The organism is Campylobacter geochelonis, assembly GCF_013201685.1.
In the GTDB taxonomy this organism is placed as follows: domain Bacteria; phylum Campylobacterota; class Campylobacteria; order Campylobacterales; family Campylobacteraceae; genus Campylobacter_B; species Campylobacter_B geochelonis.
The window spans coordinates 403,699-1,326,444 of sequence record NZ_CP053844.1 but is presented as its reverse complement, the minus strand read 5'-3'; the positions used below and the strand labels follow the sequence as shown (position 1 = coordinate 1,326,444).

Genomic DNA, 922,746 nt, shown 5'->3' with positions numbered 1-922,746 from the left:
AAATAACACTATAATAAATTCAAACTACAACAGAAATGATAAAACACTAGATAATGGCTTTGAAGTGCTAAAAAGATTTGATACAAACAATGATGGTATTATAAATGCACTTGATATGGATTATGATAAATTGCTACTTTGGCAAGATGTAGATAAAAATGGTATAAGTACAAAAGATGAGTTATACACCCTTTCAAACAAAGCAATAAAATCAATAGACTTAAACTATAAAAATGTAAATATAGACTCTAACTCAAATACCATAAAGCAACTATCTAAAGTTAGCTTTTATGATGGTACTACAACAGATATAGCTGATGTTTGGTTTAGGGTTGAACCTAGTAAAACTATAAGTAATGCAAACGTCGAACTACCACAAAGGTTAAGAGAGTTTGTGGATATAGAAGGTAGTGGAAACTTAGAAGATTTTTTATATGTAGTAGCTAAAAACAAAGAGCTAGAAGATAGTTTAAGAAACTATGTAGAAACAACAGATGAAAAACAAAGAAAAGAAAAAGTAAATTCCCTTATATTTAAATGGGCTGGAGTAGAATTTAACTATATAAAATTTGAATAATTAAATTTATAACCAAAAGGATATCGCTTGCAAGATAAATCAATGCGTAAATTGATAAAACAAAACTTTTTATCAAAAAAGGATAAAAATGAAATTTATATATAAACTTTTACTATTTTTGTTTATATTATCTTTTCTGTATTATAACACATATCTATCAGAGCAAGATAGGCTGTCTATCAAAAACAAGTATAACCCATTTTTACACGACGCTATTGTTTTTAAAAATTGTTTGGATAAAAAATTTTCTAGCGACCTTAGAATTATTGATAAATACACAATGCCACCAAAATTTTATTTCATAGAAGAAAACCCAACTGTATATGAAATAATAAAAGCTTTACAATATATCATGGATGACAAATATAGCCCAAAGATAGATATCAGTATAAAAGAGTATAAAAATACACAAAACGTAACTATACAACGAAAATTTATAACCACAACCATAGAGTTATTTGATGTTTTAAACGATTTTTACACGGTAGTTGCAAGCACAAAAGATATTATAAAATTTAAAGACGATAAAGGGCATATAGTACCTATTTATGCCGAACTACCTTTAAATCAAGCTTTTATTATAATAGATACCGAAAGAAATATAAAAATATACGGTATTGATAGTTTTTTATATAATAAAAAAAATATTTATATTAAAGAGATTAATCTTAAAGATAAATATTATAACATGGAAAGCTATGTTATAAAAAATGCCGATAAAAAACTTAGCTTTAAGTCTACCGATTTTGATGATTTTAACAGAAGTATTAATGCGTATATAAAAAAGATGGGTATCGGAGAAAAACATATCTTAAAATTTTTGAAGGAGTATAAGTATGAATGTAGATAAAAATATATGGTATTTGATATAAGGATAAATTTTTGAAAAAAGCATCTAAAATTTTAATATTTAGCGCGTTAAGTATTGCTTTAATACCACTGCCCGCACATCAGAATTTGGCAAATACAAAAGAGATAAAGATGGCTAATCTAACTGAAAATAAGATATTAAATACTTCTCTTAAAAACTTTTTCAAATCTTTGCATGGATATTATAATTTCTCATATGAAAAACTAGAAAATGAACGAAAAAATTGCAAAAAGAATGTAAAAGATAAAGTTGAATTAAATATGTGTCAAGCTTACTATAATCAAATTTATAATATGTGTCGAACAGAGGGTAAAGAATGGTTTGAAAGAAACTATAAAAATAGCTATGATGATAATAATTGCGAATTTTGGACCATAAATGATAAATTTGATTTTGAATATTTAAAACAATTAAATTATAAAATTTGCAAAAATAGTAAATTTGCGAATAAATACAACGAAGATATAACTTTGCTAGAGCAAAATCAAGATTTTAAAGAGCAAAAACTTGCCTACCCATGGCAATGGGAGAGGGTTGTAGATAAAAATGGAATATTTATACATAAATTATATTTTGATGGACTGTATGATAAAAAAGTTTTTTTTGGGAAAAATGCTTTTTTGATGAAAAGTATAGAATACAACTTGTATGGCGATTATATGCTTGTTATACTTTTTGATGAATTTGTAAATTTGTATAATTTTATTGATGATAAATATGAATTTTGTCGATATTATCATAATTTAGAATTTAGTAAAGAAGCACTAAATCAAAAAGAAAAAATTACTATTTGGATTGTTCCGATTGACAAGCGCGGAAATTTGATTAAAACATCAAATAAAACATGGTATCAAATTTCAGATAAAGAAGATAGAGAATTTTATTTTGACAAATATATAAATCATTTAAATAAAAATAAGGAATAATTTATGAGTGAAAAATATCTACATTTAGTTGGCGATTATGCTTTAGAGGTTTTAAGTTGGTATCTTTGGGGAGAGAAAAAGAGGCCTAATAATATAGTTGATGAAAAATATGGAAATAGAAACAAAAATAAAAAAGGAATTACTATTAATGTTTCTGTTAGTGAATTTATGAGTAGGTATTTTCAAATAAACACCACTGATGAGTTTAAGCAACATGTTGCAAATATCCCTATGTTTAAGATATTTTTTGAGAATAAAGGTAGTAGCGGAAGAGAATTAAATTTTGATGAATATAAATATAAAATAGATGGAAACAATCAGATAAAACTTAAACACAGTGAATTTGTAAAAGTATTTTACGGTGAAAATAATACCTATGCAAGTAATCCTCAAGTATCATTCTCTATATATAAACAGAATCCTAGTACAGTCGAGGATTTTGCGCAAGCAGCCTTTGTATTTGGTTTATCTAATTTTACCTTTAATACAAATTATGAATTAGCTGGAAGTGATGGTATCCAATATGTTTTTGATATAAACACTGATGGAAGTATAAAGCCAAGTCATATTGAAAACTTAAAATTTACACTCAATACAGACAACTTTGACTTTGAAAGCGATAGTTTGTTGGCAGGAATGCTTAATCCTACACTTAAAAAAATAACAGATCCAAATAATATAGGTAAAGCTGTAGAGATTAAATTTATCAATGATTTTTATCCGACAAACACAGATATAAATCTTAATTTAACAGTAGATGAATTTAAAAATCTTCAAGAGTTAAAAGTAGAATATTCAGAATATGAAATGCTAAAATTTATTTCCGACTATGCAGATAGATATTTATATTATTTTAAAAAAATAGTATATAGTAATATTATAGATTACTCGGCAGAGGACAAGTATCTTGTGTATGGAAATGAAGAAAATAACAATAATATAAGAAATACTATAACAAAAAATGAAGTTGACTTAAGCAAAACAATAACTTTTGATAATTTGGTCGGGTTAACAAGTTCTATTGTTAATTCTATAATCTTGTCATATAATCCAGTTAAGTTAATATCACTAATAGCTATTCGGCAAATAGTTGATAATAAATTAAAAGAGCATGGCTTTACTGTAAATTCCAACATAAATCCCCATAAAGACAAGCTATCAAACGGCATTATCTATCTCTTAGGTGATGGAAGCGATAGTGCTACTGGTACAAACAAAAATGATATCCTAATAGGTGGACATGGAAGTGATACACTTAGTGGTAAAGGTGGAGATGATTATATCTATGTAGGAAAAAGAGATAAAAATAATAAAGATGATGGAACAGATATATTATCAAATTCTGCTTATGGTGGAAGTGGAGATGATTATATATTTGGCAGTAGCGGAAACGATGCTTTAAGTGGTGGATTAGGAGATGATACGATATATGGTAACAGTGGAGATGACACTCTTTATGCGGATATACAGTTAGCTTTTAGCCCTGACTTAAATGATGACTCTGATGCAACAGAAATAGCAGAACTTATAAAGGAATTTGACACTGTAAAAAATACAAACTATTTATATGGTGGTTCTGGAAGTGATACTTTGGTTGGTTCTAGGGGTAAGGATTATCTATATGCAGCTGGAAAAGACTCAAGCGATAGTGCAAAAGATACTAATACCCTTATAGGCAAAAGTGGAGATGACTTTTTATATGGTAGTGATGGTATAAATTATTTGCTTGGAGGAGCTGGAAGCGATACTATAGAGGGTGGTTTAAATACCAACTACATATATACCCATGCTAGTAGCTATACAAATCCAATAGATGAAGATAAACAAAGCGATGCAAATACGGTAACCGCAGGCGATAGTACAAACTATATATATGGAGGTAAAGGAAAAGACACCATAACAGTTGGTAATGGCAATAATACCATAAATGCAGGAGATGGAGATGATGCCATAACAGCTGGTAATGGAGATAACTATATAGCTACAGGTAAAGGAAAAGACACCATAACAACAGGAAATGGCAATAATACCATCTACGCTGGTTTAGGAAAAGATAGCATAACTACAGGAAGTGGAGATGATAAACTTTATGCAGGAGATGATAAAGACGCTGATGAGTTAAGTGGCGGAAGTGGAGATGATGAATACCATGTCAGTGCTAATGATATAATAAATGATAGTGATGGTAAAGGTAGGGTATGGTTTAAACACGACAGTCCTATAACTGGTGGAATAGAAACAAAGCCAGGAAGTAAAGTATATACAGATAATAGAGGATATACATATCAACTAAATGGAAGTGAACTAAAAGTAACATATAATCTTGATAAAGATAGTATAACTATAAAAAACTACAACCAAGAACAAAACTCACTAGGTATAACTCTAACCAACAAAGTAGGCTTAAAGATAAAAGATGTCACTGAAAATGAAGGAAGTAAAAAAGCAACTATAACACTAGAGTTAATAGGAGAGATTGTAGGTGATGGTAAACTAGAGGTCTTTATGAGAAGTAGTGATATGATGCGTAGTAGAAGTGCTAGATCTAGTTTAGGTGCAATTACTTTTAAAAAAGGCGATACTACTAAGACATATAGCTATGATATCAAAGACTATGATGATTTTATAGTAAATAATGAAAAAAGAAGATTTATAACTAACTTAGTTCCACATATCATAGATACTCCATCTGTAAAAAACAGTGTTTCATATGATTCATCTAGCAGTAAGTATGGAGAGTTAAACATAGTAGATGATGATAAGCCAGTGTATATAAATGTAAGAGGAAATAGTACTAGTGAAGCAGCTGAAATAATAAGAGGAATGGTTGGAGTAAATAGGGGACTAAAAGTAAGCGCAAACAATCAAAAAGAGTATGTAAGTCTAAACATAGGTAGTAATAAATTTAAATTTATAGGTGGTTACACACAAGATATATTTACCGCCTCAAAATGGACTGATGATGAGATAGAAGAAGAAGATAGCAAATTTTATGTAAGCCCATACCATATAAGTTCAAATGCTACAGTATACTATAAAGGTAAGGGTGCTAGATTTGCAATATTTGATGATGATAAGGATAAAGATTACCCAGATCCAGAAGATGAAACCTCTCCTTTAGTCATAGACTTAAACAAAGATGGTATAAAAACTACAAACCTAAAGAACTCTGTGTTCTTTGATCTTGATAATAATGATTTTAAAGAAAAAACAGCTTGGTTAGATAAAAATGATGCTTTTTTAGCGATAGATAAAAACAATAATGGCATAATAGATAATGCAAATGAGCTGTTTGGAAATAACACTATAATAAATTCAAACTACAACAGAAATGATAAAACACTAGATAATGGCTTTGAAGTGCTAAAAAGATTTGATACAAACAATGATGGTATTATAAATGCACTTGATATGGATTATGATAAATTGCTACTTTGGCAAGATGTAGATAAAAATGGTATAAGTACAAAAGATGAGTTATACACCCTTTCAAACAAAGCAATAAAATCAATAGACTTAAACTATAAAAATGTAAATATAGACTCTAACTCAAATACCATAAAGCAACTATCTAAAGTTAGCTTTTATGATGGTACTACAACAGATATAGCTGATGTTTGGTTTAGGGTTGAACCTAGTAAAACTATAAGTAATGCAAACGTAGAATTACCACAAAGGTTAAGAGAGTTTGTGGATATAGAAGGTGGTGGAAACTTAGAAGATTTTTTATATGTAGTAGCTAAAAACAAAGAGCTAGAAGATAGTTTAAGAAACTATGTAGAAACAACAGATGAAAAACAAAGAAAAGAAAAAGTAAATTCCCTTATATTTAAATGGGCTGGAGTAGAAGATATAGACTCTAGTAGTAGAGGAGGTATTGTTGATGCAAGAGAGTTGGCGGTGTATGAAAAGCTGATTGGTAGGCAGTTTTTACAGCTTGGAACAGATCCAAATCCAAGAGAAAATGCTTCAGCGATAATACACTCTAAATATCAAAGATTTGCAAATTATGTGTATGCATCCTTAGAGCTTGATATAGTATATAAAGGTATGATAAATACTGAATATATGAAGCTTGATAATGATACTGGAGCTTTTCACTATGATTTTAGTGGAGTAAATAAAAAATTCCAAGAATTATATGCAAATAATAAACGCGAAAGTATATCTCATATATCAACTCTTTTAAATATGATAGCAGCAAATAAACCAAATTTTAAAAAAGAGTTAGATAGCAACTATCTTATATCTTTAAAAGATAATCAAGAGCTTATGGCGCTAGCTTTTAACAGATATCAAAAAGCGCAAAATAGCGGAAGTACGCTTTATGGCACTAGTGATAGTGATTTTTTACAAAGTGCAAATGGTGATGATATCCTTGCTGGTGGTTATGGTGATGATATATATAAATTTGATACTAGCTTTGGTAAAGATAGTATATTTGATGACTTTGGAAATGATACTATAGTATTTGCAGAGGGTATAGATCCAAAGGATATAAAACTAAAAAGAAATTTAGCAAATTTAACCATAACTCACTTAGGAAAAGATTGTATTACTATAGAGAATTTCTTTGATATAGCTGGTAAAAATGGAAATGGCTCTATAGAAGGTATTAAATTTGATAAAGAAATATGGGATTTTAATAAAATATTACAAATGGCTCCATTAGAAGCTACAAGTGGTAATGATAGTCTATATCTTACAAATTTAGATGATAAATTTAATGCTATTGATGGCGATGATACTATATATGGTGGAGATGGTAATGACATTATAGATGGTGGAAGCGGAGATGATGGATTATATGCAGATGAAGGAGATGATATCCTTGTTGGTGGAGTTGGTGATGATACTCTTAGTGGAGGAGCTGGAAATGATACATATATCTTTGGTAAAAACTTTGGTAACGACACTATTATAAACAACAACACAGATAATGGCATAGATAAGATAAAATTTATAGATGGTATAAATTTAAAAGATGTTATTTTTAAACAAGTAGATAGCGATTTGTTTATAAATTTAAAAGATAAAAACAATAAAAATTCTATAAAAATTTTAGATTTTTTAGCTCCTTTAGGCAACGGAAATTTGTATAACACTATAAATATGATTGAATTTAGCGATGGTAAGCTTTTAAGTTTAAATGATATAGTAAAACAAAGTATTAAAAATACAGATGAGAGTGCAAATACTATAAGTGTTTTAAGTGATGATAGTTACGTTGTAGATGCTAAAGGTGGAGATGATGTTATAGTTACAAAAGGCGGAAATGATACTTTAATAGGTGGAGCTGGCAATGACACTTTACAAGGTGGGCTTGGAAATGATACTTATATATTTGGCAAAGAGTTTGGTAAAGATGTTATCATAAACAACAACCCAAATGCTTTATCTATAGATACTATTAAATTTATAGATGGTATAAGCAAGGATGACATACTCTTTAGCATTAAAGATAATGATTTGGTTATAACTTTAAAAAACAATCAAGAAAATTTCATCACTATAAAAGAATTTTATAAACAAGAGTATGGTGTATATAATAATACAATTACTAGTATAGAATTTGATGATTTAGCTACTATGCATTTAGATGATATAAATAAAGCAATTATAGATAATAAATCTAGCGATATAGTAAAAACAATATCTTCATATGGATATGACATAGATAAAAGTGATAGTAAAGTAGGTGTTAGTATAGATTTATCAAATGGCGATGATAGTATAGTAGCAAGTAGCTTTAATGATACTATACACTCAAACAGTGGAAATGATATTATAAATGGTGGAAGTGGAGATGACTACATAAATGCAGGAGCTGGCAATGATATCATAACTGGTGGTAAGGGTAATGATAGCTTGCAAGGTGGAAAAGGAAATGATACTTATGTGTTTGGAAAAGAATTTGGTAAAGACGTTGTTATAAACTATAAAGATAGCATAAATGAGATAGATATTATTAAATTTATAGATGGCATTAGAAAAGAGGATTTGATATTTAAACAAACTAATTTGGATTTAACTATAGCTATTAAAGATACAAACGATTCTATCCTTATCCAAAATTTTTATAAAACATATACAGATAAAGCAGATTTTATTATAAATAAAATAGAATTTGATGATAAGTCGTTTTTAAATCTAAAAGATATCAATGAGCTGGCGTTTGAATTTATAGATAATGATAGCAATCTTGTATCGGTAACTACAAATGATAACTACTTAATCAATATATCTAAACTAAATAATGGCAAAGAGATATCTACGCTTGGTGGTAATGATATTATAACGGGTAGTAGTGGAGATGATATTATAAATGCAGGAGCTGGCAATGATATCATAACCGGTGGTAAAGGAAATGATACTTTACAAAGCGCAAAAGGAAATGATACCTATGTATTTGGAAAAGAATTTGGTAAAGATATTATAGTCTCTATTCGTGGTGGTGGAAATGGCGATAAAGATAAGATAAAGTTTATAGATGGTATTAGAAAAGAGGATTTATTATTTACCCAAGACAAATTAGACTTGATTATATCTTTAAAAAATAGCAACGACTCTATAGTTGTAGAAAATTTCTATAGCATATATCGTGATGAGAGTAGAAATAAAATATCTTTAATAGAATTTGATGATTTAACTACACTATCTTTAAAACGCATTAATGAACTTGCTTTGCTTGGCAGTTCTGTTGATAAGCTTGTAAATACAAATGATGATTATACTATAGATAAAACATCATCAACACTAAGCTTAAACATAGCTACTCTTAAAGGCAATGATACTATAAAAAGCGGAAGTGGCGATGATAGTATAAATGCAGGAGATGGTAACGATACTATCATGGGTGGAGTTGGAAATGATACTATAAATGGTGGAGCTGGAAATGATGTTTATGTGTTTGGTTGGGGCTTTGGACAAGATACGATTATAAATCATAAAACAAATACAAACGAAATAGATACTATAAAATTTGTTGATGGTATTAGAAAAAATGATTTGATATTTAGGCAAGATGGTTTAAATTTGATAATTTCATTAAAACATAGTAATGATTTTATTATCATTGAAAATTTCTATAAATTATATGAAGGCACATCAAAACATATAGTAGATAAAATAGAATTTGATGATAATAGCTCTTTAAATATTAAAGATATCAATGAATTAGCACTTAAATTTATTGATAACAGTTCTGATAATGTCTTAGTAACTACAAATGATAACTATGAAGTAAATTTAAATAAAGTTGAAAAAGGAAAAATCATAACCACACTAGGTGGTAACGATAATATAATTAGTAGTGATAAAAATGATACTATAAATTCAGGAAGTGGTGATGATAAGATATCTGCTAATGATGGAAATGATAAAATCTATGCCTTAAGTGGAGCTGATTATATCGATGGTGGAATGGGAGATGACTACATAGATGCCGGAAGTGGAGATGATGTACTTATAGGTGGAGCTGGTAATGATATATTACTTGGTGGAAATGGAAGTGATAGGTATGTATTTGATAAAGACTTTGGAAATGATATAGTCATTAATAAAAAAGATGATTATAGCTTTGATATTATTGAATTTATAGATAATACTACTAAAGATGATTTGATATTTAAACAAATAAATTTAGACTTAAAAATATATCATAAATCCAGCAATAGCTCTATAACTGTAAAAGAGTTTTATACTATTGATAATAATAAAGCTTTAAATACAATAGATCAAATCCTCTTTAAAGATGGATCTTATATAAATTTAAAAGAGATAAATCAGTTAGCTTTAAATCATGCAGATGATGATAGTATCAGACTAGATGTAGTTACAAATGATAATTACACTCTTAGTGCAGGAGCTAAAGATGATAGTATAACTATGCTTGGTGGAGACGATTATATAAATTCAAACGAGGGAAATGATGGGATATTTGCTGGAGCAGGAAAAGACTATATAGACTCTGGAAGTGGTGATGATTATATAGACTCTGGAAGTGGAGATGATATACTTGTAGGTGGAGCTGGTAATGATAGATTAATAGGTTCAAGTGGTGATGATATATATAGATTTTTTAAAGGCTTTGGCAAGGATACTATAATCAATCAAAAAAGCACTTTAGAAGAGATTGATACTATAGAATTTGCAGATGGAATTAAAAAAGATGATGTCATCTTTAAACAAAAAGATGATAACTTGGTTATATCTTTAAAAGATAGTGGTGATAGTATAGAGGTAATTAACTTTTTTAAAGATGTAAGTTTTACTGTAGATAGGGTTAAATTTAGTGATGGCTCGCTACTAAGTCTTAAAGATATGATATATTTAAGCTTGATTAATACAACACAAGGCGATGATAAGATATCTGTTTTACAAGATGATGATTATACTATATATGCCAAAGGTGGCAATGATACAGTTATAACTAAAGGTGGAGATGATTATATAGATGCTGGAATGGGAGATGACTATATAGATACAGGTGCTGGTGATGATATACTTATAGGTGGAAGTGGCAATGATATCTTAATAGGTGGAAGTGGTAATGATAGATATGTTTTTAATAGTGGCTTTGGAAAAGATATTATAGATAATGCTGGCTTTGGATACGATAAGATAGAATTAGATAACATAAAAGCACAAGATCTATCTTTTATCTATTATGAAAATAAAGATGAGCTAATTATAACTTTAAAAAATAGCGACGATAGTATAAGTGTTAAGAACTTTGTCAAAGAACCTATAGAGGAGATTGTTTTTAGCAATAATGAAAAACTATATAAACAAGATATTATAAATAAAGCAACTATTATAGGTAGCGATGATGAAATAGTTATGCTTAAAGATGGCATATTTAATGCAAAAACAGGAGATGATATTTATAATATAGCAAAACTAGGTATAAATGTAGTTATAGATGATAAATTTAGCATCTTTGGTATAGATAGATATAGCGGAAACAATACATTAAAATTTGGCATGGATATAGATAAAAATGACCTATCCTACAAGATAGATAAAAAAGATCTAAATATTAGCCTAAAAGATAACCCTAGTACAAATATAACTATAAAAAACTTCTTTGATAATCACTCTTTGATTGAAACTCTTAAATTTAGTGATAACTCATCTTTAAATTTAAAAGAGGTTGTATTTGATAAGTTTAAACCAGTTATTACTAGCTCTGTATTTAATCTTAATGAAGATAGTACCTTAGACTCTATCTTAAAGGTAGATAACCCACTAAATACAAATCTAACTTATGAATTAGTATCAAGTGCTTCAAACTCAACGTTTGATTTAAAAGATGATGCTAGCTTTAAACTTATTCCAAATTTAAACTTTAATGGCAAAGATAGTATAACTTTAAAAGTAACAAATGAGTATGGTATGAGTAGTACTAAAAAGATAGTATTTGATATAGCACCTATAAATGATGCTCCTATGTTTGAGTCTAAACATACTATATATGAGTTAAATGATATTAGAGATTTAAACTTTGTATTAAAAGCAGATGATATAGATAGTGATAATTTAACATTTAGTATTAAAAAAGATAGTTTAAATGGTAATTTAACTATTGGCGATAATGGAGCATTTAGTTATAAACCTAATAAGCTATTTATAGGAAAAGATAGTGCTATTATCATAGTTAGCGATACATACAATGCTATTGATGAAATCTTAGTAGAGTTTGATATAAAGGTAAGCAGCCCAGTTATAAAAACAGATATTTTAAATATAAGTGAAGATAAAAATTTAGTAGCAAATATAGATATTATAAATAAAACAAGCTCAAACCTAACCTATGAGATACTAAACTCTCCACTAAATTTAAAGGCAAATTTAGATAAAGATAATAATCTATCTTTAATACCAAATCTAAACTATAATGGAAGTGATAGTATAACCTTAAAAGTAACAAATGAGTATGGATTAAGTGATATAAAAACTATAAGCTTAGAGGTAGCACCAGTAAATGATGCTCCAGAGTTTAAAGAGTTAATAACTGCATATGAACTTAAAAACACAAGCACCATATCAAGTAGTTTCGATGCATTTGATGTTGATGGTAATAAACTTAGTTATAAGATTATTAAAGATAGTAAACATGGAGTAATAAGCTTAGATGATAGTGGAGTATTCTCCTATACAAAAGATACAAATTTTATAGGTAAAGATAGTGCTATAGTAGAAGTAAGTGATGGTAAACTAACAGCTACTAAAGAGCTTATATTTAACTCCTTAGGATACCAAGTAGATAGTAACTTAGATATAACCATACTACCAAATCAGACTATAGATACTACGCTTAAACTAAGTAACTCTTATAAAGAGGATATTAGCTTTATAAAAGATAGTGAGAATCTTATTATAAAAGATAGCGTTACAAACTCAAGTATTACATTAAAAGAGTATTTTACATCTAAACATTTGATAAAAGAGATATCTTTTAAAGATAAAACTACTGTAAATATCTCTAATGAAAATCTATCTTTAGTAGCTAAACAGTGGTGGCAAATAAATCCACAAGCTAGATTAAACACTAGTGGAGTTATAGTATCAAATACAAATAACTCAATTCTATATGGAAGTGGCAAAAACGATACAATCATATCAACTAGCACCAACTCAACCATACGCTCATATGAAGGGGATGACTTTATCTATGCTAAAGATAACAATACTATCTACTCATACTCCGGTAACGATACAATCATATCTTATAACAATGACATAGTATATGCAGGAAATGATGATGACACCTTAATATCTAAAGCAAACAACTCAACTCTACAAGGAGAAAATGGTAATGATACATATATCATAACTAAAGAAGCAACCAACACAACTATAAAAGATAAAGAGCTAATAAATTTAATAGAAGGTGGAGATGATACCTTAATACTTAAAGGAGTTAAAAAAGAAGAGATTAGCTTTAAACTAGATGGAGTATTTATGCAAGACTTAGTTATAAGATATGGAAGCGATAACAACACTACTTTAACAATCAAAAACCAAACAAACAAATATTCTCAAATAGAGACAATCAAACTAGATGATAACTCATTTATCTCAAATGAACAAATAGATAAGATAATACAACAAGTAAATGCTTATACGAGCGATAATGGTATATCAAACATAACTCACGATGAAGCAAGAAACAATCAAGCCATTATGCAAATATATGCTAGTGGATGGGGAAGTTAAGAGTTAAGAGATATAAAAGAAACAAGTAAGTAAAGAAAAGATAAAAAAGAAAGAAGTGAATCTATAAAAAAGGTAAAGAATTAAAGAGATAAACAATAAACAAAAAAAGTATAAGAGATGGCAAGAGTATATGCTAACCATCTCTTTTATTTAAACATTATCTAACTCTTTGGTTTAGATATTATATAAATTTAGAATATAGACTAATCTTTAAATATAAAAAACATCTTTAGTTTTTACTATAAAAACAAAGAATAAAGTTATTAAAGATAAATCAGAGAAAGATAAAAGAAAGAAACGAATCTATAAAAGAGATAAAGAAAAATAAAATAAGATAAAATCAAAATTAAAATTAGACACTGGATTTTAAATCTAGTGTCTTTTGCTAAAAGTATTGAATTTACAAGCTATATATAAAAACCATCGAAGAAAAAGAAATTACAACTTATTTAAGCCAAAGAAAAATACTTAAAATATAATGGATTCTAAATATCAAAGATTTTCAAATCATATATACGACTAATAAAAATTCTCTTTAAATTCATATTAAAACATCATTAAAATAACATAAATTTAAAGAGCATTTAACTTCCATTGATGTAGAATTACAAGGTAAATTTCTATATAAAAACAGGTATAAAACATAACTTTATAAAATAAGGACTAAATTTGAACCAAACATCTAAAAATTTTATCATAACCATAGCTGTTATATTTATAACTATACTTGCATATCTTTATAAAACCAACCAACTACCAAATTTAACCAACCAAACCTCTCACTTCACAATCACTTCAGACACAAACGTTTCTGCTATACCAGGACTTAGTAAGTATGTAACTCAAGAAGAGGTTGATGAGTTTGGGTTTAGCTATTCTGATATCCATTGTGATAAGGAGACAAATTCCACTCTTATACCACTAAGAAATGCACTACAAGAAAAAGACACTTATAAAGTTATAAACTTTTTAAAAGAGCATAATCTAAGTGCGGATATTAAAATGGTAGATGGAAAGACTCCTATAATGTATAGCTCTTTTTATAATGATTTAAATACAACAATGGAATTATATAAAATAGGAGCAAACCTACATATTAAAGATAGATATAAACTAAATGCTCTAGCATATGCTATAAGCATAAACTCTGCGAACACAGTTAAATTTCTACTTGATAATAATGTAGCTATGCAAGAAACCCCAGTGGTTCAAATGTATGGTGCAGGAGTAGCTAGTTTCTATAGACAGATAGATAAGATTATTATAAATAACTATGATATGCAGATAGGTTATGAAACAGGAATAACTCTGTTTAAGTGCGGAGAAGGTAGATATGGTGATGGTTTAAATCCTTTTTTATACATAGTTTATTCAAATTTATATGACACAGCAAAAGTTGTTTTAGAAAGTGGATATAAGCCAACTGAATGCAGTTGGGGTTCTAATAAATACGCAGTTGATTGCTATAAAAAGATAACAGAATATGACAACTACGAACCTATGCTAGAACTTATGCTTAAATACAACGTCCCTGGACAACCTACAAAAGAGCAGCTAAAAGAGGCGTATGATGAGTGTTATGAAGATAGAGCTTGGTTTTTAAACGGAGATTATGATGATTATATATACAATGCAACAAGACTTAATAAAATTATGGAAAAAGAAGGAATGAAAATAAAACAACCAATCTCTAAAATAGAGTATGATAGTAATAAAGCAAGAACCTTAAGGTATTATAATAAACACTGTACTGATAAAAACGGAACTTTTAAAGATACAAAAGCATATATAGACTATGCAAACGAAAGCGCAAAGGAATATGCAGTATCTAGATTTTTACGAATAAACAAGAATAACCCATCTAAGGTGATTTACCTTGATAAAAACTCAAGTAAGTCTAACTCAAATTTAACAGATAAAAATAAAAATAAAAACTAAAAATAAATAAATTCAAAAAGGAGTACCATATGTCAAACTTTAGCCGTTTAGACTATATAAAAGATAAAGTTCAAAAATACAGTGCAAACATAGCTGGTATAGTTAACAACTACAACGACCCTGTTGGACTTGCAAAAGAATTAACTGATTTGTTTAAAAACGCAATAGAAGATACTATCGATAAAAATGTCAAAGATGCTAGTGAAGCAGATAAGCAGTTTGCTAATATGCAGAAAAAAAGAGTTGGAATTTATATAGATGGTAAATTTACTATCATAGACCTAACTGTTTCTCAAATTCTTTTTAATAGCTTTCTTGTAGATACAAGTGGTTCTAGTATAGATGATGGAAATGATAAACTATATTTACACATAGAAAAATCAGAAATATTATATGCTATAAAAAGAACTGTAGGAAATGCTATAGATATACTAATATCAAGAACTTGGGTAGGAGCTATAGTGGCTGCTATAGTTGATATACCAAATTTAATAACTTCTAACCACACCATAACAGTTGAATATAGAGATAAAAACTCTAATGATATAAAAGAAAGAAAATACATCCTTTATAATGCTACAGACTTTGATACATCACTAAGTAGTGAATGGGGAAATATAAGCTTGGATATGAATACTCTTGATAGAGTTATCTTTACAAGAAATGATACTCCAGTAGAGTTTATATATCACAAAAGATATAAAAACAAAAAAGATGGTCAGTTAAACACCTTTGAATTTAGACAAGGAAGAGATGAGAAAAAGATAGTCTCTGTTTTAAAACGAATTGGTTATCCAATAAATAATAACAAGATAGCCCATATGACTTTCTCTAAAAATGAAGAGCCTAAACAACTCATAGCCAACTACTATGCTAACTATGGAGCAGGAGCTAGTAGTGTTAGAAGTGATTTAAATTTACCTAATGATACAAAAGAAAACAGAGAACTAAAACAAGCTGCCGCTTATGCCTTAGAAAACCTAAAAGGATATGCTCTAGCAGGAGATATCTCCAAAAAAGAGTATATAAACATCGAAAACTACTCTGATAACCATCTTAACGATAGAGCTAACTTCTTAAAGCTAAGAGTTCAAGAACTAACTGGTTCTGCTGGAATTTATAGAAATACACACTATTATGATACAAAAGAGAATATATCTGCTGGAGATAAAAACACTATATATAATGAAAAGGTTGATAAAGTAGTGTTTATAACTGGAGATTATACGGACTCTAGGAGTTTATTTGGTAAAAAAAGATTCTATGGATATAGTGATGATAATACCATAATTAGCTCTGATGATATAGGTGTTTACATCGAATCCGGTCTTGGTTGTGATACTATAACTACAGGAAGTGGTAATGATATCATCTATACAAATGCAAAAATAGATGATGGAAATGATAAAGAAGATTCTAACACTACTAATACTGTAAACTCAGGTAAAGGTAATGATAAAATATATGGCTCTAAAGGAGTTGATAACATAACTGTAGATGATGGAGTAAATGTTATATATTCTAAAGATAGTGATGATAGTGTAAATACAACCAAAGGTAAAAACACTATCTACTTAGGAGCTGGAAGCGATAGTGTAAATACAAATGGTGGAGAAAACACTATCTATACAGGATTAGATAACACAAGCCAAGAAGATAAAGATAGTAAAGATGATATAAATACTATAAATTTAACCAACGGAAATAACACAGTATATGGCTCTAAAGCACAAGATATAGTAACTTCAAATGAAGCTAAAAGCGATATCTTTACTAAAGATGGAGATGATAAAGTAAGTATCAGTGGTGCAGAGTTAAACAATGTATTTACAGGAAGTGGAAATGATACTATAACTATAAATGGTGGCAAAGGACATATAGTTTATACCCATAAAGATAGTATAGATGGCTTAGACTTAGATACTAAAGACAGTACTAACACAGTAGAGATAAATTTAGGTAAGAATACCATCTATGGTGGTAAAGGCAAGGAAAGCTTAACTATAAAAGATGGAGATAATACAGCCTATCTATATAATTATTTAAAATCAGCATAAATTCAACATCTAAATTCCCTTTAAATTTATATTAAAAAATTATTAAAATAACATAAATTTAAAGAGCATTTAACTTCCATTGATGTAGAATTACAAGGCAAATTTCTATATAAATTTAACATAGATATATTTAGTATAATTAAATTTAAAACAACAATACATCAAATTTAAGTTTTTAAAATAGATAAAAATAAATATTAAAAATTATATAAATTTACTAAAAGGAAAAAATTGAAAAAGGTATTTAAATTCTTAAGTATATTAATAATACTTTTAGTAGCTAAGCTACTATATAATGAGTATAAACTAAATCAAACCTCTCACTTCACAATCACTTCAGATACAAACGTTTCTGCTATACCAGGACTTAGTAAGTATGTAACTCAAGAAGAGGTTGATAGCTTTTCTTTTAGGTATTGGGATATAGATAACAACTATACTAAATTCTTAAAACCAGAAGTAGTTCCTCTTAGAGAATTTCTTAAAGCAAAAAATACAACCAAAGTCTTAAACTATCTAAAAGAGCATAATCTAAGTGTAGATGTAAAGATAGAAGATGGAACAACTCCACTTATGTATTCTAGCTTTTATGATGATATAAATACAACCAAAGAGCTTATAAAACTAGGTGCAAACATCCATCAAAAGGATAAATACAAACTTAGCTCACTAGCTTATGCTATAGAACACAACTCTACTAAGACAGTAAAATTATTACTTGATAATGGAGTTAAATTTGATGAAATTTCAAACATACCTATGCAACATTATTTAAGAGCCCCATCTTATAGTATTGGACTTGATAAGATTATTATAGACAACGATAAGATGATACTATCTTTTAGAGACAAACACGGAGTAAAGGAAACTATAGGTATAGATGGTCTATCTCCTTTAGGATATGTAATATCTAGAAATTTTATAGAAATTTTTGAAATAATATTTAAAAGTGGATACCGATATACAGAAGATGATAATCTTAAAGATTGTAAAGGTGACTTTGATAGTTGTAGTTATTATGCAGTATTAACTAACATCCCCAACTACGAACCTATGCTAGAACTTATGCTTAAATACAATGTCCCTGGACAACCTACAAAAGAGCAACTAAAAGAGGCGTATGAGAAATGCTATGAAGATAGAGCTTGGTTTTTAGAGAGAGATTATGATACCTATGTACATAACGTAGAAAAAATAAACAGGATAATGAAAAATAATGGAGAAAAACCAGAAGGACCCATATCCAGAATAGAATATGAAGCTGGTTTAACAAGAACACTAAATCGCTACAACAAGCATTGCTCTGATGAAAATGGAACTTTTAAAGATACAAAAGCATATATAAACTATGCAAATGATTATAGCAAAAACTATGCAGTAGATTCTTTCATTAATAGAAACAAGAATAACCCATCTAAGGTGATTTACCTTGATAAACACTCAAGTAAGTCTAACTCAAATTTAACAGATAAAAATAAAAATAAAAACTAAAAACTAAATAAATTTAAAAAGGAGTACCATATGCCAAACTTTAGTCGTTCTAACTATATAAAAGATAAAGTTCAAAAATACAGTGCAAACATAGCTGGTATAGTTAACAACTACAACGACCCTGTTGGACTTGCAAAAGAATTAACTGATTTGTTTAAAAACGCAATAGAAGATACTATCGATAAAAATGTCAAAGATGCTAGTGAAGCAGATAAGCAGTTTGCTAATATGCAGAAAAAAGGGGATGACTTTATCTATGCTAAAGATAACAACACTATCTACTCATACTCCGGTAACGATACAATCATATCTTATAACAATGACATAGTATATGCAGGAAATGATGATGACACCTTAATATCTAAAGCAAACAACTCAACCCTACAAGGAGAAAATGGTAATGATACATATATCATAACTAAAGAAGCAACCAACACAACTATCAAAGATAAAGAGCTAATAAATTTAATAGAAGGTGGAGATGATACCTTAATACTTCAAGGAGTTAAAAAAGAAGAGATTAGCTTTAAACTAGATGGAGTATTTATGCAAGACTTAGTTATAAGATATGGAAGCGATAACAACACTACTTTAACAATCAAAAACCAAACAAACAAATATTCTCAAATAGAGACAATCAAACTAGATGATAACTCATTTATCTCAAATGAACAAATAGATAAGATAATACAACAAGTAAATGCTTATACGAGCGATAATGGTATATCAAACATAACTAACGATGAAGCAAGAAACAATCAAGCCATTATGCAAATATATGCTAGTGGATGGGGAAGTTAAGAGATAAGAGATATAAAAGAAACAAGTAAGTAAAGAAAAGATAAAAAAGAAAGAAGTGAATCTATAAAAGAGATAAAGAAAAATAAAATAAGATAAAATCAAAATTAAAATTAGACACTGGATTTTAAATCTAGTGTCTTTTGCTAAAAGTATTAAGTGAAGAAAAACTTATCAACAAATAAAGTAAACTTTTATAAAAATGCATTTAGTTTTTAACATAGCTAAATGCATCAAGATATAAATATATAATTAGTTTTAAATTCAATCATCACTTTATAATTCTGTTCTATTAAATTTAACTATGGCAAATAAAATTATTGAATTTCTCTAAGAGCAATAAATTTAGTTGCCAACTGTATCACACATCTATGACACTACTTGAATCAAATTTGGTCATAACATTAATATAAAAACTTTAAATTTAGTAGTATCTATGTAGCAGTTATATTCAAAACAAGTTATAAATTTAGTATCAAATCATTTTAATCTTATATAAATTTTACCTTTACTTCCGTTTTTATTTTTATTTAACCACTATTTAACTATAATTTTGTCTTAATTTAAAATTACATCATAAAGGTAAATATTTGTCATCTTCAGCCTTAGTTTGTCTTGAAATTTGCGCATCTTTTTTTAAGGTTAGTATAGATTCATTTGAGATTAAAAACAGATTTGCTATAAGCGAAGCTGAGCCTAGTATCGAAGAGCTAACTAGGATTGCTAAGCAAAGTGGCTTTAAAGCCAAGCTTAAAAAGCTAAATTTAGCCAACCTTTATCGCTATACTCCACCATTTATCGCTCAAGATAGAGATGGAGTTTATTTTACTATCTTAAAGTTAGAGCACGAGAGTAAAAGAGCTATTATTTATAAGGGCGGAAGTGATACTTTAAATATCAGCTATGATGAGTTAGCCATCTTAAGCAATTCTAAGATTATAATCCTTTCAAACGCGATTCTTTCTAAAAACATTAAATTTGGCTTTGGCTGGTTTTATAAACGAATGCTTAGTTATAAAACTATGGTTTATCAAATCCTTCTAGCCAGTTTTATAATCCAGCTTTTTGGGCTTGTAACTCCGTTGTTTACTCAAGTGGTTCTTGATAAAGTACTGGTTCATCATAGTATTAGCACGCTTAATGTGATAGCGTTCGCCTTTTTAGCTGTTATTTTATTTGAAATGCTACTTAGTCTTAGCAGAAACTATATATTTGCTCATACTACAACAAAGATTGATGCAAGGTTGGGTGATGAGCTTTTTTCACACTTGGTATTATTGCCTATGATTTACTTTGAAAACAGAAAAGTTGGAAATATAGTAGCTAGAGTAAGAGAGCTTGATAGTATAAGGGAATTTATAGCTAACAAATCAGTCACAGTACTTCTTGATATGCTTTTTAGCATTGTATTTGTAGCGATGATGTTACTTTATAGTATTAAACTTACTTTAATAGCACTAGCATTCGTAACTTCGATAGCTTTAATTTACTTTTTTATAACACCAACTCTTAGAAAAAGGCTTGAAGAGAAATTTCAAATGGGAGCAGCATCTAACTCATACTTAGTTGAAAGTATTACTGGTATGCAAACAATCAAATCTTTAGCCATAGAAGGTAGTATGAAAAAGCACTGGGAGGACTATCTTGGCAAGTATGTAAAATCAAGCTTTAACTTATCCAATCTAAGTAATATCGCAAGCGGCTTTGCAGGAGCACTGCAAAAGTTTATGACACTATGTATCCTTTACTTTGGAGTTGGACTTGTGATAGAAGGGCGACTTAGCGTTGGACAGTTGATTGCTTTTCAGATGTTTGCAGGTCAGTTTAGCGCTCCTGTTATGAGACTAGTAGGATTATGGAACGAACTTCAACAAGCGCTTCTAAGTGTAGATAGGCTAGGCGATATTCTTAATAACCCAACCGAGCAAACCACAGATAAGCCAATAGCGTTAAATAACATAAAAGGCGATATTAAATTTGATAATGTTAGCTTTAGATACTCGCCAAACTCAAATTTGGTATTAAAAAATTTAAACTTTGAGATAAAGGCTAATAAAAGTGTAGGCATAGTAGGAAGAAGCGGAAGCGGAAAAAGTACTATAACAAAACTAATTGAGCGGCTTTATATACAAAGTGAGGGCTCGATTTATATAGATGATCTTGACATTAGGCATTTAAACCCATATATACTTAGGGGTCATATAGGAGTTGTCTTGCAAGAGAACTATCTTTTTAGTGGAAGTATTAAAGAAAATATCTGTTATGCAAAACCAAGTGCATCTATGAATGAGATTTTAAGTGTTAGCAAGGCTAGTGGAGCTCATGAGTTTATACAAGCTCTACCGCAAGGTTACGATACGCTTGTGGGCGAAAGAGGCTCAAGCCTAAGTGGAGGACAAAGACAAAGAGTAGCTATAGCAAGAGCTCTTTTAAATACTCCTAAAATTTTAATATTTGATGAAGCGACTTCGGCGCTTGATTATGAAAGCGAAAGCATAATAAATAAAAATCTATCCCAAATCAAACAGAATAAAACATTTATCATTATAGCTCACAGGTTAAGCACTGTTAAAAACTGCGATGAGATAATAGTGCTTGATAAAGGCGAGATAGTAGAGCGCGGAACACACAACGAACTTATGATAAAAAATGGATATTATAAGCACCTATATAGCCAACAAGGGCTCTAAATGATTACTAGTTTTTTTGTAAATCAAATAGTTAAATTTGTTAAAATGTTTTGTTTGGATTTAGAAAAAGTGATTAAATTTAGTTTTCTAAAACCAAATAAAACAGATAAATGTAAATTAACAAATTTAATCAAGTTAGATAAATACACTCAACAATATACTTTAAATTTAAAAGAATTTACTAGCTTTGTTTTAGATATTTTAAATAATATTATTAACTATATATTAGTAAATTCATTCAAAGCTCACTTTAACTTCATATCAAATAAAAGAGCTTATTTATGTTAAAAATATTTAAAAAGATTGATGATGACTCACACGAATTTAAACCTCTTTTAGTAGAGATAGAATCCTCTCCTGCTAATCCTCTAGCAAATTTTATACTCTATACCGTTGTAGCTATTATAGTAGTATCTATACTGTGGCTTGTGTTTGCTAAGATTGATATTGTAGTTAGTGCAAGTGGCAAGGTTGTTCCTGATGGAGAGATAAAAATTTTAAAACCGATAGAAAGTGGAATCATATCAAATATCTTAGTAAAAGAAGGTGATAAAGTAAAAGCAAATCAAGCTTTAATCCTAATAGATCCAAGCGTATCGAAGGTAAATTTAACCACAAAGCAAGATGAGCTGAAAGCGTTAAACTACTCTATAGCCAGACTTAAAGCACTAAGCGATATAGATCGTGCTACTTTTAACGATATTGCTAAGAATAAAACAACCCATACTCTAAACGTAAAATTAGATAATATTAACAATAAAACGGATAAACAAGATAGTATATCTGCCTTAAGTCAAGATGAATTAAATTTGTATTTAAATCAAAAAGATAGCTACATACAAGGCATTAATCAACTAAATTTAAGGATAGAACAACTAGATAGCAATATCTTAGCAACAAAAGCCGATATAAAAAGACTAAACACGCTTAAAAAAAGCAGTGCTAAAAGGCTTAAAAGATTAGATAGCGTAAAAGATATAATAGCCTTAAAAGAGTATGATGAGCTAAAAAATGCCATAGCGGAGTATTCATCGCAACTATCGGTAGCTTACTCGAAACTAGATGAGCTAAATAGTAAAAAAGATGAAACAAGTAAAGAGCTAAGTAACTTTATATCTACTTCAAAGTCTAAGTGGCTAGATGAGCTGCTTATAAAACAAAAAGAGGCAAATACGCTCCAAGCAGATATAAACGCGATAGAGTTTCAAACCAAACAACAAGTCATAAGCTCTCCGGTAGATGGATACGTAGGCAAACTGTTGATTCACACTCAAGGCTCAGCCATAAACGCTCAAGAAGAGCTTATCTCTATAATCCCATCAAGTCAAAAACTAATCATAAAAGCAACGGTATTAAACAAAGATATAGGCTTTTTAAAACCAAACCAAGATGTGGCTATCAAAGTCGATACATTTAACTTCCAAAAGTATGGCAAACTAGAAGGTAAGTTAATCCATATATCAAATGACTCTATAAAAGATGAAAAGTTAGGTGAGGTATATGAGATAAAAGTTGGCTTAGTAACAAACTTTTTAATAGTAGATGGAGAAAAGAAAGAGCTAGAACCTGGAATGAGCGTAATCAGTGAGATAAAAGTAGGTAAAAGAAGAGTCATAGAACTATTTATTTATCCTATTATCAGATACCTTGATGAGGGATTAAGCGTTAGATAGAAAGAAGCAGCCCTACTTTTTAAAATATGCTTAGACTTAAGAGCATAAAAGGGAGTGCCACAGAAACCATAGACTATGAAGCAGTAGATAAGCTAATAACTATAAAAGCAGGAGATAAAGAGTACAAACTAGCAGTAAAGATAGCAAAGGATGGTAAGAGTGTATTAATAAATAGTTTTAATGATATAAATTTTAGTAAATATTTTAATAATATTTTAAAAACTGCTTGGGTAAAATTATGATGTTTTTATTGCATACTATAAATACTAAATTTAGGAATATAAATGAGTGATAATCAAGATATGAAACAAGAGAAAAGCGATGAAAATAGACATTCGTGTAAGCTATTTTTGTATGATAAGTGCATAAAATTTTATAAGATGGTTTTATGTTAGAATTTTTTTTGATGTTTATTCCAATTGTTGTGTTTTTTGCTGTTGCTAAAAAAACAGTAAAAAAATACACTAAAAATATTTCATTTGAAAGCAGCAAATTGATATATGTTTTAAAAAGAACATTTGTAGGGCTTGGAGAAGCACCTCGTGTTAGCATAGGATTTTACAGCTTTTTTGTATGTTTGATATCGCGTTGATATTTACTGTGTTTTTTAGGTTTATAGGGACACCAGATATTTTAGCTGAAGCAGATGTCGTAGCTGGTAGGTTGGTTTATTATAAAGAATATATAAAATTTAAACAACACAATTACTGTGATTTGACTTTAGAGATGGGTGACGGGAGTGGAGCTTAAATCTAGCGTTTGCAACATAGATATGTTTGAAGCATCAATAAGAAAAAAGCATGTTGTGATTCACAGCACGCCAGACTTGATAGCAATAGGAAAAATCTATATATATCAGATGGAAACAGACGACAAGAAAATGATAGTTAAATTTGATGACAAAGAGAAGTCGTCACATAAAAAATGGTTGTTTATAAGTGTTATGTTGTTTGTTTTTTCATTTGTTCTAATTTATATTTTAAATACAGATGAAGTCATGGCAAAACAGAAAAGAAAAAAAGATAAAGAAGAAAAACTTAAACAAAAAAGGAATTCATTGTGGCAAAAGTAGACAATTTAGATGGGCTGTTAAAAGAGCTTTGCAAACCAATTGAGAGCTTGGACGTTATAAAAAATTTACAAAATAATGAATTTAAAAAAGCAGCTGCAGGGGCTTTAGCCCTAGCAGCTGGAGTTAAAGAAATGTTAGAAGAAAATACAGACTTGGTTAAAAGACTTGGAGCTATGGCTCTTTTAGCAAATTTGATGGTAGATGTCTTTAAAGCTTATAATGAAATAGCAAAAGAAAAACGCTTAAGCTCTTCTACATATTTAAATTTAGCAATGATATTTAAATATTGAGATTGTAATGAAAGATATCATCTTTAAAATTATAATAAGCTTTATTTTTTTATATACTATACCGTTGATATATAATTATATCATGCAGAATAAGACCTTAGATTATGCTAAGGAAATTTTAATTGATTATGAGATTGCTTTTTTAAAGGCTAATGTGAAAAATAGGGCTTTATCTTTAGGAAAAAGTGAAGACGAAGCTGAAGCGATGGTTAAGAAGCTTAATACTATTTTTGAGCAAGAAAAAAGGAAATTCTATAATTATTGCAAAAATAATATATCAAATTCTCATTGTAGTACCAATATAAACTATAGCTTTAATTACATATTTAATCCTAGCAGAATTAGTATTACATATAAATTTGATAAAGAAACAAAAAAAATATATGATGATTTATATATAGTTGATTACATTGATGATAAATTTACAATTAATTGTAGAGATAAATCCACTCTTGAAATGGAACATTATATTGATAGTTTTAACTATAAAAAAGGACGCATTTGGATAAATGCATTTAATGAATGCTTGTATAAAAATATTCGCATAAACAAAAGTGATATTCTAGAAGCAAAAAGAGAATATAAAATTTATAATACAAAAGAATTTGATAATATAATTTTTTATTACAATAATAATATAAAATATTATAAAAAATAAAATAAAAAAGGATAAAAAATGGCAAAAGAAATAATACTTACTGTAGAAGAATTGATGAACCCTAAAATTATGACAAACTTATTTTTATATGGTGAAAAAACAAAACCAAACAACGACAGAGTAATAAGCGAAGAATTTATAGACAGAAAAGGTAATGGTGAAAAATATGGTGTAATAGTAAAAATTTTACCCAATGAAATAAGTAAATTTATGAATACATATGGTAGATTTGCAAATGCAAGCCAGACTGCTGTTGTGAAAGAATTTTTTGATAATTCAAGTTTGAAACCTGGCATATACGCAAGAAACGATATTGTAATTAGTAATGACAAAGGAGAATATAATCACTCTTATAAAGATATGTTTTTTAAAGGTAGTGATAAAGAAGAGTGGGCTAGAAGGCTCTATATATTAAATTCTCAATCTTTTACGGTTAATTCTTTTGCTAAATTTATAGTTAATAAAGATGGAACAAAGCATATAGAAAATTTAACCATGATTCCCTATTATGATAACTTTGATTTTGATTCAGGAAGTCTTGTAGGAAATATTGGAAATAATCTTTATTTGAAAGATGACATTGATCCCTATAAAATAGGTAAAACAGTATCAATACAATATCCATCTTCTAGTGAATTGCAAAATATACACACTAATTCTAAAATTTATACTTTTGCAGATTATGAAAACGATAAAAGAAGATATAATGAAGAGCATAGCTATATTAGCCCTGCAGACATGTTAACGCCAATTTTAAATATATCAGACGAACTTTGGAACTCTGGTGTTACAAAATTTATTGATAATGAAGGAAAAGTTATAATATATGGAACAAATAGTTCGGATGTTATAAATAGAATTAGTTCATCGGCTAGACATTTATATGAATATTATCTAAAAAATAAAGATAAAGGTGTTGTAATTATAGCTGGTAAGGATGGAGATAAAATACTAGGTAGCGTTTTTGGTAATGATATTTTATACTCATCTGGCTCTATCAGCAAAGAAGATAATTATGCTGATGAACTTAGAGGATTTAGTGGCTTTGATACCTATTACGTAGGAGATAAAGACATTATAGAAGATAGTGATGGTATAGGTATGATAAATTTTAATGGTATCACACTAAAAGGAGCTAAACTAGAAAAAGGAAGCACAAACAGATATAAAGATAAAGAAGGAAATACCTATATAAGAAAAGAAGATGGTTTTAAGTATGAAGGTAAAGATGGAAAAACACTAACTGTAAATTCTAAATTCGAAGAAAACACTCAATCTGGAGTTATAACATATACGACTCTAGGAGTTGTCTTAAATGACAATGACATAGTAGTAAATGTATCTAATCCAACACAACAAGAAGTTAAAGGATATATAGAATTTATCATATCACTAGATGAAGTTAGTTCAAAAGATTTAACCTTTAGACTTAAGAGCATAAAAGGGAGTGCCACAGAAACCATAGACTATGAAGCAGTAGATAAGCTAATAACTATAAAAGCAGGAGATAAAGAGTACAAACTAGCAGTAAAGATAGCAAAGGATGGTAAGAGTGTATTAATAAATAGTTTTAATGATATAAATTTTAGTAAATATTTTAATAATATTTTAAAAACTGCTTGGGTAAAATTATGATGTTTTTATTGCATACTATAAATACTAAATTTAGGAATATAAATGAGTGATAATCAAGATATGAAACAAGAGAAAAGCGATGAAAATAGACATTCGTGTAAGCTATTTTTGTATGATAAGTGCATAAAATTTTATAAGATGGTTTTATGTTAGAATTTTTTTTGATGTTTATTCCAATTGTTGTGTTTTTTGCTGTTGCTAAAAAAACAGTAAAAAAATACACTAAAAATATTTCATTTGAAAGCAGCAAATTGATATATGTTTTAAAAAGAACATTTGTAGGGCTTGGAGAAGCACCTCGTGTTAGCATAGGATTTTACAGCTTTTTTGTATGTTTGATATCGCGTTGATATTTACTGTGTTTTTTAGGTTTATAGGGACACCAGATATTTTAGCTGAAGCAGATGTCGTAGCTGGTAGGTTGGTTTATTATAAAGAATATATAAAATTTAAACAACACAATTACTGTGATTTGACTTTAGAGATGGGTGACGGGAGTGGAGCTTAAATCTAGCGTTTGCAACATAGATATGTTTGAAGCATCAATAAGAAAAAAGCATGTTGTGATTCACAGCACGCCAGACTTGATAGCAATAGGAAAAATCTATATATATCAGATGGAAACAGACGACAAGAAAATGATAGTTAAATTTGATGACAAAGAGAAGTCGTCACATAAAAAATGGTTGTTTATAAGTGTTATGTTGTTTGTTTTTTCATTTGTTCTAATTTATATTTTAAATACAGATGAAGTCATGGCAAAACAGAAAAGAAAAAAAGATAAAGAAGAAAAACTTAAACAAAAAAGGAATTCATTGTGGCAAAAGTAGACAATTTAGATGGGCTGTTAAAAGAGCTTTGCAAACCAATTGAGAGCTTGGACGTTATAGAAAATTTTAAAAATATATATGGAGAAGATAATGTCAAATGGCTGCCAAAATATAGTCTTATTATAGAAGCTTTCAATTCTGCAGCTGAAAATTGGGATTTTTGCAAGACTGTTGATGAGAATCTATCAAAATTAATAGGTAATATTACGCAAATATTAGCAATTGAAGTTGCAACTAGCAAGCTGAAATTTAAATCAAATATTACTATCTCAATTGTTGAAAATATTTTAGATGATATCGGTATCAACCTTGGTAATACTACTCAAAAACTTTATGATTTAACTCAAGATATTGAGCATTATTTTACTCGTCGTTCAAATATATCAATACAGTTTGTAAAAGATTATGATAATTTAAGCGATATCGAAAACAATGAAGCAAAAGCAATAAATTTAGTAAATAATTTTTATACACGAAAGGTTTATTATGTTAGATAGAGTGCTTAATTTTTTAAAACAAGAATTGAATATATTTTTATATATTTTTTTAATCTTTTTAATCTTTTTAATTTTCTCATATTTTATATCAAGTAGAATGTTTGTAACAATGTTAACAATTGTGTTTGTTTCTATGTGTTTCTATTTATTAATATTTATATATAAACTAGTTAAAGTTATTTTCAATATAAAAGACGAGAGGCCTTATTATGAAAAAGAGAATGACACAGAAGAGACAAAGTTTTACAGAAAAATTTCAGGCTGGATTGCAGATTTAATATAAAGGATAAATAATGGAGAATATTTTAGAAAAAGCTAGTGCAAAAATAGGAGAAACAGTCATTAATAGCGTTGCTGTTGGTTCTGCTATTGGTGTATTTGTAGCTGGAAAGGGGTCTCCTCAAGCAATAGCCGGAGCATTTGCAATTTATGGGATGATTAAATATTCGGGAGAATCTGCTGGAAAACAAACAGGCAAGGAATTGGACGAGTATTTAAAAAAAGAATTCGGATTTGACACTGATAAATTTGTAAATGATAATTTAGATAAACTAAAAAAAGCTATAAGTGATATTAACCCTGTAGATATGGATTATTGGAGTGATGTATTTAATAATACAATGAAGCATTTTAAAGATACTAAAATTCAATTTTTTTCCATATCCAACCCAATAGCTAATGAAGAAGATGGAAAAATAGTATTTACTATATCTTTAAAACAAGCGCTTCAAGAAGATGTTAAACTGCATATAAAAACAATGAACCAAACAGCAAAGGGTGATTTGGATTTTGAAACAGTTGATGAAATAGTGACTATATTTGCTGGTGCAACAGAATTTGAACACACTATAAAAGTAGCTAAAGATGGAATTTATGAAGGAGAAGAACAATTTAATTTATATATAGCAAATATTGACTATAATGGAGACGATAAAGTTCTATTAAATTACACGCCTGGTCTTGGCACCATCATAGACTTCGAATCAGACAAATGCCCAACTCCAACTAAACCAAACTTTAATCTTAGCTTTTCTTTACCATCAACACCAACTTATCATGGTGGAGGAGGTGGTGGAAGTTGGGGTGGCTTTGGAGGAGGTGGTGGATGGGGTTATACTCCAGCTATATACATACCTTCAACACCAACTATACCAACTAAACCAGCTTTAGCAAATATACCATATGTAGAATGCCCTAGCGAACCAGACTTAAACTCTGCAATGACAGTAAAGTTTAACAACCTTTCTACACCAACTACAAGAATGAGCTTATCCAACACTTCAACTCTAGCCTCATATCCAAAAACTACTACCGCTAACAATAATACAAATCCTACCTCTACTCAAGCAAACACTACTATAACGAATGAAGCTACTAAGATATACTTTGATATGAATGGTGATGGATTTAAAGAGAGAATGGTTGATTGGTTTGATAGTAATGAAGGAGTCTTGGTAAATGATATAAATAAAAATGGCATTATAGACAGTGGCAAAGAGATACTAGGTAATCACTACACTAGTATGAATGGATCTAAATCAATCGATAGTTTTACTCTGCTTAAAGAGTTTGATACAAACAACAATGGAGTTATAGATATAGATGATAACTCAAATTTAGCCATATGGATAGATAAAAATAAAAATGCTCTAACAGATAAAGATGAACTCTTTTATATAAAAGACTCTAACTCACCACTATCATCTATATCTATAACTCCACTTGATACACTATTAAGTGGGTATGATAGAAATCATGACTTTAAGATTGACATTAATGACTCTATCTATAACCACATCTATTATAAAGAAAACATTGATAATACTATAACTTTATATATCTATGGTGATGATAGTGCTAAAGAGTTCTTAGGAAGTAATAATACAACCAATCAAACAGTACTAACTAATAAAGGTATAAAACAAGTTAAAGAGATTATCTTTTATCAAACAAACTTAGATTTAAATAACTTCATTCAAGGAGATAATAAAAACAACCATATCATAGGGAATAACTACTCTAATACATTACAAGGTAATGGTGGCAGAGATATGCTTGATGGGTTTGATGGAGATGATATACTAGATGGCGGAAGTGGAAGTGATAAGCTAATAGCTGGATATGGAAACGACACTTTAATAGGTGGAAGAGACAATGACTACTTAGATGGTGGAGGATGGGATGATAGATATATCTTTTCTAAAGGAGATGGAGTAGATGTTATAGTTGATAGTGGCGGAATAAAAGATACCATAGTATTTAGTGATAAAAGCATAACTAAAGATAGCCTTATAATAAACTCTAATGGCATAGACTTAAACATATCAGTTAAATCAAACACAAAAGGCTACCTAAGCAATCAAATAATAATTAAAAACTTCTATAACATAGACAACAGAATAGAGCTGATTAAATTTAGTGATAACTCTACTTTAACAGTAAATGATATGATATCACTAATACCAACTAACAAAGCCGATACTATATACACAACAGAACTATCTCAAACAATAGATGCAAAAGATGGCAATGATATCATATATGCAAATAGTGGAAATGACACTATAGATGGTGGAAGTGGAGATGATACTATACATGCTAGAGGTGGAAACAATACCATCATAGGAAATAAAGGCAATGATACTTTAAACTCAGGAAGTGGAAATGACACTTATATATACACTATAGGAGATGATAAAGATAGTATAAGCGATAGTGGCGGAGTTGATGCTTTGGTTTTAAATGATATCTTAGAAAGCAAAGCTAAATTTAGTAAAGTTGGTAATAACTTAATTATAAGCTTTGATAAAGATAACCAAATAACCATAAATAACTACTTTATAGAAAATAACTCCATAGAAAGTATTAAATTTAAAGACAAAACACTATCTTTAAATAATGTCATAGATATATTTATAACAGATAAAGATGATACTTTAATTGGTACAAATGAAAATGATATCATAGATGCTAAAGGCGGAGATGACACTTTAAACGGTAGAGATGGTGATGACTCACTTTATGGTGGGGCTGGAAATGATACTTATATCTTTAGTAAAAATTGGGGTAAAGATATAATCGTAGAAAACGGTGGAATTGATACAATTAAATTTATAGATGATATAAAGCAAGATGATTTGCTTATAAAAAGAGAAGACTCAAATTTAGTAATTTCTAGTAAAGACGGCTTAAATTTAATTAGCGTTAAAAACTTGTTTGAATCAAACTATATTTATGAAAATAAAACTATAGATTTTATAGAATTTAATGATGGTAAAAAACTAAATCAAAAAGATATAATAGATTTGATTAACGCTATAACGGATAAAGATGATATTGTATATAATTATGAGCCTATAGATAACGATATTAATACTTTAGGCGGTAATGATACGATATATGGTAATATCAAAAACGATACATTAAATGGTGGAGTCGGCGATGACATCATCTATGGCGATATGGGCGATGATAATTTAGATGGATATGATGGAAATGATACTTTAAATGGTGGAAGTGGTAACGACAGGCTTAATGGAGGATATGGTAATGATATATATGTATTTGAAAAAGGCTTTGGAAGTGATGAGATTGATGACTATGATGGTAAAAATATCATTAAATTTGGCAATGGTATAACTAGGAAAGATGTGGTATTTAAAAGATGGGAAAACAATTTAAATATAACTATCAAAAATTCAGATGATAAAATAGAATTCTTAAATATTTTTAATAGATATGATAAAAAAATAGTACTTGAGCGTATAGAGTTCTTTGATGGCGATAATATTGAATTTAAAGATATTAAACAAATAGTAAGTTTGCCAACACAAGGTGATGATATTATATATGCAGATGGCAAGATAGATGGGCTTGGTGGAGATGATGAACTGCATGGAGGCGAGAATGATGATGTGCTAGATGGCGGAACTGGCAATGATAAGTTGTATGGCATGTATGAGAATGATACATATATATTTGGTAGAGGATATGGAAAAGATTTTATAGATGATGCATATTTAACCAGAGAATTAAAATCAAGACAACAAGCCTCGCCCCCAACTGGTATAGACACTATACAGTTTTTAAAAGGTATTAGAAAAGATGACTTGCTTTTTGAAAAAAGAGGAGATGATTTACTTATAGGTATCAAAAACGCAGATAAGTCTATAGACGAATTAGATGATGTTTTAACAATACATAAATGGTATTATGACGATAATAGAATAGAGAAATTTATACTTAGCGATAAAACAGAAATTTCTCAAAGCTTTTTACTTGAGTCAACAAATTATGATGATAATCTATCTTTAACAGAAGAAGATGATATTATTCATGGTCTTGATGGAAATGATATATTGTATGGCAAAGGTGGCAATGACGTTATATATGGAGATAATGGAGATGATACACTAAATGGAGATAATGGCAAAGATATTTTAGACGGTGGGGCTGGAAATGATACTCTTTATGGCGGAGAAAGTGATGATATATATCTTTTTGGAAGAGGAGATGGAAAAGATAGCATATATGAAAATACTTGGGGGTACGCTAGTAATGTGCTAGAGTTTAAAACTGGAATAACGCCTAAAGATCTAGTTATAATGTATGTTAAAGAAGGGTATAATGATAATAATTTAATAGTAGGATTAAAAGAAGGCGATAAGCTTATAAACGAACTATCTGATACTATTACTTTGGGATATTGGAAATATAATCCTGATGGAGTCATAAAGACTTTTAAATTTAGCGATGGGACTATATGGGGTGTAGATGAAATCAAAAAACATATAGTTAAAGACACTTTGTATACTCCACCACTTGTGCTTGATCTAAACTCAAATTCTACTACTTCGAATTTTCTTGAAAGTTCAATTGCTTACTTTGACTATGATGGAGATGGAGTTAGACAAAAAACTGCTTGGATAGAGAGCGGAGATGCTCTTTTGGCGGTTGATATCAACCAAGATGGCGTTATAAATGACGCAAGTGAACTTTTTGGTACTTATTATAAACTAAAAGATGAATCTTTTGCTAAAGATGGATATGATGCGCTAAAAGAATTTGATAGCGATAATAATGGTATTATAAATGAGTTTGATAAGGACTTTAACAAACTTTTAGCATGGAGTGATGCAAATACAGATGCCTTAACAGATACGACTGAACTTAAAACTCTTAAAGAGCTTAATATTTCAAGTATTCATCTTCCAGCCAAAGAAAATACACACACTATAGAAAATGGCAACATCATATCAAATGAGTCTGTTTTTTCTCACAATGACTTATCAAAAAGCATTAAAGATATATGGTTTAAATTTAGTGATTTATTAGCCAAATCAGAAGTTCCAAATGAGATTTTATACGATAATGAATTTAAAGAGATAAGTGTTGATTCTACACTTTATGTTGATAAAACTAAGATTTTATCACAAGCAGGTATTAAAGAGCTTATCATAAGAAGTGGCTATACTGGACTTAGTACTAGTGGTGTAAGCGCAAAAGCAAGTGGAAATGATGGACTTTTTACCTTAGAAAACAGATGGTTTAAATCGGATAATCTTGATACTATTTATGATAGTTCAAGTACACAAAGCTTAGCACAAGGTAGTGGTGTGGTTAGGGATTTAAATGATGTTATGAGTGATGATAAAGATTTGCAAGAAAATGTTCAAAACTATCAAGATGAAGCTATAGATAAAGAATTTGATGAGTTAAGTATAGATATGGATAATATACTTAATGATTGGGTTTTAAATGATAAATTTAACTCAACCAACTCCTTTGCTCCACCTATTGTACTTGATTTAAATGCAAACGGTATAACTTCGACATCATTAGATAACTCGGATGTGTATTTTAACTATAATAATAGCAACAGAAGAGATAAAACAGCTTGGATAGAACAAGACGATGCTCTACTTGGAGTAGATATTAATAAAGATGGCATTATAAACAGTGCCTATGAATTGTTTGGAACCTACTCAAAACTAGCAAATGCTACCTTTGCTAAAGATGGATATGAGGCTTTAAATGAGTTTGATACCAACAAAGATGGTGTTGTAGATAGCAAAGATAATAAATTTGACTCTTTACTTGTTTGGCAAGATGCTAATCAAGACGGTAAGAGTCAAAATAGTGAAGTTAAAACTCTAAAAGAGCTTGGAATTTCATCGCTATCTTTAAATATAACAACTCTAAATTTAAATGAAAATGGAAACAAAATATCGGCTCAAAGCTCTTTTACTACCAATGATGGAAAAACCGGTATTGTTCGTGATGTATGGTTTGAAGTAAGTGATAAACACTCCATAGCAGTTAGCGACTTAAGCGATGAAGATGAGAAAAAAATAGCCATAGTAGAGGCATTTCGTGGCTCAAGACTTACAGAACATCAAAGAGCAAATCCATATATATTGCTTTCGGTTTTGCAAGAGTATGATAATATTAAATTTGATACTATGAGCAAAATTTTAGCAAATAGATTGTTTGGAGAAAACTCAAAAAGTTGCCAACTGATGTATCAAGCACTAAATTTAAAATTAGCTCGCATAGTAAATGGCGAAGCCAGCGGAAATGAAGTTGCGCTTAGTATAAATTTACTATCAACTGCGCTAAAAAGAGATTATAACTATGCTATATTTAAGTTAAATCAAAACTATTTAACCAACAGGACTATTCAAGCTTTGCTTGCAAAAACAGGAGTTAAATTTAGCCTTGCTGATTCTATAATAACAGGAATTATAGGTAAACATAACTTTACACAAAACAGTAGCGATACTCTTGATTTCTCATCTGAAAATTCCGGTATAACTGTAGATAGCAGAGGTGGGAATGATGTTGTTATAGGCTCAAATTTTCATGATAAGATAAATTCTGGCAATGACAATGATATATTAATAGGCGGAAATGGTATAGATATATTAAGAGGCGGTGGCGGAAATGATCTTTTAATAGGTGGTAAAAATAGCACTATATACGAATACTATCTTGGAGATGGTGATGATGTTATTTACGATGAAGGTGGGGCAAAAAAAGATATCATTAGATTTGCTTTTTTAAAGTACGAAAACTTAAGTGTGGAAAAGCTTGGTGATGATATGAAAATTCATATAACAAGCTCATTTAACAGCGTAGATATAGTTGGAAGTATATTGATTAAAAACGGCTATACAACAGGTAAAATAGAAGAGTATTATTTCGATGGCAAGGTTTTGAGCTTTGATGAGCTTTTAAAAATAGTTAAAGCCTCTACAAGTTATAAATTTAATAAAGGTGATGGTGTTGTAAACATAGAAGATAGCGGTGGAAATGACATCCTTGTCTTTGGCGATGGGGTAAATTTTAAAAATATTATCATAACAAAATCAGAAAATAACTTGCTTATAGCTTTAAAAATCGATGGTAGAAGCTATGACGAGTTAACAGATAAACTAACTATAAAAAATTTCTTTAACCAAGATGGCAGGATAGAGAGTTTTATATTTAATAATGGAGTGATACTAAATCATAATGAAATATTGAAATTACTTAATGATATAAAAGATGATAAATTTATCATAGGCGATAGTTTTAATAATACTTTAAATGGTACAGATAATGCAAATGTATTAAATGGAAAAGGAGGCAATGATATATTAAATGGATATAAAGGAGATGATAGTTATATCTTTGAGTTAAACAGCGGTAACGATACTATAAGTGATAGTGGTGGAGTAGATAAAATAGTATTTGGCGAAGGCATCACAAGAGACAGCATCCAAAGCAAGCTTTTAGGAGATGATTTAGTCATAGCATTTAAAGAAGATGGGGTTGAGTTTGATAGTTTGAAGGATAAACTAGTTGTTAAAAACTGGGATAAACTTGATAATAAAATAGAAAAGATAATGTATAGTGATGCTAGAGAATTTGATATAGCAACTCTGCTTAACAGAGAAGTTAAATTTAATAAAGATAGTATGGAAATTATCTTAAAAGATAGTCTAAATTTCTCTTCAAAACTTATAGCAAAAGATTTAGATAATGATAAATTAAACTACAGTATAGTATCAAATGCAAAGCACGGAGAGTTTGTCTTAAGTAGCGATGGCATGTATAGCTATAAGGCAAATGATAAATTTGTAGGAGAAGACAGTATTTTAGTAAAAGTAAGTGATGGTATGGGAAGTGACGATTTTGCAACTATTAAATTTAACATAAAAGCACGTAAACCAGAGATTAAATTTAGTCAAACTACTGTAAAAGAGGATGAAATTTTACAAGGTAGTGTTGATATACTAAATGGTTATGATGGTTTGAAATTTGAGATTTTAACACAAGCTAAAAATGGTTTATTTAGCATAGAAAAAAATGGAGATTATGAGTATAAACCAGAGTTAAACTTTAATGGAGATGATAGCGTCGAGATAAGAGTAACTAACAGCCATAGTTTAAGTCAAAGTTTTAAAATAAATTTAAGTATAGAAGCAGTAAATGACACGCCAAAATTTGGTGATGATAACACAAGTTATGAGCTTAAAAACACAAATCAAATAAATTTAAGTTTAAATGCGACAGACATAGATAATGATAATCTTATATTTATACTCAAAACAGATGTTAAAAATGGCAAGATAAGTATAGATGAGAGTGGAAATTTAACCTATATATCAAATCCAAATTTTATAGGTTACGACAGTGCAGTTATAAGCGTAAGTGATGGAAAGGCAAGTGTTGATAAAGAGTTTAAATTTGATGTTAAAGGATATGAATTTAGCGAAGGAAGCTTAGTAATTGATAATGATGAAAATGTCAATTCACAAATAAAGATAAATGATGTAGAACTAGACCAAGCTAATTTTATAAAAAATAATGATAATCTACTCATATCTACGCCAAAAGGAATTGTTACTATAAATGGATATTTTACAGGTAACAAAGTTGTAAATTCTCTTAAATTTAATTCATCTACTATAGATATCTCAAACATACAAACTCCGATTAAACAGTGGTGGCAAATAAAGCCAACAGCAACACTCAAAGAGGCTGGGATTATACTAGCTACTGGTGAAAAAGAAAATTTAAACGGTTCAGATAAAGATGATACTATCGTGACAAACTCAAACGATACAGTTTATGCCAACTCCGGTAACGATACAATCATATCTTATAACAATGACATAGTATATGCAGGAAATGATGATGACACCTTAATATCTAAAGCAAACAACTCAACCCTACAAGGAGAAAATGGTAATGATACATATATCATAACTAAAGAAGCAACCAACACAACTATCAAAGATAAAGAGCTAATAAATTTAATAGAAGGTGGAGATGATACCTTAATACTTCAAGGAGTTAAAAAAGAAGAGATTAGCTTTAAACTAGATGGAGTATTTATGCAAGACTTAGTTATAAGATATGGAAGCGATAACAACACTACTTTAACAATCAAAAACCAAACAAACAAATATTCTCAAATAGAGACAATCAAACTAGATGATAACTCATTTATCTCAAATGAACAAATAGATAAGATAATACAACAAGTAAATGCTTATACGAGCGATAATGGTATATCAAACATAACTCACGATGAAGCAAGAAACAATCAAGCCATTATGCAAATATATGCTAGTGGATGGGGAAGTTAAGAGATAAGAGATATAAAAGAAACAAGTAAGTAAAGAAAAGATAAAAAAGAAAGAAGTGAATCTATAAAAGAGATAAAGAAAAATAAAATAAGATAAAATCAAAATTAAAATTAGACACTGGATTTTAAATCTAGTGTCTTTTGCTAAAAGTATTAAGTGAAGAAAAACTTATCAACAAATAAAGTAAACTTTTATAAAAATGCATTTAGTTTTTAACATAGCTAAATGCATCAAGATATAAATATATAATTAGTTTTAAATTCAATCATCACTTTATAATTCTGTTCTATTAAATTTAACTATGGCAAATAAAATTATTGAATTTCTCTAAGAGCAATAAATTTAGTTGCCAACTGTATCACACATCTATGACACTACTTGAATCAAATTTGGTCATAACATTAATATAAAAACTTTAAATTTAGTAGTATCTATGTAGCAGTTATATTCAAAACAAGTTATAAATTTAGTATCAAATCATTTTAATCTTATATAAATTTTACCTTTACTTCCGTTTTTATTTTTATTTAACCACTATTTAACTATAATTTTGTCTTAATTTAAAATTACATCATAAAGGTAAATATTTGTCATCTTCAGCCTTAGTTTGTCTTGAAATTTGCGCATCTTTTTTTAAGGTTAGTATAGATTCATTTGAGATTAAAAACAGATTTGCTATAAGCGAAGCTGAGCCTAGTATCGAAGAGCTAACTAGGATTGCTAAGCAAAGTGGCTTTAAAGCCAAGCTTAAAAAGCTAAATTTAGCCAACCTTTATCGCTATACTCCACCATTTATCGCTCAAGATAGAGATGGAGTTTATTTTACTATCTTAAAGTTAGAGCACGAGAGTAAAAGAGCTATTATTTATAAGGGCGGAAGTGATACTTTAAATATCAGCTATGATGAGTTAGCCATCTTAAGCAATTCTAAGATTATAATCCTTTCAAACGCGATTCTTTCTAAAAACATTAAATTTGGCTTTGGCTGGTTTTATAAACGAATGCTTAGTTATAAAACTATGGTTTATCAAATCCTTCTAGCCAGTTTTATAATCCAGCTTTTTGGGCTTGTAACTCCGTTGTTTACTCAAGTGGTTCTTGATAAAGTACTGGTTCATCATAGTATTAGCACGCTTAATGTGATAGCGTTCGCCTTTTTAGCTGTTATTTTATTTGAAATGCTACTTAGTCTTAGCAGAAACTATATATTTGCTCATACTACAACAAAGATTGATGCAAGGTTGGGTGATGAGCTTTTTTCACACTTGGTATTATTGCCTATGATTTACTTTGAAAACAGAAAAGTTGGAAATATAGTAGCTAGAGTAAGAGAGCTTGATAGTATAAGGGAATTTATAGCTAACAAATCAGTCACAGTACTTCTTGATATGCTTTTTAGCATTGTATTTGTAGCGATGATGTTACTTTATAGTATTAAACTTACTTTAATAGCACTAGCATTCGTAACTTCGATAGCTTTAATTTACTTTTTTATAACACCAACTCTTAGAAAAAGGCTTGAAGAGAAATTTCAAATGGGAGCAGCATCTAACTCATACTTAGTTGAAAGTATTACTGGTATGCAAACAATCAAATCTTTAGCCATAGAAGGTAGTATGAAAAAGCACTGGGAGGACTATCTTGGCAAGTATGTAAAATCAAGCTTTAACTTATCCAATCTAAGTAATATCGCAAGCGGCTTTGCAGGAGCACTGCAAAAGTTTATGACACTATGTATCCTTTACTTTGGAGTTGGACTTGTGATAGAAGGGCGACTTAGCGTTGGACAGTTGATTGCTTTTCAGATGTTTGCAGGTCAGTTTAGCGCTCCTGTTATGAGACTAGTAGGATTATGGAACGAACTTCAACAAGCGCTTCTAAGTGTAGATAGGCTAGGCGATATTCTTAATAACCCAACCGAGCAAACCACAGATAAGCCAATAGCGTTAAATAACATAAAAGGCGATATTAAATTTGATAATGTTAGCTTTAGATACTCGCCAAACTCAAATTTGGTATTAAAAAATTTAAACTTTGAGATAAAGGCTAATAAAAGTGTAGGCATAGTAGGAAGAAGCGGAAGCGGAAAAAGTACTATAACAAAACTAATTGAGCGGCTTTATATACAAAGTGAGGGCTCGATTTATATAGATGATCTTGACATTAGGCATTTAAACCCATATATACTTAGGGGTCATATAGGAGTTGTCTTGCAAGAGAACTATCTTTTTAGTGGAAGTATTAAAGAAAATATCTGTTATGCAAAACCAAGTGCATCTATGAATGAGATTTTAAGTGTTAGCAAGGCTAGTGGAGCTCATGAGTTTATACAAGCTCTACCGCAAGGTTACGATACGCTTGTGGGCGAAAGAGGCTCAAGCCTAAGTGGAGGACAAAGACAAAGAGTAGCTATAGCAAGAGCTCTTTTAAATACTCCTAAAATTTTAATATTTGATGAAGCGACTTCGGCGCTTGATTATGAAAGCGAAAGCATAATAAATAAAAATCTATCCCAAATCAAACAGAATAAAACATTTATCATTATAGCTCACAGGTTAAGCACTGTTAAAAACTGCGATGAGATAATAGTGCTTGATAAAGGCGAGATAGTAGAGCGCGGAACACACAACGAACTTATGATAAAAAATGGATATTATAAGCACCTATATAGCCAACAAGGGCTCTAAATGATTACTAGTTTTTTTGTAAATCAAATAGTTAAATTTGTTAAAATGTTTTGTTTGGATTTAGAAAAAGTGATTAAATTTAGTTTTCTAAAACCAAATAAAACAGATAAATGTAAATTAACAAATTTAATCAAGTTAGATAAATACACTCAACAATATACTTTAAATTTAAAAGAATTTACTAGCTTTGTTTTAGATATTTTAAATAATATTATTAACTATATATTAGTAAATTCATTCAAAGCTCACTTTAACTTCATATCAAATAAAAGAGCTTATTTATGTTAAAAATATTTAAAAAGATTGATGATGACTCACACGAATTTAAACCTCTTTTAGTAGAGATAGAATCCTCTCCTGCTAATCCTCTAGCAAATTTTATACTCTATACCGTTGTAGCTATTATAGTAGTATCTATACTGTGGCTTGTGTTTGCTAAGATTGATATTGTAGTTAGTGCAAGTGGCAAGGTTGTTCCTGATGGAGAGATAAAAATTTTAAAACCGATAGAAAGTGGAATCATATCAAATATCTTAGTAAAAGAAGGTGATAAAGTAAAAGCAAATCAAGCTTTAATCCTAATAGATCCAAGCGTATCGAAGGTAAATTTAACCACAAAGCAAGATGAGCTGAAAGCGTTAAACTACTCTATAGCCAGACTTAAAGCACTAAGCGATATAGATCGTGCTACTTTTAACGATATTGCTAAGAATAAAACAACCCATACTCTAAACGTAAAATTAGATAATATTAACAATAAAACGGATAAACAAGATAGTATATCTGCCTTAAGTCAAGATGAATTAAATTTGTATTTAAATCAAAAAGATAGCTACATACAAGGCATTAATCAACTAAATTTAAGGATAGAACAACTAGATAGCAATATCTTAGCAACAAAAGCCGATATAAAAAGACTAAACACGCTTAAAAAAAGCAGTGCTAAAAGGCTTAAAAGATTAGATAGCGTAAAAGATATAATAGCCTTAAAAGAGTATGATGAGCTAAAAAATGCCATAGCGGAGTATTCATCGCAACTATCGGTAGCTTACTCGAAACTAGATGAGCTAAATAGTAAAAAAGATGAAACAAGTAAAGAGCTAAGTAACTTTATATCTACTTCAAAGTCTAAGTGGCTAGATGAGCTGCTTATAAAACAAAAAGAGGCAAATACGCTCCAAGCAGATATAAACGCGATAGAGTTTCAAACCAAACAACAAGTCATAAGCTCTCCGGTAGATGGATACGTAGGCAAACTGTTGATTCACACTCAAGGCTCAGCCATAAACGCTCAAGAAGAGCTTATCTCTATAATCCCATCAAGTCAAAAACTAATCATAAAAGCAACGGTATTAAACAAAGATATAGGCTTTTTAAAACCAAACCAAGATGTGGCTATCAAAGTCGATACATTTAACTTCCAAAAGTATGGCAAACTAGAAGGTAAGTTAATCCATATATCAAATGACTCTATAAAAGATGAAAAGTTAGGTGAGGTATATGAGATAAAAGTTGGCTTAGTAACAAACTTTTTAATAGTAGATGGAGAAAAGAAAGAGCTAGAACCTGGAATGAGCGTAATCAGTGAGATAAAAGTAGGTAAAAGAAGAGTCATAGAACTATTTATTTATCCTATTATCAGATACCTTGATGAGGGATTAAGCGTTAGATAGAAAGAAGCAGCTCTACTTTTTAAAATATGCTTATTTTTATTAAAGGTAATATTTTGTAAAAAAATATATAAAATAGAGTAAATTTGCAAAATTAATATAGTGATTTTACAAATTTCTCTAATTTGCTTAGCAAATTTATTGCACGTTTATTTAACTAGGTTCCTGCTTTTTATAAATTCGCTATTTAGTTCAAATTTAACTCCATCATTACTTTCTAAATAGTAAAATTTACCTATAGTAGATATGGCTTTTATATTATGAATAGTAATAAATTTATCACCATTTTTTGTTATATAAGTGATATTGCTATCGTTGTTAAAAGAAATATTTTTATCTAAAAAATTATCTTTTGATTTAATTTCGTTTGGTAGGGCATTAAACGCGTTTTTGTCAATTACTAATGTTTGATATTTCAATCCACCTAAATTTAGTGTCTTATATAGCCAATCAGAATAAAATAGTATAATTCCAAAAGCTAAAATTGCAAACATTATGATAAGAAAGGCAGATATAAATTTTTTATTCGTCTCTTCGGATATCAGCAAAGCCCAAGTAAATGAAAGTGGGAAAAAGATAAAAAGTGCCTTACTAAAAATAGAAGTGCAAAATTAGATTGGATTACAAGTGATGGTATAAACAATGCTAATGTAAAAATAGAAAATAAAGAAGCAGCTACTTTTTCGCTGTTTATAGACAATGATATGAGCCATATATAGACAAGTAAAGAAAAAATCAAGATGAGAATAGGTGCAAGTTCATAAAATATTTTGATAAAAGAATTTAAATATGGCAAGATAAAAAGAACGGTAAAAATGCTTAATAAAAAGGCTAAAATATAAACAAATAAAGAGTTGGTATAAAACCACTTTTTATCAGCAAAATTTCCAGAAATTTTATCTGTATTATACAGATACCAAAATCCATATAGAACTACTAAAGATATAGCCAATAGTAGCAAAAAAGCTGAATTATACACTATGATAGATAATAACTCTTGGTACTGCAGAAATGGGATGTATTTATATTTTAAACCAAAGTGTATAAAAAATACAATAAGCCCAAATCCAAAAAATAACACTGTTGATATAAATTGATTATTTCTAATAAAACTTAATATGCTACATAAAGCCTCGATTTTTGCGAGCTTTGCTTTTTGATATATAATCTTATCAAAAAACTTATTTTTATACACTTTATAGTTTCTTGTTTCATCTAATTTGGCGTTATTATTAGATTTATTTTTTGCGTTTGTTTTTTCTAGTTTATACTTTTTTTCAAGATTAGAAATGATGCTTTGTTTTTTAGAATTTAATTCATCTTTTGATGTTTCTTGGATATAGTTTATCTCTTTTCTTACTTCTTCAAAATCGTTCAAAATTTCGTGTTTTAAGATTTTGATTTGTCTATAGATGTATTCGTCTATATTTTTTATATCATTTAATATATTGCGATTTAGCTTGTATTCTAAGGATTTATATAAGTTAATCTTGTCTAACAATAGCGATATAAGGATATTTGAATTTGAGTTATCAAAAGCGCATTTGTTGAAGTACTCACAAATAAATTCTATAAACTCATCACACTCTTTTATCTCTTTATCTTTTTTATAGAGAATTTCATCGAAGCTATCCATAGTCTATCCTTTTTATAGTAATTTTTATTATAGTTAGTTGCTGGTTAAACGACCTTGAATTTACTAAACTCCTACTATGGTAAGATATAAACCAAGATGCCATCTCTCAAAACAATGAACTTATAAGACTATCAGATAAAGTTAAATCAATAAATTTAAACTACACAGATACAACCAGCACACAAACATCAACCGCTACACTAAATGATACAAACAACACTACAGTAACTACACAAGATTTATACTTTAATGTAGATTTAAAAGACTCACAAGAGATTATAGATAACAACTCTATACCACCTTATATAAAAACACTTCCAAATGTAACTGCTATTTATATATAAAATTTTTATATACTTTACATATATTAATTATTTATATTAACATTAGAATTATCTAAATTCTATTTAGATACAATTTTAATATTTAAATTTTATTATCTAAATTTATAAAAAGGATAAAATTTGCAAGACAAATCAGCCGAAGAACTAAAAAAAGCTTTTTAAAGAACAAGATAGACTAAAAGCTAAAAAGATGTTTGGCAAACAAGAGATAAATTTAGATAAAAAACAAGAGATAAATTCAACTACTCAAAACAAGCAAAAGTCAAATTCAGAGTAAGGTAGGTTAAATTCTAACCACCAAACCACACGAACCAAATCTAACAATTTAAGCCAAAGAGACTATGATAAAGAGCCTTTGATTATAAAGGATAATAATTTAAATATTTTTTGTTACATTTCTCTTTTATGTATTTTTATAGCTTTTATTGTTTGGTATTTTTTTGGATATTTTCAAAATATAAAAAATACAACTATTATAGCACTGTTTGCAGGTGGTTTGTATTTGTTAGAATGGAGTGCAACAAGAAACAATCGCTATATAACTTTTAAAAACGATAGTATAAGTTATAATAGTAGAAATATGCTTGTTGATATAAAAATAAATGATATAAATAGTATAAATCAAACTTTTAGTATAAAGTATAAAAGATATGGCGGAATGTTATATAATAAAATAGCTATTTGTTTTATTATTTTTTTCTTTTTTTGCATGATACTAAATGGTATAATTTTTTATACAGTATCGCAGACCATTTTACTTCTCTTTATGCTGTTTATTGTGTTTTTTACCCCTAAATTTATACTTTATATTTATAACAAAGGGAGTATTTTTAATTATAAATTGTTTGACGCTATAGTTATAAAAAGTGGTTATAAATTTATAAATATTTTACCAAATAGTCCTAAAGAAAGACTTGAAATTAAAAAGTATTTTTTACAAAAAAATAAAATTAATATAGATAAAACAAATAAGATATTTTTCATAATATAGGAGTTTGAGATGAGTAGAGAAATAGAAGCAAAAAGAGAGTTAGATAGAGCCGAAATGCGTTTGTTGATTTCTAAAAATGAAATTTTAAAACCAGTCGATGATTTAAGTAAATTTGGTTCTTATGCTTCTCAATTATTAGCACAGACAGAGAATGAAAGAATGGTAGGCGGTATATTTGGCATTATTTCTGGCAATTTTATAAATTTAACTAAAAGTGAAGATATAGTTAGAACCATAATAAATTTGGGAATAGATGTGGTTACTGGTATAATTTTTAAATCAACACCAATAGGTATGGTTCTTGGATATATTGTTGGAGAAACAGTAAAAGATTTTGCAAATAATGTTTATGATTGGGCAACAAATAAAACTTTAGACATCCCAGAAGTCACATCAAATGGTTTTATAAAAGTTACTATGCCAGATGGTGAAGTATATGCTAGACCACTTACTCTTGATGCTAGAGGATTAATTATTGGTGGAAATGGTGATGATGTATTATTTGGTGGCAATGGTAATGATACACTTCAAGGAAATAGCGGAAGCGATATTTTACTTGGCGGTTTTGGAAATGATACTTATAATGCAAATATACGATACAATAGTCATCTACACAAAAAATAATCAAATTTCTATAACCATAGATGGAAACAGTGAGTTTAAAGAGCTAAAAAGTTATCTTTTATATAAAACAGATATAAATTTAATAAAACTAAAAAATGCATAATTTTAAACGATAAAACTAAAATTTATAGCCAAATTTAAGAAACATTGTCGATATCATCAAGGCTTTGGAAATCTTCTTTTATGATGATTTTATCGATATTTTCAAAGCTAAATATATTTATCTCATCTGTGTGCTTGTAGCTAAATTTAAGCCCATGTGATTTTAGTATATTATCAACTATATAAAGCCCAAGTCCAAAGCTTTGCTTAGCGTTTTTGCCTTTAGAAAACGGCTCTATGTAAAACTCAAGTTGTTGGTCAAGTTTTGAGCCTAGAGTGTGGAATTCTATGCTGTTTTGGTTGGCTAAAATTTTGATTTTTCTATCCAAAGAGTATTTCATGCCATTATCTATCATATTTTTTATCGCGATTGAAAATAGTTTGAAATCAACTTGAAGCATGATATCTTCTTCAAACATAATCTCAACTCGATTTTTATCTATCATTGCTAGTTTTATCGCTTCATCGATTAGCTCTTGTAGCGAAAACTCGCCCATCTCGTTAAGTCCGATTCCAGCGGTTGCTCGCTCGACTGCTGCAAATTCATTTATCAAGTCTTCAAGTTTTTCAAAAACAGATATAAGCCTGTCTTGATACTTACCTTTTTCTATCATTTCTACAGTTATTCTGCCTTTTGTTATGGGAGTTTTAAGCTCGTGCATGATGTTTCGTAAAAAAAGTTGCCTTGATTCGTTAAGCTTTTTTATCTGCATAACAGAGTTGTAAAATGCATCTGCAACTTCGCTAATCTCGTCATTTCCGGTGCTTACGTTTGAGATATCAAGATCACCATTAGCAAATTTGTTAATCTGCCTTTTAAGCCTTCTAAGTGGCTTGATTTTACGTATTATGAAGATATAAGTTATCAAAACTGTTAAAAAAACAAGAGAAAATATAACTTTTATGATGTCATATCTGTAGGGCTGATAGTCCGAGTCTTGTAAAAGCATCGTTGTATCGGCGTGTCTTATCCTTAAAAAATGCTTTTTTTTGTGTAAAAGTATAGCCGATGAGCCGATATCGGCGGTGATTTCTTGTATGATGGTTGCGCTGTTTAAGATATAGTTTTTTCTCGTTTTATCTACAACTTCTGGCATTTTAAAATTCTTCATCTGCGACTCATAGTCATCATCGGTTATAAGCCCAGTCATATGTAAAAGTGTAGCGCGAGAGACTATGGAATACTTAGCGTTTAGCTCTCTTGTGTAGTTTTGTTTATCATAATCCATCAGCCATAAAAAAGCGAGCGAAATGCTAATAATAGCTAAAATAAATATAAAAGTTATGGTATAAAATATAGATGAACGCTTCATTGTGTTAGTTTATAACCAACTCCTCTGATGGCGTGTATGTATTTTGGCTCTTTTGAGTTTTCGCCAAGTTTTGTTCGGATTCTTCCTATGATGACATCTATGCTTTTGTTTGTTGAGTCTTCGCTTATCGCATCGCAGTTATATATAAGCTCTTCTCTTGTGATAGCGCCACCTTCTTTTTTAATCAAGTAACTTAGTATATCATACTCTGCGACTGTTAAATTTAGCGGTTGATCATTAAGTGTGATGATGTGTTCAAATTCATTTAAAACTAAATCTTTTTTTAAGTTTTTGCTATCTGCAACGCTAACTTTGCCTTCACTTCTTCTTATAAGGCTTTTTATCCTAACTAGAAGCTCTTGTGGGTTGTAAGGTTTTGGTAAGTAGTCATCAGCCCCAAAGTCAAAAGCGTTGACTTTATCGGTTAAATCGTGCCTTGCGCTTGATATGATTATAGGTATAGCGCTAGTTTTTCTTATCTCTTTGCACACTTCTAGTCCATCAAGCCCAGGAAGTGTAAGATCAAGTATAACTATATCAAAATTTTCTAATTTTAACTTTGAAAGTCCTATATATGGGTCATCTGCAATGATAATACTCATATCAAACTGCTCTAAATACTCTGTTAAAATCTCTGCTAACTCTACATCATCTTCAATCATCAAAATTTTTATCATAAGATTTTCCTTAAATTTAGGGCGATTATATCAAATTTGAAATATATTATCAAGAAAAAGGCTACTTTTTGTAGCCTTTAAATTTATTTATTATTTATCACTAAACCTTGCGGTACGCCATTTCTAATAACCCAGATAAGAGTTTTCTTATCTTTATTTTTAGCTATCGCTGTGTTAAATTCATCTATATTTTTAACCTCTTTATCGCCAACTTGTATGATAACATCTCCTCTTGAAAAACCAGCTTTAAATCCATCAGAGTCCTTATCAACGCTAACAACCAAAACGCCGTTTATATCTTGGCTTATGTTATATTTATACCTGATATCTTCGCTTAAGTTATTTACCTTTAAGCCTTTTACGCTCTCTTTTGAGCCAGTTGTTGAAGCTTGAGATGTTTTACCGCTATCCATATCGGCAAGTTTTACAGAGGTTTTCTCTACTTTTCCGCCTCTTTCATACTCGATATTGATGTTTTTGTTTGGTGTTAGTGAGCCTATGAGGTTTTTAAGGTCATTTGCTGATTTTATATCTTTATCGTTTGCTTTTATGACTAAATCACCTCTTTTTAGACCGGCTTTATCTGCTGGCATATCTTTTTCTATGCTGATTATCAAAGCTCCATTTGAGTTTTTATAAACATCTTTTTGCTCTTTTGTCAAATCGCTTATCATAACGCCTATATATCCGCGCTGTATCTTGCCATCGCTAATAAGCTGCTTTGCGATATCTTTTACCATATTTGATGGAATTGCAAAGCCTACGCCGTTGTTTCCGCCACCTCTACTTAGTATGGCTGAGTTTATGCCTATTAAAGCGCCTCTGCTATCAACAAGCGCGCCACCTGAGTTTCCAGGGTTAATCGAAGCATCTGTTTGAATGAAATTTTCATATTGGTTTAAGCCGATGTTGCTTTTATTAAGCGCTGAAATGATACCTTGCGTTATCGTACTTCCCACACCAAAAGGATTTCCTATGGCAAAAACCATATCTCCTTCAAGTAGTTTGCTTGAATCAGCAAATTTAATAGCTTCTAAATTTTTAGCATCAATTTTTATGATAGCAATGTCTGTTTTTGGATCTGTTCCTACGACTTTTGCTTTATATTCTTTATCATCATCGCTTAAATTTACTAAAATCTCATCAGCATCTTCTACAACATGGTTGTTTGTCACTATATATCCATCGTTTGATATGATAACGCCAGAGCCTAAAGAGCTAAATTGTCTAGTTTTTTCTTGTGGAATTCCAAAGTTAAAGCCAAAAAATTGTCTAAAAAATGGATCATCAAGCAACCCATCCATAGAGCCGTGAGGGCTAGATGAGACTACTTTTTTGGTTGATATATTAACTACTGATTTTTTAGCGCTACTAACTGAGTCGTGGTAAGAGATGACTACATCGGTGTCAAATTCTGGGTTTATTCTTTTAAAATCATTATCTGCATTTTTAAACTCGATATTTGCAGCCAAAAGAGCCGATGCAGCAAAAATAGATATAAAAACAATTTTCTTCATTCTTTATCCTTATGATTAATTTTTCTGAATTATAAATGTCTGATTTTAACATTTCTTTAATATAAAATTTTGAATAAGTAAATAAAAATTTGCTAAAGATTGATTGACATAGACTAAACTTTTTGATATAATAAGACTCAAATCTATATAGTTAAATAACTAAATATAAATTATATAACAATCATAAGGAAAGTGTAGATGAGTGATAGTTTATACGAAACTCTAGGCGTTAGCAAAGATGCTAGTGCTGAAGAGATAAAAAAAGCCTATAGAAGGCTTGCTAGAAAGTATCATCCTGATATAAACAAAGACCCAGAAGCTGAGAATAAATTTAAAGAGATAAATGGGGCTTATGAAATCTTAAGCGATGAAAATAAGCGTAAACAGTATGATATGCACGGCGATAATATGTTTGGCGGTCAAAATTTCCAAGATTTCGCTAGAAATGCAGAAGATATGGGCGACTTAAACGAAATCTTAAAAAATATTTTTGGTGGTGGTTTCGCTTCTGGAAATTTTAGATCAAATGGTGGCTTCTCATCTGGATTTAACGGCTTTAATGGCGGCGGTTTTGCTGAAGATTTGGATATAAATGCAAGGCTAAATATCGACTTTGACTTTGCCATAACTGGTGGCGAAAAACAGATAAATTTAAATGGACAAAGTATCAAAATTCGCATTCCTGCTGGCATAAAAGATGGCGAAAAACTTAGAATCAGAGGCAAAGGTAAAAAGTCTCAAAGAAGCAATGAAACTGGAGATATCATACTTATCGTATCTGTTGAAAACAGTTCTGAGTATAAAATAGATGGCGATGACTTGTATAAAAACATCGATATACCTTTAAAAACAGCTCTTTTTGGTGGCAAGATTGATGTTAAGACATATAAAAAAGATGTTAGCATTAAAATCTCTGAAAATACTAAAAATGGACAAAAAATTCGACTAAAAGGATATGGTATACAAAACAGAAGTAGCAAAATTTATGGAGATTTGTATCTTACTGTTAATGTTATACTTCCAAATATCAATGAACTTGATAGCCAAGCACGAAAAGTTCTTGAAGAAAATTTATAAAATATAAGGATAAAAAATGCATAGCTATGATGAGCCAGTATATCTTATAAGCGTAGTGGCTAAAGTTTTAGACATTCACCCTCAAACTCTTAGACAGTATGAAAAAGAGGGTCTTATAGAGCCAGATAGAACCGAGGGTAAGATGAGACTTTACTCAGAGCGCGATGTCGATAGGATAAAGATGATTTTGCGGCTTACTAGGGACTTGGGTGTAAATTTAGCTGGCGTTGATGTTGTATTTCAGTTAAAAGAGCAAATCGAAGAGTATGAAAAAGTAGTCGATGAGCTAAGAAGCGATATAGAGCGTCTAAGTCAAGGTACAAAGGTTACAAAAGGCTCGCTTGTAAAAAGAAAAAGCAGGTTTGATCTTATATTTTACGATGACAAAAAAGATAAAAAATAAATTTAATAAAACAATATAGTGTGGCAAAACTAGCAAGGTAGACAGTGGTTGGTTTTATCCGTTTAAGTAAAGCAAATTTGAGTAGGAAGGGAAGTTTTGGAAACTCAGTTCATAGTTATGGGTGTGTTGTTCGTCGCAAGCGTGCTATTTAGTAAGATTTCTGATAAATACGGCGTTCCTGCTTTGTTGTTTTTCTTAGCTATTGGCATGTTTGCTGGTACTGATGGAATTTTAAAGATAGAATTTAGTAATGCCAAACTAGCTGGGGATTTTGGAACTATAGCTTTGATTTTTATCCTTTTTGCTGGTGGGCTTGATACATCTTTTAAAGCTATTCAACCTATTTATAAAGCAGGGCTTGTTCTTGCGACTCTTGGAGTTGTGATAACGGCTCTTGTGCTTAGTAGCTTTGTTTATTTTGTTTTAGACTTTACATTTTTAGAAAGCTTTTTGCTTGCTTGTATTATTAGCTCAACTGACGCTGCGGCTGTGTTTGCCATACTTCGCTCAAAAGGCATTAGGCTTAAAAACAGCATAGGCGAACTGCTTGAGTTTGAAAGTGGAAGTAATGATCCTATGGCGATATTTTTAACTCTAACGGTTATTGGTATCATAACAGCTCCACAAGCTCCAAATGCCTTTATTTTGATTAAGGATTTGATTTTACAGTTTGTTTTAGGTGGTGCTTTGGGATATGGATTTGGCTTGATAATGCCTGGTTTTTTAAACAGGATAAAACTTAGCTCATGGGGACTTTATCCGGTTTTGATGATAGCTTTGGTTATATTTTTATTTGGTTTTACATCTAAAATAGGTGGAAATGGCTATATCGCAGTCTATATAGCTGGAATTTTTGCAAACAAAAAAGAGTTTATACATAAAAGAAATTTAATAGGTTTTTTTGATGGTGTTGCATGGTTAATGCAAGTTTTTATCTTCTTAACGCTAGGGCTTTTGGTTTTTCCAAGTGAGCTACCAAGTGTAGCGTTGATAAGCTGTGTGATAGCGCTATTTTTGATGTTTGTAGCAAGACCGCTGAGCGTTTTTATAGGACTTGCTTTATCTAAATTTAATATAAAAGAGAAGATTTTTATATCGTGGGTTGGCTTTAGAGGGGTTGTTCCAGTCATACTTGCAACTTATCCTATGGCGGCTGGATTAGAAAATGCTCATATAATGTTTAATGTGATATTTTTTATGGTTTTAGTATCTGTTTTGCTTCAAGGCTCGACTCTTGGCTTTGCTGCTTCGTTTTTTGGCATAAAAGATGAAGAGTATGATCCAAACATGCACCTTCCAAACAAACCGATTTATTATAGCGGATTAAGACAATTTACCATCCCTAGCGGTTCAAAAGCTATAGGTCATAGCCTAGCAGAACTTGATATGGATGATGACTTTTTGATACTTTTGGTTAAAAGGGACAATGAAAGCATTAAGGTTAGCGGCTCATATACTTTTCACGCTGATGATTTGTTGCTTATTTATTGCACTGATGAAGGCAAATACGAGGGGATTATAGCTGAGTTTAAAGCAAAAGTTAAGTAAATTTACTTAACTTTATTTAAATTTTAATGTTGATTAGCACAATTCGTTCGCGTTTTTTGTAAGATTAAATTTAAAACTCTCGCGCGTTAGTTTTAGATAGTTTTTAAATTTCATGGTTATATGAATTTTTATTCCGTTGTTTTGCTCTAAACAGTTTTTCAAATTTGTTAATTAAAATACTTTTATTTTAGTGATTTAAATTTATGGCGTTGTTGAAATAAATTTAAAAGATTTTATTTAAATTTATAGAGTCATTTCGCTTTTAACTTTGTTTTTAGTATCATTATAAATAGCTTAATCATAAATTTATGCACTCAAAAACTATGATTAAAATCTGAAATAATTTTTATAAAAGTCAAATTTAGCTTTATAAATTTGATTTGCCAAAGCTGATTTTATGGGGACTCTAGTATCAACAGATGTTTGTGAATTTATAAGTTAAATTTGACTTTTATAAGAAGTATTTTGCAAGTTTTTATGGAATTTATAAAAATGGATTTTATTAAATTTAACATCTTGTATTTTAAATTTATATAATTTAATTTTTCAACTAAATTTTGCGTATATAAACTAAATAGTAGTAGTATTTTATCAAAAAACTTTTTTAAAATTATCGCAAAGTTTATGTTTTTACTTAAAAATAGCGTTAAATTTAAAAGCAGTATTAAGAGTGTGTTAAAGTAAAAATTTAAATCAGATTAAGCAAAATTTAGCCACTAAATTTATAACTTTAAAGCCAAATTAGCGACTAAATTTTTACGTAAATTTAAGAAATCATAAAATAAATTTAACCAAATTAAGTCAAAATTTATTTATAAAGCTCAGTTGAAAGATATCTTTCGCCTGTATCGCAAAGAACCGTAACTATGACTTTATCTTTGTTTTCAGGTCTATTTGCTAGCTCATTTGCAGCAAATACATTTGCCCCGCTTGAAATTCCAACCAAAAGTCCCTCTTTTTGAGCTAAATTTTTAGCTGTTTTTAGGGCATCTTCGTTATTTACAGTGATAAACTCATCTATAACCGCGCGGTTTAAATTCTTTGGTATAAAATTTGCTCCTATACCTTGAATTTTGTGCGAACCAGCAAATCCTTCAGTTACCAGTGGAGATGCCGATGGCTCAACTGCTACTATTTTTACATTTGGGTTGTGAGCTTTAAGAACTTCGCCTATACCGCTAACAGTTCCACCAGTTCCAAAACCAGCTACAAATATATCAACCTTGCCATCTGTATCACGTAAAATTTCTTGTGCGGTTGTTTTTTTGTGAATTTCTGGGTTTGCTGGGTTTTCAAACTGTCGCGGGATAAACGAATTTGGAGTCTCTTTTGCTATCTTTTCTGCCTCATTAACAGCGCCTTGCATACCAAGAGCAGGTTCTGTTAAAACTATCTTTGCGCCAAGTGCGTCAAGTAGTTTTTGTCTTTCTATACTCATCGAGCTAGGCATGGTAAGTATAAGTTTAAGCCCAAAGTGAGCGCACACCATAGCTAGTCCAACGCCTGTGTTACCGCTTGTTGGCTCTACTATAACACTGTTTTTATCTATGAGTTTTCTATCCATAGCATCAGTTATCATAGCGTAAGCTATACGATCTTTTACTGAGTGAGCTGGGTTTAAAAATTCAGCTTTTGCTAGAATCGTAGCGTTGTGTGATAGCTTGTTTATCTTAACAAGCGGAGTGTTTCCTATAAGTTGTGTTACGTTTTGTGCTATTTTCATTGTATTTCCTTTATATAACAAAATTTAAAAATTTTCTATTATCTTCTTCTTGTTTGTAAAAATCTTCCAAACTAAGAGATAAAACTTCTTTTATTTCTCTATCAAATTTGTCAAAAGCCTTTTTTATAGGCTCATTTTTTACGATTAAATTTGTTATTTTTACATCTTTTTCTAAAGCCACAAAAATATCATAAAATTTAATCTCGCTTGGCTTTTTAGCTAAAAAATATCCGCCACTTTTACCTTTTAACGCTCCAATTATCCCTTCTTCTCTAAGTGGGTCTAGAATTTGTTGCATATAGTTTTTAGAGATACCAGTTTTTTCTGATATCTCTTTTATGGTTATCGGTGAAACTTCACTAGCTTTTGCTATTTCTAGTATAGCAAGTATTCCATTTACCCCTTTTGTTGTTAATATTGCCATTATCCTAACGCCTTTTCTAAATCTTTTATTAAATCATTACTATCTTCAAGCCCAACGCTTAATCTTATAAGACCAGCCGGAACGCCACTCGCGTTTAGCTCTGTTTCGCTAAGCTGTGAATGTGTGGTTGAAGCTGGATGAGTTATGATCGATTTACTATCGCCGATGTTTACGACTACTTTAAAAATTTCAGTTGAATTTAAAATCTTTTTAGCATACTCAAAATCTCCAACATCAAAACTTAAAAGCCCGCTTGCTTCGCCGTTTAAGAAGTATTTTTGAGCTTTTTCGTATGTGCTTGCGCTTTTTAAACCAGGATAGTTTACGCTTTTTACTTTTGGATGTTTTTCTAACCATTGAGCAATTTTAAGTGCATTTTCTGAGTGTTTTTTTACTCTTAAAGTTAGTGTTTCAAGTCCTTGGATTAACACCCATGCGTTAAATGGCGATAAGGTTGCGCCGATATCGCGAAGTAGGGCGATACGAATTCTAAGTGTGAAAATCGGAAGTGGAACATCTGTGTAAACAAGACCATGATAGCTCTCATCTGGTTCGTTAAAGTGTGCATATCTTGAGTTACCTTTGATATAATCATTTAGTCCTTTACGCGCAACTATTATACCGCCGATTGCCGAACCTTGTCCGTTTATATACTTGCTTGCACTATGAACTACAACATCAACACCTCTAGCTATAGGGTTAAATAGCACTGGAGTAGCGACTGTGTTATCGGCTATTGTGATGATTTTATACTTTTGTGCTATTGAAACGATTTTATCTAGATTTGGAATTGCGATTTGTGGGTTTGAGAGCGTTTCAAAAAATATCGCTCTTGTTTTATCATCTATTAACGCTTCTAAGTCATCAGCATTATCAGAGTCAAAAACTCTAGCTTCTATGCCAAATCTTTTGATAGTATGCGTTAAAAGTGTGGTTGAACCGCCATAGACTTTTTTTGCTACTATGATATTTTCACCAGCTTGAGCAAGATTTGCTACAGAGTAAAATATAGCTGCTTGACCGCTAGCAACTGCTAAAGCCGCCTCTCCGCCTTCAAGCGCTGCTAAACGAGCTTCTAAAACATCGGTTGTTGGGTTTGTTAGACGACTATAAATTTGTCCTAATGCACGAAGAGCAAATCTATCTGCTGCTACTTCACCTGTGCCAAAATCATAAGCCGTCGTTTGATAAATCGGAACACTCATCGTTCCAAAACCATCTTTTGAGTTATAGCCCTCGTGAAGTGCTAGTGTATCTTTTTGCATAAAGTCTCCTCTTTTTAAATTTTATGAAATTGTATCACGAAATAAATAAAATGTCAAGGGTTTTGATATATTTTAATATATTTTTTAAAATGCCTAAATATAGGCATTTCTCACTGCATACGTTTCAAAAATATTTATAAATATACTTATTATATATATTTAAATAATAGAAATTCAACAAATTTGGTATAATTAAGCAAAAAGGTAAAATTTTGAATATTTCCATAGAAGAAAAAGCAAAAAGAGTTAAATATATAAGAGCGTTAGAGCGGTTTGCAAAATCGGCTATAAATTTATTAAAAAGAGATGATTTTGATAAAGAGATGTTTAAAAAACGAGTTAGTAAAAATCTTGAAATTTTAAAAAGAGCAGAACCGGTTTATCTTGATCAGCCGTATACAAAGGGTTTGGAGGAATTTGTAAATTCTATAACAAACCTAAAAGAGCAAGATGAGCTTATAAAAGAGGCAAATTTACTTGATAAACTTAGAAATAACAAAAGCTATAAGAAAGATAAGCATAAGAAAATTGGCTTTGCGGATGAGTATTGAAATTTACGTTTTTATCTAAATTTGGTTAAATTTAAGCCGTATTTAAAGCTTTTAGTTATAGAATTATTTTTTTAACGGTGTCTCATTAGCTCAGCTGGTAGAGCATATCACTCTTAATGATGTGGCCGTAGGTTCGAATCCTACATGGGACACCATTTGCACTAAAATTAATAACAAAAAACCACTTAAAAATCACAATTTCTTAATATCATTGAAGTTCGCTAGAATCGTAGCTATATCATTATTTTACTTATATTTATTTAAGCAAATTTGTTAATAAGCGATATGTGGTGTATTTGTGAATTTAGCAAATTTGCTTGTTAAATTTCTGCATATTTTTAATGAATTTTGATACCAAGCCATTATGATTAATACTAGGCACACATATTTTTTATTAAAAAAATGAAAGAAGTATAAAATATGACCTACAAACAAATATATGGTTAGATTATAAAATAAAAAATAGTGCAACTCAAACCTTGCGATTATCTATTAAAAGTATGCTAAATATAAATTAAAGATAAAAACAAAACAAACTAAAACGTCCAAAACTAAAATATAAAAAGTATGCAACCTATCCAAAGCGCCATTTAAATATGCCAAAGTAGCGCTAGCAAGTGATTTTATAAAGTCAAATTTAGTAAAAGCCAACCATAATTTTAAGTGAAACTATGTTTTCAATTTTTATTTTTATATAGATTCCTACGCGACTTAGATGCGAGAGAAAAGCGTAAAGTTGTATCTTGTGGTGTAAATTTGCAAATTTAGTATCATTTAACTTGTTTTTTATATACTGTGGTTTTATGCCAGATACATTAAGCGCGGTTTCAAGCTAAGTTTATGAAGCTAGATAGTGTTTGCACAACCTTTTTTTATAATAAATTTTTATAAATTCGAGAAGTAATCATAGCTTTGTTAGTTGATACAACCGTTTAAGAAGTGCGATTTATAGAAAAATACTAAATAATTTAAAAATTCAAAAATATTTAAGCGACTTTATTATATACTCACATTTCGATTTTATTTTGTAGATTTTACATCGCATTATAATTTTGGCCCCTTCGTCTAGCGGTTAGGACGCCGGCCTCTCACGTCGGCAACACGAGTTCGAGTCTCGTAGGGGTCACCAAACTTCATCTTTTAGATTTTAAATCAAAATTTTATCACTTTTCCTTATAACTCTTAAATATCCATAAAATGGACTGAACATAAACTTTTTTATTATTTTTGACTAAATTTGCTTAAACGATGTCTTGCATTGAAAAATAGATAAAATTTGCTATTTTTGTAATATTTTTATAAATTTATTTAGGTCGCAAAAAAACATTTCTAAATTTTCCAACTTTTAAAATTTGTTAAATTTAAAAGCAAGTAGATACGTTATTAAGCTTTTTTAACTATCATTTTAAAATCATAAATTTAAGGAAAAAGCATGAGAGTTGTTATTTTTGATATGGATGGAACGCTTATAAATAGCGCTAAGGCGATAGAAATAACGATAAATACAACTAGAAAAAAGCTTGGTTTAACGCCTGATTTAAGTAGTGAATTTATTGTTAAAACGATAAACGATCCGTCGAAAAATTACGCTGTTGAGTTCTATGGACTCACTAATGTGGCACCTGAGTTGAAAATGGAATTTGAAAAGGAATTTATCAAAAACTACGCTCTTTATGCAAGACTTTATGATGGAGTTAAAGAACTTTTAGAAAAACTTCATCAAAATGGCTATTTTATCGCACTTGCTAGTAACGCGCCAACAGTATCTTTAAAAGCTATTTTGGAGAAAAATAAGGTTTTAGAGCTGTTTGATAGCGTTGTAGGAGCAGATAAAAACACGCCTCAAAAACCAGATCCAACGATGCTTTTTAACGTTTTAAAAGAAGCTAGCAAAATAAGACCAGTTAAATACGCTTGTTTTGTTGGCGATAGCATAAAAGATGAAAAGGCAGCAACTAATGCAAATATACCGTATTTGCAAGTTACGTGGGGGTTTGCCGAAGCATCAACTAGTTTTTTAAGCGCATCAAGCACCAAGGAAGCTTATGAGCTTATAACAAACCTTTTTTATGATAATTAAATATTTCTTTTGATATAATCATCAGACTTTATTGCGATATTACTAACAAGGTGCTAAATTTGGATATTTTTGAAGGAACTCCAAGGGAGAAATTTTTTGACATTATATTTAATGCAAATAGAAATTTAGTTGAAAATGAGATAGAAAATTTGCTTATAAAAATCATAGCTTTAAGCGAGCTTTGCGAAGAAAATGGTATAAGTCAAGCTCAAGTTCAAAACTATATATTACAAAACCCAGACAGGATAGAAGATGGGCTAAATGACGCCTTTATCCATCATGTGGGCAATATACTTTCAAACAACGAATAGGGGTTTTATGGACTATTTAGAACAGATAGATAAGATTATGTTAAATTTCATATCCGAACTTGGATATGAACCTATAAATTTAATGTTTTCTAAGATAAATTCAGGTAAAAAACTTCGCTCAAAACTTCTACTAAAGATAACAGATATAAACGAAAAAAGCCTTAAGCTTTGCGCTATTATCGAGCTTATTCACGCTGCTAGCTTGCTTCATGATGATGTCATAGATGAAAGCGATGTAAGGCGTGGAAAACCATCTATAAATGCTACTTTTGGCTCTAAAAACGCCATTATGTTAGGCGATATTCTTTATTCAAAAGGCTATTTTGAACTTTCTAAATTTGAACCCTTTATCGCTTGTAAACTTTCCGATGCGGTATCTAAACTAAGCATTGGCGAGCTTATGGATGTTAGCATGGGCGAAGCTTTTAACGAAGATAAAAACGCTTATATGCAAATGATTTATAACAAAACCGCAGTTTTAATCGAAGCTACAGCTCAGTGTGCTGCGTTTTTACAAGGAGAAGATGAGCTTAAATTCGGTGAGTATGGTAGAAATTTAGGTCTTGCTTTTCAGATAGTTGATGATATTTTAGATGTTACGCAAGATTCAAAAACTCTTGGCAAACCAGCGCTAAATGACTATAAAGAGGGCAAAACAACGCTTCCTTATATCTACCTTTATGAAATTTTAGATGAAAAAGAAAAAGCTATTTTAAAAAACTATTTTAAAAAAGATTTAAGCGATGAGCAAATTTTTTGGATAAAAGATAAATTTAGCGAGCATAAAATCATAGAAAAGTGCGCAAAAGATGTCAAAAATCTAGCAAATAGCGCCATAGAAGCTATAAAAGAGTATGAGAATTTAGGCTTGGTTGAAGTTATACGAAGCATGACAGATAGGGAATTTTAGTGAATTATCTAAATATAAGTTTTACTCATAAAAACACAGATATAGGCATTAGAGAGAAGCTATCTTTTAGCGATGATGATAAAAAAAGAGAAATTCTAAGGCTGATTTGCTCAAACCAAAATGTCTCAGAATGCATGGTGCTAAGCACTTGTAACAGAGTTGAGGTTTTGGCTTTTGTAAATGATTTAGAAAAATCAACAAGCTATATCTTAAAAGCCATTTCAATTTTAAGTGGCGTTGCGCTAAATGAGCTTGAAGAAAGAGCTGATATCTACTATGGAAGTGGGGCTATACACCACCTTTTTGCTGTGGCAAGCTCGCTTGATAGCTTGGTTGTTGGAGAGACTCAGATAGTTGGTCAGATAAAAGATGCGTTTAAATTTGCTCTATCTAATGAAAATTGCGATATAAATATAAAAAGAGCGGTTGAATACGCCTTTAAATGCGCCGCTGAAGTAAGAAATAAAACTGAAATTTCTAAAAACCCAGTATCGGTTTCAAGCGTGGCAGTATCAACTGCAAAAGATATCTTTAAAAGTTTAGATGGCATTACAGCCGTAGTTGTGGGCGCTGGTGATATGAGCGAGCTTGCTTGCAAACACCTTATAACAAATGGCGCAAAAATCATCATAGTAAACAGAAGTAAGCAACGAGCTCAAGATCTTGCAAACTCGCTAAATGGCGATGTTAAAATTGAGCCGTTTGAGAAGCTAAAAAGTTGTATAAATAGCCATCAGCTTATATTTTCGGCGACCTCTTCACAAGATGTTATCATAAAAAACAGTATGCTTGAAAATACACCTTTTGATAGGTACTTTTTTGATATCGCAGTGCCAAGAGATATCGATATAAGCGAAAATGAAAGCATAAAGCTTTATAGTGTGGATGATCTTCAAGAGATAGTTAAGATAAATTTAGCACTTCGCGAAGAGCAAGCGCAAATCGCTTATGGCATCGTTGGAAAAAGCACAAATGATTTTTTTAAATGGCTTAAAACTCTAGCAACAACGCCTATAGTAAAGGCTTTAAGAGGCAAGGCAAAAGAAGTTGCTGAGATAGAGATACAAAAAGCTATAAAAAAAGGTTATTTGAAAAAATCAGATAAAGATGAGGCAAGAAAGCTTATACATCAAGTTTTTAAGGCATTTTTACACACACCAACGATAAATTTAAAAAGCATTGGTGATGACGAAGATGGTGAGTGTATGTTACGCTCAGTTCAACAAATTTTTGATATAAAAGATAAATTTGAAGAGTATAGCTTAGGCATTGAAGAGATGGAGAAAATAGATGAGATTTAGTAAACTTTTTGTACCGACAACAAAAGAAGCACCAAAAGATGCAACGCTTCCAAGCCATGCGTTTTTGCTTCGTGGAGGTTTTGTAGAACAGCTTGGTAGTGGGCTTTATAGCTTTATGCCACTTGGAAAAATGGTCTATGATAAAATTTATAAAGTTATAAAAGAGGAGATGGATAAAAGCGGAGCTCAAGAGGTTCTTTTTAGCTTTGTAACTCCTGCTGAACTATGGAAAGAAAGCGGCAGATACGATGTTTTTGGGAAAGAGCTTTTAAGGATAAAAGATAGAAAAGACAATGAGTTTGTCCTAAGTCCAACCAACGAAGAAAGCGTTGTAAATATGGTAAAAAACCGCATTACAAGCTACAAACAACTCCCACTTCATCTTTATCAGATAAATACAAAATTTCGCGATGAAGCAAGACCTAGATTTGGGCTTTTAAGGGTACGCGAGTTTGTTATGAAAGATGGATATAGCTTTCATGCAAATGAGGAAGATTTGAAACGCGAATTTAATGTTATGCATGATACCTATAGTAAAATTTTTACTCGTTTAGGGCTAAATTTTCGTGCAGTAGAAGCTGATAGTGGTGCGATTGGTGGTAGTGGAAGCAAGGAATTTATGGTACTAGCTGATAATGGCGAAGATGATATATTAGTTTGTGATAGTTGTAAATACGCTGCTAATGTTGAAGCTGCCAAAAGAGCGCCTAGAACTACAAATGCAACCCCGCCAGAGGCAAATATGATGAGTAAATTTGCAACTCCTGGAGCAGATACAATAGAAAAAGTGGCAAACTTTTTTAAAGTTGATAAATTTTATACCATAAAAGCAGTTATTAAAAAAGCTATTTATGAAAAAGATAGCAAAGTTGTTGTATTTTTCGTGCGAGGAGATGATGAGCTTCAAGAGACTAAAGCGCAAAATGCGTGTGGCGCGCTTGAGCTAGTTGATGCTGATGAGAGCGATATCTTAAAAGCTGGTTTGGTTGCAGGATACTGTGGGCCTGCAAATTTGCCAAGTCAAACACTGTTTTTTATAGATAATGAACTAAAAGGTGCTAAACAGATGATTTGTGGTGCAAACGAAGCTGGATACCACACGATAGGATTTAATGTAACTAGCTTTAAAGATGAGAGATTTAAAGATCTTATAGCAGTTCAAGAAGGCGATAGATGCCCTTACTGCGATGGAATTTTGCATAAGACAAAGGGTATTGAAGTTGGGCATATTTTCCAGCTTGGGCAGAAGTATTCAAAGGCAATGAATGCGACATTTTTAGATATAAATGGTAAATCACAACCATTTTATATGGGTTGTTATGGTATAGGTGTAAGTCGCTTGGTAGCGGTTGTTATAGAAAGTAGCCACGATGAAAAAGGGTGTGTGTGGACAAGACAAACTGCACCTTTTGAACTTGAAATAATTATATCAAATTTAAAAGATGAGGCGCAGGTTGAATTTGCTACCACGCTTTATGAAAAGTGTCAAAATTTAGGCATAAAAACTCTTCTTGATGATAGAAACGAGCGCTTTGGCGTAAAGATGAGCGAGTTTGAACTACTTGGTTTTCCATACGCCGTGCTAGTTGGCAAAAGCCTAAATGATGGTGAAGTTGAGCTTATAACAAGAGATGGTTTGATAAAAGAAAAAGTAAGCATAAAAGATATAGAAGAAAAGATAAAAGAAAAGCTACTATGAGAAATTTCACTCTTCCATATATATTTTTTGAAGCTATTTTTATCTATCTTTTTATAAGTAAATTTGGCTTTTTAAATTTTATTTTAGAGGTCATACTTAGTGGAATTTTAGGAGTTTTTATCATATTTAAGTTAGGGTTTTCAAATTTTACAAACCAAATCAAAATCCTAACTCCTAGTAGTTTGTTTGGAAATCTTGGGAGCGTTTTTGGAGCATTGTTATTAGTTTTACCTGGTATTTTTTCAGATGTAGCTGGAATTTTGGTTTTGGTTGTATCTTTTTTTATAAACAAAAAACTTAAAACTAAGGAAAATGAGTATAATAATACGCAAGATTATACGCAAAATTTTACACAAAAACCCAGATACGACAACGATGATATCATAGATGTAGAAATCATAGAAGAGGAAAAAGATAATGGAAAAATTAACCATAGCAACTAGAGGAAGCGCTTTAGCGATGTGGCAAAGTGAATTTATACAAAGCGAGATAGAAAAAAAACACGGCATAAAAGTTGAACTTTTAAGCATGAAGACAAAAGGAGACATTATCCTTGATACTCCACTTGCAAAAATAGGTGGTAAAGGTCTTTTTACAAAAGAGCTTGAAGAGAGTATGTTAAGAGGCGAGTCTGATATCGCCGTACATAGCTTAAAAGATGTTCCTATGCAGTTTCCAAATGGTCTTAAACTTGCAGTTATAAGCGAGCGTGAAGATGTACGAGATGCTATGATAAGTGAGAAATTTGCTAAATTTAGCGAACTTCCACAAGGCGCAAGAGTTGGAACGACTAGTCTAAGAAGAAGAATGCAGCTACTTGCTTTAAGACCTGATTTGACTATCGTTTCGCTTCGTGGAAACATAAACACGCGCCTTAGAAAGCTAAAAGAAGGAGAGTTTGACGCTATTATCTTAGCGGTTGCTGGGATTAAGAGAATCGGGCTTGATAAAGAGGTTAAATTTATCGCTCCTTTTGAAACAGACTTGATGATACCGGCGATGGGACAGGGAGCTTTGGGAATCGAAGCTGTTGATAAAGGCGAAATTTTAGAAAAAATTGATTTTTTGAACAATCAAAAAGCTGTTATCGAAACAACGATAGAAAGAGAATTTGTTAAAGTTTTAGAAGGTGGTTGCCAAGTTCCAATCGGAATAAATGCTAAATTTGATGGCGAAAATGCAGTTGTAAACGCTATCGTTGGTTTGCCTGATGGAAGTGAGTTTATAAAAGAGAGCAGGGTTGTTAAAAAAGCTGATTATAAAACTGCTGGAGCTAAGCTAGCTGATGAGTTTATCAAAAAAGGTGCAAAAGAGCTTTTAAAAAGGGCTGAAGATATGGCAAATGCTTTACAAGGCGAAAATATACACTAAGGAAAATTTATGCAAACACCAGTTTATGAGGAGTTTAGGAAGTCATGGACAGCTTATGTTAAAAGCTTTATATTTTTTATAATTCTTGTGATTTTAACTGTGTATTTGGTGCAAAATAGCCAAAATATATCTAAATTTACTCTATCGCTAAGCGAAAAAACTGGCTTTATGTGGATTAATGAGTGGTGTAAATTTGCCTTAGTTGTCATTTTACTTTTGCTTTTTCTTAAGCTGATTTTAAACGTTTTATACATAAGAAGCTTTAAACTTTATACAGATAAGAGTGGCGTTTGGCTATATAGTGGGATTTTTCCGTGGTCAAAGGGAAGTAGTGGTATAAAGTGGCAAGATATAGAAGATGCGAGTTACTATACTGGATTTGTAAGCTGGTTGTGTCGCTCGTGGACAGTACAAGTAACACACCGTTTTACAAAATCAAGTAGTATTTATCAAAACAATATGGCAAAAGGTCAAAGAGCTGTTGAACATATAAACGAGCTTCATAAGCACTTTTTTGTAGGAAATTCAGACGAGATTAATTACAACTAGAGTTTAAATTTAGACTAAGGAAAAATATGCGAGAGTGGATAGAGAAATTTAAAGCTGCTGGGCTTTTAAGGGTAATTGATGAGCCAGTTGATATAGATCTTGAGATTGCCCATATAAGCTATATCGAGGTTAAAAAACCTGATTCTAAGGCGCTTTTGTTCACTAAGCCTGTGAGTAAAGATGGCAGGCACTATCCGCCGATTTTGACAAATACTTTTGGAAGTTTTGAAGCGTTAAAATTAGTTCTTGGAAAAGATGCGAACGAAATCGCAGATGAGATTCAAAATTTACTAAAGCCAAAAAAACCAACAACTTTTAAAGAGAAATTTGACTTTTTAAGATATCTTGTTAGCCTTAGAAACGTCTTTACAAAGCGTTTAAAAGAGCAAGGCGAGTGCCAAAAAAATCAAAAATTTGGCGAACAAATCGATTTGTATGACTTGCCAAATTTAAAAACTTGGGAAAAAGATGGTGGAGCATTTATCACGATGGGGCAAGTCTATACCAAATCCCTTAGCGGGGAAACCCAAAATTTAGGTATGTATAGACTTCAAATTTACTCTAAAAACGAGCTTGGAATGCACTGGCAAATCCACAAAGATGGCGCGAACTTTTATAATGAGTATAAAAAAGCTGGACTTAAAATGCCAGTATCTGTTGCAATCGGTGGCGACCCGCTTTATATCTGGTGTGGACAAGCGCCACTTCCGCATGGAATTTTTGAACTTTTGCTTTATGGATTTATCCGCAAAAGCCCAGCGAAGTTAGTAAAATCTCTAACAAATGATATCTATATCCCACATGATGCAGACTTTGTCATCGAGGGTTTTGTCGATACAAATGAGCTAAGAGATGAGGGACCATTTGGCGATCATACTGGTTTTTATACGCCGATTTTGCCATTTCCTGTGATGAAAGTAAGTGCTATAACCCATAAAGATGACCCAGTTTATCATGCTACTGTGGTTGGAAAGCCACCTTTGGAGGATAAATTTATGGGTTATGGGACTGAGCGGATTTTCTTGCCGCTTTTTAAGACTACGGCTCCTGATTTGCTTGATTATAAAATGCCTGAAAATGGCGTTTTTCACAACCTGATTTTAGCTAAAATCAACGCATGGTATCCAGCTCATGCTAAACAGATGATGCACGCATTTTGGGGTGTTGGACAGATGAGTTTTGTAAAACATGCTATTTTTATTGGAGCAAATGCGCCTGATTTGGGAGATTTTGAAGCTTTAACGCGTTATGTGCTAAACCGCATAAGCGCTAAGAGTCTGTTTTTTAGCGAGGGAGTGTGTGATCAACTAGATCATGCTAGCCCAAATGCTTGTTTTGGCGGGAAGCTAGGAGTTGATGCTAGTGAGGATTTAAGCGTTGAAGATGTGGTTGATGTGCTTAGTGATGATGAACTACTTGCTAAATTTAAAAGCGTAGATAACGATATAATCGACCTTAAGCAGTATTTTACTGATACTAAAAATCCAATTGTGTTTATAAATTATGATAAAAAAAGCCTCGTAAAAGATAGTTTTAAAAAATTACTTGAGTTTAGAAACCACTTTAAAATTCTCATCTTTTTTGACACGACAAATGCCATTAGCAACATTTATATGAGCGTTTGGAGAGTTACAAACAACATCGATGCTTTGCGTGATATTTTTATAGATAAAGAGCAAATTTGTGTTGATGCGACTGTGAAATTTGAGTGGGAGGGCTACACTCGTGGATGGCCAGATGAGACAAACTGCACAAAAGAAGTTATAAAAAGCTTGATTGATAGGCAGTTAATCGATGATGATAATGAGTTTTTTAGAAAATTTGAGATAATGGGATAACCCAAAAAATACTGCATTTATCTAAAAAAGAGTAAGAAAAGATGTTTTAACTCTTTTTTAGATTTTATTTTGAAGATGTAAAATTTTTAAACGAAGCTGCTAAAAAAGCTACTAAATTTAGCGATTTTATCTAGCTAAAAATCCGCCATCTATGACTAAATTTGTTCCAGTTACCCATTTAGACTCATCGCTTGCTAAATAAAGCGCACCATAAGCGACATCTTTTGGCTCGCCAACTCCACCAAGTGGATGGTTTGATGCAAAAATACTTTTAAACGACTCATCTCCAATCTTATCTTTCATACTAGCGACAAGTTCTGTCATAACCGTGCCTGGAGAGATGGAATTTACTCTGATGTTGTATTTAGCATAGTTTATCGCATCTTGTTTACTCATCGCGATAATAGCTGCTTTTGAAGCACAATACGCTCCAAAATTTTCGCTCCCAACGACTCCTAAAACTGAGCCTATGTTTATAATAGAGCCAGAGCGCTCTTTTATCATCAACAAAATAGCTTGTTTGCTCATCAAAAATGAGCCATTTACGTTTATATCAAAAACACGTTTCCATTCGCTAAATTCAAGCTCGTGGGTGTGTAAATTCTCTCCTGTAATCCCAGCATTATTTACTAAAATGTCTAATTTAGCAAATTTATCTAACACAAATTTATATAGCTTTTCCACGCTTTTTTCATCGCTAACATCAGTGCTAAAAAACACGGCATTTTCGCCAAGTTGATTCATCAAAGCTTTGTTTTCATGTCTTGAAACAACCACAACCTTAGCGCCTTTTGAAACAAAAAGTTTGCAAATCTCAGCGCCGATACCGCTACTTCCGCCAGTTATAATTGCGATTTTATCCTTTAGTCTCATAATCTAACTTTTAAAGTGTGGCTTTTCAAAGTATCGACATGCTCGCCTTTTGCAAGCTTTACAAGCTCATCGGCACTTATCACGTAGTAGTCATGAAGGCTTCTGTTAGTATAGCTTTCTATCTCTTTTGAGTGCTTGTCAAACATCTCAAACGCTTCTTTGTCATTAACTAGTAAAAAATCACTTCCCGAATCAAACGCATCAAAGAGAATTTCACTTGCTAAAGCTACGCCACACTCTTTATCAACGTTATAAATTTTGCTTCCGCAATTTTGATTTTTAAGCTCAAAATTTACAAGCTTTGCGTAGATATTTTTTACAAAAATTTCAGCCTCTTCGTCATCATAAACAGCTATATAGAATTTGCTAAAGTCGGCTGGATAGCTGTTTTTGTTAAAATTTTCTAGCAGGTCTGTAAAATACTGAAATTTCTCTTTTGGTTTGATTTTTATACCAAGCAAACCTTTTAGCTCTTTTACGCACTCATCGGTGTTAAAAGGATCATTTAAAAATTTTGGTTTTATATAATACGCAAGCCACTCTTTTACAATCGATAAAATTTCATCTTGTCTGGTTGGAAATTTTTCTATGAGATACTTTGCGAAAACAAAGCCGCTATTTCCTATAAAATCTTCTTTGAAGTTAATAACCTTGCTTGAGTAAAAAAGCGGTTCAAGACTTAGATAATACCCCATTTCACTTTGAAATTTATCAAACGGTTTAAAAGCTTTGATAAAGTCATCTTTGTTTATGATAAAGTCTTTTACAACTCTTTTTTCTATGATAGGAGATATGGTTAAGACCTTGCCAAATTTAGCTACTATCTCGTTAAAATCGTTATCTAGGCTAATTATACAATCATTTACTTTTAGGAATTTAACATCGCCAAACTCAAAATACGGATCGTTTTTTTGGATATCTAAAAAAAGCTCTTTTATGTTTTTGAAGTTGTAATCTTTATAAAAATATGGCTTGTTGTAACTCGCGATGTCTATTTTAACATCGTATCTAAACAGATAAATTTCTAACATCAAATCCCTTTTTTGTGAATTTATCTTGAGATTATAGCAAAAATATCTTATAAAGAGTTTTGAAGCCAACTTCATATAAAATACTTAAGAAAATATCAAATTTCATCTCAAGGAAAGTAAATTTATGGAAAAACAAGAACTTTTTAAACCTCTTTATGCACTAAACCACACTCCGATAAACGCTCATTTTAGCAAAAACTCGACCGATTTTGTCGTAAGAGAAAACCCTTTGTATGAATTTAGTGGCGATGGGGAGCATCTGATTTTGCATATACAAAAAAAGGATTTAACAACTCCAGAAGCACTTAAAATTTTAAGTGAAATTTCAGGATGTAGGATTCGAGAATTTGGCTATGCTGGGCTAAAAGATAAAGAGGGCATGACAGTTCAATACATCTCACTTCCTCGTAAATTTGAGTCAAATTTAGCAAATTTTAGCCACGAAAAGCTCAAAATTTTAGACTCAACTTATCATAACAACAAAATTCGCATCGGACATCTTAAAGGAAATAATTTTTTTATAAGGCTTAAAAAAGTTATGCCAAGTGATGCTTTAAAGTTAGAAAATGCTATCAAGAAAATCGATGAAATCGGCTTTGCAAACTATTTTGGATATCAAAGGTTTGGTAAATTTGGCGATAACGCAAAAAGTGGTTTAGAGATTTTAAAAGGCGAAAAAAAGCTTAAAAATCCAAAAATGCGAGATTTCTTAATCTCAGCTTATCAAAGCGAACTTTTCAACAGATGGCTTAGCAAGCGAGTCGAGATAAGTAAATTCTCAAATGAATTTGAGGGGTTGGAGATAGCGCAAATTTATGGTTTTAGCAAAGATGAAGTAAAGAATTTAAAATCCCAAAAAAGCTTTTTTAAACTACTTGATGGCGATGTTTTGGGGCATTATCCGTTTGGTAAATTTTTCTTATGCGAGGATTTAAAAAGCGAGTGCGAGAGATTTGAAAAAAGGGATATAACTAGTTGTGGGCTTATAGTTGGAAAAAGAGCGTATCAAAGTGCTGGTTTAGCTCGTAAATTTGAAGATGAAATTTATCAAAACAGCTATGAATTTGAGAATTTAATGGAGGGAAGCAGGAGATTTGCTTGGTGCTATCTTAAAGATGTTAGCTTTAAATACACTCCAGAAACAGCGCAGTTTAGCTTCTCTTTTTCGCTTGATAAAGGCTCGTATGCTACAGTGGTTTTAGAAGAAATTTTACATCGCGATATTTTCGAGCAAGAGTAGAGCTAGTTTAAACGCTATTTGGTTTATAAATTTGCAAAGCAGATATAGCGTTTTAGAATATAACTTAAAATTAACTAAATTTAAGTTATATGTAATGTATAAATTTAGCACTTAAATTTATTTTGATAAAATTTTAATTTTAAAATAGAAGTATTTCAAAGGTTTGGTTTTTAAAATCCATTTTAAAACAGCTAAGTAAAAGCTAAATTTAGCTATAGTTCCAGCTGGCATAGCAAACGATCGCTTTGGCGCTGGAGCCACAGAGGAAAGTCCGAGCTGCTCTAAGACATGGTTCCATCTAACAGATGGCTAGGGAAACCTAAGGGATAGTGCAACAGAAAGTAAACTGCCGCGAAATCGGCGATGGTGAAACGGTGGGGTAAGAGCCCACCAGCGTTTGTGGCAACACAGATGGCTTTGTAAACCCAACCTGCAGCAAGAAGGGACGGTTTTGTCTTAGTAATACAACCCTTCGCTTGAGCTAAGTTGCAAAATTTAGCCTAGATAAATGATCGTTTTTAACAGAACTCGGCTTATCGCTATGCCTTTTATTTTAACCCCCTTTAACCCTTGAGCAAATCCGCTCAAGGGCTTCTTTAACGAGGTTTTGTTTAACTTTTAAGAGTTTAAAATTTGGTTAAGTATGATAACTACAATCGCAATCGGCGCAACAAATCGAAGCATAAAATACCACAACTCAAACATCGTTTTACTTTTCATATAAGGCATAAAAAAGCCCTCGATTCGCTCTTTTGGCAAGGCAAATCCAACAAAAATAGCACTTAAAATCGCACCGATTGGAAGCATGACATTTGATGAGACAAAGTCTAAAATATCAAAAAAGCTCTTTTTGCCAAAAGTTAAAACATTAGCAAATTCTCCACTCAAAGAGAGTATGCAAAGCACGCCAAGTATGAAAATAACGACTCCAAGATAGCTTAAAGCCTTTTTTCTTGAAATTTTATACTCATTTGTAAGGTAAAAAGTAAATGGCTCTATCATAGAAACCGCTGAAGTAATACCAGCAAAAAACAGCGATAAAAAGAAGAAAAATGCCAAGATATTTCCCGCTACTCCAAGCTTTGCAAAAAGAGATATAAGAGAGAAAAACACGAGTCCTACGCCTTGCTCTTTTGGGTCTGAGCCAAACTCAAAGACAAATGTAAAGACTATAAGTCCCATCATAAGCCCAATTAGGATATTTATAAGAACGATATAAAATGAGCTTGAAACTGGATTTGTATCATCGTTTAGCGAAGCAGAGTAGGTTAAAATACACCCAACCCCAAGGCAAAGCGTGAAAAAAGATAGTCCAAGAGCCGATAAAAGCGAGTTTAAATCAAGCTTTGAAAAATCCACATAAAAAAGAAATTTAAACGCCTGGCTAAACCCATCAAAGAAAAATGAGTAAAAAAGCATAGCCAAAAGCATGATAAAAAGTGCTGGCATCATGTAGATATTTAGCTTTTCGATGCCGCTTTTAACGCCTTTTGAAACGACAAAAAGGGTTAAGAAAAAAGCACAAAAAAAGTAAAAAATGCTTCCATAAATATCACTTGAAACAGCTTGTCCAAAAAGCTCTTTTGCCTCATTTATCCCAACTGGAAGAGTAGAAAATGATACAAAAATATATCTTATAACCCAGCCTAAAATCACAAGATAAAAGGATAGAACTAAAATTCCACCAATCATAGAAAAACCAGCAAATTTCCATAAATTTTTATGTTTTATTGCTAAATTTTTATACGCATTTACAGGATCTTTTTGACTAAGTTTACCCATAGCAATCTCAGCTAAAAATATAGCAAAACCTATGCTAACTGTGATAACAAGATATAAAAGCACAAAGGCAAAACCACCATTTGCACCAACAAGAGTTGGAAATTTCCACGCATTTCCAAGCCCAACAGCTCCTCCGGCAACTGAAAGTATGAAGCCGATTTTAGAAAAATTTTCTCTCATATTTTATCCATAAATTTAATGTATTAACGTCGCACAAGCGATAGAACTTCCCAAACTGCATGCCCTTTGTCTGGCTAATCTCGCTTTTTCTATTTTGTTTTCATCAAGATAGACTTTACTTATAACATCGCAGGCTATATCAATGCCTTTATTGCAAGCTTTTTCGTAAAAAAGCACCGTATCATGCTTGTCTAAAGCACCAAAAATGCCAAAGGCTAGATTAAAACACGAACTACCAAAGCCGTTATCGCAGTTTAAAACAGCAAGCTCTTTAATGCTTAACTCATCTGTCAAAACTATCTTTTTTTCATATAAAAAGATATAGTAATAACTCCCACAAAGCACAATAGCGAGTATTATAACAAAAACCCATCTCATCACTCTACTCCGATTTTTATATCTTCTAGCTCTCTGCAACCAATGCCTTCTTTTAGACAAGATTTTTGCCAAAATTCATAAGCTTTTTCTATATTTTTCTCATTTCCACCCCAAGCGTTTTTATACATGCTTCCAGCCTTATAACAGCCCCAGGAGTGTCCCATTTCGCAGCTTTTTATAAAATACTTAGTTGCCTCTTTACCATAAGGTGGTTCATAATCAAACGCATAGACCATACCAGCATTATAACACCCTCTAGCAAAGCCCATTTCGCATGATTTTTTAAGGTAGATTATAGACTCATCAAGTCTATTTTTCTCAGATAAAAATTGACCTAAATTTGAGCATGAAATTTTGTTTTTACCAAATTCACACCCCTTTTTATAGCTATCTTCTATCTCGTAGTCAAATTTGCCATCTTTGTTTTGTTTATTAAGCTCATATGCGAGTTTTGAACAAGCTTTGTAGTTGCTACTAGCGCAATCTTTTCTTAAATTTGTTATTTTACTTTCATCTTGCATTTTTTTAGGGCAACTTGATAAATTTCCGTAATTACAGGCTTTGGTGGTAAAATTTTTTGATTTTTCTTTATCTAAATACTTAAAATGCTTTGCCAATCTAGCACAAGCTATGCCATTTTTTTCATCACATAAAACACTATTTGTCTTTAAAAACTCCTCAAGTTCGCTTGTGGGGTTAGTTGTTAAGTTAAAAACAAGCGCGTGAAGATTTTTCATCTTATCACATCCAAGTTTTGCGTATTTGCATGATTTTTCGTAGTTTATAAGAGCTTTTGCTTTATCGTTTCTGCTCTCATAAATTTCACCCAACGCCACGCAACTAGCATAATAAAATTTATTGCAAGACCTAGATAGATACTCTATGGCCAAATCCTCATTTTTAGATATCTTGCCTAAACCATTTTTATAAATTTGACCCAAACTATCACATGTTTTTATACCAGAACTTTCGCAACTTTTTTGATATAAAAGCACTGCTGTTACATTATCTTCAAGATATTTTTGAGCTATATTTCCAGCTTTAAAACAGTTGTCTAAAATAGGGTTATATGCACAGATTTTTTCATAATACTTAAAAGCTAAGCCATATTTTTTTTGATAGACATAGAAATTTCCAAGCTCTTCACAATAAACCATATCAGAGCTTTCGCATTTACTTTTTATCTTTGATAGTGCGTCAAAATTTGTATCTTTTGTAAAGTCGATTTTAGGCTTTTTTTCTGCTTGAATTTCATAACCTTTAAAGCTTAAAAACCCATAAATAACTAAGCATATCAAAGCTGTAAAAAGTAAAATTTTATCAAATTTCACTTTCTTACCTGACCTTGACCGATGATTTTATACTTATAAGTTGTTAGCTCGCTTAGTCCCATAGGGCCTCTTGCGTGAAGTTTGTTAGTGCTTATGCCAACTTCAGCTCCAAAACCAAACTCATAACCATCGCTAAATCTAGTTGAAGCATTTGCATACAAACAAGCACTATCAACTTCGTTTAAAAAACGCTCGATGTTAGTAAAATTTTCACTTATTATAGCTTCGCTATGGCTTGAGCTAAAACGCTCAATGTGATCTAGTGCTTCATCTAAGTTATGCACGATTTTAACATTTATCTTCATATCAAGATACTCGGTATCATAGCTCTCATCGTTTGCTTTTTTGATACTTAAATTTGGTATTTGCTTAGATAAAAAAGCAACCGTTTTTTCGCACCCATAAATTTCAACGCCCAAATTTTCAAACTCGTTAGCTAAATTTAACAAAAACTCGTTAGCGATGTTTTTATGGATTAAAAGCGTTTCTACGGCATTACAAGCGCTTGGTTTTTGGCATTTGGCGTTTATACAAATTTTAAGCGCGTTAGCTAAATTCGCACTTTCATCTATGTATATATGGCACATTCCTTTATCATGTTTTATAACTGGTATGCTAGAGTTTTGACTTATAAATTTTACCAACTCGCTTCCGCCACGAGGCACGATAACGTCGATAAATTTATCCATTTTTATCAAATTTATTAAATCCTCGCGCTTAAAATCATCTAAAAAAGTTATGACATTTTTATCTATGCCGTTTTTAACTAACGCTTTATGAAGTGCACTAACTATGGCTAAATTTGAGTGTTTTGCCTCTTTTCCGCCTTTTAAAATGCACACATTTGAACTTTTAAAACACAAGCTTGCAACTTCAGCGGTTACATTTGGACGACTCTCGTAAATCACGCAAACCACGCCTATAGGAATTGCTACTTTTTGAAATTTAAGCCCAGCATAATTTACCCAGCCATCAAGCACGACGCCAACTGGATCTTTTAGCCTAGCAGTATCTAACAGGCTTGCTAAAATCGCGTCTATTTTTTTATCATCTAGTGTAAGACGCTCGATTAAAGCGGAGTTTAAATTTGCACTTTTTGCAGCCATAACATCAAGTTTGTTTGCTTCTAAAATCTCAAATTTTGCATTTTTTACCTCTTCAAGCATATCTAAAAGCACTTTTTCTTTTAAATTTGGGGTTAAATTTAGAAGGGTTTTTTGCGATGATTTAGCCAATTCTAGCCTTTTAACCATTTTTTATCCTTGTTTATCTTTGTTTAGTAAAATCATAATATAATTTTAGTTAAAAAATGATTTATAAAAGGATAAGTATGGAGAATGTTTATGATTTAGCCGTTATTGGCGGAGGACCATGTGGAATTTCATCAGTAGTTGAAGCCAAAATAAGCGGTTTGCAAAAAGTTTTGCTTTTAGAAAAAGGCGATAACCACTCACAAACAATTAGAACTTTTTACAAAGACAACAAGCGTGTAGATAAAGAATACAAGGGCATGGATAGCGAAACTAAAGGTAAAGTTCACTTTGAAACAGGCACTAAAGAGGATGTTTTAAACTACTTCGATGGGCTTTTGGATAATGAGGGAGTGGACGCTGTTTTTAAAACCGAAGTTGAAAAGGTTGTAAAAGGCGATGATGGAATTTTTACAGTTATTACTCCAAACGCTCAGTATAAGGCTAAAAATGTCATTATAGCAATCGGTAGAATGGGAAAACCAAACAAACCAGAGTATAAAATTCCGCCTTCAATCACTCAAAGAGTAAATTTTAACCTTGACAAGTGTGGTGTAAATGAGAAAATTCTAGTCGTAGGTGGCGGAAACTCAGCTATAGAATATGCTATAACTCTTTCAACTAGCAACATTGTAACGCTTTCATATAGAAGAATGAATTTTACAAGATTAAATGAAATAAACGAAAGAGATATCTATAAAGCCGCAAAATACGGCGATGTTATACTTCGTCTTAATACAAACATCGAAAGCTTAGAAAATGAAAATGGAAAAGTTCTAGCTCACTATAAAGATGGCAGAGATTTTGTTTACGATAGAGTTGTGTATGCTATAGGTGGAACTACTCCGGTTGATTTTTTGAAAAACTGTGGTGTTGGTATAGATGAAAATGGCGTTCCAAAGATAGATGAGCATTGTCAAAGTCAGATTCCAGGGCTTTATATCGGTGGGGATTTGATAACAAAAAGCGGTGGTTCGATTGTAGTTGCGCTAAATCACTCAAATGCTATTATCAACCACATAATCAGCACAAAATAGATGGTTATATCGCAGTTTAAAGATGGTTACAGATATAACAGCGATACGATAATGCTCTATGATTTCGCCCTTAGTTTAAAGCTTAGTGGCGAAATTTTAGAAGTTGGTTCAGGAAGTGGAGTGCTTGGGCTTTTGCTAAAAAGAGATTTGAAAAATACTTTGATTACGATGATAGATATACAAGATGAAAATATCGCGTTGTCTATACAAAATTCGCGTGAGAATTCGCTAAGTTGTGATATAATCCAAGCCGATTTTTCTAAATTTAAAAGTGATAAAAGATTTGACCATATCATCTCAAATCCACCATTTTACCATGATGGTGTTAGACAAAGTCAAAACAAGCACTTGCAAATAAGCAGGTATGCTTCAAATTTAAGTCTTGAGAATTTGATAAGCAATTCAAGCTCGCATCTTAAATCCCATGGCTCGCTTGTTTTTTGCTATGATGCAAAACAGCTTATGTATATAGCTCATCTTTTAAAACAGAGTAAATTTGCGCTAACAAAGCTTAAATTTGTATATCCAAAAAAGGGCAAAAGCGCAAAACTAGCGCTAATTGAAGCTAAAAAAAGCTCTCGCTCGCTTTGTGAAGTGCTAGAAAATATATACTTAAGCGATGAAAACGGATATGCAAAAGAGGCGCATGAGATTTTTAAGAAAGCGAATTTAACAAGTAAAGATGTGTGAGATAAAAGATGGATTTAGTTACTGTTTTGATGCAAAAAAGTGTGAAGTTTGCAAAGGAAATTGTTGCATTGGAGATAGTGGATATATCTGGATAGATGAGGCTGAAAGTGCGCGTTTAGCAGCGTTTTTAGGGCTTAGTGTTGAAGAGTTTAAAGCTAAATTTACAGATAAATTTGGCATTAGATATAGCATAAAAGAGCGTGAGTTTGAGGGCGGTTATGCTTGTGTGTTTTTTGATGAGATAAAAAGATGTTGTAGCGTCTATGAATTTCGCCCTAAACAGTGCAAAACTTTTCCGTTTTGGGACTATTTTAAGAAAAATTATAATGAGTTGGAGAAAGAATGTATAGGTGTAAAACCTCTATAAAGTTAGTTTTTATTTTACTGTTTTGTTTAAATTTATCAGCTTCTAATACGGATAATAATCAAAGCAATGAGAGTTTTATGATACTTAAAGGGCTTAATTTTGAAGATGAAGACCCGACAAACTCATCAAAAATTTTTGAATATTTATATGATAGTACAAAAAATCCAGAGTATCTAAAAGAGGCGATTAAAATCGCTTTTGCCTATAAAAGTAAGAATTTAGGCGATATAGTAGAAAAGGGAAAAGTTGTTTTAAAAGATGATGATGACTACCTTAGAATGCGTGTTGCATACTTGATGGAAAACTCAAAGCCAGATGAAGCTTTATTGATTATGAAAAAAATGGTAAAAGCTAATCCAAGTGCAAAAAACTACTCCATCTTAGGCGTGGTTCAAGATATTTTAAACTCAAACAAAGAAGCATTAGTCAGTTTTAAAAAAGCATATTCTATAGAGCAAAATGATGAAAATTTGCTAAGAATGGTTGATTTGCTCTTAAACAAATTTGGAAACGTCAAAGAGGCAACAACCGAGCTTGAAACTTACAAAAGACTAAAAGGATGTAGTGTTTTAGTATGCAATGTGTTAAGTGATATTTATAAAAGAAATCATAACTATCCTATGCTTATTAAAACCTATGAAGATATTTATAAAAGCACGAAAGATACGCAATATCTCGATGAGATAATAAAATTTTATCTTATCAACAAAGACTTTAATAAAACTAAAAATTTACTTGAAAAATATGACTATAACAACAAGCTTTTGCTTGAAATTTATGGGTTTAATAAAGAATTTGACAAAGCTATAAAAAAAGCAGATGAGCTTTATAAAAAAAGTGGCGATATGGAGTTTTTGGCTATAGAAGCGATGTTTTTATATGAGAAAAATGGAGCAAATTTAGATAAAAAAATACTTAAAGATATACTAAATAAATTTGAAAAATCAATGCCAAATTTAGATATAGCCATGCTTGAAAACTACTATGGGTATTTGTTGATTGACCATGAAATCGATGTGAAAAAAGGTATAAATTTAGTTAAAAAAGCGCTTTTAAAAGAGCCAAATTCGCCTTATTTTCTTGATTCGCTTGCGTGGGGGCATTTTAAACTAAATGAGTGCAAAAAAGCTGATGAAGTGATGAAAAGTATAGATAAAAGCGAAAAAGAATTTTTTAAAAGCGAAGAGGCAAAAGAGCATATAAAAGCTATCAAAAAGTGTTTAAAAGGAGTTGAAAAATGATACTTGATAAAATCATAGAAAAGACTAAAGAGGACTTAGAAAAAAAGAAAAAACTTATCCCATTTGACACACTAGGAAGAAGTCTATCTTCAAACCCATATATGCCACGAGATGTTTTTAGCGTGCTTAAAACATCTGAAAACGACCCTTATAAAATCATCGCTGAGGTTAAAAAAGCAAGTCCGAGCAAAGGTGTTATAAGAGAGGATTTTGATCCTGTTAGCATAGCTGTTAGTTATGAAAAAGGTGGGGCAAATGCCTTTTCTGTACTTAGTGAACCACACTTTTTTCAAGGAAGTTTGGAGTATATCTCGCTCATTCGTCGTTATACAAAAAGCCCGATTTTGCGAAAAGATTTCATAGTAGATAAGTATCAAATTTTAGAAGCTGCGGTTTATGGGGCGGATTTTGTTCTTTTAATCGCAAAAGCATTAAGCCAAAAAGAGCTTAAAGAGCTGCTTGAGTATGCAAGATATTTTGGGCTTGAGGCTTTGGTTGAAACTCACGATAAAGAAGATGTTAAAAAGGCGATTTTTGCAGGAGCAAATATCATCGGTATAAATCATCGTGATTTGCAAACCTTTGATATGCACATGGATTTATGCGAAAAACTTATCCCAATCATACCAAATGGCAAAATCATAGTCGCAGAAAGTGGACTTTACGAGCATGAACAGCTTGTAAATTTAAACAAATTCGGAGTTGATGCGTTTTTGATAGGTGAGAGTTTTATGCGTCAAGATGACGTTGAAATGGCAGTGAAAAAGATAAAAGGAGCATAATATGGAGTATCTTTGTGCGCCGTGGAGAAGTGAGTATTTTAGCAGTAAAAAATGCGAGTGCCCATTTTGCGATGCGATAAACTCGCCAGAATTTGATGAGAAAAATGGCGTATTATTTCGCGCAAAACATTGCTTTGGTATCATGAATCTCTACCCATACAGCCCTGGGGCTTTTATGGTGATTCCTTATAAACATACCGATAAAATCGAAGAGTTAAGCCAAGAAGCGTGGCTTGAGATGAGCCATTTTGTAAGATGTGGAGTTGAGATTTTAAAAAAAAGAGTTCATGCAAGAGGCGTAAATATCGGCATGAATTTAGGAAGCGCAGCTGGAGCTGGGATAGCGCAACATGTGCATTATCATTTAGTTCCAAGGTGGGAGGGCGATACAAATTTTATAACAACCATATCTGCTACTAGAGTTATAGGTGTGCCATTTCATGAGCTTTATACAAATATAAAAAAAGGCTTTGATGAGTTAAATTTAGAGTTTTAACATATTTTAAAACAGTTCTAAAAGCTTAACTCTTTGTATAAAATTTCAAACTTTAAATTTATTTAGCTTTAAAAACTTTTAAAATTTAAACATAATTTAGCATAAATTTACATCCACTTTCCCATAAATTCAGACTCAAATTTAGCAAATTCCGCTCTTTTAAATTAAAGATTATTAAAATGTATTAAATAAACTTTGTGATATAATTTTGCGGTTAAAAATATAAATTTAAGGAAATAAAATGGCTTTTGTAAGCGTAGAACAGGCGATTGATGATATCAAAAATGGCAAAATGATAGTTATGGTCGATGATGAAAACAGAGAAAATGAGGGGGATTTGGTTTTTGCTGGAGCATTTTGTGATATGGAAAAGGTAAATTTCGCTATCACTCACGCAAAAGGCGTGCTTTGCACTCCAGTAAGCAAAGAAATCGCAAAAAAGCTAGGCTTTGTGCCGATGGTTAGCAACAACACTTCAAGCCACGAAACCGCATTTACGATTACAGTTGATGCAAAAGATGCAACAACAGGCGTAAGCGCATATGAGCGAGATATGACGATAAAACTTATCGCTTCAAGTAGCGCAAAACCAAGTGATTTTGTTGCGCCTGGACATATTTTCCCACTTATTGCAAAAGATGGTGGCGTACTAGAGCGTATCGGACATACCGAAGGAAGCATTGATTTGTGCGTTATGGCTGGATTAGCGCCTGTGGCTGCGATTTGCGAGATAGTAAAAGAAGATGGCACGATGGCAAGAAGAGATGATTTGGATAAATTTTGTAAGAAATTTAACCTTAATATGATTTCAATCGCACAACTTGTCGAATACCGCCTTAAAAACGAGACTTTGGTTAAATTTAGCCCACCACAAGATAGCCAAATAGCTGGGATTAACGCAGAGCTTTATGATGTAACAGATCATAAAAATAACTTGCACAAAGTCTTTGTTTTTGGCGATATAAAAGAAAATACAAACGTTAAATTTCATAAAATTTCATCCGATGTAGAGTTTTTGACATCTTTAAAATACGCCCAATTTATGAAAAGCTTAGAAATCTTAGAAAAAGAAGGTGGCGTGCTTGTCTTTTTAAGTAACAGCGAAACTTGCGATAGTGAAGTAAAAGAGTATGGCATAGGAGCGCAAATTCTTTTAAATTTAGGTATTAAAAAGATAACTTTACTAAGCTCAAGCGAACACAAAGAGTTTATCGGACTTAGTGGTTTTGGGCTTGATATAGCAGGTTATTTAAGCTAATATGATACTTCATATCGATCTTGACTGTTTTTTTGTCGCAGCAGCGCGTATAAAAGATAGCTCATTAATCGGTAAAAAAGTCGTTGTTGTCGGTGGAAACAGTGGCACGATTTTTGGTGAAAAAGATAGACTTGGCACTGTGATTTTAAGTGCGAGTTATGAGGCTAGAAAATTTGGCGTAAAGTCTGCGATGTCCTTAAACAGGGCAAAGGCTTTATGCCAAGACTTAACTATAGCTAAATCCGATATGGCATTTTATAAAGAGCTTTCAAGCCGCCTTTTTAAATTTCTTTACACTTTTACTCCTGATATTGAAAAATTTAGCATAGATGAGTTTTTTGTCGATTTAAGCGGAATTGAGGCTAAAAACGATCCGCTAAAATTTGCCAAAGAGCTTCAAGAGCAAATTTTAAAAAATTTAAAATTGCCGTGCAGTATCGGCATAAGCGAGGCTAAATTTATAGCCAAACTTACAACGGATTTGGTTAAGCCTTTTGGCGTAGGTATGATAAAAGTCGATGAAATCCCACAAAAACTTAAAGATGTTGATATATCAAAATTCCCAGGAGTTGGAGCAAGTGCGCTAAAGTTTTTAAATAAATACGGAATTTATACCATAACAGATGCAAAAAATGCTAAATTTGTCTTTGAAAAGCTTGGAAAAAGTGGTATAAAACTGTATGAGAATTTAACCGGAACTGGCGAAAACAGCCTAGATTTGGCATCTAAACGCAAAAGCTTTTCTCATGCTAGAACATTTGATTTAATCACCGATAGAGATGAGCTCGAAAGAAGAGTTTTAGTTCTTTGCAGATACCTTAGCTTTGATATTTACAAATTTGGACAAAACCCAACTAAATTTGACCTAAAAGTTCGCTATGAAGATAGATACACAGTTTCGCATAGCGTTACTGTTAAAGAAATTTTCACGCAAAGTTTGCTTCAAAAAATAGCGCTTGAGCTTTTTAAAAAGTGCGATGTAAGAATCTCCTCACCAGTTATGTATATAAGTATCGGCGCGGCTGGATTTGTCGATGAAAGTTGTATAGAAAAAACGCTTTTTTCGCAAATTGGAGAGTCTAAAAACAAAAAAGCAAATTTAGCCATACAACAAATCAGAGAAAAATATGGCATAAATTCGCTTATGTTTGCAAAAGAGATAAAAAATTAAGAGAAATTTGGTTAATATAACCGCCAAATTTGAAAGGAAATTTATGAAAGTAAAAGATATTTACGCGATGATAGCTATCATCTTTGCTACAAATTTTAAAGGCGCGATAGAAGAGGATAAATTTAAAAAACTAGCTCCAGCTTGGGTTTTAAAAAATGAAACCGATGAAAATAAAAAGGCTCATGAGTTTTGGCAAAAGGCTTTAAAAGAGGATTATAGCGCTGTTTTAAAGGATTTTGAAGAGCTTAAAAAAGCTTTTGAGATGGACTTTTTTAAACTCATTAGCGATATGGACGTTACTTTGTTTTTTGAAAAAGCTCGTTATCAAAAGCCTTTTAAAGAGCTTAAAGCTTCGCACTCTGCGAATATGCTTGCATTTTTAGCAGCTATTTTTAAATCAGATACCGATGAGAAAACTCACAACTTTTTAGGGCTTTATTTGACAAATTATTTTATGGAGTCATTTCGTGGGCTTGCTGCTTATCTTAAGGCAAACGCAAAGAGTGATTACTATAAGGCGCTTGGTTGGTTTTTAGATGATTATTTACAGATGATAAAGACAACTTTAGGACTTAAAATTTGAGCTGGTGGAACCAAATTTATAACAACTTCGACCCTGTCGCTTTTAGCCTTTTTGGGCTTAGCGTTCACTGGTATGGGATAATGTACATTTTAGCGCTTCTTACAGCACTTTTTATGGCGAAATGGTTTGCGAAAAAAGACAAGCTTGGTTTTTCTGAGAAGCTTTTAGATAATTATTTTATCTGGGTTGAAATCGGCGTTATACTTGGCGCTAGACTTGGATTTATTTTCATTTATTCAGATGAGCAGATGCACTATATAACTCATCCTTGGGAAATTTTTAACCCATTTCATAATGGCGAGTTTGTAGGAATTCGCGGTATGAGCTATCATGGCGCGGTTGTTGGGTTTATTATAGCTACATTTTGGTTTTGTAAAAAGCATAAAACAAACAGCTTTGCTTTGCTTGATTTAGTAGCTTTGTCTGTGCCTTTGGGATATGTTTTTGGACGAATTGGAAATTTCTTAAATCAAGAGCTAGCTGGAGTTCCTACAAGTATGCCATGGGGGATAGAGGTAGCTGGCATTTTAAGGCATCCTTCGCAACTTTATGAAGCGTTTTTGGAGGGTGTTGTGATTTTTGTGGTATTATTCTTTTATAGAAAGTATAAAAAATTTAATGGAGAACTTATAGCTATCTATACGATTTTATATGCTTTGATGAGATTTGTTAGTGAAATTTATAGAGAGCCAGACTTTCAGCTAGGGACTTATATGTTTGGTCTTAGCATGGGTCAAATTTTATCCTTTTTAATGCTGTTTTTGGGTATTTTTACCTACTTTTATGCATGGAAAAATAGAGATAAAAATTTAAGTAATTAGAAAGCTTAATTGATATATAATTTCAAAATTAGTTTTAAAATTTAATTTTTCTTAAAGGAGTTTATATGATGCAACGCATTGAAGGGTTTCTTGGCAAATCCGTAGATGGCAAAAAGAGTCGAATTCCTGCTTTGCAGGACTTAGCTCAGAGTATTACGGGGTTGATTTTAGCCTGTTTTATGATATGCCATATGATTTTTACTGGGACAATCTTGTTTGGTACTGATGCATTTGAATCTGTTGTGAAATTTGCTGAACCAGGTGGAATTTACCAAGTAACAAATTTCGTAGCCCTTGTTATTTTAATCATATTTATGGTTCATGCTTTTACAGCTATGAGAAAGTTTCCTGCAAACTATGCAGCTTATAGAGCATTCAAAGCTCACAAAATTCGTATGAGACACTGCGATACAACGCTTTGGTGGTTTCAGTTTATAACTGGATTTTTGTTATTTTTCTTTGCAAGTGCTCACATTTTAACTATAGTTTTTGGAGAGAAAATTACTCCAGATTTATCTATAGGAAGATTTTCACAACTTCATATCTTTTATCTACTTTTGCTTATCGTTACAGTTTTACACGCTAGTATTGGAACATATAGATTGATTATGAAATGGGTAAGTATAGATGGAACTAGAGCAGAAGCTCATGCAAGAAGAAAACTAATCAAAACAATCAACTTTATAGTTTGGGGCGTTTTTTTCCTTCTTTCTGTAATTGCAGATGTTGTTTGGTTGAGTTTAGGTTAAGGTAAGGAAATATAATATGAATATAATTTATTGTGATTCGTTAGTTATAGGTGGTGGTTTGGCTGGTCTTAGAGCAGCTGTTGCTTCTGCTGAAAAGGGAAATAGTACTATAGTTTTAAGTCTTTGTCCAGTTCGTCGTTCACACTCAGCTGCAGCACAAGGCGGTATGCAAGCAAGTCTTGGAAATTCTAAGATGAGTGAGGGCGATAACGAAGATGTTCACTTTGCAGATACTGTTAAAGGAAGCGACTGGGGATGCGATCAAGAAGTTGCTAGGATGTTTGTTCAAACTGCACCAAAAGCGATTCGTGAGCTTGCTAGTTGGGGCGTTCCTTGGACTAGAATTACTAAAGGTAAAAGAAGTGCGGTTATAAACGCACAAAAAACAACTATCGAAGAAAAAGAAGAGGTAAATGGACTTATCCACTCAAGAGACTTTGGTGGAACTAAAAAGTGGAGAACTTGCTACACAGCAGACGCCACAGGTCATACTATGCTTTTTGGTGTGGCAAATGAGTGCGTTAAACACAATGTTGATATAAGAGATAGAAAAGAAGCTATAGCTTTGATTCATAAAGATAATCGTTGCTATGGCGCTATCGTAAGAGACTTAATCGATGGAACAATAGAAGCTTATGTATCTCGTGGAACACTTATAGCAACTGGTGGTTATGGTAGAATTTACAAACATACAACTAATGCTGTTATTTGTGAGGGAACTGGAGCTGCGATTGCGCTTGAGACGGGAGTTGCTCAACTTGGAAACATGGAAGCGGTTCAATTTCACCCAACCCCAATCGTTCCTAGCGGAATTTTGCTAACTGAGGGTTGTAGAGGTGATGGCGGAATTCTTCGTGATGTTGATGGATATCGTTTTATGCCTGATTATGAGCCAGAGAAAAAAGAGCTTGCAAGTAGAGATGTTGTAAGTCGTCGTATGATGGAGCATATCAGAAATGGCAAGGGCGTAAAAAGTATCTATGGAGAGCATTTATGGCTAGATATTTCTATTTTGGGTCGTGAACATATAGAAAAAAACTTACGCGATGTTCAAGAAATTTGCGAAATTTTTAATGGTATTGATCCTGCAGATGAAGGTCCAAAAGGATGGGCACCAGTTCTTCCTATGCAACACTACTCAATGGGTGGAATCAAAACAAAACCAACAGGCGAAAGCCCAACTTTAGCTGGTTTGTTCTCAGCTGGTGAAGCGGCGTGTTGGGATATGCACGGCTTTAACAGACTTGGTGGAAACTCAGTTGCTGAAACAGTTGTTGCTGGTATGATAGTTGGAGATTATTTTGCTGATTATTGTAAATCACACGATATAGATATCAACACTCAAGATGTTCAAAAATTTGTTGATAGAGAAGAAAACTACATAAAAGAGCTTCTAAGTAAAGAGGGTAAATTTAACGTTTATGAGATAAAAAATCGCATGAAAGATGTTATGTGGGATTATGTTGCTATCTTTAGAACAGGCGAGGGATTAGAAAAAGCGGTTAAAGAGCTTGAAGAGCTATATAAGAAATCTTTAGATATCAAAGTAGAGAACAAAGAGCCGTTTGCTAACCCAGAGCTTGAAGATGCTTATAGAACTCCAAAGATGCTAAAACTTGCACTTTGTGTTGCTTATGGAGCGCTTTTACGAACAGAGAGTCGTGGCGCGCATTATCGTGAGGACTACACAAAAAGAGATGATGCTAACTGGCTAAAAAGAACTCTTACAGCTTGGAAAGAGGGCGATACTATGCCAACAGTTACTTATGAGCCACTTGATATCATGAAGATGGAAATTCCACCAGCATTTAGAGGATATGGCGCAAAAGGTAACATCATAGAAAACCCACAAAGTCAAATAAGACAAGCAGAGGTTGATAAAATCAAAGAAGAGTTAGAAAAAGAGGGTAAAGGTAGATATGAGATACAAGATGCTCTAATGCCTTATGAACTTCAACCAAAATTCAAAAAACCAAACGAAAGAGTAGGAGTTGGTAATGAGTAGAAAAATAACCATAAAAGCATTTAAATATAATCCTTTAAGCAAGGTCTCAAAACCACATTTTGCGACATATGAGCTAGAAGAAGCGCCTGGTATGACGATTTTTATCGCGCTAAATTTAATCCGCGAAAATCAAGATCCAAGCCTTAGCTTTGATTTTGTTTGTAGGGCTGGAATTTGTGGAAGTTGCGGTATGGTCATAAATGGCGTGCCAAAACTTGCTTGTAGAACTCTTACAAAAGATTATGAAGATGGAGTTATCGAGCTTATGCCACTTCCTGCATTTAAACTTATAAAAGATTTAAGTGTAAATACTGGCAAATGGATGGCAGCAATGAACCAAAGAGTTGAGAGCTGGGTTCATACAAACAAAGTAACAGATATCTCAAAAATAGAGGAAAAAGTAGACCCACAAGCAGCTCAAGATACTTTTGAGCTTGATCGTTGCATTGAGTGCGGAATTTGCGTTGCGAGTTGTGGAACTGCGGTTATGAGAAAAGATTTTATCGGTGCTGTTGGATTAAATAGAATCGTAAGATTTAAATCAGATCCCCTTGATGAAAGAAGCGATGCGGACTTTTATGAGCTAGTTGGCGATGATGATGGCGTATTTGGCTGTATGAGTTTGCTAGGTTGTGAGGATAACTGTCCAAAACACCTTCCACTTCAAAGCAAAATCGCCTATCTTAGACGAAAACTTGCTACTGTAAAATAACTTCTTAAAGTAGGGTTAAATTTAAATTTAACCCTATATCTTGCATTTGGATTTAATAAATTTTTGGTAAAATTGTCATATTTTAGTTTTTAAAGGCGATTGATGGATGAATTTTTAACGCAAATTTGGGGTATAAACAAGCTTTACTTAGATCTTACAAAAAGCCTACAACTCGATTCAAAAAGTAGCGCTATAGTTCTTTCGTGTAGCGAGAAAAATTACGATAGATATATAAGCTTAGAAAGCTTTTGTGAAATTTTTAAAAGTTTAAATTTAAAAACAGATCTTTTTGATATCCAAACCGCTCAAGTTGGAGTCATAAACGCCATCTCTCATCTACAAATTTCAAGAAGCGAAGTGCTAGCACATCTAAAAACGTTAAGTAAAAATGAAATAATTTCAGATGATGAGTTTGAAAATATCACTAAATTTATAAATTCTCTCAAGCTAATCGATGATGAAAGCCAAACTAAAATCGAAGATATAAGCGTAGGCGATATTTTTCATCATAATATCAATGTTTTAAATGAAGCTTATTTTAAACTAAAAGAGTTAAATTTAAATCCAAATTTAGATAAAAGACTTGATTTAGCTTACCAAAGTGCGCTAAATTCGCAGTTTTATCTCTCTGTAACTGGCGTTATAAATGCTGGAAAATCTACCATGCTAAACGCTTTGCTTGATTTAAAACTTCTTGGCACTTCAAATATCCCAGAAACGGCAAATTTAACCTTGCTTAAATTTAGCCAAAATCAGAGCGCAAAGGTGCATTTTTGGAGTGAAGATGAGCTAAAAACACTTGGAATAGAAGAGAATGCGCCAGCAAAAAATATCATCGAAATCAAGCCAGAAGAGCTAAAAACCTACACAACAGCCAAAAATGAAATTAGTAAATTTGTCAAACTGGTCGAACTTGGCGCTAATGCTGAGTTTTTAAAAGACAATATCTGCATAGTTGATACCCCAGGACTTGATGATGCTGTGGTTTTGCGTGAAGAGCTAACTAAAAAATTTATGCATGAGAGTGATTTTAACATTCATCTTATGAATGCAGCTCAAAGTGCGACTAAAAAAGATATGGAATTTATAAAAAATTTCTTAAAGTATGGCAAAAGTGGCGGCTTTGTCGTGGTTTTAACTCATATCGATGCGTTAAGCCAAAAAGAGCTAAATGATGTGATAATTTATACAAAACGCTCAATTGCAAGCGAGCTTGAAAGCTCTGGATTTAGCTCAAATTTGATAAATTCAGTCGAGTTTTTCATGGTTGATAGCCTAAACCGTGTTGGTATAGATAAGCTTAAAAACTACTTATATGAGAAATTTTTTGGTAAAAACTCACTAAAAGCACAGATAATTTTATTTGGATATAAAAAAGAGCTAAATTTTGTTATAAAAGCTCTTAAAGATGAGTTTGAGTTTGAACTTAGTGCACTAGGTGGGTCTAAATTTGAGCTTGAAAATGAGCTTGATATCTTAAAAAAAGAGAATTTAAATCTTAAAAATGGGCTTGAGAGATTTAAATTTGAGCTAAAAACAGCGTTTTTAAAACTTGATTACTCAAATTTAGAGGCATTTTCTAGTATTAAAACGATTAGCACTATTATAAAAGATCGCGTTATAAACGATGTTGTTTATGCGAACAAAAACAAAAAAAAGCTGGATTTTGAACGAATTTTTATGATAGTTCAAGGCGGTTTTAACGACTTGATTTTAGATGTTTTTAGGGAGTTAAAATTCCTTGTTAGTAAAGATATAGAGGCTCTTAGCGAGACTTTGGCGCTTGAGTTTGAAGCATTTAACAAGATAGAAGTTGGAGGGTTTGATATAAAGGCGTATTTGGATGAGAATTTGCTAAAGGTTGATTACACGACACTTCAAACGCGTCTTTTAAAGCTTATCCAAAATGAGCGAAATTTAGCGCACTTGCCATCACAAGTTCAAGAGCTTTTTGATGAGTTTTTAAAAGCTATAGATATCAAATCATCTCTTGTTTTGCTTGCAAATGATTGCACGAGCGAGTTTAAAACTCTTCTTGAAAATGGCGCTTTGACATATGAAAATGAGTTAAAAAACAAAATCAAAACGCTTGAAGAAAACGCGAACAAAAGCGAGCAAAACTCACAACAAATGAGCCAAAAAAGCCAAACAATTAGAGAAAAACTAGAAACAATCAGCCAAGTGAGCAAAAGGATAAGCCAGTGTTAGAAAAATTTATAAACGAGTATAAAAACAAATTTCTTCTTGATTTTAGTGATGACTTTGCTGGTGAATTTGCTAAATTTAAAGCAGTGTTGCTTGAGCCAAAAATGCATGCAAGCGGTGAGCTTGTAGCAAAGCTAAATGAGCTAAATGCTTTGATTTATGAGCCGATGCAAGTGGCGATTGTCGGGCAGTTTAGCAGCGGAAAATCAAGTTTTTTAAACGCGCTTTTAGGGCAAAATTTGCTTCCAACAGGCGTTATCCCAGTAACTGCAAAGCCAACTTATATAAAATACGCCCCATGCACGATGCTAAAAGCGCTGTATAATGACGGCAGGGAAGAGTATAAAGATATAAGCCACATCGCTAGTTTTGTAGATCAAAGAGGCGCTTTAGCAGATGTAAAGTCTTTGAGTATATATTTACCAAATGAGCTTTTAAAAAGCGTAACTTTTATCGATACTCCGGGGCTAAATTCAAGAAGCGATAGTGATACAAAAGAGACTTTAGAGATTTTAAAAAAAGTTGGTGGGCTTGTTTGGATAAGTTTGATTGATAATGCAGCCAGAGCAAGCGAGTTAAGTGAGCTTGAAGCTATCCCGCAAAATCTTAAAAAAAGCTCCATTTGCTTGCTAAATCAAAAAGATAAATTAAATAATGAAGAAATCTCACGTGTTTTAACTCACGCTAAGAAAACTTACACCGATAGTTTTGATGAAGTTTTGGCAATCTCAGCTAAGCTTGAGATAAGCGGTAGCGACGAGTCTGGATTTGAGCTTGTAAAGCAGTTTTTAAGAGATAAAATCATAGCAAAAAAAGAGAATTTTATCGTTGATGAAGCTGCGCAAATTTCGCACAAACTTATTTGTCAATATGAATTTTTTATCAGAATATATGAAAAAATGCAGATGATTTTGAGTGAATTTAGTGAGTATTTTGATAAAAAAAGTGCAGATTTTCTTGAAATTTATAAGAACGAATTTATAAAATTCTATGCAAAAATCAAAGAAATTTCAAATTCTTTAAGCGATGAAATACTAAAACACATATCTCAAACTAGCCAAAGCTACTATGTGCAAAGCAAAACTTTAATGGGTAAAAAAGTAGAGAAAATCACATATGAAGCGCCATATTTAAACGCTGATGAGGCACTTTCTAAACTGATTTATAACGATGATAAGCTAAGTCGTGAGTTTAAAAAACTTAGGCGTGAGCTTGATGAGTTTTGCGCTAAAATCAACAAAGAGATGGGCGAAGTTTTAGAAAGTTTGGTTGATAAGACGCTTATTTTTAAAGGTGAGTTTGAGACGATTAGAAAGACTGATGAAATTTACTCGCAAAGAGAGTTTTCTGAGATTAGAAAATTTGCTAGCGAGGTTTATGGGCTATTTTTGGCTGGATTTGAGCGTGCTATGTTTGAATTTAGCGAGAAAAACAGTCTGTTTTTTGATAAACTTATCATAAAAATCGCGACAAATTACGAAAATGCTATCAAACTTAGCGTTGCGTTTTTCGATGATAAAATAAAGCGCTCAATTAGTGCTTATGAAGATGATCCGCAAACTTTTTCACTTTATTATCCAAAAAAAGATGAAATTTTAGCTAGGATTTTAACAAATTTAAACTATTTTGAGTTTGAGAATGATTTTATCGGACGAAAGCCGTTTATACAGAAAAATATAGAGAATTTGACTCTAAATTTTAAAGAGCTTGAGAGTAAAAACTTAGCCTATCTAAATGCGTTAAAATCTCGCCATGAAGAGAATATCGCTCATTTACAAAGTACGAGTTTGATTTTTAATCTACTAGAATAGCTTAAATTTATTAGCCTTATGGCTAAAATAGCCAAGTAAAGTGCTTTTAGTTTGTGCTTATGCTTAAAAGTTTTAAAATATTTATTTAAAATCAGTCGCAAGTGTTAAAAGGCTATTTTAACTTATATTAATAAATCCTGTTAAATTTAAACAAAAGATTAGATTTTTATTTTTTTCAAATATAAAAAATTTATGCATTTGTGTATATTTTAAGAATCGTTATCATATACTAACCGTTAAATTTTATCTAAAAAAGGTAGTATATGAGTCATAAATTTAAACTAACTATGAGTATAATTTGCATAACACAAGCTTTAAACGCACAAGATAGCGTATCTTTAAATGAGATTGTTGTATCATCAAGATCTAACACGCAGCTTAAAGACTCCTCTGCAAACATAAAGATTATAACGCAAAACCAGATAAAAGAGCAATTAAGAATTTCAACTAACTCATCTGATGTGTTGGCTGCTCTTATTCCGTCATACACGCCAAGTAGGGGCAAGATGACGGCTTTGGGCGAGACTATGAGAGGTAGAATGCCGCTTGTTTTAATCGATGGAGTGCCACAGATAAATGCTACTAGAGTTAGTGGACGTGGACTTCATACGATTGATTTTTCTATGGTTGAGAAAATAGAAGTGATTAACGGTGCAACAGCTAACAACGGTAGTGCGGGAGTTGGTGGGGTTATAAATATCGTAACTAAAAAACAAAGAAGCGATGAGATAGAGCAAAATTTAAACATAAGCTTACAAACTCCAACAAATGGCGCAAATAAAAATAGCTTAGGGCATAAAGTTGGCTATACTTTAGGCGGTGGCAAAGAAAATTTTGACTATCTTTTTGGACTTTCATATGAAAATCAAGGTCTTTGGCTTGATGCTAATAAAAATGCAATCGGTTCTCAAAATGTGCAAGGCGATTTGATGAATTCAAAGTCGTATGATATTTTGGTTAAATTTGGTTATTATATAGATGATGATCAACACTTAAGTTTTTCTTTAAATCGATATGAAATTAAATCAAAAGCAAATTATATCCCAGTAGTCGGTAGCAAAAAAGATCGCATTTTAACTACATCAACCAAAGGCAAGCCAATCGGCGATGCGCCGTATAACCAAGCAACCACAGCAAGTATCTCGTATGAAAATAGCGACTTTTTTGGTTCAAATCTCTATGTTATGGCATTTTCTCAAACATTTGATGGGCTATTTGGAGCGACAAACTCGGCTGGTTTTCAAGACGCAGCTATAGCTAAAAAAGGCTTGCTTTATGATCAGTCTCAAATAAAATCGCAAAAATATGGCACAAAAACTACTATAAATAATGGTGATTTTTTTGATGAGGCTTTAAATTTGACTTTTGGTTTTGATACGCTTTATGATAAAACATCGCAAAATTTACATCTTACAAATAGAACGTGGGTTCCTGAAATAACATACACATCTTACGCGCCATTTGTTCTTGCTAGCTATAAAATCACTCCAAATTTAAGTTTTAATGCTGGTTTAAGATATGAAATGACAAATTTAAAGATACAAAAATATAAAACACTAGCCTCTTATGGCGGTGTTTTTGTCGCTGGTGGCGAGCTTGAGTTTAAACAATATTTGAAAAATTTTGGCTTAGTTTATGAGATAAATGAGCAAATTAATCTGTTTGCAAACTACTCGCAAGGTTTTGCTTTACCAGATATCGGCAGAGTTTTGCGAGGTATCGATAAGGCTGGATTTGATATATCATCTTTTAGCAATCTAAAACCAGTCATAACTGATAACTACGAAGTTGGTTTAAGAGGCGAGTTTGAAATATTTGATTTTGTAGCATCGATTTATCAATCAAGCTCTGATTTTGGAACTAGAGTTGTAAATAACAAAAACAACCAATTTGAACTTCACAGACAAAAGACTAGAGTGCGAGGATTTGAGCTAGATGCTGGTATAAAATTAAATGAGAATAATAAGTTAAATTTAACTTATGCATACTCGCAAGGTTTGTATGATAGCGATAATGATGGAAGTTTGGATAAAAAACTAAGTGGGCTAGAAATGGCGCCAAACAAACTATCAGCTATGCTAAGTACTAAATTTAGTGATAAATTTGCAACAACAATTCAAGCTAACCACTACTTTGATAGAAAATTCGATGATAGTTCAAACAACTTTGATGGCTATACTCTTGTTGATGTTGGCGGAATTTATAAAAGTAGATATGGTGAATTTAGCATCGGAGTTTCAAATTTGCTTAACAAACAGTATACAACATACTACTCTCAAAGCTCTAATTCGCAAGATATAAATTATATAGCAGGGCGCGGGAGAGTACTAAATTTAGGCTATTTGCTAAAATTTTAATTAAATTTAGGGGTAAGTTTACCCCTTTTTTTAATGCCTTAACGCAAAAATAGTTTAGAATTTTTAAATCACTTTTAAACTATCGCTCTTTCTTTTAACAAAACATAAAGTTTAATCGTAGAGATAAAAAACGTAACTATCGCAGGTCCAAGTATCACACCCCAAAAACCAAATGTGCTAATGCCTGCAAGCATAGAGAAAAAGATGAGCATTTCGTTGATTTTGGTTGGAGTTTTAACCATTTTTTCGTTTATAAATTTAATAATTAGCGGTTTGACAAAGGTATCTGCAACCACAGAAATAACTATAATACTATAAGATAGGATTATAATACTACCTTGAGTATTGCCATGTGCAAGCTCAAAAAGCGCGATTGGAACATAAACAAGTGCGCCACCAACAAGAGGTATAAGTGAGCCGATTGCAAATAAAATTCCCATCAAAAGCATATCGTATCCAAAAAAACTAACCAAAATAGCGAACAACATACCTTGTAAAACTGCATTTGCAAGAGTGCTATAAACGACCACACTCATGGTATTTGCAACCTCAGTAAGGATAAAATCTAGCTCATCTGAGTTCATAGGAACAACTTTTTTAAGATATGTTGTAAGCTCAGTTCCATATAAATTCGCAAAGAAATAAAACACAATGATAAAGCCCATATCCACGATAAAGCCAGCACTTGACTTGCCTATAGTGCTTAAGTATCCAAGCGCTTTTGAAATTAATGTACCGATATCAAGAGTGGCAATAAATTCTTTTATTTTTGGTTCTAAAAACGAAAAGCTCTCTGGCAGTGAAAAATCATAATTTTTAATATAATTTAGCGTATTTGTAACATTTGTCATATCAAAACCGCTTGCGTATTTTGCTAGCGAGATGATAGCGTAAAGAAATGGCGCTAAGAAAAATATACATATAAATAGCGTGATAAGAGATGCTGAAAGCACACGTTTTGCGTTTGTTAGAGCTAGAATTCGTCTTTCTAAACTTGCAGTAGAAACCGCCATTAAAATTCCAATAGCGATAGTAAGCAAAAATGGCTTAAAAAGATATAGCACCCAAACAAGCACAAAAAGGATAAATCCTATAAAAAAATATTTACTAGTTTTCACTAAAAAGCCCTTCATTATAATCATTTGGAATATTTAAAGTTTTATAACTTTTTTGGCTTACTATCCTACCTTTTGCTGTTCTTTGGATATAGCCATTTGCCAAAAGATACGGCTCTATAACATCTTCAATAGTCCCCTCATCTTCGCTTAAAGCCGCCGCAATGGTGCTTAGCCCCATAGGGCGTTTTTTTGCGTCAAAAAGAATTTCAAGATACTTTAAGTCCATCTCATCAAAGCCAAGCTCATTTACTCCAAGGCTATCAAGAGAATTTTTTGCTCTTTGTTTTGTTATGTTATCTTCGCTATTTACATCAGCAAAATCTCTAATTCGTTTAAGTAGTCTAAGTGCGATTCTAGGCGTTCCGCGACTTCTTTTTGCTATCTCTAAACACGCATCATCTTTGGCTGGTTTATTTAGCTTTTTAGATGCGATTTGAACTATTTTAGCAAGCTCATCTGGCGAGTAAAACTGAAGCCTAAAAGATATGCCAAAACGATCTCTTAATGGCGCGCTTATCATACCAGCCCTTGTTGTAGCGCCAATAAGAGTGAATTTAGGCACATCTATTTTAATAGTCTGTGCAGCTGGTCCAGAACCAATGATAATATCAAGCCTAAAATCCTCCATCGCAGGATATAAAATCTCTTCAATCGAGGAGCTAAGGCGGTGAATTTCATCGATAAAAAGGATATCGCCTTCTTCTAAATTTGTTAAAATCGCAGCCAAATCGCCACTTTTTTCTATCATAGGCGCTGCTGTCATTTTAATATTTGCACTCATTTCATTTGAGATAATGTGAGCAAGCGTTGTCTTTCCAAGTCCAGGAGGGCCGTAAAACAGCACGTGATCTAGTGTTTCAGCGCGTTTTTTAGCAGCTTCGATGAAAATTTTTAAATTCTCTTTAGTCTTTTCTTGCCCGATATAATCGTTAAAATTTATGGGGCGAAGGCTTACTTCATACTCTTTTTCAAAGCTGATTTTTTCTATTTCTACTATTCTATCCATTTAAATTTGCCACTTATTTTGTTGCTTTATTTTTCTGCTCTTCTTCAAATTTCTTAAACTCATCGCTTTTTAACTTTGTTTCATACTTACATCCTAGCTCGTGTTGTAAATCACAACCTTTAGCGAAATGCTCACTTGCTTTTGTAAAATTTACATCAACGCCAAAGCCATTTACATAAAGTGTGCCTAAATTCGTACAACCCTCGCCATCGCCGTATTCGCAAGCTTTTTGATAAAACTCAAACGCTTTGGCATAGTTTTGTTTTACGCCATCTCCATTTTCGTATAAATAACCCAAATTTACACATGAAAAGCCGTGATTTAGCTCGCAACCTTTGCTAAAATACTCGCTAGCTTTTTTAAAATCTACATCTACACCATCGCCTCTGAAGTATGTTACGCCTAAATTTGAACAACCAAGCCCATCACCATACTCGCAACCTTTTTCATAAAATTCGATAGCTTTTTGTATATCTGGCGCAAAACCAAGTCCGTTGTCGTATAAGTGACCTAAATTTGTGCAACTTTTGCCATCTTTTTTATCGCAAAGTTCACTCCAAATCTCTTTTGATTTTTCATATTTATGCTCGTTAAAAGCCTTGTGTCCATCATCGAAAAAATTTCTTTGAGTTTTTCCTTGACTTTGCTCTTGAGAAGCGCTTAAATTTAGAGTTAAAAGTAGTGAAAAAATTAAAAATTTATTCATATTGTCCATTCTCCTTTTTGAAATTAGTTTCTATTGTATCTAAATATTTATAAAATTTGACAAATTTGGATAAATTAAGTAAAATCTGCTCTCTAGTTTAGATTTCTAAACTTGTTCTTTAACGTGGGAGTGACTTGGCTTCGACAGGAGTAGAGTGGTCACGGTGGCATGCCGCTTTGGATACAGCGTAAAAAATCCAAAATAAATTTAAACGCAAATAACGTTAAATTCGCTCCTGCTTACGCTAAAGTAGCGTAACCGGTTGAGCCTTGCTGCAAACTGATACTATTTAGGTTTGCTTGCGAGTAATTTCAAATAGTGTAGTTTAGGTGTTTGACGAGCATTTAAGCCAAATCTAGTCTTAGTCTAATTTTTGGTTTTGAAAAGTGAGCCTTTTTAGATGAAATTTTCACTTTTGCTAAGCATGTAGAGGCCTTGGTCTTTTGCTTTTGGACTGCGGTTCGACCCCGCACACTTCCACCATAAATCATTTTTTTCACTTATTTTAACCTACTTTTCAATTCTTATCAGTTCAATCAAAAGCCCATACTATCGTTATTTCAGTGCTTTATAATTCTTTTTAATTCCGATTTTATACTTTTTGTATTCTTTTAAATTTTAATAAAATTTTGGACTAAATGTGGGACTAAATTATTTTTAGTCAGTCTAATTAATAAATTTATCAAAAATGCTTTTAAATTTTAATTTTTCCAAACACAAATATATCTTTTAGTAATTTCTTAATCCAAATCAAGCGTTTATCATAAATTTTATAGTAAAATCAAATAATATAAAATTTTAGGAGAAATTATGAAAAAAGTTGTGTTTTTAACATTTTTGGGGCTAAATTTTGCATTTGCTGGAGCAAATTTTGATGCTCTTTTAGAAGCGTGCATAACAAAAAGCGATAGCACAAGTTGCGCTCAAATTTTAAACTATCTTGATGATGAGTGCAAAAAAGGCGTGCAATCAAAGTGCTTTTTGTATGCTGATATGCTAGGTCGTGGCGTTGGCGTAGAAAAAGATGTAGTAAAATCGTTTGAAGTTTATAAACAAAGCTGCGAAGCAAACTCAAGCGAGAGTTGTTATGAGCTGTCTAAAAAATACCTTGACGCTTCTGGAACTGTTCAAAGCTTTTCTCTTTCAGGAATCGCTCTTGATAAAGCGTGCAAACTAGGAAGCAAACGAGCTTGCGATATACTTGCGCTGTTGCCAAATAATTAAAATAAAAATTTAAGTATATGATTATAAAATAAATTTATTAAATTTAAACAAATTTTTGCACTTATAAAAAGTTCAAATTTTAAAGTTAAATTTATAAAACTCAATCGATTTATAAAAGATTTTAAAATAAAACTTACTTATAAATATTTGCAAATTTATATTTACTTATAAATTTTTTAGTGCAAAGGATTTGCGAAATTTATCTTTTCAAAAAGAGAGTAAACGATATAAGCAAAAAGAAGCAAAACTATCAAAAACATAATCTTGTTCACATACTTTTGCGCTATAACGACCTCTTTACGCTCTCTTTGATCTTTGTTGTATATAAAATCTTGCTTTAAATCATCTAAATTTTGTTGCTGTGTTTTTTTAAATTCATCAAGCTTTTGAGTGTGTTCTTGCTGGTTTGACTTGATTTTTTCTAAATCTTTTTGCTTTTCTTCACTAGCTTTTTTTAAGGTTTCTATCTCTTTTTTAAGCTCTTGAGTTTCGTTTTTTAGTTGAGTTTCGTTTGACATGAGCTTTCCTTTAATTTATATATGAATTTAATATCGATTGTAACACAAATTTATAAAAAAATCAAAGGAAAGCGTAGATATTTAAGTGACAAATTTAAATAAACTTGTCACTTAAAAGAGTTATTTTGCGCTAGCTTCTATTTCGATTTGTATTTTAATTTCGCTGCTAACTGCTACAGAAGCTTCGCCTACACCAAATCTAGTTCTATCGATTTCGCCCTCTAGGTTAAAGCCAACTTTTTCTTTGCCATCTTGCATTTTTGCAACTCCGCCAAACTCATAGTCAAGTACAACTGGAAGAGTCACATCTTTTATTGTTAAATTTCCTTTAACTTTGCCTTCGCCTATGTCATCTTTATCTGCAACGAATTCTGTCATAACAAATTTCATATCTGTAAATTTAGCAGCATCAAAAAAGTCTGCACTTCTTAAATGCTCATCTCTTTTGCTGTTGTCTGTATCAACAGAAGCTACTTTGATAGTTGCTTCAAGCTTGTTAAGTTTTTGAGTAGTAGTATCTAAATCTATTACAGCGCTATAATCTTTAAATTTGCCTTTGACATTGCTTATTTGAAGGTGTTTAACTTTAAACCCTACATCAGAATGCACCTTATCTACACCAAATTCAGCCGCGTTTAATGTTCCTGCTAGGATAAGCGAGCTTACCGCAACTGAAGCTAATATTTTTTTCATTTTTACTCCTAATATTAAATATTTGAAGATTCTATCTATTTTGAGTCAATATATGCTAAATAGGAGCAAAATTTTACTTTAATTTTACGCATTAGTTTTATAGTTTTAAAAACAAAACTATAAAGGAGTATGCGATGGCAATTTCTAGAAGAGCTTTTTTAAAAACAAGCGCTGGAATTGGAACGTTAGCTGCGTTTGAAGTAAATTTAGGCGCAAATAGTGCATTGATGAATGCAAAAAGCATTAAATTTGTTCCAAGCGTTTGCGAGATGTGTTCTACGCGCTGTCCAATCGAAGTCGAGGTGGTTGATGGTAAGTGTAAAATCATACAAGGAAATCCAAAATTTTCTAGCAACAAAACATCAGTTTGTGCAAGAGGTGGAGCGGGGGTTAATCAACTTTATGATCCAAAACGTATAGTAAAACCTCTTATAAGAGTTGGAAAAAGAGGCGAGAACAAGTGGCGAGAGGCTAGTTGGGACGAGGCGCTTAGCTACTGTGCTACTAAACTTAATGAGATAAAAGAGAAATATGGTCCACAAAGTGTAGTTTTTACATCAAAAACTGGCGAGAGCCATACTCAGCTGATGAATTTCGCCTGTAGTTACGGTAGTCCAAATATATTTTCTCACTGGTCGTGCTGCCCGATAACTTATAACATAGTTTTAAACCAAACATATGGCGGTGGGCTTAGCAGAGACTTTGCTAATGCGAAATATATAGTAAATTTTGGTCATAACCTTTTTGAGGGAATTGTTATATCAGATACTAAAAAAGTGGCTAAATTTGCAAACCGTGAAGACACTAAGCTTTTGGTTTTAGATCCTAGATTTAGCGTGATTGCTGCAAAAGCTGATGAGTGGTTGCCGGTTCGTCCTGGAACGGATTTAGCCTTTGTGATGGCGCTGATTCATGTATGGATACGAGATGGAAAGTATGATAAGAAATTTGTTGAAAAATACACCGTTGGTATCGAAGAAGTTATAAAAGCGGTCAAAGATACTACGCCAAAATGGCAAGAGGCAATCACTGGTATAAAAGCAAAAGATGTTGAGCGAATAGCGGATGAAATTTATGCAAAAGCTCCAGAAGTCATCATCGACTGGGGGCATAAGACAACAACTACAAGAGCAGAATACCAAAGAACAAGAGCAATCGCTATAGCAAACGCTTTGATGGGCAACTTTGAGAAAAAAGGTGGAATTTTCTTTGGAAAGAGCGCTGGAACATTTAACAAACTTTGCGCAGAGGAGCTTTTCCCAACTTTAGCAAATCCAGATGCTGGATTTAAAGTTCCAAAAACTCCAAGAATCGATGGTTGTGGAGAAGAGGGTAGTAAGCATTTCTTTATACCTAGAAAACATGGCGTTTTAATGGATATAGCTCCAGCGATTTTAAGTCAAAAACCATATCCGATAAAAGGCTGGGTAAGCACTAGATTTAACCATTTAATAAATGTTGCAAGCACCGATGAAGTGGTAAAAGCTATCGATAAACTAGACTTTGTTTTATCTATCGATGTTTATCTAAATGACTTTGCAAATTTAGCCGATGTTGTGCTTCCAGAAGCAACCTATCTTGAAAGAGATGAAAGCATTCAAAACAAGTCTGGAACGGCGCCAGGGTATTATATGAGAAACAAAGTCGTTGAGCCAATAGCTGGAACAAAAAGCGGATATGAGATTTTTAGAGAGTTAGCAAGGCTTATGAAAATCGATGAGGGCTATACATGGAAAGATATAAACGAATACAGAATGCAACAAGCCAAAGGAAATGATAAACTTATAGCCGATTTGATTAAAAATGGCTATGTAAACTGGAAAGTTCCACAAGTTTACTATCGTGAGCCAAAATTTGTAGCTAAATTCGTTGAGAAGTATCCAAATGCGACTAAATTTGTTGATGAAAATGGCGAGATGAGTTCGCAGGTTAAATTTAAAACTCCAAGTGGAAAAATTGAGCTATTTTTAGAAAATGTAGAGGCAAAATTCCCAGGAGAAGGCTGTATAAATCCAAACCATATGGATGTTTTTGGTGGACATGAGTTTTGTTTGATGAGTGGAAAAACTGCGATTCATACAAACGGACACACACAAAACATACCTATACTTAACCATTTGATGGATCAATCGCCAGTGTGGATAAATCCAAAAGCGGCTAAACAAAAGGGCTTTAAAGATGGCGATACAGTCATATTAAAAAATAAATTTGGTTCAGTTAAAGCCACTTTAATGCTAACAGAGGGCATTAGAGAAGATACGCTTTTTGTTTATCATGGTTTTGGGCATGTTACGCCAGATCTTAGCGATACAAACGGCATGGGAACTAACCAAAGCGTTATACTTGATCCTGCTGATGGCGTTGTTTGCGGAACTATGGTAACAAACGTTGGCGTTGATATAATTAAGGCTTAGGAGAAAAAAGATGAAAAAATATGTAATGGTTCATGATGAAAATTTATGTATCGGTTGTCAAGGTTGCTCAGTAGCCTGTAGAAACGAAAACAACGTGCCTGATGGAGTTTACAGACTTCAAGTTCATATGAAGATGAGTGGGACTTTTCCACGTTTAAAGACTGATTTTATAAGGCAAAGTTGCGTTATGTGTGAAGAAAGCCCATGTGTTACAGTATGTCCTACCGGAGCTAGTTTTAAAACGGATAATGGCATAACTTTAGTTGATGAAAGGCTTTGTGTTAGCTGTAAATACTGCTTGTTAGCCTGTCCTTATGATGCGAGGTTTGTTGATCCAATAACAAAAGCTATAGGAAAATGCACATTTTGTTTCCAAAACAGACTATCTGCTGGAAAAGAGCCAGCTTGCGTAACAGTGTGTCCAACAGACGCTTTAGTTTTTGGCGATGTAAATGATGAAAACAGCGAAGTTAGCAAACTTATAGCAAAGAAAAATGTAGAGTATCCAAAGGCGCATTTAAACACAAAACCTAGCCTTGGATTTATAAAAAATACAAAAGGAGGACGCTATGAATAACATGTGGGGAAGTATGGCACAATACGATGCGATTTATTGGCCTTGGCCGATTGCGGTTTATCTTTTTTTAGCTGGACTTAGTGCTGGAAGCATTATGGTGTCCTTGATAGTTAAGTGGAACAAACATCCAGATAACACAAACTCGATTTGGGATGCGATGGTAAGAGCTGGAGCGGTAATAGGACCAGTTGCAATATGCGTTGGACTACTTCTTTTAATAATCGATCTTGGCAAGCCACTAAGTTTTTACTGGCTTTTGATAACTTATAACATCAAATCAGTTATGAGTATAGGCGTGCTTTGTTTGCTACTTTATACTCCATTTACGTTTTTGTTTGCGATGATGATATTTGAAAAAGAGATTGAGCAGTATAAAGCTTTAGCTGTTTTACGACCGCTTACTAAGGCGATTCGCTCTTTTGCACACATCGCAAAAGATATAGAGTATATTCTTTTTGTACTTGCTATATGTGTTGGTATGTATACGGGCTTTTTACTAGGTGCGATAGAGAAAATTCCTTTGTGGAATACGCCGATTTTACCGATTCTTTTCTTAGTTTCTGGTTTTTCAAGTGGAATTGCAGCAAACATTCTTATAGGAATGGCGTTTTTTAAAGGCTCGCTAAATAAAGAGAGCATAAAGTATCTTTTAGTGCTTGATTTAAGGGCTATTATGTTTGAGATACCGCTTCTTATAATACTATTTTTAGGCTTATATCTTGGTGGTTCATCTGAGTTTGCAACGACTGCGCTAACTGATAGTTTATATGGCAAGGTGTTTTGGATAGGCGTTGTTTTAGTTGGACTTTTTGTTCCGATTATCATAGCTGCAACTGCTCTTAAAAATCACGCTTATAAACCGCTTTTTATAGTGATAAACTCACTTGTAGTTTTAGTTGGCGTTGTGATTTTAAGATACTACGTGGTTTATGCTGGACAGGTTTTGTAGTTTAAAAATAGATTAAATAAATTTAAGTACAATCTAGCAGATATTAACTTCTGCTAGATTGGAGATGTTTTGAAAATTTTACTTCTTGAAGATGATTTTGAATATAGAGTAAGCATTAAAGAGTATCTACAAAGCTTAGGATATGAAGTAGATGAGGCAAGCGATGGCGTTATAGCCTGTGATAAGATAGCTAAAAACTCATATCATCTTTTAATCCTTGATATAAAAGTTCCAGAGATTTCTGGGCATGAAGTTATGCGATATGCACGAAGCTTAAACCTTCAAACCCCAATTATGATAATGACATCGCTAACTGATATTAAGGATTTGACAATCGGCTATGAGTTAGGTTGCAATGAATATCTAAAAAAGCCATTTAACTTAGCTGAACTTAAATTTAGAGTCAATGAGCTTATGCGAAAATACTACTCGCAAGATGATAAAAACATCATAAAAATCGCTTCAAATTTCTCTTACGATACGGTTCTTAAGCAGCTTAAAAACGGCGATGAGGTTGTAAATTTAAGCCAAAAAGAGATAAATTTGATAGAATTTTTACTAAGCAGAGTTGGCGCGTTTTCAAGTATCGAAGAGATAAAGTATGAAATTTGGGAAGATAAAGATATAGATGATGCTGGAGTTAGAGTTCATATACGAAACATTAGGCATAAAACAAGCGATGAGTTTATCATCTCTTCTCGTGGGCTTGGCTATAAAATAAATGTTTAAAGCTATTAAAATCCCATTTTTAGCGACTATGATTTTGATGCTTCTTTTTATACTACAAGGCATTCAACTTATCAAACTAAATATCAAGAGTGAGCAAAACAAAGACATAGTCTCGCTTGCTAAAAAAAGTCTAAATTTAAGTGATAATATCCTAAATTTAGATAATCAAGATAGCTTAGTATATGAATTTGCTCTTTATGATAGCGATGAAAATATAGTCCTTTCAAAACTTAACAAAAACCCTAGAAATCTAAATTTTGAAGTTTTGATTCAAGATGGCTATATCTACTATAAAAGAGCGATTTTTGTGGATAATAAGCTCTATTTTTTAGTCGTTGCAAAAGAGCAAGAGTGGTCGAAGATAGCTTTGATTACTGCGCTTGTTTTTATAGGGACTTTGATAGTCATTTTCATCGCTATATATTTTATATACCAAAGTACTCTTAAAATTCACGAACGGCAAAAAAAGATGATGGATGCGTTTTTTAACGATGCGATGCATGAGCTAAAAACTCCACTTGGCGTTGCGACTATAAATTTAGATATGCTAGAAGTCCATAACAGAAACACACATCGCATAAAATCAGCCCTTAAACAGATGAAAATGACATATGAAGATGTTGAGTTTTTTATCAAACACTCATATGAAAATTTTCCAAAAAGCGTTATGAATTTCTCAAGTTTTTTAAGTCAGCGCGTTCGGTTTTTAACAACGATAGCAAATTCAAAAGAGATAACATTTCAAACTCATATTTTTCCGAATTTAGAGATTTTTATAAGCGAGATTGAAGCTACGCGCCTTGTTGATAACACCATCTCAAATGCGATAAAATACTCAAAAAGCGGCAGTAGTATTGAAATTTATCTAAATTTAGTAGATGAGCAAGTTGTATTTAGCGTGAAAGATTATGGAAGAGGTATTAAAGATACAAAGGCTATTTGGCAGCGTTACAGCAGGGAGGATTTATCACAAGGTGGCTTTGGGCTTGGGCTTAATATCGTTTTAAATATATGTAAAAAGTATAATATTTCTTATAACGTAGAATCAATCGTAGGTAAAGGAAGCACATTTACCTACAAAATTCCAGCCTTTAAAGAAAAGCTAATCGATTCGCTAGTGAATGATAAGATCAAGCCTTGAAGTGGTGATCAAATCATCGTTGTAATATAAAATTATATAGCCAACTTTATTGTTTGAGACATCTCTTAGCACTTTTGAGTAGAAGTAGCTAGAGCCGAATTTAGCGAAATTTAGGTTTTCAAAATCAAATCTTCGTAAATTTGGTAAGATATTCATGTTATTTACATTTGGATTTAAAATATAGTAGTTTTTTATCGAATTCTCGCCAGTGTTGTAGATACAATCACTCTCAAAACTTTTATTTAAAAGGATAAAGATGTTTAAACCTTGCGATTTAGCTATGGTTTCAAGTTGCGAAAAATCAAGCATAACCTCAATACTACCTTGAAATTTCTTATCCACAAAAACAGGAGCAATCCCTCTCATAAATATCCACACCTGCCAACTTCAATGCCAGCAACTGGTTGCATATTTCTTTTAATATCATTTAGCATATATCTAAAACCGCTTAAGTTATCGCCAAATTTATTCTCATCCCAACTCCTTGCAAGGCTTTGTGTTTGGGCGTTATGCATATGAATGTTGATGTTTTTATAGCTTGGAACTTGGCTTAAAATGCCAACAAAATCCTTTGCCACATCCATACAATACTCGTGATTTTGCTTTTGATAGCACGATATGATGTTGCTGTTTTTTGATAAAAGTATGGCGATAGCTAGCGAATTTGCTCTTTCATTTTCAAGAGATTTACTCATCAGTTCTGAGTTAAAATCAAAGTATTTTTTGATATTTTGCTCTTTTTGATTTTGCAAATAGTGCAGATAAAATCCAGCTATAACGACAAAACAAACGAAGATAAAAAGTGATAAAATTTTAAAAAGTTTACTCAAATTTAGCCTTTAAATTTGATATTAAAATTTTCTCAAATTCGCTAAAATCTGCTAAATTTAACTTCGCCTCTCGCTGTTTTACTCCCCACATCGACTCTGGAAAAAAGCTATCTTCTTTAAATCTTGCCATAACGTGTATATGAACGCGTGGCACGTAGTTAGCAAAGCTTGCGATGTTGATTTTATCTGGATTATAAAAGCTTATCATGGCTTTTTCAGTTATCATCATCGAATCAAAAAGCGCCTGTCTTGTCGCCTCATCACAATCGCTTAGCTCTTTAAACTCTTTTTTGCTAAATATCTTTACCCATGGAATTTCGCTAGTTTCGCGTTCTATAAAGATAAATTTGTTTTGATATATCATCTTTTAACCTTTTTTTCTGAAATAATAGCATTAAATTTGAAATTTAAACATAAATTTAATACAATCAGCCAAAAGGATAAAAATGAAAGTAGCCATTGTGATTTATGATAAATTTGACCTTGTAAATTTAGCTGAATTTAATGAATTTTTTAAAGACGAGCATAAATTTGATACTAAAATTTACGCTTTTAAAGGCGAGATAGTAGATAAATTTGGAGTTTGTATAAAGGTAGAAAATAGCGCTTCAAGCTTGTATGGAAGCGATATACTTGTGGTTTGTGACGGGAAAAATCAAAGCTTGGTTTATGATGAGATTTTTTTAAGTTGGTTAAAGTCGGCTTTTGACGTGCGTTATAAAATTTGCGTTGGAACGGCTAAAGGGATTTTAAATGCGGCTAAATTTGATGAGTTTTTGCACTCTGATAAATTTGATAATGAATTTAAAGATAGCATAAAAAAAGCCGTGAGTATCTAGCCCACGGCATAAATTTGATATAAAAATGTAAATAATTTTACTCTACTGTTACACTTTTTGCTAAATTTCTTGGCATATCAACATCATTTCCTAAACGTATAGAAATTTCAAGTGCAAGAAGCTGAAGTGCAACCATCATCTCAAAAAACTCGCTCATAGCGTGGTTTTGCTTGCTTGTTTTTATAAAATCATCGCTTAACTCAAACTCAAGCGGACTAAGAGTTAGCACATATCCATCGCGTGCTGCAATCTCTTCAACATTGCTCTTTGTTTTTTCATAAAGCACATTTTGTGGAAGTAGCGCAACTGTAAAAAGTCCTTCATCAACTAGGGCGATTGGACCGTGCTTCATCTCACCACTTGCGTATCCTTCGGCATGAAGATAGCTGATTTCTTTAAGTTTTAAAGCCCCTTCAAGTGCAAGCGGATAAAATATATCTCGCCCGATAAAGAAAAAGCCATGTCCGTGCAAGTAGTGTTTACTCATGCGGTGAATCTTCTCATGCAAACCATCTGGTATATTTAAAACTTGTGGTATGTGAAGAAGGGCTTTTATCTCGCTGTGTAAAGTCTCTTCATCTATGGTTTTTCTAATTTGAGCGATGTATAAAACCACCATCCAAAGTGTTAAAACCTGCGTTGCAAAGGCTTTTGTACTTGCCACGCCTTTTTCGATACCAGCGCGAGTTAGCAAGACATTTCCAGCAAGGCGGACAATCGAGCTGTTATCAACATTACAAATCGCAAGAGTTTTTAACCCTGCATTTTTAGCGATTTTTAAAGCTTCTAATGTATCGGCTGTTTCGCCGCTTTGGGAGATAACGACAAAAAGCGAGTTTTTGTTTAAAACTGGATCTCTATATCTAAATTCGCTTGCTGTTTCAACTTTAGCTCTGATTTTTGCAATTCTTTCAAAAAGATAGCTTGCAGCAAGGGCTGCATGATAGCTTGTTCCACACGCACAAAGCACGATTTCATCGATATCATCAAAGATTTGCGAGTTGATTTCTTCAAGATTTATTTTATTATATTTTATTCTACCCATTAAAGTTTCGCTTGCCACTTGACTTTGCTCATAAATCTCTTTTTCCATAAAAAAGCGATATCCCTCTTTTTGTGCGTAGCTTTTATCAGCAGGTAGAAGTTGTGGGGTGCAAGTGATGAGCTTTTTTTGTTGGTAAATTTTAACTTCACCCATTTGCGCGACTCCATACATGCCATCTTCAAGATAAATCGCCTCTTTTGCAAGCCCGATAAGTGGAGCGTCTGATGAGCTAAAGATTATCTCATCTTCATCGCTTTTTCCAACTATCAACGGCACAGCATTTTTGGCAAAAAATATCTTATCTGGCGCTGCTTTTGTGATGATAAGTATGGCAAATGAGCCAACTAGCTTTGCAATAGTTTTTTCAAAAGCGATAAATGGATCTTTTTCACTTCTATTTAGATACTCAAACATATGAACCACAACTTCAGTATCTGTTTGGCTTATAAATTTAACACCTTGCTTTTCTAAATACTCTTTTAACTCTTTGTAATTTTCTATAATGCCATTATGCGTTACAAAGCTATACTCACCAAAATGCGGGTGCGCGTTGATTTCTGTTGGTTTTCCATGCGTTGCCCATCTAGTATGTCCAATGGCTACGCCAAAGCCTTTGCTTGTAAAATTTGCAGTCTTTTTTTCTAAATTTTCAAGTTTTCCAACAGCTTTAAAGTAAGCTATATCGCTACCGCAACCGCAATTATCAGTCATCACAGCAAGTCCAGCGCTATCATATCCTCTATACTCTAGCTCTTTTAAACCGCCTAAGATAACGCTTTTTTTCTCTTTAGTTCCTATATATCCGACTATTCCGCACATAACTTACCTCGTTTGTAAATTCATTTAATCTGTTATTATACATCAAATAGATTAATAACCTAAATTTTGAACTAAATTCTAAATTTAATCAATAAAAAAACCTTTTTTTAAGTGCAAAACTCATATAATACACAAATATTTTTATAAGGCTACAAAATTTTATGGAAATTTTAGAAAAACTTAAAAACCGCGAGAGGTTAAGCTATGAAGATGGGCTTAAGCTCTATGAGTTAGATCTTTTTACTCTTGGTAAATTTGCTAATAAAATAAGAGAAGAGATAAATGGAAAAAAGGTCTATTTTAATGTAAATCGCCACATAAATCCAACAAATTTATGTGCAGATGTCTGTTTGTTCTGTGCTTTTTCATCGCATAGAAAAAATGAGCATGCCTACACAATGAGCCATGAAGAGATTATGAATATAGTCGATGACACGGTAAAAAGAGGCACAAAAGAGATTCATATCGTATCGGCTCACAATCCAAATGTAACTTGGCAGTGGTATTTAGATATCTTTAAAATGATAAAAGAAAAATATCCATTTTTGCATGTTAAGGCGATGACGGCTGCGGAGGTTGATTTTTTGCGCCGAAAACATGGGCTTAGTTACGAAGAGATTTTACGCACTATGGTTGAAAATGGCGTGGATTCGATGCCAGGTGGCGGAGCTGAAATCTTTGATGAAGAGGTTAGAAAAAAAGTCTGTAATGGCAAGGTAAAAAGTGATGAATGGTTAGAAATTCACCGTATTTGGCACTCGATGGGAAAAGAGAGCAATGCTACTATGCTTTTTGGGCATATCGAAGAAAGGTGTCATAGGATAGATCACATCCTTAGAATTAGAGCCGTTCAAGATGAGGCTATAAAAAACAAAAAAGGTGGCTTTAACGCCTTTATCCCGCTTGTTTATCAAAGAAATAACAACTATCTTAAGATAGATAAATTTCTTGGCTCGGTTGAGATTTTAAAAACAATGGCGATTTCAAGGCTTATGCTTGATAATGTGGCTCACATCAAGGCTTATTGGGCGACTTCAACTATAAATTTAGCTATGGTAGCTCAAGAGTTTGGCTGTGATGATTTGGATGGAACGATAGAAAAAGAGTCCATTCAAAGTAGCGCTGGAGCGGCAAGCTCGCATGGAACAACGATGAAAGACTTTATAGAGTTGATTAAAACTTCTGGGTTTATACCTGTTCAAAGAGATAGTTTATATAATGAAATAGAGGTTTATTAAGATGAATTTATTTAAGTTAAAAGAGCATCAAACAACAGTTGCCAAAGAGGCTAGTGCAGGGTTTACCACCTTTTTAACGATGATGTATATCATACCTGTAAATGCTACTATTATGAGCGAGGCTGGTATGCCGATACACGCTTTGATTGCGGCTACTGCGTGGATTACTATATTTTCAACTATTTTAAATGGACTTTGGGCTAACACACCAGTTGCGATGAGCGTTGGAATGGGGCTTAATGCTTACTTTACATTTGGGCTAGTTTTAGGTATGAAAATTCCTTGGGAAACTGCGCTTGGAATAGTGTTTTTAAGTGGTATTATATTTTTAGCTCTTTGTTTTACAAATTTTAGAATTTGGGTTTTAAAAAGCATTCCTATGGATTTGCGACGTGCTATAAGTGCGGGAATTGGGACATTTATATCATTTGTTGGGCTTAAACAAATGGGGCTAATCGTGCATAATGATGCCACACTTGTAGGACTTGGAAATTTAAATGATGCAAATATCCTAATCGGAGTTTTAGGACTCTTTTTTGTAGTGGTTTTTTGGGCGTTAAAAATCAAAGGTGCGTTTATAGTCGCTGTGTTTGCAACTTCGATTGTAGCGTGGATTACGGGCGTTGCGCCATATCCAACTGAGTTTTTTTCAATGCCATCTTCAATCGCACCGATTTTTTTAAAACTTGATATTGCAAGTGCATTTTCTTTATCGCTTTTGCCAGTTATCATCACATTTTTTATAACAGATTTATTTGACTCGCTTGGCACTCTTTCAGGCGTTGGAAATAGGGCAAATATCTTTGATAAAAATGCCATTGATGGTGTAAAAAAATTAGAAAAAACACTTGAAGCAGACGCGGCTGCTACTGTGGCTGGCTCGCTTTTAGGAGTTTCTACAACAACAGCGTTTGCAGAAAGTGCAAGCGGTGTTGAAGAGGGTGGAAGAACCGGACTTACGGCGGTATTTACGGGGCTATTTTTTGTTTTAACCCTTTTTATGCTTCCGCTTTTTAGCGCAATTCCTGCAAATGCCATTTATCCAGTTTTAATAATGGTCGGTGTGCTTATGTTTTCAGAGCTTGGAAAGGTTGATTATAGCGATAGTGCGATAGTTTTGGCTGTATTTTTTATAGTTATTTTAATGCCGCTAACTTATTCGATAACAACTGGACTTGCGTTTGGGTTTATAGCTTACTTTTTTGTTAGGCTTGTGAAAAGAGAATTTGAGTATTTAAATTTAGGTATAATCGTGCTAGCTGCGATTAGTTTATTATCATTTATAGTGAGATGAGTATGAGATATTATAGTTATGACGAATTTGAAAAAGATGTAAAATCCCTTGCAAAAAGGGTAAGGGATGAGTTTAACCCAGATGCTTTTGTAGCTATCGCAAGGGGTGGAATGACGATAGGGCATTATTTAGCAATCGCGTTAGAGAGTAGGAATTTATTTGCGCTAAATTCTATCCATTATGATGATACAAAAAAGCTTGACACGGTTGAAGTCTTTAATTTGCCAGATTTAAGTAAATTCAAAAAAATTTTAATAGTAGATGATATCATCGATAGCGGCGAAAGTATGGTTGAGATAAAAAGGGTTTTAAAAGAGAAATATCCAGATGCTGAGTTTAAAGTAGCAACTATATTTTATAAACACCATGCGTTGGTAAAGCCAGAATTTAGTATAAATGAAGCAAACGACTGGATAGAGTTTTGTTGGGATATTAAAATTTAAGGCAGGTGATGAAAAGAGTAGATATCGCGATAATGTATATATGCACGGCTTTAACGCTGTGCGTTATGTATGCTACGCAGCCACTACAGCCGCTTTTTGAAGAAATGCTAAAAGTTAGCAAATTTGAAGCGTCTTTGTTTACAACATCTATCTTAGCACCACTTGCGGTAGCTTCGATAGTTTATGGGTATTTTTTAGAGAAATTCTCGATTAAAAAAATACTTGTAGTGGCATTTTTACTCTTTGGCATTTTAGAGCTTGCTTTTGCATTTTCTTCTACATATCTTGTTCTTTTAAACATACGAGCCGCGCAAGGTCTTATAGCGCCAGCTGCACTAACTGGGATTATGAGTTATATCTCTCAAAACTCGCATCCAAGCAAGGTTTCAAGCGCGATTGGCGTATATATAGGTATCACGATAATAGGCGGATTTGTTGGCAGGTTTTTGTCTGGATTTTTTACAGATTTGTTTGGTTGGAGATTTTTCTTTGTTGTTTTAGGAATTTTACTGTTAATAGCAACCTTGCTGCTTACTAGAATTTCTGGCGATGCAAATCCAAACTATATAAAACCAAAGCTTAGCGATATCATAACAACTTTTAAAATCAAACATAATTGCTATATTTATTTAGCGATTTTTTGTGTTTTTTTCACATTTCAGGCGGTGCTAAATTTCTTGCCATTTGAACTTATGATTTTAGATGGCGGTTATAGTGGCTCAAAAACTGGTATTATGTATTTTGGTTATATTGTTGGAGTTTTAATCTCTTTTAACATTAAAAAGATAGTTGAGATTTTAAAAACCTCGCCAAATGCCATTATGGTGGGAGTTTTGATTTATATATTTAGTATTCAAATTTTACGTTTTGAAAATTTATATGTTTTATTTGGCGCGATGATTATCTTTTGTTTAGGAAATTTTTTAGCACATGTGGCAGCTTCTGCTTATGTAAACAAAATGGCTCAAAACCACAAAGCCATAGCAAATGGACTTTATATCAGCTTTTACTACGCTGGTGGAGCGCTTGGGAGCTTTGTTCCTGGAGTATTTTATAGAACTGGAGGATGGAGTTTGTTTCTTACATTTTTATCTGTTGTAGTTGCTTTATCGTTAGTTTTTATCTGGTTGTTAAACAAATATGCAAAAACTATATAATAACGAAAATCTAATCTTCCTTGCCATATTTGGGCTAAATTTGTTATTTTTACTTTATAGTGTTTCAAATTTAAGCATTAGTTTTTATGAGGCAGAAATTTACTATGAAAAACAAAATTTAGTCAGTTTACTAGCGAATTTATCGTGTAAATTTTTTGGTCAAAACGACTTTGCTTTAAGAGCGCCGTTTTTACTTATCCATTTTTTCAACTCCATTCTTATATATAAAATCTCAAAAACTATGCTAAAAAGAAAGCTTGACAGGCTTATTAGCGTTAGTTTGTATATGTTTCTACCTGGAGTTATGGCGAGTGCGATTTTAGTAAATTTAGCTGGTGTTATTATATTTTTCACGCTTTTAGCTGTTTATTTTAGCGAGACTAGAAACAACATCGCCCTTATAATCACACTTTTAGTAACTACGGCGATAGATAAATCTTTTGTAGTGCTTTATGTTGGCGCTTTTTTGTATGGGATTTATAGGAAAAACAAGATTTTATCTACGATATCTTTTTTGTGTTTTGTATCTGCCTTGCTTTTTTATGATTTTGATATACAAGGCAAACCAAAAGGCTTTTTTATAGATACAATTGGGGTTTATTCTGCTGTTTTTTCACCGTTTCTTTTTTTGTTTTTCATATATGTGATGTATAGAATTTGGATAAAAGAGAGAAAAAATCTACTTTGGTTTGTTTGTATATCGGCATTTTGTATCGCTTCTTTGCTATCTTTAAGGCAAAGGGTTGAGCTAGATGAGTTTTTGCCATATGCGGTTGTATCAGTTCCTCTTTTAGTTAGAGTATTTTTTAACTCATATCGCATAAGACTGCCGCGTTTTAGGACAAAGCATACTTTTTTAGTCGTTGTTGTTATGCTGTTTTTACTTATAAATTCATCTTTTGTCGTGTTTAATCAAATTCTGTATCCTCTGTTTTTTAAAAATGAACCGCAAAAGCACTTTATATATAATTACGATATTGCCAAAGAACTTGCGCAAAAGCTAAAAGAAAAGCAAATTTATAGTGTTAAGGCTGTTGATTCGCGTTTAGGACTAAGACTTAAATTTTATGGTATAAAAGCTAGTCCAAATTTATATATGAGTAGAATTCGCCCACAAAACGCTAAATTTAGTATAAAAATATATAAATTTGATACATTGGTAGATAAATTTTATGTTTTTTAGAAAATATGGTATAATAGCAACCCATGAAAACTGTAATTTATAAAGCATTTACTCTTATGGAGTTGGTTCTTGTTATTGTTGTTGTGGGTATTTTATCCGCTCTTGTTATACCAAGGTTGGAGCGAAACGCGATTCTTGAAGCGTCTAACCAGATAGTTTCTCACATCAGATACACTCAACATCTTGCTATGATGGATAATAAATTTAACGCAAATGATGCAACTTGGTTTAAAAGTAGATGGACAATAGCATTTAATAATGGTAATTCTTGGCGATATGATGTTTTTCAAGATAAAAATCACGATGGGGCTGTAAGCGATATCGGCGAAGTAGCAAAAGATCCACAAAATCCAAACAGAGTGTTAAGCTCTGGTTTTACCGGTGCGGCAGATTCTGTTTTAAGCAAAAAGATGAATTTAGGTAATAAATTTGGCGTTACTGGCGTTGTGTTTGGCGGTAGTTGCGCTGGAACTACTGGTATCTCTTTTGATGAAAAAGGAAGACCGATGTTGCAAGTTAGCACAGCTGGTGGTGCAACAAATCCAGTAGATAGGATGATAACTGGAAATGATGATTGCACCATTGCTATAAATAATGATGATGGAAAACGAGCTGTCATAACAATCAGACCAGAAACTGGATATGTAAGCGCGGTAAATCCTACAAATCCTTAAAATATATTATTAATTTTTATATTAAGTACTTTATTTTGGCTATTAATTTCGTTTAGTGATAAGTTTATTATATATTTATGATATAATAGCTCTATGAAAATAAAATATATAAAAGCTTTTACTCTTATGGAACTAGTCCTTGTTATCGTTGTTGTTGGCATTTTATCTGCTCTTGTTATACCAAGACTGGAGCGAAATGCACTTCTTGAAGCTGCAAATCAGATAGTTTCTCACATCAGATACACTCAACACCTTGCTATGATGGATAATAAATTTGATGCAAATGATACTACGTGGTTTAAAGAAAGATGGACAATTGAGTTTAATAACGCTAGAGTTAATAATACTACTGAATGGAGATATCATGTTTATGCAGATACTAGCAAAAGTGGGAATTTAAACTCAGCCGCTGAAGTAGCAAAAGACCCGCAAAATTCAAACAGATATCTAAGCGGAGGTTGGGGTGGTATATCTAATGCAGATTTGCAAAAAATAAATAAAAAGATGAATTTAGGTTCTAAATTTGGCGTTACAAACGTTATATTTGGAAATGATTGTAGTGGTCGAAGAAGAAGCAACATCTCAATCTCTTTTGATGAAAAAGGCAGACCTATGTTAAAAGTTAGCACAACTGCTGGCGGGGGCGCAACAAATCCAGTAGATAGGTTGATAACTGCTGATTGTACTATAACTTTGCAAAATGCAAACTCAGCTATAAATCCAGACGAAGAGGCGATTATAACCATAAGTCCAGAAACTGGCTTTGTAAAACTAACAAAAACGCCTAAAATTTAGCTAAATTTATCAAATTTGGATTTTAAATTTTATAGCAAAATGTTTGTTTGTCTATTTTACGCGCAAAATTGCTTATAAATTTAGTATATAAACTTAAGTTTTAATTTTTTCTAACTTACATAAATAAAAGAGTCGCAAATCTAACTCTTTTATATTTATCATAAATTTGGCATATCACACTTAAACTCATTTGTAAATTACAATGTATTTTAACACCAACTCATCAAAATCACAGCCTAGTGCAAGTTGTTAAACCACAACCGATTTAACTCAAACTATTTTTTGCCTGTTTTATGCTAAATTTGGTTATATCTGCAGATATATTGCATAAATTTTTCACTTTTTAACACTCGTTTTGTTTAAATTTGACATTATCATTGTCGCCATTCGTAGCCATTGCAAAACTTTAATGCCTATCTTAGAGTTGTGACATTAACATATGCTTAAATTTTACTCTTAAAATAGTTATGAGTAAAACTATCGAAGCTAGAAAAGGCTTAAACGAAGAATCGCATTTTGCGAAAAGTATTTTAATTTAATATCGCTGATAATAGCACTATTTTTTAGCCACATTTTACGCATCGCTAGAATTTGATAGTGCGCGCGCTAATAACGCTTTGTTTTATAACTTCATTTTTATAAATCACACGGTAAAAATCATAAAAATCGATTTTATTTTTTTTAAAATTTAGACTAAATTTGGCATTTCTTTAAAATTTATGTTACGTTAATATTACATTCAATTGTTAAGATTTCTTTAATCAAATCCACATTAAGGAGATTAGATGGAATTTCTTGAGTTGATTGTTATGCTATTTGTAGCATTTCTTATCTATAAAAAGCCCAAAAAAGAGAGTTTGGCTTTTAACTTGTTAGCGGCTGTTTTTGTTGTCATAGCGTTTATATTTTTCGCTATTGATATACAATTTTTCTTATTACCGCCTATGAATCTATAAGGATAAAATATGCAAAATACAAACAAATTTTATAACCTTATGTCACTTGCGGTTATCGGTATCATCGCACTTCCTGTTGGGATTGCAAATGTTATTTTAGGCTATATTTTAAAAGATTCACCATGTACTAGTTGCTGGGCTCTTAGAATTATGATGATAGTTATCGCTTTGTGCGCGCTATTTATCGTGCGATATGGGCTTAAATTTAAATACGTTGCGCTAATGCTTTTAGCCGCTGCTTATGGTATTTGGAATGCTTTTTGGCATTTTGGAATTTATGCTACGCTCGATGTTGGGCAAGGTCAAGCCTTGATGATATTTGGGCTTCATACTCAAATTTGGGCTGGCATTGTTATGTGGGCTGTGATTGTGATTTTTGCGCTTATACTTCTATTTTGCGCGCCATCATTTTCTAGTTTAAGCGCAGCAACAACAGAGCGAAAACTTAACAAAATAGACAAAGTTGCATTTGTTGTGTTTTTCGTTATAGTTGCTTCAAATGCATTTCAAGCCTTAGTTATGGTCGGACCTCCGCCATTTACTGGAGCTGATAGCCCAACAAGATTTACACTAAATCCAAAATATATCTCATGGAACTCAGCATTAGGAAATCTTTTCTCAGATCCAAGTTTACGTGGTGCTATGGGTGTTGATAAGCCTGATTTAGCTGGTAAATCATCAAATTTCGCATTTGATCATAAAGCGCAAAACTCACCACTAAATATCAACAAAGCTTTAAATATCGCTTCTAAAACAGAGCTAAATTTAGACCTAAATTCGCCAATAAGTGCGATTAGCTATGATGAAAAAACACAAAAATTTGCCATCGCTACGCAAGATTGGGGATTGTATTTAGCAGATAAAAATTTAAAAACTATAAGTAATCATTTTGTGCTAGATCATCTATATTTTCCAACGGTATTAAATTTCGTTGGAGTTGATTTTATGGGGGATAATATCAAGGTTATGGGATATAACAAAGCTTTTATCACAGTTAAACAAGATGATAAAGCAGATGAAGTGGCTGGCTTTGCTGACTTTTACGAAGGTGGCGATAAATTTAGTAAAGTTGCGCGTGATAACTTAGTAACTACAAGATCAAAAACAAGCTATATAGCTAGTTTTGTAGCAGATGAAAAATACAGCTACGCGATTACAGTTCCAGATAACTTGCAAAAAAGCTTCATTCTTATCAAACAGCTAAATGCCGATGATAAAATCTCAGCTGAGATTATCCCAGAATTAGCATCAAATGTTACTTTAAAAGATAAAAGAGAGCTTGGTGAGCTTTATATAACAGCGATGGCTATAAAAGATGGAATGATTTATGCAGCGAGCAAAAATTACAACACTATCGTTGTAATCGATACTAAAACAGATGAAATCGTTGAAGCGTATTCATATCCAGAAGTGATAGTAAATTTAAGAGGACTTGAGTTTGTAGATGGTGTTTTGAAAGCTGTTAGCTATCAAAATGGCAAAAATATAATGTTTGAGCTTAAATAGCCAAAATAAAGGAGAAATCTATGCAAAATGCTAACCGTAGAGATTTCTTAAAAGGCATAGGCGCGCTTGGTGTGAGCGTGCCGCTTTTTGGGATGACTTCTATAAAAGATGAAGAGGTGCTTTTTAAACCTAAAAAGCCAAGAGGGGATTCTAAATTTCACTATGTAACCTGTCCTAGAAACTGTAGAGATGCGTGTTGTTTGGTAGCTGAAGTTCAAGATGGAGTTATGATAGACATCAAAGGCGCTAAGTGGCATCCAGTTACGCAAGGAACAGCCTGTTGCAAGGGTCATACATACAGAGAGTATCTTTATGCAACTGATAGAATTTTATATCCTATGAAACGAGCTGGTAAAAAAGGCGAGGGCAAATGGGAGAGAATCAGTTGGGATGAAGCTTTTAGCTTAACTGCTACTAAATTTAATGAGATAATTAAAGAGTATGGTGGCGAAGCTATTGCTGAGTTTGTATACTCAGGAAATGAAGGACATATCAGTAAAACCATAGCTCCTGGTAATTTTTTTGAAAAAATCGGCGCAACAAGGCTAGTTAGAAACCCGTGTGATTGGCCGCGATATGCTGGAACTCCAAGCGTTATAGGAACTTCATTTTCAAAAGATGCACTAGAGTTTAACCAAAGTGATATGTATATAACATGGGGTTCAAACGAAGCCTACACAGCCGTTCACTGGGCAAAAATAGGGCAAGATGTAAGAAGAAGAGGCGGCAAACTAATCACAATTAATACCATCAGAACGCCGATGGCAAATCACTCTGATATGTTTATCCAACTAAAGCCTTGCACAGATTCAGCATTTTGTCTTGGAGTATGTAAAGTACTAATCGAAGAGAATTTATACGATAAAGAATTTGTTGAAAAATACACTATGGGCTTTGATGATTTAGTAGCAGAAACTAAAGAGTATACTCTTGAGTATTTAGCAGATTTTTGTGGTATAAAGGTTGATGAGATTGTAACTTTTGCAAGAGAGTATGCTAAGGCAAAAGCTCCTGCAATTAGCCATGGCGATGGCGGACAAAGGCATTTTAACGGAGCAAGACTAGTTAGAGCGGTTACGTTTTTACCTGTTTTAATAGGCGCTTTGACAAAACCAGGTGCTGGACTTTTCTGGGCTTATACAAATTTAACTCCTTGCTATGACTTTGATAAAGTTATGCCAGATCTTTCTCCAAAAGATGAAAACGGCAAAAAAATCGAACGTCAAACTGCAAACTACGTTCAATTTGGTAGAGCGCTTCGCACGGATAACCCAACCAGTCTTGATACAAGTTCTGATTCATATAAAGAAGTTAAGCTTAAAACCGTCATTAGAGCAGTTATCAACTACAACACAAATTTGATGGTAACAGCGCCAAATACAGCGCTAATTAAAAAACGCCTTTTGCAAGATGATTTATTTTTACTAGTGCTTGATCCTTTTGATACTGATACTGTTGATTATGCTGATATTGTTATGCCGGCTGGAACGTTTTTAGAATCAGAAGATATACAAAATGACCAAGTTTCGGGCTTTATCTGTTATAACGCAGCAGCAGCAAAACTTGTAGGAGAGTCTAAGACAAACTTAGAAATTTTTAACGGTATAGCAAAAGCGATGGGCTTTACTGATGAGTGTTTTGACTGGGATAGCAGATATATATTAAGCACGATGCTTGATACTAAATTTAATAAAGAGCAAAACATAGACTATGAAAGAGCGGTTGTTAAAGGTCAAATCAAACCAATAAGAACTCCACAAACTATGAAAGAGCACTTCCCGTACTATCCATATCATGAAGAGGGAAATTTGGTTTTTAAAACTCCAAGTGGTAAGTGTGAGTTGTATTCACAACACTTTAAAGATGAGGGTTTTCATCCGGTGATTGACTTAGGAACTGATGAAGACTGGTATAAAAATAATAAAGATTTTGGAGAAGAGTATCTTAAAAAATACCCACTTTATTTCATGACTCCAGGAACTCAACTTCAAGATAACACAAACTGGGGAAATGTCAAATACATAAAACATAGAGTTTTATACGATGGATATCCAGAAATTTTTATGACACAAGCCGATACAAGTGCAAGAGGCATAAAAGAGGGTGATGTGGTTAAAGCTACAAATGAGCTAGCTTCGGCGTATTTTAGAGTCCGCGTTATCTCACAGATGAAGCCTGGAATTTGCTATGCATGGAATAATATCTGGTTAAAAACTACTAAAACCAGAACGGGAGCGAATTTCTTATGTAGTGATGGGATTAGCGATTTGGGTCAAGGTTCTGTTTATACAGCCACTTATGTTGAAGTTGCAAAAAGCACAGATTTGGAGTAAAAGATGTCAAAATTTCAAAAAGGGTTTTTGTTCGATCAAAATTTTTGTATAGGCTGTAAAGCATGCGAAATCGCCTGTCAAGTCTATCATCAACAAGATGAATTTATTAACTGGCGTGTAGTAGATACATTTATAGTAAATGAAGATGGTATGGAAAAAGAGCTGTTTTTATCACACTCTTGTCATCATTGCGAAGAACCAGAGTGCATGAGAGTCTGTCCTAGCGAAGCGATAAGTAAACGAAAAGATGGTATAGTTGAGATAAATCGCGATAAATGTATAGGATGTGGATACTGCGAGCAATCATGCAGTTATGGTGCTATAACTTTGATGGGAAAAGATAAAAAAGCCCAAAAATGCAACCTTTGTGCTGAGCGATTAGATGAGGGCGAGCTTCCTGCTTGTGTGGCTGGTTGTCCTTGCGATACGCTTAAGCTTGTAGATATTTTTGTAGCCGATAGTGCTAAAATGCAAAAAGATTGTGTTGGGTTTAAGGATTTAGGCTTTAAGCCTTCGATTCGTTTTTATCCTAAATTTAGAGCACAATATTATGATAAGAAGGTGAAATTATGAAAAAAATTAGAGCGTATCATCCCTTAGAAAGGGCATATCATAAATATATGATTTTGTTTGTTTTTCTTTTGATTTTAAGTGGGTTGCCGTTTTTTTCAAAAAGCTTTGATTTTATAGCTTATGTTGTTGGCTATCCAGTAAGTGAGTTTTTAGGTAATGGCGAAGCTTTGGCTTCAGGACTTATGGTTTTGCGCGTGATTCACTGGAGTAGTGGATTTTTATTAGGTATAATTTCGGTTTTGTTTTTACTAGGTATGATTTGTAAGATAAATAAGCTAAACATTTTCCCAGACAGATGGGGAGTTGCTGCGATTTTTGATGGCATTAAACAGATGCAAATTCACTATCTTGAGCATAAACCAGCAAAATTTGGCAAACTAAATATCGGTCAAAAAGCAAGTGCTTGGGTTATGTTTTTAACTATGGCAACGCTGATTATAAGTGGAGTATTGCTTGCTTTAAGAAACATAAATCCTATGTTTTTTGATGCAAACACAACGCTTTTGCTTAGAGATATTCATAGTGTTAGCTTTGTTATTTTGGTTATAGTTTTGATTATCCATATGTTCTTTGCGCTTCTTCCATCAAACGAAAGCTCGTATAAAGCGATGTTTGAAACTGGAGAAATGGATGAAGAGTATGTAAAAAGTCATCATCCGCTTTGGTATGAAAAATTACAAAAAGATATTTAAATAAATTTAAAGGTGTCAAATTTGGCACCTTTTTTAAGGAAAAGCATGAGAAATTTAGACTACGAAACAGATATCTCAAATACATATGATTTTTTAAGAGAGCTGTTTTTTAACGAGTTAAAGCATGATAGTTTTGAGAAAGTCAAGATAAAAGCACTAAATTTAAGTTTAAATTTACAAAGCGTGGATTTTGTGCGACATCTGTTAAATGATATAAATTTAGATGAAGCAAGATGGGAGTACAATAGACTTTTTATAGGTCCTAAAAAACCACCAGCTTCGCCTTTTGAATCAGTTTATCGCTCTAAAAAAGGGCTTTTGATGAGAGAGTTTGCTTATGAAGTTAGAGAAATTTATGCAAATGTTGGTTTAGAAGTTCAAGCAAAAGATCATATGCCAGATGATTTTTTAGGATTTGAGTTGCAATATCTTTTTTACATATCAAGTCTTGCAAGAGAGTCTTTAAAAAATGAGAAATTTAGCCAAGCAGATGAACTTATAGAGTTAAGAAAAGAGTTCTTAAAAGAGCATATTTTGGTTTGGATTTATAAATTTATAGATGATATAAAAACTCACAGTAAAGAGAAAATTTGGGTTGAGTTTGGCGAGTTTTTAACAAGCGTGTTTGAGTTAGAAAAGAAGCATTTAGGTTTATAAAATGAAAATTTTACTATTAGAAGATGATCATAGTTACAGAGTTAGCATCAAAGACTTTTTAGAGTTACTTGAGTATGAGGTCGATGACTTTGAAGATGGCAAAAGTGCGATGGATGCGATACTTGATAATAACTACGATCTGCTTCTTTTAGATGTTAGAACGCCAAAGATGTCTGGATATGAGGTAGTAAATTTAACAAGAAAAGAGGGCATTGAAGTGCCTATAATCTTAGTAACTTCTTTGACTGATATTGAGGATTTAAGCAAGGGTTATGAACTTGGGTGCAATGACTATATAAGAAAACCGTTTGCGCTAAAAGAGCTTAAATACCGAATCACACAAGCTATAAATAACTTTTCGTTTAAAACTAGCAAAAAGGTTGTAAATTTAGCCTGTGGATTTGAGTTTTGTATCGATAAAAACGAGCTAAAATTTAAAGATGAAGCGATAAAACTAACCAAAATCGAGCTAGAAATCATACTTTTTCTTATAAAAAGACAAGGAAGTTTTGCAAGCACAAATGAGATTATAAGCGAACTTTGGAGCGATGAGTTTATAACTGAGGCTGATTTTCGTATGCATATAAAAAGAATTCGTGATAAAACAGATAAAAATTTGATAATAAACTCAAGAGGTTTGGGATATAAGATTGAGAAGTATTAACCGCTCTATCGCACTTTACTCATTTATAATCTGCTTGTTTATATCGGTTGGTTTTACTCTTTTATCGTATTTTTACGTGCATGAGCTAAATTTGTCTTTGCAGATGAAAGAAAAGCATGATATCGAGCTTTATGCGTATAAAATCACAAAAACAAAGCAAAATTTACAAGATTTTAAAGAAGATCTTTTTGGCACACTCGAGTCATTTTTATATAAAATCGCAATTATAGACACAAATGGCAAAATTCTATACTCTACTTTCGATAAAGCTCCAAAAATTGGGATTTTAAACTATGCGATTATAGAAGATGGAGTTGTTAAATTTTGTGATAATGCTCAGTTTTTAGATGCAGGTAGGGTTGTGATGGTTTTATATAAAAAGATAGATTACACAAGCGTAAAGCAAAAGGCGTATCTGCTTTGTGGTTTGATTTTGACTTTTTTGCTTTTTTGCTCGATTTTTTTATATATCCATACGAAAAAAGCTTATGATGAGATGAGTAAAAATTTAGCCTTGTTTTTAAAAGATGCGATTCATGAGATAAGAACGCCGCTTGGGGTTTTGCAGATAAATTTAGAGTTTTTAGAAAACACATTATCAAATTCTATGCCTTTAAAACGAGCTCAAGGTGGACTTAGAAACCTCACATCGATTTATGAAAATATGGAATATCTAATCAAAAATAAAAAAATCGCATATAAAAAAGAGTGGATAAATTTAAGTGAGCTTATTATGTATCGCATAGAATTTTTTCAAATTTTATGCGATGTAAAAGAGCTGGAATTTACTTATCATATCGATAAAATGTTTCTTTATGCAAATTCGCTTGAGATACAAAGATTTATAGATAACAACATCTCAAATGCGATAAAATACACAAAACAAGGTAGAAAAATAAACCTAAATTTAGAAAAAACAAAATTTGGCGCAACTCTTAGCTTTGAAAATGAAGGCGATGAGATAGTCGATACTCAAAAGATTTTTGAGCAATATCACAGAGGCGATAACATCAGCGGTGGCTTTGGTCTTGGGCTTAGCATGGTTAAAAAAATATGCGCAAAATACAAAATCTCAATCCGCGTTGATTCAAAAAATGGATTAAATAAATTTAGCTATAACTTGCCAAAAACTATCATAAAAGAGCTGCAATGAGAAAAATAATATTTTTAATCATCTTGTTTAAGGTAGCGTTGTTCGCAAAACTTGATTTAACCGAAGCTGAGCAAAGATGGCTAGATGCGCATCCGGTAATAATCGCTGGCATTGATAGTAACTATGCGCCATTTGAATTTGTCGATGAAAAAGGGCAATTTGCAGGGATGGCTATTGATTATCTAAAAGAGATTGAAAAAATTCTTGGTGTAAAAATTGAAATCAAAACAGCAAAATCGTGGGAAAATGTTACAAATATGGCAAAAAGTGGCTCTGTTGATTTCTTGTCTTGTCTTGCAAAAACGCAAGAAAGGGCTAAGTATCTAAATTTCACAAAGCCATATCTATCTTTTCCGACTGCGATTGTTACGAACAAAACCGCAGGATATGTAAATGGCTTAAAGGAGCTAAATGGAAAAACAGTTGCCGTGATAGATCAATACATGGCAAACCAGCGTCTTGAGGAGCATTATGATAACATTTATTTAGTAAAAACTCAAAATTTATCGCAAGGTTTGGAGCTTGTAGCTTCTGGCAAAACTTTTGCTTATGTTGATAACCTTTCGCAACTAATTTATGCCTTGCAAAAGGGAACTTTTGGAAATTTGGCTATTTCTGGAGTTGCTGATTATAAGTTTGATTATGCGATGGCTTCGATTACAAAAGAGCCGATTTTAAGAGATATTTTACAAAAAGCACTTGATAACATTCCAAGCGAAATAAGGCAAAGCATACATTGCAAATGGTTTCCGCCTGCGTATCAGCAAGCGACTGACTATAAACTTGTGTGGCAAGTTGTGTGTGTGGGAATGCTTGTGCTTGGGGTTTTTGGGTGTTGGCTTTATCTGCTAAAAAAAGAGATAAAAAAGCGAATTTCAATCGAGCAGGATTTAAACAGAAACCGCGAGTGGCTAAATTGTAGTTTAAACTCAGCTGAAATCGGCGCGTGGGATTTGGATATCATAAGCCAAACGATAAGTGGAAATTCTGTTTTTTCTGGAATTTTGGGGCTAGAAGATAGTGAAATTTTGCTTAGTATGGAGCGGTTTAAGAGTGATTTTATATATAAAGATGATTTGGCAAAATTTCTATCTCATTTAGAGAGATGTTTTGAGGCTAAAGGCGAGTTTTGCGCACTAGAATTTAGGGTAGTTTCTAGCGATAAAAATACAAAAAAAGTCGAGATTACAAGCAAGGTTTTTAAATACGACTTGTATCAAAATCCGATTAGAATGATGGGATTTATGAAAGAAATTTAAAATCATATAGCTTTTGAAATTTGCAAGATAGATATATGGTTTTGGTTAAAATCTAAATTTTAAATGTTTGTGGTTTGCGATGATTTAATCTTAAAAAAATCAAATTTTGTTTGGCAAATAAAATCTAAATTTGAAAATTTATATAAATTTACTAAGCATAAAATATGTTTTTTGGTGTAAAAATCGGGTTTGTGTAGTGTAAAATCGCAGAATTTTAATGGATGTAATAATACTTGCAAGGCAAAATTTAAATTCTAGATGTTTGGTTGATTGCAAGAAAGCCATAAAAATACGTTTGGCTGGGCTGATTATAGACTTTTAATGAGTAAAATACTGGCGCGATTTGTGTGGAGTTTTGGAGCGCGCCGATAGGATGCTAGAAAAGCTATAATTGTGTTTGCGCAAGAACTTGTACGCAGATAAAACCTATCTAAATTTAACTATTTCTTTTATTCCCCTTTCCCGCCAATTCAATATTTGCTTCACTTTCCTCGCTCTTGCTCCACATCTTTCCACCCATTAGCCATAAATCCAACTTCTCTTATTTCCGATACTCTTTATTATAAATTTAATATTCATTTCCACCTTACTAGCCACAACCCCATACTTCACTTCTAACCCCATACTCCACCTCTTTATCTTTTTACAATAACCACAAACTTTAACTCTAACTCTAACTCTAACTCTAACTCCTTATCTTTTTTGTTCCTAACTCTAACTCCAAACCTTAACCCTAATCCTACCTCTTTATCTTTTTACGCAATAACTTCAACCCCTAACCCTAACTTTCCTTACATTACTATTGCTTTTATCATCTCATCATATATTTTTACCATATTTTATTTTTTTTCACTTTTTCACTATTTTTTTATTGTAATTAAGCTAGTTTTAAGTGTTGCTTTTATATACTTTCATTTCCGCTTCAAAGAAAGCCAAGATTTTAAAACTCTTAACTTTCTTATCTCATCTATGTAGATGAAGCTTTTTACATTAAATCTAATAAGATTAATGTTACTAAGATTATAAAGATAAAGAAGCATGTTTTTTAAATTATAATTGTTAAACTATAAATTTTAAAGTCAATCTTTGAAATCTAAACAAGTGATCGATTGAGCCACTTTTTAATTTTATTAAAAAGAAAAACAATTAAAACTAATAAAGTTTTTATGATTAAAAACTTCATAATTAAATCCAAATTTAGGTTATAGCAGTATATGCTTTTTAAGTAAAATACTCAATAACTTTAATTTGGTCATTTGCTAAATTTACACCAACACTTTGTGTTGGTGTGCTTTAGTATTTGTTACTTTAGCACAGACTTTGTTTGTGCGCTAAAAGTAAATTAATATGGAGAGTTTGATCCTGGCTCAGAGTGAACGCTGGCGGCGTGCCTAATACATGCAAGTCGAACGGAGAATTAAGAGAGCTTGCTCTTTTAATTCTTAGTGGCGCACGGGTGAGTAATATATAGCTAACCTGCCCCTTAGAAGAGAACAACAGTTAGAAATGACTGCTAATACTCTATACTCCAACTAAACATATGTTTGGTTGGGAAAGTCTTTTCGCTAAGGGATGGGGCTATATTGTATCAGTTTGTTGGTGAGGTAATGGCTCACCAAGACTATGACGCATAACTGGTCTGAGAGGATGATCAGTCACACTGGAACTGAGACACGGTCCAGACTCCTACGGGAGGCAGCAGTAAGGAATATTGCGCAATGGGCGAAAGCCTGACGCAGCAACGCCGCGTGGAGGATGACACTTTTCGGAGCGTAAACTCCTTTTGTTGGGGAAGAATAATGACGGTACCCAACGAATAAGCACCGGCTAACTCCGTGCCAGCAGCCGCGGTAATACGGGGGGTGCAAGCGTTACTCGGAATCACTGGGCGTAAAGGGCGCGTAGGCGGATGAATAAGTCTTTTGTGAAATCTAACAGCTTAACTGTTAAACTGCTTAGGAAACTATTTATCTAGAGTAAGGGAGAGGCAGATGGAACTGGTGGTGTAGGGGTAAAATCCGTAGAGATCACCAAGAATACCTATTGCGAAAGCGATCTGCTAGAACTTAACTGACGCTGAGGCGCGAAAGCGTGGGGAGCAAACAGGATTAGATACCCTGGTAGTCCACGCCCTAAACGATGTATACTAGTTGTTGCTTTGCTAGTCAAGGCAGTAATGCACCTAACGGATTAAGTATACCGCCTGGGGAGTACGGTCGCAAGATTAAAACTCAAAGGAATAGACGGGGACCCGCACAAGCGGTGGAGCATGTGGTTTAATTCGAAGATACGCGAAGAACCTTACCCGGACTTGATATCCAACAAATTCTTTAGAGATAGAGAAGTGCTAGCTTGCTAGAATGTTGAGACAGGTGCTGCACGGCTGTCGTCAGCTCGTGTCGTGAGATGTTGGGTTAAGTCCCGCAACGAGCGCAACCCACGTGTTTAGTTGCTAACAGTTCGGCTGAGCACTCTAAACAGACTGCCTACGCAAGTAGGAGGAAGGTGTGGACGACGTCAAGTCATCATGGCCCTTATGTCCGGGGCGACACACGTGCTACAATGGCATATACAATGAGAAGCAATATCGCGAGATGGAGCAAATCTATAAAATATGTCTCAGTTCGGATTGGAGTCTGCAACTCGACTCCATGAAGCCGGAATCGCTAGTAATCGTAGATCAGCCATGCTACGGTGAATACGTTCCCGGGTCTTGTACTCACCGCCCGTCACACCATGGGAGTTGATTTCACTCGAAGTCGGAATGCTAAACTAGCTACCGCCCACAGTGGAATCAGCGACTGGGGTGAAGTCGTAACAAGGTAACCGTAGGAGAACCTGCGGTTGGATCACCTCCTTTCTAGAGTACATATGTATATTTCTCACAAGATATACATTAAGAAAGAACGACACTACTAAATCAAATAGTAAAAACAAAGATAGCGATTATTTATCTTTGAAAACTATTTGTGGTAAGAACTAGTTAGATAGTTATTGTACTAACTAGTTCTTAAGAGCTTAACACTCTTAGTAGTTTCTCTCAATCGCACTTGTTTAGTTTTGAAAGATTGACGCCCAGATATGTTAAGGGCCTATAGCTCAGCTGGTTAGAGTGCACCCCTGATAAGGGTGAGGTCATAAGTTCAAGTCTTATTAGGCCCACCACAAACCAAAGATTTTATAATCTATGTTGAGTAGTAGATAAAAAGAAATTAATAATAGAATAGAAGTTTATTTAAGTCTTTTAAATTTAATTGATTAAGTCTAAGAATTTGGAAGAATTTTATAAATATTTTTGCAAACTATTTTTTCGCTAAACAAGGAACACGAGCAAAAACAAATGAGCAAACTTATGTTTGTGACTGCAGTTTGAAGCAAAGTGTAACAAAGTTTAGTAGAAAAAAGAGAAAGCAAAAATGGGGAATTAGCTCAGCTGGGAGAGCGCCTGCTTTGCACAAGAAAAAGCAAACTTCTTTGCTTTTTAGGATTTGTCGTTGTGAGTGTAACGAACCGACAAAGACACTGCGTGTATAAAGGATAAGTCTTAGCATAGGTAAAGATAGAATTGGGGAATTAGCTCAGCTGGGAGAGCGCCTGCTTTGCACGCAGGAGGTCAGCGGTTCGATCCCGCTATTCTCCACCACCACGTATTATAGAAGTATTAAGTATATAGTTTAACAATTTTTCTTTTATTTCTTAAATTTTTCTTTATTTATACTTATTATATTATTTCTTTGTTACTCTTTATATTTTTTATGCTAGTATACTATTTTATTTTATAAATTAGGATATACAGTGAATAATATTTCTATACCAATAACCATTCTTGATTTTTCTGATTTAGACATAAATTTGGATACTTTACAAAAAAAGGTATCCAAATTTTATGATCAATACGAGGATGATTTATATTTGTTGCACAAAAATAAGGTTGATTATTTGGAGCAATTTATTAATATAAAAGATAACGAAGTATATTTAAATTATGATTATGATTTTTCAAAACTTAATATTAATGAAGACACATTTAAAATAATTAATTTTATGAAGCCGACTAGAAGACGTTTAATTTCTGAATATATTGTAGAAATTATAAATGATAATATTTTTATAAATAGACAAGAAAATCGAGGATTTACTCAAAAATTTGCATATATTTCAAATAATGAATTTGACTATAGAAAATATACTAGAAAATTTAAATAGCTTCCAGATGAATTGTTTGATGATATTTTAAAAAAAATGATAACTTTTACCGCTTTTAAAATAAGTAAATATACAAATATTCTTAAATTTAAACTTATAGTTCATCATACTTTAATTTTTTGTATTGATGGCAATATTTCTACAAATTCTCCAGAGGGCATTCATCAAGATGGTATGGATTTTATTATGTCTGCTTTTATAGTTGAGAGAAAAAATATTAAAGGGGCAAAAAGTATTATTTATAATAATATGTTTAATAAATTTAATAAAATTCTAGAAATTACTTTGAAAGAAGGATATGGTATATTGCAACCAGATATGAATACTTCTTTGTGGCATGAAGTTACAGAAATCTTTTCTATTGATAAAAATAAACCAGCCTATCGTTCTAGCATAGGATTTGATTTTGAGGTGATTAAATGAAACTAAAGAAATTAGATGGGAACTTTATTATAATAAAAGATGTAAATTTTGAATTTACCGATAACACATTTTGTATTATTAAGGAAGCAGATGGATATACGATGATAAAGACTTTATTAAATACAGAAGAAAATTTTTCAGAATACTTTAAAGCTTTTTATATAGATGAACTTTATAATTTTGAAACTAGCGGTATTTTGTTTAAGATAATTGAACCTTTAAAAAATGCAAAGATTAGTGTTTTAGTTGTATCTGCTTTTAGTAGAGATTATATTTTTGTTCTAGAAAAAAACTATGAGACAGCTATCAAAATTTTGGGAATATAATTATGCTAGTTTTAACTTTTGTTAAAGGTTTTATCCTTTCTTTCTCGTTGATTGTAGCTATAGGTGCCCAAAATATTTTTGTCTTAAAGCAAGGTATTGCTCAAAGCAATGTTTTTATAGTATGTTTTATATGTTTTCTATGTGATGTTGTCTTAATGAATATAGGCATATTTGGAGTTGGAGAAATTTTAGCAACGAATAAAATAGCTAATTTAACAATAACAATTTTAGGAATTTTATTTTTAATATATTATGGCTTTTTATCTTTGAAATCTGCATTTTCAATAAAGAATACTTTAGATTTAAAAATAAATAAAATTTCTGTTAAAAAATCACTTATTTTAACCTTGGGGGTAACTCTTTTAAATCCACAAGTATATCTTGATACGGTATTTATAGTTGGAGCCGCTGCTTTGACTCTTGAAGTGACAGAGAAAATATTTTTTTCTTTTGGTGCTCTGTGTTCGTCTTTTATTTGGTTTTTTTCATTAGGTTTTGGAGCAAAAAGATTAAGTAAATGGTTACAAAAACCAAAAATTGCAATGTGTGTAGATGTTATAATAGCTTTTATAATGTTCTTAATAGCTTTCTCATTATTAAAATTTGCAATTAGTTCAAATTTGATATAAAATATCTCAAATTTTAATATTCTTTTAAGGTTAGATTTGTATAATTACATTTCTTTTTTAATTTACTAAAAATTAGAAAAGCGTTATTTAACTTATCATTGTTAATAGTCACAAACAAGTTTTAATAAAATAAAACAATTTTACAGGATCTTGTTAAAGGTTGTAATAATATAACTTTGTAAATTTTATCTCAAACAAATCTGTTATCCCAATAACTACTAAGAGATAAAAGAAGTTTAACCATCACAAAAGATTTAGTCTTAAACTTACTAAATGCTTTGGTTAATGCTTTCCGTCTTGGGTTATAGATTATAACTATATTAAATTACATCAAGTAATTTATCTTTAACAAGGAAGTGATGCAAATTAGAATATGAAACATATTTAAAAATAAATTATTACTCTGCAAATTTACTATCTTCTAAATCTATATTTAAAAGATAGCTTGTGGTTAGACTATACATTAGTTTATCATTTATGAAAAAACTTTAGTTTTAAATAAATGTTTATACTTTAGGTAGGTCAAGGGAGTGTTTACACTCCTTGCCGCAAGGACTAGCTTTGCTAGTCTGTGGAGTAAAGAAAAGGTAAGCTACTAAGAGCGAATGGTGGATGCCTTGGTTGGTAGAGGCGATGAAGGACGTACTAGACTGCGATAAGCTACGGGGAGCCGTCAAGAGGCTTTGATCCGTAGATTTCCGAATGGGGCAACCCAATTAACAGCAATGTTAATTACCTATATGGAGCGAACGTGGGGAATTGAAACATCTTAGTACCCACAGGAAGAGAAATCAATTGAGATTACGCAAGTAGCGGCGAGCGAACGCGTAAAAGGGCAAACCACTAGTTTACTAGTGGGGTTGTAGGACTGCAATATGTATAAAAACATGATAGTAGAATAATCTGGAAAGATTAAGGATACAGGGTGATACTCCCGTATACGAAATCATCTTTTTAACTAGCAGTATCCTGAGTAGGGCGAGACACGTGAAATCTTGTCTGAAGCTGGGTCGACCACGATCCAACCCTAAATACTACTACCAAACCGATAGTGCACAAGTACCGTGAGGGAAAGGTGAAAAGAACTGAGGTGATCAGAGTGAAATAGAACCTGAAACCATTTGCTTACAATCATTCAGAGCACGATTCTTTATGACGTGTGATGGACTGCCTTTTGCATAATGAGCCTGCGAGTTGTGGTGTCTGGCAAGGTTAAGGAAACCCGGAGCCGTAGCGAAAGCGAGTCTTAATAGGGCGACAAGTCAGATGCTGCAGACCCGAAACGAAGTGATCTATCCATGAGCAGGTTGAAACCGGTGTAAGAGCCGGCGGAGGACCGAACCCGCTGACGTTGAAAAGTCTTGGGATGACTTGTGGATAGGGGTGAAAGGCCAATCAAACTTCGTGATAGCTGGTTCTCTCCGAAATATATTGAGGTATAGCGTTATGTAGTAACTATGGGGGGTAGAGCACTGAATGGGCTAGGGCATATACCAATGTACCAAACCCTATCAAACTCCGAATACCCATAGCGTAATCATAGCAGTCAGGCGGCGAGTGATAAAATCCGTCGTCGAGAGGGGAACAACCCAGACTACCGACTAAGGTCCCTAAATCTTATTTAAGTGGAAAACGATGTGAAGTTACTGAAACAACCAGGAGGTTGGCTTAGAAGCAGCCATCCTTTAAAGATAGCGTAATAGCTCACTGGTCTAGTGATTTTGCGCGGAAAATATAACGGGGCTAAAATAAGTACCGAAGTCGTAGACTTGACACATTAGTGTCAAGTGGTAGGAGAGCGTTCTATTCAGCATTGAAGGTGTACCGGTAAGGAGCGCTGGAGCGGATAGAAGTGAGCATGCAGGCATGAGTAGCGATAATTGGGGTGAGAATCCCCAACGCCGAAAACCCAAGGTTTCCTACGCGATGCTCGTCATCGTAGGGTTAGTCGGGTCCTAAGCAAAGTCCGAAAGGGGTATGCGATGGAAAATTGGTTAATATTCCAATACCAATTATTATGTGCGATGGAAGGACGCTTAAAGTTAATGGAGCTAACTGATGGAATAGTTAGTCGAAGGAAGTAGATTGAGTTGTAGGCAAATCCGTAACTCTTTATTCGAGATCTGACAGGCAAACAACGCTCTTCGGAGCTGCGTTTGAATCCATGATACTATCGAGCCAAGAAAAGTTTCTAAGTTTAGTAATAATTGCCCGTACCGTAAACCGACACAGGTGGGTGGGATGAGTATTCTAAGGCGCGTGGAAGAACCCTCTTTAAGGAACTCTGCAAAATAACACCGTATCTTCGGTATAAGGTGTGCCTCTTTTGGTGAAATCCCTGCGGATCTAGCTAGAAAGGTTACAACAAAGAGTCCCTCCCGACTGTTTACCAAAAACACAGCACTCTGCTAACTCGTAAGAGGATGTATAGGGTGTGACGCCTGCCCGGTGCTCGAAGGTTAATTGATGGGGTCAGCAGCAATGCGAAGCTCTTGATCGAAGCCCGAGTAAACGGCGGCCGTAACTATAACGGTCCTAAGGTAGCGAAATTCCTTGTCGATTAAATATCGACCTGCATGAATGGCGTAACGAGATGGGAGCTGTCTCAAAGAGGGATCCAGTGAAATTGTAGTGGAGGTGAAAATTCCTCCTACCCGCGGCAAGACGGAAAGACCCCGTGGACCTTTACTATAGCTTGACACTGCTACTTGGATAAAGATGTGCAGGATAGGTGGGAGGCTTTGATTATATGACGCCAGTTATATATGAGCCATTGTTGAGATACCACTCTTCTTTATTCGGGTAGCTAACTAGCCTAAGTATATCCTTAGGTAGGACAATGTCTGGTGGGTAGTTTGACTGGGGCGGTCGCCTCCCAAAATGTAACGGAGGCTTACAAAGGTTGGCTCAAAACGGTTGGAAATCGTTTGCAGAGTATAAAGGTATAAGCCAGCTTAACTGCAAGACATACAAGTCGAGCAGAGACGAAAGTCGGTCTTAGTGATCCGGTGGTTCTGTGTGGAAGGGCCATCGCTCAAAGGATAAAAGGTACCCCGGGGATAACAGGCTGATCTTCCCCAAGAGCTCACATCGACGGGAAGGTTTGGCACCTCGATGTCGGCTCATCGCATCCTGGGGCTGGAGCAGGTCCCAAGGGTATGGCTGTTCGCCATTTAAAGCGGTACGCGAGCTGGGTTCAGAACGTCGTGAGACAGTTCGGTCCCTATCTGCCGTGGGCGTAAGAAGATTGAGGAGAGTTGACCCTAGTACGAGAGGACCGGGTCGAACCAACCACTGGTGTACCAGTTGTCCTGCCAAGGGCACCGCTGGGTAGCTAAGTTGGGATGTGATAAGAGCTGAAAGCATCTAAGCTCGAAGCCAACTCCAAGATGAATCTTCTTTTAAGTTCTCTAGTAGACTACTAGTTTGATAGGCTGGGTGTGTAATGGATGAGAGTCCTTTAGCTGACCAGTACTAATAGAACGTTTGCTTATCTTTTTTAAGCATCACTTCCTTGTTAAGGATAAAACTTGCTTTGTCTTTTTTCTACTATGCGGCGTTAGATTACGCTTCACACTTCGGTTACGAACTTTAAGTTCGCTCCCTTGTGTTTGCTTATCTGCCTTGCCTAGCGAAAAAATACTTCGCAATTTATTAATAAAAACAAGAGATAAAATTGTTTTTATTAAAACTTAGACTATTAACTAAGATAGAACACATTACAGTGTTTAATAAGAGAATTGAGAGAAAAGTTCTTTTATTTAACACTGTCCGTGACTATACAGATGAGGAAACGCCTTGTACCATCTCGAACCAAGAAGCTAAGCTCATCGTGGCTGATGATACTCTCTCTTACTGGGATGTTGGGAAAGTAGGTCGTTGCGGACTTTGTTAATCTTTTTATACAAATAATTAAATCAAAAAAGTAAAATATAACAATGTTAATAATAAAAATATTAGTAAATCTACTATTTTTATAATACAATACTAAGCTTCTTTACTAGTCTATGCTTGTAATAAAATTCTCTACTTTATTTATTGTGATAGTTTGGTTATAACTGTAAATCTAAAATATCTTTACAATTCTCTTTCCTTACTGTTTATTTGGTATATTAAAAGTGATATTAGAGTTTATATATTTGTGTGCTTATAAGATATACTTGCTTTTAACATTAAAATCTTAATTTGGAGCTTGTTTATAAGAAGTTACATCTTGAGGTAAATCTAAAATATCTTTACAATTCTCTTTCCTTGCTGTTTATTTGGTATATTAAAAGTGATATTAGAGTTTATATATTTGTGTGCTTATAAGATATACTTGCTTTTAATATTAAAATCTTAATTTGGAGCTTGTTTATAAGAAGTTACATCTTGAGGTAATTTATATATTTTATAATATTTCTATGTTTAAAACAGTTTAATCATAGAGTTAATATAAATTTGGTATTTTTATTAAATTTGACTAAAAATTTCTAAGATAGCCTAAAGATTTTCTATGTTTAAAAAAAGCTTAGTCACAGAGATATATAACTAAGTATTTTTATCAAATTTGACTAAAAATTTGATTGATAGTATTAAGATAAGCTAAAGATTTTTTCTTGTTGATTTAAGTAAAATTTGCTATGGCTTTTTTAAATTATATTCTCTTTATTAGTATACGTTCTTAATTAATACAGATTGTATCTTTATATGGCTGATTTTTATTAATGCAGACTGTCTACTTTAATATAGTTTTTTATCGTTGAAGTTTAAATTTGCGCTTTTTTAAGTATAGTAAATAATTGATTAAGTCTAGTTAGAGATTTTATAAGTTCACATTCTAGGATTTTATTTTATAAAGAGTATCTTGCAAATATTTAAAATGCTTGATAATAGTTAAAAAATTATAGTAGAGTGAATAATTATAGTAATTAAAGTAAACACATAAGCACAAGAGAAGGCTAGAGCTAAGCTATGGCGATATAGTATAATATAGCTAAAGCTATGATGGTATATGTGGTGTGAAGGTGCAAAAGAGATTAAACTTTTTATGCTAGATTAAGAGAATTGTTTAAGATAAAATATCTAAAAGTGTAAATGTTATAAAGCATTAGTTTTTGCTATGTTAGAGTATGATGTTAAGTTTATATTTGATTGATTAGATTGCTAGATTAAAGCAAGAGTTTATATAATTTTTACTATATCCTTACTGTTTATTTGGTGTATTAAAGTGATATTAGAGTTTATATATTTGTGTGCCATGTATCTTAAATAAATTAATCTTAATAAAGCTTTATTATATAAATTATCGTTTGAATAGGTATAAACCTAAAAGAGGAGTTATTGAGATTTATTGTTGATTAAATTTATAAGATTTCCTACGTTATGCTAGTTTATTGCAAGGTTATTTGGTTTTTAAACTATCAGCTCCTCATCATCAAAAGATATTCGTTATTGTAGTGTTGGTTAGTTTCTAAGTAAAGTCTTTGATTGTAAATTAAAATTTTAAAATTATTGATTTTTTTTAAATAATATAAGTTTTAAAGATTTAAAAGTATGTTAAATATTTTAAACTTAAAAATGTGATAATTTGAATTATATGAGAATTAAATTTGTATTTGTATACTCTAAGATATCAAAATTTTGATAAAATTATTGAATTTTTTTAAACAATATAAGTTTTAAAGATTTAAAAGTATGTTAAATTTAGTTAAAGAATGGAGCTTGAAACTATAAAATGAATACAAAATAAAATCATAAGTATTGATATAGTAATAACTACTTACTATCTTTAAATTTGAGCAAAATTAATAGTTTAAATCAACATAAAAAGATTTTTCTTACAGTTATCTTAAGCAAATCAATTTAAGTAAAATTTTATCTATAGTGAAATAACACTAAAATTGTAATTTAGAGCTTGTTTATATAATTTTTGATTTATTTTTGGTATGATAATTTTATAAAGATATTGGATTTATTCTAATCCTTAGAAAACTTAAGCATTCTTTGGTATTAAAATATTTTTAAAATACTTCCTACAAAATCCTAGAGCATAAATTTGTAAAATCTCTACTAGACTTAATTAACTATTTACCGCAAAATACTTTATGATAAAACATATCCAAAACTAGTTTCTAAGTAAAATACATTAAAGCTTTTAGGTTTATACCAAACACAAACTGATAAATTTAATATCATAGAAATTTACTACTATAGTTATAACAAATCACATAGCGTAAAATACTTTATGATAAAACATATCCAAAACTAGTTTCTAAACAAAATATATTAAAGCTTTTAAATTTATACCAAACACAAACTGATAAATTTAATATCATAAAAATTTACTACTATAGCTATAACAAATCACATAGCGTAAAACAAAATAAAACAAACTATTTTTTACATATTAATATACAAATTTATCCAAGTCAAAAGATAAATTCAAACTATTTTTATAATAATGAGATAAATTTATCGGATATTAACCATTAATCTATATAATAAATAATATTTATAAAAAAGGATAATTATGAAATTTATTTTAAAGTTAGCATTAATCTTTGGTGCTTTAACAACATTTGTGTTTGCAGCTGTTAATATAAACACAGCCACAAAAGATGAGCTTATGAGTTTAGAAGGTATAGGAGATATAAAAGCAGAAGCTATTATAAAGCACAGAGAGGCTACCCCTTTTAAATCAATTGAAGATATTAAAAGTGTAAATGGCATAGGAGATAAAACCTTTAATGCTTTAAAATCAGATATAGATATAAAAGGCGAAACTACTGTTAAAGAAAAAGCTAAAAAAAGTATCAAAGAAAAAAGCGATAAGTTGATAAAGTCAGCTGATAAAAAGGTCAAAAAAGCTAAAGAAAAGAGTGAAAAATCAAAAGATAAAGCAATAAATGATAGCAAAGCTAAGATAGATAAAGCAACTAAGCTTGATACAAAAGAGAAGTAGATAAAAATATAAGTCATATATAGGTTGCTTATACTGTAAAATCATATATGGCTTAGCTGCTATATATGAGGTTATTAGCAAACTATATACATAGTTGTATGGTGGGCTAAAAATTTAAATAAATTCTTTAGTTTGTTAAGTTATATGTTAAAGACATTTGCAAATAGTTGAGTTATATCTTAAAAGATAGCTATATAGTTAGATAAAAGATATCTGCATAAGCTCTTTATACTATAATGGTAATAAGTGGTTGTATATCTAGCTGATTAAAAAGGCTTGTTTGATATTTTTGATATTATGCTTAGCTACAAGGGCTAATAAACACCATAAGTTTATAGTAGCAAGTTTAGTCAAAATATATCAAAAGATAGTTACTATATAAACTTATATGATAGCCTAAATGAAAATGTTAATGCAATTTACTTTGGCTTACCAAAATTAATAAACAGCTATATGCTTTTATATAATAGTTGTAGTAGTAATGCGCTTATACAGTAGTTTTAATAAATGCAACATATAGTTTCAAAATATCTGGTATAAGTTTGAGCTGTTGTAGGGTGGGGTGGGGAAACTCAAAGCGCTAAAAGTGATACTCCTAAAACGACAAATGTTAAAGCAAATCCGCATTTTAAAAACTCCCACAAGCTGATTTTTACTCCTGCTTTGTTTAAAATATGTAGCCACAAAAGTGTAGCTAGCGATCCAATCGGACTTAGTTTTGTGCCAAGATTTGAGCCTAGTAAATTTGCATAAATTAGACTTTGATTAGCCAGCGTTTCGATGTTTAAGTTGGTTATCATGACAGCCGGTAAGTTGTTAAAAATGCTACTTAAAAATGCGCTCATATACCCAACGCTTAAAATTCCAACAACTTCACCTTTGCTTAATGCAAATGCATAAATTTGAGTTAAAAATGCCATAGAACCGCTATTTTTAAGTCCAAAAACTACGATGTAAATCGACACGCTAAAGATGATAACTTGCCATGGCGCATTTGTTATTATCGTTTTAGGCGAAAAATTTTTTCTAATCGCACCGATTGTAAAAAGAACAGCACCAAAAAACAGTAAAATCCAACAAACACTTATAAAATTTAGTAAAAAACAGCATCCAAACATCAAAATAAGCGTATAAATTTGAAATTTCAAAAGCCATGAATCTTTTATAACTGAACTTCTGCCATAAGGCGCTAGGATAAATTTGCCGCTAAGCTCTTTTTTAAAGTATAAAACAAGCAAAATTAAGCTAGTAATTACACAGAGTAAATTTGGCAAAAACATCGAGGTTGCAAAATCGGCAAAACCGATAGAAAAGTAGTTTGCGGTTAAGATATTTGTAAGATTTGAAATGACAAATGCCGAACTTGCGCCATCAACCATAAACGAACTTGCTAACATAAAGGCGGTTATGGTTTTTGCCGATAGATTTGAGCCTAATAAAAGTGCTAAAAGCAATGGGGTCATAACCAAAACAGCGCCATCGTTAGCAAAAAACGCACTACAAAATGCGCAAAGCACAAGAGTGGTGATAAAAAGAGTCATGGTGTTTTTTGTATGAGAGAAGAACTTAACTGCGATAAATTTAAAAAACCCATTTGCTTCAAGCACCATTGATACAACGATTAGCGCGATAAATGCGATGTTTGCTTCATACGTAAGGTGAAAAATTTCTTTAACATCGCTCAAATTTACTGTGCCAAAAACTAGCGATAAGAGTGCGCCTATTAGGCTGGCTGTGCCAAATTTAAGCCCAAACGGTTTTAAAAAAAGTAAAAATAGTGTTAAGAAAAAGATAAAAACTGCCAAATTTATGCCTAAAATAAGTTTTAAAAGTGTGATTATAGCGTAAATTTACAAGGTAAAATCAAATTTATTTATATCAGTCTAAGGACTCGCCGATTTAAATTTATATTTAATTTAGGGATTAAAAATAATTTTAAAAGATATAGTTGTATATTTTTGTAACCAAATAATCTTGAAAAATATGATAATTTTTTATTTTAACTAAATTTATTATATATACTATGTTTTTAGCGTTTGTAAATTTTTGTAGACAGAAAGGATACAGCGAGTTTAGATATGATAAATTTAAACTAAATAGCTTTAAAAATTTAAGATATTAATTAAGAAGGAAAGTATATTTTGCGTGGCAAAAAATTATCTAAAATATATAGTTAAAAGCTAGCTATAAATAAGGCGATAAAATAAATATAGTAGCTGTAAAAGCTGCTATATTTTTAAATCGCATTGCTAAAATACATAAAATTTATGTATTTTTTTGCCTATTTTTAAACCCATATAAAAATCCAAAAAGTCCGATAATAAGCGCAAGTCCAGTAAACATTGCGGAGTAGGAGCTATAAAGTGGCTTCTGTCCGACAGAAGCGACAGTCAAATTCTCATCAACATTGATAACAAAAGTCGCTTTATGTTCGCCATGATTGCTTCCAGCTTTAACATCTACGCGCCATGCTCCACTTCTATCAGGCACAAAAGCCAAAACTCCTCGCGCATCAGTGTATCCTCTTGCAAATGCTAGTGAGGCATCTGGAGCAAAGATTTCATATTCTGAATACTTTGCGGGCGTGTTTTTATCAAAAAATATAGAAGCATAAACGCCCCCACTTCCGACATCAAACTGAACGATATGAGCGTATGCGCTTATGCAAAAAATAGCTAAAAAGATGAGTTTTTTCACTACTTAACCTCAAAGCTTATAGATGATTGAACTGTTATATTTTGTGAAAGTCTATCAAAAATATATGGATATGTGTGTACGGCGGCAATGATTTGAAGCCCGCTTGACTTAATCGGCACAAAAGCTATACCAAATTCATCTGTTTTTACGCCATCAAGCTCGCCATCTTTTGTCTCAAATTCAGCCCCACTTAAGACTTTACCCTGATAAGTGACTAAAACAGGCAGTTTTTCGCCAACTTTTATGGTAAGCGGATTTATCAGTGGTGTAACTTCAAGCTCAAGACCAAGCGGTTTTGAAAGTTTTTCGCTATAAGCAAAATATGTTTTTCCAAGCTTTATGGAGCGTAGTGAGTCAAAAACGACACCTTTAAATTCATCTTGAGAAATATTTTCATATCCTTTATCTGTTTGCGTCCAATACAGCGCGTCAAAAACAGCTGTTACTACGGCTACTTTTCCATCGGTTAAAATTTGTGGCGTATCCTTGCTAAAGTCAATTCCGCTTAAAATAGGCTTTGCATTTATATCATATGCTTTTGCGCTCATTAACTGTTTTTTATCATATTTGTTAAAACCATCATGTGCCCAAAAGGCGATTTCATAGTGGTTATCCTTTTTCTCGGCGATGATTTGGTGAGCAAAAAGCGAAGATGTAAGCAGATATGCTACGATGAATGGACTAAGTAATTTCATAAAAACTCCTTAAAAATAAAAATATATAATACTTTTATTTTATATTTTCATATAAAATAAAACTTTTAATATAATAGTATTATTTTAGAGCTTAAATTCAGTATAAATTTAATAAAATGATAATTTTGATGATTATCGCTTTTGAATTTGTATGATAACTATTCAAGTATATTTATGCTAAATTTTAAGAAATTGTTTTTGAATATATAATTTTCATAAAGTAATAGTATAAATTTATAAAAATTGATTATTTTATAGTAAATTTAATAAAAACAATTTATCGATACGCACAATATTTTAAATAGTATAAAGAAAAATTTACCAAAGTCTTATCCAAAATATCTTGCAAGAAGTGAAAAACTTATCTAAACTTTACTTTGTTTCTTTAAAACAGCTTTGAGTCATATATATAAATTTTAATTATTTATAGTTTTGTAGATATTTTTTGTTTATTAAACAGTAACCATTTGAGCATATAATTTCGCCTCAGCCTATCCAAAGGATTTAGATGAGTAAGATTAGTTCTGTTAAATTTATACCTATTTTTAGTTTGGTGCTACTAGCTTTAAACTATGTTTTTTTCAAAGAGATGTTTTCTAGAAGCGATGATTTGCTTTTTATATTTGATTCTATTTTAGTTTTTTATGCTATTTGTCTGCTTATCGTATCTGTGTTTTTCATACCGTATTTATTAAAGCCATTTACTGTTTTATGCTTGATAGTTGGGGGTTTGTGCTTGTATTTTAGTATGAGTTATGGCACGATAATTGATTCAAATATGTTAGAAAACGCTATGCAAACAGATAGAAAAGAGGCATTTTCGCTTTTAAATTTAAACTTAATCTTTGCTGTTTTAATTATAATTTTTCTTATATTTATTATATTTAAAATAAAAATTATATATCAAAAACCTAAATTTGAACTGTTTTTTAGACTTGTTTTTATAACATTATCTTTGGTTATTATCGGTGGAAGTTTTATAGTTTATAGTAAGACATACTTTTCGTTTTTTCGCGAAAATAGAGAGCTAAAGTATTATACAAATCCATTTTATCCGCTTTATTCTATGGAAAAAGTCATCAAAAAATCACTTCCAACAAAAAAAGTGCCATTTGAACAAATCGGTCTTGACGCAACTCTTAAACCAAGTCAAAAGCCAAAATTGTTTGTTTTAGTTGTTGGCGAGACGCAAAGGGCTAAAAATTACTCGCTAAACGGATACACTACGCACGATACAAATGAGTTTTTAGAGAAAAAAGATGTTGTAAGTTTTACAAATTTCTACTCGTGCGGAACTGCCACAGCCGTGAGTGTACCATGCTTGTTTTCTGGTTTAGGCAGAAGCGAGTTTGATGCAAAACGAGTGGAAAATAGAGGGAATTTACTAGATGTTTTAAGCAAAGCTGGGGTTGATATATTTTGGTTTGATAACAACTCTGGAGGTTGCAAGGGCGTATGTGATAGGGTTAAAAAAGAGCAGACGCAAATTTATAATGCAAGCGATTTTGATAAAAATGTATTTAACGATGCATCAAATTTGATACCAAATTTAAACAAAACAACTCTTATAGTCCTTCACCTACAAGGCGCTCATGGGCCGGTTTATTATAAGGAGTATCCGAGTGAGTTTAAAAAATTCACTCCTACGTGCGATACTTCAAAGCTAGGAACATGCTCACTATCGCAGATCGAAAATACTTATGATAACTCGATTAGATATACTGATTTTTTGCTTTCAAATTTAGTTGATTCGCTTAAAAAAGTGGATAATAAATTTGATGTTGGTATGTTTTTTGCAAGCGACCATGGGGAGAGTTTAGGCGAGCATGATATCTATCTGCACGGAATGCCTTACGCCATAGCTCCAGATGAGCAAAAGCACATTCCAGCGATATTTTGGCTAAGCGATAAAGCAAAATTAAATAGGCTAGAAAGTATAAAAAATGATAAATTCTCGCACGATAATATTTTTTATTTTGTTCTTGGATTTTACGGTGTGAAAAGTAGTATTTATAATCCAAATTTAGATATATTTGTTATGTAGTTAAAAATTTCTAATCTCTTTTTTGTGTAAAAATTAAGAAATTTTTAAAGTTTTTGTTTTAAATTTAAACATTTTTTAAAGATTTTACGAAATTCGATACTTTGCGATTTTTATATTGATGTAAAATGGCGTATCTGTTAAGAGGGCAAATCAATAATTTTACTTTTAAAGCTGGTTTTTATAAATTTTTGCTCTCTTAAAAAACTTTAATAAATTTAATGGCTCTTTGCGTTTTACTAGAAAAATTTGATATTTTGTATAGGTAAAATAAAATATGGCGTTGTAAATTTAACTCCGCTTTATTAAATTTAACCACGCTATAAAATTGAAAATTTATATTTTAAATTTAGACTATATTTTGCCAATTAAATTGAGCATGGTTAAAATTTAATTTTAAGATACAAATAATAAAGTTATTTTAAAACTTAGTTTAAATTTGCATAACGTAAAAAGGCTTAAGAAAAATTGTGAGTATGTTTTGCTATCTTAAGCCTTTAAATTTGCTAAAGTTTTTTAGAAGATTTTTTAACAAAATATAGATAAACAAGCGATATAGCTGCAACTATTACTAGTAAAGTTATGGTGATGATATGAAGTTTTTCTTTTAAAAGCGCCTCGTTTTGCCCAAGATAAAAGCCTAAAATCATCAAAATCAAAACCCAAATTCCAGCGCCAAGCGATGTATAAAGGCAGAATTTAAACATATTCATCTTTGCAAGTCCAGCTGGAAGGCTGATGTATTGACGAATGCCTGGGATTAAACGGCAGTTAAAGGTGGAAATTTCGCCGTGTTTGTTAAAAAATGCTTCAAATTTATTCATTTTTTCATCATTTATGCCAACAAATTTACCATATTTTTCTATAAGTTTTCGGCCAAAAAAGTAGCATAAATAGTAGTTAAAAATCGCTCCCGCAAGCGAACCGCCAACTCCAGCGATAAATGCTAAGCTCCAACTCATCTGACCTTTGTGTATCAAGTATCCAGCTGGTATCATAACAACTTCGCTAGGAAAAGGAAAAAAACTACTCTCTAAAAACATCATAAAAAATATCCCTGGATATCCCCAAGCGCCGACTGTTTGGACGATAAAATCTATAATTTCTTTTAACAACGAAACTCCTTAGTAAAAGGCAAAGTTTACCAAAACTTGCTTAAATTTAGTTATTTTTTATGTTTGTTTTTCGAGTTTAAAAAAGAAAAAGCCCAAAAATGGGCTTTTGTGTTATTTTGTGTATTTTACGTTGGCTTTTTTGAAAAGTTCATCGCTTTTAGTAGTTATTTCTTGTTGAAATTTTTGACCTTTAAGGCTTTCTTTAATCATATCTTTAACACTATCAAATGGAACTTTTTGGGCTTTTTTACTCTCTTCTTTTAAGATTATATGATAACCAAAATCAGATTTAACAGGAGTTTTGCTCATTTCGCCATCTTTTAGTGCAAATGCTGCATCGCCAAATTCTTTTACCATTTGATTTTTGCTAAACCAGCCTAAATCTCCGCCATTTTGTTTAGCAGTTGGGTCTTTTGACTCAGCTCCTGCGACTTTAGAAAATTCATCTTTTAACTTTGATTTTTCTACTTTTGCAAGCTTAGCGATAATCTCTTTTGCCTTTTTTTCATCATCAACTAAGATGTGTTTAGCTTTAACTTCATCTGGTTTCATAAAAAGTTTATCTGCATTTTCATCATAGAATTTTTTTGCATCAGCATCGCTTACTTTTACTTTATCAAATTCCTTTTTTTGCCATACTTGAAAAGCTAAGCTATCAGCCATCATATCCATACTTTTTTTATACTCAGGATCTTTTTGTATGCCACTATCTTTTGCTTGTTTGACTAAAAGTTTGTATTTTATAACATTATCTACCATATTTTTCTTATCAGCTTCAGAAACCTTAACATCGCCCATCATGCCGTGCATTCCGCCTTGAGGTTGCAAAAGTGGAGCGATATCTTCATCAGTTACTTTTATATCGCCAGCGGTTGCTAAAACAGCAGCATTTAGGCTAATTGCAGTAGCCAAACTAAGGGTTGTAAGTAAAATTTTATTCATAATTTTTCCTTTAAAAAGTTTTGCGTTATTATACATAAAATATACTAAACAAATAATTTTTTATTTAATTTTTTTATTAATATTTAGATAACGGCGCAAGATGTATTTTTATAAATTTAAGGGGTAAAGCCCCATTTTTGGGGCTTTGTAGTTTGTATTAAAACGCAGGAACTATCGCGCCTTTGTATTTAGTTTCAATAAATTCTTTAACTTCTTTACTTGTAATCGCTTCATTTAGTGCTTTTGTCTTAGCGCTATTTTCATTGCCAGCTTTGACAACGACAATGTTTACGTATGGGCTGTCTTTGCTTTCTATAGCAAGTGCGTCTTTTGTAGGATTTAGACCAGCATTCATAGCAAAGTTTGTGTTTATAACTGCGATTTCAACATCATCTAAAGTTCTTGGTAATGTTGCAGCTTCAATTTCTGTGAATTTTAGGTTTTTAGGGTTTTTAACGATATCTAGTGGTGTTTTTAAAGCCACATCATTAAGCTCAATCAGCCCAGCAGTTGCTAACACATCAAGAGCTCGCGATTCGTTTGTAGGGTCGTTTGGTATGCTAACTTTTGCACCATCTTTTATCTCTTTTAAATCTTTGATTTTTTTGCTATAAACCGCCATTGGCTCAAGATGAACGCCTACAGTTTTTATCAAATGGGTACCTTTGTTTTTGTTAAACTCATCTAAATAAGGCGTATGTTGAAAGAAATTTGCATCAACTTCGCCATCTTCAGTAGCTAAATTTGGTATAACATAGTCATTAAATTCGCGAATTTCAAGCTCAAAACCAGCTTTTTTAAGTTGCGGCTCAATAACTTTTAAAATTTCAGCGTGAGGAACTGGAGTAGCTGCAACTACTAATTTTTCGGCATTTTCGCCAACTATAAATAAAGACGCAAGAGCTGCGCCAACTAATATTTTTCTCATTTTTTCTCCTTTGGGTTGATTTAAAATGCTGGAATAACAGTGCCATTATACTGTTTTATGATAAAATTTCTCACTTCATCGCTTAAAAGTGCTTTGTCTAAAGCTTTGATTTTAGCGCTATCTTGCGTGCCATCTTTTACAGCGATGATGTTTACATAAGGGCTGTTTTTATTTTCTATAAAAATACCATCTTTTTTTGGGTTTAATCCAGCTGCCATAGCATAAGATGTACTGATAATAGAAGCACTAACATCATCTATGCTACGCGGTAAAATGGCTGCTTGCATAGTTTTTATAGTTATATTTTTTGGATTTGAGATAATATCAAAATCTGTTTTTAAAACATTTTTATCATCAAGTTTTATAACTCCTGCTTCTTGTAAAAGCAGCAGTGCTCTGCTTTCGTTTACCGGATCGTTTGGTATACTTATAACGGCGCCATCTGGCAGCTCTGAGATATTTTTTACTTTTTTACTATAAATTGCCATTGGTTCGAGATGAGTTGCGATGGTTTTTACAAGATGAGTTTTTTCTTGTTTGTTAAATTCGAGTAAATATGGCTCATGCTGATAAAAATTTGCATCTATTTGACCATCTTCAAGAGCATAGTTTAGTATCTTATCATCTATTTCGCTAATAACTAGCTCATAGCCTTCTTTTTCTAAAATCGGCTCAATAACTTCTAAAATTTGAGCGTGAGGAACAGGAACTGTGCCAACTCGTATGATTTTATCGCTATCTTTAGCATGTAAACTTAATAATAAAAAAGTAATAAAAGCTATAATCTTCAAAATCTCTCCTTGATTTTATATATTTGGTATTTTAATAAGTTTAAATTTATTAAAGTTTAATTCTTTAAATTTATGCTAAATAAAAGTAAAAATCTACTAAATTTGTGTAAAAACGTAACATTAAATTTAAAAGTATATTTTATAAATATATTATAAAACTACTATTTTACGCTTTTAAAACGATAAGATAATTTATATATATTAAAAAACTATTTTTTGGTCATCTTATAAAGTAAATTTCCTATTATCTGAAAAATTTGCACCATTATAATCAAAATCACAACAGTATATGCCATAATATCTGGGCGAAATCTTTGATATCCATAGCGAATTGCGATATCACCAAGCCCACCACCACCAACAGTTCCAGCCATTGCAGAAAAGCCGATAACTACGATAAGTGTGAGGGTTAAAGCGTTGATAATAGAAGGGATGGCTTCAACAAACATAACTTTAAAAATAATTTGCCAATCGCTTGCTCCAAAGCTCTTTGCAGCTTCGATTATGCCGGTATCTACCTCCTTTAAAGCACTTTCAATCAGTCTTGCAACAAACGGAGCAGTTCCAATAGCAAGTGGAACAATAGCAGCAGTTGTTCCAATACTTGTTCCTACTATAAGTTTTGTAAAAGGAAATAATATAATTATAAGTATGATAAATGGAAAACTTCTAAGAATATTTACAACGACATCTAGAATTGAATATAAAGTTTTATTTGGTCTTAGTCCGTTTTTATCGCTTAAAATCAGTAAAATCGCAGGAATCAAGCCAAAAATAAAAGCAATAATTGTAGAAATAACGCTCATATATAAGGTATCCCAAGTCGCAGGAAGTAAAATTCTAGTAAAAATGTCCATAGTATTCATTAAATAATCTCCATTAAAATATAATTTTTGTTAATTTTTGCTTTTATAAACTATCTTTCAAAGCAAATTTATAATTTTGTTAATATTCGCTTTCTTTAAGCTATTTTGCCGCTTGCAAGTATCATGAAATCCTAGTTTGCAAACTTTTTAAAAAGCTTTTTCAGCCTTTTTATAGCTTTTCTTTTACGCCTATGCCTTTAAAATAAAAGGCTCCAAGTGTCGCACATCTATCAGCGCTATTTTTCTGACAAGATAAATTTGCATACTCAAAAGCTTTTTTAATTTTTTATATAAAATTCTCTTGCCATGCTTAAATCATCAGCTAATGCTAAATTTGCCACCAAAATTAGCATTAAGCTTAAGGCTATTTTTTCATATAATTCTTTCATAAATTTGCTAAATTTAGCCTAGTTTTTGTCTGAATTATCTTGACTATCACAAGCCGGTTTTAAGCCTAACTCACAAGCTTTTTTATAATATTTTTTAGCCAACTCATTATTTTGCTCAACGCCTTTACCTTTTTTATATAGATTTCCAAGAGCATTACACCCAAGAGCATCGTTTTTATCGCAAGCTAGCTTAAAATTTTCAAAAGCAGATTTAAAATCGCCACTAGTTAAAGCATTAAAGCCCTTACCAAGATCACTTGCTAAAGCTAAATTTAGCCAACATCCAACTAAAACAAAGGTTAAAAATATTTTTTTCATTTTCTGCTCCATGATTTATTTAAAACTATCTTGTTTATAAAATTTACTCCATTATCTCCCATAAAACGCCTGTTTTCTTAATGTATTCAAGCACACAATCTTTATCTTCGCTTTTGATATTTATAACCAAATGCCCCAAAACGCTATCGTTTAGCTTTTCGATTTTGCCCCACACGATGTTAAAGTCTTTATCGAGCTTTCGTGCCATATTTGTTATCACGCAGTCAAATGCGACCTCTTTTGGAAAATACAGCGCGATATTTACACCATTTTCTGGCACTATCGCCTCTTCGCCAAGGAATTTTTGCATATTTTTATCGGGTTTTAAAAACAGCTTTTGAATGCTTCCTTCATTTACTATCACACCGCCATCAAGCAGCACAGCTCTATCTGCTACACTTTTGACAACTTCCATCTCATGAGTTACGATGACAATGGTTATGCCAAGTTCGCGGTTGATTTTTTTAAGTAGCTCTAGGATGGATTTTGTCGTATTTGGATCAAGCGCTGAAGTCGCCTCATCGCTAAGTAAAATTTCAGGCTCAAGCGCTAAGGCTCTTGCTATGGCGACTCGTTGTTTTTGTCCGCCACTAAGCTCGCTAGGATAGGAGTTTGCTTTATCTTCAAGCCCTACGATTTGCAAAAGCTCATTTACTTTTGAAGTTATATAAGCTTTATCATACTTCCAAAACCTAAGTGGAGTGGCGATGTTTTCAAAGACAGTTTTACGACTCATCAACGCAAAATGCTGGAAAATCATACCGATTTTTTTGCGGAAATCTCTAAGCTGTGATTTTTGCATAGATTTTATCTCTTTGCCAAAGACTTTAACGCTTCCATCTTGGTAATTTTCAAGCCCATTTATGGTGCGTAAAAGCGTGGATTTACCAGCTCCACTATGTCCTACAAGGGCAAAAATCTCACCTTTTTTTATGCTTAAATTTATATCTTTTAGGATTAAATTTGAGCCAAAGTATTTTTTTAAATTACAAATTTGTATCATTTATCTGCTTTAATATTTTATTTATTTAAAAATTATATCTCATAATTGATAAAAATTTAATAATATCAAGCCTTAAATTTCATAATTGAAATTTAGCGAAAAGGAAAATAGAAGCAAAACAAAATTTTTAAATTTTAAAATGAGAGAAAATAAGAGTTTATATTAAATTGCCACTTGATTTAAATAAAACAGCAAATTTATAAGTTATTTATAAGTGCTTTTAGGAGTTTAGGCGGATTAAACCAAATATCTTAAAACTTGAAAAAAAGATAGTAAAATGCATAAAACTTTGGAAAACAAACGATTATATAAATATCAATCTTTTTTGATATTTTAAGAAAATGTAAAGTGTATTAAAAATTTTAATTTTCTTAACACGATTCAGACATCGTGATAAAAAAGCTTTAATTTTTAACACACATTTAGATGATTATAGTATTTATCTTAAATTTAGCTTTAAATGTGCAATAAATTTATACTCAAGGTTGCAACAGTGCATATCCATCAAGCTGTTTTAAAACAACTTCTCGTGGTGCGGCTTTGACTGTTTTTACGCCAGTGCTTAGCCAAGACTTATCTATCCCGCTTCGTTTCATTGCTCCACTACAAGCCACTACTCTTACATTTGGCATAGCAACAAGTGCTTTAATCTTTTCTTGCATATCCAAATCTTTTTTAGATTTACTTGCAAAAACCTCAACAGAACTACCGCCCAAAACAAGCTCGATATCAGCTTTTTCATCTTTTTGAAGTGTTTTTTGCAAACCACTTGTGACTAAAAAAGCGTTATCAAATTTAGCTTTATCGGTTAAAAAAACAACCACATTTATATCTTTAGCCAACAAAATGCTTATAAACAACAATCCTACTAAAATAATACGTCCCATAAAACCCCCTTTAGCTATTTTTGTTAGCTTAGCGCTTCTAGCTCGCTTGTGATTTTTTCAAGTCTTTCTTTTGCGCTTGCTAAACCTGCGCGGTTTGTCTCAAGCACGCTTGCTGGAGCGTTTACTACAAATTTTTCATTATTTAACATATTTTCAAGTTTGTTTATCTCTTTTTCAAGTTTTGCTTTTTGTGAGTTTAAACGCGCTACAATCGCACTTGTATCAACGCCACTTAGAGGTATGAAAACTTCTAAATTTTGGCTTACATCGCGGACTGAGTTTTCTTGCTTAGCGTTTGTAAACTCTATCTCTTCGCATTTTGTAAGAAGCTTGATATAAGCAGTTGCGTTTGATAAATCAGTACTTGTGTTTAGCTTGATATAGGCTTTAGCAATTTTTGAATTTCCTAAGTCTATAGTCGCTTTTGCACGGCGAATCGCAACAATACTTTCAATCACAAGGGCAAAAATTTCTTCTATTTTCTCATCGTTTTGCTCTATTTTTGGATATTTACTTATCATTATCGAATTTGCGTTTTCAAGGCTAGTTGCGCTTAGCTCGTGATAAAGATACTCAGAGATAAATGGCATAAATGGGCTTAAAAGCTTCATCGCCTCTTTAAAAATCGCTCCAAGCTCGCGCACGCTTGATTTGTCAGCTTTGCTTAGCTCGATTCCCCAGTCGCAAAACTCATCCCACATAAATTTATATATCGCGTTTGCAGCGTCGTTAAAGCGGTAAGCATCGATGTTTTCGCGCACATCTTTTACACATACTTTAAAGCGACTTAGCATATAAAGTCCAAGTTTTGAAGTGATTTTGCATTCGTTTAAGTCGCTAAATTTAGGCTCGTTCATTAGCAAATATTTACTTGCGTTATAAATTTTGTTAGTGAAATTTCTAACCAAAACCATCTTTTCTTCACTTAGCCTTAAATCGCGCCCTTGAACGCAAAGCAAAGTTAGCGTAAAACGCAATATATCGGCACTATACTCATCTATTTTATCGAGTGGATCTATGGCATTTCCACTACTTTTACTCATCTTTTTGCCATCTTTGTCTTTAACCAAAGCGTGAAGATATATATCTTTAAATGGAAGCTTTTCAACTGCATTTTGGCACTGAAACATCATCCTAGCGACCCAGAAAAACAAGATATCAAAACCAGTTATCAGCATCGTGTTTGGATAAAACTCTTTTAAGTCGTTTTCAAACCATTTTTGCCCTTTAAGCGCCTCGCCATTTCCCCAGCCAAGAGTAGAAATCGGCCAAAGTCCAGAACTAAACCAAGTATCAAGCACATCAAGATCTTGATGAAAGTGGTTTTTGCCGCATTTTGGACAAGCTTTTGGCTCATCTTCCTCGCTCGCCCACTCATGTCCGCACTCATCACAGTAAAATACCGGAATTTGATGTCCCCACCAAAGCTGACGGCTTATACACCAGTCTTTTAGTTCTCTCATCCACGCATTAAAGCTATTTATCCAATGCGTTGGGAAAAATTCCGCCCCGCCTTCATTTACCTTTGCTATGGCTTCATCTGCGATTGCTGATTTTACAAACCACTGTTTTGAGATGTATGGTTCAACGATATTTTTACAGCGGTAGCAGTATCCAACTTGATTAGTGTAATCTTCGATTTTCTCGACATTTCCAAGTTTTTCAAGTTCATTTACTATAATATCTCTTGCTTCAAGTCTTTCAAGTCCAGCAAATTTATCGCAACGCTCATTTAAAATTCCCTTTTCATCAAAGATAGTGATAAACTCCAAGTTATGGCGATTTCCAACCTCATAGTCGTTTATATCATGAGCTGGAGTAACTTTAACAACGCCAGTTCCAAAGCTCATATCAACATGTTCATCGGCTATGATTTTGATTTTACGATTTATGATAGGTAAAATCACACTTTTGCCAACTAGCTCTTTGTAACGCTCATCATCAGGATGAACCATTACAGCGCTATCGCCAAAGTATGTTTCAGGTCTTGTTGTAGCAACGATGACAAATTTATCGCTATTTTCAAGAAAGTAGCGAAGGTGATAAAGCTTGCCGTGATTTTCTTTGTGATCTACTTCGACATCGCTTAGTGCGCCATCGTGTGTGCACCAGTTTACCATGTAGTTTCCGCGAACGATAAGACCTTTTTCATATAAATTTACAAAGGCTTTTTTTACAGCTTTTTTAAGCCCATCATCCATAGTAAAACGCTCTCTGCTCCACGCCGGAGTTACGCCAAGACGGCGCATTTGGCGGTTGATAGTTCCACCACTTTTTTCTTTCCACTCCCAAACTTTTTGTAAAAATGCCTCGCGCCCAAGCTCTTCTTTTGTAATTCCTTGTGCTAGAAGTTGTTTTTCAACGACGTTTTGAGTGGCGATTCCTGCGTGATCAAGTCCTGGTTGCCATAAAGTTTTGTATCCATCCATACGTTTATAGCGAGTCATGATATCTTGAAGCGTAAAGGTTAGGGCGTGTCCGATGTGAAGCACACCTGTAACGTTTGGTGGTGGCATCATAATACAAAAGCTCTTTTTGTCTTCACAAATATCCTTGTTGCCATCGATTTCAAAATATCCACGTTCTTCCCAAATTTTATAAAATTTTTCTTCGACCTCTTTAGCATCGTAAAAATCAGCCACTTGACTATCCTTTGTTTAAATTTAAAGCTTTAATTTTATCAAAATTAGTTTGATAAAATCATAAATTCTATTTTTCTACCTTAAAACTCTCCATCTCAAGGTCATAATCCCATAAATCCTCATCTTGCATTAGCTCAACCTTAACCGCTGGAAGCACGCAAGTTCCACTCATAACGACTTTTAACGGAGTAAAAAACTGCATTTTACCTTTATCTAGCGGGTTTAAAAAGCTAACAACTCTTTCATCTTTTATATCTTGGTTTTCAAAAGTTATAGTATCGGTTGTGTGTTTGCCTCTTTTAGCGCCATAAATTCGCTCATTTATCACTTCAAAGCATGGGCTAATTTGCTCATTTACCAAAACATTTGGCATGTAATTTTGGTTAGAATAAATTTGCACTTTTGAAAAAATTGTTTGATTTAGTTTTAAATCATTTAAATTTACCTTTTTGCCATTTATATCAACAAATTCTCTATAGATATTTATGCTTTTAGCGGAGTTAAAATACCTATCATTTAGCTCCGGCATAACGTGTTTTAAAGGTAGTTTTTCGTTTCCAAAACTTAATAAACTATAATAAATTCCATCGTCTGAACTTAGTTTAAAGCTTTTGTTTTTTTCTAAATTAAGCTTTAAATTTTGATTGTTTTGATACTTTGTTAAAGCGCCATTTTGCGTGATTTCAAACTCGCCTTTTTCAAAGTCTTCTTTAAAATAACTCTCAAAAGCTCTTAAAACAAAGGCATTTTTTTGCGTGCTGTTTAGCAAATCAAAATTTTTAGATATCATTTCTGCTAATTTTTTTGAAAATTTGTTTGGCTTAAAGTGCTTTGAGTGGATATATAAAGCAAAGGCTAAATTTCTAGTAGTTGAGTCAAAATTAGCGCTATAGCCATCAAATTTTGCTAAATTTAAGTTGTATTTGTTAATTTTGTTTTGCACGATGTTAAGCTCGTTTTCAAGACCTAAATCATCTAAAATCCCAGCCATCATATAAAGCGTTACTAAGTTATACTCATAAACTTTACTATCAAAAAGATAGTTTGCTCTATCTTTTTCTAAAGCTTTGTTTTGGCCTAGCACATATGCTGCATAAAGTGCGTTAAATGGGTCTTGATGAGGCATTTTAAGATATGAGTAGATAAGCTCTTTTGAAGCGTTGCCTATGAGTTTTTTGCTTTTATCGATTTGTAGTAAAATGTCACTTGCATAGATTGAAGCGAAAATATTTGTATCGCTAAATTTACTCCAGTAACCAAAACTTCCATTATCTTTTAGTCTTAAAATCAAGCTTGTAACGCCACGCTCAACTATCTCATCAACCTCTTTTTGCTCTTTATCGTTTGTCATGTATAAATTTTCTAGCGCCAAAAGCCTTGACGCGATTTGCTCTGTGCAGCCATATGGATACTCTATGAGTTTTTTACTGATATTTTTAAGTATCACATCAGGAGTAGAAGAGGCGCTTAAATAAAGCGTTTTATAACTCTCATCGCTTATATTAAAGTCTTCAAAGCCCTTTAAAAATGCGTTTTTGCTGTATTTTGAGCTAGGATAAGGGCTGATGATATCTAAATTTGTAGTGCTTAAGTAGCTATCTTTAGTATCATTTACCGACAAGTTAAAGTCAGCTTCTCCTATATCTTTTGCAAAAATAGCCGCATTTACTAAAGCACTTTGTCTAGCTGGTAAAACAACGCTTGTCTGGTTTAAATCAAGAGTTAAATTTGCACTTGAATGGCTTGTTAAATTTAGCGTTTTGTTACTATCGGTTGTGTTTATAAGTGTGATTGGTAAATTTAGTTTATCGTTTTTGTTTAGATAAATCACAACGCCAGGTTTTATAACTATATCATCTTTGATATCAATATAGCTGTTTTTTGAGTTGATTTTATCATCTTTTAAAGATATGGCTGTGACTCGTACTTTGGAGTTAAAGTTATTTGGAGTTTTAAACTCGAAACTTACCTCGCCATTTTCATCTGTGGTTAGATATGTACTGATTTTAAAGGTTTTTATATCTTTTGCTTTAACTGGGTTTTCGTTTTTCTTTCTAGCGGCGGCAAACAGAGCATCTCCGCCAAAGCTAAGCGCTTTTGCCTTGCTAACAAAGGTGCTTAATGAGTCAAATATATCGTAGTTTTTAACACTTATAGGCAAGATGATATCGAAGTATTTAAATGCGTCAATCTCTTTTTGTTTTATGATATTAAGCACACCTTCATCTACTATAAATAGCGCTATTAGCGAGTTTGGTTGGGATTTTATCTTTATATTTGCAAGCTCGTTATTTTTTACTTTTTGTGGGAGCGTAAGTTCTAAATTTAGCTGATGAGCGCTTTTATCTACTTTTATAGCCTTGTTAGCATACGTTCTAAGTGGCGTTGCAAGGGGAGTTGCTTGGCGAAATATCGTGGCATTTACATAGCCTTTTTCAAACTCTTTTGGTAGAAAAAACGATGCTAAAGCTTTGTGGTTATCAAAATTTATGATTTTATACTCTAAAACTTTTTTATCTACTAAAGATATGATTGCAACACCTTGTTTAATGGCAGAATTTACATCTACTTTAACCTCATCGCCAGCTTTGTAGCTAGTTTTATCTAATGTGATTGTAGCTTTTTGTATATCTTTTGCTGATTTTGTGCCATATCCACCCCAGCCACTAACATATACTTCAAAACTAGCACTACTGCCGCTTAGATAGTCATTTGCAACTACAACATAGTCGCCACCACTGCTAAATTTATACTCAAAGCTATCTTTTTCAAGCTCAAATGAGTCTAGTAAATTTAGCTCTTTTTGCTCTTTATATGAGTGGCTATCAAGCACGTAGTTCCAAGAAAGCGAGTAGATAGATATGTTAAGCTTTGGGTTTAACTTTTTTTTGCTAAGTGAGTCAAGGCTTAAAACACTAAATTTAACACTCTTGCCACTATCAACAAAGTCCTTATCGGCTGCTATGGCGGTTAAGGTTTTATATGGATATATCGTTAGGTTTTTATACTCGCTAACGGTTTTTGTGTTATCAAGGATGGAGAAATTTAAACTAGCATTTATAGCGTTTGAAACTGGCAGTTGTTTTTTATAATTAATTATAAAGTCCTTCTTGCCATCGTTGTTTAAAACTATATCAAAATACTTGCTATCAAGTATGGTTTTGCTATCTATGGTGGAGTTTATAAATGAAAAATTTTCGTAGTTTTTAAGCTTTAACTCTTTTGCACTTAAATTTAGTGTAAGCGAACCTGATAAATTTGAAGCTGGTGCGCCAAAAAGATAGGTTGAAATTAGGCTTAAATTTATATTTTCGGACTCTAAAAACTCATCTTTTGTCGTTAAAATCTCATTTTTAACCCTTTGTGGGATAAAATTTTCTATACTAAAACTCTTTCTATCTAAAAGTTTGTTAGCAAACTCAACATCGATAAAGTAAGTTCCACTAAGTTCGCCCATAGACTCTTGAATCTTAATGCTTCCAAATTTATCGGTTTTTAGTGATAAATTTTTTATCACCTTATTAAGTGGGTCAAGAATTTTGACTTTAACTGGAAGGTCGCTAAGTGGCTTAAATGCGTGATCTTTTAAGATAACAATCCCCTCAAGCGTCTCATTTGGTCTAATGATATCGCTAGCCAAGTAAGTTAGCGCTTCATAATCATCTAATTTTTCTTTAAGTAGTGCATCGTTATTTACCGATTTATTTAAAAGTAAGAAATTTTCTTCGCTACCATTTTTTATAAAAATCGACTTTGGTTTTTTACTTAAAAAATCATCACTTTTTAACTCATAAACGCCCAATTTATCGCTAAAGCCGTTAGCAATTATTTCATTATTTTCATTATATATTGTAATTTGCGTGTTTGGTAGCGCTTTTGCGGTTGAAAGGCGAGTTGTAAATACAAAAATTCCACCATCGCCAAGCGTTGAAACAGCGCTAATATCGCTAAAATAAGCCTGTTTTGATATCTGCTTGATTTTGTTTTTATCATCTTTATAGAATATACTGATGTTATAAACTCCATCTTTAAAGCCGGTAAAATCGAAGTTTAGGCGATGTGCTGTTATCTGATTTGGTTTGTTATCTAGTGTGAAGTTTTTACTTGCAACCTCTGTTGTTAGCTTTGTTATATCGGTATTGTAGTTTAAAAAGTAGCGATAGTTTTGCTCGCTTATTTGGTTGATTACGACTTTAACTGAGTTTAAATTTGCACTTTTAAACTCGATACTTGAGCCTTTTGAGATATATGGCAACTCATCGCTAAATTTAGCAAATGGTTTTAAATCGCCTGTTTTTACAACAAAACTTTTTAACTCTCTATTTAACATATAGTTATCGCCAAATCCAGGCAGAATTTTTATCTCATACTCTGTGTTTGGCTTGATTTGCGGGCTTTTTACATCAAATTCATAGTAAAAATTTGGATCGTTTTTATCATATACATACTTGATGTTTGAAAGTGAGAAATTTGTTATATTTGGAATTTGGATAAATTTTTTACTAGCTAAAATATACTCTTTTAATCTTATTTTAAAACCAAGCTCGCCATCATCAAAAGAGTAGGGCACGACTTTTATATCATTTAAACTTATAGCATTTGGGTTGTCTTTAAAAAATACACCTTGTTTTGATATATCTTGCGTAAAGTCTTTATCTAAGGCTATATTTGCTTTTGATTTTAGACTTTGTGGCAAGAAAAGATATAAATTTGGATATGTTTTATCTAAAGTTACAAGAAAGTTTTTGCTATCTAGGCTTTTTACTTTAAATGCTACACTGTTTTTTGCAAGTTTTTCTTTAGTATAGAGCTTTAGTTTCAGCTTTAGTTCATCTAAATTTACAGTATCATTTAAGCTTAGCATAAAGTTTTTATCATCTAACGCGCGGATATTTTCTATACCAAAAGGCTCGGTTGTAAAAGAAATTTTGCCATTTGCATTGCCGCATGTATAGTTTGTGCCTTTAAAAAGTGGTTTGTTTGGATAAAAGGCGATTTGCGTTGTGCTTAGATACTCAAAAGCTCCACTAACTTCAGGATCGCAAGTGATAATCCTATCGTGAGTGATAAGAGAAATTTTGCTTGCGAAGTTGCTGTTTTCTACATTAAAAATAAGAGTTTGATTATCATTTACGCCAAGACTTGTAACGCTGAATGCAAAGGCATTTAACGATATAAAAATAGATAGGAGAATTTTTTTGAACATATCATATCCTTTTTTGTGATATTTATGATTATATAAATATTTACCTAAATTTTACAACCTCAAATTCAAAAGTGCTTAAATTTGAGTTTTCATCTAGGCATAAAACTTCGTGTTTGCCGATATCAAAGCTTTTAAAAATAGTTTTTGCATTTTTAACTTTTTTGAAATTTTCATTATTAAATTTAATATAAATTTCATCTCCTAAAATCGCGGTGCATTTTATACCAAGTCGTGAGTTTGCGCCATTTAGACTGATGATGGTTTTATCTAAATTTGAAATAAGAGGTTTAATCTCTTGAAATTTATAAAAACATCTGCTATTTTTTACCTCATCTTGAGTGATATAGCCACTTTCTAGCAGGTAAAAAAGCTCCTCGTTTCTATAAAATTCGCAGTCGTTTTTAAGCTTTACGCTATCTATTAAAAAATCAGTTTGCAAATTTTTACACTCGTTTTTAAGCTCATACGCATCAACGCAAATTTTTCTTTTTTCTATGCCAGTTGGCTGGTTAAACTCGCTTACGCCCTCGCTTTTTTCAAGATATTCAAACATATCAAAAACCACCTTTGCAGCGCTACTTCCGCCACTTAGCTCATCTGTTTTGCTACCATCGAAATTTCCCATCCAAACTGCGATTGTGTATTTTTTACTAATGCCGATTGTATAAAGATCTATTGCGTTTGCTGATGTGCCAGTTTTAAACATAATCTTTGGTTTATAAAGTGTGTTTTTCCAAACGCTGTTTAGATATGCTCGTGGCGCGTTTAAAAGCATTTGAGCGGTTAAATACGCGCTTTGTGGGCTTATAAGCGAGACGTTTTTATCTATGATATCTCCAGCAACTTCAAGTGGCTTTAAAGCGCCACCGTTTGCATATATCGTATAAAGATGGGCTAAATCCAAAAGCGATAACGAAATCCCGCCAAGCGCTATAGACTCGCCATAATGCTCTTTTTCAAACTGCGTTAAACCAGCTTTTTTTAAAAGCTCATACAAGGAGTCTTTTGCTAAAATGTTGTTAAGTTTTACAGCTGGAATATTTAAAGAAAAGCCCAAAGCATCGCTTGCGCTTATGATACCGACAAAGCCTTTATTATAGTTTTTAGGAATGTATTCGCTAAGATAAATTTCAGTATCGATCAGCTCTTTTTGTGGGGTTATCAGCCCATTATCAAGGGCTAATGAGTAGATAAATGGCTTTAGTGTTGAGCCGACATTTTTAAGCGATTTTACTCCATCATTTTGTCCGTTTTTAGCATTTTGGTTGTGGCTGCTGATATAGGCTATGACTTGCATTTTTTGATTATCTATCATAACTGCGCTTGCGTTTTCTACCTTTTTGTTTTTTAGAGTTTTCATCTCTTTTTTTAAAAAATTAAGCAACGCGTTTTGTAAATTTAGGTTTAAATTTGATGTTTTTAAGCCATTTTTAAACGCTATATCACTATAAATTTGAGCTTGATTTATATAAGCGTATCTTTTTGGGCTAAATTTTTGCTCTTTTGCCCTTTTATAGCTACTTTTATCTATGATTCCACCTTGATAAAGCTTGCCAACAAGGCTGTTTTTAAGTGAGTTTACGTTTGAGTGGCGATCAAGGCGGTTTTGGTTTGGGTTTTTTGGGATTGTGCTAAGAAGTGCCATTTGAGCGATACTTAGATGAGGTAGGTCTTTGTGAAAGTAAAAAAATGAAGCCGCCTTAACGCCTTCTATGTTTCCGCCATATGGAGCAAGGTTAAAATACATCGTTAAAATTTCATCCTTGCTAAAGTGCCATTCTAGCTGGAATGCGTTAAAAATTTCTACTATTTTGTTTGTGTAGGTTCGCTCTTTTGGGTTCATCATTCTTGCTACTTGCATAGTTATCGTTGAAGCGCCTACTCGGTTTTTGCTAGTTAAGTTATGCCAAAATGCGCGTAAAATCGAAGCTGGATTTACACCAAAATGGCGATAAAAGTATCTATCTTCAAAAAAAATGGTGCTTTGTTTTAGCATATTTGGAATTTGGTTTGAGTTTACATAAAATCTCCAAATTTCATCATCTGAGATTTGCATAGCGATAATTTGCTCATTTTTATCTTTTAGAATTTTTGACTCTTGCTTTTCTAACATATGTAAATTTAGCGGATAAAAACTATCTAAAATCAAAAAAATAACAAAGAAAAAAGCTGGCAAAAACGCCAAAAAAATGCAAAATTTAGTGCGAAATTTCATATAAATTATATTAGGCGATTTTCTATTTTTATTGCGTTTTTAAACAAATCAGTTAATTCTTTTGCAAGTCCAACAGGGTCGTTGTAGTTTTTAACTATACCAGCTATGTTTGCACTGTATTTTTGAACTTTATCTTTTATATAGTCTAAACGGCTAAAGTTTGACATATGGTACTCCTTTTTGAATTTATTTATTTTTAGTTTTTATTTTTATTTTTATCTGTTAAATTTGAGTTAGACTTACTTGAGTTTTTATCAAGGTAAATCACCTTAGATGGGTTATTCTTGTTTATTCGTAAAAATCTAGATACTGCATATTCCTTTGCGCTTTCGTTTGCATAGTCTATATATGCTTTTGTATCTTTAAAAGTTCCGTTTTTATCAGTACAGTGTTTATTATAATACCTTAAGGTTCTTGCTTTATTACTATCATACTCTATTTTAGAGATTGGTTGTTTTATTTTCATTCCTTCTTTTTCCATAATTTTATTAAGTCTTGTTGCATTGTATATATAATCATCATAATCTCCGTTTAAAAACCAAGCTCTATCTTCATAACACTCATCATACGCCTCTTTTAGCTGCTCTTTTGTAGGTTGTCCAGGGACGTTGTATTTAAGCATAAGTTCTAGCATAGGTTCGTAGTTGTCATATTCTGTTATCTTTTTATAGCAATCAACTGCGTATTTATTAGAACCCCAACTGCATTCAGTTGGCTTATATCCACTTTCTAAAACAACTTTTGCTGTGTCATATAAATTTGAATAAACTATGTATAAAAAAGGATTTAAACCATCACCATATCTACCTTCTCCGCACTTAAACAGAGTTATTCCTGTTTCATAACCTATCTGCATATCATAGTTATTTATAATAATCTTATCTATCTGTCTATAGAAACTAGCTACTCCTGCACCATACATTTGAACCACTGGGGTTTCTTGCATAGTTACATTATTATCAAGTAGAAATTTAACTGTGTTCGCAGAGTTTATGCTTATAGCATATGCTAGAGCATTTAGTTTATATCTATCTTTAATATGTAGGTTTGCTCCTATTTTATATAATTCCATTGTTGTATTTAAATCATTATAAAAAGAGCTATACATTATAGGAGTCTTTCCATCTACCATTTTAATATCCGCACTTAGATTATGCTCTTTTAAAAAGTTTATAACTTTATAAGTGTCTTTTTCTTGTAGTGCATTTCTTAGTGGTATAAGAGTGGAATTTGTCTCCTTATCACAATGGATATCAGAATAGCTAAACCCAAACTCATCAACCTCTTCTTGAGTTACATACTTACTAAGTCCTGGTATAGCAGAAACGTTTGTGTCTGAAGTGATTGTGAAGTGAGAGGTTTGGTTGGTTAAATTTGGTAGTTGGTTGGTTTTATAAAGATATGCAAGTATAGTTATAAATATAACAGCTATGGTTATGATAAAATTTTTAGATGTTTGGTTCAAATTTAGTCCTTATTTTATAAAGTTATGTTTTATACCTGTTTTTATATAGAAATTTACCTTGTAATTCTACTTAAACGAGCATTAAGCATACTTTAAATTTTTATTATTGCGTGATGTTTTTGGTTATCGTTTACACGAGTAAAAAAGAGCTAAATTTTTTCTCTAAAACACTTTTTATAACAAATTTACTATGATTTTCTACGCCAACGCAAATAATCAAGAGCTAGAAAATAATTTTATTTTTATCTCATTTTGATACAATAACGCTTTTGGAGAAAATATGCCACTATCAAAACTAAACACCGAACAATACCTCGCAGCAACCGCTCCACTGGGGCGAAACCTTATCATAGCAAGTGCAGGAACTGGAAAGACTTCAACTATAGTCGCGCGCATAGCACACCTTTTAAACTCAGGCACAAGCCCTAAAAAAATCTTGCTTTTAACCTTTACAAACAAGGCAGCAAGTGAGATGGTAAGCAGGCTTGAGCGGTATTTTGATAAAAAAATCACCACGCAAATCACATCTGGAACTTTTCACGCCGTATCTTATGCTCTACTTAAAAAGCTAGAAAAAAATGTTATTTTAAAACAGCCAAATGATTTAAAAACGCTTTTAAAATCCTTGGTTGAAAGGCGTAAATTTAACCATATTAGCGAGGTTAAACCATATGGCGGAGTCTATTTATACGATGTTTACTCGCTTTTTCAAAACAAAGAGGGTGGGGGCAAAAAAGATAGCGATTTTTATAGCTGGTTTTGTAAAAACTACGAAGAACAAGCAGTTTATGCTGAAATTTATGAAGATGTTTTAAAGGAATTTGAAGAAGAGAAGGCAAAATTTGGCTATGTGGATTTTAATGATTTGCTTTTAAATATGAAAAAAGAGCTTGTAAAGGGCGCTCCACTTAGTTTTGATGAAATTTTAGTCGATGAGTATCAAGATACAAATTCGCTTCAAGGAAGCCTAATCGATGCGTTTAATACAAAAAGCCTTTTTTGTGTTGGTGACTTTGATCAAAGTATTTATGCGTTTAATGGCGCAAATATCGAGATAATCGGCAGTTTTAAAGACAGATATCAAGATGCTAAAATTTACGCGCTTAACATAAATTACCGCTCAAGCAGTAGTATTCTTGCGCTTGCAAACAAGGTCATATCAAACAACCCACGCCTCTATCCAAAAAACTTGATTGTAAGTCGCGATGGAAGCTTTAAGGCACCAAAATTGCTTGTGTTTGATGAACTTTTTGCTCAGTATGTAAATATATCAAATTTAATAAAAACCTCAAATGTCAAAAAAGAGGAAATCGCCATAATCTTTCGCAACAACTCAAGCGCTGATGGCTTAGAAGCAAGCTTAAGAGAGCAAGGAATCGCAGCAAAAAGAAAAGGTGGGATGAGTTTTTTTGAAAGTAAAGAAATCAAAGCGCTTATAAATTTAATCGGAATTTTTATAAACCCAAAAGATATAATGGCATTTATGCAAATTTGCGAGTATGCAAAAGGCGTTGGAAGTGCGGCGAGTAAGGAGATTTACGATGCTTTAAGTGCGCTTGGGCATGGGGATTTGGTTAGGGGATTTTTAGCTCCTGATTTTAGCGTAAAAGTCTTTGAAAGCAAGAAGAAAAACTATCAGCTTGGGCTTTTTGATGAGTTTGATAACATCGGCGATGTTTCTAGGTTTTCAAATCTTGGATTTAATGATGAGTTTTTAGCTCATCCAGTTCTAAAATATCAAAAGCTAAGTAGTGATGGTGCGACTATGCTGTATGAAATATATAAATTTCTTATAAAGATAACGCATATGACAAATTTAACTTCGATTATCAAATCTAGCATTAGCTCAAAAGCATATGATATGATAGCCGATACTCTTGCGACAAAAAGGGCGACGCTAAAAAATGGCAAGGTGGATTTGGCTATAAAAGATGAGGCTAAAAACAGAATTTATCAAAAGCTAGAAATTTTAATCCAGATGTCAAGAAACTATAAAGATATAAATAGTTTTTATAACTTTATAACCTTAGGAGCAAACGAGCTTAGCGAAGGCGAAGGTGTGAATTTACTAAGTATTCACGCAAGCAAGGGGCTTGAGTTTAAGCTAGTTTTTGTAGTAGACTTAGCGCAAAACCGCTTTCCAAATCTAAAACTAATGGGTATGGGCGGAAGCTTAGAAGAGGAGCGACGGCTCTTTTATGTCGCAGTTACAAGGGCAAAAGATGAGTTGATTTTAAGCTATGCAAAGTATGATAAAATCAGAAAAGTATCGTATCAGCCAAGCCAGTTTTTAATCGAAGCTGGTATGATAAAAGGATAGAAAATAGGCGGTTTTAGATAAATTTTAGTGCAGTTTATATAAATTTTAGCCTGTTTTTAAAGCTAGTTTAAATAAGATAAATTTATAAAGCAAATGGCTAGAAATTTCTAAATTTACTCGTAAAATCGCTTTGTTATTTTGCTTTTTGAAACTAAAATTTGATTAAGTTAGGCGTGGATTTTTCGCAAAATGTCGCAAAAATGCGTTTTTGCTAAAATTATTTTGGTTTTAAATAAAAGATTATCTTTGTAAAATCGCAATTATAAAAAGATTGTTTGTTATCAAAAAGCAACAAAGCTCTTTAACGTAGTGTAAAAGCTAAATTTCACACCATCTCTACTACGTATTTAAAATATCTTTTTTTGGAAAATCTTATCAAAGCGTAAAAAAGGTAGAATTTTTCATCAAATTTAGCCACTTTCTACAGAAATTCTTATTTAAAACCAAATTTATAAATCAGTTTATAAAACCACTGGATTTTATTTTTAACATCTAAAAGTAAAATGTCATTTTAGCGATACTATGCTAAATTTTCGAGCAGTATCTGTTAAATTTAATTTACGCTCAATTTATACGCTTTTTAGACTTTTTGTGCGTAAAAATGAGTGGTGAATTTGAGCGAATTTATCATTAAAAATTTATTTTATATAGACTTTTGTTTAAATTTATGAATTTGATAATATTTATCATAAATTAATAGAAAATTTATACAAAAATGCTAAATTTAAATAAAATTTTCATAAAGGAAAAAGCGATGGATTACCGTGTTGAAAAAGATACTATGGGCGAAGTCAAAGTCCCAAACAGCCATTACTGGGCAGCTCAAACTCAAAGAAGTTTTGAGAATTTTAAAATCGGCACTGAAAAAATGCCAGATGAGTTGATAAAAGCATTTGCGCTTTTAAAACGTGCATTAGCAAAGGTAAATCACGACTTAGGCAAGCTAGATAGTCATAAAGCAAACGCCATTATACAAGCTTGCGATGAGATAATGGATGGCAAATTTAAAGATGAGTTTCCACTAGCTATATGGCAAACCGGAAGTGGAACACAGACAAATATGAACCTAAACGAAGTTATCGCAAACCGCGCTACTGAGATTTTGGGTGGGGATTTTAGAGAAAAAAGGCTAATTCACCCAAACGATGATGTAAATATGAGCCAAAGCTCAAATGATACTTTTCCAACGGCTATGCATATAGTCGCGGTTTTGCAGATAACAAATTCTCTGCTTCCAAATTTAGAAAAGCTTAAAAATAGCCTAGAAGCAAAAGAAAATGAGTTTAAAGATATCATCAAAATAGGGCGAACGCACCTACAAGATGCCACTCCCTTGACGCTTGGACAAGAGTTTAGCGGATATCGATATATGCTTGAGCATTCAAGTGAGCAAATTAAGCTAAGTTTAAAGCATTTAAGGGAGCTAACAATCGGCGGAACTGCCGTAGGAACTGGGCTAAACGCACATCCTGAAATCGGAAAAAGAGTCTCAGACGAGCTTAGTAAACTAACAAATGAGCACTTTATCAGTTCGCCAAATAAATTTCACGGACTTACAAGCCATGACGCGCTTGTCTTTGCAAGTGGAGCGCTTAAGGCTTTGGCTGGAAATTTAATGAAGATAGCAAATGATATAAGATGGCTAGCGAGTGGTCCGCGATGTGGGCTTGGTGAGATAAATTTACCAGAAAATGAGCCTGGAAGTTCGATAATGCCTGGCAAAGTAAATCCAACTCAAGCAGAAGCCGTTACTATGGTGGTCGCTCAAATCTTTGGTAATGATACGACGATTGCATTTGGCGCTAGTCAAGGAAACTTCGAACTAAACGTGTTTAAGCCAGTCATTATCTATAACTTTTTGCAATCAGTCAGGCTGCTAAGCGATTGTATGGATAGCTTTAAATTCCACTGCGTTGATGGGATTACGCCAAATTTAGAAAAGATTGAGCATAACTTGCATAATTCGTTGATGTTAGTAACTGCGCTAAATCCGCATATCGGCTACGAAAATGCAGCAAAGGTTGCAAAAACAGCGCATAAAGATGGCTCAAGTCTTAAAGAAGCGGCGCTAAAACTAGGGCTTTTAAGCGCTAAGGACTTTGATAAATTTGTAGTTCCAAAAAATATGATATAAATTTAGCGTTACTTTAGGCGGTTTGCTTAAGGCGAGTTTAAGCCTTTTATCCTCACGCGACTCGTTTATATGAGTTTGTAAATGCAAGTGCGTGGGGATTGCTTTAAATTTTATCAAATAAATTTTTAAAAGCTTTTTGTATGAATTTATAAGAAATTTAGAGCAATTAGAACTAAATTTTTATAAGTTTTGTCTAAAAATTTTTAAAAGCCACGCAAGCCACATCAAAAATTTTATAAAACTGCTAAAGCGATTTTTTGATTTACTATTAAAAGAATCGATATTTTTCTACTTTAATTTGAGCCGTATTTTATTTTGTATTAAAATTAATTAAACAGTTCAATAAACTCTTTTTTCTTATATAAGTTTCCATCTAAAAATTTTTAAAAGTCACGCCAGCCACGCCAGAAATTATTTTTGATTAAATATGAAAAATATAATATTTTTTTAGCTTTGATGTTAAACCAAATTTAATTTTATACATTAAATTTTTGCAAACAACTCAAACAACTCAAACAACTCAAACAACTCAAACAACTCAAACAACTCAAACAACTCAAACAACTCAAACAACTCAAACAACTCAAACAACTCAAACAACTCAAACAACTCAAACAACTCAAACAACTCAAACAACTCAAACAACTCAAACAACTCAAACAACTCAAACAACTCAAACAACTCAAACAACTCAAACAACTCAAACAACTCAAATTTTATGAAAAATATAAATAAAATCGTTTAAAATTTTTTAAATTCTCACAAAAAAAATTAAGTTGTTAAAATAGTTATTGTTGTTCATACTATGATTAAAGTTAAATTTAATTAAACAGCTTAATAAATTCTTTTTTTCTTAAATAAGTTTCCACCTAAAAATTTTTAAAAGCCACGAAAGCCACGAAAGCCACGAAAGCCACGAAAGCCACGAAAGCCACGAAAGCCACGAAAGCCACGAAAGCCACGAAAGCCACGAAAGCCACGAAAGCCACGAAAGCCACGAAAGCCACGAAAGCCACGAAAGCCACGAAAGCCACGAAAGCCACGAAAGCCACGAAAGCCACGAAAGCCACGAAAGCCACGAAAGCCACGAAAGCCACGAAAGCCACGAAAGCCACGAAAGCCACGAAAGCCACGAAAGCCACGAAAGCCACGAAAGCCACGAAAGCCACGAAAGCCACGAAAGCCACGAAAGCCACGAAAGCCACGAAAGCCACGAAAGCCACGAAAGCCACGAAAGCCACGAAAGCCACGAAAGCCACGAAAGCCACGAAAGCCACGAAAGCCACGAAAGCCACGAAAGCCACGAAAGCCACGAAAGCCACGAAAGCCACGAAAGCCACGAAAGCCACGAAAGCCACGAAAGCCACGCAAGCCACGAAAGCCACGCAAGCCACGCAAGCCACGAAAGCCACGCAAGCCACGCCAAAATTTATAAAAGCTATAATTTTTTTGATTAAAGATGAAAAACATAATAGTTTTTGATTTTAGTGTTAAATTTAATTTTATACCAAATTTTGAATTTACTCATAATTCAATCAAACTTTCTTATACAAATTTCCATTTAAAATTTTTAAAATTCTCGTAAGAAATTTATTCGTTAAAATAGTTATTGTTTTTCATACTATGATTAAAGTTAAATTTATTTCCGTGTTAAATTTAAGTAACCAGCTTAATAAATTATTTTTTCACTATAAAAGTTTCAACCTGAAAATAAAAAATACACGCAATACACTTGAGCTAAGCTATTTATTTTTATACAAATTCCAAACCTAAAAAATAAAAAGCTAAAGCCATCCACAAATCATAAAAAATTAATTAAATTCAACTAAATCCAAGTTTTATCTAAAATCAAAATTTTATACACTAGCAAGTTTTTATAACGCTTACTTTTTAATATATATAAAATAATAATAAATTTAAATATTATAAAATATTAACAGATAAAAGATTAAATATAATTAAATATTTATTTTTGTTTAATATATTTAATAAATATTTAGTTTTAGGCTAAATTTTAGCTACGTTTTATCAAAAAAGGAATAGAATTGAGACTTACATTTTTAGAAAAGAAATTTTCTATGGAAAAGGGGTTGAGTTGAGAAAAACAAAACTTTTTACTATCGCTATTTTTATTATAGGTGGCATAGTGGGTCTTGTGTTTGCTCTTGGTATAGCACAATTTATGTATGTGACTGGTGATGATAAATTCTGCGTAGCCTGTCATATTATGGAGCCTATGCGTGATGCGTATAAAAACGACATTCATGGAGGAAATAATAAAGTAGGGTTTAAAGCAGAGTGTGTATCTTGCCACTTGCCACATGACAACATAGTCAAATATACATATCAAAAGGCTGTTAATGGCGTAGTTGAGGGTGCAATTATGCTGTTTGGTCATCCAGAGAAATTCGACTGGGAGGCTAGAAGAAAAGAGTCTAAAAGATATGTTTATGATAGTGGATGTATGCACTGTCATGGTGATGTTAAAAACGTTATCGCAGATAACATGAAGGCATTTTTGGCTCATCGCGACTATTTTGCCAAAAACATAGACAAAACTTGTGTCGAATGTCATGAGCATGTAGGGCACAAAAATCTCGGTTTTCACCTTAGAGATAAATTTGGTGATTTAAATACTACAAAGTAAGGAGAAAATATGCTTAAGAAAATTATTTTAGCATTAACCTGTATCACCGCCATGGCGTTTGCTGATGGCGTTGGAAATGTCAATCTTACCAAGGTTATAAAGGTTGATAGAAATTTAAGCCCACTAGCTAAAAAGTGCATAGAGTGTCACGCCGAAAAGACTCCGGGCATTGTGGCTGACTGGAAAAGCTCTCGTCACGCTCACGCTAGCGTAAGCTGTATGGACTGCCACGCAGTTCCTGCTGATAGCCCGATGGCTATACAAAAAGAGCATCCAAAAGATAGTGGAAATCACGTAAGCATTTTAGTTAGTCCAAAAACCTGTTCTAAATGCCACGCTAAAGAGGTTGAAGAGTTTCAACAAAGCGGACACGCAAGAGGTGGCGTTCAAATGTTTGCTAAAAAGGGTATGCTAGAGCTAATGTATCACTATGAGGGAAGAGATCATCCAGACTTAAAAGACTCTCCAGCAGCGACTGGTTGTGTTCAATGTCATGGTTTAGAAATCAAACTTGATAAAGCTGGTTACCCAATCCCAGGAAAAGGCTGGCCAAACTATGGTATAGGAAATGCCTATCCAGATGGCAGTGTTGGTAGCTGTAAGTCTTGCCACTCAAGCCATACATTTGATATAGTCGAGGCTAGAAAACCATCTGCTTGCGCCTCTTGTCACCTTGGACCTGATCATCCAAATATTGAGATTTTTAACAACTCAATGCATGGTAAAATTTTCAACACAGAAGGTAATAAATGGAAATGGGATAGTGCTCCAGATACATGGGATGTTCCAGACTTTAGAGCTCCAACTTGCGCGACTTGCCATATGAGTGGAGTAAATGACTTAAATACCACTCACAATGTTAGCGTTCGTTTAAAATGGAATTTATGGGCTCCACACAGTAAACAAAGGACTGGCGGGTTTGAAACTGCTGCGTTTGACTACGCAAAAGATGGAAAACTAACAGCTGGAAATGTCTTAGCAGGCAACCCAGCAGGCCCAGAAGCTGCAAGAGCAGAGATGAAACAAGTGTGCAAGTCTTGTCACTCAACTAAATCAACCGATTCGTTCTTTATAAGTGGCGATATGCACGTTGAGCTATATAACAACTATCATAGCGAGGCTAAAGCGATGCTTGATGATTTAAAAGCTAAAGGGCTTTTAAAGGCTGATGAGTGGTCAGATGAGTTCCAAAGAATTTACTATCACTTGTGGCACCATGAGGGTCGTCGTATGAGAATGGGCGCGTTAATGGGCGGACCAGACTATGCTCATTGGCATGGAGTTTTTGAAGTTCAACAAGATATTAGAAAACTAAAAGATATCTATGACGCTCGTATAAAAAGCGGTAAAATAGAATAACTTATCTTATAAGCCCTGCGTAATGTGGGGCTTATAGCTTCTAAATTAAGCTTTTAAATTTTATAATGACTTTTAAATTTATATGCTTTTTGACTAAATTTTTACCTGTTTTAAATAACATTTTTTTTGCTAAATCTACTTTGGAATTTAACTTATACCGCCTTGTTTAAGTTTATATAAAAAGTAAAAAAAATTTTGCATTATTAGCTTTTCTAAACATCGAAATTTTTTAAAAATACTAGTTTTAGTGGTAGTAACTATAAAACTAGCAGCCCAAAATAGATATAAATAATCAGCTTTGCTTAAAGAAAGCCTAATCATTTTTTTAAATTTGCTACTTTTAAGTTTTTTGCAAAAACGTGGTAGAAATTTTTTAATGATTAAAACAAATAAAGACAAATTTATGTCTTTATAAAACACAACAGTAAGGCTTATAAAAGAAGCGCTGCAAGCTGATAACAAGTGATGATAAAATCATAAATGTGGCATTGTAAATTTCTAATGGCTAGTTTTAGCAAAATGCGTTTGGATTTAACATTTGCATATTTTATTTATTTTTATAAACGAAATATTTCAAGTTTTTATTTTGATTTAATTTATACTTTCTATCGTAAAACAAAGATAAAAATCTCTTATAAATTACACTTTTATAGGAGTATTTTAAAACTTTTTTACTAAATTTAACAGATTAAAAACTCACTATCTAACAAAATTCAGTGCTAAATTTAGCTCCTTAAACAATTAAAGAGCTAAAAATTTAGCTTACTTTTTCTTAAAATTTTGCATAAATTTAGTTATGGCTTTGTTTGGTTCGCAGTAATTTTTGCGTTTTACGTTTACAACATCGCTAAAATCATCATCAAAAAGCTCGATTAGCTCCTCAACGCCATTTTCTAACTTATACTCCATCTCCTCTTTATAAAGTGGCAAAAGCTGGTAGAATTTGACCTTTTCGCCATTTGGTAGTTCGCACACATCAGCGCCTTTAAAAGTGTATGGTTTTTCAAGTAAAATGCACTCAAAACTTGTCCCAGCCAAAGGCTCACCAGTTGGTATAGTATGCCCATCGCATAGCCAAGTATCATCAGTATATGGTAAACGAGCTAGAATTTTAAGCCAACGCGTAGCCCAGTAGTATCTCTCATCATCGCTTGAGATATTCCAGTTTTTCGGCAAACATATCATCAGCTCGGCTCTTTCTAACTCATACTCTTTAAACTCATCGGGGATATCCATCTTTCTTGCACCCATACCCATAGTTACAAGTGTGTAAAAATCGCGTTGTGGCGTTGGTTTGGCTATGCAAATATCTATATGAAGCGCGTCTGAAACCATCTCGTGAAAGACATCTTCGTAAACGCCTATAGTTTTTTCTATATGATGATCAATACAATCAATCTCTTCTTGCGTATATAACCATAACTCCTCGGTTAAGCCATATTTCTCTCTAAGCTCATCAGCTTTTTGCTGCTCGTTTAAATTTGAGTATATAATCACAGCTCCACTAGCATAAAACTTCTCATCTTCAAACTCGCATTCTTGATTTGCCAACTCTATAGCTTTTAAGCTATAAGGCAATGCTTCTTCATATCTATTTAAACGCGCGTAAGAGTAGGCTAGAGCGTTATTTAACGCATGGCTTTGTTCGTATGGGATTGATTTGATAAACTCTATATCTTTTTGAAATTCTTCAAGCTCGGTATACAAAAATGATACCATAATCGCTTCTGGAGTAGCCTCTAGCGTATTATCTTTATACTCACTACAAACTATATCATAAGCTTTTAGCGCATAAGGAAGCGCTTCTTTGTATTTTTCAAGATATGCATAAGAGCGCGCTATGTTTGTGTTCCAAAATGAGTTTTGTTCATCTGGATAAGATAGCAAAATTTCTATAGCTTTTTGTGGATTTTGAGCTTGTAAATATCCATAGCCTAGCATTGCAGTTTCATCTAAACTCATCATTGTGGAATTTAGCTCTTTGTAACGCTCAAAATGGTTTATAAAATTTTCATATTCATTGAGCCAGTAGTAGCTATAACCTATGCGATAGTGCCAAACACAGTCATTTTCTCCATTTTTGGCGTGTTTTAAAAGTAGTTCTTTGGCTTCATTAAAACGCTCAAGATTATTTAGTGCTCTTGCATAAAGTCCATCTCGCTCATACTCACTTGGCTCATTTTCAAGCAACTCTAAAATTTTCTCATGCTCGCCATCTTCGTGCAGATGAGTAACTTTATCTAGCAACTTATCGTTCATGATAACTCCTTTTTTTGGTGATAATAATTAATTATATCAAAAAAAAGATATTAAATTTAGATATCAACATCTTTACTTTTTTTTGGTTAAAAGGTAAATTTTAACTTTAAATTTCTAACTATTTTAAAATATAAAAATAGTATATTTAAAATATAATTTTATAAAATTTAAATTTTTTACTTAGGAATTTGCTAAAATTATACAAAATAAAATTAGTATATTTAAATTTTTTATCTATAAGTAAAAGCTGATTTTATCGGATAAATTTAGATATTTTATAAATATAGTATTTTGCTAAGTATTTACAAATAGAAAAAAATAAGCTAAGATTCCACTCATAATTTTAGTTAGGCATTACGCATAGTTTAAAAGTATATAAATTAAAACAAAGGAAAGACAATGGCACAATGCGCAGTTACATCTTGCACAAGACTTGACCCAATCGACAAGGCGGGCTTAGAAGCTCTAATCAAAAACGGCATCGAAAATCCAGATGTTATAAAAACACTTAAATGTAAAACAGTTGCAGAGGGCAAATTTCGCCACGCTAACTATATCAGAAACCTACCTGCTTACATAGTTGATGAGCCACCAACGCTACTTGGCGAAGATACAGCTCCAAACCCAAGCGAGGCGGTTTTAGCAGCTCTTGGAAGTTGTATAGCAGTTGGAATTCATGCAAACGCGATAGCTCAAAACATCATCATAAAAAAACTTGAAGTTGAGCTTGAGGGAGATTTAAACATCACTGCTGTTTGGGGAACGGGAGATTTAAGTGAAAAACCACTTGGATTTACCGATGTTAGGGTTAATGTTGTGATTGATACAGACAAAGATAAAGCTACAAATGATGCGTTAATCGCTCATGCTTTGAAATATTCGCCTGTTGCAAACACGCTTTTACGAAATGTAAATTTAGAAGTAAAATAAGTAAAAAGGATAAAAAATGACACTTGAAAAACTATCAAAACTAGCTCCGCGTATAGATAATGAGGGAATTTATGCAAAAGATATTATCAAAGAACTTGCAGATGATGGGTTTTTCAAGTTGATGTGTAGAGATGACTTGCTAAAAGCGATTGAAAATATCGCTAAGGTTAGTCGCGAGTGTGGAACTACTGGATTTTGCGTTTGGTGCCAGTTTGCACTAGCGTGGTATGTGTTAAATAGCGATAATCAAACGCTAAAAACAAACTATCTTAGCAAAATAACAAATGGCGAAATTCTAGGAGGAACTGCGCTAAGCAATCCTATAAAAGCTTTTGCTAGTATCGAAAAAGTAAAGCTAAAAGCAAGAAGAGTAAAAGGCGGATATATCATAAACGGAACACTTCCATGGGTTTCAAACATAGAGTTTGGACATGTTTTTGCTGCAATTGCACTTGATGAGCAAAATGAGCCAATCATGGGGCTGATTCACTGTGATGAGCGAGTAAAACTAGCAAGTGAGATAAAATACGCCACTCTTGAAGGCTCTGCAACAAAAAGTGTGGTCGTTAGAGAGTATTTTTTAAGTGATGATGAGCTTTTAACAACTGATATTTACAGCTATCTTTTGCGTATAACTCCTGGTTTTGTGCTTCTTCAAACAGGCATAGCAGCGGGCATTATAAACTCAAGCATAGATGTGATAAAAGCTAGTGGTAAATCTCACGCTCACATTAACTCATACTTGCCAGATAACGCTGATAGTTTACAAAAAGAGCTTGATAATGCTTTTAGCACTATAGCAAATTTAGCAAACAATATCGATGAGGTTTCGCCTCTTGAAGTGCTTAAAGTCCGCTTAGCAGGCTCGTTTTTAGTGCAAAAAGCAACTAACGCAGCAGTTCTTCACAGTGGCACAAAAGGATATTTAAAAGATGCGAAAGCATCGCGCTTACAACGAGAAGGAAACTTCGTTTTAATCGTAACACCAAGTGTAAAACATCTTATAAAAGAGATTAACGATGCTGAAAATGGCGGAGGTTGTGTAAGATCGTGGCAAAGCCGCACGCACAAAGCTAGTGCGTGAATAGGCGCAAATTTATAGGAATTTTAAGTGCTTTTAGTTTTATAGCAACTACAAATTCTTTAGCACAAGTACCAAAAATAGGGATAAAGATAGGATATTTGCCAGTAACTGATCATTTGATGATGATAGCAAAAGAGAGCTTTGTTGGTTCGAGTTTTACTATCGTTGGAGTTAAATTTTCTAGTTGGGCAGATATCGCTGAAGCGCTTCGTGCAGGTGCGGTTGATGGAGCTTTTTTACTAGCGCCTCTTGGACTTGCGCTAAAGTCTATGGGTGCGGATATAAAAGTGGTTTTATCGGCTCACAAAAACGGTTCTGCTGTTATAGTAAATGAAAAAATTGCCGATATTAACGCGCTAGATGGTAAAAAAGTAGCCATTCCATCGCGTTTTAGTTCGCACTATTTTTTGCTTGATAAACTTGCTAAAAAACACAAATTAAAGCTAAATTTAATCGACATGGCGCCACCTGAGATGCCAAGTGCATTAAAAACAGGCGTGATAGATGGTTTTATCGTAGCTGAGCCTTTTGGGCAGTTGGGGCTAAATTTAGGTGGAGCAAAAGTTTTGGCGTATTCGCGTGAAATTTTACCAAATCACATATGCTGCACTCTAAATTTAAACTCATCTCTTGCGCTCTCATCAGTTGGAAAAGAGCTTGTAAACGGATTTAAACAGGCTTCAAAACTGATAATAGAAGATGAGAGTTTAGCTAGCGTTTTAGCAAACAAAGTTCTAGGTCAAAAAACAAGTGTGATAAAACAAGTCTTAGAGCAAAATATAGCAACTTATGATGATTTAAGCCTTTCAAAAGAGAGTTTAGAAGAGTTAAAAAACTTTTTGATAGAGAAAAATTTAGGCTCAAAAAACTTAGCAAATTTAGATATCGATGAATATTTGGTGGTGTTATGAGCAGGGTTTATCAAATTTTAGTTTTAGCTTTATTTGGGGCTGTGTGGTTTGTAGGTTCGCTGCTAACAAACTCACTAATCCCATCGCCAAATGACGCTATACTCGCGTTTTTAGAAATTTTAAGCAACGGAAAACTTGCTTTAGGCTTTCTTAACTCGCTTTATCGTTACGCTTTAGGGCTTGTTATCGGCGTTGTTTTGGGAGTTACAAGTGGGTTTTTGCTTGGACTAAATCATACTATTTTAAAGGCGTTTGATCCGCTTATAAACTTGCTTCGCCCGATTTCTCCGATTGCGTGGATGCCGATAGTTGTGATAATTTTTGGTCTTGGAAACAAACCTAGCATATTTATCATAGCTTATGCTGTGTTTTTCCCGATAATGCTTATCACTATAAAAGCCATTAATGATGTTAGTAAAGATTTGATTATGATGGCGCGAAATTTTGGCGCTAGCAGGTGGCAGGTGTTAAAAGGTGTGATTTATCCATCGAGTTTTTTTGATATCGCTTCTGGGCTTAAGCTTGTAGCTTCACTTGCTTGGATAAACCTCGTTGTAGGCGAGATGGCAGGGGCTCAAACAGGGCTAGGATATATGATAATCGATGCAAGAAACCAGTTAAGAACAGATATCGTTATCGCCGTGATAATCACAATTGGCGCTGTAGGATATGCTATAAATTTAGTATTTTTATGGTTTGAAAAACGCATAGCAAAGAGGTTTGGACTATGATAGAAGTGGTAAATTTAGAGAAATTTTATGCTAAAACTAAGGTGCTAAAAAATATAAATTTAAATATAAAAAATGGCGAATTTGTTGTCTTGCTTGGAGCTAGTGGAAGTGGTAAAAGCACGCTTTTAAAAATTCTTTCAGCTAGAGAGAGTTTTGATAGTGGGAGCGTAAAAATTTCAGATGAGATTTATAAGCACAAAGTAACTATGGATAAATCACGCCAAATTCTAACCCAAAATTACTCGCTAATGCCGTGGCTTAGCGCACTGGGTAATGTTGAGTTTGCTTTAAAATGCGCTGGATTTAGCACACTTGAAAGACAAAATCATGCTAAAGAGTTTTTAGAACTAGTTGGGCTGAAACACCGTTTGCACGCCCATCCGCACGCTTTAAGTGGTGGAGAGTGCCAGCGAGTAGCCATAGCTAGGGCTTTAGCGTTAAAGCCAAAAGTGCTTTTTATGGATGAGCCATTTAGCGCACTAGATCCAATAATCCGCATGAGTTTACAAATCGAGCTAAAACGCCTAAGCAGGGGAGTTAGCGTTGTTTTTGTAACGCATGATATAGATGAAGCGATGCTTGTGGCTGATAAAATCGTTGTTTTAAAAGATGGCGAGATTGTATTTAGCGAGCAAAATCCAAACTACGAAGCCTATAGCCAAGAAGCAATTGCGTATAAATCGCGTTTGCTTAAGGTTTTGCTAGGCGAAAAACAAAAGCTAGAGTATATAATATAATTAAATTTATATTAAATTCAAGGCTCAAAACAAGTTAAGCGGTTTTTCTCTTATCAATTTAAGTAAAATTTGATATAAGTTTTCTCTGTTATTAAACCTAAATTCACACTCTTTTAAGTGCAATATAAAATTATCTTTTTTATGCCTTTAAATTTACTTAACCTATGCTTTGCATAACCCCAGAAATTCTCTATACCATTTATGTGATTTTTACCATTAGCGAATTCATTTTTGCAGTGTTTTATACGGTAATGAGCTTTTGCTCCATAATCCACTAAACCATCATAAGCTCTCCAACTATCAGAGTAAATAATACTCTCATTTAGCTCACTAAACTCTCTTAATATTGACACTAGCTCACTTGCACTGCAGTTTTTAACTACTTGTGTATAGACCTTACCATTCTTGTTTTAACATACCAAATACTAGTTGTTTATTAGCTGCACCTATGCCTCTTTTGCCTCTTACTCTTTTAGCTCCTTCTATTTACAGTTACTAGCAAAGCGAAGTAAAAAGTAGCTTTCATCTATTTCTATCTCGCCATCAAATTTAGAAATTTCCTCGCATTCTTGTGCCATTAAAATTCTTATCTCTTTTAGAATTTTATTGATAGAATTTCTAGAAATATTACAAATTTTAGCTATCTTTACAGCTTCTAAATCAAGGCAAAAATACTTGAGAATTTCACAAAATTTCTTTTCAGAAATTAGGGAACGGTATATGTATTTGTTTTTCATCGACAGCATAGTAGTTAAAAACCCCTTTAAAAGTTTTTAACTTGTCTTGAGTCAAAATTTTTATATAAAATACAAAAATTAAAATTATATACTTTGGTAAAAAATCTTTAAAGATACTTTATAAAATTATTAGAAATTGCTTAAAGATTTTATAAATTATAATTAAAATGTGGATAAATTTGGAGCTTGCGTATTTGATGATTTAAGAAATAAAAAGTTGTAAAAAAGCAAAAAAGATATAAATTTATCAAAGCACAAGAAATAGTAATAGTCTTAAAAAACTTTAAAATATACTTGAAAATTTATATAATCATAAAATACATCGCAACTGGCATAAAATCAAAACAGACAATTGAACATTTGTAAAATTTGGTAAGATAGATTTTAAGTTTAAATTAAACTTGATTTTAAAAAATGATAAAAGTGTTGAAAAATAGGGGATTTGGTTGCAGGAGAGTAAACGCAACTCATCTTGAAACATCGATTATATCGCCATTTCGTTTAGGTAGGGCAAGTTTTTTCACTTTTTGCCCCAATTTAATAGCTTTCCTCAGAAAAAGCATATAAAAAGCAACAAAACTTAAGAGTTTTCTGGGGGTTATTTGATTTGAATTTTGTGAACTTAAGCTGTGTATGCTTAAGTTTTAAAATTAGTTTTAAAACTTCAGTAAACCTTAAATTAATTATAGCAACGTAAAAGAACATAACACATTGATTGATTAAATTGTATCAAATTTTAATTTAAAAAGCAAATTCTAAAATACAAAATACAAAAAAATATCAACACAAAAACAAATTCTATCAAAAAAACAGCACAGCAATAGAAAAAAAATCTATCAGCTGCAATAAGCAGCTGATATCCATATCTTTATATTTTAATCACATTTTCATATACTTACTTTTATCATTATTTTTTCCTATCCGAGTGCTTCCCGCCTGCCTTTTAGGCAGACGGGAGCCTGCACTCTTCACGAAGATATTTTGAAACTTTTTTGAAAAAAAAAAGGGGGGGGGGTTGGTTTTTGATTTTTTTATATTAATATAAATATATATCAAGTGGTTGGGGGTCTAACATCGTCTAGCCCCCATTATAACGAGGGGACAGCTATATGTCAAGTCCGAGAATTTTGCTGATTTTGTCAGGCTCCCTTACCTTAAAATTTGCAGGTAAATGCAAATTTTCGATTTGTTTTGCTATATTGTTTACATCATTTTCTTCAATATGATTTTGAGTTTTTAGTTTTGACTCGAGCTTATCAAGCTCAAATTTAACCTCATTGACTTGCCCCTCTAGCCCCCCATAATCGGCTCTCCCAGCTTTATTTTCTCTCAAAATGCCCCTCAATTCGGCATTTTGAGCCTTGAGTTGTTCGCGAAGTGCCTTGATTTGGGCTTTTGCTAACTTTTTAGTGAGCGTTTTATTTTCATTTTGCAGATTTTCAATTAAAAGTTGGGTGTCGATATTGGGGGTGTTTAGTATGGTTTTCAACTCATTTTCGAGTTGCTCGATTTTAGCTTCCAGCGGCGAGGTAGCTTGCTTAAGACGCTTATATTCGCGATGTTCGAGTCGCCTTGCCTTGCTGTTTTCTTGACCCCGTTCCATACGCAAAATTTCGGCAACTTCGGTTTGGAGGTCACGAAAAAGCTGTTTGTTTTTATAATGCTTCGAACACAAGGATTTACCGTTTTTATCGAGTGTAAAAAATACTAGATGAGCGTGGTAATTTGTTATAAAATTTCCCTGCTCATCGATGTGTCCCTCGTCCAAGTGATGGGCGATTTGAAGCGTCCGATAACCGAGCTTTTTTTCCACCAATTCGGCAACTTTTTGCAGTTGCTCAAAGCTTGTGTTTTTGTTCGTATTTACAACCGCTTCCCAAATCAAATTTTCTTTCTTAACTTGCATTTTTTGGTTGGTTCGAGTGATGTAATTATTTTTCGCTTCATTATACATCAAATTGAAAAGTTGAGTTGAGTCGAAACTATCATTCATTATTTCATTTTTGCACGACAACTCTGGGTAAACTGTTTTAGCTTTAAATCCTTCTCTCGCGTTATGAAAAAACGACATTTTACTCGATTTTTGGAAGGCGATACAGCTTTTTCTTGCCATTTTTTGCTCCTTTCTTTTATTTGTTTTTCAACCCCTTGCGGGTTGAAAAACATTTCCCCATTCGTGCCGCCCACCTCGGTGGGAGGTACATAATGGGCGTATTATGTACCCTGTGGGTACTATGCGTTTAGTTTTTACCCCACGAGGGGGTAAAAACAAGTTAAACACTAGCCATTTCTTTGTATTCTATTTTAGATTTTTTTGCGGCGATTACAAGATTATAAATTTCATCGTCAAGTTTGGTTTTTTTTGCAAGTAATTTAGAAATTTGGGATTGCAAATTTGCAACTTCTTGTTCGATTTTTGAACTTAAATTCAATTTGTTTTTTAAGGTCCTTGCATTCATTGAATTTTGTGTCATTTTTAACTCCTTTTATGTAATTATTATTACTATAATTATAGCAACATTTTTCAAAACTCAAAACCGAATTTTTTATGCTCAATTTGACTCCCACCGGTTGCGGTTTTTTGGGGATTTTGAGCGTTTTTTGCGGCTTCCAACGCGGCTGAAAATTTGCTTGCTTCGGACATATTTTTTTGACTTTCCAACGACGCAACATATTTCCTAAACGCATCGGGGAATTCTAAGTCCGGACGCCTATACAAAATCGAATTTAACCCAGTTCTAAATTCGTCAGTCGATTGCCATTTTTGCGGTTGATTTCTTAAAATTTCAAGCATAAATTCGTCAAAAAACATCGGTTTGATTTCTCGCCCATTAAATTCCCGAACCCCGTGTGTTGGGGCTTGAGGGAGCAAAAACATCTTTAACAAACCTCCGATTAAGTCGTTTAAATTTAAATTACTGAGATTTATATTTTTTAATAAATCGCCATTGTTTTTATTTAAATTATTTATATTGTTTTCCATAATGTATCCTTTTAAATTGATAAATTTTGGCTACTTTTTTGTAGCAACTCGTTAAAATCTTTTGCATTTTTTGGCACATTTCTACTGAAATTTAGGTGCGGTAATCGCTCTTGAAGTGCCATTTTAAGGGTATCAGACATCTTATTTCCCGCTTCATCCGAATCGAAGCAACAAACCAGATTTTGGCTTTGCTGACGCTCCAAAATTAAACACAAATAATCGATTTGTTTGACGCCAAAACCCCCGCCTAACGAAATATAGAAGCCATTTTCACCATAAATTTGATGAAAACTCATTGCGTCAAACACCGATTCGAAAATATAGCAATCGACACTTTTTCCCACATCCACCCCCTTTCCCCACAGCCCTTTCTCGCCTTGAAACCCCTTAAAATCGGTGTTTCGCACCTCATAGCCGCAAATCTCGCTTTGTAAATTTCCGTTTTCAATTGAAAATTTTCGATGAGGAAAACAAAAATTTTTGATAACAGGCGACAGGGGTGACGGTTTTATAAACTCTGTTTTTATCTCGCTCTCAAACTCGGCTATAGTTGATAAATTTAGCCCCCGCCAACCAGATAAACGTTCGATGTCAGCTGTAGCTAGGCACTTTTTAACCGACATTTTTGAAGCGACAACAGGGTTTGTATTATCATGTCTTATCTCGTTTTCAAGATTATTTTTTATCTTGAATGTCGATTTTATTGGGAGTTCAATATAATTCTCTCCCATTATCTCTGAAATTAAACGGCAAATTTGGGGGATGTTTAAGTCGGCAATATTTTTTTTGATAAAATCAATAATTGTACCGTTGTTTTGGGGGTTACGGCAATCAAAGTACGTCCAATCTCCCGTTTTTTCATTTATTTTTACGATTAACCATTCGTTGTTAAATTTTACTTTTTGACTTGCAAAATTTATAGTTTTTTCATCGATTTCACCCCCAAAATGGGAAATAATCGAGCATAAATTCACTTTTTTAATTTCGCTTAATGTCATTTTTCACTCCTTTCAAATAACCCAACCGACGGGTCGGTTGGGGGTTCTTTTTCCATTGCTAACTGCCACGCAAGTGCCATTATATCGGCATTTGAGGGGATATCAACTTGCTTGATATCCCTACCAGCGGTGTTTGCTACACATAGTTGCTCCGTAAGTGCCATTTTAAGGGCATTTTTAATTTCAAGTATACATAACAATTTCGCTCCTTTTTTTGTAAATTTTTTTGATTTTATTTTTAATTTTTTTATTAAATTTTGAGTGTTCAACTGATTTTTTAATTTTCGCTTTATGTGAATTCTAGCTCCATCTTTTGTTCGAATTTGAATATCTATTTTGTTGCTAAAACATCGATTTTTAGGAGGTTTGATGGGCTTTTTTCCCTGCAAAAAATAGGTTTTTTTAACGGTTACAACTGGGGTTGGGTTTTTCGAATTATCGAATTTTTTAATTCTGGATTTTGTTTTTTTAATAAAAAATCCCTTTAGTCTTGAATTTAACAAATCAGCTATGAAGCCCCATTCCTGCGTGATTTTAGGGGGTTTATTGACATAAAATTTAGGAGTTTTAAAATTTTGCACCCCTGAAATTTTAGAGGTGTTAAATTGTTTTCCATTATGTTTTGAAGTCGTTTTTGCAAGATATTCTGCTCGAAATTTTGTCCCAACAGCCCCCTTAAACTGGTATTTTGAACATAAAATGTGCTGAATTTTTAAATGATAGCAAGAGGGATAAAAAATCGAGCAATGCAGATGTGGAGTGCCATCAAAATGCCTCTCAAACACCCAAATTGAGGTGGTTGGAAAGGGTTTTAAGTCACCCTTCAAGGTAGTTAATAACTCGGTTTCAAGCGAATTTGCAATTTGATTGTTAGTTTTGTTCCTAAAAATCTGCCCTTTTTTGTTTTTTACAAGCCCTCTGAGTCCCAATTCATCGGCATTTAGACAGAGTGTCGTAAATTTTAACCCGAAAATTTGACAAAAATCATCTTGAATTTTTAACTGTTTTATCTTCACCCCATTTTTCATAATGAATTCACTTGTTATAGTTTCATTCAAACCCCCATAGTATCGGGGTTGAAAGGCATTCCAAGCTGATTTTAGTTGACGATTTATTTTGTTAAAATTCATAATTTGCCCCAAAATTTAAACAATAAAAAAGTTAAAAACAGTATAATTTCAATGAACACATAAATTAAATATAGCAATGGGGGCTGTGGTAAACCGCAGCCTTTTTTTATTTGCTCCATTTTAAACCTCCCTTTTCGATTAAAAATTCAATCCAAAATGTAATAATTTCCCTTGTTTCGGACGTTTTAGTCGACTTATCATAGACCCCGCTAACGGCTGAAATTGTTTTATCTATCCGATGAAACAACGCCAAATCGACAGCAAATTTATTTTTAAAACCAAGTTGAGCTACTAAGAAAGTTGCAAAAACCTTTCGTAAACTGTGGAAAACAAAACGCCCACCTACCGAGTATTTCTCCATCTCAAAGCCCCGTATCGCCTTGCTCAGTGTCTCACTGCTTATTTTTTCAGAGTATTTTTTAGCTTCACTTGGAAACACAAGCCCCTCATAGCCGGTTGAATGGAGAGATTTAATCCAATTAGCCAAACACAAGGGTATTCCTAAAATTTCTTTTCTGTTGCTCTTAGTTTCATTTTCACAAAATTCCAAATAGAAGTCCTCTAAATTTTGTTTTAAATGTTTTGTGTGTAGTCCTCTAACATTATCACTCCTTAATCCTGTTAAAAGTCCGAATATAAGGGCGTTTCGTGTTTCCATTTTGCCTTGATATGATTGAATTTTTTCCACAAGATATTGTAATCCTTCCAAATTTTCTGCTTCGATGTAGCCGTGTTCACCACACGAAGAATAGAATAATTCTGTGTATTGAACGCCAAGAAATGGATTCTTGCTAATGTATCGATGTGCATAGGCATATCTAAAGAGCATGCTCACGGTCGTGAATGAATTTTTGCACATCGCATACTTGCTGGCTTCGTTCATTTTTTTTAAAATGTTGATAATATCTTCATATTGTATGTTTTTGATTGGTTTTTTATGTAAATCGAATAATTTGTTAAAGGCTATCCGTTGTTTTGAAATTGTAGCATTACTGTATTTTTTATGTTTTAAAAATTCTTCATAAACCATTTCTAAGCTCGGACTTTTTGCGCTCGTAGGGGGAGTTGCGATTAATTGTTTCTTCAACAATTTTAAGGCATCCTGATATTTTATTTTGGGAAATGTGCCAAGTTTTATCTTCTTGTTGCCTATGTTGGCATAGAATTCTTTAACAGTTCCCTTGCTTTTCCTGTAGCGCAACCGTAAGGTTAAATTTTGAGTTAAACGCTCTCTACGGTCGTTAGAACCCCCTAAAATAAGGCGTTCGATTGCCAAATTTGGGTCGGTTTTAAACAACATTGTATTTCTAAGTTTTGATGTAATCATCTTTATAGCTCCTTTTGATTTTAAATTAAGCTATAAGTAATTATATGAGTTTTGTGTTTTTTTGTGATTTTTCAAATTCCCATTTTTAGGGAGTCCAAAAATTTGCCCCAAATAATTAGGGCAAATTGTTGGGGCAAGAATTTGCTATTAAATCGCTGGTATGAGCAGATTTTTTAAAAATGATACATACCATAGTAACGTTAAAATGGGGGTTTTGATATAATTTTTGAATAGGTGGTTGCAGGAGAGGGACTTGAACCCCCGGCCTTCGGGTTATGAGCCCGACGAGCTACCACTGCTCCATCCTGCGTCAGAAATCTAGATGGGGTAAGAGGATTCGAACCTCTGAATGACTGGACCAAAACCAGTTGCCTTACCGCTTGGCTATACCCCAACCAAAAAAGAAATGTGATTATACCACGTAAAAAATAGTTTGTCAAGTAAAATAGTAAAATTTATGCAGCTTTAATATCTATATTTGTATTTTTGTAAATTTATAAAGAAAGTTTGCTTAAATTTGATAATATTTTTTCAAATATTGCTAATTTGCTGATGAGATTGGTTAGTAAAATGCATAAATTATGAATTTATAAGTTTAAATTTGAGATTATAAAATTGGAATTTTAAGATATAAATTTAGAGAATTTTTATATTTGCCTACATAATAAAACTTGCAAACCGTATAAATTTATAATATTTTAAGAAATTTAAAAATAGAAATGCAAGATGGTAGATAATTGTATAAATTATAAAATTTAGCAAGATTTACTTTGTTTTACTTGATGGTGGAAATGGTTCAAAGTTAGAGTTAAAAAAAGTAAAAATGTATGAAAATGCCAAATATTTGATTTTCTAGCTTAAAAAATTTAAAAATATAAAAATAATATAAAGATTTTAAACTATTGATTTATGGCGCTTGGATATAGCTTTGTTGAAAAAAGAGTTGAATTTGCCTTTGCATGTGGTAAAACTTAATAATAGCTTTGATTCAAAAAAGATATTTATATAAGGCAACGGCTAGAGCAGGGCTAAATCAAAACTTTTATTAAAAATGAGTGCAAATTTAGAAGCGATATTAAAATCAATTTCCTAATTTTTACTTTCAAGACATTTCTAATCAAATTTTATAATTAAAATTTATGAAAATATAGGCTTTAATTAAGTTGAATTTGATTTTGTTGCCTAAAATATTAAATAAAAGTGTAAAAATTTATAAGAGTTTTAAAAAAAATTAGAAGCAAATTTAACATCAAAACAACATTTTTCACTTATTTTAATGTCAAATTTAAAATCAAACAAGCGATAAAGTTGCATCACCATAGAAAATATGAAGTAAATTTACAAAAAAATTCAAACCTTATAAGAAAACTAGAGCGAATTTACTCAATTCTTAGTGTTCTAAGTGCGCCAAAAAAATTAAAAATTTAGAAGAGTTTTATAAAAAGATACCGCGCTGTTAAATTTACTAAATTAAACCATCCATTTTAAAACCAAATAGTTTATCTTTAAAACTAGTAGTTAAAAGGAGCAAAAACTCCTTTTATTTTAATGTTTTACTCGCCTAAAAATTTCTTTAAATCCGCCTGAGCATCACCGCTAATCAAGCTTAAATTGTATTTTTCAACCAAAAAGCCCAAAATCTCATCATTAACAAATTCTGGTAAAGTCGGCCCGATATGGACATTTTTCACGCCTAAATAAAGTAGTGCAAGTAAGATTATGATAGCTTTTTGCTCCATCCACATAAGCACAATTGAAACTGGTAGGTCATTTATGGCAATGCCTGTTGCTTCACTTAGCGCTGAAGCGATTGCAACTGCGCCATTGCTATCGTTGCATTGTCCAAGATCGATATAGCGTGGAATTTGCGTACCTTCGATAACACCAAAATCAACATCATTAAAGCGGAATTTTCCACAACTTGAAGTTAAAATCACACAATCTTTTGGCAGCGCAAGCGCAAGTTCGCGGTAGTAGTTGCGATCTTTTCCTGGTGCATCGCAACCAGCGATTACAAAAAATCTTCTGATTTTTCCAGCACTAATCGCTTCTAAAATCTCTCCAGCCATCGGTAAAATAGCCTTATAGTGATGTCCTGTAACAAGTGTTTCATCGCTATCAAAGCCAGTAACATCAGGCAAGCTTAGCGCTTTTTGTATCACCGGAGTAAAATCATCGCCCACTATATGCGTAACGCCCTTTGTTCCTGCGATGTCATACCCAAAAAGTCTATCGCTATATTCGCAGTTTGAGCGAAGTGGAACGATACAGTTCGTACTCATCACAATCGCACCGCCAAATTCGTTAAACAGCTTGGTTTGATCAAACCACGCCTTGCCGATGTTGCCTTTAAGGTGAGGGTATTTGCGAAGCTTTGGATACCCGTGAGCTGGAAGCATTTCTGAGTGGGTGTAGATGTTGATACCTTTGTCTTTTGTCTGTTCTAACAGCTCTTTAAGCGCATGAAGGTTGTGACCGCTGATTAAAATCGCTTTGCCCTCAGCCTTGTTTTGCGTAACTCTAACCGGACTTGGAACTCCAAAAGTTTTAGTATGGGCCTCGCTTAAAATTCCCATCACATCAACGCCAGCTTTACCTACTTTAAGCACTTGCTCTATATGCTCATCAAAGTTAAAGTTCATATTTGTTAGCGTAAAATACAGTGTTTGGGCGATTGTATCATCAACGATTTTAGTATCAGCTCCTAGTTCGTTTGCGTGGTGGCGATACGCACTCATACCTTTAAGCCCAAAAATCATCATGTCTTGCAGTCTTGCCAAAGTGCTATCTTTTCCACAAGTTCCCATGCTTTGACCCTTGCTTCCACAGCCGCCTATCGCACTCATCTCGCATTGATGACAAAACATCTCTAATGTATCTTTACTCATTTGTTCTCCTTAAGAATAGTTATTTGTGTAATTGTAGGAGAAAAGCTAGATATAAAAGTTGATTTCAATCAAGTCCTTAAAAAAGATAAATTTACTCGCTAAAGTCCTCTGCAACTTGCGCTGCAAGGCGGAGTTTATCGCTATCAAAGTGCGTGTAAATTCGCGATGTATTTAGGCTTGCGTGGCCTAGCGCTTCTTGGACTAAAACCAAGTCTTTTTGTTTCCTATAAAGCATGGTTGCAAAGGTGTGGCGAAGCATATGAGCGCCGTTTTTTTCTTTTCTAATTCCAGCTTTAAAAAGAATTTGCTCGACTATTCGGCTGATATAAGCTTGAGTCAGGCGCGCTCCATTTTTGTTTATAAAAACAAAGCCCTCTTTGTTATCAAAGTGCGTTGGTAAGGTATCTAAATGGTTTTGAATAAGATGTTTTTTTATCATCACAACGCGGTATTTGTTGCCTTTGCCACGAATCCGTATAACAAAAAGTTCCCCATCTTCGCTGATATCTTTTTTTCTTAAATTTATCGCCTCTCCGACTCTGATTCCTGTAAAAATTATAAGCTTTATAATGCCTTTATTTCGGTCGCTGTTGGATTTAAACTCAGCACTTTCTATCGCATCAAGAAAGCGTTTTATCTCTTCTTCGCTCATAAACTCTGGTAGTTTTTGCCCTCTTAAGCCACTAATTCCACCCCAGTTTTTAAGCACGATACCGAAGTTATGTGATCTTCCATCATCTTCATTTTGTCTATCTAAAAAGTTAAAAAAGTTTATCACAGCGATGCGGTAGTTTTTTTTACTTGCATCGCTTAGCCCACCAGTTGTGCTAGCAAGCACCTCGCTTAGCAACTCTTCATCTATACGTTTTAGACTATCAAGCTCGTAAAACATCAGCGTTTCATAAATTTTTTTAAGTGGATTAAAGTAGGTATTAACGCCAGTTAGCCCAGCATTTCGCGCTTTTTTAACAAGCCCATCAAGCTCGTTTATACTAGCAACGCCTTTAGATAGTGAGAAATTTATCGATGCTAGTTCTTTTGGGTCGCGAAGTTCTTTGTTTGAAAGTGAGCTTAGTTTAAATTTAACATAACGAGTAAGCCAAAACATCATAGAGTTTTCAAAACTATCTTTACAATCAAGCTTGTATTTCATACTTTACCTTTATAAATTTAAGTTTGAAAAGTATAGTTAAATTTGGATAAATTTATGATTAGTTTAGAGCGAAAATCACTCTAAACTACTTTGAAAGGAAGGTTAAAATTTATTTTTCGTCTAAAATACCATCGCTTGCATGAGCGTAAAGATATCTTAAAATTTGCATTTCTTGGTTATCTGTTGGTTGAGCTCTATCTTTCATACTAAAGTAAAGTCCCTCCCAGCTAAGCATATCAAATTCTTTTGGCGCGTGAACTCCATGGCATTTTGTGCATTTATCATAAAATATATCGCCACTATCTTCCCATGCTAAGGCTTGATCGGCTGTTAAATTTTGGCTTGGAATTTCAAGCTCGATGCTTGCTTTTTCACCATCTGCTTTTATATCTTTACTCTCAACTAATGGAAGTTTGTAGTTTTTAGTCGCATAAATCACGCTTGGATTTGCTGGGTCTATAAAGCCTTGAAACTTAACAACCTTGCTCTTGCCTTTTTCTTTTACCAAAGTTGCGGGGCTACCAAAGTAAACATTTGCATCTTTTAGTTTAAGTATATTTTCATCACTTTTTACAAAAAGCTCCGTGCTTGCATACGCGCTTGCTGCTACTATTAAAGAAAGAATTATTTTTTTCATATTATGCCTCTATGATTTTTGGTGGATTATAAGCTGTGTTTGGCGGAATTACGCCAGTTGCTTTTTTGATTGCGACTAGGTTTGTATTTACCGAAGTTGCTTGAGCCATACTTGAAGTAGGGCGGTTGCTTGTTAGGACATTTACATGACCACTTACACATCTTGGTTTTTGGCTTGTTGTGTTTTCTGGAGCATACCACGCGCCTTCACTTAGCGCCATAACTCCCTCGCTAATATTTTTAGTCACAAATGCACCAGCTAAAACTGCGCCACGGTCGTTGTAAATTTCAACCACATCGCCATGATTTATACCATATTTTTTAGCATCATTTGGATTTATCATGACTGGTTCTCTATCGTTGATTTTATAAAACGATCTTAGATAGGTGTTATCAGCTTGTGAATGAACTCTATAGCTTGGATGTGGGCTTAAAAGATGAAGTGGATACTTTCTGTTTTTATCGCCTAACCATTCAGCCGGTTCTATCCATGTTGGATAGCCAGTAAAATCTTTGTAGTTAAGTTCGCTAAATTTAGGCACTGTGATTTGAATTTTACCACTTATTGTTGCTAGTTTGTTTGCTATCGGGTCTTTTCTAAATTTAGCATGACGGACAAATTTATAAGCCTCTTCATCTCTTGGAAGCTCTATATAGCCTTTTTCCCAAAACTCTTCAAAGCTTAGAAGTTGCGCTGTTGGCGATATATCATACTCATATTTTATCTTATCCATCTCATTTGGTTTTTCATCTGTAAATTTGTTATAAACTTTTTCGCCAAATTTTTTAGCAAGAAGTGAGAAAATTTCTAAATCGCTCTTTGACTCATATAATGGCTCGATTGCTTTTTTCATCGCATAAACGCAGTTTTTAGCATGCACTCCACCCATTGCTATATCATTTCTTTCTAAGCTTGTGCAAGCTGGAAGAACGATATCGCCCATTTTAGCTGTTGGAGTCCACCACGGCTCTTGCACGACAAAGGTATCAAGAGTTCTTAGTGCTTTTACTATATTGTTTGTATCTGGATGGTGTCCTACTATACTACAACCAGCTACATAGGCTATCTTTACAGTTGGATAGACTTTTTCTTTGCCTTTATAGGTATATTTTTTACCTGGATTTAAAATCGCATCAGCGATTCTTGAAGCTGGAATTCTATCTTCTACTCTGTTTCTTCCTTGACTTATGCCAGCTGGAGTTCCGATGTTTGATTTGGCTTGTCCACCACCACCAAAGTGCATAGAAAAGCCAACTCCTCCGCCAGCAAGTCCGATTTGTCCTATCATGCTAGCTAAAACTATCAAACACCAATCCGCCATCTCGCCATGCTGAGCTCTTTGCATAGCCCAGTTTCCGGCTAGAAAAGTTCTATCTTTTACAAAAAGTTCGGCTAGTTCGATGATGGTTGCTTCATCGATGGTTGTGATTTGGCTTGCCCATTTTGGTGTTTTTGGAGTTTTATCGGTTTGTCCTAAAAGATAAGGTAAGAATTTATCAAAGCCATCGGTGTATTTTGCTATAAATTCTTTGTCATATTTACCGCTTGTATAAAGATGGTGCATCATGCCAAGCATAAGCGCTATGTCTGTGTTTGGTCTGATTTTTATCCATCTAGCTTTAAACATTTGAGCAGTTTCTGTATAAATCGGGTCAATTGATATAAAATTTATATCGCTTTTTGCATATTTTGGATAGTAAAGGTCGTTTTCGTGGTTTGGTACTTTTGTATCGATTTTGTTACATTTAAAAAGATCAGCTCCCCACATAACATAGGTTTTTGTATTTGCCAAAATCTCTTCATGTGTAGTTTGAAGCGAGTATGCCTCAACATCGCCTATGATATCAACGTTTACCGCTCCTGCTGCACCATTGCTATACTCGCCAGCAGTGCCGATAGCGCCTCTTTTTGCGACATTAAAAAACCTACCACAAAGCGATGGGCATGAGTGAATGCCACCTGGGTGGCTCCAGCCTATATATGTTGCGTTGTAGATGTTTTCTTTAGGTGTGTCTTTGATTTTTTGTGCTACAAGTTCAAGAGCTTTATCCCAGCTAACGCGAACAAATTCCTCTTTTCCTCTTAGTTTTTCGTGACCTTTTTTGCCCTCTAAGTATGATTTTCTCACACAAGGGTATTTGATTCTTGTTGGCGAGTAAACGCGATCTAGCCACATTTTTGTCATGGCAGTTGGGCGTCTATCAAGTGGATGAGGAAGGATATCGATGATTTTACCATCTTGAGTTAGAGCGATAAATGGTCCAAAGTTGCTTGCGTTTGGAACTTTTTGAACTGGACTTAAAAGCTCATCTGCTTTCATAGAAGCTGTGGCAACTGCTGTTAAAGCGACGCCTTTTAAGAAATTTCGTCTTGTGTTTGACATTGTTTCTCCTTGTCATAATAAGATTTGTTGATAAAAGTTTATTTAAATTTTATTTGCAAGTATGTAACATTTATCACAAATGTTACTATTTAGCTTAAAAATAAATTAAGATAATTTTTATCTAAATAAACTAATTTATATAACGCTAAATTTTATTAAAATGGCTAAATTTAGGCATTTTCATGTTTAATTTTTGATTTATAAAATTTAGATTTTCTTGCTTAAAATGCTAAAATTTACATTTTTTAATGCAGTTTTGTAAAAATCTTATCGTATTAATAAATTATCGGTAAAATAGTCAAATTCTAAATTTAAAACATTTAGCAAAAGGGCGATTTATGAAAAATTTTAAATTCTACTCACTCATATCAAAAGAAAATCAAAAAATTTTAGATGAAAACTCCGAATTTGTAAAAATTCCAGTCAAAACAGAGCTTTACAGACAGGGTGATGAGTGCCCAAATTTACTATTTTTAACAAAAGGCAGAGTTAGAGTTGTGCGAATGCATCAAAGCGGACAGAGCATTTTGCTGTATTATTTCTCACAAGGCGAGCAGTGTAATGTAAATTTTACAAGCACTTTTAACTCTATACCAGCCATTGGTACGGCTATCGCTGAGACTGATTTGGAGGGCTATATGATATCATCTAGTATAATCGCAAAGATGTTTGTAGATGATAAAGCTTTTCAAAATTATGTATTTGATCAATACGCAAAAAGAATAGAACATATGGCATCATTAATCGAAGATATAAGATTTTTAGGGCTTGATACTAGACTTTTGCACTTTTTACAATCTCAAAAAAGCAAAGAGATAAATCTATCTCATGAAGAATTAGCCGATATAATCGGAACTTCAAGAGAGGTTATAAGTAGAATTTTAAAAAGTTTTGAGAAAAACAACATCGTTCGTCTTTCAAGAAAAAAGATAGAACTTTTATAGTAACAGTCGCTATTATACATAAAATTTTATGTATAATTTTACTCAAACATCACGAATGGAAGCTCGAGAGTGTTTTTTATGATATTAAATGGACTAAGCAAAACATCGCTTAAAACTTGACTTTCATAGGTTGGGTTTTGTAAAGTTCCTCTGATTTTGATAACAGTGGAAATTGTCCTATCTGAGCCTAGCAAAATTTGATTTACAAGCGGTATATAGTCGATTATCGAGCTTGCATCTTTTAGATATTTTATCTCAAGATCTATATTCAAATCATCCGTGTTTAAATCTATCACCCCCTTGCCACCGATATCAGCGCTCGTTCCTTTAAAATCCATAGCTTGGATTAAAATTTGGTTATCTTTTCTCATAAAATAGACTTTTCCATCTTTTACACTAAAGCCCTTGTCGTTAAAATCAGGCGTTTTAAAAGTCAGTAAGGCTGGAACTGAGTTTAAAAATGATAAAAGTCTTTGATAAAGCACGTAGTCTTTTAAAAAAGCATCGTGGATTAAAATCTCGCCTCTATAGTCTTTTTGGCTATTTCCAACGACTTTAAGCGTGAAATTTCCATCATCAAAGCTTTGCATATTTAAAAAGTTATTTACATCTTTTCCGCTGATTCCACTTGCAAATAGCCACATTAAATTTGGCATTAAATTTAGTGTTATATCGCCATTTTCGCCTGTTTTTCCGTTAAATTTAATATTTTTTTTGTTTAAATTCCCGCTATATGAGCTAAATTCAATCGTTTTGTTTAAATCCTTTAAAACCAAAAATGAATTTTGCGCGTTAAAATTTACATCTGGCATATTTGTGCTATCGTTGTTATCGCTGTTTGATAGTATAAAATCAAGATTTTTTATAGTAGCGTTTATACTCTCTTTTTCATCGATATTAAAGCTTAAAAGTCCGCTTTTTGTGGTGGCAAATACTTTGTTTTTATCTACTTTTATGTTTAAATCATCATTTTCATACATCAAGCCATCTTTTTTTCTAAATGGCGTTGTAAATAAGACGTTTTTCGCAACTATGTTAAATTTAGCAAAATCAGGAGAGTCTATCACAACAAAACCAGCCCTAACTCCAAGCTCTTTAAGCAGCCTAGAGTATGGCAAAAGTGGCGTTATATCTGAAATTTCTATGCTTGTGTTTTTATCTTTAAAAGTAATAAGAGTGTTTAAATTTGCTATGTTTAGCGTGGTATCTTTTTTGGAAAAGTCAAGCTCTACTTTTGATTTGAAATTTTCTCTATTATATAGTTTTGTATCGTTTGCGTTGATGTTAACTTTTGCAAAATTTGCATCAAATTTAGCTTTCATTTTTACGGTATCGATTTTGCCGTTTATGTCGTTTGCTTCAAAGAGATTAGCCATTTTTAAATTTGCATTTTTTATATCAACATCCGTGTCATTTAGCTCTACGCTTGCTTTTTTTGAGCTAAATTTAGCCCCAGCAATCTCTAAATTTGCATTTTTTAACTCAAATTTTCCATGCGCTTTTAAAGCATATGGCTCTATGTTTATATCTAAATTTAAACTAGAGTTTAAAGTTCCGCTAGTTTGCACTATTGGTAGGTTTATATCATAAGCTTTTAAGATATTTGTAACGTTTTTATCAAGCAAGGAATCGGTGGCTAAATTTAGCAAAACTTTCGTGCCAGTTTTAAATAAATTTGTTATCTTAACACTACTTCCAAACAAGCTTTTGCCCTCGTATTGTGGGTCTTTAAGGATAAAACTAAGATCGCCATCTCTTAGCTCAATAAACGCCTCACTAACATAAGCAGATGGAAGCTTATCGTTAAATGAGATATTTAAATCATACGCATAGGCTTCGCCAGTTAGCTTATCAAGCATAAAATCTTGATTGTTTAAATCAATCTCGCCTTTTAGCTGCGTCACATCGTATCTGCTTGCTATGATTTTGCCATATATCCACTCGCTAATTTCTTTATCCATCGCGGCTTTTATGCCAAGTTCGTTCATAAAATGCTCTAAGCTAGCAGCCGTTGCGTCTGTTATATAGTAGTTTAATATGCCATTTTTTATATCAAAATCTAACTTTCCATTTATCTCGTGAGTTTGAAATGAGCCGTTAAAGTCATATAAGTTATTTGCGAAATTTGCGTCCATTTCGCCCTTTATCACAAGTTCAAAGTCTTTTAAAGAAAGCTCGTTTATAGAAATATCAAAGCCATCATCTTTAGCTTTTAGCTTAACATCTACTTTTAAAAATGCGCTATCTATATAAAAAATATCGTTTTTGTATAGCACAGTTGCGCTATTTTCTCCAACTTTTATGTTTTTTAAATTTATCTCTTTGAAAAATTTGTTAAGATATGGAAAGTAGGTTGTGATTTTTTTGATTTGATTAGTTGAGCTGTGATTTGAGCTTGAATTTGGCTCTAAATTTAGCGGTATTTCTATATCGTCTGCGCTTATGAGTATTTTTTTATCAAATTTAATATATAATTGCTTTACGGTAAAATCTTGAAAGTTTAAATTTCCAACATTTATACCAAATTTTAACCAGACAAAAAGTAAAGAGAGGATTACCATAAGTATGGCTATAGTTATAAGAGTTATTTTTGCAATTTTTGATATTATCCTCATTTTTATCCTTGCTTTATCTTATGATTTGACTAGACCAGTAAATTTTACTGATACTATTTTTATCCCAAAAGGAAGTTCGACTAAAATTATATCTCAATTATCCAACCAAAATCTTAACGCAACAAGGTTTGATCCTAGAATTCTTTCTTTCATCGGTACACCACACCACGGATATCTTGATATAGGAAAAGAGCCTTTAACAAAGATAGATTTTTTTTATAAACTAACAGTTGCAAAGCCGGTTATGATAAATATAACTTTAATTCCAGGCGAGACAACTGTGATATTCTTAAAAAATTTAGCTAGTAAAGAAAATTTAAATTTTGTTGAGATTGAGGAAGATTTTAACAAAACTGCTCCGTTTTATGAGGGCTTTTTAGTTCCAAATACTTACAGCTTTGCAAAAGGTATGAGCGGAAGTGAAATCATTAAAAATTTAGTTCATGAGTCAGAAAAATTCCATCAAAATTTAGCTAAAAAATATTTTGGAAAGTATGAAAAAGATAAATGGATAGAGATTTTATCTGCTGCTTCTGTTATACAAAAAGAGGCTGCCAATATTAGCGAAATGCCCATTGTAAGCTCTGTTATACAAAATCGACTTAAAAGAAATATGAAGCTTCAGATGGACGGAACGCTAAATTATGGCGAGTATTCTCATATGAAAATAACGCCAGAACGCATTAAAAATGATATAAGTAAATTTAATACATATATTTATGAAGGACTGCCTCCAACTCCAGTTTGCACTGTATCAAAAGAGGCGATTGAAGCTGCGATAAATCCTATAAAGAGTGATTATTTATACTTCATGAGAGATAAAAGAAGTGGAAAACATGTCTTTACTAAAACCATAAACGAGCATATAAATCAGATAAATATTCAAAGAAAAATTAAATAAAAATACTACTTTTTTATAACAATGAAGTTTTTAATATAAAGATGTTAAAATTTGGCAATTTATTTTTCTAAAGGAGTATGAATGAGTGATATCATATACACATACACAGACGAAGCTCCCGCGTTAGCGACCTTTTCGCTATATCCTATTATAAAAAGTTTTTTTGCAAAAGCTGGCATTAGTATAGAAAAAGCAGATATTTCTTTAGCTGCTAGAGTACTTTCAACTTTTCCAGAAAAGCTAAAAGATAGTCAGAAAGTCGATGATTATCTAAGTATTTTAGGGAAATTAACGCTAGATTCAAAAGCAAATATTATAAAGCTTCCAAACATCTCAGCCTCTCTTCCACAACTTCAAGCTTGTATAAAAGAGCTTCAAGAAAAGGGTTTTGATGTTCCAGACTATCCAAATGAACCAAAAAATAAAGAGGAAGAAGATATCAAAAAACGTTACTCAAAAGTCTTAGGAAGTGCGGTAAATCCTGTGCTTCGTGAGGGTAACTCGGACAGGCGTGCTGCAAATGCAGTAAAAGAGTATGCCAAAGCAAACCCACATAGAAACGGTAAATGGAGCAAAGATAGCAAAACAGAAGTTTATCATATGAATAGTGGGGATTTTTATGAGTATGAAAAATCCAAAGTTTTTAAAGAGCCTACAAATTTAAGCGTTGAATTTATAGCTAAAAATGGTGATAAAAAAGTCTTAAAAGATGATTTAAAAGTGCTTAAAGATGAAGTTGTAGATGCAACTTTTATGAGCGCAAAAAAGCTTGATGAGTTTGTAAAAGATAGTATAAAGTATGCAAAAGACAAAGAACTTTTATACTCAGTTCACTTAAAAGCTACGATGATGAAGGTAAGTGATCCAGTTATTTTTGGACATTTTGTTAAAGGCTTTTTTGCTGAAGTTTTTAGCGAGTTTAAAGATGAGTTAAAAAGTGTTGGAGTAAATGAAAATAATGGCTTAAAAGATCTATTTGCTAGGATAGAAAATTTACCTATAAAAGAGAAAATTTATGCAAAATTTGATGAAATTTATGCAAAAAGTCCACTTTTAAGCATGGTTGATAGCGATAAAGGTGTTACAAATTTACACGTTCCAAGCGATGTTATCATCGACGCTTCAATGCCTGCGATGATACGCAATAGCGGTAAAATGTGGGATAAAGATGGCAAAGCTGTTGAATGCTTAGCTGTTATACCAGACAGATCTTATGCTATAGTTTATGATAGTATGATAAAAGACCTAAAAGAAAATGGCGAGCTAAATCCAGCAACCATAGGAAGTGTTTCAAACATCGGTTTAATGGCTAAAAAAGCTGAAGAATATGGAAGTCATGACAAAACTTTTATCATAGAAGATGATGGAGAGGTTATTGTAAAAGATAGTAGTGGGGCTGAAGTGTTTAAATTTAGCGTCCAAAAAGGCGACATTTATAGGATGACACAAACCAAAGATGAAGCTATAAAAAACTGGATAAAACTAGCTGTAAATAGAGCTAAAATAACTGGTTTTAAAACTATTTTTTGGCTAGATGACCGTCGCGCTCATGATAGAAATTTAAAACAAATCGTAGAAAATGAACTTAAAAACTATGATTTAAATGGGCTTGATATAGAAATTTTAAACCCAGATGAAGCAGTTAGAGTATCAAATAAAATCATAAGAGCTGGAAAAGACTGCATTAGCGTAACTGGCAATGTTTTAAGGGATTATTTGACAGATTTATATCCGATAATCGAGCTTGGAACAAGCGCTAAAATGCTCTCAATCGTTCCGCTTTTAAATGGTGGCGGTATGTTTGAAACAGGAGCTGGTGGAAGTGCGCCAAAACACGTGCAACAACTTATAGAAGAAAATCACCTAAGATGGGATAGTTTGGGTGAGTTTATGGCACTTATCGTTAGCTTAGAACATCTTTATGAAACAAATGGCAACAAAAACGCACAAATTTTAGCAAAAGCACTTGATAAGGCGGTTTCAAAATGGCTTAAAGATGATAAAAGTCCAAGTAAGGATGTAGGAAAACCAGATAATAGAAACAGCCATTTTTATCTAGCACTATACCTTGCTGATGAGCTTAGTAAAACTGAACTTAAAGATAAATTTGAGCAAATTTCAAAAGATTTAAAAGCAAACGAAGATAAGATAAATGGCGAATTTTTAGACGTTCAAGGTAAAAAAGTAGACTTAGGAGGTTATTACATTTTTGATGATAAAAAGGTTAATTCTGTTATGAGATGTAGCAAAACTCTAAATGGAATTTTGGGTTAATTTGGTTTAAGTTTTTTATTATATATTAGTAAAATTTAGTTAAAATTAAGATTTAGGAGTAAAATATGAATATTCACGAGTATCAAGCTAAAGAACTGTGCCGCGATTTTGGTATAAATGTGGCTGATGGTGAGTTAGCAACAAGTGTGGATGAAGCAGTGCAAGCAGCAAAAAGACTTGGCGGAAGTGTTTGGGCTGTAAAAGCACAAATTCACGCTGGCGGGCGAGGACTTGGCGGTGGTGTTAAAATCGCAAAAAGCCTTGATGATGTTAAAAAATATGCCGAGCAAATTCTTGGTATGACGCTAGTTACAGCCCAAACTGGTCCTGAGGGAAAACTTGTTAAAAAAGTTTATATCGAAAAGGGTTGTAACATAGCAAAAGAGTATTATCTAAGCTTTACTTTTGATAGAAATAGTGAAAAAGTTGGCTTGATTGCTTCAGCAAGTGGCGGTATGAGCATAGAAGAGGTATCGCATGATAACCCAGAGCTTATAAAAAGTTTGCTAATCGATCAAGAAATCGGGCTTTGCGATTTTCACGCTCTTGAAGTTGCTAGTTTTTTAAATTTTGATAAAGATTTAAGCCTTAAATTTGGAAATATTGTAAAATCTCTTTATAACTTATATACAAAAACTGATGCAAATTTAGTTGAGATTAACCCGCTTGTTTTAACAGCAGAAAATGACTTTATGCCACTAGATGCTAAAATGGGCTTTGATGATAGTGCATTATTTCGTCAGCCAAAAATCGCTTCTATGAGAGATTTAGATGAAGAAGAGCCAAGCGAAGTAGAGGCAAAAGAACATGGACTTAGCTATGTAAAACTTGATGGAAATATCGGTTGTATGGTAAATGGCGCTGGTTTGGCGATGGGTACGATGGATACGATTAACTCAGTTGGCGGAAAGCCTGCAAACTTCCTTGATGTGGGAGGCGGGGCAAATCCTCAAACCGTTGCAAAAGCTTTTGAAATTATTTTAAGAGATAAAAATGTAAAATCAATCTTTGTAAATATCTTTGGCGGAATTGTAAGATGCGATAGAATCGCAAACGGAATTTTAGAAGCCACAAAGCTTACAAAAGTTGATATTCCAGTAGTTGTTAGACTTGATGGAACAAATGCAAAAGAGGCGGCTGATATTTTAAAAGGTGCAAATATAGAAAATATCATAACAGTTGATGGTCTAGAAAGCGGCGCTAGAAAAGCTGTCGAACTAGCAAATGCTTAATGTAAGGATAAATTTATGAGTATATTAGTAGATAAAAACACAAAAGTTATCGTTCAAGGCTTTACTGGTAAAGAAGGAACTTTTCACGCAGAGCAATGCATTGCGTATGGCACAAACATAGTTGGTGGAGTTACGCCATTTAAGGGCGGTCAAACTCATCTTGATAGACCAGTTTTTAACACAGTTAAAGAAGCTGTTGATGCAACAGGAGCTACTGTTAGTTTAATTTTTGTTCCTGCTAAATTTGTTGCTAATGGTGTTATAGAGGCTGCAAATGCTGGTATAAAGCTAGCAGTTGTTATCACAGAGCATACTCCGGTAAATGATATGATAGCTGCAAAAAACTATGCAAATAAATGCGGTATGATGATGATAGGTCCAAATTGCCCAGGAATCATTAGCTCAGATGAGTGCAAGCTTGGCATTATGCCTGGAATGGTATTTAAAAAATCAAAAGTTAATGTAGGTCTTATCTCAAAATCAGGAACACTAACTTATGAAGGTTCAAACCAAATCATAAATGAGGGTTATGGAATTTCAACAGCTGTTGGAATCGGCGGAGATAGCATCATAGGTTTAACTTATACTGAGCTTTTACCTATGTTTGAAGCAGATCCTGATACAAAAGCTATAGTTATGATAGGTGAGATTGGTGGAAGTTTGGAGATTGAAGCTTGTAAAGTTATAAAAGAGCAAATAACTAAACCAATAGTTGCTTTTATAGCTGGTCAATCAGCTCCAAAAGGCAAAAGAATGGGACATGCTGGAGCTATTATTAGCGGTGAGGACTCAACTGCTGTTGGTAAAATGAAAGCTTTAAGTGCGGTTGGAGTTCATGTTGTAGAGAGTCCTGCACATATCGGTTCAAAATTAAAAGAAATATTAAAATAAGGAGAAGCTATTATGATAGAACAGCCTAAAGACGCAGCTGTATGGGTAGATGAATCCCGCTGCAAGGCTTGTAATATTTGTGTTGACTACTGTCCTAGTGGGACTTTAGCCATGCGTTATGACCCGTATTCAATCCAGGGTATGATGATAGAAGTTTTAGACTCAAACAGCTGTATAGGCTGTAGAGATTGTGAAACTCACTGCCCGGATTTTGCTATTTATGTTGCTGATAAAGGCTTTAAATTTGCAAAACTCACAGAAGAGTCAAAAAAGCGAGCCGAGGCGATTAAAAGTAACAACTATATGGAATTAAAGGAGAGCGTATGAGAGAAGTTATATCAACAGGAAATATCCTAGCAGCACAAGCAGCTGTTGAGTGTGGCTGTAACTTTTTTGGCGGTTATCCTATAACTCCATCAAGTGAAGTTGCGCATGAAATGAGCGTTTTACTACCTAAAAATGGCGGTAGATTTATACAAATGGAAGATGAAATTTCTGGAATTTGTGTTGCGCTTGGTGCTTCTATGAGTGGAGCTAAGGCTTTAACAGCAAGTAGCGGACCTGGAATTTCACTAAAAGCAGAGCAAATCGGACTTGGATTTATCGCTGAAGTTCCACTTGTTATTATAAATGTTATGCGTGGTGGCCCATCAACTGGTCTTCCAACTCGTGTTGCGCAAGGCGATATAATGCAGGCTAAAAATCCAACTCATGGCGATTTTCAAAGCATTGCACTTTGTCCTGGAACACTAGAAGAGGCGTATAGTGAAACGGTTAGAGCGTTTAATTTGGCTGAAAAATTTATGACTCCAGTTTTTGTACTACTAGATGAGACTTTAGGACATATGCAAGCAAAAGCGATGTTGCCTGAAATCAAAGATTTAAAGATAGTAAAAAGACGCGAGTTTAGCGGAGATCCAAAAGAGTATAAGCCATATGAGGCAAAAGCCGATGAGCCAGCTACTCTAAATCCATTCTTTAAAGGTTATAAATACCACATCACTGGATTACATCATGGTCCAACAGGTTTTCCAACAGAAAATGGCGAAATGGTTGGATATAACATGAAAAGGCTTATGGATAAAATCAACAACCATAAAGATGAGATTATCGAAGTCGATGAGTATATGTTAGATGATGCTGAAATTTGTATTATAGCTTATGGAAGTGTTAATCTTTCGGCTAGAAATGCGGTTGATAAACTAAGAAAAGATGGCATTAAAGTAGGTCTGTTTAGACCAAAAACTTTATGGCCAAGCCCAGAAAAAGAGCTTAAAGAAATAGGCAAAAGATTTAAGAAAATTCTTGTAGTAGAGTTAAATATGGGTCAATACTACTATGAAATAGAAAGAACTATGCTAAGAGATGACTTAAAAACGCTTTTTAAAGCAAACGGACGTCCTATATCTCCAGCTGAAATCATAGAAAAAGTTAAGGAGTTTTAAGATGGCTTTTAATTATGATAAATATTTAAGAACAGATAAGATGCCAACTCTTTGGTGTTGGGGTTGTGGCGATGGTGTTGTGCTAAAAGCAGTTATAAGAGCTATCGATACTCTTGGCTGGGATATGAACGATGTGTGTATAGTGAGTGGAATAGGCTGTAGTGGGCGCTTTAGCTCATATGTAAACTGTAACACTGTTCATACGACTCATGGACGAGCTGTAGCTTACGCAACTGGTATTAAAATGGCAAATCCAGATAAACACGTTATCGTTGTAACTGGCGATGGCGATGGCTTAGCAATCGGTGGAAATCATACGATTCACGGCTGTAGAAGAAATATCAACTTAAACCACATCTTGATAAACAACTTTATCTACGGACTTACAAATTCACAAACTAGCCCAACTACACCGCAAGGCTTTTGGACTGTAACAGCTCAAAAAGGAAACATAGATCCAAATTTTGACGCTGCTAGACTAGCAACAGCTGCTGGTGCCACATTTGTCGCTAGAGAAAATGTTATAAACGCAGATAGGCTAACAAAGCTCTTTGTAAAAGGTTTTGAGCATGATGGCTATAGCTTTTTTGATGTTTTTTCAAACTGTCATATAAATTTAGGTAGAAAAAACAAAATGGCTCAAGCTACTGATATGTTAAACTGGATAGAGTCAAGATGTACTAGCAAGGTTAAATTTGATAAGATGAGTGAAGAAGAGCAAAAAGGGCTATTTCCTTTAGGCGTGCTTCATGAGGATAACTCTCATATCGAGTATACAAAAGCGTATAAAAAGGTCATACAAGCAGCGCAAAATGGCACTAAGATAGATTTTAAGGAGATAGTATGAGTAGTTATCAACTAAGATTTGTTGGCGTTGGCGGACAAGGTGTTATCCTAGCTGGCGAGATTTTAGCCGCTGCAAAGATAAATGCTGGCGGATATGGCGTAAAGGCTTCAACTTATACATCTCAAGTAAGAGGAGGACCTACTAAGGTTGATATCTTACTTTCTGATGAGGAAATTTTATATCCATATGCTGATGAGGGTTCGATTGATTTTATGATAGCTACTGCTCAAGTTAGTTTTGACGCTTTTAAAAGTGGCGTAAAAGAGGGTGGTATTATAGTTGTTGAGCCAAATTTAGTTCATCCAAACGATAGTGATAGAAAAAAATGGAAAATTTATGAAATTCCTATTATAACCATAGCAAAAGATATAGTTGGAAATGTTATCACTCAAAGCGTGGTTGCGCTTGGCGCTGCTGTTGAGTTTACTAAAGTTATGGATAAAGAGGTCGTTAGAGAGGAGATGCTTTCAACTGTTCCAGAAAAGGTAAAAGCAGCGAACAATAGAGCTTATGATTTAGGTATAGATGCGGCTAAAGAGCTTGAAGATTGAGTTTTAAAGGATGATTTTATGAATGATTTAGCTATTTTTTATGGAAGTACAAGCGGTGCAACACAAGAGGTTTGCGAGCTTATAGCCAACAACCTTAGTGCTGATATCTATGATGTTAAGTGCGCTAATACAGAGGACTTTAAAAGATATAATAAATTTATATTTGCCTCTTCTACCTATGGAGATGGCGCATTGCAAGATGATTGGGCTGAGAAAATCAACCTTTTAGATGAGATTGATTTTCATGGGAAAACTGTTGCGCTTGTATCGATAGGAAACCAAGAAAGGCATGCTGAAAATTTTTGTTCATCTATAGTTGATTTTTTACCTAAGATTAAGGGTGCAAATTTAGTCGGACAAAGCGAACTTGATGGCTATAAATTTGAAAAATCATCAGCATTTATAAATGATAAATTTATAGGACTTTGCGTTGATTTTAAGGGCGATAGCAAGTGGAAAAGTCGCGTTTTAAAATGGTGCGAAAAGGTTAAAAAAGAGTTTTAAGTAAAATTTGTCAAATTTGAGCTTTGAAAACTTAGCCAAATTTGACAAATATTTTAAATTTAAAGAGCTTTTTATAGCTTAGAAAATTTAAAATATTTTTAGAAAACACTGTTTTTTATAGTAAATTTTTAAGCTAAACACATTAATAAATTTAAAAATAAAAGATATTTTAAAGGCGTTAGTTTGTAATGACTTGCTTATAAACTATTAAATTTAGTATAAAAAATCGATTTAAAAAAGAGAATAAATTTCTTAAAAGTAGGGGAAAATTTTAAATTTATCTTTAGATTTATAAAGAATAGACTAAATTTAAAGCAAAAAGTTTATATAATTAAATTTATCTATAGTTTTTAAAAGGTGAGAAAATGAAGTTAAATTTAGAAAATTCCACTGAAAAATCCAAATTGTCTTTATCAAAAAATCCAAATTTGGCAAATTAAAAATCACCTAAGTTAAACTCATCAAATTTAGATCCACAAAGTCCAAACGATACAACTTTTAGATAGCAAAGATTTACAAAATGTGGTTAAACTGGCATTATATGCAGCTTATATCCTGCCTTTGTATTTTGTTTTGTTAGTTGTGGTTGGATTTTTAGGTATAGATGTGCATTTGCAAATGGCAAAAAATGTGTTGATAATGTCGCTAATAGCCGTATTTCTCGCTTCTTACATACTTGTTTATAGGGCTTTGAAAATTGTATCTTTTTTATCTTGCTCAAAAACGCTTCATAATTATTTTCTAAAATCTATACTTTATCTCATACTTTTGTGCGGACTGATGGTGGTTATCTCTTTGATAGTGACAAACAACTTTCCCGCGCACGCTCTTTTTTCATCTATATTTATAGGTTTAGCCCCATTTATCGCTTTTCTTTACTACACTCCTAAAACTTTTTTTGAACTTGCAAATATAACAGAGGTGGATTTGTTTAAAATCTATGCCATTGTTTTTATCGTATAAATTCTAAGCGGTGGGATTTTATCGATAGTTGTCTTTGTTGTTTATATCATGGCGTGGAAAAAGGTTAAAAAAGTTAGAGTCGCTTTGTTTTAGTTATATTTATACGTAATTTTATGTAATTTAGCTTTAAAGTTAAAAATATAACTAAATTTTTAAAATAGCTTTTTTGATATTGATTTACTTGCTCTATCAAAATATACTTCTTTTTGATATATTAAATATAAAATTTTTATAAAGTTAAAAATTTACCAAGCAAAAGACAAATAAATTTATATTTTTAATCTCAAATTTAAAAATAATCAAAATATTTTGAAGCAAAGTAATAATTTAAAATTAATAATCAAACAAACAAATATAATTTATTTAAATTTATATAATGGCACAAAAAGGTTGAAAATCATCTTTTTGTAACTTTGAAATAGCTAAATTTAAGCAAAAAGTCGAATAAATTTATGTTTTAAACCTTAAAGAGCTTAAAATACTATCTAAATTTAAAGATGGTATAAAATTGTCTTAAATCAAAACATAAAAATAATCTTGCAAAATATTAAGCTTATAAAATTATATAAATTAATATTTATTTTTCAATTTATAAAATTATATCTGCCGTAGCGCTAAAATTAAATATCATCAAATCGCTTTTTTCAAAATTTATTTTCGTACTTAAAAAAGAGTTAAATTTGATGTTTTTAAAGCTAAATTTTTTACTTTTAAGTTGAGTATAAAACTATAAAATAATTTTAATTTAACTATTTATTATCTTTAAAAATTTATCTAAGTACTTTACGTTTTCTTTGCTTAAAGCTATAAATGGCTCATTTCTAAGAGTTTTGATGTCGTATTGAAGCTCTTTTTTATCTTTTATACCAACCATAACTCCACCACTTGCTTGAACTATCAAATCCCCAGCCGCGATATCCCAAGAGTGCGAGACTTTATTTCTTATATAAATTCCAGCACTTCCAAGTGCAAGTTTATAAAATTTCATTCCAGAACCAACAGATATGATATCTCCGTCTATATTTTGTCTGATTTTTTCGCGTAAATTTGCACTTTCATCAACTTTTTTTCGCATTCCGCTAAGCAAGATATTCGGGCTGATATCAACTCTAAGGTTTGAAATTTCAACGCCGTTTATAAAGATATTTTTGCCATTACAACTCATACATTGCTTGTAAACAGGGCTATAAATTACACTTAAAATCGGTTTATTAGAGCTTATTAGAGATATCAAGATAGAAAAATCATTACTATTTTTAACAAAATTTGCAGTTCCATCAAGTGGGTCGACAAGCCAATACTCGCTTATATCATCATTTATTATCGACTCTTCAGAGCAGATGGCAATGCCTGTTTTGCTTAGATGGTTGGTAATGATTTCATTTGACGATATATCTGCTTGTGTTACTATAGAATTATCGCTTTTTAGTTTTTGTTTGAAGCCAAGTTCGCGAAACTCAAGTATCTTTTCTCCTGCTTCTTTTGCTGCTGCAATCGCTATATCAAGTTCACTCATACAAACTTCCTTTTATCTTATTTTAGCTTTAAAAATTTATTTATACAAAATCGTTCCGAGTCTGACCATATTTGAGCCACAACTTATAGCTAGTTCGTAGTCGCTACTCATGCCCATAGAGCAAATTTTAGCGCCATGCTTTTCTAAATTTTGATAAATTTTAAATGTATCTTCAAAGCTTTTTTGAACGACTTTTTCATCATCTGTATGCGCGCCTATGCTCATTATGCCAACAAGATTTATGTTTTTGCACTCATCTTTGATTTTCAGGTATGAATCGACTGCTAAATTTATCTCTAGTCCACTTTTACTACTCTCATCAGCGATATTAATCTCAAGCAAAGTATCAAGTTTATAATCAAGCCTTTTATCAACCGCAAGTGCCAACTCATACGAGTTGCAACTTTGCCACAAAGTAGGGCGAAGCGATATCATCTGGTTTATTTTATTGCTTTGCAAAGTTCCGATAAGATGCCATTTTATCGGATACTCACTTAAAATTTCGTTCTTTCGTTTTAACTCTTGAACTCTGTTTTCGCCAAAGGCTCTTTGCCCTTGATTAAAAAGTTTTAAAACTTCATTTTCTGTTACATTTTTACTCACTGCTACTAGCTCGACATTCTCCCAAAAACCAGCTTTTATCCTTGAAGTTTCTATTGTATCTAAAATCGTTCTTAAATCAACCATTGTTATAAACTCCACTAAGTCTTAAAAAATCATTTATTATAGTAAATGCCATGAGTGCGAACAAAAACGCCATTCCAGCATAGCTAAGACCGGCAAAAACTCGTTGAGAAACTGGCTTTTTAAAAAGAAGTTCATATATATTAAACACGATATGCCCACCATCAAGAACCGGAATCGGAAGTAGGTTTAATATACCTAAATTTACCGATATTAACGCCACTATGATAAACAAAACCGACACGCTTATACTTGCTGCTTTTGTCGTGATATCTGTCATCGCGACTATACCGCCCATCTCTTTTATAGGCACGACGCCTGTTATTAGCTTTTCAAGTCCGATAACTATGAGCTTTGAAGCTTTTATCGTTTCATCTAGCGCAAAAGTGATAGATGAAAAGCCTTTGTTATAGATAGTTACATACTCAACATCTTGCATAGGCGCATCACTTATGACCTTAAATTTGCCATTTTCATCGCTATAAAAACTTTTTGTGCTATCATCAAAAAACTTCACAGCAAGCTTTGAATTTGGAGTCGCTGTTCCTTCTAATACAAGTTGTTTGCTGTTTTTATCTATCGTTGCTTTATAACTTTTTGCATCAATTTTTGTGCCATTTTCATATGTTAATGTTGTAGAGCCTCGCTGAGCTATACCGATAAGTGGTTTTTGAACCTTTTCGTTAAATATAGTATAAGTTTCGCCGATTTTTGGTGTTAAATTTAGCGTAAGGATTTGAGAGTCTCGCTTGATAACGACATCTGTGCTTTGAAGTCCAACAAATTTTTTTATCTCATCCCAATCTTGAATTTTTTGTCCACCAATTTCAAGTATCTTATCGCCTTTTTTTATCCCAGCTTCCATAGCGGCTGAGTCTTTTAAAACATACCCAACTACAGGCGAAACTTTCTCAACTCCGATATATCCAAGCGCGACATAGAGTAAAAATGCAAGTAAAATGTTAAAAAATGGTCCAGCAAAAAGCACATATATCCTACCAAGTGGACTTAGCAAGGTATAGCTTCCCTCATCATAGTTTTTAAGCGTTGGATCGCTATCATCTTGCCCTCTAAGCTTGACATATCCACCAAGTGGAATCGCACTTATACAATACTCAGTGTCGCCGACTTTTTTGCTATAAACTCTATCTCCAAAACCAACGCTAAAAGTTTCGACAACAACGCCAAGTTGGCGTGCTGCTAAAAAATGTCCAAGTTCATGGAAAAATATCAAAAATGAAATAGCTAAAACTGTTATTAAAAAATACGGACCCCAGTGCCAAATAGCCAACGCCGCAACTGCTATCACAAGCACCAAATTTAGGGTTTTTTTACTCAAATTTCTCTCCTGTTTTTCATCTCGTTTATATAGGCAAAAATATACTCAAAACCTGAATATAGTGTTAATAAAACAGCAATCCAAAGCAAAATTTCACCCCCAAACCACTGCATAGTTAAAAAGCCAATGGCTATCATTTGAAAAACAGTTTTAACCTTACCAGCCATACTAGCAGCAACTTCTACGCCATCACTTGCCATGATAACTCTAAAACCAGTTATAAAAAACTCTCTTACAAGTATAAGATAGACCGCCCACGGGTTGGCTCTATCTATAAACATAAGTCCTAAAAAGCCGGCTAAGGTTAGCATTTTATCAGCTAATGGATCTATAATCGCTCCAAATTTAGTCATCTGGTTCCAGCTTCTTGCTATAAAACCATCGAAAAAGTCAGTAACTGAAGCGATAACAAAAACTAAAGCAGCAAAATAGTTTATCCAGCTTTGATGAATTCCGCCTAAAAGGTTAGAATTTACTAACAAGAAAAAAAACAAAAAGGCTAGAACGACCCTAAAAATGGCTAGTATGTTTGGTAAATTTAGCATTATTTAAATGTTGTCCCACCATCAACGATAAAGGTATGCCCAGTTACCCAGCTAGCTTTATCTGAACATAGGAAAAGACACGCACCAGCTAAATCCTCAGGTTGTCCCATTCTGCCAAGTGGGCTAAGTTTAGCTGTGATATCTCTAACTTCTTCGTAGTTTGTAAAGGCTCTTAAAGCATCAGTTTCAATAGGACCTCCGCTGACGACATTAACTCTTATGTTTTTCTCACCAAGCTCAGTCGCGGCGTATCTTGCCATGGCTTCAACAGCAGCTTTTGCAGTTCCATGACCTGAGTAGTTTTCTATATAGACTATGTTTCCAGTTGAACTAAGTGAAACTATACTTCCACCACCAACTTTTTCCATACGTTTTGCTGCTTCTTGAGCGCCAACTACAAAGGCATTTACCGTAGCTGTGAAGATGTTGTTTATGCCTCGTGGTTTTAACTTCATAAATTTAGTATATCCACCAGCGACTGCACGCCCTGAAATAATAGCATTTGATATGAAAAAATCAACTCTATCAAAATCCTTATCAATCTCTAAAAAAAGTTCTTTATAAGTTTCTGGTTGAAGTATATTAAAAGGGTAAGCTTTAGCTTTTATACCATACTCTTTTGCTAGTTCTTTTGCTTGTTGCTCGGCTAGCTCGCCATTTGAGTTATAAGTAAAAGCTATATTTGCTCCTGCTTTTGCAAACTCAAGCACTATGGCTCTTCCTATACCTCTTGTTCCACCACTTATAACTAAAGTCTTATCCCTAAAAAAACTATCCATTAAAATCCTTTTATATTATATTGTTTCATTATATTTTCTATTTTTTTCATATTCTCGCTACTTGGCTCGCAAAGTGGCAGTCTATACTCTAAAGTAGGAGTAAGTCCTGCTATATACATCGCAGCTTTAACTGGTATTGGGTTACTTTCGCAAAACATAACTTTGTTTATGTTATACATCGCATCATTTATCTCTTTTGCTTTTAAAAACTCATTATCCATAGCAAGATGAGTTAGCTTTGAGGTGTAATCAGGAAGCAGGTTTGAAGTAACTGATATAACGCCTTTTCCGCCATTGCTTAAAATCGGATAGTTTATCGCATCTTCGCCGCTTACAACTACAAGGCGAGGTTCATGAGCTAGTAAATCAACGCATTTATCGATATTTCCACTCGCCTCTTTTACCCCATATATATTTTGGCAATCATTAAATAATTTTATAATAGTATCTGTTGCTATCTCACAACCTGTTCTTCCTGGAACATTATAGAGTAAAACTGGAATTTCTACCGAAGAAGCTATCTCTTTATAGTGAAGATAAAGTCCATTTTGCGTTGGTTTGTTGTAGTATGGAGTGACTGAAAGAATTCCATCAGCACCATGAGTTTGAGCAAATTTAGCCAGCCCAACTGCCTCATGAGTTGCGTTGCTTCCTGCTCCTGCTAGAACTTTTACATGCGTATTTTTACATACATCAACGGCGATTTCTATACAAACTCTATGCTCATCATGGGTTAAAGTCGCACTCTCGCCAGTTGTGCCTACTGGAACTACAGCATCGATACCATTATCGATTTGTCTTTTTATAAGCTTTGCGTATGTTGCTTCATCTAGCTTTCCATCTTTAAAGGGGGTTATAAGAGCTGTCATTGCGCCTATTATTATATTTTTATCCATTTTCAATCCTTTCTTAAAATCATTGTAGTTAAATTTGCGTTATTAAAATATCTGTTAAAAACCGTTTTTATATCATCTTTGTTAAGTTCATTTACTCTATCTTGAAGGTTAAAAAGCTCTTCTAAGTTGCCTTGAACGATGTATTTTCCATATAAAGATGCTACCTTGCTAGCGCTGTCTAAGGAGTATACAAACTGTGCTTTTACGCTGTTTTTAATCTTAGTTAAATCATCATCTTCAAGCTCGTTTTCTTTTAAAGTATTTAAAATCTCTAAAATTTCAGCTTTTACGCTTTGTGCTTTTACATCAGGATTACATATCGCAAAGATTATAAATAAATTCTCATCTATTCCAGCCATGTTATAAGTCTCAACTTGATTTAAAAGCTCTTTTTCATCGACTAAAATTCGGTTTAAAATCGCGCTTTTACCGTTTGTTAAATACTCACTAATCGCATCAAGCGCAACATTATCTTTATGGGTAAATGGTGGAATTTTATACGCCATTGCTAGAATTTCAACTTCGCTATCTTTGTGTAAAATCGCTGTTTTTTCTCCATCTTGTTTTGGCTCAAAAGTATGTAAAACAGGTACTTCGCAACTATTTTTTATATCATTAAAATGCTTTTTAGCATACTTAAATGCCTCATCTTTGCTAATATCACCACTTATAAGCAAAACTGCATTTTTTGGTTGATAGAATTTAGCGTGAAATTCGCGAATATCTTCAATACTCCAGTTTTTTATATCATCTTTAAAACCTATTGGCGTCCAGTGATATGGATGGTAGATAAAGGCTGTATTATAGAGCCTAAAAAACAGATATCCGCTTGGATTATTATCAGTTCGCCAAAGTCTCTCTTCAAGCACGACATCTCGTTCTGGTCTAAACTCTTCATCAAGCAAGTTTAAATTTGCCATTATATCGGCGTATAGTTCAAGTGAAGTATCTAAATTTGACTTTGAACATTTGATAAAATAGTGTGTGTAGTCAAAGCCGGTTGAGGCGTTATTTACCCCGCCAAAACCTTTTACTATCTTATCGAATTCGCCTGATTTGCGAGTTTTGGTTGATTTGAAATTTAGGTGTTCAAGCATATGTGCGATTCCGCTTTTCCCCATCGTTTCGTTTCTTGAACCAACTTTATAAAACAAATCTATGCTTATAACATCACTACCTAAATTTAGTGGTATGTGATAAACTTCAAGTTCATTTTCAAGAGTTATTTTTTCAAATTTTGGTAGCATTTTTAACCTTTTTTAACATCTACGCCAACAGCTTGGCTGATATGAGTGAAGCCATCATCTTTAAGCAGTTTTAGCAAACCTTCGTTGATATCTTTAACGATACTTGGACCTTTGAAAATAAAAGATGTGTAAATTTGAACTAAATTTGCACCCATTTTTATGCGATTATAGGCTTCTTTTGCGCTATCAATCCCGCCACAACTAATCAAAACCGTTTCACCATAAAGCTCATCTGCAACGGCTTTAAAAAGCTCTCGTGATTTTTGAGTTATCAGCTTTCCGCTAATGCCGCCTTTTTGCTCTTTTATGTTTGGCAAGAGCGAGTAATCAATGCTTGTATTGTTTATAACAATCGCTGCTGCTCCTGCATTTGCTGCAGTTTTGCAAAGTGAAATTGCCTTATCGTGTTCTAAATCAGCTGCAATTTTAAAGATAATTGGCTTAGTTGTGATTTTTTGTAGGCTAGAAAAAATTTCATTTATAAAACTCTCATCTTGCAAATCGCGTAAATTTGGAGTATTTGGCGAGCTAACATTTATCAAAAACATATTGCAAAAATCACTAAATTCGCGAGTTAAAAACTCGTAGTCATCTATGGCATTTTCATTTGGTGTGATTTTGTTTTTGCCGATATTTGCGATAAGTGGAACGGCAAATGGATAAATTTTTTCTACATTTTTTTTAACCGCCTCGCAACCATCGTTGTTAAACCCCATTGCATTTTGTATGCTTTCATCTTCTACGAGCCTAAAAAGGCGTGGTTTTTCGTTTCCGCTTTGAGCTTTTGGTGTGATTGTTCCAAACTCCATATAGCCAAAACCAAGTGAAGCAAGTGGTCTTAGCATAGTTGCATTTTTATCAAATCCACCAGCAAGCCCAACTGGGTTATAAAAGTTAGCACCCATTAAATTTTGGTGCAGCGCCTTGTCGTTTATAACAAATTTATTTGCCACAAAACTTAGAATTCCAGGGAATAAATTTGTGCTTTTAAGCCCGAATTCTGCGATGTTATGTGCAGTTTCAGGCTGAAATTTGAAAAATATCTTTTTTAATGTGCTGTAATCAAACATGAATTTACCTATATTTTTATGAAAATCGGTAGCCATTTTATCTAAATTTAGATTAAAAACGGCTAACTATTTAGTTCAAAAGTTCCTTTTAGCTTCATATACGCCTCGCATTGAGAGCTTAATGTCGCATCATCTCCAAACCCTATAACCTTGCCATTGTTTATAACAGCGATGTTTGTAGCATTTTTAACTGTTGAAAGTCTATGCGCTACAACAAATATAATCTTATCTTTTCGCAAATTCTCTATCACTTCAGTTATGGCATTTTCGCTTGTGTTATCAAGCGCTGAAGTTGCCTCATCTAAGATGATAATTTGCGGATTTTTATAAAGCATTCTAGCTATTGCAATCCTTTGCCTTTGTCCGCCACTTAAATTTGAACCAAATTCGCTTAGTACCGTATTTATGCCGTTTTCTAGTTTGCTTACAAACTCGTAAGCATTTGCCATTTTTAAAGCTTTGATAACTTTTTCTTCATCAAATTCGCCACTATATGCGACATTATTTGCCACTGTATCGTTAAAGATATAGACGCGTTGGCTTACTAAACCGATGTTTTCACGAACGCTTTGTAGGCTAAAGTCGTATAAATCGCTATTGTTTACTAAAATATTTCCACTTGAGATATCATAAAATCTCATAAGTGAGTTTATAAGAGAAGTTTTGCCACCGCCACTGTTTCCAACTAGCGCTATCATCTCGCCTCTATAAGCGCTTAAATTTATCCCTTTTAAGACCTCTTTATCATCGTATTTTAACCAAACATCTTGAAAATGGATAGATTTTACAGCTTTTGGAAACTCCTCATTTCCACCAACGATAGAAGCAACTTTATCTATAAGCTCAAAAGTCCTTTCGCTCGCTGCTACTGCATCTTGCATGCTGTTATATAGACTTGAGATTTTTTTAACCGGCGTATAAAGCATAAACAAAGCGGTTAAAAATGAAAAAAAGCTTCCCACTGTTATCTCGTTATCGATAACCTCTTTTCCGCCTATCATGATAACGGTTGCGATTCCAATCGCGCCTAAAGTCTCCATTATAGGGCTTACTAGCTCGCCTGTTTTGACCGATTTTAAATTTAGTCTAAAAAATTTGTCATTTTCTATTTTGAAGCGATTTATCTCTTTGTTTTCTGCGTTATTTGCTTTGATAATCTCGATATTTGTATAAATTTCACTTAAAGCTGAAGTTATATCCGATGTTTTTTCTTGAGCATTTTTTGAGATTTTTTTCATCTTTTTTGCAAGTATGGAAAGTGGATAAATCGCAGCAGGAAGGACAACCAAAGCAAAAAGTGAAAGCTTTGGACTTTGATAAATCACAACGCATAAAAGTCCAAAAATTTGGATTAAATTTGTAAAAAACTCCGGTATCATGTTTGAAACTATGTTTCTAATTCTATCGATGTCATTTACGGTTCTACTGATAAGTTCACCTGTGCGAAATTCATTAAAGAATTTCATATCCAAATTTATTAAGTTTTTAACCATTTTTTCGCGAAATTGTCTGATGATATCTTGTCCGATATAAACGGTAAAATAGCGCTGCATATACGTTCCGCCGCTTTTTATAGCATAAATTGCGATAATTGCATAAGGAAGTATATAAAGTAGGGTTTCATCTTTGTTTATAAAAATTTTATTTAAAACCGGCTCAATAAGCCAAGCAGTCGCTGATGTGCCACCAGCTGCCATTAGCATACCGATGATTGCAAGCGTAAATTGCGGGATGTAGTCTTTTATATACGGGCTAAATCTTTTAAAAACCTCTTTTACTCCGTTCATATTTTCTCCCAAATCGTGCCATTTGCCGTATCCATTATAGCAATTCCTTTGTTGTTTAAAATTTCTCTAATCTCATCTGCTTTTGCAAAATTTTTCTCTTTTTTGGCTAAATTTCGTTCATTTATAAGCGCTGAAATTTGCTCTTTTTCTTCTAAATTTACGCCAAATTGAAAGTATTCATTCTCATCGCAAACCAAAATTCCCAAAACATCTTTAACAAAGTCTAAATTTGCTAAGGTTTGCGCTTTAAAAGCTTTATCTTTTGGGCTTTTATCAAGTTGTTCATTTGCTTGATTTACCATTATATCAAGGCTAGCAAGAGCTAAAGATGAGTTTAAATCATCGCTTAAAGCGCTTAGTATTTCATCTTTAAATTTGGCATTAACTTCGCTTTTATTAGCTCCGCCAAGGCGCTTTTTAAGGCGGTAAATTTTATCAAGTCGTTTTTTACTAGCTTGTAAATCGCTTATGCTGTAGTTAAAATTTGCTCTATAGTGCGAACTCATCAAATAATACCTCAAAGCCTCGCCAGGGACTAAATTTAGCGCATCTTTTACAAAAAAGCTATTGCCTAAACTCTTACTCATCTTTTCGTTATCTACTTGGACAAAGCCATTGTGCATCCAGTATTTTGCTAGGCTTTTATGTTCGCTACATCTGCATTGTGCGGCTTCGTTTTCATGGTGTGGAAAAAGCAGATCAAGTCCTCCAGCGTGAATATCAATACTAAATTTAAAATCCTCACTTTCTAAATGCTCTTTTATCATCGCCACGCATTCAGTGTGCCAGCCTGGACGACCCTTGCCAAATGGGCTTTCATACCAGTTTTCATCAAATTTCCAAAGCACAAAATCTTTACTATCTTTTTTGCATTCATTGCTTTGGATTCGTGCTATTTTTTCGTTGTTATCAAATTTGCCACTTAAGCTAAGGTATTTGCTATCTTTTGAGGTATCAAAGTAAATTCCATCATCAAGTTTATATGCAAAATTTTGGCTAAGCAAATTTGAAATATACTCTATAATGCCTTTTAAACTTTGTGTTGCTTTTGGTTCGATATCGGCTCTTAGGACATTTAAAGCGTTCATATCAGCAAGATATCTATCTATGTAAAAAGATGTGATTTGCTCTAAACTTTTGCCACTTTCAGCCATTTTTTTTAAAATTTTATCATCGATATCGGTAAAGTTTTTAACAAATTTAACTCTATACCCACAAGCGATTAAAACTCGTCTAAGCAAGTCAAAGCTAATGGCACTTTTTGCATGGCCTAAATGCGCATCATCATACACAGTTGGACCGCAGACATAAATTCTTGCCTCATTTTCGCAAATCGGTTCAAATTTAACTTTTTTTTTCAAAACACTATCATATATAACCATCACATAAAACCCTTAAAAAGCCATAATATTAAAATTTCGATTAAGCAAATCACCAAAATCACGGCGATTTTTTTAGCTCTGATTATAGCTAAAAAATTATTAAAGCCAAATTCTTTTATATTCATAACAAGCAAGTAAAGCCCACCAACAGAGCTTGCAAGCGCTAATCCACTAGCACCTAAAGGTTTAACCAAAAGCGCGCAAAGGAGTAAATTTAGAACTAAAGTTTGGATTGTTATCTTAGCAGCGATATTTTGCTTCATCTTTGCATATAGCCAAAGCGAGAAGATTTTAGCCAGACCAAAAGGAACAAGTCCAACCATGTAAGCGACTAAAACTGGAGCTGAGTTTAGCGTATCTGTGCTAGTAAACTCACCTCTTTGAAACAAAAGCGCTATTATCTCTTTAGAAAGCATAACTCCGCCAATCGTTGAAAACAAAAGCAAAGCAAGCAAAAAGTGAAAGCTTTGAGAGAGTAAATTTAGCGCTAAAGTGTCATTTCCTGATTTTATCTGTTTGCTTATCTTTGGAAAAAGCGCGGTTGAAAGAGCGATGGCAAAAAGCGCAAGCGGGAGTTGAAAAATTCTGTTTGTATAGTAAAGATAACTTATGCTTCCAAAGGCCAAAAAACTTGCAAACCAAGTATCAATAAAAGAGCCGATTTGCGCCGCACTTGAGCCAACAACTCCGTGAAAAAAGTTTTTATAAAAGCCTTTTGTTTCATCTTTTGCTATTTTTTTGTTTTTTTTCTGCATTAGCTTTTTAAATCCGCCTAAAAAGACTCTTAGCATCCCAGTATGCTGCAAAGCGATGATGTGAACGAGCGCTTGAAGCACGCCACCAGTTACAACACCGATACTTAAGTACAGAACAGCTAGCTCTTGACTTTTTCCTTTGGCTAAAAAAAGTGCTCCAATCATAGCTAAATTTAATAGCGCAGTTGAAAATGCAGTCGTTGCGAAATGCCCACGATACTGCAAAAGCGAAGCAAAAAGCGTAACTAAAAATATAAAAACCAAATACCAAAAATTTATCATCACATATGGCACAGACATTTCGATTGTCGTTTTATCAAAGCCAAGTGCGATAAATTTAGTAAAAAATGGCGCAAAAACCATAACCAAAGTTGTTAAAAAAAGTAAAAAAAGAAAAAAGCGGATAAAAACACTCGCTGCAAAAATTCCTTTTTTCTTAGAGGCGACAAAACCTGGTAAAAAGGACTGCGTAAAAGCACCTTCCCCAAACAAACGTCTAAATAAATTTGGCAGTTTAAATGCTACAAAAAATATATCGCTCCACACTCCAGCGCCTAAAACATTTGCCGTAAGCAAATCCCTTAAAAGCCCTAAAACTCGAGAGGTTAAAATTCCAAAACTGTTGGTGAAAAAGCCTTTTAAAAAGGCGAATTTTTTTACTATCAAAGTGCTATGTATCCATTATTCAGACAAGATAAAGTGTAATTCTACTATAATTTTGCTTATTTAAAAATCATTCAAGGGAAAGAATTTTGAACAATAGTCGCGTGGAGATAGAAAACAACCCAAATTTTGTTGAAATTTCTTTAGTTGGTGATTGGACATATAAGGCTTCAAAAAAGTCTATTAACACAATAAAAAATATCATAAATAAAAATCAAAATATCGCTTTAAATTTATCTAGCGTTACTAAGCTTGATTACGCTATGGCGATAATCTTGCATGAGTTTGAGCTTAAATTTAAAGATAAATTTAAATTTGTAAACTCAAGCCAAAGTTATAGCGATATTTTTAAGTTAATTGATGATAAAAATGTCGATTTTAACTACATACCACAAAGCCCTAAAAGCACCATTTTAGAAGATATAGGCAAGAGTGCAATCGAGGCTTATGAGAGTTTTTTAAATTTTGCATATTTTATCGGCGAACTTTTTTCTAAATTTGTCTATACGCTACTAAATCCTAGTAAAATTCGCCTAAAAGAGGTGAGTAATCACTGTAAATACGCAGGAATAAATGCTATTTTCATCGTTTGTTTAACCTGCTTTTTAATCGGCGTTGTGCTTGTTTATATCGGCGCTGGTATGTTATCAAGGTTTGGCGCTTCTATTTATGTTATCGAGATAATGGGAATGCTTACTCTTCGCGAACTTGGGCCTTTGATTGCAGCTATTGTTATGGCTGGACGCTCAGCTTCATCTTTTACAGCGCAAATTGGCGTTATGAAGATAACTGAAGAGATAGATGCGATGAAGACTATGAGTTTTGATCCTTTTATCTTTCTTGTTATGCCCAGAATTATCGCAATGGTCATCATAACTCCACTTGTGATATTTCTAGCTGATATGGCAAGTTTGGCTGGGCAAATTTTAGTAGCAAACTGGTATCTTGATATAAGTTTTTCAACTTATGTTGATAGATTTAAGGAATTTGTTGGCGTTAGACACTTTATCGTTGGAATGATAAAAGCACCATTTTTTGGGCTAATTATAGCTTTGGTTGGTTGCTTTCGTGGGTTTGAAGTTAAAGGAAATACTCAAAGCCTTGGGACTTTAACCACTACAAGCGTTGTAAATGCGATATTTTGGGTTATAGCAATAGACGCTGTTTTTGCTATATTTTTCTCTCAAACATCGTTATGATAGGATTTTGATGATAGAAGCTAAAAATATCACAACTGCTTTTGGAGATAGGATAATCCACGATAATGTTAGTTTTCATATAAATAATGCCGAAATTTACGGCTTTTTAGGCGGAAGTGGAAGCGGTAAAACTACACTTATGAAGACGTTGATTTATCTAAAAGAGCCAAAAAGTGGCGATATTTTTATGTTCGGGCAGAATTTGTGGAAGCTTAAAGAGAGTAAAAGAGAAGAGATAAAGCTACAAACTGGCGTTATGTTTCAGTTTGGCGCGCTTTACTCATCGATGAGCGTGCTTGATAATGTTGGCGTTTTGCTTCGCGAGTATAGCACTCTAAGTAAGAGTCAAATCGATGAAATAGCGATGTTTTGGATACAAAAAGTTGGTCTTGATAAAAAAGCAGCCACACTTTTTCCAAGCGAGTTAAGTGGTGGTATGAAAAAACGAGCCGCACTTGCTAGAGCGCTTGTTTTAAGCCCAAAAATTTTGTTTTTAGATGAGCCAAATAGCGGACTTGATCCAATCGGAGCTAGAAAGCTCGATGAGCTAGTGCTTGAACTAAGAGATAATTTAGGCATCACGGTTGCTATGGTAACTCATGATGTTGATAGTATCTTTAACATATTTGATAGATTTTTGATAATTGATAACAAAAAAATAGCTTTTGAAGGAAGCATAAAAGAGATAAAAGAGCTTAAAAATAATCCTTTAAAAGAGCTATTTCAGATGAGAAGGGGATAAATGGAAAATAAAAGCTCATATACGATAGTTGGAATTTTTGTCATTTTAGCTGTGGTGGGTGTGGTGTCGTTTTTTTGGTGGATTACTACAAAAACAGATCCAAATTTAAACTATTCAGCGTATTATATCCATACAAAAGAGCTTCCAAGTGGCTTAAAAGAGGGTTCGCAAGTTAAATACATCGGAGTTCCAGCAGGTATAGTTAAAAAGATAAGGTTTGAAAAAGATAGCGATTTTGGCACTATCGAGATAGAGCTAAAACTTCAATCAAATTTTCCTATCAAAAAAGACAGTTTAGCAAGAGTTGAAATTCAAGGACTTAGCGGAATAGCAAATTTAAATATCACAAAAGGTGTCGGCGAGGGTTTTAAAGATGGCGAAAAGCCCATTTTAAAGCTTGATTTTGGGCTATTTAGCAAGGCAGAAAATATAGGAGAGAAGATAACAGTATCGCTTGAGAAGCTAAATTTACTCTTTTCTGATGAAAATTTAGCAAATTTATCTCAAACTTTAGAATCAATCAATTCAATAACCAAAAAACTAGATGATAACGAAAGCTCTACAAAAATAAGCTCGATTTTAGCCTCAACTGATAGCATTTTAAAAGAATTTGATCAAAACAAAACGCAAATAGCGTCAAATTTAGACAAACTTATAAAAAATAGCGATAAATTTATCCTATCATGGACGATGACTTCAGCTACGCTAAATAGGACTTTAAAGCTAGTAAATAGCGACATGGAAAAAGGAAATTATAACCTAAAAGATATGATAAACCCAACGCTTCATGAAGCAACGCTTTCACTAATCGAGCTTAAAAAAGTTTTAAGAGAGTTTCAATCATCCCTATTTAGGCTTGAAGATAACCCATATGACTTCTTTTTTAGAGATACTACACAAAAGGAAAAAAGATGAAAAAATTTCTACTTTTACCGCTTTTTGCAGCCTTGTTTGCGGGCTGTCTAGCCAAAAAAGCGCAGCCTTATCAATACTATGAGATAACTTATAAAGGCAAAATTTGCGAACACAAGATAGAAAATCCAAAAAGCATTTATGTTTCAAACATACAAGCGCTAAATTTAGCCGATAGCAGAGATATTTTAATCGTTGATTTTAAAAACAACATAAGATATCTACAAGGGGTTAAATTTGTAACCTTGCCAAGCGAGATGGTTTATAAAGCAATCGTTAGCGCAGTGGCTTCTCAGTGCGAGTTTAGGCAGTCTTTTACACCTAAAAAAGGCGACTTTACGCTAAGAACCGAGATGATATCTTTGCAAGTAAATGGCGATCAAGCTGAGATGATTTTAGGATATGATTTACTAAAAGATGATGTTTCGACAAAATCAGGCATTATAAAAAACCATATCTTTGTGCCAGATCCAAGCGCGCAAACTATTTTAAAATATATGGATATTTCGGTAAATCAAACGGTTGATAAACTTATAAGCGAGCTTAAATGATAGCAGCAGTTGAGGGAGTTATAACTAAAAAAGAGCCTGGATTTGCCGTGCTAAAAACCGTAGGTGGAGTAAGTTATGGCATTATCATATCACTAAATACGAGTGCAAATTTAACCAAAGGCGAAAAAGTAGAGCTAATTACAACTCCAGTTATAAGAGAGGATGCGAATCTACTCTATGGCTTTTTAGATGTAAAAGAGCAAAAGATGTTTGAAGTGCTTATAAAAGTTAGCGGGATTGGGCCAAGTACTGCTATGGCGGTTTGTTCAAGCTTATCGGCTACTAGCTTTACAAACGCGGTAATAAATGGCGATGTGGCGACTTTAACAACTGTTCCAGGCATCGGTCCAAAGACAGCTAGAAAAATGTTAGCAGAGTTAAGCGATGCAAAACTGATAAGCGAAGAGGGTGTTGAGAGTTATAAAAACGAAAGTGCTTTAGCACTTGAAAGTCTTGGGTTTAAAAGAGATAAAATTTTAAAAGTACTATCAACTTGTAGTTCGACAAATACGAGTGATTTGATAAAAGAAGCTTTAAAAAAGCTAGCATAAGGAGAGAATGTGCAACTAGGTGTAATTTTTGGTGGTCAAAGCTATGAACATGAGATTAGTATAGTTTCAGCTATCACGTTAAAAGGGCAGTTAAGACAAAATTTGGTCTTTGTTTTTTGTGATAAGGATAGAAACTTTTATCAAATCGATGAAAAAAATATGAAAGCAGTATATTTTAGCTCTGGCGAGTATAAAAAATCAAAGCAGTTAAATCTAAAAAATGGCGGATTTTACGCCGAGGGGATGTTTTCAAAAACTGTTATAAAAGTTGATGTTTTTATAAATTTAATTCATGGATGTGATGGAGAAGATGGTAAAATCTCAGCTCTTTTTGACTTTTTTGAAGTCGCATACATAGGCCCACGAATCGAAGCTTCGGTTATGAGTTATAACAAAGAGCTAACTAAATTCTTATGCGCTCAAGCCGGAGTTAAAACTCTTGATTATGAAGTTTTAAAAAGGGGTAAAAAGCTAAATTTAGCCTTACCAGTTATCTTAAAACCGCTCAGGCTTGGAAGCAGCATCGGTATAAGCATAGTAAAAAAAGATAGTGAGCTAGAGTATGGTTTGGATAATGCTTATGAGTATGATGATGTGATTTTAGCTGAACCATTTATAGAAAATGTAAAAGAGTATAACCTAGCAGGATGTAAAGTAGGTGAAGAGTTTATCTACTCGATAGTAGAAGAGCCAAAAAAAGATAAGATTTTAGACTTTGAGCAAAAGTATATGAGCTTTTCTGGAAATTCCACTGTAAATGAGGCAAATTTAGACCAAAATTTAAAAACAAGGCTAAAAGAGGCGTTTGCTAAGATTTATTCTTGTGGGTTTGATGGAGCTGTTATAAGGTGTGATTTTTTCGTGCATGATAATGAAATTTATCTAAATGAGATAAATCCAAACCCAGGAAGCCTAGCTTACTACCTTTTTAACGGTTTTGAGGATATGATAAATTTACTAGCTAAAAACTTGCCAAATAGAGTAAGAATTCCAGTTAGCTACAAATATATTCAGTCAATCTCTGCACATAAGTAGAATTTAACGAAAAGTATGATAAATTTTGCGTAAAATTTTACATAAAAGAGTTTAAATGGCTAGTTTTAAACAAGATGAGATATATACTGCAACCGAAGTTGTTAGAAATTTTAGCGCCGTGCTAAGTAAAGTTAGCAGTGAAGAGCTAAAAAAAGCTGTGATAGTTAAAAATAATAAATTTGAAGCAGTTTTGCTTAGTATGAAAGAGTATGAGCGCCTTGAAAAAGCAGTCGAACTACTAAACATCGTTTATGCGCAAAAAAGGCAAAAAGATGGCAACTAAAGAGATAAAATATCAAGGAAAAATTTATAAGATTAGTTATGATGTAAAGAATAATGAAGCAAAAGAGTATATATTAGTCTTGCATGGTTGGGGTGCGAACAAAGAGATAATGCTTAAAGCTTTTGGAAATAACTTTAAAAAAATAAAGCAAATTTATATAGATTTGCCAGGTTTTGGCTCCAGTTCTATACATGGCGCACTTAACACAAAAGATTATACAAAAATCACCGCTGAGTTTATCAAAGCCATCGGTAGCGATCCGCTTATCATCATGGGACATAGCTATGGAGGCAAGGTTGCAACTCTTTTAAAACCACGAAATTTAGTCCTTTTAAGCACGGCTGGCATAGTTGAGCCAAAGCCGCTTATGGTGCGATTTAAAATCGTGATTTATAAAATTTTAAAACTATTTGGGCTTGGCAAATTCTACTCACTTTTTGCCTCAAAAGATGTATCTGGTATGAGTAGAGTGATGTATGAAACTTTAAAAAATGTTGTAAATGAGGACTTTAGAGATATATTTAAAAGCAGTAAAAGCAACGCGCTGATATTTTGGGGCGAAGATGATACGGCAACTAAACTAAAAAGTGGAGAACTTATACATAAACTTATAGATAAAAGCGAGTTTTATCCTTTAAAAGGAGATCACTTTTTCTTCTTGCTTCATGCTAAATTTATCGCTTCAACCATAGAAGAGAAGCTTTTAAGCGAAGAATGTAAGCGCGATGAGAAAAAGCAATGTTTAGATGAAATTTGCGCTATCGGAGATGTTTGCGAAAGAGAGCATAGCTTTAAAGATGAAAAAATAGCACAAGATGATATGCTAAAAGTGCAAGTGCAAGATATAAAAGAAAATGATATAAAAGATTTAGCTAAATCGCTTGATGAATCGATATCAAAAGCCTTAGATGAAGCAGAAATGCCAGTTAGCCATAGTCAAAAATATAAAAATTTAGATGAAGTTTGCGTTGTGGGCGAGGTTTATGAAAAAGAGCATACTTTAGATGAAAAAGCAAAAGATGGCTTTGAAAATAAAGATTTTAGCGATGAAATAGCAAATTTATCGCAAGAAAAAAGCCAAAATTTAGCTAGTGCTGATATAAAAGATAAATTTGATGAGATTAAAGCGCAAGTTGGTGTAAAAAATAATGAGCTTAAACAAGATAGCAAAGAGTGCTTAAGTCAAATAAATGATGAAGAAAATTTAGCCAAAGAAGCTAGAAATTTAGCGCAAGATAAAGTTTTTGAGCTTGAAATTCCGAAGTTACTTGATATAAAAGATGAATTTAATGATATAAAAAATTTAGAAGAAAATGCAGATTTGGCACAAGATAAAAATTTGGAAAATGAGTCAAAAGAGTCAAATTTAAATGAAAAAAATAGCAAAAAAAGCGAGAAAAAGGCAAGAAAATTTAGCGAAATTTATAAAATGAGAGTTAAAAAAGCCACGCAAAAAGACAAAAACATTGGAGAAAAATAATGCAAATTTTCATACTTATATCACATATTTTGTTTTTACTGGCACTTGGATTTTACCTTATCACGGCGCTTCAGTGGTTTTCGTATAAATTCCAACGCATTGTTTTTCACTTTACAAAGCCACTTTGGCATCTTTGGTTTTTGATTTTACCGATTGTTTTATACTTTGGGATTTCAACTTTTTCTAGCTTTGGCTTTTTTATATTTTTTTATGTAATTTATCTACCAGCGCTATTTTTATGGCATAAAAAGCTTGATAAAAAGCTGGTTTTTACTTCTAGGGTTAAGAGATTTTTTGTCATATTTTTGTTTGCGGCTATTTTTATAGATATTTTAATGATACAAAAAGCGCAAATTCTGCCTATATTTTTACCACTTTTTCTAGCATTTATCATAAGTTTTGGCTATGAAAAGTATCAAGCTATGCTTTTTAAAAAATCAGCACAAAAAAAGCTTGAAAACAACCCAAATTTAACAATTATCCAAATCACAGCAAGTTATGGAAAAACAAGCATTAAAAACTTCCTTTTTCAGGTTTTAAAAGATGATTTTATCTGCTATAAAACCCCACGCAGCGTAAATACGTTAAATGGACTTATAAAAGATATTAATGAAAATTTAGAGCCAAACACGCAAATTTACATAGCCGAAGCTGGAGCTAGGTTAGCTGGTGATATTGATGAGATAACGCAGTTTTTGCGCCCTCAAATCGTAGTCGTAGGCGAAATCGGCGCTCAACATATAGAGTATTTTAAAACCATAGAAAATATCCGCGCCACAAAGCTAGAAGCGCTTAACTCAACTCGCCTTAAAATGGCATTTTTACATAGTTCAACACAAAAAGAAAAAAGCAAAAATGTAGAAATTTACGACTTAAATTTAAGCAATGTTTGTGCTAGTTTAGAAGGCACAACTTTTGATATGAAATTTGATAAAATTTATAGCTTTAAAGCTCCTATTTTAGGGGATTTTAACGCTTGGAATTTAGCAGTTTGTGTCTGTGTGGCGAGATATCTTGAGCTTAGCTTTGAAAAGATTCAAAAGCAAATTTCAAAGATTAAAAGTGTCGAACATCGCTTAGAAAAAATAGAAGCCGGTGGAAAACTCATCATCGATGATAGTTTTAATGGAAACTTTTCTGGTATGAGCAAAAGCTATGAGCTAGCTCGCAGTTATCAAGGCAGAAAGGTCATCATCACCCCAGGAATCGTTGAAAGCACGCAAGAAGAGAATGAAAAACTAGCTAAAATCATCAATGATATTTTTGACTTAGTCATGGTAACAAGCGACTTAAATGCGGCAACTTTTGAAAAAATTATCGATAAAAACAAGCTTATCATGATAAAAGATAAGTCAAAAATGACTGAAATTTTGGCAAAAGAGACAAAAGTAGGGGACTTGGTACTTTTTTCAAACGACGCGCCAAATTTTATATAAATTTGTGCTTATTTGCTTTTGGTAAGTGTTTTTACTATTTTTAATGAAAAATATGCCTTTTGCACTGCTTTTTAGTATATTTTTATTTTACTATAAAAGCAGTGTTGAAAGTATAAACACCGATTGTTGATTTTAGCTGGTAAAAACTAAGTTTAAGTTTTAAAATATGTCGATACTGTGAGATAAATAGCAATATTGCGATGTTTGAGGTTTGACTTATATCGTTGTTAAAGCAAAAGTGGCACTTAGTTTTAGTTAGAAAAAATACAAAAATATAGCTATATAAAACGAGTTTGCACTCAAGAGCTTTAAAGTGGTAGATTTATATAAGTTAAACTTAGCCAAAACACTAAATAGATATAATCAAACTTTTGATAAATTAAATTTATAACTTTTAAATATTATTATCTGTTTAAATTTAGCTTTATTTAATTTTAAGCTTGGAAATTATTATTTAAAATTAATCTAAACGGTATTTTAAGAATTATTTCTAAGTCTTTATGAAAATATTAAAAGCCGTATAGGCTAAATTTCAAAATAACTTTATGCTATTAACTCGCATTTTAGTTCATAAATTTGTTTGCTAGTCAAACTTTTAATGACGATAAATTTTACTATAAAAGTAGACTCAAAATTTGCCTAGTTGCATATATTTTTAAATCTGTTGCTTCTATGCTTTAAGCTATCTTTCTTATATAAAAAATTCGCAAAACCTTTAAAACAATTTATTTAAATAAATATTTTCTAGCTTATAACAAGCCGATATAACAAGATAAACTTTGTGACATTTTAAATTTATAAGGCAAAATTTATAAAGCCTATCAACTTGTGATATTTTTTTTGTTTGTGGAGTTTTATTGACATTTTGACTTTGACTGTGAGCTAACGGTAGAAATATTGCGAAAAACAAAAATTACTCTTTAAATTTTTATTATCCAGCTAAAACTTTAGTCTTGTCTTAGAAAAATGTAAAAATATCGCGTTTAAACACCTAAACTTTAAAAATTTAAGCAGTTTTTAACAACCTAAATTTTACAAAAGTGTCCTAAATAAAATTTGTATGACAAAGTTATAATCAAGATGAAAACTCAAATTTAAAACTACTACGAATTTTAAGTTTCTGTCATCAACCAAGAAACTAAAAGCACATTAAAATAGAGCTAAATTTAGCGTCTATAAAGCACTCTTATAACGCCAAGGACAAAAAGCACAGAGGCTAAAATCTTGTTATCATCATTTAAAAGCAGGGCAAAAAACGAAGCGAAAATCAAAACCAAACCAAAGATTATCGCGCCGATTTGCTCATCAAGTATTTTTTTAAAGTAGCTTAGCTGAAGCTTAGAAAGTTCAACTTCAAGTTCACCAAAACTTGCTTTATAAAAAGTATCTTTTATGGCGTGTATATGCTCAGGTAGCGCACTTATCTCATCAACAAAAGTCTCTACTAATGTATCTTTTACTCCAACGGCGCGCGGAATATTTTTAACTAAAATCGGCAGTATATCCTTAACGCCATTAAAATTTTCTATATAAGCAGTGCCAAGTCCTTCGATTATAGCACTTACTCGCAAGATATAGATGGCTTCTTGTGGGAGCTTAAAAGGAAATTTATGTGTGCTTTGCATAACTTCGTTTGCTAGTTCTTGCATAGTTGTGCTACTTAATGACTCGTTTGAAAAAATCTCAAAAATTCTCTCAACAAACTCAGCTAAAAGTGTATTTGGCGTTTCATAAGCACTGATTCCAAGACGTTTGCAAGCTGTTATATACTTGATATAATCTTGCTCGTTTGCAGCCTTTAAAAGTGCAATGATAGCAAGCCTAGTATCATTTGGTACGAATTTAACCATACCAAAATCAAGCAAAATGATTTGTGAGTTTTTATCTATCAGTACATTTCCAGGGTGCGGATCTGCGTGAAAGTATCCTTTTATAAGCATTTGCTCGACATAAAAAAGCACCAAATCATTTATAACTTTTTTAATATCAATATTATGAGCTTTTATCGCATTTTTATCATCAAACCTAAAACCATCTTCATAGCTCATCACAAGCATATCATCATCGCTTAGCTCTTTATAAGGGCGTGGAAATTTTATATTTTGCCCAGCATAAATTTTAGAAAATTTCTCTAAATTTACAAGCTCTTGTCTCATACTGACTTCTTGAAGTATCGTTGCTGAAAACTCGCTTATAACGGCTTCAACGGAGTGCTTTGTGTAGTGAGAAAAAAGTGGGCGAAAGAGAATGTTGAAAAATGAGATAATTTTTATATCCGCTTTAACTTGCTCTTTTATGGCGTATTTTCTAAGCTTAACCGCAACTTTTGTGCCATCATCTAAAAATGCCTCATGAACTTGCCCGATAGAAGCGCAAGCGATTGGATATGGGTTAAATTTAGCAAATTTACTTCCATCATAGACTAAATTTAGTTCACTTTCGCTCATCGGCGGCAAGCTATCATGAACTTTTTTAAGCTCATTTAGATATTTTGGTGAGAAAAAATCGCTTCTTGTGGCTAAAATTTGAGCTAGTTTTATAAAACTAGCCCCAAGCGAACTTATATATAAAGAAAGCCCATCTGCTTTAACCGGTTTGATAAAAAACAGCGACTTTCTTTTTTTGATAAGCAAGAAAAACGTTAAAAGTAGATGAAAAATCCTGTAAATCCTTATGGGATTATAGTTTTTCATCTATCTTTTTCTCTAAATTTTTTATATCATCTTTTGTAGCAAGCCCTAACTCGCCAATGACATCTTTTAAAGCCTTTGTCATAAGTTCATAGTGTCTGTTATGCTCTTCTTCGCCCTTGTCATAGAGGTTTTTTAAAAAAGCCTTGCTATCATCTTTGCTAAGTTTGCCTTTTTCTTCTAAGGCTTTTAGCTCCTTTTCAACTCTTTCTTTAACTTCCATAAATCCACCAAGTCCGATATAAAGCATATCTTTTAACATAACTTACTCCTTATTTTGATATCAACCTTTGTGTTTCTATCGCTATGGCTAACTCTTCGTTTGTTGGTATGATTAGAGTTTTGATTTTAGCATCTTTCGTGCTGATATCTCTGATATCTTTTTCGCGTTTGTTGTTTAACTCTAAATCTATACTAATACCCATATGCTCTAGTTTTTTACAGACTGCTTCTCTTAAATTTGCCGCATTTTCACCGATTCCTGCTGTAAATATAATCGCATCAACCCTACCTAAAACAGCGTAGTATTCGCCTATGGTTTTTATAATGCGATAAACAAGCATATCAAAAGCAAGTTTTGCTAACTTATCACCATCTTCCATCATCTGCGTAACTTTTCTTAAATCGCTTGTTCCACTTATCCCTAAAAGTCCGCTTTTTTTATTCATTATAGTATCCATTTGCTGAGCGTCAAATCCAGCTACTCTTTCCATATATGGGATAATCGCAGGATCGATTGAACCACATCTTGTTCCCATGATAAGCCCCTCAAGTGGCGTTAATCCCATAGAGGTATCATAGCACTTCCCATCTTTTACCGCTGTAACGCTTGAGCCGTTTCCAAGATGAAGTGTGATGCAGTTAAATTTATCATTATCTATGCCTAAAAACTTAGCTCCAGCATTTGCTACATAACCATGAGATGTGCCGTGCGCTCCATATCTTCTAACCTTATACTCAGTATAAAACTCATATGGCAAAGCATACATATAAACATGCTCTGGCATAGTCTGATGAAATACAGTATCAAAAACAGCCACATTTGGCAAGTCTGGTTTATGCTCTAAAGATGAGAGAATTCCAGCTAAATTTGCAGGGTTGTGAAGTGGAGCAAGCGGGCAAAGCTCTCTTATCTTTTCGATAACATCATCATCAACTAAAACTGCCTTATCAAAATAATCCGCCCCTTGAACTATCCTATGTCCTACGCCATCGATTTCATCAAGGCTGTTTAAAACTTCAGTCTCTTTTAAAAGATAGTTTACTACATCGATTCCTTCGTTGTGATTTTGTATACTTTGATCATTTAACTCTAGTTTTCTATCGTTTTTTGTAACAAAAATTTCAGCTCTTGAGTTAGCAGTGCCAATCTCTTCAACCAAACCACTTGCTATACACTCGTTGTTTGTCATGTTAAAAAATTTAAATTTTATCGAGCTACTTCCCGAGTTTAATACTAAAATTTTCATTGATTTTCTCCTGCTTGGATTGCGCTTACTAGGATTGTATTTATAACGTCTTCGACTAAACAACCTCTACTTAAGTCGTTAATCGGCTTTTTAAGTCCTTGAAGAAGTGGACCCATAGCAACAGCTCCAGCAGTTCTTTGAACGGCTTTATAACATATATTTCCGCAGTTTAAATCAGGGAAGATAAATACATTCGCATTTCCAGCTACATTTGAGTTTGGCATTTTTTTAGCTGCTACTACTTTATCGATTGCAGCGTCAAACTGCATAGGACCATCGACTAAATCCCCGCTAAGCTCTTTTGCAAATTTAGTTGCTTCAACCATAAAGTCCACATCTTTACCGCTTCCACTTCCTGCTGTTGAGTAACTTAGCATCGCAACTCTTGGACTAATTCCAAAAGCTTTAGCTGTATCAATGCTGCTTTTTGCTATGCCACCAAGTTGCTCAGCTGTTGGGTTTGGTGTGATAGCACAATCAGCAAAAACAACAACTTCGCTATCTAAACACATAAAAAACGCACCACTTACGCAGCTAACTCCAGGTTTTGTTTTTACTATCTGAAGTGCTGGACGAACAGTATCAGCTGAAGTCCCATCAGCTCCACTTACCATAGCATCTGCTTTTCCGCTATAAACTAGCATGGTTCCAAAGTAGTTTCTATCTTTTACGATCTCTTTAGCTTTAAAAAGCTCCACGCCTTTGCTCTTTCTAAGCTCATAAAATGTATTTGCAAACTCATCAAGATATTCGTTATCTTCTGGGTTTATGATAGTTGCTTTTTTAAGATCTAAACCAAGCTCATTTGCTTTTTTATCTATCTCATCGCTTTTGCCTAAAATTATCAAATTTACAGCACCACTTCTAAGTATCACATCGCTTGCTTTTAAAATTCTATCATCATTTCCCTCTGGCATAACGACTGTTTTTAAATTCGCCCTTGCTTTTTCATAAAGCATTGCCTCAAAAGCAAGCGGGGTCGTGATGTTACACTTACAGCTAGATAGCTCTTGCGTAAAGATTTCTGGGCTTACTTTTATCTCATCAAACGAACATGTTTTGTTACTATTTGTAAACGAGAAGCTGTTATTTACCATAAAGCCAAAGCTCTCAACATTTGATTTGGCGCATTTAAAAGTGTAAAATTTACTCTCTAAATCATCGCTATAGTCCGCAACAAGAGGGGAATTTAAATCTTTTGCAAGCTGACAGTTAAAGTCAAATTTATCCAAATAAAGTATTTTAACACCTATGACTAAAACAAAATCGTTATCTCTTAAAAGTTCTTGATATCTTTTTATAACCACTTTTTTAAGCTCATCAACTCTTTTGTTTAGTATATGAGATATAAGTTCATCTCTGCTAAAGCAGGAGTTAAAGTCGGCGAATTCTCTCGCTACTGGTGAAAAAATGGCTAGTTTTTTGTATTTTTTGCCAAGAGTTTCTTTTAGAAAACCAAGGCTTTTTATGGCAGATTCGTCGCTTGCCATAGGTAGAAAATAGAGGCTTTTTGTTATCACAATTTCTCCTTATGTGTTTGAAATTTCCATAATTCTATCATAACTTCTAAAAAGGAAAATAAAATTTTTATATTAAAGTGCATCATGAAGAAACTATAATGGTTTGTTTTTTACTTTTGTATATAAATATCTTTAAATTTAGGCGATAATAGGGCTATTTGAGCGTTTTTATACTTTTTAGTATAAGTTAAAAAATTTAAAATATCTTTTATAAATTTTGTTTCATTGCTAAAATTAAGAGCTATGTTTTATAAAAAATTTAGTCAATTTTTAGTAATTTTGCAAATTTTTTTAAATCATATCTAATACAAAAAGTAATATCTTTTTTTATATGTAACTAAAAGTAACGTAGTTTGGACTTTTAAAATCTTTTTCTAAAATAAATTTAAAGCAAATTGCAAATTTAGTATCAAACTCTTTTTAAATTTACTATTATTAATGTTTTAAACTATAAAAGTTTTTGTGGTTAAATTTAGAAAATCCGCAGGATAAATTTAGCTATTTTTGCATTTTAGAGCTAAATTTATAAATAGGTGCTAGAATTTAGAAAAATTTAAAAGGTATCACATGAAAAAGTTTGCGCTACTAACTATATTTATATCAAGTTTTTTGTTTGCTCAAATCAATATAAACGAAGCTTCAAGATACGAGTTAATGACGCTTGGAAAGCTTGATGCTGGAAGAAGCGATGCTTTGATAACTTATAGAAAAAATCGTCAAATAACTTCAAGTAAAGACTTAGAAGCGATAATGGGTTTTAGCGGTTTTAACTCATCAAATTTAGAAAATGCTTTTGAGTTTAAAGCGCTTCCTAGCCCGCCAAGAGAGCCTGAGAATAAAAAAGCAGATAAAAAAGAGATTGTAATCATAAAAGAAAAAGAGACTAGAAGAGTTATGCCAAATTTTGGTTATCACGAAAAGACTCAGAAATTTGGCGATATTGAGATAAGTGAAAAAAACTACTATCCGATAAATCAAACGCATAGAAAGCGTAAATTTCAAGAAGATTATCAATACTTTAACCACCAAAAAGCACCAGCATATCAAGAAGATAGAGATTTTGGCTCAAATATAAAGGTAAATGGACAAATTCGCTTTAGATATCAAAAAGATATGTAACAAATTTACACATTTAGTTAATAAAACTATAAAAAAGCTTTGAATATTATAAATGTATCATATTTCTTTTATCAAAATTGAGATATAATATTGGAATTTATTTAAAAAAGGTGTCAAAATGGCTAAACTAAACGGCTCACAGATGATTATGGAAGCACTTCACGCCGAGGGCGTTGATGTTGTTTTTGGCTATCCTGGCGGAGCAGCTTTAAATATCTTTGATGAAACTTATAAACAAAAGTATTTTAAAGTAGTTCTAACTCGTCACGAACAAGCAGCAGCACACGCAGCTGATGGATACGCACGAGTGAGTGGAAAAGTCGGAGTTGCGATTGTAACTAGTGGACCGGGGTTTACAAACACAGTAACAGGCTTGGCAACTGCTTATATGGACTCGATTCCTATGGTTTTGATAAGTGGGCAGGTTGCAAACTCGCTGATTGGAACTGACGCTTTTCAAGAAATCGATGCTGTTGGAATCTCTCGTCCCTGTGTTAAGCACAACTTTTTAGTAAAAACCATAGAAGAGTTACCTCGCGTTTTAAAAGAGGCATTTTACATCGCAAGTAGTGGGCGACCTGGACCAGTTCACGTAGATATACCAAAAGACATCTCTGCAGCCATTGCGGAGTTTGACTATCCAGATGAGATAAAGATGAAAACCTATAAACCTACATATAAGGGCAACGCAAAGCAGATAAAAAAGATAGCCGAACTAATAGCTGAGTCTAAAAAGCCGATTTTATACATCGGTGGTGGCGTTGTTAGCTCAAATGCAAGCGAGCTAGTTCGAGAGTTTGTAAAAATAACACAAATTCCTACAGTTGAAACCCTAATGGCACTTGGCGTGTTAAGACATGATGATGAAAACAACCTAAATATGCTTGGAATGCACGGTAAATACGCCGCAAATATGGCGATGAGCGAGACAGACTTGATAATATGCATGGGTGCAAGGTTCGATGATAGGGTTACTGGCAAGTTAAGTGAATTTGGCAAACATGCTAAAATCATACACATCGATATAGATCCAAGTTCGATTTCAAAAATCGTAGACGCGCACTATCCAGTAGTTGGCGATGTAAAAAGTGTTTTAGAAGACTTGTTGCCACGAGTTGGGGAGTTAGTCGATGCTAAAAATTATAGCGAATGGCGAAAAACTATAAAAAGATATGATGAAATTCATCCACTAACTTTTCAAGATAGCGATGAAATTTTAAAACCACAATGGGTCATAGAAGAGACTGCGAAAATCGTAGATGATGAAGACGCTATCGTAGTTACCGATGTCGGACAGCACCAAATGTGGGTAGCTCAATACTATCCATTTAAAAATCCTCGCACATTTTTAACAAGTGGCGGACTAGGAACTATGGGATATGGACTTCCAGCAGCTTTAGGAGCTAAATTTGCTGCCAAAGATAAGCCTGTTATCAACTTTAACGGCGATGGCGGTGTTTTAATGAACATCCAAGAGCTTCAAACTATCGTAGAATACGGCGTTCCTGTTGTAAATATCATCTTAAACAACCAATTTTTAGGTATGGTTCGTCAGTGGCAAACATTGTTTTATGAAGAGCGTTACGCATCGACTGATTTGACTAAACAGCCTGATTTTGTAAAACTAACACAGAGTTTTGGTGGAGTTGGATTTGTTGTAAAAACTAAAGATGAGTTTAGAAAAGCTCTAAAAGAGGCGCTAAAAGTAAAAACCGTAAGCTTTATCGATGTCAGAATAGATAGGTTTGAAAATGTTGTTCCGATGGTTCCAGCAGGCGCTGCACTTTATAATATGATACTTAAGTAAGGTTTAAGATATGAGCAAGATTAGAAGATTGATTTCAGTTGTTGTTTTAAACGAACACGGCGTTTTATCGAGAATTTCAGGACTTTTTTCAGGTAGGGGATATAACATCGACAGCCTTACAGTCGCACCCATACCAGATACTGAGTTTTCAAGGCTAAGTATCGTAACAAGTGGCGATGGCAAGGTGCTAGAACAGATTGTCAAACAGTTACATAAGCTTATACCTATTTATAAAGTTATCGAAAACGGCGACTTTGTCGAAAAGGAGATGGCTTTGGTGAAAATTTCGTTATCAGAGAATTTATCAGGTCTTGATGCGGTTTTAAAATCATACAATGGAAGCGTTGCAAACAGCGATGATAAAAATCTCATAATAATGGCGTGCGATGACTCCATAAGAATCGATAGTTTTATAAAAACTATGAAAAAATATAATCCCATAGATATCGTTAGAAGCGGTTCTGTAATGTTGGAAATGTAATGAAACTAAGTGAAATTGCTAAAATATTAGATGTTAAATTTGATGGAAAAGATGTTGAGATAGTTGCTCTAAACTCACTTAAAGCGGCAAGTAGTTTGGAGCTAAGTTATTGCGATGGTGCAAAACATGCAAATTTGCTAAAAGAGAGCAAAGCCGGAGTTATCATAGTGACTAAAGATGTACAAAATTTAGCACCAAAAGATAGTCAAATTTTAGTTCATGAAAACCCACATCTTGCGTTTGCTATTTTAAGTCAGAAATTTGCTAAAAAGCTTATTGACGAGGATTTAGCTTTTCCATCGGTTGATGCTTTGGCTACTGTGATGTCTCATGCGTATGTTGGGCTAGGCTCAGTTGTCGCTAAAAATACAATTGTAATGGCTGGAGCTTTTATAGGAGAAAATGTAAAAGTCGGTGAAAACTGTATAATATATCCAAATGCTGTTATTTACAATGATACCATCATAGGCGATAGGTGCATCATACATGCAAATGCAGTCATAGGAAGTGATGGTTTTGGCTTTGCTCATACGAAAACTGGCGAACATGTAAAAATTTATCACAATGGTAATGTTGTGCTAGAAGATGATGTGGAAATCGGCGCTTGCTCAACGGTAGATAGAGGAGTGTTTGGCTCTACGATTATCAAAAAAGGCACAAAGATAGATAATCTGGTTCAAATAGGACACAACTGTGAGCTTGGTGAAAACTGCTTGATAGTTTCACAAACCGGGATTGCAGGTTCAAGTACGCTTGGTAGAAATGTAGTTATGGGCGGACAAAGCGGAACTACAGGCCACTTAAAAGTAGGGGACTTCGCTCAAGTAGCAGCAAGAGGTGGAGTTACTAAAAATATCGCAGGTGGCAAAGCTTATGGCGGTCGCCCAGCGGTTGAACTAAAACAGTGGCTAAAAACTCAAGCAAAAATCGAAAGATTTTTTAGGGATAAGTAAAAAATACCCCTTAACTGAAACTTTATAACTTAGATTAATCAAAATAACAAATAGTTCCTATTTGAAATAATAGTAGGAACTATTATGTTGCTAAATTTATCACCCTTAATCGCACCTTTAGATTAGTATGAGTATATCATTTGATAATGCTGTTAATTAATAATAAAATAAAGCTTTTAGAAATAGAAGTCGATATACACAATAAATAGTATTACAAATGAGTTTTAAATCACTTTTTTTAGCTTATATTGATACTATTTTTTAAAATGGGAAAGAAATTAAAGCCGATAATTTTAAACATATCTATACTCAAATTATATCTATATTACTTTTTTAATTATAAATTATATTATAATATATTTTATAATAGGCTATAAAAATCATCTTGCCATAGTTTTTCTTTCTGCTTTACTTGGTAAAGCTCTTTTGGTTTATATTCTTGAAAAGTATAATTGTGATTTTGATGAGTGTGGGCATTATTTGCTTGTAAGAATTCTAGTATATGTAAATTTAGCCATAATTTCTTTCATTTATGCTTTCTGATATAGATAAGGAAAACCAAATAATGCTGATATAAATTTAACTCTACCATTTGACTATAAACAAAAAAAGAAATAGATAGATTTGTGATATAAATTTAATAAAATCAGAAAAAGAAACCAAATCAGATGATAAAAAGATAAGAGGTAAATTTAAAACCGATATAAATTTAAGCAAACCGGCTATCTATAACACAGAAAATAATTATATCGCCGGTAGGTTTATTTACAATCTAAATACTATTATTTATGGGACTGCGGGGATTGAAGTTATAAATAATATAGTAAATGATAGTATGCCTGCACAGACTGGATTTGGTATAATTGGTGTCGTGATAAAAAAATTTATATTTTCAGATGACAGTAATATAAAAAATGTGTTAGGAATACGAAATAAACCTTAAAATAGAGTCTATTTTTTAGGATGTATTTTTTGATTGAAGCAATCTGGGCTATATTTGGTGGTGAAATTTATATTAAATAACATGGATGGATTTTGCTTGATAAAGATAAAGCCTTGCTTTTGCTAGTTGCTGGTATGGTTTTTATATATTTTGAAATAAAATATAAATCAAAATATTCGAAATTTTATCGTTGTAAAAAATGCAAAAAAGTTTATAATTATGCTGATGTCAAAGATAACAATAAAATTTGTCCTAATTGTAAGGGAGAACTCCAAGACTACGCCGAATTTAAAAAAGAAGAATATAGAATTAGAAAAATACTATCAAATAGAAAAAGAATTTATTGATAAGATGGCTAAGGATAAAGACCAAAATGAAACATTCTTTGAAAGCAAAACAAAATCTAAAAAATCAACTAGATAATACACAAGCTATTAATAAGAAAAATAAATTGCGAGATAGAATAAACAAGCAGATACATTTAAAAACCATTTATATTTCAAATAAGCTCAAATTTACAAGCTATATATCTAGCGGTTTTAATACGCTACGTGATAAATTTATCCAAAAAGAGTCTAAATTCACATAAGTAAATTTAGACTCAAAATAAAATTTAAGCTTTATACTCTTTTACAAATTTCGCTATTCTTGCAACTGCTTTTTTGATACTATCTAAATCAGTCGCATAAGATGCTCTAAAGTATCCATCCATACCAAAGCCCACGCCTGGTACTGTGGCGACCTTTTCTTTTGCTAGAAGCTCTTTGCAAAACTTCATCGAGTCTTTTTCGACTGCTTTACAGTTTATAAAAAGATAAAACGCCCCATCAGGCTTAACAACGCTTAGCCCATCTATCGCATTTATCGCATCAACCATCCAGTCGCGTCTTTCTTGATATGCTTTTCTCATATTTTCGATATCGTCATCAGTCTTTCCAAGAAGAGCTGGTATTGCACCTGCTTGAACGATTGAGCTGATGTTTGACACGCTTTGGCTTTGAACTTTTTTAATAGCTGAAATTAACTCTGGTAAAACACACGCTAAGTAGCCAAAACGCCATCCAGTCATAGCTCCAGCCTTGCTAAGCCCATTTATGGTTATCGTTCTTTTAAACATATCTTCATTTATCGAAGCTGCTGCTGTAAATTCGCCAACATAGTTAATCTTTTCATAAATTTCATCACTTATAACTAGCACTTTTGTATCTTTTAGTACTTTTGCAAACTCGATTAACTCCGCTTTTGAGTATAAATTTCCGCTTGGGTTTCCTGGATTTCCTAAGACAAAAGCTTTTGTTTTTGGAGTTATAGCAGCTTTTAGTTGCTCGGCTGTGATTTTAAAGTTTTTATGCTCATCGCCTTCGATAAAAACAGGCTTTCCACCGCAGAATTTTACCATCTCAGGATAACTCACCCAGTAAGGCGCAGGTATTATAACTTCATCGCCATCATCAATCAAGCATTGAAATATCGCAAAAAGACCTTGTTTTGCTCCAACTGTTGTTATGATTTGATTTGTTTGATACTCTAAGTTGTTTTCAACCCTAAGTTTGGTTTGGATAGCTTTGATAACTTCTGGGGTTCCAGGAACTGCTGTGTATTTAGCACAGCCTTTTTTCATCGCCTCCACAACAGCATCTTTGATAGCTTTTGGTGTATCAAAGTCTGGCTCGCCAGCACTTAGGCTGATAACATCTTCGCCTTTTGCTTTCATATCTTTTGCCATTGAACTTATAGCTATGGTTATTGACTCACTTAAAACCTGCGATCTTTTCGACAACATACTACTCTCCTTTTAATTTTTTAAAGATTTTAAATACGAACTATACTTCTCTTCTAACTCAATATCTTCTTTTATTATATCAGTTTTGTTTTCTTTAACGGCTTCTTCTAAGATGCTTAAACGCTTGATAAGATAGCTAAACAACTCTTTGTTTATATCTGGAATTTTATCGTGTGCTAGTTGATTTTCTTCGCACTGTCCAACTATACGAGCTGGAATTCCAACAGCGGTGCAAGAGCATGGCACATCTTTTACGACAACTGAATTTGCTCCTACTTTTGAGTTTTTACCTATCGTTATGTTTCCTAAAACTTTTGCTCCAGCGCCGATTACAACGCCATCTTCAAGGGTTGGGTGACGCTTGCCTCTGTTTAGACTAACTCCACCAAGAGTTACTCCTTGATACAACAAAACTCTATCGCCTATTATCGTAGTCTCTCCAATAACAATGCCCGAGGCATGATCAAGAAAGACTTGTCTTCCAACTTTTGCAGCAGGGTGAAGATCAACTCCGGTTAAAAAACGAGAAATTCCAGCTATCATTCGACCTATAGTTTTAAAGCCATTTTCATAAAAAAAGTGCGCAAAACGGTAGTTTATGATAGCCCAAACTCCAGGATAGTTAAAGATGATTTCAACCCAGCTATTAAACGCTGGATCTTGCCTTCTAGGCTCACAAAAATCCTCTTTTATAATCTGCCAAAATCCCATTTACTACTCCGATTTTAAATATCCATTGTCGTTTAAGAACAGATATAGCTCTCCAAGGATATGTTTTTTTTGTTTATCATCTAAGATGGTTGATTTTTCTACTCTTTCATTTAACGTGTTTTGTATCTCGTGAACATCATAATCCATATCTTCAAGTATATCTATGACTGATTGAGACTCTAAAACATCGCTTATATCAAACCCGCCATCATCTTTTAAAGTTACTGTCGCTTCTGTAGGATGAGTAAAAAGGTTATGACTCATTCCAAGCACTTCTTGATACGCTCCAACCAAGAAAAAGCCTAAGAAATACTCCTCTTTTTCCACATCGACATCATGTAAAAATAGTGGGTTTTTCTTTGGATGAAAGCCGATTTCTCCATCGCTATCACAAGTTATATCCCAAAGCGAAGCTGAACGAGTAGGGCGCTCATCTAGTTTTTCAAGTGGCATGATCGGAAAATGCTGTTTAAGCCCCCAAAAATCAGGCAACGACTGAAATAGTGAGAAATTTACTAGATATCTTTCTTGAACTTCATCTTGAATTTTTAGCAAATCGGTATAATTTTGTTTATTACCAAGCATTGCAACTGCTTTTTTCATAATCAAATGAACCAAAATCTCGCCATTTGATCTATCGATTAAATTTACATAACCCAAATCAAAAAGAGTCAAAACACTATCCATATGAGCAACCGCATCGTGAAGATACTCAAGAGCGTTTGTTGGTTTAATGCTTTTGTATAAATCATATAGCTCTGTTATTAAAGGTGGGTTTTCTTTGCCTAAGACTAGTTTTTCTTCTGCGTATTCTTGAGAGAAAAGCTCAAGCACTGGAGCAACCAAAACAGCGTGGTTTGCAGCTACATATCTGCCTGATTCTATAAATATATCTGGCTCGGCGACGTTTTTTGACTCTGCAATTGTTTTGAGCAAGAAAACAACATCGTTTGCATACTCTCTAAGAGTGTAGTTTCTAACTGTATTTTCCTTAACTTGCGAGTACTCGACAGCCAAACCGCCACCTAAATTTATAGCTTTTAGGTTATTTGCCCCCATTTTACGAAGCTCGGCGTATATATGTCCAGCTTCGGTTAGAGCTTTTTTAAGTGGATGGATTTCATTTATTTGTGAACCGATATGAAAGTGAATCATAGTAAATTGATCAAGCAGATTTGCCTCTTTTAGCAAATTTATAGCTTCGATTAGCTCGGTTGCTGTAAGTCCAAATTTGGAATTTATCCCACCGCTTTTTGCCCAAATTCCACTACCAGAGCTGTGAAGTCTGATACGAAGTCCGATGTTTGGCTTAGCATCAAAACGCTCTTTTGCAGTTTCGATGATACACTCCAACTCGGTTAACCCCTCGATTGTAAGTGTGATGTCATGTCCCATCTCAGAAGCGATAAAACCGATATTTATAAGCTCTTTATCTTTAAAGCCATTTACAGTAATTGGCGCACCAAAGTTGTTATAAGCCATGGCTAATAAAAGCTCAGCCTTGCTTCCAGCCTCAAGTCCATAGCCAAATGGTTTGCCGATTTGCACTAAGTTTTTAACAAATCCAGGGTATTGGTTTACTTTTAGCGGATAAACAGCGTTAAAGTTGCCGCTATAGTCAAATTCCTTTTTGGCTCGCTCAAAGTTTTTATAAATTTCAACAATCTGCTTTTTTATAAGGTGCGGAAAGCGAAGCAAAATTGGACCTCTGATACCATCATCACGAATTTCTTTTACGATGTCGATTATAGGTGGTCTAAAATCCGTGTTTAAGCAGACTTTTCCAGCTTCTATAACAAAATTTGAATTCCCCCAAATACTAAGCCCATAATCGCTATTCACTAAGCACTCCTTCTAAATTTTCGATTTTAACCTTTTTTTCATCTTTGTTTTCTAAATTTTTATACCAAATTTCACCATTTTTAAACTCATCTTCGCCGATACATAAGAAAATTTTTCTGTTTTGGCTATCGGCAGTTTTTAGATGTTTGGCTAAATTTTTTGCTTCATAGTTTATCTCTACAAGGTGGTTTTTTCTGATTTTAGCTGATAGCAAGTATGCGCTATCAAGGTATTTTTCATCTAAAACACATAGATAAATTCCATCTCGTTTTTCTTCGCTTTTTCTTTGTGAGATTATCTCCATCAAGCGCTCAATTCCAAGCGCAAAACCAACCCCAAAAGTAGGGCGTCCACCAAGATACTCAACTAACTTATCATAACGACCACCACCCAAAACAGCGCTTTGCGAGCCGATTTCATCACTTATAAACTCAAAAGCGGTTTTGCTATAATAATCAAGCCCACGAACTAGCTTTGCATCGACTTCAAACTCAAGCCCATTTTGTTTTAAAATCTCTTGAAGTGTGCTAAAATCATGCTCGCAAGCTTCATTTAAGTTATTTGTTATTAACGGTGCGTTTTTAAGAAGCAGTTGGCAATGCTCATTTTTACAGTCTAAAACGCGGATAGGGTTTGTTGAAATTCGCCTTTTGCAATCCTCACAAAGCCCATCAGTTGTTTGTAAAAACTCAACAAGCTTTGCTTTGTATTTTGGCATACACTCGCTATCGCCTAAAGAGTTGATTTTAAGCTTTGTTTTTATACCGAGTCTGGATAGAATTTCAGCTCCTATTAAAATCACACTTGCATCTTCATAAACGCTTTTTTCGCCAAAACACTCGATACCAAACTGATGAAACTCTCTTAAACGACCTTTTTGTGGGCGTTCATAACGAAACATCGAACCATGATAAAAGTAACGCCTTACCCCACCAGCTCTATCAAATTTAGCCTCGATAAAAGCCCTTACAACACCAGCAGTTCCCTCAGGCCTCAAGCAAACATCGTTGCCACCTTTATCGCTAAACTGATACATCTCTTTTCCAACGATATCGCTACTTTCTCCCACGCTTCTTCTAAAAAGATTTGTCGCTTCTAGCTTTGGAGTTTCAATGAATTTATAACCATAGTTACTTGCCACACTCTCGCAAGTTTGGACAATATACTTGTATAAATTCCCATCATCAATTATATCTTTCATACCTCTTAAAGCAGTTATCATCTAATAAATTCCTTAATCTTTTTGTGAATTTCTAACGGCTCATCGGCTGCATTTACAACCAATGTATCAAATTTAATATTTTTAAATATCATCTCCATATAATCTTGCACTCTCAAAAGATACGCAACGCCACGATTTTCGATATTATCACTCGTTCCTCTGGAAAATAGGCGTTTTTTTAAATTCTCTTCATCTATTTTAAAAAAGATAAATTTATCGCCGAAATTTCCTTCTAGCGCGACTTTATTTAAATTTAGCAAATCATCAATGTCTAAATTCTCATCATTTGCCATCGCATAGCTAACGCCAGAGATAAATCCGCGATCACTTAATATAATTTTATCTAAATTTGGCTTAACTACCCTTTGATAGTGCTCGGCTCTATCGGCTAGGAACAAAAACATCTCCGCAGCTCGTGAAATTTTACCACTATCAGTAAGCAAAATCTCTCGTAAACGCTCTCCAAATTCAGTCCCACCAGGCTCTTTTGTGATAATCACATCTTTTAAAACATCTTTTAAAAGCTCAATTTGCGTGCTTTTTCCAACGCCATCAATTCCTTCAAATGTTACTAACATATCTCTCCTTTAAAAGTGGCAAAATCTCCTTTGGCACAAGATGGCTCACATCGCCACCATAGTGATAAATCGAGCGAACTATCGAGCTACTTATAAAGGCATTTTGCAAGGTTGGCATAAGATAAACGGTTTCAAATTTATCCCATAAAGATGAGTTTGCATAGCCGATTTGTAACTCATACTCAAAGTCGCTAACGGCTCTAAGTCCACGAATCACAGTCGCCACTCCTTGCTCTTTTGCAAAATCAACAAGTAAGTTATCAAAAGCAACAACCTCTACATTTCCAAAATTTTTAGTCGCATCTTTACTCATAGCAATCCTATCTTCTATGCTAAAATAGGGCTTTTTGTTATCATTTATAGCGACTGCAACGACAACTTTATCAAAAAAAGTTAAAGCTCTTTTTATAACATCAAGATGACCGTTTGTGATAGGATCAAAAGTTCCTGGATAGATACACGCTTTTCTCATCTATTTCCACCTTTTATAAATTTTATTTTCAATTCCAAGTAGATCAAGCCACTTGCCAACGATGAAATTTTCTATCTCCTCTAAGCTTTGCCCAGCGTAACTTGCCATAACTGGAGGTGCGATGGCAACTCCAAGGCTTGCAAGCTCGCTCATCTGGCGAAGCGAAATCGCAGAAAACGGCATCTCTCTAACGCCTAAAATCAGCTTTTTTTGCTCTTTTAACGCCACAGCACAAGCTCTTGTGATAAGAGTATCTGCAATGGAGTTTGAAATTTTAGCCAAAGTGTTAATTGAACAGGGTGCGACGATGGTTTTTTCGATTCCAAAAGAGCCAGAAGCTACACACGCTGCGATGTTTTCATCATCTAAAAATGTAATGTTTTTAAATTTAGCTTGGTTAAACACAAGTTTATTTTCCGCTTTTAAAACTAGCTTTGCATTTTTACTAAATATAACATAAAGTTCATTTTCTTTGCTAATCTCATCAATAAGTTTAATAGCTAAATTTAGTAAACTTGCACCAGTTATACAAAGAAGAATTTTCATATTTTGGCTCGGTTTTTTGTATTTTTGGATGTTTTAAAGAGTATGGAGCGGGAAACGAGGTTCGAACTCGCGACCCCAACCTTGGCAAGGTTGTGCTCTACCACTGAGCTATTCCCGCATAAAAAAGATGAGAATTGTAGCATAAACACCTTCCTTTGTCAATATAATGGGATAATTTCTATATCATCATTATCGCTAAGTCCGCTTTCGCCGACTTTTGAGATATAGATTGAGTTTGCTTTAACGAGTGGCGTTATCATACCTGAACCAAATTTGTTGTTATTTATAGTGCTAAATTTACCATCTTTATAAATTCCTAAAACTAAATTTGAACGACCATCTTTAAATTTAATATTTCCGCTAAATTTAGCCATGATTTTAGTGAAATTTAACTCTTTTTGTGAAGAGATTTTTTTTAGCGTTGGCAAAACTACTAAAAAGCATATCAAAAACGCAGCCATCGGATTTCCAGGTAGTATAAAGACAAGCTTTTCATCTAGTTTATAACACTTTGTTGGTTTTCCTGGACGGACGTTTATAGAGTCGATTACCGCTTTATATCCAAGCTCTTTTAAGGCTTCTGCCATAAAATCCGCATCGCCTTTGCTAGCTCCGCCAGAAGTGATTATAACATCATAGTTTGAGGCTGAACTTATCGCATTTAGCGTGTCTGTGAAGCTATCTTTTATGATGCCTTTATACTCGCACTCAAATTTTGCATCTTTTAAAATCGCTTCGATAGCACTTGAGTTAGCATTATAAATTTCGCTTTGGCTTGCCTTTTGCCAAGGCTCTACTATCTCATCTCCACTTGAAAAAACAGCCACTTTTGGCTTAGTAAAAACTTTAACTTCATCTATGCCTTGACTTGCTAAAAGCATGATTTTATCTGGAGTTAAAACTTCGCCTTTTCTAAGAAGCATTTCTCCAGCTTTAACCTCTTCGCCAGCGTATCTATAAGCGTTGTGTTTTTTGATACTTTTATCTACAAAAAGCATATCATTTTCCACTACGGCTTTTTCAAACTCCACGACTGTATCGCTTGCTTTTGGCATCATAGCGCCAGTCATTATGCGATAAGCACAGTTTTGGCTAAGCTCATAAACGCTCTTATCTCCAGCAAAAATAGTTCCAACTATCTTAAGCGGTTTATTCACAAAATCGTAGTTAAACGCATATCCATCAAGCGCAGAGTTATCAAAAGATGGCAAATTTTTCACAGCAAAAATATCTCTTGCTAAAATTTGATTTATCGCACCATTTAGACTAACTTTTTTACTTTTTTTAAGCTCATTTACATTTTGAAATATCAGTTCTAAGCTACTTTGTATCATTTCTCATCTAGCCTTTGAATTTTTGCGCCAAGAGAGGTAAGCTTGCCCTCTAAATTCTCATAACCTCTATCAAGATGATAAATTCTATGCACACTTGTTTGACCTTTTGCCACAAGAGCAGCCAAAACAAGAGCCGAACTTGCTCTTAAATCCGTTGCCATAACATCAGCGCCCGTTAAATTCGCTCCAGTAACTGTTGCGATATGTCCGTTTAGCTTGATTTCTGCGCCCATTCGCAAAAGCTCACTAACGTGCATAAAGCGGTTTTCAAAAAGCCTCTCATCGATTACGCTTGTGCCTTTTGCCACGCACGCTACAGCCATAAACTGTGCTTGCATATCGGTTGGAAAGCCGGGGTATTCAGTTGTGATTATCTCGACGGCTTTGATTTGTTTAGCTGGTTTTATGGTGATTTTATCTTCGTTTATATCAAAACCAAAGCCCATATCTTCAAATTTAGCCAAAACAGAGCCAAGATGTTTTGGTTCGCAATTTGTTATAGTAATCTTTGAATTTGTTATCGCTCCAGCACATAGATAAGTCCCAGCCTCGATTCTATCGGGGATGACTTGTATATGCTCAAGCTCAAGCAGCTTTCCGCCACTTCCATGAATTATCAGTTCATCTGTGCCAATACCTTCGATTTTAACACCACTTGCATTTATAATCTCACAAAGAGCAGTAACTTCAGGCTCTTTTGCAGCATTTAGCAATCTTGTAGTCCCATTTGCCAAGGCTGCTGCCATGACGATGTTTTCAGTTCCAGTTACTGTTATCTTATCAAAGCTAATATTTGCGCCCTTTAGCCCGCCTTTTGGAGCAGTTACAACAACATATCCTTGTTTTATCTCGATTTTAGCACCCATTTTTTCAAGCGCATTTAAATGCAAATCAATCGGTCTAGCCCCTATAGCACAACCTCCAGGCAGCGAGACTTCACAATGCCCATAACGAGATAAAAGAGGTCCAAGAACTAAAATTGAAGCTCGCATTTTTCTAACTATATCGTAGTTTGCTTTGGTTGAATTTATTGAATTTGTATCGATTTGGGCTTCGTGAGCGTTTAAAAGCTCAGTCTTTGCGCCTAAATTTGAAAGAAGAGTTATTAAAGTTTTTATATCTGTTACATCTGGTAAATTTGTGATTTTAACGCTGTGTTTTGAAAGAATTGTCAAAGCGATGAGCGGTAGGGCTGCGTTTTTAGCGCCACTTATTTTAACTTCGCCACTTAGTTTTGCTTCACCTTCGATTTTTAAATATTGCATAAAAAGTCCTAAATTTCAAATAAGGGATAATTATACTCAAATTTTGCTTATAAAATGTAACTATTTTGCACAATATCAAAAAAAGTAAATTTAGAAAAAATTTGCTAGAATGTTGAGTTATAAAATTTTTAGGAACGATATGAAAATCATAAAATTACTATCTATAGCCATTTTTGCGCTTTTATTTATAAGTGGATGTTCACTAAAAAATAGTATTTTAACCTCAAATCAAGAGCAAATTTTAAAAGAGCAAAACGAGCAAGCTTACGAAGAATTAGCGCAATTTATCTATGATAAAAATGTAGATAATTTAGTTTTACTTATGGATAAACACACTGGCAAACGAACAGGAGGAGATTGCTCGGGCTTTGTATCGTTTCTTAATAATACAAATAACCAAATTTACTTTAATAATGACGATTTAAACAAGCATTTTACAAAAGGTGGCGGCAAGTCAAATGCGATGTATAATCTTTATAAATCAAGAGGTAAGATTAGTTTTGAAATGCCTGAAATTGGGGATTTGATATTTTTTGCAAATACGACTCGCAATACAAAAAATAAAAAAACTCAAATCATAACCCATGTTGGAGTTATAAGAGATATTTATGAAAATGGAAGAGTTAGCTTCGTGCATAATACTCGTGGTAAAAATAGGGTTGATTATATGAATTTAAGTAAGAAAAATACACACATAAGCGGCAAAAAGATAGAAAACAGCTATATTTTAAGATGTTTAAATAAAAGTTGTCTCACATCAAACAAATTTGTCGGTTATGGCAAGATTAGATAGGATAGAGTTTTGTATAGATTTTTTTCATCGCAAAGCAGAGTTTTACCAGTTACTCTGTTTTTAATAGTTGTAAATTCGCTCATTTATTTTGTGAGTGAATTTTTTCTAAACAAAGAGATTTTTGATGCATATTTTGGGCTAAATTCTCTCTTTTTTAAAGGATTTTACTGGCAAGTGGTTACTACGATGTTTTTGCACGGTTCGTTTATGCACTTAGCTATGAATATGGCGGTTTTGTATCAATTCGGCTCTATTTTGGAGCGGTTTTTAGGAAGCACTAAATTTGGGCTTGTTTATCTAATCGGTGGCGTTTTAACCTCGATTTTAAGCCTAAGCTATACATACTATAGATTAGAGCAGGGGATAAATATAAATTTAGTCGGAGCAAGTGGCGCTATATCTGTGCTTTTAGGGCTTTTGGCTTTTCTTGATCCTAGAGTTAGACAAGGGCTTTTTGTGGCGATTTTGCTTATGAGTTTTGCACCACTTTTAATGGGCGTAAATGTCGCTTGGTATGCGCATCTTTTTGGATTTGCTGTTGGGTATGTTTATGGAAAGGTTAGCTATAGATGAGTTTTTATTTGCTAGTTAAAGATGTTTTAGATGAGTCTGATTTTGCTAAAAAAGAGGCTAAATTTGATAAACTTTATAACGATTTTTTAGAAAAAAAGTTTGAGTTTGAGCCAAATTTTACTCCTAAACCACTTGAAGTTCCAAGCTTTGCTAAGATTTGCAAGATACTGCCGGCAAAAGATTTGCCCTCGTATAAAGGAGCACAAAAAGAGGCAAGTTTTTTACACTCTATCGCTCACATCGAGTATAGCGCCATCGATATCGCACTAGATGATTGTTATCGGTTTGTAAATTTGCCATTTGATTACTATAAAGACTGGCTAGAAGTTGCAAAAGATGAGATAAGACACTTTAAAAAGATTTTAGAAGAGCTGGAAAAAACAGGCTATAAATATGGAGATTTTGCGGTGCATGATGGGCTGTTTTTTGCTATGAAAAAGACGCAAAACTCGCTAGTAGAAAGAATGGCTGTGCTTCATAGGTATATGGAGGCAAATGGGCTTGATGCAAACTTTTTTATGCTTAACAAAATCAAAAATGACAAAAACAAAACAAATTTAACAAATTTGCTAAATATCATCTTAAAAGAAGAAATTTCGCATGTCCAAAAGGGCGATAGATGGTATAAATTCGCTTGCAAGGCGGCTAAAGTAGATGAGAGTTTGTTTTTAGATATAATCATCAAGCATTATCCAAATTTCACTAGCATAAAACGCGAGTTAAATGTCGAAGCTAGGCTTGAGGCTGGATTTAGCAAAGATGAGATAAGAAATTTGCAAAATATAGGAAAATAATATGAAAAAAATTTATTTTATACGACATGCAAAAGCCAAAAAAGAGGGCGAGAGCGACTTTGTAAGAAAGCTTAGCGAACGCGGGAAAACCGACGCACTTTTAGCAGCAAAATTACTAAAAAAACAAAAAATTTTACCCGACATTATCTACACAAGTGCAGCCAAAAGAGCGCTTAGCACAGCTAAGATAATATCAAAAGAGCTTGGCTTTAAAAACAATCTCGTAGAACTTGATGAGCTTTATCTTATGACAAGTGGTGGACTTTTTGGCTTTATAAAAGACTTAGATGATGAAAATGAGAGCGTTTTTGTCATAGGACATAATCCAACTATAACTGAAATTTGCGAGATTTTAAGCGACTCTGCTATCGGGCATATCCCGACTTGTGGGATTTTTGGTATTGAGTTTGATGTGGAGGAATTTAGCCAGATTAAAGAGCATATGGGGCGCGTTTTGATGTTTGAGTATCCTAAAAAGATAGAATTGTAGTTTAAAATTTGACTATAAACTAGTCTAAAAGCCTTTTTGATAAAATTTTATAAATTTAGCTTATAATAAACGTTAATATTGAAAGTTATATTTATAAAATTCTATAAAATTTAAATATAATATATTTTTATATGTATAAATTTTGTTTTACTTGAAGTTTAAAACCTAAAAACAAAGGGCAAAGTCGCTTAAAATGGCTAAATTTACCTAAAAATTTTCGCAAAAAGTGTAAAAAGAAAAACAGAATTTGTTATATTAAAAGTTGTGCAATTTTTTCAAAGATTTTTAAGCTTTAAGGCTAGAGATTTCTAAAAAAGCATATTGCAAGGTTATGCAAATTTATTATTTAAAACTAACGCCAAATACAACTTCTACGCTAGCAAAATTTTAAAGATTTTAATAGTAATTTTACCCATTGCTACTTTTATTTAAAATTTATATCTATCTGAATAATTTCGCGAAAGTATCGTAAAATCAAAATATAGTATTTAATAGAATTGATAATTAATTTCAATTTTATAAATATTTTGCTAAAATATCGCCAGCAGATTTATTTAGCACCATATATAGGAGTTTTCAAACTTTTATAGCAAATTAAAATGCTGAATCAAAACTTAATTTTCAAGGAGAAAAAATGAAAAAAGCAATTGTTGGTTTTCTAACTATTTTAGCTATATTTGGGATGGCAAACGCACATGAAATTTGGCTAGAAAAAGACGCGAATGTAACAAATCTATATTTTGGGCATTTTCCAGGACATAAAGATGGCGTTAAAAACATAAAAGCAGAGATTACTTACCCAAAAGATGCTCTTAAAAGCAAAAAAACACAAGAGAATAAAATCGAATTTAACCTAGCAAACAACGGTGATTTCGCGATAGAAGAGATCAGACACTACAACAAAAATTCCAAGCTTTTAAAAGACTTTAGAGTCGTGATTTTCGCTAGAGATGGAAGAAGTCAGAGTGTAAATTTAACCAAATTTGACATCGTTCCAACAGAGCCAAACTCAAATACTTTTAATTTATATTTTGATGGAAAACCGCTTGAAAAGGGCGTTTTAAATGTGATAGCGCCAAATGGCTGGAGCAAAAATTTCAAGATTAAAAACAAAGTTGCCACCATAGATACTCCATGGGATGGTAGATATATCATAAAAGCAAGTTATGAAGAGATGAGCGAGCATAAATTTGATGATATTGACTTTAAATCCATAAAATACTCAACAACTCTAAGCTTTATAAAATAACTTTATATTTAAAAGGCGTCATAAGTGGCGCTTTTTTTATTTTAAAAGCCAATATAAATTTAGATATTTATTTGATTTAGTTATAAATTTACAGGTCTTTTTAAATTTATAACTATAAGTTATTTATATATTTAAACATTGTTTCTTTTTTGATTTGAGTATAATTTTTATAAATCTAAATAATTTTAATGATGATATTTATGTACTATCATTGTGACAAAATAGCTAAATTTATCAATTTTACAAGTTTTATACATCGTTTTTGATATAAAATATTTTTTTCTTTCTGAATTTCAAAACATCTCTTTTAATAATCGTAGACAGACTCGCAATATAAAAACTCCATCTATAAGTAATATTTATAGTATAGAACTCATCGCGCTTTTACTTCTTTCGCTCTTTGCAGTTTTATACTGTTTGAGCTGCTTGATAAGGATATTTTTGCTATCTTAAACATATTTCCTGTTGATACTGTTTTGATCTGTTTACTCTTATTAAATTTGAAAAACTAATAAAAAGCACAAAAAAAGTGTATAAGCAATCAAAGAAGAGATAAATAATTATCTATTGGTTTTATTATTTGTCATATATGATAAATAATATATAAGAACTAGTTATAATATTTAAAAGTATATTGGTTATATGACTATCGTTAAAAATTAATTTAAAATTAAAACATCATTAAAATAACATAAATTTAAAGAGCATTTAACTTCCATTGATGTAGAATTACAAGGCAAATTTCTATATAAATCAAAATATGCAAATTTAGCAGACTTAAATTTAAAACAACAATACATCAAATTTAAGTTTTTAAAATAGATAAAAATAAATATTAAAAATTATATAAATTTACTAAAAGGAAAAAATTGAAAAAGGTATTTAAATTCTTAGCCATATTAATAATACTTTTAGTAGCTAAGCTACTATATAATGAGTATAAACTAAATCAAACCTCTCACTTCACAATCACTTCAGATACAAACGTTTCTGCTATACCAGGACTTAGTAAGTATGTAACTCAAGAAGAGGTTGATGAGTTTGGGTTTACCTACTGGGATATAGATAACAATTACACTAAGTGGATTGACCCACTTCTTTTACCGCTAAGGTCAGCCTTAAAGGACAAAAATACAACCAAAGTCTTAAGCTATCTAAAAGAGCATAACCTAAGTGTAGATGTGAAGATAGAAGATGGAACAACTCCACTTATGTATTCTAGCTTTTATGATGATATAAACACAACCAAAGAGCTTATAAAACTAGGTGCGAATATCCATCAAAAAGATAAATACAAACTTAGCCCACTAGCTTATGCTATAGAGCATAACTCAACTAAGACAGCTAAGCTTTTAGTTGATAATGGAGCTAAATTTGAAGATGTTAAGGTAGTTCAAATTTACCTTCAAAGTCCCATGATAGAAAAGATAATCATAGATAATGATAATATCAATATACTCTATGATGCTAATGCTTCAAGAAAATCAAAAATCAGTGATGGAAAATCGCCTCATAATACATTTTTTTATATAGTCATGAATGGTTTTACGGAAATAGCAGAACTTGCCCTAAAGAGTGGGTATATACCAAATTGCACACAAAATAATATTTATGATGAACTTTGCTATAAGGAGTTAACTAACATCCCCAACTACGAACCTATGCTAGAACTTATGCTTAAATACAACGTCCCTGGACAACCTACAAAAGAGCAACTAAAAGAGGCGTATGATGAGTGTTATGATGATTATATATGGCATAAAAGCAGATTAGAGAATAAAAAGCCAAAAGAAATTTATTTTAGCTTAAGAGCAGAGCTTTCTAAAAATATGTGTTCTGATGAAAACGGAACTTTTAATGATATAAAAGAGTATATGGAATATAAAAATAAAAGAAAATTAACAGATAGTATAGTATACGTAATAAGAGCAAATAAGGTGATTTTAAAAGATAAATCAGATACGATTTATAATAAAATCAATACAATAAATCAAAAGAAATTTATAGATTAAAAGGAGTACCATATGTCAAACTTTAGTCGTTCTAACTATATAAAAGATAAAGTTCAAAAATACAGTGCAAACATAGCTGGTATAGTTAACAACTACAACGACCCTGTTGGACTTGCAAAAGAATTAACTGATTTGTTTAAAAACGCAATAGAAGACACTATCGATAAAAATGTCAAAGATGCTAGTGAAGCAGATAAGCAGTTTGCTAATATGCAGAAAAAAAGAGTTGGAATTTATATAGATGGTAAATTTACTATCATAGACCTAACTGTTTCTCAAATTCTTTTTAATAGCTTTCTTGTAGATACAAGCGGTTCTAGTATAGATGATGGAAATGATAAACTATATTTACACATAGAAAAATCAGAAATTAAGTCAATTCATGCTTAAAAACTACTTTAATAAGACTTTGGATGATAGATTTTCACAACTATAGGCTAAAAATCATTGATATTTTGCTTAAATATAACGTAAAATTATAATATAAAAAGATGTAAAAGGTAAAAAAAATATAAAATAGTTACAGATGTAAAAAATAATTTTTATTTTTTATAAATTTTGCATATAATTATGAAATTCATCAAGCATTGAAGTGAAATTAAACGCTTTTATAAATTTATTTTATCAATATAAGTTTATTTAAACGCGTATAACCAAAAATAAAATAGTTCTAAGCTAAAATTTCTTTGATTTTTTTAGCACATTGCATAGCAAAAACAACGCATTCTAGGCTAGAGCAACCATTTAATCTTCCCATTCCATGCACTCCACCACTTGCCTCGCCAACTACAAAAAGATTAGAAAACGGTTGAAAAGTTTTTATATTTATAACTTGCGAATGCTCATTTATCGCCACACCACCTTGAGTATAGTTTAGATAAACTTCTAAATTTAGAGCATAAAACGGTGCTTTTTCTAGCTTTTTATATGCAGGATTTAGCAAATTTTTACCAAATTTAGTATCGATTCCGCTATCAAAATAGCTGTTATAAAGTTTGATTTGGCTATCAAATTTATTATTATCTAGTCCAAAAAACTCAGCGATATCAAAAGTATTATTAAATATTTTTATCATACTTTTATCTATATAGCTTTGCAAAAGCTCTTTTGAAAAAAGCGTTTTTATGGCGTATTCATCAAAAAGTGCGATTGAGCCTTTGGCAAATTTTGACACCTTATCAGCATGCAGGATTTCATATGCCAACTCTTGCCTAGTTTTTGACTCATCACAAAGCCTTTGACCTGTGTTTATATCGATAATAAGACTATAAGGTAAAATTTCAATCCCAAAATTAAAAGCATATCGCATTAGTTCGACTTGAACCGGTATAGCGCCAACTTTTAAAAGAGTTTTTAAAGAATTTGCATTGCTTTGTGCGGTAGTTTGGGATTTTGTAAAACTTGCTAGCGGGTTTTGCAAATGTATAAATTCCTTATCTCTTGAAAATCCACCAGTAGCAAAAACTACTATTTTTGCTTTAAGTTTAGTGTCATCTTTTAAAATTACAGCATCTATTTTAGAGCCATTTTTTTCTAAATCAACTATCTCTTGCTCTAAAAAAATATCAACTTTATTTATAATTCTTTGATGAAGTGGGTTTAAAATGCTTTTTATTGCGCTATGTTTTGGCTCACAAACCCTAGCAACACTGTGATAGTCTTTTAAAAAAATCTCATCTTTATACTCACAACCAAAACTTTGCAGTGTTTTTAGAGCTAAATTTGAGTTTATCGCAAGTATTCCAAGAAGTTTTTTATCGCCAAAACCACCGCTAAATCCATACATATCATCTAAAAAAGTCGTAGCGTTATCTTTTATACCAAGGCTTTTTTGTAAGCTATTTTCGCAAGTTGCTAAATTTAGCGTGCTGTATCTTGAGCTACCAAAGAGCATGTTTTGCTTTTCAAAAATGGCTACTTTTTTGCCTGTATCGCTTAGCAAATTTGCCACGCACATTCCAGCTAAGCCACTTCCTACGATGATGACATCATACATTTTCATCCTTTTGTAAGCCATTTTTTAAAATTATCTCAAATTTCATACCGTTTTTGATATTTGTTGCTAAAATTTTACCATTTATGCTATTTTCAACGATAATTTTACTTATATAAAGCCCCATTCCTGTGCCAAATTTTTTATCTTTTGTGCTAAAGTATGGCTCAAAAATCTTGCTAAGTATAGACTCATCTATCCCGCCAGCATTATCGATGATTTCTAAGTGAATTTCATCTAAGATAATGTATGTTTTTATCATGATAGTTCTATCTTTTATATCTTTTTCTAAAAAGGCATCTTTTGAATTTGATATCAAATTTACTATAACGTGTGCTAGTTCGTTTTTAAAAGCATAAATTTTACTATCGTTTATATCAAGTTTTAACGATATAGCGTAGTTTTTTAAAGAACCAGAAAAGATTCCTATGGCTTGATTTATAACTTCACTTAAGAAAAATATCTCTTTAGTTTTGTTTGTTTTATAAAAATTTCTAAAGTCATCTATAGTGTTTGACATAAAAGAAAGTAGTGAATTTGCAGAAGAAATTTTTTGAGAAATTTTTTCATTTTTTAAGTCATTTTTTTCAAAAAACATATCAAGATATATAAATATAGCTCCAAGTGCAGTTAGTGGCTGACGCCATTGATGGGCGATGTTTGCTATCATTTCACCTATAGTTGCAAGGCGAGCTTGATGAAGCATCATCTGCTCTTTTTCTTTTGCTTCTTTCATAGATTTTTTTAGAATTTCAAATTTTGCTTCGCTTTGAATTTTTACCTCTTTAGCTAAATTCTTGTTTAAAACAAGCAATTTTGCTTCACTCTTTTCAAGCTTTGAGGTAAGATAAGTAAATATAAAATTAACCATTAGCACTGTTAAAACGAACAAAACTACACTTATATAGATATAGTTTTTCATAGTTTCATTATATGAGCTAATGCTTTTTTCTATATCATGATAAAACCAAACTTTAGACAATGGATTACCAAACCCATCTTTTAAAACTCGCGTTTGAGCTGGAAAATTTGTAGAATTTAACTGTTTGTTTTGTTTAAATTCAACTATAGTTTTATCAAATTTATATATAGAAACAACAAGTTTTTCATAGCTTATAAAATACCTTAAAACAGCTACAATCTCGTGTTTATCATAAACTGCTATATTTATAACATGTGCTAACTCGCCGCCGTATTTTACCACCTCTACAAAGCTTCGTTTGCTAAAATTTATATTAGAAAGAGCAGGGGATGTTTGTGCGAAATTTACAAATTTTACACTTTTTTGCTCTACTAAAATACTATCTTTTACCAAAAAAAGCTCTATTTTTATGAGATTTTCATCATTTGATTTTATATTATTATAACTTTTATTTATTTTATAAAGCAAGGAATTTGTGTTTTTTGACTTAATTTGAGCTAAAAACTCATCATCGATTCCTTCAAAACTTAAAGCAGAGTAAAATTTAGCTAAATTTGAAGTATAGTTTTCATAAAATCCATCAAGCGTAACTTCATAGTCCTTTTGGCTTTGGAAAATATAGCCTTTATGCGCAGATGAGATAACAAAATATAAAATCAAAAGCAAAAGGCTGATTAAAAATGCTATAAAAACAAAGTTTTTTTGTCTAAGTGTGAGGTTGGTAAATTTTTCTAACACTTTATAAATCTTTTTCAAGCCTATATCCGATGCCAGAGATATTTTTTATAGTTTGGCTTCCTAGCTTTTTTCTAAGATCTTTTATGAGAATTTTAACAGCATTGTCGCTCCCATCGCCATCATAAACATAGTTTATAATCTCTTGATATGAGCTTATATTTGAGCCATTTTTTACTAAAATTTCTAACATCAACAGCTCTTTTTTAGATAAATTTATAGACTCATCTTGATTTACTATACAAGATTTTTGCGGATAAAATGTCAAATTTGATGATATTTTTACAGATTTTGACTTTTGAATTTGCGTATCGCAAATCTTAAGAGCTTGCATTAAAGTATCTTTATCGAAAGGTTTGATGATGTATTTGGTGATAAACTGTTCAACTGCTAAAAGCAGAGTTTCTTGCTCGTTTTTAGCAGTTAGCATTACAGCTGGGGTCGTTAAATCACTCGCTCGTATGCGTTTTAGCGCCTCCAAGCCGCTAAGGCAGGGCATATTTACATCAAGAAGCAAGATATCTGGTTTGTGTTTTTCATAAAGTTCTAAAAGCTCAAGCCCATCTTTTGCGTGATAGACATTTTTAAAGCAAAGCTCTAAAACATCTATCACATGGCAAGCTACATCTTCCTCATCCTCAGCATACAGTACATCTAGCTCTTCAAGCCCCATAAAACGCCTTTTGTTAAAATTCAGGTTTAAGCGCTCTAAGCTCTCCTCTTAAACCATTATGTCCTACGTGAGTGTGGCAAGTCGTGCAACTTATCTCATCTTTTGTGCCTTTTAAAAGCACATAGTGAGCGTGCATTTCAAGCTCTTTAGGATGTTTGCTGGTTTTTTTATCTAGTATTTTTTCATGACAATCCATACAACCAGTGTCATATGTGAATTTGCTTCTATTTTCTAGCTTTTTATACCAATCCACATCTTTATCTTTCCCAAGAGCAGTTACGCCAAGCTCATATAGACCAGTTTTTGCTTTAGTAAAGATATAATTTACCACATTATCATGCGGAAGGTGGCAACTCGTACAACTTGCCTTAACTCCACTTTCGCCAATACCCGAGTGAACATCGTTGTGATAACTTGCAGCCATAGGCTCCATGACATGACAACTTGCACAAAATGGCAAATCGCCAGTCAATTTTACCGCTTTATATCCGCCATAAGCAAAAACCACACCTAAAATTACACCTGCTAATAATATCATAAATTTTCTTTTTTTCATTTAATTTCCCTCATCCAATTTTTGGTATTATGGCAGTCGTTGCACATATTAAAAGATGGTTTATGAGAGTTATGACACACATGACAACTCAAATTTGCACCATCATGAACTGAGTTATGTGGGTTTTTCTCGCCTAAGAAATAAAGCCTTTTTGCAACTTTTTCTTTACTTTCATGACAGGTTAGACAAGTATCGGTTTTGACCTCTTTATACTCTTTTATATCAGTTCCCTCATGACAGTGAAAGCACTGAAGTTTAGCATCTTTATGAGCGTTTTTAAGAGCATAAGTTTGGTTTTGATCATATTTAAAATACTCCTCAAAACCGGGAAATTTACTTTGGCTAAAAGCTAAAGTAACAAAAAATAGCATGATTAAAAAAACTTTTTTCATATTATGCCTTTAAGATAGCTTTTGCAGCAAGCAAGCCAGACGTCATACAATCAGGTATAGAGCAACTAGTTAGCCTACTAGCGCCATGAGTTCCGCCAGTTGCTTCTCCAACAGCATAAAAGCCGTTTATCGGCTCGTTTGTTGCAAGTGAGATAACTTGCATGTCGGTATTTACCCAAACGCCACCTTGAGTATAGCTTAGTCCTGGAGCTGCAAAAATAGCGTAGTAAGGGGCTTTTGCTATAGTTGAGCCTTTAAGTTTGTTTGCATCTTTTTTAAACTCATCTGCATTTTTAGCTATGTTTTCGTTGTATTTTTTTATAGTTTTTTCTAAATTTTCAAGCGGAAGTTTATAAAACTCGCAAAGTTTTTCTAAAGTTGCAAACTCTTTCATCTTGCCACTTTGCATAAAGCTTTGCATTCTTTTTGGATCGTGAGAGTTGCCAAAACCAACACTATCAAAAATCGCAACCGGATAGCTATAAGTGTCGATTTTATCCATATGAGCTAAAATTTTATCGCTTAATCCTTGTCTATCGCCATCTTCGTTTAAAAATCTATCACTGTTTTTATCAACCATGATTCCATATAACAAATCCTCGGTTGGAATTCCAAAAGAAAATCTTGTCAAACACAACTGAACAGGCGTAGCTCCAGCTGCTAACATCATCTTTAGCGCTCCTGCTGTTTGACCTAAATTTGATGGAGTGTTTGCTCTTTTTAGTCTTGGGTTCATGATAGTTCTAAACTCAACATCTCTGCTGTATCCGCCAGTAGCAAATATCACAGCATCTTTTGCTCTAAATGTTTTTCTAACACCACTTTTGTTCTCTCTATCATCATTTTTAAGCTCTCTATCAAAACGGTAATCAACTCTAACACTAACGCCAACGACTCTGCCGTTTTCATCTTTTAAAATCTCATCAGCCTTGCACTCGTTGATAAACTCTCCGCCATTTTCCATAAAAGTTTTATGAATACTTTGTATAGCAGCGCCGCCACCACCTAGTGTTTGAACCGTTCTAGCTACACTATGACCGCCTAAAAATTTAAGCTTATCAGAGTATTTTATACCGCACGATTTAGCAAATTCGTAAGCTTCGTTTGAGTTTTTGATAACCCTAAGGCTTTGTTCTGTGTGATTGTAACCTTTGCCAGCGTTGTTTAAATCCTTTAAGAAAAGTTCAACACTATCTTTTATGCCATCTCGCTTTTGAAGATCTGAGCCCATAACAGCAAAATCTTGTTGAGATAGGGCTGAGTTGCCGCCGACTCTATTCATCTTTTCTATCATTAAAACTTTTTTACCGTTTTTTGCTAGATATGTCGCGCAAATATGCCCACTTATGCCACTTCCTACGACTATCACGTCCCATTCGCCATCAAATTTTGGCTCGTTTTTTGAAGTTGTAGTGTCTGCGTTAAGGTTTGAAGCAAGGGCGAAAGCGCCACTTCCTAGAGAAAATTTTATAAAATTTCGTCTTTCCACTGAGTTCTCCTTGATTGAAAATTTTAAAAATTATAATGTAAAAAAATGTGAAAAAAATGTGAAAGTTAAAAAATAGTATAAAAAATTTACTGTTTGTTTAAGAATAGGGCGAGGTTAAATTGAAGTTAAATTTAATGATACAAATTTAACTTTTTTAAAAAGCTAAAAACCATAGCGATAGCTAGATATTGGTTAAAAATAGGGTAAATAGGATGTTAAAAAGCTGATTTTTAAATTTATAAAAATAGATAAGTTTAAAAACAATTTGATTTTTTAGTTTCTAAATTTATAGATTTAAAAAAGAAGGGCGGTACGGATTTTATACATTAAATATAGTTAAAAATAATCTAGCAAAACTTAGCAACTATATAAATATGACAAATTAAAAAAATGCTAAATAAAAATAGGGTGCAAGTTTAAAGTAAAAATTGTATAAAAAACGATATCGCCTTTTATCAAAAGATAAATAAATTTGCGGTTTTAAATCATAAGCCATAAATTAAATCCAAATTTTATCAAAGTAAATAAGATATAAATTTATAATAGAGATTTTACTTTGATAAACGTGTTAAAAAATATAATATTTAATATTTTACACAAATCAAAATAGATAAATCTAAAAATCGATTTAAAAGCATTTTACATATAAAATTGTTTGACTAGATTTTAAAAAGTGAAATTTGGCTAAATTTCATAGATATTTTGCAGATATTTTTAATAAATAAAATGCTAAAAAATGTATGAAAACTTTACATATAAAAGTGCTTATAAATGCGCATATAAATCTGTGTCAAAAGATAAAATACAAGCTATTTTATATATTTTGTATTGAAAACTATAATTTTCAAACAAATATAAATAAACATCTCCCAAAACATAAGTAGCATTAACCAAACCCTGTATAGCGTGATTTAGCGAGTTTACCTTTTGTGAATTTCTAACTTATCCATATAAATTTAAGTATAAATTTGTGTAGTTTTTAAATTTGGCTAGTTTGTAAATTCAAGCTGTATTTTTAAAATACTTAGGTATAAATATAAATTTTAAGCTTTAAATTTAGATATTTTTTCTAAAAATCTTTGCAAAGATTTTTACTATTTTTTACAAAATTAACTATAAAAATATCTACCCTATTTTCTTGATTTCTCTTGATAGTTTAAGTTAGATTTTTATATAAAGTTGTTTGGCAATAAATTTTTAAACGAAACAAAGTTTGTTCTATCAAAAGAGTTTAAAAAATAAAAAGTTAGTAAAACCGTTTTTATATGCTTTGCTAGCAAAATTTGATATTTTAAATATTATATGTAAAATTTTATAAATAAATTTATATGGTTAAATTTAACTTTTCTATATAAAAATATTTGTGTCAAAATTTATAAACTAATCAAAATATTTACAAATTTATTTTTTAAATTTAAAAACACAAATCCACTTCTACCCTATTTTTAAACTTAAGCATTTGGTAAAATTTCTAAAAAGTCTTTTTGAGGTTTCATAGATGATTTTACAAAATTCTTAAATTCACAAGCAGTTTTTTTAAATCTAGTTAAATCAGATTAAAGTTTTTAATCTATTGTTTTCATAAGAAGTATTTGTATGATTTTATAAATTTACATTCTAATTTTTATAAAAAGTTTATTTTAAATTTTGCAAGATTTTGCGAAATATAAATATTTTCTTTATTTGGTGCTAAATTGATTTAACACCAAATAAAACGCGCAAACCTATCTTTTATAAATTTTTGAAAGTATATCAAGTCCGGAGCGTTTCACTTTTGCTCTGTCTTGGCTAAGAAAAACGCCCTTTATATTGACAGTTTTATCGGTATTTATCACAAAGTTAAATTTATACTCTCTTGATTTTACCTCTTTTGGCTCATCTTGAAAAAGCACTTTTGGTTGTTGTTCTAATGCACGTTTTACACCAGATAGACGATTTGCTAGATTTACTGCTTGCCAAAAGTGTGTGTACTTAAGCGCATGAGTATCTTTTAAACCAAAAACAGCCTCTTTATCGCAATTGCTTATTGCTATAAATCCATCATTATAGGTGCAATATTTGTTTGCCAATTCTATGATTTCTTTTTCTGATATTTGTGGTGAAGTATCGCTTTTTTGAGCGTTGTATTCGTTTATGACATACTGAATATTATCTTTTATATTTTTTTGCACTTTATCTTTTGAACGCTGTAATACTTCTTGATATTTTGCATTTTTTTCATCAAATTCAGCTTTTAAAACATCTTTTTTAACACTCACTACAGCATCAACTAGCTTTTGCTCTTTTGTGCTAACATCGCTCCAAACGACTTTTTCAAAGCCTTTGTAACTATCGATTGCGGTGCCGATTGTCATGGATTTATCTTGTGGAAATGTCTAGTTTTTTACGGTGTTGATATTATTTTCGCCACAACCTGCTAAAATCATACCAAAAGCTACAGCCAAAAACGACCTCTTTTTCATATCAAACCCTTTATTAAAAATTTCAAAATTATATCTACATTATTTTTGTTTTTTATAAATATGTCTTATTAATATCATTTTAATTCTTATATAAATTTAGATATTGCCGATATTTACGGCGTGATTTTTATAGTTAAGTTTTTAAATTTAGAAAAGTTTAATAAATTTAGTCAATCATAGTAAAATCACATAAAGATAAGTTCAACTACAGTTAAAAAATAGTAAAAAATAGAAATTTGAGTTTCAAATCTTGTTTTACAGAATACTGCGCAAACAAGCAAAGCTTAATCCACGCTTAAACAAAAGCTATACTTTAGCCACTTGCCAAAGTATAGCCAGATAAGTGTTTTTAAAATCGTTTAAAACGGCTTTTCTTATTTGCCATTTTATTTTGAACACTCATCGATTAAATACACAATATGCGAAAACGCAAATCCAGCAGCCCCTCCAAGTCCTATCTCACAAGTGCTTGAGTTGCTATATCCTCTTTTTAAATCAGCCGGTAAAAACATAACCGCTTTGCTTAAAGATTTTGTAGCGCTTAAATTTAGTTCAGGCGTGAAAAAGCCCTTATTTCCGGCAAATCCACAGCAGTCTATGCCACTTGTAAACACGTTTGCATTCACGCAAAGTTTTGCTAGATCCTCCACTACTTCGCCCTTGCCTTGCTTTTTCATCGTGCACATACTGTGAACCATGACATTTTCGTTGATTTTGTGAATTTCAAGGCGTGGCATTAATGTTTGTAAATACTCTGCCATATCTAAAATTTTAAGCTCATTTTCATCTTTTAACTCGCCCAATGCGTATGTCGAACAGGCTGAGTGATCAAAGACTATAGGGTATTTTCCATCCATACTTGCCTCTTTTAATGCCGCTTTAAGCACCTCTTTGTTACGCGCTCTAATCTCATCATAGTCCATAAAACTCTTACCGCAGCATAGCTTATCGATATCTTTTGGATAGATTATCCCTACTTTTGCTTTTTTACAAACTGATTCAAAAACCTCTTGGATAGGGCGTTTGTCATCTGCTAGCTTTGATGGCGCAAAACCTCGGTTCATACAGGTCGTAAAGTAAACTACGCGCTCATCGCCACCAAAATCTTTATCTTCAAATTTATAACTATTTTTTAGTGGCAAATACTCGTTTGCAAAAGGAAAAGTTGTAAATGAGTTGATTTTTTTAGTTATCGCGCTGATATTTTTCGCACCAAATATGCTATAACTGATACTTGCCATGCTTAGTCCAAATTTAGCTAATTTTATCGTTCTATCCATATTTTCATAAATTTTATTTGCAAATTTATAGCTTTTATATGAGTTTTTTCTTCTTAAATTTATCGCTATTTTAGCTGTATCTATCTCAAGCGGACAGTAAATTTTACACATCGAACACGCCGCACAGGTCTCATCGCCAAGATACTCATACTCTTTGGCAAGTTTGTTTGCTCTTGTCTCTTCGCCTATTTCTCTTAGCCTTGCTATCTCTCTAGTTACAGCTATTCTTTGGCGTGGAGTTAGCGTTAAAAACCTGCTAGGACAGGCTCTTTCACAATACCCACACTCCATGCAGTAATTTATATAATCATCGGTTTCATTCATATTTTTAAGATTTTTAGCATGGATTTCTTTATCGTCAGTGATGATAACATCTGGGTTAAATAGCCCTTTTGGATCAAAAATTGCTTTGATTTTACGGTTGAGTGCGTAAGCTTTTTCGCCCCACTCCATCTCTACAAAAGGCGCTACCATTCGCCCTGTTCCATGCTCAGCCTTAACACTTCCACCCATTTGAGACACTTCTTTAGCTAAATCTTCAACCAAACCTTTGAAATTTTCAAACTCTTGTTTATCACTTAAATTTGGAGTGATTACAAAGTGTAAATTTCCAGCCAAAGCATGACCAAATATAATGCCATTATCCTTAAATCCGTGTTTTTCAAACAAATTTGATATAAGCTTTACCCCATCGCAAAATTGTTCTATCTCAAAGCATACATCTTCTGTTATGACAGATGCACCACTTTTTCTTTTTCCTGCTGCGATTGGCAAGATTCCTTTTCTTATCTTCCACCAGCCATTATAAATCTTTTCATCATCGCTATATAGCGGCTCTAAAGCAGACTCATACTTTTCTATGGCAGCTTTAATTGTTTTTAAATTCTCTTCTAGCTCCTCTTTTGAGTTGCTATCTGTTTGGATTAGTAAACAAGTTGTTCCCTCTTCTACTTTATAGACTTCATCAGGCACGCCAGCAACGCCTCTAACGCTAACCAAACACGCATAATCCATCATCTCAGCAGTGCTTACAATCTCGCCAAGTCCACCAAGTGCGACAACAACTTTTGAAGCGTCATTTAAATTCTTATAAAAAAGTAGCCCACACGCCTTATAAGTTTTATCTTCAACACAGTTATAAACCACCTCGCTAACAAAGCCAAGAGTGCCTTCGCTACCGACAAAAATATGGTTGATTATATCTTTTATCTCACTAAAATCGACAAATGTGTTTAGTCCGTAGCCCGTTGTGTTTTTGATCTTATATTTTTTGATTATTAAATTTTTTAGCTCTTCATCTTGAGAAATTTCATCTCTTATGCCAAGTAGCTCTTCGACCATTTTTGGGTGAGTTCGCAAAAAATTTGCTACCGAAAAGTCATCGCTTGTATCAATTAGCGTAGCATCGTGTAGGATAACTCTAATGGATTTTATAGTTTGATAACTGTTTTGCGCCACACCACAACACATTCCGCTTGAGTTGTTGTTTAAAATTCCACCAACTAGCGCAGTTGTGATAGTTGCTGGATCTGGACCGATTTTTTTCTTATACTCTTTTAGAGCTAAATTCGCGTCTGAACCTATAACACCGCAGCCTAGTTTTATCATGTCGCCTTTGTCGCCAACTTCGATTTTTTTCCAGTTTTCATTAGCTACTACAAGCACATCTTTACAGCTTGATTGCCCAGATAGCGAGCTTCCAGCAGCGCGAAAGCAAAGTGGGGTATCACACTCATTAGCTAGTTTTACAAGTTTTATAATCTCTTCTTCACTATCAGGGAAAACGACAACTTTTGGAACATATAAGTAACAAGAAGCCTCTGTTCCGTAGGCAAAGCAGCGAAGATAGTCATCAAAAACTCTATTTTTTAAAAACTCTCTTGCGCCTTTTGCAAAATTTTGGTACTTCAAATCGCTCATTTCATCTCCTTTTTTTAATTTATAAATTATAAGAATACAACCCATAATTTCACATTAAAATAAAATATTTATTTTGTTTTTTAAATTTAATTATATTTTAGTTTTCTAGTTCTAAATTTTTAGCTTTTTTTATTCTAAGTGGTTATATCGCTAAAATAAAACAATCTTTATCCATCTTACCTTTTCTTTTGTGCTATATTTTTTAAAAATTTCAAAACTTTTATAGCTACTTTGCCATTACAACTATCGGTTTAATGGTAGTTATCGTTTGGCTTATCTTGCCAAAAGTATATTTTTAACGATATTTTTCTTGCTACAAAATTACATAAATTTATATAACAAATTTATTTTAAAAATATCAAAATTTACTCTATAACTGCTAAAATTTAATCTTAGCTTTTATATTTAAATTTGCTTTACAACCAAACCATTTACTAAATTTAGCCAAAATTTATTTCATCGTAAGTCGCATAAGATAAAGCTCTTCGCCATCGATTACTTCAAGGCTTGAACTACCACACTTTGGACAAACAAAGTGGTTTTTCTCCAAAATACCCTCAAAATCGCACTTTTCACACTTTACAACAATTTCTTGCAAGTGGATTTTAAGTTCAGCATTTGCGCACATCGTTCCTTCTTTGAAAACATCATAACAACTTTGTAAATAGTGTGGTTCAACGCCACTTAAGCGCCCTACTTTTATCTCTACTAGTTCTATCTCTTTTGCGTTATTTTGCTTTGCATTTTTCTCACAAAGCGCGACTAAGTCTTGAACTATAGCTAACTCGTGCATATCTCTCCTTAACAAATTCTAGGCAAAAGTTCGCCTTTTGGAAGTTCTAAAACTCTTTGCGAACCATAAGCATTTTCTAAGATAACTCGCGCTGTATCGCCACCAGTAACCTCGCCTAAAACCTCGCCGATAATGTTTGCCGACTCATCAAATTTGCGTAAAATCTCAAGACAACTATCAGCCTTATCTTCATCAACAACCAAAACAAAAGTGCCTTCATTTGCCAGTTCATATGGCTCAAATCCAAGCAGCTCGCATACACCAACAACTTCATCGCACACCTTTATCTTCTCTTCAAAAACTAGAATTTCACACTTGCTAGCACTAGCAAATTCATTTAGTACCGCACTTAGCCCACCACGCGTCGCATCACGCATACACTGAGGTTTTATACCGTTTTTTAATACCTCTTCTACAACTAAATTTAACGGCTTACAATCGCTTTTAAGCTCGCTTTCTAAAGCTATCTCATCTCTAGCCGCTAAAATAACGCTTCCATGCCTTCCAACATCACCACTTAGTAGAATTTTGCTACCTTTTTTTATGTTTTTAACTTCGATGTCTTTAGCTAGAATTTGCCCTATTCCGGCTGTGTTTATAAAAATTTTATCACATTTTCCACGAGGCACGACCTTTGTATCGCCACATACGATTTTAATGCCACTTTGTTTTGCTGTTTTTGCCATAGAGTTTAAAATTTCTTTAAGTTTACTAAGCTCAAATCCCTCTTCAATGATAAAAGAACAACTTAGATAAAGTGGCTTTGCTCCAACCATACTAAGATCGTTTACAGTGCCACAAACTGCGATTTTACCGATATCTCCACCGCTAAAAAAAAGCGGAGTAACTACAAAAGAATCAGTTGAAAAAGCCATATCGCTACCAAAATTTGGCAAAATCGCCGAGTCATTTGCATCGCTTAAAATTTCATTTTCAAAAGCTTTGAAAATAATCTCATTTATAAGTTTATTCATCTCTTCGCCACCGCCACCGTGACTTAAAAGTATCTTATCCAAAATTTTTCCTTTTTATAAGTTAAATATTCATCACCAAAATCGCTTAAAAGCTCTTTTTCTTCATACTTTTTTGCATAATAAATCATGAAAATAAAAGTTCCAAAGCTAATCAAACTTGCAATTTTTGAGTTTAACGCAAATGAAAACCCAAAATAAAATAAAAAATATCCTATCGATAAAGGATGATGAAAATATCTATAAATCCCATTTGTAACCAAGATTTTAGTCTTATTTGCTAATAAATTTAGGCTATTTAGAGGGTTTTGGTTTACATAAATTTGCATAGCAATATCAGCTAAAATTATGAAAATTAAACCAAATATTATCAAAACAAAACCTATAAGTCCGCTTAAAAAGTCGTTTTCTAAAATAAAAGCGTGATAATCTTTGCAATAAAAATAGATATAAGCTGGAAACAAAATAAACGGTAAAATTATCCCAAATGTCATTCCGATAGCTTTTTTTATCTTTTCTTTCAAATTTACTCCAAACTTCTTAGCTAAACTATTTTTACTATTTTAACCTTTACTTTGCTACTAAATTTAATAATTTATTATAAATTTACAGCTTGACAAAGCTATCAAATCCCTATTTTCTTGCATACTTAAAATACGCCGCGCAAGCACCCTCGCCAGAAACCATACAAGAGCCAAGCGGATTTTGCGGGTTACAAACCTTGCCAAAAACCTTGCAATCATAAGGCTTTGCTTTTCCGCGCAAAATTTCTCCACATATACAGGCTTTGTTTTCACCCTTGCTTTCAACGCTACAGTCAAAAACTTCTCTTGCATCAAGATTTTTAAACTCATCTCTTAGCTTCATTCCGCTTTGTGGTATCGTTCCAAGTCCACGCCACTGAAAATCGCAAGGCTTAAGGTATTTGCTAACCAAATTTTGAGCGGTTGTGTTTCCACCATCTTTTACCACGCGTTTATACTCGTTATAGACTTCGTGCGTTTTGGCGTTTTGCTGACGGACTAAATTTAGCACACTATCCATAATATCAAGTGGCTCAAATCCACTAACTGCGATTGGTTTTTTATACTCGTTTGCTATGCTTTCATAGGCTTTTGAACCGGTTATCACGCTTACATGGCTTGGCCCTAAAAAGGCGTCTATTTTTACATCTTCATCATCCATTATCGCTCTAACCGGAGCTGGAACTGTTACGTGATTTATATGAAAAAAGAGATTTTTAAGCCCAAATTTTAAGCATTGCTCCACTACAACAGCAGTCATTGGCGTAGTCGTTTCAAAACCGATCGCAAAGAAAATCACCCTTTTATCCAGATTTTCTTGTGCGATTTTTATCACGTCTAGCGGGCTATAAAGCGCTCTTATATCATGTCCTTCGCCACGCAGTTTTTGAAGGCTAGTTTTGCTTCCTGGAACTCTAAGCATATCAGCAAGCGTACAAAAAATCACCCCATCCATCGCCGCTAGTTTTATCGCCTCATCTATGCGGTTTCTTGGCATGACACAAACAGGACAACCTGGTCCATGAACAAAGTTGATATTTTCCCCTACTAAATTTGGCACTCCAAATTTCATTATAGAGTGCGTGTGTCCACCACAAATTTCCATGATATTTAGCGGTTTTACACTCTCTTTTTTTATAAGTTTACTAAGGGTTAAAATCAGCTCTTTATCCCTAAAGTCTTTTATCAAATCCATAGTTATTTCCTAAATATATTAATATCCCAAATAGAATAAATATCTTCTAAAAATTTAGCGGTTCTGTTTTCTATCTCAGTCTTATCCCACTTATTTTTATCTAATAATTCTTTATTTATAGTCAAATCAGCATATTTTTTTATATAATGCTTAGATTTATTATCTCCGTTAAGCTTCACATTCCAATTTTCATCTTGTAAAGATGTATTAAATCGCCCTCTTAGAAGAGTCATATTTCCCAACTGATATATATATTCTCTTGCTTCATCGTTGTTTTCAAATATACTTTTATAATTTTTTTCCCAATTTTGTGGAAGAAGATGTTCAAGCGTATATATAAAATTTAACCCAACTTTATCTTTGTATTCTTTGATAGAATTTTGCCTATACAATTCTACCCAAAATAAAAAGATTTTTGCTTCTTGATTATCAAAATTTCTTTCCAATACTTTATTGTCTAATTGATATGTTTCTATTATAGAATTTTTAATAATATCATATGAATTATCTATTTTATTTTTTACTGAATTTATAAGTCTTGGTATAAATTTATTATAATTTTTCATTTCGGTATTATACATAAAAAATACTTCTAATAAATATAAATTTTTTTTGTATTTATTCTCCTCTTTAATATTTAATTTTAAAAACAATATTAAAGGCAAAAATGTATTTGTATTATAGTAGTTTAATATATGAAAAAATCTAGTCTCATAATCTTCAAAAACATAAACTTTGTCGTTTGTAATTTCTGGAAAATTTCTATAAATTTCAGCATATGTACTAAATAATTTTAACATATCTTCCAATTCTTTTGTATTTTTGTTTTTTATATAGTTTTTAAATATAGAGCTTAACATTGAAACAGTATGTTTTTCAGCATCATAAATTCCCTTTATTATTAAAAATGCAAATAATAAATTCTCGCTCTTTGTTCTTTTAAAACGACCTGTTGTAATTCTTTCATCCCAAAAATCTTTTTTTTCTATTGTTTCTTCAAAACTTTTAAACCAAGTTTCTTTATAAATTTCTTTTGCTGTTTCTATATTTGATTGTTTGGTTATTAAATCAAAAATCGCATTTTTTGCTATATCAAATGCACTAAGTGGAATGCCTGTCGAATTTATAGAATCAAAGATCTTTTGTTCATCATCTTTTTCATCGAGATAAACACCAACAAATAATTTAGATTCATCGGAAATAAATTTTAAAAATTCAAAAATATTTCCATTAAACTTCTCTATTTTTTCAATAAAAAATAGATAGCATTTCCATAATAAACTATCATTTGTTATATTTAATCTATTTTCTTGATTTTGATTAAAACATATAATTTTTGAATAAACTTCATTATCAAGCATAGAATGTTGTATTTTTGGTTTTCCAATATCATAATCAGCAAAAATAGAAAATTCAAAAGGTTTTTTCTGACTCTCATTAAGCTTATCATAAAGTGCTTTTACTAATATAGAAAAAGTAGTAAGTCTTTGTTGTCCATCTACCAAGCTTACAATACTATCACACCCCATATCTCTTTTTAAAATAAGTGAACCTAAAAAATGACTTTTTTTACTCTCAAAACTTTCATATAAATCCTCATATAATTGCTCCCAATTATCTTTATTCCAAACGTACTGTCTTTGAAAAAAAGGAATAATTATTTTTTGATTATTCTGCATTATTTTTCTAAAGCTTTGCTCTTCTGCTTTCATACCTTCTCCTTATATAAGCCATCAACCGTCTTTCTTATCGTTTAAAAACTCATTTAATCCCATATCGCCCTCATTTTGGGCTATTTCGCCACTTTCCATTTGTTTGGCTATATCTTGATAAATCGCAAGGCTTTCAAGAGCGTATTGTGTGTCGATTTTCTCCATAGCAAAGCCAACGTGGATTAAAACGTAGTCTCCAACTTCGACTTTTTCGCCTATCAAGTCTAAACTAACTCCACGCCTAACGCCAAGTGTTTCAACTGTAGCAAAGTTGTTTTCATCTATATCTATCACTTTTGAAGGTATACTTAAGCACATTATCTTAATTCCTTTTTAAACTCTAAATACTTAAACCACTTCTCAACGCCCTCGCCTGTTTTACTATCAAGTGCGATAACATCAACCTTTGGATTTAGTTTTCTAGCCTCTTTTATAACATCTTCAACACTAAAGTCAAAGTGTGGCAAAAGCGATGTTTTAGTTATCACTATCAAATCAGCCGCTCTAAACATCACAGGATATTTTGCTACCTTATCGCTACCCTCAGGCACGCTTAAAAGCACGATATTTAGGTGTGAGCCAACATCATAACTTGCAGGGCAAACTAAATTTCCAACATTTTCTATAAAAACAATATCAAGTTTTTCTAATGGCAGATGATGAAGCCCTTCATGCACCATAAAAGCGTCTAAATGACACGCTTGACCAGTAGTTATCTGATGAGCAGGAGCTCCAGCTTGCACGATTCTATCGGCATCTTTGTTTGTTTCTAAGTCGCCCTCGACTACGCCTATTTTAAATTTATCTGCTTTTATAGTCGCTTCTAAAAGCGTAGTTTTTCCACTTCCTGGACTACTCATCAAATTTATACACAAAATTCCGTTTTCATCTAAATGCGCTCTGTTGTGCTGAGCCTCTTTATCATTTTGAGATAGAATTTTTGTGATAACTTCTATCGTTTTTGACTCGTTTAACGCTGGATGAGCGTGTTCGTTTTCATGAGTATGCTCGTGTGAGCTACTTTCGTGGTTACAACTTTCATTAGCATGTTCGTGACTATGAGTATGAGTCGTGCCATCTGCGTGAGTATGCGTATGAGCGTGAGTTTTATCATCGCTATGTTGGTGACTATGAGTGTGTCCTTTTATCGAACAGCCGCAATCTTTACACATTTTTTCTCCTTAATTATAATTATTTTCTTAATTTTTTTTAGTCTATTTTACATAAAATACTACATAAAATTATCAGTATTTCTTACCATCTATAATCAAACTTTCTATCCTAGCTTTTCCATTTTTAAACACCTTTAAAACAACTGTGGAATTATCCCTTAAAGTGATATTTTTTTCTGCCTCCACGGCTTTGTTTTTTGGTAAAAAGTAGGCTTCTATGCCAAATTTAGCATAGCAATTGTGCTTTTTGTTATTTATCGTTCCTTTTATAAATTTAACATCTTTTGGCCTGTCTTTAACAAGCTTTACAAACTCATCTTTGCCATCCTTACCATCGTTAAAAAGAGCATAGACTGTATCGCCGTTTTTAACATCTATATCGCAAGCTTTGTTATTAAAATCATATCTAAGTTGCACATAATTTCCTCTAAACAAATCTCTTGGATCAACTGGTAAAACGCTAACTCTCATCTCGCGTCCTAAAACAAGTGGTAAAAAAGCGGTAAAAAGCATAGCAAGTAAAATCAAAATTTGAAATAAGATAGCTAGTAAAACTCTTTTTTTAAGGCTAAATTTAGAAAGTATTTTGCTATACATTTTTACGCTCCTCTATCTTTTTAGATAAAAACAGTATAACAACAGCAAAAACTAAAAATAGCAAACTAGCGCCTATGTAGTCTCCAACTAAGTCGATATAGCGAATTAAAGCTAGCATAAACAGCGTAAAAACACCAAACCTAAACTCCCAGCTTCGCCCATATACTAGCCCATTTTTACTCATAAAAAAGCCAAGTCCAAAGAGCAAAAATGAAGTCGTTACTTTAAAGTAAATTCCACCTAAATCTAGCGTTATAAAGATAGCAAAAACAGCCATAAACAGCAAAAAAGCAAATTTTTTATAAATTATTGCGCCAACAGTTAAAACCGCCAAAACCACTAGATAGACATAGCTACTTTTTGTATAGATATCATCTAAAGATTCAGCATTAACCGCAGTTGCTATCATGAGAAAAATCGAGCCAAAAAAGAGAGTAAATTTAACCATAAAACTAGCATAATCTTTACTAAATTTACCAACAACCAAAGACGCCCCATAAATCACAAGCAAACTAAAAAATGTATAGTAAATAATCTCATTAGCAGTATATGAGCTAAAAATTGGCTCTGGTAATGTTAAAAAATACCCAACCCCAAAAAGATAAAACCAAGCTAAAGTCCATGCAAGCAGCACAAGCGAGCTTTTTTTACAAAGCGCATACACTCCACAAAGTAAAAAAACTATAAAAAATGGCTGAAAATTTCCTAAAAAAGTTTCCACAACAAACCAAACACCAGCAAAAATCAGCGTTTGTGTCATTAAGATAGGATTGAGTAGTGCCAAAGATAGTGCCAAACTTCCTATCGCCATCCAAAGCACACCATCGCTCATATACTCGCCTATGCTATAAATTTGCGCTATTAGGATTATACTACTTGCAAAGCAGAGATTTCCTAAGAAAAAAAGCGCCGTGCTAGTGCTGTAATTTTCAAGCTTTGTAAACCCTGCGATATGAACGCCAAGAGTTAGTCCAACTAGCATAACAACCCTGATAAAACGAGGGATTTCTTCCCAGTTTGCACCGATTAGAACGATTAAAGAAAGAGCTAAAAAACTATAAGCTATGAGATTTAGAGCTAAATTTGAACCTTTGGCGTTTAAGTTCATATCATAAAATTTAGCGATATTTTGTGCTGTATTTTTATCAACTATACCGCTGTTTTGCCATTTTATAAGCTCATCTTTTAACTTTTCTTTAAAAAATATACTCAATTTCTAGTCCTTTGGAATCGCCGCTTTTGTAAGCTTTGTAAATTTAACTCCTTTTAGCCCAGCAATCGTGTTTGCAAACTCCTCAATCAAATAACCCTTTCCCTTTATAACAGAGACTTCAAGGCAGTTTTCATGATCTATATGAACGTGCGTCGTGCATGAAATTTCTACCTTTGCGTCGTGTTCTATAGACATTTTTTTAACTACAAGTTCGCTTTGGTGATGGTTATAAACAGTTGTTAAAATGCCGATTAGAGTGTTTTCCTTATCTTGCCAGACATCTTTTACTATCTTTTTTCTTACCAAATCCCTGATAAACTCGCTTCTTGATGAGTAGTCTTGGTGCGCTACTTTTGCATCAATCTCATCAAGCAGATTTTTTGGTAACGAAATGCTAAATCTTAAAGTGTCATCCATGAAATTTCCTTTTACAATATCTCAATATTATAGTAAATTTATGTTAATTTTCATCATAAATAATATTTTTGATATTTTTTTTAATATTATACACAATTTTTATTAGATAAATACCAAACCATCTGCCCAAGTGCGATACCGCTGTCGTTTGTTGGGTTTTGTGAGTTTATATAAAATTCTATATTTTCTTCTTTAAATTTATCTATTAAATTTATAAGCAAGGTTTGATTTTGAAAGACTCCGCCACTTAAAACGACTGGTAAATTCCACTTTTTTGCCATCTCAACCAACAGCTTGCAGATACCATTTATAAATTTAGTTGCCGCTACTTTTGGCTCATCTTTTAAAGCGCACTCAAATGCTTCTTTATAGATGATTTTTTTATTTTCTAACTTAAATTTATAAGCATTTTTTATATTATTATCGTATAAAGCTTCAAGCATCATTCCTGCTTCGCCATCATAGCTAACTTTTTCAAGCCCACAAACAACGGCGCAAAACGCATCAAAAATTCTCCCAAGAGAGCTAGAGTAAAAAGAATTTAGCTCTTTTTTATATAAAGTTTCTAAATTTTTAAGTCTAGTTTGGCTAAATTTTCCCAAAAATTGCTCGTTTTGGATATCATATTTTTTTAGTATAGAAAAGGCAAGTTGATCGATATTTTTAATACTTGACTCACCGCCAAGCAGCAAAAACTCATCAAAATGCGCCACCCTTTCATACCCAAACTCATCGAATTTAAAAACCTCTCCACCCCAGATTCGCCCATCTTCACCATATCCAGTCCCATCAAAACAAAAGCCTAAAAATTTTCTATCTTGCCCTAAAAGCTTGTTTTCATCTAAAGCGCTTAGCAAATGAGCGTAATGGTGTTGAACTTTTTGGACTATAAAGCCTTGATTTTCAAAGTATTTTGTGTGTAAAAAATTTGGATGTAAATCAGAGATAACAGCATCAAATTTTAACTCATAGTTTTTAGCAAACATCGCCAAAACAGACTTAAATCGCTCAAATGTAGCGACATTTTTAAGATCTCCTAGATATGGCGAGATAAATATTTGACCATCTTTATATATACAAAACTGATTTTTAAGCTCACTTCCGACACTTAAAAAAGTCCCTTTTTGCTTAAAATTTGAAAGATAAATTTTAGGATTTAGCCCGCGAGATGTTCTAAAAAACATAGGCTTTTTATCAACTACAACAGCGATACTATCGTCACTTGGAGTTAAAATTTCTCGATTGTTATCAAGATAGTAATCAATCACACTACCTAGTTTTTTTAACAAAATTTGCTCATTATAAATTATCGGTTCACCACTTAAATTCGCACTTGTAGCTATAAGTGGGTTTTTAAAATACTCAAAAATAAGAAGATGAAGCGCAGTCGGAGGCAAAAAAATACCGATTTTATCTAAAGATGGAGCTAAATTTGGTGGAATTTTGCCGTTATTTTTAAGCTTTAAAATGACAATTGGTTTAACATTTGATTCTAAAAGCATTTTTTCATCATTAGAGATTATAGCAAACTCGCTAGCTATTTTGCTATCTTTGCACATGATGGCAAATGGCTTTTTAGGGCGGTGCTTTCGCTCTCTAAGCAAAGAAATAGCCTCATTATTCAAAGCATCACAAACCAGATGAAACCCACCAAGTCCTTTTATAGCGACAATCTTGCCATTTTTTAACGCATCTATGCAGTTCTTAATCGCATCACCTGAAAGTAAATTTCCAAATTTATCTTTAAAAAACAGCTTTGGGCCACAGTTTGGACAAGATATAGGCTGAGCGTGATAACGGCGATTTAGTGGGTTTTCATACTCACTTTTACAAAGTTTGCACATCTTAAATTTTGCCATTGTTGTGTTTTTTCTATCATATGGAAGCTCGCTTATGATAGAAATTCTAGGTCCACAGTTCGTGCAATTAATAAATGGATAATGAAATCTCTCATTTGCCTTATTATAAAACTCTGCCCTACACTCATCACATATCGCAAAATCAGGCAGAATAGGAGTAAATTTACTTGTCTGTTTTGAGCTTGTTATCTTAAATTCTGTAAAATTTTGGTTTTCTATCTTTATTTTTTCGATTTTATCGATTCTTGCAAGTGGTGGAAGCTCTACAAAAAGTCTTTTTTCAAACTCCAAAATTTGCTCTTTGCTCCCACCTAAAAAGAGTTTAACGCCCTCGCTATCGTTATAAACTTCACCTTTTAATCCAAGTTTAGTGCATAAAACATATATAAAAGGGCGAAATCCCACCCCCTGCACTGCACCAAAAATACTAAATTTTAGGCATTCCACTACCTTGCCTCAAGTCCTAGATAGTTGCTAAATTTAGCATTTAACTGTTTTGAGATGATTTTTTCCATTAAATTTAATATATCTTTTTCTTCAAAAAGCGTGCCTGTAAAGATGACATTATCGATATTTGCATCATCTTTTAAGTCGTCTAAAAAATCACTTATAAAATAAACTAGCGATTCAATATAGCCATAACTTATGATTTTATCACTCACTCCAGCAAGTTTATAGCTCATTCCACTTCTAACAAATTTAGCCAAATCAAACTCGTTTGTATCTTTTAATAAAAAGTCCAGCCTTGGACCTTTTGTGCCTAAAAAATCTTTAGCATTATCTAACAAATACTTAGCATTTTTTCCAAACAAAATTTGCGAAACTATATCAAAAAGCGAGTAAAAACTACTGCTTTTTATATCACCAGTTGGAAAACCAAACTCTTTTTGGAAATTTTCAAACAGAGTTCTTCCAACTTCATCACTTAAAATCTCATCTTTTAACTCTTCAAAAGAGCTAAATTTAGGTAGTTTTAAAAGCTCAACCGCACTGTTTTTATCATATACTTTAATACTATCACTTAAGCTTCTATCAAAAAAGATATTTACATTTTTTTGCTCGATTATACTAAATTCATTGCAAATCAACCCAAAAAGAGCAAAATTTGAAAACTCCTTTTCTTCTAAAAATTTAGCCTCACTTTGTGATATAAACTCGCCGTGATTTATCACTATAAAGTTGTTTTCTGATACTGAAATTTTCAAAGGTAAAAAATCACTCTTTTCTATCTTCACGCTTACAAAAAACAGCTCCTCTTTGCTAAGTCTATCAAATAGAGCAAAAGTAAAAAAATCACTCGCCGCTTTTACATCAAAAAACAGTGGAGCTTCTTTATGATTTTGCCTAAAAATGGCACTTGTTTTTAAATTTATCACTGGTTTTTCAAAACTAGCTAAAGCTATCAAACTTTTTTCATCAGCTATAAAAGCCTTTGGTAAAGCCGGCAAACTTGTCGGCATAACAAAATCACAATATTTAAAATCAAATCCGCTTTTTAGGATAAAATATCCATTTTTGTTTTTTAAATTTAGCGTCTGATTATGAAGTAAATTTAAAAAACAAAACTCAACTAACTCATCAAAATTTTCACTTGTAATACCGATAAACTCGCCATCTTTTAAAACTGATATTTCGCTTATTATGTCGTATTCGTTTGGCAAAATTTCAGCTTTTGAAATATAGTTTTTAATCACAGCTGGGGTTATGTTTGCAAATTTGGTTTGTGGGATTTGCAAATTTGTCTTTAGTGTCTCTTTTACAACTTCAACACTACTTTTAGCTAAAAAAACTGAATTTGGAACTAAATTCATATACTCATCGCTAAATTTTAAAAGCTCTTCTTCACTACCCTCTATAAAAAGTGTAATCTCATCATCGTTTTTATTTATCGTATATTTTAGAGTGCTTTTTTTAGCATAATAGTCTAAAAAATATGCTAAAAACGAGTTTTTGTTCGTATAAAAAAATCTAAATGCTACTATCATACCCTGCCTTGCTAAATTCATCTGCCATATCTTGAACGCTAAAATCTGCTACTTTTTCTACCTTAAACCCAAGCTCTTTTATGTGATTAATCACTGTTTTTTCCATCACAACAGCCGCTTTTTTCATCTCATCGCTTAGCTTGAAACTCATAGGCTCGATTCTCTTAGGCACAACGCCTATTATCTGTGTTTTTGGTCTATCGCCGGCAAGATCAAGCATTTGAAGTGTTTGAAGCATCTCTACTTCGTGTGCAGAGCCACTCCAATTTATCATTTTTGGCATAACCTCATAATCAAAGCTATAAACATCTCCAACCGCTCCATCATCAGCGTCAATGCAATCTAAAAGCACAATATAATCATACTCTACCATTATATACATCAAAAAATTTGCTAAAGTTCCACCATCTATAAAAGAGATAGTGTGAGAGTCGGAGTTAAATTTATAGTTTTTTTCGAGAGCTTTACAAAGATGAACTCCGACACCTTCGTCGGAGAACATCACATTTCCAATACCTAAAACCAAGACTTTCAATTAATGCTCTTCACTAGGGAATTTATATCCGCTAACAATTGCATCCATCGCGCCATCTTTGCCTTTGATTGCATTAAATACAGCCATGTAAACATGCGCCACTACGAATACGATAATAACATCCATAGCTATATGGTGAATTTCTCTTACATTAGCAAGTCCACCCATCCATACTTCAAATGGTCTTAAAAGTCCATATAACGCACCACCAAGCCCATCATGATACACATGTATATAAAGCACAAGCCCTGTCAAGCAGATAACAAAAGCAGTAACATAAAACAAAATATATGCTATAAACTGCAAAGGGTTATAAACACCTTTTAAATGCGGATGCGGACCCATAAAAATGTAGTATTTAATCTGTGCTATCCATACCTTTGGGTTGATAAAATCAGCCACACTAACTCTCTCTTTTTTACTAAGTGAGTCAAAGATAAAGAGATAAGTTTTAAAAATCAAAGCGCCTATCATCAAAAATCCAGCCACTAAATGCACAAAACGCCATTTTGCGTTCATAAAATTTATCGGCTCACCTACAACTTCAGAACTTTGAAATACATACGCTATATATAAACCACTAACTACAAGCACAACTATTGCCAACGCTCGTATCCAGTGAGTCAGCCTAAATCCTATAGAGAATTCATACTCTGCTACATGTTTTTTACTCTGTTTTTCCATATAATCCTCCTTTATAGATTAGGATTTACCTTATAGCTACCTAATTCATTTCCTTTAGTATCCATCACATGAACCGCACACGCAATACATGGATCGTAAGAGTGAATTTTTCTTATGATTTCTAAAGGTTGTTTTAAATCAGCTATTTTAAGTCCTATTAGACAAGCTTCATAACTTCCCATTTGACCTTTAGCGTCTTTTGGACTTGCATTCCATGTTGATGGAACTACTGCTTGCCAGTTTTCGATAACACCATTTTTGATTCGGCACCAGTGGCTTAAACTACCTCTTGGAACATGACCTATATATCTACCTTTGTACTCTTTTTTAGTATCGATAACATATTTAGCGCAAGTATCAGTATCTCCACTTTTAATGTTTGCTATAAGGTTGTTAAATGCCATAAGCCCATTATCAGCTACAACTTTAGCCTCTATCATACGACAAGCTGTTCTACCAAGAGTAGATAATACTGCACTTACTGGAAGTCCTGTGTCTTTTAAGAATTTCTCAACCACTGGAACAACAAATTTATTTCCTTTTGCGTAGTTTATAACTATATTAGACAATGGCCCAACTTGCAATGGCTTACCATCATATCTTGGAGCTTTTATCCATGAGTATTTTCCAGCCGTATCAAAGACTTTAGTTTTTACCATTTCGCCTTTTGCATTTAGCGTATCTTCTTCTTTAAATCCTGTATAGTTAGGATCTTGCTCTCCATCATAAGGGTGAAGCGGAGCGTTGTTTTTATACCATGAGTGAGTTGCCTCTTCTGTGATTTTAGACTCATCAAGATCATAAACCTTGCTAATATCGCCATTAAGTATAATACCACTATCAAATAACCACTCGTTTGAACTAACTTGAAACTCTTGATGTGTCCATAAATTTGCAACGCCAACATCATTTGTCACGCTTGCTTCACTTGCATAAGCTTTTCCAGCCATTACTAAGTCTGGATAGTAAGCTCTGTTTACAAAGTCAGCAGCTTCTTGGAATTTAACCATATATTCGCCAAGTCTTGCTGGGCTTAAGATATCCATAACGCTTGTGATACCACCTACTGTTAAGCTTTGTGGGTGAGGTTGTTTAGCACCAAAAATCGCCATCATCTGAGCAACTGTTCGTTGAATTCTTAAACACTCTAGATAGTGAGAAAGTGCGATTAAATTTTGCTCTGGAGTTAAACGATAAGTTGGGTGTCCAAAGTAAGCATTTGCGAATGGTCCAAGATTTCCTTTATCAACGAAAGCTTTTACTTTTTGTTGAACTGCTTTTAGCTGATCAGCACCGCAAGCAAAAGGTAAATCACAGTATTTAAATGCCTCTTCACTAGCCGCTCTTACATCAGCACTTAGCGCACTAACGATATCAACAAAATCAAGCGCGTGAAGTTGGTAGAAGTGAACTATGTGATCGTGTAAAAATAGAGCATTATTCATCAAAGTTCTTGTTAAAATCGCATTTAAAGGAGGAGTGATACCAAGCGCATTTTCAACCGCCATAATACCTGCTTTATAGTGCGAGAAAGTACAAACACCACAAATTCTTTGAGTCATAAAACCAACATCACGAGGATCGCGCCCTCTTACGATAGTTTCAATACCACGCCACAAAGTAGAGCCACTATATGCATCAGTAACAACATTGTTATCATCAACTATAACTTCTACTCTAAGGTGTCCTTCGATTCTAGTGATAGGATCAACTACTATTCTTTGTGACATTATTCATCTCCTTTTTTGTCTTTTTTAAGTGCACCGATTGCGGCGTGAGCAGCGATTGCAACGCCTGTTACTGCAAGCACTCCTATGCCTATCTTATCAGCTGTCGCATCTGCGCCAAGTCCGCCAAATGCAGTGTGATAAAGTCTATCAGCAAGCGGCTCTTCAAATGGTCCCATCGTATCCCAAAAATCAGGCTCACTACAACCGATACAACCATGTCCAGCTTGAACTGGCCAACTTGTATGCGAGTTAAATCTCTCACGTGAGCAGTTGTTAAATGTATAAGGCCCTTTACAACCTACTTTATATAGACAATAGCCATTTTTTGCGCCCTCATCGCCAAAGTGTTGAACAAACTCACCTGCATCAAAGTGTCCGCGTCTTTCGCAAAGATCATGAATTCTAAGTCCATATGCCCATTTTGGTCTATTAAACGCATCAAGCGATGGAAGAGTTCCAAAAAGAATGTAGTTAAGAACGTTTCCTACGATGTTTTTCTCGCTTGGTGGACATCCTGGGACATTTATAACCGGTTTATTTGTGATTTTACTAAGTGGTTGTGCGTTTGTTGGGTTTGGAGCTGCAGCTTGAATACCGCCAAAACTTGAACAGGTTCCTATAGCAAAAATAGCAGCCGCATTTTCGCTAGCAACTCTACAGTGTTGCGCTCCTGTAGTTCCGTGTGGTCCAACTGTTAGGAAAAATTCACTAGAACCTGCCGGAATTCCACCCTCAACCATTAAGATATATTGACCTTTGTATTTTTCTATAGCGCCTTCTAAATTTTCCTCTGCTTGCCAGCCAGATGCAGCCATAATTGTCTCATGATACTCAAGCGAAATATAATCAAATATCAAACTATCGACTGTAGGCGTGTCTGTTCTTAACAAACTCTCGCTACAACCAGTACACTCAGCCATATGAAGCCAAATAACTGGAAGTCTATCAGCAAGCTCAGCAGCTTTTGCAATTGTCGGTGCAAAAGTAGCTGGTAAGCCCATTATAGCAGCCATAGTTCCAGCCCATTTTAGAAAATCTCTTCTTGAGATTCCCTTTTCTTCAAGTAATTTTACTATAGAGCCATCTTTCATTTTAGGCAGTTTAGTAACAGTTTCTAATCTGGCGTTAATCTTAGCCAAGATATCGTCATTTACCATCTTTACTCCTTGTTTGGTGTTATTTTCAAATAAAAATTTATAAATACATTGTGCGTATTCTACTACTTTTTTATATTTAAATATATTATAAAATAATATTAGTAAATTCAAATAAGTTTCTTTTAATTATTACTAAAATAATTATAGTATTAATACACCATAAAATCTAGTGTAAATGGTATAAATTTAAAAAAATTGAGCTAATATGAGAGTTATTTTATCCTAAATATGCGCGAGAAGAATATCAAAAAGATATCAAATTTGATAGCGATATTTCACTATCCTTAAAAGTTTAATTTTATATATTGATTACTTTTATTTATATTTATATAGGATAAAACCGCCATTTTAAGGCGGTTTTTAAGTTTTAGCTATTTTATAGTAGAAATTACGATATTATCATCTTTTGCATCTATTAAAATTTCATCTCCACTTTTTATCTCATCTCTTAAAATCTTATCCGCTAAAACATCCTCAACAAGCTCATAAAGCGCTCTTCTTAGCGGTCTTGCACCAAATTCTATATCATAGCCAGATTTTGCTATGAGTTTTTTAGCATTATCACTTAGAGTGGCTTTAATACCCCTATTTTCAAGAGTTTTTTGAAGAGTTTTAAACATTATATCTATTATCCCACCTAAATTTTCCTCACTTAGCGGATTAAATGTGATAATATCATCGAGCCTGTTTAAAAACTCTGGTTTAAAGTAGTTTTTAAGCTCTTCTTTTACAAATTTCTCCCTCTCTTGCCCTTTAAATTTCATAATCAAATTTGAGCCAATGTTACTGGTTAAGATTATAATTGTATTTTTAAAATCAACCGTAACGCCTTTATTATCGGTCGCTCTTCCATCATCTAAAATTCCAAGCAAGATATTAAATACATCTTTATGCGCTTTTTCAACTTCATCAAACAAAAGCACAGAGTATGGATGGCGCCTAACTGCTTCAGTTAGCTGTCCACCCTCATCATATCCAACATATCCTGGAGGTGCGCCAAGTAGCCTAGACACGCTGTGTTTTTCCATATATTCGCTCATATCAAAACGAATCATCGCCTTTTCATCATCAAACAAAAACTTCGCCAACGCCTTTGCACTTTCAGTCTTTCCAACTCCCGTTGGACCAAGGAAGAGAAAACTTCCAATCGGACGATTTTGGCTACTAAGTCCTGCTTTGTTTCGTTTGATTGCGCGAGATAGAGCGTGAAGTGCTTCATCTTGTCCTACAACACTTTGTTTTAGATGTTCTTCTATCTTTAGATATTTCTCTTTTTCGCTTGTTAGCATTTTTGAAACAGTTATGCCTGTCCATTTACTTAAAATTCCAGCTACTAAGTCCTCATCAACCTCATTTTTAAGTAGCACTCCGCTTTCTTGCATACTCTTCCACTTATTCTCTAGCTCTTTTATAGCATTTTGTGCTTGTGGAATTTTGCCATACTCTATCTCAGCAGCTTTGTTTAAATCCCCATTTCTACGAGCCAAGTCAGCTTCATTTTTCAAAGAATCTATGCTTTTTTTAGTTTGAGAGATTGAGTTGAAAACCTTTTTTTCATTTTCAAATTGCGAATTTAAGCTGTTTTTCTTCTCTGTTAAATTTGCTAACTCTTTTTCTATCTCTTCGAGCCTTTGGTTATTTTTATCGTTATTTTCCATTTTAAGGGCTTCTTTTTCAACTTGCAAAGTTACGATATCTCGCTTTGCTTTTGCAAGCTCAAATGGCTCACTTTCAATCTGCATTTTAAGTTCGGCTGCTGCTTCATCTATTAAATCTATCGCTTTATCAGGTAAAAATCTACCACTTATATATCTATCACTTAGCTTTGCAGCCGCAACTAACGCGCTATCTGTAATGGTTACGTTATGGTGAACTTCAAGCTTTTCTTTTATACCACGAAGAATTTGTAAAGCCTCATTTACAGTTGGTTCGACAACATTTACAGGTTGAAAACGGCGTTGAAGTGCTGCATCTTTTTCAAAATACTTTCTATACTCTTTTAACGTTGTAGCTCCGACTGTATGAAGCTCGCCACGAGCTAAAGCTGGTTTTAAAATATTTGCCGCATCCATACTGCCCTCGCTTGCTCCAGCTCCAACGATAGTGTGAATTTCATCGATAAACAGTATAACATTTCCAGCCTGAACAACTTCGTTTATAACAGCTTTTAACCTATCTTCAAACTCCCCTCTATACTTTGCTCCGGCGATTAACGCGCTCATATCAAGAGCGATTACTCGCTTGTTTGCTAAGCTTGTTGGTGCTTCGCCCTTTGCTATTAACTGGGCTAAACCCTCGACTATAGCGGTTTTTCCAACACCTGGCTCGCCTAGCAAAATCGGGTTATTTTTAGTTTTTCGTATTAGAATCTGCATCATCCTGCTTATCTCTTCATCGCGCCCGATAACAGGATCTAGCTTGCCATCAATAGCTTTTTGAGTTAAATCTATACCAAATTTAGCCAAGCTTTCTAAGGTCTCATCAGCAGTTTGCGAGCTTATGCTCTTGCCACCTCTTATAGATTCAAGCTCTTTTTTAAAGTCTGTTATATCTATAAATTTAGACAAAATTCCTTTTAACGGCTCTTTAGTTGAGTTTGCTATAAGCCAACTATCTATAGCTATAAAGCTATCGCCTATACTTGTCATAAAAGCTTTTGCAGTTTCTAGCGAATCAACTAGCTCTTTGCTAACTTTTATGTTATCTTTGTTTACATTAGAACTTGTTGGCAAATTTGAAATTTGACTTTTTATATCAAGTTCTACTGCATTTTTTGATATACCTTTTTTGTTAAAAATTTGGTTTAAAATCGATGAACCATCCACCGCTAAACCCCATAACAAGTGTAAAGATGTCGCTTCGCTATTTTTTGAATGTATGGCTAAAGAAATTGAGTTTTCAACAGCACTTCTCATCTGATCTGTTAAGATATCAAATACATTATTCATCTGTGAACTCCTAGTAAGTTTATATTTGGCTATTATATAACTTTAGTCTATCTTTGTCAAGTTTATTCAATAAAAATATGAAGATAGTATATAAATTTATATTTTTACTTACATGTTTATATGCATTTTTCAAATAAAAAATACATCCGATTTATCGTAGCTAAAACATTAATGCAACAAAAAAGTTAGAAAAATATTTTGATTTTGATTTAAATTTTGATACAAATTGATAAATTTAAATAAATACAACGCTCAAAATTTAGTAAATTTAGCGACTTTTTAGCTAAATAAGAATAAAATCATCGCTTAAACTACATATGACTAAGGAGTTCTAAATTTGAAAAAAGAGAAACTTTTTTTTGGCTTGGGCTTTGTCTCTACGATAGCGATATCTTTGATGTTTGCTATAAATTTAAACGCAAAAACACAAGATAGCGAAAGCTCAAAACTACAAGCTTTAACTAAATTTACAAAAGTAATCTCAACAGTTGAAAACAGCTATGCAGATGAACTAACATTTACGCAAATCATCGATAAAGCGATAGCTGGCTTGATGTCAAATTTAGATGCACATTCGAGTTTTATGGACGAAAAGGCATTTAACGATACTAAAGTTCAAACCGAGGGCGAGTTTGGTGGGCTTGGAATAACAGTTGGCATGAAAGATGGCGCTTTAACTGTTGTAGCTCCGATTGAAGGCACTCCAGCCGATAAAGCAGGTGTAAAATCAAACGATGTAATTTTACGAATAGATGGCAACTCAACATTAGGTATAACTCTTGATGAAGCAGTTAGCAAAATGCGCGGAAAGCCTAAAACGCCGATTGTTATAACTATATTTAGAAAAGGCGAAATGAAACCTTTTGATGTGAATATAACTAGAGATATCATAAAAGTTGAGTCTGTATACGCAAAAAGCATAGAAGATGAGAATATTTTATATCTAAGAGTTACAAATTTTGATCAAAAAGTAGTTAGCGAAGCGAGTAAATTTATAAAAGAGCATAAAGATACTGATGGCATTATCCTTGATCTTAGAAACAACCCTGGTGGGCTTTTAGAACAAGCTGTTGGACTAACAAATTTGTTTGTAAGCGATGGAGTTATCGTTTCTCAAAAAGGTAGAGATAAGAGCGAAAATACAGAGTATAAAGCAAAAGCAAATAATAAAATAACAAATTTACCACTAGCTGTTTTGGTTAATGGCGGAAGTGCGAGCGCAAGCGAGATAGTAAGTGGAGCTTTGCAAGATTTAAAAAGAGGTATAATTATAGGCGAAAATACTTTTGGCAAAGGTAGCGTTCAAGTTATCATGCCACTAAATAGCAAAGAAGGGCTTAGAATGACTATAGCAAGGTATTATTTACCAAGCGGTAGAACTATCCAAAATTCTGGCGTTAAGCCTGATTTAATAGTATATCCTGGAAAAGTTCCTGATGAGGATAACTCATTCAACTTAAAAGAGTCTGATTTAAAACAACATCTTGAAACAGAGCTATCTAAAATCGACTCAAAAGTAAAAGTTAGCAAAAAAAGTCAAAAAGACAAAGATAAGATAATACCTAGATCAACTATATATAATGATATTCAGTTAAAAACAGCAATTGATAGTATAAAAATTCTCAACATTACAAAGGATGGAAAATGAAGGCAACCAAAAAAGAGATGGTTTACGAAGGTAAAGCCAAAAAAATGTGGTCTATAGTCGAGAGTGATGATCTGCTCATATCAGAATTTAAGGACTCTTTAACAGCATTTAACGGTGTAAAAAAAGCTGAAGAAGCTGGAAAAGGCGAACTAAATAATAAAATAAGCACTCAAATTTTCAAACTTTTAGAGTCAAAAGGTATAAAAACAGACTTAGTTGAAACGCTAAGCGATACCGAGCAACTTGTTAAAAAGTGCGAAATCGTTCCTCTTGAAGTAGTTGTAAGAAACATAGCAACAGGTTCACTAAGCAAACGACTTGGTATAAAAGATGGCACAGTTTTACCATTTACTCTAGTTGAGTTTTGCTATAAAGATGATGCGTTAAACGATCCTATATTAAATGATGAACACTGCTTATTACTAAATGCTGTTAAAACAGAAGATGAGCTAGAAAGACTTAAATACACAGCGCGAGAAATCAACTCTATTTTACGTAAATTTTTTGATGAAAAAGGCTTAAAACTAGTCGATTTTAAAATAGAATTTGGTAAAGACAAAGATGGAAATATTTTACTAGCTGATGAAATCAGTCCAGATAGCTGCAGATTTTGGGATAAAGAGACAAACGAAAAATTAGATAAAGATAGATTTAGACAAGGTCTTGGTGGCGTAAAAGTCGCTTATGAAGAGGTTTTAAAAAGAATTTTAAGCTAAGGATAGAGATGAAAGTAGTTGTAAATGTAAAGTTGAAAGCTGGCGTTTTAGACCCTCAAGGCAAAGCAGTTGAGCATGCTCTTAGCTCGCTTGGCTTTGAAGGGGTAAATAGCGTAAGAGTAGGAAAACAAATCGTTCTTGATATCGATGAGAGCGATAAAGATACGCTAAAGAAAAATGTAGAAAGCATGTGTGAAGACTTGCTTGCAAATACTGTCATAGAAGAGTATGAGATAGTGCTATGAAAGTAGCGATTATAAATTTCCCAGGCACAAACTGTGAAAGAGATACTCAATATGCTTTTGAAAAGTTAGGTTACAAAACTGAGATTATATGGCATAAAGAAGAGAGCATTAATGCTGATTTGATAGTTTTGCCTGGTGGTTTTAGCCATGGTGATTACTTAAGAACGGCGGCGATTGCTAAATTTAGCCCTATAATGAAAGCTGTTGTAGTGCATGCAAAAAAAGGTGGCTATATACTTGGAATTTGCAACGGATTTCAAATGCTTTTAGAGCTTAAGCTTTTAGATGGTGCGATGAACAGAAACTTAAGTTTAAGTTTTATCTCAAAATACCACCATCTAAAGGTAGTTTCTGCCGATAACAAGTTCTTATCATGCTGTAAAAAAGATGAAATTTTAAACATCCCTATAGCACACGGCGAAGGCAACTACTACATAGATAGCTATAATCTTAATAAAATGTATGATAAAGGGCAAATCTTACTTAAATACTGCGATGAAAATGGCGCATACGAAAACCCAAATGGTTCAGTTGATGCTATAGCTGGAATTTGCGATAAAGATAAAAAAATTTTTGGTCTTATGCCTCACCCAGAGCGCGCGATAGAAGCCGAACTTGGTGGTGTTGATGGGGCTAGAGTTTTAAAAGGCTTTATTTGCTAAGAGCGGTATTTTTAACTATATTTTTGGCAGTTTTTGCTATCGCAGCACAAGATGATGTTGATTATCTAAAAAGCGTAAAGCCTACAGCTGCCAAAGATGTAAAACCAAAAGCATACACAGAAGATGAAATTTTAAACAAACAGCACCTTACTATTGATGATTTAAAGCTTATAGCGCCTACAGATGAGGGAAATTTAGACTTAGATGAGTCTAAAATTTATCAAGAAGTTAGAGTTACGGATTTGCTTTTAGCAGCTTCAAAAATCCCAAAAAGCGTCTATGTAAATCAAGTATTTGGTATGGATTTAAGTGCAAATATCCAGCAAAATATCAGCTTGGATTTAAATTTAAGCATGGAAAAAACATCTGGTTTAGTCTGGCTAAATAGCAACAACCTATCATGGAGTCAAGATGAAAAAGGTGTGTATAGAACTAGACTTTGGTTTGAAGCAAACAGCACAAATGCCGAGCTTAAAAACATACAAATAGTTGCAAAACGAAATGGCGAGTTTTTTCAAAAAGCTAGCATAAAACCAAAACTTCCAACTTTTAAACCGATTCAAGAAAAGGCAAATTACGCGCATGTTGTAGCTGATGAACTAGTTGTAAAAAGCTATAAAACGGCTAAATTTGATGATAACACGAATATAATGACTATAGCATTAAGCGCAAAAGGTGCGAATTTAAGCTCATTTCATCTATCGCAAGATGTGGTAAAACAAGGTATAAATTCCATAAAAGGGAGCTATTCTAACCAAAGCGCATTTTACTTTGTTGTTATAGAAAACAACCAAACTAGCTTTAGTTTTAGCTATTTTAACGCCAAAACAGCTCAGTTTGAAAACTTTAGCTTAAATGTTAAGCTAGAAATTGATGATTTAAGCACTCAAACAGAGCTAAATCCACAAGATGATCCATTTTTAATCTATAAAAAGCTAGCTGTATTTATAGGCGCGATTTTCTTTTTAGCACTATATGTTTTAAGCAAAAACACAACCCCACTTATCTTTGCAGTGCTAATTATTAGCTATAACATCTACACTCAAGATCCTCATAGCACTGGAGTTGTTAATGCTAACACTAAGGTTAAAATCCTGCCTATAGAAAAATCAACCATCTTTTATCATACCAAAGATGCCGAAAAAGTAAATATATTTGATAAAAACAACGAGTATTATAAAGTACTGTTTAAAAATGGCAAAATCGGCTGGGTAAATCAAAAAGATTTATCTATAGATAATTAAATTTATAAAGGCTTAAATTAGCCTTTATCTCTTAAAAATTCATATCGCTTCTTTACTAAATTTATCAATTTCAAAGATTAGTGGCTAAAATTTCTTTTAAATTTTTATATATTAAAATTTTACCACTCTATTATCGTCCCAAAATAGGTAAATTTATATAACTTGATATAGTTACTATCAACTTTTTTCAATTATTTTGATTAAATATCTTGAAATTTTAAGCATTTTATACTATAATCTGCTAAAAATTTATAAAGGATTAAATATGTCAAAACATGAATTTCAAACCGAAGTGAGTGATTTACTAAATTTAATGATACATTCACTCTACTCTAACAAAGAGATTTTTCTAAGAGAGCTTGTATCAAACGCAAGTGATGCGCTAGATAAACTAAACTATCTATGCCTTACAAACGATGAGTATAAAAAGCTAACCTATACTTCTAAAATCGATATCAAGATAGATAAAAGTGCTAAAACTCTTATCATATCAGATGATGGTATCGGCATGGATAAAGATGAACTTATAAGCAACCTTGGAACTATAGCAAGAAGTGGAACAAAGGGATTTTTATCTCAGCTTAGTGGCGATGTTAAAAAAGATTCAAATCTTATCGGTCAATTTGGCGTAGGCTTTTACTCTGCTTTTATGGTTGCTGATAAAATCGAGGTTTTAAGCAAAAAAGCACTAAGCGATGAGGCAAATATCTGGAGCAGCGACGCTACAAGTTTTAGCATAAAAAAAGGTAAAAAAGATAGCCATGGCACTCAAATCACGCTATTTTTAAAAGATGATGAGTTCTTAAACGAATACACGATAGAAAATATCATCAAAAAATACTCAAACCACATCCCATACCCTATCTTTATGGATAAAGAGGAATTTATCCCAGCTAAAAAAGATAGCGATGGAAAAGAGATAGAGCCTTCAAAAACAGAGCTAAAAACTACGCAAATCAACAAAGCAAGCGCACTTTGGCGTATGCAAAAAAGCGCTTTAAAACCAGAGGATTACAACGAGTTTTATAAACAAATCAGCCACGATAGCACAGATCCACTACTTTATATCCATACAAAAGCTGAAGGTAAAATCGAATACTCAACCCTATTTTACATCCCAAGCGTTGAGCCTTTTGATATGTTTAGAGTGGATTATCAAAGTGGTGTTAAACTCTACGTTAAGAGAGTTTTTATAACCGATGATGAAAAAGAACTTTTGCCAACTTATCTAAGGTTTGTCAAAGGAATCATAGATGTAGAGGACTTGCCGTTAAATGTAAGCCGTGAAATTTTGCAAGATAATGCTATTATAAGAAGCGTAAAAGAGGCAAGTGTTAAAAAGATTTTAATCGAACTTGAAAAACTTAAAGAAACTGATAGAGAAAAATACATAAAATTTTACACACTTTTTGGCAAAGTGCTTAAAGAGGGGCTTTATGGATTTTCAGCTCAAAAAGATGAAATCCTAAATTTAGCCCTTTTTAAATCAAGTAAAAGAGATGGACTAATAAGCCTAAAAGAGTATAAAGAGGCTATGAAAGAAGATCAAAAAGAGATTTATTACATCATAGGAAAGAACGCCAACGCGCTCAAACACTCACCTATCCTAGAAAGTCTTAACAAAAAAGATATTGAGGTTTTGATATGTGATGAAGAGATTGACTCGATTGTTATGCCGATGGTTTATGAGTTTGATAAAACTCCGATAAAACCAGCTTCGCAGGCTGAATTTAAAGATGAAAAAGAGGCTGTTGATAGTGAAAAATTCAAAGAATTAACTGCTAAAATCAAAGAAGCATTAAATGGCGAAGTAAAAGAAGTCAGAGTAACAAACAGGCTAAGCGATTCTGCTAGTTGTTTGGTATATGATAAAGACGATCCAGACTTTGCAACTCAGCAAATTCTAAAACAAATGGGTCAAGCAAATTTACCTGAGATTAAGCCGATTTTAGAGATAAATCCAGAGCATGAAATCATCAAAAAGCTTGAAAATAACAAGATTATGATAAACGACATCTCAAATTTACTTCTAAATATCGCTAAAATTCAAGAAGGCATTGCCATAGATAACCCAAATGAATTTGCTAAAATTCTAACTTCAGTTATCACAAAAGCTATATAAATCATGAAAAAAGCTCTAGTTTTTACTAGGGCTTTTATAAATTGAGCTAAACCTTTACCCTATTTTTATTAAAATAATTTTAAATTTATGTTAAAATTACTTAAATTTAATGATATCTTAAGGGCGCGTTATGAAAACAAGAGAGCTTTTGCAAAAATATTGCAACGATATAGCCGATTTGCAAGTGGATTTGAGTTTAAATACACTCTTGCTTAAACCTTAAAAGTCACTTCAAAAGACAAAGAGATAACTTTTGAAATCCACTTAAAACAAGCCATTATAACACAAATTCAAACATTATTTTTATGCCGCATTTTTCTATAACCTCTAAAAAACTAAAAAATTTATGCTAGGGCTGCTTCCAAATTTCACATTTTTGCACGACGGGCTTATTTATGCTAATCAGATTGGTTATCTGAGCAAATTTCAAAACATACTGCGTTCGTGCAAGTTGTTGCAAAATGGCTACTTAGCGTATTTTGATGAATTTGCAAAAGTATATTTTGTCTATTTTTAAGCTATTTGATGATAAGGACGAAGCGATTTGTTTTTTAGTAGAAAATGGTACTAAATTTAACCACTTCATCAAGACTAACCCTACTCTACCGCTTGCATTTTGCTATGTTTTGCTAGTAAAGAAAATGCCCAACTATCGAAAAAAAGTGTAAATCTAAAGGTAAATTTTACTAACTTTTTAATGAGCTTAAAAGCGGAAAATAGGTTGATTTTAGCGTTAATGAATTCATAGGTTCATAAGCTGTAAAGATAGCGTTTGTTGCTGAGCTTAAGATAAATAAATTTGGTTAAAATACTAAATTTTTAATGTTATAAAATTTAAAAATTATCAACTCAAAAAACTAAATTTTACTAGAATTTTATCCTTTGCTATGCGTTATAGTTTTGCAAAATGTTTTAGCTCTGGTAAAATTGGCATGATTTAAGCTTATTTTATTTTAAATAGCATGTTTGAAACTTTTATCAAATTTTACTTAACTTGCGCAGGTAAAGCCAAAATAATGTGTGGAAATTTAACTCTTTTTAACGCAAATATAATTTAAGTACTTTTAAATTTACTAAAAAACAAATTTATCAGCTTTTCGGTTTTATTTATGCAATTGTTTGCTTTTAATTTACTATTTTAAAGCTTGTATTTAACCTATTTTTATAAACTCTGGGCTCTGGGTTTTAAAAATTAATTTTGGCAAAAAATTTTTAAAATATTTCGCAAGACACTCTATGCAAAATCTTAAATAGCGAACCCGCAAAATCTATGATTTTTAAATAGGCTTAATCAACTGTTAGCTGCTAAAAAATTTCTTAAAATACATATTTTGCAACAATTAAAAGTCTAAAAGTTAGTTGATAATCTTTAGTAAACTTTTAGAAATATCCTGTTTACAAGAACAACTAAAGATAAAAATATTTGTAAAATATCAACAAAATTGCATAGCAAATTTACTAAAATTTCGTACTAAACTTTAAATAATTACTTATTATAATAATAGTACAAAACAATGGCAACCACAAAAAATAAAATATAAAGTTTTTAAAAATTTTAATATTTCTAGCCAAAATGATAAGTCAAATACTATAAAATGTTAAATTTAACCCTATAAAATATTTTCAACAGTTATTAAAAATGTAAATTATATTTTATCAAGCGAAATAGCCATAACTTTTTTTGGCAGATTTTTTTAAAACCATTTATATTTTAATCTTACTTTGCCGCCCTATTTTGCTTTGTTGTATGTATTTTATATAAAAAATAGTTAAAATTATTTATATTATTTAGCAAAAATTAATATTGTACAAAGTCTGTTCTCTATAAAATTTTAACCAAAAAATTATTTTAAAATTTTATAAATTTTCTTTGTTTATATGAAATTTTTATTTAAAAAAGTAAAAATTAGCTAACCTTTACTTCCAAATTTTAAATTACCTATATTATTTTCGCAGCTAATAGCAACAAAACTTTTATCAAAACTAAACGCGCCTTATTTTTAAATCAAAAAATTTATCTAGCTTGTAAATTTTTTATATGGCTTAAATAAATCTTAGATTGTAAATTTAATTCCGCCAGTATCTAAATTTAACCATTTTTTATAGAGATTTAAATCTGATATATTTTAAAACGAAAGTATCTGAAATTTACTAAATTTAAATAAATTTATCATTTACAGATACTTCCCATAAAATATTTATAAAATTAACTTATTATTTTAGATATTTATTTGCTAAAATTTAGCTATCAAAATCTAAAAAACAAATATTTTTTGCACTATCAACAAAACGCTAGTTAAAATGTCTAAAAGCTATACTCACGTTTTGGATCTAGCCCATACTCATTATCACCTTGCTCGCCATCGATTATGAAAAATACCAGCAAAACTATACCGCCAAGAATCGGTATAATGCCGATCAGTAGCCACCAACCGCTTTTTCCTATATCGTGAAGCCTTCTTGCGCTAACTGCTAAATATGGTATAAGCGATACTAAAAAGAATATCGAGCTAAGTATTTCCATGTCAAAAATCAACAAATCAAGAGTCCCTAAAACAATAGAAATAATAGTATAAAAAAGCGTATAATACCAATACTCTTTTCTCCTAGCCCTACCATTGAAATTAAAGTACTCCGCATACACCTTTTTAAAATATCCAAACGCACTCATCGCTACTCCTTTTTTTGATTTATAACAACGATAAAATAATAACAAAATAGTTTTAAATTTATATAAAAGTTAATTTATTTAAATTTATATTTCATTAAAAGCTTGCGTGGCTTTGAACTTGCACAGCTTTGAATTCGTTTATGCCACCACTTAAATTTATGATATTTTTTCTACCAGCGATAGTTAAAAACCTAGCGCAAAAATACGTCCTATACCCACTCCTACAGAGTAAAGCTCTTATTTTAGAAGCGTCAGTTTTTGCATCAAACTCATCTAAAAAGTCTGGATTTACCTGCCCTAGTTCATCGATAAACGTTATTTTTATAGCGCCTTTTACGCTTCCATCTTCCCATTCTTGCGAGGTTCTTATATCGATAATTTGCAAATTTTCATCTTCAAGCATCTTTGAAAGCAAAGGTGTGCTTTTTACTTTTATAAGGTTTTTATCACCAAATTCAGCCATCAACAAACTCTTCATTTACTCTTTTACTAACGGATATTTATACTCGTTTTCAAGCCTTGTAACACCGCCATCTAAATCGATAATATTTTTAAACCCAGCTTCATCAAGCAACTTGGCTGCTTTTTTGCTTCTGTTTCCGCTATGACACAGCAAAGCAACTGGTTTATTCGGGTCGATTCCTGCTGCTTTTAGCTCGTTTACAAAATTTTCATTTACACCATTTTCGCTAGTATATGATACTTTGACAGCTCCTTTAACCACGCCAGTTTGCGCCCATTCTGCCGGAGTTCTTACATCAACTATTTGCAAAGTTTTATCACTTAGTATCTCTGGAGTTACCACCACAGTTTTAACATCGGCAAACGCCATTACAGCGAGCGCTACTAGAGCCAAAGCTATCTTTTTCATATTTTTCCTTATATATTAAATTTAGTGTTAATTCTATAGAAATTAACTTAACAAAAGGTTAGAAAAAAATATCATTTTTATATAATTATAAGGTTATATTACTAATTTTTTAAAATTTTTTATAAAGATAATACATAGTAAATTCTATACGGCAATTTTACTACTATAAAAATTCTGCGCGGTTTATATAAATATTTATTATTTTATTTTAAATTTTATTAGATATTAATAATAAATTTATATTTAAATATAGCTTAACAATACGTTAAATTGTCATAAAAAAGGTTTTAATTAAACTTTTTTTCAAATTTGATTTAGTTAAATTTTAATAAAAATAAAATTTAACTTAATTATCAGCCTGTTTTTTGCTATAAAAATAAGTTTGATTAGATATGAAATTATAAAAATAAATTATATTCTTTGACCGCATAGCAACAACAACTCGCAACAACAACTCGCAACAACAACTCGCAACAACAACTCGCAACAACAACTCGCAACAACAACTCGCAACAACAACTCGCAACAACAACTCGCAACAACAACTCGCAACAACAACTCGCAACAACAACTCGCAACAACAACTCGCAACAACTTCAAGCTTCTCTCTATTCGCTTATTATTTTCCACTTTCAAGATATATAAATGTTTTCATATCAAGATATCTTGATTTATCGATATGATTTCGCTATACTTACGAAAATTTTAAAAAGGACTAAATTTGCAAGATTTTTTACAGACAATCTCATCGCTAAACGATGAAACAAGAATCAAAATCTTAAAATATCTACAAACCAATGGCGAATGCTGTGTATGCGAACTCCAAGAGGCTTTTTGCATGATACAATCACGCCTTTCAAGACATCTTAAAATCTTAAAAGATGGCGGTTTTTTAAAGGTAAGAAAAGATGGCAAGTGGTCGTATTATTCTCTTCGAAGTCCATTAGATGAGTTTAGAACGGCTACTTTAAAAGAAATTTCATACCTTGAGTGTGAAATTTTGCCTCACAGTATAAAAAAAGTGCTATTTGTCTGCACTCACAACTCGTGTCGCTCTATCATGGCAGAAGCCTTGATAAATGCGCAATTTAGCGGTATTATCAAGGCTTATAGCGCTGGAAGCAATCCATCAAATGAGATAAATCCAAATGCAAAAAAATTATTAATCCAAAAAGGTATTTTCACAAACAAACTCTATCCAAAGCCCTTAAATTCGCTTTGTGAGAGTTTTGATTTAGCAATTACACTTTGCGATGATGCTAAAAAGAGTTGTCCAGTCGTTAAAAATGCAGCCAAAACGCTTCATTTAGCCTTTGACGATCCAAGCGACAAGGAGTTTAGCGAGTTTGAAAAAACGCTAAATTTAATGCAAGAAAAACTCGTAAAAGTAGTAAAGGATGAGTTAAATGTGGTATGATATTTCAAGAAAATTTGTTTACGAATGGCTAAATTTAAGTGGAAATTTAGGCGATATAGTTCATTTTTTTATCTATGACAGTATAAAAATTTTAGCTTTGATTGTTGTTATCGTTTGGGTTATATCATTTTTACAAACCTTTATAAATGCGCAAAAAGTTCGCGAGTATATAAAGAGCAAACACCCATTTTATGGTTATTTATACGCTGCGATTTTTGGAGTTATAACGCCATTTTGCTCATGTAGTGCTATACCGCTTTTTATCGGATTTTTGCAAGCAAGAATCCCTTTGGGCGTGACATTTACCTACCTTATATCAGCTCCGATGAATAACGAAGTAGCAATCGCACTTTTAATCTCTTTATTTGGAGTTAAAATCACACTTGCTTATACGCTTTTTGGCATTGTTATTTCAATGCTTGGTGGATATTTTATATCAAAACTCAAGCTTGAAAAAGAGGTGCTTTTTGAGATAAAACCTATAGAAAACAAAGCTCAAAATGGGCAAAAACTTAGTATAAAAGAGCGAATTTTGATAGCCAAAGATGAGATGATAGATGTAATTAGCAAAATTTATCTTTATGTTTTATTTGCTATCGCCATTGGAGCGCTGATTCATAGTTATATCCCGACAGGATTTATACAGCGTTATACTGATAATGTTTTTGGTGTTTTTGTTGGGGTTTTTAGCGGTATTTTTATGTATTCAAATGCGATTGCAATCGTGCCTTTTATCGAAGCTTTGGTCGCCAAAGGACTTCCTATAGGGACTGCACTTAGCTTCATGATGGCAGTTGTTACGCTAAGTTTGCCTGAGTTTTTGATGCTTAAAAAGATTATAAGCTTCAAGCTTTTAACCATATTTATACTTATAGTTAGCTTTGGAATTATAACTTTAGGTATAAGTTTTAACTATATTTTTTAAGGAGATTTGATGAAGATAGAAATTTTAGGAACTGGTTGTGCAAAGTGCAAAGCCTTAGAGATAAATGCCAAAGAAGCCGTTGCAAAAAGTGCAAAATTTGCACAAGTTATAAAAGTTGAAGATATAAACGAGATTTTAAAATACGATGTTTTAAGTATGCCAGCGCTCGTTGTTAATGGCACAGTCTTAAGCAGTGGCAAAGTTTTAAGCGTTGATGAGATAGTAAATTTATTAAAAAACGCTTAAATATTTTGTAATTTTAAGATAGTTTTTAAGTTATAATTTCTTATATTTTAGCCAAATCCTTAAATTTGGCTAAAATCTGCAGCACTTTTACTCAAACTACTTTAAAAACTCACCCACATCCAGCAAAATCAGCTCGTTATCATCAGCTTTGTTTGGCTCACGGCTAGATGATTTGGGATAGTTGTTATCATTACCAACAACGATGTGGGTTTTATCTACGACATCGACATTTTCTATAGTAAAAAACGGAAAGACAAATTTACCATTAACAAGTGGTTTTTTAGAAATTTTGCGTGTATCCTCAATATCAAGCAAATCAATATATGCAAGTTTTTTAGCTATGCCATCATCGCTTAACCAAACCTTATAAACTCGCTTAAATTTAGCCACATCAGCAAAACACCTACTCTTATCTTCGCCATTTTTGCAAGCTTTATCACTCGTTCCCTCGCCATTATCACGCTCGATTATCAGTCCGTGTTTTTCATCTATCATGTTAAAATCCCCAATAGCATGGTCGTTTGCTTCAAGTATATACTTCCAACTTTTTTTGCTCCAAGTATCTTTTTTAACATCAAATTCTAAAATTCTTAAGTAATTTTTCCCATCAACGCTCTCTTTTTTGCCGCTTTTATAATCAAACAAAGCGCCCTCTAAAAGCGGATATAGTTTAGTTTTATCTTTGCTTAGCGCCATCGCTTCAAAACCTTTTGAGCGACTTACTTCAAATTTAGGCATATTCTCATCAGGCGAATTTGGTAAAGTTAAAGCTGGATTATCAGGCGAGCGAACGATTTTGCCATCAACTATCGTGTCAAACACATCTATCACAACGCCGTTTTTATCGGCTTTTATGATATATGGTCCAAACTCATCGCCGATATATACAAACTCGCCAACAAACTGAATACTCTCAGGGTCAAAGTCTCCACCGGTTAAATATCGCTCTTTTGTCGCTTCTGTTTGGATTGCAAATGGAACTTTTTTGTTTGGGTCGTGTAAAAATACGCTCTTTTCTCGTTTAAATTCTCCAGTTTTAAAATCAACTTTATAGATGTTATAAAAAAGTGCACTATCTTTTGAGTTTAACTTATTTCCAAGCCCATTGTCACTTAACAAAACAAATCTATCATCTCCTAAACTTATGATTCCAGAATGCCCTTGTGCTGGTTGAGCGCTAAAAGGATACATCACGCCTGTTGGTCTGCCATTTGACACACCCTCAAAGGATTTTAGTCTATCGGTTCGCTTTGTTTTTTCAAATTTACCATTTGTGCGAAGCAACTCTGGCGCATCATCTGGGACATTTATAAACGAAGCAGCTGGCAAAATAGCGTGTCCTGCTAATGTGGCGCTAAATTTTTGCTCAGCTAAAAGCTGTGAACCAACTAAGATAAAAGCTACAAAACAGCTAAATTTTTTCATGTTTTCCTCCTGTAATTTTAAGAGAATACTACAGATTAAAAATAACTTTATAGAAACATTTTAATACTTTAATTATTTTATGATATAAACATAGATGAAATTTAAGATAATAAGATGTTTTTGTTGCTTTGTAGCTAAATTTTGTATTAAAAATCTTTAAGTAGACTATAAAAACAGATTTATAAAATCTTTTGCTTGAACAAATTTTGAATTAAAACGTCATGATTACATATGTTCCATCTTTATCTAAAATATTTTGCTTGAACAAATTTTGTATTGAAACTATCTTTTAATAATCTCAAGAACTTTAGCCTTATCATTTTGCTTGAACAAATTTTGTATTGAAACCGCCTAGCGAGGCAATTTCTATAATACCTGCTAGTTATTTTGCTTGAACAAATTTTGTATTGAAACGTGCCTTTGGCTACTATATCTTGCAAATTAATAAGAATTTTGCTTGAACAAATTTTGTATTGAAACAGTGAAGCGAAGCGGAAGGCAGTAGAAATACTGATGATTTTGCTTGAACAAATTTTGTATTGAAACTTGTTTGGTGATAAGAAAATTTAGACATTTAACCTATAAAATTTCCGTGCTATAAGGAAAAATTTAGATAAATTCTAAAAACTTATCTAAATTTATTTTTTATCTATAAAATTCCGCACTCTCTTTTTAATACAAATTACATAAATATTTATTATAATATAAACAGATTATTAAATTTAGGCTCAAGACAAGTTAAAAACTTTTAAAGGGGTTTTTAACTACTATGCTGTCGATGAAAAACAAATACATATACCGTTCCCGAATTTCTGAAAAGAAATTTCGTGAAATTCTCAAGTATTTTTGCCTTGATTTAGAAGCTGTAAAGATAGCTGAAATTTGTAATACTTCTAGAAATTCTATCAATAAAATTCTAAAAGAGATAAGAATTTTAATGGCACAAGAATGCGAGGAAATTTCTAAATTTGATGGCGAGATAGAAATAGATGAAAGCTACTTTTTACTTCGCTTTGCTAGTAACTGTAAATAGAAGGAGCTAAAAGAGTAAGAGGCAAAAGAGGCATAGGTGCAGCTAATAAACAACTAGTATTTGGTATGTTAAAACAAGAATGGTAAGGTCTATACACAAGTAGTTAAAAACTGCAGTGCAAGTGAGCTAGTGTCAATATTAAGAGAGTTTAGTGAGCTAAATGAGAGTATTATTTACTCTGATAGTTGGAGAGCTTATGATGGTTTAGTGGATTATGGAGCAAAAGCTCATTACCGTATAAAACACTGCAAAAATGAATTCGCTAATGGTAAAAATCACATAAATGGTATAGAGAATTTCTGGGGTTATGCAAAGCATAGGTTAAGTAAATTTAAAGGCATAAAAAAGATAATTTTATATTGCACTTAAAAGAGTGTGAATTTAGGTTTAATAACAGAGAAAACTTATATCAAATTTTACTTAAATTGATAAGAGAAAATCCGCTTAACTTGTTTTGAGCCTAAATATTTTTATACCAATTTTCCGTAAAATACAGCAAAGTCTCTATCTGGTGCATTACAAAAGATTTACAAACAATACCTTCAAAATCTTATTTTAAAAAATTGCAAAGTCATTTTTAGCCATAAATATAGCAATAAACAAAACTATTCATAAACATTTTTGTAAAATTTAGGTAGTAAAAACTATATAAATTTAAATACATCAAAACAGCGATACTATCTTCAAAGCCCAGCTGACCTCAAAATAAAGCTTTATATTTTCTCATAAATTCGCCAGTTTTTTTACAAACTCAAGTTTTAAAATTTCTAGTTTAGTAAAATTTACTGGCTAAATTTAGCAACCAAATTCCGCGCATTTTAGCCATCTTTAAGCGCAATATTTCTTAGTCATCGATTTTACAGCTTTACAGTCAATGCAAGCAGATTTATAAAAACTTCTTGTAGACAATATGACTTAGTTTCATTTATCAAATTTTAAATCTATCAGCCTAATTTTCGTTTGGCATAATGCAAGTTTTTCACACCCAATATTATAAATTTTTGCGGAAAATACGCAGCATTTATATCGCCAAAGATAGCAAATTTGCAAAAACTTTTTTAAAAATAAACTAAATTTAAAATTTCAACTATCTTTCTTATCATCTTGACTAAAAAATATCACAAAAGCAAATGCCACCGCAACAAGGGCGATAATACCAGAAATTATGTTTATATCGACCACTTATACTTCTTTGAATTTAGCTTTTTTTAGCATATCATCAACGATTTTTTCGCCACCATTTTTGCCTACAACTTTGGCTAAATTTTGGCTTACTAAATTTACATCGTAGTTTAAAATTTCATCGATAATTTTCTCATTTTCAATGCCACTTTCTCGAAAGATTTTACACAAACCCATATCTTGCAAAAATTTAGCATTATAAAACTGATGATCGTTTGCCGCGTAAGGAAATGGGATAAATATCGCTGGAAGCTGGTTTGCACAAAGTTCCCAAAGCGTGCTTGCGCCACTTCGCCCAACACACAAATCCGCTTGCTCTATCTTACTGGCTAAATTTAGCGAAAAGTCAAAAACATCTACATCAAGGCGCTTTTCTTTATAAAATTTGCTAACTTTTTCAAAGTCATTTCCGCCACATTGATGTACGATTTTTATCTCGCGTTCTAGCAAATTTGGCGCTATTTGCATAGCTAGGTTATTTATAAATTTCGCACCTTGCGAGCCACCAAGGAAAATTATTGTGTTTAAATTTTGCCTAATTCTTGCTTTTTGAAAAAAAATCTCATTTATCGGATAGTCAAATTTTGGCTCTTCGTATGAGCTATAAAACGATTTTGCAAATGGCTTTAAAAGTTTGTTAAGTCTGCCTATCATCGCATTTTGTTCGTGTATAAAAAATGGTGTTTTGCTAAATACAGCCCAAAAAGACGCTGGCGATGAACTATACCCCCCAACGCTTAAAACCGCCTCTACACCCTCATTTTTAAAGATATCTTTGCATTTAAATGATAGTTTTAAGATGTTAAAAAGTGAGTTAAATTTAGCCAACCCGCTTTTATTTACCACTCCACTACTTTGTAAAAAGTATGTTTTATCAAAGATATTACTTCCTTCAAACCATTTTTTATCTTGCCCCTTTGTTGAGCCTACAAAAACAGTTTTAATGCCTCGCTTTTTAAGCTCAAGTGCGATAGTTTTAGCTATGATTAGGTGTCCGCCAGTCCCACCACCTGTGATAAGTATACTCATATCAGCCTTCTAGTTTTGATTTTTTAGATACCATTAAAACAAGCCCTATAGCAAAACAAGCTGCTAAAAGCTGACTTCCGCCATAACTTATAAATGGCACAGCCAAGCCTTTTACTGGAGTTAGAGATGTTATGCCGTATGAATTTACCATAAAAGAGAACAAAAACATAAAACCAATACCAAGCGAAAATAGATAATAAACATTATTTTTTGCCCTTGATGAAATTTTAAAAATCCTATAAAGCAGCGTAAAAAACAGCCCTACTATCACTACAAGCATAAAAAACCCAGCCTCTTCTGCAATACCAGCTAAAACAAAGTCGGTATGAACCTCGCTTAAAAAACCTAGCTTAAACGTTCCCATGCCAAGCCCTTGTCCAAAAAACCCACCGTTGTTTATAGCGTTTAGAGAGTGAGAAATTTGATAAGGTGTTTGAGCGCCTTCTATGTGAAGTTTTTGTGCGATATCGCTTGGTAAAAATGACAAAACGATATCTTGAATTCCAGCCCACCACGAATACACACGCCTTATACGATGCTCACTCATAGTGATAACCAAAAAAACAGCAACCACTAAAAGCATAGCTCCACTGCCTAGAATTTTAAAACTTGTTCCAGCAAAAATCACCATCATCAAAAGCACTAAACTCAAAACAAAAATTTGCCCCAAGTCATTTTGCAAAAAAGCTATTATATAAATAATAAACGAAAAAACTATAGTATATGGAAAAAGTATAAAAACCTCTGTCCAAAACGATTTTTTTGTATCATCTATCTTCCTGGTAAAACTCCAAGCTAAAAAGTATATAAATCCGATTTTAAAAAACTCAACCGGAGCAAATGAAATTCCAGGAAATCTTATCCAACGATTAGCTCCATTTACCTCTTTTACGATTGATGGTGGTAAAAAAGGCATGGTTATCATGACAACAAACATCGTTAAAAACAAAAATAGTCCGATAAAAGTGAGAATTTTATCTGGATTTAACATAGAAATGCTCCACATCAAAAACACCCCGATAACGCCAACTCCAAACTGTCTGATAAAAAAATGCAAGTGGTCATAATCATACGCCAAAACAGTAAACGCAGTCAAAGAGAGCGAAAAAACCACTCCTATAGTTATCAAAATAGTGCAAACATAAAAAAGCGTTCTATCAGTTCTCAAATTTTCCTCCATAAAGTTGCAAATTCTAATGAAATTCCCCTTTAAAACTCATAAACAAGTGGTATAATTACGAGAAAAAGGGCAAAAGATGGCTAAAATTTTGTTTTTAGGTGTTGGAAAAATTCAAAAATATGGCAAAGAAAATTATATAAATTTGCTAGAAAAACCATGGCAAAGTGCGATGAAAAAAGTTGCATTTCAAGGCGAGGTTTATGCAAACGAGCTTGGATTTATAAACGATAGCGTTGCAGATACTAAAAATCACGGCGGAATCGAAAAAGCAATCTTTGCAAATAGCGCTAAAAACTACAAAATTTGGGAAAATTTTTTAGAAACTAAAATTGAATTTGGAGATATGGGTGAGAATTTAAGCATAGATGAGCTTGATGAAAACAGCGTTTGCGTGGGCGATATACACAAAATAGGCTCTTTGGTTTTGCAAGTTAGTCAGCCTAGAAAGCCATGCTTTAAAATTTCAAAATTTTTTAATAATGCCAAATTTACAGCCGAAATTTTTAAAACTGGGCGAACTGGCTGGTACTACAGAGTGGTTGAAAATGGAAGTTGCAAATGTGGCGATGAGGTTGAAATTGTGCAAAAAGATAGTGCAAATTTAAGTATCATGGAGTTAAATCAGCTATTTTACGCGCCAAAAGAGCATTTAGAGCTTTTGGAAAAATTAAAAAAGCTAAAAACAATAAAAAACGGCTGGGATAAATCAATTCAAGAGCGAATTTTAGGCATTTATGATAATGAATATATGAGAAGCTTATAAAAATTTAGATATTTTTGGTTTAAAATTTATATATATTCTTTAACCATATATTTTTAATTTTATAAATAAATGTAAAATTAGAAGTTTATTTTATAATTTTATGTTAAATTTATGCTTTGAATTTTTAATATTATTATAAAATTTTTGTTTTAAATGCAAATTTAAAGACTCTTATTTATAATTAAATTTATCTTAGTTCTGCTAATTTATAAATTTTAATAATATTTAGCTAAATTTAGCTTAAATTCGATTTATTTAAGAAATACCGTAGCTAGGGCGTTATTTGCATTTCTTTATTTATATTAAATATGATGAGTCTGAGCTAGATAAAATCATTTCAAAGCTAGAAACTTCTTGAAAGATACATTGCTCTTTGCTTATATAACAAGTCTAACTATTGCGCTATTGATGCACCACAAGCATTATTTCTTCGCTTTTCTAAAGCTTTAGCAATATTTTTATAACTTATCAAATTGTTATTTTTCATAAGTAAATTTGCATATTTCAAGCCATATTAGTAGCTTAATAGCATATTTATATATCAGAAAAAGACTCAACGCATCGTTTGTGCAATTAAAGCAATATAAGATATCATTACTCTGCACCGCTTAGAAGATATGCTGCGTATCTTGAAACAACGCCGAGTTGGTCGCAACACCACTTAGCTTAATAAATCGCTACTACGCTACATCCTCGCGAGTTTAAATGCTCTGTCATACGCTTGATAGTTCTACTATTTCTGGCTACATCTGCTTTCTATGATGATTAAAACTTTTAAATCTTTTTTGCTATAGTATTAAAACCTTGAAAGCTAGATAGATTATGCATATATTATTCAATTTTTAAGTTTATAAATTTAATAATATATTTTTATTTAAATAAATATTATAAAAAGTTTTTAAAATAATTTTAAAGATACAAAAAGTGATTTTGCTAGCTTTTAGCAAACTTATAAAATTCTTCAAATACTTTTAAATTATAAAATACAAGCTTGTTAAATGAAAATTTCTAAGTAGACGTAGCCAACCGATTATTACTAAAAATAAAGAATTTCAAAAATATTTGATACAAATATTAAATTTTAATATAAATTTATATCTTGTTCTAAGCAAAATTTAAACTAGTTTTGAAAGATTGCTAGTATTTTCTCGCTTTAAAAAAGCTTCTATTTTATAGTGCATACTTTTAACTAGCTTTTTTGCACGATAAAATGCTAATTTTATTCATAAATGGTTTTTAAAAGCTATAACTATACTACAAAAAGATTTTTAAGCTAAAATTACTGCAAAAATTAAAATCAAATTCGTAAATTTATAAAATATATTTTCTAGTATCATTAGAAATTTACATATCTAAATAATTTGAATTAATAAGTAAAAAATCATGCTAAAATGATATAAAAATAACTAAATTTTATAAACCTACCTATCGTTTGCTCTATTTTTAGCTTTATTTATCACAATTATATAAATTTAGCATGAGTTCGTTTTGCAAAAAGCTCAAATTTGATCTAAATTAACATTAAGTTAAATTTAAACTATAAAAATCACACATTTTTAAATCAAATAAGCTAAAGCATTATAAAAACTACAAAATACCCGAATCAAAAGTCTTTTCCATACGCAATTAATTTTATAAAAAAACTGATATTAAAATTTTAAATTTATTTAACTATATCCCTTTGACCTTTTGCATTTACCTCTGTTAAAACTCCCATAGCCTCAAGCTGTTCTACTATCGAAGCGGCTCTGTTGTAGCCTATTTTAAGGCGGCGTTGAAGATAGCTGATGGATGTTTTTTCTTCGTTTAAAACTATCTGTTTTGCATCTTCATAAAGTTCATCTAACTCAATATTTTCGCCACTATTTCCAGCTAAATTTCCACCCTGCTCGCTCTCATCTTTTAAAAATTTATCATCATAAACAACGCTTTCTTGCGATTTTAAAAACTCAACTATGTTGATAATCTCCTCTTCGCTAGCAAACGGCGCGTGCAGTCTTATAAGCCCAGGGCTTGATGGTGGCGTAAAAAGCATATCGCCTCGTCCAAGCAAACTATCTGCTCCCATCTGATCTAAAATCACCTTCGAGTCGATTTTTTGTCCGACTCTAAAACTGATTCTACTTGGTAAATTCGCCTTTATAAGTCCAGTTACAACATCCACGCTTGGACGTTGAGTCGCTACTATAAGATGAATTCCACTAGCTCTTGCCATTTGAGCAAGACGAGCGATGTAAAACTCAACATCTTTGCCACTATTCATCATCAAATCAGCCAACTCATCGATGATAACAACGATATAAGGCATAGTTTCCCCGCCCTCTTTTAGCGCTTTTTCGTTGTAATTTTCGATATTTTTAGTATGAGTGTTTGCCATAACTTTATATCGCCTTTCCATCTCACCAACCAAATTTGAAAGCGCGGTTACCGCCTTTTTCGCATCGGTTATAACTGGAGTTAAAAGATGTGGGATATCGTTATACATGCTAAACTCAAGCATTTTTGGATCTATCATAATCAAGCGCAGAGTTTTAGGAGAATTTCTATACAAAAGGCTTAAAAGCATCGCATTTATACCAACACTTTTGCCACTTCCAGTAGTTCCTGCTATAAGAAGGTGGGGAAGTTTTTTAAGATCAGTTACAAAAGGCTGCCCAACGATATCTTTGCCAAGTGCGATAGTTAGTGGGCTTGAAGCATTTTTAAAGACATCACTTTCTAAAACCTCTTTTAGATATATCGTTTCTATGTTTTTGTTTGGAATTTCTATACCTACGACATCTTTACCAGGAATAGGCGCTTGAATTCTTATAGTTTTTGCACGAAGCGCCATAGCTAAATCATCTTGAAGCGTTAGAATTTTACTAACCTTTATATGTGCGGCTGGGCGAAACTCAAAGGTTGTAACAACAGGTCCAGAGTATGTGCGAACCACATCACCATCAATCTTAAATTTGCGAAGCTTATCAAGCAAATCATAAATTTTTTGGTCAATCTCCGCTTCATCGACATTTTTTTGTTTTTTTGGTGCATCATTTAAAAATTTTAAAGGTGGAAGTTTAAAATCCTTTACTTTAGGAACATCTCCTTTATCAAGCTCATCAAGAAGTTTTTTGTTTTCAGCTACTTCGCTTAGATGTTCGACATTTCTAAGTTTTTTAGGTTTTGCGTTTGTTATCTTTATCTCTTCTTTGTTCTCTTCTTTTGCCTTTTCTTGCGGTTGTATTGCTAAATTTTCATCTAAGTTAACTACATTTGGCTCAAAATTTTCTTTACTCATCTCAACTTGCAAATTTTGAGAAATCTCTTCTGTTTTGGTTAAATTTTCATCTAAATTTGATAAATTTTGGTCTATGTTAATGCTTAAATTTGACTTTGGAGTGATGAATGCTTTTTTTATAATAACTATAATCCTATCTTCAAAAATCAAAATTAAAGATAGCCCAAACATCATCAGTATAAAAACCCAAACCCCAATACTTCCTATAAAATCTTTTAAGGAGAGTATGATTTGCTCTCCGATGAAGCTTTTATTTGTTTCAAAAATGTTTGCTTGAATCATCAAAATAGTTATAAAAAGCAGTGTTGAGCCAGCTATGAGTTCAACTACGCGCAAATTTAGGCTTTTTATGTTTCTATATGTAAAATAAAGCAAAACTATAGCAACAACTGGATAAATATATGCAAAATAACCAAAAATATAGATGTTAAAACTACCTATGATGACTCCAGCGCTCCCAACTGTTGCTTGGTTTAGCGATATGGTTGCAAATTCTAAAAATATAAAAAGTGTTGAAAGTATGATAAAAATAGCTTCTCTTAAAATATTAAATCCTTTTGATGATAAACTTGTATTTTAGCGAAATTTTTATTTAAAGAGTTTGAATTTGAGCTCAAAAGAGCTCAAATTCTTAGTTTTAGGATTTGACAGCGCTTCCAAGATCCCACATAGGCATAAATATACCAAGCGCAAGAAGTAAAACCATAGCAGCCATAAAAAGCAAAAGTATAGGCTCGACATAGCTTGATATGTTATCTATAATTTCATTGAATTTCATCTTATAATAATCAGCAACATTCTTAAGCATAGCATCTAAGCTACCACTTTGTTCACCTGCGCTAATCATCTGTATAAGCATGCTTTCAAAAATTCCAGTATTTCTAAACGCATCAGTCAGGCTAACACCTTGTTGAACAGCTATTTTAACAGATGAAAGTTTTGTTTTTAAAACTTCATTATCTACCATTTTTACGGCAGTATCTAGCGCATCAGCTATCGGTATACCAGCACGAACAAGCTCTGTAAAAATAAGCGTAAATCTTGACATCGTAGAGAAAAATATAATCTTACCAAAAAGATATACTTTTAAAATATACTTATCCCACCCTTTTTTAAACTCATCACTTGTTTTATAGGCATGTTTTAGTCCAAATATAAGAGCTAAAAATCCAACTAAAATATAAAATCCATAGTTGCTTAATGCACTTTCTATACCAAGCAATATCCTTGTAGGAAGTGGTAAATTTGCTCCTAGCTCCTCAAAAATCTCCCTAAATTTAGGCACAACATAGAGCATCAAAACCAAAAATGCTATAGCCAAAGCACACATAATGGTTATCGGATATCGCATAGCTTTTTTAAATTTTTGTTGGTTATCCCACACTTCTTGGAGCATCATAGCAAGCTTTGAAAGCGCTTCAGCCATGTTACCAGTGCTTTCACCTAAATTTATCATAGCAACAACTATATCGCCAAAATCATTTCTAAATTTACTTACCGATTCTGTTAGGCTAAGACCAGAGTTAAGGTCATCGTTCATAACAGAAAATATCTCTTTTAGCCTTTTATCTTCGCTTGAATTTGTAACCTCTTTTATACTATCGTGTATAGAAATTCCAGCATTTGTCATAACTGAAAGCTGTCTTACAGAAGCTACTAAGCTTGGAATTTTTATCTTGCTGCTAAGCCCTAAAAGCCTACTAACTCTATCTTTAAAGTCGCCTAGCTGCTCTCCTAAAGACACGGTTTGAGTCTCGCCAACTTTGACTATAACGCCACTGTTTTTCTTTTTTGCTATGTTTTGAGCAGCAACTCTGTCGTTTGCTCGCAAAAACATCTTTTGGCGCTTGCCATTTTTTATATATTCTACTTCAAAATTTTTCATTCTTTAGCCACCCTATAAATTTCTTCTATACTTGTAACTCCATTTGCTGCTCTAATTATACCATCATGGAACATATCTATATAACCCTCTTCATAAGCTACTTTTTTTAGCTCTTCTTTTGAAGCACCATTTGCTATTAAACTTTGCATTTTATCGGATATCGGCAAAACTTCACTTATCATCTCTCTTCCAGCATATCCAGCTTGAGAGCATTTATCACAACCTACAGCTTTAAAAAATGTATAGTTTTGTGGTAGGTATTGTGAGATTTTATCCAACGTGCTTTTTGGTAAATTTACTGGTTGTTTGCAGTGCGAGCAAAGCTTTCTAACAAGTCTTTGTGCTTCAATGGCTACAATCGAACCACTTATCAAATACGGCTCAATCCCCATATCAACCATTCTTGGGATAGCGCTAACAGCATCATTTGTGTGCAGAGTTGAAAAAACTAAGTGTCCTGTAAGTGCAGCTTGTATAGCTATACGAAGCGTTTCTTGGTCACGAATCTCACCTATCATGATAACATCTGGATCTTGTCTTAAGATAGATCTTAGCGCACTTGCGAAGGTAAGTCCGGCTTTTTCATTAACATGGACTTGTTGAATCATGCTTAGTTGATACTCTACTGGATCTTCAACTGTTATGATTTTGGTTGTGACATTTTTTATATCATTTAAAGCCGCGTAAAGCGTAGTTGTTTTACCACTTCCAGTAGGTCCAGTAACCAAAACAATCCCATAAGGCGCTTTCATCGCAGAGTTAAATTTAGCAAAGCTTTTTGGATGCATTCCAAGCTTTTCAAGGCTTATTAAAACTTTTGATTTATCCAAAATTCTCATAACCGTTGATTCGCCATTTAAAATCGGTAGTGTCGAGATACGAAAATCATACTCTTTATCTGCAACAACAAGCGAAAAACGACCATCTTGTGGGCGACGTCGCTCTGCTATATCCATATTTGATAGAAGCTTTAGCCTCGAAACTAATGGTGGATAGATATCTTTATCAAAGATAAAAATTTCAGTTAGCATACCATCAATTCTTGTTCTAACAATACAGTTTGTCTCCGTTGGCTCAATGTGGATATCGCTTCCTCTTGAGATAATAGACTGCTTTACTATGGTTTCTATAAGTTGTAAAATTCCAGAACTTGTACTTCCATCAGCTCCTGCGCCTGTAGTGCTTGCAAGCTCTTTTCGTATATCAGCAACGATACCTTTAATGCTTTCTGAAAGCTCAAGTTTTGCGAGGTATTTTTCTATCTGATCGGCGTCGCTTAAAACAACTTTTAGAAGCTTTCTACTAAATAAAGCTTGCATTCTATCTTGAGCGTTTATATCAAATGGATCTTTTAATGCAACATATATGCTTAAATCATCCTCTTTTATAGGCAAGGCTTTGAATTTTTTAAGTTGATGCAATGAGACTTTTTCAGAAATTCTATAATCAATGTCAATTTCATCTAAATCTATATATTCCATCTTGTAAGATTTGGCAAAAATGTTTAAAAATGTCTTAGTATCCATGGAAAATTTTTCATTTATATCATCCATGGTTATCTTTTTAGCTTTGTATAAAGTCGATAAAATAAGAGCAAATTCATCCTCGCTCATATAGTTATCACCAATTAAAACCTCGCCAAGAGTTAGTCCGATATCCATCTTTTCTAAAATCTCTTGATCGGCGTTTTGAGGAATTTTTCCGTTTTTTATTAAAATCTTTAATATATCTTTTTCTAAATTAGCCATTTTTTCTACCAATACTTTTTAACTGAATTTATCTTGCCATCTTTATATAGCAAAACGACCATTTGCTTGATACCGTTTTCTTCTTTCATCAACAAATCGCAGTGCTGCGAATCGTCTAAAACCATGCTATAAATGTTGTTTTTTAGAGTGTATTCTCCTTGAACAAATTTATCAAAAACCATAGATAAAACATAATTTATCTTTGGAGTTCTTATATAACTTATATCAACTTTATCCGCTAAAGCTAGATAAAGCATCTTTTTTTGAAACAAAATAGTAGAGTAAAGTGCGGCATTTTCTCTTTGATCTTTTGTTTTATAAAGCATAACCATAGGTATTATAAGTTCGCTTATTTTATCCATTTTAAGGCATGCATTTGCATAGATATTTGCTATGCTTTCATCTTGTTTACTTATAAACAAATCCCTTACACTGTCTTGACAAATTCTGTTATACTGTCCTATATCATTCCAGTTTTTAACATCATACACATCAATAGCCAAAACCGATGAGATAAAAATAGAAAAAACTAGTATAAAACGAATCATAGCGCACCATCTTTTATCTGTCTGATAACCCCATCTACTTCTTTGTTTGGAAGTCTTTTGTTAAAAGTTTCAAGAGCTAGCAAGGCATCTTTTTTATTGCCTTTTTTATAGTTTGCTTTTGCAAATAAAATCCAACTTTTTGCATTGTCTTTGTTTATTTCATTTGAAATTAAAGCCCATTTTATCGCTTCATCATACCTTTTTTTATTGTAAGCATTTTCTGATAGCATCAAAGAATACATAATATCATTTGAGGCATAAAATTTCTCTTCAAGAGTATTTGCATCCTCTTTTAAATTTGTTGTTTTGATAACAATTTTACCTTTTGAGTCATCATCTACTATTCTTTTTGATGCACTGCTTGATGATATAATTGACTTTGGTGGAACTGGTGGACTTTTAAAATCAATAATCTCATCTTTTGGTATAGTAGAAAATGGTTTTTTCTCTATAATTTCGCTATCGTTAGGCTTTGATTTATAGCTATCATTCAAGACAAATCCACCAGCATCAACGCTTGCATCTATACCAATGTCATTAAATTTTAAGCTTCCTCTATCAAAAGTTTCGTTTTTCTCATAACTTTGCTGAGCCATATTAGTCAAATTTACATCTATCTCTTTATCTAAAATCGTACTTGCGCTTGGTGTAGAATTTACGTTATTTGCATTTATATTTTTATCAATTTGAGCTAAAGTAATCTCTTCGTTACTTGATAGCAAAAGCCAAGCTATAGCTCCAGACGCTACAGATATTAACACAAGTAAAAGCATAACAGTTTTATCAAATTTAAATTTAGATAAATTCAATCCATATCCAAATTTCTTTCTTTTTTTGTTATACTCTTCCCATTTTTTTTCTAATTCTACTACTTCAAAGTGCTCAAGCATTTATAAGTCCTGCATTTATCGCTGCCATCTCTATTAATTTATTATTAAGATTTGACGCGCTAATCTCTGTTGGTCTGTTAACTTCATAATACTCACAAAGTTCATATGTTTTATATAAAATTTTATTTAAATTTCTCAAATTTCCATCTGTCAAATGATACAACAAATCAAAATTTGAGTCATTATACATATAAAAATATTGATGAAAATCATGAAATATAAGCTTTTTTTCTATATAAAGCTTAAGTTCGCTTAAGGTTGAATTTGGCAACTCTATACTAGACCAAATTCTAGTTTTAAAATAATCTTTTGCCAAAGCATCTTCTTCGTTTGTCTTATGAACGGTAAAAAGAAACTTAAAAAGTCTACTATCTGCCATAAGCCTAATTTTTTCGATCAAATTTGGAGGATAAAGTTGCGCTTCATCTAGTAGCATAACAACTTGATCTGTTGGCTTCACTGGTGAGCTAGCAGTTTCTATGGCTACTTTATACAGTCTCATAAAACTTTCATAATTTTCTATCTTATACCTTGATTTTTTACCAAAAATTTGAATATATAGTTCATTAAAAAACTCTTTTTCATCAAAAAAAGGTTGAGGAAAGAATACAACTGTTAGTTTTTTTTCCAAATCTTGTTTTATCTTATTTAACAAAAATGTCTTTCCACAGCCTGGCTTACCATAAAAAAGTATAAGTTTAAGTGGCTTTTGCAAAGCGCTTAATATCTTATGGTAAGCTAGTGTGGATTTGTCGAGATTAACAAAATCAGTGATTTTATCTGTCTCGACAAAAATATCTTTTATTAAAGTATAATTATTACTCATAGCTATATAAAGATTTAGAGTACCCTAACTCTTTTAAAGACTCTCTCATAGGAACATTTGTATTATCAAATATCCTTGGAGTTACTACAAAAACCAGCTCAGTTGTTGTTAGCTTATCTTTTGTACTTTGAAACAAATCTCCGATTAAAGGTATAGAGCTAAGTAGCGGAACACTTGTGTTATCTTTACCTTTAGTTTGACCTATCAAACCACCTAATATAACAGTATCTCCATCTCCTACTGTTACTACAGTAGATAATTTCTTTTGTAGTGTATCTGGAGCAATCTCTCTTATATTAATTTGTCTTGTATTATCATCTTCATATTTAAAATTACTTAAGCTTGGATTAATTCTAAGCATAATTTTATTATCATCTGAAATTTCAGGTAAGATATTTAACAAAATTCCTATAAATACAGAGTATTGTGTATAAGTAGTATTTGTTTTGCCACTAAGAGAGTTGTCATTACTACTTTCTTGTAAAACACGATAATTGATATTATCACCAACCGAAATAAGTGCTGGCTGGTTATTTAAAGTCATTACTTTATGGCTTGAGATAACCTTAGTTTTTCCCTTTGTTTCAAGGAAATTTATCATACCTTCAATGTTAAAATTAAAGTTTGCTCCTATCGCCCATGCTCCGTTTGATGCACTAGCTTTTTCGCTATGAAGATTTCCAACAACTGGATTGCCAGTAGTCCCATCAGTAGCAGCCACAACTCCTGTTCTAGAATTACCAAATGAAAAGTTTGAAGGATTTGGAGTAGCGATATTATTGTTTAAATAAGAGTTAAAACCTATATTAAATTTACTCCAGTCAATTCCTGTAGTATAGTCATTTCTCAAATCAACCGCTATGATTGATACATCAAGAATAACTTGTCTTTTTAATCTTCTTTGCATATCAGCTACATATTTTGCAACTCTATTTATTTGCGCTTTTGTTGCAGTTACTGTTATAAGTCCTGCATTTTCATTAATAATCGGAGCAATCGCTACGTATTTTTCAGTGCCATTGTTTAATATAGCTGTTATCTCACCACTTACGTTTTCCCAAAAGTGAAATCTCTCTTTAGTAGAAATTTGGTTATCCGATTCTCTTTCATTATCGCCATCATTTCCTACTTCTACAGGAGCCGAATCAACAGAAGCCTTTGTTATAGCAGTTCCTTCTCTAATAGAAGTTATATAATCAATTTTAAAAGTTTTTGTCTGAAGCGCAGAAACTTTTAAAACACTGTTTGAATACTCATAATCAAGGTTATTTTCACTTATTAAAACATTAAAAACCTCTCTTAAAGATAAATCTTTAATATTTATACCATTTATCTGTTTTTTTAGCTCATCTGCTGCTATAGCATCTTTTGCAACTACGCTAAATTTGCAAACATCAGATAGCTGCACAAGCATTTCATTTAACGTAACAACATCGGTAACTGCGATATTAAAAGCTCTTCTATCACAAGTAGAATTTGCACTTAAACTACTAGCCGCTAAAGACATAGCCAATACAAAAGCTACACCAAATTTTTTATTTATATGTAATAACGACATTTTGATTTCCTTGATTTAGTTTTAATTCCATATTATTTTCTTCATTTGATAAAATGATACTCTTAGATTTTATCTCCATAATTCTATATGAACCTATATAATCACCTACTTTATACCATTTTTCATTAACTTTAACCCTGTCTATTAAAATAGCATTTAAAGTATTACCAACTGTAGAATTTGGTTTAGACTCTGTTGCTATACTCTCAACTTGTTTTATAGTTGGAAAAGGACTCTTAAGTTTATTTATCTGCTCGTTGCTTAAACCAGCTCTGTTTTTACTAAGATCATTAAACATCTGATCATATGCCGACATATCTGGCATATTCGCAGCATTTAAAATAGTAGCAAAGCATATAGCAACTGCAGGAAAGATAATATTTTTCATTAGTATTTCATCCCCCAAACAGAAATTTTTATATTACCACCGATTAGATTACCGGAAGTACCATTTATATCTAGTCCATTTACATCGACAACCATATCTGACTCTTCTATAGCGCTAATATATTTTAAAAAGTTATTAAATCCACCCTCTGCATTTATATTTACATCAAGGACTTCTTGAACTTTTTTAACTTCTAAATCCTTTGCATCACTATGTAAAGAGTAAATTTTAATATCATTTTCTTGAGCAGAAGCCGTTAATGAGTCTAAAAATTTAGCCCAATTTTGTTTATTATAAGTCAGATATGATATCTCTACTAGTTTTTTATCAAAATACTCATTCGAATGCTTCAACATCTCCAAATTATCTTTTTCTTGTTGAACTCTTCGTTGCATTATATTAATCTCATAATTTCTATCATTTTTAGTAGGACCACTAACCGAAGCCAGATAATTATCAACTTCATTTAACTTAGTTGTAATGCTATTTAATTCACTCTGCTTTTGATTAAAATAATCTTCCGCTGGCTGAAATGCAATAAGATAAACCAAAAAACCGATAATGATAAAGGCGAAAATCAAGTACATTTGAACTTCGCTATCCTTTTTATCTTCAAAATACCCATCAATTTTATCTAGCGTATTATCTTTTTTCATTTTATTCTACCTCCACGCTAATGTTACTCTCATAAGCAACAGTATGATTGTTCTCATCAAGTACGATTGACTTTGTACTTACAGAATAACCCTTTGTATTGCTTATATTTTTTAACAACTCAGTCATTTTCTTTTCAGTATCGGTTCTAACAGAAAAGGTTAGATTATTATCTTTTCCTATTATAGCATTCATCTTTCCTTCTTTGTCATTTATCATATTTGACATATTGTAGATTGCTACGCTTTTCATAGGATAATTCATCTTTTTATCATGCATTGTTCCAAGCAGTGTTTTTCTTCCGCCTAAAAGCTCATTCTCTTTTGAAGATAAAACTTTTATTTCATCTATATTTTTTTGTAAAGCTGATAAAGTAGCTTTTATCTTATCTGCTTCTGCATTTTTTGCATTAAATTCTTCTGTTTTTGCTTCGGTTAAGCTTTGATTATACATTCCATAAGCGTATTGATATGCTGGATATGCGGAACTTACAACAAGCCCAGCCAAAACAGCTAATATAAGCTTTCCACTATTTCTTTGAAAAAGCGGTGGCGGTCTTAAGAAATTTGAGTAGTTATAGTCATCGTTTTTATCGCTTATATAACTTTGGGCTGTAAGCATCATCAAAACATCTAGTTGAGTTATATTAAAGTCTTTTGAGTTTATAGCTATAGTGAAATCAAAGTTTTTAGCAATAAGTCCTAGTCTATCTTCTATAAAAGCTTCAACTCCAATTATATGTCCGATATCACTACTAAAATATATATTTTGTATATTTAATCCATGAATTTTATTTATACTATTTATAATATCGCCCAAATAGAAAAATATATCATCAAAAAGTTGTATTAGATGATCTCTTTCGATAGGGTTTTCTAAATTTATACCCTCTGTTGATAACATTTTATAAAAGCTTTGTTCATCTATCTTATTTCCAGTTGCTTCTGAGAATTTATCACATAGATACTTTAAGTTATATCGTAAAGATCTAGACTCAAAATATTCACCATTTTGATAAACAACCAAAAAGGCATCATCTTTTTGCAAATATATAAAACAGTCAACTCCATCTGATACAAGAATATTTCTCTTATAAAGAGCAGACATCAAAAACGGAGCTTGAGCAACATAATCTATATAGTGCGTTAAGCTTGCTATCGAACTAAGTTCGCCATTTAAAATAGCATTATTTACAACAAAAACATTGTAAAATTTACTATCATTGCTTCCAGTTGGCGACTCATTATAAGTTATCTTATAATCATCAGCCGCATCTAAGCCCAAGTCCTCATAGGTTTTAATGACTATAGCATCATTTATCTCTTCTTCTGGTGTAGTCCTACTAATCTCCACCGTCGTAGTAACAATGTCTTTATAAGGTATATAAGTTATATAGAATTCATTTGACTTACTACTCTTAGTAAGTTCATAATTTGAAATCTCATTACCTTTTAAGACAAAAGCATTTTCGGTTGTTCTATTGATGGTCACAATAGAAATAGTATCTTTGTTTTTTGCCATAATAACTCATTTCTATTTAAAATCGATTTACTAGCCATAGTTTAAAGCAATTTTGAAAAAAAGTCAATAGATAAAATGCTTTTTTGCGACATTTTCGTTAGAATTCCAATCTTTTTTAATAATAATCTTAATATTTATAAAGATTTTTACCTTAGAAAAAGCTGAAATTAACTTTTTTGACTTTATCCCTATTCTTTTGACTGTATCGCCGTTTTTTCCTATTAAAATTTTTTTGTGGGATTGTGTATCTGTTATAATATCAGCGTAAATAGAAATTAAATTTTCATTTTCTATTACTTTATTTATAACAACATCACTTGAATATGGAATTTCACTACTCACGCTATCAAAAATAGCTTCTAAGATAAAATCCCTATAGATATCTTTTGTATTCGTTGAGCTTAAAAGCTGCGGATCGTAGTAGTACTCATGCTCTGGCAGGTATTTGCAAATTTCATTTAAAATTTGTGCTTTGTATATATTTTTTTTGATATTAACTGGCATTATAGCTCTGAATTTATCTTGAAATTGTTGGTATTGTGTTAATTTTTTAGCTATTTTTTCATTGCTAGCTTCATCTGTTTTTGTAAGCAAAACTATGTGTGGTGGTAAATTTTTTATTTGTAAAAATTTCTCATAATCGCTCAAATCATCATGAATACTAGCTAAAAACAAAACCATATCCGCATCGCCGATAGATTTTATAGCTACATCTATCATAAGCTTATTTATCATCTTATTGCTATCGTGAAGACCCGGAGTATCGACAAAGATGATTTGGTTTTCATCTTTCATCACGATACCGTTTATCTTTCGCCTAGTTGCGTTTACCTTGTGAGAAACCATTGAAATTTTCTCACCCAAAAGATAGTTTAAAAGTGAGCTTTTGCCAGCATTTGTTCTACCTATCAAACTTACAAAGCCACTCTTCATAAAGATCCTTTAAAGTATGTATTTTGCAAGATCTTCATCTTTAACTATCTTATTTAGCTTCTTACTTACCAAATTATCATCCACCACAACGGTTTGCCCACTAAATTCATCTGCACTATAACTGATATCTTCAAGAACGCGTTCTAACACAGTATGAAGCCTTCTTGCACCGATATCTTCGACTTTTTCATTTGTTTTGGCTGAGTATTTTGCTATAGCTTTTATGCCATCTTGGCTAAATTCTAAATTCACGCCCTCGGTTTCTAAAAGTGCGCTATATTGCTTTAAAAGTGAGTTTTTTGGCTTAGTTAAAATTTCAAAAAGTGCATTTTCATCTAAACTATCAAGCTCAACACGAAGAGGAAAACGTCCCTGAAGCTCTGGTATCAAATCGCTTGGTTTACTTATATGAAATGCTCCAGCCGCTATAAATAAAATGTGATCTGTGTTTATGTTTCCAAATTTAGTATTTACGCTTGAGCCTTCAACTATCGGAAGCAAATCACGCTGAACGCCCTCTTTGCTTGGATCTTGTCTGTTTGAACTACCACTTGCAACAGCTACTTTATCTATCTCATCTATAAAGATTATGCCTTCGTTTTCGGCTCTTCTAATCGCTTCAGATTTAATAGCGTCTAAATTTAACACCTTCTCGCTAGCTTCTGATTTTAATGCATTTTTAGCATCTTTTATCTTAAGTTCTTTTTTGCTTTTTTTATTAGCAATCCCTATAACTTTTATAAAACTTTCTTGCATATTTGCCATTTCTGGCGGAACACTTGAGTTTGCTTCAAAGCTATTTTCGTTGATTTCAATCTCGATAACCAAATCATCCAAATCGCCATTTCCAAATTTAGTCACCATCTTTTCATAGCTTTTTTGATAATCATTTAACTTATCTTCGCTTGCACCTTTTGGAAGCGGTGGAAGAACTTTTTCTATGATTTTTTTCTCGATATATTCATTAATTTTTTCGCGACTTTTTTCTAGCTCTTCGTTTTTTACTAAATTTACAGCCGCAGCAGCAAGATCTCTTACCATCGACTCTACATCGCGCCCAACAAAGCCAACTTCTGTGTATTTACTAGCTTCAACTTTGATAAATGGCAAACCAAACATCTTTGAAAGTCTTCTTGCTATTTCAGTTTTTCCAACGCCAGTTGAGCCTATCATAAGTATATTTTTTGGTATAACTTCATCTCGCAGCTCATCGCTTAACTTCATGCGCCTGTAGCGATTTCTAAGCGCAACTGCTATAATTTTTTTAGCCTCTTTTTGACCGATTACATAGTCGTCTAAAACTTCAACTATCTGTTTTGGTGTCATCATTTTTTTTCATCCCAAATGGCATATGTTTTTATACTTTCGTTTGTATAAATGCAAATTTCTCCTGCTATTTTAAGGCTCTCTTTGACAAGTTCTTCTTCGTTTAAACTTCCAAATTTATCCAACGCACGAGCCGCAGATAGTGCGTAGTTTCCACCACTTCCAATGGCTGCAAGTTTGCCATCATCAGGCTCAACTACATCGCCAGTTCCACTTAACAAAAAGATATTTTTCCTATCAACTACTAGCATCATAGCTTCAAGTTTTCTTAAATACTTATCTTTTCGCCACTCTTTGCTAAATTCAATCACAGCTCGCAAAAGTTCACCCTTAGCCGAATTTAAGCACCCTTCAAACATATCAAAAAGGTTAAACGCATCTGCAGTACTTCCAGCAAAACCAGCAAGAACACTCTCATCCTTGCCGATTTTACGGATTTTGGTTGCATTTCCTTTTAGCACAGTATTTCCAAAAGTAACTTGTCCATCTCCGCCAATAACTGAGCCATTTTTACCTTTGTATGCAAGTATGGTTGTTGCGTGAAACACTACTCTGCCACCACTTCTATCTCAAATTTAGCTGAAATTCCGTGTTTAAATTTGACATTTACATCATAAATTCCAGTTGTTTTAACATGCCCTAAATCAAGAGCTTTTTTATCTACTTCTAAGTTTTTTTGCTCTTTTAGTGCGGCTGCGATTTCATCTTTTGTAATCGAACCAAAAAGTGCGCCATTTGCTCCAACTTGTTTTGCTATTTTAACTCTTACTTTTTCAAGCTCAGTTTTTAGCGAATTTAGGCTTTCAACTTCATATCTTTGGTCTTCCGCTTGTCTTTGTTTAGCAGCTTCAAATTGACGTAAAACATCGGTAGTTGCAGATTTGGCAAACCCTTTTCCTATCAAAAAGTTATTTCCATATCCATCTTTTACCTCTTTAATCTCGCCTGCTTTACCAAGCCCTTTTACATCTTTTATTAACAATACCTTCATATATTTCCTTTAAATTTAAAATTTTCTTCCACTTTTTCCTGCGATGATAAATCTAAGCGCACTTAGTTTTATAAAGCCGTTTGCATCTTTTTGATCAAACACCGCGTCCTCTTCAAATGTGCTAAAATCGACATTAAACAAGCTGTCAGTTTTACTCTCACGACCTTTTACAAAAACATTTCCTTTATAAAGTTCAAGTCTAACAGTGCCATTTACGTGCTTTTGACTCTCGTCGATTAATGCTTGAAGCATCACTCTTTCTGGGCTAAACCAAAAACCATTATAAATAAGTTCTGCGTATTTTGGCATGATTTCATCTTTTAGGTGAGCCGCACCTCTATCAAGGGTTAAACTTTCGATTGCGCGGTGAGCTTTTAGCATTATCGTGCCACCTGGAGTTTCGTAACATCCACGTGATTTCATACCTACATAACGGTTTTCTACAAGATCAAGTCTGCCTATACCGTGTTTTGCACCAAGTTTGTTAAGCTCATCAAGCATTTCATGCGGTTTTAGCGCTTTGCCATTTAGAGCAACTGGATCGCCATTTTTATACTCTATTTCTATAGTTTCGCTCTCATTTGGCGCTAGTTTTGGATCTGTTGTCCATCTCCACATATCATCTTCTGGAGCGTGGTTTGGATCTTCTAAAACAAGCCCTTCATAAGAGATGTGAAGTAAATTTGCATCCATCGAATATGGAGATTTTCCTGGTTTTTTCTCTATGGCAATGCCATTTTTCTCAGCATAAGCTAAAAGTTTTTCACGACTATTTAAGTCCCATTCTCTCCAAGGAGCGATGACTTTTACATCAGGCATCAAAGCGTAAGCTCCAAGCTCAAATCTTACTTGATCATTTCCTTTGCCAGTTGCACCATGGCTTATAGCATCCCCGCCAGTTTCTTTAGCTATCTGGACTAAATGCTTAGCGATAAGTGGACGCGCGATAGAAGTTCCTAAAAGATACTCGCCCTCATACACCGCATTTGCCCTAAACATAGGAAAAACGTAGTCTCTTACAAATTCCTCTTTTAAGTCTTGTATGAAAATATTTTCAGGTTTTATACCAAGTTTTATAGCTTTATCTTTTACTGGAGCTAAGTCTTCATTTTGCCCTATATCAGCAGTAAAAGTTACAACTTCACAACCATAGTTATCGCCAAGCCATTTTAAGATAATACTTGTATCAAGTCCTCCAGAATACGCCAAAACAACCTTTTTAACACCATTTTTCATAGTCAAGCCTTTTTAGTAAAATTTTAAGCTATATTCTAGCCTAAATTTGTTTAAATTTGAGTAAATACTGCTCTTTTTAAGCCAAATTTAGTTAAAATGCTAGGTTATGAGAATAGATAAATTTTTAAACGTGGTTAATATCACAAAAAGACGAGCAATATCTGAAGATATGTGTAAAAGCGGCGTAGTTAGCGTAAATGGAGTGGTTGCAAAAGCAAGTAAAGTGCTTAAAATAGGCGATGTTATCACTATAAAATTTCTAACTCGCGAAGTTAGTTATGAAGTTTTAGGCTTTCCAACTACCAAAAACACACCAAAAAGCGAACAAGAAAAGTATGTCAAAGAAATTTGAGTTAATTTTAAGCGAAAACGAGCTTTTAAATTTAGTTAAAATTTTGCCAAAAGATGGAGTTATCGTGCTTAAAGGCAATTTAGCAAGCGGGAAAACGACTCTTGTAAAGCAAATAGTTAAATTTCACGGCATTAGCGAAGTGGCGACTTCACCGACATTTTCTGTAATGCAAAATTATGGCGAAATTTATCACTATGATATTTATAATAGTGGCTTTGAGGGAATTTTAAAAAACGGTTTATATGAGAATTTTTTTGAAGACGGGCTTCATCTTGTTGAGTGGGGCGATGAAAATTTAATGAAGCTGCTAGAAAAATTTGGGCTTGATTACTGCGTGGTTGAGATAGAAAATTTAGATAAAAAAAGAAAATATAAGGTAAGTTATGCATAAACTTGAAGTTATAAATTTAGAAAAAACTATTAAAAAAACAAATATTATAAAAGGCATTTCACTTGATGTTCAAAGTGGCGAGGTTGTAGGACTTCTTGGACCAAATGGGGCTGGCAAAACGACAACTTTTTATATGATATGCGGACTTATTTCGCCAACAAAAGGCGATATAAAGCTTGATAATGAGCTTGTTACAAAGGTTTCTTTGCACAAGCGAGCAAAGCTAGGTATTGGATACTTGCCTCAAGAAAGTAGCGTTTTTAAGGATTTAAGCGTGGAAGAAAACCTACTTTTAGCTGCTGAAGTTGTATATAAAGATAAAAATGAAGCAAGAGCTAAAGTAGATGAAATGCTAAGTCTTTTAAACATCGAACCTATCAGAAACCGTTTAGGAGTGAGCTTAAGTGGTGGCGAGAGAAGACGTTGCGAGATAGCTAGAAGTCTTGTGATAACGCCAAAATTTTTGCTTCTTGATGAGCCGTTTGCTGGAGTTGATCCTATCGCAGTAGCTGACATACAAAATATAATAAAAGAGCTAAAAAGGCTAAATATCGGTATTTTGATAACAGATCATAACGTAAGAGAGACTCTTGCGATTTGCGACCGAGCTTATGTGATAAAAGATGGAAGCTTACTAACTAGTGGCACGGCAGATGAAGTAGCAAATGATGAAAATGTAAGAAAATACTATTTGGCGAGGATTTTAGGCTGTTTGCGTGAATTTATTTGTGTTTGATATAAATTTTAAATATAAACTAGTTTGAGAATTTACCATTTATAAGCCAAAAGCTACTTATTCGCGAAAAATGCTTTTTGCTTTTGCGTGATTGCTAGGCTAATTTTGCGTATTTTATAGCTAAGTTTCTTTAGTTTTTCATGCGTGTTTGCGATATTGTCATTATGATTATTTATTAAAATTTACTTAAACAACAAAAACAATAATAACACTCCAGAGTCTCAAAATGAAAATTTGCTAAATACTTCAATTTTAGTTAGGCTTTAGCGCCATTTGTCAATGAAAATTTGAGAATTATTCATAAAAATAGCTAACATAATATTAAAATTGTTATCATTTAAATTTATATTACATTTACTTAATTTTGCATTGTAGCTCTAAATTTCCAGATTTCAGATAAAACAAATAAATTTAGTCAAGCATTTAAAAATACTCCCAAATATATAAATTTAGCTAAAAAATAAACTATATATTATTTTACAAAGGCTTTTTATAAAGATAAATTATATAGTTATAAAATAGTGGCAAAAAATTAATTTAGCAAAACAAGTTTAAAATTTAAGCCCAATTAACTGTTATTTTTAAAAGTACCAGTATATTTATTTACAAAATAGATGATTTATAAAGATAAATTTCAGTCTCTAAAATTTTTGTTTAAGCATTAAAACGGGCATAAAAATTTCACTTTAAGAAACTCGTTTTGCAATAAAAAATCTGTATCAAAATTCTAATTACAAGCAAAAAAATAACTAAAAATTTTGATTTTATCACAGCACAAAATCTATAAAAGCTAATTGCTCTAATTTACAAGCCCAAAGCAACCATGGAAAAAGCCAAATTGGCAAATTTTAAAAGCTAAATTTGCCAACTATCTACTCAAAAATCCAAAGTAGTATCTGCTATAAAATTATTCTATTTTGTAGCAAAATTTAGTTATTTTTTATCCTCTTTTTAAAAGCATCATAAACCAAAACTCCAAATACCGAAAGTATAAAACCAGCCATCAAAGAAATAGCTAAAATAATAGGTTTTTTAGGCTTTTCTGGGGTTTTTGAAGTGACTATATCACTAACTATGTTTGTATTTTTATAGTTAAACGGTTTTAACGATAGTTCGACGATAGCCCTTTTATCTAAAAGCGCGCTAAGTTCTTGAGTTTGCAAGGTATAAAGCTGTCTTTGAAGAGTTGGCAACGTGTCATTTTTGATATTATCGATATCTGCTTGAGAATTTATAAGCATAACATTTCTAAGATTATCTAGTCTGTTATAAGCATCTGGCAATGTCTTAGTCATGAGTTGTTCTTTTTGCTGTTCTAAATAAATCAACCTATCATTAACCGAAGAGATATTTGAGTTTAAATTTTGTTCTTGCAGATATAAAAGTGTTAATTTTGCGCCATTTGTCTTTGGAATAATATTTTTTAATCTTTCTAAATCTTTTTCATATTTAGCCAACTCTTGAGTCGATGTATCTATCCTCTTATCTATAGCGGGGATGCTTACTTTATTTATATTATCCACTTCTAATTGAGCCGAAGGAATAGTATTATTTTGCAAATACGCAAGTTGACGCTCCAAACGAGGAATCATACTATTTTCGATATTTTTTATCTGCTGTTCGACCTCGACTATGCGGTTGTTTTTAAGAAATTCTATCTGCCTGTCTATATTTGCAAGGGCTATTTTTTGTGAATTTAAGTATCCATCAAGCGTATTTTTATGCTCTACCGATACATCGCCGACTATCTTTTTAACCAAATTTATAGCCTCTTCGTTACTCTTAGCTACAGTTGTGATGTTAAAAAATTTAGGGTTGTTTTTTACCGCGCTTATGCTTTGCACTTTTTCATTTCTATCTTCGGTTTCTTTTAAAAGATCGATATATTTTACTTTTAGTTTCTCGACAACTTCTGAAGTTTTAGCGAGCATTATTTCATTTACGCTATTTTGTGAATCTCTATAAAAACCAACTTCAACAAGCGCATTTGCCTTATACCAAGGAGTTGCAATAAGTGTATAAATAAATCCAAGTATAAAAAAACAAGCTGTCGTAACAACTATCTTGTATCTATACGACCATAACGTTTTAATTAATTCAAACAAATCTATCTCATCATCTTTATAAGATTCATTAATATTTTCTTGCAAAATCTACTCCTTTGGCAAATAATTTTGCATTTTAGCAAATTTCATCTTAAAATTACTCTATTTGGGATTTATTGTTATAAAAAAATAAATATGGTAAAATACTAAAATTTAAATATGTAAAAGGATAAGTATTGCTAGTTCTTGGTAAAAGGCACGAATTTACAGATAGAGAAAAAGCACAATTAGCTCTTAAATTTAAACATTTTGATATACTTTTAGATGAAGACAAAGAACCTAGCGAAGCAAGAAAAGAGCTAGGAAATTTTATCAAGAAAAATAAATATAAGTATCTTATTCTAAACACATCAGCAAAGCTTGATCCAAAAATTATAAGGTATCTGACTCTTTTGCAGTTTCGAACTAGAAAACACAATCTTAGAATCATAACCATAGAACAATTCATGGAAAAAGAGCTAAAAAAGTGTTTCATACCAAAAGATGAAAGCAACGCAAACTTCTTAGCAGAAATTCAACCATATACCAAATTTGAATATATTTTAAAACGTTGTGTTGATATAGTTGGTGCTGGTTGTTTGTGGCTAATAAATCTACCTATCGGCTACTATGTAAGGAAAAAAATTCGCGAGCAGTCTCCTGGTGAAATTTACTTTATACAACCAAGAGTTGGACAAAATACAAGAACATTTAAATGCTATAAATATCGCACTATGCATGAAGACTCACACTTTAACCCATATACTGAAAAAAATGATAGCAGAATTTTTCCTATGGGAAATTTTATGCGCAAAGCTAGAATAGATGAAATCCCACAATACAAAAATATCTTTCGTGGTGAAATGCACCTAATAGGACCAAGAGCGGAGTGGGATATACTTGTTAGAAATTATGAAAAAGCTCTGCCATACTATCATGAACGCCATCTTGTAGCACCAGGCATTACTGGTTGGGCGCAGGTAAACTACCCATATGGAGAAAATGCCGAAGATGCTAGACAAAAGCTAATGTATGATTTATACTACATCAAACACTGGTCGCTATGGCTTGAGTTTAAAACGATAGTCAAAACCATAGCGGTTATAGTTGGAAAGAAGGGGATGTAGCTAAGATTTTAGCTACATTTTTGTATCAATTTAAACTTTTTATGATTTATATATTTTATAAATTTAGTAAGTTTTATTTAATAACTTAATATTATTTTACTAGTTTTGAGTCTAAAATAGGCACTGATAAAACAAATAAATTTTCTAAAATAATGTCTGATTTTTCATCTGTTTCACAACTTCTTAAACCCATCCTTGAAAACGACGTTCCAGTTCTTGAATTCCCCATACTTAAGCATTCGTTCAAGTCGTTAATCGCTTTAATCTGCACTGCTGAAGTAGCAGTTGGCAAGAGCGAAAAAGCAGTCCTAAAATCTCCAACATTTATAAGGCTGCACTCCATAGTAGTTAGTTTAGCGCCATCTAATGCCAAACAAAGATTACTCATACTTGGATGCACAAACTGAACGGCGCCAAATGGATAATTTTTCCCTATCTCATAAGGTAGTACTATATCTTTTACTCGCCAATTTCTATCGATTAAATTCTTTGCGTTATCTTCATATGCTATTAAAATGCCTGATTTAAGGCTTCTTATAGAAACTAGTGGCATGACATTTTCATCAGAAAAACTAGGGATAGATAGCAAAACCAACAACAATAACTTTATAAAAATTTTCATCTCAAACTCCTTAAAATCTTCTAAAATTTACAGGCACGTGGTCTGATGTGATTTGTGAGCGCATATTTGCAAGCATTAATATAGCAGCAATCGCAGGACTTACAAAACTACCTTGAGATGAATTTCCAGCCACGCCATAATCAAGCGTTCCACCACTATTTTGCGTAGCTCCACTTGGAAAAATCACATTAACTCTAGCCCTTACAGCAGGTTCTAGCGCTCTTGAAAGGGAGTCTGGGCTTCTGTTAAAGTCTCCACCGATAAACCAGTTGATATTTGATCTATTTGTAAAATACCTATAAACGTTTTCAACTATTGCAGGTGCGTCTGTGCCGCCATTTGCAAGGGCATGAGTGCTAAAAAAGGCGTCATTTCCCAAACGAATTCCTATAATGGGTCTTGAAGCAACAGTTGGCGGAGGCAAAACGATAACTTCATCAGCTCTTCTTCTTGAAACTATCGCTAAATTAACTCTGTTTGCGCCCACATCGACTCTAGAATAGTAAATATATACTAAATTTGGTCTTGAAGCTGTGCCTAAATTCCATGCAAACTCATCTATAGGAATTCCAACTCCAACCGGCTGGACGATAGTTCCTGTGTATTGCGCGCTTATGGGCAAGCTTCCTGCTTCTTGAACTAGCAAAATATCAGCCGAACCGTTACCAGAAATTAGCTGCCTGATATTTACATTCCATTTGCTTTCTGTAGAGGCCGATGAGCCTTGCATGTTCCACGTAGCAATGCTGTAATCCTCGATATTTGCAAACAAAAGATTAAAGCCAACAAATAAAATAATCAAAACTTTTTTCATCTAAAACTCCTTTTTACCTGAGTTAAGTTGCGCTAAATTTATAGGTGGAGTTTGCACAAAAGGTGGCGAGATAATCCACTGCTGAGATAGGGCTTTTTCGCCTTCATTTATGCAGCTAACGGAATTTATAGCATAGTAACTTTGTCCTTTTGTGGGATCACTAGCCAAACAAGTATCGGTTGCAAAATTTCTAAGTTGCACTGCACCGTTTGCAAACTGATTTAGCTGCCAAAATTGAGATTGATTTGTATTATCGCACGGATAATGAACTACTCCATTTAAATAAGAGCTCAAGCAAGTGCCGGTCATTTTGTTTTGAATTTGAACGAAATTTTTGGGATATATTATGATTTTCCAAATTCTTGCATCCCCAAAACTTATGCTGTCGATTGCAGGATACGCCCAAACCCAATTACCATAATCCAAAGCCCAAAGAGTCATAAGAGCGTCGTTGTGAGCTACGATGGAGACAAATTCTGAGATTTGAGGTGTGTTATAAAAAACCTTTGTATCATCGAATGGGTTATCAGGATCTCGCTTGTTTGGTCCGTGAACTGGGTCGCTTTGAAACGTTCCACTAGAAGTTGGCAAGTTGTTTTTAAAAAATTTACTTTCGCCCAAAACTAGTGCTGGGATTTTTTGTTTTGTAGGCTCTGTTGGGTTTGAGCCAAGCTTTAATGGGTCTTGATCGTTAATATCTCCGCCATATTTTGCAAGATAGTTTATCTGCTGGGGCTTACTAGAACAACCAGAAATAAACAAACATATCGAAAAGAAGATTAGATATATCGTGTGTTTCATCATCAGCCTTTTGTATAGAATTTTGATAACCACTATTGTAATAAAGAATTTCTTTAAAAAATATTAAACAAATCTTTTATTTTAAAAATTTAAATTTATATAAAATTAACTTTAAATTATTATTTTATTTATATAAAATAGCAAAAACTTAATTATTTATGTGCAAAAATTAGGCTTGAATTTAAATAAAATTATTGTTTTAATGCATTGGTTGTTTTATTAATTGGTTTTGTTTATAATCATTATAGCTTTTGTTGTTTTTGAATTTAATACTTGTGTAATAGCAAAATTTAGCATAGTGTAACACTAAATTTTTGCAAAACAAATTCCATTGAAATTTAATAAAAAAGATTTCAACTCTAAAATAAATTTTTACGATATTCTAACTATTTAATACCATCTTAACTAGAATGCCATTTACTTTGTTTATATCAAATTATGTAAATTTAGTATCTTTTTTATTTTCATTTAATAATTTTAACAACTTTAATATTATAAAAAATTATTTTATAAGTTAATAAGCTTTTAGTATAGATAGCACAAATATTATACTTGCTACGTCTATCATTTGTATGAATCATAATTTGACAATATTTGAGCAAAATCACTGCGGATTAATAAAATGCACTCATAGTTTATAAAAGCATTTATAAATCAAATATAGTATAAATCCATGACTTTATACTATATTTTTCATAAATTTCTTTTGTTAACTCTATATAATTTTTATCTATAAAATCCTTATCTAATGCTATATTAATACGATTTAGTAAATTTATATTATTACTATTATAAAAGTCGTATTTTATAATATTTTTATTAGTTGTTATTAGCTTTCTTTTAGCACCAAAAGCCTCAAAAGTTCTCATGGTTAAGGCATTTTACTTTGGATGATTTATATCTAAAATCACTTTTGAATTATAGAAAATATTTATAATTTCTGAACTTAACATAGATTTAAACGATACATCTCTATACGGAATTTTTCTAAATTTAGAATAAAGAATTTTTTGTATAAAAAAAAGAATTTTACTAGGCGAATAAAAGAAAAACAGCGTCTTAAGTCCCGCTTTATTAGCTTCTTTTTCTATTTTTTTAGCTATTTCATATCTGTCACTATGAATAGTCCCTATAAAAGATATATCATATTTAAACTTAGTATTTTCAAAAATATCAGAATAATTTTTTGTATAAAAAAGTGGTAAAAATTCAATATCTTCTCTAATTAGCAAGTCCCCATCATCAAAAGTAAAGGATTTATCAGCTAAATTTATAAGTGGTAAGGCATTTTTTTTATTTTTTATAGAGTCCCACATATAAATAATTATTTTTAAATTTGGATTTTTATCTTTAAATTTATTTATGATTTCAACCGTTATAGACTCTGGACTTATAATAAAAACATAGTCTAGTTTTAGCGAATTTTCTAGGATATTGTTATAATAAATATTAATTTTATTTTTAATAAAAACTTTGATGCCAAGTCGTATAAAAACTTTAGTAAAAAAGTCATTTTTTGGTCTTTCATCATACAAATAAACATTTTTAAAAAGTTGCTCAAGCTCATTCTTTATCTCAACTTCATAACCAAAAAACTTTGGAGATAAAAAAGTATAGATTTATCTGCAAATTTACCATCATCTTTCATCTATAAATTTCCCTTTTTTATCTGTTTTTCTCCAAATTTTACTTTCTTCATCATATCTTTTTATGATTCTGGCTGGAATTCCAACTATAACAGAGTAATCTGGAAAATGTCCTCTCACAACAGCGTTTGCTCCTACTATACATTGCCTGCCTAAAATTGTCCCAGCTTGAATGACAGTGCCATATCCTATGAAACAATTTTCACCTATTTTTGTCTCTTTTAAAATATATTTTTGCTCCAATATATGTCTATTAATATCTTTATAATCATGATCAATATCTGTAATCATTACTCCTTCTGCTATAGTTGTATTTTTACCAATTATTAAATTAGCTCCAGAAGTAATATGCAAATTTTGACCAACCGAGATATTTTCTTCAAACGTTATAGAAGCGTTATCGCCGATTACTTCTATCCTAGCTCCAGGAAAAATTCTAACTCTTTTTCCTATAAAAATTCTCTTAAAATTTCCTATAAAAACAGGTTTTCCTATATATGAAGGAAGTTTAAATTTACCAAAAAACGGCCTATAAATAATACCCCTTAAAATCCAAAATATTTTAAAAAACATATTTTGCTCCATATTTTTCCAGATACCATTCAACTGTCTTAATTATCCCGCTATCAAAGTTTTCATCAGCTTTCCAGCCAAGTTCGTTTTCGATTTTTGTTGCATCAATAGCATATCTTTTATCATGTCCTGCTCTGTCTTCAACAAAGCTTAAAAGCTCTTTATAACTTTTTATGTTTAAGCCATTTTTAGAAGTCGGAAATTTCTCATCTAAAATTTGGCAAATTGCATTAACTATTTGTAAATTTGTTCTTTCGTTTCTGCCACCTATGTTATAAACTTCACCATTTTTACCATTATGGTAGACTAAATCTATGCCCTTACAGTGATCTAGCACATAAAGCCAATCACGGATGTTTTTACCATCTCCATATATAGGTATGGGCTTACCTTGCAATGCATTTCTGATGATGGTTGGGATGAGTTTTTCATCATGTTGTTTTGGTCCGTAGTTGTTAGAACAATTTGTTATCACAGTGTTTAAACCATAAGTATGATGGTAACTTCTTACTATCATATCAGAGCTAGCCTTACTTGCAGAATATGGCGAATTTGGCGCGTAAGGTGTTGTTTCAGTAAAAAGCCCACTCTCACCCAAAGTTCCATAAACTTCATCTGTAGATATATGATGAAACCTTGCATTTTTAAATTCATCTTTATAAGTAAATGGCTTTTGCATCCAAAATTTATACGCCACATCCAAAAGCGTAAAAGTTCCATTGACATTTGTTTTGACAAATACATCTGGGTTTTTTATAGAATTATCTACATGAGATTCTGCTGCGAAATGTATCACGCCTTGTATGTCATAAATTTGAAAGATGCTTTCTACAAAACTTCTGTTGCAAATATCACCTTTTAGAAATTTATATCTTTCATCGCTTTTAACTTCTTTTAAGTTATCCAAATTTCCAGCGTAAGTTAAGAGGTCTAAATTTATTATTTTATAATCTTTATATTTTTCTAAAAAATACGGAACAAAGTTGCTTCCTATAAACCCAGCACAACCTGTAACCAGTATGGTTTTCATTATCTTTTTTCTCCTAGTCTTTCCAAGCAATCTCTCAATGAATCTTTCCAATATGGGATTTTTATCCCAAACTCTTTTTTTATTTTTGCTTTATTTAATACCGAGAAATGCGGTCTTATAGCAGGTGTTAAATATTCTTTTGTCTCTACCGGGGAAATGTCACAAACTAGCTTTGTCATATGTATAATCTCTTTTGCAAAATCATACCATGAAACCACGCCTTCATTTGAATAATTATAAATATTCACATTTTCATTTTTTATAAAAGGAATAATATCAAGTATAACCTTAGCCAAGTCTTTAGCATAAGTTGGTGTGCCTATTTGATCAAAGACAACAGCCAAGTTATTTCGTTCTTTACCAAGTCTTAGCATTGTTTTTATAAAATTTTTGCCGTAATACCCATAGACCCAAGATGTCCTTATAATAATAGAGCTTTTTGGATTTATATCTAATATCTCATTTTCACCATCTAATTTGCTTTTGCCATAAATATTCCTAGGAGATATTTTGTCATCTTCTAAATACGGCTTAAAATTTTTACCATCAAAGACATAATCCGTTGATATATGAACAAGCTTAATATTTTTTTCTTTTGATATTATGGCTAAATTTTTAACGCCATTTTTATTTATATCAAAAGCAAGCTCAACTTCCTCTTCGGCTTTATCTACCGCTGTGTAGGCAGCACAATTTATAATAACATTTATGTTTTTATCTCTTATATAATTTTTTATATCATCAAGTTTAGTGATATCTAATTCATCCTTGCTGGCAAAGTAAAATTTATAAACATAATAAGCAGAAAGTTCTTGAATTTCATTTCCTACTTGTCCATTAGCGCCCGTTACTAAGATATTAAACTTATACATAATAATCAACTCCATATTCAAACAAATCTTGCATATCTTTTAAAAGCGGCTGCTTTAAGTCTTTATCTGAAAGAATAATTTTATTAAAATCAATCCCCCAATCAATACCTATGGTTTTGTCACTAAAAGAAATTCCTCTATCATTTTCTAAACTATAATAGTTATCCACTTTATATGCAAACACAGTATTATCCTCAAGCACTAAAAAACCATGGGCAAAGCCACGCGGAATTAAAAGCTGCTTTTTATTTTCGCTAGAAAGCTCAACTGCGATGTACTGCCCAAAAGTAGGTGAATTTTTTCTTATATCAACAGCTACATCAAGCACTCTGCCTTTGATAACTCTAACTAATTTTGTTTGCGCAGCTGGATGAAGCTGATAATGAAGTCCTCTAAGAACACCTACTGAGCTTTTTGATTCGTTGTCTTGGCAAAATTTTATTTTGTAACCTAAAAAATTAAAAAGTTTATCCTCTCTAAAAGTTTCAACAAAATATCCTCTTTCATCACCATGAACAACTGGTTCGACTACCACTACATCTGAAATTTTTGTTCTTGTAAATTTCATATTATTTTTATCTCTCTAATCTATTTATAATATATTGTCCATATTGATTTTTCTTTAACGATTCTGCTAGTTCAAAAAGTTTTTCTTTGCTTATATAACCCATTTCATAGGCCATCTCTTCAATACAAGCTACTTTTAAGCTCTGCCTATTTTCTATAGTTTGTATAAACTGACTTGCTTCAAGAAGACTTTCATGAGTACCAGTGTCAAGCCAAGCATATCCACGACCCATAAGCTCAACTTTAAGTCTTTGTTCTTTAAGATACATTTCATTAAGTGTTGTGATTTCTAGCTCGCCTCTAGCACTTGGTTTTACATCTTTTGCTTTTATAACTACATCTTTTGGGTAAAAATACAACCCAACAACAGCATAATTACTTTTTGGATCAGCTGGCTTTTCCTCTATGCTAACAACATCGCCATTTTGATTAAATTCTGCTACTCCATATCTTTCTGGGTCTCTAACATAATATCCAAAAACTGTTGCTTTTGACTCATTTTGTACATTTTTAACGCTTTGAGCTAAAAGCTGCGTAAGACCATGTCCATAAAATATATTATCACCCAAAATCAAACAAGCATCATCACCAGCTAAAAATTTCTCACCTAATATAAAAGCTTGCGCTAACCCATCTGGAGATGGTTGAACACAATATTCAAATTTTATACCCAAATCACTACCATCACCCAGTAAATCCATAAATCTAGGCAAATCAGTCGGTGTTGATATAATCAAAATTTCTTTAATCCCTGCTAACATCAAGACAGAAAGCGGATAATAAATCATCGGCTTATCATATATAGGAATAAGTTGTTTGCTAACACCTTTTGTTATAGGATAAAGCCTAGTTCCGCTTCCACCTGCTAAAATTATACCTTTCATAATAAAATCCTTGTAATTAAAATAAATTTGAATATTTAGTAGAAATTTGTTCCCAATTATATTCATCATTGGCTATTAGCTTCATATTAATAGCAATGCTTTTAATATATTTATCACTTACGGTAAGTAATAAATCTATTAATTCTTCTTTGTTGCTAAAATACAAAGCCTTATTCATAGTTGTATTTTTATTATACTCTGCTGAATATGAAAAAATAGGCAACCCTAAATGCATAGCTTCAACCAATGAAGGGTTTGTTCCACCAGCACTATGCCCATGAATGTAAATATAACAATTAGACCTTATTTGATTTAATACATTTTGATCATATATAGGATCCAATAAAAATATATTTTTTACATTTGAATATTTTTCTCGAAGCTTATTACCATAGACACTATTTACCCAATTGCCAATTATTATAAAATTCATTTTTCCATATTCAGTAAATGCTTCCAACATCATATCGATATTATTCTCAGGCTCTATTCTGCAAACATTAAAAGCATATTTTTTATTTAAAAACTGATATCTATCCTTTAAGCAATCAGTAACTATTTCTTTTTTTGCATGATCTCCACCATAAGCTATTAAAGTAGATTTTTTTTTATATTCATTAAATACATATTCTTGTATGCTTTTATTATCTGCTATAACAACATCCGAATATTTGACTGCTATTTTTTCTGAAAATTTTAAAAATAACTTAGAAAAAACACCCCATTTGTCTCTTTTCCACTCTAATCCATCGATATTAACAATAATTTTTTTTCTAGAAAAAATTTTTATAAAAGGCAATATAACAGCTCCAGATACTCCAAGAATAAGTAGAGTGTCAGCAAATTTTAATGAATAAAAAATAGAAATTATATCATAAAATATACTCTGAACTCCATTTGGTTTTAAACTTATATATTTAAGATTAACATTATTATATTTTTTAATTTTTTCGCTATATATCTTACTACTACAAAAAACAGTTATATTATGTTTATAAGATAAATATTTTGTTAAATTTTCAACCAAAGTTTCAAAACCTCCATATTTAGCCGGTAGTCCAGCTATTCCTATTACACTAATATGTTTCATATTTCACCATCCATTAAAATATTTAAAATTTCCTTATCAAATATCTCTATGCTAAAATCTTTCACTGTACTCAATGCATTAAAAGACATTTTTAGATACTCCTCTTTATTCTCAAATAAATATCTTATCTTCTTTGATATTTTAGCGATTTCATAACAAGATATAGCATAACCATTTACATTGTCTTTTATTATTTCAAGCGGTCCGCCAATATTTGGTACTATTGCTGGAAGTCCGTATGACATGCCCTCTAGAATAGTAAGACCAAAGGTTTCTATACATTCATCTGGACGAGATAAATTTAACAATAAACTTCCGCTTTTATAAAACTCTTTTAAATCATCTTGCCTAGAGAAAATAGTAATATTATTTGGCAGTATACATTTTGAAAAAAAATCATTTATTTCTTTCTCGTTGGCATTTAGAATAAGTTGGAATTCTATTTCTTTAACATCAAGCATATTTTCTGATATTTTTATAAATTCATGTATTCCTTTAAAAGTCTTCAAAGAGCAAATTAGCAATATTATAAATTTATTTTTTTTTATTTTATTGTTTAAGGTATATTTGATTTTAGGAATAGCGTTATATATAACTTTTTGATTTTTATTTTGAAAATTTTCAATATTCTTCAAATATTCTGTCACAAAAATAATTTTATTTGCTGTTTTTTTTATAATAAATCTTAAAAATAATTTTAATAATTTTGGCTTTAGGCTAGTTTCATGTATATGATATATTATTTCTTTATTGATTAATCTACCGGATAAAGCAGCACCAAATGGTAGCATTGTATTAATATAAAAAACTACATCCTGATTTTTATATTTTAAGCATTTGAAAAAAAGTATAATTTGAGATAGAATATAATAGAATAATGTTAGAATTCTAAAATTACTTCTTTTATAAAATATATGTTTGTATACTTTAGCTTTATTGTCTAGAAATCCTCCTTCTTGAGTATTTGTAAATAGCTCAGTTAAATAGCCATTCTTGTTGCAAACATCAATAATCTGAGATAAAATTTTTGGGCTACCACTTCTATCATTTAAAATATGTATAAAAACTATTTTTTTCATAAACTAAGCCTTTTTCTAGTATTATTACTAAATATTCCAATTATCACAATCAGTGGAATCATTATTCCAGACATACCATTAAACAACACATGCCCAGCTAAGATAGAGTGTCCAAATAACATGATTGATGCAAACATTAATAAATACTGTTTTTTAATTATAAAAAATTTAACAATAAAACACATTATAAATAAATATATAACTAATATATTGATGCCGTACATGAAAAATATATCAGAAACATCAGATTCTAAAATATCAATACCAATAGTATAATCATCGAAATTTCTAAACGAGTAATATGCACCTAAACCGAAAAATATACGTATTATATACATGCCATCATAATTAACATGTTTGAAAGCTTCTATAAGATAACTATCTCTCGAACTCAGTAGAAAATGGGAAAAAGATCCACTATTATTGAATCTAAACAATACAACATCAAACATTTTTGATAATAACGACGCGATACTGTCTTTAAAAACAAATAAACAAATTATTATAATTATTGATAATATTACAGATAAAAGTTTATTGTCAAAATAAAAGCATAAAAATACAAGTCCAGCTGTTAAAAATAAAAATGTAGTTTTCGTTCCTATTAAAGATAAAGCACATATATTTAAAATGCATACTAAAAATAAATATTTGTTTTTAGTATTAGAATAATAAAATATCGATATAAGCAGTCCTATACCGAGGTAAATCCCTAATCCATTCCCGGCTGCAAAAAATCCTTTTGTGCCAAAAGCTCCATCTATATATGTGGGAAATCCTATATTGAAAACAAAAGATGTTATTAATATTATAGAAGTTAAAGCAATACAAATATTGATATTTATTAATAAAAAACTATAATTAATATATTTTTTTATTAATAAAACATATATTGAAAAAAATAGAAGGAATAGATAAATAATTTTATAAGAATAAATTAAACCAATCAAATAGGTATATATTGACCCGTGTAATAAAAAAATAAATGTCTCTAATAATAAAAAATATAAAGAAAATAATAATAAATAAAGAAAATATTTTTTACTATGTAATATTATCAAAAAAGAAAAGATTGATACGAGCGCTCGATAAATCTGAGATGGTGTAGCTAAAGAACCTTCAGACAAATAATTATTCAATATTAAATATCCAGATAACGAATCTACAAAAGGTGATAATAAAAATAAAAAATAAATATAATTTTTATATTTGTTAATTTTCACGATATATCCATTTTCATAATTTATATACTTTTCTTCAATATACTTCTAGATTTTTCAATAAAATCTAGAAGTAATTTATTTATATTATTGTAATTTATATTATTATTAAAATTCGTGCTATTGTCAATTATTCTATTTCTTAAGTTAAATATATCTAAAAGCGAATAAAATCTATCCGCTCCACGCTCTTCATTTATAAAGCAATAAAATTGTTTATTAAAAATTATCGAAAATACGCATCCATGAAATGAATCTGTTATAACAATTTCTGCATCATATATAGCTTTAATCCATCCTTCTATAGATACTGTATTATCAGTACTTTTTCCATCATTTATCTCATATATACATAAATTTTTATTTTTTGATATATTTTTTATAGTATTATCTTTTACACCATTTTTATCTAATATATAGGCCAAAATTTTACCCTCACTTTTACTTTCTTTAATGTACCTAAAAAGCTTTATATAATTGTTTTTATTTATCATCATAGTTGGGTCTAATACATGCGTTGCCTCAACACCAAAAATTTTATTGCAAATTTCAACTCCACTTTTTTCTCTTACAGAGATTAATTCAAATTTTTTTAGATTTTTACTATAAAAATCAATTTTTGTTTTATCTCCTCTATATGTATCGCCGCCAAAAGAAGCAGCATAAGCTATTCTAATAATATTATCATGCAAGAAGTACAAGCTATATATACCCGTAAAATTATAAATTCCCATTAATGCAAACACTTGATCACTACCAACAATACACGCATTAAAATTATTTTCATTGAATAATGCATATAGCTCATCAATATTATAAATTTTTTTTGTTTTTGGATTAATATTATTTTTTATAAATTTTTTTATATTTTTATTTTGAGCAAAATCAACCGGATTTCTATATTTTTTAAAACAGCATAGTAAATATCTTTTTATAAAATATTTTATTTTAAATTTTATATCTATTCTTAATTTTAAATTTACAAGCATTGGCTCATGTCCTAGATTTTTAAGCATTTTCATCATAGCAAAAGCTTGCAAGATTCCACCATAATTGTTAAGAAGAGGAAATGTTAAAACAGCTATCTTCAAATTTTACTCCTAATTATTCTATATATTTTTCTTGTGGCTCGGTATGGCAATGTAAAAAGTTGGTATCTTTTTAACTCTTTTGCATACTCTTCTATCGTGTATAGAATTTTTTCTTTATCTTTATTACTTTTTTCTTGCACTTTTAACTTAGCTTCATATAGTCTTTTTTCATAAAAATGAGCTTTTTTATAATAAAACATTTGTTTATTTTCTACTACTTGTTTTTGTGATAAATAAACTCTTTTATAGTCATAAACTTCGCAAATTTCACTACTGTTTTTAAATATTTCATCTATTGTCTTCTCTCGTGTAATCACCAAAGAATGCCCTCTCCAGTCTTTAGTAAACTCAGGCAACCACGCATCCATTAGCACAGCATCACAGCACAGCGCAAAAGTATCATTACAGTTATTACAGGCAAAAGGCGTAAACGCTCTACTTCCCCAAAATAAACTTGGTGATGTTTTTCTGTCGTCGGTAGACGACCAGTCGTCGGTAGACGTAAATTTAAAAGCAAAATTTGAGCTTGGTCTATTTTCTACTTTAAAGCGAAAATCTACCTTTTTTAAAGCCTTTTCATCTTTAAAGCTCAAATTTCCTAGAGTCTGTGCAAAATGCTTAGTTTTGATTTGTCCACATACTAAGCCGATTATGTATTTAACCCTATTTCTTAATTTATAGTTTGTTTTTTGTGCGAATCTCAATGCCTTAGCAAAACAAGGTAAAGTCACTATGGCATATCTATGATTGTTTTTTAATACAAACTTTATAACTTCTTCCATGGTTACAGGATAGTAAGCTGAACTCCTTGAGTTTTTAAGCTCTTCTTTGTTAGAAAAAACAGCAAATTTAAAAAGATATTCAGGATCTTCGTTCGGCTCAACCGCTATTATTTTATCAACTTCGTCTTTAGATAAAAGTTGTGATAATATATAATACCCCGCCCCACCGCTTGCGCTTTTTATTCTTTCATTATTTTCTTTTAAGCAAAATGAATATGTGTTTATAAAATTTCCAAGTTCTTTGAAGTTTTTTGGATTATCACCATATAACTCTTGTGATATATTTTTTTCTTCCAGTTCTTTATCAAAAAATGGGCAAGCATCAAGACAAATTTTACACTTTTCAAGACAGCCCGGAATTTCCATAGGTTCATAGATACCACTACTGTTAAATTTCATCTTCAAGACAGATGCTGGACATAGACCAGCACAAGCGCCACAACCTATACATCTATCTTTTTTAACTACTGCTTCTATAACATTTGGTTTCATTTATCACCCTTAAATTTAACACCTATTTTAACAAAAGCAGAATTTAAAATAGCTTTTTCATAATCATTCATACAAAATTTATAGCTAACTGTAAAGTAGCATAATCCATATAGCAATGTAAATGATATAAAATGTAAAATGCTATAAGTCTTATAACTAGTATATAAACAAAAAATTATAAAAGCCAATACCACCAAAGGAAGTATTATTCTTATAATACTAAGCCAGAATTTATACATATCTAAGCCAATTTTTTTATGATAAAAAATATTTATAATAATACCATTTATAATAAAAAGATTGAAACATGTTCCCAAAGCAGCTCCTATTATTCCTATTTTTGGAACCAAGATAATACTTATGATGATATTAAAAATTGCCCCTACTAAAGTAGTTATAGCCTTAAATTTAAATCTGTTTTTAGCTTGAAGTATACTAAGACCTAAATTTTGAATAAGTGGTATAGCAAGCGGTATCATCATAATCATAGTAGTCAAATATGCCATTTCATAGCTTTTACCAGCCCATAAGATAATAAATTCTCTCCCAAATATAAAAAAAGTACTTAATATAAAAAATATAATATAATTTTGCAATCGACCTATCTTTATCATCTCATCTGTTAGGATAGAATTTGAAACTCCTTGCGAAACCATAGTTGAGATTTTTGGTAGCATAACTCCACTAACTGCGGTTGAAAGTATCATAAAAGAAGTATTGATAAGTACAGCTATAGAAAAAATAGCTACATCTTTCGTGCCCAAAAAAGAACCTATTATAAAATTTCCAGCTTGCCAATTTATCTGATCAACAACCATGGTTAAAAATATAAAAAAAGAGTATGAACAAACGATTTTTAACATATCAAATTTAAAGTTAAAGATACTGATTTTAGAACCAATATTTTTGCGATAATACCAAAAATTTAGTCCTAAACAAATAAAATTAATAATTGTTATTGAAGCTACCATTACTATAGATTTATAGCCTAAAAAAAGTAGCGGCAAAATAACTATAGGCATAAGAAGTGTTCGTATAATAGTAATAACCTTTAAAAAAGTAAACTTTTCATAGGCATTTAAAATTGCTGTGTATATATTCATAGGTAGAGTTATTGCTATATTTAAAGTGAGTATTAAAAACAAAATTCGAATTGTATTTAGCTCTTCAATACTCATAGATTTACCAAAAAAATACTCCACTTTTAGCGAAAATGTTACCCCAGCTAAAATAGCAAAAACACTCATAATAATATAAATAGTAAAAACAGTCCCATGAAGTGTTTTTTCAGTATCAAACTCCGCTCTAGCACGGTATTTAGAAGTAAAAACTATGATAGCATTTCCAAGACCAAAATCAAGTATAACAAGATAGCCAATTATACTCATAGCTAAAGAAAAAAGTCCAAATTCACTCTGTCCTAAAATCCTCAAAACAAAAGGAGTGTAAAAAAGCGTAACAATTAAATTTAAAAAAATATTAACATATGATAATATTACACCACTTTTGCGTTCGTTTTTCAAATTCTTTCTCTCACATTATCCACAAATTTCATAAACCTATCTTGTAAAAGCTTTAAAAACTCATTGCTCCTAGCTTCAAACCTAGTTACTAAAACAGGTGTTGTGTTACTCGCTCTAACAAGCGCCCAACCATCATCAAACCTAACTCTAAGTCCGTCTATATCGATGATATCTCGAATCGGCGGCAGTCCATCTATGCCATTTATAATCTCGCTTTTTAAAGCCGCAATTATCTTAAATTTCATCTCTTCGCTAGTGTGGATTTTAATCTCATCAGTGCTATAAAGTTTAGGAAGCTTATCAAGTTCAGCATCTAAGTCAAAGCCGAGTTTTACAAGCTCAAGCACTCTCATCATCGCATAAACCGCATCATCAAAGCCAAAGTAGCGTTCTTTGAAAAATATATGCCCGCTCACTTCAGCCGCAAGGTCGATATCAAGCTCTTTCATCGCCTTTTTGATGTTGCTATGTCCAGTTTTTCCCATGAAGCTTTTGCCGATTTTATCTATCTCATCGTACATCACTTGAGAGCATTTTACCTCGCCTAAAATTCGTGGATTTGTCATATTTAACGCTAAAAGGCAGGCAAGCTCATCGCCTTTGATGTTTCTTTTTGAAGTTAAAACCGCTATTCTATCTGCATCTCCATCAAACCCAAAACCTAAATTTAGCCTGTTTTCACTCATTTGATGTTTCAAATCAACTAAATTTTTCTCTTCAGATGGATCTGGATGGTGGTTTGGAAAATTTCCATCAGGATTTGGATATAAAATCTTTGCATTTAAATTTAACTCTTTGCAAATTTTACTCACAGTGATACCCGCCGCACCGTTAGCACAGTCGATTACAAAAGGTAGATTATAGCCATTTAAATGAGCAAATTCCTTTTTGAAAAATTCTATATAATTGCTTAAAATATCATATTTTTCACAAGCTGAATTTGTAGGAATTTCTACGTTGCAATCCATCAAATTTGCCACTTTTTTGCCAAGCGCTTTTAAATCCTCGCCAAAGAAACTATCAGTTCCTATGGTGATTTTAAAACCATTATATTCTTTTGGGTTGTGCGATCCTGTTATCATGATATTTGCATCAAATTTATAAGTAAATACGCTAAAGTAGCCAACTGGAGTCGGCGCCATGCCGATATCATATACATTAAGCCCAGCTAAATTTAAGCCACTGCTAAGCCAAGTAAAAAGCTCATTTGCGCTCAGCCTTGCATCGTATCCAACACTAACGCTCTTTAGCCCAAATTTTGCTATATGCTCACCAAGCGCTAATCCGATAGCTTTAACACTTCTTTCATCCAACTCTTTACCAAAAAGCCCTCTTATGTCATACTCGCGAAAAATTTGTTCTATCATAGCTCTTTCTTCATATAAAATTTCTATATTTTACTATAATCTAGTTTAACCATGTATTTAATTTACAGCTTCCAAGTTGGATTTGGCGCTATGCCTTTTACATCGATTATTATCATATCATTATCCAAAACATTCTCATAATCTTTTTGAGTTAGTTTTTTAAATTCATCATGCGCAACAGCTAAAATAGCAGCATCATACTTTTTATCTTTTTTGAAAGGATTCTCTATAATACCATGTTTATATTTTTTCTTCTCTTCCTTTGGATCAACCCAAGGATCATACACATCCACATTTATGCCATAACTTTTTAGCTCTTCTATGATATCAACAACCTTTGTATTGCGCAAATCAGTACAATTTTCTTTAAAAGTTACACCCAAAACTAAGATATTTGAACCTTTGACTTTTTTATCTTTATCGATTAATGTTCGTATAGTTTGCTCAGCTATATATTTTGCCATAGAGTTGTTTATCTGCCTTGCATTTAGTATCAAATTTGGCTTATATCCAAGCTCTTCTGCGCGGTAAGTTAGATAGTATGGATCTACGCCTATACAGTGTCCTCCTACAAGCCCAGGTTTTAACTTTATAAAATTCCACTTAGTTCCAGCTGCTTCTATAACTTCATTTGTATCTATTCCCATCATGTTAAAGATAAGCGCTAATTCATTTGTAAGAGCTATAAGCACGTCTCTTTGCGTGTTTTCTATAACTTTACTAGCTTCTGCTACTTTTATGCTGCTTGCTCTAAAAGTACCAGCAGTTATAATACTTTTATAAAGTTCATCTACGACATCTGCGATTTCTGGCGTACTACCGCTTGTAACTTTTAAAATTTTACTTACAGTGTGTTCTTTATCTCCTGGATTTATACGTTCTGGCGAATATCCACAAAAAAAGTCTTTATTAAACTTTAAATTTGAGCTTTTTTCTAGTTCTGGCACACAAACATCTTCCGTAACGCCAGGGTAAACAGTGCTTTCATATATCACTATATCGCCTTTATCAAGCACTGTACCTATGCTCCTACTAGACATTATAAGAGGTGTTAAATCTGGCTTATTTTTATCATCTATTGGAGTTGGAACTGTAACTATATAGATGTTCGCTCTTTTAAGCTCTTTTATATCAGTTGTGTAAAGAACGTTGTCTTTTATTTCATCTATTTTCTTATCATCTAATTCTAAAGTTCTATCATAACCACTTTTTAGCTCATCTATTCGCGTTTGGTTTATATCATAACCGATAACATTTTTGTACTTTTTAGCAAATGCATGCAAAAGAGGAAGCCCTACATATCCTAACCCAACTATAGCTATGGTTTTGTTTTTTAACATTTATAAGCCTTTTTAAATTTCATAAATTATATTTTATCTTAGTTTTCTTTGAATATATTTTAAATCAAAGCTTTTAGGTATTTTTTATACCCAATTTTACTAATTTATCACACCTACTTCCAAATCGCATCTTTATCAAACCCAACATATTCGGTTAAAATTTCTTGCGGTTGATAGTCCTTTTTATACTCTAAACTTTGGCAACCATCTACATGATAGCCTAGATAAACCCATCTTAGTTCTGATTTTCTAATAAATTCTATCTCTTTTAAAAGAGAAAATTTACCTAAACTTAAGTGTGAGTATTCCGGGTCGTAGTAGCAGTAAATCGAACTGATACCGTCTTCAAGTATGTCGATTAAATCCACGCATATAAGCTCGCCTGCTTCATTATAGTATGAAATTTCCTTGCCAAAATTTCCATACCCTAAAACATATAAATCATAGTATTTCTTAAGATCCATATCATAGTATTTCCAGTCCCTTTTATGATACATATGCCTATGGTATTTTTTAAACAACTCCACATGCTCATCATCTACAAGCGGTCTAGAGTAGTACCAGCGTGTGTTTTCGTTTTTTCTTATGACTCTTCTTTGGCTTTTTGATGGTAAAAAAGAAAAGCTATCTACGCGCACGCTTACGCACTTATCGCACCCTTGACACACTGGTTTTTGAAAGTATCTTCCAAAACGCCTAAACCCATATCTAACCAGCTTTGAGTTAAGCTCGAAGTTACATCCTTCGATGTAGATATACTCCGTTCTACTCTTTCTATCTGGTAAATATGGGCAAGTCGTATCAAGAGTGCAAAATGGTATCAAGTTCATCATATCTTTTTGATATTTGTGTGCTTTACATACTCGCTAAATTCATCTTGCAGCCTTTTTTGGCGAGCTTTTACACTCTCTTTTTCCACATCAAATTCATCATCTTTAAATATATCTTTAAACTCATCTCTGTTTGGATTTGTCTTTTTAACTTGTTTTGGCTCATCTTTTTTTTGCTCTTTTATCATATCTTTTTTGATATCTTTTAAGCTGTCAAAAAAATCATTCATTTTTCGCCCTATCCTCTTTTAATCTCTTTATAGCCTCGATAACAACGGCTTTTAAGTCATCTTCTTGGCTAAATTTATTAGCTTTATCTTTATATTTTTTCATCTCTTCTCTAAGATATGGCAAGTGCCTATCGGTATAAGATGTATCAAAAAATCCTCTTCTAAACTCACGGCTTCTACTAATAGCTAAAAGAAACGGTATCGTCGTGCAAATGCCTTCAATAGCAAACTCTTCTAGCGCTCTTTCTAACTTATTTACCGCTAGATCATAGCTTGTAGATCTAACCATAAGCTTTGCTAAAAGCGAGTCGTAAAATGGAGGTATGTTGTAGTCTTTATACAAGTGACTATCAACCCTGACTGAAGGTCCTAAAGCTGGATAATATCCTGTAACCTTGCCAAGGGCTGGCGTAAAGTTTTTAGCCGCGTCTTCTGCAACTATACGAGCTTCTATAGCAAAACCTTGAGATTTTATATCACTTTGCTCGATATCTAGTATCTCGCCCGCTGCAATTCGAATTTGACGCACTATCAAATCAATTCCAGTTATCTCTTCAGTTACTCCATGCTCGACTTGAATTCTTGTATTCATCTCCATAAAATAAAAATTATTATAATCATCTAGTAAAAACTCAACCGTTCCAACACTTGTGTAGTTTACCGCTTTTGCCGCAGCAACCGCTGTTACGCCCATAGTTTTACGTAAGTTTTCACTCATCGTTGGACTTGGTGCTATTTCGATGATTTTTTGATGTCTTCTTTGAATCGAGCAGTCGCGCTCAAGCAGATGTATGATATTTCCATAGTTATCACCTAAAATTTGAAACTCGATGTGTCTTGGGTTTAAGATAAGTTTTTCCATAAAGACTTCATCGTTGTTAAAAAACGCTTTAGCTTCACGTTTACAGTCATCTAAAAGCCCCTCTAAATCAGCCTCTTTATGCACTTCACGAATTCCACGTCCGCCGCCACCACCGCTTGCTTTTAAGATAACTGGATAGCCTATTTGGCTAGCGTATCTTTTTATCGTTTCTAGTGTTTCGTTGTTTAATGTTTCAGTTCCTGGAACAACTGGGATACCATTTTTACGCATAAGATAACGAGCGATGTTTTTGTTACCCATTTTTCTTATAACATCGGCTTTTGGCCCTATGAAAATCAGCCCTGCATCTTCAACCTCTTTGGCAAATTCATAGTTTTCACTTAAAAAACCATATCCTGGATGAATCGCATCCGCTCCACAGTGTTTAGCAACTTCTACTATGCGTTTTGCATCAAGATAGCCGTGCATTGGGTGTTCGCCTATCTCGTAAGCTTCATCTGCTATACGCACATGAAGAGAAGCTTTATCTGGTTTTGTGTAGATAGCCACGCTTTTTAAGTGCAAGTCTCTGCACGCTCTAATGACCCTAACCGCAATCTCGCCGCGATTTGCTATAAGAATTTTATGTATCACTTAAACACCTTTATGTAAGATAATAGTTTTGCTATATTAGTATAAATTTATTTACGAAACCTTAAATTTGTCATCTTTTTATTAAATTTTAGTGCTTTTGCTAATTTTAAGTTAAATTTTAGTACAATTTCGTTTCTTTTAAATTTATGCGCCCTTAGCTCAGCTGGATAGAGCATTTGATTGCGGTTCAAAAGGTCAGAGATTCGAATTCTCTAGGGCGCACCACTCTTTTTACACATTTTATTTCAAAACTACAAGGCAGATTATGAAAATTCTTTTTTCGCCAAGCGAGATGAAATCCCAAGTTAGCGCAAGTGCTAAATTTAGTTTAGATAATTTTATATTTCCATCTTTAAAAGAAAAACGAGAATTTGTTTTAAACGCTTATGAAAACTTCATATTAAGCGCATCTTTTGAAGAGCTTAGCAAACTTTTTGGCACAAAAGATGAAAAAAGCGTGGAGTACTATAAAAAAAGCTTTAAGTCAAATTTAGGCATAAAAGCTGTTTTAAGATACGACGGCGTAGCTTATAAAGCGCTTGATTACCGCTCTTTGGATTTAAATTCACAAAAATATATAGATGAAAATGTTCTTATTTTTTCAAATTTATATGGAGTTTTAAAAGCCGATACTCCACTTCCTGATTATAAGTTTAAACAAGGCGAAAAATTTAGCGAACTAAAGATAGAAAATTTTTACAAAGAAACTTTTAGCAAGTCGCTCGATGAGGCACTTGAACACGAGGATATTTTAGACTTGCGTGCTGGATTTTATGATAAATTTTATAGCATTAAAAAAGAGTTTTTGACACTTAAATTTATAAAAAATGGCAAGGTTGTAAGCCACTTTGCAAAACACTATAGAGGCATTGTTTTAAGGGAAATTGCCAAGAAAAATGTTTTAAATTTTCAAGAATTTCAAGAGGTGGAATTCCAAAATTTAAAGCTAGTTGAACTTAAAAATATAAAAAACAAACGAGAGATGGTTTTATCTATATTATGATTTAAGTTTTATTTAAGTTCATATTTTTTAAAAAAGTCCTTAAATTCGATTAAATTTATATAAATTTATGAAAAAAGCTTGATTTTAGGGGATTTTTTGAAAAAAAAGTATTGTTTTTTTTATAAAAGTATTGTAGAATGGTATCACAAAACTTATTTTAAAGGATGCTTCATGAAAAAAGCTGAATTCATTCAATTGGTTGCTGAAAAAGCTGGACTATCAAAAAAAGACACACTAAAGGTAGTTGATGCTACTTTAGATTCAATCCGCGAATCTTTAGTAAAAGGCGAAATAGTTAGTTTTATCGGTTTTGGATCTTTTGCTATCGCTGAAAGAGCAGCTAGAGAAGGCAAAGTTCCTGGCACAAATAAAACTTATAAATCACCAGCTACAAAAGTTGTCAAATTCAGAGTTGGAAAACAACTTAAAGATGCAGTTTCTGCAAAAGCAAAAAAACCTGCTAAAAAGAAATAATCTAATGGCGGCGTATCTTGCGTCGCCTCTTTTAAATTTATACTAAATTTAATAAACTGACTTTTTAAATTTAACTCAAAAGCTTACGATGTTTAAAAATATAAATATAGGCGTTATATATATGCTGATTTCAGCACTTTGCTTTGCTGTAATGGGAGTTTTCTCAAAACTTTTAAGCCAAAATTTAAGCTCGCTTGAAGTTGTATTTTTTAGAAATCTTATAGGCGTAGCGCTAATCTACATAAGCGTTGTAAAATCTCCGCTTAAAAGCGTTGGCGGAAAGCCATTTTTACTTTTTTTACGGGGTTTTATCGGCTTTTTGGCTCTGCTTGCATTTTTTTATAACATAGCAAATATCCCGCTTGCAAATGCTATGATTTTTTCTCAAACTTCACCTATATTTACAGCTATGTTTGCTTATATTTTTTTAAAAGAGAGAATCGGAAGTATCGGCTGGATGGCAATTTTGGTAGGTTTTTTTGGGCTTATTTTATTTGTTAAACCAGACATCGGCTTTTCAAAAACAGATCTTTTAGGTATATTTAGTGGGCTTGGTGGAGGGCTTGCCTATACGAGCATTAGAGAGCTTAAGAAATACTACGACACTCGCTCAATAGTGCTTTCTTTTATGATAGTTGGAAGTGCTGGACCTCTTTTTTTAATGCTTTTAGCTGAAATTTATCAAAACCAAAGTCTTGATTTTATGCTCTCGCCTTTTGTGATGCCAACTAAATTTGATATATTATACATCGCAGGAATGGGCTTTTTTGCTACAATCGCTCAAGTTTATATGACTAAAAGTTATGGCGTAAGCAAAGCTGGAATCGTCGCGCCTGTAAGCTATGCAAACATACCTTTTTCTATGCTTTTTGGCTGGTTTTTAGGTGATGTTTTTCCAGATGGCATAGCATTTATAGGAATTTTCTTGATTATATTTGCTGGCGTTTTGATATCAAAAAGTAAATAAGAAAAAATGCGCTCGCGTTAAAATAATTATAAAATTTAATAATATTTAAAAAAACAGCTACTCAAAGCTTAGGAAAAAATTTGTTTTAAAATTTACACTTAGATATTTTTGCGAGATATTTTTGCGAGATATTTTTGCGAGATATTTTTGCGAGATATTTTTGCGAGATATTTTTGCGAGATATTTTTGCGAGATATTTTTGCGAGATATTTTTGCGAGATATTTTTGCGAGATATTTTTGCGAGATATTTTTGCGAGATATTTTTGCGAGATATTTTTGCGAGATATTTTTGCGAGATATTTTTGCGAGATATTTTTGCGAGATATTTTTGCGAGATATTTTTGCGAGATATTTTTGCGAGATATTTTTGCGAGATATTTTTGCGAGATATTTTTGCGAGATATTTTTGCGAGATATTTTTGCGAGATATTTTTGCGAGATATTTTTGCGAGATATTTTTCAAAATTTACTAAGTAAATTTTGAGTTTTCTTAAAATTTATATAAATTTTAAGAAAAGAACTGTATAATTATAGTTTATTAACCATTGCCCGGGTGGTGAAATTGGTAGACGCACCAGACTCAAAATCTGGCGGGGGCAACCCCGTGCCGGTTCGATTCCGGCTCCGGGCACCATTACACGTAATTATCCAGCTTTTTAACACAAAAAAAACCTTTACAAACTCAAGTAATACCGTTGGTTTGCTTAGTTTTTACTTAGCTATACAAAACCAATGATTATATACTTGAATTTCCGAAAAAAAAGTCAAAAGCGGTATTTAAAAAGGTACTTTTTTAAAAAAGATACCTTTTTTTAGCAAAAAATCGAGCAACTTAAAAAAATTCATATAATTACTTATACACGAACTAAAAAAACGGAGTATGAAGTATGAATGAAATAACCCCCCTAACCGAACGTTCAGGCTGGAATATCCATCCAGACAGAATATTATCCGAGTTTACGTTGCCACTCGGCTATAATGGAATTTATAAAGAGCGCCCAGTCGCAAACCTTGAAATCCGAATTAAAAAACTAAAGAAAAAAACAAAAAAATATAACAAGACTTTCTATCTTGCTAAAAATGGGGTTTTTAAGGTGCTTGGAAGCTTTCCTGATATGAATTTCAAGCAAGCAATAGAAGCCTTAAATTCAATCAAAACCGAAGCTAAAAACAGCTCCCAAATGTCGCTAAAATCGGTATTTGAGCTATACTTAAAATTCAAATGTGCCGAAAACAGTGACAAAACAGTTAAAAAGAAAAAATCACAAATGCTGCATTTTTTTAACTATTACGAAAAGCCCATAAAATCGTTGTCGCACTCACAAATCATTGAAATTTTTGACCGCTTGTATGCTAACAAAAAACACGATACTGTAAAAGAATTGTTTAATTTAATTAGAGATGTTTTAAAATTTGCAAAAATTCGCAAATTTATTGAAACTAACCCTATAGGAGATGAAAATTGGAAAGACCACTATACACTTAAAAAAAGCGACGGACACGGCTATCTCGACCCTCAAAATTTAGCACATCTTAAATTTGTAATTGACACAATTTATAATTATAAACACAATATAGTTGTTCGAGAAGCCCTTATAATGGGACTTTGCACGGCTTTACGTTCTCAAAATGTTCGTGAATTGAGAAAAGAACAAATAAAAAAAGATGAAAACGGCAACTACTATTTGTCCTTTGAAGCAGTTGAAACAAAAACAAAAAAACAGCAAAAAATAGGAATTCCAACCGCGTTGGCAAACTGGCTTTTAAATCGTCAAAACATCGATTTTAAGGGGCTAAACTTAGTATTTCCAGCCACATCTGCAAGTAAAACTGGAATTTTATCCGAAAACACCCTTAATCTTTCCTTAAAAGAGATAAAAGAAAAAAACATCGCTGTGGGTGGACCTTTTGTTTTTCACAGTTTCCGGAAAATTTTTAGTAGTTATTATCGCGAGATAACATCGCAAAATGGGGACTTGGTTGATGATGTTGGCGTTGAAAAAGTTTTGTTTCACGAGGTTGGAAAAATTGAAAAAATTTATAATAAATCACAAGAAATTAATAGAACTCGTAAAATTTTAACCGAATGGCTAGAAATTTTAAACAAGATAGCTGGATATGATATTTTGGGGGCTAGACGATGACGATGAAAAGCCTTTTTGTTTTAACGTGTATGAAGTGTGTATTCGCAAAAAGGCCTTGTAAAAAAAATTATACCAAATTTTACTTAATTGCAATTTATAAAAATGAATACCGTCTAAGGGGGCAAAAATGACTAACACTACTCGCCAACCCCCTTATTTTCGGTATCTTGAATCAAAAAAACAAGAACAGGACGCCAAAATTGTCAAAATTTGGGATAAATTTAAAATTTCAAAAACAGACGACATAGATGTTTTTATGAATGAGCCAGTAAAACGCACCTCTTATACCCAAAATTTCGACCTCGACCGAAGGCTCGAAAACGCCATCTACAGGGAGTTTGAGGATGAAAACGGCATATTTACAGTCCAACCTAAAATTAAACAAAAAATCAATGATAACCTATACATTCAAATTAATGAAAACAAAAACCTATGCAAAAATCTCGAAGTTAGCGCGATGACACTGTGTTTAAATGCCCAAGAAATCGGCATTGAAACGAAAAAATACAGCGTCAAAGCCCATCAATATTATCGAATTTTAACGAATCAAGAAATTGCCAAAAAAATAATAAATCATCTTCAAAGCACCATTTCAAGGGGCTTGAAGCGATACAAAACGTGGACGACCTATGTTTTGGAGCGCCACTACGACGGCACTCCACACCTCCACGCAACCTTGTTTTGCAATGCTCACGAAAAGCAAAAAATATTAAAGATATTGAAACAGAGATACCCTGTGGATGGGGCTGTTGGGGATGTTTGCAACCCAGATTATCTTTTAAAAGTCACCTCAAAATCCGAAAATGGAAAAATTTTCAACACCGCCAAAATTTTCGGGGTGCAAAACGAGAAAAAGCTCTATTTTGTTACACATAACGTCGGAAATTCGACAAGTTGGTTGCAAATTTGCAACAAACTTCAAGAGTTTTTTGAAGCAGAATTCGAAGCAAAAAAACGCCAACTCGCAAATCGAAAGTTAAAAAGAATCAAGAGTGAACCCCCTGAAAATCGAGAGTTTGTGCTAAATAAAACGATTTTAGTTCCGTATGTTCCAGCGCCTAAAAAAACAAGAAAGAGAGAAATTGATAATATAAATATGCAGTTGAGATTTAAAACAGGCAGATATCATTTTAACTATAAATTTAAAAGAAAAATAACAAATTTACAACTAAGTAAATTCAAAAATGAACTAAAAAAACAAGCCAAGAATTTAGTTAAAAAAGAAGACATAAAAGAGTTAATTGAAGAATTAAAAAACAAGTATAAACTAAACCAAAAAAGAGTCAAAAAAGCCCCTAAAATAAAGCAAGAACCGACAACTTATATGGTTGCAACTACACCCTGTTTTCAACAGCCAGAAGAGCCAAAAAGCATAAAAAAGCCCCAAAAAGAACCGCCTAAAATAGATTTGTTTGACGGTTGATAGTTAGCAATAGAAAAAGAAGCCTTAATCGCGACCGCGATTAAGGGCAAGGCATTAAGGGCTATCAGCGCCCTGCGCTGATAGCTTTCTTTTCTACTGCTTGTTTCGTTTGGATTTAACTAAAAAATATCATATAATAATGTAAGTAAAAGTAATACAAATTACATTAAAAAAGGAGTCAAAAATGCAAAATTTAACTTATAAAGCAAAAGATTTAGGTCGCCTTCTAAACAAGTTCGCAACTCTCGAAAATGAAGCATTAAAACACGAATCTGAAGCCCGAAAAATCAGGGCTAAAATGTCTAAAATAGATGAAGAAATTGCACTAAAATTTAGTCAAAAAATCACGGAAATTCAGCCAAAAAACAGCCAAAATGATGAATCCTACTGAATTGTTTTTTTTGCCCCCTTGTGGGGCAAAAACAAACCCCATCGCGCCCCCACAGGGTGCTTAATGGGCGTACTAAGCGCCCTACGGGACGCAGTACGATAAATCGCCTTTTAGCCCACAAGGGGCATAAAAAGGCAAAAAAAGGAATTAAAATGAGTAAACCAAAATCCAGTATAAATTTCCGACAAATGATTACCGCCGCCTTTTGGCATAACGCAAGGGAGGGCTTTCAAGCTAAGTCGGTTTTTCAAAAATTTACCCACCTAAACGAGTGTAACCTGAGTGCAACCGAAGCCAGAAAAAAAGCCACCGAATTGAAACAAACCGCAATTTCAAATTATGAGAAAAAATTCAACCAAAAATTTCAGGGTAAAGATGAAAACATTTTTTGGGAATGTGTGCTAAATTTGGGCGAAAATCACACGATGAAAGACGTAGAAAAAGTAGCAGATTTAATCCAACAAAAACTAGGATATACCCCCATACAGATGGCGATTCATAGGGACGAGGGGCATTGGGAGGGGGATAAATTTATCCCAAATTTACACGCTCATATCTGTTTTTTTTGCCTCGATGAAGATGGGCGAAACTTGGCTCGAAAAAATTACAGAAATCGACAATTAATGAGCGAAATTCAAACGCAAGTTGCCGAAATTCTGAACCTCGAAAGAGGCGAAATCGGCTCTAAAAATAAGAGGTTGGAGCATCGCGAATACAAACTTATGAAACAACTCACAGCCCCCCTTGAAAACGAGATAAAGCAGCTAAAAAATGAGTTAAAACGACTTCAAAAACGAGCAATTTCTCACGAGAATTATAAAGAAGAATTAGAAAAAATAGAACTTGAACTTATGGCAAATGATAAAAAATGGCGAAAACTGTTCGCCGACGGCTGTAGCGTCGGCAACGCCGACCTTTACAAGGTTATAATCGACCAAACAAAATCCGAAATCGAGCAGTTGAAACTCAAAAAACAAGAAATTCAGGACAAAATCAAAAAGCAAGAAATCGAAGAAGCAACCGAAAAACACGATAAATTCGAACAAAAAATCGAAAACATAACGTCAAATAAGGCTCAAAACGCCCTAAAATCGGCTATTTGGAGTACTTTTAAGAGTGCGATTAATGAGATGAAAAAAGAAAAAATGGATTATAGTTCTTATGCTAAAATTTCGGACACTCTAAATTCAAAACTCGAAATGCTTTCAAACGTCGATATATTGGCACTTAGCGATAAAGAATTAGATAAATTTATTGACAAAATAACCGACATAAATGCAATAAAAAGTAACGTTTTATTGCAAATTGGAGATGAATTTTCAAAAAAACAATGGCAAGATGGAGCGCTTGAACACGCCCTAAAATCGAGCCTTTGGAACTCCATTTTTATTGCGGGTGCTTTGGTTCAGAGTATTGGCACGTTGTTATCTCGAACATCAAAAGAGCATAAACGAGCAAAAAACGAGCTTTTAGATGAAATCCACGACCTCAAAGCCCAAAAAGTCGAGAAATCGAATAAAAACGATGAAATTTTAAAAGCCAAAGTCGATAAACTTGCGTCCGAAAACTCAATGTATAAAATTTCAACTTTGAATTTATTAAACGAAAACAGCGAGTTAAAAGCCCAAAACAAGGAGTTAAAAGCCACTCAAACCCCTCAAAATTCAACCACAACCGAACTCGAAATCGAAAACGAAAGACTGCAAAATCGAGCAAAATTAAGTGAAATTCACGCTCTCAAAATGACGTTAAAAGCCCACGTGGCGGGGGTTCGAGAGCAATTGAGGGAAGCTGGCGCCCAACGCGAACACTATGCTCATCTCGAACAGCTAAATCGCGATTGTGCCGATAAAATCGAGAGTTTAAAAACTAAAGATGTGGATTTGAAGTTGTTGGAGCAAACTTACGATTTAATTCCTAACTGGATTTCTTCAAAAGCCATTTTAAATTCACCCCAAGTTGCAACCGAAATTGAACGAAAAAAGAAACTAAAACTGCAACAAAATTCTCAAAATTTCGGGTTTGGACGATAAGTCAAAACAGCCTGTCCCTCCCCTTAAAATGGGGGCTAGACAGTAAAAAGAACGAACCACTTGATATTAATAATAAATAACCCCCCCCCTAGAGAGAAAAAGAATGTTTTTTCTTTTTTTTTGTTTGCCTTTTTTTGCTGGTGCGAGATTATGTATATCTCGTGCGCGTGTCAAGGGTTGCCGTTTACGGCAATCCACGAGCGAAGCGACGCCCTTGACTCGTGTGCGAGATATGCTATCCTTATTCGCACCAAAAAAAGGCAAACAAAAAACTGCACCCCCTTTAAAAAGAATTTGCATTTTAATTAAAAATTTGATATCATTGTCCAAGTTTAAAAATTTGAAAGTATTAGATATTAAAATGACATTTTAAGTTTGTAGGCGATTTTGACCTTAAACTACCTTGTTTTTTTTAACTTTATAACTTAAGCTTTCGCAATTTTTATCCTATTTTTTATGTTGTTTTGTGATTTTCTTAAATTTTTTGCCCTTATCTAAAAAATATAGGGGTAAAAGGTGTGGAACTTCGTAAAATAGGCATATTTGAAGCTTGAAGCCATTCCGGCTCCGGGCACCATATATCCTTTTTATCGAACAAAATCCAATCCTTTAACTAATAAAAAACTTAAAAAAGTCCAGCAATACCGATGTTTTGCTTAGTCTTAACATCAACTTAAGGTATAGCTGAATTCGCGTAAAAACTAGACCAAAAACTATACCAACCAAATTTGGTCTAGTTTGATAGCTAAAATGCACCAACAGTTATAATTACTACATATAGAACAAAATAAAAACAGGAGTGTAGTAATGATTTTGGATAAAAATATAACCCCAATCAAGCAAAGAAAAGGTTTCAAGACAGCCCCTGATATCGTGCTTTCAGAATTTAAACTGCCGATTTCGCGAAAAAATCCTTATTCTGAAAACATTGATAAGAATTTACGAGTAAAAATATCAAAAACAAAGCATAATAAAAAGCTAAATATCAGTTTTTACGTGGTTAATGGCTCAAAACTTAAAAAATTAGGCGAATTTCCAAAAATGCGCTTTTCACAAGCTCAAAAAGCCCGAGATGAGTATTCAAAAAATATAGAAACTGGTGGTAAAAACACACTAAAATCGGTGTTTGAATTATACTTGCAACACAAATATTTTGGAAAAAGTTCAAAAACTGTAGCAAAACGAATTTCCCAGTTCAAACATTTTCATGAACTTCACGAAAAACCAGTGAAGAAAATAAAGCACGAACAAATAATTTGCATATTAGATAGGATTTTTCATAGTGGAAAATTTGAAAGTTTAAAGGAAATTTTTAATCTAATTCAAGACGTTTTTAGTTTCGCAAAAGTCCGTAAAATAGTGGTTTTGAATCCGTTAAGCGATGAAAAATGGAGCGACCACCACCAAGTACCAAAATCATGTGGCTATGGCTATTTAGATAGTCAAAATTTAGAACATTTAAGGTTTTTAATTAATTATGTATTTAATTATCAAAATTCTATAGTTGTTCGAGAAGCCCTTATAATGGGGCTTTGCACTGCTTTGCATTCTCAAAATGCCATGGAACTACGAAAAGAACAAATAAAAAAAGATGAACTCGGAAACTATTATTTATAATTCGACGCAAACGAAACAAAAACAAAAAAACAGCAAAAATTAGGAATCCCAACCGCGTTGGCAAACTGGCTTTTAACTCGCCAAAATATCGATTTTAAAGGGTCCAAACTGATATTCCCTACCCCAACTAGTGAAAATAAATTTGGAGTTTTAAGAGAAAACACGCTTAGTACGACACTAGTTTTTGGGTAAAAAACATGGCGAAATTTCATTGATGCTAAGGCGAAAAATATGAAATTTATAAAGATTTGATGGATATAGAAGCAGTAGATATTGGTTATAGACTCAACTATGGGTACATGTTTGTTTATAACAAAACAAATTTTGTGCTCTAGGTGTGTTATAAAATTTTATATTAATAATATATTTTTTATTTTTTGGCTGGTAGGAAGAAAGCCTTTGAGTGCGAACTCAAGGGACTATCCCAAATACCAGCTTATAAAGTTCAAAACATTAAATTTCTATATCCAAACAAGTCGCATCGAAACTCACTTTCATGCAAAAGCCAAAATGGCGCGACTTATCCAAAACAAGCTTTAATTTATATTTTACTTTTGAATTTGCTAAAATCATCTAAAATCAACTTGAAAATTTTTATCATAATCTTATAAAAAATAGCTATGTAAACGCGCAGTCTTACTTAAACATTTTTTATCGCATGTTTTGGTCTAAAAACCTTCATTTTGCTCTCATCGGTTGTTATATATCCACCACCAATCAAATCTATACAGTATGGGATAGCTGGAAAAACTGGCTCTAAACACTCTCTTATCGCCTTTGGGTTGCCAGGTAAATTTATGATAAAAGAGCTTCCTCTAATCCCAGCAGTCTGTCTAGATAAAAGCGCAGTTGGTACGTATTTTAGGCTTTCTAATCTCATCGCCTCGCCAAAACCTGGCATCATCTTATCACAAACTATCTCAGTAGCCTCTGGTGTAACATCGCGAAGTGCCGGTCCAGTCCCGCCAGTTGTTACCACCAAATCGCACTTATACTCATCGCAAAATTTAATCAACCTATCCTTAATGAGTTCAAAATCATCTGGAATCACCTCATAAAAATACTCTTTTTCATTGCTTATCCACTCTTGCATTAGCTCTTTTATACTAGCTCCTGATTTATCATCATAGATTCCCTCGCTAGCGCGGTCGCTTAGTGTTAAAATTCCTATTTTAATCTTCATTTTCATCCTTTGTGTATTGCTCTTGGATTATCTGTCTTACCATCTCAAAATGCACAGATTCGTATACAAATATGTGCTTTGCCACAGCAAAAAGTGAGTTTTGCATACTTTTTAAAAATTCGCTAACTTCAGCGTAGTTTTCATCTAGCAGCCTTAAAACATCATCATTTTTTGGCATAAAACTCTCGCCCATGCCATACTCATATATCATAGAGTTTGCTAAATTTAGAGATTTTTGTATGTCAAATTTGGCGTTATTAAACATATCATCTTTATAAATTTTAAGCGCTGCTAAGCCACTTAGATAAACTTTAAGCTTATTTTTTAAAACAGTTTTTGACTCGATCTCTCTATCATCATTTATAAATCCGTCTTCAAGTAAATTTATCTTATCAAACCCAACTTCAAACCAATACGCACTAAGCGCCTTTGCACCTTGATAAAGGGCTTGAATTTCCTTTTCATCTTCATCTAACACCAAAGTTTTTCTCTTGCCAAATAAGACTTTGTTTTTAACACTCTCAAAGTCTATAGTTTGGACTACTTTGCTGCCTCTGCTTATCGCATTTATCGTAGCTTCGTTTACAAAAGTGGCAAGTCCAGCACCGCTAAATCCTACGCTTAAACGAGAAAGTTTGCTGATATCTACATCATGATTTTTGTTTTTAAGATAAATTTTGATAATCTCAATCCTATCTTTATAGTTTGGCAAAGATATGAAAACTCTTCTATCAAAACGCCCTGGGCGAAGAAGCGCATCATCTATCATCTCGATTTTGTTTGTTGCTGCGATAACTATAACGCCACTGTTTTCCTCAAAACCATCCATCTCTGTTAAAAGCTGATTTAGTGTAGCTTCTCGTTCATCATTTCTTCCATCGCCCCTACTCTTTCCAACCGAGTCGATTTCATCGATAAATATAATCGAAGGCGCATTTGACTTAGCATTTGCAAAAAGCTCTCTAACTTTTTTTGCTCCAACGCCTACATAAATTTCAGAAAAACTAGCTCCGCTTTGATAGTAAAATGGCACTCCAGCCTCGCCAGCAACAGCTTTTGCGATAAGAGTTTTACCAACTCCAGGAGCGCCTGCCATCAAAACTCCTTTTGGTAAATTTATGCCAAAGCTTTTATATTTTTCAGGATTTTTAAGAAAGTCTACTATCTGAACTAGCTCGCTTTTTATCTCTTCGATTCCAGCAACGTCGCTAAATTTGACATTTGAAAGAACCGGCTTTATGGGTTGGTTTGCTAAATTTGGCGCACTTTTGCTAGTTTCTATACTTTGAGTTTTCTTTTTGTTTGCTAAATTTCTAATGATAAAAAACTCTATAGCAAATATCAAAGCCAAAACTATAAACGCCATTATGATAAATTTCGTGTAATACGGCGTCTCATCGCTTTTAGTTATTTTTGTTTTTTCATAAAGCTCTTTTAAATCCACAGCTTCTTTTAAGACAACATACTCCTTGCCATTATATGTAAGATAAATTTTATCATTTTCTATGCGTGCTTTTTGTATAGAATCAGTGTCTAAAAGCTGCTTGTATTCGTTGTAGTTGATGTATACAGCGCTATTTCGCAAGTATACGAAAGCTAACAAACCAATCAAAATAACTAAAAAAATAAGCGCGATATTTAGCTTATTTAACTTAAATTTCTGCAAAATTTCCTGCAAATTCAACATCATAATCCCCAATCTCTATCCAGCGATTTTTTAAATTTTTATCACTTTTTATCTGAATTTTGTTATAAAACTGATCAAAACCAGTGTAAAATTCGCCACTTTTTTGCTCAACCAGAACGCTTAAAACATTATAATGTCTTTTTCTAAATTCAAAATTATTCAAAGATACAATATTTTGCAAAAGTTTAAGTCTCTCTTTAGCCGTTTTGCCATCGACTTCAACTCTCATATCAGCCGAAAGCGTTCCATCTCTTTTTGAGTAAACAAACGCGTGGATGTGCGTAAGTGGAAATTTCTTAAAATTTTCAACCGCCTCGTCCCATACAGCCTCGCTCTCTCCTGGATGTCCTACGATAAAATCAGTCCCTAAGGCAAATCCCATTTGGCTTAACTCATTAAAAAGCTCGATATCTTTAAGTGCTCTATTTCTTCTATGCATTATAGAGAGCATTTTTTGACTAGTGTGTTGAAGTGCGATGTGAAGGTGCTTTTCAAGCCACGGCTCATCTAAAATTTCTTTAAAGCTCTCATCGATTTGAGAAGGTTCTAAACTTCCAAGCCTAACCCTTTTAAGTCCATTTATAGCGCCTAATTTTTGCAAAAGTTTTCCAAGAGTCGTGTTTGTATCTTTGCCATAACTTCCGATGTTTGTCCCAGTTAAAACAAGCTCATTAAAGCCGTTTTTCACTAAATTTTTAGCTTCATTTATTATGCCATTTTCATCTTGACTTCTTGCGTTTCCCCTAACTAGAGGGATTATACAGTATGAACAACGAAAGTCGCACCCTTCTTGAATTTTTATAAAGGCTTTAGTATGATTTTCATAACTCGTTACTATATTTTCATCGCGTGAAGTTAAATTTCCAAGCTCTATAAATTCGCTTTTTTGCTCTAAAAATCTATTTATATCAGCTTTTTTTGACATACCAAAAACACCAAAAACTTTTTTATCTTTAAAAAGCTCCTCACCCTTGCTGATTGCTCCACACCCTGTTAAAAAGACCTTTTTTCCTTTTCTTTGAGTTCTATTTATATAGTTTCTAACATCGCTATCAGCGCCATTTGTAACAGTGCAAGAGTTGATAACTATAACATCTGCTAAGCTCTCATCTTCTACAACATCATGCTCTTTTAGCGAGCTTTTCATAAATTCAGTATCATAAATGTTGGTTCTACAACCAAAAGTTTTAAAGTAAATTTTCAAAACAACTGTTCCTCGGTATTTAGTTCATCAAAGTCTAGGATTTCATTATGTTTTACAGTAGTGTGCGCAGATGTGGCGATATCTTTTTCATTTAGGTATAAAGTTTGAGCTGGATAGGCTATCTTGATATCTAACTCTTTTTTAAGAGCTTCTAAAATTTCGCTTGAAATGGTGCTTCTAAGACTAAGAGTTGCATATGAGTTTGTCATATACCACACACTTATCTTGATACCATATGGCTCAAAAAAGCTAAAAATTCTAGGCTCAATGTTTGGATTTTTTATACTGTATTGACTTCTAAGTTTATTCATCTGTTTTTTAGCGATATCTGTGTAGCCTTTTGAATACTTTCTAGCTATATTTTTTATGATATACATCGCTTTTTTATGGTTGCTATCAAATGTTAAAAGTATATCTATGCCGTCCCATACGGTTTTCATACCACTATGAGTATAGTTTGATATAAGTTCGGTGAAAATATAGTTATTTGGTACAAATATAATCCTACCAGCTCTTCTTAACTCTTTCCACGTCGTGTAAGTAATATCTTCATAAATTGTCATTCTAAGTAGCGATATATCGATGATATCACCTACGTAAACTTCGCCATTTGCCTTTCTTACACGGATTCTATCGCCTACGTGAAAACTCCCACCTATGGTTATAACAAGCCAACCAAGCATAGACATAAACATATCTTTCATCGCTATCGCCACACCAGCAGAAGCAAATCCAAGCACCGTAACAAAGTAGCTAATGTTTTCTATATATGCAAGTAGTAAAATAAGCATTATAAATGTAATGTTAAAGAAATTTATAATCTTATTTGCCATATAAAAGCGTTCATTATCACTTATATACTTTTTAGCTATGTATTTAAACAAAAGCGATAACAAAATAACAAAAACAATGATAGCTGCGATATTCATCGCTCTTCTTATTTGTATACTTATATCAGCTCTTACGATTTTTATACGCTCATCGATTTTTTTATCATAGACTTCAAGTGTAGTTTTTGCGATATCCCTAGCAGAGATTAGCTCGCTTAACTCATATCTTAAATCGCTTATCTCTTTTGTGATATTTTGATCATCTGGGTTGTAGTTAGTTAAAGAGTTTAAAATTTGCTCTTTTTCTTGAAGCCTTGAAATTAGCACCGATAGGTTTTGTAAATTTTGAGCATAATTATCTTTATAACCAAGTATGTTTTTGATATATGAAAGTCCATCGATAATCCCTATAGGACTAACGACTCGCTGATACTCTCCTATATCTTTTGCTTGAAGGATTTTTGTAAATGGTGGGTTTTTATGATCTTTTAAAAGCTCAAGTTGTTCGCCAACTGTTTTTATCCTTTTTTCTAGCTCATCTCGCCTATCTTTATCTCTTGTTTTACCCAACTCTTTGTTTAAGTTATCTTTATCTAAAATCAGTTTTTGATAGTCTAAAAAGTTTGAAAACTGCGAAAACCAAAGGTTGTCTTTTATGCTTGCATCAATTATAATTATTTTTTTATAAAGCCCATCGACAACCGAATCATAACTGCCTCTTTCATCGGTTTTTTTTGCTAAGCTAGTATCAGTTGTGTTTATATCAGCAAACAATGGCGCTAAGAAGATAAAAACTAGTAGAAAAACTCTCATCTAAACTCTTCTAAAACCGACATAACGATATCTTTATCCACATCATCTTTAACGCAAAATTTTCCTATACCATCTGGTAATATAAATTTTATTTTTGATTGTTCGCTCTTTTTATCTAGGAAAAATGCGTTGTAAAAATGCTCACAATCTTTGATTTTATAGTGCGTTGGCAAACTAAATTTGACCAATGTTTGCTTGATTAAATTTAACTCATCAAGGCTTAGTAAATTTAGCTTAAGCGCTAGATGATTTGCCATATTTATGCCGATTGCCACTGCTTCGCCGTGTAGGAATTTAGTATATTTTGTCTCATTTTCTATAACATGCGCAAAAGTGTGACCATAGTTTAAAACCGCTCTAATGCCTCGTTCTTTCTCATCTTTGCTAACAACATCTGCTTTGATTTGAACGCATTTTGAAATCACTTTAGCGATTTCTTCACTACTTTTTAAATCATTTTGCACAAAAAAGTTAAAAAATTCTTTATCAAAAGTTATAGCCATTTTTATAGCTTCTGCTACGCCTGCGCTAAATTCGCGTTTTGGCAAAGTGCTAAGAAATTTACTCTGACAATAAACCGCCTCTGGCTGATAAAATGCTCCGACTAAATTTTTACCAAATTTATTATTTATCCCTGTTTTTCCACCAACACTTGCATCAACTTGCGCTAAAAGCGTAGTTGGAATGTTTATAAATTTAATTCCTCGCTCATAAATACTAGCCGCAAATCCAGTAATATCACTAACCACACCACCGCCAAGTGCGATAAGTGTGCTGCTTCTATCAAGTTTTGCTATGAAAAGCTGCTCTAAAATTTGATTTAGCGTTTCAAAGTTTTTATACTCTTCGCCATCTGGTATGCTTATAATGCTTAGTTTATCGCACTCTAAAAGCCCTAAAATTTCTTTTAGCCACAGCCCACCAACAGTTTGGTTTGTTACTATAGCAACGCTTCCTTTTAGAGTGATTTTATCTAACTCATCAATATATACTGTATAACTTTTATTTTTTTCTTTTAAATTTATCTGCGTCTTCATAAATTCGCCCTTTCAAAGCCCAATTTTACCCTAAATTTACTAAATTTCATAAAAACTTGGAACAAACAGCTGATAGTTATCTTCTAGCTTATAGTAAAGTTCATCTAAATCTTTGGAAAACGATGATGTGATTTTGCGTTTTAAAATTTTCTCATCAAATGGCAAAAACTGTATAAACTCACTCTCTTTTTCTAGCACAGATATCGGGTTTTGCATATCGTTATCTACAACGTGTAAATCCCTTTTAAAAAGGTTTGATAAGTTTTCATAGTATTTTACTATCTCTTTATTTCCCTTTACACTTTGATCGAAATAATACAGATAAACATCAAGCCCAAGCTGTCCAGAAACATCAAAAACTACGCTTGATTCTTGAGTTGTGTTTTTGCTAGATACTATAATAACGCTTTTTTTAAGATCTTTTATATCGCCTCTACCAAGTGTTAAAACTGGAACTTTTAGATGATAAAATTTCTCTTTATGTGCTTCAAAAAAGCTATTTTGTGCTAAAACCATACCAACTTTATGCTTTTGGATATCCTCTTTCATAATACTTGGTTCTGAGTTTATATAGTCGATAAATACCTCAAAATGCTCATCTTCATTTAGCTTTTTAACTTCATCGAGCATCGTTGAAATGGTTGGATTTATCACCCTGATATAGAGTTTTAAATTTGAAAATGTATCGTTTAAGAATTTAGCATTTCTTATGATTTTATTAAATTTATCCACTTTCATATGTTTAAGATCTAAAATAAGGTATAAATTTATACCAAAAGGCGATGGAAACTGCCCTTTTTCTTGCTTGATAGCTGAAAAAACATTTCTTAAAACAGATGGTTCGCCGACTAAAAGAAGCGAATCATTTGGCAAAATCGTCGTATCATATTTAGTTACGATGTATTCGTTGTGGCGATAAATCATGGGAATTTTATACTTTGATTGCAAAAACATACCAACTTTTTTATAGGCAAAAGAGCTGCTAATCGGAACTTTTACCTCCATTATCTCACCTTTTCCAAGACCTATATTATCAGCATAAACTGGACTATCTGGTAAAAAACCAATCAGCCTTGAAGTTGAGATAGATAAAATATCAACTATCTTTAAATGCGAATCCCCCTCATACTTCTTAGCAAAGCCCCATACATCTATAAGATAAAGCTCTAATTCAGGCTCTATAATGCGGATATTTTTATATGTGATTTTGCTATCAAGCTCGTTATCTAAGATGATAATGCAGTTTTCAAACTCTTTTAAATTCGCCACGCTTCGTAGTTTTTCCATGCTTGTAGGATCAAATTTATGCACAGTAAAATTTGGCTCATTTTCCAAATACTGCGGAATACACTTATCATCATAACTAATAACTGTATAATCATGCACGACATTTTTTATCTTAAATACTCTTTCTAAGTAATCTTTTGCTAAAATACCGCCGGCTATGATGAGGATTTTCTTCATTTATGCTCCGAATTTTTTATAGGAATTATATCAAAATGACATTTAATATAGATAAAACTGACGGCGCGGCAAGGGCTTGCACCATAAAAACCGCTCATTCAGTTATACAAACTCCAATTTTTATGCCCGTTGGCACAGTTGGCGCTGTAAAAAGCCTCGATGCGACCGATTTAAAAGAGATTTTAAATGCTAAAATCATACTTGCAAACACCTATCATATGTATCTACGTCCTGGTTCAAAGATAGTTAAAGAATTTGGCGGGCTTCATGGATTTACTAAATTTGATCGCTCTTTTTTAACTGATAGTGGCGGATTTCAAGCATTTTCACTAAGTAAAAACTCAAAGCCAGATGAAGATGGAATTAAATTTAAAAGCCACATAGATGGAAGCACTCACTACTTCACACCTCGCTCTGTGCTTGATACACAGTATGAGTTAGGAAGCGATATCATGATGATACTTGATGATTTAGTTGCTTTACCGGCTGAAAAAAAACGCATTGAACTAAGCTTAAAAAGAACGATAAAATGGGCAAAAGAGGCGATAGATTATCATAAATTTAAACAAAGCAAAGGTGTTGGGATAGACCAAAACATCTTTGGAATCATACAAGGCGGCACGGACTTTGAAGCTAGAAAAGAGTGCTCAAAAGCGCTTTGTGATATGGAGTTTGATGGGCTTGCTATAGGTGGGTTAAGTGTTGGAGAAAGCAACGAGCTTATGTATGAAACAGTCGAAAATATGATGCCGTTTGTTGATACAAATCGCCCAAGATATCTCATGGGGGTTGGCACGCCTGAGGATTTGGTTGAAAATACGGCGCGTGGCGTTGATATGTTTGACTGTGTTATGCCAACAAGAAACGCAAGAAACGGCACGCTTTTTACAAGTTATGGCAAGATAAATATAAAATCAGCCAAATTTATACACGATGATGATCCAATCGATAGCGAGTGTGAGTGCTACACTTGCAAACGCTACTCAAAAGGCTACTTAAACCACCTTTTTAAGGCAAAAGAGCTTACATTTTTTAGGCTTGCGAGTTTGCATAATCTGCATTATTATCTAAATTTAATGCGCCAGATGAGAGAGGCGATACTAACTGGCAAATTTAGCGAGTTTAGACGTGAGTTTTACGCTAAAAGAGGCGTTATCGTTAGCTAAAAAATTTATATAGTTTTAAATTTGCACTTTTTACGCTAAATTTTATAAAAACATACGCGATGATAAACTAGCAAAAATGTGAAAAATTGAGTTATTTTTGCTAGTTTGGTTTGCAGAAATTTTTTGGAATTTTGCATAGAAATATATAAATTTTATTTAATAATGTTTTATTTATAAATTATAGCGATGGATTGATATGGTTGAAAACTACAGATAAATAATTTTGTCTTTTTCGATGTATTTTGCACATAAAATATTATTTAAATTTATAAAAAGTATAAAAAATCAATGCTTTTGCTAAATTTTATATTCTTTACAAATACTCTCTTTTGCTTGCCACATCAAATCGTAGTTAAAAATAAAATGGCAAATATAAAACATCAGATGATATTTAAAAATCTAGTGTGATTTAAATTTAGCTTTTTCTCTTTTTGATTTTAAAATTCAAACTATCTTATAAAATTTCTTCACAGTATAAGCAAAAAATGCCTTAAAATTTGATAAAAAAACTAGTAAATTTTAAAAGTTATTCACGTGATTAAGAATTTTTATAAATTCCGTTTTAACGCTCTAACTCGTTACTAAAAGTTTCAAAAGCCCGATTTTATGGGCTTGAAAATATATCAAAATAAATATAAATTTTCATTCACGGCGTGAATATCTCGTGAATGAAGCTATATCGACACTTTTCGTTCACATCATATTCACAGTGTGAATAATATTGTGCTAAATTTTATGTAATATTTATAATTTAAGCAGTATTTAAGTAAAATCAGAAAATATTAAATAATTTTAATTTATAAAAACTACTATTTTTATGAATTTAGCAGCATTATTTAAAAATTTATCTAGTTTTAAATTTTCCAGCCATAGATTTATAAACTAAAATTTCACTATTTAATGCTTTATATTTTTCTTGTATGAAGTTGATTTTTGCACTTATTTCGCTGTTTTTAGCATCAAGATAGTCTTTTAACTCACTACTTCCTTGCTCATACTTTGTAAGGTATAGGCTTGAAAGCTTGTTGCTGTTATCAACGATATTTTGATAATTTTGTAAACTAAAAAGTGAAATTTCATACTCTTTGTAGTGTAAATTTAACTCATTTAAAGCCGAATTTAGCGCCTTTTCATACTCTAAAACTCGTTTTTCAAACTCAATTTCGCTGATTTTAACTCTTTGTTTTAACCGCGTGTAGTCTAAAAATGGCAAATTTATCTTTACATTTCCACTTAGTAAATCAAGCCCAAAAACATCACTAAATTTCTCTTCGCTCGAGCTTAAGCTAGCGCCGATTGTAACGGTTGGATAAAAGGCTTTTTGATTTACTTTATAGCCATAAAACGATGAGTTTATCCTAGAAATCAAAGCTCTTAAATCAGGTCTGTTTCCAAGCGCGTAGTAAGGAATGTTTAAATCAACTCCTAAAAGCGTCACCTCATCAAGCGTCATTTTAGCAAAATTTAGCTCATCGTTTGGCTTAAGATGAAGCAGGTTTTTTAACAACTCTTCATTTGTTAGCCTGTCTTTTTGAAATGATAAAATCCTACTTTTAAGAGAAATTATACTTTTATCAAATTCAAGCAAATTTACAAGTGTGTCTTTTCCTAACTCAAATTTAGCCCTTGTTATGGCTTGCAACTTCTTATAATTTTGTAAATTTTCATCTAAAAGTTTTAAAGTATCATTTATAAAAAGCTCTTTAAAGTATCCATCAACGACTGAATTTATAACACTCAAACGTAAACTTTCTAAGTCAAACACGCTAGCATTTGCCTCCCAGTCTGCTTGGCTAGCGCTATTTCTTAACTTAGCAAAGATATCTAGCTCATAGCTTGCTGAGATGTTTGCGTTATAGTTTTCTTTCCAGCTTGAGTCATTTTTACTTATATCTCTACTTACGCTCCCGCCAAATCCACTAGAAAAAGTTGGTAGCAAATCAGCTTCGATAAGTCCAGCCCTTGCATAAGCTTGTGCGATGTTTAAAGCTGAAATTTTTAAATCACTGTTATAAACAAGCGCTCTATCGACAAGGGTGTTTAGCTCTGTTTGGTTATAACTTTTATACCAGTTTTTATCTATCTCATAAGTTAAATTCTCATCTTCAAAACTCTCAACCACTTCATAGTTATCAACCGCACTTTTTGAGGCGCAACCTACGATAAAAAAACTTAATAAAACATAAAATATTACTCTCATTTTTACTCCTGAGAAAGTGCGTCGATTGGGTTTAATTTACTAGCATTTCTAGCTGGCAAATAACCAAATATAATACCAATCGCCGATGATGCAACAAGCGCTATAATCGCTGGAGTCGGGCTAAATATCATCGCAAAATCTGTGCTTATAATATTAAAAACAACCCCAAGCCCATAAGCTACGCTCACACCGATAACTCCACCGATAACGCATAACAAAATCGCCTCGATTAAAAACTGTTGCAAGATATTTGACTCTTTTGCGCCGATTGCCATTCTAACGCCGATTTCCTTTGTCCGCTCTGTAACGCTTACTAGCATGATATTCATAACGCCGATTCCACCGACAATCAAAGATATAAAAGCTATAGAAGATATAAGAATTCTCATAGTTCCAGTTGTGCTTTCAACCGTTTGTTTTATCGTATCTGAGTTGCGAGTAAAAAAGTCCTTTGTGCCATGCCTTTGAATCAAAATCTCACTTAGGCTTGCTTCTGCCATTTGAGCGTTTATGTTATCTTTGATTTTAACTGTGATTGAGTTTATATCTCTACTTCCAGAAATTTTATTCATAACGGTTGTATAAGGTGCGTAAATTCTAAGCGTATCGCTACTGCCAAAGGCGTTATCATCTTTTAAAGTCACACCGATAATGCTAAGTGGCTTTGAGTTAAAGAGTATAACCTTGCCAAGTGGCTGAGTATCTTGAAAAAAGGTATTTTTGGTATTTTCATCGATAATAACAACCGAGCTTGACTCTTTTATATCATTATCAGTAAAGCTTCGCCCACTTGCTATTTTTATCCCATTTACAGCTAGTGAGTTTACGCCACCACCTTGTAAATTTCCACGTGAACTTAAATTTGCATAGGTTAAAGTTCCGCTTGTCGAAACATTTGGCGTAGAGTAGTCAAGATATGGCTGAGAAGCTAACACTTGCGAGTCTGCGACTGTAAGCGTTTTAATCGCACCTGAACGCATATCGCCAAAGTTTTTACCTGGATAGATATTTATCGTATTTGTTCCAATAGCTCTAATAGAAGAGAGAATTTTTTCTTGTGAACCTTGCCCAAGAGCCACCACGCAAATAACCGAAGCTATGCCTATGATAATACCAAGCATAGTCAAAAGAGAGCGAAGTTTATGAGAAAATATCGCACTTACAGACATTTTGAAGCTTTCAACCAACTGATCTTTATAAGCTAAAATCGGATTTTTCTTTTTGATATCAACTTTTTCAAGCTTATAAGTTTTATCGCTTTTTACATTATCGCTTAAAATCTCGCCATCTTTTATCTCTATTATCCTGTTTGCATAGTTTGCGACATTTATATCATGAGTTACGATTATAACCGTGTGTCCCTTTTCATAAAGCTTAGATAAGATATCCATAACCATCAAGCCACTTTTGCTATCAAGTGCGCCCGTTGGCTCATCAGCTAGTATTATCTCTCCGCCATTTATCAAAGCTCTTGCTATACTAACTCGTTGTTGCTGTCCGCCACTTAGCTTGTTTGGTAGATTTTCACTCTTATCTTTTAGCTCAAGCCCATCTAAAAGCTCTATAGCCTTATCGTGTCTAACCTCAGCATCAACTCCAGCATAAACCGCTGGAAGACTTACGTTACTTGCCGCGCTCATAGAGGCGATTAGGTTGTAGCGCTGAAAAACGAAACCAAATTTTTTACTACGCAAATTTGCTAACTCGTCGCTTCCAAGCCTACTTACATCTTTATCATCTATCTTATAAATTCCACTTGTTGGCGTATCAAGACAACCGATTATATTCATCAGAGTTGATTTTCCAGAGCCAGACTGCCCGATGATAGCGATAAATTCGCCTTTTTTTATCTCTAAATTTATATCTTTTAATACATGGATTATGTTTTCACCAAGGCGGAATTTTTTATTTATGCTTTCTAGCTTTATCACGCCTATATCCTGGTGTTTCGTATCATGCGAGGTTTAAAATTGTTTGATAACAAGCCTTTATCGCTTGAAATCACTATCGTTTGCCCCTCTTCTAGCCCACTTATAATTTGAGAATTTATATTATCACTTATACCAACTACAACATCTTTTCTATCAAGCTCACCATTTGTAAGCACATAGACAACTTTTTTATCCCCATCTCTTTTTATGGCTGAAGTTGGGATAAAAAGAGCATTTTTAGCCTCATTTACAAGTATTTCATTTTGCGTTGTCATGCCGATTTTAAGATAGTTATCATTATTATCTACTAAAAAATTTGCATAGAAGTAAACAGCGGTATTTGCACTAGATGAAGAGCTAGAACCAGCGCCACTTGAGTTTCCATACTGCCCATCGCTTAGGCTTGTAAGTCCAGGTTCGATTGTAGTTATGTTCGCCTCTTTTGAGTTATCTAAGTCCGATAAAATCGAGTATTTAACTCTCATGCCAACTTTTACTTTTGAGATATCGCCTTCTGTTACTTCCATTTTGACTTCCATTTTGTTTAAATCTGCGATTTTAACGATGGTTGGAGTTGTCTGGTTTGCATTTACCGTTTTTCCCTCTTGAACTGGAACTGAAACAACCGTTCCATCAAGTGGCGATACAATCTTTGTATAACCTAAATTTGTCCGTGCTGTATCAAGCTGGATTTTTGTCTGCTCGATTTGCGCAAGGAGTTGCTTCACATTTGCATCTTTTAAAGCTGCTTGGGCTTGTGACTCTTCTAAAGCTTCTTTTGAAGTTGCTTTTTTGTTATATAAACTCAAATCCCTTTTATACTTTAAATTCGCTATCTTAGCAGCGATTTGAGCAGCGTTTAAATTTGCTTCGTGGATTAAGAGTTGCGCTTCTTGTTGAGCGACTTCATTTTCTTGTTTGACTGAATCAATCTGAGCTATTATATCGCCTTTTTTAACAAAGTCGCCAACCTTAACATAGAGCTTTTTTATCTGCCCGCCAACCTGTGCACCAACATCAACTAAATCTTGCGCATAAACCTCGCCAGTTGCGATAACTGTGCTTTTTATATCTCCTTTTGAAACTATGGTTGTTAGGTAGCTAGGCTCATCTTTTTTTGTAAAAAAACTTGCATAGACATAGCAACCAACTCCAACAACTACGATGGCAAAAACTATAAATTTGGTAATTTTTTTCATATTCTCTTCGCGTATTAAATTTACACAATGATACGAAAAAAATATAAATTTATTGTTAAATCGTTTAAAATATATAAATTTAATAAAATTTTATCTCTCTTTAATGACATTTATCTTATAAATTTAGATAAAACTACCGTTTTTAGGAATTTGCCTAAAAATTTAAATTTAGATAAAATTTAGCAACTTTTCTTCTGCGTTTTGTTACAATTTCGCCTTTAAAGGAGATTTATGTTATTTGCACCTTTGTACTCGATATTTTTCTTACTTGTTGGTGGATATTTTGCAAAACGAGTTGGCATGATAGCACAAAAAGATAGTGCTATTTTTCTAAGCTTTATCGTAAATTTCGCTCTTCCAGCTTTGATTTTTGATAAAATTTATCACGTTAGTATACATTTAGCCCTTTTAAAAGCTATATTTTTATCGCTATCTTGCATGGTAATAGTTGGCATTATCATCATTTTTCTTGGGTTAGTTTTTAAATTTAGTCGCGTAACTATCATCTGCCTTTTTTTACTAAGTGTATTTGGAAATACTTTGTTTGTCGGACTTCCAGTTTCTAGTGCGATTTTAGGCGATGAGATGGTAGAAAACATAGTCTTTTACGATCAAGCTATAACTGCTATACCAGTTTCGATTATAGCTCCTATCGCGATATCTTTTGCAGGAGTTAGCGAGAGAAAATTTTTAAATACAATTAAACAAATTTTTAAATTTCCACCATTTTTAGCCCTAATCTTAGCTTTAATTTTAAAAAGCATCTCCATACCAGAGCTGTTTTTTGCTCCACTTCATCTCATAGGCAACTCAATCGTGCCGATTGCTCTTTTTAGTATCGGTGTTGGGCTTAGTTTTAACTCTATTAAAACTTCGTGGAAACCATCTTTGGTTGCGATTTTTGCTAAGATGATACTTATGCCGATTTTGTTTTTTGCTTTTTTAAAGCTTTTAAAACTAGACACTCACGAGACAACTCTTGGGCTTATACTCTCATCTATGCCAACAGCAGTTATCGTATCAGCGATAATCATGAAAGCAAATTTAAACACAAATTTAGCTATTTCAGCAACTGCTATGGGGCATTTTGTTATGTTTATAACCTTGCCGATTATTTATAAATTTTTGATTTTGTGATTTTAGCAAGGATAGGTTTTTAATAATCTTTAAATTTAAAAAGATAAATTTTTAAAAAACTTTGTCTAAATTAAACAAAAGCAAATTTTTACATCATCCATAGTCTTTGCACGATAGCGATGGTTCATATGATAAGCGAGCGGTTTGTGTAAATTTAAATGTATAAATTTAAAAGCAAAATACTTATAAATTTACGCACTTAAATTTATAGCGAAATTATACAAAAACCGAAAAAAGTCTAAAATATATAGTAAAAGCAAGTTTGAAAGCAGAAACCCTTAAATAAATTTCTAAATTTAAGGATTTCAAAAGATTTCTAATAAGCAATTTAAAAATCAAAACCAGCCTTTGCAAACTAAATTTATCATTTAAATTTGCAAAGCTAAAATATAAATGCAAGCGTATATGCTAAGCGAACTTAGAATTTATACTCTACCTTTAAGCCGCCACTTACGCCCTCTTTTTTACCAACATATCCTTGAAGATTTGCATCAAATAAGACTTTATCTACACTGTATTTTGCGCCCACTCCAAAGACTCCGCTGTCGCCTTTAAGGCTTGGAGAGTCAATTTGTGTGCCTGAAGAGACATGATAGCCTTTAGCCTTACCATCAAACTCATGCTCATAAGCAGCCGATGAGTAAAGCGCCAAATCATCATTTGCGCTATACGTGTAGCCTAAACCGATTTTGCTTCTTAGTGAAGTAGAAGCATCAAATTTAAACTCTTCACTCGCTATAGTTGCATCTTTTGCGCTTAATCTTGAGTAAAGTGCTTTTGCAAATACGTTTATTTGGTTTGTCTCATCTATCTTAAACGCCTTATTTACGCCTAAGTGAGATGATATATAAGTTCGTTTTAAGTCAAAGTCTGCTGCCGTGCCAAAATCTGAACTTTTATAATCAATCTGCGTTTTACCAGCGTGAATGCTAGCATCTAAGCTGTAATCTTGCGCAAGCTCAAAGTTAAGCAAAACGCCAGCTCCATAGTATTTGCTATCACCTTTGCCTTTAACAACGCCAGAATCTCCAAAGTCGTTATAACTATCATACTCGCCAACTCCAGCCTCAAAAAACGCACCATAAGTTATAGCATCTATACGTTTGCTTACACCAGTTGCAAAGCTAACGCCTCTAGCATCTACATATGAGCCTGTTTTCGTTTTTGAGTTTTCTATACTTAAAAATCCAAATGTTGATATATCGCTACTACTTTGACTAGCTATAGAAGTTGAGTTATCGGCGATTAAATCAGAGCTTTGATTAACCAAAGAAAGTGAAGCTAAATTTGCTTCTAAGAACGACTTTGTTTTTTGTACTTTTGTTTTGTCGTATTGTAACGCTGATGGTTTTGTAGTGGTTGGAACTGTTGGAGTTGTAACTGGAGTAGTTACTGGTACAGTTGGGTTTACAACCGGTGTAGTTGGCGCTGTTGTTCCAGGTGTAGTTGGAACTGGTGGAGTTACGCCTGGAGTTGGAGTAACGACTGGTGGAGTTGTTGGTTTTCCTAAAGCAACCGCGTATAAGTTGTTGTTATCAGCGCTTAGTTTAAACTCGTAAAATCCAGTTAAACCAACCGGAACAGTAACGCTATCTTTATGATTTGTTAAATCTTTTGGCATTTTAAAAGTGCCGGCTGTATTTATAAGCGTGATTTTATCATTGACTTTAAGCGCTACTCCACCACTTGCCATACCAACACCAACTTTTGTAGCACTAAGATCAGTTCCTGCTTTATCCGTTAGCTTAAGTGCCGTAGCTCCAACTCTTGTATCTTGTGGCAAGAAGAAATTTACAGAGTCAAAATTTACTATATTTTTAGCTACTAAACCGGTTGAGTTTATCTGAAGTGAGTTACCAGATAGTTCTGTTTTTCCAGCTACATGGTTTTCTGCTTTGCCACCATAAAGCGTTGAATTTGTTAGATTTGGATTTCCTTGTATAAAAATACTGTTATCTTTAGCTATCAAAGAGCCAAATCCACCAACTATTTCCCCATTAAAAGTTCCACCATTTATATTTATTTTATTTTCGTTTGCGCTTTTGCCTTGTCCACCGTAAATGTTTCCATTAAATGTTCCATTTTTAATGTTTACAACATTTTTATTTGCTTCTCCATTTGAAGAGTCTGCGCCCATAACTAGGTTAGCAAATTTACCATTATCGATATTTAAAATGTTAGCTTCTGCTTTTTTAGAATTTGCTGCTGTAACATAGTCTTTAAAATCGCCATTTTCTATAAGAACTCTATTTTCCCTAGCCTCCCCAGATATAGATGAAGCGCCAGTAATCGAGCCTTTGAATGTACCACTGTGGATTTGAACTATGTTTTTGTTAGCATTTTTTCCCTCTGCGCCAACTACAAAGCCATTTAGTGTGCTATCAGTTATAGTTACAGAGTTGCCTTCGACTTTAGCAGCCAAACCGATAGCTCCGTATACATTGTGGTTTATGGTAGATTTTTCTATCGTTACTGTATTTGTTATAACATTTGCACCTTTATCACTTTTTGCACCGACAATACTTTTACCAGCTCCTGCTTTAAATTCTGTATTATTTATGGTTATATGGTTCTCTGATGCATCGCCATTTGTAGTCAAAGCACCATATATATTGCCTTCAACTTTTCCACCAGTGATATCTACCAAGTTACTTTTTGTATTACCTTTTGTAGTATATCCACCATAAATATCGCCCTTTATAGTGCCTCTTTTTAATGTTACTGAGTTGCCCTCTGCTTTACCTTCTACTGTGCTACCACCAAATACACTTAAAATATCCGTATCTTTGTGATCTATGATTATACTATTTAAATTAACACTACCTTTATTGCTAGAACCACCAGTAACTTGAACGCCACTAATTATAACTTTTTCAGGGGTAATTGCATCATCATTACTTCTTATGACGATACTACTTTCTTCTACATTTCCGTTAAAATTCTCAGAGCCAAAAACATTATTTGTTATCTTTGCATTTGTGATATTGACAGAGTTATCAGACATATCTTTTTCTTCATCATTTTCTCCACGATATCCACCATAAACTCTGGTAAGTTCATCAGAGCTGTTAACAGTAACGCTATTACCAGTTAGACTGTTTTTATCTGGAGATAGCACTTTTAAGCCACCTATCTCTATTAATGGATCTTTTTTTGCGCTCCATTCAAGATCTTGCGCATTTGCTAAAAGTGCCGAGCATAAAGCTACGCTTAGAGCGAATGTTTTTTTGTTGTTCATTATCATTCCTTATTTTAAATTGCGCGTAATTTTATTTAACATATCCTTAAAATATAGTAAAAGTATAAGTATTTAAGCTGAAATTGATAACAAATATTAGAAATTTAAACTATCACTATTATCGATATTAGATAGTTAAATTTAGTTTAAGTTATATCTAAATTTAACATAAACTATAATATTATATAAAGAAACAGTATATAATCGATAAAATAATTATAAAATTTACTAAATAAATTAAACTTTTTATATAATTTTAATTTTAATAGTTTCGGCGAGTATTTTTAGTCAAATTTATACAAAATTTAGTTAAACCACTCTTGATTTAACTAAATAGAGTGGTTTTCAAAAAAGATAAGTTGTAGTAAAAAAGTGGATTTAACCTACTTGATAAGAGTTGCTTTTATGATTTTAACCTCATCTTTTGGTCTATCTCTAGCATCAGTTGGCGTGTTTTCTATCTCGTTTAAAGTAGCGATTCCGCTAACTACTTCGCCAAAGATAGTGTGATGTCCATTTAACCACGGAGTTGGCTTAAAAGTTATAAAAAACTGACTTGCATTTGTATTTGCTCCTGAGTTTGCCATCGCCAAAAGTCCAGCTCTATCAAAGACAACATTTGGTTTAAACTCATCTTCAAAACTCTTACCCCAAATCGACTTTCCACCCATTCCAGTGCCTGTTGGATCTCCACCTTGAGCCATAAAACCTTTTATAACTCTATGAAAAATCAGCCCATCATAATAGCCATTTTTCACATGAGTTTCAAAATTCTCAACCGCCTTTGGAGCGACATCTTTAAAAAGTTTTAGCGTTATATCGCCTTTTGTAGTTTGCAATAAAACCTCATCGCCAAAAAGCGCACAAACGCTAAAAAGCACAGCAAAAAGTAGTTTTTTCATATTTTCTCCTTATTTTGATAGCTGTTATTTTAAGGTAATTTTCTTAATTTTAACCTTTAAAAGCGTTATAAAGTATAATATATAATTAAGAAATTTATAGCTATACTTTCGCCCAAAGGATTTTTATGGAGTTAGTTTCAAATTTTATTATCAAATCAAACGATAGCGATTTTATCCTTGAAAAGCGAATAAAACTGCTTTGTGAGATAGAAAAAACAGGCTCGATTTTACAAGCAGCTAAAAATGTTCCGATGAGTTATAAAGCCGCTTGGGATGCGATTGACTTGATGAACAACCTTTCAAGCCATACATTAGTCGAGCGAAAAGCTGGTGGCAAAAGTGGCGGCGGAAGCCACTTAAGCGAGTATGCTAAAAATTTAATCAAATCTTACGAGCTTATCAAAATCGCTCAAAAAGATTTTTTAGATTTAGTTTCAAAAAATACCGATTTTGATAGTGGGTATATAAAAAATTTACAAAGGATTGCTATGCAAATAAGTGCTAGAAATGTTTTTGTTGGAAAAGTGAGTAAAATCGCGTCCAACGATGTAAACGCAGAGGTTGTATTATCTCTAAAAGGAGCTCAAGAAATCGCTTCAATCATCACAAAAAACTCCATGTTAAATTTAGAACTTGAAGTTGGCAAAGAGGCAAAGGCGATTATCAAGTCAAGCTCAGTTATGATAAGCGCTACAAAAGATATCCAAATAAGTGCTAGAAATGTGCTAGAAGGAGTCATTAACAAGATAAACTCAGATGAAATCAACGCAGAAGTTAGCCTTGATATCGGCGAAAACCAAATTCTAACCGCCGTTATCACAGCAAATTCAATCAAAAAACTTGGCTTAAAAGTCGGCGATAAAGCTTATGGCATTATCAAATCAACTTCAGTTATGATAGGACTATAATGATGAAAAAATTTATACTGTTAACATTTTGTGCTTTGGTTTTAAACGCAAGTGAGATTAGAGTTGCAGCGGCTGCAAATATCGGCTATGTAATCGATGAGCTTAAAAAAGAGTTTTTAAAAGATAGAAGTGATGATAAAATCGAAGTAACGCTTGCAAGTAGCGGAAAACTTAACACGCAGATTAAAAATGGTGCAGATTACGCTATCTTTATGGCGGCAAACATGAACTTTGCAAACGACTTATATAAAAGTGGTTTTAGCACCAAAGAGGCTGAAATTTATACAAGAGGCGTTTTGATGATGTTTAGCGCTAAGAAGCGTGATTTAAGCCGTGGACTTGAGCTTTTAAAAGATAAAGATATTCACAAAATCGCAGTTGCAAACATAAAAACCGCCCCTTATGGAATCGCTGCTTATGAGGCGTTTAAAAACGCTGGCGTGCTTAAAGAGATAGAGTCAAAACTTGTTTTTGCAGAGAGTATTTCTGGTGTGCTTCCATACGCACTAAGTGCTGCTGAAATCGGCTTTATCCCTAAATCAGCCTTAGTTGGCAAAGATGAGTATAAAGAAGGTTCTAACTTCGCAGCAGTTGATAGTAAGCTTTATACTCCACTTGATCAAGGTATGATTTTGCTAAAACCTTATGAAAATGATAAGCTAGCGACTGATTTTTACGCTTTTTTAAAGGGCGAAAAAGCAAAAGCTATCTTTAAAACTTATGGCTATGAATAAAATTTTAGCAAAAGTAGAGAGCATAAAGCAAAACAAGGACTTACACAAGGTAAATTTTAGCTCAAATGTTGGAAATTTAGCCTTTGTAAGCCTTGATGTAGAGCTTAAAGAAAATCAAGAAGTAACTCTTGGTTTTCGCTCAAACTCAGTTGCAATCTCAAAAGAAAAAAGCGAGCATTTAAGCTACTCAAACCAAATTTGCGTTTTAATAAGCCAGATTGAAAAAGGTGAAATTTTAACTAAAATAACAGCTTTTAAAGATAGTCAAAAACTTACTAGCGTGATTACTACTGACTCGGCAAATAGGCTAAATTTAAAGCTTCATGATAGCGTTGTTTTTTTAGTTAAAGCCACTGATGTTTTTATAGTAAATGGATAAAAATGATAAATTTTACCCCTTTTTATGTATCTTTTAAACTAGCCTTTGTTACAACATTTGTGCTGTTTTTTCTAGTTTTGCCTCTAGCTTGGAAACTTAGTCAAAGCAAAAGCAGACTAAAACCGCTAATCGAAAGCATTTGCGCCTTGCCACTTGTTTTACCACCCACCGTTATGGGCTTTTACATACTTTTTACATTTTCTAAAAACTCAACAATCGGCGGTTTTTTATACGATACTTTGGGCTTAGAGCTTGTTTTTAGCTTTACTGGGCTTGTGTTTGCAAGTTGCATTTACTCGCTTCCTTTTATGTTTCAACCTCTTTTAAGCGGCTTTGAAAGCCTAAATAAAAACATCATAGAAGCCTCATATCTAAGTGGCAAAAGCAAATTTATAACGCTTTTTAAAATCGCCCTACCAAACATCAAACCATCTCTTTTAACAGCTCTTGTTGTGACATTTGCTCATACTGTTGGTGAGTTTGGTATCGTGCTTATGGTTGGCGGAAGCATAGAAGGAGAAACAAAAGTCGCAAGTGTCGCTATATATGAGTTTGCTGAATTGCTTGATTTTAAATCAGCCCATATATATAGTTTTATCATGCTTGCACTTAGCTTTATCGTGCTTTTTAGCGTCTATTTGTTTAACCAAAAAAGCAAGGCAAAAAGATGATAAAAATAGCTATAAAAAAGGAGCTTTTTGGCGTTAGTCAAAAGATGGAGCTAGATGTAAATTTAGATATAAAAAGTGGAATTTTTTTAGCGCTTGCTGGGCAAAGCGGTAGTGGTAAAACTACGCTTTTACGCTGTTTGGCTGGGTTAGAAAAAAGCAGTGGCGAGATAGTAGTAGATGATGAAATTTGGCAAAATGATAGGCTTTTTTTAGCACCACAAAAAAGATGTATTGGTTTTGTCTTTCAAGACTACGCGCTGTTTGAAAACCTAAGCGTAGAGCAAAATCTACTTTTTGTGCAAAAAGATAGAGCGCTTTGCGATAAGCTTTTAAAAATGCTTGATTTATCAAATTTAAAAGCTAGATATCCAGCTAAGCTAAGTGGTGGGCAAAAACAGCGAGTCGCTTTAGGAAGAGCTATGATGAGACGCCCTAAACTCTTGCTTCTTGATGAGCCACTCTCTGCGCTTGATCCTACTCTTAGAACAAAACTTCAAGATGAGATTTTAAAAGTTCATAGCGAATTTGGCACTACAACGATACTAGTTAGCCACAACCCAAGTGAAATTTATAAAATGGCAAATTTAATGATAGAGCTAGAAAATGGGAAAATTGTTAAAAACGGCGATCCAAAACACATCTTGCTTAAAACTCAAGGCAGCCAAAAATTTGTATTTTCAGGAACACTTTTAAGCTTAGAAAAGCTTGATAGTATCTATATCGCAACAGTTTCAATCGGTCAGCAAATCACCCAAATCGCCCTTGATGAGCAAGATGGATTAAAAGTTGGCGATAAGGTTAATGTCAGCACAAAAGCCTTTAACCTAAATTTAAGCAAAGGATAAATTTGATAAGCGATAGCGATATTTTAAACTATATAAATGAGGATTTGCCATATTTTGATTTGACAACAAATTTGCAAGAAAGTTGCGGCATAAACGCAAGACTAGAACTTTTTACTAGAGAAGATTTGGTTGTTTCATGTAGTGAAATTTCAGCTAGGTTGGCTGAAATTCTAGGCTGTAAAGTGGAGTTTGTAGCACCAAGTAAAACTTTTTTAAAAAGTGGTGAAAAAATTTTAACATATAGTGGAAGCTACGCTAATATCCATAAAGCGTGGAAACTTAGCCAAGTCTTACTTGAATACTCTTGCAAAATTGCAACCTATACAAACCAAATGCTAAATTTAGCAAAAAGTGTAAATCAAAAGTGCCAAATTCTAGGCACTAGAAAAACATTTCCATTCGCTAAAAAATTTTGTATAAAAGCTTTGCTTGATGGCGGTGGAAGCGTACATAGACTAAATTTAAGCGATAGCGTGCTATTTTTTGAAAAACATAGAATTTTATATAAAAATAACGATGAGTTTTACTCAAATTTAGTTAAATTTAAAGAAAAAATTCCAGAAAAGAAGCTCTGCGTTGAGGCGCTGAATTTAGACGATGCGATAAATCTTTTGGAGTTTTGCGATGTTGTGCAGCTTGATAAAATGGAGCTTTTAGATATAAAAAATGTTGTAAAAATCAAAGATGAAAAATATAAATTTAGCAAAATAGTCTGTGCTGGTGGGATAAATTTAACAAATGTCAAAGAGTATGCAAAGTCCGGAGTGGACGCTGTGGTAACTAGTTCGATGTATCTAAGCAAGATGGCTGATTTGGGTGCTAGAATTTCAAAAATTTAGCTATAATCAAGCTAAATTTATCACAAATTTATTTAAATTTAGAGCAAGGAGTGGCGCATGAAAAAACTTTTGGTTGTGGTTGACTTTCAAAATGACTTTGTAGATGGAGCTTTAGGCTTTGAAGATGCTAAAAAAATTGAAGATGAAATTTATACTAAAATAACTGCTTATGAACGTGCAAACGATGATGTGGTCTTTACTCTTGATACTCATGATGAGGATTATCTACAAACCATCGAAGGGCAAAATTTACCCATAAAACACTGTATAAAAGGCAGCTTTGGCTGGGAAATTTATGGCAAAGTTAAAGAGCTTTCTAAAAATCATCCAAATTTAGTAAAACACACCTTTGGTTGTGACCTGCTTATGAAATTTATCCAAGAAAAGCCTTATAAATACGATACTATCGAGCTTGTCGGCTTAGTTAGCAACATCTGCGTAGTCTCAAACGCCATCATCGCAAAATCCGCAAGCCCACTCTCACAAGTAACAGTCGATGCAAAAGCGACTAGTTCGTATGATAAAGTTATCCAAGAAAAGACTTTTGATGTGCTTGAAAATTTGCATATAAAGGTGTTAAATAGAGCGTAAAAGCTGGTTTGAAATTTGATAAATTTAGCATAAACCAAAGTAGCTATAACAAAAGTTTTGATTTTATAAATTTATTTGACAACTTAGAGCCGCCACGATTGTTTGAAAATTTCATTTTTAAACTTGCAAAACAGATACTTTGGCGGTTTTGCAAAGTCAAAGTACCAAATTTAAATATCTATCAAATTTAAGACATTTTGCATAGATTATATTTTACAGGTTTAAAACTACTTAAATTTAACTAAATTTAAAAAATGGTTAAACGCTCTTGCTCTCATAAAATTTGATAAATTTTTTATGCACTAAAAGCGATATATAGATGATAACTCCACCAAGAATGAGCTTTGAAATATCACTATCTTTGCCCCAAAAAACTAAATTTACTATAATCGCTGCTGGTATGAGAGCATTATTCATAATGGCTAAAACCCCACTATCAACCTCGCAAGCGCCCTTGTTCCACAAAAAGTAGCCAAACGCACTTGCGCCAACTCCAAGCCAGATGATGATACAAATTTGCTTTAAATTTAAAGAAATTTTACTCACATCGCCATAGATTAAAAACGCCAAAGCACAAACTAAGGTAGCTCCTACAAAAAAGTATCCAAAAAGCTCTTTTTGCTCCTTAAATCCATACTTTTCAAGCATAAATTTATAAGCACTCTGCCCTGCTCCAAAACACAAATTTGCACCTTGTAAAAGCAAAAATCCACTTATAAAACTGCCATTTATCGCTCCAAATTTAATAACAAACGCTCCAAATACCGCTATAGCCACGCTTATAAGATATAAATACCTAAATCTAGCCTTAAAAATATCATAGATTATCGTTACATAAAATGGCGTAAAAATGGTAAAAAGTGCAACTTCTGCCACACTTAAATATTTAAAAGAAGCGTAGTAAAAAAGATACATAACGCCGATTTGAACGGCTCCAATAGCACTTATTGCAAATGCAAGTTTTAAATTTACATCTTTTTTCATAAAAGGCAAAAAGCAAATAAGCGCTAAAACCACACGCAAAAACGCAGCAAAACTGCTATCAACGCCTTTTAGATACTCGCCAATCAAACTAAAACTAAACGCCCAAATGAGCGTAACTAGGATAAGTTTATTCAAATTTTGCCTTGATAAATAAAATTTTAGATACAATTATAGTTATTTTTACTTAAAAAGGTTGAATTTGAGCTCTCGCCAAAAGGGGTTTTTCTTAGTCGCACTATCTGTTTTGTTTATGAGTTTTGAATCCCCCATTATCAGCAAAACCACCATTTCAGACTTTAACTTTGTATTTTACTATGGATTTTTTATATTTTTAAGCACGCTAGCTGTTTTGGTTATAACAAAAACTTCGCCAAAAGAGTATTTTAAAAACCCAAAGGCACTTGTTTTGGCTGCTTGTTGTATGTCAGCTTCAAACATATTTTTCATCATAGCCGTTAAACTAACTGGTATCGCAACAACCGTGCTTATCCTTGCAACTTCGCCCATAATTTGTGCGCTAACTAGCTTTTTAATCGAGAAAAAAACAACCCCAAAAGCCCTTTTTGCAAGTGCAATAGCTGTTTTTATAGGAATTTTTATCATACTAAACGATAGCCAAAAAGAGCTAAATGCCTTTGGCGTGATTTTTGCCTTTTTATGCGTTTTTACTATGGCGCTTTTATTTATCACGTTTGCAAATTTAAAGGATGTAAACCGCTACGCACAGATAAATTTAGCTGGGGTTTTTATGTTTGTCATAGCTTCATTTTTTTGTGATTTTAAGGTAGATTTGACATCTTTACTGCTCGTTTTTCTTATGGGAATGTTTATTTCGCCTTTAGCAAGAGTTTTTTTAGCTTATGGTTCGGTGTATCTTTTAACCGCAGAAGTTGGGCTTTTATTTATCCTTGAAAGCATACTAGCTCCTGTGTGGGGATATCTGTTTTTAGGCGAAGTTATCACGCAAAATACACTTATAGGTGGAGCAATAGTGCTTTTATCTGTTGTTTTTTATACAATTTCATATAAAAAATGATACTTTTATCTTAAATTTGGTAAAATTTGGGTTATTTTTAAAAAAGGCAGATGATGAGCGAAATTTCAGTTATAGTTTTAGCAGCTGGTTTTGGCACAAGAATGAAATCAAAAAAAGCTAAGGTTTTGTTTGAACTGTGTGGAGAACCGATGCTAGTTCACATCCTAAAAAAGGCATATGAAATCAGCGATGATGTAAGCGTTGTGCTTAGCTATCAGCTAGATGAGATAAAAAAAGTAGTCTTAAAACACTTTGCAAATACAAAAATTTACAAACAAGATGTAGAGCGTTTTCCTGGGACTGCTGGGGCGCTAAGAGATGTTTTGTTTAACTCAAATAAAACTTTGATTATATGTGGCGATATGCCATTAGTTAAGACAAATGAGCTTATAAGGCTAACTTCTGCTACAGCAGATGTTGCTCTTGGTGTGTTTGAAGCTAAAAACCCTTTTGGATATGGGCGAGTTATAACTAAAAATGGCGAGATTCAAAAAATAGTCGAAGAAAAAGATGCCACAAGCGAAGAAAAACTAGTAAAAAGCGCAAACACAGGGTGCTACTGCTTTAAAAGTGAAGTTTTAAAAGAAATTTTACCTAAAATCTCAAACCAAAACTCGCAAAATGAATACTACCTAACCGACAGCATAAAACTAGCCAAAGATATGGGATTAAAATGCCACGCTGTAATGGTTGATGAAGATAACTTCATGGGGATAAATGATAAATTTGCTCTAAGTGTGGCTGAGGGTATAATGCAAAATGAAATCAAAGAAAATTTGATGAAACAAGGCGTTTTAATGCGCCTTCCAAAAAGCATATATATAGATAGCAGAGCTAAATTCCAAGGCGAGTGCGAACTGCAAGAAAATGTAAGCATTATAGGCGAGTGCGTTATAAAAAATAGCATTATAAAGAGTTCAAGCGTTATCGAAGATAGTGTAGTCGAAAACTCAGATATAGGTCCACTAGCTCACGTTCGCCCAAACTGCGTGGTAAAAGATACGCATATAGGAAATTTTGTCGAGCTAAAAAAGGCAAATTTAACTGGTGTTAAGGCTGGGCATTTGAGTTATTTAGGAGATTGTGAGATTGGTAGTGGGACAAATGTTGGGTGTGGAACTATAACTTGTAATTACGATGGCAAGGCAAAGTATAAAACCATCATAGGTAAAAATGTTTTTATAGGCTCAGACTCGCAACTAGTTGCACCAGTAAAAATAGAAGATGATGTTTTAATAGCGGCTGGCTCAACCGTAACAATGGATGCTAAAAGCGGAAGTTTGGTTATAAGTAGAGTAAAACAAGTCAATAAAGATGGATTTTATTATAAATTTTTTGGAGATAAAAATGTTACAAAATAAGAAAATTTTACTAGCAGTTTGTGGAAGTGTGAGTTTTTATAAAGCATACGAAATTCTTTCAAGTCTTAAAAAACTAGGCGCTGATGTATATGTTATGCTTAGCGATGGAGCGTTAAATTTCACTCAAGTTCAAAGCTTTCAAGCACTTTGCGATCATCCAGTTTTAAGCTCTCAAACAGAAGATTGGCATAATGGCATCGGACATATGGGGTATTCAAGAATGGATTTAGTCATCATAGCTCCAGCTAGCGTAAATACGATAAACAAACTAGCAGCTGGAATTTGTGATAATGTTTTTATGGAAACATTAATCGCCTCTTCAAACGTTCCTCTTATCATAGCTCCTGCAGCAAACAACAGAATGCTAGAGCATTTTAGCACTGTAAATTCTTTATCACTTTTAGAAAAAAATGGTGCGATTATCATTGAGCCTGTTAGAAAAACTCTAGCTTGCAAAGATGTTGGAAAAGGCGGTTTAGCTGATGTAAATTCTATAGTTTATGCCGCTCAAAGAGCGATTTTGACAGATAGATTTTATCAAGATAAAACCGTAGTTGTAACTGGTGGTCCAACAGAAGAGAAAATTGATGATGTAAGAACTATAACTAACCTTTCAAGCGGTAAAATGGCAAAAGCATTAGCTGATGCGTTTTATTTTTTAGGGGCTGATGTTATTTTTATAACTAGCGTTGATTTTGAAGTGCCATATAAGGTTATTAAATTTGATAGCTCTTTTGGGCTTCAAAGTGCACTTTATAACCAAAAACTAAAAAAAGATGATATTATCGTTATGGCTGCTGCTGTGAGCGACTATATACCAAATAAAATCAAAGGCAAGCTTGATAAAAACGAGATTGGCGATATACTAAATTTAAAATTCAAAAAAGCACCAGACATCATATCAGGAGTAACTGATAATAAAATCAAAAAAATTGGCTTTAAGCTTGAAGTTAGCGATGAAGAGGCGTTATATAATGCTAGAAATATGCTAAAAGAGAAAAACTTAAATGCGGTTTGCCTAAATGTTTTAGGAAATACAGTTAAATTTGGTGGCGATAATACCAAAATAACATTCATGACAGAAAAAACTAAAATAGAACTTAAAGAAAATAGTAAACGAGAGGTTGCGCTTGAGATTGCTAATCTTATAAAAGTCTATGTATGAATGAACTAAACCACCTAGCCATCATAATGGATGGCAATGGAAGATGGGCGAAAAATCGCGGTTTTTTACGCAATGTCGGTCATCAAAACGGAGCAAATGTCGTAGAAGATATAGCTAAATTTTGTATAAATGAGAGTATAAAAAACTTGACTTTATACACTTTTAGCACCGAAAACTGGAATCGCCCAAAAAGCGAAGTGGAGTTTTTGATATCTCTTTTTAAGAAATTTTTAAAAACAAAAGAGTCTATTTTCTTAGAAAATGAGATAAAATTTCAAACTATCGGCGATATTTTGGCTTTTGATGATGAGCTTGTAAATTTGATGCTAAATTTAAAAGAAAAAACTAAAGATTTTACCAAACTCACTCTTGCTTTGGCTGTAAATTACGGCTTTAAAGATGAGCTTGTAAGAGCTTGCAATAAGCTTATAAGTGAGCAAAAACAGATAAATGAAGAAAATATAAACTCAGCACTTGATACCGCTAGCATGGGCGATGTAGATCTGCTTATTAGAACTGGCGGAGAGCATAGACTTTCAAATTTCTTGCTTTGGCAATCAAGCTACGCTGAGCTGTTTTTTACCGATACTTTGTGGCCTGATTTTACCGTTTGTGAGCTCGAAAAAATAGTAAAAAAATATAAAAATATAACTAGAAAATTTGGTGGATTATGATATTTTTAATGATCTTTTATTTTATCCTTGGAATTTGCATTGGCTCGTTTTCAAACGTTCTTATATACAGACTTCCAGAAAGCAAAAGTATAAATTTCCCAGCATCTCACTGCCAAAGTTGCCTTACGCCACTTAAATTTTATCACAATGTTCCGCTTTTTTCATGGATATTTTTAGGTGGAAAATGTGCATTTTGTAAAAGCAAAATCAGCGTTCAATACCCTCTAGTAGAGCTTGCTGGTGGGCTTCTTATGGTTTTAGCGTTTTATAAAGAGGTTAATGGATTTGATTATTTTGAACTTTTAAAAGCTTTTTTTATAGGAGTTTTATTTATCGTTTTGCTTGCTATGAGCATAATTGATTTTAGATATAAAGGCGCGCCCGATTTACTACTAAATACTGCCGTAGTGCTATCTTTGCTCTATGCTTTTAGCTTTGATGGCGTTAAAAATGCACTGATTTTTGCGGCTATTTTTTATGCTTTGAGATTTTTACTTAGCAAGTACAAAAAGCAAGAGGCAATGGGGTTGGCAGATGTTTATATATTTGCTTGTATGGGCGCAGTTTTGGGGCTAAATTTGGGCTTTGTTTCGATATTTATCGGTGCAGTTTTAACCATACCTGCTTACGCGATAGTTGCTAAAAAAGATTATGAGTTACCTTTTATCCCATTTTTAGCTGCTGGGCTTTTTGTGGTTTGGCTCTTTGATGACTGGTTTTTAGAAGTTTTAAAATTTATAAATAACTTTGTTTTAGACCTATATGGGATACCGCATGGATAGAGTTAGCAAATACCTTTTTTCAAATTTTATAAGCAGTTTTGCATCACTTTTTAGCACACTTTTTATGATAATGTCGATAGTATTTTTTATACAAATCGCAAGGATTACATCTTTTATCCAAATCGACATAGGCGAGCTTTTTAAACTCTATCTTTTTATGTTGCCACGAATTCTTATCTTTACAACACCGATTGCGTTTTTTGTCGCTTTGACGATGTCGTTTTTTAGGCTATCTAAAGAAAATGAAAGCATAGTTATCTTTACATTTGGCTACTCACCTAAAAAAATCAGCCTATTTTTTACCATAGTTGCTTTTATCTTGTCTTTTTTGCTTCTTTTTATATCTCTTGTGATGATGCCGGTGGCTGAGAATTTAAAAGATAACTTCATCGAGTATAAAAAAACTCAAGCAACGCTAAATATAAAAGCAAGCGAATTTGGACAGAAATTTGCAAACTGGCTTGTCTTTATAGAAAAAGAAAAAAACGATGGAAGCCAAAACACATATGAAAATGTCATCATGTACTCTCCAGAAGCAAAAGGCGAAAAAGAGCGGATAATCCTTGCTAAAGAAGGCGAGTTTAAAAGCGTAAATTCAGCTTTTGAAATGTCTTTAAAAGATGGTAAAATTTACACTATCGATACTAAATATCACATAACTTTATTTGATACTATGACTATACGAACAGCTGCTTCAAACAGCATTTCAGATATCTCATCGATATATTCGTATTGGGAAGAGATGAGCAAAAGCGATAAGCGTAAAAAGGACTTTACTATCTATGTTTTGGTATCCTTGTTCCCACTTGCTACGATTTTGTTTGCTATATCTTTTGGAATCGTAACGTATAGGTATGAAAAAGGCTTTATTTATTTTGGAATTTTTGGTGTACTTTTTATATACTTTGCACTGATTATGCTTTTAGCAAAACAGCCGACCATCGCCATACCAGCGGTATTTTTATCATTTGTAGTTTTATCGTTTATTTACTTTAACAAAAAAATTATAAGAAAATACTAACTTGCGTATAAAACTCACATACTCATATGATGGCTCTTGCTTTTGCGGCTCACAAAGCCAACCGCACGGCAAAAGCGTAGAAGATAGTCTAAATTTAGCGTTAAATCATGTTGGGATTTTTGGTAGAGTGATAACTAGCTCAAGAACCGATAAAGGCGTGCATGCGCTAAATCAAACAAGCATGGTTTACTGCGCTGATTTTTGGGATTTGGCGCGTTTAAAAGAGCTTATAAATCGCCACGCGCATCCACATATACATATAAAAAGCGTTCAAAAAGTTGATAGCGAATTTCACGCTAGATACTCTGCAAAAGCTAGAAGCTACAGGTATATCTTAAATCACGATGAATTTAGCCCATTTTTATCGCCATATTGTTATTTTTATGAAAAAGTTGATTTAAAAAGGCTGAATTTAGCACTTGCTAAATTTATCGGCACACACGATTTTAGCGAATTTATGAAAGTAGGAAGCGATATTAAAAGCCCAGTTAGAGAAATTTATAAAAGCTACGCATTTAGGTATAAAAACCAAACTATCATAAAATTTAAAGCAAATGGCTTTTTAAGAGCGCAAGTTAGACTCATGGTAGCAAACGCACTAAAAGCAACAGCGCTAAACTCGCCAAATGATTTTTGCATAAATAGCTCAATCACACGTATCCCTGCCCCGCCAAATGGGCTATATTTAGAAAGAGTTTTTTACTGAATTTAATTTATACAGCAATTTTAAAACTAAATTTGTTTTTTTACGCAATGATAAATTTAAATAAAAAGAGTTTGCTACAATTATAATGATGAGTTATACAAGCACGACAAATTTAAAGCAAGTAGACAGATCTGTTGAGTTAGAAGCCGGCTAGATAATTACACAAAAGCGAAAAACTTTGCTGATATACCTAAGCTAGTTCAGCATTATGCTTAAATTTGAAACATTTAACAAATAAATATAATATAAAATTATAAAATACGATTATTATATATTAAAATCAAAATACTTTTTATAGCGATTTGGCTGTATGCGAGTATTATTTATACGCAATCAATATCTCTTTATACAAACTAAAATCATATTTTACATAATAAATATTTCTTATAATAAAATAGCCAGAATTGAATAAATTTATTGAAATCTCAAAAGAGATTTTAAAGGCTAAGAGTCTTTAGGGTTTTAAAATTTTACGAAAAAGTATGATGGTTTTATAAATTAGCCAATAAAAAGCATATGATAAAGGATAAAAAATGATTAGTAAAAAACCAGCAACAAATACTTTTGTAAAGACAGTCTCATCTGGGTCTACGGTCATCCAACCACACATCCATGCTGTAACGAATATTATATGTTTTAAATATTTATTTTCCATAAGTTTGATTATAGCACAAAAAGGAGATTTATGCAAAACGAAATTCTAGGTATGGAGTTGGGTGAATTCCTAGAATTTGTGAAAATCTCAAAAGAGATTTTAAAGGCTAGGGAGTTCTAAATCGCAGTTATTTTTGTTTGGCAAGTCATCTATAAAGGCATTAACAAATGGATATAGAATAGCGCAAATAAAAGCACCACCTAAAAGACTCGCACTAGCACCAGCATTTGCTATATTATCCCATGCAGCTAGAGCTGTTGAAATAATATAGGTTATTATAAAAGCTATTGTCTTTTTCATAAGAAAAATATAGCTGATTAAAATAAAAAGTCAAGGAAAAATGGAGTCGTTTGGAGAATACTTTAGATACACAGCAGTGCTTGATAATAGAACAAGAAAGAGTCACGCAAGGCTTCATGGAACAATTCTGCCTAAAACAGATAAGTTTTGGGATAGAAACTATCCGCCAAATGGTTGGGGTTGTAGATGCAGTGTGCAAGTTCTTACTAAAAAAGAGATTCAAAAAAGAGGTTTAACTCCACTAGCTGATAGCTCTATGCTTAAAGATATTAGCGATAAAGCTTTTGCATATAATCCTAAGGTTGATAGGCTTGATAGCATTTTAAAAGATAAGGCTAAAAAGTTAGGTTGTAATGATGTAAAAGCTAACGGGGGTGGGCTTAAATTTAATAGTCCTTGTGATAAGGTTAAAGAGTTTGAAAAGCAAAGAGAAGCATATCTACAAGAAAGATTTGCAAATATGGCAAGTAAAAAACTCCAAAATATGTTTAGTGGCATAGATTTATTAGCATCTGGATATAAACCACCTCTTGAAAAACCTTTAGTTTTATCTATATTATCCGATAACAGCATTAAAAATTTAAGCAACCATGGATATATTGCTAGTAAATTTTTAAAGGTATTTACACAAGCAAAACTTTTGCACGGATTTAGACAGAAAAAGATATTAGATGGTAATGCTCTTACAAAAGAACAGTTTTTAAACATGCCTAAATTTTTAACCGATGATAATTTATATCTAGGATTAGATGAATTTGGAGAAAAAGAAATTAAATTTTATTGGTTTGATAATAATCAAGAAGATAGAATGTGCTACGCTTATTTTAAAAATGGTTTAATAACATACGGAGTAACTAATATTGAGAATTACAGAGGAAATCTTAAAAATAAAAAACTAATAAAAATAAAGCCATAGCGAGGACTCGAACCTCGCCATACTAACTCTTGCGAGTCTTGGTTGACCTCTCTCCCATTATGGCTTTATGTAAATGTAATTATAGCATAAAATTTTATATATGTAAAGGAAATCAAATGCCAATCAAAGTAGAAGGGTTTGATGAAGTGATTAAAAAGCTTCAAAACCTACAAGCTTTAGAAGTAAAGACTAAGCCACTAATGAGTCAAATCGGTAATACTCTTAAAAATAGTATAACTGATAGTTTTAATGAAGAGAGAAGCCCATTTGGCGAAAAATGGAAAGCATTAAAACCAAGCACTATAAAGCAAAAAGAGAAAAAGAATAAATCAAATAAAATTTTAAGAAGAGATGGAGCTTTAGCCGATAAGTGGTTAGTTAAATCAAGTAATAAAGATGTAACAGTAAGTAATAATACAAACTTAAATGGTTTTGCATATGGTTTAACTCATCAGTTTGGCAGTAGTAGTGCTGGAAGAAATAAAAGAGTGTTTATACCTGCAAGAGTATTTTTACCTATAGATAAAAATAACAAATTAGAGCCAAATTTAAAAGAGGATTTAAAAGATTTAGTTGTAGAGTTTGTAAAAAGCAATGTTTAATAAATTTATTTGTTTTTATCTCTTTTTTGCTTTCTAAAGTTATATGGAGCTATAGGATTAGTATCATTCCAAAGCCCAAGTCTCTTCTTTCTTGCATAGTTTTCAGCACTAATATATTTCTTTGAATACTTTCTATAAGCCCAAGCAAAGCCATCTTTATAAAAATATTTTCTATTGATTTTTCTAAGTATACGATATCTATCGATTTAAAACGTTATTAAATAAAATAGATTTAAATATATTTTAATATGCTTTTAAAGTTAAATTTTAATAATTTTTGCAAAATTTAGTGGCTACATTTGCCATAGCCCGTAAAAGCACAAAATACTCCAACTAAAAGTTTTAAAATTCACAAACCACTATCTAAACAGTCTTAAAACATCATCGCTTTGGTGTTTTTGCGCTTCGCTTACAGTAAACTCACACATCTTATCTATATCGCAAAGTCCATTTTCAAGTAAAATTTTAATCATCATTTCATTATCAATATATGCATTTACCTTGATAAACAGCTCAAGTTCATCGTGATTTATCTGACTTAGTTTTTTACGTTTTAAAATTTCTTTTACAAATTTAGCTTTTTCTTGAGAAAATTTAGTAAATTTATCACTTTGCAAAAACTTGCGCAACTCATCACTTTTTTTCTCTTTCACGCTCATTCTAAAGCCATTATCGCTACTGGCAAAAAGCAAAATCTCGCCACCAACCTCTCTAAGCACGCCATCTGTGTTTGCTCCATTATCAAGCAAGAAAACAAATGTTTTAAATTTATTCAAATCAATTGGATAATTTAGATAATTATGCACTAACGAAAAGTTATTATTTAGATTAACTCCATTTTCTATAAGCAACTTAAGCGCTTTTATAACCTCTTCTTCATCTAAAAACCCAAGATAGTAAAGCAGATAATCAACCGGAGTCATCGAATCTATCTTATAGTTTAAATCTGGTTTAAAAGCTAGTATTTTTTCTAAGCGCTTTATATCAAAGTCATATTTTGGATCAAAATTTTCTTTATAACTTAAAATAAAATGGCTAAAAATTCTATCATCATAACTACCTTCAAGCTCATAGTTGATTTTTTCTGGATTTTTTCTAACAAATTCTAAAAGCTCATCAAGAGTTTTGTTGTTATCGCTATATTTTAAGATTTTATTAAGAGTGGCACTATCTTTAGCATTAAATTTAGTAGCATTTTTATCGTTTTCTAAATTTAGACCAAAAACAAAAGCCACTAAAAAACATATAAAAAGAATTGTTCTCATCTAAAAGCCTTTTTTGGCGAGATTTTCTACTTTGCTATCTGTTTTTCTAAAAAACTATCTATCTCAACCGCGCTTTTTTTGACATCGATTTGCCCGATATTTCCATCGCAAAACTCAAACTCCACCGACTTAGCACCGAAATTTTTAGCTATAGCTTCAAGCGTATCGGAGGCTGATTTGTGAATTTTATCGCCTAAGTCATTTATGATTTTAATCGACATAGATTTTACCTCATCTTTGGCTTCATCGATAAGTTTGTTTTTATCGCTTTCGCTAAAACTCACACCAAAAAACCCACTTAGCGAGTCAGGCAACAAAAATGGCAAAAACCTAGCGTCCTTTTCATCATAAATTTTCATATCTTTTATGGAGTATTTATACTGACAAGGCGGCATTGAGATTTTATACCCACCATCGCTAATTTGCTGGATAACAAAATCCTTACTCCTTAAATCATATATAAAATTTATCTCAAACTCAAAAATAACAGCGATTTGCTTTTTAGTCATCGACCAGCCAAGCACGCTCTTCCAAAAGCCACCTATAGGATCATCTTTTCTAGTAACAATTTCTTTGCTATAAATTTGAAAAACACTAAGCTCGCCTATATTTCTAAGCTTTGTGATATCGGTTGTTATCTGCGTTTTAGCGCCTTTTGCTTCGCGTAAAGCGCTATTTTGGCGATACAGCATAAATATCACAACACAAAGCAAAATCACAAGTATAGCAACTAAAATTTCCATTATCAATCCTAAAAAATTTGTCTAAATTCATAACCATTGCTATGCAAAGCATCAGCAACGCTCTCTTGGTGGTTTTTGCCCTTTGTCTCAAGCGTTATCGTTATCGCCGCGTCTCCATACTCAAGGTTGGTTGAGAAGCGATCATAGTCGATTTTAACGATGTTTGCGTTTGCTTGTTTAAGCACATCAGTTAGCTTCATCAAAGCGCCTGGTTTATCTATCAAAGTAACATTTATCGTCATTTTTCGCTGAGATTTTACCAAACCTTTTTCGATGATGATATTTAGCATTTGCACATCTATGTTTCCACCACTTAATATAATGCCGATTTTTGCACCAGCTTTATACTTAAATTTAGCATTCATCAAAGCCGCCACGCCAACGGCTCCAGCGCCTTCTACGATGATTTTTTGATGTTCTAGTAGATAAAGTATCGCACTTGCGATTTCATCATCATCAACTTGCACGAACTCATCGACATTTTCTATGATATGCTCTAGCGTTATAGGGCTTGCATCTCGCACGCAAATGCCATCTGCTATGGTTTTAACACTTTTTGAGTTAATCGGTTTTTTAGCCTTATAACTTTCATACATCGCAGGAGCGCCCTTTGCGCCAACGGCTATGATTTTTATATCTGGATTTATCTGCTTAGCACAGCTTGCAACGCCACTTATAAGCCCACCACCGCCAACTGGCACGATGATATAATCAAGCTCAGGCGCATCTTCAAGCATTTCAAGCGCGATAGTTCCTTGCCCAGCTTGAACAAACTCATCATCAAAAGGATGGATGAAAACCATTTCGCTCTCTTTAGCAAACTCAAGCGCATAAGCATAAGCCTCATCGAAGTTATCACCTTTTAAGATAATGCTCGCCCCAAGCTCTCTTACGCCACTGACTTTTAAAAGCGGTGTTGCTTCTGGCATAATAATAACTGCTTTTATACCAAATTCCCTTGCACTTATAGCAACGCCTTGAGCGTGGTTTCCAGCACTTGCGCAAACTACGCCTTTTGCTTTTTCTTCTTTGCTTAAATTTGCTATCTTGTTATACGCACCTCTGATTTTATAAGCACCAGTTCTTTGAAGGTTCTCTTTTTTTAGGTAAACTTCGCTTTCATAAATCTTGCTAAGCTTTGTAGCTAAGACAAATGGCGTTTTGTTTACAAAATTTGCTATCGTTCTTTTTGCTTGAACTATCTTGTTTAAATCTACCATAAATTCCTCTTATATCAGTTAAAATATCTCATATGTTCTATCATAATGCACTTATCTTGGATAAAATTTAGTCCGTTTTTTAGGGCTTTTTCTTTAGCGTTTTCATTTGTTATATCAAGCTGAAGCCAAAAAGTTTTTGCGCCTTTTTCTATAACTTCATCAACCAAAACATCGGCAAATTCGCCTTTTCTAAACATCACAACTATATCAATCTCATCTTTTATATCACTTAAATTTCTATAAACTTTCTCATCTAAAATTGTATCAAATTTAGGATAAATTGGATAAATTTTATACCCTTTTTCTTGCATATATTTAGCCACTTTATGGCTTGGTTTGCTTTGGTCTGGGCTTAAGCCCACAATAGCGATGGTTTTTGCATTTTGCAAAATGCTTTTCATAAATTTACTTCTCTTTTTAAAAAATATAGCTTTGATTATATCGAAATTTAGGTATTAAAAAGCTTTTAAGGGATTTAAAATTTCACGAATTTGATAAATTTAGTAAATCAATACTATATTTTTCTTGCTTAAATTTATAATTTTTCGCCTTTTATACTAACCTTAAACGATATAAAAGTGTTCTAAAATATCAAATTATCCAAAATTTAAAGCCTTTTCGTATAAAAATAAATTAAAGCTATTGCTTTTCTAACAACACTCCGCACTCCACATGTTCAGTATGCGCAAACTGGTCAAAAAGAGCGAATTTTACCACCTTATGGGTTTTGCAAAGCGTGGTTAAATTTTCGCGCAGAGTATCTGGATTACAGGATATATAGATGATATTTTCATAGTTTTTCATAAATTCCATAACGCTTTTTTCAAGTCCCGCGCGAGGCGGATCAACTAAGATATGGCTAAATTTATACTCATTTATATCTATACCTTTTAAGCGTACAAACTCACGTCCGTTAAAAGCTTCGATGATTTCTTCGCTTGACATACGGACAAATTTGATATTTTCCACGCCGTTTAACTCGCAGTTTTTAAGCGCATTTTTAATCGAACTTTTACTTATCTCGTTTGCTAAAACTTTTTTAAACTTAGCACTAAGTGGAATCGTAAAATTTCCATGTCCACAATACATCTCAAAAAGCTCATTAGATTTATCATCACTAACGCAACCTCTAGCCCAACTTATCATCTTTTCATTTACCATTTTGTTTGGTTGGATAAACGCACCATCTCCAAACTGATAGTAAAACTCACGTCCATCAACCACCAAAGTATCGCGCAAAGTATCACTTCCAAAAACTAGCTTTTTACCGCGCGATCTTGCTATAAGGTTTATTTCAAGCTCTTTTTTTAAATTTAAAAGCTCTTTCTCTATACTTAAAATATCCTTATGATATAGCAAAATAACCAAAATTTCATCTTTTGTCGCTATAAATTCTACGCCAAAAATTTTGTGTTTTAACGCTTGATTTTCTTTTAGTTTTTTAAGCAAATTTGGCATTAAATTTGCAATTTTTATATCAACTTTTGGGCATTGATCTATCTTTAGATATTTTTGCGATTTGCCATTCATCGTATAGCTTAGCTCATCGTTTTCGTGATACAAGCCAAACTCAGCGCGCGTTCTATAGTGCTTTTGGTTTGAGTTGAAAAACTCTATTTCGCCGCCATAAAACTCTTTAAATTTAGACCTAATTTTTTCTAATTTATAAGCTTTTTGCTCATCGTAAGTTAAATTTAGCGTGCAGCTTCCGCACAAGTTAGTAAATTTACACTCCAAATGCTATCTTTCAAAAGCAAACCCAGCCCAAGTCTGCGTTGTCGCCATGACTTCAAGCGAGTTTATATTTACATGAGCTGGCATCTTAGCACAATCACTTATAATACGCGCGATATCATCAGCTACAAGGTATTTTGTCCCATCATAAACAGCCTCGCTTTTTGCCTCATCGCCTTTAAATCTCACAAGACTAAATTCAGTTTTTGCGATACCTGGTTCGATATTTGTAACGCGGATATTTGTCCCTTTTATATCATTTCGCAAATTAAAGCTAAACTGCTTTACAAACGCCTTTGTAGCGCCATAAACGTTGCCACCAGGATATGGCCAGTTTCCAGCAATTGAGCCGATGTTAAAAATATAGCCTGATTTTTGCGCGCTCATTATCGGTAAAACTGCCTTTGTAACGTATAAAAGCCCTTTTATATTTGTATCAATCATCGTTTCAAAGTCATCTAAACTTGCATCAAGAACTTTTTCTTGACCAAGAGCCAATCCTGCGTTATTTACTAAAATTTCTATACGTTTAAATTCTTCTGGCAAAGCCTCAACAGCGCTTAAAATCGCATCTTTATCTCTAACATCAGCTTTGATAATATGAGTTTTTGTAGGTTTTAACTCATTTGCAAGTTTTTCAAGCCTATCTTTTCGCCTACCTAAAATGATGATATTGTATCCATCGCGCGCTAAAGCCTTTGCGCTAGCCTCACCAAAACCTGAAGTTGCACCTGTTATAAACGCTGTTTTATTCATCTTGATCTCCTGTTTTTTTACTCTCATTTATCCCTAAAGTTCGGATATAGTTTAAGACATTTTTATCATCATTAAGCGCAGCAAAATCAGCTAAGTTAAAGCCTATATCATCTATATCATCGATTTTTGCGCCATTTTTTATAAGCGTTTTTACTATCTTTAAATTTGAATACTTGGCTGCGTGCATTAGAAGTGATTTTGAGGTGTGATTAAGCGCGCAAAGCTCAAATGGCAAGCCTCCAGTAGTCGAAACAAGCGCCATCTTTTGGTAGCTTGAGATGATTTTAGCATTTACATCTGCGCCATTTTCTATAAGCAAATTTACTAAATTTTCATCTTTAAACTCAACCGCATAAAAAAGCGCAGTCTTTCCAAAGGCGTTTTTATAGTTTATATCAGCCCCATTTTGTAGCAAAAATTTCACTATAGCAAGATTTTTAAGCGAGAAAAACAGTGCGCTTTCATAACCAGAGTTTATCTCTGCACCATAATCCAGCAAAATTTCTAAAAACCTAATGCTTCTATTTTCTAAAATCGCGATTTTAAGCGCACTATTTAGCTCTGATAGGTCTGGTTTTTTAACAAAAAGATACTCGATTAGCATATTATCATCTGAGTTTTTGTTAAGCATGATTTTATCAAGCTCGCTAAAGCTAAATTTATCTTTTCTACTTCCAACTGCTGCACCTAAATACTCGTTTGCAACGCGGTTTGCGTAAAAAATAGCACTTGCTTCGTCATAACCAAACTCATCTTTATAGTAATCAACCAGCATAGGAACACCAACTTGATAGTATGAGTTAAACTCACCTTGTTTTAAGAAGTTATATAAGCTCTCACTAGCCCAAATTTGGAAATAATCTCGGTTTTTATTTACAATCTCATCACTAGTTTTAGCATCATTTAGTCCGCGTTTGTAAATTTCAGGAGCAAGAAGTGCTTTTGCGATAAGTTGCTTGAAGCTGTTTTGATACTCTATAGCGCTATTTCCATCACAATCAATACTAACGCCACGAATTTGCATAGTTGTGTTTTCTAAATTTTGTAAATTTTCAAACATATATCCGCATTTGAAATTTTTATCTATGGAAGCTAAATTTAGTGGATTTGAAAAAAACGCATTTGGGTTGGCTTTGATATCGCTACAAATATCAGCCATCAAGAAGATAGACAAAGATAAAATCGCAACGATAAACCTCATAGTAACTCCAAAAAAATTTATTTAGATTGGAATTTTACCTAAATTTTAACCAAAAAGGCAAATTTAGGTAAATTATTTTTTATATTTTGTCTGTTAAACTAAGCCAGAGCCTAGTTTATACCCTTTAATTTTATCAAAATTTAGGTATTTATAAACTGCTTCTTCTTTACCGGCTAGTTTTTTAGGAACGATTTGTAAGTATTCCTCAACGCTTGGCAAACGCCCTAGCATAGCACAAACCGCAGCTAATTCTGCACTTCCTAGATAGACTTTTGCACCCATTCCCATGCGGTTATCAAAGTTTCTAGTTGAGGTTGAAAACACAACCGCATTATCAGCTACTCTTGCTTGATTTCCCATACAAAGTGAGCATCCTGGAACTTCCGTTCTAGCTCCTGCTGCTCCAAAAAGTGCGTAGTAGCCCTCATCTCTAAGTTGCGCTTCATCCATTTTAGTTGGCGGCACGACCCACAAGCGAACCGGCACTTGACCCTCGCCTTTTAAAACTTCACCTAAAGCTCTGTAATGCCCGATATTTGTCATACAGCTTCCAACAAAAACTTCATCTATGTTTTTAGGGCGATTTGAATCAGCCAAAATTTCACTCAAAGTCGCCACATCATCAGGATCGTTTGGACATGCCAAAATCGGCTCTTTTATCTCATTCATATCAATTTCGATGATTTGAGAGTATTTTGCGTTTTTATCGGCTTTTAAAAGAGTTGGATTTTCTAACCATTTTTCCATCTTTTCTTTACGGCGAAGTAGCGTTTTAGAGCATTCATAGCCATCTTTTACCATAGCATCGATTAAAACTATGTTTGATTTAATATATTCGATAACCGGCTCTTTATTAAGTGCGACGGCGCACGCTGCTGCGCTTCTTTCAGCTGAAGCATCACTTAGCTCAAATGCTTGCTCGACCTTAAGATCACTCAAACCCTCGATTTCAAGTACTTTTCCTGCAAAAATATTCTTTTTGTTTTTCTTTTCAACTGTTAAAAGTCCCATTTTAATGGCGTAATAAGGTATCGCATTTACCAAATCTCTTAGCGTGATTCCTGGTTGCATCTGGCCTTTAAATCTGACTAAAATCGACTCTGGCATATTAAGTGGCATTGCACCTAAAACCGCAGCAAACGCAACAAGTCCAGAACCAGCTGGAAAACTTATGCCGATTGGAAATCTAGTGTGCGAATCTCCTCCAGTGCCGACTGTATCAGGAAGTACCATTCTGTTAAGCCATGAGTGGATTACACCATCTCCTGGGCGAAGTGCTACGCCACCACGACTACTCATAAAATTTGGCAAAGTTTTATGTAAAATCGCATCGCTTGGTTTTGGATATGCTGCTGTATGACAAAAGCTTTGAAGAACAAAATCAGCGCCAAAGCCTAAGCTTGCAAGCTCTTTAATTTCATCTCTTGTCATAGGTCCTGTTGTGTCTTGCGAGCCTACAGTTAGCGTGATTGGCTCGACATACATACCGGCTCTTACGCCCCCAACACCACAAGCTCTTCCTACCATTTTTTGAGCTAGAGTATAGCCTTCGTTTGCGCTACTTGCTGGTTGTTCTGGTTTGGTAAAGATATCTTCAGCACCTAAATTTAGCGCCTCTCTAGCTTTTTGCGCAAGAGAGCGACCGATGATAAGTGGAATTCGCCCACCAGCTCTAACTTCATCGCTGATTGTGTTTGGTGTAAGACTAAAAGATATAACTTTTCCGTTTTTTACAATCTCGCCTTTATATGGATAAATTTCAATCTCATCGCCCATTTCAAGCCCATCGACATTGGCAATTATTGGCAACGCACCGCTATCTTCGGCTGTGTTAAAGAAAATAGGAGCGATTGTTGAACCTATGATAATACCGCCTGTTTTTTTGTTTGGCACACCATCAATCTCTTCACCCATATGCCATTGAATCGAGTTTATACCGCTTTTTCGACTACTTCCAGTTCCAACCACATCGCCTACATAAGCAACACTTTTGCCTGTTTTTCTAAGTCTTTGAATGTCAGCTAGTGCATTTTCTTGTCTTTTTCCAAGCATTGCTAGTGCGTGAAGTGGTATGTCTGAACGGCTAAATGCCTCGCTTGCAGGGCTTAAATCATCTGTATTTGTCTCTCCTGGGACTTTAAAAACTACAGCTTCGATTTTTTCTTTAATAGCTGGTTTTTTTATAAACCACTCTGCCTTAGCCCACGAATTTAGCACATCGAGGGCAAATTTGTTTGTTTTAGAAAGTTCTGCTACATCATTAAAATAATCATGCACAAAAATTATATCTTTTAACGCCTCACTAGCCTCTTTTGCAACGCTCTCATCGCTACTTTTTAAACATGCGATTAAGACTATGACATTGTATCCGCCAAGCATGGTTTTAAGCATAGAAATTGCTTTTTCTTTGCTTATAGACTCAACTTTTAACCCATGATTTAAAATCTCGTTTAAAAACTCAGCTTTGACCTTTGCAGCATCATCAACACCTGGATTTACGCGAGTTTCTAGTAAATTTACTAACTCATCTGAACGCGAATCGCCATTTTTAAGCAACTTACAGACTTGCTCAGTCTGATCTGCATTTAACGGAAGCGGTGGGATACCAAGAGCTGTTCGCTCTTTTGCGTGTTTCTCATACTCTGTAAAAAAACTCATCTTTCTATCCTTAAAATAAAATATCTTTGTAATTCTATCAGTTGTAACCAAATATTAAAATAAGTTTATGTTTAAATTTGATATATTAAGAAAATTTTAAAAAAGGTCGTTTATGGAAACTGTGTATTTAAAAATGCCATTTTGTATACTTGAGATAAAAGGCGATGAAATGGGGATTTGTGAGATAAATTTTGTCAAAGAGTATAGAAAAAGCGAATTTAAAAATCAAAACTTAAAGTTATGCTTAAGCGAACTTGAAGAGTATTTTAAAGGAAATTTAAAAGAGTTTAAAACAAAAATTTATATAAAAGGGACTAAATTTCAACAAGATGTCTATAAAGCGCTTTTAGAAATTCCTTATGGGCAAATTTGTTCTTACAAAGATATCGCCACTAAAATCGGCAAAGTTAAGGCATGCAGAGCCGTAGGAAGCGCAAATGCTAAAAATAGCATTCCAATTATCATCCCTTGCCACAGAGTCGTTGGGAAAAATGGATTTGGCGGATATAGTGGCGGAGATGGTACAAATGGGCTAGAAATCAAACGTTTTTTGCTAAGCTTAGAAGGCGTTGATGTAAGTAAATTTAAGTAAAATTTAGTAATTTTAGCTTAGATAAATTTAAACAATTTTGTTTCCTAAATGTAATTTAAAATCGCTAAATTTCATAAAATTTAAATTAAAGATTTACTATGAAAAAAATTATCGTTTTTATTCTTCTTGTAGTTGGTGGCACAGTTATATATAATCAATTTTTAAAAGAGCCAGAATATATAAAAATACGTGCAATAGATGGTATTTCAACCGTTAAAAACTCGAAGTTTTTAGAAAAAAGTTGTAATAAAAATGTTGCAAAAGATTGCTACTATTTGGGTGAATATATTATGACTTTTGAAAAGAATCCAGATAAAAATAAAGCAAAAAGTCTCTTTGAAAAAGCTTGTAACTTAAATGAAGCCTTTGGATGCACCTTGCTTAGTATGCATTTTTATGATGCTAGACCATATAGCTATGACAAGGAAACGTATAATTACAAAAAAGCTAGAGAACTTTATCAACAAGCTTGTGATTTAAACGATGGATATGGTTGTGCTTTACTTGCTTTGCTCATTTTTGATTCAGAGAAAAACGAAGAAGCATACTTTAATCTAAGTAAAAAAGCTTGTGATTTAGAAGATAGACAAGGTTGTTTAAATTTAGCCACTATCTATCAAACCGGAGACCTTGGAGCAATAAAAAAAGATAGTGCTTTATACAAACGTTATAGTAAACTAGCCATTGATTATGCATTTAAAAGCAAAAGTCTTTCGCATAACTATCATAAAAAATAGTTTTTTAATCTTAGAATAAAATTTAGTTATTTAAAACAAAATTGATACATAATTACACAAAACAGAAAGTAGTTTTTAAATTCAATACAAATAGATTATTTGTATTGAATTTATCTGTTTTAAATGCGCCCAAATTTAAGTCTAAGCGAGTTTAGCACGACAGTAACTGAACTAAAACTCATAGCAAGTGCAGCATAAGCTGGATTTAGCAGCACTCCAAAGCTAGGATATAGCACTCCAGCGGCTATTGGGATACAGATGATGTTGTAAAAAAACGCCCAAAACAAATTTTGCTTTATAACATTCATCGTTTTTTCTGATAAATTTATCAGTTTTGATACTGAATTTAGGTTGTTATTTACTAGCAAAATATCCCCCGCACCCTTTGCTATATCGCTTCCACTATTCATAGCGATACCGCAGTCTGCGCCCTTTAGTGATAATGCGTCATTTACCCCATCGCCTACAAAAATCACTTTTGAGCCTTTTTGATACTCTTGTATAATGCTTAATTTTTCTTGCGGAAGCACATTAAAATGAACTTTGTCTATGCCTAAACTTGAAGCTATAAATTTAGCCACCTTTTCGTTATCTCCAGTTAGCATAACAGAAGTCACGCCCTTTTCACGAAGCTCATTTATAAGGCTTTTTGAACTATCTCTAACACTGTCGCTAAGCGCGATGTATCCGACATATTCGCCATCAATTACAGCTAAAATAACACCAAAACCATTTGCTAAAAACTCTTCAAATTCGCTCTTTTGATTTTGTGTTAAAAATATAGCGTTTTCATTGAGCAGTTTTTCACTACCGACTAAAATTTTACCATCAGCGACTTTTATACCTTTGCCAACTATGTTTTCAAATTTATCACTACTTTTTGATAGGCTTAGCCCACTATCAATAGCAAATTTAACAACCGCTTTTGATATAAGATGTTCGCTTAAAAGCTCTGCGTTTGCTATTTTTAAAAGATTTTCCTTATCTAAATTTGTCTTATATACTGAAATTTCGCCCTTTGTTAGAGTCCCAGTTTTATCAAAAACAACCGTTTTAACATCTTTTAAAATTTCCATAACTTCTGGGTTTTTAACTAACATTCCATTTTTAGCTGAATTTGAAAGCGCACAAACTATCGCTATAGGCGTTGCAAGACCAAGAGCGCAAGGACACGATATCACAAGCACGGCGATAGCTGTCATCATACCATAGTATGGATTTCCACAAATCGCCCAAATAACAAAAGTCAAAACCGCGATAACGATAACGCTTGGCACAAAGATGTTTGCAACCCTATCAGCAAGCTTTGATATAGGCATCTTTTTAGCCCCTGCTTCGCTTAAAAGCTTTGTTATACGAGCAAGCAAGGTTTCGTGTTTTGAAGTTATAACTTTTACATTTAAGTAGCCATTTGTATTAACACACCCAGCATTTACCATATCGCCGATTTTTTTATATATAGGCAGACTTTCTCCAGTTAAAACCGATGTATCAACCTCAGCGCCACCGCCGACTACAACGCCATCGCAAGGAAGCGTCATACCGCTTTTTACCATGACTATATCGCCGATTTGAAGTTTATCAGCTAAAATTTCCTCACTTGTTCCATCTTTTTTAAGCAAAAGCGCCATTTTAGGTGTTAAATTTAACAAAGATTTTATATAGTCATTTGCTTTAAGTTTTGAATTCTCTTCTAAAAACTTACCAAAAAGTATAAAAGTAACTATCATAGCAGCGGACTCAAAGTAGACATAAGCAAATTTTGCATCGACTAAATTTGGAAAGAAAAATATAAAGCTAGAGTATAAAAACGCCGTTAGCGTTCCTAGTGAAACAAGCACATTCATATCAAAATTTTTGTTTCGTAAAGCGCCGTATCCATGGATAAAAAAGCTTTTTCCACAGTAAAAAACAACAACAAAAGTTAAGATAAACTGAATGCTAGAACTTAACTTTCCATGATGATAAAACATATGAAAATACATGATAACAGCTGTTAAAATAGCAGCAAGTATAAGCTTGTTTCTAAAAGCTTTAAGCGCTTTTTGCTTTTTGCTTTCAAGCTCTTCATAATCAGTTGCTATCTCATATCCGAGCTTTTGAATTTTTGCTTTTATAGAGTTTACAACGCTTTCGTTTTCTACATCAAATTCACCCAAAGAAGAGGTGAAGCTGACATTTGCGTCATTGACTCCATCGATTTTTTTAGTAACCCGCTCTATGGCATTTGAGCAGTTGACACATGTCATGCCAACTATGTTAAATTTGATTTTTTGCGACATTTTAGTCTAGTCTTTCTACTACTTCAAAACCTAAATCATCCATTTCGGATTTAAAATTTTCAACATCTTTTTCATCTAATTTTAGGCTAACTTCTTTAGTAGTAACATCGACTTGTATATCGCCAAAATCATCTCTTAACGCTTTTTTGATTGTATTTGCACAATGCTCGCAATTTATGTTGTTTACTTTAAATTTCATCTTCAATCCTTTAAAATTAAATTTCACGCATTTTACACCACAAATTTAAATTACTTAATAACTAAATCAAAACTAAAGATTAAACTGTTTTTATCATATATCTATACTTTTCGCCATAAAGCCAAAGCTCACTCTCGCACTTAAAACCAAGTTTTTCATAATAACTCTGAGTAATGGGCTTTTGTAAACTAACCAAAAGCGAAACTTCGCTTAATGAAAGCCTTTTTGCTTCGTTGCAAACTTCATCTATCAGCTCTTTTGCTATGCCTTTATGTCTATATTCTTCATCAACGGCTAAACTATCGATATATAGGCTCTTGCCACATCCTTCGACCTTTAACGAACTAGTAAAACCAAGCGCGTTTATATATTTTTCGCCTATTTTTAAAAGCTCATCTTCTTTATCAGTCCTACAAAAGCAAATCGCTCCAACAACTTTACCATCTAACTTTTTAACAAAAATGTTGTTGTGGCTAAATTTAGTATCATCTTTTTTAAACAGCTCACAAAAAATCGTTTTTGCTATCTTTTCATCACTGCTTCCAAAGGCAAAAAGCGCACTTTCCATCGCCAAAGCAAGCAAGTTAATAACACTTTTTCCATCATCTAAATTTGCTTTTTGTACCATAAAATTCTCCTATTTTTGGTTGATTATAACTCAAATTTTAGAATTTTAAGCCTTGATTTGCTATAATCATGGATTTTAAAACTAAATTTAAGGAAATTTATGGGACGAGCGTTTGAATACAGACGAGCCTCAAAAGAGGCAAGATGGGGAAAGATGAGTAAACTTTTTCCAAAACTTGGAAAAGCGATAACAGTAGCTGCTAAAGAAGGTGGCACCGATCCTGATATGAACCCAAAACTTCGCACCGCAATCATGACTGCAAAAGCACAAAATATGCCAAAAGACAACATTGACGCTGCGATAAAAAGGGCAAATGGCAAAGATAGTAGCGATATCAAAACTATTCATTACGACGGCAAAGGTCCTCATGGCGCACTTATCATCGTTGAGTGTGCCACAGATAATCCAACTAGAACAGTTGCAAATGTAAAGGCGTATTTTAGTAAAAATGGTGGAGAGTTTTTGCCAACTGGAAGTCTTAGTTTTATGTTTTCGCGCAAGGCTGTTTTTGAGGTAAAGACTCCAAAAATGGATATCGAAGAGCTTGAGCTTACGATGATTGACTTTGGAATGACTGATATCGAGGTAAATGAAGCTGATGATGAGCATGAGGGAAATGTCGTGATTTACGGTGAGTATGAGAGCTTTGGCGAGCTAAATCGCGGCGTTGAAGAGCTTGGACTTGAGCTTATAAGTGCAAATTTAAAATTTATCCCAAACAACAAACAAGAATTTAGCGATAGCGAACTTGAAGATATCGAAAAACTTATCGACAAACTCGAAGATGACGATGATGTTCAAGCAGTTTACACAAATATAGAATAACTTAATAAAAGGATTAAAATGAGAGATGTTATCAAATCATACGATATAAATAGCGAAGCCTTAAAAGGCTATAAATTTGCAGTGATTAAAACCGATAAGGGCGATATGAGTTTGGAACTTTTTCCAGATGATGCTCCACAAACCGTGTTAAACTTCTCGGAGCTAGCAAATTCAGGTTTTTATGATGGATTAAATTTCCACCGCGTTATACCAAATTTTGTTATACAAGGCGGTTGTCCAAACGGAAGCGGCACAGGTGGACCTGGTTGGGCGATAAAATGCGAATGCGACCATCAAACTCATCACCACGAAAGAGGAAGCTTATCTATGGCTCATGCTGGAAGAAATACGGGCGGGAGTCAGTTTTTCGTCTGTCATAGCCCACAACCCCATCTTGATGGCGTTCATACAGTTTTTGGCAAAATTGTAAATGAAGATGGCTTGAAAGTGCTTGATAGTATCCGTGCTGGCGATAAAATCAAAACAATCGAGATAAAAGAGAGTTTATAAATTTAAAGCAGTCAAAAGAATTTTTTCTTTTGACTTAAAAATAAATTTAAAAAGATTGTTGTTTTTTGATTTTAAATTAGCTTTTGCTGTTTTACCTTTAAACAAAACTATTTTAAATTTTCACAGACAGCTTTTGGCATAAACAGAGTGTTTGTTTTTAAATACTACGCGCATTTAGCTTATTTATCGATATTATTAGCATATAAATTTAGTTTATGCTGTGACTTTTGACTAAAATCTTTTAATATTATTAAATTTAATTATCTTTAAAACTACTAAAATGGCTGCTTAGAAATAAAAATTTATAAATAAAACGCTAATTTTCTAGCAAATTTTAAAAATTTATATAAAAATTTTATCATGAAATGCCAGCTAAAAAGTGCTTTAAAAATTTCTATCACGACAAATAAAATGAAAATATTTTAAAAAATAACTTAAAACCTTTTTTAAAAGATTAAACTATATTGATTTTAAATTCAGAATTTCCATAAATTCACAGCTGTTTTTACAGATAAAAAGATTTATATTTACATTTTGTCTTATCAAAATTTATAAAATTATAAATATATTTTATTTATAAAAAAATAAAAATTATAAAAGACTGTTTTAGTTGAGTAAATTTATCACATCTTTAAATTTAAAGAAAAACCACCGTGTAAAAAAGTTACAAACATAACATTAAAAGCAAAAAACAAGCCCTATCTTAGCAACCTATAATCAATTTTTATGTATAATCATCAAATTTTACACAAAAAAAGGAGTCAAATGAAACAAATTTTAATGGGAAACGAAGCCATCGCATTAGGGCTGATTCACGCTGATGTGGATGTCGTTTCTGGATATCCAGGCACTCCATCTAGCGAGATTTTAACCAACTATCAAAAACTTAAAGATAAACTAAATTTAACCGCATACGCCGAATGGGCGACAAACGAAAAGGTTGGTTATGAGGTCGCTTACGCAAACGCAATGAGTGGCAAAAACTCCTGTGCTACAATGAAACAAGTAGGACTAAATGTCGCAAGTGACGCGCTAATGAGCTCAGCTTATATAGGAAATATTGGCGCCATGCTTCTAATCAGCGCTGATGATCCGGGCTTTTACTCATCTCAAACAGAGCAAGATAGCCGAACTTTTGCCAAATTTGCCCGCATTCCAGTTCTTGATCCAGCCTCTCCACAAGAAGCTTATGACTTTGTTAAACTTGGTGTTGAAATCTCTCGCAAATTTGAAAGCCCGTTTATGCTTCGTCCAGTTATGCGAGTAGGTCATGCAAGAGGAATTTGTGAAGTTGAAGAAAATCATGAGTTTAACCCACCAAAAGCAAATTTTATCAAAAACACAAACCGCTGGGCAGGTGTTCCACCAGGTCCACGAAGCGTGCAAGGTGGCGAACTTTTAAACAAAGTTGAGCAAATCAGAGATTATAACTTACAAACTTTCATCTCTCCAAAAATCGCAGAACTAAAAGGTGCAAAAACGCTTTGTATATCAAGTGGCGTCGCATCAACTTATGTGCGTGAGGCTATAGAAGAAAACAAGCTTGATGCTGAAGTTTTAAAACTAGATATGCCATATCCACTTCCATATCATAAGCTTAATGAGCTTTGTAAAAGCTACGAACAAGTTATAATTTTTGAAGAGCCATATCCTTGTATCGAAGAGCAGTTAAATGCACCAAATTTGCTTGGTAAATTTAGCGGACACGTTCATCAAATCCACGAATTTAGCAAAGAAAAAGTTATAGAAAGTTTCAAAAAAGCCAGACTTTTTAACGATTCAAACCCTTATCAAGCATCTAAATTTAACGCCCATTCCATAGCCTCTCGCCCACCTACTCTTTGTCCTGGCTGTCCGCACAGAGATGTGTTTTATGCGATGACTAGGACATTTCGCTCTAAAAACTCTATCTATGTAAGCGACATCGGCTGTTACACACTTGGACTTAACCAAAACGCCATTGACTCGTTTTTATGTATGGGAGCAAGCGTTTCTATGGCCAGTGGTTTTAGCCTTGCGCATCCTGAAAAAACGGTTATTTCAACCATCGGCGATAGTACGTTTTTACACAGTGGCGTTACTGGGCTTATAAATGCAATCTATCAAAAGCATAAATTTATACTTCTTATCATGGATAACTCAATCGCAGCAATGACTGGTCGCCAAACCACACCAGAACGCTCAAACCCTGAAAATATCGATATAAAACGCATAGTTGAAGGATGTGGGATAACCTGTCATGAGTATGTTTACAAACCTGATATGAATAAAACTCTTGACTTTATGAAAGAGTTAAAAGAGATTTATAAAACCTCGGATATGCCGATAGTTGCTGTTATCAGAGAGTTTTGTGTGCTTGATAAAGAGCGTTCAAACAAGCTCTTGCCACACAAACTTGTAAGCGTTGATAGTGATAAATGCGTTGAGTGCGATACCTGTATCAGCAAATACAAATGCCCTCCGATGAGCTATGGTGAAAATCACAAAGTCGAGATTGATCCGTTTTTATGCGCTGGATGCGCAGCGTGTATAGATGGACTTTGTCCAACTGACGCCTTTGTTTTGGCTGATTTAGGAGAGGAAAAATGAGGTATCAAATTCTAATAACAGGTTTTGGCGGACAAGGCGCTGTGTTTTTGGTAAAGCTTTTAAGCATAGCTTCATCGCTTAAAGGATATAACTGTATAGGCACAGAAAATCACGGCATGAGTCAAAGAGGTGGTTCAGTATCGTGTGGGATAAAAATAGGCGATTTTTACTCACCAAACATCGATGAAAACAGCGCAGACTTAATCATCGCACTTGAAAAAGATGAAGCCCTTCGCTATATACACTTTTTAAACCAAAAAGATGGCGTTTTAGTCGTAAATAGCGATGATAAATTTGATAAAATCAAGCAAAAACACATCAAATTTGACGCCTTTGCAAAGGCAAAAAACGGCGATTTTGACATCGGCGGATTAAATGTTTACATGCTTGGAGTTGCTATGAAAAATGTCGAGAATTTCCCATTTAGTTTTGATGAGATAGCTCGTTCATTAGAGATTTTTAACCCAAAAGTATCTAGCAAAAATACTCAAATTTTACGCCTTGCAATGGAGGAGAAATGATCTGGTCAAAGGAAGAAACACTAAGCAAAGATGAGCTTAGAAACGTTCAAAATACAAGATTTGCTAAAATGCTTGAGCGAATTTACTCAAATGTCGAGTTTTATAAAGCTAAATTTGATCAACTTGGCATAAAACCGCAAGATATAAAAAGCGTTGAGCAGTTATGTCGCCTGCCATTTACTACCAAAAAAGACTTAAGAGCACACTACCCTTTTGGGCTTTTTGCCACTCCTCAAAGCGAAGTTGTTCGAATTCACAGCAGCTCTGGCACAAGTGGTAAGCCAACTGTTGTTGGATATACAAAAGAAGATATGCGAATTTGGTGTGAGGTTTTGGCTCGAGTTTTTAGTATGGCTGGAGTTGGCAAGGACGATGTTGTGCATAATGCTTATGGATATGGGCTATTTACCGGTGGTCTTGGCGTTCACTATGGCGCTGAAACCGTTGGCGCGGCAGTTGTACCAAGTAGCTCTGGTTTTACATCTAGACAGCTTATGCTTATGCGCGATTTTGGCGCAACTGCGATAACTTGCACGCCATCTTTTGTTATGCACTTAGCAGATCATGCTAAGGCTGAGGGATATGATCTTAAAAAAGACTTTAAGTTAAAATGCGGAATCTTTGGAGCTGAACCAACAAGCGAGGCATTAAAAAAGCAAATCGCTAATGTTTGGGGGATAAAATACCACGATATTTACGGACTTAGCGAAATCATTGGCCCTGGCGTTGCTGGTGGTTGTGGACAAAGCCATGGTCTTCATATCTTTGAAGATCACTTTTATCCTGAGATTATAAATCCAAAAACCGGAATCGCCGTACCTGATGGAGAAAACGGCGAACTAGTCGTAACTACACTAACCAAAGAGGCCATCCCGCTACTTCGCTACAGAACTGGCGATATGACTTCGATTAAGACTGAAATTTGCCCTTGTGGTCGCACACATCGCCAAATCATGCCGATAATTGGACGAAGCGATGATATGCTTATCATAAATGGCGTTAATGTCTTCCCAAGCCAAATCGAGCATGTTCTTTCAAAGATAGAAGGAACTAGTCTGAACTATCAAGTTATAGTGTATAAAAAGGGATATTTGGATAAAATCGATATATTGGTTGAATTTGGGGATGATTTTTGTTTTGATAGTATGAGTGCGATTGAAAATTTAACCAAAGAAATTTCATCGCAACTTTTAACCAACCTTTTCATTCATGCTAATGTAAAGTTAGTTGAGCCACGCACCATCGAAGTTAGCGATACAAAAACCAAACGCATTATCGATAAAAGGAGCTAGTATGAATCAATTAAGTATATTTTTAGAAAACAAACCAGGTGAGCTTACACAGCTTACTCAAATTTTAAGCGATGTTAAAGTTTCGATTGATTCAATTATGATAGCTGAGACTTCTAGCTTTGGCGTTGTACGTCTTATAACAAAAGACTATGAACGCGCTATGAATGAGCTAAAATCAGCTGGATTTAGTGTGCGAGTTATAAAGGTGATTGGTGTTTTGATGCAAAATGAAGTTGGAGCATTCCATAAAATAGTCGAACTTCTATCAAAAAATAGCATAAACATCAACTACTGCTACAGCTTTTACTCTGGCGATAACAAAGGCGTTTTTGTCTTTAGTGTCGATAAAGTAGAGCTTGCAAAAGAACTTTTAGAAAAAGTTGAGTTTCATTTGGTGGAGTATGTATAAGATAAATTATTAATATTAAAAGAGATAATTCTATAGGTATTATAGATAAAAACTTTTATGCAGTTATTGCTATATAAAAAATAGTTAAAAATATTTTAGTTTTTTACAGTTTAAAGTATAAAAATTTAAGATAAAAACGATAACCAACTAAAATAATCAAAAAAATAGCCTAAAACTTATTTTACTTCATAGCTTAGAATTCGCCAGTATCTGCTTAAATACCGGCGAATTTGAAGTGGCTAGTCTTTAGGTTTAACGAATTTTTCTATCACCTGCTTGCCGATTTCACTTTGCGAAAGCCCCTCTAACATCGCAGCTAAATTGGTTCCACCTTTGCTTGAAAGCACATCTTGAATTTTGTTCATACCATCACTTATATTTCCTTCATTTGCGATGATTTTAAGATCAGCATTGCTTAGAGCTTTTGCTTGCTCAAGTCCGATGTCGCGAGTTGCTTCGATTTGTTTTATAGAGATAAGATATGTTTGATATCCTTGATTTTCACCTATTTCTCTTGCTAGTTCGATTTGAGCATTAACTGGCGCTAGCTCTTTTAAACGAAGTGCTTCGGCTTCTGCAGAGCCGATTTTATGGATACCTTGAGACTCTTTATCTTTCATCTCTAACAAAGCAGCAGCTGCTAAGAATTGTTGCTCTTTATCGCCTTGTGCGATTAGAATTTGGTTTTCTTTTTGTGCCTCTGCGTCGCGAATTTTGGCGTTTTTACGAGCTAGGGCATCTATTTCTATTTTTTGTTGTTCTTGCTCTGCTTTTACGATTTCTACTTGTTTTTTAATCTCAGCAGTCTTTACATCTGTTACTCTGACAACTTCCATCTGTTTTTCTTGAGTGATTTTTTGCTGTTCTTTGATAAGTTGTTTAGCTTGTTCATCGCTGATAGCGACTTCTCGTTCATTTTCAACTGTTTTTAAGCCTACGATTTTATTAGCCTCTTGCTGTTTTACCTCTTTTGCCTGAATTGCTTCGATTTCTGCGATTTGAGCCTCTTTTAGGTTGTTTGCGACTTCGATTCTGCTCTCTTTTTCTATCAAAGACTTTTTCTTTTCCATGATGTTAAAGATAACTTGCGAACCATTGCTATCTCTTATATCCATAAGTTCGATGTTTTTAACCGGCTCTATTCCCCAGCTTTCAAGCTGTCCTTTTACAGCAGTTGTGAAGTCTTCGCCTAGTTCGGAACGAATTTGAAGTATATCTTCAAGCACGCGACTTGATAAAATAGAACGGATTGAGCCTTGGATGATGTTTGTTAGCTGGATGTTTAACTCATCAAAGCTACTAACCCTTTGAGCAGCTAAATTTGAGTCTGAAATTCTAAAAAACGCCGTAATATCAACAACAAAAGGTAAACGCCCTAAATCATACGCCTCATAATCTTCGATTTTGATACTAAAAACACTAACCGGCAAGACTATTTTAGTAACTCCAAAGATAGGAACCCAGCTAGGAAACTCATAGTAGCTGTTGCCATTCCCAGTATCTTTTCCATAACTTACTGTTTTATCGGCAGATTGGACGATGTGGACTTCATTTGTCTCTACAACTCGGCGAAAAAGCATCGGTATAATAATACAAATCACGATAATAACAAGCATAGCAATAGCAACTGATGAGCTATTAGAAAGCGAAAGCATAAATTCTCCTTATTTAAATTTGTTTATTCTACTAAAAAAAAGGTTAAATAAATTTTAAATATAATACTAAAATATAAAAAACAGTGAAAGATAAATTAAATTTACTAAATTTAGATTTCATTAAGATTAATTATCACTTCTGGAGATTTTATATATAGCTTGTAAATTCAATACTTTTAGCAAAAGACACTAGATTTAAAATCCAGTGTCTAATTTTAATTTTGATTTTATCTTATTTTATTTTTCTTTATCTCTTTTATAGATTCACTTCTTTCTTTTTTATCTTTTCTTTACTTACTTGTTTCTTTTATATCTCTTAACTCTTAACTTCCCCATCCACTAGCATATATTTGCATAATGGCTTGATTGTTTCTTGCTTCATCGTGAGTTATGTTTGATATACCATTATCGCTCGTATAAGCATTTACTTGTTGTATTATCTTATCTATTTGTTCATTTGAGATAAATGAGTTATCATCTAGTTTGATTGTCTCTATTTGAGAATATTTGTTTGTTTGGTTTTTGATTGTTAAAGTAGTGTTGTTATCGCTTCCATATCTTATAACTAAGTCTTGCATAAATACTCCATCTAGTTTAAAGCTAATCTCTTCTTTTTTAACTCCTTGAAGTATTAAGGTATCATCTCCACCTTCTATTAAATTTATTAGCTCTTTATCTTTTATAGTTGTGTTGGTTGCTTCTTTAGTTATGATATATGTATCATTACCATTTTCTCCTTGTAGAGTTGAGTTGTTTGCTTTAGATATTAAGGTGTCATCATCATTTCCTGCATATACTATGTCATTGTTATAAGATATGATTGTATCGTTACCGGAGTATGAGTAGATAGTATTGTTATCTTTAGCATAGATAAAGTCATCCCCTTCATATGAGCGTATGGTTGAGTTGGTGCTAGTTGATATGATTGTATCGTTTTTGCCACTTCCATATAGAATTGAGTTATTTGTATTTGATACTATAACTCCACTAGTGTTTAATCTAGCTTGTGGATTTATTTGCCACCACTGTTTAGCTACTAAAGATAGATTTTCATTAGAGATATTTACAGTAGTTTTATCTTTAAAAGATATCTCTTTTATCAAATGTTTAGATGTAAAATACTCTTTTAATGTAATACTTGAGTTTGTAACGCTATCTTTTATAATAAGATTCTCACTATCTTTTATAAAGCTAATATCCTCTTTATAAGAGTTACTTAGTTTAAGCGTAGTATCTATAGTCTGATTTGGTAGTATGGTTATATCTAAGTTACTATCTACTTGGTATCCTAAGGAGTTAAATATAAGCTCTTTAGTAGCTGTTAGTTTACCATCACTTACTTCTACTATAGCACTATCTTTACCTATAAAATTTGTATCTTTTGTATAGGAGAATACTCCACTATCATCTAAGCTTATTACTCCATGTTTACTATCTTTAATAATCTTATAACTAAGTTTATTACCATCAACATCAAATGCATCGAAACTACTTGATATGGTGCTTGTGTTTTTAAGTTCATATGCAGTTATTAACTCTTTAAACTCTGGAGCATCATTTACTGGTGCTACCTCTAAGCTTATAGTTTTTATATCACTTAATCCATACTCATTTGTTACTTTTAAGGTTATACTATCACTTCCATTATAGTTTAGATTTGGTATTAAAGATAGATTATTATCTTTATCTAAATTTGCCTTTAAATTTAGTGGAGAGTTTAGTATCTCATAGGTTAGGTTTGAGCTTGTTTTATTTATAATATCTATATTTGCTACTAAATTTTTATCTTCACTTATATTTAAAATATCTGTTTTTATAACTGGGCTGCTTACCTTTATATCAAACTCTACTAAGATTTCATCAATAGCATTGTATGTATCGCTAACTATGATAATAGCACTATCTTTTCCTATAAATAGCTTATTAGGTTTATAACTAAATGCTCCATTATCGCCAATAGTTAAATTACCATTTAAACTATCTTTTTTAATACTAAATGTTAAATTATCACTATCTATATCATCTGCTTTTAATACAAAGTTTAAATCTCTAATATCATTTAACTCATATATAGTATGTTTAGACTCAAACATAGGAGCATCATTTATAGGTGCTATATCAAATACTATCTTTTTAGTACTACTCATACCATACTCATTTGTTACTTTTAAAGTTATACTATCTTTGCCATTAAAGTTTAAATTTGGAATAAGTTTAAAGCTAGCATCATCTTTTAAATCAAACGTTGAGTTTGAAGCACTTGATACTAATTCATAAGTTAGATTTGTATTTAGTGGGTTATCTACCTTTAAGATAGAGTCTAAGGTACTATCTTCATTAAGATTAAATACAGAGCTAGTAATAACTGGTTTAAACTTATCAAATACAACCTCTTTTAAATTTAAAGATGAGTTATCACTAAATTTAAGAGTTTCAATCAAAGAGTGATTATCAAAGAAGTTTTTTATAGTTATATTTGTACTAGGGTTATCTTTTAGGCTAATATTTAGATCTTTTTTATCTATCTTGTAGGATAGGTCATTTTTATCTATATCCATGCCAAATTTTAATGTATTGTTTCCGCTATATCTATCTATACCAAAGATGCTAAATTTATCATCTATAACTACATTTATACCTAGTTTTGCTATATTATAAATATCATCTCCTGTTTTTGCATTAAATATGCCATCTTTAAGCATAACTATTTCATCATCGCTACCTATAATAGTTGCTTTATTTATAATATCTTGTTTATATAGTTTTTCATTATTGCTAAAAACAATCTCCTCTATAGGTTCTTTGACAAAGTTCTTAACACTTATACTATCGTCGCTATTTTTTAAAGTTATAATTAGCTCATCTTTATTTTCATAATAGATAAAAGATAGATCTTGTGCTTTTATGTTATCTAATTCTATCTTATCGTATCCAAAGCCAGCATTATCTATAATATCTTTTCCAAAGCCACTATTAAAAACATATCTATCATTACCACTTCCACCTATTAAGATATCATTGCCACTTCCACCTATAAGTATATCATCACCAGCACCTGTATCTATATAGTCATCTCCCATTCCAGCATCTATATAATCATCTCCACCTTTAGTTATAACTGTATCATTGCCACCTTTGGCATATATAGTATAATCATCATCTTGTAAAACAGATATCTTATCATCGCCTTGTGTTGTATTAATCAAGCTTAAATATATCATATCTTTAAGACTTAGTAGCGAGCCATCACTAAATTTAACCCTATCTACAGTAAAACTTACATCTTTAAAAAAGTTAATTACCTCTATACTATCACCACTATCTTTTAAAGATATAACCAAGTTATCATCTTTTTGTTTAAAGATGACATCATCTTTTTTAATTCCATCTGCAAATTCTATAGTATCAATCTCTTCTAAAGTGCTTTTTTGATTGATTATAGTATCCTTGCCAAAGCCTTTAAAAAATCTATATATATCATCACCACTTGAACCTATTAATCTATCATTACCAGCTCCACCTACAAGTATATCATCTCCACTTCCAGAGTCTATATAATCATCACCACTTCCAGAGTCTATATAGTCTTTTCCTGCTCCAGCAAATATCCCATCATTTCCCTCGTTTGAATTTATATAATCGTCTCCACCAAGCATAGTTATACTATCATCTTTAGCTCCTGCACTAAGAGTGTAATTATCATTTGTAACTACATCTAGTCTGATACTATCATCATCTGCATGATTTAAAGCTAACTGATTTATCTCTTTTAAATTTATATAAGATCCATCTTTAAAGAGGATTTGATCTATTGTATTTAAAGCTTTATTATTATCAATAGTATAAAACTCTTTTACAGTTATAGAGCTATTGCTGGATTTATGATATATTTTTAAGTCTAAATTTATTTGTTTAAATATCAAATCATCTTTAGTAGTATTATCTATAAATTCAATAATATCAAAGCTATAATCATCTTTTTTATTAATGACTATATCATTTCCAAAGTCTTTATCAAATACATACCTATCACTTCCATTTCCACCAAGTAATATATCATTACCAGCTCCACCTATAAGTACATCATCTCCACTTCCGGCATCTATGTAGTCATCTCCCATTCCACCATCGATATAATCAGCTCCACTTAAGGCATAGATTTTATCATTTCCATCATTAGCAGATATCTTATCATCACCACTTCCTGAATTTATAGTATCATTTTTATCACTACTAATTATATTATCGTTACCACCTAGTGTGGTTATGATTTTTCCTTTTTCAACTTTATTTAAATTTACTTCATAGTTATCATTTGTAGTTACTAAGACATTATCAGAACTGTTATCAATAAATTTAAGTGCTAATTCATTGATATCTTTAATATTTAAAGAGCTATTATCATCAAATTCTATTTTATCTACTATATGTTTTGATGTGCCTTCATATAATTTATAGAAATTTTCAATGATAATAAAATCATTACTATGTTTTAATGAAATTATCAAATTTAAACCATCTTGCCTAAATATCAAATCATTTTTTCTAATACCATCAACAAATTTTATAGTATCTATTTCGTTTGTATTTGTTTTATGATTTATAATCGTATCTTGTCCAAAGCCCCAACCAAACACATAAACATCATTTCCAGCTCCACCATTTATAGTATCATTTCCAACTCCACCCATGATAGTATCGTTACCATCTCCTGCATTTATACTATCATCGCCACTTCCGCTTTTTATAGTATCATTGCCTTTAAGAGTAGCTATGTTTAAGCTTAGTGTTGATGATGTTTTATCTATAGTATAATCATCATTTGTATTTACAAGCTTATCAACAGAACTGCCAAGCAAAGCAAGTTCATTAATGCGTTTTAAAGATAGTGTAGTTAAATCATCAAATTCTATTAAAGATATTTTATTTCTACTCTCATCACGATATATGCTATAGAAATTTTCTACAACTATAGAGTCGTTGCTATTTTTTAAAGATATAATCAAGTCTAATTTGTCTTGGGTAAATAATAAATCCTCTTTTCTAATACCATCTATAAACTTTATCTTATCTTTATCGCCATTTCCACCACCACGAATAGAGACTATAATATCTTTACCAAATTCTTTTCCAAATACATAGGTATCATTTCCTTTTGCGCTTTGTAAAGTATCATTTCCTTTACCACCGGTTATGATATCATTGCCAGCTCCTGCATTTATAATATCATCTCCACTACTACCCGTTATAATATCATTACCACCAAGCGTAGATATCTCTTTGCCATTATTTAGTTTAGATATATTGATTAAGTAGTTATCATTTGTAGTTACCGATACAAGATTGCTATCATTATCTATAAATTCAAACGCCAGCTCATTGATATCTTTTAGATTTAAAAACGACTTATCATCAAATTCTATTTTATTTATAATAAAATCTGCTTTATCTGTATATGTTTTATAAAAATTTTGGATAAGGATAGAATCGTTTGTATCTTTAATAGCTATAGTTAAATCCAAATTAGTTTGTTTAAATATCAAATCCTCTTTTCTAATGCCATCTATAAATTTAATAATATCTATCTCATTTATGCTATCTTTATAGTTTATAACAACGTCTTTACCAAATTCTTTTCCAAACACATAAGTATCATTTCCTTTTCCACCTTGCAAGCTATCATTACCCTTACCACCAGTTATGATATCATTGCCAGCTCCTGCATTTATGTAGTCATCTCCACTTCCACCATTTATAATATCATTTCCACTGTTTGAGTGTATAGTATCATTAAAGCTACTTGCTACTATACTATCATCGCCATTTGATAAATCTATACTAACACCTACTTTACTATCACTTTTATCTATGTCATATCCATATGAAGATATTGTTTTTACTATATCGCTAGATTTATTATCTATAATTGCTTTATTTATATCATCTAAATGCATAGTAGCTAAATCATCAAATTCTATACTAGTAATTGTATTATTATATACACCATACTCTTGTTTATAAAATTCTTTTATAGTGATGAAATTTTCTTGATTGTTTTTTAAAGTTATAACCAAATCATTATCTTTAATGCTAAAGAGTATGTCATCCTTGCTTATACCATCTATAAATTTAATAGTATCTATAGATAAAGCATTTGGGTTGTTGTTTATGATAACATCTTTACCAAACTCTTTGCCAAATATATAAGTATCATTTCCAAGCCCACCTTGTAAAGTGTCATTGCCAGCTCCACCTATTAAAGTATCATTTCCGCCTTTTGTAACTATAACATCATCTCCACCTTTAGCATCTACAACGTAACTATCATCACTTAAAACACTTATAGTATTTGCACTCTCATCTGTATTTTTAATACTTTGTTTTACTATATCATTTAAACTTAAAAGCTTACCATCGCTAAATTCAATCATATTTATAGTGTTATACAAATTTCCGTTGCCTAAAGGAGCTAAAAAATCTAAAATTTTTATAGAATTTTTATTGTTTTTATCTTTTAAATTTATAAACAAATCGCTATCTACTTGTTTAAAAATAACATCTTTTAAATTTATACCATCTATAAATTTTATCTTATCTATGCCATTATCTGTGTTGTTGTTTATAATAGTGTCGTTACCAAAGTTTTTACCAAAGATATATGTATCATTTCCAGCTCCTCCACTAAGAGTATCATCACCAACTCCACCAACAAGGATATCATCTCCTTCATCTGCATATAATCCATCATCTCCGCTTCCACCATCTATAATGTCATTACCATCTCCACCATATATAGTATCATCGCCATCAATAGCATTAAATTTATCATCTAAATTTGTAAGATATAGACTATCATTACCACTTGTAGCTTCTAATGGAGCCATTTGTAATATTTTATTAAAATCCCATATTTCTTTATCAAATTTAATACCTTCTATAGAGCCATTTCCATTTTTACCAGCTATATCAAAGAAATTCTCTATAGTAATACAATCTTTTCCTAAGTGAGTTATGGTTAAATTTGCTAAATTTCTTTTTAGTTTTATATCCTTTGGATCTATACCCTCTGCAAATACTATAGTATCATTTCCAAAGTCATCAAATATACTATCTTTACCAAAGCTAGTATCAAATTTATATATATCATCACCATAACCACCAGCAAGGATATCATCACCATTTGCACTTTGTAAAAAATCACTATCACTAGTGCCATAAAGCGTACTTCCGCTATTTTGCGCTTTTTGATATCTGTTAAAAGCTAGCGCCATAAGCTCTTGATTATCTTTTAAAGATATAAGATAGTTGCTATCTAACTCTTTTTTAAAATTTGGTTTATTTGCTGCTATCATATTTAAAAGAGTTGATATATGAGATATACTTTCGCGTTTATTATTTGCATATAATTCTTGGAATTTTTTATTTACTCCACTAAAATCATAGTGAAAAGCTCCAGTATCATTATCAAGCTTCATATATTCAGTATTTATCATACCTTTATATACTATATCAAGCTCTAAGGATGCATACACATAATTTGCAAATCTTTGATATTTAGAGTGTATTATCGCTGAAGCATTTTCTCTTGGATTTGGATCTGTTCCAAGCTGTAAAAACTGCCTACCAATCAGCTTTTCATACACCGCCAACTCTCTTGCATCAACAATACCTCCTCTACTACTAGAGTCTATATCTTCTACTCCAGCCCATTTAAATATAAGGGAATTTACTTTTTCTTTTCTTTGTTTTTCATCTGTTGTTTCTACATAGTTTCTTAAACTATCTTCTAGCTCTTTGTTTTTAGCTACTACATATAAAAAATCTTCTAAGTTTCCACCACCTTCTATATCCACAAACTCTCTTAACCTTTGTGGTAATTCTACGTTTGCATTACTTATAGTTTTACTAGGTTCAACCCTAAACCAAACATCAGCTATATCTGTTGTAGTACCATCATAAAAGCTAACTTTAGATAGTTGCTTTATGGTATTTGAGTTAGAGTCTATATTTACATTTTTATAGTTTAAGTCTATTGATTTTATTGCTTTGTTTGAAAGGGTGTATAACTCATCTTTTGTACTTATACCATTTTTATCTACATCTTGCCAAAGTAGCAATTTATCATAATCCATATCAAGTGCATTTATAATACCATCATTGTTTGTATCAAATCTTTTTAGCACTTCAAAGCCATTATCTAGTGTTTTATCATTTCTGTTGTAGTTTGAATTTATTATAGTGTTATTTCCAAACAGCTCATTTGCATTATCTATTATGCCATTATTGTTTTTATCTATCGCTAAAAAAGCATCATTTTTATCTAACCAAGCTGTTTTTTCTTTAAAATCATTATTATCAAGATCAAAGAACACAGAGTTCTTTAGGTTTGTAGTTTTTATACCATCTTTGTTTAAGTCTATGACTAAAGGAGAGGTTTCATCTTCTGGATCTGGGTAATCTTTATCCTTATCATCATCAAATATTGCAAATCTAGCACCCTTACCTTTATAGTATACTGTAGCATTTGAACTTATATGGTATGGGCTTACATAAAATTTGCTATCTTCTTCTTCTATCTCATCATCAGTCCATTTTGAGGCGGTAAATATATCTTGTGTGTAACCACCTATAAATTTAAATTTATTACTACCTATGTTTAGACTTACATACTCTTTTTGATTGTTTGCGCTTACTTTTAGTCCCCTATTTACTCCAACCATTCCTCTTATTATTTCAGCTGCTTCACTAGTACTATTTCCTCTTACATTTATATACACTGGCTTATCATCATCTACTATGTTTAACTCTCCATACTTACTGCTAGATGAATCATATGAAACACTGTTTTTTACAGATGGAGTATCTATGATATGCGGAACTAAGTTAGTTATAAATCTTCTTTTTTCATTATTTACTATAAAATCATCATAGTCTTTGATATCATAGCTATATGTCTTAGTAGTATCGCCTTTTTTAAAAGTAATTGCACCTAAACTAGATCTAGCACTTCTACTACGCATCATATCACTACTTCTCATAAAGACCTCTAGTTTACCATCACCTACAATCTCTCCTATCAACTCTAGTGTTATAGTTGCTTTTTTACTTCCTTCATTTTCAGTGACATCTTTTATCTTTAAGCCTACTTTGTTGGTTAGAGTTATACCTAGTGAGTTTTGTTCTTGGTTGTAGTTTTTTATAGTTATACTATCTTTATCAAGATTATATGTTACTTTTAGTTCACTTCCATTTAGTTGATATGTATATCCTCTATTATCTGTATATACTTTACTTCCTGGCTTTGTTTCTATTCCACCAGTTATAGGACTGTCGTGTTTAAACCATACCCTACCTTTACCATCACTATCATTTATTATATCATTAGCACTGACATGGTATTCATCATCTCCACTTCCGCCATTTAACTCATCAGCGTCTTTATCATCTCCTGCATAAAGTTTATCATCTCCACTTCCTGTAGTTATGTTATCTTTTCCTAAACCAGCGTAGATGGTATTATCTCCACTAGTAGCTGTTATAGTATCTTCTCCATCTCCTGTATAGATAGTGTTTTTACCACCACTTATAGTAACACTATCTTTATCTATCCCTAAACTTATAGTGTTTTTACCACCACTGATACTTACTTTATTATCTCCATCTCCTAGATAGGCTGTATTATCTCCATCTTTTATAGTTAAGCTTTCCTTGCCTTTACCACCATAGATGGTATTTTTACCTAAATTTATCTCTACTGTGTTAGTACTATCTTTAGTATCTAAGTCTAAGCCATCTATGCTATCTTTATGGGTATAAACTATATGTCCTTTGCCACCATTTATAGCTATAGTATCATTTCCACTTCCTGTAAATACATTGTTTAACTCTGCACCACTGATACTTACTTTATCATCTCCATCTTTAGTAAAGATGTCGCTTTTAGCTTCATTTGAAGTTACTATATCTTGTGCTTTAGAGCCATATACTGTGTTATTTCCGTTGGTTAAATTTATAGTATTTATATCATCTTTACTATCTTTATCTTCTTGGCTTGTGTTATCTAATCCTGTATAGATAGTGTTTTCTCCACCATTTGTATTTACACTATCGCTTCCAGCTCCTAAGTAGATAGTGTTTTTACCTTTGGTTGTATTTACACTATCATCACTATCTTTAGAATATATAACATTTACTCCATCATCTACAGTTATGTTATCAACTCCTTTAGAGCCATATATTTTATCATTACCTTTACCTGAGTTTACAGTATTAGTAGTGTTAGAATCTTCTTTATCATTTCCATCATCTATTTTTGCATTTGTATAGATGATATCATTACCATCTCCTGTAGTTATAGTATCACAACCAAGACCGGATTCGATGTAGGCTGTACCTTGGATATATTTTATAGTATCTCCATTGCTATAGCCATATATACTCTTATAAGTTGGCAAGTCTATGGCTTGTTTATCTCCATCAACAAATATAACCTCATAACCTACAGTATCATCGTTTAATTTAAAATCACCAATAGTTATTCCTCTTTTAACATCGGTATAATTTATATTTGAAGTTGGTGTATCTGAAACATATAGCTTTAAGAAGTTAGCTCTATCGTTAAGATGGTTATCAGAGTAGTTTTCGATGTTTATATACTCTTTTTTGGAGATATCTCCTGCTAGAGCATATCCTTTTAGGTTTTCTAAGGCATAAGCGGCAGCTTGTTTTAGTTTTATAAATTTGTCTATATTACCTTTATATTCCAAATCACTCATAACACTACTAGCTCCTGCTCCATAGTTAGCATAGTAGTTGGCTATGAGTTGTTTAGGCTCTTCACCTTTAGAGAAAGTCATATGGGCTATCTTGTTATTATTTATTGGATAACCAATTCGTTTTAAAACAGAGACTATCTTTTTCTCATCTCTTCCTTGTCTGAATTCAAAGGTGTTTAGTATCTTATCATTTCTTTTATATATCTTATGATATATAAACTCTACTGGAGTATCATTTCTTGTAAAGATAACTCTATCAAGAGTATTCATATCCGAGCTTATATTTCTCCATTCACTACTTAGTGATGTATCAAAGTCTGTAGCATTATAAAGGATGTATTTTCTTTCTTTTATATCATTAGAGTTTTTATCTCTATATTCAACTGTTATGGTGTGGTTAGAAGTTATTAAATTTGGTATATCAACTATAGCAGCCACTATAGCTCCTACCCAAGTTCTTGATATTAGTATATCTATAGCATTTCCTACAGTTCTTTTTATAGCATATAATATTTCTGATTTTTCTATGTGTAAATATAGTTTATCATTTCCATCATCTATACTAGAACCACTTGTATCTACAAGAAAGCTATTAAAAAGAATTTGAGAAACAGTTAGGTCTATGATAGTAAATTTACCATCTATATAAATTCCAACTCTTTTTTTCTGCATATTAGCAAACTGCTTATCTGCTTCACTAGCATCTTTGACATTTTTATCGATAGTGTCTTCTATTGCGTTTTTAAACAAATCAGTTAATTCTTTTGCAAGTCCAACAGGGTCGTTGTAGTTTTTAACTATACCAGCTATGTTTGCACTGTATTTTTGAACTTTATCTTTTATATAGTTAGAACGACTAAAGTTTGACATATGGTACTCCTTTTTGAATTTAGTTATTTTTAGTTTTTAGTTTTATTTTTTATTTTTATTTTTATTTTTATCTGTTAAATTTGAGTTAGATTTACTTGAGTTTTTATCAAGGTAAATCACCTTAATTTTTAAATACTTAAAAATCATTCTTATAATTCTTTAAATAATATGTTTTAAGAAAATCTTTTTCATTTTCGTTGGTGCTTTTTTTATATGTATCAATCATTAAATTTTCTAGCGTAATATTTTTATCTTTTATAAAAACATTTTTCATATCACTAGCTATGATAGATGATATAGAATAAGACCTATTTTTTGCATTTTTATAATTAATAAATTCTTTTGTATCTTTAAAAGTTCCATTTTTATCAGGACAATATCTCTTAAACATTTTATATTTATTTTTTAAAGCATAAATTTCAGGATATATTTCAAATACTGGATTACATTGATTTTTATAATCATAAAAACATTTATCATAGTAAAATTCATAACACTCATCATACGCCTCTTTTAGCTGCTCTTTTGTAGGTTGTCCAGGGACGTTGTATTTAAGCATAAGTTCTAGCATAGGTTCGTAGTTGGGGATGTTAGTTAACTCCTTATAGCAAAGTTCATCATAAATATTATTTTGTGTGCAATTTGGTATATACCCACTCTTTAGGGCAAGTTCTGCTATTTCCGTAAAACCATTCATGACTATATAAAAAAATGTATTATGAGGCGATTTTCCATCACTGATTTTTGATTTTCTTGAAGCATTAGCATCATAGAGTATATTGATATTATCATTATCTATGATTATCTTTTCTATCATGGGACTTTGAAGGTAAATTTGAACTACCTTAACATCTTCAAATTTAGCTCCATTATCAACTAAAAGCTTAGCTGTCTTAGTTGAGTTATGCTCTATAGCATAAGCTAGTGGGCTAAGTTTGTATTTATCTTTTTGATGGATATTCGCACCTAGTTTTATAAGCTCTTTGGTTGTGTTTATATCATCATAAAAGCTAGAATACATAAGTGGAGTTGTTCCATCTTCTATCTTCACATCTACACTTAGGTTATGCTCTTTTAGATAGCTTAAGACTTTGGTTGTATTTTTGTCCTTTAAGGCTGACCTTAGCGGTAAAAGAAGTGGGTCAATCCACTTAGTGTAATTGTTATCTATATCCCAGTAGGTAAACCCAAACTCATCAACCTCTTCTTGAGTTACATACTTACTAAGTCCTGGTATAGCAGAAACGTTTGTATCTGAAGTGATTGTGAAGTTGGTTTGGTTGGTTAAATTTGGTAGTTGGTTGGTTTTATAAAGATATGCAAGTATAGTTATAAATATAACAGCTATGGTTATGATAAAATTTTTAGATGTTTGGTTCAAATTTAGTCCTTATTTTATAAAGTTATGTTTTATACCTGTTTTTATATAGAAATTTACCTTGTAATTCTACATCAATGGAATTTAAATGCTCTTTAAATTTATGTTATTTTAATAATTTTTTAATATAAATTTAAAGGGAATTTAGATGTTGAATTTATGCTGATTTTAAATAATTATATAGATAGGCTGTATTATCTCCATCTTTTATAGTTAAGCTTTCCTTGCCTTTACCACCATAGATGGTATTTTTACCTAAATTTATCTCTACTGTGTTAGTACTATCTTTAGTATCTAAGTCTAAGCCATCTATGCTATCTTTATGGGTATAAACTATATGTCCTTTGCCACCATTTATAGCTATAGTATCATTTCCACTTCCTGTAAATACATTGTTTAACTCTGCACCACTGATACTTACTTTATCATCTCCATCTTTAGTAAAGATGTCGCTTTTAGCTTCATTTGAAGTTACTATATCTTGTGCTTTAGAGCCATATACTGTGTTATTTCCGTTAGTTAAATTTATAGTATTTATATCATCTTTACTATCTTTATCTTCTTGGCTTGTGTTATCTAATCCTGTATAGATAGTATTAGTTCCACCATTTGTATTTACACTATCGCTTCCAGCTCCTAAGTAGATAGTGTTTTTACCTTTGGTTGTATTTACACTATCATCACTATCTTTAGAATATATAACATTTACTCCATCATCTACAGTTATGTTATCAACTCCTTTAGAGCCATATATTTTATCATTACCTTTACCTGAGTTTACAGTATTAGTAGTGTTAGAATCTTCTTTATCATTTCCATCATCTATTTTTGCATTTGTATAGATGATATCATTACCATCTCCTGTAGTTATAGTATCACAACCAAGACCGGATTCGATGTAAACACCTATATCATCAGAGCTAATTATGGTATTATCATCACTATATCCATAGAATCTTTTTTTACCAAATAAACTCCTAGAGTCCGTATAATCTCCAGTTATAAACACTACTTTATCAACCTTTTCATTATATATAGTGTTTTTATCTCCAGCAGATATATTTTCTTTTGTATCATAATAGTGTGTATTTCTATAAATTCCAGCAGAACCAGTTAGTTCTTGAACTCTTAACTTTAAGAAGTTAGCTCTGTCGTTAAGATGGTTATCAGAGTAGTTTTCGATGTTTATATACTCTTTTTTGGAGATATCTCCTGCTAGAGCATATCCTTTTAGGTTTTCTAAGGCATAAGCGGCAGCTTGTTGGAGAGCTTTATCACTATTATCCAAATCACTCATAACACTACTAGCTCCTGCTCCATAGTTAGCATAGTAGTTGGCTATGAGTTGTTTAGGCTCTTCACCTTTAGAGAAAGTCATATGGGCTATCTTGTTATTATTTATTGGATAACCAATTCGTTTTAAAACAGAGACTATCTTTTTCTCATCTCTTCCTTGTCTAAATTCAAAGGTGTTTAACTGACCATCTTTTTTGTTTTTATATCTTTTGTGATATATAAACTCTACTGGAGTATCATTTCTTGTAAAGATAACTCTATCAAGAGTATTCATATCCGAGCTTATATTTCTCCATTCACTACTTAGTGATGTATCAAAGTCTGTAGCATTATAAAGGATGTATTTTCTTTCTTTTATATCATTAGAGTTTTTATCTCTATATTCAACTGTTATGGTGTGGTTAGAAGTTATTAAATTTGGTATATCAACTATAGCAGCCACTATAGCTCCTACCCAAGTTCTTGATATTAGTATATCTATAGCATTTCCTACAGTTCTTTTTATAGCATATAATATTTCTGATTTTTCTATGTGTAAATATAGTTTATCATTTCCATCATCTATACTAGAACCACTTGTATCTACAAGAAAGCTATTAAAAAGAATTTGAGAAACAGTTAGGTCTATAATAGTAAATTTACCATCTATATAAATTCCAACTCTTTTTTTCTGCATATTAGCAAACTGCTTATCTGCTTCACTAGCATCTTTGACATTTTTATCGATAGTGTCTTCTATTGCGTTTTTAAACAAATCAGTTAATTCTTTTGCAAGTCCAACAGGGTCGTTGTAGTTATTAACTATACCAGCTATGTTTGCACTGTATTTTTGAACTTTATCTTTTATATAGTCTAAACGGCTAAAGTTTGACATATGGTACTCCTTTTTGAATTTATTTAGTTTTAGTTTTTATTTTTATCTTTATTTTTAGTTTTCATTTTTATTTTTATCTGTTAAATTTGAGTTAGACTTACTTGAGTGTTTATCAAGGTAAATCACCTTATCCGTGTCACTTATATATATTATAGAATCCATCTTTTTTTGTTCGTTTGCGTATGCAAAATACTCTTTTATATTATTAAAAGTTCCGTTTTCATCAGTGCAGTACTTTTCTAAATTTTTTATAGGCATGTCCACATAAAATGGTCTTTTTTTATTTATCTTATCTCCATCTATCCATCTTATTTTATACCATTTATATAATCTATAGCATTTCTCATACGCCTCTTTTAGCTGCTCTTTTGTGGGTTGTCCAGGGACGTTGTATTTAAGCATAAGTTCTAACATAGGTTCGTAGTTGGGGATATCTTCTAATATTGCATAATGTGTATAATCATATCTACTAAAGTTACCATTATGCCATTTGTTTAAGTTTTGTTCCTCTTCATAAGAGATGATATCGTTAAAATTATCACTTGTTTTTATAGTATCTCCGTAGTTAAAATATGCTTTTGGATTGTAATCACTTTCTAGCATAAGTTTAGCTAACTCTATCAAATTTCTACTAATTGCGTATGCAAGTGGTGGTTGTCCTATTTTTGAGCCCATATATTTAATCCAGCTATGCTCATAAAGAACATCAACTCTATTACCGTATATAACCAAACCATTAATCCCCCCATAATTTGGAGAAGCAAGATATCCCTGAATAGACTTAATTTCATCAAATTTAACTCCATTATCAAGTAATAATTTTACTGTCTTAGTAGAGTTGTGTTCTATAGCATAAGCTAGTGAGCTAAGTTTGTATTTATCCTTTTGATGGATGTTTGCACCTAGTTTTATAAGCTCTTTGGTTGTATTTATATCATCATAAAAGCTAGAATACATAAGTGGAGTTGTTCCATCTTCTATCTTTACATCTACACTTAGATTATGCTCTTTTAGATAGTTTAAGACTTTGGTTGTATTTTTTGCTTTAAGAAATTCTCTAAGAGGAACTACTTCTGGTTTTAAGAATTTAGTATAGTTGTTATCTATATCCCAATACCTAAAAGAAAAGCTATCAACCTCTTCTTGAGTTACATACTTACTAAGTCCTGGTATAGCAGAAACGTTTGTATCTGAAGTGATTGTGAAGTGAGAGGTTTGATTTAGTTTATACTCATTATATAGTAGCTTAGCTACTAAAAGTATTATTAATATACTTAAGAATTTAAATACCTTTTTCAATTTTTTCCTTTTAGTAAATTTATATAATTTTTAATATTTATTTTTATCTATTTCAAAAACTTAAATTTGATGTATTGTTGTTTTAAATTTAAGCCTGCTAAATTTGCATATTTTGATTTATATAGAAATTTACCTTGTAATTCTACATCAATGGAAGTTAAATGCTCTTTAAATTTATGTTATTTTAATAATTTTTTAAATTTAAATTTAAAGGGAATTTAGATGTTGAATTTATGCTGATTTTAAATAATTATATAGATAGGCTGTATTATCTCCATCTTTTATAGTTAAGCTTTCTTTGCCTTTACCACCATAGATGGTATTTTTACCTAAATTTATCTCTACTGTGTTAGTACTATCTTTAGTATCTAAGTCTAAGCCATCTATGCTATCTTTATGGGTATAAACTATATGCCCTTTGCCGCCATTTATAGTTATAGTATCATTTCCACTTCCTGTAAATACATTGTTTAACTCTGCACCACTGATACTTACTTTATCATCTCCATCTTTAGTAAAGATGTCGCTTTTAGCTTCATTTGAAGTTACTATATCTTGTGCTTTAGAGCCATATACTGTGTTATTTCCGTTGGTTAAATTTATAGTATTTATATCATCTTTACTATCTTTATCTTCTTGGCTTGTGTTATCTAATCCTGTATAGATAGTGTTTTCTCCACCATTTGTATTTACACTATCGCTTCCAGCTCCTAAGTAGATAGTGTTTTTACCTTTGGTTGTATTTACACTATCATCACTATCTTTAGAATATATAACATTTACTCCATCATCTACAGTTATGTTATCAACTCCTTTAGAGCCATATATTTTATCATTACCTTTACCTGAGTTTACAGTATTAGTAGTGTTAGAATCTTCTTTATCATTTCCATCATCTATTTTTGCATTTGTATAGATGATATCATTACCACTTCCTGTAGTTATAGTATCACAACCAAGACCGGATTCGATGTAAACACCTATATCATCAGAGCTAATTATGGTATTATCATCACTATATCCATAGAATCTTTTTTTACCAAATAAACTCCTAGAGTCCGTATAATCTCCAGTTATAAACACTACTTTATCAACCTTTTCATTATATATAGTGTTTTTATCTCCAGCAGATATATTCTCTTTTGTATCATAATAGTGTGTATTTCTATAAATTCCAGCAGAACCAGTTAGTTCTTGAACTCTTAGCTTTAAGAAGTTAGCTCTATCGTTAAGATGGTTATCAGAGTAGTTTTCGATGTTTATATACTCTTTTTTGGAGATATCTCCTGCTAGAGCATATCCTTTTAGGTTTTCTAAGGCATAAGCGGCAGCTTGTTTTAGTTCTCTGTTTTCTTTTGTATCATTAGGTAAATTTAAATCACTTCTAACACTACTAGCTCCTGCTCCATAGTTAGCATAGTAGTTGGCTATGAGTTGTTTAGGCTCTTCATTTTTAGAGAAAGTCATATGGGCTATCTTGTTATTATTTATTGGATAACCAATTCGTTTTAAAACAGAGACTATCTTTTTCTCATCTCTTCCTTGTCTAAATTCAAAGGTGTTTAACTGACCATCTTTTTTGTTTTTATATCTTTTGTGATATATAAACTCTACTGGAGTATCATTTCTTGTAAAGATAACTCTATCAAGAGTATTCATATCCAAGCTTATATTTCCCCATTCACTACTTAGTGATGTATCAAAGTCTGTAGCATTATAAAGGATGTATTTTCTTTCTTTTATATCATTAGAGTTTTTATCTCTATATTCAACTGTTATGGTGTGGTTAGAAGTTATTAAATTTGGTATATCAACTATAGCAGCCACTATAGCTCCTACCCAAGTTCTTGATATTAGTATATCTATAGCATTTCCTACAGTTCTTTTTATAGCATATAATATTTCTGATTTTTCTATGTGTAAATATAGTTTATCATTTCCATCATCTATACTAGAACCACTTGTATCTACAAGAAAGCTATTAAAAAGAATTTGAGAAACAGTTAGGTCTATGATAGTAAATTTACCATCTATATAAATTCCAACTCTTTTTTTCTGCATATTAGCAAACTGCTTATCTGCTTCACTAGCATCTTTGACATTTTTATCGATAGTATCTTCTATTGCGTTTTTAAACAAATCAGTTAATTCTTTTGCAAGTCCAACAGGGTCGTTGTAGTTGTTAACTATACCAGCTATGTTTGCACTGTATTTTTGAACTTTATCTTTTATATAGTCTAAACGACTAAAGTTTGACATATAGTACTCCTTTTTGAATTTAGTTATTTTTAGTTTTTAGTTTTATTTTTTATTTTTATTTTTATTTTCATCTGTTAAATTTGAGTTAGACTTACTTGAGTGTTTATCGAGGTAAATCACCTTAATTTTTAAATACTTAAAAATCATTCTTATAATTCTTTAAATAATATGTTTTAAGAAAATCTTTTTCATTTTCGTTGGTGCTTTTTTTATATGTATCAATCATTAAATTTTCTAGCGTAATATTTTTATCTTTTATAAAAACATTTTTCATATCACTAGCTATGATAGATGATATAGAATAAGACCTATTTTTTGCATTTTTATAATTAATAAATTCTTTTGTATCTTTAAAAGTTCCATTTTTATCAGGACAATATCTCTTAAACATTTTATATTTATTTTTTAAAGCATAAATTTCAGGATATATTTCAAATACTGGATTACATTGATTTTTATAATCATAAAAACATTTATCATAGTAAAATTCATAACACTCATCATACGCCTCTTTTAGCTGCTCTTTTGTAGGTTGTCCAGGGACGTTGTATTTAAGCATAAGTTCTAGCATAGGTTCGTAGTTGTCATATTCTGTTATCTTTTTATAGCAATCAACTGCGTATTTATTAGAACCCCAACTGCATTCAGTTGGCTTATATCCACTTTCTAAAACAACTTTTGCTGTGTCATATAAATTTGAATAAACTATGTATAAAAAAGGATTTAAACCATCACCATATCTACCTTCTCCGCACTTAAACAGAGTTATTCCTGTTTCATAACCTATCTGCATATCATAGTTATTTATAATAATCTTATCTATCTGTCTATAGAAACTAGCTACTCCTGCACCATACATTTGAACCACTGGGGTTTCTTGCATAGCTACATTATTATCAAGTAGAAATTTAACTGTGTTCGCAGAGTTTATGCTTATAGCATATGCTAGAGCATTTAGTTTATATCTATCTTTAATATGTAGGTTTGCTCCTATTTTATATAATTCCATTGTTGTATTTAAATCATTATAAAAAGAGCTATACATTATAGGAGTCTTTCCATCTACCATTTTAATATCCGCACTTAGATTATGCTCTTTTAAAAAGTTTATAACTTTATAAGTGTCTTTTTCTTGTAGTGCATTTCTTAGTGGTATAAGAGTGGAATTTGTCTCCTTATCACAATGGATATCAGAATAGCTAAACCCAAACTCATCAACCTCTTCTTGAGTTACATACTTACTAAGTCCTGGTATAGCAGAAACGTTTGTGTCTGAAGTGATTGTGAAGTGAGAGGTTTGGTTGGTTAAATTTGGTAGTTGGTTGGTTTTATAAAGATATGCAAGTATAGTTATAAATATAACAGCTATGGTTATGATAAAATTTTTAGATGTTTGGTTCAAATTTAGTCCTTATTTTATAAAGTTATGTTTTATACCTGTTTTTATATAGAAATTTACCTTGTAATTCTACATCAATGGAAGTTAAATGCTCTTTAAATTTATGTTATTTTAATGATGTTTTAATATGAATTTAAAGAGAATTTTTATTAGTCGTATATATGATTTGAAAATCTTTGATATTTAGAATCCATTATATTTTAAGTATTTTTCTTTGGCTTAAATAAGTTGTAATTTCTTTTTCTTCGATGGTTTTTATATATAGCTTGTAAATTCAATACTTTTAGCAAAAGACACTAGATTTAAAATCCAGTGTCTAATTTTAATTTTGATTTTATCTTATTTTATTTTTCTTTATCTCTTTTATAGATTCGTTTCTTTCTTTTATCTTTCTCTGATTTATCTTTAATAACTTTATTCTTTGTTTTTATAGTAAAAACTAAAGATGTTTTTTATATTTAAAGATTAGTCTATATTCTAAATTTATATAATATCTAAACCAAAGAGTTAGATAATGTTTAAATAAAAGAGATGGTTAGCATATACTCTTGCCATCTCTTATACTTTTTTTGTTTATTGTTTATCTCTTTAATTCTTTACCTTTTTTATAGATTCACTTCTTTCTTTTTTATCTTTTCTTTACTTACTTGTTTCTTTTATATCTCTTAACTCTTAACTTCCCCATCCACTAGCATATATTTGCATAATGGCTTGATTGTTTCTTGCTTCATCGTGAGTTATGTTTGATATACCATTATCGCTCGTATAAGCATTTACTTGTTGTATTATCTTATCTATTTGTTCATTTGAGATAAATGAGTTATCATCTAGTTTGATTGTCTCTATTTGAGAATATTTGTTTGTTTGGTTTTTGATTGTTAAAGTAGTGTTGTTATCGCTTCCATATCTTATAACTAAGTCTTGCATAAATACTCCATCTAGTTTAAAGCTAATCTCTTCTTTTTTAACTCCTTTAAGTATTAAGGTATCATCTCCACCTTCTATTAAATTTATTAGCTCTTTATCTTTTATAGTTGTGTTGGTTGCTTCTTTAGTTATGATATATGTATCATTACCATTTTCTCCTTGTAGAGTTGAGTTGTTTGCTTTAGATATTAAGGTGTCATCATCATTTCCTGCATATACTATGTCATTGTTATAAGATATGATTGTATCGTTACCGGAGTATGAGTAGATAGTATTGTTATCTTTAGCATAGATAAAGTCATCCCCTTCATATGAGCGTATGGTTGAGTTGGTGCTAGTTGATATGATTGTATCGTTTTTGCCACTTCCATATAGAATTGAGTTATTTGTATTTGATACTATAACTCCACTAGTGTTTAATCTAGCTTGTGGATTTATTTGCCACCACTGTTTAGCTACTAAAGATAGATTTTCATTAGAGATATTTACAGTAGTTTTATCTTTAAAAGATATCTCTTTTATCAAATGTTTAGATGTAAAATACTCTTTTAATGTAATACTTGAGTTTGTAACGCTATCTTTTATAATAAGATTCTCACTATCTTTTATAAAGCTAATATCCTCTTTATAAGAGTTACTTAGTTTAAGCGTAGTATCTATAGTCTGATTTGGTAGTATGGTTATATCTAAGTTACTATCTACTTGGTATCCTAAGGAGTTAAATATAAGCTCTTTAGTAGCTGTTAGTTTACCATCACTTACTTCTACTATAGCACTATCTTTACCTATAAAATTTGTATCTTTTGTATAGGAGAATACTCCACTATCATCTAAGCTTATTACTCCATGTTTACTATCTTTAATAATCTTATAACTAAGTTTATTACCATCAACATCAAATGCATCGAAACTACTTGATATGGTGCTTGTGTTTTTAAGTTCATATGCAGTTATTAACTCTTTAAACTCTGGAGCATCATTTACTGGTGCTACCTCTAAGCTTATAGTTTTTATATCACTTAATCCATACTCATTTGTTACTTTTAAGGTTATACTATCACTTCCATTATAGTTTAGATTTGGTATTAAAGATAGATTATTATCTTTATCTAAATTTGCCTTTAAATTTAGTGGAGAGTTTAGTATCTCATAGGTTAGGTTTGAGCTTGTTTTATTTATAATATCTATATTTGCTACTAAATTTTTATCTTCACTTATATTTAAAATATCTGTTTTTATAACTGGGCTGCTTACCTTTATATCAAACTCTACTAAGATTTCATCAATAGCATTGTATGTATCGCTAACTATGATAATAGCACTATCTTTTCCTATAAATAGCTTATTAGGTTTATAACTAAATGCTCCATTATCGCCAATAGTTAAATTACCATTTAAACTATCTTTTTTAATACTAAATGTTAAATTATCACTATCTATATCATCTGCTTTTAATACAAAGTTTAAATCTCTAATATCATTTAACTCATATATAGTATGTTTAGACTCAAACATAGGAGCATCATTTATAGGTGCTATATCAAATACTATCTTTTTAGTACTACTCATACCATACTCATTTGTTACTTTTAAAGTTATACTATCTTTGCCATTAAAGTTTAAATTTGGAATAAGTTTAAAGCTAGCATCATCTTTTAAATCAAACGTTGAGTTTGAAGCACTTGATACTAATTCATAAGTTAGATTTGTATTTAGTGGGTTATCTACCTTTAAGATAGAGTCTAAGGTACTATCTTCATTAAGATTAAATACAGAGCTAGTAATAACTGGTTTAAACTTATCAAATACAACCTCTTTTAAATTTAAAGATGAGTTATCACTAAATTTAAGAGTTTCAATCAAAGAGTGATTATCAAAGAAGTTTTTTATAGTTATATTTGTACTAGGGTTATCTTTTAGGCTAATATTTAGATCTTTTTTATCTATCTTGTAGGATAGGTCATTTTTATCTATATCCATGCCAAATTTTAATGTATTGTTTCCGCTATATCTATCTATACCAAAGATGCTAAATTTATCATCTATAACTACATTTATACCTAGTTTTGCTATATTATAAATATCATCTCCTGTTTTTGCATTAAATATGCCATCTTTAAGCATAACTATTTCATCATCGCTACCTATAATAGTTGCTTTATTTATAATATCTTGTTTATATAGTTTTTCATTATTGCTAAAAACAATCTCCTCTATAGGTTCTTTGACAAAGTTCTTAACACTTATACTATCGTCGCTATTTTTTAAAGTTATAATTAGCTCATCTTTATTTTCATAATAGATAAAAGATAGATCTTGTGCTTTTATGTTATCTAATTCTATCTTATCGTATCCAAAGCCAGCATTATCTATAATATCTTTTCCAAAGCCACTATTAAAAACATATCTATCATTACCACTTCCACCTATTAAGATATCATTGCCACTTCCACCTATAAGTATATCATCACCAGCACCTGTATCTATATAGTCATCTCCCATTCCAGCATCTATATAATCATCTCCACCTTTAGTTATAACTGTATCATTGCCACCTTTGGCATATATAGTATAATCATCATCTTGTAAAACAGATATCTTATCATCGCCTTGTGTTGTATTAATCAAGCTTAAATATATCATATCTTTAAGACTTAGTAGCGAGCCATCACTAAATTTAACCCTATCTACAGTAAAACTTACATCTTTAAAAAAGTTAATTACCTCTATACTATCACCACTATCTTTTAAAGATATAACCAAGTTATCATCTTTTTGTTTAAAGATGACATCATCTTTTTTAATTCCATCTGCAAATTCTATAGTATCAATCTCTTCTAAAGTGCTTTTTTGATTGATTATAGTATCCTTGCCAAAGCCTTTAAAAAATCTATATATATCATCACCACTTGAACCTATTAATCTATCATTACCAGCTCCACCTACAAGTATATCATCTCCACTTCCAGAGTCTATATAATCATCACCACTTCCAGAGTCTATATAGTCTTTTCCTGCTCCAGCAAATATCCCATCATTTCCCTCGTTTGAATTTATATAATCGTCTCCACCAAGCATAGTTATACTATCATCTTTAGCTCCTGCACTAAGAGTGTAATTATCATTTGTAACTACATCTAGTCTGATACTATCATCATCTGCATGATTTAAAGCTAACTGATTTATCTCTTTTAAATTTATATAAGATCCATCTTTAAAGAGGATTTGATCTATTGTATTTAAAGCTTTATTATTATCAATAGTATAAAACTCTTTTACAGTTATAGAGCTATTGCTGGATTTATGATATATTTTTAAGTCTAAATTTATTTGTTTAAATATCAAATCATCTTTAGTAGTATTATCTATAAATTCAATAATATCAAAGCTATAATCATCTTTTTTATTAATGACTATATCATTTCCAAAGTCTTTATCAAATACATACCTATCACTTCCATTTCCACCAAGTAATATATCATTACCAGCTCCACCTATAAGTACATCATCTCCACTTCCGGCATCTATGTAGTCATCTCCCATTCCACCATCGATATAATCAGCTCCACTTAAGGCATAGATTTTATCATTTCCATCATTAGCAGATATCTTATCATCACCACTTCCTGAATTTATAGTATCATTTTTATCACTACTAATTATATTATCGTTACCACCTAGTGTGGTTATGATTTTTCCTTTTTCAACTTTATTTAAATTTACTTCATAGTTATCATTTGTAGTTACTAAGACATTATCAGAACTGTTATCAATAAATTTAAGTGCTAATTCATTGATATCTTTAATATTTAAAGAGCTATTATCATCAAATTCTATTTTATCTACTATATGTTTTGATGTGCCTTCATATAATTTATAGAAATTTTCAATGATAATAAAATCATTACTATGTTTTAATGAAATTATCAAATTTAAACCATCTTGCCTAAATATCAAATCATTTTTTCTAATACCATCAACAAATTTTATAGTATCTATTTCGTTTGTATTTGTTTTATGATTTATAATCGTATCTTGTCCAAAGCCCCAACCAAACACATAAACATCATTTCCAGCTCCACCATTTATAGTATCATTTCCAACTCCACCCATGATAGTATCGTTACCATCTCCTGCATTTATACTATCATCGCCACTTCCGCTTTTTATAGTATCATTGCCTTTAAGAGTAGCTATGTTTAAGCTTAGTGTTGATGATGTTTTATCTATAGTATAATCATCATTTGTATTTACAAGCTTATCAACAGAACTGCCAAGCAAAGCAAGTTCATTAATGCGTTTTAAAGATAGTGTAGTTAAATCATCAAATTCTATTAAAGATATTTTATTTCTACTCTCATCACGATATATGCTATAGAAATTTTCTACAACTATAGAGTCGTTGCTATTTTTTAAAGATATAATCAAGTCTAATTTGTCTTGGGTAAATAATAAATCCTCTTTTCTAATACCATCTATAAACTTTATCTTATCTTTATCGCCATTTCCACCACCACGAATAGAGACTATAATATCTTTACCAAATTCTTTTCCAAATACATAGGTATCATTTCCTTTTGCGCTTTGTAAAGTATCATTTCCTTTACCACCGGTTATGATATCATTGCCAGCTCCTGCATTTATAATATCATCTCCACTACTACCCGTTATAATATCATTACCACCAAGCGTAGATATCTCTTTGCCATTATTTAGTTTAGATATATTGATTAAGTAGTTATCATTTGTAGTTACCGATACAAGATTGCTATCATTATCTATAAATTCAAACGCCAGCTCATTGATATCTTTTAGATTTAAAAACGACTTATCATCAAATTCTATTTTATTTATAATAAAATCTGCTTTATCTGTATATGTTTTATAAAAATTTTGGATAAGGATAGAATCGTTTGTATCTTTAATAGCTATAGTTAAATCCAAATTAGTTTGTTTAAATATCAAATCCTCTTTTCTAATGCCATCTATAAATTTAATAATATCTATCTCATTTATGCTATCTTTATAGTTTATAACAACGTCTTTACCAAATTCTTTTCCAAACACATAAGTATCATTTCCTTTTCCACCTTGCAAGCTATCATTACCCTTACCACCAGTTATGATATCATTGCCAGCTCCTGCATTTATGTAGTCATCTCCACTTCCACCATTTATAATATCATTTCCACTGTTTGAGTGTATAGTATCATTAAAGCTACTTGCTACTATACTATCATCGCCATTTGATAAATCTATACTAACACCTACTTTACTATCACTTTTATCTATGTCATATCCATATGAAGATATTGTTTTTACTATATCGCTAGATTTATTATCTATAATTGCTTTATTTATATCATCTAAATGCATAGTAGCTAAATCATCAAATTCTATACTAGTAATTGTATTATTATATACACCATACTCTTGTTTATAAAATTCTTTTATAGTGATGAAATTTTCTTGATTGTTTTTTAAAGTTATAACCAAATCATTATCTTTAATGCTAAAGAGTATGTCATCCTTGCTTATACCATCTATAAATTTAATAGTATCTATAGATAAAGCATTTGGGTTGTTGTTTATGATAACATCTTTACCAAACTCTTTGCCAAATATATAAGTATCATTTCCAAGCCCACCTTGTAAAGTGTCATTGCCAGCTCCACCTATTAAAGTATCATTTCCGCCTTTTGTAACTATAACATCATCTCCACCTTTAGCATCTACAACGTAACTATCATCACTTAAAGCCTCTATGGTATTATCACTATCATCGGCATTTAGTGCTAGATGATTTGCGATATCTCTTAAACTCATAGTATTTCCATCGCTAAATTCTATCTCATTTATAGCATTATAAAGCTTTGAGCCTGTCTTTCTAAAGAAGTCTATTATAGTTATTTTATTTATATCTTGGTTTGTGGTTATATCTTCATAGTTGGCTATACTGTTTTTAAGGATGTTTGAGTTTGATGTAGTATTAGCTAAGTAGTTTGCATTATCTTTTAGTATAAAAACTAAGTTTAAGTTATCTCTTTTAAATACTATATTATCTTTAACTATACCATCACTAAATTTAATACTATCTTTACTGCTGTCCGGGTTAAAGTTTATGATTGTATCATTTCCAAAATCTTTGAAGAATATATACCTATCACTTCCCATACCACCTTGTAATGTATCGTCTCCGCTTCCACCTATAATAACATCATCGCCATCCCCGCCATATATATTATCATCTCCTCTTCCACCATCTATATAGTCATCTCCACTTCCGCTATCTATAGTATCATTGCCATCTTCTGAATAGATAGTATCGTTTCCATCTTTAGTTATTATCTTATCATCCCCACTAAGTGAGTTTATAGTATAATCTTTGTTTTTATAAAAGACTTCTATATTATCATTATGCTGTGATGATTTCATAGTTTGATTTATAATCTCTTCTAGTAGTAGAGTTTGGTTTGAGTCTTTGAATACAACCTTATCTATGACATAGTTTAAAGTAGCATCATCTTTAAAGAAGTTTAATACTCTTATAGTATTTGTTTGGGTTGGATTAGTTAAATTTAATAAAGCACTACTATCATCTGATATATCTACACTTATAACTAAATCAAGACTGTCTCTTTTAAAACTAACATCTTTTTGTTTGATACCATCTATAAATTTAATAGTATCGATTTTTTTATCTAAGATAGAGTTTGAGTTATTATAAATGTTTAAATTCAAAGAGCTATCATTTATAGTGCTTGAATTGTTATTTAAAGTATTATTTAATAAATTTGAAGAATTATTTAAACTTGTTGGCGAATTTAGATTTAAGCTATTTTTATTTAAATTACTATCTTTTATTTGATTAGTGGTATCATAGTTATCTATAGTATCATTTCCAAAGTTTTTAGAAAATATATATGTATCGCTTCCTTTTCCGCCATTTAAAACATCATCTCCAACTCCACCTATTAGTATATCATCTCCATCAAGTCCTTTTAGACTATCTTTACCATCTAAGATGTTTGAGCCTATTAGAGTATCATTGTTATTTGTTCCTATTTGAGTAGAGAGGTTTAAAACGGTATCTTTAGAAAGAGTGTTTAGATACTCTTTTAAGACTCCTTGTTCTTTTGCATTTATAGCAAAGTTTGAAAGAAGAGCTAACCCATCTTCTATATCACTTTTACTTTCAAATAGATCTATAAACTCAGCTAAATCTATGAAGGCTTGTTTGGGGTTTAGTTGGTTATTTCTTTTAAATAGCTCTAGCGCAGCATTATAATCTAACTTAAATTCAAATTTTATATTTTCTGTAGTATTTATATTTGAAGTAGCCGATGCGCTATCTTGATTAGGTGTTTGAATAATATCAATGTTAATCAAATCTATATATTTTTTTAGCCTTGTCTGTGTTAGAAGTGATTTATAAGTAAAGTCTAATATACTATCATAAGTTTGATTAATTCTGTTTTTTAGGTTTATAAAATCATTATTAGATGTTATATAAACACTATCTACTGATTTACCATTAAAAGAATTTATTATAGCAAGTTTTGGTCTGAGTGTTTCAAACTCATTTAACATATCTTGTGATATTTGAAAGTTTCTGTATGTATTCATTTGCGATGGAGTTAGTCTCATGGCTCTTGGGTTAGTAGATATATGAGATAATGTTAGATGTTGTAGCGATGTAGTATCGTATAAAACGTTACTATCTATATCATCAAACAACTTAGCTTTATTTAACGTTATATTAGCACTTTCTTTAGTTGAAGTTTTAGTCCATAAAGATACGATAGTAGGCAAAAGCTCTAGTTGAGCTTTTTTAGAAGAAGATAGTGAATATGTATTTAAAATACCATTTAGTTCATGCGAAATGGCTGCTGCTTCATTCAAATCTCTTAAAAACCCATATCCTTTTACATTTGCTACTTTGCTTTGCTCTAATGTAAGATTTATATTATCTTTATGAATTGAACTAGTTGTATCTACGCTTAGATTTATATCTGCTAAAGCATGAGTAGAGTTATCAAATTTAGTAAAAGAGCTGATTAGTTCTAGTGTATTATCTTTATCTAATTGTTTATTTATAGTTTGAATGTTTGTCAAATTTAAAGATTTAATCCCAAGCTCATTAAGTGTCTTTAACTCGCCTTTATCTGTTATAGCATCTTCATTCATATCTTGCCAAATCTTTAAATTTAAAAACTCTTTATCATTGTCATCGATAATACCATCATTGTTTGAGTCATACTCTTTTAGTGCTTTAAATCCATTAGAGGCAAATTTTGTTTGCGAGTTTGGAGTATTAGTTGGATTGTTAGTTAAATTATCTATATTTGCATTGTTTGAATTTAAATTAATTTTGTTTTTATCTAAATCTTGATTAGTAGATATATTTAAATTAACTGATTGAATGTTTGAATTTATGTTAGTTCCATTATTTATACTTAAATTATTGTTATTTATATTTGTAAAGTTTCCAAATAACTCATTTCCATTATCTATGATTCCATTGCTGTTTTTATCTATTACTAGTATTCCATCAACTTTATCTACCCAAGAAGTTTTAAAGGATATATTATCTGAGTTATGGTCGAAATGGATGTTTGAATCTTGTAGAGTTAGAGTATTGATTACTCCATCTCCATTTAAGTCTAAGACTAATGGGTCATAGATTGTAGGGTTTAGGAAAGGATTCCAAAAATCTTTAAAATTTTCTAACCAACTAGGGTCTTTGCCGTTCCATCTAAAGTCGAATGGGTTAAATAGAAAAGAAAGTGGATTTAAAATAGAATTAGAACTATTTCGTATTTGTGCCTCAAAATGGCTAACACCATTTTCACCAATATAAGCACCAATTGCACCGCCAATAAATGTAATAAAAGCTTTTATTCTTCCATTTTTTATAGGCTTTCCTATATTTATTCCAAGCTTTATACCAGCGGCAATACCAGCCAACTTACTAGTCTCAAAACCCAATGCTCCTGCCTTATCTTTATCGTTAGCTATCTTATAAACTGTTGCCATATTATCTACATATGAATATGATTTAGCTAATGCGCCTAGTTCTGATAATTTACCTAAAGATATACCTTTATTTCTATCATTTGTAGCTTCAATAATACCTTTCATAATGCCTTCAAATCTTGCTTGTTGTTCTTTTTGCTCTTGTGTCATTTTTTACTCCTTTGTATTAAATTTTAATTTATTTTTAAATTTATTGTAGTTTATGCTCATAATTGCAATATAATACGGCATTACAAAAAGACCAAACACCACTATAATTTGATATGCACCCATAAGAAATATCCCAAACCTATCAAACATCCATCTGCCAAGCATAGAATCTAATATATTTCCCGAAAAATCCAAATACAATCCAAAACCAAAAAATAATATGTTTAATAACACCATCAATAATCCTTTACTATTACCATATTGCTTATCTAAAACAGGGATAAACTTTTCATTAAAGATACGTTTATTTGAAAATTCACCAACACCAAAATATGCCTTAACTCCTCTTGCTATGCTTGCCATCTTATAAATATACCATACAGATAAAATAATACAAACAACCCATAAATAGCTAAAATAGAACTCAACAAGTTCTGGCATTTTATTTGCATTAGCGTAAATTTCGATATTTGGAAAATATTGACTCATAAAGCTAGTAAAACATTTTAAGAATGGAAAAATTGTCAATATATTTGTAGGTATAATAAAAACCGCAAGCGAAAACACTATATGTAAAAAACAGTAATTAAAAAAGGAGATACTAACATCATTTTTATCTTTAAGTTCATCATATTCTTTTTGTAATGTTTCAAATTCTTCTTTAGATAAATTCATAACCAACCTTGTAAATTTTCCGTATAAATAACTATATAATTATATATAAATTTAATAAAACACTACTTAAATATTAATAATTTATAAATATTTTTTAATCTGTTTAAGTTTATTGTGTCGATGATTTTGTATATCATGGCAAAAAAAAACCATAACAACCGCTAAGTTCTGGAACACAGCAACCAAAAGTATCCCGAACCTATCAAACATCCATCTGCCAATAGTAGAATCAACCAGATGACCTGAAAAATTTATATACACTGCAAAACCAAAAAATAAAATACTAAATACCCATAGCGCAAAACCATTGATTCCGCCATTTGCAACTGGTATAAATTTCTCCTTAAAAATACCCTTGCCCTTAAATTCACCAATACCAAAATACTCTCTAGCATCCTTATTAATACGCGGCAACCTATAAATATACCAAATTAATACAAAAGCGCAAACCGCCCACGTATAGCTAAAATAAAATGCACAAAGTTCTGGCATTTTATTTGCATTAGCGTAAATTTCGATATTTGGAAAAAAATCGCTCATAAAATTTATAAAATGTCGCATCAAAGTAGTGCACCATATAGTGGTGTTCATCTCTAAACTCCTCGTACTCTTTTTTCAACAATTCAAATTTATCCTTATTCAAATAAACTCCTATTGTGATTGAAATATAAAAGCATACGATTTTAACACTAAATAATTAAAACATCACTTAAATAAATATAAATAAAACATAAATTTAAGAAGCTAGTTTATTCTTAAATTTATGTTTTATGTTCCGAGTATCATCACCATCATCTATTTTTGCATTTGTATAGATGATATCATTACCATCTCCTGTAGTTATAGTATCACAACCAAGACCGGATTCGATGTAAACACCTATATCATCAGAGCTAATTATGGTATTATCATCACTATATCCATAGAATCTTTTTTTACCAAATAAACTCCTAGAGTCCGTATAATCTCCAGTTATAAACACTACTTTATCAACCTTTTCATTATATATAGTGTTTTTATCTCCAGCAGATATATTCTCTTTTGTATCATAATAGTGTGTATTTCTATAAATTCCAGCAGAACCAGTTAGTTCTTGAACTCTTAACTTTAAGAAGTTAGCTCTATCGTTAAGATGGTTATCAGAGTAGATTGTTAAGCTATCATTATATTCGCTTATAGGCTTATCTCCTGCTAGAGCATATCCTTTTAGGTTTTCTAAGGCATAAGCGGCAGCTTGTTTTAGTTTTATAAATTTGTCTATATTACCTTTATATTCCAAATCACTCATAACACTACTAGCTCCTGCTCCATAGTTAGCATAGTAGTTGGCTATGAGTTGTTTAGGCTCTTCACCTTTAGAGAAAGTCATATGGGCTATCTTGTTATTATTTATTGGATAACCAATTCGTTTTAAAACAGAGACTATCTTTTTCTCATCTCTTCCTTGTCTAAATTCAAAGGTATTATCATATAGTTTTCCACCCTTGTATTGACCATACTCTTTATGATATATAAACTCTACTGGAGTATCATTTCTTGTAAAGATAACTCTATCAAGAGTATTCATATCCGAGCTTATATTTCTCCATTCACTACTTAGTGATGTATCAAAGTCTGTAGCATTATAAAGGATGTATTTTCTTTCTTTTATATCATTAGAGTTTTTATCTCTATATTCAACTGCTATAGTGTGGTTAGAAGTTATTAAATTTGGTATATCAACTATAGCAGCCACTATAGCTCCTACCCAAGTTCTTGATATTAGTATATCTATAGCATTTCCTACAGTTCTTTTTATAGCATATAATATTTCTGATTTTTCTATGTGTAAATATAGTTTATCATTTCCATCATCTATACTAGAACCGCTTGTATCTACAAGAAAGCTATTAAAAAGAATTTGAGAAACAGTTAGGTCTATAATAGTAAATTTACCATCTATATAAATTCCAACTCTTTTTTTCTGCATATTAGCAAACTGCTTATCTGCTTCACTAGCATCTTTGACATTTTTATCGATAGTATCTTCTATTGCGTTTTTAAACAAATCAGTTAATTCTTTTGCAAGTCCAACAGGGTCGTTGTAGTTGTTAACTATACCAGCTATGTTTGCACTGTATTTTTGAACTTTATCTTTTATATAGTTAGAACGACTAAAGTTTGACATATGGTACTCCTTTTTGAATTTATTTATTTTTAGTTTTTATTTTTATTTTTATTTTTATCTGTTAAATTTGAGTTAGACTTACTTGAGTTTTTATCAAGGTAAATCACCTTAGATGGGTTATTCTTGTTTCTATTAATGAAAGAATCTACTGCATAGTTTTTATTATAATCATTTGCATAGTCTATATATGCTTTTGTATCTTTAAAAGTTCCGTTTTCATCAGAGCAATGCTTTGTATAATTTTCTAAATGCTTGATTTTTTGAACTATACCTTTTTTTATATAGTCTTGTTGTAAGTCATATCTTAATTTATAACCTCTATAGCATTTCTCATACGCCTCTTTTAGTTGCTCTTTTGTGGGTTGTCCAGGGACGTTGTATTTAAGCATAAGTTCTAACATAGGTTCGTAGTTGGGGATGTTAGTTAACTCCTTATAGCAAAGTTCATCATAAATATTATTTTGTGTGCAATTTGGTATATACCCACTCTTTAGGGCAAGTTCTGCTATTTCCGTAAAACCATTCATGACTATATAAAAAAATGTATTATGAGGCGATTTTCCATCACTGATTTTTGATTTTCTTGAAGCATTAGCATCATAGAGTATATTGATATTATCATTATCTATGATTATCTTTTCTATCATGGGACTTTGAAGGTAAATTTGAACTACCTTAACATCTTCAAATTTAGCTCCATTATCAACTAAAAGCTTAGCTGTCTTAGTTGAGTTATGCTCTATAGCATAAGCTAGTGGGCTAAGTTTGTATTTATCCTTTTGATGGATATTTGCACCTAGTTTTATAAGCTCTTTGGTTGTATTTATATCATCATAAAAGCTAGAATACATAAGTGGAGTTGTTCCATCTTCTATCTTTACATCTACACTTAGGTTATGCTCTTTTAGATAGTTTAAGACTTTGGTTGTATTTTTGTCCTTTAAGGCTGACCTTAGCGGTAAAAGAAGTGGGTCAATCCACTTAGTGTAATTGTTATCTATATCCCAGTAGGTAAACCCAAACTCATCAACCTCTTCTTGAGTTACATACTTACTAAGTCCTGGTATAGCAGAAACGTTTGTATCTGAAGTGATTGTGAAGTTGGTTTGGTTGGTTAAATTTGGTAGTTGGTTGGTTTTATAAAGATATGCAAGTATAGTTATAAATATAACAGCTATGGTTATGATAAAATTTTTAGATGTTTGGTTCAAATTTAGTCCTTGTTTTATGAAGTTATGTTTTATACCTGTTTTATATAGAAATTTACCTTGTAATTCTACATCAATGGAATTTAAATGCTCTTTAAATTTATGTTATTTTAATAATTTTTTTAATATAAATTTAAAGAGAATTTAGATGTTGAATTTATGCTGATTTTAAATAATTATATAGATAGGCTGTATTATCTCCATCTTTTATAGTTAAGCTTTCCTTGCCTTTACCACCATAGATGGTATTCTTACCTAAATTTATCTCTACTGTGTTAGTACTATCTTTAGTATCTAAGTCTAAGCCATCTATGCTATCTTTATGGGTATAAACTATATGCCCTTTGCCGCCATTTATAGTTATAGTATCATTTCCACTTCCTGTAAATACATTGTTTAACTCTGCACCACTGATACTTACTTTATCATCTCCATCTTTAGTAAAGATGTCGCTTTTAGCTTCATTTGAAGTTACTATATCTTGTGCTTTAGAGCCATATACTGTGTTATTTCCGTTAGTTAAATTTATAGTATTTATATCATCTTTACTATCTTTATCTTCTTGGCTTGTGTTATCTAATCCTGTATAGATAGTATTAGTTCCACCATTTGTATTTACACTATCACTTCCAGCTCCTAAGTAGATAGTGTTTTTACCTTTGGTTGTATTTACACTATCATCACTATCTTTAGAATATATAACATTTACTCCATCATCTACAGTTATGTTATCAACTCCTTTAGAGCCATATATTTTATCATTACCTTTACCTGAGTTTACAGTATTAGTAGTGTTAGAATCTTCTTTATCATTTCCATCATCTATTTTTGCATTTGTATAGATGATATCATTACCATCTCCTGTAGTTATAGTATCACAACCAAGACCGGATTCGATGTAGGCTGTACCTTGGATATATTTTATAGTATCTCCATTGCTATAGCCATATATACTCTTATAAGTTGGCAAGTCTATGGCTTGTTTATCTCCATCAACAAATATAACCTCATAACCTACAGTATCATCGTTTAATTTAAAATCACCAATAGTTATTCCTCTTTTAACATCGGTATAATTTATATTTGAAGTTGGTGTATCTGAAACATATAGCTTTAAGAAGTTAGCTCTATCGTTAAGATGGTTATCAGAGTAGTTTTCGATGTTTATATACTCTTTTTTGGAGATATCTCCTGCTAGAGCATATCCTTTTAGGTTTTCTAAGGCATAAGCGGCAGCTTGTTTTAGTTTTATAAATTTGTCTATATTACCTTTATATTCCAAATCACTCATAACACTACTAGCTCCTGCTCCATAGTTAGCATAGTAGTTGGCTATGAGTTGTTTAGGCTCTTCATTTTTAGAGAAAGTCATATGGGCTATCTTGTTATTATTTATTGGATAACCAATTCGTTTTAAAACAGAGACTATCTTTTTCTCATCTCTTCCTTGTCTAAATTCAAAGGTGTTTAGCTTACTCCCTAATTTATATCTTTTGTGATATATAAACTCTACATTATCACTTCTTAGTGATTTACCACCATCAATAGAAAATATCACTCTTCTAAGATTGCTATTTATATCCGAGCTTATACCGCTCCAAGCCGAGTTAAGTATGGTATCAAAGTCACCTTTTGGATTTACTACTATGTATTTTCTTTCTTGAACATTTAGATTAGCTTCACTTTCTGGATTTGCGTCATAATAATCTATATGAACCAAATGATTGCTTGTAAATATATCTGTAGTATCAACAAAAAATGTAAAAATAGCACCAACTATATTTTTAGAAACTACAAAATTTACAGCAGCTGATGCTAATACTTTCAGTGCATACAGCCCAGCTGCTCTTTCTTCATTATAATATAGCTCTTTGCCATCTTCTTTACTTGTGCCTTCAAATATATCAAATTTAAATTCATTTATCTTACTTATATTTAATAAATCCACTATAATACCAGCTCCGTTAAATACAAAAGCCATTCTTTTAGGTGGAGCTTTTTTTAAGGCTTCTATAGCTTCTTCTTCTGTTTTTGCATTTTTAAGTATATCTTCATATAGTGGCTCTAACTTACCAAGTAAACCCTGTGCAACATCTAGTGAATCTCCTTTTAATATACCTTTTCCTATCTCAGCAGTTGAAAGAATTCTATCTTTTATAAATTTCTTTTTATCAAAATTTGCCACCTTATACTCCTTTTTGAATTTAGTTATTTTGAATTTTCGTTTTTATTTTTATTTTTATTTTTATTTTCATCTGTTAAATTTGAGTTAGACTTACTTGAGTTTTTATCAAGGTAAATCACCTTAGATGGGTTATTCTTGTTTCTATTAATAAAAGAATCTATTGCATAGTTTTTATTATAATCATTTGCATAGTCTATATATGCTTTTGTATCTTTAAAAGTTCCGTTTTTATCAGTACAGTGTTTATTATAATACCTTAAGGTTCTTGCTTTATTACTATCATACTCTATTTTAGAGATTGGTTGTTTTATTTTCATTCCTTCTTTTTCCATAATTTTATTAAGTCTTGTTGCATTGTATATATAATCATCATAATCTCCGTTTAAAAACCAAGCTCTATCTTCATAACACTCATCATACGCCTCTTTTAGTTGCTCTTTTGTAGGTTGTCCAGGGACGTTGTATTTAAGCATAAGTTCTAGCATAGGTTCGTAGTTGGGGATGTAAGTTAATATATTATAATGAGTGTTTGCTTTTTTTAAATAATCTATTTCGTTTTTATTTTTAGAATCATTAATATCTATATAAAATCCATCTTTTTTGCTAGGCAATAAATCATTTATATCATTGGTAAATCTATATGTAAACGGCTTATATCCACTTTCTAATAACATTTTTGCTATTTCTAAAAAGTTGTTATAAACTATATATTCAAACAAACTACTCTCTGGAGCATAGTAATCTGTAGAGACATTGCCTTTGCTGTCTTCGTATATTCTTATATATTTTTTACCATATTCTGCTTCATATTTTATATCTATATTATTTTTGTTGATAGTAATATTTTTAATTAAATTATAATTAGGCGAACCCAAATAAGCTTGTATTGTTTTTATTTCATTAAATTTAGCTCCATTATCCAATAAAAGTTTTACAGTTTTAGTTGAGTTGTTCTCTATAGCATAAGCTAGTGAGCTTAGATTATACTTATCTTTTTTATTGATATCTGCTCCTAATTTTATAAGCTCTTTAGATGTTACTTCATCATCATAAAAGCTAGAATACATTAAAGGGCTTAATCCATATAACATGTCCATATCAACGCTTAGGTTGTTATCCTTTATAAAATTTAATACAGATACAGTTTGTTTTGTTTTTAAAAAGCGTCTTAGTTGCTTTTGCAAATCGTTTTCTTTACGATGGTCGCCATCATCATCTATATCCCAGTTTTCATAAGAAAAAGCATTTATTTCTTCTTGGGTAACATACTTTGATATCGGCGAGTTGGAATCAACCTTCATATTAGGATACACAACAAAATTTGATTGTTTAGTTTTGCTTTTATAATAGTCATTTGTCACTAAAAATAAAAAACCAACCACTACAATAACGATAATCTCTTTTAGAAACTTCAAGGTATTTCCTTTATCTAAATTTATATAGAAATTTACCTTGTAATTCTACATCAATGGAAGTTAAATGCTCTTTAAATTTATGTTATTTTAATGATGTTTTAATATAAATTTAAAGAGTGTTTTTATTAGTCGTATATATGATTTGAAAATCTTTGATATTTAGAATCCATTATATTTTAAGTATTTTTCTTTGGCTTAAATAAGTTGTAATTTCTTTTTCTTCGATGGTTTTTATATATAGCTTGTAAATTCAATATTTTTTAAGATACGAAAAATATCGTGTAAAATTTATAAAAACTGACTTTAAAAATATATAGTAATGAAATAAATATGCTGATTAAGGAGTTTTGCAGATGTTTTATCAAATAGCTATAAAATCAAATTTAATATAATTTTTTAAACTAAATTTAGCTTAAAATATATTTTTTACATAAAGTACTAATTTCATTTAATTTAATTTAATAGCTTTTTTAGTATTTATTTAACTAAATTTAAGCACAAACTCACTATTTTGTTTGCCAAATGCTTAAAAACCAGCCTTAAATTCTAGTTTAAAAATTTAGCCAACGTGCTGATATAAATTTAAATTTCTATATCATTTCATGACAAATCGCCGCAAATTCTGCTTCAACCACTTTTGCCAAAGCCCTTGGTTCAACCACTAGCTGTTTTCCACGTATTCCAGCAGAGATGATTATGCTGTCAAACTCAAGTGCAGCTTTATCTATAAATGTGCGAAATTTACGCTTCATCGCAAGAGGTGAGCATCCACCTCTAATATATCCAGTAAGCTTTTCAAGTTCGTTAATGGCGACAAGTTCGCAACTTTTAACCCCACTTGCCTTGCTTAATGCCTTTAAATCAAGCTCGCGCTCACCACTTATACAAGCTACAATATGCTCTTTTGTATTTGCAACGCAAACTATCGTTTTATAAATTTGAGTTATATTTTGTCCAGTTGCCTTAGCCACGTGTCTTGCACTTAAATCCTCTAAATCAACCTCATAGGTTAAAATTTCATACTCAACGCCAAATTTATCAAGCTCTCTTGCTGCGTTTGTTTTTTTGATTTTATCTTTCATAAGTTCACTTTTTAATCAGTAAATTTCTAAACTTAAGCTCTTGCAAACTCAACTATGCCTTTTGCAAGCTCTTCTGTCGCATCGATAAATTTAACATCTTTTTTAAGATATGGCAAAAGTATCGGTATCTCTGTGCAAGCAGCTATGAAAACATCAGCGCTAATTGAGTCTATAACTTGGTTAAACAGTGGCGCATACTCGGCGGTTTTTCCAGCTTTTACGCCATCATAAATGCACTTCATGATATCTTCTTGATTTTGCTCTCCTAGCTCAACGCTTAAAAAGCCATTTTCTTTTAAGACTTTATCATAAAGTCCAGTTTTTTTAGTACCAGTAGTCGCTATGACTGCTATGTTTTTTGCATTTGGAAAATTCTTTTTTATAGCCTCAACTGAAAGCGAAATGATGTTTAGAATTTTAACATCACAAGCTTTTGCTATATCATCAGCAAAAAAGTGAGCCGTGTTACAAGCTAATGTTATCGCCTCGCAACCGCTGTTTTTAAGTCGGTTTGCGCTGTCTATTAGGTATGGGAGTGGATTTTCACCATTGCCAAATATAAACTCAGTTCTATCAGGGATAGCTGCGTTGTTATCTATCGTAAGCAGCACATGATCTTGGTCTTTTTTAGCAGGCGTTAGGGCAACTACTTTAGCATACAAATCAACGCTAGCTAAAGAGCCCATTCCGCCTATTATGCCTACTCTTTTTACCTTTTTCATACATTTTCCTTAAATAAATTTAAGAAATTATATCAAATTTAAACTAAATAAAATACCTAAATTTACTTTAACAAATATAGTTTCTAAGAGTTCCTATACCTTCTATCTCGCACACTACTTCATCGCCAGCTTTTAAAAATTTTGGTGGTTCAAAGCCCATACCAACGCCACTTGGAGTTCCCATAGATATGATTGTTCCTGCTTTTAAACTCATACCAGCGCTAAGTTCAGCTATAACAAAACTCTCATCAAATATCATCAAAGACGTGTTTGAGCTTTGCCTAAGTTCGCCATTTACAAAAGATTTTATATCCAAATTTGAGCTATCTAACTCATCGGCTGTTACTATATAAGGTCCCATTGGAGTTGATGTGTCAAGGCTTTTACCAAAATACCACTGTTTGTGTCTGTTTTGGATATCTCTTGCGCTAATGTCATTTATAATCGTATAACCAAAAATATACTCTTTTGCATCTTTTTGGCTAACATTTTTTGCATCTTTTCCTATGATAACACCAAGCTCGACTTCATAATCAAGCTTTGATGTTAAATTCGAGTGCGGGTCGATTCTACCGCCATCGCCAACTGCTTCATTTACACGTTTTGAAAAGTAAACCGCCTCTTCTCTTTTGCCATCAAATTCTTTATTTTTATATTTATACGACTCAGCCGCATGCGCCATATAGTTAAGTCCTAAGCATATAATGTCTTGACGCGGAGTGATAATCGCAGCGCATTTTTCAAGCTTTTCATAACTAAGCCCACCGCTTTTTAAAGATAGCTCTTTTAGCTTTTTAAGGTCATTTTCACTTCTGTTTATAACAAAATCACTCATATCATAAAACTCAAGTCCAACCTCGCTAAAATCAAACACAGAGCCATCAGTTGCGATAACTCCTAGTCTAAATTTGTTTCCATTTTTATATGTTATTAGCTTCATAATCGCCCTATTTAAAGTTTTTAAGCAAATCCGCTACCAAAAATGCAAGCTCAAGCGCTTGGTTTGCATTAAGCCTTGGATCACACTGTGTTTCGTAGCGTTTAGCAAGCGTGCTTTCTGTTACATTAAATGCGCCACCAGTACACTCTGTGACATCTTCTCCTGTCATTTCAAGATGAATGCCACCAGGATAAGTTCCCTCTGCTTTATGAATTTCAAAGAAATTTTGAACCTCTTTTAAGACTTTATCAAATTCGCGTGTTTTATAGTTGTTTGACGTTTTTACGGTATTTCCATGCATTGGATCACTGCTCCAAAGTATGTGAACGCCCTCTTTTTTAACATCACGTAAAATTTGCGGTAGCCTATCGCCTATCTTATCAGCACCCATTCTAACGATGATATTTAGCTTTCCGATTTCATTTTGCGGGTTTAGTTTTTCTGCTAGTCTTAGCACATCATCAGCGCTTGCTGTTGGTCCGACTTTTACGCCGATTGGGTTTTTAACCCCGCTTAAAAAATGCACATGCGCATCTTCAAGCTCCCTTGTTCGTTCACCTATCCAAAGCATATGAGCAGAACAATCATACCAATCCCCACTTATACTATCAACCCTAGTCAAAGCCTCTTCATAAGGTAAAAGTAGCGCTTCATGCGATGTGTAAAGCACTGTTTCATTTATACTTGGAGTGTTTTTTGAGTTTATACCGCACGCATCCATGAAATTTAGCGCTTCTGTTAAATCATGAACTAGCTTATTTAACCGCTCATCTAAATCAGCTCTATTTATAAAGCCCAAATTCCATCTGTGAATTTCGTTTAAATTTGCCAAACCGCCACGCGAAAATGCCCTTAAAAGGTTCATTGTCGAAGCGCTTTGGTAGTAAGCATCTATCATTCTTTGAGGATTTGGCACTCTTGCTGATTCGCTAAATTCAAAGCCATTTATTATATCGCCTCTATAACTTGGAAGCGTTACCCCATCAATCTCTTCAAAATCGCTACTTCTTGGCTTTGCAAACTGCCCTGCTATGCGCCCTACTTTTATCACTGGAAAACCACCAGCAAATGTCATAACTATCGCCATTTGAAGTATGACTTTAAACATATTTTTAATGCTATCTGCTCTGTAGTTTAAAAAACTCTCCGCACAATCCCCGCCTTGAAGTAAAAAACTTTTTCCCAAAACTGCTTTTTCAAGCTCTTGTTTTAGGTTTCTAACCTCTCCAGCAAATATCAGTGGTGGCAAAGTTGAAAGTTTCTCTTCAACTGCGTTTAACTCCGATAAATTCGGATAAGTTGGTTGTTGTTTTATGTTATATTTTCTCCATGAATCTCTGTTCCAAGTCATCTCTTTCCTTAGTAGTTAAAATTTTATGAGTTTAGCGAAATTTATCTTAAAAAACCAAACTAAAGCAGATATTAAACCAAATAGCCGTAAAATATCGCAAAAAAATGGGGTAAAATGGAAAAAGACGAAACAAAAATAGGACTATTTTATGGTGTTGCAACCTTCGTTATGTGGGGAATTTTCCCTATATACTTTAAACTTTTGAAAGATGTTGATGCAACTGAAATTTTAGCTCATAGGATTTTTTGGTCAGCTATTTTTGTCTTTTTGTTTATTAAATTTAGTAACAAAATGATGAGTTTGAAAAGATATTTTCTTGATAGAAATGTTGTTTTTAAGCTTGTTTTAAGTGGTTTTTTTGTCGCAGTAAACTGGGGAATTTACATATATGCTGTAAATTCTAACCAAATTCTTGAAGCAAGTTTGGGGTATTTTATCAATCCTTTGATGTATATAATACTTGGCGCTATAGTTTTTAAAGAAAAGCCATCGACTTTGGGCAAAATTTCAATCGCCATCGTTGTATGCGCGATACTTTTGCAGATTTTTATACTTGGTAAAATTCCTTTTATAGCTATTTTACTTCCAGCGCTTTTTGCTATATATGGGCTTATTAAGAAAAAACTCGCTGTGCCATCTTTTGAGGGGCTTTTTATAGAGACGTTTTTTTGGGCGATTTTTGCCTTGATTTACATCGTATTTTTACAAGTTAAAGGTAGTGGAAGCTTTGGTTTTAACCAAATTGGCTTTTTACTAGTAATTTCTGGCATAGTAACAGTAGCGCCATTATTGACATTTAACTCAGCAGCCACAAAGCTAAAACTTTCTACCATCGGTTACTTACAATACATCAGTCCAACCATGACAACACTTTTGGCTATCTTTTTATACAAAGAGGAATTTGATGTTTATAGGTTGATAAGTTTTGTTATGATATGGATAAGTTTGATTTTAATCACAATAAATGGAATAAAAGGAGCAAAGAGTGTTTAATATAGGAGCGATGTTTATAGCTGCTTTAATCGTTGGATTTATAGTTTATTTGCAAATTCAAAAAGTTAGCAAAAAACTTGATGAAGTGGAGCAAAATCCAGATATGAGTCGGTATTTAAACCTTTGTGATTTTATAGTTTTAGAGATAGATGAGCTTGAGCGTGGGCTTACGCTTGGTGATGTGACGCTAAAAGATAGCAAGCTAAAAAGCGAATTTGAGCTTGGCGTAGAGAGTTTAAAAAATGAAATTCTCTATATAAAAGATACATACCAAAGCAACCAAAACTCATCAGTATGGGAAGAAAAACTCTTTAGTTTTTTAAGTAAATTTGAAGAGTTTGTAAGCAGATATTTAGAAAATTCTGAAGCAATAAATGACGATATAAGAAGCAGACTTCAAAGACAATTTTAGCTTAATTAAAATAAACCGTTTTAAGACTGTATAATTTATGCAAAAAAACAATAAGTCATAGTTAAACACGCCAAAGGTGTGCTTAACTATCAATTTTTATATTAATTTTCTTGCTATGCCACTCTATAAAACAAGAATTTTTAAAAACATTATTCAATAAAGGTCAAATTTATATCAAAGCTTTATGGCTATATAAAATATAAATTATTTTGCCAAATCCTGCTTAATGATAAATCTTAAATCTGCAGATTGGTAGCCAAATATCGAAAAATTTTCTTCGCTTTATCAAACAGTTTTATCAACATAACAACTAAGCTTTTATTTTAGATTATCTGTCTGTTTTATCTGTTAAATTTAATAATAAAAAATATTAAATTTAATATATAGAAGTCTTAAAAGTGGTGCAAGTTTTAAAGCGTGTTTAAAACTACTTTTTTCTTAGCAAATCTATCATGCTATCTTTTGGATTTTTACCATCCATTATCAAAGCCACTTCTGTTGCGATAGGAGTATAAATTTGGTGTTTGTTGGCTAGACTTAAGACTGCTTTAGAGGTTAAAACACCCTCAGCCACCTCGCCAAGTTCGCTTAAAATCTCATCTAAGCTTTTGCCTTTTGCTAAACCAAATCCAACTCTATAGTTTCTAGAAAGTGCGCTTGAAGCGGTTAAAAACAAATCTCCAGCTCCACTAAGACCTAAGAATGTATCATCTTGCGCGCCAAAAAATTTACCAAACCTGCTCATCTCTACAAGCCCACGAGCTATCAAACTAGCTCTTGCGTTGTTGCCTAAATTTAGCCCATCGCAAATCCCACTTGCTATAGCGATTATATTTTTATAAGCACCACAAATTTCAGCGCCAACAACATCGCTCGCCCAATACGCTTTTATGTAGCTTGGAAAAAACGATGCAAAAGTGGCAGCTAATGCTGTATTTTTCGAGCTTACGACAACGGCGCAAGGAAGCTTTTGCATAACCTCACTTGCAAATGATGGTCCTGAAAGAAATGTTAAATTCGAACTATCGGTATACTCTTCAAAAATTTCGTTTAAAAATTTACCAGATTTTGCATCGATTCCTTTTGAAGCGATTAGGATTTTTTGATTTTTGTTGATAAAATTTTCTTTAAGCCAACTAGCAGTTATCTGCGTAGATAACGAAAACACAAGATACTCAGCCTCTAAAGCTTGCTTTAAATTTACAAAATTTTTTATATTTTTTTTAGTTCTTGATGTGATAACACACTCGTTGTTTTCGCTAAATGCGTTAAAAAGGGCTTCTCCCCATTTACCAGCGCCTATAACTGCTATTTTCATCAGATTTTCTTCTTTAGTAGTTCATTTACTTTAGCAGGGTTAAACGCGCCCTTGCCCTCTTTCATCACTTGACCGACAAAAAAGCCAAAAAGCTTATCTTTGCCACTCTTATACTCAGCTACCTTATCTGGGTTTTTATTTAAAACATCATCAATCACCGCTAAAATCGAGCCATCATCGCTGATTTGTTTCAGTCCAAGCTTTTCGATAACGCTATCAACGCTATCATCGCGCTCCATAAGATAGTCAAGCACATCTTTAGCCGCTTTTTGAGATATGGTTTTATCTTCAATACGTGTTAAAAGCTGATTCATTTTAGAGCTATCAACTGGGCTTGTTTCGATTGTAGCGCCATTTTTTAAACGCGCTAAAAGCTCGACATTTAACCATGTAACGCACAGTTTTGGCTCATGGTTATCATTTATTAAGTCTTCAAAATACTTAGCGCTCTCATAAGTTGAGATTAGTACATCAGCATCGTTTTCTTTAATACCTAACTCGCTTATATATCTAGCTCTTTTTTGATCAGGAAGCTCTGGAATTTGTGTTGCGTCTTTCATCATCTCATCTGTTATAAAAACTGGCAACAAGTCTGGATCTGGGAAGTATCTATACTCAGCGCTATCTTCTTTGCCTCTCATTGATCTTGTCGTGCCGTTACTTGCATCAAACAGTCTGGTTTCTTGAAAGACTTCTTTATCATATTTGCCATCTTCCCACGCCGAAACTTGACGCTCTACTTCATACTCGATAGCTTTTTGGATAAATTTAAATGAATTTATGTTTTTAACTTCGACTCTGGTGTAGAGTTTTTCATCGCCTTTTGGGCGGATTGAGACGTTTACATCACACCTAAAGCTTCCTTCTTGCATATTTGCATCGCTTATATTTAAAAAACGTAAAATCGAGTGCAGTTTTTTAAGATAAGCGACCGCCTCATCGCTACTTCTCATGTCTGGCTCACTTACGATTTCAAGCAAAGGCGTTCCAGCTCTGTTTAAATCAACTAAACTTCTTGAGTCCTCGTGGTTATTCTTACCAGCATCTTCTTCTAAATGCGCTCTTGTGATACCTATGCGTTTTTCAACGCCATTAACATTTATAAAAAGCTCGCCATGCTCAACGATAGGTATGGTAAACTGAGAAATTTGATAAGCTTTTGGAAGATCTGGATAAAAGTAATTTTTTCTATCAAATACCGAATTTTGGTTTATAGTTGCATTTACCGCTGTTCCAAAACTTATAGCTTTCAAAACCGCTGCCTTGTTTAAAACCGGCAAAGCACCAGGAAGCGCCAAACATACAGGGCAAACATGAGTGTTAGCCTTATCGCCAAAGCTTGTAGAACATGAACAGAAAATTTTAGTTTTTGTATTTAGTTGGCAGTGAACTTCTAAGCCGATAACTGTCTCAAACATCATAATCCTTTTAAAATTTTAATTATGTATTGTATCAATAAAAAGTTTTAAATTTGATAAACTTAAGAGATATTTTTCTTTTTAAGCTCGATATTTTCTAAAGTAAGTGTAAATATAAAAATAAGTAAAGCACCCGGCACCATACAAGCTATCATAAAAAAGAAATTTAAATTTGGTAAAAAAAGTATATAAAAAAGCGCACCCAAGACGAAAATCGCCCAAGATGCACCAAGTAAAAAATGTAGCAGATATCTCATCAGCTTAGTGCTCGTCTATGACAACCGCACCAGCTAAATATACATAACTTAAAACCATAAAGATAAATGTTTGTAAAATCGCCATAAATGTAAGTAGCGCATATGGAACCATAGGAACAAACCAAGGCGCAAGCGTTAACATAACCAGCAAGAACAAATCATCCCCTCTGATGTTTCCAAAAAGACGGAAAGACAGAGATACTATCCTTGAAAAGTGTGAAATAATCTCTATAACAAACATCAAAGGTGCCATAACCGCAACTGGACCCATAAAATGCTTCATATAAGCAAAAAATCCATGAGTTCTAATACCTTCGATATGGTAGTAGATAAATACACAAAGTGTAAGTGCTAAAGTTAGGTTCAAACTAGCAGTTGGAGCCTCAAAACCAGGTATCATACCAACAATGTTAGCTATAAAAATAATAAGTCCTAAAGTTGCTATCAAAGGTAGATATCTTCTTGAATACTCATAACTTCCCATAGCATCTTTTCCTATAGATAAAACTCCACTTAAGTAAGCCTCTACTATATTTTGAGCGCCTCTAGGGACAAGTTGCATAGATTTTGTAGCCATTTTAGCTAGTATAACCACTATCGCTACAATCAAAAGAAAGTGAAAAATATAAATAAAAGTATGATTATAACTAATCAAACTGCCAGCAAACAGAAAAATATCTTTTAACATAAAAACCTCGAATTAATTTAAAATTTTAGCTTATTCTACCTTAGTTTAGGTTAAATTTTATTTAAATAAAGCCGTTTTAGCCTATTTACCTATATAAAATCATATATAAGCTTAAGAATCGTTAGTCCAACCATAGTCAAAAACATGGTTTTTATAAATTTAACATCTTTTTTGATAACCATATTTGAACCAAGATATCCGCCAACTATCTGACCAACCGCCATTAAAAGCCCAACCAACCATAAAATTTGCCCACCAACTATAAAAACTGCTAAAGATACGATGTTTGAAACAAAGTTAAAAGCCTTTGTTTGAGCGACTGCTTTTTTCATACCAAGTCCTAAAAATCCAACCAAGGCAAACGTCCAAAACGAGCCAGTCCCTGGTCCAAAAAAGCCATCATAAAAGCCAAGTCCAAGCCCAAAAAGCAGATAAAACGTCTTTGAACTTAGCTTTGCTTGTCTATCTTCTTCCCCTAATTTTGGCGAAAAGATAGTGTAGATAAAAATCGCTAGTAGCAAAACTGGGATTAGGAATTTTAAGAATTTAGCATCGATAAAAAGTATAAGCACAGTCCCTATACAAGCGCCTATAAAGGTGCAAACAATGCCTACAAAAAGCTCTTTGAAATTTATAAAGCCTTTTTTTGCAAAGTTCATAGTCGCGGTAAATGTTCCAAAACTTCCTTGAAGCTTGTTTGTAGCAAGTGCTGCGTGTGGCGGAACTCCCATAGCCATAAGCGCCGGTAAACATATAAGACCACCACCACCAGCAATAGCATCTATAAAACCGCCGATTAACCCAGCTGCAAAAAATACGCCAAACTGCCAAATTTCAAATTCCATCACATATCCTTTAAAATATCGTTTATTTCGCCACTTTGTCCAAGCCTATAAAGCGCGAAATCATACTTTATAGGATCTTTTTCATCAAATTCTTTTAGCTTATCTGTAAGCAATCTTACAGCCTCAAAATCATAGCTTTTTCGCTCAATTAGCCCGATAGCCAAAGAAACGCGATGAGTATGCACATCAAGCGGGATTAAAAGCTCTTTTTTATCGATACTTTTAAAAAGCCCAAGATCAATATCGCTATCTCTAACCATCCATCTTAAAAACATATTATAACGTTTATATGGCGATTTTGGTTTTTTTCTACAACTTTTCCAAAGAAAAATTCATAACCATCGCTTCTATAAGGATTAAGCGAGTAAATTTTCTCGCACAAAGCGCTGATTCCATCGATAATCTTGCCATCTTTTTCAAGCCCATTTCTAACTATATCTTCGATGTTTGAGTCGTTTTTAAGGCGTTTTATAGTTATAAAAATCTCAGCCACATCCAAAACGCTTTGAAAGCGGTATTTGTGGGATTTAAGCGTTTTTCTTATCTCATCATCGCTTTTATCAAGCAAACTAAAATCGAGTGAATTTAAAAATTTAACTATCAAATTTGCATTTCCATAGGCAAAAAGTGCGCAAATCAAAGCGATATTTGGCTCTTTAAATTTACTCGCTACCCAAAGTGGATCGGCTGCGTTAAAAAGGTTTTCTTGAGAGTTTTTTAAATTTGCATGATAGTCTAAAAGCTCTTTTAAATTTTTCATTTTCGTTTTTAAATCCCTTATTTTACGTAGTAAGTTAGCGTTGTTGTGCCAAATCTTTTACTTTTTAAAAGGCTAAATTTACCGATATTTTGACTAAATTCAACACTGCTCATATGCTCGATCGCAACGATAAAAACATCTTTATCTTCAAATTTAAGCACTAAATTTATAACCTTTTCATAAACATCTTCAAACCCATTTCTAATGCTAAATGGCGGATCTATGTAGATAATCAGCTCATCTTTTATGCTTTTAAGCTCATCGATTTTTTTAAAACTATCGCCATTTATCGCTACTAAATTCTCACTCAAAGCGCTAAAATTTCGCCTTAAAATCGTATAAGCATCTTTGTCTTTTTCTATCGCATATGCCATTTTTGCGCCATTACTAAGCGCTTCAGCTGCCATACTTCCACTTCCACCAAAAACCTCTATAAAAACTCGCCCACGAATCTCATCTCTAAATGAGTCAAAAAATGAGCCTTTTACTATCGCTTTTGTGCTTCTTGTAGTAGCACTACTTGGAAGTTCTAGCTTTTTACCTTTTAAAAATCCACTATTTATAGTTGTGTATAACTTAGCCATTATGCTCTCTTATCGTTTTTATAATATTTTCTTTAAATTCATCACAAATTCGTGAAATTTTATCCTCTAAACTGACTTTTTTTTCGCTTAAATTTGATGAGTTTAAAAGCGTATAATAATACTTGCTAAGCGCGAGTATAAGCTCATCTTTACTAAAAGGCAAGCTTAGATATGGCGAGTTATCTGCTATGAAAAACACATTTTTATAGCTCCTGTTTTTATCATCACTTACTACAAACTCACACTCATCTTTGCTCACTAAATACTGCTCTAAAAAAAGCTCTAAACTTCTTTGTAACAACTTGCATTCGCAATCAACTGCTACTCTCATCATATTCCTTTGCTAAATTCAATCATCTTAAACCTGCTCCCAAGCTCATCTGGGTGAGTTAGGCGTTTTAGTTGATTTGCTCCATTTTTATATGCGTTTTCACCGCCTTTTTCTAGTAAAAGTTCTAATACTTCAACAGCGCCAAAGTCTAAAATCGCCCTGCCTTGCGAGCAAAATTTCTCAAATTTCACACCATCATTTTGCAAAAATATATCTTTTAAAACAGCAAAATTTACATCATAAGTTATATCGCTTTTACCGAAAAACTGCGATAAATTCTCACATTCAAAAAAGTTATAAACGCTGTGTTTGTTATAAATTCTAAGGCTAAACTCGCCCCTTGCCCACATATCGCCATAATCAAATGTTATAAAACTAAATTTAGCTGCACTTTGGCAAATTTCACTTACAAAGCTTTCTAAATTTAGTGGAATTTCGCCCTTTTTTATTCCAAATTTTAAGGCTAAATTTAGAGTTTTTTCATCAGCTTTTTTAAATACCGGCTTGAAATCCTCGATAAAAAGCATATTTTTATCATCAACCACTTCGCAAGTAAAGCTGTCAATTAGCTCGTTTGAGATAAAAATAGCATTTTTAAACTCACACTTATTTAAACTATTAAAAATTTCAACCAAAACATCATCGCCAAAACGCTCTTGAAAAGTTCTTTTTTGCAAAATTTGCAAATTCTCGTGCGGTTCGATGATACAAAACTCAAAATCACTAAGCAAATTTGGCGCAAACGTATAAATTCCTTGCACAATATCAGCGAGCAAATATCCTTCATTTGCACCGATTTCTACTATAGAAATTTTGCCACTAAATTTATCTTTTAAGCTAAGTATTTTTTTAGCGATACAAATTCCAAAAAACGAACCAACGCTAACTGAAGTGTAAAAATCCCCACCTTTTCCTACTTTTACACCCTTTTTATAGTAGTTTTCGTGAAGCCAAGAGTTAAAAAATTCGCTAAATTTCATTTAATGTTTCTTTAAACCTTTTAAATCCCTCTTTTATCTCATCTTTGCTTATCGTCAAAGGTGGTAAAAAGCGAACTATGTTGCTTCCAGATTTAAGCACTAAAAGTCCGTTTTCTAAAGCTTTTTTATAAATTTGATCTAAATTTAAGCTATCTTTTACAACAAGCCCTTGCATAAGTCCAAGTCCAGTTCGGCTAACAAAAATGTTAGGGTGATTTTCTACCATTTTATCGAGATATTTTGTAAATCTTTTTATATTTTTATCAAGTTTTCCGCTAGCTTTGAATTTGCTCAACTCATAAAGCGTTGTATTTGCCGCAGCAGTTGAGAGAAAATTCCCACCAAAAGTGCTTCCATGATCTCCATAGCTAAAAATTTGCTCTTTGCTTAAACAAGCGCCTATCGGCACTCCACCAGCTAAACCTTTTGCAAAAGTTATGATATCAGGCTTAATGCCATAAAGTTTTGATGTTACAAACTCACCGGTTCTAAAAACGCCACATTGAACCTCATCTGTGATTAAAAGAATCTTTTTTTCTTCTAAAATTTGGCTTAGTTTTTGCACTTTTTGCACATCAAGCGGCTTAACGCCACCCTCACCTTGAACTAGCTCTATCATAACGGCGACTGTTTTTTCATCTAAATTTTCTATGATTTCATCGATTCCATCATAAAATTTAAAACCATCAATATAAGGAGCAAACATTTCTGGATGAAATTTATCCTGTCCGGTTGCTTTTAAAGTAGCCATTGTGCGACCATGAAATGAGTTTTTAAGAGTTAGAATTTCATATTTTTTAGTATCAAAATTTACCGCGCCATACTTTCTAGCAAGCTTTATCGCACACTCATTTGCCTCTGCTCCAGAGTTACAAAAAAACGCATACACGCCGTATCCAAGCAGCTCACTCATCTTTTTAGCAAGCTCTTCTTGAGGCAAAATACGATATAAATTTGATGAATGAATAATACTTTTTGCTTGTTTTTCTATCGTTTTTACCAACTTTTTGTTTGCATATCCTAACGAACTAACGCCGATACCACCACCAAAATCTATGTAATTTTTACCACTACTATCAAAAACTTTAGCGCCCTCGCCCTTTACAAGAGCTATATCAACTCTTGCATATGTATCCATCAAAAAATTCATATATCTTCCTTTAAAGTTGGCAAATGCCATTTTTTATAATACGCAACCATTCTAAAAATAATACCAAAAGTAAAAAGCGCCATAACACACGTCATATTCGTAAATCCAGCCATATGCATAAAGTAGTAAATAAACCCAATCGCCATGCTAATACTTCCATAAAGCCCAGTTCTAAGAAGCCATGGAACTTCATTTAGCAGCACATCTCGCAAAATTCCACCACCAACGCCATTTGCAAACGCAACCAAAACCACGCCAAAAATATTATATCCATACTGCAAAGATACGATTGAACCGACTATCGAAAAGCTCACAACATCAATCGCATCGGTAAAAATAAAGATAAATTTATCTTCTAAATGTTGGCGTTTTTTATAAAGTTTTAAAAATATAGCTAAAAGCATCATTGAAATCACAAGAACCACTGGCATATAGTGAGTAAACGAGTAAACCGGTCTTCCAACAAGCACATCGCGCATAATGCCCCCACCAAGTGCTGTTAAAAATGCCGCTATAAAAATTCCAAGCCAATCGCACTCTTTTTTAACCGCAAAGAAAAACCCACTAAGTGCGGCAGAGGCTATGCCGATGTATTCGTTTAGTAGTAGTGCGTCCATAAACTCGCTTTTTGTAAATTTTGTGGATATTTTACTATAAATTCATATAAACAAAGCTAAAAATGGCGTTTGTTAAATTTTAAAAAAATAATTTTTCGCGCACAAATCATATTAAAATTTGCAATACTTTTTAGCTTTTAGCGCCTTTTGCCAAATTTATCCAAAAGTTTTAGTTAAATTTGATACTAAATTTAGTGATTTTGCTTTCGCTTGTGCAAGTGATTTTATATCCTAAATCCTCGCAGTATCTTTTAACCAAACTAAGCCCTATGCCAAAACCACCTTTGCTTTTGTTAAAACGAGAGAATTTATCATAAATTTTATCTAAATTTTCTTTTAAAATTTCCTCTCCGCTGTTTTGTATAATCAAGGAATTAGAGTCTAAATTTATAACAATCACGCTATTTTTATCACTGTATTTTGTGGCATTTGAGATAAGATTATCTATAATTTTACTAAATTTAACCTCATCTGTTTCTTTAAAAACTTCATCTAAATTTAGTTCAAATTTAAGCCCTTTTTCGCTTGCCATAGATTCAAAATAAAACGCCCTTTCGCTTATCAAATTCTTTAAATTTAGCTTTTGGATTTTATTTATACTTGAGTCGAAATTTAGCTTTACTAAGTCATCATAAAGCATCGAGAGTGTTTTGGAAGCTGTTTTTATGTTACAAAGGTATTTTTTAGGATTTACATCAAAAAGTTCTATACTCATCAAAATCACGCTTAAAGGTGTGTTTATCTCGTGCGTTGTGTCTGTGATAAATGAATTTAGCGAGTTAATTTTATCAAGAAGTGGGCGAAATGATAACTGAACGATAAAATACGAAATTACAAAAAAGATAAAAAACGAAACCATCGAAAGCGTAGCCATTTTAAGCAAAAGTTCATCAACATGTTTTTTATAGCCATCGCTTTTTAAAACAACTTCGTATGATGAGGTGTTTCCCAACATCCTATCGCGACCATGTGGCTTGATTTTATCTATATAATAAATATCGCTTTTATCCTTATAAATGTGTCCGCTTATAGCTTTTTTCTTTCTGATTTTTTCTAAATTTAGTGGTGTAAATTCCTGTTTTATAAATTTTTTCTCATTTAAACTAAATATATTTTCTTTAATGTCTTTATCGGTTTTATCTAAATTTGCATTTGTTATATCGCCACCACTTCTAAAACTCATCTCGATTTCCATCATGGCAGTTTTAAGCTCCATGCTGACTTCTCGCTCAAATTTAGCCGTTGCGATTTTAAAATACATAAAACAAAAAACTAGTAAAAATATCGTGCTAGTTACCATATAAAGGGTAAAAATCGCGAGTCCATATTTTCTAAACCACATATATATAGCCTAGTTTTGGCTTTGAGATGATTCTTTCGCCTAGATGAATTCGCAAATTTCTTATATAAACACGCAAACTTAGCTCGCTTGGAACTTCGCCGATATCCCAAATTTGAGCGTAAATCTCTTCTCTTGTGATAAGGCGGTTTTTATTTTTAAGAAAAAGCGCTAGTAAATCGCTCTCTTTTTTAGATAGTTTTACTTGTTTGTCGTTTTTTTTCAGCGTTTTTGTAGCGATGTCATATGTGTAGTTGTTGTCTAAATTTTCTACTTTTTCGTTTTTATGTGAAAATTCTCTTTTGATTAAATTTTGCACTCTTAAAAGTAGCTCTTTAAGCTCAAATGGCTTTTTAAGATAGTCATCACAACCACTTAAAAAGCCTTTATTTAGGTCATTTATGCTGTTTAGTGATGTTGTAAAAATACAAGGCGTTAGCTTTGAAGCCGCTCTTAAACTATCAAGCAGTTCAAAGCCGTTTCCGCCTATGATTTTAACATCAAAAACCCATAAATCAAAATTTTGATCATAGGCTAAATCAAGCGCTTCATCGTAGCTTTTAACGCCAACACACTCATAATTATTTGAGACTAAATAGTCACAAATCATCTCATTAAGCATCAACTCATCTTCTAAAACTAAAATACGCGCCATATCCACCCTACTTTAAAATTTACATCGCCTTTTTTGGCTCCATCATTGGCTTTTTCATATCGCCATCAATTTTTTTATGCATTTTCTCTTTAGTGCTATCTATTTTCTTTTTCGTTTTGTCCGTTTTTTGATGCATGTTATCTGATTTTTTATCTATGTTACCCATCATCTTATCTTTTTTAACATCCATATCTTTTTGCATGCTATTTTTGGCGACGTCCATTTTCTTTTCCATCTTTTCGCTCATAGGCATTTCTTTTTTCATACCCATTTCATCTTTAGTTATATCAGCAGCAAAAACTGAACCTGCAAGCAAAGCGCTTACTAACAAAACTGATAGTTTCACAACTACTCCTTAAAATTAAATTAACAAAATCATACGCCAAATTTGTTAAGCTGTTGTTAGGAAAAGTTATTTATCCATCATTGGGCAATTTCTATCCATATTTTTGCCTTGCATGTTGCCACTCATGTTATTTTTCATGTTATTTTTCATACCGCCATTCATAGCACCATCCATGCCACAACCACATGTTTGTGCATTTTTATCTTTTGCTCCCATTTTGCCTTGATTTACACATTTGCCTGTTTTTGCATTTACCATCTGGCAGTTTTTATCCATATTTTTACCCATATGATGTTTATGCATGCTATTTTTACTCATATTGCCGCACATTCCTTGTTTTGGCATAGCGTGATGTTTCATACCACCCATCATATACTTTTTACAAACTCCAAAGTCAAAGTTTAACTTCTCATCGCCTTTTAAACTAGCGATTTTATTAGCTAAAGCTTTATGAAATTCATCTTTAAATTTAACCGCTTCATCTTTGCTAAGACTAGACATTTGCGTTCTCATCACGTTATGAAAACTCTCGCACGCCTTTTTTATCTCTTTATCCATCATGCTTGCCTCTTTTCGTATCTCAAAAGCTGCGTTTGCATAACTTTGCGCATCGCCATTTTTAACATCTAAAACCTTATCGCTTAAACTAGAACCAAAAACCGAGCCAGCAAGAAGCAAACTTGCCACTAAAACAGAAACTTTCATCTTATCTCCTTTGAAAAATTTATATATTATATAATGCTTTTATAAAGTAAATGTTAAATTTAACTTATCTATCAAAAAGTGCAAAATTTATCTTTTCTATAAAGTCGGTTGGGTTTACGCTGTTGCCATTTACTATTATTCCAAAGTGAAGATGAGGTCCATTTACTCTTCCACTTGCGCCACTAAGTCCGATAACTTCGCCTTTTTTCACAGTTTGTCCTACTTTAACACCGATTTTACTAAGATGATAATACTGTGAATAAATCCCAGCTCCATGATCTATCACAACAGAACCACCAGCATAATACCTATCTTTTGCTAACTTTACCACGCCAGAGTTACACGCCTTAATAGTTGAGCCAACAGCTGCTCTAAAGTCTGTTCCTGAGTGATAGCTGCTTAAAGTGTTGTTAAATACCCTTGCATTGCCAAAATCTGATGTGATTTTTGAGTTGATTGGAAGAGTAAATTTAGAGTTAAAAAGCAGAGTTTTGGTTGTGGATAGATAAATTTTGTTTGCCTCTTCTAGCTCTTTTTTTATCCGTTCTTGCACGGTTTTTGGCGGTTTTACCTTGCTTTTTTCGACTGTGAGTTTTTCTTGTTTATAATCACCTTTTATAACTTTAAAGGTTAAAATTTGCTCCTTGTCATCAACTATGCTTTTTACTACTATATCATTTTTTGCTCTATAGTTTGATGAGACAAACGCTACTTTTTCATCTTTATTTGCCGGATTTGTAAACCAAAAAAGCTCTTTTTTATCTATATATAATTTTCCAGCGCTATTTTTATCCACTTTTAGTATCTCAACATCGCCATTTACAATCTCATATGAGAGCAAATTTGAGACAAGTATCAACAAGATAAGTAGGTTTTTCATCTAATTTCCTTTAAAATTTAGTTATTTGTTTAGAAAATATTATTTTTTTGTGACAAAAAGCAAAATTTATTGCTATAATGTTATCAAAACTTTTATTGTATAAGGATAAAGTATGAAAAAACTACTCGCGACTCTTTGTGTATCGGCATTTTGTATCTATGCAAACGCTGATGTGATACAAAACCAAGAAGTGTACGCTGCGGCAAATGTTGTAAAGTCTTTTGGTTGTGATGCAAACCAAACTCTGTCTGAGAAATATATCAAAAACGCTAAAGCTGTAGCGATTTTAACAGATGTTACAAGGAGTTCATTTCTAGTATCTACCCAACAAGGAAAAGGTGTGTTTTCTATGAAAGATGAGCATGGCAACTGGAGTTCGCCTATCTTGATAAAATATAAAGGCTTTGGCGCAGGCTTACAAGCTGGATATGAATCAAGCGATATGATACTTCTTTTTCAAACAAGCAAATCTTTCAAAGAGCTTTTTGATGGTGAAGATACTCTTGAGTTAAATGCTGGAGTTAGCTTAGTAGAAGGTGCAAGAGCTGGCGTTGCTACTGATTTACCTGAAGTTTCAGCGTGGATAGTAAAACCTGGCAAGGTTAGTGGAGTTTATCTAGGTGTTAGTGTTGATTTTGGAAGACTTACTATCGATGATCAAGCTACAAATGACTACTATGAGAGAATTTACGACTATGAAGATATCCTAAATGACTCTCCAAAAGATTCAAAATACACAAGAGCGTTAAAACAAACTCTAGCTACTTATCTAGGAAGCGATAGAGACTATGGCACTTGTCCAGCTATAAAAGCAAGCTCTAAATAAATTTAAATACCATATAAAAAGATAGGCTCAAAAACCTATCTTTTATCTTGTTTAAACTCTGCTTTTCTTTATGTGTATTAGCGCAAACAACTAGCTTTCTTTGTTTATAACTAAATTCACATCTTTGCACTCGTGATAATCATAATCTTGCGTATAAAAAACAAAAACCACATAAATTTTAAAAAGCTTTTTTTGGCGTTATACTAGCATTTTTCATATTTATGCTATAGTTATATATAAATTTTGATAGGAAGTTATAAAAATTACTATGAAAAAGATTATCCTTATTTTCATCATTTTATTCATAGCTTTTCTTGGATATAAGTTTTATAGCAAAGAGGAGCTTTTAAAAGATAGTGAGCTTGTTTTATATGGCAACATAGATATGCAAACTTCAAATTTAGCCTTTAGATTTTTAGGACGTATCGACTCGCTTAGAAAAAACGAAGGCGATAAGGTAAATAAAGGCGAAGAACTTGCCTCACTAGATAAAGAGTATCTACTAAACCAACTAGATGAGCTAAACTCACAAATCAAGTTAAATGAGATAAAACTAGCAAAACTACAAAAAGGCTATAGAAGCGAAGAGATAGAAAAAGCAAAGGCAAATTTAGCCATGGCAAGCGCAAAACTTGATGATGCAAAAAGTAGTTATGAAAGACAAAAACAGCTTATAAAAGCAAAAGCAACTTCACAAGAGTTATACACAAAATCCAAATCAAATTTTAACCTAGCAACCGCTGAGTTTAACGCATCAAAAGCCAACTATGAAATGCTTAAAAATGGCTATGAAAAAGCAGATATCGATGCTCAAGCACAGCTTGTAGACTCACTAAAAATCAATGCCAAAAAAGTAGAAATCGACTTAGAAAACTACACGATAAAATCGCCCATAAATGGCGTTATATTAACTAAATACAAAGAGCTTGGCGAAGTGACAAACCCAGGCGAACTAGTTTATGAAGTGGCAAAAACTAGCGATTTTTGGGTTAGAGCTTATATAGATGAGCCACTTCTTGGGCGTATTAAGCTTGGCGATAAGATGGAAATTTATACAGACTTAAGGCAAAAACCATACCTTGGACATATCAGCTTTATAGCAACTGTGGCTGAGTTTACTCCTAAAAATGTCCAAACAAAAGAGCTTAGAAGCGATTTGGTTTATAGATTTAAAGTAACCTTTGATGAAAGCGATGCGCTACTAAAACAAGGGATGCCGGTGCATCTTAAACTAAAATGATAAAAGCGCTAAATTTAGAAAAAAAGTTTAAAAATACAACTGCTATAAACTCTATTAGCTTTGAAGTTAAAAAAGGCAAGATTACTGGTCTTGTAGGTCCTGATGGCGCTGGTAAAACCACTCTTATAAGACTGCTTGCTGGACTTATGAGTCCAACTGGTGGAAACCTTGAAGTGCTTGGCTTTAAAATGCCATCTTCAAGCCAGCAGTTTTTATCGCAAATTGGCTATATGCCACAAAATTTTGGACTTTATGGCGAGCTTAGCTGCTATGAAAATTTGCGCCTTTATGCAAATTTACAAGATATAAATGACACAAAAAACCGCATAGATGAGCTTTTAAATTTCACAAATTTAATGCAGTTTAAAGATAGATTTGCAAAAAATTTGAGCGGTGGAATGAAGCAAAAACTAGCCTTAACTTGCGCTTTGATAAAAAAACCAAAGCTTTTGCTGCTTGATGAGCCTGGAGTTGGTGTTGATCCGATCGCAAGGCGCGAGCTTTGGAGTATGGCAAAAGAGCTTGCAAAAAGTGGTATGACGATACTTTGGGCTACAAGTTATCAAGATGAAGCAAACTCATGCGATGAGGTTATCATGCTAAATCATGGCGAGATTTTACTTCACTCCACGCCAGAGCTTGCCAAAAAAAGACTAGAAAACAGAGTTTTTGTGCTAAAAAGCGATGATAAAAAGAGTGATTTAGAAAAACTGATGAGTGATGAGAGAATTTTAGATGCTGGAATTTTTGGCGATGATATTAAATTTAGCATAAGAAAAGATGTTAAATTTAGCCTCTTGCCAAACTCGAAAAACATCGAACCAAATTTTGAAGATGTCTTTTTAGATCTTATAAATCCAAAGTCTAAGCCAACTTCAAGCTTAGCTAAAAATATAAACATAGAAATTTCAGATGCAAAAGCCATACAAGCTATAAATTTAACTAAGAAATTTGGCGAATTTATCGCAACCGATAATGTAAATTTTAGCGTAAAAAGTGGCGAAATTTTTGGACTTTTAGGACCAAATGGCGCTGGGAAATCAACCACTTTTAAAATGCTTTGTGGGCTTTTAAAGCCAACTAGCGGGCAAGCATTAGTTTTAAATCAAGACTTATATCAAGGAAAAAGTGATATAAAAAGAAAAATCGGCTACATGGCACAAAAGTTCTCCCTTTATCAAAACCTAAATTTACTTGATAATTTAGAGTTTTTTGCTGGAATTTACTCGCTAAAAGGCAAAGAAAAAAAGGAAAAAATAGCCTCTATGATAGATGATTTTGACTTTTCTAGCTACCTTCGCTCGCAAGTTAGTGAGCTATCTTTAGGCATAAAACAACGCCTTGCTTTGGCGTGTTCGGTTTTGCACAGTCCAAGTGTTTTGTTCTTAGATGAGCCAACAAGTGGCGTTGATACGCTAACTAGGCGCGAGTTTTGGGTGCATATTAATGCGATGGCTAAAAAAGGCGTTTGCGTTATGGTTACGACACATTTGATGGATGAGGCTGAGTTTTGTGATAAAATCATGATAATTTATAAAGGCAAATCCATAGCCGTTGGCTCAGCAACAAAGCTAAAAGCCCAAATCGCACCAAATATTACGATGGAGCAAGCTTTTATAGAGCTTGTAAAACGCCATGATTAGACGTATAAAAGCCATAGCAGTAAAAGAGACCTTGCAAGTTTTTAGAGATCCAAGCTCGATTGTTATCGCTTTTGTTTTGCCTTTGATTTTACTTTTTTTGATGGGCTATGCTGTGAGTTTAGACTCAAAAAATATCAAATTTGGTATCATCTCATACTCAAATTCAAAATCCACAAATGAGCTAATCTCAAGCTTTATAGGCTCTAAATTCTTTGACACAAAGGTTGGCAAAGATAAAAATGAGTTTTTAAAAGAGTTGCAAGAAAATCGTTTAAAAGCAGTTTTAGTTATAGATGATTTTAAAACCTCACACAAAATTCAGCTTTTACTCGATGGAAGCGAGCCAAATACGGCAAGTCTAGTTACAAACTACGCAAGCCAAATCATACAAGAGTGGGCGCTAAATTTAACCAGCAAAAAAAGCGTTGATATCCAAACAAGAGTCTGGTTTAACGCTCCAGTTTCTAGTAGATATTTCTTACTTCCTGGCTCAATCGCTGTTATAATGACTCTTATTGGCACGCTCTTAACAGCCCTTGTAATCGCTAGAGAGTGGGAGCGAGGCACGATGGAAGCGCTTTTAGCAACTCCAGTTAGCATGGGCGAGATTATAGCTGGAAAGCTAGTTCCATATATATTTTTATCAATCGCTTCAATGCTTTTGTGCTTTTTAGTTGCATTTTTTTGGTATGAAGTGCCATTTCGTGGCTCTGTGGCTATGCTGATGCTAATGAGCGTTATCTATCTTTTCCCATCTTTAGGTGTTGGGCTTTTGGTTTCAACTTTGGCTAAAAATCAGTTTGTCGCCTCTCAAGCCTCTATTATCGTTGGCTTTTTACCAGCATTTTTAATCTCTGGAGCGATTTTTGAGATAAATAATATGCCAGAATTTTTGCAGTATTTTTCATATCTAATCCACGCGAGGTATTTTGTAAGCTCGCTTCAAACTCTGTTTTTAACAGGAGATATATACTCGATATTTTTAGCAAACATCACTGGAATGGTGCTAATCGGCGCTTTTTTCTTTTTAGTTGTTTTTATGCGTTTAAAAAGGAGCTTGGATTGAGACTGCTCGCTTTGATAAAAAAAGAGTTATTAACTATAAAAAACGATAAAAGAAATCTGTTTTTAGTCTTTGGAGCGCCTTTAATCCAGCTTTTACTCTTTGCTTTTTCTATAAATTTAGATGTTAAAAATATAAATTTAGCTGTTTTTAACCAAAGTGGCGGCGAAAAAAGCTTTGAAATTTTGCGTAAATTTGATGGCTCAAACTATATAAAAAGCGTAAAATTAGTAAAAAGCTACGACGAGGGCGCAAGGCTAATTGATACGCAAGAGGTTATCGCGCTTGTTGTTTTACCGCCAAATTTTGGCAAAACTAGCCAAAAAATTCAACTCATACTTGATGGAAGGCGCTCAAACTCAGCTCAAATCACACAAGGTTATATCGCTTCAATGCTAAATAGTGAGCCTTCGTTAATCGAAGCTAGGAATTTATACAACCCAAATTTAAACAACTTTTGGTGGATACTTCCAAATATATTTGGCTCAATCACGCTTGTAACTTCGGTCGTGCTAACTGCGATGAGCGTGGCTAGAGAGCGAGAGCTTGGAACGTTTGATCAAATTTTAGTCTCACCGCTAACTCCACTTGAAATCATGCTTGGCAAACTTTTACCAGCGCTTTTAATTAGCATTTTTATATCAAGCATTATACTTTTTATCACATTTTTTATCTTTAAAGTGCCATTAGTTGGCTCTTTGTGGCTACTTTATCTAGGCGTTGTGATATTTTTATTTAGCATTTGTGGGATTGGGCTTTTTATCTCTTCAGTTGCAAACACGCAACAACAAGCCATTCTTTACTCTTTTGTCTTTTTACTTCCATCTTTTTTGCTCTCTGGCTTTGCAACTCCAGTTGAAAATATGCCATCATGGCTCGAGCCAGCTACTGACTTTGTTCCACTTAAATACTACATAGTATTTTTACGAAGCGTGTTTTTAAAAGATATAAGCTTTATGCAAAGTTTGGAGTATCTAGCGCCGATGTTTGCACTTGGCGTAATCTCTTTTTTCGTAGCAATGCTCTTTTTTAAAAGAAGAAATGGTTAAATTATAGATAAGTTAAAATAATAAATTTATCAAAAAAATAGCTCTCAAATGTTACAATACAGTTTAAAGGAGCTAAGTTGAAAAGCAATATCACAAGTAATATTTTAGGCGGGATTACTGCTGGGATTGTAGCGCTGCCACTTGCACTTGCGTTTGGTATAGTAAGTGGACTTGGGGCTGCTGCTGGACTTTGGGGTGCGATTGTGCTTGGGTTTTTTGCTGCGATTTTTGGCGGAACAAAAATGCAAGTTTCTGGGCCAACTGGGCCTATGTCGGTAGTTTGCGCTTCTATCGTGCTGATGTTTAAAGATGATATTTCAGTTGTGATGGCGATTTTTGTTTTATCTGGAATTTTTCAAATTTGCTTTGGGATTTTTAGGCTTGGTAAATTTGTTAAATTTATCCCATATCCTGTGATATCTGGCTTTATGAGTGGTGTTGGCATTATCATCATTTTGCTTCAAATCAACCCTATTTTAGGAGGATTAAGCGCTGGAAACAGTATAGATGCGTTACTTAAATTTCCTACTACGTTTTTAAATTTTAGCCCCATTTCATTTTTTATCGGTTTAGTTGCACTTTTAATGTTATATTTTTTACCAAAGTCTTTAACTCGCTATCTTCCAGCGCCACTTTTTACGCTTATTGTCCTAACTCCTTTGTGCTATGTTTTTGGGTTTGATGTGGCGATAATTGGCACAATTCCTGTTGGATTTCCCGATTTTGTTGTGCCAAATTTTGATTTTTCAAAGCTTGGCATTATAACTATTTACGCGCTTATGCTTGCAGTTCTTGGCTCGATTGACTCGCTTTTAACATCGCTTGTTGCCGACTCTATCACCAAAACAAAGCATAACTCAAATCAAGAGCTTATCGGTCAAGGTATCGGAAATGCATTTGTCGGATTTTTTGGCGCGATTCCTGGAGCAGGAGCTACTATGAGAACAGTTGTAAATATCAAATCAGGCGGCACAAACAAGCTCTCTGGCGTGACACACTCAGTATTTTTGCTGCTTGTTGTGCTAGTTTTTGCACCCATTGTATCTTTTATACCTATACCAGTTTTATCAGCTATACTTATAAAAGTAGGCATTGATATACTTGATTATCGTATGCTTAAGCGTTTAAATACCGCTCCAAAAGCCGATTTGATTGTGATGATAAGTGTGTTTTTCTTAACTGTATTTTTAGACTTGATAGTTGCTGTGCTTGTTGGCGTGGTTATCTCATGCATTTTTTTGATATATAGTATAACAAAACAAAGCGGCATAGTTCTTGATAACCATGCCAAACAAGGTGTTTTAGGCCTAGATGATACAAGAGTGTTTAGTATAAATGGTGCGTTTTTCTTTGGTTCAACTGCTAAAATTATAGAAGGAATTCAAGCTACAAATAGTGCTAAATTTATCATTATCGACTGCTTAAAAGTCCCATTTATAGACCTATCGGCAATTTATGCGCTTGAAGAAATCATAAGTGAGCAAAAAGATAGCAAAATTTTTATAGTCATGGATGAGACCGAAGCTAAAAAACCGCAAATGAGCCATATAGCAAAATTAACTAAAATTTATAATTCAACGCAAGAAGCCTTAGAAGCTGCCAGTAAGCTTAGAAAAGTTTAGATTTGTATCTAGTAGCTTTTCGATAGTATTTGTTAATATATATAAATTAAGCAAATATATTTTTTTGATATAGTTAATTAAATTTAAAAATGATTTGAGTTGAATAAAATAAATTTGACAAAATCAGCTTTTAAAACAAGTTGCGATTGAGCATTAAAGACACCTCTTTTTAGCAAGATAAACTTTGAAATATAATATTTTTGCCATATTGCATCACAAAATACAACCAGCTTATTTAAAATAAAGATTTAAATCTGTATTTAAAATTTATCTGATAAAACTTATGCTAGGCAACTGATTTTTAAACAAATATAGCTTAAAAACATACGATATGACAGTAAATTGAGATGATTTGTGATTTTAAAACAAATACTACGCAAAAAATTGAATTTATAATCTTGATTTTAGTATGTTACAAAAACACAAAGAAGCAAAAGGCAAGTATTTTTTAAATTTACATTTTTAAATAATTTAGTAGTTAATTTTTAAAAACATAGTTATACATAGACAAAAAGTTTGTGCCACAAATTTGCCAAATCACTCTCTAAAGCACATCAAAACATCTCACAAAGTACACCTAAATTCATAAGCGCACTTTGTGATAAAGCTTATAAACTTATCTCTTTTATATCAGCAACTTTTAAAAATGCCTTATAAATCGCCCCTATCAGCGCGATTCTATTTAGCTTAACACTCTTGTCATCGACATTTATCATCACATCATCAAAGAATTTATCTATCTTGTATTTAAGTCCAAAAAGCTGATTTAGATACTCTTTGTAGTCTTTAACATCTAAATTTAGCGCTTTGTAAGCCAAATTTAACTCTTTTTCAGCATCGAGTTGGAAAAATGACTCATCAACTTCGCCGATTTTTTCATCTTTTATGATATTTGCAAGGCGTTTGAATGTACTAAATTTATCTCTAAAATCATCTTCTTTGCTTATCTCATCAAGCGCTAAAATCGCGCTATTTAAGCGTTTTATATCGCTCTCGCCACTTTTTAAACACGCATTTATAATCGAAGCATTTACATCATAAATCGTATTTAACCTATCAAGTATAAACTCTTCAAGCTTAGAAAGTTCAAATTTAGCATATCCACTAGCCAAACCTTGTAAAATAGCTCTTAAGTCAAAATTTATATCTTGTTCCAATACTATCTTTATAAGCCCATTTGCTGCACGGCGAAGCGCATATGGATCTTTGTTTCCAGTTGGAATTTTACCGATAGAAAAAAGTGCCATAAGCGTATCAAGCTTCGCACTCATAGCTACAAGTGAAGCAAAAATTCCCTCTGGAAGTTCGCTGTTTTCGCCTGTTGGAAGGTATTGTTGCGATATGGCTCTTACGACTAGCGGATGTTCGTTTCGCTCTTTTGCGTAGTATCCGCCTATAACCCCTTGAAGCTCACCAAACTCACCAACCATAGAAGTAGTCAAATCCGCTTTGCTAAGCATAACCGCCCTATCTAGCTCACTTTCAACATCTCCATCAAACTCAAGTTTTAGCTCGTGAGCGTAAATGTTTGCAAATTTTCGCACAATTTCTCGCTCCCTAACGCTTTTATCATAAACGCTTCCAAGCTCTTTCATATATACGATATTTTTTAGTTTATTTGGGCTAAATTCAGCCTTTAAATCACTTTGCCAAAAGAACATCGCATCGCTTAAACGCGCCCTTAAAACCTTTTGATTACCCTTTATAATCAGCTCATTATCATCAGTTATCGCATTACTAACTACTACAAAATGGTTGCTTAACTCGCCATTTTCAAAGACTGGGAAGTAGCGTTGGTTTTCTCTCATCGAAGTTATAATAACCTCTTTTGGAACTTCTAAAAACTCTTTGTCAAACTCGCCTAAAAGTGCTGTTGGATACTCTGTGATAGCAACAACTTCATCAAGAAGCTCTCTATCGATTTCGATTTTAAATCCACTTTTTGCTTCAATTTGCAAAAATTCAGCTAGAATTTTTTCTTCTCGTTTGTTTTTATCTAAAATCACACCATTTTTAGCAAGTTTGTCAAAATACTCAGCCTCATTTTTAAACTCTACAAGCTCATATCCAAAGTTTCTATGCGGATAAAATCCCATTTTTGAGCTAACGCCAAAGAGATTCATATCGATATTTTCGCCATTAAAAACACAAGCCAAAGAGCGAATCGGACGTATAAATTCAAAGCTATTCGCACCCCATCTCATCGACTTTCCAAAGCTAAGCGAGCGTAAAAACTCATCTATCATATCCTTAAAAACATCTTGACTTCGCTCGCCTTTTTGCACGCTTTTATGGTATAAAACTTCCTTACCATCAATCTCTTTAAAACTAAGCTCATCAACACTAATGCCAACTTTATCTGCAAAACTAAGAGCTGCTTTACTCCAAACGCCATCTTTAAGCGCTACTTGTTTTGGCGCTCCGATTTTTTCTATAACTTGATCTTTTTGTCTGCTTGCAAAGTTATCGTGGATTAAAACTAGGCGTCGTGGTGTAAATTCAAACCTAAATTCATCATCAAAGCCAAATTTATCTAACACATTTTTCCACTTTGGCACTATGTTTTTATACTCTTTTAAAAACGGTATTGCTGGGAGTTCTTCAACTCCTATTTCTATTAAAAGTCCCATTATCTATCTTCCTCTTTTCTCTTTTTTTTCTTCTCTTTTATCGTTTTTTTCTTTCATCTGTTTGTTAAATCCAACCACCAAAACTATCATAAAAATCACAAATGCACAAGTTACTACAAAATTCATCTAACCACTATCTCCTTTTGCCCTTTATATACGGTTACAAAAGCGTTTTTAAATGTCTGATTTTTGCCATTTTGAACCTTTTTCTTTATCCCATATATCGAAACTTCTCCAAATTTAGTACTAAATTTACCATCTTTTACATCGCCACTTATGCTACTTATAACATCGCCATGTCTTGCCTTAGCAAGTTTGTTTTGAGAAAGCGTATATGGCGCGATATCGACTACTTTATCATAAATTTTAGTTATTTTAAAGTCTGATATCTGAAAGTTATTTTTATAAAAATCAGTTTCATAAACAACCAAATCAACCATATTTCCAACACCTAACTCACTATATCTATCAAAAACATAAACCCCACGCCCATCACTTTGCGCTATGCTAAAGCCATATTTATCTTTATATGTAACCACAGCTGAGTTTATAAGAGTTGGTGAAGTGACACTTTTGCCATAAATTTCGCTTAAATTCAAAGTAGAATTTGCTTTTGAATTTAGCTGTGATTTTTCGCTTGAATTCTGCGTCAAATTTGACTTTGTTTGTATATTTTGCACACCTTTATCAAAGCTTAAATTTAGAGTAAAATATATCGGATAGTGGTCTGAAATGGAATTTTTCCTATCATAAAATTTACTTGACAAAAATACTTTAAAACTATCTTTTTTATAAGAGTTTTGAAAAAAACTTTCACTTAGCAAGATATGATCAATCGCTCTGTTTGCGATATGCGAGCTTCTTTTTACCCTACTTATCGTACTCCAAAGATCTATAAAACCATCATTTATAATCTCATTTAGCAAAGAGCGCGAACCAAAATCTGTGTTAAAATCCCCAAGCAAAATTGCGTTTTTAACATCTTTTGAAGCGTTTCTAAGCACTCTAGCTGCGGCTTTTCTTTCATTTAGTGGATTTTTTGCTGCTGGAAAATGGTTTATAAATACAGAAAATTCACCACCACTAACTGCAAAATCAACGCGTAAAATATCCCTAGTTTTTACATTTGGCACGCGGTAAATTTCTTTATTTTTTATTTTTATTTTTGAAAGTACACCAACCCCAAAAGGTGAGTTTTTGCTTTTAGAAAACTCGTAGTATTTATATCCGCTTTTTTTGGCTAAATTTGATAAAACTTGCATATTTTCTATCTCTTGAAGTCCGATGATATCAGCATCTAGCTCTTTAAGTAAAGAAGAGAGTCTATCTAGCTTTCTAAGGTATTTTTCATTACTCCAATTAGACTTTCCGATTTTAAAATCGCTGTATTCATTGCCATTATTTTGTCCATCGAAAAGATTTTCTACATTAAAAGTTGCGATTTTAAGCTCTTTTTTTGGCGTTTCATTTGATGTGTTTGAAACACTTTGAGTATCGAATTTAAAAGCAGATGCAAAAACAACTATAGATAAAAAAATCAAAGCAAGTAGTTTTTTCATACAACGCCTTCAAAATTTAAAAAATTTTGTCTAATCGCCTCATAAGCAACAATACCAACGCTAATGGCTAAATTTAGGCTTCTGCCATCTTTTCCCATCGGTATAGTTATCGCATTTTCCCACTTTTTTTTCATTAACTCCATCGGAAGCCCAGTGCTTTCCCCGCCAAAAAACAGATAATCACCTGGTAAAAATTTAGCTTCAAAATATGGCGTTTTGCTCTTTGTAGTAGCAAAGAAAAATCTATCAAATTTATTAGAATTTGCCTCTAAAAACTCATCCAAACTCTCCCAAATCTTAGGATTTAACTTATGCCAATAATCCAACCCAGCGCGCCTAACCGCCTTTTCATCAAGACTAAAAATAGTTGGCTTTATAATGTGAAGATTTAAATTTCCATTCACACAAAGCCTTCCTATCGCGCCCGTGTTTTGCGGGATTTGCGGGCTTACAAGAACGATGTTAAACATCTAAAAAATCACCGTTTTGTTTTTATAAATAAAAATCCTATCATCAAGCACCAAATCAATCGCCTTGCCAAGAACATTTTTCTCTACATAACGCCCAGCCTCACGCATCTGTTGCCAGTTCATTTCGTGGTTTACCATAGTGATATCTTGAGCGATTATCGGACCTTCATCAAGATCGTTATTTACAAAATGCGCAGTCGCTCCGATGATTTTAACACCACGCTCATATGCTTGTTTATAAGGATTAGCGCCTATAAATGCAGGTAAAAATGAGTGATGGATGTTTATGATTTTACCCTCATACGCATTTACAAAATTTGGCGAGAGAATTCTCATGTATTTTGCTAAAATAGCATAGTCAAAACTATACTCGCTCATCTTTGCAAGCACCAATTTTTCGTGCTCCTCGCGGCTTATATCATCACTACTTATAAAATGATATGGCAAGTTAAACTTCTCAACCAAGTCTCTTAAACTATCGTGATTTGAAATCACAGCTTTTATGTTTGCATTAAGCTCGCCACTATAAAATTTGATAAGCAAATCCCCCAAGCAGTGCGTCTCTTTCGTAGCTAAGATGATGACATTTTTTTTAGCTTTTTCTTTAAAGATAATATTTGCCTTTGGAAGAACCGCGCTTAAATTCCCACAAAACCCACTCTCATCGATATCCTTGTCTGTTTTAATAACAGCACGGAAGAAAAATCTATCATGCTCATGATCGACAAATTCACTGTTATTATCGATATTTAAGCCATATTTAAAGATAATGTCTGAAATGCGGTAAATCAGACCTTTTTCATCTGTGCAATCAATTTTTAGTATATAATCTTTCATAAATTTAACCTTTTTTATAAACAAACCTATATTTTACCAAATTTGGGCTTTTTCTTTGCTAAATATTTTATAATCTCCAAATTTTGAGCCTTTTTTATCTCATTTGCTATATCTTTGCCCTGAAATCCAGCTTTTAAAATGCTTTCTATATCAACTTTTGGTTCAAATTTAGCGTTATATACTCCAAGCTCTTTTGCTTTTTTTATGCGGTTTTTACTATAAAGTCCAAGCCAATTTTTTAAAGAAATGTTTAGAGCGATTTGCATAAGATTTTTATCAGTTAATTTTATAAAAAATGGCTCTTTAATAATTCTTTTATATCTTATAGCTAAATTTAACCTTTGCAAGGTTTTTATCTTATCAAGTTTAAAAAAATTAGTCAAAGCGTACAGAAAAAACATCTCATCATCTATAAATTTAGCCTTTTGTTCTATAAATTTAATAAACTTTTCTTCTTCAACTTTTATAAATTTAACTCCAAACAAAAACTTATCAACACCTAAATCACAAATTAGCCTAAAACCTAAGGCCTGATTTTTTGCACGGAAAAATTTGATAAGTTCAGATGAAATTCTATCTTTGCTTAAATCAGTTAAATTTATACTTTTCATAAGTTCAAAGCTTTTTTTATCAACGCTTAAATCAAACCTTGCTACAAACTGGATTGCCCTTAAAACTCTAAGGCTATCTTCAACAAAAGTTTTCTCATCAACAACGCGCAAAATTCCTTTTTTTAGGTCATCTTGCCCACCATAAAAGTCTAAAATTTCGCCAGTGAAGATGTTTATCATGATTGAATTTATAGTAAAATCACGCCTTTTCGCCCCAAGTTTTTCATCATTACAAACCGCAACTTCAAACGCCTTATGCCCTACCCCACACTTATTTTCCGTGCGAGCAAGTGCAATATCAAAATTTTTGTATTTATAGACAAAAAAGTTTTTTCCAACTCCATCAGCGCCAATTTCTTCCATAAGATGGTTAAACTTATATGTGTCGATATCATAAATTTCTATATCGATATCAAAACACTCTTTTTTAAGCAATGTATCGCGCACAAATCCACCAACGAAATATGCGCGTTTTGTATGTTTTGCAAGTAAATTTTTTAGTTTTATGAAATCTTTGTTTTTAAAGATTTTTAAGTTTGTTATCGATAGTTGCAAGCAAGAATTCCATAAATTTGAGATTTAGCTCAACGCGCGCTTCGATATCACCCTTATCAAAGTTATTAAGTCCTTCAAAAAGCACTAAAATTCGCTCTTGAACGGATAGCAAAAACTCTTTTTGCTCCTCTTTTAAAGCTTGAATTTTAGCATACAGCTCATCAATTTCTTCTTTTTTTTCTTTAGCCAAACTAGCGCTTTCATCATCTTTTATGCTAGTTTTTAAATCGCCATTTTTAGTGTTATTGTTAAGCATCATAACTTTTTCTTCATCTTTAAGTAAAGCATTAGATACGCTAGAATGTGGTTTTTCGTTTAAATTTATCTCTTTTTCTACACTGCTTGTACCCTGCTCTTTGGAGAGTTTGGATATATTTTTTAAATTTAAGCTTTCATCTGGCTCTATTTTTGAATTTAAAGACTCTGAATTCATGGTTAAATTCTCTTTTTTATCTAAATTTAGGCTAGTATTTTCACCTTTTTTAGTATCTAAACTCTCATTTTTATCATCAATAACACCTTCATTTACAGCTTTTAACTCTTGTATGATAAGTTTTGTCATCTCTTCAAGTCTCATATCTCAACAAGCCACCTTTTAAATTTTTCAATATCCTCTTTTTTATCACTTAAAAATAGTTTTAACATATCTTTATCTATTTTTGTATCATTTAAATTTATAAGTCGTTGCATAGAAACAAGCGCATCTTTGTTTGTCGGTTCGATTTTTAAAATTTCTTTATAAATTTCTAAAGCATCATTTATAAGCCCTTGCGACTCATAAATGAGTGCTTTTGTCAGTTTATCGCTCGTCATTTCTTACATAATCACTTATAATCGTGCCTATCTCTTCAGTTGAGCAAATCTCTTTAGCTCCATAGCTTGCGATATCTCTTGTTCTATAACCATCTTTTAAGACCGCTTTTATCGCACTTTCTATACAATCAGCCGCGGCTGTTTCATCAAACGCATATCTTAACATCATCGCTGCACTTAAAATAGTAGCGATTGGGTTTGCGATACCCTGCCCTGCGATATCTGGAGCGCTTCCGTGAATCGGCTCATAAATTCCAACTTTTCCACCTATACTCGCACTTGGAAGCAATCCTATCGAACCACAAACCATACTTGCTTCATCGCTTAAAATATCGCCAAAAAGATTTTCAGTTAAAAGCACATCAAACTGCCCTGGACTTCTAACAAGTTGCATTGCAGCGTTATCTACATACATATATTCTAGTGTTATTTCTGGATATTCTTTTGCTACTTCAACCACAACTTCACGCCAAAGTTGGCTAGTTTCAAGCACATTTGCCTTATCGACTAATGTTACTTTTTTACGTCTTTTTAAAGCCGCTTCAAAGGCGATTTTACTTATTCTTTTTATCTCATCAGCTGTGTAAACCATAGTGTTAAATGCCCTGTCTTTGGTGATTTCTCTTGGTTGCCCAAAGTAAATTCCACCAGTTAGCTCACGAACTACCATGATATCAACGCCTCTTAGAATTTCTGGTTTTATACTAGAAGCGTCAATCAACTCATCAAAGATTACAGCCGGACGCAAGTTTGCAAAAACTCCAAGCTCTTTTCTAAGCTTTAAAAGTCCGCTTTCTGGGCGAAGATGTCTTTCAAGCTTATCCCATTTTTCTCCGCCAATCGCACCAAAAAGTACTGCGTCTGAATTTAGCGCATTTTGCAAAGTCTCTTTTGGCAAAGGCTCGCCAAAAACATCAATCGCAGCCCCACCCATCAAAAAATACTCATAATTTATCTCAAAGCCAAATTTGTTTGAAGCAACATCAAGCACTTTTATCGCCTCATCGATAATCTCAGGCCCGATACCATCGCCTTTTATAACACAAACATTATATCTTTTCATCATCTTCCTTATATCGCTTTTTTAGCGTAGTTCATCAAACCGCCAGCATCTAACAACTCTTGCATAAATGGCGGAATTGGCTCAAATTTATACTCTGTTTTTTGGCTTAAATTTTTAATAACGCCGTTATTTACATCGATTTCTAACTCATCACCCTCTTTTATCTCATCTGTTTTAGCACATTCTAAAATCAAAAGTCCAGTGTTAAAGCTATTTCTATAAAAAATTCTAGCAAAACTTTTAGCTATCACAGCACTTATGCCAGCTGCTTTTAACGCTATTGGAGCGTGTTCGCGACTACTTCCACAACCAAAGTTTTCTCCAGCAACGATAATGTCGCCTTTTGAAATTTTTGTATAAAAATCTTTATCCGCATCTTCCATAATATGACGAGCCAAAATCTCACCATCAGATGTGCTTAAGTAGCGAGCCGCTATGATGATATCTGTATCGATGTTATCGCTAAATTTCCATGCTTTTGCCATAGTTCTTCCTTAAAACAAATTTTGAATGGATTTTACCAAAAGTAATATAAATTCTTACTCAAAAATTATCCAAATTCCAATCACACCCATCAAAAACGCTGAAATTTTTTCAACAACTTGCACATGTTTTGACATCAACTTTTTAAACGCAAGCCCGCCAAGCGCGTAGGTGTTATATGATAAAAACTCGATTAGCATGATGATAAAGATAAGTATAAACATCTTTAAATTTATAGGATTTTCTCTATCTAAAAACGGCGGCAAAAGTGTCGCTAAAAATATCCACGCCTTTGGGTTGATGTTGCAAGTCATAAATCCTTGCACAAAAAGCTCTAAATTTGATAATGGTTTTACCGCTTTGACATCTTTAAATTTAGAATTTGCCATAAACATTTTATAAGATAAAAACAAGATATAAATTCCGCCAACCACTTTTAAAATTTCAAAAATTTCTGGCTTTGTTATGATAAGAGCTCCAACTCCAACAGCACAAACTAAACTAACAAAACCAAGCCCAAAAACTCCACCAAGTATCATAAACATGGTCTTTTTATAGCCGATGTTTAAAGATAAACTAAGCGCTAAAGACATATTAATGCCAGGCAGATACGACGCGAACAAAAATGTCGTGATAAACAAAACCCAATCCAAAATAATCCTTTTAAAAATATCTGCAATTTTAACTAAATTTATGGTAAATTTACTTTAATTTTAATAAATTTATTTCACAAATCTTTCACAAAATAGCGCTAAACTCACCAAATCAATTTTATCAAAAAGGATAGTTTATGAAAATCAAGCAGATTTATGCTACAACTCCAACCATAGCCACTTTTATCATAGTTGCCATCACAGGCGTGTTAATGTATTTTAGCATCAAATCAGCCACTATAAAGGAAGTTCACGAAATTCTAGGTATGGCTTTTGTAGTTTTTTCGCTGCTTCATATCATCTCAAATTTAAAACCATTTAAGAACTATTTTAAGGGATATAAATTTGCATTTATAGGCGTTGTTATCGTTGTTTGTGCAGTTTTTCTTTTTATGCCACAAAATACACAGCCAAATCCTTCAAAACAAGTTTATAAACAAATTTTAAGTGTAAATTTAGATAAAGTTCTTGCGCTTTATGATGTTGAGTTTAAAGAGCTTCAAACAAGCTTAAAATCAAAAAATATCGAGCTTCTAACAGATAAAAATAGTATCGCAAACATAGCTAAGAGCGCGAATTCAAACGATAGAATTATCATAAATGAGATTATAAGATTATCTAAAGATTAGTTAATAAATTTTATAATCACCATATAAAAAATAGTTGATAAAACTATACTTAAAAGCGGATTTTTAAACAAAATATGCGATAAAAAGACAAATAAAATAGCTAAAATTTCAGGCGCTCCGTATGGATAAGCGCTAAAACTTGTCCCATTTAGCGCATAAAAGACCAAAACAACCATGATAAAAAGTCCGCTGTTTTTTTGCAAAAACAAAAGCCACTGACTGTTTTTTCTGTTTTTTAAGAAAAAATATGCCAACGAGCGCGTTAAAAATGTAGCCAAACTAGCAACAAAGATTGCTAGCAATATCAAAAGTGATGAGCTTGTAGTTAGAATTTGAGTATTTAAAATCTCACTCATAGGCTCTTCCTAAACGCCAAAAGAATGATAAAACCAATCACTAAAGTAGTTATAAGCATAAATTTATCTGGTAAAAATATCATTCCAAAAATGCCTAAAAATAGCGAAATAAAAAGAATTTTATAGTTTTTGTTACTCTTAAAAAGCTCAATCGCAAGCACGACAAACAAAGCAACAAGAGAAAACTCAATCCCACTATAATCAATTTGCAAATTTTTACCGACAACGATGCCTAAAATCGTACCAACTATCCAATAAATTTGGTTTAAAAACACGATATAAAAGTAAGTTTTATCTTTGTTTTCATCATCGATTTTAAGTGTTTTAAGTAACGCAAAACTCTCATCAGTTAGCGCAAACATCACATAAAATTTATTTTTGAGTTTTAAAATATCTTCTAAAAGCGTTGTTGTGTAAAAAATGTGTCTTAAATTTAGTAAAAAAGTCGCCACAAAAATCTCAACCAAAGTAGCCCCAGCGCTAAAAAGAGTAACTAACAAAAACTGCCCACTTCCAGCATAAACAACAAAACTCATAAGCACGATTTGCCACTCTTTTAACCCAATTTGCGTGGCTAATAATGCGTAAGCAGCGCCAAGTGGAATGTATCCTAACATAACTGGAATCGTGTATTTAAATATGGTTTTAAAGCTCAAATTTACTCTTTTATAAGAATATTTTTAAGATATTGTGATGAATTTGTCTTATTCACATCGCGAGAAATTTCACTTTTAGCAGGAGTTTTTATATCAACATCAAAGAAAAATATATAATCAATTCCAAATATAATAGCTACAAAAATCAAAAAAATAAGAGCTATAATCATACACTTTCCTTTCAAATTTGCGTTATTTTATCAAAAAGAAAAAATGGAGTCAAATTTCGATTTTATAACCTTTCTAATGATAAATTAATAAAATTTGGGTATAATACATACCTTTTACACGAGCAAAGGAGCTTCACATAATGTCTACCAAAAAACCTACCACTAAAGAATTTTTTTCTCAAGTCGAAGAGCTTTTTAAAGAGAACCAAAAAGGCTATGTAACACACGAAAGGCTTATAAAGCTTTTTGATAAAGCACCAACGGCTACAAATGTCAAAAAAATCGAGTCTTTAGTAGATAAATACAACATAAATTTAATCTCTTCAGCCGAGATAGCAAAACTAAGAAACATAGAAGATGCTAGAAAAAAAGAGGCTGATGCTAAGAAATTTATAGAAGATAATCAAGATGAAGAGTTTGATGTAACAAATGATAATGATTTGTTAGAGTGGAGTCGCTCTGATAGCCCTGTTAGAATGTATCTTCGCGAAATGGGACAAATCCCACTTCTAACAAAAGAAGAAGAGGTTGAAATCAGCAAAAAAATCGAGCTTGGAGAGGATATCATCATCGATGCTTTTTGTTCTGTTCCATACTTGATAGACTTTATACTTGATTATAAAGAGCCTTTAATCAACCGCGAGCGTCGCGTCAAAGAGCTTTTTAAAAGCTTTGATGATGAGGGCGAAGAAGATGAAATCGATGAAGAAGAAGATGAAATCGAAGAGTATGAAGAGGGCGAGGAAGGCGAAGCAAAACCAGCACCTAAGAAAAACGATAAAAGAACGCTAAAAGTCATCGAAAGCTTTAAAACATTAGAAAAAGCTAAAAAAGACTGGATGAAATACGCTAGTAAAAACAAAGATGAGATTGTAGCTGATGGCGAGGACGCACTTTTTGCAAGACTTAGCCTTGCTTTTAAAAAGAAAATTTTAAAAGAAAAACTTATGGACTTAGGACCAACAAGCAAGCTTATAAATGAAATCGTTAAGTCGATGGAAACTGCCTTAAAAAGCGATAGCGAGTTTGATAAAGAGCTTAAAAGACTTGAGTATAAACTACCACTTTTTAGCCCAGAACTTAAGAAAAACCATGCAGCTATCTTAAAAGATATAACTAAACTTACTAAAGAAAATATCATCGAAAGAGTTCCTGAAGCTACGATGGTATCGACTTATATGGATATAAAAAAGCTTTTTCAAACAAAAGAAGCGAGCAAAGATAGCTTTGATTTGGAGCCAAAAAAACTAAAAGAGATTTTAGAGCAAATCAAACGCGGAAAAAACATCTCCGATGATGCCAAAGGCAGAATGGCTCGCTCAAACTTACGGCTTGTTGTAAGTATAGCAAAACGCTTTACTAACCGTGGGCTACCGTTTTTAGATCTTATACAAGAAGGAAACATCGGTCTTATGAAAGCGGTTGATAAATTCGAGTATAAAAAGGGATATAAATTCTCAACTTACGCCACGTGGTGGATAAGACAAGCCATAAGCAGAGCAATCGCAGATCAAGCAAGAACGATAAGAATCCCAATTCACATGATTGAAACAATAAATCGTATCAGTAAAATCAACCGAAAATACCTTCAAGAAGAGGGAAAAGAGCCTGATATCCACGTTATCGCAGAAGAAGTCGGACTAAGCGTTGATAAGATAAAACAAGTTATCAAAATCACAAAAGAGCCAATCAGCCTTGAAGCGCCAATCGGCAATGAAGATGATGGTAAATTTGGAGACTTTGTTGAAGATAAAAGCTCACTTTCACCGATGGATCATATACTTAAAAACGACTTAAAAGAGCAGATTGATGATGTGTTAGATCAGCTAAATGAGCGAGAAAAAGCGGTTATTAGAATGCGTTTTGGGCTTCTTGATGATGAGAGCGATAGAACTCTTGAAGAGATAGGAAAAGAGCTAAATGTAACTAGAGAGCGCGTAAGACAAATCGAAAGCTCAGCGATAAAAAAACTAAAACACCCAAAAGTCGGTAGAAAACTTAAAAACTACATCGAAGGCTAATTTAGTCTTTGCTTTAAATTTAGCCCTAATTTGGGGCTAAATTTAGCTATTTTCATTATCTAAACATATCAATTTTATTATAAGGAAAAACCATGATTTATCTATGTGGAGATACACATGGAAACTACGAAATTCACAAGCTTTTAAATGAGAAATTTATATCTTCAAAGGAGTTTAGCAAGGATGATTATTTTATCATTTTAGGAGATTTTGGAGTATTTTGGAAAGATGAGGCCGATGAGGCGGAAAAAAATATCTTAGAAGCTATATCCAAACTGCCATTTACCGTGCTTTTTATAGATGGAAATCATGAGAATTTTAACAGACTTTTTAGCTTTAAAAATGAGTCTAAATTTAAAGGAACTGTCGGCGTGTGCGGCGAAAATCTCTACTGGTTAAAAAGAGGCGAAATTTATGAGATTTGTGGGAAAAATATCTTTGTCTTTGGCGGCGCGTTAAGTATCGATAAGGCTCATAGAACGCCAAATCTTAGTTGGTGGAAGCAAGAAATGCCAAGCGAAGATGAGAAAGAATATGCTATAAAAAATATTAAAAATTTTATGAAAAATGGTAAAAGTATCGATATAGTTTTATCTCATACAGCGCCAAATTCTGCTATTTCTAGGCTTGAATATCGTATTAACTCATCTAAAATTGATAGCACAAGCATATTTTTAGAACATATATTTTTCTTAGCAAAACCCAAAGAGTGGTATTTCGGACACTTTCATGATGATGTTGAGTTTGATTTAGATGGGTGCAAATTTAGACTTTGTTACGATAATATAGTCGAAATTTCTAATATAAAATAATAGGTAAATTTAAAATAGATTTTTTATAAAAATTTATATAAAATACGCTTTTAAAAATAAGCCGTACTGTTTAAGACAGATAGAGAAATTAAATTTAAGTATAAAAAGCTAAAATTATCTATAAATTTTAAAGGCAAATTTAAAATCTTTACTTAAAAACTAGCAATAGCAAATAAATTTAAACAAAACAACAAATTCTGTAATCAACAAAATCAAAATTAGCAGTCATAGATAAAAGCACAAAAGAAACAAGCGATCTAAATTCAAACAATCAAAAGCTAAATTTATAAAAACGCGTCTTAAATTTAATTCATTTATCTACTCTATGAAAAATGTATAGGATTATTTTACCGACTTTGTTTGTTGTGGCGGTGATAGCGATTATAAAGTGGGATTTGGAAGCACTTTTGATTCTTAATGGCGGTTTCGCTTTTGCTATTTTTTGCGACTATTTACAATATTTAGCGCTAATGATGGTTTATAAAAAGTCAAAATTTTAAAATTTCATTAAGCATTCGCAAAACTTAAGATAGATATCGTTGCTTAAGTAGTTACAAAACGTTATCCACGAGGAAATTTCTGTTTTTTTCATAAGAAAGATTAAGCTTAAAGAGTATATTTTGTAGTTTTTGAAAAATTATATAAAGGTATAAAATCATTTAAAATACACAAGTTAGCTTAATAATATTAAGAAAATCTAGCAAAAGATAAAATTTAAAATACATAAAAATAAGATAAAAATTTTTAAATATATTTTAATATATACCAAAGATATATACTAAGATAAACAAGCTCAAATAAATTCGCAACTCAAACCAAAATTGGCTTTTTAAACAATCAAAAGCTAAATTTAGAAAAATGCGTCTTAAATTTATTTCAAATTTATAGCTACGCTTTGACTACTTTTACAAATAGCCTTTGTGCGTAGCTATATTTAGTTTATAAACAAAGCGAGCTAATCTTTAACTTCTCGCACAAGCCCACCTTAACAAACAATCGCTTGTAAAACCAAAGTTATATCAACTTTGACTCACAGACCGACAAAGCGGGCGATAAAATCTCTAGTTAAAACAAGCTTTAAACCCATAAATTTAGGCACAAAAGCTGTTTAACTACACAAACTCGCTTTTATTTATAAACTAATTTGATAAATTTTAAACTAAAAACTCACTTTAACAAAACTATTTTAACTCATAAACAAGGCTCATATCAGCCCACCATTCATCTTTTCTAGCACCTTGTATGCGTGTTTGGCACGGATCAGTTTCTCGCCACCAAGCTTGAGTGGCTGGATCTTTTGCCATCACGCCCATGTCGTATTCGTAGTCATCGCCACTGTATTCCATAAGCGAAAAGAGCATATCATCACGCCAGTAAATTTCATACTTAGTTATCCCGCATCTTTTTATCATCTCGTTCACACCAGAGTGCGGATTTGCGTGCAGTTGTCTGTAGTAGTCTATCTTTTCTGGTCGTAGTTTTATCACACTTGCAAACTTTTGCACAGGATTGATTTTATAAAGCTTTTTAGCATTTTTAGCAAAAAAATCAACATCATCGTTAAAAAACTCTCTTAGCAAAGTAAAATGCTCATCAAAATTACTATAAAGCTCCACTACAGGGAAGTTTGAAGCATACAAAAGTTTTGAGCTATCAAACTCACCGCGAACAAATTCCAAAAGCTCATTAGCGAATTTCTTATCATGCGTTTTAAAGCCAGAAACTTTTAGATATAAATTTGGCAAACTAGCTAATTTTCTCATCGCTTTTTTATAACTCTCATCTAAAACTTCGACATTTCCTAGATGGTTAAGCACAACTTTTGCATCTTTTACTTGCGAAATTGAGTTATAAATATCTTCAAGCTCACACACACGGTTACAACTTTCAAATATCAAATCCCTTTTTGCCAAAATCTCAAGTCCAGAGATAAAACTTTGCTCTAAACATCTTCCACGCTCCTTACTTTCGATATGAAGCGGCTCTCTAACTCCAGCGATTCCAAGTGGCAAACGCATATGTTCGCACAGTTTTGCACGCATAATCTTAGCTAAAATCAGCGGGCTGTTTAAAGAAAAGATATGCTCATCTTCTTTAACTCTGTTATCACAATCAACCTCGATATAAACGCCACCTTTAAATTTGATGTCGTATTTGCCATAAACTTTAGCAAAATCATCTAAGTCAAAACTCTTATCGATAATACCTTTGCATGATTCAAGCCATGGTAAATTTAGGATATTTAAATCCCAAATATGAAAATGGCTATCAACAACTTCTAGCATAATCTATCCTTTTAAGCTCTTTTTTCTGTCGTAAAAGCATACCATGCTACAAACAAAAAGCAAGGTGCAAGTAGTAAATACGCTGTTTGGATATTGGATATATCAGCAACTTTTCCCATGATATATGGCATTATCGCACCACCTACGATACTCATAACAAGCACTGAACTTGCAGTTTTTACGTGATTATCACTCATGCCCCTAAGAGCAAGCGCAAAGATAGTTGGGAAGCTAATCGACATGAAGAAAAATACAGCAATTAGCACGATAACTGAAACTTTTTCGATACCTGCAAAAACCAAAAAGATAAGCACTGTATTAATAAGCGAATAAACGCCTAAAATCGTATGTCCTTTGAAAATTTTCATCAACGGAGTTGTTCCGATTCGTCCTAGCATAAATGCTATTAATGCTATAGAGAAGAAGTATGCTGCATGCTCTGCTGTTAGTCCACTCCAGTGATCAAGCGCGTAGTTTATAAAAAACGCTCCAGCACTAACTTGAGCTGCTATGTATAAAAACTGCGCAACAACGCCAAGTGTGAAGTTTTTATGCTCAAAAAGCTTTTTATCATCTACACTTGCTGCTTGAATTTGCTCTTGTGTTTTAACAGAATCAGGCATCTTAACAACAACGAAAATCACCATTATCACAAGCACGATTATCGCGATTGATACATAAATTTTAGAGATATTTGACATATTGTGCGCTATATCGTTACTTGCTGCAAACGATAGTAGAAGTTGCCCTGCGATGATTGGCCCAAGAAACTGTCCAACACCGTTAAAGCTTTGAGCTACATTTATACGAAAAGATGAGTTTTTCTCATCGCCTAAAGTTGTGATATATGGGTTTGCATTTGTTTCAAGCGCACTTAAACCGCAAGCTAGAACAAAGAAAGCGAACAAAAAGAAGCTAAAGTTTTGCATACTAGCAGCAGGAACAATCAAAAGCGCACCAAGAGCGTATAAAAATAACCCAACGATGATACCCACTTTATAACTATATCTTTTTGCTATCATACCAGCAGGCAAAGCAAAGACAAAGTAAGCACCAAAGTAAGCAGCTTGGATAAATCCAGACTCAGCCTTTGTAACATTTAGATGTGTTTGAAAGTTTTTGTTCATAACATCAACTAGACCATAACTCAAGCCCCACAGGAAAAATAGCGACGTCACTAGGACAATGGCTAATTTTATATTTTTGTTTTGCATTTTTTATCCTTTTAAACTAAAGCTCTATCAAGATGTACATATCCACCATCAACGAAAATCCACTGCGCTGTTGTATGCGAACTGCGTGGACTTAGTAAAAACACGCTCATATCAGCTATCTCTTCTGGTTTTGTCATGCGTTTGCCTAGTGGAATTTTATCAGTTATCACGCTAAGTCTTGCTTTTTGCGCCTCTTCATCGCCAAAAGTTTTAATCCAATTTGCGTATAATGGCGTAAAGCTCTCTGCAACAACGATAGCATTTACTCTAACTTCATCTTTTGCCAAAGCTGCCGCCCACTCACGAGTTAGCCCAAGCGCAGCACCTTTTGCAGCTGCATAAGCACTAGTTTTGCCTTGTCCTGTTAGAGCAGTTTTACTTGCTATGTTTATAATCGCACCTTTTGCTGCTTTAAGATATGGTAAAGAGGCGTGAACTGTCTCGTAGTAATGGGTTAAATTTGAGTGAAGCGATTTCTCAAAATCTTGCCAAGATGTGCTTTCAAGATCTTTATTGTCATTTGCTCCAGCGTTATTTACAACTCCATAAATTCCACCAAATTTAGCTGCAACCTCATCAACTAGCGGTTTTATCTCATCTGTATTTACCAAATCGATTTGATAAAATGCGTATTTTGCTTTAGTTTCATCCATTAAAGCTTTAAATTCTGATGTGATTTTAGAACGAGAAAAAATCACAACAACCGCGCCTTCAGCCGCCAAAGATAGACTTATCGCACCACCTATACCTTTACCGCCACCAGTTACGATGACAACCTTGTCTTTTAATCCTAAATTCATGTTATATCCTTTATACAGTTGTAGCTAATCGCCAAATCGAAAAGTCGTTTTGGTCGTTTTCTTCAGCTTTAGTAAATTTACCATTGCCTAATTCCACGATGAAATCAAGAATTTCATCACCTATCTCTTTTATACTTTTTTTACCATCAATCACATCTCCAGCATTTATATCGATACAATCAGACATATTTTTATAGACTGCTGAGTTTGAAGCGACTTTTATAGTCGGAGTTATCGCACTTCCCGTTGGGGTTCCACGTCCTGTTGTAAAAACACAAACATTACATCCTCCAGCTACCATTCCGCTAAGTTGTTCGATATCGTTTCCTGGGGTATTCATTAAAGTAAGTCCCTTATCTGTTATCATCTTAGCATACTCTTTTACAGCAACTACTGGCTCATTTCCAGCTTTGTAGATACAACCGAGTGATTTTTCTTCGATTGAACTTAGTCCACCTTCGATGTTTCCAGGGCTTGGATTTGCACCTCTAATGTCTGCTTTAGCATCGATTACTTTTTGTTCAAAACCTTTTATAGTAGAAAGAATTTGCTCTTTTATGCTCTCATTTTTAGCTCTACAAGCTAGGATATGCTCTGCTCCGATTAGCTCTGTAGTCTCAGCTAGTATAACGCTTCCACCATTTTCTATAACAACATCGCAAGCGCTTCCAAGAGCTGGATTTGCGCTAAGTCCAGAGAAACTATCACTTCCACCACACTCTGTTCCTAAGACTAAATCACTTAAATCACCATCTGATTTCTTAACATTAAGTGCGTGTTTTAGCATATCTTTTACTATGCTAACGCCTTTTTCTATGGTTTTTTTATTTCCGCCACACTCTTGAATGGTTAGGTATTCAACCTCTTTATATGGAGCTAACTCTTTGATTTGAGCGGCTACATCTTTTGCTTGTATAACCTCACAGCCAAGCCCAACAACAAGCACACCATAGACATTTGGATTTGCTCCATTTCCTGCTAAGACATCTTTTGTTTGAGCTGCGTCATAGCTTAGCTGACTACAACCGTGCTGGTGGTTTACAAAGACTACTTTACACTCATCAGTGCAAAGTTTGGAACCAAATTTAACCGCATTTGCGATATTTTCAACCACTTTGTTCGCACAATGCACACTTGGAATGACTAAAATGTGATTTCTAAAGCCAAAACTTCCATCATCGCGGCGATATCCTCTAAGCTTATACTCTTTTTGTTTAGATTTTTCTACCGCTTTTTTAGCACAAACTATCTGGTCGATCTCTCGCACATTTTCATCTGTATCGCCCCTGCCACGTTCGCCATCGATGTTGTGGATATGAACCCACTCGCCTTTTTTAATATCACGACTTGCTACACCGATGTGGCTTGCATATTTTATAACTGGCAAGTTTTTAGCGATATCGACAGTGGCAAATTTATGCCCTTTAGCGATATTTTCTAAAAGCGTAACACCTAGCACAACTTCGCCCTTTTCTAGCGGAGTTAGCGCTGTTGCGACATTGTCTATCTCATTTACATGAAGAGCTTTCATTTTATTATTTCCTTTGCACTCGCTAAAATCTCACGCGCTTTTTCAAAAAGCCCATCAGCTAAGAAGTTGTATGGGAAAATGGCGCGTTCGTTTATTTCAAGTCCTTCTAAATTCATAAGCTTTTTAAAGATAAGAGAGAAATTTATATCTAGTGCGTAAATTTCCATCAATTTATTTATAGCTTTCGCATATTTTGCTAAATTTGTCAAGTCATTTTCATTATACGCTTTGACAAATCCACTCCAAATCACAGGCGCGATATTGCTTAGTCCAGAGATACAGCCAGCGCCACCAGCAGTAACATTATCTATAAAATGATCATCAAAACCAGAGTAAATTTCAAAGCCCTCAACCTTAGGTTTTAACGCTTTTATAAGCTCTTTTGTGTGAGAAACATTTCCAACAGTGTCTTTTATGCCTTTTAAATTTGGATTTTGTAGAGCTAAATTTAGTAAAGTTGCAGCTTCTATCTCACAAGTTGTGCGACCCGGATAGTTATAAATATAAATATCTCCATCGGTTTTTTTAGCCACAGCGTCATAATAATCAAAGATATTTTTCTGATTTGCACCAAAATAATATGGCATCAAAACCATAGCCTTAACGCCTAATGAGTGGACAAATTTTGTCATCTCAAGCGTTTCGTTAAAATCCATGCTAGTAACTCCTGCCATCACAGGAACTCGACCATCTACCTTTTTAACGCAAAACTCAACGAGCTTTTTACGCTCTTCTAAGCTAAATGCGCTAAACTCTCCTGTGCTACCAAGTAACAGCACTCCATCAATGCCACTATTTATCAAATAGTCCAAAACTCTAGCGTTTGCCTGCAAATCAAGTTTTTGATTATCATCAAAAATAGTAACTGTAGGTGTGAAAATTCTCGCTTTCATCTCAATCCTTAAATCATAGATGTTAATTTGTATATACAAACTCTAGTTGTATATACTAACTTTTACAAGTTTAGCACAAAAAAATAAAATTTAGTTTAAATATAAATTTTAAAATTTTTTCGATATAATTAGCTAAAATTATATGTTATAAAGGAAAAAGTTTAATGCATAACCCAACTTTACGCGTTTTGGAAGTTTTTAACGCTCTTTATGAAAGCGATGCTGGCTTAAGTCTAACTGAAATCGCACATATAACCAAAATTCCAAAAGGTACTCTTCATCCCATTATAGCGACACTTTTGCAAACTCAACACCTGCAATCGATTGATAATAAACTTTATATAGGAAAAAGCGCATTTCAGATAGGAAACGCCTATCTTAAGAACTTTAACCACTTAGATTTGATAAAAAATATGATGAACCAAATCGCACTTGAATGCGATGAAATCTGCCAACTAGGCATCTTAGATGGCGCAGAAGTGCTGTATATCGCCAAAGTTGATACGCCACAAACTATACGCCTAACTTCATCAGTTGGTCGCACACTTAGAGCTTATGCAACTGCTATCGGACGAGCGCTTTTAGCCTATAAAAGTAACGATGAGATAAAAGAGCTATATAAAGATGGGTTGGTTGCTTACACACAAGATACAACAAAAACTATAGATGAACTTATACAAAAACTAAATATCATAAGAAGAACTAAAATTTCTCACGAAATAGCAGAGACGAATCCAGACATCGAATGCGTCGCAGTAGCACTTGAAAGTGGTGGCGTAGGCTTTGCTGCGATTAGCGTTAGCATACCGCTGTATCGCTCAAACCGCAAAAAGCTTGATCTTATAAAACATCTGCTTTTGCAAAAAAAAGCTGTTATAGAAGATAAGATGACTGCCGCTGGGATTAGGCTAGTTCATTTTTAAAGCTTTTAGTTGCTAGTTTGATAAATTTTTAAAGCTAAAATTAGGCTAAATTTAGTAAATTTCGCAAATAACAGATAAATTTACGCTATATCAAAAGCCACGCGGTAATATCTACAAAATCAGTTTCAAACATAATAAATTTATATTACACATACATTTTTGTTAAGCGTTAAAACTGTTATACAAATACGGCTAAATATAAATTTAAGCCCACGCCTACTATATAAATTAGATGGAAAAATCTTGCATTAGTCTAAAAACGCATGATATCGACTAATAATCCAGATAGCCAAAAGCAACTTTTGTACTTACATATGAACAAACCATCTTTTTTGCCTTTTAAATTTAGAAGTATTTATAACCAAATTTATATTTCGCGTCGTATCTGATAGTAAAATTTAAAACCGAGCTTGAATTTATACTAGTTATTTATCGCTATGTAAGACTACCTTACACAGCTCAAACTATCATATAAACTACAAATTTGCAAAATTAACATAAAAATATAGCGATAAATTATAAAATTTTGAATAAAATTTAAAAAACATATGAAATTTAGATATGAATTTCCTTGCCAAAATATATTAAATTTACTCATATAAATTTCTTTTTAATATTTTGAATTTAGTTTTGAAATTTAAACTAAATTTTATTTTTTTGTGCTAAACTAGAAAAAGTTAGTATATACAACTATAGTTTGTATATACAAATAAAGGAGCTATTATGAACAATTTTACATTTAAATGTCCAACAAAGGTGGTTTTTGGTAAAAACTCAGTCGAACAACTTCCAACCCTACTTCCAAAAGATGCAAAAATTTTGCTTTTTTATGGTGGCGGTTCTATCAAACGAAATGGCGTTTATGACGCTGTTATAAAGGAGCTAAAAGGTCATAAATTCGTCGAATTTAGCGGTATCGAACCAAATCCAAAGTATGAAACTTGCATGCAAGCAGTCAAACTTATAAAAGATGAAAATGTCGATTTTATCCTAAGTGTTGGTGGCGGTAGTGCGCTTGATGCAGCTAAATTTATAGCAGCTGCGGCTGTTTTAGAAGCAGGGGATCCTTGGGAAGAGATTATTATAAAAGCAAAACCGATAACCAAAACATTGCCTGTCGGCGATGTTATCACGCTTCCTGCAACTGGTTCAGAGATGAATGGTATCTCAGTTATCTCTCATAAAGAAAAAGGGCTAAAGTTTGCTTGGTCATCCGAGCTTGCATATCCAGTATTTTCTATTATAGATCCAACTTATACATTCTCGCTTCCACAACGCCAAACAACAAACGGCATAGTCGATACATTCGCCCATATCATGGAGCAATACTGCACATACGATGTCGATACACCAGTTCAAGATGGATTTTGTCTATCAGTTATCAAAACTATCGTTAAAGAAGGTCCAAAAGTGCTTGCAAATCCGCAAGATTATAACGCTAGAGCTAACATCTTCTGGGCTGCAACTTGTGGGTTAAATGGCTGGTGTGGCGTTGGTGTGATACAAGACTGGGCATCTCACGGCATAGGACACGAGCTTAGTGCGATTTATGGATTAGATCACGGACAAAGCCTTGCTGTGGTGCTTCCAGCGGTTCTTGAATACTGCGTAAAAGAAAAAGCGCAAAAACTTGCCTTGCTTGGACGCGAAGTATTTGCACTAGAAGGCGATGAGCTAGATGTCGCAAAACGCACGGTTGATAAGATAAAAGAGTTTTTCTTAAGCATAGAAGCTCAAATCAAACTTAGCGATTTTGGTGTTGATAAAAATGATGCCGCAAAACAAATCAGCGAGAGGTTTAAAGAGCGTGGCACAGTTTTAGGTGAGCGCGCAAACATCGATGCTAAGGCGACTAAAGAGATTTTACTTAGTTGCTAACTTCTTTTAAGAGCTAAATTTAGTAAAATAGATTTAGCTCTTTTTACTACAAATTTATTAAATTTTATAATTTTTAGTTTATTAAAATAGATTTATTCTTAATTAAATTTATTATTTTATCTGATGATTTGGCTTAAATTTAACCTATAAATTTTTAAACTCAGATACTCCCATGAATTTAAATTTAGTAAATATATAATAATCGCTAATGTTTCTGTTCGTTTTTTTATATAAATTTAGCTTTAAAATTATCAAATTCAATCTTTTTCTGCCGTTGTTTATAGAATTTTGGTGTTTTGTCATAATTAGTATTTTGTTATAAAAAGCTAAGTGAAATTTATCAAAGCAGTTTTGTATAAACATACTTAAATCTAATTTATGAAGCTTTATGTTAAATTGTAAATTTAACTTTTTTTACTCGCTTAAAGACATTAAAACATCACAAAATAATGCAAATTCAGCTATCTTAACGCTCGACTTTAGTTGTTTTATTTCAAAGTAGCTTTTAAGCTATTTCTTAGTTTAAAAATGAAAATTTGACTTATAAAATTATTATTAATAAGCGGTTAGCATCAACACAGAAGAAATTAACTAGCCAAATTTATAAAATTGTCCTTAATCTTATATTAAAACATCATTAAAATAACATAAATTTAAAGAGCATTTAACTTCCATTGATGTAGAATTACAAGGTAAATTTCTATATAAATTTAGATAAAGGAAATACCTTGAAGTTTCTAAAAGAGATTATCGTTATTGTAGTGGTTGGTTTTTTATTTTTAGTGACAAATGACTATTATAAAAGCAAAACTAAACAATCAAATTTTGTTGTGTATCCTAATATGAAGGTTGATTCCAACTCGCCGATATCAAAGTATGTTACCCAAGAAGAAATAAATGCTTTTTCTTATGAAAACTGGGATATAGATGATGATGGCGACCATCGTAAAGAAAACGATTTGCAAAAGCAACTAAGACGCTTTTTAAAAACAAAACAAACTGTATCTGTATTAAATTTTATAAAGGATAACAACCTAAGCGTTGATATGGACATGTTATATGGATTAAGCCCTTTAATGTATTCTAGCTTTTATGATGATGAAGTAACATCTAAAGAGCTTATAAAATTAGGAGCAGATATCAATAAAAAAGATAAGTATAATCTAAGCTCACTAGCTTATGCTATAGAGAACAACTCAACTAAAACTGTAAAACTTTTATTGGATAATGGAGCTAAATTTAATGAAATAAAAACAATACAAGCTTATTTGGGTTCGCCTAATTATAATTTAATTAAAAATATTACTATCAACAAAAATAATATAGATATAAAATATGAAGCAGAATATGGTAAAAAATATATAAGAATATACGAAGACAGCAAAGGCAATGTCTCTACAGATTACTATGCTCCAGAGAGTAGTTTGTTTGAATATATAGTTTATAACAACTTTTTAGAAATAGCAAAAATGTTATTAGAAAGTGGATATAAGCCGTTTACATATAGATTTACCAATGATATAAATGATTTATTGCCTAGCAAAAAAGATGGATTTTATATAGATATTAATGATTCTAAAAATAAAAACGAAATAGATTATTTAAAAAAAGCAAACACTCATTATAATATATTAACTTACATCCCCAACTACGAACCTATGTTAGAACTTATGCTTAAATACAACGTCCCTGGACAACCCACAAAAGAGCAACTAAAAGAGGCGTATGAGAAATGCTATAGATTATATAAATGGTATAAAATAAGATGGATAGATGGAGATAAGATAAATAAAAAAAGACCATTTTATGTGGACATGCCTATAAAAAATTTAGAAAAGTACTGCACTGATGAAAACGGAACTTTTAATAATATAAAAGAGTATTTTGCATACGCAAACGAACAAAAAAAGATGGATTCTATAATATATATAAGTGACACGGATAAGGTGATTTACCTTGATAAAAACTCAAGCAAATCTAACTCAAATTGAACAGATGAAAACGAAAACGAAAAATAACTAAATTCAAAAAGGAGTACCATATGTCAAACTTTAGCCGTTTAGACTATATAAAAGATAAAGTTCAAAAATACAGTGCAAACATAGCTGGTATAGTTAAAAACTACAACGACCCTGTTGGACTTGCAAAAGAATTAACTGATTTGTTTAAAAACGCAATAAGCATATTTATAATAAATTTACAAATATATATTTTCAAATACATACGTTGATGAGCTAAACAACGCATTAAAAATACAGATGTTTAAATTGATTTTTAGAATAAAAATGACTGCAAAAAGAGATAAATTTTACAGCGTAGAGGTTTTAAGTTGTCACATACGGGGGCAAAACACCACCATCGCCTAAAGCTATAAAATACAATCAAAAATTTAATTTTATAATAAAATTTAAAAGAGTGCTTAGCTTATAAATTTTAAAAGTACCAAAAACACGAAAATCGCTAAACCAAATTTATCATATTTGGCTTAAAAAATTTAACTAAATTTAATACCAAATTCAGCCCAAAAGAGCTAAATTTGGTAATTTCAGACTATTTTACTCTAACTTCGACTGATTTTTTATGTGCACCAAGACCTTCGGCATCAGCTAACGCCATACACGCTTTGCTAAGCTCACTTAGCCCATCTTTGTTCATCGATATAATCGAGCTTCTTTTTATAAAGTTATTTACTCCAAGTGGCGAGAAAAATCGCGCACTGCCGCCAGTTGGAAGTGTGTGATTTGGTCCAGCAAGATAGTCGCCAACTGCTTCAGGAGTGTAATGCCCTAAGAAAATCGCCCCAGCATGTTTTATACGAGGCAAAAACTCAAGCGAGTTATCAACTGCGATTTCAAGGTGCTCCACGGCTAATTCGTTCATAAGCTCGACCGCTTCATCCATATCTTTAGCTACGATTATCGCCGCTTTATCATCTATGCTTTTTCTAGCTATTTTTTCTCTACTTAAGGTTGGTAAAATTTTATAAATTTCATCTTTTATATCATTAGCAAATTTAGCGCTTGGTGTTACCAAAAAGCTACTTGCAAGCTCATCATGCTCAGCTTGTGAAAGCAAATCAACTGCGATATGGTGGACGTTTGCACTATCATCTGCTATAACTCCGATTTCACTTGGACCTGCTATCATATCGATGTTTACATCACCAAAAACAAGCTTTTTAGCAGTCGCTACAAAGATATTTCCAGGTCCAGTTATAACATCAACTTTTGCTATAGTTTTTGTTCCATACGCCATTGCAGCAATTGCTGAAGCGCCACCGACTTTATATGCTTTTTTAATCCCTAGTACATGAAGCGCGGCAAGTAAAAGCTCATTTACTTTCCCTTCAATCGCTGGCGTGCAAACCGTGATATCCTTAACGCCTGCTACGATAGCAGGCACTGCGTTCATTAAAAGTGAACTTGGATAAGCCGCCTTTCCGCCTGGTATATAAAGCCCAGCGCGATCAACTGGAGTGATTTTTTGTCCTAAAATCGAACCATTTTCTTCAAAGCTAAGCCAAGTTTTTTCAAGCTGTTTTTCATGATACGCAAAAATCCTATCATAAGCCACTTTTAACGCGCTTTTAAGCTCATCGCTTAGCCCATCAAACGCCTCTTTCATCTGCTCTTGCGTTATAGCTAGATTTTTATTTACTTCCCATCGGTCAAATTTAGCTATCTGCTGGTTTAACGCTTCATCGCCCCTAGCTCTAATATCAGCGATAATCCCGCTAACCACAGGCATGACATTTGCCATATCCATATCTGAGCGATTTACTAACTTATCAAATTCACTTTTAAAATTTTCTTGGTTTGTATATAAAATTTTCATATTTTCTCCTTTTTGCGATTATACTATTTCATCTTTAAATTTATATTTATAGCGTTGCAGTTGCGAAATGTTGCCGATAAGTCCACCTTGATGTATGTAAAGCAAGGGATTTTTAAATTTATCAAAGTTTTTTAAAAGGGTTAAAAAACCAACTGGATCATATATCAAGTCAAACTCAACGCCACTTTGCTCTTTTAACTCATGCCAAATTTTAAAAAGCTCGAGCTTTAAATCGCCAAAATGATATTTTTTAGATGGTGGCAAAATTTTAACTTTTGAAAGCGGGTCAAGGTTTTGAATTTGTTCTTTTAAAAACGTCTCATCGCCAACACAAGGCGTTGTAAAAACATCAAATTTTGTATGTTTTGCAAGATACGCCGCGCTTGTTCCAGTTCCACTTGGCAAAAATATATCGAACTTAAGCAAATTTTGCCTAGCAAATTCCTCTATATCTCTGGCTTGTTTGATAAAGCCAAATTCCGCTTGTGGCTGCGCTACGCCCTCTTCTATAAAAAGCGTTTTTTCATCGCATAAACTAAGCGCAAACTCGCGTCTGTTTTCTTCTACAAAAATTTTCATACCATTTTCAAGTGCGAATTTAAAATTTCCAACTGGATTTGTAGCTAAATTTGAGCTTAAATGGCTCATAACATACTCAAACTCTAGCCCCTTAAGCTTAGCAAAAACGCTTATAGAATACATCGCGTTTGACTGCGATGAGCCAAAAGATACGATTTTGTTAAATTTGCTTAAATCAGCTTGCAAAAGATAGGCGAGTTTTCGCGCCTTGTTACCGTTAAACTCGCCTAGTAAGTCATCTCTTAAAAGATAGAACTCAAAGCCAGAGAATTCTATCTTATCGATTTTTGCTTTGGTTTCTATCATAGTTTAAAAATTTTTGTATCTCGTCGATGGCTGCTTTGTTAGAGAGTAAAAATTTTATCTCTATACGCCTGCTTGCGTCTTTATCTTCAACGCCATCTTTTATAACTGGCGACATAAAGCTTCGCCCACTTGCTATAAGATAGTTTTTAAGCCTTTCATCGCTGTTCCATGAATTTATAAAGTCCATAACCGCAAATGCCCGTTGTTGCGATAACTCAAGGTTATAGATATATCCGCCATCACTATCGGTGTGTCCTTCTATAACGATTTGATCTAAGTTTTTTCTAATCTCATCATTTTGCATCAATACAGAAAAATATTTTTGTAATGTGCGCTTTAACTCCTCTTTAGCATCATCTTTAAGTTTTGAAGAAGCTTTATCAAAAAGAATAGAAGATGATAATCTTAAAGCACCAGAGTTTACATCGATACTTACGCTATCTCCGAGCTTTTCTTTTATATCTGCTATAACTTTTACTTTGATTCCGGTTAGGTTTTTAATGCGATTTTTAGTTACGTTTAAATCATATAAAATTTGATTAACTTCTTGCTCTTTTTTACTCATCTGCTCTAACAAATAGACGATTTTCGCCTCTTTTTCTCTATCTTTTTCATCTTGGGCTAACTTTTCTTTATTTAGCTTATAAATTTGCTCTTCTTGTGTGCTTTTTATAGCGTAAAGTCCAGCTATAACTTGCTCTTGAGTATCTTTTTGTTTATTAAGTTCGGCTATCTTTTGCCTTTTTTCCTCTTCACTGATATTTAAATTATTAATGATTTGCTCTTGTTCTAGCTTTTCATTATAAAGTCTAGTTAATGTTTTGTTTAAATCTGAGTTTTCATCATTTAAGCTAGATACCATTTTTTCTAGCTCTTCGATTTGAACGATAAATATCGATTGCGCTTTTTTTAAATCCTTAGTTTCTAAATCAAGCTCATTTAACTTATCGCTAAAAATTTTGTTTAACGCTTCTAATTCGCTGTTTTTCTTCTCTTGACTTTGCAAGCTTGCGATAGCTGTTATAAAATCAGCCTCTTTTTTCTTAAGAGTGCTTTGAGTCAAAAAATACTTTACTATAATACCACCAATTAGCAAGATAAAAACAAACAATAGCCCAGCCATCAAGTCCGCATAGGCTATCCAAAAAGTATCTTTTTCTTCTTTGTTAATTTTCATTTTTTGTTTTTTCTATAGTTTTTATGATATCTTTTGACTCTTTATCAATACTTGCTAAAGACCTTCTAAGCTCTTCTATAACATCGCTGTTATCAGTACTTGCAACTATTTCTTCCTTAAAAGCAGATTTAAACTCACCTAGCCCTTGTGCTATGCTGGTTTTAAAATTCTCCATAGCCACATTTTGATTTTTTAAAATATCTAAATTTGTCTCTTTTAGTGAGTTTTCAAGACCTCTTAGCTCTATAACTAAATTTGATATAACTTCTTCGATTTTGCTGTAGTTTTGTGCGCTAGAAAGAGCTGAATTTTCAAGATGTTTTGATAGTTTTTGATATACTAAATTTGTATTATTTATAAGATTATCCATGAATACAATCGTGTTTTCATATCTTTGATTTAACTCTTGCGTTATTTTGCTTGCGTTAGATAAAAATTCATTTGTCTTTTCTATCTGGACTAAACTTAAAGAAAAGGACTCTTTTTCTAAATCAATCATGCTTTTAAAAGCATCAAATTTTTCTATCATAGCACGTGATAAATTCTTACTAAATTCCGAATTTAGGCTTGTTTCAAAGATATTTGCAACTTTTTCGTTTTTACTTATAAGCTCTTGCATTAAATTTTGCGAAATTTCATCTTTATCCCAAAAGAAATTTTTTGTAGCGTTTTTATATTTAAAAACTAATTTTTGGTATCTACTAAGTCCTTTTTTCTCAAAGTATATCCACCAAAGTGCTAAAAATATACCGAAAATAGATACATAAAAAGCAGTTCCAACACCACCTAGAAGTTGCGCTATCTCACTTTCTAGTGAGTTTATATCACTTGATGAAAAGGCTGGCATCGAGATAGCAATACTTATAAAAGTTCCCAAAATTCCAAGCATCGGAAACACTCCAGCAGCAACTGAAGCATAGTTGTCATTTCTCATATCTCTTGTATACTCGTCGATAAATCCATCAAAACTTGCATTTGATTTCTTGCGGTTTCCAACAACCATCAAATGAGACATGATATACTCTTTTAATCCAGATTTAAATTTTACTATCCTATCTTCAAAAAGACAACACCCATACTCTGCGCTATGTCTTGCAAAAATAAGCGCTAAAACAAGCAAAAACCCCATCATAGCGATAGAGTGAAACTCTACTTTAAAATCTATAATCTTAAAATATCCAGCCAAAAAAACTAGATAAATCAAAACCGGAACCGCGACTATCTTGACATACACGCCAAAAAGCGATCTGTTTGAGTTCTCCGGTAAAGCGATGTCTAAAACAGAGTCATTTTTATTTTCCATTAAAACCTCTTAGTTTCTATTTATGCAGTTTAAATCTTCATAAGCCTGTAACAGCCTTGTTACAACGCTTTCCTCGCCACTTCTTAACCATTTTCTTGGGTAATAATACTTCTTGTTTGGCTTATCATCGCCTTCTGGGTTTCCGATTTGTCCTTGCAAATAAGCTCTATTTTTAAGCTCATATTCACGAACTCCATCCCAAAACGCCCACTGTGTATCAGTGTCGATATTCATCTTTATAACGCCATAACTTACGGCATTTTTGATATCTTTTAACTCGCTTCCACTTCCACCGTGAAATACGAAATTTATAGGTTTATCAAGGTTTAAACTAAATTTTTCTTTTACATACTCTTGTGAATTTTTAAGAATTTCTGGTCTAAGCACGACATTTCCTGGTTTATAAACACCATGAACATTTCCAAAACTAGCAGCTATAGAAAATCTATCGCTTATCTTTTTAAGTCTTTCATAAGCAAGCGCAACATCTTGTGGTTGAGTGTATAGTAATGCGTTATCTACATTTGTATTATCCACGCCATCTTCTTCGCCTCCTGTTACGCCAAGCTCGATTTCAAGGCTAATGCCAAGCGGGCTTAGTTTTTTAAGATACTCTTCGCAAGTGCTTAAATTTGACTCCAAACTCTCTTCGCTTAAATCAAGCATATGGGAGCTAAAAAGCGGAACTCCAAAAAACTTAATGTTCTCTTCGCTTGCCTTTATTAACTCATCAATCCACGGAAGTAGCTTTCTAGCCGCGTGATCTGTGTGAAGTATGACTGGAACACCATAGCTTTTTGCTAGCAAATGCACATGCCTTGCACCAGAAATCGCTCCAAGAACCGCAGCATTATCGCAAGCCTTACCAGCGTAATAACTTGCTCCTCCATTTGAAAACTGGACTATAACGGGCGAATTTGCCTTTTTAGCGCTTTCTAAAACAGCATTAACTGAATTTGTTCCTACGACATTTACCGCTGGGATTGCAAACCCCTCGTTTTTACAATATTCATAAAGTTTATTTACATCATCGCCACTTAGAACGCCCGCTTTTACAACATCTAAAACACCCATTTATAGTCCTTTCTTTGTTAAAATTTAATTACTTATATTCAACTTTTGCTTTTTTTCTTAAATTCTCAGCCTCTTTTTCTACGTTAGCTTTAAATTTATCTTGTTTTAAAATATTTTCAATGTATGGTTTAACCTCTTCTAAAGTTGCTTGTCTTTTTGCTTTTTGATCAAGCTTTAAGATAACGTGGCTTCCAAATTGAGTTTTAACTGGAGTTGTTGAAATTTCGCCTTTTTTAAGCGCTTTTGCTGCATCAGAAAAAGGTTTTACCATCTGATTTACAGAAAACCAACCAAGATCGCCACCTGTTTGTTTACCACTTGGATCAAGAGATTCTGCTGCTGCTAGTTCTGAGAATTTTTTACTAAGTGCATCGCCTTTTAAGCCCTTTAGCTGAGATATGATTTTTTTAGCTTCTGCATCATCTTTTACAAGTATGTGTTTAGCTGAAATTTGCTCTGGTTCTATAAATTTTTCTTTATTTTTATCATAAAATGCTTTTATATCACTATCGCTAACTTTTAGTTTTTGAAACTCTTTTGCTTGCCAAACACGAAGCGCTAAAGCTCTTTGAGCAAGTTTTATCTCTTTTTTATAAAGCTCATCTTTTTCTATGCCACTAGCTATGGCTTTATCAGTTAGCAGTTTTATATCTACGGCTCTGTTTATAAGATCTTTTTTCACATTTTCTGGAAGTGAATCAGGGTTAATCCCTGGCATATTTGCTAAAAGTGGCGCTAAATCGATATCTGTTATATCTTTTCCATCAACTGTAGCAAAAACTTTTGCATTTAAACTCATAGCAACAGCTAAGCTTAAAGCTCCTAATAAAATTTTATTCATATAAATCCTTTTTTTAAAATTGCCACCATTATATCGCAAAGTCGTTAACATTTTAGTAAATTTATACATTTTTTAGTACAATACAAGCATGAGAACAAAAAAAGATATAAACCTAATCAAATCCCTACTTTTAGAGCATTTTAACGAGCCGATTACCGAGCTTAGATTTAAAAATTTATACGAGCTTTTAGTCTGCGTTATGCTTTCAGCTCAATGTACCGACAAAAGAGTAAATTTAATCACTCCAGCCCTTTTTAGCGCATATCCAAATGTAACAGCTCTAGCAAATGCAAACCTTTCAAGCCTAAAACTTCTGATAAACTCGTGTAGCTTTTTTAACAACAAAGCTACTAATTTAATCAAAATGGCAAAGTCTGTTGTAGAAAATTTTAACGGCGAAATTCCACTAGATGAAAAGGGCTTAATGAGCTTAGCCGGAGTTGGACAAAAGACCGCTCACGTGGTGCTAATCGAGCATATGGGAGCAAATTTAATGGCTGTTGATACTCATGTTTTTCGCGTATCGCACCGACTTGGACTAAGTAGCGCTAAAACGCCAGAACTTACAGAAGTTGATTTGACAAAAGCTTTTAAAACTGAGCTTAACTGGCTTCATCAAGCTATGGTTTTGTTTGGCAGATATACCTGTAAAGCGGTTAAGCCAAACTGTACGGAGTGCTTTTTATACGAGCTTTGTCATAGCAAAGATAAAATTATAAATGAATAAATTTAGTAAAACAGATGCCAAAATCGCTAAATTCAAGTTATAACTAAATTTAGATTTATAAAAGTATTAAATTAAATTAGCTATCTAAAATTTAGTAAAAATCTGTTTTAAACTACCTAAAAATTTGGTAATCTGTGTTATAAATTTGCAAAAATAAGCGATAAATACCAAATTATTATCTATCTTTTTTCTGTTTTTATTTATAAAAGTAGAAAATTTACTTAAGATTAATTCCTTATCTTAAAACTCAAGATAAGGAATTCTATAAACGCTATGAGCGAAGGCAAAATTTACTTACCAAACAATTAAATTTATCTCTATAAAATAATCAACCCGCCTAACACTTCATATCTTTAAGCAAGCTTCTAACCGCATTTGTAATCTTTTCGACTGAAGCTAGCTCTACTCGCTCTTTTACGCTGTGGGGCGAGAAGATATTTGGACCAATCGAAGTTGCTAGTAACTCATCATCAAGCCCTATAAAAACCCCACATTCAAGCCCAGCATGAACTGCCGCAAAGTGCGCATCTGGCGAATACTTGCGCAAGTTTTCTAGCACAGCATGGCTAAACTCATTAGCCACAGGTTTCCATGGCGTGGTTTGGTTTTCATTTCTTATCTTAAAGCCAAAACTCTCTGCTAAAGTTTTAGTCTCAAATTTAGTATTTTCAAGCCCATCTTTACTCATCGACCTTGCAAAAAACAGCACTTCTAAAGCACCATCTTTTTCTTTTACAGTTGATAAATTCACACTGTCTTCTGGAATTCCAAGCTCTTTATTCCACGCTCTTACGCCTTGAGCAAAAATGCAAAGCATATTTAAAACTTCATCGCTATTTTTATAAATTTCACACTCTTTAACGCCCTTGAAATCAGCCTTTACAAAACTTGGAATTTCGCTAAGTTCTTTATCAAAAACAACTGTTGCATGTGCGTTTGCTGCTATTGAATTTCTTCTTTCACCGCCATCAAAAAAGGCGATTTTTCCACCATTTTCTTTAATAAATTTAGCTAAAAATTTAGTTGCACACGGTATGTTTTTATCTATTTCTGTGCCACTGTGTCCACCAGGAAAGCCCTCGACTTTTAACTCATAAACCACGCCTTTTGCGACTGTTTTTTCCACTTTAGAGCTTGCATACATATCAACACTTCCAGCACACCCAATCGAAACTCTAAAATCCTCCTCGCTATCAAGGTTTAAAAGTCTTTTGCTCTTAGTTTTATACTCAAACCTAGCCGCGCCCCACAGCCCTACTTCTTCGTTGTTTGTAAAAATAACTTCGATGTTTTCAAACTCCTCCATCATAACCAAACTTATAGCCACGCCGATACCGTTATCTGCGCCTAAAGTTGAGTTTTTTGCGCTTAAAAAGCCATCTTTTTCCTCTAAAACTAAATTTGGCGCTTCTCCTACCATAACCATATCATAGTGACTTTGAAGACAGATTTTTGGATTTCCTTTTGATGCGTAAATATTTCCAGCTTCATCGACTAAAACATCGAAATTTAGGGCTTTTGCACGAGCTACTAAAAATTCTTTTAACTCATCAGTTTCAAAGCTTCCGTGTGGAATTTTACAAATTTGTTTAAAATACTGCATAACTTTTTGCATGATTTATCCTTTTAAAATATTTAAAATGTTAGTATAACAAAAATTTTAGGATTATTTATGAATTTAGACCTTGTTAGAGAAGAAAATTTAAAAGCACTTGAATTTAAAGATAATAAAGAAATTTTAAGCTTACTTCAAGTTTTACCAGAGTTTAAAGCCAAAGTCGAGCTTGGCGATGTGGTGAAAATTTCAAAAAACCGCGAGAGTATTTTTGATAAAAACAGCTTAAATGATAATGCTAAATTTAGCGAATTTCAAGAGCAAATTTACAAAACCGCAAAAGCTTTAATGCCGTGGAGAAAAGGTCCTTTTGAGGTTTTTGAGACGTTTATCGATAGCGAGTGGCAAAGTTTTATTAAATTCAATATCTTAAAACCACATCTAAATTTAGATGGCAAAATCGTCGCTGATGTAGGGTGTAACAACTGCTACTATCTGTTTAAAATGGTTGAAATGGGGGCAAGTAAATTAGTCGGATTTGATCCTTCTGTGCGAACATATTTGCAGTTTCTTTTCCTTGATAAATTTATCCAAAGCGGCATAAAATACGAGCTTTTAGGCGTGGAACATCTGCCGTTTTATGAGCATAAATTTGATACTATTTTTTGCCTTGGAGTGATTTATCACAGAAGCGATCCTGTGCGAATGCTAAAAGAACTCAAAGCTTCACTAAATAAAGGCGGCGAAGTTATCCTTGATACGATGTATATCGAAATGGATGGCGAGTTTGCACTCACGCCAAAAAACAGCTATGCAAAGATGAGTAATGTCTACTTTATACCTTCAGTTAAAGCGCTTCAAAACTGGTGCGAAAGAGCTAAATTCAAAGATTTTGAAGTGCTAGCGACAAAGGAAACAGATCTAAACGAGCAGCGAAAAACACAGTGGATACAAGGCTTTAGCTTGGGCGATTTTTTAGATCCAAACGATAAAAGCAAAACAGTCGAGGGATATCCTGCACCAAAGCGAGTTTATGTGCGGATAAAGGCTTGAATTTTTTAAATAAATCTCGAGTATGATTTGAAATTTACGAGATATTTTAACGATACTTTGATATAAATTTAAGAAAATGTAAAATAGCGCAAGCATATTAGCCGACTGTTGATGTTTAGAAAAAATTTTTATACTACCGACAAGCCAAAAGATGATAAAAAAATAAATTTTATAAACTAATAAAAATACTAGAAAGTGAAGCTTCAAGATAATAAAAGAGCCAAATAGAGTTTACATTAGAAATGCATTCTTTTAGCCCTTTGGATTTATAATTATAACTTTTGTTTTTTATAATTAACTATTTAATAAATTATAAAAACATATCTCTTCTTATTGCTTCTAAATACAAAACTATTGCATATATCAATATCCTCTTAATGTATTATTTATATTATCTAAATTTCTATTTAGTTTTTGCAATTGATTATTATACTGCCATTGTTGCATTCTTATATTATATTCTTCTTGTTGTTGTCGTTGTTGATTAAGCAAATTTTGATTTGAATAATTTAAAGAATTTATGCTTTGTTTCATTAGGGCATTACGCATATTCATATTGTTACTAGTATTTCGCATAGAAGCTAAAAAATTTTGATAAGCTATTTGATTTTCAATTTGTTGTTGTCGATACAAATATAACTCTTCTGCTGTCGCTGGTTGTAAAACAGTCTCATTTTGCTTTCCATTTGTTAAACAATATATATAATCAGGATTGCTATTATAGTATTGAAATCCATCAAGACAATTTGCTGGAAAATAATAATATTTTCCATTGTACTCTGCCTAATAATATCCAGTAGAAGCGCAACTGCCAAACACTAAACTTACAATTAAAATAGTAATATACTTTTTCAATTTTTCTCATTTATTTAATCAATAAAATCATCACATCATCGCTACAAAATACATATAATTCAATTCATAAATTTTATAACAAAAACTCTCTACATACTAAATTTGTACTTTACTTTTCTTATCATACTTAACTTATTTTCTTCATGGCTATTTATAATTGATTATATATTACCAGCTGATATAAATACCTTCTTTTTCTGCATTTTTAAAAAAGTTAAATATAAAAACTTCTGTTTTTCTTCTTGCTTCTTCTAGCGTGCAATACTCATAATACACCATAGCTTTTGCGACTATGGCAAACATAGCTTGGAATTTAAAATCATCAGAGCAACTATCTAACTTTGTATTTACTTCAAACAAAACAATAGCAGTCAAATCTTCAAATTCATATTCTGAAATATTAACAATATATCCAGCAGATTCTAAGCCATCTCTGAGATGGTCACATAATCTTTTATCATATTTCATATAATTTTTGAGCCTATTTATAGCATTATCATCGTTGCTTTTCATCATAAAAGCGCCTATAATAAATACCACAACCAAAGAAAGTCCATATGTTGGTATAGCTAAAAGCAATGCAATTATCCACAATAAAATCATAATTATTTCTCTTTGTTTTTATCTTCTTCTATAATTTTGTATCCAAATTTATTAATAAAAAATTTATATAGAAATTTTACTATAAAATATATTGGTAATATTATCAACAACATATATGGTATTATTCCGCGAAGTCCAGAAATGGAAAAAATAATTCCAAAAGTAAAAAACCAAACAATTAACCCTATAGCTAACGCCAAAATAAACGCAACAATTTTCATTAGAATAATCCTTTATTATCTTTTCTTAGTCCATATGATAAATATCTATTAACCTCATAATCTAAATGCTTTATAGCAAATTCCCAACCGCTTATATTTGCTACACTAATAATTTCAGCTAATATTTTTATTTTTTGATTATAAGAAATAGTTTCTTTTCTTTCTTTAGATGCTTTGTTGAATTTAGCAACAACTGCATTCCAAATTGAATTTAATTCTTCATCATTTAAAGTGTCAACAAAACCAACACTATTTCTTTTTAATATCGTTCTAACCGAATTAATTTCGTTTTTTAAATAATCACAACTATTATTTTTAGCACATTTCTTTTCAACTTTAGGCATCTTATCGTATAAAATTTTTATCAAACAAATACTTATAATAATTAAAAACATTATTAATAAAATATCTTCCATTGTTTACCCTTTTATAATTAAATTTATTTTTATCTCTATAGAAATGATTTCTTAAGATGATTGCAAATGTATTATAAGCAATTTAAACTTATAGAAAACTTTTCTATAGGAATAATTTATGCTAAATTTACCAGAAATTACAACAGAAGAAGAAAATAATGGTTTTTTTGATTTAGTTTCAAGCAATATTAAAAAAATAAGACAAGAAAAAGGTTTAAGCCAACTTGAAACCGCTCTTAGTATCGGGCAAGCTTCAAGTGGATTTTATGCGAATATGGAGAACAATGCTCACGGTAAACATTTCAATCTTCTTCATCTTTTCAAATTATCAAAGCTTTTTGAGTGTGATATAAATGAATTTTTTAAACAAAACACATAAATTTACATCAAATCTCTACAGATACCTTAAAAAATACTCCATCGTTTCTCGCTCGTTAAAAAGAGTTGTAGAAACGCCATGTCCTGGATAAAGAGTGAAATTTTCTTCTATTTTTAAAGCTTTTAAAAGGCTTTTTTTCATCTCAACTGCACTAGAAAACGGAAAGTCATATCTTCCTATTGAGCCGTTAAACAAAAAATCCCCGCTAAACATCACGCCACCGATTTCAAGCATACAGCATCCTGGAGTGTGACCAGCAAAGTGGTGAAATTTCACGCTAACCTCATCGCTTGCACCGAATTTAAACTCATCGCCATCACTTGCTAAAACATCAGCCTTGCAAGGAGTTGGCAAAAGCCCATGTTGCGTGCTGTTAAGCATAAAGTCATCATCTTTATGTATATAAACCTTAAGCCCATCAGCTTGCAAAAGCCCATCATCAAAAACATGATCATAGTGCGCGTGTGTGTTTAACACAGCTAGTATGTTTGAAGTGTTTTGCTTAATCCAACCATAACTTCCCTCACCAGGGTCGATTACAAGCTCGCCAGCATCGGTTTTTACGATATAGCAGTTTGTTACAACACTGCCAAAAGCTTTTTTTATAATTTCCATTTATGCTCCTAATCTTTTATTTTCTTTAAATTTAAATTTTAAAGCACGATTTTATTAAAATTATACTAGAATTATTATTTAAGTTTTATTTTAACATGGACTGATGATGAATTACGAAAAAACAAAAGAAGAATTAAAAAAATTTTTACGAAAAAACCTCGAAGAAACAGGCAAACAAAATTTTATAATCGGCATAAGTGGCGGACTTGACTCTGCGATAGTTTCTGCACTTTGCGCTGAAGTGTCTATAAAAAACACTTTTGGGTTGATTATGCCGACAAAAACGTCCAACAAAGATGGGCTAGATGATGCTATCAGGCATTGCGAAAATTTTGGTATAATACACAAATTAATCGATATAGAACCCATGTTATGGGCATATGAGAAAAATATCGGCATGTTAAGCAACTTAAGAAGAGGAAATTTAGCAGCTAGAATGAGAATGTGCGTTTTATACGACACATCATCTTATATGGAAGCTGTGGTTGTAGGGACTAGTAACTTAAGCGAGCGAATGCTTGGCTATGGGACTATTTATGGGGATTTAGCTTGCGCTTTTAACCCTATAGGAGAAATTTTTAAAAGCGAGTTGTTTGAGTTTGGCAAGTATTTAGGTATAGATGAAAAGATTTTAAAAAAGCCACCAAGCGCTGATTTGTGGGAGGGGCAAAGTGATGAAAAAGATCTTGGCTACACCTATAAAGAGCTTGATAAAGTTTTAAGAGATATTTATGATAAAGACTTGAGTTTTTCTAAGTTGAAAGAAAAGCATGACAAAGAGCTAGTTTCTGTAATAAAAAAACGAATGGTTCAAAACAGCTTCAAGTTAAAACTACCAAATATCGCAAATGTTAGAAAATACCTTAAGGAAAAGTAATGGAAAACATACCATTTTTTAGACCTCTAGTAGATGAAAGAGAGGCAAATTTAATCAATGAAGCCCTTTTTGATTCAAATATAAATATGATAAATAGCTTTGAAAAAGAGATTAAAAACTATTTTAATTCAGATTTTGGCATATCTACAAACAACGGCACTTCAGCTATGCACTTAGCACTTTGCGCTATGGATATAAAAAGAGCCGATAAGATAATATGCTCAGTAAATTCTTTCCCAAATGTAGCAGAAGTCATAAGACACTTCGATGCTGAGCCTATACCGGTGGATATAAATGAAGATGATTTTAATATAAATATTGATTCTTTTGAAGCAACTTTGAAAAAAAACAACCACAAAAAACTCAAAGCTGCATTTATAAGCCACGTTGGCGGACAAAGCGCAAATATGGATGAAATTTATGCCATCGCTAAAGAGTATAATATAAAAATAATCGATGATGCAAGCAGAGCAATGGGCGCTACATACAAAGGCGCAAAACTAGGCTCTATAAAGGACTCTTTTATCTCTTGCTTTCAAGTAAATCCTCAAATAGATGGCTTTATAGCAACTTCTGGGTTTTTCACAACTAACGATGAAGAGATAGCATCTCGCGCAAAACTTGTAAGAAACCACGCGCTTATCTCGAATAGTTCAAGCAAAGATGGAAATTTAAACTACATATATGATGTTTTAGAAATCGGACAAAAGTATGACTTAAGCCCACTTTGCGCGGCATTTTCTAGAGCGCAGTTTGCAAAAACAGAGCAGTTTATAAAAAGGCGAAAAGAGATAGCAGCGATTTATAACAAAGAGCTTAGCACCTGCCCTCACGTTACAACTCCAACAGCAAGTAATGAGCATATCTATACTCAATACATCATAAAAATAGATAAAAACAGAGATAACTTCGCAAGACAACTGAAAGAATTTGGCATAAATGTAGCGCTTCACTACATTCCAATCCATCTTTTAACCTACTATAAACAAAAGTATGGATTTAAGGTAAATGACTTTCCAACTTCGCTTCGAGTCTATCAGCAGGTACTATCACTGCCTATTTATGCGGATTTAAAAGATGAAGAAGTAAACTACATATGTGACAAAGTCAAATTTGTAGCTAAAAACAGTGTTTGAAAGAAAATTTCATGCTTGGATTGATAGATATTTCTATACTCCAAGCTTTTCACAAAAACTTCTAGCGCAAATTCTAGCGCCTCTTAGCATACTTTACGCGCTTGTTGTTACTGTAAAAAAGAGATTTTCTAAAGAGGTTGATTATAAAATCCCCATTATTTCAGTTGGAAATTTAACTCTTGGCGGAAGCGGCAAAACTCCTTTGACAAAAGCGATTTTTCTAAAATTTTCACCTAAATTTAAAACTTTTATCATACTTAGAGGATACAAACGAAACTCACGTGGTATGCATATAGTCGCACTTGATGGTAAAATTTTAGTAGATATTAAAACCAGTGGCGATGAGGCTATGGAGTATGCACTAGGCTTACAAAACGCAAATGTCATAGTAAGCGAAGATAGAGTCATAGCCATAAAAGAGGCAAAAAAACTAGGCGCAAAACTCATACTTCTTGATGATGGATTTTCTAAATTTAATATTAAAAAATTTAATATTTTGTTAGTACCAAAACCCAAACCAGCGATAAATTTAACCCTGCCAAGTGGAGCTTATAGATATCCGTTAAGTTTTTATAAATTTGGTGATTTTATCCCAAAACAAAGCGATATAAAAAAAACAAGCACTATAAAAAATCCAACCAAAAGAATGGTCTTAACAACTGCCATAGCTAAGCCAAACCGCCTTAAAGAGCACTTTTCAAGCTGTGTTGGAAAAGAGTTTTTTCCAGATCATTATGAGTTTAAAAAAGATGAGCTAGAAGAGATTTTAAAGCGCTATAACGCAACTTCTTTACTAGTTACAGCAAAAGACTACGTAAAAATCAAAGATTTTAACCTGCCATTATCTCTTATAAATTTAGAACTAGAGCTAAGCAGCGAGTTTGAAAAGAAAATTTCAAGCTTTATAAAGTAAAAAATGATAAAATAGTCAAATTTTATAAAAGGACTTTTTATATGGTTATTTTACAAGTTGATTTTGACTACAAGGGCGGATACGATGAAGATATGTTTAAAGAGTGTGAAAATTTAGCAAAATCAATAGCTTGTGAACCAGGCTTTATGTGGAAAATTTGGACGCAAAATAAAGAAAAAAACACCAGCGGCGGAATTTATGCTTTTGAGAGCAAAGATGATGCACAAAAATATATAAAAATGCATTTAAGCAGACTAGAAAAATCAGGTCTTGCTTCAAATTTTAGATATGAAATTTTTGAAACAAACGAAAAACTCAGCGCCATAACAAATTTCCCTCCAAAGAGTTAATATGCAAAAAAAGTCAAGAACCGCTGAAATAATCCTTTCAGCACTTCCATATATACGTAAATTTAGAGATAAAGTTTTTGTTATCAAATACGGTGGCGCGGCACAAACACAAGAGTCGCTAAAAAGTGATTTTGCTCGTGATATCGTGCTTTTACATATGGTTGGTATAAAAGTTATCGTCGTGCATGGTGGTGGCAAAAAAATCAACCAAACCCTACAAAACCTCAATATGCAAAGTGAGTTTATCGATGGACTTAGAGTCACCACAAAAGAGATGATAGAGGTCGTGGAGATGGTTTTATGCGGGCTTGTTAACAAAGAGATAAGCGGACTTTTAAACCAAAATGGCGCTCCAGCTGTTGGCATAAGTGGCAAAGATGGGGATTTACTAAAGGCTAAAAGTTTACAAGATGGCAAATACGGCTTTGTTGGCGAGATAACGCAAGTAAATACAAAACTTATCTATGACATTTTAGAAAGCGGTTATGTGCCAGTTATCGCACCGATTGCAAGCGATGAAAACTCGCAAAGCTACAACATCAACGCAGATTTGTGCGCAAGTAGCGTAGCAACAGCGTTAAAAGCAGATAAAATAATCTTCTTAACAGACATTGATGGCGTTTTAGATAAAGATGGAAATTTAATAAGCAAGCTTGATAAAAAACTTATAGATGAGCTAAAAGCCGATGGCACGATAAGTGGCGGTATGATTCCAAAACTTGATGCCTGTTTAGAGTGCATAGAAAATGGCGTAAAAAACACGCATATCATCAACGGTAAAATCCCTCACTCTATCTTGCTTGAGCTTTTCACAGATGATGGTATCGGAAGCATGGTAAGATAATGGTAGTTTTTTGCATAGTCGATGATAAAAAAATAGCTAAATTTATAGCAAAGTCATTAGTAGAAAAAAGCCTAGCCGCTTGCGTAAATATCATAAAAAACGTAGATAGTATCTACTTGTGGGATAGCAAAATTTGCAAAAGCAAAGAGTATCAACTTATGATAAAATCAACTAAGAAAAATTTCAAAGCCATTGAAAATGAGATTTTAAAGCTTCACCCATACGATACGCCAGAGATTTTTTCGCTTAAATTTGATAAAATAAATAAAAAATATAAAAAATGGATACAAAATAGCATAAACAAGGATAAAAAATGAAACTAGTAGGAACCAGAGATAAAAGCCAAAAAGTAACGCTAAGCGAGGCGCTTCTAAACCCAAGTGCAAATTTTGGCGGACTTTTTGCACCATTAAAACTACCTAAATTTGACAAAAATTTCTTCCACAAAGCAAAAGATTTTAGTTATGAAGAAGTTGCTATGGAGGTGATTAGGAGTTTTGATTTTGATGTTAAAGATGATATTTTTAAAAATGCTTTAAAAACATATGCTAAATTTGATGATAAAAAATGCCCACTTCATATAGAAAAATTAGATAAACACCTATATATCAACGAGCTATATCATGGTCCAACAAGAGCTTTTAAAGATATGGCGCTTCAACCTTTTGGTAGCATAATAGACGGATTAGCCAAAAAAGATGGCAAAAAATATCTTATAATGTGCGCTACTAGTGGCGATACTGGTCCTGCGACTTTAGAAGCCTTTAGTGGAAGCGAAAATGTAAAGGTGGTCTGTCTTTATCCAGATGATGGCACAAGCGAAGTTCAACGCCTTCAAATGGTAAATGCAAAAGCAAGCAACCTAAAAGTCATCGGTATCAAAGGCAACTTTGATGATGCTCAACGCGCGCTAAAATCGCTTTTAAGCGATAAAGAGTTTAAAGATGAGTTGGCAAAAAATGAGCTAAGTCTAAGTGCTGCAAACTCAGTAAATTTTGGTAGAATCCTTTTCCAAATCATCTATCACTTCTACGCTTACATCTGGCTACTTAAAAAAGGCGCGTTAAAAGATGATGAGAAATTCGATATCATCGTTCCTAGTGGGAATTTTGGCAATGCATTGGGCGCGTACTATGCTAAAAAAATGGGCGCAAAAATCGGCTCAATTAAAATCGCTTCAAACCAAAACAACGTCCTAACCGAACTCTTTAACTATGGCGTTTATGATATAAATGACAAAAGCTTAGTAAAGACTATGAGCCCTGCGATGGATATTTTAGTTAGCTCAAATGTCGAGCGACTGCTGTTTGATAAATTTGGCGATGTTAAGACAAGAGAACTAATGCTTGATTTAAGCAGAGCAAAATGCTATGAAATCAGCAAAATCAGAGGCTTTAAGGCAAAATACTGCACCGATGAAGAGTGCGCTAAATTTATAAAAAAACTAGCTAAAAATGGCAAGCTAATCGACCCGCACACCGCAACTTGCTTTAAATTTGCAAATACTAAAAAACCAACTATGATAACATCGACAGCACATTGGGTTAAATTTACTCCATCGATGATAAAAGCTATAAAAAATGAAAAAATTTATGATGAAAAAGCTCAAATGCTAGCCCTTGCAAACGAATTTAACGAAACCATACCAGATGAAATTTTATCTTTATTTGATGCTAAAGCTGTGCATACAAGCGTAGTTGGACAAGATAAAATCAAAGAAACTATAATAGAATGGATTAAAAAATGATTGTAATTCCAGCTCGTCTAGGCTCAACTAGATTTCCAAACAAAATTTTATGTGATATTTTCGGTCTTCCTATGTTTATAGCAAGTGCCGAAAATGCAGCAAAAGTCGATGATGTCTTAATCGCAGTCGATGATGAAAAAACTTTTAAAATAGCTAAAGAATACGGTTTTAAGGCGGTTATGACAAATCAAAACCATCAAAGTGGAACCGATAGAATCAACGAAGCGGTGCAAAATCACGGCTTAAAAGATGATGAGATTATTATAAATTTACAAGCTGATGAGCCGTTTTTTGAGTGCGAAAATTTGGCTAAATTTAAAGAGTTTGCAACCAAAGCTATACTTAAAAATGGCGCTTTTATGGCAAGCTGTTTTAAGCTAGTCGATAAAGATAGCGCACAAAATCCAAATTTAGTAAAAGTCGTGCTTGATGAGTGTTCAAACGCCCTTTACTTTTCACGCTCTCTTATCCCATATCCAAGGGAAAAATGCGAAACTTTTAGAGGTCATATAGGAATTTATGCTTATAGCGTGAAGACTTTGCGTGAGTTTTGCTCATATCAAACATCATATCTTGAAAACATAGAAAAGTTAGAGCAACTTAGAGCTCTAACAAATGGCAAAAAAATCGCCATGATGAAGATAAAAACCAAAAGTGTAGGCATAGATACTGCTGCTGATTTAGAAAAAGCACTAAATTTATTCAAAGATAGAAGTAAATTTTAGCCTATTTTGGGTTATTTACTAAAGTAGATTGCTTTAATTAGGCTTTGTAAAATCTGCTTTAAACTAGACAAAAGGAAGAAAATGAAAAATTTTAATATAAGATTTGCTCAAAAAAACGATACGGAAACGATACTAAATTTTATAAAACACCTAGCAAAATATGAGAATTTAGAAAGCGAAGTTGTCGCTACTAGAGCGCTTTTAGAAGAGTGGATTTTTGAGAAAGAAAAAGCCGAAGTCATACTTGCATATGATGGCGAGCAAGCCGTTGGATTTGCCCTATTTTTTCACAACTTTTCCACATTTTTAGGACGCGCTGGAATCTGGTTAGAAGATCTTTTTGTGCTTGAAGAGTATCGTGGAAAAGGCTATGGCAAGGCGCTTTTGAAATTTATAGCAAATTTAGCAATTGAGCGAAAGTGCGGTAGAGTCGAGTGGTCATGCCTAGACTGGAATCAACCAAGTATTGATTTTTACTTAAGTCTTGATGCAAAAGCGATGAACGAGTGGACGACTTACCGTTTAGATGGTGCAAATTTGGAAGAATTTTGCAACTATAATTGAGCAAAATCAAACTATTTTTTTACAATTTTAGCTAAATTTGCAAAAAGGCTAAAAATGACAGATGAAAAATTCATAGAACAAAATCAAACCGTGGTAAAGTTTATCCAACTTTACTGCGATGATAAACACAAAAACAAAGATAAAAAAGATGGAATTTTAAAGCTTTTTTATAATGGGAAAAATTTAACTTCTATGCCCTACTCGCTTTGTGATGAGTGCGAAAGTCTACTGTTATACGCAAACCAGCGCTTGCAAAACTGCCCGCACGAGATAAAACCAAAGTGTAGAAACTGCCCTAACCCATGTTATGAAAAAGCGCAATGGAAACAGATGGCAAAAATCATGCGAACAAGCGGTATGAAGCTTGGACTGATAAAGATAAAGAGATTTTTTGGGGCGCAAATTTAGTAAATTTTAAAAATGCATACAAATTTACTTATCTGCACTATTTTAATAAATATTTTAAACCGTAAAAATACTTTTAATTCAAAGCGTAAAATATATTTTCGTTGCTAAATTTGATAAATTTAACTTTAAGTATTTTTAAATTTCGTAGTTAAAAATACTGGATTTGAAATTTACTTGAACGACTTTTAAAAATTTAATAGCGATATATAAATCATTTAGTCGCTAATATATACTATACGAAATCTTATATATCAAAATTTTAAATCAAAAATTGCTTTGATGATTTTTGAGATCGAAACCTATATAAAAAGTTGATTTTGCGACTTGAGCGACTTGAGCGACTTGAGCGACTTGAGCGACTTGAGCGACTTGAGCGACTTGAGCGACTTGAGCGACTTGAGCGACTTGAGCGACTTGAGCGACTTGAGCGACTTGAGCGACTTGAGCGACTTGAGCGACTTGAGCGACTTGAGCGACTTGAGCGACTTTTAAAATTTTTTAGGTGGCAACTTATATAACGAAAAAATAGTTGGTTTAGCGCTTTGGAAATTTAATGTAAAATATTCTCGTTTTTCACCCTAGTTAAAATTTCATACTCCATAAATGTAAAAATTATTAAGTAGCAAAATACTGCTTGCACGATTTACCGAAGATAGTTTTAGCCTCTAAAACAGTCTAAAACTATCTATTTTAATAATAATTTTGTATATTTATGATAGATTTTATTATTAAAATTAGCAAATTCACAAACAAAACGCATATTTTCGTGTAAATTTTTATCGTTTTTATGTATTAAGCAAAGATATTTTATATAAATTTGGTAGATAAATTTTTGATTTTAAGTTTATAAATGTTATAAATATATATTTTATTATCGGCTATTTTTAATGTTTTAAATAAAATTTGATTATTTTAAATTTGATTTAACTATATTTTAGTTAAAAGTTAGTCGCAAAATATTTTTACAACTAACTTTTTGTAAGTAAACTTTTTTTGGTAGCTGGTAAGAGTTTTTTTATAAGAGTTTTGTAGAAATTTTTATACTTATCGCTTCTTTTGGCTCTTTTCATAGAAGTAAACATCTCTTCTAGCTCGATTTTTTCTTTAAGCGTTAGTTTCTGCATGACCTCTCCTTTCCATTAATCTTTTAATTTTTCCCAAAACAAAAGTAGCATCTTCTTCTTCAAGTTCGCAAAGCATTTGAAAGACAGCTAGCGCGGCTTGTGGTTTGCTAGTCCCTAGTCTCCAATCTTGGTATGTTCTCATCGAAACCCCAAGTTTTTTAGCCATATTTGCTTGCGAAATTTTCTTACCCATGTTTTTGGACTCTACAGCATTGTGTAGAATGTTAAAAATATCACTTGTTTCTACCATGTACATATTATACAAGAAAATTTGTGAAATACACATAAAAATGTTTAAAATACACGAAATTTTCCTATTTTATAAGTAAAAATGTATATTTACTCCAAAAAACTTCTTTAATTATACAGAATAATTCATAAAACAAACATTAAAAGTTATAAAATTTCATACTATTATACGTGAAAATTTACATAATCTTTTCTGTAAAATAATACATAAAATTCCATTAAACTTCCTTTAAATCGCCAAGCAAAAACTTTTTATCTAAATTTGTCTATATTTTAAATTTGCACGTAAAAAAGGTTTTTGAAATTTCAACACCAAAAAAATCTTACAAACCAATTTAAAATTTCACTTTGTAAATTTTGTATTTAAAAAATATAAGTTTTAAAATTTCGCGCCGAGTATCGAGAGTATCTTATAAAAATTTATAAATTTTTTACATTTAGCCCAGATAAAAGCTCTTTACACCTTTAGTCTAAGTGACTAAATTAAATTATATTAAAAAATTTATATAAAATACTTGACATTACTACACTCAATATTGTATAATTCATCTAGCAATTTAAAATAAAGAGTGCTAAGAATATGAAGATAAATAAAAGAGATTTAATACTTGATTATATTATAGAAGCATATTTGAACGAAAACAGCCCTATCGGTTCAAGTGAACTTGGCGATAGGATGGATGGTTTGATGCCGGCTTCTACTATAAGAGTGTATTTTAAAAAACTAAGCGATGAGGGCGCTATAAAACAAATTCATATAAGCAGTGGTAGAATTCCTACTATTGCAACCATGAATGAATACTGGCGAAATAAGCTTGATTTTAAAGATAAAATTTCTATTTCAAGTGAAGAAACTCTTGCTAAAATTGCTAGAAAATTTAAAATTTATTGTATGATTTTTACATCAGAAGATGAAGTTTTAAAAGAGATTATAAACCACAACGATAAGTTTATAATACTTTGCTTTGATAATGAAGAGCTTGTGATTAAATTTAACTCAAAAATCTTTAAATTTTTATCAAATTTAGTAGGCATAGAGTTAAGAAATTTAGAAAGAATTTCTATGCAAGTCGGACTTAGCGAACTTAGAGCAAAGATTAAAGAGCTAAAAAACTCAAAAATTCAGTTTTTGGCTAACGAGATTATAGCTTATCAAATTTATAATGATGAGCGATTTAAAATCCTTTTAGATCCAAGCATAACAACAAAATTTGATAAAAACATAGTCTATGCTCCACTTTTTGAGCCAGGTTTTATGGGGATAAAACGAAATATAACCTATAAAAAAAGCGAAGCAACTATGTTTTGTGCAGGAAGTGTGTATGAAGACTACGAGAAATTTTTTAATACCATAATGGAGGCAGCATGAATAAAGATAACAAAAGTATAGAAAATGAAGAAAATGAAATTTTAAGCGAAGAAAATGAGCTTGAAATCGAAGATAAAAGAGATGAAGAGATTAAAAAACTTCAAGATGAACTTAGCGCGATAACGGATAAATTTTACCGTGCTAATGCAGAGTTTGAAAACATCAAAAAACGCATGGAAAAAGAAAAAGAGCAATCAGTTGCCTACGCGAGTGAGAAATTTGCAAAAGATATGCTTCCGATAATCGATGCGCTTGAAGAAGCCGCTAAAATCGATGTTGAGGGAAATGAACTAGCAGATAAGATAGAAAGTGGCGTTAGACAGTGCATAGATATAATGCTTAGAGCATTTGAAAAGTATGGCATAACGCAAATACCAACCGATGGGCAGTTTAACCCAGAAGTTCACAACGCTATAAGCGTTATTAAACAAGATGGAATCGAAAGTGGCGATATAGTTCAAGTTTATCAAAAAGGTTATATGTATAAAGATAGAGTGCTTAGAGCCTCTATGGTAGTTGTAGCAAAATAGCTAAATTTAGAAAATAAAATTTAATAAAGGATAGAAAATGTCAAAAGTTATAGGAATTGACTTAGGAACAACAAACTCAGCGGTTGCTGTGTTTGAAAGAGGCGAGGGAAAAATCATCCCTAACAAAGAGGGTAAAAACACAACTCCTTCAGTTGTAGCATTTACCGATAAAGGCGAGGTTTTAGTAGGCGATAGTGCAAAAAGACAAGCTGTTACAAACCCATCAAAAACCATATATTCAATCAAAAGAATTATGGGTTTGATGATGAACGAAGAAAACGCTAAAGAGGCACAAAAAAGACTTCCTTATAAGATAGTTGATAGAAATGGTGCAGCAGCGGTTGATATCGAAGGCAAAATTTACACACCACAAGAGATTTCAGCAAAAGTTTTAATGAAACTTAAAGAAGACGCTGAAGCATATCTTGGCGAGAGCGTAGTTGATGCTGTTATCACTGTTCCAGCGTATTTTAACGACAGTCAAAGAAAAGCCACAAAAGAGGCTGGCGCGATAGCTGGACTAAATGTGCTTCGTATCATAAACGAACCAACAGCAGCAGCTTTAGCTTATGGGCTAGATAAAAAAGCAGCTGAGAAAATCGTAGTTTATGACTTAGGTGGTGGTACATTTGATGTTACTGTGCTTGAAACTGGCGATAATGTAGTTGAGGTTCTTTCAACTGGTGGCGATGCGTTTTTAGGTGGCGATGACTTTGATAACAAGTTGATTGATTGGCTTTTAACTGAGTTTAAAAGCGAGAGTGGAGTTGATTTAAGAAACGATGTTATGGCTATGCAACGTCTTAAAGAAGCAGCTGAAAATGCTAAAAAAGAGTTAAGCTCAGCGATGGAAACAACTATAAATTTACCATTTATCACAGCTGATGCAACAGGTCCAAAACACCTTACAAAGACAATTACAAGAGCTAAATTTGAAAGCATGATAGATGGTTTGGTTGAAGAGACAATCACTACTTTAAAACAAGTTATGAAAGATGCAGGAGTTACAAACTCAGACATTCAAGAAGTAGTTATGGTAGGCGGTTCAACTCGTGTTCCACTGGTTCAAGAAGAGGTTAAAAAGGCATTTGGTAAAGAGCTAAATAAATCTGTAAACCCAGATGAAGTTGTAGCGATTGGAGCTTCGATTCAAGGTGCGGTTATAAAAGGCGATGTAAAAGATGTGCTTTTACTAGATGTAACTCCACTTAGCCTTGGAATCGAGACTTTAGGTGGCGTGATGACTAAGATAATCGAAAAGGGAACTACAATCCCAACTAAGAAATCTCAAGTATTTTCAACAGCTGAAGACAACCAAAGTGCCGTTACTATCAACGTCTTACAAGGTGAGAGAGAGTTTGCAAGAGATAATAAAACTTTAGGAAACTTTAACCTTGAGGGCATTATGCCAGCACCTCGTGGTGTGCCACAAATCGAGGTTGAGTTTGATATCGATGCGAATGGAATTTTAACAGTTTCAGCTAAAGATAAAGCAACTGGCAAAGCAACTGATATCAGAATCACTGGTTCAAGCGGATTAAGCGAGTCTGAAATAGATAAGATGGTAAGAGACGCTGAAGCCCACAAAGAAGAGGATAAAAAACGAAAAGAAGGCGTTGAAGCGAGAAATCAAGCCGATGGCGTTGCTCATCAAACAGAAAAAACACTAAAAGAGATGGGCGAGAAAATTCCAAGCGAGCAAAGAGCGAACATCGAAGCTGCGCTAAATGACTTAAAAGCTGTGTTAAAAGATGAAAATGCTACAAAAGAGCAAATAGATCAAAAAGTAGCAGCTCTAAGCAAAGTTGCTGAAGAGATGTATAAAGCAGCTAGCACAAAAGAGCAAAATGCCGGTGCAAGTGGCACAGACTCTAAGAAAAAAGATGATGATGTTATAGACGCTGAGGTTGAGTAAGGGTTAAATAGGCACTAAACTCAAATTTAGCTAGTTATAAATTTAGGCGTTGTAGGGAAACTTGCAACGCCTTTTTAAATTTAATTTTTTACTTTATAAAAAATTTAAAGCGATTTTTACGCTAGTTTTGACATGAAAGTTCAAGCTAAATTATGCGTTTTAAAATTTGTCATTGCCTTATTATCACCTTTAGCAAACTCCATTCCAGCTTGCAAGCCTATTTCGCCAAGTATTACCGTATTGAAAACTAAATTTACAACTTTAGGCGCGATATCTTCTTTTAATTTTTATTATAAAATATTTCATTATTAATAAAATTAATAAATAAAAAGCCTATTCAAATATGCATTTTTAAAAATCAGACTCAAAAACTTTTTTGCTGCTTGGCTAGTGTCTATAATCATACTTTAAAAAGTAGCTTTAATCGGTAGTTTTATCTGCTTAACAACGCTATATCCATCTACATTTTGATTTTAGATAGCTACTTTTTGACTTAAAAGATTTTGATAATTTTTGGTTTTGATGGTCTAAAAGATAGAGCATATAGCGTTATTTTCATCTTTTAAGTAAAGCCGATAAATACATTTTTATATATAAATTTTTTAATTCAAACTCGCGAAGTCGCATTTCTAACATTTTTTTGAGATATTTTTAAAAGCAGTGGTTGGCTAACTGTGCTCGCAACATAGAGAAAACAACTATAAAAAAGAGTAAGCCTAAAACCAAACTTATATCTTTAAAATACTTTTCAAAGATTTGCATATTTCTAATCTATTTTAGCTAAATAAACCTGATTAAGATAAATTTTTATACTATTTTTCTTGAATTATAAATTAATTTTACATTTTATATAAATTTAAAGCTCTAAATTTACCTAGCAAGATACTAAATTTAGAGCTTTTTTTGTAGATATTAAAATTTAAATATTTACTTTTAAAATTAATTATTTTTTATAAATATAATCTATATTATTATCTATATTTACGTTTTGATCTAGCGAAGAGTTTAAACTTTGCATCTCTTCTTTGGCAGTTTTTACTATATTTTTATCAATTTTAAATTTAGATTTGTCAGCCTTATCTTTATAATCAACCTTAGAAAGTATGCTTTTTATCGTATTTATACGCGCTTTTTTCTTATCATTTGAGTCGATGATAATCCATGGATTTATATTTGTATCAGTTTGTAGCAGCATATGATACTGCGCGATTGAGTATTGATCCCAAAGCTCTTGGGCTTTTTGATCTACTGGCGAAATTTTATAGCTTTTTAGCGGGTTTTCTCTTCGTTCTGAGAATCTTCTAGCTTGCGTTTCTTTATTTATAGAGAGAAAAAATTTAAATATAATTATGTCCGAGCGAGATAAAAGCATCTCAAAGCTAGGAACTTCTTGTAAAAAGTGGATATGCTGCTCTTTTGTACAAAAGCCCATAACAGGCTCAACCATCGCTCTGTTATACCACGATCTATCAAATATCGTTATCTCTCCGCCACTTGGAAGGTGTGCTGCATATCTTTGAAAATACCACTGAGTAGTCTCAACATCACTTGGCTTAGAAAGTGCTACTACGCGACATCCACGTGGGTTTAAATGCTCTGTCATACGCTTGATAGTTCCACCCTTTCCAGCTGCGTCTCTGCCCTCCATGATGATTAAAACTTTTAAGCCTTTTTCTTTGACATAGTATTGAAACTTTAAAAGCTCGATTTGAAGCGCTTCAAGCTCCTTTTCATAACTGCTTTTTTTAGACATACATCCTCCTAGTTATAAAGTAGTGACATTATACTATCAAAAAGAGAAAAGCTTGATAAATTTAAGCATTTAAATATTTCATTTAGCTTTTAGGAATACAATAAGCGAAAATTTTTTAAGGACTAAATTTGTTTAAATTCTTACTCGCACTAACTTTCGTTTTAAATTTACTTCACGCAGACCCCGTAGAATCATCAAAAGCTTTCAAAGTAGAGCAAAGCTCTAATGGCGATGGTGTATCTTTTAAATTTGATTTAGATGATAGTGTTTATCTTTATAAAGATCAATTTAAGGCTAAATTAAACGGCAAAGATATAACAAATATATTAAATTTACCAGAGTCAAAAGAGTATAAAACAAGGCGTATTATCGATAAAGATTTTACGCTTTTTGTCCCGATGGGCTTGGTTTTAAGTGGTGGAAGTGTTGATAAATTTAGCTTAAATTTAGAGTATTTAGGGTGTGCTTATGATGGATTTTGTTATAACCCACAAAATTTCATATATGATTTCACAAAACAACTCGATGGCAAATACTTAGTTTCCAAAACTGATAAATCAGCACAAAGTGCCGCAAACTACAGCGAAAAAAGCGAGCAAAAAGTTAGCGATAGTAACAGTTTATCGCAACAAGATAGCATTAAAAACTATATGCAAAACAAAGGGCTTTTTGCTATCTTAATCACGTTTTTTGGATATGGACTTTTGCTTGCTCTTACGCCTTGCGTGTTTCCGATGATACCGATACTTTCATCGATAATCGTAGCGAAAACTGGCGAAAATAGTAGTGTAAAAAGTAGCTTTTTTATAAGTTTAGTTTATGTTATTTCAATGTCATTAGCTTACGCGATAGCTGGAGTTGCTGCTAGTATGCTTGGAGCAAGTGTTCAAGGAATGCTTCAAATTCCATGGGTTATACTCGCATTTAGCGTAGTTTTTGTGGCTTTAGCTTTTAATATGTTTGGATTTTACGAGCTTCAAATACCACAAAGCCTGCAAAGTATGGTGAGCAAAAAGAGTGAAAAACAAGGCGGGCTTTTAGGTGTTGCGATAATGGGCTTTTTATCAGCCTTGATAGTTGGACCATGCGTAGCAGCGCCTTTAGCTGGGGCTTTGCTCTATATCGCTCAAACTGGTGATGCCTTGCTTGGGGGATTAGCGCTTTTTGTGATGAGCTTTGCTATGGGAATTCCACTTCTTATCATAGGACTTGGCAGCAAAAAACTGCTTCCAAAACCTGGTTTTTGGATGGAAGAGGTAAAGAAAATCTTTGGTTTTATCATGCTTTTTATGGCGGTTTGGATGGCTTCAAGGGTTATGGGTGAAAATTTAGCTATGCTTTTATACGGCATGGTTGGCGTGTTTTTTGCGTCATTTTTTGGACTGTTTGAAAGTGTTGAAAGCGGAAATGGTGGTTTTGCTAAATTTAAAAAAGGATTTAGCATAATTGTTTTAACTTACTCGCTTTTGCTTATCGTTGGCTTTAGTCTAGGAGCTACAAATCCTTTAAAACCGATTGGAAATTTTGGCTTAAATTCAACTATTTCAAACTCAAATTTAGTATCATCTAAGCCAAAATTTAGATACATAAAAAACCTAAACGAGCTTGATGAGTTTATAAAAACAGCGAAAAAACCAGTCATGATAGACTTTTGGGCGACTTGGTGCGTAGTGTGTAAAGAGCTTGATGTAACGCTTGAAAACAAAGAAGTAGAGGCTGCTTTGAGTGAGTTTGAGCTAGTTAAAATCGATGTAACAAAAAACAGCGAAGACGATAAGGCACTTATGAAACGGTTTAATGTCTTTGGACCTCCGGCGTTGATATTTTTTAAAGATTCAAAAGAGATAAAAGATGAGCAAAGTGTTGGATTTTTAGATGTTAAAGAGATGATAGAAAAGCTTGAAAGAGTAAAAAATTTCTAAATTTAAAACTTTTTTAAAAATTTATTTGATAGAATTCGCTCTTTAGTTTAGGCTAAAGAGTTTTATCTTTTTGATACTTGATGCCCTGTAGTTTAGTGGTAGAACTGCTGACTCTGGATCAGCTAACCAAGGTTCGAATCCTTGTAGGGCATCCACTCGCTAAAATTTACAAATTAAGAACATAAAAGCTGTTAAAATTTGAAAGCACAAAACTAAAAGAGAAAAATAGGTATTTTAAATAACTAATGATTAAATTTGCATACAAATTTACACAAGTCATCAAAAATACTTAGAAAAAATCCATAGCTTTTATAGCTATATTCTAGCAACGTTGCGAAGCGACAGAAAAATTATCAAGCAATGTGTGTAAATCAAGTGACACAGAAAGTATCTTATCGCTGGTTGAGCGAATTTTCATATTTGGATTTAATATGACATATAAAAAGCCAAAGAAGATAAAATTAAAAAATTAGAGGTGGGTTTATAGCTAAGTTGACAAGAACCATAAAGAGCTTCTTAAATATACAGAAAAAACTTACATAACATATCATAAGACTATAAAACCATGCAAATGGCTAGTTTGAGGTTTTAGACAAATATATATGATATCTTAAAAATAGCAAATAGAGTTGCAAAGAAAACAAAAAAAGAATAAAAACGGATTGTGCGTATGCTAAAATAGCATGTAGAAATTTCGTTCAAAAAGACTGCGCGGATAAAATATAGTTAATAACTATAAATTTGGCATAAAATTTAAAACAAAGCAGAAAAGAAGTTTGAAACCATGCCCAAACAGTTAATTAAAGATGGGTTAAAAATATCTTTAATTAATGATAAAAATGCAAATGTGGAAAAATTTGCATTTTAGTTGGTCTTAAAACTAGGTTTTGTTTGATAAATTTAAAATGTTGCGTATCGACTTAGAAAATACATAATAACTGCTGCTTCAAATCAAATAAAAGTTGAAAAACCGAAAAATAGCGATAAGCATTTATTTTGCCAACATTTTATAATTTTTACTAAGCTTCCTTTAAATTATTTTTATATTTTTGTATCAAATTTAGTACTTTTATAACCGCAACCAAACACGCAAAAATCAAAACGCTATAGTGCCAAAGTTGTGGAATTTTAGGATATAAAAAGTAGTGAAGTGCGGCGCAGATTAAAAGTGGATAAAAAAGCAAACCTACCTTTCTAAACCAGCTAAATTTTAAGGAAGATACCGCTAAAATCGCCATTAAGACCAATCCTATAAAGCCACTTAGTGCGAAATTTTGAGATAAAATATCGCTATAAACTTTGGCTAAATTTAGCCCCTTGTCTAAGATAACAAAGGTTAAAAAGTGCAAAAATGCATAAAAAAAGCCAAAAAAGCCAAGCAGTTTCGAGTATTTTCTAACATTTATAAAATTTAAAATCACAATCAATCCAAGCGAGCAAAGCACGCTGTATCCACTAACGCTGTAAATAAAGCTAAGTGGGTCTGCTTGAGTGCTAAATTTAGCTAAAATATAGCCAAGTGGGGCTAAAAAAATTACTGCGTAGATTATAAATTTTACTATTTTCATTTAATTCCTTTTTATTTTAAAATTTAGTGTTCGTTTGGCTGATTTGGCTTGTTTTGTTATAAATTTAGCTAAACTAGCTCTAGTGTATCGATAAAAATTTGGCTTAGCTTCTTATCTTTTATAATTAGTATAAAACATAATTAAGCTTATTTATATAATAATTTTATATCGTACTACCAGCACAAACAGACATATTTGATAAGATAAATTTATATAATCAAATTTATCAAAGCCAAAATTTTATAACAAAATAAAATTGTAAAAATAACTCATCAAAGCTAAAAATTTATCCCTACATTTAGTCGCAAAATTACTTTTATAAAGCTAAAATTTGGTTAAAATCACTCTAATTAAACAGCTTGTTAAAAGCCTAGTTTTCCAGCTTAAATACAAGCTTAAATAAAACTTAAGTAAAACTTTGTATCGCATTTAAAAAAGAAATTTTAGCTTCAAGCTATTTAACGCACTAAACGCATTAGCTAAAATTTATTTAAAACCTATCTATCAAAAAATATAGCCAAAATTTATTTAAATTTATCAACGTAAACAAATGCTTATCTTAAATTCTTCTTAACTTATCAATCAAAGAAAATTTATGCGCCAAAAACCACAAAAACCAACTTGTCCTCTTTTACAAAATCAAAACAATGAGCTAAATTTATCTTTTTAAGCCAAACAAACAAAAAATTAGTTTAAATTTACATTTTCCATCAAGCAAAAGCCCTATATAAGCCAAATTCTGGTTTAGTATATCAGCAAAATGCAAGCTCGAATTTGTTTTAATTTAAGCTAAGATAAAACCATCGATTCAAATTTGTTTTAATTTAGCAGCCAAACAAATACTCTAGTTTAAATTTATTTTTAAGCAAAAAATATCAATTTAAATTTGCTTTGGCATAACAATCAAACAAGGATTTTAGCTTTAAATTTATAAGCTAACTTAAACTTGCAAACCAAACAAAAACAACTAAAAGCTAGGCTTAAATTTATTTGTAAAATAAATAAAAACGCTAATCTAAATTTGAAATATTTATAAAATAATCAAAACAAATATATTAACTAAAATAAATTTATATTATTTTTAAAACAGACAATAAGGTCAAATTTTAGCTTAAATTCATCTTATTTAGCTAGCAAATATAGCTTAGATTAAATTTAAGCTATATTTGCAAAATACAAGCAGAAATTTGTCTGAATTTATCCATAAGAAACGCAAATTTAAATCCCGCTTTGACAAATCGCCTAAAAAACTAAAACCACTTTTTCAAATCCATACCTTCATACAAGCTTGCAACCTCGCTGTATCCGTTATAAAGCTCGGTTTCTTGCTTGAAAAGCTTACCGATAACTCGCTCGCTTGATTGCGACCAGCGTGGGTGTGAGACGTTTGGATTTACATTAGCGTAAAATCCATACTCGCTTGGGTTATACTCTTGCCAAGTTGTGCGTGGCATGTCGCTTACAAACTCGATTTTAGTGATGGATTTGATACTTTTAAAGCCATATTTCCACGGCACAACCAAACGAATCGGCGCGCCATTTTGCCCACTTAAAAGCTCATCATACATCCCAACTGCTAAAAGAGTCAGCGGATGCATCGCCTCATCAAGCCTTAGACCCTCGACATAAGGGTATTTTAAAACCGGAAAAGTAGCGTTTTGATCTGGAAATTTTGACTTATCAAGCAAGGTTGTGAATTTAACAAATTTCGCATTTGGCGTTGGTTTTGCTGCGTTTATTAGCTCATTTAGCCCAAATCCAATCCAAGGAATCACCATGCTCCACGCCTCCACGCAGCGCATTCTATAAACTCTTTTCTCAATTTCAAAATTAAAAAAATCCTCCATCGTATAGGTTTTTGGATTTTCGCAAAGTCCGCTAACTTCGACTTTCCAGCCAGTCGCATCAAAACCTTTGGCTAGTTTTACAGCCTCTGGTTTGTTTGTTGAAAACTCGTAGAAATTCACATAAGTCGTAGCGTGGGATTTATCAGTTATATCAAGGTTTTGCGGATTTTTTATGGGTGAGTTTAAAATCTGGCTAATGGGTTGGCTTGCAAGCAGGTTTTGCACACAAGCTGTGCTTGCTAAAGCGCCTAGTTTTAGGAAATCTCTTCGCCTTTTATATAGGCGTTTATCGGTTATTTCTTGCATAATTATCCTTTTTTTTGTGTAATTTTAGTAGCAAAATGTGAATTTTTTGTGAAAACTAGTAAGAATATTTTAAAAATTTAATTAATTTAAAAATAAAGCTAATTTTTATTTTAAATTTAAAACGGACAAATTCCGTCCGCACACAAAGCTAAAATTTCATCACAAATTATTTTAAGGAGAACAAAATGGCTTCAAGCACCATAGATAGTAGAGTTTTTGGCGTACTTTTTTCAAATAAAGAGATGAATAGGATTTTTAGCGATGAAAACAGAACGCAAAAGTGGCTAGACACAGAAGCAGCTCTTGCTAGAGCTCAAGCAAAATTAGGCATCATCACTCAAGAAAGAGCTGATAAAATCACAAAATTCGCTAAAGCCAAGCTTTTAAATTTAGATGAAATTGGTGAGGGTTACAAAAGTTCAATCACAATAGTTCCACTTCTTAAGGTTTTCAAAAAAGTTTTTAATGATGATAGTGGCGAGTTTGTTCATTGGGGTGCAACAAGTCAAGATATTATGGATAATGGAATGATACTTCAAATCCGCGAAGCACATGCACTTATCTCAAAGCTTCTAAGAAAAAGTTACAAAGAGTGCATTGAAATTTCAAAAAAATACAAAAATACAGTCATGGCAGGAAGAACGCATGTTATACACGCTTTACCGATTACATTTGGCTTTAAAACTGCTATGTGGGCGCAAGAAATTCGCCGTAGTCTAGATAGACTAGAAGAGATAAAACCACGTCTTTTTGTAGGACAACTAAGTGGTGCTGTTGGCACACTTGCTTCACAAGAGGGCAAAGGACTTGAAATGCAACGCTTGATGATGGAAGATTTAGAGCTTAATCAACCTGTGATTTCATGGCATCCAAGCAGAGATCATATTGCTGAGTATGTAAGTGTCCTAGCGCTAATTGCAGGGACTTTAGGCAGGATTGCAAGAGAGATTTTAAGCTTGCAAAGAACTGAAATTTGTGAAGTGGAAGAGCCATTTTTTATGGGTAAGGTTGGAAGCTCAACTATGCCACATAAAAGAAACCCACAAGTTTGCGAAGGTATCATAGCTCAAACTCGCATAGTTCGCGCCCAAGCTCCACTTGCTGTTGAAGTTATGGGTTGTGAAAATGAACGTGATTGGGGTTGTGAATTAGTCGAATGGGACTGTATACCAAAAGCTTCAATCCACTTAGCAAACGCACTTGAAAGCATGAATGATGTATTAAGTAATCTAATCGTCTATCCAAAACATATGAAAGAGAATTTAGACAAGTTAAAAGGTGCTATGTTAAGCGAGGCAGTTATGCTTCATCTTGGTGAAAAACTTGGTCGCTTATGTGCTCATGAGATAGTTTATAAAGTATGTATGAAAGCATTTAACGATGGCAAGCCAGTTATCGATGATTTACTAGAGCAAGAAGAAGTGGCAAAGCACTTTACAAGAGTGCAGCTTGAAGAGATTATGCAGCCAGAAAAATACATCGGATTAAGTGCTGAGTTTGTTGATAGAGTTGTAGCAGATAGCAAGTCTATTTTAGCTTAAATGCTAAAAATGTGGCTAAATTTAGTTAAATTTTTATATGGAATAACACTGAAATTTAGTTTATATGCCAAAGAAAGGTAAATGATGAAAAAATTTATAAAATCAACTTTTGTCATAGCAGTGTGTATTGCAGTGTGGTTTTTACCTCATCCTAGCGCTATATCATCACAAGCATGGCAACTTTTTGCTATTGTGTTGGCGACTATTTTAGGTCTTATTTTACAGCCACTTCCTATAGGTGCAGTTGCATTTTTAGGCGTAACAGTGACTATCTTAACTGGTGTAATGAAGCCAGTAGAGGCGCTTAATGGATATGCAAGCACGACGATTTGGCTGATAGTTTGTGCGTTTATGATAGCTCGTGGATTTATAAAAACAGGGCTTGGAAGACGCATAGCTTATAAAATCATAAGTTTATTAGGCGATAGCACGCTAAAACTTGGATATAGCATTGTCATAAGCGATGCGATTATATCTCCAGCAATGCCTAGTAGTGGTGCAAGAGCTGGTGGAATACTCTTTCCTATAGTAAAGGCTTTATCAAGCGCGCTTGGTTCAGAGCCAGGAGAGAGTAGAAAAAGGGCTGGAGCGTTTTTTATGCAAACGCTTTGGCAAGGAAATGCCATAACAAATGGTATGTTTTTAACATCTATGGCTGGAAATCCACTCATCGCTTCTCTTGCACTTGCAACCTTTGGCGCTGAGATTTCGTGGAGCTTGTGGGCAGTTGGTGCGATAGTTCCAGCTATTTTTTCGCTTTTGGTTATTCCTTTTATACTATATAAAATTTATCCACCAGATATCAAGTCATATCCACAAGGCAAAGAGATAGCTAAAAAAGAGTTGGCAAATTTAGGCGCACTTAAATTTGATGAGATAGTTATGATATGTGTGTTTGTTGGAGCTTTGGTTTTATGGGCTAGCGGAAGCTTAACAGGGATTAATGCAACGACCGTTGGTATGATAGCAGTTTGCGTTATGCTTGTTTTTGGCGTTCTAAAATGGGAAGATTTTACTAAAGAAAAAGGTGCTTGGGATACACTTATCTGGATGGGTTCACTTATAACTTTGGCTGGAGGCTTATCAAAACTTGGCTTTGTTTCTTGGTTTGCACAGTGGATTAGCTCGATGATGAGTGGGCTTAGTTGGAGTGTTGTTATGGGAATTTTGATTTTGATTTATGTTTTTACTCATTACTTTTTTGCTAGCTTAACAGCCCATATAACCGCGATGTATGCGACCTTTGGTGCAGTAGCGATTGCAGCCGGAGCGCCAGTGATGTTTGTAGCACTTGTCTTTGCTTATGCATCAAATTTAATGATGCCAGTAACTCACTATGGCGGAGCACCAGCGCCTATAATTTTTGGGGCAAATTACAACACGCAAAACGAGTGGTGGAGGTTTGGATTTATCTTAACTTTGATAAATTTAGCTATTTGGATTGTCGTTGGTGGCATATGGTGGAAAGTGCTTGGGTTGTGGTAAAATAACTAAATTTTAAGGCAAAGTCATGGGAAATAAAAAAGTTTTTGAAATTTTAGAACTCTTAAAAGAACTAACCTCTGGAAGCGAAGTTGTTGTCAAAAACTACGCGTTAAAAAGCGGTTTAAGCCAAAGAACTATTAGAAGGTATTTGCAAGATTTGCGTGAGTATTTTGGCGATGAGGCGATTTTTTGTATCTCGCAAGGTTCGTATATTTGCAAAAATCGTGAGCTTTTTAAACGTTTTGTTATGCCAAATGAAAAACAAAATGAGAGCGAAAAACTTATAGATATGCTTCATATCATAAACCCAGGCTTTGCTAAATTTATGCCTAAAACTCATAAAAAAGTTGATGAAAAGTTGCGAAAAGAGCTTGCAGAAGTCTTTTTAATCAAGGGTAGCCCACACGAACAAAGCCCAAATTTAAAGATATTTGGGATGATACAAAAGGCAATTAAATTTAAGAGGTATTGCGATTTAATATATGATGAAGTTTTGCTTAAAAATGTGAAAATTTTAAAAATCATATACTCTAAAGGCAATTGGCAGCTAGCCACGCTTTCACAAAGCCATGAAAACAACGGATATATGGTGCTTAGACTTTGTTTTGTAAGCAAAATAGTTATTAAAAAAAGCTCTTTTTACATAGATGACTATACGGAAAATTTTGTTAAAAATAGCGAAACATTTTTCGATGGATATAAAAACTTGCCCTATGAATGTATTGTCGCCGTATCACCAAACATGGTTAAATACTTCAAACAAAAACGCTTTTTTCGCTCACAAAAAATCATCGGTGAGTGTGAAAACGGCTGGAGTAAAATCAGTTATATGATAACAAGCGATGACATGGCGCTTATGCTGCTTCGTAGGTTTTTTCCTGATATGGTGGTGATAAGTCCACAAAGTTTGCGAACTAAATTTGATAACGAACTTAAAAAATACACTCAAACTTATAATAAATTTAATCTAAATTTTTAGCGCCTAAATCTTGCATTTAGTAAATTTTGGCTAAAGTTACGCCAAATTTATATGATAGGATTTTGATGTTTAAGGTAATTTTTTTATTTGTTTTAGTGACTTTTATTTATAAAATAACGCCAGATTGGCTTTTTGAGTATGATTCGTTTGTATTTTTAGAGCAGTATTTAACCATAGCTTTGCCTGTTTTACTCTTTGCATTTTATGAGTTTAAAAAAGACAAAACAAGTCCGGCGCAGTTTTTGGATTTGTGTGAGTTTAAATTTAGTATGATTTTGTTTGCTTTTGTAGTTTTTATCCTTATTCAGCCAGTAAATTACTATCTATCAGAGCTTACGGCGATGGTTTTTAGCACTTCTTTATCAAGCGATGAGTTAGAGCCATTTTGGATAGGAGTGCTAAATATCGCACTTATGCCAGCGATTTGCGAAGAGATACTCTTTCGTGGGGCGATTTTAAGCTATCAAAAACAGGTTATGAAAAGCACACTTGCTATAGTGGCGCTAAATGGCTTTTTGTTTGCGCTGTTTCATCTAAATATCGAGCAGTTTTTCTATACATTTTTTATGGGCGCTGTGTTTGCCTATATGAGCTTAGTTTCGCGCTCGATTTATCCAGCGATGATAACGCACTTTTTATCAAATTTACTAACAACTTTTGAAATGCCAGAATCGTTTTCATATATTTCAAATTTCGAGCCAATAGAAAATTTGCGTATGATAGCGGTTTTGCTGCTTGCTTTGGTAGCACTTTACTTTGTTTTAAAAGGCATGAAAAGGAGTTTTTTAAACTCTAAAGGCTAAATTACGCAAGTTAAATTTAGATAAAGATTTATAAATTTGTAGTTTTTAAGGCTAAATTTAGGGCGTATAAACTGACATTTTTATAAAAATAGTTAAATTTGGCGAAAAAATTCGCCAAATTTAGTTTAAAAGCTTAGTGTATATATGGTGTTTTTGCCATTTTCAAAGCTTGAGATTAGGATTTTATCCTCTACTAAAGCCATAGCTCGTATGTTTTTAACCTCTTTTGGAATTCCAAAAACATCTTTTATCTCTCTAGTTTTTGGATCTAGTGCGATAATGGTGTTGAAGTTTTTACTGACCGCATAAAGTAAACCATCTTTTACAAAGCTTCCTGTGATGTAAAGCTCGCCTAAAGCGCGTCCATCTTTTAAACTAACATTTAAAGCTAGCTCTGGAGTATACTCTGCTGTAACTTCACCATCTTTGTTTAGTTGCTCGATTAAAATCAGCTTTTTATACTTGTTATTTGGCACGCTAAATGCATAGCTGTATTTTCCATCGCTTCGCATACTTAAGATATAGTAGTTTTTAGCTCTTGATGTTTTTAGGCGGTTTCTGCCATTTACTTCATCAAATTTATCAGCTCCTTGAGTGAAAAACCTAAAGTTTGCCACGCTATCGGCTTTTGGGTTTTCTTTTACATCGGCACTTGTTTTGTTATCTCCCATAAGTCTGATTGTATCTTTATCTATGTAGTTTGCGCCTACAAGAGAGCCGATAGTTGCAGAAAAGTAAGGATCAAGAACTAAATTTGAACCAATGCTTGATAGCTCTTTGTTAGCTATATAAAAGCCTTGTTTTTCGGTTGTGATTAGCATTTTATCATTTTGAAAGCTCATATCGCTAATCGGTGCGTTTAAAGATAGATTTAGCTCATTTTTACCTACTAAATTTAGCACTTTATCTATAACAAGTGGCGAGCTTTTATAATCACTACTAAATTGAATGTCTTTAGTTGGCTTGCTTGCTAAGTCTGGCTCGTTTACATCGCGTTTTCCCATAATGCTTTGGTTTTTCCATAAGCCACCCCACGTCTCGGTGCTCCAAACAGTATATTTTGAATTCCAACTATAACGAACTGGATCTCCTTGCCCTAAAAATGGTGGTGGACCAGTTGAAACAAAGGCTTGAACGATATTTGAAGCAACGACTATGAAAAATACCCAAAATGCCACGATGTTTGCTGTAGTGAGTTTTCTAATTTTTTCGTTATTCATATCTTTAACAAAGTCATTAACACTTGGTGCAAAGAAAAATATAATGCCAAGTATCATCACAACAGCCCAGAAAACAACTTCAGCCCAAAACTGCGTATGAAGCCCTAAAATCGCAAGTCCAAAGCCTTGTCCGACATCTTCAAGCGCGTGGCTTCCTAAGTGGTAAAATGACTCCCATAAGCCAAATCCTGTGATGATTAAAAGCATCGCGATGTAGCGAAATTTAAGACCGTATCGCAAGATAAACAAAACGCTTATAGCTATAAAAATCATACTTTGGCGTTGTCCCCAACAAAGCGTGCAAGGCGAATCGCCAAAAACATATCCAAAAAATATGTTAGCAATACCTACTGGAAGTGCGATGATACCGATAGCAGCCAATGAAAGTAAAAGATAAAATGTTTTTGTTTTTTGCATTTTTTATCCTTTAAAGATTCATATTAGGCAACAAGCTACTAGTATCGCCCATATACATTATGATTGCTAAAATCCATGCTATGACAAAAATACCAAAAGCAAGGTTTTCCTTTTTAGGTATTTTATATACTAAAAATACCGCTATAAAGGCTAAAATAAGACCTAAAAATTCCATTTTTTCTCCTTAAATGATTTAAAATTTTCGTTATGCTACATTAAATTTTCTTTTATAAAACTTAAGCTTTGATATATTTAACATCTTGATTGTAAAAAAAATATTAAATAATATCTAAATTAATTCTTTCGATTTTTAATAAATTTTTGATTGATTTTCTATTTTTAAGCCGATTTATGGGGTGCATTATTAGTTTGATTATAATTTTGCTTTTAAATGCGTTTTGTTTTATTATGAAATTTAATTATTATATTTTTATGTATTATAATTTGATTATTAGAGTAAAATTTAGCATAGATGGTAAGAGTTTTACCATCTATTTTTATTTTTTTGTTTAAATTTTAAAACTAAACGTAACCAAGCCATTTCCAGTAAGTTGCGCCAAATAGCATGATAAGCAAATAGCCAATAACAGCAAGTGGCACACCAGTTATAACAAACTGTTTAACGCTAAAATATCCAGTTCCATACGCTATCATATTTTGTGGTGCATTTACAGGCAAGATAAAGCCAAAGCAGATAACGTATTGAAGTATCATCGTAAGTCCAAGCACGTTAATATCTGGAGTTTCAACGCTTTGAAGCACGGATATAACGATAGGTATCATAGCTGCTGATAGTGCGGTTGCTGAGGCAAAACCTAAGTGGATAATGATAAGGAAAAACGACAAAACAGCAAGTATGGTTAATGCAGTCATAGAATTTAGCCCTAAAAAATCAGCAAAATGCTCAGCCATCCAAGTGGCTGCTTTTGTGCGTAAAAGTGCAGTTCCAAGACTTATACCAACGCCAAAGAGAATTATCGTGCCCCAGTTGATTTTACTAACTGAGTCTTTCCAGTTCATAACGCCGATTTTTGGTAAAAACATCAAAGCAATTCCTGCAATTGTTACAGATGAGGTATCAAATGGGTGAAGTTTTTTCTCGCTCATCCAAAACGCCAAAAGAAGACATGAGATAACCATCAAGCGTATTTCTGGCCAAGTGATTTTGCCCATCTCATCGTTCATTTTTTTAATCGTAGCTTGTCCGCCTGGAATTTCTTCGATTTCTGGAGGTAGAATTTTAATCACAACAAAGTATAAAATCACGCTCATTATAGCAGCAAAAGGCGCTGCTGCTATAAACCATTCCAACCAACTAATATCTTTTCCTAAAATATCTCTTATGAAATTTACAGCGACCATGTTTTGCGCTGCTGCAGTTTTTACGCCGACATTCCACAAACTATCAGCTTGAGCGACTGCTATCATCATAATAGCCGCAAAAGTCGAGCCTTGTTTTACGCCAAAAGCTCTAATAATACCTATAACAATAGGCACAACGCACGAAACCCTTGCTGTTGTGCTTGGGATAAAAAAGCTCAAAACACAACCAACCAAGATAACGCCTATAACCATGTGCTTTGATTTTACGCCGATTTTTGACATAACAAAAAGTGCGATTCGCTTATCAAGCCCAGTTATCATCATAGCAGCCGATAAGAAAAGTGCAGCCATAACAAGAGCCCAAGCAGTAGTAGAAAAACCAGAAAGCGCTAAAGATAGACCCTTGCTAGTGCCAAGCATAACATCTGGTTTTGCAACATCTGGAGCAACTCCAACGCCAAAAGCGATAAGGGCTAAAATAACAAAAGCACTCACAGGATAACTAATACACTCACTCATCCAAACAACGATAGCAAATAGCAAAATTCCTATCATTCTTTGCCCAGCAACTGGCAAATCTGGACTTGTCGGTAAACACCAAACCAAAAGCATAATCATAATGGCGATTACTAGACCAAATCGCTTCATAAATGACTCTTTCACAACATCTTGCGACATATGCGCCCCTTTTTTTAAAATATTTGATATTTTACTTTAATTTTTATAAATTTTTTCAGGGTAAATATAAATTAAATTTTAAAAATAGCTTTTGTTTAAGAAGTAAAATTATAAATTTTTTAAATTTTAATTTATTAAAATGATAGCAGAAATTTAATAAAGTTTTTTTATGTTTTATTTTTGTATTGTTATATAACTTGCCAAATTTAGCTTAAATTTAAAAGAATTTGATAAATCAAATTTAGATATTGCTTTAAGCTAAATTTAGACCATTTTCATCAAGATAGTAAATTTTATCAACCACTTTTTCTATAAACGTCTTATCGTGACTTACGATAACAACGCTTTTATCAACGCGTTCTAAAATGCTAGTAAGTTGCAACTGCACATCAAGATCTAGCCCAGCAGTTGGCTCATCAAGTAACATGATTTGCGGTTGTGATACTAAAACTCCAGCAAGGGCAACTAGCTTTTTCTCCCCACCTGAAAGATGGAAAACTATGCGTTTTTCAAGATGAGCGATACCAAGTTCGCCTAGCATAAACAAAGCTCGTTTTTTTGCCTCATCACTGCTAAAACCATGCGCTAAAAGCGAGAATGAAACATCTTCTAGCACTGTTGGCATGATAAATTGCTCATCGCTGTTTTGAAAAAGATAGCCGACTAGGTGGCGGTATTTTTGATACTCTTTTGGCGATGAGATTTTTTCGTGAAAAAGCTCGATTTCGCCACTTGATTGAGTGCTTAATCCAGCCATAATCTCTAAAAGAGTGGTTTTCCCTCGCCCATTTGAGCCGATTATCGCTATCTTTTCTTTATGTCCAAGAGATAAATTTACATTTTGAAAAAGCACTCTATCGCCTTTTTTTGCGCTTAGACTTTTAAGCGTTAAAGAACAACTCAACTCATCCTCCAAATCGTATAAATAAAGCTAAAAACAACCAAAACTCCAAGCACAGCCTCTTTAAAACCAAGTTCATTTTTTTTATCTATGGTATAAATTTGACCTGAAAAACTACGCGCGATAAGGGCTTTTTCTAGTTGTTTTGACTTATAAAATGCGCTGATTAGCAAAAGTCCAGTTAAATTTGCATAAATTTTATATGTAAAAAGCGACGTCTTTGGCATAAATCCTCTTGCTTTTAAAGTTTTTTTTATAGTTACAAAATCCTTTTTAAGCCCATCAATAAAACGTGCTATAAAGTAAAAAAGCGAGCTTATTTTAGCGCTAAATTTTAAATCAGCTATGGCTTTTGAGATGATAAAAATATCAAATTTACAAAAGAGCAAAAGCCCAAAGCAAACTATTAGATTAAATCGTAAAAATATAAGTAAAGCATCGCTTAAACTCCCATAAATCGCAACACTTAAAGCTATAATAACTGCAAAAATGTTTAAAAAAAACGCTTTTTTAAACACATTAAAAAGCAGCTCATAATGCAAAATAGCCATGTAAATAAGTGGCAAAAAAAGAGTGAAATTTAGCACTTTTAAAAACGCCACAAAGCAAGAGAAAAAAGCAAAGCAGATAAGAAAAAACGATGCTTTGCTCACTTTTTTCTCTTTAAAAAGTACAGCAAACCAAAAGCTATAAATATCGCTAAAACCGAAGACACAAGTTTAAAATAGTAGTTTTTATCTTCACTAAATTTTATATGCATGACTTTTTGACTTTGGTTTTGTTCGTTATTAAAAGTTTTGGTTTGTTTTGATTGATTTGTGGTGTTAGAACTTGCACCTAAAGCTTTAAAATTTATGATTTTTTCATGTCCTAAACCGCCGATGACTAAAATTTCAAACTCTTTTTGCATGATTTTAAGGCGTGCGTCGCCGTTTTCATCTGTTTTAGTGCTTTCAAATACGACGCCGTTTTTGCTGACTTTGACTTCGCACTCTTTACATGGCGAACTTGCGCTAAAATACGCGCTTAAATTTACAAACTCGCCATCTTGTTTGGTAAATACTTTAAGCGCGTGAGCAAAAGCTAAATTTGTAAGAAGTAAAACTAGTAGTAATTTTTTCATATTAACAAATCCCGATTTGTTTTATAGATAAAAGTTAAGGCAAACAGCGAGATAAGCCCCTCAATAGCCATTAAAGGCAAGTTTGACATAAAAGCAAGATAAGCTACTGCTAAAAACTCATCGCCATTTAGAGCTAAAACCAAGCTTAAAAGTACGCTTGATAGTAAAATAGGAACAAAGCCTACTAAAAACCACATAAGTTTTTGAAATTTTATAAATGAAAGTCGCAAAAATACTCGCCCAAGAAGTGCAGGAAGCGCCATAACGAGCAAATTTACACCCAAAGTCGTAATGCCTCCATAACCAAAAAGCAGTCCTTGCAAAAACAATGCTGCAAATATCGCTATAACGGCATTTGCTCCAAGCATTGCACCTATAAGTCCGCTTAAAACAAGGTGGATTGAAGTTACGCCGATGGGGACGTGTATAAAACTAGCTATGAAAAAAAGTGCGCTCATACAAGCGATTTTTGGAATCTTTTCAAACTCAAGTTTATAAAAAAGCCACCCAAGCCAAACGGCTGAAACCGCCGCGGCTGGGATTAGAATTTCTGGTTTTAAAACACCTTCGCTAATATGCAATTTTAAGCCTTTAGTAGTTTTTAACTTCGACCCAAAGCACAGCGCCAAGCTCTATAGGATAGTTTTTGCCATCTTTTTGTATCGTTTCATCATCTTCTATTAACGCAGCAAATCCCCACCAACCAGCTTTTGGCATCGCGAACGAAAACTCGCCATTTTTATTTGTCATAACTTGTTGTGTTACATAAGCCTCACTAGGCGCTTTTAATCCAGTTGTGTTATAAAGCTCGACTTCCACTATGGTATTTGGGGATGGTTTTCCTTTATATAATACAACGCCACTAAAGATATTTCCCGCATAAAGCCCATATGGGCGAGTTAAAGCAGCGATTTCAGCTTTTAGTCCAACTGGTTTTTCCCAACCTTCACCAACGCCGTAAGCATCTACTATGGTTTTTGTTATATGGCGTATGAAAACATCTTCAGCTGGTTCAAAGTAAGGTTTTGGATCTATGTAAAACTGATAAATTCCAGGTTTTTGAATTTGGTATGTCGCTTGATAATAGCTAAATTCTCCATCTTTTTTAGCGCTTAAATCGCTAATTAACTCTTTTTTACCATCAACAAAAACGCCAACTTCGTTTGGTTTATCCATATTCATAAGATGATTTTCAAACGGGTGAGCGAATTTATATGTTAAAATTTCTTTGTTGTTTGCGCCATCTTCTATAACCGAATTTGATGGTATAAGCATCTGAAAATGAGCATTTGCACCCACAACAAAAAAAGTCAATGCTGCTATTGTTTTAAGAATCAATCCGCTTTTAAATTTTTTAGCCATCTTTAACACTCCTAGTAAAAAAATATTACTATTTATACATCAAATATTCTTTGGTATTACTTAATATAAGAAATTAGAAATAAATTTCAATAAATTTCTAAAATTTTCTAAAATTTTTCTAGCTTTCATCTAAATTTTATATTCATTGATGTAAATTTACAAGATTTATTAAAGGATAATTATGAAAGAGAGTATCAAATTTCTTCCTATCAGCCTTTTTGGTAGCGTGATGGGACTTTGTGGTTTTAGCGTGGGCATGAAACATTATGCTCATGTAATCGAAAATGATGGATTCAAATCCATTGTTATGGGACTTGGTGTGCTTCTTGAAGTACTTGCATTTGTTTCATTTATCGCACTTTGTGTGGCATATATCGCAAAAATGGTTATGTTTTTTGAAAATGTAAAAGCAGAGTGGAAAAACCCAGTAACAAAGAGTTTTTTTGGAACATTTTTTATAGCGATTTTACTTTTGCCACTTTTAATAGCTGATTATTCGCTTACTTTAGCGCGCATTGTGTGGAGTATCGGTGCGATTGGCATGGCTTGTTTTGCGGTTTATGTGGTAAGTACTTGGATTATGAATGCTCACGAAGTAGCGCATAATACGCCAGCGTGGATAGTTCCAGTTGTTGGAACGCTTGATATCCCGCTAGCTGCGTGGCTTTTTAAAGATAGCGTTGAAATCCACTACTTTAGCATCGCCGCACTTAGCGTTGGACTGTTTTTTGCTGTGCCTTTGGTTACGCTGATTCTTTCTAGGATTATATTTTTTCAAAAACTTCCTGAAAAGCTTATGCCGACTTTAATGATCTTAATCGCGCCTTTTGCTGTTGGTTTTCTTGCTTATCACAGCCAGTTTCCAACTGTTGATAACTTTAGCTTGGGTTTGTATTTTATAGGAATTTTTGTCTTTTTGGCAGTTAGCGGACAGCTTTTAAACCTTTCAAAATGCTGTGTGTTTCGTGTAAGCTGGTGGGCGGTAAGCTTTCCATTAGCCGCTCTTTTTAACGCAACAGTCGCACTAGCTGGCTCACCACTTAGCCAAAACACATGGTTGTTTTCCGCTTTGGCTGTTGTTATGTTTGTGATTTGCGTTGTGATTTTTATCTGGCTTGTTTATAGAAGCGTGAGTGGGATATTGCAAGGCGAGTTGGCAAATTTAGCTTAAATTTATTGATAAAGATGGCTTGATATTTAGCCATCTTTTCTTGCTTTTATCTTTGTTTTATTTCACTTTTTCGTTTTTTATTTAACTCTTTATTCAGTTTTTAAAACCGCTAAGCAAAATACTTTTGCCTTAGTAAATCAAGTTTTTAACTTGCTGATTAATGGTATTTATTACTTTTTTTTAAGCAAAAGATACGGCGCGGATTTCTGATATGCATGCTAAAATAGATTAGAGTAAGGTTTTTAAAATTTAGTTTATAAAGAAAATGATTGTTAGGTAGATATGCTGCATTGAGTTTTATAAAATTTATGGTTTAACTTTTTTTGCCCTAAGGCGGTGCGCAAATTTTATATTTTTACTTTTATATTAGAATAAAACTTTTATTTTAAAAAATTTGATTATAAATTTCAAAAATTACACGCTAAATTTATCAGTTTTTAGAAAGTTTTTAAATTTAAATGGTTTTGGAGTTAAGTAAATTTAACTCCAAATTTAAGCTATTTTCGCCTAAAAAACGATAAAATTCCAACCGAAATTCGCTTCATCAAGCTTTTTTTCTTGCTATTTTCAAGCAGATATTTTGCTATCTCTTTGTGACCAAACATCACAGCAAAGGTATATGGTGTAGCGCCTAAACCGTTGTTTTCATCGATGTTTGCGCCACTTTCAACAAGCAGTTTTACCATCTGCATATTTCCTTTAAAACAAACCCCAGCAAGTGGAGTTTGCCCACGATCATTTTTAAGATCAACCATAGCGCCAAACTTTACGAGCAGTTTTGCACACTCAAAACTACCATTATAAGTTGCAAGCATCAAAAGCGAATCGCCTTTTTGGTTTTGTAAATTCACGTTTAATCCATGCTCTAACATCGCGCTAAGTTCGCTTACTTCATCATTTCTAGCAAAGTCAAACGCCATACGACAAAGCTCTTCGTAACGTTTTAACTCATCATTGCTTATATCATCTGCTAAATCGTTAGTTTTATTTGGCTCATTTTCTTGCAAATTTTGATTTTGGGCTTTTATATGGTTTTGACTTGCTATACTCATGATTACGCTCTTTTTGCTAACGCGTCTTTTACGCCGCTTGCATACTCAGGTGAAATTTTTGCAAAAAGATTTAAAGCTCGCTCTTTTACCATATCACTTACGCCATCCATGCTATCAGCGATGTTTGAGAAAAGTGCTTGTTTTTGCGCTTCATTCATCAAGTCAAATAGCGCTTTTGGCTGACTAAAGTAATCATCACTATCAAGTCTGTGATCAAATCTAGCCGCTACAACATCGCCAAGTGCCAAGTCTGGCTCAAGATATTTTTTATCCTCTTTTGGACCATCATAGCTGTTTGGCTCGTAGTATTTTTTACTCTCGACTTTATACATTCCATTATTCATCGCACCGCCAACTGTGTAGGTATTTACTTCGTTTATAGGGCGATTTACGCCAAGTTGTGCGTAGTGAGTGCCGATACGATATCTTTGTGCGTCTGGATAACTAAAAATTCTTGCTTGAAGCATTTTATCAGGCGAGAAAGAAATTCCTGGCACGATGTTTGACGGGCTAAATGCTGCTTGCTCTACTTCGTTAAAGTAGTTTTCAGGGTTTTCATTTAGTGTCATAACGCCAACATCGATTAATGGAAAATCCTTGTGAGACCAGGTTTTGGTTAAATCAAATGGGTTAAAGCTAAGCTCGTTTGCCTCTTTTTCGCTCATGATTTGGATTTTAAAATCCCATTTTGGGAAGTTGCCTTTTTCGATGTTTTCAAACAAATCTCTTTGGTGGCTCTCTCTGTCGTTTGCTACGATATCGGCTGCTTCTTTGTTGGTTAGGTTTTTGATACCTTGGCGGGTTTTGAAGTGAAATTTAACCCAAAATCTCTCGCCTTTAGCGTTGATTAAGCTATAAGTATGGCTTCCAAATCCGTGCATATGGCGGTAACTTGCAGGAAGACCACGATCGCTCATCAAAATCGTAACTTGGTGAAGTGTTTCAGGGTTTAACGTCCAAAAGTCCCACGCCGCGTCGCTTGATCTAAGATGACTTCTTGGATCTCTTTTTTGAGTGTGGATAAAATCTGGAAATTTATACGCATCTTTTACGAAAAATACTGGTGTGTTGTTTCCAACTAAGTCCCAGTTGCCTTCTTTTGTGTAAAATTTAATCGCAAACCCACGAACATCGCGCTCTGCATCTGCAGCTCCAGCTTCGCCTGCAACTGTTGAAAAGCGAAGGATTAGTCTTGTTTTTTCACCTTTTTGAAGAACTGATGCTTTTGTGTATTTTGAAATATCGTGTGTGATTTCAAGTTCGCCATACGCCGCGCTTCCTTTGGCATGAACTGCACGCTCTGGAATTCTCTCTCTGTTTTGATGAGCTAGTTTTTCAAGAAGTTGATAATCTTGTAAAAGCACAGGGCCTCTTGCGCCTGCTGTTATGCTGTTTTGGTTATCGGCAATTGGGTTGCCTGAAGTTGTTGTTAGTTGTGACATTGTTTTCCTTCTTATAAAATATAAACAATAATTTTTATTGTTTGAGAGAATTATATAACTTACTTGCTTAAATAATCATTAAAAAATACTATCTAATAAAATTTATTGATTGATAATATTTTTATTTTGTATATCGTGGCTTGATAAATTTATGATTTTGATTCTGTGAATTAAAAATGAAAGCTTAGTTTAATTTTATAAATGAGTTTTAAAGGTAAAATTAATTTAAAAATATAAGTTTAAACAAAGCAAATTTGCTTGGGTTTAAAAACTTTTGAAATTGCGTAGCCACGTTTTTTATAGCCTTAGTCAAACTAACTTTATACTGAAAATTTGAATGAAAATTTCAAATTTTTAGCTTAAATTTGGCTTTTAACGATAAATAAAAGATATATTTTAGCTTGAAAAGTTGATGGTGTAGTTTAGCTTTTTATGTTTTTATTTATCTAGCTTTGTTGTGTAGCATATTTTGAAAATAAGTCTCGCGATATAAACCGCAAAACGTTAATTCTAAGTTTGCTAAATTTATCTAAATTTACAATCTAATAAATTTAGTAAACCACCAAAAATGCATAGTTTAAAAATAAATCAGCCTGATTTTGGTAGCAGTTATTTTGTCTTTGTCACTAGTTTTTCAAAAATAGATGTTTTATAAGATTGAAAATTTTTTGGTTTATTGTCTTAAAAGCTGATATTTTTCTTTGATTCTTTGATTCTTTGATTCTTTGATTCTTTGATTTGAGTCAAATTTTACTTTATATTAAATTTATTCAACCCATTTTAAACTCTAAACAACTTTTTTATAAGTTTTGACTTAAATATTTTAAAATCCAACCACAGTAAACAATAAACACTCATTTTATTTATATAAAATAGTTATTTATATCTATATATAAATTTTTTCTTAGTCAAGCCTTAAAATATTTTGTTTTATTTTAAAGCATAATCCATAGCTAAAAATTAAACCATAATAAAACTTTTTTTAAGTACAAATCAACAAACGCGCGCAGTCTCTTTCAAGCTATATTATTTTAGTCGTATATCTTAGGATGAATTTATAAAATATTATAAAAATACAGAGAAAAATAAATATATAAAATATATTATAAAATTGCGAAATTCAAAAATAAACCCATCTAAAATTATTGGCTAATTTTGATGGGTCTGTTAAAAAAAGCTGAAAGTAACCGTGTTGCAAACATCTTGCTTAAAATATTTTTAAAGCCAAAATGCCTATTTAAACAACTCCGCGTGATTTTTCTTTAGATATGCAACCACTTCTATGGTTTCATCAACGCCTGTTGCGTCGCTATTTTCTAGCACATCATCGATAACTTCTACATAAAGTTCAGCTGCTTTTTGCAAATTTTGTTTCTTAACTCCAGCAAAATAAAGCATCCCCTCAAGCAAAACACTCACCTCATAGGCCAACTCTTCTACATCAAATTCTTCATCTTTCATCTTTCATCTCCTTTTCTTGCGTTTTTTTAGCTATCAAATCAACAATTTGAGCCTTGATAACTTCATATCTATATCCATCTTTAAAGCCATTATACAGGCCACCGCTTGCATTTACATGCCCACCACCACCAACTAAATTTTTTGCCATTAGGCTAACATTTGCATTTCCATTAGCACGAAAGCTAAGCGTTTTTCTTGAAGTTACATCGATAAAAAAGTCCATATCTGGATTTGCTACTAAAAAGTCATTTCCGATAACAGAAGTGTTGCCGATGTTGTAAGTTAAAATGCCCTTTTTGTCCTCATACCCTATCTCAAATTTAGCTCTATTTTGGCTTAGCATATCAACGATGAAAGTTGATATGAGATTGCTTAGCGTGTCATCTTTCTCTTTTTTGAAAAACTCTTTTTTTATAAAGTGAGTTGCATTATCTAGCGCTATATGGGCGTTTTGCTTGTCAAAAAATTCTTGTGATTTTTCTAAGATATAAAATATAAACTCTCTGCTTTTTTCATCAAACATAATTTTATTTATCTCTTTTGCATTTGATACAAGCCCCAAACAGACCTTTCCAAGCTCAAATTCACTCTCATCATTTAGCCAGATATCAACTGCATTTACAACTTTTGAAAATTTATGAAGCTTTTCATCTTTTCCATAAATTTCAGCTAAAAAATCATGAGTTATACTCGTAGCACACCTTGAGTTATCAAGAAAGTACCAAGCATACTTTTTAGCGCATTCTAAGCCACTTTGATGATGATCTAAGAGTATGATTTTGACATCTTTTTCTTTAAGTTTCATCTCGTAAGCTTCGCATTGTTGGAGTGTTAAATTTAGATCTGTTATCAAAACTAAGTCTTTTGGCTGGACTAAGGATAGAATTTGTTCAAATTTATCATCAATTTCTTTGCCATAATTTGAGTTAAAAAAGAGTATATTATCAAGATAAAATTTACTTACAAACTGTGCTCCATAGCCATCCAAATCAGTATGCGAAAGGTGAAAAATCCTCATTTTAAGCTCTTTTGAGAAATAATATCGCCTAAAGTTATAGTCTCTAAAAATTCATCAACTTTTACCTGAAGCACGTTAAACATACTCCAAATTTTACAAAACTCACCCTTTTCACTTGGACAGTCATCTCTTGAATTTGAACATTCAAATACAGCTGTTGGGCGTTTTTCAGCGCCTTCGATAATATCTTTTAAATTTATTTCATTTGGTTTTTTTGCCAGATGAAAACCACCATTTGCCCCTTTATATGAGCATAAGATTCCCTCTCGTGCCATATGTTGCAATATTTTTGCTAAAAAACTTTTTGAAATGTTAAGCTCATTTGAAATCGTATCAACATCTTGAGGCTTATCTTTTTGTGCTATAAACATAAGTGATAAAAGCGCATATTCGCTAGCTTTAGTAAAAAGCATCTTTGCTCCTTAAAATTTTAGACTATTTTAGTCAGTTTTAGCTATTAATAAGTTTAAATTTATCCTAAAAGAGATGTTTTTTATCCTTTTGCCTAAATTTAGCTAACTTTGAGGTTTTTTTAGTATAATAATCGTTCGGAAAATTCAATTACCAGTCAGGAGGTCATCATGGCTTTAGATTCGGCTCAAAAAGCAGAGATTGTTGCGAAATTCGCTAAAAAAGAGAACGACACAGGTTCACCAGAGGTTCAAATCGCCCTTTTAACAACTAGGATAAAAGAGCTTACAAGCCACTTACAAGCAAACCCAAAAGATTTTTCATCTCGTCTTGGTCTACTAAAACTAGTTAGTAGAAGAAAAAAACTTATGAGATATCTTAAGAAAACAAATTATGAAAGCTATGTGAAACTTATAGAAGAGCTTAGCTTAAGAGATAGATAAATTTTAAGCCCTTTTTTAGGGCTTAAATCTTTTATTAAATTTTTACCACTTTTTTATCAAAACTCAATTTTTAATCAACTTTTTTAAATTCTTTACTTAAACGCTACAAAAACAGCAAAATTTCCCCATTTAAACATAGTTTCAACACTTTTAAATCCGACATTTTTTACCATATTCTTATTTTCATCTTCACTAAAAGGTATCAGCACGTTTTCAAGTGCTTCCCTTTTTTGCGAGATTTCATAGCGTGAGTATCCTTGAGAGACTTTATACTCTTCATAGATTTCTATTATCTTTTTTTGTAAATTTTTATCATCATAAATCAGCTTTTCACTAAAGACAAAAACTCCGCCATCGTTTAAATTATCATAAATTTCTCTAACAAATTTCTCTCTTTTTAGCGGTCTGATAAACTGCAAAGTATAGTTTAAAAGCACAGCGTCAAATCCCATAAAATCATATTTTAATATATCGTCTTCTATAAATTTTATATCAGCACCATATGCTTTTGCCCTATTTCTTGCGATTTCTAACATCGCGTGCGAGTTATCGACTCCAAAAAGCTTAAAATTAGGATTTCTTTGAAAAAGGTTTAAAAGAGTTGTGCCGGTTGAGCAGCCAAGATCAACCACCTTAGAGTCATCTTTTAAAATCTTAACCAAAAGTTCGCAAACCAAATTCGATGAAATTTGATAGTATGGAACAGAGCGACTTATCATATCATCAAACACGCTAGCGACATTTTCATCAAACTCAAACTGCTTTTCTATAGGCTTTTTAAAAATTTCATCTTTCATCAATTTTCACTTTCTAGCGCCTGTTTTGCCTGCGCAATATCACTTTTAATCTGCTCTTTTAACGCTTTTAGGCTAGTAAATTTGGCATTATCTCTTATAAATTTAACAAACTCTACTTTCGCCTCTGTCGCCATAACATCACAAAAATCATCTAAAATATGAGTTTCTATGCTAAATTCGCCATCTGTGCTAACTCTATGCCCTATAAAACTTACACTTTTATAAGCTTTATTATTAACCATGCAACGCGTTGCATAAACACCCTCTTTTGGTAAAAAATAGTCCTTAACATCTAAATTTAGCGTTGCAAAAAGCTCTTTTGCTCCAAGACCTTGCCCTTTAACAACCTCGCCTTTTATAAAATACTTTCTACCCAAAAGCTCGTTTGCGCCCTTTATATCGCCACTTTCTAGCATACTTCTTATGAGCTTGCTATGAACGCTAACTTTATTAAGAAAAAACTCATCTACTATCTCTACTTCGCCTTTAAAAAATTCTTTTATATTTTTTGCTTTCCACGCACGGTTAAAGCCAAACTCAAAGTCATAACCAACAACGATTTTTTCTAAATTTACAAACTCATCTTTTAAAATTTGGATAAATTCCTCTCCGCTTAAGTGCTTTATATCTTCTATTTTGTAGTAAAAACAGGGAATTTTTAGATAATCCTCTCTTTTTGGCGTTAGTTTTGGCTTTGAATCTTTGATAATAACCAAAGCTCCATTTTCCCCAAGCCTTTTTATAAGTTCAAAATGCGCTAAGTGAAGCCCATCAAATCGCCCTATAGCGATAGCTTTAATCTTTGATTTGTCTATTTTCATATTAGTTTTGTCTTATCCAAATGATTTTATTTATATCATATCCGTTGTTTTTAGCATAGTCTAAATAAAGCGCCTTAACAAGCTCTGAGATGGTTTTTGTGCGAGATATTATCCACATTTCATCACTTTCGCCAAAAATCATAGCATATCTGTAAGCGTCTAGTTTTACGATATTATACGGCTTATAAACAGGTCCAAAAACTTGTATTTGAAGTGCTGCGGTTTTTCTATCGTCGCTAAATTTAGCACTACTTTGAAGCTTTTTAAAGCCCTCATCAGCCTTTTGCCCTCTTACAACTATCTTAATTTCTTGTGGCGTTTCTATCGAGTAGTTTATCGTGGTGTTTTTTAGCACTTCGCCATCTTTTTGAATTTTTGCTATCTCATACCATGTGCCACTAAATTTATAGATATCAAAGTCTTTTATGACAGCTGGCGTATTTGGGCTAGTTTTAGCACAACCAGCGATAAAGATTAAAAGTAAAAAAAGACTAAAAAGCTTTTTTAAATAGATAAAAATACTCACTATTTCCCTCTTTTCCTTTGATTTGCGACTCTTGTTTTTCTTGGATTAAAAGCCCTAAACTTGCACACTTAAGCTCAAATTTAGCCATAGCGCGCTCTATAGCTTTTTTATCAACCACAACGCCACTTTTGTTTCTCTTTGCCTCTTTTCCTACTTCAAACTGCGGTTTAAAAAGTAAAATCATATGCTCTTTAAACAAAGGTTCTATATAAGATAGGATTAAATTTAGCGAGATAAAACTTACATCACAAGTTACGATATCAAACTGGCTTTGGTTTTTAAACTCGCGTATATCGGTATTTTCTAGCACTTTTACGCGAGTGTCGTTTCTTAAATTTTCATCAAGCTGCATACTTCCAACATCAAGCGCTACAACGCTTTTAGCGCCATTTTCAAGTAAAATCTGCACAAAACCGCCAGTTGAACTTCCTATATCAAGCGCAGTTTTACCACTAATTTCAAGCCCAACATTTTGCAAAAAACCTTTTAGCTTAAGAGCGGCTCTACTTACATAAATTTCATCAGTTGCTAAAACTTCCCCGCCTAAAATCTCAGAACTTGCCTTATCTAAAACCTCTCCATCAAGCAAAATTTTGCCATCTTTTATCATCTGACTAGCTTTGTTTCTGCTTATATTTAGGGCATTTGCCACAAACATATCAGCTCTCATAGCATCGCTTTGTATTCATCTTCATTTATCGTTTTTACCCCTAATTCTCGCGCTTTTTCAAGCTTGCTTCCAGCCTCATCGCCATATAGTACAAAATCTGTCTTTTTTGAAACAGAGCCTGAAACTTTTGCTCCAGCCCTTAAAAGCTCATCTTTAAACTCATCTCGTGAGCGAGATAATGTGCCAGTTATCACAACTGTTTTACCACTAAATGTGTTTTGGCTTATCTCTTTTTTTATAAAAACCGGCTTTATAACTTCTAAAAGCTCTTTTATAGCGCTAGCATTTATATCACAAAATTCTCTAAAACTTAACGCCATTTTTTCGCCAAAACCCTCTAGCTTTGCCACTTCTTCAAAATTTGCATTAAACCACTCATCGCCAAAACTCTCGCTGATTTTTCTAGCTGCGACTTCTCCGATATGTTCAATCCCCAAAGAGGCGATAAAGCGCTCAAGTGGCGCATTTTTAGAAGCATTTATCGCATTTAATAAATTTGAGATTTTTCTATCTTTAAAACCCTCAAGTCCAACCAAATCCTCGCTTTTAAGATGATAAATGTCTATAATTTTAGCTATTTTTTTGTTGTTAAAAAGCAAAGTTATAATCGCATCCCCTAGCCCATCGATATTCATACATTTTTTAGAAGCAAAATATATAATCGAGTTTATAACTCTTGCCGCACAACTTAAGTTTTGACACTTTATAAACACATCTTCATCAAGCAGATGAGTCCCACAAACCGGACAAGTGCTAGGTCTTGCTATCTTCGTTTCGCTGCCATTTCTACGCTCTTTATAAACACTAGTGATTTTTGGAATCACATCGCCACTTCGTATAATGCTAACAAAATCACCCCTCATAAGCCCAAGTCTTTCAATCTCATCAAAGTTATGAAGCGTTGCATTTTTAACAACAGCACCATCGATATGAACTGGTTCAAGCACGCCAACGGGCGTTACCACACCACTTCTACCAACTTGCAACGCAACATCAAGTAGCTTTGTCACCTTTTCAACTGCTGGGAATTTATACGCCACCATAAATTTAGGAAATTTAACCGTATAACCAAGCTTTTGGCACTGGCTTAGTAAATTTAGCCTAATCACCATCCCATCCATTAAAAACGGCTTTTCATCACGCCTTGATAAAAGTGTCTTATACGCTGTTCTAATCTCATCAAGATTTTTTGCAACTACGCAAAAATCATCGCTTAAAAAACCAAGATTTCGCACAAATTTCATCACTTCAAAATGCGTTGTAAACCCTAAGCTATTCTCCCCTACATCCCACGCCATAAACTGAAGTCTTCGTTTTGCAACGACTGCGCTATCAAGCTGTCTAAGACTTCCTGCTGCAGCATTTCGTGGATTTGCCAAAGGTACTTCGCCACTATTTGCTCTCTCATCGTTTAACGCGTTAAAATCGCTTTTTGAGATTAAAACCTCTCCTCTAATCTCGATTTTACCAAGATATGAAATTTGAAGTGGAATACTTTTTATAACCTTTGCATTTTGCGTAACATCTTCGCCAACCACGCCATCGCCTCTAGTTGCAGCGCTTTGCAAAACTCCATTTTCATAAAGCAAGTTTAAACTAGCCCCATCAAATTTAGGCTCACAAAACAGCTCGAAGCCATTTTTTTCACCACGATTTAGCCATGATATCAGCTCATCATCGCTAAAAATATCCTCCATCGACCACATTTTTTTAATATGCGCAAGTTTTACAAAACCATCACTTATCGCGCCACCGATTTTTTGTGTTGGCGAATAGCTTAAAATTTTATCTTCATTAGCCTCTTCATATCTTAAAACTTCATGATAAAGTGCGTCGTATTCGGCATCTGTTGCAACTGGAGAATCTTTTGTGTAGTAGGCGTTTGCCCATAAATTTAGCGTTTCAACCGCATTTTTATACTCATCAAAACTCATCACCAAACTCCTAACTCGCTGACTGCTAAATGCATATCAAACATCTGTTTATGCTCGAACACATCGTGTGTACGTATAATACTAGCGCCATTTTCATATGATTTTAGATGCAAATATAAACTTCCAGCTAAACGATCTTTTACAATTGAAGGCGAGTAGGCATTTATCACGCTTTTTCTACTTGCCCCTACAAGAAGCGGTAAGCCAAAATGTAAAAAATGCTCTAAATGCTTGATTAAAAAAAGGTTTTGCTCTGCCGTTTTTCCAAAACCGATGCCAACATCAAGCACAACGTCTACAAGATTAAATTTATATATCTTTTCAAGTGCATCTTGAAAAAAGCTATCTATCTCGCCTATAACATCATCATAGTGCGGCTCTTGTTGCATAGTTTGAGGATCTCCTTGCATATGCATCAAACAATACTGCGCGTTGTATTTAGCGCCAAGTTCACATAAACTTAGATTTGCCGAAATATCATTTATCATCTTAAAGCCGTGATTTAGCGCGTATTCAAGGCAGTATTCATCAAAGCTATCAAGGCTAAATTTAGCCTTTTTATCTAAATTTAAGCGGTAAATTTCAGCCACGATATCTTTTATGCGTCTAAATTCTTCCTCTCGCCCACAATACTTGCTTCCTGGTCTACTTGAAACGCCACCGATATCGATATAGCTAGCACCTGCTTGAATTTGCTCTTCTATTTTAGAGATTGCATTTGACATATTAACACGACTTTGGGCGTTAAAACTATCTTCGTTTATATTTACCACGCCCATAATCTCTGGTTTTTTAGCTTTTATAAAATTTAGTTTTAAAAAATTTGCTAAATTTTTAAGCCCAAAGTCTTGCAAAAGCTCTTTTTTAGCTAAAATTTGAACTTGCTTATCATTTGCCACTAAAAGCGCGTTTGTCTGCTCTTTTCCTAAAATCACACCATCATTACACACTAGTTCAGCGCCTATGCTAAGTGCATCTTGCTTTAAGATATTTGCAGCTGCAGCTTTTATATCTTTGATGTAAAAAAAGTTTAAATTTGCCTTTTTTTCCATGATATTTTTGCCAGTAATTTGAGGTTTAATATCATCGCAAATCGCGTTAAAATCAGTATCGCTGTTAATCTTAAATATTTTCAAATTTTCTCTCCTATCATCAGTAAAAGTGGCGTTAAAACAACTCTTGCTTTAGCATTTAAACTTGCTAAAATCATAAGTTTTTTAATATGCTCAAGCTCATTTTTATCAAATTTAATACCGCTTTCAAGAGCCTCTTTAAAGATAGAAGATATCATATTTTTTAGTTCATTTTTTCCAAATTCACCACTTTTTTCAAGAGCCATTTTTTCATCTATAAATTTATCAATCGCCTTTAAATCTAGCTTTTTAAAATCCAGCCCACTTGGCTCTTGCGCTCTTGGTTTTAGCCTATTTTCTACTAAAAGACGCGAACGAATCGTTGGTAAAAATGAATTTTTTGATGAACTAATAAGTATAAATCTTATATTTTTAGGCGGCTCTTCAAGTAACAAAAGCAACGAATTTTGCGCTTCTATGCCAAATTTGTTTCCTATTAAAACTATGGTTTTTAGGCTATTTTCTGCTATATAAGCCTCTTTAGCAGCAGCTTTTGCATCATCAAGCAAAATATCACTGTTTTGAAAAAACTTAACACTATTTATCCCACACTCTAAAACCAGCTCATCTTTTAATGCCTCATAGTCGTTTGTAAGGATGATTTTACTACCACTCAAAGAATAACCTCATCGAACAAAGCAGCACTTATACTACTATCAAATAACCCAAAAAGTTGTATCATTTTAATATCTAAATTTTCATCTTTTTCATCTAAGAAAAAGCTATTTTCGGTATGCTCGCCGATTATCCACATATAGCTATTTGGACTATTTTTAGCAATCTGCGCAAAAATAGAGTTTCCCTTTCCAACATAAAAAAAGATAAACCCAGCAGGAAAGGATAAATTTAGCATATCAACTAAAAGTTCAATCCCCTCTTTTGTGTTTATCTGATCTAAATTTGGAAAAAGCGATTTAAGGGCAAAAAAGGGCAAAAGTGGTCTTTCGTTGCCTTTTTTGTTAATTTTTCTTAAAAAATACTCCTCAAACCACCTTCTTTCATCATCACAAAAAAATATAAAAGAGCTTCCTTCTAACAGAAATTTTATCTTAGAAGCTAAAAGAGGAGTCCACTCCTCTCTTCTATCTTCCATCCAAGTAGACATCAAAGGATCTTTTCTTATCCTATCTAAGCTCCATTTATACAAGTCTATCATTATTTATATAACTCATATGCATCGTGTAAAACTCTAACAGCAAGCTCGCCGTATTTTGCCTCTACGATAACTGAAATTCTTATCTCACTTGTTGAAATCATCTGGATATTAATACCCTCTTTTGCAAGTGTAGAAAATGCCAAGCTAGCGATACCGCTGTGCGATTTCATACCGATTCCTACGATTGAAACTTTGACTATATCACTATCGCTTTCAACGCTAAAGTTATCACCTAAATCCTTAAGCGCATCAAGTGCTTTATGAAGCTCGTTTTGAGGAACTGTAAAGCCTAAATTTGCATTTCCATCATGACCTACATTTTGGATAATCATATCGACATTTATCTCTTTATCGGATAATTCTTTAAATATTTTAGCCGCAACGCCTGGTTTGTCATCTACATTTCTTACTGTAACTCTTGCTTGATTTTTATCAAGTGCAATTCCGCTGATAATCGCGCCTTCCATCTTTTTCTCTCCTGTTATAAGTGTTCCTTCGTTGTTGTTAAAACTGCTTTTTGTAACCAAATTTATATTAAGTTTTTTAGCTAACTCAACCGATCTGTTTTGTAAAACTTTAGCTCCTAAACTAGCAAGCTCTAGCATCTCATCATAGCTGATTTTATCGAGCTTTTTAGCTTTTGGCTCGATTCTTGGATCTGTTGTATAAACGCCATCAACATCGGTGTAAATTTCGCACACATCCGCATTTAACGCACCAGCTATAGCAACCGCACTTAAGTCACTTCCGCCACGACCTAAAGTTGTAACATCGCCAAATTCGTTAATCCCTTGAAAACCAGCTACAACTACGACTTTTCCCTCTTTAAGCGCATCTTGCATAGGTTTTGGATCTATATGCTCAATCTTTGCTTTAGTGTGAAAATTATCAGTTAGCATTCCAGCTTGTCTACCGCTAAATGCGATTGCAGGGCAACCAAGCTCGATTAGAGCAATGGCTAAAAGTGAGCTTGTAACTCGCTCTCCAGCGCTTAAAAGCATATCCATCTCTCTAGCGTTAGGATTTTTACTAAAGTGTTCTGCAAATTCTATGAGCTTATTTGTCTCGCCACTCATAGCAGAAACTACGACAACTAGGGCGTTGCCTTCATCTTTTTTTGCTTTGACGCGCTGCGCAACCGAATCGATTCTCTCCAAAGTTCCAACGCTTGTTCCGCCGTATTTTTGAACTATCAACATTAAATATATCCCTCTTTTCGAAAATATTTTAAAACCGTGCTATAAACACCTTTTTTAAAGTGTCTAACATTTTTTACAACTTCGTCAGCTTGAACAAATTTATACTCATCAAACTCTGGCAGTTTTGTGCATAAATTTATACTCGCACCGCTTTTAAGACGAACCAAAAAATAGCGCTGAATTTGCCCATCATAAGGTTTCATCTTCTCTAAAACAGTTTCAGGAAAATCATAACTAAGCCACTGAGGATACTCAGTTATAATCTCCACCTCATTAGTCCCAATCTCCTCTTTAAGCTCTCTAAAAAGAGCCATTTTAGGAGTTTCGCCGCTGTCTATTCCACCTTGAGGAAACTGCCACGCTCCTTTTATATCAGATCTTTGCCCTAAAAAAATCCGACAATCAAATGGATAAGTTGGCGAAAGGACTATAGCTGCAACATTTGGTCTGTAGTTTTTTTCCATATGTTATTCCAAAAATTTTTACAAGATATTAACTAAAAAGGGTTTAAATTCAGATAAACGAAGAAAAATTTATCCGAATTTATTCTAAATTTGTGATAAATTAATATTTTAAAAATGCTTTGCTATTTTCTTAAAGATTTAGTTAAAAATTTGCATTTATTTTTGTAAGCTAAATTTGTTTAAATTTTGCCTATAAATTTTCTTTAGTCTAATCTCAACTATCTCTTTTTTGTATCAAAAGCTAGGCAAAGTAGTTTTGCGAAAGTAAAAGCGGTGCTAAATAAAAAAGCTTCTAATATTTTATAGCATTATTCTACTTATAAGCCAAACTTTACCACATCTTGCAACCAAAATTACGAGCAAAGCAAAACAAAGTATAAAAGTATAAAATAACTTCGCCTCTTTATAATCTTAACTTTTATAAAAACAAAACATTTTTTAAAATTTACACACAAACCAAAAACTTATATAAGTCTTACTTACAAGCGGTTTTCAAGTTTATCAAATACTTCGGCGACATCATTTATCTGCAAACAACGCTTCTGTTTACAGCTACGAGCGAAGCGAAGTAGAAAGCCATCAAAGGCTTTTATACAACTTCGTTGTCCGCAAGCGGTTCGCTTCTGTTTACAGCTACGAGCGAAGCGAAGTAGAAAGCCATCAAAGGCTTTTATACAACTTCGTTGTCCGCAAGCGGTTCGCAAAGCCATCAAAGGCTTTGATACAACTTCGTTGTCCGCAAGCTCTGTTCGCTTCTGTTTACAGCTACGAGCGAAGCGAAGTAGAAAGCCATCAAAGGCTTTGATACAACTTCGTTGTCCGCAAGCTCTGTTCGCTTCTGTTTACAGCTACGAGCGAAGCGAAGTAGAAAGCCATCAAAGGCTTTGATACAACTTCGTTGTCCGCAAGCGGTTCGCAAAGCCATCAAAGGCTTTGCTCATCCAAAAAGTCAAATGTTGGTACGTAAAAAAGTGTTCCAGTAACTGGAGTTGAAATTTCTAAAAGCAAGTCTGTGTTGCCAACAGGTTCGCCAACAAACATATTTTCAAGCATTTTTTTAGTTGTTGAAAAATGCCTTGCATAGCCTATGAAATATGTCCCAAACTCGCCTTTAGCTGGATTTGCAAATGGCATATTTGCTCTTATAATTTTTAGCTCATTTCCATCTTCATCTTCGATATTTGTAACGGCGTTATGGGCATTTGCTGGTTTAGTCTCATCATCAAGCTCAACATCATCAAATTTTCTTCTGCCTATTGTTTTTTCTTGCTCTTCTACGCTCATTGCATTCCATTTTTTCATATCATGGATATATTTTTGCACAAAAGCGTAGCTTCCACCAGCAAATTTTGCATCCTCTTCGCCAATCACAGCAAATGAGTCCTTATCAAAATCAGGATTTTCAGTACCATCTACAAAACCGACAATCGCCCTTCCATCAAAGTATCTAAACCCACCAACCTCATCTTCGCAAACAACCGCACCATCAAGTTGTTCCATGATATTTGTGCTAAGCTCAAAGATACACGCCTCTTTTTTAGCTCTTAAATGGAAAAATAAATCACCTGGAGTTGAAACAGCTTCAAATCTTTTGCCCTTTATCGGCTCAAAAACCTTTAGCTCTTTTGGAGTGCCAATGTCTGGAAAAAGGCGTTTAAAAGCATTAGCGCCAAAACCCATAACGCCAGAAACCTCTAAATCAGGATATCTGTTTCTCATACTTCTAACTAAGGCTGAAAAATTGCTTGTAAGATTTTTTACCTTTTCATCTGAATCTTTGCTATCATTTATACTCAAAACCATAAATTTAGCATGCTCGCCTGGAGCGCTTGTAACTGCTTGAGTGTTAAAACCGTGTTTCATAAACTTCTCCTAATATTAAATTTTTATAATTATACATCTACTTTAGGAAAATTTTATCTTAACATTGTCTAAATTTAGTTAAATTTGTTAAGAATTTTGACTAATATTTATTAAAAAATATAGACAAAAGCAGATTTATTACCTTTTACTAAATTAGCAAGAGTTTATTTCCGCTGCTAATTTATACAAGCTATTTTTTGTGGTTTAAATTTATTTTCATAATATGAGCAAATTTAAGCTTGAATTTAACTAAATTTGCTAAATTAAACGATTAAATTTAACCCAAAAGAGATGACTTGCATATCTACATTCATATACCTTTTTGCACTTCTAAATGCCCATATTGCGCCTTTGGTTCGCATACCGATAAATTTAATCTTGTAAAAAAATACTTTCAAGCTTTACATTTTGAAATAAAAGATTTTTTAGAAAAAAATAGTGGCGAAATTTCAACTCTTTTTATAGGTGGCGGGACTCCAAGCTCAGTAAATTCGCACTTTTACGCTGAAATTTTTAACCTTTTAAAACCACATTTTTCAAGCCAGTATGAAGCGACAACAGAAGCAAACCCAAACTCAGCAACTCTAGCGTGGCTAGAGGCGATACGCGAGTTTGGCATAAACAGAGTTAGCTTTGGAGCGCAAAGTTTTAACGAGCAAAAGCTTAAATTTCTAGGTAGAAATCACAGCGCAAAAGACACATTTAACGCTGTTAAAAATGCCAAAATAGCAGGGTTTGATAACATAAATATAGATTTGATTTACTCGACTAAATTTGATACAAAAGCCATGCTTGAGTTTGAACTTGAAAATATCGCAAAACTTAGTGTCCCACACATCAGCGCCTACTCTTTAACACTAGAAGAAAACACGCCATTTTCTGGTAAAAAAAGTTATAAAAAAGATAGCATTCGGCTTGATGAGTTTTTGTTTTCGCATCTTTTAGAACTTGGATTTAACCAATATGAAATCTCAAATTTCTCTAAAAATAGCTTTTTATGCAAGCATAATCTTGCTTATTGGGAGCAAAAAAACTATGCTGGATTTGGCGCATATGCGGTTGGTTTTAAAGACTGCGCGCGATTTTACTCGCCAAAAAGCGTTGAAGCTTATATCAAAAATCCGCTTTTAAAAACCCGCGAGAGTATCGATAAAAATGCACTTAGATTTGAGCATATATTTTTAGGAGCTAGATGTAAAATCGGCATAAATGCTAAATTTTTAAATCAAAATGAACTAAAAAACGCACAAACTCTAGCGCAAAATGGTAAGTTAAAACTAGAAAACAGTATCTTTTATAACCCAAATTTTGCACTTGCTGATGAGATTGCGCTTTTTATAACAAGCCAAATTTAAAGCAAATTTCTGTAAAATTGCAAGGTTATTTTAAATTTTAAAAAAGTTAGGAAAAATAGATGTTTGGAATGAGCTTCCCAGAAATTTTAGTCATTGCTATCATCGCTGTTATCGCACTTGGACCAGAAAAACTACCAAAAGCGATGGTTGAGATAGCAAAATACTTCAAAATTATCAAAAAATCAGTCAACGACGCAAAGTCAAGCTTCGAGCAAGAAATTCGCATAGCAGAGCTTAAAGAAGATGCTAAAAAATACAAAGATTCTATGGCAAAAACTCAAGAAAATATCCGCAAAAAACTGACTTTTGAAGAGCTGGATGAGCTAAAAAATGGCATAAATTCAGTCAAATCCAGCGCAAATGAAACCCTTGAAGATATCAAAAAAGATTTAGGCGATTTAAAACCAAATTTAGCCAAACTAGATATCCAAATCGATGGAAAAACCGAAGAGATAACACCTCTTGATATGCCAAAAAGCCAAAAACCAGAAACAAAAGATGAAAAACCAACTTCGAATTTAAAGGAAAATGCAGATGTTTGAGGATATAAAACCACACCTTGTTGAGCTTAGAAAACGCCTTGTTATCTGCGTTTTGAGTGTGATAGTTGCATTTTTAATCTGCTTTAATTTTTGGGAAGCTATACTTGATTTTATGACTCAACCTTTGGTTAAAATTTTGCCAAAAGGCAGTGAGATTATATTTACTCAACTTGCTGAGGCGTTTTTTACTGCGATGAAGGTCTCGTTTTTCGCTGGACTTTTGATTTCTATGCCTATTATCTTTTGGCAATTTTGGCTATTTGTAGCACCTGGACTTTATGATAATGAGAAAAAATACGTTATTCCATTTGTCGTAAGCGCTTCAGTGATGTTTGCACTAGGAGCGGCTTTTTGCTACTATTTTGTTATCCCTGTTGCGTATGATTTTTTAATCAACTTTGGCGAAAAGCTTTTTACCGCTATGCCAAAAATCGGCGAGTATGTTGGGTTTTTTACAAAACTAATAGTCGCATTTGGTATTAGTTTTGAGCTTCCAGTTATCACCTTTTTCTTAGCTAAACTTGGCGTTATAAATGATAAAAGCTTGAGTGAATTTTTCCGTTATGCTATCGTTATTATCTTTGTTTTTGCTGCGATTATGACACCACCAGATGTTTTAAGCCAGTTTATGCTAGCTGTGCCATTGGTACTTTTATACGGAATTTCGATTTTAATCGCAAAAGCGGTAAATCCAGCAAAACCAGAAGAAAACAGCGACGAAGAAGATGATGAAGATGAGTGATATAAACTCACTATCAAGCTATGACTATGAACTTCCAGCTAGACTTATCGCAAACAAGCCAGTTTTACCAAAAGAGAGCGCAAAACTTTTGGTTTATGAACGAAAAAGCGGTGAGATTTCTCATCTTACATTTGGCGATTTAAGTAAAATTTTACCACCTTGCGATGTGGTATTTAACGATACAAAGGTTATAAAAGCGCGAATTTATGGTAAAAAAGAAAGCGGTGGTAAAATAGAACTGCTGCTAAACTCCCCACTTCAAGACGCTTTTAGCGCATTTATCAAAGGCAGAGTTAAGGTTGGCTCGGTTTTAGAATTTGATGAGGGCTTAAAAGCTATTGTTAAAGAGCTTTTGGATGATGGAAGTCGCGTGGTACAGTTTTTTGCAAATTCCAAAGCGCTTGACACAAGTGAAATTTATCAAATTTGTGAAAAAATCGGGCATGTACCACTTCCGCCATACATAAAACGCCAAGATAGCAAAGAAGATGAGAGTTGGTATCAAAGTATTTTTGCTAAAAACAATGGCGCAGTCGCTGCTCCAACGGCATCTTTGCACTTTAGCGATGAGATGATTTTAGAGTTAAAAAAGACTCACGATATCCACTATCTAACGCTTCATGTGGGCGCTGGGACATTTAAAGGTGTAGAAAATGATGATATCACAAAGCACACCATGCACTCTGAGTTTTATCATATACCACAAGATACAGCACACGTTTTAGACAGCGATACACCCATACTTGGCGTTGGGACAACTGTTACAAGGTGCGTTGAAAACTACGCAAGAGATGGGCGTTTAGATGGGGCTTGCAAGCTTTTTTTAAATTTAAATAACAAACCCATTAGACAAAATTACCTTTTAACAAATTTTCACTTGCCAAAATCGACACTTATAATGTTAGTTAGCGCTTTTATAGGGCTTGAAAAGACTATGGAAATTTATAAAATCGCTATAGAAAATAACTACAGATTTTACTCTTATGGCGATGGAATGCTGATAATCTAGCTGGTGCGATAAGCATTTTACATTTTTAAAAGGCTTAAAACAGATAAAATCTTTCTCGTATAAAGTGCATTTTGATAAAATTTTTGCTTGATAAGGAAACATTAAAATACTCAAGTAAATAGAAAAATCATATAAATTTTATCAACCACCTTTGCCTTATAGGCAAGCTTGCATATCGAAACAGCGCGAAAAATAGAATTAAAATATGATGAGAATTTTATCTAGTAGTTAAGTAGGAAGATATTTTTATCTTATATCAAATTTATTTTTTGATAAGCAGTTTTGTAAGAGGCGTTTTATATCAAACCAAATTTAACAATCACAGTAGGCGCTGTTTAACTATAGCATTTAAAATAAAGCTTTTGAAAAATTTGTGATAGTCTTTTGCTTGTTATAAAACTTATACTCAGATGAGTTAAACCCACTATAAAACCACTATAAAATAATAAATATTACTATGATAAAACCTTTCTTTATAAAGCAAAAATTTACAAATAAGTTTAAAGCTTAGACAAGGTTATTTTATATTAAAAATAGTTAAGCAAATATTATAAAAATAGTAGAAAATTTTAGCCGCATACAAACGCTTATATGCAAAAATGCATTTTTTACAAATTTGTTAAATTTTAGCATTTTAGCACCTTGCTAGGCTCTTTTATGGATTTAAAACATCTTAAATAAGCATTGAAAGTATTTTTTTAACACCAAATTTGACTTTTACAAGCATATTAAAGCAGTCTATGTTATAAAATGCTAAAAGATACAATGATAACAAATTTGTCATAACGTAAAAAAATTTCAGTCAATCATAAAAAGTCAAATTTGTTCTATTTGTGTGGTGTGAAATAAAAAAGCCTCGAACAAACCTAAATTTAGGCTCGTACGAGGCGTGGTTTTAGTAATTATAGAATCTCAAATGGATTAGCTACTACATCGTTTCTATCAACGATATATGGTATAAGAGCCGCTTGTCTTGCTCTTTTGATAGCTTTTTCAACCATCTCTTGGTATTTTTTGCTTGTGCCAGTTAAGCGTCTTGGCATAATTTTAAAACGCTCTGAAAGACAATATTTTAAAAGTTGAGTATCTTTATAGTCGATATACTCAATCTTAGCCTCTGTGTATCTGCAATATTTTCTAGCATATTTTCTTTTATCTGCCATAATTTTTCCTTATTTATATTTTTTTAAAATGGCAAAACATCGTCGCCATTATCGCCCATATCGGCATTTATATCATACTCTGGGACATCATTATTATAGTCATCGTTTGTATTTTTAGCTTGACTATTTTTATTAAAACTTTGGTTATCGTTTCTTGCTTGATTATACCCACTATTTTGCGCGTTATAAGGGCTACTTGCATTATCTCTACCTTGAGGTCTAGCAGATGGCGCATCAGAATTTCCACTTAACATCTGCATAGTCTCTACAACTACGCTATGTTTGCTTCTATTTTGACCGCTGTTATCTTGCCATTGATCAAGTTTTAGTCTTCCTTCGACTAAAATTCGACTACCTTTTTTTAGATATTGATTTGCAACTTCTGCTGTTCTTCCAAAAAAAGTAATATCTATAAAACAAACTTCTTCTTTCTTCTCACCACTTGCAGCTGTGTATTTTCTACTAGTTGCGATAGCTGTATTTCCGATAGCAGAGCCGTTGTTTGCGTATCGTACTTCTATATCTCTTGTTAGGTTTCCGACTAATATTACTTTGTTGAACATCTTTTATCCTTAATTATCGCTTAGAATTACTCTTGAGTCTCTTTACTCTCTTGCTCTTCTGGCTTTGGTGCAGGTCTTCTTGGCTCTCTCTCTTTTCTAGCTGGAGAAAGTTTGATGCCTTTGCTTAGCTTTTCCCAAGCTGCTACCTCAGTTTTGTTCTCATACTTAACTGTTAAAAATCTAATGATATCTTCGTTATATCTAATGTTTCTAACTAGCTCAGTAACAAGCGCAGGTGGTGCCATAAAATAAACAACGAAATAAACACCTCTTTCATACTTTTTGATTGAGTATGCAAGTTTGCGTGTTCCCATCTCTATAACAGAAACGACTTCTCCGCCATTTTTAGTTATAACTTCTTTAACGAAGTCAACTTTTGTTTTTACTTCATCTTCAGTCAGCGTTGGCTTAACGATGAATAAAACCTCGTAATGTTTCATGAATTCTCCTTGTGGTTTTGTAGCTCATAAGACAAAATGCCTATAAGCAAGGATTTGCAATAATGCAACTAACGATTATAGCTAAGCTTTACTTAAATTTTACTTTGTTTTTGCTATAACTCTTTGAAGTTCTAAAAGTCCAGCTAATAAAAAGTGAGTTTTATCTATCTGATTTTTAGTTTTTATATCAAATTCAAGACTATTTAAATGCAAAAAAATCTCTTTAAATCTTTTTGTGCTAAATTTAAGTGCTTGTTTTTGCAAAAGTGTTTGAACTTGCGGTGGTGGCGTGTATCCAAGCAGTTTTAAAAAATCAATCCTGCCATTTATCTTAATAAAACTATGAATCTTAAAAAGCCTAAAAAACGAGCCATAAATATAGTTTATAAAATCACTTTCACTATATGAGCCACTTTGTGTATAGATAAAAAAATCATCTCTGAAATCATCTAAATTTAGTATTTTGTTAAAAATATCTTCAAAACTCACCTCGCTTAGCCCAGATACCAGTGCTTTTACATTTTCCAAAGTTACTTCATAACCTAAATTTGCAAATTTTTCAAGCTCGCTAGCGGCTAAATTTAGGTTTTCGTTGTGAATTTTATAAATTTCTAAAAGCGCAGTTGAGTTAGCATAAATTTTTAACATTGTGCATTTTTTGTTAAGTAAATTTAGTGCTTCATTTGGCGTGGTTGGTTTAAAAAAGCGGACAAAATTTGTGCCAAACGCTTTGATAAAATCGTTACTTACCTTTGTTTCTGGAGTCTCTAAAATCTCATATAAAAAGAAATTTGCACTATCTTTTTTACACATTGAGATGAGTTGTTTTACCTCTTTTGTCGGTATATAGCGGTTGGTTTTGATATGAAGTAAATTTGAGTTTCCAAAAAGCGATGGCTCGAAAAAAAGCTTAGCCCGACTAAAATCATACTCATCATAATAAATCTGCTCAACCATATCAGCTTGATAAAAGTTTAAAATTTCTTTTGCATAAAGCTCGTTTTGAAACTCATCGCTACTTCGTAAAAGCAAGAAATTTGGCATTTTTTTACTAGCTAACAGCGTATCTAAATCCCTCTTATACATTTAGTTTTTTCACCACTCTTCCTATGATTTTTCCACTTACTATATCAGCTTCTAAAATTTCAACAAGCACCCTTGTTAGCACATCTGCTGTGTAGTTTATGATATAAATTCTAGCCCCTTTTATCTTATCATCAAGCTTTGCGGTTGTGATGTTTGAGTTTTCATCTATATAGCACTGAACTTTTTGCCCTATTCGCTCGCTCGCCCAACGCGCAAATTTCCTATCCATAAAGTCATATGCGACTTTATCAGCTTCTCTTTCAAGTTCATTTAAGCTAACACAAGTCTCTTCTATGTTTAAAAGCAGATAGTTAAAAAGCCTTTTATCATCTGCTAAATTTGCTTTTAAAAGACGATGCAAAATCAAGTCCGAATACCTTCTAATCGGACTTGTAAAGTGTGAATACTCACCAAATCCAAGCCCAAAATGCCCCTTTGGTAGCGTTGCATACTCGGCTTTTTTTTGCGCTTTGATGATAAGTTTATCTATCTCTTCGCGCATACCCATATCATCGGCGATTTTTTGAATTCCTTCAACCATTTTTGCGATATCTGGGTCAAATTTAGCATCTATTCCAAGTGCAAGCAGATCTTGAAGCAAGAAATCAACCTTTTTTAAATCAATCGCATCGTGATTTCTAAATATCCCCTTACTTATACGTTTTGCTGCTGCTTTGTTTGCCATAAGCATGCAATCTTCGATTAAATCATGCGATGGAGTTGAGACTTCAAATCTCGTGCTTTTTAAATTTCCACTCTCATCAAGACTCATTCTAAGCTCTTTTGTTCTAAAGTCAAAGCCTGTTTTTAACCTGATTTTTCGTAAATTTAAAGTTAGCTCTTCAACCGCTAAAAGCATATCTAAAAGCTTTTTATCAGCGTAACTTTTTGTACGTAAAATTTCATCTACTTCATCGTAGTTAAAGCGTTTTTTAGATCTTATAATCGCTTCAAAAAGCTCTTCTTTTGTAGCGTTAAAGTCCTTATCTATGGTGATTTTAAAAACAAATGCAAGTCTATCAACATCTGGTTTAAGAGAGCAGATATTTTCACTCAAGGCTCGTGGAAGCATAGGAATCGCCTTGTGTGGAAAATATATCGAAAATCCTCTGAATTTAGCCTCTTTATCTATAGCTGTGTAGGCGTTTACATACTCGCTAACATCGGCGATTGCTACATATAGCTCACATTTTTTTGCGTCATAATAAATCGCATCATCAAAGTCTTTTGCATCAACTGGATCAATAGTGCAAAACTCAAGCTCCCTTAAATCAATGCGATTTGGATATAAAGATCTATCAACGCTATCTCCAAAGCTTTTTGCTTCTTTTTCGCAAACATCGCTAAATTCGCTATTTTTGTTATAAATCGCAAGAGAAATTTTCTCATCTACCCAAACATCATCTAAATTTCCTAAAACTTCAACTATCTCATCTTTTTGGTTATTTATCTTTAAAAGAGTGCCAAGAGGCATCTGTTTAAGCGATTTTTGCGTTGCTTTTAAAGCATACGCTAAGCCACTTTTGACATTTACGCCTAAAATTTCTTTACCAAATTTTTTAGTATAAACAACGCTTGTTAGAAAAGCTGGTTTTAAGGTTAGCAAAATTTTACCTTTGTTTCTGCCTTTTTTGCCCTTAGTTAGCTTTGCTAAGACTATATCGCCAACTTTTGAGCTGTTTATATCTCTGTTTTCTACGATAATGTCATCTTTATATCTTTTATCGTATGCGTTTATGTAGCCCGTGCCATTTACGCTAATATCAAGCCGTCCACAGACAAATCCATCATTTAAAAAAGATAGTTTTTTTTTCTTAGACACAGCATTTAACATCTGCATATTTCTTAAAATCTCTTTTTCTTGCTGAGTTATAGAGCTTTCATCAACCCCGATAAGGAGGTTTTCTAAAAATGTTTTCAAAACTTACCTTTTTTTACTTTTAAATTTGACAAATTGCCTTTTTCAGAACTTTTTGAGTTCAATTTAAGTATAATACCCAAAATTTTTTTAAAGGATTGTTATGGCTATAACTGTGTATTACGATAAAGACTGCGATTTAAGTCTAATCAGAAGTAAAAAAGTTGCGATGATTGGTTTTGGTTCACAAGGTCACGCTCACGCTGAAAACTTAAGAGATAGTGGCGTTGAAGTTGTTGTCGGTCTTAAAAAAGGCGGTAGAAGCTGGGAAAAAGCTGAAGCAAAAGGCTTTAAAGTACTAAGCGTTGGCGATGCTGTAAAAGAGGCTGATGTGGTTATGATATTAACTCCTGATGAGCTTCAAAGCGACATTTTTGAAGCTGAAATTAAACCAAATTTAAAAGATGGAAGCGCTATTGCTTTTGGTCATGGCTTTAACATCCACTACGGACAAATCGTGCCACCAAAGGGCATTGACTGCATTATGATAGCTCCAAAAGCTCCTGGTCATACAGTTAGAAATGAATTTGTAAAAGGTGGCGGAATTCCTGATTTAATCGCTGTTTCACAAGATGCAAGCGGTCAAGCAAAAGAGATAGCACTTAGCTATGCAAGCGCGATTGGTGGTGGTAGAACTGGTATAATCGAAACAACTTTTAAAGATGAAACTGAAACGGATCTTTTTGGCGAGCAAGCAGTTCTTTGTGGTGGACTATGCGCACTTATAAATGCAGGATTTGAAACGCTAACCGAAGCTGGTTATGAGCCTGAAATGGCATACTTTGAGTGTCTACACGAGATGAAACTAATCGTTGATTTAATCTATCAAGGCGGCATGGCTGATATGCGTTACTCTATCTCAAACACAGCTGAATTTGGCGACTATGTAAGTGGTGGAAGAGTCGTTGACTGCGAGTCTAAAAAAGCTATGAAGGCGATTTTAAAAGAGATTCAAGATGGAACTTTCGCTAAAAACTTCATCTTAGAAAGAAAAGCTGGATATACAAAGATGAATGCCGAGCGAAAACTAGCAGAAGCAAGCTTGTTAAACAAAACAGGCGAAAAACTTCGCGGTATGATGCCATGGATAAATGATGGCAAACTAGTAAATAAAGATAAAAACTAAGCAACCGAGTAAATTTGGCTACTAAAAAGAGTTCAAGAGGGCGCAAAAAAAAGCGCCCCAACTATCTTAAATTTATCATCATCGCTTTATTTTGTTTTGGTGCAGGTGCGCTAACTTACGCTACGCTTGATTACTTTTTTATAAAAGATAAAGTTGTAGTAAAAAGTGAAATTGCGCACGAGCTACAAAAAAAAGTAGAGAAAAAAGCAGTACCCAAAAAAGATAAAAGCGCAGAAAAAAAACATGATAAAAGTGCAGAAAAAACTGAAGAAAACAAGCCTGCAATGGTGGTTTTATCAGATGAGAATTTAACACATGCTCTTGCGGATTTAAATCTAAGTTTTGATGAAAAAAAAGATGTAAAAACAGAAGAGAAATCTCAAGAAACCGAAGTGTATAAGCCTTCACACAATATCATAAAACAGCCATCTAGATTTTCTAAAGCAAAACTTGCCATTATCATAGATGATATGGCAGATAAAGAGCATGTAGATGGGCTAAGAAGCGTTGGACTAAAGCTCACGCCATCTTTTTTTCCACCTAGCAAGGACTTTGCGCACACTCCAAATTTAGCTTTGAAATTTGAGTTTTATATGGTGCATTTGCCGCTAGAAGCGATTTCGCATAAAGATCGCTTAAAAACACTAAGCACAAAAGATAACTATGAAACTATAGAAAAAGCCATCAAAGCCGTTCGCCACGACTTTCCAAGAGCTAAATTTATAAACAACCACACCGGAAGCAAATTTACTTCAAATCTAGCCTCATCAAAAATGCTTTTACAAGCGCTTAAAAAATATGACTTTTTATTTGTTGATTCAAAAACCATCGCCTCTACTAAAATGCGAACCGCAACCCAACAAGAGGGCTTTAGATATATCTACAGAGATGTTTTTTTAGACAACAAAAACGATAGAAACTATATAAGAAAAGAGCTTAAAAAAGCTGTTGAAATAGCCAAAAAAAGAGGCTATGCTATAGCCATCGGACACCCTAAAAAGATAACTTTTAAAACACTAAAAACAAGCCAAGACATACTTAGCGATGTTGAAGTTGTATATATAAATGAGATTTATGAATACTATCGATGATATTTCGTTTTTAACCAAACTTAAAAAACCGCCTAAAAAGCTTTATTATAAAGGAAATTTAGAGCTTTTAAATATGCCAAAAGTTTCCATTGTCGGCTCAAGAAAGATGAGCGTGTATACTAAAAACTTAGTTTTATCACTCTCTAGCGCACTTGCAAAACGTGGAGTTTGTGTTGTAAGTGGGGCTGCTATTGGAGTTGATATCACAGCACACAACGCGGCGTATCCAAACACAATAGCCGTTTTTGGCAATGGACTTGATATCATATATCCAGCTTCAAATGCTAAAATAATTAGCCAAATTTATCAAAACTCACTAGCACTTAGCGAGTATGAGCCAGATACGCCAGCGATGGGCTTTAGGTTTTTAGAGCGAAACCGCATAGTCGTGGGGTTATCTCAAGCTTTAGTTGTAGCGCAAGCTGATTTTAGAAGCGGCTCGCTTCAAAGCGCAAGACTAGCACGCGAAATGGGCGTGCCGGTATATGTTTTGCCTCAACGCATAAATGAGAGCATGGGGACGAACGAGCTTTTGGGTAAAAATTTGGCAAATTTAATATACGATGTTGATGAATTTGCAAAGAATTTTAGCCAAATCGACCAAGCGAGCCAGATAAATGAAGATAATGAAGTGGTAAAATTTATCAAAGAAAATGATAGCTTTGATGAAGTTTATGCTAATTTTGGCGATTTAATTTACGAATATGAACTTGATGGTAAGGTAGAAATTCTAGGCACGAAGGTCGTGATAAAATGAATATTTTAGCGATAACGCAACTTAAATTAGGCAAATTATGATAGTGGCTATCGATATAGGACTTAAGCGCATAGGCGTTGCTATCGGTTATGAAAACGGCGTTGTAATGCCACAAAATGCAATCTTACGTAAAAATCGCAACCAAGCAGCGACTGCTGTGGACGCTGTTTTAAGCGAATTTGGCGCTAACAAGCTAGTTGTTGGCGTGCCACTTGGTGGAAGTAGCGAGGGCGAGATGAGACGACGCGTGGAGCATTTTGTAGGGCTTCTTGAGTTTGGTGGCGAAGTTTGCTATATAGATGAGAGCTTTTCTAGTGTTGAAGCTGGCGAGTTTGGCGTGGCAAATCACAAGAAAAAAGATGGCAAGCTTGATAGTTTGGCTGCTATGGTGATTTTAAAAAGATATCTTGGGGTTTTGTGAAATTTAAGCGATGTCCTCATATATAAAATTTGCGGTTTTAAAAAAGTTTTAAATATCATTGATATTTTTTGCAAAACTCAAGTATTATGCTCATGGTTTTTTACAACTTTTACTTACATTAGCAATTTTTTTTAAAAATTAGTGTTATTTATATTTATAAGATATAAAATCGCGGTTAAACTATAATACATAGCAACAATACATAGTGGCTTTTTGAAATATAAATTTTATTTATTTATGTAATAATTTAAAAAGCTTTTGTTTGTGTTAGCTATCAACGTTTTAAAAATTAACGTTATTCCAGTTTATAAAATTTATCCTTACGTTAATAATCGATGTTTTTAAATTTAATTGTGTTTTAAAAAGGCTATATTTTATTTTTACGTATCGTTAGCTTATCGCTCTAACTTATTTGTTAAATCGTATATATTATATAATTCATAACAGATAAGCGAAAGAATTTTTCCTTCGCTTATCTTGTAGTAATCTCTTACCAATTAATCCTATTGCTTTTATTTTTATTTTCGTTTGGTCTTTCATTGGCATCTTGTTTGTTATCTAAAAAATATCCTATATCACTACCGCTTTTTACTTTACCTTCCCCTCCCCAAGCAGAAGATGGAGTACCAGAGAAATTTACCAAAAAGTCATTATAGCCGATATTTACACCATGCAAAAACCAAGGTTGAGCAACAACCTGTATAGTAGTATCTGGAAGACTAGTAGTCGATGTAATGTTTAGTTGTTCATTATCAGCAAATGTTAAAACCTTACCTCTAATCAAAGTAAGACTGCTAGCATTAGTCAAGGCTGCATACTTATCCACGAATTCATTTTTTATGTTACTACTGTCATAATTATCTGCAGGGTTTATGTAAAATCCAGGTCTTTGTTCTACTTTTCTATTGTATTACGTAATAAAGTAAATCCAAAATTGTTGGCAAAAGTTGTTTCGCATATTGCATTATTTTCTGTTCCATCATTGCAATATATCATAGATAGTATCTCTGCTGTTATAGATCTACTTGATGTTTCATACTTTAATAATTTAGCATTTGCATTACCATAATAGAAATGAACCGCTTGATTTGTATAATTTGAATCAGTCTCGTCAAAAGGTATAAATTTACTTTTTGCGATATCTGATATCATATCATCTTCTACCGCTTTAGCTTTATTTTTTGTATCTTTTTCGTTATAAAGCTTGTTTCCCTCTCTTGCAACGCTTTTGGTTGGATTAGCCGTATCTGCCACTAACTGCCTAGCTACGAAGTCATTACCATATAAAACGATTGGATTATTCGCTGTAGTTTGAGTTCTGTCAAAACCAAAAGGAACCAATACTGGAAATTTTCCATCCTTAAACCCTTCGTGACTAGCTATGTATAAACCACTTCTTTTATCATATTTTCTACTACCATCAGTATTTATTACAGGTTTTGACATCAAATTTTCAAGAGCGTAGAATCCAAAATGATCCGCCGCATTTGCTGTATTTCTATTATACCCTCTAGTATCTCCAAGTTTATCTCCAAGTTTTCCAGCTATATCAACCACACTTCCTGTTCTATTTACACATCTAGTATCGCTACTATCTTTAACACAATCATATGTCATATCCAAATCAAACTCTACATCTCTTGAATAGCAATGCTTAGTGTATAATGTAGCTAAAGTGTTAGCATACACTTCATCTGATAGATAAGCAGCTACATCCATACCCAAGGTTGGTACTTGAATATCTTTTAATTTCCCTGTTGATGAATTCTGAATAATCGCATCATTTGCTATAGGAGCTGTTTCTGTGCCATACGTGTTTGTAGTAATTCCTACTGTTTGTGGATTATTATAAAATGTATAGCTATAGTCAACTCCTGCGATTGTATGTTTTTTTGTATCTACTAGATTTTTAAGTTGCAGTTCTATTCTATCTGGGATAAATCTAGTTACAAGTTCTTTTTCTAACTTAACATCACATCCAACAAGCCCTTTGTCATTGTGCTTATTTTCAGCAGAACCAACTACACAAGCTGGCCATTCTTCTGTATCCTTTTTGCCTTTAAATACATCATATTGATCTGCCATTGTAAATGTATTATCGTATATTTCCACAGAAACATCGCCAACATTAAAGTAGTTTAGCTGCAACTCTTTAGTACTTCCATCAGCTTTAAGAATTTGTTGAGTATAAAGTTTAGCATATCGCTCTTTATCTTTTTTTTCTCCTTTTAGCCGAGCTTGTTTATCCATATACTCCCTGTATTTACCTTTATTCCAATCCCCTTCTAAAACTCTTTTTCCAGTATCATCAATATAATCAAAATTTGCAAACAATGAATTTTTCTCTTTATCCCAAATTCTAAAGTTATTTTTATCAAATTCGGAGTTATTCTCGCCTGTATCTTTGTTATATTTTGTTTCATCGTTAAACGAGCCGATATCATTTAGTTTTTTAAGCTCTAATGGCTTGTTGCTATTTCTCATCTGTGTTACAGCCTGGATATTTGCTGCTGGCTCACACAATCCACTTAGGACTGGTTTTAAAAATGTTCCAACTTCTTTCATTTGACCAGCTTTGCTTCCTACAGCTACCTTACTTAAACCAAAATCAACACCAAGCAAATTTACATAGTTTGGAGTTGGATTATTGTTTATATCTGCTGCGTATATAACACTGCTTCTTAAGTCTTTATTATCATCAGGATTTCCACCTGTGCGGTATTTTTTAGCATTAAATGTACTTTTTGTTTTATCTACTATATAAGTTTCATTTGTACTAGTTCCACTATCTTTTACTAAAACATTATTATCGTATATAGCGTATTTATCTAGATTTTCTGTTTTTGCTTTAAACATAGCCGGTCTTACAGTAAAAGAGTCTGAATTACATATATGAAAGCTTCCATCTGGCGCTGGTTTAGTACCAAGCCAATTTTCAGCCAACGCATCTTTTTTCTGCAACATCTCTCTACATTCTTCTAAAGATGTTGGCTTAGGATTGACATTTCCAAGGCTATTTATACATTTTTCAAGCGTGTCGCCTCTATTTAATCCATATGTTTTTGCTCCTTTAGGCCAGTATTGCACCATAAAAGTAACAGAGTTAAACGCATCTTCTATTTTAAAATTTTTAAGTTCAAGTTCTGATTTCCCCATCAACTGTTCAGCTAAAGACATAGTAAAGTCTTTTTCTTGACCAAAATATTCGTTTCCATAGTAAAATGGAATTTTATCTTCTGTTCCTAAATAGTTACAAAACCTTCTAACTTCATCTCCTCTAACAAGAGAAATTTCTACTTCTCCATCAAGAGGAAACGGTTGAAGTCCAACATCTATAGAAGATAGCGGTATGTATTGAATTTCTCCTATAACATTGCCATATCCGTCGAGATTTTTCATTACAACACATTTTTCTTTTGTTGTTGTTTCTGCACCTGTATCATCTATTGATTTTGTTGTTTTACCAACGCCATCTGGACAATCCACAGTATCATACTTAGATAAATCTGGCATAAATATCATAGAACCGTTAAAGCTACCGCCTGATACTTGTGTATATAACCTAGTATCGTTGTTATCTGCGTTAAAGTTTTGATTTACCACTCTAAGACCATCTAATAATACAACTTTTATTTCATTGACTTTTGCGGTTGGACATCTTTGCATAGCTATCCCATATCCAAAACTAAGCTTTTGGCATGTACTTTTATCATTTGGATTTTCACATACTAAAGCCGAAAAGTCATAAGCGTACTCATTGTTGGTAAAAATCTTATCTTTGAAACTACCCAAAGTAGCACCAAATTCTAAATATGCCACTTTAGCATCATTTTTCTCTACACTACCTATAAAAGTACCTCCGACTAGTCCTGTGGACTTATCTTTACTTCCAGCGTCTTTGCCTAAAGAGTATCTTATAGCGCCAGGAGCATACTCATTAAAAAATTTATCATCATATAAAAAGTTCTTTATAGGCTCTAATCCGTTTTTTCCATCTTTAAATGCTCCAAAATCACCATCTTTTATATTTACAAGCTTTTTACTAAAACTAGTTCCAGAAGAGTATTTATCTTCCATACTATTATCTATTTTAGAACTATCTTTTTTATATAAGATATTATCTTTTGTAACGAGCTTGATGATAACTCCTTCCGCAGGCTCAACTCCAGATTGCATGTTCCAGTCGCCATCTTTACATTCTCCATTTTTTATTTGCCCAGTACAAACCCATTTTCCACCATTTACAAATTTAGTTCTTCCTACTATACTATCTCCAGCAACAGCACTAAATTTACTTACACCTTTATCTATAATTTCTTGACATGTTTTTTGAGCTTCTTTTTCTATCTCTTGTATTTGAGATGGATTTAAACTATTAACACCAAGCTCTTTTTTCTTAAGTTCAGTAAGTCTTTGATTTTCTGCGTTTTCACACTTATCTTTACCTTCTGTTATGGTCTGAAATGCAGCCGCTGTGTATATAGTCTCATCAAAACAAACTTCAGGAACATAAAGATCAGTTGATAGTGCAACAACACTTATAATAGATGTATTAGTCCAATTATCTTGCCAAAATGTTTCAAAATTCATTGAAGTTTTAGACTGTTTTGCGGTCATAAATTGATTTATATTATAAGTATGCAGGTCAAAACCAGTGGTATGGCCGCTTTCTAGAGTAGTTACTGTGCTATCACCAGGTTTGATTACAGTAATGTTATTATTTAATTGTTTATCTTCATTAGTAATCTTTTTCATTGTATAGTTATCATTAGCATCTGCTATCGTAACTTCTTCTCGAGCTTCACCATATGGGCTAGCACCAGAACTATTTATACTAAGTTTTGCATCATAGTTGTTTGAAACTGGAGTGTAAAAACCATCAAAATTTAGTGTAAGGTTGCTTCTAGCAGGATCTGCTCTTGGTGCAGATTGTATAGCCATACCCTCATATATAGTTATTCCTTTTGGTTTATAGTATTTATCTCCAGCTTGAGCATCTTTTCTATTATATACTACTAGCAGTGTCCAGTTAGCAAAGTTACCAAATTGTGATTGAGAGGCAGCTCCACCAATCCATCTATTAAGTGATGGCGACTCGCCACTAGAGGATTTAATATTTCCAGCTGCAAATGTTAAAGCTATAGTAGCGTCTTTGTTTTCACTATCTATTTTAAGATTTGCGACTGATTTTTGCACCTCAGTTAAAACATCATAACTAGCCGAATAAATGAAAGTTGCCCCATCTTTATTTTTTAAAGAACTAGAAGATGCACTATACCAAGTATCACCATCTTTTGCTTCTAATGTCTTAGGAGAAGGCATACCTGGCGCTTTAAACTGAATTTCACGATATCCTTTTATGATATCAGGTAAATCATATATAGTTTTATGAGCAGCTTGTATATGCCCAGTCCAAAATATCTTAGCATATACTATGTCGTCTTTTTTTATATCTTTTGGAAGATATAGTTTTGCGCTAGCACTATTTCTTTCAAATCCAGCCACTTTTTTTACATTAGAAGCTTTTCCATAGTGAAAATTTACAATTCCGTTTGATGAATTTAACACAGAAGCTCCGGTTATAGAGTAGTCGCCATTAAAAAATTTACCAGCGCCACCGAATTTTTTCTGCATAATCTTATATCCAGTTGGTAAACCATTATCATCTTTTGGTAAATTTGTAGCAAAAGTAAAAGGTCCGTAAATATTTTTAAAAGTAGCGTAATCTGTTTTAGCTGCATTTGGCGTGCCAGGATTTATCACTTCGCCTGGTCTGAATTTACCATCATTTAAAGGTGCTCGCATCCAACCAGTTCCTTCTACTTTATCCGGTATAAATTCTGGATTTAAAGTCGCGCTTAAATTCACAGTAGCACTTGCTTTTAAATTTTTACTAGGACCAAAGTATACATATACTTCATCTCCAGCTACTACATTTAAATTATTTGGAGTTCCAAGTGGGGTACATTTACCATCTTGTGGTTTGTTTTTTGTGATATGCTGGACAACAGCACCTGGGTTATCGGCGTCTAAATTTATAGTGCCAGTTTGAGTTACTTTTAATTTGTAATAATACTGATTTATAGGATCATAGTCTCCAAAACCCTTTATCTCTATATTAAATTTTAAATTTGTTTTCGTTAATCCATGCCCTATTAGTGCAGCACCATTTTCAGCGCCAGAACCTGTAAATGGCACAAAGGTACAAGTAGTTGGTCTATCTGGACTAAATTTAATGCTAAAATTAGATTTTATTTCTGTTTCTAGTGCATTGTGATTTTGATTTTTTGTCCAACCATCGGCTCTAAAGTAAGCGTATACTTTCTCTCCTTTTTCAATGCGAATAGAAGAAACTTCACTCATAGGTACACATTTACCTTGAACTACCTTTGTAAGAGTAAATTTAATATTATTATCCGAGCTTATTTTTTTAATATCTATAATGCCACCTTTTTCGGTTGCTTCAAGAGTTAAACCTGCTGTTTGACGGTTAAAAGCTGGATTCGAATTTTCAGCATAGTTATTTTTAACTATGATTTTTTCAGCATTTATAGTAGTAGTTTTATCACCAAGTTTAAATATATTAGAACCGGTATCGGTAGTCATATAATTACATCTTGTATTTGGATCATTTAAAAAATCTTCATCAGTCGGTGGAACCGCTGTTGGATCGGCTTTAAAGGTAACTTCTACTTTAGGATTTACCCAAACATTCCCCCATTTATTAGTTGAATCTAAATTGCCATCTGTTTTTATATGCAAATAAACGGTTTCGCCTGGCTTGACTGTTATCTCTTGCTTACCGTAATCAGCACTATCCGAGCCAGAACCTCTTTGCCATTCACAACTATCTATTTTGTTAAAATATCCAAATAAATGTTTACGTTGATTTTCATTAACATTAAGAATATTTTTACTTGAATCAAATTCTAATTTTCCAGCCTCTTTTGCCGTGATAATAAATAGACCAGCCTCTTGACGATCAGAAACAGTAAACGTACTTTTTGATGTTAATGTCATCTTTCCAGATTTATTCACAGCATCTTCAAGTTTGCCTTCTACGCGAGTACATATGTTCGCTGAAAACGCAAACGTGGTAATGAGTAAATTTAAAATTAACACTTTAAACAAAAATGAGATAAAACTTTTCATGGCATTCTCCTTGTCCTAAACACATATGGTTAGGAAATCTTATATAATGCAATATATTATAACTTTATTACTTAAAGTGCAATTATTTTACTTGATTTTGTTTTGATTTACAAAGATAAATTTAAAGTTTAGTGTAAATTTATAAAAAGGTGGCGAAGAGCCACCCAAAAACTACTAAAATAGTCCTAGTTTTCCATCTTTTCTTTTATAGAGAATTCTCATCTTAGCTTCCATATCATTAAAGACTAAGAACTGATCTTTACTCTCTTTAAGTATTCTAACCGCTTCATCTATCTCAAGCGGTTTGTATAGTTCAAGCTCTGTTGGCACAATCTCATCTACGCCATCGATAAGAGGAGCATTAGTCTCTAAAATATCATCAAGTGCATTTTGTTTTTTATCATCTTTGTTTTTATGTGTTGTAAGCTTATCGTGATGACGTCGCAATACTTTTGAAGCTCGCTCTACTATAGCATCGATAGCTGCGTAAAGATCTTTGTCTTTATGTCTGATAACGATAGTATCTTTTTTAGCTAAATTTAGCGAAAAGTCCACCACGAAGCCCTTTTTACCCTGTTTTTCATCAGCTGAAATCACACAACGACCAGAAATAATATCTAAGCTGTATTTTTCTAAATTCTCAAAAGCCTGCTCAACATAGTTTTTTATAGAATCAGTTAGTTCAAACTGTTTTCCAACTATACTTGTGTTCATAAAGTTCTCCTTATAAAAATAAAACTCAAATTGTATCAATCCTAACTTAAACTAAGGTCTTTGAATCGTCCTTCTAAAATACCTTATCGGCTCACTTCCAGCTTCTTCTGTGCTTTGAATAGTTACATCAAGCATAGCAATGTTATCTGTTATAGAAGTAGTAGTAGCGGCTGTTAAATTTCTGTCACCTATAGTCCTAGCTGCTCTGCAACCAAGAAGAGGATTTAGATAATAAATTTGAACCCTACCTTTAAACAATGGATTATCAGCCGTTGGATAAGTTATATCTACAGTTTCGAGGCAGTGTTCTCCATTAGATCGAGCTGGAGTGTAACTATGTGCTTGCATAGCCATTACAGCAAATTCAGTAGCACTTCTAGCTAAAAGCTCGGCTTGTTCTCTTAGATATATATCGGTTGATTGCTTTGCTGTTTGTGTAGACAAACTAAGTGCTAACATACCTAATGTAGCTAAAATAACTATAAAAAACATAGCCATAATCAAAGTAAATGCTCGTTTCATTAAAATACCACCTTTGTTTTACATACTACGAAGTCATTGCTATCAGTTGAAAAATGAGGATCTCTCATGCAAAGTTTTAACTCAACACTGCCATTGTTTCCTCTAAATCTAAAAAGTGTAACATTCTCAGCTATAGGTTGAACTTTACCATCCGTATAACTTTGTCCATTCCACGTTTTATAATCATAATATAAACTTAAAGTAAAAAATCTATAATTAGAGCCATTTACAGTATACTCTGTGAGGTTTGTTGGAACTAGCGCATAAGCGCTGTGAACTAGATAATATCTTTCTATGACCTCGACAGGATTTGGATTTACTATAGTCATAACATCTGGTGTCGCCGCTGTAGCTCCAGCTAAAGATACGGTTATAACTCTATTTCTTCCACCAGTAGTATTAAAACCATATCCTGCCGCACTACTATTATCATATCCTGCAAAGATGACACCCAAGTTATTAGCATTTCCAACTATGCTTGTTATAGCAGTGCTTGCTGCTGGTAAGTTGCTACCAGGAGTTATTAAAGTTCTTGTATCAAAACTATCATTTACACTTATAAAACCACTCCATCCTGGAATATCTCCAGTTAAATTTCTACTCTCAGTACTTTGCCCTATCCATTCTAAAATATCATATTTACCAAGATTAGGATCTACGATAGGCACTATATCATTACTATCTCTGGTTTTTTTACCTATTATAGCACTATTAACTCTATCACTTAACCTAGCTGCAATCTGTTCTAAAGCCAACTCGGTTTGTGTTTCTAGCGAATTTACAGTTTTGGATATTATGTAATTTCTATATATATTACTATATATATCGGTTGAGAAAGTAGATAATATAGCCAAAATAACTATTACCATTATTAATTCTATTAAAGTAAAACCTTTTTTTAAACAAGCCATTACCAAGTCCTTCTAAATAAGGTAGGATAATCTCCAATGTTAAAAGAATATGCATATAAATCTACTTTAAGTCCAGTGCTTTTATCTGTAGCTGTTACTTTTATACGCTTAATGTTTGAAACAGCTCCAGCAGCACCAGCATTTGGTAAATTTATAGTTACCGTCTGGGTATTTGCATAATTTCCTTGAGTTAACACATCATCAACAAAATCAACAGCTACTTCTATCCGAGTATCTGTTAAAAAATCACCACTATTTAAACCAACTGGAGTCATATTAAAATCTAAGCCATCATAGTCATCTATATCATTTCTAGTGTTTACTCCAAAACTAACAGCTGCAAAAGCATTTTTATTAGTAGCTACATACGCACTGCCTAACCTTCTACTATTTGGAACATTGGCAGCGCCAGTGTAATTAGCCACTCCATTTCTAGTAGCAGCACCTGCAATAGTAGGAATAGCTATAGCATATATCGGAAAACCATTCATTCCAGTATAGCTTTTTGCTTGCGTATCTGTACAAGCAGGAAGTCCTTTTGCTATATTATCTGCATCGCAGCTTTGCTTAAGACCTGCACTATCCCACGGTTCTTTGAGTATAGAACCCATCATTGTTTTGGCATTTAAAGTAAGCTCTTGTTTTAACGCGAATTCATTTGACTGCTGTGTTTGCTGAATGATTCGTGGTAAAGCAGCGACTGAAATACCTATAATAACAATCGCAAAAATGAGCTCGATTAACGAAAATCCTCGTTTCATCTATCATCCTTTATAATTTTTAGCATCTAACACTTTAAATACTAATTTTGCAAATTATACTACTATATAGCTTAATTTTAAAATTTATTTACTTTTTTGCACTAGCGCTTAACGCTTTTATAAATGCACTTCTAACCCCACACTCTTCCAAAACCGCCACACCCTCGATAGTTGTGCCTTTTGGAGAACATACTCTTTCTTTAAGCAAAGCTGGATGAGAATGCTCTAAAAGTTTTGAAAAACTTGCAAAAACTCCAGAAACTAAATTTAGCGAAATCTCTTTTTTAAGCCCCTCTTTTACTCCACCATTTGCCAACGCTTCGGCTACGATTGCAAGATATGCAGGAGCGCAACCTGCGATAACTCCAGCGCTCTTTAGCTCATCATCGCTATAAACAGCCACACTTTTTCCAAATCCATCTAAAACCTCTTTAGCCACGCTATCATCATCTTGTGTAAAATACGGCGTTATCGAAGCTTTAAACTCGGCTGCTATGTTTGGTATAGCGCAAATTCTGTTTTTAGCATCAATGCAGTTTAACTCATCTAGCTTTGTCATCGCTAAAACGCTTATGCAGTTATTTGCCCTTCCGCTAAGCTTTTCGCTCATAGTTTTAAGAGCGTACGGCTTAAAAGCTAAGATGATATTTTTATCATTTATATCATAAATTTGACCATAAACTTCAGTTTTTATATCAAATTTAGCAAACTTAGCTAACTTCTCTTTATCTCTTCCTACAACTACAACTTCATATAAATCTCGCAGTCCAAGTGCCATAGCAGTTGCCATCGCGCCATTTCCTAAGATATAAATTTTCATATTTTTCCTTACCATATATATATTTTTGTTATTTTACAATAATTTATCCGTTTATTAAGAGTAAAATTGTAGAATTCAAGTTTAAACATACAAAAAAAGGAAATTTATGAGAAATTGTTTTAAATTTTTTGCTCTATTGATTATGGCTTTATTTATCGTTGGTTGTGGAGATAAGAGCCGTGGGCTTTATAACCTGCAGCCACTTGCGTGGTATGACCATATCATCGATGATATCAAAAATGCCGATTTAGAACAAGCAGATAAACACTATACGCAGTTTGTTAGCGAACACGTTGCTTCGCCTTTGATTGAGCCGACTTTACTTATCTTAGCACAAGCTCATATGGATGAGAGCGAGTATGCGCAAGCGAATGCCTTTCTTGATGAGTATATAAGACGATATGGAACTTTAGATAAGATTGAGTATGCGACATTTTTAAAGATAAAAGCAAATTATGACTCTTTTAGACAGCCAAACAGAAACCAAAATTTGATGCAAAACAGCATAATAGAGATAAACAATTTCTTAGTCCAGTATCCAAATACTCAGTATAGACCACTTATCGAAACTATGTTGGTTAAATTTAAGCTTGCTGAGTACTATTTAAATGAAAATATAAAAGATTTATACCAAAGGACAGGACGCGATACTTCGGCTGAAATTTACGCACAAAAGATAGAAAATTCAGCTTTAAAAGATGCGAATTTAACCCCGCCAGATTTACCGTGGTATAGGGCATTTTTTGAATAAGATTAATAAATTTAGAGAGGTAAAATGAAAATATGCAGATAGAAAAACCAGAATTTTTCCCAAAAGAGCTACCTATCATAGTAGAAGATGAGCTTTTTTTATATCCATTTATGATAACTCCGATTTTTATAAGCGATGAAGAGAATTTAAAAGCTCTTGAAGTTGCTATAAAAAACGAAAGCATGGTTTTAGTAGTAAGCAGCAAAGATGAATACCGCTTAAAAAGGGATTTTGATGCTATTTATCACGCTGGCGTTATAGGAACTATCATGAGAAAAGTCTCTCTTCCAGATGGCAGAGTTAAAATTTTGTTTCAAGGCGCTTATAAAGGAGAAATTCTACAAACCACATCTTCTAGCCCACTAATGGCAAAAGTTGGGATTTTAGACGCGGTTTTATACTCAGATGATAAAATCGAAGCTCTTTCAAACGTTCTTCGCCAAAAGGTAAAAACGCTAAGTCAAATGACTCATTACTTTCCGCCAGATTTGCTTAGAACTATCGAAGATAGCGTTGAGCCAGTTCGAACAAGCGATTTAGTTCTTAGTTCACTTAGACTTACAAAAAATATAGCTTATGACTTTTTTACACAAAAGAATTTAGAGACTAAATTCTTTGATTTGATTGACTATCTTAACAAAGAAATTGAAGCTCATAAACTTGAAAAAGAGATAAAAACAAAAGTTCACTCAAAGATAGAAAAAACAAATAAAGAGTATTTTTTAAAAGAGCAACTAAAACAGATCCAAAAAGAGCTTGGTGGCGAAAACGACAGAGAAGAAGAGATAGCTGAGTATAGAAAAAAACTTGAAGCTAAAAAGGCTTTTATAAATGCCGATGCGTATAAAGAGATAAAAAAGCAGATTGATAAATTTGCAAGACTTCATCCAGACTCGGCTGATTCGTCTGTAGTCCAAAGCTATCTTGACTGGGTTTTAGAAATTCCTTTTGAACACACCGCTAAAAAACGCTCTTCTATGAGTGAAGTTCAAAAACAGCTAAATTTAGACCATTACGCTCTTGAAAAACCAAAAGAACGCATAGAGGAGTACTTTGCGCTTCGTGAGCTTTTAGAGCTTCGTGGATTAAATAACAAGGTAAATAATGGCGTTATACTATGTTTTGCAGGTCCTCCAGGAGTTGGAAAAACAAGCCTTGCAAACTCCATCGCAACAGCGCTAAAACGCGAACTTGTGCGTATCGCACTTGGTGGGCTTGAAGATGTAAACGAGCTAAGAGGTCACAGAAGAACGTATGTAGGTGCAATGCCGGGGCGAATTGTTCAGGGGTTAATCGATGCTAAGCAGATGAATCCAGTCGTCGTCTTAGATGAAATCGACAAAGTAGCAAAAAGCTTTAAAGGCGATCCAACAGCGGTTTTACTTGAAATTTTAGATCCTGAGCAAAATAACAGCTTTAGGGATTATTATCTAAATTTTAATATCGATTTAAGTAAAATCATCTTTGTAGCCACGGCTAATGATGTATCAAACATACCGGCTCCGCTTCGCGATAGAATGGAATTTATATTTTTAAGTTCATATACTCCACAAGAGAAATTTCAAATCGCTAAAAAGTATCTAATCCCACAAGAACTTAAAAAACATGGGCTAAAGCCAAGCGAAGTTAAAATCAACGATGCGACGCTAAAACTCCTCATATCTGATTATACAAGAGAGAGCGGTGTTAGAAGCTTGCGCCGCAAAATCGCCGATATATTACGAAAAGTAGCAGTTGCTATACTAACTCATAAAAATAGCGATGATAAAATTTTGATAAATAACAAAAATTTAGAAGAGTACATCGATAAAAAAGTTTATGAGATAGATGAAGTTGATAAAAAAGACTATGTTGGTATCGTAAATGGACTTGCATGGACAAGCGTTGGTGGCGATATGCTTAAAATCGAAGCCATACGCATAAAAGGCAAAGGAAACTTGCAAATCACAGGGCAACTTGGCGATGTGATGAAAGAGTCGGCTCAAATAGCATTTAGCGTGATTAAAGTCTTAATTGATGAAAAAAAGCTAAAAATCCCATCAAATTTGGTTTATAAAACATCGAAAGATGATGATAGTGATCAAATTTATAACAAATACAACCTCCACATCCATGTTCCAGAAGGCGCAACGCCAAAAGATGGTCCAAGTGCTGGCATTACGATGGCTACAGCTATCGCTTCGATTTTATCAGATAAAAAAGCAAGGTCAAATTTAGCCATGACTGGAGAGCTAACACTTAGTGGAAAAGTTCTTCCTATAGGTGGACTTAAAGAAAAGCTTATAGCTGCTCACAAGGCTAAAATCACAAAGGTTTTAATACCTAGAAAAAATTATGAAAGAGACTTAAAAGATATACCAAAAGAGGTTAAAGACGAGCTTGAGATAGTTGCAGTTGATACCATAAATGATGTGCTAAAAGAAGCACTTATATAAAAGGGTTTGCTAGAGGAAACTCTAGCAAATTTTATCTATCCAAATAGTTTTTTCATCGCTTCAAAAAATAGTTTAGTAAGACCTCTATACTCTATCAACGAATCAACAAACTCATCATAAGTAACCTTTTTTAAGTCCAAATACTCTACTAAAAATTTACCACTTGCTTCCATTCCGCCTGTCGCCTCGATAGCAAGAAGTTTTTGATATATCGGCTCTATCGCTTCAACGGCTTTTTTAGGGGCTGCTTTTCTGTATGCTGTGTGACCGATGATTTTATTAGTTAGCGGATCGTATTTTGGTTCAAAATCAGTTACAACCCAGTAGTATCTGCCATCTTTTGCAAGATTTTTAACAATAGCTTTAATATTTTTACCACTATTTATCCTATCCCACATCACTTTAAATACGATTTTAGGCATATCAGGGTGTCTTATGATATTATGCGGTTGTCCGATTAACTCATCTTCGCTATATCCGACAATCTCGATAAAATACTCATTTCCATATGTTATAATCCCTTTAGTATCGGTTTTAGAAACGATATATCTTTTAGGATCTAAAACAATCTCTTCATTTAACGGTACAGGTCTTTGCATGATTTCTCCTTTGAGTGTTAAACCAAATTTTATACAATTGTAACTTAAAAGTTACTTTCTGTGCGGATTTTTGGTGAATTTTGCATAAATGATAAAATAAAGTTGATATGGTTTTACTTTTTTTTATGCTATAATATCGTGATATAAAATAATACTTTTTAAGGAAAATTCTGTGACTAAAAATGAAACCATAGCCCAACTTGAAAAAGTTATCAACCAACAAACATTTGTAACTACTAGAATCAAAAATTGTATAACCTTAAAAAGAGAACAAGAGATAAGAAATATAGTCGGTAGTGAAGAGGAATTTGGAAAATTTTTCTATGATAAAAACAACAGATTTGAAGAATTACTAAATTCTATACTTTATGATGGTATTACAAAATACTATGAAGAGTGGAAACATCAATGCCATAGAATTTATGGAGTTTATCTAGCAGATATAACAAATCCAGCTAAATCTAAATTTAACAAAATAACTCCAAAAGAGCTTGATATAGTCGAGTCGTATTATGATGATTTGATGAGTATTCATAAAAAAGGTGTAGTTCACTTTAAAACTGCAGTTGAAAGACTTCACGCTTTAAGTGAGGAGAAATTTAAATCTCCTCAATAGTAAATTTACTCTTTAATAGAAGCTTTATACTCTGCTAAAAAGGCGTTGATTTCATCTTTTGCTTTAAGCTTCTCTTTTTTTAGTGTATCAAGTTCAAAGCTACTTGCATGAACTCTGCCCTCGGTTATATCAGCAACTTTATGGTCTAGCTCGTTGTGTTTTTCAAAAAGCGAGTCAAACCTCGCATTTTTACCTTTTAATTCTGTGATTAAATCCCTGTATTCGTGTAACATTTCTGCTCCTTTTTAAAAATTTATGTATTTTAACAACTTAGCACTTAAACTTAAGCTATCATGAACGATAATCTGCATTTATTTTTACATATTCATAACTCAAATCGCAACCATAAGCACTAAATTTAGCACTTCCCATACCTAAATCGCAGCTTATTTTAAAGCTATCTTTTTGCATTATTTTATGCGCTTTTTCTTCTCTTTCTTTATCAAGCTCTGGGTTAAATTTATCATACACTAGCACATCATCATACTTTATAACCAAGCTTTCTTCAAAGCACTCAACACCGCTAGCTCCGATTGTTGAAGCGATTCTTCCCCAGTTTGGATCTTCTCCAAAAATAGCCGTTTTTACAAGTGGAGAATTTGATAGTGCTTTGGCTGCTTTTTTTGCTTGAGCTTGCGTTTTTGCTCCACTTACCTCAAAGCAAACTACCTTGCTTGAACCCTCGCCATCACGAACCAACATCAAAGCAAATTGTTTTGTTATCATATCAAGTGCAGTTTTAAAAGCAGTTTTTTCATATGCAGCTTTTTGCGAACTAAGTAGCATAACAGTATCGTTTGTCGATGTATCGCCATCAACACTAACTGTGTTAAAACTTTGCTCAACTGCCTCTTTTAAAAGCTCATCTGCGTCATCTTTTGGAATTTTTGCATCCGTTAAAATATAGCAAAGCATAGTTGCAAGCGCTGGATTTATCATGCCCGCTCCCTTGCAAATAGCAGCTATGTTAAAACTTTTGCCATCTTCAAGCTCGACTTTAAAAGCAAGCTCTTTTTTAAAGCTATCAGTCGTCATTATCGCAGTTGCAACTGCATTTGAGTTGCGACAAGCGAAGTTAAATTTATCAAATCCAGCTATGATTTTTTCTTTATTTAAGCGATATCCTATGACTCCAGTTGAGCTCATTATGGGATTTACTAGCTTGATTTTTGTAGCTAAACTTGAAAAAAGTTCATCTATATCAGCCACTCCTTGCTCGCCTGTCATGGCATTTGCATTTTTTGAGTTTAGAAGTATAAAATTTGATTTAAAATTTGGTGGATATTTTTTAAAGTGTTTTATCGGTGCAGCAGCAAATTTGTTTGTTGTAAAAACCGCGCTTATGTTAAATGGCTCATCGCTTCTTATAAAACCAAGGTCATTGCCCTCTTTTTTAAAGCCAGAATTTACACCATCAAAGAAAAAGCCATCTACATTTTCAAGTCCATTTTTAAGCGAAATTATCTCAAACATATTTAAACTCCTGTGGTTTATATCTTCCATTTATAAGTTTTTTTGTAAAGCTAATGCCATCAGCCGTCCCGACAACTAAAAGTTTAGCGCCGGTTCCTATTAAAACATCCCCATTTGGCATAGGGATAAATTTATCATTTTCATCTCTAATTCCTACGATATCCGCACTTGTCATATCGCGCAAATGCGTCTCTTTAAGCCTTTTAAATCTCACCCATGAGTGCTCTGGAACTGTGATTTCTTCTATATCAATTGGCGAGTCTTTTTTGTATAAAAATCGCTCTAGTATATTTTCCATATCTGGACGAACACTAATCGCACTTAGCCTTTGCGCTGTGAGTTTTGATGGGGAGATGACAAAGTCTGCGCCAAGCTTTTTAAGTTTTTCAGCATCAGCATCGTTTTCTGTAAATGTAGTTATGAAGTATGGTTTGTGTCTTTCTAGCTCTTTTTCATATAACCTTACGGTTGCTATAACTGCGATGTTATCAGCTATGTTTGAGCCTAAAGCAATAATTCCTTTTGCGCTTGAAAGGTTTGATTTTAAAAGAGAAATTTCCATATGTGGTTCGCCAATAACGTAATATGGGTATTTATTTACCTCTGCTATCTCGTGTAAATCAGCTCTGCTATCTATAACAACAAATGGAATGTGGTTTTCTCTAAACTGCCTTGCTAACTCGGCTGTGTAGATGTTGTGATGACAAATAACAAAGTGGTTTTTAAGCCTTGCTATTTTATAAATCATACTTCTCTCCCTTATTTTATTAACAAGAATTCCTTTTTTAAGGCTTTCTACAACTATACCTAAAGAGAAGGTAAAAGCTCCAAAGCCAGCAAATATAAAAAATATTGTAAAAATTCTTCCTGCAGGGGTAATCTCAGCAACTTCAGTAAAACCAACCGTTGTAAAAGTCATACCAGCTTGATAAAAGGCATCAAACAGCGAAAAGTTGCTAAAAGTCATATAACCAACCGTTCCAACTACCATAAGCATAACAACTAGTATAAGCGGTAGTCGAAACGGTTTGAATTGTTCGTAAATCTCGGTATTTAAGTCGAAATCTGGTTTAGGAGTTCTAGACCAGTTGAGGAATTTTTTGACCTTATCAAAAAGAGACACTTATTCCTCTTTTCATGGGGAATTATTTAGATTGTTTTTTCATAGTTCTTAAAGTTGAAGCTGCAACTTTAATTCTTCTAGTTGTTCCATCCTCTAAAGTTACACGAATTGTTCTTAAATTTGGTAAAAATCTTCTTTTCGTCCTGTTGTTAGCATGACTTACATTGTTTCCAACCAAAGCGCCTTTACCAGTAATTGCACATCTTCTTGCCATAATATTTTCCTTCTAAACAAAATTAAAGACGTATTATACCAAAAAAAGTTCAAAGTTGACTTAAAGCTAGTTTGATTTTCTATTTTATTTAAATTTATGATTTGAAAAGGTAAAATACAAGAATTATATTTTAAAGGTAAATTTTTATGTATGTAGCACCAAGTATTTTATCAGCTGATTTTGGAAATTTAGCCAAAGAGGTAAAAGATATCTGTGAGGCTGGGGCGGATTTGGTTCATGTTGATGTTATGGATGGACATTTTGTTCCAAATTTAACCATCGGACCGCTTGTGGTTGAAGCTGTAGCAAAAGCTGCTACCAAGCCACTTGATATACATTTAATGGTAGAAAACATCAGCTTTTTTGTAGAGCTTTTTTTACCACTTAAACCAAAATTTTTAAGCTTTCACATAGAAGAAGAAAAACACCCTCTTCGCTTAATCCAACACATCAGAAAACACGGCGTAAGTCCAGCAGTTGTGCTAAACCCGCACACCCCAATTGATGTTTTAAAACACATTATAAACGAAGTTGATATGGTGCTTTTAATGAGCGTAAATCCTGGCTTTGGCGGGCAAAAATTCATCCCATCAGTGCTATCAAAAGCGCGTGAGCTTAGAGAGCTGATTGATAAAAATAACGCAAAATGTATGATAGAGGTTGATGGTGGAGTAAATGGGCTAAATGTCAGAGATCTTGATGATGCAGGAGTCGATATAGTCGTAGCTGGAAACTATGTCTTTTCTTCAAACGACTACGCCGAGTCGATAAAAGCGCTAAAGATTTAGTTTTGAAACAGCAAACTGAAAACCTTATAAATTTGCTCGCTAAAAAGAGTATAAATTATCATGATTTTATATCTAAAGCAAACGAAATAGATGAAATTTGCGAGCTGTTTGATCCAAAAGACTTTAGTATGTGGCGAGCGCTTGGGCTTAATGTCGTAAAACTAGATAATGGCAAAATCACGCTTAAAACGCGCGAAACCAACATTGAAGATGAAGTTTTTTGTATAGTTGATATCGAGACAAATGGCGGCATAAAAAATGGGCAAATCATAGAAATCGGTGCTATAAAATGCCAAAATGGGCAAATTATAGATGAGTTTAAAACCTTTGTCTATGCTGATTCTATCCCTGAAAACATAAGCGTTTTAACCGGAATTTATCCTACAGATTTAAAAGACGCTCCAGCTCTTGGCTCTGTTTTAGAAAAATTTAGACTTTTTTTATCAGATAGCGTTTTTATCGCTCATAATGTCAAATTTGACTATGATTTTATAAGTAGTAGTATGGAAAAATTTGGCTTTGGAATGCTGCTTAATCGCCGAATTTGCACTATCGAACTTGCTAGAAGAACGATAGCTTCGCAAAAATATGGGCTTGGCTCGCTAAAAGAGATTCTTGGGATTGAAAACACTCATCATAGAGCATTAAGCGATGCAATAAGCGCTTATGAGATTTTTAAAACATCGCTAAAAGCCATTCCTTGGACAGTTCAAAGCACAGAAGATTTGATAGAATTTAGTAAAACTGCGCCGAGTTTGAAACTTCCAAATACATATAAAACTCAGTTAGGCTAGCCAAATTTTTAGCCTAACAAATGTCTTTGCTAAGCTTTATTTTGGTTTGACTATTTTGCTAGTTTAATAAAATTTCATAAGCTTTTATGAGTTTTTCAAGAGAAATTGTCGCATTTGCTGGACTTGTCGATGGAAGTGATATCGCTTTAATGCTAGTTTGTGGAAATATAAATTTATCATAAATTTTGGCTGATTTTTTGCCATTTGTATAAATTCTAGTTATGTTAGTCTGTTTTATCAAACTTTTTATATCATTTGGTGCTACTTTTTGGATACTTGCATCGCTTGAACCAGCAATCTCACAGCTTTGAATACTATCAAAAAGAGCTATTTTATGGCGGGTTAAAAACAACTTTTTCTCTTCCACACTATTTGGCAAATTTTGACTAAAAACCGCTGATAAAACGCGCCAAAAGCGGTTTTGTGGATGAGCGTAGTAAAAATTTTGCTCTCTTGACTTAACTGATGGAAAGCTTCCTAAGATTAAAATTTGCGAATCTTTGTTAAAAAATGGCTTGATGGTGTGAATTTGAGCATTTTTCAAACTTAACCTTTAGTATATAATATGGACAAATTTAACGACACCGTTGTCTTTATCTAGCACAAAAGCCCCATGCGAAATATCTAAATTCCCGAATTTATACTCATAATGACCTATCCAAACTTCTGAATTTTTAGGGCATTTTATACTTGCAAGGTTGATGTTTTCCGTGCTTTTACGCACTAGTAGTGCTTTGTTGTTGATATATGTAAAACCAGGAGCTACCCATTTTTCTTTGTATTTATCTGCGCCATCGTATCTTGTTAAGCACTCTTTGATAGCATGGCTACCAACATTTTCTATGGTTGTTTTTTGAAAAATTTGATTATTCAAAGTTACCTCTTCTTTATTTAATAAATCAGAAAAATTACCCTCTGGGTATGCAAAAAATGTTTATAACAAGAAGCCCAGTCTGCACCATCTCTAACAGATATTTTATATGCTAAAAGTATTTTAATATACTGATATGGCTCTGTTCTTAATACACTCTCGCCATTATAAAAAGCACTATGAAATGATGATAATCTGTTTGTATAAGGATATAAAATCGCAAAGCAAAATATACCAACTAAAGTCAAAAATGTAACAATCCAAATCAAAATGCCAAATGATAAAAATAAGCTTTTAAAAACCTCTAAAACAATCCGCAAATCAACTCCTTTTATCTAAATTTAGCTTTGTCTAAGAAATCTCTTTAAAAATATCCTTTGCTTTGTCACTAATTTCTTTGCCTTTTAGATGTTTTTTACAAAACTCAACGATAAGCCCATGATAAAGCGCGCAAACTCTAGCTTCACTCATATCCAAAACCATCGCATAAACCACGCTAAAATCAAGCTCACTTAGCCACTCTTTTGCCTCATCATAGCTTTCAAACTCATAACCAAAATATCCTAAAATCCGCAAAGCATAGCTATCTACAACCATCTCTTCACGTTCACACGCATAGCATAAAATCGCATCGCAAGTCTCAGCGCCTATGCCTTTTTGAGAGATTAGCCACTCTCTACTAACATACTCTTTAAAGCTCTCAAAGTCCCCAAATTCGCTTACTACCGCCTTACAAAGAGCGTTTAAACGCTTGGCTTTATTGTTATAAAATCCACTTGGTTTTATCAAATTTGCTAAGCTTTCAACATCGATTTTTGCGATTTCTTCAAGCGATAAAGTGTTAAATTTAGCCAAATTTAAAAGGCTTTTTTCTACATTTTCCCATTTGGTTTGTTGTGTTAAAACTGCCGAGACAACTACTTCAAAACTACCATAATTTGGCCACCATGTTACATTAGCTAGTTTTATATCATCATAAAGTGCGCAAAAAAGCTCCGTGCTAGTCATTATATGCCTTTGTTATAATCTCATTTTCATCGATGATTTTTATCTTAAACGCATCGGTACTTACGCCATTCTCGCACTCAAAAACTATCATTTGAAAGATTTTTTTATACTTTTCATTTACACCAAATGAGTGCTTAATCCCAGTTTTAAACCCAGCCACAGAAGCAGCAGCGTCCATTCCGATAACTCCTTCTCTAGCACCAACTAGCCCAGCATCGCTTACATAAACAGCGTTCCCACTTATCTTTAAATCATCAGTCCCAACATGCGTATGAGTGCCAAAAACTGCACTTACTCGCTCTTTGTTATCCCAAAAAAACGCCATCTTTTCACTTGTCATTTCGGCGTGATAATCAACTAGTATATTTTTACTCTCACACAAATTTAGCGCTTCATCTATAGATAAAAATGGATTTTTAACTAAATTTAGCCCCATCGCACCAAGCATGTTTATAACGCTTAGGCTTTTTCCATCGCTGTTTTTTAAGGTAATTACGCCTTTACCATCTGTGTTATCATAGTGGTTAAATGGTCGAAGGATAGGCAGAGTTTGCATTAAAGGCAAAACATCTTTTTTATCAAAGCTGTGATTTCCGCCAGTTATAACATCCACTCCATACTCAAAAATCTCAACCGCATTTTTAGCGCTCAACCCAAAACCACCACTTGCATTTTCGCAGTTTGCAACGACAAAATCAAGGCTAAATTTAGTCTTCATCTCTTTTACATATCGCTTTAACATCTCTCTTCCTGGTTTTCCAACCACATCGCCTAAAAACCCAACCCTAATCAAAACCCATCCTTAAATGCAAGATAAAACTGTTTTGCCACTCGTCCACTTCTTGAGCCTCTTAACATACAAAAGCGTTTTGCCTCTTCGTGAAGCAGCTCTCTATCGCCACTAAATTCGCTAAAATAGCTATCAACTATACGCAAATACTCGCTAAAATTTCCTTGATAAAAACTTATCCAAAGCCCAAATCTATCGCTTAGAGAAAGGTGTTCTTCAACCGCATCTTTATAGTGAATCTCATCAGTCGTTACTTCAACACTTTGGTTATCGCTCATATACTCAGTTACGATATGGCGGCGGTTTGATGTGGCATACATAAGCACATTTGATGGTGTTTTTTCTATACTTCCTTCAAGCAAAGGCTTTAGGTATTTATAACTATCATCGCCCTTTTCAAAGCTTAAATCATCACAAAAAATGATAAATTTAAAACTCTCACTCCTAATATCATCTAAAATATCAACCAACGCTTTTAAATCCTCTTTGCCTATTTCGATAATTCTCAAGCCTTGAGGAATAAATTTAGTAAAAACTGCCTTTGCAAGGCTAGATTTCCCACAACCCCGCTCACCCCATAAAAGCGCGTGATTTGCGCCTTCGTTTTTTATAAATTTTTCTGTATTTTCAAGCAGAGCCGCCTTTTGTCTATCAAGTCCAACAAGCGAGTCTAAATCCACATAATCAATCTCATCAACCGCTTTTAAAGCTCCCCTACTTCCCCTATAAATCGCCGCTTTTGTATCTTTCCAGTTCATTTGCTCTCCTTTCTAAGATATGCTAAAATTTCAGCTAAAATGTCATCATCATCTTTGCTTCTTGATTTTAGCACGATTTTTTCATCATTTTGCTTAGTTAAGCTTATATTCATCTCATAATTTGATATCGCTTTTATACCTAAATTTTGTGCCATAACTTTAATCAACATAACATCAACAAACTGTTTTGTATAGATATCAAATTTACCAAACCTATCTTCCATCTCACTTGCCACTTCATACACGCTTGGCGCGTCTTTACACTTGCTAAGTCTTCTATAAAGCTCCAGCCTTAGGCGATCTTCTTTGATATAATCGCTATTTAAAAACGCCGTGACATTGAGCCTCATATCGACATTGTTTATCACATTTGCCTTTTTGTTTAAAAGAGCGTTTATCTCATCTTCAAGCATTCTTAGATAAAGCGAGTAGCCGATAGCTTCTATATGCCCGCTTTGCGCCTCTCCGACAAGATTTCCGCCACCTCTGATTTCAAGATCATGATAGGCTAAAACCGAACCAGAACCCAAAAATGAGTTGCTCTCAAGCGCAACTAGCCTTTTTAAACTATCTTTATTTAGCGCATTTTTATCTTCGATTAAAAAGTAGCAGTATGCTTGACGGTCGCTTCTACCGACTCTGCCGCGAAGCTGATGAAGATCTGCTATGCCAAATTTGTTTGCGCTATTTACAATGATGGTATTTACATTTGGCATATGAATTCCACTCTCAACTATGCTTGTACAAAGTAGCAAATCATACTCTTTGTTTAGAAATTTCATAACCTCTTCTTCGGTTATCTTTTGATCTATTTTTGAATGAAGAGTTAAAATGCGTAAATTTGGCAAAATTTGCAAAAGCTCTTTTTCTACACCTTGCATACTTGCTATGTGATTATGCACATAAAATATCTGTCCGCCTCGCCTAAGCTCCCTTAAAATCGCCTCTTTTACAACTTTTTCATCCCACTCTTTTACAAGCGTTTTTACATCTTGTCTATCTTTTGGCGGAGTCAAAAGCGTGCTGTAAGTTTTAATAGAACTTAATGCCATATTTAAACTTCTTGGGATTGGGGTTGCGCTCATGCTTAAAACGTGCGAATTTGAAGAGATTTCCTTTAGCTTTTCTTTTTGTTTAACACCAAATTTATGCTCTTCATCGATTACAATCAAGCCTATATTTTTAGCCTCTAATCCTAAAAGCGCGTGAGTCCCAACACAAACTAATGGCGTACCATCAAACAACGCTTTTTTAAGAGCGTTTTTTCCAGCAGTTGTGCTAAATCTATCAAGCCTAAAAACTGGAATTTCAAACTCACGAAAACGCTCTTTTAAACTCTTGTAGTGTTGTGAGCTAAGTAAGGTTGTTGGGACAAAAAACAAAGCTTGATAGCCGCTTTTTACCGCGGTAAATATAGCATTCATTGCAACTTCAGTCTTGCCAAAACCAACATCTCCACTTAAAAGCCTATCCATAACCTTGCCGCTTTTTAGCTCATTTTGGATATCTTCTATGCTTCGTGCTTGATCTTTTGTATACTCAAATCCAGCATGAGATATAAATTTAGCATATTCGTTTGAGTTTGACGCTAGACTTTTGCCCTCAACTAGCTCTCTTTGCGCCGCCATTTCGATAATGCGCGAAGCGATAGCAAAGAGTTTTTCTCTAACTTTTTCTTTAATCTTAGCAAAGCTTCCCTTTCCAAGCCTATCAAGCGCGGCAACTTCGGCGTTTGCGATGTATCTATCTATCATATTTAAATTTTCAACTGGCAAAAGAAGTTTATCGTTGTTTTGATATGCTATTGCGACAAACTCGCGCTGTGCGCCCATAACGCGCGCTAACTCAAGCCCTATAAATTTGCCTATGCCATACTCAGAGTGAACAACATAATCCCCAACTTTTAGCTCATCTATGACTATACTTGATTTTTTATGCCTTTTTTTAGAAAGTGGCTTGTTTAGCGAGATGATAACTTCATCGCGACTTATTAAATTTAGTATCAAAGGGCTTAAAACAAACTCTAAATTTGGAGTTTTTTCTATATTTAAACTAGCAAAAATCGAGCTGTTTCTAGCTAGAATTTTTATCTTTTTGTTTTTATGAAATGCTAAAAACTCATTAGAAAAAGTAGCGCTTAAGTCTTTAAATTTAGTCGCTTGTGGCAAAATTTCTATATTTTTTAAATACTCAAAGCTCTCTTTGAACTCTTCATCATCAAATTTATACAAACTAACAGCGCTAAACTCACTAAGATAATCAACAAAGTCATCAACCGCCCAAAATCCAAGCGAGTTTAAATCGCTTATCAAAGCATCGCTTTGTAAATTTTGTATCTTTTGGCTAGCTTTTTCAAACTCTTCTTTGTTTAGCGAGGCGATAAATGGAACGATTTCAAGGCTTTCTAGCTCGATTTTTTCGCTTAGTTGCGTTGTCACATCAAAGCTTCTTATGCTCTCAACTTCATTATCATCAAGTAAAATTCTAAATGCACTCTCGCTTCCAACTGGGAAAATGTCGATTATCTCGCCACGAAAACTCACCTCGCCACTTAGCTCAACGATATCAACCACCTCATAACCAAAACGCACTATTTCATCTTTAAACTCGCTTAAATTTAGCTTATCGGCGAAATTTATCGTTTTGCTTTGGAGATGTTTTTTTCCAGGAAGCTTGTGAAGAAGCGTTTTTACTGGGCTAATTATAAGTTTGTTTTTGCTTTTGCTTTTATAAAATTTATTCAACTCTTTGCTTATGTTTAAAAGCTCATCGTAATAACTTCGCAAATCATCGCCATAAACTGCTCTAAAATCAGGCAAAACATAGACTTCTTTTCCGGCTAAAGTTGCTGCGTCTGCAAACTGCGCTGCCTCTTTGTCATCTTTTGATACTAAGATATCTTTTTGGTTTTTTAAAAAATACTCATAAATTTCTGCTTGCATACTCTAAAATCTTTCTATTAACTCATATTTGATTTTTAAATTTATACTTAAATTTAGCTATTAAATTCAGCAATAGCCTTTAAAAGCCCTTGCCATGGGATTTTTCTTTCGTTTATAAAAATATTATCAAAATTTATAAAATTTATCGGATCTAGCGTGCGCTCTAAAAACCGCACTTCGTAGTGAAGATGAGGACCTGTGCTATAGCCCGTGTTTCCGCTATATCCTATAAGCTCGCCTCTTTTTACCCACTGACCGACTTTGACAACATCTTTGTTTAGCATATGTCCATATCTGGTTTTAAACCCAAAATTATGCGAAATGATAACAAGATATCCATATCCGCTTGAAGAGTTTGTCGCATACTCGACAAAACCATCTGCTGTCGCATAAATGGGCGTTCCCTCTTTAGCTCTTAAGTCGATACCATGATGGAAAAGTTCACTTTTGCTAATGGGATGAACTCTCATACCATAGTTATCAGTTACGCCCTTGTTTAAAATCGGCCAACCATTTGGCACGCTACGCAAAAACTGCTTTTGCAAGCTATCTTCAAGCACGATTTTATCCGTATCTTCATCGCTTTCTTTTAAAGAATTTGAAACATTTCCAAGAGCAAGTGCGATTTTAAGATCACTTACCATCTCATCATTTACATCATTTTGCTTTAAAAGTTCATTTTTATCTTCTAAAAGTTTGCTGCTTTGGCGAACTAACTCTGTATTTTGTATATATAATTTTTTTGAAAGCTCTTTTAAATTTGCATTTTGTCTATAAAAAAAGAAGATAACTATCACTAACGCACAAAATAAAAAAAGTCCAAAAAAGGAGAATAGTTTTAAATTTCTTCTAAAATTTTGAGAAAATTCGTAGCTTTTCGTTCCATCTTCATCGATAAGCCTAACATAAGTTTTCTTTACCAAGCTCTCTCCTTAAAAACTCCTCTACAAGCATAAAAGAGCCAAACAAGAGATAGTTTTGATTTTCGTGCAATTTTTTAAATTTAGTAAATTCTATCCCCTCTTTTAAAAGCATATCTTCTAAAAACTCGGTAGCTAGCTTTCTTTGAGTGCTTTTATAGGTATAAATTTCAACCCTTTTTATAATCGGTTTAAGAGTTTTTAAAACAGCTTTGTAGTCTTTATCTAAAAAGGCGTTGTAAATCAAAACTACTTTTTTGCCATCAAATTCTTTTAAAATGTTTTGTGCAGCTAGCTCGTTGTGTCCGACATCTATGGTTAAATTTGGAGTTATTTTTTGAATGCGTCCAACTAAATTTAGCCTTTTTAAACCATCAAATTTAGGTTTTAAATTTAGCGATTTTAGCGCTGCTGTGCTAAGGGATAAATTTGAAATTTGAAAATTCGCAAGGCTAAATTTAACCCCATATTTTTTGATATCTTCTATATCTTTACTATCTAAAACATCTTTTGCAAATTTTAAATTTGTTCCTTTTTTCACTGCTATATCTTTTGCGATACTAACTGAAATTTCATTCATACTATCGTTTAAAATAGCCATTTTATCCATACTTATAAGTTTTGTATAGCTTATCTCTTCAATATTTTTGCCAAGCATATCGGTGTGATCAAGTCCGATTGGAGTAAAAAGAGATAGGCGTTTTTCAAAAACATTTGTCGCATCAAACTGCGCTCCCATACCAGCTTCAAAGATAACATAATCGCAATTTTTAAAAAGAACCGCAGCTAAAAATGTCGCATACTCAAAGTATGAAAGCGAGTTTTTAAACTCATCATTTAATAAATTTTGTAAAATTTCATGAGCATTTTCAAGCTCATCATCGCTCGCATCGTGTCCGTTTAGATAAAATCGCTCGTTAAATTTAAAAATATGCGGAGATGTATAGTGTCCAACGCTAAAGCCCAAATTTTCAATTAACTGAGCTAAAAACCGCCCAGTACTTCCCTTGCCGTTTGTGCCAACAATGTGGATAATAGGCTTTAAACTTAGCTTATCTTTTATGCTTTTAAAAGCGCGCGGCATTCTATCATAATCAATCGTTGCATAATACAACGGCTTGTTTTGCAAAAACTCATCTAACTTCAAATTTAATGCTCGTCTAATTTTTCTTTTTGCATAGCTTTTACACTAAGTGCTGCGACAAACTCATCAAATGCTTGCGTGGAGGCATTTTGTATCGCATCATATCTATCTTTATCGCTGATAACACTACTTGTGTCACGGCTACTTTTTACAAGTCTAGTTACCCTAAAGTCATGATCTCCACTTCCGCTTAAATTCACAACGCTTCCATCTTTTAGTTTAGTTTGGAAATTTATAGTTAAATTTGCACGGTAACTTGTTATATAACCGTATTGATCGTATGTTAGCGCAGTAAAGCTAAGAGATTTTATAGAGGCGATTATATAGCTTTGTGCGCTTTGTTTTGGGGCAAGTCTTCTATGAAGTCTAGAAACTATGCCCTCTCTAACGGCATCTTTTATCGCAACTGTATTTTGCGGGTCGGTTTTACTCATCACAACATCAACAAAAACGCTATCAGCTAAAATACTATCAGCCACTCTAGCAACTGGTCTATACCCGCACCCAACAACAAAAATCACAAAAACAATCGCTAAAATTCGCCTCATATCTCTTATCCTTATTTAACAACCAAATTTACAAGCTTCTCTTTGACATAAATCTCTTTAACAAGCTCTTTGCCACCTATCCATTTTTCTACATTTTTCTTAGCAGCTGCTAAAATTTCAGCCTCACTTGCATTTATATCTATCTCAAACTCGCCTCTTCTTTTGCCATTTACTGTGATGGCTAAATTTAGACTATCTTTTGCAAAAACCTCTTCGCACATTTTTAGAGTTTTAAAATTCTCTCTTTTAAAAAGGTTCTCGCTAAGCTCATTTGCAAGGTGAGGAACGATTGGTTCTAGTAAATTTAGTATAACAAAATATCCCTCAGTTAAAACCTCTTTGCTATCTTGCGCATTAAGTGCATTAAGCGCTTCCATACAAGCTGCTATTAGTGTGTTAAATGCAAATGTCTCTTTATAAACATCATAAGATTTTTTAAGTGCTTCATAGACTTTAAGGCGTGCGTATTTTTGCTCTTTGCTTAGTTTTTCATGCTCAAAAGTTGGAATTTTTGTAGTTTTTATGACATTTTCACTTCTATCATAAAGTCTGTTTAAAAACTTATAAGCTCCCTCAACCGCGCTATCATTCCACTCAAGCTCTTTTTGTGGAGGAGCTGCAAAAAGTATGAAAAGTCTAGCTGTATCAGCGCCATATTTTTCTATGATATCATCAGGATCTACAACATTTCCTTTTGACTTACTCATCTTAGCGCCATCTTTTAAAACCATGCCTTGAGTTAGCAAATTTGCAAACGGTTCGCTATCTCTTAAATACCCGATATCTCTAAGCGCTTTTTGAAAAAACCTAGCATAAAGAAGGTGTAAAATCGCATGTTCGATTCCGCCGATGTATTGATCGACATTCATCCAGTAATTCACACTTTTTTCATCAAAAGCCTTCTCTTGCCACGTTTTTTCATCGCTTGCAAAACGAGCAAAATACCAGCTTGACTCAAAAAATGTATCAAGAGTATCTGTCTCTCTTACTGCTGGGCGACCGCATTTTGGGCATATACAGTTTTTCCAAGTTGGATGCTTTTCAAGCGGATTTCCCTCTCCAGTTATCTCTATATCATCAGGAAGCGTTACTGGTAGGTTTTTAAAACTTTCGCCAACCAAACCGCACTTATCACAATGAATCATCGGAATAGGTGCGCCCCAATACCTCTGGCGACTCACACCCCAATCGCGAAGTTTAAAATTTACAACCCTTTTTCCAAGTTTTTTCTCTTCAAATTTCTCTATGATTTTAAGCTTTGCATCTTCGTTATCAAGTCCGTTAAACTCATCTGAATTTACTAAAATTCCAGGTTGTGTGTAGGCTTCGTTTTCTAAATTTGCAACTCCATCTTTTGAAACTATACTTTGAATAATGTTAAGGTTAAATTTCTTTGCAAACTCATAATCCCTCTCATCATGCGCAGGAACTGCCATAACAGCGCCTCCACCATACTCAGCTAAAACAAAATTTGCCATCCAAACTGGAATTTTTTTACCAGTTAATGGGTGAATTACATATAAATTTAAAAACACACCATCTTTATCACTTGCTTGTCGCTCGCGTGGACTTTGGTTTAAGATATTCTTAAGTTTAGTTTTTGTCTCTTCGTCAAGATAGTTTTTGCTAAGTAGCTTTTTAACGACATTATGCTCTGGTGCAACTGCTGCATAACTCATACCATATATCGTATCAGGGCGAGTTGTAAATACGCTAAATCCAGGAATTCCATCTAAGACTTCTTTGCTTTTATCATCGAATTTAAAACTAAACTCAAGTCCAAAGCTTCTTCCTATCCAGTTTTCTTGCATAGTTATAACTTGTTGTGGCCAATGCCCCTCTAAGCCTTTTAACTCATCTAAAAGCTCTTGCGCGTAAGATGTGATTTTAAGATAATACCCTGGCATCTCTTTTTGCACGACTTCATGTCCACACCTCCAGCACTTGCCATCTTCAACTTGTTCATTTGCCAAAACCGTTTGGTCGTTTTCACACCAGTTTACAACAGCGCTTTTTCTATATATAAGCCCATGCTCGTAAAGTTTTATAAAAAACTCTTGCTCAAATTTAGTATAAAGTGGATCTGAAGTAGCAAGCATCCTGTTTTTAGAGAACGAAAAGCCGAGTCTATCAAGCTCTTTTACCATATAATCGATATTTTCATAAGTCCATTTTTTTGGATGAACTTTATGCTTTATAGCAGCATTTTCTGCTGGCATACCAAAGCTATCAAAGCCTATTGGGTGAAGGACATTAAAGCCCTCTTTTCTAAAATACCTTGCCCTTGCATCGCCTATGCTGTAGTTTCTAACATGCCCCATGTGAATGCGTCCACTTGGATATGGAAACATACTAAGGATATATTTTTTAGGCAAATTATAGTTGTCTTTTGGCTCAAACTCGCCACTATCAGCCCAAATTTTTTGCCACTTTAACTCAATCTCACTACTATTATAACTCATTATCTCTCCTAAAATTCATCTCTATCTTTGGCTGCTTCTACCACCATTAAAGCTAGTGAAAATATGTTTGCAACACCTGCGCTTATAACAAGTGAGTATACTAAAGACATATTTTGACTCGTTATATAGATAGCAAAAGCTGGTATAAGGTGCAAGTCCGCAACCAACGAACTTGCAAAAAGCTCTGCTGAGAGGAGATTTCTAACGCCTATTTTTAGAAGCGTCGATATCATGTTTACACTTGCTGCTATAAAAAGCGCAATGCCACTATTCTCATACAGATAACCCGCTATAGTAGTAAGGCTCATCAGAGCAAAAAATACATGAATAACTCGTCCCCAGTTCATAAACTCTCCTTTTAAACCATGCCTTTTTCATACATAGAGCGCATTTTTTCTTTCTCTTTTGCTTTTCTTTTTTTCTCAGCCAAAGATGCCCTATAGTTAACAACGTTAAATTTAAGCCAAACTAGCGCTTGAGCTGCAATAAATACAGAACTTGCAGTTCCAACCAAAACGCCAACTAGCATAATCAAAGAGAACCCATATATCATATCTCCACCATAGAAGAACAAGATTACAACGCTGATTAGGGTTGTAAATGATGTTAAAATCGTTCTTGAAAGCGTTCTTGAAACAGCTTCGTTAATAACATGTTTCATATCACTTTCTTTGCTCTCTTGAACGCCCTCTCTAATCCTATCAAATACAATAATAGTATCATTTAGCGAGTAACCAACTATCGTTAAAACAGCAGCGAGTGTGTCAAGGTTTACATCTATGTTAAAGAAAATTATAGCTCCAACCGTTATGATAACATCGTGAATTTCAGAAGCGATTGCAGCAAGTGCAAATCTCCACTCAAACCTAAAAGCTATATATATAAGAATCAAAAGTAGCGATACGCTAAGCGCCATAATACCGCTTTTTCTTAAGTCATCGCCAACTTTTGGACCAACGACATCAACCCTTCTTATCTCAAATTTGCCAGTTCCTTCTAAAATTTTACTAACACTCGCTCCTGGATTTACACCAAGCGAGTCCGAAGAGCCAGAGTATCTTATAGTAACTTCATCACTACTTCCAAACTCAGTTACGCTTGCTCCTTTTAGCGCCTCAACGCTCTCTAGCTTTTTTCTAATATCATCAAGTGGCGCAGCGCCTTCATACTTGATTTGTATTAGTGTTCCGCCTGAAAAGTCTATTCCGTAGTTAAAGCCTTTTGTAAAGAACAAAAACATCGAACCAACCATCAAAAATACAGATATAGCAAGAACTACATGGCGATAACCCATAAAATCATAAATTTTGTTTTTATCAAATATCTGCATTTGTAGCCTTTCTTACTTTATAACCAAACCATAATTTTGCATTTTGGCTTTTTTCCATTTTTTCCATTAACAAATCAAAAATTCCATGAGTTCCTAAAATCGCAGTTAGCATCGAAGCTATGATACCGATACTCATAGTAACAGCAAAGCCCTTTACTGGGCCAGTTCCATATGCGTATAACGCAGCCGAAGTTATCAATGTCGTAAGGTTTGAGTCGATAATCGCACTCATGGCATTTTCATAACCTTTTTTGATACTCGTGCGTATATTTCCCCCTTCTCGCAGGATTTCCCTTATACGCTCATTTATGATAACATTGGCATCAACTGCCATACCGACAGTTAATACTATACCAGCCATTCCAGGCAGGGTTAAAGTCGCGCCAAAGAGCGCCATAACCGAAACTAAAAGCAAGATATTAACAACCAAAGCTATATTTGCTATAACTCCAGCAAGTCCATAGTAAAACATCATAAACAAAACTATCAAAATCGAAGCGCCAACTAAGGCTTTTGTACTTTGATCTATACTTTCTTGTCCTAAGCTTGGCCCTATACTTCTTTTTTCAAGTAGCTTAACAGGAGCTAAAAGTGCGCCAGATCGAAGCGCTATAGCTACATCTCTTGCCTCTTCTAGGGTAAATCCGCCACTTATCTGCCCACTTCCACCACCGATTCGCTCATTTATACGAGGAGCCGAATAGACTTTGTTATCAAGCACGATAGCAAGTCGTTTTCCGACATTTTTACCGGTAAAATCACCAAAAATAGCAGCGCCTTCTGAATTAAGTGTGAAATTTATAATAGGTTGATTTGTGTGCTGATCAAACGCGACTTTAGCATCGACAAGCATTCCACCATCAAGAACTGGAATTTGTTTTACAACATACTTCACTTGCGGTGCTTTTGCATCATCTAAAAGTATATCTCCATAACTTGCGGCTTCTGCATGGCTCATCGAGCCTGCTTGATCTTGCCTTTTATCATCTAGTGCCATAAGTTGCAAATGAGCTGCTTTAGCTATCAAATCCTTAGCTCGTTGCTCATCTTCTTGCGTTTTAACACCAGGAATCTCAACTAAAATATCCTCTTTCCCCTGCCTTGCTACTATAGGTTCAGCCAAACCAAACTGATCTAGTCTGTTTCTTATAGTCTCAACGGCTTGATCTATCGCATACTCTTTTGTAGCAATTTCTTCTTCTGGAGTTAAGGAAACATTGTAGTTTTCGCCATTTTTTTGAATGTTTAAACCATTTATATTTTTAAGAATAGCATCAAATTTACTAGCTTCATCTGGATCTAGGATAGTAAATTCAAAAAAAGTTTTTTCTATCCTAAAGCCATCCATAAGCAAGTCATCTTTGTTCGCTGAATAACTCACACTTGAGGCGACTGACTTGATTTTCGAGTGGATTGCTTCGTTGGTTTCAACGCCTAAAAGCATGTGAAGTCCACCTTGTAAATCAAGTCCTAAATTTATCTTATGACCCTTATCAAGCTGTAAAAAAGATGGTATGGAAAAAACAATAGAAAAAATCGTCGCTATAAAAAATATAATAAGTCTATAAGTTATCTTACCACTACGCATCTAATTTCTTCGCTACAAATTGTCTATCGATTTCAACGATTACATCATCATTAAGCTTAACTGTGATAAAATCCTCACCTGGTTTTACCACTGTGCATTTTAGTCCGCCGTTTGTGATAAGTTTATCGCCCTTTGCAAGAGCATTTAACATCTCTTTGTGGGCTTTAGCCTGTTTTTGTTGTGGTCTAATAACCAAAAAATAAAATATAGCAAAAAACACGATAAGAGGTAGTAATGTCCCTAAAATATTTCCTTGCTGCATGCAGATCCTTTATAAAAAATTTAATAAGCAGATATTTTACCATAAATGAGATTATAAAAGGCTTTTTTATTGCTCTTTTGATATCAAATTTTATATTTTTAACTCTTTTTGACAACTTGATTTTAGAATTTATCTCGCCGTTTTTAGCGATTTATGGTTTTTATAAACTTTTTGATGCAAATAGATTTGAGTTTTTTCATACTGGATTTTTCATAGGAATTTTGTGGTTTTACTGGGTAAGTTTTTCGTTAGTTTACTACGGTTTTGCTTTTTTAATACCACTTGAAATTCTCTTTTTTGGGCTTGTTTATGGGTTAATTTTCTTAGTTTGTGGCTGGTGGAAAAATAAATTTATAAGAGCCATTTTACTCATTTTAATAAGTTATTTTTATCCTTTTAACTTTAATTGGCTAAATTTAGAACTTGTTTTAGTTCCAGGTCTGTTTGAGCCAAATTTACGTGGACTTTGTGCGATTTTTGCTGGGATTTTAGCCTTTTACTACTTAAAAAAATTTAAGCTTCTTGGACTTTTTGTAGGAGTGATTTTAGCGCTTCAAATAACGCAAGAAAAGCCAAATTTTTTACCATTAAAAACAAAACTTATAAACACCCAAATTTCACAATACACAAAATGGAATCCTAAATTTAGCAAACAGCACATCATAGAAGCACTAAATTTGATAGACGAAGCGATAAAAGATGGGTATAAATTCATCGTTTTACCAGAAAATGCGTTTGTGACTCATCTAAATTTAGAGCCAAATTTGGAGCAAATTTTAAAAGAAAAATCGCACTTTTCTACCATTTTAACGGGCGCTTTAGCATATGAAAATGGTAGGCAGTATAACTCTAGCTTTTTATTTTCTAAAGGAAGTGTTCAAAGGTTTGATAAATTTATACTTGTTCCTTTTGGTGAGGAAATTCCTCTTCCAAATTTCATAAAAAAAGCTTTAAATTTACTCTTTTTTAATGGAGCAAAAGATTTTGATAAAGCTAGTAGTTTTAGCGATTATAAGGTGGATAATCAAGTGATTAGAAATGCGATTTGCTATGAAGTTACAAGAAGCGAAACTTATAAAAACTCGCCGAAATTTGTAGTTGCTATCTCAAACAACGGCTGGTTTACACCATCAACCGAGCCAAATTTGCAACGCCTTTTAATCAAATACTACGCGACAAAACACGGCACTACGGTCTATCACAGCGTAAATGGTAGCAAAAGCGAAATTATAACGCCAAAAGAGCTTTGGGTTGTTAAATTTATAAATTTATTTAAAAAATGAGTTGGTTTTGTTTGGTAGTTTTTAAAATATTTTATCATAAGTGATTTGATTTACAGTATTAGAAAAAATTTAAATTTAGTAATAAATTTAAGAAAAAGTAAAATATACTAAACTTATATAAATAATCGCCAAGAAACAACTATTTATCAAAGAACAAATTTAAATTTTTATTAAATTTCAAAATTCTCATTTGCTCTTTAATGAAATTATTTACAATCTTTAGCTTCTAAGAAAAACGAAAAGTATCGTTTGCCATCTCGAAGGTCGTAAATATAGTGAAAAATAGCGCCTTTTTTCATAAGCTCAAGCGTGTTGGCGTTTTGACATAAAAAACTTTTTGCACCTTTAATTATTTGATTTCTAAATTCGTTTTTTCTAGTTTTATCAAATTTGCTTAACACAAAATCTTCATCATCGTTTAATATATAATAATACTTTATATTATTCTTTTTAGATGTTACTCTGTCTACTGTTGTAATATAATCAAGCCTTTTTGGAAGCCCCATTGTAACTTCAAGTGCGATTTGATTTAACACGGCTGGGACATCTTCTGCTTTTAACTCAGCTTTTATTTCTGGAGCTTTTGCTTGTGCTGGTGGAGTTTGCGCAGCAAAAGAAAAACTTGTCATAAGTGCAAGAAGTAGTAAAATTTTCTTCATTTAATTCCTTTTTATACTAATTTTATATATTATTTATATTAAAAACATTTATCCAAATTTAAAAATTTTTAATAACAATCTCTATTTTTAAAGTCAAAATCAAAACCATTTTTTCCGCTGTCAAACGAGTAGCTATAGTTAAAAACCACGCCAACATTATCTATAAAATTCGAGATATTATCCTGCTGTTTTTCTGTGCTTTTACTCTTACAAAGCCAAGGTCTGTGCTGGTCATCTAAAAGCTTATCGCTATCTTCAAATCTATCGTAAACTAACTTTTTTTCTGGTTTAAAACTTAAGTTTTTATCAAATTTAAAGCTGTTTTTATATGTTTCGTTCTTATCAAATTTGATTTCTAAATTTGATAAATTGCTATCTTTTGAGATTGCTAAAGTGCTGTTTTGTTCAGCAAATAAAACAAAAACAAAACCAAACAAAACAAGCACTATCTTTTTCAAACTAGCCTACTTTGCCAAATCTTTAAAAGTTTCAACCGCGTCTAGCTTCTCCCATGGATAACTAGCATCGCCAACTTGCCCTTTAGCAGCGACTTTAGCATATAAAAATGTCTCTTTGCTAGGTTTGTCAAGTCCAAATTTTTGTATTATCCAACGAGGTGTTAGAGCGAATTTTTGCGTTACAAAAGTTGAAAGCATATTATCATCAACACCTTCTATATGCGTTCCCATCGTATCTACGCTAACAGAAGTCGGCTTTGCAACGCCGATTGCGTAACTTAACTGGACTATGCACTTTTTAGCAAGTCCAGCCGCAACGATGTTTTTAGCTATCCAACGAGCCGCGTAAAGCCCACTACGATCTACTTTTGTATAGTCTTTACTAGACTGTGCGCCACCGCCGATTGGCGAGTATCCGCCAAAACTATCAACGATAAGTTTTCTACCAGTTAGTCCACTATCATGAAGAGAGCTGTGATTTACGTAACGCCCTGTTGGGTTTATATAGATGATAGTTTCTTCTTTTGTATAAAGCTCTTTTGGAAGCTCAGCATCATCGATAAGTTCTTGGATAAGCGCTCTAACCTCTTCGATTTTCATCGTTTCGACGCATGGAGCTGAGACTACGATGGTGTGAATTTTTTGCGGTTTGCAGTTTTCAAAGTTTTCTTTGCTACCATAATCAAGCGTAACTTGGGTTTTGATATCAACTCCTAGTTGCTCTGGATGTTTTTTAGCGTATTTATACACCTTATCACTAAGCATTCGCGCGTAAGTGATAGCTGCTGGCATAAGCTCTTTTGTCTCATTTGAAGCAAATCCAAACATAATGCCTTGATCTCCTGCTCCTATCTCGCCATCATCTTGATCAACGCCTTGGTTGATATCTGAACTTTGCTTGTTTAAAAGCACATGAACTTCGATGTCATCTGGATGCAAACATTGCTCTTTTGTAAAATTTGGGTTTCCGTTGTATCCTATGTGTCTAAGAGCCTCTTTTACGATGGCCTCAAACCTTTTAAAACTAAATTCTGCATTTGTTTTTACCTCGCCGCCAATGACGATATGCTTGCCTGCGACAAAGACCTCACTCGCCACTCTAGCATCCTTATCCTCCATCAAAACCGCATCAACTATGCTATCAGCGATAATATCAGCGCATTTATCTGGGTGACCCGGACTTACAACTTCAGAAGTAAATAGATACATAAATCTCCTTAAATAAAAATAATTGTAAATTTTAGCGATAAAAGATTAAAGTTATATTAACAAGATGATTTTGCGAAGTGGCGGTTGGTTTTGTGTTTTTGTTTTTATGGTTTTTATATCGTTTCGATACAAAATTTGTTCAAGGAAAATCGATAGATACTATATCAAAGCCGCTGTAACATATACGTTTCAATACAAAATTTGTTCAAGCAAAATAAGGTTGTGTTGGTAGTGGGGCTTGTGGTAAAGTTGTTTCAATACAAAATTTGTTCAAGCAAAATGGGAAGCTCTTGCTCCTTAGCCTTTTCTTTGCTCTCTGTTTCAATACAAAATTTGTTCAAGCAAAATTCTAGCTAAAAAAGAGGCATTAGCTAGATTAGCTGAGTTTCAATACAAAATTTGTTCAAGCAAAATTGCATTAATTTCTACTGGAATTGGAGCATTAATTATGTTTCAATACAAAATTTGTTCAAGCAAAATACTTTATGAAAATAGTAAAAGATAAAGGTTATTCTGTTTCAATACAAAATTTGTTCAAGCAAAATCGACAGAACATAGAAAAATGGTAGATGATAAAGAAGTTTCAATACAAAATTTGTTCAAGCAAAATGTCCTATACCCAAAAGAGCCGACAGAACATAGAAAAAGTTTCAATACAAAATTTGTTCAAGCAAAATAATGAATTACCTATTGAGTATAAACCCTGTATTTAGTTTCAATACAAAATTTGTTCAAGCAAAATTTGGCTCTAATTGCTCAAACCAAATTTGATAAAGTTGTTTCAATACAAAATTTGTTCAAGCAAAATATAGAGTAGAGATTATTAGGGTATCTTCTGTTTGTGTTTCAATACAAAATTTGTTCAAGCAAAATTGGCGATAGGCTGGATAATTTGGTTTATAAACACTAGTTTCAATACAAAATTTGTTCAAGCAAAATAAAAGATTTTGTGACTAATTTTAATAAAATGCCAGCGTTTCAATACAAAATTTGTTCAAGCAAAATTGACTTTTGGATGGATTTATTTGGCAGATTTTTTGACGTTTCAATACAAAATTTGTTCAAGCAAAATAGACTCAGTGCCTTATAAAGAGATAATGGATTTTTGTTTCAATACAAAATTTGTTCAAGCAAAATGTGCTGTAGGCGATAGCATGGAGCCATATATTTGTGAGTTTCAATACAAAATTTGTTCAAGCAAAATAACTTATACAAAGACTCAAAGTAATGAGAAATTTCTGTTTCAATACAAAATTTGTTCAAGCAAAATAGTACTTGCTCTTTATACCTTGTTTGCTTTGCTACGTTTCAATACAAAATTTGTTCAAGCAAAATCATACCAAAACTAATATTCGCTATGCATATAAAGCGGTTTCAATACAAAATTTGTTCAAGCAAAATAAAACATTAAGGTTATTTAATGTAAATGCAAGTCTGTTTCAATACAAAATTTGTTCAAGCAAAATCTTTCTGTCCTTTTTTACACTATTTTTGCATAAAAAGTTTCAATACAAAATTTGTTCAAGCAAAATTCTAAAAGAGTTTATAACTTCAATATTGCTATCAAGTTTCAATACAAAATTTGTTCAAGCAAAATGCCTTTTCTAGCCCCATAATCTCGTTGTAACTAAAAGTTTCAATACAAAATTTGTTCAAGCAAAATTGTGGAAAGTGAAAAACTAGACAATGAAATAGAGTGTTTCAATACAAAATTTGTTCAAGCAAAATAGAAAATGACTTCTTGGGCTACAAACAAATAACAGAGTTTCAATACAAAATTTGTTCAAGCAAAATCTAGGAGTTGAATATAGTACTGGAAATTTTAAGCCTAGTTTCAATACAAAATTTGTTCAAGCAAAATTATCAAGCCACCAGTTCTTAACATTATGCCAAACTCGTTTCAATACAAAATTTGTTCAAGCAAAATAACAAGTAATACAGCACCAAAACTATAAAGAAAAACGTTTCAATACAAAATTTGTTCAAGCAAAATCTCATACGTTTCTTCATCTAGCTCAAACATATTATTGTTTCAATACAAAATTTGTTCAAGCAAAATAATACTCCATATGATAAATTAACAACCAAACTAGAGTTTCAATACAAAATTTGTTCAAGCAAAATGCTTCTATTATTGCTCTTATAGTTTGGATTTATACGTTTCAATACAAAATTTGTTCAAGCAAAATTAATCTATCCAAAACTGCAAGGTTTAAAATTTTGGTTGTTTCAATACAAAATTTGTTCAAGCAAAATTTTCTTATCCACTTTTAAAGATGGATTAACTCGAAAGTTTCAATACAAAATTTGTTCAAGCAAAATTATAGGGTTGGATACTGGCGGCTCAAACATATTATTGTTTCAATACAAAATTTGTTCAAGCAAAATTGCCAATTACGGCTTTGTTTGCTATTTTTTTAGCAAGTTTCAATACAAAATTTGTTCAAGCAAAATTAGCTCAGATATTGAAGGTATAGAAGTAGAAGATAAGTTTCAATACAAAATTTGTTCAAGCAAAATTAGAGTGTTTAGAAGCAGTGCTTGGATTTCCATACCAGTTTCAATACAAAATTTGTTCAAGCAAAATGCAAAAACATCACTTGAAGAAAGTACACCATAGCTTGTTTCAATACAAAATTTGTTCAAGCAAAATTTTGATAATTCTATAGTATATGGCAATGCAGAAATAGTTTCAATACAAAATTTGTTCAAGCAAAATCTTCCTTTAAAATTTCGTTGTTAAATCTAGTACTTGTTTCAATACAAAATTTGTTCAAGCAAAATTGGAGTTAGCAAAAGCGATAGTAAAAGTTATGTGCTGTTTCAATACAAAATTTGTTCAAGCAAAATTTTATGATATACGTTATGGAAAGCTTAAACCTAAGAAGTTTCAATACAAAATTTGTTCAAGCAAAATCATTGATACTCAAGAAGATATACTAGTATTTAGAATGTTTCAATACAAAATTTGTTCAAGCAAAATTCTCCTCCTATAAATATTGCTTCGAAATTTATTTGTGTTTCAATACAAAATTTGTTCAAGCAAAATGTAGCTCTTAGCGAGTGTTTTAGCCTTGTTATAAGGTTTCAATACAAAATTTGTTCAAGCAAAATTCATTATCTACAAACTTAAAATTCCTATAATCTCTTGTTTCAATACAAAATTTGTTCAAGCAAAATGTCTCAATAGCAACTATACGACATCCATACATAAGTGTTTCAATACAAAATTTGTTCAAGCAAAATTGTATCCATGTCTAAGTTCTGGCGACTGGGTTATTAGTTTCAATACAAAATTTGTTCAAGCAAAATCTCAAATAACGATAAAAAGCTTGAGTATGTAATGAGTTTCAATACAAAATTTGTTCAAGCAAAATAAGCCTGTAAGTATTCCGCAAAGAGACATAAAATAGGTTTCAATACAAAATTTGTTCAAGCAAAATTATCAGAACAAGAACAAAAATATTACATATATGATAGTTTCAATACAAAATTTGTTCAAGCAAAATGCTCTTCTTAAATATGCTTTATTCTCAATGCAGCATGTTTCAATACAAAATTTGTTCAAGCAAAATTCTACTCCAAATAGCTTGCATACATTCTTTAAATCGTTTCAATACAAAATTTGTTCAAGCAAAATAAGAGATGTATATAGGGAGCTAAAAGATGAGTTTATGTTTCAATACAAAATTTGTTCAAGCAAAATAGAGATATGCAACTATGAGAACGTATAAGCATAATAGTTTCAATACAAAATTTGTTCAAGCAAAATTACCATCAAGGTTGATTATAAAAAATCTTTTACACTGTTTCAATACAAAATTTGTTCAAGCAAAATCAGGCAGGGCGCTAAAAAACATTGACCGCCAGCGCGGTTTCAATACAAAATTTGTTCAAGCAAAATAAGCTTAAAAAGCTAGATGTAACTAACTTTAAAGAGTTTCAATACAAAATTTGTTCAAGCAAAATGTTATTGGTATTTAGCAGTATTGTTGAGGGGTATTTAGTTTCAATACAAAATTTGTTCAAGCAAAATGGTTACAAACCTTTTTAAAGATGGTTTCATAACTTGGTTTCAATACAAAATTTATTCAAGCAAAATACTTTACAAAAATTGATAAAAAACACAATTTAAAGTTTCAATACAAAATTTGTTCAAGCAAAATTTATACTATCTGTATACTTATATATTGCTTAAAATAAGTTTCAATACAAAATTTGTTCAAGCAAAATTAAAGTCTCATTTTGAGTTTTAGCTACTCTATTTTGTGTTTCAATACAAAATTTGTTCAAGCAAAATTAGCATAGAAATAACTAATGCTCTTGGTATAACTTTGTTTCAATACAAAATTTGTTCAAGCAAAATCTAGTTCTGATATAAATAAGGATGATTATACAACTGTGTTTCAATACAAAATTTGTTCAAGCAAAATGGATATTTAGAAGTAATTAGAAGCGAGTATCCGGCGTTTCAATACAAAATTTGTTCAAGCAAAATTAATGCTGTTCTTAAATCATCGATGTTTTGATAGGCTGTTTCAATACAAAATTTGTTCAAGTAAAATGCTATGTTAGAAAGAATATTAAATAAACTAAGACTGTTTCAATACAAAATTTGTTCAAGCAAAATTCATCTGGTGTTGATATAAATAGTGGCGAATGGATGTTTCAATACAAAATTTGTTCAAGCAAAATCTTTCTATCTTTATTGCTGGTTGTGCCAGATATGGGTTTCAATACAAAATTTGTTCAAGCAAAATCCAGCTGCAATCATACCCGCATTTGGTAATTTCTTGTTTCAATACAAAATTTGTTCAAGCAAAATTGGCTAAAAAATTAGAGCTGTTAAGTCCAGAAACCATGTTTCAATACAAAATTTGTTCAAGCAAAATTTTAAAAGAATTAAAACAATTCTTAGAAATAATAAAGTTTCAATACAAAATTTGTTCAAGCAAAATAGATGATATAAATGTGAGATTGTTTAAGCAAAACCGGTTTCAATACAAAATTTGTTCAAGCAAAATAGATGGCTTCTTGTTTTATTTATACGAAGAAGAAAGGTTTCAATACAAAATTTGTTCAAGCAAAATACATAAAAACTACTTGATTCCCCACCTTGATGGGATGTTTCAATACAAAATTTGTTCAAGCAAAATGCTTTTATAATTATTGTATTAGGTCTAACTCTTGCTGTTTCAATACAAAATTTGTTCAAGCAAAATCAAGGAATGCTAGTATGAGATACTTTATATACTCTAGTTTCAATACAAAATTTGTTCAAGCAAAATAGTCAAAAGACCAACAACAGCCATTGCTTTACCTTTGTTTCAATACAAAATTTGTTCAAGCAAAATTTAACTATTACTACTATGTTAATTATTACAAGGCTTGTTTCAATACAAAATTTGTTCAAGCAAAATACTTGTTTCTCTTCCTGTGTTTTCATCTTTACCGCTGTTTCAATACAAAATTTGTTCAAGCAAAATAGTAATCATTCTGGTGATGATATCTTATCTATGGGATTGTTTCAATACAAAATTTGTTCAAGCAAAATTGACAATGTTAGAGTATAGTTTCAATACAAAATTTGTTCAAGCAAAATAAAGATGATAGAAACTTTGGCGATATTACTAAGCTGTTTCAATACAAAATTTGTTCAAGCAAAATTAAATTTACAAAGAGATTTAACACTGCTTTTAAAAGGTTTCAATACAAAATTTGTTCAAGCAAAATAATCTTTATTATCGATTTTGGAGCTTTTTAATGACGTTTCAATACAAAATTTGTTCAAGCAAAATTCATTTAGCATATGCTCACCATTTGGGCTAATGCTGTTTCAATACAAAATTTGTTCAAGCAAAATTATTGGGATAAGTATGCAAACACAGGTGGAATACAGTTTCAATACAAAATTTGTTCAAGCAAAATCTATGAAAAAAGATAATGAAGCAGAGCAAGTTATATGTTTCAATACAAAATTTGTTCAAGCAAAATAATGAGCGAACTTGGCGACAAGATAAACTATTTAAGGTTTCAATACAAAATTTGTTCAAGCAAAATTTTAAAATCTCATCTAACTCACTGTTTGCGTTATAAATGTTTCAATACAAAATTTGTTCAAGCAAAATCATTAAATTATGAAAGTTGAACTAAATAAAAAGGCGTTTCAATACAAAATTTGTTCAAGCAAAATGAATTAGATGGAAATAGAATGTATTTTGCTTTAGCGTTTCAATACAAAATTTGTTCAAGCAAAATAACAAGTAATACAGCATCAAAACTATAAAGAAAAACGTTTCAATACAAAATTTGTTCAAGCAAAATTAATGCCTCTTTTTTAGCTAGATTATTTAACTTATGTTTCAATACAAAATTTGTTCAAGCAAAATTCTTTCAAACGCAGTTGGCAAAGCTAGTTTAGCAAGTTTCAATACAAAATTTGTTCAAGCAAAATTATATTGTTTATGAGGTAGCATTTTATTATCTAAGGTTTCAATACAAAATTTGTTCAAGCAAAATCCTTTAAAGAGCTTTTAAAAGTCGAAGTAGAACTACTGTTTCAATACAAAATTTGTTCAAGCAAAATCAGGAGCTGGAGTAGTAAATATTTATCTTAAAACAGAGTTTCAATACAAAATTTGTTCAAGCAAAATTATATTGTTTATGAGGTAGCATTTTATTATCTAAGGTTTCAATACAAAATTTGTTCAAGCAAAATCCTTTAAAGAGCTTTTAAAAGTCGAAGTAGAACTACTGTTTCAATACAAAATTTGTTCAAGCAAAATCAGGAGCTGGAGTAGTAAATATTTATCTTAAAACAGAGTTTCAATACAAAATTTGTTCAAGCAAAATAGTATAGAGTTAAAGCTAATAATTAGGAGTAAAAAGTTTCAATACAAAATTTGTTCAAGCAAAATTTTTTAACTACATGCATAATTTTAGATTTACCTTTGTTTCAATACAAAATTTGTTCAAGCAAAATCTAATGAAAGATAGAGCAGACAATGCTCACATACAGTTTCAATACAAAATTTGTTCAAGCAAAATTAAAAGTGTTGAAGTAGTTGCGCAAGTTGAATTAATGTTTCAATACAAAATTTGTTCAAGCAAAATTTGGATATGGAGAGACATAGAAGAAGAAGGCGCGTTTCAATACAAAATTTGTTCAAGCAAAATCCTAAGACAGTTTGAGACTTTAGCCCTAGTAGCTTGGTTTCAATACAAAATTTGTTCAAGCAAAATACAAACGTAAGAAGTAAAGAGCAGCGCGATAAGCTGTTTCAATACAAAATTTGTTCAAGCAAAATAAAAAATAAAAGTGCTAATAGAAAACCACTTATATAGGTTTCAATACAAAATTTGTTCAAGCAAAATATGCCATTACTTATAGTTTTCTTATTCTTGTATTTGTTTCAATACAAAATTTGTTCAAGCAAAATCTAAAAAAACTCAAGCAATACAGCATAGATATGCCAGTTTCAATACAAAATTTGTTCAAGCAAAATTCTATGTAACGCGTAAAGAAAAGGTGAAACTCCCTAGTTTCAATACAAAATTTGTTCAAGCAAAATCTCTTTATTTTATTTTTAATTTTAAGCTTCCAAAGTTTCAATACAAAATTTGTTCAAGCAAAATCTAACGGTAATATTACAGGATTATCGGAGCAATTTAGTTTCAATACAAAATTTGTTCAAGCAAAATGTAGTAGTGGGGTTAGCAAGGGTGGATTTGAACATATGTTTCAATACAAAATTTGTTCAAGCAAAATAAAAGATATTTCGGCTTCATATGGAGAGGAATTTAGGTTTCAATACAAAATTTGTTCAAGCAAAATTATCATTTGCCTCTGCTTTGTGTGCAGTTTGAAAAGTTTCAATACAAAATTTGTTCAAGCAAAATAAGATGGCTTTTTGTTTTACTTATACGAAGAAGAAAGGTTTCAATACAAAATTTGTTCAAGCAAAATCTAGTCTACCTGTCTTTAAATCTGCTTCACTTATTGTTTCAATACAAAATTTGTTCAAGCAAAATATTCATCTACTAGCCTTTTTAAGCATATTAGTAGCTGTTTCAATACAAAATTTGTTCAAGCAAAATAAGAGAAGAAAAAGGCTTAACACAAGCCGAATTAGCGTTTCAATACAAAATTTGTTCAAGCAAAATACACTTCTTACAGCCTTTGTTAATTCAATTGAACCGTTTCAATACAAAATTTGTTCAAGCAAAATAGATATGAAATTAAATGATGTTTATTTAGAATATTTGTTTCAATACAAAATTTGTTCAAGCAAAATCTAAGCATATTAACTCACAATCAAAGAAGCAACATCGTTTCAATACAAAATTTGTTCAAGCAAAATATAAAAAGGTAGTCGATATACACAACGATAGCTATGTTTCAATACAAAATTTGTTCAAGCAAAATACCTATTCTAAATGGGTATATAGAACTATAGCTCTACCGTTTCAATACAAAATTTGTTCAAGCAAAATTACTTGTTAATTTAAAATCATATTAAGGATATAAGAGTTTCAATACAAAATTTGTTCAAGCAAAATTCTTTGTGGACTTGACACCTTTACCTCCTTAAAATGTTTCAATACAAAATTTGTTCAAGCAAAATAAGGTTGGGGTTGAGAAGATTAACGGCGAGGTAACGGTGTTTCAATACAAAATTTGTTCAAGCAAAATGAAAAATATTACTTTTTTAGGTATGGGTGGCACTTGTAGTTTCAATACAAAATTTGTTCAAGCAAAATAGGCGTAAATTTAATAATTTTAATAAGGAGCGCAGAGTTTCAATACAAAATTTGTTCAAGCAAAATATGCCTAAGGTTCTTGTTAGTTCACTTAGTCTGCTGTTTCAATACAAAATTTGTTCAAGCAAAATGTATTGTAGTTTAGGAAGTCACTTATATCGCCTAAGTTTCAATACAAAATTTGTTCAAGCAAAATTTTTGTTAAAATAGTTTCATTCTTTCGCTCTAATGCGTTTCAATACAAAATTTGTTCAAGCAAAATAGTAAGTTTAGAAGAGTTAAGTAGTCTTGAAATTAGGTTTCAATACAAAATTTGTTCAAGCAAAATCTAACGGAGTATAAAAACAAACATAACTACTCATTGTTTCAATACAAAATTTGTTCAAGCAAAATAAAAAGAAAAAAACTATTTAGTAAAAAAGGTAAACAAGTTTCAATACAAAATTTGTTCAAGCAAAATCTGCCATACCACCTTTTTCAGTACTATCATTCTGTTTCAATACAAAATTTGTTCAAGCAAAATCCTCTTAATATATCTCTCATGCCACTTATATTTCTGTTTCAATACAAAATTTGTTCAAGCAAAATCAGATGCAGATTTTAATAAACTTGTTGCAATGGTGTTTCAATACAAAATTTGTTCAAGCAAAATTTTTGGCTAAGAGAAGAATTAACCCCTCTATCTAGCGTTTCAATACAAAATTTGTTCAAGCAAAATAAATCTATCTTTAAAGCACCTATTTTGCGAAGCGAGTTTCAATACAAAATTTGTTCAAGCAAAATCAACTTTACAGAAACAGTAGCTATAAGGATTTAAAGTTTCAATACAAAATTTGTTCAAGCAAAATTAAGTTCTGGAAGCTTAGCTGCAGCTCAAGTTCACAAGTTTCAATACAAAATTTGTTCAAGCAAAATTTTAGAAAGTGTTGAAATTTTAATCACTTCAAAACTAAAGTTTCAATACAAAATTTGTTCAAGCAAAATCAAATCGAGTATCTAGATTTAATCCCTATAGGGGAGTTTCAATACAAAATTTGTTCAAGCAAAATAAGATTAAAAAAAATGGACAAGAAAAAATAAAACTGTTTCAATACAAAATTTGTTCAAGCAAAATCCATTCTTGATAGTAAAATACAATCTAATACCAGAGTTTCAATACAAAATTTGTTCAAGCAAAATAAAAAATTTCTTTTGAAGAATGGGAATACAATAGGGTGTTTCAATACAAAATTTGTTCAAGCAAAATAAAACCGACTTAAAAGAAATAATAGTTATTCGCGAGTTTCAATACAAAATTTGTTCAAGCAAAATCAAATTTAGCGTTTTTGGATTTTTTATGGTTAGGGTGTTTCAATACAAAATTTGTTCAAGCAAAATATCGCCATTAATTAATATATCAACATTATTAGAACTGTTTCAATACAAAATTTGTTCAAGCAAAATCCCATATGAAATATGGAAATTTAGAAATAAAACAAACGTTTCAATACAAAATTTGTTCAAGCAAAATAATTGCCTTTGATACAACGCCTTACAATCTCAAGCGTTTCAATACAAAATTTGTTCAAGCAAAATTCACAACAAAACAGATACGCACACGCTTTTATAAAGTTTCAATACAAAATTTGTTCAAGCAAAATCAATATGATTTATCTTAGAACGTTCGAGCCACATCTGTTTCAATACAAAATTTGTTCAAGCAAAATAACGATAATTATTATATCCTAAAAACATCAAAATACCATAAAACTACCAAAATTAGGAGAGATAATGATAATTTTTCCAGCCTTTATTTAAATTTTTAACAATGACAAGTTAAAGAGCTCAAAGGTTCGAATTATAGACCTTTATAGATATTTTATCAAAAATTCAGTTGGAAAAATCTTAAGCAATCTTTTTTTGAAATTTAACTAAAAAAGTATAAAAATAAATTATAAAACAAAAGAAATTTTAAGCAAAATTAAGAATAAAATTACAAAAGTTACAAAAACATATCATTTTTATCAAAAGCCATTCCACCTATGCTAATTTCATCCACATCGCTTTGTCTTACAAGTCGTATTATGCTAACAAAATCGATATTTTTATCTATTATTTTTTCTATTTCGGCTTTAAATTTTATAAAATTCGATGGTGTAATCTCGCCTTTAAAAACTGATTTTTGATGATGTAAAAAATACTTCTTACACACCTTAAAAACCTTTGTAACACGCCTTTTTCCGGTATCACTTTCAAGCTCACTTATATCATAAAATACATAAGCATAGTTGTAATTTTTAGGTTTCATCTCTTATCTTTTAGGCTAAATGGCACAAATTCCACGCCCTCACATATAAATTTTATTAGTTTATAACCTTCAAATTTTAAAGCAGTTTTATATGAGATTTTTCACTTAAGTTTGGAGTGTAAAATAGTCTCATTTATCCTCTCTTCGAAGCTTTGCACAAATATTTTGCGTCCAGTTTCGTTTAAAAGACAAAAATTTAGCTTTTTTTCAAAATGCTTTTTTATATTTATTTTACGCAAATTTACAAGCTCAAAAATCGTTTTAAAAACAATAATCGGCTTAAAAACCTCACACAAATCAAGACTTAAACTAAACCTCGCTTCACTACTTTCGTGTAAAAAACTAATGCTTTGCTCAAGATGAGTTTGATAAATTGCACTTATAGTTTTAGTATAAAGCAAAGTGTTTCCAAAACTTATCATCGCATTCATAGGGTTATTTGGCGGGCGCTTAACTCGTTTTCCAAGTGCAAAACTTTCATCTAAAAACAGCTCAAAACTATCATAAAATTTAGCCCAAATTTGACCTTCGATAAACATTATTTGATTTATATTATTCGCCTTATCAAGTAAATTTAAAGCATCAAATTTTAGATATTCAAGCAATGCTTTAAGCTCGCTTTTTCCATGTCTAAAGTAGTGATAAAGCACTTCATATATGTTTAGCGCAATGCCTTTAACTATCGATTTAGCGATGATTTCTCTGTTTTGTAAAGACGCAACTTGAGCTATCAAAACTCGCCCACTTATCAAATTTTTTCTTGGATAAAAGCTTCCGCTATAGTTTCCATAATAGTTAAAAAAATGCAAAATAATGCCGTTTTTTGCTAAAAAATCAAGCAACTTTGTGTTGATACTAACCTCATTCATACAATAAATTTCACGCACACCTTCTATAGGCAAATACTTCGTCTCTTTTTCGTTTTTAAAAGCAAGCGAGTTGTCTTTTCGATAAAGTTCACCCATTGAAAAAATATAGCGAGTATGTAGTTTCATAATTTTTCCTTATATAAAGCAATAGCTAAAATACGCACATTTTTGACATTTACTTGTCTTTTTTGGTGATGGCGGGCTAGAAAGCCTAATAAGTTCTGTAATCTGCTGATAAATTTCATCAAGCCGGTCTTCTTTTTTGGGTGTAAGTTCAACTTCAAGTGTTTTTCTAGGGTTATTTTTATTTTCGCTAAACTCAAGTCTGCCACGCCTTATGATACCAACATCTTTTAGCGTTTTTAGATAAAAAAGCAGTTGCCAAGAAGCGGCGACTTCATCACTATCTGATTTTTTAAACTCCACGACAAACTCATCTGTGATTTTATCAAGCGCGATGTTTTCAAACTTTACTTCATCTTTAAATTTGTTTTCATGCAAGGCTTTACCGATTTTAACATCTTCACTGTTATCTTCTAAATTTATACGATTGTAGAAAAGATAGCATTGTCTTTTACAATGAAAAAAATAATTAATCAAAGTGCCAGTTATCTTCATACAAATAACTCTTGATTATTATAAGTTTTAGCAAAATTTGTTCTATTAAATTTACCATTTTCATCAACAAATTCTTTATAATTTTCTATAAAGCAAAAACTAAATTGCATTTTTGGTAAAGTTTTATATGGATAAACACTAAAAGAAAAAATATCTGAAAGTGCATTTAGTTTTAAAGCATTAAGTCTTTTTCTTGAAAAACTCTCAACGTTATTTTGCTCACAAATTCTTTGCCATACTTTGCTTCCATCGAGCAAACCATCTGTCAAAAACTCACTAATGTCGCCATATTCATCCATATTATATCCGCTAATATCAAGTTTAAACGGCAAAAAAACTCGCACTCTGTTATCATTTATAAGCTGCATTTTTTCTGAAATACTTTTGAAATTTAACTTTTTAATATCTTCGATAAAATTTTCTCGCATTGTTTTTAAAGAATTTTTTGCCTTTGAATTTTTCGTTTGAAGTTCTTTTAAAAGCATTTTATAGTATGGTGTAAAATCTTTATTTTCAAAAATAATTCGTAATTTTTCATCTTTAAGACTAAATTTCATTCTTTCATCATCATTATAAACTCTTTTTTTATCATCATATTCGAAAAAATAAACCAACGCACCCATTTTTAACGAACTTCTGTTAATCCTACCCAAAAACTGCTCTTCGCTCTCGATAGTTGCAATGTTTTTAAAGCCTAAATCCATATCTATATCAACCCCAGCTTCTATGACTTGCGTTGCTACGACTATTGCTTTTATATCAGTTTTAAGTTTTTCGATGGCTTGCTTTTGATAAAGTTTGTTATCATCGCCACTTAATTCAAATATATCATAACCATCAAATTTATCTTTAATATAATTAAAAAATTCTCTTGCGGAATTTTTAGTTATAAACTCAAAAAGTATTTTTTTATCTTTATGTTCTTTTGTTATTTCCACAAGCTTTTCAAAAATCTCATCTTTTGGCGTAGCTAAAAGTGAAAAATCAACTTTAACCCTATCTTTAAAAAGTTTATTTTGAAAAATATCGCGGCTATTTGGAAGCAAATCACACCAGTTATCTTCATTTTCTAACATAGATGATATTTTTGGTAAGGTTGCCGACATTATAATAAATTTAATATTTAATGCCTTAGCAAATTTATCAAAGAAAAATGCCATAAACTCCCATAAATTTGGATTATAGCTTTGAATTTCATCTAGTATTATAACCGAGTTTGCAAGTGAATATAGCGGATAGTTTTCCTCTTTTGTTATTCCAAAAAGTATTTTAAACAGCCCAACATGACTTGTTAAAACAAAAGGAGAGTTGAAAAACAGGCGATTTATATACGTTTTATCATAATTACTCTCTTTATCTTCTTGCTCATTTTCTCTAAATTCAGGCGATGTTATACTATTTGCAACAGCGATTTCAAGCTCATTTTCAAAAATGCTATCAAATACTGCCTTGCTTTGAGAAATCAAGGTATTAAAAGGAAAAACATAGAAAATTTTATTTAAATTTTGCTCTGATTTTAGCAAATTTAATGCCAAATTTAGTGATGTTATAGTCTTGCCGCTTCCAGTTGGAGCTTCAAGATAGAAGATGTTTTTATCACTATTTTTTAGCAGATTTTTTTCTGCTGTTTTATATATTTTTGCTCTTAAAGTATCTATTTCTTTAGTTGGCTTTAAAGTAGTATAAAATTTACTAAATTTAGCCAAAATAGCTTCTTTTTTATCCTTATCAAATACTCCAAAATCACTGATTGAAAGTTCATTCATATATTCACTTGTTGCATAAAAATCACTAGCTATCAAAAGTGAAAAATGAAGCTTAATAAAAATAAAAAAGCTTAAATCAAATTCAACTAAATTAAGCGAGCTTTTAAAAGCATTATCTAAATTATTTATGTCTGATAAATACTTCTCATCAAAGCCATCTTTTAAGCTTCCATGGTGATTTAAGACATTTGAAAGCAAGTGATAAAAAATACATACAAACCTATAAGCAATTTTGCTATTTTCTTTTGCTTTTTTAAAAATAAATTCTTTATAATGCTCTTTTAAAAACTCAAACGATTTATCAGAATGCGCTGTTGAGATATTTTTTGTGTTGAAGGCTGGATTTTTCATCTTTAAAGTTTGAAATGCTGGATTTGTCTTGCCAATATCATGCCAAATAATCAACTCATCAAATATCTTTATAAGGGATTCATCCTCTAAAATTTTCTTGCTTAAATTTACTATTAGCCCATCTAAGCTTTTTGCTTTTTTTATATTTTGTAGGTATTTTTTCGTTAATTTACTATGTTCTTTGAGTGTTTCGGGCTCTTTGTCTTTTTTAGTATGAGCCCAAATATTACTATCTACACAAAGCACACCACACCGCCATCATACTCAAACCACTCATCATCTAAAAGTTCGCAAATATAGTTCGTAAAGGCTATTTTTTCTAATTCGTAAAACATCATATCGTCAAATTTAAGAGGGTAAAACTCATGAAACAAAAATCCCAATTCGCCAAATTCAGGTTTGGTTGCTTTTGCATTTTTATCTATATATAAAGATTTTATAACACTCTTATTGTGGCTAAATTTAGTCAAATTTAGCTTTTTGATCTCACTTATATTTGCAAAATGATCATTTTTACCAAGGTAAGGGATAAACTCGGCTTTTTCCCTGCATAAATAGTTTGAAATTTTTTTAAACTCTTCACTTTCATCATCTTGTATCATTATCCGCCACGATGGATTTTCAAGCCACTGTTCTCTAACTATCAAGTTTCCGCCAGTTTCGCTACTTGCATATCCTACGCTATTGTTAAACACTTGAATTTTTTTAGAAAATCTTCCAAATTTAACAAGAGGTATAATGCAAATTTTAAGATGTTTTAACCTCTCATAAAATTCTGGCTCATCACTTTTATTAGGCTCGTTCAAAAGTGAATTTTTATCTTTTTGAATAATTTCTCTAAATTTTTGTGTATATCCGCCAAGTCCTATAATAGCTCCCAAAAGCCCAAGCAAGGTTGGTTTTGGGATATTATTGTATGTAAAATATGCATATTCATTTACATCTGGTTTTTTAAAATGAGCAAACTTTCCACTAAGCTTGAAGCTTAAAACTTGCATTAGATTTTATCTCCGTTATAAATGTTAAATTTATCAAATTTGCTTTTTACTTCTATAACTAATGGATTATAAAAAATTTCCGCTTTTATCACTTTATCTTTGATAAATTTTTCTATTTTTTCTAAATTTATAGCTCTATTTTGACTATCGAATTCGATATATTCACTCAAATCTGGCAGATAAATATCATTTTGAGTCTCTATAAAAAGTGCAAATTCATTCTCACAACCAAATTTAGAGTTTGAATTAAAATATGTGGCTCCAAGTCTTGCTGCTTTTTTAAATTTTTCATAGTCAAGCTCAGTATATCCAAAGCTCTCGTCACTTAAAATCTTTTTATACTCATCATAAGCTTTTGGATTTATACAAAATCCATAGAAATAGTGAGCCTCATCAACCATTATTTTAGTCCCAAGAGTGCTTTGTTTAGCCTCTACTCCCTCTTCTGCGTCTTTTTTTGTTTTTTCTTTAGCTTTTGAATCAGCAAAAGGCGATAAAATATCTTGAACTTCTACATTTGTAAGCTCATATTTATTCATTCCTTGACCTATCTGAACCGCTCCTGTTATAGATAAATTAAACCCTTCTTCTGCAAATGTTGCACCAAAATTTTTCACATCGATACATTTAAAAAGATTAGCCAAGACCTCCTTTGTTGCAGTTTCGCCTTTTTTTAGGTTGTTAAAAATCAGCCTATATCTATCTGCTAACTCATTTGGAACTATAGTATTATTTTTACCATCTTTAAAAGACTTCACATAAAGAACATTCTCGCCATCATTTTCCCACATCTTTTTCATAGGAAATTTAAGCGCTTTATCACTTGCAAAAATATCCCCACTTCCAGTACTTTTTGGTCTACCTGTAAAATCAGCATTCCAGTTTGCCATCTTTGCACCAATCCCTATAACTCCATATACTCTATTCATTTTTATTCTCCTTGAGTTTATTTTTTATCATCGTAAATTATATTTTTTGCCATCATTCCGGCTAAAATCATACTCTCCATATCGCTATTTATAAGTACATTATCAAAGTTTTGTAACAACAAATAAGCTTTGCTAAATTTAGCATCATTGATATAAATTTCATGCCTATACCTATCAAAATCTTGTTTTAAAACATTTTTTAACCTATCGATATTTTTTGCTTTTAAATATGGCTCAGCCAACGCATAAGTTTTATTTGATGTTTTGCTTTTGTGCATTAAAACCATAGCAACTTGTCCAGCCAAAAAACAATACTCATTTTGGTTTAATTTTTCTATATTCTCGCTTTTTAAAGCAGAACTAACTGTGTTTATGATAGCCTCTAAATCCATACTTTCTCCTTTGATTTCTCTTATGCTAAATATTAAATTTATAGCTTTTATTGCATTTTTCTTGCCAAATTTTTCATCTTGTAAAGCAATCTTTATAAAATCATTTGCATGTTTTTTGATAACATATAAAAAACTATCTTCACTAAATTTATAAAAATACTCTGCCATTGTATCTTTTGTTTGATAAAGTAAATTTTGTAAGTCTTTACTTATATAACTATTTACTTTTATGTCGTTATTAAAAATATTATTAAGCAGTTGCTTGCTATAAAGAGTTTGATTTATTTCAACTTGAAACTCACTAAATTTATTAATATCATTACTATTTTCACCACTATTTAAAAAATCTTTTACCGCAAAAGGTTTAAAGTTATAATCGTCTTTTTTAATAGGGATATAATCGTAATCTGTTATGATAGCCTTACCATTATCATTAAATCTAAGCAAATAAAAGTTTTTAAAATCATCTATAAACTTTCTGCTTTGGTAACTTAACCAATCGAATAATGCTTTTTGCATCAATACATTTTCTTGTGTCAAAAGAATAGGAACAATTTTTTTTCTATTCTTGTGCTCCAAAAATGGTTTTTTTGAGTTCATTCCCATATTGAAATTTGAAAGTCCATAAATTGCGCCATTTTTAAGGATATTATATGAGTTATCATTAAAAATTTTCAAATCGAGATAAATTTTTGATTCATCTTCATATTCACAAAAATTGCTATCTATAAATATTTTTATATAACCTTTTTTAATTTCATTATCTAATGCTATATTTTTTATGCCTTGTAAATTTGAAATAATAATATTTTTAGCTACATCTATTTTATTTAATCTATTTTTATCATCGATATAATTTTTATGAAAAGATAGAATTTCTTTATCTTTTGATTTATTAAATTTACTAAAACTTTTAAATACATCAAAATTCTCTGCTGATTCGCTAATCGTATAATCAAAATTTTCAACCTTAAAAAATAGAGTTAAATAATTAATACTATGAAATTTCTTATCAAAAACAGCTTTATTTGTATCCCACAATACACTTAGATAATCTCTTTGCTTAAACCACGTAACATCGCTACTTGTAGCCTCTTCGCCATTTAGCTTTAAAAGTTTATTTTCTTCATCTTTCTTGTAGCTTTTTACAATAAAGTGTTCGCACTTTTTTTCATCTAATTTTACATAAAGACCCTCTTTTAAATCATAATTATCAAGAATTAAATTTGGATTATTTTGTAAATTTTCGTTAAAAACCTCTAAAATTTCATTTATCACGACTCTCTCCCAACTCTTGCAAAACCAAACGCAAGGCTACCTTTTTCTCCTACCCCAAGGGCTAAAGCGATTTTGGCTAGATTTTGAGCGTATCTGTTTTCAGCAAAGTAAATTTGATAACGATACGCAAAAATTTGCCCATCTTTATATGTGAAAATAAATGGTTTATGGTTTTTTATCTCGATTAAATCAATTATCTCATCGCTCTCTTTTAGATTAAATTCGCCTCCATAAAGAGCAAATTTGGATTTTAAATTCACTTCTAAGCTTCTTTTAAGTTCACTTATATCGCTATCTTCTTTTGTCCAGCAAAACGCCTTGTTATCGATACTTACAGTGACTACAGCTGGCGACATCGTATAAAGGCTTTTTATAAATTTTGGCTTAAGTGTTGAGATTTTGCTTCCTAAAACTTCAAAATCAAGGCGGTTTGAAATCTCAAGGCAAGTTCTCATACGGCTAATGATTTCAAAACTAACACAACGCACCAAAAAATACACCTCATCTTCTGCCTTAAAACTATCTTTTCTATATCCATCATGCCTCAAAAAATCGATTGAATAAGGCTTTATACCATCTTGTATATGCAACTCTCTTAACTCATCATCTTCTAAAAATGAGCGGTTGATATTTTTGCTTAGAAACTCTGGATTTTGAAAGAAATCGACTGGCAATTTTAACTTAATAAAAACTTTTAATTCATATATTGTCATATTTTATCTTTTTATATAAATTTTTAATATTATACCATACAAATATGTTTTTTATAATTATATTTTTCGGATTTAAAAATTAGACTTTATAAACACTCTGTTTTTACTCATGGTTGTAATATCTTATAAAAATATTAAAGATTTTATCATTTTAAGCTTTGTTTCTTGTCGTAGAAAAATGGAGAAATAAAATGCTAAAAATAGCCTAAAACACCTATAAATTTATTATAAAAGTTTGGAAATTTTTATATCTTGCATTTAGAATGTATCTTTCTTCGCATCGATAACTCGCACATATTCACGAGAGGCGTTGAATTTTTTAAAGTTTTAAAAGTGTGAGTATGTGAATTTAAACAAGAGATAAAACATAAAATCAATCTTTGAAGTTTTAAAAGTGCAAGCATTTAAATTTAAAGCAAAAATCGCACCTAGATACAAAACACAAGCCTTAACTTATATTTTGTATCTAAATTTTTAAAGCAGCCTATAAATTTAATTACTTGCGAATTTAAACTCTAAATTTTCATCTTTCATATCAACGCTTACATTTCCACCATTTTTAAGTTTGCCAAATAAAATTTCGCCACTTATAGCATCGCTGATTTGAGTATTTACGACTCGTTTTAGATTTCTAGCGCCGAATTCCGCGCTGTATCCTTTGGCTATAAAATACTCTTTTGCCTCTTTTGAAACTTTGATTTTGATATTTTTAAGGCGAGATTGCAACTCTTTTATGGTTGCTTCGACTATTTTAAGCAAAATTTCGTTATTTAGTGGGTTAAAATTTATGATATTATCTATGCGGTTTCTAAACTCAGGCGCAAAGAACTCTTTTATAGCGCTTTGGATTTTATACTCATCATTTTTTGTAAAGCCCATTTGCGGGGCTTCTTTCGTGCCTAAATTTGATGTCATTATGATGATTGTATTTTTAAAATCCGTCGTTGAACCTGTATTATCAGTCAAATTTGAGTTATCAAAAATTTGCAAAAAGATATTTACCAAATTTGGATGAGCTTTTTCTATCTCATCAAGCAAAATCACGCTATATGGGTATTTTTTAATATTATTCGTAAGTACGCCACCACTTTCAAAACCGACATATCCAGGAGGAGAGCCAATCAGCCTTGAAACACTATGAGCCTCCATAAACTCACTCATATCAAAACGCTCGAAATTCACTCCTAAATTTTGAGCTAAAACCTTTGCAAGCTCGCTCTTTCCTATACCGCTACTTCCGGTAAATAAAAACACACCAATGGGCGAAGTATCATTTTTAAGTCCCGCATATGAGCGCATCAAAGCTTTACAAAGCGCAACCACCGCCTCATCTTGCCCAAAAATTTGGCTTTTTAAGTTTTTTTCCAGATTTTTTAAAACAGTCGTGTTATCTTTGTTTTGCGAGATGTTGCTTATGTTTGCACTTTTTGAAAGGGTGTTTATAATGTCCTCTTTTTTAACATTTGCGCCTTTTTTCTGACTTAGAGAAAAATACGCGCCAGTCTCATCTATCAAATCAATCGCGCTATCTGGCAAGAATTTATCTGTTAGATACTTTTTAGCAAGTTCAACCGCAGTTTTTAGCACCTCATCACTAAATTTAACCTCATGATGAGCCTCATAACGCCCTTTTAAGCCTTTTAAAATTTCAAAACTATCCTCTAAACCAGGCTCGTTAATATCGATTTTTGAAAACCTGCGAGCAAGCGCTTTGTCTTTGTTAAAATTTCTAAACTCAGCATAAGTTGTAGCGCCGATACATGAAATCTCACCTTGCGTTAGCGATGGTTTTAAGATATTTGCCATATCCAAACCACCGCCACTAACCTCGCCAGCGCCTATGATAGTGTGAATTTCATCTATAAAAAGAATTGCATTTTTATCCTTTTTTAGCTCATCAATCACGCCTTTTAGCCTCTCTTCAAAATCGCCCCTGTATTTTGTCCCTGCTATTAGCGCGCCATTATCAAGTGCGTAAACGATTTTTTCTTTAAGTCTGTCTGGCACTTCGCCATTGACGATTTTAAGGGCGATTCCATCTACTATGGCTGTTTTTCCAACTCCAGCCTCACCAACTAAAATGGGATTGTTTTTCTTGCGTCTACAAAGAGTTTCTAAGGTTTTATCTATCTCTTTTTGTCTGCCTATAAGCGGGTCGATAAGCCCATCTTTGGCTCTTTGGTTTAAATTTATACTAAATTTAGATAAAAAAGACTCATCTTCTTTATGCTCATTTTCCTCAAACTCATTTTCATCATCTAAGCTTATACCAGCTATGTTAAAGCTGTTTATGCCATGATGTTGCAAAACTTTTGCAGAGTCTAATGTCGAATCTTTTAGCAAAGTCTGGATGTATGTAGCACTATCAAAAATTGTTGAAGACATGCTTGCGTTGTTTAAAATAATCTCAAGAGAGTAGCTAAGAGTGGGCATAACGCCTTTATCTACTTTTGGATTTTTAGAAATGATAAGGCTTAAATTATCTATCAAATCTCGCGTATTTGTCTTTTCAAAAAGATTAGTTATAATCGCATCTATATCATCATCCATAGTCAAAATAACATATAAAAGATGCTCTGTTGTTATATACTCGTGGTTGTTTTGGCGAGCAAAATTGCTAGCTTCTTGAAGATAGTAAGTTATATGCGAATCTAACATTTCACTCCTTTTCTATCGTGCATTTAAGTGGAAAATTTGCAGCTTTTGCAGCTTCTATAACCGCTCTTTGCTTGCTAAGCGCGATTTCTTTGGTATAAGTTGCGCATACTGCATTGCCGTGGTTGTGAACTTCAAGCATGATTTTAGCGGCATCATCAAAGCTTTTGTTAAAAATGCTCATGAGTATTTCGATTACAAAATCCATAGTTGTTTTATCATCGTTATGCAAAATAACATTGTAAAGCTCTGGCAAAAAAGTTTTAGTTTTTTCTAAGACTTCACTCTTAGTTGGCATTTTTTATCCTATTAAAATCTACTTCTAAAATGCGTGTACTAACCGAACCTAAGTAGTATTTTCTACCCTCTGGAACTCGCATTTCATTATCAGTAAGTATCTCTGGAGCGCCCTTGTTATAAAGCACTTTAAACGGTAAAGCAATCGCATGGTTATAGCTTATATCTTTTAAAATTTGATTTATCAAACGCTCATTTGGGTTATCTTTTGAGTTCGCTATAAAATAATAAGCGTTGTAGTTTTTAGAGAAATTATCGATAATGTATTGATTATCAACATCTTCAAAATGAATTAGCCCTATCATCATAAAATCATCACTATGTTTTAGCTGGAAATTCATCAAGTGTGGCGCTTCATCACGGCACGGCTGACAAAAAGTTCCAAATATATCAAACATAACCATTTTATCATTTCCATCGAGTTTAAAGCCATTTTCTGTTCTAACTACTGTGATTTCATTACCAGTTACGCTTTTAAGCAAAATTTTATCGCCAACTTTGTAAGAGGCGTTTTTACTTGGTTTAGTTGTTGTTGTATCGGTTTGCGATGAGTCGTTTTGACTACAACCAACTAAGACAAAAGCTACTAAAATAGCTGCTAAATACTTCTTCATACTTATCCTTTATTTAAATTTTACCTTTACTGAAATTTGACATCGCCGCTCTTGCCTCACGATCGGCATCTTTTTTCTTCAAAGTCTCTCTTTTATCGTGGATGTTTTTACCTTTTGCAAGGGCGATTTTGGCTTTTACTTTGTTTTTTTCATTTAGATAAAGAGCTAAAGCCACGATTGTAAGCCCATCTTTGCTAACACTTCCAAAAAGTTTATCAATCTGCTTTTTGTGCATCAAAAGTTTTCTAGGAGCTTTTTCATCTGGTCTAAAGTGCGCGTTTGTGCTTTCAAGATAGCTTATATGGGCGCCTAGCAAGAACATCTCGCCTTTTATAATACGCACAAAACTATCTTTTAAATTTGCCCTTCCCATACGCAACGACTTAACTTCGCTACCTTTTAGCACAATACCTGCTTCAAAAGTTTCTAAAATGCTAAAGTCGTGAAGGGCTTTTTTGTTTCTTGCTAAATCTTTCAAAATTTAATTTCCTTTTACTCTAAAATAGCTACTTCCACTCCCGCTTAAAAACTCAAAATCGCCTAAATTTAGCTCTGGATAGAGCTTTTGACAAGGAAGCAAAAGATCGTTTAACTCATAGTTTTTATAGCCTTGTAAAATCTCGCTTGAGCTTAAATTTACTAAATTTAAAGCTAAATTTTTATCCATTTTGTCCATAAAATTTGCTCTAAATTCCTTATAAACCAAAGCCGTAGATGAAAAAATTTCAGGTGTAAATATTTCTAAATCCAACTCATCATCTTCAAACTCGCTTATAACTTCTCCTATGCCGCTAACATTTGCACTTTTTAACCCAGATGCAAAAAACGCCACATCAGCGCCGATTTTAGCTGAGATTTCAACAAGTTTTTCTGTACTTAAACCTAACTTAAGCGTATCATTTACAAGGTGCAAAAAAGACGCTGCGTTGCTACTTCCGCCACCTAGTCCAGCTCCCATAGGGATATTTTTTTCTAACACCACATCATGAGTTTTAAAAAACTCCTCTAGCTCATTTTTAAACCCAAATTTACAAAGCTCTAAAAAAGCCTTTTTTATGATGTTTTCTCCATCTATTTTGACATTTGAAACTATAATAAGCTCATCATTATAATCTGCTTTTTTAAACGAAATCTCATCATATAAATTTGGCAGCAAAACAAAGCGAGAGATTATCTCGTGGTAGTTGGCTCTTGTGTCGACGATTTTTAAAAAAACATTTATCTTTGCGTAACTTTTCAAATTTTTATCCTATTTAAAAGATAGCTAACATTGCCATTTTCTATCTTGATTATAGAGTGCAAATCGTCTAAATTTAGTAAGTATTCGCCATCATTTTGATTTTTAAAATCAACCAAATTTAGCTTTTTGCCAAGTCTTACATCATCAAAATTTCCAAGATATAAATTTGGAGCTAAATTTAGATACTCAAGCGGATTTAACGCCTTTTCATCTTCAAATTTAAACTCACCCTCACTTACTCTTTTTAACGCGCTTAAAGTCGCATTAACGCCTAATTTTTTAGCAAAAAGTTCAGCATATGAACGTATATAAGCACCCTCACTAACGCTTAGTCTTAAGCTTAAAAACGGATGCATATATGAGATTATCTCACAGCTATAAACGCTCATAACGCTTTTTTTAAGCTCAAATTCATCGCCTTTTCTAGCTAGTTCATACGCTCTTTTACCATCAACTCTTTTAGCACTGAATTTAGGTGGGATATACTCAAGCTCGCCAACCAAACTCTTAGCTATCAGCTCAATCGCACTTGAATGAAATGCAAGAAGTTTTTCAACACTTTTTATATTTTCATTATCGCCACTTGGGCTACTTGCGCCTATCCAGATAGTGGCTTGATAGATTTTTGGAGTTTTTTTAAGAAAGCGAAAAAAGCGGGTAAACTCGCCAAAAGCTACTATCAAGCACCCACTTGCAAACGGATCAAGTGTGCCTGAAAAACCAGCTTTTTTAACACCATATTTTCTTTTAAGCTTGCTTAAAAAGTGATTTGAGCCAACTCCCATTGGCTTGTTTGCGACAAAAAGGCGGTTCATACGACTTTCTCAACAAAACTTGACATAATCTCACGGTTAATACCGCCAAAATTTATCTTAAGTTTTGATTCATTTTTGATTTTAGTTATTGAAATTATTCTTCCCATACCGAAGAGTTTATGCTTAACCAAATCCCCTTTTTTAAGATCATCACTCTTTTCAAAAACCAAAGAACCTTCACAAAGCCCAGCCTCACTTAAAAATCTACTTTTATTTAGCCTTTCTCTTTTGCCTTTATAAAATCTACTGTTTGAACGGCTTAAAGTTAGATGACTTTTAGCTCTAGTTATAGCCACATAAGCAAGTCTTCTCTCCTCTTCTATATCGCTTCCATCGCCTATAAGCGGGAAAAATCCCTCCTCAAGTCCGATAACAAAAAGATGTTCAAACTCGAGTCCTTTGCTTGCATGAACGCTCATTATAGAAATGGCTTCATCGCTTATCGCATCTTGTTCGCTTTGAAGACTAAGCTCGTTTAAAAACTCCTCAAGCTCGAAATTTGCGTTATTTACAATCTCATCTTTAAGCATGGCGCAAAACTCGTCGATGTTTGCAACTCTATCGCTTCCATCATTTAAACTTTTATAGTAAGCCTTTAGTCCAAAATTATCCTCAAGTTTATCTATCATCAAAGAGAAATTTTCTACTTTTGCTAGTGATTTTACGCTTTTAACCAGCTCTTTTAACTCTTTTAAAACCTTTTTACTAACATCTGCTTCGCTTAAATTTGAAATCGTATCAAAAAGTGAAGCTTTGCTATCAAAGGCTAGCTTTTCGATTTTTGCAAGTCCAACCTTACCAAGTCCTCTTTTTGGTCGGTTTATAATGCGGCGAAGCGAGAAATCATCGCTGTTGTTTGTAATCAATCTTAGATAACTTATGATATCTTTTATCTCTGCTCTTTCATAAAACTTCATTCCTCCAACCATCTTATAAGGAATTCTAGCCTTTGCTAAACCATCTTCAAGTGCGCGAGATAGTGCGTTTATACGGTAAAGCACGGCTATTTCTTTTGGATTAACGCCACTTGAGATTAGTTTTGTTATCTCGTTTGCGATTTTGTTTGCTTCGTAGTTTTCATCATCGCTTTCAAAAAGCTCGATTTCTTCGCCCTTTTCTTTTGTGCTTACTAATTTTTTGCCAAGTCGGTTTCGGTTATAGTCTATTAGGTTGTTTGCAGCATTTAAAATATGCTCACTTGAGCGGTAGTTGTTTTCTAGCTTTATAAGTTTTACGCTATTAAACTGATCTTTGAAATTTAGTATATTTTCTATCTTCGCACCACGCCAACCATAAATACTTTGATCATCATCGCCAACTACACATAAATTTTGGTGAGCGCAGCAGAGTTTTTCAAGCAGTTTAAACTGCAAATCGTTCGTATCTTGATACTCATCGACCATGATAAACTGATATCTGTTTGAAATTTCATCACATAAAGTCGGATTTGCATCTAAAATTTTATAAGGTAAAGCTAACAAATCATCAAAATCCACCAAATTATCATTTTTTAGTATATTTTCATATTTTTTATAAATTTCAGCCACTTTTGTGTAGTATCCGCTTGCTTGTTTGCTAACTTCCCCGCCAAACATCTGAGCAGTTTTAACCGCTTCTTCAACGCTTACTAGCGAGTTTTTAAATTTAGATATCTCGTTTGATAAAACAGATGTAGAAATATCGCTCTCAAAGCCTTTTATAATCTTTTTTTTATCATCTGTGTCAATGATGACAAAGTTGTTTTTTCTATTTAGCTCAGAAATGTAAAATTTCAAAAACAAAAGTCCAAATTTGTGAAATGTGCAAAGTAAAGGCGGGGTTGAAACCTTGCTCGATATCATAGAAAGCGCCCTAGTTCGCATTTCGTTTGCGGCTTTGTTGGTAAATGTAAGAGTGAGCGTGGAAGAAGGTGCTATGCCGTTTGCTATAAGATAAGCAAGGCGTGAAGTTATGGTTTTGGTTTTGCCACTTCCAGCACCAGCAAGTATCAACATCGGACCATCTATATGCTCTACTGCTTTGATTTGTTCGTCGTTTAAACCTTTTAGTATATTTTCCATCGTCTCTCTTTTGCAAATTTTAATCTAATATTTTATCAAAAAAATTCTAACAAAATCATTATGCTTGTGTTACTTAAAGAAATTAATTAGAAAATAATTTCAAAAATTTATAACCTAATTAAAAAACTTTATCAAAAATTTAAAAAATATCAATATAATAATAGACGCATAAAAAATCCAATATTTTAAGGAAATTGTAATGTTTACAGATTTTAACATCATTAACACATTTTTGGTTATAGTTGAGGAGAGAAGTTTCTCTAGAGCTTCAAAAGCTTTAGGTATATCTCAGCCAGCCGTAACTCTTCAGATGAAGAAGTTAGAAGAGATAGTAGGCGCAACTTTGATTCTTCGCAAGAAGAACGGCATTTTACTCACAAAAGAGGGTGAAAAATTCAAAGAGCTTTGTCAAAAGTTTGAGATAACTCTTCAAGTTTTCAGCGAAGAGGCATCAAATATAAAAAATGCAAAGTCAAAACTAGTGGTTGCTACAACTCCGATTATTCACGAGTGTATTATACCTCTGATATTAGACGATATTTCGAGTACATTTGATTTAGGCGTCGATGTTAGAGTCAAAAACGAAGAAGATATATTAAAATATATCGAGGATAGAAGGTGCGATTTAGCTATAGTAAATGATAAGTATTTTGGTAAAGACATCATATATAAACATTTTAACGACTACAACTTTGTCTTAGTTTCAAACCAACCAGTGGCTAAAAAGTTAGCTATTAAGGATTTGTATAAATTAAATTTCATAAAAGATGCTTCAAAAACTTATTTTGATGCGCTTTTTAGTGGGTATTCTATAAGATATTCGGATTTAAATGCAACATATACATTAGATAGCACACTTGCTGTAATCAATGCTTTGATTTACAATAGCAATCAACAATATTTTGCTTTCTTGCCTGAATTTATAGCAAAAAGATATATAAAAGATAGCACACTTTTTGAAGCAAAAATTGAAAATATAAAACTAAAAAGAACTCTTTTTGTCGTTTCGTTAAAAGAAAACGAAGACAAATTGAATAAATTTATAACTATAAAAGAACCTGAATTTATGTAGTATAAATTTTCTCGCTTACTCTTCAAGCGAGAAAATTTTTCTTGATTTTGCTCTTTTGTAATCCTCTTTTTTACTCTTTGTTATAGCAAAATTTACCAAAATAGGGCTGTTGTCTACTACTATTTGTATCACGGAAGCTAATGGAACGCTTACAACAGAGGCAAAATCATTCTCTCCAAAACCAGCTTCAAATTTAAGCTCATCATCTTTTATAAAAGCACTTTGTAAAGTATATCCACCAAGTTCAAAAACAATAGCTGGAAATTTAAATGTATCTTTTATCTCTTTTGGCAAATCTGGATTAAACAAAACCAGCTCTAAATTCGCCATTACAGAAAAGCTAAATTCTTTTTTTAGCAAAAATTCCACACACTCTTTGACATTTCTTTGCATCATCAAAGCAAACTCACTATCGTTTAAAACCTTTTCTAACATACATTTTCTCCTTTTTAAGATATAAATTTATCCACTAGTTTTTCAACCTCTTTAAGACCTATTTGCCAAAACTCACGACTGTTTATATCAAGGTTAAATTTAGCTACCATATCGCGCGGGCAAACACTTCCACCCAGTGCTAAAAACTCAGTGTAAATTTGGACAAAATTCTCACATTTTCCACTCTTATAAAGTCCAAAAAGCGCAAGAACTAAAAGTTGTGCATACGCATAAGCATAGCAGTAAAATGGCGTATGGATGAAGTGTGGGATATAGCTCCACCAAATTTTATAATAATCATTTAAAACAAGGCTATCGCCAAACATTTTCTTTGACTCTTCACTCCAAATTTGGCTTATCTCATCGCTACTTAGCTCGCCATCATGAGCGTGAATACGGCGTTCAAATGTAGTAAAATTTATCTGGCGATATAAAGTTGCAAAAATATCTTCTAACTTTCCGGCTAAAAGTGCGGTTTTGTCCTTCTTATCAGCTCTTTGTAAAATATAGTCAAAAACTAGCATTTCACAAAAAACAGAAGCAGTTTCAGCCGTAGGAAGTGGAGTTGATGAGTTTAGATATCCAACATCATAAGCCAAATACTGATGCAAAGCATGCCCTAACTCGTGCGCTAGAGTAAATACATCTCGCCTTTTATCTGTAAAATTTAGCAAAACAAAAGGGTGAACTTCTTTTACGCTTGAGTGAGAAAATGCGCCACTTGTTTTATTTGCTGATGGATAAACATCTATCCAGCCCTCATCAAACGCCTTTTTTGCAAGCTCGCCAAATTTAGGGCTAAACTCGCCAAAAGCGTCTAAAACTATCTGTTTTGCTTGGCTAAAACTATAGCTCTTATCCTCGCCAATAGGCGCATATCTATCATAGTCATATAGCGTTTCAAGTCCTAAAATCTCACGCTTTTTCTCGTAAAATTTACTAACCAAACCAAAACTTGCCTCGCTTGCTTCTATAAGAGCGTCCACGCTTGCTTTTTCTATCTGATTGCTCTCATGCATAATCTCTTCGCCAAGCTCGTAATTTCTAAGCTCGCAAGTGATTTTAAGATCTGTTTTTATCATATTATAAATATAAGTTAAAAGATGTGAGTTTTCTTCCAAAGTCGCACTTAAACAAATGGCTGCTTTTTGCCTTGTTTGGCGGTTTGTATCGTGAAGCAAGCTAAGAATTTCTTCCTCACTTAGCTCTTTATCATCAAATTTAAACCTAAGTTTTGCCATACTCTCATCAAAAAGCCTAGAAAAAGCACTTGCGCCAACTGGCGAAGTTCTAAGCAAAACTCGCTCTTCTAAAAAGCTTAACTGATGTTTTTTCTCTTTTGCAACAAGGCTTAGATAGTAGCTAAAATGCTCACTGTATTTTATAAATTCATCTTGCAAATTTGACTCAAGTTCGTTAAATTCAAGGTTAAAAAAAAGTAAATTTTCAGAGATTTTGTTACTCAACTCTTCAGCTTTGGCTAAATTTGCTCCAGTTGTCGTATCTTTAGCAAAACCAAGATATGCGTAAGTCATGATCTTAGCGATACTCTCGCAAATTTCTTCATACTCTTGCACAGCTTTTAAAAACTGCTCTGGTGTTAAATCTTTTAAATTTGATTTGTAAATTTGGTTAAATTTAAGTGATTTTTGCTCTGTTTTTTCTATAAATTTACTAAATTCGGACTCGTTTTCAAAGAATTCTTTTAAATTCCATTCCATAAATTTCCTTTAAATTTTCTTTGTATTTTAGTCAAAAAAAGTTTAATTATAGTAAATTCCGCGCTTGAACGCGGAATTTTATAAAATCATTTTGTAAGAGCGTCTTCGTGTGGACTAGTCGTATATGAAGCAACGGCTGTAAAAAGCACGTCTGTCGAGCTATTTATCGCTGTTTCAACAGAGTCTTGTATAACGCCAATTATAAAGCCAATCGCAACAACTTGCATCGCTATGTCGTTTGAAATGTTAAATAACGAAGCAGCAAGCGGGATAAGCATTAAAGAGCCACCAGCAACGCCACTTGCACCACAAGCACCAACAGCAGCAAGCAAACAAAGCAAAAGTGCAGTTCCAAAGTCTGTTTGGATGCCTAAGGTATTAACTGCTGAAAGAGTTAAAATGGCGATAACAACAGCAGCGCCTGCCATATTTATCGTTGCGCCTAGCGGGATTGATATAGGATAAAGCTCTTCATCAAGCCCAAGTTTACGACAAAGGTTTAAATTCACAGGGATATTTGCAGCCGAACTCCTTGTAAAAAACGCCGTTACACCACTCTCTTTAAGGCATGTGAAAACTAGCGGATATGGGTTTTTTCTTAAATATACCCAAACAATAAGCGGATTTAAAACAACTGCAACAAAAGCCATAGAACAAACTAGCACTATGATAATTCTTAAATAGCTAAAAAGTGCTTCGCCACCAGCAGAATAAACGCTAGTCGCAACTAAACCCATGATACCAAAAGGAGCAAGTTGAATGATAAATTTAACTATCGAAGTTATCGCATCTGAAAGATCTGAAAAGACTTTTTTAGTCTCATTCGTGCAGTATCTTAGCGCGATACCAAAGCCGATTGCCCATGCTAAAATTCCCATATAATTTCCAGTCGAAATAGCGTGAACTGGGTTATCAACTATCTTAAAAAGCAAATCTTTTAAAACAACTACAATGCTTGCAGGAACGGCTCTTTGCATATCGACAGGAACGTTTAAAACCAAAGTTGTAGGGAACAAAAAACTTGTTATAACACCAACGCAAGAGGCTAAAAATGTGCCTAAAATATATAAAAAAACTACTCGTTTTAACCCTTTTGCGTTGCTAAAAGTTTTAGTTAGGATTGACGCCGCAATCAAAATAAATACAAGCACCGGAGCGACCGCTTTTAGCGCACCTACAAAAAGGTCGCCAAACATACCTATAAAACCTATAATGTTAGATCCACTTTGTTTTTGCGCCCAAAAGCCTATCACAGCGCCAACAGCGACACCGACTAGAATTCTCAATATGAGATTTTTATCTTTATAACTCTGAATGAGTTTGCCAAAAGAGCTCATTTGTTTCCTTAATTTAAAATTTATATAATTTGTTAATGTATCTAAAATTTAATAAAATTTAGTTAAATCTTATATTTTGATGTTGATTTTTTAAGCCTATATTTTGGCTTTAAAGCGATATTTAGCTTATAAATATTTTAATTTTTTATATTTAATTATATTGTTATTTTGGTTATTTATATCTAGTTTGTTTATTTGCTTTTGGTTTATAAATTTAGCCATTGTAAATTTTAAAATTTTATTGATAAAATTTCTCTTGGTAAAACTATATTAATTTTTAAAAATTTTATCATACATTTAAAAGATATTTTAAATATTCTTTATCTTGTTTGTTGGCGCGACTGCATATTTAACAAAATTTATCCAAATTTATACTTTTGCGTTTGCAGATAAAACTTTAAAATCAACCTTTATGCTTAATTATAAAACTAAATCATTTAAGCAAATTTAAAACACAAATAATGCCATTTAAGATAAATTTCATCGATTTTCAAGCTTTTTTGTACTTTTCCAAAAATAGTTCTAGTTATAAATTTTATGTTTAAATAGTTTTATACACTTACCTCACAATAATGCTGATATCTTTCTTATATATTTTACTTTAAATTCAGATTTTTATATTATAATAATCATTATCATATAACTGGAACGAGATTTCAACTATTCAAATTTAATGGTTAAAAATAGCTTTTAAATTTAAAAATATTGATAAATTTATAAAATTATTTATGGCGAATAAAGGATGATTATGTTTTTTGGATTTGACAAAAGAGGCGATATAGTTCCAAATTTTCTTTATGGTAGCGAGCAAAAAACGATAAATTTACTTTTTTTAACTCAGTTTAACTCATGCGTAGAAAATGAGTTAAAAATTCCGCTAAAATATGCTAAAAATGGCGATTTAAAAGATATTTTTACAAAAATGGTTAAAGCACTTTTAATGCCAAAAGAACTTAAATTTAGCAAAGCAAACAAGTTTTGTATCACATCAAATTTGATACTTTTTTCTTTATTTAACAGCACAAAACCACCTATTTTAGCAAGCAAACCAAGCCTAAAAGCGGCAAAACTAGCAAGCATGTTTTTAAACGATGGCTTAGTTTTTAACGCAAATGAGCTTTTTAGAAATTTTATTTTTAACAAAATATCTAGAATCCACCAAGATAAAAAAGTCTATATAGAAAATGGGATTATCTATATAAGCGTTCAAGATAAGCCTGTTGTTGGGATACTACCGGCTTTTAAAACATTTGATATAGATGATAAAAAAAGTTATGAAAAAGAGATAAAGTTAGCTTTAAATTTAAGTAAAAAAACGCCTAGAATTTACATCGCCTTGCCTAGACAAAAGGGCTTGAAAAAACATATAACCGTGCAAGCTTGCGAGTTAGACTCAGCAAATTCTTGTGTTAAAATCGTGCCTTACTCTATAACAAATAAAGTTTTTATAAAAAAATTTATGGATAATAATATATAAAGCCGCCAAAAAAGGCGGCTTATTTTAGAAGAATACAGCTTCAACAAACGCATATATCATCAAGAATAAGAATACCATTCCTGTGATTAGCATAGCAAAGCCAACGAGTTTAGCAAACCAGCTCCAGCTTTCAAAGTTAGAGTTTTTAACTTTAAGTTTTTCAAGTTTACCACTAGCTACTAGTCTATCATACCATGGTTTTCGCTCTTGTTTAATCTCTTCTTCGCTTAAAGTTCCAGAGAATATTACCATATCCATCGGGAATCTATCGGCTCTAAAGTGAGTATTAAAGAAGTGAACCGCAAAGATAAATCCAGTCGCAAGCAGCGCCTCATCAGAGTGAACTATAGTTGAAAGATTTAACATCCATCCTGGTAAAAGTTTTGTAAAGAACACTGGGAACCATAAAATAAGACCAGAAAGTCCTATTATAAACATACCCCAAAATACCGCCAAATAGTCAAATTTTTCCCAATACGTCCATCTGTCAAACTGTGGTCTTTCGCCCTTACCAAAGAACCATAAGAAGTGGTTTTTCATATCGGTAAAATCTTGCCATCTTGGCATTAGCGAGTCTGGTCCAAATAGTTTTTTCCAGAACAACGATAGCTCAAGCTTACCTGTTTGAGGGTTTCTTATCGCATCTTTATTTTTAAGAGCATGAACGATAATCTCTATTATATGGCTTATAAACACAAGTCCCATAATGATAGCTGATACGTGGTGAACAACGGTAGCTCCGATTGGTCCGCCCATCATATCTATCATACTTTGTGCCCACGAAGCTGTGTAAAACTTCTGTGGAAGTCCAGAGAATGCTAGTCCTAAGAAGCTTGCAGCCATAAAGAAGTGTTGCCACTTATGAAGCGTGCTAAATCTTTTTATGATAACTTTATCTGCATGAGCTTTTTGTTTTGCCGCTTTCCATTGTTCTGGATATTTTAGCCTTGTCATTATAAGTCTAACTGACCAGAAGAATGTATGAAGCCCAAAGAACCCAAACACCGCTACAACCAAACCAGTCATGAAAACAAACGCATAGTAAAGTAGCGGATAGTTCTCTTTATCTGTGTGATCTGCGTGAGCGATGAAATTTGAGAAGTTTTCATTGCCGCCTGGATGACACTCAGCACAAGTATTTATCCTGTTTTCTCCAGCATAAAGCGTAGATCTGTTATCATCTATTTTAAAGATATTATGTGTGCCGTGACAGTCATAACAAGCAGCAACGCTTATAGCTTGACCTGCATTTTCAAGCACCATAGCTTTACCATGGAATGTATGATGATACATACTTTGCTCTTTTTCGTGACACTCACCACACTTTTGATCGCTCATCTTTTTCATATTTATCATAGTAGTTTCTTTACCTAGATGTATACTATGACAGTCTGAACACATAGGAGCATTTTCTTTTGTGTTTACTAGTTTACTGTGAGCGCTTTGCATAAATATCGTTCCGATATCATCATGACAACTTGTACAGTTTTTGTTTACATTGTCTCTGTTGCTAGCAAAATGCTCTTGTATCATTTTTTTATCTTGCCCAACATCTATACCATGGCAATCTCTACAAGAAGGGATATCGCCATACATCATCTGTCTGTGAATAACATCGGTATAGTCAGTTACTTTATCTGAATTTCTCCAATTGTTACTTCCTAGATATTTATACTTATCAGCAGTTGGTGACTTTGAAGCTTTTACGACAGGATTTCCATATATTATCCATTGCTCGATACCCTCAAGCATAACATACACATTTTTATATCCCATTTTCATAACAGCCAAAGCCATTTCGCTACTTGTATAGCAAATTCTATTTAAGCAGTAAAATACCATAACAGTATTTTTATCTGCTGGTAGTAACTTTTGCCAGTTTTCTACATTTATATGTATGGAATTTTGGATATATCCATACTCGTTTCTAACTTCATCTACATTAGCGTCAAAAACTAACGCTCCCTCTTCCATCAATTTTTTAGCTTGCGATATGCTAATAGGTATAACGCCCTCAACAACAGCCATGCTACCTTCACCAGAAGCGTGTGCTTGTGGAGTATAGGTTAAAATAGAGATAGAAAAGACAAAAATGATAGTTAAAATTTGTTTAATTATTTTTTTCATACATTTGTCCTTGTAACCTTCTTTTTATAGTTTGTGCCGACGCGGAATTTTGCGCCGGCTTGCAAGGCTATTATTTTTTAATTCCTAGTATATTATGAGCTTGCTCAATATATACTAATGCCTCATTAACTATCTTACTAGAGTATTGTGGTCCATGAACTCCCCATGAGCCATCTTTTTCAAGCCTATCTTTGATATCATTTGCTTGTTTTGCAAGTAACATAGCTTCGCTTTTCTTAGCTGCACTTAAGCCAGGATTGTTAGCTATAGTTTTATCTATATCTCTTAAACCTTTTTTAATGCTTTCATATCCTGTTTTAACAGGTGTTTGCCATTTCATAACCGCATCATAAATTTCTTCTTGATTTGTATATTTCAAATCATCTGGCAATGTTGATTGTATCGGGCTATGACATCCTGATGCTCCAGGTCCTACTAAGTTAACATCACTAAAGCTTGTTCTACCACAACTCCACATCAAATCGACAAAGAACTTGCCATTAGTATCTCTAGCAAATCTCCAGCCTTTTACAGTTAGAGGATCTCTATCTTTGCCTTCTGGTGGGTTTATAGTTTTAGCTGTTTTATCAACTTTAATTTTCCAGATATGGCTTGCTCTAACATTATCAAATCCAGCTTTATCTGGGTTTTGAATAGCTGCGAAATTCTCACAACTCATCATGTTAGGCATATGACATCCTGTACAGTTATCTTTAGCGTGAATTCCACCTGTTTGTTTAGCAAATTCAGTTTGTGTTTCGTGGCAATCTTGACAAGTCTTTTTAATACCGGTTAAAGTATATTCTGTTCTCCAGTCATTTGCTGTAACTTCGTGCGGATCATGGCAAGTGTTACATCTCATACCTTTATCATAGTGAACTGAGTTATAAAGCTGAGCACCCTCTGTTCCACAAGATGGGCAACTTGATTTGAAGTATGCATTAAATGGTTTTCTTGGATCGATTTTTGCATCATCTTCATGGTAAGAAAATCTTTGGTGACATCTTTCACAGTTACTTGGCATACCAGCGCCTCTTGCGCCATAAAGGTGAGCACCAGCGCCATGACACTCTTCACAGTGAATACCTTTTGCTATAGTGTGTTTTCTAAGTTCATCTTTGTTTCCGATAGCTGCGAAAAACTCATCTTTTGTTTTAAAATCAAATTTAAAGCTGTGGCAAACTTCACAGTATGAACTAGCTGGTTGAAATACCATAGTTTCTCTGTTTTTAGAACCATATGAGTTTACACCCCAAACTTTTGAACCACTGTGCGCCATACCTTCCATTGTAGTTGGAAAACCTGGTGAAAACTCAGCTATCTTTTTAGCAACTTCTGGAGTTATATGTTCTGCCCAGTTTCTTGAGAATTGGTTACCACCTGCAACCATATAACCGCTCATATCGCTTAAATTTCCATCTTCGATATGATAAGTTCCACGAACTAACCATCTATCCAAAAAGCCATATTTTGTTCTTGGAGTTCCTATAACCGCATAAACATCATCTGGATAAATTCCCCATGGAAGAATGGTAGCTTCCGTGCCATACATCTTTCTTTTTGGATCGCCATCAACCTCTGCTAGCTCATCAGGAAAACGAACAGAAAGAGAGTGGCGCGATCTTGACCATTGGGCGTATTGTGCTGGGTGGCACTCGCCACATTTTTTTGGACCAACAAATTTGTTAGGATAATCAAGAATTGATTCCATACCTAAACGATAAGTAACTGCAACATGATCTTGCCCCATTTTTTTAGCATATTCTGGGCCATGGTTCATCTCAACAAACTCTTCCATACGATCACTCATAGTATATTTACCTATCAAACGACCCTCTTTTTCGTATTTAAACATCGGGTGAACCTTGATAAGTAAATCAAAAAAATCATTTGCTCCATAAACATAGTCTTCAAGTGTTCTAGGAACAGAACTATCTTCTTGTACAAAACCCGCGTCGTTGAGTTTCACCTGATATTTATCAGCTGCACTCTGACCTGCAGGAACCTGAAATTTCTTTGCTTCAGTTGCAAGCTCTTCGCTTTGCGTTGTAGCATATAGCTGCGAAGATGCCACTGTAGCGGCAAAAGCCATGATACAGGCGCGCCTTGCTAGTTTCAACAATCCTTCTTTCATTAAAGCCTCCTTAAAGCCTAATTGATAATAAATTTCAAAAACAGTTATTTTGCAACCATAGAATTTATGTTAAAAATCTGTTAATAAAACCTCAAAAAGATTTTAAGGTAAATTTCTTTATACTTTGCTTAAATTTTATTTGAAAACTTTAAAAAAATAATTAATTTTTTTAACCTAAATTATTTTATATGAATTAGATATATTAAATAGATATAGCCTAAATATCGCACTTTTAAAAATATATATAAAAATGATTGATTAAATTTAGTCAAAAAAATTATTACTAAATTTTTTATATGAAAAAAGGTTAAATTTATATTACTTTTTTGATAAAAATGCCTTTTTATAAGCAGCTTTTAAGTAGCAAAAAGAGATAATTAAAATTTAGACTTTTTTTATATTGCAATTTTAAGGTTTTCATATAATAGTATTAAAACAATATTAAATTAGTGCCTATATACTTCACATTTTTAAGGAGCTTCCTCATGAAAAAATTTATTTTTTCTTTAGTTTTCATCGCATCTGTTTTTTATGGCTGTGCAAACAAAAATTTAGATAATCCAGCTGATGTTGTTAAAGAGTTTATCTTATTATGCGAAAAAGGCGATATTAATAAAGCCCAACAGCTTTTAGAGAAAAATAATAATGTTGATTATTTTAGAAAATTTAAAGATTTAAATGGCGGGAAAGACCTTTTTTACATAGATTATGATTACAAAGGAAACGACGATACAGTTGAGCTTAAATTTGAGAATTTAAAAGATTTAAGTAGCGCTTCTGTAGCAGTTGTTAAACTTACATCAAACTATAAAAAACAGCAGCATTCTTTCGAAAAAAACATAGTTTTACACAAGATAAATGGCGAGTGGAAAATATATGATTTTTTATTTATGCCTGTTAAGGTTAAGTAGATATCGGGCTGAATTTATACAAATTTAGCAAATTTAACAAAAGCATTTTTTAAGGAAAATTAATGGATAAACCATTTTCATCTTTTTTTAGCATGGCCTGTATGGTCATCTTACTTCTTATTTTTGCTGCATTTAGCGCTATTGCTACCATAGTCGAGAGCGTTAGTGGAACAGATGCAGCGTGGGCGTTTATATATGGGGCGGATTGGTTTGGCATTATCCAGCTTCTTCTTGTTATAAACTTATCTTATAATATCTATAGGTATAGACTTTATAATATCAAAAAACTTCCTGTTTTTTTGCTTCACATAAGCTTTATTTTTATATTTTTAGGAGCTGCTATAACAAGATATGTGGGCTTTGAAGGCTCTATGCATATTAGAGAAAACAGTCAAACAAATTTAATCTCAACTAGAGAAGTATACTTCCAACTTATGGCAAGAGATAAAGATGGTAAAAAAGTTTCAAAAGACTCAGCTCAATACATCTCAACAAACTCAGAAAAGAACGATTTTTCTATGTCAATAGATACCGATGGTAAAGACGCTGTTTTAAAATATAAAAAATTTGTATTAAATGGTGCTTTAAAATGGGTTGCTTCGCCAAATGGTGAACCGATAGTTGAGCTTTTATTTTCAGATCAAACAAACAAAAAAACACTTCTTTTAAAAAGTGGCGATATAGTCGAGATAGGCGATTTAGACGTTGCATTTAACGTAGAGCCTAAGCAAAAAGAGTATATGCAAATTTCGCTAAAAGATGGAAAATTTTATATCAAAACAAACCAAAACATTGAGTATATGAAAATGGCAGATATGAGTAAAGGTGTACTTTCAAAAGATGTAGAAATTCCGTTTGACTCGCTTAATCTCTACACTATAGATGGAGTAAATTTTGCTCCAAAAACGCTTCTTGCTTCAGCCAAAAGAGAGGTTGTCTCGCTTCCACAAACCGAAATGGGAAATAACGCCGTAATCGCTGATTTATCATACAATGGCGATACTAAAGAGGTTTTCACGTTTTTTGGAGATTATCCGCGCGCGTTTAATGTAGGAGGCAAAGAGTTTCAAGTAGCTTGGTCACCAAAGATGATAGAACTACCATTTAGCTTGTATCTAAAAGATTTTGAGATGGATAGATATCCTGGTTCAAACTCGCCATCTGGATATAGCAGTCAAGTTGTAGTAAAAGATGGGAATTTAAGTATGGATTTTAAAATTTACATGAATCACGTTTTAGATTATGATGGTTATAGATTTTTCCAAAGCTCTTATGATAGAGATGAGCAAGGAACTATCCTTTCGGTTAATAAAGACCCAGGCAAACTTCCTACATATTTTGGATATTTTCTCTTAACAGTTGGAATGCTCTTTAATTTCTTTAACCCAAATTCAAGATTTTTAAAACTATCTCGCTTGATAGATGAAAGCAGCAAAAGAGAAAGTAGTCCGAAAAAACCTGAAAAGCATACTAAAGGCAAAAACAGTGCAAAAACTATAGCAGGGCTACTGGTTGCTTTAATAGTTGGATTTAGCACTACAAATTTGCAAGCTTATGAAAATCCTCCTGCAATCGATCCAGCACATGCAAAAAGCCTTGAAACGCTTGTTGTGCAAGGTTTTGATGGAAGAATGGAGCCATTTGATACATTATCTAGAGATGTGCTTAATAAAGTCTATAGAGGCGAGGACTACAAAGGCATGAGCCCGAGCGCTGTTATGCTATCTCTTATTATAAATCCAGATTATTGGAGAACTGTTCCATTTATCAAAGTTAGCGATAAAGAACTAAAAAAACTGCTTGGTATGCCTGAAAATGCAACCCATGCTAGATTTGGTAACTTTTATGGAAAAGACGATCAAAACAACACCTACTACAAACTTGGTAAAATCGCAGAAGAGATAAACAGAAAACCACCAGGGAATAGGACTAAATTTGATAAAGATGTCGTAAAGGTAGATGAGAGATTAAACATATTTTATATGGCATTTATGAGTGAACTTTTCAAAATAGTACCAAAAGAAAACGATCCAACCAACACTTGGTATTCAGCGTATGGCGCTTTTAGAGGCATTCAAGGAGATGAAGCAAAAAGAGTAAGCACGCTTTTGCAAAACTACTTTGAAAGCGTTATAGATGCGCAAACTTCAGGAGATTGGAGCAAGGCTAATAGTGGGCTTGAACTGCTAAAAGAGTATCAAAGAAAAGTTGGCGCTGCCGTTACTCCATCAATGAATAAGCTAAATTTTGAAGTCTTGTTTAACAAAGCGCAAATTTTTCAAAGACTAACTCCAGTCTATCTAATCGCTGGTTTTATGCTTTTGATTTTTGTATTTATGAGAATGATGAACCCAAAACTAAATATGAGTTTTGCCTTTAAAAGCGTGTATGCTGTAAATTTACTAGCATTTTTAATCCATACAACCGGACTTGCTCTTAGATGGTATGTCTCAGGTCACGCTCCTTGGGCAAATGCTTATGAGTCACTAGTCTATATAGCTTGGTCGCTCTCACTTAGTGGTATAATTTTCTCAAGGACATCGGCCATTTCTCTATCTTTGACATCAATTTTAGCAGGAATCACGCTCTTTGTCGCGCACCTTAGCCATATAGATCCTCAAATAACTCCACTTCAACCAGTTCTTAACTCATACTGGCTTACAATCCACGTATCTGTTATCACTGCAAGTTATGGATTTTTAGGACTTGGCTCGTTGCTTGGACTATTTACACTTGTACTTTTTATCATCAAAAAATCAGATAAAAATGATGAAATTTCAAGAAATATCCTTGAAGCAACAAGAATCAATGAAATGAGCCTAATCTTAGGACTTTGTCTTTTAACTGTAGGAAACTTCTTGGGTGGAGTTTGGGCAAATGAGAGTTGGGGAAGATACTGGGGTTGGGACTCAAAAGAGACTTGGTCGCTAGTTACAATCCTTATATATGCAGCCGTTATCCACATGAGATTTATCCCTAAAGTAAACTCTCAGTATTGGTTTGCAGTCGCTTCGATGTTTTCATACGCAAGCGTTATAATGACATACTTTGGTGTTAACTTCTATCTATCTGGTATGCATAGCTACGCTGCTGGAGAAAGCATTCCAGTGCCAAATGTAGTTTGGATAAGCGCACTTGTTATGGTTATCTTATCTGTGTTAGCATACTTTAAAAGAAGATACGCTACTAGGTTATAAAACTTACAAATTTGAGCTTTTTTAAGCTCAAATTTGATTATTTTAATCAAATGACAATTTATTACTCTTTTCCTAATCCAAAATTAGCTCCAGATAACGCCCCACTTTGTAAAGGTGGAAGCTTAGATATAAATTTACTCTTGTGTGCTTATAAAAAGGGAATTTTTCCATGGTTTTTAGATGGCGAAACTCCGCTTTGGTGGTCGCCAAATCCACGTGCAGTTTTGTTTCCAAAGGATATAAAAATTCATAAAAGCATTAAACCATCGCTTAAAAAATATAGTGTTAAATTTGACTCAAATTTTAACGCCCTTATCGATATGTGCGTGGAAAAAAGAGCGTTAGAGGGTGCTACTTGGCTAGGAAAAGATGTAGCAATCGCTTATAAAAAACTAGCGAATTTAGGCATAGCTCATAGCGTGGAAGTCTATGATGAAAATGAGCTTATAGGTGGGCTTTATGGATTAATTTTTGGTAGAGTTTTTTGTGGCGAGAGTATGATAAGTGCTAAAAAAGATGCTTCAAAAGTAGCGTTAATCTATCTTTGCAAAACGCTTCAAAAATACGATTTTTTAATAGATGCTCAGATTATGAACTCTCATCTTGCATTTATGGGAGCAAAAAATTTACCACGAGATGAGTTTTTAGATATTTTCACAAAACTTTCAAACGATAAGTTGAATTTAGATTTTAAAAGCCTAACTCCTATGTATGATATAAAAAACTAAGCCATAAATTTATATAATACGGTTTTGATTTTAAAGAGGGCTATATGGGCAGGAAAAAAGATACTAAAGTAAGCACCGGTGTTATATTGTTTATTATGGTGCCTTTGATTTTAGGTCTTTTTATAGTAGTCGCCTACTGCTTGTCAAATTCTACAAAAGATATCTCTATTAAGCTAGAAAGTAGCGATAAAGATATGGGAGTTAGAGGAAGTATCATCACAAAAGATGGCTTTGCAGTAGCAAATTCACAAAAATTATATAAAGTTACGATAGATACTAGAAGTATAGATAAAGATAAACTTGATTTATTTGTAAAGCTTTATTCGATCTACACAAACGATAGCGAAACAAGAGTTAAAAATCTAATCAAAGAAGTCGATGGCGACGTCGTTTTATCTTATGAAATAGACGCAAAAAATGCTATGCACTTAAGAGAGCTTGCTAGAAAATTAAACCGAAAAAAAGTCTTTGTATCTTTTCTTACCAAAAGCAACAAAACTCATCCGCCAATCGGTATGAGCATCATAGAAAGTGGCGAAAACAGAGAGTATCTTGCAAAAGATAGCCTATCTCCTATCTTGGGACATACTGTTAAACAAGAGATAAATGGTAAAACCAGAGTTAGAGGCAAAAAAGGGGTGGAACAGTTTTATAACTACTACCTATCATCACTAAAAGATGGGCTTTTAAAAGGACCTCGCGATATAGGAAACAACATCATCTTAGATAAAGACTCTCAAAAATCAAAGCGAATCGATGGGTATAATGTGGTTTTAAACATACCTTTAAAATTTCAAAAAGAGTTAGAGGGGCTACTAAGCCAAAAAGCAGAACTTTATGATGCAAAAGAGATAATAGCTGGCGTGATAAACTCAAAAACTGGCGAGATTTTAACTCTTGCTACAAGCCTAAGATACAACCCATCAAACATAAGAAAAAAAGACTATCCAGCACTAAATTTAACCGCAACAGAGTATTCTTATGAAGCAGGCTCAGTTGTAAAACCGATAGTTTTTTCGATTATATATGAAAACAAAAAGGTTAAATTAACAGATATCGTAAACACACATAATGGAATTTATCAGCTTGGCAAAAGCACGATTAGAGATACTCATCAACAAGCTCAAATGAGCGCTGCAGATGTTATAGTATACTCTTCAAATATCGGTATGGTAGAGCTTTCTTCAAGAATTGATGGGCAAACTCTTTATGATGGCTTAATAAACTACAACTTTTCTAGAAAAACAGATATAGATGTAGATGAAAAAGAGGGAAATATCAAAACAGCAGGCGAGTTAGACAGCCAGACATATAAAGGCACAACTAGTTATGGATATGGGCTTCAAGTTACATTTATACAACTTTTAAACGCATACACAGTTTTTAACAACGATGGTGTTATGATATCGCCTCGTATTGTAAATTCGCTAGAAAAAGATGGCAAAAAATACATCATAAATAACCCGCAAAAAAGACAAATCATAACAAAAGAGAGTGCAAAAGCCGTAAAAGATGTGCTTATACAAACAGTTAAAAGAGGAACTGGCAAAAAGGCACTAACTGCTGGAGTTGAAGTTGGTGGCAAGACTGGAACTGCTAGAATAGCAGCCCAAACAGGTGGCTACTCAAGGGTTTACAACAGTTCGTTTTTTGGCTTTGCAAATGATGAAAACGCAAGTTACACCATAGGAGTTTTAGTAATAGAGCCTAAAAAAGGTAGCTACTACGCTGCTCAAAACGCACTTCCAATCTTCAAAGATATTGTTGACTTGATGATAGAAAATGGATATTTAAAACCAAAAGCGACTGAGGAAAAGATAAATTTAAACCCAGCCGAGTTAGACAATATAAAAGATTAAAGCTTTAGTAGATATGCTTTTATTGAAATTATTTAATTTTATAGGTAATTTTTTTAAAAATACTTATAAATAAAGCTTGTAATGGCTAAATTTAAAACTTTTAAATTTGCGATTTAGCTAAATCAAATAAAATCTTATAAATTTATAGCTAAATTTATCCGGCATTAAAACTCATAAAATTTAAAAACAAAAATTTATTTATCATTCAATACTTTGGCTAAAGCTAGTTATAGGTTTATGATAGTTTGATTTCGAGTTTGATTTCGAGTTTGATTTCGAGTTTGATTTCGAGTTTGATTTCGAGTTTGATTTCGAGTTTGATTTCGAGTTTGATTTCGAGTTTGATTTCGAGTTTGATTTCGAGTTTGATTTCGAGTTTGATTTCGAGTTTGATTTCGAGTTTGATTTCGAGTTTGATTTCGAGTTTGATTTCGAGTTTGATTTCGAGTTTGATTTCGAGTTTGATTTCGAGTTTGATTTCGAGTTTGATTTCGAGTTTATAAATTTTAAAAACGCATAAGGTATGTCGCTAGATAGTTTTATCTAGGTTTTATATAGAATTTATTGTGTGTTTTATAGGAAAACCGAAGCTAATCAAAACCGCCATACTTTACCATTCTAATCATCTCGCAAAAACAGTTTCATACTTTTATATTGTGTAATTTTTTATGCAAAACAAAACCTAAAACATATTTTATATTAAATTTTCACCTATTTAAGAGTAATTTTAAATAAAATTTGCTACTTTTGCATAATTTTAATTTATTTAAAAACATACGACTGCTTTTGCATGCAATCACTTTTTATATAGGCATTTTCCTGCAATCATAAATTTTTCAAACTTGTATAATTTATAAGTATTTTAACGCTAAACAGCCGATTGAGTCTATTTAAAAATCCTATATTTTACAAGTTTGCTATCTGGGATTTTATATAAAGTATCTTACAAGCATTTTGTCGCAACATAAAGTAGTATAAAATTTATCTAAATTATTAAATTTAAATCCATAGGTAAAATCAGAGCTAGATGATAAGTTTAATATATTTTATTAAGTATTTAATTAAATTAATATTATTATAAATACTCGTGGTACAAATATAAAAATCATTTTTAAAAGTAGCTTGAAATGTTCATTCATAAAAAGAAATTGCGATAACATTCTAGCTAAAAAACAAGCCCAATGCTTAAAATTTATAAAACTCACATACTCGCATATAAAATTATCATTATCTTTTATACACTCGCCACTAAATAAAGTAGAAAATCGCCATTTTAAAGCAAAATATTATTTAGGCTAAAATCGCATCGTATCTTAAATTTAACCAAATCACTACCAAATTTGTATAATAAAACTTTGTAGTTTTCTAGGCTAACAAAAGCTTTTTATCAAAATAAATTCTTATTGAATTTTATGATTTAAATAGCATTTTTGTCAAAATATTTAAGGCTCAAGACAAATTAAAAACTTTTAAAGGGGTTTTTAACTACTATGCTGTCGATGAAAAACAAATACATATACCGTTCCCGAATTTCTGAAAAGAAATTTCGTGAAATTCTCAAGTATTTTTGCCTTGATTTAGAAGCTGTAAAGATAGCTAAAATTTGTAATATTTCTAGAAATTCTATCAATAAAATTCTAAAAGATATAAGAATTTTAATGGCACAAGAATGCGAGAAAATTTCTAAATTTGATGGCGAGATAGAAATAGATGAAAGCTACTTTTTACTTCGCTTTGCTAGTAACTGTAAACAGAAGGAGCTAAAAGAGTAAGAGGCAAAAGAGGCATAGGTGCAGCTAATAAACAACTAGTATTTGGTATGTTAAAACAAGAATGGTAAGGTCTATACACAAGTAGTTAAAAACTGCAGTGCAAGTGAGCTAGTGTCAATATTAAGAGAGTTTAGTGAGTTAAATGAGAGTATTATTTACTCTGATAGTTGGAGAGCTTATGATGGTTTAGTGGATTATGGAGCAAAAGCTCATTACCGTATAAAACACTGCAAAAATGAATTCGCTAATGGTAAAAATCACATAAATGGTATAGAGAATTTCTGGGGTTATGCAAAGCATAGGTTAAGTAAATTTAAAGGCATAGAAAAGATAATTTTATATTGCACTTAAAAGAGTGTGAATTTAGGTTTAATAACAGAGAAAACTTATATCAAATTTTACTTAAATTGATAAGAGAAAAACCGCTTAACTTGTTTTGAGCCTTATTTAAAAATTTACTAAATTTAGCTTTAATTCTCTATTCTTTTTAACCATTTAAGCAAATTTTACAAAGCTTTTTTTGCTAAATTTTAGAAATTTCTTTGATAAATTCAACAAACTCATCGCTATCATTTGGGCATTTTACAACACCATAAAACTCAAAATTATTCTTTTTTGCGATGTGATTATACTCAATGCTTAGCTCAAAATCAGTCTCTGAGTTATCCACACAAAAAGATATAGGGTAAATCAAAGCTCGTTTGTTTTCCAAAGTTGGCAAAACTTCACTTAAATTTGGTCCTAACCACTGGACTGGTCCAAGGCGAGATTGATAAGCAAGTTTTATCTCTTTAAAATTTAAATTTTCTTTTTCTAATAAATCACTCAAAATATCAACATGATTTTCTATATCATTTTCATACATATCGCCACGATTTATAATCTTTTGTGGTAAAGAGTGAGCCGAGAAAATCAAAGTTGTATTAGAAATCTCATCGTTATTTAAACCAGAAATGCTATTTTTGATTGAATTTATGATTATGTTATTATAAATTTTATTTTCAAAAAAGGTTGGAATTTCATAAATTTTAGCACTTATTCCTAACTCTTTTATAGCTTTTTTTGCATCATCTAAACTTGAAATTACCGTAGTTGTAGAGTGGTGTGGATAAAGTGGAAAAAGCACTATCTCATCGTAACTTTCGTATTTTTTAAAAACATCTTTTGAAAAAGGTGGCGTGTAGTTCATAGCATAATCCACATCAAACCCAACCTCTTTTCTAAGTTTTTTTACCAAAGAGTCTGTTATATCCACTATGGGAGATTTTCCACCTATAGCTTTGTAGTTTTGCGTGGCGGCTTTTACCCTAAATTTGGTTATCAAATTTGCCAAAATAGATCTAAAAAAACTATTTTTTATAGTTAAAATATATGGATCATTAAACATATTTTTAAGAAAAACACTAACCTCATCTAAGTTATTTGGCCCGCCCATATTTAAAAGTATTAAAGCTTTTTTCATTTTAAAATCTCTCTTAGTTTTACTGCATCTTCAACACTCGCCAACTCGCCAAAATCCTCATCGTTGCAGACATTTGCAAAATTTTTATGTTCATATCTAATCGAAAAATCCTCGCTATCTACTTTTAAATTTATTCGCCCACTTTCAGTTACTTTATGTAGCGTAAAAGCGACTAAATCAGCTAGATATATCCCGCTTGTCGCGCAAATTTCAATAAAATTTCTATTTTGTGGATAAAAAGCGTTTGAGCTGATATTGACTAAAATGTCATTTTTAGTTTTTAAATTTGAATGAGCAATTGATAAATTTTTCTTATTTCCAAAACAGATTTTTTTCATATCAAAAGAGCTAACTTCAGATTTTGTTAAAAACCGCACCAAATCAAGGTCTTTGATTAAAATATCATCAACCAAATCAAGCTCATCATAACTTTTACAAGCCCTTATGATATTCATCGAGTAAATTTTCTCCTCTTTAGCAAACTCTCTAACTAGCGATATTACAGTAGGATTAAACCTATCTCTGTAGCCAACTGCGATTTTAAGAGCGTTTGTGCTAGCTGCGTATCGTATCTCTCTGGCTTGATCTAGGTTATCTGCTAAAGGGGATTCTACGAAGATATTTTTTATGTATTTCATGCATTTTAAGATGATTTCTTTATGCGTTTTTGGGGGTGTTGCTATCACTACAGCTTCTGGTTTTAAAGTATTAAACATCACATCGATATCAGTGAAAAATTCAAACCTTCCAAACTCCTCTGCCTCATTTTTATCACATATGGCAACAAGTTCGAAATAATCAGACCTTCTAAGCTCGCTAAGATGTTTTTTGCCTATCTCTCCTAGTCCGATTATCGCAATTTTTCTCTTCATATCTTCCTCAAATTTTGTAGTGAATTTTGCAATTATAGCTTAAGTTGATTAATACTCAAAAAACATCGCCCAAAATAGCGCCACTAGCACAAAAAGCTTAAATTTAAAAAAATAGGATAAAATATAACCAAAATTTTAAAATTTAGGACTAATTTTATGGATGTTAGACAAGAATATTTGAATTTCTTTCAAAACAAGGGTCACGAGATTGTACAAAGCGCACCTTTAGTGCCAGATGATGATACATTACTTTTTACAAATGCCGGCATGGTGCCGTTTAAAAGCATTTTTACTGGAGCTGTTCCGCGCCCAACTCCTCCTATTAGAACAAGTTGTCAAACCTGCATAAGAGCCGGTGGTAAGCACAACGATCTTGATAATGTCGGCTACACAGCACGACACCATACATTTTTTGAGATGCTTGGAAATTTTAGCTTTGGCGAGTATTTTAAAACTGATGCGATAGCCTATGCGTGGGAGTTTGTAACTGAAATTTTAAAACTTCCAAAAGATAAACTTTATGTAACAGTTCATGAAAAAGATGATGAAGCCTTTGAAATTTGGGCAAAACATATAGATAAAGAGCGAATTTACCGTTTTGGCGATAAAGATAACTTTTGGGCGATGGGCGATACTGGACCTTGTGGGCCATGTAGTGAGATATTTTACGATCAAGGTGAAGAGCATTTTAACACAGAAGAAGACTATATGGGAGGCGATGGAGATCGCTTTTTAGAGATTTGGAATTTAGTTTTCATGCAGTTTGAAAGAGATAAAAGCGGCAACCTAACCCCACTTCCAAAGCCAAGCATCGATACTGGAATGGGCTTAGAGCGTGTAACAGCGATAAAAGAGGGAGTCTTTAGTAACTACGATAGCTCGCTTTTTATGCCTTTGATTAAAGAAGTAGAAAAGCTTTGTGGCAAACCATACGAATATATAAGTGGTGCTAGCTACCGCGTTATAAGCGATCATATCAGAGCTACTACATTTTTACTAGCTCAAGGTGTAAATTTTGATAAAGAAGGCAGAGGCTATGTGCTTAGGCGAATTCTTCGTCGCGCTGTTAGACACGGATACTTGCTTGGCATAAAAGAGCCATTTATGTATAAGCTAGTGGATAAAGTTTGCGAACTTATGGGTGGGCACTACACTTATCTAAATGAGAAAAAACAAGCCGTTAAAGAGCTTATTAAAATGGAAGAAGAGAGATTTTTTGTTACGATTGTGGCTGGACTTGAGCTATTTAATGCTGAACTTAAAAACACCAAAAATATCTTTAGTGGCGAGGTTGCATTTAAGCTTTATGATACTTACGGTTTTCCGCTTGATTTAACTTCAGATATGCTTAGAGAAAAAAACATCAAGGTTGATGAAGCTACATTTGATAAGTTGATGAATGAGCAAAAAACAAGAGCAAAAGCTTCATGGAAGGGAAGTGGCGATAAAGCCAAAGAAAGTGGCGACTTTAAAGCGTTGCTTGAAAAATTTGGTAAAAATGAGTTTATCGGTTATGAAAACAAAACTTCAAATAGCAAAATTCTAGCTATTTTAGATGAAAATTTTAAAGAGATAAACGAGCTAAAAGCTGGCGAAAGCGGCTGGATTATGCTTGATAAAACTCCATTTTACGCACAAAGTGGCGGTCAGTGTAGCGACACTGGACTTATAAATTTAGTAAGTCTTGTTCTTGATACACAAAAGTTTTTTGAGCTAAATTTATCACTAATTACCGCTAAAGAAAGTTATAAAATCGGCAATATTGTAAGATGTGATGTGGATGATAAAAGAGCGATGATAGCGCGTCATCATAGTGCTACTCACTTGTTACACTCTGCTTTAAGAGCGGTTTTAGGCGAACATATATCTCAAGCTGGAAGTAGCGTAGAAGCTGATAAACTTCGCTTTGACTTTTCTCATCCAAAAGCTATGACTAGCGAAGAGCTTGCAAAGGTTGAAAATTTCGTAAATGAAGCCATTTCAAGAGGTGCTGAGGCTAAAGTCGAAATCATGGATATAGAAAGTGCGAAAAAAAGCGGTGCGATTGCACTGTTTGGCGAAAAATACGGCTTGGAAGTTAGAGTTTTAAGCTTTGGCGATGTTAGCAAAGAGCTTTGTGGTGGCACACATGTAAAAAACATCGATGAAATCGGAGCATTTTTGATAACAAAAGAGAGTGGCGTTAGCTCTGGAGTTAGAAGAATCGAGGCGATTTGTTCGCAAGAAGTTGTTAAATTTAGCAAAAACTTAAGACAAGAACTTAACCAAATAAATGAAGCGCTCAAAAGCAAAGACTCTCTTGTAGCGATTAAAAAGTTAAAAGATGAGATAAAAACTTTGCAAAATGAGCTTAAAAATGCAAGCTCGGCAAAAGCGATAGAGCTAGTAAATATGGGCGATGTTAAAGTTGTTGTTAGTGAATTTAGCGGAGATATCAAAGCAAAAATCGATGAACTTAAAAACCAAAACGAAAAGCTTGTAGCTCTGTTTTTTATGACAACTGATGATAAAATCCAAATAGCAGCTGGAGTTAAAGGCGCAAATGTAAAAGCTGGAGAACTTGTAAAAAATGTAGCTTCTATCCTTGGCGGAGGTGGAGGCGGTCGAGATGACTTCGCTACTGCTGGCGGGAAAGATATAAGCAAAATTGATCAAGCGATAGAATTTGGAAAAAATTTCATTAAGGAAAAACTCTCTTGAATCAAGAAATAAATGCAGCCTTTGCTAAGGCTGAGCAAATTTTACCATTTTTGCATATCATTTTTGCTATGTCTATAGTTTCTATTCAGGTTGTTTTGTTGATTGGTTCTAGGTATTTTTTAAAGAATTTTAGCGATGATTATAAAATGGTTTTATCATTTTGTAAAAAATTTGAGATAAGTTTTATAATACTTTTCATGCTTTTAGTTTTAAGCGGATTTATAATGTCAAAAAATGGAGATTTTAAATTCTCAGACCCTATGGTTGAAGGCATTTTAAATACCAAATTTATACTATCTGGATTTATCTTGCTAAATTTTGGCTACATTTACTATAAACTTATGATGATTAGAAAAAATATAGAGAAAAACGAAGTCGAAGAGGTCTATGATAACTTAGTCATAGCCACTAAGTATTTTACATCTTTAAACATCGGACTTTGCGTTATAGGCATATATCTTGGCGTTGTTATAGTGGAGTTTAGATGATATATCTAGCTTCTAGTTCACCTACAAGAGCGAAAATTTTAAAAGATTATGGGGTGGAATTTACTCAAATTCCATTCTCTTATGATGAGAGCATTATAGCCAAAGCAGATCCGCTAACCTACGCTTACGAGATAGTAAATTTAAAGCACAAACAGTTTTGCGCTGCCCACAAAGAGCTTAAAAACACCCTTTTTGCCGATAGTTGCGTTGTGGTAAATAACGAAATTTATGGCAAAGCACAAAACGAAGAAGAAGCTTATAAAATGCTTAAAGCTCAAAGCCAAAATGAAGCTAGTGTGATAAGCGCTATGATGTTTGATGGGGATAATTTTAATTTGCTAAATTTAAGCATAACTACATATAAATTTAGTAAATTTAATGAAGATGATTTAAGCAACTACTTAAAAAGTGGCGATTATAAAGGCAAGGCGGGCGCTATGATGATAGAGGGTTTTAACAAGAAGTATATCCTTTCTCAAAAAGGCAACACAAGCACCGCGATGGGACTTAATGTAGAAATTTTAAAGGCATATTTATGATAAGGTTTTTGTTTAGTTTTTTTGTTATGTGTGTATTTGCCGTTGGTGGCGTGTTTATGTACTTTTATTCAGAAGTAAAATACGATATGGACAGCATTGTAAACTATCACCCTACTTTAACCACGCAAATTTATGATAGAAACGACAAGCTAATAGCAAATGTTTTTGAGGGAGAAAATCGCGTTTATGTGACGTATAAAGAGATACCAGGTCGCGTTATAGAAGCATTAGTTGCTATAGAAGATACAAATTTTTTCGAGCATAAAGGTATAAATTTAGAAGCAATTTTTAGAGCCATTATCAAAGATATAGAAACTATGAGTTTTGCACAAGGCGCTTCAACCATCACTCAACAACTTATCAAAAATGTAGCCTTAAGTAACGAGAAAAAAATCGATAGAAAAATAAAAGAATTTATCCTTGCGATGAAGCTTGAAAACGAGCTAAGCAAAGAGCAAATTTTAGAGCGATATTTTAACGAGGTATATTTTGGGCATGGATATTATGGTATCAAAACCGCTTCGCTGGGGTATTTTCACAAAGAGCTAAATGAGCTAAGCCTTAAAGAAATTTCTATGTTAGTTGGTCTGCCAAAAGCTCCAAGTAGCTATGATCCAACTAAGCATTTAGATCTTTCACTATCGCGCGCAAACCGTGTTATAACAAGAATGTATGAGATAGGCTGGATAGGAAGAGACGAGTATGAAGTCGGACTAAAAGAAGAGCCAGTTGTCTATGATGATAGCCTAACGCAAAACAAAGCTCCATATGTTGTAGATGAAGTCATAAAAGAGGCAAACCGTTTCTTGCCAAACCTACGAACTGGCGGTTATAAAATTTATACCAGTGTGGATTTAGAGGTTCAAGATATGGCAAGAAAATCTTTAGTTGATGGATATAACGAAATTTTAAAAAGAAACAAAGATGCAAATGCAAGCATACTAAATGGCGCTATAACAGTAACAGATCCTTTAACTGGCGATATTTTAGCCCTTGTTGGCGGGGTTGATTACGCAAAAAGCAACTTTAACCGCGCAACTCAAAGCAAAAGGCAAACTGGCTCAAGCTTCAAGCCTTTTATCTACCAAATCGCACTAAATGAAGGATACTCGCCAGTAAGCGAAGTAGCTGACATACCGCGAAGTTTTGATGATGGAAGTAACAAAGAGTGGAATCCAAAAAACTTTGGTAAAAAATACGACGGTTATATCACCATGCGAGAAGCGCTTAAAAAATCGCGAAATCTCGCCACTGTAAATTTGATGTATTCACTAGGTGTGGAAAATGTTATCAACAAACTTCGCGATGCTGGGTTTAGAAATATGCCTTATGCGCTTTCAGTTGCGCTTGGAAGCTATGGAATCTCACCTCTTGAATACTCGCGCTTTTACTCAATGTTTGCAGGTGGTGGCGTGGCTACAACTCCTAAATTTATAAAAAAAGCTGTTAGTTTTACTGGAAATGAAACCTTGTTTGAAGCAGAAAAAACAAGGATAACTCAGCCCGAACAAGCTTATTTAGTAGTTAATATGATGCAAGAAGTGGTAAATAGCGGAACTGCTAGAAGAGCAAAGGTAAAAGGCATACAAGTTGCTGGAAAAACTGGAACGTCAAACGATAGCATAGATACGTGGTTTTGCGGCTATACGCCTGAAGTTTTGGTCATCATCTGGTATGGAAACGACAACTACACGCCTATGCGAAACGTAGAAACCGGCGGAAGAACTGCTGCTCCTGTGTTTGCCGAGTTTATGAATAAATACCTAGAAGCTTTTCCAGAGACAAAAAGAAATTTCAAAGTTCCTAGTGGCGTTTTTCATAAAATTTATAAAGGCAAAGATGAGTTATACACCAAAACTTCGCCACTTCCAACGCAAGATACCTTGCCGCAAGATATCGGATATAGCGATGGAACTGGTGGTGGAAGCTCGCTTTTGTTTTAATCTTTCTAAATAAATTTAAGCTCGCTTTCATTAAACGAGCTTAAAAATAGAGTAAAATGAGTAGAGTTTAAGAGGTTGAAATTTGTCGATTTCAAACCGCCTCTAATCCATAAAATCAAAGCTCAAAGTGAATTTGGCGAGTTTGGTTCCTTGTATTTTAAAAATACCTATACAGTCTATGAAATTTTATTTTACTAGCTAGATTAAGCTAAAGTTAAATTTCGCTATAATTAATTTGATATATCTTTTATATAAATAAATTTAACTAATATTTTTAACTTTTTACACGTGCTTTGCTTATAAAATTTGAAATTTCACTTTATAAAGCTTTGCTAGTGCTAATTAAATTTTTGATATCACACCAACAAATCTCTTTTGTAAGATAAAAGTTTTAAAAACAGATTATAAAATTTACTAAATTCTTTTAAATATTGCGAGTAAAATAATCTCGCGCAACTAAATCAAACTCACAAGGAAGATTTTAAGTAGCTTTAAAAACCCTTATCATAAAATTAAAAAGTGGCTTAGCATTCTAAATCAAGCAAAACAGTGGTATTTTTCTTGTAATTTTATCAAATTTAATGTTTGGTTTTAAAGAGATAAAACATTAAAATGGTTTTATTTATCTAAATTTTTAGTGCGATAAATTTAAATTTTTGCCATTTATACAAGTTGATTTGCCGTATAATTTTTACAAATTTACCTAATTTTTGTTTTACCTAAAATCAACCTGAAGCACAAAATGCTATTTTTAAAACTTCACAAATATCAAAACTACGATAAAACTCAGCGCATCGTCTTAATTTCACAATAAAAATCTCCAACCAAAGTAGCTAAAGCCAAATTTATCCCTTGCTCTCTTCATCATCAAAATACTCTAAAAGCGATTTTTTATCAATGATATTTTTTGCATTTTTATATAAATTTTCTTCAAGCATACAAAGCGTATTTTTTATAACTTTACTATCGTTTGCATACGGCAAAAGCAAAGTAAACAGCTCTTTATCGCTTTTTGCGGCTTTGATTTTTAACAAAACCGAGCTTGATTTCTCTTGTTTCTTTCTAAATTTAAACTTAGTAAAAAGATAAAAGGTCAAAGCTCCAAGCACAAAACCGACTGCTAAATTTAGCCATTTCACATAAGGATTTTCTTGTGCGTTGATGATGTTTTGCTCAGTTTTTTTAGTAGGAGTTTGCAAATTTGCCTCTTTAAAACTAGAAGCACTTTTTGCCGGAGCATTTTTAACATAAATTTTTATCTTATTGCTTTTAACTGTCTTTACCGCGCCCAAATCCTCATCAAAGTAGCTAAAACTAACACTTGGTATGGTAAAGTTTTGATCTGAAACTATGGCAAATTTTTGAGTAAATTTACCGCCATATTTGCCATCTTTAAACCCACTTTTTATGCTAGGTTCGTTGTTATAAACCATCGCATCGCCAAAATTTAGGTTAAATTTTTTAACATCATCGATATTTCCATCACCATCTATCTCGATAGTCAAATTCACAGGCTCGTTCGCATTGGTTTCGTTTTTATCAACATATGCACTTATACTAAATTTTCCAAAATTCTCAACTCCGCCTGGAAGCGGTTTAACGCTGATTTTAAGAGGATTTGAGTAAATTTTTTGCCACTGTAAATCACTCATAAACATATCAAAAAACGGATCGCCACCCCTACTTTGAGCCTTTGCGATATCCATAGCAAGCGGGCTTACCTCATACTCGCCACTTTTTTGAGCAAAGACAAGATATACCATCTTCTCTACGATATAATCCCCCTCCCTACTTTGGGTGTTATCTCCTAGTTTTCTTATCCAAAAGTTGTTTAAATTTATGTTTTCAAGCTGCGCTTTACTAATGTTTGCGTTAATTTTTCTTTTAAAAATCACGCTTAATTTGGTGCTTTCTCCAACATAAAGCTCGTTTTTATCAAATTTTAACTCAAGCACAAACTCATCGCCCTCTTTGCTTTTTTCTGGCTCTAAAACCTCGATTTTAGCCTCATTTGTCGTGTATGTTTTGCCATCAATTTTTACGCTATAAGCTGGTAAATTTAGCGCTTTTTCTGGTTTTAAACGATATGTTTTAGCGGTTTGTTTTGATACTTTGCCATTTATCATCGATATACTTTGCGAATTTTTTACGCCCAAAACTGCCACTCCATTAACTTGTGAGATTTGCGGAAATTCCACATCTTCGCCATCTGCAACGATGCTAAACTCCGCCACTTCTCCTTTATAAATCGCTGGAGTATCTACTCGCAAACTCGCATTTCCATACACGCTCACGCACAAAAATAGTGCTAAAAGCGCACTACCAAGGCTTAATTTCATCATGATTTTCCTCTTTTTTATCAAGTGGCAACAAAAAGGTGTTTATCCCTCTTTGTTCTAACTGCCTTTGCCATCTTCGTTGCTCAATATCACTTATTGGCTCATCTACGACGCCAAAATCTTCGTTTTGGTTATCTTTTTGCTCTTTTTTACTACTTTTATCTTTTGGCTCTTGTTTGACTTTTGACTTTTCGTCGTTTTTGCTTCTGTTTTGTTGGAAGCCTTGCTCTTTTGGCTCGCCAAATTTTTTATCTTTGTTTTGAGTTTTATCTTGAGAATTTTTATTTTCGCTATCAGTTTGCTCTTTTTGAGAGTTTTGATTTTTATTATCATTTGCGTTTTGCTGATTTTGCTGATTTTGCTGATTTTGCTGATTTTGCTGATTTTGCTGATTTTGCTGATTTTGCTGATTTTGCTGATTTTGCTGATTTTGCTGATTTTGCTGATTTTGCTGATTTTGCTGATTTTGCTGATTTTTATTTTCTTTAGATTCTTTATCTTTTTGTTCTTGTTTTTGTTTATTATCTTGGTTTTGCTGGCTATTTTTATTTTGCTCTTTTTTCTTTTTTTGCTGTTCTAAAAACTCTAAATTATACCTTGCATCTTTATCATCTTTAAGCTCTAAAGCCTTTTTATATGAGTCTATTGCTTGATCGATTTTACCTAAATTCGCGTACGTATTTCCTAAATTATAAAGCTTATTAAATTCTAAATTTGGCTCTTTTATACCTTTAAATTCCTCTAGCGCTTGGTCGTATTTTTTATCTTTATACAACGCCACGCCACGGTTAAATTTAGCCTCATCTTTATCTATCTTTGCATAATACTTCGCAGCAAGCGAGAAATTTCCATCTTTAAAAGCAGTATTTGCTCTATTTAGATTATAAAAATCAAACACTCCACCAAAAGCCAAATTTATAAAAACAGCCAAAACAACCACTTTTTTCATCAAATTTTCCTTGTCGGTAGCGAAAAAATAGCCATAAAGAAAAAAACCAAAGCTAAAACCAAAGGGTAGTAAAAAAGCTCTTGTTGCTCATTTATCATCGTGCTTTGCTCGTTTTTATCTCTAAATTTAGCACTCATATCATCGCTTATGCTCTTTATATCATCATTTGAAAGCGAATAATTCAAAAATGCTCCGCCAGTTTGCAAGGCTAAATTTTTTATAGCTTCGTTTGCTTTTAAAACAGCCATATCGCCATTATCAGCCTTAAAAAGCGCTCCTTTTTGCGTTGCGACTAGATAGACATAAACGGCGATATTATGCTCTTTTGCATACGCGATTTCCTTTGAAAAGTCCACATTATCCCCACCATCACTAAAAATTAACACAACTTTATGCTCGTTTTTATCAAATAAAGAATTTGCTGATTTTAAAAACGAGATTATGCTAGTTCCTTTTAAATTTAAATAGCTAAAATTCATATTCTTAACAAGAAATTTCAACGACTCAAAGTCCTTTGTAAGAGGCGAAACCAAAAACGCTCTATCGCTAAATCCTACTATAGAAACCCTTTTATCGCTAGCGTCTTTTAAAAATGTAAAAAGCTTGTTTTTAGAAAACTCAAAACGGTTTGGAAACACATCATCAACGCTCATTGATTTTGATATATCAAGCCCAACGACAACATCTATAAAACTTGATTTAACTTCGATTTCGCCACCTTTAAAAACTGGTCTTGCGATAGCAAAGATAAGCATTGCCAAAGATAGTATTAGTAAATTTGCTCTAAATTTAGAAGAAAATCCACGGTTTTTTATATAAATTTGTTTCAATACATCTTTTGAAAAATAGCTCTCAAATTGGCTCTTTTTTCCAGCAAAAAGTAGCAAAGCAGGAAGTAAAACCAAAAGCCATAAAAACTCTAAATTTTGAAAACTAAACATATCTTTTCCTATTTATCATAAAAAAATAAACTACCATAAACACTCCAGCAAATAGCGCAAAATAGTGGAAATAATATGTTTTTTTGATATATTTATCAGCTCTTATATCGCTTTTTTCTAGCTTGTCGATTTTAGAGTAAATCTCTTCTAGTCCTTTAAAAGAATTTGAACTAAAATACTCGCCACCTGTGTCTTTTGCGATTTTTGCTAAGACTGCTGGGTTAAAATCTCCTGGCACGCCAACGCCTATGGTATAGACTTTGATGCCGTATTTTTGAGCAGTTTTTATCGCCACGTCTAAAGGAATCGAGCCTGCATTATCCATACCATCGGTTGGTAAAATGATGATTTTATCTTTTGCGGTGCTGTCTTTAAAAAGATTTGCGGTTAAAAACAGCGCTTCATAAAGTGCTGTTTTTTGCGTTCCAGCAATGCCAACATCTACTCTATCAAGCAGGCGTTTTATGCTGTTTTTATCATAAGTTAGCGGAATTGCTACATATGCAAAGTCTGCAAAAACGCTAAGTCCGATTTTATCGTGAGTTCGCTTAGCGATAAAGTCTTTGACTATGTTTTTAACAGCACTAAATTTATCCCCTCGCTCCATCGAGCCGCTAACATCGAGCATCAAAGCTATCTCATAGCCCTTATCATCGACAAAACTTATCTCATCTTTTTTAACCGGACTTGCAAGCGCGGTAATTAGCAAAAAAGCGATGATAAATTTGACTAAATTTAAAGCTACATTTGCTTTTTTAGCAGCTTTTTCAAGCATATCAATGTTAGAAAAGTAAAAGCTTGGATTTTTGGCTTTGCAGAATTTAGCACAAACTAAGTAAACTAGCAGTAGCAAAAAGGCAAATGGATATTCAAAACTTAGCATTTTATCGCACCTACAAAGCTTTTGATTTTATCTTTATCATCTTGGCTTAAATTTGGAATATCTTTTTTGTATTTATAAATTTCAAGCTCTTTTTCAAAGCTTTCAAACTCAACTTTATTGCTCTGGTTTACAAAAAAAGCGTAATTTTGACTAAAGTCATAAACTGCTTGTTTTGTATCGCTAAAATCGATGTTTTTTAACTTTTCATATGCTATTTGCTTTTGTGTTTTTTTAACCTTTTTTCTCTTTTTTGGTTTTAAAAAAACAGCTAGTAAAACGACTACCAAAAGTACAACAACCACTAAAATAATCAAATAAAGCGGGCTTGCTTGTAGCCCAACAATGCCTTTTATATCTTTAAGTCCTTGCATCAAGACCTCACGATATTCATAAGTTTAAGCAAAATATCATCATCTGTATAAATTTTGCCAAAAGAAATTTTGTGTTTAAAAAAATGCTCTTCTAGTTTAAAATCATGATCTTTTAGCAACTTGTTATATTTATGCGCGGTTTGTTTGGTGATATTTGCTTCAAATTTAGCTAAATTTAGCGGATTTATAAAATCAACACTATCAAAAACCTCTAAATTCTCCTCAAGTCTATCCCTGATAATCACAGCATAAACATCGTTGTATAAAGCGATTTTTGATAGATTAACATCACCTAAAAAATCTCCGATAACAAACACCATAGCTCGTTTTTTAATAAACGAGTTTATGCTATCACATAGCTTTTCATAATCTGCTTTTTTACCCAAAAGCTCAGTATCAAGGGCATTTTCTACGATATCATAAACCCTATCTTCACTTTTTGTCGGTTCATAAATTCTCTCAAGTTTGTCACTAAAAAGATATGGATATAAAAGATTTTTATCCGTCACAGTAGCTAGTGATAACAGTGCAAACACCTCGCTTGCAACATCTTGTTTAAGTCTAAATGAGCCAAATTTCATACTTGCACTTAGCATAAAAGCAACAACGACACTTAGCTGTCTTGTCTCGTTAAACAAATTTACCTTTAGCTCTAAATTTTTTGCTGTAGCTTTCCAGTTGATTTTCTTAAGCTCATCATTTTGATAATCCCTTATCTCGCTAAAGTCCAGACCATCGCTTTTTGCGCTACTTTGAGCGTTACCAAAATTTAGATTATAAACATCTTTTTTAGCTTTTAAAAAAAGCTCTCTTGCTCTTTGCATAGATTTTATGGCGCCTTTACAACTTCTACGATTTTTTGGATAACTTCATCTGTGGTGATGTTTTGCGCTCTTGCTTTGTAATTTAGTATAATTCTATGCCTTAAAACGCCCTTTACAACGCGTGCTATATCAAGTGGGCTAACATAGTCTTTACCGCCAACTAGCGCATAAGCAAGGCTTGCTTTAAAAAGATCAATACTAGCTCTTGGACTTGCTCCAAACTCGATATACTCGCCTATTTCGCCGATATTATAAAGCGCTGGCTCTCTTGTGGCGTGGATTAGCTTTATGATATATTTTTTGACCTCTTCATCGATATAAACATCTTTAAGCTCGTTTTTTAAATTTCTTATATCCTCTTTATCAGCAACTTTGCAAACCTCTTCAAAGCCCTTAACAGCAACTCTTTCAACTATCTCAAGCTCTTCTTCATAAGTGTTATAACCAACCAAAACTTTCATCATAAACCTATCAAGTTGCGCCTCTGGAAGTCTGTAAGCGCCCTCTTGCTCGATTGGATTTTGTGTAGCCATAACCAAAAACGGCTCATCTAGTTTAAAACTTTGCTCGCCTATTGTGATTTGTCGCTCTTGCATGACCTCTAAAAGCGCTGATTGCACCTTTGATGGCGCTCTGTTTATCTCATCTGCTAAAAGTAAATTTGTAAACGCTGGACCTTTTTTTATGCTAAATTCATTTGTTTTAATGTTATAAATTTCTGTTCCAACTATATCGCATGGAAGCAAGTCTGGAGTAAACTGCACGCGTTTAAAATCAAGTCCTAGACTACGCGATAGCGCGTTTATAGCAGTGGTTTTGGCAAGTCCAGGAACACCTTCGACTAAGATATGCCCATTTGCAATCAACCCAATCAACAAAGAGTCAAGCAACTCTTCTTGACCAACTATGACCTTTTTAACTTCATTTTTTATTTTTTGGATTACTTCGCTCATACTTTCACCTTTAAATTAGAGCGAAATTATATAACACTAACTTTAACAAATGGTGGATAAATATTATATGAGATATGAAGAATATCCCCAAAACAGGGGATATATAAATGCGTTTATTTTACTACACTAAAAACACGACTTAAACTATCTGTATTTGATAGAGTTAAGCGAACGATAGAATTTCCTTTTGCTTTTAGCGAGTGAGTTACATTTGCATCAAGTGCGATTAAATCAAACTCTTTTAAGATTATAAACTCGCCACCAACTCCAAACTCAATCTCGCCTTGCAAAACTTGCACAACTATTGGCGCTGGAGCTTTGTGATCTCTCATCACGCTTTTATCTTCTAAAGTGATACAAATTTCTTTTGAAACTGCTGTTTCAAGAACTAAATTTGCTTTGACACCATTAAAATTTTCTGGTTTAAAACTGTATTTTTGCATATTATCTCCTTGTTAATTTAAGAAGATTATAAGATAAATTTGGAGAAGTAAAATTGATATGAGTCAATAAAAGAGAGAAAAACTCTCTTTTATTATAAAATTATTTTCTAAGCTCTTTGATTTTCGCAGCTTTACCGCGTCTTTCTCTTAGATAGAATAACTTAGCTCTTCTTACGCGACCACGTCTAAGAAGCTTAATCTCCTCTATGCTTTCGCTAAATATAGGGAAAATTCTCTCTACGCCTACATTGTTAGCACCGATTTTACGGATGATAAAAGTCTCGCTTGTGCCGCTTCCGCGTCTTGCTATACAAACACCTTCAAAATTTTGAACTCTGGTTTTGTTTCCCTCTTGAATTCTGATAGCGACTCTTAAAGTATCACCTGCACGAAAATCAGGTACACTTTTCTCGTTGATTTGAGCATTCTCAAATGCTTCTATATACTTATTTCTCATGTTTTTCCTTTTTTATTTGGCGATCTAGCTTGAGATACAAATCAGGGCGAAAAAACCTGGTTTTTGAGTTCGCCATATTAATTTTCAAAGCTTGTATTTTAGCATGATTTCCCTTTAAAAACTCTGAAGGCACTGCTAAATCTTTAAAAATATTTGGTTTTGCAAACGATGGCGCCTCCAAAGCTCCATTTTCAAAACTCTCTTCAACTAGAGAATTTTCATTTCCTAAAACACCTTTTATGTTCCTACTTATCGCATCGCACATGCAAAGAGCTCCAAGCTCTCCACCTGTTAAGATAAAATCTCCTATGCAAAAAACTTCATTTACATAAGTTTCTATTATCCTCTCATCAATGCCCTCATATCTGCCACAAATAAATGCGATATGTTCAAATTTAGCCAACCTTTTTGCGTCAAATTGAGTAAATTTTTTACCAACTGGAGTTAGATAGATAATATGAGGATTTTGCTCTTTTATATTTAAAATCGCACCCTCTAAAGGCTCGGTTTGCATCAAAAGTCCAGCCCCGCCGCCTATCATATAGTCATCAACTTTTTTATGTTTATCTTTACTAAAATCCCTTGGATTTACAAATTTTACTTTTATCAACTCTGCATCAACGGCTCTTTTTAAAATCGAGTCTTTAAAATACGGCTTAACTAAATTCTCAAAAAGAGTTATAAAGCTAAATTTCATGAATTTTCTAAAAGCAAAAATGCGTTTTTACTATAAATTTTCTTTTCGCTAAGTGAAATTTTATCTATATAACTATCTATATATGGTATAAAAAAAGTCTCACTAAACCCATCTTTTACTAAACTTAAGTTAGTTTTTACTTCAAAAAGATTGCTTAATCCAACTTCTAAAATATCTTCAACAACGCCTAAAAGTCGTTCATCTTCCCAAATTTCAAGTCCGATGATATCAAAGTAAAAAAATTCATCTTTGCTAAGTTTGCAACGCTTTCTAGTCTCATTTATACTTTGATAAAGGACTTTGTTTACCAAAGTTGAGGCTAAATTTATATCTTCAAAGCCTTCAAAAATGGCTGTAGAATTTGATTTGTTAAAAGATAAAATTTTAAGAGTCTTGCCATCTTTTAAAAAAAAGCTAACACCTTTTTTAAACTGTGATGGAAAATCACTCTTATCATGAAGTTTTAAAGCTCCTTTTAAACCTACTGTTTTACCAAGTATTGCTACTTCTAGGAGCTCGTCACTCATAATTATCTCTCTTCTATACTTTTAACAGTTACCCTATAAGATGTCGGATCTTTGGCTTTACAACCGATGATAACTGTTTTTATGGCATTTATCATCTTACCATCTTTGCCTATAAGTTTGCCTGTGTCAGCCTTGTCTGCATATACGATAAGCTCGACAAAGTCTTGATCTAAATTTACCTTCTCTACGACTACTTTTTCTGGGTATTGAGCTATAAGCATAGCATACTGTTTTAAAAAATCTTCAACCATAATTATTTGCTAGTGATTTTTGCAACTCTATCGCTAAGTTTTGCGCCTACACTTTTCCAATACGCAAGTCTTTCAGCATCAAATTTGATAACTTCAGGCTCAACCATTGGATTATAATGTCCTATCGTCTCGATAAAACCACCATCGCGTCTTTTTCTACTATCTGTTACTACGATACGATAAAATGGTCTTTTTGTTCGTCCGATTCTAGTTAGTCTTACAACTGTTGCCATATTTTTTACTCCTTGTTTTAATTAAATAAAGCTTTACTATAAGCAAAATTTGCCCATAGTAAAACCCTAGTTTATCTAGGGATATTTTGGTTTTGCATCATCGATGCCATGCCTCTTATGCCGCCTTTGCTAGAGAATTTCTTAGCTATCTTTGAAGCATTTGTGAACTGTTTTAAAAATCTATTAACCTCAACTTGAGAAAGTCCTGCTCCAGCTGCTAAACGCCTTTTTCTAGCGTTATTTAACAAGTCTGGGTTTTCACGCTCTTTTGGAGTCATTGAATTTATCATAGCTTTTATATGAATTATCTCTTTTGAGTTTTCTAAATCTATATCTTTGATTTGGTTTGAAACATTTCCAAGACCAGGAATCATACCGATAAGATTTTTCATATTTCCAAGTTTTTTAACTGTTTCAAGCTGATTTAAAAAGTCGTTAAATGTAAACTGACCTTTTTTAATCTTTTTAGTGATATCTTTTACATCTTTTTCATCAAAAATAGCGCTTGTTTTTTCCATCAATGTCGCTAAATCGCCCTCGCCCATAATACGCCCAACGATTCTATCTGGTATAAATCCCTCTATATCAGAAGGTTTTTCACCAGTTCCTATAAAACGAAGTGGAATTTCAATCTGTTTTGCGATACCTATAGCAACGCCACCTTTTGTATCAGCATCAAATTTACTTAAAATCACACCTGTTATTCCAAGTGCTTCGTTAAAGCTAGCTGCTGATCTAACACCATCTTGACCACTCATCGCGTCTGCTACATAGAAAATTTCGTGCGGTTTAGTTACATCTTTTACATCTTTTATCTGATTCATCAAAGCTTCATCTATCGCCAAACGACCTGCAGTATCTACCAAAAGCACATCATAAAGCTCTTTTTTAGCCTTAGCCAAAGATTCTTTTGCTACTTTTATTGGATCTGTTTCGCCGTCTATATAAAACAAATCTATCTCATTTGCCTCGCAAAGTTGTCGAAGTTGCTCAACTGCGGCAAGCCTTTGTAAATCGCAAGCTGCGATTAAGACTTTTTTCTTTCTAAGTTTTAGGTAGTTTGCAAGTTTTACCGTTGTTGTTGTTTTACCGCTACCTTGAAGTCCTGCCATCAAAACCACAGTCGGCGGCACGCTAGCAAAAACAAAACCTTGATTTCCAGGAGCTGTTAAAACAGTAGTCAAATTTGACTTAATAGCATCTAAAAACTGCTTTTGTCCGATTCCACTAGATTTAACATCGCTTTCAATCAAAGTCAATAAATCTTTAGTAACTTTGTGATGAACATCGGCTTTTAAAAGTGCCTTTTTAAGCGTATCTAAAGCGTTTTTTAGTGCTTTTTCATCATCTACGATTCTAAGTTTGTTTACCGCCAATCTAAACGATTCACTTATCTGTTCAAACACATTCTACCTTTCAATTTTTTTCAATAAAGGGCATATAATACTATAATTTTGCTTAAAACTCATTAAAATTTCATATTTTTTGAAATTTCAAAACCAAATTCATTAAAGCTAAAATCAGCCAAAGGTGCGATAAACTCATAACCTAGCAACGAAGTTTTATAAGCGTGTAAAAACATTCTTTTTGAGCGGTTTTTACCATACTTTTCATCGCCAATCACCCCATATCCAAGGCTTGCTAAATGCACTCTTATCTGGTGAGTTCTGCCTGTTTTTATAACAACTTTTACTAAAGATTTTTTGCCACTTACCATAATCGGATGAATTTTACTAAGCGCAGTTTTACCAAGTGGTGAGATTTTAGAAATCGCGCCGCCCTTACCTTTAATCGTCAAAATAGGCTCATCTACGCTAATCTCTTCGCTTACTATACCATTTACTACTGCGATGTAGATTTTTTCAACATTTAGTTTTTTAAACTCTTTTATCGCCTCTTCTTTAAACTCATCATTTTTAACCAAAAGCAAAACGCCACTTGTCTCTTTATCAAGGCGGTTTAAAAGTTCAAATTTAAACATAGTAGCGATTTTCTCACTAGTGATAAATGGCGGCTTGTTAATAGCCATGATGTTTTCGTCTTGAAAAATCACAGCTGGTTTTGCTATCTTTTGCACACTAAATTTAGCCTTTGTATCGACTAATCCTCTTGCTATGCTTAGCTTTTCGCCATGCAAAGACACCAAACCATCATCGATTAAATCTTTCGCTTCGTTGTTTGAAATTCCTTCTTGAATGGCTAAAAGCTTGTATGCTTTTTCTTTACTCATATTTTTTCCTTGATTATGTTTTCTATGGCTTTTATATCGCACATTTGAACTATGTTTGTTGGATTTAAATGCATATTTAAAAGCTCGTTTAAATTTGATAAATTGCTAAAATTTACACCCTCAACTAAGCAAAAAAGCGCCTTTTGATTATCTATAAACTCGCCGTTTATTAAAGGCGTGTTAAACTGTGCGATTTCTATAGGATTATGCCCGCCAACGCCTTTTATAAAGCTTCCGCCAAGCACTACAACATCGGCGATTTTATAAAAATTTACAAGCTCGCCCAAAGTATCAAGAAGTATAAAGTCTGATTTAAGCCCTAAATTTGATGAGAATTTCTCATAAGATATGTTAAATTTACTCGTATACTCTTTACAAATTTCATCAACTTGATTAAATCTTTCTGGGTGCCTTGGCGCTAGGATGATTTTAAAATCATCTTTAAACTCTAAATTTGATAAAATTTTTTCCTCTTCGCCTTCATGTGTGCTAGCTATAACAATAAGCTTTTGGCTAAATTTAGCATAGTTTTTGCTAGGTTTGGTAAAATTTGCACTTTTTACATTTCCAACTACTTTAGTACACCTTGCTCCAAGCTCTTTTAAGCGCTCTTCATCAAGCTCACTTTGAGCTAAAACTAAGTCGATGTTGTTAAAAATTTTCTTATAATAAAAGCTAAATTTTTTATATCTTTTATAAGATTTATCGCTAATTCTAGCATTTAGCAATATCACATATGAGCCATTTTTCTTAGCATATCTTACTAAATTTAGCCAAAGTTCAGCTTCAAAAACGACCAAAACTTTTGACTTTTTAAGCCACAAAGGCAAAAAAAGCTCAAAAGGCAAAAACCTGCTTTCTTTATAAGAACTTACTGCTTTGTTAAACCCAGTCTGCGTTGTCGTAGTTAGCGCGATTTTATCAAATTTGGACGCTAAATTTATGATTGAATTTACCTCTCCTAAACTGCACGCGTGAAAATGAACATCGCAAGGCTTAAATGGTGGGTTTTTAAATAAAAAAAATCTAGCAGGAATGCTTTTTCTATATTTTTTTTTAAAGGCTAAAATCACTAAAAATGGAAGTGAAATTAGCCAAATTATGAAGCAAAATATATTATAAATCACTCAGCTTCTGTCTCTTTGTAGAGAATTCTGCCACAATGTGGACAAGTGATAATGTCATCGCTTCTTATAACTGAAAGGTATGTTTTGTCATTTATCGACATAAAACAGCCATAACACGCTTGTTTTCTAACAGGAACTACTGCTGTGTTGCCTGCCCATTTACGAATTTTTTCATAAAATGTTAGAATTTTTTGATCCATCTCTTTTAAAAGAGCATTTTTCTTTTCACAAATTTCGTTTCTTTGCACTTCTATTTCATCGCGCTCTTTTTGAGTGCTTTTATTAATCTCTTCTAAAGCATTTTTAAACTCTTCAAGCTTTGTGTTTAACTCTTTTTTTATATCTTCTTTTACTGAAGCTACTTTTTCAAGTCTTGCTATATCTTCATTTGCTGCGTTTAACTGCTCTTTTGCAAGGTTTTCTTCAAGATTTAAAGCTTTAACTTCTCTTTCTGTTTTTACAGATGAGCTTTTTTTGCCCGTATCTTTGATTTTTGATGAAAACTCAGCTATATGCGCGTTTGTGTTTGAAATTTGGCTTTTTAAGTCTGCTATCTCTTCTAAAACTTTTTCTATGTCTTTATTTGTAGCTTCGATTTCTTCTTTTTTAGCGTTTAAATTCTTCTCGATACTCTCGATTTTTGGGATAAAACTATCGATATTTTTATCATATTCTGAAAGTTCAACAAGTTGCTCTAAATATTTGTTCATGCTTTTTCCTTAACTATAGGTGAATGGATTTATTGAATTTGATATTATAACTTCAATTTTGTTTTTTTGCAAATTTTTTGCTAAAGAGTCCGCAAAAAAGAGCTCGCTCTCATAGTGGTTTATATCTATAATACTAATGCCATTTTCTAAACTCTCAAGTGCGCTGTGATATTTTAAATCTCCTGTTAAAAAGCAGTCCACCTCAAAACTTCCAAGCAGATCTGCCCCACTTCCAGTGCAAAGTGCTATGGTTTTTATATGCTCTTTTACCCTAACTGTTCGTAAATTTGCTATGTTAAATTTAGCCTTTATATCAGCTATAAGCTCATCAAAGCTCATATCAACTTCCATAAAAACTAAAAAATCTTGCACTTTTGTGATTTTATAAGCTAAAACCTCTTTTGCTACGAATTTATTTAATATAAATTTATCATAATTTGTATGCATAGATATAAGTTTTATATCTTTTTTTATCATCTCTTTAAGTAGTTTTGTTGGGTAACTTACTCCATCAAAACGCTTTAAACCCTTGAAAATCAGCGGATGATGTGTTATAAAAAGTGAATTTGGCTTAGCGTTTTTAACTAAATTTAAATCCAAATCCAAACTAGCATAAATGCCTTTAAACTCATCATCCATACTTCCAACCAAAAGTCCAGAGTTATCCCACTCTTCTTGAGCTTGAAATGGTGCTAACTGATCTAAAATTTGATAAATTTCACGAATTTTCATCGCTATTTTTCTTCTTGAGATTTAGCATAAGCTAACGCGCAACTCTTTGCTAGTTCGCGAATTTTTAAGATATAATCTTGTCGTTGCGTTACGCTAATTGCCCCTCTTGCGTCAAGTACGTTAAAAGTGTGAGCTGCTAACATACAGTAATCATACGCAGGAAGACTTAGCCCATATTCTAAAATATGCTTGCACTCTTTAAAACAGTTTTCAAACTGGTTAAAAAGCATATCCACATCGGCGATTTCAAAGTTATATTTTGAAAACTCATACTCGCCTTGTTTATGCACATCGCCATAAGTTACAACTCTACCATCTTTTTTATCCCACACGATATCATAGACATTATCCACATCTTGAAGATACATCGCAAGGCGTTCTAGCCCGTAAGTAACCTCGGCGCTTACTAGCTCGCAAGCGATTCCGCCAACTTGTTGAAAGTATGTAAACTGAGTAACTTCCATGCCATCAAGCCAAACTTCCCAACCTAACCCCCACGCACCAAGCGTTGGGCTTTCCCAGTTATCTTCTACAAAACGAATGTCGTGTTTGCTTAAATCAAATCCGAGCCTTTCTAAACTTTTTAGATAAAGCTCTTGGATGTTATCTGGACTTGGCTTGATTAAAGCTTGAAACTGATAGTAAGCTCCAAGCCTGTTTGGATTTTCGCCATATCTTCCATCGGTTGGGCGACGAGAAGGTGCAACATACGCTGCTGCCCACGGTTTTTTACCAAGGCTTCTTAAAAAAGTCGCTTGATGATAAGTTCCAGCGCCTGCTGGCATATCATAAGGTTGAACGATAAGACAACCTTGCTCGCTCCAGTAATTTTGTAGTGTTAAAATAATTTGAGAAAATGTCATCACTCACCCTTAATCAAAACTTCAATTTTAGCTGAGTCTTCCTCAACCGCTCTTACCATCGCTTCTCTATCTTCTTTGAGTTTGCTAGCAAGTTCTAAATTCGATAAAGACAAAATTTGCACCGCTAGATAAGCTGCATTTTTAGCTCCTGCTTTACCGATAGCCAAAGTTCCAACTGGCATTCCGCCTGGCATTTGAACAGTTGAGTAAAGCGCGTCCACGCCATTTAAAGCGCCACCACCAACTGGAATTCCTAAAACTGGTTTAAGCGTTTTTGAACATACAACTCCAGCTAAATGCGCTGCCATGCCCGCTGCACAGATAAAAACTTGCGCACCTTTAGCTTCTGCTTCTTTTATATATTTAGCCGTTCGCTCTGGGCTTCTGTGAGCTGAACTAACGATAAGTTCATACGCCACACCAAATTTTTCTAAGACTTTGACCGCTTCATTTACCACATCGTAATCGCTCTTGCTTCCCATGATAATGGAAACAAATTTGCACTCTTTCATAACTTCTCCTTTAAATTTCTTTTCTTAAAAATGTAAAATTTGGCAACTTAACTGGCAAAATTATCTCATTTAAGTTACCACTATGGATATCGCTAAACTCTTTTCCTGTTTTGGTTGTAAGCTTTTTAAATTCGATTAAATTTAGCCCATTTTGACTATAAACTCGCCCTATTTCGTTTTCAACTTCACAAATTTGGCTATTTAGTGGCGCAACTATCTCATAAGGTGTGTTTAAATCTATTCGGTGTTTTGTCTTAAAAACCTCGCCATCTTCGCTAATAGCGTGAACTTGATGAGTTCCATCTTCCATTTGTATATCCAAACTTTGTGTGCTTTTTCGCTCATATGGTTTGTGGATAAGATATCCATCAGTAAAGCCACGATTTGCTAGTGAGTTTAGCTCTTTTTCATACTTTGATGGGTCAAATTTACCAGCCATAGCATCATCAATAGCCATTCTATAAGCTCTTGTTGCGCACGCTACATAATACTCGCTTTTTGTTCTTCCCTCGATTTTAAAGCTATCGATAGCGTCTGTTTGCATGATTTTTTCAATATGAGTGCCTAAATTTAAATCTTTTGAGTTCATTATATATGTTCCGCCTTCGTTTTCTTCTAAGCGAAACAAAGCTCCATTTTCTGGGCTTTTAGCATATAACTCATAGTTAAACCTGCAGTCATTTGCACAACTTCCTCTGTTTGAAAACCGTCCACTTTGCACGGCTGAGACTAAACAACGTCCACTATATGCAAAACACATTGAACCATGCACAAAAATTTCAATCTCTAAATTTGGAACCATTTCTTTGATTTTTATCGCATCTTTTAGGCTCATTTCGCGAGCTGCAACTATACGCGAAGCACCCATTTGATGGTAAATTTTAGCATCAAGATAGTTCATAACGTTTGCTTGAGTTGAAAGATGAATTTCAATCTGTGGCGCAATCTCTTTAGCCAAAGCCATAACTCCAGGAGTTGCTATTATCATCGCATCGACTTCTAGCTCTTTTAGGGTTTGGATATGTTTTTTAATCCCTTCAATTTGCATATTAAAAGGAAATCCATTAACCGTAGCATAAAATTTCTTACCCTTTTCGTGCGTTAGTTTAACGCCTTCGCTAAAGCTTTCTAAGTCAAATTCCTTAGCGCTTCTTTGGCGAAGCGAAAAATTTCCCATACTCGCATAAACCGCGTCCGCTCCATACTCTAAAGCGATTTTTAGTTTTGTAAGATTTCCTGCTGGGCTTAATAACTCAACTTTTTTCATCATTATCCTAAATTTTGTTTTAACCTAACATTATATATCAAATTTCTTTAAAAGAAGTTTTATGCTCATTTTGCAAACAACTTGTGGTTTTAAAGGTTTTTTAACTTAATTAAAAAATTTTATGATAAAATAAACAGAAATTTTTAAAGGAGAATATATGGGAAAATTTGTTAAAAACATCAATGATTTTTTTAAATTTTGTGATGAAAATGAGGTTGCTTTTGTTGATTTTCGTTTTACCGATATGAAAGGAACTTGGCATCACGTATCTTATACTTATAAAAGATTAGCCAAAGATTTTGACAAAGGCATACCATTTGATGGTAGCAGTATAGATGCGTGGCAACCGATAGATAAATCAGATATGATGCTTATCCCAGATGTACAAACAGCCTTTTTAGATCCATTTACAGCTGATGTTACAATCGTTGTTATATGTGATGTTTATGATATTTATAAAGGTCAAATGTATGAAAAATGTCCTAGATCAATCGCTAAAAAAGCAGAACAATTCCTTGTAGAAACTGGCATTGGGGATACTTGTTACTTTGGCCCTGAAAATGAATTTTTTATCTTTGATGATGTTAAGATAGTTGATTCTATGAACTATGCGATGTATCATGTAGATAGCGAAGAGGGCTCTTGGAATAGTGGCAAAGAGTATAAAGATGGCTATAACACAGGTCATAGACCAGGAGCAAAGGGTGGATATTTTCCTTGCCAGCCAGTAGATAGCATGGTTGATTTAAGGGCTGAAATGATACAAGTACTAGAGCAAATCGGACTTGAAACCTTTGTCGTTCATCACGAAGTAGCACAAGGTCAAGGAGAAATCGGAGTTAAATTTGGCACTTTAGTTGAGGCTGCTGATAACGTTCAAAAGTATAAATATGTCGTTAAAATGGTCGCTCATTTAAATGGCAAAACAGCAACTTTCATGCCAAAACCACTATATGGCGATAACGGAAGCGGAATGCACGTGCATCAATCAATCTGGAAAAATGGCAAAAATACATTTTATAAAAAAGGCGAATACGCAAATTTAAGCGACGAGGCTAGATGGTATATAGGTGGTGTTTTAAAACATGCTAGAAGTGTAGCTGCCTTTACAAACCCAAGCACAAATAGCTATAAACGCCTAATTCCAGGCTTTGAAGCGCCGAGTATTTTAACATATTCTAGTCAAAATCGTTCAGCTTCTATTAGAATCCCTTATGGAAGTGGTGAAAACTCAGTTAGAGCTGAGATGCGTTTCCCCGATAGTACAGCTTGCCCATATTTAGCCTTTGCAGCGCTACTTTTAGCTGGAATTGATGGGATTAAAAACAAATATGAGCCAATTGGCCCAATGGATATAAATTTATTTGAGCTAACACTTGATGAAATCCGTGAAAAAGGAATCGAGCAACTTCCTCACACTTTACGTGGTTCGCTTGAAGCGGTTATTAGAGATAATGAATACTTAAAACCTGTAATGAGTGAGCTGTTTATCAAGACTTATCAACACTTTAAATTTGAAACTCAAGTTTGGCCTTATGAGGCTAGACCTACTGCGTTTGAGTTTGCTACTTGCTACTCATGCTAGATTTAAGTAAGCTAAATTTAGGGCCAAACGACCCTAAATTTACTTTTTCTCAAGCGTTGAAATAATAAAGTTATCCAAATCAAACGCTAAATTTACTATATCTTTTATATCTTTTAAAGTTACAGAATTTATTAAATTTATATACTCATCATAACTAAAAATATGCTCGTTATAAATAGCACTCGTTGTTAGCATGTTAAGCCAGAAATTTGGATTTTGATAGCTTTTTTCTAGTTGGACTTGTTTTATTTTTTTGATACTTTCAAGCTCTTTTTCATCTTTAAAATCGCTCTTTAAACAGCCTATGAGCTGTTTTACGTTTTTTACTATCTTATCTACATTTTCTACATCGCTTGTAAAACTTATCTGAGTAAAGCTCTCTTTAAATGGCTCTTTTTCTATCTTAGAGTCTGCATAAATCCCATAAACCATACCATCTTTTTCTCTAATTTTCTCTCTCATCAAAGTATTCAAAACTTCAGTGGCTAAATCAAGCGAAATGGCGTTTTTAGGACTAAATTTAAGCTTATCGGTTTTTATGTAAATAGTAGTTTTAGAAACATCTTCTTGCAAGTAATTTCTTTTAAATTTATGCTTTCCATCTATGCTTTTTACGCCATCATCTAAAATTTCGCCTATTTTTTTCTCGCCTTTTAAATTTCCTATATATTTTTGCGCAATTTTGATAAAATCGTCACTTTTCATATCTCCAACAAAGATAAAATAATACTCGCCAGCATTTTTATAATTATCATTTAAAAACGCTCTTTGCTTTTTTAAATTCATATTTTTGATATCATTTTCATCTGCAAATTTCATCTTTTGGCTGTTTTTATAAAAAAAGTCGTTAAACTCTTTTGCAAATTTATACTCTGGATTTTGCTCATTTGTTTTTAGTGCATCAATGGCTAGCTTTTGATAAACAGAAAAATATGTGCTATCGATTTTAGGCGAGCTAAAATCTACATAAAGTGCTTTTAGCAAGTTTTCTAAGTCTTTTATGCTACTGCTTCCGCTATATCCAAGCGAGGTTTTGTTGATAAATTTAGAGTAGTTAAACATCTGTGCGGCTGTGATTTTGCTAACTTCATAGTCGTTAAATTTACCAATTCCACTGCCGTTTGATAAATTTATAGCAAAATTTGCCATCTTTAGATCATCAATGTTACTAAATCCACCTTTTTTAACCGCGTTAAAAACTATGTTGTCTTTTTTAGTATCGATTTGTTTAAAGATAACTTTTGCGCCATTTTCAAACTCATAAAAATATACTAAATTTTTCTTATCAACGCTTGAATTTATCGGTTTTTTCACCTTTAAATTTGTGCTTAAAAGCGAAGTTGGAAGCTTTTTTTCTTCACTTTTTTTAGCGGTTGCATTTTTTTGGATTTTTAAAATATCATCTTTGTTTATAGAAACCGGCTCTTTTGATACGATTTCAACCAAAACCCCTTTTGATGATACAATCTTTTTAAAGTATGAATTTAGCTCTTCTAAAGTTATGCTTGAGATTATCTTTTTACCCATTTCATAACTATCTTGTGGGCTTAAAAAGGTTGTTTGTGAGTTTAGAAATGATAAAATTTGCCACATTATCACATGATTATCTCTACTTTTGCTTCTATCGTAATTTGTCTTATTTTGGCTTAAAAGGCTGCTTTTTACAGACTCAAAATCCCCTTTATCAAAGCCAAATTCACTAACTTGCTTAATTAAAGAAAAAGCATCTTTTAAACTAGCGTTAAAATCATCATTTATAACATTTGTATAAAAGCCGTTTAACTCTTTTTTGTTATACAAATTCATAGCAAAAAAATTCGTGCTTAAAAGCGACTCATTTTTAGCTCTTCTACTATCATTCATAAGTCCAAAAAGCTCACTTATAAAACTATCTTTATAGTCATTTTCAAACTCTTTATAGCTATTTTTTACACTTGCATTTGCTTCGAAAAAGACCTTTATGTGGCTGTTTGTTATCTCTTTATCATTTGGGTTAAAGACTACGAGTTTGTTAAAAAAGCCTATATTTTTTTCTATTTTTTTTGCCGGCTTTGCCCCTTTTATATCGCTTAAACTCTCTTTAATCAAAGCCTGCATTTTACTCTCATTAAAGTCTCCAACCACTGCTAAATAAGCGTTTTTTGGCTGATAATACCTTATGTAAAATCCTCTCATAAGCTTTGGCGTAGCACCTCTAACAACGTCCATATCGCCGATTGGCAGGCGTTTTGCATATATGCTATCTTTAAAATAATAAGGAAGTGATTGATCACTTATCCTAGTTAAGGCGTTTTTCCTGCTTTTCTCTTCTGATACGATAACGCCCTTTTCAGCTTCTAAATCATCTTTATTAAATTTAACTTTAAAGCCTAAATTTGATATAACTTTCAAAGCTTTTTTTATCGTTTTATCATCATTTTTTATCGTTAGCGTATAGTAGGTTCTATCAAAGCTAGTTGCCGCGTTTAAATCAGCTCCAAATTTAACTCCAAGGCTTTCAAGCTCTTTTATAAGCTCGTTTTTATCAAAGTCATCAGTGCCGTTAAACGCCATATGCTCGACAAAATGGGCAATACCCCGCTCATTTTCATTTTCATCTGTTGAACCGGCTTTGATATTTAGGATTAAATTTATACTATTTTTAGGAGTTTGGTTTTGGTAAAGATAGTATTTTAAACCATTATCAAGTTCGCCTGATATTAAATTTTTATCATTTTCAAGCCCAAAACAAAACACACTAAAAAAGATAATTAATAAAATTTTTTTCATTTACAGCTCTTACGCTAGTTTTTCAAGCAAGCTTTTTACGCTTTGACTGATTCGTTTTCCATCGCACGCAGCGCCGATTTCATCTTTTGCTACTTTCATAACTTTGCCAAGATCTTTTATGCTAGTTGCTCCTGTTTGCTTTATGATTTTAGATATTTTTTCATTTAGCTCATCTTCGCTTAACTGTTTTGGTAAATAGTTTTGTATGATTAAAATTTCCTCTTTTTCCTTGTCGGCTAAATCCTGTCTGCCGCCTTTTGTATACTGTTCTACTGAGTCATTTCTCTTTTTTATCTCACTTTGTAAAATAGATAAAATTCTATCATCTCCAAGCTCGATTCTCTCATCAACCTCTACTTGTTTTAAAGCCGCTAAAATCACGCGCAACGTATCTCGTTTAAAGTTTGCTTTTTCTTTCATCGCACTCTTTACATCTTCTAAAAGTTGTGTTTTTATACTCATTTTCTCTCCTTTGTTTTATTAATATAATCAATCATAATTCCCTCTCTAAGCCCATCATCAACGACTACGAACTCGTGCTCTTTAAAATCTTTTAAAAGAGATTTTAACAAAAATGTAGCCCCAACGATATAAACTGCCCTGTTTTCACCTACTTTTTTGCTCGCCTCTTCATCATCTAAAGCTAGAATTTCCTTAGCCGTTTTATCAAAATCGCTAAATTTAATCTTTTGCCCATTAACCAAATTTGGGTTATAACTTGCATAATCAAGCCCTAAATTTAAAGCCACCATCGTAGTTGGCACACCTGAAGTTAAAACGATGTTTTTAGAATTTGAATTTATTATAAATTCTTTAGCATCTTTTACAACTTCATCTGCATGATTTTGCATATTTTCATAAGTTAAAAACTCATTATGAAACCTGACAATTCCAAATTTAAAACTCTCATAATGCCCGTTAAACGCCACTTCCGTACTTGCTCCACCTAAATCTATGATAAGCAAATCCATAGTGCTAAAACGCAATTTTTCAAGCCTTGTTTTTACAGCAAGTTCAATAAATTTAGCCTCACTTTTACCATCGATTATCTTAAAATTGATACCAAATTTAGTCTTAATCTGGCTAAAAAACTCAACACTATCACTTGCCATTCTAAACGCTTCTGTAGCAACGCCAACGTGCGCGAAATTGTTAAATTCAAACTCATTTTTTATAGTTTCTAATGCTTTGCAAATTCTCTCTTTTGCAAGCGCGTTTAACTTTTTGCCCTCTTTTAGCCCACGAGCAGAACCTACTATAAATTCCATACTTTTTAAAATCATATAATCATCACTCATCAAAGCTGCTCTGATGGTGTTTGAACCAAGATCTATACCTATAACCATAACTTTTCCTTTAGTCACATATGATATCAAAAAATGTTAAAAGCAATAAAAACGTAAGCTAAATTTAGCCTATAAATTTAAGTAATTAGAAGAAATTTGGGCAAAAAGCCCAAATTTTAGATAGTTGCGTATTTCGCCCAGATACAAGCATCAAGAGCGTTTAGTTTATCAAGAATTTCTTTATCGATATTTTCATCGACCAATATAACAGCCAAAGCAAAACCATCATCGCCTCGACCTAGTCTAAAGTCGGCGATGTTGATGTTAGCATTAGCTAAAATTGAGCTGATATTCATGATAACTCCAGGGATATCACTGTTTTTAAACAATATCATCTTGCCTTTTGGCTTAAAGTCTGTTTTGTAGCCGTTGATGTTGATTATACGTTGCTCGTTCTCGTTAAATACTGTTCCACTAACCGATGAGACATCTTTATCTGTGATGATTTTAATGCTAACTTTGTTTTTATAAACAGATGGCGTTGTATCGCAAGTTTGTGTTTTTATACCTTTTTCATCAGCTATAAATTTAGCATTTACATAGTTAATACTATCGCCCAAAGTATCCCTTAAAGCGCCAACTAAAGCAAAAGTTAAAAGTGAGTCAGTGTAGTTGCTGACATCGCCAGAAGCTTCGATTTTAATGGCTTTAATCGGACCTTTATTTATCTGAGCTGCTAGATAAGACATCTTTGATACAAGATCTAAGTAGGATTTTACGCCATCTGGTAAATCCTCTGTTTTGATAGGTAAATTCAGCGCATTTGGATATGAAATTCCTCTTGATGCGCTTATAGCTTGCTCAGCAGCTTCTATAGCGATGTTACTTTGAGACTCAAGCGTATTTGCGCCAAGATGTGGCGTTGCTGTAAAATTTGGCAAATCAAGCAAAGGATGATCTGTTCCTGGCTCTTTTTTGAAAACATCAATTCCAGCATAAGCTATCTTGCCACTTTTTAAGCCCTCAAGAAGCGCATCTTCGTTTATAAGCCCACCTCTAGCACAGTTTACTATCCTAATGCCATCCTTCATCTTCTCTAACTCTGGCTTATCTATCATGTTGATAGTTTCAGTAGTCTTTGGAGTGTGAATTGTGATAAAATCGCACGCTAAAATATCATCAAAATTTGTTGTGTACTTAGCACCCAAATTTGTAGCCTTTGAAGGCTCGATGTATGGATCATAAGTGATAACTTTCATACCAAAAGCCAAAGCTCTAGTTGTAACTCTTGAGCCGATATTTCCACAACCTATAACGCCTAAAGTTTTGTTAAACAGCTCTGTTCCATACCACTTTTCACGTTTCCAAGTTCGATTTAGTTTAAGATCGTTGCATGAGTCTACATATTTTCTTGCCGTGTTTAGCAGATGGCACATCGTCATTTCAACCGCTGCAATAGTATTTGCAGCAGGCACGTTCATAAGCACTATGCCTCTTTTTGAACATCCATCTATATCAACGTTATCAACCCCAACACCGGCTCTTACGATAGCTTTAAGATTTTTACCAGCATCTAAAAACGCCTCATTTACATCGGTTGAACTTCTAGTAATCGCAACATCAGCCTCTGGTAAAATGCTTAAAAGCTCATCTTTTGGGGTTTTTGAAGCATCTATTACTTTTACATCGCTCTCTTTTGCTAAAATATCAAAGCCTACTTTATGAATCGCATCACAAACTATTATAGTACTCATAACATACCTTTAAAAATTATACATAAAAAGCCTCTCCACTTAGAGAGGCGACAAATTTAGCTAAATTTAGTTATCTGAAAGTTGTTCTTTTATAAGATCACCTAAAGTCATCTTATCATCTTCGCTGTTGTTTATCTCATTTAATACAGCGCGTTCTTTAGCACGAGCTAATCTTTTAATGCTTAGACGAATTCTGTTTTTCTTGCTATCTATAAAATCAATAGCAGCTTCGATATCATCACCAGCTTTTAAGCTCTCAGCTTCAACGCTTCCTAAATCTTCTTTTCTAATAAGCGCATCAACGCCATCTTCAAGCTCGACAAAAACGCCAAAGTCTTTTATATCGCGAATTTTACCTTTTACGATATCGCCAACTTTTTGGTTTTTAGAGTATTCCATAATCGGACTATCTTCTAGCTCTTTTTTGCTTAGTGAGATTTTTTGTGCATCTTCATCGATTTTGATGATTTTAACTTCAACTTCATCGCCAGTTTTTAGCATATCTTTACATCTTGCATTTCTATCCCAAGATGAGTCTTCGTTGTGAAGCAGACCTTCAATAGTACCGATTTTTATAAATGCGCCAAAATTTGTGATAGTTGTAACTATACCTTTTACCACATCACCAACTCTGTGAGATTTTTTAAACTCATCAAATGGTTTTTCAAGTAAATTTTTAAGACTTACTCTTAAGCGTCTTTCATTTGTGTCAATTTCGATGATTTCAACATCGATTTCTTGACCTTCGCTTATGAAATCTTTTGGATTTTTAATGTTTTTATCCCACGAAATTTCGCTGATATGTAAAAAGCCCTCGATATCGTTTCCAAGATCAACAAAAGCACCATATGGCTCGATGTTGCTAACTGTTACTCTAATAGTATCGCCTACTTCAAGACCATCTTCTGTAATCTCTTGCCAAGGATCTGGCATAGCAGCTTTTACAGATAAAGATAGGTGTCTTTTTTCGTTATCATAACTTATAGCTTTTACAAGAACTTTATCACCCTCGCTAAACAAACTTCCTGGATTTGCTGGACCTTTATAGCTTATCTCGCTGTAGTGAACAAGACCATCTACGCCACCAACATCAACAAACATACCATAAGTTGTGATTTTTTTGATAACGCCTTCGATGATTTCGTTGCTTTCAATGATATTTGCGATAGCTTCTCTTTTTACTTTTCTCTCTTCATCTACAATCTTTTTTCTAGAAACTAAAATGCTATTGCTCTCTTTGTCCGCTTTGATGATTTTAACTTTGTAAGTTTTGCCGATAAGCGAGTTTGAGTCTTTTAAAGCGCTTTGAGATTTAGGCATGAAAAACTCCGCACCCTCATCGTTTACGCAAATATATCCGCCTCTGTTTTTTGACTTAATTTTAACGTTGATTATATTTTCAGCATTTTCATCAAAATTTTCTATAAATTCAGCAACTTTAATCTTTTTTAAAGCTTGTTCATAAGATAGCATTGGCTTGCCATTTCTACTTCCAGTGATAACAACTTTGATGATATCACCCTCTTTTACCGATAGATTGCCATCTTTATCCATAAGTTCAGATGCTCTTAAAACACCTTCAACTTTTCTATCTACATCGACAAAAATTTCATCGCCCTTAATAGCTACTATAGCACCTTCAGTAATAACACTCTCTTCTCTTTTTTTGAAAGATTCCTCTAGCAGAGTTTCAAAATCTTCGAAATTCTCCTCTGCGATATTTTGAACTTTATCGTTCACCTCAGCCATTGCTTTCCTTTTTATGTATAATTTTTATTCTAAAGAATAAGTTTTAGATTTTACTTAAAATTTGCTTTAGTTTTGATTAATTTATTTTGTTTTTTACTTTATAAAAATAGTGAAATTTATAAATTTTAGTAACTAAATTTAGCCAAATTTAGCTTCAAATTCATTATAATTTTTTATATAAAATAGTCATAAAATATGAAATTTATATAAAAATTTAGATTTTATTATTGATTTTATTCAAATTCTTTAATCTTATTTACAACTTTTTGTATAATCCAATCAGGTGTGCTAGCTCCAGCAGAAATTCCACAAAATTCCTTGCCATTAAACCACTCTTTTTGAATTTCACTCTCATTTTCTATCAAGTAACTATCATCGCAAAAGTTTTTACATATCAAAAAAAGCTGCTTTGTATTTGATGAGTTTTTACCACCAACTACTACCATAATATCGGCTTTTATAGCAAGTTCTCTAGCTGCTTCTTGGTTTTCTAAAGTCGCGTTGCAAATAGTGTTAAAGACTCTAACTTCCTTAGTTCGAGTCATTAAGTAAGCAACTATTTTTATAAAATCTTCAATCTTTTTTGTAGTTTGCGATACAACTGCTATTTTAGAGCAAAGTTTTATGCCATCAAGCTCAGTTGAGTCTAGCACAACATGTACATTTCCTTGCGCATAACTCATCACGCCTTTGACTTCTGGGTGATTTTTATCTCCAAAAATGACAATATCATAGCCATTTTTACTCATCTCTTCAACGATGTTTTGCGGTTTTGTAACAAACGGGCAAGTCGCATCTATGATGTTTTTACCATTGTCTTTTAAGACTTGAAGATCTTTTTTTGTAATACCATGAGTGCGAATTATAATCTTATCTTCATCTTTCATCTCTTCAATCGTACTTAATGTTTTAACATTAAAATTATCTTCAAGCCTTTTTATCTCTTCGCTGTTGTGTATAAGCTCGCCAAAAGTCGCTCCATCTTTGCTGTTTTCAGCTATCTTTATAGCTCTTTTTACGCCAAAACAAAAGCCGTAGCTCTTAGCAAGTTCAATTTTCAATGCTAACTCCTAAGCTAGCTAAAATCTCTTTAAAATTTGGAAAAGATGTCGCAATGCACTCATCTGCTTCGATTATCATACCACACTTAAGTCCTAAAATCGCAAAACTCATCGCGATTCGGTGATCTCCAAAAGAGTCGATTATAGCTGGTTTTGCCACGCCACCTTTTATGATAAATCCATCTTCAAGTTCGTTTGCTTCTATGCCACAAGTTTGAAGTCCCTTAACTGTAACTGCGATGCGATCACACTCTTTGACTCTTAGCTCTTTTGCATTTCTTAGCACACTTTCTCCACTTGCATTTGCAAAAGCTACGGCAAGTGCTGGTGCTTCATCGATTAGCCATGATATGTTTTGACTAACTTCAACTCCATGGAGTGGCGCATACTCAACTGTTATATCGCCGATATCTTCATAAAGCGATGATGAAAGTTCAAATTTGATATTTGCTCCCATTTTTTGAAGCACTTTATAGGCTTGTACTCTTGTTTTATTAAGTAAGATATTTTTTAAAACCACTTTTGAACCAGGCATAATACACGCTGCAACAGCAAAGTAAAATGCCGAACTTGGATCATTTGGCACAAAAATTTCAAGTGGATTTAAAGGTTTTTTTATAGGGCTTACATCTAAAACAAGCCCATCTCTTTTTATATCCGCCCCCATTCCTATGAGGATTCGCTCACTATGATCTCTACTGAGTTCTGGTTCTATAAATTTACAACCATTGCTTTTAAGAGCCGATAAAATCATAGCAGTTTTTACTTGCGCAGAGGCGATTTTACTCTCATACTCAAAGTACTCAAGCTTCTTGCCTCTTATGCAAAGCGGCGCTTTGTCGCCATTATCTCTACCATCAAATTTAGCTCCAACCTTTGCTAGCGGGTCGCCAACGCGTCTCATTGGACGTTCATTTAGATAAATATCGCCGTTTAAGACAAAAAACCCATCGCTACTTGCTAAAAGTCCCATAAAAATTCTCATCGCAGTGCCGGAGTTTCCGCACTCTAAAATCGAGCTTGGCTCTTTGATTTTTTCTGGCGGAGTGATTTGGACATTTAAGCCATCAATCTCTACTTTTGCACCTAAATTTTCTACGATTTTAAGCGTATTTATCGTATCTTCTGCCATTAAATAATTTTTTATAACAGATTTTTTATCGCTTAAAAGCGAAAAAATGGCACTTCTGTGCGATATCGACTTATCAGCAGCGATGTTTTTTACCTGCGCATTTAGCGGCTCGTTTAAAGCAAAAATTTTCATCTAATTCCTATATTTAATTTTTCTTTCAACTCTTTTAAAATAAGCTCTATTGCACCTGTTATATCGGCATCTTCAAGAGTTTTTTCCATATCTTGAAATGTAAATTTAATAGTTATACTACTATGATTTTCAAGGCTTTTATCTGTATAAATATCAACCACGCTAAATGATTTAAGGTTTTTAATATCTAGTAAGCTTATACACTCTCTAACCTTTTCATATCGCATATCTTGTGGAACTATAAGGCTCAAATCTCTGCTGATGCTTGGGAATTTAGAGTAAGATTTAGCCACAATATCATCAAATTTAAGCTCTTTAAATTTAAGCTCACAAACATAAGTCTTAGGCAAATCAAGCTTTGCTTCAAGCCCTAAATCAACCCTTCCGATGTATCCGACAACCTTGCCATTTTGTACTACATTTGCTTGTTCAAATTCGCTTAGATATGGAATTTTCTCTTTTGGAATTTCGCATTTAAATTTACCAATGACCGCTTGAACCTTTGATGCAAAGTAGATAAAATCCACCTCTTTTGGTTTTGCGCCATTTAATAAACTAGCATCATTTATAAATCCACTAGCTAAAAACGCGACATTATCGCTTTCGTTTGCATTCTCATCAAACACTGTTCCGATTTCAAAAAGCTTAACCGATTTTCTTGAGTTTTTGATATTTCTTTCGCATGAGTGTAAAAAGTGGTTGATTAAAGTTGGTCTAAATACGCTAAGCTCGCTATTTATCGGATTTAAAATCGACACTTTGCACTTTTTAAAACCTAAATTTAATAAATCCGCCTCATTATCAAAAACATAGTGAACGCACTCAAAAAACCCACTTCCAGCCGCTTTTATCCTTATAACTCTTCTGTTTTTATAGTTATAAAATGACTCATTGAGCCTATTTTTCTCGCTAAAGACAAGCGGTTTTGATGGGATATTATCAATACCTACGATTCTAACAACCTCTTCTGCTATATCATAAACATTTTCTATATCGTGTCTAAAGGCTGGAATTTTTACATTTATAAGCTCTTGCTCTAAACTCACATCAAAACCAAGCTTTTTAAGTATCTTAACAGCATCATTTCTAGGCACATCATGACCTATTATAGCGTTCATTTCATCTATGCTAAAGCTTACGATTTTTGCCTCTTTGTTTATCAAAAGTTGTTGAGAGCCACTATATAAGCTTACGTCTGACATTTTTGAGAGTATATTAAAGATATAATCCCCTCCTAAGCTTAAATTTGGTTCACTTCCTCTACTTGAGCGGTAAACTTGCTCATCGCCTTTTAAACTTTTATCTTCATTTGTCGCTACTGCTATGACTTTTGGATCTGTATAGCTCGCTTCTATAATGATTGTTTTTGAGCTTTTACACACTCTAGCTAAATCATTTTGAGAAATTCCAGCTAGTGATAAGCACTCTTTATCGTAATATATCGCGCAGTTTCCATGCTTTTCTTTATGTATATCAAATGTTATTTTAGCGCCATCTTTTGAAATTTTATCGCCATCATAAGCACGAAGTAAAACTCCAGTTGAATATGTCGTATATGAAAGCAAACTATCTATAGGACACTCTTTTGCTATGCCTGCTACGCTCATTCTAAGCGATTTTACTAAGTCGATTTTGAAATTTCCTTTTATGCCAAATGCGCGGTATTGAAACGAGCTGTCGGTTATATCATTTGAGCGAACAGAAAGCACACGCCCAATACCCAAAAGCCCATCTTGCTCGCTATATACAACCTCTTTTATAGGAAGATCAAATGCCGCACTCAAGTCCCTTGCTACGCCATATATACTTAGACAATCTCCTCTGTTTGGAGTTAGTTCGATTTCGATAATATCATCATTTAGTGCTGGATATTCTTTAAGCTCGCACCCTAAAACCAAGTCTCCGATACTGCTATCTAAAACCATAATGCCTTCATTTATCTTAGCAAGTCCAAGCTCGGTTGAAGAGCATATCATACCGTTACTTTGAACGCCTCTTAGCTTAGCTGGTTTGATAACAAGCCCATTTGGAAGCTTTGCACCAACCAAACTCACTGCCACATACTGCCCTGCTTCGACATTTTTAGCTCCACAAACGATTTGCAAAACCTCATTTGCTACGTCTACTTCACAAACGCTAAGTTTATCAGAATCTTCGTGTTTTCTCTTGCTTTTTACATAGCCAATGACTACTTTTTCTGGAATTCTAACCTCTTCATAGCTATCTACTTCAAGTCCGATAGAATTCAAAGTTTGCGTTATCTTTTCACTGCTTATTTTTGAAACATCAAGCCACTCTTGTAGCCAACCTCTTGTTATTATCATTTAAATTGCTCCAATAATCTTAAATCTCCCTCAAAAAGCGACCTTAAATCAGGAACTCCATACAAAAGCATAGCAAATCGTTCAACACCCAAACCAAAGGCATATCCGCTTACATTTTTATATCCTACATGTTTAAACACATTTGGATCTACTTCACCACTGCCCAAAACTTCAAGCCAACCAGTGTGCGAACAAACTCTACAACCCTTGCCTTTGCAAAATATACAACTTATATCAACTTCGGTTGAAGGCTCGGTAAATGGGAAAAAACTAGGGCGAAAACGCACCTTAACATCACCAAACATATAGCGCAAAAAGTCCTCTAAAATGTGTTTTAAATTTGCAAAACTAACGCCATTTCCATCATCTACAACAAGTCCTTCAACTTGGTGAAACATCGGAGTATGGGTTAAATCCATATCTCTTCTAAAAACAGCACCTGGACAAATCATACGAATAGGCGGTTTTGAGTTTTCCATAGTGCGGATTTGAACTGGGCTAGTGTGAGTTCGCAAAAGCCTTTTATCATTTATATAAAACGTATCTTGCATATCGCGCGCGGGGTGATACTTAGGTAAATTTAGCGCTTCGAAGTTATGAAAATCATCCTCTATCAAAGGTCCTGTCTCGATAGAAAAATTTTGTGCTAAAAAATACTCGATAATATTATCCATAGTTGACATAACCGGATGAAGTGCGCCTATATCGCGACTCTCGTCAAATAAAGTTACATCTATCGATTCAGCTTTCATTCTGGCTTTTAACTCTATAAAATCAAGCTCTGTTTTTTTAGCCAAAATAGCTTCGTTAAACACATCTCTTCGTTTATTTAACTCATCAGCAAATGCCTTTTTTTCATCAGCAGGTATGCTTTTAAGTTTAGCAAATTCGCTCGTTATCAAGCCTTTTTTTCCAAAAAGCTCAACTCTAATCTTGTCTAGCTCATCAAGACTAGCAGACGAATTTATCCTATTTATTAACTCGTTCACTCGACTTCCTTACAATAAATAAATTTCTGTTGATTTTATTGTAAAAATGATAAAAGGAAGGTAAAGTTGCATCAAATTTAGTAAATTTCACTATAAATTCTAAATTTAGCGCGCCAAAGAAGTGCTAAATTTCGAGCAAAAAACATAAAAAGCTTCTATTTTAAAGCTATTTTAAAACTTTAACCTTGGTAGAAATTTTCTACGCTTTAAATTTAAAATAGCTAATTTAGTTGATATGGATTTTTGTAACCGTGGCAATAAAACTTGGTTTTAAATTTATAAAGGCCAAACTCTTAATATTTTTCTAAATTTACTATCATAAGCAGATGAAACGATGAAAATTTAGTATAAAACTAGCTAAAATTTTGGCTAAAAATAGCTAAATTTAATAAATCTTAACTACATATTGTAGTAGAAATGACATTAAAATTCTAACCAAAAGCAGCTAAAAAAATATTTTTAAAACCTCTACAAAAAGTAGTTAAATTTAATAAATTTTACTACTTTTATAATATTATTTTATCTAGCACCAGCCTTTTCTAAAATTTTGACTATCTTTTCATAGCCACGGTTTTTAGCATGTTTAAGCGCCGTAACACCATCTCTATCGGCTATATTGACATCGCATCCGCCATTTACTAGCTCTTGAACGATTTGCGTGTGAACTTTACCACCACTTCCTAAAATAACAGCTTCTAAAAGCGCAGTCCAGCCAAGGTTATTTATATGATCTTTTGGAAAATTTGGTGTATTTACTAAAAGTTTTACCACTTCAAGATGTCCTTTTTCAGCAGCAGGTATAAGCGCTGTGCCGCCGTATCTGTTAAAAACATTAAAATCAGCTCCATGTTTTAAAGCCTTTTTAACAAGCTCTAAATTTCCTTGCGCTCCAGCGTATAAAAATGGGCTATTTAGCATATTATCTTGCGTATTTACAGACGCGCCAGCATCGATTAACAAAAATGCTATTTCGTTGTTAAATTTATAAGTTGCATACATCAGCGGCGTTTGTCCTTGGGAGTTTTTAGCTTCTAAATTTGGCTTAGATTTTAAGATATTTTTTAATAAATCCGTGTCACCTTTCTCAATAGCGTAGAAAATGTCCTTTGGGTTTTGCCCAAAAGAATCGGCTGGAAAAGCAAAAAGCACGCTATAAGTAAAGATAGTAAAAATCGGCAGTAAAAATAGAGTTTTTACCATGCAAAATCCTTTTATTTAAATTTTTTCTTAAATTTATTTAATTTTATTAAAAAATCGATAAAAGGAAGATTAGGTTATGAAAAATTTGCCAAATTTAGTTATAATTTTAGCTATTAAAAACTAATTAGGAGAAGATTATGAAAAATGTATTTGAAAAAATCGTCGATGGCGAGATTCCGAGCAACAAAGTTTTAGAAAATGATAAATTTTTAGCTTTCCACGACATAAACCCAAAAGCACCCATTCACATACTTATAATTCCAAAAAAATGCTATGAAAATTTTCAAGAGATGGATACATCGCTAATGAGCGAGATGAGCGAGTTTATCAAAGAGGTCGCAAGAAAAATGGGCGTTGATAAAAGCGGATATAGGCTAGTTTGTAACTGCGGCGAAAATGGTGGTCAAGAGGTGCCTCATCTGCATTTTCACCTTCTTGGTGGCACAAAACTTGAGTGGGAACAAGCAAGCGGAAATAATATGAAAGATGGATTTTAAACGTAAAAATTTGGTCAAAATCGCTTCAAAATTTATTTTAACTATGTAATTTTGTTAAACTAAAGCTAAATTTATAAGAGTTTTTAACTTATAAATTTAGCTATTTTCATAAATAAAACTTCTCATTTATCAACTTTTAAAATTAAAATATCATATAAACAAGTCTGCAAGTTAAAGATTTTAAATATAATTTGCTAGATTGATTAGCAGTGATAAAAAATAAAGCTAAAAATTGTTAAATTCTAAACTTGTCAAATTTTGAGTTTAATTTAAAAATTAGCTTAACGGCTTGATAGATTTTTCTATTTAGCAACAAGCTGCTTTTTAGATTTTGTTTTTAGTTTTGTTATAAAAATTTTAAACTTTTAAAAAATATCGCTAAATTAACCATTGCTAAATCCAGCAAACAAGATATTTTTATAAAAAATATTAATGATTTTAAACATATAATTAAATTTAGTTAAAATAACAAATCTTGCGAATTTCCACTTTGAAATTTATATGATGTGGCATATTTATTCGCATTAGTAATTTTATTTATTTTATAAAAACATTGAAACAAACCTTTTCATCTAAATTTTTAGTGTAATTTTTTAAAATCTTTTATCAAACTATATTTTATAATAGAATTAAAACTTATAAAACAGCTATACAATTATAATATTAAAAAATATAGAAAAAGATGTTAAGACAAATACTTTATCAATCAAAATAGCATTTAACTTGTTTTATCAAATTTTATTTTATACTTTTTTAGCCGATTAAAGTTTTGCCAATGTTGTAGTCTATCGCTATCTACAGAAACTAGAATTTCTTCTTATAAACAACGCAAGTTTGTATCTTTCGTAAAATCATTTATAAATATCTTTTAACTCTCCAATTACATAATAGCGAATTTAAATATACATAATCAACCATATCATTTGCGAATTAATTTAAATTTATAATATTTTTTAAAATTGATAAAAATTTATCTAGTTTTAAGCGACACGAATATAAAGAATCACCTTTTCACACGATAATAATATTTTAATAGATTATAATTATTCTAACCTAAATAATTTTCTAAAATAAAGAGTTTTGCAAACTACGAAAATATATGATAATCTGTTTAAATTTACATTTTATATTAATAAAACCATTTCAAATAGCTAAACTATCGTGTACTTTATCCAAAAAAGCTACTAAATTTTCATACCAAATTTTAAAAGCTCTTTTGGCAAAAAATCATCAAGATTATTAATCGACTTATTATCGATTTGAATTAAATTTAGGCTCTCTTTTTGATAAATTTCTATCTTTTTTCTTTTTCTTGTTGTATATTTTTCGTCATCCTCATAACCCCAAAATTCTATATAAACCTCGCATTTAGGCAAGAAAAAATCACAATACATATCAGCTTCAATCGGAACTCGCCTCTCATACGCAAACATAATATATGAATGATACAGATAATCAGCGATTATAACCTCAGCTCTGCTTCTTACAAAATGCCCACTTTGAGTTCTATACTCTGCTTTAAATTTAGTTCTAAAATCAAGCTCTTCACTATCTTTTGTTTCTATGCTTGGGTTTAAGGCATTGATTAAAATTTTGTTATTTTTAACATTTTCATCCCAATATACACTCAAATTCCCTTTATAATTGTTTTGAATTCCACCGTTTGCTTTACCTTTTTGGGTTAATCTCCAGCCTTGATTACAATCTTCTATAAATCCGATTTCTGCTAAAATTTGGTTTAACTCTTTTGCTTTTTTACCAAGCTCTTTTCCAAGTTCTGTTGGCGTTTTTATAGGCATTGTTTTTCCTTTTTTCACGATTATTTATGCTATTTAAATATGTTAAGAACAAAAAATAATAATTTCTTATGTTATTTTAATGTATTTAATACAAATTTAAACTTAAAAAATTATTTAATGGTGCGACCGACGAGACTTGAACTCGTACACCCTAAAGCACTACCACCTCAAGATAGCGTGTCTACCATTCCACCACGGTCGCAAAAAAAAAGATAAAAAAGAGTTTTCCCGTAAAGTTACGGGAAAATAGTATTAAGCACCAGCCGCAGCTCTAAATGCGTCTGTGATTAGCGGGTTTGCATAAAGCAAGATAAATGAAATAACAAGTGCATAAATAACTTGCGCTTCGATCATCGCCAAAGAAATATACATAGTAGTTGAAAGCTTGCTAGCTACGCTTGGGTTTCTTGCGATGCCTGAGATTGTTGCAGAAGCAGCATTACCCATACCAACAGCACCACCAAGTGCAGCAAAACCTAAAGCTATACCAACAGCAATAGCAGAAAAAGAAGCCACAGTTGTATAAGCCTCTAACTCGCCCTCAGCTGCAAAAGCTACACCAACAAGTGCAAACATGAAAAAAACGATTTTTTTCATAAAATATCCTTAAAATAAATTTCATCTTAAAACAACGTTCGGATCAGTCCCCTACTAGAAATTTAAGACTTGATATTATACAGAAAATAAACTTGAAATTTGGTTAAAATTTGAAATTTGTTAAATAAAAAAGTGGCACAAGCGCTAGCTCATGCCACAGCATAAAAATCCGATATATTTTATTTACTTTTAACTTTTGTGATAATCCAGCTAGCTAACATCGCTACCAAAAGAGCTAACGATACAACATACGCCAAAAGCGTGCATTGTGCCATATCGCCAAATTTCATAGATGGGATTAGATACCAACCTTCTGAGTAGAAATTTGTAAAAAATGTCTGAATAGCATCAAGCTCTGCTCCATCAGGAACGATTGGTGAGTCATAACCACAATCTCCAGTTGGTTTAAACCAATCAGGAGACCACTGAGCCAAAGGCAAACCAAACGGAAAGTTTGGATCGGTTGAGCAACCCTGTACACCAAACGGATCATCTCCATGAACCGCCTCATGGATAGCATGAAGTTTAACACTATATCCTATACCTATAATCGCACCATAAATTCCTAAAACATAGCCTATAATTTTTAAAACTATATTTTTAGGGTTAATCGCAGCTATTATTCCGCCAAGCGCCATTACTAGCATTGAAAAACGTATATAAACACACTGTTCGCATGGCAACATATAAAGATAGTTTTGAAAAAAACTGTGTGCTAGTATAACCATACCAAGCATCGCAACAGCCATCACTATCCATAAAAATCTCTGATCTTGCCATCTAGAAATCGTTTGCAATGGCGCACTTTTAAAATCTTGACATAAACTCATAACTTTTTCCTTTTTGTATTAGCCCAAATTTAGTTCATAGCTTTTAGTTCGTTGATTGTATTTACCATTTGGTCTATACCTCTAATCGAACTTGTTTTGATAAGGTATTTTCCATTTACAACAAACGCAGGAACGCCTTGAATTTTAGCTACGCTATATGCATCTCCGTTATTATCCATACCCCATTTTGTAAGTAGTTCTTGAACTTTTGGATCTTTAACCGCTGCTTCAAACTCAGCCTTGCTCATACCGATTGCATCTAATGCTGTTTTTAAGAACGCATCAACATTCTCTGCTTTGCTTGCATCGCCACCCCATCTCTCTTTTTTATCGTGATATGCTTTATAAAGAGCAAATTTTGATTTTTTGAAATTTGAGTTATCATCAAGTAGGCTTGTGCCAGCAGCCTCATCTTTTACGATTGCAACAGCTGCGACTTCGCTACCATATTTACCAAAAACGCCTTTTGTAGCTAGATGATAAGGTGTAAATTTCATATCTGGAAGTTTTGCCATAACTGGTTTGGTAACCGCTTTGTCATATTTGTAGCAAAATGGGCAATCATAGCTGTATACTTTTATAATTGTATTTTGTGCATTAGCGATTGGTTTTTCTAAAACAACGTAGTCTTTTCCCTCAACAACCGCAGCACTCGCACTTACGCCTGCAACTATAGCCATAACAGCAACTGATTTTACAACACTTTTGAAAAATGATGATACTTTCATAAAATTCTCCTTAAAATAAATTTGTATTTCTTTTTTTAAATCTTAAGTGGCATTTTATAACAATTTTTATAAAAAGTCAATTATTTTTTACCTATTTTGTAAAAAAGTTTAGAAACTAGCAAAATAAGGGCTAAATTTAGGTATAAAATTTAAAACCATTGCTGGATATAGTTAAATTTACTTTGCTATTTTTTATTATCAGATAAAACTTACTTAAAGGTATTTTGGTTAAAATACGCTTTTACTTTAAATTATAGGGTTTAAATTTTATTTCGAGGAAATTTATATATGAAAGAAAAGCTAAGAAAAATAGATAATATTTTTAACCATGTAGCTAATGCTATGGGCTATATAGCTATGTTTTGCGTGGTTTTACTTGTTGGATTTGTATTTTTTAATGTCTGTGCGAGATATTTTTTCCATTATGGAAATGTTGCATTTCAAGAGTTGGAGTGGTACTTTTTCTCAATCATGTTCTTACTAGGCATGACATATGCCCTAAAAGAGGACGCTCACGTTAGAGTTGATATACTTTATGATGGTATGAAACCAAAGACAAAAGCCATTATAAATATGGTTGGCACTATCCTATTTATATTGCCTTTTTCACTTTTGGTTGCGACTTTATCTTTTGACTTTGTTGTTGAAGCCTATACTAGTAACGAAGGTAGCGCAGATCCGGGAGGGTTACCGTATAGATGGATAATCAAGATGTTTATACCACTTTCTTATTGGATTTTGATTTTTTACTCTGTTGGGTATTTTATAAAAAATTTAATCGCCTATATGGATATCAAAGAAACTGGCAAGTCTGAGTTCTTTGAGAATAACTCAAGCAGCGCAAAAGGAGTATGATATGGTAGGAATTGTAATGTTTTGTTGCGCTCTTTTTATGCTTTTAATTGGCTTTTCAGTGGCTTTTACATTTGGCGCGACTGCTGTTATATTTGGTTTTGCATATGGGATAATTGAAGCGATTGGTTATAATGAAGGTTTGCTAGAAGGATTTAACATTGGTAAAGATATGTTTTCCTTTATGCCTTATAGAATTTTTTCTATCATGCAAAACAAAATTTTAATCTCCGTTCCACTTTTTATCTTAATGGGTATGATACTTCAAAAAACAAGATTAGCAGAAAGACTTCTTGAGTCCATGGCATCGCTTTTTGGTGGTGTTAGAGGTGGTATCGCTATAAGCACGGTTGTTGTTGGTGCGCTTTTAGCAGCAACTACTGGTATAGTTGGCGCAAGCGTTATCGCAATGGGCGCTATAAGCTTGCCCGTTATGATAAAGTATCACTATAACAAAGCTTTAGGATGTGGCACGATAGCTGCTTCTGGCACACTTGGACAAATCATTCCGCCATCTATTGTTTTAATCGTTCTAGGCGATGTTTTTTCTGTTCCAGTTGGCGACTTGTTCCGTGCGGCCGTAGCTCCAGGACTTACACTTGTTGCGTTTTATATCGTTTATATAGTGATAATTTCATTTATTAAAAAAGATTGGGCACCGCCGGTTCGCTTTGAAACACAAGAGAAAAAAGTGGTTCAAATTTATAAAGCTTTAAAAGATATAGTTCCTGTTCTTGTGCTTATCCTTTTGGTTTTAGGCTCGATTTTTACTGGAGTTGCAACTCCGACTGAGTCATCATCTGTTGGCTGTCTTGGCGCACTTTTACTTGCATTTTTATATAGAACTTTTTCATTTAAACTTTTAAAAGAAGCGCTTAATGAAACTGTTAAAATCTCAGCCATGGTATTTACCATACTTATGGGTGCAACTGCCTTTTCTATGGTATTTAGCTATACTGGTGGAGATATTATCGTTGAAGACTTTATGCTAAATTTACCAGGTGAGAAATGGGGCTTTATCGTTTTAACTATGGCTTGTATTTTGGTGCTTGGCTTTTTTATCGATTATGTTGAAATTTCATATATAATCTTGCCGATTTTAATACCGATAGCCGCGAGCTTAGGCATAGATCCGATTTGGTTTGCGATTTTGATTGCTGTAAATTTACAAACTTCATTTATGACGCCACCATTTGGATTTAGTCTCTTTTTCCTAAAAGGCGTAACGCCACCTAGTGTGAAAACTATGGATATTTATAAAGGAGTTGTTCCGTTTATACTCATCCAAATTTTTGTTTTAGTGCTTGTTGCGTTTTTCCCAGAAGTCTTTGGGCTAAGCATTTCTAAGTAGGATTTAAATTTGGTTAAATTGATAAAAAGTTTCAAATTTGCTTTAGAAAAAAAGCTTTTTTAGGTATAATAAAAAAATTTATTTTAAAATTTTAAATTAATTGCAAGGATTAAAGATGATTAATGATATCGAAAAACTTGACTTAAAAGATATAAAAGAGGTGTACTACAACCTAAGCTATGATGAGTTGTTTGAGCATGAAGTTAAAAACAACGAAGGCAAGGTTAGCAGCAATGGTACTTTTATGGTTGATACGGGAATTTTTACTGGAAGAAGTCCAAAAGATAAGTATTTTGTCAAACAAGACCCTTCTGAAAAATACATCGCATGGGGTAAAATCAACCAACCTATCTCAAAAGAGCTTTTTGAAAAACTACTACAAAAAGCTAAAAACCAGCTATCTGGAAAAAACATCTACATTCAAGATGCATTTTGTGGCTCAAGCGATGCGAGTAAAAGATCAATCAGATTTGTAACTGAGGTTGCTTGGCAAGCACATTTTGTAAAAAATATGTTTATTAGACCATCTCAAAGCGATTTAGCTACTTTTCATCCTGAATTTGTTGTATATAATGCGTGCAAATGCGTAAATGAAAATTGCAAAAAAGATGGGCTTCACTCAGATGTTTTTGTTATATTTAACATAGAAGAGAATATCGCAGTAATCGGCGGAACATGGTATGGTGGCGAGATGAAAAAAGGTATTTTTTCTATGATGAACTACTGGCTGCCACTAGAGGGAAAACTGTCTATGCACTGCTCTGCAAATGTCGGAAAAGATGGCGATACAGCGCTTTTCTTTGGACTTAGCGGAACTGGAAAAACAACTCTTTCAACAGATCCAAACCGCGCACTGATTGGCGATGATGAGCATGGCTGGGATGATGAGGGCGTGTTTAACTTCGAGGGTGGTTGCTATGCTAAATGTATAAATTTAGACCCAAAAAGCGAGCCTGAAATTTATGCTGCGATAAAGAGAAACGCACTTTTAGAAAATGTTGTTTATGATGAAAACGGCGTTGTTGATTACAGTGATGATAGCAAAACTGAAAACACAAGAGTGAGCTATCCAATCGAGCATATAGCAAACAGAAAAGAGGATTTAAAAGCAGGTCATCCAAAAAATATAGTCTTTTTAACTGCTGATGCTTTTGGAATTTTGCCTCCAGTTGCAAAACTAACAAAAGAGCAAGCGATGTATTATTTTTTAAGCGGATACACAGCCAAAGTTGCTGGAACGGAGCGTGGTATAACTGAGCCAGTTGCAACTTTTAGCGCTTGCTTTGGAGAGGCATTTTTACCACATCACCCAACAGTTTATGCAAGACTTTTAGGTGAGAAAATCGATAAATATGGCGTAAATGTATACTTAGTAAACACTGGCTGGAGCGGTGGCGAGTATGGAGTTGGCAAAAGAATGAGTATAAAGGCAACTCGCTCTTGTATAAATGCTATACTTGATGGAAGTATCAAAAACTGCGAATTTGAAAGCTTTGATAAATTTAATCTTGCAATCCCAAAAGAGCTTGCTGGAGTTGAGACAAAACTTCTAAACCCAATCAACGCGTGGGAAGATAAAGCAAAGTATAAAGAGATTAAAAACAATCTTGCAAAAATGTTTGTTAAAAACTTCCAAAGATATGAAGATGTAGCTGAGGGTGTTGAGTTTGCAAAAGCCGGCCCAGAGCTTTAAGCTTATACTTCTCGTTGCTGCAATTTTTCTAACATCTTGTAGCAACGAGAAAAACTACAAAACTCCGCTTCAGCCAAATAGTGAAGTGTATTATAGCGATCCAGTTGATTATATAAACTCAATTAGGCTTGATTCAAGGCTAAATCAGCTAAAACCAAACCAAATTTTATCCCATTCTGCGCAAAATCATGCAAAGTATACATTTATAAACAAAGTTCAATCTCACGATGAACAAGAGGGAATGCCTGCATTTAGCGGTAAAACTCCAACCGATAGAGCGCAAAATGTTGGGTATTTTTCAGGAGCTAGCGAAAATATATCTATAAATTCAAAGTCCCAAATCGAATCAGTAAGTGGACTTATGAGCGCGATTTACCATAGATTTGCCTTTTTAGATCCATCAATTGATGAGATTGGATATGGAACTTTTGGCGATAAAGATAGAGTAAATTTAACCTACAATATGGGAAATTCGCAAATAAATGAGTTTTGCAAACGTGGAGTTTCAGATAGTGGTTATGGTAAATTCTACACTGGTGCTTGCAAACAAAAAGAAATTTCAATCTCTGAAAACAGATTCAACAACTACAAAGATTTAAATTTCAACGAGTATACCTACTATCCAAACTCAGAAAATACAAAGGCGTTTTTTAGTAGCGAAATCCCAGATCCCATACCAGAATGCAAAATCACAGCAAACCCTATAAGTATCGAGTTTAGCAGCTATAAAAAAGCTGTTTCGATGGTTAGCTTTAAGGTTTTTGATGGCGAAGATGAGCTTAAAGATACCAAAATTTTAACTTCAGAAAATGATGTAAATTCTATATTTAACAAATTTCAGTTCGCGCTTTTTTCAAAAGAGGTGTTTAAATTTAACCACAGCTACCGCGCCGAATTTGAATACATTCAAGACTCAAAAACCAAAAAAGTCGCATGGGATTTTAAAACCTCTACGCCAAAATATCAGTATTTTATAGCTAAAAATGGCGATGTTTTGGGACTTGAGCCAGATATATGGTATGATGTGTTTTTCTATCCGGACAACTGCAATGATGTGTTTAAAAAATACTCTATGAGCTACCGTTTTATGAGTAAACCAGCAATCGATACTATAGATACAAACAGTATAAGAGTCAAGCTTAGCGGTGTAAAAAATGCGTATGTAACACTTGAAACAGACAACGGCAAAAAGATAAAAATGTTTTTGTTAAATAGCTCTGAGAGTTTGTCGATTTTTGACTACAAAGGCTATATTTTTGGGTTTTTTGTGGTAATTTTTGCGATATTTTATACGATTATAAAAAGGAGACGATAGTGAAAAAGCTTTGGCAAGGAAGATTTAGCGAAGAAAGCTCGCAACTTTTAGAAGAATTTAATGCTTCAATCGGCTTTGATAGAAATTTATACAAAGAGGATATCGAAGGCTCAATCGCCCACGCGACAATGCTTAGCGAGTGCGCTATCATCACAAAAGATGAAAGCAAAACGCTAGTTGATGGGCTAAAACAGGTTTTAAGCGAAATAGAAGATAATAAATTTGAGTTTAAAACCGAAGATGAAGATATCCATATGGCGGTTGAAAAACGCCTAAGTGAGATTATCGGAAGTGAGATTGGCGGTAAACTTCACACAGCAAGAAGTAGAAACGATCAAGTCGCCCTTGACTTTCGACTTTTTGTGCTAAAGCAAAATAAAGAGTTGGCAAAACTTGTACTAAATTTAATATCAACCCTAAAAACTATCTCTAGTTCAAATTTAGACACTCTAATGCCAGGATACACTCACCTTCAACACGCTCAACCAGTAAGCCTTGCGTATCATTTGATGGCTTATAGTTTTATGTTTATGAGAGATTTTGAGCGCTTTATATCTAGTTTTGAAAGAAACAACCTCTGCCCACTTGGCTCAGCAGCTCTTGCTGGCACGCCTCATGCGATAAATAGAGAAGTAACTTCATCGACACTTGGCTTTTATGCGCCTACTTTTAATGCGATGGATTCAGTTAGCGATAGAGACTTTGCACTAGAAATGCTTTTTAACATAAGTGTTTTGTTTACTCACACTTCAAGACTGTGCGAAGAGCTGATTTTATGGAGTTCGCAAGAGTTTGGTTTCATAAGTATAAGTGATAAATTTTCCACTGGAAGCTCTATTATGCCACAGAAAAAAAATCCAGATGTAGCCGAACTGATACGTGGAAAAACTGGTCGCGTTTATGGAAATTTAATCGCACTTTTAACAACTATGAAATCCCTTCCTTTGGCGTATAACAAAGATATGCAAGAGGATAAAGAGGGTGTTTTTGATAGTTTAGAAACTGCTAAAACTAGCCTTGTTATCTTAAACGAGATGTTAAAAACTACTAAATTTAACACCGACGCCATGCTAAAAGCGTGTAAAAAAGGTCATTTAAGCGCTACTGATTTGGCTGATTATCTAGTAAAACAAAAAAATATCCCATTTAGAGAAGCCCACCATATCACTGGGCGTTGTGTTGCTGTGGCTGAGAGCGCTGGGCTTGACTTAAGCGATGTTGGACTTTTGCACCTTCAAAGCGTAGATGAAAGAATCGATGAAACGGCTTTGGACGCGCTAAATTTAGCCAACTCAAAAGAAGCTAGAAAAAGTTACGGCGGCACGGCAAATGAGAGCGTTTTAAAGCAGATTGAAGTAGCTCAAAAATTTATAGAAAATGCTTTAAAGCTAAAAATTTAGGAAATTTTAAGCCGCATTATAAATTAAACGAAAATGCGCCAAGCTTCATAATAGACGGTATCAAACACATTTATGAGTATAATGGCAATGTTGTAGCCAAGCAATCTGGTTTTAACAAGACTGCGTTTTTTGTTACGCTGTTTTCTACATATCTTTACTACCGAGCTTTTCATAGATTTTGGCGCGGAGTAATGCGGCTGGTGGCTTACTGGACTGTGTTTTTGGCTATTACTTTCGCTATTAAAATCTTAGACGATACAAAGAATTACGAAGATAGAATGTTTATGTATATAACATATATTTTATATATGTTATATACTTTTTGGATTAGCTATTTTATGGAATTTAGAGCTAATATCAAACTTCCTATAAAAAAGATAGAGTTTAGTTGAGCTATAGCAAATGGTATTTTTAGTTCCATTTTGACTTGCTATTGTACTTGTTTCATTAAATTAGCCTTATAAATTTAGCTACCACAAAGCTAAATTTAGCTTTAGATTGAAAAAATAAAATAAATTTATCAAGCAAACAAACTTATAAAAAGTGGATTAACTTTATCAAATACTAAAACCAAAATTTATAGGCTTTAAATTTAGCAAATTTGAAACTCTTAAAAGTTCGATTAGCGCTAAAATTTAAAGCCTAAATTTATAAAAATATGAGTTATAAACCCATACTCTTTTTAGCTCTTAAAACTTATACTCCACCTTAACACCACCACTAATTCCTTCTTTATCTCCAAGATATCCTTGAAGGTTTGTGCCTATGTTAAAGCTATTAGTTTGGTAGTTGCTTCCAAGTTCTAGCACAGCACTATCACCTTTTAGTTTTGGCGCGTCTATGCTTTTGTTTGTTGCATGGTTAAAACCTTTGGCCTCACCATCATACTCTTTTTCCCACGCTACGCCAGTGTATATATCAAAGCCATTGTTTATTAGATACTCATATCTAGCTCCAAGCTTTGTTCGTATCGAATCAATCGCATTAAAGCTAAATTTATCTCCTCTTATATCAACATCTTTTCCCTCTAATCTTGAGTAAAGTAGCTTAGTGTATAAGTTTAAATTTGAAACCGAATTTAGCTCTACTATCTTACCAACTCCAATATGTGCTCCATAGTAGTTTCTACTTATATCAAAACTAGCTAAGCCATTAAAGTCATTGCTTTTATAATCGCTCTTGCTTCTACCAGCTCTTACGCTTGCATCTATGTAAAATCTATCTTCTAGCTCTTTTTCTAAAGCAAATGCCAAACCGTAGTATTTAGTATCTCCACTTCCTCTTACAACACTTGAGTTTGCAAATGAGTTAAAGCTATCATACTCGCCTTTTCCGTACTCAAAAAACAGACCATATACTAAAGAGTTATCCAACACACTATTTGATACACCAGCTGCAAAGTTAAAGCCTTTTATATCTACATATGAGCCTGTTTTATATCTTATATCACTTCCTCCAATTACTGAAAATACACCCAAACCATACTGCTCATCATATGAAGTTCTCATAGCTTTTATACCATCGCTACTTGTTAAATCAACTCCTTGATTTAACAACGAAGCAGTGCTAAGCTCAGCTTCTAAGAAAGATTTTACTCCTGGATTTTCTTTATAAGCTGGTTCTTCTGGAGTGACTGGTTTTTTGGGTACTTTTGTAACTAAGGCATAGAGGTATTTTTCTTCATCATTTTTTAGCTCTAAAGTATACTCTTTAGAAACTCCTTGCATAAGGCTTACGTGATTACTCATATCAGTTGGGTGAATTACTTTAGCATTTAGTGAGTGCAGTAAATTTACTCTTTCATTTACTTCAAGTTTAGGCGCTTTACCATCTATTACTCCTACTGCAACTTTAGCTTTTGATATATCTGTATCTTTTGTATCGTGTAGAGTTAAAACTGTATCATTATGCTTAAAGTCAGCTGGTAGATAGAAATTTATGTTTTCAAAGTTAGCTATGTTTTTTGCATTTAAGCCTTTAGAGTATAAATTTAATGTATTACCTTTAACAAAGTTATCAAAGGCTGTATCGTTTGAATAATAACCATTATATCCACCATAGATAGTTGAGTTAGCTAAATTTGGATTACCTTTAATGGTAACTGTGTTTGAGGTGGCTTGACCTGCAGAAGAGGACACAATATATCCGCCAACGATATCGCCATTTACAGTTCCACCCGAAATGGTGACTGCATTTTTTGTAGATGAGCCTACTTGGCTATATCCACCATAAACTCTGCCGTTATTATCTTTATCGCCGATAGTTCCACCAAAGATGTTAACTTCGTTTGAATCTGAAATCTTATTGGTACTTCCGCCACTAACTATACGTTTTATAGTTCCGCCATAAACATCTACAATATTTCCTTGGACATTGCCTTCTACGCTAGTTCCTCCATTTACATTATTGCCTATATGCCCACCAAAAACTTCTACTCTGTTTGATTCTACCAAACCCCAAGTAGAATTTCCACCTCGCACATCCTTGCCTATGTTTCCATTCATTATTTTTACGACATTATTTCTAACGATTTTATCGTTGCCTGCTTTATAATATCCTCCAAAAACAGCTCCGTTTATATCATTTTTACCAGGATCTGAGTTAACTGCGATGATATTTCCTTCTAAATTCTTTGTTATATCGCCTTGACCTAAAGAATCATCCCAGCCATCAAGACGCATAAGCAGTGATTTATCCGAATCATTATCCCACGTGATATTTACCGCTGCTGCAAGTGGTAAAAGCAGACTAGAAACTATAACGCTTATAGTTATAAGTTTTTTAGTGCCATTAGCACAACCATACAAACAAGGGCGTGTATTAGCTAAATTTAGTTTCATACCATCCTCCTAATATTAAGATAACATATAAATAATCTTACTACCCTTATACTTAAATATAAATCAAGTCTAAACAAATCAACTTAAAATATAAAATTGAATATAATAATAAACTATTATAACCTATATAAATTTAATCAACCTATTTAAATATATAAACGCGCTAATATGCGTTGTTTAAATAATGCTACAAGGATAAAATTTAGTGTAAACTGGATATTTATTTTAATAGCACAAAAATAAGCATGATTTTTAAGCTCTAAAATCGCTCGAATTTCATCTAAATTTAGTTAAATTTAAAAAAGCTTGATTACAAGTTATTAAAAAGTAATTTGTTTTATAAAATACAGACTAGTTAAATTTTAAAAATTTATAAAATAATAAAGCTAGATTTTTTAACAAAATAAACTAAATTTAAAATGCTAAATTTGTTTAGTGTATTTAAAATAAAATATTAAATTTATAAATTCCAGCTTAGCACTATCAATCGGTAGTTTTCTATAGTAGCAATAAAAGTTGATTTGATAAAAAAGTAAATTTGGCTTATAAAAAGCCAAATTTAATTACATAAACACAGGAACGGTTGTGTTTTTAAGGAAGTATCTTGAAGCGCCGCCTAAGAATATCTCTCTAAATCCGCTATCTTCATTTATGCCAGTTACTATAAGGTCAAATTTGCCATTTTTAGCAGCATCGGTTAAAACCTGTCCTGGAATTTTACCCTCAGTTTTAACTATTTCAAAAGTTGGGTTTATGCCGTGCATACTAAGATAGTTTCTAATCCTGCCTTGAGTCTCTTCCATACTATCTTGAAGATAGTGTTGAGCTGTAATGCAGTGAACCTCTTTAGCCTCTTTTAAAATAGGAATAGCATTAGTCAAAGCTCTTGAGTTAGTTGTGCTTCCAGTAAGACTTACTAGAACTCTTTCGATTTTAAACTCTTTAAGCTCTCTTGGGATAACTATAGCTGGTTTTCCGCTTTTTACAACACCGGCTTCAAAAGTACCAGTGATAGTTCCAGTTGGCGGAACTGCTACGACAACTAAATCGCAATATTTAGAGTGTTTTTCGACTAGCTCTGAACGAGTTCCGATGACATTTCTTAAAAATGCGCTATTTGGCTGATGTTGATCTTCGCTAACTTTAATGCCTAATTTATCGCACTCTTCTTTAAAAATTCTGATATTTTCTTCTTGCTCGGCTTCTAACTCTTCTTTTGCGGTTTTTAAAAACTCATCCATCATAACCCCGCCTCTAAGTGTCATTCTGACATTATAAACAGTTGATGGGTCAAGCTGAAACGCCATAATACTCATATGTGTTCCAAACCATTTGTTTACAAGTAGCGCGCCGCGAATTCTCTCTTTTAACTCATCTCCACCACCGATAGGGAAAAATAGCTTTTTAAACATCATATTAAATCCTTTTTTTGATATTATTTTCTCTTATTTTACTCAATATTGATTTTATATGCAAACTAAAACAAGAATATTGGCAAATTTGCCAATATTTTGTTACTTTATGCAAGTTCGAGCGAAATTTTTGAGCCTTTAAGTTCGCTAACTTTTACTTTTACCATATCGCCAGCTTTTAGCGGAGTTTTTATCTTAGATATATGTAAAAGCCCATCAACGCCATCTTTTAGGTGTATAAACGCACCAAAATCAACCATACTCTTAACTTCACCCTCGAATTCCTCGCCTACTTCAAAGTGAACATTTTTCTTTGGTTCTCGTTTTGAGCCACCTTTTCTAAAGCCTCTTGGCTCTTTTTGGGTGATTTCAATTATATAGTCTTTTGCCGCTTCTACCTGTTTTTTCTTGCCGCCAGAGATTTTAACCTCTCCTTTATCTCTATCAAGGTCAATCGATACGCCAAATTTCTCTATAATCTCTTTTATAGTTTTTCCAGCTTGTCCGATGATATCAACGATTTTGCTAGGTTCAACGCTAAAAAGCTCCAGTTTTGGAAGCACATCTTCGTTTATAACTATCTCTTCATCTGCTCTTTGCATAATTTTAAGGATATGCTCGCGTCCCTCTTTTGCTTGATAAAGCGCCTCTCTTAGCACTTCTAGGCTAATTCCACCAAGTTTTATATCCATTTGCAAAGCTGTAATTCCATCAATCGTTCCAGCAACTTTAAAGTCCATATCGCCATCGTGATCTTCAAGCCCCATAATATCGCTTAAAATCGCGTGTTTATCATTTTCAAAAATCAACCCCATCGCGATACCAGCAACTAGTTTTATAGTATTTACACCAGCCGCTCTTAAAGATAAAGCCCCACCACAAACCGTAGCCATCGAGCTTGAGCCGTTTGATTCTAGAATTTCGCTAACAACTCTGATAACTTGAGGCTCGTTTGCATAAATGCTTGGAGCAAGTGCGCGTTTGGCTAAATTTCCATGTCCTAGCTCTCTTCTGCCTGGGCTTCTTAATGGACTTGCCTCGCCAACGCTAAAGCCAGGGAAGTTATAATTTACCATAAATCTATCAGTAAGCGCATTTTTCTCAGTCAAAGACTCGCTCATTTGAGCATCTCCATCACTTCCTAAAGTCGTGATAACTAACGCTTGAGTTTGACCTCTAGTAAAAAGGCAACTTCCATGCGCATTTGGAAGTAAATTCGTCTCGATTGATATAGGGCGAACCTCTTTTAGTCCTCTGCCATCGGCTCTTACTCTATCATTTACGATTTGCTCTCTAACGATTCTTTTTTTGTATTTGCCTAAGACGTTAGATATAACGCCCTCTTCCCAACCTTCTGTTATAGCTGTTTCATCGCTTAATATGGTTTTAACTATCTTATTAAGCTCTGTTGCTCGCTCGCTTTTTGCCATTTGATTTATAGCAAATTTAACCTCATCTTTGTAAAATTGATCGATATAAAGTGCTATATTTTCATTTTCAATCTCAGGTTTAAACTCTAAATTTGCAGGCGCTTTTTTATGCGCTTTAAACGCCTCTTCATAAGCGTTGCTTCCTTTTAGTATCGCATCTGCACCAAATTTGATAGCTTCAACCATAAGCTCTTCGTTAAATTCATTCATACTTTGAGTTAAATTTATGCTCTCTGAAATAAGTGGATCTACCATCGGAGTCATCATCGTAGCAATCGGCGAAATTTCGTTACTCTCTTGTGAGATTGATCTCATCTCTATCATTAAAAGTTCATCTTTTACACCAGCTACGTATAAATCAAGTGAGCTATCTTTTAGCTGAGAATTTGAAGGGTTTATAACAAACTCATCATTTATCCTACCTACTCTAACGCCACAAACTGGTCTATCAACTGGGATATCGCTTAAGTATAGCGCCACGCTTGCTGCGTTTAAAGCTACAACCTGAAGATCTACTTCAGAGTCTGCTGAAAGAACAAAAACGACTATTTGAGTTGGATATGCATATCCTTTTGGAAAAAGCGGTCTTAAACTTCTATCGATAATGCGGCTAGTTAGGGTTTCAAAATCACCTGGTTTAGTCTCTCTTTTAATATATCCACCAGGAATTCTTCCAGTTGCATATGCTTTTTCTACGTATTGAACTGTTAAAGGCAAAAAATCGCCATCTACTTGAACTTCATCTCGCGCTACAGTTGCTAAAACTACTGTGTTTTTAACTCTCATCAAAACAGCGCCAGCTGCTTGTTTGGCTACCTTATCAAGGTCAAAAATTTCTACTTGATTGTTTACTTCTATTGAATACTGCATGTTTCTTTGTCTCCTTCTTTTTGTAACGGCAGATAGTATGGGCTCTCTTCTAATATAGAGATTATTTTTTGCGAATTTGCTTTGGTTTTATCATCGTAATAAAAATCAACCTCAACGAAATTTGCTATACTATGAACCGTATAAATTTGGTCTGTTACTATGCTTAAATTTTGAACTACATCGCTTGCAATCAGCGGAGTAGCATATGATACAGACTTTGCATTTAAACTTATAATCGATTTTAGGCATGTCAAAGCTGTGATTCCTGTCTCACAACCCTCATCCATAAGCAAGATATTCTTGCCTTCAAAACTACCGATAAGCTCACCTTTTCTATACTTATAAACGTTTTTTAAAATCTTCTCCTCGTATTTTCTACTACTTTCACCATAAACATAGTCTAAATTTATGCCAAAAGATTTAACTAATTCATCTATAACAACTATCTCTTCTGTTTCGCTTACCATCGCTATAATGCAGTCTGGATTTATCGGCGAGACTATATTTTCTGTAAAAAGCAGCTCATAACTTAGCTTTAACTTTCTAGCTATATAATCAACCAAAACAACAGAATCAAGCGATGAACAAACCAGCAAAGGCTTTTTTTGCATGATATCATCTAGTGGCAAAACATCATATAACATTTGAGCTGCATCTAATCTATCTTTAAAAGATAGTTTTTGCCTAGGTGTTATCATTATTGATTTGCTGCCTTATACTCTTTGTCTTTTGAAAAGTCATAACTCACTCCGCCAAAAGGATAGAAATTTACAAAGAAGTAAAAACCTTGCTCTTTTTTAGCTTTTTCATAACTCAACGAACTTGAAGTGCGTGGCTCTATATCTTCTTGATAAACAAATGTATAGTTCCAACATCTTCTGTTGTGCGTAACGCCAAGACGCCACATCTTGTTATACTCTCTTTCCCAATCATACTCCCAACTTCCAAAAACTTTATAAAAGTTAGGTAAATTTACAGACGCATTTAGTATGGTATAGTTATCTTTGTCGTATCTATCGGTGGCTCGTTTTACATTTTCATAAGTGTGATTTATAGAGGCACTAAATTTAGTATCTGCATATCTTGCATATGTTTGAATCTTTTCAAACTCATGATTTTCGTGAGAATACTCAAATCTATTTCCTATACTAAAGCCATTTTTAAAGTATAAATCTAGCCTATGAGTTAAATCCCCAAGCTCTTCATCTTCAAAATCATATCTTTGTCTAACAGAGTGGCGTATAAATTTTCTACCATTTTCATCATATATATACTCAGTAAATTTAGCGCCAAAGTTTCTTTGCGTATAGTCTTTACCAAGTTCGCCTAAGAAGTTATCTTCATAGTAAAGATTGCTTGCGATATCATTAAGGCGGTTTTGATTGACTCTGCCTCGCTCTTTATCATAGTCGTATTGATACTCTTTAAAAAGTCTTGAGTTTATATCTCCACTTTGATAACCTGGCACTATATAATCAAGCTCGAAATTTACTGTATGATAAAAACTATCATAAGCCTTTGCCAAATCAGTGCTTAATGAAATTCTATGATAATGGTTTACGTAGTTTGCGCTATCATCACTACTTAATCCGCCATTTCTATATAAGAAATTATCTCTGTAGTCTATATGTGTTGCATATAAATTTTCACTAAATTTTAAATTTAAATAATCATTAAAAAGTGGCAAACTAAAGCTAAGCGGTATATTTAACTCATATTGACTAGCTTCAGTTCCAACGCTTCTTGTATAATTGTGGTATTTAGTATCGACTGAGTAAATCAAGTTATCTAAAAAGAGCGAGTTGCTAAATTTATGATACTGCAATGTTGGTAGCTCTTGAATGGTGTCATCGTTTCTAAATGTATTTTTCTTGTTTAATTTATCGGTATCTATATAATATCTTGAATAAAGCCCAAAATAATGCTCATCCGTAGTTAAATAATAATTTAGTCTTGAAGCAACCAGCGAGTCATCATCATCTGAAAGCCCACCTTTTTCTTTTAAGTCAAAATACTCAACATCATTAACTTTTTTAAAATCTATCCAAAGTTGCTCTTTAAAATCCCCATCTATAAGATACTTAGCAAGCTTGCTTCTATCGTATTCAAACTCGATACCGTGATGTTTTTCGTTTTTATACTCAAGTTTTTCTTGCGCTCTTTTAAAGTTATCAAATATCCCACCACGAATCTCTCCGTATGAGTAAGGCGAGTCAGCAAAACGAAATGTTGTATAAATTCCAAAGCCACGACGTGAGCGAACTTGTGGGTCAAACTGCAAATCCCAACTCTCATAAGGCGCTAGATAAATCGGTTGTTTATAATACACTCCCTCGTTTTTCATATAGCCAATTTCTGGTATCAAAAGTCCGCTTCGCCTCGTTTTATCAGTAGGAAATCCAAAGTATGGAAGATAAAAAACCGGAACATCACCAGCATAAAAAACCGGGTTATAAAGATGAAGGAATTTAGTTTCTTTGTTAAGTTTTCCGCTTGAGTATTTTATACGCCAATCCGGATCTTGTATATTACAACTTGAAACAACAGAGCCTTTTGTGCGGTAATATCCATCATCACTGCAACTTTCGTTGTTTTGCATCCAAATTTCAGCCTCTTTATCCATTATAAAATTCTCAGTTGCAAAATCCTCTTTGCTCTTTAAATTTAGTCTTAGATAATTTGTCCTTGAAGTCTCGTTTAGCCCTCTTAAAGAGTTTACATTTCCAAAAAACTCAACTATCTCATTTTTTTGGTCATACACAGCTTTATTTGCCGTTATCAAATACTCTTTTGAGTACATTATGACGTTGCCTTCTGCGTTTACTACATCGCCATTTTTGCTAACATTATCAGCTAGAAGTTCGACATCTTGAGTGCTAGCGTGTAGCGCGGCAGCACAAAAAAGTGAAATCATAATCTTTTTAAGCAATATCCACCACCAGTGTTTTAGCTACTTTATCATGCCAAGTCTGTCTTGCTGGGTTAAAATACGCCCAGATAAATCCTATATAAAAAACAGCTTCACTTATAATCCTAACCATAGCCCTTAAAACCGAATTTGATAAATTTGGATTTTGGTTTTCGTATGAAACGCAACGAATTTTAAAAATCATCTTGCCAATTGTCGCACCATAATACCAGATAAAAAACGATTGATAAATAACTTTTAAAATAACATATTGAAACGATAGCGAAGAGGCTATAACGATAGCTTCTTCTTGCGTTGTTGCAGAAAAAATCTTGTCATAATAGATAATAATAAACAAAAAACTAGTCAAAATTTCATCAACAAAAAAGGCTAAACCTCTTTTGTTTATACTAGCTAACTTTACATTTTCAAAGTTCATCTAAGTGCCTGATATGCGATATCTTTTCTATAGTGCATTCCATCAAATTCGATGTTTTTACAAAGCTCATACGCTTTATCTCTTGCCTCTTTTATACTATCTCCAACCCCAACGCAGACTAAAACCCTACCACCAGTTGCGTAAATTTCGCCATTTTTTTGACTAACGCCACCATAGCAAATATGCGTATCAGCTGGTACTTCTTTTACTTTGATTAAAGCAGGTTCGGAGCTTTTATAAGGATAGTTTTTACTAGAAATCACAACTCCAACAGCAAATTTATCTTTTAAATTTATATTTTCTAGCTTTTTTGTTGCCGCATTATAAAGCATTTGGCTTAAATTTCCATCTATTAAAGGCATGATAACCTCGCACTCTGGATCACCAAAACGCACATTAAATTCCAAAACATATGGCTCATTATCAACCACCATAAGCCCTACAAAAAGCACTCCGCAAAATGGATTTCCATCTTTTTTCATACCTTTTAAAGTAGGCTCTACGACATCTTTTTCAACTTTTTTTATAAGCTCTTTGCTAGCTAACGGACTTGGCGCGTATGCTCCCATACCACCGGTGTTTGGACCTTTATCATCATCTAAAAGCCTTTTGTGATCTTGTGCTACTGGTAGTGTTACAAAATTTTCTCCATCACAAATAGCAAACAAGCTAAGCTCAAAACCATCTAAAAACTCCTCTATAACAACCGTTTTTCCAGCTTCGCCAAAACTAGTTCCACTTAACATCTCTTTCGCGGCTTCTTTTGCCTCATCGTGATTTTGCGCTATTATAACGCCTTTTCCAGCACAAAGCCCATCTGCTTTAACTACAACAATTTGCCCTAATGAGTCAATAAATTTTGAAATTTCTTCTAAGTTGTTACTATTTAGGTATCTTGCAGTTTTGATACCTTGTTTTTTTAAAAAGTCCTTCATAAAAGCCTTGCTACCCTCTAATCTAGCAGCTGCTTTGCTTGGTCCAAAAATGGCAAGATTATATTTTTCAAACACATCTACAATCCCATCACTTAATGGTGCTTCTGGTCCAACGATAGTTAGGTCTACATCATAGCGTTTAACGAATTCGGCGAGGTCTTCGTGTTTTTCTATATCTAAATTTTCGCCTAAATTTGAGGTCGCTGCGTTCCCTGGAGCAAAAAATATCTTATTTACTATATTTTCTTCTCTTAGTTTTCTTCCTATGGCATACTCTCTTGCGCCATTACCTACTATCAAAATGTTCAAAAAAAACTCCAAAATTTATTAAACCCGAATGACCGATGTGCAAAAAGAATCGGCCCTAATTAAAAGCCAATCTTGCAGATAGAGACTCTCTTTAGGTTGCAACTTCTAACTTTTATAAAGCTCAAACAAAGCCACATCGCACCAAAAATCTACTTTTCCGCTTATACTAATGTGTTGGACCCTCATAAAAACACTGTCGAATCATTCAGGCGTGTAAAATTATATTAGAAATTTGCTTAAACTATAGATAAAGCTAGCTTAATACACTCATTTATATCTTGTTTTTTGCTTTTTTTTGAATTTGAGTATGGTTTTAGCGCCTCATATGTGGCATTTCCGATACTTACAGCTTTATAACTTTTATCCCAACCAAAATTTTTTATAAAGCCTTTTACATTTGATGGCGAGGTAAAAATCAGCGTTGAATGCGGTGGCGGGGCTAAATTTGGCTCTAAATTTAAATATCTGTTTTCATAACCGATGATTGAGGTTAAATTTATATCATTTAACTTGCCAGCTATATCAGAAACAGTCTCTTTTGCCTTGATAAAGAGCGTTTTTTTATCTTTTAAAAGCGGCAAAATCTCTTGTGCGAACTCAATTCCGTGAGAATTTTTTGCTATATAGATGTTTTTAAACCCAGCTTCTTTGCAAGCTTTTGCGCTAGCCTCGCCGATAGCAAAAACATCTAAGTCTAAATTTAGCTTGATTTTATTGTTCAAAATGGCTTTTATGGCGTTTTTTGAAGTTATGATAAGAGCTTCAAATTCGCCTAAATCCACGTTAAATTTAAAAAACTCTATCTGGCAAACTTTTAAATTTTTAACCTGTGAATTTGGCGTGTTTGAAACTAAATATATCAAATTTAACTCCATTAAAAGCTAAAAAGAGCGAAAGCTCGCCCTTTTAGTCTTATTCCCACTCGATAGTTGCAGGTGGTTTGCTTGATATATCATAAACTACGCGGTTGATTCCATCAACTTCGTTTATGATTCTTCTGCTTACATTTTCTAGTAAATCATACGGTAGTCTTGAAAAACTCGCCGTCATGCCATCGCTTGCATCAACCACGCGAACGCAAACTGTGTTTTCATAAGTTCTATTATCGCCCATAACTCCGACTGAATTTACATTTAAAAGCACACAAAATGCTTGCCATGTCTTATCATACCAACCAGTGCTTTTTAACTCTTCTCGTAAAATCACATCAGCTTTTCTAAGTAACTCTAACCTATCGCTTCTTACATCGCCCATTATACGTATAGCAAGACCTGGTCCTGGGAATGGATGGCGAAAAACCAAATCTCTTGATAACCCAAGCTCAAGCCCAAGTGCTCTAACCTCATCTTTGAAAATATCGCGAAGTGGCTCGATAAGCTTAAATTTCATATCTTTTGGAAGCCCGCCGACATTATGATGACTTTTTATAGTTTTACTTGCTCCTACCACGCTACTTTCGATAACATCTGTATAAAGCGTGCCTTGAGCTAGATATTTTACATCTTTATGTTTAGCTGCTTCTTTATCAAAAATTTCTATAAAGGTATTTCCTATGATTTTTCTTTTCTCTTCTGGATCAACAACATCTTTTAGGCGACTTAAAAAAGTCTCACTTGCATCAATGCTGATTAAATTTATACCAAGTTTTGTTTTAAAGGTATTTTCAACTTGCTTTGCCTCATTTGTTCTTAAAAGTCCATTATCTACAAAAACGACTATTAAATTATCTTTTATACAATGAGCTAAAAGTGCCGCTACAACAGAGCTATCAACGCCCCCACTTACCGCACAAAGTACTTTATCACTTCCAACTAAAGCTTTGATTTTCTCACATTGACTTTTTGCAAAGCTTCCCATGTTCCACGTGCTTTCGCAACCACAAATGTATTTTGCAAAATTCTTTAAAATTTTATCGCCAAATTCGCTATGTGCTACCTCTGGGTGAAATTGAAGTGCATAAATTTTTCGTTTTTCATCGCCAAAAACACAAAATTCAGAATTTTCTGAATCCGCGATAACCTCAAATCCAGCTGGTAAATTCTCAACCTTATCAGAATGGCTCATCCAAACAACTTGCCCATCTTTTGTATCACCAAAAAGTCCATGCTCTTTTTTAAAATTTAGATTTGCTTTTCCATACTCTTTCTCTCTTGCTGGAACTACGCTTGCGCCAAAATGTTGCGCGATTAGCTGCATTCCATAACAAATTCCAAGCACAGGCACGCCTAACTCAAAAACTTTCTCATCGCAAAAATAAGCATCTTTTGCATAAACGCTAGCTGGTCCGCCACTTAAAATAATGCCCTTTGGCTCTTTTGCTTTTATATCGCTAATTTTTGTATTAAAAGGCAAAAGCTCTGCATAAACGCCTTGTTCGCGAAGTCTTCTTGCTATTAACTGAGTGTATTGTGATCCAAAATCAAGTATAACTATGTCTGCTGTTTTCATCAAATTTCCTAATTAAAAAATATTCGCAAAGTATATCTAAACTTTACTAAATTTATTTTGACTGCGCCGTAGCGTTACTATCACTTGGCGTATAAACTGGCGGTCCTTTGTAGCCACAACCTACAACAAAAATTAATATTAAAGATGTTAAAATGCACTTATGAAAAGTGCTAAGACCATTATTGAAGATATTCAACGCTCACCCCTTTATGAAAAGATTAGAGATTTGCATGATTTTTATCTGCTTTTAAGCCAAACGCATCAAAAAATCATAGCCTTCATCTACCAAAAAGATGAAATTCTCTTTATAGCTTGCAAACACAACCTTGGCGTGCAAGAACTTAAACGAGATAGTAATATAAATAACATAAAAGGGTTATTAAAAATATTCTTAAGTATTAAACAAACCTCATCGCTACGAACGATAAGCGATATCAAATTTTTTGTCGCAACCAAATATATGCAAAATTTAGCCAAAAAAGCGCAAAATTTAACTAAAGCAAATGAGCTTCCACCATATGTAGAAAAAAGCGAGGGTAAATTTCAAAACCGCATTGAAGATCCTCAAATTCACGCTATCTTTGAAGAAATTCGGGAGTTAATCATTGTTAGTAGATGAGATAAAATCACTGCCAAATTTGCCTGGCGTTTATGAGTATTTTGACGAATTTGGCAAGCTTTTATATGTCGGAAAAGCAAAAGTGCTTAAAAACCGCGTTAAAAGCTACTTTTCTTTTACGCCACACTTAGCGCCAAATCCAAAGGTAAGCCCACGAATCCACAAGATGATAAGCGAAGCTGTTCACCTTGAATATATAGTAACTAAAAGCGAAAGCGATGCTTTGATACTTGAGAATTCATTCATCAAGCAACTTCACCCCAAATACAACATCTTGCTTCGAGATGATAAAACTTATCCATATATATATGTAAATTTAAATGATGATTTTCCGCGCTTTGAAATCACTAGAAAAGTTATCAAAGGTACAAATATCAAGTATTTTGGTCCATATTTTAGAGGCGCGAGAGAAATTTTAGAAGTTTTATACTCACACTTTAAACTCGTGCAAAAGGCAAGTTGTGCAAAAGGTAAAAAAGCCTGTCTTTTTTATCAGATAAACAGATGTCACGCTCCATGTGAGGGCAAAATTTCAAAAGAAAATTACGCCTTAATCGTTCAAGAAGCGATAAAAGCTCTTAAAAATCCACAAATTATGCTTGCAAATTTATCAAATTTGATGATAAAACACGCCCAAAATGAAAATTATGAAGAGGCTGCTAAAATCAGAGATCAAATTTCAGCTATAAAAGATAGCGAAGTAAAAGTTGAAGTTGATTTGGCTAAGTTAGAGGATTTTGAAGCGATTGCTATAAACTATAGTCAGAATTTAATCTGTTCGGTTAGATTTAGCATTCGAGATGGAAAGATAGCAAATTCAAACTCTCATATAACAAATTTAAAGCTCGTAAGCAAAGATGACATCAAAGAAGTCTACAAACAAGTCATTTTAGATGCCTTTGCAGCAAACTCTCCAGTTGCTACAAATAAAATTTATATATATGATGACTTTGAAGATAAAGCTTTAGTTGAAGAAATTTTATCTTTACGACATGAGCGTAAATTTAGCATAATTTGCCCTAAAATAGGTGAAAAACGAAAAATTTGCGAAATAGCATATCAAAACGCGCAGATAAATATCCAAAAACATCTAAAAACGCATGATTATAGCTTTTTAGAAGCCTTAAAAGAGTATTTTTCACTATCAAATTTACCTCAAAATATAGAAGCATATGATAACTCACATCTATTTGGAAGTGCGCCAGTTGGGGCGATGATATCATTTAGTAATGGCGAGTTTAACAAAGAAAACTACCGCCACGCACACTTAAACTCAAACAACGATTATGATCAGATGGTTGAGTTTTTAACCCTTAGAGCGACTAGATTTGACAAGCTTGGTGCGCCTGATTTATGGGTAATCGATGGCGGAAAAGCTTTGCTGGACTTAGCTTACTCTATCGTTGATAGTACTGGCGCAAATATCGATGTTATCGCTATCTCAAAAGAAAAAATAGATGCTAAAGCACACCGCGCAAAAGGGAGCGCAAAAGATAAAATTTATACTAAAAATGGTGTTTTTTCACTTCCAACTGATGATAAACGACTACAGTTTTTCCAAAGATTAAGAGATGAAGCGCACCGTTTTGCTATAACGTTTCATCAAAAAACTAGAAAAAAAGAGGATTTACAAAGATCAAAACTTAAAAATTTGGGAATTTCTGATGGAAGTATCAAAAAACTTTTAGACTATTTTGGTAGCTTTGAAAAAATTTATGAATCAAATTTTGAAGAAATTTCAACTTTGGTTAATAAAAATGTGGCAAAAAAACTATTTTTTTAATAAAATAACAATAAAATCATATCATTTTAAAATATTATGTGATAGAATAACAAATTAAAATATCTCAAAAGGATAAAGACCATAATGATACTTTATGACTCAAATTTTAAGCTATTAGGGATATCGCAAAGCACATTGCTGTTGCTTGGATACTCTGGCTTTGGAAGTTTTCTTTCAAGACATAGCGATATATCAGAACTATTTTTAAGCGAAAATGGTTTTTTTGTGCAGACCGATGAACACTTTATCGAAACGATTATAAAAAACCAAAAGGCTATTACAACGCTCATAAAAACAGCCGATAACAAAGCTGTTGAGGCTATAATCCATGTTGATATATTTTTCCAAGCAGATATTTATGAAAATCAATATCTTGTAACTTTGGAAGTAAAAAATCATCAAAATTTAACCAAAAATAAAAGCGTTAATAGCGTAGCTCCTTACCAAAAAAGAGAGTCAAAGCTAAGCACGCTTCCAAATATTTTTGAAAAAGAGTATAAAAATAGTCTTGAAGATATCAAAAACCAAAAGATGAAAAATATGGCTAGTGGCTCACAACTAAATAAAGAGTGGCTAGCATATAGCGCTAAAAAGCTGGATTTAGATGTTGAGCTTTTTAACGATTTGTTAGTGAATTTACTAGTACAAGCAAACGAGCAAGAAGAGATGTTGTATGAATCCTTGCTTGTAGGAGATAAAACACAATCTTCTTTGATTCTCACTACATTGCGGGATTCTGCTAGTACTTTAAACATCAGACCATTAACTAGAGCTATATATAATCTAGAAAATTCTGATAATAACGATATTTCAGATAAATTTAGAGAATATAAAGATATAATTATGCAAATAAATAAAATTACCACAAAAAGGGATTAAAGATGAAGCTAAATACAACGACTACGCTGAAGTTAATTACTGGTATTCCAGTACTTATAATAGTTGCTTTGATTAGTTATAACTTATACCAGTCTTATAAGAACTATCAAGTAGCTAACAGGCTCAACATTCAAACACAAGATATATCGCATCTTGCTAAGTTAATTGATGATATAGGAAGCGAAAGAGGACTTAGCGCTATATTTTCAGGAAGTAATGGTAAATTTGGCGGTGGTGAAGTACTAAAGAAACAAAGATTAAATGTAGATAAATCTATAAAAACTTTTGAAGATTTCTATACTAACTATGATACCAAACACGAAGATATCATATCATTTATAGAAAAACCAATTGTTCCAAAAGAGATGACAAACATCATAACTTATGTAAAACAAATCACTCAAGTTAGACAAAATATCGATAGTTTAAAAATTGATTTTAACGATATTTTCTTTAAATACTTTAGAGAGATAGATAAAGAGTATATAAACTACCTAAAAAAGGTACAAGATAATGCGATAACCCCAGAGATTTCATTCTTGGTTGCAAACTTGATACTATCATATGAAAGTGTTGATGCATCAGCAGCAAAAAGAGACTATGTATCGTCAATCCTCGCTTCAAATAGAGCTTTAACAGAAAAAGAGTTAAGATATTTAAGGGATTTAGATAACAAGAGTTCATTCTTATCTTATGATACACTACCTAACTCAGATACCAAAAAATCTATCCAAGCATTAATGGCATCACAAGAGACTCAAGATATCATAGCAAACGCAAACACTATCAATGCTCAAATTCAACAAGATGCTGTTTCTGAAGAGTATAGCGTAACATTTGTTGAGTGGTTTACGGTAGTAAGTCAACAAATTGCTGTAACTAAAAAAGTTATGAAACAAATCGATGAAGAGCTTAACAAACAAACAGTTGCCTATAAAGAAAACATTCAAAAACAACTTACCTTTGCTGTAGGTATATGGATACTATCTTTGATACTATTCTTAATCTCACTTAGAGTTATTAGCAAATTCCAAAAGAACTTAGAAGAACTTGATACAGTTTTAAATAGTATAGGCTCAATATCTAACCAAGATATAAAAATAGATCTAAGAACTTCAGAAGGTATCACAAGAGCCTACTCTATCATACAAGATGCGGTGGACGTTATCGCGATGCAAAAAGCAACCGCTGAAGATGCAAATAAAGCAAAATCAATCTTCCTTGCGAACATGTCGCATGAGATAAGAACTCCACTAAATGGTATTATAGGATTTACCGAGTTACTTAAAAATACAGACCTAGATGAAGAAAAACGAGACTATGTTGATACCATAGAAAGAAGTTCTGAGAACCTACTAACCATTATCAACAATATTCTTGATGTTTCTAAAATTGAAAGTAACAAAGTCGAACTTGAAGATATTTTATTTGACCCTATTTCAGACTTTGAAAGTGCTATTGAAATTTATGTTGCAAAAGCTAGTGAGAAAAATATCGACTTACTATCTTATATCGATCCAAGCTTGGTAAATCACCTATATGGCGATGTTACTAAGATAAAAGAGGTTTTAATTAACCTAATGAGTAACGCGGTTAAATTTACTCCAGAAAACGGTACTATTTTTGTTGAAATATCTCGTCAAGAGTCTAAAAAAGATAACGAGGCAATCATTAGCTTTAGCGTTAAAGATAGTGGTGTTGGTATAGCAGAAGATAAACTAGAAAACATCTTTAATGCATTCTCACAAGCTGACTCTACAGTAACTAGACAGTATGGCGGAACAGGTCTTGGACTTACAATTTCTTCAAAATACGTTTCAATGATGGGTGGTTCACTTCAAGTTGAATCAACCGAGGGAGAAGGCTCAACATTCTTCTTTACACTATCATTTAAAGAAACAGCAAAAACAAATGCACTTAATATATATCAAAACATCAAAGGCAGAAGATTTGCTATATTAACAAATTCACCAGCACACGCTTATAACGTTATCGCTCAAAAATACATAGAGTATATGGGTGGATATGTCAAGCTATTTGATAAAGATGATAACATAGATAGAACTCACTCTGATATATTGATAGTAAGACTAGAAAACTACTCAATGCTAGATAAAAATGTAGATATTCCTATTGTAATTAGTGCAAAACCAAAAGAACTACAAGTACTTAGCATAACAGATGCAAACATCTACACATTATCAGAACCTATGAACGTTACTAAGATACTTAAACTTGTTGATAAGATTGAAAAAGCTGGAAAACTATCAACTTCATCTAGCAAAGAAGAAAGAATAGTCTCACCAACAGTTAAAACAGTACAAAAAGATGAGATAAGACAAAGCGTTGCTAAACAAGAAGCTTCACGAGTAGGCAAGCCAGATTTAAGAGATATCTTAAAAGGTAAAGATAGCACAGAAAAAACACATAACATTATCGATACTCACGAGCTAGATCACGAACTTGAAAGAGAGATACAAGCAAGTCTTGATGATAAAAACACAAAAGATATCAAGATAACTCCTTTAGATATAGATACAAAAGAAGCTGATGAGTCTCCACTAATCCTTGATTTAGACGAGTTAGATGCTATTTTTGAAAAAGAGCCTGAAAAAGCAAAAGAGCCAGTACCTGTAAAAGATACCAAAATCGATGATAGCATTGATGAGCCGATTCATATAGATACTTTTGATGAAATTAAACTTGAAGAAGAGCCTATCCGTATAGAGACTCCAGTTGCCAAGAAAGAGCCTGTATATGAAGAAGTTATTCAAGAAATTGTTACTCCAAAAGTAGAGCAAGTCATCAAAGAGACTCCTAAACCTAGAGCGCCTCAAACCAAAATTATCGAAGAGACTATAATGGTTGATGAAGTCGTTCAAGAAGAGGTAGAAGAATTTGAAGAGGTAGAAGAAACTGTAACTGAGTATGTAGATCAAGAAGTTGAAATTGAAGAGGAGATTGAAGTTCCAGTGGTTGTAGCAAATGCAGCTGCAAGTGGCGATTCTGATGATCCTTTAAAAGCTACATATAATGCAAATATATTGATAGCAGAAGATAACGAAATCAACCAAAAGCTTATAAGACACACATTAAGCAGCTTTGGTATGAATTTAACTATAGTAGAAAACGGACTATTAGCACTTGAGCAAAGAAAAGAAAATGACTTTGATCTTATCTTTATGGATATCGCTATGCCGGTTATGGATGGTGTTGAGGCTACAAAACAAATCAAACTATATGAAGAGACAAACAACCTCCCACACGTTCCTATAGTAGCCGTTACAGCAAACGCACTTAAGGGCGATAGAGAGAGATTTATGTCTCAAGGACTTGATGAGTACTGCACAAAACCGATTAAAAAAGATATCCTAGCTAGCATGCTAGATACATTTATATCGGATAAAAGAGTTGGCGCAGGCGGAACAACAACCACAACTAAAAAACAAAAAGTTAAAAAAACAGTTGTGCAAAAAGTTCCAAAAACTGTCATCAAAAAAGTTTTAAAACCAAAAATCGTTCTTAAAGATGTTGTAAGACAAAAACCAGTTGTTGTAAGAAAAGAGGTATTAATACCGCAAGATGATATTGTTATAGAAGAGGTCAAACCAAGCAAACCTATTTATGAAGCTCAGGTAGTCGAACCTAAAGTTCAAGCACCTGAGAAAAAAGCTCAAATAGTTGAAGATAAGGTTCAAAGCCAAGCTCCAGCCGTAGAAAAAACAGCAGAGAAACAAGATATAAATTTGGAAAAAAGAGATGTGCTAGTTTGTAAAAAAAGCAGACTAGAAAATAAAATTTTCAATAGCATCTTAAAACAACAAATAGATAAAATAGACACAGCAGAAAGTATGGATGAACTTTTGGATTTGTTAAACAAAAACTCATATAAGTTAGTTTTAGTAGATTACAAAGTTCCAAATTTCAGTCCTTCAGCTCTAAACGATACACTAAATGAGCAAAATAGTTCTAGCACAAGCACGATTTTGTTTGCGAATTTAGATAAGGATGATGTTGGATCGCTAGAAAGACAGTTCACAGAGGTAGCAAGTAGTAGCATAAACAAATCTACCCTTGAAAATTTAGTTAAAAAATATATATAAGGTAGATGAATATGAGAAAAATAAATATACTTACCATTGATGATGACTTTATAAATTTAAAGCTCTTAGAAGCGATGTTAAAAAGCCATGAATCAGTCGGAGAAATCATCAAGGCCACAAACGGTCTTGATGGTCTAAATATCATAGATCAAAGAGATGATATAGACTTGGTGCTTTTAGATATAGTTATGCCAGTTATGAATGGTCTTGAGTTTTTAGATAACTTAAAAGCTAGAAAAAATGCTTTTTCAAAACCTGTTATTGTTATAACAACAGATGAAGCCGTAAAAAGAGAGGCATTTAACAAAGGCGCAAACGACTTTTTAACAAAACCAATACTTAAAAAAGTATTATTAGAAAAGATAGATAAACTTATAGTAGACTTTGAATAATTTTAATTTATCGCCCTTTTTTGGGCGATAAATTCTACTTAAACCACCCTTTTATTTTATCAAACAAATTTTCTTCTATAACACAATTACTCTTTATACCAAAACTATCTTGAAGCTCTTTTAGTAGTTTTTCTTGTTGTTCATCTAGTTTTTTTGGCATTTTGATTGAAACTTGCAGTATAAGTCTTCCCATCTCTTTGGTTCTTATATTTTCAATACCCTCTTTTTCTAAGACAAATTGCTCTTTATCTTTTGTTCCAACATGAAGTCTTAGCTCTTTTTCTCCACGCAATGTTGGTATCAGAATACACTCACCAAGCATAGCTTGAGTTATAAATACAGGAATTTCTACATAAACATCATCGCCATTTCTTATAAATTTATCATCTTCTTTGACTATTATATTGACATATAAATCTCCATATTCGCCAGTTTTTGATAGATTTCCTTTGTCTGCTATTCTGATTTTAAGTCCAGTATCAACACCTTTTGGGACATCAAATTTAAAGCTGATTTCTTCCTCATCATATCCAAGCCCATGGCATTTTTCGCACTTTTCTTTTATGATTTGTCCGCTTCCTTTGCAGTATGGGCAGGTTTGGATATAGTTCATAAAGCCTCTACGCTCGCTGATTTTACCTCGACCACCACAGTGTGGACAAGTAGTTTTTTTGCCATCTTTTGAGCCAGAACCATTGCAAGTTTTGCATGGAGTTTTAATCTTATATTTTAACTCTTTTTGCACCCCAAACACAGCGTCTTTAAAATCAACTCGTAAAGATATCTCGACATCAAGCGGATAGTTATCAACGCTTTTTGGTTTTCTTGATTCTTGAAAACCGCCACCAAAAAATGAACTAAAAATATCCCCTAAATCAAAATCCTCAAAGCCACCAAAACCGCCACTTGAACCATTTAATCCAGCTTTTCCATATCTATCATAGATTTCTCTTTTTTCTTCATTGCCAAGACATTGATAAGCTTCGTTTATCTCTTTAAATTTATGTTCAGCCTCTTTATCGCCTTGATTTCTATCTGGGTGATACTTCAATGCAAGCCTTCTAAATGCCTTTTTTACCGTTTCATTATCGGCATCACGCGAAATTTCTAATACTTCATAATAATCAATATCAACCAATGCATATCTCCAAATTAAATTAAATCAAAGTCTTTATTTTACCTAAAATCTTTGAAATATTCATAAATCTTTACAAATTTAGGTTATAATTGCAAATTAGTTTACGAAAGGATTTTATATGATTAATGTTTTAATGATTGAAGATGATTACGAATTCGCGCAAATTTTGTCGGAGTATCTAATTAAATTTAACATAAAAGTTACAAACTATGAAGACCCATATTTAGGATTAAGTGCTGGTATAAAAAACTATGATTTACTCATACTAGACCTTACTTTACCAGGAATGGATGGCTTAGAGGTATGTAAAGAAATTCGCGAGAAATACGATATACCTATCATCATCAGCTCCGCTAGAAGCGATGTTAGCGATAGAGTCGTAGGACTCCAAATAGGTGCAGATGACTATATGCCAAAACCTTATGATCCAAAAGAGATGCACGCAAGAATTATGAGCTTGATTAGACGTTATAAAAAAACAGCTCAAGTAGATGAAAATGTTGTAGATAGTATATTTAGAGTTGATGAGAAAAGACATGAAATTTTATACAACGAAACAGCCTTGGTTTTAACTCCAGCTGAGTATGAAATTTTAGAATACCTCATCAAACAACACAGCTTTTCAGTTTCACGCGAGCAGTTAGTTTATCACTGCAAAAGCCTTAAAGACAAGGACTCAAAAAGCTTAGATGTTATAATCGGTCGTTTAAGATCAAAAATCGGCGATAGCTCTAAAAACCCAAAACACATATTTTCAGTTCGCGGAATAGGATATAAACTTATAGGATGAGATACTCGCTAAGTACTAAAATAGGCATGGTTTTCGCCATTGCCTTTACTTTGGTTTGTGTTTTGTTTGTTACATTTGGAATGATGCAAACTAATCAAGCATTAGATAGGATGAAAAACTCTCAGTTAAATTCTATTAGCTATCTTTTAAATTTATACGATAGAGCTATACCTCCTCAAGATATACAGCAATATTTTAAAAATTTTAACCTTGAAGTAGTTAAAGATAAAAATTTAGTTAGCAACGTCCTTTCTAGTGGAGATATGGTTTTTACAAATTTAACTCCAGTGGGTGAGTTTATCTCGATTCGCTACCACAACAGTCTATTTTTGCATATAAAAAATCAATCTTTTAATGTAACTTTTGAAAGTATTGGCACAAAGAATTTAAACGATCCGCTTTGGGTTGGGTTTTTCCTTACTATCACGCTTTTAATATCTTTGTATCTGTCTGTTATGCGAAGCCTATCGCCTCTTAAAAAACTTAACAACAACATCAAAAAATTTGCAGCTGGAAATTTAGAGATAGTTTGTTCTGAAGTTAAAGGCGATGATGAAATAGGCGAACTTGCAACCGAATTTGATAATGCAGTTTCAAAGATTAGAGAGCTTGTGAGATCTCGCCAGCTTTTTTTACGAGCCATTATGCATGAGTTAAAAACTCCTATCGGAAAAGGTCGTATCGTTTCAGAGATGATAGATGATGAAACGCAAAAAGCAAGGCTGATTAATGTTTTTGAAAGACTTGAAATTCTCATAAACGAATTTGCTAAAATCGAGCAACTTTTAACCAAATCTTACTCTCTAAACTATCAAGAGTGCCATTTAAGCCTTATACTCGAGCAGGTAAAAGATCTTTTGATGCTCGATGACTGGGATAAAAAGATTTTTGTTGATTTAAAAGATGATGTGGTTATAAACGTTGATTTTCAGCTTTTTGCCTTGGCGATAAAGAATTTGATTGATAATGGGCTAAAATATTCAGATGATAGAAAAGTAAATATCATCTGTACTAAAGAGAAAATTTGCATACAAAATGTCGGCAAACCGCTTGCGATGTCAATTGAGCATTATAAACAAGCATTTATTAGAAATCGAAACGAAAAGGTCTCAGGAATGGGACTTGGACTATATATAGTTGATAAAATTTCATCTATGCATAAATTCTGTTTTGATTACTTTTATAGCGATAGCACTCATAACTTTGTGATCGAGTTTAAACAATGCGCTAAAAGTAGCTGTGAAATACCAAAAAAAGGCAAATTTCTTAAAAAAAGAAAAGATAAATGAGACAAGGTATAAGCAAATTTGATGATTTGGTTGCCTGCTTTGAAAAACTGCCCGGAGTTGGCAAAAAATCGGCTTTGAAATACGCTTATCACGTTAGTTTGGTCGATTCTTTCTCTGGGCTAAATTTAGCTCACAGTATAGAAGATGCGGTTTCGTTTTTAAAGCGTTGCCAAAAGTGTGGTGCTTTAAGCGAGAACGAAATTTGCGATATTTGCGCTGATTTAGATAGAGATAGATCTTTAATCTGCTTAGTAGAAAGCCCGAAAGATCTGCTTGTTTTAGAACAAAGCAAAGTTTATAATGGGCTTTATTTCGTGCTTGATGATGTAAATAATGAAATCGTTGAGAAGCTTCGCTTAGCTATAAAAGAAAATGGAACTTCAGAGGTGATTTTTGCGCTAACTCCAGGCATTAACAGCGATGGGATTATGCTTTATATCGAAGATAAGCTTCAAGATTTTAATCTTCATTTTAGCAAAATCGCACAAGGAATTCCAACTGGCGTTAGCCTTGATAATGTCGATATGCTCTCTTTGATGAAGGCTATGAGCAGTAGGATGGATACATAAACCTTATAGCTTTTGATGCTAGTTTGATGTTAAAAGCTTGCTGTTTTGATATAATTTTAGTTAAATTTTAGTTTGTCGAAGTGTTAAAGTAAATGCGAAAATAAATCTCATTTTTTATAACTTTTAATAATAAATTTAGTTACTTTAATAATAAATTTAAAATACTCTCGCGATTTTTAAAAACTCTTATAAATTTAGATTTCTGCTTTGTAGCTTACAAAATTTACATATTGCGTTTGATTATATAATTTAAATTTGGATTAGACAACATACTTTTTAATAAGCTTAAAACTTACTCAAAAAACCGGTATCATAAAAACATAGTTTTAAAGGCGGCAATTAAAGCGCAAAATTTATTTTTTAAATCATCTTAAAAAATATATCATTTTATAACCGCACAATCTTTTACTAAACTTTAACGCAGTAAATAAATGTGATTTAAACGTAGTAAATTTATAGAATTTTGCGCTATATTTTGGCTGATTTAAGATACTGCGCGCGGTTTAAATGTAATATATTTGCCATATAAAATTTTATTTATGTGGTCGGTGATAGGAATTCTTACTACACTATAAAAGCGAATTTATAGCATTAAACATCTCTTTATCATCAAAGTTTACAAGATTGTTAAATCAAATTTGATTACACAAAGTTACTAAATTTAACATCATTTTTCAAAAATGTAGCAAATAACTCTTATCTCAAAATGTCATAAATCTTAAATTTAATATAAAAATGTTTTATAAATTTAGCTAAAATTTTAATTTTTCGCACTTAACTAAATTTTTACAGCTCGCTTTTAAAAACAAAAATTTGCTTTAAATCATGACTTCTAACAAATTTTATAAACTCACAACTCAAACTCGGATTTTGGATTTTGGATTTTGGATTTTGGATTTTGGATTTTGGATTTTGGATTTTGGATTTTGGATTTTGGATTTTGGATTTTGGATTTTGGATTTTGGATTTTGGATTTTGGATTTTGGATTTTGGATTTTGGATTTTGGATTTTGGATTTTGGATTTTGGATTTTGGATTTTGGATTTTGGATTTTGGATTTTGGATTTTGGATTTTGGATTTTGGATTTTGGATTTTGGGTGCGTGGTGCGTGGTGCGTGGTGCGTGGTGCGTGGTGCGTGGTGCGTGGTGCGTGGTGCGTGGTGCGTGGTGCGTGGTGCGTGGTGCGTGGTGTGCGTGGTGTGCGTGGTGTGCGTGCGATTGGGTTGAGTTGGGTGGATTAAAAACCAAAATATCTTTAGAATTTCTCTAAATTTATACTACGATTTTAAATTCTATATTATAAAAGTCAAAAGTCAAAACAAACTAAAAAATAAAAATAAAGGTCAAGAATAAAAAAATAAAAAGTCAAAACAAGCTAAAAAAGATAAAAAGTGATAAATCTTATATAGAATGTAAAAAAGTAAGAAGTGGTAAAAATGGGTTTAAAAGTGCGATTATAGCGTGATTTAAGAGAAAAAAAGCAAGGGAAAAAATAAGAACTTAAAATGCGAATTTGGGCAAAATTTAGGCATTTTTTTGCAAAACTACGTAAAAACTTCAAAAGTCATTCAAAAATATTTCAAAATATTTTCAAATCTTCAAAAAATAGTTCAAACCGCCTTAAATGCAATTCAATAGATTTTTATATCTATGTTAAATTTATATTTTGACTCTGCTTGCTACAAATATTAACAATAAATATATTGTTTGATTAAGACACATATTAGCGATTAAGGAACGTTGTTAAGGCTTACAGACGTCTAACGGACAAGTATCATTATCACTAACAAACATTTTTTAAGGCTTAAATGAGATTTTACAATGTAAAATTTGCACTGTATAGTCGGTGGTTTGGGTGTTTTAGTAAATGGTTGGGAAAACTGTAGCGATGGTGGCTATACTACCATTGCTTACCATCGCTGGATTGAGGGACATATTAAGAGACATTTTTATCACTAACAAACATTTTTTAAAGATTAAGTGAGATTTTACAAAAGCTAAAAATAAAAGTCAAAAACAAACCACCACAACAATCACATTTTAACTCACATCAAGCTAAATTTATACACCAAAAGCTAAACCGCGAGTCCTTAAAGTCCTTCTCAACCTAAAAGTTCAAATCCAATCTAAGTTTAATCTCCAGCTTTTATAGCCAACCTATCAAAAAGTTTTGTTGGCAAGAGCTTTTTTAGATACCACATCAAAACAGTCGGAGTCGTGACTTGATATCTAGCCTTGACATTTTTATCTTCCATCGCCCTTTTAAGAGCTTTTAAAACCGCAAATTCACTTAGCTCAAATTTTGTTTTTTCTTCGCTTTCAAGCCTTTTAAGCGTTTTTATATAAATTTCTTTATGAAAGCTTGAATGTATATCGATATTTTCTCTAAATTTAGCCAACGCATTTTTACGAAAATCGCTTGTTATTGGACCTGGCTGGATTAAAGCTACTTTTATGTTTGTGTTATAAAGTTCAAGCCTTAAAGTATCGACTAGCCCCTCCATAGCAAATTTACTAGCATTATACGAGCCTCTGTAACTCATCGCTACAAAGCCTAAAATCGAGCTATTAAATATAACCCTACCACTTCCTTGTTCTCTCATAAGTTTTAAAATTTGATTTGTCAAAAAAATCGCCCCAAAGAGATTCGTATCAAACTGCTGCCTAAGCAAACTCATCGTCAAATCCTCAACGGCTCCTGGTTGGGCGTATCCTGCGTTGTTAAACAAAAAGTCTATCTTATCTGTTTGTGTTTTTACCCACTCAACAGCACTTAAAATGCTCTCTTGATTGCTTATATCAAGTTGAAAAGCATTTAGTCCCTCATCTTTTAGTCTTGCTACATCTTTGGCTTTTCTAGCGGTTGCTAGTACATTATAACCATCTTTTTTAAGCTCTTTTGCGCAGACATAGCCTATGCCGCTTGAACAACCAGTTATTAAAATAGTTTTCATACTTTCCTCTTATGCAAAAATTTAGTATAAATTTTAAAATTTAACCACCTAAATCGTTTAAATTTAGGTGGTTTTTGTAGATTATATATCAAGATAGTAGCGAATTTGATCTTTTTTGAGAATTCTTATATAGTTTGTGCTTCCTGCAACGCCCGTTGGAAAGCCCGCTGTGATAACGTAAGTTAGTTCATCACTTATAGCGCCTTTGTTATACAGATCTTTTATGATATCAGACACAAGCAAGGTTACCGCATTTTTTGGTTTTACCAAAACTGGTATAACGCCCCACGCAAGGGTTAGCGAGTGAGCTGTTTGCTCATCGTGGGCGATAGCTAGAATTTTGATATCAGTTCTACTTCTTGCCATTTTTATCGCTGATTTTCCAGAGCCAGTGATAGATAAAATCCCTTTAGCCTTAAGTCTAGTTGCAAGCAAGCAACTACTAGATGCGACCATATCGGTTTCATCGTAAAACTCATAATTATCAAATTTATTATACGGATATATTTTTTCAACCTCTATTATGGTGCTAGTCATAGCCTTAACAACCGCGACTGGATCTTTTCCAACAGCGCTTTCCTCACTTAGCATAACTGCGTCTGTTCCATCTAAAACCGCATTTGCCACATCGCTAATCTCAGCTCTTGTCGCACGGTCATTTTGAGTCATCGAAAGCATCATTTGAGTTGCTGTGATGACTGGCTTGGCTTGTTCGTTTGCTTTTTTGATTATCATTTTTTGGATATTTGGCACTTCATAGTATGGCACTTCTATGCCTAAATCCCCTCTTGCAACCATGATACCATCACTTACTGCGATAATCTCATCGATATTTTCAACCGCGTCAAACTTCTCGATTTTAGCATAAATTTTAGCAGTGCTGTTAAAGCCTTTTAAAATTTCTCTAACTCTTAAAACATCATTTGCGTGTTGCACGAACGATACAGCGACAAAATTTACTCCATTTTTAGCGCCCCACTCTAAGTCTTTCATATCTTTTTGAGTGATGACATCGATATTTATCTTTGTATTTGGGAAATTTACACCCTTGTTTGAAGTAAGAATTCCACTATTTTCAAGCACAGCTTCAACGCTATCCCCGCTTGCAAAAACTACCTTAGCGCGGATACTTCCATCGCACAGATAAATATACTCGCCCTCTTTTATCAAAGATAGAATTTCTGGGTGGTTTATGCAAATTTTATATGTTTTTTCATCGATTTGCTCACCATCGATTTTTTCTTTTACAAAGATAAGTTTATCGCCAGAGTGTAGCTCAAACATACCATCAAGCTTGCCAACTCTGACTTTTGGTCCGCTGATATCTTGAAAAACGCCGATTCTAATGCCTTTCTTTGCTTCTATATTTCTGATTTTATCTAAATTTGACTTGTGATATGCGTGATCTCCATGGCTAAAGTTCATACGAAAAGCATTAACTCCTGCTAGAACTAAGTTTTCTATAACTTCTTCTTTATCGCTTGCTGGTCCTATGGTGGCTAAAATCTTTGTTTTTTTTATCATATATTTTCCTTTTTATTTTTTGTAATTTTACCTAAAAAACAATAACTATTTGGCTACTTTTTTAAAAACAAAAAGTAGTTTATCGGCTTTTGTATCGCTATATAAATTTAGCTCTTTTACCCTATATAGCTTTAAATTTAAAAGCTTTTTAATCTCATCTTTTTTGTGATAAAACTGAATGATGCGATTTTGAAATTTAGCAAATTTATCACCACTTTTTTCAAAAAGTATCATCTGTGTTTCTAGGCAGTTTCCATCAAATTTCGCATCTATTATAAGGTGATTTTGATTTTCATCGCTTTCGTAAAGCAGCCCATTTGCGATATCGCTAAAGCCAAATTTGGTATTGATATCAAATATAAAGTATCCGTTATCGTTTAAGATATTTGGAATTTTTGATAAAAATTCTTTTAATTCAGCTTTATCCATATAGTTTAAAACATCAAAACTAGCGGTGATTAAATCAAATTTTTCATTAATCTCATCTAAGCTAACGCACCTTGCATCAACGCCTTTTTTGCAAGCTTGAGCTACCATATCAGCGCTTTTATCTATGCCTATAACGCTAAATTGCTTTGCTAGTTTAAGAGCGAAATTTCCGTTTCCACAACCAAAGTCAAGTGCTTTAAAACCGCTAAATTTTAAGCTTGAAATCTCATCTAAAAAAATCTCATAGAGTCTATCGCAAGCTTCATTTAGCCCTATAATAGACTCAATTTTTGCGTAAAAATCAAGCGATGTCATATTTTAAGTAGCTCTGCGTTAAATTTAGTTTCATCAAATGTTTTTCCTATATATTCGCACACTGTTTTTACATCTCTTAACGCATTTCCAAAGCAACTTGTAGCACCTGGACTTGGAGTCATATTAAAGATAATGCCAGTTCCTGGGTTGATAGATGCTTCTCCTAGCATAAGTTTTTTGTTTGTTTTATCTAAAACTTGAGGTCTAACCCCACCAAATCCTTTAGCAAAATATATATCCTCGCTTTTTAAAGATGGTATGATTTTTCTAGCATCTTTTACAAACAAATCAACATTTATACCCGGAATCTCAAACAAAATATTTCTAAAAAGATAGTTTCTAATCTCGCTATCTTTTAACAAATCCCAAAAAATACCAACTATCTCGCCACTAAAATTCAAAGTCTTTAGATACTCTGGAAAGCTTTTTAGTCCATGATATCTCTCTAGTTTTGGTAAAGGAAGCGCTGTTGGCCCAAAGCGAGTGCAACCATCAGCCATGATATCAGGATCTCCATGAAGTGCGGCAAATGGGAGTTTTGGGTTTTGAACCATGTAAACCTTGCCATTTAAAAGTTTTTGTTTAGTTAGATAAAAACTTCCTGCCATCGAAAGACAACCCATATCCTTTCCATATCCCATTCTATGGGCTAACCAAAGAGAGTGAGCTCCAGCATTTACTACAACAAAATCAGCACTAATAGCTACTTTATTTTCTGTTTTTAAGTAAAATTTTTCTCCAACTTTTTCTATACCTAAAACTTCTGTGTTAAAAAACACATCACAAGTTTTGTTTGGTTCATTTTGCGCATTTTGCGCTAAAGATACAGCCATAGCGCCAAAGTCTATAGTCGTATAAACTCCGCTTCTACAACCCATAGCAACGATATCTTCTTCTCTTGGAGTGCCATCTTCTTTAAAGATAATTCGTGGCTCAATCTCCTTTAACTTCTCTTTATCAAAAAGTTCTAAGTATGGATAAAGTGTTTTAAACTCTTCATATCGTTGTTTTATAAACTCAACCTCTTTATCTCCTACGCCCATCGCCATTTTTTGACCTTGAAATAAAAATTTATTTTCATAGCCGTGCATTAGTCCGTAGTTTACTATCATATCTGCTGTTGGTTTGACTTTTTTAGCTTTTTCGTAAGTGTAGTTTGTCTCAATATCGCCTGAATGGATAGTTTGAGAATTTGCAGTTGCTTTTGTGTTTAAAGTAGCCAGCCCCTCGTATTTTTCTACTAGTGCGATTTTAGTGATATCTGTGTATCTAGCCAACTCATACATAAGCGCAGTGCCACTTATGCCACCTCCAATGACTGCAACTTCATAATGCTTCTCTTGCATGAAAAATCCTTTTTGCGAATTGTTTTAAATTTAGTCTCGAATTTTATTCATTATTCTCTTAAAAGCTGGTTACAATTTTGTTGCGAATTTAAAATTAAGCCTAAATTCACATAAATTTATACAAATTTACACACCTAAAAATTTGTTTGTGTAAATTTTAGATATATGACATTTTTTTCAGCTTATTTAATGCAAAATTTAGTTAGAATTTTTTATGATTACTCAAAATCAAAGGAGCTTTATTGATAAATCTTATAGCCAAAGGTGTCAAGTCATGTTTTTAAACGTAACATGTGCTGCGTTTTTGCTTTTTACTTTAGTAGTGATTATGCTAAATTTAACACACTTTTGCGCAACTAGATTTATCTTGCAAACACAAAATTCACACTTAAAATTCGTATATAAAAAGAGATTAGATAACCCAGTTGCTGTAATCATTTCAGCTATTAAACACTTTAAAATTTCAAAAAAAGGTAGATAATGTCAAAGAAATTTATAGATATAATGGACACCACTTTTAGAGATGGATTTCAGTCCGTTTTTGGCGCAAGAGTGCTTATGGATGACTTTCTTCCCGCGGTTAGCGCGGCGAAAGATGCGGGTATAACTCACTTTGAGTTTGGCGGTGGAGCAAGGTTTCAAAGCCTATATTTTTATCTAAACGAAGATGCTTTTGTTATGATGGATAGGTTTCGCGAGGCCGCTGGTGAAAATGCAAATTTACAAACCCTATCTCGTGGCGTAAATACAGTCACACTAGATACTGGAAGTAAAGAAATCGTAGATTTACACGCAAAACTCTTTAAAAAACACTCAACAACAACGATTAGAAATTTTGATGCGTTAAATGATGTTGAAAATTTAAAATACAGTGGCGAACGCATAGCGGCTCATGGGCTAAATCACGAAGTGGTTGTTACTATGATGGATTTACCTCCTGGATGTGTTGGAGCGCATGATGCGGCATTTTATGAGAAGACCTTAAGAGAAATTTTAGATAGTGGAATTCCATATAGTAGTGTTTGTTTTAAAGATGCAAGTGGCACAAGTAGCCCTGAAAAAGTGTATCAAACTATAAAAATGGCTAGAAAACTCTTACCACAAGACACTCACATCAGACTTCACACTCACGAAACTGCTGGAGTTAGCGTAGCTTGTTATCTAGCAGCACTTGAGGCTGGTGTTGATGGAATCGACCTTGCAGCTCATCCAGTAAGTGGTGGAACAAGCCAACCAGATATCTTAACAATGCTTCATGCGGTTAAAGGCAAAGGATATGACCTTGGTGGGCTTGATGTTGAGCGAATTTTAAAGTATGAAGAGGTTTTAAATGATTGTTTAAAAGACTACTTTATGCCGCCAGAAGCAACTCAAGTTAGCCCACTTATACCATTTTCTCCTATGCCAGGAGGTGCGCTAACTGCAAACACTCAGATGATGAGAGATAACAACATACTTGATAAATTCCCAGAAGTTATCAAAGCTATGCGTGAAGTTGTCGAAAAAGGCGGATATGGCACGAGCGTAACTCCTGTTAGTCAGTTTTACTTCCAACAAGCATTTAACAACGTGATGTTTGGAGCATGGAAAAAGATAGCTGATGGATATGGCAAGATGGTGCTTGGATACTTTGGAAAAACTCCAGTTAAACCAAACGAAGAGATTATCGAACTTGCAAGAAAACAGCTAAATTTAGAGCCTACTACAAGACCTGCGATTGATATAGCTGATGAGGATGAGAAAAAGTCTGTAAAATACGCAAAAGAAATTCTTGAAAAAGAGGGAATCGAAACAAGCGAAGAAAACATCTTCATCGCCCTAGCGTGTAAGGAAAAAGGTATCGCTTACTTAAAAGGCGATGGCAAAGTTATGGTTAGAAAAGGTGCTCAAGAATCAAACAAAACAAAAGCCCCACAAAAAGACTCTGGCGCTTATACTGTAGTTGTAAATGGACAAAAATACAACGTTCAAGTAGCAGTTGGACATAACTCAAATATCGAGCTAAAAGATATCCAACCAGCAGATGAGAACTCATCTAAACCAGCTATAAACACAGCTACTTCTAGCTCAGATATAGCTGCTGGACTTTCTGCTTCTGTGTTTAAAATTTTAGTAAAACCAGGTGAGAATGTTAAGAAAAATCAAGTAGTAGTAGTGCTTGAAGCTATGAAAATGGAAATCGAAGTCGTATCTCCAAATGATGGCACTATAAGCGAAGTTTTAGTATCTCAAGGAGATACTGTAGAGACTGGACAAGTTTTAGTCAGACTTTAAATTTAGCCTAAAAAGCAGATAAAAGTCTGCTTTTTAGCTTTATAACCAAACTCCATGTTTTATATAATAACTCATCGGATAGTAGCTTAAAACCGCCACTAAAGCCGAGTTTGCAACCATAGAAACTCTATACCAGTAGTTTGGAATTTTCACATCCAAAAGCTCCATTATAAAGACAAAAAACCCAGGAATCGTCCCTATAAAGATAAGCGCATAAATCAGATACCCAACATACCCATAATCAGCTTGAAGCATACAAAACGGGCATTTATGCGTAGGAAGTTCATAAATATAAGGCGAGAAAAAGCGGATAATTGCATAAATGCTAATTAGCATAAAACTTAGGCTAAACATACCAAGCAAGATATCTACCTTAAAATACGCCCATATAAAATTTAGTATAAAAAAAGCGTAAAAAAGCCCTAAAATAAAGCCATTCGTATGCCAAAAAGCAACCTTATCAATACTACTAGCAGCAAAGATATCGCTACAACAAAGCACAGCAGTATCAACCCTAATCCCAGAAAAATGGCTAAATTCTAAGATAAATTCAGCCAACAAAAGTATATAAATAGGTATAAAAAGCTTAAATTTAGTCTTTAAAAATTTAGAATTTATAGTTTTGCCATCTTCGTGATTTACAAGCAACCATCCGCTTAATAAAAAGAGATTGAATATCTTTAAAACAAGCATATAAATTCCCTCAGGCGTGGCATCTACGATACCAACAGCACACATCGCTCCAGGCACAAGAGATGAAATGCTATCCATAGTCCAAACAAAAAACAAAAAGAGCGGAATTTTAACCATGAGTATAAAAGATATGATTGTAGATACTAGATAGCCTTGTTTGCTTAGCTCATACTGATAGCTTGTGGAGATGTTTTCATCATATTTTTTAGCGATGATAAATGAAAAGAAAAATGCGATTGTCCCAAAAAATATCACAACTCCCTCAACTATCAAAAGCGTTATGATAAAAGGCGATAACATTAACATAAACTATCCTTTCTCATATCAAAGCCATTTGTCGCTATGTCGCTTTCTAACAAAAACGGGTCGTGCGTTGAGATAAGCACGGTTTTACCGCTTTTTTGCATATCTAAAAAATACTCAAGCAGCTTTTGACTAAGCGCTTTATCTAAATTTGCTGTTGGCTCATCGGCAAGTATGATAGATGGCTCGTTTATCAAAGCTCTTATGATAGCAACTCTTTGCTGCTCGCCACCAGAGAGGTTTTTAGCCATTGTTTGCGTTTTGTTTGTGAGTTCAAATTTAGCTAAAAGCTCCTTTGCAAACTCCTTTTTATCGCTTTTATCTGGAACGGTTGGCAAAAGTATGTTATCAAAAACGCTAAAAGTTGGTATAAGGTTAAAATTTTGAAAGATTATGCCTATATTTTCTCTTCTAAATTTAGAAGCAAATTTTAAAGATAGCTTAGAAATGTTTATATCATTTATAACAATTTCTCCAAAAGTTGGTTTATAAAGCCCAGCGATTAACGCTAAAACCGTGCTTTTGCCACTTCCGCTAACTCCTTTTAAAAAAAAGATATCTCTATCTTGCACGCTAAAGTTTAGCTCTTTTATAGCGCAAAACTCGCGTGGAGTGTTTTGGTTAAAAACCTTAGTTATATTTTTTAACTCTATCATCTTATCACCTCGCCAGCGTCTGCTACTGCTATCTTCCATGAAGGTATAATACACACTGCTACATATATCGGAATGGTTGCGAAAAATATCATCATCAAGCTTTTAAAGTCAAGTACAAATGGAAGTTCAAAAGGCTGTTTTAGGCTAGAATACCCGCTAAATACATACTTTAGTCCAGGTGCTTCTAAAACATAGACAAAAAATATCGCCATCGCCACGCCTATAACAAAGGCAAAAAGCGATAACAACAACGCCTCCATAAGCTTATAGTTTATAATATGAGAAATCTCCCAGCCAAGAGCTTTTAAAATGCCGATTTCTTTCTTTTCTTCGCTTCTAAGCCCACTTGCCTTATCATATAAAATGATAGCAAATGTCACAAAAGCGGTTATTAAAATCATCAAAAACCAACCACTTTTATAATCATACAAAAACTGATAGTTTTTAAGCATTTGGCTTTTTGTCGTTAGCTTTAGCGTTGGGTTTGCTATATGAATTTTATCAGCTATAAAATCCACTTCATTTGGGTTTGCTATCCTCATCATCGCATCTGTAAAATACCCATCTTTTATGCCTAGAATTTTCCTTGCTACGCTCTCATCAAGCAAGATTATATCGTTATCTTCAAGTGAGTTATCAAATTTCAAAACCCCACCAGCTTTAACACTGATTAGGTTGTTATCTGGAGTAAAAAACGGCACGCTTCCATACATTTTGATATCATTTTTTAAAAGTTCATAAACGCTTTTAGAAGTTATCATCAGCGGTGGCGTTTTGTTTTCTGGAAATGTTTGTGCGATATCTTTTATAGTTTTTTCATAGTAATCAACAAAACTCTTAACCCCAAAAATAGATAGATAAATTTTCTTAGTCTCGAAATAATACTGCCCCCACACTCGCCCCTCTATCGATGAAACTCCAGGAATTTGCCAAAATTTATCAAGCACATCTGCTTTTAAAAGATAGCTTTTGCCACCATAGTTTTCTTGTATCAAGATATCTGGAAACTCTTTTGAGATAGTTTTATACTCGTAATTTAACGAATTTGTTATAAAAAGCACACTTGAAAGAAGCCAAACTAAAAAACCAAATATCGTTATGATAACTAAATTCTTATACCCATGCCTGATAATTGATGCTAGGGTATACTCAAAAAGATTATTCATTTTTAAACCTCTTTTCATATCCTGAGTTTATAAAACTTCCCATTTCGCTTTCTCTAAATGCTGGATGATACGAGAAAACATCGCTGATATCGTGGTTATACGGATGTCTTAGGTAAGGAGTGTTTATATAAAAAGCAAAACTGTTTAAACCAGTTAGCCTAACAAGCTCTAGTTTTGAGTATAGATTTTGCTCTTTTTGTTTTATATAGGTGATTTCGCCTACTAAAAAAGCCAAAACCAAAAGCACAAAAAGTCCAAATTTAGCCACCCTACTCACAGCTTGCTCCATCTAGTTTACATAAAATCATAGGCGAGATTTCGCTAAATTTAACTATATCAGTTCCCTTGTGATCTAGCTTAAACGCCCTTGCATCTTCTTCGTTTTTAAACGGGATTAACTCATGTCCCATAGGTCCTAAAACATCGCTTCCAACGACATAAAACGCCTCTTTTGCATCAAGTGGATGTTGCGTGTAGTAGTCGCTAACTAAAGCTTTAGTAAAAAACTTCTCGCCGTTTTTTACGCTAATGCCAAATTTAGCTGGATTATGTAAGAATTTCATCATATCTTTTACTCCATCAAAGACTTCGTAACTGTCATCTTTAAGATAAACTTTAGCCGCCCAACGAGGGTATTTATAGACAAACATCCCACAAACCGGACATCTATCTTTATCATGGACCTCTATCTTTTGCTCTTGCTTAGCGCTAAGCCGCCCCTCTTCCCAAAGATATATTGTGACAAACTGGGCTTTTCGCTCATCGATATCTTTGCATTTTTTAAAGATATCTGCTTTTAGCTCATTTATCTCTTTATACTCAAGTGGCGAGATTTTTTCACATAAAGCCTTATAAATCCGCTCTCCCATAGGATAGAGTCGCTTTTGCTTTTTGATATTTTCTAACTTTTGCGCTTTGTTAAACTCATCAAATGCCATGTCAAATGCCATGTCAAACCCAACTATCTTGCCACCAAATTTAGCCTTAAACTCTTTTGCATCTTCTTCGTTTTTAAACGCTAGTTCAAGCCCTAAATTTGAGCTTACAAGATAAAAAGCGCTGTTTGCGTCTATTAGCTCTTGGCTTTTTGCATCGACTGCTTTTATGGTTTTAAAAACGATATCAACTTCTTGGCTATCGGTTGCTAGCTCACCTAAGGAGCAGTACTGTTTGATTTCTTTGCTGGTTGTTGATACGATGTGAGAAGTTTTGTAAGAATTAGCTATTTTCTTAGCACTAAAAGAGCAGAACTCTTTTTTCTCTCCACTTTGAGCAAGAAATGGCGAATTTGTAGCTTTTATCTCAAAAGAATTTGCTAAATTTAGTATCAAAAAAATGGCTAAGAAATATCTCATTTTTACCTCAAAAGCTTAGATAAGTCTTGATTTTATAATAATTCTAGTTAAGAAATGGTTAAAAATTTATCTTCAAATTTGGTTTTAAAAAATAGCTAAATTTCATATAGATTTAGCCCAAAACAAGACTTTAAATTTAGCTTAAATTTATATGTTTTAAATTTAGTTTATAAGACAATTGTCGCTTTATCTTTTAAAGCAGCAAGAATTAAATTTTTAAAATACCAAATTTCTTTTAAACGCTAAATTCACTACAGATTAAATTCAGAAAAAAGTTCTTTAAATTTTCTTTTCAAGCTCTACTAAATCATCTATTTATTTAAAATTTAGAGCCAAAAAGGATTTGAAAAAACAGTGTTAAATGGGGTTTAAAGTATGATTTTAAAGTGTATTTATGATTTTAATATAGCAACATTAAACAAACTGTGTTTATCAAAGTATGATTTAAAGCACGGTTTGGAGTGAAATTAGAATTTTAAAACATCTTATGAAACGCAGTATTAAAGCATATTTTTAAGTGACGATGTTAAAAATGCCACTTAAACTAACTATCGAATTTACTTATCTTACTTAAATCTCTTTTAAAAAGATAAGTAAATTTGAAAATTGATTTTAAAAATAGCTTAAATTTAAGTGCCAAATTTATACTAAAAACTACCCAAATTTACTAAATTTAGGTAGTTTTATAAATTTATTGTTCGATTAGTGTTACGTTTGCACGGCGATTTGGTGCTAAGCATTTGATAAGCTCTTTTCGTGGCATATCTTCACAAATAACCATTTGAACGCTCTCGCCAAGCCCATCAGCGCTAATAGCTTGTGCTGGTATACCACCAGCTATGAACTCGTTTTTCACGCTATTTGCTCGTTTTTTAGAAAGTGCTAAATTTGCCTCTTGGCTTCCTATCGGATCAGCATAGCCTACTATCTTGATATCGGCGACATCTGACATCTCTATAGCTTTTACTAGCTTTGCGATTTGCGCTTTTCCCTCTGGGCTAAGCTTTGCACTTGCAAAGTCAAAAAGCATATCAGTGCTAAACTCATATCTAGAGCTTTCTTGAACTACTGCTAGTTGCGTTGCGCCACCGACTATATCAGCGCAACTTTGCGGTTGCCAAAAGAAACTTCTAGCTGTGTAGTTTGAGTCATACACGACTTTAAACTGACAAAACACATCTTGCTCATCTGCGCTTTGCTTTAGGTTAAACAGATAGTCCCACTCAACGACCGCATACAAGCCCTCTGCGAAGTGTGGATGTCCTAAAAGTCCTCTTATCTCATCTTTGTTCATACCAACTTGAACTTTTCTTAAATCATCTATAGATGGGTATCTTCCATCATCACTCCATGTGCTGTCTGCTTTAGGAAATTTTACTTCATCTTGAGTCATAATCCCATCTTTTGGGACTCTATCGCTCACTTTATACATACAACCGCTAAGCAGCAAACCAGCCAAAGCCAACCCTATAAAAGTTGCTAATTTTCTCATTTATATATCCTTTTTTATAAAAGGGCGAAAACTCGCCCTATCTTAGAAGTGGAAGCCCACAGATGCCGCTGCGCCAACATTTTCTTGTGAATCATAAGAAGCTGCTGCCTTAAACACCCATTTACCGCTATCTGACATTTTAGAAAGTCCTATCGCCATAGCCGACTCACTCTCATAGTAACCAGCACCAAGCGCCATCATACCTTTTCCTGGGATTGTTGCTTGAGGTAGGTTTCCTATAGCCATAGCTGAAGCTGTTCCAGCAAGTGCGTCTGCTCTATACTCACCCATTTGGTTGTATACGTTTTGAAGTCCAGCGTTTAGTTGATCTATATTAACAGCAGAGTTAGAAACTGCTTTTAGTTGCGCTACGTTTACCGCATCAGAGTCTTCTGAACCGGCTGCGACATTTGTTATCTGTCTTGTTGCATCTTTATTTCCAACAGAAACTGCGCCAAGACTGCCTTTAGTAGTGGCTGCTATAGCAGTTTTTTGTGCTGCACTTGCTGATGATGGGATAAATCCAGCCATTCCACCTGCTCTATTTGCAACTGAGTTTGAACCAAGAGCAACGCCATCAGCTACCGTTACATTTGTTTTGTTACCAAGTGCGACTGCACCATCATTTTTAGCTGCGATACTAGCGTCATTTCCTAGAACAAAGGCGTTGTTTGCCTCTATCTTATTATTGTTACCAAATGCATAAGAGCCTGTTCCGCTTACGGTGTTTGGATCACCAAACGCACCTGAGTTTGCTCCGCTTACTTTATTACCAGTTCCTATACTTATAGAATTTTCAGCTGTAGCTTGTGCGCCTGTTCCGATAGCGATAGCATTTTTTGCAGAAGTATCAACTCCAGCTAAGGCATTCATACCGATAGCTATAGCGCCTAACCCATATGCGCTTGAGTCATCTTTAGATTTAGTTCCTGTTTTTACAGAACCATCACCAACATGGAAGAATTTAGTTCCTTGCTCGTTGATGTTTTTGATAGCTGAAATTATGCTTTCATTTTTAGTTGTTGTTTGCCCTGATGAGTTATAGGTAGCTAGAGCCGCTTTACCTGTATCTGTTAGTTGACCTTTCTCATCGACATAACCGCTTTTTGTGTCGCTACCAAGAATATTATTGATTGTAGTTGTGCTACCTGTAGCACCAGCAATCTTAGTTTCTAGACTAGTAATTTTGGTTGTATTGGCATTAACTTTATCGTCTAAATCTGCTATATTCTCAGTATTTGCTTTAACACTTTCGTTTGTAGCAAAAAGCTGAGAGCCATTAACCGCATCTGTGCTTTTATCTGCAATAGTTCCAGCTGCTACATTACCAAGTTTAGTAGCAGTTGCAACTGTGCCATTTGGATTTAGAAGAGCAGTACCCGCAGGCTCCGAATTTGTTGCTCCTGTTATCGGTTTTCCATTGTTATCTAAATCGCTATCTTTATAGTATTTACCATCTGAGTCTTTAGATAATTTATTGCCATTAGCATCTGTGTAAACTATAGGAGCAGAATTTCCTGATTTTAAGATATCATTACTTAAATTCGCTAAAGTTGTACTTATGTCTTTTCCACCAATTGTTAGCTTATTTGTTGTGATACCATCTTTGGTTATCTCTGTAGTATTGTTTGTACCATTACCAAGAGCTATTTTATCAGTTGCTATTACACTATCAAATTTAACATCATCAGCTAGTTTGTAAGTGATGGTTCCATTTGCATTAGCTACTGTTAGATTATCTTTATTTTTACCTGCATCTGCTACAAATGTTACAATTTTTCCTGAAGTTATAGCTGTTTCATTGTCACCTGCTTTTACTTTAAATAAGCCTTTAGTTGAGTCAGTAAAGTCAGCTACAGTACTTCCTACATCTATAGTTTTTGTCGGGTCATTTGGGTCAGTAACTATTTCTAATTTATTAGTACTGATACCATCTTTATTTATAGTAGTTCCTGCTTTACTTGGGTTACCACTTGCTACTGTTAAACCATCGCTATTGATTGTAGTTGTTTTAGGATTAGCTGGGTCAGTTTTATCTTCATAAGTTGTGCCACCAGCTGTTATATTGGTTGTTTTACCACCATCTTTAAATTCTGCACTAGTTAGACCAGTAAGAACTTTGTTTATGTCGTAGGTAAATTTATTAGTATCTTTGTCATAAGTTACATTTGTGTTTTTACCGTTTACAAATTTGATGTTTTCATTTTTAGCTATTTTATCAGTTGCTTCATCATTTGCACTAACACTAAATACACCATCAGTTAAAGTTTTTTCAAGCTCATCCACCCCAGCTGCATTTTTAATAACTGTTTTTCCAGCTTCTGTTATATTGCTCAAGTCTTTGCTAGCTTTTTCAGCAACATCAGTTTTTAAACTAGTTATATCAGTATTAACTTCAGTCAATTTTGTATCTAATTTACTTGTATTTAATTTAAACTCTGTTGGTGTAGTTGAATCTCCTGGTGTCTTATCAACTGATATTAAATCACTTCCTGAAGTTACACCATAGTCATTAATTGCTAATTTTTCTCTCCATTTTGCTTTTTCAGTTACTGTTATATTCGAAGCATCTTTTTCTGCTTTATTGACTTCTAATTCATTCAATGCAGTTCCAACTGTTGTTAGACTTTTACCTTTAATTACATAAGTTGGATTTAATATCCCGCCATTTGGTTCTACTTTTGCTCCTCCACCTAAATGTCTTGCTACACTTTTGGCTAAAGTTCCTATTGTATTATTTGTAGCGTAAAGTTGTGAACCATTTATCGCATCTGTTGAAGTTGCTTCTACTCTACCTGCAGCGACATTAGTTAATGTTCGCTCGCCACCTACGCTACCTATACTTACTGTAGATATTGGTGCATTTCCTGCAAAATTTTCATAGTTTATATTTTTAACTGTAACTTTTGATGTACTAACTGCTTCTGCAACCTTACTTCCATTTCCTAATACAACTGAACCATTAACTCCATTTTCCACATCGTTACCCAGTACAAATGCATTGTTTGCTGTTATTTTATTATCATTACCAAACGAGTAAGAACCTGTTCCTGATACTGTATTTGGATCTCCAAACGCTCCTGAATTTTCTCCACTTACTACATTTCCTGTTCCGATTGCAATAGTATTTTTAGCTGTTGCTTGCGCACCTGTTCCTAATGCTATAGCATTTTCAGCTGTTGCTTTGCTTTGTGTGCCGTAGGCTTGAGAATTTTTACCAGAGCCTTCTCCACCCCAGCCTAAAACTATCGCATTGTTTCCGCTAGCTGTGATGTCTGAGCCTATACCTACTGCACCAGTGCTATCTCCGGCTTTTACGTTTATACCCACTGCAACACCGCCACCGTTTGCTTCAGCGTTACCACCGATAGCAACTCCACCAAGACCTAGAGTTTTAGCTCCTACATAAGCTTTGCCTTCGGTGTTTACACCAGCACTACCTATAGCTATAGACATAGAACCTTTTGTTACTGCTCCAGAACCTAGCGCTATCGCTCCAGCTGCTCCAGCTTCCGTGATAGCTTGATGTCCGATAGAAATCGAGCCTTCACCTGCAGCTAATGCACCAAATTCAGTATTGCTTACTCCTGCTCCTATTGCAATTGCATATTTGTTTACAGCACCTGCAAAAGCTCCTAAAGCTGTTCCTCCGGTTGCACCACTTCCTGTATATGAACTCGCTCCTATAACTGTTGAATAATCAGCTTTTGTTCCATAAACATGATTTTCTGAGACTTTGTTTGTATTTGCCCAATCACGACTTCCACCTGCTAATGTTCCATATCCTAGTAAAACAGAATATTCCGATCCATTTCCTCTTGGATCATCATGATACCAAATTGCAGTATTCGAACCTATTCCTACAGAAGTATTTGCTATTTCTTTTGCTTCACCTTCTGCATATGCTGCAAATACATTAGTCGGTAGCACTATAGATACCCCAAGTGCTAATGCAACTGCCATAGATAGGCTTTTTAGCGATAGAAGCACACTGCTAACGCTAGAGCTAACTACCGAGCCTTTCTTGCTCATTTTCGAGCAGCAACTCGCATTTTCCGCGACTGCTACCCAGCCAACACCCTCTTTATAGATGTGTTTATAAGTTTTGTTCATCTGAACTCCTTGATTAATAATATTTAAAATTCATATAAAAATTCTTTTGAAAAACAGCAAAATTTTCTACATATTTTAACATATAATTAATGATTTTTAGTCAAAAAATATAAGCAACCTTAAAATATAATTAATATATTTATAAGTTTAAGCGTGATATTTTAAATTTAGCATTAGTCTAAAATTATAAACACTCGCTATAATCGTGTCAATCCTACTCTTATATAAATTTAAGTTTATTGTCATAAAATTATAAAAAATATAAAAATTTTAGTTGTAGGTTTATAAGATATGAGAAAAATTTTAGTCGTTTTAGCTGTTTTTTTAAATTTAGCCAGTGGAGATATCATAGCCGATGCGTATAACGCTTATCAAAAAGGGGATTTTAAAACCGCATATAAAAATTTCAAAAAAGCGTGTGATAGTAAAAGCGGTAAATCTGGGTGTCACAACCTAGCCTTAATGTATCTAAACGGCGCTGGAGTAGAGAAAAGCGAGGCGAAAGCAGCTAGCTACTTTAAAAAAGCATGCGATGCTAAAGTCTATCAAAGCTGCCAAAATTTAGGGCTTTTATACGAGAGTGGTGTTGGAGTTGAAAAGAGCGTTTTTAACGCGTTTGAATACTACAAAAAAGCGTGCGATGGAAAGTACAAGCTAGGATGCGTAAATCTTGCATATATGTATCAAAACGGGCTTGGCGTTAGGCAAGACTTTTCTAAAGCCGTAACGCTATATAAACAAAACTGCGAAGATGGCGAGCCAACAAGCTGTATAAATCTAGGCATAATGTATCAAACCGGCAAAGGAGTGAAGCAAAACTTAGATAGCGCAGTTGAGCTGTTTAAGAAAGCTTGCGATGCTAAAAACGCCACTGCATGCTATAACTTAGGGCTTATCTACATGGACGGCAAAGCAATGGCGCAAGATAGAGATAAAGGGCTTAGCTTTTTAGCAAAGTCGTGCGAGTATGGCATAAGTGGGAGTTGTCTTAGTCTAGGCGTGATTTACACCGAAGGGCAAATCACAGGGCAAAACTTTGCTAAGGCAAAGGAGTTTTTTGGCAAGGCGTGCGATATGCGAGAAGATAAAGGGTGTCAAAGCTATAAAGTGCTAAATGAGAGCGGATACTAACGCGATTTAGCTGTTTTAAAAGTCTGCGCTAAACAAATTTAGCGATGTTATGTTTAGCACTTTTTAACTGTTAAACATAGTCTAAACTCTAGTAATACGCGGTTTAATAAATTCACAACTACATCACTAGCTAAATTTATATAAATTTAGCTATGAGAGTTTATAAATTTGTAAATTTGTAACGAATTTATAAACTTTTTTAAATATTTCATAATGGCTTTATTTTATTTTTGTATAATAATCAAATTTTACTTATTTAAGGAGAGTATATGAAAAAACTTTTAGTTTTTCTTACGGTTCTTGCGACTTTTAGCGTATCTTTGTTCGCTGATGAAAACAAAGTTTACAGGCTAAAACTTGCCTCAAGCTATGAAAGCACTATGCCGATTCTTGGCTCGCTTAGCGATGAGCTAAAAAAGCTTGTCGAAACAATGTCAAATGGCAGACTACAAATCAGAGTCGATACACCTACAAAACACAAAGCGCCATTTGCTATATATGATATGGTTAAAAACGGACAATACGATCTTGGCTATACCGCCTCTTACTACTACAAAGGCAAAGATAGCACAAACATGCTCTTTACAACAACTCCTTTTGGTATGACAACAGATGAGCAGCGCGCGTGGTGGCACTTTGGCGGTGGCAAGGAGCTTTCAGAAAAGTTTTACTCAAAACAAAATTTAAAAGAATTTCATATACTAAACAGCGGTATGCAAATGGGTGGCTGGTTTAGAAAAGAGATAAATTCAGTCGAGGATCTAAAAGGGCTTAAAATCCGAATTCCAGGCTTTGGTGGAGAGGTTATGAGCCGACTTGGCGCTGCTATAAACACTATCCCTATCGGCGAGCTTTATATGTCGCTTGAAATGGGGACAATCGACGCGGTTGAGTGGGTAAGCCCATCTTTTGATATGTCGCTTGGCTTTAGCAAAATCGCAAACTACTACTACACAGGCTGGCAAGAACCAGCAAGCGAAAATCAAGTTGTTGTAAATTTAGATGTTTGGAACAAGCTTCCAAAAGATCTTCAAGCCATACTTCAAGCTGCATTGGCTGAAGTTTCATCTCGTGGGCAAGATAAGGTATTTTATGAAAATGCGGTTATCTGGGATGAGATGAAAGAGAAGTATCCAAACGTGCAAGTTAAGTCTTTCCCGCCAGAAGTTATGGCAGCACTTAAAAAAGCAACAAACGAAATTTTAGAAGAAGAGGCAGCGAAAAATCCGATGTTTAAAGAGGTTTTAGAGTCTCAAAGAGCATTTTTGAAAAAAGCTAGAGCTTGGACTATGATTAGTGATTTTGCATATTTAGAAAATACAAACATAAAATAAGGAGAAAAAATGAGAAAATTTTTAGCTACATTTTTAGCTTTTGCTACGGCTACGACGCTGTTTGCAAGCGATAATGACAAAAAAGTCTATAGACTAAAACTAGCAACAAGCTATGAAAACACTATGCCAGTTCTTGGCGATGTTGTTGCGGACTTTAAAAAATACGCCGATGAGTTAAGTGGCGGTCGCCTTCAAATCCGCATAGATACGCCTACAAAACATAAAGCACCATTTGAGGTTTTTGACTTTGTAAAGGCTGGGCAGTATGATTTGGCTTATACTGCGCTTTATTATTTTAAGGGAAAAGATCCAAAAACTATGCTTTGGACGGCGGTTCCTTTTGGTATGAATACACCTGAGCAACACGCTTGGTTTTACTATGGCGGCGGAAAAGAGTTAAGCGATAAGATGTTTGCGCAGTATAACATGAAGTCAATCCCTATGGGTTCAACCGGAATCCAAATGGGCGGTTGGTTTAGAAAAGAGGTAAACTCGCTAGCTGATTTACAAGGGCTTAAAGTACGAATTCCTGGCTTTGGCGGAGAGGTTATGTCAAAACTTGGAGCAAGCATTAACACTATCCCAACAGGCGAGCTTTACATGGCGCTTGAAATGGGGACAATCGACGCGGTTGAGTGGGTAAGTCCGGTTTATGATATGTCGCTTGGCTTTGGAAAAGTGGCTAAATACTACTACACAGGCTGGCAAGAGCCAACTGCTGATACGCACCTTTTGGTTAATAACAAATCTTATGAGAAACTTCCAAAAGATTTGCAACTTATCTTAGAAGCTGCGGCTAGAATGGCTGGCGAAGATATGCTAAATAAGGGCTTTTATGAAAACTCTAGAATTTGGTCGCAGATGAAAACTCAAAACCCAAATATCGAAGTAAAAAGTTTCCCTAAAGATGTAGTTGATGGGCTTAGAAAAGCGACAAATGAAATTTTAGACGCAGAGGCGGCAAAAGATCCGATGTTTAAAGAGATTTTAGAGTCGCAAAGAGCGTTCCAAAAAATCGGTCGCGAGTGGTATAAGATAAGCGATTTTGCATATATACAAAATACTGCCGAGTAGATGTTGATGAGTAAATTTAAAGCCCTGTTTTTAGGGCTTTTTTATCTAAATTTAGTAAATTTATACGCAGTTAGTGATGAAGCGATAACCGAATTTAGCAAGCGTGGGTTTTTAAACGCTGATAAACTTGATATAAAAATCATAGAAAAAATTCCAACCAAAATCGACGGACTTGCTATCACAAAAAATATAGTCGAAATAAAAAGTGATGGTTACTCGCAGTTTATTCCCATTTTTAGTTCAGAAAACTTTATATTTAACAAATTCTATGAAGCAAATGGGACTAAATTTATAGACTTTCAAGAACAAAGCACAAAAGAGCTTGAACTTGAAAAGCGAAAAGAGTTTTTAAGCTCATCAAAGCATAAGATAACATTGCTATCACAAAACAAAAATGCCATAGAAAAGGGCGATAAACTAAGCTTTGTCGTTGATAGTGGATGTCAAGTGAGTGCAAAAGAGATGTCGAAGCTTGAGCTTTATCTTGAAAACTACTCGCAAATCGATATATTTTTCTTGCCAGTTCATGGCAAAACTTACGCTCAAAAAAACCTTTTTTTGCTTAACAAGCTATCAGATTTCACGCTTAAAGACTCGCAAATTCCAAATCAATCCAAAATAAAACTAATTAACCAAATCTTTAGCGGAATCCCACTAAGCCTAGAAGATGAGTCAAATTTAGAATTCCAAGATGAGATGTTACAAACTGCTAAAACTCTAAAAAGCTTAAAAGTTCGTGGAGTGCCGACTCTTATCATAAACGCAGATATAAAAAACTAGCCTTTGAGTTTGGCTTACGTTAAAAAATAAAAGTTAAAATCAAAATCTACATCTTTTATAGGAGGATTTATGAAATTAGCGGACTTAATACAAGCAAACAAGGCAGTTTGGGATAGTTATATCTATCATGATTTTGTAAAAAATTTAGCAAATTCAAAGCTAAAAAAGGAAGCGTTTGATCACTACTTGGTGCAAGATTATCTTTTTTTAAAACACTATAGTCGTGTTTACGCGCTTGGAGTTTATAAAAGTCAAAATTTAGATGATATGAAATTCTTCTTATCAATCTTGCAAGATTTAATAAACATAGAAATCGAACACCACATCAACTACTGCGCTAAATTCGGTATCACACAAGAGGCGATGGACGCAACTGATGAAGAGCTAGCAACGATAGCTTATACAAGGTACGTTTTAGATGTGGCAAATATGTACTCAATACCAGAAATCCTAACCGCGCTTGCACCGTGTGCTATCGGATATAGCGTTATCGCTAATGCGATAGGAGATGATAGTGCAAAGCTTGTTTTTAAAGATAAAAACGAAGATTATAAAGAGTGGATTGAGATGTATAAGGATGATGGATATACGTTTTTAGTAAAAAGGTTTGAAGAGTTTATCGATAAAAAACTAGATAAAATCAACCTAGATTCAAAACGTGGGCAAAAGCTAGTTAAAATTTTTAAAAATGCGACCATGTGCGAGGCTGGATTTTGGGAGCAAAGCTTCTCTAAATTCCACGATAAAGGTGGTTTTTGTTTGATTAGAAAGATTTTTGGTTAAGGCGAAATTTACCCGAGCTTTCGGGTAAATTTGCTTGTGATTTTTGCGAGTTTACCTGTTGTTTTTCTTGTAAATTTATCTTTTATTTAAGTTGCAACTAAGTTGCGTTTTATTGTATTAATCCCTTTTATTTAGGAGTATTTGGCATCAGATGAGAGTTTTTTTAACATTTATTTTTGCTACTATTTGTAGCACGCAACTTTACGCTTGTGCGCTTTGTGCGCTTTTTACTCCTACTGCACATATACAAATCGAACTTAAAACTAAAAACGACAGTATAGATAGGATAGATTTTACATGGTATTTTTCACAAAATTTCACAAATTTAACACTGCAAACATACGATGTAAACTCAAATTTAAAGCTTGATAAACACGAGTTAAAAGAGGTAAGCAGAGCCATAGTCGCGTATGCCCTGCCTAAAGATATGCTAACAAAAATCCAATACTACGATATGCCAGATGGAAAAACCATCAAAGTAGGTGGCGAGTTTTCTAACTTCTCATCGCAGGTTTTAGACAACAGGCTTGTTTTTAAATTTAGCAAAAAGGTATCGGTTGGGATAAAAAAAGAGCGAGTTTTAAAACTTATTTCGCAAGATTTTGAGGGGTATTTTAAATTCACCTATCTTCCAACTACGCCATATCAGCTAAACGATAACATTTACGCATTAACAAACTCAAATTTAAACGCTACTTTTATAAGGCTAAGCGATGAATTTAGTCCACAAAAAACGCAAAAATCGCTAAAAAGCTTAATCCAAGAACATAACAAAGCACTAGATAAAAGCGAAAAAATCGACTTCGTATCCAAACATACCTTAGGATTTTTAGATAAACTTAAGCTAACTTTAAAGTCAAACAACGCCCATCCGACATTTTTTGGCTTTTTAAGCATAGCTTTAATCTCATTTATATATGGCTTTTTTCACGCAGCAGGACCTGGGCATGCTAAGCTTTTAACGACTAGTTATTTTCTTGCAAATGGCGAGCAAAACTATAAAAAAGCTCTGTTTTTTGCTATCAAAATCGGCATTTTTCACGTTGGCGGGGCGCTACTTTTAGTTGTGTTTTCGATGTTTGCGCTTGAAGGTGTGGCAAAAGCTCTGAATTTAAACATCGCAAATTTGACTTTAAAAATATCAGCTGGGATTATAATATTCATAGTTTTTTACATCTTTTTAGATAAGGTTAAAAACCTAAACGCGCACGAGCATCATTGTAACTGCGGATGTCATCATAAGCATAAAAACGAGAAAAGCAACAAAAGTGAGTGGCTCGTGGCATTGGTTGCTGGGATAGTTCCTTGCCCTGGGACAATCGTTGTTTTTGTCTTAGCCTTTAGTCTTGGAAGCTACCTAACTAGCCTTATGAGCGCTGTTTTCATAGCGCTTGGTATGAGCGTGGTTATCTTTTTAGCTGCTGTTTTAGGAAGCAAAATCAACGCTTTTCCAAAACTACAAAAATTTAGACTATATATCGAACTTGGCGGACTTGCTATCATGCTTTTACTTGGGGTTATGATGTTTTTGCTCTCGTTTAAGGTAAATATTTTATAAAATTTAGTTATAGATGTAAATTTGGTTTTGGCGTTAAATTTAGGCAGTTTGATTTGATGTTTTAGCGTTAAAATACTTTGCGAATTTAAATATAAAATTTAATGACTAAATTTTATATAGTTTTTACCACTAGAATACTTGAAAGTATAAATTACAACTTTATAGATTTTGCATATTTTAGTGCCAAAATATTTAATGGATAGTGTTAAATTTTGCCATGTTTTGTCAGTGCTTAAAATGATTTAATGATAAATTAGCATTTTATTTTGATGTTAAAATATTTGTAAAATACTTTTGTGAAATGCTAAATTTAAGTTCTAATAATACTTTGCAAATAGCAACTGTAAATTTTACCACGTTTTTTAGCTTGTTATCGCGCTAAAACATTTGCAGTAGTAAATCTCTCTTGCGTTGGTTGTTTTTGTGGTTAAAATACTTTACAAATAACACCATAAATTTAAAAATAATTTTATAAAAATGCTAAATCTACTTTGCGCTCAATATCTTTAAATTCACTAAAGTAAAAAATACTTTATGAATAACAGCCATATTTATCACATCAAGATACTTTTGCAAAAATGTTAAATTTAAGCCCTTAGTCAATACTTTAAAAATAGCAAAAACCATATAAAATCTACCTAACATTTAAAGCGGTGTCAAAAATCTTCGCAAATGACAACTGCGAGTTTTTCACTAAAATATTTATAAAATTCTATCTTTTTTTGTTCGACTACTTGCAAACTTTAAAAAAGCAAATTTAAGCTTTTAATGCCTAAATTTGCTTGTTTTAGTTTTAGTTTAAACTTGCTAGACTTTTACATAAACATTCTGTATAAATCATCAAGCAAGAAGTATTTTTTCTCAGCTGTTCCTTTGTAAAATGGATCAAGCGTATCGTTAAATGCTTTTGCGAAAAAGCCGCCCTTGCTTAGTTTGATAAGTTCAGAGTTAACTATCTTAAGCAATTCTTGGTTTCCTTTTTGAACTCCGATACCTAACAAATCAGTACTTCCGATATTTTTCACCCCTATTTCTACCGAGCTGTCTATTACTGGATATGCCAAAACAATCAAATTATCATTAACAAACCCATCGCCCTTACCCTCTTTTAATAGATTATAACAATTCATAGCAGAGTTGCAAGTTACGAGTTTGTATCCTTTAGAGTCGAAATATTTCTCAGCTATAGAGTTTTTCTCTACGATTATTGTCTTGTCAGCAAGATCAGAAAGTTGTGTTATCTTATCTGCTTTTCTTGTTAAAATGGCAAGATTAACAGTAAAATAAGGTATAGAAAAGTCTATAAGTTCCTCTCTTTCTGGTGTTTTTGTTAGTGTTGCAATCAATAAATCTATAGTATTGTTTTGTAAAAATGTAATTCTATCGCTAGCTTTTACTCCGATAAATTCGATTTTACCTCCACCATCAGGGAAAATTCCACTAGCTAAAGCTTGTGCTAACTCAACTTCAAAGCCTTGATATCCATCGCTTGTCTTAGTAGAAAAAGGAGGTTGCTCTGCAAAAACTCCAACTCTTAGAACTTTTTTATCTTGTATAGTTTTTAAATTTTCTGCAAACATCATAGATGCAGACAGTAAAAATATACAAAAAAGTATCTTCTTCATTTATATCCTTTATAAAAATTTTAGTAATTATAAAAGTTTTCTTATAAATAACTACTTAAATTTATTACCAAGACATAAGTAAAGTATTTATTTTGCCTATTTTACGGATTTGTAAAGCTTTTATCTTCCGCTCATTTTTTAGCCTTTCAGTTATAAATCTAATGCGAAAAAAGCAAATTTAAGCTTTTAATGCCTAAATTTGCTTGGTTTAGTTTTAGGTTAAACTTGCTAGACTTTTACATAAACATTCTGTATAAATCATCAAGCAAGAAGTATTTTTTCTCAGCTGTTCCTTTGTAAAATGGATCAAGTGTATCGTTAAATGCTTTTGCGAAAAAGCCGCCCTTGCTTAGCTTGATAAGTTCAGCGTTTATAAATTCCAACAACTCTTGATTCCCTTTTTTGACTCCGATACCTAAAAGGTCGGTGCTACCGATGTTTTTGATGCCGATTTCAACCGAGCTGTCGATTACTGGATATGCTAACACAATTAAGTTATCGTTAGCAAAGCCATCGCCTTGACCTTTTTTTAGTAAGTTATAGCAACTCATCGCACCACTGCAAGTTAAAAGTTTATATCCTTTTGCGTCAAAATACGCCTCTGCGATAGAGTTTTTCTCTACGATTATCGTCTTGTCAGCAAGGTCGGAAAGCTTTGTTATCTTATCTGCTTTTCTTGTTAAAATAGCGGTATTAACGGTGAAGTAAGGTATAGAAAAGTCTATAAGCCTCTCTCTTTCTGGTGTTTTTGTTATCGTTGCAATGACTAAATCTACCGTATCGTTTTGCAAAAACGGAATTCTATCGCCATCATTTACGCTGATAAACTCGATTTTACCGCCACCATTAGGAAAAATTCCACTAGCTAAAGCTTGTGCTAGCTCAACTTCAAAGCCTTGATATCCTTCGCTTGTCTTAGTAGAAAACGGCGGTTGCTCTGCGTAAACTCCTACTCTTAAGACTTTTTTATCTTGTATAGTTTTCAAAGTTTCCGCAAACACCATAGATGCACACAAGAAAAATATGCAGAAAAATAACTTTTTCATCTTTTATCCTTAATATAAATTTATTTATTATAAATCTTTTATTATAAATACCTACTTAAATTTACATAAATATAATTTAATAATATAAAGAATTAGATAATAAATATAAAAATAATTATTTAAAATATAAATTTAATTCTAAAATTATAAATTAATTATATAAATAAGGTTAAATATATTTTTATCGTGATAAAATTTTGTTATTTATAAATTTTTTAGCTTATACAATCTTTGTTAAAAGCTAAAATTCTAAAATTAGATAAGAATTCTTACTAAATTTGGTTATAAATTTGTATGTTTAAAAGATACTTTGCGAATTCTTAATTTTTCTTGGGCGATTTAATTTTATCTGAAAGATTTTGTAGTAGGAAAAGTCAAATTTGGTAAATTTTTATAAAAACTGCTTTAGATTTTTTCTACCGCTGCGGTTTTATAAACCACAAAAGAGAAATAAAAACCAAAAATTTCATCTATATTTTGGCTAAAAACTAGCCAAAATATAGCTGTCTACGCCAAATTTTGGCTTAAGAAATTTGAGCTATGACTTCGATTTCGATTAAGACATTTTTAGGTAGACTTTTAACCGCTACAGTGCTACGAGCTGGTTTGTTTTGGCTAAAATACTTCGCATAAACTTCATTAACTTTTGCAAAGTCAGCCATATCATCTAAAAATATCACAGTTTTTACAACATCGTTAAAGCTCACTCCAGCCTCTTTTAAGATGGCTTCTAAATTTGCCATAACTTGCGTTGTTTGCTCCTCTATACTTCCGCCTACTAACTCGCCATTTGGCTTTAGTGGAATTTGTCCAGAGGTAAATAAAAAGCCATTTGCAACAACTCCTTGTGAGTAAGGTCCGATCGCTGCTGGAGCGGCATTTGTGTGAACTATTTTCATCAATCTTCCTTTAAATTTGTTATTAAATCTTTAAAAACAAGGTAAAGTTTTTCTACCTCATCGACGCCAACTCTCTCATCAACTGCGTGAATCGTGTCATTTATCACACCAAACTCAACCACATCAACACCAAATTCAGCAAAATACCTAGCATCGCTAGTTCCTCCACTTGTGCTAAGCTCTGGCGAGATTTCGCAAATTTTATCCACTGAACTTTGCATAAATTTAACTAAATTTGAGTCTTTTGAAGTTAAAAACGGGCGCGCCGAACTCTTTAACTCTAAGCTAATATCATACCCTTTATATAGGTTTTCTATATATTCTTTAACCTTTTTCATATCGGTTAGATTTGAGTTTCGCACATTAAACATCACTTTTACAGACTCTGGAGTTACGTTTGTTACCTCCATACCGCCTCTTATATCGGTTATAACTATCTTGCTTGGTTGGAAAAACTCTCCACCATCATCAAGTTCATACCCCGCAAACTCGTTAAAATGAGAAGCTAAGATGTGGACTGGGTTTATGCATTTGCTTGGATATGCGGCGTGTCCTTGCTTGCCATTTATCTTTAAAACTCCATTTATAGAGCCACGCCTGCCGATTTTTAGGGTATCGCCCATGACCTTATCGCTTGTTGGCTCGGCAACAACGGCATACTCTGGCAACTCGCCCACCTCTTTAAGCCATTTTAAAACTTCTAGCGTGCCATAAAGTGCGTCTCCTTCTTCATCACTAGTTAAAAGCAAACTTAATGTGCCATTAAACTCATCGCTATCTATAAGTGCTGATATCATCGCAGCTACGCCACTTTTCATATCTTGAGCGCCACGAGCATAAAGTTTTCCATCTTTTAAAACCGGCTTAAATGGCTCACTACTCCAACCATCTCCAGGAGGCACTACATCGATATGTCCTGCAAAACAAAGATGAATTCCATCGCCAAATTTACGTTTTAAGAAAAGATTTCTAACGCCATTTTTCTCTATAAATTTAGACTCAAACTCTGGCAAAAGCAAGGCTATGTAGTTTAATGCACCATCGTCATCTGGCGTGATAGATCTAAATTTTAATAACTCTTTTAAGATTTCTATAACTTCCATTTAGCTTCCTTTAATAAATTTTTCATATATAAGCAAAAATGCAAAAAACAGCAAAATTATAGCTGAAAAATACGATAGCATTTTTGAAGCTTTTGCGCCTATTAGATTTCTACTTTTATAAATGGCTAGCGGAAAGAGCGTTATCCAGCTTAAAATTCCAGCCACAAGCCCTAAAAGAGCTAGCACAAAACTTCCTTCTATACTTGCTGTAACGGTTGCTATGCTTAGCCAAAACATGATAACATAAGGGTTTGTGATATTTAGAAAAAAGCCCTTTATAAAAGTTTTTGTATGAGAGGTAAATTTAACATCTTGTTGTGGCGCTATGACATTACTAGCGTTTTTATAGATATCATACGCCATATAGCTTAGATAAATCGCCCCACAAACCGCAAGAACGCTAAAAAAAGTCGGATAGTTTAAAAACTCAAGCATACCAAAACTAAGTAAAATCAAATAAAGCGCGTCCGCACTCATCGCTCCAAGCCCTAAAGCAAGGGCTTGAGTGTAGCTTTTAAGCGCATAAGACATAATAAGCACATTCACCGGACCAATCGGCACAGAAACACCCCAACCTAGCATAATCCCTTTTAAAAAAGCCTCCAAATTCCTCTCCTAAAATTTTATAATCTTTGAGCCAAAACCACCCTCGTTTGGCGTTCCATCGCGAAAAGATACAACGCTTGGATGAGTTTTTAAAAACTCTTTAACCGCAAAAGCAAGTTTTCCAGTTCCCATACCATGTTTTACTATAACCTCATCAAAGCCCATTACAAGGCTATCAGAGATAAATTTATCAAGCTTTTCTATCGCCTCTTCCGCTCTTAAACCGTGCAAGTCTAAAACAACGCTAGCACTTTGCGGTTTTGCTACTTTTATGCTAACAGAACTTGTCTTAATTACCGGCTGGTTTCCGCTTCGTTTAAGAAGCTTAATCGGAACTCTAAGTTTAATACCATCGCTTAAAATGGTCGCATCTGTCTTGCTAAGGGAGATAATTTCGCCTTTGATTTTTTCATATTTTACCCTATCGCCGATTTTATAATTTTCATCTTTGGATATGATTTCAGGCTTGATTACCGCTTTTATAAGCTCATTTGCTTTGTTGATTGAGCGTTGTTTATCCTTAGTATCTTGTAAATTTACACTTCTTTTTGCCTCGCTTATAGCGTGATAATACTGTGTTTCAAGGCGAGAAATAACCGCTTTTTGCTCATCTTCAAATTTCTCTTTTTGATTTTTAAAGCCCTCAAGCAGCGAATCAAGCTTTTGCTCTTTTTTGTTCGTTTCATCAAGCTTTTCTCTTAGCTTTAACTCTAAATTTATAGCTTTTGAAATCGCCTCATTTAAGTTCTCTTTATCTTCTCCATATGCTTTTTTAGCCTCACTTACAAAAGTCGGCGAAATCCCGTATCTTAAAGCTGTTTCAAAGGCGTATGATTTGCCGATTGTCCCTTTTAAAAATTCGAATTTAGGCACTCCTAAGTTTTCATCATAAAGCGCTGCTACAAGTTCGACTTCGCTATCTTTTGCAAGTAGCATGGCAAGTCGTTTGTGGTGCGTTGTGATGATGATTTTAACATCATTTTGAGCAAGCCTTTTTATAAGCACACTATATAAACTAGCAGCCTCTTCAAAGTCTGTTCCAAGCTCGATTTCATCGACTCCGATGATTAAATTTTTTCTACCAAAAAGTTTAGAAAAGCTAAGCATTCTTCCAGCAAAAGTTGAAATATCATTTTTCACGCTTTGTGGATCTTCCATGATAAGTTCAAACTCTTTAAAAGTGCCTATTTTAGACTCGTTTGCGCGTATAGGCATAGGCAAAAGATACTTTGAGAGCAAAGACGCTGTTAAAATAGACTTTAAAAGCATACTTTTCCCACCAGCGTTTACTCCGGTGATTAAAAGCACTTTTTTACTAAAATCTATACTAACTCGCTTTGGATTTTTAAGCGCTGGATGGGCAAAATCTTTGATGATAATATCTCTTGAGCTATCAGCTAAAACAAACTCATAGTCCTTTGCTCTAGCTAAAAATGCCCTTGCACAAAGCGCGTCAAGTTGGTCAAAAGCTTGGTTTATAAATTTTAAAAACAAGAGATTTTTACTAAAAATTTGACTTATTTTTTTGCAATGCTCATGCACAATCTCCTCTTTTTTATCCATTATGCTTGCTTGCTCGGATTTAAGGCGCGAGATGTTTGCTGGCATCACATAAAAGTATCCACCACTACTTCTTGCTACAACTGTGCCTTTTAAAACATGATTAAAACCACCACGCACCAAAAGTGCCTCACTATCGTTTATATAGTGAATTTGTGTATCAACTAGATATGGAGTTATGCTTTTTGAATAAATTAGACGTTTAAGTTCGCTATTTATCTCATCTTTTTTTATCTTATATGCCTCTTTTAGTGCGTAAAACCGCTCATCAATACTATCTTTAAACTCGCCTTTTTCATCAAAATACAACGCCACTTCGCCAACATTTTGCGGGATTACTATCTTTGTAAGCCACTCAAGAAGCCTGCCTTGAAATTTAATCTTTTTTATATAGTTAAAATAGTTAAAAATTTTACTGAATTCATAAATCTCACTGATATGCAAAACGCCTTGTTTTGAGACTCTCATCAACGAATCATCTAAATTCGCCACGCTTTGGCAAGGTTTAAAGTCAAATTTAGCAAGTTCTAAAATTTTTTCATAATTTATCTTGCTATCGCCTTCTACAAAAAGGGGCTTTTGTCTTGCAAGATATAAGTTAAAGTTATTTAAATACTCATCTAAATCAAGCTTAGTAAAAATACTACTTTTCATCTTTTATTTTGCAGTCCTTTGCATCTACCATAACATCTTTAAATTTATCGCTAACGCCCTTTTTAGCTATAAAACTCGAAGTTGCATAAGAGAAGTTAAAATTTGTTTGGTTTATATCATAACCTTTGCAAACTAAAGTTTTGTTTTGGTTAAAACTTAAGGCTATCTCTTGTAAATTTAGGCTTTTTTTCTCGACAAAACCCTCATAAAAGTATCCAAACACAGCAATAAATGCCAAAATTCCAACTATACTAAATTTGACCTTTTTGCTAAGTTTTTCATCATCTACACTAAAAAGCACGATGATAAAAAGCAACAAAACTATAGCGATTATATATCTCATAAATCTCCTCTTAACTGATAAGTGATATCTCCAGCACCAAATCCGATAACTATGCCATCATCAAGCAGGTGTTTTACGCCAAAGTTGTCATAAAACTCAATGCTTTGATTATCTCTTTTTACCCTGTCTGTAAAAAGCGGTTTAAGCTCTTTAAACTCGGCTCTTAAATCAATCCCATTATCACTTTCTCCAGCCGAATAAACTGGTAAAATAACTAAATCATCAGCCTCTTTAAAACACTCTTTAAAGCCTTCTAAATTTGCTTTTAACCTTGTGTAGCGGTGTGGTTGAAAAATAGCTGTGATTTTACTAATACCAAGCAAATTCGCATACTCTTTAACGCTTTTTAAAGTCGCTTTTATCTCGGTTGGATGATGTCCATAATCATCGATTAAAACAAAGTCTTTATTAGCCACTAATATATCAAATCTTTTTTTAATCCCACGATACTCAAGCAAGCTTTTTCTAATGCTCTCTAGCCCAACCTCGCAGTTTGCCGCTAATATGGCAAGACTTGCATCGATTGCGATATGTTCGCCGATACCAAAAACCTCAAACCTGCCTAAGCCTTTTAAGTTAAAACTTATATATGGCTGATACTCTCTTAAAACCAGCTTAACGCTTTCTATATCGCGGCTTGGATAGAGTTTAATACAATCTTTTTTAATCGTAGATAAAAACTCATCTTCAGCATTTATAACGCAAATTTTTGCCCTTTCTAAAAAGCCACGATAAGCAGCGTGAAATTTCTCAATATCAAAGTCATAATGCTCCATATGTTCTGGTTCTGCGTTTGTTACAACGGCTAAATATGGGTTTGAGTTTAAAAAACTACTATCACTCTCATCAGCTTCAAAGATGATATTTTCGCTCTCAAAATACTTCATATTTGAGCCAAACTGTTTTGAAATAGCTCCTATTATAACTGAACCATCTAAAATGCTTGCAAGCATCGATGAAGTGGTGCTTTTACCATGCGCTCCGGCTACTGAAAAGACCTTTTTGTCTTTTAACACTAAAGGTAAAATTTCTTTTCTTGAAAAGCATTTTATCCCCTTTTTCTTCGCTTCTGCTATTTCGACATTATTTTCTTTAATAGCAGCTGAGTAAACGACAAAATCTTGATCTTTTATGATATCTTTACAGTGTGGAGTAACGACCTCAACTCCTTCGTTTCTAAGCTTTTTTATAGTGTTACTTTCTTTTATATCAGAACCTGTGATGATATAATCTCTCTCTTTTAAAAACCTCGCAATAGCAGAAATTCCAATCCCGCCTATGCCTATAAAATGAACTTTTTTCAAATTTATGCCTTTGTAAAATTTAGTCTATATTTTACCTAAAAGCTACTTAAAATTTAGATTTTATCGTGATAAATAGCACTTACTATTGTTATTTTTTTGAAAGTATTGTATACTTTACGTCAAAATAACTTATGTTTATAAAAGAGGTTTCATGAAATATTTTTTAATCTTACTCTTAGCAGTTACGCTTTCAAATGCAAAAATCATTCAAAGATTTGTAGCGCCTACAAACTGTAGCGCCTGTCACCAAGAACAAGTTAAAGACTGGATGACGTCCCTGCACGCAAAGTCGCATACAGATAAAAACGAGCTGTATCATGAGGCAGTAAAAATAGTCGCAAGAGATCTTAGACAACCGTATGAGAATGTTTTAGTTAAGTGTGGGGATTGTCATAACCCAAGACTAGAAGTAGCTGAAAGCGAACTTGATGAAAACTATATGCTAGCTAAAGCTTTTGTGCTAGAAACCACGCAAAGCGAACATATAGATAAAGCACTAACTGCTAAACATATACAAAATGGTATAAGTTGCTATGTATGTCACAACGTAAATAGCATAAAAGAAAAACACAACGATCAAGATGTCGGATTTAACGTGCTTGAGTGGATACCAAATGATACAATCGTAGGACCATTTACAGATCCAAACAACAGAGCCGGTTTTCATAAAAGTGAGATTAGGGATTACTTTGTTACTGGAAATGACTTGTGCCTTGCTTGCCACCAAGGACAAGCTACTGAGAACAAACTCTCAGTTTATGATACTGGAAAAGAGCTAGAATCGACAAATGATACAAGACGATGCGTTGATTGTCATATGGGTTCTTTAAAACAAGAGATTATAGCTCCAAATATGAAGCCAAATTTAGCCCAAAAAAGAACGATAAGATCTCACCTTTTTGCTGGTATTAGAAATGATTCTAAAGAGTTAAAAGAGTATGTAAATCTAGGCATTAAGGTCATAGGTAGCACTAAAGCAAACATAGAGATAGAAAACCTTGCAACACACAACTTGCCAAGCGGATTTAGTGGTAGAAGCGTAGTGCTAAATCTAAAATTTTTAAAAGGAACAACAGAGTTATCTAGCAATAAAATAGGCTTTGAAAAAGTTTATAGAAATAAAATAGGAAGCAGAACTCTATCATACGCAGCTGATAGACTAGTATCAGATAGCACTTTAAAACCTCTTGAAAAAAGAGAGATTTCTATAGATATACCAGCAGGAACAACAAGTATAAAAGCTGATCTTTTATACTATGTGTTAGCTCCTGAAGTAAAAGGCTCAATGCAGATAAAAAATGATGCATTCACCAAGCCTTATACTATGAAGTCGATGACTTTTAACTTAAACTAGTTCATCTTAAATTTACTAACTTTAAGCTCTCCGCTACTTATATCAAGGTAGTGGAGAGTATCTTTTTTCACTTCCAAACCTGCTAGATAACGAAGAGCTAAATTCGCTTCAAAACTTGATACAAACATAACGATAGGAGCTGTTAAACCAGCTGGTTTTAGCCCTGTTTTTTCAAATGGCTTAAAATCTGCCTTATCCATAAAGCAAACTTGTCCATGCCATGCTTCAACTGAAGCGTATATCCAAGGCGTTTTTGTTGCTTTAGCAAATTTATTTATCGAAGCTCTTGTTTCAAGGTTATCTGTCGCATCTAAGATAAGGTCAAATTTAATTGTGTTAGTCTTAACAAACTCATCAAATTTAACTAAATACGGCACAACTTTAACACCATCATAGCGAGCTTCAACCTTTTCTTTAAAAATTTGGGCTTTGAATTTATCCCCATCGTTTAAACTAAAAAGAATTTGTCGATGAATATTATGAAGCGATACTTTATCAAAGTCAATAACATGAATCTCTCCAACTCCACTTGCACCAAGCGCGTAAGCTAAAGTACTTCCAAGCCCGCCACTTCCTATGATTAAAACTTTTTTGTTTGATAACGAATTTTGTGTTTCCTCGCCCCAAAGCTGAATTTGGCGAGTAAAATAACCACTCATATAAATCCTTTTTGACTTAAAATTTCTCTAAATTTCCATAACTTTCGCTCATCTTTTAGCTCTTTTTTACAAAGCTCGAAAAGCAAAATTCCCTCTTCGTTTTTTAAACTACTGCTGATTTCTCCATTTGGCGATATCGCAAAACTATCTCCATAAAACTCACAAACCTCATCGCCAAATTTTGCCTTGCCCACGCGGTTTACTCTTAAAACATAGACTAAATTTGTAAAAGCTCTTGTTTTAAGCATCTCTTGCCAACGCAAATTTGACTCAAATGTCGAAGCAGTTGGTACTAAAACCACGTCCACTCCGGCTTTCATTAACTCTTGCCAACACACATCAAAGTGCGCTTCAAAGCCAGACAAAACTCCAAATTTAAACTTTTCATGCGTAAAAATAGGCAAATTTAGCTTCTCATCTTGATTTAGAAAAAAGCTTTTTTCATCCCAATGCATATAGTTTATCAAAAAACTCTGCTCCCAAAAGCGAGTGCTGTTTGGCATAAATTTAGCCACGCCTTTTATAAAACCTTTGCCTTTTGGCAGGATAAAAGGTGCAATTATAGTTATATCATACTTTTTTGCAAGCTCACTCATAAGCTCTTTTTTGTGTGAAATTTGCTCTTTTATCAAAGTTTTTGGCATTTTTAAAAGTTCGGTAAAAAAGCTATTTAGCACGTATTCGCCAAGAACAGCTAAATTCGCGCCATTTTCCTTTACTATGCGTATATAATAATCAATCCTAGCCTCACTCATCGATAAAGTTGGAAGCTGGATTAAGCAAATTTTACTCATCATCGCTTTCTACTTCATAAACTTCAAGCTTCGCATCGTTTAAAATCTCTTTTGCCTCTTTTAAAAGTTTAACGCCATCTTTGTATAACTTAACGCTATCGTTTAAATTTAAATCTTCTTTTTTTAGCTCTTCTAAAACTAAATTTATCTTTTCTAGCTTTGCTTCAAAGCTCTCTTTGTTTTCTACTTTTTCCATTCTAACGCCCTTTTTATATAAAAATCAAATTTTTCAACTTCAACCAAAAACGCATCATGCCCATAATCGCTACTTATATCGATATATTCGACCATATTTTTACGCCCCATATCAACCAAACTATCATAAATTTCTCTCATCTCGCGAGGCATAAAAAGCATATCGCCGCTAAAAGATATCAAAGTTAGCTTTGCTTTAATTGGAGCAAGCGCGTCTTTTAAACTATCATAATGGCGAGTGCAGTCAAAGACATTCATCATCTTTGCGATATAAAGATAGCATAATGGATCAAAACGCTTTGAGAAGTTATAGCCATTATACTCCATATATCTATCAACCTCAAATCGCCCCTTTAGCTCGTAAAGTCCATCTGTATCGACATACTTCCTATCAAATTTACTCTTAGTTGAGTGTGGACTTAAAAAGCTGATATGTCCTGCCATCCTACCAATCGCCATGCCAGTTAAGCCATTTTCTTTAATCGCTTCTTTATCATAATTTCCATTATCAAAATTTGGATCATTTAAAATGCCCTCAATGGCGATTTTGTTAAACGCTATCGCCCATGCTTGAGTAGCATAAGTCGTAGCTAGTGCGATAACTCGGTCGCAAAAGTCACTATGCTCAATCGCAAAACAAAGCGCTTGCATTCCACCTAAACTTCCACCTATTATCGCGTGAGCCTTTTTTATCCCAAGACGCTCAAAAAGCCTTCTTTGCGCATTTACCACATCGCTTATCACGACTACAGGAAAGCGCATCCTATACTCTTTGCCTCTACTTTCATCTATATCTAGTGGGCAAGTTGAACCAAATGGGCTTGAGATGATATTTACACAAATAACAAAATATTTTGTTGTATCAACCGCCTTACCATCGCCTATTAAGCTATCCCACCAACCAGCTTTTGTATCTCCATCATAACGCCCTGCTGCGTGATGGCTTCCAGTTAGTGCATGACAAACTACAACTGCGTTTGATTTATCGGCATTTAACTCGCCATAAGTTTCATAAGCGAGTTTAAAAGAGGAGAAAATCCGGCCGCTCTCTAAGTAAAGCGGCTCGTTAAAATGCTCTATTTTAGTCTCTATCTTCACTAATCAACTCTATAGTTTGGCGCCTCTTTTGTGATGATAACATCATGAACGTGGCTCTCTTTTAGACCCGCACTTGTTATCTCAACAAATTCTGCTTTTTCTTGATAAGTTGGTATGTCTATGCTTCCACAATACCCCATCGAGCTTCTAAGTCCACCAACTAGCTGATAAATCACCTCTTTTAAAAGTCCAGCATATGGAACACGCCCTTCAATGCCTTCTGGGACTAGCTTTTCAGATGCAGTTCCTTCTTGGAAGTATCTATCAGCGCTTCCTTTTGTCATAGCGCCTAGCGAGCCCATACCACGGTAGCTTTTATACTGTCTTCCTTGGAAAGTTATCAAATCCCCTGGGCTTTCATCGCAACCTGCAAGCAAGCTTCCTATCATAACTGAACTTGCACCAACAGCAAGAGCTTTTGCTACATCACCAGAGTATTTTATACCACCATCTGCGATGACTGGAATGCCGTATTTCTTGGCTTCATCAGCGCAATCGCTAATCGCTGTAATTTGCGGAACTCCAACTCCAGCTACTATTCTAGTCGTGCATATGCTTCCTGGTCCGATTCCTACTTTTATAGCGTCTGCTCCAGCTTGTGCTAAGTCTTTAACGCTTGCCGGATTTGCGACATTTCCTACTACAACATCAACATCAAAATTTCTCTTTAACTCTTTTAAAGTATCGATTATGCCTTTTGAATGTCCGTGCGCTGAGTCCATAACAAGCACATCAACACCAGCTTCAACCAAAGCTTTTGCCCTATCAAGATGTCCAACACTTATAGCAGCCGCTACTCTTAAGCGACCATATTGATCTTTGTTTGAATTTGGATACTCAACTCTTTTTTTAAGATCTTTGATTGTAATTAGTCCATCAAGTTTGCCATGCTCATCGACAATCGGGAGTTTTTCTACTTTGTTGCTTCTAAAAATTTTCTCAGCATCATCAAGCGTGCAACCTTTTGGAGCTGTGATTAGTGGTGCTTTTGTCATCTTATCGCCAACAAGAGCGTTAAATTCAGTCTCAAATCGCAAATCTCTGTTTGTCAAAATGCCGATTAAAATTCCATTATCATCAACTACTGGAACTCCTGAAATTCTATACTCACTCATGATATCAAGCGCATCTTTTATAGTAGCGCCAGCTTTTATGAAAATCGGATCGATTATAACGCCACTCTCGCTTTTTTTGACTCTTTTTACCATTCTAGCTTGAGTTTGAACATCCATATTTTTATGAATCACGCCAATTCCACCAAGTCTAGCCATCATAATCGCCGTTCTATACTCAGTAACAGTGTCCATAGCAGCACTTACTAAAGGGATATTTAAATCGATATTTCTACTAAATTTAGTCCTTAAATCCACATCTTTTGGTAAAATTTCAGAATACTGAGGCACTAAAAGCACATCTTCAAATGTTAAAGCTCTTTTTACTATCTTCATACGCTACTCCTTTGTTATATTTTCTAAAACTAATCCGCCATCTAAGACTGCTTGCTCATCATAAGCTTTTCCTATGATTTGAGCACTTACATTAAGCCCATCTCTATCTTTTCCAACTGGAACTGAGATAGCTGGAAGTCCGGCTAAATTTACACCCACAGTGTAAACATCGCCAAGATATGCTTGCACTGGATCGCTCATCGCACCAAATTTATAAGCCGTAGTTGGAGCAACTGGTAACAATATAATATCGCTCTCTTTTAAAATTTCTTCATACTCTTTTTTGATAAAGTTTCTTGCTTTTTGCGCTTTTATATAGTAGGCATCATAGTATCCGCTACTTAACACGAAAGTTCCAAGCAGCATTCTTCTTTTTACCTCTTCGCCAAAGCCCTCGCCTCTAGTCTTTGCATATAAGTCATGAAGATTTTTAACTTCTGCTCTTCTTCCATATCTAACGCCATCATAACGGCTTAAATTTGCACTCGCTTCGGCAGTTGAGATGATATAGTAAGTTGCTATGTCATATTTTGCGTTTGATAAATTTTTATAAACTATACTATGACCTGCTGATTTTAGCTTCTCTATCGTTTTTAAAAGCTCTTTTTTAACATCTTCATCAGCGTCATTTATATAGTTTTCTATCACAGCTATACTAAATTTGCGGTTTGGATTTAGTTTATCTGCTGTGTTTTCATACACACCACTAAAGCTTGTGCTATCTTTTGTGTCATGACCTTTTATGATATCGTATAAAATAGCAGCATCTTCAACACTTCTAGTAATAGGACCTATTTGATCTAAGCTACTTGAGTATGCTCCAAGACCGTATCTGCTAACTCTTCCATAAGTTGGCTTAAACCCTACGCACCCACAAAATGCAGCTGGTTGGCGTATGCTTCCACCAGTATCGCTTCCTAAAGCAGCTATTGCTAATCCACCAGCAACAGCTGCCGCGCTTCCGCCACTGCTTCCGCCAGGAACTCTGCTTCTATCAAGCGGATTTAGCGTTTTGCCGTAGTATGAAGTTTCAGTTGAGCCACCCATCGCAAACTCGTCCATATTTGTACGACCAAATGGGCTTAAATTTGCCTCTTTTAGCTTTGTTATAACAGTTGCATCATAAGGCGCAACATATCCTTGAAGTATCTTTGAAGAAGCTGTTATACTCCAACCTTTAACTTGAATGTTGTCTTTTATAGCGATTGGAACGCCATCGCCACTTTCGTTTAGCTCTTCATTGGTTAGTTGCTCGACATAAGCTCCTAAAGCCCTATCTTGCACAATCTTATCTTTTAGCTCTTTTCTTAAATTTAGAATTTCACTTTGCGAAAGCTTCAACGCCTCTTTTAAGCTTATCACTTTTTCTCCTTATATTTATTTACAAAAAATATGCCCATTGCTATAAGGGCACAGATGATGATAACAGTGATGATAACAACACTAAAGCTCATCTGTTCGTTAAACATTCTTTAGCACTTTCGCACATCGTGGGCATACTTCGCCTTCATGATTTGCTTGGTATTTCCAGCACCTTGGGCATTTAAATTTATCCGATTTAACTAGTCTAAACACCTCATCCATTGTTTTAAACTCAGCTAAATACTCATCACTTTCAATACTTTTTACGCCACTAACCATAAACCAGTCAACTATCTCATCCATATCGTGAGATAAAATCTCATTTGAACTTGTCTCTAAAACTAGCTCTAGGGTTGATTTTATAATTTTATCTTTTTTAAGCGAGTCGATTATTTCAAAGAATTTATCTCTTGAGCTGATAAAAATTTCATCTTCAATAATTTCTTCAAACTCAAGCCCTTTATAAGCTAAGTCAAACGCATCCTCTTTGCCATTTTTAACAATATTTGGTGCATAGTCCATAACCTCATCAACTGTGTATGTCAAAGTTGGAGCGATAAGTGGTAAAAGCGCTCTTGTTATCAGCACCATCGCACTTTGCGCGCTTCTTCTTCTAGTTGAGTTTAAATCATCACAATAAAGCCTATCTTTACAAACATCAAGATAAATTCCACTTAAATCCGCACTTAAGAAATTTAACAATATATTAAATCCTTTTGAAAAATCATAGTTTTTAAACGCTGCTGAAGTTTCGTTAAACGCGACTGTTGCTTTGTTTAAAATCCACTTATCAAGCACTGTGAAATTTCCCTCTAGCTCTTTTAAATCACTTACATTTGCTAATAAAAATCTTATGGTATTTCTTATCTTTCTATACTGTTCGCTAACTTGTTTTAGGATATTATCGCTGATTTTTAAATCACTTGAGTAATCACTTAGCCCAACCCATAAACGCAAAATTTCAACTCCGTATTGCTTTGCTACATCACTTGGTGCTACGACATTTCCTACGGATTTGCTCATTTTTTGTCCTTTCTCATCGACTGTAAAGCCATGAGTTAGGATATTTTTATAAGGAGCTTGCTCATTTACAGCACAACTTACTAAAAGCGAGCTTTGAAACCATCCACGGTGTTGGTCGCTTCCTTCAAGATACATATCAGCCTTGTATCCGCCAGCGTCATACTCGCCACTTTGTAAAACTGCTTTCCACGTACTTCCGCTATCAAACCAAACATCAAGTATATCCATAACTTTTTCTAAGTTATTTGGATCAAATTTAGACTCTTTTGGTAAAAGTTCACTAATCTCTAGCTCCCACCACGCATCAGCGCCTTTGACTTTAAAAATGTTAGCTATATTTTTAAGCACTTCATCATCAAAAATCGGCTCTTTTGTGGTCTTATCTCTAAAAAACGCTATCGGTACACCCCAGTCGCGCTGTCTTGAAATACACCAATCAGGGCGATTTTCTATCATCGAAGTTAGCCTTTTTACGCCACTTTCTGGATAAAATTTGACATTTTTAATCTCATCTAAAGCAACCTGACGAAGCGTTTTGCCATTTAGTTTTGGCTCATCCATCGCGATAAACCACTGTTTTGTAGCACGGTAAATCACTGGCTTGTGAGTTCTCCAACAAAACGGATATGAGTGAGTAAATTTACTCACACTTACAACCGCATCGCCTAAAAGCTCGATAATTTTCTCATTTGCCTTAAAGATATGAAGTCCAACCAACTCATCAACCACATCATCGCGAAATAGCTTTTTAGATTTTAAAACTAAGTCGTATTTGCCCTCTTCATCAACTGGCATGATGACTTCTATACCGTATTTTAAGCTAACATGATAGTCATCTTCACCATGTCCTGGAGCTGTGTGAACCAAACCAGTTCCGCCGTCCATCAAAACATGCTCGCCTAAAATAAAGCGTGAAGCTCTGTCATTTAGTGGATTTATAGCTAAGAGGTTTTCAAGTTCGTTTGAGATAAATTCCTTTATCACTTCTCCTTTTGTAATGCCACTTGCTACAAGACCTTCTAACAGCGGTTTTGCAAAAATCAAGTTTTCGCTAGTTACAACGTATGTTTCATCTGGTTTTAAAGAGATAGCTTGATTTGCTGGAAGTGTCCAAGGAGTAGTTGTCCAAATGACTGCTTTTGCGCCTTTTGTGCCGATTTTTGCATTTGCTTCATCACTTAAATCAAACGCCACAAAAATCGAATAATCCTCTTTATCTTTATACTCAACTTCAGCTTCAGCTAACGCAGTTTTTGCAGCCCAACTCCAAAAAACAGGCTTGCTTCGCTCGATTAAAATTCCTTTTTTAGCAATAGCACAGAGCGCTTCGTAAATTTCAGCCTCAAACTCAAATTTCATCGTCATATAAGGATCTTCCCAATCCCCCAAAACGCCAAGAGTCTTAAACTCATCTCTTTGGATGTTTATAAATTCCCTTGCATGGGCGCGACACATCTCGCGAATTTGAGTTTTGCTAGTTGATTTTTTCTTATCTCCTAGTTTAACTTCAACTTGCTGCTCGATAGGCAACCCATGACAATCCCAGCCCGGAACATAGCGTATATCTTCGCCAAAAAAGTAGTGCGTTTTTGTTATGATATCTTTTAGAATTTTATTTAACGCATGTCCTATATGAAGATGTCCGTTGGCATAAGGTGGACCATCGTGTAGGTTAAAACTCACACTCGCACCAGCTCTTTTAGCTTTCATCTTTTCATAAACTTTTCGCTCATTATACCAAGAGTTAAATCGTAGCGGCTCATTTTGTGGTAGATTTCCCCTCATAGCAAAATCTGTCACAGGAAGAAAAAGTGTATCTTTATAATCCATATCTAAAAACCTTGTAAATAAATTTGCAAATTCTATCTCAACAGCCCTGAAATATCGATAAAATTTAAAAAATATATCCAATTTATGCTATAATCAACCAAATTTAAAGGAGTCTGTATGAACAACGCCCTTTTAATCATAGGCGAAGACATTAAGATAAATCAACCTTTTTTAAACTATATTTTTGAAAATTATATGGCTAAATTTGGCGAGCTAGGTGACATAAAATTTATAGAAAAAAATGATAAAAATATGCCATTAGCTATACAAAATTTAGCCAAAAAATACTCTTCTATTTTAATCTTTTCATCAGATGAAAACTACCATTTAGTCGCTAAAATCATCGCCACATTGACCTCTGACATACTTGAACTTAAATTTAGTCAAACCTTAGCGCCATCGATGTCAAAACTTATCAAAAAAGATAGCTTTTTGATAGTCTTAGATGGGTGCGAGATAAATTTAGTTAAAGTAAATCCACTTCAAAAACTTCCAGAAATTCTTATAAATGATACTGAAAAATCGCAAAAATTTTTTATATTTGCCGATGATTTGGAAGATTTAAGAGAGTATTTTGAGCCGATTTGTGCTAAATTTGATATAGATTTATCGCTTAGTAAATTTAGTAAATTTCTTATCTTAGCATCTGCAAAAGAGCGTAAATTTGGTAAACTTGTTGGCTTTATAGATGAAGTTTTAGAAGTGCTTTCAAACCAAGTTATCATGGAGGAAAATTTAGCTAAATTTATAGTAGAAAAACTAAAAGCAATCGGTGCTAAAATCAGCTTTGCAGAGAGCTGCACGGCTGGATTAATAGCTTCTAAAATCGGCGAAATTAGCGGCGCAAGTGAAGTGTTTGATGGCTCGCTTGTAACCTACTCAAATCAGATAAAGCACATTTGGCTTGATGTTAGCGAAGATGTTTTAGAAGAGTTTGGAGCAGTTAGCAAAGAGTGCGTTATAAAGATGATAGATGGGGCAATTGAAGCTAGTGGGGCAAATTTCGCACTTGCAGTTAGCGGAATCGCAGGTCCAACTGGAGGAAGCGAGCAAAAGCCCGTAGGAACGGTCTTTATCGGCGCAGGAAGTAGAAATGGCAAAAAACTTGTGGATAGATTTTTTATCCAAGGCGATAGAAACTATATAAGAAATGAGAGCGTAAATATCGCTTTTAGTATGCTTTTAAAGCTCAAACCAGATCTGTTTTTTAGGGAGTAGGATATGAAAAAAGTGGTTTTTTTAACTATGGTTTTTTTAGCAAGCGCTAATGCGTTTTTTCTTGATACAAATAGCTCAGATTTAAATAAAACAATTGATGATTTAGCGATGAAAAGCAAGCTTTTAAACCAAAATTTTGAAAGTTTTTTAAAGCAAAACTCAGAAAAATTCAAACTTTTTGAGGGAAATTTAAGCATTATGAGCGAGGATTTTAACAAAACTATAAGCAAATTTAGTGATGAACTTGATAGCTTACAACAAAATTTTTACAAAAGCTTGTCTGATTTAAATCTTACAGTGCCAAATTTAAATATAAATAAAAAATAATAGATATATAAAATTAGTTTTTAAAATGTTTAAGTTTAAAAAAATCAATAATTTCATCTATAAATTTCGGTACTTCATATTTCTTCTTTTGTGCTAACTCAACATATTTTCTTGCAAATTCAATCTTTCTAAAACCATTGTTTTTCTTAAAAAATTCTTTTATATCTTTTTTATCTGTTGGTCTTATATCAAAACAAAAGTACGAATTTGAATCAGTTCGAATATTTCCCGGTTGATCTAAAATAGTATTTATTTTTTTATCTTGAAACGACCTTAATGTTTCAATAAATAACTCTCCATTTAAACAGTCTTCTATTTCCGTTACTTGACTACGGTCACCACCGTCTATTTTTACAAGTAATGTATCTTGTTGTTTTTCATCATTAAATAATCTTTTTGCAATAATGTTATCACTATTACCATTGTTAAAATTTATTTGAATTTTATCAGTATCTACTAAACAATATATTTTTCCATTTATGCCTTCTTTTTCATTTAAAGGTAAAATTAAGTAATTATTAATACGTTGCACTTCTTTCGAGCCGCCTACTGGTAGTATCCTTAAATTTTCTTTTTCTATTAAATCGGACATATAAAAATCAAAGTATATTTTTTCGGAACTTCCTTCACAAATTAGCCAATTGTATGGTTTCTCAGATTTAATTGAAGCGATAATTGATTGAACTAAATCATTAATACTTTTAAGTTCTATTTCATCTGGCATGGGTTTATTTGTACTGTTTTGTTTTATTTTCTCACGATAATTATATAAATCAAATGTTCTAAATTTAAAGCTAGTTTTATTTTCGTCTAGCATATTTAAACTCAAAAAATGTGCATTTCCACTTGTTGTTATTGGCAAAAAGCCATACCAATGAGTTGTAATTAATGTTTGTATTAAATTCTCTGTTGATAAGTCAAGTAACTTTTGAAACTGATTAAAAGTTTTGGATATATTCAAAGAGGATTCTGGTTCATCAATAGCTAATATTATTTCTTTATCTTCTATAGTTTGACTTTTTATAAGTGCCGTGGAAATATCAATTAAAGCTTGTCTTTTTTCGCCAGAACTTAAACTTTTAGCGGAAATATTTTTATTATTTGCATCTATTTTATGTAGTGTTCTGATAGAAAAAAACAACTCTATTACCTTTTGAGTAAGCTCATTCATACTAATATTTTTTCTGTTTGACCCATTTTTGTATGTATATGCAGATAATTGTTGTTCTAAATCATCTACAAAAGAGTTAAGGCTTTTATTTATAGTATCTAGATTTTTAGTAGTAATAATTTTAATAATTTCGTCATTTATATCTTTACCCATTAATTTTTGCATATTTTGAGTTTCTAATTTCGTAAACTCTTCTACACCAGCCTCTACCGGTATATAAATATAAGAATAATAGTTTTTTATATATTCGTTATAGTTCCCAAAATAAATTCTAAATTTCTTGTTTTCTTCTTCGTTTTGACTATTAAATTTAAAGCCACCCAATTCTTCTGAGAATAATTTTGCTATGTGACTATCAAATGAGCTAAAATAAACATTAATAATACTATGTTTATAACCAACACCAGAAATTAAAAGCATGTGTGTATCTTTGTATACACTATCTATATTTTTCAATTCTTCAATTAAAATTTTTGCTTCAGTACTATTCGGTGATAATTTTGAAATATCAAAATCCCAAAGTAAATCACTAATTTTTTGCATTTTTTTAAAGCAAGACTCATCATTTTTGGTTATTTTCTTTAGAGACTCTTTGTCTAACAAATGAACAGTAGATATATATGGGGTATTAGCATCGGTTAGGCTTGCTCCAGAATGTATATTCCACTCTTTTCCATTGAAATAAGTATCTAGAGCCTCAAGTATAGAGCTTTTACCAACACCATTATCTCCTATATATGCAGAAAATCTATGCTTTGTAGAGATTGGTATATAGTTTAATCCACCATATATTTTATAATTTTTAAGTAAAATCCCTATAATCATTTTTAAAACCTAATAATAAAATTATTAATATTTTACATATATTTTGTTTAAAAAAACATAATAAAGAATATCTTTAATTTTAATTATACTTTATATAATGATTATTATCTAAATTTAAGTTTAAAAAATTAAAACTAAGTACTCTGTTGCACATAGCAACTATATTTATTAAATTTAAACTTCAATTATTTAAAAAATATATACTTAAAACAACCCATACCCCAAAGTGAGGTATGGGAAAAGATTTTATAGACTTGATTATCTAAATTTATCTTTTAACTATTTCTTCTCTTTTAACATTTTAGCTCTTTGTATATCCCACTCTTCCCAAGTTTTTGGTTTAGTGTCTTTGATATCAAAAAGTGTTTTTCCAAGATCTTTATGACCTACGTGCATATGACAATCAGTACATTTCATAGCCTCACTAGTGCCTTTAAACTCGATGTATTTAGCGTGCATTTGTGAAATCTCAGATGTTTTGTTTCCATCAACTCCACTAAATGCGTTCTCATGACATCTCATACATGAACTATCAAAAGTATAGTTTGCTCTTGCATGCTCGCGGTTTGCTAACCAATCTTTCTTAGCGGGATCGCCAGTTATAAAGGTCGTGATTCCCTCAGATATGCCATTTTTAGCCTTAGTAAAAAGATATCCAGCTATGCTATCATGAGGTAAGTGGCAGTCTGTACAAGTTACAACTACGCCTTTTGGGTTGCTTGGTCCATGAACTGTATCGGCTAAATTTGTTTGTGCTATAGCTCCATCCCATTCGTGGCAACTTCCGCAAAATGGCGCCTTACCAGTAGCATGAACTACTTTAAATCCACCATAAGTTACTATTAAAACTACGATAGCTGTTATCACAATTATATATATTGTCTTTTTCATCTTGCTCTCCTTACTTAACTATCAGTTTTAACATAGATTCTTGGTTATGACATCTTGCGCACATATTCACAGGTTTTTCATCATGTGTTTTGTGGCAGTTATCACAGTCAAGTGCCTCATAGTGTGGACCTTCATGGATGTTATGATCGTGTCCTAAACCACCTGTATACTCGCGAAGTTTTGGATAGCTTTCATGACATTGTAAACAACTTGTTTGCATAGCGCTTGAGTAGTCTTTTTCATCTTTTTCAAGGTGACAATCGGTACATTTTAAATCTAGTTTTTTGTGAATTCCTTTGATTGGAAATGCCTTAGAGCTAAAATCAGTCACAACCTCGCCTTTTGAGTTGCGTAAAACTTCCATTATGCTTGAGTTACTATCAAACCCAAACGCGACACTACAGGCAAATATCATCATTAAAATCAGCTTTTTCATGCTCTACTCCTTAACTCATCGTATCGTTTAGCCAACGCCGCCCCTGCTCTTTCTCCATAAACACAACAGTCAAGAACCGCATTTGAGCCAAGTCTGTTATATCCATGTCTTCCACCAGTCACTTCGCCACACGCGTAAAATCCTGGCACGATTTGCATCTCGTTGTTGTAAACTTCGCAATCTTTTGTAGTTTTTATGCCACCCATACAGTGGTGAACTTTTGGTCCTGGACGAGCTGCAAAAAATGGTGGTTTTTCAACTTTGATAAATTTACCACGATACTCCGAAAAGTTTCTACCAAATTCTGGATCACGATAGTTTGGATCTTTTGAAGCCGCATCAACAAAGCTGTTGTATCGTTTGAGTTGCTCTAAAAATGGCTTTTTGTTTATGTGGTAGTAGTCGATTAACTCATCCATAGTTTCAAACTGCTTAACAGCATCGACCATCATACCTCTTTGAAGTTCAGCTATATCAACAGTTTTTGTGCCATCGATATCCATGATAACAACTGGCGGGTTTTTGCCATCTTCATTCATCGCTAAAATAGCGTCTGAACCTTGTTTTCTATCTGTGATTTCGTTTACAAATCTTAGACCGGTTTTTGGATTTACCATCATGCCATAAACATAAGCTTTAGTAATCCAACGATATCCAAGTCCAAAACCGCCCTCATCTTGACTAGTTACGTGCATACTTTGGATATACTGCATATCTACAACTTTGATATCATCTTTCATAAGTCTTTCTATAGTATAGCCAGTCGCTCCTAAGTGGTTTGTAGTTAAAACATCTGGGCGAAGTGATGGATCCATCTCTTGACGGAATTTTAAATCCGCGCCCCAACCACCAGTTGCTACGATAACTCCACCATATGCTCTATAGTAGCGAACTTGACCGCTTTTGTTATCATTTTCATCAAAGCCGCGTTCAAAGTTAAATTGATATTTTTCACGAACCTTTATACCAACAACCTCGCCTTTATCATTATAAACCATCTCGTCCATGATAACGCGAGTTCTTATATCGCCACCCTCTTTTTCAATCTTTTTTTGAAGAGGACGAGTGATATAGCTTCCTGAACCGGTTGCGTGAGATCTTCTAACTGAGTGTCCGCCACTTCTGCCGACGTTTTTAAATTTAACACCACTTTTTTCAAGCCAATCATAAATTCTAGGGCTATCATCTATCATTATAGTAACAAGCTCAACATCATTTAGGTTATGCCCACTTTTTAGTGTATCTTTTATATGCAATTCATGGCTATCTTTAATACCCTCTCTTTTTTGATCTGGCGAACCAGAAACAGCAATCGAACCTCCGCTATAAGCTGAATTTCCGCCAAGATATGGCATCTTGTCAATCATAACAGTGCCTTTTACACCATGATCATATAAGCTAAGCATAGCCGCACTACCAGCAAAACCGCTTCCAACTACTATAGCATCAAAATACTCATCCCACTGCGGCACATCTTTTTCATTGATTTTGCCAAAAGACATAGTAGGTAACATTAATGCAGCTGAACAACAGGTTATCGTTTTAAGTGCTTTTCGTCTATCGTTATCAAACATAAGTCTACTCCTTTTTAAACTGATTTTAAACACACGAAATCATAGCATTAAATTAGAGAAGTTTTTTGATAAAAAGTGCTAAATTTACTAAAAGCATTTTTTATCAAAAGTTGTGTTATAAGCCTTATAATGGGGATTATGAAATTCTCATATAGATATAATCTATATTTTGTAAATTATTTTTAGTGTAAAAGATTGTAGGAATTTCATCTGTAAAAATGTTTTCATCGTAAAAAACAAGGTAAATTTTTTCTATGATTTTTGATAGTTCTGCATTTGTAAGTTTAAAATTTACTCTTATATATCTGCCTTTGCTAAATTTATTGCTAGTTTCTTCATCAGTTTTTGTAGCATAGTAAATTTTTCCAAAGATATTATCATTTAGATAATAAACCCTATCATCACTTGTTGGCTCACTAAAAGTTATCTGGATGTTTGTATCTTCTAAGACGATTTCATCATAGACTAAATTTATGTTATTTTCTAAAATTTGCTCTTTATACTTGCTTGGAGTTAGGTTGTAGTGTTTGAAAAATGCACGGTTAAAGGTTTCTGTATGTTTAAACCCACAATTTATCGCTATATCTTGAACTCTTTTTTGACTAAATTTAAGCAAAAAGGCAGCCCGCTCAAGTCTGAGTTCTCTAAGATAGCTAACTAAATTTTTACCAACATAGTTTTTAAACATTCGTTGAAAATGAAATTTTGAATATCCGCTAATTTTAGACAGCTTATCGATACATAAATCCTCATCATCTAAATTCTGCCTTATAAAAATAAGGATTTTATCCATAGAAGTGTTGTTGTTTGGCGAAATACTTTGACTTAGATAGCTAATATCTTGAAATAAAATCGTGATAGTTCGCTCGCTTTCTGCTTTTAAAACGCCAAAAGTGATTAAAAAATTTATAGTCTCAATCCTAGCATTTAGATAATCACTCATTTCTAAAAGCACGATTTTATCGAGTTTTAGCTCGATTTCTTGTTTTGTTTCATCATCTAAAAATTTTGAGTTTTTAACATTTTCTATAAAATTTCCACTCTTTGAGATATCAAAAAAGTTTTCCATATCTGAGTTTATTATATTAAAACTCGCATCAGTCGTTATCAAAACACTATCTTTTCGTTTAATCAAAATATCCTTTATAAGGCTACTTTGCGTGGCTATCTCTTTGCTTCGCTTTTTGTTTTGATGATACCAAAAGATATTTGTTAGAAAAAATATCAAGATAAATGCTAGATAAAATGCCAAATTTGTGATAAAAAATTTATCTAAAATCGAGCTGTAAATTTCGCGGTTTTTCTCAAAAACAATGTGCCAATTTGTATTTTTAATAGCAAAAGATACGTAGTTTGGATCTTTTATATTTAGTTTATCAGTGCTTAAATTTCCCACTTTTCCAAGTATTTCACCGCCACCATCGACTAAAAAGAGATTTTTGTCATACAAAACCTTATATTCAGAAAAATAACTTCTGATAAACAAAAACGGCTGTCCCCCACAAAAAACGCCTTTTTCGCCAAGCACCGTTATAGGCGTGCAAATCGAAACGCTTCTAAGCCCAAGACGCATACTAAAATAGGGCTTTGTTGCGATAGTTTTTTGAGCTCTCATTGTATCGATAAACCAATCGCGCGTAACTGGTGTGTAGTGATGAGGCGTGATAAAATCGCGATCTGAGATGTAAAATGTCCCATCTTCAAGCCCTAAAATCAAATATGGGAAATTTGAGTTTTTCTGAATTTTATAAAGCGCATTATCAAGCTCGGCTTTTGAATTTATCTCGCTATGCTCTAATAAATTTGCCATATTATCGACATTTAGGAAATTACTCGCCGTCCAATCTTGAATTTTGGTTTGAACTCTGCTAAAAATTCCTTGCTCATAAGCTTTTAAATTTTGATTTAAAAGTGAATAGTTAAACGCATAATTTGTGATGATAAATAGCAAAACAACGCTACAAGCGATGATAAACTGCTTTGTGCTGATTTGAAAAACATCTTTAAATTTACTTAGTATTTTCATCTTTTGCTTACCAAATCTGCCTTAAATTTGAAATTTTTTTTAAAATCACTTGCAAAACAGGTTAAAAAACTAAATTTAACAACGAAAAATTTATCAAAACTCTCCATAAACCCACCATTTTTTAATTTCAACTTATAAATTTAGTAAATTTAAAATCAATTTATAAAATTTCCAACAAGGTAAAATTATAATCAAATTTATTAAAATTTACCAAATTTATTTTGATTTCTAAACCAGCGTGCAGTTTTAGGAAAATAAGCAGCTAAATTTGGCGCAAATTTATCCAAATTCACGCCAAACAGTTAAAATATCATAAACACAAAAGATAAAACTAACAAAACAAAAAGTCCAAAAAGCATGGCTGGTCGTTGAAATTTGTTTGCTTTTTTAAGCTCTGAACCGGGAATTACAGGTATGATTGTCGCAAGCGCAGCCACTGGTCCGCCTGTTAAGTAGTACTGCATCATCGCACTTCCACCAGCTGCCATGACTGCTAGGAAAAACGGCGACACGCTCTCAACTCCAAGCGCTGCTTGCAAAAACGGTATAGTTATAGCTAAAGCCGCTGAGTTTGACTGGGTTATAAAACCAGCCAAAGCAGAGACTAAAAGCATGCTTTGCAAAGGTGCGATTTGTAAAATCGGCATAAAAACATCGCCTATCAACGAAGCTAGTCCGATATGTTTAATCACCGCACTCATAAACAAAAAACCTATCGTAGCGACAATCGGAGTTGCGATTTTAGCGACACCTTCGAGCATATGTCGCTCACCGCTGCTAAAGCTTAAAGTAGAAAGCAAAATGGTTAAAACAGCACTTACCACGCCTAAGATAAATATAGGAAACCCAAATATAAATCCTACAAATAACACAACAAATGGCAAAAAAACCTTCCACGCAGGTAAATTCAAAGTGCTTTTTTCAAACTCTTTTGCTATGGCTAGAATTTGCTCTTTGCTAAGCAAGTTACCATCTTTTTTCATCATTAGTTTTAACCTTATAAAACTAAATGCAAAAACGCTTAAAGAGATTAGCACGCCAAAGACATTTATCAAGCCAAAGCCTATGTTTGTTAGCGATACTACCGCGATTTGTGTTGGGTGGGTAAATCCGCCATAATTACCTAAAATACCAGCATGACCGTGAATTCCTGCTGATATGCTTGGATCAACACCAAGCTTTACAGATGCTTTTCCTGTGATAACTGCTGTGATTGCTGGTTGGGTAAAACCTGTTAGCATTCCGATAACTCCAGCTGCAACTCCGCCAGCTGTTGCGATACCTGCACCACCGCCTAGCTTGTTTCCAACTCTTATGATGTGGCGGATGATTTCATCCATAAAACCAGCCGCTTGCATACAGCCAATAAACATTAAAATTCCAGTCATATCTGCAAGCACTGGATTTAAGCCACTATTTATCAAACTTCCAAGCGATACGCTGCCTTTTGTGGCAACTAGCGTAACTCCAGAAGCTAACGCACTGATAGCAGAGCCAATAATAGCAGTTGTGTAAAGTGGAGTCTTACCACTAATCATCAAAAGTAATGTTAAAACCATTAAACATTGTGCAACCAACATAATTTCTCCTTTTTTAAAAATTTGTTTTTTTTGCATTATACCTTAAATTTAAAATATTATATATAATATTTTAAATTTAATATAGAATTTTAGAGAAAAAGTGGTATAATCAAAAAAATATTTTAAAGGAGAGAAAATGAAACCAACGATATCAGTAGGTGCGTTAGGCGGAACGATTTGTATGAGCGCTAAAAACAGTGGCGGTGGCGTAAAACCAAGCTTTTCAGCTGAGCAACTTTTAGAAGCCGTGCCAAAACTATCAAATTTGGCTAATTTCAGAGCCAAAACACTCTTTGCACTAGCTAGCGGAAGTTTGAAAGTCGAAAATTTAATCGAAGTTTATCACTGGGCAAAAAAAGAGGTTGAAAATGGCGCGGATGGCGTTGTCATCACTCAAGGAACCGACTCGCTTGAAGAGAGTGCGTTTTTACTAAATTTACTTTGGGATGAGCAAAAACCTCTAGTTATAACTGGTGCTATGAGAAACCCAGATCAAATAAGTAGCGATGGAGCGGGAAATATCTACGCAAGCGTTTTAACCGCACTTGATAAAAACAGCCACAACAGAGGCGTTTTAGTAGTATTTAACAACACGATTCACTCAGCTAGATGGGTGCATAAAAGTAACACTTTCGCACTTGAAACCTTTGTATCGATAAATGCTGGAATTCAAGGCGTTATCGCCGAAGATGAAGTAAAATACATAAATTTAGCTTCAAAAAGAGTGATTTTTAAAGCGCCAAGCGGGGTTTTGCCAAAAGTTTCTATAGTAACTAGCTATATGGGTGAGTGCGGATGTGAGCTTAAACTACTAGAAGATGCTAAATTTAATGGCGTTGTCGTAGCCTCTTTTGGCGCTGGGCATGTCTCAATCGATAGCATGAAAGTTATAGAGAGTTTAAAATTTCCAGTTGTGATAAGCTCACGAACCGGAAGTGGCGTGATAGCTAAAAAAACTTATGGATACTACGGTTCTGAAATCACGCTTCAAGAGAGTGGTTGTATAATGAGTGGTTGGCTAAATCCTTTGCAATCACGACTTTTGCTTATCGTGCTTTTAGCAAATGGCAAGTCAAAAGCTGAAATTTTAGAAACTTTTGATAAGATTTAAAATTATAAAAATTTAAATTTAGTGAGCGTTTTATGAATTTAAACAAACCAAAAACAATGGCAGAATTTGTCTCAGACTCTTTAAGAAAAGATATCTTGCTTGGTAAAATTCCTGGCGGAACAAGGCTAAAACAAGATGAAATTTCGGAGCTTTTAAGCGTTAGCGCAACGCCAGTTAGAGAGGCAATCAAAATTTTATCAGCGCAAGGGCTTGTAAACTTTGATGCTTATCGTGGCGCGGTGGTAAAAAACTTAAGCTATAAAGATGCAAAAGACATCTATGATATACGGCTGATGTTAGAGCCGATTTTGATAAAACGCTCGCTTGAAAAATTTGATGAAATATACTTAAAAAAGGCTATTTCGATACAAAATGATATCGATAAATGCACAAATCCTTATGATTGGGCTATACTAAATTCAGCCTTTCATAGCACTTTTTGGGAAGTCGAAAGCGATAGTAAGCTTTATGATATCGTGCAAAACCTGCTAATCTCATCGATTCCTTATATAACGATAACTTTGATGCACAAACAAGACCATATCGCACTTTCAGATGATGAGCATTTAGCCATCATAAATGCATATAAAAGTCGCGATGAAGGGCTTTTAATAGAACTAAACTCAAATCATACTATGAAAACTAGGGATATTTTAGAAGATGCAATCAATGCTTAAATGTGCGTTTGGTTAAAAGCTCGCTGTTTTTGGCAAAAATTTCTGTTTTAAAGATAGTTTTGAAAGGTTTTGCAAAATTTAGACTAGGCGAATTTTGCGTTTTAGATGAGCGTTTGGTTTGTAGTTAAAATTTGCTATTTTACGCTTAAAAAATTTATATAAATTTTACTTTTTTTAAATTTATGTTTAGTTTAAATTTTAGTTTTGTTATCTTTAGTGGAAATTTTTAGCTTACTTAAATTTTTAATGGTTTAAATTTTGCTTTGTGTGTAGGTGCATTTAGAATATGAGTGGTAAATTTGGCGAATATTTTTTAACCCCCCTAAATATAGATTTTAGAGCTTCATGCTCTCGTTTTAATACGCCTTTATTAAGCTAAATATCCACACGGTGTAGATTTTATCCTAATATAAAGAGCTTAACGCTATTTGATGACACTTAAAACATCCTAAATACTTAAAATAGCTAATGTTTGAAGTAAAAATATCGTTGAAATTTAAGCTTGTTTATATGAAATTTTTCTTAGTTCACAACGCTAAGAAAGATACGTTGCATTAAAGCTTGGCTTGTTTATATGATATTTTGCTTAGCAAAGCGCCAAACATCATACAATGGTTTTGTGACTGCTATAATCCACGCTTTGATTGATTATATGTTGTTGTCTGTCTATACAAAGCTCCTTACTTTTACATAAAAATTAGAAAATTGAAATTTATATGTGTTATATTTGCTTGAATAGAGCGTATGCGTTATTTGCTTTAAGGCTTATTTCATTCGTCTTTCCTATTTTTGATAATTTTTCTACTGCGAGTAAGTCTTGATATTGTCCGTTCACTGGTGTTTTGTGTGCATTCAAATTTTAAATTTTTAGCGATTTTTCCTTTGTATTTTTTAATACCAAACGGCAACTCAAAATTTTTCAAAAATAGGTCTTGAGTGCTTTTAAAGCCTGTTTGACTTTGTAGTGAAATATTTGTTTAGTTTCGCAATAGCCTTTCGTGCAAGAATACTGCCATAAATCATTTAAATATCTCAGCAACTTACTTGCCATTATTGGCGCTGTTGATTGCTTGAGAATTAAAATCTTCACTAAATCAGGGTGCTTAATCTCATCTATGGTTTTATCTTTCAAGCTTGGCAACACATCATTTATCATAAGCGATTTTATGTTTTTTTGGGTTTTTTCTGTTGTATAACTCTTAGTTTCTAACCATTCATTTATAACACTTTCGAAACTTGGCTTTATTTGACTTTTAAACTCATTTAATAGCTCTAATGGGTCGAAACCTTGCCTTATATCATTAATAAATTTAGTTGCTTTATTTCGTGCATTAGCTAGGCTTAAAGCTGGGTAATTTCCCAAAACCATTAAACGGCGCTTTAAGGTTGCTGGACTTGTATATCTAAATCGCCATATTTTATTACCATTAGTTTTTATAACAAGCGATAAATTATCGATGTCGCTTATAAAATAATCTTTATTTTGTGGCTTTAGATTTTTTATCTGCGTATCACTTAGCACATTACTCCTTGTGTCCCAAATCTACATTTTATAATTAGTGGTTACTAAAGTGGTTACTAAAAAATATCTCTAAAATGCCTATTTATAGGGCTTTTAGAGAGTTATCAAAAAATTATTTAAGTTTTTACTAAGCTAAAATCATCTATTTTTTAACTAAATTTAGCTTTTTTGGTTACCGCTTTGATAGTTAGTAACCACTTTAGTAACCACTTTTTATTAGATTTGGTTAGAGTAGTTTAAACTAATTTAGATTAAAAAGCCTTTAAATAAGGGGGTTTGGTTATATAATTTAGAGTTTAAGAAAGTGGATTAGAGTGGTTGATGGTGTCCCCAACAAGTATCACACTGCTTATAAAGTGTCCATTTCTCGAGTTTCTTATCATCGTTTTATTTTTTTTGCTCCAGTTTTTGCCAACTGGGGTAAAACTTTTTTAAGAATTGACTCAAAAACAGCCAAAAAACGTACAAAAACGTGCTAAACTTAAGCTAAAAAAAGTGTGATTTATATGTGATTTAAGGTTTATTTTTTTATTAAACTTAAAATGTAACACTTCTTTTATTTTAATTAGCTATTCGTTTTCAACTTTTACAATTATATAATTTTTGTTTTTTAGTGTCAAGGGAGAGAAAAAATTCAACCCCCTCTAAAGGTCTTGCTGACCTAGTTTAATCTTGTTGTTGGAGGAGCTTTCCTACGTTGGTAAGATGTGCTTTTTATTCCTACTACTAAAGGGCTAACGTACCCTGTTGTTTTGTAATTATATCAAATTTTTAGTTAAAACCAAATTTTATTTTTCTCTCTTTTTTTTTGGGGGGGGGGTGGGGTGTATTTTTTTTTGGCTTATTATATTTATTATATATATCAAGTGGTTCGTTGTTTTTATTGTCTAAGGTCGATTATAAGGGGAGGGACAGGGGGTTGAGGGGTTTAAAAACTCAACCCATTTTTGTGCGAATTTTGGGAAATTTCAGGGGCTTTTTCAATTTTCGGAGTTTGAAGTTGGTCGATTTTGGTTTGAATTTCAGCAACTTTTGATTCGGTTACATTATCTATATCTTTTTTTAATGCTTCTATTTCTGTTTTTATTTGATTAATTTTATATTCCCATCTCGAGTAGTCTTTCCGGTCGGCTTTTAGTGTCTGTAATTCTGTCCTAACTTCTAAATTTTTAGCCTTTAATTCTGCTTCAAGCCCCTTGATTTCGGCTCTTGCTAATTTTTTGGATATTGTGACATTATCATTTTTTTGATTTTGTTGGTCTTGAATTTTGATTGCCAAACTCTCAATTTCTTTTTGTTTTTGTTGCAAAATTCGGGCGTTTCGAATGTTTGCTTCGGTTTTTAGTTCTTTTATTTCTTCAATTTGCTTTCGCAAGTCCGCTTTTAGGGGTTCCTGAATGGTTTTTGTGTTCGCAGTTGCGTTTTTAAGAAGCACACCCGCGATAAAAACTAGGTTCCAGAAAATCTTTTGAAAAACGGTGTCAAACCCCAATTTAGCGTGGTTTGCTTCATACCCGAGCGAACGCTCGAGCCCCAACAAAAAGTTGTCTTTCACAACTTCAAGGCTCGTTGTATCATCGATGAGTTTCTCTAACTCTTGTTCTGTCAACCCCATCAAATCGGCACTTTGGAGTTTTTTTAAATTTTGATTAACTTGATTCCAGACCAAAGATTTATATACCCAAAACTGGTCGCCATCATCTGCTTTTAGCTGTTCTAGCACCTCTTTATAGTTGCTCCAAACTGCCGATTTTAGGGCATTTTGAGCCTTATTTTGGGTAGTTGTTTCGATTTTTTCGGAATAAGATTTATGATTTTCAGTTGCTTCATCGATTTCGGTTGCTTTGATTTTGTCCTGAATTTCTTGTTTTTTGAGTTTCAACTGCTCGATTTCGGATTTTGTTTGGTCGATTATAACCTTGTATAAATCAGAATTTCCAGCGGAGCAGCCACGAGCAAATAAATCTCTCCACTGTCGGTCTTTAGCGTTCAACTCAAGTTCTATTTTTTGCAAATCTTCCTTGTAATTTGCCTGAATTTTTGGTCGATTTTTTAGCCGTTCAAGTTCATTTTTTAGGGCTTTTATCTCGATTTTTAGGGGCTTTACGGCTTCTTCTTGTGCTTTTATGTGTATTTTGTATTGTTTGTGTTCCAAACGTTTACGTTTTGAGCCAATTTCGCCCCGTTCCAAGCCCGAAATCTCGGCTATTTGGGTCTGCAGGTCACGCATTTTTTGGGGGTGGCGAAAATTTTCCCTCGTTAGTTGCATTCCATTTTCATCGACTGAAAAAAACACCAAGTGTCCGTGGAAATTTGTATGAAATTTGCCCTCTGAATCGTAGTAGCCCTCGTCCCTGTGAACCGCCATCGCGAGGCACCGATATCCCATCGTTTTCTCCACAGTTTCCGCTATTTTTTGCAACGTTTCAAGGTTACAGTTCTCGTCCAAATTTACAACCATTTCCTGCAATGTATTTTCGCTAGACCATTTCGGATAACGTCCGACTCGTTTTTTGTATTTTTCGCGACTTTCCTCTTGCATTTTTTTCCATTTTTTTCGAGCCTCGGTTGAGTTTGAAGAATATTCATTTAGGTTCAAACGTTCAGGAAAAACCGTTTGAGCCAGAAAACCTTCCCGAAACATATGCTCGAAACACAGCCGAAGAGCCTTTTGAATATTTCCGCTGCTTTTTCTTGCCATTTTTTCTCCTTTTTTTGTGCCCCCTTGTGGGGTGCAAAAAACCCATTTTCAATAGTACCTTCGGTACTATTGTTTAATGGGCTCATTAAACGTTAGCAGAGCTAACGAGGAATGAGGTTTTAAGAGCCACAAGGGCTCTCAAAACGATGACGATGGGGTAACAGGTGTGCTAATATTTCCAACCATTTTTGAGGGGTTTTGGGCGATTAAAATGCCCAATTCCGCATCCAGTTGCTCCAAGTTTTTTTGGATTTTTTCTAACGCAAATTTTGCCTTCAATTCGGCTTTTTCGGCTTCTTGAATCTTCGATAATAAGTTGTAAATTTTTTTAACATTTGTTCTCATTTTTGACTCCTTTGAATTTGTAATTTTAATTACTTACTTACATTAATTATAGTAAAAAAATTTGTTATCTCCAAACAAGCTAAGCAGTAGAAAAAAAAAGCCTGACAGGGACGCGTCCCTGTCAGCCCCTTAATGCCTTGCCCTTAATCGCGACCGCGATTAAGGCTTCTTTTTCTATTGCTAATTACCGTCAAACAAATCTATTTTAGGCGGTTCTTTTTGGGGCTTTTTGATTGTTTTTGGCTCTTTTGGTTGGGAAAAATAAGGGCTAGTTGAAACCATATAAGTTACGGGTTCCTGCTTGATTTTAGGAGCTTTTTTAGGGCGTTTTTGATTTAATTTGAACTTAGTTTTTAGGGCTTTGATTAATTCTTTTACTTGCTCTTTTGATTCTAGATTTTTCGCTTGTTTTTTTAACTCATTTTTAAATTTATTGAATTGTAAATTTGTGATTTTTCTAGAAAATTTGTAATTTAAATGATATCTTCCTGTTTTAAATCTCAACTGTATATCTACTCTATCAATTTCTCTTTTTTTTGGCACCCGTTTTTTGGGGGTGTATGGCACTAAAATTGTCTTGCTGATTACAAACTCTCGATTTTCAGGTGGTTTGATGGCATTTTCATTTTTGATACGTTTTAGTTTTCGGTTTTGAATTTGGCGTTTTTTTGCTTCGAATTCTGCTTCAAAAAATTCCTGTAATTTAGCTGAAATTTGAAGCCAACTTTGAGAATTTGCCACGTTATGGGTTATAAAATAGAGTTTTTTGTTGTCTTGAACGCCAAAAATTTTGGCGGTGTTGAAAATTTTTCCATTTTCGGATTTTGAAGTTGATTTTAAGAGATACTGGGGGTTGCAAACCTCGCCGAGAGCCCCATCCACAGGGTATCTCCTACGCAAGATACTCATTATTTTTTGTTTTTCAAAGGCAGAACAAAACAAGGTGCAATGCAAGTGCGGTTCGCCTGAAAAATGCCTTTCGAGGGCATAAACACACCAGGTTTTGTATCGCTTCAAGCCCCTTGAAATGGTGCTTTGAAGATGATTTATTAATTTTTTGGCGATTTCTTGATTCGTTAAAATTCGATAATATTGATGGGCTTTGACGCTGTATTTTTTCGTTTCAATGCCGATTTCTTGGGCATTTAAACACAAAGTGATAGTTGCAACTTCCAAATTTTTACATAAATTTTTGTTTTCGTTTGTTTGCAAAAAAACGTTTTCTGAAATTTGTTTTTTTAACTTTGGTTCAACTGTAAAAATGCTGTTTTCATCTTCTGGCTCCCTGTATATCGCGTTTTCGAGCCTTTTATCAAGGTCGAAATTTTGAGTATATACTGTGCGTTTAACTGGTTCGTCCATAAAAACATCAAAATCATCGGTTTTTTTTAGCCTATATTCCTCCCAAATTTTATTTATTTTTTCGTCTTGTTCTCTTTTTTTCGCTTCCAAATACCGAAGGTAGCGGGGTTGGCGGGTTATGTTAGTCATTTTCCCCCCGTACAGTGGGGTAAATTTTTAAAGCTGAATTTAATCCTAATTTGGTACAATTTTTGCAAAGGTTCAGCTAGAAAATAGCTATTCGTTACAAAACTAAACACTTCGCTGAGCCTTGACCCTAAACACAAAAACATCTCAAACCCCCAAAATATCGACATTAGAAGCTACATTAAGATAGTCAAGCCACCATTCTAAGACCCTTTTGGTTTCCAAAATATTTGTTGCTTTGTTATAAATTTTTGCAACCCCCGTTTGGGGGTCGTGGAAAAGTACTCGTTCTACCGAAACGCCCTTTATATAGCTATTTCCGTATTCATTCGCAAAAGTAGATAACACTTTTCTCAACGAATGAAAAACAAAATTTCCTCCCTCATGCATTTCGTAAATTTCAAAGCCGTTTAATGCCTTAGACAACGTGTTTTCTGACAGCTCGCCGCCAAACGAGTTTGGAAAAAATAGGTCATTTTGAGTTTCTAACGAATGCAACCACGCAGCAAGCCTAGACGGGATGCCCAAATGCTGAATTTTTCGCGCTTTTGTTTCGTCGGCAGCAAATTCAAGATAAAATTCGCCGTTATCGTTTTTTTTCAATTGGTTTTTCTTGAGCGTTCTGATGTTTTTACTTCTCAAACCCGTTATAAGCCCCATTTTAAGGGCATTTTTGACACCCAAAGACAATTTGTTGTTTTTAATATATTTAATTAACGCAATCAAATTTTGGGGCTTGTGCGGGTCAAGATACCCGTGTCCTATTGTTTTCTTGATGTTGTACCTGCCCCCTACCTTGCGCCCTGTAAGGGGGTTTTGAGCGATGATGCCACTGTCCACAGCAAACTGTAAAATTAAATTTGCCAAACCCCAAATATGGGTAAGCATTGCCGTTTTAGATGTGTATTTATCGCAAATTTCTACTATATCCGAAAGAATTATAGTTTTTATTGGTTTATTTTCAATTTTTTTAAATTTTCTAAATATTACGTTTTTTTTCTTTAGCGTATTTTCGCTGAAGTCGGGACATTTTAATCGTATATATTCACAATAAACGTCCTTAAAACTTGGGTTTGCTCGAGAAGCTTTTCCGCCATCTGTTTTAAATTCTTCAACTTTTTTTAACGCGTCTTTAAAGCTTATTTCACCAACTTTTCCTATTTTTTTTATCACAGAGCCGTCCACTGCGTAGAACGTCCTAACAGTGCGTCCACTAGCATTTCTTATGCATTCTAGCTTTAAATTTTTAGCTATATTTTCCTTATATTTTTTTATGCCGAATGACAACTCGAAATTTTTTAAAAATAGGTCTGGGGTGTTTTTAAAGCCCACCTGACTTCGTATTGGAGTATTATTTTGTTTCATCGCTATGCCTTTTTTTTAAATGTATGCATAACTAATTATATGTTTAGCGATTGTTTTTTACAGTTTTTTGGATATTTTAAAAAAAATGGAGTAAATTTAACTAACCCCACTTTTTTACCCCATTTTATTCCATTTTTTTATCCATTTTTTAATGGATATAGGTATAAAGTTATCGTTTAAGTTTTGCTAAGCAAAAATTAAGCAAAATAACCGTATAGCCAGCAACAGAACGGGGCTAGATGTTTTTTAAGTTTGCAAGGGAAATGGGTTGTTTTAAAAGCGGTAAAATAATTAAATGGTGTCCCCAACAGGATTCGAACCTGTGGCCTCAAAATTAGGAATTTTGCGCTCTATCCTGCTGAGCTATGAGGACATCAATACGAAAAATACAAGATTAAGTAAATTTATAAAATAGAAATATAGACTTCCACCTTATTTTTACTATGCTTTTCAAAATCTGTTTTATAAGCCCTTTTGAAACTGCAATCCTGAAAGAAAGTCCAAATTTCTTGCCAAAGCATTGGAGTTATTTTTGCAGACTCTCCATTGGCTTCAAAGCATAGATATTTTCCATTTTCTATCAAAACATTGTCAAATTTATCATCTAAATTTGTTAAATTTACTCCAACTAAAATGTCATAATCACCAAAGTCTCTATCGGCATAATTATAATAAACTCCATAGTAAATATCTGAAATTTCTACTAGCTTACTATCAAAAAACTTTTTCCAAAGCTTTGGAATTTGTGCATTTTTATAACAAATCTCATCATGATTGTTTGTTTTAACTACAAAACCAGTGATAAATTTATCAAATTTAATTTGAACTTGTTTCATATAAAAAAGGCGAGTTTCCCCGCCTTAAATTTAGCTAAATTAGCCGTTTCTTTTCTTAATAATCTCTTCGGCAACATTTTTTGGAACTTCATCGTAGTGATCAAATTCCATAGAGTAAGTCGCACGACCTTGAGTTTGAGAACGAAGGTCTGTAGAGTAACCAAACATCTCTGAAAGTGGGCAGAACGCATCGATGATTTTGTTTCCACCACGCTCGCTCATGTTATTTACTTGACCGCGACGTTTGTTAAGATCACCAATTACATCGCCCATATAATCCTCTGGAGTTTCAACTTCAACTTTCATAATCGGCTCAAGTATAACCGCACCTGCTTTTCTAGCGCCCTCTTTAAAGCCCATAGAAGCAGCAAGTTTAAACGCCATCTCAGATGAGTCAACATCATGATAGCTTCCATCATAAAGTGTAACTTTAACATCTTCAACTGGATAACCAGCCAAAACACCGCCTTGCATAGCTTCTTGACAACCTTTATCAACAGCTGGGATGTATTCTTTTGGAATCGCACCGCCTTTGATATCATTAACAAACTGATATCCACTACCTGGCTCAAGTGGCTCAAGGCGAAGATAAACATGTCCGTATTGTCCGCGACCGCCTGATTGTTTAGCGTATTTGTACTCTTGTTCGACAGATTTTCTAATTGTCTCACGATAAGCAACTTGTGGTTGTCCAACCTCAGCATCAACTTTAAACTCTCTAAGCATACGATCAACGATAATCTCAAGGTGAAGCTCGCCCATTCCTGAAATGATAGTTTGACCGCTCTCTTCATCAGTTGTAACTCTAAAGCTTGGATCTTCTTGAGCAAGTTTTTGCAATGCTATACCCATTTTTTCTTGATCTGCTTTTGTTTTTGGTTCAACCGCAACGCTAATAACTGGATCTGGGAATTCCATTCTTTCAAGAATTACTCTATCTTTTTCACTAGCTAAGGTATCACCTGTAAGTGTGTCTTTTAGACCAACTACAGCGCCGATTTCACCGGCATAAAGTTCTTTAATTTCTTCTCTTTTGTTTGAGTGCATTCTAAGAAGTCTACCGATTCTCTCTTTTTTGCCTTTAACTGTGTTATAAACATAGCTTCCGCTTTCTAAAACACCACGATAAACGCGCACGAATGTAAGCTGACCAACAAATGGATCTGTCATAATCTTAAACCCAAGACCAGCAAACTCGCCCTCATCGGTTGATTTAACGGCAACTTCTGTGCCATCTTCATACTCGCCACGGATATCTGGAACTTCATCTGGAGCCGGCAAATACGCTACAACAGCATCAAGAAGCGGTTGAACACCCTTGTTTTTAAATGCTGTTCCACAAAGCATAGGAGTGATTGTTAAACCCAAACATCCTGCTTTTATACCAGCTTTGATTTCTTCTTCGCTTAGCTCTTCGCCACCAAAGAATTTTTCCATCAACTCATCGCTTGTCTCGCTAACAGCTTCAATCATCTTCTCACGATACTCTTGTGCTTTTTCAAGTAAATCAGCTGGAATTTCTCTTACAGTGTAATCTGTTGGTTTGTTCTCATCTTCCCACATATAAGCTTTCATTGTAACTAAGTCAACTACGCCTTTAAATGTGTCTTCTGCGCCAATTGGAATTTGGATTGGAACTGGATTAGCTTTTAATCTATCTCTAATTTGTTGTTCAACATTAAAGAAATTTGCACCAACTCTGTCCATTTTGTTTACGAATACAATTCTTGGAACTTTATATTTATTTGCTTGTCTCCATACAGTCTCACTTTGTGGTTGAACGCCACCAACTGAACAAAATACCGAAACAGCACCATCAAGAACACGCATAGAACGTTCAACTTCGATAGTGAAGTCAACGTGGCCCGGGGTGTCTATTAGGTTGATTTGGTGATCTTTCCAAAAACAAGTTGTAGCAGCAGATGTGATAGTAATACCACGCTCTTTTTCTTGCTCCATCCAGTCCATAGTAGCCGCGCCATCATGAACTTCGCCGATTTTATGACTCATACCTGTAAAGAAAAGTATTCTTTCAGATGTTGTAGTCTTTCCAGCGTCGATATGTGCAGCGATTCCTATGTTTCTGACCATGTGCAAAGGTGTTTTTCTTGCCATTTTTTTCCCTTCTTATTACCAGCGATAATGAGCAAATGCTTTATTTGCCTCAGCCATTTTATAGGTGTCTTCTTTTTTCTTAAATGAAGAACCTTTTGAATTTGCAGCATCCATAAGCTCGTATGCAAGTCTTTCTATCATAGTTCTTTCGCTTCTTTTTCTAGCAAAACCGATAATCCAACGAATCGCAAGAGCTTGTTGACGAGCTGGGCGAACTTCGATTGGAACTTGATAAGTCGCACCACCTACACGGCGAGATTTAACTTCCATAACTGGTTTTACATTATCTATCGCATCGTTAAAAACATCGATACCTTTGGTCTCGCCACCTTTTTTATCGATTAAATCAAGTGCACCATACATGATTTCAGTTGCGACACTTTTTTTACCATCATACATAAGAGCATTAATAAATTTAGTGATTATTTTGTTACCATAAATTGGATCTGGCATAACTTCCCTGACGGGAGCTTTTCTTCTTCTCATTTTATTCCTTCAAATTTTTAAAATTTTACTCAAACTAAGCCAAAACCATGGGCTAGTCTGTTAAGCTAAACTATTTTTTAGGGCGTTTAGCACCGTATTTAGATCTTGAAACTGTTCTTTTTGCAACGCCAGCAGTATCAAGCGCGCCACGAACGATGTGGTATTTAACACCTGGTAAGTCTTTTACTCTTCCGCCACGAACTAGAACAATGCTGTGTTCTTGCAGGTTGTGACCTTCGCCGCCGATATAGCTAATAACTTCAAATCCGCTTGTTAGCCTTACTTTGGCAACTTTTCTCAAAGCTGAGTTTGGTTTTTTAGGAGTAGTTGTATAAACTCTCGTACAAACTCCTCTTCTTTGAGGACAATTTTTTAGCGCTGGTGATTTTGATTTTTCAATCACTTTTTTACGCTCTTTTCGAACCAATTGATTTATGGTTGGCACAATAATTCCTTTCACAGTAAATTTATTAAAAGACTTGATTTTATCTAAATTTTACTTAAAAATTTGTTAATAACCTTAAATTTAAGTCTTTGGCATTTGCAGATTTTAAAGTTAGATTAAATTTAAATATTCTCATAAGTTCCTTTTTTGATATAGCCTTTATTATCTTTTAGAATTTTGCCATTTGCTATGACATAATCTATGCTAAAATCCTTGCTTAGTATAAGTAAATCTGCATCAAAATTTGGATAAATTTGACCTTTTTTATGAGCTAAACCTATACTTCTAGCCACATTTGTTGTTACAAATGGCAAGGCATCTTGCAAGCTAAAGCCATCTTTTATAAAATTTACAAGTTCGTCATAAATCGCTTCTACGCTTGAAACACCCATTTTAAGTAGCTTTCCATCTTTATCATAACTTGAGTAACTTCCATAACCATCTGAACTCATAGTTACTTTTTCTAATGAGATATTTTCTTCTATCATCTTTTTAACCATATATCTTGGCGCTCGTTCACCACCATAGCAGGTTAAGTCGATATATCCACCATCTTTTGCAAACTGCATGGCTTGCTTAAAAAGCTCTTTGTTTCGATTTACGTGCGTTGGCTGAAAAAAGGTAATCGGCGTGTCGTATTCGTTTAAGACTTCATAGATTATCTCAAGTCCTTTTTTGCCATCGCCAACATGAAGCGTTGTATGCCCAGACTTGCCACTTAACATGCCAGCGACTCTTCCGGCTGAAGCGATTTTGGCTAATTTGTTTTTAGTAACCGAAGATGAGCGATGATCTGAAATGGCAAGTTTTATTCCGATAATAGGCTCGATAAAAACTATATCTTTTAAAATATCGCCAGTTATCGTTGGTACTGGAGTTTTATAAGCGCCTGTGTGTGCGTAACATGAGATGTCCTCTTCGCGAAACGCATAAGACTTAGCGACTAAATTTTCAACACTTCTTGTCGTGCTATCAGTCCCAAGAAGCCCCACAACTGTGGTTATGCCACCTTTAATTAAAGATGAAAGCATAAGTTCTGGAACTTTTGTTTTAAAACCACCCTCACCACCGCCACCTGTGATGTGAATGTGCTTATCTATAAGCCCCGGTATCGCAACAGCGCCTTTTGCATCAATCACTTCTAAATTTGGTAAATTTATAGATATACTATCATCTATGCAAGCGATTTTGCCGTTACAAATAAAGATATCTTTTTTACCTATAAATTTAGGCGTATACACATTTGTATTTTTAATCAGCAGCATAGAAACTCCTTAAATATAAATTTAAACCCATTTCATACTTTATCAAATTTACTTTTGCAATAAATTTTAATAGCAAATTTTAGAAATTTAAAACAAAATTTGCTACGCAAAATATAAATTTAACTGCATTTGCTACTAAATTTAAGCTTTTTAAAAAACTAGCCAAACAAAAAGTTAGGCTAGAACTTGCTTTAATCAGCTTTTATAACAAATTTACCACCACCACTAAACAACAAGCAAAAAGCACCACCAAGATATAGATAAACAATCTCTGCTTTAAGTCCTCCGGTTTTTGCGAGCAACTCAAATATATTATCCGAAAATGCAAGGTATAAGATGGTAAAACAAGTACCGATTAAAATAAGTGAAGCAAATCTTGTAAAGATACCCAAAATTATCATTATCGGAGCTATAAATTCGCCAAGATAGACTCCATATCCTATAAATTCTGGAAGTCCAGCGCCACTTAACATACCTTTAACGCCACCTATGCCACCTTTGATTTTAGCTATTCCATGAAATATAACACAAGCACCTAGCGCAATCCTGAGTAAAAGTAGCCCTAAATTTGGAGCATGAAGTTTGTTTAACATTAAACACCACCTTAATAGAATTTTAATATATTATAATCAATCTTGATAAATATAGGATAAATGTAGTTTGATATGAGAGTGTTTGGGATGCGTATGCACCCCAAATTTAGTTATTCTTGAGCTTTGATTTTGATTTTTTGGTTTTTATAAAGACCTGTTCCAACAGGTATCATTCTACCAAGAATTACGTTTTCTTTAAGATCTTCAAGATAGTCAAATTTACCAGAGATACTAGCTTCGGTTAGAACCTTTGTAGTCTCTTGGAAAGATGCTGCTGAAATCACACTATCACTTCCAATGGCTGCTCTTGTAACACCAAGAAGAACTGGTTCTGCGATAGCTGGCTCACCGCCGATTCGCATAATTCGCTCGTTTTCTTCTCTAAATTTACGTCTACTTACAAGATCTCCAGTTATGAAATTTGTATTTCCGCTATCTAAAATTTTAACCTGCCTAAGCATCTGAGAAACGATAATTTCAATATGCTTATCGCTAATGGCAACGCCTTGTGAGCGGTAAACTTGTTGAATCTCACTTATCAAATAGTAGTGAAGCGCTTTTTCTCCAAGAATTCTTAAAACATCATGGCTGCTTATAAGTCCATCGGTTAGCTTTTCGCCTGCGTGAATAAACTCTCCATCTCTTACTTGAATTTGGCGAGTTTTGTCTATTAGATACTCTGCTGTTGTGCCATTTGCTGATTCGATGATAATTCTCTCTTTTGAGCGAAGTGGTTTATCGAATCTAACTATGCCATCGATTTCAGCGATAACAGCTATATTTTTTGGACGACGCGCTTCAAAAAGCTCACTAACTCTTGGAAGACCACCGGTGATATCTTTTGACTTAGCAACCGCTTTTGGAGTCTTAGCCAAAGTATCTGCTAGCTCTACTCTTTGTCCATCGGCTACGAAAATCGCAGTTTTTGGATCGATTTGGTATTTTATCAACTTTCCATCATCAGTAGCTATGCTAATAGTTGGTTTTATACCTTGAGATAGATACTCGTTTATAACCAAACGGCTCTGTCCAGTCGCTTCATCGTATTGTTCAGTCGCACTGTATCCTGGCTCGATATCTTCAAAAGATACAATTCCAGCGCCTTCAGATATAATCGGAGTTGAGTAAGGATCCCACTCTGCGATAACCTCTTTTTCATCATTTACCGGTTTTGCGATGACTGAGTTTGTATCAACCTTATCGTTATCGTTAAACTGAATAACTGATTTTCTTGGTATATAATAACGAATCGCTTCTCTTCCTATATCATCAGCTATAACAACAAAAAGTCCTTTTTCATCGACTATATGACCTTTTTTGATACCTTTTAATCTCTCTAAATAATCGCCTTTTAAAATAAAGAATTTAAGTATACCTTTAGCGCCTGATTTTATAATCTGACTTACTGGCTCTCCATCTGCAATCTTTATCTCGCTAGCATAAGGAATTCGTCCTGGAACATTCCAGCCCTCTTTTATAACTTCAACTATGCTCTCATTTTCGATAACTTCTTGCTCATTTGCATATGGCAAGTAGAATTTACCCTCTATTTTACCACTAACTCCAGCCAGCTCGTTTGGTTTGGCAAGGTTGTGTTTTCTAAGAGTATATCTAGCCTCTTCTTTTTTAGATTTTACTACTAAGATTATATCTTCGTGAGCCATCTCGATGCTTAAAGTTCCAGTAAATGGCGCTTTAATCTTTGGTTCAACTATCAAAATAGCAGCATTTCTTCTATTTGACACTATTCTTTTGCCTTTATTTTCATAAGTGCTTAAGTTGTAGTATCTTACAAAACCCTCTTTTTTAGCGACAATTTGTCTATCTTGTTGCTCGGTAGAAGCGGTTCCACCGATGTGGAATGTTCTTAGCGTTAGCTGAGTTCCTGGCTCGCCGATTGATTGAGCTGAGATAATTCCAACAGCCTCGCCCGGTTTTACAAGTTTACCTTCACCTAGGTTGATACCATAACATTTAGAACATACGCCTTTTGGCGCTTTACAAGTGATTGGAGTTCGTATGCTTACTGATTTTATACCAGCATCTACAATCTCTTTTGCTTTTATTTCATCTATCAAAGTCCCTTGAGTAAATAAAATCTCATTTGTAATAGGATCAATCACATCATCACTTAAAACTCTTCCTGTAATTCTATCTTCTAGCGTTTCAACCAAATCGCCATTTACAGTAATTTCAGAAATTTCAATACCCTCATGTGTTCCACAATCATGAATTGTAACTTTAACATTTTGAGCAACATCTATAAGCTTTCTTGTTAGATATCCAGCATTTGCTGTTTTTAACGCTGTATCTGCAAGACCTTTTCTAGCGCCGTGAGTTGAGATAAAGTACTCTAAAACATTTAGTCCCTCGCGGAAATTTGATGTAATAGGAGTCTCGATAATACTTCCATCAGGTTTTGCCATAAGTCCACGCATACCAGCAAGCTGACGAATTTGTGCTGAACTACCTCTAGCTCCAGAGTCTGCCATCATATAAATCGAGTTAAATCCATCTTTATCATTTTTAATAAGCTTCATCATCTCTGATGCAACTTGAGCGCTTGTATCTGTCCAGATATCAACGATTTTATTATATCTTTCAGAATCAGTTAAAAGTCCGATACCATACTGGTTTTGAATCTCTCTAACTTTTTTCTTTGCTTCGGCTATATATTTATGTTTTGATTTTGGAACGATTATATCAGCAACAGATATAGAAATTCCAGCCTTAGTCGCTGATTCAAAACCTAAATTTTTAAGGTTATCAAGAAATCTAGCAGTTATTTCAAAACCACCGATTTTATAGACTTGATCTACCAAATTCGCTATATCCTTTTTCTTCATTATTTTATTCCAAACATTATCTGGAATAAAATCTGGGATAATTGATTTTATTATCAATCTTCCAGCGGTTGTAAATATCGTTCTTCCCTCTACCATAGTTTTTATTTTAGCGTGAACATCTAAAAATCTAGCCTCAACCGCCATCATAACCTCTTCAACGCTAGCAAAAATTTTATTTGTTCCTCTAGCGTTTTCTTTTTCCAAAGATAGGTAGTAAATTCCTAAAACCATATCTTGAGAAGGAACAGAAACTGCCTTACCGCTTGCTGGAAGCAAGATATTCATCGAGCTTAGCATAAGCACTTTGCACTCTGCAATCGCCTCTTGAGAAAGTGGCACATGCACCGCCATTTGATCGCCGTCAAAGTCGGCATTAAATGCAGCACAAACTAGTGGATGAAGCCTGATAGCCTTACCTTCAACCAAAGTTGGGTGGAAAGCTTGAATCGACATTTTGTGAAGTGTTGGTGCACGGTTTAGCATAACAGGGTAGTCTTTAACAACCTCTTCTAAGCATTCCCAAACTTCGTTTACTTTATCATCTATCATCTTCTTAGACTGTTTTACTGTAGTTGCGTAGCCCTTTTCTTGTAAACGAGCAATCAAATGTGGCTTAAATAGCTCTAATGCCATTGTTTTTGGAAGACCACATTGATCCATTCTTAAATTTGGACCAACAACGATAACAGAACGACCAGAAAAGTCAACCCTTTTACCAAGTAAATTTTGTCTAAAACGACCTTGTTTACCTTTTATAATCTCGCTTAAAGATTTAAGTGGACGTTTGTTAGCGCCTTTTACAGCGTTTGCTCTACGGCCATTGTCAAAAAGAGCATCAACTGATTCTTGAAGCATTCTTTTTTCATTTCTTATGATAATTTCAGGCGCATCAAGCTCCATAAGGCGTTTTAGTCTTGTGTTTCTGTTTATCACTCTTCTATATAAATCATTTACATCAGAAACCGCAAATTTACCACCATCTAGGCTAACAAGCGGACGTAAATCAGCCGGTAAAACAGGAAGTGCTGTTATCATCATCCACTCTGGTCTGTTTCCTGAAGCGACAAAACTTTCGATTACTTTTAGTCTTTTTACGATATTTTTCTTCTTAGCTTCTGAATTTGTGCTATCCATTTCTGATTTTAGTTGCTCTAAAATAGCTACTAAATCAAGCTCTTCAAGCATATCTCTTATAATCTCGCCACCCATTTTTGCATTAAAGCCAGTGTCATAGTAGCGGTTATAAAGCATTTGATACTGCTCTTCGTTTAACACTTCATACTTTTGAACTTTTTTTGAGTTTTCATTATCATAATATGCTTCGCCTGGATTATCAACGATATATGCTTCATAGTAAAGTACGCGCTCTAAATCTTTCATCTTAACATCTAAAAGAGTGCCGATTCTTGATGGAAGCGAATTTACATACCAAATGTGCGCTACTGGCGTTACAAGTTCGATGTGACCCATGCGAGAACGGCGAACTTTTGAGCTAGTTATCTCAACGCCACATTTTTCGCATTTATGGCCTTTAAAACGCATTTTTTTATACTTTCCACAAAGGCACTCATAATCTCGAATTGGTCCAAAAATTTTAGCGCAGAAAAGCCCATCTCTTTCAGGCTTTAAAGTTCTATAGTTGATAGTTTCTGGTTTTTTTACTTCACCACGACTCCATGATCTTATCTCTTCAGGGCTAGCTAATTTTACCTGAACAGCATCAAAATCATGTGGTCTTTCATCTTCTCTTATTTCAATTGGATTCATTTCACTCATTATCTTCATCCTTTTTATATATATCAACATCAAGGGCTAGAGATTTTAGCTCTTTTGTTAAAACAAAGAATGTCTCTGGAACACCAGCAGAAGGAACATTTTCCCCGCGAATCAATGCTTTATAAGCAGCAAGTCTTCCATCTACATCATCTGATTTTATAGTTAACATTTCTCTTAGTGTGTAAGCAGCACCATAAGCTTCAAGCGCCCAAACTTCCATCTCTCCAAATCTTTGACCACCAAATAGTGCTTTACCACCAACTGGTTGTTGAGTAACTAAGCTATATGGCCCAGTACTTCTTGCATGAACTTTTTCATCGACTAAGTGGTGTAGTTTTAGATAATACATACAACCTACATTAACTCTTTCTTTGATTTTCTCACCAGTTCTTCCATCATAAAGCTCTGTTTTGCCATCTGGATCGATATTTGCCATCTCAAAAAGCTTAACAAAGTCTTCTGGAACGATTCCTTCAAAAATAGGAGCTGAAAATTTAACACCCTTACTCCAATCTCTTGCATATTTTAGTAAATCTTCATCACTTATCGCGCTAATCTCTTTTTTGGCATCCATAAGTTTTGCCGTATTTGCAATCTCAATCATTTTAGCACGTAAATTTGTAAGCCACTCACCTGTTTTTTCTTCCATGATTTTTTCAATCTGCTCGCCAAGTCTCCAGCCAACTAAACCTAAGTGAGACTCCATAATTTGACCTATGTTCATACGGCTTGGAACGCCTAGTGGGTTTAAAACGATATCAACCCTTTGTCCGCTTGGAAGGTATGGCATATCAACTTCAGGAACTATAATCGAAACAATACCTTTGTTTCCGTGACGTCCCGCCATCTTATCGCCGACTTTTAGCTTTCTTTTTGTAGCGATATAAACTTTTACAAGCTTAACAACGCCACTTGGTAAAATATCATCTTTTTCTAAAATTTCAAGCTTCTCATCATGCTCTTCTTTTAGCTTTCTCTTCTCGTTTTGGAAGTGATTTTTAAGCTCTTCATAATCTTTTTGAATAGTTTTAGAGTATGATTTTACAAAGCCATTTAGAGCAAATCTATTTGAGTTTTCGATATCTTCTTTATCTACTTGACTTCCTTTTTTATACCCTTTTTTGCCTAAATTTCCATCACTTTCAAGTTTGTTTTTAACAAGCAAAGCAGTTACTTTAAGTGTTTCTTCTCTATCAAGCATTAAAAGTCTGTCGTGGTGCTCTTTTTCTAAAATTGTCTTTTCATCTTCATATGCTTTTTGTGTTCTAGCATCTTTTTCATAACCTTTTTTGGTAAAAATTTTAACATCAACAACAACGCCTTCCATAGAAGTTGTCGCGTATAAAGATTTGTTTACAACGTGTCCTGCTTTTTCACCAAATATGGCACGCAAAAGCCTCTCTTCTGGAGTTGGTTTAACTTCCCCTTTTGGAGTAACCTTACCGACTAAAATCATACCTGCTTTGACTTCAGTTCCGATTTTAATAATTCCACTATCATCAAGATGAGTTAGTTCCTCTTCTTTAACATTTGGAATATCTCTTGTTATCTCTTCAACACCATCTTTTAGCTCTCTAGCTTCAATCTCTTTTTCATAGATATGAACGCTTGTATACTCATCTCTACGAATCATCTTCTCGCTCATAACAACAGCATCTTCGTAGTTGTATCCATGCCATGGCATAAATGCGATAAGTGCGTTTTTACCAAGAGCAAGCTCTCCGCCATCCATACTAGCGCCATCTGCTATAACTTGACCAGCAGCGATAAAATCACCTTTTTTAACTATAGGATGTTGAGAAAACATAGTGTTTTGGTTGGTTCGTAAATTCTTCTCCATTGAGTAATGGTCTATAAACGGACCTTTTTCATCTTCACCTAAGATAAAGACATTTTTGCTATCTACTTTTTCAACAACTCCAGCTCGATTTGCTTTTATAGCTTCCCACGAATCTCTTGCGATGATTGCTTCCATACCTGTTCCAACAAGTGGCGCGGTTGATTTAAGAAGCGGAACTGCTTGACGTTGCATGTTTGAACCCATCAAAGCACGGTTTGCATCATCGTGTTCCAAAAATGGAATAAGCGAAGCTGCAACACCAGCTATCATACCAGAACAAAGGTCGATTAGCGTTACATCTTCTCGTTTAGCAAGAATTGTTTCGCCATCTTTTCTAGCTTCTAAAAAGTCATCAACTAAATGTCCGCTAGCATCGATGTTTGCTGAAGCAGGAGCTATAACAAGTCCCTCTTCTTGAGTCGCTGTTAGATAGATGACTTCATCGCTTACTTTGCCATCGATGATTTTCTTATAAGGAGCTTCAACAAAGCCAAGATCATTTACCTTTGCATAGGTTGCAAGAGTATTAATTAGACCGATGTTTTGACCTTCTGGAGTCTCGATTGGACAAATTCTACCATAGTGAGTTGGGTGAACATCTCGCACTTCAAAGCCCGCTCGTTCTTTAACCAAACCACCCTCGCCAAGTGCTGATAAACGACGCTTATGAGTAACTTCGCTAAGCGGATTTGTTTGATCCATAAATTGACTTAGCTGTCCACTTGTGAAAAACTCTATTAAAGTTGTTGTTATTGTTTTTGGATTAACCAAATCATAAGGCATAAGCTCATCGATATTGCTACTTAAGGTTGTAAATTTATCTCTGATTGTCTTTTGCATTTTAACAAAACCAAGATGTGTTTCGTTAGCCAAAAGCTCGCCAATTGATCTAATTCTTCTGTTTCCTAAGTGATCTCTATCATCGATATAGCCTTGACCATTTTTAACTTTTATCAAGTATTGAGCAGTTTTTAGTATATCTTCACTAGTCATAATCGTAACGTATTCTGGAACGTTAAGACCTAATTTGTGGTTCATTTTCATTCTACCGACTTTTGTTAAGTCATATCTTTCTGGGTTAAAGAAAAGATCTTTAACAAAAGCTCTAGCAGCCTCTTTAACTACTGGCTCACCTGGGCGCATTACCTTATAAATTCTAATAGCAGCTAAATCGTTTTCATCATCAACGCCTTCGCTTTGTTGAAGTAGTTTTAGTGTTTCACCATCTTGCATAAATGAATTTATAACACTGTTATCAACGCCTTTTGCAAGGTCATTTGCTATAGATATAGACTTTTGAGTTTGAAGAATTTTATCTATTTTTGTTTCATCTAATGCAGTCAAAGTATCGTATAATACTTCGCCACTTTCATTATCTATGATTGGATCAGAGATATGTCTTTCAAGTAGCATTTCAAGAGGGTATTCAACAAATTCCAAACCGTCTTCTACTAACTTATCTGCTTTTTTCTTTGTAAGCCTTTTACCAGCTGAGTGTAAAATGTTGCCTTTTGCATCTTTAATATCATAATCAAGTCTTCCACTGTAATCATTAACATCAAATTTAGTTAAAAATTTATTGTTTTTTACATATAGAGTTTTGATTGGGTAAAATAATTTTATTATATCTTGTTTTTTGTATCCTAATGCCCTGAATAAAATCGTAATTGGCATCTTTCTTCTTTTGTTGATACGAACATACAAAACATCTTTCGCGTCGTATTCAAAGTATAGCCAAGAACCTCTATCAGGTATGATTTGTGCTGTGTAAATTCTTTTATTTAAAACTGTTGGGCTCTCTTCTTCTTTGAAGATTACGCCTGGACTTCTGTGAAGCTGATTTACTACAACTCTTTCAACTCCATTGATGATAAAAGAGACTCTATCAGTCATCAAAGGAATATCTCTTATAAAAATATCTTGTTCTTTTACATCTTTTATACCGATTTTTTCACCTGTTTTTTCATCTTTATCATGAACAACAAGTCTTATTTTCATTTTTAAATTTACAGAGTATGTAAGACCTCTTTCCATACATTCGCGAACTGAGTATTTAGGTTTTAAAATTTCGCTACTGACATACTCTAGAGTCAGCCTATTTTGTGGGTCGTGTATAGGAAAAATTGATCTAAAAACTTTTTCTATACCGCTGTCATTATTTGAACCATTTATGTTTAAAAAATTATCAAAACTTTTTTTTTGTAATTTAAGTAAGTTTGGAACTTCTATCTCTTTTTTGACTTTTGAAAAGTCGATTCTAAGACGATTTCCGGAATATAGACTATTTAGCATTCGACTACCTCGTGGTAAATTTTGGAAGAAAGATTGGTGCTAGATTTAGCACAAAATTTGGGGAGAAAATTTTCTCCCCTCTATTATTTTTTATTTTTAAGCTGTTATTATTTAAGCTCGACTTTAGCGCCTGCTTCTTCAAGTTCTTTTTTAGCTTTTTCAGCATCGTCTTTACTGATACCTTCTTTTAAAGTTGATGGAGTTTGCTCAACTGCATCTTTTGCCTCTTTAAGACCAAGACCAGTAAGACCTCTAACTACTTTAATAACGTTGATTTTCTTATCGCCTGCATCAACAAGAACAACATCAAATTCAGTTTTCTCTTCTGCTGCTTCTGCTGCTACACCAGCGCCTGCGCCTGCTACCATAACTGGAGCTGCACTAACACCAAATTTCTCTTCAAATTCTTTTACTAATTCACTTAACTCAAGTACTGAAAGGTTTGATATAAACTCTAGTACATCTTCTTTTGTAATTGCCATTTTATTATCTCCTAATTTTTTTAAGCTGTTTGTTCTTTTTTCTCTTTAAGCGCATTTAAGCCGATTGTAAAATTTTGAATCGGTGCATTCCAAACTTGAAGCAACATAGCAATAAGCTCGTCGCGACTTGGCATTTTAGAAAGCGCTTTAACCTTATCAACACCACAAACTTCACCATCAATATGGGCAGTTTTGATAACGAAAAATTCGTTTTTCTCTTCAAATTTAGCAGCTACTTTTGTTACAGCAAGTTGCTCGCCCCATATAAAGATGTTTGTGTCTTTTAACTCCATACCTTCTTTGTTAGCATTTTTAAGTGCAATGTTAGCAAGTGTATTTTTAATAACTTGAACTTTTACATCTTGTTCTTTTGCTAATTTTCTTAGCTCTTCAAGTTTTTTAACACTCAAACCTTTAAATTCACTAACAACTATACCTTCTGAATTTGAAAAATCTTCAGTTAGTTTAGATACTAGAGCATATTTATCATCTCTGGTCACTGTTTTCTCCTTTCCGACCGGTAATTTCAAGCAGAGCGGGTCGTTCAATTAAGCTTTCGCCTCGGCTATCTCCAATCTAAGATTAAAAAATTAATTCTAAATTTATTTCAGGTCTATTAGCTCTTGAGTATCAAGACTAACAGCAGGGCTCATCGTTAATGATAAAGCACCATTTTTAATATATCTACCTTTTGCAGCAGCAGGTTTATGTTTATTTATAGCTCTTACAAATGTGTTTAAGTTATCCATAAGTTGCTCTTTAGTAAAGCTAACTTTACCAAGACCTGCATGGATATTTCCTTGTTTATCAACACGGAAATTTACTTGACCACTTTTTGCATTATTAACCGCTTGAGCTACATCCATTGTAACTGTTCCAGTTTTTGGATTTGGCATAAGACCTTTAGGGCCAAGAATTCTACCAACTTTACCAACCAATCCCATTAAATTTGGAGTCGCAATCAAAACATCAAATTCAATAATACCTTTTTGAATGTTTTCAACCAAATCATCATCACCAACTATATCTGCACCTGCTTTTTTTGCTTCATCAGCTTTTGCATCTTTTGCAATTACAGCAACACGAACAGTTTTTCCTGTTCCAGAAGGTAAAACAACAGAACCTCTTACCATTTGATCAGCATGTCGTGGATCAACATTTAATTTTAGAGCAATCTCAACTGTTTCATCAAATTTTGCAGAAGCTAGTGTTTTAACTGTATCAACAGCTTCCTCAAGCAAATAATTTTTGTTTGAATCTACTTTTTTAAGTAGTTCGTTAAATCTTTTTGAATTTTTTCCCATTTAGTTTCTCCGCATATAAAGTGCTTCCACCATTATTTTAAACCTTGGTGGTAAAAGGTTGTTAGTCTACTACAGTAATTCCCATAGAACGAGCTGAACCAGCTATAATCTTAGCAGCTTGCTCTTTATCGGTTGTGTTTAAATCAGCCATTTTTCTCTCAACTATTTCAAGAACTTGTGCTTTTGTAAGTTTACCGATTTTATTTTTTAACGGATTATCCGAACCTTTATTAACACCTGCTGCTTTTTTAATTAAATCAGTAGCTGGTGGTTGTTTTGTTATAAATGTAAAACTCTTGTCTGCATAAACTGTGATAACAACAGGGATATTAAAACCTGCCATATCTTTAGTTCTTTCATTAAAGGCTTTACAAAATTCCATAATATTTACGCCCTTTTGACCCAAAGCTGGACCAACTGGCGGGCTTGGATTTGCTTTTCCTGCAGCAATTTGCAGTTTTATTTCGCCTACAACTTTCTTAGCCATAAACCTTCTCCTTAAATTTTAAACAATCTTTTCAACTTGTGAATATAGAATTTCAACTGGAGTACTTCTACCAAAAATCGATACATTTAAACGTAAAGTTCCATGTAACATGTCGTACTCTTCAACAGTGCCGTTGAAATTTGCAAAAGGACCTTCTGTAATCCTAACCATTTCACCTTCATCAAAAGAAATTTTTGGTTTAGGTGCTGCTCTTTTATTAACTTTATCAAGTATAAGTTCTATATCTTTATCGCTAAGTGGCGATGGCTTTTTAGACTCGCCGATAAAACGACTTACTTTTGGCAACATCTGAATTTTATGCCAAAGAGCGGTATCTAAATCAAGTTGTGCAAAACAATACCCTGGATATAAACTTCTTTCTTTGATATTTTGTTTACCATTTTTTACTTCAATTACATCTTCGGTTGGAACTATAACTTGTTGTATTCTTTCGTCTATGCCATTCTCTGTTGCCATAGTTACGATTGAATTTTTAACGCTCATCTCCGAACCTGCATATGTTTGAATAGCATACCATTTATGTGCCATAGTAAAACCTCACGCTATTTTAGAGATTGTAAATGACATCAACAAATCAACTAAAGCTAAAAATAGAGATACAACAGTCACAACGATAAGAACAGTGATAAAAGCATTTCTTACTTGTTCTTTAGTTGGAAATATAACTTTGCCGATTTCTATTTTTGATTGTTGTAAATAACTCTTAAATTTTTCCATATTTTACCTTAAATAGTGGCAGGGCAAGAGGGATTCGAACCCCCAACCATTGGATTTGGAATCCAGCGCTCTACCGTTGGAGCTATTGCCCTAAAAGCGCACAATTTATGTTAGCCTTTTAGTTTAACTTCTTTGTGAACTGTATGTTTTTTAAGTCTTGGGCAGTATTTTTTAAGCTCAATCTTATCTGTTGTTGTTTTACTGTTCTTATATGTACTATAGTTGATATCGCCACATTCTGAACATTTTAAACCTATTTTAATTCTCATAAAACTTCCTTAAATTTAAAGAGCGAGTCAAACTCGCTCTATTATTAAATTACGCTATAATTTTTGATACAACACCTGAACCAACTGTTCTACCACCCTCACGGATAGCGAATCTTGTTCCTTGCTCAAGTGCGATTGGGTTGATTAGCTCAACTGTAATTTTTACGTTATCACCAGGCATAACCATCTCAGTTCCCTCAGGAAGTGTGATTGAACCTGTTACGTCAGTTGTTCTAACATAGAATTGTGGTCTATAGTTATTAAAGAATGGAGTATGTCTACCACCCTCTTCTTTTGTCAAGATATAAACTTCACCCTCAAATTTGCTATGTGGAGTGATTGATTTTGGTTTACATAAAACCATACCTCTTTCAACATCCTCTTTTTTAGTACCACGAAGTAAGATACCGCAGTTATCACCTGCTTCGCCTTGATCCATCTCTTTTCTAAACATCTCAACACCTGTTACAGTTGTTGTTTGAGTTGGTCTAATACCTACGATTTCTATAGTATCGCCTACTTTTACAACGCCTTTTTCAATTCTACCTGTAACAACTGTACCACGACCTGAAATTGAGAAAACATCTTCGATTGGCATCAAGAATGGTTTATCTGTATCTCTTGTTGGAGTTGGTATATAGCTATCAACTGCAGCCATAAGATCCATAATTTTTGTTGACCACTCACCATCATTACCAGCTTTAGCTTCTTCAAGTGCTTGAAGAGCAGAACCGATTACGATTGGAGTATCATCGCCTGGAAAGTTGTATTCGTTAAGAAGCTCTCTAACTTCCATTTCAACTAGCTCAAGTAATTCAGCATCATCAACCATATCAGCTTTATTTAAGAAAACTACTATATATGGAACACCAACTTGGCGCGATAGAAGGATGTGCTCTCTTGTTTGAGGCATTGGGCCATCAGCTGCAGAAACAACTAGTATAGCGCCATCCATTTGTGCAGCACCTGTAATCATGTTTTTAACATAGTCGGCGTGTCCTGGGCAGTCAACGTGAGCGTAGTGACGATTTTCAGTTTCATACTCAATGTGAGATGTTGCGATAGTAATACCGCGCTCTTTTTCTTCTGGAGCGTTATCTATGTTATCATAGTCTTTAAGCTCAGCTAGACCTTTTCTTGATAGAACTGCTGAAATTGCAGCTGTCAAAGTTGTTTTGCCATGGTCAACGTGACCAATAGTACCGATGTTAACGTGTGGCTTACTACGTGTAAATTTTTCTTTAGCCATCTTTTCCTCCATAATGATATATGTTACTTTAAACAAGTTTGTGTTGTTTGTAGTGCTCTCTTTTGATGGAGCTCATAGTGGGACTTGAACCCACGACCTCTTCCTTACCAAGGAAGTGCTCTACCTCTGAGCCATATGAGCAAAGCTAATGGCAAAAGTAGAGTCCCTACTATTATATCATAACACAAACAACTATTTGGAAACGAAGACAAGATACTGTATAAAAATTAAGGTTTTTACAGCTCCCAGTCTGGTATCCTAAAATTGGAGCGGGAAACGAGGCTCGAACTCGCGACCCTCAGCTTGGAAGGCTGATGCTCTAGCCAACTGAGCTACTCCCGCATTAGCAAAAATGGTGGTGAGACGTGGATTCGAACCACGGAAGGCGAAGCCAGCAGATTTACAGTCTGCCCTCGTTGGCCACTTGAGTATCTCACCTAAAAAACATGCTATATCTGGTCAAACACTGTTATCAAAAAATGGAGCTGGTGAACGGACTTGAACCGCCGACCTACTGCTTACAAGGCAGTAGCTCTACCAACTGAGCTACACCAGCATCCAACATTTGTAAAACGAGATTATATCTCAAAAAAAAATATATGTCAAGTATTTTTGTAAAATTTAAGATAATTTTTTAAAATTTACAACTTGATTGCAAATTTTAAATTTCAATTCCAACAGCTATGCTTTTGTTATTATAAGCATCAATCTCTTGTATAACAATCCGCCCATTAAAAATATGCTTTTGAAAAGAATTTATATCAAAGTTAAATTTACCGCTAGCATCGCTATATACCGATGTAATTTTTCTGAAATTATTTTGCGAGTCCATACTGTATAAAAGAACTTCTGAGTTTACGCCAGCTCCATAACCATATAAAAAGCCATCTTTAATCTTTTCTATTTTTAACAAATTTGTATTTTTAAATTTAATATCAAATTTACAAAAAATCTCATCTAAAACGCTCTTGCTACTTTTGCTTAAAAAATTAATATAAATTAAATATGACTCTGGGACTTGAAATTTGTTAGTAAAGATGTAGTAATACCCATCATCTTCTTTTCGCAAAATCCCCTTTAGTTCTTGTGGTTCATCAAAAATGCAACCAGAAATTCCCATTAAATACGACTTAACTACAACATCCTCTTTTGAGCTAAATTTAAATGCAGGATGGGCTTTGTTTACCTTAAATAGGTAGTCTATATCCATATCTTGAACTTTTTTACCAAGTGTATCGATGTTAATAATAACATTTTCCTCGGCAAAATCTTCATCCTTTGCATAGTTAAGCGCTAACTCGATTTTACCTATAGATTTATCCTTTTGATAACTTAGATGTTTTGCATTTTCATTTACAAAAATGATAAATTGAGTTTTAAAAATTTCCTCTTTACCTCTATAAACGACAACGCAATATCCTAAATTTAGGTTTTCATCTAAATCTTGCAGATAAAAACTAACACTTGCATCATCATCCATATCTTTACTATCTAGTAAATTTGCCATATCAAAACTATATAAATTAGCACTATTGGCCTCTTTTGTAGCTGAAATTTTTATCTCAACGCTATCAAATTTACACTCATATATGTTATATCCGCTTTTTATAGCAGGTGCGACTAGTTCGTTGCCTGAAAATACAGATATATTTGCTTCAAGAGCTTCATTTATGCTTACATTTGATAAATCTTTGCTTATAAAAGATTTGCTTTGTTTTAAGTCATCATCAGCCAAAGAGTCTGCATCTTGGGCTTTTGGCATAATTTTATCTATGTCATCTTGATCTAGATAAAAATCTTGAGAATAGCCTTCTAAAAATTTAGCATCAAATTTAATCCTCATGCCAGCTTTTAAAACTAACTCGCCAGAGCGCAAGACTACCACAGCCTTTGCATCAAGAGATCTTGCCCAGATATAATCATCTAGTTTTACCAAATCCCATTGGTGAAGCTGATCTTCCGTGCTAGTCTCAAAATCTTTTTTGACAATATTTCCAGATATACTTTTTACAATTGCTACTATATGTTTCATTTTATTTTTCTAAATTTTCATCAAGCACCATGCCGATAAGCTCGATTGGATTAACGCATTTCATATCAACTTCACCGATATGCAAAGCGTTATTTAGCTGCATTTTGCAAGCACTGCATTCAGCACTAACTACCTTAACTCCAGTCTCTTTTAGCATATGAACTTTTTGTTGTCCTGCTGCGCGACTAAGTTCATATTTGTTTGATTGCATTGTTACACCACCAAAACCACAGCATTTGTTTGGATCTTGCATTTCAACTATTTTATAGTTTTTTGCTAGCAAAGCGCGTGGTTCTTTATAAACTCCTTGCATTTTTCTAGCATGACAAGGATCATGGCATGTAACATCTATATCGCTAAAACCTTTTTTGGCTAAAATTTCTTCTAAATTTGTAAATTTGTAAAAATACTCAGTGGCTAGATAAATCTTTTGGCTAACTTTTTTAGCTCTTTCTTGCCACTCTTTATCATCTTCAAAAAAATGTATATAGTCCATCTTAACCATCGCTGAACAGGTAGCTTCTGGTATAACTATCGCTTCAACTTTTTCTAAAATTTTCTCAAAATACTCTACATTAAATTTAGCCGCCTTTTCAACCGCCTTAAAATCTCCAGTAAAATACATCGGAGCGCCGCAACAGGCTTGTTTTTTCATCAAGTCTACATTTATGCCTAAAGTTTTGCAAATTTTAAGCACACCTTCGCCGATACTTGTATAAGCGTAGTTTCCCATACATCCGATAAAAAGCCCGATAGTTCGCTCTCCGCCATTATCTACAAAATCTGGATGAGAGTTCATAAAACTTTTTTTAGAAGCAGTTGGCAGCAAACGCTCTTTTTTAAGAAGCGGAATTTCAAGTCTTGCACTCATAGAGTTACCAAATTTAGCATCTTTTTGGATTTTAAATCCACAGCTTTGAAACACATAGCCCATTCTAGCCGCTAAATCAAGTATCGTTCTATGCCCTAAAAACCAAAAAGCAACCTTTTTATACCAAGTTATACCAAATTTATCTGCTATATCTTTTCGCACATTTTCTATAGCCGTATCAGTATGCAAACTTCCAGGGCAGACATCAACGCAATTTGTGCATAAAAAGCAACTTTCAAAGATATTTTTTACATCTTTATCAAGTTCTAGCTCGCCTCTTTTATACGCACCTAATAAATCCAAAAAGCCTCTAGGAGAGGTAACCTCATCAGAATTTATACCATAAATCGTGCATACTTGTATACACTTGCCACATTTTACACATTTATCACTTATAGCTTTAAAATCAAATTTCATTATACAGTTTTTGAAAACCTCTTCTCTCCGCTTATGTTTTTCATATACTCATCAAAACACATCGCAATATTTCTTATCAAAAGCGTTCCAGTCGGGGTTACTTTTATATCTTCTTTGCTGATTTCTAAAAACTCATCATACTCTTTAAGCTCTTTTAAAGCATCTTCAAAGTGTGAGAAAAAATCAATACCAAATTTAGCTTCAACCGCCTTTATATCAAGATAAAAGTTACTCATCAAGCTCATTATAACATCTTTTCTAAGTCTATCTTCATCATTTAAAATAATCGCTCGAAAATACGGCAACTTCCCACTATCAATCGCATCTTCATAAGGCTTCATATCTTTATAATTTTGCGCATAGTGTCTAATGCCCTCGCCTATGCTTGTTAGCCCTATGCCGATTAAATCAGCTCCGCCTTTAGTCGTATATCCTTGAAAATTTCTATGCAAACTTCCATCTTCTAAAGCTTTAAAAAGTTCATCATCTGGCTTTGCATAGTGATCCATACCTATCATTTTATATCCATTTGAGGTTAAAAAATCATGGGTAAATTTTAAAATTTCAAGCTTGACTTTTGGGTGCGGTATCGTGCTTTCATCAAATTTACGCATTGTCTTTTTTATCCATGGAACATGCGCGTAGTTAAATATCGCAAATCTATCCGTATCAAGGGTTAATGCAAGCTCTAAAGTCTTTTTAAAACTCTCTAATGTTTGATATGGAAGCCCATAAATCAAGTCCATGTTGATAGAATTTATCCCCTTGGCTCTTGCCATATCAACCGCATTTTTGGTAATTTCATATGGTTGAATTCTGTGAATTTCTTTTTGAACTTTCTCATCAAAGTCTTGCACGCCATAACTTATACGGTTAAATCCATGCCCTACAAGCACATCAAGCTGCTCATTTGTTAAAAATCTTGGATCAATCTCACAGCTAATCTCAGCATCATCACTAAAGTTTTTAAAGTATTTTTTTATATTTTTAATGTGAGTATCAAGCTGTTTTGCGTCAAAAAATGTCGGCGTTCCACCACCAAAATGCATCTGAGTTACTACTCTGTTAGTATCGATTATCTTGCTTAAAATTTCCATCTCGCGCTCGACATATTCGATATATCTATCCATTTTTTCACTTTTGCTTGTATAGACTACATTGCACCCACAAAAGTAACAGGCTGAACGACAAAATGGCAAGTGAAAGTAAAGAGAAAGTGGCGTTTGGCTACTTTGGTTTTTTAACTCATTTACATACTCTTCATAACTAATCTTGTCGCTAAACTCAAGTGCTGTTGGATAACTAGTGTATCTAGGTCCTGGCTTTGAGTACTTTACATATGCATCAAAATCTATATTTTTATTTTTCATAATGACTCTTGTGTTCTATTTATAATACTATCTAAATTCACAAACAAATTTGGATGTTCTTGTCTTACTTTTTCTACTATTTCATTTAAATTTACGCTTAATACTTGATTTTCTGGATTTTTAATAGCGATATTTCTTATCTCATCCATACAAACTGTCCAAACATCGCCAAAATCGATTGGAACGTGTTGCAAAATACTTTTTTCAAGCCTAAGGTCAAAATTTTCTCTTGCTAATTTTCTATAAGCATCTATCAAGCCATTTAAAGATTTTATAGAAACCATAGTGTGCAAATCTTTGTTTTCATCTACACCAAACCACGGCTCTTTACTACTCCATGAACCGCTTTTTAAAGTTAGCATTTTTTGGTTTTTATTTTCGCTTTCTACTATCTCAAAGATAGTTTTCTCACCATCATTAAAACCTAAAGCCTTGCTTATCTGCTCGATTTTTTCACATTCGTCTTGTTTTGCCATCAACCATTCCTTTTAGAATCTAGCCAAACCATCACGCCTTTTTGAGCATGCAGTCTGTTTTCTGCCTCTAAAAATATCTCTTTTGCATGCTTTTCAAACACCTCTTCGCTTACTTCATACCCTCTATACGCTGGTAGACAGTGAAGAAAAATCGCATCTTTTTTAGCCAAACTCATCATATCTTTATCTACGCAAAAGCCGCTAAATTGCTTAATCTTTTGCTCTTTTTCACTCTCTTGCCCCATCGAAATCCAAGTATCAGTGGTAACCACATCAGCGCCACTAACTGCTTCCTTTGGATCATTTGTTAGAATGATTTTTGCTCCACTTTTTTTAGCATTTTGCAACGCTTTTTGTGTTATTTGCGGATTTGTTTCATTGCCTTTTGGAGTTGCGATACGAATTTCAAAACCAAGAATCGAGGCCATAGAAATCCATGAATTTGCCATATTATTTCCGTCGCCAACATACGCCACAACATCGCCACTTCCACACTCTTGCATAGTCATATAATCAGCCATTAGCTGAACAGGATGCAAATCATCACTTAAACCATTTATAACTGGAACTGATGAAAATTTAGCAAATTCAACCAAATCGCTTTGTTTATAAACTCTAAGCATTGCCATATCAACCATACTTGAAATAACTCTAGCTGTGTCTTTTATCGGTTCGCCTCTTCCAAGCTGTATATCACGGCTGCTTAGAAACAGTGCTTGACCGCCTAGTTGATACATACCAGTTTCAAAACTAACTCTTGTTCTGGTTGAACTTTTTTCAAATATCATAGCTAATGTTTGGTTTTTAAGATATGGTTTATACTCTTTTGCTTTTGCCTCTTGTTTGATTTTACTTGCAAGGGCTAAAATTTCTAAAATTTCATCTTTACTGAAATCTTCAAAAGTTAAAAAATGTCTCATCGTATATCTCTTAAAATTTTGCAAATTTCTTTTGCGTGATATGTGATTATCAAGTCTGCGCCAGCTCTTTTTATGCTAATTAACGTCTCTATCATAATCCTTTCATAATCAATCACACCCGCTTTTTCTCCAGCTTTTAAAAGCGCGTATTCGCCACTGACATTATAAGCACAAACTGGCAAAAGCGTTCGCTCTTTTACATCTCTAATAATATCAAGATAAGCAAGCGCTGGTTTTACCATCAAAATATCAGCTCCTTGAGCCTCATCTTCTAAGCTTTCAGATATCGCCTCAAAGCGATTTGCTGGATCCATTTGATAAGTTTTTCTATCGCCAAAACTAGGTGTTGACTCTGCTACATCGCGAAACGGTCCATAGTAAGCACTTGCAAATTTAGTAGAATACGCCATGATAGGTAAATTTTCATATCCATTTTCATCAAGTGCGTTTCTTAAAGTCTCTATAATGCCATCCATCATCCCACTTGGCGCTATCATATCTGCACCATTTCTTGCATGAACCAAAGCTTGTTTGGCTGAAATTTCAAGAGTTTTGTCATTATCCACTGTTTCGTGAATATGGTCGATTATACCACAATGCCCGTGATCTGTGTATTCACAAAAACACAAATCTGTTATGATATAAAGATGTGGAAATTTCTTTTTTATAGCGCGAAGTGCGACTGCAATAATCCCATCATCGCTTAAAGCATCGCTTCCAACACTATCTTTAACCTCTGGAACACCAAAAAGCAAGATGGCTTTTATGCCTAAATTTACAACCTCTTCGCACTCTTTTAAGATTTCATCTAAGCTCATTTGAAAAACACCAGGCATTGACTCTGCTTCGATTTTAACGCCACTGCCAGGAACTACAAAAAGCGGATATATAAAATCATCTCGCTCAAGCTTTGTTTGTCTAACCAAATCCCTTATCTGGGCATTTTGCCTAAGTCTTCTATATCTTTTAAACACAAATTTACCTTTTAGTCAAAATTTATTTTTATTAGTTTAACATATCATAGGTAAATAGTGGATAAAAAAATATTTTTATCTTAAACTTTTCGTTTAGTAAAAATAAGATATAATCACTCCTTAGTTTTAAAATTTAGGTTAATTATAATGAATATAGAAATTTCACAACCAGCAAATTTGCCATCACGTTTTGGTATGTTTAAGGTTAAAGCTTTCAAAGAGGGCGCAAAAGAGCATCTTGTTATCGCAAAAGAGCCATTTGGAGAAGTTGTAAATGTGCGAATTCACTCTGAGTGTTTAACAGGCGATGCCATCGGAAGCCTTAAATGCGACTGTAGAGATCAGCTTGAAGCTAGTTTAAAGTACATTGAAGAGCACAATGGCATGGTTATTTATTTAAGACAAGAAGGGCGAAATATCGGGCTTTTAAACAAAATCAACGCTTATGCTTTGCAAGATAAGGGATTTGATACCATTGAAGCAAACCACCAACTTGGCTTTAAAGCAGATGAGAGAACTTATGAAATAGTCGATTTTATCCTTAAACATTATGGCATAACTAAGATAAATTTACTTACAAATAACCCTAAAAAACTTATGGGTTTAAAAGGCGCACAGATAGTAAACCGCATACCCATAGTCATAAAAGCAAATAAATACAATGAGGATTATTTGAAAGTGAAAAAAGAGCAAATGGGGCATTTGTTAGACAAATGAAAGTTTTGCTGCCTAAAAATTTCGATGAACTAGTAGAAAAGTTTAATCAAAATTTAAAGAAATTTAACCAAATTCACAGCCTTACAAACTACAAAAATATAAAACCGATTGTAGAAGATAGCATAAAAGGGCTTGAGTATGTTACGCGATATCCTAAAGTAGCCATTGATGTTGGGAGTGGCGCTGGTTTTCCAGCTATTTTTTTAGCCATGATTTTAGAACATACTTCGTGGCATCTTTTTGAACCAAATCCAAAAAAAGCGGCATTTTTAACATACGTAAAAGTAAATTTAGCTCTTAAAAATGTTACAATTCACAAAGAAAAGATAGAAAATGGAGTTAAATTTAAAGCCAATTTGATAACTTCAAGAGCGCTGATGAGTGCTGAAAAGTTGATTGAAATTTGCTCTGGATATTACGATGAAAAAAGTGAGTTTTTACTTTATAAGGGCTCAAACGCTTCTTTGGAAGTAGAGAATTTAGATGCTAGAGTTTATAATGATGGCGTTAGAAATTATGTTTTAATAGGTGGTTTAAATGTTGGGTAAAGTTATAGTATTTTGTGTGATAATCGCGTTTATTTACTTTTTCATACTTCCAAAATTTGTGCGAAAAAAAGATGATAAAAAGATTCAAAATTTTGTCGAGTGTCAAAAGTGCAAAACTTATGTTGATGTAAAAGACGCTGTGATAAGTAGTGGAAAATATATCTGCAAAGACTGTATGAAAAAGGATTAATTTATGCAAATTATCGGGTATGATTTGATTGAATTTGAGTATTTTTATAAAGTTATTAAGCTTGATGATATAGTAAAATTTGATAATTTGCTGTTTTCATATGATGAAAATTTTATAGCTAGTGCGCTTGAATTTAAAAAAACTTTTAGCGTTATAGCAAGCGATGAAAACCACATTTTACTAGCAAATGCTTTAGGAGCTAAATTTATAATAACGCATTTAAACAACTTAAATTTAGTAAAAAAAGCGGTTAAGCTTAGCGAATTCTATCTCTTTGATAGTAAAATAGCTTGTATAATAAACGATGAAAAACAGCTACGCGATGTGGCGAATTTAGGCGCAGATACTGCTATCTTTGAAAAAGCTATAAAAATATAGACTAAATTTGACTTATATTTTATTTGTTTTTTAAGACATTTTTAAATTTTACATTAAAGTTTCTTGCAAAAAAATTTGAAGTTAGCAAATTTTGATTGCTGTTAAAAAGGTATATATAACTGCTCAAGACATTACTTGTTAATTTTGCACTTTTTTATACAATTCTAGCAAAAAAGATTTATTAGTTTTATAACTTTAAATAATGCTTACCAACAAAAATATAAAACTATAAAAATACAAAATATTTGCCAACAGTTTTATGAACTATTTTAAAATTTATTAAAACTTTTAACGCAAAGTATAAAATCAATAAATTTTTTAACTCTCAGTAAAAAGATATGCAAAACCTGCTTATAACCGCAGACTAAACTCATTAATAAAAATAGACAAATTAGCAAACACATCTACCAACTAGTTTAATAAAAATTCTGAATAATTTAATAGACAAAAATCCACTCAATAAAATTTAGCATCATAAATTTAATCTAATAAACTTAAATTTATTTTATCGGTTTTGAAACTGTATAGCCGAATTTAAACACCTTCTCTTGTTTTGGCTCGAGGGCGAATTTATACTCGACTTTTCCTTGCGAATCGGCATTTTGCTCTATATCACCTAGCTTTTTAACCACTATTTCATCGCTATTGCTTATCGGAATTCTCTCGACAAAAATTATATTTTCTGTTTTATTCGAACCATTTTTAACACCATATTCCCATATGTTTTTAGCTGTCTCGCTTCCTATAGCAGGAGTATCGTTAATAACTATATCGCTTATATTTTTTCTAACTTCTATCAAGTTATCAGCTCCAAAAAATATATCCACCGCTGTATTTTTCACACCTTTTGCAGCGTATGCATTTAATACAAATCGTGAGTTTAGATAGTAGTTTGTGTTTGCTGCTTGGATATCAAATTTAGGCAAAACTCTAGCCATAATGTAAGCCTTGCTAGTTCCATACCCATCTATGTAACTGCTAAAATTTGCATCTAAAATTTGTTTGTTTATGGTGATTTTATTATCATTTTTTGCTTTTAAATCCAACCTATCGATTTGCCAAAATTTAAAGTTATGTAAAGGTTGATCATTATTATTTGTGGCTGGAACTGGAGTTTGTTTTGGCTGAATGTTTTCAACGACAGCTGGAGTTTGAACCATAGTAGAAGGCGCATCTAAGACTTTTTTAGGCTCTTCTTTATGTAGATAAATCGGACTAAAGTTGCCTGGTTTTTGGTTTTGATTTGTCGCATATGGGAAAAATCTAACCGTTGCATTTTTTAAATCTTCATCTAAATTTGATAAAATCACCTCTTGTAAAATTTCAACGCTATTTTTTTCCAAATTTGCCCTTATTGTGTTTTTTAAAAGCGGCTTTATGGTTGTTGATAACGAGTATCTAATGCCAACAGTAGCTTTTTTACAAGCGGTTTTCACTACAAAATCTTTTTTATAAGCAGGCGAAGTTGTAACAAAATTTAACGTGCCTAACTCTTTTGAAATTTGGTTTTGCTCGTTTAAATTTTTATCTAAAATTCCAGAAATTTTATCAAATTCGCGCGGTTGGTTTTGGTTTAGCTTAGAATTTTTTATGATATTATAGCTATCTTGAAGCGCTAAAAGCCTGTTGTTTAGACTCTCTTTTTGCGCTTCTAGCGGGCTTTGTATCTGTTTATAATTATCAAAGCCCGTGCTTGTGATACTACAGTTTGAATCTACTAAAATATCTTGCTCTTTTATATCAAATGGGACACTAAAAACGGCTTTTGCATCTTTTGTAACCACGCTTTTTTCTAAAATAGCAACATTTGTATAAAAGTCAATGCCGCTTTTTCCAAAGGCAAAAACGGCGAAAAATAACAAGATAAAAAATTTCACAACCAAGCTCCATTTAAACATTAAATTTTAAATCATACGCACTATAAATATGTGGTAAAAGTTTTCTTGTAGCATAGTCGTAAGCGTAAAATTTTGCATATGCCTCTTTTAGGCTTTTATCTTTACATTTATCAAAATCAAAAACATCTGTATTTGCCTTTTTAGGGACGTTTGCATCAAGAAATTTGAAAAACTCATCTCTTGCGGCGAGTAAATTTCTTATCTCTTGTTCTATTTGCGCTCTTTTTTCTTGCATTTTATTCCTCTATTTCGCTTTTTCTTACCATTTTACTTTTTGCCTCTATGCCAATCACTTTAAGTGCTGTTTTGATACTTAGCGCAACAACAGCAAAAAGCTTTAAGAGCGCATCTTCGTTTTGGCTTCCAACAACTCTGTTTTCATTATAAAATTTATGAAAACTTGCACTTAGGCTCTTTAGATAATCAGGGATTTTTTGAAGCTGTCTGCTATAAAAAGCATCTTCTAAAATTTCATTTAAAATCAGCGCTTCAAAAAGCAAATTTTTTGCCTCTTCGTTTAAATCGTCTAAATTTGCATCCAAAACATCATCAACTTTTTTACCAGCCTTGCCAAAGACTTGATTGACTCTTGCATGAGCATAATTTATGTAAAAGATAGGGTTTGAGCTATCTTCAACCTTAAGTTCATCTACATCAAATTCAAGCGAAGTGTCGCACTTTTTGCTTATAAAAATAAGTCTTAAAGCATCACTTCCAATCTCTTCAAGCACATCACTCATCAAGATAAAATTCCCAGCTCTTTTACTCATTTTAAATGTTTCGCCGTTTTTAAGCAAGCTTACCATTTGGGCTAAAATCACCTCTAATCGGCTCTCATCATAACCCAAAAAATGTATGCTAGCCTTCATTCTAGCGATATATCCGTGATGGTCTGCTCCCCAGATGTTTATATATCTATCAAAACCTCTGCTAAATTTATCATCATGGTAGACTATATCACCAGCTAGATATGTAGGTCTAGTATCTTCTCTTATGACAACCCTATCTTTTTCATCGCCAACAGCACTTGAGTTTATCCAAATTTTGCCATCTTTTTCGTATAATCCACCGCACTTTTTTAGCTTTGCTACAGTGCTTTCAAGCTTATTATAAAGACTTTTCTCACTCACCCAGTTATCTATGCTAATGTGTGCGTCAGATAGGTTTTTTTGGATGACTTTTATCATCTTATCTTTACCCCAAACACTAAGCTTAGAGCAGCTTTTTTCATCTTTAAAAATATCTTCGCCAAACTCATCTAAAGCTTCTTTAGCCAAGTCCTCGATATACTCGCCCCTATAAAAACTCTCAGGATACTCTACTTCTAAGCCTAAAAGCTTTTCACGACCGACTAAATATATAGAAATTCCTAATAAATCTATCTGATTTCCAGCGTCATTTATATAGTATTCAGTTGTGATATTTTCTCCGATATGTCTTCCAACGCGCGCTAAAGTATCGCCATAAACCGCGCCTCTAACGTGTCCTATGTGAAGTGGGCCAGTTGGATTTGCGCTAACGTATTCGATTAAAGTTGAGCTGTTTTTTGGCTTTGAAGTTGCAAATTTATCTGCATTTTTTAAAGAGCGTGATGAAATTTTATCTAAAAATTCTCCCTTAACTCTAAAATTTATATACCCATTTAGCGCCGAAACTTCTAAAATTTTACTATCACTAAATTTAAGCGCTAACTCATCTGCTATGATTTTTGGTGATTTTTTAAGCTCTTTTGCCAAACTGAAAGCATAAGGGGTAGCGTAGTGTGCCAACCCTCTATCTTTAGGCTTTTCTAGGACTACATTTTGTCCTAAAGCCTTATAAATTTCTTCTTTTATTATCTCTTTCAAGGTCTATGCTTTTTTAGTCTCTTCTACGGTTGCATCGATAGCATCTTTAGCCTTAGTCTCTTTTTTCTCAACTTTTTCGACAACCTCATCTTCATCATTTTCCATCTCTTTTTTAAAGGTTTTTATACCTTTACCTAAACCTTTTGCAAGTTCAGGAATCTTTTTAGCTCCAAACAATAAAACGATAATCACCAAAACAATCAACCAGTGTGAAACACTCATACTTCCCATATTTTACCTTTCGTAGTTTTTAGTTAGTTTATCCAACTTTCAATAACATCTCTTAAATTTATGCTCGCTGTTTTAAATTTCATTGACTCATAAATCGCCTTAAATCCACGATATGACTTTTCTAAATCATCATTTATCAAAAAATAATCATACGCTTTTATATGCTCCATCTCCCCAATAGCGTTCATTATGCGTCTTTCTATAACTTTTGGCTCATCAGTTGCTCTGTTTACCAAACGATTTCTTAGCTCGACGCAGTTTGTTGTGGTTATAAAAACAGATGTTATTTCATCTTTAAATTTATCTTTTACGATGTTAAAGCCTTGAACATCTATATCAAAAATTACAGTTTTTCCACTTTCAAGTGCTTCTAAAACTGGTTTTATAGAAGTTCCATAGTAGTTTTTATGTACCATAGCCCACTCTAAAAACTCATCATTTAAAATCCCATCTTTAAACTCATCAACGCTGATATAATGGTAGTTTACTCCATCTTTTTCGCCATCTCGAATAGCTCTTGTGGTGCTTGAAATGGAAAAATATATATCGCTCTCTTCTTGCATAAGCCTATTAACAAGTGTGCTTTTCCCGCTTCCACTAGGTCCAGAAATGACTAGGATTTGCCCTTTTGTCATTACTCTTTATCCTCAAAAGAGACGGATATGTTTAGCTTCATATCTTTTAAAACATCTTTTAGCTTCCCGTTATTCAAGGCGTTTTCGATACTTTTTGCTATCTCATCTTTTAGTTCATCTTCCACATCGCATTTAGTTTTTTCGCACTCTTTAATAGTGCTAATTTCACCTTGCTTATCTTCTTTATCATCTTCAACTTCAACAAACTCATCAATGCTTTCTATCGCGAGCTCTTCTTTAGGCTCTTCTTTATTATCTGTTTTTTCGTAGCCCTCATCGCTTTGAGGCTTGCTTTCTTCATCATCAAGTTTTGCTAGCTCAACTGGTTTTAACTCATCATCAATACCAGCAAACTCGCTTATAGAAATATCTTCGATATTTAAAGCATCATCTTCATTTGAAAGTTCTAAAAGCTTATCTATATCATCTAAATCTTCATCTTTTTGTAAATCTAAATCTAGCTCTTCTTCATCAAGATTTAAAATTTTATCTATCTCATCTTCGCTCATGCTAGTTGCTAGCTCCTCTATAGAGCTATTCTCATCTAAAGCATGCTCTTCTTCTTGTTTTTCTACTTCAAACTCATCATCAAGCAAGTCAGCACTCTCATCTAGCTCATCTAACTCATCTAAATCCATATCATCTATCTCTTTGACGATGTTGCTTATACTGCTTATATCTTCGAGATTTTTTTCATTTATGAACTCTTTTTTATCAAATTTATCAGAAAATTCTTTTAAAAATTCGATTAGTTCTGTCGGTAAAAATGGTTTTAAAATTTTATTTTTAACATCTGCTTGACTAAAAATATCTCGTGGAAGTAAAAAAATCGTTTTGTCTTTATCAACGCCAGATATATCCTCAAGACTTTCACACTCTTTAATTAAAAGATCATAGCTATAATCCTCTACCAAATCGCAACTTACTCTTTCGCAACACGTGGCTACTATGTTTGATATAGCCTGGTTTTTGTTGTCCAAAAAAACTTTCATCTTATAGCTTCCTTTTTATATAAAATTAACGCCTATTTTATGATAAATTTGATTATTAGTTGCTTAGTTGCTTAAAAAATATGCTATTTTTATGAAATTTTATGTAAAATTTTGTTTTCTAATCTATAAACACTTGAACAAACAGAAGCTAGTTTTTCATCGTGCGTTACTAAAATAAGTGCAGCGTTGTTGTTTTTAACATATTCGAAAAGCACATCCATAACTTCATTTGCCGTATTTTTATCTAAATTTCCAGTTGGCTCATCAGCAAAAATTATACGCGGCTTTTTACTAAGCACTCTTGCTATACTAACTCTTTGTTGCTGTCCACCACTTAGCTCACCTACTTTTTGTTTTAACACATCTTGAATTTTAAGTTTTTCTAAAATTTCATCATCGATTTTTTGTTTTGATAAAAGTGTTGCAAGTTCGATGTTTTCATAAGCTGAAAAGCCTTTAAAAAGATAGTGAGATTGAAAAATTATACCAAAGTCAAATCTTCTAATCTCAAGTTTTTTGTCGCTATCTAGACTATAAATCGATTTTTCTTTGTAAAAAACTTCGCCCGAATTTGGCTTTAAAAGTGTACATAAGATATGTAAAAGTGTAGATTTCCCACAGCCAGAAACGCCTAAAATCGCGGCAGATTCTTGCTGTGAGATAGAAAAATTTAAATCCTCAAAGAGCGTATAATCATACGCGTGAGCTAAATTTACGCCCTTTAGGAGTTGCATTTTTAGCCGATTTGTGCTGCAACTTCTGCTGCAAAGTCATCAACTTTTTTCTCTAAACCCTCTCCAACTTCAAATCTAACATAAGAAGTTAAAGTGATTGTATCGCCAAGCTCTTTGCTCTTTTCTTCGATAATTTGCTCGACAGTTTTTTTATCATCCAGTACATAAAATTGACCTAAAAGTGTAAGTCGTTGATCTAATACTGTGTTATCAGCGAAGAATCTATCAACTTTACCAGGTAGAATTCTATCCCAAATTTTCTCTGGTTTGCCCTCTGCTTTTAGCTCTTCTTTGATTTTTTCTGTTGCTTTTGCTACTACATCATCACTTAATTGAAGTCTACTTGCAAACTCAGGTATATGATGAAGTGGTTTGCCAAGACGAACAAGCTCTTCATTCTCTTTTTCAAGCTCACCTTTAAGCGCTAAAAACTCTTTTTCTACAAACTCTAAATCCAAATCTTTATAGCTTATAACGCTTGGTTTCATCGCAGCTGCGTGCATACAAAGTTGGCGCAAAAACTCAACAACTTTTGTCTTATCAGCTTTGCCAAATTTAGCAGCGATTATAACAGCAACGCGACCATTTGAGTGGATATATCCGCTAACTGCGTCATCTTCGACAGTTGCAAATCTTCTAACAACTATATTTTCACCGATTGTTGCGATTTGTGATTTTAAGAAATCTTCAAATTTTTCGCCATTTATCGTGCTTGATTGCAAACAATCTAAACATTTTATATCATTGTTTTGAATTTGAGCTACTGTGTCATTTACTAAATTTATAAATTTATCATTTTTAGCAACAAAGTCGGTCTCAGAGTTAATCTCAACAACAGTTGCTTTAGTATTATCATCATTTATAACTAGACCAACTAAACCTTCGCTTGCTAATCTATCAGCCTTTTTAGCTGCTTTGCCTAGACCTTTTTCTCTTAAAAGATCAACCGCTTTTTGCATATCTCCATCTGTTTCAACAAGAGCTTTTTTACAATCCATCATACCTGCGCCAGTTGATTCGCGCAGTTCTTTAACCATTGCTGCTGATATTTCCATTATTCTTCCTCTGTTGCTACAAAGTCCTCTTCGCTGATTGCTTCAGCTACGACTTCATCTTTTTCTTCTTGAGTTGGAGCAGTTTTTTCATCTCCCTCAACGCTATCTTGATCTCTTAGTGCTTTTCCTTCGTTAATCGCTTCAGCCATCTCTTGGCAGAAAAGTTGAACACTTCTTATCGCATCATCATTTCCTGGAATTGGGAAATCAACAACATCTGGATCACAGTTTGTATCTAGTGGTGCAACGATTGGGATGTGAAGTCTGTTTGCTTCAGCAACTGCAATTTTCTCTTTTACAACATCAATGATAAACATCATATCTGGTAGAGTTTTGATATTTCTTATACCGCCAAGATAAAGCTCAAGCTTCTCTTTTTTGCGTCTTAGCATCAATGCCTCTTTTTTAGTTAAAAGGTTGATTGAGCCGTCCTCTTCCATAGCTTCGATAACTTCAAGTTTTCTGATTGACTGGCGAATAGTTCCAAAGTTTGTAAGCATACCGCCCAACCATCTGTGATTTACATATGGCATACCACATTTCTCAGCAAACTCTTTTATAGTTGGGCCAGCTTGTTTTTTTGTTCCAACAAAAAGAACTGTTTTACCCTCAGCTGCCGCGTCTCTTACTACATTATATGTATATCTGAAATAGCGAATAGTTTTTTGTAAATCTATGATATAGATACCTTTTCTCTCGCCAAAAATGAATTTTTTCATCTTTGGGTTCCATCTGCGTGTTTGGTGTCCGAAGTGAACGCCACACTCTAATAAATCTCTCATTGTTACCATGAGTTTCTCCTTGTAGGCTAGTGCCTGAAATTTTAGTTTTTTCCTCCACACTCCTTAACAAAACGGATATTTCGCAACCAAATTTAGGATTAGTGTGTGTGAAATGAAGCTGTGATTTTATCTAAATTTAACTAAAATAAAGCTAAATTTTAGTTATGTTTAAGTGCAAAGTCAAATTTAGCCACAAATTTCGTGGCTAAATTTAGCATAATTCAAGCTATTTTACATCAAATGTGATGCTAGCTTTTTGGTTGATTGTTTCGCAGTTTTTATCACCACTGTCTGTATTTAAAGTAGTTTTTAGATACCAAAGTCCACTTTTTAAAGCGCGGAATTCAAACTCACCATTTAAATCAGTCGTAGCGGTAAAAGCTTGAGCTAAATCATTGTTTGCATATCCGCCATAGCTTCCAACAACGCTAGCTTTTTTAACAGGTTTTCCATCGTTTGTAAGTCTAAATTTAACCAAAGCGTCCTTTTTAATCTTGCTTGCTTTTTGCATCGGAGTAAACTCAAGTCCTTTGCCAAGTGCTTTGGTTGCAAACTCGCCACTGTCATTATCAACCACTAAAATCATCTTTCCACTCATCGTTGAAACACCACAATAAACGACTTCCTCGCTCGTATCTTTTCTAGTTTTATCCATCTCCCATTTACCATCTTTTTTCTCTATCCACGCTGTTGGTTTATAGTTTGACAAGACCAAATAAGTTCCCTTTTTAAGCCCTTTCCCTTCAAAATGATAATCATTTTCTCCTTTTTGAGTAAGCGTTTCTTCATACCCATCTCCAACCACTTTCATCGGCTCAAAAAGCTTAACTCTATCCTTTGCTATCGCCTCTGGTTGCGGGAAGTGATGTCCATAGACCATATCTGCTTTTAAAACAGAACCATTTTTTGCACTGCTCCATAAATCATGAGCGCTAAGACTTGATACCAACGCGCCAACTGCTAGAAGTGAGATAATTTTTTTCATATGAAATTCCTTATAAAAATTTGTAACCGAAGTATAGCTAATATGATAATTAAAATCAAGATTGTTATTAATTATACAAAATTATGAGAATTTAAAGCAAAATTTAAATCAAACAAATTTTATCTGAATTTAAGAATTTTTTTGTATCATTTCGGGCATCAATGATAATTAATATCAATATATACTAAAAGGATAATTTGCATGAAAAAATTAGCAACACTACTGTCGCTTTTTGCAGCAACCGCTATGTTTGCAGACATCAACGTCTACTCATCTCGACACTACGACTCAGATAAGCTTGTAATCGACGCTTTCACAAAAGAAACCGGCATAAAAGTCAATGTCATACAAGATAAAGTTCAATCTCTCATCCAAAAACTTGAACTTGAGGGCAAAGATACAACCGCTGATGTGTTTATGACTGTTGGCGTTGGCGATCTTTACACCGCAAAGACAAAAGGGCTTTTACAACCTTTAAATTCAAAAGTGGTTGAAAAAAATGTTAGTCCAAATTTAATGGATAAAGATAAAAACTGGATAGGCGTAACTTATCGCGCTAGAATACTTGCATATGATCCAGCAAAAACCGATATTAAAGAGCTTTCAACTTATGAAGCCTTAAGTGAGCCTAAATTCAAAGATAAAATCCTAACTCGCTCATCAACCGCTTCTTACAACAGACATTTAATCGCGTTTTTAATAGCAAAAGATGGCGAGCAAGCTACCCAAAAATGGGCTGATGGTTTGGTTAAAAACTTCGCACGAAGTCCAAAAGGAAACGATAGAGATCAAGCCAAAGCGATTGTCGCAGGAGAGGGAGAGATCGCTATAATGAATAGCTATTATATCGGTAGAATGTCTGTTTCAAAAGACCCAGTCGAACAAGAAGTTTATAAGACATTGCGTATATTTTTCCCTAACCAAAACGATGGTGGAACGCATATAAACTTAAGTGGCGCAGGTATCACAAAATATAGCAAAAACTACGATGAAGCGGCGAAATTTATAGAGTTTTTAACAACCACAAAAGCGCAAGAGCTGTTTGTAAACAACAACTTTGAATTCCCGACAAACCCATCTGTAAAACTTCCAAAAGTGATGAAAGACTGGGGCGAGTTTAAAGCAAGCAAGATTGATTTTGACGAGATTGGCAAAAACTTAGTCAAAGCTCAAGAGATTGCCGATAAAGCAAATTGGAAATAAGCTAGAGGCGATTTTGACTAAATTTAAAAGAACTGTTAGGACGCTGGATTTTTGGACTTTGGCGTCCTATTTTGTGCTATTTTTAATCATCACTCCTATTATCTACATACTTTTTAATTTATTTAATGAAACAAGTGAGCAGACAAAAACTTTGCTTAATTCATCTTTAAAAGAGTATTTTGTAAATAGCTTGATTATCATATTTTTCACTGCGATTTTTACTACTATAATCGGCGTTTTTTTAGCGTATTTTGAAGCGTTTTATGAGTTTAAATTTAGAAAGTTTTTTAACTTCGCACTCGTGCTTCCATTTGCTGTGCCAAACTATCTTTTTGCCTACTTATACGCTGATTTTTTTAGCTATTCTGGTTGGCTTGTTGTATGGCTTAGGCAAAATTTTGGGATTAAACTTCACTTTGATATGATGAATATTTACGGTGCGATTTTTATCTTTACAATCTCATTTTATCCATATGTTTATATTATTTTGCGAGGATTTTTGGCTAAATTTTCAATGAATTTAATCGAAAGTGCAAAAAGTCTTGGCAAAAGTAATACCTGTATATTTTTCCGCGTGATTTTGCCGCTAAGCAAAGCTGCGATTGTCGCTGGTGCTGGGCTTTGCGTTATGGAAAGTCTAAATGCGTTTGGCACACCAAACTACTATGGCGTGCATGTTTTTAGCACTGGAATTTATAAAGCTTGGGTTGGATATGGCGATATAAACGCAGCTATAAAACTGGCTGGAATTTTGCTTTTTATCGTGTTTTTTCTTATGTTTGTGGAGCGAATTTTTAGAAAACCATATGCAGTTACTACAAGCAAACAAAAGGTTTTTAAACGTCAAAAGCTTTCAAAAAAAGCTCAAAATATCGTTGTTGGGCTATTTTTTATAATATTTTTTATCTCTTTTTTGTTTCCTATGATAAATTTAAGCATTTGGTTAAAGCGAAGTTTTAGCGATGTTGATTGGGCTCATATCATAAATATCAGCGCAAATACCTTGCTTTTAACAGTTTTTTCTACTATTTTTATCATCATCATAAGCTTGTTTTTAACCACCATTTCGCGCTCACAAAAAGGCAAAACCAAAGAGCTATCAAACGCTCTAGCAAACATGGGATACTCTATTCCTGGCTCAATCATCGCTATTGGAATGCTTGTGATTTTTATCTGGCTTGATAAAAATTTGTCCGGAATTTACCACTTTTTTGGCATAAACAAGAGCCTTTTTTTAACGCTTAGCCCTATTATTTTGATTTTTGCTTATGTGATTCGCTTTTTATCGCTTGGATATAACGGCATTGAAGCTGGGCTAAACCGCTGTGGCAAGAGCTGTTATGAGGCGAGTTTGAGCCTTGGTTATGGAAGACTTGTGACATTTTTTAAAGTTGATTTTTCGATGATAAAAACAAGCATTTATAGTGCTTTTATACTTATTTTTATTGAAATTATAAAAGAATTACCGCTCTCTTCTTTGCTTTCTGCACCAAATTTTAGAACATTGGCATTTGAGATTGACAGATACGCAAGTGATGAGCAACTAGCCATGACAGCCGTTCCTTCGCTGATTATCATCATTTTTTGCTTTGTGCTTTTATCGGTTTTTTATAAGCTTCAAAAAAAGGATAAATTTTGAGTTTTTTGCAAATTACTAGGCTAAATTTTGCCTATAAAAAAGAAAAAATTATAAGTGATTTTGATCTGGTCTTAAATTGTGGTGAGCATTTGGCGATTTGCGGGGCGAGTGGAAGTGGTAAAAGCACCATTTTAAGGCTAATTTCTGGTTTTGAAATGGCACAAAGTGGAAAAATTTTGTTAGAAGAAAAAGATATAACTTTTACTCCAGCAAACAAGCGAAACATCGGCTATCTTTTCCAAGACTACGCGCTTTTTCCGCACCTGAATGTAAGAGAAAATATCGCATTTGGTATACAAAACAAACTTAGCAAAAAAGATGTTTTAAAACAAGTTGATGAGCTTTTAGAGCTTGTTAGTTTGCAAGATTTTGCTAAAGTTTATCCACACACCCTAAGTGGTGGACAACAACAACGCGTCGCTCTTGCAAGGGCGCTTGCTCCAAGCCCAAAACTGCTTTTGCTAGATGAGCCATTTTCTGCGCTTGACTCACATTTAAAAGCCGAAATTCGCACTCAAGTTAAAGAAATTTTGACCAAATTTAACACTACTTCGATTTTAGTAACTCATGATAAAGAAGATGTTGAAAATTTCGCCACAAGAAGTATAAATTTAGTAAATTCTTAAAGTTAAATTTATACTTTTTGCCTATTTTTCTGGCTAAAACTTTGCTTAGTAAATACGTTTGATTTTCTGTATTTTCTGCTATGCTATGATTTAAAATTTGGTTAAAGATATTGAATTTTGCTTATTTTAACCTTGAATTTTATACCTTAAAATTTATAAAATTTGCATTTTAAATTTAATATTTGAACGAAATTTGGGAATTTTATATAATTATTTTTAAATTTATATTTATTTTACTTTGTTTAAATTTATACTACTTACTTTATGGAGTGAGTTATAATTAAATTATTTTAAATATTTATAATTAAATATATTAATATGGATTTTAATAAACAAAATTTAATCAAATTATTATAAACTACACTTAAAATTTTAAAACTAAAATTTGTAAAATGGCTCATCAAATAAAATATAATTTTTTAAAATACCACTAATTTCGCTATATAAACCAGTGTCACCAAAATAAATTTTTGCCAATTTTTACTTTAAATTTAATAATTCTTTTTTTGATAATAAAAAATTATAAATTTTTAAGATTTCTGTTAGTTTAAATAGCTAGTTACTACTTAAAATTTTAAACTTAATTCTTTCAACGCTACTTTAATATATCATTTTCGTCAGCCAAACACGCCAAACACGCCAAACACGCCAAACACGCCAAACACGCCAAACACGCCAAACACGCCAAACACGCCAAACACGCCAAACACGCCAAACACGCCAAACACGCCAAACACGCCAAACACGCCAAACACGCCAAACACGCCAAACACGCCAAACACGCCAAACACGCCAAACACGCCAAACACGCCAAACACGCCAAACACGCCAAACACGCCAAACACGCCAAACACGCCAAACACGCCAAACACGCCAAACACGCCAAACACGCCAAACACGCCAAACACGCCAAACACGCCAAACACGCCAAACACGCCAAACACGCCAAACACGCCAAACACGCCAAACACGCCAAACACGCCAAACACGCCAAACACGCCAAACACGCCAAACACGCCAAACACGCCAAACACGCCAAACACGCCAAACACGCCAAACACGCCAAACACGCCAAACACGCCAAACACGCCAAACACGCCAAACACGCCAAACACGCCAAACACGCCAAACACGCCAAACACGCCAAACACGCCAAACACGCCAAACACGCCAAACACGCCAAACACGCCAAACACGCCAAACACGCCAAACACGCCAAACACGCCAAACACGCCAAACACGCCAAACACGCCAAACACGCCAAACACGCCAAACACGCCAAACACGCCAAACACGCCAAACACGCCAAACACGCCAAACAAGATAAATTCGCACAAAAATGCGGCAAATTTAAACTATGTCAAAACATATAAAAACTGTGTAGTATTTAAAATTTAGAAAATAATTAAAATTCCAATGCATATAAAGCTCAAATTCATATCCGAAGTAAATTTATGAAATCATATAAACTACACAAATTATCAAAAAATAGAAATAAATTTTAAGATATAAGTGCTCTATTTAATAAATTTAGTATGCAAAGCAAATTTATATCCAAAAAAGTAAAATTTACAAACCGCAAAAAGCCATAAAATAAACATAAAACCAACTAAAATTTTTATAAATTTTATGCAAATATGATGCTAAAACAATCATAAAATAAATATTTTAAATTTAAATTTTGAAAGCAAAATTTGCTTAACATAAAAATAATTTTATAAATATTATTTATGAACTTTGCATGAGAAATTTTGAACTACAAGCTCAAAAACTGCTACATTTTGCAGCATTTCAGAGCTAAATTTAAACTCTTTATCTGTTTCATGACGCATAATTAGCTCTAATATTTCAGCCTTTTTCTCATCATCATTTATAAAATTTATAATCCCATTTCCAACAACACTTTCATAAGTATAGCTGTATTTACAAGCGGTTTCGCCTATCATTAAACTCGTGTTTGAATGCATTTCAAAGCCCACTTTTGGAGATTTTGTCATGATAGAAATTTTTCGCCCAGTTTTTGCACTATGAAAATACAAATAAAGCTTTTCATCATCAAATTTATAGCCAAAATTTAACGCTATTACATAAATTTCACCATTATCGTTCATCCCAAGCGAACAAATATGAGTATTTTTTATAATACTTTCTATTTTTAGCCTGTCCGTTATCTCTCTATCTTTTCGCCTCATACTACTTCCTTAACGCCACGTATCCAACAAATCTACCAGTAACACCATCTCTTCTGTAAGAAAAATACCTCTTATCACAATGCGTGCAAACATCGCTAAAATGGTACTTTGTTACACCAAGCTCCTTTAGTTCATCAAGTAAAGCCAAATTCATATCAAATTTATCATCTTTTTTATATCCCTCAAACTCGCCTAAGCTAAGCCCAGCCACCTCGTAGCAACTTCCTTTTATATTTGCGCCGATAAATACTTCTAAATCTTTCAAATTTAAGCCATAAATTTCGCCCATTTTTCGTGCAGTTTTACTTAAAATTTTTTGCATAACTCCAGCTCGTCCAGCATGAACCGCGCCCACAACTTTTCGCACCTTATCATAAAGCAAAATCGGCGAGCAGTCTGCTACCATAACACAAATCCCAACGCCACGCAAATCCGTTATAACAGCATCGCTTGTTGGATAAATGGCTAAAAGCTCATCACTAAATTTAGCTAAATTTATACTATCAAAACCGCTTGAGCCTAGGTTAAATTTAGTTAAAATTTGGTTAAATTTAGCTCTAAATTCAACTCTAAATGTTTCATCAACAACACAAATTTCACTTCCATGAACTTGATTTAAAAAAATCAAATCATCTAATCCTAAATTCAAAGCCAAAATTTCGCGATTTTTAAGCACATCAAGCGGATTATCTCCAACATGAAAAGCTAAATTTAAACTACCGTAAACACCTTTGCTAACCCCACCAAAACGCGTGCTAAAGCCTAAAACTACGCGCCCATCATCTAATAAAGGCTTGAAATTCTCTCGACCATTTCCCATGAAAGCTCCTTTTTAAACCCAAGCTGACGCGCTACGTATCTAGCTAGCAAATCGCTTTCTATATTTACTCGCCTACCGACTTTAAACTCGCAAAATAGGCTCTCGCGAAAGGTTATAGGTATGATTGTTAGGCGAATTTGTTCATTTAAAACTTCATTTATAGTCAAGCTCACGCCATCAACCGCCACACTGCCTTTGTTCGCCATAAGCGGCATAACTTCGCGTGGGAGTTTTATGAAAAAATCAACTCCGTTTTCATCTTTTTTTATATTCACAATCTCGCCAATCGCATCAATATGACCTTGCAGTAAATGCCCATCAAGCCTATCGTTTAAGCGCATTGCCGGTTCGATGTGAACTTTGTTTTTTAAGTTTTCAAGCACGATATGCTTTCTTGTTTCGTGGCTTAACTCAACGCTAAATCCGCCATCAAACAGCTCAACCACGCTTAAACACGCTCCATTTACCGCGATACTATCGCCTAAATTTGGTCTAAATTTAGCCTCTAAACGCAACAAATTCCCGCTAAAGCTTGCTACTTTAGCCACTTCTTTGATTAATCCATTAAACATTTTCACGCTCTTTTTTCTAAAAAGTATAACATATTTTTTAAATTTTATGCTCCTAGCAGGCTTGGTTGTTTTTGTAATGAGTTTTATAAAAATTTTTTGATGAGTTTGTTTAAAATAGCACAAAATATGGTTTTAGTTATCTTTTGTCCAGTATTTTACTAAACTTTTTGAAAAATTTAGCAATTTTTGCGTTATTTATCACGTGTTAAAGAGTGGATAAATTTACTTTTCCTGATACAAATCTTGTTTTTACTGCTAATTTAAAGGCAAAAAATTATTTTTATATAATAGTTATAATCGCATTGTTAGTGGTAGCATGCGTTTTATAGATATCGTTTTAGGGAAAGAAAATTTTAATAATTAAAAATTATAATATAGCTTAAATTTATACTTAAATTCTATTAAATTTAGATAATTTTTAGTAATTTAAGCTAAATTTCTTATTTTTATCAAGCAAAAAACAGAGATAAATTTCAAAATTTTATAATCTTCAAATCAAAATTTAGATAAAATATAGGTTTTCTAAATTAAGGATTAAATTTAATGAATTATGATGTAATCGTCGTTGGTGGCGGACACGCTGGCATTGAAGCGTGTTTAGCAGCTGCAAAAATGGGCGCTAAAACTTTACTTATAACAATTCTTGCTGAACAAATCGGAGCAACAAGCTGTAACCCAGCTATCGGTGGACTTGCAAAGGGACATCTTGTAAAAGAAATTGACGCACTTGGTGGCGCGATGGGAGAGACAACTGATAATTGCGGGATTCAGTTTCGTATACTAAATGAAAGCAAAGGTCCAGCAGTTAGAGGCTCAAGAGCGCAAATCGATATGGATAAATACAGAATTTATATGAGAAATTTGCTGTTAAATACTCCAAATTTAGATATCTCACAAGAGATTGCAACACAAATTTTAACTAAAAATAACCAGATAATAGGCGTAAAAACACACCTTGATAACACCTACAACACAAACCACCTTATCATCACAACTGGAACATTTCTAAACGGGATAATACACGTTGGATTTAACAAGCTTGAAGCTGGGCGAGTTGGCGAACTAAGCAGCAAAGAGCTTTCAATCTCGCTTAAATCTTTAGGTCTTGATATGGGGCGATTAAAGACTGGAACTTGCCCACGAATCGATGCTAAGAGTATTGATTTTAGCGTGTTAGAGCTTCAAGATGGGGATGAGAAACCACACCCTTTTAGCTTTAAAACTAAAAATTTTAACCCAACGCAACTTCCTTGTTATATCGCATATACGAATTTAAATACTCACGAGATAATCCGCTCGAATTTCGACCGCGCGCCACTTTTTACAGGACAAATCGAAGGCGTTGGACCAAGGTATTGCCCAAGTATTGAAGATAAAATTAACCGTTTTAGCGAACGAGAGCGCCACCATGTCTTCGTCGAACCACAAACAAAAGATGCAAGCGAATACTACGTAAACGGGCTTAGCACATCTTTGCCTTATGATGTACAAGTTGAGTTTATAAAAAGCATAAAAGGCTTTGAAAACGCTAGAATCGTTCGCCACGGATACGCTATAGAGTATGATTATGTAAATCCAACCGAGCTAAAACACTCACTTGAGACAAAAAAAGTCAAGGGGCTGTTTTTAGCTGGGCAAATCAACGGCACAACAGGATATGAAGAAGCAGGTGCGCAAGGGCTGATGGCAGGCATTAACGCGGTGCAAAGTTTAAGAGAAAAAGAGCCGCTTGTTTTTAGGCGTGATGAGGCATATATCGGCGTTTTAATCGATGATTTGGTAACAAAAGGGACAAAAGAGCCATATAGAATGTTTACAAGTAGAGCTGAGTTTAGGCTGCTTTTAAGAGAGGATAACGCGACTTTAAGACTAAGCAAATACGGGCGCGAAATCGGACTTTTGAGTCAAGAAGATTATGAAAAAGTTCTAAATTTCAAAAATGAAATTCAAAGAGGAATGGACTTTTTAACAAATACAGTCGTAACACCATCAAAGCCGACTTTGGAGCTTTTAGCAAGTCTGGATGAAGAGCCAATTAGCCAAAATGCGAGCTTACAAAAGATAGTTGGCAGGAAAAGCTTTACAGTTGAAAAGCTAAAAAAACTAAATGAGCTGTTTTTAAGCTTTAGCGAAGATGTGTTAGAGCAAATTTTAATCGAGTGCAAATATTTCTTTTATATCCAAATCCAAAAAAGCGAAGTTGAGAAGATGAAAGGCTTGATGAGCGTGAAAATTCCACCAAATTTAGACTTTTCTAAAATTTCTGGTATTAGCAAAGAGATAATCGAAAAATTAAATAAATTTAACCCACCAACTCTTTTTGCAGCAAGCGAGATAAGTGGTGTAACACCTGCTGCGATTGATATTTTGCATATCAATATCAAACATTTTAAAGAGCAAGTTGGAGAGAATTTAAAAGATTGATTTGGATTTATTACTTTAAAAAATAGTGATTAAATTATCTAAATTTAACCACTCTTATATAAAATATATATTTTAAAGCAAATGGTTTAGCAAATTTATAATGTAATTGCATTTTAATTTTGCTTAAATTTTTAAAAAAATATTTCTAAATCATAACTTTTTAATAAAAAATTAGGTAGAATGCAAATATTATTTTATTTTTAAGGAAGATACGATGTCTGTTGAAAAAAACGATCGACGAAATTTTATCGGTATGTCCTTTGGTGCGGTCGCAGCAGTGGGGGGAATTTTCTCTCTTGTTGCACTCAAGAAAACTTGGGATCCGCTTCCTAGCGTAAAGGCTGCCGGATTTACCACAGTAGATCTTAGTCCGATAAAAGATGGGGAGCTTTATCAAGTAGAGTGGAGAAAAAAACCGATCTTCATCCTCAAAAAAACCGCGGATATGAAAAATGACGCGAAACGCGATGTAGTGGTTGGCGGTGCAAGATATACAGTTTGTATAGGGCTTTGTACGCATCTTGGTTGTATCCCTAGCTACAAAGGCGGTCAATTTGTATGCGCCTGTCATGGAGGCATCTTTGATGTCAGCGGAAACAACATATTTGGCCCTCCTCCACGCCCTCTTGATATACCACCGTTTAAGATAGATGGCACAAAACTTGTACTTGGCGAAACTGGGCCTGAGTACGAAAAACTTGTTAGTCAAGCATAAGGAGAGGTAAATGGCACATATAAGAAAAGCTACTAGTCTTGGGGATTGGTTTGATCAAAGACTAGCTACAACTAAATTTTGGAAAGTTATGGTTAGCGAGTATTGGATACCAAAAAACATAAACTTTCTTTGGGCTATGGGCGTTATATTAATGACACTTTTTATTCTGCTTTTTGTAAGCGGACTTATGCTTATGATGTATTATAAGCCTGATGCAAACTTAGCTTTTGATAGTGTAAACTACACTATAATGCAAGAAGTCGAATACGGCTGGCTATGGCGACATATCCACGCGATTGCTGCTTCTGTAACATTTCTAATCATCTACATCCACACTTTCACAGCGATTTACTACCGCTCTTACAAACAAGGTCGTGAGATGATATGGGTGAGCGGAATTTTACTATTTTTAATCTTTTCTGCTGAAGCTTTTAGTGGATATATGCTTCCTTGGGGACAGATGAGCTACTGGGCAGCACAAGTTATAACTCAACTTTTTGGTGGAATTCCAGTCATAGGACCTGCTGTTGTTGAGTGGATAAGAGGAGATTATGCTGTTAGCGATCCAACTCTTACTAGATTTTTCATGCTTCATGTTTGTTTACTTCCTATAGTAATCATAGCTGTTATAGCATTTCACTTCTATGCTTTAAGATTTCCTCATGTTAACAACCTTGAGGGCGAAGAGATTGACTTTGACTTAGAAGCTGATAAATACCTTGAGGGAAAAACTGCTGAGTCAAAAGTTATACCTTTTTGGCCGGGATTTTTATCAAAAGATTTCTTTTATGTATCTATCTTTATGGTATTTTTCTTCTACCTTGTTGGCTTTAACTTTAACTTTGCAATGGATCCGATTAACTTTGATCCAGCAAATAGTCTAAAAACGCCACCGCATATATATCCTGAGTGGTATTTCTTGTGGGAATATGAAATTTTAAGAGGCTTTTTCTTTGATGTTGGTCCTATGAAAGCAGCAGACATTGGCTTAATCGCATTTGCGTTTGCTGGTGTGAGCTTGATATTTATCCCATGGTTTGATAGAAGCGATGTTGTCGCACCTGCGCATAAAAACAAAGCATTTTTTATCTGGTTTTGGGTTTTGATTATCGATCTTATACTTCTTAGCGTATTTGGTAAACTTCCTGCTGATGGCATAACCGGCGGTATAGATAATACATACATAGGCTTTGTGCTTTCTATTCTTTATATTATATTGCTTGTAGTATGCTTGCCACTTATTACTATAGCAGAGAGAAAAAGGGGTTAAATATGAAAGAGTTAAAAACACTAATAATAGTTTTAGTAGCCGTAGGCGCCCTTTATTGGGGTGTTGAGCCATACGCTCATACAAAGTTACATCCTCATGTTGCTCCTGCTAACTACGACTTTGCTGCCGAAGATTTAGCACTTGATAAAACTAATGTCACAAAAGCAGAAGCTGCGCTAAAAGTTGCCGAAGCTTCTAAAAATGACGATTTGATAAACAGCGCTAAAAAAACTTTAAACGATGCTAAAGCTACAAATGATAAATACACTATCTTTTGGAGCGAGATTAACAAAATCGATTTAAGCAAAGGAAATGCAACAACTGGCGCAGAGACATTTATGTCAGCTGGTTGTACGGCGTGTCATGGTTTAGAAGTTGCAAATATACCAGCTGCGATGGATTCAAAAACTTCAAGCGAAGCTTATGGTGTCAATCCGCCTGATTTAAGCACAGCTGGTGCTATTTATGATGGCAAATTCTTAGCTGCACTTATAAAAGATCCAGTTATGGCTATGAAAGTTTCTCATAAATTTAACGACGAGCATCCACACCCAATGCCTGGATTTTTCGGTCTTGGTGGGGATTTAAATCAAGAGATTGCAGATATCGTTGCATATCTTAAATCAATCGCGCCAAAAGAAGTTGATGGCAAACAAGTATTTAAAGATGCTTGCCAAAGATGTCATGACATGAAATACGACAAGGTATTTACAGATGGAAACAAACAAAGTGTTGCTCACTTTATGGGTTCAACTCCGCCTGATTTATCTATGTATATTAGATCAAGAAACGCAGACTATCTTCATAACTTTATAAATGATACTCAAAAAATGCTTCCTGGAACTGCTATGCCACGTGTTGGACTAAATCAAGCTTCAGAGGCTAAGATTATCGCATATATGGAAAAAGTAGGCGATAGCAAAAAATCTGAAAGAGAGAAAACATCTGTTTATATCATGATATACTTCGTGATACTAGCTGTTTTTGCAGGACTTTGGAAAAACAAAATTTGGTCTAGTCTACACTAGCAAAAAGACCTCCACTTGGGGGTCTTCTAATACAACTTTAAAAGCGTGGTTATGAATGGTTAAGTTAAATGAGTTTCACTTAGAAGATATAAAAAGCTCAAAACATAACTCCGCTTTTATACAAAACAGCAACTACAACATACTTATCTTGAAGCTTTTTACGCTAAAAGATAAAAAAATAGAGCCATTTAATCTAAATTTAATCATAGAAAATAACAAAATTTATCACTTTGATGGTGACAATTTCATCAAAATAGATGGATATGACGCATTGTTTGAGTTTTTAGATCCAAAGATAAATAAAATTTTAGAGATAGTAGCCATCTTATCTAATAAAATCGAGAAGCTAGAAAACCGCTTTTATGAAAATCAAGATTTGGATAATTTTAACAAAATTTGGTTTTTTAACAAAAGTAATCTCATAAAAATGTCAAGAGTTTTGTCCAAAGCAGATGAAGCTTTTAAAGAATTTCTTAAATTTTACCACTCTGAAAATCAAGATTTAAATATCAAATTTGATGATTTGTTAGAGCATATTCAGCGCTCAAACAAAAACACAGATTACGCCATAGAGAATTTAGACACCATTTATATGGTTCACTCAACATATAAAGATGAAAAAATTCAAAAATCTCTCTATGCGCTAACCATGCTTTCTGGTATATTTTTGCCACTAAATTTTATAGTTGGATTTTTTGGTATCAACACATCATCGCTTCCATTTTCAAGTGGAACTGGTGGGACATATTATGTTGTTTTAATCCTTATCATAAGCGCACTTATCTTTGCTTTTGTGCTTCACTATATCGATAGAAAAAGCTAAGTTTTATTACTTTTGTTGCGCTATTTTTAACTATTTTGGTAAAATACATCTTTAACTAAATTTATAAGGCATGGCATGTTAAATTATGAAACCATTATATCTTTGCTAGCTCTTGGTGCTTTTGTAGGAATCGTCGCCGGTATGTTTGGCATAGGTGGCGGTGGGGTTTTAGTTCCTATTTTAACATCGATATTTTTGTACAATGGCATTGCAAGCGATCAAGTCTTGCATCTTGCACTTGGCACAAGCATGTGCAGTATCATCATCACATCTTTTTCAAGTTTTAAAGCCCATAACAAAAAGTCATCAGTCCACTGGCAAGTTTTTAAGATGATAGCTCCTGGCGTTGTCATAGGAACGCTTGTTGGCGCATTTATCGCCTCTGTTATAAGCTCGTTTTATCTAGCTATTATATTTTCTATTTTTATGTTTTACTCATCTTTAAATATGTTCTTTTCATCAACTAAAACAGCCCAACAAGAGCGTTTGCTTCCAGCAAAATTTCAATTTGCCGCAGGTGGTGGCATAGGCATTATCTCATCTTTAGTTTCTATTGGTGGTGGAATTTTAACTGTGCCCTTTCTTACTTGGCAAGGCATTGATATCAAAAAAGCCATAGGAACATCTTCTGCTGTTGGCTTTCCGCTGGCTATTTCAGGGACTATCGGATATATCGTATATGGCTGGCAGGACTCATCGTTTGCTAATTTTACAGTTGGTTATGTAAATTTCATAGCCGTTTTCTTTGTAGCGACGGCAAGTTATTTTTTTGCGCCACTTGGAGTTAAGCTAATACATAAAATTCCATCTAAAAATGTCAAAAAAATCTTTGCGCTTATACCATTTGCACTAAGTATCAGAATGATTTTACAACTTATTTAAGAAATTTATAAATTTACAAAATAAATTTAATCTAATTTAATAAATTTGCCTTCTAGCCAGCCTGTTTTGATAAAAGCAAACCTTAAATAAGCTAAATTTGGTATAATTGTGCTTAAATTTCTTGGAGCTTGGGATGGATTTTTTTATCAGTAACACCGTGAAAATGTTTTTTATCATGACACCATTTTTTGTGCTTTCAGTTTTTATGAGCATGACAGAAGATGCTACGACAAAAGAGCGAAAGCTCCTTGCTATCAAGGTTGCATTTTCGATTATCGTTATTTGTCTTGTGATTTTATTTTTTGGAAAACACATTTTTAACGTGTTTGGCATCACGATTGATGCATTTAAAATAGGCGCTGGAGCGATACTTTTTCTAACTGCAGTTGAACTAGTCAAAGGTAGCAAAGATGATAGTAAGTCAAACACAAAATCCCTTAGCGAAATCGCAGTCGTCCCACTTGCTATACCCATAACCATAGGACCTGGCACAGTTGGTATGCTTTTGGTTTTTGGAATTTCGTATGAAAACAAGGAGCTTTTAGCAGTTAGCTTATCTTTGATTTGCGCTGTTGTGCTTATAGGGCTTATGCTTTACTCCACAAACTTTATACAAAAAATCATAGGCAAACAAGGACTTTTAATCATGTCAAAACTAACAGGGCTAATACTAGCAGGGCTTTCTGCTCAGACTATTTTTGATGGGATTAAAGGGTTTTTAAATTTATAGCTTTGATTAAGGAAAAAAATGCTTGGTATCGATATAGTTCAAATTTCTCGAATTTCAAACTTAAAAGAAAAATTTGGAGATAAATTTTTAACAAGGTTTTTATGCGAAAATGAGATAAAACTTGCCAAAACAGATGCTAGTTTAGCCGGTTTTTATGCAGCCAAAGAGGCTATTTCAAAAGCACTTGGAGTTGGCATTGGAGAGGAATTTTCTTTTTTAGATGTTGAAATTTACAAAGATATAAAAGGTGCACCAAAACTTAAATTTAAAGAAACTACACTAAGTAAATTTAACTTCACAAAATCAAGCCTAAGCATAAGTCACGATGGCGGTTTTGCCATCGCAGCCGTAACATTGGGGTGATTATCTAGGTAAATCTAGCGCTAAGATACGCTTTTTGTCAATCGGGTTAAACTGACTTATATATTCATATGCCTCTTCGTAGTCTTCATCCATAAAACTAGCAACTTTAACCATCAGTTCATATAACTCTTCATCATCCATATTATCAAAATCCTTATACTCTTCCAAAACTTCCAAAAGATAGGCTTCAAGCTCTAATTCATCGTATGTCATACACTGCTCCATAAAAAATTTTTGAACTATATCAAATTTATGCTTTTTTTTCAAGCATTTTAGCGGTTTTAGCGAAACTTATTTAAGATTTTTTAAAAAATTTGTTAATCTTTAAAAAAATCGATAAAAAGTTAATTCTAACTTAATAATCACTTTATTAAAATAGCCAAATTATATATAAATTTATACCGCTTTTACTATAAAATATCATAATTTAGCCAAAAGTTTTAACTAGTTCAAGTTTGCTTTATCAAATTTAAGTTAAAAACTAAATTTAAAACAAGCTGTTTTGATTTATCATAATATCTAAATTTATAGCTTATTTTATCGCCAAGCTAAAAAGTTAAAATACAAGCAAAAACTCTTGTAAATTTAGCCTTAACTTAAATTTGATTATTTTTCCTATCCATTACAACTTTTAACCTTGCGATATCTTCTGGGGTTGTGTTACAACACCCTCCCATAATCCGCACTCCAAGCTTAGCCCACGCTAAAAAACTCTCATCTAAATCGGTATGAGTTTTATCGCAAATCCAACTTTGAGTAGCCCCATCATAAGCGCCACCGCCATTTGGATAGGCTATCAAAGGCTTGTTACTAACAAAACTTATTGCCTTTAAAAGTGCGTTAAAAAACTTAGCTTTCGTGCAGTTTATCCCAAAAGCGACTATATTTTCTTGCTCGTTTAAAAAGCTAGCAACCTCACCAATCAAGCTTCCATCACAAATTTGTGACTCATTTTTAGCACTACAACTTATCCACGCTTCGCACCCATTAAATTCGCTCTTTAAAAGAGCGCAAAGCGCCCTTATTTCATCAAAATTTGGTATCGTTTCAAAGCACAGCACATCTGCTTTAGCTTCTAAAACAGCTTTAATCGTTGGTTTGTAAAACTCAAAATACTCATCTTGACTAAGATTGTAACTTCCGCTAAATTCAGATCCATCAGCCAAATACGCTCCATATGGTCCAAAACTAGCCGCAACTAGTGCGCTACTTTTAGCCTTTTTAACCTCATCTTTTGCTATAAAAACTGTCTTTTTTATCATATTTAAAGCCAAATTTGCACTCAAACCATACTCGCAAAGCGCTTTAAAAGAGGCTTGATAACCTGAAGTTGTAATGATATCGCACCCAGCTTTTAGATAGTCTGCGTGAATTTGACTCAAAGCTTGTGGATTTTCAAGGATAAATCTAGCGCTCCAAAGCTCACCACTTATATCAAACCCACTTCTTTCAAGCTGTGTTCCAAGCGCTCCATCAAGTAAAACAAAGCGCTTCTTTTCCAGCAAATCTCTAAATTTACCCACGTTTGCACCTTGATTTTAAGTAGTGATACAAGTAACAAAATCCAACAAAAGGCAACCCAAAAATCAACCCAGCCCTTTGATCACTATCCCACGCAACCGAAACAAGCGAAAGCAAAAGTATAATTATAACGATATATGGAATGTATGGGAAAAATGGGGTTTTAAACTTAAGTTCATCTAAACTTTTACCATCTTTTATCCACTGTTTTCTAAAACCAAGAAGCGAAATCGGTATCGAAAGCCACACTCCAACAACCGCAAATCCAGCAATCGAAACAAGAGCTATAAAAATCGTATCTGGAGCAAATTTGCTAGCAACTAACGCCAAAACAGCGCCAACCATCGATAAAACAAGCGCTCTCATCGGAACGCCCCTGTTATCAATCTTAACAACCCAACTACTTATCATGCCCTCATTAGAAAGCGACCAAAGCATACGAGAGCAAGCATAAAGCCCAGAGTTTCCAGCTGAAAGTATCGCAGTCAAGACTACGAAATTCATAATATCAGCAGCATATGGTATATCCATCTTATCAAAGACCACAACAAACGGCGCCTGCGTTACTCCAGCCTCATTTATTGATAAAAGCGAGGCTAATACTATCATCGTAAGCACGAAAAATATCACAAGGCGAAAAACAGTTGTTTTAATCGCATGTGGGATTGTCGTGTCTGGATCTTTAGTCTCGCCCGCTGCTATGCCGATTAGCTCTGTGCCAGAAAATGCGTAATTAACCGCAAGCATAACCGTTAAAACCGCAAAAGCTCCATTTGGAAAAGCTCCATTTTGAGTTAAATTTGAAAATAAAACAGCTTCGTTGCTTCCATCAAAACTCACAAAACCAAAAATCGCGCCAAATCCAAGCACGATAAATACAACAATAGCGATAACTTTTATGCTTGAAAAGAAAAACTCCGCTTCTGCAAAAGCGCGAACACTTAAAGCATTTATAGCAAAAATCAGCCCAGCAAAAAAAGTGGCAAAAACCCAAATTTCAATATCGGGAAACCATCTTTGCATCAAAATCGCAGCTCCTATAAACTCCGTGCCAAGTGCCACAGCCCAACAAATCCAATAAAGCCACGTTACGCTAAATCCAGCCGCCGGTGAGATAAATTTGCTTGCATACACGCCAAAAGAGCCGCTAACTGGCATTTGTACCGCCATTTCGCCAAGACAAAGCATGACAAGATATACTACCAGCGCTCCGACTAAATACGCAACTATCGCGCCAAACGGTCCAGCTTGTGAGATAGTATATCCAGAGCTTAAAAACAGTCCAGTTCCGATAACTCCGCCCAAAGAGAGCATAAAAAGGTGGCGCGATGACATCTTTCGTTTGAGTTCGCCTTGGTTTGTGAAGTTGTGATTTTCTAACTCTTGCATATTTATCCTTAAATTTATAAAAGCGTAATAATCGCATAATTTTCTTTTATAAGCTCTTAAAATTTATCACTTTATAGAAAATTAAATACAAGTTATGAATTTTACTTTTGGATAACTTATACATTTTATATACTTTAAGTATTCTATAAGAAAAGTAGTGTTAAATTTAGGTTGAGTTTATTTCTGAATTTAAGTTAATTAAATGTGGGTTTTATCCTGTTTTTTGGCTAAAATTTTATTTTTATTTATAAATTTTCTTACACAAATTTACATGATGTATGAACTAAATTTATAATCCAAAATTATTTAAATTCCTATATATCACAAATACTTTGATAAAAAACACTTATATTTGTAAAATAAATAATGCAAAAATTTAAAACAAAATTGCAAAAAATGCAAATCTAATTTAAAATCATTTAGCTAAAAAACCGTATCGCACAACAAAAGCATTAAAACAAGATAGCAAAAATGCTTCAAATTTAATCTTTTTATATAATTTCAGACTACAACCACAACGCGAATAAATGCAAATTTATCTGCTTTTACCATTTTAAATTTAAAAATTTTATAAGATTAGCATTCAAATTAGACAATTTTAAAAAGATTTTAGTATTACAACCCTAAACTATGACCAAATCCTAAAAAGCAATAGCTCAACTAACAATGATAAATTCTTTTATATTGAAAAATTTAAACGTGGTATTAAATTTACGTTTTTATGTTTTGAAAGTAAATAATGTGAGCTAAATTTACCGGCTAATTTTATAGCCTAAAGATACTTGAAGTCTTACTAACACTATAAATTTTTGCTGTAGTTAAATCCTATTTTTATGCTTATTTCCTTGCATTCTAAACAAAATAAACAATAAATCGCGAAGTATTTTAGCCGTATTTAAAAATAAATTTTAGCTAAATTTTTATATATTTTTAAATTTGTATAATTTAGTGAAAATCAAAAAAGCCTTTTAAAACCAAAGCAAACGCGGTTTCATAAACCAAATTTATCAACGGTTTTAAAAGAAATTTTAGCTTTAAAGCTAAAATCTATGCTTCAAGCTTGATTAAAATTTGCTTGAACGTGGCTTTTTGTCTTTAAATTTAGCAGATTTATCATCACTTCTTCTGCTATCACTTCTTTTAGAGTCGCCTTTTTTTAGCATCGCTTTGTTTAAAACTACTTTCGCTTTTTCTTCTATCGTCTTTTTTAAACTCGCTTCTGCCTTCGCTTCTACTATCTCTAGCGCCATCTTTTTTATAACCAGAGCGTTTACTATCTCTGCTTCCTCTACTATCGCGACCATCTCTTGAACCTCGTCTTTGGCGAGAATTTCTTGATTTGTCGTTAGCGCCTTTTTTATACTTTTCTAAAATTCTCTCGATATTTTGCGCATCAAGTCCTATGCTTTGAGGACCAGATAGTTGGTTTGCATCAAGCAAAATCGAAATCATCTTATAAGCAATCTGCGATGGAGTTAGCACCTCTTCAAGCGCGGTTAGGATTTTTGGTGCGTTTTCATCAACTTCATAGTTAAAAATTTGCTCAACTAATTTGTTGTTTAAATCCTCGCTCATAGCATCCAAAGATGGGATAAATTTATGCGAAATCGTTCCGCCAACACTTTGTTTTATACGTTGCAAATCACGAAATTCTTGTGGGCTAACAAGAGTTATAGCAAGTCCTTTATGCCCTGCTCTACCGGTTCTTCCGATTCTGTGAACATAGCTTTGTGGATTAAACGGGATGTGATAGTTAAAAACATGACTAACACCGTCAATATCAAGCCCACGAGCAGCGACATCAGTAGCTACAAGTATCTCAACATCGCCTTTTTTAAATGCTCTAATTGTCGCTTCTCTATCTTTTTGATCCATATCGCCATGCAAAGCTTTTGATGGATGACCTTTTGCTAAAAGCGTATGAGCAAGTGCGTCGGCTTCTTTTTTCATACGACAAAAAATAATGGCTTTTTGTGGCTCATAAAAGTCGATTAATCTTATAGTGGCGTCCGTTCTCTCGCTCTCTTCTACGACATAATACTCTTGCTCGATATCTACATTTGTAGAGGTATCAGAGACGATTTTTACATATTTTGCGTCGTGTAGAAATTCTTTTGCGATTTTTTTAATCGGCTCTGGCATAGTCGCAGAAAACAGCAGCTTTTGCGCGCTTGGCGGAGTAAATTTTAAAATTTCTTTAATATCATCTAAAAAGCCCATATCAAGCATTTCATCAGCTTCATCTAAGATGATAAATTTAGGATTTATTTCAATTTTGCCTGATTTTAAAAGATCAAGTAGCCTTCCTGGAGTCGCTACGATGATAGAAGCTTCACCATTTACTTGTGAAATTTGTCTTGAATAACTTTGTCCGCCATAAATGCTAGCTGTTTTTACGCCTTTGTATTTGCCAAGTCTGTAAAGCTCATCGCTAACTTGTATACAAAGTTCCCTTGTTGGGGTAACCACAAGCGTTTCAATACTGCCATCGCATACCATTTTGCTCATTATAGGAAGTCCAAATGCTGCTGTTTTTCCTGTGCCAGTGTGGGCTTGAACCACCATATCAAAGCCCTCAAGTGCGAGCGGAATCGCCTCTTTTTGCACTGGACTTGGAGTTTTAAATCCTGCTTCAAGCAGGGCCTGTTCGATGTTTTGGTCTAAACCAAAAATGCTAAATTCGTTTATTTGCATATCTCTCTTTTTTTGTGTATTTGTTGATGTAAGTTTAAGAGTGTAAGTCTGTATCTAAATCAATCTGATATTATACCTTAAATTTATGTTTTTGCGGCAGGGTTTTGTAAATTTGTTTTTTAGATGTTAGTTTTGTTGTTAAAATATAATATTTTATAATCATTTCAGATATTTTTTTATGTAAAAATTGATTTTAAATTTAGAATAAACATTTTGATAAAATTTTTAAGCTATTTTATAATCTTATATTTTGATAAATAATTTAAATGAAGTGGCTCCGGATGCTGGATTCGAACCAGCGACCAATCGGTTAACAGCCGACTACTCTACCGCTGAGCTAATCCGGAATGCCTGAAAAAAGAAATGTAATTATATAAAAATTATTTCTTTTTGTCAAGACTTTTTTAAATTTTTTTACTCAAATTAACAAATTTGGAAAATTCCAAACTATCTTGCCACTTTTTATAGTCATAACCGCCGCGCCTTTAAGTTTTTTACCAAAAAGAGGCGAATTTATAGACTTAGATTTGTTAAGTTTGGCATCGTAAATATATTCTAAATTGGGATCAATAATAGCAATATCGGCTAAGTATCCCTCTTTAATCCTACCTTTGTTGTTTAGTTTTAAAATCCGCGCTGGGTTTGTTGAAGTTAATTCAACCATTCGCTCAAGGCTTATAACGCCCTCTTCAACAAGCTTTAAACTAAGCGGAACTAAAGTCTGAAGTCCGATGATACCAAATGGCGCTTTGTCAAACTCAACAAATTTTTCATCATCAAGATGAGGAGCATGATCTGTGGCTATAACATCTACTAAACCGCTTTTTAGCGCATTTCTAACCGCCTCTTTATCGCTTACTTCGCGAAGTGGTGGAGACATTTTAAAGTTTGTATCATAACTCATCAAATTTTCATCCGTAAAAGTAAAATGGTGCGGAGTTGCTTCACAAGTTACATTTATGCCCTCTTTTTTAGCCATTTCTATCATCTTTAAAGACCACGCTGAGCTAACGTGCGCGATATGGATATGCCCACCAGTAAGCTTAGCTAAGAGCATATCTCTACTTACCATTATCTCTTCTTTTTCTCTTGGCATGCCCTTTAGTCCAAGTATGGCTGAGACTTTTCCCTCGTGCATAACGCCAGTTCTACACATCGAGCAGTCCTCACAGTGGCTTATGACAAATGAGCCAAAGTGGTTTGAGTATTCAAGCGCAGCCCTCATAACATCGCTTGAACTAACCGGCAACCCATCATCAGAAAACGCCACCGCTCCAGCTTGCGTCATATCGCCCATCTCTGTTATTCCCTCACCGCCTAGCTTTTTAGTTATCGCGCCGATTGGCAAAAGGTCAATCAGCCCTCTAGCTTTGGCTTTTGCTATCATATCTCTTGTGATAACAGCATTATCATTTACTGGGTTTGTGTTTGCCATAGGAAGTGCAGTTGTTACGCCACCAGCGACTGCTGCTTCGCTTCCAGAGTTAATGTCATCTTTATACTCATATCCAGGATCGCGGAAATGAACGTGCATGTCGATTAGCCCTGGCACTACAAATTTACCAGTTGCGTCTATAACTTCATCGGCTTCTAGGATTTCATCTGTGATTTTGGCGATATTTTCGCCATCTATTAATATATTTGATTGTATGGTTTTGTCGCTATTTACGATAGTTGCGTTTTTGATAAAAATTTTCATTTTTAGCCTCGATTTTTATTTAATATATCTAAAACTGCCATTCTAACGGCAACTCCATTTTCAACTTGATTTAGCACAAAAGAGTGCTCTCCATCAGCCACATCTGAATTTATCTCAACTCCCCTATTTATAGGACCTGGATGAAAGATTAGCGGATTAGGGTTTGCTAGTTTTACACGGTTTTTGTTAAGTCCAAAAAATTTGCTATATTCTCTTCCTGATGGAAACGCAACCGCACCACCTTGACGTTCTAGCTGAATTCTAAGCATCATGATAACATCAACGCCATCAAGCGCTTCTTCCATAGTTTTTGCCACTTCGCACTCAAATACTTCTACTCTGTGAGGCATCATCATCGGAGGCGCGAAAAGGCGAACATTTATACCTAGCTTATGCATCGCCCATATGTTACTTCGTGCGACTCTGCTGTGCTCGATATCGCCTATAATCGCGACATTTAGCCCTTCAAATTTACCTTTGTTTTCACGTATAGTAAAAAGATCTAGCAAAGCTTGAGTTGGATGTTCGTTTAGCCCATCTCCTCCATTTACAATACTTGCGTCTGTATTTTTAGCTATAAATTCAGCGCTTCCCGAACACTCATGTCGCACGACAAAAATGTCTGTTTTCATAGCTTCCATATTTCTAATAGTATCAATTAGCGTTTCGCCCTTTTTAGTGCTACTTTGGGCGGCTGAGAAGTTTATAGCATCCGCTCCGAGGCGTTTTGCTGCAGTTTCAAACGAGATTCTAGTTCTCGTTGAGTTTTCAAAAAAAGCATTGATAACAGTTTTGCCACGCAAGTTATCTGACTTTTTAATGCTTTGATTGTTTAAATTTTTGAATTCTTTCGCACTATCCAGAAAAAACAGAATTTCATCCCTACTAAGCTCTCTTGTGCCTAGCAAATCTTTGTGTTTATATGACATTTTACGCTCCATTTTCTGGAAATTAATTGTATCTAAATTTTGCTTAATCAACTTAAAAATTTACTTTAAATAGATAAAATTTTTTTAAAAGGATGTAACATGAAAAAAATTATGATTTTAACTTGTTTTGCTGTTTTGTTATCAGCAAACGAACACAACTTCATCGGCTCAGTATCGACTGCGTGGAAGCTGCTTGGCAAAAACGATCGCATTGAAGTTATTTCAGTAAAAGATCCAAAAGTTGATGGCGTAACCTGTTATGTATCTTATGCTAAAAAAGGTGGTACAAGCGAACTGGTGGGGCTTGAAGAAGATACAAGCGACGCTTCTGTTTCTTGCGTGCAAACAGATTCTAAAATCGTTGTATTTGGCGATGTGAAAAAAGAGGAAGATATATTTAAAAAACGAAGCTCTATCCTTTTTAAAAAGACTCACGTTGTTAGAATGTTTGATGAAAAAGCCCAAACTTTTATTTACTTAGTCTACTCCGATAAACTAGTCGATGGCTCGCCAAACAACTCAGTTTCGGCAGTTCCGTGCAAACAAGCAGTTGGAAATGTGTGCGAGTTTAAAGATGAAAAATAAAATGATTAAATTTAAAAACATATCGCCAAATGTTGCAAAAAGCGCATTTATAGCAGATGGAGCGAAAGTTATCGGCGATGTTAGTATTGGAGAAGATAGTAGCGTGTGGTTTAACTGCGTTTTAAGAGGCGATGTTAATTACATAAAAATCGGCAAAAGAACCAACGTGCAAGATCTAACAACTATCCATGTTTGGCATGCTAGTTATAGCGAAGATGGTGAGCTTTTAGACGCTGGATATCCAACTATCATCGGCGATGATGTGACTATCGGGCATAACTGTGTGATTCATGCTTGCAAGATTGATGATAGATGTTTAGTAGGCATGAATGCAGTCGTGATGGATGGTGCTAAAATCGGGTGCGAGAGTATAGTTGGTGCAGGAAGCGTCATAACTAAAGGCAAGGTTTTTCCACCTCGCTCTTTGATTTTAGGAAGTCCAGCAAAACTCGTTAGGCAACTAAACGATGAAGAGGCAAAAAGCCTTTTAGAATCGGCTCAAAACTATGTTAAATTTAAAGATGAGTTTTTAAAAAATTGCGAATAAAGGTTGCTAAGTCAAGCCAAAACTGAAGATAAATTTAGCTAAAATCGAGTGGCTAAGTAAATTTAGTGCCTAAATTTGGTTTGTAAATTTAACTTTAGTTTCAAAGAAAAATTTGGCTAAATTTTTATAAAATCAGTCTATAAATTTAGTATAACTGAAAAGAATTTATCCAAATTAGCGCGTTTGGATAAATTTAAAACTAAGTAGAAATTTTCTATCTGGCTTTAGCTTTTACTTTATGATTAAACTCGCCTTTTTCTATAAAAAATTTTAAATTTAATCTTGCTAAATTTACGCTAAAAACGTGATAAATTCGCGTTTAAAAAACCATCAGCTTGTTATAAAACTATCCAAATAAAGCTTGTTTAATCAAAATTAATCCAGAAATATTTTAAAAACACAAAATGCTCATTTTAATAAATTTATACCAGTAACATTTTTTACTTAATTAAATTCAAACTTTACTACATACCGATACTCCAGCAAACTCAAGTAAAATGTTAAATTTACACTTACGCGAAGTATCGTTAAACCAAACAAGCTTTATATGCTAATTTTACATAGTTTGTTTAGGCTTGTAAATTTAGTTAAGTACGCTCTAAATTTCACTTTATTAAGGCATTTTTGCGATATATTTAAAGAGTAAATTTAGAGCTAATTTAAATATTTTGATTTATTTTATTGCAGAAATTTTAAAAATTTATTTAGCCTGTAAATTTATAAAATTTCGCACAAAAACACTAAATTTAGCTTTAAAATCAAACATGCAAAACCTCTATAAATCAAGCAAAATTTGGCTAAATTCTTGGCTCTAAAATGCTCCAACCTCGCTCTTTTGCGATTTGTCGTAGTTTTGGATCTGGATTTACACAGTATGTTTCATCGGCAAACTCACACATCGCAAGATCGTTTATAGAGTCTGTGTAAAAGATGATTTTATCTGGCTTTAAGCTTTTATCCATAAGCCAAATTTTAAGCGCTTCAACCTTGCCCTCTTGAAAGCTTAAAGGCTTGTGATACTCGCCTATATAGTAGTTATCTCGCACTTTTAACCTAACTCCGATACACTCATCAACCTTAAGTAAATTTGCGATTGGTTTTACGACGTATTCTGGCGTGGCTGAGATGATAAGCTTGTGGTCTGCGTTTTTTATCCATTTTTTGGCATCATCGTGGATTATATGTGAGATTTTGTTGGCTAAAAATTTTGGCATTAAAGCTGAAATTTCATCTAAATTTAGCCTACTTAGCGACTGGACTGAAAATTTTATATACTCATCCATATTTAGCTTTCCTAAGTCGTAAAGCTCTATCATTTCGTTATTTTTAGCTATAAAATCCTCGCTTAAAATCCCCTCTTCTAAAAGATACTCATGCCACAAATCATAACTGTCTTTTAAAATCAAAGTCTTATCTAAGTCAAACACACTTAGAGTCATACTCGCTCCTTAATTTTCTTTATAATTTCCTTATTTACGCTATTATAGCCTAATTCAAACATCTCATCAAAATTTTTAAAACTAAATAGACTAAAGTTAGCCAAATTTGGGTTGCTAATATAGACATCGCAGCTGTTTTGTTGTCTTTTTATAGATGAAGACATCATCAAAGAAAGCGCCCTTGTAGTGTAGCTAATCGAACTTTTTGGACTAAATTTTGACGTTGGGTGCAAATCAACTCCGACTATTTTAAGCTTATGTTTTTTAAGTGGAGCAAGTGGCATATTATCCATAAATCCCCCGTCAGCTAAAAGATAGTTTTCATATCTTATAGGTTCAAAAATCGGCACCAACGCGCAGCTTCCAAGAACTATTTTAAGCGTATCTCCGCTACTAAAATACTCCATTTTGCCACTATATAAATCAACGCAACCAACATAGGTTTTAACTAGCAAATTTTCTAGCCTATCAACTTGCAAAAGCTCTTTTATCGCGTTGGCGTTTTTATCGATTTTAACGAGGCTTTTGTATGGTAAATTTATCTTAAAAACCTTTTTAAATTCTTTTGTTTTTACTACTTTTAAAATCTCTTTTGCTCCCATACCAGCGGCATAACAAACGCCAATCATCGAGCCTATACTACTACCTGAAATCGCGCCAACTTCTATACCAACCTCATCAAATTTAGCCAAAACTCCAAGATGAAACACTCCTCTAGCCGCTCCACCACTTAAAGATAAAGCTATTTGCATTTTATATCCATTTTATCAGTTTAAACTCCCCATTTAGCGTTTCTACGACTGCAGTACAAGACTCAACCCAATCCCCACAATTAACATAAACCACTCCATCTATACTTCTAATCTCAGCTTTGTGTATATGCCCACATATCACGCCATTATACTTATTTTTCTTTGCGTGAGTGCTTAAAATATCTTCAAAATCAGTTATAAAATTTACAGTACTTTTGACATTTTCTTTTACATATGCAGATAGCGACCATTGGCTTTGGATTTTAAGCTTATGACAAACCCAAACTAGCTGTTGATTTACATTTAACAAAAAGTCATAACCTATATTTCCGAGCATAGCTAGCCACTTTTTTGTCATCGTAACACTATCGAAAAAATCACCATGAGTTACCAAAAATCTCTCGCCTTTTAACGATATATAATCAAAACAATCTCTAATCTCAAGCGAATTCCCAAGCCTTAAAGGCAAAAATCCGCGCAAAAAATCATCGTGATTTCCACTGACATAAAAAACCGATGTATCTTTTCTGGCTTTTTTTAAAATTTTTTGTACAACATCAGAGTGTGACTGCGCCCAGTGAATTTTACGTTTTATAGCCCAACCATCGATAATATCGCCAACTAGATATAAATTCTCACTTTTGGTGTATTTAAAAAATTCCAAAAGCTCTTTGCTTTTTGCAAATTTAGTCCCTAGATGCAAATCAGATATAAAAATTGACCTAAACTCGCTCTCTTCATCTTTTATGATATCTTTTTTATATAAAATCATTCTAGCTCTTTTACTAAATTTCGCAAGTTATAGTAACAAAAGCTAGTGTCATTTAGGCTACAAATTTGGATTGATTTTTATGATACTAAAAATATAAATTTTATTTTAAACAAAAATAAAATCAGTCTTATTTAAATTAGTTTAAGTATAATACAGATAAATTTATAAAAACTTGACTACAAGGAGCTTTATATGGTAAATGCTCAAAGGTTGAAGCAAAATTTAGAAGAGATATCTAAATTTGGCGCTTTAGAAGGCGGTGGACTTACAAGGCTTGCATTTTCTAAAGAAGAGGAAATGGCTAAAAAATACCTTATAAATTTAGCCAAAAATGCTGGTTTAGAGGTGCAAGTTGATGGGATAGGAAATATCTTTGCTACTTTAAAAGGAAGCGATTCAAACCTACCTCCAGTTGCGACTGGCTCGCATTTAGACAGTGTTAAAGAGGGTGGATTTTACGATGGTCCACTAGGAGTGATTTGCTCGCTTGAAGCACTACAAACTATCAAAGAAAAGCAAATCCCACACCTTAGAGATATAACTCTTGTTGTATTTTCTTGCGAAGAGTCAAGCCGTTTTAACCACGCAACAGTCGGCTCTAAAGCCATCACAAAAAAACTAAATTTATCAAATTTAAAAGAGATAAAAGACAAATCAGGCATTAGCATTTATCAAGCAGCAAAATCGTGCGGATATGACATAGACAACTTAGAAAATCAAACCCTAAAAGATAACCAAATTTATGCTTTTTTAGAGCTTCACATCGAACAAGGTCCAGTTTTAGAAGCTAAGCAAATTCCAGTTGGCATAGTAACTGGCATCGCTTCGCCGATTCGCTATGAACTAACGCTAAATGGTAGAGCCGATCACTCTGGCGCAACTCCGATGAGTATGAGAAAAGACGCGTTAGTTTGCGCAAGTGAGATTATCATTGCTATAGAAAAATGTGCAAAAGCCTATAAAACCGCCGTTGGAACAGTTGGCTTTGTAGAAGCAACTCCAGGAGTTTTAAACGTAATACCAGGAAGCGCTAGACTTGGAATCGATCTTAGAGATATTTGCAAAGATGACTTAATAGCGCTAGATAAAGATGTCACCAACGCAATAAAGCAAATTTGTTCAAACAAAGACATTAGCTATGAGTTAAAAGAGCTTTCAAGAAGCTTTCCTGTAAAACTAAGTGAAAAAATTATAAAAACACTTGAAAACGAAGCCTTAAATTTAGGTATAAAAACGCTAAATTTACCCAGTGGCGCTGGGCATGATACGATGAATTTAGACTGTGCGGCAAGCCACATCGGTATGATTTTTATCCCATGCAAAGATGGCATTAGCCACAACGTAAAAGAGAGCATAAAGATAGAAGATAGCGTGCTTGGTGCAAATTTATTAACAAAAACAATCATAACTTTATCAAACGAGGTGTAAAATGAGCGATATCGGAAAAATAGTTGCAAATTTGCAAGATGAGATGATAGAAAACAGAAGGCTTTTTCACAAGACTCCAGAGACTGGCTGGTTTACGTTTTATACCACCGCTAAGATTGCTGCTTTGCTTGACTCTTATGGCTACACACTTAAAATGGGGCGCGAAATTGTCGATGTAAACTCGCGTCTTGGCGTAGGCACAAGCCAAAAACAACAAGAGGCAAAAGAACGAGCAAAAGCTCTTTTAAGTGATAAAGAGGCAAAATACCTTGATGTGTTAGAAGATGGCTTAACTGGCGTTGTTGCGACTATCGATACTAAAAGACATGGCAAAACTACTGCTTTTAGATTTGACATTGATTGCGTTGATGTTACAGAAAATGCTAGCTCTTCTCACAGACCTGCTAAAGATGGATTTATTTCAACCATTCCTGGTCAAATGCACGCGTGCGGACACGATGGGCATATAACAATCGGACTTGCACTCGCAAAGGCGTTGGCTGAAAACCTAAGCGAATTTAATGGCAAATTTATGTTTATCTTCCAAACTGGCGAAGAGGGTTGTAGAGGCGCGGTTGCGATGGAGCCAACTGGGTTTTTAAAAGGGGTTGATTACTTACTTGGCGCTCACATCGGCTTTCAAGCAAAAGTGAGCGGTGGCGTGATTTGTGGGGTAAATAAATTTCTTGCAACTTCAAAATTTGATGTAAATTTTACAGGTAAATCAGCCCACGCAGCAGGCGAGCCAGAAGCTGGAAGAAACGCTCTTCTTGCCGCAGCAGAAGCTGCTTTAGCGATGCATGGCATAACAAGAAACTCACAAGGCGTGACTAGGATAAATGTTGGTGTTTTAAGAGCTGGAGAGGGGCGAAATGTCATCGCGCCAAATGGCTATATAGCGTGTGAAACAAGAGGTGAGACAACTGAGCTAAATGACTTTATGCGTCAAAAATGCTTTGATATCGTAGAAGGCGTGGCAAAAATTCATGGCGTTGAATACGAAATAACACAAACAGGAGGCACAGCAGGAGGGGATAGTAGCCCTTTTGTGACTGAGCTTTTTTACGAAGCAGCAAGTGAGTCACCATTTATCCAAGATGATAAAATAGTCAAAAATTTCGACTTTGGAGCGTGCGAAGACTTCGCGCACTTTATGCGAGCTGTGCAAAAGCAAGGCGGACAAAGTGGTTATATGATGATAGGTTCAAACCTAAGCGCAGGACACCACAACTCATGTTTTGACTTCGATGAAAAGACCTTATCAGCGGGGCTTGATATATTTTTGCGTGCTTCTTATAAGCTAAATGGAAACTGATTTTAGAGGGAATTTCCCTCTAAAATTATAAATTTAAGTTGCTTTATCTTTTTTAGTGACTTTACGTTGTGCTAGATTTAACTTATAGATGATTTAGAAAATTTACAAAGTATTTTAATCCACCAAACGCTAGCAATAAATCGTTCTCATTTTAAGCATTTATAATGTCTTCATTAAAGACAATAATTAACTTAAATGCAAAAATCGCTTGAAAAACAGCCAGCCAAAGAAAAATAATCGTATTTTTTAACAAAACCCTTTAAGCGTAATGGCAGGCATAACTGAAGTATCAGACGCTATAAATGGGTTTAATGCTGAAAAAAAGTCTTAGATGATGAGAGGCGGTTTAAATTTAAACTAGCCTCACATCTTAAGATGGGCGTTGCTGAGTTAGAGCATAGACTAAGTGATGCAGAGATATTAGAGTGGGCGCAGTTTTACGCCTTAGAGCCTTTTGGCGATGATAGAGTTGAGCTTATGCTTGCACAAATTATGATGATGTTATCATCTTTTATGGGCGCTAAGATAAGGTTTGATGACTTTTTTATAAGCAAAAGAGTAAAACAAAAAGATAAAGATATAGAAAAGGAGATGAGGTTGTGCTTTGGGTTTTAGATACCAAATTTACGATTGTTAAGGGCGTTTTTTATAATATTATCTTTATACTGGCTCAAATTCGTAAAGCTAGAATTGTCTTTAAGCTCATAAAATTTGGCATTCGGGTCAATATACTTTTTGATATCCTCTTTACTAAGGTTTGGAAAATCATCCAAAAAAAGCTCTTCGCCTCTATTTGCTTTATCGACAAAACGTTGAAGCTCGCTTTCTTTGACAGCAAGTCTTGTATCTTTGATATAAGCATAACAAAGATAAATAAGAGCCATGATAACAGATGTAGCACTTATCTCATAAAGCATTTTTTATCCTTTGATAATGTTAGCAAATTATACCATATAAAGGCTAAATTATGAATGTTTTAAAAAGCAAATTTGAAGTAGATGTAAAAGGCGGTATAGCTGGTATTAACGCTTTTACAAAAGCACTCCAAAGCGTAGGAAAAGTATCTGATGATACAAAAAGGGCTTTAGACATTTTAGCTCATAGCTCTCAAGCATTTATCGGCTTAAAAGAGACAGCAAAAACGCTTATAGGCACGGTAAAAAATTTCTAAATTTAGTTTTATTAAAAGCAGGCATAAAAATTTGTCTTTTAAATTTATAAATTTCTATTTTAAACTTAAACTAGACTTTGATTTATTTTTAGCCAAATTTATTAAATTTTAGTTTGGATAAATTTAAAAGACTAAAAAGCCTTTTAAATTTTTTAAAACCAACCTTGCAAAATCTAAAATTTTCGCTAGTTATGTTTAATCGCTCTCACACTCAATATATGAGTCCACGCTTAAAAAAGCATTCAAAACTGCAAGAAATTTATCTTTGGCTTAGTTCTTGAACTAGTTTTATGAAGTATTTTGCGTTTTCAACTGGCACATCTGGTAAAATTCCATGACCTAAGTTAAAGATGTGATTTTTACCTTTCATAGTCTGTAAAACCTGTTCAACGCCTTGTTTTATCGCATCTTTACTATAAAGTCTAGTTGGCTCCATATTTCCTTGTAGAACAAATTTATCGCTTAAAACATCGCGCGCAATCTCAAGCGGAGTACTCCAATCCACGCCAAAAACATCGAAATTTCCATCGATTTTATCTAAATATCCGCTAATTCCTTTTGGAAAAACGATAATCGGGATGTATGGATATTTCGCCTTTAGATACTCAACTATCTCGATGATATACTTCCAACTAAACTCAAAAAAGGCATCTTTTTCTAATGCACTCGCCCAACTATCAAAAATTTGAACCGCATTTACGCCACTTTTTATCTGATTTTCAAGATATAGCTTTGTCGCTTCTGTAACTTTAGCCAAAATTTGGTGCAAAAACTGCGGGTTTGAGTAAAGCATCTTTTTACAAATCGCATAATTTTTTGTCCCACCACCTTCTATCATATATGTTGCAACCGTCCACGGAGCGCCACAAAAGCCGATTAGCGCTTTATCTTTAGCTAAATTTTCTCTAGTTAGTTTAATCGTATCATAAACGTAGCTTAAATTTTTAGCCGCTTTTTGCGCATCAAGTCTTTCTAAATCCTCGCTAGTTTTAACAGGGTTGTTAAATTTAGGACCTTCACCTTTGACAAATTCCAAATCCATACCCATTTCAAGTGGAACAACCAAAATATCGCTAAAAAGTATCGCCGCATCTACACCTAAAATTTCAACCGGCTGAATCGTAACCTCACTAGCTTTTTTATAATCTTTACAAAGATTTAAAAACCCGCCAACACTTTGTCTAACAGCCATATACTCTGGCAAGTATCTTCCAGCTTGCCTCATCATCCAAACTGGCGTGTATGGAGTTGGTTTTTTTAAACATGCATCTATAAATATCATTTTTTAACCTTTTTTAGTTTTAATCTTATCAAAATTTGGGTAAATTTTTTGGCAATTGTGAAATTTAGGATAAATTTATTAAATTTATCCTAATTAAATCTGCAATCTCGCTTGAGTTAGGCTCAAAAACTGCTTATAAAAGTTAGAGTCTAGCTCTAGCTTGAGTTTGTAAGTGCGACCGCACTCTTGGTTAGTTTATCAGCATTTTATGTTTTTTTCTTTACTATCTTGAGCCTCTTTAAAAAATTCCTTCCTGCTTAGAGGAGTTCCCTCTGGATGGTTTTTCTTAAAGTGCTCAAGATACTTCTCATAGCTTGGAAGCCCTATGAGAGGATAAATTGCTTTGTCTAAATTATTATAAGCTTTTTTGATAGCCTCAAATTTAGTGCCCCACCACGACATCGTAGTCGCTCGCATTTTTATAAGGGCTTTCTGCTAAAGGATATGACTTTTTATCGCCATTTTTTATCTTAGCACAAATTCTAAAAGTCTGAACCAAAACAACAACAGTTACAAACATAAACAACGCGCAAAGAACAGCGTCTATGATGTTGTTTCTAACGATAGCTTCTTGTATAGCTATGGCTTTTGGATCGCTTAGTGTTGCTATCTTAGCAGCTGCATTTTGAGCTGTTGCTACATGGCTAACTGCATCATGAACTCTCTCGCCATTTGCTGGAAGAAGTTTTTGAATCGCAGCATACATAGTAGTTATCAAAACCCAAATCGCTGGAACGATTGTAACCCATGCGTATTTTGACTTGCCCATTTTATAAAGCACAACAGTAGCAAGAAGCAATGCCATACCAGCAAGCATTTGGTTTGATGCGCCAAATAACGCCCAAAGTGTGTAAATTCCGCCCATTGGATCTGTAACTCCTGCATATAGCAAGTATCCCCAACCAGCAACACAAATCACAGTTCCTAAAATTCCCCATGCCCAGTTTTTAGTATCTGCCATAGGTTTATAGATATTTCCAAGTATATCTTGAACCATAAATCTACCAGTTCTAGTTCCAGCATCAACAGCTGTTAAGATGAAAAGCGCTTCAAATAAAATCGCAAAGTGATACCAAAAGCCCATAGCTTCTACGCCACCAGCAATTTCATGCATTAGATATGTAAGACCGATAGCAAATGTCGGCGCTCCACCAGTTCTACTTAGGATTGTTCCCTCACCTATGTTACTTGCAAGCTCGTTAATCTGCTCTGGAGTTACAACAAAGCCCATTTCAGTAATTCTTCTAGCAGCTTCGATAACTTCACTTCCACCTAAAAACGATGCTGGAGAGTTGATGGCAAAGTAAATTCCTGGATCAAGTATACAAGCAGAAATAAGCGCCATGATACCAACCATACTTTCCATTAACATCGAACCATAACCGATAAATAGAGTTTGACCCTCTTTTTCAACCATTTTTGGAGTTGTTCCACTTGAAATAAGTGCGTGAAAACCGCTAATAGCACCGCACGCGATAGTTACAAAAAGGAAAGGAAACATCTTACCAGCAAAAACAGGGCCAGTTCCATCGATAAACTGAGTAACTGGAGCCATCTTAAGATCTGGCGCAACTATCAAAATCGCTATCGCCATAGCAGCTATAACGCCGATTTTAAGGAATGTTGAAAGGTAATCTCTTGGAGCTAGCAAGAACCAAACAGGTAAAATAGCAGCTATAAAACCATAAACTATGATAATCCATGCTAAAGTTATTTTAGAAAATGAAAAATACTTAGCTAGTTCAGGATCAGCTGCGATGTGGTTTCCATAAAATAACGCAAACATCAAAAGAACAAAGCCGATAACAGAAGCTTCTATAACCTTACCAGGTCGTAAAAACCTCATATAAATTCCCATAAAAATCGCAATCGGAATAGTCATAGCGATAGTAAAAAATCCCCACGGTGAGTTTGCCAACGCATTTACAACAACCATTGCAAGAATCGCAACGATTATAAGCATGATAAAGAAAATTCCTATCATAGCAATCGCGCCAGTAACCTTGCCCATCTCATCTTTTACCATCTCACCTAAGCTTTTACCATTTCTTCTAACAGATAAGAAAAGCACGACAAAATCATGAACAGCTCCAGCGATGACAACACCGACTAAAAGCCAAATCATACTTGGTAAATAGCCCATTTGAGCCGCTACGACAGGTCCTACAAGAGGTCCAGCACCAGCGATAGCTGCAAAGTGGTGACCAAAAAGGACATATTTGTTGGTTGGAACGTAATCTCGCCCATCATTTACGATAACAGCAGGCGTAGCCCTTCTATCATCAAGCCCTAGTACCTTATATGCGACAAATCGTCCATAAAATCGGTATCCGATTAGATATATACAAACACTTGCAACTACCATCCACACAGCATTGATGCTTTCGCCATTATTAAGCGCTAACACACCAAAGCACCATGCAGCAATGACAGCAGTAAATGCCCATAACACTTTTGCTACAGTTGGGTTCATGTAACCTCCTAAATTAAATTTTTATATTTTCACTTTATTTAACTTAAGAACTAATAAAAATCAAAAGTAAATGTTATAAAAACATCTTTTTAAATTTTAATGATGAGATCCGCCGCCTTTATGTAAAAAATATAATCCCACACAAAGAGCTAATATGGAAATCGCAAGATACACCATCTCAAGAGGGGTTGAGAATTTAGCGTGTAAAACTCGCTGAAAGAAGTTAACTATCAAAACCATTATGATAACTTTGCCTATCTTGTCTTTTAACTGATCAAGGCTTTTTATCTCTAGTACTTGAGACTGTTTTGAAGCCTTCATCGGTTCGATTTCAGATATGAAAAGTTCATAAATTCCAAAACTAAAAATAAACAAAACCAAAGCCATAAGATACAAATCAATCGCCCCAACTATAATGCCAACCGCATCTGAATGCAAGTCGATAGAGTGATCCCCATTTATCATATAATTCCACGCGCCAAACATAACGTTTAAAATGTCATAACTTGCTATTATAAAGCAGATTATCGCTCCAATAAGCCCAAAAATCACAGGCAAAATCGTTATAAGCCTACTGCTCCAAAGAATGTTTTCAAAAATTTTACCAAGCATACTCTTCAATCTCTCCACTTATTTTAAATTTATAAATTTGTCCAGCAAGCGTTCCAATGGTCGCTTCTAAAACTTTGCCACTAGGCTGCTTAACTCGCAAGCTCACATCATCTTTTTTGATATACGCTCTTATCATCGCACACGCTATCGTTCCGCTTCCACAAGCAGTTTCATAAAAAAGCGTATCGATATCTCTTACATAAACCACGGGCTTTAACTCAAGCCCATTCAAAAGCATAAACCCGCAAGCTTTTTCGTTTTTTACTCCATACTTTTCAAATTCACCCATAGCATATTTTTTAAACTCATCTTCGTTTTTAAAGTTTAAATTTAGAGTGCAAACTAAATGAACTATCCCAGTCAATCTTACTTTATATAAGCTATCGCTAAGTCTTATGATATCTGGCTCAACTTTTGACTTAACAGACACAACTCTTCTGTTTTTTTCACAGCTAAAAATCTCACCGCAATTTTTAATCTTAATTTCATTTAAATTTAATCTCTTCATATGGTAGTAAGCAGCGCATCTTATAGCATTTACACACTGCTCACCTCCTGCCATGATAAGGTTAAATTTATCATCTAAAAATCCAACTTGTTCGATAAAACTATGCTTTTGCATAATCTCATCATTGATTTCTTTTCGTCTTTGCTCATCATAAACCCCATCTACGACTAGCGCAGTTGGGTTTCCTGATGGGATAAAAACTTTGTATTCCATCAGTTATTTTCTATCCATTTTATAGCGATTCTCACAGCATTTGTCGCCGCTCCAACGCGAATTTGATCAGCGCTGCACCATAGGTGAAGAACTTTCTCATCGTAGATATCTTTTCTTATCCTGCCAACATAAGTTTCGTTTGTATCACTCGCAGTTAGCGGCATAGGATATAAATTTTTACTAACATCATCAACTACAACAACGCTTGGTGCATTTTTTAGCACTTCATAAACTTTATCTAAACTAAAGTCATTTTCAAAACGAATCGTAATCGCCTCACTATGACTTCTAAGAACTGGAACACGAACGCAAGTTGCTGAAACTGGAAATTCTTTGTGTAGAATTTTTTGTGTTTCATAGACCATTTTTAGCTCTTCTTTTGTGTAGCCATTCTCTTTAAAAACATCGATATGAGGGAATAAATTTAGAGCTATTTGATGTGGGAAAACCTTTGGTTCACACTCATCAAGTTTAAATGCAAAAAACGCTTGCATCTGCTCAACTAACTCACTCATACCCTCTTTTCCAGCACCACTTGTTGCTTGATATGTGCTAACATCGACTCTTTGGATGTTAAAAGCATCATCAAGTGGCTTTAAAATTTGAACCATTTGTATGGTTGAACAGTTTGGATTAGCTATAATGCCACGCTCTTTCCATAGACTAATGTCTGCTGGGTTGCACTCTGGAACTACCAACGGGATATCTTTATCCATTCTAAAATGACTTGTGTTATCTATAACCAAAGCACCGCTTTCTGCTGCAAATGGTGCAAAATGTGCACTTACAGAACCGCCAGCGCTAAAAAATGCGATGTCAATCTCATTTTCATCAAAAACAGTCTCTGTTAGCTCTTTGACCTCGTAAGTTTTACCCATAAATTCTATCTCGCTACCAGCGCTTTTTGCGCTAGCAAGAGGCAAAACCTCATTTACAGGAAATTTCATCTCCTCTAAAACTCTAAATATCTCCTCGCCAACTGCTCCTGTAGCACCTACAACTGCGACATTATATCTTTTACTCATTTTCCTCTCCTAATAAGCTGTTATCACTTTCTGTTTCATCACTTGATTCTATTTTTGGACAAATTGCTATATTTACTACCTCTTCGCCATCCACATCGACTACTTTAACACCACTTGTGTTTCGCCCTGCTTTTCTAATGCTTTGCATATCGACTCTTATCATCTTGCCGCTTGAAGTTAGCGCCATTAAATCCATCTCTTCATCAACTACAACTATACCGACTAAGTCCCCAGTTCTGCTTGTAAGTTTCATACATATAACACCTTTGCCACCACGTTTTTGTAAACGATACTCATCAGCTGTTGTTCTTTTGCCGATACCTTTGTTAGCCACACTTAAAACTTCTTGTTCATCATCTCGTAAAACCGCTGCTCCAACGACAAAATCGCCCTCTTCTTTAAATCTTATACCAGTAACGCCTCTGCTTACTCTGCCGATTTCTCTAGCATCTTCAACTTCAAATTTAATACACATTCCCTTTTTAGTTACTACAAAAAGGCTTTTTATATCTTGAGTTACAATCGTTGCTGTTACTACTTCATCATCATCGTCTAAATTTATAGCTCTGATTCCTACGGTTCTGATGTTGCTATACTCGCTTAAATTTGTTCGTTTTACGATACCATTTTTAGTGAAGAAAGCTAGCGATTTGTTCTCATCAAAGTCATTTGTAGGTATTATCGCCATGATTTTCTCATCTGGTTGAAGCTCGACTAAATTTACTACCGCTTTGCCTTTTGCAGTTCTGCTTCCTTCTGGAATTTTATAAACTTTTAACCAGTAAAGCTGTCCGCGATCTGTTACAAACATCAGCGTGTCGTGAGTATCGCAGATAAAGAAGCTTTCTATAAAGTCATCATCATACGTTGTGACTGCGACTTTGCCTTTTCCACCTCGTTTTTGCTTCTCATAAGTCTTACTTGGTACTCGTTTTATATAACCACGATGAGTTATAGTTACAACCATGCTTTCATTTGGGATTAAATCTTCGATGTTGATATCATCATAATCATCGATGATTTCTGTTATTCTAGGGCATTTAAATTTAGATTTAACTTCTAAAAGTTCATCTTTTATAATGCCTTCGATTAGATCTTCGCTTTTTAAAATCGCATCAAGTCTTTGAATTTCAGCTAAAATTTCTTTTAACTCATTTTCTATCTTTTCACGCTCAAGTCCGGTTAAACGGCTAAGTCTCATATCTAAAATTGCATTTGATTGAAGCTCACTTAAACCAAATTTAGCCATCAAGCCTTCTCTTGCAACAGTTGTATCAGCGCTACTTTTTATAAGTTCAATCACATCATCAATGTTATCAAGCGCGATTTTAAGACCTTCTAAGATGTGCGCTCTAGCGCGTGCTTTTTGAAGCTCATATATCGTTCTTCTTATGATAACTGTTTTTCTATGTCTTAAGAAAAGTTTTAAAAGCTCGATTAGTGAGAAAACTTTTGGCTCTTTGTTATCAATCGCAAGCATGATAACTCCAAAAGTCGCCTCCATAACTGTTGATTTAAAAAGGTTGTTTAAAACGATATCGCTCATCGCGTCGCGTTTTAGCTCGATAACAACGCGAATTCCCTCTCTATCACTCTCATCTCTTACTTCGCTAATGCCTTCTATTTGTTTATCTTTGACAAGTTCGGCGATTTTTTCAATCAAAGTTGCTTTATTTGTCTGATAAGGAAGCTCATCTATAACGATAATATCTTTGTTTGCTTTCTTTTCTATATGCGTTTTAGCTCGCATTTTAATACGACCACGACCAGTTCGATAAGCATCTATAATGCCTTTTTTACCAAAGATAATGCCTGCAGTTGGGAAGTCTGGACCTTTTATCACAGTCATTAACTCTTCTAAAGTTATATCTTTATTTTCAAGCAACATCAAAAGCCCATCAACTAGCTCATCAAGACTGTGCGGCGGGATGTTTGTCGCCATACCGACCGCTATACCGCTTGAACCGTTTAGAAGCAAATTTGGCACTCTTGCAGGAAGCACATCAGGCTCATGCATACTTTCATCATAGTTTGGTATAAAATCAACCGTATCTTTATCTAAGTCTTTTAGCAACTCTTCTGCTAGCAAAGTCATTCTAGCTTCTGTATAACGCATCGCAGCTGCGCTATCTCCATCAATCGAACCAAAGTTTCCCTGTCCATCAACCGTTGGAACTCTCATAGAAAAGCTTTGCGCCATTCTAACAAGCGCATCATAAACTGCTGTATCTCCGTGTGGATGGTACTTACCGATAACATCACCCACGATACGAGCAGATTTTTTGTATGGGCTTCTACTTCCAACGCCAAGATCGTTCATAGCATAAAGAATTCGCCTATGAACAGGCTTTAAGCCATCTCTTGCATCTGGTAACGCCCTACCGATAATAACACTCATCGAATAATCAAGATAACTTGTCTTGATAGACTCCTCAACATCGATTATCTGGATATCTTGACTATCATCAAAAATATTATTTTCCATACACTTCCTTATAAATCAAATCTTAGCATTCTACCAAATTATTCTTTTGCATTTGCTAAAACGAGAGCAAAAAGTACATTTATCCCATTTTTTTTGCAAATTTCACTAGCTTCAAGTAGCGTAGTTCCAGTTGTTATAATATCATCAACTAAAATAACAGGAAAATTTATCTGCTTTTCTAGCTTAAAACCTCTTTTATGCTTTAATCGATATGATAAACTTTTGCCACTGTATTTTACACTTGAACTTGCACGCAAAGCCCCATAAACAGGCATTATCTCATCGGTTTGTAGCGCTTTTGCTAAAATAGCAGTGTGAGAATAGCCACTTTTTACATTATCATCGATTGCAATAGCATTTATTTGCTGGTTAAATTTATACGTTTTAGCAAAATTTACAAAGCTTAAATTCGCTAAAATTTTATAGACAAAAAGCCCATGTAAATGGTGTTTTGAGTGTATTAGCTCTTTTATTTCGCTATATGCGTAAAATGAGTAAACATTTAGCCCTGAAATTTCACGTTTTTTAGGGCTGAGTTCGCGCAAAATTTCTTTGCAATTTTTACATATGATAGCAAGACTTATCCTTCCACACTTCACACATCTCAAATTTTGCTCCTAGTTTTGGCGATTTTAACAAAATTTGCATAAAAATATAGTCGAAAAAAATAAAATTTTATCTAAATTTATTAAATTTTTTTATATTATTTTGCTAAAATATTTAAATTTAACTTAAAGTTTTTTAAGCAGTTTAAGCTTTTGTTTATATTTTTAAACAAGCTGTTTCGCTTTTTAAAATGGCATTTATCGCGTTGTATTTATTTTTATTTATTCTAAAAAAGCTGTTTTATTTTATAAAATATCATCTTTATGAAGATAAATTTATATACCAAAATTTAGCTTTAAATTTGATATTTTTAATCTAGTTATAAATAAAATTTATTAAAATTTACACGAACCACTTTTGAACTTAATTTTAAAACTTAAATACACCAAATTTAGCCATCTAAATTTGCATTAACTAGCTAAATTTGGCTTAAATTATTTAAAGCATACCTTTTGCGACATTTAAAAACGCAGTTATTATCACGGCATTTGTGATGTTACTGATAAATCCGCCGATTAGCGGCACGACAAAAAACGCTATCCTTGAGTAATGATACTGCGAACAAACCGCACTCATCGTAGCCATTGACACCGGCACAGCTCCAAGCCCAAATCCAGAGTGTCCAACAGAGATAATCGCCGCATCGTAGTTTTTACCACATGCTCTAAATGTGATATAAACACAAAACAGATATATAAGCACAAGCTGAAGCGCTAAAATCGTGATAAGCGGCAACGCAAGATCAGCAAGCTGCCATAACTTCATCGTTACGATTGAAAGCGAGACAAAAATCGAAAGCGAAATTCCGCCAACTATATCGATACTTTGGTAAAGCTCATCGTGATTTTGCTTTTTAGCATCAAGAATTAAACGCAAAATTATACCACCAAACATCGACATAACGTGGATTGGCAAATGCACACTAGGAAGCAAGACTTTGCACAACGCAAAAAGCGTTTGCCCAAGCCCACACGCCAAAAGCAAGATAAAAACAGCCTTGTGAGCGCGTTTGCTATTTACTAGAGCTTTTACTGTGCTAGTTGCACCCTCATCAGCTTCAATCTGCGCTGAAGTGGAATTTAATCCATATTTTTGTATAAGTCTACGACCCAAAGGTCCACCCATAATACACCCAGCAATCAACCCAAAAGTAGCCGCAGCAATCGCAACTTCAAGCGCTCCAGTTCCACCCATGCTTTCAGCCAAAGGCCCAAAACTAGCCGCATTTCCATGTCCGCCAGTTAAAGGAACCGAACCAGCCATAAGCGCAACAAGTGGGTTCATCCCCATAGCAGCGCCTACACCAAGAGCTAAAACGTTTTGTAAAAATGCCAAAAGAGCAGCTAAAATCGTAAAAATAATAACTAGCTTTCCACCTTTTTTCAGCAAGCTTAAACTCGCAGCTAAGCCAGTTGCAGCAAAAAATACATTGTAAAAAAATGTATTCATAGTCGTATAATCAAATTTAAAACCTAAAAGCCCACTACTAAAAAATATCGTCGTAACTACCGCAAATATCGTGCCTCCAACCACAGGCGAAGGTATACAATAACGCTTTAAAACGCTAAATTTATCACGCATATAATCACCAAAATAAATAGCCAAAACCGCTATAGCTAGGGTTTGAAACATACCAACTTCTAAATTTATCATAAATTGCCTTTAATGAATTTTTAACGCTAATTGTATAAAATTTGGCTGAAATTCTAATCTAAATTTATTATTAACATATGAATTTTATATTTTTTAAAGGAGAGTTTGTGTTTTGGATAAATTTTTTATTAGTTGTTAAACCTGCTGTTTAAAGTGCGATTATTTTTCTAAAATAGGCTAAATTTAAGCGCTTAAAATCATAAATTTAAGTTAATTACACGATAAATTTAGCCTTTGCTAAAATATTTTACAAGCTATTTTCTATCTGTTTGGCTGATTTTTTAACCAAATCTCGTAGTAAATTTTTCATAAAAGGATCAAAAGCTTTTGCATCTTTTATCACGACAAACTCGCTTTGACTCTGCGCAACTCGCTTTGAAAATGTAGTTTTTCCTTTATAAATTTTAATAAATACTTCGCCATCGCCTTTCATATTTTCCTTATCAAAACCTTGCAAATTTCCTATAAATTTAGTGATATTTACGCTTGCTACCGCATCCGCGTTTTCGCTACTGTTTAAAACTGCAACTCCTTGTGCTTGAAGCTCCTTTTCAAGGGCTTGTTTATACCACGAAACGACATTTTCACTCACTAAAATATAATCATCAACCAAGCCATCCTTATCGCGAATGGTTGCGATGATGTTTGGGTTTTCCACACTTTGCGTCACTTCGCTTATATAAACGCTTTTTTCAAGTTTGTTTTGCGCGTTAAAAGTATCATAACTTCCAAGCGAAATCATGCTATTTTTTTGCGAGCAACCAACGATAAAAAGGGCTAATGCTAAAATTGATATAATTTTTTTCATACCTACTCCTTGAGATTATTTTAAGTGATTTTAGCACAGATTTGTTAAGATTTAAAAGTTTTTGTTAGTTAAATTTTGTCTAAATTTAATCGTTTTTTTTAATATAAAAACTTTACTCACGAGGCTTTAAATTTTTTACTATAAATTCAATTACTAAACTAATTTAAATTTATAATTTTTTTGTTTGATTAAACTAAATTTTATTTGTATAAAGCTAAAAATTTAAAAGCCAAACTCTAAAACTTAGCTAAATTTGGTTTTAGTTTTTATAATATAAATAGCGGCAGTATCGGTGATTACAAAATTTTTAAGAATAAAAAGCGCAAAGAATAGTTATAAATTTAATTTAGATAAAACTATAATTTCAACAAGCTTCTTGCTATCAAAAACGCACCAAAATTCTTAAAAATATGCTAAAAATTTTGCCAAATTTAGCGCTAAATAAAAATGAGAATTTGACTTAATCATAAGATAAATTTAATATTCCAGTCTTAAATTTTTCTTTTATAATTTTTCTTTTATTCTAGCTTTTATCTTTCCTAATCTTAGTTATACTAGTCCCGCCAACGCCGTAGTTATCGGTATCAACCTCATCTATAATAACGACTGTTCGCTCTTTACTTCGCCCTAAAATCTCACCAACTAAATTTGTAACACCTTCGATAAGCTGGGCTTTTTGTTCAACCGTCGGTTCGCCGTTTTCTTTGGTGATTTTGATATTTATATATGGCATTTTATCCTCTTAGTTTTTTAAATTTTCTTATTTTTGTTCTGAAATTTGTAAATGGCGCGACTGAATTTATGTGAATCCATTTATAAATTTGCCATTTGGCTGCGTTATTTGCCCATTTTCTTTGATTTTGTTTAAAAATTTCATCTTCGCTAAGCAAGCTAACCCACGCGACAAACTCATCTTTTGAGCTAGTAAAAAGCTCTAAAATTTGCCATTTGCTCAACGTGCGATACTCATCATAAAACTCTTTATAAAGTTTTCCAAGCTCATTCCATTTAATGCCAGCTTTAGGCGTTATGACTTCTTTGCCACTCTTTTCATCACTCTCCCACGAAAGCAAGAGTTTAAGCCAGCCGATTTGATAAGCTATCATCTCAAATGGAGTTTTATCAACGCTCTCAACTCTTGCGTTAAATTCGCTCTCATCGACATCTGCAAACTCAGCAAAAAACCTATCAAAACTAGAATTTATAGCTTTTATTAGCTCGAGTTTATCTTTGTATGTTTTCATATTTTACTCATTTTGATAACAAAATTTAATTTATTTGCAAGCATTTATCAAACATACTATAAACACAGCACATTATAAACCAAATTTCTACTTATTTTGATAGTGAGTTTTACACTGGACTATATAACATTCGCCATCTTGTATTTTATACACAAGTCTGTTTTTATCATCTATCCTTCGAGAATAAAACCCACTTAAATTTCCTTTTAGCGCTTCAGGTTTTCCAAGTCCGCCAAATGGCTCTCTAGCTATATCTTTTAACAATTTGTTGATTTTACTTAATGTCTTTTTATCCTCTTTTTTGCCAATACAAATAATTATCAAAGCCAGTAGGCGTAAATGCAAAAATCATGACAAAGGCTCTGATTTGATAATCTTGCCTTTATTTAATTCATCTATGCTTTTGGCTAAAATTTTTTGATTACACTCACTATAAAAGCCATCAGTGCTAACTTCAAATGGTATACCTTGTCTTATGACAGCTTGTTTTAAAAATATTCTTATAGCAGTTGTCGTATCTAAGCCTAAGTCTTTAAACAATGCTTCAGCCTCTTTTTTAAGCTCTATATCCACTCTGGTTTGAATAAGCGTAGTCATTATAAATCCTTTTTTAGTAGATATAAGATTATAGCAATTTAATATGAATTTAGTATGAAGCTATCATACTTTTATCCTGCCAAACCCCTAATCAATCTTAAGCACACTTAAAAACGCTTCGCTAGGTAAATTTACTTTTCCTATAGATTTCATACGTTTTTTACCCTCTTTTTGCTTTTCTAAGAGTTTTCTTTTTCGTGTGATATCACCACCATAGCACTTTGCGGTGACATTTTTACCCATTGATTTGACATTTTCTCTTGCGATAACTTTGTTTCCGATACTTGCTTGAATCGCCACTTCAAAAAGCTGTCTTGGAACGATATCCTTCATCGCCTTAACCAAATCCCGCCCCTTAGTCAAAGACTTATCGCTTGGCACGATGATTGAAAGAGCGTCCACCGTCTCACCAGCAACTTTTATATCAAGTTTTACAAGATTTCCCACGCGATACTCACTTGGTTCATAGTCAAAACTCGCATATCCTTTAGTGCAAGACTTTAGCTTATCATAAAAGTCCATCACTATCTCATTCATCGGGATATCATACTCAAGCAAAACCCTATCAGTCGTGATATAATCCATCTTTGTTTGAATCCCACGACGTAAATTTAAAAGCGTGATAATGTTGCCTAAAAATTCACTTGGAGTTATAATAGTCGATTTTACATATGGCTCTTTTATATGCTCGATTTTATTGACTGGTGGGAGTTCGCTTGGGTTTTGGATTTTTATCATTTTGCCATCAGTTTGTAAAATTTCATAAGTAACAGTTGGCGCGGTTGCGATTAGGTCTAAGTTAAACTCGCGCTCCAAACGCTCTTTTATAACCTCCATATGCAAAAGTCCCAAAAACCCAACCCTAAAGCCAAAGCCTAAAGCTGCTGAAGTTTCTGGCTCATAGCTAATGGAGCTATCATTTAGTTTTAGCCTATCTAGCGCATCGCGTAAATCTTCAAATTTATCCGTATCGATTGGATAAAGTCCAGCAAAAACAAATGGCTTAGCAAGCTCAAATCCACCTATCGCCTCACTTGCTTTGTTTCTAGCTAAAGTTATCGTATCGCCGACTTGCACATCGCTTACTGTTTTTAAGCCTAAAACGATAATGCCTACTTCGCCACTTGTGATTTCACTAGTCTTGATAGGAGCGACTGGGTTTGGATACATAAGGTCTAAAACAAGGTGCTTTTTGCCTGTTCCCATAACTAAAACTTCGTCATTTTTCTTGATTTTACCATCATAAACCCTAACTAACGCCAAAGCACCTAAGTAATTATCAAACCAACTATCATAAATCAGCGCTTTTAAAGGCTTTTCATCATCAGTTTTTGGGGCTGGAATTCGCTTGATTATCGCTTCGATTAACTCTTTTATGCCGATTCCTGTTTTCGCACTTACCTCAACACTATCAGTACAATCAAGCCCGATTATGTGTTCGATTTCATCTTTTACTCTATCTGGTTGAGCTGCTGGAAGGTCGATTTTGTTAAGAACTGGGATGATTTCAAGGTTGTTTTCAAGCGCTATGTAGACATTTGCGATAGTTTGGGCTTGAACGCCTTGAGCAGCATCTACTACAAGAAGCGCTCCCTCACAGCTTGCAAGGCTTCTTGAAACTTCATAACTAAAATCAACGTGACCTGGGGTGTCTATTAAATTTAATATATACTCCTTGCCTTCATAGATATAGTTTAGGCGAACAGATTGTGCTTTTATCGTGATTCCGCGTTCTTTTTCTATATCCATCGTGTCCATGACTTGACTGCTCATCTGTCTATCGCTAACTGCTCCGCACTCTTGGATAATGCGATCAGCTAATGTGCTTTTGCCATGGTCTATGTGAGCTATGATACTAAAATTTCGTATGTTTTTCATAAATTTCCTATATAAATTTTAAGCATATATTTTAGCAGAATTTGGTTAAATTTTGCTTTTATGAATTCCTTTATCAAAAAAGGCTAAATTTATAACTACTTTAAGTCTTGTTTTGCTATGCTTTTAGCTGATTTATTACTCATTAAAGGGAGAAAAAATGGTACTTAAAAATAGTTTAAAACTTATCTTAGCAGGCTCTTTAGTTGCTTTGCTAGCAGGATGCGCAAGTGAAAGTTCAAGAACAATCGAAGCACCAAAGGTAGCCTCTTTTGGCACTGTTTATAGTGGAGAAAAAGCTGCAGTTTCAATCGGACGCTTTAGCAACCAGTCAAGCTACCAAAATGGCATTTTTAGCGATGGCGAGGACAGGCTTGGAAATCAAGCTCAAAGCATTTTAATCACAGATTTGCAACAAAGCGGGCGATTTTTAGTAATGGATAGAACAAATATGAAAGCTATAAAACAAGAAAGTCAAATCAGCAAAAAAGCCCAACAACTAAAAGGCGCAAAGTATGTAATAACTGGCGATGTTAGCGAGTTTGGTAGAAAGACTACTGGTGATAAACAGCTTTTTGGAATTCTAGGCAAAGGCAAAACTCAAGTCGCATACGCAAAGGTAAATTTAAATGTCGTTGATGTAGCCACATCTGAGGTAGTTTATGCTGTTCAAGGCGCTGGTGAATACGCGCTATCAAACCGCGAAATAATCGGCTTTGGAGGAACTAGCGGGTATGACTCAACGCTTAATGGCAAGGTTTTAAGCTTGGCTATCCGTGAAGCGGTAAATAACTTAGTAACTGGCTTAGAATCTGGCGCGTGGTTGTTAAAGTAGATAGTGCATGAAAACTAGCATTTTTATCTTGTTGGGGGCTTTGTTTTTTGCAGGTTGTGCAAGTGCGCCAAAGCAAATTTATCACTGGGACGCTTCGTATGCAAGCTCTGTTTACGAGTATTTAAACGAAGAGGGCGATGTAAACGAACAAATCGCAAATTTAGAAAACTTAACCCAAAAAGCATATCAAAAAGGGGCTAAAGTCCCACCTGGACTTTACGCTCATCTTGGGCTTTTATACTCAAATTTAGGCGAGCGAGCAAAAGCTGTGGCAAATTTTGATAAAGAAATTGCACTTTTTCCAGAATCGCGCAAATACATGGAGTTTTTAAAACATCAAGGCGCAAAAAAACAAACTAGCAAGAGTTTAAAAGGGGCAAAAAATGGCAAATAGGGTTAAATTTTTACTTCTAGCGCTTGTTGCTTTGCTTTTTAGTGGCTGTGTCAATGAGCCAAAACCTTATGACTACTCGCCACTGTTAAGTGCAAAACCGCGCTCGATTTTAGTGCTTATGCCAACTAATGAGTCTTTAGAGCCAAAAGGAAGCTCGGCAGTTTTAGCAAATGCGACTTTGCCTTTGTCTGAGGCCGGATACTACGTGTTTCCAGTCGCGCTTGTAAATGATACATTTAAATTTAATGGCGTGAGTGAAGCTAGTGAGATTCATCAAATTCCACTTCACAAACTTAAAGAGATTTTTAATCCAGACGCCGTGCTTTATATAAATGTCAAAACTTATGGCACAAACTACGCGATAATCTCAAGCGCAACAACAGTCGCACTTGAAGCAAAACTTGTGGAGGCAAACAGCGGCACGCTTTTGTGGGAACACTCGGCTGTGGCAACAAATCAAGGGCAAAACAACGGAAATATCTTTGCTATGATGATAGTTGCAGCTATACAACAAATAGCCGATAGCGTGAGCGATGCTGGGTTTGGTATCTCTGCGTGGGCGGACAATCTTTTGTTTATGCCTGATTGTAACGGTTGTTTGCTTCGTGGCGAATACTCACCAAATTTTAGGCAAGATAGACAACTTGCGAAATAAATTTAGCTAAATTTAGGTCTTGAAATTTAAATTTAGCTAAATTTGGCGCTTGACTCATTAAAATATTCTAACAGCAGACAGTTTATTGAGTCTATTTAAAAATATTAGATTTTGCAAGTTTGCTATCTAGGATTTTATAGGGAGTATCTTGCAAAATATTTTAAATTTCTAAGATAAATTTATTCTAAAAACTTCTTTGCCAAAATCGTTTAACTAAAATATCTTGATTTATCTTCATCAAACCGCTTTTATCTAAAAATAGAAATTTTAAAACACTTTTAAGTTTAAGGCGCTAATAAATTTAAAGCAACAAATTTATATCTTGATTTAAACTTACTACCATTTTTATCATGTAAAAATGGCAAAAATGTTATGAAAATTTTATTAAAAGTACTAAAAGTTACTTTTAATTTTATGGCTATTTAAATTCTCATCTTATTATAGCGCCAAAATAACAACTACAATAACCGCGAAACTAGCCGTTTTGCTACAATTTTTGCGCTAAGATTGAAATTTGTATATTTTTTGCTAATTTTATGATTTAACTGTTTACTTTTACACAAAGTTTTGCTGTTTTATCAGCTATGTCTCTAAGAAATAGTTTTTAAACTGTTTTTTCAAATTTGGTGGTATATTAGAATTTAGTTTAAATATTTTAATTAAATTTTATAAATTTGCTTTTAAAATATAAATTTAATTAAATCTTTGCTTAACTAAAATCATCTTTATGCTCTATAAAAAAGTCAAAGTATCTGCGAATATTTTTTAACTAACTCCACTTTTTATCTTTCACAAGAAATTCATCTAAATCATAGATTTTAGCGTATTTTGCTAATAGTAAAATGGCAAATGAGTTATAATGATAAATTAACAGTTATAAATCTAGCCAAATTTTTTATAAACGCTAAAAGTTAGGTTTGATACTAAGATGATAGAGTGTTTTCTGGCTCGTCAAGTAGATATACTTGGTTTTCTTCTATTTTATTTGCGAAGTGAAACAACGCGCTTTCGCCATTTGACGCCTCTTTGATATTTCTAACATTATTTTTTCTTATAAATACAGAAACAGTGTTTTTCTTAGCTAAATTTTGCTTTTTTAGCTCTTCGTAATCATCTAATAATCTGAATTTAGATATAGTCTAGCAAGCTCTAATCGCTCTTTTAACAACCTATCTCGCCTATAGTCAATCCCCTCTTCTTATATCAAACAGATACTCAAACACATCATCGCTTGTGATAATGGTGTCTTGAAAACAACTTCTTTCATAGCTACATAATTTCACATAGTCTGTATAAAAGTTTTATTAAACGGCGCGCCGATTTTTTCTGCTATAACGTTCAACAAAGTACTTTTGGCAGAGCCGTTTTCCATAAAATATCGTTATAGACTCAAAATTCATATTAAAGAATTCTTTATTAGAAAATATACTAAATGGGTAATAAGTTTGAAAACAAGTCATTTACTAGCTCTTGTAAAATCCCTCTTCGTTTTCATATGTGGATATATGAAAGCTGTCTAAATAAACTATAGAAATTTTTTATGGTTTATTATATAAAATTTAGGCTAAAAGTAGCTGAATTTTTATAAACTCAGCTTAAATTTAGCCTATGAATTTGGCTTTTAAATTTAACTATTTTTCAAAAATAGCTATTTTATTTATACCATTTTCTCTTGAAACTATGTAGAATTTACCATCTTTCATAGCAAGAGCTCTAGGGTTAGTTAAGCCACTAAAAGTATAAACCTCAACGACTTTTCTAGTTCTAGGATCAAGTTTTAATATACTTGAATACTGTTTAGAGAGCAAGTAGACAAACTCTCCGTTTGCATCCATTCCTGTGATGTAATAATCACTTATATCTCTTTTATCTTTCACACCTAAACTCTCATCAAAACTTGGAATAAACTCGCTTGAAAGCATGTTATCGCTATCTGAAAAGCTTGCTATGCTCCAGTATGGTTTTATGTTATCAGGAACTGAAGCTGTGAAAAACTCTGAGTAAAAGTCTGAATGATCCCATGATAGGATGTATTGTTGTTTTGCTCTGATTGTGTAGTAGCGATCTTTAAAATCAAGTGTGAAGTTTTCAAACCCAACTGGAAGATATCTCCACGCTTTGTTCGCATCTTCTTCGCTTTGATTTGGCACGTGTTTAAAAAACTCATAAGTTTTGTTATAACTCATCACGCCAAGTGAGCCGTTAAAAAAGCTTGCACTTACGCCATCTTCCATCTGGATTATCCAGTCTTTGGTGCTTTTAGCGTATGTTTTTACGTTTTTCAAACTCTCATCCATCGTATAAAAGCCAAGTTTTAAATCTGATAGTAAAAATGTCTTACTAGCTTCATCATAATCAAGTCCAGTGATAGGAGTAGTATCATTTAACTTTAGCTCAAAACTATCAACTTGTTTTAGTGGTGTTGTGTTAGTAACTGCGCCATCGTTGGAATTTAGGTTAAATTCCATACCAAATGCAACTACAGCACTAACAAACATTAAATTTAATATTTTCTTCATTTTAACCCCTATCTTGGTAGGTCTGGAAGCTCTGGGTTCCAGTCTGCACGGTAATCAATCTCAGTCTCTTTCCAGTGATCAAGTTCCCAAAACCACTTGCTAGGATGAATATCCATCCTTGATGGAGTTGCAGAAGCAAGATATGGAGGAGGACCAGCTGTAACGAAAGCTTGAACTAAGTTAAACGCCATGATAACAACAAAAACGATTGTAGCGATTTTGCCAAGCAAAAATGATGGCAAAACTTTACCATACGCACCGCTTTCGCTTTTTTGCATAATCGAGCCTACATTTTTGCCAAGTAGCAAAATCAAACCCAAAAACAAAAATACAAAAAAATGCACAACAACAACCCAAAACTGAGTGTGAGCGCCTAAGATTATCAGTCCAAAACCTTGTCTGATATCTAGATATCCACCATAAGTTCCATCAAGACTATAGTGCGTAAATCCATCATAAAGCCCAAGGCAAGTAAGAAAAAGTAAAATCGCAAGGTATTTTACCTTAAACCCATAACGAACAATCATAAGCGCCATAAAAGATATAGCAACCATACAAAATCTCTCTTGCCAACACATTATGCAAGGACTATCTCCAAAACCAAACCCAAGTATAATGCAAGCGATTCCTACAGGTAAAGCAACAAGAGCTAAAGCCGCGATAGCAAAAAGGTTGAAAAACCAAGTTTCATCTTTTCCCCACGGAATGTTTTTATTTTCCATTTTATCTCCTAAAAATTACCCATAGGTAAAACTGTAAATTTATTAACCCATGCCATCATGATAATAAGTATCAAAATACCAGCAGAGCTAAAACCAACTACATACTGCTTTTTTTCTGGTTTTAACCAAAGAAAAAGTCCAGCGACCAAAAACATCAAAACCATAAGAAATTCCATGTTAATCCTTTCTATGTTGATATAACCACTTAAGTATATTCCTTTTTTTCTTAAATTAAATTAAATTTTAACTTAAATATAAGTATTAATCTATAAAAAATATGAATTAATTATTTTATGAGTATTAAACTTAGTTGAGTTTTGATATGTGCGGCTAAATTGCATTTTAATCTTATAAATATACTTATTAGATTTATTTAATTTTAATCAAATTTATTTTAATAATTTTCTCATCATAATGATAAAAAGTTGTTTTTATTTAATGAAAAATTTAGCAAATTTACAGTTTAAAATTTTTGCGAAGTTTAACGCAATCAATTTAAGGTAATAAAATAACACTTTTTTTGGTTTAGTTTTGTGGATTTTTACTTAACTTTTTTACTAGGCATTCATCTAAGAAATTCATAAGCTAGCAAGCAGAGTATAAATTTTAAAAATTATCAACTGTTTGGAATTATGTCGTATTTAGTCTGAGTGCTGTAAATCGCACTAACTACCAACCTTAATTATAGTTGCAGTAGGCGAAAAATATGCTTAGCTACCAAACCAACTGAATGCCAACTAACTATAGCTACAAATATATTTTATCTTTGCTGGCTATGAATCTAACAAACAGCGCCTATTTTATGCGTTTATCATAAAAATCTGAAATTAGCTAAATCGTTCGTAAAATAGTTTTATAAATTTAACTCTTTTCATCATAAAAATAGCACATAAATTTAAGTTGTATAAGATTTTAAGCCTAGCGCATATGCAATCTAGGCTTAAATTTCAGAAGTTTTTAAAAAGTTATTGATAATACAAAGTTTAATCTATCATCAAGCTTCGTATTTGCAAGCATTCCACTAAAACAAAAGCCAAAGCAGCAAAACAAGCTTACTCATAGCCTCTTTTCATCATGATTCGAGTGCATTCATCATCTAAATCCATGATAAATTGATTATATCCAAAGGAGGAAATTTTGCTATATATCTCGCTTTCTTTGGCTGTGCCTCTGCTTTTATATAGCTGTTTGTTTAACCCATCTGCGTAGTTTGAACGTTTTATATAAGCACTACATTTTTTGCTATTCATTTCGCCATTATACCACTCTTTTTTAAAGCCCTTCATACTTTTTATCTTGTTTTTATCACTTTCGTACGAAGAACTTGCACCAAGTGTAGGCATATTTAAATTTGATAAATCAGGCATTTTAACTAAGTAACAACCGCTTAAAAATGCTACTACCTCCCCCCATTAGCACATACGCTAAAACTTTTTTCATACTCACTCCTTAAATAAAGTTTAATTACACAAACAAGCTATTTACACTCTCATCGTGATAAACGCGTCGTATAACCTCGCCAAAAAGTGGCGCAACGCTTATAACGCGTATCTTATCACAAGTTATATCTGTTCTTAAAGGTATCGTATCTGTTACTATAAGTTCATCAAGCTGTCCATTTTCTAAATTTTCATACGCTTTTCCACTTAAAACTGGATGTGTGCAAAACGCCATAACGCTTGTAGCGCCTCGCTCTTTAAACGCAGCCGCAGCTTTTACGATGGTTCCTCCGGTGTCTATCATATCATCGACTAAAAGCACGTCTTTGCCATTTACATCGCCGATGATGTTCATAACTTCGCTTTTGTTTGCTTCTTCACGCCTTTTATCGACTATAACCATATCAAGACCTAGCTTTTTAGCCAAACTTCTAGCTCTTGCTACGCCACCAACATCAGGACTTGCTACGATAGGATTTTTTAAATTTTTAGTTTTTAAGTAGTCTGTAAAGACAATCGAGCCATAAAGGTTATCGACTGGAATGTCAAAAAAGCCTTGAATTTGACCTGCGTGCAAATCCATCGTAACAACACGGTTAATGCCCGCTGTTTGCATCATGTTTGCTACAAGTTTTGCTGTGATTGGCACTCTTGGAGCTGCTTTTCTATCTTGTCTTGCATAACCAAAGTATGGGATAATCGCCGTTATAGAGCTAGCTGAGCTTCGTTTTAACGCATCGGTTAAAATCAAAAGTTCCATTAAATTTACATTTGCTGGCGCACAGGTCGGCTGGATAACAAAAACATCTTTTCCACGCACACTTTCGCCTACTTGCACACTTATCTCGCCATCGCTGAAGCGCTTTATGCTTACATCGCTAAGTGGTAAAGATAAATATTTTGAAATTTTTTTAGAGAATTCGACATTAGCAGTTCCAGAGAATATCTTGTAACCTCGCATTTTTAACCTCTTTTGATATTGAATAATAGTGATAATTCTATCAAATTTAAGCTTTAGAAAATATATTATATGAAATTATATGGGAAGATAGTTAAATTTAGAGTATAAAAGTAGGCTAAATTTAGCTTTATACTAAATTTAGCCATTTAAATTAGAAGTTTACTTTTTGAACTTCTATATCAGCGTCAGTTGCTATCTTTGGAGGTAAAGAGTTAACCGGAGCGTGATGAAGCTCGATTTGAGCTGGTGCTTCTGGCATGGTTGCTTTTATGGTTATAGGGAAATTTATACCATAAGCAGCGATTGCATTTTGCACTAGCGATTGACCGCTTCTTGCTAAGTCGATTGATTGAGCAAGAACTCTGGCTGCTTCTTGTGGGCTGTGGAAACCTGTTGAGTTTTCGCTGAATATAAAGTCCCATCTCATAGATGCTTTTCTATGATTTTCTAACGCATCTTTTAAGACTTTGCTAATAGCCGCATCTCTTTCTTTGGCATCAGTTATACTAGCAAACTCAGGCAAAGCGGCTAGTTTTTCTCTAGCAGTTTTAATATCAGCGATAAGCGCTACAACTGCGTTTTCTGCCTCTCTTAAGCTACTTGCGGTTGCTCTTTGTATAGTTTGAACTCTAAGTTTTAAGTCATCTTCGCTTTGCATATGGCATGTTTTACAACTTGCATTTATGTTTTCAAGTGGGCTTTTAATAAAGTGATCAGTTACTTTTACAGCGCCCTCCCTTTTATATGGCATATGACAATCAGCGCACCCTACGCCACTTCTTGCGTGGATTCCGCTTGAGCTTAGCTCTGTTTCTGGGTGTTGGACTTTAAGCATTTGAGCTTTTGTATCTTTATGCAACCAGTCTTGTGCAAAAGTGCCATTTTCGCGTGCTTTATCATAATACTCATCAAGCATTTCGATTCTAAAAATTTCGCCTTTTTTCCACTCATTCCATGGGAAAGTTAGAGTATTGCCCTTGCCTTGGAAATAGTATTCAACGTGGCATTGTTGGCAAACATGGCTTCTCATCTCTTGGCGATTTGCTTTAATGCCTTGTTTTGGATTGCTTTCATAACCTCTTGCAACCATTGCGTTTATATAAGCTGGGCGTGTGATTCTTAAACTCATATCATCTGGGTTGTGGCAGTCTGCGCAAGTTGAACCCATATGTGAGCCGTGCGGTCCATCGCCTTTTTCTTGTTTAACTACATCGATAACTTCAAAGTATGGTTTTTCATTTACAAAATCCCAACCTTTTTTATTAATAAGCCATGTAAGCCAACCTGTGTGGCAGTTCATACACGCACCCGGTTGTCCTTTAAATGCTGGAAGACCGTGAGTGTTAAGATACTCTTTGTTTGTTCTCATAGTTTCCATTTGATCGATTTGTGTATAAAAGTGGCTTCTTTCTTCGTTAAAATCCACAGCAAAAGCATAACCACCCCAAAGTGTTTGGATTTGCGGATAGCGGATAATCTTGCTATATGGTAAAGAACCACCAAATTCGGTTGGTGTGTTTGTAGAAGTTGCCATCTCCAAAAAACTTCCAAGTTGTGAAGGGAAATTTTTACCCCACTCTGCATAGTCTGGATTTTCATCGCTGACTTTGTTAAGCATCAAAGGATAAGCTCTCTCTTGTGCTTTTTTCTCGCCGATATTTGCAAACAGAGCAAACATCGCAGCACCTAATACTACCGCCAATAAAAAGGCAATCGCATAAACTGTTTTTTTCATATATAATCTCCTTGTTGTTATCAATAATTATGTGCGTGACCCACTTGTCTATGACAAGAGACACAACTTAGTGGTTCATTTGCTGGAGCACCAGCACTCATAGTAGCATCGATTGCATGGGTTGCATAGCTTTCGTGACAAGTCATGCAGTTATTTTGCACGATGCGTTTGCTCTTTTCGTTTGCACTAAAAGAAACTGGGTTATCTTTAAAAGTAACTGCGTATCCATGATGAAGCCCACTTTCAGCCTTCATCATCCACTTGCCAACAAAATCATGCGGCACATGGCAGTCATTACAAGTAGCGACATGCTGATGACCACCTTTCATCCAGCTCTCATAGACTTGGTTCATAACATGGCAATTTTTACAAGCTGCTGGATCATCGCTCATGTATGAAAAACCCTTTGCGTAAACAAAGGTGAAAATACCATGCCCGATAACCAGACCAAAACTTACTATAAGAATTAGAACGGCAAGTGACGATGGGTTTTCTTTGAATTTCTCAACTAGTTTCAAAAAACCTCCTTCTATCGTTTTTTTAAAACAAAATTTTGTTAAGATTATATTAAAAATAGATTTTAAAAGCATTGATTCGAGTCAAGTGTTTATCGGTTTAACTTTTTAAAAGTATTGATTTATTTTATAGAGTGTAAATTTAGTGTGCAGTATACGAAAAAGTAGAATTTGCCACCTGAATTTAGGTGGCAAATTTAAGTTAGCCTCTTACGATTTTAACGGCTTCAACCATATTTTTAAGGCTTGGTTTTACCTCTTCCCATTTTCTAGTTTTTAACCCACAATCTGGATTTATCCAAAGTTGCTCTTTTGGAAGGACTAAAAGTAGGTCGTTTATCTGTTTTACTATCTCTTCAACGCTTGGAATTCTTGGGCTGTGGATGTCATAAACTCCAGGTCCAACCTCTTGTTTATAACCAACTTCTTTAAAGATTTTTAAAAGCTCATTTCCACTTCTTGCAGTCTCGATAGAAATCACATCAGCGTCCATAGCTTCGATAGTTTTAATAATGTCATTAAACTCACTATAGCACATATGGGTATGAATTTGAGTGCTAGCTTTAGCAGCTGAAACGCTAAGTTTAAAGCAATCAACAGCAAATTTCTCATAAGCTGAGATATTCTCTTTTCTTAACGGATAGCCCTCTTTGAATGCCGCTTCATCAACTTGAATGATTTTAATTCCTGCATTTTGCAAGTCATCAATCTCATCATAAATCGCTAACGCCAACTCTTTTGCTATCTCGCCTCTTGGCTTATCATCTCTTACAAAGCTCCAGTTCATGATAGTTATAGGTCCAGTTAGCATGCCTTTCATGATTTTTTGAGTTTTGCTTTGAGCGTAAGTTATCCACTCTACTGTCATCGGTTTTGGACGGCTTACATCGCCAAAAAGAAGTGGTGGTTTTACACATCTGCTTCCATAGCTTTGAACCCAACCATTTTGGCTAAATGCGTAACCATTTAACTGCTCGCCAAAGTATTCAACCATATCATTTCGCTCAGGCTCACCATGAACTAGCACATCAAGCCCAACCTCTTCTTGAAACGCAACGCACTCATCGATATAAGTTTTTATATCTTTTTCATAAGCTTCTTTGCTGATTAGTCCTTTTTTATAAGCATTTCTTACTTGACGAAGCTCGGTAGTTTGTGGGAATGAACCGATAGTCGTAGTTGGTAAAATGCCATAATCTAGCTCTTTTCTTTGGATTACAATGCGCTCTTCATATGGAGTATCGCGTTCAAATTTAGTTAAATTTGATACTCTTTTTTGAACTGCTTCATCGTTGATTAGCTTTGAAGTTGCTCTTGTTAGGGCTGCTTCTTTGTTGCTTTTATAAATTTCATTTCCGATTTCGCAAAGCTCTTTTTCATGAACTAAATTTGCCAACACTCTAACTTCAGCTAGTTTTTCAACCGCAAAACTCAACCAGTTTTTAATCTCAGGGTTTAATTTTTCTTCATATTTTAGTGTAAATGGCACATGTAAAAGCGAGCAAGAAGTTCCGATAACTAGCCTATCTAGCGGGATTATAGATTTGATTTTTGAAGCTATTTCAAGCTTTTTATCTAAATTTGCTTTCCAGACATTTCGCCCATCGATTAACCCTGCAAATAAGACTTTATCGCTATTTTTTAACACCTCAAGTGCTTCTTGTTGGCAGCTTGCGTGAACAAAGTCAAGTCCAACGCCCCAAATTTTGGTTTTAACTACCTCTTTAACAGCTTCAGTTGCATGCTCAAAATATGTCATAAATATGATTTTTATGTTAGATGCTGCTGATGTTAGCTTCTCGTAAGTTGGAACTATAAATTTAACTAGTCCAGCCGCTCTATCTGTTACAAAAATTGGCTCATCAATTTGAACGATAAGCTCATCATCAAGTTTTGAAATCTCTTTTAAAAGCTCGGTGTATTTTTCAACCAACTCATCAAGTCTATCTAGTGGGTTGCTTGTAAAACCCCCTTTTGATAGCGCTAAGAAAGTTATCGGTCCTACTAAATTTATCTTTAGTTTTTTGCTTGTTAATGCTTTTGCCTCTTTGTATTCGTTGATTATCTTATCTGGATTTAGGCTAAATTTAACGTCATTTGTTACCTCAGGCACGATGTAGTGGTAGTTTGTGTTAAACCACTTTGTCATCTCCATAGCAACGGCGTTTTTGTTTCCTCTTGCCATAGCAAAATACTGCTCGCTTGCATTTAACTCGCGAAAACGTGCCGGAATCGCACCAAAAGTTATCATATTATCAAGCATAATGTCATAAAATGAGAAATCATTTACGCTGATTAAATCAATCTTTGCTTCATCTTGATATTTGATATGTCTTGCTCGAAGCTCTTTTGCGACATTTTCAAGCTCTTTAAGCTCGCATTTACCTGACCAAAACTCTTCTAATGCTTTTTTAAGTTCTCTTTGTTCACCTATTCTTGGGAAACCTGTTACATAATTTTTTATCATATTTTATCCTTTTTTTATATTTTTAATTTATTGTGATTTAGCAAAATTTAAACTGTTTTTGCATTTCGTAAAAGAGAAATGGAGGGAAAATATCACTATGAGAAAAGCTGTAAGCGCTCTTTTTAGGCAACCTAAACAGTCTTAAACATCCAGCGGTTTTGTTTTTAAAAACACAGTTGCAGTGAAATGCTCCCGAGCTAAAAAGCAAAATAAAAATTTGTGGGATAACAAAGTTAAATTTAGTCAAAAATGTAGTTCCATCTTTTTTAAAACTCTTAAAGTCTTTTAAAGCCTTAAAGCATGGGACACGACATAAACTCAACTCCTTTTTTTGAAATAATTTATAATTTTATCTTTAATTTTCTTTAAAACAGATAAAAAATGTAATTTAACCATACTTTTATAAAACTAAAATTTTACTAAATTTTTAAATCCAGCAAAAATTTACACTTTTTAACCATCTACTTATGACTAAAATACAGCCAAATTTTGCTCTTTTAGCGGTATATAAATCAAGCTTGTTAAAACAAAATATCCCAAATTTTATAAACATCTCCTGTTTAACAATCACAATAACCCTTTATATCTAATCAAAAGCCATGTTGACTCGCCTTAATAACCCGATATGTTTGGTTTAAAAAAATAAAACAAATGATTTAAAATATTTATCCACAAAAGATGCAATATCATTTAGTTTAAAAAGTGCAAATTTATAATAAGTTTTATCTATAAAAAGTGATAAAACCTTTACAACAGGCAAAAACCACAACAACAAGCTTTGTATTTATAAAAATTTAGATAAACTTTACAACCAAAAAACCAACTAGCACAAACCAACAACTCAAATTTAGCGACTATAAAATAATTTTTATAAAGCCATCGCTACTAAATTTAGCTTATAAATCCGCTTGCTAAAACTCTCTCATCTTCATCGTAAAAAACCGCGAGCTGTCCGCTAGCTATGCCATTTGCTGGGGTTTCTAGCTTGACTTTTGCGCTATTGTTTATAACTTCAACAAAGGCTTTTAGCTTTTCGCTTCGGTAGCGAATTTTAACAAAACACTCGAATTTATCATCTAAATTTGCAAATTTATTAAAATTTTCAGTCTCAAACTCATCTTCTTTAAGCTCGTCCTTATCTCCAACTACGATTTCGTTTTTACTAGCGTCGATTTTTACTACGTAGTGTGGTTCGTGTGCGCCATCCACGCTAAAACCGCGTCTTTTGCCGATAGTATAGTGCATATATCCGTTGTGTTTGCCAACTTCTTTGCCACTCGTATCTCTTACAACGCCCGGTAAATCGGTGTTATAATGCTTTTGCAAAATTTCAATATAGCTGTTTGGCACAAAACAAATTTCACTACTTTCTCTTTGTCCTGCGATTTCTATAAGTTCTGGAAACTGATTTGCTAGTTTTTTAACATCACTTTTTAACATCTCTCCAAGCGGGAAAATCATATACTCAAGCGCCTTTTTATCGATGTTTGCTAAAAAGTAGCTTTGATCTTTACTCTCATCAAACGCCTTTTTTAAAAGCCCGTTTTCAACTCTTACATAATGCCCTGTTGCAAGCTTTTCACACCCAAGAGTTAACGCAAACTCCAAAAGCTTTCCAAGTTTTATCAGTCTGTTACATAGTGCGCAAGGATTAGGCGTTTTGCCACTTTTATAGATGTTTACAAACGGCTCATAAACAAGCTTGTTAAACTCGTTTTGAAGATCTAAAACTTTGGTTTCTATGCCTAAAAATTTACCTACTTTTTCAACTTTTCTTATGTTTTCTTCGTGATATCCGGGCTTTGCGTGAAGCTTCATATAACAGCCTATGACTTCATGCCCACTATCTTTTAAAAGTTTTGCCACCATCGACGAATCTACTCCGCCACTCATCGCAACCATAATTTTCAAATATATACCTTAATACTAAATTTTAATCTTATATTATATCTTTATATTGTTAATTTGAGCTAAATTTAGCAATATCATCATAAATTTCATCTATATCATCTGTTAGCATAAAGAGCTGTGTATCGACTTTAGCGATGGTTTTTTCGCCAACTAATGATGAGTTTATAAAATACACTAAAGATGTAAAAAATTCTACACCAAAAAGATATATTTTAGCATTTTTCATACCATTTTGTACTAAAACTAAAATTTCAAAAAGTTCATCAAGAGTACCGTATCCTCCTGGAAATATCACAAAAAAGTCCGATTTTTCTATAAGTGCCACTTTTCGCAAAGCCAAATGCGAAAAAACAGTGCCGTTGGTTACAAACTCATTTATCTTTTGCTCGTTTGGTAAGATTACATTAAAGCCCACACTTTGCGTATTTTTAGCATCATAAGCACCCTTGTTAGCCGCTTTCATTATCCCGCCGCCACCACCAGTTATGATAGTAAAACCACTGCTTGCAAGGCGAAACGAAAGATTATAAGCCGCGCGAGAGTATAAGCTCTCATCATCAAATCTAGCCGAGCCAAACACACTAACGCAACCGCTTGGCAAGGTCAAACACTCTTCTATATTTTTTACATCATCAATTATTTTTTTAAATTTCATACTTTTCCTAAACAAGGTCTAAAATTCGCTTAAAAAAGCCACTTATGCCTTTTATAGACTCGACTTTTATCGCTTTTTTTCCCATTTTAACTAACAAATTTGAAGATATTTGCTTGAGTTGATTAAGCGCAATCAAGCTTTGATACTCATCACTAAAAATTTCTCTATCTTTTACGCTTTTTAAAAGCCTATCATCTTGTTTTAACTCGCCAACAAAGCTTAGGTCAAACTCTTTTTCGACATTATTTTTTAGCACTTTTGCGAAATTTTTACACAACACTTCGCCCTCGCCATTGGCTAAATTTAGCATCAAAAATGCTTTATTTTTATATTTTGTTACTATTTTTAAAGTTGCGTAAGCATCTATCATCGCCGTTGGCTCTGGCACGCTTATAAGCAAAACCTCATCTGCGATATCGATAAAATCTTGCGTGATTTTTGAAATTCCAGAAGATGTATCGATGAAGATAAAGTCGATATTTTGCAAATTTAAAAGCTCATTTTTTAAATTTTGTTTTAACTCATCGTTGTAAATAGCTAAAATTTCCTCGCCACTATAACTTGGCACGATGTATAAATTTGGCTTTATTTTAAACATCACATCTTCAAATTTAGCCTCGCCTTTGAAAAAATCAAAGATATTTTTCTCACTTTTTACATTTAAAATAGTATCTAAACTGCCCAAAGATAAGTCTGCGTCGATTAAAACTACTTTGTAGCCTTCGTTTGCTATGATGTTTGCTAAATTTGCACTTATCAAGCTCTTTCCGACTCCGCCTTTTCCGCTTACAACAGATACTATTTTCATATATTTTCCTTTACATTAATCCAGCTGGCAAAATAACGCTTATTCTATCATAAATTCCAGGATGAGGCAAAATAAGTCTTTTATCCGCACGCGTTTTTGCACTAAATGATAAAATGTCTAAGTCAAGCGTTCTAGGAGCATTTTTAAAGCTTCTTTTTCGACCAAAAATTTTCTCATAATGTTGCATTATTTTAAGTGTTTGGTTTGGGTTAAGTGAAGTTTGCACCCTTAAAACAGCATTTAAAAAATCAGGTTGCTTTGTATACCCAAACGCTTTATTTAGCAAAAGTGGCGAGGTTTGAACTACAAAAAATCTCTTATCATCTTTAAATTTTTTGAAAAACATCTCAAATCTTTTTTTGCTATCTCCTAAATTTCCGCCGATTCCTAGATAAAACTCATATTTGTAGTTCTCTTTTTCACTTTGATAAAATGGAAAATGGACTGATTTAGTAAGTTTAAGTGCATCTTTTAAGCTAAAAAAACCATTTTTTAAAAGCAAAATTTCCATCTTATCTCTTTACCGGCTTAGCTTTATAAAATCTCGCAACCATCAGCTGTGACAACCACCACATCTTCTATTCTAACACCAAACTCACCCTCAAGATAAATGCCTGGCTCAACGCTAAAAACCATGCCCTCTTTTAGCACAACTTCGCTTTTTGAATTTATGTTTGGAAACTCGTGTATATCGATACCAACGCCATGTCCAGTGCTGTGAAAAAACTCTTTTTTATAACCACATTTTGTTATAAATTCTCTTGCTGCATTGTCGACATCTCGCGCTAAAACGCCAGGTTTAACCGCTTTTATAGCTAAATTTTGCGCCTCTTTTACGATTTGATAAATTTCGTTTTGCTTTTGTGTTTTAAAACTTTGTCTTTTGCTAAATTCAACACTATCTGTAAAACACGCCGTTCTTGTGCGATCTGAGCAGTATCTTTTAAATTTTACTCCAGCATCAAGCAAGAGCAAGTCGCCACTTCTAAGCCTATCCGAACTTGGCAAAGCATGGGCTTTTGCTGCGTTTTGGTTAAGTGCGATGATTGGCTCAAAAGAAAGCCCTAGCTCGCCATCATGTTTTAAGATATTGCAAGCGTGGAAAAAAAGCTCTTTTTCGCTTAAACTAAGCCCATTTTCACTAACAAATTTAGCAAATTGATCAAAACTTTTCGCCCCAAAAATAGCTGCTTGTTTTAAAATCTCAATCTCTTTTTGGCTCTTTATCATTCGCTTTTTTTTAGAAAAAAACGGGCGTGGGATAAAGTTTATATGGATAAATTTGCTAAGCTCTTCAAACTGTGCATAAGAGAAATCATACGGGTCAAAAACTAAGCTTTTAACCCCAAATTTACGTAGTAGCAACCTAGCCTCTTTTATGATAGGCTGTTTTATTTCGATAACTTCTGTATCGTGCGCTAAATTTCTAGCTTCTATCGCGTATCTTGAGTCGGTTAATAAAAAATTTCTGCCTCTTATATGCAAGAAAATTTCGTTATCGCAACTATATCCGCACTCAAAATATACGCTATTTTCATCTTGTAAGATGTAGTTTTTACTCATTAGCTGCTGGTGCTGCTTTCTCTCTAGCGGCTCTTACAGCCTTGATTTGCTCAAAAATTTGGAGCATTGCTATCATAGCAAGATGATATCCAACTGGTCCAAAACCTATAATTTGTCCAGCAGTTACAGCTGAGATAAGGCTTTTTTGGCGAAATTCTTCGCGTCTTGCGATGTTTGAGATATGAACTTCGATAACTGGTAAATTTACCGCTGCGATTGCATCACGAATCGCAATAGATGTGTGGGTATAGGCTGCTGGATTTATGATAATACCGTCGCTATCGCCAAAGCACTCTTGGATTTTATCTACTATTTCACCTTCAAAATTTGTTTGAAAAAACTCGATATCAACGCCGTTTTGCTCTGCTACAACTTTCATTTGAGCGTGTATATCTTCCATCTTCATCGAGCCATATACGCTAGTTTCTCTAGTTCCTAGCATGTTGATATTTGGTCCTTGAATTACTACTATTTTCATTTATTTCTCCTGCGAATTTTAAAATTTAAGGTTGATTATATCCTAAAATAACTAAATTTTTGCTACAATCAACCTCTTAGGAGAAGAGATGAAAATACTAAAAGCAAAATATATCTTAGTGTGTGATGATGGCTTTAAAGTGCTTAAAAATAGTGCCATAGCCTTTGATACAAAGATAAAAAAAGTTGGTAAATTTAAAGAGCTACAAGCGCAATTTAAAGATGCTTTGGTGCTTGATTTTAGCGAAGATATCGTTATGCCAGCCTTTATCAACCCACACTGCCATCTTGAGTTTAGCGCAAACTCGACCACGCTTGTTTATGGTGATTTTTTAAAATGGGTTAAAAGCGTAATCACTAGTAGAAGCGAGCTTTCAAAAGAGGCAACCGATAAACTTATCCAAAATGCAATTAATTCGATGATGCGCTCAGGCGTAGCGACAATCGGCGAAATTTCAAGCTTTGGAAGCGACTTAAATGCGTGCGTAAATTCAAAAGCAAGAGTTGTCTTTTATAACGAAATACTTGGCTCAAACCCCGAGTTTATAGAGTCTTGTTGGGAGAATTTCATAACTCGTTTTAAACAAAGCGATAAATTTAAAAGCGAGCTTTTTATCCCCGCACTTTCCATTCACTCAACCTACTCAACCCACCCAACCCTTTGCAAGCGCGCTTGTGATTTTGCTAAGCTAAACAACCTTTTACTCTCAACTCACCTGCTTGAAAGCAACCACGAAAATAGATGGTTAAGAGAGGCAAAGGGCGGTTTTAAGGAGTGGCTAGCTAAATTTAGCAAAGATGCCAAACCGATGTATGGTGTTGAAGAATTTATCAAAAACTTTAGCGGCTTAAGAACGCTTTTTGTGCATTGTGTTTACTTAAAAGAGCTTGAAAAACTAGATAGCAACCTACACTCAATCGCACATTGCGCGGTTTCAAACAGACTGCTTAGTAAAAAAACGCTAAATTTAAAAAAGGTGCTAAAAAGTGGACTAAATTTAGCCATTGCAACAGATGGGCTAAGCTCAAATATAAGCCTAAATTTCTTTGATGAATTGCGTGCGAATTTACTTATCCATGATGATTTTGACTTGCAAAAACTAGCTAAAGTTTTGCTTCTTAGCTCGACTTTAAACCCAGCTCGAGCTTTGGGGTTAAATTTAGGCTCACTAGAAGAAGAGAAACTCGCCGATATCGCGGTTTATAAAGGTTTTGAAGTAAGCGATGAAACGCAAATTCCACTGCAACTAATTTTACAGACAAAAGAGGCTAAAGAGCTATTTATAGGGGGCAAAAAATGGGAATTTTAAAAGGATTTTTTAAATTTATCGGCTGGATAATTAAATTTAGCATTCAAGTTTTTATCATTTTATTTTTTATTTTGATTTTTATCGAGGTGATTTCTGATGAGAAAATCTCATCTAAAGCAAATTTAGTCGAACTAAATTTAAATGGTGCTATCATCGATGATAGCGAGTTTTTACGCCAAATTTATCAAGCCAAAGATGACTTAGAGATAAAAGGCGTTCTTCTTCGTATCGATAGTCCAGGCGGCGCACTTGCTCCGAGTTTTGAAATCTCACAAGCTATAAAAGAGCTAAATGATAAAAAACCAGTCATCGCATACGCAAGCGGTACGATGGCGAGTGGAAGCTACTTAAGTGGCGTTTGGGCGAGTAAAATTTATGCAAACAAAGGCAGTTTTATTGGCTCGATTGGCGTGATTATGCAAGGTGCAAATTTAAGCGAACTTACCGCTAAAATAGGCATTAAAGAGCAAATCGTAAAAGCTGGTGAGTTCAAAGAGGCTGGAACGATGATGAGAGAGTGGACAAGCGATGAAAAACAGAGCCTTCAAGCGCTCGTTGATAAGAGTTATGAGCTTTTTACAAGTGAGGTTGCAAAGGCTAGAAAGCTTGATTTATCAACTCAAAAATCATGGGCAAACGCGAGAGTCTTTTTAGCTGATGATGCTAAAAAACTAGGTTTGATTGATGATATAAAAACCTATCAAGAAGCAATTGATCTAACTGCAAAAACTGCCGGAGTGGCTAATCCAGCGTGGAAAAAAGCAGATAAGCTTGATAAATTTATAAACTCATTTTCAACTAAAGTTGCAAATTTAGTACTAAGTGAACTTTTTGTAAAAGTTAGATAAGATAGCGCGCGATTTATCAATATATCAAAATCTTGATTTTATAAATTAAAAGTGGCAAAAACCAGCCACTTTTGCTAAATCTTGCATGGCAGATAGTTTTTAAGTTCTAACTTTTTATATTTATCATTGAAATTATTATGTAAGCAAACAGCCACAAATCCCATAAAAATGCTCTTATAACACATTTTAGCTTGTACGAGTGTCTATTTATAAATACTTAAATTTATAGTTTTAGCTTAAAATTTATCTCATTTTAAATATCTAAATTTTATAACACAAGTCGCATAAATACAATAAATTTAGCAAATTTACATTCAAATTTAGTATTAATTTTATAACTTAAATAGCGAAAATCATCAGTTTTATAAATTTAAAACCATAAAAAAGCCTATAAATTTTGCTAACAAGCTTTATCAAAAATAGTTTTATTTAAAGTTAAAATTTAAATTTCAAAGTCTTAAATCAAACGAAATTTTACTCAAATTTAATAAATTTCGCCTTCTTTTCTATCATCATACTCTCGTGGCGCTGCGTTTTTAGTCAAGCTAAATATATCATTAAGCGATAAAATCCGCCCCCACCTATCCCAGCACACATTTACAGCGCGCCCACCTAAGATGTGCGAGATGTCATTTTCATGGATATGACCGTGTAAATGCACCGCTCCACGGCTCATACCATTCCATTCATATATCGGATAATGCGACATTATGATGATTAAATTTTCAATAACACCATTGTGAGTAAAGCTAAATTTTTCCTCTAAATAATCAACTCTTTTTTCAAGCAAATCATCAAATTCTCCACTTAAAAACTGCTTATCGTGGTTGCCTTGCACAAAAATTTTACGCCCATTTAGACTTTGCAAAATTTTTCTGGTTTTGTCTTTTTTGAAAGAAAAATCCCCAAGATAATATACCAAATCATTTTGCCCAACAACTCCATTCCACTGCGATATAAGAGCAAAATCCATCTCATTTATCAGCTTTTCATCAAGTGATTTTGTAAAGTCAAAGTCCTTGCTCCAAAAGAGCTTTTTGCGAAACTTGGGGCTAAAACGAACGATATTTTTATGGCTAAAGTGAAAATCAGATGTGAAAAATATATTTTGCATTTTAACTCTTTTTTTGAAAAATTATAGCTAAATTTAGCCATTCTTAGCTAAACAGACAAAGCAAATTAAAAAATTTTTAACTTTATGTGTTACTTATATATAAATTTAAACTATTATTTTATACTTTTTATGAAATCGAAGGATTATTTATAAAGATTGTTAATAAGCTAAATTTAATGTATAATTTCATCAAAAAAGGTAAAATTTTGGATATAAAACTTATAAAACAAACGTGCATAAATACCTGCAAAATATCAAAAGCCAGACTTGGTACGCTCTGCTACTACGCAAACACAGTCGCAAAAAGATAGAAAATGAACGATGAATTTTATATGAATTTAGCCATAAACGAGGCGTGGAAGTATCAAATTTTAACCTATCCAAACCCAGCAGTTGGGTGCGTGATAGTTGATAAATTTGGCAAAATTTTAGCTATTAAAGCTCATCAAAAAGCTGGTCTTGCTCATGCTGAGTTAAGTGCGGTTATATCGGCATTTGAAGCTAAATTTAAAGATACATCGCTACCAAAAAACCCTAGCAAAGCTTACGAGTATATTTTAGCTAATCACGATGGATTTTTAAATGGCGCAAAGGCTTTTGTAACACTTGAGCCATGCTCACATCATGGCAAAACGCCACCATGCGCTAATTTGCTTAACAAGCTTGGATTTAGCGAAGTAATTATCGGCTCATATGATAACACGGACGCTGCAAGTGGTGGGGGAAAGTTGCTACAAAAAAACGGCGTAAAAGTTAAATTTGGTATTTTAAAAGAGCGTTGCGATGAACTTTTAGCCCCATTTTTAGCGTGGCAAAGCGGAAATTTTAGCTTTTTAAAACTTGGAATGAGCCTAAATGGCGTGGTAAGTGGCGGCGTGATAACCGGACTTGGCGCTAGAGTTTTGGTGCATAAAATCCGCTCTGTTCTACCACTACTTGCTATTGGCGGAAATACCGTTAGAATCGACCGTCCAACGCTTGATAGCAGGCTAGCAAATGGTATTTACAAAACATACGACGCGGTTAAAACAGATGAGAATGAGTGTAAAATAGGTGAGTTAGTTTGTAGCGACTACGAAACAAACATAAGAGCTTTTGATGAAAAATATCCCTCTAAAGTAAATAAAAAAAATTATAAAACTGATAGTAATTCTCAAAAAATCGATTCTAGTTTTTGTCAGACAAATGATACTTTTTATAAAACACACAACGCTAATACTTTTGAAGTAGCCGATACTTACAAAACGCACAGCACGCATAATCCAGATGTTTTCATATACTCGCGTCAGAAAGAATTTGATAAAACAATTCCGCTTTTTAGCATTGCTAAGCGGAAAGTGATAATCGGCGATGATATCAAATTTGTTCGTTCATATCCACTTTGTATGTTTGAGGGTGGGCAAAATTTGCTGGCGAATTTGCCAGAATTTGTGGAGTATGTGTTGATATTTTTTGCTCCAAATTTCTTAAATTTAGCAAATTTAAGTGCAAATTTGAAGCTAAAATTGCTAAATTTATGCGAAATTGATGGCGAGTTTTATGGGTGGTTTAAAATAGTTAAAAAGTAGCGATTTTGCGTTTTGGTTTTAAAAATTTATTTTACCTAGATTTTGGTTTTAAAATTTGTATAAAAATAGCGAAAATAAATTTAGCTAAGTTGCGATAATCACGGCTAACTTTTAAGCAAAATTGCGGCTTGATTGTAAGTTAATAAACGCTGATTTGCGATATTTAAAGCTGGTTAGATACAGCAAAACAAGCGCTTTTTTATATAAATATTTGCAAAAGTGTTGCAAGCCATTAAATAAAAAGTGCGGTAAAAAACTTAAATGGAATTTTAGCTAGATTTAAGGCGTAAATTTTATATCCGATTTATTAAATTTAGTCTAAATTGATACAATAAGCTATAAAATAATATAGTATTATTATAATCTTATAAATTATTTGAAATCTTTATGTTTTATGAAAATGCAAGTATAGTTCAACTATTTTGATATTTTATTAAATTTTTAGCATTCTATGCGCTGTTTAAGCAATAATTTAAAATAAATTTTAAATTTATAAAACTGATGATTTATGCTATTTAAATCATAAAAATTTACGCTGGATTTAAATAAATTTGCCAAATTTATTATATATTTTAATACTTATATTATAAAATTTAAGTATTAAAACTGATTAAATTTTAATCTAAAATTATAATAATTATTTAAATTTAGTTGATATAACTTTTGCACAAGATAAAATTTAAATGGTTAAATTTGTGTCGGGATTTTGTATTTTATTTTTAAGTCAATGCTACATGTTTAACTTAAAACCAAATTTATAAACTAGCAAGATTTCGTACAGATCAAAACTGCAAAGCCAAATTTAACTGGTGCAAATTCAATCTAAAAACTCCAAGTAGTAATATTATAAAATATCAAGATTTAGCTGCACTTGCGGAGCGAGTTTAGTTGTAATTTTGTATAAAATTTAGCAAATTTATATAAGTTTTTTATACAAGATTTAAATAAATTAAACTAATTCAAAGCTTAGTTTTTAGATAAAGTGAAATTTATCATCAAAACAGTCCTTTTAAGTCAATAAATTTTATTTTTAAAATTTAAGTATGCTATTTTGCAGCATTGACGGCTAAATTTTAAACTCAGTGCAGTTTTTGTAAAATGTAAAATATTTACAATGGCTCAAAACAAGTTAAGCGGATTTTCTCTTATCAATTTAAGTAAAATTTGATATAAGTTTTCTCTGTTATTAAACCTAAATTCACACTCTTTTAAGTGCAATATAAAATTATCTTTTTTATGCCTTTAAATTTACTTAACCTATGCTTTGCATAACCCCAGAAATTCTCTATACCATTTATGTAATTTTACCATTAGCGAATTCATTTTTGCAGTGTTTTATACGGTAATGAGCTTTTGCTCCATAATCCACTAAACCATCATAAGCTCTGCAACTATCAGAGTAAATAATACTCTCATTTAGCTCACTAAACTCTCTTAATATTGACACTAGCTCACTTGCACTGCAGTTTTTAACTACTTGTGTATAGACCTTATCATCTTGTTTTAACATACCAAATACTGGTTGTTTATTAGCTGCACCTGCCTCTTTTGCCTCTTACTCTTTTAGCTTCTTCTATTTACAGTTACTAGCAAAGCGAAGTAAAAAGTAGCTTTCATCTATTTCTATCTCGCCATCAAATTTAGAAATTTTCTCGCATTCTTGTGCCATTAAAATTCTTATCTCTTTTAGAATTTTATTGATAGAATTTCTAGAAGTATTACAAATTTCAGCTATCTTTACAGCTTCTAAATCAAGGCAAAAATACTTGAGAATTTCACGAAATTTCTTTTCAGAAATTAGGGAACGGTATATGTATTTGTTTTTCATCGACAGCATAGTAGTTAAAACCCCTTTAAAAGTTTTTAATTTGTCTTGAGCCTTACAAAATACTCGCCGTAAAATCACAAAATCACAAAATCACAAAATCTAACTAAACTTAATCAACTCTTCCTCTAGATATATTTAAAAACTTTATAAAAAATCTATTTAATCAAATAAAAGATAAGTTTAATTTATCATAAATCAAATTTATCTTAACCTTATAAAATCAAAAGCGATAACGCCATAACCGCCATACCAGCGACAAATCCGCCTATGCCTAAGTGATGTTCGCCAAAAGTCTCCGCTGCAGGCAAAAGCTCATCGATAGAGATATAAACCATTATCCCAGCAACCACCGCAAAAACCACAGCCAAAACGACATCGTTTAAAAATGGCATAAGTAGTAAAAAGCCGATAATTCCGCCTATTGGCTCTGCAAGTCCTGATGAAAAAGAGTAAAAAATAGCTTTTTTCTTACTTCCAGTTGCTTGATAGATTGGCGATGCGACCGCAATGCCTTCAGGAATGTTGTGAAGCGCGATAGCAAATGCAATAGCGATTGCAACTTGTGGGTTGCTATAAGCAGAGATAAATGTCGCCAAACCTTCTGGAAAGTTGTGAATGGCGATAGCTAGTGCCGTGAAAATCCCAGTTCTCATAAGCTTTTTGCTAGCGTGGTCGCCCATGGAAGAAAACTCGTGAGGGTTGTCTTCTTGTGGTATCGCCTTATCGATAATAGCGATGATAGCGATCCCAGCAAAAAACGCCAAAATAGGCAAAATTTCGCCAAATTTACCATCTAAATTTTTAGCACTTAGCTCAATGCTCTCTTGCAAAATCTCAACAAACGAAACATATATCATGACTCCGGCTGAAAAGCCAAGGCTAATTGTTAAAAATTTATAGTTTTCTCTCTTTGCAAAGCACGATATAATCCCACCTATGCCGGTACTTAGCCCAGCTAGCGTGGTTAAAGCGAGTGCAAATAAAAAATTCTCATTCATATTTATCCTTAAAAATGTAAATTTTATCATAAAATTTGTAGAAATTATATTAGTATATTTTTAAAAATTAGTAAATAATAAAATTTATTATTTAGCTTATGTTATTTTACTTTTTGGGGTGCGTAGAAGAAGAGATAAATTTATCTTATAGAATATATTTTTATAGTGTTATAATTTTGGTGATTACTAAAATATTTTAAGTCAAATTCAGAGTTTTAAGATAGAATTTAGCTTAAATTAAACTCGGCTTTGAAAATCTAAAGTAAATTTCTAAGCATTAAAGGTCATCTGTGTTTCAAACTTATGCGATTTTAGCTATATGTTTCATATCTGCATTTTTTCACTCACTTTCGGGCTTTGGTTTCCCACTTATCGCTACGCCACTGCTTTTTATGGTTGCGTCTCCAAAAGAGGCTATTTTACTAACCCTTTTTCCAACTCTTTTTATGAATTTAATAAGCATTTGGGGGATTAAAAATGCCTTTTTAGTGCTTAAAAAATATATTATTTTAAGTTTGTTTATCATAGTTGGAAGTTATGCCGGAAGTTATATTTTAATAACTTATCCTAGCGATATTTATAAAGTATTATTATCTATAATTATTATACTATATCTTTTAAAAGATAAAATTCACCTAAATTTTACCACATTTTTAGAGAAGCATAAAATGGTTGGGTTAGCCTGTTTTGGGCTAGTTGCTGGAGTTGTTGGCGGACTTGTAAATGTTATGTTAGTTGTGATTGTTATTTTAATCTTAGAGCTTAAACTTGATAAGAACGACTCGATAGTTGTGATGAATTTTTCATTTTTAACCAGCAAACTAACTCAAATCGCTACTTTTTTTAGTCACGGTGAAATTGGAAAAAGTGAGTTTTTATACGGTATGATGGCTGTTGGAGCGTGTATTGCAGCTGTTTATATCTCAAGGAAGATAGTAAAGCCATTAAGCGAGCAGACATTTAGGAAATTCTTAAAATGGGTTATGATTTTGTTTGCGATATTACTTTTGGTACAGTATTTTGCTAAATTTATATAAAACAACTCAATAAATCAAAAAACAGCTAAATTTGATTACAAAATTTAGCCAAACTAGTAATAAATTTAAGTTTATCGCACAAGTTAAAACAGATATTTTTATAAAATATAACTAAATTTAGAACAAATAGCCCTTAAATTTAGTATAGTTAAAAGCTACCACTTTATATATGTTTTTGCTTTTTTAATATCAGTAAAATTTATCTTAGCTACTTCTTCGCCACTTTGCACTTCGATATGCTCATCATCGCACGCTATGAGTTTTCCTTCTACTACGTTTTTATCATTTAACGTAATTTTTACTAGCTCATCAATACTGTTTGAAAAATGTTCAAAATTTGAAAGCTTTCTCTCTAAACCAGGGCTTGATACTTCTAGTATCCAGTCTCCATTTACAGGTGGTTCAACATCATAAATCGGAGAAAGAAGTCTGCTAACTTTTTCGCAATCTTCAAGAGTAACGCCACCTGGCTTTACTATGTAAATTCTATAAATTAATCTTTTGTTTTCATTAGCTGTTTCAACATCATATAAACTAACGTCACACTCGCTTAATAGGGCTTTTAAATCAACCATTTTTATTTAAATCCTTGCTTATAATCTCAAACAAATCGTCCATTTTGTTTTGGCGTTCTAAAATATCATCAAATTTAAAGTGAAATTTTGGACTTTTAAACCAGCCTTCTGCTTCCATACAATAGTTCTCAAGATATCTACTTACTTTTTTTAGTTGATTAAGCACATGCTCTTGCTCTTTTTCATCCAACATCATCTTATCAAGATAGACAAAAGCATCATATCTGCCCTTTTTACACTCCACATCTGTCACGCAAAGTCCTCTTAAAGTCGCATCTCCTAAAGTCGATATCGCTTCAGGAACAAGCTCTTTAAGCACACTTTGAGTTCGAAGTCTTCTTATCTCGTGAGGGTTCATTAAAGTACCGCCGCCTCTTCTTTCTCTTTATAACTTTCGATATAATCCCCTACTCTCATATCGTTATATCCTTCGATACCAACGCCACATTCATAGCCTTTTGCTACCTCTTTTGCATCATCTTTAAAGCGTTTTAGTGAGCTTATATTTCCTTCAAACGTAACAACACCATCGCGTATAACACGTATTTTAGCGCCTCTTGAAATACTTCCATCGGTTACCATACATCCAGCGATTTGTCCGATTCGTGGCACTACTATAACTTGTCTAATCTCTGCTTGACCTATCTCTATCTCGCTAATAATAGGACTCATCAATCCTCCAAGTATAGACTTAACATCATCAATCAAGTTATAAATAACATTATAAGTTTTTATCTCGACTCCGCGCTCTTTGGCTTTTTCTTTGACTTCGCCAGTTGGGCGTATGTTAAAGCCAAGAATTACACAGTTTTCACTAGCACTTGCTAGTCCAACGTCATTTTGTGTGATACCGCCAACGCCACTATGTATGATATCTACTTTTATCTCATCATTTCTTAGTTTTTCTAAGCTTGATTTAATAGCTTCTAAGCTTCCTTGAACATCTGCTTTTATGATAACTGGAAGAGATTTTAACTCACCTTCTGCTATCTTAGCGCTTAACTCTTCAAGTGAAACTTTAGTTGATTTACTAAGCTCTTTTTGTCTTTGGTGTTCATAAATTTTGTGTGCATACTCACGAGCTTCTTTATCGCTTCCTACGCTTATAAGAGTCTCTCCAGCTTCTGGAACTTCGCTAAGTCCGATTATGACACCACACTCGCCCGGTTTTATATCTTTTAAAGTTTTTCCCTTATCATCAGTCAAAGCTCTTATCTTACCATACGCAACTCCTGCTACAACAGTATCGCCTACTTTTAAAGTTCCATTTTGAACGATAACAGTTGCTACTGGGCCTCTGCCTTTTTGAAGCGAGCTTTCTACTATGGTTGCTTTTGCTGCTTTTTTAGGGTTTGCTTTAAGTTCTAGTATATCAGCTTGAAGTAAAACTATCTCTAAAAGCTCATCTATACCAGCGCCAGTTTTTGCAGAAATAGGAACAAACTCATAGTCTCCACCCCACTCTGTAGGCATAACACCAAGTTCACTAAGTCCAGTTTTAACTAAGTCTGGGTTTGCTGTTTCTTTATCCATTTTATTAATCGCGATGATAAATGGAACTTTGGCTGCCTTAGCGTGATTTACCGCCTCTTTTGTTTGAGGTTTTACACCATCATCAGCCGCAACAACTATGATAACTATATCTGTAACCTCAGCGCCCCTTGCCCTCATAGATGTAAAAGCCTCATGACCTGGAGTATCGATAAATGTTATTTTCTTACCATTTTTTTCTACCATATATGCACCAACGTGCTGAGTGATACCACCAGCTTCGCCACTTGCTACACGCGAACTTCTGATATAATCAAGCAAGCTTGTCTTACCATGATCAACGTGTCCCATGATAGTAATAACAGGAACTCTTTCTATGATATCTTTATCATCTTTTTCGTTATCATCGTATGCTTTTACATAGTCAAATTCAACAGCTTCATCGATGATATTGACTTCTACTTTAAACTCATCGGCTAAAATTTCTATAGCATCTTCATCTAAAAAGTCATTTTTAGTTGTCATCATACCTAACATAAATAGCTTTGATATGATTTCGCTAGGCTGTTTTTTCAGCTTATCAGCAAACTCATACACTCTTATCTCTTTTGGTATATCAATAGCCACTATATTCTCGCTCTCTTCACTTCTGATGACTCTTTTTCGTTTTTTTCTAGAACCTCTGCTAATGCCACCTTCTTGGTTTCCAAAAGTATTATTTTGAGATGTTTTATAGATGTTTAATGGTTTTTTGGTTTGCGGTCTGTTTTCTACTTGAATAGGCTTGTTTGTAAGATCTGGTAAAACAACCATGCCCTCATCATCATCTATGATTGTATTGCTACTAAGATCTCTGTTATCTAAAAGCTCTATTTTTTGTGCAGAGTCTTTTTTAGAAACAGGAGTTATCTTTTTCTCTTTTTTCTTTTTCTTTAAATTTGCTTCAGCACTTGAAAAAATAGCTTCCAAACCAACATTTATCTTCTCATTTGCCTGTTTTTTAGCTGGTTGAGACTTAGCAAGCTCTTGAGCTACTATATCTTTTCTTTTTTTAACTATAACAATCCCTCTTCTTTTATGAAGACTTGAAGCTGCTAAACTCTCATTTTTAACGACTTTTGGCTCAACCTTTGGCTCTTGCTTGATTATCTCTTCTTGTAAGGACACCGGTTTTTGTTCCTCTTCTTTTTGCGTTTTTTCTTCTGCAACTTGAGGTTTTACTTCTGGCTCTTTTTCTGCTTTTTCTTCAACCTTTGAACCAACTTCTACCTCATCGGTTTTAGGTTTTTCTTCTGCTTTTATAACCTCTTTAACTTCTTCATCACTCTGTTTTTTAGGCTCTTGCTTAGCCTTTACAACCTCTTTTTCTTTTATAGGTTCTTCTTTTGCAGGCTCTTTTTTTACAGATTCTTTTTTTTCTTGAGTTTTTGGTTTTGATTTCTCTTTTGAAGGCGTTTTTTTAGGCTCTTCTACTATTTCTTCTTTTTCTACTTTTTTTGTAGTTTTTGGCTTAGATTTTTTTGGAAGTTCGCCTGTTTGAACGTAGTTGTATATAGCCTCTGCCTCTTCGACAGTAACGGCGCTGTTTGCTGCTTTTATTTTTTTAAGCCCCATTTCTTGGGCTTTTTCTATGATCTCTTTACTGGTATAACCAAGTTCAGTTGCTATTTCGTGTATGCGAACATCCGCCATATAAGAGTCTCTCCTTCAATTTTTCTAAATTTAAATTTGATGTTTTTACAAATTTAGACATTATTTTTTTTAAAATTTTCTCATCAGTTTTTATACACTTTTGACATATATAGAAACTTCTCCCGCTATCACAATCCGTGCTAATATCAAAGTTTTTTATCCTTAACCTGAAAAGTGAGTTTTGAGTAAACCTAGCTTTGCAGACTACACACATTCTTTTAGGAGTATGATTTTTAAGCATTTATTATATCTTTTTTTTTCTTGTTTTTAGCTTTTTGATATAATTTTAAATCCATCATTGTCAAAATCTAAAATTTCGACTCTAAAATCTTTAAAATTTTCTGCTAGCTGTTTTTGTAAATTTGGTGCATCTTTTTTATAAGCGATATTTAAAAATGTCGAGCCACTGCCCGAAAGCGTGCTCATTAAAGCGCCATTTTTATAAGCGATATTTCGCACATCAAAAAGCTCTGGTAGGCTTTGCATACGTAAATTTTCATGCATCATATCTTTTGAAGCAATTCTTAAACTGTCATAATCTTGTTTTATAAAGCAAGATGTTAGAAACGCCGCGTGGGCTAAATTTGAAACTGTATCTTTCATAGAGTAGTGTTTAGGAAGCTTGTTTCTTGAGTCATTTGTAGACATCGCTTTATCTGGTATAACTACGACTGCTTTTATATCATCGCTTAAATTTGCTTTTTGTGTGTAGACTTTTGAATTTTCAATAATACTAGACGTAAAACCGCCAAAAGTCGCTGGAGCGATGTTATCTGGGTGGTTTTCGTAAAAAACTGCTTTGTTTAATATCGTATTTCTATCGACTTTAAATCCAGCCATCTCATAAGCAGCTGCAATCGCGCCGATAACCACAGAAGAGCTACTTCCAAGACCACGCGAAAATGGGATGTTGTTTGTAAATGAGAATTTAAAATCATCTGTTTTCCCAACAAGTGAGAGATAAATTTCGTTAAAAATATTGACAAATGAGTTGTTTTTCTTAATCGAGTTTTTTTTGCTGCCCTCGCCTTTAATCGATATACAAGTAAAGCTTTGTGGCGTAATCTCAATCTCGTTATATAGCTTTAAACTAAGCCCTAACGCATCAAAACCCGGTCCTAAATTTGCACTCGTTGCTGGTACTATAATCTTCATTTTTTTCCTAAACTGCGTCTATAATGTAGTTTGGAAGTATATCATCAAATTTATTTAAATTTGATAAATCTTGCGGAAGTTCGAAATTTACTGGCTCAACTTTTTTTAAAGATATGCTAAAATCTTTTTCTAAAACAAAACTTAAATTTTTATTTGCTCTAATCGGTTGGTTGTCATTTAACTCAAAGCCACTTACCGCATACATCGGACAAGATTTTACTATACTAAGCGTTTTTAGGATAACATAAGCAACTTTTATGCCCATAAAACTTCCAGGTCCGTTTGCATAAATGATTTCTGAAATTTGGTATTTTTGTAGGATTTCTTCGATAGCTTCAATGATAAATTCACTTGATTTTTCATCGCTAGAAAGCGTTTTAATAAGAATTTCGTTTTCATAAATTCCTATTAAAACAGGGCTTGCTAGCGATATGACTAAAATTTTAACTTTTTTAATGACTATGACCTAAGCAAAAACTTTTGAGTACTCTTTTGCTAACTCTTGATTTAAGGTAACTATTTCATAGTTTTTTTCATCACTTAAAATAGCAAGAGTTAGTTTATGGTTTAAATCATGACTTCCAGCAAACGCTGTATAATCTCCTAAAATAGGCATTCCTATTAAAGCTAAATCCCCAATCGCATCAAGAATTTTGTGTCTTACAAATTCGTTTTCAAACCTTAAGCCCTCTGGATTTAAAATTCTACTATCATCGATAACAACAGCATTTTCTAAACTTCCGCCAAGTGCAAGGTTGTTTGCTCTTAGCATTTGAACATCTTTTAAAAATCCAAAAGTTCTAGCTCTTGAAATCTCTTTTATAAAACCATCTTTTGAAAACTCAAAAACATAGTTTTGCTTACCGATTATCGGATGGTCAAATTTGATAGTGTAGTCAAATTTAGGGTTCTTGCTAGGGCTGATTCTTACAAATTTATCACCCTCTTTTACTTCAACTTCACGCTTTATAATCATAGCTTTTTTATCGCTATCTAATGTTTTAATACCAGCTTCATCAAGCATCATACAAAAGCTTATCGCACTTCCATCCATAACCGGAATTTCATTTGCGTCTAAAACTATTCTTATATTATCTATGCCATAGCTGTTAATCGCGCTAAAAAGATGTTCGATTGTAGAGATATAAATGCCAGTTTTATTTCCAACAACAGTCGCCATCTGCGTATTTATGACATTTCCTGGTTCAGCTTTTATGCTAACTCCAGCATCTTTTCGATAAAACACAATACCCAAATCAGCCTCTAATGGCTCAAGCGTTATTTTTATAGGTTCACCTTTATGAAGTCCTATTCCAACGCCCTCAACCTTTTTAGCTATTGTTGTCTGTTTCAATCTTTGTCCTTATTAATTCATAATTTTTATCAATTATAGCTAAATTTTAGTAAATACAAGGAAATTTATTTCCTGCTATCTATACTTTTTCTTGAATTTTCTAAAATTTTATAGATGTTATCTTCCATCCACTTTTTATCCATCCACTCTTCTGGTCTTACCTCAACACCTTGAATTATCACTCCAAAGTGAAGATGATCACCAAAAGCAAGTCCAGAGCTTCCAGTATGAGCTATGACTTCTCCTGCTTTTACCTTATCGCCAACTTTTACATTTGAAGAGCTACAATGAGCGTATAAGCTATAAAGTCCAAACCCATGATAAACCGCGACTCCAAGCCCATAAATTCCATCTTCATCGGCAAATACAACCTCGCCATCATTACTTGCGATTATCGGTGCACCAGCTATACTTGCTAAATCAAGTCCTAAATGCCACGACTCGCTAACTGGCTCTTTGTTCATACTATAAAAACGATGATCGCCAAAGCTAGCTACAGCTTGTCCGTTTTTAAGCGGATAAAATGGTTTTAAGAAAAATTTATTCAAGCTATCTTCTAAAACATCTTTTGTTTTAGAGCCGATTGCTCCTTCGCTTTGATTTCTTAGAGTCTCATTTACAAATTTAAACTTCGCAACTCCTTGAATTTGACTAGGATCTTGCGCGTAGCGATTTACCAAATCGGTAATTTTACCACCTAAAAACTCATCATTTAAAGCAATATTTGAAACTTTGTATTTTTTATCTTGAAGATAGTATTTTATGCGAGTTCTGTTCTCATTTCCAGCCATATCTTTTGCTATAACATAAGCGCTAAAGCTATCTTCGCTCGCTGGCCATGCTACTAAAGAGGCGTAGTAGCCATCTTTATGAAATGGCGTGACTTTAAACTGCTTTTTAGCATTAGTTTCTATATAAAGCTCTTTTAACATCTCATCGCTTGCTCTAAAAACAACAGCAGCAGCGCCACCTCTTGTGATTTTATAAGATTGATTTAATACATAAATATCTGGCCTTTGTGTATCAACTGCTACATTTATCAAAGCATCTAGTTTATTTCCTGTAAAAAAGTTCCATTTACTTACATCATTTGCCTCAATCTCAAGCTGATAATTAGCACTCTTATCAAGCAAAGTGCCTTTTGGTAGTGAAATTTCTAGTTTTACTTCTGGTTTTATTATATCAAATTTAGTATCTATTAAATTTATCTTTTTGCTGCCATCGCTTAAACTTACTTTTGCTGATTTGATTCCGGTGTCATCTTTTATTATTAATGGAATGCTAGATTTTAAATTCCAATAAATTTGGTTAGATAAATTTATAACCGGCGCATTTCTTTCAAAAATTTTTGATGTGTATAAATAATACCCACAACCAGCTAAAACAACTATGACTGCAAGAAAAAATATCCCTACAACCCCACTTCCTCTGCCTCTTCGTCCTCTCATTATCAACCTTAAATTTAAACTAAAAATTTATTATACTCTTTATCGATAAATTCACGTTAAATCACAAGAATTCTCTTATAACCCTTGCATCATACATCCACTCTTTTAGCTTTTCCCACTCTTCGTTTTCCATCATATTTGTGCATGAGTCAAGCTCGTTTTTAAAAGCACTTATAGAAGCTAACAAATTTACCTTGTTTTGCTTAAAAATATCAGTCCACATCTCTGGTGAAGATTTTGCGATACGGCTAACATCTGAAAAGCTTCCGCCAGAAAGATTGATGATATTTTTTCTGTTTTCCTCTCTTAAGACGCTATTTACCATAGCAAAACTTATAGCGTGAGGTAGATGAGAGATTAAAGCTGCGTGATGATCGTGTCTTTTTGCATCCATAAAGACGATTTTCATACCAGCATATGAAAAAAGCTCAACCGCTCGTTTTATATGTAAATTATCTGTTTTTTCATCATCGCAAATCACAACAACAGCGCCTTTTAAAAGCTCCTTAAAAGCCGCACTTGGGCCTGAATTTTCTGTTCCTGACATCGGATGGGCTGCTACTAAATTTTGTCTTATTTCCGCTGGGCATTCATCTAAAATTTTAGCTTTTGTACTTCCTAAATCAACTATAGTCGTGTTTTTATCTATATCTTTTAAATTTTGCAAAGTTGATATAATAGCCTCAACAGGAATGGCTAAAAATATCATGTCGCACTTCTCTTTCATCTGGTTAAAACTTAGTATCTCATCGACTAAACCAAGCTCTAGCGCTAACTTTTCATTTTCTTTACTTATATCATATCCGCTAACAGAAGTTATAAGCTTCATATCTCGCAAACAAAGCCCTAAAGAACCGCCTATGAGTCCAAGTCCTATTATGCCTATTTTCATACTTTTCCTTGTATTGTCTAAAATTTAACTTTTATTATGGTATTATACGCAAATTATATTCATTTTTAGGTAAAAACATATGAAAAAAACTATATTTTTGTTGGCTGCTTCTATGAATTTAGTCCTTGGAGTAGAGATTAAATCTATTAAATTCGAAGGATTAAAGCAAATTTCTCCGTTAGTTGCTCAAAACATGTCAGGGCTTAAAATCGGAGACACAATCACTGGTCAAAATACAGATAAAGCGATAATAAATCTCTTTAATCAAGGTTATTTTGATGATATTTACATAGCAGAAAACAGCGGAAATATCACAATCCACGTAAAAGAAAAACCGATTATATCAAAGCTTGATATAGAAGGCGTTGTAAGCAACGATAGAACCGCAATGGAAGAAATCATAGGCTTAAGACCCGGTCAAGCTTATGACGCGGTTGCGCTAAAAAGAGTTAAAGAAAGAGTTAAACAATTTTACGAAGTAAAAGGCTACTTTGATACAGTTGTTGAGATAGATCAAGAACCAGCAAACGAAGATGGAAGTTCACTTCATCTAAGCGTTATCGTAAATAGAGGCGAAAATATCATCATAAATAAAGTAAATTTAATAGGTGCGGATAAGCTTGATTATGGCGACATTGAGCCATCGGTTGCAAACAAAGAAAGAGAATTTATGGGCTGGATGTGGGGCTTTAATGATGGTAAACTAAAAACTCCAGAGCTACCAAATGATCCAGCAAGAATTAAAGATGAGTATATGAAAAGAGGCTATCTTGATGCAAAAGTATCAAACCCGTATTTAAATGCTTATCTTAACAACTACACAGCCGAACTTACATACTACATAAGCGAAGGCGATAAATACAAAGTAACAGATATTAGCATAGAAGCTCCAGATGAGTTAGAGCTTGACACAACAAAAGTCATAAAAGAGTTAAAACTAGAAGCTGGCGATACTATGAATTCAGAATGGTTAAGAAGAGATATGGAAGTTATAAAAAACATAGTAGCAGACAAAGGCTATGCTTATGTTGATATAAACCCACAACTTTCGCCAAATAAAGATGATAAAACAGTAGCTATCAACTATGTTGTAATACCTAAAAAACAAATTTATGTAAGAAACGTAACCATTTCAGGCAATGAAAAAACAGCCGATAAAGTCATTAGAAGAGAGATGTATCTAACAGAGGGGCAACTATATAATAGAACTGATTTGGTTGATTCTAGAAATGCTTTAAGAAGAACTGGGTATTTTGATGATGTTGAAGTAACAGAAACTAGAGTAAATGATAACGAGATTGACTTAAACGTAGCCGTTAAAGAAGCTCCAACTGGAAGTATAACCGGCGGTATAGGATATGGAAGTGGCGATGGGCTTTTACTAAGTGCTGCAGTAAGCGATAAAAACGTTTTTGGAAGCGGTATGAAAGGGCATATTAGCGTAGATAAAAGTGATGATCAACTAAGCGGAAGCATAGGTGTAACAAACCCTCGTGTTTTTGACTCTGAGTATAGTTTAGGTGGGCAAATTTATGCTAGAGATTGGGACTGGGATGACTATGAAGAAAATGCTTACGGTTTTGATATAACTCTAGGTAGGAAACTTGGAAGATATACCATAGCTTCACTTACTTATCAAATAGAGCAGTCTGAGATAAAAGGCTTAGATCAGTTTTACGCAGCAGCTGGATATCAAAATGGCAAAAATATAAAAAGCTCAGTTATACCAGCAATTAGATTTAACAACACCGATGACTACTACATACCACGAAGCGGTATCATAGCTGGTGCAAGCCTTGAGTATGCTGGCGTTGGTGG

General features: G+C 33.2%; 788 protein-coding genes, 18 tRNA genes, 3 rRNA genes, 2 other RNA genes, 7 pseudogenes and 2 CRISPR repeat arrays (2 of these 820 cut by a window edge). Of the genes and pseudogenes, 313 read left to right on the top strand and 505 right to left on the bottom strand.

Going from position 1 to position 922,746, the window contains the following annotated elements:
• The 23 genes from CGEO_RS06100 to CGEO_RS05940 all read left to right on the top strand — a co-directional run.
• On the top strand, window positions 1–577 hold the 3' portion of the coding sequence (locus CGEO_RS06100; RefSeq protein WP_172658108.1) for a calcium-binding protein. 3,428 nt of this gene lie to the left of the window's left edge; the window shows 577 of its 4,005 coding nt (coding positions 3,429–4,005); the start codon falls outside the window, past its left edge; its stop codon occupies window positions 575–577.
• Window positions 578–665: 88 nt separating this feature from the next.
• Window positions 666–1,427, top strand: a complete 762-nt coding sequence (locus CGEO_RS06095) for a hypothetical protein (protein WP_075540591.1) — start codon at window positions 666–668, stop codon at window positions 1,425–1,427.
• A gap of 32 nt (window positions 1,428–1,459) precedes the next feature.
• Window positions 1,460–2,374, top strand: coding sequence for a hypothetical protein (locus CGEO_RS06090; protein ID WP_075540590.1), 915 nt, complete (start codon window positions 1,460–1,462; stop codon window positions 2,372–2,374).
• A gap of 3 nt (window positions 2,375–2,377) precedes the next feature.
• A complete protein-coding gene (locus tag CGEO_RS10290) occupies window positions 2,378–13,594 on the top strand; it encodes an SPM autocatalytic domain-containing protein (RefSeq protein ID WP_301951944.1) in 11,217 nt (3,738 codons plus the stop codon).
• Window positions 13,595–14,263: 669 nt separating this feature from the next.
• The gene (locus tag CGEO_RS06030; protein WP_172658107.1) at window positions 14,264–15,532 is read left to right on the top strand and encodes an ankyrin repeat domain-containing protein; all 1,269 of its coding nucleotides are present in this window, start codon (window positions 14,264–14,266) and stop codon (window positions 15,530–15,532) included.
• Window positions 15,533–15,561: 29 nt separating this feature from the next.
• Entirely contained in the window at window positions 15,562–17,589 is a 2,028-nt protein-coding gene (locus CGEO_RS06025) for an autotransporter outer membrane beta-barrel domain-containing protein (protein ID WP_172658082.1), read from the top strand.
• A gap of 231 nt (window positions 17,590–17,820) precedes the next feature.
• Window positions 17,821–19,080 (top strand): ankyrin repeat domain-containing protein, encoded by a 1,260-nt coding sequence (locus CGEO_RS06020; RefSeq protein WP_172658106.1) that lies wholly within the window; start codon window positions 17,821–17,823, stop codon window positions 19,078–19,080.
• 30 nt (window positions 19,081–19,110) lie between these two features.
• A complete protein-coding gene (locus CGEO_RS06015) occupies window positions 19,111–19,881 on the top strand; it encodes a hypothetical protein (RefSeq protein ID WP_172658105.1) in 771 nt (256 codons plus the stop codon).
• Window positions 19,882–20,468: 587 nt separating this feature from the next.
• A complete protein-coding gene (locus CGEO_RS06010) occupies window positions 20,469–22,568 on the top strand; it encodes a peptidase domain-containing ABC transporter (protein ID WP_075540586.1) in 2,100 nt (699 codons plus the stop codon).
• Window positions 22,569–22,849: 281 nt separating this feature from the next.
• Window positions 22,850–24,241 carry an HlyD family type I secretion periplasmic adaptor subunit gene (locus CGEO_RS06005; RefSeq protein WP_075540584.1) on the top strand — a complete coding sequence of 464 codons (1,392 nt, stop codon included), beginning with the start codon at window positions 22,850–22,852 and terminating at the stop codon, window positions 24,239–24,241.
• A gap of 388 nt (window positions 24,242–24,629) precedes the next feature.
• A complete protein-coding gene (locus CGEO_RS06000; protein ID WP_075540629.1) occupies window positions 24,630–24,833 on the top strand; it encodes a hypothetical protein in 204 nt (67 codons plus the stop codon).
• A complete protein-coding gene (locus tag CGEO_RS05995) occupies window positions 24,815–24,991 on the top strand; it encodes a hypothetical protein (RefSeq protein WP_165590176.1) in 177 nt (58 codons plus the stop codon). Before CGEO_RS06000 ends, CGEO_RS05995 begins: the two co-directional genes overlap by 19 nt.
• Window positions 24,981–25,313 (top strand): hypothetical protein, encoded by a 333-nt coding sequence (locus CGEO_RS05990; RefSeq protein WP_075540630.1) that lies wholly within the window; start codon window positions 24,981–24,983, stop codon window positions 25,311–25,313. Before CGEO_RS05995 ends, CGEO_RS05990 begins: the two co-directional genes overlap by 11 nt.
• Entirely contained in the window at window positions 25,301–25,603 is a 303-nt protein-coding gene (locus CGEO_RS05985) for a hypothetical protein (protein ID WP_133147241.1), read from the top strand. The genes CGEO_RS05990 and CGEO_RS05985 overlap by 13 nt, the downstream gene beginning before the upstream one ends.
• A 7-nt stretch (window positions 25,604–25,610) precedes the next feature.
• The gene (locus tag CGEO_RS05980) at window positions 25,611–26,261 is read left to right on the top strand and encodes a hypothetical protein (protein WP_075540623.1); all 651 of its coding nucleotides are present in this window, start codon (window positions 25,611–25,613) and stop codon (window positions 26,259–26,261) included.
• An 18-nt stretch (window positions 26,262–26,279) separates the two neighbouring features.
• Entirely contained in the window at window positions 26,280–27,896 is a 1,617-nt protein-coding gene (locus CGEO_RS05975; RefSeq protein WP_172658104.1) for a Calx-beta domain-containing protein, read from the top strand.
• A 146-nt stretch (window positions 27,897–28,042) separates the two neighbouring features.
• Window positions 28,043–28,246 (top strand): hypothetical protein, encoded by a 204-nt coding sequence (locus tag CGEO_RS05970; RefSeq protein WP_075540629.1) that lies wholly within the window; start codon window positions 28,043–28,045, stop codon window positions 28,244–28,246.
• On the top strand, window positions 28,228–28,404 hold the full coding sequence (locus CGEO_RS05965; RefSeq protein WP_165590176.1) for a hypothetical protein: 177 nt from the start codon (window positions 28,228–28,230) through the stop codon (window positions 28,402–28,404). Before CGEO_RS05970 ends, CGEO_RS05965 begins: the two co-directional genes overlap by 19 nt.
• A complete protein-coding gene (locus CGEO_RS05960) occupies window positions 28,394–28,726 on the top strand; it encodes a hypothetical protein (protein WP_075540630.1) in 333 nt (110 codons plus the stop codon). Before CGEO_RS05965 ends, CGEO_RS05960 begins: the two co-directional genes overlap by 11 nt.
• Window positions 28,714–29,223: a hypothetical protein gene (locus CGEO_RS05955; protein WP_075540608.1), complete on the top strand. Its 510-nt coding sequence runs from the start codon at window positions 28,714–28,716 to the stop codon at window positions 29,221–29,223. Before CGEO_RS05960 ends, CGEO_RS05955 begins: the two co-directional genes overlap by 13 nt.
• A 293-nt stretch (window positions 29,224–29,516) precedes the next feature.
• On the top strand, window positions 29,517–38,858 hold the full coding sequence (locus tag CGEO_RS05950; protein ID WP_172658103.1) for an SPM autocatalytic domain-containing protein: 9,342 nt from the start codon (window positions 29,517–29,519) through the stop codon (window positions 38,856–38,858).
• 587 nt (window positions 38,859–39,445) lie between these two features.
• Window positions 39,446–41,545 (top strand): peptidase domain-containing ABC transporter, encoded by a 2,100-nt coding sequence (locus CGEO_RS05945; RefSeq protein ID WP_075540586.1) that lies wholly within the window; start codon window positions 39,446–39,448, stop codon window positions 41,543–41,545.
• A 281-nt stretch (window positions 41,546–41,826) separates the two neighbouring features.
• On the top strand, window positions 41,827–43,218 hold the full coding sequence (locus CGEO_RS05940; protein ID WP_075540584.1) for an HlyD family type I secretion periplasmic adaptor subunit: 1,392 nt from the start codon (window positions 41,827–41,829) through the stop codon (window positions 43,216–43,218).
• Between the two features lie 146 nt (window positions 43,219–43,364).
• Here the strand turns inward: CGEO_RS05940 and CGEO_RS05935 are convergent, their stop codons facing one another.
• Window positions 43,365–43,634: a hypothetical protein gene (locus CGEO_RS05935; RefSeq protein WP_075540336.1), complete on the bottom strand. Its 270-nt coding sequence runs from the start codon at window positions 43,632–43,634 to the stop codon at window positions 43,365–43,367.
• 122 nt (window positions 43,635–43,756) lie between these two features.
• Complete coding sequence (locus CGEO_RS05930; RefSeq protein ID WP_172658102.1) at window positions 43,757–44,593, bottom strand: hypothetical protein; 837 nt, start codon at window positions 44,591–44,593, stop codon at window positions 43,757–43,759.
• Between the two features lie 957 nt (window positions 44,594–45,550).
• Here CGEO_RS05930 and CGEO_RS05925 point away from each other — a divergent pair.
• The 3 genes from CGEO_RS05925 to CGEO_RS05915 are packed head-to-tail and all read left to right on the top strand — an operon-like array spanning window position 45,551 to window position 46,913.
• Window positions 45,551–46,186: a hypothetical protein gene (locus tag CGEO_RS05925; protein WP_075540338.1), complete on the top strand. Its 636-nt coding sequence runs from the start codon at window positions 45,551–45,553 to the stop codon at window positions 46,184–46,186.
• Between the two features lie 9 nt (window positions 46,187–46,195).
• Window positions 46,196–46,810 (top strand): calcium-binding protein, encoded by a 615-nt coding sequence (locus CGEO_RS10170; protein ID WP_075540339.1) that lies wholly within the window; start codon window positions 46,196–46,198, stop codon window positions 46,808–46,810.
• Window positions 46,770–46,913 (top strand): hypothetical protein, encoded by a 144-nt coding sequence (locus CGEO_RS05915; RefSeq protein ID WP_172658101.1) that lies wholly within the window; start codon window positions 46,770–46,772, stop codon window positions 46,911–46,913. The genes CGEO_RS10170 and CGEO_RS05915 overlap by 41 nt, the downstream gene beginning before the upstream one ends.
• A gap of 34 nt (window positions 46,914–46,947) precedes the next feature.
• Here the strand turns inward: CGEO_RS05915 and CGEO_RS05910 are convergent, their stop codons facing one another.
• The 3 genes from CGEO_RS05910 to CGEO_RS05900 all read right to left on the bottom strand — a co-directional run bounded on the left by CGEO_RS05910 (window position 46,948) and on the right by CGEO_RS05900 (window position 50,419).
• Window positions 46,948–48,225, bottom strand: coding sequence for an ArsS family sensor histidine kinase (locus CGEO_RS05910; protein WP_075540340.1), 1,278 nt, complete (start codon window positions 48,223–48,225; stop codon window positions 46,948–46,950).
• The gene (locus tag CGEO_RS05905; protein WP_075494398.1) at window positions 48,222–48,902 is read right to left on the bottom strand and encodes a response regulator transcription factor; all 681 of its coding nucleotides are present in this window, start codon (window positions 48,900–48,902) and stop codon (window positions 48,222–48,224) included. Before CGEO_RS05905 ends, CGEO_RS05910 begins: the two co-directional genes overlap by 4 nt.
• An 83-nt stretch (window positions 48,903–48,985) precedes the next feature.
• Entirely contained in the window at window positions 48,986–50,419 is a 1,434-nt protein-coding gene (locus CGEO_RS05900; RefSeq protein WP_075494399.1) for a Do family serine endopeptidase, read from the bottom strand.
• 198 nt (window positions 50,420–50,617) lie between these two features.
• On the opposite strand from CGEO_RS05900, the gene CGEO_RS05895 reads away from it, so the two are divergent.
• From CGEO_RS05895 to CGEO_RS05885, 3 genes are all read left to right on the top strand, one after another.
• A complete protein-coding gene (locus CGEO_RS05895) occupies window positions 50,618–51,496 on the top strand; it encodes a DnaJ C-terminal domain-containing protein (protein ID WP_075494400.1) in 879 nt (292 codons plus the stop codon).
• Between the two features lie 16 nt (window positions 51,497–51,512).
• Window positions 51,513–51,899, top strand: a complete 387-nt coding sequence (locus CGEO_RS05890) for a heat shock protein transcriptional repressor HspR (RefSeq protein WP_075494401.1) — start codon at window positions 51,513–51,515, stop codon at window positions 51,897–51,899.
• A gap of 96 nt (window positions 51,900–51,995) precedes the next feature.
• Complete coding sequence (locus CGEO_RS05885) at window positions 51,996–53,447, top strand: potassium/proton antiporter (protein WP_082255664.1); 1,452 nt, start codon at window positions 51,996–51,998, stop codon at window positions 53,445–53,447.
• An 808-nt stretch (window positions 53,448–54,255) separates the two neighbouring features.
• On the opposite strand, the gene cysK is transcribed toward CGEO_RS05885, so the two are convergent.
• From cysK to CGEO_RS05870, 3 genes are read right to left on the bottom strand one after another with little or no spacing between them, the layout of a single operon-like run.
• The gene (gene cysK, locus CGEO_RS05880; protein WP_075494402.1) at window positions 54,256–55,170 is read right to left on the bottom strand and encodes a cysteine synthase A; all 915 of its coding nucleotides are present in this window, start codon (window positions 55,168–55,170) and stop codon (window positions 54,256–54,258) included.
• A gap of 10 nt (window positions 55,171–55,180) precedes the next feature.
• Window positions 55,181–55,594 (bottom strand): RrF2 family transcriptional regulator, encoded by a 414-nt coding sequence (locus CGEO_RS05875; RefSeq protein ID WP_075494403.1) that lies wholly within the window; start codon window positions 55,592–55,594, stop codon window positions 55,181–55,183.
• Entirely contained in the window at window positions 55,594–56,859 is a 1,266-nt protein-coding gene (locus CGEO_RS05870; protein ID WP_075494404.1) for an O-acetylhomoserine aminocarboxypropyltransferase/cysteine synthase family protein, read from the bottom strand. Before CGEO_RS05870 ends, CGEO_RS05875 begins: the two co-directional genes overlap by 1 nt.
• Before the next feature lie 218 nt (window positions 56,860–57,077).
• Here CGEO_RS05870 and CGEO_RS05865 point away from each other — a divergent pair, with 218 nt between their 5' ends.
• The 12 genes from CGEO_RS05865 to CGEO_RS05810 all read left to right on the top strand — a co-directional run bounded on the left by CGEO_RS05865 (window position 57,078) and on the right by CGEO_RS05810 (window position 67,469).
• On the top strand, window positions 57,078–57,410 hold the full coding sequence (locus CGEO_RS05865) for a hypothetical protein (protein ID WP_075540366.1): 333 nt from the start codon (window positions 57,078–57,080) through the stop codon (window positions 57,408–57,410).
• Between the two features lie 79 nt (window positions 57,411–57,489).
• A tRNA-Lys gene (locus tag CGEO_RS05860) sits at window positions 57,490–57,565 on the top strand.
• Between the two features lie 899 nt (window positions 57,566–58,464).
• Window positions 58,465–58,539 (top strand) — tRNA-Glu (locus CGEO_RS05855).
• Between the two features lie 303 nt (window positions 58,540–58,842).
• A complete protein-coding gene (locus CGEO_RS05850) occupies window positions 58,843–59,490 on the top strand; it encodes an HAD family hydrolase (RefSeq protein ID WP_075540341.1) in 648 nt (215 codons plus the stop codon).
• Window positions 59,491–59,540: 50 nt separating this feature from the next.
• Window positions 59,541–59,801, top strand: coding sequence for a DUF2018 family protein (locus tag CGEO_RS05845; protein WP_075494413.1), 261 nt, complete (start codon window positions 59,541–59,543; stop codon window positions 59,799–59,801).
• Window positions 59,802–59,808: 7 nt separating this feature from the next.
• Window positions 59,809–60,711 (top strand): polyprenyl synthetase family protein, encoded by a 903-nt coding sequence (locus CGEO_RS05840; RefSeq protein ID WP_075494414.1) that lies wholly within the window; start codon window positions 59,809–59,811, stop codon window positions 60,709–60,711.
• Window positions 60,711–62,012 (top strand): glutamyl-tRNA reductase, encoded by a 1,302-nt coding sequence (gene hemA / locus CGEO_RS05835; protein ID WP_075531613.1) that lies wholly within the window; start codon window positions 60,711–60,713, stop codon window positions 62,010–62,012. Before CGEO_RS05840 ends, hemA begins: the two co-directional genes overlap by 1 nt.
• A complete protein-coding gene (locus CGEO_RS05830; protein WP_075540342.1) occupies window positions 62,002–63,711 on the top strand; it encodes a proline--tRNA ligase in 1,710 nt (569 codons plus the stop codon). Before hemA ends, CGEO_RS05830 begins: the two co-directional genes overlap by 11 nt.
• Entirely contained in the window at window positions 63,708–64,154 is a 447-nt protein-coding gene (locus tag CGEO_RS05825; protein ID WP_075531612.1) for an FxsA family protein, read from the top strand. The genes CGEO_RS05830 and CGEO_RS05825 overlap by 4 nt, the downstream gene beginning before the upstream one ends.
• Entirely contained in the window at window positions 64,129–65,082 is a 954-nt protein-coding gene (gene hemC / locus CGEO_RS05820) for a hydroxymethylbilane synthase (protein WP_075531611.1), read from the top strand. Before CGEO_RS05825 ends, hemC begins: the two co-directional genes overlap by 26 nt.
• Window positions 65,083–65,091: 9 nt before the next feature.
• Window positions 65,092–65,631, top strand: coding sequence for a hypothetical protein (locus CGEO_RS05815; RefSeq protein ID WP_075494419.1), 540 nt, complete (start codon window positions 65,092–65,094; stop codon window positions 65,629–65,631).
• Between the two features lie 26 nt (window positions 65,632–65,657).
• Window positions 65,658–67,469, top strand: coding sequence for a menaquinone biosynthesis decarboxylase (locus tag CGEO_RS05810; protein ID WP_075540343.1), 1,812 nt, complete (start codon window positions 65,658–65,660; stop codon window positions 67,467–67,469).
• 126 nt (window positions 67,470–67,595) lie between these two features.
• On the opposite strand, the gene CGEO_RS05805 is transcribed toward CGEO_RS05810, so the two are convergent.
• Window positions 67,596–68,342, bottom strand: coding sequence for an SDR family NAD(P)-dependent oxidoreductase (locus tag CGEO_RS05805; protein WP_075540344.1), 747 nt, complete (start codon window positions 68,340–68,342; stop codon window positions 67,596–67,598).
• Window positions 68,339–69,448 (bottom strand): HdrB C-terminal domain-containing protein, encoded by a 1,110-nt coding sequence (locus CGEO_RS05800; RefSeq protein WP_242648000.1) that lies wholly within the window; start codon window positions 69,446–69,448, stop codon window positions 68,339–68,341. Before CGEO_RS05800 ends, CGEO_RS05805 begins: the two co-directional genes overlap by 4 nt.
• Window positions 69,449–69,497: 49 nt before the next feature.
• Here CGEO_RS05800 and truD point away from each other — a divergent pair, with 49 nt between their 5' ends.
• On the top strand, window positions 69,498–70,613 hold the full coding sequence (truD, locus tag CGEO_RS05795) for a tRNA pseudouridine(13) synthase TruD (protein WP_075531606.1): 1,116 nt from the start codon (window positions 69,498–69,500) through the stop codon (window positions 70,611–70,613).
• 224 nt (window positions 70,614–70,837) lie between these two features.
• An RNA gene (rnpB, locus tag CGEO_RS05790) (RNase P RNA component class A) lies at window positions 70,838–71,165 on the top strand.
• Window positions 71,166–71,231: 66 nt separating this feature from the next.
• Here rnpB and CGEO_RS05785 read toward each other — a convergent pair.
• The 4 genes from CGEO_RS05785 to CGEO_RS05770 are packed head-to-tail and all read right to left on the bottom strand — an operon-like array spanning window position 71,232 to window position 75,537.
• On the bottom strand, window positions 71,232–72,575 hold the full coding sequence (locus CGEO_RS05785) for a sodium-dependent transporter (RefSeq protein WP_075531605.1): 1,344 nt from the start codon (window positions 72,573–72,575) through the stop codon (window positions 71,232–71,234).
• 15 nt (window positions 72,576–72,590) lie between these two features.
• Entirely contained in the window at window positions 72,591–72,953 is a 363-nt protein-coding gene (locus CGEO_RS05780; protein ID WP_075531604.1) for an SEL1-like repeat protein, read from the bottom strand.
• The gene (locus CGEO_RS05775; protein WP_075540346.1) at window positions 72,953–74,284 is read right to left on the bottom strand and encodes a tetratricopeptide repeat protein; all 1,332 of its coding nucleotides are present in this window, start codon (window positions 74,282–74,284) and stop codon (window positions 72,953–72,955) included. Before CGEO_RS05775 ends, CGEO_RS05780 begins: the two co-directional genes overlap by 1 nt.
• The gene (locus CGEO_RS05770; protein ID WP_075540347.1) at window positions 74,281–75,537 is read right to left on the bottom strand and encodes a glutamate-5-semialdehyde dehydrogenase; all 1,257 of its coding nucleotides are present in this window, start codon (window positions 75,535–75,537) and stop codon (window positions 74,281–74,283) included. The genes CGEO_RS05775 and CGEO_RS05770 overlap by 4 nt, the downstream gene beginning before the upstream one ends.
• Window positions 75,538–75,614: 77 nt before the next feature.
• Between CGEO_RS05770 and CGEO_RS05765 the strand changes: the two genes are divergently transcribed.
• From CGEO_RS05765 to CGEO_RS05690, 16 genes are all read left to right on the top strand, one after another.
• Window positions 75,615–76,571: an NAD(P)-binding domain-containing protein gene (locus tag CGEO_RS05765; protein ID WP_075494428.1), complete on the top strand. Its 957-nt coding sequence runs from the start codon at window positions 75,615–75,617 to the stop codon at window positions 76,569–76,571.
• Window positions 76,572–77,261: a tRNA1(Val) (adenine(37)-N6)-methyltransferase gene (locus CGEO_RS05760; protein ID WP_075494429.1), complete on the top strand. Its 690-nt coding sequence runs from the start codon at window positions 76,572–76,574 to the stop codon at window positions 77,259–77,261.
• Window positions 77,254–77,628: a YkgJ family cysteine cluster protein gene (locus CGEO_RS05755; RefSeq protein ID WP_075540367.1), complete on the top strand. Its 375-nt coding sequence runs from the start codon at window positions 77,254–77,256 to the stop codon at window positions 77,626–77,628. Before CGEO_RS05760 ends, CGEO_RS05755 begins: the two co-directional genes overlap by 8 nt.
• Window positions 77,604–78,869, top strand: a complete 1,266-nt coding sequence (locus tag CGEO_RS05750; RefSeq protein WP_075540348.1) for a tetratricopeptide repeat protein — start codon at window positions 77,604–77,606, stop codon at window positions 78,867–78,869. The genes CGEO_RS05755 and CGEO_RS05750 overlap by 25 nt, the downstream gene beginning before the upstream one ends.
• A complete protein-coding gene (gene trpC / locus CGEO_RS05745) occupies window positions 78,866–79,651 on the top strand; it encodes an indole-3-glycerol phosphate synthase TrpC (protein ID WP_075494431.1) in 786 nt (261 codons plus the stop codon). Before CGEO_RS05750 ends, trpC begins: the two co-directional genes overlap by 4 nt.
• A 1-nt stretch (window position 79,652) precedes the next feature.
• Entirely contained in the window at window positions 79,653–80,147 is a 495-nt protein-coding gene (locus CGEO_RS05740; protein WP_075540349.1) for an HIT family protein, read from the top strand.
• A gap of 241 nt (window positions 80,148–80,388) precedes the next feature.
• Complete coding sequence (locus CGEO_RS05735) at window positions 80,389–81,405, top strand: bifunctional 3,4-dihydroxy-2-butanone 4-phosphate synthase/GTP cyclohydrolase II (protein WP_075540350.1); 1,017 nt, start codon at window positions 80,389–80,391, stop codon at window positions 81,403–81,405.
• Window position 81,406: 1 nt separating this feature from the next.
• Window positions 81,407–82,576: a DNA polymerase Y family protein gene (locus CGEO_RS05730; protein ID WP_075494434.1), complete on the top strand. Its 1,170-nt coding sequence runs from the start codon at window positions 81,407–81,409 to the stop codon at window positions 82,574–82,576.
• A gap of 43 nt (window positions 82,577–82,619) precedes the next feature.
• Window positions 82,620–83,159: a hypothetical protein gene (locus tag CGEO_RS05725; RefSeq protein ID WP_075494435.1), complete on the top strand. Its 540-nt coding sequence runs from the start codon at window positions 82,620–82,622 to the stop codon at window positions 83,157–83,159.
• Window positions 83,156–83,980, top strand: a complete 825-nt coding sequence (gene lgt, locus CGEO_RS05720) for a prolipoprotein diacylglyceryl transferase (RefSeq protein WP_075540351.1) — start codon at window positions 83,156–83,158, stop codon at window positions 83,978–83,980. The genes CGEO_RS05725 and lgt overlap by 4 nt, the downstream gene beginning before the upstream one ends.
• 65 nt (window positions 83,981–84,045) lie before the next feature.
• Window positions 84,046–84,729, top strand: a complete 684-nt coding sequence (locus CGEO_RS05715; RefSeq protein WP_075494437.1) for a fumarate reductase cytochrome b subunit — start codon at window positions 84,046–84,048, stop codon at window positions 84,727–84,729.
• A 16-nt stretch (window positions 84,730–84,745) separates the two neighbouring features.
• On the top strand, window positions 84,746–86,734 hold the full coding sequence (locus CGEO_RS05710) for a fumarate reductase flavoprotein subunit (RefSeq protein ID WP_075540352.1): 1,989 nt from the start codon (window positions 84,746–84,748) through the stop codon (window positions 86,732–86,734).
• Window positions 86,727–87,446: a fumarate reductase iron-sulfur subunit gene (locus CGEO_RS05705; RefSeq protein WP_075494439.1), complete on the top strand. Its 720-nt coding sequence runs from the start codon at window positions 86,727–86,729 to the stop codon at window positions 87,444–87,446. The genes CGEO_RS05710 and CGEO_RS05705 overlap by 8 nt, the downstream gene beginning before the upstream one ends.
• A gap of 102 nt (window positions 87,447–87,548) precedes the next feature.
• Window positions 87,549–89,654, top strand: a complete 2,106-nt coding sequence (locus CGEO_RS05700; RefSeq protein ID WP_075540353.1) for a dynamin family protein — start codon at window positions 87,549–87,551, stop codon at window positions 89,652–89,654.
• Window positions 89,648–91,462 carry a dynamin family protein gene (locus CGEO_RS05695; RefSeq protein ID WP_075540354.1) on the top strand — a complete coding sequence of 605 codons (1,815 nt, stop codon included), beginning with the start codon at window positions 89,648–89,650 and terminating at the stop codon, window positions 91,460–91,462. The genes CGEO_RS05700 and CGEO_RS05695 overlap by 7 nt, the downstream gene beginning before the upstream one ends.
• A gap of 263 nt (window positions 91,463–91,725) precedes the next feature.
• Window positions 91,726–93,819 carry a TonB-dependent receptor gene (locus CGEO_RS05690; protein WP_075540355.1) on the top strand — a complete coding sequence of 698 codons (2,094 nt, stop codon included), beginning with the start codon at window positions 91,726–91,728 and terminating at the stop codon, window positions 93,817–93,819.
• A gap of 74 nt (window positions 93,820–93,893) precedes the next feature.
• Here CGEO_RS05690 and CGEO_RS05685 read toward each other — a convergent pair whose 3' ends face one another.
• Genes CGEO_RS05685 through CGEO_RS05675 form a run of 3 tightly spaced genes read right to left on the bottom strand, consistent with a single transcriptional unit; the run spans window position 93,894 to window position 96,649 of the window.
• On the bottom strand, window positions 93,894–94,937 hold the full coding sequence (locus CGEO_RS05685; RefSeq protein WP_075540356.1) for an AI-2E family transporter: 1,044 nt from the start codon (window positions 94,935–94,937) through the stop codon (window positions 93,894–93,896).
• The gene (ruvB, locus tag CGEO_RS05680) at window positions 94,927–95,943 is read right to left on the bottom strand and encodes a Holliday junction branch migration DNA helicase RuvB (RefSeq protein ID WP_075494444.1); all 1,017 of its coding nucleotides are present in this window, start codon (window positions 95,941–95,943) and stop codon (window positions 94,927–94,929) included. Before ruvB ends, CGEO_RS05685 begins: the two co-directional genes overlap by 11 nt.
• Before the next feature lie 13 nt (window positions 95,944–95,956).
• On the bottom strand, window positions 95,957–96,649 hold the full coding sequence (locus tag CGEO_RS05675; protein ID WP_075494445.1) for a tetratricopeptide repeat protein: 693 nt from the start codon (window positions 96,647–96,649) through the stop codon (window positions 95,957–95,959).
• Between the two features lie 125 nt (window positions 96,650–96,774).
• Between CGEO_RS05675 and ssrA the strand changes: the two genes are divergently transcribed.
• Both ssrA and CGEO_RS05665 read left to right on the top strand, forming a co-directional pair.
• Window positions 96,775–97,132, top strand: a transfer-messenger RNA (tmRNA) gene (ssrA, locus tag CGEO_RS05670).
• A gap of 327 nt (window positions 97,133–97,459) precedes the next feature.
• The gene (locus CGEO_RS05665) at window positions 97,460–97,873 is read left to right on the top strand and encodes a tetratricopeptide repeat protein (RefSeq protein WP_075540357.1); all 414 of its coding nucleotides are present in this window, start codon (window positions 97,460–97,462) and stop codon (window positions 97,871–97,873) included.
• Window positions 97,874–98,049: 176 nt separating this feature from the next.
• On the opposite strand, the gene CGEO_RS05660 is transcribed toward CGEO_RS05665, so the two are convergent.
• Together CGEO_RS05660 and CGEO_RS05655 are read right to left on the bottom strand one after the other, a co-directional pair.
• Window positions 98,050–98,391, bottom strand: a complete 342-nt coding sequence (locus CGEO_RS05660) for a coiled-coil domain-containing protein (RefSeq protein WP_075540358.1) — start codon at window positions 98,389–98,391, stop codon at window positions 98,050–98,052.
• Window positions 98,392–98,511: 120 nt separating this feature from the next.
• Window positions 98,512–99,084 (bottom strand): YceI family protein, encoded by a 573-nt coding sequence (locus CGEO_RS05655; protein ID WP_075540359.1) that lies wholly within the window; start codon window positions 99,082–99,084, stop codon window positions 98,512–98,514.
• Window positions 99,085–99,218: 134 nt separating this feature from the next.
• Here CGEO_RS05655 and phsA point away from each other — a divergent pair, with 134 nt between their 5' ends.
• The 5 genes from phsA to CGEO_RS10165 all read left to right on the top strand — a co-directional run bounded on the left by phsA (window position 99,219) and on the right by CGEO_RS10165 (window position 104,894).
• A complete protein-coding gene (gene phsA / locus CGEO_RS05650; RefSeq protein ID WP_075494455.1) occupies window positions 99,219–101,498 on the top strand; it encodes a thiosulfate reductase PhsA in 2,280 nt (759 codons plus the stop codon).
• Between the two features lie 10 nt (window positions 101,499–101,508).
• The gene (locus tag CGEO_RS05645; protein WP_075494456.1) at window positions 101,509–102,075 is read left to right on the top strand and encodes a 4Fe-4S dicluster domain-containing protein; all 567 of its coding nucleotides are present in this window, start codon (window positions 101,509–101,511) and stop codon (window positions 102,073–102,075) included.
• Window positions 102,068–103,024 (top strand): NrfD/PsrC family molybdoenzyme membrane anchor subunit, encoded by a 957-nt coding sequence (nrfD, locus tag CGEO_RS05640; protein ID WP_075494457.1) that lies wholly within the window; start codon window positions 102,068–102,070, stop codon window positions 103,022–103,024. The genes CGEO_RS05645 and nrfD overlap by 8 nt, the downstream gene beginning before the upstream one ends.
• A 69-nt stretch (window positions 103,025–103,093) precedes the next feature.
• Complete coding sequence (locus CGEO_RS05635; protein WP_075494458.1) at window positions 103,094–103,753, top strand: response regulator transcription factor; 660 nt, start codon at window positions 103,094–103,096, stop codon at window positions 103,751–103,753.
• Entirely contained in the window at window positions 103,746–104,894 is a 1,149-nt protein-coding gene (locus CGEO_RS10165; protein WP_242647950.1) for a sensor histidine kinase, read from the top strand. The genes CGEO_RS05635 and CGEO_RS10165 overlap by 8 nt, the downstream gene beginning before the upstream one ends.
• Here CGEO_RS10165 and CGEO_RS05625 read toward each other — a convergent pair.
• From CGEO_RS05625 to CGEO_RS05615, 3 genes are read right to left on the bottom strand one after another with little or no spacing between them, the layout of a single operon-like run.
• Complete coding sequence (locus tag CGEO_RS05625) at window positions 104,868–105,260, bottom strand: hypothetical protein (RefSeq protein WP_172658100.1); 393 nt, start codon at window positions 105,258–105,260, stop codon at window positions 104,868–104,870. The two genes, CGEO_RS10165 and CGEO_RS05625, sit on opposite strands and share 27 nt — an antisense overlap.
• Window positions 105,257–105,724, bottom strand: a complete 468-nt coding sequence (locus CGEO_RS05620) for a cache domain-containing protein (RefSeq protein ID WP_172658099.1) — start codon at window positions 105,722–105,724, stop codon at window positions 105,257–105,259. Before CGEO_RS05620 ends, CGEO_RS05625 begins: the two co-directional genes overlap by 4 nt.
• The gene (locus CGEO_RS05615; protein ID WP_075540360.1) at window positions 105,717–106,088 is read right to left on the bottom strand and encodes an HIT family protein; all 372 of its coding nucleotides are present in this window, start codon (window positions 106,086–106,088) and stop codon (window positions 105,717–105,719) included. Before CGEO_RS05615 ends, CGEO_RS05620 begins: the two co-directional genes overlap by 8 nt.
• 82 nt (window positions 106,089–106,170) lie before the next feature.
• On the opposite strand from CGEO_RS05615, the gene CGEO_RS05610 reads away from it, so the two are divergent.
• On the top strand, window positions 106,171–106,563 hold the full coding sequence (locus CGEO_RS05610) for a helix-turn-helix domain-containing protein (RefSeq protein WP_075540361.1): 393 nt from the start codon (window positions 106,171–106,173) through the stop codon (window positions 106,561–106,563).
• A gap of 37 nt (window positions 106,564–106,600) precedes the next feature.
• Here the strand turns inward: CGEO_RS05610 and glmS are convergent, their stop codons facing one another.
• Window positions 106,601–108,427 (bottom strand): glutamine--fructose-6-phosphate transaminase (isomerizing), encoded by a 1,827-nt coding sequence (gene glmS, locus CGEO_RS05605; protein WP_075494462.1) that lies wholly within the window; start codon window positions 108,425–108,427, stop codon window positions 106,601–106,603.
• A 161-nt stretch (window positions 108,428–108,588) separates the two neighbouring features.
• On the opposite strand from glmS, the gene mqnE reads away from it, so the two are divergent.
• The 26 genes from mqnE (at window position 108,589) to CGEO_RS10355 (ending at window position 137,531) form a co-directional block, all read left to right on the top strand.
• Window positions 108,589–109,665: an aminofutalosine synthase MqnE gene (mqnE, locus tag CGEO_RS05600; RefSeq protein ID WP_075494463.1), complete on the top strand. Its 1,077-nt coding sequence runs from the start codon at window positions 108,589–108,591 to the stop codon at window positions 109,663–109,665.
• 1 nt (window position 109,666) lies between these two features.
• Window positions 109,667–110,959: an NCS2 family permease gene (locus tag CGEO_RS05595; RefSeq protein WP_075494464.1), complete on the top strand. Its 1,293-nt coding sequence runs from the start codon at window positions 109,667–109,669 to the stop codon at window positions 110,957–110,959.
• A 2-nt stretch (window positions 110,960–110,961) separates the two neighbouring features.
• Window positions 110,962–111,402: a phosphoribosyltransferase gene (locus CGEO_RS05590; protein ID WP_075494465.1), complete on the top strand. Its 441-nt coding sequence runs from the start codon at window positions 110,962–110,964 to the stop codon at window positions 111,400–111,402.
• A gap of 8 nt (window positions 111,403–111,410) precedes the next feature.
• Window positions 111,411–112,559 (top strand): MFS transporter, encoded by a 1,149-nt coding sequence (locus CGEO_RS05585; protein ID WP_075494466.1) that lies wholly within the window; start codon window positions 111,411–111,413, stop codon window positions 112,557–112,559.
• Complete coding sequence (locus CGEO_RS05580; RefSeq protein ID WP_075540362.1) at window positions 112,543–113,742, top strand: ArnT family glycosyltransferase; 1,200 nt, start codon at window positions 112,543–112,545, stop codon at window positions 113,740–113,742. Before CGEO_RS05585 ends, CGEO_RS05580 begins: the two co-directional genes overlap by 17 nt.
• 23 nt (window positions 113,743–113,765) lie before the next feature.
• Window positions 113,766–114,416 (top strand): prepilin-type N-terminal cleavage/methylation domain-containing protein, encoded by a 651-nt coding sequence (locus CGEO_RS05575; protein ID WP_075540363.1) that lies wholly within the window; start codon window positions 113,766–113,768, stop codon window positions 114,414–114,416.
• 93 nt (window positions 114,417–114,509) lie between these two features.
• Entirely contained in the window at window positions 114,510–115,211 is a 702-nt protein-coding gene (locus tag CGEO_RS05570; protein ID WP_165589844.1) for a prepilin-type N-terminal cleavage/methylation domain-containing protein, read from the top strand.
• Between the two features lie 785 nt (window positions 115,212–115,996).
• Entirely contained in the window at window positions 115,997–116,167 is a 171-nt protein-coding gene (locus CGEO_RS05565) for a dihydroneopterin aldolase (RefSeq protein WP_106380131.1), read from the top strand.
• Window positions 116,168–116,176: 9 nt separating this feature from the next.
• Window positions 116,177–117,673 carry a disulfide bond formation protein B gene (locus CGEO_RS05560; RefSeq protein ID WP_075540364.1) on the top strand — a complete coding sequence of 499 codons (1,497 nt, stop codon included), beginning with the start codon at window positions 116,177–116,179 and terminating at the stop codon, window positions 117,671–117,673.
• Window positions 117,674–117,693: 20 nt separating this feature from the next.
• A complete protein-coding gene (locus CGEO_RS05555) occupies window positions 117,694–120,006 on the top strand; it encodes a molybdopterin-containing oxidoreductase family protein (RefSeq protein WP_075494470.1) in 2,313 nt (770 codons plus the stop codon).
• A gap of 3 nt (window positions 120,007–120,009) precedes the next feature.
• On the top strand, window positions 120,010–120,579 hold the full coding sequence (locus tag CGEO_RS05550; protein ID WP_075540365.1) for a 4Fe-4S dicluster domain-containing protein: 570 nt from the start codon (window positions 120,010–120,012) through the stop codon (window positions 120,577–120,579).
• A complete protein-coding gene (locus CGEO_RS05545) occupies window positions 120,576–121,271 on the top strand; it encodes a cytochrome b/b6 domain-containing protein (protein WP_075494472.1) in 696 nt (231 codons plus the stop codon). The genes CGEO_RS05550 and CGEO_RS05545 overlap by 4 nt, the downstream gene beginning before the upstream one ends.
• Window positions 121,272–121,316: 45 nt before the next feature.
• The gene (locus CGEO_RS05540) at window positions 121,317–121,928 is read left to right on the top strand and encodes a TorD/DmsD family molecular chaperone (protein WP_075494473.1); all 612 of its coding nucleotides are present in this window, start codon (window positions 121,317–121,319) and stop codon (window positions 121,926–121,928) included.
• Window position 121,929: 1 nt separating this feature from the next.
• Complete coding sequence (locus CGEO_RS05535) at window positions 121,930–122,592, top strand: response regulator transcription factor (protein WP_075494474.1); 663 nt, start codon at window positions 121,930–121,932, stop codon at window positions 122,590–122,592.
• A complete protein-coding gene (locus tag CGEO_RS05530; RefSeq protein ID WP_075531583.1) occupies window positions 122,579–123,745 on the top strand; it encodes a sensor histidine kinase in 1,167 nt (388 codons plus the stop codon). Before CGEO_RS05535 ends, CGEO_RS05530 begins: the two co-directional genes overlap by 14 nt.
• A complete protein-coding gene (locus CGEO_RS05525; RefSeq protein ID WP_075531582.1) occupies window positions 123,742–125,004 on the top strand; it encodes a transporter substrate-binding domain-containing protein in 1,263 nt (420 codons plus the stop codon). The genes CGEO_RS05530 and CGEO_RS05525 overlap by 4 nt, the downstream gene beginning before the upstream one ends.
• 1,344 nt (window positions 125,005–126,348) lie before the next feature.
• Window positions 126,349–127,864, top strand: a 16S ribosomal RNA gene (locus CGEO_RS05520).
• 228 nt (window positions 127,865–128,092) lie between these two features.
• Window positions 128,093–128,169: transfer RNA gene (locus CGEO_RS05515), tRNA-Ile, on the top strand.
• Window positions 128,170–128,571: 402 nt separating this feature from the next.
• Window positions 128,572–128,647: transfer RNA gene (locus CGEO_RS05510), tRNA-Ala, on the top strand.
• Between the two features lie 152 nt (window positions 128,648–128,799).
• On the top strand, window positions 128,800–129,210 hold the full coding sequence (locus CGEO_RS05505; protein ID WP_075540624.1) for a hypothetical protein: 411 nt from the start codon (window positions 128,800–128,802) through the stop codon (window positions 129,208–129,210).
• A 12-nt stretch (window positions 129,211–129,222) separates the two neighbouring features.
• Window positions 129,223–129,633 carry a 2OG-Fe dioxygenase family protein gene (locus CGEO_RS05500; protein WP_075540625.1) on the top strand — a complete coding sequence of 137 codons (411 nt, stop codon included), beginning with the start codon at window positions 129,223–129,225 and terminating at the stop codon, window positions 129,631–129,633.
• On the top strand, window positions 129,630–129,959 hold the full coding sequence (locus CGEO_RS05495; protein WP_075540626.1) for an ACT domain-containing protein: 330 nt from the start codon (window positions 129,630–129,632) through the stop codon (window positions 129,957–129,959). Before CGEO_RS05500 ends, CGEO_RS05495 begins: the two co-directional genes overlap by 4 nt.
• A 2-nt stretch (window positions 129,960–129,961) precedes the next feature.
• Window positions 129,962–130,588, top strand: a complete 627-nt coding sequence (locus CGEO_RS05490; protein WP_075540627.1) for a LysE/ArgO family amino acid transporter — start codon at window positions 129,962–129,964, stop codon at window positions 130,586–130,588.
• Between the two features lie 585 nt (window positions 130,589–131,173).
• Window positions 131,174–134,086: ribosomal RNA gene (locus tag CGEO_RS05485) — 23S ribosomal RNA — on the top strand.
• A gap of 271 nt (window positions 134,087–134,357) precedes the next feature.
• A 5S ribosomal RNA gene (rrf, locus tag CGEO_RS05480) occupies window positions 134,358–134,476 on the top strand.
• Between the two features lie 2,623 nt (window positions 134,477–137,099).
• Entirely contained in the window at window positions 137,100–137,531 is a 432-nt protein-coding gene (locus tag CGEO_RS10355; RefSeq protein WP_075495470.1) for a ComEA family DNA-binding protein, read from the top strand.
• 572 nt (window positions 137,532–138,103) lie between these two features.
• Here CGEO_RS10355 and CGEO_RS05470 read toward each other — a convergent pair.
• The 3 genes from CGEO_RS05470 to CGEO_RS05460 form a co-directional block, all read right to left on the bottom strand.
• Window positions 138,104–139,336: an ArsB/NhaD family transporter gene (locus CGEO_RS05470; RefSeq protein WP_075495275.1), complete on the bottom strand. Its 1,233-nt coding sequence runs from the start codon at window positions 139,334–139,336 to the stop codon at window positions 138,104–138,106.
• A gap of 460 nt (window positions 139,337–139,796) precedes the next feature.
• On the bottom strand, window positions 139,797–140,228 hold the full coding sequence (locus tag CGEO_RS05465; protein WP_075495273.1) for a hypothetical protein: 432 nt from the start codon (window positions 140,226–140,228) through the stop codon (window positions 139,797–139,799).
• Complete coding sequence (locus CGEO_RS05460; RefSeq protein ID WP_075495271.1) at window positions 140,228–140,923, bottom strand: DUF4198 domain-containing protein; 696 nt, start codon at window positions 140,921–140,923, stop codon at window positions 140,228–140,230. Before CGEO_RS05460 ends, CGEO_RS05465 begins: the two co-directional genes overlap by 1 nt.
• Before the next feature lie 508 nt (window positions 140,924–141,431).
• Between CGEO_RS05460 and CGEO_RS05455 the strand changes: the two genes are divergently transcribed.
• Window positions 141,432–142,967, top strand: a complete 1,536-nt coding sequence (locus CGEO_RS05455; RefSeq protein ID WP_075495269.1) for a phosphoethanolamine transferase — start codon at window positions 141,432–141,434, stop codon at window positions 142,965–142,967.
• Between the two features lie 503 nt (window positions 142,968–143,470).
• On the opposite strand, the gene CGEO_RS05450 is transcribed toward CGEO_RS05455, so the two are convergent.
• The 13 genes from CGEO_RS05450 to CGEO_RS05390 form a co-directional block, all read right to left on the bottom strand.
• Entirely contained in the window at window positions 143,471–144,079 is a 609-nt protein-coding gene (locus CGEO_RS05450; RefSeq protein WP_075495267.1) for a DedA family protein, read from the bottom strand.
• A gap of 111 nt (window positions 144,080–144,190) precedes the next feature.
• On the bottom strand, window positions 144,191–145,021 hold the full coding sequence (locus tag CGEO_RS05445) for a peptidylprolyl isomerase (protein ID WP_075495265.1): 831 nt from the start codon (window positions 145,019–145,021) through the stop codon (window positions 144,191–144,193).
• 157 nt (window positions 145,022–145,178) lie between these two features.
• Window positions 145,179–145,949, bottom strand: a complete 771-nt coding sequence (locus tag CGEO_RS05440) for a MetQ/NlpA family ABC transporter substrate-binding protein (protein ID WP_172658098.1) — start codon at window positions 145,947–145,949, stop codon at window positions 145,179–145,181.
• Window positions 145,950–145,969: 20 nt separating this feature from the next.
• Window positions 145,970–146,740, bottom strand: coding sequence for a MetQ/NlpA family ABC transporter substrate-binding protein (locus tag CGEO_RS05435; protein ID WP_075495261.1), 771 nt, complete (start codon window positions 146,738–146,740; stop codon window positions 145,970–145,972).
• A gap of 209 nt (window positions 146,741–146,949) precedes the next feature.
• Window positions 146,950–147,606, bottom strand: coding sequence for a methionine ABC transporter permease (locus CGEO_RS05430; protein ID WP_075531896.1), 657 nt, complete (start codon window positions 147,604–147,606; stop codon window positions 146,950–146,952).
• Between the two features lie 407 nt (window positions 147,607–148,013).
• On the bottom strand, window positions 148,014–148,313 hold the full coding sequence (locus CGEO_RS05425) for a tetratricopeptide repeat protein (RefSeq protein ID WP_075495257.1): 300 nt from the start codon (window positions 148,311–148,313) through the stop codon (window positions 148,014–148,016).
• A 43-nt stretch (window positions 148,314–148,356) separates the two neighbouring features.
• On the bottom strand, window positions 148,357–149,316 hold the full coding sequence (locus CGEO_RS05420) for a methionine ABC transporter ATP-binding protein (protein WP_075495255.1): 960 nt from the start codon (window positions 149,314–149,316) through the stop codon (window positions 148,357–148,359).
• Between the two features lie 479 nt (window positions 149,317–149,795).
• On the bottom strand, window positions 149,796–150,203 hold the full coding sequence (locus tag CGEO_RS05415; RefSeq protein ID WP_075540301.1) for a DsrE family protein: 408 nt from the start codon (window positions 150,201–150,203) through the stop codon (window positions 149,796–149,798).
• 23 nt (window positions 150,204–150,226) lie between these two features.
• Window positions 150,227–152,845, bottom strand: a complete 2,619-nt coding sequence (locus tag CGEO_RS05410; protein WP_075540302.1) for a valine--tRNA ligase — start codon at window positions 152,843–152,845, stop codon at window positions 150,227–150,229.
• Between the two features lie 67 nt (window positions 152,846–152,912).
• Complete coding sequence (locus tag CGEO_RS05405) at window positions 152,913–158,051, bottom strand: alpha-2-macroglobulin family protein (protein WP_075540303.1); 5,139 nt, start codon at window positions 158,049–158,051, stop codon at window positions 152,913–152,915.
• Window positions 158,052–158,091: 40 nt separating this feature from the next.
• Complete coding sequence (gene pbpC, locus CGEO_RS05400; RefSeq protein ID WP_254062599.1) at window positions 158,092–160,164, bottom strand: penicillin-binding protein 1C; 2,073 nt, start codon at window positions 160,162–160,164, stop codon at window positions 158,092–158,094.
• Between the two features lie 107 nt (window positions 160,165–160,271).
• On the bottom strand, window positions 160,272–160,433 hold the full coding sequence (locus tag CGEO_RS05395; protein WP_165589862.1) for a hypothetical protein: 162 nt from the start codon (window positions 160,431–160,433) through the stop codon (window positions 160,272–160,274).
• Window positions 160,434–160,462: 29 nt separating this feature from the next.
• Window positions 160,463–161,731: an ankyrin repeat domain-containing protein gene (locus tag CGEO_RS05390; RefSeq protein WP_172658097.1), complete on the bottom strand. Its 1,269-nt coding sequence runs from the start codon at window positions 161,729–161,731 to the stop codon at window positions 160,463–160,465.
• Between the two features lie 280 nt (window positions 161,732–162,011).
• Between CGEO_RS05390 and CGEO_RS05385 the strand changes: the two genes are divergently transcribed.
• Together CGEO_RS05385 and fumC are read left to right on the top strand one after the other, a co-directional pair.
• Window positions 162,012–164,051 (top strand): ATP-dependent helicase, encoded by a 2,040-nt coding sequence (locus tag CGEO_RS05385; RefSeq protein WP_075540615.1) that lies wholly within the window; start codon window positions 162,012–162,014, stop codon window positions 164,049–164,051.
• A 754-nt stretch (window positions 164,052–164,805) separates the two neighbouring features.
• Complete coding sequence (gene fumC / locus CGEO_RS05380; RefSeq protein ID WP_075540614.1) at window positions 164,806–166,185, top strand: class II fumarate hydratase; 1,380 nt, start codon at window positions 164,806–164,808, stop codon at window positions 166,183–166,185.
• A gap of 483 nt (window positions 166,186–166,668) precedes the next feature.
• Here fumC and CGEO_RS05375 read toward each other — a convergent pair whose 3' ends face one another.
• Complete coding sequence (locus tag CGEO_RS05375) at window positions 166,669–166,884, bottom strand: hypothetical protein (protein ID WP_172658096.1); 216 nt, start codon at window positions 166,882–166,884, stop codon at window positions 166,669–166,671.
• Between the two features lie 180 nt (window positions 166,885–167,064).
• On the bottom strand, window positions 167,065–167,601 hold the full coding sequence (locus CGEO_RS05370; RefSeq protein ID WP_172658095.1) for a hypothetical protein: 537 nt from the start codon (window positions 167,599–167,601) through the stop codon (window positions 167,065–167,067).
• Window positions 167,602–168,280: 679 nt separating this feature from the next.
• Between CGEO_RS05370 and CGEO_RS05365 the strand changes: the two genes are divergently transcribed.
• Window positions 168,281–168,832 (top strand): cytochrome c3 family protein, encoded by a 552-nt coding sequence (locus CGEO_RS05365; protein ID WP_075495416.1) that lies wholly within the window; start codon window positions 168,281–168,283, stop codon window positions 168,830–168,832.
• Between the two features lie 9 nt (window positions 168,833–168,841).
• Window positions 168,842–170,191, top strand: coding sequence for a multiheme c-type cytochrome (locus CGEO_RS05360; RefSeq protein WP_075495418.1), 1,350 nt, complete (start codon window positions 168,842–168,844; stop codon window positions 170,189–170,191).
• 762 nt (window positions 170,192–170,953) lie between these two features.
• Here CGEO_RS05360 and CGEO_RS05355 read toward each other — a convergent pair.
• Entirely contained in the window at window positions 170,954–172,450 is a 1,497-nt protein-coding gene (locus tag CGEO_RS05355) for a suppressor of fused domain protein (RefSeq protein ID WP_075540610.1), read from the bottom strand.
• A 399-nt stretch (window positions 172,451–172,849) separates the two neighbouring features.
• Between CGEO_RS05355 and CGEO_RS05350 the strand changes: the two genes are divergently transcribed.
• The 5 genes from CGEO_RS05350 to CGEO_RS05330 are packed head-to-tail and all read left to right on the top strand — an operon-like array spanning window position 172,850 to window position 176,843.
• Entirely contained in the window at window positions 172,850–173,380 is a 531-nt protein-coding gene (locus CGEO_RS05350) for an OsmC family protein (RefSeq protein WP_075495422.1), read from the top strand.
• A gap of 16 nt (window positions 173,381–173,396) precedes the next feature.
• On the top strand, window positions 173,397–174,464 hold the full coding sequence (locus CGEO_RS05345; protein WP_075540611.1) for an acyl-CoA dehydrogenase family protein: 1,068 nt from the start codon (window positions 173,397–173,399) through the stop codon (window positions 174,462–174,464).
• Window positions 174,461–175,375, top strand: a complete 915-nt coding sequence (locus tag CGEO_RS05340) for an ABC transporter substrate-binding protein (protein ID WP_075540612.1) — start codon at window positions 174,461–174,463, stop codon at window positions 175,373–175,375. Before CGEO_RS05345 ends, CGEO_RS05340 begins: the two co-directional genes overlap by 4 nt.
• Window positions 175,372–176,106, top strand: a complete 735-nt coding sequence (locus CGEO_RS05335; protein ID WP_075495439.1) for an ABC transporter permease — start codon at window positions 175,372–175,374, stop codon at window positions 176,104–176,106. Before CGEO_RS05340 ends, CGEO_RS05335 begins: the two co-directional genes overlap by 4 nt.
• Window positions 176,103–176,843 carry an ABC transporter ATP-binding protein gene (locus CGEO_RS05330; RefSeq protein WP_075540613.1) on the top strand — a complete coding sequence of 247 codons (741 nt, stop codon included), beginning with the start codon at window positions 176,103–176,105 and terminating at the stop codon, window positions 176,841–176,843. The genes CGEO_RS05335 and CGEO_RS05330 overlap by 4 nt, the downstream gene beginning before the upstream one ends.
• Before the next feature lie 24 nt (window positions 176,844–176,867).
• Here CGEO_RS05330 and CGEO_RS05325 read toward each other — a convergent pair.
• The 13 genes and pseudogenes from CGEO_RS05325 to CGEO_RS05265 form a co-directional block, all read right to left on the bottom strand.
• Window positions 176,868–177,580 (bottom strand): annotated as a pseudogene (locus CGEO_RS05325) (IS1595 family transposase).
• 1,105 nt (window positions 177,581–178,685) lie between these two features.
• Window positions 178,686–179,693 carry a plasmid recombination protein gene (locus tag CGEO_RS05320; RefSeq protein ID WP_075540334.1) on the bottom strand — a complete coding sequence of 336 codons (1,008 nt, stop codon included), beginning with the start codon at window positions 179,691–179,693 and terminating at the stop codon, window positions 178,686–178,688.
• 160 nt (window positions 179,694–179,853) lie between these two features.
• A complete protein-coding gene (locus tag CGEO_RS05315) occupies window positions 179,854–180,054 on the bottom strand; it encodes a hypothetical protein (protein ID WP_075531634.1) in 201 nt (66 codons plus the stop codon).
• Window positions 180,055–180,104: 50 nt separating this feature from the next.
• Window positions 180,105–180,563, bottom strand: a complete 459-nt coding sequence (locus tag CGEO_RS05310) for a hypothetical protein (protein WP_075540333.1) — start codon at window positions 180,561–180,563, stop codon at window positions 180,105–180,107.
• A gap of 11 nt (window positions 180,564–180,574) precedes the next feature.
• On the bottom strand, window positions 180,575–181,561 hold the full coding sequence (locus CGEO_RS05305; RefSeq protein ID WP_172658094.1) for a toprim domain-containing protein: 987 nt from the start codon (window positions 181,559–181,561) through the stop codon (window positions 180,575–180,577).
• Window positions 181,558–182,691, bottom strand: a complete 1,134-nt coding sequence (locus CGEO_RS05300) for a hypothetical protein (RefSeq protein WP_075540331.1) — start codon at window positions 182,689–182,691, stop codon at window positions 181,558–181,560. Before CGEO_RS05300 ends, CGEO_RS05305 begins: the two co-directional genes overlap by 4 nt.
• A gap of 106 nt (window positions 182,692–182,797) precedes the next feature.
• On the bottom strand, window positions 182,798–184,018 hold the full coding sequence (locus CGEO_RS05295; protein ID WP_075540330.1) for a tyrosine-type recombinase/integrase: 1,221 nt from the start codon (window positions 184,016–184,018) through the stop codon (window positions 182,798–182,800).
• 235 nt (window positions 184,019–184,253) lie between these two features.
• Window positions 184,254–184,328, bottom strand: a tRNA-Met gene (locus CGEO_RS05290).
• Window positions 184,329–184,340: 12 nt separating this feature from the next.
• A tRNA-Gln gene (locus CGEO_RS05285) sits at window positions 184,341–184,412 on the bottom strand.
• Between the two features lie 1,159 nt (window positions 184,413–185,571).
• A complete protein-coding gene (gene hcp, locus CGEO_RS05280) occupies window positions 185,572–186,906 on the bottom strand; it encodes a hydroxylamine reductase (RefSeq protein WP_075540329.1) in 1,335 nt (444 codons plus the stop codon).
• A gap of 91 nt (window positions 186,907–186,997) precedes the next feature.
• Window positions 186,998–188,059, bottom strand: a complete 1,062-nt coding sequence (locus CGEO_RS05275) for a tyrosine-type recombinase/integrase (RefSeq protein ID WP_075494595.1) — start codon at window positions 188,057–188,059, stop codon at window positions 186,998–187,000.
• Between the two features lie 109 nt (window positions 188,060–188,168).
• Complete coding sequence (locus tag CGEO_RS05270; protein WP_075494596.1) at window positions 188,169–188,696, bottom strand: hypothetical protein; 528 nt, start codon at window positions 188,694–188,696, stop codon at window positions 188,169–188,171.
• Window position 188,697: 1 nt separating this feature from the next.
• On the bottom strand, window positions 188,698–191,079 hold the full coding sequence (locus tag CGEO_RS05265) for a molybdopterin-dependent oxidoreductase (RefSeq protein ID WP_075494597.1): 2,382 nt from the start codon (window positions 191,077–191,079) through the stop codon (window positions 188,698–188,700).
• A 338-nt stretch (window positions 191,080–191,417) separates the two neighbouring features.
• Here CGEO_RS05265 and CGEO_RS05260 point away from each other — a divergent pair, with 338 nt between their 5' ends.
• Complete coding sequence (locus tag CGEO_RS05260; RefSeq protein WP_075494598.1) at window positions 191,418–192,023, top strand: Crp/Fnr family transcriptional regulator; 606 nt, start codon at window positions 191,418–191,420, stop codon at window positions 192,021–192,023.
• Between the two features lie 38 nt (window positions 192,024–192,061).
• Here CGEO_RS05260 and CGEO_RS05255 read toward each other — a convergent pair whose 3' ends face one another.
• Window positions 192,062–194,638, bottom strand: coding sequence for a YhdP family protein (locus CGEO_RS05255; RefSeq protein ID WP_075540328.1), 2,577 nt, complete (start codon window positions 194,636–194,638; stop codon window positions 192,062–192,064).
• Here CGEO_RS05255 and mltG point away from each other — a divergent pair.
• The 10 genes from mltG to CGEO_RS05205 all read left to right on the top strand — a co-directional run bounded on the left by mltG (window position 194,589) and on the right by CGEO_RS05205 (window position 204,246).
• Entirely contained in the window at window positions 194,589–195,539 is a 951-nt protein-coding gene (gene mltG, locus CGEO_RS05250; protein WP_075540327.1) for an endolytic transglycosylase MltG, read from the top strand. The two genes, CGEO_RS05255 and mltG, sit on opposite strands and share 50 nt — an antisense overlap.
• A gap of 81 nt (window positions 195,540–195,620) precedes the next feature.
• Complete coding sequence (locus CGEO_RS05245) at window positions 195,621–197,813, top strand: NADP-dependent isocitrate dehydrogenase (protein ID WP_075540326.1); 2,193 nt, start codon at window positions 195,621–195,623, stop codon at window positions 197,811–197,813.
• Between the two features lie 65 nt (window positions 197,814–197,878).
• Complete coding sequence (gene sucC / locus CGEO_RS05240) at window positions 197,879–199,045, top strand: ADP-forming succinate--CoA ligase subunit beta (RefSeq protein WP_075494602.1); 1,167 nt, start codon at window positions 197,879–197,881, stop codon at window positions 199,043–199,045.
• 15 nt (window positions 199,046–199,060) lie between these two features.
• Complete coding sequence (sucD, locus tag CGEO_RS05235; RefSeq protein ID WP_075540325.1) at window positions 199,061–199,936, top strand: succinate--CoA ligase subunit alpha; 876 nt, start codon at window positions 199,061–199,063, stop codon at window positions 199,934–199,936.
• A 9-nt stretch (window positions 199,937–199,945) separates the two neighbouring features.
• A complete protein-coding gene (locus CGEO_RS05230; protein WP_172658150.1) occupies window positions 199,946–200,263 on the top strand; it encodes a 4Fe-4S binding protein in 318 nt (105 codons plus the stop codon).
• Window positions 200,260–201,381 (top strand): 2-oxoglutarate synthase subunit alpha, encoded by a 1,122-nt coding sequence (locus CGEO_RS05225; protein WP_075494605.1) that lies wholly within the window; start codon window positions 200,260–200,262, stop codon window positions 201,379–201,381. Before CGEO_RS05230 ends, CGEO_RS05225 begins: the two co-directional genes overlap by 4 nt.
• 1 nt (window position 201,382) lies before the next feature.
• Entirely contained in the window at window positions 201,383–202,228 is an 846-nt protein-coding gene (locus tag CGEO_RS05220; protein ID WP_075494606.1) for a 2-oxoglutarate ferredoxin oxidoreductase subunit beta, read from the top strand.
• On the top strand, window positions 202,225–202,779 hold the full coding sequence (locus tag CGEO_RS05215; protein WP_075494607.1) for a 2-oxoglutarate:acceptor oxidoreductase subunit OorC: 555 nt from the start codon (window positions 202,225–202,227) through the stop codon (window positions 202,777–202,779). Before CGEO_RS05220 ends, CGEO_RS05215 begins: the two co-directional genes overlap by 4 nt.
• 18 nt (window positions 202,780–202,797) lie before the next feature.
• A complete protein-coding gene (locus tag CGEO_RS05210) occupies window positions 202,798–203,283 on the top strand; it encodes a flavodoxin domain-containing protein (RefSeq protein ID WP_075494608.1) in 486 nt (161 codons plus the stop codon).
• A gap of 522 nt (window positions 203,284–203,805) precedes the next feature.
• Window positions 203,806–204,246: a hypothetical protein gene (locus CGEO_RS05205; protein WP_075531645.1), complete on the top strand. Its 441-nt coding sequence runs from the start codon at window positions 203,806–203,808 to the stop codon at window positions 204,244–204,246.
• A 745-nt stretch (window positions 204,247–204,991) separates the two neighbouring features.
• On the opposite strand, the gene CGEO_RS05200 is transcribed toward CGEO_RS05205, so the two are convergent.
• From CGEO_RS05200 to murJ, 11 genes are all read right to left on the bottom strand, one after another.
• Entirely contained in the window at window positions 204,992–205,762 is a 771-nt protein-coding gene (locus tag CGEO_RS05200) for a 3'(2'),5'-bisphosphate nucleotidase CysQ family protein (RefSeq protein ID WP_075540324.1), read from the bottom strand.
• A gap of 36 nt (window positions 205,763–205,798) precedes the next feature.
• Complete coding sequence (locus tag CGEO_RS05195; RefSeq protein WP_075540323.1) at window positions 205,799–206,449, bottom strand: YggS family pyridoxal phosphate-dependent enzyme; 651 nt, start codon at window positions 206,447–206,449, stop codon at window positions 205,799–205,801.
• Complete coding sequence (rseP, locus tag CGEO_RS05190; protein ID WP_422851326.1) at window positions 206,442–207,764, bottom strand: RIP metalloprotease RseP; 1,323 nt, start codon at window positions 207,762–207,764, stop codon at window positions 206,442–206,444. The genes CGEO_RS05195 and rseP overlap by 8 nt, the downstream gene beginning before the upstream one ends.
• 17 nt (window positions 207,765–207,781) lie before the next feature.
• A complete protein-coding gene (gene pgsA / locus CGEO_RS05185) occupies window positions 207,782–208,333 on the bottom strand; it encodes a CDP-diacylglycerol--glycerol-3-phosphate 3-phosphatidyltransferase (protein ID WP_075494613.1) in 552 nt (183 codons plus the stop codon).
• Entirely contained in the window at window positions 208,330–209,109 is a 780-nt protein-coding gene (locus tag CGEO_RS05180; protein WP_075494614.1) for an enoyl-ACP reductase, read from the bottom strand. The genes pgsA and CGEO_RS05180 overlap by 4 nt, the downstream gene beginning before the upstream one ends.
• The gene (gene dapA, locus CGEO_RS05175) at window positions 209,109–210,005 is read right to left on the bottom strand and encodes a 4-hydroxy-tetrahydrodipicolinate synthase (protein ID WP_075494615.1); all 897 of its coding nucleotides are present in this window, start codon (window positions 210,003–210,005) and stop codon (window positions 209,109–209,111) included. Before dapA ends, CGEO_RS05180 begins: the two co-directional genes overlap by 1 nt.
• 2 nt (window positions 210,006–210,007) lie before the next feature.
• Entirely contained in the window at window positions 210,008–211,252 is a 1,245-nt protein-coding gene (locus CGEO_RS05170; RefSeq protein ID WP_075540321.1) for a M16 family metallopeptidase, read from the bottom strand.
• A 2-nt stretch (window positions 211,253–211,254) separates the two neighbouring features.
• Window positions 211,255–212,322, bottom strand: a complete 1,068-nt coding sequence (locus CGEO_RS05165; protein ID WP_075540320.1) for a quinone-dependent dihydroorotate dehydrogenase — start codon at window positions 212,320–212,322, stop codon at window positions 211,255–211,257.
• Window positions 212,323–212,384: 62 nt separating this feature from the next.
• Window positions 212,385–214,109, bottom strand: a complete 1,725-nt coding sequence (locus CGEO_RS05160) for an ABC transporter ATP-binding protein (RefSeq protein WP_075494687.1) — start codon at window positions 214,107–214,109, stop codon at window positions 212,385–212,387.
• Window positions 214,106–215,491: a cysteine--tRNA ligase gene (gene cysS, locus CGEO_RS05155; RefSeq protein WP_075540319.1), complete on the bottom strand. Its 1,386-nt coding sequence runs from the start codon at window positions 215,489–215,491 to the stop codon at window positions 214,106–214,108. Before cysS ends, CGEO_RS05160 begins: the two co-directional genes overlap by 4 nt.
• The gene (murJ, locus tag CGEO_RS05150; protein ID WP_075531677.1) at window positions 215,491–216,909 is read right to left on the bottom strand and encodes a murein biosynthesis integral membrane protein MurJ; all 1,419 of its coding nucleotides are present in this window, start codon (window positions 216,907–216,909) and stop codon (window positions 215,491–215,493) included. Before murJ ends, cysS begins: the two co-directional genes overlap by 1 nt.
• An 89-nt stretch (window positions 216,910–216,998) precedes the next feature.
• Between murJ and CGEO_RS05145 the strand changes: the two genes are divergently transcribed.
• Genes CGEO_RS05145 through CGEO_RS05105 form a run of 9 tightly spaced genes read left to right on the top strand, consistent with a single transcriptional unit; the run spans window position 216,999 to window position 225,098 of the window.
• Complete coding sequence (locus CGEO_RS05145; RefSeq protein ID WP_075540318.1) at window positions 216,999–218,108, top strand: MlaE family ABC transporter permease; 1,110 nt, start codon at window positions 216,999–217,001, stop codon at window positions 218,106–218,108.
• A 10-nt stretch (window positions 218,109–218,118) separates the two neighbouring features.
• On the top strand, window positions 218,119–218,850 hold the full coding sequence (locus CGEO_RS05140; RefSeq protein WP_075540317.1) for an ABC transporter ATP-binding protein: 732 nt from the start codon (window positions 218,119–218,121) through the stop codon (window positions 218,848–218,850).
• Window positions 218,851–219,765 (top strand): MlaD family protein, encoded by a 915-nt coding sequence (locus CGEO_RS05135; RefSeq protein WP_075494621.1) that lies wholly within the window; start codon window positions 218,851–218,853, stop codon window positions 219,763–219,765.
• On the top strand, window positions 219,762–220,313 hold the full coding sequence (locus CGEO_RS05130) for a hypothetical protein (RefSeq protein ID WP_075494622.1): 552 nt from the start codon (window positions 219,762–219,764) through the stop codon (window positions 220,311–220,313). Before CGEO_RS05135 ends, CGEO_RS05130 begins: the two co-directional genes overlap by 4 nt.
• Window positions 220,310–220,864 carry a Holliday junction branch migration protein RuvA gene (gene ruvA / locus CGEO_RS05125; RefSeq protein WP_075494623.1) on the top strand — a complete coding sequence of 185 codons (555 nt, stop codon included), beginning with the start codon at window positions 220,310–220,312 and terminating at the stop codon, window positions 220,862–220,864. Before CGEO_RS05130 ends, ruvA begins: the two co-directional genes overlap by 4 nt.
• A 9-nt stretch (window positions 220,865–220,873) precedes the next feature.
• Window positions 220,874–221,899, top strand: coding sequence for a D-alanine--D-alanine ligase (locus CGEO_RS05120; RefSeq protein WP_075540316.1), 1,026 nt, complete (start codon window positions 220,874–220,876; stop codon window positions 221,897–221,899).
• Between the two features lie 55 nt (window positions 221,900–221,954).
• A complete protein-coding gene (locus CGEO_RS05115; protein WP_075494625.1) occupies window positions 221,955–222,182 on the top strand; it encodes a type II toxin-antitoxin system prevent-host-death family antitoxin in 228 nt (75 codons plus the stop codon).
• Window positions 222,172–223,662, top strand: a complete 1,491-nt coding sequence (gene estV / locus CGEO_RS05110; protein WP_082258986.1) for an EstV family lipase — start codon at window positions 222,172–222,174, stop codon at window positions 223,660–223,662. The genes CGEO_RS05115 and estV overlap by 11 nt, the downstream gene beginning before the upstream one ends.
• Window positions 223,662–225,098: a Mur ligase family protein gene (locus CGEO_RS05105; RefSeq protein WP_075540315.1), complete on the top strand. Its 1,437-nt coding sequence runs from the start codon at window positions 223,662–223,664 to the stop codon at window positions 225,096–225,098. The genes estV and CGEO_RS05105 overlap by 1 nt, the downstream gene beginning before the upstream one ends.
• A 1,166-nt stretch (window positions 225,099–226,264) precedes the next feature.
• Here the strand turns inward: CGEO_RS05105 and CGEO_RS05100 are convergent.
• Genes CGEO_RS05100 through pta form a run of 4 tightly spaced genes read right to left on the bottom strand, consistent with a single transcriptional unit; the run spans window position 226,265 to window position 230,777 of the window.
• Window positions 226,265–227,791, bottom strand: a complete 1,527-nt coding sequence (locus CGEO_RS05100; RefSeq protein WP_075494628.1) for an ABC1 kinase family protein — start codon at window positions 227,789–227,791, stop codon at window positions 226,265–226,267.
• A complete protein-coding gene (locus CGEO_RS05095) occupies window positions 227,778–228,050 on the bottom strand; it encodes a phasin family protein (protein WP_075540314.1) in 273 nt (90 codons plus the stop codon). The genes CGEO_RS05100 and CGEO_RS05095 overlap by 14 nt, the downstream gene beginning before the upstream one ends.
• Window positions 228,051–228,060: 10 nt before the next feature.
• Window positions 228,061–229,257: an acetate kinase gene (locus CGEO_RS05090; protein WP_075494630.1), complete on the bottom strand. Its 1,197-nt coding sequence runs from the start codon at window positions 229,255–229,257 to the stop codon at window positions 228,061–228,063.
• Window positions 229,254–230,777: a phosphate acetyltransferase gene (gene pta / locus CGEO_RS05085; protein WP_422851325.1), complete on the bottom strand. Its 1,524-nt coding sequence runs from the start codon at window positions 230,775–230,777 to the stop codon at window positions 229,254–229,256. The genes CGEO_RS05090 and pta overlap by 4 nt, the downstream gene beginning before the upstream one ends.
• A 567-nt stretch (window positions 230,778–231,344) precedes the next feature.
• Here pta and CGEO_RS05080 point away from each other — a divergent pair.
• The 6 genes from CGEO_RS05080 to CGEO_RS05055 all read left to right on the top strand — a co-directional run bounded on the left by CGEO_RS05080 (window position 231,345) and on the right by CGEO_RS05055 (window position 236,669).
• Complete coding sequence (locus CGEO_RS05080; protein WP_075494631.1) at window positions 231,345–231,896, top strand: ComEA family DNA-binding protein; 552 nt, start codon at window positions 231,345–231,347, stop codon at window positions 231,894–231,896.
• Window positions 231,897–232,014: 118 nt separating this feature from the next.
• Entirely contained in the window at window positions 232,015–233,703 is a 1,689-nt protein-coding gene (locus tag CGEO_RS05075; RefSeq protein ID WP_075540313.1) for an acetolactate synthase large subunit, read from the top strand.
• Between the two features lie 19 nt (window positions 233,704–233,722).
• The gene (gene ilvN / locus CGEO_RS05070) at window positions 233,723–234,184 is read left to right on the top strand and encodes an acetolactate synthase small subunit (protein WP_172658149.1); all 462 of its coding nucleotides are present in this window, start codon (window positions 233,723–233,725) and stop codon (window positions 234,182–234,184) included.
• Window positions 234,184–235,137 carry a UDP-3-O-(3-hydroxymyristoyl)glucosamine N-acyltransferase gene (gene lpxD / locus CGEO_RS05065; RefSeq protein WP_075540312.1) on the top strand — a complete coding sequence of 318 codons (954 nt, stop codon included), beginning with the start codon at window positions 234,184–234,186 and terminating at the stop codon, window positions 235,135–235,137. Before ilvN ends, lpxD begins: the two co-directional genes overlap by 1 nt.
• 1,035 nt (window positions 235,138–236,172) lie before the next feature.
• A complete protein-coding gene (locus tag CGEO_RS05060) occupies window positions 236,173–236,427 on the top strand; it encodes a hypothetical protein (RefSeq protein ID WP_075540311.1) in 255 nt (84 codons plus the stop codon).
• Between the two features lie 26 nt (window positions 236,428–236,453).
• Window positions 236,454–236,669 carry a hypothetical protein gene (locus tag CGEO_RS05055; protein ID WP_165590163.1) on the top strand — a complete coding sequence of 72 codons (216 nt, stop codon included), beginning with the start codon at window positions 236,454–236,456 and terminating at the stop codon, window positions 236,667–236,669.
• 24 nt (window positions 236,670–236,693) lie between these two features.
• Here CGEO_RS05055 and CGEO_RS05050 read toward each other — a convergent pair whose 3' ends face one another.
• The 10 genes from CGEO_RS05050 to murA all read right to left on the bottom strand — a co-directional run bounded on the left by CGEO_RS05050 (window position 236,694) and on the right by murA (window position 245,833).
• Window positions 236,694–237,863 (bottom strand): pyridoxal phosphate-dependent aminotransferase, encoded by a 1,170-nt coding sequence (locus CGEO_RS05050; RefSeq protein WP_075494636.1) that lies wholly within the window; start codon window positions 237,861–237,863, stop codon window positions 236,694–236,696.
• A 12-nt stretch (window positions 237,864–237,875) separates the two neighbouring features.
• Complete coding sequence (gene cysE, locus CGEO_RS05045; protein ID WP_075540309.1) at window positions 237,876–238,574, bottom strand: serine O-acetyltransferase; 699 nt, start codon at window positions 238,572–238,574, stop codon at window positions 237,876–237,878.
• 3 nt (window positions 238,575–238,577) lie between these two features.
• Window positions 238,578–240,416, bottom strand: a complete 1,839-nt coding sequence (speA, locus tag CGEO_RS05040; RefSeq protein ID WP_075494638.1) for a biosynthetic arginine decarboxylase — start codon at window positions 240,414–240,416, stop codon at window positions 238,578–238,580.
• Complete coding sequence (gene hisS / locus CGEO_RS05035; RefSeq protein ID WP_075540308.1) at window positions 240,409–241,638, bottom strand: histidine--tRNA ligase; 1,230 nt, start codon at window positions 241,636–241,638, stop codon at window positions 240,409–240,411. The genes speA and hisS overlap by 8 nt, the downstream gene beginning before the upstream one ends.
• Window positions 241,635–242,216, bottom strand: coding sequence for a dTMP kinase (gene tmk / locus CGEO_RS05030; protein ID WP_172658093.1), 582 nt, complete (start codon window positions 242,214–242,216; stop codon window positions 241,635–241,637). The genes hisS and tmk overlap by 4 nt, the downstream gene beginning before the upstream one ends.
• Complete coding sequence (coaD, locus tag CGEO_RS05025) at window positions 242,200–242,688, bottom strand: pantetheine-phosphate adenylyltransferase (protein WP_075531653.1); 489 nt, start codon at window positions 242,686–242,688, stop codon at window positions 242,200–242,202. Before coaD ends, tmk begins: the two co-directional genes overlap by 17 nt.
• Window positions 242,689–243,264: a UbiX family flavin prenyltransferase gene (locus CGEO_RS05020; protein ID WP_495697473.1), complete on the bottom strand. Its 576-nt coding sequence runs from the start codon at window positions 243,262–243,264 to the stop codon at window positions 242,689–242,691. It lies immediately after the preceding gene.
• A 13-nt stretch (window positions 243,265–243,277) separates the two neighbouring features.
• Window positions 243,278–243,352: transfer RNA gene (locus CGEO_RS05015), tRNA-Gly, on the bottom strand.
• Window positions 243,353–243,392: 40 nt separating this feature from the next.
• Window positions 243,393–244,568, bottom strand: coding sequence for a molybdopterin molybdotransferase MoeA (locus CGEO_RS05010; RefSeq protein ID WP_075540307.1), 1,176 nt, complete (start codon window positions 244,566–244,568; stop codon window positions 243,393–243,395).
• Window positions 244,565–245,833 (bottom strand): UDP-N-acetylglucosamine 1-carboxyvinyltransferase, encoded by a 1,269-nt coding sequence (gene murA / locus CGEO_RS05005; RefSeq protein ID WP_075494644.1) that lies wholly within the window; start codon window positions 245,831–245,833, stop codon window positions 244,565–244,567. The genes CGEO_RS05010 and murA overlap by 4 nt, the downstream gene beginning before the upstream one ends.
• A gap of 139 nt (window positions 245,834–245,972) precedes the next feature.
• On the opposite strand from murA, the gene CGEO_RS05000 reads away from it, so the two are divergent.
• From CGEO_RS05000 to CGEO_RS04970, 7 genes are all read left to right on the top strand, one after another.
• The gene (locus tag CGEO_RS05000; protein WP_082258984.1) at window positions 245,973–246,626 is read left to right on the top strand and encodes an NlpC/P60 family protein; all 654 of its coding nucleotides are present in this window, start codon (window positions 245,973–245,975) and stop codon (window positions 246,624–246,626) included.
• A gap of 9 nt (window positions 246,627–246,635) precedes the next feature.
• Window positions 246,636–247,199 carry a rhomboid family intramembrane serine protease gene (locus CGEO_RS04995; RefSeq protein WP_075531655.1) on the top strand — a complete coding sequence of 188 codons (564 nt, stop codon included), beginning with the start codon at window positions 246,636–246,638 and terminating at the stop codon, window positions 247,197–247,199.
• The gene (locus tag CGEO_RS04990; protein ID WP_075531656.1) at window positions 247,196–247,993 is read left to right on the top strand and encodes a ferritin-like domain-containing protein; all 798 of its coding nucleotides are present in this window, start codon (window positions 247,196–247,198) and stop codon (window positions 247,991–247,993) included. The genes CGEO_RS04995 and CGEO_RS04990 overlap by 4 nt, the downstream gene beginning before the upstream one ends.
• Before the next feature lies 1 nt (window position 247,994).
• Window positions 247,995–248,483 carry a SixA phosphatase family protein gene (locus tag CGEO_RS04985; RefSeq protein WP_075494647.1) on the top strand — a complete coding sequence of 163 codons (489 nt, stop codon included), beginning with the start codon at window positions 247,995–247,997 and terminating at the stop codon, window positions 248,481–248,483.
• A 634-nt stretch (window positions 248,484–249,117) separates the two neighbouring features.
• Entirely contained in the window at window positions 249,118–249,732 is a 615-nt protein-coding gene (locus CGEO_RS04980) for a hypothetical protein (RefSeq protein ID WP_075540306.1), read from the top strand.
• A gap of 869 nt (window positions 249,733–250,601) precedes the next feature.
• On the top strand, window positions 250,602–251,744 hold the full coding sequence (locus CGEO_RS04975; RefSeq protein ID WP_172658092.1) for an ankyrin repeat domain-containing protein: 1,143 nt from the start codon (window positions 250,602–250,604) through the stop codon (window positions 251,742–251,744).
• Window positions 251,745–251,756: 12 nt separating this feature from the next.
• Window positions 251,757–252,134 (top strand): hypothetical protein, encoded by a 378-nt coding sequence (locus CGEO_RS04970; RefSeq protein WP_075540501.1) that lies wholly within the window; start codon window positions 251,757–251,759, stop codon window positions 252,132–252,134.
• A gap of 280 nt (window positions 252,135–252,414) precedes the next feature.
• Here the strand turns inward: CGEO_RS04970 and CGEO_RS04965 are convergent, their stop codons facing one another.
• The 25 genes from CGEO_RS04965 to CGEO_RS04845 form a co-directional block, all read right to left on the bottom strand.
• Window positions 252,415–253,740: an FAD-binding protein gene (locus CGEO_RS04965; RefSeq protein WP_075494651.1), complete on the bottom strand. Its 1,326-nt coding sequence runs from the start codon at window positions 253,738–253,740 to the stop codon at window positions 252,415–252,417.
• A complete protein-coding gene (locus tag CGEO_RS04960) occupies window positions 253,733–255,415 on the bottom strand; it encodes a sensor histidine kinase (RefSeq protein WP_075494652.1) in 1,683 nt (560 codons plus the stop codon). The genes CGEO_RS04965 and CGEO_RS04960 overlap by 8 nt, the downstream gene beginning before the upstream one ends.
• The gene (locus CGEO_RS04955) at window positions 255,399–256,067 is read right to left on the bottom strand and encodes a response regulator transcription factor (protein WP_075540502.1); all 669 of its coding nucleotides are present in this window, start codon (window positions 256,065–256,067) and stop codon (window positions 255,399–255,401) included. The genes CGEO_RS04960 and CGEO_RS04955 overlap by 17 nt, the downstream gene beginning before the upstream one ends.
• Window positions 256,068–256,080: 13 nt before the next feature.
• Window positions 256,081–256,623, bottom strand: a complete 543-nt coding sequence (locus tag CGEO_RS04950) for a cytochrome c3 family protein (protein ID WP_075531662.1) — start codon at window positions 256,621–256,623, stop codon at window positions 256,081–256,083.
• Window positions 256,620–257,015: a cytochrome c3 family protein gene (locus CGEO_RS04945; protein WP_075494655.1), complete on the bottom strand. Its 396-nt coding sequence runs from the start codon at window positions 257,013–257,015 to the stop codon at window positions 256,620–256,622. Before CGEO_RS04945 ends, CGEO_RS04950 begins: the two co-directional genes overlap by 4 nt.
• Window position 257,016: 1 nt before the next feature.
• Window positions 257,017–258,504, bottom strand: a complete 1,488-nt coding sequence (locus CGEO_RS04940) for an FAD-dependent oxidoreductase (RefSeq protein ID WP_242647953.1) — start codon at window positions 258,502–258,504, stop codon at window positions 257,017–257,019.
• 1,724 nt (window positions 258,505–260,228) lie between these two features.
• A complete protein-coding gene (locus CGEO_RS04935; RefSeq protein ID WP_075540503.1) occupies window positions 260,229–260,858 on the bottom strand; it encodes a hypothetical protein in 630 nt (209 codons plus the stop codon).
• Window positions 260,859–261,352: 494 nt separating this feature from the next.
• Window positions 261,353–264,166, bottom strand: coding sequence for an FAD-binding and (Fe-S)-binding domain-containing protein (locus CGEO_RS04930; RefSeq protein ID WP_075540504.1), 2,814 nt, complete (start codon window positions 264,164–264,166; stop codon window positions 261,353–261,355).
• Window positions 264,167–264,617: 451 nt separating this feature from the next.
• Window positions 264,618–264,959, bottom strand: a complete 342-nt coding sequence (gene hypA / locus CGEO_RS04925) for a hydrogenase maturation nickel metallochaperone HypA (RefSeq protein WP_075494659.1) — start codon at window positions 264,957–264,959, stop codon at window positions 264,618–264,620.
• An 8-nt stretch (window positions 264,960–264,967) separates the two neighbouring features.
• Window positions 264,968–265,975, bottom strand: coding sequence for a hydrogenase expression/formation protein HypE (gene hypE, locus CGEO_RS04920; RefSeq protein WP_075531667.1), 1,008 nt, complete (start codon window positions 265,973–265,975; stop codon window positions 264,968–264,970).
• The gene (locus CGEO_RS04915; protein WP_075540505.1) at window positions 265,957–266,454 is read right to left on the bottom strand and encodes a methyltransferase family protein; all 498 of its coding nucleotides are present in this window, start codon (window positions 266,452–266,454) and stop codon (window positions 265,957–265,959) included. The genes hypE and CGEO_RS04915 overlap by 19 nt, the downstream gene beginning before the upstream one ends.
• Before the next feature lie 109 nt (window positions 266,455–266,563).
• Entirely contained in the window at window positions 266,564–267,649 is a 1,086-nt protein-coding gene (hypD, locus tag CGEO_RS04910) for a hydrogenase formation protein HypD (RefSeq protein WP_075540506.1), read from the bottom strand.
• A 2-nt stretch (window positions 267,650–267,651) separates the two neighbouring features.
• Window positions 267,652–269,361, bottom strand: coding sequence for a DUF262 domain-containing protein (locus tag CGEO_RS04905; RefSeq protein ID WP_075494663.1), 1,710 nt, complete (start codon window positions 269,359–269,361; stop codon window positions 267,652–267,654).
• 21 nt (window positions 269,362–269,382) lie between these two features.
• Window positions 269,383–269,679 carry a HypC/HybG/HupF family hydrogenase formation chaperone gene (locus tag CGEO_RS04900; protein WP_075531670.1) on the bottom strand — a complete coding sequence of 99 codons (297 nt, stop codon included), beginning with the start codon at window positions 269,677–269,679 and terminating at the stop codon, window positions 269,383–269,385.
• Window positions 269,679–270,533: a hydrogenase nickel incorporation protein HypB gene (gene hypB / locus CGEO_RS04895; RefSeq protein ID WP_075494665.1), complete on the bottom strand. Its 855-nt coding sequence runs from the start codon at window positions 270,531–270,533 to the stop codon at window positions 269,679–269,681. Before hypB ends, CGEO_RS04900 begins: the two co-directional genes overlap by 1 nt.
• A 72-nt stretch (window positions 270,534–270,605) precedes the next feature.
• Complete coding sequence (locus CGEO_RS04890) at window positions 270,606–271,130, bottom strand: GDYXXLXY domain-containing protein (protein WP_075540507.1); 525 nt, start codon at window positions 271,128–271,130, stop codon at window positions 270,606–270,608.
• Window positions 271,123–272,343: a DUF2157 domain-containing protein gene (locus tag CGEO_RS04885; protein WP_075540508.1), complete on the bottom strand. Its 1,221-nt coding sequence runs from the start codon at window positions 272,341–272,343 to the stop codon at window positions 271,123–271,125. The genes CGEO_RS04890 and CGEO_RS04885 overlap by 8 nt, the downstream gene beginning before the upstream one ends.
• Window positions 272,344–272,346: 3 nt before the next feature.
• Complete coding sequence (gene nikR, locus CGEO_RS04880; RefSeq protein WP_075494668.1) at window positions 272,347–272,760, bottom strand: nickel-responsive transcriptional regulator NikR; 414 nt, start codon at window positions 272,758–272,760, stop codon at window positions 272,347–272,349.
• An 86-nt stretch (window positions 272,761–272,846) separates the two neighbouring features.
• Complete coding sequence (gene hypF / locus CGEO_RS04875) at window positions 272,847–275,066, bottom strand: carbamoyltransferase HypF (protein ID WP_075540509.1); 2,220 nt, start codon at window positions 275,064–275,066, stop codon at window positions 272,847–272,849.
• A complete protein-coding gene (locus CGEO_RS04870) occupies window positions 275,066–276,604 on the bottom strand; it encodes a hypothetical protein (protein ID WP_075540510.1) in 1,539 nt (512 codons plus the stop codon). Before CGEO_RS04870 ends, hypF begins: the two co-directional genes overlap by 1 nt.
• The gene (locus tag CGEO_RS04865) at window positions 276,588–277,139 is read right to left on the bottom strand and encodes a HyaD/HybD family hydrogenase maturation endopeptidase (protein WP_075494671.1); all 552 of its coding nucleotides are present in this window, start codon (window positions 277,137–277,139) and stop codon (window positions 276,588–276,590) included. Before CGEO_RS04865 ends, CGEO_RS04870 begins: the two co-directional genes overlap by 17 nt.
• Entirely contained in the window at window positions 277,140–277,823 is a 684-nt protein-coding gene (gene cybH / locus CGEO_RS04860; protein ID WP_075494672.1) for a Ni/Fe-hydrogenase, b-type cytochrome subunit, read from the bottom strand. It abuts the gene before it with no gap.
• Between the two features lie 11 nt (window positions 277,824–277,834).
• Window positions 277,835–279,553, bottom strand: coding sequence for a nickel-dependent hydrogenase large subunit (locus CGEO_RS04855; protein ID WP_075494673.1), 1,719 nt, complete (start codon window positions 279,551–279,553; stop codon window positions 277,835–277,837).
• The gene (locus CGEO_RS04850) at window positions 279,553–280,710 is read right to left on the bottom strand and encodes a hydrogenase small subunit (RefSeq protein ID WP_075494674.1); all 1,158 of its coding nucleotides are present in this window, start codon (window positions 280,708–280,710) and stop codon (window positions 279,553–279,555) included. Before CGEO_RS04850 ends, CGEO_RS04855 begins: the two co-directional genes overlap by 1 nt.
• A 371-nt stretch (window positions 280,711–281,081) precedes the next feature.
• Window positions 281,082–283,658, bottom strand: coding sequence for an ATP-dependent Clp protease ATP-binding subunit (locus CGEO_RS04845; RefSeq protein ID WP_075540511.1), 2,577 nt, complete (start codon window positions 283,656–283,658; stop codon window positions 281,082–281,084).
• Between the two features lie 337 nt (window positions 283,659–283,995).
• Here CGEO_RS04845 and CGEO_RS04840 point away from each other — a divergent pair, with 337 nt between their 5' ends.
• The 6 genes from CGEO_RS04840 to htpG all read left to right on the top strand — a co-directional run bounded on the left by CGEO_RS04840 (window position 283,996) and on the right by htpG (window position 290,295).
• On the top strand, window positions 283,996–285,306 hold the full coding sequence (locus CGEO_RS04840) for a S41 family peptidase (protein WP_422851329.1): 1,311 nt from the start codon (window positions 283,996–283,998) through the stop codon (window positions 285,304–285,306).
• Window positions 285,303–286,022 (top strand): phosphoribosylaminoimidazolesuccinocarboxamide synthase, encoded by a 720-nt coding sequence (purC, locus tag CGEO_RS04835; RefSeq protein ID WP_075494676.1) that lies wholly within the window; start codon window positions 285,303–285,305, stop codon window positions 286,020–286,022. The genes CGEO_RS04840 and purC overlap by 4 nt, the downstream gene beginning before the upstream one ends.
• Window positions 286,023–286,030: 8 nt before the next feature.
• Complete coding sequence (gene purS, locus CGEO_RS04830) at window positions 286,031–286,267, top strand: phosphoribosylformylglycinamidine synthase subunit PurS (protein ID WP_075494677.1); 237 nt, start codon at window positions 286,031–286,033, stop codon at window positions 286,265–286,267.
• Window positions 286,264–286,929, top strand: coding sequence for a phosphoribosylformylglycinamidine synthase I (purQ, locus tag CGEO_RS04825; RefSeq protein ID WP_075540512.1), 666 nt, complete (start codon window positions 286,264–286,266; stop codon window positions 286,927–286,929). The genes purS and purQ overlap by 4 nt, the downstream gene beginning before the upstream one ends.
• Window positions 286,923–288,173, top strand: a complete 1,251-nt coding sequence (locus CGEO_RS04820) for an SH3 domain-containing protein (protein WP_075494679.1) — start codon at window positions 286,923–286,925, stop codon at window positions 288,171–288,173. The genes purQ and CGEO_RS04820 overlap by 7 nt, the downstream gene beginning before the upstream one ends.
• A gap of 265 nt (window positions 288,174–288,438) precedes the next feature.
• Complete coding sequence (gene htpG, locus CGEO_RS04815) at window positions 288,439–290,295, top strand: molecular chaperone HtpG (RefSeq protein ID WP_075540513.1); 1,857 nt, start codon at window positions 288,439–288,441, stop codon at window positions 290,293–290,295.
• Window positions 290,296–292,600: 2,305 nt separating this feature from the next.
• Here htpG and CGEO_RS04810 read toward each other — a convergent pair.
• The 3 genes from CGEO_RS04810 to CGEO_RS04800 form a co-directional block, all read right to left on the bottom strand.
• Window positions 292,601–292,966 carry a DUF805 domain-containing protein gene (locus CGEO_RS04810; RefSeq protein ID WP_075494681.1) on the bottom strand — a complete coding sequence of 122 codons (366 nt, stop codon included), beginning with the start codon at window positions 292,964–292,966 and terminating at the stop codon, window positions 292,601–292,603.
• A 94-nt stretch (window positions 292,967–293,060) separates the two neighbouring features.
• Entirely contained in the window at window positions 293,061–293,444 is a 384-nt protein-coding gene (locus tag CGEO_RS04805; RefSeq protein ID WP_075494682.1) for a rhodanese-like domain-containing protein, read from the bottom strand.
• Window positions 293,445–293,837, bottom strand: a complete 393-nt coding sequence (locus CGEO_RS04800; RefSeq protein ID WP_075494683.1) for a rhodanese-like domain-containing protein — start codon at window positions 293,835–293,837, stop codon at window positions 293,445–293,447.
• 721 nt (window positions 293,838–294,558) lie between these two features.
• Here CGEO_RS04800 and CGEO_RS10285 point away from each other — a divergent pair.
• From CGEO_RS10285 to CGEO_RS04785, 3 genes are read left to right on the top strand one after another with little or no spacing between them, the layout of a single operon-like run.
• On the top strand, window positions 294,559–295,254 hold the full coding sequence (locus tag CGEO_RS10285) for a metalloregulator ArsR/SmtB family transcription factor (RefSeq protein WP_082255669.1): 696 nt from the start codon (window positions 294,559–294,561) through the stop codon (window positions 295,252–295,254).
• Complete coding sequence (locus CGEO_RS04790; RefSeq protein ID WP_075494684.1) at window positions 295,244–296,179, top strand: permease; 936 nt, start codon at window positions 295,244–295,246, stop codon at window positions 296,177–296,179. The genes CGEO_RS10285 and CGEO_RS04790 overlap by 11 nt, the downstream gene beginning before the upstream one ends.
• A gap of 9 nt (window positions 296,180–296,188) precedes the next feature.
• Window positions 296,189–296,425 (top strand): thioredoxin family protein, encoded by a 237-nt coding sequence (locus CGEO_RS04785; RefSeq protein ID WP_075494685.1) that lies wholly within the window; start codon window positions 296,189–296,191, stop codon window positions 296,423–296,425.
• Window positions 296,426–296,521: 96 nt separating this feature from the next.
• Here the strand turns inward: CGEO_RS04785 and CGEO_RS04780 are convergent, their stop codons facing one another.
• The gene (locus CGEO_RS04780; protein WP_075540514.1) at window positions 296,522–297,850 is read right to left on the bottom strand and encodes an esterase-like activity of phytase family protein; all 1,329 of its coding nucleotides are present in this window, start codon (window positions 297,848–297,850) and stop codon (window positions 296,522–296,524) included.
• Between the two features lie 188 nt (window positions 297,851–298,038).
• A CRISPR array of direct repeats spans window positions 298,039–298,396; the repeat unit is 30 nt; unit sequence ATTTTGCTTGAACAAATTTTGTATTGAAAC.
• Between the two features lie 226 nt (window positions 298,397–298,622).
• Here CGEO_RS04780 and CGEO_RS04775 point away from each other — a divergent pair.
• A pseudogene (locus CGEO_RS04775) lies at window positions 298,623–299,341 on the top strand (IS1595 family transposase).
• Between the two features lie 724 nt (window positions 299,342–300,065).
• On the opposite strand, the gene murG reads toward CGEO_RS04775, so the two are convergent.
• On the bottom strand, window positions 300,066–301,094 hold the full coding sequence (gene murG / locus CGEO_RS04770) for an undecaprenyldiphospho-muramoylpentapeptide beta-N-acetylglucosaminyltransferase (RefSeq protein WP_075540558.1): 1,029 nt from the start codon (window positions 301,092–301,094) through the stop codon (window positions 300,066–300,068).
• Window position 301,095: 1 nt separating this feature from the next.
• Window positions 301,096–302,262: a peptidoglycan glycosyltransferase FtsW gene (locus CGEO_RS04765; RefSeq protein WP_106380153.1), complete on the bottom strand. Its 1,167-nt coding sequence runs from the start codon at window positions 302,260–302,262 to the stop codon at window positions 301,096–301,098.
• Between the two features lie 88 nt (window positions 302,263–302,350).
• Between CGEO_RS04765 and CGEO_RS04760 the strand changes: the two genes are divergently transcribed.
• On the top strand, window positions 302,351–303,037 hold the full coding sequence (locus CGEO_RS04760; protein WP_082259001.1) for an MOSC domain-containing protein: 687 nt from the start codon (window positions 302,351–302,353) through the stop codon (window positions 303,035–303,037).
• A gap of 1,663 nt (window positions 303,038–304,700) precedes the next feature.
• Here the strand turns inward: CGEO_RS04760 and CGEO_RS04755 are convergent.
• Complete coding sequence (locus CGEO_RS04755; RefSeq protein WP_340627427.1) at window positions 304,701–306,599, bottom strand: DNA translocase FtsK; 1,899 nt, start codon at window positions 306,597–306,599, stop codon at window positions 304,701–304,703.
• Window positions 306,600–306,741: 142 nt separating this feature from the next.
• Between CGEO_RS04755 and CGEO_RS10145 the strand changes: the two genes are divergently transcribed.
• The gene (locus CGEO_RS10145; protein ID WP_242647976.1) at window positions 306,742–306,897 is read left to right on the top strand and encodes a hypothetical protein; all 156 of its coding nucleotides are present in this window, start codon (window positions 306,742–306,744) and stop codon (window positions 306,895–306,897) included.
• Window positions 306,898–306,954: 57 nt separating this feature from the next.
• Here the strand turns inward: CGEO_RS10145 and CGEO_RS04750 are convergent, their stop codons facing one another.
• The 14 genes from CGEO_RS04750 to CGEO_RS04685 all read right to left on the bottom strand — a co-directional run bounded on the left by CGEO_RS04750 (window position 306,955) and on the right by CGEO_RS04685 (window position 320,821).
• Entirely contained in the window at window positions 306,955–308,202 is a 1,248-nt protein-coding gene (locus tag CGEO_RS04750; RefSeq protein WP_075531953.1) for a type II secretion system F family protein, read from the bottom strand.
• On the bottom strand, window positions 308,199–309,950 hold the full coding sequence (locus CGEO_RS04745) for a GspE/PulE family protein (protein ID WP_075495333.1): 1,752 nt from the start codon (window positions 309,948–309,950) through the stop codon (window positions 308,199–308,201). Before CGEO_RS04745 ends, CGEO_RS04750 begins: the two co-directional genes overlap by 4 nt.
• A 5-nt stretch (window positions 309,951–309,955) precedes the next feature.
• Entirely contained in the window at window positions 309,956–310,498 is a 543-nt protein-coding gene (locus tag CGEO_RS04740) for a hypothetical protein (protein ID WP_242648002.1), read from the bottom strand.
• A complete protein-coding gene (locus tag CGEO_RS04735; RefSeq protein WP_075540557.1) occupies window positions 310,495–311,388 on the bottom strand; it encodes a tetratricopeptide repeat protein in 894 nt (297 codons plus the stop codon). The genes CGEO_RS04740 and CGEO_RS04735 overlap by 4 nt, the downstream gene beginning before the upstream one ends.
• On the bottom strand, window positions 311,381–312,214 hold the full coding sequence (locus tag CGEO_RS04730) for an ATP-binding protein (RefSeq protein ID WP_075540556.1): 834 nt from the start codon (window positions 312,212–312,214) through the stop codon (window positions 311,381–311,383). The genes CGEO_RS04735 and CGEO_RS04730 overlap by 8 nt, the downstream gene beginning before the upstream one ends.
• Window positions 312,207–313,772, bottom strand: coding sequence for a pilus (MSHA type) biogenesis protein MshL (gene mshL / locus CGEO_RS04725; RefSeq protein WP_172658091.1), 1,566 nt, complete (start codon window positions 313,770–313,772; stop codon window positions 312,207–312,209). Before mshL ends, CGEO_RS04730 begins: the two co-directional genes overlap by 8 nt.
• A complete protein-coding gene (locus CGEO_RS04720; RefSeq protein WP_082259000.1) occupies window positions 313,750–314,160 on the bottom strand; it encodes a hypothetical protein in 411 nt (136 codons plus the stop codon). The genes mshL and CGEO_RS04720 overlap by 23 nt, the downstream gene beginning before the upstream one ends.
• Window positions 314,160–314,816, bottom strand: a complete 657-nt coding sequence (locus CGEO_RS04715; RefSeq protein ID WP_075540553.1) for a hypothetical protein — start codon at window positions 314,814–314,816, stop codon at window positions 314,160–314,162. Before CGEO_RS04715 ends, CGEO_RS04720 begins: the two co-directional genes overlap by 1 nt.
• A gap of 1 nt (window position 314,817) precedes the next feature.
• The gene (locus CGEO_RS04710) at window positions 314,818–316,335 is read right to left on the bottom strand and encodes a hypothetical protein (protein ID WP_075540552.1); all 1,518 of its coding nucleotides are present in this window, start codon (window positions 316,333–316,335) and stop codon (window positions 314,818–314,820) included.
• A 63-nt stretch (window positions 316,336–316,398) separates the two neighbouring features.
• On the bottom strand, window positions 316,399–317,268 hold the full coding sequence (era, locus tag CGEO_RS04705) for a GTPase Era (protein WP_075495319.1): 870 nt from the start codon (window positions 317,266–317,268) through the stop codon (window positions 316,399–316,401).
• 9 nt (window positions 317,269–317,277) lie between these two features.
• Window positions 317,278–318,597 carry an ATP-dependent protease ATPase subunit HslU gene (gene hslU / locus CGEO_RS04700; protein ID WP_075495317.1) on the bottom strand — a complete coding sequence of 440 codons (1,320 nt, stop codon included), beginning with the start codon at window positions 318,595–318,597 and terminating at the stop codon, window positions 317,278–317,280.
• Complete coding sequence (gene hslV, locus CGEO_RS04695) at window positions 318,594–319,142, bottom strand: ATP-dependent protease subunit HslV (RefSeq protein WP_075495315.1); 549 nt, start codon at window positions 319,140–319,142, stop codon at window positions 318,594–318,596. The genes hslU and hslV overlap by 4 nt, the downstream gene beginning before the upstream one ends.
• Window positions 319,142–319,585, bottom strand: coding sequence for a 50S ribosomal protein L9 (gene rplI / locus CGEO_RS04690; protein WP_075495313.1), 444 nt, complete (start codon window positions 319,583–319,585; stop codon window positions 319,142–319,144). The genes hslV and rplI overlap by 1 nt, the downstream gene beginning before the upstream one ends.
• A 15-nt stretch (window positions 319,586–319,600) precedes the next feature.
• A complete protein-coding gene (locus CGEO_RS04685; RefSeq protein ID WP_075540551.1) occupies window positions 319,601–320,821 on the bottom strand; it encodes an argininosuccinate synthase in 1,221 nt (406 codons plus the stop codon).
• Window positions 320,822–320,927: 106 nt separating this feature from the next.
• On the opposite strand from CGEO_RS04685, the gene CGEO_RS04680 reads away from it, so the two are divergent.
• From CGEO_RS04680 to lptB, 3 genes are read left to right on the top strand one after another with little or no spacing between them, the layout of a single operon-like run.
• Complete coding sequence (locus CGEO_RS04680; RefSeq protein WP_075540550.1) at window positions 320,928–321,173, top strand: S4 domain-containing protein; 246 nt, start codon at window positions 320,928–320,930, stop codon at window positions 321,171–321,173.
• Window positions 321,157–321,564, top strand: a complete 408-nt coding sequence (gene tsaE, locus CGEO_RS04675; RefSeq protein ID WP_075540549.1) for a tRNA (adenosine(37)-N6)-threonylcarbamoyltransferase complex ATPase subunit type 1 TsaE — start codon at window positions 321,157–321,159, stop codon at window positions 321,562–321,564. Before CGEO_RS04680 ends, tsaE begins: the two co-directional genes overlap by 17 nt.
• Window positions 321,557–322,300, top strand: coding sequence for an LPS export ABC transporter ATP-binding protein (gene lptB / locus CGEO_RS04670; protein ID WP_172658090.1), 744 nt, complete (start codon window positions 321,557–321,559; stop codon window positions 322,298–322,300). Before tsaE ends, lptB begins: the two co-directional genes overlap by 8 nt.
• Before the next feature lie 929 nt (window positions 322,301–323,229).
• Here the strand turns inward: lptB and CGEO_RS04665 are convergent.
• Entirely contained in the window at window positions 323,230–324,450 is a 1,221-nt protein-coding gene (locus CGEO_RS04665) for a Wzz/FepE/Etk N-terminal domain-containing protein (RefSeq protein WP_075495173.1), read from the bottom strand.
• A 131-nt stretch (window positions 324,451–324,581) separates the two neighbouring features.
• Here CGEO_RS04665 and CGEO_RS04660 point away from each other — a divergent pair, with 131 nt between their 5' ends.
• Complete coding sequence (locus CGEO_RS04660) at window positions 324,582–325,511, top strand: sugar transferase (RefSeq protein ID WP_075540548.1); 930 nt, start codon at window positions 324,582–324,584, stop codon at window positions 325,509–325,511.
• Window positions 325,512–325,602: 91 nt separating this feature from the next.
• On the opposite strand, the gene CGEO_RS04655 is transcribed toward CGEO_RS04660, so the two are convergent.
• The 20 genes and pseudogenes from CGEO_RS04655 to CGEO_RS04555 all read right to left on the bottom strand — a co-directional run bounded on the left by CGEO_RS04655 (window position 325,603) and on the right by CGEO_RS04555 (window position 345,820).
• Window positions 325,603–326,133: an RICIN domain-containing protein gene (locus CGEO_RS04655; protein ID WP_075495169.1), complete on the bottom strand. Its 531-nt coding sequence runs from the start codon at window positions 326,131–326,133 to the stop codon at window positions 325,603–325,605.
• Window positions 326,134–326,143: 10 nt separating this feature from the next.
• On the bottom strand, window positions 326,144–326,947 hold the full coding sequence (locus CGEO_RS04650) for a cytolethal distending toxin subunit B family protein (RefSeq protein ID WP_075495167.1): 804 nt from the start codon (window positions 326,945–326,947) through the stop codon (window positions 326,144–326,146).
• Window positions 326,948–327,748 carry a ricin-type beta-trefoil lectin domain protein gene (locus tag CGEO_RS04645; RefSeq protein WP_075540547.1) on the bottom strand — a complete coding sequence of 267 codons (801 nt, stop codon included), beginning with the start codon at window positions 327,746–327,748 and terminating at the stop codon, window positions 326,948–326,950.
• A gap of 647 nt (window positions 327,749–328,395) precedes the next feature.
• Window positions 328,396–329,367 (bottom strand): annotated as a pseudogene (locus CGEO_RS04635) (WaaS/CpsH family glycosyltransferase).
• Window positions 329,368–329,385: 18 nt separating this feature from the next.
• Entirely contained in the window at window positions 329,386–329,967 is a 582-nt protein-coding gene (locus CGEO_RS04630; protein WP_075540545.1) for an acyltransferase, read from the bottom strand.
• Window positions 329,957–330,997: a dTDP-glucose 4,6-dehydratase gene (rfbB, locus tag CGEO_RS04625; RefSeq protein ID WP_172658088.1), complete on the bottom strand. Its 1,041-nt coding sequence runs from the start codon at window positions 330,995–330,997 to the stop codon at window positions 329,957–329,959. Before rfbB ends, CGEO_RS04630 begins: the two co-directional genes overlap by 11 nt.
• Complete coding sequence (gene rfbD / locus CGEO_RS04620; protein WP_075540544.1) at window positions 330,997–331,869, bottom strand: dTDP-4-dehydrorhamnose reductase; 873 nt, start codon at window positions 331,867–331,869, stop codon at window positions 330,997–330,999. Before rfbD ends, rfbB begins: the two co-directional genes overlap by 1 nt.
• Window positions 331,862–332,437: a dTDP-4-dehydrorhamnose 3,5-epimerase gene (rfbC, locus tag CGEO_RS04615; protein WP_075540543.1), complete on the bottom strand. Its 576-nt coding sequence runs from the start codon at window positions 332,435–332,437 to the stop codon at window positions 331,862–331,864. Before rfbC ends, rfbD begins: the two co-directional genes overlap by 8 nt.
• Before the next feature lie 7 nt (window positions 332,438–332,444).
• Entirely contained in the window at window positions 332,445–333,320 is an 876-nt protein-coding gene (gene rfbA / locus CGEO_RS04610) for a glucose-1-phosphate thymidylyltransferase RfbA (protein WP_075540542.1), read from the bottom strand.
• 16 nt (window positions 333,321–333,336) lie between these two features.
• Window positions 333,337–334,410, bottom strand: coding sequence for a DUF1972 domain-containing protein (locus CGEO_RS04605; protein WP_075540541.1), 1,074 nt, complete (start codon window positions 334,408–334,410; stop codon window positions 333,337–333,339).
• Window positions 334,407–335,489 carry a glycosyltransferase family 4 protein gene (locus CGEO_RS04600; protein ID WP_075540540.1) on the bottom strand — a complete coding sequence of 361 codons (1,083 nt, stop codon included), beginning with the start codon at window positions 335,487–335,489 and terminating at the stop codon, window positions 334,407–334,409. Before CGEO_RS04600 ends, CGEO_RS04605 begins: the two co-directional genes overlap by 4 nt.
• Window positions 335,486–336,712 carry an O-antigen ligase family protein gene (locus CGEO_RS04595; RefSeq protein ID WP_172658087.1) on the bottom strand — a complete coding sequence of 409 codons (1,227 nt, stop codon included), beginning with the start codon at window positions 336,710–336,712 and terminating at the stop codon, window positions 335,486–335,488. The genes CGEO_RS04600 and CGEO_RS04595 overlap by 4 nt, the downstream gene beginning before the upstream one ends.
• A gap of 20 nt (window positions 336,713–336,732) precedes the next feature.
• Window positions 336,733–337,800, bottom strand: coding sequence for a polysaccharide pyruvyl transferase family protein (locus CGEO_RS04590; RefSeq protein WP_075540475.1), 1,068 nt, complete (start codon window positions 337,798–337,800; stop codon window positions 336,733–336,735).
• Window positions 337,797–339,074: a Coenzyme F420 hydrogenase/dehydrogenase, beta subunit C-terminal domain gene (locus CGEO_RS04585; RefSeq protein WP_075540474.1), complete on the bottom strand. Its 1,278-nt coding sequence runs from the start codon at window positions 339,072–339,074 to the stop codon at window positions 337,797–337,799. Before CGEO_RS04585 ends, CGEO_RS04590 begins: the two co-directional genes overlap by 4 nt.
• Entirely contained in the window at window positions 339,071–340,597 is a 1,527-nt protein-coding gene (locus CGEO_RS04580) for an oligosaccharide flippase family protein (protein ID WP_075540473.1), read from the bottom strand. Before CGEO_RS04580 ends, CGEO_RS04585 begins: the two co-directional genes overlap by 4 nt.
• Window positions 340,594–341,964 carry a phosphomannomutase/phosphoglucomutase gene (locus CGEO_RS04575; protein WP_075540472.1) on the bottom strand — a complete coding sequence of 457 codons (1,371 nt, stop codon included), beginning with the start codon at window positions 341,962–341,964 and terminating at the stop codon, window positions 340,594–340,596. The genes CGEO_RS04580 and CGEO_RS04575 overlap by 4 nt, the downstream gene beginning before the upstream one ends.
• A 62-nt stretch (window positions 341,965–342,026) precedes the next feature.
• On the bottom strand, window positions 342,027–343,304 hold the full coding sequence (locus CGEO_RS04570) for a nucleotide sugar dehydrogenase (RefSeq protein ID WP_075540471.1): 1,278 nt from the start codon (window positions 343,302–343,304) through the stop codon (window positions 342,027–342,029).
• A 113-nt stretch (window positions 343,305–343,417) separates the two neighbouring features.
• Entirely contained in the window at window positions 343,418–344,134 is a 717-nt protein-coding gene (locus CGEO_RS04565) for an arginyltransferase (RefSeq protein ID WP_075540470.1), read from the bottom strand.
• Window positions 344,134–344,364, bottom strand: a complete 231-nt coding sequence (locus CGEO_RS04560; protein WP_075495123.1) for a hypothetical protein — start codon at window positions 344,362–344,364, stop codon at window positions 344,134–344,136. Before CGEO_RS04560 ends, CGEO_RS04565 begins: the two co-directional genes overlap by 1 nt.
• Window positions 344,357–345,820, bottom strand: coding sequence for an acetyl-CoA carboxylase subunit A (locus tag CGEO_RS04555; protein ID WP_075495121.1), 1,464 nt, complete (start codon window positions 345,818–345,820; stop codon window positions 344,357–344,359). Before CGEO_RS04555 ends, CGEO_RS04560 begins: the two co-directional genes overlap by 8 nt.
• Window positions 345,821–345,968: 148 nt before the next feature.
• Here CGEO_RS04555 and CGEO_RS04550 point away from each other — a divergent pair.
• From CGEO_RS04550 to CGEO_RS04505, 10 genes are all read left to right on the top strand, one after another.
• A tRNA-Arg gene (locus tag CGEO_RS04550) sits at window positions 345,969–346,045 on the top strand.
• 40 nt (window positions 346,046–346,085) lie between these two features.
• Window positions 346,086–346,823: a YaaA family protein gene (locus CGEO_RS04545; RefSeq protein ID WP_075495119.1), complete on the top strand. Its 738-nt coding sequence runs from the start codon at window positions 346,086–346,088 to the stop codon at window positions 346,821–346,823.
• 171 nt (window positions 346,824–346,994) lie between these two features.
• Window positions 346,995–347,297, top strand: coding sequence for an HU family DNA-binding protein (locus tag CGEO_RS04540; protein WP_075495117.1), 303 nt, complete (start codon window positions 346,995–346,997; stop codon window positions 347,295–347,297).
• Window positions 347,298–347,385: 88 nt separating this feature from the next.
• Window positions 347,386–348,264: a DMT family transporter gene (locus CGEO_RS04535; protein ID WP_075540469.1), complete on the top strand. Its 879-nt coding sequence runs from the start codon at window positions 347,386–347,388 to the stop codon at window positions 348,262–348,264.
• A 548-nt stretch (window positions 348,265–348,812) separates the two neighbouring features.
• Window positions 348,813–348,899 (top strand) — tRNA-Leu (locus CGEO_RS04530).
• 253 nt (window positions 348,900–349,152) lie between these two features.
• Window positions 349,153–350,409 carry a tyrosine-type recombinase/integrase gene (locus CGEO_RS04525; RefSeq protein ID WP_133147236.1) on the top strand — a complete coding sequence of 419 codons (1,257 nt, stop codon included), beginning with the start codon at window positions 349,153–349,155 and terminating at the stop codon, window positions 350,407–350,409.
• A 127-nt stretch (window positions 350,410–350,536) separates the two neighbouring features.
• Window positions 350,537–351,832, top strand: a complete 1,296-nt coding sequence (locus CGEO_RS04520; RefSeq protein ID WP_075540467.1) for an ATP synthase mitochondrial F1 complex assembly factor 1 — start codon at window positions 350,537–350,539, stop codon at window positions 351,830–351,832.
• 184 nt (window positions 351,833–352,016) lie between these two features.
• Complete coding sequence (locus tag CGEO_RS04515) at window positions 352,017–352,223, top strand: hypothetical protein (RefSeq protein ID WP_075540466.1); 207 nt, start codon at window positions 352,017–352,019, stop codon at window positions 352,221–352,223.
• 152 nt (window positions 352,224–352,375) lie between these two features.
• Complete coding sequence (locus CGEO_RS04510) at window positions 352,376–354,256, top strand: hypothetical protein (RefSeq protein WP_075540465.1); 1,881 nt, start codon at window positions 352,376–352,378, stop codon at window positions 354,254–354,256.
• An 807-nt stretch (window positions 354,257–355,063) separates the two neighbouring features.
• Window positions 355,064–355,873, top strand: a complete 810-nt coding sequence (locus tag CGEO_RS04505; protein ID WP_075540464.1) for a phage integrase central domain-containing protein — start codon at window positions 355,064–355,066, stop codon at window positions 355,871–355,873.
• Window positions 355,874–356,513: 640 nt separating this feature from the next.
• Here CGEO_RS04505 and mog read toward each other — a convergent pair.
• Genes mog through CGEO_RS04475 form a run of 6 tightly spaced genes read right to left on the bottom strand, consistent with a single transcriptional unit; the run spans window position 356,514 to window position 364,091 of the window.
• The gene (mog, locus tag CGEO_RS04500) at window positions 356,514–357,056 is read right to left on the bottom strand and encodes a molybdopterin adenylyltransferase (RefSeq protein ID WP_075540461.1); all 543 of its coding nucleotides are present in this window, start codon (window positions 357,054–357,056) and stop codon (window positions 356,514–356,516) included.
• Window positions 357,046–358,746: an ATP-dependent metallopeptidase FtsH/Yme1/Tma family protein gene (locus CGEO_RS04495; RefSeq protein WP_075495375.1), complete on the bottom strand. Its 1,701-nt coding sequence runs from the start codon at window positions 358,744–358,746 to the stop codon at window positions 357,046–357,048. The genes mog and CGEO_RS04495 overlap by 11 nt, the downstream gene beginning before the upstream one ends.
• A complete protein-coding gene (mtaB, locus tag CGEO_RS04490) occupies window positions 358,709–359,947 on the bottom strand; it encodes a tRNA (N(6)-L-threonylcarbamoyladenosine(37)-C(2))-methylthiotransferase MtaB (RefSeq protein WP_075540460.1) in 1,239 nt (412 codons plus the stop codon). The genes CGEO_RS04495 and mtaB overlap by 38 nt, the downstream gene beginning before the upstream one ends.
• Window positions 359,944–361,590, bottom strand: coding sequence for a mechanosensitive ion channel domain-containing protein (locus CGEO_RS04485; protein ID WP_075540459.1), 1,647 nt, complete (start codon window positions 361,588–361,590; stop codon window positions 359,944–359,946). The genes mtaB and CGEO_RS04485 overlap by 4 nt, the downstream gene beginning before the upstream one ends.
• Window positions 361,587–362,627: a 3-dehydroquinate synthase gene (gene aroB, locus CGEO_RS04480; RefSeq protein WP_075540458.1), complete on the bottom strand. Its 1,041-nt coding sequence runs from the start codon at window positions 362,625–362,627 to the stop codon at window positions 361,587–361,589. Before aroB ends, CGEO_RS04485 begins: the two co-directional genes overlap by 4 nt.
• Before the next feature lie 39 nt (window positions 362,628–362,666).
• A complete protein-coding gene (locus tag CGEO_RS04475) occupies window positions 362,667–364,091 on the bottom strand; it encodes a hypothetical protein (RefSeq protein ID WP_075495381.1) in 1,425 nt (474 codons plus the stop codon).
• A gap of 35 nt (window positions 364,092–364,126) precedes the next feature.
• On the opposite strand from CGEO_RS04475, the gene tgt reads away from it, so the two are divergent.
• Window positions 364,127–365,257, top strand: a complete 1,131-nt coding sequence (gene tgt / locus CGEO_RS04470; RefSeq protein ID WP_075540457.1) for a tRNA guanosine(34) transglycosylase Tgt — start codon at window positions 364,127–364,129, stop codon at window positions 365,255–365,257.
• Window positions 365,258–366,101: 844 nt separating this feature from the next.
• On the opposite strand, the gene CGEO_RS04465 is transcribed toward tgt, so the two are convergent.
• The 3 genes from CGEO_RS04465 to CGEO_RS04455 are packed head-to-tail and all read right to left on the bottom strand — an operon-like array spanning window position 366,102 to window position 370,587.
• Window positions 366,102–367,457: a TolC family protein gene (locus CGEO_RS04465; protein WP_075540456.1), complete on the bottom strand. Its 1,356-nt coding sequence runs from the start codon at window positions 367,455–367,457 to the stop codon at window positions 366,102–366,104.
• Window positions 367,458–367,459: 2 nt separating this feature from the next.
• On the bottom strand, window positions 367,460–369,388 hold the full coding sequence (locus tag CGEO_RS04460) for a MacB family efflux pump subunit (RefSeq protein WP_075540455.1): 1,929 nt from the start codon (window positions 369,386–369,388) through the stop codon (window positions 367,460–367,462).
• Window positions 369,389–369,390: 2 nt separating this feature from the next.
• Window positions 369,391–370,587, bottom strand: a complete 1,197-nt coding sequence (locus CGEO_RS04455; protein ID WP_075493224.1) for an efflux RND transporter periplasmic adaptor subunit — start codon at window positions 370,585–370,587, stop codon at window positions 369,391–369,393.
• Between the two features lie 231 nt (window positions 370,588–370,818).
• Here CGEO_RS04455 and CGEO_RS04450 point away from each other — a divergent pair, with 231 nt between their 5' ends.
• Window positions 370,819–371,724 (top strand): AEC family transporter, encoded by a 906-nt coding sequence (locus tag CGEO_RS04450; RefSeq protein ID WP_075493225.1) that lies wholly within the window; start codon window positions 370,819–370,821, stop codon window positions 371,722–371,724.
• A gap of 418 nt (window positions 371,725–372,142) precedes the next feature.
• Here the strand turns inward: CGEO_RS04450 and CGEO_RS04445 are convergent, their stop codons facing one another.
• The gene (locus CGEO_RS04445; protein WP_075540454.1) at window positions 372,143–374,962 is read right to left on the bottom strand and encodes an autotransporter outer membrane beta-barrel domain-containing protein; all 2,820 of its coding nucleotides are present in this window, start codon (window positions 374,960–374,962) and stop codon (window positions 372,143–372,145) included.
• A 383-nt stretch (window positions 374,963–375,345) separates the two neighbouring features.
• Window positions 375,346–375,864, bottom strand: coding sequence for a peptidylprolyl isomerase (locus CGEO_RS04440; protein ID WP_075531828.1), 519 nt, complete (start codon window positions 375,862–375,864; stop codon window positions 375,346–375,348).
• Window positions 375,865–375,989: 125 nt separating this feature from the next.
• Here CGEO_RS04440 and CGEO_RS04435 point away from each other — a divergent pair, with 125 nt between their 5' ends.
• From CGEO_RS04435 to CGEO_RS04400, 8 genes are read left to right on the top strand one after another with little or no spacing between them, the layout of a single operon-like run.
• A complete protein-coding gene (locus CGEO_RS04435) occupies window positions 375,990–376,772 on the top strand; it encodes a TOBE domain-containing protein (protein ID WP_075493228.1) in 783 nt (260 codons plus the stop codon).
• 2 nt (window positions 376,773–376,774) lie between these two features.
• Complete coding sequence (gene modA / locus CGEO_RS04430; RefSeq protein WP_075540476.1) at window positions 376,775–377,506, top strand: molybdate ABC transporter substrate-binding protein; 732 nt, start codon at window positions 376,775–376,777, stop codon at window positions 377,504–377,506.
• Complete coding sequence (locus tag CGEO_RS04425) at window positions 377,499–377,885, top strand: TOBE domain-containing protein (protein WP_075493229.1); 387 nt, start codon at window positions 377,499–377,501, stop codon at window positions 377,883–377,885. Before modA ends, CGEO_RS04425 begins: the two co-directional genes overlap by 8 nt.
• Window positions 377,886–377,887: 2 nt before the next feature.
• On the top strand, window positions 377,888–378,556 hold the full coding sequence (gene modB / locus CGEO_RS04420; protein WP_075493230.1) for a molybdate ABC transporter permease subunit: 669 nt from the start codon (window positions 377,888–377,890) through the stop codon (window positions 378,554–378,556).
• Window positions 378,553–379,401 (top strand): ABC transporter ATP-binding protein, encoded by an 849-nt coding sequence (locus CGEO_RS04415; protein ID WP_075540453.1) that lies wholly within the window; start codon window positions 378,553–378,555, stop codon window positions 379,399–379,401. The genes modB and CGEO_RS04415 overlap by 4 nt, the downstream gene beginning before the upstream one ends.
• Before the next feature lie 2 nt (window positions 379,402–379,403).
• Window positions 379,404–380,240: a ModD protein gene (gene modD / locus CGEO_RS04410; RefSeq protein WP_075540452.1), complete on the top strand. Its 837-nt coding sequence runs from the start codon at window positions 379,404–379,406 to the stop codon at window positions 380,238–380,240.
• Between the two features lie 57 nt (window positions 380,241–380,297).
• Complete coding sequence (locus CGEO_RS04405; protein ID WP_075493233.1) at window positions 380,298–380,831, top strand: cysteine hydrolase family protein; 534 nt, start codon at window positions 380,298–380,300, stop codon at window positions 380,829–380,831.
• Window positions 380,832–380,839: 8 nt separating this feature from the next.
• A complete protein-coding gene (locus tag CGEO_RS04400) occupies window positions 380,840–381,022 on the top strand; it encodes a hypothetical protein (protein WP_075540451.1) in 183 nt (60 codons plus the stop codon).
• A gap of 67 nt (window positions 381,023–381,089) precedes the next feature.
• On the opposite strand, the gene CGEO_RS04395 is transcribed toward CGEO_RS04400, so the two are convergent.
• Entirely contained in the window at window positions 381,090–381,950 is an 861-nt protein-coding gene (locus tag CGEO_RS04395) for an EamA family transporter (protein WP_075540450.1), read from the bottom strand.
• Window positions 381,951–382,014: 64 nt separating this feature from the next.
• Here CGEO_RS04395 and CGEO_RS04390 point away from each other — a divergent pair, with 64 nt between their 5' ends.
• Genes CGEO_RS04390 through truA form a run of 7 tightly spaced genes read left to right on the top strand, consistent with a single transcriptional unit; the run spans window position 382,015 to window position 388,560 of the window.
• Entirely contained in the window at window positions 382,015–382,851 is an 837-nt protein-coding gene (locus tag CGEO_RS04390; RefSeq protein ID WP_075531823.1) for a DMT family transporter, read from the top strand.
• A gap of 53 nt (window positions 382,852–382,904) precedes the next feature.
• The gene (glmU, locus tag CGEO_RS04385; RefSeq protein WP_075540449.1) at window positions 382,905–384,212 is read left to right on the top strand and encodes a bifunctional UDP-N-acetylglucosamine diphosphorylase/glucosamine-1-phosphate N-acetyltransferase GlmU; all 1,308 of its coding nucleotides are present in this window, start codon (window positions 382,905–382,907) and stop codon (window positions 384,210–384,212) included.
• Window positions 384,199–385,377: a bifunctional phosphopantothenoylcysteine decarboxylase/phosphopantothenate--cysteine ligase CoaBC gene (coaBC, locus tag CGEO_RS04380; RefSeq protein ID WP_075531832.1), complete on the top strand. Its 1,179-nt coding sequence runs from the start codon at window positions 384,199–384,201 to the stop codon at window positions 385,375–385,377. The genes glmU and coaBC overlap by 14 nt, the downstream gene beginning before the upstream one ends.
• Window positions 385,374–386,051, top strand: coding sequence for a polyprenyl diphosphate synthase (gene uppS / locus CGEO_RS04375; RefSeq protein WP_075493238.1), 678 nt, complete (start codon window positions 385,374–385,376; stop codon window positions 386,049–386,051). Before coaBC ends, uppS begins: the two co-directional genes overlap by 4 nt.
• Window positions 386,048–386,833: a prepilin peptidase gene (locus CGEO_RS04370; protein WP_075540448.1), complete on the top strand. Its 786-nt coding sequence runs from the start codon at window positions 386,048–386,050 to the stop codon at window positions 386,831–386,833. Before uppS ends, CGEO_RS04370 begins: the two co-directional genes overlap by 4 nt.
• Window positions 386,826–387,854: an LptF/LptG family permease gene (locus tag CGEO_RS04365; RefSeq protein ID WP_075531821.1), complete on the top strand. Its 1,029-nt coding sequence runs from the start codon at window positions 386,826–386,828 to the stop codon at window positions 387,852–387,854. The genes CGEO_RS04370 and CGEO_RS04365 overlap by 8 nt, the downstream gene beginning before the upstream one ends.
• A gap of 1 nt (window position 387,855) precedes the next feature.
• Entirely contained in the window at window positions 387,856–388,560 is a 705-nt protein-coding gene (gene truA / locus CGEO_RS04360) for a tRNA pseudouridine(38-40) synthase TruA (RefSeq protein WP_075531820.1), read from the top strand.
• 754 nt (window positions 388,561–389,314) lie between these two features.
• Here truA and CGEO_RS04355 read toward each other — a convergent pair.
• Window positions 389,315–389,515 (bottom strand): hypothetical protein, encoded by a 201-nt coding sequence (locus CGEO_RS04355; protein WP_075540384.1) that lies wholly within the window; start codon window positions 389,513–389,515, stop codon window positions 389,315–389,317.
• Between the two features lie 40 nt (window positions 389,516–389,555).
• Here CGEO_RS04355 and CGEO_RS04350 point away from each other — a divergent pair, with 40 nt between their 5' ends.
• A complete protein-coding gene (locus tag CGEO_RS04350) occupies window positions 389,556–390,431 on the top strand; it encodes a phage head morphogenesis protein (RefSeq protein WP_075540385.1) in 876 nt (291 codons plus the stop codon).
• Between the two features lie 116 nt (window positions 390,432–390,547).
• On the top strand, window positions 390,548–391,033 hold the full coding sequence (locus CGEO_RS04345) for a phage virion morphogenesis protein (RefSeq protein ID WP_075540386.1): 486 nt from the start codon (window positions 390,548–390,550) through the stop codon (window positions 391,031–391,033).
• Between the two features lie 5 nt (window positions 391,034–391,038).
• Here CGEO_RS04345 and CGEO_RS10330 read toward each other — a convergent pair whose 3' ends face one another.
• The 9 genes from CGEO_RS10330 to CGEO_RS04300 all read right to left on the bottom strand — a co-directional run bounded on the left by CGEO_RS10330 (window position 391,039) and on the right by CGEO_RS04300 (window position 400,610).
• Window positions 391,039–391,212 (bottom strand): thermonuclease family protein, encoded by a 174-nt coding sequence (locus CGEO_RS10330; protein ID WP_367188334.1) that lies wholly within the window; start codon window positions 391,210–391,212, stop codon window positions 391,039–391,041.
• A 180-nt stretch (window positions 391,213–391,392) separates the two neighbouring features.
• Window positions 391,393–392,298 carry a hypothetical protein gene (locus tag CGEO_RS04335; protein WP_075540387.1) on the bottom strand — a complete coding sequence of 302 codons (906 nt, stop codon included), beginning with the start codon at window positions 392,296–392,298 and terminating at the stop codon, window positions 391,393–391,395.
• 26 nt (window positions 392,299–392,324) lie between these two features.
• Complete coding sequence (locus CGEO_RS04330; protein ID WP_075540388.1) at window positions 392,325–393,041, bottom strand: DUF4230 domain-containing protein; 717 nt, start codon at window positions 393,039–393,041, stop codon at window positions 392,325–392,327.
• A gap of 8 nt (window positions 393,042–393,049) precedes the next feature.
• Window positions 393,050–394,261, bottom strand: coding sequence for a threonine ammonia-lyase (gene ilvA / locus CGEO_RS04325; RefSeq protein WP_075493249.1), 1,212 nt, complete (start codon window positions 394,259–394,261; stop codon window positions 393,050–393,052).
• A 14-nt stretch (window positions 394,262–394,275) separates the two neighbouring features.
• Window positions 394,276–394,662, bottom strand: a complete 387-nt coding sequence (locus CGEO_RS04320) for a CoA-binding protein (protein ID WP_075540389.1) — start codon at window positions 394,660–394,662, stop codon at window positions 394,276–394,278.
• 238 nt (window positions 394,663–394,900) lie between these two features.
• Complete coding sequence (gene trmA / locus CGEO_RS04315) at window positions 394,901–395,998, bottom strand: tRNA (uridine(54)-C5)-methyltransferase TrmA (protein WP_075540390.1); 1,098 nt, start codon at window positions 395,996–395,998, stop codon at window positions 394,901–394,903.
• 3 nt (window positions 395,999–396,001) lie between these two features.
• Complete coding sequence (locus CGEO_RS04310; protein WP_075540391.1) at window positions 396,002–396,751, bottom strand: SDR family NAD(P)-dependent oxidoreductase; 750 nt, start codon at window positions 396,749–396,751, stop codon at window positions 396,002–396,004.
• Window positions 396,744–397,952: an ankyrin repeat domain-containing protein gene (locus CGEO_RS04305; RefSeq protein WP_075493253.1), complete on the bottom strand. Its 1,209-nt coding sequence runs from the start codon at window positions 397,950–397,952 to the stop codon at window positions 396,744–396,746. Before CGEO_RS04305 ends, CGEO_RS04310 begins: the two co-directional genes overlap by 8 nt.
• Before the next feature lie 93 nt (window positions 397,953–398,045).
• Window positions 398,046–400,610: a bifunctional aconitate hydratase 2/2-methylisocitrate dehydratase gene (locus CGEO_RS04300; protein WP_075493254.1), complete on the bottom strand. Its 2,565-nt coding sequence runs from the start codon at window positions 400,608–400,610 to the stop codon at window positions 398,046–398,048.
• 112 nt (window positions 400,611–400,722) lie between these two features.
• Between CGEO_RS04300 and CGEO_RS04295 the strand changes: the two genes are divergently transcribed.
• The gene (locus CGEO_RS04295; RefSeq protein ID WP_075540392.1) at window positions 400,723–401,202 is read left to right on the top strand and encodes a methylated-DNA--[protein]-cysteine S-methyltransferase; all 480 of its coding nucleotides are present in this window, start codon (window positions 400,723–400,725) and stop codon (window positions 401,200–401,202) included.
• A gap of 98 nt (window positions 401,203–401,300) precedes the next feature.
• Window positions 401,301–401,939 carry a tetratricopeptide repeat protein gene (locus CGEO_RS04290; RefSeq protein WP_075540393.1) on the top strand — a complete coding sequence of 213 codons (639 nt, stop codon included), beginning with the start codon at window positions 401,301–401,303 and terminating at the stop codon, window positions 401,937–401,939.
• 119 nt (window positions 401,940–402,058) lie between these two features.
• Here the strand turns inward: CGEO_RS04290 and CGEO_RS04285 are convergent, their stop codons facing one another.
• The 3 genes from CGEO_RS04285 to CGEO_RS04275 all read right to left on the bottom strand — a co-directional run bounded on the left by CGEO_RS04285 (window position 402,059) and on the right by CGEO_RS04275 (window position 405,048).
• Entirely contained in the window at window positions 402,059–404,221 is a 2,163-nt protein-coding gene (locus tag CGEO_RS04285) for a heavy metal translocating P-type ATPase (RefSeq protein ID WP_075540394.1), read from the bottom strand.
• Window position 404,222: 1 nt separating this feature from the next.
• A complete protein-coding gene (locus CGEO_RS04280) occupies window positions 404,223–404,420 on the bottom strand; it encodes a heavy-metal-associated domain-containing protein (RefSeq protein WP_075540395.1) in 198 nt (65 codons plus the stop codon).
• Window positions 404,421–404,499: 79 nt separating this feature from the next.
• Complete coding sequence (locus CGEO_RS04275; RefSeq protein WP_075493259.1) at window positions 404,500–405,048, bottom strand: GNAT family N-acetyltransferase; 549 nt, start codon at window positions 405,046–405,048, stop codon at window positions 404,500–404,502.
• Window positions 405,049–405,147: 99 nt separating this feature from the next.
• On the opposite strand from CGEO_RS04275, the gene CGEO_RS04270 reads away from it, so the two are divergent.
• The 6 genes from CGEO_RS04270 (at window position 405,148) to CGEO_RS04245 (ending at window position 411,194) form a co-directional block, all read left to right on the top strand.
• Entirely contained in the window at window positions 405,148–405,873 is a 726-nt protein-coding gene (locus CGEO_RS04270) for a YebC/PmpR family DNA-binding transcriptional regulator (protein WP_075493260.1), read from the top strand.
• Between the two features lie 18 nt (window positions 405,874–405,891).
• Window positions 405,892–406,383, top strand: a complete 492-nt coding sequence (locus CGEO_RS04265; protein WP_075493261.1) for a peptidylprolyl isomerase — start codon at window positions 405,892–405,894, stop codon at window positions 406,381–406,383.
• Between the two features lie 765 nt (window positions 406,384–407,148).
• Complete coding sequence (locus tag CGEO_RS04260; RefSeq protein ID WP_075540396.1) at window positions 407,149–408,972, top strand: thiamine pyrophosphate-dependent enzyme; 1,824 nt, start codon at window positions 407,149–407,151, stop codon at window positions 408,970–408,972.
• Entirely contained in the window at window positions 408,969–409,493 is a 525-nt protein-coding gene (locus CGEO_RS04255) for a 2-oxoacid:acceptor oxidoreductase family protein (RefSeq protein WP_075493263.1), read from the top strand. The genes CGEO_RS04260 and CGEO_RS04255 overlap by 4 nt, the downstream gene beginning before the upstream one ends.
• Window positions 409,490–410,785 (top strand): phenylacetate--CoA ligase family protein, encoded by a 1,296-nt coding sequence (locus CGEO_RS04250; RefSeq protein ID WP_106380119.1) that lies wholly within the window; start codon window positions 409,490–409,492, stop codon window positions 410,783–410,785. The genes CGEO_RS04255 and CGEO_RS04250 overlap by 4 nt, the downstream gene beginning before the upstream one ends.
• A 1-nt stretch (window position 410,786) precedes the next feature.
• Window positions 410,787–411,194, top strand: coding sequence for an ACT domain-containing protein (locus CGEO_RS04245; protein ID WP_075493264.1), 408 nt, complete (start codon window positions 410,787–410,789; stop codon window positions 411,192–411,194).
• A gap of 239 nt (window positions 411,195–411,433) precedes the next feature.
• Here CGEO_RS04245 and CGEO_RS04240 read toward each other — a convergent pair whose 3' ends face one another.
• From CGEO_RS04240 to CGEO_RS04115, 18 genes are all read right to left on the bottom strand, one after another.
• A complete protein-coding gene (locus CGEO_RS04240; RefSeq protein ID WP_422851327.1) occupies window positions 411,434–412,810 on the bottom strand; it encodes an SPFH domain-containing protein in 1,377 nt (458 codons plus the stop codon).
• A 362-nt stretch (window positions 412,811–413,172) separates the two neighbouring features.
• Entirely contained in the window at window positions 413,173–424,494 is an 11,322-nt protein-coding gene (locus tag CGEO_RS10280; RefSeq protein ID WP_301951947.1) for an SPM autocatalytic domain-containing protein, read from the bottom strand.
• Window positions 424,495–424,630: 136 nt separating this feature from the next.
• A complete protein-coding gene (locus CGEO_RS04190; protein WP_172658085.1) occupies window positions 424,631–425,875 on the bottom strand; it encodes an ankyrin repeat domain-containing protein in 1,245 nt (414 codons plus the stop codon).
• Between the two features lie 154 nt (window positions 425,876–426,029).
• A complete protein-coding gene (locus tag CGEO_RS04185) occupies window positions 426,030–428,042 on the bottom strand; it encodes a calcium-binding protein (RefSeq protein WP_172658084.1) in 2,013 nt (670 codons plus the stop codon).
• A 54-nt stretch (window positions 428,043–428,096) separates the two neighbouring features.
• Window positions 428,097–429,341: an ankyrin repeat domain-containing protein gene (locus tag CGEO_RS04180; protein WP_172658083.1), complete on the bottom strand. Its 1,245-nt coding sequence runs from the start codon at window positions 429,339–429,341 to the stop codon at window positions 428,097–428,099.
• A gap of 231 nt (window positions 429,342–429,572) precedes the next feature.
• Window positions 429,573–431,600, bottom strand: coding sequence for an autotransporter outer membrane beta-barrel domain-containing protein (locus tag CGEO_RS04175; RefSeq protein ID WP_172658082.1), 2,028 nt, complete (start codon window positions 431,598–431,600; stop codon window positions 429,573–429,575).
• A 136-nt stretch (window positions 431,601–431,736) separates the two neighbouring features.
• Window positions 431,737–433,002: an ankyrin repeat domain-containing protein gene (locus CGEO_RS04170; protein WP_172658081.1), complete on the bottom strand. Its 1,266-nt coding sequence runs from the start codon at window positions 433,000–433,002 to the stop codon at window positions 431,737–431,739.
• Between the two features lie 669 nt (window positions 433,003–433,671).
• Window positions 433,672–443,112: an SPM autocatalytic domain-containing protein gene (locus tag CGEO_RS10275; protein WP_172658080.1), complete on the bottom strand. Its 9,441-nt coding sequence runs from the start codon at window positions 443,110–443,112 to the stop codon at window positions 433,672–433,674.
• A gap of 3 nt (window positions 443,113–443,115) precedes the next feature.
• A complete protein-coding gene (locus CGEO_RS04160) occupies window positions 443,116–443,787 on the bottom strand; it encodes a hypothetical protein (RefSeq protein WP_172658079.1) in 672 nt (223 codons plus the stop codon).
• Window positions 443,788–443,868: 81 nt separating this feature from the next.
• Window positions 443,869–444,378, bottom strand: a complete 510-nt coding sequence (locus tag CGEO_RS04155; protein ID WP_172658078.1) for a hypothetical protein — start codon at window positions 444,376–444,378, stop codon at window positions 443,869–443,871.
• A 145-nt stretch (window positions 444,379–444,523) separates the two neighbouring features.
• Window positions 444,524–445,954, bottom strand: a complete 1,431-nt coding sequence (locus tag CGEO_RS04150; RefSeq protein WP_172658077.1) for a hypothetical protein — start codon at window positions 445,952–445,954, stop codon at window positions 444,524–444,526.
• A 29-nt stretch (window positions 445,955–445,983) separates the two neighbouring features.
• The gene (locus CGEO_RS04145; RefSeq protein WP_075540617.1) at window positions 445,984–447,165 is read right to left on the bottom strand and encodes an ankyrin repeat domain-containing protein; all 1,182 of its coding nucleotides are present in this window, start codon (window positions 447,163–447,165) and stop codon (window positions 445,984–445,986) included.
• A 154-nt stretch (window positions 447,166–447,319) separates the two neighbouring features.
• Window positions 447,320–449,347, bottom strand: coding sequence for an autotransporter outer membrane beta-barrel domain-containing protein (locus CGEO_RS04140; protein WP_172658076.1), 2,028 nt, complete (start codon window positions 449,345–449,347; stop codon window positions 447,320–447,322).
• Window positions 449,348–449,370: 23 nt separating this feature from the next.
• The gene (locus tag CGEO_RS04135) at window positions 449,371–450,762 is read right to left on the bottom strand and encodes an ankyrin repeat domain-containing protein (RefSeq protein WP_172658075.1); all 1,392 of its coding nucleotides are present in this window, start codon (window positions 450,760–450,762) and stop codon (window positions 449,371–449,373) included.
• Window positions 450,763–451,352: 590 nt separating this feature from the next.
• Window positions 451,353–451,844 (bottom strand): Cys-tRNA(Pro) deacylase, encoded by a 492-nt coding sequence (gene ybaK, locus CGEO_RS04130; RefSeq protein ID WP_075493266.1) that lies wholly within the window; start codon window positions 451,842–451,844, stop codon window positions 451,353–451,355.
• Between the two features lie 32 nt (window positions 451,845–451,876).
• Window positions 451,877–452,566, bottom strand: a complete 690-nt coding sequence (gene cuyB / locus CGEO_RS04125) for a cysteate racemase (protein WP_075540500.1) — start codon at window positions 452,564–452,566, stop codon at window positions 451,877–451,879.
• Window positions 452,567–452,633: 67 nt separating this feature from the next.
• A complete protein-coding gene (locus tag CGEO_RS04120; protein ID WP_075493268.1) occupies window positions 452,634–453,506 on the bottom strand; it encodes a fumarylacetoacetate hydrolase family protein in 873 nt (290 codons plus the stop codon).
• Between the two features lie 7 nt (window positions 453,507–453,513).
• Window positions 453,514–454,857, bottom strand: a complete 1,344-nt coding sequence (locus CGEO_RS04115) for a class II 3-deoxy-7-phosphoheptulonate synthase (RefSeq protein WP_075540499.1) — start codon at window positions 454,855–454,857, stop codon at window positions 453,514–453,516.
• Window positions 454,858–454,971: 114 nt separating this feature from the next.
• On the opposite strand from CGEO_RS04115, the gene rarD reads away from it, so the two are divergent.
• On the top strand, window positions 454,972–455,850 hold the full coding sequence (gene rarD / locus CGEO_RS04110) for an EamA family transporter RarD (RefSeq protein WP_075493270.1): 879 nt from the start codon (window positions 454,972–454,974) through the stop codon (window positions 455,848–455,850).
• Entirely contained in the window at window positions 455,843–456,262 is a 420-nt protein-coding gene (locus tag CGEO_RS04105; RefSeq protein WP_075531694.1) for a hypothetical protein, read from the top strand. Before rarD ends, CGEO_RS04105 begins: the two co-directional genes overlap by 8 nt.
• Before the next feature lie 427 nt (window positions 456,263–456,689).
• Here CGEO_RS04105 and CGEO_RS04100 read toward each other — a convergent pair whose 3' ends face one another.
• From CGEO_RS04100 to pgp3, 16 genes and pseudogenes are all read right to left on the bottom strand, one after another.
• On the bottom strand, window positions 456,690–457,583 hold the full coding sequence (locus CGEO_RS04100) for an NAD(P)H-dependent glycerol-3-phosphate dehydrogenase (RefSeq protein WP_172658148.1): 894 nt from the start codon (window positions 457,581–457,583) through the stop codon (window positions 456,690–456,692).
• On the bottom strand, window positions 457,580–458,998 hold the full coding sequence (gene gatB, locus CGEO_RS04095) for an Asp-tRNA(Asn)/Glu-tRNA(Gln) amidotransferase subunit GatB (protein ID WP_075493273.1): 1,419 nt from the start codon (window positions 458,996–458,998) through the stop codon (window positions 457,580–457,582). Before gatB ends, CGEO_RS04100 begins: the two co-directional genes overlap by 4 nt.
• Window positions 458,999–459,060: 62 nt before the next feature.
• Window positions 459,061–459,255 (bottom strand): hypothetical protein, encoded by a 195-nt coding sequence (locus CGEO_RS04090; protein ID WP_075493274.1) that lies wholly within the window; start codon window positions 459,253–459,255, stop codon window positions 459,061–459,063.
• Window positions 459,256–459,259: 4 nt separating this feature from the next.
• Window positions 459,260–459,943 (bottom strand): F0F1 ATP synthase subunit A, encoded by a 684-nt coding sequence (locus tag CGEO_RS04085; RefSeq protein WP_075493275.1) that lies wholly within the window; start codon window positions 459,941–459,943, stop codon window positions 459,260–459,262.
• 89 nt (window positions 459,944–460,032) lie between these two features.
• Window positions 460,033–460,788, bottom strand: a complete 756-nt coding sequence (locus CGEO_RS04080) for a TSUP family transporter (RefSeq protein WP_075493276.1) — start codon at window positions 460,786–460,788, stop codon at window positions 460,033–460,035.
• Window positions 460,788–461,548, bottom strand: a pseudogene (locus CGEO_RS04075) (TIGR02757 family protein). Before CGEO_RS04075 ends, CGEO_RS04080 begins: the two are co-directional and overlap by 1 nt.
• Before the next feature lie 17 nt (window positions 461,549–461,565).
• Complete coding sequence (gene rsmD / locus CGEO_RS04070; protein WP_075540498.1) at window positions 461,566–462,132, bottom strand: 16S rRNA (guanine(966)-N(2))-methyltransferase RsmD; 567 nt, start codon at window positions 462,130–462,132, stop codon at window positions 461,566–461,568.
• The gene (locus CGEO_RS04065; protein WP_075540497.1) at window positions 462,125–462,463 is read right to left on the bottom strand and encodes a hypothetical protein; all 339 of its coding nucleotides are present in this window, start codon (window positions 462,461–462,463) and stop codon (window positions 462,125–462,127) included. Before CGEO_RS04065 ends, rsmD begins: the two co-directional genes overlap by 8 nt.
• Window positions 462,463–463,443: an SAM-dependent methyltransferase gene (locus CGEO_RS04060; RefSeq protein WP_075540496.1), complete on the bottom strand. Its 981-nt coding sequence runs from the start codon at window positions 463,441–463,443 to the stop codon at window positions 462,463–462,465. Before CGEO_RS04060 ends, CGEO_RS04065 begins: the two co-directional genes overlap by 1 nt.
• Window positions 463,433–464,593 carry an aspartate aminotransferase family protein gene (locus tag CGEO_RS04055; RefSeq protein ID WP_075540495.1) on the bottom strand — a complete coding sequence of 387 codons (1,161 nt, stop codon included), beginning with the start codon at window positions 464,591–464,593 and terminating at the stop codon, window positions 463,433–463,435. Before CGEO_RS04055 ends, CGEO_RS04060 begins: the two co-directional genes overlap by 11 nt.
• Window positions 464,590–465,210 (bottom strand): trimeric intracellular cation channel family protein, encoded by a 621-nt coding sequence (locus CGEO_RS04050; protein WP_075493282.1) that lies wholly within the window; start codon window positions 465,208–465,210, stop codon window positions 464,590–464,592. The genes CGEO_RS04055 and CGEO_RS04050 overlap by 4 nt, the downstream gene beginning before the upstream one ends.
• A 169-nt stretch (window positions 465,211–465,379) precedes the next feature.
• A complete protein-coding gene (locus CGEO_RS04045; RefSeq protein WP_075493283.1) occupies window positions 465,380–466,552 on the bottom strand; it encodes a sensor histidine kinase in 1,173 nt (390 codons plus the stop codon).
• Entirely contained in the window at window positions 466,542–467,204 is a 663-nt protein-coding gene (locus tag CGEO_RS04040; RefSeq protein WP_075540494.1) for a response regulator transcription factor, read from the bottom strand. The genes CGEO_RS04045 and CGEO_RS04040 overlap by 11 nt, the downstream gene beginning before the upstream one ends.
• Before the next feature lie 19 nt (window positions 467,205–467,223).
• Window positions 467,224–467,550: a hypothetical protein gene (locus tag CGEO_RS04035; RefSeq protein WP_075531698.1), complete on the bottom strand. Its 327-nt coding sequence runs from the start codon at window positions 467,548–467,550 to the stop codon at window positions 467,224–467,226.
• A 66-nt stretch (window positions 467,551–467,616) separates the two neighbouring features.
• A complete protein-coding gene (locus CGEO_RS04030; protein WP_075540493.1) occupies window positions 467,617–468,255 on the bottom strand; it encodes a DUF1104 domain-containing protein in 639 nt (212 codons plus the stop codon).
• 64 nt (window positions 468,256–468,319) lie between these two features.
• On the bottom strand, window positions 468,320–469,135 hold the full coding sequence (gene pgp3 / locus CGEO_RS04025) for a peptidoglycan metallopeptidase Pgp3 (protein WP_075540492.1): 816 nt from the start codon (window positions 469,133–469,135) through the stop codon (window positions 468,320–468,322).
• Window positions 469,136–469,247: 112 nt separating this feature from the next.
• Here pgp3 and CGEO_RS04020 point away from each other — a divergent pair, with 112 nt between their 5' ends.
• The 6 genes from CGEO_RS04020 (at window position 469,248) to CGEO_RS03995 (ending at window position 476,578) form a co-directional block, all read left to right on the top strand.
• A complete protein-coding gene (locus CGEO_RS04020; RefSeq protein ID WP_075493288.1) occupies window positions 469,248–469,961 on the top strand; it encodes a lipid-binding SYLF domain-containing protein in 714 nt (237 codons plus the stop codon).
• 268 nt (window positions 469,962–470,229) lie between these two features.
• Window positions 470,230–471,201 carry an HlyD family secretion protein gene (locus CGEO_RS04015; protein WP_075540491.1) on the top strand — a complete coding sequence of 324 codons (972 nt, stop codon included), beginning with the start codon at window positions 470,230–470,232 and terminating at the stop codon, window positions 471,199–471,201.
• Window positions 471,198–472,844, top strand: a complete 1,647-nt coding sequence (locus CGEO_RS04010) for an ATP-binding cassette domain-containing protein (protein ID WP_075540490.1) — start codon at window positions 471,198–471,200, stop codon at window positions 472,842–472,844. The genes CGEO_RS04015 and CGEO_RS04010 overlap by 4 nt, the downstream gene beginning before the upstream one ends.
• Complete coding sequence (locus tag CGEO_RS04005; protein ID WP_075540489.1) at window positions 472,837–473,910, top strand: ABC transporter permease; 1,074 nt, start codon at window positions 472,837–472,839, stop codon at window positions 473,908–473,910. The genes CGEO_RS04010 and CGEO_RS04005 overlap by 8 nt, the downstream gene beginning before the upstream one ends.
• Window positions 473,907–474,956, top strand: a complete 1,050-nt coding sequence (locus CGEO_RS04000) for an ABC transporter permease (protein WP_075493292.1) — start codon at window positions 473,907–473,909, stop codon at window positions 474,954–474,956. The genes CGEO_RS04005 and CGEO_RS04000 overlap by 4 nt, the downstream gene beginning before the upstream one ends.
• A gap of 77 nt (window positions 474,957–475,033) precedes the next feature.
• Window positions 475,034–476,578: a SulP family inorganic anion transporter gene (locus tag CGEO_RS03995; protein WP_082258996.1), complete on the top strand. Its 1,545-nt coding sequence runs from the start codon at window positions 475,034–475,036 to the stop codon at window positions 476,576–476,578.
• A 608-nt stretch (window positions 476,579–477,186) separates the two neighbouring features.
• On the opposite strand, the gene glyS is transcribed toward CGEO_RS03995, so the two are convergent.
• Genes glyS through CGEO_RS03945 form a run of 11 tightly spaced genes read right to left on the bottom strand, consistent with a single transcriptional unit; the run spans window position 477,187 to window position 486,252 of the window.
• On the bottom strand, window positions 477,187–479,208 hold the full coding sequence (gene glyS / locus CGEO_RS03990) for a glycine--tRNA ligase subunit beta (RefSeq protein ID WP_075540487.1): 2,022 nt from the start codon (window positions 479,206–479,208) through the stop codon (window positions 477,187–477,189).
• Between the two features lie 3 nt (window positions 479,209–479,211).
• Window positions 479,212–479,334 carry a hypothetical protein gene (locus CGEO_RS10115; protein WP_242648001.1) on the bottom strand — a complete coding sequence of 41 codons (123 nt, stop codon included), beginning with the start codon at window positions 479,332–479,334 and terminating at the stop codon, window positions 479,212–479,214.
• Window positions 479,331–480,767 (bottom strand): endonuclease/exonuclease/phosphatase family protein, encoded by a 1,437-nt coding sequence (locus CGEO_RS03985; RefSeq protein ID WP_075540486.1) that lies wholly within the window; start codon window positions 480,765–480,767, stop codon window positions 479,331–479,333. The genes CGEO_RS10115 and CGEO_RS03985 overlap by 4 nt, the downstream gene beginning before the upstream one ends.
• Window positions 480,764–481,237 carry a tRNA (cytidine(34)-2'-O)-methyltransferase gene (locus CGEO_RS03980; RefSeq protein WP_075540485.1) on the bottom strand — a complete coding sequence of 158 codons (474 nt, stop codon included), beginning with the start codon at window positions 481,235–481,237 and terminating at the stop codon, window positions 480,764–480,766. The genes CGEO_RS03985 and CGEO_RS03980 overlap by 4 nt, the downstream gene beginning before the upstream one ends.
• Window positions 481,238–482,074 carry a formyltetrahydrofolate deformylase gene (gene purU / locus CGEO_RS03975; protein ID WP_075493301.1) on the bottom strand — a complete coding sequence of 279 codons (837 nt, stop codon included), beginning with the start codon at window positions 482,072–482,074 and terminating at the stop codon, window positions 481,238–481,240. It abuts the gene before it with no gap.
• Between the two features lie 26 nt (window positions 482,075–482,100).
• Window positions 482,101–483,240, bottom strand: coding sequence for a tRNA nucleotidyltransferase/poly(A) polymerase family protein (locus tag CGEO_RS03970; RefSeq protein ID WP_075540484.1), 1,140 nt, complete (start codon window positions 483,238–483,240; stop codon window positions 482,101–482,103).
• Complete coding sequence (locus CGEO_RS03965) at window positions 483,206–483,817, bottom strand: CiaD-like domain-containing protein (RefSeq protein ID WP_075540483.1); 612 nt, start codon at window positions 483,815–483,817, stop codon at window positions 483,206–483,208. Before CGEO_RS03965 ends, CGEO_RS03970 begins: the two co-directional genes overlap by 35 nt.
• Window positions 483,814–484,053, bottom strand: a complete 240-nt coding sequence (locus CGEO_RS03960) for a hypothetical protein (protein WP_075540482.1) — start codon at window positions 484,051–484,053, stop codon at window positions 483,814–483,816. The genes CGEO_RS03965 and CGEO_RS03960 overlap by 4 nt, the downstream gene beginning before the upstream one ends.
• A complete protein-coding gene (gene leuB, locus CGEO_RS03955) occupies window positions 484,040–485,116 on the bottom strand; it encodes a 3-isopropylmalate dehydrogenase (protein WP_075493305.1) in 1,077 nt (358 codons plus the stop codon). Before leuB ends, CGEO_RS03960 begins: the two co-directional genes overlap by 14 nt.
• 8 nt (window positions 485,117–485,124) lie before the next feature.
• Complete coding sequence (locus CGEO_RS03950) at window positions 485,125–485,601, bottom strand: 3-isopropylmalate dehydratase small subunit (RefSeq protein WP_075493306.1); 477 nt, start codon at window positions 485,599–485,601, stop codon at window positions 485,125–485,127.
• A 54-nt stretch (window positions 485,602–485,655) separates the two neighbouring features.
• Entirely contained in the window at window positions 485,656–486,252 is a 597-nt protein-coding gene (locus CGEO_RS03945) for a LysE family translocator (protein ID WP_075493307.1), read from the bottom strand.
• A gap of 137 nt (window positions 486,253–486,389) precedes the next feature.
• On the opposite strand from CGEO_RS03945, the gene CGEO_RS03940 reads away from it, so the two are divergent.
• Entirely contained in the window at window positions 486,390–486,881 is a 492-nt protein-coding gene (locus CGEO_RS03940) for a DUF4405 domain-containing protein (RefSeq protein WP_075540481.1), read from the top strand.
• Here CGEO_RS03940 and CGEO_RS03935 read toward each other — a convergent pair.
• Genes CGEO_RS03935 through CGEO_RS03925 form a run of 3 tightly spaced genes read right to left on the bottom strand, consistent with a single transcriptional unit; the run spans window position 486,878 to window position 488,063 of the window.
• Window positions 486,878–487,237, bottom strand: a complete 360-nt coding sequence (locus CGEO_RS03935; protein WP_075540480.1) for a branched-chain amino acid transporter permease — start codon at window positions 487,235–487,237, stop codon at window positions 486,878–486,880. The two genes, CGEO_RS03940 and CGEO_RS03935, sit on opposite strands and share 4 nt — an antisense overlap.
• Window positions 487,234–487,893, bottom strand: a complete 660-nt coding sequence (locus CGEO_RS03930; protein ID WP_075493310.1) for an AzlC family ABC transporter permease — start codon at window positions 487,891–487,893, stop codon at window positions 487,234–487,236. Before CGEO_RS03930 ends, CGEO_RS03935 begins: the two co-directional genes overlap by 4 nt.
• A 2-nt stretch (window positions 487,894–487,895) precedes the next feature.
• Window positions 487,896–488,063 carry a hypothetical protein gene (locus tag CGEO_RS03925; RefSeq protein ID WP_165590168.1) on the bottom strand — a complete coding sequence of 56 codons (168 nt, stop codon included), beginning with the start codon at window positions 488,061–488,063 and terminating at the stop codon, window positions 487,896–487,898.
• A 140-nt stretch (window positions 488,064–488,203) separates the two neighbouring features.
• On the opposite strand from CGEO_RS03925, the gene rpoD reads away from it, so the two are divergent.
• Window positions 488,204–490,084: an RNA polymerase sigma factor RpoD gene (gene rpoD, locus CGEO_RS03920; protein WP_075493311.1), complete on the top strand. Its 1,881-nt coding sequence runs from the start codon at window positions 488,204–488,206 to the stop codon at window positions 490,082–490,084.
• 92 nt (window positions 490,085–490,176) lie between these two features.
• Window positions 490,177–490,896 carry a metallophosphoesterase family protein gene (locus tag CGEO_RS03915; protein WP_075540479.1) on the top strand — a complete coding sequence of 240 codons (720 nt, stop codon included), beginning with the start codon at window positions 490,177–490,179 and terminating at the stop codon, window positions 490,894–490,896.
• A gap of 1,181 nt (window positions 490,897–492,077) precedes the next feature.
• Here CGEO_RS03915 and CGEO_RS03910 read toward each other — a convergent pair.
• The 6 genes and pseudogenes from CGEO_RS03910 to CGEO_RS03890 form a co-directional block, all read right to left on the bottom strand.
• On the bottom strand, window positions 492,078–493,181 hold the full coding sequence (locus CGEO_RS03910) for an L-rhamnose mutarotase (RefSeq protein ID WP_075493313.1): 1,104 nt from the start codon (window positions 493,179–493,181) through the stop codon (window positions 492,078–492,080).
• A gap of 11 nt (window positions 493,182–493,192) precedes the next feature.
• The gene (fucP, locus tag CGEO_RS03905) at window positions 493,193–494,395 is read right to left on the bottom strand and encodes an L-fucose:H+ symporter permease (RefSeq protein ID WP_075493314.1); all 1,203 of its coding nucleotides are present in this window, start codon (window positions 494,393–494,395) and stop codon (window positions 493,193–493,195) included.
• Between the two features lie 11 nt (window positions 494,396–494,406).
• Window positions 494,407–495,195 carry an SDR family oxidoreductase gene (locus CGEO_RS03900; protein ID WP_075540478.1) on the bottom strand — a complete coding sequence of 263 codons (789 nt, stop codon included), beginning with the start codon at window positions 495,193–495,195 and terminating at the stop codon, window positions 494,407–494,409.
• Window positions 495,196–495,205: 10 nt separating this feature from the next.
• On the bottom strand, window positions 495,206–496,444 hold the full coding sequence (locus tag CGEO_RS03895) for a UxaA family hydrolase (RefSeq protein WP_075531734.1): 1,239 nt from the start codon (window positions 496,442–496,444) through the stop codon (window positions 495,206–495,208).
• A gap of 63 nt (window positions 496,445–496,507) precedes the next feature.
• Window positions 496,508–496,726, bottom strand: a pseudogene (locus tag CGEO_RS10110) (UxaA family hydrolase); the annotation flags it as partial.
• Window positions 496,723–497,619: a dihydrodipicolinate synthase family protein gene (locus tag CGEO_RS03890; RefSeq protein WP_075493316.1), complete on the bottom strand. Its 897-nt coding sequence runs from the start codon at window positions 497,617–497,619 to the stop codon at window positions 496,723–496,725. The gene CGEO_RS03890 and the pseudogene CGEO_RS10110, both read right to left, overlap by 4 nt.
• 164 nt (window positions 497,620–497,783) lie before the next feature.
• Here CGEO_RS03890 and CGEO_RS03885 point away from each other — a divergent pair, with 164 nt between their 5' ends.
• The 4 genes from CGEO_RS03885 to CGEO_RS03870 all read left to right on the top strand — a co-directional run bounded on the left by CGEO_RS03885 (window position 497,784) and on the right by CGEO_RS03870 (window position 502,650).
• Entirely contained in the window at window positions 497,784–498,542 is a 759-nt protein-coding gene (locus tag CGEO_RS03885) for an IclR family transcriptional regulator (protein WP_075531711.1), read from the top strand.
• 723 nt (window positions 498,543–499,265) lie between these two features.
• Complete coding sequence (locus CGEO_RS03880) at window positions 499,266–500,420, top strand: iron-containing alcohol dehydrogenase (RefSeq protein WP_075540477.1); 1,155 nt, start codon at window positions 499,266–499,268, stop codon at window positions 500,418–500,420.
• Window positions 500,421–501,148: 728 nt separating this feature from the next.
• Window positions 501,149–502,411 carry an ankyrin repeat domain-containing protein gene (locus tag CGEO_RS03875; RefSeq protein WP_172658074.1) on the top strand — a complete coding sequence of 421 codons (1,263 nt, stop codon included), beginning with the start codon at window positions 501,149–501,151 and terminating at the stop codon, window positions 502,409–502,411.
• A 50-nt stretch (window positions 502,412–502,461) separates the two neighbouring features.
• On the top strand, window positions 502,462–502,650 hold the full coding sequence (locus CGEO_RS03870; protein WP_075540128.1) for a hypothetical protein: 189 nt from the start codon (window positions 502,462–502,464) through the stop codon (window positions 502,648–502,650).
• Between the two features lie 320 nt (window positions 502,651–502,970).
• On the opposite strand, the gene hisD is transcribed toward CGEO_RS03870, so the two are convergent.
• From hisD to CGEO_RS03840, 6 genes are read right to left on the bottom strand one after another with little or no spacing between them, the layout of a single operon-like run.
• Window positions 502,971–504,254 (bottom strand): histidinol dehydrogenase, encoded by a 1,284-nt coding sequence (hisD, locus tag CGEO_RS03865; protein WP_075531722.1) that lies wholly within the window; start codon window positions 504,252–504,254, stop codon window positions 502,971–502,973.
• Between the two features lie 18 nt (window positions 504,255–504,272).
• Entirely contained in the window at window positions 504,273–505,139 is an 867-nt protein-coding gene (locus tag CGEO_RS03860) for a 1-aminocyclopropane-1-carboxylate deaminase (protein WP_075531723.1), read from the bottom strand.
• Entirely contained in the window at window positions 505,111–506,316 is a 1,206-nt protein-coding gene (locus tag CGEO_RS03855; RefSeq protein WP_075540127.1) for an OmpA family protein, read from the bottom strand. Before CGEO_RS03855 ends, CGEO_RS03860 begins: the two co-directional genes overlap by 29 nt.
• A complete protein-coding gene (locus CGEO_RS03850) occupies window positions 506,306–507,619 on the bottom strand; it encodes a MotA/TolQ/ExbB proton channel family protein (RefSeq protein ID WP_075540126.1) in 1,314 nt (437 codons plus the stop codon). Before CGEO_RS03850 ends, CGEO_RS03855 begins: the two co-directional genes overlap by 11 nt.
• Before the next feature lie 9 nt (window positions 507,620–507,628).
• Window positions 507,629–508,693, bottom strand: coding sequence for a class II fructose-bisphosphate aldolase (gene fbaA / locus CGEO_RS03845; RefSeq protein WP_172658073.1), 1,065 nt, complete (start codon window positions 508,691–508,693; stop codon window positions 507,629–507,631).
• Window positions 508,694–508,721: 28 nt separating this feature from the next.
• Window positions 508,722–509,534: a peptidylprolyl isomerase gene (locus CGEO_RS03840; RefSeq protein WP_075493326.1), complete on the bottom strand. Its 813-nt coding sequence runs from the start codon at window positions 509,532–509,534 to the stop codon at window positions 508,722–508,724.
• An 88-nt stretch (window positions 509,535–509,622) separates the two neighbouring features.
• Here CGEO_RS03840 and nth point away from each other — a divergent pair, with 88 nt between their 5' ends.
• Window positions 509,623–510,261, top strand: a complete 639-nt coding sequence (nth, locus tag CGEO_RS03835; protein ID WP_075493327.1) for an endonuclease III — start codon at window positions 509,623–509,625, stop codon at window positions 510,259–510,261.
• A 337-nt stretch (window positions 510,262–510,598) separates the two neighbouring features.
• Here nth and CGEO_RS03830 read toward each other — a convergent pair whose 3' ends face one another.
• Entirely contained in the window at window positions 510,599–511,876 is a 1,278-nt protein-coding gene (locus tag CGEO_RS03830) for a M28 family peptidase (RefSeq protein WP_075540124.1), read from the bottom strand.
• Between the two features lie 57 nt (window positions 511,877–511,933).
• On the opposite strand from CGEO_RS03830, the gene cmoB reads away from it, so the two are divergent.
• Window positions 511,934–512,869, top strand: a complete 936-nt coding sequence (gene cmoB / locus CGEO_RS03825) for a tRNA 5-methoxyuridine(34)/uridine 5-oxyacetic acid(34) synthase CmoB (protein WP_075540123.1) — start codon at window positions 511,934–511,936, stop codon at window positions 512,867–512,869.
• A 363-nt stretch (window positions 512,870–513,232) separates the two neighbouring features.
• Here cmoB and CGEO_RS03820 read toward each other — a convergent pair whose 3' ends face one another.
• The 4 genes from CGEO_RS03820 to CGEO_RS03805 all read right to left on the bottom strand — a co-directional run bounded on the left by CGEO_RS03820 (window position 513,233) and on the right by CGEO_RS03805 (window position 514,964).
• The gene (locus CGEO_RS03820; RefSeq protein ID WP_075493330.1) at window positions 513,233–513,502 is read right to left on the bottom strand and encodes a hypothetical protein; all 270 of its coding nucleotides are present in this window, start codon (window positions 513,500–513,502) and stop codon (window positions 513,233–513,235) included.
• A gap of 390 nt (window positions 513,503–513,892) precedes the next feature.
• Window positions 513,893–514,327 carry a hypothetical protein gene (locus CGEO_RS03815; RefSeq protein ID WP_075493331.1) on the bottom strand — a complete coding sequence of 145 codons (435 nt, stop codon included), beginning with the start codon at window positions 514,325–514,327 and terminating at the stop codon, window positions 513,893–513,895.
• Window positions 514,328–514,329: 2 nt separating this feature from the next.
• A complete protein-coding gene (locus CGEO_RS03810) occupies window positions 514,330–514,548 on the bottom strand; it encodes a hypothetical protein (RefSeq protein WP_075493332.1) in 219 nt (72 codons plus the stop codon).
• Window positions 514,548–514,964 (bottom strand): hypothetical protein, encoded by a 417-nt coding sequence (locus tag CGEO_RS03805; protein ID WP_075493333.1) that lies wholly within the window; start codon window positions 514,962–514,964, stop codon window positions 514,548–514,550. The genes CGEO_RS03810 and CGEO_RS03805 overlap by 1 nt, the downstream gene beginning before the upstream one ends.
• A 118-nt stretch (window positions 514,965–515,082) precedes the next feature.
• Here CGEO_RS03805 and CGEO_RS03800 point away from each other — a divergent pair, with 118 nt between their 5' ends.
• A complete protein-coding gene (locus tag CGEO_RS03800) occupies window positions 515,083–515,343 on the top strand; it encodes a helix-turn-helix transcriptional regulator (protein WP_075493334.1) in 261 nt (86 codons plus the stop codon).
• 15 nt (window positions 515,344–515,358) lie between these two features.
• Here CGEO_RS03800 and CGEO_RS03795 read toward each other — a convergent pair whose 3' ends face one another.
• Complete coding sequence (locus CGEO_RS03795) at window positions 515,359–515,958, bottom strand: MBL fold metallo-hydrolase (protein ID WP_075540122.1); 600 nt, start codon at window positions 515,956–515,958, stop codon at window positions 515,359–515,361.
• A 106-nt stretch (window positions 515,959–516,064) separates the two neighbouring features.
• Between CGEO_RS03795 and CGEO_RS03790 the strand changes: the two genes are divergently transcribed.
• The 11 genes from CGEO_RS03790 to CGEO_RS03740 all read left to right on the top strand — a co-directional run bounded on the left by CGEO_RS03790 (window position 516,065) and on the right by CGEO_RS03740 (window position 524,040).
• Window positions 516,065–516,835 carry an NAD+ synthase gene (locus CGEO_RS03790; protein WP_075493336.1) on the top strand — a complete coding sequence of 257 codons (771 nt, stop codon included), beginning with the start codon at window positions 516,065–516,067 and terminating at the stop codon, window positions 516,833–516,835.
• Window positions 516,835–517,971, top strand: coding sequence for a DegT/DnrJ/EryC1/StrS family aminotransferase (locus CGEO_RS03785; RefSeq protein WP_075493337.1), 1,137 nt, complete (start codon window positions 516,835–516,837; stop codon window positions 517,969–517,971). The genes CGEO_RS03790 and CGEO_RS03785 overlap by 1 nt, the downstream gene beginning before the upstream one ends.
• Window positions 517,964–518,884, top strand: coding sequence for a tetraacyldisaccharide 4'-kinase (locus CGEO_RS03780; RefSeq protein WP_172658072.1), 921 nt, complete (start codon window positions 517,964–517,966; stop codon window positions 518,882–518,884). The genes CGEO_RS03785 and CGEO_RS03780 overlap by 8 nt, the downstream gene beginning before the upstream one ends.
• 41 nt (window positions 518,885–518,925) lie before the next feature.
• Window positions 518,926–519,234 carry a monooxygenase gene (locus tag CGEO_RS03775; protein ID WP_075493339.1) on the top strand — a complete coding sequence of 103 codons (309 nt, stop codon included), beginning with the start codon at window positions 518,926–518,928 and terminating at the stop codon, window positions 519,232–519,234.
• A 1-nt stretch (window position 519,235) separates the two neighbouring features.
• Window positions 519,236–520,078, top strand: coding sequence for an acetylglutamate kinase (argB, locus tag CGEO_RS03770; RefSeq protein WP_172658071.1), 843 nt, complete (start codon window positions 519,236–519,238; stop codon window positions 520,076–520,078).
• Window positions 520,078–520,395, top strand: a complete 318-nt coding sequence (cutA, locus tag CGEO_RS10350; RefSeq protein WP_075540121.1) for a divalent-cation tolerance protein CutA — start codon at window positions 520,078–520,080, stop codon at window positions 520,393–520,395. Before argB ends, cutA begins: the two co-directional genes overlap by 1 nt.
• Complete coding sequence (gene thrC, locus CGEO_RS03760) at window positions 520,392–521,825, top strand: threonine synthase (protein WP_075540120.1); 1,434 nt, start codon at window positions 520,392–520,394, stop codon at window positions 521,823–521,825. Before cutA ends, thrC begins: the two co-directional genes overlap by 4 nt.
• Complete coding sequence (gene kdsB / locus CGEO_RS03755) at window positions 521,822–522,550, top strand: 3-deoxy-manno-octulosonate cytidylyltransferase (protein ID WP_075493343.1); 729 nt, start codon at window positions 521,822–521,824, stop codon at window positions 522,548–522,550. The genes thrC and kdsB overlap by 4 nt, the downstream gene beginning before the upstream one ends.
• A gap of 81 nt (window positions 522,551–522,631) precedes the next feature.
• Window positions 522,632–523,114 carry a GNAT family N-acetyltransferase gene (locus CGEO_RS03750; RefSeq protein ID WP_075493344.1) on the top strand — a complete coding sequence of 161 codons (483 nt, stop codon included), beginning with the start codon at window positions 522,632–522,634 and terminating at the stop codon, window positions 523,112–523,114.
• Window positions 523,115–523,168: 54 nt separating this feature from the next.
• Complete coding sequence (locus tag CGEO_RS03745) at window positions 523,169–523,522, top strand: nitrous oxide-stimulated promoter family protein (RefSeq protein ID WP_075540119.1); 354 nt, start codon at window positions 523,169–523,171, stop codon at window positions 523,520–523,522.
• 317 nt (window positions 523,523–523,839) lie between these two features.
• Complete coding sequence (locus tag CGEO_RS03740; protein ID WP_172658070.1) at window positions 523,840–524,040, top strand: hypothetical protein; 201 nt, start codon at window positions 523,840–523,842, stop codon at window positions 524,038–524,040.
• A 450-nt stretch (window positions 524,041–524,490) separates the two neighbouring features.
• Here the strand turns inward: CGEO_RS03740 and CGEO_RS03735 are convergent, their stop codons facing one another.
• Both CGEO_RS03735 and CGEO_RS03730 read right to left on the bottom strand, forming a co-directional pair.
• Complete coding sequence (locus CGEO_RS03735; protein WP_165590157.1) at window positions 524,491–524,646, bottom strand: hypothetical protein; 156 nt, start codon at window positions 524,644–524,646, stop codon at window positions 524,491–524,493.
• Window positions 524,627–524,896 carry a helix-turn-helix transcriptional regulator gene (locus tag CGEO_RS03730; protein ID WP_165590156.1) on the bottom strand — a complete coding sequence of 90 codons (270 nt, stop codon included), beginning with the start codon at window positions 524,894–524,896 and terminating at the stop codon, window positions 524,627–524,629. The genes CGEO_RS03735 and CGEO_RS03730 overlap by 20 nt, the downstream gene beginning before the upstream one ends.
• 579 nt (window positions 524,897–525,475) lie before the next feature.
• On the opposite strand from CGEO_RS03730, the gene CGEO_RS03725 reads away from it, so the two are divergent.
• From CGEO_RS03725 to dnaK, 3 genes are read left to right on the top strand one after another with little or no spacing between them, the layout of a single operon-like run.
• Window positions 525,476–526,264 carry an HrcA family transcriptional regulator gene (locus CGEO_RS03725; RefSeq protein ID WP_075493346.1) on the top strand — a complete coding sequence of 263 codons (789 nt, stop codon included), beginning with the start codon at window positions 525,476–525,478 and terminating at the stop codon, window positions 526,262–526,264.
• Window positions 526,261–526,794, top strand: a complete 534-nt coding sequence (gene grpE / locus CGEO_RS03720) for a nucleotide exchange factor GrpE (protein ID WP_075493347.1) — start codon at window positions 526,261–526,263, stop codon at window positions 526,792–526,794. Before CGEO_RS03725 ends, grpE begins: the two co-directional genes overlap by 4 nt.
• 37 nt (window positions 526,795–526,831) lie before the next feature.
• Window positions 526,832–528,709, top strand: coding sequence for a molecular chaperone DnaK (gene dnaK / locus CGEO_RS03715; protein WP_075540118.1), 1,878 nt, complete (start codon window positions 526,832–526,834; stop codon window positions 528,707–528,709).
• 943 nt (window positions 528,710–529,652) lie between these two features.
• On the opposite strand, the gene ppk2 is transcribed toward dnaK, so the two are convergent.
• The gene (gene ppk2 / locus CGEO_RS03710; RefSeq protein ID WP_075493349.1) at window positions 529,653–530,462 is read right to left on the bottom strand and encodes a polyphosphate kinase 2; all 810 of its coding nucleotides are present in this window, start codon (window positions 530,460–530,462) and stop codon (window positions 529,653–529,655) included.
• Window positions 530,463–530,590: 128 nt separating this feature from the next.
• Here ppk2 and dsbD point away from each other — a divergent pair, with 128 nt between their 5' ends.
• Window positions 530,591–532,384, top strand: coding sequence for a protein-disulfide reductase DsbD (dsbD, locus tag CGEO_RS03705; protein WP_075540117.1), 1,794 nt, complete (start codon window positions 530,591–530,593; stop codon window positions 532,382–532,384).
• A gap of 81 nt (window positions 532,385–532,465) precedes the next feature.
• Window positions 532,466–532,539: transfer RNA gene (locus CGEO_RS03700), tRNA-Gln, on the top strand.
• Between the two features lie 864 nt (window positions 532,540–533,403).
• Here the strand turns inward: CGEO_RS03700 and CGEO_RS03695 are convergent.
• The gene (locus CGEO_RS03695) at window positions 533,404–533,952 is read right to left on the bottom strand and encodes a ferric reductase-like transmembrane domain-containing protein (protein ID WP_075540116.1); all 549 of its coding nucleotides are present in this window, start codon (window positions 533,950–533,952) and stop codon (window positions 533,404–533,406) included.
• 1,250 nt (window positions 533,953–535,202) lie between these two features.
• Window positions 535,203–536,108 (bottom strand): protein-methionine-sulfoxide reductase catalytic subunit MsrP, encoded by a 906-nt coding sequence (gene msrP / locus CGEO_RS03690; RefSeq protein WP_277995643.1) that lies wholly within the window; start codon window positions 536,106–536,108, stop codon window positions 535,203–535,205.
• 182 nt (window positions 536,109–536,290) lie between these two features.
• On the opposite strand from msrP, the gene purB reads away from it, so the two are divergent.
• The 4 genes from purB (at window position 536,291) to CGEO_RS03670 (ending at window position 540,913) form a co-directional block, all read left to right on the top strand.
• A complete protein-coding gene (gene purB, locus CGEO_RS03685; RefSeq protein ID WP_075540115.1) occupies window positions 536,291–537,646 on the top strand; it encodes an adenylosuccinate lyase in 1,356 nt (451 codons plus the stop codon).
• An 84-nt stretch (window positions 537,647–537,730) separates the two neighbouring features.
• Complete coding sequence (locus CGEO_RS03680; protein WP_075540114.1) at window positions 537,731–539,131, top strand: anion permease; 1,401 nt, start codon at window positions 537,731–537,733, stop codon at window positions 539,129–539,131.
• A 25-nt stretch (window positions 539,132–539,156) separates the two neighbouring features.
• Complete coding sequence (locus CGEO_RS03675) at window positions 539,157–540,110, top strand: WYL domain-containing protein (protein ID WP_075493355.1); 954 nt, start codon at window positions 539,157–539,159, stop codon at window positions 540,108–540,110.
• A 65-nt stretch (window positions 540,111–540,175) separates the two neighbouring features.
• Complete coding sequence (locus CGEO_RS03670) at window positions 540,176–540,913, top strand: type II CAAX endopeptidase family protein (RefSeq protein ID WP_075540113.1); 738 nt, start codon at window positions 540,176–540,178, stop codon at window positions 540,911–540,913.
• A 125-nt stretch (window positions 540,914–541,038) separates the two neighbouring features.
• Here CGEO_RS03670 and CGEO_RS03665 read toward each other — a convergent pair whose 3' ends face one another.
• From CGEO_RS03665 to CGEO_RS03630, 8 genes are all read right to left on the bottom strand, one after another.
• Window positions 541,039–542,550: a disulfide bond formation protein B gene (locus CGEO_RS03665; protein WP_075540112.1), complete on the bottom strand. Its 1,512-nt coding sequence runs from the start codon at window positions 542,548–542,550 to the stop codon at window positions 541,039–541,041.
• Between the two features lie 10 nt (window positions 542,551–542,560).
• Window positions 542,561–542,725 (bottom strand): hypothetical protein, encoded by a 165-nt coding sequence (locus CGEO_RS03660; protein ID WP_165589839.1) that lies wholly within the window; start codon window positions 542,723–542,725, stop codon window positions 542,561–542,563.
• Window positions 542,726–543,072: 347 nt separating this feature from the next.
• Window positions 543,073–544,551, bottom strand: a complete 1,479-nt coding sequence (locus CGEO_RS03655) for a DASS family sodium-coupled anion symporter (protein ID WP_075493358.1) — start codon at window positions 544,549–544,551, stop codon at window positions 543,073–543,075.
• A 253-nt stretch (window positions 544,552–544,804) separates the two neighbouring features.
• Complete coding sequence (locus CGEO_RS03650) at window positions 544,805–545,455, bottom strand: energy-coupling factor ABC transporter ATP-binding protein (RefSeq protein WP_075493359.1); 651 nt, start codon at window positions 545,453–545,455, stop codon at window positions 544,805–544,807.
• Window positions 545,452–546,105: an energy-coupling factor transporter transmembrane component T family protein gene (locus CGEO_RS03645; protein WP_075493360.1), complete on the bottom strand. Its 654-nt coding sequence runs from the start codon at window positions 546,103–546,105 to the stop codon at window positions 545,452–545,454. The genes CGEO_RS03650 and CGEO_RS03645 overlap by 4 nt, the downstream gene beginning before the upstream one ends.
• On the bottom strand, window positions 546,102–546,575 hold the full coding sequence (locus CGEO_RS03640; RefSeq protein ID WP_075493361.1) for a hypothetical protein: 474 nt from the start codon (window positions 546,573–546,575) through the stop codon (window positions 546,102–546,104). Before CGEO_RS03640 ends, CGEO_RS03645 begins: the two co-directional genes overlap by 4 nt.
• Complete coding sequence (gene cbiM / locus CGEO_RS03635; RefSeq protein WP_075493362.1) at window positions 546,572–547,156, bottom strand: cobalt transporter CbiM; 585 nt, start codon at window positions 547,154–547,156, stop codon at window positions 546,572–546,574. The genes CGEO_RS03640 and cbiM overlap by 4 nt, the downstream gene beginning before the upstream one ends.
• Before the next feature lie 10 nt (window positions 547,157–547,166).
• The gene (locus tag CGEO_RS03630) at window positions 547,167–547,937 is read right to left on the bottom strand and encodes a DUF4198 domain-containing protein (RefSeq protein ID WP_422851321.1); all 771 of its coding nucleotides are present in this window, start codon (window positions 547,935–547,937) and stop codon (window positions 547,167–547,169) included.
• Window positions 547,938–548,118: 181 nt separating this feature from the next.
• On the opposite strand from CGEO_RS03630, the gene CGEO_RS03625 reads away from it, so the two are divergent.
• Window positions 548,119–549,108: an SLAC1 anion channel family protein gene (locus tag CGEO_RS03625; protein WP_075493363.1), complete on the top strand. Its 990-nt coding sequence runs from the start codon at window positions 548,119–548,121 to the stop codon at window positions 549,106–549,108.
• A 497-nt stretch (window positions 549,109–549,605) separates the two neighbouring features.
• Here CGEO_RS03625 and CGEO_RS03620 read toward each other — a convergent pair whose 3' ends face one another.
• The 5 genes from CGEO_RS03620 to CGEO_RS03600 all read right to left on the bottom strand — a co-directional run bounded on the left by CGEO_RS03620 (window position 549,606) and on the right by CGEO_RS03600 (window position 554,494).
• On the bottom strand, window positions 549,606–550,028 hold the full coding sequence (locus CGEO_RS03620) for an ankyrin repeat domain-containing protein (protein ID WP_075531579.1): 423 nt from the start codon (window positions 550,026–550,028) through the stop codon (window positions 549,606–549,608).
• 134 nt (window positions 550,029–550,162) lie between these two features.
• A complete protein-coding gene (locus tag CGEO_RS03615) occupies window positions 550,163–551,602 on the bottom strand; it encodes a catalase (RefSeq protein WP_075493364.1) in 1,440 nt (479 codons plus the stop codon).
• 1,233 nt (window positions 551,603–552,835) lie between these two features.
• Window positions 552,836–553,063, bottom strand: a complete 228-nt coding sequence (locus CGEO_RS03610) for a hypothetical protein (protein ID WP_075493365.1) — start codon at window positions 553,061–553,063, stop codon at window positions 552,836–552,838.
• The gene (locus CGEO_RS03605; RefSeq protein ID WP_075540111.1) at window positions 553,053–554,081 is read right to left on the bottom strand and encodes a DHH family phosphoesterase; all 1,029 of its coding nucleotides are present in this window, start codon (window positions 554,079–554,081) and stop codon (window positions 553,053–553,055) included. The genes CGEO_RS03610 and CGEO_RS03605 overlap by 11 nt, the downstream gene beginning before the upstream one ends.
• Entirely contained in the window at window positions 554,078–554,494 is a 417-nt protein-coding gene (locus CGEO_RS03600) for an RrF2 family transcriptional regulator (protein ID WP_075531564.1), read from the bottom strand. Before CGEO_RS03600 ends, CGEO_RS03605 begins: the two co-directional genes overlap by 4 nt.
• A 168-nt stretch (window positions 554,495–554,662) precedes the next feature.
• On the opposite strand from CGEO_RS03600, the gene rpsO reads away from it, so the two are divergent.
• On the top strand, window positions 554,663–554,935 hold the full coding sequence (gene rpsO, locus CGEO_RS03595) for a 30S ribosomal protein S15 (RefSeq protein ID WP_075493368.1): 273 nt from the start codon (window positions 554,663–554,665) through the stop codon (window positions 554,933–554,935).
• A 92-nt stretch (window positions 554,936–555,027) separates the two neighbouring features.
• Here the strand turns inward: rpsO and cmoA are convergent, their stop codons facing one another.
• From cmoA to CGEO_RS03530, 13 genes are all read right to left on the bottom strand, one after another.
• Window positions 555,028–555,732 (bottom strand): carboxy-S-adenosyl-L-methionine synthase CmoA, encoded by a 705-nt coding sequence (cmoA, locus tag CGEO_RS03590; RefSeq protein WP_075493369.1) that lies wholly within the window; start codon window positions 555,730–555,732, stop codon window positions 555,028–555,030.
• Window positions 555,732–556,553, bottom strand: coding sequence for a bifunctional riboflavin kinase/FAD synthetase (locus CGEO_RS03585; protein WP_075531562.1), 822 nt, complete (start codon window positions 556,551–556,553; stop codon window positions 555,732–555,734). Before CGEO_RS03585 ends, cmoA begins: the two co-directional genes overlap by 1 nt.
• A 1-nt stretch (window position 556,554) precedes the next feature.
• Window positions 556,555–557,079: a lipocalin family protein gene (locus CGEO_RS03580; RefSeq protein ID WP_075493370.1), complete on the bottom strand. Its 525-nt coding sequence runs from the start codon at window positions 557,077–557,079 to the stop codon at window positions 556,555–556,557.
• On the bottom strand, window positions 557,045–557,749 hold the full coding sequence (tlyA, locus tag CGEO_RS03575; RefSeq protein WP_075493371.1) for a 23S rRNA (cytidine-2'-O)-methyltransferase TlyA: 705 nt from the start codon (window positions 557,747–557,749) through the stop codon (window positions 557,045–557,047). Before tlyA ends, CGEO_RS03580 begins: the two co-directional genes overlap by 35 nt.
• Window positions 557,746–559,683 carry an NAD-dependent DNA ligase LigA gene (ligA, locus tag CGEO_RS03570; protein WP_075540110.1) on the bottom strand — a complete coding sequence of 646 codons (1,938 nt, stop codon included), beginning with the start codon at window positions 559,681–559,683 and terminating at the stop codon, window positions 557,746–557,748. The genes tlyA and ligA overlap by 4 nt, the downstream gene beginning before the upstream one ends.
• Window positions 559,683–560,819 carry a dihydropteroate synthase gene (folP, locus tag CGEO_RS03565; protein WP_075493373.1) on the bottom strand — a complete coding sequence of 379 codons (1,137 nt, stop codon included), beginning with the start codon at window positions 560,817–560,819 and terminating at the stop codon, window positions 559,683–559,685. Before folP ends, ligA begins: the two co-directional genes overlap by 1 nt.
• Window positions 560,816–561,433 (bottom strand): DNA polymerase III subunit delta', encoded by a 618-nt coding sequence (locus CGEO_RS03560; RefSeq protein WP_075540109.1) that lies wholly within the window; start codon window positions 561,431–561,433, stop codon window positions 560,816–560,818. The genes folP and CGEO_RS03560 overlap by 4 nt, the downstream gene beginning before the upstream one ends.
• Window positions 561,430–561,972, bottom strand: a complete 543-nt coding sequence (locus CGEO_RS03555; RefSeq protein WP_075493375.1) for a HobA family DNA replication regulator — start codon at window positions 561,970–561,972, stop codon at window positions 561,430–561,432. The genes CGEO_RS03560 and CGEO_RS03555 overlap by 4 nt, the downstream gene beginning before the upstream one ends.
• On the bottom strand, window positions 561,972–563,171 hold the full coding sequence (locus CGEO_RS03550) for an aspartate kinase (protein WP_075493376.1): 1,200 nt from the start codon (window positions 563,169–563,171) through the stop codon (window positions 561,972–561,974). The genes CGEO_RS03555 and CGEO_RS03550 overlap by 1 nt, the downstream gene beginning before the upstream one ends.
• Window positions 563,171–563,635 carry an RNA pyrophosphohydrolase gene (locus CGEO_RS03545; protein WP_075493377.1) on the bottom strand — a complete coding sequence of 155 codons (465 nt, stop codon included), beginning with the start codon at window positions 563,633–563,635 and terminating at the stop codon, window positions 563,171–563,173. Before CGEO_RS03545 ends, CGEO_RS03550 begins: the two co-directional genes overlap by 1 nt.
• 479 nt (window positions 563,636–564,114) lie before the next feature.
• The gene (locus CGEO_RS03540; protein ID WP_172658069.1) at window positions 564,115–564,345 is read right to left on the bottom strand and encodes a hypothetical protein; all 231 of its coding nucleotides are present in this window, start codon (window positions 564,343–564,345) and stop codon (window positions 564,115–564,117) included.
• On the bottom strand, window positions 564,345–564,560 hold the full coding sequence (locus CGEO_RS03535; protein WP_172658068.1) for a hypothetical protein: 216 nt from the start codon (window positions 564,558–564,560) through the stop codon (window positions 564,345–564,347). Before CGEO_RS03535 ends, CGEO_RS03540 begins: the two co-directional genes overlap by 1 nt.
• Window positions 564,560–565,498 (bottom strand): Dyp-type peroxidase, encoded by a 939-nt coding sequence (locus CGEO_RS03530; protein WP_075540108.1) that lies wholly within the window; start codon window positions 565,496–565,498, stop codon window positions 564,560–564,562. The genes CGEO_RS03535 and CGEO_RS03530 overlap by 1 nt, the downstream gene beginning before the upstream one ends.
• A gap of 296 nt (window positions 565,499–565,794) precedes the next feature.
• Between CGEO_RS03530 and hemW the strand changes: the two genes are divergently transcribed.
• Genes hemW through queA form a run of 4 tightly spaced genes read left to right on the top strand, consistent with a single transcriptional unit; the run spans window position 565,795 to window position 569,146 of the window.
• Window positions 565,795–566,853: a radical SAM family heme chaperone HemW gene (gene hemW / locus CGEO_RS03525; protein ID WP_075540107.1), complete on the top strand. Its 1,059-nt coding sequence runs from the start codon at window positions 565,795–565,797 to the stop codon at window positions 566,851–566,853.
• A gap of 59 nt (window positions 566,854–566,912) precedes the next feature.
• Entirely contained in the window at window positions 566,913–567,395 is a 483-nt protein-coding gene (gene tatB, locus CGEO_RS03520) for a Sec-independent protein translocase protein TatB (protein WP_075540106.1), read from the top strand.
• Window positions 567,388–568,137, top strand: coding sequence for a twin-arginine translocase subunit TatC (gene tatC / locus CGEO_RS03515; RefSeq protein WP_075531557.1), 750 nt, complete (start codon window positions 567,388–567,390; stop codon window positions 568,135–568,137). The genes tatB and tatC overlap by 8 nt, the downstream gene beginning before the upstream one ends.
• The gene (queA, locus tag CGEO_RS03510) at window positions 568,130–569,146 is read left to right on the top strand and encodes a tRNA preQ1(34) S-adenosylmethionine ribosyltransferase-isomerase QueA (protein WP_172658146.1); all 1,017 of its coding nucleotides are present in this window, start codon (window positions 568,130–568,132) and stop codon (window positions 569,144–569,146) included. The genes tatC and queA overlap by 8 nt, the downstream gene beginning before the upstream one ends.
• A gap of 902 nt (window positions 569,147–570,048) precedes the next feature.
• On the opposite strand, the gene rpsR is transcribed toward queA, so the two are convergent.
• The 5 genes from rpsR to CGEO_RS03485 all read right to left on the bottom strand — a co-directional run bounded on the left by rpsR (window position 570,049) and on the right by CGEO_RS03485 (window position 574,319).
• Window positions 570,049–570,309 carry a 30S ribosomal protein S18 gene (gene rpsR, locus CGEO_RS03505; protein WP_075493383.1) on the bottom strand — a complete coding sequence of 87 codons (261 nt, stop codon included), beginning with the start codon at window positions 570,307–570,309 and terminating at the stop codon, window positions 570,049–570,051.
• A 23-nt stretch (window positions 570,310–570,332) separates the two neighbouring features.
• Complete coding sequence (locus tag CGEO_RS03500) at window positions 570,333–570,872, bottom strand: single-stranded DNA-binding protein (protein WP_075493384.1); 540 nt, start codon at window positions 570,870–570,872, stop codon at window positions 570,333–570,335.
• Window positions 570,873–570,898: 26 nt separating this feature from the next.
• Entirely contained in the window at window positions 570,899–571,312 is a 414-nt protein-coding gene (gene rpsF, locus CGEO_RS03495) for a 30S ribosomal protein S6 (protein ID WP_075493385.1), read from the bottom strand.
• A gap of 99 nt (window positions 571,313–571,411) precedes the next feature.
• Window positions 571,412–572,398, bottom strand: coding sequence for a DNA polymerase III subunit delta (locus CGEO_RS03490; RefSeq protein WP_075540104.1), 987 nt, complete (start codon window positions 572,396–572,398; stop codon window positions 571,412–571,414).
• On the bottom strand, window positions 572,391–574,319 hold the full coding sequence (locus CGEO_RS03485; RefSeq protein WP_075540103.1) for an RNB domain-containing ribonuclease: 1,929 nt from the start codon (window positions 574,317–574,319) through the stop codon (window positions 572,391–572,393). Before CGEO_RS03485 ends, CGEO_RS03490 begins: the two co-directional genes overlap by 8 nt.
• A gap of 100 nt (window positions 574,320–574,419) precedes the next feature.
• Between CGEO_RS03485 and ilvC the strand changes: the two genes are divergently transcribed.
• The 4 genes from ilvC to ruvX are packed head-to-tail and all read left to right on the top strand — an operon-like array spanning window position 574,420 to window position 577,711.
• Complete coding sequence (ilvC, locus tag CGEO_RS03480) at window positions 574,420–575,442, top strand: ketol-acid reductoisomerase (RefSeq protein ID WP_075493388.1); 1,023 nt, start codon at window positions 574,420–574,422, stop codon at window positions 575,440–575,442.
• A gap of 14 nt (window positions 575,443–575,456) precedes the next feature.
• A complete protein-coding gene (locus CGEO_RS03475) occupies window positions 575,457–576,533 on the top strand; it encodes a divergent polysaccharide deacetylase family protein (protein ID WP_075540102.1) in 1,077 nt (358 codons plus the stop codon).
• The gene (gene dprA / locus CGEO_RS03470) at window positions 576,517–577,290 is read left to right on the top strand and encodes a DNA-processing protein DprA (protein WP_075540101.1); all 774 of its coding nucleotides are present in this window, start codon (window positions 576,517–576,519) and stop codon (window positions 577,288–577,290) included. Before CGEO_RS03475 ends, dprA begins: the two co-directional genes overlap by 17 nt.
• Before the next feature lie 37 nt (window positions 577,291–577,327).
• On the top strand, window positions 577,328–577,711 hold the full coding sequence (gene ruvX / locus CGEO_RS03465) for a Holliday junction resolvase RuvX (RefSeq protein WP_075493391.1): 384 nt from the start codon (window positions 577,328–577,330) through the stop codon (window positions 577,709–577,711).
• A 490-nt stretch (window positions 577,712–578,201) separates the two neighbouring features.
• Here ruvX and CGEO_RS03460 read toward each other — a convergent pair whose 3' ends face one another.
• The 7 genes from CGEO_RS03460 to CGEO_RS03430 form a co-directional block, all read right to left on the bottom strand.
• Window positions 578,202–578,519, bottom strand: a complete 318-nt coding sequence (locus CGEO_RS03460) for a hypothetical protein (protein ID WP_172658067.1) — start codon at window positions 578,517–578,519, stop codon at window positions 578,202–578,204.
• A gap of 86 nt (window positions 578,520–578,605) precedes the next feature.
• Window positions 578,606–584,863: a hypothetical protein gene (locus CGEO_RS03455; protein ID WP_075540099.1), complete on the bottom strand. Its 6,258-nt coding sequence runs from the start codon at window positions 584,861–584,863 to the stop codon at window positions 578,606–578,608.
• 174 nt (window positions 584,864–585,037) lie between these two features.
• Window positions 585,038–585,577, bottom strand: coding sequence for a ribosome hibernation-promoting factor, HPF/YfiA family (hpf, locus tag CGEO_RS03450; RefSeq protein WP_075540098.1), 540 nt, complete (start codon window positions 585,575–585,577; stop codon window positions 585,038–585,040).
• A gap of 51 nt (window positions 585,578–585,628) precedes the next feature.
• Window positions 585,629–586,099 (bottom strand): type IV pilus modification PilV family protein, encoded by a 471-nt coding sequence (locus tag CGEO_RS03445; RefSeq protein WP_075540097.1) that lies wholly within the window; start codon window positions 586,097–586,099, stop codon window positions 585,629–585,631.
• Entirely contained in the window at window positions 586,099–587,010 is a 912-nt protein-coding gene (locus CGEO_RS03440) for a type II secretion system protein (RefSeq protein WP_075540096.1), read from the bottom strand. Before CGEO_RS03440 ends, CGEO_RS03445 begins: the two co-directional genes overlap by 1 nt.
• Window positions 587,010–587,771, bottom strand: coding sequence for a type II secretion system protein (locus CGEO_RS03435; RefSeq protein WP_075540095.1), 762 nt, complete (start codon window positions 587,769–587,771; stop codon window positions 587,010–587,012). The genes CGEO_RS03440 and CGEO_RS03435 overlap by 1 nt, the downstream gene beginning before the upstream one ends.
• Window positions 587,772–587,859: 88 nt before the next feature.
• Window positions 587,860–588,591, bottom strand: a complete 732-nt coding sequence (locus tag CGEO_RS03430; RefSeq protein WP_075540094.1) for a pyrroline-5-carboxylate reductase — start codon at window positions 588,589–588,591, stop codon at window positions 587,860–587,862.
• A 106-nt stretch (window positions 588,592–588,697) separates the two neighbouring features.
• Between CGEO_RS03430 and CGEO_RS03425 the strand changes: the two genes are divergently transcribed.
• Window positions 588,698–589,342, top strand: coding sequence for an outer membrane protein assembly factor BamD (locus tag CGEO_RS03425; RefSeq protein ID WP_075493398.1), 645 nt, complete (start codon window positions 588,698–588,700; stop codon window positions 589,340–589,342).
• A gap of 32 nt (window positions 589,343–589,374) precedes the next feature.
• Window positions 589,375–591,777, top strand: coding sequence for an endopeptidase La (gene lon / locus CGEO_RS03420; RefSeq protein ID WP_075540093.1), 2,403 nt, complete (start codon window positions 589,375–589,377; stop codon window positions 591,775–591,777).
• Between the two features lie 35 nt (window positions 591,778–591,812).
• On the opposite strand, the gene CGEO_RS03415 is transcribed toward lon, so the two are convergent.
• Window positions 591,813–592,376, bottom strand: coding sequence for a PAS domain-containing protein (locus CGEO_RS03415; protein ID WP_075493400.1), 564 nt, complete (start codon window positions 592,374–592,376; stop codon window positions 591,813–591,815).
• A gap of 172 nt (window positions 592,377–592,548) precedes the next feature.
• Here CGEO_RS03415 and CGEO_RS03410 point away from each other — a divergent pair, with 172 nt between their 5' ends.
• Window positions 592,549–592,992: a hypothetical protein gene (locus CGEO_RS03410; protein WP_075493401.1), complete on the top strand. Its 444-nt coding sequence runs from the start codon at window positions 592,549–592,551 to the stop codon at window positions 592,990–592,992.
• 5 nt (window positions 592,993–592,997) lie between these two features.
• On the opposite strand, the gene CGEO_RS03405 is transcribed toward CGEO_RS03410, so the two are convergent.
• The 4 genes from CGEO_RS03405 to rpmB are packed head-to-tail and all read right to left on the bottom strand — an operon-like array spanning window position 592,998 to window position 595,802.
• Entirely contained in the window at window positions 592,998–593,225 is a 228-nt protein-coding gene (locus CGEO_RS03405; RefSeq protein WP_075493402.1) for an HP1242/YdcH family protein, read from the bottom strand.
• A gap of 58 nt (window positions 593,226–593,283) precedes the next feature.
• On the bottom strand, window positions 593,284–594,465 hold the full coding sequence (argJ, locus tag CGEO_RS03400; RefSeq protein WP_075540092.1) for a bifunctional glutamate N-acetyltransferase/amino-acid acetyltransferase ArgJ: 1,182 nt from the start codon (window positions 594,463–594,465) through the stop codon (window positions 593,284–593,286).
• Complete coding sequence (locus CGEO_RS03395; protein WP_075493404.1) at window positions 594,458–595,588, bottom strand: potassium channel family protein; 1,131 nt, start codon at window positions 595,586–595,588, stop codon at window positions 594,458–594,460. The genes argJ and CGEO_RS03395 overlap by 8 nt, the downstream gene beginning before the upstream one ends.
• Window positions 595,589–595,610: 22 nt before the next feature.
• Window positions 595,611–595,802 carry a 50S ribosomal protein L28 gene (gene rpmB / locus CGEO_RS03390; protein ID WP_075493405.1) on the bottom strand — a complete coding sequence of 64 codons (192 nt, stop codon included), beginning with the start codon at window positions 595,800–595,802 and terminating at the stop codon, window positions 595,611–595,613.
• A gap of 146 nt (window positions 595,803–595,948) precedes the next feature.
• Between rpmB and rpe the strand changes: the two genes are divergently transcribed.
• Both rpe and CGEO_RS03380 read left to right on the top strand, forming a co-directional pair.
• Window positions 595,949–596,590 (top strand): ribulose-phosphate 3-epimerase, encoded by a 642-nt coding sequence (rpe, locus tag CGEO_RS03385; protein WP_075493406.1) that lies wholly within the window; start codon window positions 595,949–595,951, stop codon window positions 596,588–596,590.
• A gap of 2 nt (window positions 596,591–596,592) precedes the next feature.
• The gene (locus tag CGEO_RS03380; RefSeq protein ID WP_075493408.1) at window positions 596,593–597,384 is read left to right on the top strand and encodes a 3'-5' exonuclease; all 792 of its coding nucleotides are present in this window, start codon (window positions 596,593–596,595) and stop codon (window positions 597,382–597,384) included.
• Between the two features lie 58 nt (window positions 597,385–597,442).
• Here the strand turns inward: CGEO_RS03380 and CGEO_RS03375 are convergent, their stop codons facing one another.
• From CGEO_RS03375 to yajC, 15 genes are all read right to left on the bottom strand, one after another.
• A complete protein-coding gene (locus tag CGEO_RS03375; protein ID WP_075493410.1) occupies window positions 597,443–597,928 on the bottom strand; it encodes a DNA-deoxyinosine glycosylase in 486 nt (161 codons plus the stop codon).
• A gap of 9 nt (window positions 597,929–597,937) precedes the next feature.
• Window positions 597,938–598,258: a hypothetical protein gene (locus CGEO_RS03370; RefSeq protein ID WP_075493412.1), complete on the bottom strand. Its 321-nt coding sequence runs from the start codon at window positions 598,256–598,258 to the stop codon at window positions 597,938–597,940.
• Window positions 598,259–598,275: 17 nt separating this feature from the next.
• Complete coding sequence (locus CGEO_RS03365; RefSeq protein ID WP_075493414.1) at window positions 598,276–598,575, bottom strand: hypothetical protein; 300 nt, start codon at window positions 598,573–598,575, stop codon at window positions 598,276–598,278.
• 31 nt (window positions 598,576–598,606) lie between these two features.
• Window positions 598,607–599,263, bottom strand: a complete 657-nt coding sequence (locus CGEO_RS03360; protein ID WP_075540091.1) for a 3-methyladenine DNA glycosylase — start codon at window positions 599,261–599,263, stop codon at window positions 598,607–598,609.
• Window positions 599,256–600,056: a TIGR00282 family metallophosphoesterase gene (locus CGEO_RS03355; protein WP_242647985.1), complete on the bottom strand. Its 801-nt coding sequence runs from the start codon at window positions 600,054–600,056 to the stop codon at window positions 599,256–599,258. The genes CGEO_RS03360 and CGEO_RS03355 overlap by 8 nt, the downstream gene beginning before the upstream one ends.
• Window positions 600,053–600,811: an ATP-binding protein gene (locus CGEO_RS03350; RefSeq protein WP_075493418.1), complete on the bottom strand. Its 759-nt coding sequence runs from the start codon at window positions 600,809–600,811 to the stop codon at window positions 600,053–600,055. The genes CGEO_RS03355 and CGEO_RS03350 overlap by 4 nt, the downstream gene beginning before the upstream one ends.
• A complete protein-coding gene (gene mfd, locus CGEO_RS03345; RefSeq protein ID WP_075540090.1) occupies window positions 600,808–603,753 on the bottom strand; it encodes a transcription-repair coupling factor in 2,946 nt (981 codons plus the stop codon). The genes CGEO_RS03350 and mfd overlap by 4 nt, the downstream gene beginning before the upstream one ends.
• A 53-nt stretch (window positions 603,754–603,806) precedes the next feature.
• On the bottom strand, window positions 603,807–604,676 hold the full coding sequence (locus CGEO_RS03340) for a M23 family metallopeptidase (protein ID WP_075531543.1): 870 nt from the start codon (window positions 604,674–604,676) through the stop codon (window positions 603,807–603,809).
• On the bottom strand, window positions 604,654–605,757 hold the full coding sequence (locus tag CGEO_RS03335) for a Mur ligase family protein (protein ID WP_436835267.1): 1,104 nt from the start codon (window positions 605,755–605,757) through the stop codon (window positions 604,654–604,656). The genes CGEO_RS03340 and CGEO_RS03335 overlap by 23 nt, the downstream gene beginning before the upstream one ends.
• A 65-nt stretch (window positions 605,758–605,822) precedes the next feature.
• On the bottom strand, window positions 605,823–606,365 hold the full coding sequence (gene lptE, locus CGEO_RS03330; protein ID WP_075540088.1) for an LPS assembly lipoprotein LptE: 543 nt from the start codon (window positions 606,363–606,365) through the stop codon (window positions 605,823–605,825).
• Window positions 606,366–606,376: 11 nt separating this feature from the next.
• Window positions 606,377–608,827 carry a leucine--tRNA ligase gene (leuS, locus tag CGEO_RS03325; protein WP_075540087.1) on the bottom strand — a complete coding sequence of 817 codons (2,451 nt, stop codon included), beginning with the start codon at window positions 608,825–608,827 and terminating at the stop codon, window positions 606,377–606,379.
• An 8-nt stretch (window positions 608,828–608,835) separates the two neighbouring features.
• Window positions 608,836–609,174, bottom strand: coding sequence for a DUF6394 family protein (locus CGEO_RS03320; RefSeq protein ID WP_075493428.1), 339 nt, complete (start codon window positions 609,172–609,174; stop codon window positions 608,836–608,838).
• 11 nt (window positions 609,175–609,185) lie between these two features.
• On the bottom strand, window positions 609,186–610,157 hold the full coding sequence (gene secF, locus CGEO_RS03315) for a protein translocase subunit SecF (protein ID WP_075493430.1): 972 nt from the start codon (window positions 610,155–610,157) through the stop codon (window positions 609,186–609,188).
• The gene (gene secD / locus CGEO_RS03310; RefSeq protein WP_075493432.1) at window positions 610,144–611,745 is read right to left on the bottom strand and encodes a protein translocase subunit SecD; all 1,602 of its coding nucleotides are present in this window, start codon (window positions 611,743–611,745) and stop codon (window positions 610,144–610,146) included. Before secD ends, secF begins: the two co-directional genes overlap by 14 nt.
• Window positions 611,738–612,007: a preprotein translocase subunit YajC gene (yajC, locus tag CGEO_RS03305; RefSeq protein WP_075493434.1), complete on the bottom strand. Its 270-nt coding sequence runs from the start codon at window positions 612,005–612,007 to the stop codon at window positions 611,738–611,740. Before yajC ends, secD begins: the two co-directional genes overlap by 8 nt.
• Between yajC and CGEO_RS03300 the strand changes: the two genes are divergently transcribed.
• On the top strand, window positions 611,980–613,290 hold the full coding sequence (locus tag CGEO_RS03300) for an apolipoprotein N-acyltransferase (RefSeq protein WP_075493436.1): 1,311 nt from the start codon (window positions 611,980–611,982) through the stop codon (window positions 613,288–613,290). The two genes, yajC and CGEO_RS03300, sit on opposite strands and share 28 nt — an antisense overlap.
• Before the next feature lie 206 nt (window positions 613,291–613,496).
• Here the strand turns inward: CGEO_RS03300 and CGEO_RS03295 are convergent, their stop codons facing one another.
• From CGEO_RS03295 to CGEO_RS03210, 18 genes are all read right to left on the bottom strand, one after another.
• Window positions 613,497–613,949: a hypothetical protein gene (locus CGEO_RS03295; RefSeq protein WP_075493438.1), complete on the bottom strand. Its 453-nt coding sequence runs from the start codon at window positions 613,947–613,949 to the stop codon at window positions 613,497–613,499.
• A gap of 68 nt (window positions 613,950–614,017) precedes the next feature.
• Window positions 614,018–614,407 carry a hypothetical protein gene (locus CGEO_RS03290; RefSeq protein ID WP_075493440.1) on the bottom strand — a complete coding sequence of 130 codons (390 nt, stop codon included), beginning with the start codon at window positions 614,405–614,407 and terminating at the stop codon, window positions 614,018–614,020.
• Between the two features lie 6 nt (window positions 614,408–614,413).
• Window positions 614,414–615,616, bottom strand: coding sequence for a methionine adenosyltransferase (gene metK, locus CGEO_RS03285; protein ID WP_075493442.1), 1,203 nt, complete (start codon window positions 615,614–615,616; stop codon window positions 614,414–614,416).
• Between the two features lie 120 nt (window positions 615,617–615,736).
• Window positions 615,737–626,082: direct repeats of the CRISPR family, unit length 30 nt; unit sequence GTTTCAATACAAAATTTGTTCAAGCAAAAT.
• A gap of 275 nt (window positions 626,083–626,357) precedes the next feature.
• Window positions 626,358–626,663, bottom strand: coding sequence for a CRISPR-associated endonuclease Cas2 (gene cas2, locus CGEO_RS03280; protein WP_075493444.1), 306 nt, complete (start codon window positions 626,661–626,663; stop codon window positions 626,358–626,360).
• A 101-nt stretch (window positions 626,664–626,764) separates the two neighbouring features.
• Window positions 626,765–627,658 (bottom strand): type I-B CRISPR-associated endonuclease Cas1b, encoded by an 894-nt coding sequence (gene cas1b / locus CGEO_RS03275; protein ID WP_242647984.1) that lies wholly within the window; start codon window positions 627,656–627,658, stop codon window positions 626,765–626,767.
• 9 nt (window positions 627,659–627,667) lie between these two features.
• Window positions 627,668–628,150 carry a CRISPR-associated protein Cas4 gene (locus CGEO_RS03270; protein WP_075540086.1) on the bottom strand — a complete coding sequence of 161 codons (483 nt, stop codon included), beginning with the start codon at window positions 628,148–628,150 and terminating at the stop codon, window positions 627,668–627,670.
• Window positions 628,147–630,513 carry a CRISPR-associated helicase Cas3' gene (gene cas3, locus CGEO_RS03265; RefSeq protein WP_106381569.1) on the bottom strand — a complete coding sequence of 789 codons (2,367 nt, stop codon included), beginning with the start codon at window positions 630,511–630,513 and terminating at the stop codon, window positions 628,147–628,149. Before cas3 ends, CGEO_RS03270 begins: the two co-directional genes overlap by 4 nt.
• A complete protein-coding gene (gene cas5b, locus CGEO_RS03260) occupies window positions 630,501–631,265 on the bottom strand; it encodes a type I-B CRISPR-associated protein Cas5b (protein WP_075540085.1) in 765 nt (254 codons plus the stop codon). The genes cas3 and cas5b overlap by 13 nt, the downstream gene beginning before the upstream one ends.
• On the bottom strand, window positions 631,265–632,194 hold the full coding sequence (locus tag CGEO_RS03255) for a type I CRISPR-associated protein Cas7 (RefSeq protein ID WP_075540084.1): 930 nt from the start codon (window positions 632,192–632,194) through the stop codon (window positions 631,265–631,267). Before CGEO_RS03255 ends, cas5b begins: the two co-directional genes overlap by 1 nt.
• Window positions 632,195–632,211: 17 nt before the next feature.
• Window positions 632,212–633,864, bottom strand: coding sequence for a hypothetical protein (locus CGEO_RS03250; protein ID WP_075540083.1), 1,653 nt, complete (start codon window positions 633,862–633,864; stop codon window positions 632,212–632,214).
• The gene (locus CGEO_RS03245; protein WP_075540082.1) at window positions 633,861–634,577 is read right to left on the bottom strand and encodes a CRISPR-associated endoribonuclease Cas6; all 717 of its coding nucleotides are present in this window, start codon (window positions 634,575–634,577) and stop codon (window positions 633,861–633,863) included. The genes CGEO_RS03250 and CGEO_RS03245 overlap by 4 nt, the downstream gene beginning before the upstream one ends.
• A gap of 492 nt (window positions 634,578–635,069) precedes the next feature.
• Window positions 635,070–637,235 carry an AAA family ATPase gene (locus CGEO_RS03240; RefSeq protein ID WP_075540081.1) on the bottom strand — a complete coding sequence of 722 codons (2,166 nt, stop codon included), beginning with the start codon at window positions 637,233–637,235 and terminating at the stop codon, window positions 635,070–635,072.
• Window position 637,236: 1 nt separating this feature from the next.
• Complete coding sequence (locus CGEO_RS03235) at window positions 637,237–637,530, bottom strand: ATP-dependent Clp protease adaptor ClpS (RefSeq protein WP_075540080.1); 294 nt, start codon at window positions 637,528–637,530, stop codon at window positions 637,237–637,239.
• Entirely contained in the window at window positions 637,520–638,143 is a 624-nt protein-coding gene (locus CGEO_RS03230) for a thioredoxin domain-containing protein (protein WP_075493464.1), read from the bottom strand. Before CGEO_RS03230 ends, CGEO_RS03235 begins: the two co-directional genes overlap by 11 nt.
• A gap of 13 nt (window positions 638,144–638,156) precedes the next feature.
• Complete coding sequence (gene smpB / locus CGEO_RS03225) at window positions 638,157–638,621, bottom strand: SsrA-binding protein SmpB (RefSeq protein ID WP_075493466.1); 465 nt, start codon at window positions 638,619–638,621, stop codon at window positions 638,157–638,159.
• A gap of 3 nt (window positions 638,622–638,624) precedes the next feature.
• Window positions 638,625–639,383, bottom strand: coding sequence for a 4-(cytidine 5'-diphospho)-2-C-methyl-D-erythritol kinase (locus CGEO_RS03220; protein WP_075540079.1), 759 nt, complete (start codon window positions 639,381–639,383; stop codon window positions 638,625–638,627).
• Complete coding sequence (gene truB / locus CGEO_RS03215; protein ID WP_075493470.1) at window positions 639,380–640,198, bottom strand: tRNA pseudouridine(55) synthase TruB; 819 nt, start codon at window positions 640,196–640,198, stop codon at window positions 639,380–639,382. Before truB ends, CGEO_RS03220 begins: the two co-directional genes overlap by 4 nt.
• Window positions 640,195–642,258, bottom strand: a complete 2,064-nt coding sequence (locus CGEO_RS03210; protein ID WP_075493471.1) for an ATP-dependent helicase — start codon at window positions 642,256–642,258, stop codon at window positions 640,195–640,197. The genes truB and CGEO_RS03210 overlap by 4 nt, the downstream gene beginning before the upstream one ends.
• A 199-nt stretch (window positions 642,259–642,457) precedes the next feature.
• Here CGEO_RS03210 and CGEO_RS03205 point away from each other — a divergent pair, with 199 nt between their 5' ends.
• A complete protein-coding gene (locus CGEO_RS03205; protein WP_075493473.1) occupies window positions 642,458–643,330 on the top strand; it encodes a LysR family transcriptional regulator in 873 nt (290 codons plus the stop codon).
• 15 nt (window positions 643,331–643,345) lie between these two features.
• Here CGEO_RS03205 and CGEO_RS03200 read toward each other — a convergent pair whose 3' ends face one another.
• The 3 genes from CGEO_RS03200 to sstT form a co-directional block, all read right to left on the bottom strand.
• A complete protein-coding gene (locus CGEO_RS03200) occupies window positions 643,346–643,765 on the bottom strand; it encodes a hypothetical protein (RefSeq protein WP_075493475.1) in 420 nt (139 codons plus the stop codon).
• 14 nt (window positions 643,766–643,779) lie between these two features.
• Entirely contained in the window at window positions 643,780–645,486 is a 1,707-nt protein-coding gene (locus tag CGEO_RS03195; RefSeq protein WP_075493477.1) for a M3 family oligoendopeptidase, read from the bottom strand.
• A gap of 86 nt (window positions 645,487–645,572) precedes the next feature.
• Entirely contained in the window at window positions 645,573–646,823 is a 1,251-nt protein-coding gene (gene sstT / locus CGEO_RS03190) for a serine/threonine transporter SstT (protein WP_075540078.1), read from the bottom strand.
• Window positions 646,824–647,571: 748 nt separating this feature from the next.
• Here sstT and CGEO_RS03185 point away from each other — a divergent pair.
• Window positions 647,572–648,300 (top strand): hypothetical protein, encoded by a 729-nt coding sequence (locus tag CGEO_RS03185; RefSeq protein ID WP_075540077.1) that lies wholly within the window; start codon window positions 647,572–647,574, stop codon window positions 648,298–648,300.
• A gap of 24 nt (window positions 648,301–648,324) precedes the next feature.
• Here CGEO_RS03185 and CGEO_RS03180 read toward each other — a convergent pair whose 3' ends face one another.
• Both CGEO_RS03180 and CGEO_RS03175 read right to left on the bottom strand, forming a co-directional pair.
• Window positions 648,325–650,427: a rhodanese-like domain-containing protein gene (locus CGEO_RS03180; RefSeq protein WP_075493483.1), complete on the bottom strand. Its 2,103-nt coding sequence runs from the start codon at window positions 650,425–650,427 to the stop codon at window positions 648,325–648,327.
• A 70-nt stretch (window positions 650,428–650,497) separates the two neighbouring features.
• Window positions 650,498–652,561, bottom strand: coding sequence for a cytochrome c3 family protein (locus tag CGEO_RS03175; protein WP_075493485.1), 2,064 nt, complete (start codon window positions 652,559–652,561; stop codon window positions 650,498–650,500).
• A gap of 485 nt (window positions 652,562–653,046) precedes the next feature.
• Between CGEO_RS03175 and CGEO_RS03170 the strand changes: the two genes are divergently transcribed.
• The 5 genes and pseudogenes from CGEO_RS03170 to CGEO_RS03150 all read left to right on the top strand — a co-directional run bounded on the left by CGEO_RS03170 (window position 653,047) and on the right by CGEO_RS03150 (window position 661,468).
• Window positions 653,047–653,472: a DUF4878 domain-containing protein gene (locus CGEO_RS03170; protein ID WP_075493487.1), complete on the top strand. Its 426-nt coding sequence runs from the start codon at window positions 653,047–653,049 to the stop codon at window positions 653,470–653,472.
• A gap of 62 nt (window positions 653,473–653,534) precedes the next feature.
• The gene (locus CGEO_RS03165; protein WP_075540076.1) at window positions 653,535–656,669 is read left to right on the top strand and encodes a cytochrome c biogenesis protein; all 3,135 of its coding nucleotides are present in this window, start codon (window positions 653,535–653,537) and stop codon (window positions 656,667–656,669) included.
• 50 nt (window positions 656,670–656,719) lie between these two features.
• The gene (gene aat, locus CGEO_RS03160; protein WP_075493513.1) at window positions 656,720–657,397 is read left to right on the top strand and encodes a leucyl/phenylalanyl-tRNA--protein transferase; all 678 of its coding nucleotides are present in this window, start codon (window positions 656,720–656,722) and stop codon (window positions 657,395–657,397) included.
• A 44-nt stretch (window positions 657,398–657,441) separates the two neighbouring features.
• The gene (locus tag CGEO_RS03155; protein ID WP_075540075.1) at window positions 657,442–659,256 is read left to right on the top strand and encodes a peptidoglycan D,D-transpeptidase FtsI family protein; all 1,815 of its coding nucleotides are present in this window, start codon (window positions 657,442–657,444) and stop codon (window positions 659,254–659,256) included.
• Between the two features lie 1,493 nt (window positions 659,257–660,749).
• A pseudogene (locus tag CGEO_RS03150) lies at window positions 660,750–661,468 on the top strand (IS1595 family transposase).
• A gap of 83 nt (window positions 661,469–661,551) precedes the next feature.
• Here the strand turns inward: CGEO_RS03150 and hemH are convergent.
• Both hemH and CGEO_RS03140 read right to left on the bottom strand, forming a co-directional pair.
• Window positions 661,552–662,490, bottom strand: a complete 939-nt coding sequence (gene hemH, locus CGEO_RS03145) for a ferrochelatase (RefSeq protein ID WP_075540074.1) — start codon at window positions 662,488–662,490, stop codon at window positions 661,552–661,554.
• Window positions 662,487–663,362, bottom strand: coding sequence for a Gfo/Idh/MocA family protein (locus CGEO_RS03140; protein ID WP_075494771.1), 876 nt, complete (start codon window positions 663,360–663,362; stop codon window positions 662,487–662,489). The genes hemH and CGEO_RS03140 overlap by 4 nt, the downstream gene beginning before the upstream one ends.
• Window positions 663,363–663,518: 156 nt before the next feature.
• Here CGEO_RS03140 and alaS point away from each other — a divergent pair, with 156 nt between their 5' ends.
• The 4 genes from alaS to CGEO_RS03120 are packed head-to-tail and all read left to right on the top strand — an operon-like array spanning window position 663,519 to window position 669,032.
• The gene (gene alaS, locus CGEO_RS03135; protein ID WP_075540073.1) at window positions 663,519–666,062 is read left to right on the top strand and encodes an alanine--tRNA ligase; all 2,544 of its coding nucleotides are present in this window, start codon (window positions 663,519–663,521) and stop codon (window positions 666,060–666,062) included.
• Window positions 666,059–666,550 (top strand): hypothetical protein, encoded by a 492-nt coding sequence (locus tag CGEO_RS03130; protein WP_075494773.1) that lies wholly within the window; start codon window positions 666,059–666,061, stop codon window positions 666,548–666,550. Before alaS ends, CGEO_RS03130 begins: the two co-directional genes overlap by 4 nt.
• On the top strand, window positions 666,547–667,089 hold the full coding sequence (gene maf, locus CGEO_RS03125; RefSeq protein WP_075494774.1) for a septum formation inhibitor Maf: 543 nt from the start codon (window positions 666,547–666,549) through the stop codon (window positions 667,087–667,089). Before CGEO_RS03130 ends, maf begins: the two co-directional genes overlap by 4 nt.
• Window positions 667,086–669,032 carry a transglycosylase domain-containing protein gene (locus CGEO_RS03120; protein ID WP_106381568.1) on the top strand — a complete coding sequence of 649 codons (1,947 nt, stop codon included), beginning with the start codon at window positions 667,086–667,088 and terminating at the stop codon, window positions 669,030–669,032. The genes maf and CGEO_RS03120 overlap by 4 nt, the downstream gene beginning before the upstream one ends.
• An 845-nt stretch (window positions 669,033–669,877) precedes the next feature.
• Here the strand turns inward: CGEO_RS03120 and CGEO_RS03115 are convergent.
• From CGEO_RS03115 to CGEO_RS03015, 21 genes are all read right to left on the bottom strand, one after another.
• Window positions 669,878–671,374, bottom strand: coding sequence for a BatD family protein (locus tag CGEO_RS03115; RefSeq protein WP_075540072.1), 1,497 nt, complete (start codon window positions 671,372–671,374; stop codon window positions 669,878–669,880).
• The gene (locus CGEO_RS03110) at window positions 671,352–672,320 is read right to left on the bottom strand and encodes a tetratricopeptide repeat protein (RefSeq protein ID WP_172658066.1); all 969 of its coding nucleotides are present in this window, start codon (window positions 672,318–672,320) and stop codon (window positions 671,352–671,354) included. The genes CGEO_RS03115 and CGEO_RS03110 overlap by 23 nt, the downstream gene beginning before the upstream one ends.
• A complete protein-coding gene (locus CGEO_RS03105) occupies window positions 672,320–673,261 on the bottom strand; it encodes a vWA domain-containing protein (protein ID WP_075531886.1) in 942 nt (313 codons plus the stop codon). Before CGEO_RS03105 ends, CGEO_RS03110 begins: the two co-directional genes overlap by 1 nt.
• Window positions 673,254–674,144, bottom strand: coding sequence for a vWA domain-containing protein (locus tag CGEO_RS03100; protein WP_075494778.1), 891 nt, complete (start codon window positions 674,142–674,144; stop codon window positions 673,254–673,256). Before CGEO_RS03100 ends, CGEO_RS03105 begins: the two co-directional genes overlap by 8 nt.
• Entirely contained in the window at window positions 674,138–674,515 is a 378-nt protein-coding gene (locus CGEO_RS03095) for a DUF6568 family protein (RefSeq protein WP_075494779.1), read from the bottom strand. Before CGEO_RS03095 ends, CGEO_RS03100 begins: the two co-directional genes overlap by 7 nt.
• Window positions 674,515–675,339 carry a DUF58 domain-containing protein gene (locus tag CGEO_RS03090; protein ID WP_075540070.1) on the bottom strand — a complete coding sequence of 275 codons (825 nt, stop codon included), beginning with the start codon at window positions 675,337–675,339 and terminating at the stop codon, window positions 674,515–674,517. The genes CGEO_RS03095 and CGEO_RS03090 overlap by 1 nt, the downstream gene beginning before the upstream one ends.
• Before the next feature lie 5 nt (window positions 675,340–675,344).
• Entirely contained in the window at window positions 675,345–676,292 is a 948-nt protein-coding gene (locus CGEO_RS03085) for an AAA family ATPase (protein WP_075540069.1), read from the bottom strand.
• Window positions 676,293–676,405: 113 nt separating this feature from the next.
• Window positions 676,406–676,735, bottom strand: a complete 330-nt coding sequence (locus CGEO_RS03080) for a cupin domain-containing protein (protein ID WP_075540068.1) — start codon at window positions 676,733–676,735, stop codon at window positions 676,406–676,408.
• Window positions 676,736–676,835: 100 nt separating this feature from the next.
• Window positions 676,836–677,192: a 50S ribosomal protein L19 gene (rplS, locus tag CGEO_RS03075; RefSeq protein ID WP_075494783.1), complete on the bottom strand. Its 357-nt coding sequence runs from the start codon at window positions 677,190–677,192 to the stop codon at window positions 676,836–676,838.
• Window positions 677,182–677,889, bottom strand: coding sequence for a tRNA (guanosine(37)-N1)-methyltransferase TrmD (trmD, locus tag CGEO_RS03070; protein ID WP_075494784.1), 708 nt, complete (start codon window positions 677,887–677,889; stop codon window positions 677,182–677,184). The genes rplS and trmD overlap by 11 nt, the downstream gene beginning before the upstream one ends.
• Window positions 677,886–678,416 (bottom strand): ribosome maturation factor RimM, encoded by a 531-nt coding sequence (rimM, locus tag CGEO_RS03065; protein ID WP_075531881.1) that lies wholly within the window; start codon window positions 678,414–678,416, stop codon window positions 677,886–677,888. The genes trmD and rimM overlap by 4 nt, the downstream gene beginning before the upstream one ends.
• Window positions 678,417–678,418: 2 nt before the next feature.
• Window positions 678,419–678,667, bottom strand: a complete 249-nt coding sequence (locus CGEO_RS03060; protein WP_075494786.1) for a KH domain-containing protein — start codon at window positions 678,665–678,667, stop codon at window positions 678,419–678,421.
• Window positions 678,668–678,669: 2 nt separating this feature from the next.
• Window positions 678,670–678,900 carry a 30S ribosomal protein S16 gene (gene rpsP / locus CGEO_RS03055; protein WP_075494787.1) on the bottom strand — a complete coding sequence of 77 codons (231 nt, stop codon included), beginning with the start codon at window positions 678,898–678,900 and terminating at the stop codon, window positions 678,670–678,672.
• A gap of 71 nt (window positions 678,901–678,971) precedes the next feature.
• Window positions 678,972–680,306, bottom strand: coding sequence for a signal recognition particle protein (ffh, locus tag CGEO_RS03050; protein WP_075540067.1), 1,335 nt, complete (start codon window positions 680,304–680,306; stop codon window positions 678,972–678,974).
• Between the two features lie 62 nt (window positions 680,307–680,368).
• Window positions 680,369–681,130, bottom strand: a complete 762-nt coding sequence (locus CGEO_RS03045) for a pseudouridine synthase family protein (protein WP_075494789.1) — start codon at window positions 681,128–681,130, stop codon at window positions 680,369–680,371.
• Window positions 681,127–682,257, bottom strand: coding sequence for a lipid IV(A) 3-deoxy-D-manno-octulosonic acid transferase (gene waaA / locus CGEO_RS03040; protein WP_075540066.1), 1,131 nt, complete (start codon window positions 682,255–682,257; stop codon window positions 681,127–681,129). Before waaA ends, CGEO_RS03045 begins: the two co-directional genes overlap by 4 nt.
• Entirely contained in the window at window positions 682,254–682,967 is a 714-nt protein-coding gene (locus CGEO_RS03035) for a zinc ribbon domain-containing protein (protein ID WP_075494791.1), read from the bottom strand. The genes waaA and CGEO_RS03035 overlap by 4 nt, the downstream gene beginning before the upstream one ends.
• A 9-nt stretch (window positions 682,968–682,976) precedes the next feature.
• On the bottom strand, window positions 682,977–683,699 hold the full coding sequence (locus CGEO_RS03030) for a Nif3-like dinuclear metal center hexameric protein (protein ID WP_075494792.1): 723 nt from the start codon (window positions 683,697–683,699) through the stop codon (window positions 682,977–682,979).
• A 2-nt stretch (window positions 683,700–683,701) separates the two neighbouring features.
• Window positions 683,702–684,562 (bottom strand): glycine--tRNA ligase subunit alpha, encoded by an 861-nt coding sequence (gene glyQ / locus CGEO_RS03025; RefSeq protein ID WP_075494793.1) that lies wholly within the window; start codon window positions 684,560–684,562, stop codon window positions 683,702–683,704.
• The gene (gene purE, locus CGEO_RS03020; protein ID WP_075494795.1) at window positions 684,562–685,074 is read right to left on the bottom strand and encodes a 5-(carboxyamino)imidazole ribonucleotide mutase; all 513 of its coding nucleotides are present in this window, start codon (window positions 685,072–685,074) and stop codon (window positions 684,562–684,564) included. Before purE ends, glyQ begins: the two co-directional genes overlap by 1 nt.
• Before the next feature lie 10 nt (window positions 685,075–685,084).
• Window positions 685,085–686,341 carry a peptidase U32 family protein gene (locus CGEO_RS03015; RefSeq protein WP_075494797.1) on the bottom strand — a complete coding sequence of 419 codons (1,257 nt, stop codon included), beginning with the start codon at window positions 686,339–686,341 and terminating at the stop codon, window positions 685,085–685,087.
• Window positions 686,342–686,498: 157 nt separating this feature from the next.
• Between CGEO_RS03015 and glnA the strand changes: the two genes are divergently transcribed.
• On the top strand, window positions 686,499–687,926 hold the full coding sequence (gene glnA / locus CGEO_RS03010; RefSeq protein WP_075494799.1) for a type I glutamate--ammonia ligase: 1,428 nt from the start codon (window positions 686,499–686,501) through the stop codon (window positions 687,924–687,926).
• 39 nt (window positions 687,927–687,965) lie between these two features.
• Here glnA and CGEO_RS03005 read toward each other — a convergent pair whose 3' ends face one another.
• The 10 genes from CGEO_RS03005 to CGEO_RS02960 all read right to left on the bottom strand — a co-directional run bounded on the left by CGEO_RS03005 (window position 687,966) and on the right by CGEO_RS02960 (window position 702,322).
• Window positions 687,966–690,695: a M16 family metallopeptidase gene (locus tag CGEO_RS03005; protein WP_075540065.1), complete on the bottom strand. Its 2,730-nt coding sequence runs from the start codon at window positions 690,693–690,695 to the stop codon at window positions 687,966–687,968.
• Window positions 690,696–690,704: 9 nt separating this feature from the next.
• Window positions 690,705–691,157, bottom strand: a complete 453-nt coding sequence (locus CGEO_RS03000) for a GatB/YqeY domain-containing protein (protein WP_075531878.1) — start codon at window positions 691,155–691,157, stop codon at window positions 690,705–690,707.
• Window positions 691,154–692,041 carry a Ppx/GppA phosphatase family protein gene (locus CGEO_RS02995; protein ID WP_075540064.1) on the bottom strand — a complete coding sequence of 296 codons (888 nt, stop codon included), beginning with the start codon at window positions 692,039–692,041 and terminating at the stop codon, window positions 691,154–691,156. Before CGEO_RS02995 ends, CGEO_RS03000 begins: the two co-directional genes overlap by 4 nt.
• Before the next feature lie 116 nt (window positions 692,042–692,157).
• Window positions 692,158–693,735: a phosphoglycerate dehydrogenase gene (gene serA, locus CGEO_RS02990; RefSeq protein WP_075540063.1), complete on the bottom strand. Its 1,578-nt coding sequence runs from the start codon at window positions 693,733–693,735 to the stop codon at window positions 692,158–692,160.
• Window positions 693,736–693,801: 66 nt separating this feature from the next.
• Window positions 693,802–695,484 (bottom strand): 30S ribosomal protein S1, encoded by a 1,683-nt coding sequence (locus tag CGEO_RS02985; protein ID WP_075494809.1) that lies wholly within the window; start codon window positions 695,482–695,484, stop codon window positions 693,802–693,804.
• 233 nt (window positions 695,485–695,717) lie between these two features.
• A complete protein-coding gene (locus tag CGEO_RS02980; protein ID WP_075494811.1) occupies window positions 695,718–696,545 on the bottom strand; it encodes a 4-hydroxy-3-methylbut-2-enyl diphosphate reductase in 828 nt (275 codons plus the stop codon).
• A complete protein-coding gene (aroA, locus tag CGEO_RS02975; RefSeq protein ID WP_075494813.1) occupies window positions 696,535–697,809 on the bottom strand; it encodes a 3-phosphoshikimate 1-carboxyvinyltransferase in 1,275 nt (424 codons plus the stop codon). Before aroA ends, CGEO_RS02980 begins: the two co-directional genes overlap by 11 nt.
• Window positions 697,806–700,133 (bottom strand): phenylalanine--tRNA ligase subunit beta, encoded by a 2,328-nt coding sequence (pheT, locus tag CGEO_RS02970; RefSeq protein WP_075540062.1) that lies wholly within the window; start codon window positions 700,131–700,133, stop codon window positions 697,806–697,808. The genes aroA and pheT overlap by 4 nt, the downstream gene beginning before the upstream one ends.
• A complete protein-coding gene (gene pheS, locus CGEO_RS02965; protein WP_075540061.1) occupies window positions 700,130–701,122 on the bottom strand; it encodes a phenylalanine--tRNA ligase subunit alpha in 993 nt (330 codons plus the stop codon). The genes pheT and pheS overlap by 4 nt, the downstream gene beginning before the upstream one ends.
• A 519-nt stretch (window positions 701,123–701,641) precedes the next feature.
• Entirely contained in the window at window positions 701,642–702,322 is a 681-nt protein-coding gene (locus CGEO_RS02960) for an ankyrin repeat domain-containing protein (protein ID WP_075494819.1), read from the bottom strand.
• A gap of 137 nt (window positions 702,323–702,459) precedes the next feature.
• On the opposite strand from CGEO_RS02960, the gene CGEO_RS02955 reads away from it, so the two are divergent.
• The gene (locus CGEO_RS02955; protein WP_075494821.1) at window positions 702,460–702,819 is read left to right on the top strand and encodes a histidine triad nucleotide-binding protein; all 360 of its coding nucleotides are present in this window, start codon (window positions 702,460–702,462) and stop codon (window positions 702,817–702,819) included.
• 1,184 nt (window positions 702,820–704,003) lie between these two features.
• Here CGEO_RS02955 and CGEO_RS10105 read toward each other — a convergent pair.
• From CGEO_RS10105 to CGEO_RS02930, 5 genes are all read right to left on the bottom strand, one after another.
• Complete coding sequence (locus CGEO_RS10105; protein ID WP_075494823.1) at window positions 704,004–704,618, bottom strand: hypothetical protein; 615 nt, start codon at window positions 704,616–704,618, stop codon at window positions 704,004–704,006.
• 118 nt (window positions 704,619–704,736) lie between these two features.
• Window positions 704,737–704,820 (bottom strand) — tRNA-Leu (locus tag CGEO_RS02945).
• A 50-nt stretch (window positions 704,821–704,870) separates the two neighbouring features.
• Complete coding sequence (locus CGEO_RS02940; RefSeq protein WP_075494825.1) at window positions 704,871–705,215, bottom strand: F0F1 ATP synthase subunit C; 345 nt, start codon at window positions 705,213–705,215, stop codon at window positions 704,871–704,873.
• A gap of 179 nt (window positions 705,216–705,394) precedes the next feature.
• Window positions 705,395–706,045 carry a protein-disulfide oxidoreductase DsbI gene (dsbI, locus tag CGEO_RS02935; protein ID WP_075531871.1) on the bottom strand — a complete coding sequence of 217 codons (651 nt, stop codon included), beginning with the start codon at window positions 706,043–706,045 and terminating at the stop codon, window positions 705,395–705,397.
• A 29-nt stretch (window positions 706,046–706,074) separates the two neighbouring features.
• Window positions 706,075–706,773 carry a thiol:disulfide interchange protein DsbA/DsbL gene (locus tag CGEO_RS02930; RefSeq protein ID WP_075494829.1) on the bottom strand — a complete coding sequence of 233 codons (699 nt, stop codon included), beginning with the start codon at window positions 706,771–706,773 and terminating at the stop codon, window positions 706,075–706,077.
• Between the two features lie 288 nt (window positions 706,774–707,061).
• Between CGEO_RS02930 and CGEO_RS02925 the strand changes: the two genes are divergently transcribed.
• The 5 genes from CGEO_RS02925 (at window position 707,062) to argH (ending at window position 713,384) form a co-directional block, all read left to right on the top strand.
• On the top strand, window positions 707,062–707,628 hold the full coding sequence (locus tag CGEO_RS02925) for a TRAP transporter small permease subunit (RefSeq protein ID WP_075540060.1): 567 nt from the start codon (window positions 707,062–707,064) through the stop codon (window positions 707,626–707,628).
• Window position 707,629: 1 nt separating this feature from the next.
• Entirely contained in the window at window positions 707,630–708,976 is a 1,347-nt protein-coding gene (locus CGEO_RS02920; protein ID WP_075531870.1) for a TRAP transporter large permease, read from the top strand.
• Window positions 708,977–709,091: 115 nt separating this feature from the next.
• On the top strand, window positions 709,092–710,669 hold the full coding sequence (gene pckA / locus CGEO_RS02915; RefSeq protein ID WP_075494835.1) for a phosphoenolpyruvate carboxykinase (ATP): 1,578 nt from the start codon (window positions 709,092–709,094) through the stop codon (window positions 710,667–710,669).
• Window positions 710,644–711,984: a CAP domain-containing protein gene (locus CGEO_RS02910; RefSeq protein WP_075540059.1), complete on the top strand. Its 1,341-nt coding sequence runs from the start codon at window positions 710,644–710,646 to the stop codon at window positions 711,982–711,984. The genes pckA and CGEO_RS02910 overlap by 26 nt, the downstream gene beginning before the upstream one ends.
• A complete protein-coding gene (gene argH / locus CGEO_RS02905) occupies window positions 711,984–713,384 on the top strand; it encodes an argininosuccinate lyase (protein ID WP_075540058.1) in 1,401 nt (466 codons plus the stop codon). Before CGEO_RS02910 ends, argH begins: the two co-directional genes overlap by 1 nt.
• Window positions 713,385–714,073: 689 nt before the next feature.
• On the opposite strand, the gene CGEO_RS02900 is transcribed toward argH, so the two are convergent.
• From CGEO_RS02900 to guaA, 9 genes are all read right to left on the bottom strand, one after another.
• Window positions 714,074–716,224, bottom strand: a complete 2,151-nt coding sequence (locus CGEO_RS02900; RefSeq protein WP_172658065.1) for an autotransporter outer membrane beta-barrel domain-containing protein — start codon at window positions 716,222–716,224, stop codon at window positions 714,074–714,076.
• 563 nt (window positions 716,225–716,787) lie between these two features.
• Window positions 716,788–717,639, bottom strand: coding sequence for a universal stress protein (locus tag CGEO_RS02895; protein ID WP_075540255.1), 852 nt, complete (start codon window positions 717,637–717,639; stop codon window positions 716,788–716,790).
• Window positions 717,640–717,743: 104 nt separating this feature from the next.
• Window positions 717,744–719,936: a polyribonucleotide nucleotidyltransferase gene (locus tag CGEO_RS02890; protein WP_075495109.1), complete on the bottom strand. Its 2,193-nt coding sequence runs from the start codon at window positions 719,934–719,936 to the stop codon at window positions 717,744–717,746.
• Window positions 719,921–720,634: a sodium:proton antiporter gene (locus CGEO_RS02885; RefSeq protein WP_075495107.1), complete on the bottom strand. Its 714-nt coding sequence runs from the start codon at window positions 720,632–720,634 to the stop codon at window positions 719,921–719,923. The genes CGEO_RS02890 and CGEO_RS02885 overlap by 16 nt, the downstream gene beginning before the upstream one ends.
• On the bottom strand, window positions 720,634–722,850 hold the full coding sequence (locus tag CGEO_RS02880) for an LPS-assembly protein LptD (protein WP_075531848.1): 2,217 nt from the start codon (window positions 722,848–722,850) through the stop codon (window positions 720,634–720,636). The genes CGEO_RS02885 and CGEO_RS02880 overlap by 1 nt, the downstream gene beginning before the upstream one ends.
• Before the next feature lie 7 nt (window positions 722,851–722,857).
• Complete coding sequence (locus CGEO_RS02875) at window positions 722,858–723,283, bottom strand: RDD family protein (protein ID WP_075531847.1); 426 nt, start codon at window positions 723,281–723,283, stop codon at window positions 722,858–722,860.
• On the bottom strand, window positions 723,280–724,527 hold the full coding sequence (gene purD, locus CGEO_RS02870) for a phosphoribosylamine--glycine ligase (RefSeq protein ID WP_075495103.1): 1,248 nt from the start codon (window positions 724,525–724,527) through the stop codon (window positions 723,280–723,282). The genes CGEO_RS02875 and purD overlap by 4 nt, the downstream gene beginning before the upstream one ends.
• A 236-nt stretch (window positions 724,528–724,763) precedes the next feature.
• Window positions 724,764–725,390: a uroporphyrinogen-III synthase gene (locus CGEO_RS02865; RefSeq protein WP_242647967.1), complete on the bottom strand. Its 627-nt coding sequence runs from the start codon at window positions 725,388–725,390 to the stop codon at window positions 724,764–724,766.
• 49 nt (window positions 725,391–725,439) lie between these two features.
• A complete protein-coding gene (gene guaA / locus CGEO_RS02860) occupies window positions 725,440–726,975 on the bottom strand; it encodes a glutamine-hydrolyzing GMP synthase (protein WP_075495099.1) in 1,536 nt (511 codons plus the stop codon).
• 160 nt (window positions 726,976–727,135) lie between these two features.
• Between guaA and CGEO_RS02855 the strand changes: the two genes are divergently transcribed.
• The 5 genes from CGEO_RS02855 to CGEO_RS02835 all read left to right on the top strand — a co-directional run bounded on the left by CGEO_RS02855 (window position 727,136) and on the right by CGEO_RS02835 (window position 734,751).
• Entirely contained in the window at window positions 727,136–727,594 is a 459-nt protein-coding gene (locus tag CGEO_RS02855; RefSeq protein ID WP_075495097.1) for a hypothetical protein, read from the top strand.
• Complete coding sequence (gene uvrC / locus CGEO_RS02850; RefSeq protein ID WP_075540256.1) at window positions 727,581–729,377, top strand: excinuclease ABC subunit UvrC; 1,797 nt, start codon at window positions 727,581–727,583, stop codon at window positions 729,375–729,377. The genes CGEO_RS02855 and uvrC overlap by 14 nt, the downstream gene beginning before the upstream one ends.
• A gap of 84 nt (window positions 729,378–729,461) precedes the next feature.
• Window positions 729,462–730,256 carry a hypothetical protein gene (locus CGEO_RS02845; RefSeq protein ID WP_075495093.1) on the top strand — a complete coding sequence of 265 codons (795 nt, stop codon included), beginning with the start codon at window positions 729,462–729,464 and terminating at the stop codon, window positions 730,254–730,256.
• A 2-nt stretch (window positions 730,257–730,258) separates the two neighbouring features.
• Window positions 730,259–734,359: a response regulator gene (locus CGEO_RS02840; protein WP_075540257.1), complete on the top strand. Its 4,101-nt coding sequence runs from the start codon at window positions 730,259–730,261 to the stop codon at window positions 734,357–734,359.
• Window positions 734,360–734,370: 11 nt separating this feature from the next.
• Window positions 734,371–734,751 carry a response regulator gene (locus CGEO_RS02835; protein ID WP_075495089.1) on the top strand — a complete coding sequence of 127 codons (381 nt, stop codon included), beginning with the start codon at window positions 734,371–734,373 and terminating at the stop codon, window positions 734,749–734,751.
• Between the two features lie 34 nt (window positions 734,752–734,785).
• Here CGEO_RS02835 and dnaJ read toward each other — a convergent pair whose 3' ends face one another.
• Window positions 734,786–735,889 carry a molecular chaperone DnaJ gene (gene dnaJ / locus CGEO_RS02830; protein WP_075540258.1) on the bottom strand — a complete coding sequence of 368 codons (1,104 nt, stop codon included), beginning with the start codon at window positions 735,887–735,889 and terminating at the stop codon, window positions 734,786–734,788.
• Between the two features lie 118 nt (window positions 735,890–736,007).
• Here dnaJ and CGEO_RS02825 point away from each other — a divergent pair, with 118 nt between their 5' ends.
• From CGEO_RS02825 to CGEO_RS02810, 4 genes are all read left to right on the top strand, one after another.
• On the top strand, window positions 736,008–736,679 hold the full coding sequence (locus CGEO_RS02825) for a response regulator transcription factor (protein WP_075495085.1): 672 nt from the start codon (window positions 736,008–736,010) through the stop codon (window positions 736,677–736,679).
• Window positions 736,676–737,968: an ArsS family sensor histidine kinase gene (locus CGEO_RS02820; RefSeq protein ID WP_075495083.1), complete on the top strand. Its 1,293-nt coding sequence runs from the start codon at window positions 736,676–736,678 to the stop codon at window positions 737,966–737,968. The genes CGEO_RS02825 and CGEO_RS02820 overlap by 4 nt, the downstream gene beginning before the upstream one ends.
• The gene (gene recR / locus CGEO_RS02815; RefSeq protein WP_075495081.1) at window positions 737,965–738,537 is read left to right on the top strand and encodes a recombination mediator RecR; all 573 of its coding nucleotides are present in this window, start codon (window positions 737,965–737,967) and stop codon (window positions 738,535–738,537) included. The genes CGEO_RS02820 and recR overlap by 4 nt, the downstream gene beginning before the upstream one ends.
• Window positions 738,538–739,362: 825 nt before the next feature.
• Entirely contained in the window at window positions 739,363–739,779 is a 417-nt protein-coding gene (locus tag CGEO_RS02810; RefSeq protein WP_172658064.1) for a hypothetical protein, read from the top strand.
• An 891-nt stretch (window positions 739,780–740,670) separates the two neighbouring features.
• Here the strand turns inward: CGEO_RS02810 and CGEO_RS02805 are convergent.
• From CGEO_RS02805 to CGEO_RS02790, 4 genes are all read right to left on the bottom strand, one after another.
• On the bottom strand, window positions 740,671–741,492 hold the full coding sequence (locus CGEO_RS02805; RefSeq protein ID WP_075540259.1) for an SDR family NAD(P)-dependent oxidoreductase: 822 nt from the start codon (window positions 741,490–741,492) through the stop codon (window positions 740,671–740,673).
• A gap of 81 nt (window positions 741,493–741,573) precedes the next feature.
• Window positions 741,574–743,016 (bottom strand): pyruvate kinase, encoded by a 1,443-nt coding sequence (gene pyk, locus CGEO_RS02800; protein WP_075495077.1) that lies wholly within the window; start codon window positions 743,014–743,016, stop codon window positions 741,574–741,576.
• 45 nt (window positions 743,017–743,061) lie between these two features.
• Window positions 743,062–743,760: a class I SAM-dependent DNA methyltransferase gene (locus tag CGEO_RS02795; RefSeq protein WP_075540260.1), complete on the bottom strand. Its 699-nt coding sequence runs from the start codon at window positions 743,758–743,760 to the stop codon at window positions 743,062–743,064.
• Window positions 743,757–745,106: an FAD-dependent oxidoreductase gene (locus CGEO_RS02790; protein WP_075495073.1), complete on the bottom strand. Its 1,350-nt coding sequence runs from the start codon at window positions 745,104–745,106 to the stop codon at window positions 743,757–743,759. The genes CGEO_RS02795 and CGEO_RS02790 overlap by 4 nt, the downstream gene beginning before the upstream one ends.
• A 274-nt stretch (window positions 745,107–745,380) precedes the next feature.
• On the opposite strand from CGEO_RS02790, the gene CGEO_RS02785 reads away from it, so the two are divergent.
• Window positions 745,381–745,587, top strand: coding sequence for a hypothetical protein (locus CGEO_RS02785; RefSeq protein ID WP_075540261.1), 207 nt, complete (start codon window positions 745,381–745,383; stop codon window positions 745,585–745,587).
• Window positions 745,587–747,380, top strand: coding sequence for a biotin/lipoyl-containing protein (locus CGEO_RS02780; protein WP_075540262.1), 1,794 nt, complete (start codon window positions 745,587–745,589; stop codon window positions 747,378–747,380). The genes CGEO_RS02785 and CGEO_RS02780 overlap by 1 nt, the downstream gene beginning before the upstream one ends.
• 39 nt (window positions 747,381–747,419) lie before the next feature.
• On the opposite strand, the gene CGEO_RS02775 is transcribed toward CGEO_RS02780, so the two are convergent.
• The 7 genes from CGEO_RS02775 to CGEO_RS02745 all read right to left on the bottom strand — a co-directional run bounded on the left by CGEO_RS02775 (window position 747,420) and on the right by CGEO_RS02745 (window position 757,158).
• Entirely contained in the window at window positions 747,420–748,379 is a 960-nt protein-coding gene (locus CGEO_RS02775; RefSeq protein WP_075495069.1) for a hypothetical protein, read from the bottom strand.
• A complete protein-coding gene (locus tag CGEO_RS02770; protein ID WP_075540263.1) occupies window positions 748,373–749,032 on the bottom strand; it encodes an ABC transporter ATP-binding protein in 660 nt (219 codons plus the stop codon). The genes CGEO_RS02775 and CGEO_RS02770 overlap by 7 nt, the downstream gene beginning before the upstream one ends.
• The gene (locus CGEO_RS02765; RefSeq protein WP_075495067.1) at window positions 749,029–750,198 is read right to left on the bottom strand and encodes an ABC transporter permease; all 1,170 of its coding nucleotides are present in this window, start codon (window positions 750,196–750,198) and stop codon (window positions 749,029–749,031) included. Before CGEO_RS02765 ends, CGEO_RS02770 begins: the two co-directional genes overlap by 4 nt.
• The gene (locus CGEO_RS02760; RefSeq protein WP_172658063.1) at window positions 750,191–750,475 is read right to left on the bottom strand and encodes a hypothetical protein; all 285 of its coding nucleotides are present in this window, start codon (window positions 750,473–750,475) and stop codon (window positions 750,191–750,193) included. Before CGEO_RS02760 ends, CGEO_RS02765 begins: the two co-directional genes overlap by 8 nt.
• On the bottom strand, window positions 750,468–751,553 hold the full coding sequence (locus tag CGEO_RS02755) for a nitrous oxide reductase accessory protein NosL (protein WP_075540264.1): 1,086 nt from the start codon (window positions 751,551–751,553) through the stop codon (window positions 750,468–750,470). Before CGEO_RS02755 ends, CGEO_RS02760 begins: the two co-directional genes overlap by 8 nt.
• 691 nt (window positions 751,554–752,244) lie before the next feature.
• Window positions 752,245–753,045, bottom strand: coding sequence for an OmpA family protein (locus CGEO_RS02750; RefSeq protein ID WP_075495062.1), 801 nt, complete (start codon window positions 753,043–753,045; stop codon window positions 752,245–752,247).
• 42 nt (window positions 753,046–753,087) lie between these two features.
• On the bottom strand, window positions 753,088–757,158 hold the full coding sequence (locus tag CGEO_RS02745) for a YadA-like family protein (RefSeq protein WP_075540265.1): 4,071 nt from the start codon (window positions 757,156–757,158) through the stop codon (window positions 753,088–753,090).
• 291 nt (window positions 757,159–757,449) lie between these two features.
• On the opposite strand from CGEO_RS02745, the gene CGEO_RS02740 reads away from it, so the two are divergent.
• The 6 genes from CGEO_RS02740 (at window position 757,450) to CGEO_RS02715 (ending at window position 763,818) form a co-directional block, all read left to right on the top strand.
• The gene (locus tag CGEO_RS02740) at window positions 757,450–758,289 is read left to right on the top strand and encodes a tetratricopeptide repeat protein (RefSeq protein ID WP_075494220.1); all 840 of its coding nucleotides are present in this window, start codon (window positions 757,450–757,452) and stop codon (window positions 758,287–758,289) included.
• 269 nt (window positions 758,290–758,558) lie between these two features.
• Window positions 758,559–759,623 carry a TRAP transporter substrate-binding protein gene (locus CGEO_RS02735; protein ID WP_075494219.1) on the top strand — a complete coding sequence of 355 codons (1,065 nt, stop codon included), beginning with the start codon at window positions 758,559–758,561 and terminating at the stop codon, window positions 759,621–759,623.
• A 9-nt stretch (window positions 759,624–759,632) separates the two neighbouring features.
• The gene (locus CGEO_RS02730; RefSeq protein WP_082258979.1) at window positions 759,633–760,697 is read left to right on the top strand and encodes a TRAP transporter substrate-binding protein; all 1,065 of its coding nucleotides are present in this window, start codon (window positions 759,633–759,635) and stop codon (window positions 760,695–760,697) included.
• 6 nt (window positions 760,698–760,703) lie between these two features.
• Window positions 760,704–761,477 carry a hypothetical protein gene (locus tag CGEO_RS02725; RefSeq protein ID WP_075540266.1) on the top strand — a complete coding sequence of 258 codons (774 nt, stop codon included), beginning with the start codon at window positions 760,704–760,706 and terminating at the stop codon, window positions 761,475–761,477.
• A 69-nt stretch (window positions 761,478–761,546) separates the two neighbouring features.
• Window positions 761,547–762,260 (top strand): thiaminase II, encoded by a 714-nt coding sequence (tenA, locus tag CGEO_RS02720; RefSeq protein WP_075531834.1) that lies wholly within the window; start codon window positions 761,547–761,549, stop codon window positions 762,258–762,260.
• 151 nt (window positions 762,261–762,411) lie between these two features.
• Window positions 762,412–763,818 carry a HoxN/HupN/NixA family nickel/cobalt transporter gene (locus tag CGEO_RS02715; protein ID WP_075540267.1) on the top strand — a complete coding sequence of 469 codons (1,407 nt, stop codon included), beginning with the start codon at window positions 762,412–762,414 and terminating at the stop codon, window positions 763,816–763,818.
• A gap of 815 nt (window positions 763,819–764,633) precedes the next feature.
• Here CGEO_RS02715 and CGEO_RS02710 read toward each other — a convergent pair.
• The 8 genes from CGEO_RS02710 to murC form a co-directional block, all read right to left on the bottom strand.
• Window positions 764,634–765,443 carry a transporter substrate-binding domain-containing protein gene (locus tag CGEO_RS02710; RefSeq protein WP_075540268.1) on the bottom strand — a complete coding sequence of 270 codons (810 nt, stop codon included), beginning with the start codon at window positions 765,441–765,443 and terminating at the stop codon, window positions 764,634–764,636.
• Between the two features lie 236 nt (window positions 765,444–765,679).
• Window positions 765,680–766,489, bottom strand: a complete 810-nt coding sequence (locus tag CGEO_RS02705) for a transporter substrate-binding domain-containing protein (protein ID WP_075494215.1) — start codon at window positions 766,487–766,489, stop codon at window positions 765,680–765,682.
• Window positions 766,490–767,013: 524 nt separating this feature from the next.
• Entirely contained in the window at window positions 767,014–767,388 is a 375-nt protein-coding gene (locus CGEO_RS02700) for a RidA family protein (RefSeq protein WP_075540269.1), read from the bottom strand.
• Window positions 767,388–768,491, bottom strand: a complete 1,104-nt coding sequence (gene dapE / locus CGEO_RS02695) for a succinyl-diaminopimelate desuccinylase (RefSeq protein ID WP_075540270.1) — start codon at window positions 768,489–768,491, stop codon at window positions 767,388–767,390. Before dapE ends, CGEO_RS02700 begins: the two co-directional genes overlap by 1 nt.
• Window positions 768,492–769,097, bottom strand: coding sequence for a LysE family translocator (locus tag CGEO_RS02690; RefSeq protein WP_075494212.1), 606 nt, complete (start codon window positions 769,095–769,097; stop codon window positions 768,492–768,494).
• Window positions 769,098–769,106: 9 nt separating this feature from the next.
• Window positions 769,107–771,311, bottom strand: a complete 2,205-nt coding sequence (locus tag CGEO_RS02685) for an endonuclease MutS2 (protein ID WP_075540271.1) — start codon at window positions 771,309–771,311, stop codon at window positions 769,107–769,109.
• Window positions 771,301–771,654: a hypothetical protein gene (locus CGEO_RS02680; RefSeq protein ID WP_075494210.1), complete on the bottom strand. Its 354-nt coding sequence runs from the start codon at window positions 771,652–771,654 to the stop codon at window positions 771,301–771,303. Before CGEO_RS02680 ends, CGEO_RS02685 begins: the two co-directional genes overlap by 11 nt.
• The gene (gene murC / locus CGEO_RS02675; protein ID WP_075494209.1) at window positions 771,651–772,958 is read right to left on the bottom strand and encodes a UDP-N-acetylmuramate--L-alanine ligase; all 1,308 of its coding nucleotides are present in this window, start codon (window positions 772,956–772,958) and stop codon (window positions 771,651–771,653) included. The genes CGEO_RS02680 and murC overlap by 4 nt, the downstream gene beginning before the upstream one ends.
• 151 nt (window positions 772,959–773,109) lie before the next feature.
• On the opposite strand from murC, the gene CGEO_RS02670 reads away from it, so the two are divergent.
• Window positions 773,110–774,312 (top strand): multiheme c-type cytochrome, encoded by a 1,203-nt coding sequence (locus tag CGEO_RS02670; RefSeq protein WP_075531525.1) that lies wholly within the window; start codon window positions 773,110–773,112, stop codon window positions 774,310–774,312.
• Here CGEO_RS02670 and CGEO_RS02665 read toward each other — a convergent pair.
• From CGEO_RS02665 to ileS, 7 genes are all read right to left on the bottom strand, one after another.
• Window positions 774,309–774,971 carry a HesA/MoeB/ThiF family protein gene (locus tag CGEO_RS02665; protein WP_075540272.1) on the bottom strand — a complete coding sequence of 221 codons (663 nt, stop codon included), beginning with the start codon at window positions 774,969–774,971 and terminating at the stop codon, window positions 774,309–774,311. The genes CGEO_RS02670 and CGEO_RS02665 overlap by 4 nt on opposite strands.
• Window positions 774,968–775,765, bottom strand: a complete 798-nt coding sequence (locus CGEO_RS02660; protein ID WP_075540273.1) for a carbon-nitrogen hydrolase family protein — start codon at window positions 775,763–775,765, stop codon at window positions 774,968–774,970. Before CGEO_RS02660 ends, CGEO_RS02665 begins: the two co-directional genes overlap by 4 nt.
• A complete protein-coding gene (gene xseB / locus CGEO_RS02655) occupies window positions 775,758–775,961 on the bottom strand; it encodes an exodeoxyribonuclease VII small subunit (protein ID WP_075494205.1) in 204 nt (67 codons plus the stop codon). Before xseB ends, CGEO_RS02660 begins: the two co-directional genes overlap by 8 nt.
• Window positions 775,949–777,058 (bottom strand): homoserine O-acetyltransferase MetX, encoded by a 1,110-nt coding sequence (gene metX / locus CGEO_RS02650; RefSeq protein WP_075540274.1) that lies wholly within the window; start codon window positions 777,056–777,058, stop codon window positions 775,949–775,951. The genes xseB and metX overlap by 13 nt, the downstream gene beginning before the upstream one ends.
• Complete coding sequence (gene guaB / locus CGEO_RS02645) at window positions 777,058–778,506, bottom strand: IMP dehydrogenase (protein WP_075494203.1); 1,449 nt, start codon at window positions 778,504–778,506, stop codon at window positions 777,058–777,060. Before guaB ends, metX begins: the two co-directional genes overlap by 1 nt.
• A 3-nt stretch (window positions 778,507–778,509) precedes the next feature.
• Entirely contained in the window at window positions 778,510–779,868 is a 1,359-nt protein-coding gene (gene gatA, locus CGEO_RS02640) for an Asp-tRNA(Asn)/Glu-tRNA(Gln) amidotransferase subunit GatA (protein WP_075540275.1), read from the bottom strand.
• 99 nt (window positions 779,869–779,967) lie between these two features.
• Window positions 779,968–782,721 (bottom strand): isoleucine--tRNA ligase, encoded by a 2,754-nt coding sequence (gene ileS, locus CGEO_RS02635; protein WP_075540276.1) that lies wholly within the window; start codon window positions 782,719–782,721, stop codon window positions 779,968–779,970.
• Window positions 782,722–782,838: 117 nt separating this feature from the next.
• On the opposite strand from ileS, the gene CGEO_RS02630 reads away from it, so the two are divergent.
• Complete coding sequence (locus tag CGEO_RS02630; RefSeq protein WP_075494200.1) at window positions 782,839–783,939, top strand: CinA family protein; 1,101 nt, start codon at window positions 782,839–782,841, stop codon at window positions 783,937–783,939.
• Window positions 783,940–783,942: 3 nt separating this feature from the next.
• Window positions 783,943–784,266, top strand: a complete 324-nt coding sequence (locus tag CGEO_RS02625) for a hypothetical protein (protein ID WP_075540277.1) — start codon at window positions 783,943–783,945, stop codon at window positions 784,264–784,266.
• 13 nt (window positions 784,267–784,279) lie between these two features.
• On the opposite strand, the gene CGEO_RS02620 is transcribed toward CGEO_RS02625, so the two are convergent.
• From CGEO_RS02620 to CGEO_RS02595, 6 genes are all read right to left on the bottom strand, one after another.
• A complete protein-coding gene (locus CGEO_RS02620) occupies window positions 784,280–786,262 on the bottom strand; it encodes an AAA family ATPase (protein ID WP_075540278.1) in 1,983 nt (660 codons plus the stop codon).
• 279 nt (window positions 786,263–786,541) lie between these two features.
• Window positions 786,542–787,153 (bottom strand): cytochrome c3 family protein, encoded by a 612-nt coding sequence (locus tag CGEO_RS02615; RefSeq protein WP_075494197.1) that lies wholly within the window; start codon window positions 787,151–787,153, stop codon window positions 786,542–786,544.
• A gap of 10 nt (window positions 787,154–787,163) precedes the next feature.
• The gene (locus tag CGEO_RS02610; RefSeq protein WP_075540279.1) at window positions 787,164–787,589 is read right to left on the bottom strand and encodes a cytochrome c3 family protein; all 426 of its coding nucleotides are present in this window, start codon (window positions 787,587–787,589) and stop codon (window positions 787,164–787,166) included.
• Entirely contained in the window at window positions 787,586–789,163 is a 1,578-nt protein-coding gene (locus CGEO_RS02605) for a flavocytochrome c (protein WP_075531519.1), read from the bottom strand. Before CGEO_RS02605 ends, CGEO_RS02610 begins: the two co-directional genes overlap by 4 nt.
• Window positions 789,164–789,299: 136 nt before the next feature.
• Window positions 789,300–791,189, bottom strand: a complete 1,890-nt coding sequence (locus CGEO_RS02600; protein ID WP_075494194.1) for an AraC family transcriptional regulator — start codon at window positions 791,187–791,189, stop codon at window positions 789,300–789,302.
• Between the two features lie 302 nt (window positions 791,190–791,491).
• On the bottom strand, window positions 791,492–792,769 hold the full coding sequence (locus CGEO_RS02595) for a citrate transporter (protein WP_075540280.1): 1,278 nt from the start codon (window positions 792,767–792,769) through the stop codon (window positions 791,492–791,494).
• Between the two features lie 136 nt (window positions 792,770–792,905).
• Here CGEO_RS02595 and CGEO_RS02590 point away from each other — a divergent pair, with 136 nt between their 5' ends.
• From CGEO_RS02590 to CGEO_RS10270, 3 genes are read left to right on the top strand one after another with little or no spacing between them, the layout of a single operon-like run.
• Complete coding sequence (locus CGEO_RS02590; protein ID WP_075540281.1) at window positions 792,906–793,880, top strand: asparaginase; 975 nt, start codon at window positions 792,906–792,908, stop codon at window positions 793,878–793,880.
• A gap of 32 nt (window positions 793,881–793,912) precedes the next feature.
• Window positions 793,913–794,557: a GntR family transcriptional regulator gene (locus CGEO_RS02585; protein WP_075540282.1), complete on the top strand. Its 645-nt coding sequence runs from the start codon at window positions 793,913–793,915 to the stop codon at window positions 794,555–794,557.
• Window positions 794,558–794,559: 2 nt separating this feature from the next.
• Window positions 794,560–794,685, top strand: coding sequence for a hypothetical protein (locus tag CGEO_RS10270; protein WP_277995645.1), 126 nt, complete (start codon window positions 794,560–794,562; stop codon window positions 794,683–794,685).
• Between the two features lie 791 nt (window positions 794,686–795,476).
• On the opposite strand, the gene CGEO_RS02580 is transcribed toward CGEO_RS10270, so the two are convergent.
• The 33 genes from CGEO_RS02580 to hemB form a co-directional block, all read right to left on the bottom strand.
• A complete protein-coding gene (locus tag CGEO_RS02580; RefSeq protein WP_075540283.1) occupies window positions 795,477–796,079 on the bottom strand; it encodes an integrase arm-type DNA-binding domain-containing protein in 603 nt (200 codons plus the stop codon).
• 928 nt (window positions 796,080–797,007) lie between these two features.
• On the bottom strand, window positions 797,008–798,780 hold the full coding sequence (locus CGEO_RS02575; protein WP_075540284.1) for a hypothetical protein: 1,773 nt from the start codon (window positions 798,778–798,780) through the stop codon (window positions 797,008–797,010).
• Between the two features lie 138 nt (window positions 798,781–798,918).
• Complete coding sequence (locus CGEO_RS02570) at window positions 798,919–799,125, bottom strand: type IV pilus inner membrane component PilO (RefSeq protein ID WP_075540285.1); 207 nt, start codon at window positions 799,123–799,125, stop codon at window positions 798,919–798,921.
• A 180-nt stretch (window positions 799,126–799,305) separates the two neighbouring features.
• The gene (locus tag CGEO_RS02565; RefSeq protein WP_216833219.1) at window positions 799,306–800,577 is read right to left on the bottom strand and encodes a hypothetical protein; all 1,272 of its coding nucleotides are present in this window, start codon (window positions 800,575–800,577) and stop codon (window positions 799,306–799,308) included.
• A 183-nt stretch (window positions 800,578–800,760) separates the two neighbouring features.
• Entirely contained in the window at window positions 800,761–801,978 is a 1,218-nt protein-coding gene (locus tag CGEO_RS02560; RefSeq protein ID WP_075540287.1) for a tyrosine-type recombinase/integrase, read from the bottom strand.
• 296 nt (window positions 801,979–802,274) lie between these two features.
• A tRNA-Arg gene (locus tag CGEO_RS02555) sits at window positions 802,275–802,351 on the bottom strand.
• 31 nt (window positions 802,352–802,382) lie between these two features.
• Complete coding sequence (locus CGEO_RS02550; RefSeq protein ID WP_075494189.1) at window positions 802,383–802,814, bottom strand: GyrI-like domain-containing protein; 432 nt, start codon at window positions 802,812–802,814, stop codon at window positions 802,383–802,385.
• Between the two features lie 39 nt (window positions 802,815–802,853).
• Window positions 802,854–804,929 carry an elongation factor G gene (fusA, locus tag CGEO_RS02545; RefSeq protein ID WP_075494188.1) on the bottom strand — a complete coding sequence of 692 codons (2,076 nt, stop codon included), beginning with the start codon at window positions 804,927–804,929 and terminating at the stop codon, window positions 802,854–802,856.
• Window positions 804,930–804,944: 15 nt separating this feature from the next.
• On the bottom strand, window positions 804,945–805,415 hold the full coding sequence (gene rpsG, locus CGEO_RS02540) for a 30S ribosomal protein S7 (protein ID WP_075494187.1): 471 nt from the start codon (window positions 805,413–805,415) through the stop codon (window positions 804,945–804,947).
• A gap of 70 nt (window positions 805,416–805,485) precedes the next feature.
• Window positions 805,486–805,860, bottom strand: coding sequence for a 30S ribosomal protein S12 (rpsL, locus tag CGEO_RS02535; RefSeq protein WP_075494186.1), 375 nt, complete (start codon window positions 805,858–805,860; stop codon window positions 805,486–805,488).
• A 122-nt stretch (window positions 805,861–805,982) separates the two neighbouring features.
• The gene (gene iadA, locus CGEO_RS02530) at window positions 805,983–807,125 is read right to left on the bottom strand and encodes a beta-aspartyl-peptidase (RefSeq protein WP_075540289.1); all 1,143 of its coding nucleotides are present in this window, start codon (window positions 807,123–807,125) and stop codon (window positions 805,983–805,985) included.
• A 191-nt stretch (window positions 807,126–807,316) separates the two neighbouring features.
• Window positions 807,317–807,718 carry a DoxX family protein gene (locus tag CGEO_RS02525; protein WP_075494184.1) on the bottom strand — a complete coding sequence of 134 codons (402 nt, stop codon included), beginning with the start codon at window positions 807,716–807,718 and terminating at the stop codon, window positions 807,317–807,319.
• 110 nt (window positions 807,719–807,828) lie between these two features.
• Complete coding sequence (gene rpoC, locus CGEO_RS02520; RefSeq protein ID WP_075494183.1) at window positions 807,829–812,340, bottom strand: DNA-directed RNA polymerase subunit beta'; 4,512 nt, start codon at window positions 812,338–812,340, stop codon at window positions 807,829–807,831.
• Window positions 812,333–816,472 (bottom strand): DNA-directed RNA polymerase subunit beta, encoded by a 4,140-nt coding sequence (rpoB, locus tag CGEO_RS02515; RefSeq protein WP_075540290.1) that lies wholly within the window; start codon window positions 816,470–816,472, stop codon window positions 812,333–812,335. Before rpoB ends, rpoC begins: the two co-directional genes overlap by 8 nt.
• A gap of 107 nt (window positions 816,473–816,579) precedes the next feature.
• The gene (gene rplL, locus CGEO_RS02510) at window positions 816,580–816,954 is read right to left on the bottom strand and encodes a 50S ribosomal protein L7/L12 (RefSeq protein WP_075494181.1); all 375 of its coding nucleotides are present in this window, start codon (window positions 816,952–816,954) and stop codon (window positions 816,580–816,582) included.
• A gap of 20 nt (window positions 816,955–816,974) precedes the next feature.
• A complete protein-coding gene (rplJ, locus tag CGEO_RS02505) occupies window positions 816,975–817,454 on the bottom strand; it encodes a 50S ribosomal protein L10 (RefSeq protein ID WP_075494180.1) in 480 nt (159 codons plus the stop codon).
• A gap of 102 nt (window positions 817,455–817,556) precedes the next feature.
• Window positions 817,557–818,258 carry a 50S ribosomal protein L1 gene (gene rplA / locus CGEO_RS02500; RefSeq protein ID WP_075494179.1) on the bottom strand — a complete coding sequence of 234 codons (702 nt, stop codon included), beginning with the start codon at window positions 818,256–818,258 and terminating at the stop codon, window positions 817,557–817,559.
• A 61-nt stretch (window positions 818,259–818,319) separates the two neighbouring features.
• Entirely contained in the window at window positions 818,320–818,745 is a 426-nt protein-coding gene (rplK, locus tag CGEO_RS02495) for a 50S ribosomal protein L11 (RefSeq protein WP_075494178.1), read from the bottom strand.
• An 18-nt stretch (window positions 818,746–818,763) separates the two neighbouring features.
• Window positions 818,764–819,294 carry a transcription termination/antitermination protein NusG gene (gene nusG, locus CGEO_RS02490; RefSeq protein WP_075494177.1) on the bottom strand — a complete coding sequence of 177 codons (531 nt, stop codon included), beginning with the start codon at window positions 819,292–819,294 and terminating at the stop codon, window positions 818,764–818,766.
• A 9-nt stretch (window positions 819,295–819,303) separates the two neighbouring features.
• Entirely contained in the window at window positions 819,304–819,483 is a 180-nt protein-coding gene (gene secE / locus CGEO_RS02485) for a preprotein translocase subunit SecE (RefSeq protein WP_075494176.1), read from the bottom strand.
• 16 nt (window positions 819,484–819,499) lie between these two features.
• Window positions 819,500–819,575: transfer RNA gene (locus CGEO_RS02480), tRNA-Trp, on the bottom strand.
• An 18-nt stretch (window positions 819,576–819,593) separates the two neighbouring features.
• Window positions 819,594–819,752, bottom strand: coding sequence for a 50S ribosomal protein L33 (gene rpmG / locus CGEO_RS02475; RefSeq protein ID WP_075494175.1), 159 nt, complete (start codon window positions 819,750–819,752; stop codon window positions 819,594–819,596).
• 49 nt (window positions 819,753–819,801) lie between these two features.
• Window positions 819,802–821,001, bottom strand: coding sequence for an elongation factor Tu (gene tuf / locus CGEO_RS02470; RefSeq protein ID WP_075494174.1), 1,200 nt, complete (start codon window positions 820,999–821,001; stop codon window positions 819,802–819,804).
• Window positions 821,002–821,067: 66 nt separating this feature from the next.
• A tRNA-Thr gene (locus CGEO_RS02465) sits at window positions 821,068–821,142 on the bottom strand.
• Window positions 821,143–821,266: 124 nt separating this feature from the next.
• Window positions 821,267–821,343, bottom strand: a tRNA-Gly gene (locus CGEO_RS02460).
• An 11-nt stretch (window positions 821,344–821,354) separates the two neighbouring features.
• A tRNA-Tyr gene (locus tag CGEO_RS02455) sits at window positions 821,355–821,439 on the bottom strand.
• A gap of 42 nt (window positions 821,440–821,481) precedes the next feature.
• Window positions 821,482–821,557: transfer RNA gene (locus CGEO_RS02450), tRNA-Thr, on the bottom strand.
• A 105-nt stretch (window positions 821,558–821,662) separates the two neighbouring features.
• Window positions 821,663–823,033 carry a hypothetical protein gene (locus CGEO_RS02445; RefSeq protein ID WP_075540291.1) on the bottom strand — a complete coding sequence of 457 codons (1,371 nt, stop codon included), beginning with the start codon at window positions 823,031–823,033 and terminating at the stop codon, window positions 821,663–821,665.
• Window position 823,034: 1 nt separating this feature from the next.
• Complete coding sequence (locus CGEO_RS02440) at window positions 823,035–824,321, bottom strand: (Fe-S)-binding protein (RefSeq protein ID WP_075531509.1); 1,287 nt, start codon at window positions 824,319–824,321, stop codon at window positions 823,035–823,037.
• Window positions 824,321–825,691, bottom strand: coding sequence for an oxygen-independent coproporphyrinogen III oxidase (gene hemN, locus CGEO_RS02435; RefSeq protein ID WP_075494171.1), 1,371 nt, complete (start codon window positions 825,689–825,691; stop codon window positions 824,321–824,323). The genes CGEO_RS02440 and hemN overlap by 1 nt, the downstream gene beginning before the upstream one ends.
• Complete coding sequence (locus tag CGEO_RS02430; protein WP_075494170.1) at window positions 825,688–826,167, bottom strand: DUF2603 domain-containing protein; 480 nt, start codon at window positions 826,165–826,167, stop codon at window positions 825,688–825,690. The genes hemN and CGEO_RS02430 overlap by 4 nt, the downstream gene beginning before the upstream one ends.
• Entirely contained in the window at window positions 826,167–827,087 is a 921-nt protein-coding gene (gene argF, locus CGEO_RS02425; protein ID WP_075540292.1) for an ornithine carbamoyltransferase, read from the bottom strand. The genes CGEO_RS02430 and argF overlap by 1 nt, the downstream gene beginning before the upstream one ends.
• The gene (gene hemB, locus CGEO_RS02420) at window positions 827,084–828,061 is read right to left on the bottom strand and encodes a porphobilinogen synthase (RefSeq protein WP_075494168.1); all 978 of its coding nucleotides are present in this window, start codon (window positions 828,059–828,061) and stop codon (window positions 827,084–827,086) included. The genes argF and hemB overlap by 4 nt, the downstream gene beginning before the upstream one ends.
• 147 nt (window positions 828,062–828,208) lie before the next feature.
• Between hemB and ribA the strand changes: the two genes are divergently transcribed.
• From ribA to CGEO_RS02400, 4 genes are read left to right on the top strand one after another with little or no spacing between them, the layout of a single operon-like run.
• Window positions 828,209–828,778, top strand: coding sequence for a GTP cyclohydrolase II (ribA, locus tag CGEO_RS02415; RefSeq protein ID WP_075540293.1), 570 nt, complete (start codon window positions 828,209–828,211; stop codon window positions 828,776–828,778).
• Window positions 828,775–829,326, top strand: coding sequence for a 16S rRNA (guanine(527)-N(7))-methyltransferase RsmG (gene rsmG, locus CGEO_RS02410; protein ID WP_075531508.1), 552 nt, complete (start codon window positions 828,775–828,777; stop codon window positions 829,324–829,326). The genes ribA and rsmG overlap by 4 nt, the downstream gene beginning before the upstream one ends.
• Complete coding sequence (locus CGEO_RS02405) at window positions 829,316–829,516, top strand: hypothetical protein (protein WP_075494165.1); 201 nt, start codon at window positions 829,316–829,318, stop codon at window positions 829,514–829,516. The genes rsmG and CGEO_RS02405 overlap by 11 nt, the downstream gene beginning before the upstream one ends.
• A gap of 3 nt (window positions 829,517–829,519) precedes the next feature.
• Window positions 829,520–829,894 (top strand): hypothetical protein, encoded by a 375-nt coding sequence (locus tag CGEO_RS02400; RefSeq protein WP_075540294.1) that lies wholly within the window; start codon window positions 829,520–829,522, stop codon window positions 829,892–829,894.
• A 500-nt stretch (window positions 829,895–830,394) separates the two neighbouring features.
• Here the strand turns inward: CGEO_RS02400 and CGEO_RS02395 are convergent, their stop codons facing one another.
• The 10 genes from CGEO_RS02395 to CGEO_RS02350 form a co-directional block, all read right to left on the bottom strand.
• Complete coding sequence (locus tag CGEO_RS02395; RefSeq protein WP_075540295.1) at window positions 830,395–831,771, bottom strand: DUF4139 domain-containing protein; 1,377 nt, start codon at window positions 831,769–831,771, stop codon at window positions 830,395–830,397.
• Between the two features lie 13 nt (window positions 831,772–831,784).
• The gene (cmeU, locus tag CGEO_RS02390; RefSeq protein WP_075494162.1) at window positions 831,785–832,027 is read right to left on the bottom strand and encodes a CmeU family protein; all 243 of its coding nucleotides are present in this window, start codon (window positions 832,025–832,027) and stop codon (window positions 831,785–831,787) included.
• 1 nt (window position 832,028) lies between these two features.
• Complete coding sequence (gene argS, locus CGEO_RS02385) at window positions 832,029–833,639, bottom strand: arginine--tRNA ligase (protein ID WP_075540296.1); 1,611 nt, start codon at window positions 833,637–833,639, stop codon at window positions 832,029–832,031.
• A gap of 3 nt (window positions 833,640–833,642) precedes the next feature.
• Window positions 833,643–833,870 carry a twin-arginine translocase TatA/TatE family subunit gene (gene tatA, locus CGEO_RS02380; protein WP_075494160.1) on the bottom strand — a complete coding sequence of 76 codons (228 nt, stop codon included), beginning with the start codon at window positions 833,868–833,870 and terminating at the stop codon, window positions 833,643–833,645.
• 23 nt (window positions 833,871–833,893) lie between these two features.
• A complete protein-coding gene (gmk, locus tag CGEO_RS02375) occupies window positions 833,894–834,505 on the bottom strand; it encodes a guanylate kinase (RefSeq protein ID WP_075494159.1) in 612 nt (203 codons plus the stop codon).
• Entirely contained in the window at window positions 834,505–835,497 is a 993-nt protein-coding gene (locus CGEO_RS02370; RefSeq protein ID WP_075540297.1) for a hypothetical protein, read from the bottom strand. Before CGEO_RS02370 ends, gmk begins: the two co-directional genes overlap by 1 nt.
• An 89-nt stretch (window positions 835,498–835,586) precedes the next feature.
• Window positions 835,587–836,231, bottom strand: a complete 645-nt coding sequence (locus tag CGEO_RS02365; RefSeq protein WP_075531504.1) for an ABC transporter ATP-binding protein — start codon at window positions 836,229–836,231, stop codon at window positions 835,587–835,589.
• A gap of 2 nt (window positions 836,232–836,233) precedes the next feature.
• A complete protein-coding gene (gene tsf, locus CGEO_RS02360; RefSeq protein WP_075531503.1) occupies window positions 836,234–837,286 on the bottom strand; it encodes a translation elongation factor Ts in 1,053 nt (350 codons plus the stop codon).
• Window positions 837,286–838,077: a 30S ribosomal protein S2 gene (gene rpsB, locus CGEO_RS02355; protein WP_075494155.1), complete on the bottom strand. Its 792-nt coding sequence runs from the start codon at window positions 838,075–838,077 to the stop codon at window positions 837,286–837,288. The genes tsf and rpsB overlap by 1 nt, the downstream gene beginning before the upstream one ends.
• A gap of 217 nt (window positions 838,078–838,294) precedes the next feature.
• Window positions 838,295–839,053, bottom strand: a complete 759-nt coding sequence (locus tag CGEO_RS02350; protein WP_075540298.1) for a DUF4198 domain-containing protein — start codon at window positions 839,051–839,053, stop codon at window positions 838,295–838,297.
• Window positions 839,054–839,254: 201 nt separating this feature from the next.
• Between CGEO_RS02350 and CGEO_RS02345 the strand changes: the two genes are divergently transcribed.
• The 3 genes from CGEO_RS02345 to CGEO_RS02335 are packed head-to-tail and all read left to right on the top strand — an operon-like array spanning window position 839,255 to window position 842,521.
• A complete protein-coding gene (locus tag CGEO_RS02345) occupies window positions 839,255–840,256 on the top strand; it encodes a Fe(3+) ABC transporter substrate-binding protein (protein WP_075494153.1) in 1,002 nt (333 codons plus the stop codon).
• Window positions 840,231–841,895: an ABC transporter permease gene (locus tag CGEO_RS02340; protein ID WP_242647997.1), complete on the top strand. Its 1,665-nt coding sequence runs from the start codon at window positions 840,231–840,233 to the stop codon at window positions 841,893–841,895. Before CGEO_RS02345 ends, CGEO_RS02340 begins: the two co-directional genes overlap by 26 nt.
• A complete protein-coding gene (locus CGEO_RS02335) occupies window positions 841,892–842,521 on the top strand; it encodes an ABC transporter ATP-binding protein (RefSeq protein ID WP_075540299.1) in 630 nt (209 codons plus the stop codon). The genes CGEO_RS02340 and CGEO_RS02335 overlap by 4 nt, the downstream gene beginning before the upstream one ends.
• A 617-nt stretch (window positions 842,522–843,138) precedes the next feature.
• Here the strand turns inward: CGEO_RS02335 and CGEO_RS02330 are convergent.
• The 4 genes from CGEO_RS02330 to CGEO_RS02315 form a co-directional block, all read right to left on the bottom strand.
• Complete coding sequence (locus tag CGEO_RS02330) at window positions 843,139–843,858, bottom strand: hypothetical protein (RefSeq protein ID WP_172658062.1); 720 nt, start codon at window positions 843,856–843,858, stop codon at window positions 843,139–843,141.
• A gap of 387 nt (window positions 843,859–844,245) precedes the next feature.
• Window positions 844,246–844,713 (bottom strand): pyridoxamine 5'-phosphate oxidase family protein, encoded by a 468-nt coding sequence (locus tag CGEO_RS02325; RefSeq protein WP_075540424.1) that lies wholly within the window; start codon window positions 844,711–844,713, stop codon window positions 844,246–844,248.
• Window position 844,714: 1 nt separating this feature from the next.
• Window positions 844,715–845,533: a purine nucleoside phosphorylase YfiH/LACC1 family protein gene (locus CGEO_RS02320; protein WP_075540423.1), complete on the bottom strand. Its 819-nt coding sequence runs from the start codon at window positions 845,531–845,533 to the stop codon at window positions 844,715–844,717.
• The gene (locus tag CGEO_RS02315) at window positions 845,497–846,105 is read right to left on the bottom strand and encodes a riboflavin synthase (protein WP_075494226.1); all 609 of its coding nucleotides are present in this window, start codon (window positions 846,103–846,105) and stop codon (window positions 845,497–845,499) included. The genes CGEO_RS02320 and CGEO_RS02315 overlap by 37 nt, the downstream gene beginning before the upstream one ends.
• A 543-nt stretch (window positions 846,106–846,648) precedes the next feature.
• On the opposite strand from CGEO_RS02315, the gene mnmG reads away from it, so the two are divergent.
• The 8 genes from mnmG to acpS all read left to right on the top strand — a co-directional run bounded on the left by mnmG (window position 846,649) and on the right by acpS (window position 854,340).
• Window positions 846,649–848,529 carry a tRNA uridine-5-carboxymethylaminomethyl(34) synthesis enzyme MnmG gene (gene mnmG / locus CGEO_RS02310; protein ID WP_075540422.1) on the top strand — a complete coding sequence of 627 codons (1,881 nt, stop codon included), beginning with the start codon at window positions 846,649–846,651 and terminating at the stop codon, window positions 848,527–848,529.
• 214 nt (window positions 848,530–848,743) lie between these two features.
• Window positions 848,744–849,244: a ubiquinol-cytochrome c reductase iron-sulfur subunit gene (petA, locus tag CGEO_RS02305; RefSeq protein ID WP_075494144.1), complete on the top strand. Its 501-nt coding sequence runs from the start codon at window positions 848,744–848,746 to the stop codon at window positions 849,242–849,244.
• Window positions 849,245–849,254: 10 nt separating this feature from the next.
• Window positions 849,255–850,514, top strand: a complete 1,260-nt coding sequence (locus CGEO_RS02300; protein WP_075494142.1) for a cytochrome b — start codon at window positions 849,255–849,257, stop codon at window positions 850,512–850,514.
• 2 nt (window positions 850,515–850,516) lie between these two features.
• Entirely contained in the window at window positions 850,517–851,542 is a 1,026-nt protein-coding gene (locus tag CGEO_RS02295; protein WP_075494139.1) for a c-type cytochrome, read from the top strand.
• Between the two features lie 55 nt (window positions 851,543–851,597).
• Window positions 851,598–852,365: a CorA family divalent cation transporter gene (locus CGEO_RS02290; protein ID WP_075531499.1), complete on the top strand. Its 768-nt coding sequence runs from the start codon at window positions 851,598–851,600 to the stop codon at window positions 852,363–852,365.
• A 75-nt stretch (window positions 852,366–852,440) separates the two neighbouring features.
• A complete protein-coding gene (locus CGEO_RS02285; RefSeq protein ID WP_172658061.1) occupies window positions 852,441–853,247 on the top strand; it encodes a sulfite exporter TauE/SafE family protein in 807 nt (268 codons plus the stop codon).
• 133 nt (window positions 853,248–853,380) lie between these two features.
• The gene (locus tag CGEO_RS02280; RefSeq protein WP_075494135.1) at window positions 853,381–853,977 is read left to right on the top strand and encodes a MarC family protein; all 597 of its coding nucleotides are present in this window, start codon (window positions 853,381–853,383) and stop codon (window positions 853,975–853,977) included.
• Window positions 853,978–853,995: 18 nt separating this feature from the next.
• Window positions 853,996–854,340 carry a holo-ACP synthase gene (acpS, locus tag CGEO_RS02275; protein ID WP_075494133.1) on the top strand — a complete coding sequence of 115 codons (345 nt, stop codon included), beginning with the start codon at window positions 853,996–853,998 and terminating at the stop codon, window positions 854,338–854,340.
• Here the strand turns inward: acpS and CGEO_RS02270 are convergent, their stop codons facing one another.
• The 7 genes from CGEO_RS02270 to CGEO_RS02240 all read right to left on the bottom strand — a co-directional run bounded on the left by CGEO_RS02270 (window position 854,341) and on the right by CGEO_RS02240 (window position 862,572).
• Complete coding sequence (locus tag CGEO_RS02270) at window positions 854,341–854,553, bottom strand: hypothetical protein (RefSeq protein ID WP_075494131.1); 213 nt, start codon at window positions 854,551–854,553, stop codon at window positions 854,341–854,343. It abuts the gene before it with no gap.
• Between the two features lie 383 nt (window positions 854,554–854,936).
• Window positions 854,937–855,863 (bottom strand): homocysteine S-methyltransferase, encoded by a 927-nt coding sequence (mmuM, locus tag CGEO_RS02265; protein WP_075540421.1) that lies wholly within the window; start codon window positions 855,861–855,863, stop codon window positions 854,937–854,939.
• Window positions 855,856–857,250: an amino acid permease gene (locus CGEO_RS02260; protein WP_075540420.1), complete on the bottom strand. Its 1,395-nt coding sequence runs from the start codon at window positions 857,248–857,250 to the stop codon at window positions 855,856–855,858. The genes mmuM and CGEO_RS02260 overlap by 8 nt, the downstream gene beginning before the upstream one ends.
• Window positions 857,251–858,390: 1,140 nt before the next feature.
• Complete coding sequence (locus CGEO_RS02255) at window positions 858,391–859,944, bottom strand: DEAD/DEAH box helicase (RefSeq protein WP_075540419.1); 1,554 nt, start codon at window positions 859,942–859,944, stop codon at window positions 858,391–858,393.
• A gap of 272 nt (window positions 859,945–860,216) precedes the next feature.
• Window positions 860,217–860,291 (bottom strand) — tRNA-Asn (locus CGEO_RS02250).
• A gap of 71 nt (window positions 860,292–860,362) precedes the next feature.
• Window positions 860,363–861,643, bottom strand: a complete 1,281-nt coding sequence (locus CGEO_RS02245) for a dihydroorotase (protein WP_075494125.1) — start codon at window positions 861,641–861,643, stop codon at window positions 860,363–860,365.
• A 2-nt stretch (window positions 861,644–861,645) separates the two neighbouring features.
• Window positions 861,646–862,572 (bottom strand): aspartate carbamoyltransferase catalytic subunit, encoded by a 927-nt coding sequence (locus CGEO_RS02240; RefSeq protein WP_075540418.1) that lies wholly within the window; start codon window positions 862,570–862,572, stop codon window positions 861,646–861,648.
• A gap of 99 nt (window positions 862,573–862,671) precedes the next feature.
• On the opposite strand from CGEO_RS02240, the gene CGEO_RS02235 reads away from it, so the two are divergent.
• Both CGEO_RS02235 and CGEO_RS02230 read left to right on the top strand, forming a co-directional pair.
• Window positions 862,672–863,157, top strand: a complete 486-nt coding sequence (locus CGEO_RS02235) for a CreA family protein (RefSeq protein WP_075531496.1) — start codon at window positions 862,672–862,674, stop codon at window positions 863,155–863,157.
• A 1-nt stretch (window position 863,158) separates the two neighbouring features.
• The gene (locus CGEO_RS02230; RefSeq protein ID WP_075494224.1) at window positions 863,159–863,704 is read left to right on the top strand and encodes a gamma carbonic anhydrase family protein; all 546 of its coding nucleotides are present in this window, start codon (window positions 863,159–863,161) and stop codon (window positions 863,702–863,704) included.
• Between the two features lie 797 nt (window positions 863,705–864,501).
• Here the strand turns inward: CGEO_RS02230 and CGEO_RS02225 are convergent.
• The 3 genes from CGEO_RS02225 to CGEO_RS02215 are packed head-to-tail and all read right to left on the bottom strand — an operon-like array spanning window position 864,502 to window position 866,667.
• The gene (locus tag CGEO_RS02225; RefSeq protein WP_075540417.1) at window positions 864,502–865,143 is read right to left on the bottom strand and encodes an HAD family hydrolase; all 642 of its coding nucleotides are present in this window, start codon (window positions 865,141–865,143) and stop codon (window positions 864,502–864,504) included.
• A complete protein-coding gene (locus tag CGEO_RS02220; protein ID WP_075494117.1) occupies window positions 865,140–865,895 on the bottom strand; it encodes a patatin-like phospholipase family protein in 756 nt (251 codons plus the stop codon). The genes CGEO_RS02225 and CGEO_RS02220 overlap by 4 nt, the downstream gene beginning before the upstream one ends.
• A 1-nt stretch (window position 865,896) precedes the next feature.
• Window positions 865,897–866,667 (bottom strand): UDP-2,3-diacylglucosamine diphosphatase, encoded by a 771-nt coding sequence (locus CGEO_RS02215; RefSeq protein ID WP_075540416.1) that lies wholly within the window; start codon window positions 866,665–866,667, stop codon window positions 865,897–865,899.
• Window positions 866,668–866,859: 192 nt separating this feature from the next.
• Between CGEO_RS02215 and CGEO_RS02210 the strand changes: the two genes are divergently transcribed.
• The 3 genes from CGEO_RS02210 to CGEO_RS02200 all read left to right on the top strand — a co-directional run bounded on the left by CGEO_RS02210 (window position 866,860) and on the right by CGEO_RS02200 (window position 870,025).
• Window positions 866,860–868,095, top strand: coding sequence for a M20 family metallo-hydrolase (locus CGEO_RS02210; RefSeq protein ID WP_075540415.1), 1,236 nt, complete (start codon window positions 866,860–866,862; stop codon window positions 868,093–868,095).
• Window position 868,096: 1 nt separating this feature from the next.
• A complete protein-coding gene (locus CGEO_RS02205) occupies window positions 868,097–869,410 on the top strand; it encodes an amidohydrolase (RefSeq protein WP_075540414.1) in 1,314 nt (437 codons plus the stop codon).
• A 375-nt stretch (window positions 869,411–869,785) separates the two neighbouring features.
• On the top strand, window positions 869,786–870,025 hold the full coding sequence (locus CGEO_RS02200; RefSeq protein WP_075494109.1) for a phage tail assembly protein T: 240 nt from the start codon (window positions 869,786–869,788) through the stop codon (window positions 870,023–870,025).
• On the opposite strand, the gene CGEO_RS02195 is transcribed toward CGEO_RS02200, so the two are convergent.
• A complete protein-coding gene (locus tag CGEO_RS02195; protein ID WP_075540413.1) occupies window positions 870,022–870,327 on the bottom strand; it encodes a hypothetical protein in 306 nt (101 codons plus the stop codon). The two genes, CGEO_RS02200 and CGEO_RS02195, sit on opposite strands and share 4 nt — an antisense overlap.
• Window positions 870,328–870,377: 50 nt before the next feature.
• On the opposite strand from CGEO_RS02195, the gene CGEO_RS02190 reads away from it, so the two are divergent.
• The gene (locus tag CGEO_RS02190; RefSeq protein WP_075540412.1) at window positions 870,378–870,581 is read left to right on the top strand and encodes a hypothetical protein; all 204 of its coding nucleotides are present in this window, start codon (window positions 870,378–870,380) and stop codon (window positions 870,579–870,581) included.
• A 259-nt stretch (window positions 870,582–870,840) separates the two neighbouring features.
• On the opposite strand, the gene hemE is transcribed toward CGEO_RS02190, so the two are convergent.
• From hemE to lepA, 15 genes are all read right to left on the bottom strand, one after another.
• Window positions 870,841–871,863, bottom strand: coding sequence for a uroporphyrinogen decarboxylase (hemE, locus tag CGEO_RS02185; RefSeq protein ID WP_075540411.1), 1,023 nt, complete (start codon window positions 871,861–871,863; stop codon window positions 870,841–870,843).
• 198 nt (window positions 871,864–872,061) lie between these two features.
• The gene (kcuS, locus tag CGEO_RS02180) at window positions 872,062–872,265 is read right to left on the bottom strand and encodes a KCU-star family selenoprotein (protein WP_075494102.1); all 204 of its coding nucleotides are present in this window, start codon (window positions 872,263–872,265) and stop codon (window positions 872,062–872,064) included.
• Window positions 872,246–874,336 carry a carbon starvation CstA family protein gene (locus tag CGEO_RS02175; protein ID WP_075531492.1) on the bottom strand — a complete coding sequence of 697 codons (2,091 nt, stop codon included), beginning with the start codon at window positions 874,334–874,336 and terminating at the stop codon, window positions 872,246–872,248. Before CGEO_RS02175 ends, kcuS begins: the two co-directional genes overlap by 20 nt.
• Window positions 874,337–874,432: 96 nt before the next feature.
• Entirely contained in the window at window positions 874,433–874,948 is a 516-nt protein-coding gene (locus CGEO_RS02170; RefSeq protein ID WP_075494223.1) for a YqhA family protein, read from the bottom strand.
• On the bottom strand, window positions 874,938–875,669 hold the full coding sequence (locus tag CGEO_RS02165) for a histidine racemase CntK family protein (RefSeq protein ID WP_075494098.1): 732 nt from the start codon (window positions 875,667–875,669) through the stop codon (window positions 874,938–874,940). The genes CGEO_RS02170 and CGEO_RS02165 overlap by 11 nt, the downstream gene beginning before the upstream one ends.
• Complete coding sequence (locus tag CGEO_RS02160; protein WP_075494096.1) at window positions 875,669–876,694, bottom strand: aspartate-semialdehyde dehydrogenase; 1,026 nt, start codon at window positions 876,692–876,694, stop codon at window positions 875,669–875,671. Before CGEO_RS02160 ends, CGEO_RS02165 begins: the two co-directional genes overlap by 1 nt.
• Window positions 876,687–879,179 (bottom strand): DNA gyrase subunit A, encoded by a 2,493-nt coding sequence (gyrA, locus tag CGEO_RS02155; protein WP_075494094.1) that lies wholly within the window; start codon window positions 879,177–879,179, stop codon window positions 876,687–876,689. The genes CGEO_RS02160 and gyrA overlap by 8 nt, the downstream gene beginning before the upstream one ends.
• A 38-nt stretch (window positions 879,180–879,217) precedes the next feature.
• A complete protein-coding gene (locus tag CGEO_RS02150; RefSeq protein WP_075540410.1) occupies window positions 879,218–879,787 on the bottom strand; it encodes a ComF family protein in 570 nt (189 codons plus the stop codon).
• A 436-nt stretch (window positions 879,788–880,223) separates the two neighbouring features.
• Window positions 880,224–881,438, bottom strand: coding sequence for a sodium/glutamate symporter (locus CGEO_RS02145; RefSeq protein ID WP_075540409.1), 1,215 nt, complete (start codon window positions 881,436–881,438; stop codon window positions 880,224–880,226).
• 247 nt (window positions 881,439–881,685) lie between these two features.
• A complete protein-coding gene (locus CGEO_RS02140; protein WP_075531490.1) occupies window positions 881,686–882,246 on the bottom strand; it encodes a YajG family lipoprotein in 561 nt (186 codons plus the stop codon).
• Window positions 882,247–882,769: 523 nt separating this feature from the next.
• Window positions 882,770–882,979, bottom strand: a complete 210-nt coding sequence (locus CGEO_RS02135) for a 2-hydroxymuconate tautomerase family protein (protein WP_075494086.1) — start codon at window positions 882,977–882,979, stop codon at window positions 882,770–882,772.
• 1 nt (window position 882,980) lies between these two features.
• Window positions 882,981–883,490, bottom strand: coding sequence for a ClbS/DfsB family four-helix bundle protein (locus CGEO_RS02130; protein WP_075494084.1), 510 nt, complete (start codon window positions 883,488–883,490; stop codon window positions 882,981–882,983).
• 87 nt (window positions 883,491–883,577) lie between these two features.
• Window positions 883,578–883,754 carry a Txe/YoeB family addiction module toxin gene (locus CGEO_RS02125; protein WP_340627426.1) on the bottom strand — a complete coding sequence of 59 codons (177 nt, stop codon included), beginning with the start codon at window positions 883,752–883,754 and terminating at the stop codon, window positions 883,578–883,580.
• Between the two features lie 84 nt (window positions 883,755–883,838).
• Window positions 883,839–884,087: a type II toxin-antitoxin system RelB/DinJ family antitoxin gene (locus CGEO_RS02120; RefSeq protein WP_106380127.1), complete on the bottom strand. Its 249-nt coding sequence runs from the start codon at window positions 884,085–884,087 to the stop codon at window positions 883,839–883,841.
• 87 nt (window positions 884,088–884,174) lie between these two features.
• The gene (lepA, locus tag CGEO_RS02115; protein WP_075494080.1) at window positions 884,175–885,965 is read right to left on the bottom strand and encodes a translation elongation factor 4; all 1,791 of its coding nucleotides are present in this window, start codon (window positions 885,963–885,965) and stop codon (window positions 884,175–884,177) included.
• A gap of 157 nt (window positions 885,966–886,122) precedes the next feature.
• Between lepA and CGEO_RS02110 the strand changes: the two genes are divergently transcribed.
• Genes CGEO_RS02110 through CGEO_RS02100 form a run of 3 tightly spaced genes read left to right on the top strand, consistent with a single transcriptional unit; the run spans window position 886,123 to window position 887,846 of the window.
• Window positions 886,123–886,797 carry a CsgG/HfaB family protein gene (locus CGEO_RS02110; RefSeq protein ID WP_075494078.1) on the top strand — a complete coding sequence of 225 codons (675 nt, stop codon included), beginning with the start codon at window positions 886,123–886,125 and terminating at the stop codon, window positions 886,795–886,797.
• 7 nt (window positions 886,798–886,804) lie between these two features.
• Window positions 886,805–887,191, top strand: coding sequence for a DUF4810 domain-containing protein (locus CGEO_RS02105; RefSeq protein ID WP_075540408.1), 387 nt, complete (start codon window positions 886,805–886,807; stop codon window positions 887,189–887,191).
• The gene (locus CGEO_RS02100) at window positions 887,181–887,846 is read left to right on the top strand and encodes a DUF799 domain-containing protein (RefSeq protein ID WP_075531487.1); all 666 of its coding nucleotides are present in this window, start codon (window positions 887,181–887,183) and stop codon (window positions 887,844–887,846) included. The genes CGEO_RS02105 and CGEO_RS02100 overlap by 11 nt, the downstream gene beginning before the upstream one ends.
• A gap of 1,631 nt (window positions 887,847–889,477) precedes the next feature.
• Here the strand turns inward: CGEO_RS02100 and CGEO_RS02095 are convergent.
• From CGEO_RS02095 to aroQ, 15 genes are all read right to left on the bottom strand, one after another.
• Window positions 889,478–890,365, bottom strand: a complete 888-nt coding sequence (locus CGEO_RS02095; RefSeq protein WP_075494072.1) for a hypothetical protein — start codon at window positions 890,363–890,365, stop codon at window positions 889,478–889,480.
• 8 nt (window positions 890,366–890,373) lie between these two features.
• Window positions 890,374–891,087, bottom strand: coding sequence for a disulfide bond formation protein B (locus CGEO_RS02090; RefSeq protein WP_075531485.1), 714 nt, complete (start codon window positions 891,085–891,087; stop codon window positions 890,374–890,376).
• An 8-nt stretch (window positions 891,088–891,095) separates the two neighbouring features.
• Window positions 891,096–891,263, bottom strand: a complete 168-nt coding sequence (locus CGEO_RS02085; RefSeq protein ID WP_165589836.1) for a hypothetical protein — start codon at window positions 891,261–891,263, stop codon at window positions 891,096–891,098.
• An 876-nt stretch (window positions 891,264–892,139) separates the two neighbouring features.
• Window positions 892,140–892,454: a hypothetical protein gene (locus CGEO_RS02080; protein ID WP_075540407.1), complete on the bottom strand. Its 315-nt coding sequence runs from the start codon at window positions 892,452–892,454 to the stop codon at window positions 892,140–892,142.
• A gap of 97 nt (window positions 892,455–892,551) precedes the next feature.
• Complete coding sequence (locus CGEO_RS02075) at window positions 892,552–893,487, bottom strand: ribose-phosphate pyrophosphokinase (RefSeq protein ID WP_075494066.1); 936 nt, start codon at window positions 893,485–893,487, stop codon at window positions 892,552–892,554.
• A gap of 151 nt (window positions 893,488–893,638) precedes the next feature.
• Window positions 893,639–895,222, bottom strand: a complete 1,584-nt coding sequence (locus tag CGEO_RS02070; protein WP_075540406.1) for an ammonia-forming cytochrome c nitrite reductase subunit c552 — start codon at window positions 895,220–895,222, stop codon at window positions 893,639–893,641.
• Window positions 895,223–895,242: 20 nt separating this feature from the next.
• Window positions 895,243–895,740, bottom strand: a complete 498-nt coding sequence (nrfH, locus tag CGEO_RS02065; RefSeq protein WP_075494062.1) for a cytochrome c nitrite reductase small subunit — start codon at window positions 895,738–895,740, stop codon at window positions 895,243–895,245.
• Window positions 895,741–895,939: 199 nt separating this feature from the next.
• A complete protein-coding gene (metE, locus tag CGEO_RS02060) occupies window positions 895,940–898,204 on the bottom strand; it encodes a 5-methyltetrahydropteroyltriglutamate--homocysteine S-methyltransferase (protein WP_075540405.1) in 2,265 nt (754 codons plus the stop codon).
• A gap of 37 nt (window positions 898,205–898,241) precedes the next feature.
• On the bottom strand, window positions 898,242–898,526 hold the full coding sequence (locus tag CGEO_RS02055; RefSeq protein WP_075540404.1) for a hypothetical protein: 285 nt from the start codon (window positions 898,524–898,526) through the stop codon (window positions 898,242–898,244).
• A 569-nt stretch (window positions 898,527–899,095) separates the two neighbouring features.
• The gene (gene mnmA, locus CGEO_RS02050) at window positions 899,096–900,115 is read right to left on the bottom strand and encodes a tRNA 2-thiouridine(34) synthase MnmA (RefSeq protein WP_075540403.1); all 1,020 of its coding nucleotides are present in this window, start codon (window positions 900,113–900,115) and stop codon (window positions 899,096–899,098) included.
• Between the two features lie 49 nt (window positions 900,116–900,164).
• Window positions 900,165–900,770, bottom strand: coding sequence for an LOG family protein (locus CGEO_RS02045; RefSeq protein WP_075494055.1), 606 nt, complete (start codon window positions 900,768–900,770; stop codon window positions 900,165–900,167).
• A gap of 7 nt (window positions 900,771–900,777) precedes the next feature.
• Window positions 900,778–901,578: a P-loop NTPase gene (locus CGEO_RS02040; protein WP_075531482.1), complete on the bottom strand. Its 801-nt coding sequence runs from the start codon at window positions 901,576–901,578 to the stop codon at window positions 900,778–900,780.
• Window positions 901,579–901,588: 10 nt separating this feature from the next.
• Window positions 901,589–902,089 (bottom strand): 2-amino-4-hydroxy-6-hydroxymethyldihydropteridine diphosphokinase, encoded by a 501-nt coding sequence (folK, locus tag CGEO_RS02035; RefSeq protein ID WP_075540402.1) that lies wholly within the window; start codon window positions 902,087–902,089, stop codon window positions 901,589–901,591.
• Between the two features lie 23 nt (window positions 902,090–902,112).
• Window positions 902,113–903,141 (bottom strand): M24 family metallopeptidase, encoded by a 1,029-nt coding sequence (locus CGEO_RS02030; protein ID WP_075540401.1) that lies wholly within the window; start codon window positions 903,139–903,141, stop codon window positions 902,113–902,115.
• On the bottom strand, window positions 903,134–903,619 hold the full coding sequence (gene aroQ / locus CGEO_RS02025; RefSeq protein ID WP_075494049.1) for a type II 3-dehydroquinate dehydratase: 486 nt from the start codon (window positions 903,617–903,619) through the stop codon (window positions 903,134–903,136). The genes CGEO_RS02030 and aroQ overlap by 8 nt, the downstream gene beginning before the upstream one ends.
• Window positions 903,620–903,707: 88 nt before the next feature.
• Here aroQ and mqnF point away from each other — a divergent pair, with 88 nt between their 5' ends.
• Both mqnF and sppA read left to right on the top strand, forming a co-directional pair.
• Window positions 903,708–904,928, top strand: a complete 1,221-nt coding sequence (mqnF, locus tag CGEO_RS02020; protein WP_075540400.1) for an aminofutalosine deaminase family hydrolase — start codon at window positions 903,708–903,710, stop codon at window positions 904,926–904,928.
• Entirely contained in the window at window positions 904,916–905,776 is an 861-nt protein-coding gene (gene sppA / locus CGEO_RS02015) for a signal peptide peptidase SppA (protein ID WP_075540399.1), read from the top strand. Before mqnF ends, sppA begins: the two co-directional genes overlap by 13 nt.
• 484 nt (window positions 905,777–906,260) lie before the next feature.
• On the opposite strand, the gene CGEO_RS02010 is transcribed toward sppA, so the two are convergent.
• Complete coding sequence (locus CGEO_RS02010) at window positions 906,261–906,890, bottom strand: metallophosphoesterase (protein ID WP_075494043.1); 630 nt, start codon at window positions 906,888–906,890, stop codon at window positions 906,261–906,263.
• 314 nt (window positions 906,891–907,204) lie between these two features.
• Between CGEO_RS02010 and ribD the strand changes: the two genes are divergently transcribed.
• On the top strand, window positions 907,205–908,458 hold the full coding sequence (ribD, locus tag CGEO_RS02005) for a bifunctional diaminohydroxyphosphoribosylaminopyrimidine deaminase/5-amino-6-(5-phosphoribosylamino)uracil reductase RibD (protein WP_075540398.1): 1,254 nt from the start codon (window positions 907,205–907,207) through the stop codon (window positions 908,456–908,458).
• 1,119 nt (window positions 908,459–909,577) lie between these two features.
• Here the strand turns inward: ribD and CGEO_RS02000 are convergent.
• Together CGEO_RS02000 and zupT are read right to left on the bottom strand one after the other, a co-directional pair.
• A pseudogene (locus tag CGEO_RS02000) lies at window positions 909,578–910,295 on the bottom strand (IS1595 family transposase).
• A gap of 203 nt (window positions 910,296–910,498) precedes the next feature.
• Complete coding sequence (gene zupT, locus CGEO_RS01995) at window positions 910,499–911,311, bottom strand: zinc transporter ZupT (protein ID WP_422851332.1); 813 nt, start codon at window positions 911,309–911,311, stop codon at window positions 910,499–910,501.
• A 263-nt stretch (window positions 911,312–911,574) separates the two neighbouring features.
• Between zupT and CGEO_RS01990 the strand changes: the two genes are divergently transcribed.
• Window positions 911,575–912,321: a sulfite exporter TauE/SafE family protein gene (locus CGEO_RS01990; RefSeq protein WP_075494020.1), complete on the top strand. Its 747-nt coding sequence runs from the start codon at window positions 911,575–911,577 to the stop codon at window positions 912,319–912,321.
• 155 nt (window positions 912,322–912,476) lie between these two features.
• Here the strand turns inward: CGEO_RS01990 and rimP are convergent, their stop codons facing one another.
• From rimP to CGEO_RS01945, 9 genes are all read right to left on the bottom strand, one after another.
• Window positions 912,477–912,896: a ribosome maturation factor RimP gene (gene rimP / locus CGEO_RS01985; protein WP_075540605.1), complete on the bottom strand. Its 420-nt coding sequence runs from the start codon at window positions 912,894–912,896 to the stop codon at window positions 912,477–912,479.
• Complete coding sequence (gene rbfA, locus CGEO_RS01980; protein WP_075531476.1) at window positions 912,889–913,254, bottom strand: 30S ribosome-binding factor RbfA; 366 nt, start codon at window positions 913,252–913,254, stop codon at window positions 912,889–912,891. Before rbfA ends, rimP begins: the two co-directional genes overlap by 8 nt.
• Window positions 913,254–916,079: a translation initiation factor IF-2 gene (gene infB, locus CGEO_RS01975; RefSeq protein ID WP_075540604.1), complete on the bottom strand. Its 2,826-nt coding sequence runs from the start codon at window positions 916,077–916,079 to the stop codon at window positions 913,254–913,256. Before infB ends, rbfA begins: the two co-directional genes overlap by 1 nt.
• Window positions 916,045–916,293 carry a DUF448 domain-containing protein gene (locus CGEO_RS01970; RefSeq protein ID WP_242647945.1) on the bottom strand — a complete coding sequence of 83 codons (249 nt, stop codon included), beginning with the start codon at window positions 916,291–916,293 and terminating at the stop codon, window positions 916,045–916,047. The genes infB and CGEO_RS01970 overlap by 35 nt, the downstream gene beginning before the upstream one ends.
• Window positions 916,294–916,346: 53 nt before the next feature.
• Window positions 916,347–917,234: a homoserine kinase gene (gene thrB, locus CGEO_RS01965; protein WP_075531474.1), complete on the bottom strand. Its 888-nt coding sequence runs from the start codon at window positions 917,232–917,234 to the stop codon at window positions 916,347–916,349.
• A 7-nt stretch (window positions 917,235–917,241) separates the two neighbouring features.
• Window positions 917,242–917,667: a glycoprotease gene (locus CGEO_RS01960; protein ID WP_082259007.1), complete on the bottom strand. Its 426-nt coding sequence runs from the start codon at window positions 917,665–917,667 to the stop codon at window positions 917,242–917,244.
• Between the two features lie 33 nt (window positions 917,668–917,700).
• The gene (gene lpxC, locus CGEO_RS01955; RefSeq protein WP_075494008.1) at window positions 917,701–918,588 is read right to left on the bottom strand and encodes a UDP-3-O-acyl-N-acetylglucosamine deacetylase; all 888 of its coding nucleotides are present in this window, start codon (window positions 918,586–918,588) and stop codon (window positions 917,701–917,703) included.
• 65 nt (window positions 918,589–918,653) lie between these two features.
• Window positions 918,654–920,036 carry a peptidoglycan metallopeptidase Pgp6 gene (gene pgp6 / locus CGEO_RS01950; RefSeq protein ID WP_075540602.1) on the bottom strand — a complete coding sequence of 461 codons (1,383 nt, stop codon included), beginning with the start codon at window positions 920,034–920,036 and terminating at the stop codon, window positions 918,654–918,656.
• Window positions 920,037–920,097: 61 nt separating this feature from the next.
• Window positions 920,098–920,928, bottom strand: a complete 831-nt coding sequence (locus CGEO_RS01945; protein ID WP_075540601.1) for a prephenate dehydrogenase — start codon at window positions 920,926–920,928, stop codon at window positions 920,098–920,100.
• Window positions 920,929–921,007: 79 nt separating this feature from the next.
• Between CGEO_RS01945 and bamA the strand changes: the two genes are divergently transcribed.
• Window positions 921,008–922,746, top strand: the 5' portion of a protein-coding gene (gene bamA / locus CGEO_RS01940; protein WP_075494002.1) for an outer membrane protein assembly factor BamA. Its footprint extends 505 nt past the window's final position; 1,739 of the gene's 2,244 nt are visible here — the first part of the coding sequence; the start codon lies at window positions 921,008–921,010; its stop codon lies off the right edge, out of view.

What these genes read in the sequence shown, in the direction of transcription:
- CGEO_RS02210 (WP_075540415.1), top strand. Translation starts at nt 866,860, where the DNA reads ATGGTAAATGCTCAAAGGTTGAAGCAAAATTTAGAAGAGATATCTAAA.
- mog (WP_075540461.1), bottom strand. Translation starts at nt 357,056, where the DNA reads ATGAAGATTAAAATAGGAATTTTAACACTAAGCGACCGCGCTAGCGAG.
- CGEO_RS02195 (WP_075540413.1), bottom strand. Translation starts at nt 870,327, where the DNA reads ATGCTTTATGAGATAAGTGCTACATCTGTTATCATGGCTCTTATTTAT.
- CGEO_RS02010 (WP_075494043.1), bottom strand. Translation starts at nt 906,890, where the DNA reads ATGCAAAATATATTTTTCACATCTGATTTTCACTTTAGCCATAAAAAT.
- CGEO_RS01945 (WP_075540601.1), bottom strand. Translation starts at nt 920,928, where the DNA reads ATGAAAATAGGCATAATAGGACTTGGACTCATAGGCGGTTCTTTAGGG.
- CGEO_RS03625 (WP_075493363.1), top strand. Translation starts at nt 548,119, where the DNA reads ATGAAAGAGAGTATCAAATTTCTTCCTATCAGCCTTTTTGGTAGCGTG.
- CGEO_RS03600 (WP_075531564.1), bottom strand. Translation starts at nt 554,494, where the DNA reads ATGCTTTTTACTAAAGCTAGCGAATATGCGCTTTTATCACTTATGTTT.
- rpmB (WP_075493405.1), bottom strand. Translation starts at nt 595,802, where the DNA reads ATGGCAAGAAGATGTGCAATTACTGGTAAAGGCGCTTTGGTTGGAAAC.
- coaD (WP_075531653.1), bottom strand. Translation starts at nt 242,688, where the DNA reads ATGAGAAAAGCGTGTATCTATCCAGGAACTTTTGATCCTATCACAAAC.
- mqnE (WP_075494463.1), top strand. Translation starts at nt 108,589, where the DNA reads ATGGAAATTTTAGAAAAACTTAAAAACCGCGAGAGGTTAAGCTATGAA.
- CGEO_RS02405 (WP_075494165.1), top strand. Translation starts at nt 829,316, where the DNA reads ATGTTGGGTAAAGTTATAGTATTTTGTGTGATAATCGCGTTTATTTAC.
- CGEO_RS03535 (WP_172658068.1), bottom strand. Translation starts at nt 564,560, where the DNA reads ATGGCTTTGCGAACCGCTTGCGGACAACGAAGTTGTATCAAAGCCTTT.
- CGEO_RS04020 (WP_075493288.1), top strand. Translation starts at nt 469,248, where the DNA reads ATGAAAAAACTACTCGCGACTCTTTGTGTATCGGCATTTTGTATCTAT.
- CGEO_RS02920 (WP_075531870.1), top strand. Translation starts at nt 707,630, where the DNA reads ATGGTAGGAATTGTAATGTTTTGTTGCGCTCTTTTTATGCTTTTAATT.
- CGEO_RS05445 (WP_075495265.1), bottom strand. Translation starts at nt 145,021, where the DNA reads ATGAATAAAATTTTACTTACAACCCTTAGTTTGGCTACTGCAATTAGC.
- CGEO_RS03555 (WP_075493375.1), bottom strand. Translation starts at nt 561,972, where the DNA reads ATGATAGACTTGTATAAATGGAGCTTAGATAGGATAAGAAAAGATCCT.
- CGEO_RS02445 (WP_075540291.1), bottom strand. Translation starts at nt 823,033, where the DNA reads ATGAAACATATAGTAGCAATTGTAAAAAGTATATCTGGAAATATTGTC.
- CGEO_RS05255 (WP_075540328.1), bottom strand. Translation starts at nt 194,638, where the DNA reads ATGAGGATAATATCAAAAATTGCAAAAATAACTCTTATAACTATAGCC.
- CGEO_RS03985 (WP_075540486.1), bottom strand. Translation starts at nt 480,767, where the DNA reads ATGAAAAAACTACTTGCTTTGATTTTTTTATCTATAGTTGTTTTTGCA.
- CGEO_RS04845 (WP_075540511.1), bottom strand. Translation starts at nt 283,658, where the DNA reads ATGAATAATGTATTTGATATCTTAACAGATCAGATGAGAAGTGCTGTT.
- CGEO_RS02855 (WP_075495097.1), top strand. Translation starts at nt 727,136, where the DNA reads ATGAAAAGTGCTAAGACCATTATTGAAGATATTCAACGCTCACCCCTT.
- CGEO_RS02325 (WP_075540424.1), bottom strand. Translation starts at nt 844,713, where the DNA reads ATGAGGCGAAAAGATAGAGAGATAACGGACAGGCTAAAAATAGAAAGT.
- lptE (WP_075540088.1), bottom strand. Translation starts at nt 606,365, where the DNA reads ATGAGGCGAATTTTAGCGATTGTTTTTGTGATTTTTGTTGTTGGGTGC.
- recR (WP_075495081.1), top strand. Translation starts at nt 737,965, where the DNA reads ATGAGACAAGGTATAAGCAAATTTGATGATTTGGTTGCCTGCTTTGAA.
- CGEO_RS03960 (WP_075540482.1), bottom strand. Translation starts at nt 484,053, where the DNA reads ATGACGAGCGATAAACTGACAAAAGCACTCATTTATGAGTCGCAAGGG.
- CGEO_RS02835 (WP_075495089.1), top strand. Translation starts at nt 734,371, where the DNA reads ATGAGAAAAATAAATATACTTACCATTGATGATGACTTTATAAATTTA.
- CGEO_RS05320 (WP_075540334.1), bottom strand. Translation starts at nt 179,693, where the DNA reads ATGGCAAGAAAAAGCTGTATCGCCTTCCAAAAATCGAGTAAAATGTCG.
- CGEO_RS05765 (WP_075494428.1), top strand. Translation starts at nt 75,615, where the DNA reads ATGGAGAATGTTTATGATTTAGCCGTTATTGGCGGAGGACCATGTGGA.
- CGEO_RS05965 (WP_165590176.1), top strand. Translation starts at nt 28,228, where the DNA reads ATGTTTGATATCGCGTTGATATTTACTGTGTTTTTTAGGTTTATAGGG.
- glyS (WP_075540487.1), bottom strand. Translation starts at nt 479,208, where the DNA reads ATGGGACTTTTAATAGAAATAGGAGTTGAAGAACTCCCAGCAATACCG.
- CGEO_RS04745 (WP_075495333.1), bottom strand. Translation starts at nt 309,950, where the DNA reads ATGGCTAATTTAGAAAAAGATATATTAAAGATTTTAATAAAAAACGGA.
- CGEO_RS03675 (WP_075493355.1), top strand. Translation starts at nt 539,157, where the DNA reads ATGGGAAATAAAAAAGTTTTTGAAATTTTAGAACTCTTAAAAGAACTA.
- CGEO_RS02205 (WP_075540414.1), top strand. Translation starts at nt 868,097, where the DNA reads ATGAGCGATATCGGAAAAATAGTTGCAAATTTGCAAGATGAGATGATA.
- ruvX (WP_075493391.1), top strand. Translation starts at nt 577,328, where the DNA reads ATGATAGTGGCTATCGATATAGGACTTAAGCGCATAGGCGTTGCTATC.
- CGEO_RS02085 (WP_165589836.1), bottom strand. Translation starts at nt 891,263, where the DNA reads ATGGAATTTCTTATGGTTTTGATGTTTTTGGTCGCTGGACTTTTTCTT.
- cmeU (WP_075494162.1), bottom strand. Translation starts at nt 832,027, where the DNA reads ATGCAAGAAAAAAGAGCGCAAATAGAACAAGAGATAAGAAATTTACTC.
- iadA (WP_075540289.1), bottom strand. Translation starts at nt 807,125, where the DNA reads ATGCTGCTGATTAAAAATACAAATGTGTATACGCCTAAATTTATAGGT.
- dapA (WP_075494615.1), bottom strand. Translation starts at nt 210,005, where the DNA reads ATGGATAAAAATATAATAATAGGCGCAATGACAGCTCTTATAACCCCC.
- cybH (WP_075494672.1), bottom strand. Translation starts at nt 277,823, where the DNA reads ATGGAAAAACAGAGTAAAAAACATGTAGCAGAGTATGAATTCTCTATA.
- CGEO_RS03350 (WP_075493418.1), bottom strand. Translation starts at nt 600,811, where the DNA reads ATGAACTGGAAAGATACAAAAGCGGCGATTTATAGGGGAAGTAGGGGA.
- CGEO_RS02245 (WP_075494125.1), bottom strand. Translation starts at nt 861,643, where the DNA reads ATGAAAATTTTTATCAAAAACGCAACTATCGTAAATAGCGACAAAACC.
- CGEO_RS02575 (WP_075540284.1), bottom strand. Translation starts at nt 798,780, where the DNA reads ATGGCAAGAAAAAGCAGCGGAAATATTCAAAAGGCTCTTCGGCTGTGT.
- CGEO_RS02740 (WP_075494220.1), top strand. Translation starts at nt 757,450, where the DNA reads ATGAGAAAAATTTTAGTCGTTTTAGCTGTTTTTTTAAATTTAGCCAGT.
- cysK (WP_075494402.1), bottom strand. Translation starts at nt 55,170, where the DNA reads ATGAAAATAGCACAAAACGTAACACAACTTATAGGAAACACTCCGCTT.
- CGEO_RS05075 (WP_075540313.1), top strand. Translation starts at nt 232,015, where the DNA reads ATGGCTAAACTAAACGGCTCACAGATGATTATGGAAGCACTTCACGCC.
- truD (WP_075531606.1), top strand. Translation starts at nt 69,498, where the DNA reads ATGGAAAAACAAGAACTTTTTAAACCTCTTTATGCACTAAACCACACT.
- CGEO_RS03360 (WP_075540091.1), bottom strand. Translation starts at nt 599,263, where the DNA reads ATGACTAGCACGGAGCTTTTTTGCGCACTTTATGATGATATAAAACTA.
- CGEO_RS05195 (WP_075540323.1), bottom strand. Translation starts at nt 206,449, where the DNA reads ATGGTTGATTTAAGAACGATTTTAGATACAATAGAAACTTCAAGGATA.
- era (WP_075495319.1), bottom strand. Translation starts at nt 317,268, where the DNA reads ATGAAGAGTGGCTTTGTAAGTTTGATAGGTAGAACAAATGCTGGCAAA.
- CGEO_RS03030 (WP_075494792.1), bottom strand. Translation starts at nt 683,699, where the DNA reads ATGAAAATTCGTGAAATTTATCAAATTTTAGATCAGTTAGCACCATTT.
- CGEO_RS02040 (WP_075531482.1), bottom strand. Translation starts at nt 901,578, where the DNA reads ATGAAAATAGTATCTGTTGTAAGCGGAAAAGGCGGAGTCGGAAAGAGC.
- gmk (WP_075494159.1), bottom strand. Translation starts at nt 834,505, where the DNA reads ATGACAAAAGGGCAAATCCTAGTCATTTCTGGACCTAGTGGAAGCGGG.
- CGEO_RS02215 (WP_075540416.1), bottom strand. Translation starts at nt 866,667, where the DNA reads ATGATTTTATATAAAAAAGATATCATAAAAGATGAAGAGAGCGAGTTT.
- CGEO_RS04185 (WP_172658084.1), bottom strand. Translation starts at nt 428,042, where the DNA reads ATGTCAAACTTTAGCCGTTTAGACTATATAAAAGATAAAGTTCAAAAA.
- CGEO_RS02625 (WP_075540277.1), top strand. Translation starts at nt 783,943, where the DNA reads ATGAAAAAAGTGGTTTTTTTAACTATGGTTTTTTTAGCAAGCGCTAAT.
- CGEO_RS04900 (WP_075531670.1), bottom strand. Translation starts at nt 269,679, where the DNA reads ATGTGCTTAAGTATACCTTCAAAAGTGATAGATATAGATGAAAACAAC.
- sucD (WP_075540325.1), top strand. Translation starts at nt 199,061, where the DNA reads ATGAGTATATTAGTAGATAAAAACACAAAAGTTATCGTTCAAGGCTTT.
- rfbB (WP_172658088.1), bottom strand. Translation starts at nt 330,997, where the DNA reads ATGAAAACCATACTGGTTACAGGTTGTGCTGGGTTTATAGGAAGCAAC.
- CGEO_RS02365 (WP_075531504.1), bottom strand. Translation starts at nt 836,231, where the DNA reads ATGCAACTCCTAAAGGGCGTAAATTTAGCTCACGCGTATGATTATACG.
- CGEO_RS03655 (WP_075493358.1), bottom strand. Translation starts at nt 544,551, where the DNA reads ATGTCGCAAGATGTTGTGAAAGAGTCATTTATGAAGCGATTTGGTCTA.
- rpe (WP_075493406.1), top strand. Translation starts at nt 595,949, where the DNA reads ATGTATGTAGCACCAAGTATTTTATCAGCTGATTTTGGAAATTTAGCC.
- CGEO_RS02805 (WP_075540259.1), bottom strand. Translation starts at nt 741,492, where the DNA reads ATGAAAACTATTTTAATAACTGGTTGTTCAAGCGGCATAGGCTATGTC.
- CGEO_RS03840 (WP_075493326.1), bottom strand. Translation starts at nt 509,534, where the DNA reads ATGAATAAAATTTTATTAGGAGCTTTAAGCTTAGCTGTTGCTATGAGT.
- CGEO_RS04065 (WP_075540497.1), bottom strand. Translation starts at nt 462,463, where the DNA reads ATGAGAGTAGCAGTTGATTGCGAATGCAAGTTGTTACAAAGAAGTTTA.
- CGEO_RS03550 (WP_075493376.1), bottom strand. Translation starts at nt 563,171, where the DNA reads ATGTTGATAGTTCAAAAATACGGCGGAACAAGCGTTGGAACTTTGGAG.
- CGEO_RS05095 (WP_075540314.1), bottom strand. Translation starts at nt 228,050, where the DNA reads ATGTTAAAAGATATGCTTTATATCGGACTTGGTGGATTTATGGAAGTT.
- CGEO_RS05770 (WP_075540347.1), bottom strand. Translation starts at nt 75,537, where the DNA reads ATGGTTAAAAGGCTAGAATTGGCTAAATCATCGCAAAAAACCCTTCTA.
- CGEO_RS04115 (WP_075540499.1), bottom strand. Translation starts at nt 454,857, where the DNA reads ATGACTTGGAACAGAGATTCATGGAGAAAATATAACATAAAACAACAA.
- queA (WP_172658146.1), top strand. Translation starts at nt 568,130, where the DNA reads ATGAGTGATATAAACTCACTATCAAGCTATGACTATGAACTTCCAGCT.
- CGEO_RS02660 (WP_075540273.1), bottom strand. Translation starts at nt 775,765, where the DNA reads ATGAGTAAAATTTGCTTAATCCAGCTTCCAACTTTATCGATGAGTGAG.
- CGEO_RS03910 (WP_075493313.1), bottom strand. Translation starts at nt 493,181, where the DNA reads ATGCTAGAAGTTGTTGATAGCCATTTTCATATTTGGGATTTAAATATC.
- CGEO_RS02255 (WP_075540419.1), bottom strand. Translation starts at nt 859,944, where the DNA reads ATGCAAATAAACGAATTTAGCATTTTTGGTTTAGACCAAAACATCGAA.
- CGEO_RS05555 (WP_075494470.1), top strand. Translation starts at nt 117,694, where the DNA reads ATGCAAAATGCTAACCGTAGAGATTTCTTAAAAGGCATAGGCGCGCTT.
- ilvC (WP_075493388.1), top strand. Translation starts at nt 574,420, where the DNA reads ATGGCTATAACTGTGTATTACGATAAAGACTGCGATTTAAGTCTAATC.
- CGEO_RS02200 (WP_075494109.1), top strand. Translation starts at nt 869,786, where the DNA reads ATGGGCGTTGCTGAGTTAGAGCATAGACTAAGTGATGCAGAGATATTA.
- kcuS (WP_075494102.1), bottom strand. Translation starts at nt 872,265, where the DNA reads ATGTCGTGGTGGGGCACTAAATTTGAGGCTATCAAAAAAGCTTATAAT.
- CGEO_RS05275 (WP_075494595.1), bottom strand. Translation starts at nt 188,059, where the DNA reads ATGAAATACAAGCTTGATTGTAAAGATAGTTTTGAAAACTCTATGATG.
- CGEO_RS04085 (WP_075493275.1), bottom strand. Translation starts at nt 459,943, where the DNA reads ATGTTAAAAGATATTTTTCTGTTTGCTGGCAGTTTGATTAGTTATAAT.
- CGEO_RS05210 (WP_075494608.1), top strand. Translation starts at nt 202,798, where the DNA reads ATGAATGATTTAGCTATTTTTTATGGAAGTACAAGCGGTGCAACACAA.
- CGEO_RS05140 (WP_075540317.1), top strand. Translation starts at nt 218,119, where the DNA reads ATGATAGAAGCTAAAAATATCACAACTGCTTTTGGAGATAGGATAATC.
- CGEO_RS04965 (WP_075494651.1), bottom strand. Translation starts at nt 253,740, where the DNA reads ATGTATGATGTCATCATCGTAGGAAGTGGCTTAGCTGGAATGTGCGTG.
- CGEO_RS05540 (WP_075494473.1), top strand. Translation starts at nt 121,317, where the DNA reads ATGAGAAATTTAGACTACGAAACAGATATCTCAAATACATATGATTTT.
- CGEO_RS02875 (WP_075531847.1), bottom strand. Translation starts at nt 723,283, where the DNA reads ATGAACTTTGAAAATGTAAAGTTAGCTAGTATAAACAAAAGAGGTTTA.
- cysS (WP_075540319.1), bottom strand. Translation starts at nt 215,491, where the DNA reads ATGGTTATATATGATAGTGTTTTGAAAAAAAAAGTTAAATTTGAACCG.
- CGEO_RS02895 (WP_075540255.1), bottom strand. Translation starts at nt 717,639, where the DNA reads ATGATGTTTAAAAAGCTATTTTTCCCTATCGGTGGTGGAGATGAGTTA.
- CGEO_RS05200 (WP_075540324.1), bottom strand. Translation starts at nt 205,762, where the DNA reads ATGAGTGAACTTGATATAGCGATTGCAGCAGCAAAAGAAGCAGGAGAA.
- CGEO_RS03775 (WP_075493339.1), top strand. Translation starts at nt 518,926, where the DNA reads ATGGTTATTTTACAAGTTGATTTTGACTACAAGGGCGGATACGATGAA.
- htpG (WP_075540513.1), top strand. Translation starts at nt 288,439, where the DNA reads ATGTCAAAACATGAATTTCAAACCGAAGTGAGTGATTTACTAAATTTA.
- CGEO_RS04330 (WP_075540388.1), bottom strand. Translation starts at nt 393,041, where the DNA reads ATGGAAATTTTAGTTGCTATACTTGTGATTTTGCTTTGTGTTGTGATA.
- CGEO_RS05165 (WP_075540320.1), bottom strand. Translation starts at nt 212,322, where the DNA reads ATGTTTGATTACAGCACATTAAAAAAGATATTTTTCAAATTTCAGCCT.
- CGEO_RS04365 (WP_075531821.1), top strand. Translation starts at nt 386,826, where the DNA reads ATGGATAGAGTTAGCAAATACCTTTTTTCAAATTTTATAAGCAGTTTT.
- CGEO_RS02105 (WP_075540408.1), top strand. Translation starts at nt 886,805, where the DNA reads ATGAAAACTAGCATTTTTATCTTGTTGGGGGCTTTGTTTTTTGCAGGT.
- CGEO_RS03950 (WP_075493306.1), bottom strand. Translation starts at nt 485,601, where the DNA reads ATGGCAAAAGCATGGAAATTTAGCGATAACATCGATACAGATATCATC.
- CGEO_RS04730 (WP_075540556.1), bottom strand. Translation starts at nt 312,214, where the DNA reads ATGAGTAATAATTATACTTTAATAAAAGATATTTTTGTCGAGACAGAT.
- CGEO_RS04980 (WP_075540306.1), top strand. Translation starts at nt 249,118, where the DNA reads ATGAAAAAAGCAATTGTTGGTTTTCTAACTATTTTAGCTATATTTGGG.
- CGEO_RS02235 (WP_075531496.1), top strand. Translation starts at nt 862,672, where the DNA reads ATGAAAAAAATTATGATTTTAACTTGTTTTGCTGTTTTGTTATCAGCA.
- CGEO_RS04015 (WP_075540491.1), top strand. Translation starts at nt 470,230, where the DNA reads ATGAAAAAGATTATCCTTATTTTCATCATTTTATTCATAGCTTTTCTT.
- aroB (WP_075540458.1), bottom strand. Translation starts at nt 362,627, where the DNA reads ATGAAGACGCAGATAAATTTAAAAGAAAAAAATAAAAGTTATACAGTA.
- CGEO_RS02985 (WP_075494809.1), bottom strand. Translation starts at nt 695,484, where the DNA reads ATGGCTGAGGTGAACGATAAAGTTCAAAATATCGCAGAGGAGAATTTC.
- CGEO_RS03405 (WP_075493402.1), bottom strand. Translation starts at nt 593,225, where the DNA reads ATGTTACACGAATACAGGGATTTAATCACAGAATTAAAAGGTAAAAAT.
- hisD (WP_075531722.1), bottom strand. Translation starts at nt 504,254, where the DNA reads ATGAAAATTTTATATACAAACCAAGAAAATTTTAAAAGTGAATTTGAT.
- CGEO_RS05895 (WP_075494400.1), top strand. Translation starts at nt 50,618, where the DNA reads ATGAGTGATAGTTTATACGAAACTCTAGGCGTTAGCAAAGATGCTAGT.
- CGEO_RS05815 (WP_075494419.1), top strand. Translation starts at nt 65,092, where the DNA reads ATGCAAACACCAGTTTATGAGGAGTTTAGGAAGTCATGGACAGCTTAT.
- ilvA (WP_075493249.1), bottom strand. Translation starts at nt 394,261, where the DNA reads ATGGTAGATTTAAACAAGATAGTTCAAGCAAAAAGAACGATAGCAAAT.
- CGEO_RS05910 (WP_075540340.1), bottom strand. Translation starts at nt 48,225, where the DNA reads ATGAAGCGTTCATCTATATTTTATACCATAACTTTTATATTTATTTTA.
- CGEO_RS04485 (WP_075540459.1), bottom strand. Translation starts at nt 361,590, where the DNA reads ATGAGAGTTTTTCTACTAGTTTTTATCTTCTTAGCGCCATTGTTTGCT.
- fbaA (WP_172658073.1), bottom strand. Translation starts at nt 508,693, where the DNA reads ATGGGTGTTTTAGATGTTGTAAAAGCGGGCGTTCTAAGTGGCGATGAT.
- CGEO_RS02715 (WP_075540267.1), top strand. Translation starts at nt 762,412, where the DNA reads ATGAGAGTTTTTTTAACATTTATTTTTGCTACTATTTGTAGCACGCAA.
- CGEO_RS03805 (WP_075493333.1), bottom strand. Translation starts at nt 514,964, where the DNA reads ATGGAAGATATTTTATTAATAATGTTTTTAATTATTATAAGTATTTGT.
- CGEO_RS04440 (WP_075531828.1), bottom strand. Translation starts at nt 375,864, where the DNA reads ATGAAAAAACTACTTTTTGCTGTGCTTTTTAGCGTTTGTGCGCTTTTT.
- CGEO_RS03100 (WP_075494778.1), bottom strand. Translation starts at nt 674,144, where the DNA reads ATGCTAAGTTTTGAATATCCATTTGCCTTTTTGCTACTGCTAGTTTAC.
- rpoC (WP_075494183.1), bottom strand. Translation starts at nt 812,340, where the DNA reads ATGAGTGAAATGAATCCAATTGAAATAAGAGAAGATGAAAGACCACAT.
- nikR (WP_075494668.1), bottom strand. Translation starts at nt 272,760, where the DNA reads ATGGATGACACTTTAAGATTTAGCATTTCGTTACCAAAAAATCTGCTT.
- pheT (WP_075540062.1), bottom strand. Translation starts at nt 700,133, where the DNA reads ATGATAATAACAAGAGGTTGGCTACAAGAGTGGCTTGATGTTTCAAAA.
- tgt (WP_075540457.1), top strand. Translation starts at nt 364,127, where the DNA reads ATGACATTTAATATAGATAAAACTGACGGCGCGGCAAGGGCTTGCACC.
- CGEO_RS05590 (WP_075494465.1), top strand. Translation starts at nt 110,962, where the DNA reads ATGAGATATTATAGTTATGACGAATTTGAAAAAGATGTAAAATCCCTT.
- CGEO_RS03900 (WP_075540478.1), bottom strand. Translation starts at nt 495,195, where the DNA reads ATGAATTTAGGATTAAAAGACAAGGTTGTCATCGTAACTGGTGGCGGT.
- CGEO_RS02170 (WP_075494223.1), bottom strand. Translation starts at nt 874,948, where the DNA reads ATGCTTGGTAAAATTTTTGAAAACATTCTTTGGAGCAGTAGGCTTATA.
- CGEO_RS05550 (WP_075540365.1), top strand. Translation starts at nt 120,010, where the DNA reads ATGTCAAAATTTCAAAAAGGGTTTTTGTTCGATCAAAATTTTTGTATA.
- nusG (WP_075494177.1), bottom strand. Translation starts at nt 819,294, where the DNA reads ATGGCACATAAATGGTATGCTATTCAAACATATGCAGGTTCGGAGATG.
- tatA (WP_075494160.1), bottom strand. Translation starts at nt 833,870, where the DNA reads ATGGGAAGTATGAGTGTTTCACACTGGTTGATTGTTTTGGTGATTATC.
- CGEO_RS04265 (WP_075493261.1), top strand. Translation starts at nt 405,892, where the DNA reads ATGAGAGATGTTATCAAATCATACGATATAAATAGCGAAGCCTTAAAA.
- CGEO_RS02680 (WP_075494210.1), bottom strand. Translation starts at nt 771,654, where the DNA reads ATGAGATATATAATCGCTATAGTTTTGTTGCTTTTTATCATCGTGCTT.
- CGEO_RS05625 (WP_172658100.1), bottom strand. Translation starts at nt 105,260, where the DNA reads ATGAGAGGGATTGCTCCTGTTTTTGTGGATAAGAAATTTCAAGGTAGT.
- CGEO_RS05805 (WP_075540344.1), bottom strand. Translation starts at nt 68,342, where the DNA reads ATGAGACTAAAGGATAAAATCGCAATTATAACTGGCGGAAGTAGCGGT.
- CGEO_RS03610 (WP_075493365.1), bottom strand. Translation starts at nt 553,063, where the DNA reads ATGAAAGATGAAGAATTTGATGTAGAAGAGTTGGCCTATGAGGTGAGT.
- CGEO_RS05525 (WP_075531582.1), top strand. Translation starts at nt 123,742, where the DNA reads ATGAGAAAAATAATATTTTTAATCATCTTGTTTAAGGTAGCGTTGTTC.
- CGEO_RS03725 (WP_075493346.1), top strand. Translation starts at nt 525,476, where the DNA reads ATGAAGATAAATAAAAGAGATTTAATACTTGATTATATTATAGAAGCA.
- CGEO_RS04300 (WP_075493254.1), bottom strand. Translation starts at nt 400,610, where the DNA reads ATGAGTTTTTTTACAGAGTATGAGAAACACGCAAAAGAGCGAACAGCT.
- cysE (WP_075540309.1), bottom strand. Translation starts at nt 238,574, where the DNA reads ATGGGATTTTGGCAGATTATAAAAGAGGATTTTTGTGAGCCTAGAAGG.
- rpoB (WP_075540290.1), bottom strand. Translation starts at nt 816,472, where the DNA reads ATGCTAAATAGTCTATATTCCGGAAATCGTCTTAGAATCGACTTTTCA.
- CGEO_RS04575 (WP_075540472.1), bottom strand. Translation starts at nt 341,964, where the DNA reads ATGATAGAACAAATTTTTCGCGAGTATGACATAAGAGGGCTTTTTGGT.
- CGEO_RS02560 (WP_075540287.1), bottom strand. Translation starts at nt 801,978, where the DNA reads ATGAAACAAAATAATACTCCAATACGAAGTCAGGTGGGCTTTAAAAAC.
- CGEO_RS04260 (WP_075540396.1), top strand. Translation starts at nt 407,149, where the DNA reads ATGAAACAAATTTTAATGGGAAACGAAGCCATCGCATTAGGGCTGATT.
- alaS (WP_075540073.1), top strand. Translation starts at nt 663,519, where the DNA reads ATGGATGTTAGACAAGAATATTTGAATTTCTTTCAAAACAAGGGTCAC.
- CGEO_RS02525 (WP_075494184.1), bottom strand. Translation starts at nt 807,718, where the DNA reads ATGTTAAACAAACTTCATGCTCCAAATTTAGGGCTACTTTTACTCAGG.
- yajC (WP_075493434.1), bottom strand. Translation starts at nt 612,007, where the DNA reads ATGCAGCAAGGAAATATTTTAGGGACATTACTACCTCTTATCGTGTTT.
- cutA (WP_075540121.1), top strand. Translation starts at nt 520,078, where the DNA reads ATGGTAGTTTTTTGCATAGTCGATGATAAAAAAATAGCTAAATTTATA.
- CGEO_RS10170 (WP_075540339.1), top strand. Translation starts at nt 46,196, where the DNA reads ATGAGTAGAGAAATAGAAGCAAAAAGAGAGTTAGATAGAGCCGAAATG.
- CGEO_RS03735 (WP_165590157.1), bottom strand. Translation starts at nt 524,646, where the DNA reads ATGCAGAAACTAACGCTTAAAGAAAAAATCGAGCTAGAAGAGATGTTT.
- CGEO_RS05690 (WP_075540355.1), top strand. Translation starts at nt 91,726, where the DNA reads ATGAGTCATAAATTTAAACTAACTATGAGTATAATTTGCATAACACAA.
- CGEO_RS02755 (WP_075540264.1), bottom strand. Translation starts at nt 751,553, where the DNA reads ATGAGATATTTCTTAGCCATTTTTTTGATACTAAATTTAGCAAATTCT.
- mqnF (WP_075540400.1), top strand. Translation starts at nt 903,708, where the DNA reads ATGAAAATACTAAAAGCAAAATATATCTTAGTGTGTGATGATGGCTTT.
- CGEO_RS05825 (WP_075531612.1), top strand. Translation starts at nt 63,708, where the DNA reads ATGAGAAATTTCACTCTTCCATATATATTTTTTGAAGCTATTTTTATC.
- CGEO_RS02770 (WP_075540263.1), bottom strand. Translation starts at nt 749,032, where the DNA reads ATGATAGAGTTAAAAAATATAACTAAGGTTTTTAACCAAAACACTCCA.
- CGEO_RS03045 (WP_075494789.1), bottom strand. Translation starts at nt 681,130, where the DNA reads ATGAGTAAAGAAAAAGCATACAAGCTTTTAGCCATTCAAGAAGGAATT.
- CGEO_RS03015 (WP_075494797.1), bottom strand. Translation starts at nt 686,341, where the DNA reads ATGAAAAAAGTTGAGTTATTAAGCCCAGCAGGAAATCTTACAAAACTA.
- CGEO_RS03965 (WP_075540483.1), bottom strand. Translation starts at nt 483,817, where the DNA reads ATGAGACTTGAAGAGATGACAAAACTTATCATACAAGAGTTAAAAGCT.
- CGEO_RS03640 (WP_075493361.1), bottom strand. Translation starts at nt 546,575, where the DNA reads ATGAAAAAATTACTACTAGTTTTACTTCTTACAAATTTAGCTTTTGCT.
- CGEO_RS02665 (WP_075540272.1), bottom strand. Translation starts at nt 774,971, where the DNA reads ATGAGTGGTTATTTTACTCGCCAAATTCAGCTTTGGGGCGAGGAAACA.
- CGEO_RS05595 (WP_075494464.1), top strand. Translation starts at nt 109,667, where the DNA reads ATGAATTTATTTAAGTTAAAAGAGCATCAAACAACAGTTGCCAAAGAG.
- CGEO_RS04250 (WP_106380119.1), top strand. Translation starts at nt 409,490, where the DNA reads ATGATCTGGTCAAAGGAAGAAACACTAAGCAAAGATGAGCTTAGAAAC.
- CGEO_RS02315 (WP_075494226.1), bottom strand. Translation starts at nt 846,105, where the DNA reads ATGTTTAATGGATTAATCAAAGAAGTGGCTAAAGTAGCAAGCTTTAGC.
- rplK (WP_075494178.1), bottom strand. Translation starts at nt 818,745, where the DNA reads ATGGCTAAGAAAGTTGTAGGCGAAATAAAACTGCAAATTGCTGCAGGA.
- CGEO_RS04080 (WP_075493276.1), bottom strand. Translation starts at nt 460,788, where the DNA reads ATGGAATTTGAAATTTGGCAGTTTGGCGTATTTTTTGCAGCTGGGTTA.
- mnmG (WP_075540422.1), top strand. Translation starts at nt 846,649, where the DNA reads ATGAATTATGATGTAATCGTCGTTGGTGGCGGACACGCTGGCATTGAA.
- CGEO_RS02440 (WP_075531509.1), bottom strand. Translation starts at nt 824,321, where the DNA reads ATGAAATTTGATTTTAAAGCTATAAGTGATAAATGTGTAAAATGTGGC.
- CGEO_RS03800 (WP_075493334.1), top strand. Translation starts at nt 515,083, where the DNA reads ATGCTAAATTTACCAGAAATTACAACAGAAGAAGAAAATAATGGTTTT.
- CGEO_RS04370 (WP_075540448.1), top strand. Translation starts at nt 386,048, where the DNA reads ATGATATTTTTAATGATCTTTTATTTTATCCTTGGAATTTGCATTGGC.
- CGEO_RS04355 (WP_075540384.1), bottom strand. Translation starts at nt 389,515, where the DNA reads ATGAAAAAGACAATAGCTTTTATAATAACCTATATTATTTCAACAGCT.
- CGEO_RS05430 (WP_075531896.1), bottom strand. Translation starts at nt 147,606, where the DNA reads ATGAATACTATGGACATTTTTACTAGAATTTTACTTCCTGCGACTTGG.
- tsaE (WP_075540549.1), top strand. Translation starts at nt 321,157, where the DNA reads ATGTCAAAGAAATTTGAGTTAATTTTAAGCGAAAACGAGCTTTTAAAT.
- pckA (WP_075494835.1), top strand. Translation starts at nt 709,092, where the DNA reads ATGATTAATGATATCGAAAAACTTGACTTAAAAGATATAAAAGAGGTG.
- CGEO_RS03335 (WP_436835267.1), bottom strand. Translation starts at nt 605,757, where the DNA reads ATGCCGCGCGCTTTTAAAAGCATAAAAGATAAGCTAAGTTTAAAGCCT.
- CGEO_RS06005 (WP_075540584.1), top strand. Translation starts at nt 22,850, where the DNA reads ATGTTAAAAATATTTAAAAAGATTGATGATGACTCACACGAATTTAAA.
- CGEO_RS03890 (WP_075493316.1), bottom strand. Translation starts at nt 497,619, where the DNA reads ATGAAAGCGAGAATTTTCACACCTACAGTTACTATTTTTGATGATAAT.
- CGEO_RS05260 (WP_075494598.1), top strand. Translation starts at nt 191,418, where the DNA reads ATGAAAAATTTTAAATTCTACTCACTCATATCAAAAGAAAATCAAAAA.
- CGEO_RS02090 (WP_075531485.1), bottom strand. Translation starts at nt 891,087, where the DNA reads ATGGAAAATAAAAACATTCCGTGGGGAAAAGATGAAACTTGGTTTTTC.
- CGEO_RS05870 (WP_075494404.1), bottom strand. Translation starts at nt 56,859, where the DNA reads ATGCAAAAAGATACACTAGCACTTCACGAGGGCTATAACTCAAAAGAT.
- dapE (WP_075540270.1), bottom strand. Translation starts at nt 768,491, where the DNA reads ATGGAAGTTATAGAAATCTTAAAAGAGTTATTAAAATTTAGATCTATC.
- CGEO_RS04445 (WP_075540454.1), bottom strand. Translation starts at nt 374,962, where the DNA reads ATGAACAACAAAAAAACATTCGCTCTAAGCGTAGCTTTATGCTCGGCA.
- CGEO_RS05420 (WP_075495255.1), bottom strand. Translation starts at nt 149,316, where the DNA reads ATGATACAAATTTGTAATTTAAAAAAATACTTTGGCTCAAATTTAATC.
- CGEO_RS04720 (WP_082259000.1), bottom strand. Translation starts at nt 314,160, where the DNA reads ATGAAAAATATTATCTTTCCTGCAGTTGCTATATGCTTTGCTACTATT.
- CGEO_RS03790 (WP_075493336.1), top strand. Translation starts at nt 516,065, where the DNA reads ATGAATTACGAAAAAACAAAAGAAGAATTAAAAAAATTTTTACGAAAA.
- CGEO_RS02110 (WP_075494078.1), top strand. Translation starts at nt 886,123, where the DNA reads ATGGTACTTAAAAATAGTTTAAAACTTATCTTAGCAGGCTCTTTAGTT.
- CGEO_RS05970 (WP_075540629.1), top strand. Translation starts at nt 28,043, where the DNA reads ATGTTAGAATTTTTTTTGATGTTTATTCCAATTGTTGTGTTTTTTGCT.
- CGEO_RS03425 (WP_075493398.1), top strand. Translation starts at nt 588,698, where the DNA reads ATGAGAAATTGTTTTAAATTTTTTGCTCTATTGATTATGGCTTTATTT.
- rpsP (WP_075494787.1), bottom strand. Translation starts at nt 678,900, where the DNA reads ATGGCAACAGTTGTAAGACTAACTAGAATCGGACGAACAAAAAGACCA.
- CGEO_RS05665 (WP_075540357.1), top strand. Translation starts at nt 97,460, where the DNA reads ATGAAAAAAGTTGTGTTTTTAACATTTTTGGGGCTAAATTTTGCATTT.
- fucP (WP_075493314.1), bottom strand. Translation starts at nt 494,395, where the DNA reads ATGCAAAACAAAAATATAAAATTAGCCATTGTCCTAGTGACGTCGCTA.
- rpsR (WP_075493383.1), bottom strand. Translation starts at nt 570,309, where the DNA reads ATGGCAGATAAAAGAAAATATGCTAGAAAATATTGCAGATACACAGAG.
- CGEO_RS05105 (WP_075540315.1), top strand. Translation starts at nt 223,662, where the DNA reads ATGCAAATTTTCATACTTATATCACATATTTTGTTTTTACTGGCACTT.
- CGEO_RS04605 (WP_075540541.1), bottom strand. Translation starts at nt 334,410, where the DNA reads ATGAAACATATTAGTGTAATAGGAATAGCTGGACTACCGGCTAAATAT.
- tsf (WP_075531503.1), bottom strand. Translation starts at nt 837,286, where the DNA reads ATGGAAATATCAGCAGCAATGGTTAAAGAACTGCGCGAATCAACTGGC.
- CGEO_RS05710 (WP_075540352.1), top strand. Translation starts at nt 84,746, where the DNA reads ATGAATATAATTTATTGTGATTCGTTAGTTATAGGTGGTGGTTTGGCT.
- CGEO_RS10145 (WP_242647976.1), top strand. Translation starts at nt 306,742, where the DNA reads ATGTTAAAACTACCTATGATGACTCCAGCGCTCCCAACTGTTGCTTGG.
- CGEO_RS03170 (WP_075493487.1), top strand. Translation starts at nt 653,047, where the DNA reads ATGAAAAAATTTATTTTTTCTTTAGTTTTCATCGCATCTGTTTTTTAT.
- tuf (WP_075494174.1), bottom strand. Translation starts at nt 821,001, where the DNA reads ATGGCTAAAGAAAAATTTACACGTAGTAAGCCACACGTTAACATCGGT.
- CGEO_RS02885 (WP_075495107.1), bottom strand. Translation starts at nt 720,634, where the DNA reads ATGATAACACCTAGGCAAAAACTATCTTTTAAAGATAGATTAGATGCA.
- CGEO_RS10355 (WP_075495470.1), top strand. Translation starts at nt 137,100, where the DNA reads ATGAAATTTATTTTAAAGTTAGCATTAATCTTTGGTGCTTTAACAACA.
- CGEO_RS03630 (WP_422851321.1), bottom strand. Translation starts at nt 547,937, where the DNA reads ATGGCTAAAAAATTTAAAAGCGGATTGATTCTTAAAACAATAGCAGCA.
- CGEO_RS05705 (WP_075494439.1), top strand. Translation starts at nt 86,727, where the DNA reads ATGAGTAGAAAAATAACCATAAAAGCATTTAAATATAATCCTTTAAGC.
- CGEO_RS05495 (WP_075540626.1), top strand. Translation starts at nt 129,630, where the DNA reads ATGAAACTAAAGAAATTAGATGGGAACTTTATTATAATAAAAGATGTA.
- CGEO_RS05100 (WP_075494628.1), bottom strand. Translation starts at nt 227,791, where the DNA reads ATGAAAAACTATAATCCCATAAGGATTTACAGGATTTTTCATCTACTT.
- ligA (WP_075540110.1), bottom strand. Translation starts at nt 559,683, where the DNA reads ATGAGTTTTGATGAGTATAAAAATGCGGTTGAAACGCTAAATTTATGG.
- CGEO_RS05660 (WP_075540358.1), bottom strand. Translation starts at nt 98,391, where the DNA reads ATGTCAAACGAAACTCAACTAAAAAACGAAACTCAAGAGCTTAAAAAA.
- truB (WP_075493470.1), bottom strand. Translation starts at nt 640,198, where the DNA reads ATGAACCGCCTTTTTGTCGCAAACAAGCCAATGGGAGTTGGCTCAAAT.
- hemN (WP_075494171.1), bottom strand. Translation starts at nt 825,691, where the DNA reads ATGAAAAATAAAAATATAGATTTTGATGCATATGTAAAGTACTCAAAG.
- CGEO_RS10105 (WP_075494823.1), bottom strand. Translation starts at nt 704,618, where the DNA reads ATGCCTATAAAAACGCCAACAGAACTTGGAAAAGAGCTTGGTAAAAAA.
- CGEO_RS05675 (WP_075494445.1), bottom strand. Translation starts at nt 96,649, where the DNA reads ATGAATAAATTTTTAATTTTTTCACTACTTTTAACTCTAAATTTAAGC.
- CGEO_RS03730 (WP_165590156.1), bottom strand. Translation starts at nt 524,896, where the DNA reads ATGGTAGAAACAAGTGATATTTTTAACATTCTACACAATGCTGTAGAG.
- CGEO_RS04680 (WP_075540550.1), top strand. Translation starts at nt 320,928, where the DNA reads ATGAGAATAGATAAATTTTTAAACGTGGTTAATATCACAAAAAGACGA.
- CGEO_RS05305 (WP_172658094.1), bottom strand. Translation starts at nt 181,561, where the DNA reads ATGACATTAAGCGAAATTAAAAAAGTGAATTTATGCTCGATTATTTCC.
- mltG (WP_075540327.1), top strand. Translation starts at nt 194,589, where the DNA reads ATGGCTATAGTTATAAGAGTTATTTTTGCAATTTTTGATATTATCCTC.
- CGEO_RS06015 (WP_172658105.1), top strand. Translation starts at nt 19,111, where the DNA reads ATGCCAAACTTTAGTCGTTCTAACTATATAAAAGATAAAGTTCAAAAA.
- CGEO_RS04800 (WP_075494683.1), bottom strand. Translation starts at nt 293,837, where the DNA reads ATGAAAAAGATAGCTTTGGCTCTAGTAGCGCTCGCTGTAATGGCGTTT.
- CGEO_RS05315 (WP_075531634.1), bottom strand. Translation starts at nt 180,054, where the DNA reads ATGACACAAAATTCAATGAATGCAAGGACCTTAAAAAACAAATTGAAT.
- lptB (WP_172658090.1), top strand. Translation starts at nt 321,557, where the DNA reads ATGCATAAACTTGAAGTTATAAATTTAGAAAAAACTATTAAAAAAACA.
- CGEO_RS03105 (WP_075531886.1), bottom strand. Translation starts at nt 673,261, where the DNA reads ATGTTTAGTTTTCAAAATTTAGAGTTTTTATGGCTTTTGGTTTTACTT.
- hemH (WP_075540074.1), bottom strand. Translation starts at nt 662,490, where the DNA reads ATGAAAAAAGCTTTAATACTTTTAAATATGGGCGGGCCAAATAACTTA.
- CGEO_RS04630 (WP_075540545.1), bottom strand. Translation starts at nt 329,967, where the DNA reads ATGTTTTTTAAAATATTTTGGATTTTAAGGGGTATTATTTATAGGCCG.
- kdsB (WP_075493343.1), top strand. Translation starts at nt 521,822, where the DNA reads ATGATTGTAATTCCAGCTCGTCTAGGCTCAACTAGATTTCCAAACAAA.
- CGEO_RS04755 (WP_340627427.1), bottom strand. Translation starts at nt 306,599, where the DNA reads ATGATTCAAGCAAACATTTTTGAAACAAATAAAAGCTTCATCGGAGAG.
- CGEO_RS03085 (WP_075540069.1), bottom strand. Translation starts at nt 676,292, where the DNA reads ATGAGCGAAGTAATCCAAAAAATAAAAAATGAAGTTAAAAAGGTCATA.
- CGEO_RS05565 (WP_106380131.1), top strand. Translation starts at nt 115,997, where the DNA reads ATGGAATTTCTTGAGTTGATTGTTATGCTATTTGTAGCATTTCTTATC.
- CGEO_RS02160 (WP_075494096.1), bottom strand. Translation starts at nt 876,694, where the DNA reads ATGAGTAAAAGATATAATGTCGCAGTTGTAGGTGCTACAGGAGCAGTT.
- cas1b (WP_242647984.1), bottom strand. Translation starts at nt 627,658, where the DNA reads ATGAAACTACATACTCGCTATATTTTTTCAATGGGTGAACTTTATCGA.
- glnA (WP_075494799.1), top strand. Translation starts at nt 686,499, where the DNA reads ATGGGAAAATTTGTTAAAAACATCAATGATTTTTTTAAATTTTGTGAT.
- CGEO_RS02075 (WP_075494066.1), bottom strand. Translation starts at nt 893,487, where the DNA reads ATGCGAGGTTACAAGATATTCTCTGGAACTGCTAATGTCGAATTCTCT.
- CGEO_RS03415 (WP_075493400.1), bottom strand. Translation starts at nt 592,376, where the DNA reads ATGCAAAGACCTGTACCGTTAAATGAAGAGATTGTTTTAGATCCTAAA.
- CGEO_RS05890 (WP_075494401.1), top strand. Translation starts at nt 51,513, where the DNA reads ATGCATAGCTATGATGAGCCAGTATATCTTATAAGCGTAGTGGCTAAA.
- CGEO_RS04285 (WP_075540394.1), bottom strand. Translation starts at nt 404,221, where the DNA reads ATGTCGCAAAAAATCAAATTTAACATAGTTGGCATGACATGTGTCAAC.
- CGEO_RS05345 (WP_075540611.1), top strand. Translation starts at nt 173,397, where the DNA reads ATGACACTTGAAAAACTATCAAAACTAGCTCCGCGTATAGATAATGAG.
- CGEO_RS10275 (WP_172658080.1), bottom strand. Translation starts at nt 443,112, where the DNA reads ATGACACAAGAGCAAAAAGAACAACAAGCAAGATTTGAAGGCATTATG.
- CGEO_RS05545 (WP_075494472.1), top strand. Translation starts at nt 120,576, where the DNA reads ATGAAAAAAATTAGAGCGTATCATCCCTTAGAAAGGGCATATCATAAA.
- fumC (WP_075540614.1), top strand. Translation starts at nt 164,806, where the DNA reads ATGGATTACCGTGTTGAAAAAGATACTATGGGCGAAGTCAAAGTCCCA.
- CGEO_RS05755 (WP_075540367.1), top strand. Translation starts at nt 77,254, where the DNA reads ATGTGTGAGATAAAAGATGGATTTAGTTACTGTTTTGATGCAAAAAAG.
- CGEO_RS05830 (WP_075540342.1), top strand. Translation starts at nt 62,002, where the DNA reads ATGAGATTTAGTAAACTTTTTGTACCGACAACAAAAGAAGCACCAAAA.
- CGEO_RS04050 (WP_075493282.1), bottom strand. Translation starts at nt 465,210, where the DNA reads ATGGACGCACTACTACTAAACGAATACATCGGCATAGCCTCTGCCGCA.
- CGEO_RS04985 (WP_075494647.1), top strand. Translation starts at nt 247,995, where the DNA reads ATGAAAAAAATTTATTTTATACGACATGCAAAAGCCAAAAAAGAGGGC.
- CGEO_RS05950 (WP_172658103.1), top strand. Translation starts at nt 29,517, where the DNA reads ATGGAGAATATTTTAGAAAAAGCTAGTGCAAAAATAGGAGAAACAGTC.
- argJ (WP_075540092.1), bottom strand. Translation starts at nt 594,465, where the DNA reads ATGTTTGAGATAATTTCGCTTAAAAATGGACTTGAAAATGTAGATGGC.
- CGEO_RS02350 (WP_075540298.1), bottom strand. Translation starts at nt 839,053, where the DNA reads ATGAAAAAAATTATCTCACTTCTAGCAGTTGGCGCGTTGGTATCAAGT.
- CGEO_RS05220 (WP_075494606.1), top strand. Translation starts at nt 201,383, where the DNA reads ATGGCTTTTAATTATGATAAATATTTAAGAACAGATAAGATGCCAACT.
- grpE (WP_075493347.1), top strand. Translation starts at nt 526,261, where the DNA reads ATGAATAAAGATAACAAAAGTATAGAAAATGAAGAAAATGAAATTTTA.
- CGEO_RS05395 (WP_165589862.1), bottom strand. Translation starts at nt 160,433, where the DNA reads ATGTCAAACTTTAGCCGTTTAGACTATATAAAAGATAAAGTTCAAAAA.
- guaB (WP_075494203.1), bottom strand. Translation starts at nt 778,506, where the DNA reads ATGAAGATAGTAAAAAGAGCTTTAACATTTGAAGATGTGCTTTTAGTG.
- tatC (WP_075531557.1), top strand. Translation starts at nt 567,388, where the DNA reads ATGTTTGAGGATATAAAACCACACCTTGTTGAGCTTAGAAAACGCCTT.
- CGEO_RS02840 (WP_075540257.1), top strand. Translation starts at nt 730,259, where the DNA reads ATGAAGCTAAATACAACGACTACGCTGAAGTTAATTACTGGTATTCCA.
- petA (WP_075494144.1), top strand. Translation starts at nt 848,744, where the DNA reads ATGTCTGTTGAAAAAAACGATCGACGAAATTTTATCGGTATGTCCTTT.
- CGEO_RS02095 (WP_075494072.1), bottom strand. Translation starts at nt 890,365, where the DNA reads ATGAAGAAAATATTAAATTTAATGTTTGTTAGTGCTGTAGTTGCATTT.
- modB (WP_075493230.1), top strand. Translation starts at nt 377,888, where the DNA reads ATGATAAATTTTACCCCTTTTTATGTATCTTTTAAACTAGCCTTTGTT.
- CGEO_RS02570 (WP_075540285.1), bottom strand. Translation starts at nt 799,125, where the DNA reads ATGAGAACAAATGTTAAAAAAATTTACAACTTATTATCGAAGATTCAA.
- CGEO_RS04600 (WP_075540540.1), bottom strand. Translation starts at nt 335,489, where the DNA reads ATGAAAAAAATAGTTTTTATACATATTTTAAATGATAGAAGTGGTAGC.
- CGEO_RS05300 (WP_075540331.1), bottom strand. Translation starts at nt 182,691, where the DNA reads ATGAATTTTAACAAAATAAATCGTCAACTAAAATCAGCTTGGAATGCC.
- CGEO_RS05715 (WP_075494437.1), top strand. Translation starts at nt 84,046, where the DNA reads ATGATGCAACGCATTGAAGGGTTTCTTGGCAAATCCGTAGATGGCAAA.
- CGEO_RS02930 (WP_075494829.1), bottom strand. Translation starts at nt 706,773, where the DNA reads ATGAAAGTATCATCATTTTTCAAAAGTGTTGTAAAATCAGTTGCTGTT.
- CGEO_RS04320 (WP_075540389.1), bottom strand. Translation starts at nt 394,662, where the DNA reads ATGAAAAGCATTTTGCAAAATGCAAAAACCATCGCTATTGTGGGCTTA.
- CGEO_RS05575 (WP_075540363.1), top strand. Translation starts at nt 113,766, where the DNA reads ATGAAAACTGTAATTTATAAAGCATTTACTCTTATGGAGTTGGTTCTT.
- mshL (WP_172658091.1), bottom strand. Translation starts at nt 313,772, where the DNA reads ATGTCGTTATTACATATAAATAAAAAATTTGGTGTAGCTTTTGTATTG.
- glmS (WP_075494462.1), bottom strand. Translation starts at nt 108,427, where the DNA reads ATGTGCGGAATAGTCGGATATATAGGAACTAAAGAGAAAAAAAGCGTT.
- CGEO_RS05615 (WP_075540360.1), bottom strand. Translation starts at nt 106,088, where the DNA reads ATGATATATCAAAACAAATTTATCTTTATAGAACGCGAAACTAGCGAA.
- CGEO_RS04280 (WP_075540395.1), bottom strand. Translation starts at nt 404,420, where the DNA reads ATGAAATTTAAAGTAAACAACATAAATTGCGAGCATTGTGCAAATACA.
- CGEO_RS02230 (WP_075494224.1), top strand. Translation starts at nt 863,159, where the DNA reads ATGATTAAATTTAAAAACATATCGCCAAATGTTGCAAAAAGCGCATTT.
- CGEO_RS02030 (WP_075540401.1), bottom strand. Translation starts at nt 903,141, where the DNA reads ATGAGTAAAAACTACATCTTACAAGATGAAAATAGCGTATATTTTGAG.
- CGEO_RS03540 (WP_172658069.1), bottom strand. Translation starts at nt 564,345, where the DNA reads ATGGCTTTGCGAACCGCTTGCGGACAACGAAGTTGTATAAAAGCCTTT.
- CGEO_RS04855 (WP_075494673.1), bottom strand. Translation starts at nt 279,553, where the DNA reads ATGTCACAAAGAATAGTAGTTGATCCTATCACTAGAATCGAAGGACAC.
- argF (WP_075540292.1), bottom strand. Translation starts at nt 827,087, where the DNA reads ATGAGACATTTTTTAACTTTTGAAGATTTCAGTAAAGATGAAATTTTA.
- glmU (WP_075540449.1), top strand. Translation starts at nt 382,905, where the DNA reads ATGAGCGAAATTTCAGTTATAGTTTTAGCAGCTGGTTTTGGCACAAGA.
- purC (WP_075494676.1), top strand. Translation starts at nt 285,303, where the DNA reads ATGAAGGCAACCAAAAAAGAGATGGTTTACGAAGGTAAAGCCAAAAAA.
- CGEO_RS02780 (WP_075540262.1), top strand. Translation starts at nt 745,587, where the DNA reads ATGTCAAAGAAATTTATAGATATAATGGACACCACTTTTAGAGATGGA.
- CGEO_RS03585 (WP_075531562.1), bottom strand. Translation starts at nt 556,553, where the DNA reads ATGAAAATAGACAAATCAAAGATTAAAGCTATCGCTATAGGGCGATTT.
- CGEO_RS03270 (WP_075540086.1), bottom strand. Translation starts at nt 628,150, where the DNA reads ATGAAGATAACTGGCACTTTGATTAATTATTTTTTTCATTGTAAAAGA.
- estV (WP_082258986.1), top strand. Translation starts at nt 222,172, where the DNA reads ATGGCAACTAAAGAGATAAAATATCAAGGAAAAATTTATAAGATTAGT.
- CGEO_RS03090 (WP_075540070.1), bottom strand. Translation starts at nt 675,339, where the DNA reads ATGCAAAGAGCAAGAGAGCTTTTTTTAAAAGCTAAAAAAGATGTTTAT.
- pyk (WP_075495077.1), bottom strand. Translation starts at nt 743,016, where the DNA reads ATGATAAAAAAAACAAAGATTTTAGCCACCATAGGACCAGCAAGCGAT.
- CGEO_RS03035 (WP_075494791.1), bottom strand. Translation starts at nt 682,967, where the DNA reads ATGAACAAATATTTAGAGCAACTTGTTGAACTTTCAGAATATGATAAA.
- CGEO_RS04505 (WP_075540464.1), top strand. Translation starts at nt 355,064, where the DNA reads ATGATTTTGGATAAAAATATAACCCCAATCAAGCAAAGAAAAGGTTTC.
- CGEO_RS02070 (WP_075540406.1), bottom strand. Translation starts at nt 895,222, where the DNA reads ATGAAAAAAACAGTTTATGCGATTGCCTTTTTATTGGCGGTAGTATTA.
- ribD (WP_075540398.1), top strand. Translation starts at nt 907,205, where the DNA reads ATGAACGATGAATTTTATATGAATTTAGCCATAAACGAGGCGTGGAAG.
- thrB (WP_075531474.1), bottom strand. Translation starts at nt 917,234, where the DNA reads ATGAAGATTATAGTACCAGCAACGAGTGCAAATTTAGGACCGGGTTTT.
- CGEO_RS02120 (WP_106380127.1), bottom strand. Translation starts at nt 884,087, where the DNA reads ATGACTACGCTTATTCAAACCAGAGTGGATATAGAGCTTAAAAAAGAG.
- CGEO_RS02620 (WP_075540278.1), bottom strand. Translation starts at nt 786,262, where the DNA reads ATGATTATAGGGATTTTACTTAAAAATTATAAAATATATGGTGGATTA.
- CGEO_RS03750 (WP_075493344.1), top strand. Translation starts at nt 522,632, where the DNA reads ATGAAAAATTTTAATATAAGATTTGCTCAAAAAAACGATACGGAAACG.
- CGEO_RS03830 (WP_075540124.1), bottom strand. Translation starts at nt 511,876, where the DNA reads ATGCAAAAAGTTATGCAGTATTTTAAACAAATTTGTAAAATTCCACAC.
- CGEO_RS04805 (WP_075494682.1), bottom strand. Translation starts at nt 293,444, where the DNA reads ATGAAGAGTTTGTTGATGGCTGAATTTGGTGATAAAAACCTTATAAAA.
- aat (WP_075493513.1), top strand. Translation starts at nt 656,720, where the DNA reads ATGACAATTTATTACTCTTTTCCTAATCCAAAATTAGCTCCAGATAAC.
- CGEO_RS04930 (WP_075540504.1), bottom strand. Translation starts at nt 264,166, where the DNA reads ATGAGCGATTTGAAGTACCAAAATTTTGCAAAAGGCGCAAGAGAGTTT.
- CGEO_RS05440 (WP_172658098.1), bottom strand. Translation starts at nt 145,949, where the DNA reads ATGAGAAAAATATTAGTTGGCGCAGCTCTTGCGTCTTTATTTATAGTT.
- CGEO_RS04465 (WP_075540456.1), bottom strand. Translation starts at nt 367,457, where the DNA reads ATGAGAGTAATATTTTATGTTTTATTAAGTTTTTTTATCGTAGGTTGC.
- sucC (WP_075494602.1), top strand. Translation starts at nt 197,879, where the DNA reads ATGAATATTCACGAGTATCAAGCTAAAGAACTGTGCCGCGATTTTGGT.
- CGEO_RS04405 (WP_075493233.1), top strand. Translation starts at nt 380,298, where the DNA reads ATGAAAAAACTTTTGGTTGTGGTTGACTTTCAAAATGACTTTGTAGAT.
- CGEO_RS05905 (WP_075494398.1), bottom strand. Translation starts at nt 48,902, where the DNA reads ATGATAAAAATTTTGATGATTGAAGATGATGTAGAGTTAGCAGAGATT.
- CGEO_RS04685 (WP_075540551.1), bottom strand. Translation starts at nt 320,821, where the DNA reads ATGAAAAATGGTGTTAAAAAGGTTGTTTTGGCGTATTCTGGAGGACTT.
- CGEO_RS05995 (WP_165590176.1), top strand. Translation starts at nt 24,815, where the DNA reads ATGTTTGATATCGCGTTGATATTTACTGTGTTTTTTAGGTTTATAGGG.
- CGEO_RS02940 (WP_075494825.1), bottom strand. Translation starts at nt 705,215, where the DNA reads ATGAAAAAAATCGTTTTTTTCATGTTTGCACTTGTTGGTGTAGCTTTT.
- CGEO_RS04790 (WP_075494684.1), top strand. Translation starts at nt 295,244, where the DNA reads ATGTGGTATGATATTTCAAGAAAATTTGTTTACGAATGGCTAAATTTA.
- CGEO_RS05350 (WP_075495422.1), top strand. Translation starts at nt 172,850, where the DNA reads ATGGCACAATGCGCAGTTACATCTTGCACAAGACTTGACCCAATCGAC.
- CGEO_RS02295 (WP_075494139.1), top strand. Translation starts at nt 850,517, where the DNA reads ATGAAAGAGTTAAAAACACTAATAATAGTTTTAGTAGCCGTAGGCGCC.
- CGEO_RS02765 (WP_075495067.1), bottom strand. Translation starts at nt 750,198, where the DNA reads ATGAATAATCTTTTTGAGTATACCCTAGCATCAATTATCAGGCATGGG.
- CGEO_RS05385 (WP_075540615.1), top strand. Translation starts at nt 162,012, where the DNA reads ATGCCACTATCAAAACTAAACACCGAACAATACCTCGCAGCAACCGCT.
- CGEO_RS02725 (WP_075540266.1), top strand. Translation starts at nt 760,704, where the DNA reads ATGAGTAAATTTAAAGCCCTGTTTTTAGGGCTTTTTTATCTAAATTTA.
- CGEO_RS04785 (WP_075494685.1), top strand. Translation starts at nt 296,189, where the DNA reads ATGAAGATAGAAATTTTAGGAACTGGTTGTGCAAAGTGCAAAGCCTTA.
- mfd (WP_075540090.1), bottom strand. Translation starts at nt 603,753, where the DNA reads ATGCAAGCAGAAATTTATGAGTATTTTTTAAAAAACCAAAAAGATATC.
- CGEO_RS03815 (WP_075493331.1), bottom strand. Translation starts at nt 514,327, where the DNA reads ATGATTTTATTGTGGATAATTGCATTGCTTTTAGCTATACCAACATAT.
- CGEO_RS04245 (WP_075493264.1), top strand. Translation starts at nt 410,787, where the DNA reads ATGAATCAATTAAGTATATTTTTAGAAAACAAACCAGGTGAGCTTACA.
- CGEO_RS02240 (WP_075540418.1), bottom strand. Translation starts at nt 862,572, where the DNA reads ATGTCATATAAACACAAAGATTTGCTAGGCACAAGAGAGCTTAGTAGG.
- CGEO_RS04060 (WP_075540496.1), bottom strand. Translation starts at nt 463,443, where the DNA reads ATGAAATTTAGCGAATTTTTTAACTCTTGGCTTCACGAAAACTACTAT.
- CGEO_RS04515 (WP_075540466.1), top strand. Translation starts at nt 352,017, where the DNA reads ATGCAAAATTTAACTTATAAAGCAAAAGATTTAGGTCGCCTTCTAAAC.
- hemC (WP_075531611.1), top strand. Translation starts at nt 64,129, where the DNA reads ATGGAAAAATTAACCATAGCAACTAGAGGAAGCGCTTTAGCGATGTGG.
- CGEO_RS03940 (WP_075540481.1), top strand. Translation starts at nt 486,390, where the DNA reads ATGAAAATCAAGCAGATTTATGCTACAACTCCAACCATAGCCACTTTT.
- CGEO_RS02630 (WP_075494200.1), top strand. Translation starts at nt 782,839, where the DNA reads ATGAACAACGCCCTTTTAATCATAGGCGAAGACATTAAGATAAATCAA.
- CGEO_RS02605 (WP_075531519.1), bottom strand. Translation starts at nt 789,163, where the DNA reads ATGTTTGATAACGATAGACGAAAAGCACTTAAAACGATAACCTGTTGT.
- CGEO_RS05725 (WP_075494435.1), top strand. Translation starts at nt 82,620, where the DNA reads ATGAAAGTAAAAGATATTTACGCGATGATAGCTATCATCTTTGCTACA.
- CGEO_RS02790 (WP_075495073.1), bottom strand. Translation starts at nt 745,106, where the DNA reads ATGCAAGAGAAGCATTATGAAGTTGCAGTCATTGGAGGTGGCATAAGT.
- CGEO_RS02190 (WP_075540412.1), top strand. Translation starts at nt 870,378, where the DNA reads ATGAATGTTTTAAAAAGCAAATTTGAAGTAGATGTAAAAGGCGGTATA.
- acpS (WP_075494133.1), top strand. Translation starts at nt 853,996, where the DNA reads ATGCTTGGTATCGATATAGTTCAAATTTCTCGAATTTCAAACTTAAAA.
- CGEO_RS03885 (WP_075531711.1), top strand. Translation starts at nt 497,784, where the DNA reads ATGCATAACCCAACTTTACGCGTTTTGGAAGTTTTTAACGCTCTTTAT.
- CGEO_RS05585 (WP_075494466.1), top strand. Translation starts at nt 111,411, where the DNA reads ATGAAAAGAGTAGATATCGCGATAATGTATATATGCACGGCTTTAACG.
- rpsG (WP_075494187.1), bottom strand. Translation starts at nt 805,415, where the DNA reads ATGAGAAGAAGAAAAGCTCCCGTCAGGGAAGTTATGCCAGATCCAATT.
- CGEO_RS05265 (WP_075494597.1), bottom strand. Translation starts at nt 191,079, where the DNA reads ATGTCAAACACAAGACGAAATTTCTTAAAAGGCGTCGCTTTAACAGCA.
- CGEO_RS03665 (WP_075540112.1), bottom strand. Translation starts at nt 542,550, where the DNA reads ATGCAAAAAACAAAAACATTTTATCTTTTACTTTCATTGGCTGCTATC.
- rplL (WP_075494181.1), bottom strand. Translation starts at nt 816,954, where the DNA reads ATGGCAATTACAAAAGAAGATGTACTAGAGTTTATATCAAACCTTTCA.
- CGEO_RS10280 (WP_301951947.1), bottom strand. Translation starts at nt 424,494, where the DNA reads ATGTCAAACTTTAGTCGTTCTAACTATATAAAAGATAAAGTTCAAAAA.
- trpC (WP_075494431.1), top strand. Translation starts at nt 78,866, where the DNA reads ATGATACTTGATAAAATCATAGAAAAGACTAAAGAGGACTTAGAAAAA.
- CGEO_RS02700 (WP_075540269.1), bottom strand. Translation starts at nt 767,388, where the DNA reads ATGAAAATAGTTCACACAAATGCCGCTCCAGCAGCGATCGGACCTTAC.
- CGEO_RS03670 (WP_075540113.1), top strand. Translation starts at nt 540,176, where the DNA reads ATGTTTAAGGTAATTTTTTTATTTGTTTTAGTGACTTTTATTTATAAA.
- CGEO_RS04850 (WP_075494674.1), bottom strand. Translation starts at nt 280,710, where the DNA reads ATGGTAAATGACGATATCTTGGCTAAGATTAACGCCAGATTAGAAACT.
- CGEO_RS05415 (WP_075540301.1), bottom strand. Translation starts at nt 150,203, where the DNA reads ATGGGACGTATTATTTTAGTAGGATTGTTGTTTATAAGCATTTTGTTG.
- CGEO_RS05740 (WP_075540349.1), top strand. Translation starts at nt 79,653, where the DNA reads ATGGAGTATCTTTGTGCGCCGTGGAGAAGTGAGTATTTTAGCAGTAAA.
- CGEO_RS03005 (WP_075540065.1), bottom strand. Translation starts at nt 690,695, where the DNA reads ATGAAAAAAATTTTATTAATTATCTTTTTTAGTGTGTTTTGTTTTGGG.
- CGEO_RS02925 (WP_075540060.1), top strand. Translation starts at nt 707,062, where the DNA reads ATGAAAGAAAAGCTAAGAAAAATAGATAATATTTTTAACCATGTAGCT.
- CGEO_RS02750 (WP_075495062.1), bottom strand. Translation starts at nt 753,045, where the DNA reads ATGAGAAAATTAGCAACTTTTATAGGGTTGGCTTTGGCTGGTTTGCTG.
- leuB (WP_075493305.1), bottom strand. Translation starts at nt 485,116, where the DNA reads ATGAAAAGATATAATGTTTGTGTTATAAAAGGCGATGGTATCGGGCCT.
- CGEO_RS04275 (WP_075493259.1), bottom strand. Translation starts at nt 405,048, where the DNA reads ATGGTACAAAAAGCAAATTTAGATGATGGAAAAAGTGTTATTAACTTG.
- ruvB (WP_075494444.1), bottom strand. Translation starts at nt 95,943, where the DNA reads ATGGATAGAATAGTAGAAATAGAAAAAATCAGCTTTGAAAAAGAGTAT.
- CGEO_RS05335 (WP_075495439.1), top strand. Translation starts at nt 175,372, where the DNA reads ATGAGCAGGGTTTATCAAATTTTAGTTTTAGCTTTATTTGGGGCTGTG.
- CGEO_RS05245 (WP_075540326.1), top strand. Translation starts at nt 195,621, where the DNA reads ATGAGTGATATCATATACACATACACAGACGAAGCTCCCGCGTTAGCG.
- CGEO_RS05760 (WP_075494429.1), top strand. Translation starts at nt 76,572, where the DNA reads ATGGTTATATCGCAGTTTAAAGATGGTTACAGATATAACAGCGATACG.
- uppS (WP_075493238.1), top strand. Translation starts at nt 385,374, where the DNA reads ATGAATGAACTAAACCACCTAGCCATCATAATGGATGGCAATGGAAGA.
- CGEO_RS04585 (WP_075540474.1), bottom strand. Translation starts at nt 339,074, where the DNA reads ATGAAACCAAATGTTATAGAAGCAGTAGTTAAAAAAGATAGATGTATA.
- purS (WP_075494677.1), top strand. Translation starts at nt 286,031, where the DNA reads ATGAAAGTAGTTGTAAATGTAAAGTTGAAAGCTGGCGTTTTAGACCCT.
- rfbD (WP_075540544.1), bottom strand. Translation starts at nt 331,869, where the DNA reads ATGTATAAGTTTAATATCTTAGTAACGGGCGCTAATGGACAAGTAGGA.
- CGEO_RS04945 (WP_075494655.1), bottom strand. Translation starts at nt 257,015, where the DNA reads ATGAAAAAAGTTTTTTTAATCATGCTATTTTTTGTTACTTTAGCTTTT.
- rpsB (WP_075494155.1), bottom strand. Translation starts at nt 838,077, where the DNA reads ATGGTAACAATGAGAGATTTATTAGAGTGTGGCGTTCACTTCGGACAC.
- CGEO_RS03230 (WP_075493464.1), bottom strand. Translation starts at nt 638,143, where the DNA reads ATGAAGAAGTATTTAGCAGCTATTTTAGTAGCTTTTGTCTTAGTTGGT.
- CGEO_RS04335 (WP_075540387.1), bottom strand. Translation starts at nt 392,298, where the DNA reads ATGAGAACAATTCTTTTTATATGTTTTTTAGTGGCTTTTGTTTTTGGT.
- CGEO_RS03870 (WP_075540128.1), top strand. Translation starts at nt 502,462, where the DNA reads ATGTCAAACTTTAGCCGTTTAGACTATATAAAAGATAAAGTTCAAAAA.
- CGEO_RS04435 (WP_075493228.1), top strand. Translation starts at nt 375,990, where the DNA reads ATGGAGTTAGTTTCAAATTTTATTATCAAATCAAACGATAGCGATTTT.
- CGEO_RS02705 (WP_075494215.1), bottom strand. Translation starts at nt 766,489, where the DNA reads ATGAAAAAGTTATTTTTCTGCATATTTTTCTTGTGTGCATCTATGGTG.
- hcp (WP_075540329.1), bottom strand. Translation starts at nt 186,906, where the DNA reads ATGAGTAAAGATACATTAGAGATGTTTTGTCATCAATGCGAGATGAGT.
- CGEO_RS02610 (WP_075540279.1), bottom strand. Translation starts at nt 787,589, where the DNA reads ATGAAAAAGCTGATTTTAATGATGATATTTGCCTGTAGTGTCGCGTTT.
- CGEO_RS04650 (WP_075495167.1), bottom strand. Translation starts at nt 326,947, where the DNA reads ATGAAAAAAGTTTTGATTATTTTATTTGTTGGCTTTAATCTTTTGTTT.
- pgp3 (WP_075540492.1), bottom strand. Translation starts at nt 469,135, where the DNA reads ATGAAAAACCTACTTATCTTGTTGATACTTGTCTCAAATTTGCTCTCA.
- CGEO_RS03430 (WP_075540094.1), bottom strand. Translation starts at nt 588,591, where the DNA reads ATGAAAATTTATATCTTAGGAAATGGCGCGATGGCAACTGCTATGGCA.
- ribA (WP_075540293.1), top strand. Translation starts at nt 828,209, where the DNA reads ATGAATATAGAAATTTCACAACCAGCAAATTTGCCATCACGTTTTGGT.
- CGEO_RS03140 (WP_075494771.1), bottom strand. Translation starts at nt 663,362, where the DNA reads ATGAAGAGAAAAATTGCGATAATCGGACTAGGAGAGATAGGCAAAAAA.
- purB (WP_075540115.1), top strand. Translation starts at nt 536,291, where the DNA reads ATGGCTTCAAGCACCATAGATAGTAGAGTTTTTGGCGTACTTTTTTCA.
- purE (WP_075494795.1), bottom strand. Translation starts at nt 685,074, where the DNA reads ATGAAAGAGTGCAAATTTGTTTCCATTATCATGGGAAGCAAGAGCGAT.
- CGEO_RS02820 (WP_075495083.1), top strand. Translation starts at nt 736,676, where the DNA reads ATGAGATACTCGCTAAGTACTAAAATAGGCATGGTTTTCGCCATTGCC.
- CGEO_RS04545 (WP_075495119.1), top strand. Translation starts at nt 346,086, where the DNA reads ATGAAAATTCTTTTTTCGCCAAGCGAGATGAAATCCCAAGTTAGCGCA.
- CGEO_RS04290 (WP_075540393.1), top strand. Translation starts at nt 401,301, where the DNA reads ATGAAAAAAATTATCGTTTTTATTCTTCTTGTAGTTGGTGGCACAGTT.
- CGEO_RS05655 (WP_075540359.1), bottom strand. Translation starts at nt 99,084, where the DNA reads ATGAAAAAAATATTAGCTTCAGTTGCGGTAAGCTCGCTTATCCTAGCA.
- tenA (WP_075531834.1), top strand. Translation starts at nt 761,547, where the DNA reads ATGAAATTAGCGGACTTAATACAAGCAAACAAGGCAGTTTGGGATAGT.
- CGEO_RS04030 (WP_075540493.1), bottom strand. Translation starts at nt 468,255, where the DNA reads ATGAAAGTTTCTGTTTTAGTGGCAAGTTTGCTTCTTGCTGGCTCGGTT.
- dsbI (WP_075531871.1), bottom strand. Translation starts at nt 706,045, where the DNA reads ATGAGTTTATGTCAAGATTTTAAAAGTGCGCCATTGCAAACGATTTCT.
- CGEO_RS04310 (WP_075540391.1), bottom strand. Translation starts at nt 396,751, where the DNA reads ATGAATAAAACAGCGTTTATAACAGGTGCAACTTCAGGTTTTGGTGAG.
- CGEO_RS02685 (WP_075540271.1), bottom strand. Translation starts at nt 771,311, where the DNA reads ATGAAAAGTAGTATTTTTACTAAGCTTGATTTAGATGAGTATTTAAAT.
- CGEO_RS03195 (WP_075493477.1), bottom strand. Translation starts at nt 645,486, where the DNA reads ATGGAATGGAATTTAAAAGAATTCTTTGAAAACGAGTCCGAATTTAGT.
- CGEO_RS04540 (WP_075495117.1), top strand. Translation starts at nt 346,995, where the DNA reads ATGAAAAAAGCTGAATTCATTCAATTGGTTGCTGAAAAAGCTGGACTA.
- CGEO_RS03745 (WP_075540119.1), top strand. Translation starts at nt 523,169, where the DNA reads ATGACAGATGAAAAATTCATAGAACAAAATCAAACCGTGGTAAAGTTT.
- purQ (WP_075540512.1), top strand. Translation starts at nt 286,264, where the DNA reads ATGAAAGTAGCGATTATAAATTTCCCAGGCACAAACTGTGAAAGAGAT.
- CGEO_RS03935 (WP_075540480.1), bottom strand. Translation starts at nt 487,237, where the DNA reads ATGAGTGAGATTTTAAATACTCAAATTCTAACTACAAGCTCATCACTT.
- aroQ (WP_075494049.1), bottom strand. Translation starts at nt 903,619, where the DNA reads ATGAAAATAGTAGTAATTCAAGGACCAAATATCAACATGCTAGGAACT.
- CGEO_RS05490 (WP_075540627.1), top strand. Translation starts at nt 129,962, where the DNA reads ATGCTAGTTTTAACTTTTGTTAAAGGTTTTATCCTTTCTTTCTCGTTG.
- CGEO_RS05160 (WP_075494687.1), bottom strand. Translation starts at nt 214,109, where the DNA reads ATGAACGGAGTAAAAGAGGTTTTTAAAAGATTTAGCCCGTATATAAAA.
- metK (WP_075493442.1), bottom strand. Translation starts at nt 615,616, where the DNA reads ATGTATCTATTTACTTCTGAAGTTGTAAGTCCGGGTCACCCAGATAAA.
- CGEO_RS03855 (WP_075540127.1), bottom strand. Translation starts at nt 506,316, where the DNA reads ATGAAAATTAACAAAGAAGAAAAAGATACTTTTTGGATAGCCTATGCG.
- argB (WP_172658071.1), top strand. Translation starts at nt 519,236, where the DNA reads ATGCAAAAAAAGTCAAGAACCGCTGAAATAATCCTTTCAGCACTTCCA.
- CGEO_RS04740 (WP_242648002.1), bottom strand. Translation starts at nt 310,498, where the DNA reads ATGATTCGTTTTATACTAGTTTTTTCTATTTTTATCTCATCGGTTTTG.
- CGEO_RS03795 (WP_075540122.1), bottom strand. Translation starts at nt 515,958, where the DNA reads ATGGAAATTATAAAAAAAGCTTTTGGCAGTGTTGTAACAAACTGCTAT.
- CGEO_RS05330 (WP_075540613.1), top strand. Translation starts at nt 176,103, where the DNA reads ATGATAGAAGTGGTAAATTTAGAGAAATTTTATGCTAAAACTAAGGTG.
- CGEO_RS04955 (WP_075540502.1), bottom strand. Translation starts at nt 256,067, where the DNA reads ATGGGGCTTGAAGAGCTAGATGTACTGTATGCTGAGGATGAGGAAGAT.
- CGEO_RS05900 (WP_075494399.1), bottom strand. Translation starts at nt 50,419, where the DNA reads ATGAAGAAAATTGTTTTTATATCTATTTTTGCTGCATCGGCTCTTTTG.
- cas5b (WP_075540085.1), bottom strand. Translation starts at nt 631,265, where the DNA reads ATGCAAGTTTTAAGCTTCAAGCTTAGTGGAAAGTTTGCTCATTTTAAA.
- rpoD (WP_075493311.1), top strand. Translation starts at nt 488,204, where the DNA reads ATGTCTACCAAAAAACCTACCACTAAAGAATTTTTTTCTCAAGTCGAA.
- folK (WP_075540402.1), bottom strand. Translation starts at nt 902,089, where the DNA reads ATGGAAATTTTGCTTTTAAAAAATGGTTTTTTTAGCTTAAAAGATGCA.
- tlyA (WP_075493371.1), bottom strand. Translation starts at nt 557,749, where the DNA reads ATGAGAGCTGATATGTTTGTGGCAAATGCCCTAAATATAAGCAGAAAC.
- CGEO_RS05170 (WP_075540321.1), bottom strand. Translation starts at nt 211,252, where the DNA reads ATGCTACCAAAATTTGAAAAAATAACTCTTGAAAATGAACTTGAAGTT.
- CGEO_RS02960 (WP_075494819.1), bottom strand. Translation starts at nt 702,322, where the DNA reads ATGGTAAAAACTCTATTTTTACTGCCGATTTTTACTATCTTTACTTAT.
- CGEO_RS05535 (WP_075494474.1), top strand. Translation starts at nt 121,930, where the DNA reads ATGAAAATTTTACTATTAGAAGATGATCATAGTTACAGAGTTAGCATC.
- CGEO_RS03445 (WP_075540097.1), bottom strand. Translation starts at nt 586,099, where the DNA reads ATGAAACGAGCATTTACTTTGATTATGGCTATGTTTTTTATAGTTATT.
- hypA (WP_075494659.1), bottom strand. Translation starts at nt 264,959, where the DNA reads ATGCACGAGTTAGCTATAGTTCAAGACTTAGTCGCGCTTTGTGAGAAA.
- CGEO_RS04990 (WP_075531656.1), top strand. Translation starts at nt 247,196, where the DNA reads ATGAGTTTTTATTTGCTAGTTAAAGATGTTTTAGATGAGTCTGATTTT.
- CGEO_RS03110 (WP_172658066.1), bottom strand. Translation starts at nt 672,320, where the DNA reads ATGAAAAAAGTGGTTGTTTTGGCTGTTTTTATAAATTTGGCTTTTGGT.
- CGEO_RS04005 (WP_075540489.1), top strand. Translation starts at nt 472,837, where the DNA reads ATGATTAGACGTATAAAAGCCATAGCAGTAAAAGAGACCTTGCAAGTT.
- CGEO_RS02045 (WP_075494055.1), bottom strand. Translation starts at nt 900,770, where the DNA reads ATGAAATTTAAAAAAATAATTGATGATGTAAAAAATATAGAAGAGTGT.
- CGEO_RS03810 (WP_075493332.1), bottom strand. Translation starts at nt 514,548, where the DNA reads ATGAAAATTGTTGCGTTTATTTTGGCGTTAGCTATAGGGTTAATTGTT.
- CGEO_RS06000 (WP_075540629.1), top strand. Translation starts at nt 24,630, where the DNA reads ATGTTAGAATTTTTTTTGATGTTTATTCCAATTGTTGTGTTTTTTGCT.
- CGEO_RS05810 (WP_075540343.1), top strand. Translation starts at nt 65,658, where the DNA reads ATGCGAGAGTGGATAGAGAAATTTAAAGCTGCTGGGCTTTTAAGGGTA.
- CGEO_RS05975 (WP_172658104.1), top strand. Translation starts at nt 26,280, where the DNA reads ATGGCAAAAGAAATAATACTTACTGTAGAAGAATTGATGAACCCTAAA.
- hisS (WP_075540308.1), bottom strand. Translation starts at nt 241,638, where the DNA reads ATGATAACTGCTTTAAGAGGTATGAAAGATATAATTGATGATGGGAAT.
- CGEO_RS03435 (WP_075540095.1), bottom strand. Translation starts at nt 587,771, where the DNA reads ATGAAACGAGGATTTTCGTTAATCGAGCTCATTTTTGCGATTGTTATT.
- CGEO_RS03660 (WP_165589839.1), bottom strand. Translation starts at nt 542,725, where the DNA reads ATGGAATTTTTAGGTCTTATTTTAGCCTTTATAGCGGTATTTTTAGTA.
- pbpC (WP_254062599.1), bottom strand. Translation starts at nt 160,164, where the DNA reads ATGTTAGAAAAGCAAGAGTCAAAAATTCTAAAAGATAAAAATGAGCAA.
- CGEO_RS03440 (WP_075540096.1), bottom strand. Translation starts at nt 587,010, where the DNA reads ATGGCTTGTTTAAAAAAAGGTTTTACTTTAATAGAATTAATAATGGTA.
- CGEO_RS04645 (WP_075540547.1), bottom strand. Translation starts at nt 327,748, where the DNA reads ATGAAACACACGATATATCTAATCTTCTTTTCGATATGTTTGTTTATT.
- CGEO_RS05560 (WP_075540364.1), top strand. Translation starts at nt 116,177, where the DNA reads ATGCAAAATACAAACAAATTTTATAACCTTATGTCACTTGCGGTTATC.
- CGEO_RS02795 (WP_075540260.1), bottom strand. Translation starts at nt 743,760, where the DNA reads ATGACATCGCTTGATTTTTACGCAAAAATTGAGTCTATTATAGGGCTA.
- CGEO_RS03925 (WP_165590168.1), bottom strand. Translation starts at nt 488,063, where the DNA reads ATGATTATAGCTCTTATTTTTTTGATTTTTGTAGCTATTATATTTGGA.
- CGEO_RS05310 (WP_075540333.1), bottom strand. Translation starts at nt 180,563, where the DNA reads ATGGAAAACAATATAAATAATTTAAATAAAAACAATGGCGATTTATTA.
- CGEO_RS03490 (WP_075540104.1), bottom strand. Translation starts at nt 572,398, where the DNA reads ATGTATAAGAGGGATTTAGATACGCTGTTAGCTAGTAAAAAAATGCCA.
- CGEO_RS04560 (WP_075495123.1), bottom strand. Translation starts at nt 344,364, where the DNA reads ATGAATGATTTTTTTGACAGCTTAAAAGATATCAAAAAAGATATGATA.
- CGEO_RS01970 (WP_242647945.1), bottom strand. Translation starts at nt 916,293, where the DNA reads ATGTGTGTAGTCTGCAAAGCTAGGTTTACTCAAAACTCACTTTTCAGG.
- CGEO_RS03320 (WP_075493428.1), bottom strand. Translation starts at nt 609,174, where the DNA reads ATGAACTGGGGACGAGTTATTCATGTATTTTTTGCTCTGATGAGCCTT.
- CGEO_RS02550 (WP_075494189.1), bottom strand. Translation starts at nt 802,814, where the DNA reads ATGAAACAAGTTCAAATTAAATTTGATAAATTTATCACTGGTTTTGTA.
- CGEO_RS03095 (WP_075494779.1), bottom strand. Translation starts at nt 674,515, where the DNA reads ATGCAAGGACTTAAAGATATAAAAGGCATTGTTGGGCTACAAGCAAGC.
- CGEO_RS04040 (WP_075540494.1), bottom strand. Translation starts at nt 467,204, where the DNA reads ATGGCGCGTATTTTAGTTTTAGAAGATGAGTTGATGCTTAATGAGATG.
- CGEO_RS05180 (WP_075494614.1), bottom strand. Translation starts at nt 209,109, where the DNA reads ATGGATAGTTTTTTTAGGGATAAGACTTTAGTTATAAGTGGTGGAACA.
- tatB (WP_075540106.1), top strand. Translation starts at nt 566,913, where the DNA reads ATGTTTGGAATGAGCTTCCCAGAAATTTTAGTCATTGCTATCATCGCT.
- CGEO_RS04160 (WP_172658079.1), bottom strand. Translation starts at nt 443,787, where the DNA reads ATGAATTTATCTAAAGAAGAATTTGAAACATTACAAAAAGAATATGAT.
- CGEO_RS02130 (WP_075494084.1), bottom strand. Translation starts at nt 883,490, where the DNA reads ATGAAAACATACAAAGATAAACTCGAGCTAATAAAAGCTATAAATTCT.
- CGEO_RS02995 (WP_075540064.1), bottom strand. Translation starts at nt 692,041, where the DNA reads ATGGTTATAGGTATAGATCTTGGTTCAAACACCATCAGAGCAGCTTTG.
- rplS (WP_075494783.1), bottom strand. Translation starts at nt 677,192, where the DNA reads ATGAGAAATAAGTATATAGAAGCATTTGAGAATGCTCAAATCAACGAG.
- CGEO_RS02175 (WP_075531492.1), bottom strand. Translation starts at nt 874,336, where the DNA reads ATGAACCCAACTGTAGCAAAAGTGTTATGGGCATTTACTGCTGTCATT.
- cmoA (WP_075493369.1), bottom strand. Translation starts at nt 555,732, where the DNA reads ATGAAAGATGAAATTTTTAAAAAGCCTATAGAAAAGCAGTTTGAGTTT.
- CGEO_RS03530 (WP_075540108.1), bottom strand. Translation starts at nt 565,498, where the DNA reads ATGAAACACGGTTTTAACACTCAAGCAGTTACAAGCGCTCCAGGCGAG.
- CGEO_RS02595 (WP_075540280.1), bottom strand. Translation starts at nt 792,769, where the DNA reads ATGTTGGTTGCACAATGTTTAATGGTTTTAACATTACTTTTGATGATT.
- CGEO_RS03115 (WP_075540072.1), bottom strand. Translation starts at nt 671,374, where the DNA reads ATGATGAAATTAAGCCTTGGTAGTGCGCTTTTAGCACTATTTTTGTGC.
- CGEO_RS04780 (WP_075540514.1), bottom strand. Translation starts at nt 297,850, where the DNA reads ATGAAAAAATTTAGCTGTTTTGTAGCTTTTATCTTAGTTGGTTCACAG.
- CGEO_RS02220 (WP_075494117.1), bottom strand. Translation starts at nt 865,895, where the DNA reads ATGCAAATAGCTTTATCTTTAAGTGGTGGAGCGGCTAGAGGAGTGTTT.
- secD (WP_075493432.1), bottom strand. Translation starts at nt 611,745, where the DNA reads ATGCGTAGTGGTAAGATAACTTATAGACTTATTATATTTTTTATAGCG.
- CGEO_RS04090 (WP_075493274.1), bottom strand. Translation starts at nt 459,255, where the DNA reads ATGAGATATCTGCTACATTTTTTACTTGGTGCATCTTGGGCGATTTTC.
- lpxD (WP_075540312.1), top strand. Translation starts at nt 234,184, where the DNA reads ATGAAACTAAGTGAAATTGCTAAAATATTAGATGTTAAATTTGATGGA.
- CGEO_RS04715 (WP_075540553.1), bottom strand. Translation starts at nt 314,816, where the DNA reads ATGAAAAAAGATAATACGCTAGATAAAATTGATGGGTATTTTGAAGAT.
- CGEO_RS02745 (WP_075540265.1), bottom strand. Translation starts at nt 757,158, where the DNA reads ATGAACAAAACTTATAAACACATCTATAAAGAGGGTGTTGGCTGGGTA.
- guaA (WP_075495099.1), bottom strand. Translation starts at nt 726,975, where the DNA reads ATGAAAACAGCAGACATAGTTATACTTGATTTTGGATCACAATACACT.
- CGEO_RS05050 (WP_075494636.1), bottom strand. Translation starts at nt 237,863, where the DNA reads ATGTTGTCGAAAAGATCGCAGGTTTTAAGTGAGTCAATAACCATAGCT.
- CGEO_RS04175 (WP_172658082.1), bottom strand. Translation starts at nt 431,600, where the DNA reads ATGTCAAACTTTAGTCGTTTAGACTATATAAAAGATAAAGTTCAAAAA.
- CGEO_RS05610 (WP_075540361.1), top strand. Translation starts at nt 106,171, where the DNA reads ATGAAAGTAGCCATTGTGATTTATGATAAATTTGACCTTGTAAATTTA.
- CGEO_RS02590 (WP_075540281.1), top strand. Translation starts at nt 792,906, where the DNA reads ATGAAACCAACGATATCAGTAGGTGCGTTAGGCGGAACGATTTGTATG.
- CGEO_RS03165 (WP_075540076.1), top strand. Translation starts at nt 653,535, where the DNA reads ATGGATAAACCATTTTCATCTTTTTTTAGCATGGCCTGTATGGTCATC.
- CGEO_RS04295 (WP_075540392.1), top strand. Translation starts at nt 400,723, where the DNA reads ATGGAAACTGTGTATTTAAAAATGCCATTTTGTATACTTGAGATAAAA.
- cuyB (WP_075540500.1), bottom strand. Translation starts at nt 452,566, where the DNA reads ATGAAAAAGGTAAAAAGAGTAGGCATAATAGGCGGAATGGGCTCTTTA.
- CGEO_RS05875 (WP_075494403.1), bottom strand. Translation starts at nt 55,594, where the DNA reads ATGGCAATATTAACAACAAAAGGGGTAAATGGAATACTTGCTATACTA.
- CGEO_RS04270 (WP_075493260.1), top strand. Translation starts at nt 405,148, where the DNA reads ATGGGACGAGCGTTTGAATACAGACGAGCCTCAAAAGAGGCAAGATGG.
- rimP (WP_075540605.1), bottom strand. Translation starts at nt 912,896, where the DNA reads ATGGTTGATTTAAAAGCCCTATTAAGCGAGTGTGACGTTAGTTTATAT.
- CGEO_RS05980 (WP_075540623.1), top strand. Translation starts at nt 25,611, where the DNA reads ATGAAAGATATCATCTTTAAAATTATAATAAGCTTTATTTTTTTATAT.
- nth (WP_075493327.1), top strand. Translation starts at nt 509,623, where the DNA reads ATGAGAACAAAAAAAGATATAAACCTAATCAAATCCCTACTTTTAGAG.
- hypD (WP_075540506.1), bottom strand. Translation starts at nt 267,649, where the DNA reads ATGGATTTGATAAAAGACTTTAGGGATAAAGAGCTGATTTTAACCCTT.
- CGEO_RS04905 (WP_075494663.1), bottom strand. Translation starts at nt 269,361, where the DNA reads ATGAAAGCAGAAGAGCAAAGCTTTAGAAAAATAATGCAGAATAATCAA.
- CGEO_RS03180 (WP_075493483.1), bottom strand. Translation starts at nt 650,427, where the DNA reads ATGAAAAAAATAATTAAACAAATTTTAACTATCATTTTTGTCTTTTCT.
- purU (WP_075493301.1), bottom strand. Translation starts at nt 482,074, where the DNA reads ATGAAAGATTATATACTAAAAATTGATTGCACAGATGAAAAAGGTCTG.
- CGEO_RS03605 (WP_075540111.1), bottom strand. Translation starts at nt 554,081, where the DNA reads ATGAGGATTTTTCACCTTTCGCATACTGATTTGGATGGCTATGGAGCA.
- CGEO_RS04055 (WP_075540495.1), bottom strand. Translation starts at nt 464,593, where the DNA reads ATGAATTTTTTGATGGATACATATGCAAGAGTTGATATAGCTCTTGTA.
- CGEO_RS02900 (WP_172658065.1), bottom strand. Translation starts at nt 716,224, where the DNA reads ATGAAACTAAATTTAGCTAATACACGCCCTTGTTTGTATGGTTGTGCT.
- CGEO_RS03880 (WP_075540477.1), top strand. Translation starts at nt 499,266, where the DNA reads ATGAACAATTTTACATTTAAATGTCCAACAAAGGTGGTTTTTGGTAAA.
- cas2 (WP_075493444.1), bottom strand. Translation starts at nt 626,663, where the DNA reads ATGAAACCTAAAAATTACAACTATGCTTATGTATTTTATGATATAAGT.
- CGEO_RS03295 (WP_075493438.1), bottom strand. Translation starts at nt 613,949, where the DNA reads ATGAAGAAAATTTTACTACTTCTTGCACTTATGACAAGTTTTTCTTTT.
- ileS (WP_075540276.1), bottom strand. Translation starts at nt 782,721, where the DNA reads ATGGATTATAAAGATACACTTTTTCTTCCTGTGACAGATTTTGCTATG.
- CGEO_RS05785 (WP_075531605.1), bottom strand. Translation starts at nt 72,575, where the DNA reads ATGAGAGAAAATTTTTCTAAAATCGGCTTCATACTTTCAGTTGCCGGA.
- rfbA (WP_075540542.1), bottom strand. Translation starts at nt 333,320, where the DNA reads ATGAAAGGTATAATTTTAGCAGGTGGAAGCGGAACTAGGCTTTATCCT.
- CGEO_RS02290 (WP_075531499.1), top strand. Translation starts at nt 851,598, where the DNA reads ATGGTTAAGTTAAATGAGTTTCACTTAGAAGATATAAAAAGCTCAAAA.
- CGEO_RS02285 (WP_172658061.1), top strand. Translation starts at nt 852,441, where the DNA reads ATGTTAAATTATGAAACCATTATATCTTTGCTAGCTCTTGGTGCTTTT.
- CGEO_RS03255 (WP_075540084.1), bottom strand. Translation starts at nt 632,194, where the DNA reads ATGAATAGAGTATATGGAGTTATAGGGATTGGTGCAAAGATGGCAAAC.
- CGEO_RS03455 (WP_075540099.1), bottom strand. Translation starts at nt 584,863, where the DNA reads ATGAAAAGTTTTATCTCATTTTTGTTTAAAGTGTTAATTTTAAATTTA.
- CGEO_RS04525 (WP_133147236.1), top strand. Translation starts at nt 349,153, where the DNA reads ATGAATGAAATAACCCCCCTAACCGAACGTTCAGGCTGGAATATCCAT.
- metE (WP_075540405.1), bottom strand. Translation starts at nt 898,204, where the DNA reads ATGATAAAAAATTATGTAACAGGTTTCCCAAGAATAGGTGAACAAAGA.
- rimM (WP_075531881.1), bottom strand. Translation starts at nt 678,416, where the DNA reads ATGAGTGACGAGCTCCTAGAAGTAGCAATACTTGGTAAAACAGTAGGT.
- rfbC (WP_075540543.1), bottom strand. Translation starts at nt 332,437, where the DNA reads ATGAAATTTACAAGAACAAAAATTTCAGATGTAGTGGTAGTCGAACCA.
- CGEO_RS03695 (WP_075540116.1), bottom strand. Translation starts at nt 533,952, where the DNA reads ATGAAAATAGTAAAATTTATAATCTACGCAGTAATTTTTTTAGCCCCA.
- CGEO_RS02320 (WP_075540423.1), bottom strand. Translation starts at nt 845,533, where the DNA reads ATGGGAAATGGTCGAGAGAATTTCAAGCCTTTATTAGATGATGGGCGC.
- tmk (WP_172658093.1), bottom strand. Translation starts at nt 242,216, where the DNA reads ATGTTAGTAACATTTGAAGGAATTGATGGCGTTGGAAAAAGCACGCAA.
- lon (WP_075540093.1), top strand. Translation starts at nt 589,375, where the DNA reads ATGCAGATAGAAAAACCAGAATTTTTCCCAAAAGAGCTACCTATCATA.
- CGEO_RS05425 (WP_075495257.1), bottom strand. Translation starts at nt 148,313, where the DNA reads ATGAAAAAAATATTTTTAACCTTTGTTTTAGTTGGATGTTGGCTAAAT.
- CGEO_RS04760 (WP_082259001.1), top strand. Translation starts at nt 302,351, where the DNA reads ATGGCTAAAATTTTGTTTTTAGGTGTTGGAAAAATTCAAAAATATGGC.
- CGEO_RS02890 (WP_075495109.1), bottom strand. Translation starts at nt 719,936, where the DNA reads ATGCAGTATTCAATAGAAGTAAACAATCAAGTAGAAATTTTTGACCTT.
- CGEO_RS05645 (WP_075494456.1), top strand. Translation starts at nt 101,509, where the DNA reads ATGAAAAAATATGTAATGGTTCATGATGAAAATTTATGTATCGGTTGT.
- CGEO_RS05215 (WP_075494607.1), top strand. Translation starts at nt 202,225, where the DNA reads ATGAGTAGTTATCAACTAAGATTTGTTGGCGTTGGCGGACAAGGTGTT.
- leuS (WP_075540087.1), bottom strand. Translation starts at nt 608,827, where the DNA reads ATGAGTTATAATAGTAGTGAGATTGAGTTAAAGTGGCAAAAAATTTGG.
- CGEO_RS04970 (WP_075540501.1), top strand. Translation starts at nt 251,757, where the DNA reads ATGTCAAACTTTAGTCGTTCTAACTATATAAAAGATAAAGTTCAAAAA.
- infB (WP_075540604.1), bottom strand. Translation starts at nt 916,079, where the DNA reads ATGGCGGATGTTCGCATACACGAAATAGCAACTGAACTTGGTTATACC.
- CGEO_RS02880 (WP_075531848.1), bottom strand. Translation starts at nt 722,850, where the DNA reads ATGATTTCACTTTTTTGTGCTGCCGCGCTACACGCTAGCACTCAAGAT.
- CGEO_RS02300 (WP_075494142.1), top strand. Translation starts at nt 849,255, where the DNA reads ATGGCACATATAAGAAAAGCTACTAGTCTTGGGGATTGGTTTGATCAA.
- CGEO_RS02145 (WP_075540409.1), bottom strand. Translation starts at nt 881,438, where the DNA reads ATGATAAATTTAGAAGTTGGTATGTTTCAAACCCTAGCTATAGCGGTT.
- CGEO_RS03915 (WP_075540479.1), top strand. Translation starts at nt 490,177, where the DNA reads ATGATTTATCTATGTGGAGATACACATGGAAACTACGAAATTCACAAG.
- CGEO_RS04655 (WP_075495169.1), bottom strand. Translation starts at nt 326,133, where the DNA reads ATGAAAATTTTTATAAAGTTATTGTTGTTGGTTTTGCTATCTATCCCT.
- CGEO_RS02260 (WP_075540420.1), bottom strand. Translation starts at nt 857,250, where the DNA reads ATGCAAGAGTTAGAAAATCACAACTTCACAAACCAAGGCGAACTCAAA.
- secF (WP_075493430.1), bottom strand. Translation starts at nt 610,157, where the DNA reads ATGCAGATATTTGATAAAAACAAAATTTATGATTTTATGGGTTATCGC.
- rbfA (WP_075531476.1), bottom strand. Translation starts at nt 913,254, where the DNA reads ATGAACCCTCACGAGATAAGAAGACTTCGAACTCAAAGTGTGCTTAAA.
- CGEO_RS03200 (WP_075493475.1), bottom strand. Translation starts at nt 643,765, where the DNA reads ATGTTAGAAAAGGTTTTAAACGATAGTGAGTTTGCTTTGATGATGCAA.
- secE (WP_075494176.1), bottom strand. Translation starts at nt 819,483, where the DNA reads ATGGAAAAATTTAAGAGTTATTTACAACAATCAAAAATAGAAATCGGC.
- CGEO_RS03240 (WP_075540081.1), bottom strand. Translation starts at nt 637,235, where the DNA reads ATGTTAGATTCGCATATAACTTACTATCTTCAAGAAGCTAGCAATTTT.
- CGEO_RS04565 (WP_075540470.1), bottom strand. Translation starts at nt 344,134, where the DNA reads ATGAACTTGATACCATTTTGCACTCTTGATACGACTTGCCCATATTTA.
- CGEO_RS06025 (WP_172658082.1), top strand. Translation starts at nt 15,562, where the DNA reads ATGTCAAACTTTAGCCGTTTAGACTATATAAAAGATAAAGTTCAAAAA.
- CGEO_RS03185 (WP_075540077.1), top strand. Translation starts at nt 647,572, where the DNA reads ATGTTTTTTGGATTTGACAAAAGAGGCGATATAGTTCCAAATTTTCTT.
- CGEO_RS03155 (WP_075540075.1), top strand. Translation starts at nt 657,442, where the DNA reads ATGGGCAGGAAAAAAGATACTAAAGTAAGCACCGGTGTTATATTGTTT.
- CGEO_RS03080 (WP_075540068.1), bottom strand. Translation starts at nt 676,735, where the DNA reads ATGCAAAAATACAGTTTTAAACCAGAAAATTTTAATGGTGTCAAAGCA.
- hpf (WP_075540098.1), bottom strand. Translation starts at nt 585,577, where the DNA reads ATGAACACAAGTATAGTTGGAAAACAGTTTGAACTAACTGATTCTATA.
- modA (WP_075540476.1), top strand. Translation starts at nt 376,775, where the DNA reads ATGAAAAAATTTATACTGTTAACATTTTGTGCTTTGGTTTTAAACGCA.
- CGEO_RS04255 (WP_075493263.1), top strand. Translation starts at nt 408,969, where the DNA reads ATGAGGTATCAAATTCTAATAACAGGTTTTGGCGGACAAGGCGCTGTG.
- CGEO_RS02370 (WP_075540297.1), bottom strand. Translation starts at nt 835,497, where the DNA reads ATGAAAGTTTTTTTGGACAACAAAAACCAGGCTATATCAAACATAGTA.
- CGEO_RS02140 (WP_075531490.1), bottom strand. Translation starts at nt 882,246, where the DNA reads ATGAAAAAAATTATATCAATTTTAGCATTAGCCCTTTTTATCGTTGGT.
- cmoB (WP_075540123.1), top strand. Translation starts at nt 511,934, where the DNA reads ATGAATTTAGACCTTGTTAGAGAAGAAAATTTAAAAGCACTTGAATTT.
- CGEO_RS04150 (WP_172658077.1), bottom strand. Translation starts at nt 445,954, where the DNA reads ATGTCAAACTTTAGTCGTTCTAACTATATAAAAGATAAAGTTCAAAAA.
- CGEO_RS02955 (WP_075494821.1), top strand. Translation starts at nt 702,460, where the DNA reads ATGAAAAATGTATTTGAAAAAATCGTCGATGGCGAGATTCCGAGCAAC.
- ruvA (WP_075494623.1), top strand. Translation starts at nt 220,310, where the DNA reads ATGATAGCAGCAGTTGAGGGAGTTATAACTAAAAAAGAGCCTGGATTT.
- CGEO_RS05090 (WP_075494630.1), bottom strand. Translation starts at nt 229,257, where the DNA reads ATGAAAATTTTAGTATTAAACTCGGGAAGTAGCTCGATAAAATTTAAA.
- coaBC (WP_075531832.1), top strand. Translation starts at nt 384,199, where the DNA reads ATGTTACAAAATAAGAAAATTTTACTAGCAGTTTGTGGAAGTGTGAGT.
- CGEO_RS02270 (WP_075494131.1), bottom strand. Translation starts at nt 854,553, where the DNA reads ATGACATACGATGAATTAGAGCTTGAAGCCTATCTTTTGGAAGTTTTG.
- CGEO_RS03785 (WP_075493337.1), top strand. Translation starts at nt 516,835, where the DNA reads ATGGAAAACATACCATTTTTTAGACCTCTAGTAGATGAAAGAGAGGCA.
- CGEO_RS05360 (WP_075495418.1), top strand. Translation starts at nt 168,842, where the DNA reads ATGCTTAAGAAAATTATTTTAGCATTAACCTGTATCACCGCCATGGCG.
- rpsO (WP_075493368.1), top strand. Translation starts at nt 554,663, where the DNA reads ATGGCTTTAGATTCGGCTCAAAAAGCAGAGATTGTTGCGAAATTCGCT.
- CGEO_RS04570 (WP_075540471.1), bottom strand. Translation starts at nt 343,304, where the DNA reads ATGTTAAAAAACAAAACCATAGCTATAGTTGGGTTAGGATATGTAGGG.
- CGEO_RS04475 (WP_075495381.1), bottom strand. Translation starts at nt 364,091, where the DNA reads ATGAAGAAAATCCTCATCATAGCCGGCGGTATTTTAGCAAAAGATTAC.
- CGEO_RS03210 (WP_075493471.1), bottom strand. Translation starts at nt 642,258, where the DNA reads ATGGAAAATATACTAAAAGGTTTAAACGACGAACAAATCAAAGCAGTA.
- CGEO_RS02585 (WP_075540282.1), top strand. Translation starts at nt 793,913, where the DNA reads ATGAATTTAAACAAACCAAAAACAATGGCAGAATTTGTCTCAGACTCT.
- trmD (WP_075494784.1), bottom strand. Translation starts at nt 677,889, where the DNA reads ATGAAATTTAGCTTTATAACTCTTTTTGAGAATTTAGTTAAGCCGTAT.
- CGEO_RS10115 (WP_242648001.1), bottom strand. Translation starts at nt 479,334, where the DNA reads ATGAATTTTGTAGTAACTTGTGCATTTGTGATTTTTATGATAGTTTTG.
- CGEO_RS02135 (WP_075494086.1), bottom strand. Translation starts at nt 882,979, where the DNA reads ATGCCATATATAAATATCAAAATCACCAAAGAAAACGGCGAACCGACG.
- rplA (WP_075494179.1), bottom strand. Translation starts at nt 818,258, where the DNA reads ATGGGAAAAAATTCAAAAAGATTTAACGAACTACTTAAAAAAGTAGAT.
- CGEO_RS02775 (WP_075495069.1), bottom strand. Translation starts at nt 748,379, where the DNA reads ATGTTAATGTTATCGCCTTTTATCATAACGCTTTTGATAGTTGAGGGA.
- CGEO_RS04810 (WP_075494681.1), bottom strand. Translation starts at nt 292,966, where the DNA reads ATGAGTGCGTTTGGATATTTTAAAAAGGTGTATGCGGAGTACTTTAAT.
- CGEO_RS03680 (WP_075540114.1), top strand. Translation starts at nt 537,731, where the DNA reads ATGAAAAAATTTATAAAATCAACTTTTGTCATAGCAGTGTGTATTGCA.
- CGEO_RS02100 (WP_075531487.1), top strand. Translation starts at nt 887,181, where the DNA reads ATGGCAAATAGGGTTAAATTTTTACTTCTAGCGCTTGTTGCTTTGCTT.
- CGEO_RS04495 (WP_075495375.1), bottom strand. Translation starts at nt 358,746, where the DNA reads ATGATGTTGAATTTGCAGGAAATTTTGCAGAAATTTAAGTTAAATAAG.
- CGEO_RS04425 (WP_075493229.1), top strand. Translation starts at nt 377,499, where the DNA reads ATGAATAAAATTTTAGCAAAAGTAGAGAGCATAAAGCAAAACAAGGAC.
- xseB (WP_075494205.1), bottom strand. Translation starts at nt 775,961, where the DNA reads ATGGAAAAAGTAGAAAACAAAGAGAGCTTTGAAGCAAAGCTAGAAAAG.
- CGEO_RS04345 (WP_075540386.1), top strand. Translation starts at nt 390,548, where the DNA reads ATGCCAATCAAAGTAGAAGGGTTTGATGAAGTGATTAAAAAGCTTCAA.
- CGEO_RS03545 (WP_075493377.1), bottom strand. Translation starts at nt 563,635, where the DNA reads ATGGAAAAAAACTACAGACCAAATGTTGCAGCTATAGTCCTTTCGCCA.
- CGEO_RS05010 (WP_075540307.1), bottom strand. Translation starts at nt 244,568, where the DNA reads ATGATACAAAGTAGCTTAGAACTGATATTTCAAAATGTAAATGAGCTT.
- CGEO_RS03500 (WP_075493384.1), bottom strand. Translation starts at nt 570,872, where the DNA reads ATGTTCAACAAAGTAATATTAGTCGGAAACCTAACAAGAGATATAGAA.
- CGEO_RS02735 (WP_075494219.1), top strand. Translation starts at nt 758,559, where the DNA reads ATGAAAAAACTTTTAGTTTTTCTTACGGTTCTTGCGACTTTTAGCGTA.
- rsmG (WP_075531508.1), top strand. Translation starts at nt 828,775, where the DNA reads ATGAAAGTTTTGCTGCCTAAAAATTTCGATGAACTAGTAGAAAAGTTT.
- CGEO_RS04535 (WP_075540469.1), top strand. Translation starts at nt 347,386, where the DNA reads ATGTTTAAAAATATAAATATAGGCGTTATATATATGCTGATTTCAGCA.
- rpmG (WP_075494175.1), bottom strand. Translation starts at nt 819,752, where the DNA reads ATGAGAATTAAAATAGGTTTAAAATGTTCAGAATGTGGCGATATCAAC.
- CGEO_RS04045 (WP_075493283.1), bottom strand. Translation starts at nt 466,552, where the DNA reads ATGTGGTTTAGAAAATATGGACTCGCGATTTTTACCCTTTATATGGTA.
- CGEO_RS05840 (WP_075494414.1), top strand. Translation starts at nt 59,809, where the DNA reads ATGGACTATTTAGAACAGATAGATAAGATTATGTTAAATTTCATATCC.
- rsmD (WP_075540498.1), bottom strand. Translation starts at nt 462,132, where the DNA reads ATGGCTAAGTTATACACAACTATAAATAGTGGATTTTTAAAAGGTAAA.
- CGEO_RS04710 (WP_075540552.1), bottom strand. Translation starts at nt 316,335, where the DNA reads ATGGCAAAAAACAAAGATACTATTTCTATTGTGACCATCAATAGAACA.
- murG (WP_075540558.1), bottom strand. Translation starts at nt 301,094, where the DNA reads ATGAGTATACTTATCACAGGTGGTGGGACTGGCGGACACCTAATCATA.
- CGEO_RS03300 (WP_075493436.1), top strand. Translation starts at nt 611,980, where the DNA reads ATGTCCCTAAAATATTTCCTTGCTGCATGCAGATCCTTTATAAAAAAT.
- CGEO_RS10290 (WP_301951944.1), top strand. Translation starts at nt 2,378, where the DNA reads ATGAGTGAAAAATATCTACATTTAGTTGGCGATTATGCTTTAGAGGTT.
- CGEO_RS02810 (WP_172658064.1), top strand. Translation starts at nt 739,363, where the DNA reads ATGACTTCTAACAAATTTTATAAACTCACAACTCAAACTCGGATTTTG.
- CGEO_RS05800 (WP_242648000.1), bottom strand. Translation starts at nt 69,448, where the DNA reads ATGAAGTTGGCTTCAAAACTCTTTATAAGATATTTTTGCTATAATCTC.
- CGEO_RS05940 (WP_075540584.1), top strand. Translation starts at nt 41,827, where the DNA reads ATGTTAAAAATATTTAAAAAGATTGATGATGACTCACACGAATTTAAA.
- CGEO_RS04240 (WP_422851327.1), bottom strand. Translation starts at nt 412,810, where the DNA reads ATGCTTGTTATTATCGTGATTTGTATTATTATACCGATGCTTTTTCGC.
- CGEO_RS03060 (WP_075494786.1), bottom strand. Translation starts at nt 678,667, where the DNA reads ATGGTTGAAGATTTTTTAAAACAGTATGCTATGCTTATAGCTCAATAC.
- CGEO_RS02165 (WP_075494098.1), bottom strand. Translation starts at nt 875,669, where the DNA reads ATGGAATACAAAGTTTTTATCCCATCAGGAAACCCAACTGCGCTAGTC.
- pgp6 (WP_075540602.1), bottom strand. Translation starts at nt 920,036, where the DNA reads ATGAGAGGACGAAGAGGCAGAGGAAGTGGGGTTGTAGGGATATTTTTT.
- aroA (WP_075494813.1), bottom strand. Translation starts at nt 697,809, where the DNA reads ATGAAAATTTTTGCTTTAAACGAGCCGCTAAATGCGCAGGTAAAAAAC.
- CGEO_RS02785 (WP_075540261.1), top strand. Translation starts at nt 745,381, where the DNA reads ATGTTTTTAAACGTAACATGTGCTGCGTTTTTGCTTTTTACTTTAGTA.
- dnaK (WP_075540118.1), top strand. Translation starts at nt 526,832, where the DNA reads ATGTCAAAAGTTATAGGAATTGACTTAGGAACAACAAACTCAGCGGTT.
- CGEO_RS03205 (WP_075493473.1), top strand. Translation starts at nt 642,458, where the DNA reads ATGTTTACAGATTTTAACATCATTAACACATTTTTGGTTATAGTTGAG.
- phsA (WP_075494455.1), top strand. Translation starts at nt 99,219, where the DNA reads ATGGCAATTTCTAGAAGAGCTTTTTTAAAAACAAGCGCTGGAATTGGA.
- CGEO_RS03620 (WP_075531579.1), bottom strand. Translation starts at nt 550,028, where the DNA reads ATGGCGTTTGACTTTGCTAGAAATGATGAAGTAAGCGAACTTAGCGCG.
- CGEO_RS02600 (WP_075494194.1), bottom strand. Translation starts at nt 791,189, where the DNA reads ATGAAAATACTAAGTAAATTTAAAGATGTTTTTCAAATCAGCACAAAG.
- CGEO_RS02430 (WP_075494170.1), bottom strand. Translation starts at nt 826,167, where the DNA reads ATGGCAAAACAAGACGAATGTGAAAAAATCGAGCAGATAAGCAAGGCT.
- CGEO_RS05080 (WP_075494631.1), top strand. Translation starts at nt 231,345, where the DNA reads ATGAAAAAGTTTGCGCTACTAACTATATTTATATCAAGTTTTTTGTTT.
- CGEO_RS02280 (WP_075494135.1), top strand. Translation starts at nt 853,381, where the DNA reads ATGGATTTTTTTATCAGTAACACCGTGAAAATGTTTTTTATCATGACA.
- ppk2 (WP_075493349.1), bottom strand. Translation starts at nt 530,462, where the DNA reads ATGTCTAAAAAAAGCAGTTATGAAAAGGAGCTTGAAGCGCTTCAAATC.
- CGEO_RS04415 (WP_075540453.1), top strand. Translation starts at nt 378,553, where the DNA reads ATGATAAAAATAGCTATAAAAAAGGAGCTTTTTGGCGTTAGTCAAAAG.
- CGEO_RS02345 (WP_075494153.1), top strand. Translation starts at nt 839,255, where the DNA reads ATGAAAAAATTAGCAACACTACTGTCGCTTTTTGCAGCAACCGCTATG.
- CGEO_RS05780 (WP_075531604.1), bottom strand. Translation starts at nt 72,953, where the DNA reads ATGAGATGGGTTTTTGTTATAATACTCGCTATTGTGCTTTGTGGGAGT.
- CGEO_RS02825 (WP_075495085.1), top strand. Translation starts at nt 736,008, where the DNA reads ATGATTAATGTTTTAATGATTGAAGATGATTACGAATTCGCGCAAATT.
- CGEO_RS04735 (WP_075540557.1), bottom strand. Translation starts at nt 311,388, where the DNA reads ATGCTTGAGCACTTTGAAGTAGTAGAATTAGAAAAAAAATGGGAAGAG.
- CGEO_RS05405 (WP_075540303.1), bottom strand. Translation starts at nt 158,051, where the DNA reads ATGTTCAAAAAAATTCTCCTATCTATTTTTATATCGTTAAATGCCTTT.
- dprA (WP_075540101.1), top strand. Translation starts at nt 576,517, where the DNA reads ATGAATACTATCGATGATATTTCGTTTTTAACCAAACTTAAAAAACCG.
- gatB (WP_075493273.1), bottom strand. Translation starts at nt 458,998, where the DNA reads ATGTTTGAGACAGTTATCGGCTTAGAAGTTCACTGCCAACTAAATACA.
- CGEO_RS05915 (WP_172658101.1), top strand. Translation starts at nt 46,770, where the DNA reads ATGCAAATATACGATACAATAGTCATCTACACAAAAAATAATCAAATT.
- CGEO_RS03120 (WP_106381568.1), top strand. Translation starts at nt 667,086, where the DNA reads ATGATAAGGTTTTTGTTTAGTTTTTTTGTTATGTGTGTATTTGCCGTT.
- sppA (WP_075540399.1), top strand. Translation starts at nt 904,916, where the DNA reads ATGGGAATTTTAAAAGGATTTTTTAAATTTATCGGCTGGATAATTAAA.
- CGEO_RS04520 (WP_075540467.1), top strand. Translation starts at nt 350,537, where the DNA reads ATGACTAACACTACTCGCCAACCCCCTTATTTTCGGTATCTTGAATCA.
- CGEO_RS04890 (WP_075540507.1), bottom strand. Translation starts at nt 271,130, where the DNA reads ATGTATAGCAAAATACTTTCTAAATTTAGCCTTAAAAAAAGAGTTTTA.
- hslU (WP_075495317.1), bottom strand. Translation starts at nt 318,597, where the DNA reads ATGATGACACCAAAACAGATAGTTGAAGTTTTAGACGACTATGTAATC.
- lepA (WP_075494080.1), bottom strand. Translation starts at nt 885,965, where the DNA reads ATGAAAAACATACGAAATTTTAGTATCATAGCTCACATAGACCATGGC.
- CGEO_RS02710 (WP_075540268.1), bottom strand. Translation starts at nt 765,443, where the DNA reads ATGAAGAAGATACTTTTTTGTATATTTTTACTGTCTGCATCTATGATG.
- CGEO_RS04350 (WP_075540385.1), top strand. Translation starts at nt 389,556, where the DNA reads ATGGAGTCGTTTGGAGAATACTTTAGATACACAGCAGTGCTTGATAAT.
- CGEO_RS02615 (WP_075494197.1), bottom strand. Translation starts at nt 787,153, where the DNA reads ATGAAAAAGACAATATATATAATTGTGATAACAGCTATCGTAGTTTTA.
- CGEO_RS05570 (WP_165589844.1), top strand. Translation starts at nt 114,510, where the DNA reads ATGAAAATAAAATATATAAAAGCTTTTACTCTTATGGAACTAGTCCTT.
- murA (WP_075494644.1), bottom strand. Translation starts at nt 245,833, where the DNA reads ATGCAATATTTAAAAATCGAAGGTGAAGCAAAACTAAGTGGCGAAGTT.
- hemE (WP_075540411.1), bottom strand. Translation starts at nt 871,863, where the DNA reads ATGATATTTATAGATGCATGTTTAAAAAAACCAACTCCATACACGCCA.
- rarD (WP_075493270.1), top strand. Translation starts at nt 454,972, where the DNA reads ATGGAAAAAGACGAAACAAAAATAGGACTATTTTATGGTGTTGCAACC.
- fusA (WP_075494188.1), bottom strand. Translation starts at nt 804,929, where the DNA reads ATGGCAAGAAAAACACCTTTGCACATGGTCAGAAACATAGGAATCGCT.
- CGEO_RS03850 (WP_075540126.1), bottom strand. Translation starts at nt 507,619, where the DNA reads ATGGAAAATAAAAATGACTCTGTTTTAGACATCGCTTTACCGGAGAAC.
- CGEO_RS06095 (WP_075540591.1), top strand. Translation starts at nt 666, where the DNA reads ATGAAATTTATATATAAACTTTTACTATTTTTGTTTATATTATCTTTT.
- CGEO_RS05580 (WP_075540362.1), top strand. Translation starts at nt 112,543, where the DNA reads ATGCAAAAACTATATAATAACGAAAATCTAATCTTCCTTGCCATATTT.
- CGEO_RS05115 (WP_075494625.1), top strand. Translation starts at nt 221,955, where the DNA reads ATGGCTAGTTTTAAACAAGATGAGATATATACTGCAACCGAAGTTGTT.
- CGEO_RS04750 (WP_075531953.1), bottom strand. Translation starts at nt 308,202, where the DNA reads ATGAAAAATTTTGAAGTAGAATATATAAAAAATGGCAAGCGCCAAAAG.
- CGEO_RS04010 (WP_075540490.1), top strand. Translation starts at nt 471,198, where the DNA reads ATGATAAAAGCGCTAAATTTAGAAAAAAAGTTTAAAAATACAACTGCT.
- CGEO_RS04450 (WP_075493225.1), top strand. Translation starts at nt 370,819, where the DNA reads ATGTTATTTGCACCTTTGTACTCGATATTTTTCTTACTTGTTGGTGGA.
- CGEO_RS04155 (WP_172658078.1), bottom strand. Translation starts at nt 444,378, where the DNA reads ATGAACACCACTATATGGTGCACTACTTTGATGCGACATTTTATAAAT.
- CGEO_RS05850 (WP_075540341.1), top strand. Translation starts at nt 58,843, where the DNA reads ATGAGAGTTGTTATTTTTGATATGGATGGAACGCTTATAAATAGCGCT.
- CGEO_RS05735 (WP_075540350.1), top strand. Translation starts at nt 80,389, where the DNA reads ATGGCTTTTGTAAGCGTAGAACAGGCGATTGATGATATCAAAAATGGC.
- CGEO_RS05225 (WP_075494605.1), top strand. Translation starts at nt 200,260, where the DNA reads ATGAGAGAAGTTATATCAACAGGAAATATCCTAGCAGCACAAGCAGCT.
- CGEO_RS04870 (WP_075540510.1), bottom strand. Translation starts at nt 276,604, where the DNA reads ATGATAGTAGCATTTAGATTTTTTTATACGAACAAAAACTCGTTTTTA.
- CGEO_RS02845 (WP_075495093.1), top strand. Translation starts at nt 729,462, where the DNA reads ATGATACTTTATGACTCAAATTTTAAGCTATTAGGGATATCGCAAAGC.
- CGEO_RS05700 (WP_075540353.1), top strand. Translation starts at nt 87,549, where the DNA reads ATGGATGAATTTTTAACGCAAATTTGGGGTATAAACAAGCTTTACTTA.
- CGEO_RS03000 (WP_075531878.1), bottom strand. Translation starts at nt 691,157, where the DNA reads ATGAGTATAAAAACACAACTTTTAGAAGATGTAAAGAGTGCGATGAAA.
- CGEO_RS02225 (WP_075540417.1), bottom strand. Translation starts at nt 865,143, where the DNA reads ATGACTCTAAGTGTGTTTGACTTAGATAAGACTTTGATTTTAAAAGAC.
- gyrA (WP_075494094.1), bottom strand. Translation starts at nt 879,179, where the DNA reads ATGGAAAATAATATTTTTGATGATAGTCAAGATATCCAGATAATCGAT.
- CGEO_RS02730 (WP_082258979.1), top strand. Translation starts at nt 759,633, where the DNA reads ATGAGAAAATTTTTAGCTACATTTTTAGCTTTTGCTACGGCTACGACG.
- rplI (WP_075495313.1), bottom strand. Translation starts at nt 319,585, where the DNA reads ATGAAGGTATTGTTAATAAAAGATGTAAAAGGGCTTGGTAAAGCAGGC.
- CGEO_RS03235 (WP_075540080.1), bottom strand. Translation starts at nt 637,530, where the DNA reads ATGCCAACTAAGAGTGAAGTCTTAGAAAAAACTAAAACTTTTTTGCCA.
- hypB (WP_075494665.1), bottom strand. Translation starts at nt 270,533, where the DNA reads ATGTGTAAAGATTGCGGCTGTTCGATAAAAGGACACACTCATAGTCAC.
- CGEO_RS02080 (WP_075540407.1), bottom strand. Translation starts at nt 892,454, where the DNA reads ATGCCTGATTTATCAAATTTAAATATGCCTACACTTGGTGCAAGTTCT.
- CGEO_RS05460 (WP_075495271.1), bottom strand. Translation starts at nt 140,923, where the DNA reads ATGAAATTACTTAGTCCATTCATCGTAGCATATCTGCTTACATCTTCG.
- CGEO_RS04510 (WP_075540465.1), top strand. Translation starts at nt 352,376, where the DNA reads ATGAGTAAACCAAAATCCAGTATAAATTTCCGACAAATGATTACCGCC.
- CGEO_RS03615 (WP_075493364.1), bottom strand. Translation starts at nt 551,602, where the DNA reads ATGTCACAACTAACAACAACTTCAGGCAACCCAATTGCCGATAACCAA.
- CGEO_RS05270 (WP_075494596.1), bottom strand. Translation starts at nt 188,696, where the DNA reads ATGAAAAAAATAATTCTTTCTTTAATAGTAGCAGCAAGCGCGTATGCA.
- CGEO_RS04305 (WP_075493253.1), bottom strand. Translation starts at nt 397,952, where the DNA reads ATGAGGTTTATCGTTGCGATTTTATCTTTGTCTATCTTCTTGATGGCT.
- CGEO_RS03860 (WP_075531723.1), bottom strand. Translation starts at nt 505,139, where the DNA reads ATGATAGAAACCAAAGCAAAAATCGATAAGATAGAATTCTCTGGCTTT.
- CGEO_RS05055 (WP_165590163.1), top strand. Translation starts at nt 236,454, where the DNA reads ATGAAACATTCTTTGAAAGCAAAACAAAATCTAAAAAATCAACTAGAT.
- CGEO_RS05455 (WP_075495269.1), top strand. Translation starts at nt 141,432, where the DNA reads ATGAGTAAGATTAGTTCTGTTAAATTTATACCTATTTTTAGTTTGGTG.
- CGEO_RS02670 (WP_075531525.1), top strand. Translation starts at nt 773,110, where the DNA reads ATGAAATATTTTTTAATCTTACTCTTAGCAGTTACGCTTTCAAATGCA.
- CGEO_RS05135 (WP_075494621.1), top strand. Translation starts at nt 218,851, where the DNA reads ATGGAAAATAAAAGCTCATATACGATAGTTGGAATTTTTGTCATTTTA.
- CGEO_RS03175 (WP_075493485.1), bottom strand. Translation starts at nt 652,561, where the DNA reads ATGAAAGAAGGATTGTTGAAACTAGCAAGGCGCGCCTGTATCATGGCT.
- glyQ (WP_075494793.1), bottom strand. Translation starts at nt 684,562, where the DNA reads ATGACATTTTCTCAAATTATTTTAACACTACAAAATTACTGGAGCGAG.
- CGEO_RS05730 (WP_075494434.1), top strand. Translation starts at nt 81,407, where the DNA reads ATGATACTTCATATCGATCTTGACTGTTTTTTTGTCGCAGCAGCGCGT.
- CGEO_RS05750 (WP_075540348.1), top strand. Translation starts at nt 77,604, where the DNA reads ATGTATAGGTGTAAAACCTCTATAAAGTTAGTTTTTATTTTACTGTTT.
- CGEO_RS10165 (WP_242647950.1), top strand. Translation starts at nt 103,746, where the DNA reads ATGTTTAAAGCTATTAAAATCCCATTTTTAGCGACTATGATTTTGATG.
- CGEO_RS05130 (WP_075494622.1), top strand. Translation starts at nt 219,762, where the DNA reads ATGAAAAAATTTCTACTTTTACCGCTTTTTGCAGCCTTGTTTGCGGGC.
- CGEO_RS02400 (WP_075540294.1), top strand. Translation starts at nt 829,520, where the DNA reads ATGCAAATTATCGGGTATGATTTGATTGAATTTGAGTATTTTTATAAA.
- CGEO_RS04455 (WP_075493224.1), bottom strand. Translation starts at nt 370,587, where the DNA reads ATGAAAAAAATTACCAAATTTATAGTTTTTGCCATCGTAGTTGTTGGA.
- CGEO_RS05295 (WP_075540330.1), bottom strand. Translation starts at nt 184,018, where the DNA reads ATGATTACATCAAAACTTAGAAATACAATGTTGTTTAAAACCGACCCA.
- CGEO_RS05000 (WP_082258984.1), top strand. Translation starts at nt 245,973, where the DNA reads ATGAAAATCATAAAATTACTATCTATAGCCATTTTTGCGCTTTTATTT.
- serA (WP_075540063.1), bottom strand. Translation starts at nt 693,735, where the DNA reads ATGAGTACTATAATAGTTTGTGATGCGATTCATAAAGTAGGCTTTGAT.
- CGEO_RS03980 (WP_075540485.1), bottom strand. Translation starts at nt 481,237, where the DNA reads ATGTTTAACATCGTTCTTGTAAGCCCGCAAATCCCGCAAAACACGGGC.
- CGEO_RS05355 (WP_075540610.1), bottom strand. Translation starts at nt 172,450, where the DNA reads ATGAACGATAAGTTGCTAGATAAAGTTACTCATCTGCACGAAGATGGC.
- CGEO_RS04950 (WP_075531662.1), bottom strand. Translation starts at nt 256,623, where the DNA reads ATGAAAAAAAGAAAATTTATGATATTATTAGCAGGTGTAATTTTAGGT.
- ybaK (WP_075493266.1), bottom strand. Translation starts at nt 451,844, where the DNA reads ATGAAAGATAAAATCAAAAAAACAAACGCAGCAAGAGAGCTTGATAAA.
- CGEO_RS03245 (WP_075540082.1), bottom strand. Translation starts at nt 634,577, where the DNA reads ATGACAATATATGAATTAAAAGTTTTTATTAAGTTAAAATTGCCAGTC.
- CGEO_RS04120 (WP_075493268.1), bottom strand. Translation starts at nt 453,506, where the DNA reads ATGAAGCTAATAACATATAAAAATGGAAACAAATTTAGACTAGGAGTT.
- sstT (WP_075540078.1), bottom strand. Translation starts at nt 646,823, where the DNA reads ATGAGCTCTTTTGGCAAACTCATTCAGAGTTATAAAGATAAAAATCTC.
- maf (WP_075494774.1), top strand. Translation starts at nt 666,547, where the DNA reads ATGATATATCTAGCTTCTAGTTCACCTACAAGAGCGAAAATTTTAAAA.
- nrfD (WP_075494457.1), top strand. Translation starts at nt 102,068, where the DNA reads ATGAATAACATGTGGGGAAGTATGGCACAATACGATGCGATTTATTGG.
- rpsF (WP_075493385.1), bottom strand. Translation starts at nt 571,312, where the DNA reads ATGAAACATTACGAGGTTTTATTCATCGTTAAGCCAACGCTGACTGAA.
- thrC (WP_075540120.1), top strand. Translation starts at nt 520,392, where the DNA reads ATGAAACTAGTAGGAACCAGAGATAAAAGCCAAAAAGTAACGCTAAGC.
- CGEO_RS04935 (WP_075540503.1), bottom strand. Translation starts at nt 260,858, where the DNA reads ATGACAATCGGCACCGCAATCGATAGTTACAAAGGCTTTGAAAAAGTC.